Origin of the sequence: Burkholderia territorii, from assembly GCF_001718335.1 — a bacterium.
In the GTDB taxonomy this organism is placed as follows: Bacteria; Pseudomonadota; Gammaproteobacteria; order Burkholderiales; family Burkholderiaceae; genus Burkholderia; species Burkholderia territorii.
The window spans coordinates 169,042-1,091,787 of the sequence record NZ_CP013365.1 but is presented as its reverse complement, the minus strand read 5'-3'; the positions used below and the strand labels follow the sequence as shown (position 1 = coordinate 1,091,787).

At 67.0% G+C, this 922,746-nt stretch carries 813 protein-coding genes, 2 tRNA genes, 13 pseudogenes and 2 riboswitches (1 of these 830 only partly in view); of the genes and pseudogenes, 364 read left to right on the top strand and 464 right to left on the bottom strand.

Translation table 11 applies throughout. The features are described from left to right. Nucleotides 1–236, bottom strand: the start of a protein-coding gene (locus WS51_RS04885) for a CoA-acylating methylmalonate-semialdehyde dehydrogenase (protein WP_059507369.1). It extends 1,282 nt beyond the left edge of the window; the window shows 236 of its 1,518 coding nt (coding positions 1–236); it begins with the start codon at nt 234–236; its stop codon lies beyond the left edge, outside the window. A gap of 49 nt (nt 237–285) precedes the next feature. Next, nucleotides 286–1,644, bottom strand: coding sequence for an omega-aminotransferase AptA (gene aptA / locus WS51_RS04880; RefSeq protein ID WP_059507368.1), 1,359 nt, complete (start codon nt 1,642–1,644; stop codon nt 286–288). A gap of 105 nt (nt 1,645–1,749) precedes the next feature. On the opposite strand from aptA, the gene WS51_RS04875 reads away from it, so the two are divergent. Then, nucleotides 1,750–2,724, top strand: coding sequence for a LysR family transcriptional regulator (locus WS51_RS04875; RefSeq protein ID WP_060272197.1), 975 nt, complete (start codon nt 1,750–1,752; stop codon nt 2,722–2,724). A 100-nt stretch (nt 2,725–2,824) separates the two neighbouring features. Further along, on the top strand, nt 2,825–3,316 hold the full coding sequence (locus tag WS51_RS04870; protein WP_059450233.1) for a 2,4'-dihydroxyacetophenone dioxygenase family protein: 492 nt from the start codon (nt 2,825–2,827) through the stop codon (nt 3,314–3,316). A gap of 122 nt (nt 3,317–3,438) precedes the next feature. On the opposite strand, the gene WS51_RS04865 is transcribed toward WS51_RS04870, so the two are convergent. Both WS51_RS04865 and WS51_RS04860 read right to left on the bottom strand, forming a co-directional pair. Next, nucleotides 3,439–4,584, bottom strand: coding sequence for an epoxide hydrolase family protein (locus WS51_RS04865; protein WP_069228689.1), 1,146 nt, complete (start codon nt 4,582–4,584; stop codon nt 3,439–3,441). A 76-nt stretch (nt 4,585–4,660) separates the two neighbouring features. Continuing rightward, on the bottom strand, nt 4,661–5,632 hold the full coding sequence (locus tag WS51_RS04860) for a GlxA family transcriptional regulator (protein WP_069229126.1): 972 nt from the start codon (nt 5,630–5,632) through the stop codon (nt 4,661–4,663). Between the two features lie 140 nt (nt 5,633–5,772). Here WS51_RS04860 and WS51_RS04855 point away from each other — a divergent pair, with 140 nt between their 5' ends. Next, nucleotides 5,773–6,573, top strand: coding sequence for an SDR family NAD(P)-dependent oxidoreductase (locus WS51_RS04855; protein ID WP_059450231.1), 801 nt, complete (start codon nt 5,773–5,775; stop codon nt 6,571–6,573). Nucleotides 6,574–6,795: 222 nt separating this feature from the next. Here WS51_RS04855 and WS51_RS04850 read toward each other — a convergent pair whose 3' ends face one another. Together WS51_RS04850 and WS51_RS04845 are read right to left on the bottom strand one after the other, a co-directional pair. After that, nucleotides 6,796–8,175, bottom strand: a complete 1,380-nt coding sequence (locus tag WS51_RS04850) for an MFS transporter (RefSeq protein ID WP_069228688.1) — start codon at nt 8,173–8,175, stop codon at nt 6,796–6,798. 182 nt (nt 8,176–8,357) lie between these two features. After that, complete coding sequence (locus WS51_RS04845) at nt 8,358–9,317, bottom strand: MBL fold metallo-hydrolase (protein ID WP_059450229.1); 960 nt, start codon at nt 9,315–9,317, stop codon at nt 8,358–8,360. Between the two features lie 177 nt (nt 9,318–9,494). Between WS51_RS04845 and WS51_RS04840 the strand changes: the two genes are divergently transcribed. After that, a complete protein-coding gene (locus WS51_RS04840; RefSeq protein ID WP_069228687.1) occupies nt 9,495–11,147 on the top strand; it encodes an IclR family transcriptional regulator in 1,653 nt (550 codons plus the stop codon). 245 nt (nt 11,148–11,392) lie between these two features. After that, on the top strand, nt 11,393–11,536 hold the full coding sequence (locus tag WS51_RS30580; protein WP_230940481.1) for a hypothetical protein: 144 nt from the start codon (nt 11,393–11,395) through the stop codon (nt 11,534–11,536). A gap of 270 nt (nt 11,537–11,806) precedes the next feature. On the opposite strand, the gene WS51_RS04835 is transcribed toward WS51_RS30580, so the two are convergent. Beyond that, a complete protein-coding gene (locus WS51_RS04835) occupies nt 11,807–12,289 on the bottom strand; it encodes an Lrp/AsnC family transcriptional regulator (protein ID WP_006755380.1) in 483 nt (160 codons plus the stop codon). A 283-nt stretch (nt 12,290–12,572) separates the two neighbouring features. Between WS51_RS04835 and WS51_RS04830 the strand changes: the two genes are divergently transcribed. The 4 genes from WS51_RS04830 to WS51_RS04815 all read left to right on the top strand — a co-directional run bounded on the left by WS51_RS04830 (nt 12,573) and on the right by WS51_RS04815 (nt 17,100). Continuing rightward, entirely contained in the window at nt 12,573–13,220 is a 648-nt protein-coding gene (locus WS51_RS04830; protein WP_069228686.1) for a LysE family translocator, read from the top strand. A gap of 122 nt (nt 13,221–13,342) precedes the next feature. Beyond that, nucleotides 13,343–14,518: a voltage-gated potassium channel protein gene (gene kch / locus WS51_RS04825; RefSeq protein WP_069228685.1), complete on the top strand. Its 1,176-nt coding sequence runs from the start codon at nt 13,343–13,345 to the stop codon at nt 14,516–14,518. 37 nt (nt 14,519–14,555) lie between these two features. Then, nucleotides 14,556–14,987: a YqaA family protein gene (locus WS51_RS04820; protein WP_059507359.1), complete on the top strand. Its 432-nt coding sequence runs from the start codon at nt 14,556–14,558 to the stop codon at nt 14,985–14,987. A gap of 130 nt (nt 14,988–15,117) precedes the next feature. Continuing rightward, nucleotides 15,118–17,100 (top strand): methyl-accepting chemotaxis protein, encoded by a 1,983-nt coding sequence (locus WS51_RS04815; RefSeq protein WP_060346497.1) that lies wholly within the window; start codon nt 15,118–15,120, stop codon nt 17,098–17,100. Nucleotides 17,101–17,146: 46 nt separating this feature from the next. Here the strand turns inward: WS51_RS04815 and WS51_RS04810 are convergent, their stop codons facing one another. Further along, nucleotides 17,147–18,799, bottom strand: a complete 1,653-nt coding sequence (locus tag WS51_RS04810; protein WP_059507357.1) for an acyl-CoA synthetase — start codon at nt 18,797–18,799, stop codon at nt 17,147–17,149. A 196-nt stretch (nt 18,800–18,995) separates the two neighbouring features. On the opposite strand from WS51_RS04810, the gene WS51_RS04805 reads away from it, so the two are divergent. From WS51_RS04805 to WS51_RS04775, 7 genes are all read left to right on the top strand, one after another. Next, nucleotides 18,996–19,763 carry a Crp/Fnr family transcriptional regulator gene (locus tag WS51_RS04805; protein WP_059507356.1) on the top strand — a complete coding sequence of 256 codons (768 nt, stop codon included), beginning with the start codon at nt 18,996–18,998 and terminating at the stop codon, nt 19,761–19,763. A gap of 228 nt (nt 19,764–19,991) precedes the next feature. Continuing rightward, entirely contained in the window at nt 19,992–23,159 is a 3,168-nt protein-coding gene (locus WS51_RS04800; protein WP_069228684.1) for an efflux RND transporter permease subunit, read from the top strand. A gap of 21 nt (nt 23,160–23,180) precedes the next feature. Further along, the gene (locus WS51_RS04795) at nt 23,181–24,413 is read left to right on the top strand and encodes an efflux RND transporter periplasmic adaptor subunit (RefSeq protein WP_069228683.1); all 1,233 of its coding nucleotides are present in this window, start codon (nt 23,181–23,183) and stop codon (nt 24,411–24,413) included. Nucleotides 24,414–24,418: 5 nt separating this feature from the next. Beyond that, nucleotides 24,419–25,933: an efflux transporter outer membrane subunit gene (locus WS51_RS04790; protein WP_069229125.1), complete on the top strand. Its 1,515-nt coding sequence runs from the start codon at nt 24,419–24,421 to the stop codon at nt 25,931–25,933. Nucleotides 25,934–25,953: 20 nt separating this feature from the next. Then, nucleotides 25,954–26,649 carry a heavy metal response regulator transcription factor gene (locus WS51_RS04785; RefSeq protein WP_059450219.1) on the top strand — a complete coding sequence of 232 codons (696 nt, stop codon included), beginning with the start codon at nt 25,954–25,956 and terminating at the stop codon, nt 26,647–26,649. Continuing rightward, nucleotides 26,646–28,097, top strand: a complete 1,452-nt coding sequence (locus tag WS51_RS04780; protein WP_059507353.1) for a heavy metal sensor histidine kinase — start codon at nt 26,646–26,648, stop codon at nt 28,095–28,097. The genes WS51_RS04785 and WS51_RS04780 overlap by 4 nt, the downstream gene beginning before the upstream one ends. Before the next feature lie 94 nt (nt 28,098–28,191). Continuing rightward, complete coding sequence (locus WS51_RS04775; RefSeq protein ID WP_069229124.1) at nt 28,192–28,788, top strand: LysE family translocator; 597 nt, start codon at nt 28,192–28,194, stop codon at nt 28,786–28,788. 113 nt (nt 28,789–28,901) lie between these two features. Here WS51_RS04775 and WS51_RS04770 read toward each other — a convergent pair whose 3' ends face one another. Then, on the bottom strand, nt 28,902–29,750 hold the full coding sequence (locus tag WS51_RS04770; RefSeq protein WP_069228682.1) for an AraC family transcriptional regulator: 849 nt from the start codon (nt 29,748–29,750) through the stop codon (nt 28,902–28,904). A gap of 160 nt (nt 29,751–29,910) precedes the next feature. Between WS51_RS04770 and WS51_RS04765 the strand changes: the two genes are divergently transcribed. Next, complete coding sequence (locus WS51_RS04765) at nt 29,911–30,705, top strand: SDR family NAD(P)-dependent oxidoreductase (protein WP_069228681.1); 795 nt, start codon at nt 29,911–29,913, stop codon at nt 30,703–30,705. A gap of 39 nt (nt 30,706–30,744) precedes the next feature. On the opposite strand, the gene WS51_RS04760 is transcribed toward WS51_RS04765, so the two are convergent. From WS51_RS04760 to WS51_RS04740, 5 genes are all read right to left on the bottom strand, one after another. Next, complete coding sequence (locus WS51_RS04760; protein ID WP_059507722.1) at nt 30,745–31,119, bottom strand: hypothetical protein; 375 nt, start codon at nt 31,117–31,119, stop codon at nt 30,745–30,747. Between the two features lie 223 nt (nt 31,120–31,342). Next, nucleotides 31,343–32,413: an AI-2E family transporter gene (locus WS51_RS04755; protein ID WP_059450211.1), complete on the bottom strand. Its 1,071-nt coding sequence runs from the start codon at nt 32,411–32,413 to the stop codon at nt 31,343–31,345. A 158-nt stretch (nt 32,414–32,571) separates the two neighbouring features. Next, nucleotides 32,572–33,681 (bottom strand): NADH:flavin oxidoreductase/NADH oxidase, encoded by a 1,110-nt coding sequence (locus WS51_RS04750; protein WP_069228680.1) that lies wholly within the window; start codon nt 33,679–33,681, stop codon nt 32,572–32,574. A gap of 144 nt (nt 33,682–33,825) precedes the next feature. Then, entirely contained in the window at nt 33,826–34,512 is a 687-nt protein-coding gene (locus WS51_RS04745) for a type 1 glutamine amidotransferase domain-containing protein (protein ID WP_060329437.1), read from the bottom strand. A 410-nt stretch (nt 34,513–34,922) separates the two neighbouring features. Next, entirely contained in the window at nt 34,923–35,957 is a 1,035-nt protein-coding gene (locus WS51_RS04740; RefSeq protein WP_081053278.1) for a substrate-binding domain-containing protein, read from the bottom strand. A gap of 168 nt (nt 35,958–36,125) precedes the next feature. On the opposite strand from WS51_RS04740, the gene WS51_RS04735 reads away from it, so the two are divergent. Next, complete coding sequence (locus WS51_RS04735) at nt 36,126–37,712, top strand: glycoside hydrolase family 68 protein (protein ID WP_069229123.1); 1,587 nt, start codon at nt 36,126–36,128, stop codon at nt 37,710–37,712. 166 nt (nt 37,713–37,878) lie between these two features. Continuing rightward, the gene (locus tag WS51_RS04730; RefSeq protein ID WP_069229122.1) at nt 37,879–39,534 is read left to right on the top strand and encodes a glycoside hydrolase family 32 protein; all 1,656 of its coding nucleotides are present in this window, start codon (nt 37,879–37,881) and stop codon (nt 39,532–39,534) included. Nucleotides 39,535–39,605: 71 nt separating this feature from the next. Here WS51_RS04730 and WS51_RS04725 read toward each other — a convergent pair whose 3' ends face one another. Beyond that, nucleotides 39,606–40,355, bottom strand: a complete 750-nt coding sequence (locus WS51_RS04725) for an SDR family oxidoreductase (protein WP_059450205.1) — start codon at nt 40,353–40,355, stop codon at nt 39,606–39,608. Nucleotides 40,356–40,500: 145 nt separating this feature from the next. After that, nucleotides 40,501–41,418 carry a LysR family transcriptional regulator gene (locus WS51_RS04720; RefSeq protein ID WP_059450204.1) on the bottom strand — a complete coding sequence of 306 codons (918 nt, stop codon included), beginning with the start codon at nt 41,416–41,418 and terminating at the stop codon, nt 40,501–40,503. A gap of 159 nt (nt 41,419–41,577) precedes the next feature. On the opposite strand from WS51_RS04720, the gene pdxR (WS51_RS04715) reads away from it, so the two are divergent. From pdxR (WS51_RS04715) to WS51_RS04680, 8 genes are all read left to right on the top strand, one after another. Then, the gene (gene pdxR, locus WS51_RS04715) at nt 41,578–43,059 is read left to right on the top strand and encodes a MocR-like pyridoxine biosynthesis transcription factor PdxR (protein WP_069228679.1); all 1,482 of its coding nucleotides are present in this window, start codon (nt 41,578–41,580) and stop codon (nt 43,057–43,059) included. 95 nt (nt 43,060–43,154) lie between these two features. Next, nucleotides 43,155–43,592 carry a carboxymuconolactone decarboxylase family protein gene (locus WS51_RS04710; protein WP_059507346.1) on the top strand — a complete coding sequence of 146 codons (438 nt, stop codon included), beginning with the start codon at nt 43,155–43,157 and terminating at the stop codon, nt 43,590–43,592. Nucleotides 43,593–43,605: 13 nt separating this feature from the next. Then, the gene (locus WS51_RS04705; protein ID WP_155629253.1) at nt 43,606–44,028 is read left to right on the top strand and encodes a cupin domain-containing protein; all 423 of its coding nucleotides are present in this window, start codon (nt 43,606–43,608) and stop codon (nt 44,026–44,028) included. Between the two features lie 288 nt (nt 44,029–44,316). Beyond that, a complete protein-coding gene (locus WS51_RS04700) occupies nt 44,317–45,015 on the top strand; it encodes a TetR/AcrR family transcriptional regulator (RefSeq protein ID WP_059944316.1) in 699 nt (232 codons plus the stop codon). Continuing rightward, the gene (locus WS51_RS04695) at nt 45,012–45,977 is read left to right on the top strand and encodes an HlyD family secretion protein (protein ID WP_069228678.1); all 966 of its coding nucleotides are present in this window, start codon (nt 45,012–45,014) and stop codon (nt 45,975–45,977) included. The genes WS51_RS04700 and WS51_RS04695 overlap by 4 nt, the downstream gene beginning before the upstream one ends. After that, nucleotides 45,974–46,945, top strand: coding sequence for an ABC transporter ATP-binding protein (locus WS51_RS04690; protein ID WP_059793619.1), 972 nt, complete (start codon nt 45,974–45,976; stop codon nt 46,943–46,945). The genes WS51_RS04695 and WS51_RS04690 overlap by 4 nt, the downstream gene beginning before the upstream one ends. Further along, on the top strand, nt 46,942–48,096 hold the full coding sequence (locus WS51_RS04685; protein ID WP_059541069.1) for an ABC transporter permease: 1,155 nt from the start codon (nt 46,942–46,944) through the stop codon (nt 48,094–48,096). The genes WS51_RS04690 and WS51_RS04685 overlap by 4 nt, the downstream gene beginning before the upstream one ends. 10 nt (nt 48,097–48,106) lie before the next feature. Further along, nucleotides 48,107–49,597 carry an efflux transporter outer membrane subunit gene (locus WS51_RS04680; RefSeq protein WP_069228677.1) on the top strand — a complete coding sequence of 497 codons (1,491 nt, stop codon included), beginning with the start codon at nt 48,107–48,109 and terminating at the stop codon, nt 49,595–49,597. A gap of 164 nt (nt 49,598–49,761) precedes the next feature. On the opposite strand, the gene WS51_RS04675 is transcribed toward WS51_RS04680, so the two are convergent. Next, nucleotides 49,762–50,982 (bottom strand): porin, encoded by a 1,221-nt coding sequence (locus WS51_RS04675; protein WP_059793625.1) that lies wholly within the window; start codon nt 50,980–50,982, stop codon nt 49,762–49,764. Nucleotides 50,983–51,479: 497 nt separating this feature from the next. After that, nucleotides 51,480–52,547 (bottom strand): phytoene/squalene synthase family protein, encoded by a 1,068-nt coding sequence (locus WS51_RS04670; protein ID WP_069228676.1) that lies wholly within the window; start codon nt 52,545–52,547, stop codon nt 51,480–51,482. 371 nt (nt 52,548–52,918) lie between these two features. On the opposite strand from WS51_RS04670, the gene WS51_RS04665 reads away from it, so the two are divergent. After that, nucleotides 52,919–54,064: a glycerophosphodiester phosphodiesterase gene (locus WS51_RS04665; RefSeq protein WP_059507338.1), complete on the top strand. Its 1,146-nt coding sequence runs from the start codon at nt 52,919–52,921 to the stop codon at nt 54,062–54,064. 92 nt (nt 54,065–54,156) lie between these two features. Here WS51_RS04665 and WS51_RS04660 read toward each other — a convergent pair whose 3' ends face one another. Both WS51_RS04660 and WS51_RS04655 read right to left on the bottom strand, forming a co-directional pair. Continuing rightward, nucleotides 54,157–55,782, bottom strand: coding sequence for a rhodanese-related sulfurtransferase (locus WS51_RS04660; protein ID WP_059773557.1), 1,626 nt, complete (start codon nt 55,780–55,782; stop codon nt 54,157–54,159). A 109-nt stretch (nt 55,783–55,891) separates the two neighbouring features. Further along, on the bottom strand, nt 55,892–56,458 hold the full coding sequence (locus tag WS51_RS04655) for a cysteine dioxygenase family protein (RefSeq protein WP_069228675.1): 567 nt from the start codon (nt 56,456–56,458) through the stop codon (nt 55,892–55,894). A 74-nt stretch (nt 56,459–56,532) separates the two neighbouring features. Between WS51_RS04655 and WS51_RS04650 the strand changes: the two genes are divergently transcribed. After that, entirely contained in the window at nt 56,533–57,456 is a 924-nt protein-coding gene (locus WS51_RS04650) for a LysR family transcriptional regulator (RefSeq protein ID WP_059541058.1), read from the top strand. Nucleotides 57,457–57,520: 64 nt separating this feature from the next. On the opposite strand, the gene WS51_RS04645 is transcribed toward WS51_RS04650, so the two are convergent. Next, nucleotides 57,521–58,849: an acyl-CoA dehydrogenase family protein gene (locus WS51_RS04645; protein WP_069228674.1), complete on the bottom strand. Its 1,329-nt coding sequence runs from the start codon at nt 58,847–58,849 to the stop codon at nt 57,521–57,523. Between the two features lie 414 nt (nt 58,850–59,263). Between WS51_RS04645 and WS51_RS04640 the strand changes: the two genes are divergently transcribed. From WS51_RS04640 to WS51_RS04605, 8 genes are all read left to right on the top strand, one after another. Beyond that, nucleotides 59,264–60,349: an LLM class flavin-dependent oxidoreductase gene (locus WS51_RS04640; protein ID WP_059450189.1), complete on the top strand. Its 1,086-nt coding sequence runs from the start codon at nt 59,264–59,266 to the stop codon at nt 60,347–60,349. A 20-nt stretch (nt 60,350–60,369) separates the two neighbouring features. Beyond that, nucleotides 60,370–61,215: a class II aldolase/adducin family protein gene (locus WS51_RS04635; protein WP_069228673.1), complete on the top strand. Its 846-nt coding sequence runs from the start codon at nt 60,370–60,372 to the stop codon at nt 61,213–61,215. A gap of 35 nt (nt 61,216–61,250) precedes the next feature. Then, nucleotides 61,251–62,285 (top strand): ABC transporter substrate-binding protein, encoded by a 1,035-nt coding sequence (locus tag WS51_RS04630; RefSeq protein ID WP_060024578.1) that lies wholly within the window; start codon nt 61,251–61,253, stop codon nt 62,283–62,285. A gap of 4 nt (nt 62,286–62,289) precedes the next feature. Beyond that, nucleotides 62,290–63,396 carry an ABC transporter permease gene (locus WS51_RS04625; protein ID WP_069229121.1) on the top strand — a complete coding sequence of 369 codons (1,107 nt, stop codon included), beginning with the start codon at nt 62,290–62,292 and terminating at the stop codon, nt 63,394–63,396. Beyond that, complete coding sequence (locus tag WS51_RS04620; protein WP_059773546.1) at nt 63,390–64,214, top strand: ABC transporter ATP-binding protein; 825 nt, start codon at nt 63,390–63,392, stop codon at nt 64,212–64,214. Before WS51_RS04625 ends, WS51_RS04620 begins: the two co-directional genes overlap by 7 nt. 50 nt (nt 64,215–64,264) lie before the next feature. Beyond that, a complete protein-coding gene (locus WS51_RS04615) occupies nt 64,265–65,446 on the top strand; it encodes a c-type cytochrome (RefSeq protein ID WP_069228672.1) in 1,182 nt (393 codons plus the stop codon). Between the two features lie 38 nt (nt 65,447–65,484). Beyond that, a complete protein-coding gene (locus WS51_RS04610; RefSeq protein WP_059541046.1) occupies nt 65,485–66,441 on the top strand; it encodes an ABC transporter substrate-binding protein in 957 nt (318 codons plus the stop codon). 105 nt (nt 66,442–66,546) lie between these two features. Continuing rightward, a complete protein-coding gene (locus tag WS51_RS04605) occupies nt 66,547–67,413 on the top strand; it encodes an MOSC domain-containing protein (RefSeq protein WP_059773539.1) in 867 nt (288 codons plus the stop codon). Between the two features lie 90 nt (nt 67,414–67,503). Here the strand turns inward: WS51_RS04605 and WS51_RS04600 are convergent, their stop codons facing one another. After that, nucleotides 67,504–68,898 carry a sensor histidine kinase gene (locus WS51_RS04600; protein WP_069229120.1) on the bottom strand — a complete coding sequence of 465 codons (1,395 nt, stop codon included), beginning with the start codon at nt 68,896–68,898 and terminating at the stop codon, nt 67,504–67,506. A 130-nt stretch (nt 68,899–69,028) separates the two neighbouring features. Further along, on the bottom strand, nt 69,029–69,703 hold the full coding sequence (locus WS51_RS04595) for a response regulator (protein WP_059450182.1): 675 nt from the start codon (nt 69,701–69,703) through the stop codon (nt 69,029–69,031). Between the two features lie 125 nt (nt 69,704–69,828). Between WS51_RS04595 and WS51_RS04590 the strand changes: the two genes are divergently transcribed. The 4 genes from WS51_RS04590 to WS51_RS04575 all read left to right on the top strand — a co-directional run bounded on the left by WS51_RS04590 (nt 69,829) and on the right by WS51_RS04575 (nt 75,082). After that, a complete protein-coding gene (locus WS51_RS04590) occupies nt 69,829–70,929 on the top strand; it encodes an ABC transporter substrate-binding protein (protein WP_069228671.1) in 1,101 nt (366 codons plus the stop codon). Nucleotides 70,930–71,036: 107 nt separating this feature from the next. Further along, entirely contained in the window at nt 71,037–72,809 is a 1,773-nt protein-coding gene (locus WS51_RS04585) for an ABC transporter permease (protein WP_069228670.1), read from the top strand. Further along, complete coding sequence (locus WS51_RS04580; RefSeq protein ID WP_059450179.1) at nt 72,802–73,869, top strand: ABC transporter ATP-binding protein; 1,068 nt, start codon at nt 72,802–72,804, stop codon at nt 73,867–73,869. Before WS51_RS04585 ends, WS51_RS04580 begins: the two co-directional genes overlap by 8 nt. A gap of 139 nt (nt 73,870–74,008) precedes the next feature. Then, a complete protein-coding gene (locus tag WS51_RS04575) occupies nt 74,009–75,082 on the top strand; it encodes a porin (RefSeq protein ID WP_069228669.1) in 1,074 nt (357 codons plus the stop codon). A 130-nt stretch (nt 75,083–75,212) separates the two neighbouring features. On the opposite strand, the gene WS51_RS04570 is transcribed toward WS51_RS04575, so the two are convergent. After that, a complete protein-coding gene (locus WS51_RS04570; RefSeq protein ID WP_059950817.1) occupies nt 75,213–76,175 on the bottom strand; it encodes a quinone oxidoreductase family protein in 963 nt (320 codons plus the stop codon). Continuing rightward, nucleotides 76,172–76,459: a hypothetical protein gene (locus WS51_RS04565; RefSeq protein WP_060024596.1), complete on the bottom strand. Its 288-nt coding sequence runs from the start codon at nt 76,457–76,459 to the stop codon at nt 76,172–76,174. Before WS51_RS04565 ends, WS51_RS04570 begins: the two co-directional genes overlap by 4 nt. Before the next feature lie 95 nt (nt 76,460–76,554). Here WS51_RS04565 and WS51_RS04560 point away from each other — a divergent pair, with 95 nt between their 5' ends. Beyond that, nucleotides 76,555–77,346: an AraC family transcriptional regulator gene (locus tag WS51_RS04560; protein ID WP_059980579.1), complete on the top strand. Its 792-nt coding sequence runs from the start codon at nt 76,555–76,557 to the stop codon at nt 77,344–77,346. An 83-nt stretch (nt 77,347–77,429) separates the two neighbouring features. Here the strand turns inward: WS51_RS04560 and hpaI are convergent, their stop codons facing one another. From hpaI to WS51_RS04525, 7 genes are all read right to left on the bottom strand, one after another. After that, nucleotides 77,430–78,233 (bottom strand): 4-hydroxy-2-oxoheptanedioate aldolase, encoded by an 804-nt coding sequence (gene hpaI, locus WS51_RS04555; RefSeq protein WP_059847481.1) that lies wholly within the window; start codon nt 78,231–78,233, stop codon nt 77,430–77,432. Nucleotides 78,234–78,245: 12 nt separating this feature from the next. Further along, nucleotides 78,246–79,049, bottom strand: coding sequence for a 2-oxo-hept-4-ene-1,7-dioate hydratase (gene hpaH, locus WS51_RS04550; RefSeq protein WP_059793663.1), 804 nt, complete (start codon nt 79,047–79,049; stop codon nt 78,246–78,248). Between the two features lie 19 nt (nt 79,050–79,068). Next, nucleotides 79,069–79,461 (bottom strand): 5-carboxymethyl-2-hydroxymuconate Delta-isomerase, encoded by a 393-nt coding sequence (locus WS51_RS04545; protein WP_059507318.1) that lies wholly within the window; start codon nt 79,459–79,461, stop codon nt 79,069–79,071. Nucleotides 79,462–79,490: 29 nt separating this feature from the next. Continuing rightward, entirely contained in the window at nt 79,491–80,339 is an 849-nt protein-coding gene (hpaD, locus tag WS51_RS04540) for a 3,4-dihydroxyphenylacetate 2,3-dioxygenase (RefSeq protein ID WP_059507317.1), read from the bottom strand. 64 nt (nt 80,340–80,403) lie between these two features. After that, the gene (gene hpaE, locus WS51_RS04535; RefSeq protein ID WP_069228668.1) at nt 80,404–81,867 is read right to left on the bottom strand and encodes a 5-carboxymethyl-2-hydroxymuconate semialdehyde dehydrogenase; all 1,464 of its coding nucleotides are present in this window, start codon (nt 81,865–81,867) and stop codon (nt 80,404–80,406) included. Nucleotides 81,868–81,889: 22 nt separating this feature from the next. Continuing rightward, the gene (locus WS51_RS04530; RefSeq protein ID WP_069228667.1) at nt 81,890–82,654 is read right to left on the bottom strand and encodes a fumarylacetoacetate hydrolase family protein; all 765 of its coding nucleotides are present in this window, start codon (nt 82,652–82,654) and stop codon (nt 81,890–81,892) included. Next, nucleotides 82,651–83,340 carry a fumarylacetoacetate hydrolase family protein gene (locus WS51_RS04525; RefSeq protein WP_069228666.1) on the bottom strand — a complete coding sequence of 230 codons (690 nt, stop codon included), beginning with the start codon at nt 83,338–83,340 and terminating at the stop codon, nt 82,651–82,653. The genes WS51_RS04530 and WS51_RS04525 overlap by 4 nt, the downstream gene beginning before the upstream one ends. A 159-nt stretch (nt 83,341–83,499) precedes the next feature. Between WS51_RS04525 and hpaR the strand changes: the two genes are divergently transcribed. Further along, a complete protein-coding gene (hpaR, locus tag WS51_RS04520) occupies nt 83,500–83,940 on the top strand; it encodes a homoprotocatechuate degradation operon regulator HpaR (protein WP_059450170.1) in 441 nt (146 codons plus the stop codon). A gap of 78 nt (nt 83,941–84,018) precedes the next feature. Here the strand turns inward: hpaR and WS51_RS04515 are convergent, their stop codons facing one another. Beyond that, complete coding sequence (locus WS51_RS04515; protein WP_069229119.1) at nt 84,019–85,230, bottom strand: SDR family oxidoreductase; 1,212 nt, start codon at nt 85,228–85,230, stop codon at nt 84,019–84,021. Between the two features lie 647 nt (nt 85,231–85,877). Here WS51_RS04515 and WS51_RS04510 point away from each other — a divergent pair. Continuing rightward, the gene (locus tag WS51_RS04510; protein WP_059450168.1) at nt 85,878–86,225 is read left to right on the top strand and encodes a DUF3564 family protein; all 348 of its coding nucleotides are present in this window, start codon (nt 85,878–85,880) and stop codon (nt 86,223–86,225) included. Between the two features lie 372 nt (nt 86,226–86,597). Next, nucleotides 86,598–88,490, top strand: coding sequence for a peptidoglycan D,D-transpeptidase FtsI family protein (locus tag WS51_RS04505; RefSeq protein ID WP_059507313.1), 1,893 nt, complete (start codon nt 86,598–86,600; stop codon nt 88,488–88,490). Between the two features lie 132 nt (nt 88,491–88,622). On the opposite strand, the gene WS51_RS04500 is transcribed toward WS51_RS04505, so the two are convergent. The 5 genes from WS51_RS04500 to WS51_RS04480 form a co-directional block, all read right to left on the bottom strand. Continuing rightward, entirely contained in the window at nt 88,623–90,344 is a 1,722-nt protein-coding gene (locus tag WS51_RS04500) for a cation:proton antiporter domain-containing protein (RefSeq protein ID WP_059507312.1), read from the bottom strand. Between the two features lie 215 nt (nt 90,345–90,559). Beyond that, complete coding sequence (locus tag WS51_RS04495; RefSeq protein ID WP_069228665.1) at nt 90,560–91,981, bottom strand: c-type cytochrome; 1,422 nt, start codon at nt 91,979–91,981, stop codon at nt 90,560–90,562. Further along, entirely contained in the window at nt 91,978–93,756 is a 1,779-nt protein-coding gene (locus WS51_RS04490; protein ID WP_059507310.1) for a GMC family oxidoreductase, read from the bottom strand. Before WS51_RS04490 ends, WS51_RS04495 begins: the two co-directional genes overlap by 4 nt. Further along, nucleotides 93,756–94,493 carry a gluconate 2-dehydrogenase subunit 3 family protein gene (locus WS51_RS04485; RefSeq protein ID WP_069228664.1) on the bottom strand — a complete coding sequence of 246 codons (738 nt, stop codon included), beginning with the start codon at nt 94,491–94,493 and terminating at the stop codon, nt 93,756–93,758. The genes WS51_RS04490 and WS51_RS04485 overlap by 1 nt, the downstream gene beginning before the upstream one ends. 605 nt (nt 94,494–95,098) lie before the next feature. Then, entirely contained in the window at nt 95,099–95,515 is a 417-nt protein-coding gene (locus WS51_RS04480) for a DUF3995 domain-containing protein (RefSeq protein ID WP_059507308.1), read from the bottom strand. 304 nt (nt 95,516–95,819) lie between these two features. Here WS51_RS04480 and ald point away from each other — a divergent pair, with 304 nt between their 5' ends. Next, the gene (gene ald / locus WS51_RS04475) at nt 95,820–96,935 is read left to right on the top strand and encodes an alanine dehydrogenase (protein ID WP_069228663.1); all 1,116 of its coding nucleotides are present in this window, start codon (nt 95,820–95,822) and stop codon (nt 96,933–96,935) included. A gap of 375 nt (nt 96,936–97,310) precedes the next feature. On the opposite strand, the gene WS51_RS04470 is transcribed toward ald, so the two are convergent. After that, nucleotides 97,311–97,703, bottom strand: coding sequence for a TraR/DksA family transcriptional regulator (locus WS51_RS04470; RefSeq protein WP_059450508.1), 393 nt, complete (start codon nt 97,701–97,703; stop codon nt 97,311–97,313). A 338-nt stretch (nt 97,704–98,041) separates the two neighbouring features. Between WS51_RS04470 and WS51_RS32445 the strand changes: the two genes are divergently transcribed. Then, nucleotides 98,042–98,215 carry a hypothetical protein gene (locus tag WS51_RS32445; RefSeq protein WP_167357961.1) on the top strand — a complete coding sequence of 58 codons (174 nt, stop codon included), beginning with the start codon at nt 98,042–98,044 and terminating at the stop codon, nt 98,213–98,215. An 82-nt stretch (nt 98,216–98,297) separates the two neighbouring features. On the opposite strand, the gene WS51_RS04460 is transcribed toward WS51_RS32445, so the two are convergent. Together WS51_RS04460 and WS51_RS04455 are read right to left on the bottom strand one after the other, a co-directional pair. Beyond that, on the bottom strand, nt 98,298–99,710 hold the full coding sequence (locus tag WS51_RS04460; RefSeq protein WP_069229118.1) for an undecaprenyl-phosphate glucose phosphotransferase: 1,413 nt from the start codon (nt 99,708–99,710) through the stop codon (nt 98,298–98,300). 11 nt (nt 99,711–99,721) lie between these two features. Then, nucleotides 99,722–100,504, bottom strand: coding sequence for a Crp/Fnr family transcriptional regulator (locus tag WS51_RS04455; protein WP_059507305.1), 783 nt, complete (start codon nt 100,502–100,504; stop codon nt 99,722–99,724). Between the two features lie 917 nt (nt 100,505–101,421). Between WS51_RS04455 and WS51_RS04450 the strand changes: the two genes are divergently transcribed. From WS51_RS04450 to WS51_RS04425, 6 genes are all read left to right on the top strand, one after another. Further along, nucleotides 101,422–102,204 (top strand): Crp/Fnr family transcriptional regulator, encoded by a 783-nt coding sequence (locus WS51_RS04450; protein ID WP_174905404.1) that lies wholly within the window; start codon nt 101,422–101,424, stop codon nt 102,202–102,204. Between the two features lie 168 nt (nt 102,205–102,372). Beyond that, nucleotides 102,373–102,624 carry an acyl carrier protein gene (locus tag WS51_RS04445; RefSeq protein WP_047903457.1) on the top strand — a complete coding sequence of 84 codons (252 nt, stop codon included), beginning with the start codon at nt 102,373–102,375 and terminating at the stop codon, nt 102,622–102,624. Then, nucleotides 102,621–103,820, top strand: a complete 1,200-nt coding sequence (locus WS51_RS04440; protein ID WP_059507304.1) for an acyl-CoA dehydrogenase family protein — start codon at nt 102,621–102,623, stop codon at nt 103,818–103,820. The genes WS51_RS04445 and WS51_RS04440 overlap by 4 nt, the downstream gene beginning before the upstream one ends. Next, entirely contained in the window at nt 103,817–104,803 is a 987-nt protein-coding gene (locus tag WS51_RS04435) for an amino acid--[acyl-carrier-protein] ligase (RefSeq protein ID WP_069228661.1), read from the top strand. Before WS51_RS04440 ends, WS51_RS04435 begins: the two co-directional genes overlap by 4 nt. Next, nucleotides 104,800–105,855: a DUF1839 family protein gene (locus WS51_RS04430; RefSeq protein WP_059541413.1), complete on the top strand. Its 1,056-nt coding sequence runs from the start codon at nt 104,800–104,802 to the stop codon at nt 105,853–105,855. Before WS51_RS04435 ends, WS51_RS04430 begins: the two co-directional genes overlap by 4 nt. Nucleotides 105,856–105,884: 29 nt before the next feature. Next, nucleotides 105,885–108,326, top strand: a complete 2,442-nt coding sequence (locus WS51_RS04425) for a glycoside hydrolase family 2 protein (RefSeq protein ID WP_208606675.1) — start codon at nt 105,885–105,887, stop codon at nt 108,324–108,326. 48 nt (nt 108,327–108,374) lie between these two features. Here WS51_RS04425 and WS51_RS04420 read toward each other — a convergent pair whose 3' ends face one another. Next, complete coding sequence (locus WS51_RS04420; protein WP_059450514.1) at nt 108,375–109,766, bottom strand: sigma-54 dependent transcriptional regulator; 1,392 nt, start codon at nt 109,764–109,766, stop codon at nt 108,375–108,377. Between the two features lie 495 nt (nt 109,767–110,261). Then, nucleotides 110,262–110,744: a hypothetical protein gene (locus tag WS51_RS31925; RefSeq protein WP_155623603.1), complete on the bottom strand. Its 483-nt coding sequence runs from the start codon at nt 110,742–110,744 to the stop codon at nt 110,262–110,264. A gap of 343 nt (nt 110,745–111,087) precedes the next feature. Between WS51_RS31925 and WS51_RS04415 the strand changes: the two genes are divergently transcribed. After that, complete coding sequence (locus WS51_RS04415) at nt 111,088–111,672, top strand: GNAT family protein (protein WP_059541410.1); 585 nt, start codon at nt 111,088–111,090, stop codon at nt 111,670–111,672. Then, nucleotides 111,669–113,243, top strand: a complete 1,575-nt coding sequence (locus tag WS51_RS04410) for a mannose-1-phosphate guanylyltransferase/mannose-6-phosphate isomerase (RefSeq protein WP_059450515.1) — start codon at nt 111,669–111,671, stop codon at nt 113,241–113,243. Before WS51_RS04415 ends, WS51_RS04410 begins: the two co-directional genes overlap by 4 nt. Nucleotides 113,244–113,344: 101 nt before the next feature. Here WS51_RS04410 and WS51_RS04405 read toward each other — a convergent pair whose 3' ends face one another. Next, nucleotides 113,345–114,634 (bottom strand): right-handed parallel beta-helix repeat-containing protein, encoded by a 1,290-nt coding sequence (locus WS51_RS04405; protein WP_069228659.1) that lies wholly within the window; start codon nt 114,632–114,634, stop codon nt 113,345–113,347. Between the two features lie 433 nt (nt 114,635–115,067). Here WS51_RS04405 and WS51_RS04400 point away from each other — a divergent pair, with 433 nt between their 5' ends. Next, nucleotides 115,068–116,117 (top strand): glycosyltransferase family 2 protein, encoded by a 1,050-nt coding sequence (locus tag WS51_RS04400; RefSeq protein ID WP_069228658.1) that lies wholly within the window; start codon nt 115,068–115,070, stop codon nt 116,115–116,117. On the opposite strand, the gene WS51_RS04395 is transcribed toward WS51_RS04400, so the two are convergent. Beyond that, nucleotides 116,096–116,338, bottom strand: coding sequence for a hypothetical protein (locus WS51_RS04395; RefSeq protein ID WP_060257285.1), 243 nt, complete (start codon nt 116,336–116,338; stop codon nt 116,096–116,098). The genes WS51_RS04400 and WS51_RS04395 overlap by 22 nt on opposite strands. 235 nt (nt 116,339–116,573) lie before the next feature. On the opposite strand from WS51_RS04395, the gene WS51_RS04390 reads away from it, so the two are divergent. After that, nucleotides 116,574–117,722 carry a glycosyltransferase gene (locus tag WS51_RS04390; RefSeq protein ID WP_069228657.1) on the top strand — a complete coding sequence of 383 codons (1,149 nt, stop codon included), beginning with the start codon at nt 116,574–116,576 and terminating at the stop codon, nt 117,720–117,722. A 27-nt stretch (nt 117,723–117,749) separates the two neighbouring features. Further along, nucleotides 117,750–118,829: a glycosyltransferase family 4 protein gene (locus WS51_RS04385; RefSeq protein WP_060024637.1), complete on the top strand. Its 1,080-nt coding sequence runs from the start codon at nt 117,750–117,752 to the stop codon at nt 118,827–118,829. A gap of 119 nt (nt 118,830–118,948) precedes the next feature. Here WS51_RS04385 and WS51_RS04380 read toward each other — a convergent pair whose 3' ends face one another. The 4 genes from WS51_RS04380 to WS51_RS04365 all read right to left on the bottom strand — a co-directional run bounded on the left by WS51_RS04380 (nt 118,949) and on the right by WS51_RS04365 (nt 125,164). Beyond that, nucleotides 118,949–120,118, bottom strand: a complete 1,170-nt coding sequence (locus WS51_RS04380) for an acyltransferase family protein (RefSeq protein WP_059507298.1) — start codon at nt 120,116–120,118, stop codon at nt 118,949–118,951. A gap of 87 nt (nt 120,119–120,205) precedes the next feature. After that, nucleotides 120,206–121,609, bottom strand: a complete 1,404-nt coding sequence (locus WS51_RS04375; RefSeq protein WP_069228656.1) for an oligosaccharide repeat unit polymerase — start codon at nt 121,607–121,609, stop codon at nt 120,206–120,208. Further along, on the bottom strand, nt 121,606–123,879 hold the full coding sequence (locus tag WS51_RS04370) for a polysaccharide biosynthesis tyrosine autokinase (protein WP_069228655.1): 2,274 nt from the start codon (nt 123,877–123,879) through the stop codon (nt 121,606–121,608). Before WS51_RS04370 ends, WS51_RS04375 begins: the two co-directional genes overlap by 4 nt. Nucleotides 123,880–123,937: 58 nt before the next feature. Beyond that, a complete protein-coding gene (locus WS51_RS04365) occupies nt 123,938–125,164 on the bottom strand; it encodes a polysaccharide biosynthesis/export family protein (protein ID WP_059507295.1) in 1,227 nt (408 codons plus the stop codon). A gap of 127 nt (nt 125,165–125,291) precedes the next feature. Between WS51_RS04365 and WS51_RS04360 the strand changes: the two genes are divergently transcribed. Beyond that, on the top strand, nt 125,292–125,711 hold the full coding sequence (locus tag WS51_RS04360; RefSeq protein ID WP_069228654.1) for a hypothetical protein: 420 nt from the start codon (nt 125,292–125,294) through the stop codon (nt 125,709–125,711). A gap of 162 nt (nt 125,712–125,873) precedes the next feature. On the opposite strand, the gene WS51_RS04355 is transcribed toward WS51_RS04360, so the two are convergent. Further along, a complete protein-coding gene (locus WS51_RS04355; RefSeq protein ID WP_069229117.1) occupies nt 125,874–127,730 on the bottom strand; it encodes a serine aminopeptidase domain-containing protein in 1,857 nt (618 codons plus the stop codon). Between the two features lie 575 nt (nt 127,731–128,305). On the opposite strand from WS51_RS04355, the gene WS51_RS04350 reads away from it, so the two are divergent. Both WS51_RS04350 and WS51_RS04345 read left to right on the top strand, forming a co-directional pair. After that, complete coding sequence (locus WS51_RS04350) at nt 128,306–129,565, top strand: oligosaccharide flippase family protein (protein WP_059450524.1); 1,260 nt, start codon at nt 128,306–128,308, stop codon at nt 129,563–129,565. A gap of 499 nt (nt 129,566–130,064) precedes the next feature. Continuing rightward, nucleotides 130,065–132,266 carry a glycoside hydrolase family 3 C-terminal domain-containing protein gene (locus WS51_RS04345; RefSeq protein WP_059507711.1) on the top strand — a complete coding sequence of 734 codons (2,202 nt, stop codon included), beginning with the start codon at nt 130,065–130,067 and terminating at the stop codon, nt 132,264–132,266. 192 nt (nt 132,267–132,458) lie between these two features. Here the strand turns inward: WS51_RS04345 and WS51_RS04340 are convergent, their stop codons facing one another. Then, nucleotides 132,459–133,706, bottom strand: a complete 1,248-nt coding sequence (locus WS51_RS04340; RefSeq protein WP_059540980.1) for an NAD(P)/FAD-dependent oxidoreductase — start codon at nt 133,704–133,706, stop codon at nt 132,459–132,461. Between the two features lie 110 nt (nt 133,707–133,816). Between WS51_RS04340 and WS51_RS04335 the strand changes: the two genes are divergently transcribed. Continuing rightward, a complete protein-coding gene (locus WS51_RS04335; RefSeq protein ID WP_059773467.1) occupies nt 133,817–134,536 on the top strand; it encodes a class I SAM-dependent methyltransferase in 720 nt (239 codons plus the stop codon). Nucleotides 134,537–134,575: 39 nt separating this feature from the next. Here the strand turns inward: WS51_RS04335 and WS51_RS04330 are convergent, their stop codons facing one another. From WS51_RS04330 to WS51_RS04245, 18 genes are read right to left on the bottom strand one after another with little or no spacing between them, the layout of a single operon-like run. Further along, nucleotides 134,576–134,974 (bottom strand): hypothetical protein, encoded by a 399-nt coding sequence (locus WS51_RS04330; protein WP_059541405.1) that lies wholly within the window; start codon nt 134,972–134,974, stop codon nt 134,576–134,578. A gap of 47 nt (nt 134,975–135,021) precedes the next feature. Beyond that, nucleotides 135,022–135,447: a signal peptidase gene (locus WS51_RS04325; RefSeq protein ID WP_069228653.1), complete on the bottom strand. Its 426-nt coding sequence runs from the start codon at nt 135,445–135,447 to the stop codon at nt 135,022–135,024. A gap of 32 nt (nt 135,448–135,479) precedes the next feature. After that, entirely contained in the window at nt 135,480–136,700 is a 1,221-nt protein-coding gene (locus WS51_RS04320; RefSeq protein ID WP_069228652.1) for a beta-ketoacyl synthase N-terminal-like domain-containing protein, read from the bottom strand. Continuing rightward, on the bottom strand, nt 136,697–137,926 hold the full coding sequence (locus WS51_RS04315; protein ID WP_069228651.1) for a beta-ketoacyl-ACP synthase: 1,230 nt from the start codon (nt 137,924–137,926) through the stop codon (nt 136,697–136,699). The genes WS51_RS04320 and WS51_RS04315 overlap by 4 nt, the downstream gene beginning before the upstream one ends. Then, nucleotides 137,926–138,651, bottom strand: coding sequence for a 3-ketoacyl-ACP reductase FabG2 (locus WS51_RS04310; RefSeq protein ID WP_059507288.1), 726 nt, complete (start codon nt 138,649–138,651; stop codon nt 137,926–137,928). The genes WS51_RS04315 and WS51_RS04310 overlap by 1 nt, the downstream gene beginning before the upstream one ends. Further along, nucleotides 138,648–139,151, bottom strand: coding sequence for a hotdog family protein (locus WS51_RS04305; protein WP_059507287.1), 504 nt, complete (start codon nt 139,149–139,151; stop codon nt 138,648–138,650). The genes WS51_RS04310 and WS51_RS04305 overlap by 4 nt, the downstream gene beginning before the upstream one ends. Nucleotide 139,152: 1 nt before the next feature. Continuing rightward, nucleotides 139,153–140,340, bottom strand: a complete 1,188-nt coding sequence (locus WS51_RS04300) for a beta-ketoacyl-[acyl-carrier-protein] synthase family protein (RefSeq protein ID WP_069229115.1) — start codon at nt 140,338–140,340, stop codon at nt 139,153–139,155. Next, nucleotides 140,337–142,748, bottom strand: a complete 2,412-nt coding sequence (locus WS51_RS04295) for an MMPL family transporter (RefSeq protein ID WP_069228650.1) — start codon at nt 142,746–142,748, stop codon at nt 140,337–140,339. Before WS51_RS04295 ends, WS51_RS04300 begins: the two co-directional genes overlap by 4 nt. Further along, nucleotides 142,748–143,416: a LolA family protein gene (locus WS51_RS04290; protein ID WP_060024661.1), complete on the bottom strand. Its 669-nt coding sequence runs from the start codon at nt 143,414–143,416 to the stop codon at nt 142,748–142,750. Before WS51_RS04290 ends, WS51_RS04295 begins: the two co-directional genes overlap by 1 nt. Next, the gene (locus WS51_RS04285) at nt 143,407–143,835 is read right to left on the bottom strand and encodes an acyl-CoA thioesterase (protein WP_060346441.1); all 429 of its coding nucleotides are present in this window, start codon (nt 143,833–143,835) and stop codon (nt 143,407–143,409) included. Before WS51_RS04285 ends, WS51_RS04290 begins: the two co-directional genes overlap by 10 nt. Then, the gene (locus WS51_RS04280; protein WP_069229116.1) at nt 143,832–145,442 is read right to left on the bottom strand and encodes an HAL/PAL/TAL family ammonia-lyase; all 1,611 of its coding nucleotides are present in this window, start codon (nt 145,440–145,442) and stop codon (nt 143,832–143,834) included. Before WS51_RS04280 ends, WS51_RS04285 begins: the two co-directional genes overlap by 4 nt. Next, nucleotides 145,429–147,135, bottom strand: coding sequence for a glycosyltransferase family 2 protein (locus WS51_RS04275; RefSeq protein ID WP_069228649.1), 1,707 nt, complete (start codon nt 147,133–147,135; stop codon nt 145,429–145,431). Before WS51_RS04275 ends, WS51_RS04280 begins: the two co-directional genes overlap by 14 nt. Beyond that, a complete protein-coding gene (locus WS51_RS04270; RefSeq protein ID WP_069228648.1) occupies nt 147,132–148,823 on the bottom strand; it encodes an ApeI family dehydratase in 1,692 nt (563 codons plus the stop codon). The genes WS51_RS04275 and WS51_RS04270 overlap by 4 nt, the downstream gene beginning before the upstream one ends. Beyond that, nucleotides 148,820–149,455 carry a COG4648 family protein gene (locus WS51_RS04265; protein WP_059507281.1) on the bottom strand — a complete coding sequence of 212 codons (636 nt, stop codon included), beginning with the start codon at nt 149,453–149,455 and terminating at the stop codon, nt 148,820–148,822. The genes WS51_RS04270 and WS51_RS04265 overlap by 4 nt, the downstream gene beginning before the upstream one ends. Nucleotides 149,456–149,457: 2 nt before the next feature. Next, entirely contained in the window at nt 149,458–149,706 is a 249-nt protein-coding gene (locus tag WS51_RS04260; protein WP_059450540.1) for an acyl carrier protein, read from the bottom strand. Then, nucleotides 149,703–150,008, bottom strand: a complete 306-nt coding sequence (locus tag WS51_RS04255; RefSeq protein WP_059450541.1) for a phosphopantetheine-binding protein — start codon at nt 150,006–150,008, stop codon at nt 149,703–149,705. The genes WS51_RS04260 and WS51_RS04255 overlap by 4 nt, the downstream gene beginning before the upstream one ends. Further along, nucleotides 149,983–150,777: a lysophospholipid acyltransferase family protein gene (locus WS51_RS04250; protein WP_059540957.1), complete on the bottom strand. Its 795-nt coding sequence runs from the start codon at nt 150,775–150,777 to the stop codon at nt 149,983–149,985. The genes WS51_RS04255 and WS51_RS04250 overlap by 26 nt, the downstream gene beginning before the upstream one ends. Continuing rightward, entirely contained in the window at nt 150,761–151,447 is a 687-nt protein-coding gene (locus WS51_RS04245; RefSeq protein WP_059450543.1) for a beta-ketoacyl synthase chain length factor, read from the bottom strand. The genes WS51_RS04250 and WS51_RS04245 overlap by 17 nt, the downstream gene beginning before the upstream one ends. Before the next feature lie 438 nt (nt 151,448–151,885). Here WS51_RS04245 and WS51_RS04240 point away from each other — a divergent pair, with 438 nt between their 5' ends. Together WS51_RS04240 and WS51_RS04235 are read left to right on the top strand one after the other, a co-directional pair. Then, nucleotides 151,886–152,473 carry an IMPACT family protein gene (locus tag WS51_RS04240; protein ID WP_059450544.1) on the top strand — a complete coding sequence of 196 codons (588 nt, stop codon included), beginning with the start codon at nt 151,886–151,888 and terminating at the stop codon, nt 152,471–152,473. 207 nt (nt 152,474–152,680) lie between these two features. Next, nucleotides 152,681–152,968 (top strand): H-NS histone family protein, encoded by a 288-nt coding sequence (locus tag WS51_RS04235; RefSeq protein WP_059450545.1) that lies wholly within the window; start codon nt 152,681–152,683, stop codon nt 152,966–152,968. Between the two features lie 55 nt (nt 152,969–153,023). Here WS51_RS04235 and ppk2 read toward each other — a convergent pair whose 3' ends face one another. Next, a complete protein-coding gene (gene ppk2 / locus WS51_RS04230) occupies nt 153,024–153,974 on the bottom strand; it encodes a polyphosphate kinase 2 (protein WP_059450546.1) in 951 nt (316 codons plus the stop codon). Between the two features lie 233 nt (nt 153,975–154,207). After that, nucleotides 154,208–155,929 carry a gamma-glutamyltransferase gene (gene ggt, locus WS51_RS04225; protein ID WP_060272285.1) on the bottom strand — a complete coding sequence of 574 codons (1,722 nt, stop codon included), beginning with the start codon at nt 155,927–155,929 and terminating at the stop codon, nt 154,208–154,210. A 400-nt stretch (nt 155,930–156,329) separates the two neighbouring features. Here ggt and WS51_RS04220 point away from each other — a divergent pair, with 400 nt between their 5' ends. The 3 genes from WS51_RS04220 (at nt 156,330) to WS51_RS04210 (ending at nt 163,030) form a co-directional block, all read left to right on the top strand. Further along, nucleotides 156,330–156,854: a metal-dependent hydrolase gene (locus tag WS51_RS04220; RefSeq protein ID WP_059450548.1), complete on the top strand. Its 525-nt coding sequence runs from the start codon at nt 156,330–156,332 to the stop codon at nt 156,852–156,854. A 263-nt stretch (nt 156,855–157,117) separates the two neighbouring features. Continuing rightward, nucleotides 157,118–161,614 (top strand): Lhr family helicase, encoded by a 4,497-nt coding sequence (locus tag WS51_RS04215; RefSeq protein WP_069228647.1) that lies wholly within the window; start codon nt 157,118–157,120, stop codon nt 161,612–161,614. 141 nt (nt 161,615–161,755) lie between these two features. Further along, the gene (locus WS51_RS04210; protein WP_059450550.1) at nt 161,756–163,030 is read left to right on the top strand and encodes an APC family permease; all 1,275 of its coding nucleotides are present in this window, start codon (nt 161,756–161,758) and stop codon (nt 163,028–163,030) included. Nucleotides 163,031–163,114: 84 nt separating this feature from the next. Here WS51_RS04210 and WS51_RS04205 read toward each other — a convergent pair whose 3' ends face one another. The 3 genes from WS51_RS04205 to pcaQ form a co-directional block, all read right to left on the bottom strand. After that, nucleotides 163,115–163,411 carry an XRE family transcriptional regulator gene (locus tag WS51_RS04205; protein WP_059450551.1) on the bottom strand — a complete coding sequence of 99 codons (297 nt, stop codon included), beginning with the start codon at nt 163,409–163,411 and terminating at the stop codon, nt 163,115–163,117. Nucleotides 163,412–163,481: 70 nt separating this feature from the next. After that, nucleotides 163,482–163,841, bottom strand: a complete 360-nt coding sequence (locus tag WS51_RS04200; protein WP_069229114.1) for a type II toxin-antitoxin system RelE/ParE family toxin — start codon at nt 163,839–163,841, stop codon at nt 163,482–163,484. Nucleotides 163,842–163,977: 136 nt separating this feature from the next. After that, a complete protein-coding gene (gene pcaQ / locus WS51_RS04195) occupies nt 163,978–164,964 on the bottom strand; it encodes a pca operon transcription factor PcaQ (RefSeq protein WP_059507276.1) in 987 nt (328 codons plus the stop codon). A 341-nt stretch (nt 164,965–165,305) separates the two neighbouring features. On the opposite strand from pcaQ, the gene pcaH reads away from it, so the two are divergent. After that, nucleotides 165,306–166,013, top strand: a complete 708-nt coding sequence (gene pcaH / locus WS51_RS04190; protein WP_059450554.1) for a protocatechuate 3,4-dioxygenase subunit beta — start codon at nt 165,306–165,308, stop codon at nt 166,011–166,013. Between the two features lie 3 nt (nt 166,014–166,016). Continuing rightward, nucleotides 166,017–166,610, top strand: coding sequence for a protocatechuate 3,4-dioxygenase subunit alpha (pcaG, locus tag WS51_RS04185; RefSeq protein WP_059450555.1), 594 nt, complete (start codon nt 166,017–166,019; stop codon nt 166,608–166,610). A 461-nt stretch (nt 166,611–167,071) separates the two neighbouring features. Here the strand turns inward: pcaG and WS51_RS04180 are convergent, their stop codons facing one another. The 9 genes from WS51_RS04180 to WS51_RS04140 form a co-directional block, all read right to left on the bottom strand. Further along, complete coding sequence (locus WS51_RS04180) at nt 167,072–167,851, bottom strand: AraC family transcriptional regulator (RefSeq protein ID WP_069228646.1); 780 nt, start codon at nt 167,849–167,851, stop codon at nt 167,072–167,074. Between the two features lie 235 nt (nt 167,852–168,086). Beyond that, entirely contained in the window at nt 168,087–168,914 is an 828-nt protein-coding gene (locus tag WS51_RS04175; protein WP_069228645.1) for a M55 family metallopeptidase, read from the bottom strand. Then, complete coding sequence (locus WS51_RS04170; RefSeq protein ID WP_069228644.1) at nt 168,911–169,990, bottom strand: DmpA family aminopeptidase; 1,080 nt, start codon at nt 169,988–169,990, stop codon at nt 168,911–168,913. Before WS51_RS04170 ends, WS51_RS04175 begins: the two co-directional genes overlap by 4 nt. Beyond that, on the bottom strand, nt 169,990–170,883 hold the full coding sequence (gene gsiD / locus WS51_RS04165) for a glutathione ABC transporter permease GsiD (RefSeq protein ID WP_059450559.1): 894 nt from the start codon (nt 170,881–170,883) through the stop codon (nt 169,990–169,992). Before gsiD ends, WS51_RS04170 begins: the two co-directional genes overlap by 1 nt. Nucleotides 170,884–170,896: 13 nt before the next feature. Then, complete coding sequence (gene gsiC, locus WS51_RS04160) at nt 170,897–171,817, bottom strand: glutathione ABC transporter permease GsiC (protein WP_059450560.1); 921 nt, start codon at nt 171,815–171,817, stop codon at nt 170,897–170,899. 67 nt (nt 171,818–171,884) lie between these two features. Beyond that, entirely contained in the window at nt 171,885–173,447 is a 1,563-nt protein-coding gene (gsiB, locus tag WS51_RS04155; RefSeq protein ID WP_059450561.1) for a glutathione ABC transporter substrate-binding protein GsiB, read from the bottom strand. A 128-nt stretch (nt 173,448–173,575) separates the two neighbouring features. Further along, nucleotides 173,576–175,498 carry a dipeptide ABC transporter ATP-binding protein gene (locus WS51_RS04150; RefSeq protein WP_069228643.1) on the bottom strand — a complete coding sequence of 641 codons (1,923 nt, stop codon included), beginning with the start codon at nt 175,496–175,498 and terminating at the stop codon, nt 173,576–173,578. 27 nt (nt 175,499–175,525) lie between these two features. Beyond that, entirely contained in the window at nt 175,526–176,512 is a 987-nt protein-coding gene (locus tag WS51_RS04145; RefSeq protein WP_069228642.1) for an isoaspartyl peptidase/L-asparaginase family protein, read from the bottom strand. Further along, complete coding sequence (locus tag WS51_RS04140) at nt 176,509–177,465, bottom strand: MurR/RpiR family transcriptional regulator (RefSeq protein WP_059540931.1); 957 nt, start codon at nt 177,463–177,465, stop codon at nt 176,509–176,511. Before WS51_RS04140 ends, WS51_RS04145 begins: the two co-directional genes overlap by 4 nt. A gap of 392 nt (nt 177,466–177,857) precedes the next feature. Between WS51_RS04140 and WS51_RS04135 the strand changes: the two genes are divergently transcribed. The 5 genes from WS51_RS04135 to WS51_RS04115 all read left to right on the top strand — a co-directional run bounded on the left by WS51_RS04135 (nt 177,858) and on the right by WS51_RS04115 (nt 185,560). Then, nucleotides 177,858–179,129: an MFS transporter gene (locus WS51_RS04135; RefSeq protein WP_059450565.1), complete on the top strand. Its 1,272-nt coding sequence runs from the start codon at nt 177,858–177,860 to the stop codon at nt 179,127–179,129. Nucleotides 179,130–179,157: 28 nt separating this feature from the next. Continuing rightward, the gene (locus WS51_RS04130; RefSeq protein ID WP_069228641.1) at nt 179,158–181,578 is read left to right on the top strand and encodes a glycoside hydrolase family 31 protein; all 2,421 of its coding nucleotides are present in this window, start codon (nt 179,158–179,160) and stop codon (nt 181,576–181,578) included. A gap of 120 nt (nt 181,579–181,698) precedes the next feature. Further along, nucleotides 181,699–182,886: a porin gene (locus WS51_RS04125; RefSeq protein ID WP_060298449.1), complete on the top strand. Its 1,188-nt coding sequence runs from the start codon at nt 181,699–181,701 to the stop codon at nt 182,884–182,886. A 282-nt stretch (nt 182,887–183,168) separates the two neighbouring features. Continuing rightward, a complete protein-coding gene (locus WS51_RS04120; protein WP_069228640.1) occupies nt 183,169–185,190 on the top strand; it encodes a BCCT family transporter in 2,022 nt (673 codons plus the stop codon). A gap of 58 nt (nt 185,191–185,248) precedes the next feature. Next, nucleotides 185,249–185,560, top strand: a complete 312-nt coding sequence (locus WS51_RS04115) for a hypothetical protein (protein WP_059450569.1) — start codon at nt 185,249–185,251, stop codon at nt 185,558–185,560. Nucleotides 185,561–185,652: 92 nt separating this feature from the next. Here the strand turns inward: WS51_RS04115 and WS51_RS04110 are convergent, their stop codons facing one another. Then, nucleotides 185,653–186,501 carry a class I SAM-dependent methyltransferase gene (locus WS51_RS04110; protein ID WP_069228639.1) on the bottom strand — a complete coding sequence of 283 codons (849 nt, stop codon included), beginning with the start codon at nt 186,499–186,501 and terminating at the stop codon, nt 185,653–185,655. A gap of 181 nt (nt 186,502–186,682) precedes the next feature. On the opposite strand from WS51_RS04110, the gene WS51_RS04105 reads away from it, so the two are divergent. The 3 genes from WS51_RS04105 to WS51_RS04095 all read left to right on the top strand — a co-directional run bounded on the left by WS51_RS04105 (nt 186,683) and on the right by WS51_RS04095 (nt 190,067). Beyond that, a complete protein-coding gene (locus WS51_RS04105; protein WP_069229113.1) occupies nt 186,683–188,146 on the top strand; it encodes a metallophosphoesterase family protein in 1,464 nt (487 codons plus the stop codon). 218 nt (nt 188,147–188,364) lie between these two features. Then, nucleotides 188,365–189,693: a cytochrome-c peroxidase gene (locus WS51_RS04100; RefSeq protein ID WP_155773585.1), complete on the top strand. Its 1,329-nt coding sequence runs from the start codon at nt 188,365–188,367 to the stop codon at nt 189,691–189,693. A gap of 98 nt (nt 189,694–189,791) precedes the next feature. Beyond that, nucleotides 189,792–190,067 (top strand): CppA family protein, encoded by a 276-nt coding sequence (locus tag WS51_RS04095; RefSeq protein ID WP_059540917.1) that lies wholly within the window; start codon nt 189,792–189,794, stop codon nt 190,065–190,067. Nucleotides 190,068–190,196: 129 nt separating this feature from the next. Here WS51_RS04095 and WS51_RS04090 read toward each other — a convergent pair whose 3' ends face one another. After that, nucleotides 190,197–191,696 (bottom strand): aminotransferase-like domain-containing protein, encoded by a 1,500-nt coding sequence (locus tag WS51_RS04090; protein ID WP_059799101.1) that lies wholly within the window; start codon nt 191,694–191,696, stop codon nt 190,197–190,199. 194 nt (nt 191,697–191,890) lie between these two features. Here WS51_RS04090 and WS51_RS04085 point away from each other — a divergent pair, with 194 nt between their 5' ends. Continuing rightward, nucleotides 191,891–192,241 (top strand): hypothetical protein, encoded by a 351-nt coding sequence (locus tag WS51_RS04085; RefSeq protein ID WP_059507266.1) that lies wholly within the window; start codon nt 191,891–191,893, stop codon nt 192,239–192,241. 125 nt (nt 192,242–192,366) lie between these two features. Here WS51_RS04085 and WS51_RS04080 read toward each other — a convergent pair whose 3' ends face one another. From WS51_RS04080 to gtdA, 8 genes are all read right to left on the bottom strand, one after another. Further along, complete coding sequence (locus WS51_RS04080; RefSeq protein ID WP_069228638.1) at nt 192,367–192,789, bottom strand: DUF6691 family protein; 423 nt, start codon at nt 192,787–192,789, stop codon at nt 192,367–192,369. A gap of 1 nt (nt 192,790) precedes the next feature. Beyond that, entirely contained in the window at nt 192,791–193,225 is a 435-nt protein-coding gene (locus tag WS51_RS04075) for a YeeE/YedE family protein (RefSeq protein ID WP_059798990.1), read from the bottom strand. Beyond that, entirely contained in the window at nt 193,215–193,565 is a 351-nt protein-coding gene (locus WS51_RS04070; protein ID WP_059507264.1) for an ArsR/SmtB family transcription factor, read from the bottom strand. Before WS51_RS04070 ends, WS51_RS04075 begins: the two co-directional genes overlap by 11 nt. A 125-nt stretch (nt 193,566–193,690) precedes the next feature. Continuing rightward, nucleotides 193,691–195,052, bottom strand: a complete 1,362-nt coding sequence (locus tag WS51_RS04065) for an MFS transporter (protein WP_069228637.1) — start codon at nt 195,050–195,052, stop codon at nt 193,691–193,693. Nucleotides 195,053–195,128: 76 nt separating this feature from the next. Continuing rightward, on the bottom strand, nt 195,129–196,337 hold the full coding sequence (locus WS51_RS04060; RefSeq protein ID WP_059540906.1) for a 3-hydroxybenzoate 6-monooxygenase: 1,209 nt from the start codon (nt 196,335–196,337) through the stop codon (nt 195,129–195,131). 19 nt (nt 196,338–196,356) lie between these two features. After that, entirely contained in the window at nt 196,357–196,998 is a 642-nt protein-coding gene (gene maiA, locus WS51_RS04055; RefSeq protein WP_069228636.1) for a maleylacetoacetate isomerase, read from the bottom strand. Between the two features lie 34 nt (nt 196,999–197,032). Continuing rightward, complete coding sequence (locus tag WS51_RS04050) at nt 197,033–197,731, bottom strand: fumarylacetoacetate hydrolase family protein (RefSeq protein ID WP_069228635.1); 699 nt, start codon at nt 197,729–197,731, stop codon at nt 197,033–197,035. 98 nt (nt 197,732–197,829) lie between these two features. Then, on the bottom strand, nt 197,830–198,876 hold the full coding sequence (gtdA, locus tag WS51_RS04045) for a gentisate 1,2-dioxygenase (protein ID WP_069228634.1): 1,047 nt from the start codon (nt 198,874–198,876) through the stop codon (nt 197,830–197,832). A gap of 164 nt (nt 198,877–199,040) precedes the next feature. Here gtdA and WS51_RS04040 point away from each other — a divergent pair, with 164 nt between their 5' ends. Beyond that, on the top strand, nt 199,041–199,985 hold the full coding sequence (locus WS51_RS04040) for a LysR substrate-binding domain-containing protein (protein WP_059808073.1): 945 nt from the start codon (nt 199,041–199,043) through the stop codon (nt 199,983–199,985). Between the two features lie 41 nt (nt 199,986–200,026). Here the strand turns inward: WS51_RS04040 and WS51_RS04035 are convergent, their stop codons facing one another. The 4 genes from WS51_RS04035 to WS51_RS04020 are packed head-to-tail and all read right to left on the bottom strand — an operon-like array spanning nt 200,027 to nt 203,581. Then, the gene (locus WS51_RS04035; protein ID WP_069228633.1) at nt 200,027–201,295 is read right to left on the bottom strand and encodes an NAD(P)/FAD-dependent oxidoreductase; all 1,269 of its coding nucleotides are present in this window, start codon (nt 201,293–201,295) and stop codon (nt 200,027–200,029) included. Continuing rightward, nucleotides 201,292–201,525, bottom strand: a complete 234-nt coding sequence (locus WS51_RS04030; protein ID WP_059450582.1) for a 2Fe-2S iron-sulfur cluster-binding protein — start codon at nt 201,523–201,525, stop codon at nt 201,292–201,294. The genes WS51_RS04035 and WS51_RS04030 overlap by 4 nt, the downstream gene beginning before the upstream one ends. Next, on the bottom strand, nt 201,522–202,652 hold the full coding sequence (locus WS51_RS04025; RefSeq protein WP_059540892.1) for an NAD(P)/FAD-dependent oxidoreductase: 1,131 nt from the start codon (nt 202,650–202,652) through the stop codon (nt 201,522–201,524). The genes WS51_RS04030 and WS51_RS04025 overlap by 4 nt, the downstream gene beginning before the upstream one ends. After that, the gene (locus WS51_RS04020; RefSeq protein ID WP_059539512.1) at nt 202,649–203,581 is read right to left on the bottom strand and encodes a 4-hydroxyproline epimerase; all 933 of its coding nucleotides are present in this window, start codon (nt 203,579–203,581) and stop codon (nt 202,649–202,651) included. The genes WS51_RS04025 and WS51_RS04020 overlap by 4 nt, the downstream gene beginning before the upstream one ends. 248 nt (nt 203,582–203,829) lie before the next feature. Here WS51_RS04020 and WS51_RS33030 point away from each other — a divergent pair, with 248 nt between their 5' ends. From WS51_RS33030 to ilvD, 5 genes are all read left to right on the top strand, one after another. After that, a complete protein-coding gene (locus tag WS51_RS33030; RefSeq protein ID WP_257785632.1) occupies nt 203,830–203,952 on the top strand; it encodes a hypothetical protein in 123 nt (40 codons plus the stop codon). Between the two features lie 235 nt (nt 203,953–204,187). Continuing rightward, on the top strand, nt 204,188–205,813 hold the full coding sequence (locus WS51_RS04005) for an APC family permease (protein WP_059507254.1): 1,626 nt from the start codon (nt 204,188–204,190) through the stop codon (nt 205,811–205,813). Nucleotides 205,814–205,884: 71 nt separating this feature from the next. Next, a complete protein-coding gene (locus WS51_RS04000) occupies nt 205,885–207,477 on the top strand; it encodes an aldehyde dehydrogenase (NADP(+)) (protein WP_069228632.1) in 1,593 nt (530 codons plus the stop codon). Then, nucleotides 207,470–208,492 carry an Ldh family oxidoreductase gene (locus WS51_RS03995; RefSeq protein ID WP_069228631.1) on the top strand — a complete coding sequence of 341 codons (1,023 nt, stop codon included), beginning with the start codon at nt 207,470–207,472 and terminating at the stop codon, nt 208,490–208,492. The genes WS51_RS04000 and WS51_RS03995 overlap by 8 nt, the downstream gene beginning before the upstream one ends. 259 nt (nt 208,493–208,751) lie before the next feature. Further along, entirely contained in the window at nt 208,752–210,611 is a 1,860-nt protein-coding gene (gene ilvD / locus WS51_RS03990; protein ID WP_059450588.1) for a dihydroxy-acid dehydratase, read from the top strand. Nucleotides 210,612–210,728: 117 nt separating this feature from the next. Here ilvD and WS51_RS03985 read toward each other — a convergent pair whose 3' ends face one another. Beyond that, nucleotides 210,729–211,520, bottom strand: a complete 792-nt coding sequence (locus WS51_RS03985) for an SH3 domain-containing protein (RefSeq protein ID WP_069228630.1) — start codon at nt 211,518–211,520, stop codon at nt 210,729–210,731. Between the two features lie 33 nt (nt 211,521–211,553). After that, nucleotides 211,554–211,979 carry a hypothetical protein gene (locus tag WS51_RS03980; RefSeq protein ID WP_060272317.1) on the bottom strand — a complete coding sequence of 142 codons (426 nt, stop codon included), beginning with the start codon at nt 211,977–211,979 and terminating at the stop codon, nt 211,554–211,556. A gap of 310 nt (nt 211,980–212,289) precedes the next feature. Here WS51_RS03980 and WS51_RS03975 point away from each other — a divergent pair, with 310 nt between their 5' ends. After that, nucleotides 212,290–213,852, top strand: a complete 1,563-nt coding sequence (locus WS51_RS03975) for a sigma-70 family RNA polymerase sigma factor (protein WP_059847390.1) — start codon at nt 212,290–212,292, stop codon at nt 213,850–213,852. Nucleotides 213,853–214,045: 193 nt separating this feature from the next. Next, the gene (locus WS51_RS03970) at nt 214,046–214,924 is read left to right on the top strand and encodes a helix-hairpin-helix domain-containing protein (protein ID WP_059798980.1); all 879 of its coding nucleotides are present in this window, start codon (nt 214,046–214,048) and stop codon (nt 214,922–214,924) included. An 85-nt stretch (nt 214,925–215,009) separates the two neighbouring features. Here the strand turns inward: WS51_RS03970 and WS51_RS03965 are convergent, their stop codons facing one another. Then, nucleotides 215,010–215,435: a helix-turn-helix domain-containing protein gene (locus tag WS51_RS03965; protein WP_059798979.1), complete on the bottom strand. Its 426-nt coding sequence runs from the start codon at nt 215,433–215,435 to the stop codon at nt 215,010–215,012. A gap of 274 nt (nt 215,436–215,709) precedes the next feature. Next, a complete protein-coding gene (locus WS51_RS03960; RefSeq protein WP_059540879.1) occupies nt 215,710–216,150 on the bottom strand; it encodes a MarR family winged helix-turn-helix transcriptional regulator in 441 nt (146 codons plus the stop codon). A gap of 132 nt (nt 216,151–216,282) precedes the next feature. On the opposite strand from WS51_RS03960, the gene WS51_RS03955 reads away from it, so the two are divergent. Further along, on the top strand, nt 216,283–217,815 hold the full coding sequence (locus tag WS51_RS03955; RefSeq protein WP_069228629.1) for a DHA2 family efflux MFS transporter permease subunit: 1,533 nt from the start codon (nt 216,283–216,285) through the stop codon (nt 217,813–217,815). 37 nt (nt 217,816–217,852) lie between these two features. Here WS51_RS03955 and WS51_RS03950 read toward each other — a convergent pair whose 3' ends face one another. Then, nucleotides 217,853–219,367: an acetyl-CoA hydrolase/transferase family protein gene (locus tag WS51_RS03950; RefSeq protein ID WP_059450595.1), complete on the bottom strand. Its 1,515-nt coding sequence runs from the start codon at nt 219,365–219,367 to the stop codon at nt 217,853–217,855. Nucleotides 219,368–220,010: 643 nt separating this feature from the next. On the opposite strand from WS51_RS03950, the gene WS51_RS03945 reads away from it, so the two are divergent. Genes WS51_RS03945 through WS51_RS03915 form a run of 7 tightly spaced genes read left to right on the top strand, consistent with a single transcriptional unit; the run spans nt 220,011 to nt 227,307 of the window. Beyond that, nucleotides 220,011–220,769 (top strand): CDP-alcohol phosphatidyltransferase family protein, encoded by a 759-nt coding sequence (locus WS51_RS03945; protein WP_059450596.1) that lies wholly within the window; start codon nt 220,011–220,013, stop codon nt 220,767–220,769. Beyond that, nucleotides 220,766–221,575, top strand: coding sequence for a HalD/BesD family halogenase (locus WS51_RS03940; protein WP_059950698.1), 810 nt, complete (start codon nt 220,766–220,768; stop codon nt 221,573–221,575). Before WS51_RS03945 ends, WS51_RS03940 begins: the two co-directional genes overlap by 4 nt. Further along, nucleotides 221,572–222,573: an HpnL family protein gene (locus WS51_RS03935; protein ID WP_059507241.1), complete on the top strand. Its 1,002-nt coding sequence runs from the start codon at nt 221,572–221,574 to the stop codon at nt 222,571–222,573. Before WS51_RS03940 ends, WS51_RS03935 begins: the two co-directional genes overlap by 4 nt. Before the next feature lie 36 nt (nt 222,574–222,609). After that, nucleotides 222,610–223,377, top strand: a complete 768-nt coding sequence (locus WS51_RS03930) for a phosphocholine cytidylyltransferase family protein (protein ID WP_059450599.1) — start codon at nt 222,610–222,612, stop codon at nt 223,375–223,377. After that, nucleotides 223,374–225,059 (top strand): phosphoenolpyruvate mutase, encoded by a 1,686-nt coding sequence (gene aepX, locus WS51_RS03925; RefSeq protein WP_059507240.1) that lies wholly within the window; start codon nt 223,374–223,376, stop codon nt 225,057–225,059. The genes WS51_RS03930 and aepX overlap by 4 nt, the downstream gene beginning before the upstream one ends. Then, nucleotides 225,056–226,243, top strand: a complete 1,188-nt coding sequence (gene aepY, locus WS51_RS03920) for a phosphonopyruvate decarboxylase (protein ID WP_069228628.1) — start codon at nt 225,056–225,058, stop codon at nt 226,241–226,243. Before aepX ends, aepY begins: the two co-directional genes overlap by 4 nt. Continuing rightward, entirely contained in the window at nt 226,243–227,307 is a 1,065-nt protein-coding gene (locus WS51_RS03915) for a 2-aminoethylphosphonate aminotransferase (RefSeq protein WP_059450602.1), read from the top strand. The genes aepY and WS51_RS03915 overlap by 1 nt, the downstream gene beginning before the upstream one ends. 88 nt (nt 227,308–227,395) lie before the next feature. Here WS51_RS03915 and WS51_RS03910 read toward each other — a convergent pair whose 3' ends face one another. Beyond that, complete coding sequence (locus WS51_RS03910; protein ID WP_069228627.1) at nt 227,396–228,547, bottom strand: acyltransferase family protein; 1,152 nt, start codon at nt 228,545–228,547, stop codon at nt 227,396–227,398. 352 nt (nt 228,548–228,899) lie between these two features. Here WS51_RS03910 and pip point away from each other — a divergent pair, with 352 nt between their 5' ends. Continuing rightward, nucleotides 228,900–229,832: a prolyl aminopeptidase gene (pip, locus tag WS51_RS03905; protein ID WP_059507237.1), complete on the top strand. Its 933-nt coding sequence runs from the start codon at nt 228,900–228,902 to the stop codon at nt 229,830–229,832. Nucleotides 229,833–229,890: 58 nt separating this feature from the next. On the opposite strand, the gene WS51_RS03900 is transcribed toward pip, so the two are convergent. The 7 genes from WS51_RS03900 to WS51_RS03870 all read right to left on the bottom strand — a co-directional run bounded on the left by WS51_RS03900 (nt 229,891) and on the right by WS51_RS03870 (nt 241,202). Further along, the gene (locus WS51_RS03900; protein WP_059450605.1) at nt 229,891–230,163 is read right to left on the bottom strand and encodes a hypothetical protein; all 273 of its coding nucleotides are present in this window, start codon (nt 230,161–230,163) and stop codon (nt 229,891–229,893) included. A gap of 199 nt (nt 230,164–230,362) precedes the next feature. Then, the gene (locus WS51_RS03895) at nt 230,363–231,412 is read right to left on the bottom strand and encodes a transglutaminase family protein (RefSeq protein ID WP_059540866.1); all 1,050 of its coding nucleotides are present in this window, start codon (nt 231,410–231,412) and stop codon (nt 230,363–230,365) included. Then, nucleotides 231,406–234,012, bottom strand: a complete 2,607-nt coding sequence (locus tag WS51_RS03890) for a circularly permuted type 2 ATP-grasp protein (protein ID WP_059507704.1) — start codon at nt 234,010–234,012, stop codon at nt 231,406–231,408. The genes WS51_RS03895 and WS51_RS03890 overlap by 7 nt, the downstream gene beginning before the upstream one ends. A 227-nt stretch (nt 234,013–234,239) precedes the next feature. Further along, entirely contained in the window at nt 234,240–237,704 is a 3,465-nt protein-coding gene (locus WS51_RS03885; RefSeq protein ID WP_069228626.1) for a transglutaminase family protein, read from the bottom strand. A gap of 93 nt (nt 237,705–237,797) precedes the next feature. Continuing rightward, complete coding sequence (locus tag WS51_RS03880) at nt 237,798–238,772, bottom strand: transglutaminase family protein (protein ID WP_059450608.1); 975 nt, start codon at nt 238,770–238,772, stop codon at nt 237,798–237,800. Between the two features lie 8 nt (nt 238,773–238,780). Next, on the bottom strand, nt 238,781–239,722 hold the full coding sequence (locus WS51_RS03875) for an alpha-E domain-containing protein (RefSeq protein WP_059450609.1): 942 nt from the start codon (nt 239,720–239,722) through the stop codon (nt 238,781–238,783). Nucleotides 239,723–239,786: 64 nt separating this feature from the next. Continuing rightward, nucleotides 239,787–241,202, bottom strand: coding sequence for a circularly permuted type 2 ATP-grasp protein (locus tag WS51_RS03870; RefSeq protein WP_059450610.1), 1,416 nt, complete (start codon nt 241,200–241,202; stop codon nt 239,787–239,789). A gap of 701 nt (nt 241,203–241,903) precedes the next feature. On the opposite strand from WS51_RS03870, the gene WS51_RS03865 reads away from it, so the two are divergent. The 9 genes from WS51_RS03865 to WS51_RS03825 all read left to right on the top strand — a co-directional run bounded on the left by WS51_RS03865 (nt 241,904) and on the right by WS51_RS03825 (nt 254,786). Next, entirely contained in the window at nt 241,904–242,899 is a 996-nt protein-coding gene (locus WS51_RS03865; RefSeq protein WP_059540852.1) for a LysR substrate-binding domain-containing protein, read from the top strand. 647 nt (nt 242,900–243,546) lie between these two features. Then, nucleotides 243,547–243,972 carry a hypothetical protein gene (locus tag WS51_RS03860; protein WP_059869482.1) on the top strand — a complete coding sequence of 142 codons (426 nt, stop codon included), beginning with the start codon at nt 243,547–243,549 and terminating at the stop codon, nt 243,970–243,972. A 74-nt stretch (nt 243,973–244,046) separates the two neighbouring features. Then, a complete protein-coding gene (locus WS51_RS03855) occupies nt 244,047–244,805 on the top strand; it encodes a hypothetical protein (RefSeq protein WP_069228625.1) in 759 nt (252 codons plus the stop codon). A 104-nt stretch (nt 244,806–244,909) separates the two neighbouring features. Continuing rightward, nucleotides 244,910–247,702 (top strand): poly-beta-1,6 N-acetyl-D-glucosamine export porin PgaA, encoded by a 2,793-nt coding sequence (pgaA, locus tag WS51_RS03850; RefSeq protein ID WP_069228624.1) that lies wholly within the window; start codon nt 244,910–244,912, stop codon nt 247,700–247,702. Between the two features lie 15 nt (nt 247,703–247,717). Further along, a complete protein-coding gene (pgaB, locus tag WS51_RS03845; protein ID WP_059507230.1) occupies nt 247,718–249,811 on the top strand; it encodes a poly-beta-1,6-N-acetyl-D-glucosamine N-deacetylase PgaB in 2,094 nt (697 codons plus the stop codon). Next, nucleotides 249,808–251,079: a poly-beta-1,6-N-acetyl-D-glucosamine synthase gene (gene pgaC / locus WS51_RS03840; RefSeq protein WP_059450616.1), complete on the top strand. Its 1,272-nt coding sequence runs from the start codon at nt 249,808–249,810 to the stop codon at nt 251,077–251,079. Before pgaB ends, pgaC begins: the two co-directional genes overlap by 4 nt. Further along, a complete protein-coding gene (locus tag WS51_RS03835) occupies nt 251,057–251,545 on the top strand; it encodes a hypothetical protein (protein ID WP_059450617.1) in 489 nt (162 codons plus the stop codon). Before pgaC ends, WS51_RS03835 begins: the two co-directional genes overlap by 23 nt. 119 nt (nt 251,546–251,664) lie before the next feature. Next, the gene (gene glmS, locus WS51_RS03830; RefSeq protein WP_059540843.1) at nt 251,665–253,488 is read left to right on the top strand and encodes a glutamine--fructose-6-phosphate transaminase (isomerizing); all 1,824 of its coding nucleotides are present in this window, start codon (nt 251,665–251,667) and stop codon (nt 253,486–253,488) included. After that, nucleotides 253,488–254,786, top strand: coding sequence for a hypothetical protein (locus WS51_RS03825; RefSeq protein ID WP_069229111.1), 1,299 nt, complete (start codon nt 253,488–253,490; stop codon nt 254,784–254,786). The genes glmS (WS51_RS03830) and WS51_RS03825 overlap by 1 nt, the downstream gene beginning before the upstream one ends. 45 nt (nt 254,787–254,831) lie before the next feature. Here the strand turns inward: WS51_RS03825 and WS51_RS03820 are convergent, their stop codons facing one another. Next, complete coding sequence (locus WS51_RS03820) at nt 254,832–255,863, bottom strand: DUF3626 domain-containing protein (RefSeq protein WP_236872365.1); 1,032 nt, start codon at nt 255,861–255,863, stop codon at nt 254,832–254,834. Between the two features lie 51 nt (nt 255,864–255,914). On the opposite strand from WS51_RS03820, the gene WS51_RS03815 reads away from it, so the two are divergent. After that, nucleotides 255,915–256,751: a c-type cytochrome gene (locus WS51_RS03815; RefSeq protein WP_059507227.1), complete on the top strand. Its 837-nt coding sequence runs from the start codon at nt 255,915–255,917 to the stop codon at nt 256,749–256,751. Between the two features lie 21 nt (nt 256,752–256,772). Here the strand turns inward: WS51_RS03815 and WS51_RS03810 are convergent, their stop codons facing one another. From WS51_RS03810 to WS51_RS03800, 3 genes are read right to left on the bottom strand one after another with little or no spacing between them, the layout of a single operon-like run. Beyond that, nucleotides 256,773–258,029, bottom strand: a complete 1,257-nt coding sequence (locus WS51_RS03810; RefSeq protein WP_060329655.1) for a Zn-dependent hydrolase — start codon at nt 258,027–258,029, stop codon at nt 256,773–256,775. Continuing rightward, nucleotides 258,022–258,561, bottom strand: coding sequence for an L-2-amino-thiazoline-4-carboxylic acid hydrolase (locus WS51_RS03805; protein ID WP_059450673.1), 540 nt, complete (start codon nt 258,559–258,561; stop codon nt 258,022–258,024). The genes WS51_RS03810 and WS51_RS03805 overlap by 8 nt, the downstream gene beginning before the upstream one ends. Before the next feature lie 17 nt (nt 258,562–258,578). Further along, nucleotides 258,579–259,745: a branched-chain amino acid ABC transporter substrate-binding protein gene (locus tag WS51_RS03800; RefSeq protein ID WP_059869474.1), complete on the bottom strand. Its 1,167-nt coding sequence runs from the start codon at nt 259,743–259,745 to the stop codon at nt 258,579–258,581. A gap of 175 nt (nt 259,746–259,920) precedes the next feature. On the opposite strand from WS51_RS03800, the gene WS51_RS03795 reads away from it, so the two are divergent. The 4 genes from WS51_RS03795 (at nt 259,921) to WS51_RS03785 (ending at nt 261,644) form a co-directional block, all read left to right on the top strand. Beyond that, nucleotides 259,921–260,814, top strand: coding sequence for a LysR substrate-binding domain-containing protein (locus tag WS51_RS03795; RefSeq protein WP_069228623.1), 894 nt, complete (start codon nt 259,921–259,923; stop codon nt 260,812–260,814). Nucleotides 260,815–260,896: 82 nt separating this feature from the next. Continuing rightward, a complete protein-coding gene (locus WS51_RS03790) occupies nt 260,897–261,115 on the top strand; it encodes a ribbon-helix-helix protein, CopG family (protein WP_059450622.1) in 219 nt (72 codons plus the stop codon). Then, nucleotides 261,109–261,285, top strand: a complete 177-nt coding sequence (locus tag WS51_RS32440) for a hypothetical protein (RefSeq protein WP_167357960.1) — start codon at nt 261,109–261,111, stop codon at nt 261,283–261,285. Before WS51_RS03790 ends, WS51_RS32440 begins: the two co-directional genes overlap by 7 nt. Then, entirely contained in the window at nt 261,279–261,644 is a 366-nt protein-coding gene (locus WS51_RS03785; RefSeq protein WP_059507224.1) for a type II toxin-antitoxin system VapC family toxin, read from the top strand. The genes WS51_RS32440 and WS51_RS03785 overlap by 7 nt, the downstream gene beginning before the upstream one ends. Before the next feature lie 49 nt (nt 261,645–261,693). Here WS51_RS03785 and cuyB read toward each other — a convergent pair whose 3' ends face one another. From cuyB to WS51_RS03770, 3 genes are read right to left on the bottom strand one after another with little or no spacing between them, the layout of a single operon-like run. Then, nucleotides 261,694–262,395 carry a cysteate racemase gene (gene cuyB, locus WS51_RS03780; protein ID WP_069228622.1) on the bottom strand — a complete coding sequence of 234 codons (702 nt, stop codon included), beginning with the start codon at nt 262,393–262,395 and terminating at the stop codon, nt 261,694–261,696. Between the two features lie 10 nt (nt 262,396–262,405). After that, a complete protein-coding gene (locus tag WS51_RS03775) occupies nt 262,406–263,710 on the bottom strand; it encodes a dicarboxylate/amino acid:cation symporter (RefSeq protein ID WP_069229110.1) in 1,305 nt (434 codons plus the stop codon). A gap of 7 nt (nt 263,711–263,717) precedes the next feature. Further along, nucleotides 263,718–264,665 carry an ABC transporter substrate-binding protein gene (locus WS51_RS03770; RefSeq protein WP_069228621.1) on the bottom strand — a complete coding sequence of 316 codons (948 nt, stop codon included), beginning with the start codon at nt 264,663–264,665 and terminating at the stop codon, nt 263,718–263,720. A gap of 309 nt (nt 264,666–264,974) precedes the next feature. On the opposite strand from WS51_RS03770, the gene ahpC reads away from it, so the two are divergent. Next, nucleotides 264,975–265,538, top strand: coding sequence for an alkyl hydroperoxide reductase subunit C (gene ahpC / locus WS51_RS03765; RefSeq protein WP_006750178.1), 564 nt, complete (start codon nt 264,975–264,977; stop codon nt 265,536–265,538). A gap of 125 nt (nt 265,539–265,663) precedes the next feature. Then, a complete protein-coding gene (ahpF, locus tag WS51_RS03760; protein WP_069228620.1) occupies nt 265,664–267,262 on the top strand; it encodes an alkyl hydroperoxide reductase subunit F in 1,599 nt (532 codons plus the stop codon). Between the two features lie 114 nt (nt 267,263–267,376). Here the strand turns inward: ahpF and WS51_RS03755 are convergent, their stop codons facing one another. The 9 genes from WS51_RS03755 to WS51_RS03710 all read right to left on the bottom strand — a co-directional run bounded on the left by WS51_RS03755 (nt 267,377) and on the right by WS51_RS03710 (nt 278,731). Continuing rightward, a complete protein-coding gene (locus WS51_RS03755; protein WP_069228619.1) occupies nt 267,377–268,180 on the bottom strand; it encodes an extensin in 804 nt (267 codons plus the stop codon). Between the two features lie 168 nt (nt 268,181–268,348). Further along, nucleotides 268,349–269,248 carry a lipid A hydroxylase LpxO gene (lpxO, locus tag WS51_RS03750; protein WP_069228618.1) on the bottom strand — a complete coding sequence of 300 codons (900 nt, stop codon included), beginning with the start codon at nt 269,246–269,248 and terminating at the stop codon, nt 268,349–268,351. A gap of 209 nt (nt 269,249–269,457) precedes the next feature. Beyond that, a complete protein-coding gene (locus WS51_RS03745; RefSeq protein ID WP_059450676.1) occupies nt 269,458–270,012 on the bottom strand; it encodes a carboxymuconolactone decarboxylase family protein in 555 nt (184 codons plus the stop codon). A gap of 31 nt (nt 270,013–270,043) precedes the next feature. Continuing rightward, a complete protein-coding gene (locus WS51_RS03740) occupies nt 270,044–271,378 on the bottom strand; it encodes an aspartate aminotransferase family protein (RefSeq protein WP_059540827.1) in 1,335 nt (444 codons plus the stop codon). Nucleotides 271,379–271,393: 15 nt separating this feature from the next. Further along, a complete protein-coding gene (locus WS51_RS03735; RefSeq protein WP_060298314.1) occupies nt 271,394–272,437 on the bottom strand; it encodes a C45 family autoproteolytic acyltransferase/hydolase in 1,044 nt (347 codons plus the stop codon). 20 nt (nt 272,438–272,457) lie between these two features. Further along, on the bottom strand, nt 272,458–273,186 hold the full coding sequence (glnQ, locus tag WS51_RS03730; protein WP_059869457.1) for a glutamine ABC transporter ATP-binding protein GlnQ: 729 nt from the start codon (nt 273,184–273,186) through the stop codon (nt 272,458–272,460). Continuing rightward, nucleotides 273,183–273,890 carry a glutamine ABC transporter permease GlnP gene (gene glnP / locus WS51_RS03725; protein WP_208606673.1) on the bottom strand — a complete coding sequence of 236 codons (708 nt, stop codon included), beginning with the start codon at nt 273,888–273,890 and terminating at the stop codon, nt 273,183–273,185. Before glnP ends, glnQ begins: the two co-directional genes overlap by 4 nt. A 15-nt stretch (nt 273,891–273,905) precedes the next feature. Then, complete coding sequence (gene glnH, locus WS51_RS03720) at nt 273,906–274,658, bottom strand: glutamine ABC transporter substrate-binding protein GlnH (RefSeq protein ID WP_069228616.1); 753 nt, start codon at nt 274,656–274,658, stop codon at nt 273,906–273,908. Nucleotides 274,659–275,188: 530 nt separating this feature from the next. Next, nucleotides 275,189–278,731: an ABC transporter ATP-binding protein/permease gene (locus WS51_RS03710; protein WP_069228614.1), complete on the bottom strand. Its 3,543-nt coding sequence runs from the start codon at nt 278,729–278,731 to the stop codon at nt 275,189–275,191. A gap of 119 nt (nt 278,732–278,850) precedes the next feature. On the opposite strand from WS51_RS03710, the gene WS51_RS03705 reads away from it, so the two are divergent. Next, nucleotides 278,851–279,804 (top strand): LysR family transcriptional regulator, encoded by a 954-nt coding sequence (locus WS51_RS03705; protein ID WP_069228613.1) that lies wholly within the window; start codon nt 278,851–278,853, stop codon nt 279,802–279,804. Between the two features lie 48 nt (nt 279,805–279,852). On the opposite strand, the gene WS51_RS03700 is transcribed toward WS51_RS03705, so the two are convergent. Then, complete coding sequence (locus WS51_RS03700) at nt 279,853–280,224, bottom strand: MAPEG family protein (RefSeq protein WP_059450637.1); 372 nt, start codon at nt 280,222–280,224, stop codon at nt 279,853–279,855. Nucleotides 280,225–280,527: 303 nt separating this feature from the next. Between WS51_RS03700 and alr the strand changes: the two genes are divergently transcribed. Continuing rightward, nucleotides 280,528–281,649, top strand: coding sequence for an alanine racemase (gene alr, locus WS51_RS03695; protein WP_059869453.1), 1,122 nt, complete (start codon nt 280,528–280,530; stop codon nt 281,647–281,649). Between the two features lie 160 nt (nt 281,650–281,809). On the opposite strand, the gene WS51_RS03690 is transcribed toward alr, so the two are convergent. From WS51_RS03690 to WS51_RS03665, 6 genes are all read right to left on the bottom strand, one after another. Continuing rightward, nucleotides 281,810–282,604 carry an enoyl-CoA hydratase gene (locus WS51_RS03690; RefSeq protein WP_069228612.1) on the bottom strand — a complete coding sequence of 265 codons (795 nt, stop codon included), beginning with the start codon at nt 282,602–282,604 and terminating at the stop codon, nt 281,810–281,812. Nucleotides 282,605–282,827: 223 nt separating this feature from the next. Beyond that, the gene (locus WS51_RS03685; RefSeq protein ID WP_006765703.1) at nt 282,828–283,193 is read right to left on the bottom strand and encodes a response regulator; all 366 of its coding nucleotides are present in this window, start codon (nt 283,191–283,193) and stop codon (nt 282,828–282,830) included. 36 nt (nt 283,194–283,229) lie between these two features. Next, nucleotides 283,230–284,198 carry a chemotaxis protein CheX gene (locus WS51_RS03680; RefSeq protein ID WP_059773321.1) on the bottom strand — a complete coding sequence of 323 codons (969 nt, stop codon included), beginning with the start codon at nt 284,196–284,198 and terminating at the stop codon, nt 283,230–283,232. A gap of 22 nt (nt 284,199–284,220) precedes the next feature. Beyond that, nucleotides 284,221–284,805 carry a hypothetical protein gene (locus tag WS51_RS03675; protein WP_069228611.1) on the bottom strand — a complete coding sequence of 195 codons (585 nt, stop codon included), beginning with the start codon at nt 284,803–284,805 and terminating at the stop codon, nt 284,221–284,223. Then, on the bottom strand, nt 284,802–285,548 hold the full coding sequence (locus tag WS51_RS03670) for a methyl-accepting chemotaxis protein (protein ID WP_059773316.1): 747 nt from the start codon (nt 285,546–285,548) through the stop codon (nt 284,802–284,804). The genes WS51_RS03675 and WS51_RS03670 overlap by 4 nt, the downstream gene beginning before the upstream one ends. Continuing rightward, the gene (locus tag WS51_RS03665; protein WP_059540810.1) at nt 285,545–287,935 is read right to left on the bottom strand and encodes an ATP-binding protein; all 2,391 of its coding nucleotides are present in this window, start codon (nt 287,933–287,935) and stop codon (nt 285,545–285,547) included. The genes WS51_RS03670 and WS51_RS03665 overlap by 4 nt, the downstream gene beginning before the upstream one ends. Before the next feature lie 488 nt (nt 287,936–288,423). Between WS51_RS03665 and WS51_RS03660 the strand changes: the two genes are divergently transcribed. Next, nucleotides 288,424–289,113 (top strand): alpha/beta hydrolase, encoded by a 690-nt coding sequence (locus WS51_RS03660; RefSeq protein ID WP_069228610.1) that lies wholly within the window; start codon nt 288,424–288,426, stop codon nt 289,111–289,113. A gap of 33 nt (nt 289,114–289,146) precedes the next feature. Here WS51_RS03660 and WS51_RS03655 read toward each other — a convergent pair whose 3' ends face one another. Together WS51_RS03655 and aspA are read right to left on the bottom strand one after the other, a co-directional pair. After that, complete coding sequence (locus tag WS51_RS03655; RefSeq protein WP_069228609.1) at nt 289,147–290,643, bottom strand: amino acid permease; 1,497 nt, start codon at nt 290,641–290,643, stop codon at nt 289,147–289,149. A gap of 103 nt (nt 290,644–290,746) precedes the next feature. Next, nucleotides 290,747–292,153, bottom strand: coding sequence for an aspartate ammonia-lyase (gene aspA, locus WS51_RS03650; RefSeq protein ID WP_069228608.1), 1,407 nt, complete (start codon nt 292,151–292,153; stop codon nt 290,747–290,749). 154 nt (nt 292,154–292,307) lie between these two features. Here aspA and WS51_RS03645 point away from each other — a divergent pair, with 154 nt between their 5' ends. Beyond that, nucleotides 292,308–293,282, top strand: coding sequence for a LysR family transcriptional regulator (locus WS51_RS03645; RefSeq protein WP_059540802.1), 975 nt, complete (start codon nt 292,308–292,310; stop codon nt 293,280–293,282). A gap of 81 nt (nt 293,283–293,363) precedes the next feature. On the opposite strand, the gene WS51_RS03640 is transcribed toward WS51_RS03645, so the two are convergent. From WS51_RS03640 to WS51_RS03625, 4 genes are all read right to left on the bottom strand, one after another. After that, a complete protein-coding gene (locus WS51_RS03640; protein WP_069228607.1) occupies nt 293,364–294,428 on the bottom strand; it encodes an asparaginase in 1,065 nt (354 codons plus the stop codon). Between the two features lie 210 nt (nt 294,429–294,638). Then, the gene (locus WS51_RS03635) at nt 294,639–295,661 is read right to left on the bottom strand and encodes a DUF2891 domain-containing protein (RefSeq protein ID WP_059798956.1); all 1,023 of its coding nucleotides are present in this window, start codon (nt 295,659–295,661) and stop codon (nt 294,639–294,641) included. 10 nt (nt 295,662–295,671) lie between these two features. Further along, nucleotides 295,672–296,622, bottom strand: a complete 951-nt coding sequence (locus WS51_RS03630; protein WP_059450650.1) for a DUF979 domain-containing protein — start codon at nt 296,620–296,622, stop codon at nt 295,672–295,674. Next, entirely contained in the window at nt 296,619–297,308 is a 690-nt protein-coding gene (locus tag WS51_RS03625) for a DUF969 domain-containing protein (protein WP_059540793.1), read from the bottom strand. Before WS51_RS03625 ends, WS51_RS03630 begins: the two co-directional genes overlap by 4 nt. Before the next feature lie 335 nt (nt 297,309–297,643). Between WS51_RS03625 and WS51_RS03620 the strand changes: the two genes are divergently transcribed. From WS51_RS03620 to WS51_RS03610, 3 genes are all read left to right on the top strand, one after another. After that, on the top strand, nt 297,644–297,868 hold the full coding sequence (locus WS51_RS03620; protein ID WP_047901264.1) for a hypothetical protein: 225 nt from the start codon (nt 297,644–297,646) through the stop codon (nt 297,866–297,868). Nucleotides 297,869–298,264: 396 nt separating this feature from the next. Next, a complete protein-coding gene (gene cheB / locus WS51_RS03615; RefSeq protein WP_069228606.1) occupies nt 298,265–299,269 on the top strand; it encodes a chemotaxis response regulator protein-glutamate methylesterase in 1,005 nt (334 codons plus the stop codon). A 55-nt stretch (nt 299,270–299,324) separates the two neighbouring features. Continuing rightward, entirely contained in the window at nt 299,325–300,425 is a 1,101-nt protein-coding gene (locus WS51_RS03610; RefSeq protein WP_059450653.1) for a diguanylate cyclase domain-containing protein, read from the top strand. A 1-nt stretch (nt 300,426) separates the two neighbouring features. Here the strand turns inward: WS51_RS03610 and WS51_RS03605 are convergent, their stop codons facing one another. Next, nucleotides 300,427–302,676: a putative bifunctional diguanylate cyclase/phosphodiesterase gene (locus WS51_RS03605; RefSeq protein WP_069228605.1), complete on the bottom strand. Its 2,250-nt coding sequence runs from the start codon at nt 302,674–302,676 to the stop codon at nt 300,427–300,429. A 287-nt stretch (nt 302,677–302,963) separates the two neighbouring features. Further along, nucleotides 302,964–303,917, bottom strand: a complete 954-nt coding sequence (locus tag WS51_RS03600; protein WP_059869438.1) for a LysR family transcriptional regulator — start codon at nt 303,915–303,917, stop codon at nt 302,964–302,966. A gap of 157 nt (nt 303,918–304,074) precedes the next feature. Here WS51_RS03600 and WS51_RS03595 point away from each other — a divergent pair, with 157 nt between their 5' ends. The 3 genes from WS51_RS03595 (at nt 304,075) to mmsB (ending at nt 308,345) form a co-directional block, all read left to right on the top strand. Further along, nucleotides 304,075–305,394, top strand: a complete 1,320-nt coding sequence (locus tag WS51_RS03595; protein WP_059540785.1) for an MFS transporter — start codon at nt 304,075–304,077, stop codon at nt 305,392–305,394. Between the two features lie 125 nt (nt 305,395–305,519). Further along, the gene (locus WS51_RS03590; RefSeq protein WP_059808191.1) at nt 305,520–307,046 is read left to right on the top strand and encodes a CoA-acylating methylmalonate-semialdehyde dehydrogenase; all 1,527 of its coding nucleotides are present in this window, start codon (nt 305,520–305,522) and stop codon (nt 307,044–307,046) included. A 408-nt stretch (nt 307,047–307,454) separates the two neighbouring features. Further along, on the top strand, nt 307,455–308,345 hold the full coding sequence (gene mmsB / locus WS51_RS03585; RefSeq protein ID WP_059799175.1) for a 3-hydroxyisobutyrate dehydrogenase: 891 nt from the start codon (nt 307,455–307,457) through the stop codon (nt 308,343–308,345). Nucleotides 308,346–308,441: 96 nt separating this feature from the next. On the opposite strand, the gene WS51_RS03580 is transcribed toward mmsB, so the two are convergent. Beyond that, on the bottom strand, nt 308,442–308,774 hold the full coding sequence (locus tag WS51_RS03580; RefSeq protein WP_059450859.1) for a hypothetical protein: 333 nt from the start codon (nt 308,772–308,774) through the stop codon (nt 308,442–308,444). 157 nt (nt 308,775–308,931) lie between these two features. Here WS51_RS03580 and WS51_RS03575 point away from each other — a divergent pair, with 157 nt between their 5' ends. Both WS51_RS03575 and WS51_RS03570 read left to right on the top strand, forming a co-directional pair. Further along, the gene (locus WS51_RS03575) at nt 308,932–309,204 is read left to right on the top strand and encodes a hypothetical protein (protein ID WP_155773563.1); all 273 of its coding nucleotides are present in this window, start codon (nt 308,932–308,934) and stop codon (nt 309,202–309,204) included. Nucleotides 309,205–309,642: 438 nt separating this feature from the next. Beyond that, the gene (locus tag WS51_RS03570) at nt 309,643–310,407 is read left to right on the top strand and encodes a DUF4397 domain-containing protein (RefSeq protein ID WP_059450857.1); all 765 of its coding nucleotides are present in this window, start codon (nt 309,643–309,645) and stop codon (nt 310,405–310,407) included. A gap of 51 nt (nt 310,408–310,458) precedes the next feature. On the opposite strand, the gene WS51_RS03565 is transcribed toward WS51_RS03570, so the two are convergent. Continuing rightward, nucleotides 310,459–311,016 carry a DUF3005 domain-containing protein gene (locus WS51_RS03565; protein ID WP_059450856.1) on the bottom strand — a complete coding sequence of 186 codons (558 nt, stop codon included), beginning with the start codon at nt 311,014–311,016 and terminating at the stop codon, nt 310,459–310,461. Nucleotides 311,017–311,164: 148 nt separating this feature from the next. Between WS51_RS03565 and WS51_RS32785 the strand changes: the two genes are divergently transcribed. From WS51_RS32785 to WS51_RS03550, 4 genes are all read left to right on the top strand, one after another. Further along, nucleotides 311,165–311,377, top strand: a complete 213-nt coding sequence (locus WS51_RS32785) for a hypothetical protein (protein ID WP_155647468.1) — start codon at nt 311,165–311,167, stop codon at nt 311,375–311,377. A 298-nt stretch (nt 311,378–311,675) separates the two neighbouring features. Then, nucleotides 311,676–311,822 carry a hypothetical protein gene (locus WS51_RS31915; protein WP_155628196.1) on the top strand — a complete coding sequence of 49 codons (147 nt, stop codon included), beginning with the start codon at nt 311,676–311,678 and terminating at the stop codon, nt 311,820–311,822. Between the two features lie 168 nt (nt 311,823–311,990). Then, nucleotides 311,991–313,163, top strand: coding sequence for a LysR family transcriptional regulator (locus WS51_RS03555; protein WP_069228603.1), 1,173 nt, complete (start codon nt 311,991–311,993; stop codon nt 313,161–313,163). A gap of 251 nt (nt 313,164–313,414) precedes the next feature. After that, the gene (locus WS51_RS03550; protein WP_059944058.1) at nt 313,415–314,413 is read left to right on the top strand and encodes an ABC transporter substrate-binding protein; all 999 of its coding nucleotides are present in this window, start codon (nt 313,415–313,417) and stop codon (nt 314,411–314,413) included. Nucleotides 314,414–314,485: 72 nt separating this feature from the next. Here WS51_RS03550 and WS51_RS03545 read toward each other — a convergent pair whose 3' ends face one another. Further along, entirely contained in the window at nt 314,486–314,878 is a 393-nt protein-coding gene (locus WS51_RS03545; protein WP_059774269.1) for a phage protein NinX family protein, read from the bottom strand. A 201-nt stretch (nt 314,879–315,079) separates the two neighbouring features. Here WS51_RS03545 and WS51_RS03540 point away from each other — a divergent pair, with 201 nt between their 5' ends. From WS51_RS03540 to WS51_RS03515, 6 genes are all read left to right on the top strand, one after another. Next, complete coding sequence (locus tag WS51_RS03540) at nt 315,080–316,147, top strand: ABC transporter substrate-binding protein (RefSeq protein WP_059507188.1); 1,068 nt, start codon at nt 315,080–315,082, stop codon at nt 316,145–316,147. A gap of 14 nt (nt 316,148–316,161) precedes the next feature. Beyond that, a complete protein-coding gene (locus WS51_RS03535) occupies nt 316,162–317,004 on the top strand; it encodes an ABC transporter permease (protein WP_069228602.1) in 843 nt (280 codons plus the stop codon). Nucleotides 317,005–317,037: 33 nt separating this feature from the next. Next, nucleotides 317,038–317,862 (top strand): ABC transporter permease, encoded by an 825-nt coding sequence (locus WS51_RS03530; protein WP_059773280.1) that lies wholly within the window; start codon nt 317,038–317,040, stop codon nt 317,860–317,862. 39 nt (nt 317,863–317,901) lie between these two features. Next, nucleotides 317,902–318,744: an ABC transporter ATP-binding protein gene (locus tag WS51_RS03525; RefSeq protein WP_059773277.1), complete on the top strand. Its 843-nt coding sequence runs from the start codon at nt 317,902–317,904 to the stop codon at nt 318,742–318,744. A 148-nt stretch (nt 318,745–318,892) separates the two neighbouring features. Then, nucleotides 318,893–319,837 carry a TauD/TfdA dioxygenase family protein gene (locus WS51_RS03520; protein ID WP_059507184.1) on the top strand — a complete coding sequence of 315 codons (945 nt, stop codon included), beginning with the start codon at nt 318,893–318,895 and terminating at the stop codon, nt 319,835–319,837. Nucleotides 319,838–319,999: 162 nt separating this feature from the next. Beyond that, the gene (locus WS51_RS03515) at nt 320,000–320,947 is read left to right on the top strand and encodes a TauD/TfdA dioxygenase family protein (RefSeq protein ID WP_059507183.1); all 948 of its coding nucleotides are present in this window, start codon (nt 320,000–320,002) and stop codon (nt 320,945–320,947) included. Between the two features lie 72 nt (nt 320,948–321,019). On the opposite strand, the gene WS51_RS03510 is transcribed toward WS51_RS03515, so the two are convergent. After that, nucleotides 321,020–322,606, bottom strand: coding sequence for an ABC transporter substrate-binding protein (locus tag WS51_RS03510; RefSeq protein ID WP_418219690.1), 1,587 nt, complete (start codon nt 322,604–322,606; stop codon nt 321,020–321,022). A 411-nt stretch (nt 322,607–323,017) separates the two neighbouring features. On the opposite strand from WS51_RS03510, the gene WS51_RS03505 reads away from it, so the two are divergent. Both WS51_RS03505 and WS51_RS03500 read left to right on the top strand, forming a co-directional pair. After that, the gene (locus WS51_RS03505; protein ID WP_059808217.1) at nt 323,018–323,425 is read left to right on the top strand and encodes a DUF427 domain-containing protein; all 408 of its coding nucleotides are present in this window, start codon (nt 323,018–323,020) and stop codon (nt 323,423–323,425) included. Nucleotides 323,426–323,633: 208 nt separating this feature from the next. Continuing rightward, nucleotides 323,634–324,626, top strand: coding sequence for a sulfonate ABC transporter substrate-binding protein (locus WS51_RS03500; RefSeq protein WP_069228600.1), 993 nt, complete (start codon nt 323,634–323,636; stop codon nt 324,624–324,626). Between the two features lie 20 nt (nt 324,627–324,646). Here the strand turns inward: WS51_RS03500 and WS51_RS03495 are convergent, their stop codons facing one another. From WS51_RS03495 to WS51_RS03480, 4 genes are all read right to left on the bottom strand, one after another. Beyond that, on the bottom strand, nt 324,647–325,231 hold the full coding sequence (locus tag WS51_RS03495) for a putative glycolipid-binding domain-containing protein (protein WP_069229109.1): 585 nt from the start codon (nt 325,229–325,231) through the stop codon (nt 324,647–324,649). A gap of 169 nt (nt 325,232–325,400) precedes the next feature. Continuing rightward, nucleotides 325,401–326,558: an iron-containing alcohol dehydrogenase gene (locus tag WS51_RS03490; protein ID WP_069228599.1), complete on the bottom strand. Its 1,158-nt coding sequence runs from the start codon at nt 326,556–326,558 to the stop codon at nt 325,401–325,403. Then, nucleotides 326,555–326,890, bottom strand: coding sequence for a putative quinol monooxygenase (locus tag WS51_RS03485; RefSeq protein WP_059507178.1), 336 nt, complete (start codon nt 326,888–326,890; stop codon nt 326,555–326,557). Before WS51_RS03485 ends, WS51_RS03490 begins: the two co-directional genes overlap by 4 nt. 266 nt (nt 326,891–327,156) lie before the next feature. After that, complete coding sequence (locus WS51_RS03480; protein WP_059507177.1) at nt 327,157–327,873, bottom strand: SDR family oxidoreductase; 717 nt, start codon at nt 327,871–327,873, stop codon at nt 327,157–327,159. 134 nt (nt 327,874–328,007) lie between these two features. Between WS51_RS03480 and WS51_RS03475 the strand changes: the two genes are divergently transcribed. The 4 genes and pseudogenes from WS51_RS03475 (at nt 328,008) to WS51_RS03460 (ending at nt 331,524) form a co-directional block, all read left to right on the top strand. Further along, entirely contained in the window at nt 328,008–329,021 is a 1,014-nt protein-coding gene (locus WS51_RS03475) for a LysR family transcriptional regulator (RefSeq protein ID WP_069229108.1), read from the top strand. A gap of 206 nt (nt 329,022–329,227) precedes the next feature. Then, a complete protein-coding gene (locus WS51_RS03470; RefSeq protein WP_069228598.1) occupies nt 329,228–330,616 on the top strand; it encodes a nucleobase:cation symporter-2 family protein in 1,389 nt (462 codons plus the stop codon). A gap of 97 nt (nt 330,617–330,713) precedes the next feature. Further along, nucleotides 330,714–331,135 (top strand): annotated as a pseudogene (locus tag WS51_RS03465) (NUDIX hydrolase). Nucleotides 331,136–331,221: 86 nt separating this feature from the next. Continuing rightward, nucleotides 331,222–331,524 carry a hydrogenase maturation factor gene (locus WS51_RS03460; RefSeq protein WP_069228597.1) on the top strand — a complete coding sequence of 101 codons (303 nt, stop codon included), beginning with the start codon at nt 331,222–331,224 and terminating at the stop codon, nt 331,522–331,524. Nucleotides 331,525–331,574: 50 nt separating this feature from the next. On the opposite strand, the gene WS51_RS03455 is transcribed toward WS51_RS03460, so the two are convergent. Then, nucleotides 331,575–331,787, bottom strand: coding sequence for a hypothetical protein (locus WS51_RS03455; RefSeq protein WP_059507174.1), 213 nt, complete (start codon nt 331,785–331,787; stop codon nt 331,575–331,577). Between the two features lie 361 nt (nt 331,788–332,148). Between WS51_RS03455 and WS51_RS03450 the strand changes: the two genes are divergently transcribed. Then, entirely contained in the window at nt 332,149–333,309 is a 1,161-nt protein-coding gene (locus WS51_RS03450; protein WP_069228596.1) for a DUF4382 domain-containing protein, read from the top strand. A 1,191-nt stretch (nt 333,310–334,500) separates the two neighbouring features. After that, a complete protein-coding gene (gene gspD / locus WS51_RS03445; RefSeq protein WP_418219689.1) occupies nt 334,501–336,720 on the top strand; it encodes a type II secretion system secretin GspD in 2,220 nt (739 codons plus the stop codon). Nucleotides 336,721–336,851: 131 nt separating this feature from the next. On the opposite strand, the gene WS51_RS03440 is transcribed toward gspD, so the two are convergent. Both WS51_RS03440 and WS51_RS03435 read right to left on the bottom strand, forming a co-directional pair. Beyond that, on the bottom strand, nt 336,852–337,469 hold the full coding sequence (locus WS51_RS03440; RefSeq protein WP_155773562.1) for a hypothetical protein: 618 nt from the start codon (nt 337,467–337,469) through the stop codon (nt 336,852–336,854). 219 nt (nt 337,470–337,688) lie between these two features. After that, nucleotides 337,689–338,591 (bottom strand): hypothetical protein, encoded by a 903-nt coding sequence (locus tag WS51_RS03435; protein ID WP_155773561.1) that lies wholly within the window; start codon nt 338,589–338,591, stop codon nt 337,689–337,691. Between the two features lie 740 nt (nt 338,592–339,331). Here WS51_RS03435 and WS51_RS31905 point away from each other — a divergent pair. The 5 genes and pseudogenes from WS51_RS31905 to WS51_RS33135 all read left to right on the top strand — a co-directional run. Continuing rightward, nucleotides 339,332–339,577 carry a hypothetical protein gene (locus tag WS51_RS31905; protein WP_155627632.1) on the top strand — a complete coding sequence of 82 codons (246 nt, stop codon included), beginning with the start codon at nt 339,332–339,334 and terminating at the stop codon, nt 339,575–339,577. Between the two features lie 689 nt (nt 339,578–340,266). Further along, nucleotides 340,267–340,701 (top strand): hypothetical protein, encoded by a 435-nt coding sequence (locus WS51_RS03430; RefSeq protein WP_059506410.1) that lies wholly within the window; start codon nt 340,267–340,269, stop codon nt 340,699–340,701. A 364-nt stretch (nt 340,702–341,065) separates the two neighbouring features. After that, nucleotides 341,066–341,344: a hypothetical protein gene (locus tag WS51_RS31900; RefSeq protein WP_155773560.1), complete on the top strand. Its 279-nt coding sequence runs from the start codon at nt 341,066–341,068 to the stop codon at nt 341,342–341,344. Nucleotides 341,345–341,937: 593 nt separating this feature from the next. After that, nucleotides 341,938–342,054, top strand: a pseudogene (locus tag WS51_RS33140) (ESPR domain-containing protein); the annotation flags it as partial. Between the two features lie 177 nt (nt 342,055–342,231). Then, nucleotides 342,232–347,301, top strand: a pseudogene (locus WS51_RS33135) (YadA-like family protein); the annotation flags it as partial. Between the two features lie 172 nt (nt 347,302–347,473). Here the strand turns inward: WS51_RS33135 and WS51_RS03415 are convergent. After that, nucleotides 347,474–347,977: a hypothetical protein gene (locus WS51_RS03415; protein ID WP_069228593.1), complete on the bottom strand. Its 504-nt coding sequence runs from the start codon at nt 347,975–347,977 to the stop codon at nt 347,474–347,476. Between the two features lie 110 nt (nt 347,978–348,087). Between WS51_RS03415 and WS51_RS32775 the strand changes: the two are divergent. After that, a pseudogene (locus WS51_RS32775) lies at nt 348,088–348,298 on the top strand (IS5/IS1182 family transposase); the annotation flags it as partial. A 76-nt stretch (nt 348,299–348,374) separates the two neighbouring features. Here WS51_RS32775 and WS51_RS03410 read toward each other — a convergent pair. Both WS51_RS03410 and WS51_RS31890 read right to left on the bottom strand, forming a co-directional pair. Continuing rightward, on the bottom strand, nt 348,375–350,072 hold the full coding sequence (locus WS51_RS03410; protein ID WP_167357959.1) for a YadA family autotransporter adhesin: 1,698 nt from the start codon (nt 350,070–350,072) through the stop codon (nt 348,375–348,377). Nucleotides 350,073–350,425: 353 nt separating this feature from the next. Beyond that, nucleotides 350,426–350,574, bottom strand: a pseudogene (locus WS51_RS31890) (integrase core domain-containing protein); the annotation flags it as partial. Nucleotides 350,575–350,956: 382 nt separating this feature from the next. On the opposite strand from WS51_RS31890, the pseudogene WS51_RS03405 reads away from it, so the two are divergent. Continuing rightward, a pseudogene (locus WS51_RS03405) lies at nt 350,957–351,770 on the top strand (IS5 family transposase). A gap of 323 nt (nt 351,771–352,093) precedes the next feature. Here WS51_RS03405 and WS51_RS30540 read toward each other — a convergent pair. After that, on the bottom strand, nt 352,094–352,396 hold the full coding sequence (locus tag WS51_RS30540) for an H-NS histone family protein (RefSeq protein ID WP_060347985.1): 303 nt from the start codon (nt 352,394–352,396) through the stop codon (nt 352,094–352,096). A 486-nt stretch (nt 352,397–352,882) separates the two neighbouring features. Between WS51_RS30540 and WS51_RS03400 the strand changes: the two are divergent. Beyond that, a pseudogene (locus WS51_RS03400) lies at nt 352,883–353,363 on the top strand (transposase); the annotation flags it as partial. Between the two features lie 1,433 nt (nt 353,364–354,796). Here the strand turns inward: WS51_RS03400 and WS51_RS32770 are convergent. Next, a pseudogene (locus WS51_RS32770) lies at nt 354,797–355,829 on the bottom strand (S10 family serine carboxypeptidase-like protein); the annotation flags it as partial. A gap of 232 nt (nt 355,830–356,061) precedes the next feature. Then, complete coding sequence (locus WS51_RS31885) at nt 356,062–356,232, bottom strand: hypothetical protein (protein WP_155634100.1); 171 nt, start codon at nt 356,230–356,232, stop codon at nt 356,062–356,064. 291 nt (nt 356,233–356,523) lie between these two features. On the opposite strand from WS51_RS31885, the gene WS51_RS30530 reads away from it, so the two are divergent. Together WS51_RS30530 and WS51_RS03390 are read left to right on the top strand one after the other, a co-directional pair. Continuing rightward, the gene (locus tag WS51_RS30530) at nt 356,524–358,359 is read left to right on the top strand and encodes a S10 family serine carboxypeptidase-like protein (protein WP_081333518.1); all 1,836 of its coding nucleotides are present in this window, start codon (nt 356,524–356,526) and stop codon (nt 358,357–358,359) included. Next, a complete protein-coding gene (locus WS51_RS03390; protein WP_155773559.1) occupies nt 358,356–358,781 on the top strand; it encodes a hypothetical protein in 426 nt (141 codons plus the stop codon). The genes WS51_RS30530 and WS51_RS03390 overlap by 4 nt, the downstream gene beginning before the upstream one ends. A 577-nt stretch (nt 358,782–359,358) precedes the next feature. On the opposite strand, the gene WS51_RS03385 is transcribed toward WS51_RS03390, so the two are convergent. From WS51_RS03385 to fdnG, 7 genes are all read right to left on the bottom strand, one after another. Further along, nucleotides 359,359–359,454 (bottom strand) — tRNA-Sec (locus tag WS51_RS03385). A gap of 30 nt (nt 359,455–359,484) precedes the next feature. Further along, entirely contained in the window at nt 359,485–361,410 is a 1,926-nt protein-coding gene (gene selB, locus WS51_RS03380; RefSeq protein WP_069228590.1) for a selenocysteine-specific translation elongation factor, read from the bottom strand. Next, nucleotides 361,407–362,846, bottom strand: coding sequence for an L-seryl-tRNA(Sec) selenium transferase (gene selA / locus WS51_RS03375; protein WP_069228589.1), 1,440 nt, complete (start codon nt 362,844–362,846; stop codon nt 361,407–361,409). The genes selB and selA overlap by 4 nt, the downstream gene beginning before the upstream one ends. A gap of 76 nt (nt 362,847–362,922) precedes the next feature. Continuing rightward, on the bottom strand, nt 362,923–363,858 hold the full coding sequence (gene fdhE / locus WS51_RS03370) for a formate dehydrogenase accessory protein FdhE (RefSeq protein WP_174905768.1): 936 nt from the start codon (nt 363,856–363,858) through the stop codon (nt 362,923–362,925). A gap of 108 nt (nt 363,859–363,966) precedes the next feature. Next, the gene (locus WS51_RS03365) at nt 363,967–364,593 is read right to left on the bottom strand and encodes a formate dehydrogenase subunit gamma (RefSeq protein ID WP_059450831.1); all 627 of its coding nucleotides are present in this window, start codon (nt 364,591–364,593) and stop codon (nt 363,967–363,969) included. Then, a complete protein-coding gene (fdxH, locus tag WS51_RS03360; protein ID WP_059450830.1) occupies nt 364,590–365,504 on the bottom strand; it encodes a formate dehydrogenase subunit beta in 915 nt (304 codons plus the stop codon). Before fdxH ends, WS51_RS03365 begins: the two co-directional genes overlap by 4 nt. Before the next feature lie 10 nt (nt 365,505–365,514). Beyond that, nucleotides 365,515–368,586: a formate dehydrogenase-N subunit alpha gene (fdnG, locus tag WS51_RS03355; protein ID WP_155773558.1), complete on the bottom strand. Its 3,072-nt coding sequence runs from the start codon at nt 368,584–368,586 to the stop codon at nt 365,515–365,517. A gap of 140 nt (nt 368,587–368,726) precedes the next feature. On the opposite strand from fdnG, the gene WS51_RS03345 reads away from it, so the two are divergent. From WS51_RS03345 to WS51_RS03330, 3 genes are all read left to right on the top strand, one after another. After that, nucleotides 368,727–369,647, top strand: a complete 921-nt coding sequence (locus tag WS51_RS03345; RefSeq protein ID WP_069228587.1) for a YihY/virulence factor BrkB family protein — start codon at nt 368,727–368,729, stop codon at nt 369,645–369,647. 428 nt (nt 369,648–370,075) lie between these two features. Beyond that, nucleotides 370,076–371,239 carry a porin gene (locus tag WS51_RS03340; RefSeq protein ID WP_069228586.1) on the top strand — a complete coding sequence of 388 codons (1,164 nt, stop codon included), beginning with the start codon at nt 370,076–370,078 and terminating at the stop codon, nt 371,237–371,239. Nucleotides 371,240–371,713: 474 nt separating this feature from the next. Then, complete coding sequence (locus WS51_RS03330) at nt 371,714–372,187, top strand: VOC family protein (protein ID WP_059450824.1); 474 nt, start codon at nt 371,714–371,716, stop codon at nt 372,185–372,187. Between the two features lie 138 nt (nt 372,188–372,325). Here the strand turns inward: WS51_RS03330 and WS51_RS03325 are convergent, their stop codons facing one another. Together WS51_RS03325 and WS51_RS03320 are read right to left on the bottom strand one after the other, a co-directional pair. Next, the gene (locus WS51_RS03325; RefSeq protein WP_069229107.1) at nt 372,326–373,126 is read right to left on the bottom strand and encodes an aminoglycoside adenylyltransferase family protein; all 801 of its coding nucleotides are present in this window, start codon (nt 373,124–373,126) and stop codon (nt 372,326–372,328) included. A 259-nt stretch (nt 373,127–373,385) separates the two neighbouring features. Beyond that, nucleotides 373,386–373,835 (bottom strand): HU family DNA-binding protein, encoded by a 450-nt coding sequence (locus WS51_RS03320; protein WP_069228585.1) that lies wholly within the window; start codon nt 373,833–373,835, stop codon nt 373,386–373,388. A gap of 268 nt (nt 373,836–374,103) precedes the next feature. Between WS51_RS03320 and WS51_RS03315 the strand changes: the two genes are divergently transcribed. After that, complete coding sequence (locus WS51_RS03315) at nt 374,104–375,222, top strand: acyltransferase family protein (RefSeq protein WP_059450823.1); 1,119 nt, start codon at nt 374,104–374,106, stop codon at nt 375,220–375,222. Nucleotides 375,223–375,558: 336 nt separating this feature from the next. Here the strand turns inward: WS51_RS03315 and galU are convergent, their stop codons facing one another. Both galU and WS51_RS32435 read right to left on the bottom strand, forming a co-directional pair. After that, nucleotides 375,559–376,446 carry a UTP--glucose-1-phosphate uridylyltransferase GalU gene (galU, locus tag WS51_RS03310; protein WP_059450871.1) on the bottom strand — a complete coding sequence of 296 codons (888 nt, stop codon included), beginning with the start codon at nt 376,444–376,446 and terminating at the stop codon, nt 375,559–375,561. A 228-nt stretch (nt 376,447–376,674) separates the two neighbouring features. Then, entirely contained in the window at nt 376,675–376,818 is a 144-nt protein-coding gene (locus WS51_RS32435) for a hypothetical protein (RefSeq protein WP_167347851.1), read from the bottom strand. Between the two features lie 213 nt (nt 376,819–377,031). Here WS51_RS32435 and WS51_RS03300 point away from each other — a divergent pair, with 213 nt between their 5' ends. Further along, nucleotides 377,032–378,207: an acyltransferase family protein gene (locus WS51_RS03300; protein ID WP_059506312.1), complete on the top strand. Its 1,176-nt coding sequence runs from the start codon at nt 377,032–377,034 to the stop codon at nt 378,205–378,207. Between the two features lie 425 nt (nt 378,208–378,632). On the opposite strand, the gene WS51_RS03295 is transcribed toward WS51_RS03300, so the two are convergent. The 4 genes from WS51_RS03295 to WS51_RS31880 all read right to left on the bottom strand — a co-directional run bounded on the left by WS51_RS03295 (nt 378,633) and on the right by WS51_RS31880 (nt 385,269). Beyond that, nucleotides 378,633–381,098: a glycosyltransferase family 4 protein gene (locus WS51_RS03295; RefSeq protein ID WP_059543117.1), complete on the bottom strand. Its 2,466-nt coding sequence runs from the start codon at nt 381,096–381,098 to the stop codon at nt 378,633–378,635. After that, the gene (locus WS51_RS03290) at nt 381,095–382,561 is read right to left on the bottom strand and encodes a flippase (RefSeq protein WP_059466702.1); all 1,467 of its coding nucleotides are present in this window, start codon (nt 382,559–382,561) and stop codon (nt 381,095–381,097) included. Before WS51_RS03290 ends, WS51_RS03295 begins: the two co-directional genes overlap by 4 nt. A gap of 207 nt (nt 382,562–382,768) precedes the next feature. Next, complete coding sequence (locus WS51_RS03285) at nt 382,769–384,961, bottom strand: NHL repeat-containing protein (RefSeq protein WP_069229106.1); 2,193 nt, start codon at nt 384,959–384,961, stop codon at nt 382,769–382,771. A gap of 104 nt (nt 384,962–385,065) precedes the next feature. Next, nucleotides 385,066–385,269, bottom strand: coding sequence for a hypothetical protein (locus tag WS51_RS31880; RefSeq protein ID WP_155627611.1), 204 nt, complete (start codon nt 385,267–385,269; stop codon nt 385,066–385,068). Nucleotides 385,270–385,454: 185 nt separating this feature from the next. On the opposite strand from WS51_RS31880, the gene WS51_RS03280 reads away from it, so the two are divergent. Genes WS51_RS03280 through WS51_RS03270 form a run of 3 tightly spaced genes read left to right on the top strand, consistent with a single transcriptional unit; the run spans nt 385,455 to nt 388,553 of the window. Further along, nucleotides 385,455–386,519 (top strand): acyltransferase family protein, encoded by a 1,065-nt coding sequence (locus WS51_RS03280; protein ID WP_069228583.1) that lies wholly within the window; start codon nt 385,455–385,457, stop codon nt 386,517–386,519. A gap of 35 nt (nt 386,520–386,554) precedes the next feature. After that, on the top strand, nt 386,555–387,601 hold the full coding sequence (gene gmd, locus WS51_RS03275) for a GDP-mannose 4,6-dehydratase (protein WP_059450817.1): 1,047 nt from the start codon (nt 386,555–386,557) through the stop codon (nt 387,599–387,601). After that, on the top strand, nt 387,588–388,553 hold the full coding sequence (locus WS51_RS03270; RefSeq protein ID WP_059798726.1) for an NAD-dependent epimerase/dehydratase family protein: 966 nt from the start codon (nt 387,588–387,590) through the stop codon (nt 388,551–388,553). Before gmd ends, WS51_RS03270 begins: the two co-directional genes overlap by 14 nt. 99 nt (nt 388,554–388,652) lie before the next feature. Here WS51_RS03270 and WS51_RS03265 read toward each other — a convergent pair whose 3' ends face one another. From WS51_RS03265 to leuC, 18 genes are all read right to left on the bottom strand, one after another. After that, nucleotides 388,653–389,843, bottom strand: coding sequence for an O-succinylhomoserine sulfhydrylase (locus WS51_RS03265; protein WP_059846644.1), 1,191 nt, complete (start codon nt 389,841–389,843; stop codon nt 388,653–388,655). A 257-nt stretch (nt 389,844–390,100) separates the two neighbouring features. Continuing rightward, nucleotides 390,101–391,633, bottom strand: a complete 1,533-nt coding sequence (gene purF / locus WS51_RS03260) for an amidophosphoribosyltransferase (RefSeq protein WP_059450814.1) — start codon at nt 391,631–391,633, stop codon at nt 390,101–390,103. A 52-nt stretch (nt 391,634–391,685) separates the two neighbouring features. Beyond that, nucleotides 391,686–392,180: a CvpA family protein gene (locus WS51_RS03255; protein ID WP_059450813.1), complete on the bottom strand. Its 495-nt coding sequence runs from the start codon at nt 392,178–392,180 to the stop codon at nt 391,686–391,688. Between the two features lie 6 nt (nt 392,181–392,186). Continuing rightward, nucleotides 392,187–393,032 carry an SPOR domain-containing protein gene (locus WS51_RS03250; RefSeq protein ID WP_059942267.1) on the bottom strand — a complete coding sequence of 282 codons (846 nt, stop codon included), beginning with the start codon at nt 393,030–393,032 and terminating at the stop codon, nt 392,187–392,189. Between the two features lie 29 nt (nt 393,033–393,061). Beyond that, on the bottom strand, nt 393,062–394,372 hold the full coding sequence (folC, locus tag WS51_RS03245; RefSeq protein WP_069228582.1) for a bifunctional tetrahydrofolate synthase/dihydrofolate synthase: 1,311 nt from the start codon (nt 394,370–394,372) through the stop codon (nt 393,062–393,064). Nucleotides 394,373–394,472: 100 nt separating this feature from the next. Then, complete coding sequence (gene accD / locus WS51_RS03240; protein ID WP_059450810.1) at nt 394,473–395,345, bottom strand: acetyl-CoA carboxylase, carboxyltransferase subunit beta; 873 nt, start codon at nt 395,343–395,345, stop codon at nt 394,473–394,475. A gap of 64 nt (nt 395,346–395,409) precedes the next feature. Continuing rightward, on the bottom strand, nt 395,410–396,228 hold the full coding sequence (trpA, locus tag WS51_RS03235; RefSeq protein ID WP_069228581.1) for a tryptophan synthase subunit alpha: 819 nt from the start codon (nt 396,226–396,228) through the stop codon (nt 395,410–395,412). Between the two features lie 41 nt (nt 396,229–396,269). After that, nucleotides 396,270–397,121 (bottom strand): DNA-methyltransferase, encoded by an 852-nt coding sequence (locus tag WS51_RS03230; RefSeq protein WP_059506327.1) that lies wholly within the window; start codon nt 397,119–397,121, stop codon nt 396,270–396,272. Nucleotides 397,122–397,130: 9 nt separating this feature from the next. Next, nucleotides 397,131–398,324 (bottom strand): tryptophan synthase subunit beta, encoded by a 1,194-nt coding sequence (gene trpB, locus WS51_RS03225; RefSeq protein WP_059450807.1) that lies wholly within the window; start codon nt 398,322–398,324, stop codon nt 397,131–397,133. Nucleotides 398,325–398,379: 55 nt separating this feature from the next. Beyond that, on the bottom strand, nt 398,380–399,081 hold the full coding sequence (locus WS51_RS03220) for a phosphoribosylanthranilate isomerase (RefSeq protein WP_069228580.1): 702 nt from the start codon (nt 399,079–399,081) through the stop codon (nt 398,380–398,382). Further along, nucleotides 399,078–399,890, bottom strand: coding sequence for a tRNA pseudouridine(38-40) synthase TruA (truA, locus tag WS51_RS03215; protein WP_059450805.1), 813 nt, complete (start codon nt 399,888–399,890; stop codon nt 399,078–399,080). The genes WS51_RS03220 and truA overlap by 4 nt, the downstream gene beginning before the upstream one ends. Continuing rightward, nucleotides 399,890–401,938, bottom strand: coding sequence for a FimV/HubP family polar landmark protein (locus WS51_RS03210; protein WP_069228579.1), 2,049 nt, complete (start codon nt 401,936–401,938; stop codon nt 399,890–399,892). Before WS51_RS03210 ends, truA begins: the two co-directional genes overlap by 1 nt. 510 nt (nt 401,939–402,448) lie before the next feature. Next, on the bottom strand, nt 402,449–403,570 hold the full coding sequence (gene asd, locus WS51_RS03205) for an aspartate-semialdehyde dehydrogenase (protein WP_059506333.1): 1,122 nt from the start codon (nt 403,568–403,570) through the stop codon (nt 402,449–402,451). Nucleotides 403,571–403,652: 82 nt separating this feature from the next. Continuing rightward, nucleotides 403,653–403,772 carry a hypothetical protein gene (locus WS51_RS32765; protein ID WP_006754086.1) on the bottom strand — a complete coding sequence of 40 codons (120 nt, stop codon included), beginning with the start codon at nt 403,770–403,772 and terminating at the stop codon, nt 403,653–403,655. A 119-nt stretch (nt 403,773–403,891) separates the two neighbouring features. Next, nucleotides 403,892–404,959, bottom strand: coding sequence for a 3-isopropylmalate dehydrogenase (gene leuB, locus WS51_RS03195; RefSeq protein WP_059942263.1), 1,068 nt, complete (start codon nt 404,957–404,959; stop codon nt 403,892–403,894). 75 nt (nt 404,960–405,034) lie between these two features. Beyond that, the gene (gene leuD, locus WS51_RS03190) at nt 405,035–405,685 is read right to left on the bottom strand and encodes a 3-isopropylmalate dehydratase small subunit (RefSeq protein ID WP_059506334.1); all 651 of its coding nucleotides are present in this window, start codon (nt 405,683–405,685) and stop codon (nt 405,035–405,037) included. A gap of 65 nt (nt 405,686–405,750) precedes the next feature. Next, entirely contained in the window at nt 405,751–405,897 is a 147-nt protein-coding gene (locus tag WS51_RS03185; protein ID WP_059450800.1) for an entericidin A/B family lipoprotein, read from the bottom strand. Between the two features lie 3 nt (nt 405,898–405,900). Continuing rightward, on the bottom strand, nt 405,901–407,310 hold the full coding sequence (leuC, locus tag WS51_RS03180) for a 3-isopropylmalate dehydratase large subunit (protein ID WP_059450799.1): 1,410 nt from the start codon (nt 407,308–407,310) through the stop codon (nt 405,901–405,903). A 274-nt stretch (nt 407,311–407,584) separates the two neighbouring features. Here leuC and WS51_RS03175 point away from each other — a divergent pair, with 274 nt between their 5' ends. Together WS51_RS03175 and WS51_RS03170 are read left to right on the top strand one after the other, a co-directional pair. Continuing rightward, nucleotides 407,585–407,917: a cupin domain-containing protein gene (locus tag WS51_RS03175; protein WP_059450798.1), complete on the top strand. Its 333-nt coding sequence runs from the start codon at nt 407,585–407,587 to the stop codon at nt 407,915–407,917. 127 nt (nt 407,918–408,044) lie between these two features. Beyond that, nucleotides 408,045–408,770 (top strand): glutathione S-transferase, encoded by a 726-nt coding sequence (locus WS51_RS03170; protein WP_059543143.1) that lies wholly within the window; start codon nt 408,045–408,047, stop codon nt 408,768–408,770. A 182-nt stretch (nt 408,771–408,952) separates the two neighbouring features. Here the strand turns inward: WS51_RS03170 and WS51_RS03165 are convergent, their stop codons facing one another. The 5 genes from WS51_RS03165 to WS51_RS03145 form a co-directional block, all read right to left on the bottom strand. Beyond that, nucleotides 408,953–410,470 (bottom strand): amino acid permease, encoded by a 1,518-nt coding sequence (locus WS51_RS03165; RefSeq protein WP_069228578.1) that lies wholly within the window; start codon nt 410,468–410,470, stop codon nt 408,953–408,955. Between the two features lie 138 nt (nt 410,471–410,608). After that, nucleotides 410,609–411,073 carry an Lrp/AsnC family transcriptional regulator gene (locus WS51_RS03160; protein ID WP_059506336.1) on the bottom strand — a complete coding sequence of 155 codons (465 nt, stop codon included), beginning with the start codon at nt 411,071–411,073 and terminating at the stop codon, nt 410,609–410,611. Between the two features lie 100 nt (nt 411,074–411,173). Next, nucleotides 411,174–411,932: a dimethylarginine dimethylaminohydrolase family protein gene (locus tag WS51_RS03155; protein ID WP_059792510.1), complete on the bottom strand. Its 759-nt coding sequence runs from the start codon at nt 411,930–411,932 to the stop codon at nt 411,174–411,176. 226 nt (nt 411,933–412,158) lie between these two features. After that, nucleotides 412,159–413,412 carry a DUF1479 domain-containing protein gene (locus WS51_RS03150; RefSeq protein ID WP_069228577.1) on the bottom strand — a complete coding sequence of 418 codons (1,254 nt, stop codon included), beginning with the start codon at nt 413,410–413,412 and terminating at the stop codon, nt 412,159–412,161. 112 nt (nt 413,413–413,524) lie between these two features. Further along, entirely contained in the window at nt 413,525–413,914 is a 390-nt protein-coding gene (locus WS51_RS03145) for a VOC family protein (RefSeq protein WP_060022797.1), read from the bottom strand. Between the two features lie 71 nt (nt 413,915–413,985). On the opposite strand from WS51_RS03145, the gene WS51_RS03140 reads away from it, so the two are divergent. Then, nucleotides 413,986–414,954, top strand: a complete 969-nt coding sequence (locus WS51_RS03140) for a helix-turn-helix domain-containing protein (protein ID WP_069229105.1) — start codon at nt 413,986–413,988, stop codon at nt 414,952–414,954. A 90-nt stretch (nt 414,955–415,044) separates the two neighbouring features. On the opposite strand, the gene gltA is transcribed toward WS51_RS03140, so the two are convergent. From gltA to WS51_RS03105, 7 genes are all read right to left on the bottom strand, one after another. Beyond that, nucleotides 415,045–416,346: a citrate synthase gene (gene gltA / locus WS51_RS03135; protein WP_059450791.1), complete on the bottom strand. Its 1,302-nt coding sequence runs from the start codon at nt 416,344–416,346 to the stop codon at nt 415,045–415,047. 66 nt (nt 416,347–416,412) lie between these two features. Next, nucleotides 416,413–416,685: an FAD assembly factor SdhE gene (locus WS51_RS03130; RefSeq protein WP_059450790.1), complete on the bottom strand. Its 273-nt coding sequence runs from the start codon at nt 416,683–416,685 to the stop codon at nt 416,413–416,415. Nucleotides 416,686–416,693: 8 nt separating this feature from the next. Continuing rightward, nucleotides 416,694–417,395, bottom strand: coding sequence for a succinate dehydrogenase iron-sulfur subunit (locus tag WS51_RS03125; protein ID WP_011658352.1), 702 nt, complete (start codon nt 417,393–417,395; stop codon nt 416,694–416,696). A gap of 21 nt (nt 417,396–417,416) precedes the next feature. Then, entirely contained in the window at nt 417,417–419,192 is a 1,776-nt protein-coding gene (gene sdhA, locus WS51_RS03120) for a succinate dehydrogenase flavoprotein subunit (RefSeq protein ID WP_059450789.1), read from the bottom strand. A 3-nt stretch (nt 419,193–419,195) separates the two neighbouring features. Further along, nucleotides 419,196–419,564, bottom strand: coding sequence for a succinate dehydrogenase, hydrophobic membrane anchor protein (gene sdhD / locus WS51_RS03115; RefSeq protein ID WP_006399546.1), 369 nt, complete (start codon nt 419,562–419,564; stop codon nt 419,196–419,198). A gap of 4 nt (nt 419,565–419,568) precedes the next feature. Next, nucleotides 419,569–419,985 (bottom strand): succinate dehydrogenase, cytochrome b556 subunit, encoded by a 417-nt coding sequence (gene sdhC / locus WS51_RS03110; protein WP_059450788.1) that lies wholly within the window; start codon nt 419,983–419,985, stop codon nt 419,569–419,571. Nucleotides 419,986–420,156: 171 nt separating this feature from the next. Continuing rightward, nucleotides 420,157–420,981 (bottom strand): GntR family transcriptional regulator, encoded by an 825-nt coding sequence (locus WS51_RS03105; RefSeq protein WP_059450787.1) that lies wholly within the window; start codon nt 420,979–420,981, stop codon nt 420,157–420,159. Between the two features lie 288 nt (nt 420,982–421,269). Between WS51_RS03105 and WS51_RS03100 the strand changes: the two genes are divergently transcribed. The 5 genes from WS51_RS03100 to acnA all read left to right on the top strand — a co-directional run bounded on the left by WS51_RS03100 (nt 421,270) and on the right by acnA (nt 428,423). Continuing rightward, nucleotides 421,270–422,256, top strand: coding sequence for a malate dehydrogenase (locus tag WS51_RS03100; protein WP_006487742.1), 987 nt, complete (start codon nt 421,270–421,272; stop codon nt 422,254–422,256). Nucleotides 422,257–422,440: 184 nt separating this feature from the next. Next, the gene (locus WS51_RS03095) at nt 422,441–423,445 is read left to right on the top strand and encodes an HpcH/HpaI aldolase/citrate lyase family protein (RefSeq protein ID WP_069228576.1); all 1,005 of its coding nucleotides are present in this window, start codon (nt 422,441–422,443) and stop codon (nt 423,443–423,445) included. A 223-nt stretch (nt 423,446–423,668) separates the two neighbouring features. Next, nucleotides 423,669–424,178: a hypothetical protein gene (locus WS51_RS03090; RefSeq protein WP_059506345.1), complete on the top strand. Its 510-nt coding sequence runs from the start codon at nt 423,669–423,671 to the stop codon at nt 424,176–424,178. A 28-nt stretch (nt 424,179–424,206) separates the two neighbouring features. Further along, nucleotides 424,207–425,658: a bifunctional 2-methylcitrate dehydratase/aconitate hydratase gene (locus WS51_RS03085; RefSeq protein ID WP_059543083.1), complete on the top strand. Its 1,452-nt coding sequence runs from the start codon at nt 424,207–424,209 to the stop codon at nt 425,656–425,658. Nucleotides 425,659–425,705: 47 nt separating this feature from the next. Continuing rightward, nucleotides 425,706–428,423: an aconitate hydratase AcnA gene (gene acnA, locus WS51_RS03080; protein WP_059543080.1), complete on the top strand. Its 2,718-nt coding sequence runs from the start codon at nt 425,706–425,708 to the stop codon at nt 428,421–428,423. Between the two features lie 123 nt (nt 428,424–428,546). On the opposite strand, the gene WS51_RS03075 is transcribed toward acnA, so the two are convergent. The 3 genes from WS51_RS03075 to WS51_RS03065 are packed head-to-tail and all read right to left on the bottom strand — an operon-like array spanning nt 428,547 to nt 429,729. Beyond that, nucleotides 428,547–428,981 (bottom strand): DUF1801 domain-containing protein, encoded by a 435-nt coding sequence (locus WS51_RS03075; RefSeq protein ID WP_069228575.1) that lies wholly within the window; start codon nt 428,979–428,981, stop codon nt 428,547–428,549. Further along, entirely contained in the window at nt 428,978–429,409 is a 432-nt protein-coding gene (locus WS51_RS03070) for an SRPBCC family protein (RefSeq protein WP_069228574.1), read from the bottom strand. The genes WS51_RS03075 and WS51_RS03070 overlap by 4 nt, the downstream gene beginning before the upstream one ends. Continuing rightward, nucleotides 429,406–429,729, bottom strand: coding sequence for an ArsR/SmtB family transcription factor (locus tag WS51_RS03065; protein WP_059543138.1), 324 nt, complete (start codon nt 429,727–429,729; stop codon nt 429,406–429,408). Before WS51_RS03065 ends, WS51_RS03070 begins: the two co-directional genes overlap by 4 nt. Nucleotides 429,730–430,429: 700 nt before the next feature. On the opposite strand from WS51_RS03065, the gene WS51_RS03060 reads away from it, so the two are divergent. After that, entirely contained in the window at nt 430,430–432,169 is a 1,740-nt protein-coding gene (locus WS51_RS03060) for a S53 family peptidase (RefSeq protein ID WP_059770711.1), read from the top strand. 81 nt (nt 432,170–432,250) lie between these two features. Here the strand turns inward: WS51_RS03060 and WS51_RS03055 are convergent, their stop codons facing one another. The 5 genes from WS51_RS03055 to WS51_RS03035 all read right to left on the bottom strand — a co-directional run bounded on the left by WS51_RS03055 (nt 432,251) and on the right by WS51_RS03035 (nt 438,369). Further along, nucleotides 432,251–433,678 (bottom strand): MFS transporter, encoded by a 1,428-nt coding sequence (locus WS51_RS03055; protein ID WP_196483966.1) that lies wholly within the window; start codon nt 433,676–433,678, stop codon nt 432,251–432,253. Nucleotides 433,679–433,919: 241 nt separating this feature from the next. Continuing rightward, nucleotides 433,920–434,756 (bottom strand): ABC transporter permease, encoded by an 837-nt coding sequence (locus WS51_RS03050; RefSeq protein WP_069228573.1) that lies wholly within the window; start codon nt 434,754–434,756, stop codon nt 433,920–433,922. Nucleotides 434,757–434,793: 37 nt separating this feature from the next. Then, entirely contained in the window at nt 434,794–436,050 is a 1,257-nt protein-coding gene (locus WS51_RS03045) for an ABC transporter permease (RefSeq protein WP_059450867.1), read from the bottom strand. A 102-nt stretch (nt 436,051–436,152) separates the two neighbouring features. Beyond that, on the bottom strand, nt 436,153–437,199 hold the full coding sequence (locus WS51_RS03040) for an ABC transporter substrate-binding protein (protein ID WP_069228572.1): 1,047 nt from the start codon (nt 437,197–437,199) through the stop codon (nt 436,153–436,155). 78 nt (nt 437,200–437,277) lie between these two features. Further along, the gene (locus WS51_RS03035; protein ID WP_059506357.1) at nt 437,278–438,369 is read right to left on the bottom strand and encodes an ABC transporter ATP-binding protein; all 1,092 of its coding nucleotides are present in this window, start codon (nt 438,367–438,369) and stop codon (nt 437,278–437,280) included. 107 nt (nt 438,370–438,476) lie between these two features. Between WS51_RS03035 and pdxR (WS51_RS03030) the strand changes: the two genes are divergently transcribed. Further along, nucleotides 438,477–440,000: a MocR-like pyridoxine biosynthesis transcription factor PdxR gene (pdxR, locus tag WS51_RS03030; protein WP_060022785.1), complete on the top strand. Its 1,524-nt coding sequence runs from the start codon at nt 438,477–438,479 to the stop codon at nt 439,998–440,000. 9 nt (nt 440,001–440,009) lie between these two features. On the opposite strand, the gene WS51_RS03025 is transcribed toward pdxR (WS51_RS03030), so the two are convergent. The 5 genes from WS51_RS03025 to WS51_RS03005 form a co-directional block, all read right to left on the bottom strand. After that, the gene (locus WS51_RS03025) at nt 440,010–441,044 is read right to left on the bottom strand and encodes a lipase secretion chaperone (protein WP_059977752.1); all 1,035 of its coding nucleotides are present in this window, start codon (nt 441,042–441,044) and stop codon (nt 440,010–440,012) included. A 3-nt stretch (nt 441,045–441,047) separates the two neighbouring features. Continuing rightward, a complete protein-coding gene (locus WS51_RS03020) occupies nt 441,048–442,142 on the bottom strand; it encodes a triacylglycerol lipase (protein WP_059506363.1) in 1,095 nt (364 codons plus the stop codon). A 229-nt stretch (nt 442,143–442,371) separates the two neighbouring features. Next, a complete protein-coding gene (locus tag WS51_RS03015; protein ID WP_060022783.1) occupies nt 442,372–444,504 on the bottom strand; it encodes a TonB-dependent copper receptor in 2,133 nt (710 codons plus the stop codon). Nucleotides 444,505–444,587: 83 nt separating this feature from the next. Further along, nucleotides 444,588–444,956, bottom strand: a complete 369-nt coding sequence (locus WS51_RS03010; RefSeq protein ID WP_059804029.1) for a DUF2946 domain-containing protein — start codon at nt 444,954–444,956, stop codon at nt 444,588–444,590. Between the two features lie 158 nt (nt 444,957–445,114). After that, a complete protein-coding gene (locus WS51_RS03005; protein ID WP_059450772.1) occupies nt 445,115–445,651 on the bottom strand; it encodes a cytochrome b in 537 nt (178 codons plus the stop codon). A 233-nt stretch (nt 445,652–445,884) separates the two neighbouring features. On the opposite strand from WS51_RS03005, the gene WS51_RS03000 reads away from it, so the two are divergent. Beyond that, complete coding sequence (locus tag WS51_RS03000) at nt 445,885–446,523, top strand: Pr6Pr family membrane protein (protein ID WP_059450771.1); 639 nt, start codon at nt 445,885–445,887, stop codon at nt 446,521–446,523. Between the two features lie 48 nt (nt 446,524–446,571). On the opposite strand, the gene WS51_RS02995 is transcribed toward WS51_RS03000, so the two are convergent. Further along, complete coding sequence (locus WS51_RS02995; protein ID WP_059543066.1) at nt 446,572–447,306, bottom strand: peptidoglycan DD-metalloendopeptidase family protein; 735 nt, start codon at nt 447,304–447,306, stop codon at nt 446,572–446,574. 369 nt (nt 447,307–447,675) lie between these two features. On the opposite strand from WS51_RS02995, the gene WS51_RS02990 reads away from it, so the two are divergent. Next, complete coding sequence (locus WS51_RS02990) at nt 447,676–447,996, top strand: hypothetical protein (RefSeq protein ID WP_059450769.1); 321 nt, start codon at nt 447,676–447,678, stop codon at nt 447,994–447,996. Between the two features lie 115 nt (nt 447,997–448,111). Here the strand turns inward: WS51_RS02990 and WS51_RS02985 are convergent, their stop codons facing one another. From WS51_RS02985 to WS51_RS02970, 4 genes are all read right to left on the bottom strand, one after another. Further along, the gene (locus WS51_RS02985; RefSeq protein WP_059466446.1) at nt 448,112–448,456 is read right to left on the bottom strand and encodes a DUF4148 domain-containing protein; all 345 of its coding nucleotides are present in this window, start codon (nt 448,454–448,456) and stop codon (nt 448,112–448,114) included. A 201-nt stretch (nt 448,457–448,657) separates the two neighbouring features. Beyond that, on the bottom strand, nt 448,658–450,070 hold the full coding sequence (gndA, locus tag WS51_RS02980; RefSeq protein WP_069228571.1) for an NADP-dependent phosphogluconate dehydrogenase: 1,413 nt from the start codon (nt 450,068–450,070) through the stop codon (nt 448,658–448,660). A gap of 97 nt (nt 450,071–450,167) precedes the next feature. Continuing rightward, nucleotides 450,168–450,809, bottom strand: coding sequence for a DUF938 domain-containing protein (locus WS51_RS02975; RefSeq protein ID WP_069228570.1), 642 nt, complete (start codon nt 450,807–450,809; stop codon nt 450,168–450,170). After that, on the bottom strand, nt 450,806–451,702 hold the full coding sequence (locus WS51_RS02970; RefSeq protein ID WP_059543062.1) for an NAD-dependent protein deacetylase: 897 nt from the start codon (nt 451,700–451,702) through the stop codon (nt 450,806–450,808). The genes WS51_RS02975 and WS51_RS02970 overlap by 4 nt, the downstream gene beginning before the upstream one ends. 1,177 nt (nt 451,703–452,879) lie before the next feature. Between WS51_RS02970 and WS51_RS02960 the strand changes: the two genes are divergently transcribed. Both WS51_RS02960 and WS51_RS02955 read left to right on the top strand, forming a co-directional pair. Next, on the top strand, nt 452,880–453,839 hold the full coding sequence (locus tag WS51_RS02960; RefSeq protein ID WP_059942235.1) for an LLM class oxidoreductase: 960 nt from the start codon (nt 452,880–452,882) through the stop codon (nt 453,837–453,839). Nucleotides 453,840–454,085: 246 nt separating this feature from the next. After that, nucleotides 454,086–456,512, top strand: a complete 2,427-nt coding sequence (locus WS51_RS02955; RefSeq protein ID WP_069228569.1) for a mechanosensitive ion channel family protein — start codon at nt 454,086–454,088, stop codon at nt 456,510–456,512. A gap of 457 nt (nt 456,513–456,969) precedes the next feature. On the opposite strand, the gene WS51_RS32430 is transcribed toward WS51_RS02955, so the two are convergent. Further along, nucleotides 456,970–457,575 (bottom strand): hypothetical protein, encoded by a 606-nt coding sequence (locus WS51_RS32430; protein WP_167357953.1) that lies wholly within the window; start codon nt 457,573–457,575, stop codon nt 456,970–456,972. On the opposite strand from WS51_RS32430, the gene WS51_RS02950 reads away from it, so the two are divergent. Next, nucleotides 457,477–459,312, top strand: coding sequence for a S53 family peptidase (locus WS51_RS02950; RefSeq protein WP_059543055.1), 1,836 nt, complete (start codon nt 457,477–457,479; stop codon nt 459,310–459,312). The two genes, WS51_RS32430 and WS51_RS02950, sit on opposite strands and share 99 nt — an antisense overlap. A gap of 142 nt (nt 459,313–459,454) precedes the next feature. On the opposite strand, the gene WS51_RS02945 is transcribed toward WS51_RS02950, so the two are convergent. The 7 genes from WS51_RS02945 to WS51_RS02910 all read right to left on the bottom strand — a co-directional run bounded on the left by WS51_RS02945 (nt 459,455) and on the right by WS51_RS02910 (nt 468,150). Continuing rightward, the gene (locus tag WS51_RS02945; RefSeq protein WP_059506381.1) at nt 459,455–461,005 is read right to left on the bottom strand and encodes a phospholipase D family protein; all 1,551 of its coding nucleotides are present in this window, start codon (nt 461,003–461,005) and stop codon (nt 459,455–459,457) included. Between the two features lie 311 nt (nt 461,006–461,316). Continuing rightward, nucleotides 461,317–461,395: transfer RNA gene (locus WS51_RS02940), tRNA-Ile, on the bottom strand. 138 nt (nt 461,396–461,533) lie between these two features. Further along, nucleotides 461,534–463,951 (bottom strand): RNA polymerase sigma factor RpoD, encoded by a 2,418-nt coding sequence (gene rpoD, locus WS51_RS02935; RefSeq protein WP_081051568.1) that lies wholly within the window; start codon nt 463,949–463,951, stop codon nt 461,534–461,536. 90 nt (nt 463,952–464,041) lie between these two features. Next, nucleotides 464,042–465,910 carry a DNA primase gene (gene dnaG, locus WS51_RS02925; RefSeq protein WP_069228568.1) on the bottom strand — a complete coding sequence of 623 codons (1,869 nt, stop codon included), beginning with the start codon at nt 465,908–465,910 and terminating at the stop codon, nt 464,042–464,044. A 69-nt stretch (nt 465,911–465,979) separates the two neighbouring features. Further along, nucleotides 465,980–466,426 carry a GatB/YqeY domain-containing protein gene (locus WS51_RS02920; protein WP_059450757.1) on the bottom strand — a complete coding sequence of 149 codons (447 nt, stop codon included), beginning with the start codon at nt 466,424–466,426 and terminating at the stop codon, nt 465,980–465,982. 184 nt (nt 466,427–466,610) lie between these two features. Next, on the bottom strand, nt 466,611–466,823 hold the full coding sequence (rpsU, locus tag WS51_RS02915) for a 30S ribosomal protein S21 (protein WP_006479415.1): 213 nt from the start codon (nt 466,821–466,823) through the stop codon (nt 466,611–466,613). 106 nt (nt 466,824–466,929) lie between these two features. Next, complete coding sequence (locus tag WS51_RS02910; RefSeq protein ID WP_059770679.1) at nt 466,930–468,150, bottom strand: BaiN/RdsA family NAD(P)/FAD-dependent oxidoreductase; 1,221 nt, start codon at nt 468,148–468,150, stop codon at nt 466,930–466,932. Nucleotides 468,151–468,243: 93 nt separating this feature from the next. On the opposite strand from WS51_RS02910, the gene WS51_RS31875 reads away from it, so the two are divergent. Beyond that, a complete protein-coding gene (locus tag WS51_RS31875; protein WP_155647443.1) occupies nt 468,244–468,507 on the top strand; it encodes a hypothetical protein in 264 nt (87 codons plus the stop codon). Nucleotides 468,508–468,785: 278 nt separating this feature from the next. Here WS51_RS31875 and WS51_RS02905 read toward each other — a convergent pair whose 3' ends face one another. Next, nucleotides 468,786–469,724: a LysR family transcriptional regulator gene (locus WS51_RS02905; RefSeq protein WP_059506406.1), complete on the bottom strand. Its 939-nt coding sequence runs from the start codon at nt 469,722–469,724 to the stop codon at nt 468,786–468,788. Between the two features lie 118 nt (nt 469,725–469,842). Between WS51_RS02905 and WS51_RS02900 the strand changes: the two genes are divergently transcribed. The 6 genes from WS51_RS02900 (at nt 469,843) to WS51_RS02875 (ending at nt 476,532) form a co-directional block, all read left to right on the top strand. Next, on the top strand, nt 469,843–471,174 hold the full coding sequence (locus WS51_RS02900) for an MFS transporter (protein ID WP_059506389.1): 1,332 nt from the start codon (nt 469,843–469,845) through the stop codon (nt 471,172–471,174). Beyond that, nucleotides 471,171–472,577 carry an FAD-binding oxidoreductase gene (locus WS51_RS02895; protein WP_069228567.1) on the top strand — a complete coding sequence of 469 codons (1,407 nt, stop codon included), beginning with the start codon at nt 471,171–471,173 and terminating at the stop codon, nt 472,575–472,577. Before WS51_RS02900 ends, WS51_RS02895 begins: the two co-directional genes overlap by 4 nt. Nucleotides 472,578–472,588: 11 nt before the next feature. Continuing rightward, nucleotides 472,589–473,338 carry an electron transfer flavoprotein subunit beta/FixA family protein gene (locus tag WS51_RS02890; protein ID WP_069228566.1) on the top strand — a complete coding sequence of 250 codons (750 nt, stop codon included), beginning with the start codon at nt 472,589–472,591 and terminating at the stop codon, nt 473,336–473,338. Nucleotides 473,339–473,353: 15 nt separating this feature from the next. Then, nucleotides 473,354–474,301 (top strand): electron transfer flavoprotein subunit alpha/FixB family protein, encoded by a 948-nt coding sequence (locus WS51_RS02885; RefSeq protein ID WP_069228565.1) that lies wholly within the window; start codon nt 473,354–473,356, stop codon nt 474,299–474,301. A 25-nt stretch (nt 474,302–474,326) separates the two neighbouring features. Continuing rightward, on the top strand, nt 474,327–475,406 hold the full coding sequence (gene hppD, locus WS51_RS02880; protein ID WP_069228564.1) for a 4-hydroxyphenylpyruvate dioxygenase: 1,080 nt from the start codon (nt 474,327–474,329) through the stop codon (nt 475,404–475,406). Between the two features lie 136 nt (nt 475,407–475,542). Next, nucleotides 475,543–476,532, top strand: a complete 990-nt coding sequence (locus tag WS51_RS02875; protein WP_069228563.1) for a dienelactone hydrolase family protein — start codon at nt 475,543–475,545, stop codon at nt 476,530–476,532. Nucleotides 476,533–476,715: 183 nt separating this feature from the next. Here WS51_RS02875 and WS51_RS02870 read toward each other — a convergent pair whose 3' ends face one another. Further along, nucleotides 476,716–477,609, bottom strand: a complete 894-nt coding sequence (locus tag WS51_RS02870; protein ID WP_069228562.1) for a LysR family transcriptional regulator — start codon at nt 477,607–477,609, stop codon at nt 476,716–476,718. 479 nt (nt 477,610–478,088) lie between these two features. Between WS51_RS02870 and WS51_RS02865 the strand changes: the two are divergent. Then, nucleotides 478,089–478,763: pseudogene (locus WS51_RS02865) on the top strand (MBL fold metallo-hydrolase); the annotation flags it as partial. 126 nt (nt 478,764–478,889) lie between these two features. Here WS51_RS02865 and WS51_RS02860 read toward each other — a convergent pair. Beyond that, nucleotides 478,890–479,936 (bottom strand): GlxA family transcriptional regulator, encoded by a 1,047-nt coding sequence (locus WS51_RS02860; RefSeq protein WP_059542693.1) that lies wholly within the window; start codon nt 479,934–479,936, stop codon nt 478,890–478,892. 122 nt (nt 479,937–480,058) lie between these two features. Here WS51_RS02860 and WS51_RS02855 point away from each other — a divergent pair, with 122 nt between their 5' ends. The 4 genes from WS51_RS02855 to tsaD all read left to right on the top strand — a co-directional run bounded on the left by WS51_RS02855 (nt 480,059) and on the right by tsaD (nt 483,227). Beyond that, nucleotides 480,059–480,889, top strand: coding sequence for an alpha/beta fold hydrolase (locus tag WS51_RS02855; protein WP_060329220.1), 831 nt, complete (start codon nt 480,059–480,061; stop codon nt 480,887–480,889). Between the two features lie 51 nt (nt 480,890–480,940). Beyond that, nucleotides 480,941–481,582, top strand: a complete 642-nt coding sequence (locus WS51_RS02850; protein WP_069228561.1) for an FMN-dependent NADH-azoreductase — start codon at nt 480,941–480,943, stop codon at nt 481,580–481,582. A 12-nt stretch (nt 481,583–481,594) separates the two neighbouring features. Further along, nucleotides 481,595–481,903 carry a YciI family protein gene (locus tag WS51_RS30495; RefSeq protein WP_059503572.1) on the top strand — a complete coding sequence of 103 codons (309 nt, stop codon included), beginning with the start codon at nt 481,595–481,597 and terminating at the stop codon, nt 481,901–481,903. A gap of 283 nt (nt 481,904–482,186) precedes the next feature. Continuing rightward, on the top strand, nt 482,187–483,227 hold the full coding sequence (gene tsaD / locus WS51_RS02845) for a tRNA (adenosine(37)-N6)-threonylcarbamoyltransferase complex transferase subunit TsaD (protein WP_059503574.1): 1,041 nt from the start codon (nt 482,187–482,189) through the stop codon (nt 483,225–483,227). 121 nt (nt 483,228–483,348) lie between these two features. Here tsaD and folE2 read toward each other — a convergent pair whose 3' ends face one another. The 4 genes from folE2 to WS51_RS02825 form a co-directional block, all read right to left on the bottom strand. Beyond that, nucleotides 483,349–484,158, bottom strand: a complete 810-nt coding sequence (gene folE2 / locus WS51_RS02840; RefSeq protein WP_059450754.1) for a GTP cyclohydrolase FolE2 — start codon at nt 484,156–484,158, stop codon at nt 483,349–483,351. A gap of 154 nt (nt 484,159–484,312) precedes the next feature. After that, nucleotides 484,313–486,217 carry a 1-deoxy-D-xylulose-5-phosphate synthase gene (gene dxs, locus WS51_RS02835; protein ID WP_059450753.1) on the bottom strand — a complete coding sequence of 635 codons (1,905 nt, stop codon included), beginning with the start codon at nt 486,215–486,217 and terminating at the stop codon, nt 484,313–484,315. 80 nt (nt 486,218–486,297) lie between these two features. Then, on the bottom strand, nt 486,298–487,182 hold the full coding sequence (locus WS51_RS02830; RefSeq protein WP_069228560.1) for a polyprenyl synthetase family protein: 885 nt from the start codon (nt 487,180–487,182) through the stop codon (nt 486,298–486,300). Then, nucleotides 487,179–487,472, bottom strand: coding sequence for an exodeoxyribonuclease VII small subunit (locus WS51_RS02825; RefSeq protein WP_059450751.1), 294 nt, complete (start codon nt 487,470–487,472; stop codon nt 487,179–487,181). The genes WS51_RS02830 and WS51_RS02825 overlap by 4 nt, the downstream gene beginning before the upstream one ends. A 271-nt stretch (nt 487,473–487,743) precedes the next feature. Here WS51_RS02825 and WS51_RS02820 point away from each other — a divergent pair, with 271 nt between their 5' ends. Together WS51_RS02820 and WS51_RS02815 are read left to right on the top strand one after the other, a co-directional pair. Beyond that, nucleotides 487,744–488,850: an aromatic ring-hydroxylating oxygenase subunit alpha gene (locus WS51_RS02820; RefSeq protein WP_059503576.1), complete on the top strand. Its 1,107-nt coding sequence runs from the start codon at nt 487,744–487,746 to the stop codon at nt 488,848–488,850. Between the two features lie 117 nt (nt 488,851–488,967). Continuing rightward, nucleotides 488,968–489,837: a sulfurtransferase gene (locus WS51_RS02815; RefSeq protein WP_059503578.1), complete on the top strand. Its 870-nt coding sequence runs from the start codon at nt 488,968–488,970 to the stop codon at nt 489,835–489,837. Between the two features lie 52 nt (nt 489,838–489,889). On the opposite strand, the gene WS51_RS02810 is transcribed toward WS51_RS02815, so the two are convergent. From WS51_RS02810 to polA, 3 genes are all read right to left on the bottom strand, one after another. Beyond that, entirely contained in the window at nt 489,890–490,765 is an 876-nt protein-coding gene (locus WS51_RS02810) for a dienelactone hydrolase family protein (protein ID WP_059798751.1), read from the bottom strand. A gap of 324 nt (nt 490,766–491,089) precedes the next feature. Then, the gene (locus WS51_RS02805; protein WP_069228559.1) at nt 491,090–492,424 is read right to left on the bottom strand and encodes an NAD(P)/FAD-dependent oxidoreductase; all 1,335 of its coding nucleotides are present in this window, start codon (nt 492,422–492,424) and stop codon (nt 491,090–491,092) included. A gap of 277 nt (nt 492,425–492,701) precedes the next feature. Continuing rightward, nucleotides 492,702–495,455 carry a DNA polymerase I gene (polA, locus tag WS51_RS02800; RefSeq protein WP_069228558.1) on the bottom strand — a complete coding sequence of 918 codons (2,754 nt, stop codon included), beginning with the start codon at nt 495,453–495,455 and terminating at the stop codon, nt 492,702–492,704. A gap of 1 nt (nt 495,456) precedes the next feature. Here polA and WS51_RS02795 point away from each other — a divergent pair, with 1 nt between their 5' ends. Then, nucleotides 495,457–496,215, top strand: a complete 759-nt coding sequence (locus WS51_RS02795; RefSeq protein ID WP_059503586.1) for an LOG family protein — start codon at nt 495,457–495,459, stop codon at nt 496,213–496,215. A 392-nt stretch (nt 496,216–496,607) separates the two neighbouring features. Continuing rightward, on the top strand, nt 496,608–496,898 hold the full coding sequence (locus tag WS51_RS02790) for a hypothetical protein (RefSeq protein ID WP_059450744.1): 291 nt from the start codon (nt 496,608–496,610) through the stop codon (nt 496,896–496,898). Nucleotides 496,899–497,018: 120 nt separating this feature from the next. Here WS51_RS02790 and WS51_RS02785 read toward each other — a convergent pair whose 3' ends face one another. Continuing rightward, the gene (locus tag WS51_RS02785; RefSeq protein ID WP_059504038.1) at nt 497,019–498,545 is read right to left on the bottom strand and encodes an AMP nucleosidase; all 1,527 of its coding nucleotides are present in this window, start codon (nt 498,543–498,545) and stop codon (nt 497,019–497,021) included. Nucleotides 498,546–498,685: 140 nt separating this feature from the next. On the opposite strand from WS51_RS02785, the gene WS51_RS02780 reads away from it, so the two are divergent. The 5 genes from WS51_RS02780 to WS51_RS02760 all read left to right on the top strand — a co-directional run bounded on the left by WS51_RS02780 (nt 498,686) and on the right by WS51_RS02760 (nt 502,192). After that, a complete protein-coding gene (locus WS51_RS02780) occupies nt 498,686–499,093 on the top strand; it encodes a hypothetical protein (RefSeq protein ID WP_059450743.1) in 408 nt (135 codons plus the stop codon). Between the two features lie 107 nt (nt 499,094–499,200). After that, complete coding sequence (locus WS51_RS02775; protein WP_059450742.1) at nt 499,201–500,199, top strand: homoserine kinase; 999 nt, start codon at nt 499,201–499,203, stop codon at nt 500,197–500,199. Beyond that, nucleotides 500,190–500,999, top strand: a complete 810-nt coding sequence (locus tag WS51_RS02770; protein ID WP_059847950.1) for a BPSS1780 family membrane protein — start codon at nt 500,190–500,192, stop codon at nt 500,997–500,999. The genes WS51_RS02775 and WS51_RS02770 overlap by 10 nt, the downstream gene beginning before the upstream one ends. Before the next feature lie 167 nt (nt 501,000–501,166). Then, the gene (locus tag WS51_RS02765; protein ID WP_059450740.1) at nt 501,167–501,619 is read left to right on the top strand and encodes a MarR family winged helix-turn-helix transcriptional regulator; all 453 of its coding nucleotides are present in this window, start codon (nt 501,167–501,169) and stop codon (nt 501,617–501,619) included. 153 nt (nt 501,620–501,772) lie between these two features. Then, nucleotides 501,773–502,192 (top strand): organic hydroperoxide resistance protein, encoded by a 420-nt coding sequence (locus WS51_RS02760; RefSeq protein ID WP_011658280.1) that lies wholly within the window; start codon nt 501,773–501,775, stop codon nt 502,190–502,192. 122 nt (nt 502,193–502,314) lie between these two features. Here WS51_RS02760 and WS51_RS02755 read toward each other — a convergent pair whose 3' ends face one another. Next, entirely contained in the window at nt 502,315–502,491 is a 177-nt protein-coding gene (locus WS51_RS02755; protein WP_069228557.1) for a DUF3563 family protein, read from the bottom strand. 81 nt (nt 502,492–502,572) lie between these two features. After that, nucleotides 502,573–503,682: an extracellular catalytic domain type 1 short-chain-length polyhydroxyalkanoate depolymerase gene (locus WS51_RS02750; protein ID WP_059503590.1), complete on the bottom strand. Its 1,110-nt coding sequence runs from the start codon at nt 503,680–503,682 to the stop codon at nt 502,573–502,575. 247 nt (nt 503,683–503,929) lie between these two features. On the opposite strand from WS51_RS02750, the gene WS51_RS02745 reads away from it, so the two are divergent. The 4 genes from WS51_RS02745 (at nt 503,930) to WS51_RS02730 (ending at nt 507,058) form a co-directional block, all read left to right on the top strand. Then, nucleotides 503,930–504,628, top strand: coding sequence for a phosphatase PAP2 family protein (locus WS51_RS02745; protein ID WP_059450738.1), 699 nt, complete (start codon nt 503,930–503,932; stop codon nt 504,626–504,628). A gap of 136 nt (nt 504,629–504,764) precedes the next feature. Then, nucleotides 504,765–505,562, top strand: coding sequence for a molybdate ABC transporter substrate-binding protein (gene modA / locus WS51_RS02740; RefSeq protein ID WP_059503592.1), 798 nt, complete (start codon nt 504,765–504,767; stop codon nt 505,560–505,562). Nucleotides 505,563–505,572: 10 nt separating this feature from the next. Next, on the top strand, nt 505,573–506,250 hold the full coding sequence (modB, locus tag WS51_RS02735) for a molybdate ABC transporter permease subunit (protein ID WP_059450865.1): 678 nt from the start codon (nt 505,573–505,575) through the stop codon (nt 506,248–506,250). Between the two features lie 106 nt (nt 506,251–506,356). After that, the gene (locus WS51_RS02730) at nt 506,357–507,058 is read left to right on the top strand and encodes a sulfate/molybdate ABC transporter ATP-binding protein (protein ID WP_059798755.1); all 702 of its coding nucleotides are present in this window, start codon (nt 506,357–506,359) and stop codon (nt 507,056–507,058) included. A 192-nt stretch (nt 507,059–507,250) separates the two neighbouring features. Here the strand turns inward: WS51_RS02730 and WS51_RS02725 are convergent, their stop codons facing one another. From WS51_RS02725 to WS51_RS02715, 3 genes are all read right to left on the bottom strand, one after another. Then, nucleotides 507,251–508,096: a TOBE domain-containing protein gene (locus WS51_RS02725; protein WP_060121220.1), complete on the bottom strand. Its 846-nt coding sequence runs from the start codon at nt 508,094–508,096 to the stop codon at nt 507,251–507,253. A 48-nt stretch (nt 508,097–508,144) separates the two neighbouring features. Then, nucleotides 508,145–509,779, bottom strand: coding sequence for a CHAD domain-containing protein (locus WS51_RS02720; protein WP_059847959.1), 1,635 nt, complete (start codon nt 509,777–509,779; stop codon nt 508,145–508,147). A 140-nt stretch (nt 509,780–509,919) separates the two neighbouring features. Continuing rightward, nucleotides 509,920–510,303 (bottom strand): tautomerase family protein, encoded by a 384-nt coding sequence (locus WS51_RS02715; RefSeq protein WP_069228556.1) that lies wholly within the window; start codon nt 510,301–510,303, stop codon nt 509,920–509,922. Between the two features lie 109 nt (nt 510,304–510,412). On the opposite strand from WS51_RS02715, the gene WS51_RS02710 reads away from it, so the two are divergent. From WS51_RS02710 to WS51_RS02690, 5 genes are all read left to right on the top strand, one after another. Beyond that, nucleotides 510,413–511,270: a LysR family transcriptional regulator gene (locus tag WS51_RS02710; RefSeq protein ID WP_060295230.1), complete on the top strand. Its 858-nt coding sequence runs from the start codon at nt 510,413–510,415 to the stop codon at nt 511,268–511,270. 41 nt (nt 511,271–511,311) lie between these two features. Beyond that, complete coding sequence (locus WS51_RS02705) at nt 511,312–512,235, top strand: DMT family transporter (RefSeq protein WP_069228555.1); 924 nt, start codon at nt 511,312–511,314, stop codon at nt 512,233–512,235. A gap of 67 nt (nt 512,236–512,302) precedes the next feature. Further along, complete coding sequence (locus WS51_RS02700) at nt 512,303–513,082, top strand: sensor histidine kinase (protein ID WP_069228554.1); 780 nt, start codon at nt 512,303–512,305, stop codon at nt 513,080–513,082. A 76-nt stretch (nt 513,083–513,158) separates the two neighbouring features. Beyond that, nucleotides 513,159–514,499, top strand: a complete 1,341-nt coding sequence (locus WS51_RS02695) for a hemolysin family protein (RefSeq protein WP_059770389.1) — start codon at nt 513,159–513,161, stop codon at nt 514,497–514,499. A gap of 22 nt (nt 514,500–514,521) precedes the next feature. Next, nucleotides 514,522–515,106 carry a thiamine phosphate synthase gene (locus WS51_RS02690; protein ID WP_059949597.1) on the top strand — a complete coding sequence of 195 codons (585 nt, stop codon included), beginning with the start codon at nt 514,522–514,524 and terminating at the stop codon, nt 515,104–515,106. A gap of 40 nt (nt 515,107–515,146) precedes the next feature. Here the strand turns inward: WS51_RS02690 and WS51_RS02685 are convergent, their stop codons facing one another. Continuing rightward, nucleotides 515,147–516,796, bottom strand: a complete 1,650-nt coding sequence (locus tag WS51_RS02685; protein WP_059543012.1) for a DUF3459 domain-containing protein — start codon at nt 516,794–516,796, stop codon at nt 515,147–515,149. A gap of 318 nt (nt 516,797–517,114) precedes the next feature. Here WS51_RS02685 and WS51_RS02680 point away from each other — a divergent pair, with 318 nt between their 5' ends. Continuing rightward, nucleotides 517,115–517,825: a class I SAM-dependent methyltransferase gene (locus WS51_RS02680; RefSeq protein WP_069228553.1), complete on the top strand. Its 711-nt coding sequence runs from the start codon at nt 517,115–517,117 to the stop codon at nt 517,823–517,825. A gap of 176 nt (nt 517,826–518,001) precedes the next feature. On the opposite strand, the gene WS51_RS02675 is transcribed toward WS51_RS02680, so the two are convergent. Continuing rightward, nucleotides 518,002–518,655: a DUF1345 domain-containing protein gene (locus tag WS51_RS02675; RefSeq protein WP_069228552.1), complete on the bottom strand. Its 654-nt coding sequence runs from the start codon at nt 518,653–518,655 to the stop codon at nt 518,002–518,004. Nucleotides 518,656–518,790: 135 nt separating this feature from the next. Between WS51_RS02675 and WS51_RS02670 the strand changes: the two genes are divergently transcribed. Then, on the top strand, nt 518,791–519,516 hold the full coding sequence (locus WS51_RS02670) for a metallophosphoesterase (RefSeq protein WP_060361612.1): 726 nt from the start codon (nt 518,791–518,793) through the stop codon (nt 519,514–519,516). A 96-nt stretch (nt 519,517–519,612) separates the two neighbouring features. On the opposite strand, the gene WS51_RS02665 is transcribed toward WS51_RS02670, so the two are convergent. Both WS51_RS02665 and WS51_RS02660 read right to left on the bottom strand, forming a co-directional pair. Continuing rightward, nucleotides 519,613–520,311, bottom strand: a complete 699-nt coding sequence (locus WS51_RS02665) for an RES family NAD+ phosphorylase (RefSeq protein WP_059503612.1) — start codon at nt 520,309–520,311, stop codon at nt 519,613–519,615. A 2-nt stretch (nt 520,312–520,313) separates the two neighbouring features. Then, nucleotides 520,314–520,733 (bottom strand): MbcA/ParS/Xre antitoxin family protein, encoded by a 420-nt coding sequence (locus WS51_RS02660; RefSeq protein WP_059450723.1) that lies wholly within the window; start codon nt 520,731–520,733, stop codon nt 520,314–520,316. Between the two features lie 231 nt (nt 520,734–520,964). Between WS51_RS02660 and WS51_RS02655 the strand changes: the two genes are divergently transcribed. Next, nucleotides 520,965–521,747, top strand: coding sequence for an ABC transporter substrate-binding protein (locus WS51_RS02655; protein ID WP_034194975.1), 783 nt, complete (start codon nt 520,965–520,967; stop codon nt 521,745–521,747). A gap of 977 nt (nt 521,748–522,724) precedes the next feature. On the opposite strand, the gene WS51_RS02650 is transcribed toward WS51_RS02655, so the two are convergent. Further along, nucleotides 522,725–524,197, bottom strand: a complete 1,473-nt coding sequence (locus WS51_RS02650; RefSeq protein ID WP_059770396.1) for a sigma-54 dependent transcriptional regulator — start codon at nt 524,195–524,197, stop codon at nt 522,725–522,727. Between the two features lie 438 nt (nt 524,198–524,635). Beyond that, on the bottom strand, nt 524,636–525,553 hold the full coding sequence (locus WS51_RS02645; RefSeq protein WP_059942205.1) for a metal-dependent hydrolase: 918 nt from the start codon (nt 525,551–525,553) through the stop codon (nt 524,636–524,638). A gap of 614 nt (nt 525,554–526,167) precedes the next feature. Here WS51_RS02645 and WS51_RS02640 point away from each other — a divergent pair. Continuing rightward, nucleotides 526,168–526,509: an FKBP-type peptidyl-prolyl cis-trans isomerase gene (locus tag WS51_RS02640; protein WP_059450863.1), complete on the top strand. Its 342-nt coding sequence runs from the start codon at nt 526,168–526,170 to the stop codon at nt 526,507–526,509. Nucleotides 526,510–526,535: 26 nt separating this feature from the next. Next, complete coding sequence (locus WS51_RS02635; RefSeq protein ID WP_060128444.1) at nt 526,536–527,303, top strand: AraC family transcriptional regulator; 768 nt, start codon at nt 526,536–526,538, stop codon at nt 527,301–527,303. A 70-nt stretch (nt 527,304–527,373) separates the two neighbouring features. Here the strand turns inward: WS51_RS02635 and WS51_RS02630 are convergent, their stop codons facing one another. Beyond that, entirely contained in the window at nt 527,374–527,847 is a 474-nt protein-coding gene (locus tag WS51_RS02630) for a winged helix-turn-helix transcriptional regulator (RefSeq protein ID WP_060128474.1), read from the bottom strand. A 154-nt stretch (nt 527,848–528,001) separates the two neighbouring features. On the opposite strand from WS51_RS02630, the gene WS51_RS02625 reads away from it, so the two are divergent. Beyond that, nucleotides 528,002–529,234, top strand: a complete 1,233-nt coding sequence (locus tag WS51_RS02625; protein WP_069228551.1) for an MFS transporter — start codon at nt 528,002–528,004, stop codon at nt 529,232–529,234. Nucleotides 529,235–529,391: 157 nt separating this feature from the next. Here WS51_RS02625 and WS51_RS02620 read toward each other — a convergent pair whose 3' ends face one another. The 10 genes from WS51_RS02620 to WS51_RS02575 all read right to left on the bottom strand — a co-directional run bounded on the left by WS51_RS02620 (nt 529,392) and on the right by WS51_RS02575 (nt 542,208). Further along, a complete protein-coding gene (locus tag WS51_RS02620; RefSeq protein ID WP_059450717.1) occupies nt 529,392–530,558 on the bottom strand; it encodes a glycosyltransferase family 4 protein in 1,167 nt (388 codons plus the stop codon). Next, a complete protein-coding gene (locus WS51_RS02615) occupies nt 530,558–531,742 on the bottom strand; it encodes a glycosyltransferase family 4 protein (RefSeq protein WP_059503623.1) in 1,185 nt (394 codons plus the stop codon). Before WS51_RS02615 ends, WS51_RS02620 begins: the two co-directional genes overlap by 1 nt. Further along, the gene (locus WS51_RS02610) at nt 531,739–533,205 is read right to left on the bottom strand and encodes a chorismate mutase family protein (protein ID WP_059503625.1); all 1,467 of its coding nucleotides are present in this window, start codon (nt 533,203–533,205) and stop codon (nt 531,739–531,741) included. The genes WS51_RS02615 and WS51_RS02610 overlap by 4 nt, the downstream gene beginning before the upstream one ends. A gap of 10 nt (nt 533,206–533,215) precedes the next feature. Continuing rightward, on the bottom strand, nt 533,216–534,352 hold the full coding sequence (locus WS51_RS02605) for a glycosyltransferase (protein WP_059503627.1): 1,137 nt from the start codon (nt 534,350–534,352) through the stop codon (nt 533,216–533,218). A 43-nt stretch (nt 534,353–534,395) separates the two neighbouring features. Next, entirely contained in the window at nt 534,396–535,355 is a 960-nt protein-coding gene (locus tag WS51_RS02600) for a glycosyltransferase family 2 protein (RefSeq protein WP_059503629.1), read from the bottom strand. Between the two features lie 62 nt (nt 535,356–535,417). Then, complete coding sequence (locus WS51_RS02595; RefSeq protein ID WP_059450712.1) at nt 535,418–537,643, bottom strand: polysaccharide biosynthesis tyrosine autokinase; 2,226 nt, start codon at nt 537,641–537,643, stop codon at nt 535,418–535,420. 50 nt (nt 537,644–537,693) lie between these two features. After that, on the bottom strand, nt 537,694–538,872 hold the full coding sequence (locus WS51_RS02590; protein WP_059450711.1) for a polysaccharide biosynthesis/export family protein: 1,179 nt from the start codon (nt 538,870–538,872) through the stop codon (nt 537,694–537,696). After that, nucleotides 538,866–539,309, bottom strand: a complete 444-nt coding sequence (locus tag WS51_RS02585) for a low molecular weight protein-tyrosine-phosphatase (RefSeq protein ID WP_059450710.1) — start codon at nt 539,307–539,309, stop codon at nt 538,866–538,868. The genes WS51_RS02590 and WS51_RS02585 overlap by 7 nt, the downstream gene beginning before the upstream one ends. Nucleotides 539,310–539,349: 40 nt before the next feature. Next, entirely contained in the window at nt 539,350–540,765 is a 1,416-nt protein-coding gene (locus WS51_RS02580; protein ID WP_059450709.1) for a UDP-glucose dehydrogenase family protein, read from the bottom strand. Between the two features lie 69 nt (nt 540,766–540,834). Next, nucleotides 540,835–542,208, bottom strand: a complete 1,374-nt coding sequence (locus tag WS51_RS02575) for an undecaprenyl-phosphate glucose phosphotransferase (protein WP_059450861.1) — start codon at nt 542,206–542,208, stop codon at nt 540,835–540,837. A gap of 425 nt (nt 542,209–542,633) precedes the next feature. Here WS51_RS02575 and WS51_RS02570 point away from each other — a divergent pair, with 425 nt between their 5' ends. Next, nucleotides 542,634–544,160 carry a mannose-1-phosphate guanylyltransferase/mannose-6-phosphate isomerase gene (locus WS51_RS02570; RefSeq protein WP_059793238.1) on the top strand — a complete coding sequence of 509 codons (1,527 nt, stop codon included), beginning with the start codon at nt 542,634–542,636 and terminating at the stop codon, nt 544,158–544,160. 121 nt (nt 544,161–544,281) lie between these two features. Here the strand turns inward: WS51_RS02570 and WS51_RS02565 are convergent, their stop codons facing one another. The 8 genes from WS51_RS02565 to WS51_RS02530 form a co-directional block, all read right to left on the bottom strand. Further along, entirely contained in the window at nt 544,282–545,223 is a 942-nt protein-coding gene (locus WS51_RS02565; RefSeq protein ID WP_059450707.1) for a transposase, read from the bottom strand. 733 nt (nt 545,224–545,956) lie between these two features. After that, complete coding sequence (locus WS51_RS02560) at nt 545,957–546,538, bottom strand: DUF3501 family protein (protein WP_069228550.1); 582 nt, start codon at nt 546,536–546,538, stop codon at nt 545,957–545,959. A gap of 44 nt (nt 546,539–546,582) precedes the next feature. After that, the gene (locus WS51_RS02555) at nt 546,583–547,920 is read right to left on the bottom strand and encodes a heterodisulfide reductase-related iron-sulfur binding cluster (protein WP_069229104.1); all 1,338 of its coding nucleotides are present in this window, start codon (nt 547,918–547,920) and stop codon (nt 546,583–546,585) included. Between the two features lie 123 nt (nt 547,921–548,043). Then, nucleotides 548,044–548,466 (bottom strand): rubrerythrin family protein, encoded by a 423-nt coding sequence (locus WS51_RS02550; protein WP_040140994.1) that lies wholly within the window; start codon nt 548,464–548,466, stop codon nt 548,044–548,046. Between the two features lie 325 nt (nt 548,467–548,791). After that, complete coding sequence (locus tag WS51_RS02545; RefSeq protein WP_069228549.1) at nt 548,792–550,060, bottom strand: RNA polymerase sigma factor; 1,269 nt, start codon at nt 550,058–550,060, stop codon at nt 548,792–548,794. Continuing rightward, nucleotides 550,057–550,473 carry a VOC family protein gene (locus WS51_RS02540; RefSeq protein WP_059448740.1) on the bottom strand — a complete coding sequence of 139 codons (417 nt, stop codon included), beginning with the start codon at nt 550,471–550,473 and terminating at the stop codon, nt 550,057–550,059. Before WS51_RS02540 ends, WS51_RS02545 begins: the two co-directional genes overlap by 4 nt. A gap of 35 nt (nt 550,474–550,508) precedes the next feature. Continuing rightward, nucleotides 550,509–550,928, bottom strand: a complete 420-nt coding sequence (locus WS51_RS02535; protein WP_059448741.1) for a YciI family protein — start codon at nt 550,926–550,928, stop codon at nt 550,509–550,511. Between the two features lie 125 nt (nt 550,929–551,053). Next, the gene (locus WS51_RS02530; RefSeq protein WP_059448742.1) at nt 551,054–551,407 is read right to left on the bottom strand and encodes a YciI family protein; all 354 of its coding nucleotides are present in this window, start codon (nt 551,405–551,407) and stop codon (nt 551,054–551,056) included. Nucleotides 551,408–551,954: 547 nt separating this feature from the next. Here WS51_RS02530 and WS51_RS02525 point away from each other — a divergent pair. The 3 genes from WS51_RS02525 to WS51_RS02515 all read left to right on the top strand — a co-directional run bounded on the left by WS51_RS02525 (nt 551,955) and on the right by WS51_RS02515 (nt 554,273). Continuing rightward, nucleotides 551,955–552,341 (top strand): ElaB/YgaM/YqjD family protein, encoded by a 387-nt coding sequence (locus WS51_RS02525; RefSeq protein ID WP_059448743.1) that lies wholly within the window; start codon nt 551,955–551,957, stop codon nt 552,339–552,341. A 64-nt stretch (nt 552,342–552,405) separates the two neighbouring features. Then, the gene (locus WS51_RS02520; protein ID WP_059448744.1) at nt 552,406–552,990 is read left to right on the top strand and encodes a BPSL1445 family SYLF domain-containing lipoprotein; all 585 of its coding nucleotides are present in this window, start codon (nt 552,406–552,408) and stop codon (nt 552,988–552,990) included. Between the two features lie 230 nt (nt 552,991–553,220). Next, nucleotides 553,221–554,273 (top strand): AI-2E family transporter, encoded by a 1,053-nt coding sequence (locus tag WS51_RS02515; protein WP_059448745.1) that lies wholly within the window; start codon nt 553,221–553,223, stop codon nt 554,271–554,273. A gap of 9 nt (nt 554,274–554,282) precedes the next feature. Here WS51_RS02515 and WS51_RS02510 read toward each other — a convergent pair whose 3' ends face one another. The 6 genes from WS51_RS02510 to WS51_RS02485 form a co-directional block, all read right to left on the bottom strand. After that, nucleotides 554,283–554,786 carry a thioesterase gene (locus WS51_RS02510; protein ID WP_155773556.1) on the bottom strand — a complete coding sequence of 168 codons (504 nt, stop codon included), beginning with the start codon at nt 554,784–554,786 and terminating at the stop codon, nt 554,283–554,285. Between the two features lie 166 nt (nt 554,787–554,952). Further along, nucleotides 554,953–555,969, bottom strand: a complete 1,017-nt coding sequence (locus WS51_RS02505; RefSeq protein WP_059770413.1) for an NADP-dependent oxidoreductase — start codon at nt 555,967–555,969, stop codon at nt 554,953–554,955. Between the two features lie 34 nt (nt 555,970–556,003). Then, nucleotides 556,004–556,792 (bottom strand): SDR family oxidoreductase, encoded by a 789-nt coding sequence (locus tag WS51_RS02500; RefSeq protein ID WP_069228548.1) that lies wholly within the window; start codon nt 556,790–556,792, stop codon nt 556,004–556,006. A gap of 368 nt (nt 556,793–557,160) precedes the next feature. Next, on the bottom strand, nt 557,161–557,748 hold the full coding sequence (locus tag WS51_RS02495; RefSeq protein WP_059804105.1) for a phosphatase PAP2 family protein: 588 nt from the start codon (nt 557,746–557,748) through the stop codon (nt 557,161–557,163). Between the two features lie 80 nt (nt 557,749–557,828). Continuing rightward, nucleotides 557,829–559,145, bottom strand: a complete 1,317-nt coding sequence (locus WS51_RS02490; protein WP_059448750.1) for an Nramp family divalent metal transporter — start codon at nt 559,143–559,145, stop codon at nt 557,829–557,831. Beyond that, nucleotides 559,094–560,155: a helix-turn-helix domain-containing protein gene (locus WS51_RS02485; RefSeq protein ID WP_069228547.1), complete on the bottom strand. Its 1,062-nt coding sequence runs from the start codon at nt 560,153–560,155 to the stop codon at nt 559,094–559,096. The genes WS51_RS02490 and WS51_RS02485 overlap by 52 nt, the downstream gene beginning before the upstream one ends. 468 nt (nt 560,156–560,623) lie before the next feature. On the opposite strand from WS51_RS02485, the gene WS51_RS02480 reads away from it, so the two are divergent. Then, a complete protein-coding gene (locus WS51_RS02480) occupies nt 560,624–561,544 on the top strand; it encodes a LysR family transcriptional regulator (RefSeq protein ID WP_059868478.1) in 921 nt (306 codons plus the stop codon). Nucleotides 561,545–561,662: 118 nt separating this feature from the next. Continuing rightward, on the top strand, nt 561,663–562,064 hold the full coding sequence (locus tag WS51_RS02475) for an OsmC family protein (RefSeq protein WP_059503650.1): 402 nt from the start codon (nt 561,663–561,665) through the stop codon (nt 562,062–562,064). Nucleotides 562,065–562,175: 111 nt separating this feature from the next. Here WS51_RS02475 and WS51_RS02470 read toward each other — a convergent pair whose 3' ends face one another. Beyond that, complete coding sequence (locus WS51_RS02470) at nt 562,176–563,057, bottom strand: Dyp-type peroxidase (protein ID WP_059804109.1); 882 nt, start codon at nt 563,055–563,057, stop codon at nt 562,176–562,178. 486 nt (nt 563,058–563,543) lie between these two features. Here WS51_RS02470 and WS51_RS02465 point away from each other — a divergent pair, with 486 nt between their 5' ends. Together WS51_RS02465 and WS51_RS02460 are read left to right on the top strand one after the other, a co-directional pair. Then, nucleotides 563,544–565,406 carry an ABC transporter ATP-binding protein gene (locus WS51_RS02465; RefSeq protein WP_059503653.1) on the top strand — a complete coding sequence of 621 codons (1,863 nt, stop codon included), beginning with the start codon at nt 563,544–563,546 and terminating at the stop codon, nt 565,404–565,406. A gap of 206 nt (nt 565,407–565,612) precedes the next feature. Next, the gene (locus WS51_RS02460; RefSeq protein WP_059770422.1) at nt 565,613–566,326 is read left to right on the top strand and encodes a riboflavin synthase; all 714 of its coding nucleotides are present in this window, start codon (nt 565,613–565,615) and stop codon (nt 566,324–566,326) included. Between the two features lie 75 nt (nt 566,327–566,401). On the opposite strand, the gene WS51_RS02455 is transcribed toward WS51_RS02460, so the two are convergent. From WS51_RS02455 to WS51_RS02405, 11 genes are all read right to left on the bottom strand, one after another. Then, complete coding sequence (locus WS51_RS02455; protein WP_059804116.1) at nt 566,402–567,649, bottom strand: voltage-gated chloride channel family protein; 1,248 nt, start codon at nt 567,647–567,649, stop codon at nt 566,402–566,404. 79 nt (nt 567,650–567,728) lie between these two features. Continuing rightward, a riboswitch (Fluoride riboswitch) is annotated at nt 567,729–567,831 on the bottom strand. Nucleotides 567,832–567,886: 55 nt separating this feature from the next. Beyond that, entirely contained in the window at nt 567,887–568,906 is a 1,020-nt protein-coding gene (gene cheB / locus WS51_RS02450; protein ID WP_059503658.1) for a chemotaxis response regulator protein-glutamate methylesterase, read from the bottom strand. Beyond that, nucleotides 568,903–571,221 carry a hybrid sensor histidine kinase/response regulator gene (locus WS51_RS02445; RefSeq protein WP_069228546.1) on the bottom strand — a complete coding sequence of 773 codons (2,319 nt, stop codon included), beginning with the start codon at nt 571,219–571,221 and terminating at the stop codon, nt 568,903–568,905. The genes cheB (WS51_RS02450) and WS51_RS02445 overlap by 4 nt, the downstream gene beginning before the upstream one ends. Continuing rightward, a complete protein-coding gene (locus WS51_RS02440; RefSeq protein ID WP_059542759.1) occupies nt 571,218–571,928 on the bottom strand; it encodes a chemotaxis protein CheW in 711 nt (236 codons plus the stop codon). The genes WS51_RS02445 and WS51_RS02440 overlap by 4 nt, the downstream gene beginning before the upstream one ends. 45 nt (nt 571,929–571,973) lie before the next feature. Then, nucleotides 571,974–573,392 (bottom strand): CheR family methyltransferase, encoded by a 1,419-nt coding sequence (locus WS51_RS02435; RefSeq protein ID WP_059977718.1) that lies wholly within the window; start codon nt 573,390–573,392, stop codon nt 571,974–571,976. Next, on the bottom strand, nt 573,389–573,901 hold the full coding sequence (locus WS51_RS02430) for a chemotaxis protein CheW (RefSeq protein WP_059503667.1): 513 nt from the start codon (nt 573,899–573,901) through the stop codon (nt 573,389–573,391). The genes WS51_RS02435 and WS51_RS02430 overlap by 4 nt, the downstream gene beginning before the upstream one ends. Continuing rightward, the gene (locus WS51_RS02425; RefSeq protein WP_059448764.1) at nt 573,898–575,574 is read right to left on the bottom strand and encodes a methyl-accepting chemotaxis protein; all 1,677 of its coding nucleotides are present in this window, start codon (nt 575,572–575,574) and stop codon (nt 573,898–573,900) included. Before WS51_RS02425 ends, WS51_RS02430 begins: the two co-directional genes overlap by 4 nt. 123 nt (nt 575,575–575,697) lie before the next feature. Then, nucleotides 575,698–576,831 (bottom strand): hybrid sensor histidine kinase/response regulator, encoded by a 1,134-nt coding sequence (locus WS51_RS02420; RefSeq protein ID WP_069228545.1) that lies wholly within the window; start codon nt 576,829–576,831, stop codon nt 575,698–575,700. 489 nt (nt 576,832–577,320) lie between these two features. Beyond that, nucleotides 577,321–578,904, bottom strand: coding sequence for a Na+/H+ antiporter (locus tag WS51_RS02415; RefSeq protein ID WP_059448766.1), 1,584 nt, complete (start codon nt 578,902–578,904; stop codon nt 577,321–577,323). Between the two features lie 243 nt (nt 578,905–579,147). Then, nucleotides 579,148–580,581, bottom strand: a complete 1,434-nt coding sequence (locus WS51_RS02410; protein ID WP_069228544.1) for an aldehyde dehydrogenase family protein — start codon at nt 580,579–580,581, stop codon at nt 579,148–579,150. A gap of 28 nt (nt 580,582–580,609) precedes the next feature. After that, nucleotides 580,610–582,250, bottom strand: coding sequence for an acetolactate synthase large subunit (locus WS51_RS02405; RefSeq protein WP_059503675.1), 1,641 nt, complete (start codon nt 582,248–582,250; stop codon nt 580,610–580,612). 385 nt (nt 582,251–582,635) lie between these two features. On the opposite strand from WS51_RS02405, the gene WS51_RS02400 reads away from it, so the two are divergent. Together WS51_RS02400 and WS51_RS02395 are read left to right on the top strand one after the other, a co-directional pair. Next, nucleotides 582,636–582,953, top strand: coding sequence for a type II toxin-antitoxin system RelE/ParE family toxin (locus WS51_RS02400; RefSeq protein ID WP_330733240.1), 318 nt, complete (start codon nt 582,636–582,638; stop codon nt 582,951–582,953). 2 nt (nt 582,954–582,955) lie between these two features. Continuing rightward, nucleotides 582,956–583,255, top strand: a complete 300-nt coding sequence (locus WS51_RS02395) for an addiction module antidote protein (RefSeq protein WP_006750245.1) — start codon at nt 582,956–582,958, stop codon at nt 583,253–583,255. 17 nt (nt 583,256–583,272) lie between these two features. Here WS51_RS02395 and aroE read toward each other — a convergent pair whose 3' ends face one another. From aroE to WS51_RS02370, 5 genes are read right to left on the bottom strand one after another with little or no spacing between them, the layout of a single operon-like run. Beyond that, entirely contained in the window at nt 583,273–584,106 is an 834-nt protein-coding gene (gene aroE / locus WS51_RS02390) for a shikimate dehydrogenase (RefSeq protein WP_059503677.1), read from the bottom strand. A 7-nt stretch (nt 584,107–584,113) separates the two neighbouring features. Next, nucleotides 584,114–585,325: a CaiB/BaiF CoA transferase family protein gene (locus tag WS51_RS02385; protein ID WP_060361628.1), complete on the bottom strand. Its 1,212-nt coding sequence runs from the start codon at nt 585,323–585,325 to the stop codon at nt 584,114–584,116. Further along, entirely contained in the window at nt 585,325–585,783 is a 459-nt protein-coding gene (locus tag WS51_RS02380; protein WP_059504048.1) for a MaoC family dehydratase, read from the bottom strand. Before WS51_RS02380 ends, WS51_RS02385 begins: the two co-directional genes overlap by 1 nt. Nucleotides 585,784–585,785: 2 nt before the next feature. Then, a complete protein-coding gene (locus tag WS51_RS02375; protein WP_059503681.1) occupies nt 585,786–586,178 on the bottom strand; it encodes a VOC family protein in 393 nt (130 codons plus the stop codon). Next, the gene (locus WS51_RS02370; RefSeq protein WP_069228543.1) at nt 586,175–587,125 is read right to left on the bottom strand and encodes a ketopantoate reductase family protein; all 951 of its coding nucleotides are present in this window, start codon (nt 587,123–587,125) and stop codon (nt 586,175–586,177) included. Before WS51_RS02370 ends, WS51_RS02375 begins: the two co-directional genes overlap by 4 nt. A 96-nt stretch (nt 587,126–587,221) precedes the next feature. On the opposite strand from WS51_RS02370, the gene WS51_RS02365 reads away from it, so the two are divergent. After that, nucleotides 587,222–588,127, top strand: coding sequence for a LysR family transcriptional regulator (locus WS51_RS02365; protein WP_059448774.1), 906 nt, complete (start codon nt 587,222–587,224; stop codon nt 588,125–588,127). A gap of 95 nt (nt 588,128–588,222) precedes the next feature. Here WS51_RS02365 and WS51_RS02360 read toward each other — a convergent pair whose 3' ends face one another. The 5 genes from WS51_RS02360 to andAc all read right to left on the bottom strand — a co-directional run bounded on the left by WS51_RS02360 (nt 588,223) and on the right by andAc (nt 593,001). Next, entirely contained in the window at nt 588,223–589,509 is a 1,287-nt protein-coding gene (locus WS51_RS02360) for a DUF445 domain-containing protein (protein ID WP_059448775.1), read from the bottom strand. Nucleotides 589,510–589,673: 164 nt separating this feature from the next. Next, nucleotides 589,674–590,894: an anthranilate 1,2-dioxygenase system ferredoxin--NAD(+) reductase gene (gene andAa / locus WS51_RS02355; RefSeq protein ID WP_069228542.1), complete on the bottom strand. Its 1,221-nt coding sequence runs from the start codon at nt 590,892–590,894 to the stop codon at nt 589,674–589,676. After that, a complete protein-coding gene (gene andAb / locus WS51_RS02350) occupies nt 590,884–591,210 on the bottom strand; it encodes an anthranilate 1,2-dioxygenase ferredoxin subunit AndAb (protein ID WP_039344765.1) in 327 nt (108 codons plus the stop codon). The genes andAa and andAb overlap by 11 nt, the downstream gene beginning before the upstream one ends. Nucleotides 591,211–591,226: 16 nt before the next feature. Further along, nucleotides 591,227–591,712 (bottom strand): anthranilate 1,2-dioxygenase small subunit AndAd, encoded by a 486-nt coding sequence (andAd, locus tag WS51_RS02345; protein WP_059466587.1) that lies wholly within the window; start codon nt 591,710–591,712, stop codon nt 591,227–591,229. Nucleotides 591,713–591,729: 17 nt separating this feature from the next. Beyond that, complete coding sequence (gene andAc, locus WS51_RS02340) at nt 591,730–593,001, bottom strand: anthranilate 1,2-dioxygenase large subunit AndAc (protein WP_059448779.1); 1,272 nt, start codon at nt 592,999–593,001, stop codon at nt 591,730–591,732. Nucleotides 593,002–593,213: 212 nt separating this feature from the next. Here andAc and andR point away from each other — a divergent pair, with 212 nt between their 5' ends. Further along, entirely contained in the window at nt 593,214–594,170 is a 957-nt protein-coding gene (gene andR, locus WS51_RS02335; protein WP_059448780.1) for an anthranilate 1,2-dioxygenase regulatory protein AndR, read from the top strand. 179 nt (nt 594,171–594,349) lie between these two features. On the opposite strand, the gene WS51_RS02330 is transcribed toward andR, so the two are convergent. Continuing rightward, nucleotides 594,350–595,240 (bottom strand): LysR family transcriptional regulator, encoded by an 891-nt coding sequence (locus tag WS51_RS02330; protein WP_059793282.1) that lies wholly within the window; start codon nt 595,238–595,240, stop codon nt 594,350–594,352. Nucleotides 595,241–595,331: 91 nt separating this feature from the next. Here WS51_RS02330 and WS51_RS02325 point away from each other — a divergent pair, with 91 nt between their 5' ends. From WS51_RS02325 to catC, 3 genes are read left to right on the top strand one after another with little or no spacing between them, the layout of a single operon-like run. Next, complete coding sequence (locus tag WS51_RS02325) at nt 595,332–596,465, top strand: muconate/chloromuconate family cycloisomerase (RefSeq protein WP_059798783.1); 1,134 nt, start codon at nt 595,332–595,334, stop codon at nt 596,463–596,465. Between the two features lie 36 nt (nt 596,466–596,501). Further along, nucleotides 596,502–597,404 carry a catechol 1,2-dioxygenase gene (gene catA / locus WS51_RS02320; protein WP_059448783.1) on the top strand — a complete coding sequence of 301 codons (903 nt, stop codon included), beginning with the start codon at nt 596,502–596,504 and terminating at the stop codon, nt 597,402–597,404. A 49-nt stretch (nt 597,405–597,453) separates the two neighbouring features. Next, nucleotides 597,454–597,744, top strand: a complete 291-nt coding sequence (gene catC, locus WS51_RS02315) for a muconolactone Delta-isomerase (RefSeq protein WP_059448784.1) — start codon at nt 597,454–597,456, stop codon at nt 597,742–597,744. Between the two features lie 138 nt (nt 597,745–597,882). Here the strand turns inward: catC and WS51_RS02310 are convergent, their stop codons facing one another. Then, nucleotides 597,883–598,668, bottom strand: a complete 786-nt coding sequence (locus WS51_RS02310; protein WP_059503701.1) for an NAD(P)H-dependent oxidoreductase — start codon at nt 598,666–598,668, stop codon at nt 597,883–597,885. Nucleotides 598,669–598,754: 86 nt separating this feature from the next. Between WS51_RS02310 and WS51_RS02305 the strand changes: the two genes are divergently transcribed. Next, on the top strand, nt 598,755–599,648 hold the full coding sequence (locus tag WS51_RS02305) for a LysR family transcriptional regulator (RefSeq protein ID WP_069228541.1): 894 nt from the start codon (nt 598,755–598,757) through the stop codon (nt 599,646–599,648). A gap of 154 nt (nt 599,649–599,802) precedes the next feature. Then, a complete protein-coding gene (locus WS51_RS02300) occupies nt 599,803–600,207 on the top strand; it encodes a DUF2471 family protein (protein ID WP_059448787.1) in 405 nt (134 codons plus the stop codon). A gap of 196 nt (nt 600,208–600,403) precedes the next feature. On the opposite strand, the gene WS51_RS02295 is transcribed toward WS51_RS02300, so the two are convergent. After that, on the bottom strand, nt 600,404–602,437 hold the full coding sequence (locus WS51_RS02295) for an NADPH-dependent 2,4-dienoyl-CoA reductase (RefSeq protein ID WP_069228540.1): 2,034 nt from the start codon (nt 602,435–602,437) through the stop codon (nt 600,404–600,406). A gap of 76 nt (nt 602,438–602,513) precedes the next feature. Between WS51_RS02295 and WS51_RS02290 the strand changes: the two genes are divergently transcribed. After that, a complete protein-coding gene (locus WS51_RS02290; RefSeq protein WP_069228539.1) occupies nt 602,514–603,599 on the top strand; it encodes an AraC family transcriptional regulator in 1,086 nt (361 codons plus the stop codon). 244 nt (nt 603,600–603,843) lie between these two features. On the opposite strand, the gene WS51_RS02285 is transcribed toward WS51_RS02290, so the two are convergent. From WS51_RS02285 to WS51_RS02275, 3 genes are all read right to left on the bottom strand, one after another. Then, the gene (locus WS51_RS02285) at nt 603,844–604,293 is read right to left on the bottom strand and encodes an aconitase X swivel domain-containing protein (RefSeq protein WP_060338324.1); all 450 of its coding nucleotides are present in this window, start codon (nt 604,291–604,293) and stop codon (nt 603,844–603,846) included. Further along, nucleotides 604,286–605,533, bottom strand: a complete 1,248-nt coding sequence (locus WS51_RS02280; protein WP_059503712.1) for an aconitase X — start codon at nt 605,531–605,533, stop codon at nt 604,286–604,288. Before WS51_RS02280 ends, WS51_RS02285 begins: the two co-directional genes overlap by 8 nt. A 67-nt stretch (nt 605,534–605,600) precedes the next feature. Further along, nucleotides 605,601–606,029, bottom strand: a complete 429-nt coding sequence (locus tag WS51_RS02275; protein WP_060021941.1) for a MarR family winged helix-turn-helix transcriptional regulator — start codon at nt 606,027–606,029, stop codon at nt 605,601–605,603. A 109-nt stretch (nt 606,030–606,138) separates the two neighbouring features. Here WS51_RS02275 and WS51_RS02270 point away from each other — a divergent pair, with 109 nt between their 5' ends. The 5 genes from WS51_RS02270 to WS51_RS02250 all read left to right on the top strand — a co-directional run bounded on the left by WS51_RS02270 (nt 606,139) and on the right by WS51_RS02250 (nt 611,841). Continuing rightward, nucleotides 606,139–607,059, top strand: coding sequence for a LysR family transcriptional regulator (locus tag WS51_RS02270; protein WP_059542794.1), 921 nt, complete (start codon nt 606,139–606,141; stop codon nt 607,057–607,059). A 107-nt stretch (nt 607,060–607,166) separates the two neighbouring features. Next, nucleotides 607,167–607,598, top strand: coding sequence for a MarR family winged helix-turn-helix transcriptional regulator (locus tag WS51_RS02265; protein WP_059503719.1), 432 nt, complete (start codon nt 607,167–607,169; stop codon nt 607,596–607,598). A 98-nt stretch (nt 607,599–607,696) separates the two neighbouring features. Continuing rightward, the gene (locus WS51_RS02260) at nt 607,697–608,788 is read left to right on the top strand and encodes an HlyD family secretion protein (protein ID WP_060348054.1); all 1,092 of its coding nucleotides are present in this window, start codon (nt 607,697–607,699) and stop codon (nt 608,786–608,788) included. Nucleotides 608,789–608,801: 13 nt separating this feature from the next. Further along, the gene (locus WS51_RS02255) at nt 608,802–610,376 is read left to right on the top strand and encodes a DHA2 family efflux MFS transporter permease subunit (protein WP_059448796.1); all 1,575 of its coding nucleotides are present in this window, start codon (nt 608,802–608,804) and stop codon (nt 610,374–610,376) included. Between the two features lie 16 nt (nt 610,377–610,392). Beyond that, the gene (locus WS51_RS02250) at nt 610,393–611,841 is read left to right on the top strand and encodes an efflux transporter outer membrane subunit (protein ID WP_069228538.1); all 1,449 of its coding nucleotides are present in this window, start codon (nt 610,393–610,395) and stop codon (nt 611,839–611,841) included. A 63-nt stretch (nt 611,842–611,904) separates the two neighbouring features. Here WS51_RS02250 and WS51_RS02245 read toward each other — a convergent pair whose 3' ends face one another. The 8 genes from WS51_RS02245 to WS51_RS02210 all read right to left on the bottom strand — a co-directional run bounded on the left by WS51_RS02245 (nt 611,905) and on the right by WS51_RS02210 (nt 622,333). Further along, complete coding sequence (locus WS51_RS02245) at nt 611,905–612,315, bottom strand: NlpC/P60 family protein (protein ID WP_059448824.1); 411 nt, start codon at nt 612,313–612,315, stop codon at nt 611,905–611,907. A 158-nt stretch (nt 612,316–612,473) separates the two neighbouring features. Beyond that, nucleotides 612,474–614,291, bottom strand: a complete 1,818-nt coding sequence (gene glmS / locus WS51_RS02240; RefSeq protein WP_069228537.1) for a glutamine--fructose-6-phosphate transaminase (isomerizing) — start codon at nt 614,289–614,291, stop codon at nt 612,474–612,476. A gap of 47 nt (nt 614,292–614,338) precedes the next feature. Continuing rightward, the gene (locus tag WS51_RS02235; RefSeq protein ID WP_069228536.1) at nt 614,339–615,427 is read right to left on the bottom strand and encodes a hypothetical protein; all 1,089 of its coding nucleotides are present in this window, start codon (nt 615,425–615,427) and stop codon (nt 614,339–614,341) included. Between the two features lie 92 nt (nt 615,428–615,519). After that, a complete protein-coding gene (locus WS51_RS02230; protein ID WP_069228535.1) occupies nt 615,520–617,688 on the bottom strand; it encodes a polysaccharide deacetylase family protein in 2,169 nt (722 codons plus the stop codon). Nucleotides 617,689–617,967: 279 nt separating this feature from the next. After that, entirely contained in the window at nt 617,968–618,756 is a 789-nt protein-coding gene (locus tag WS51_RS02225; protein WP_059542802.1) for a hypothetical protein, read from the bottom strand. Nucleotides 618,757–618,770: 14 nt separating this feature from the next. Then, a complete protein-coding gene (locus WS51_RS02220; protein ID WP_069228534.1) occupies nt 618,771–619,787 on the bottom strand; it encodes a YaiO family outer membrane beta-barrel protein in 1,017 nt (338 codons plus the stop codon). Nucleotides 619,788–619,798: 11 nt separating this feature from the next. Further along, a complete protein-coding gene (locus tag WS51_RS02215) occupies nt 619,799–620,794 on the bottom strand; it encodes a bactofilin family protein (protein WP_059868501.1) in 996 nt (331 codons plus the stop codon). A 3-nt stretch (nt 620,795–620,797) separates the two neighbouring features. Beyond that, a complete protein-coding gene (locus WS51_RS02210) occupies nt 620,798–622,333 on the bottom strand; it encodes a glycosyltransferase family 2 protein (RefSeq protein WP_069228533.1) in 1,536 nt (511 codons plus the stop codon). Between the two features lie 1,249 nt (nt 622,334–623,582). Between WS51_RS02210 and wecB the strand changes: the two genes are divergently transcribed. Beyond that, a complete protein-coding gene (gene wecB / locus WS51_RS02205) occupies nt 623,583–624,800 on the top strand; it encodes a non-hydrolyzing UDP-N-acetylglucosamine 2-epimerase (protein WP_059448805.1) in 1,218 nt (405 codons plus the stop codon). A gap of 170 nt (nt 624,801–624,970) precedes the next feature. Here the strand turns inward: wecB and WS51_RS02200 are convergent, their stop codons facing one another. The 5 genes from WS51_RS02200 to WS51_RS02180 form a co-directional block, all read right to left on the bottom strand. Further along, nucleotides 624,971–626,833 (bottom strand): methyl-accepting chemotaxis protein, encoded by a 1,863-nt coding sequence (locus WS51_RS02200; protein WP_059503735.1) that lies wholly within the window; start codon nt 626,831–626,833, stop codon nt 624,971–624,973. A gap of 149 nt (nt 626,834–626,982) precedes the next feature. Next, nucleotides 626,983–627,660, bottom strand: coding sequence for an OmpA/MotB family protein (locus WS51_RS02195; RefSeq protein WP_059448807.1), 678 nt, complete (start codon nt 627,658–627,660; stop codon nt 626,983–626,985). Nucleotides 627,661–627,678: 18 nt separating this feature from the next. Next, nucleotides 627,679–628,443, bottom strand: coding sequence for a flagellar motor protein (locus tag WS51_RS02190; RefSeq protein ID WP_059448808.1), 765 nt, complete (start codon nt 628,441–628,443; stop codon nt 627,679–627,681). A 24-nt stretch (nt 628,444–628,467) separates the two neighbouring features. Further along, nucleotides 628,468–629,718, bottom strand: a complete 1,251-nt coding sequence (locus tag WS51_RS02185; RefSeq protein ID WP_069228532.1) for a Crp/Fnr family transcriptional regulator — start codon at nt 629,716–629,718, stop codon at nt 628,468–628,470. A gap of 233 nt (nt 629,719–629,951) precedes the next feature. Beyond that, nucleotides 629,952–630,614 (bottom strand): glutathione S-transferase family protein, encoded by a 663-nt coding sequence (locus tag WS51_RS02180; protein ID WP_059504050.1) that lies wholly within the window; start codon nt 630,612–630,614, stop codon nt 629,952–629,954. A 302-nt stretch (nt 630,615–630,916) separates the two neighbouring features. Here WS51_RS02180 and WS51_RS02175 point away from each other — a divergent pair, with 302 nt between their 5' ends. Next, entirely contained in the window at nt 630,917–632,272 is a 1,356-nt protein-coding gene (locus WS51_RS02175) for a polyhydroxyalkanoate depolymerase (RefSeq protein WP_069228531.1), read from the top strand. A gap of 120 nt (nt 632,273–632,392) precedes the next feature. Here the strand turns inward: WS51_RS02175 and WS51_RS02170 are convergent, their stop codons facing one another. The 7 genes from WS51_RS02170 to WS51_RS02145 form a co-directional block, all read right to left on the bottom strand. Next, a complete protein-coding gene (locus WS51_RS02170; protein ID WP_059503738.1) occupies nt 632,393–632,860 on the bottom strand; it encodes a DUF3761 domain-containing protein in 468 nt (155 codons plus the stop codon). Nucleotides 632,861–632,927: 67 nt separating this feature from the next. After that, nucleotides 632,928–633,065 (bottom strand): HHHH-motif protein, encoded by a 138-nt coding sequence (locus tag WS51_RS32425; protein ID WP_167357958.1) that lies wholly within the window; start codon nt 633,063–633,065, stop codon nt 632,928–632,930. 308 nt (nt 633,066–633,373) lie between these two features. Then, entirely contained in the window at nt 633,374–633,808 is a 435-nt protein-coding gene (locus tag WS51_RS02165) for a cupin domain-containing protein (RefSeq protein WP_059503739.1), read from the bottom strand. A gap of 70 nt (nt 633,809–633,878) precedes the next feature. Next, nucleotides 633,879–634,646, bottom strand: coding sequence for an ABC transporter ATP-binding protein (locus tag WS51_RS02160; RefSeq protein ID WP_069228530.1), 768 nt, complete (start codon nt 634,644–634,646; stop codon nt 633,879–633,881). 33 nt (nt 634,647–634,679) lie between these two features. Next, the gene (locus WS51_RS02155; protein ID WP_060021968.1) at nt 634,680–635,393 is read right to left on the bottom strand and encodes an ABC transporter permease; all 714 of its coding nucleotides are present in this window, start codon (nt 635,391–635,393) and stop codon (nt 634,680–634,682) included. Then, nucleotides 635,390–636,079 (bottom strand): ABC transporter permease, encoded by a 690-nt coding sequence (locus tag WS51_RS02150; RefSeq protein ID WP_059448816.1) that lies wholly within the window; start codon nt 636,077–636,079, stop codon nt 635,390–635,392. Before WS51_RS02150 ends, WS51_RS02155 begins: the two co-directional genes overlap by 4 nt. A gap of 62 nt (nt 636,080–636,141) precedes the next feature. Continuing rightward, on the bottom strand, nt 636,142–636,915 hold the full coding sequence (locus tag WS51_RS02145) for an ABC transporter substrate-binding protein (RefSeq protein ID WP_060021969.1): 774 nt from the start codon (nt 636,913–636,915) through the stop codon (nt 636,142–636,144). Between the two features lie 492 nt (nt 636,916–637,407). Between WS51_RS02145 and hutC the strand changes: the two genes are divergently transcribed. Continuing rightward, the gene (gene hutC, locus WS51_RS02140; RefSeq protein ID WP_059448825.1) at nt 637,408–638,103 is read left to right on the top strand and encodes a histidine utilization repressor; all 696 of its coding nucleotides are present in this window, start codon (nt 637,408–637,410) and stop codon (nt 638,101–638,103) included. Nucleotides 638,104–638,119: 16 nt separating this feature from the next. On the opposite strand, the gene WS51_RS02135 is transcribed toward hutC, so the two are convergent. After that, the gene (locus tag WS51_RS02135) at nt 638,120–639,361 is read right to left on the bottom strand and encodes a glycosyltransferase (protein ID WP_069229102.1); all 1,242 of its coding nucleotides are present in this window, start codon (nt 639,359–639,361) and stop codon (nt 638,120–638,122) included. A 94-nt stretch (nt 639,362–639,455) separates the two neighbouring features. Between WS51_RS02135 and WS51_RS02130 the strand changes: the two genes are divergently transcribed. Next, entirely contained in the window at nt 639,456–640,070 is a 615-nt protein-coding gene (locus WS51_RS02130) for a TetR/AcrR family transcriptional regulator (protein ID WP_059798808.1), read from the top strand. A 491-nt stretch (nt 640,071–640,561) separates the two neighbouring features. Continuing rightward, a complete protein-coding gene (locus WS51_RS02125) occupies nt 640,562–640,915 on the top strand; it encodes a hypothetical protein (protein WP_059448820.1) in 354 nt (117 codons plus the stop codon). Nucleotides 640,916–640,967: 52 nt separating this feature from the next. Here WS51_RS02125 and WS51_RS02120 read toward each other — a convergent pair whose 3' ends face one another. The 4 genes from WS51_RS02120 to WS51_RS02105 form a co-directional block, all read right to left on the bottom strand. Then, on the bottom strand, nt 640,968–641,810 hold the full coding sequence (locus tag WS51_RS02120; RefSeq protein ID WP_069228529.1) for an alpha/beta fold hydrolase: 843 nt from the start codon (nt 641,808–641,810) through the stop codon (nt 640,968–640,970). A 110-nt stretch (nt 641,811–641,920) separates the two neighbouring features. Continuing rightward, nucleotides 641,921–642,838, bottom strand: coding sequence for a LysR family transcriptional regulator (locus WS51_RS02115; protein ID WP_069228528.1), 918 nt, complete (start codon nt 642,836–642,838; stop codon nt 641,921–641,923). Between the two features lie 238 nt (nt 642,839–643,076). Next, a complete protein-coding gene (locus WS51_RS02110) occupies nt 643,077–643,322 on the bottom strand; it encodes a DUF3717 domain-containing protein (protein WP_044848083.1) in 246 nt (81 codons plus the stop codon). Between the two features lie 273 nt (nt 643,323–643,595). After that, nucleotides 643,596–645,131 (bottom strand): amino acid permease, encoded by a 1,536-nt coding sequence (locus tag WS51_RS02105; protein ID WP_059503744.1) that lies wholly within the window; start codon nt 645,129–645,131, stop codon nt 643,596–643,598. A gap of 596 nt (nt 645,132–645,727) precedes the next feature. On the opposite strand from WS51_RS02105, the gene WS51_RS02100 reads away from it, so the two are divergent. From WS51_RS02100 to WS51_RS02070, 7 genes are all read left to right on the top strand, one after another. Beyond that, complete coding sequence (locus tag WS51_RS02100; RefSeq protein WP_059503745.1) at nt 645,728–647,260, top strand: GGDEF domain-containing protein; 1,533 nt, start codon at nt 645,728–645,730, stop codon at nt 647,258–647,260. Nucleotides 647,261–647,427: 167 nt separating this feature from the next. After that, nucleotides 647,428–648,498 carry an FUSC family protein gene (locus tag WS51_RS02095; protein ID WP_059450500.1) on the top strand — a complete coding sequence of 357 codons (1,071 nt, stop codon included), beginning with the start codon at nt 647,428–647,430 and terminating at the stop codon, nt 648,496–648,498. 327 nt (nt 648,499–648,825) lie between these two features. Continuing rightward, on the top strand, nt 648,826–650,163 hold the full coding sequence (gene argG / locus WS51_RS02090; protein ID WP_059503747.1) for an argininosuccinate synthase: 1,338 nt from the start codon (nt 648,826–648,828) through the stop codon (nt 650,161–650,163). Nucleotides 650,164–650,653: 490 nt separating this feature from the next. Next, on the top strand, nt 650,654–651,280 hold the full coding sequence (locus WS51_RS02085; protein WP_069228527.1) for a LysE family translocator: 627 nt from the start codon (nt 650,654–650,656) through the stop codon (nt 651,278–651,280). 14 nt (nt 651,281–651,294) lie between these two features. Then, a complete protein-coding gene (locus tag WS51_RS02080) occupies nt 651,295–652,056 on the top strand; it encodes a class I SAM-dependent methyltransferase (protein WP_069228526.1) in 762 nt (253 codons plus the stop codon). 183 nt (nt 652,057–652,239) lie between these two features. Further along, nucleotides 652,240–653,535 (top strand): O-acetylhomoserine aminocarboxypropyltransferase/cysteine synthase family protein, encoded by a 1,296-nt coding sequence (locus WS51_RS02075; protein WP_059450495.1) that lies wholly within the window; start codon nt 652,240–652,242, stop codon nt 653,533–653,535. Between the two features lie 152 nt (nt 653,536–653,687). Beyond that, nucleotides 653,688–654,413, top strand: a complete 726-nt coding sequence (locus WS51_RS02070; protein ID WP_059848040.1) for a ZIP family metal transporter — start codon at nt 653,688–653,690, stop codon at nt 654,411–654,413. A 10-nt stretch (nt 654,414–654,423) separates the two neighbouring features. Here the strand turns inward: WS51_RS02070 and WS51_RS02065 are convergent, their stop codons facing one another. Both WS51_RS02065 and WS51_RS02060 read right to left on the bottom strand, forming a co-directional pair. Then, on the bottom strand, nt 654,424–654,921 hold the full coding sequence (locus tag WS51_RS02065) for a hypothetical protein (protein ID WP_230938195.1): 498 nt from the start codon (nt 654,919–654,921) through the stop codon (nt 654,424–654,426). A 33-nt stretch (nt 654,922–654,954) separates the two neighbouring features. Beyond that, the gene (locus WS51_RS02060) at nt 654,955–655,230 is read right to left on the bottom strand and encodes a DUF4148 domain-containing protein (RefSeq protein ID WP_059793341.1); all 276 of its coding nucleotides are present in this window, start codon (nt 655,228–655,230) and stop codon (nt 654,955–654,957) included. Nucleotides 655,231–656,168: 938 nt separating this feature from the next. Between WS51_RS02060 and WS51_RS02055 the strand changes: the two genes are divergently transcribed. The 3 genes from WS51_RS02055 (at nt 656,169) to WS51_RS02045 (ending at nt 658,443) form a co-directional block, all read left to right on the top strand. Next, nucleotides 656,169–657,281, top strand: a complete 1,113-nt coding sequence (locus WS51_RS02055) for an aromatic ring-hydroxylating oxygenase subunit alpha (RefSeq protein WP_069228525.1) — start codon at nt 656,169–656,171, stop codon at nt 657,279–657,281. A 74-nt stretch (nt 657,282–657,355) separates the two neighbouring features. Further along, complete coding sequence (locus tag WS51_RS02050; protein WP_059770665.1) at nt 657,356–657,691, top strand: DMT family transporter; 336 nt, start codon at nt 657,356–657,358, stop codon at nt 657,689–657,691. 83 nt (nt 657,692–657,774) lie between these two features. Beyond that, entirely contained in the window at nt 657,775–658,443 is a 669-nt protein-coding gene (locus WS51_RS02045; RefSeq protein WP_059770496.1) for an NBR1-Ig-like domain-containing protein, read from the top strand. Between the two features lie 27 nt (nt 658,444–658,470). Here WS51_RS02045 and WS51_RS33130 read toward each other — a convergent pair whose 3' ends face one another. The 3 genes from WS51_RS33130 to WS51_RS31865 form a co-directional block, all read right to left on the bottom strand. Further along, nucleotides 658,471–658,695 (bottom strand): hypothetical protein, encoded by a 225-nt coding sequence (locus WS51_RS33130; protein WP_155773555.1) that lies wholly within the window; start codon nt 658,693–658,695, stop codon nt 658,471–658,473. Between the two features lie 474 nt (nt 658,696–659,169). After that, nucleotides 659,170–659,454: a hypothetical protein gene (locus WS51_RS02040; protein ID WP_069228524.1), complete on the bottom strand. Its 285-nt coding sequence runs from the start codon at nt 659,452–659,454 to the stop codon at nt 659,170–659,172. A gap of 283 nt (nt 659,455–659,737) precedes the next feature. After that, nucleotides 659,738–660,019, bottom strand: a complete 282-nt coding sequence (locus WS51_RS31865; RefSeq protein ID WP_059798373.1) for a hypothetical protein — start codon at nt 660,017–660,019, stop codon at nt 659,738–659,740. Between the two features lie 246 nt (nt 660,020–660,265). Between WS51_RS31865 and WS51_RS02030 the strand changes: the two genes are divergently transcribed. After that, nucleotides 660,266–660,556 (top strand): DUF4148 domain-containing protein, encoded by a 291-nt coding sequence (locus WS51_RS02030; protein WP_060271298.1) that lies wholly within the window; start codon nt 660,266–660,268, stop codon nt 660,554–660,556. Between the two features lie 94 nt (nt 660,557–660,650). Here WS51_RS02030 and WS51_RS02025 read toward each other — a convergent pair whose 3' ends face one another. The 11 genes from WS51_RS02025 to WS51_RS01975 all read right to left on the bottom strand — a co-directional run bounded on the left by WS51_RS02025 (nt 660,651) and on the right by WS51_RS01975 (nt 676,910). Then, nucleotides 660,651–662,078, bottom strand: a complete 1,428-nt coding sequence (locus tag WS51_RS02025) for a heavy metal sensor histidine kinase (RefSeq protein ID WP_069228523.1) — start codon at nt 662,076–662,078, stop codon at nt 660,651–660,653. Next, nucleotides 662,075–662,758 (bottom strand): heavy metal response regulator transcription factor IrlR, encoded by a 684-nt coding sequence (gene irlR, locus WS51_RS02020; protein ID WP_069228522.1) that lies wholly within the window; start codon nt 662,756–662,758, stop codon nt 662,075–662,077. The genes WS51_RS02025 and irlR overlap by 4 nt, the downstream gene beginning before the upstream one ends. After that, nucleotides 662,758–665,970: an efflux RND transporter permease subunit gene (locus WS51_RS02015; RefSeq protein ID WP_069228521.1), complete on the bottom strand. Its 3,213-nt coding sequence runs from the start codon at nt 665,968–665,970 to the stop codon at nt 662,758–662,760. Before WS51_RS02015 ends, irlR begins: the two co-directional genes overlap by 1 nt. Before the next feature lie 56 nt (nt 665,971–666,026). Next, entirely contained in the window at nt 666,027–667,472 is a 1,446-nt protein-coding gene (locus WS51_RS02010; protein WP_418219687.1) for an efflux RND transporter periplasmic adaptor subunit, read from the bottom strand. A 50-nt stretch (nt 667,473–667,522) separates the two neighbouring features. Next, complete coding sequence (locus tag WS51_RS02005; RefSeq protein WP_069228519.1) at nt 667,523–668,833, bottom strand: TolC family protein; 1,311 nt, start codon at nt 668,831–668,833, stop codon at nt 667,523–667,525. Nucleotides 668,834–669,070: 237 nt separating this feature from the next. After that, the gene (locus tag WS51_RS02000; RefSeq protein ID WP_069228518.1) at nt 669,071–670,279 is read right to left on the bottom strand and encodes a phosphotransferase enzyme family protein; all 1,209 of its coding nucleotides are present in this window, start codon (nt 670,277–670,279) and stop codon (nt 669,071–669,073) included. 36 nt (nt 670,280–670,315) lie between these two features. Next, nucleotides 670,316–670,927 (bottom strand): nicotinamide riboside transporter PnuC, encoded by a 612-nt coding sequence (gene pnuC / locus WS51_RS01995; RefSeq protein WP_059542836.1) that lies wholly within the window; start codon nt 670,925–670,927, stop codon nt 670,316–670,318. 59 nt (nt 670,928–670,986) lie between these two features. Then, a complete protein-coding gene (locus WS51_RS01990) occupies nt 670,987–673,215 on the bottom strand; it encodes a TonB-dependent siderophore receptor (RefSeq protein WP_069228517.1) in 2,229 nt (742 codons plus the stop codon). A 620-nt stretch (nt 673,216–673,835) separates the two neighbouring features. After that, a complete protein-coding gene (locus WS51_RS01985; RefSeq protein ID WP_021164122.1) occupies nt 673,836–674,039 on the bottom strand; it encodes a DUF2970 domain-containing protein in 204 nt (67 codons plus the stop codon). 125 nt (nt 674,040–674,164) lie between these two features. Continuing rightward, on the bottom strand, nt 674,165–676,234 hold the full coding sequence (locus WS51_RS01980; protein WP_069228516.1) for a pyridoxamine 5'-phosphate oxidase family protein: 2,070 nt from the start codon (nt 676,232–676,234) through the stop codon (nt 674,165–674,167). Nucleotides 676,235–676,265: 31 nt separating this feature from the next. Then, entirely contained in the window at nt 676,266–676,910 is a 645-nt protein-coding gene (locus WS51_RS01975) for a glutathione S-transferase family protein (RefSeq protein WP_069228515.1), read from the bottom strand. Between the two features lie 126 nt (nt 676,911–677,036). On the opposite strand from WS51_RS01975, the gene WS51_RS01970 reads away from it, so the two are divergent. Then, nucleotides 677,037–677,993 carry a LysR family transcriptional regulator gene (locus WS51_RS01970; protein WP_069228514.1) on the top strand — a complete coding sequence of 319 codons (957 nt, stop codon included), beginning with the start codon at nt 677,037–677,039 and terminating at the stop codon, nt 677,991–677,993. Nucleotides 677,994–678,044: 51 nt separating this feature from the next. Here the strand turns inward: WS51_RS01970 and WS51_RS01965 are convergent, their stop codons facing one another. Further along, the gene (locus tag WS51_RS01965) at nt 678,045–678,701 is read right to left on the bottom strand and encodes a TetR/AcrR family transcriptional regulator (RefSeq protein WP_069228513.1); all 657 of its coding nucleotides are present in this window, start codon (nt 678,699–678,701) and stop codon (nt 678,045–678,047) included. Between the two features lie 88 nt (nt 678,702–678,789). Here WS51_RS01965 and WS51_RS01960 point away from each other — a divergent pair, with 88 nt between their 5' ends. Genes WS51_RS01960 through WS51_RS01950 form a run of 3 tightly spaced genes read left to right on the top strand, consistent with a single transcriptional unit; the run spans nt 678,790 to nt 682,245 of the window. Further along, nucleotides 678,790–679,692 (top strand): SDR family NAD(P)-dependent oxidoreductase, encoded by a 903-nt coding sequence (locus tag WS51_RS01960; protein WP_069228512.1) that lies wholly within the window; start codon nt 678,790–678,792, stop codon nt 679,690–679,692. After that, nucleotides 679,689–681,251, top strand: a complete 1,563-nt coding sequence (locus WS51_RS01955; protein ID WP_069228511.1) for a flavin-containing monooxygenase — start codon at nt 679,689–679,691, stop codon at nt 681,249–681,251. The genes WS51_RS01960 and WS51_RS01955 overlap by 4 nt, the downstream gene beginning before the upstream one ends. A 7-nt stretch (nt 681,252–681,258) precedes the next feature. Beyond that, nucleotides 681,259–682,245 carry an alpha/beta fold hydrolase gene (locus tag WS51_RS01950; protein ID WP_069228510.1) on the top strand — a complete coding sequence of 329 codons (987 nt, stop codon included), beginning with the start codon at nt 681,259–681,261 and terminating at the stop codon, nt 682,243–682,245. Between the two features lie 40 nt (nt 682,246–682,285). On the opposite strand, the gene WS51_RS01945 is transcribed toward WS51_RS01950, so the two are convergent. Further along, nucleotides 682,286–682,684 (bottom strand): carboxymuconolactone decarboxylase family protein, encoded by a 399-nt coding sequence (locus WS51_RS01945; protein WP_059503788.1) that lies wholly within the window; start codon nt 682,682–682,684, stop codon nt 682,286–682,288. 369 nt (nt 682,685–683,053) lie between these two features. Between WS51_RS01945 and WS51_RS30465 the strand changes: the two genes are divergently transcribed. From WS51_RS30465 to WS51_RS01920, 5 genes are all read left to right on the top strand, one after another. After that, entirely contained in the window at nt 683,054–685,123 is a 2,070-nt protein-coding gene (locus WS51_RS30465) for a collagen-like triple helix repeat-containing protein (RefSeq protein WP_081333517.1), read from the top strand. Between the two features lie 120 nt (nt 685,124–685,243). Next, nucleotides 685,244–686,527, top strand: a complete 1,284-nt coding sequence (locus WS51_RS01930) for an isoprenylcysteine carboxylmethyltransferase family protein (RefSeq protein WP_059503793.1) — start codon at nt 685,244–685,246, stop codon at nt 686,525–686,527. A 190-nt stretch (nt 686,528–686,717) separates the two neighbouring features. Beyond that, the gene (locus WS51_RS31860) at nt 686,718–686,867 is read left to right on the top strand and encodes a hypothetical protein (protein ID WP_155623299.1); all 150 of its coding nucleotides are present in this window, start codon (nt 686,718–686,720) and stop codon (nt 686,865–686,867) included. 104 nt (nt 686,868–686,971) lie between these two features. After that, complete coding sequence (locus tag WS51_RS01925; RefSeq protein WP_081333516.1) at nt 686,972–687,649, top strand: histone acetyltransferase; 678 nt, start codon at nt 686,972–686,974, stop codon at nt 687,647–687,649. Between the two features lie 54 nt (nt 687,650–687,703). After that, nucleotides 687,704–688,276, top strand: a complete 573-nt coding sequence (locus tag WS51_RS01920; RefSeq protein ID WP_069228508.1) for an NADPH-dependent FMN reductase — start codon at nt 687,704–687,706, stop codon at nt 688,274–688,276. A 29-nt stretch (nt 688,277–688,305) separates the two neighbouring features. Here the strand turns inward: WS51_RS01920 and WS51_RS01915 are convergent, their stop codons facing one another. Genes WS51_RS01915 through WS51_RS01900 form a run of 4 tightly spaced genes read right to left on the bottom strand, consistent with a single transcriptional unit; the run spans nt 688,306 to nt 693,387 of the window. Then, nucleotides 688,306–688,935 carry a DUF2894 domain-containing protein gene (locus tag WS51_RS01915; protein WP_069228507.1) on the bottom strand — a complete coding sequence of 210 codons (630 nt, stop codon included), beginning with the start codon at nt 688,933–688,935 and terminating at the stop codon, nt 688,306–688,308. Then, a complete protein-coding gene (locus tag WS51_RS01910) occupies nt 688,932–689,576 on the bottom strand; it encodes an OmpA family protein (protein ID WP_059452119.1) in 645 nt (214 codons plus the stop codon). The genes WS51_RS01915 and WS51_RS01910 overlap by 4 nt, the downstream gene beginning before the upstream one ends. A gap of 3 nt (nt 689,577–689,579) precedes the next feature. Then, nucleotides 689,580–692,627 carry a DUF802 domain-containing protein gene (locus WS51_RS01905; RefSeq protein ID WP_069228506.1) on the bottom strand — a complete coding sequence of 1,016 codons (3,048 nt, stop codon included), beginning with the start codon at nt 692,625–692,627 and terminating at the stop codon, nt 689,580–689,582. Between the two features lie 10 nt (nt 692,628–692,637). Next, nucleotides 692,638–693,387: a DUF3348 domain-containing protein gene (locus WS51_RS01900; RefSeq protein ID WP_060023290.1), complete on the bottom strand. Its 750-nt coding sequence runs from the start codon at nt 693,385–693,387 to the stop codon at nt 692,638–692,640. A gap of 453 nt (nt 693,388–693,840) precedes the next feature. On the opposite strand from WS51_RS01900, the gene WS51_RS01895 reads away from it, so the two are divergent. Further along, nucleotides 693,841–695,052 (top strand): DUF1444 domain-containing protein, encoded by a 1,212-nt coding sequence (locus tag WS51_RS01895; protein WP_069228505.1) that lies wholly within the window; start codon nt 693,841–693,843, stop codon nt 695,050–695,052. Between the two features lie 153 nt (nt 695,053–695,205). On the opposite strand, the gene WS51_RS01890 is transcribed toward WS51_RS01895, so the two are convergent. Further along, complete coding sequence (locus tag WS51_RS01890; RefSeq protein WP_059452115.1) at nt 695,206–695,844, bottom strand: LysE family translocator; 639 nt, start codon at nt 695,842–695,844, stop codon at nt 695,206–695,208. Nucleotides 695,845–696,000: 156 nt separating this feature from the next. Here WS51_RS01890 and WS51_RS01885 point away from each other — a divergent pair, with 156 nt between their 5' ends. The 5 genes from WS51_RS01885 (at nt 696,001) to WS51_RS01865 (ending at nt 700,728) form a co-directional block, all read left to right on the top strand. Continuing rightward, nucleotides 696,001–696,465, top strand: a complete 465-nt coding sequence (locus WS51_RS01885) for a GNAT family N-acetyltransferase (RefSeq protein WP_059452114.1) — start codon at nt 696,001–696,003, stop codon at nt 696,463–696,465. Beyond that, nucleotides 696,465–697,040 carry a hypothetical protein gene (locus tag WS51_RS01880; RefSeq protein ID WP_069228504.1) on the top strand — a complete coding sequence of 192 codons (576 nt, stop codon included), beginning with the start codon at nt 696,465–696,467 and terminating at the stop codon, nt 697,038–697,040. Before WS51_RS01885 ends, WS51_RS01880 begins: the two co-directional genes overlap by 1 nt. A 162-nt stretch (nt 697,041–697,202) precedes the next feature. Further along, the gene (locus tag WS51_RS01875; protein WP_059770545.1) at nt 697,203–698,579 is read left to right on the top strand and encodes an FAD-containing oxidoreductase; all 1,377 of its coding nucleotides are present in this window, start codon (nt 697,203–697,205) and stop codon (nt 698,577–698,579) included. A gap of 115 nt (nt 698,580–698,694) precedes the next feature. After that, complete coding sequence (locus WS51_RS01870; protein ID WP_059542863.1) at nt 698,695–699,597, top strand: LysR family transcriptional regulator; 903 nt, start codon at nt 698,695–698,697, stop codon at nt 699,595–699,597. Nucleotides 699,598–699,738: 141 nt separating this feature from the next. After that, nucleotides 699,739–700,728, top strand: coding sequence for a zinc-dependent alcohol dehydrogenase family protein (locus WS51_RS01865; protein WP_069228503.1), 990 nt, complete (start codon nt 699,739–699,741; stop codon nt 700,726–700,728). Nucleotides 700,729–700,794: 66 nt separating this feature from the next. Here the strand turns inward: WS51_RS01865 and WS51_RS01860 are convergent, their stop codons facing one another. Then, nucleotides 700,795–701,688 (bottom strand): SDR family oxidoreductase, encoded by an 894-nt coding sequence (locus tag WS51_RS01860; protein WP_069228502.1) that lies wholly within the window; start codon nt 701,686–701,688, stop codon nt 700,795–700,797. 95 nt (nt 701,689–701,783) lie between these two features. On the opposite strand from WS51_RS01860, the gene WS51_RS01855 reads away from it, so the two are divergent. The 4 genes from WS51_RS01855 (at nt 701,784) to WS51_RS01835 (ending at nt 707,026) form a co-directional block, all read left to right on the top strand. Continuing rightward, nucleotides 701,784–702,653: a helix-turn-helix transcriptional regulator gene (locus WS51_RS01855; protein WP_059452108.1), complete on the top strand. Its 870-nt coding sequence runs from the start codon at nt 701,784–701,786 to the stop codon at nt 702,651–702,653. Nucleotides 702,654–703,156: 503 nt separating this feature from the next. Further along, nucleotides 703,157–704,641 carry an alkaline phosphatase family protein gene (locus WS51_RS01845; protein ID WP_069228500.1) on the top strand — a complete coding sequence of 495 codons (1,485 nt, stop codon included), beginning with the start codon at nt 703,157–703,159 and terminating at the stop codon, nt 704,639–704,641. 107 nt (nt 704,642–704,748) lie between these two features. Beyond that, nucleotides 704,749–705,159, top strand: coding sequence for a VOC family protein (locus WS51_RS01840; protein ID WP_059793396.1), 411 nt, complete (start codon nt 704,749–704,751; stop codon nt 705,157–705,159). A gap of 301 nt (nt 705,160–705,460) precedes the next feature. Next, nucleotides 705,461–707,026, top strand: coding sequence for a methyl-accepting chemotaxis protein (locus WS51_RS01835; protein WP_059770557.1), 1,566 nt, complete (start codon nt 705,461–705,463; stop codon nt 707,024–707,026). A 106-nt stretch (nt 707,027–707,132) separates the two neighbouring features. Here WS51_RS01835 and WS51_RS01830 read toward each other — a convergent pair whose 3' ends face one another. Both WS51_RS01830 and WS51_RS01825 read right to left on the bottom strand, forming a co-directional pair. Next, a complete protein-coding gene (locus WS51_RS01830) occupies nt 707,133–707,516 on the bottom strand; it encodes a hypothetical protein (protein ID WP_059503825.1) in 384 nt (127 codons plus the stop codon). A gap of 394 nt (nt 707,517–707,910) precedes the next feature. Continuing rightward, entirely contained in the window at nt 707,911–708,801 is an 891-nt protein-coding gene (locus WS51_RS01825) for an IclR family transcriptional regulator (RefSeq protein WP_059977669.1), read from the bottom strand. A gap of 293 nt (nt 708,802–709,094) precedes the next feature. Here WS51_RS01825 and WS51_RS01820 point away from each other — a divergent pair, with 293 nt between their 5' ends. The 8 genes from WS51_RS01820 to WS51_RS01785 all read left to right on the top strand — a co-directional run bounded on the left by WS51_RS01820 (nt 709,095) and on the right by WS51_RS01785 (nt 717,422). Next, complete coding sequence (locus WS51_RS01820; protein WP_059452102.1) at nt 709,095–710,177, top strand: ABC transporter ATP-binding protein; 1,083 nt, start codon at nt 709,095–709,097, stop codon at nt 710,175–710,177. Continuing rightward, nucleotides 710,178–711,140 carry an ABC transporter permease gene (locus WS51_RS01815; RefSeq protein ID WP_059977667.1) on the top strand — a complete coding sequence of 321 codons (963 nt, stop codon included), beginning with the start codon at nt 710,178–710,180 and terminating at the stop codon, nt 711,138–711,140. Next, entirely contained in the window at nt 711,137–711,931 is a 795-nt protein-coding gene (locus WS51_RS01810; RefSeq protein WP_059452100.1) for an ABC transporter permease, read from the top strand. The genes WS51_RS01815 and WS51_RS01810 overlap by 4 nt, the downstream gene beginning before the upstream one ends. Beyond that, on the top strand, nt 711,931–712,284 hold the full coding sequence (locus WS51_RS01805) for a (2Fe-2S)-binding protein (RefSeq protein ID WP_059542872.1): 354 nt from the start codon (nt 711,931–711,933) through the stop codon (nt 712,282–712,284). The genes WS51_RS01810 and WS51_RS01805 overlap by 1 nt, the downstream gene beginning before the upstream one ends. Continuing rightward, nucleotides 712,281–713,720, top strand: a complete 1,440-nt coding sequence (locus WS51_RS01800; protein ID WP_059804304.1) for an FAD/NAD(P)-dependent oxidoreductase — start codon at nt 712,281–712,283, stop codon at nt 713,718–713,720. Before WS51_RS01805 ends, WS51_RS01800 begins: the two co-directional genes overlap by 4 nt. Continuing rightward, nucleotides 713,713–714,864 (top strand): NAD(P)/FAD-dependent oxidoreductase, encoded by a 1,152-nt coding sequence (locus tag WS51_RS01795; protein WP_059452097.1) that lies wholly within the window; start codon nt 713,713–713,715, stop codon nt 714,862–714,864. The genes WS51_RS01800 and WS51_RS01795 overlap by 8 nt, the downstream gene beginning before the upstream one ends. Beyond that, nucleotides 714,861–715,907, top strand: coding sequence for an ABC transporter substrate-binding protein (locus WS51_RS01790; RefSeq protein ID WP_059452096.1), 1,047 nt, complete (start codon nt 714,861–714,863; stop codon nt 715,905–715,907). The genes WS51_RS01795 and WS51_RS01790 overlap by 4 nt, the downstream gene beginning before the upstream one ends. Nucleotides 715,908–716,084: 177 nt before the next feature. After that, nucleotides 716,085–717,422, top strand: coding sequence for an MFS transporter (locus WS51_RS01785; RefSeq protein ID WP_069228499.1), 1,338 nt, complete (start codon nt 716,085–716,087; stop codon nt 717,420–717,422). Nucleotides 717,423–717,463: 41 nt separating this feature from the next. On the opposite strand, the gene WS51_RS01780 is transcribed toward WS51_RS01785, so the two are convergent. Both WS51_RS01780 and WS51_RS01775 read right to left on the bottom strand, forming a co-directional pair. Beyond that, nucleotides 717,464–718,474, bottom strand: a complete 1,011-nt coding sequence (locus tag WS51_RS01780; RefSeq protein WP_069228498.1) for a 3-hydroxybutyryl-CoA dehydrogenase — start codon at nt 718,472–718,474, stop codon at nt 717,464–717,466. Continuing rightward, nucleotides 718,471–719,577, bottom strand: coding sequence for an NAD/NADP-dependent octopine/nopaline dehydrogenase family protein (locus WS51_RS01775; RefSeq protein WP_069228497.1), 1,107 nt, complete (start codon nt 719,575–719,577; stop codon nt 718,471–718,473). Before WS51_RS01775 ends, WS51_RS01780 begins: the two co-directional genes overlap by 4 nt. A 149-nt stretch (nt 719,578–719,726) precedes the next feature. Between WS51_RS01775 and WS51_RS01770 the strand changes: the two genes are divergently transcribed. Together WS51_RS01770 and WS51_RS01765 are read left to right on the top strand one after the other, a co-directional pair. Next, entirely contained in the window at nt 719,727–720,719 is a 993-nt protein-coding gene (locus WS51_RS01770; RefSeq protein ID WP_069228496.1) for an AraC family transcriptional regulator, read from the top strand. Then, nucleotides 720,716–721,747, top strand: coding sequence for a LysR family transcriptional regulator (locus WS51_RS01765; protein ID WP_069228495.1), 1,032 nt, complete (start codon nt 720,716–720,718; stop codon nt 721,745–721,747). The genes WS51_RS01770 and WS51_RS01765 overlap by 4 nt, the downstream gene beginning before the upstream one ends. A 44-nt stretch (nt 721,748–721,791) precedes the next feature. Here the strand turns inward: WS51_RS01765 and WS51_RS01760 are convergent, their stop codons facing one another. Continuing rightward, on the bottom strand, nt 721,792–722,922 hold the full coding sequence (locus WS51_RS01760; RefSeq protein ID WP_059452090.1) for a porin: 1,131 nt from the start codon (nt 722,920–722,922) through the stop codon (nt 721,792–721,794). 410 nt (nt 722,923–723,332) lie between these two features. Here WS51_RS01760 and WS51_RS01755 point away from each other — a divergent pair, with 410 nt between their 5' ends. Both WS51_RS01755 and WS51_RS01750 read left to right on the top strand, forming a co-directional pair. Next, nucleotides 723,333–724,730, top strand: coding sequence for a spinster family MFS transporter (locus tag WS51_RS01755; RefSeq protein ID WP_069228494.1), 1,398 nt, complete (start codon nt 723,333–723,335; stop codon nt 724,728–724,730). Between the two features lie 156 nt (nt 724,731–724,886). Further along, nucleotides 724,887–725,873: a PDR/VanB family oxidoreductase gene (locus WS51_RS01750; protein ID WP_069228493.1), complete on the top strand. Its 987-nt coding sequence runs from the start codon at nt 724,887–724,889 to the stop codon at nt 725,871–725,873. A gap of 115 nt (nt 725,874–725,988) precedes the next feature. On the opposite strand, the gene WS51_RS01745 is transcribed toward WS51_RS01750, so the two are convergent. The 6 genes from WS51_RS01745 to WS51_RS01720 all read right to left on the bottom strand — a co-directional run bounded on the left by WS51_RS01745 (nt 725,989) and on the right by WS51_RS01720 (nt 731,837). Further along, complete coding sequence (locus WS51_RS01745; protein ID WP_059503854.1) at nt 725,989–726,906, bottom strand: LysR family transcriptional regulator; 918 nt, start codon at nt 726,904–726,906, stop codon at nt 725,989–725,991. Nucleotides 726,907–726,992: 86 nt separating this feature from the next. Beyond that, the gene (locus WS51_RS01740; protein ID WP_059503857.1) at nt 726,993–727,913 is read right to left on the bottom strand and encodes a LysR family transcriptional regulator; all 921 of its coding nucleotides are present in this window, start codon (nt 727,911–727,913) and stop codon (nt 726,993–726,995) included. 66 nt (nt 727,914–727,979) lie between these two features. After that, the gene (locus WS51_RS01735; protein WP_069228492.1) at nt 727,980–728,687 is read right to left on the bottom strand and encodes an EthD family reductase; all 708 of its coding nucleotides are present in this window, start codon (nt 728,685–728,687) and stop codon (nt 727,980–727,982) included. A 3-nt stretch (nt 728,688–728,690) separates the two neighbouring features. After that, nucleotides 728,691–729,218 carry a flavin reductase gene (locus tag WS51_RS01730; protein ID WP_069228491.1) on the bottom strand — a complete coding sequence of 176 codons (528 nt, stop codon included), beginning with the start codon at nt 729,216–729,218 and terminating at the stop codon, nt 728,691–728,693. A 40-nt stretch (nt 729,219–729,258) separates the two neighbouring features. Beyond that, nucleotides 729,259–730,458, bottom strand: a complete 1,200-nt coding sequence (locus WS51_RS01725; RefSeq protein ID WP_081053929.1) for an acyl-CoA dehydrogenase family protein — start codon at nt 730,456–730,458, stop codon at nt 729,259–729,261. Between the two features lie 44 nt (nt 730,459–730,502). Beyond that, the gene (locus tag WS51_RS01720; RefSeq protein ID WP_059542891.1) at nt 730,503–731,837 is read right to left on the bottom strand and encodes an MFS transporter; all 1,335 of its coding nucleotides are present in this window, start codon (nt 731,835–731,837) and stop codon (nt 730,503–730,505) included. 323 nt (nt 731,838–732,160) lie between these two features. On the opposite strand from WS51_RS01720, the gene WS51_RS01715 reads away from it, so the two are divergent. The 3 genes from WS51_RS01715 to WS51_RS01705 all read left to right on the top strand — a co-directional run bounded on the left by WS51_RS01715 (nt 732,161) and on the right by WS51_RS01705 (nt 734,396). Then, entirely contained in the window at nt 732,161–733,444 is a 1,284-nt protein-coding gene (locus WS51_RS01715) for an aromatic ring-hydroxylating oxygenase subunit alpha (protein ID WP_069228490.1), read from the top strand. Continuing rightward, nucleotides 733,441–733,944 (top strand): aromatic-ring-hydroxylating dioxygenase subunit beta, encoded by a 504-nt coding sequence (locus WS51_RS01710; protein ID WP_069228489.1) that lies wholly within the window; start codon nt 733,441–733,443, stop codon nt 733,942–733,944. The genes WS51_RS01715 and WS51_RS01710 overlap by 4 nt, the downstream gene beginning before the upstream one ends. 65 nt (nt 733,945–734,009) lie before the next feature. Beyond that, entirely contained in the window at nt 734,010–734,396 is a 387-nt protein-coding gene (locus tag WS51_RS01705) for a 2-hydroxymuconate tautomerase family protein (RefSeq protein WP_059945268.1), read from the top strand. A gap of 44 nt (nt 734,397–734,440) precedes the next feature. Here WS51_RS01705 and WS51_RS01700 read toward each other — a convergent pair whose 3' ends face one another. Beyond that, entirely contained in the window at nt 734,441–735,994 is a 1,554-nt protein-coding gene (locus WS51_RS01700) for a PAS domain-containing sensor histidine kinase (protein ID WP_059542896.1), read from the bottom strand. 136 nt (nt 735,995–736,130) lie between these two features. On the opposite strand from WS51_RS01700, the gene WS51_RS01695 reads away from it, so the two are divergent. The 5 genes from WS51_RS01695 to WS51_RS01675 are packed head-to-tail and all read left to right on the top strand — an operon-like array spanning nt 736,131 to nt 740,245. After that, nucleotides 736,131–737,324 (top strand): acyl-CoA dehydrogenase family protein, encoded by a 1,194-nt coding sequence (locus WS51_RS01695; RefSeq protein ID WP_069228488.1) that lies wholly within the window; start codon nt 736,131–736,133, stop codon nt 737,322–737,324. 53 nt (nt 737,325–737,377) lie between these two features. After that, entirely contained in the window at nt 737,378–737,755 is a 378-nt protein-coding gene (locus WS51_RS01690; protein ID WP_059452081.1) for a hypothetical protein, read from the top strand. An 8-nt stretch (nt 737,756–737,763) separates the two neighbouring features. Then, the gene (locus WS51_RS01685) at nt 737,764–738,288 is read left to right on the top strand and encodes a nuclear transport factor 2 family protein (protein WP_069229101.1); all 525 of its coding nucleotides are present in this window, start codon (nt 737,764–737,766) and stop codon (nt 738,286–738,288) included. Between the two features lie 32 nt (nt 738,289–738,320). Further along, entirely contained in the window at nt 738,321–739,445 is a 1,125-nt protein-coding gene (locus tag WS51_RS01680; RefSeq protein ID WP_059804356.1) for an amidase, read from the top strand. A 56-nt stretch (nt 739,446–739,501) separates the two neighbouring features. Next, nucleotides 739,502–740,245, top strand: a complete 744-nt coding sequence (locus tag WS51_RS01675; protein ID WP_059452079.1) for an SDR family NAD(P)-dependent oxidoreductase — start codon at nt 739,502–739,504, stop codon at nt 740,243–740,245. A gap of 101 nt (nt 740,246–740,346) precedes the next feature. On the opposite strand, the gene WS51_RS01670 is transcribed toward WS51_RS01675, so the two are convergent. Then, nucleotides 740,347–740,979 (bottom strand): response regulator transcription factor, encoded by a 633-nt coding sequence (locus WS51_RS01670; protein WP_059452078.1) that lies wholly within the window; start codon nt 740,977–740,979, stop codon nt 740,347–740,349. 325 nt (nt 740,980–741,304) lie between these two features. Here WS51_RS01670 and hpaC point away from each other — a divergent pair, with 325 nt between their 5' ends. Continuing rightward, nucleotides 741,305–741,850 carry a 4-hydroxyphenylacetate 3-monooxygenase, reductase component gene (gene hpaC / locus WS51_RS01665; RefSeq protein ID WP_059503872.1) on the top strand — a complete coding sequence of 182 codons (546 nt, stop codon included), beginning with the start codon at nt 741,305–741,307 and terminating at the stop codon, nt 741,848–741,850. 53 nt (nt 741,851–741,903) lie between these two features. Here hpaC and WS51_RS01660 read toward each other — a convergent pair whose 3' ends face one another. Beyond that, nucleotides 741,904–743,154 carry a YbfB/YjiJ family MFS transporter gene (locus tag WS51_RS01660; RefSeq protein ID WP_069228487.1) on the bottom strand — a complete coding sequence of 417 codons (1,251 nt, stop codon included), beginning with the start codon at nt 743,152–743,154 and terminating at the stop codon, nt 741,904–741,906. Between WS51_RS01660 and WS51_RS32420 the strand changes: the two genes are divergently transcribed. The 3 genes from WS51_RS32420 to WS51_RS01655 all read left to right on the top strand — a co-directional run bounded on the left by WS51_RS32420 (nt 743,073) and on the right by WS51_RS01655 (nt 744,798). Then, a complete protein-coding gene (locus WS51_RS32420; RefSeq protein WP_167357952.1) occupies nt 743,073–743,558 on the top strand; it encodes a hypothetical protein in 486 nt (161 codons plus the stop codon). The two genes, WS51_RS01660 and WS51_RS32420, sit on opposite strands and share 82 nt — an antisense overlap. 105 nt (nt 743,559–743,663) lie before the next feature. Then, the gene (locus WS51_RS33025) at nt 743,664–743,786 is read left to right on the top strand and encodes a hypothetical protein (protein WP_059452075.1); all 123 of its coding nucleotides are present in this window, start codon (nt 743,664–743,666) and stop codon (nt 743,784–743,786) included. 58 nt (nt 743,787–743,844) lie between these two features. Further along, a complete protein-coding gene (locus WS51_RS01655) occupies nt 743,845–744,798 on the top strand; it encodes a CgnE/CgnB domain-containing protein (RefSeq protein WP_059799857.1) in 954 nt (317 codons plus the stop codon). 7 nt (nt 744,799–744,805) lie between these two features. On the opposite strand, the gene WS51_RS01650 is transcribed toward WS51_RS01655, so the two are convergent. Both WS51_RS01650 and WS51_RS31855 read right to left on the bottom strand, forming a co-directional pair. Continuing rightward, nucleotides 744,806–745,315: a GNAT family N-acetyltransferase gene (locus tag WS51_RS01650; RefSeq protein ID WP_069229100.1), complete on the bottom strand. Its 510-nt coding sequence runs from the start codon at nt 745,313–745,315 to the stop codon at nt 744,806–744,808. A gap of 251 nt (nt 745,316–745,566) precedes the next feature. After that, complete coding sequence (locus WS51_RS31855; RefSeq protein WP_155773554.1) at nt 745,567–745,713, bottom strand: hypothetical protein; 147 nt, start codon at nt 745,711–745,713, stop codon at nt 745,567–745,569. A 30-nt stretch (nt 745,714–745,743) separates the two neighbouring features. Between WS51_RS31855 and WS51_RS01645 the strand changes: the two genes are divergently transcribed. Next, nucleotides 745,744–746,076: a type II toxin-antitoxin system RelE/ParE family toxin gene (locus tag WS51_RS01645; protein ID WP_069228486.1), complete on the top strand. Its 333-nt coding sequence runs from the start codon at nt 745,744–745,746 to the stop codon at nt 746,074–746,076. Then, nucleotides 746,073–746,402 carry an addiction module antidote protein gene (locus tag WS51_RS01640; RefSeq protein WP_059452071.1) on the top strand — a complete coding sequence of 110 codons (330 nt, stop codon included), beginning with the start codon at nt 746,073–746,075 and terminating at the stop codon, nt 746,400–746,402. Before WS51_RS01645 ends, WS51_RS01640 begins: the two co-directional genes overlap by 4 nt. 15 nt (nt 746,403–746,417) lie before the next feature. Here WS51_RS01640 and WS51_RS01635 read toward each other — a convergent pair whose 3' ends face one another. Both WS51_RS01635 and WS51_RS01630 read right to left on the bottom strand, forming a co-directional pair. Then, nucleotides 746,418–748,436, bottom strand: a complete 2,019-nt coding sequence (locus tag WS51_RS01635) for a VTT domain-containing protein (protein WP_060128116.1) — start codon at nt 748,434–748,436, stop codon at nt 746,418–746,420. A 98-nt stretch (nt 748,437–748,534) separates the two neighbouring features. Beyond that, nucleotides 748,535–748,987 (bottom strand): hypothetical protein, encoded by a 453-nt coding sequence (locus tag WS51_RS01630; RefSeq protein WP_069228485.1) that lies wholly within the window; start codon nt 748,985–748,987, stop codon nt 748,535–748,537. Nucleotides 748,988–749,301: 314 nt separating this feature from the next. Between WS51_RS01630 and WS51_RS01625 the strand changes: the two genes are divergently transcribed. Further along, nucleotides 749,302–749,949 carry a response regulator gene (locus tag WS51_RS01625; RefSeq protein WP_059452068.1) on the top strand — a complete coding sequence of 216 codons (648 nt, stop codon included), beginning with the start codon at nt 749,302–749,304 and terminating at the stop codon, nt 749,947–749,949. Next, nucleotides 749,946–751,745 (top strand): sensor histidine kinase, encoded by a 1,800-nt coding sequence (locus tag WS51_RS01620; RefSeq protein WP_069228484.1) that lies wholly within the window; start codon nt 749,946–749,948, stop codon nt 751,743–751,745. The genes WS51_RS01625 and WS51_RS01620 overlap by 4 nt, the downstream gene beginning before the upstream one ends. A 31-nt stretch (nt 751,746–751,776) precedes the next feature. On the opposite strand, the pseudogene WS51_RS32755 reads toward WS51_RS01620, so the two are convergent. The 4 genes and pseudogenes from WS51_RS32755 to WS51_RS01600 all read right to left on the bottom strand — a co-directional run bounded on the left by WS51_RS32755 (nt 751,777) and on the right by WS51_RS01600 (nt 754,885). Then, a pseudogene (locus tag WS51_RS32755) lies at nt 751,777–752,076 on the bottom strand (type II toxin-antitoxin system RelE/ParE family toxin). Continuing rightward, nucleotides 752,073–752,348, bottom strand: coding sequence for a YlcI/YnfO family protein (locus WS51_RS01610; protein ID WP_060023301.1), 276 nt, complete (start codon nt 752,346–752,348; stop codon nt 752,073–752,075). Before WS51_RS01610 ends, WS51_RS32755 begins: the two are co-directional and overlap by 4 nt. A 98-nt stretch (nt 752,349–752,446) precedes the next feature. Beyond that, complete coding sequence (locus tag WS51_RS01605) at nt 752,447–753,757, bottom strand: MFS transporter (RefSeq protein WP_059452064.1); 1,311 nt, start codon at nt 753,755–753,757, stop codon at nt 752,447–752,449. 111 nt (nt 753,758–753,868) lie between these two features. Further along, nucleotides 753,869–754,885 carry an ABC transporter substrate-binding protein gene (locus tag WS51_RS01600; protein WP_069229099.1) on the bottom strand — a complete coding sequence of 339 codons (1,017 nt, stop codon included), beginning with the start codon at nt 754,883–754,885 and terminating at the stop codon, nt 753,869–753,871. Nucleotides 754,886–755,130: 245 nt separating this feature from the next. Between WS51_RS01600 and WS51_RS01595 the strand changes: the two genes are divergently transcribed. Then, the gene (locus tag WS51_RS01595) at nt 755,131–755,796 is read left to right on the top strand and encodes a response regulator transcription factor (RefSeq protein ID WP_059542907.1); all 666 of its coding nucleotides are present in this window, start codon (nt 755,131–755,133) and stop codon (nt 755,794–755,796) included. Continuing rightward, a complete protein-coding gene (locus WS51_RS01590; RefSeq protein ID WP_060273640.1) occupies nt 755,783–757,204 on the top strand; it encodes a sensor histidine kinase in 1,422 nt (473 codons plus the stop codon). Before WS51_RS01595 ends, WS51_RS01590 begins: the two co-directional genes overlap by 14 nt. A 232-nt stretch (nt 757,205–757,436) precedes the next feature. On the opposite strand, the gene WS51_RS01580 is transcribed toward WS51_RS01590, so the two are convergent. After that, on the bottom strand, nt 757,437–757,868 hold the full coding sequence (locus WS51_RS01580) for an Lrp/AsnC family transcriptional regulator (RefSeq protein WP_069228482.1): 432 nt from the start codon (nt 757,866–757,868) through the stop codon (nt 757,437–757,439). A gap of 295 nt (nt 757,869–758,163) precedes the next feature. Here WS51_RS01580 and WS51_RS01575 point away from each other — a divergent pair, with 295 nt between their 5' ends. Both WS51_RS01575 and ctlX read left to right on the top strand, forming a co-directional pair. Then, nucleotides 758,164–759,243 (top strand): ornithine cyclodeaminase, encoded by a 1,080-nt coding sequence (locus tag WS51_RS01575; RefSeq protein WP_059503894.1) that lies wholly within the window; start codon nt 758,164–758,166, stop codon nt 759,241–759,243. Nucleotides 759,244–759,301: 58 nt separating this feature from the next. Next, the gene (ctlX, locus tag WS51_RS01570) at nt 759,302–760,303 is read left to right on the top strand and encodes a citrulline utilization hydrolase CtlX (RefSeq protein WP_069228481.1); all 1,002 of its coding nucleotides are present in this window, start codon (nt 759,302–759,304) and stop codon (nt 760,301–760,303) included. A 139-nt stretch (nt 760,304–760,442) separates the two neighbouring features. Here ctlX and WS51_RS01565 read toward each other — a convergent pair whose 3' ends face one another. The 4 genes and pseudogenes from WS51_RS01565 to WS51_RS32750 form a co-directional block, all read right to left on the bottom strand. Beyond that, a complete protein-coding gene (locus tag WS51_RS01565) occupies nt 760,443–763,241 on the bottom strand; it encodes an Hsp70 family protein (protein WP_069228480.1) in 2,799 nt (932 codons plus the stop codon). A 5-nt stretch (nt 763,242–763,246) separates the two neighbouring features. Beyond that, complete coding sequence (locus WS51_RS01560) at nt 763,247–765,088, bottom strand: Hsp70 family protein (protein WP_059503900.1); 1,842 nt, start codon at nt 765,086–765,088, stop codon at nt 763,247–763,249. Continuing rightward, a complete protein-coding gene (locus WS51_RS01555; RefSeq protein WP_059945277.1) occupies nt 765,085–765,672 on the bottom strand; it encodes a DUF2760 domain-containing protein in 588 nt (195 codons plus the stop codon). The genes WS51_RS01560 and WS51_RS01555 overlap by 4 nt, the downstream gene beginning before the upstream one ends. A gap of 298 nt (nt 765,673–765,970) precedes the next feature. Beyond that, a pseudogene (locus WS51_RS32750) lies at nt 765,971–766,108 on the bottom strand (transcriptional regulator); the annotation flags it as partial. An 80-nt stretch (nt 766,109–766,188) separates the two neighbouring features. Between WS51_RS32750 and WS51_RS01550 the strand changes: the two are divergent. Next, complete coding sequence (locus WS51_RS01550; RefSeq protein WP_059503904.1) at nt 766,189–766,911, top strand: HAD family hydrolase; 723 nt, start codon at nt 766,189–766,191, stop codon at nt 766,909–766,911. 72 nt (nt 766,912–766,983) lie between these two features. Here WS51_RS01550 and WS51_RS01545 read toward each other — a convergent pair whose 3' ends face one another. Then, nucleotides 766,984–767,601, bottom strand: coding sequence for a glutathione S-transferase family protein (locus WS51_RS01545; RefSeq protein WP_059449159.1), 618 nt, complete (start codon nt 767,599–767,601; stop codon nt 766,984–766,986). Between the two features lie 94 nt (nt 767,602–767,695). Continuing rightward, complete coding sequence (locus WS51_RS01540; protein WP_059542923.1) at nt 767,696–768,064, bottom strand: YciI family protein; 369 nt, start codon at nt 768,062–768,064, stop codon at nt 767,696–767,698. Between the two features lie 82 nt (nt 768,065–768,146). Here WS51_RS01540 and WS51_RS01535 point away from each other — a divergent pair, with 82 nt between their 5' ends. After that, complete coding sequence (locus WS51_RS01535; protein WP_069228479.1) at nt 768,147–768,614, top strand: MarR family winged helix-turn-helix transcriptional regulator; 468 nt, start codon at nt 768,147–768,149, stop codon at nt 768,612–768,614. A gap of 18 nt (nt 768,615–768,632) precedes the next feature. On the opposite strand, the gene WS51_RS01530 is transcribed toward WS51_RS01535, so the two are convergent. Then, nucleotides 768,633–769,226, bottom strand: coding sequence for a TetR/AcrR family transcriptional regulator (locus WS51_RS01530; RefSeq protein ID WP_069228478.1), 594 nt, complete (start codon nt 769,224–769,226; stop codon nt 768,633–768,635). Between the two features lie 118 nt (nt 769,227–769,344). Between WS51_RS01530 and WS51_RS01525 the strand changes: the two genes are divergently transcribed. Together WS51_RS01525 and WS51_RS01520 are read left to right on the top strand one after the other, a co-directional pair. Further along, nucleotides 769,345–770,400: a saccharopine dehydrogenase family protein gene (locus WS51_RS01525; protein WP_059804384.1), complete on the top strand. Its 1,056-nt coding sequence runs from the start codon at nt 769,345–769,347 to the stop codon at nt 770,398–770,400. Continuing rightward, nucleotides 770,387–771,154 carry an isocitrate lyase/PEP mutase family protein gene (locus WS51_RS01520; protein WP_059542926.1) on the top strand — a complete coding sequence of 256 codons (768 nt, stop codon included), beginning with the start codon at nt 770,387–770,389 and terminating at the stop codon, nt 771,152–771,154. The genes WS51_RS01525 and WS51_RS01520 overlap by 14 nt, the downstream gene beginning before the upstream one ends. 152 nt (nt 771,155–771,306) lie before the next feature. On the opposite strand, the gene WS51_RS01515 is transcribed toward WS51_RS01520, so the two are convergent. Next, nucleotides 771,307–772,518 (bottom strand): MFS transporter, encoded by a 1,212-nt coding sequence (locus WS51_RS01515; RefSeq protein WP_059503918.1) that lies wholly within the window; start codon nt 772,516–772,518, stop codon nt 771,307–771,309. A 70-nt stretch (nt 772,519–772,588) separates the two neighbouring features. Between WS51_RS01515 and WS51_RS01510 the strand changes: the two genes are divergently transcribed. Then, nucleotides 772,589–773,623, top strand: coding sequence for an AraC family transcriptional regulator (locus WS51_RS01510; protein WP_059449166.1), 1,035 nt, complete (start codon nt 772,589–772,591; stop codon nt 773,621–773,623). A 107-nt stretch (nt 773,624–773,730) separates the two neighbouring features. On the opposite strand, the gene WS51_RS32410 is transcribed toward WS51_RS01510, so the two are convergent. From WS51_RS32410 to WS51_RS31850, 3 genes are all read right to left on the bottom strand, one after another. Then, nucleotides 773,731–773,898 (bottom strand): hypothetical protein, encoded by a 168-nt coding sequence (locus WS51_RS32410; protein WP_167357957.1) that lies wholly within the window; start codon nt 773,896–773,898, stop codon nt 773,731–773,733. Between the two features lie 59 nt (nt 773,899–773,957). After that, nucleotides 773,958–775,868, bottom strand: coding sequence for a DUF3857 domain-containing transglutaminase family protein (locus WS51_RS01500; RefSeq protein WP_069229098.1), 1,911 nt, complete (start codon nt 775,866–775,868; stop codon nt 773,958–773,960). A 282-nt stretch (nt 775,869–776,150) separates the two neighbouring features. Then, complete coding sequence (locus WS51_RS31850; RefSeq protein WP_155773553.1) at nt 776,151–776,309, bottom strand: hypothetical protein; 159 nt, start codon at nt 776,307–776,309, stop codon at nt 776,151–776,153. Nucleotides 776,310–776,443: 134 nt separating this feature from the next. On the opposite strand from WS51_RS31850, the gene WS51_RS01495 reads away from it, so the two are divergent. After that, nucleotides 776,444–777,307: a crotonase/enoyl-CoA hydratase family protein gene (locus WS51_RS01495; protein ID WP_059449169.1), complete on the top strand. Its 864-nt coding sequence runs from the start codon at nt 776,444–776,446 to the stop codon at nt 777,305–777,307. Between the two features lie 52 nt (nt 777,308–777,359). On the opposite strand, the gene pdeR is transcribed toward WS51_RS01495, so the two are convergent. After that, nucleotides 777,360–779,363, bottom strand: a complete 2,004-nt coding sequence (gene pdeR, locus WS51_RS01490) for a cyclic di-GMP phosphodiesterase (protein ID WP_059770591.1) — start codon at nt 779,361–779,363, stop codon at nt 777,360–777,362. Nucleotides 779,364–779,553: 190 nt separating this feature from the next. Between pdeR and WS51_RS31845 the strand changes: the two genes are divergently transcribed. Then, a complete protein-coding gene (locus WS51_RS31845) occupies nt 779,554–779,874 on the top strand; it encodes a hypothetical protein (RefSeq protein WP_155773552.1) in 321 nt (106 codons plus the stop codon). Nucleotides 779,875–780,050: 176 nt separating this feature from the next. On the opposite strand, the gene WS51_RS01485 is transcribed toward WS51_RS31845, so the two are convergent. From WS51_RS01485 to WS51_RS01475, 3 genes are all read right to left on the bottom strand, one after another. Then, nucleotides 780,051–783,689, bottom strand: a complete 3,639-nt coding sequence (locus WS51_RS01485; protein ID WP_069228477.1) for a hydantoinase B/oxoprolinase family protein — start codon at nt 783,687–783,689, stop codon at nt 780,051–780,053. A 121-nt stretch (nt 783,690–783,810) separates the two neighbouring features. Beyond that, nucleotides 783,811–785,109, bottom strand: coding sequence for an MFS transporter (locus WS51_RS01480; RefSeq protein ID WP_059542934.1), 1,299 nt, complete (start codon nt 785,107–785,109; stop codon nt 783,811–783,813). A 166-nt stretch (nt 785,110–785,275) separates the two neighbouring features. Continuing rightward, the gene (locus WS51_RS01475) at nt 785,276–786,049 is read right to left on the bottom strand and encodes a putative hydro-lyase (RefSeq protein ID WP_059503925.1); all 774 of its coding nucleotides are present in this window, start codon (nt 786,047–786,049) and stop codon (nt 785,276–785,278) included. 203 nt (nt 786,050–786,252) lie between these two features. Between WS51_RS01475 and WS51_RS01470 the strand changes: the two genes are divergently transcribed. Continuing rightward, nucleotides 786,253–787,185, top strand: a complete 933-nt coding sequence (locus tag WS51_RS01470; protein ID WP_059804395.1) for a LysR family transcriptional regulator — start codon at nt 786,253–786,255, stop codon at nt 787,183–787,185. A gap of 67 nt (nt 787,186–787,252) precedes the next feature. Here the strand turns inward: WS51_RS01470 and WS51_RS01465 are convergent, their stop codons facing one another. The 5 genes from WS51_RS01465 to WS51_RS01445 form a co-directional block, all read right to left on the bottom strand. Then, on the bottom strand, nt 787,253–787,576 hold the full coding sequence (locus WS51_RS01465; RefSeq protein ID WP_059503929.1) for an antibiotic biosynthesis monooxygenase family protein: 324 nt from the start codon (nt 787,574–787,576) through the stop codon (nt 787,253–787,255). A gap of 62 nt (nt 787,577–787,638) precedes the next feature. After that, the gene (locus WS51_RS01460) at nt 787,639–788,448 is read right to left on the bottom strand and encodes a MetQ/NlpA family lipoprotein (RefSeq protein WP_069228476.1); all 810 of its coding nucleotides are present in this window, start codon (nt 788,446–788,448) and stop codon (nt 787,639–787,641) included. Then, the gene (locus tag WS51_RS01455; protein ID WP_069228475.1) at nt 788,445–789,494 is read right to left on the bottom strand and encodes a formylglycine-generating enzyme family protein; all 1,050 of its coding nucleotides are present in this window, start codon (nt 789,492–789,494) and stop codon (nt 788,445–788,447) included. Before WS51_RS01455 ends, WS51_RS01460 begins: the two co-directional genes overlap by 4 nt. A 10-nt stretch (nt 789,495–789,504) precedes the next feature. Beyond that, on the bottom strand, nt 789,505–791,454 hold the full coding sequence (locus WS51_RS01450; protein WP_059503936.1) for an arylsulfatase: 1,950 nt from the start codon (nt 791,452–791,454) through the stop codon (nt 789,505–789,507). Nucleotides 791,455–791,653: 199 nt separating this feature from the next. Next, a complete protein-coding gene (locus tag WS51_RS01445) occupies nt 791,654–792,607 on the bottom strand; it encodes a LysR family transcriptional regulator (protein ID WP_069228474.1) in 954 nt (317 codons plus the stop codon). Between the two features lie 127 nt (nt 792,608–792,734). Here WS51_RS01445 and WS51_RS01440 point away from each other — a divergent pair, with 127 nt between their 5' ends. Beyond that, nucleotides 792,735–793,754 carry a zinc-dependent alcohol dehydrogenase family protein gene (locus tag WS51_RS01440; RefSeq protein ID WP_069228473.1) on the top strand — a complete coding sequence of 340 codons (1,020 nt, stop codon included), beginning with the start codon at nt 792,735–792,737 and terminating at the stop codon, nt 793,752–793,754. A 148-nt stretch (nt 793,755–793,902) separates the two neighbouring features. Here WS51_RS01440 and WS51_RS01435 read toward each other — a convergent pair whose 3' ends face one another. Beyond that, nucleotides 793,903–795,054, bottom strand: a complete 1,152-nt coding sequence (locus WS51_RS01435; RefSeq protein ID WP_069228472.1) for a porin — start codon at nt 795,052–795,054, stop codon at nt 793,903–793,905. Nucleotides 795,055–795,192: 138 nt separating this feature from the next. Further along, nucleotides 795,193–796,143: a LysR substrate-binding domain-containing protein gene (locus tag WS51_RS01430; protein ID WP_069228471.1), complete on the bottom strand. Its 951-nt coding sequence runs from the start codon at nt 796,141–796,143 to the stop codon at nt 795,193–795,195. A gap of 75 nt (nt 796,144–796,218) precedes the next feature. On the opposite strand from WS51_RS01430, the gene WS51_RS01425 reads away from it, so the two are divergent. From WS51_RS01425 to WS51_RS01400, 6 genes are all read left to right on the top strand, one after another. Further along, complete coding sequence (locus WS51_RS01425) at nt 796,219–797,118, top strand: HpcH/HpaI aldolase/citrate lyase family protein (RefSeq protein WP_069228470.1); 900 nt, start codon at nt 796,219–796,221, stop codon at nt 797,116–797,118. Continuing rightward, complete coding sequence (locus WS51_RS01420) at nt 797,115–798,347, top strand: CaiB/BaiF CoA transferase family protein (RefSeq protein WP_081333515.1); 1,233 nt, start codon at nt 797,115–797,117, stop codon at nt 798,345–798,347. Before WS51_RS01425 ends, WS51_RS01420 begins: the two co-directional genes overlap by 4 nt. Before the next feature lie 143 nt (nt 798,348–798,490). Next, on the top strand, nt 798,491–799,327 hold the full coding sequence (locus WS51_RS01415; RefSeq protein ID WP_069228469.1) for an amidohydrolase family protein: 837 nt from the start codon (nt 798,491–798,493) through the stop codon (nt 799,325–799,327). A 71-nt stretch (nt 799,328–799,398) separates the two neighbouring features. Next, nucleotides 799,399–800,778, top strand: a complete 1,380-nt coding sequence (locus WS51_RS01410; RefSeq protein WP_069228468.1) for a TIGR00366 family protein — start codon at nt 799,399–799,401, stop codon at nt 800,776–800,778. A gap of 16 nt (nt 800,779–800,794) precedes the next feature. After that, entirely contained in the window at nt 800,795–802,240 is a 1,446-nt protein-coding gene (locus tag WS51_RS01405; RefSeq protein ID WP_060339437.1) for an MmgE/PrpD family protein, read from the top strand. Between the two features lie 99 nt (nt 802,241–802,339). Then, a complete protein-coding gene (locus tag WS51_RS01400) occupies nt 802,340–802,954 on the top strand; it encodes a LysE family translocator (RefSeq protein WP_069228467.1) in 615 nt (204 codons plus the stop codon). 199 nt (nt 802,955–803,153) lie between these two features. Here WS51_RS01400 and WS51_RS01395 read toward each other — a convergent pair whose 3' ends face one another. From WS51_RS01395 to WS51_RS01345, 11 genes are all read right to left on the bottom strand, one after another. Beyond that, entirely contained in the window at nt 803,154–804,557 is a 1,404-nt protein-coding gene (locus WS51_RS01395; RefSeq protein WP_069228466.1) for an amidase family protein, read from the bottom strand. Nucleotides 804,558–804,629: 72 nt separating this feature from the next. Continuing rightward, nucleotides 804,630–805,421, bottom strand: a complete 792-nt coding sequence (locus WS51_RS01390; RefSeq protein WP_069229096.1) for an alpha/beta fold hydrolase — start codon at nt 805,419–805,421, stop codon at nt 804,630–804,632. A 79-nt stretch (nt 805,422–805,500) separates the two neighbouring features. After that, nucleotides 805,501–805,857, bottom strand: coding sequence for a DUF4148 domain-containing protein (locus WS51_RS01385; RefSeq protein ID WP_059449208.1), 357 nt, complete (start codon nt 805,855–805,857; stop codon nt 805,501–805,503). A 290-nt stretch (nt 805,858–806,147) separates the two neighbouring features. Then, the gene (locus tag WS51_RS01380; RefSeq protein WP_059542956.1) at nt 806,148–806,684 is read right to left on the bottom strand and encodes a cytochrome P460 family protein; all 537 of its coding nucleotides are present in this window, start codon (nt 806,682–806,684) and stop codon (nt 806,148–806,150) included. Continuing rightward, complete coding sequence (locus WS51_RS01375; protein ID WP_059449210.1) at nt 806,684–807,727, bottom strand: alpha/beta fold hydrolase; 1,044 nt, start codon at nt 807,725–807,727, stop codon at nt 806,684–806,686. The genes WS51_RS01380 and WS51_RS01375 overlap by 1 nt, the downstream gene beginning before the upstream one ends. A 610-nt stretch (nt 807,728–808,337) precedes the next feature. Next, nucleotides 808,338–808,934 (bottom strand): pyridoxamine 5'-phosphate oxidase family protein, encoded by a 597-nt coding sequence (locus WS51_RS01370; RefSeq protein ID WP_059542958.1) that lies wholly within the window; start codon nt 808,932–808,934, stop codon nt 808,338–808,340. A gap of 95 nt (nt 808,935–809,029) precedes the next feature. Next, nucleotides 809,030–809,212: a hypothetical protein gene (locus WS51_RS01365; protein ID WP_059542960.1), complete on the bottom strand. Its 183-nt coding sequence runs from the start codon at nt 809,210–809,212 to the stop codon at nt 809,030–809,032. A gap of 13 nt (nt 809,213–809,225) precedes the next feature. Then, nucleotides 809,226–810,425, bottom strand: coding sequence for an aminotransferase-like domain-containing protein (locus WS51_RS01360; protein WP_059503956.1), 1,200 nt, complete (start codon nt 810,423–810,425; stop codon nt 809,226–809,228). Between the two features lie 264 nt (nt 810,426–810,689). Continuing rightward, nucleotides 810,690–812,033, bottom strand: coding sequence for a type II toxin-antitoxin system HipA family toxin (locus tag WS51_RS01355; protein WP_069228465.1), 1,344 nt, complete (start codon nt 812,031–812,033; stop codon nt 810,690–810,692). A gap of 4 nt (nt 812,034–812,037) precedes the next feature. After that, nucleotides 812,038–812,298 (bottom strand): helix-turn-helix domain-containing protein, encoded by a 261-nt coding sequence (locus WS51_RS01350; RefSeq protein ID WP_059503960.1) that lies wholly within the window; start codon nt 812,296–812,298, stop codon nt 812,038–812,040. 422 nt (nt 812,299–812,720) lie between these two features. Then, nucleotides 812,721–812,909 (bottom strand): hypothetical protein, encoded by a 189-nt coding sequence (locus WS51_RS01345; protein WP_059503962.1) that lies wholly within the window; start codon nt 812,907–812,909, stop codon nt 812,721–812,723. Nucleotides 812,910–813,114: 205 nt separating this feature from the next. Between WS51_RS01345 and WS51_RS01340 the strand changes: the two genes are divergently transcribed. From WS51_RS01340 to WS51_RS01325, 4 genes and pseudogenes are all read left to right on the top strand, one after another. Continuing rightward, nucleotides 813,115–814,461, top strand: coding sequence for an MFS transporter (locus tag WS51_RS01340; protein ID WP_059449214.1), 1,347 nt, complete (start codon nt 813,115–813,117; stop codon nt 814,459–814,461). Nucleotides 814,462–814,506: 45 nt separating this feature from the next. Then, nucleotides 814,507–815,484 (top strand): annotated as a pseudogene (locus WS51_RS01335) (dipeptidase); the annotation flags it as partial. Between the two features lie 25 nt (nt 815,485–815,509). After that, complete coding sequence (locus WS51_RS01330; protein ID WP_060258913.1) at nt 815,510–816,082, top strand: DUF5943 domain-containing protein; 573 nt, start codon at nt 815,510–815,512, stop codon at nt 816,080–816,082. A gap of 33 nt (nt 816,083–816,115) precedes the next feature. Further along, on the top strand, nt 816,116–816,688 hold the full coding sequence (locus WS51_RS01325; protein WP_059542964.1) for a PAS and helix-turn-helix domain-containing protein: 573 nt from the start codon (nt 816,116–816,118) through the stop codon (nt 816,686–816,688). 129 nt (nt 816,689–816,817) lie between these two features. Here WS51_RS01325 and WS51_RS01320 read toward each other — a convergent pair whose 3' ends face one another. The 4 genes from WS51_RS01320 to WS51_RS01305 form a co-directional block, all read right to left on the bottom strand. Continuing rightward, nucleotides 816,818–817,990: an NAD(P)/FAD-dependent oxidoreductase gene (locus WS51_RS01320; protein WP_069228464.1), complete on the bottom strand. Its 1,173-nt coding sequence runs from the start codon at nt 817,988–817,990 to the stop codon at nt 816,818–816,820. Between the two features lie 193 nt (nt 817,991–818,183). After that, complete coding sequence (locus WS51_RS01315) at nt 818,184–819,335, bottom strand: branched-chain amino acid ABC transporter substrate-binding protein (RefSeq protein WP_059503969.1); 1,152 nt, start codon at nt 819,333–819,335, stop codon at nt 818,184–818,186. A gap of 431 nt (nt 819,336–819,766) precedes the next feature. Then, nucleotides 819,767–819,958, bottom strand: a complete 192-nt coding sequence (locus tag WS51_RS01310) for a CsbD family protein (protein WP_059452211.1) — start codon at nt 819,956–819,958, stop codon at nt 819,767–819,769. Nucleotides 819,959–820,111: 153 nt separating this feature from the next. Then, nucleotides 820,112–821,656: a helix-turn-helix transcriptional regulator gene (locus tag WS51_RS01305; RefSeq protein ID WP_059542966.1), complete on the bottom strand. Its 1,545-nt coding sequence runs from the start codon at nt 821,654–821,656 to the stop codon at nt 820,112–820,114. Nucleotides 821,657–822,050: 394 nt separating this feature from the next. Here WS51_RS01305 and WS51_RS32405 point away from each other — a divergent pair, with 394 nt between their 5' ends. The 3 genes from WS51_RS32405 to WS51_RS01290 all read left to right on the top strand — a co-directional run bounded on the left by WS51_RS32405 (nt 822,051) and on the right by WS51_RS01290 (nt 822,889). Beyond that, nucleotides 822,051–822,215, top strand: coding sequence for a hypothetical protein (locus WS51_RS32405; protein ID WP_167357956.1), 165 nt, complete (start codon nt 822,051–822,053; stop codon nt 822,213–822,215). Nucleotides 822,216–822,278: 63 nt separating this feature from the next. Next, the gene (locus WS51_RS01295) at nt 822,279–822,638 is read left to right on the top strand and encodes a BON domain-containing protein (RefSeq protein ID WP_059452210.1); all 360 of its coding nucleotides are present in this window, start codon (nt 822,279–822,281) and stop codon (nt 822,636–822,638) included. Nucleotides 822,639–822,691: 53 nt separating this feature from the next. Next, nucleotides 822,692–822,889, top strand: coding sequence for a CsbD family protein (locus tag WS51_RS01290; RefSeq protein ID WP_059452209.1), 198 nt, complete (start codon nt 822,692–822,694; stop codon nt 822,887–822,889). A 225-nt stretch (nt 822,890–823,114) separates the two neighbouring features. On the opposite strand, the gene WS51_RS01285 is transcribed toward WS51_RS01290, so the two are convergent. Next, nucleotides 823,115–824,143, bottom strand: coding sequence for a DUF1338 domain-containing protein (locus WS51_RS01285; RefSeq protein ID WP_059452218.1), 1,029 nt, complete (start codon nt 824,141–824,143; stop codon nt 823,115–823,117). Nucleotides 824,144–824,370: 227 nt separating this feature from the next. On the opposite strand from WS51_RS01285, the gene WS51_RS01280 reads away from it, so the two are divergent. Next, the gene (locus WS51_RS01280; RefSeq protein WP_059452208.1) at nt 824,371–825,318 is read left to right on the top strand and encodes a LysR family transcriptional regulator; all 948 of its coding nucleotides are present in this window, start codon (nt 824,371–824,373) and stop codon (nt 825,316–825,318) included. Nucleotides 825,319–825,370: 52 nt separating this feature from the next. Here the strand turns inward: WS51_RS01280 and WS51_RS01275 are convergent, their stop codons facing one another. Continuing rightward, nucleotides 825,371–827,500 carry a TonB-dependent receptor gene (locus WS51_RS01275; protein ID WP_059503975.1) on the bottom strand — a complete coding sequence of 710 codons (2,130 nt, stop codon included), beginning with the start codon at nt 827,498–827,500 and terminating at the stop codon, nt 825,371–825,373. 322 nt (nt 827,501–827,822) lie between these two features. On the opposite strand from WS51_RS01275, the gene WS51_RS31835 reads away from it, so the two are divergent. Together WS51_RS31835 and WS51_RS01270 are read left to right on the top strand one after the other, a co-directional pair. Then, nucleotides 827,823–828,251 (top strand): hypothetical protein, encoded by a 429-nt coding sequence (locus WS51_RS31835; RefSeq protein ID WP_155773550.1) that lies wholly within the window; start codon nt 827,823–827,825, stop codon nt 828,249–828,251. Between the two features lie 150 nt (nt 828,252–828,401). Continuing rightward, the gene (locus WS51_RS01270; protein WP_059503977.1) at nt 828,402–830,030 is read left to right on the top strand and encodes an NADP-dependent glyceraldehyde-3-phosphate dehydrogenase; all 1,629 of its coding nucleotides are present in this window, start codon (nt 828,402–828,404) and stop codon (nt 830,028–830,030) included. A 72-nt stretch (nt 830,031–830,102) separates the two neighbouring features. Here WS51_RS01270 and WS51_RS01265 read toward each other — a convergent pair whose 3' ends face one another. Next, a complete protein-coding gene (locus tag WS51_RS01265; RefSeq protein ID WP_059452216.1) occupies nt 830,103–830,735 on the bottom strand; it encodes a LysE family translocator in 633 nt (210 codons plus the stop codon). 621 nt (nt 830,736–831,356) lie between these two features. On the opposite strand from WS51_RS01265, the gene WS51_RS01260 reads away from it, so the two are divergent. Further along, entirely contained in the window at nt 831,357–831,680 is a 324-nt protein-coding gene (locus WS51_RS01260; RefSeq protein WP_059452215.1) for a hypothetical protein, read from the top strand. 36 nt (nt 831,681–831,716) lie between these two features. On the opposite strand, the gene WS51_RS01255 is transcribed toward WS51_RS01260, so the two are convergent. Beyond that, nucleotides 831,717–832,952 carry an NADH:flavin oxidoreductase/NADH oxidase family protein gene (locus tag WS51_RS01255; protein WP_059770624.1) on the bottom strand — a complete coding sequence of 412 codons (1,236 nt, stop codon included), beginning with the start codon at nt 832,950–832,952 and terminating at the stop codon, nt 831,717–831,719. Between the two features lie 78 nt (nt 832,953–833,030). On the opposite strand from WS51_RS01255, the gene WS51_RS01250 reads away from it, so the two are divergent. Together WS51_RS01250 and WS51_RS01245 are read left to right on the top strand one after the other, a co-directional pair. After that, nucleotides 833,031–833,498 carry a MerR family transcriptional regulator gene (locus WS51_RS01250; RefSeq protein ID WP_059503982.1) on the top strand — a complete coding sequence of 156 codons (468 nt, stop codon included), beginning with the start codon at nt 833,031–833,033 and terminating at the stop codon, nt 833,496–833,498. A 174-nt stretch (nt 833,499–833,672) separates the two neighbouring features. Then, the gene (locus WS51_RS01245; RefSeq protein WP_059799891.1) at nt 833,673–833,993 is read left to right on the top strand and encodes a DUF1330 domain-containing protein; all 321 of its coding nucleotides are present in this window, start codon (nt 833,673–833,675) and stop codon (nt 833,991–833,993) included. Nucleotides 833,994–834,018: 25 nt separating this feature from the next. Here the strand turns inward: WS51_RS01245 and WS51_RS01240 are convergent, their stop codons facing one another. After that, nucleotides 834,019–834,855 (bottom strand): NAD-dependent epimerase/dehydratase family protein, encoded by an 837-nt coding sequence (locus WS51_RS01240; protein ID WP_059503986.1) that lies wholly within the window; start codon nt 834,853–834,855, stop codon nt 834,019–834,021. Nucleotides 834,856–834,957: 102 nt separating this feature from the next. On the opposite strand from WS51_RS01240, the gene WS51_RS01235 reads away from it, so the two are divergent. Then, nucleotides 834,958–836,061 carry a LacI family DNA-binding transcriptional regulator gene (locus WS51_RS01235; protein ID WP_059452202.1) on the top strand — a complete coding sequence of 368 codons (1,104 nt, stop codon included), beginning with the start codon at nt 834,958–834,960 and terminating at the stop codon, nt 836,059–836,061. Nucleotides 836,062–836,172: 111 nt separating this feature from the next. Here WS51_RS01235 and WS51_RS01230 read toward each other — a convergent pair whose 3' ends face one another. After that, on the bottom strand, nt 836,173–837,465 hold the full coding sequence (locus tag WS51_RS01230) for an MFS transporter (protein WP_059452201.1): 1,293 nt from the start codon (nt 837,463–837,465) through the stop codon (nt 836,173–836,175). A 346-nt stretch (nt 837,466–837,811) separates the two neighbouring features. On the opposite strand from WS51_RS01230, the gene WS51_RS01225 reads away from it, so the two are divergent. Both WS51_RS01225 and WS51_RS01220 read left to right on the top strand, forming a co-directional pair. After that, the gene (locus WS51_RS01225) at nt 837,812–839,287 is read left to right on the top strand and encodes a DNA-3-methyladenine glycosylase 2 family protein (RefSeq protein WP_069228463.1); all 1,476 of its coding nucleotides are present in this window, start codon (nt 837,812–837,814) and stop codon (nt 839,285–839,287) included. Next, nucleotides 839,284–839,823: a methylated-DNA--[protein]-cysteine S-methyltransferase gene (locus tag WS51_RS01220; protein WP_060023241.1), complete on the top strand. Its 540-nt coding sequence runs from the start codon at nt 839,284–839,286 to the stop codon at nt 839,821–839,823. The genes WS51_RS01225 and WS51_RS01220 overlap by 4 nt, the downstream gene beginning before the upstream one ends. Nucleotides 839,824–839,858: 35 nt before the next feature. Here the strand turns inward: WS51_RS01220 and WS51_RS01215 are convergent, their stop codons facing one another. Then, nucleotides 839,859–840,356: an Lrp/AsnC family transcriptional regulator gene (locus WS51_RS01215; RefSeq protein ID WP_069228462.1), complete on the bottom strand. Its 498-nt coding sequence runs from the start codon at nt 840,354–840,356 to the stop codon at nt 839,859–839,861. A 156-nt stretch (nt 840,357–840,512) separates the two neighbouring features. Here WS51_RS01215 and glmS (WS51_RS01210) point away from each other — a divergent pair, with 156 nt between their 5' ends. Beyond that, nucleotides 840,513–842,342, top strand: a complete 1,830-nt coding sequence (glmS, locus tag WS51_RS01210; protein WP_069228461.1) for a glutamine--fructose-6-phosphate transaminase (isomerizing) — start codon at nt 840,513–840,515, stop codon at nt 842,340–842,342. A 147-nt stretch (nt 842,343–842,489) separates the two neighbouring features. Here glmS (WS51_RS01210) and WS51_RS01205 read toward each other — a convergent pair whose 3' ends face one another. The 6 genes from WS51_RS01205 to WS51_RS01185 form a co-directional block, all read right to left on the bottom strand. After that, the gene (locus WS51_RS01205; RefSeq protein ID WP_069228460.1) at nt 842,490–842,774 is read right to left on the bottom strand and encodes a PAAR domain-containing protein; all 285 of its coding nucleotides are present in this window, start codon (nt 842,772–842,774) and stop codon (nt 842,490–842,492) included. Beyond that, on the bottom strand, nt 842,771–843,739 hold the full coding sequence (locus tag WS51_RS01200) for a DUF6708 domain-containing protein (protein ID WP_060360483.1): 969 nt from the start codon (nt 843,737–843,739) through the stop codon (nt 842,771–842,773). Before WS51_RS01200 ends, WS51_RS01205 begins: the two co-directional genes overlap by 4 nt. Before the next feature lie 78 nt (nt 843,740–843,817). After that, nucleotides 843,818–844,006 (bottom strand): hypothetical protein, encoded by a 189-nt coding sequence (locus WS51_RS30445; RefSeq protein ID WP_230944311.1) that lies wholly within the window; start codon nt 844,004–844,006, stop codon nt 843,818–843,820. A 73-nt stretch (nt 844,007–844,079) separates the two neighbouring features. Next, complete coding sequence (locus WS51_RS01195; protein WP_069228459.1) at nt 844,080–844,382, bottom strand: H-NS histone family protein; 303 nt, start codon at nt 844,380–844,382, stop codon at nt 844,080–844,082. A 75-nt stretch (nt 844,383–844,457) separates the two neighbouring features. Next, nucleotides 844,458–845,303 (bottom strand): hypothetical protein, encoded by an 846-nt coding sequence (locus WS51_RS01190; protein ID WP_418219685.1) that lies wholly within the window; start codon nt 845,301–845,303, stop codon nt 844,458–844,460. A gap of 87 nt (nt 845,304–845,390) precedes the next feature. After that, complete coding sequence (locus WS51_RS01185; protein WP_069228458.1) at nt 845,391–846,206, bottom strand: helix-turn-helix domain-containing protein; 816 nt, start codon at nt 846,204–846,206, stop codon at nt 845,391–845,393. A gap of 120 nt (nt 846,207–846,326) precedes the next feature. On the opposite strand from WS51_RS01185, the gene WS51_RS01180 reads away from it, so the two are divergent. Beyond that, nucleotides 846,327–846,986 (top strand): glutathione S-transferase family protein, encoded by a 660-nt coding sequence (locus tag WS51_RS01180; RefSeq protein WP_060120356.1) that lies wholly within the window; start codon nt 846,327–846,329, stop codon nt 846,984–846,986. A gap of 45 nt (nt 846,987–847,031) precedes the next feature. Here the strand turns inward: WS51_RS01180 and WS51_RS01175 are convergent, their stop codons facing one another. From WS51_RS01175 to WS51_RS01130, 10 genes are all read right to left on the bottom strand, one after another. Then, nucleotides 847,032–848,120, bottom strand: a complete 1,089-nt coding sequence (locus WS51_RS01175; RefSeq protein WP_069228457.1) for a porin — start codon at nt 848,118–848,120, stop codon at nt 847,032–847,034. Nucleotides 848,121–848,346: 226 nt separating this feature from the next. Then, a complete protein-coding gene (locus WS51_RS01170; RefSeq protein WP_059448053.1) occupies nt 848,347–848,682 on the bottom strand; it encodes a Rieske (2Fe-2S) protein in 336 nt (111 codons plus the stop codon). 3 nt (nt 848,683–848,685) lie between these two features. Beyond that, nucleotides 848,686–848,997: a YciI family protein gene (locus tag WS51_RS01165; protein WP_060273664.1), complete on the bottom strand. Its 312-nt coding sequence runs from the start codon at nt 848,995–848,997 to the stop codon at nt 848,686–848,688. A gap of 5 nt (nt 848,998–849,002) precedes the next feature. Next, a complete protein-coding gene (locus WS51_RS01160) occupies nt 849,003–849,878 on the bottom strand; it encodes an intradiol ring-cleavage dioxygenase (RefSeq protein ID WP_059799901.1) in 876 nt (291 codons plus the stop codon). Between the two features lie 28 nt (nt 849,879–849,906). Further along, entirely contained in the window at nt 849,907–850,974 is a 1,068-nt protein-coding gene (locus WS51_RS01155; protein ID WP_069228456.1) for a maleylacetate reductase, read from the bottom strand. A 7-nt stretch (nt 850,975–850,981) separates the two neighbouring features. Next, nucleotides 850,982–852,448 (bottom strand): aldehyde dehydrogenase family protein, encoded by a 1,467-nt coding sequence (locus WS51_RS01150; RefSeq protein WP_060128168.1) that lies wholly within the window; start codon nt 852,446–852,448, stop codon nt 850,982–850,984. A 36-nt stretch (nt 852,449–852,484) separates the two neighbouring features. Beyond that, the gene (locus WS51_RS01145; protein ID WP_069228455.1) at nt 852,485–853,504 is read right to left on the bottom strand and encodes a hydroxyquinol 1,2-dioxygenase; all 1,020 of its coding nucleotides are present in this window, start codon (nt 853,502–853,504) and stop codon (nt 852,485–852,487) included. Nucleotides 853,505–853,545: 41 nt separating this feature from the next. Further along, the gene (locus tag WS51_RS01140) at nt 853,546–854,040 is read right to left on the bottom strand and encodes a cupin domain-containing protein (RefSeq protein ID WP_069228454.1); all 495 of its coding nucleotides are present in this window, start codon (nt 854,038–854,040) and stop codon (nt 853,546–853,548) included. Between the two features lie 114 nt (nt 854,041–854,154). Beyond that, nucleotides 854,155–855,084, bottom strand: coding sequence for a LysR family transcriptional regulator (locus tag WS51_RS01135; RefSeq protein ID WP_038740855.1), 930 nt, complete (start codon nt 855,082–855,084; stop codon nt 854,155–854,157). A gap of 137 nt (nt 855,085–855,221) precedes the next feature. After that, complete coding sequence (locus WS51_RS01130) at nt 855,222–856,472, bottom strand: MFS transporter (protein ID WP_059504078.1); 1,251 nt, start codon at nt 856,470–856,472, stop codon at nt 855,222–855,224. A gap of 502 nt (nt 856,473–856,974) precedes the next feature. Between WS51_RS01130 and WS51_RS01125 the strand changes: the two genes are divergently transcribed. Both WS51_RS01125 and WS51_RS01120 read left to right on the top strand, forming a co-directional pair. Then, on the top strand, nt 856,975–858,459 hold the full coding sequence (locus WS51_RS01125) for an aminotransferase class V-fold PLP-dependent enzyme (RefSeq protein ID WP_069228453.1): 1,485 nt from the start codon (nt 856,975–856,977) through the stop codon (nt 858,457–858,459). A gap of 504 nt (nt 858,460–858,963) precedes the next feature. After that, nucleotides 858,964–860,496, top strand: coding sequence for an amino acid permease (locus WS51_RS01120; RefSeq protein ID WP_059543038.1), 1,533 nt, complete (start codon nt 858,964–858,966; stop codon nt 860,494–860,496). Nucleotides 860,497–860,618: 122 nt separating this feature from the next. Here WS51_RS01120 and glyA read toward each other — a convergent pair whose 3' ends face one another. From glyA to WS51_RS01105, 3 genes are all read right to left on the bottom strand, one after another. Next, nucleotides 860,619–861,866, bottom strand: a complete 1,248-nt coding sequence (gene glyA / locus WS51_RS01115; protein WP_069228452.1) for a serine hydroxymethyltransferase — start codon at nt 861,864–861,866, stop codon at nt 860,619–860,621. Between the two features lie 322 nt (nt 861,867–862,188). Further along, nucleotides 862,189–862,968 carry an SDR family NAD(P)-dependent oxidoreductase gene (locus WS51_RS01110; protein WP_059447627.1) on the bottom strand — a complete coding sequence of 260 codons (780 nt, stop codon included), beginning with the start codon at nt 862,966–862,968 and terminating at the stop codon, nt 862,189–862,191. Nucleotides 862,969–863,001: 33 nt separating this feature from the next. Then, the gene (locus tag WS51_RS01105; RefSeq protein WP_059508131.1) at nt 863,002–864,249 is read right to left on the bottom strand and encodes a D-arabinono-1,4-lactone oxidase; all 1,248 of its coding nucleotides are present in this window, start codon (nt 864,247–864,249) and stop codon (nt 863,002–863,004) included. 292 nt (nt 864,250–864,541) lie between these two features. Between WS51_RS01105 and WS51_RS01100 the strand changes: the two genes are divergently transcribed. Next, nucleotides 864,542–865,510 (top strand): helix-turn-helix domain-containing protein, encoded by a 969-nt coding sequence (locus tag WS51_RS01100; protein ID WP_236872360.1) that lies wholly within the window; start codon nt 864,542–864,544, stop codon nt 865,508–865,510. Between the two features lie 146 nt (nt 865,511–865,656). Here the strand turns inward: WS51_RS01100 and WS51_RS01095 are convergent, their stop codons facing one another. From WS51_RS01095 to WS51_RS01050, 10 genes are all read right to left on the bottom strand, one after another. Further along, entirely contained in the window at nt 865,657–866,085 is a 429-nt protein-coding gene (locus WS51_RS01095; RefSeq protein ID WP_059447624.1) for a hypothetical protein, read from the bottom strand. A 42-nt stretch (nt 866,086–866,127) separates the two neighbouring features. Beyond that, the gene (locus tag WS51_RS01090; protein ID WP_059508129.1) at nt 866,128–867,978 is read right to left on the bottom strand and encodes a S10 family serine carboxypeptidase-like protein; all 1,851 of its coding nucleotides are present in this window, start codon (nt 867,976–867,978) and stop codon (nt 866,128–866,130) included. A gap of 810 nt (nt 867,979–868,788) precedes the next feature. Then, nucleotides 868,789–870,600 (bottom strand): ExeM/NucH family extracellular endonuclease, encoded by a 1,812-nt coding sequence (locus WS51_RS01085; RefSeq protein ID WP_069228450.1) that lies wholly within the window; start codon nt 870,598–870,600, stop codon nt 868,789–868,791. A gap of 205 nt (nt 870,601–870,805) precedes the next feature. Next, nucleotides 870,806–871,747, bottom strand: coding sequence for a copper resistance D family protein (locus tag WS51_RS01080; RefSeq protein WP_069228449.1), 942 nt, complete (start codon nt 871,745–871,747; stop codon nt 870,806–870,808). Continuing rightward, entirely contained in the window at nt 871,744–872,124 is a 381-nt protein-coding gene (locus WS51_RS01075; RefSeq protein ID WP_059546623.1) for a copper resistance CopC family protein, read from the bottom strand. The genes WS51_RS01080 and WS51_RS01075 overlap by 4 nt, the downstream gene beginning before the upstream one ends. Nucleotides 872,125–872,137: 13 nt before the next feature. Then, nucleotides 872,138–872,467 carry a copper-binding protein gene (locus tag WS51_RS01070; RefSeq protein ID WP_059770965.1) on the bottom strand — a complete coding sequence of 110 codons (330 nt, stop codon included), beginning with the start codon at nt 872,465–872,467 and terminating at the stop codon, nt 872,138–872,140. A 73-nt stretch (nt 872,468–872,540) separates the two neighbouring features. After that, nucleotides 872,541–873,836 carry a multicopper oxidase family protein gene (locus WS51_RS01065; protein WP_059770963.1) on the bottom strand — a complete coding sequence of 432 codons (1,296 nt, stop codon included), beginning with the start codon at nt 873,834–873,836 and terminating at the stop codon, nt 872,541–872,543. A gap of 1 nt (nt 873,837) precedes the next feature. Further along, on the bottom strand, nt 873,838–875,352 hold the full coding sequence (locus tag WS51_RS01060) for a TolC family protein (RefSeq protein ID WP_069228448.1): 1,515 nt from the start codon (nt 875,350–875,352) through the stop codon (nt 873,838–873,840). Next, nucleotides 875,349–875,642, bottom strand: coding sequence for a hypothetical protein (locus WS51_RS01055; protein WP_069228447.1), 294 nt, complete (start codon nt 875,640–875,642; stop codon nt 875,349–875,351). Before WS51_RS01055 ends, WS51_RS01060 begins: the two co-directional genes overlap by 4 nt. 88 nt (nt 875,643–875,730) lie before the next feature. Beyond that, on the bottom strand, nt 875,731–876,099 hold the full coding sequence (locus WS51_RS01050) for a hypothetical protein (protein ID WP_059945185.1): 369 nt from the start codon (nt 876,097–876,099) through the stop codon (nt 875,731–875,733). A gap of 267 nt (nt 876,100–876,366) precedes the next feature. Between WS51_RS01050 and WS51_RS01045 the strand changes: the two genes are divergently transcribed. The 6 genes and pseudogenes from WS51_RS01045 (at nt 876,367) to WS51_RS01025 (ending at nt 882,132) form a co-directional block, all read left to right on the top strand. Beyond that, nucleotides 876,367–877,038 (top strand): heavy metal response regulator transcription factor, encoded by a 672-nt coding sequence (locus WS51_RS01045; protein ID WP_059508121.1) that lies wholly within the window; start codon nt 876,367–876,369, stop codon nt 877,036–877,038. Further along, nucleotides 877,035–878,450 (top strand): heavy metal sensor histidine kinase, encoded by a 1,416-nt coding sequence (locus tag WS51_RS01040; RefSeq protein WP_069228446.1) that lies wholly within the window; start codon nt 877,035–877,037, stop codon nt 878,448–878,450. The genes WS51_RS01045 and WS51_RS01040 overlap by 4 nt, the downstream gene beginning before the upstream one ends. Nucleotides 878,451–878,590: 140 nt before the next feature. Further along, a riboswitch (yybP-ykoY riboswitch) is annotated at nt 878,591–878,773 on the top strand. An 84-nt stretch (nt 878,774–878,857) separates the two neighbouring features. After that, on the top strand, nt 878,858–879,868 hold the full coding sequence (locus tag WS51_RS01035; protein WP_059447620.1) for a sodium:calcium antiporter: 1,011 nt from the start codon (nt 878,858–878,860) through the stop codon (nt 879,866–879,868). 57 nt (nt 879,869–879,925) lie between these two features. Next, nucleotides 879,926–880,086 (top strand): annotated as a pseudogene (locus tag WS51_RS33020) (winged helix-turn-helix transcriptional regulator); the annotation flags it as partial. 69 nt (nt 880,087–880,155) lie between these two features. Beyond that, nucleotides 880,156–880,524 carry a hypothetical protein gene (locus WS51_RS01030; RefSeq protein WP_059791286.1) on the top strand — a complete coding sequence of 123 codons (369 nt, stop codon included), beginning with the start codon at nt 880,156–880,158 and terminating at the stop codon, nt 880,522–880,524. Between the two features lie 210 nt (nt 880,525–880,734). Then, a complete protein-coding gene (locus WS51_RS01025) occupies nt 880,735–882,132 on the top strand; it encodes an MFS transporter (RefSeq protein WP_059847100.1) in 1,398 nt (465 codons plus the stop codon). 12 nt (nt 882,133–882,144) lie between these two features. On the opposite strand, the gene WS51_RS01020 is transcribed toward WS51_RS01025, so the two are convergent. The 3 genes from WS51_RS01020 to WS51_RS01010 form a co-directional block, all read right to left on the bottom strand. Beyond that, a complete protein-coding gene (locus WS51_RS01020) occupies nt 882,145–883,065 on the bottom strand; it encodes a LysR family transcriptional regulator (protein WP_059447618.1) in 921 nt (306 codons plus the stop codon). Nucleotides 883,066–883,200: 135 nt separating this feature from the next. Beyond that, the gene (locus tag WS51_RS01015; RefSeq protein WP_059508116.1) at nt 883,201–884,661 is read right to left on the bottom strand and encodes an NAD(P)/FAD-dependent oxidoreductase; all 1,461 of its coding nucleotides are present in this window, start codon (nt 884,659–884,661) and stop codon (nt 883,201–883,203) included. 96 nt (nt 884,662–884,757) lie between these two features. Beyond that, a complete protein-coding gene (locus WS51_RS01010) occupies nt 884,758–885,102 on the bottom strand; it encodes a cupin domain-containing protein (RefSeq protein ID WP_060296650.1) in 345 nt (114 codons plus the stop codon). 196 nt (nt 885,103–885,298) lie between these two features. Between WS51_RS01010 and WS51_RS01005 the strand changes: the two genes are divergently transcribed. The 8 genes from WS51_RS01005 (at nt 885,299) to WS51_RS00960 (ending at nt 894,279) form a co-directional block, all read left to right on the top strand. Then, on the top strand, nt 885,299–886,189 hold the full coding sequence (locus tag WS51_RS01005; protein WP_069228445.1) for a helix-turn-helix transcriptional regulator: 891 nt from the start codon (nt 885,299–885,301) through the stop codon (nt 886,187–886,189). Between the two features lie 184 nt (nt 886,190–886,373). Beyond that, the gene (speB, locus tag WS51_RS01000) at nt 886,374–887,324 is read left to right on the top strand and encodes an agmatinase (protein WP_059508113.1); all 951 of its coding nucleotides are present in this window, start codon (nt 886,374–886,376) and stop codon (nt 887,322–887,324) included. A 22-nt stretch (nt 887,325–887,346) separates the two neighbouring features. Further along, complete coding sequence (locus WS51_RS00995; protein ID WP_069228444.1) at nt 887,347–888,828, top strand: aldehyde dehydrogenase family protein; 1,482 nt, start codon at nt 887,347–887,349, stop codon at nt 888,826–888,828. A gap of 512 nt (nt 888,829–889,340) precedes the next feature. Beyond that, on the top strand, nt 889,341–889,478 hold the full coding sequence (locus WS51_RS32740; protein WP_230938201.1) for a hypothetical protein: 138 nt from the start codon (nt 889,341–889,343) through the stop codon (nt 889,476–889,478). Nucleotides 889,479–889,581: 103 nt separating this feature from the next. Next, entirely contained in the window at nt 889,582–892,032 is a 2,451-nt protein-coding gene (locus WS51_RS00980; protein ID WP_069228441.1) for a phosphocholine-specific phospholipase C, read from the top strand. A gap of 369 nt (nt 892,033–892,401) precedes the next feature. After that, nucleotides 892,402–892,659 (top strand): type II toxin-antitoxin system RelE family toxin, encoded by a 258-nt coding sequence (locus WS51_RS00970; protein ID WP_059791276.1) that lies wholly within the window; start codon nt 892,402–892,404, stop codon nt 892,657–892,659. Further along, a complete protein-coding gene (locus tag WS51_RS30430) occupies nt 892,656–893,051 on the top strand; it encodes a helix-turn-helix domain-containing protein (RefSeq protein WP_081333513.1) in 396 nt (131 codons plus the stop codon). The genes WS51_RS00970 and WS51_RS30430 overlap by 4 nt, the downstream gene beginning before the upstream one ends. Nucleotides 893,052–893,688: 637 nt before the next feature. Then, nucleotides 893,689–894,279 (top strand): GNAT family N-acetyltransferase, encoded by a 591-nt coding sequence (locus WS51_RS00960; RefSeq protein WP_059508107.1) that lies wholly within the window; start codon nt 893,689–893,691, stop codon nt 894,277–894,279. A gap of 52 nt (nt 894,280–894,331) precedes the next feature. Here the strand turns inward: WS51_RS00960 and tam are convergent, their stop codons facing one another. Further along, entirely contained in the window at nt 894,332–895,117 is a 786-nt protein-coding gene (tam, locus tag WS51_RS00955) for a trans-aconitate 2-methyltransferase (protein ID WP_059447605.1), read from the bottom strand. 122 nt (nt 895,118–895,239) lie between these two features. On the opposite strand from tam, the gene WS51_RS00950 reads away from it, so the two are divergent. Beyond that, entirely contained in the window at nt 895,240–896,136 is an 897-nt protein-coding gene (locus tag WS51_RS00950) for a LysR family transcriptional regulator (protein ID WP_059447645.1), read from the top strand. Nucleotides 896,137–896,162: 26 nt separating this feature from the next. Here WS51_RS00950 and WS51_RS00945 read toward each other — a convergent pair whose 3' ends face one another. The 3 genes from WS51_RS00945 to WS51_RS00935 form a co-directional block, all read right to left on the bottom strand. Then, nucleotides 896,163–896,597, bottom strand: a complete 435-nt coding sequence (locus WS51_RS00945) for a GNAT family N-acetyltransferase (RefSeq protein WP_059546573.1) — start codon at nt 896,595–896,597, stop codon at nt 896,163–896,165. A 213-nt stretch (nt 896,598–896,810) separates the two neighbouring features. Continuing rightward, on the bottom strand, nt 896,811–897,011 hold the full coding sequence (locus WS51_RS00940) for a hypothetical protein (RefSeq protein ID WP_059508104.1): 201 nt from the start codon (nt 897,009–897,011) through the stop codon (nt 896,811–896,813). 30 nt (nt 897,012–897,041) lie between these two features. After that, nucleotides 897,042–898,361, bottom strand: a complete 1,320-nt coding sequence (locus WS51_RS00935) for a DUF3422 family protein (protein ID WP_059798927.1) — start codon at nt 898,359–898,361, stop codon at nt 897,042–897,044. A gap of 160 nt (nt 898,362–898,521) precedes the next feature. Between WS51_RS00935 and WS51_RS00930 the strand changes: the two genes are divergently transcribed. Continuing rightward, nucleotides 898,522–899,397 (top strand): LysR family transcriptional regulator, encoded by an 876-nt coding sequence (locus WS51_RS00930; protein WP_044848057.1) that lies wholly within the window; start codon nt 898,522–898,524, stop codon nt 899,395–899,397. Nucleotides 899,398–899,430: 33 nt separating this feature from the next. On the opposite strand, the gene WS51_RS00925 is transcribed toward WS51_RS00930, so the two are convergent. Both WS51_RS00925 and WS51_RS00920 read right to left on the bottom strand, forming a co-directional pair. After that, nucleotides 899,431–899,997, bottom strand: a complete 567-nt coding sequence (locus WS51_RS00925; RefSeq protein ID WP_059770934.1) for a hypothetical protein — start codon at nt 899,995–899,997, stop codon at nt 899,431–899,433. 396 nt (nt 899,998–900,393) lie between these two features. Further along, the gene (locus WS51_RS00920; protein WP_059870471.1) at nt 900,394–901,311 is read right to left on the bottom strand and encodes a LysR family transcriptional regulator; all 918 of its coding nucleotides are present in this window, start codon (nt 901,309–901,311) and stop codon (nt 900,394–900,396) included. A gap of 324 nt (nt 901,312–901,635) precedes the next feature. Between WS51_RS00920 and fae the strand changes: the two genes are divergently transcribed. From fae to WS51_RS00895, 5 genes are all read left to right on the top strand, one after another. Then, nucleotides 901,636–902,160, top strand: coding sequence for a formaldehyde-activating enzyme (gene fae, locus WS51_RS00915; RefSeq protein ID WP_069228439.1), 525 nt, complete (start codon nt 901,636–901,638; stop codon nt 902,158–902,160). A 40-nt stretch (nt 902,161–902,200) separates the two neighbouring features. Continuing rightward, nucleotides 902,201–903,223, top strand: a complete 1,023-nt coding sequence (locus WS51_RS00910; protein WP_059508100.1) for an aldo/keto reductase — start codon at nt 902,201–902,203, stop codon at nt 903,221–903,223. A gap of 14 nt (nt 903,224–903,237) precedes the next feature. Next, entirely contained in the window at nt 903,238–904,689 is a 1,452-nt protein-coding gene (locus tag WS51_RS00905) for an NAD-dependent succinate-semialdehyde dehydrogenase (RefSeq protein WP_059447597.1), read from the top strand. 323 nt (nt 904,690–905,012) lie between these two features. Continuing rightward, nucleotides 905,013–905,738, top strand: a complete 726-nt coding sequence (locus tag WS51_RS00900; RefSeq protein ID WP_059508099.1) for a hypothetical protein — start codon at nt 905,013–905,015, stop codon at nt 905,736–905,738. Then, nucleotides 905,735–906,088: a hypothetical protein gene (locus WS51_RS00895; RefSeq protein WP_059546585.1), complete on the top strand. Its 354-nt coding sequence runs from the start codon at nt 905,735–905,737 to the stop codon at nt 906,086–906,088. Before WS51_RS00900 ends, WS51_RS00895 begins: the two co-directional genes overlap by 4 nt. A gap of 24 nt (nt 906,089–906,112) precedes the next feature. Here WS51_RS00895 and WS51_RS00890 read toward each other — a convergent pair whose 3' ends face one another. Continuing rightward, the gene (locus tag WS51_RS00890) at nt 906,113–906,988 is read right to left on the bottom strand and encodes a LysR family transcriptional regulator (protein WP_069228438.1); all 876 of its coding nucleotides are present in this window, start codon (nt 906,986–906,988) and stop codon (nt 906,113–906,115) included. Between the two features lie 219 nt (nt 906,989–907,207). Between WS51_RS00890 and WS51_RS00885 the strand changes: the two genes are divergently transcribed. The 6 genes from WS51_RS00885 (at nt 907,208) to WS51_RS00860 (ending at nt 914,950) form a co-directional block, all read left to right on the top strand. After that, nucleotides 907,208–908,146, top strand: a complete 939-nt coding sequence (locus WS51_RS00885) for a LysR substrate-binding domain-containing protein (RefSeq protein ID WP_059447594.1) — start codon at nt 907,208–907,210, stop codon at nt 908,144–908,146. 325 nt (nt 908,147–908,471) lie between these two features. Then, complete coding sequence (gene aldA, locus WS51_RS00880; protein ID WP_069228437.1) at nt 908,472–909,896, top strand: aldehyde dehydrogenase; 1,425 nt, start codon at nt 908,472–908,474, stop codon at nt 909,894–909,896. Between the two features lie 127 nt (nt 909,897–910,023). Beyond that, nucleotides 910,024–911,352: an MFS transporter gene (locus tag WS51_RS00875; protein WP_059508152.1), complete on the top strand. Its 1,329-nt coding sequence runs from the start codon at nt 910,024–910,026 to the stop codon at nt 911,350–911,352. Continuing rightward, entirely contained in the window at nt 911,349–912,566 is a 1,218-nt protein-coding gene (locus WS51_RS00870; RefSeq protein ID WP_059770923.1) for a mandelate racemase/muconate lactonizing enzyme family protein, read from the top strand. The genes WS51_RS00875 and WS51_RS00870 overlap by 4 nt, the downstream gene beginning before the upstream one ends. 16 nt (nt 912,567–912,582) lie before the next feature. Continuing rightward, nucleotides 912,583–914,253, top strand: coding sequence for a GMC family oxidoreductase (locus tag WS51_RS00865; protein WP_069228436.1), 1,671 nt, complete (start codon nt 912,583–912,585; stop codon nt 914,251–914,253). 109 nt (nt 914,254–914,362) lie between these two features. Then, nucleotides 914,363–914,950, top strand: coding sequence for a class I SAM-dependent methyltransferase (locus WS51_RS00860; RefSeq protein ID WP_069228435.1), 588 nt, complete (start codon nt 914,363–914,365; stop codon nt 914,948–914,950). 84 nt (nt 914,951–915,034) lie between these two features. On the opposite strand, the gene WS51_RS00855 is transcribed toward WS51_RS00860, so the two are convergent. The 3 genes from WS51_RS00855 to WS51_RS00845 all read right to left on the bottom strand — a co-directional run bounded on the left by WS51_RS00855 (nt 915,035) and on the right by WS51_RS00845 (nt 917,944). Beyond that, nucleotides 915,035–915,856 carry a quaternary amine ABC transporter ATP-binding protein gene (locus WS51_RS00855; protein WP_059508092.1) on the bottom strand — a complete coding sequence of 274 codons (822 nt, stop codon included), beginning with the start codon at nt 915,854–915,856 and terminating at the stop codon, nt 915,035–915,037. A 14-nt stretch (nt 915,857–915,870) separates the two neighbouring features. Further along, entirely contained in the window at nt 915,871–916,836 is a 966-nt protein-coding gene (locus tag WS51_RS00850) for an ABC transporter permease (protein ID WP_059447587.1), read from the bottom strand. Nucleotides 916,837–916,906: 70 nt separating this feature from the next. Continuing rightward, entirely contained in the window at nt 916,907–917,944 is a 1,038-nt protein-coding gene (locus tag WS51_RS00845) for an ABC transporter substrate-binding protein (RefSeq protein ID WP_069228434.1), read from the bottom strand. Nucleotides 917,945–918,510: 566 nt separating this feature from the next. Here WS51_RS00845 and WS51_RS00840 point away from each other — a divergent pair. Further along, nucleotides 918,511–919,662, top strand: coding sequence for a porin (locus WS51_RS00840; protein ID WP_059770914.1), 1,152 nt, complete (start codon nt 918,511–918,513; stop codon nt 919,660–919,662). Between the two features lie 200 nt (nt 919,663–919,862). Here WS51_RS00840 and WS51_RS00835 read toward each other — a convergent pair whose 3' ends face one another. Both WS51_RS00835 and poxB read right to left on the bottom strand, forming a co-directional pair. Further along, the gene (locus tag WS51_RS00835) at nt 919,863–920,453 is read right to left on the bottom strand and encodes a class I SAM-dependent methyltransferase (protein ID WP_059508088.1); all 591 of its coding nucleotides are present in this window, start codon (nt 920,451–920,453) and stop codon (nt 919,863–919,865) included. Nucleotides 920,454–920,759: 306 nt separating this feature from the next. After that, nucleotides 920,760–922,481 (bottom strand): ubiquinone-dependent pyruvate dehydrogenase, encoded by a 1,722-nt coding sequence (poxB, locus tag WS51_RS00830; RefSeq protein ID WP_059546601.1) that lies wholly within the window; start codon nt 922,479–922,481, stop codon nt 920,760–920,762. Nucleotides 922,482–922,746 lie beyond the last annotated feature (265 nt).

The following is a 922,746-nucleotide window of genomic DNA, read 5'->3' as shown; positions in this document are numbered from 1 at the left end:
TTGAAGCGGCTCATCACGCGCGCGCGCTTCAGCGGCGGCGTATTGCGCCACGCGGGGAACGCGGCCTGCGCGGACGCGATCGCGGCTTCGACGGTCAGCTTGTCGGCGAGCGCGACGCTCTTGCGCGATTCGCCGGTGGCCGGGTCGAACACCGGCTGCACGCGGCTGCCGCCGTCGACGCGCTTGCCGTCGATCAGGTGGCCGACGGTGGAGGTCACATTGCTGTCGTGTTTCATGATTCTGGCTCGGTCGTGAATTCGGTTGTCGCAGGCAACGGGCCGCGGCTCAGTCGACTTCGTTCAGTGCGTCGGACAGCGCGTTCACGAGGTTGTCGATCTCGCGCTTTTCCGAAATGAACGGCGGCGCGAGCTGGATCGTGTCGCCGCCGTAGCGCACGTAAAAGCCCTTCGCCCAGCAGCGCATCGCGATCTCGTACGGCCGCCGTGCCGGCTCGCCCGGCAGCGCCGCGATCGTCAGGCCGGCGGCCAGCCCGTAGTTGCGGATGTCGGTGATATGGCGCTGCCCCTTCAGCCCGTGCACGGCCGCCTCGAAATGCGGTGCGAGTGCGCGCACGCGCGCCACCGCGTCTTCCTTCACCAGCAGGTCGAGCGCCGCGACGCCGGCCGCGCACGCGACCGGGTGCGCCGAGTACGTGTAGCCGTGCGGAAACTCGAGCATGTACTCGGGGCCGCCCGCGGCCATGAACGTGTCGTAGATTTCCTTCGTCGCGATCACGCCGCCGAGCGGCTGCACGCCGTTCGTCACCTGTTTCGCGAAGTTCATGATGTCCGGCACCACGCCGAACGCGTCGGCGCCCGTCATCGCGCCGGCACGGCCGAAGCCCGTGATGACTTCGTCGAAGATCAGCAGGATGTCGTGCGCGGTACAGATGTCGCGCAAGCGCTTCAGATAGCCCTTCGGCGGCACGACCACGCCCGCCGAACCGGAGAACGGCTCGACGATCACGGCCGCGATGTTCGATGCATCGTGCAGCGCGATCAGGTCGAGCAGGCGGTCGGCCAGATCGGCGCCGTGCTCCGGCATTCCGCGCGAGAAGCGGTTTTCGGCGAGTTGCGTGTGCGGCAGGAAGTCGGCGTCGATCCCCTGGCCGAACAGCTTGCGGTTCGGCCCGATCCCGCCGACCGAGATGCCGCCGAAGTTCACGCCGTGATAACCCTTCTCGCGGCCGATCAGGCGCGTCTTCGTGCCCTTGCCCTTGGCGCGCCAGTAAGCACGGGCCATCTTCAGCGACGTGTCGGCCGCTTCCGAACCCGAGCCCGTGAAGAATACGTAGTCGAGGCCGGCCGGCGTCAGCTCCTTGATCTTGTTCGCCAGCTCGAACGACCTCGGATGGCCGAACTGGAACGCCGGCGCGTAGTCGAGCTGCGCGACCTGGCGGCTCACCGCTTCCGTGATTTCCGCGCGGCCGTGACCGAGGCCCGTGCACCACAGGCCCGACAGGCCGTCGAAGATCTTGCGGCCTTCGGCATCCGTGAAATATGCGTCCTTGGCCGACACGATCATGCGCGGATCGGACTTGAACTGACGGTTCGCCGTAAACGGCATCCAGTGGGCGTCGAGCCACGCGGCGTCGGTGCGGGTGCCGGTTTCGTCGTGCTGGCTGGCGGTGATCGTGTCGGTCATGTCGGTCGGCGCGGCGCGCCCCTCCTTCTTGTGATGATGTTGCGCATTGTCGGGAGGCCAATTAGTCTCTTCAATATCGCAATATCAATGTTCACTTGCGCAACTATGCAAGCAAAGAAACCGAAGAGCCGCGCGCTGCTCGGGCAGCTCAGCGACATGGATCTGCGGCTGCTGCGGGTCTTCAAGGGCGTCGTGCAGTGCGGCGGGATGGCGGCGGCCGAACTCGAGCTGAACATCGGCATCTCGACGATCAGCCGGCACGTGAAGGACCTGGAAACGCGCCTGGGCCTCGTGCTGTGCCGGCGCGGCCGCGCCGGCTTCACGCTGACCGCCGAGGGGCAGACGGTGTACGAGGAGACGCTGCGACTGCTTGCATCGATGGAAGCGTTTCGCAGCAGAATCGACGGCATTCACGACAAGATGGGCGGAGAACTGCATGTCGCCGTATTCGACAAGACGGCGACCAATCCGAACGCGCGGCTCGGCGACGCGATCCGCCAGTTCGCCGACGAAGCGCCCGACGTCGCACTGAACCTGCATGTCGCGTCGATCAACGAGGTCGAGCGCGGGATCATCGACGGCAGCTATCAGGTCGGGATCATCCCGGCGCACCGCAGCTCGGGCAGCCTCGTGTATTCGGAACTGTTCGACGAGCGGATGCTGCTGTACTGCGGCCGCCAGCATCCGCTGTTCGATGCGCCGCACGGCAAGCTCACATGGACGACGATTCGCGACCACGCGTTCGCCGGGCTCGGCTTCCACTCGCCGAACATGGAATTGAGCCATCGCGCGAAGCTCACGCGCAGCGCGACGGCATCGGACCAGGAATCGATCGCGACGCTGATCCTGTCGGGCCGCTACCTCGGGTTTCTGCCCGACCATTACGCGGAAAGCTTCGAAAACAAGGCGCTGATGCAGCCGATCGCGCCGCATCGCTTCAACTACCGGTGCCGGTTCGTGAGCCTGCTGCGGCGCTCGCCGCGGCCGACGCGCGCGGCGCTGCTGTTCCAGTCGTGCCTCGAGGCAGCGCATGCGGTGGCGCGGGAAGGCGAAGATGAGGCAGATGGCAGCGACGCTTAGCGGGGCCCGGGCTTCGCTCGCGCCGCCGTCCGACGCGGCGCTGCGGCGCGAGCGCGCTCTGCGATAATGCGCACTTCCCGTTTTCCGCTCCCCGCCCGCCATGACGCAGCCGTCCGCTCCGCTCCCCACCGACCTGCCGCCGATCTCGTGCCTGCCCGGCGATGCGCTGCCGTGGCTGCCGATGAGCGCGGACCTGCCGGGGCTCGCGATCAAGTATCTGCACATCAACGCGGCCGAGGACACACTCACCGCGCTGCTGAAGATGCCGGCCGGCGGCACGCTGCCGCGCCATCGCCACGACGGCGAGGTGTTCGTGCATACGCTGCAGGGTGCGTGGCGCTACCGCGAGTACGAGTGGATTGCGCAGGCCGGCTCGACGGTGCTCGAACCGGCCGGGTCGGTGCATACGCCGGAAACGCTCGGCGCGCCCGGCGACGACGTGATCACCCTCAACGTGATGCGCGGCGATCTGGTGCTGCTCGACGACGATGGCCGCGAAACCGCGCGCGAGAATTGCCGCGTCGCGCTGCTGCGTCAGCGCAAGCACGCGCGCACCGCGCCGCACGATGCGGCGCCGTTCGTCACCCGATGATCACCCGGTAATCGCGCGGCAAGACAGGCGCGCTCGTCGCGTCGCGATCGGCACGGCGCCGGCGCTCGCCAACACGCGCATGTCGGCCCGCCCACGTCGCCCGCCACGCCGCCCAAAGTGCATCACCGGAAACGCCGGAAAAACCGGCGAATATCGTCGGCCAGCAGGTCCGGTTCTTCCATCGCGGCAAAATGGCCGCCGCTCGGCATGTCGGTCCACTGCGCGACGTCGAACACCCGTTCGAGCCAGCTGCGCGGCGGACGGCTGATTTCCTTCGGAAAGCGCGCGAACGCAAGCGGCACCGCCACGCGCTGCCCGGCCGCGAAGCGCATCGGCTGCAGCCGGTTTTCCCAATACATCTGCATTGAAGAACCGATGCAGCCGGTAAACCAGTAGAGCGAGATGCCCGTCAGCAGCGTGTCGTGCGAAAACCGCCGTGCGACGTCGCCATCGCAATCGCTCCACGCGCGAAACTTCTCGGCGATCCACGCGGCCAGCCCGGCCGGCGAATCGTTGAGCGCGACGGCCAGCGTCTGCGGCTTCGTCATGTGCACATGCGCGTATCCACCCTCCAGCGCAACCCACTCCGCGCGCTGCGTCGCGAAGGCCCGTTCGTCGTCGGTCAGCGGCGAAGCCGTGTCGGTCGGCGGCTCGTAGTTGCCCGGCAGGTAGTTCAGATGGATGCCGTCCACCACGTCGGCGTGCCGCGCGCCGAGCGCAATCGACACGCCTGCGCCGAGATCGCCACCTTGCGCGCCGACGCGGCGATATCCGAGGCCGGACATCAACGCCGCCCAGTCGGCGACCTGGAATGCCGACATGCCGGCTGCCGCGGGCGCGGGCGAGAACGCGAAGCCGGGCAGCGACGGCGCGACGACGTCGAACGCGTCGCGCGGATCGCCGCCGAACGCCGCCGGATCGCACAGGCGATCGATCAACGCATTGAATTCGAATACGGACCCCGGCCAGCCGTGCGTGATGACGAGCGGATACGGCGTCGGCCCAGCCCCGCGACGATGGATGAAATGCACGCGTTGCCCGCCCGCGTCCGCGACGAACTGCGGCTGCCGGTTCAGCGCACGCTCCGCCGCCCGCCAGTCGTAGCGCCCGGCCCAGTAGGCAACGAGTTCGCGCAGCCACGCGCCATCCACGCCCTGCTGCCACGGCGCGGCAGGCGTCAGCGCCGGCTCGCGCGTGTCGCGCAGGCGTCGCTGCAGGTCGTCCAGCGCATGATCGGGAATCGCAATGTTGAACGGGGCGGCGTGCATGGTGTCTCCTCGCGACGAATGCCGGAGATTCTGCGCGATTTTTCACGCCCGTGCTGGCGGCGCGCGGCCGCGAGCGTCAGCCCGTTTTGCGCTCGTCCGCGCGCTCGTCCGCCCGCGCGTCGCGCCGCACGGCCTGCGGCGGCACGCCGAAGCCGCGCACGAACGCGTCGCGCAGATGCCGCCGGTCGCGAAAGCCGTTCTCTCTCGCGATCACGTCGAGCGAATGCCGGCTCTGCTCGATCATCAGCCGCGCGGCCTCGAGCCGCAGCCGCTCGATCGCCTTCGCCGGCGACTGCCCGGTTTCGAGCGTAAACACCCGGCTGAACTGGCGCGGACTCAGATGGACGGCCTCGGCCAGCGCCTCGACGGTCAGCGCGCGGGAGAGATTTTGCCGCGCATAGTTCAGCGCGTTCTGAATCCGGTCCGATTTCGGCGCGAGGTCCAGCATTTCCGAATGCTGCGACTGCCCGCCCGAGCGGCGCTGGTGCATCACGAGCTTGTGCGCGACCGAACGCGCGATGTCCGCGCCGAGATCCTTCTCCACCATCGCAAGGGCGAGATCGAGGCCGGCCGTCATCCCGGCGGACGTCCAGATCGGACCATCGACGATGTAGATCCGGTCGTCCTCGACACGAATGTCCGGAAAGTGCTTCTGCATGTCGCGGCCGTACGCCCAGTGCGTCGTCGCGCGGCGCTGCGCGAGCAGGCCGGCCTCGGCGAGCACGAACGCGCCGGTGCAGATGCCGGCGATCCGCCGCGCGCGCGCATTGACGCGCCTGAGGAACGCGACGACGCCGGCCGGCGCCGGCGACGCGAGCGGATCGTTGACACCCGCGACGATCCACGTATCGACGTCGATCCGCCCACGCAGCGCGCGCGTCGCGACCGGCAACCCGAGCGACGAGCGCACATCGCCGCCGTCGACGGAGTAGTTGTCCATCGCGTAGACCGGCTCGCCCGCCGCCATGTTCGCGTACTCGAACACCGATTGCGCGGCCAGCGCCATGATCTGGAAGCCGTCGCTGATCAGAAAGCCGATTCGGTGCATGCGCATCTCCGGTGCCGGGGCATGATCGTCGCGACCCGCCCGATGTCCGAAATCATACCCATCTACGTCATTTGTGTCGCGGCGATTCGCGGCCAGAATGGCTTCACGCACTCACCTTTTCCTCGAACTGGAGCGACATCATGACTGAAGCACATCGCGGTACCGCCGTCATCACCGGCGCATCGTCCGGCATCGGCGCGATCTATGCGGACCGGCTCGCGCGCCGCGGCTACGACCTGATCCTCGTCGCACGCAACCGCGACCGGCTGGCCACGCTCGCCGAACGCATCACGAACGACACGCAGCGCAGCGTCGAGATCCTCGGCGCGGACCTCAACGACCGCGCGGCGCTCGCCGCCGTCGAGGCGAAGCTGAAGCAGGACGCCAGCATCACGCTGCTCGTCAACAACGCGGGCATCGGCACGCACGCGCCGCTGCTCGACAGCGACGTCGACGCGATGACGCGGATGATCGAGCTGAACGTGACCGCGCTCACGCGCCTGACCTATGCGGCCGTGCCCGGCTTCGTCGCGCGCGGGCGCGGCGCCGTGATCAACATTTCGTCGATCGTGGCGCTGTCGCCGGAAACGCTCAATGGTGTATATGGCGGCAGCAAGGCGTTCGTGCTCGCGTTCAGCCAGTCGCTGCACCACGAACTCGCGGAGCACGGCGTGCAGGTGCAGGCCGTGCTGCCCGGCGCGACGGCCACCGACTTCTGGCAGACCGGCGGCCTGCCGCTCGAGCACCTGCCGAAGGAGATCGTGATGTCGGCCACCGACCTGGTCGACGCGGCGCTGGTCGGCTTCGATCGCGGCGAACTCGTGACGATTCCGTCGCTGCATGCAGCCGAAGAATGGGAAGCGTACGACACCGCGCGCCGCACGATGGCGCCGCACCTGTCGACGGATTCGCCCGCGCCGCGCTACGCGGCCGCCCGCTGACGGGCGTCGGACCGGCGGCACATCCGGGATCGGCCGCGCGCCGGCGGATCGCACTGGACGCGCCGGATCGCCGGCTGATCAGCGCGACGCACACGCGCCCGGCTGCGCGGCGTCAGATTGAAGACGGGCTGGCATCGATCGTCTCCTCGATGGAGGCGAATACGGGCCGCCAGGACACGCAACGCCGGTCGCCGCTGCCCGCGCGCGGCGACCGGCCGGGGCTCAGGCCCGCCGAGCGGGCTCGTCCTTCACGCCGAGCATCAGCGCGGCGCCGCTCAACGCCAGCAGCGCGGCCAGCAGGTAGACGGCAAGATCCATGCTGCCGGTGCGCGTGCGGATCAGCCCGATCACCCACGGGCTGACAATGCCGCTCGTGATCCCGATGCTGCTGATCAGCGCGATTCCGGCCGCGGCCGCGTTGCCCGACAGATAGCGGGTCGGCACGGCCCAGAAGATCGGCAGCGCGGCGAAGATCAGCGTCGCCGCGATCGACAGGCACGCGAGCATCGCCGCGAAGCTGTGCAGGTGCAGCGTCAGCGCCGCAAGCGCCAGGCCGCCGCCGATCGTGCAGCACGCGAAGTGCCTGCGGCGCTCGCCGGTGCGGTCCGAGCGGCGCGCGATGAGGATCAGCCCGAGCGCGCCGACCGCGTTCGGCACCACCGTGTAGAGGCTCACGGCCACGACGTCGGTCACGCCGAAATCGCGGATCATCAGCGGCATCCAGAAATTGAGCGTCAGCGACGCGCAGGTCAGCGAGAAGTAGATGAACGCGAACAGGTAGACGCGCGGGTTCGCGAGCGCGACCGCGAGGCTGCGGGTATCGTGCGCGCCGTGCGCGGCGCCCTGCGCACGGCCGTCGCCGCACAGCGCGGCCACGCGCGCCTTTTCGTCGGACGTGAGCCACGTGGCGTCGTGCGGCCGGTCTACCAGATACGTGAACGCGAAGCACGCGAGCACGATCGCCGGCGCGCCTTCGATCGCGAACATCCATTGCCAGCCGTGCAGCCCGAGCACGCCGCTCATGTCGCGCATGATCCAGCCCGACATCAGCCCGCCGAGCACGCCGGCCACCGCGACACCCGCGAAGAACACCGAAATCGCCGCCGCGCGGCGGTTCGCGGGGAACCAGTAGGTCAGGTACAGCACGATGCCGGGAAAGAAGCCGGCCTCGAACACGCCGAGCAGAAAGCGCAGCACGTAGAAATGCGACGGCTGCGACACGAACATCATCGCGGTCGACGCGACGCCCCACAGCAGCATGATCCGCGTGAACGTGCGGCGCGCGCCGAAGCGCGCGAGCAGCATGTTGCTCGGCACCTCGCAGAATACGTAGCCCACGTAGAACACCGCGGCGCCGAGGCCGTACATCGCATCGCTGAAACCGAGGTCGTGCTTCATCTGCAACTGCGCGAAGCCGATGTTGATGCGGTCGAGAAACGACACGACGTAGCAGAGGAACAGAAACGGCACGATCCGCCAGGCAATCTTGCGGAACAGCACGGCGTCGCCGGCGTCCGACGCCGGCGTGGATGCATGGGCGGAAGCAGACGCCGCGACACTCGCGTGCGCGATCGTCGCTTCGGCGGGAAGCGATTGGGGCATGTCTCTCTCCAAACGGGCCGCGCGATTCGAGCGCGCAGCAGTCTCCGAGGGCGTACGTGCGCCCTGCTTTCTTGCAAGACCGGAAGGCGGCGTCCCGAACCGCGGCTCGATGCCGCCGTCGTTCAGACGCCGTCAGGAAAGCGGCGGAACGCGCGCGGGGACGCCGCGCCGCCGCGGGCCGCTCAATCCTGCAGCGCGGCCCACATTTCCTTGTCGCGCTGCGCGGTCCAGATGCGCGGATGCGTGATGCCGCTCGCTTCGTCGAACGCGCGCGACACGTCGAACGGCAAACAGTGCTCGTAGATGAACACGTGGCCGAACTTCGGATCCATCGCTTCGCGCGTGAGCGCCATCGCCGCCTTCAGGTCGAGCTTGCGCTCGACGGCCTTGCGGCCCTGCGCGAGCAGCGTCGTCACGAAATCCTTCGTGTAGTCGAGACCCTTGTCGACTTCGGCCGGATTCAGCAGCGCGGGGCCGCGGCCGGGCACGAGCTTCTCCGCGCCGAGCGCGCGCAGCGCCTCGAGCGTGGCCGGCCATTGTTCGAGCTGCGCGTCGCCGCAATAGCAGGCCGCGTCGTATTCGACCAGGTCGCCGGAGAACAGCACTTTCTGCGACGGCAGCCAGACGATCGTGTCGCCCTTCGTGTGGCCCGAGCCGACGTGCATGATCTTCACTTCGAGCTTGCCGAGGAACAGCGTGATCTCGCGCTCGAACACGAGCGTCGGCCAGGTCAGGCCCGGCACCGTCTCGACGCCCGCGAACAGGCGCGGAAAGCGCTCGATCTCCGACTTCATGTCGGCTTCGCCGCGCTCGACGATCATCTCGTACGTGCCGCGGCTCGCGATCACGTGCTGCGCGCCTTCGTCGAAATACGCGGATGCGCCGAGCACGCGCACCGCGTGGTAATGCGACAGCACGACGTGCTTGATCGGCTTGTCGGTCACGCTGCGGATCTTCGCGATCAGGTCCTGCGCCATCGCGGGCGTCGCGGTCGTGTCGACGATCAGCACGCTGTCGTCGCCGATGATCACGCCCGAGTTCGGGTCGCCTTCGGCGGTGTACGCGTACGCGTTCTCGGACAGCTGCGTCCAGGTGACTTTCTTTTCTTCCAGGTCGGCTTGGGAGGCGAATGCTTTGGCCATGTTGCGTTCCGTGGCTGCGAGCCATGTGTTGAGGGGAGTGAGCGGATCATCTGCCCGCGACGAATATTTGTCAATGACAAATCTGCTTGCTATTGTCTAATACGGGTAAACCTGCGGGCTGGCGCGTCAAATGGCGTCAGATACCATGCGGGGTTTCGTCAACGGAAGAATCATCGCGTGCAGAACCACGAAGTCAGCGCGGACGACGCACCGCCCAAGGCGCAGCGCGGGATCCAGAGCGTCGAGGTCGGCGGCCGGCTGCTCGACGCGCTCGCGCGCCGGCGCAAGCCGCTCGGGCTGTCGGAGCTGGCGGCCGCGGCCGATCTGTCGACCGCGCAGGCACACACCTATCTCGTCAGCCTGACGCGGCTCGCGCTCGTGAAGCGCGATGCGCTCACCGGCAACTACGAGCCGGGGCCGCTGTCGCTGCGGCTCGGGTTGATGTCGATCGAACGCCAGCCCGCCTATCGCGCGGCGCTGCCGCACGCGGCGCGCCTCGCGGAAGCGGTCGGCCTGAGCGTCGCGCTGTCGGTGCCGGGCGTGCTCGGGCCCACGATCGTGCGCATCGAGCACGGCGGCTATCCGCTGCACGTGAACCTGCACGTCGGATCGGTGATGTCGCTCGACACGACTGCGACCGGCCGCGTGTTCCGCGCGTTCGGCGACCCCGCGCAACTCGACGCGATGGCGGCCAGTCAGGCCGGCGCCGGCAACACGCTCGCCGGCGCGGAAGGCGACCAACCCACGTCCGACGCCGGCGCATGGCAGGCCGAACTCGACGCGATCCGCGCACGCGGGATCGAGCGCGGCGTGGATCGGCCGAGCCCCGGTGTGAGCGCGATGTGCGTGCCGGTGCTCGACGCCGACGGATGCCTGCAACTGGCGTTGACGGTGATCGGTTCGAGCGGATCGATCGATGTCGGCTGGGACGGCCCGATCGCGACGGCGCTGCGCGATGCGGCACGGCAAGCGACCGCATCGCTCGGCGCCGGACGCGATGCGCCGCCGGTCGCAGCTGGCACGCAGCCGGTCACGCAGCGCATGCCGCCCGCGCTCGCCGACGATACGAAAGCGCAACGCGGCATCAACGCGCTCGACAGCACGGGCGAGCTGCTGCTGGCACTTGTGTCGGCGGGCCGCGCGCTGCCGCTGCGCGACCTTGCGGCGGCGGCCGGCATGCCGCCCGCGAAGGCATTTCCGCATCTGGTGAGCCTGCAGAAGATCGGCCTGCTGAGCCGCGACGACGCCGGCTGCTTCGGCGGCGGGCCGCTCGCCCAGGCGCTCGGGCTGATCGCGATGCAGCGCGTGTCGCCGACGCGCGATGCCGAAGCGGAGATCGTCGCGCTGGCGGGCGCGACCGACATGAGCGTGGCTGCCGCGACGCTCGGCCCGCTCGGGCCGACCGTGATCCGCCTGGAGGAGTCCGCGCGGCCGCAGCACGTGAGCCTGCAGGTCGGCACGGTGATGTCGCTGGTGAATACCGCGATCGGGCGGATCTTCGCGGCCGGCATGTCCGACGACGTGCTGGCCGGCCTGCTCGCCGATGAGCCGGTGCGCCTCGCCGGCCGCGCGACCCAGGTCGACGACGCATTCCGCGCGCGGCTTGCGACGATCCGTGCGGACGGGCTCGATTTCGCGTTCGATGCGCCGGTGCCGGGCATCGGGACGATCGCCGCGCCGGTGTTCGATCACACCGGCAGCATCCGGCTCGTGATTGCGATCATCGGTTCGTCGCGCGGCTTCCCGCGCGGGCCGGACAGCGCGCTCGCACATGCGCTGCGCGCCGCGACGCGCCGCCTGTCGTGGCGCTTCGGATGGATCGACGGGTAATACCGCGCCGCGCGGCCGCGCCTGCTCTGCGCGTCCAACTTCCGCCTTCTGCCGTCAATGCGGGGCCGTGCTCGCCACGGCCTCGTCGCGCCTGTTCGGCGCACGCAGGGCGTCCCCGTTCATGTTGCGTAGCAGCAACAGAAATTGTCAGTAATTCTCATATAACGAAATCGCATTTCACAAGGCGGTGACGTTCCTCTATGATTAGGGTTATCCCTAACTCGCCACCTCCATGGGGCTTCGTCATGCAAACGTCTAATGTCTCCGATCGTTCCGCCCAATCCACCGGCTGGCTCGCACGCGTTGGCGAGCTGCTTGCGGAAGCATGGGCACTGCACCTCGAGAACTGCGAAATCATCGCTGAAGCGCACGCACGTCTGCCGCGCTGAGCGCAGCGTGAAGCCGCCGGCTGGCGGCACGCCCTTCATCCGCCCCCTGCCGGACGCGCGCCGCAAGGCCGCAGCGCCCGGCATCGGCGTGGCGGATGAACGTCGCAACACGCGACGGAAGATTCATCCGTTTTCCTGCGCCGCAGGCACTGCACGCCTGTCTCCCGCTCCGGGCCGCACCCACTGGCCGCGACAGCCCGATTACCGCCTTTCCGCGGTACGACCGCGAATCTCGTCGTCATGACGATCCGTGGCACGCGTCTTCCTTCTTCACACCTGAATCGACGGCACGTCTTTCATGCACCGCAGCGCGAACATCGAGCGGCTGTGGCGGATGCTCGAAATCCTGTACAGCTTCTCGCGCAGGAAGCGCTCGTAGCCGGCCGTGCCGTCCACCGCGACCTTGATCCAGTAGTCGTATTCGCCCGACACGAGGTAGGCCTCGAGCACTTCGGGCAGCGCCGCGAGCTCGGCGCCGAAACGCGCGAGCGCGTCGTCCTCGTGGCGATCGAGCGTGACTTCGAGGATCACGATGTCCGCGTAGCCGAGCATGCGCTGGTTGACCAGCGCGACGTAGCCGTCGATGTAGCCGTCGAGCTCGAGCTGTCGCGTGCGGTTCCAGCACGCAGTGGTCGACATGCCGATCTGTTCGGCGAGTTCGGCGTTCGACAGACGCGCATTTTTTTGCAGTGCACCGAGGATCTTGCGGTCCTGGTTGTCGAGGGTTTTCGGTGTGCGTTCGCGGGTGGCCATGGAGGAAGGAATCTTCTACTGAAAATCGGCATTCTATCTGAACGACATTCCGGTTTCTGGCGCGTTTTGCTGGAAAACAGGAAGCCTTTTAACCGGCGCGCTTGATACATTTTCTCCATGCCTGTCGTCCGGCACGCTCCCCGCGACAACCCTCTCGCAGCGGGACGCCCGGCCGCAATCACGAGTTGCGGCGCCGGACACGCAGGCATGCAATGTCCCGCCTCCCGCGCGCCTACCCGGCTGCACGGGCCGGCGCCTGTTCTCCGTTTCCGTACCTCCCGTCATGTCGTTCAGGCTTTATCTGTCGTTCCTCGCTGCGTCCGCCGTCCTCATCTACGCCCCCGGCCCCGTCAACCTCCTCACGATGAATCAGGCATTGCGCACCGGCTGGCGCCGCGCGCTGCCGTGCGTATGGGGCGGCACGCTCGCCGTGCTGCTGCAACTCGCGCTCACCGCGCTGTGCCTGAATTCGCTGGTCCATCTCGACGAGCATGCGCTGACCGTGCTGCGCTGGGCGGGTGCCGCCTATCTCGTGTGGCTCGGCTGCAAGCAATGGCTCGGCCGCGCGCCCGTTGCCGCGCCCGACGCTCCTGCTCTTCCCGGCAGCGCCGCACCCGACGACAGCGACAGCGGACGCGCGCTGTTCTGGCGCGGCGTGGCCACCTCCGGCCTGAATCCGAAGACGCTGCTGTTCTTTCCGTCGTTCTTTCCGCAGTTCATCGTTCCGAGCGCCGACTGGAGCCTGAACGCGCAATTCCTGCTGCTCGCGACGTCCTTCGCGCTGCTGTTCGCGGGCGGCGTCGCGTCGATGGCGCTCTTCTCGCACCGGCTGAGCCGTGCGCTGCAACGTCCGGCGCGAATGCGCGCGATGAACCGCGTCACGGGCGGCCTGCTGGTCGGGATGGGCGCGATCATGGTCGGGTGGAACTGAGCGCGAGCGGTCGCGCGCGGGTTTGCGGGCCGCCCGCGCCCCCTCGAAAAAGCAGCCGATCGCCGAATGCTTTAGGGTAGCGGCTGGTTCGTCGGACATGCCCGGCTCACCCGGGCAATTGCATGAAGCACGTCACTACCCGCCTGCGGCGCCTGTTCGCGCCGATCGGCCTGCACTGGTATCTCGCTCTCCTCCTCGCACTCGATGCATTGATGGTGCTGCGCCCCGTCGTCGCGCACGCGAAGCTCGGCATGCATCACGCGTGGCTCACCGATGCGCTGAACCTCGTCGATAAACACGGCCTCGTCGTGCTGCCGCAGGTGGTCGTCGCGACCGGCCTCGCGACGATGGCCATCGGCATCGTGCTGCGTGCCCGCGTCGCGTGGGTGCTGTCGATCCTGCTGCTGGTCGCCGCCGCCGCGATCAGCATCCTGGGCGGCTACCGCAGCAACGCCGTGTTCGTGTACACGGCCGTCCTCGCCGTCACGCTGATCTACTACTGGCGCCATTTCGACCGCGCGAGCGTTGCCGCGAGCAGCCTGTTCGCGCTGCTCAGCATCGTGTCGCTGCTGATCTACGCGACCTTCGGCGTGCTGTATCTCGGCGACGAATTCACACCGCCGGTCCACGACCTCGCCACGGCCGTCTACTTCTCGATCGTGTCGATGTCGACGGTCGGCTACGGCGACATCGTCCCGCACGCGCCCACCGCGCGCCTGTTCACCGCGTCGGTGATCGTGCTCGGCATCACGGTGTTCGCGACGTCGATCAGCGCGGTCGTCGGGCCCGTGATCGGCGGCAACCTGAAACGGATCGTCAAGGGAGGCATTTCGAACGTGATCCGCAAGCATCATTTCCTGATCGTCGGCGCGACGCCGGTCGCGCATGCCGTGCACGACGGGCTGCGCAAGCGCGGCTACGCCGTGACCGTGATCGTGCCGGCCGGCGTCGAGCACAACTATCCGGGCGCGACCGACCTGATCGTCGGCGACGCCACCGACCACGCGGTGCTGGAAAACGCCGGCGCGGCCACGGCCCGCGCGGTGCTCGCGCTGCGCTCCGACGATGCCGAGAATGCGTTCATCATCCTCGCGATCCGCGAGATCGCGTCGACGGTGCGAACCGTCGCGCTCGTGAATCAGCAACGCAACCTCGAGCGGCTGCGGTTGCTGAAGCCGGACATGGTGTTCTCGCCGCAGCAGCTCGCGGGCGAACTGCTCGCCAGCACGCTCAACGACGAGCCCGTCGACAAGTCGGTGATCTCGCATCTGCTGTTCGGCACCGACGCCCCCGCGTGATCCATGCCGGCCGGCGTGCGGCCGGTACAATCGCGCGATGTCCGAATTGCTCGCTTACGGCGGCCTGTTCGCCGTGTCGATGGTCGCCGCGACGCTGCTGCCGCTCCAGTCCGAAGCCGTGCTCGCCGGCCTGCTGCTCGCGGGACGCGAGCCCGCGTGGGCGCTGGTGCTGGTCGCGAGCGTCGGCAACGTGGCGGGCTCGATAATCAACTGGGCGCTCGGCCGCGGCATCGAGCACTTCCGCGAGCGCCGCTGGTTCCCCGTCAAGCCGGCCGCGCTCGCGCGCGCCGAACGCTGGTATGCACGCTACGGCCGCTGGTCGCTGCTGTTGAGCTGGGCACCGGTGATCGGCGATCCGCTGACGATGATCGCCGGCGTGCTGCGCGAGCCGCTGCCGACCTTCGTCGCGATCGTGACGATCGCGAAGGTCGGGCGGTATCTGGCCGTCGCGTGGCTCGTGTTGCACTGACACTGCCCCTGCGCGGGCAAAATTGCGCGCCGGGGCTTTTCCCCTAAAGAATTCGCCGAAGCTGCCGTATTCCTTACAGTATGCGGTGGCGCGTGCGTTCCGCCTCTCTCCCTCCCCACTCAGGATTGCCATGAGATTGACCCAATTGGGCCGGGCGAGCGTCGGCGCGCGCCTGGCCGCGCTGGCGTGTGTGCTGGTCGCGCTGCTGTTTACCGTCTTCGCGTGGGCGCTTGCCCATTTCGCCGGCCGACAACTCGCCGACGAAGCGCATGCGCGCATCGCCGACAAGGAACAGTCGATCCGCGCGATGGTCGAGATGTTCGACAAGGCGCTGTCCGCCGAAGCCACCCGCTCGATGGCGCTGTTCGCGAGTTTCCTGCCGGCCGATTTCGCGCTCGATCCTGCCCGCACCGTCGACATCGGCGGCGTCGCCGCGCCGACACTGTCGGCGGGCGGCCAGGCGCTCGACCTCGATTACGCGATTCCCGACCAGTTCCTGAAGAAAAGCGGCGCGATCGCAACGATCTTCGCGCGCGACGGCGACGATTTCGTGCGCATCACCACGTCGCTGAAGAAGCAGGACGGCACGCGCGCGGTCGGCACGCGCCTCGATCGTGCGGGGCCCGCCTATGCGCCGCTCGTGGCCGGACGCAGCTATACGGGCCTCGCGAAACTGTTCGGCCGGCCGTACATCACGCAGTACAAGCCGGTCACCGACGCGACGGGCCGCGTGATCGGCGCGCTGTTCGTCGGCCTGGACGTCGGAGCCGAGCTGCAAGTCGTGCAGGACGGCATCCGCGCGCTGAAGATCGGCGAAAACGGCTATTACTTCGTGCTCGATGCGTCGTCGGGCACATCGCGCGGCACCTTCGTCGTCCATCCCGACGCGTCGGGCCAGCGCGCGGACGACGCGCGCGCGCCGTACACGCAGATGCTCGCCGCCGGCGAGGGCAGGCTCGCGTACACGTCGGCCGATCCGGCCGCGCACGACACCGGGCCGACCGCGAAGTTCGTATCGTTCACGACGATTCCGCAATGGCAGTGGCTGGTCGGCGGCATCGCGCTCGACGACGAACTGCTCGCGGGCATGCGTACCGTCCGCAACCGTTTCCTGATGATCGCGGCCGCGCTCGTCGCGGCGTTCGCGGCGTTGTTCATCGTCGTCGTGCGACGCGTGGTGAGCCGACCGCTCGATGCGGCGGCGCGTGCATCGGAACGCTTCGCGGCCGGCGATCTCAGCGTGCGCATCCGCGACGGCGCCGCCGCGCGCGACGCGACGGGCAACGATGAAATCGGCCGGCTCGTGCAGGCGGTCGACGGAATCGGCGACGGCCTCGCGCGGATCGTCGCGCAAGTGCGCAGCAGCGCGTCCGACATCGCGCGCGGCACGGTCGGCATCGCGGCCGGCAGCGGCGACATCGCCGCGCGGATCGCGACGCAGGCGAGCAGCGTCGAACAGACGGCAGCGAGCATGGAGCAGATCACGGCCGCCGTGCAGCAGAACGCCGAACACGCGGCGCAGGCCAACGCGCTGGTCGCCGACGCGTCGGCCGCCGCGACCGACGGCGACACGGCCGTGCAACGCGTGGTCGCGACGATGGACGACATCGGCCGCGCGACGCGCCGGATCGCCGAAATTACCGGCACGATCGAAGGCATCGCGTTCCAGACCAATATCCTGGCGCTGAACGCGGCCGTCGAGGCCGCGCGCGCGGGCGAGCACGGCAAGGGCTTCGCGGTGGTCGCGGCCGAAGTGCGCGCGCTCGCGCAACGCAGCGCGGCGGCGGTCAAGGAAATCGACGCACTGAGCGCCGAATCGTCGACGACCGTCGAACAGGGCTACCGGATCGCGGATGCCGCGCGCGGCACGATGCGCGACATCGTCCAGCGCGTCGACCAGGTCAGCACGCTGATCGGCGAGATCAGCGCCGCGTCGCGCGAGCAGTCGACCGGCATCGAACAGGTGAACCAGGCCATCACGCAGATCGGCGAGGCGACGCAGCAGAACGCGACGCTGATCTCGGATGCGGAACGCGCGGCCGTCGCGTTGCGCGACCAGGCCGCGCAATTGTCGGAAGCGGTCAGCGTGTTCCGGCTGGCTCGCGACGCGTGACGCATGACGCCTGACGAACGACCGGGCAACCGCCCGGTCGCGTCGGTTACTTCTTGTCTCCCGCCAGGTCGATCGCCTTGTCCGAGCCGACCGCATTGCGCAGCTGGAATTTCTGGATCTTGCCGGTCGACGTCTTCGGCAGCTCACCGAAGCGCACGACCTTCGGCACCTTGAAACCCGCGAGCAACTGCCGGCAGTGCGCGACGATCTCCTCCTCGGTCGCGCTCATTCCGTTACGCAGCTCGACGAATGCGCACGGCACCTCGCCCCATTTCGGGTCGGGCATCGCGACCACCGCGGCAACCTCGACGGCCGGATGCCGGTACAGCGCATCCTCGACCTCGATGCTCGAGATGTTCTCGCCGCCGGAAATGATGATGTCCTTGCGTCGATCCTTGATGCGGATATAGCCGTCCGGCGTCAGCACGCCGAGATCGCCCGTGTGGAACCAGCCGCCGTGGAATGCCTCGTCCGTCGCGTGCGGGTTCTTCAGGTAGCCCTTCATGCAGATGTTGCCGCGGAACATGATCTCGCCGAGCGTCTCGCCGTCGGCCGGCACCGGCGCCATCGTGTCCGGGTCGAGCACCGTCGCGCCCGCTTCCAGGTGATAGCGCACGCCCTGGCGCGCATTGAGCCGCGCGCGCTCGTCGTCGGGCAGCGCGTCCCAGTGCGCCTGCTTCGCGCAGACGGTCGCCGGGCCGTAGACCTCGGTCAATCCATACACGTGCAGCAGGTCGAAGCCGATCTCCTTCATCTTCGCGATCACGGCCGGCGCGGGCGCGGCACCGGCAACCATCGCGTGCACCGTGTGATCGATGCCCGCGCGGAGCTCGGCCGGCGCATTCGCGATCGCGCTCTGCACGATCGGCGCGCCGCAGTAATGGGTGACGCGTTCGCGGCGGATCAGGTCGAACACCGTCTTCGCGTCGAACTTGCGCAGGCACACGTTCACGCCCGCGCGCGCCGCGACGGCCCACGGAAAGCACCAGCCGTTGCAGTGGAACATCGGCAGCGTCCACAGATACACCGCATGCTTCGGCATGTCCCATTCGAGGATGTTGCTGATCGCCGCGAGATACGCGCCGCGATGGTGATAAACGACGCCCTTCGGGTCGCCGGTCGTGCCGGACGTGTAGTTCAGCGCGATCGCCTCCCACTCGTCGGCAGGCAGCGTCCATGCGTAGTCCGGGTCGCCGCCCGCGACGAACGCCTCGTAGTCGATCGCGCCGGCAAAGCGCGCGGGGTCGGCCGGCATCGCGTCGGCGACGCTGACGATCTTCAGGCCCGGCACTTCGAGCGCCGCGCGATGCGCGAGCTCCGCGTATTCGGTATCGACGATCAGCACCTTCGCTTCGCCGTGACGCAGCATGAACAGCACCGACGCAATGTCGAGCCGCGTGTTGATCGTGTTGAGCACGGCGCCGGCCATCGGCACGCCGAAGTGCGCCTCGACCATGGCCGGGATGTTCGGCAGCAGCGCCGCGACCGTCTCGCCGCGGCCGACGCCGGCTCGCGCGAGCGCGCTGGCGAGCTGCTTCGCGCGCGTGTAGGTCTCGCCCCACGTGCGCCGCACGTCGCCGTGCACGATCGCGAGACGCGCGCCGTAGACTTCGGCCGCGCGGACCAGAAAGTCGATCGGCGTGAGCGGCACGTAGTTGGCGTCGCGGCGGCCGAGTCCGGCCTCGAACATCTGCGTCATGATCCTGTCTCCCGTTTTCTGTCGACCGGCGCGCGCGTCGGTCTCGTATCCGGCCGGCGTGCATGCACCTCGACCGGTCTTGATGTGGTTCAATTGCCGATAGCCTAACGGGCGCTATTGTGAGCCGTCTGTCATCGAAACGACAGAGTGCCCGATGAACGCTGCGCGTTATCCCTATCCTCGCAAACCCGCATCCATGCACGACCACTCCGTTGCGCCGCCCGACGCGGCCGCCATGCCGGACCACACGCCGCCCGCCCCGCCGCTCGAGCCGGGCCCGTTGCCCGCGTTGTCCGTGCTGTTCGGCCAGTGCGCGTGGTTCCGCGCGCTGGCGCCGGAACACCAGGCGCTCGTGCTCGCGCAGTCCCGCGCCGAAACGCACGAAGCCGGCGACGTGATCGCCCGGCGGCTCGCGCCGTCCGAATACTGGATCGGCGTGCATCGCGGCTTGCTGAAGCTGGCGATCTTCAACGCGTCGGGGCGCGGCTGCACGTTTTCCGGCGTGCCGTCGGGCGGCTGGTTCGGCGAAGGCAGCGTGATCAAGCGCGAGCTGCGCAAGTACGAGGTCGTCGCCGTCCAGCGCTCGATCGTGCTGTTCGTCCCGGTCGACACGTTCCATGCGCTGCTCGACACGAGCCTGCCGTTCACGCGCTTCGTGATCCATCAATTGAACAACCGGATGGGCGAGTTCATCGCGTCGATCCAGAACAGCCGGCTGCTGGATGTCGACGCGCGCGTCGCGCAGGCGCTCGCGCAGTTGTTCAACCCGGCGCTGTACCCGGACACCGGCCCGTCGCTCGCGATTTCGCAGGAGGAACTGGGGATGCTCGTCGGCGTGTCGCGGCAGCGGATCAACCAGGCGTTGCAGCAGCTCGAGAAGCTCGGCGTGCTGCGGCTCGCGTACAACCAGATCGAGGTCGTCGATCTCGCGGCGCTCGCGCGGGTCGGGATCGAGCAGATCTGAACGGCGTACGATGAGCGGAACCCGTCGCCGATACGGCATGCGCCGCGCGGTGCTTCGACGGTTTCCGGGTGCCAGCGCCTGCGCCTTTCATCCGACGAAACGCCCTTTCGCTGCCGCACCCCAAACTGACAATTCCGCCAGTTTCGCGTCAGTGACCCGTTCCGCCGCGACGCCTATTATTCGGGTTCCCTTCACCGCCGCCTGAGCACCGCCCGTCCCGCTGCCTCCATGTGGATCGTCAATCTCGCGCTCAGGCGCCCCTACACGTTCATCGTGATGGCCATCATGATCGTGCTGGCCACCCCGCTTGCGCTGATGCGCACGCCAGTCGACGTCCTGCCGGCGGTCAACATTCCCGTCATCAGCGTGATCTGGAATTACACCGGCTTCTCCGCGAAGGAGATGACCAACCGGATCACGGCCGTCCATGAGCGGATCCTGACCACGACCGTCAACAACATCCAGCACATCGAGTCGACGTCGCTGCCCGGCATCGCGGTCGTGAAGGTATTCCTGCAACCCGGCGCGAACGTGCAGACCGCGATCGCGCAGACGGTGTCGTCCGCGCAGGCGATCGTGCGGCAGATGCCGCAGGGCGCGACGCCGCCGCTCGTGATCACCTATTCCGCGTCGAGCATCCCGGTGATCCAGCTCGGGCTGTCCAGCAAGACGCTCAGCGAACAGTCGCTCGCCGACATCGCGCTGAACTTCCTGCGTCCGCAACTGATCACGATCCCGGGCGCGCAGATCCCGTTCCCGTATGGCGGCCGCACGCGCGTGGTCGCGATCGACCTCGATCCGCAGGCGCTGCTCGCGAAAGGCCTCACGCCCGCCGACATCGTGAACGCGGTCAACGCGCAGAATCTCGTGCTTCCGACCGGCACCGCGAAGATGGGCCAGACCGAATACCGGATCGACACGAACGCGTCGGCCGACACGGTCGCCGACATCAGCGGGCTGCCGGTCCAGACGGTCAATGGCGCGACGACCTACCTGCGCGAAGTCGCGTCGGTGCGCGACGGCTTCGCGCCGCAGACCAACGTGGTGCGCCAGAACGGCCAGCGCGGCGTGCTGATGTCGATCCTGAAGACCGGCGACGCGTCGACGCTGAAGGTCGTGTCCGACCTGAAAGCGCTGCTGCCGAAGGTGATCCCGACGCTGCCCGAAGGCCTCACGATCACGCCGCTGTTCGACCAGTCGGTGTTCGTCAACGCCGCCGTGCAGGGCGTGATCGACGAGGCGCTGATCGCGGCCGTGCTGACGGCGATGATGATCCTGCTGTTCCTCGGCAACTGGCGCAGCACGCTGATCATCGCGATCTCGATTCCGTTGTCGATCTTCACGTCGCTGATCGCGCTCGCCGCGCTCGGCGAGACCATCAACATCATGACGCTCGGCGGCCTCGCGCTCGCGGTGGGGATCCTGGTCGACGACGCGACCGTCACGATCGAGAACATCGAGCGGCACCTGCATCTCGGTACCAATCTGCACGATGCGATTCTCGAAGGCGCGGGCGAGATCGCGGTGCCCGCGTTCGTGTCGACGCTGTGCATCTGCATCGTGTTCGTGCCGATGTTCTTCCTGACGGGCGTCGCGCGGTTCCTGTTCGTGCCGCTCGCCGAAGCCGTCGTGTTCGCGATGCTCGCGTCCTACGTGCTGTCGCGCACGCTGGTGCCGACGCTCGCGATGCTGCTGTTCCGCCCGCAGCAAGCGAGCACCGGCCCCAACCCGTCGACGTCGCGTTTCGCGCGCCTGCATCACGCGTTCAACGCCGCATTCGAGCGGCTGCGCGCGTGGTACATCGTGCTGCTCAGCATCCTGCTGGTGCGCCGCCGCTTCTACGCGACGTGCTTCCTCGGCTTCTGCGTGCTGTCGACCGGCCTCGTGTTCGTGCTCGGCCGCGACTTCTTCCCGAATGCCGACTCCGGCAACATCCGGCTGCACATGCGCGCGCCGACCGGCTACCGGATCGAGGAGACTGCCCGCCTCGCCGACCAGGTCGAGCGCGTGATCCGCGAAGCCGTTCCGCCCGACGAGCTCGGCGCGATCGTCGACAACCTCGGGCTGCCGGTGAGCGGCATCAACCTGTCGTACAGCAACAGCGGCACGATCGGCACGCTCGACGGCGAACTGATGATCGCGCTGAAGCCGGGCCACCGCTCGACCCAGCACTACGTGCAGACGCTGCGCACGCTGCTGCCGCAGCGCTTCCCCGGCGTCGAGTTCTTCTTCCAGCCGTCGGACATCATCACGCAGATCCTCAACTTCGGACAGCCCGCCGCGATCGACGTGCAAGTGCTCGGCAACGATCTCGCGAGTAACATGGCTATCGCGAGCAGCCTGATGAAGAAGATCAGGCAAATCCCCGGCACCGTCGACGTGCACGTACTGCAGCGCAACGACGAACCGACCCTGGTGGCCGACATGGACCGTACGCGCATGCAGCAGCTCAGCCTTTCCGCGCAGAACGTCGCGCAGAACATGCTTATCTCGCTGTCCGGCAGCTCCCAGACGACCCCGTCGTTCTGGATCAATCCGCGCACCGGTGTCCAGTACCCGCTGCAGATCCAGACCCCGCAATACAACATCGCGTCGATCGACGACCTGCTCGGCACGCCGATTTCCGCGAGCGGGCGCACGGGGATGCCGCTGCAGCTGCTCGGCAACCTCGTGCGGATCCGTCCGGTCTCGAACCCGGCCGTGATCACGCATTACAACATCCGCCCGGCGATCGACCTGTACGTGAGCGTCGAGGGCCGCGACCTCGGCTCGGTCGCGGGCGCGATCGACCGGGTCGTGTCCGACGCGCGCGCGACGCTGCCGCGCGGCACCGACCTCACGGTGCGCGGCCAGGTCGAGACGATGCGCACGTCGTACATCGGTCTCGGCGCGGGCGTCGCGATGGCGATCGTGCTCGTCTACCTGCTGATCGTCGTGAACTTCCAGTCGTGGCTCGATCCGCTGATCATCATCAGCGCGATGCCGGCCGCGCTCGCCGGCATCGCGTGGATGCTGTTCATCACCGGCACGCACCTGAGCGTGCCCGCGCTGACGGGCGCGATCATGACGGTCGGCGTCGCGACCGCGAACAGCATCCTGGTCGTCTCGTTCGCGCGCCAACGCCTCGCCGCCGGTGCGCCGCCGCTCACCGCCGCGCTGGAGGCCGGCGCGACGCGCATCCGCCCGGTGCTGATGACGGCGCTCGCGATGATCATCGGGATGGTACCGATGGCGCTCGGTCTCGGCGAAGGCGCCGAGCAGAACGCGCCGCTCGGCCGCGCGGTGATCGGCGGCCTGCTGTTCGCCACCGTTTCGACGCTGCTGTTCGTGCCGCTGGTATTCGGCGGCGTGCATTCGCGGCTGGCCCGCCGGCGCGCGCGCCAGGCCGGACACTGACTTTCGCCCCCAGGTCAATTCATGGAAGAGAAACATCACAGCGCCGTCGGCATCCAGGTGGACGAACACGGCATGCACCTGCCGACGCGCACGTCGGTGTCGCGGCGCGGGCGGCTCGTGCTGATCGTGATCGGCGTGCTGCTGGCCGCGGGCGCCGCGCGCACGATCGTCGTCGACGTGCTGAACCACCAGCGCCTCGATGCGGTCGCCGAGCAGAACACGCGCCAGTACGTGAATGTCGTGCATCCGGTCGATGCGGCCACCGGCGGCAAGCTGACGCTGCCCGGCACGCTGCGCGGCTTCGTCGAGGCGCCGATCTATGCGCGCGCAAGCGGCTACGTGCTGCGCTGGCAGGCCGACATCGGCGCGCGCGTGAAGCAGGGGCAACTGCTCGCCGAGCTCGACACGCCCGAGCTGAACCAGGAGCTCGCGCAGGCCACCGCGCAGCGCCAGCAGGCGCAGGCGGCGCTCGCGCTCGCGAAGACGTCGTTCGACCGCGCGCAGCAACTGCGCCAGCGCGATGCGGTATCGCAGCAGGAACTCGACGACCGGCAAGGTGCGTTCAACCAGGGCAGCGCGAATCTCGCGGCGGCCGATGCGAACATGCGCCGGCTTACCGAACTGAAGGGCTTCCAGCGGATCGTCGCGCCGATCGACGGGATCGTCACGCAGCGCAACGTCGACGTCGGCGACCTCGTCAGCTCCGGCAACGCGGGCCGCGCGCTGTTCACGGTCGTGCAGGCCGACCGGCTGCGGCTATACGTGCAGGTGCCGCAAGCGTACGCGCAGCAGGTGAAAGTCGGCCAGCACGTGAGCGTGGCACAGGCCGAACTGCCCGGCCAGACCTTCGACGGCACGATCACGCGCACGTCGCAGGCGATCGACGTCGCGACGCGCTCGCTGCAGATCGAGATCACGCTGCCGAACCCGGACGGACGACTGCTGCCCGGCGCGTACGTGCAGGCGACGCTGCCGATGACGCCGGTCGGGCGCTTGCAGATTCCGGCCAATACGCTGTTGTTCCGCGCCGAAGGGCCGACCGTCGCGGCGGTCGATGCGAACGGCCACGTGCATCTGAAGGCCGTGACGATCGCGCGCACGATCGGACAAACGCTCGAGGTCGACGGCCCGCTCACGCCGAACGACCGCCTCGTCGCGAACCCGAGCGACGCGCTCGCGAACGGCGACACGGTCATCGTGCAGGCGGCGCCCGTCGCGAAGCCCGCGTCCTCCGCCAACGGAGCGAAGTCGTGAGCGCGCTGCGCGCCCGCCTGCGCCCTTCCGCAGTCCCTGCGGTGCTGGCCGTCGTCGCGGTCGCGGCCCTTGCCGGCTGCACGGTCGGCCCCGACTACCGGCGCCCCGCCGTCGACACGCCGGCCGCGTGGCGGCTCGACCCGGCCGACGCATACTGGCACCCGGCCGCGCCCGCCCGCGCGCCGCTCGATCCGGCCTGGTGGACTGCCTTCGGCGACGCGCAGCTCGACGCGCTCGAAGCCGACGCCTTGCGCAACAACCAGAACCTGAAGGCCGTCGCCGCGCGCTACGACCAGGCAAAGGCGACGCTCGCATCGGTCTCGTCCGCGCAGTATCCGGCCGTCGGCCTGAACGTGAGCGGCCAGCGCTTCAAGATCTCCGGAGAGCGGCCGCAGACCAACTATGCGACGCGAAGCATGTCGACCGTGCAGAACGAAATCCAGGTCGGCGCAAGCGTCAGCTACGAGCTCGACCTGTTCGGCCGCGTGCGGCGCAACGTCGAATCCGCGCAGGCGAGCTCCGAACAGGCGCGCGACGATTTCGCGAACGCACGCCTCGTGCTGAGCGCCGATCTCGCGTCGAGCTACTTCGCGCTGCGCGAGCTCGACAGCGAGATCGACGTCGTCAAGCGTTCGATCGATCTGCAGCAGAAAGCGCTCGATTACGTGAGCGCGCGCCACGATCTCGGCGCGGTGTCCGGCCTCGACCTGCTGCAGCAACGCGCGCAGCTCGACGCGACGCGCACGCAGGCACAATTGCTGATCCAGCAGCGCGCGCAGGTCGAAACCGCGATCGCGACGCTGGTCGGCACGCCGGCTCCCGAATTCACGCTGCCGCCGCGCGTGGTGCCGATCACCGCGCCCGCGTTGCCGACCGGCATGCCGAGCGACCTGCTGCAGCGCCGGCCCGACGTCGCGTCGGCCGAGCGCGCGATGGCCGCCGCGAATGCGCAGATCGGCGTCGCGCGTGCCGCGTATTTCCCGCGCATCGCGCTGTCGCCCGACATCGGCTGGGACGCGACGCGCTTCTCCGGGCTCTTTACCGTGCCGGCGCTGCTGTGGTCGGTCGGCGCGTCCGTCAGCCAGCCGCTGTTCGAAGGCGGCAAGCTGAAGGCCGGCGTCGATTTCGCGCAGGCCGGCTACGTCGCCGCGCAGGCCAGTTACCGGCAGACCGTGCTCACCGCGTTCCAGGAGGTGCAGAATGCGGTGACGGGCCTGGCGGTGCTGGCCGAAGCCGCGCAGCAGGCAGCGGCGGCCGTCGACGACGCGCGCAAGCTCGTGTCGCTCGCGCAGGACCGCTACGCGGGCGGCCTCACGCCGTTCATCGACGTGCTCACCGCGCAGCAGCAGTTGCTGACGAGCGAACGCCAGGCCGTGCAGATCCAGGGCCAGCGCGCGGCGCTCGTCGTGTATCTCGCGAAGGCGCTCGGCGGCGGCTGGGACGACGGTGCGACGAGCGGCGCCGCGCCAACCGACGTCGCCACGGCAAACCTCGGGCCCGCCGCGAGCGTCGGCCCCTAACCGGTTACAAGGACACACCCATGAAAGTCCTGATCGTCGAAGACGAACCGAAAGTCGTCGAATACCTGAAGAGCGGCCTGACCGAGGAAGGCTGGGTCGTCGATACCGCGCTGGACGGCGAGGACGGCGCGTGGAAGGCCGTCGAATTCGAATACGACGTGGTCGTGCTCGACGTGATGCTGCCGAAACTCGACGGCTTCGGCGTGCTGCGCGCATTGCGCGCGCAGAAGCAGACGCCCGTGATCATGCTGACCGCGCGCGATCGCGTCGACGACCGCGTGCGCGGGCTGCGCGGCGGCGCCGACGATTACCTGACCAAGCCGTTCTCGTTCCTCGAATTGATCGAGCGGCTGCGCGCGCTCACTCGCCGTGCGCGCGTGCAGGAATCGACGCTGATTTCGATCGGCGACCTGCGCGTCGACCTGATCGGCCGGCGCGCGTCCCGCGACGGCACGCGGCTCGACCTGACTGCGCAGGAATTCCAGCTGCTCGGCGTGCTCGCGCGACGCAGCGGCGAGGTGCTGTCGAAGACGACGATCGCCGAACTCGTATGGGACGTGAACTTCGACAGCAACGCGAACGTCGTCGAGACGGCGATCAAGCGCCTGCGCGCGAAGCTCGACGGTCCGTTCGCGGAGAAGCTGCTGCACACGATCCGCGGCATGGGCTACGTACTCGAGGCGCGCGAGGACGCCGACAGCGAGAGGCACGCATGAAACGCTCGATCACCCTGCGTCTGTCGGCGATGTTCGGCATCGTGTCGCTGCTCGTGTTCACGCTGGTCGGCTGCGGGCTGTTCGTGATGATGGAGCGCCAGCTGTTCGCCGAGCTGCGCGCGACCATCGACACGCGCGCGAAGGTCGCGCAGATGATCGTGTCGCACGCGACCACGGCCGCGCGCGGCCGCGTGATGCAGGAAAAGCTCGCCGACCTCGAACCGCCCGACGGGTCGACGCGTTACCAGGTCGACAGTCCCGACGCCGACTTCCGCTTCGGCCATCCCGTCGACGGCGTGCCCGTCGGCAAACCGTTCGGTGCATTCCAGCAATACGCGCTCAATCACAGCAGCTACGACGTGATGACGAAGACCGTCCCGATCGCGGGCAGCGGCGAGCGCCCCGACGTGAAGCTGATCGTCGCGTCGTCGTGCGAACGCACGCAGCGGATGTTGCGCCGGTTCGTGTGGACGCTCGCCGCGCTGATCGCGATCGCCACCGTCGTCACGCTGCTGCTGAGCCGGGCGGTCGCGCGCTTCGGGCTCGCGCCGCTCGAACGGTTGTCGCAGGACGCGGCGGCGATCAACGCCACCAACCGCCGTCAGCGGCTGCACACCGACGCGCTGCCGACCGAGCTGCGCGATCTCGCCGCGTCGTTCAACGGCGCGCTCGAACGCATCCAGCAAACCTACGCGCGGCTCGAGGCGTTCAACGCGGACGTCGCACACGAGTTGCGCACGCCGATCAGCATTCTGATCGGCCAGACCCAGGTCGCGCTGACGAGCCGCGACCGTTCGGTCGACCGGATGCGCCAGACCTTGCAGTCGAACCTCGAGGAATTCGAGCGGCTGCGCGTGATCATCAACGACATGCTGTTCCTGTCGCGCAGCGATCGCGGCGAGCGCGCGACCGACCTGAAGCACGTGTCGCTCGCGGACGAGGTGCGGCGCATGCTCGACTTCCTCGAGATTCCGCTCGACGAAGCGCAGTTGCGCGCCGAATTGCACGGCGATGCGCGCGCGGCCGTCGATCCTTCCCTGTTCCGCCGCGCGATGACCAACCTGCTGATCAACGCGATCCAGCATTCGGCGCCGGGCGCGACGCTGAACGTGACGATCACGCCGCGCGACACGCTCGTCGACGTGTCGGTCGCCAATCCCGGCGAGCCGATCGACCCCGTGCAGCGCTCGCACGTGTTCGAGCGCTTCTACCGGCTCGAGGAAGCGCGCGCGAACAGCAAGGAGAACCACGGGCTCGGGCTGTCGATCGTCAAGGCTGTCGCGGAGATGCACGGCGGCAGCGTGTTCGTCGCTTGCTCGGGCGGTGTCAATACGTTCGGCTTCTCGGTGTCGACGCAGCCGTGCAGCAGCGTCGGCCCGCTGCGCCCGACCGAGGCGGGCGGCCCGCACGCGCTGCGCACGACGCATGCATCGCGCGCGATGCACTGACGACATCGCGCCGCCGAGGGCAGTTTTCTTCAATACGGACACGCGCGGCTTCCTTAGTCTCGATGCGACTTTCACCTTCGCATGGAGACACATGATGAGCATGCTGGTTTCAATGGCCGCGTTCGCGCTGGCGTCGTCGATCACGCCCGGTCCCGTCAACATCGTCGCGCTCGGCGCGGGCGCGCGCCACGGCCTCGGCGCGAGCCTGCGCTATGCGGCCGGCGCGACGCTCGGCTTCGTCGCGCTGTTCCTGCTGATCGGCCTCGGGCTGCACGCGGCGCTCGCGCGCTGGCCGATGCTGACCGCGGCCACTCGATGGTCGGGGATCGCGTTCCTGCTTTATCTCGCGCTGCGGCTGGCGCTCGATGACGGGCGGCTGTCGGACGATCCGGACGCGTCGAACCTCGCAGGCCCGTCGGCGGCTGCGGGCGCGGCGATGCAATGGCTGAATCCGAAGGCATGGCTCGCATGCGTGGCCGCGATGGGTGCGTTTGCGGCCGATGGCGGTCGCGCGCAGGTGTGGCAATTCGCGGCGCTGTATCTGGTGATCTGCTTCGCGTCGATCTCGTGCTGGGGGTATGCGGGTGCGTCGCTGCGGCACTGGCTTGCGAATGCGCGGCGGATGCGGCTGTTCAACCGCGCGATGGCGGTGTTGCTCGCGGGCAGCGCGCTTTATCTGCTCGATCTCTAGCGGTGCCGCTTCGAACGGTGTTTTTGCGGTGGGTGGCGGGTAGCGACAGCGCCGGCAGTCGTGGGCAGTCGTCGGCCGCTGCGGCACCGCCACGGCGCCGGCCGGTCCCCCGCTCAGCTCGCGGCGCTTCGATATTGGCCCGGCGTGGCGGCCGCGATGCGCCGGAACGCGCGCTGGAAATGCGCCTGGTCCGCAAAACCCGCGTCGAGCGCGACCTCGGCAATCGGCCGGCCGCGGCGCAATTCCGCGCGGCCGTACTGCACGCGACGGTCGATCAGGAACGCATGCGGTGTCATCCCGTAGCGGGCGTTGAACGCGCGGATCAGGTAGGACGGCGACAGGTCGGCGGCCGCGCAGATCGCATCGAGCGTGACGGCCTGACGGCAATGCGCGGCGATGTAGTCTGCCGCGCGCGCGAGCTTCGTGTTGTCGGCCCCGCGCCGCGCGTGGTCGGGCGACACGCGATCGAGCGCGCCGTGCAGCCGCGTGAAGAATTCGACCGCCGCGCTTTCCTTGCCGAGCGGATCGACGCCGGGTGCCACGAGCGTGCGGTAAAAGCCGCCGAATTGCGCGAACAGGTCACGCCGATCCGTCAACTTCTGCGAAAAGCCGCGAAAATCGGTGTTCGGATCGCGCCCGAGCGCATGCTGCAACCGTGCGAGCCACGGCACGTCGACATAGACCATCCGGTACGCCCACGCGGCGGGGCCATACGGATTGCATGCATGCACCTGCTCCGGATCGATGATCACGAGCACGCCGCGCCCGACGTGCTCCTTCGTCGCGCCGTTCTGGTACGTGCTCGTGCCGCCGACGATCGCGCCGACCGAAAACGTGTCGTGCGTGTGCTTCGCGTAGCAGATCCTCCGACCGTCGTCGACAGTGCGCGCCTCGATGAACGGCAGCGCGGTATCGCGCCAGAACGGCGACGGCACGGCGAGGGAATTGGCGGAACGGCTCACGCGACAGGCTCCCGGAACGGATGGCGAACGCACACCGTACAAGACTGCGCGGCGCGATGCAACCGCGACCCGACGCTTCGCGCCCGGATCGCCTAAGCTTTTAGTTCGGCCGCCGCGGTAGACGCGGCGGGTTCCGTTCCCTCTTTCAACCGGTACATTCATGCACATCGATCTGACAGGCAAGACCGCGGTCGTGACCGCTTCCACCGCCGGCATCGGGCTGGCGATTGCCGAAGGGCTCGCGCAGGCCGGCGCACGCGTCGTCGTCAACGGCCGCAGCGACGAGTCGGTGGATGCCGCGCTCGCGCTGCTGCGCAGCGCGGTGCCCGGCGCGGATATCGACGGCATCGCCGCCGACCTCTCCGACGCCGCGGGCGCCGCGCGCATCACGCAGCACACGCCGGACGCCGACATCCTCGTGAACAACGCGGGCATCTACGGGTTGAAGGCGTTCTTCGACATCGACGACGACGAATGGGCGCATTACTTCCAGATGAACGTGATGTCCGGCGTGCGTCTCGCGCGGCACTACCTGAAGGGAATGCTCGCGCGCAACACGGGCCGCATCGTGTTCATTTCATCGGAATCGGGCTTGAACATCCCGGTCGACATGATTCACTACGGGTTCACGAAGACCGCGCAGCTCGCGATCGCGCGCGGCCTGGCGAAACTCGCGGCTGGCACCAACGTGACCGTCAATTCGGTGCTGCCGGGGCCAACGATGTCGGAAGGCGTGCGCGCGCTGCTGAAGGAGACGGCCGACGCCACGGGCCGCAGCATCGACGACGTCGCGGTGGACTTCGTGCGCAGCCAGCGTGCGAGCTCGATCATCCAGCGGCCGGCAACGACGGAGGAAGTTGCGAATCTGGTGGTGTATGTATGTTCGCCGCAGGCCTCGGCGACGACGGGTGCGGCGTTGCGCGTCGACGGCGGTGTGGTCGACACGATCGCGTGACGACTGCGTGACACGCTCGCGCGGCGCGTGGCGGCGGCGCTATCGCGAAGCCGCCTTGTCCGACTGCAGCGCACCCTTGCGATCCGCATCCATGCAGGTATCGAAGCCATGTTGCGTGACAACACCTGCCTTGTCGAACACGACGAAGTACGCCCGGTGATCGTTGCCGTGCTCGATGAAGTAGTTGTAGCAGACGCCGCTGCCGTTACGGACCATCCACACGCTGCGCGGGTTGCCGGCCGCACGAACGACATCGGCGCGCGTCGCGCCATGCCGCGACGCTGCCCGCGCCAGCGGGGTGCGCGAATACGAGAACGGCAACCACGAGTCGAACCACGCGCAGCCGTGCAGCATCAGGCACGTGGCGGCTACGGAAAGCGTCTTTGCCGGACGGGACATCGGAATCAATCGCATGCTTGGGAAAATCTGCTGCGCCATGCCGGCGTGATCGAAAGCCCCATGCTACTAGACCTTTGGGTCCGGATCGAAAAGAAATGTAGAGACTTGTGTCCGAAGCTGCATTCGACGCGCCCCGGCACACGCCCGATCGGCGCGAACCATGAACGCCTCGCGCGGGCGCGCACACGCGTCCGTACCGTCGCGCCGATGGCCCGGAGCGGCGCAACGAACGTCGTCTTCAAGCGACCCATTCGGCCCACAGCATCGTCAGCACCGTCATCAGCGCCGGGCCGACGAACAGCCCGATCAGCCCGAACGTCTCGGCACCGCCGAGGATGCCGAACAGCACGAGCAGGAACGGCAGGCGGGTCGAGTTGCCGATCAGCACCGGCCGCACGAAATGCTCGGCGACGAACACGACCACGAAGCCGAGCACCAGCACCACGACGGCCCACACGGTCGCACCCTGCACGAACAGCCAGAGCGCCGCGCCGCAGAACACGATCGGCGCGCAGAACGGCAACATCGCCGCGACGGCCGTGACGAGGCCGAGCAGCGCCGCATGCGGAACACCCGCGAGTGCATACGCGACGCCGAGTATGGCACCCTCGCCCAGCCCGACGACGACCAGTCCCGTCACCGTACCGTACACGGCTGCCACCATCCGTTCGATCAGGGCCGCGCCGCCGCGGCCGAACGCACGCTCCGCGCCCTGCAGCAACGCGCCCGACAACTTGTGGCCGGCCCTCATGATCACGAACAGCGTGACGAGCATGAAGCCGAACTCGAACAGCGCATGCGCGAGCTTCGTGCCGAACTGCCGCCCGAACGCGATGAATTTCTCGCCGCTCGCGCCATGCATCGCGGTGGCCGCGTGCAGCGGATGGCCGAGATTGGCCTGCCACCACTCGGTGATCTGGGCGGCGCCGTACGGCAGCCGGCCGACGACGTCCGGCAGCGGAATGCCGTTGTCCTGGATCGAGTGCAGCCAGACGCGCAGGTCATGCGCCTGCGAGATCGCCTGGCCCAGTGCGATGACGACCGGCAGCACGACCAGCAGCGATACGCCCGCGGTGATCGCGGTCGCGATCAGCGTCGGCCGATCGCGAAACCAGCGGTCCGATTCGAAGCGTTTCAGCAACGGCCACAACGCGATCGCGATCACGCAGGCCCACGCGATGGCGGGAAGGAAATCGCGGATCACCCACAGCGCAAGCGCGAGCAGCGCCGCATACAGCACGGCGCGGGCGACCTGCTGCGCACGCGGCCGCGCGGCGGAATCCTGGGAAGGCGAGACATGTGCGCGCATGGCACCTCTGTCGAAATGAAAAATGGCGGTTCGCGCCGGCCGAAGGCCGGTGCGAACCGCCATTCTATCCATCGATACAGCTGCGGCATGCGGACGCGATGCCAAGCATTGTCAAATGCGCGCCGCACGTCGCGCGCGCGGCACGGTGCGTCGTGCGCTCAGGCCACCTTGTCCGCGACGCGATAGCGTTCGAGCCAGTGTGCGTACGGCGCAGGCAGTGTCCACGACGGACGCTCGACGCCGAGCTGCCTGGCTGCGTAGTACGGCCAGTGCGGATCGGCCAGATGCGCGCGGCCGACCATCACGAGGTCGAGCTGCCGTTCGGCAACGACACGCTCGGCCAGTTGGGGCGTGTCGATGCCCCACGCGGACGACACCGGCAGGCCGGCCTCGCGGCGCACGCGCTCCGCGATCGGCGCGAGGAATGCAGGCCCCCACGGAATGCGCGCGTCGGGCGTCGAGAAGCCGACCGACACGCTCAGCATGTCGAGCCCTTCGTGCTTCATCCGCTGCGTGAGCGCGATCGATTCGGCGAGCGTCTCTTCGTCGCGGCCGTCGTATTCGATCACGCCGAGACGCGCGGTCAGCGGCAGGTGCTCCGGCCAGACCTGGCGGACGGCCTTCAGCGTGTCGACGAGGAAACGGCTGCGGTTTTCGGCCGAGCCGCCGTACTCGTCGTCGCGCCGGTTCGAATGCACGGAGAAGAAGCTCTGGCCGAGATAGCCGTGCGCGAAGTGCAGCTCGAGCCATTCGAACCCGAGGTCGCGGGCGCGCTTCGCCGATGCGACGAAGTCGGCCTGCACGCGTGCGATGTCGTCGTGCGTCATCGCGCGCGGCGTCTTCGGCAAATGCGCGCCGAACGGCACGGCCGACGGTGCGATGGTCTGCCAGCCGCGCGGATCGCCGTCGGCGATGTGGTCGTCGCCTTCCCACGGACGGTTCGCGCTCGCCTTGCGGCCCGCATGCGCGATCTGGATGCCCGGCACCGCGCCGGCCGCCTTGATCGCCGCGACCGACGGCGCGAACGCCTCGGCCTGCGCATCGGTCCACAAACCGGCGCAGCCCGGCGTGATGCGGCCTTCCGGCGACACGGCGGTCGCCTCCGCGATCACGAGGCCCGCGCCGCCGCGCGCGATGCCGGCCAGATGCACGTGATGCCAGTCGTTGACGACGCCGTCTTCGGCGACGTACTGGCACATCGGCGGCACCGCGATACGGTTGCGCAGCGTGACATCCTTGAGTTTGAACGGTTCGAACAGGGCAGACATCCACCACTCCTTTGCTTGGTTCTACGAAACGACTGGATGAGCCGTCGTGCGGTGCGCACGGCGGAACGAGTCAGGCCGCCGCCGGGCCGGTCGCGCCGGACGACGGAAACGGCGCGGTGCCGGTCGCGCCGGCACCGCGCCGGCTTACTGGCGGCCGAGCTTCGCGAGCAGCGCCTCGGCAGCGGGCTCCGACGACGCGGGGTTCTGCCCGGTGATCAGCAGCCCGTCGGTGACGACATGCGGCGCCCAGTCGGCGCTGCGCTCGAACTGCGCACCGTTGGTCTTCAGCATGTCCTCGACGAGGAACGGCACCACTTCCGTCAGCTCGACGGCCGCTTCCTCGCTGTTGGTGAAACCCGTCGCACGTTTGCCGCGCACGACCGATTCGCCGGTCTTCGGATCCTTCACGTGGCGCAGCACGCCCGGCGCGTGGCACACGGCGGCAACCGGCTTGCCCGCCGCCAGCGTGCGCTCGATGAGGCCGATCGAGTGCAGGTCTTCGGCAAGGTCCCACAACGGGCCGTGCCCGCCCGGATAGAACAGTGCGTCGTAATCGTCGGCCGACACGTCGGCCAGCTTGTGCGTGGCCGCGAGCACGGCCTTCGCGGCCGGATCGGCATCGAAGCGGCGCGTCGCGTCGGTCTGTGCCGACGGATCGCTGCTCTTCGGGTCGAGCGGCGGCTGGCCGCCCTTCGGCGATGCGAGCGTCAGCTCGACGCCCGCATCCTTGAACGCGTAATACGGCGCGGCCAGTTCCTCGAGCCAGAAGCCGGTCTTCTTGCCGGTGTCGCCGAGCGTATCGTGCGAGGTCAGGACAACCAGAATCTTCATGATCGGACACTCCTTCGAAATGGGGGAACGGGGCCGCGTCGCGACGGCAGCCAACGCGACGCACGCCGCGTGCCGGGACGCCGACGGCGCGCCTGCCGGTTAGGCCGCTGGCGCGCGTCAACGTGCCGGCTCCGTACCGAAAAAATCTTGCGCGAGCCTATTAGACCAGTCGTCTAGAGCAAGCGCGAAAAAAACGACGGCATCTCCTGCACCAGCATCGCAGCGCGATATGGCATTTTCGCGTCCGCTGGCAGGAGCGACGTCGCATTCATGAGGCCGCATGATAGCGCCGGATTAGACCGGTCGTCTAGAACACATGCATTCAGCCCTGTCACCGTCATGGCTTTTGCGCTGTAGCGCGTCCCGCGACGCTCATCGCCGATCGCGCTCCATGCGTGCCGCCGCAGCGGTTAGCCGTTCAACGGCCCGTCGGTGTCGCCTGCATCGATCGTCGGCATCTCGAGCCGATGCCCGCGAACGCCGTCGGCAAGCAGGCCCAGCATCAGGTCCGCCAGCGCACGCCCGGTCGCATGTCCGGTCGGCTGCACCACCGCCGTGACCCGATGCGGATGCGCGATATCCGGCGGCACGCCGTCATAGACGATCAGCGACATGTCGCGGCCCAGCCGCAAGCCGCTGTCGGCCAGCGCGCGGAACGCCCCGCCACCCGCGATATTGTTGTCCACGAGCAGCGCCGTCGGCCGTTCGGCCAGCGCAAGCAGGGTCTGCGCGGCCTCGTGCCCGCCGTCTCGCGTAAAAGCACACTCGACGAGCAATGCCGGATCGGCGTCGATGCCGGCCTCGCGCAGCGCCGCGAGATAGCCGGCGCGACGCTGCATCGCGAAATTCAGCGACAGCGGTGCACTGATCATCGCGATCCGTCGATGACCGAAGCCAATCAGGCGGCGCACCGCATCGCGCGCGCCCGCTTCGTTGTCGAAATCGAACCATGCGTAAGGGTCGGCAGCTTGCGTTCGACCGTACGCGACGTACGGAAACGCATTCGAGCGCAGGTACGCGATGCGCGGATCGTCGACCAGCGTGCGCGCGACGATCAGCCCGTCGACGAGCCTGCCGTCGACCAGCCGGCGATACGTGTCGAGCTCCGCATTCGGCCGCGCGGCCGCGATGATGAAGTCGAGATTGCGCTCGCCGAGCCGCTCGGTAATGCCCGCAACGACTTCGCCGAAGCGCGGATCGCCAAGATCGCCGGCGCCGAACGGATACACGATGCCGATCGCATCCGCGCGCCCCGTCGCCAGCCGCCGCGCGGTCGGATCCGCGACATAGCCGAGTTCGCGCGCCGCCTTCATCACGCGCTCGCGGGTCGCCTCGCTCACGTCGTCGTAGCCGTTCAGCGCCCGACTGACCGTCGTGCGCGACAGCCCGAGCGCATCCGACAGCGCCTTCAGATTCACCTTCACGTCGCTCCTCGCGTTGTGCATGCCATTCATCTATCCCGTCTCGGCCGGCAATTATTTCCGAATGGCAGTTATTACCGTCAAATATTTATCTTTTGACGTCCAAACCGGTTTGAAATAGCATCCAAACCGGTTTGGATTCGAATGCCATCTCAGCAGTTCCCTTTCACCGTCAACGGAAACAACGCCGACATGACTTACTTTCCTTTTTGCCGCGCGACCGCGGCCAAACGTTTGCTCTTCGCTGGCGCGGCACTGGCCGCCTTCGCGTGCGCGTCATCCGTCGCGCATGCGCAAAGCACCGGCGCGCCCGCGCCCACGCCGCATACGCAGCAGGCCTACGATCCCGAAGGCAATTTCACGATGCGCTGGACCCGCGCGGACATCCGCCAGATCGTCGCGCAGTCGCACACGGCCGGCGCCGACAGGAACTCGCTGCCGCAGTCGCTGACGATGCCGGACATCCCGCAGGCTTTCCCGCTGATCAACTCGAACGTATGGGTCTGGGATACCTGGCCGCTGGCCGACCTGCGCGCGAACCAGCTCAGCTACAAGGGCTGGGAAGTGATCTTCTCGCTCACGGCCGATCCGCACGCCGGCTACACGTTCGACGATCGTCACGTCCATGCGCGCATCGGCTTCTTCTATCGCCGTGCCGGCATCCCCGCGTCGCAGCGTCCCGCGAACGGCGGCTGGACCTGGGGCGGCCACCTGTTCCCGGACGGCGCGAGCGTCAAGGTGTTCGGCACGTCGCCGATGACCAACAACGCCGAATGGTCGGGCTCGGCGCGGCTCACGCACGGCGACAACGTCAGCCTCTACTACACCGCGACCTCGTTCAACCGCTCGGCGCCCGGCGGCGCCGACATCACGCCGCCGCAGGCGATCATCACGCGCGCCGACGGCCACATCCATGCCGACGACAAGCACGTGTGGTTCAGCGGCTTCGACGATCACAAGGCGCTGCTGCAACCGGACGGCAACTACTACCAGACCGGCCAGCAAAACACCTACTTCTCGTTCCGCGATCCGTTCGTGTTCACCGACCCTGCGCATCCGGGCAAGACCTACATGGTGTTCGAAGGCAACACCGGCGGCCCGCGCGGCGCCCGCACCTGCACCGAGGCCGACCTCGGCTACGCGCCGAACGATCCGCACCGGGAAGACCTCAACGCCGTGATGAACTCGGGCGCAGTGTATCAAAAGGCCAACGTCGGTCTCGCTGTCGCGACGAACCCGCAGCTGACCGAATGGAAGTTCCTGCCGCCGATCCTGTCGGCGAACTGCGTCGACGACCAGACCGAGCGCCCGCAGATCTATCTGAAGGACGGCAAGTACTACCTGTTTACGATCAGCCACCGCACGACGATGGCCGCGGGCGTCGACGGGCCGGACGGTGTCTACGGCTTCGTCGGCAACGGCATCCGGAGCGACTTCCTGCCGCTGAACGGCGGCAGCGGCCTCGTGCTCGGCAACCCGACCGACTTCTCCGCGCCGGCCGGCGCGCCGTATTCGCAGGACCCGAACCAGAACCCGCGCGAGTTCCAGTCGTATTCGCACTACGTGATGCCGGGCGGCCTCGTCGAGTCGTTCATCGATGCGATCGGCCCGCGTCGCGGCGGCACGCTTGCGCCGACCGTGAAGGTCAACATCAGCGGCGCGTCGACGGCGGTCGACCGTGCATACGGACGCGGCGGCCTAGGCGGTTACGGCGACATCCCGGCGAATCTGCCGGCGACCGGCGCCGACCACAACGGCGGCCCCGGCACCCGTCCGTAACGGGCCCGTACGAACGCTGCGGGCACCGCCCGCCAGCGTCGAGGCGGCGCATGTCGCGCGTGTCGCGTGTGCACCGCCTCCCTCCTTCGCAGAATCGCGCATGCCGCCGCTGCAAGCGGCATGCGCGCTCCTTTCCCGCTTCGCGCGCCGAAGCACGGAACCCCGCATGAGATCGACGTTTTTTCGCTTTTACTTCCGGATGACCGGGCTGCTGCTCGCGTGTGCGGCAAGCGCGACCTGCTCGCACACCGCTGCCGCGCGCTGCGGCATACCGGCCGCCGACGGCACGCCGCAATGGCGACCGGCCGTGCATTACACGCCGCAACGCAACTGGATGAACGATCCGAACGGGCTCGTCTACGAGAACGGCCGCTATCACCTGTTCTACCAGTACAACCCACTCGGCCATGACTGGGGCAACATGTCGTGGGGCCATGCGACCAGCACCGACCTCGTCCACTGGCGCGAGCAGCCGGTCGCGATGCGCGCGAACGCAACGGAGGAAATCTTCTCCGGCTCGATCGTCGCCGACACGCGCAACACGTCCGGCCTCGGCGCGCCGGGCGAGACGCCGCTGGTGGCGCTTTACACGAGCGTCTACAAGGACGGCTCGGGTCACGCGCCCGGCACGCAGGCGCAGTCGCTCGCTTACAGCGTCGACCACGGCGCGACGTGGCGGCCCTACGCGCACAACCCCGTGCTCACGCTCGATCCCGAGTCGAAGCAGTTCCGCGATCCGAAGGTGTCGTGGTACGCGCCGGGACGCTATTGGCTGATGACGACCGTGGTCGCGGACGCGCAGGTCGTGAAGCTCTATCGATCCGATGACCTGATTCACTGGTCGTTCCTGAGCGACTTCACGCTGCCGGACGTGCCGCATGCGGGCGCGCTGTGGGAAATGCCCGACCTCGTGCCGCTGCCCGTCGACGACGATCCGCGGCACATCAAGTGGGTGATGATCGTCAACGTCAACCCGTGGTCGATCGCCGGCGGCTCCGGCGCGATGTATTTCGTCGGCGACTTCGACGGTCGCACGTTTACGCCTGACCGCGTCGCGCCGGCCGGTTCCGATCCCGCGCGATTCCGCTGGGTCGATCACGGCGCCGATTTCTACGCCGCCGGCACGTTCTCCGGCGCGCCGGGCGCACGGCCCGTCGCGATCGCATGGATGAGCAACTGGGATTACGCGGCCAAAGTGCCGACGGCGCCGTGGCGCGGCGCGGCGACGTTGCCGCGCGAGTTCGCGCTGAAGACGATCGGCGGCGAACCGACGCTCGTCGTGACACCGGCCGCCGCGTTCGATGCGTGGGCCGACGGGCGGCCCGCCGTGCATGAAGGCGACCTGAACGTCGAGTCCGCCACGCGCGCGCTGTCGGACGCCACGCGCGGCGTCGCCCAGCGCATCACGGTGACGATCGCGCCGCGGCACGCGGCCCGCGCGGGCCTGATCGTTCGACGATCGGCGGATGGGTCGATCGGTACCCGGATCGTGTACGACACGGCGAAGCGCACGCTGACGCTCGACCGCTCGCGCGCCGGCGCAACGGCTTTCGCCGGCACGTTCAGCCGCGAGCACATCGTCGATCTGCCACTCGAGCATGGGCAGCTGCGACTCGAAATCGTCGTCGATCGCGGGTCGGTCGAGGTGTTCGCGAACGGCGGCCGCGTCGTGCTGACGGACCTGATCTTTCCGCCGCTCGATGCGGACCGCGTCGCCGTGTTCGCCGAACACGGCAGCGCGACGTTCTCGGGGCTGACGGTGACGCAGCTTCACGGCCCCGATCGCGGCGACGAGGTTCATGACGTCTGTGCATCGCGCTAGCGACGCGATCGCACGGCAGGGCTCGGCGGCCCGACATCGCGTCGGGCCATGCAGCCGCGCCGGTCATGCGCTCAGAGCAGACCCATCCCGCCCGACGCGATGATTTCCGCGCCGACGATGAACGCGGACTCCGGCGCGCTCAGGTGCAGCACGGTCGACGCGATTTCGTCCGGCGTGCCGAACCGGCCGATCGGGACGAGGCCTTTGATCTTGTCCGCCGTCTCGTCGAGCGTCGCCGCGTCGAGCCCGAGCTTGCCGTACAGCGGCGTCTGGACCGGGCCGGGGCTGACCACGTTCACCCGCACGCCGTGCGGCAGCAGCTCCGTCGACAACGTCTTCGCGAACGAATTCACCGCCGCCTTGCTCGCCGCATACACCGACGAACCCGGCATCCCGATATGCGCGTTGATCGAGCCGTTGATCACGATCGACGCACCGCGGTTCAGCAGCGGCACGAGCGCCTGGATCTGGAAATAGGCGCCCTTCACGTTCGTGTCGAACACGAGGTCCCACAACGCCTCGTCGATATCCGCGAACGGCGCGAGCTTCGCGACGCCCGCGTTGATGAACACGGCGTCGAGCCGCGCGCCGGAGGCCGCGATCGCGTCGGCCAGCGCCCGCGCCGACGCGACGCTGCCGGCCTCGTTGCGGATCGCGAGCGCGCCGTCGCCGAGCGACTCGCGTGCGGCGGCGAGCGTCTGCTCGTCGCGACCGGTGATGATGACCCGCGCGCCTTCGGCCGCGAATGCGCGTGCGGCCGCCAGGCCGATGCCGCTGTTGCCGCCCGTGACGAGGACCGTTTTTCCTTCGAAGCGTTGCATGATGTTCTCCTGTGAACCGGTGAGTTGACCGTGAACACAGGATGCGCGCGGCGCGCGGCCTTGCCGTACGAGCACCGCGGCGGACATGTTCGAAATCTTCGAACGTGTTTGCGGCGCCGGTCCGTCGGCTGCGCAGCCGACGCACTCAGCCCGACACGTCGATCCCGTCGAGCAGGCGCTGCGCGAGCCGAGGTTCGCGCAGTTGCTCCAGCCACCATTGCAGCGCGCGACCGTCGCGCTCGCCGCGCCACGCGACGTACAGCACGTTCGGCTCGCGCGGATCGGCGGTTTCCTTCTCGACGAGCTCGCCGCGCGCAAGCAGCGACGCCACGCGCCGGCGCGGCACCCAGCCGACGCCCAGCCCGTCGCGCTGCGCAAGGATCTTCGCGCGCATCGACGGCACCGCGAGCACCGCCTGCCCGCCGAGCAGCCCGTATGCGCGGCCGACGGCCCGCCGCGACGAATCGGCGACGACGACCGCGCGATGCGCGCAAATCGCGTCGCGGGTCAACCGCTCGCTCGACGACGCCAATGGATGGCGCGGCGATACGGCGAACACCCATTCCATCGCGCCGAGTTCGAACCATTTGAAACCGGGAATCGCCGGCGGCTCGTTCGTCGCGCCGACGACCAGATCCGCGCGGCCGTCGCGCAGCGCTTCCCAGGTGCCGCCGAGCACTTCGTGCGTGAAGCGCAGCGACACGCCCGAATCGAGCGCATCGAACGCGCGCACGACCGGCAGCAGCGTGTCGAACTCCAGCACCTCGTCGCTGACGATCCACAGCCGGTCCTCCCAGCCGCTCGCGACCTGCCGCACGCGCTGCGTGAGCCGCGCGACGTCCAGCGCGAGGCGCGACGCCTCGTCGGTCAGCAACTGGCCGGCCGGCGTGAGCTGCAGCCGGTAGCCGCGCCGGTCGAACAGCAGCGCGTCGAAACGCGTTTCGAGCTGCCGTGCGGCGTGCGATACGGTCGACGGCGCCTTGCCGAGCCGCGCGGCCGCCCGCGACAGGCTGCCGGTGGCGCGGATCGCATCGAGCAGCGCGAGTTCGTCTTCGGACAGCATGGGTCACTCCGGTCGGGGATTGGGATGGATCGTAAGGCACCGGCGGGCGGCGGTCCAATCGAATGGCATCGTGCCGCGTGCTCGGCGGATGCCGCGCCGGCCACGCACTTCCGGTATGCTCATCGGCATCAATTCGCCACATTCGAGGTAACCACTGCGATGGACATCGCGATCCGCATCGAAGGCCGCCACGATCTGACCGGGCAAATCTTCCGGCAGCTGCGCTCCGCGATCGTCGACGGGCGGCTCGAAGGCGGCGCCCGGCTGCCGTCGACGCGCGATCTCGCGAAGCAGCTCGGCGTGTCGCGCAAGACGACGCTCGACGCGTTCGAGCGTCTCGTCGCCGAGGGCTTCCTGAATACACGCGCGGGCGACGGCACGTTCGTCGCCGACGGTCTCGCGCGGGTTCCGCATGCGGCGGCATCGGCGCCGTCGCTCGTCGAGGACACGCCGCCCGTCCACGCCGTCGACGTGCGCGCACCGTGGGACGACGTGCCCGACACCCTTGCGATGCCCGCGCCGCAGCCCACGCCCGCGTTCGACTTCCGCGGCGGCGTGACCGACAAGACGCTGTTCCCGTTCGACGCGTGGCGCCGCTGCCTGCATCACGCGCTGCGCCAGCAGGCGCGCGGGCCCGGCCAGTACCACGATCCGGCCGGCGATCCGCAGTTGCGCGGCGCGATCGCGCGCTACGTCGCGTTCAGCCGCGCGGTCGCGTGCGGCTGGGACGATGTGCTCGTCACGCAAGGCGCGCAACAGGCGCTCGATCTGATCGCGCGCGTGGTCGTGCGGCCGGGCGACGTCGTCGCAGTCGAGAATCCCGGCTATCCGCCCGCGCGCGCGGCGTTCGCGTCGCTCGGCGCGACGGTGATCGGCGTGCCGGTCGATGCGCACGGCCTCGTCGTCGAGCGGCTGCCCGACGACGCACGCCTCGTCTACGTGACACCGTCGCACCAGTTCCCGCTCGGGATGCCGATGACGCTGGACCGGCGCGTCGCGCTGCTCGAATGGGCGCAGCGTCGCCGCGCGGTGATCATCGAGGACGACTACGACGGCGAATTCCGCTTCGAGGGCCGGCCGGTGGAATCGCTGAAGAGCCTTGATCGAACGGGCCTCGTCGCGTACGTCGGCACGTTCTCGAAGACGATCTTTCCCGAACTGCGGATCGGCTACGCGATTCCGCCGCGCGCGCTGCGCGGCGCGCTCGCCAAGGCGAAGCAGATCGTCGACTGGCATACCTGCACGCTCACGCAGGCGGCGCTCGCGCGCTTCATGCACGAAGGCGACTTCGCGCGGCACCTGCGGCGCGTGCAGAAGCACTACGACGCGCGCCGCAAGATGCTGCTCGCGCATTTGCGCGGCAGCCTCGCGCGCTGGTTCGACCCGATCGTGCCGACCGCCGGCATCCATCTCGCCGCGCATCTGAAACCGGGGCTCGATGAAGCGGCGCTGATCCGAGCCGCCCGCAAGCACGACATCGGCCTGTACGGAATCTCCGCGTTCCACGTCGGCTCGGCGGCGCGCGCGGGGCTGCTGTTCGGCTATGGCGGAATCGACGCACTGCGCATCGACGCGGCGCTCGCGAAACTGGCCGCGCTGCTCGATTCGGCAAGTGCGGACGGTACGGTACTGGTTACCTGATTTTTCCTGAAATTGGCCATTCAAGCAGGCCAGTCCCGCGCTTAAAGTGGGTCCTGTCGCGCCACCGTGCGCATTCAACCGAAGAGGGATCCGCCATGCAACCGCGCCTGAACTTCTATGCCGCCAGCCCGAACGCCATCAAGGTGATGCGCAATGCCGAGGAATTCATCGCGAAAAGCTCGATCGAGAAGCCGCTCGCCGAACTCGTCCGATTGCGCGCATCGCAGATCAACGGCTGTGCGTTCTGCGTCGACATGCACACCACCGATGCGCGCAAAGGCGGCGAGACCGACCGCCGCCTGGCCACGGTCGTCGCCTGGCGCGAAACGCCGTTCTTCACCGAGCGCGAACGCGCAGCGCTGGAGTGGACGGAAGCACTGACGCTGATCGCCGACAACCACGTGCCGGATGCCGTGTGGGAAGCTGTGAAGCCGCATTTCAGCGATACGGAGCTGTTCGAGCTGTCGATCCTGATCGGGACGATCAACACGTGGAACCGCCTCGCGATCGCGTTCCGCAAGATGCCCGAGTAAGGAGGCGACGATCATGCGCTCCCGCCTCATGCTCCGCCGCGCGATGCGCTCCATGTCGCTCGCGCTCGTCGTCGCGCTGCCGGCCGCGGCCGGCGCGCACGATGCCGGCGACAATGTGCATGCGATCATGCGACAGCCCGTGCCCGAGGCGCCCGGCAAGCTCGCCGTCGTCGCGACCGTCGACTACGCGCCGGGTCAGGCATCCGAAGCACACCGGCACCTCGGCTCGGTGTTCGCCGTCGTAGCCAAGGGCGAGGTGCTGTCGCAGGTAAACGACGGCCCGGTGCGCCGCTATCGCGCCGGCGAAGGCTGGTACGAGCCGCCCGGTTCGCGCCACCAGGTGTCGCGCAACGCGAGCGCGACCGAGCCCGCGCAACTCGTCGTGTTCGGCTTGACGGGCGAGCGCCAGCCGTTGAAGTCGCCGATCGATCAGTAACGACGTTTCCGGCGAGCGTGCCGTACCGGCACGCTCCCGTGTCGCGCGCGCCAGCCTGTGACGCACGGCTTCCTCGCCATCCTCGCGCGCCGCCGCTCCACCGTGCGTGCGCCGTTCCCCGCCGTTTCCCCATTAACTGCTTCCTACACTCCAACGCCGGCACACACCCCTTGCGCCGCGCCGCCGCCCCGCTCGCCCGCACCGCCGTTCGACACACGGCTGATCTCGATCAACGCGGGCGAAAACACTTTCTTGAAATTAACTAACGCGTCAATTAACGTCGTCTGCATGAACGCGAAATCCACCGTCGCCAAACCGCGCGGGCGCCGCCCGTCGGTGGACGACTTCGATTTGCGCGACCACATGCTGGATGTCGCGATGCAGCTGTTCGCCGAGCGCGGCATCGCGGCGACGACCGTCGCGCAGATTGCCGAAGCCGCCGGCGTCACGTCGGCGATGGTGCATTACCACTTCACGAATCGCGAGCAGTTGCTCGATGCGATCGTCGAGGAGCGGCTCGCGCAGGTCATCGCGTTTGTGTGGCGGCCGACTGCCCCGCAGATCGAAAACGATCCGTTCGCGCTCGTCACCGAACTCGTCGACCGCTTCTTCGACGTCACGCATCGCATGCCGTGGCTGCCGTCGATCTGGCTGCGCGAGATCATCCATGAAGGCGGCCTGCTGCGCGAGCGGATGATCCGCCGCATTCCGCTCGAGCACGTCGGGCGCTTTGCCGAGCGCATCCGCGCCGCACAGCAGGCCGGCACGCTGAACCCCGCGCTCGAGCCCGCATTCCTCTTCCATTCGATCATCGCGCTCGTGATGCTGCCGCTCGCCACCGCGAAGCTGTGGCAGAGCGCGCGCGGCCTGCCGCCGATCGATCGCGACGTGCTGCATCGCCATGTGCGCGCGCTGCTCGGCTCCGGCCTGCAGCCGCCCGCCGCCACGCCCGATGGCGATGCACATTCGCGCCGGAGGCCGTCGTGAACGTGCGCCGCGCGCTGCTCTTCGCCCTCGCCGCCGCCGTCGCGCTGCTCGCCGGTTGCGGAAAGCCGGCGAACGACGTCGAAACCTACCAGGGCTATGTCGAAGGCGAATTCGTGTACCTGTCGTCGTCGCAAGCGGGCACGCTGACGCAGTTGTCGGTCGAACGCGGCCAGACCGTCGCGGCCGGCATGCCGGTGTTCTCGCTCGAAGCCGTCAACGAAACCGCTGCATTGCGGCAGGCCGAGCATCAGCTCGCGGCCGCACGCGCACAACTTGCCGACCTGCAGACCGGCAAGCGTCCGCCGGAAGTCGCGGTCACGCGCGCGCAGCTCGCGCAGGCCACCGCCCAGGCCGCACGGGCCGCCGCGCAACGCGCGCGCGACGAACGCCAGTACGCGGCAGGCGGCCTGTCGAAGCAGCAGCTCGACGATTCGCGCACGGCCGCGCAGACCACCGCCGCGCAGGTGCGCGAGTTGCAGAACCAGGTCGACGTCGCGCGCCTGCCCGGACGCACGCAGCAGGTAGCCGCGCAGGCCGCGCAAGTCGATGCTGCGCAGGCGGCCGTCGCCGAAGCGCAATGGAAGCTCGACCAGAAGCGGGTTGCCGCACCCGCCGCCGGGCGCGCGTACGACACGCTGTACCGCGTCGGCGAATGGGTGCAGGCCGGCAATCCGGTCGTGCAGATGCTGCCGCCGCAGAACCTGAAGGTGCGGTTCTTCGTGCCGGAGTCCGACGTTGCCTCGATCGCCACGGGACACACCGTCGCGATCCGCTGCGACGGCTGCCCGGCCGACGTGCCCGCGCGCGTCACCTACGTTTCGCGCGAGGCCGAATACACGCCGCCCGTGATCTACAGCAACGAGAGCCGCACCAAGCTCGTGTTCATGGTCGAAGCGCGCCCCGCCGTCGCCGACGCGCCGAAGCTGCACCCGGGCCAGCCGGTCGCCGTGAGGATGCGATGAACGCGCCACCCGCTCCTTATGCGATCGACGTCGACCGCCTGAACAAGCGCTTCGGCGACAAGCACGTCGTGAAGGACGTATCGCTGCGCGTCGCGCGCGGCGAGATCTTCGGTTTCCTCGGGCCGAACGGCAGCGGCAAGACGACGTCGATCCGCATGATGTGCGGGCTGCTGACGCCCGATTCGGGCAGCGGCACCTGCCTCGGCTACGACATCGTGCGCGACAGCGCGCAGATCAAGCGGCGGGTTGGCTACATGACGCAGCGTTTCTCGTACTGGGAAGACCTGTCGATCCGCGAGAACCTCGATTTCGTCGCGCGCGTGTACGGGATGCCCGACCGCCGGGCGGCCGTGTCGCGCGCGCTCGACGGGCTCGGCCTCGCGAGCCGCGCGGACCAGCTCACGGGCGCGCTGTCCGGCGGCTGGAAGCAGCGTCTCGCACTCGCCGCGTGCATGCTGCACGAGCCGGACCTGCTGCTGCTCGACGAACCGACCGCCGGCGTCGATCCGGCTGCGCGCCGCGATTTCTGGGAAGAACTGCACCGGCTGGCCGCGCAAGGCATCTCGGTACTCGTCAGCACGCACTACATGGACGAAGCCGAACGCTGCCACAAGCTCGCGTACATCGCGTCCGGCGAGTTGCTCGCGCAGGGCACGTCCGGTGAAATCGTCGCGTCGCAGCAGTTGTCGACGCGCTCGGTCACCGGCGGGCACCTGGCCGAATTGTCCGCGCGGCTGCGCACGATGCCGGGCGTCGACCAGACGGTCGTGTTCGGTTCGACGCTGCACGTGAGCGGCCGCGATCGCGCGCTGCTCGATGCGACGCTCGCGCAGGTCGCGTCGGAGGCGAACGCGCAGGCAAACGGCCACGCACCGCTGCAGGTCGCGCCGATCGACACCGGGCTCGAGGACGTGTTCATCTACATGATGGGCCGCGCGTCCGCGCCGCCCGGCGGAGCGGCGACATGAATGCGTGGGCGCGCCTGCGCGAATCGTTCTCGGTCGCGCGCTGGTGGAGCATCGTGCTGAAGGAGTTCCTGCAACTGCGCCGCGACCGCGTGACGTTCGCAATGATCGTCGGCGTGCCGATCATCCAGCTCGCGCTGTTCGGCTTCGCGATCAACACCGACCCGAAGCATCTGCCGACCGCCGTGATCGTCGCCGACTCGAGCCCGTTCGCGCGCAGCTTCGTCGCCGCGATGCGCAATTCCGCGTACTTCGACATCGTCGCGACGCTGCCCGACGAAACGGCCGGACGGCACGCGCTCGCGCGGGGCGACGTGCAGTTCGTGCTGAGCGTGCCGGCCGATTTCTCGAAGCGGCTGCTGCGCGGCGAGCGCCCGTCGCTGCTGGTCGAGGCGGATGCGACCGATCCGGTCGCGACCGCGTCGGCGATCGGCGCGCTGCCCGGGCTCGTGCAACCCGTCGCCGACAAGGACCTGACCGGACCGCTCGCGCACCTGAACGGCCGCCCGGCCGCGTTCGACGTCGTGCTGCACCGCCTGTACAACCCCGAAGGCATCACGCAGTACAACGTCGTGCCGGGCCTGATGGGCGTGATCCTGACGATGACGATGGTGATGATGACGGGCCTCGCAATCACGCGCGAACGCGAGCGCGGCACGATGGAGAACCTGCTGGCGACGCCCGTGCGGCCGCTGGAGGTGATGACCGGCAAGATCGTCCCGTACGTGTTCATCGGGCTGATCCAGGTGTCGATCATCCTCGCCGCCGCGCGTTACGTGTTCGACGTGCCGTTCGTCGGCGGCGTGTTCGCGATCTATCTGTCGGCGCTGTTGTTCATCGCCGCGAACCTCACGGTCGGCATCACGCTGTCGTCGCTCGCGCAGAACCAGTTGCAGGCGATGCAGCTCGCGGTGTTCTACTTCCTGCCGAACATCCTGCTGTCGGGCTTCATGTTCCCGTTCGCCGGGATGCCGAAGTGGGCGCAGTTCGTCGGCAACCTGCTGCCGCTCACCTACTTCAACCGACTCGTGCGCGGCATCCTGCTCAAAGGCAACGACTGGGCCGACCTGTGGCCGTCCGTGTGGCCGGTCGCGGTCTTCACGCTCGTCGTGATGGGCATCGCACTGCGCTTCTACCGGCGCACGCTGGATTAGGGGCCGCGCGATGAAACCGGCTTCGCGTCGAGTCTTCCGCACCGTGCGCCGCAGCGCATTGGCAGGCGTTGCGCTGCTCGTCGCCGGATGCGCGGCCGGGCCGGATTTCCGCACGCCCGACGCGCCGTCGACGCAGCGTTACACCCGCGACGAAGCGCCATTGGCGACGGCCGCGGCCGACGGCCCGGCCCGCAACGCGCAGACGTTTACCCCGGCCGCGCACACGCTGCAACGCTGGTGGACCCGCTTCGATTCGGCGCCGCTGAACCGGCTCGTCGATACCGCGTGGCAAAACAGCCCGACGCTCGCCGAGGCCCGCGCACGGCTCGACGAAGCGCGGCAGAACCATGCGGCGCAAGCCGGTGCGACGATGCTGCCGCGTGTCGACGCGAACCTGTCCGCCACGCGCGAGAAAGTCGACATCGCCGCGTTCGGGCTGCCCGCCAACGTGCCGAATCCGGGGCCGTTCACGCTGTACGACGCGTCGGTGAGCGTGTCGTACGTGCTCGACGTGTTCGGCGGCAACCGGCGCGCGCTGGAAGCGCTGCGCGCCCAGGTCGACTATCAGGCGTACACGCTCGACGCCGCCCGCCTGACGCTTGCGGGCAACGTCGTCGCGACCGCGATCCTGCGCGCGTCACTCGCGCAGCAGATTGCGCTCACGCGTCAGCTCGTCGACGCGCAGGCGCAGCAGTTGCACATCGTCGAAGCGCGTTTCGCGGCCGGCGGCGTATCGCAGGCCGACGTGCATGCGCAGCGCACGCTGCTCGCGCAGACGCAGGCGTCGCTGCCGCCGCTTGCCACTCGCCATGCGCAGGCCGGCCACCAGCTCGCGATCCTGCTGGGCGCGCCGCCTTCCGACGCCGCGCTGCCCGATCTCGCGCTCGATTCTCTCGCGCTGCCGCACACGCTGCCGGTCGCGCTGCCGTCCACGCTCGCGCGCGAACGGCCCGACATCCGCGCGGCGGAGGCCGTGCTGCACCAGGCGAGCGCGAACGTCGGCGTGGCGAGCGCGAACCTGTATCCGCGTTTTTCGATTTCAGCGGGGATCGGTTCGGAACGCACGCGCATCGCGGATATCGTGCGCGGGCTCAATGTCTGGAATATCGGTCTCGGCCTGACGCAGCCGATCTTTCACGGCGGCGAACTGCGCGCGAAGAAGCGCGCGGCCGAAGCCGCATACGACGCAGCGTTCGCAAGTTATCGGGAAACCGTGCTGCTGGCGCTCCAGCAGGTCGCCGATGCGATGCGCGCGGTCGAACACGACGCGGCGGAACTGGACGCACGAGACACGGCCGCGCGGGAAGCCGCGGCAGAAAACGCGATTGCCGGCGAACGTTACGCGGCAGGCGGGATCAGCACGTTCGCGCTGCTCGACGCGCAACGGCAGGCACTGCAGGCCGCGCTCGATCGCACGCGCGCGCAGGCCGACCGCCTTGCCGATACGGCAGCGCTTTTTCAGTCGCTGGCGGGGAACTGGTCGAATGATTCGGCCCGGTGACGGCCGGGGCTGCCGGCGCTGCCGGGGCATACATCGTCGAACGCTGCTCGGCCGACGACGGCGCGCGTGCCATGTGCGCGGCGCGCATCCACGAAAAAAAACCGGCCCGAAGGCCGGTTTTTTCATACCGCATGCCGTGAGCGGCGCTCGCGCGCCGCGCGACATCAGAAGCGGTGGATCAGGCCGACGCCTGCGGCGATCTGGTTCTGCTTCGAACCTGCGCCCACGCCGTCGCCGATCGACGTCGTTGCATTCACGATGCCGCCGGTCAGGCCGCTGATCGTGTTGCCGGTGGCGTGCTGGTACGCTTCAACCGCGTACAGGCCCGTGCGCTTCGACAGGCTGTAGTACTGCGACAGCGTGACCTGATGGTACTTGGCCGAGCTCGAGATGCCGTTCGATTCGGTCGCACGCGTGTACGAGTAGCCTGCGGCGAAGTCCCACTGCGGCGCTGCCTTCCAGTGCAGCACGGCGCCCGCCGTGTTGAAGATTGCCGTATTGTGGAATGCCGACAGCGTGCCCGGGATGTACTGGACATTCGAGTACGACACCGAGATGTCCCACGCCGGCGTGAACTGGTAACCGGCCGTCACGGCGACGCGTTGCTGCGACTGTGCCGTCTTGTAGCCGCCGTTGATCGACGACACGGCCTGCTCCGCACCGTTGCCGTTCGAATCCAGACCGTTTTGCGCGGTCGAGTTCGCGCCCCACACGCCGCCGCCAAGCGTCGCGTTGTTGATGCGCTGATAGCCGACCGCGATACCTGCCGGGCCGTTCAGGTACTGGATCGCCGCGCTCCACGTCGAGCCGCGGTTGAAGCTGCCTGCGACGCCGCCGAGCGAGTACGAACCGCCGACCGTGAAGCCGTAGAACTTCGGCGACATGTAGACGAGCGAATTGTTCGCGCGGTAGCTGGTGTCGAGCGAATCGATATCACCCGGGTGCGCGCCGTAGTAACCGGTCAGCCAGGTCGTCGGGCTGTACGGCGACAGCAGCGTGTAGTACGCAGTGTACTGGCGGCCTGCCGTCAGCGTACCGTACGTCGAGTTGGTCAGACCGACCCACGCCTGACGCGTAAAGATGCCGTTCGCCCATTGCGACGAGCCGTTGTTCGCGTTGAAGCCGGCTTCCAACTGGAAAATCGCCTTCGTGCCGCCGCCGAGGTCTTCGCTGCCCTTCAGGCCGAAGCGGCTGCCTGCCCAGATGCCGGTGGCCATCTGCACCTTCGAGTGACCGCCCGAGGTCGCGCCGGTTGCCGACGAGTTGTTCTGCCAGGCGATAGCGTTATCGACGATCCCGTACAGGGTTACGCTGCTCTGGGCGTGGGCGGCGGTAGCGGCTGCGAGACCCGCTGCCGTCATGGCGAAAGCGACGCGCTTTTTCATTGATTCTCCGTCCTCAAAGAATGATTTCTTTTCTGGTGTGGTTTTATGACTGACACATGTGCGAGTACATGCCGGAGCGATTCTGACGGATTACCAATCGTTTCCCAACATGTGCAGTCGGTCATCGTATGATCGACGCAACGCGGGGGTTCACCAAACGGTTACATAACACCTGAAAACGCTTGCACGGCGGGCCTCTCCGGCATTTCCCGGTGAAAACCCTAGCTTTACATTTTTACTGGTGCATCGCGACCGTTCAATGTCGTCAGACGCCTTCGGCGACAACCTTCTTACAAATACGCGAGCGCGACACGTACCGCGCTTCACGTCGCCGCGCAGGATCGCTGACGTTCATGACACCCACGTTTCGGGAAACGAAATCATGAAAACGTTTCAGTGCGTGTGGCGAGAATCAGACGGGAAGACGGGAGCGGCCCGGCGAACGCGGGCCGACGAGCGATGCCCGCGCATGGCGCGCCGGCATCGTTCAGCGCGATTCAGCGCGCGGACGGCTGCGGCTCGATCCGCGCGTTCACCGCGTCGACGAGCGCGTTCATGCGCGCACGAATCGCCGCGTTCGAGCCGACGAGCGCGAGCGACGACGCGATGATCCGATAGATCCGCTTGCGCGGCACCTTCGCCGGCCTCGCCGGATCGAGCCACGCATCATGGCCGGCCAGCAGTTCGAGCGTTTCGAGGCCGATCATGATCGGCCACAGGCACGCCAACCGCAGGCGCACGAAGCGGCGCGGAATCGCCAGCGTGTACCGGCATGCGTCGCGATACTGATCGAGCGTCACGCGCAGCAGGTCGACCAGCACGCCGCGCGCACGCATCGATGCGTCGGGCGACATCAGATCGGCAACGCCCACGCCGTGTGCGGCCAGCACGTCGTCGGGCAGGTAGCAGCGGCCGATCCGCAAGTCCTTCGCGCAGTCGCGCAGGATGTTGGTCATCTGCAGCGCCTTGCCGAAACGAATGCCCTTCTCGCGCATGTCGGCCAGGTCCCAGCCGCGCGCGGCGCGCGTGTGCGCGCCGGTCATGTCGGTCCAGAATTCGCCGACGCAGCCGGCGACCAGATACGTGTAGCGATCGAGCACGTCGCGGGCCGGCAGCGATGCGACCTCGCCCGACTGCTCGTCGGGGAACGTGCGCAGATCGAATTCCATCCCCGACGTCAGCGTCGCGACGACCTTGCGGATCGACGCGCGATCGGCCTCCGGCTGCGTGCGCAGCAGCGCGAGCATCGGCTGCATCGAGCCGAGCAGCACGTGCTCGTGCGAATCCGTCTGCATCCGCGTCACATCCTCCAGCGCACGCGACAGGGCCGCGCCGTCGCCGAGCCGCTCGACGTCGTCGCGCAGGTCGGTCAGCAGCGCCGCGCGGCGATCGGGCGCGACGAGCGCCGTATCGGCGATCGTGTCGGCCGCGCGCGCGAGCAGATAGGCCAGGCCGACCGGCGCGCGCATGCCGTCGGGCAGCACGCGCAACGTCAGGTAGAAGGAGCGGGAAACGTTCTTCAGCAAGTCGCCGAGCAGGTAGGCGGGATCGGTATGAGTCGTCATGGGTCGGTAAAAATCGGCCGGCGCGGGGCCCGGACGCACACGGGCGCCGGGCGCCCGCGCCGGCCCGCGAGTCGCCGCATCGTCGCGCGCGGACGGGCGGCGGCCCGACGCGGCGATGCAAAAGTCCCGCAAGTTTAGTGCATCCGGCGCGCCGGCTCCCGGCGACGGCCGGATCGCGCCCCGCACACGTTCTCGCTTTCCGGCCGTCCCGTGCGCCTTGCGCGGCAACAAAAAAGAAAGGCGAGAGTAATACATATGTAATTATCCGATGCGACGATCGCGTCCCGTTCGATTCCGCGCGGCTCGCCGACGCAGGCCGCATCGCCGGAACGACCGCCCTTTCACCGACTTCCGTTTCGAAGGTTTCCGACATGCTCTTCACGCGCCCGACCGCCCTGCGCTGCATCCCGTTCGCCTGTGCCGCCGCCCTCCTGCTCGCCGCCTGTGGCGGCGACGACGTGTCGGCATCCGATCCGACGCAGCCGATTTCCGCGAAGGTCCAGGTGGTCGGCCATCGCGGCGCGAGCGCGCTGCGCCCCGAGCACACGCTCGCGTCGTACCGCAAGGCGATCGAGGACGGCGCGGACGTGATCGAGCCCGACCTCGTCTCGACCCGCGACGGCGTGCTCGTCGCGCGCCACGAGAATGAAATCTCCGGCACGACGAACGTGTCGACGCTGCCGCAATTCGCGAGCCGCAAGGCGACCAAGACGATCGACGGCGCGCAGCTGACCGGCTGGTTCACCGAGGACTTCACGCTCGCCGAGTTGAAAACGCTGCGTGCGCGCGAGCGCATTCCGCAAGTGCGCCCGGCGAACACCGCATACGACGATCAGTTCGAGATCCCGACCTTCGACGAGATCGTCGCGCTCGCGAAACAGATGTCCGCGCAGACCGGCCGCACGATCCACCTGTATCCGGAAACGAAGCACCCGACCTACTTCCAGTCGATCGGCCTGCCGCTCGAGGACCGGCTCGTCGATGCTCTGCTGAAGGATCCGTACACGGCGCGCACGGCGACCGTCTACATCCAGTCGTTCGAGGTCGCGAACCTGAAGGCGATCCGCAACCGGATCAAGTCGAGCCAGCCGAACTGGAAGCTCGTGCAGTTGATGGACGAAGCCGGCCAGCGCCCGTACGACTTCGTGAAGGCGAACGACAAGCGCACCTACGGCGACCTGTCGACGCGCGACGGAATGCGCGAGATCGCGACCTATGCGAACGGTGTCGGCCCGTACAAGACGTCGATCATCGCCGTGGCGGCGGACGGCACGCTGCAGCAGCCGACGCCGTACGTGCGCTACGCGCACGAGGCCGGCCTCGTCGTGCATCCGTACACGTTCCGTCCGGAGAACAACTTCCTGCCCGCATCGCTGAAGGACGGCGGCACGCCGGCCACGCGCAACACCGCGGGCTCGGTGCGCGAGATCCACGCATACCTGCGCGCGGGCATCGACGGCTTCTTCACCGACGATCCGGCCGTCGGCCGCGCAGCCGTCGATACGTTCAAGCGCTGAGCGGGCCGGGCGCGATGCGTGCGATGCGCCGCTGAACGCGCGGCAACCGGGCGCGATGCATGTCGTGCCGCACACCGGTTGCCGCGTCGCGGTCAGATCACGCGGAAGTGGTGCGTGCCGTCGCGCTTCAACTGGTCGACCAATCCGTATTCCCAATCGAGATACGCCTGCATCGCAGCGGCCGCGTTGTCGGTGCCTTCATACGGGCGCCGGTAGCGGTCGATGCGCGGCGACGCCAGATGCGTGTCGCCGTGCTCGAGCGGCAGCCCCGCGTCGATCCACGCGGCCGTGCCGCCGGTCAGCACCGAGATCGCCGCGCCGGCCGGCAGCAGCGCGCGCGCGTCATCCGCCGCGAAGCGCGCGAGCAGGCTCGATCCGCACGTGAACACATAGCGCGTCGCGGGCGCGATCGCGGCGAGCGCGTCGCGCAACTGCGCGCGCACGACGAACCAGGCGCCGGGAATATGCCGCTTCACGTAGTTCGCGCTGGTCGTCACGTCGACGATCGCGATCTCGCCCTCGGCCGCCTCCTTCAGCCAGCCCGCGAGCGTCGCGGGCGACACCTCGTCCACCTGCGGCGGCGCCGGCACGTCGCGGGGCGGTTGACCGCGCTCGGTGAAGGCCGCCGTGCCGGCCGGCTCGATCACGCGCACGTCCCAGCCCATCTGCGCGAGCCACGACGCGGTCATGTCCGCGCGCACGCCGTCGTCGTCGGCGAGCACGATGCGCGCGCCGCGCACGGGCGCGTGATGGTCGGTCTCCTGCACGAGCTGGCCACCGGGCGTGCCCAGGAAGCCCGGCAGATGGCCGGCCTCGTATTCTTCCGGCGTGCGCACGTCGAAGCGGTACAGCGTGCGGCCCGGCTCGTCGAGCGCCGCGACGTCCGCGAGCGCGATGCGCGGCACACCGGCGCGCTCGGCCACCGCGCGCGCGGCGCGGCGGGCTTCCTCGCGCTGCGCGGGTTCGATGTCGTCCGGGAAGCGTCGCGCGGCGCCGTGTTCGAGCGCCTGGCCGGCGAGCGTCCAGCCGATCGTGCCGTTGCGCAGGGCCGCGACCGGGTTCGGCAGCCCCGCATTCACGAGCGACTGCGTGCCGATGATGCTGCGCGTGCGGCCCGCGCAGTTCACGACGACCCGGGTTGCCGGGTTCGGTGCGAGCGCGCGCACGCGCAGCACGAGTTCCGCGCCCGGCACGCTGGTCGACGTCGGTATGTTCATGGTCTGGTACTCGTCGAAGCGGCGCGCGTCGACGATCACGACGTCGGCCTTCTCGTCGATCAGCGCCTGCACTTCCTGCGCGGACAGCGACGGCGTATGACGCTCGGCCTCGACCCATTCGCCGAACGACTTGCTCGGCACGTTCACGTCGATGAACAGCTCGCCGCCCGCGGCGAGCCAGCCCGCGAGACCGCCGTCGAGCAGCCGCACGTCGGTGTAGCCGAGCTGCGCGAATTTCGCGGCCGCGCGCGGCGCGAGATCCTCGCCGCCCGCTTCGCCGTACACGACGATCGGCGTGTCGCGGCGCGGAATGCGCGTCCACGCGTCGAGTTCGAGCTTCGACAACGGGAAATTGGCGGCCCATAGCGGATGGCCCTGCGCGTAGGGATCTTCCTCGCGCACGTCGATCAGCGCGAGCTCGTCGCGGGCCAGCAGGCGTGCGCGTACGTCCTGATACGACGCGACGGGGAAACGGGAAGTGGAATCAACGGATTGCGTCACGATGTCGGTAGTGGATTCTGTTGCAGTCGGTGAAGAAAACGAACGAAAAACGGATGAATCTCGCGCCTGCGGGCGCACGCCCGGAACGGGCCGCCCGCGACTTGCAGCGTCACGCGTTCGAATAGCCGGACACGAACGGCTTCACGGTGCCGTCGTCGAGGAACACCGCTCGCTCGACCGTGCCGATGTTCGCGCCGTACACATGGATGCTGATCGATACCCGATCGGCGAACGCGTTGGTCACGCGATGGACGTCGCCGATGCGCGGCGACACGGCCTCGACGTCACCCGGCTGAAGCCGCACCGCATCGCCCGACGGCACCGGCCGGCCCGCCGCGTCGAACCGGTACGGCTGCGAGAACTCGCCGCCGCGCAGCATCCCGATCAGCCCCCACACCGTGTGGTTGTGGATCGGCGTCGTCTGGCCGGGCCCCCACACGAAGCTGACGACGGAGAACCGCTCGTCGGGATCGAGATACAGCAGGTACTGGCGGTAGCGCGCCGGATCGGGCTGCGCGAACGCGTCGGGCAGCCAGTCGTCGTGCGCGACCAGCTCGGCCAGCAGCGCGCCGCCCTCGTCCAGGATGCGCGCCTCGTCCGCGCCGGATGCGAGCAGCGCGCCCAGCCTGTCGACGAACGGACGCAGCGGTGTCTGATGCAACGAAAGCGTACTCACCGGCTGTCTCCTCGAATATGATGCCGAATATGATGAATCGTCATGATGCACCCGAAATACCATGCAGAACAAACATGAAAATTAGCGATATCGACGCTTTTGCGGCGGTCGTCCGCTGCCAGACGCTGAGCCAGGCCGCGGCCGAGCTCGGGATGACGCAGCCGGCGATCACGCGGCGCGTGCAGAATCTCGAGGAAGCGCTCGGCGTGACGCTGCTCGACCGCAACACGAAGCCGCCGCGGCCGACCGACATCGGCCTGCGGGTGTTCGAGCAATGCCGCGCGATCCTGCGCGAGGTCGACGTGCTGCGCGAACTCACGGCCGGCCAGCGGCCGCCCGCGGGCGAATTCCGCGTCGGCCTCACGCAAGGGCTCGGCGAACTGATGCTTCCCGGGCTGATCGCGCGGATCGGTGCGCAATGGCCGGCGCTCGCCACGCAGGTCACGACGGCCTGGGGCGGCATGCTCGTCGAGCGCATCGCGCGCCGCGAACTCGACGCGGCGCTGGTGTTTCTGGCGAGCGAGATGCGCTTGCCGCCGCAGGTCGACGGCGAGCGGCTGCTGGCCACGCGGCTCGTCGCGGTCGGCCGCAAGGGCGACTGGCCGCGCCGCAGCTACCGGCTCGCCGACTGTCACGCGCGCGGCTGGGTGCTCAATCCCGACGGCTGCGGCTTTCGCGCGGGCCTGCGCCGCGCGCTCGACGCGCAACGGCTGCCGATGCCGGTCGCGCTCGATACCTATGGCCGCGACCTGCAATTGCAGAGCGTCGCGAACGGGTTCGGCATCGGGCTGATGCCGCTGCCGCTCGTCGAAGGCAGCCCGCTGCGCGACGCGGTGGACATCGTGCCGCTCGCCGATTTCAAGCCTCGGATCGATCTGTGGCTGCTGCGCCGGCAGGACGCCGCGCGCTTCGCGGCGCCGCTCGCCGCCGTGGCCGCGCATGCGCGCGCGGCGTTCTCGCTGCCCGACGATGCGACGGAACACGACGAAGCCGCTTGACCGCGCGCGGCGACGACGCCCGCACGGCGTCGTCCCGCTTGCATCGACTGCCACACGGCCGCGCTCACGCATCGTCTTCGTTTCGGCCGGATGCCGGTGAGTTGCGGGAGATTCCATCGCCCTGCGCATTGGTCGTCGCGCTGCGTGCCGCCGCGTCGAGCGCCGCACGCCCGGCGGCAACCGCGATCGCGTCGTCCTGCGGCGTATGTACGCGACTGCACAGCACGTCGCGATAGTGACGTTCGAGCGGGTTGTGGCGGCTCAGCCCGTGATTGCCCGACAGCTTCAATGCGTGTTCGACCGTGCGGATCGCCTGTTCCGTCACGGTCCGCTTGACGAGGCCGCTCGTCGTCACCGTCGGCGCGTGACCCGCATCGGTGCGCGCGATGTGCTCGTCGAGCAGCACTCGATTCGTATGCAACCACCCTTCGATCTCGCCGACGGCCTCCTGGATGCGCGGCAGCGTCGCGAGCGATGCACCGAGCCCGCTCGGCACGCGCGTCGTCGCGAACTCGAGCAGCCAGTCGCGCGACGCGCGCGCCACCGCATCGTAGAGACTGCCGAGCAACGCGACCATCCACGCCTGCTGGTCGGCTTGCGCGTCGACATCCGCATGGCTCGCGGCCGATACGGCCCACGCATCCGGGGCGCGCACGTCTACCGCATGATCGGCGGGCAGCCGCACGTCGTCGAACACGACCTCGTGGCTGCCCGATGCGCGCAGGCCCAGGTGATTCCAGCTTTCGATCACGCGGATGCCCGCGTCGTCATCCGCACCGCGCTCGCGCGGCACGAGGAATACACCGACACGCGGTTCGGGTTCGTCGGTGCGCGCCCACACGGCGAGCCAGCGCAGCGCCGGAATGCCGGTGCTGTACAGCTTGTGGCCGGACAGCCGCCAGCCGTCGCCGTCGCGACGCGCGATCGTTTCGGGCAGACCGCCGCGCGACGGCGAGCCGAGCGCCGGTTCGACGCGCAACGCATTGATCAGCGCGCCCTCGGCGACCGCACTGTCGAACACCGCACGCCGCACGCGCGCGGGCCAGCGGTTGTCCGCGCGGCCGAGCGCGCGATGCTGCAGATACGTCATCGTCAGCACCAGCGCGGTCGCGGGATCGGCGCGCGCAACGGCGGCGACGATCCGGCTCGCCTGGGCGAGCGTCGCGCCCGCGCCGCCGTGCTCGCGCGGTACGACCTGCGCGATCAGCCCCGCGCGATGCAGCCGCGCGAAGTTCTCGTGCGGAAAGCGGCCGTCGACATCGTTGCGGGCGGCGTCGGCCGCGAGCTCGGGCGCGAGACGCTCGAGCAGCGCGGCGACGCGCGCATCGTCGGCAGGCAGGTGGCGCAGCGACTGCGGCGGTCGCGGCGAGGAAGCGGCAAGGCTGGCGGACATCGGTACGGGTTCCCTCGGTGACTGGGTAGCTGGGTAACGTAACCGCGGTAATAGCGGAGATCGATTGGCGAATGGCGCGGCAGCGCATGAAGCCGACGGCGATCGGTTGCGCGCTCGCGTGCGAGTGCGCGGCCGTTTGCACGCGACCCCGTGCGCCTCCATCGGCGTTCGACGCAAGCCGATCGGGCAGGTGCCGCGCGCGCAAGCGCCGCCCGACACCTGCCCGACGCCCCTTCCATTCCATCGCGAGCCCATAGCGTATGCGCAACGCCCGCCCGCCCAAACCATGCAAATCTGATATTCAATTCGGGATTGATTATTTCCATTCCGCATGATCCTGGCGGTAATCTGCGCTCCATTCCTGCCCCTGGCCATTGCTGGCCGTGCGGGGCCGTCCTTGCATCGGAGACCCAGATGAGCGTCGAATTCATCGGCATGATCCAGAGCCAGAAGCAGTCGGAAATCCATCCGCCCACCGGCCCCGTCGTCGATCCGGACTACGTGCGTGACTTCGCCCGCGCACATGAAACGGCCGGCTTCGACCGGATCCTCGTGCCGCACCATTCGACCGGCCCGTCCGCGACGCTGACGATCGCGTTCGCCGCCGCCGCGACCGAGCGCATCCACTTCATGCTCGCGCATCGGCCGGGCTTCACCGCGCCGACGCTCGCCGCACGGCAGATCGCGACGCTCGACCAGTTCAGCCGCGGCCGGCTCGCCGTGCACTTCATCTCGGGCGGCTCGGACAGCGAGCAGCAGCGCGACGGCGACTTCCTCGACCACGATGCACGCTACGCGCGCACCGACGAATATCTCGGCATCCTGCGCCGCATCTGGACCGAAACGCAGCCGTTCGATCACGACGGCGCGCACTACCGCTTCACGCAGGGCTTTTCCGAAGTGAAGCCGCTCCAGCAGCCGCACGTGCCGATCTACTTCGGCGGCGCGTCGGAAGCGGCGCTGCAAGTCGCCGGCAAGCACGCGGACGTCTACGCGCTGTGGGGCGAATCGCTCGACCAGGTGCGCGACCTGACGACCCGCGTGCGCGCCGAAGCCGCGAAGCACGGCCGGCAGGTGCGCTTCTCCGTGTCGTTCCGGCCGATCCTCGCGGCGACCGAGGACGAAGCATGGGCGCGCGCGCACCGCATCCTCGACGAAACCCGCCGGCTGCGCGAAGCGGCCGGCCTCGGCACCGGCGGCCCGCAGCAGAGTGAAGGCGCGCGGCGCCTGCTCGCCGCGGCCGAACGCGGCTCGCGCGTCGACAAGCGGCTGTGGACCGAGATCGCGAAGCTCACCGGCGCGCGCTCGAATTCGACCGCGCTGGTCGGCACGCCCGAACAGGTCGCCGACGCGCTGCTCGATTACTACGACCTCGGCGTGACGACCTTCCTGATTCGCGGCTTCGATCCGCTCGAAGACGCGATCGACTACGGACGCGAACTGATCCCGCGCGTGCGCAGCGCCGTCGCGGCACGCGACGCCGCGCGCCGCGCGGCCTGACGCAAAGGGAGACGCCGACCATGTCCGCTGTCCTGTCTTCGTCGTCGCCCGCGCGCACCGCGTCGGGCCTCGTCCTCGCCGACACGCCGCGCCAGCACTTCTGGTTCGATCCGCCCGCGCCGCGCGTCGACGTCGCCGCCGAGCGCCGCCACCGGCAGGAGCGGCTCGCGGCCGCGTTCCGCCTGTTCGCCCGCTTCGGCTTCGCGTCGGGTCTGGCCGGCCACATCACCGCGCGCGACCCGGAACTGCCGGACCACTTCTGGGTGAATCCGCTCGGCGTGCATTTCTCGCGGATCAGGGTGTCGGACCTGCTGCTCGTCAACGCGCGCGGCGAAACCGCGATCGGCAACCGGCCGCTGAACAAGGCCGCGTTCGCGATCCACGCAGCGATTCACGACGCGCATACGCACATCGTCGCGGCCGCGCATACGCATTCGACCTACGGCAAGGCGTGGTCGACGCTCGGCCGCCCGCTCGACCCGCTGACGCAGGACGCGTGCGTGTTCTACGAGGATCACGCGCTGTTCGACGACTTCACCGGCATGGTCGTCGACACGAGCGAAGGCGCGCGGATCGCGGGCGCGCTCGCGAAACCCGACGGCACCACGCACAAGGGCGTGATCCTGAAGAACCACGGCATCCTGACGGCCGGCCCGACGGTCGAAGCCGCCGCGTGGTGGTACATCGCGCTCGACAACGCTGCGCACACGCAGTTGCTGGCCGAAGCGGCCGGTACGCCGCAACCGATCGATCACGCGACCGCCCGACACACGCACGGCCAGATCGGCGGCCCGGACGGTGCGTTGCACGCATTCGACAGCCTGTTCGCCAGCGTCGTCGCCGACGAGCCCGACCTGCTCGACTGAACGCCCGCCACACGACCGGAACCGGAGACCACACGATGACCGACACCACCGCATCCGCGCCGACCGGCGCCCCTGACGACAAGCGCCGCCGGCTGCTGCGCGCGGCCGGCGCCGCCGCGCTGACCGCGCCGGCGATCACGCTCGGCCGCAAAGCGTGGTCCGCGCCGCCGCTGAAGAAGCTCACGTTCGCGTGGAACCAGAATGCGTTCTGCCTGACGCCGATCGTCGTCGCGCAGGAGAACGGCTTCTTCGAGAAGAACGGGCTGAAGGTCGAGCTGATCAACTACAGCGGCTCGACCGACCAGTTGCTCGAATCGATCGCGACCGGCAAGGCCGATGCGGCGGTCGGGATGATCCACCGCTGGCTGAAGCCGCTCGAGGCCGGCTTCGACGTGAAGATCATCGGCAGCTCGCATGGCGGCTGCGTGCGGCTGCTCGGCGCGAAGTCGGCCGGCGTGACGACGTTGCAGGCGCTCAAGGGCAAGACGGTCGGCGTCAGCGATCTCGCGGCACCGGGCAAGCACTTCTTCTCGATCCTGCTCGCGAAGAACGGCATCGATCCCGAACGCGACATCACCTGGCGGCAGTATCCGGCCGACCTGCTCGGCGTCGCGGTCGACAAGGGCGAGATCCAGGCGATCGCCGACGGCGACCCGAACCTCTATCTGCTCGAGAAGCGCAGCAACGGCGCGTATACGGAACTCGCGACGAACCTGTCCGGCGAATACGCGCGCAAGGTGTGCTGCGTGATCGGCGCGCGCGGCGACCTCGTGCGCAACGACCGGCCGGCGGCAGCCGCACTCGCGCGCTCGATCGTGCAGGCCACCGAGTTCACGCACGACAATCCGAACGAAGCCGCGAAGGCGTTCGCGAAGTATTCGCCGAAGATCAATCCTGACGACCTGCGCAAGCTCTACGCGACGCTGACCTATACGCACCACCCGACCAACGTCGACCTGCAGCAGGAAATCGCGTTCTACGCGGACGATTTCCGCCGGATCAGCGTGCTGAAGAAGAGCACCGACCCGCAGCGCTTCGCGCAGCAGGTCTATGCGAACGTGCTGGGGTGACGCGATGTCGACGATCGAGCACGCACGCGCTTCGCACCCCGCACCGGCACGGACCGAATCCGCCGCCGCGACTTCCGCCGTCGCCGCCGCTCCCCGTCCCGCATGCGCGGGGTGCGACGCAACCGCAGCAGCCGAAGCACGCCGCGCCCGTACCTGGCCGACCGGCATCGTCGCGGCGCTCGCGTGGGCCGCGCTCGGCGCGGTGACTCGCGTGTGGCCGAACCGCGTCGTCGGTTTCACCGACTGGGCGTACACCGACACGTTCGGCATCGCCGCGTGGGCGATCGCCGTGCTGCTGCTGGCCGCCGCGACGCTCGGCCACCGCGTGCCGGCCTCGCGCGTGCGGCTGGCCCGCGTGCGCCCGGCCGGCCCGTGGCTCGTCGCACTGCCGCTCGTGCTTGCCGCATGGGAAATCGTCACGGCGAAAACCGGCTGGCTGCCGACGCCGTTCTTCGCGCCGCCGCAGGCATTGATCGAGGTGTACGTCGACGACTGGCCGCGCCTCGCCGGCAGCGCCGGCAATACGCTGAAGCTGCTTTCGCTCGGGTTCGCGTGCGGCGTCGCGGCCGGGTTCGCGGTGGGCGTATCGATCGGCTGGTCGCGCCGCATCGGCTACTGGGTGCATCCGGTGCTGCGCGTGCTCGGCCCGGTGCCGGCCACCGCGCTGCTGCCGCTCACGTTCTACTTCTTCCCGACGAGCTATTCGGCCGCCGCGTTCCTGATCGCGCTGTCGACCGGCTTTCCGGTCGCGGTGCTGACGTGGTCGGGCGTCGCGAGCGTGAACCGGCAGTACTACGACGTCGCGCGCACGCTCGGCGCGAACGCGCGCTTCCTGGTGTTGCGCGTCGCGATTCCGGCCGCGCTGCCGCACGTGTTCGTCGGCATCTTCATGGGATTGAGCGCGTCGTTCACGGTGCTGGTCGTCGCCGAGATGATGGGTGTCAAGTCGGGGCTCGGCTGGTACCTGAGCTGGGCGCAGGGGTGGGCATCGTACGTGAACATGTATGCGGCGCTGATCGTGATGGCGCTGCTGTTTTCCGGGCTGATCGCGCTGCTGTTCGCGGTGCGCGACCGTGCGCTCGCTTGGCAGAAAGGAACCGTCAAATGGTAAGCGCCGCCGTTGTCGAATCGCCCGTCTCCGCGGCACCCGCCATACCCGATCTCGCGAAGGCGCGCGGCGCGCGCATCGACATTCGTCGCGTGAGCCATGCGTTCGACGGCCCTGGCGGCCCGCTGCCGGTGCTCGACGACGTCACGCTGTCGGTCGCGGCCGGCGAATTCGTCGCGCTGCTCGGCCCGAGCGGCTGCGGGAAATCAACACTGCTGCGGCTCGTCGCGGGCCTCGACGCCGCGCGACAAGGCGCGATCGCGCAGGATGGCGTGCCGATCGAACGGCCCGACCCGTCGCGCATCGTCGTGTTCCAGGATCCGACGCTCTACCCGTGGCGCCGCGTGCGCGCGAACGTCGCGCTCGGTCTCGAGGCGCGCGGCGTGGCGCGCACCGCGCAGCATCGCGTCGACGATGCGCTCGCGCGCGTCGGCTTGCAGGAATTCGCGAACGTGTTTCCGCATCAGCTGTCGGGCGGGATGGCGCAGCGCGTCGCGCTCGCCCGCGCGCTCGTCAACGATCCGCGCCTGCTGATTCTCGACGAGCCGCTCGGCAAGCTCGATTCGCTCACGCGCTTGACGATGCAGGCCGAGTTGACCGCGCTGTGGCAACGCGACGGATTCTCCGCGCTGCTCGTCACGCACGACGTCGAGGAAGCGCTGTTTCTCGCGCAGCGCGTGATCGTGTTCGGGCCGCGGCCCGCACGGATCGTCGCGGAATTGCATGTCGACCTGCCGTATCCGCGCCATCGCGGCGATCCGCGTCTCGCCGAGCTGCGTCACGAAGCGCTGCGGCATCTTGGACTCGACGCGAGCTGGTAAATGCCGAGTGCTGCCCGCACCACGGCCCGCGCACGGCGAAGGCCGCGCCGATGAATGCACCGCCGTTCGCCGACTGGGCACTCCTGTTCCTGCAACTGCTGTATCGCGCGCAGATCGCGCTCGCCAGGGCGCTGCATGCGGCCGGGCTGACCGGCGATGCCGACGGACAACCCGCGTGGCCCTGGCCGCACCGGATCGCGCTCGAAACGCTGCGCATCGATGCGGCGCTCACGCGACAGCTTGCGTTCGCGTGCGCGGCGAGCGCGCTGGCCGTGGCGCTCGGCTCCGTCGCGCTCGTGTCGCGCAGGTGGCGGGCCGCATCGGCGATCGCCGCGCTGGCCGTCGCGTGGTTCGCACCGTGGCCACCGGCGTCGTTGTGGCTCGCACCGGCTGTGCCCACCAGCTTCCAGCGCGATCCCGCGCCGCTTTCCGTCGCGAACGTCATGCACGGCGCGCACCTGTATGCGCGGCATTGCGCGGCATGTCACGGCGCGGACGGGCGTGGCGAAGGGCCGCTCGCCGCGACCCTCGCGCATTGGCCGCCGACCTTCGCGGGCACGCTGCTCGCCCGCCGGCTCGACGGCGAACTGTACTGGCGTGTGCGTCACGGCACCCGCGACGCGCGCGGCGCATCGTCGATGCCGGGCTTCGGCGCGACGCTCGGCCCCGCCGACACGTGGGCGGTGCTCGCTTACCTGAAGGCGCTGTCGGCCGGCAGCGGGGCGCAAGCGCAAGGTGCGTGGCCCGTGCCCGTTCCGCTGCCGGCACTCGACGTGCGTTGCGGCAGCGCCGCGCCGCAGCCGCTCGAGCGCTGGCGCGAAGGCCAGCGCGTGCGCATCGTCGCGCTCGCACCGGGCAGCGCGCCACCGATCGAGGATCCGCGCTGGCAGACGCTGCTGGTCACCGCCGACGATACGCACGCACCCCTGGCATCCGGCGCGCGCGCGAATTGCATCGCGTCGACGCCTGGTGCATGGCAAGCGTTCGCGACCATCGCCGGCGTGGCGCCCGAGACGTTCGGCGGCACGCAGCTGCTTGCCGACCGGCGCGGCTGGCTGCGGGCGCGCGCGTTGCCGGGCAGCGCGGGCTGGTCGGCCGACGATCTGTTGTGCCGCTCGGATGCGACCACGCCGCGATCCGCCACGCCCGCGAGCGTCGATCCGCTGACCGCGCTGCTGCTGCGCGTGGACGCCGAACCCGTGCGCGACGTACAGGCCGGCCTCCCGCATTGAATCCCTGAACCGTTTTCCCCGATCGACCGAACTTCACGATGAATCCGACCCGACGCCACTTCCTCGCGCAAGCGAGCACCCTCGCCACCACCCTCGCCGTCGCGCCGATCGCCTTGCACGCGCAATCGGCTGCGCGCCCGCTGCTGCGTGCCGGCGACCAGAAAGGCGGGCTGCGTGCGCTGCTCGAAGCGGCCGGCGAACTGAACGGTCTCGCGTACGACATCACGTGGACCGAATTCCCGGCCGCCGCGCCGCTGGCCGAAGCACTGAACGCGGCGGCCGTCGACTGCGGCCCGATCGGCGACGCGCCGGTGATCTTCGCGCTCGCATCGGGCGCGCGCATCAAGGTGATCGGCGCGAACCGGTCCGACCCGTACGGCACCGCCGTGCTCGTGCGGCCCGACGCGACGCTGAAGGATGCGGCCGACCTGAAAGGCAAGCGCATCGGCACCACGCGCGGCTCGATCGGTCATTTCGTCACGCTGAAGGCGCTCGACGCCGCGGGCCTGCCGCCCGACGCCGTATCGTTCCGCTTCCTGCCGCCGGCCGACACGATGCTTGCGCTCGCAACCGGTTCGATCGATGCATGGGCGACCTGGGAACCCTATACCGCGCTCGCCGAAACGAGCGGCCGCGCACGCGTGCTCGTCAACGGCCGCGGCCTGTGGTCGGGCCTCAGCTACGTCGCGGCAACCGACGCGGCGATCGCATCGAAGCGGGACGTGCTGCGCGATTTCCTGCAACGCGTCGTGCGCGCGCAGGCCTGGTCGTACCGCCACGTCGACGCATATTCCGCGGCGCTCGCGCGCATCATCGGCATCCCGCCGGCGGCCGCCAGGCTGCAATTCGAGCGCCGCAACACGCGCTGGCAGCCGATCGACGCGACGGTGATCGCCGCGCAACAACGCACGGCCGACTTCTACCTGAAGGCCGGGTTGCTGCGCCAGCCGCTCGACGTGCGCACGACCTTCGACCTCGGCTTCCCGCTGGCGTGACCGGCCGCACGGCGCGGTGCGGCGCGATGGCTTGCAACCGTCCAAACGGCTGGCGCACGATCTGGCACAATCGCGGTTCGACCATCCCGCCTATCAGCCAGCGTCATGCCAGCCATCTCCGAACTCTTCGTCTATCCGATCAAATCCTGTGCCGGCATCGCGCTGTCGCGCGCGCAACTGCTCGAAACGGGCCTCGCATACGACCGCCACTGGCTGATCACCACCCCGGACGGGATGATGATCACGCAGCGCACGCACCCGCGCCTCGCGCTGATCCGCACGGCGCTCGAGCACGATGCGCTCGTGCTGAACGCGCCGGGCATGCGCGAGATCCGCACGCCGCTCGACGGCGATGCGACAGCGGCCACGCCGAAGATGGCCGCCACCGTCTGGCGCGACACCGTCGAGGCGATCGACACGGGCGCCGAGACGGCCGCATGGCTGACCGAGTTCCTCGGCACGCCGTTGAAGCTCGCGCGCTTCGGCGCCGAGTCGCGTCGCGGCTGCAACCGCAAATGGACCGGCGACATCGACACGCACACGCAGTTCGCGGACGGCTATCCGCTGCTCGTGATCGGCCAGTCGTCGCTCGACGACCTGAATGCGAAGCTCGTTGCGAAAGGCGCGCCGGCGATTTCGATGAACCGCTTCCGCCCGAACATCGTCGTGTCGGATCTCGGTGCATACGAAGAGGATTTCGTCGAGCATCTCGACGTTGAAGGCGATACGCCCGTGCGGTTGCGCCTCGTGAAGCTGTGCACGCGCTGCCCGATGCCGACCATCGACCAGGTCACCGGCGCGCCGAACCCCGAATGGCCGCACGAGCCGACCGACACGATGCAGACCTATCGCGCACATCCGAACTACGACGGCGCGCTGACGTTCGGCATCAACGCGATCGTCGTCGAAGGCGCGGGCGCGTGGCTCGAGGTCGGGCAAGCGCTCGAAGCGGAGATCGGCTTCGGCGACTGAGCGGATGGGCGGGCGCGACGCAACGCGTATCGTTTCCGTCGCCGCCCTCCGCCGCCGTTCACTTCAATCGCATCGATCGCCGCGCCGCTGCTATCGGGCCGACCGAACCGCCGGCAGCATGACCGTCACGACCAGCCCGCCGCCCGCCGCATCGGCCAGCGTCACGCTGCCGTGGTGCACGCGCGCGATCTCCCGCACGATCGACAGCCCGAGCCCCGTGCCTTCGACCGTCTGCGTCTTGCTGCCGCGATGGAAGCGCTCGAACACCGCATCGCGCTCGGTTTCCGGGATGCCGGGGCCGTTGTCGATCACGTCGAGCCGCGCATGCTCGCCGTCGCGCGACACGCGCACCGTGATCACCGCACGGTCGCCCGAGTAACGGATCGCGTTGTCGATCAGGTTGCCGATCATCTCGCCGAGCAGGTCCGGCTGACCGAGTACGTCGACGTCGGCCTCGTGCTCGAAGCCGAGATCGATGTCGCGCGCCCGCGCCACCGGCGACCAGTCGAGCGTCACGCTGCGCGCCAACCGATGCAACGCGGCCGTCTGGTGCGCGACCGCATGGCCGCTGTCCGAATCGAGCCGCGACAGCGACAACAGCTGCTGGACGATCTTCGCGGCCTGCCGCACCGCGCCGTTCACGCGCCGCAGATGCACGTTCACGCGCGGCTGCTCGTCCGGCCGCAACGCCAGTTCGACGCCGGCCTGCACGGCCGCGAGCGGTGTCTTCAACTGATGGGCCGCGTCCGCGAAGAAGCGCCGGCGCGCGAGCTGCATCTGCTGCGTGCGGCCGATGTACTGGTTGATCGACTCGACGAGCGGCGCAAGCTCGCTCGGCATGCCGCCGGTGTCGAGCGGCGTCGGATCGGCTTCGGTGCGCGCGGCGACCTTCGCGGACAGCCGGTTCAACGGCCGCAGCCCGCGCCCGACGCCGAGCCACACGATCCCGAGCGCGAGCACGACGAGCAGGCCTTCCTGCAACAGCGAGCCCACCAGGATTTCGCGCGCGAGCGCCTGGCGCCCCTCGATCGTCTCGCCGACCATCACCCATACGATGCGCGTCTGCGCGGACGGCACGTCGTGCACCGGCACGCGTAACGCGGCCATGCGCAACTGCTCGCCGCGATAGACGACGTTGTAGTAGCGCGTGACGAACAGCGCGCCGTCGCCCGGCGGCAGCGGCAGGTCCGGATAGCCGGTGATCGTGCGGCCGTTGTCCTCGCGGATCAGGTAGTAGATCTTGCCGCCGTCGCCCGATTCGAACATCTCGAGCGCGAGATACGGCAGGTCGACCTCGATTTCACCGTCGTTGAGCCGCACGCCTTCGCGGATCGACTTCAGCGACGACGAAAGCGTGCGGTCGAACGCGACGTGCGCGGCGCTCATCGCGCGCTGGTACGTGAGCCACGAGTCGAGCGCGAGCAGGCCGAGCAGCGGCAGCAGAAGCCACAATGCAACCTGCGTGCGCAGGTTCGGACGGCGAATCATCGTGCGCCCCGCCGCGTCGCCGCACGCGCGGCACGCGCGCCCTCGGCGGGCACCGGGCATGCCGGTCCGGAATGGCGCTTTGGCGAATGCTCCGGCCTCGTGCGGGGACAGTGAGCGCGAGGCCGGTTCATCCGGCCGCCTTCGCTTCGAGCAGATAGCCGAGCCCGCGCAGCGTGACGATCGCGACGCCGGTGTTCTCCAGTTTCTTGCGCAGCCGGTACACGTAGATCTCGATCGCGTCCGCGTTGACCGACTCGTCGAGCCCGAAGATCTTCTCCGACAGCGTCTCCTTGTTGATCGCGCGGCCGTTGCGCAGGATCAGCACCTCCAGCACCGAGCGCTCGCGCGGCGTGAGCGGCAGCGCTTCGCCGGCGAGGTGGAAGCTGCGGTCGATACTGTCATACGAAAGCGGCCCGCATTCGACCCGCGAATGCTCGTGGCCGAGGCTGCGCCGGATCAGCGCGCGGGCGCGCGCCTCCAGCTCGGTCAGCTCGAACGGCTTCGCGAGATAGTCGTCGGCGCCGAGATCGAGGCCTTTCACGCGGTCCTCGACCGACCCGTGCGCGGTGAGGATCAGCACCGGCACCGGATTGCGCCGCGCGCGCAACCGGCGCAGCACCTCGAGCCCGTCGAGCTTCGGCAGCCCGAGATCGAGGATCACCAGCGCGTAGTCCTGCGTGCGCAGCACGTGATCCGCCGCCTCCCCGTCCGCCATGTGATCGACCGCGAAACGCGCGGCGCTCAGCGCGTCGTTCAGCGACTGCGCCAGGTTCGGGTTGTCTTCGACGAGCAGCACACGCATGGGGACCTCGGGAAATCCATGACACAAAGGACGCTATTGTGAACCGAAATGAAAGCAGGCTGAAAGTGCCCCGCAATTAACATCCGCGTCACTCGAACAACACACACGCATCACTGGAGGAAGACATGCCGTTTGCACCGAAGCAGCTCGCCGCCGCGCTGGCGATCGTCCTGGGCACCGCCGCCGGCGGCGCCGTCGCGCAGGTTCCGGCCGGATATCCGGGTAACTACCAAGGTGTCGTCGACGCCGCGAAGAAGGAAGGCAAGCTGATCGTCTACTCGACGACCGACACGGGCCTCGTGCGCCCGCTGATCAAGGACTTCGAAAGCCTGTACGGCGTGAAGGTCGAGTACAACGACATGAACAGCACCGAGCTGTACAACCGCTACATCAGCGAGAACGCGGCGAGCAGCACGAGTGCCGACGTGCTGTGGAGCTCGGCGATGGACCTGCAGGTCAAGCTCGTCAACGACGGCGTGATGGCATCGTACGATTCGCCCGAAAGCGCGCACGTGCCGCAGTGGGCGCAATACCAGAAGCAGGCATACGGCACGACGTTCGAGCCGCTCGCGATCGTCTACAACAAGCGCCTGATTCCCGAGAACGAGGTGCCGAAGACGCGCGCCGACCTGATCAAGCTGCTCACCACGCAAGCCGACAAGTTCAGGGGCAAGGTCACGACCTACGACATCGAGAAGTCGGGCGTCGGCTTCAACTACCTGACGCAGGACGCGCACGTGAACGAGAAGGTCACGTGGGAGCTGGTGAAGGCGATCGGCGCGACCGGTCCGAAGCTGCAGTCGAGCACCGGCGCGATGATGGAGCGCATTTCGTCCGGCGAGAACCTGATCGGCTACAACATCATCGGCTCGTATGCGTACGCGAAGGCGAAGAAGGACAAGTCGATCGGCTACGTGTTTCCGAAGGACTACACACAAGTCGTGAGCCGCCTGGCCACGATCTCGAAGAAGGCGAAGAATCCGAACGCCGCGAAGCTTTGGGTCGACTACCTGCTGTCGCAGCGCGGCCAGACGCTGATCGCGAACCAGGCGAACCTGTACGCAATTCGCGCGGACGTGACCGGCGAAACGTCGGCCGCGAGCCTCTCGAAGGAGCTCGGCGATTCGCTGAAGCCGATCCAGATCGGCACCGGGCTGCTCGTCTACCTCGACCAGTCGAAGCGGCTTGCGTTCCTGAAGCAGTGGCAGCAGGCGATCAAGCGCTGATCCGCTGAGCCGCTGACCACGGGCCGCCCGCCGCGCATCGCACGGGCGGCCCTTCCCCTTACCGACTTCCTAGAGGCGGCCATCCGGATGGCCGCAGGGGTGAACTCATGCTTTCAACCAGCACACGCGGAACGGCGCCGCCCGTTCCGCCCACCACCGGCCCGGGTGGCGCGATTCCCGCGCTGCCGGCCAACGGCCTGCAGCCGCTCGCCGGCATGCTGCGCTGGATCGTCGTCGCGGTGCTCACCGTCGCGGTCGCGCTGCCGCTCGGCTTCATCCTGTTCCAGAGCCTGCTGTCCGCGCCGTTCTTCGACGCGAACAAGACGCTCGGCATCGAAGGCTTCCGCTTCATCTTCACCGACCCGGACTTCTGGTCGGCCGTGAAGAACTCGTTCATCATCGCCGGCGGGATGCTGTTCATCTCGATCCCGCTCGGCGGCATTCTCGCGTTCCTGATGGTCCGCACCGACCTGCCCGGCCGCCGCTGGCTCGAACCGTTGCTGCTCACGCCCGTGTTCGTGTCGCCGATGGTGCTTGCATTCGGCTACGTGGTCGCGGCCGGCCCGGTCGGCTTCTACTCCGTGTGGTTCAAGGAACTGTTCGGGGTGCAGAACGTGCCCTGGAACGTGTATTCGATCTTCGCGATCACGGTGATCGTCGGCCTCACGCACGTGCCGCACGTGTACTTGTACTCGTCGGCCGCGCTGCGCAACCTCGGCTCGGACGTCGAGGAAGCCGCGCGCGTGACCGGCGCCCGCCCGTTCCGCGTCGCGCTCGACGTGAGCCTGCCGATGACCATGCCCGCGCTGCTGTTCGCCGGCGTGCTCGTGTTCTTCCTCGGGTTCGAGGTGTTCGGGCTGCCGCTCGTGCTCGGCGATCCGGAAGGCCATCTCGTGCTCGCCACCTACCTGTACAAGCTGACCAACAAGCTCGGCGTGCCGTCGTATCACCTGATGGCCGCGGTTGCGGTGTGCATCGTCGCGATCACCTTCCCGCTCGTGCTGCTGCAGCGCCGCCTGCTGAAGACCGCGAACCGTTTCGTCACGGTGAAGGGCAAGGCCGGCCGCGCGACGGTGCTGCCGCTCGGCGCCTGGCGCTGGGTCGCGCTCGCGATCGTCGCGCTGTGGCTGACGCTGACGGTGATCGTGCCGATTTCCGGCATCGTGCTGCGCGCATTCGTGACGAACTGGGGCGAAGGTGTCGCGCTCGCCGAAGTGCTGACGCTGTCGAACTTCATCGAGCTGTTCGAGCAGGACAACCTCGTGCGCGCGATCGTCAACACGCTCGGCATCGGCGTGATCGGCGGCGCGCTCGCGATCGGCTTCTACTCGCTCGTCGCATTCGCCGGCCACCGCCGCCACGACTGGGCGACGAAACTGCTCGACTACCTCGTGCTGCTGCCGCGCGCGGTGCCCGGCCTGCTCGCCGGTCTCGCCTTCCTGTGGATCTTCCTGTTCGTCCCCGGCCTGCGCGAGCTGAAGAACTCGATGTGGAGCATCTGGATCGCGTACACGGTCGTGTGGCTCGCATACGGGATGCGGCTCATTCAGAGCGCACTGCTGCAGGTCGGCCCCGAACTCGAGGAAGCCGGCCGCAGCGTCGGCGCGACGCGCAGCCGCGTGTCGCTCGACGTGACGCTGCCGCTCGTGCGCTTCGGCCTGCTTGCCGCGTGGCTGCTGATCTTCATGATCTTCGAGCGCGAATACTCGACCGCCGTCTACCTGCTGTCGCCCGGCACCGAAGTGATCGGCGCGCTGCTCGTGTCGCTGTGGGCGACTGGCGCCGTCGACCAGGTGGCCGCGCTCTCTGTCATCAACATCGCGATGGTCGGCGCCGGTCTCGGCGTGGCCCTGCGCTTCGGAGTGAAACTTCATGGATAAGCTCATCGTCGACGACCTGCATCTCAGCTACGGCGCGAACCCGATCCTCAAGGGCGTGTCGTTCGAACTGAAGGCCGGCGAAGTCGTGTGCCTGCTCGGCGCATCGGGCAGCGGCAAGACCACGCTGCTGCGCGCGGTGGCCGGCCTCGAACAGCCGTCCGACGGGCGCATCCAGCTCGACGACCGCGTGTTCTTCGACGGCGCCCGGCACGTCGACCTGCCGGTCGAACAGCGTTCGCTCGGCCTCGTGTTCCAGTCTTACGCGCTGTGGCCGCACCGCACCGTCGCGGACAACGTCGGCTACGGCCTGAAGCTGCGCCGCGTCGCGCCTGCCGAGCAGAAACGCCGCGTGCAGACCGCGCTCGACCAGCTCGGCCTCGGCCATCTCGCCGAACGCTTTCCGCATCAGTTGTCGGGTGGCCAGCAGCAGCGCGTCGCGATCGCGCGCGCGCTCGTCTACAACCCGCCGGTGATCCTGCTCGACGAGCCGCTGTCGAACCTCGACGCGAAGCTGCGCGAGGAAGCGCGTGCGTGGCTGCGCGAGCTGATCGTGTCGCTCGGGCTGTCGGCGCTGTGCGTGACGCACGACCAGACCGAAGCGATGGCGATGTCCGACCGCATCCTGCTGCTGCGCAACGGCCGCATCGAGCAGGAAGGCACGCCCGCCGAGCTGTATGGCGCGCCGCGCTCGCTGTACACGGCCGAATTCATGGGCAGCAACAACCGGATCGATGCGCGCGTCGCGGCCGTCGACGGCGAACGCGTGACGCTCGCCGGCGACGGCTGGGAGCTGCAGGCGCTGGCGCGCGACACGTTCGCGCCGGGCCAGGACGCGCAGGCCGTGATCCGTCTTGAACGCGTGCAGGTCGCCGACGGCCCGGGCGCGAACCGGCTGCAGGCCGATCTCGTCACGTCGATGTATCTCGGCGATCGCTGGGAATACCTGTTCCATTGCGGCGAGATGCGCCTGCGCGCGTTCGGCCACGTGCCGCGCGCGGCCGGCAAGCACTGGATCGAATTCCCGACCAACGACTGCTGGGCGTTCGCGAAGGCGGGCTGACCCCGGCGCGGCGTGCTCCGTGCGCCGCGCCCGGCTGGCAACGCAATGACACGCGGGTCCAGCGCACGCTTTCCGGCGCTGCCTGCGATCACATCAAAACCGTTTCACCCAACTCACAATAAATCAGGAGACACCGTCAATGAAATTTCGCGCAGCAGTCCTCACCAGCTCGGCCGCCGCGGCCTGCATCGCGGCCCCCGCCGTGCACGCGCAGTCGTCGGTCACGATGTACGGGATCATGGATGCCGGCATCGAATACACGAACCATGCGGCACCGGAGGGCGGCAGCTCCGTCAAGCTGAAGTCGGGCAACAAGAACACGTCGCGCTGGGGCCTGCGTGGCGTCGAGGATCTCGGCGGCGGGCTGAAGGCCGTGTTCCGCCTCGAAAGCGGCATCGATCTCGCGAACGGTGGGTTCGACGACGGCCCCGACTCGATCTTCGCGCGCCGCGCGACGGTCGGCCTGAAGGGCAAATGGGGCGAGCTGACGCTCGGCCGCAACTACACCGTCACGTACGACTACATGCTGCCGTTCGATCCGATGGGCTATGCGCAGAACTACTCGTGGGCGACGTCGTCGATGGCGACGGGTGGACGCAAGGACGGCATGTTTACGCGCTCGTCGAACACGGTGCGCTACGACGGGGAATTCAGCGGCGTGAAGTTCGGTGCGATGTACGGCTTCGGCAACGTGCCGGGCAGCGTGAAGACCAGCTCGAAATACGACTTCGCGCTCGGTTACGAGACGGGGCCGTTCGCGGCGGTGCTCACGTTCGACCGGCAGAACGGCGCGGCCGACAGCGTCACGCCGGCCGATACCGTCAACTATATCCAGGGCATCCACGCGGGCTTGAGCTACGACTTCGGCAACCTGAAGACGATGGCCGGCTATCGCAACTACAAGCGCACGTTTCGCACCACGGCGGCGAACCAGTTGAGCGACACGTACTGGGTCGGCGGATCGTACCAGTTCACGCCGGCGTTCTCGCTGATCGCCGCTGTCTATCACCAGAACGTCAAGGGCGGCAGCGATGCGGATCCGACGCTGGTGTCGATGCGCGCGAACTACGCGCTGTCGAAGCGCACGGTGCTCTACGCGGCCGGCGCGTTCGCGATCGCGAAGCATGACCAGAAGGTCGGCGTGTCGCGCGATTTCGCCGGGTACGGCACCACGCAGGTCGGCGTGACGGCGGGGATCCAGCAGCGGTTCTGATCCGGTGCCCGGGCAGGCGGGCGGCGGTCGGCCGCCCACCTGCCGCGCAATGCCATGAGCAATGACCACGGGCAGCCGGCCGTTGCCGCGGGTGGCCCCGCGCCGTTCCAGGCATCGAGCCGATCGCCGCTCAGTCGCTGCGCATCGTGAACACCGGCCGCACCGAGCTGTCCGCATCGCCCCAGTGTTCGGCGACCGCCGAAAGCGGCACGATACGCGTCTCGATCGCGAGACCCGCCGCTCGCGTCGCGCCGAACACGCCGCGCACCGACGCCAGCAAACGCGGCAGCGACACGCTGCCGAGCCCGCTACCCATCAGTTCGATCGCGGTGGCGCGCAGTACGGCACCGGGCAACGCCACGTTCGCGCCGCCGATCGAGCCGATCTGCACGAAGCGCAGCCGGCGGCCGTCGGGCGTCGCCTTCGCGGCGGCAATCAGCAGCGCCTGCGCACTGGTGCCCCACAGATAATCGAGGACGACGTCCACGCCCGCGCGGAAATGCGCTTCGAGCGTCCGCGCCAGATGCGCATCGTCCTGCTGCAGCGACACGACGGCGTCCGCGCCGGCATTCAGCAACGCGTCCAGCGCGACCGCGTTGCGGCCCGTAGCGATCACCTTCGCCGCACCGAGATGCTTCGCAATCCGTACGGCCAGCCGCCCGGACGTGCCCGTCGCGCCGTTGACGAGCACCGTCTCGCCCGCCACGAGCCGCGCGCGTTCGGTCAGCGCCGCCCACGAGGACATGCCCGGAATCGCGATCGCCGCGGCCGTGACGTCGTCGAGGTCGTCCGGCAATGGCACGCACAGCGCGTCGGGCACGATCGTGCACTCCGCCATTGCACCGAACGGCGCCGGCGCGCCGAAGAAGTACACACGCTGACCGTCATCGCCGTACCCGACACCATCCACGCCGGCGACGAACGGATAGCCCGTGCCGGCCGAATAATGCGTGCCCGCCGCGCGTCCCTGAGCGAGTCGGCTCAGCGCGGATGCGCTCACCCGGATCAGCCGATGGCCGGCCATTGCTCGCGGCGCGTCGAACGTCATGTAAGCGGGACGCTCGCCGACGCCCGTCACGACTGCGGCCTTCATGTCGATTTCCTCGCATGGGCGGCTGCCGTTGCAGGCCGTGCGTCGATCCATGCGCGCAGCGCCGGGTCGCGCACCTCGAGCAGGTCGAACAAACCGATCGCGCGTAACGCGGGCAACGCGTCGACGAGATCGGCTTCGGCCGTTGCGCGCTCGGCGGGCGATGCGCCCGGGTCGGTCAGCACGCGCACATTGACGAGGAACGCGCCCACGGTGCCCTTGCGGATCGTCGTTGCGCCGGCCTTGATCCGGTCGGCGTGGTCGGGAAGAATCTGTTCGGCTCGCATGGCCTCTCACTCCGGTTGACGTCGATGCACGCAGTGTAGGCGTGCGATTTCGGCCAATCTCCGGTATAACGGCCAATCGATACCGATATCCGGCCATGTCCGATCCGCTCCTGCCCGCCCGATTCGTCACGTCCGACGACGGCCCGTTCATCGTCGCCGCCGTCCTGTCCCAACGCGATCCACGCGTGACGCCATCGCACGCGCATGCGCGCGGCCAGCTCGTGGGCGCGTCGAGCGGCTTGGTGACGATCGGCCTCGACGACCAGGACTGGGTCGTGCCGGCGATCCATGCGATCTGGATTCCGCCGCATTACCGGCATTCGCTGCGCTCGTTCGGGCCGATTTCCGGCTGGTCGGCGTTCGTCGCCGAAGCGCGCTGCGCGGCGCTGCCGCCGACGCCCCGCGCGATTCGCGCATCGCCGCTGCTGCGCGAAGCCGTGCTACGCGCGGCAAGCTGGGGCGATACCGCGTTGACGGCCGCGCAAACGCGAATCGCCGACGTGATTCTCGATGAAATCGCGGCATCGGAAGCCGAAGCGCTAGGGCTGGTGCGGCCGCGGGATCCGCGGCTCGTGAAGATCACGGATGCGCTCGCCGCGGATCTGGCGGACAACCGGCGGCTGGAGGAATGGGCCGAATGGGCCGGTATCGGCGCACGAACGATGAGCCGCCGCTTCGTTGCGGAAACCGGGCTGACGTTCGCGCAGTGGCGTCAGCAGGCCCGGCTGCTGCGGGCGCTCGAGAAAATCGCCGACGGCGTGCCGGTGACGACGATCGCGCTCGATCTCGGATACGACAACGTCAGCGCGTTCATCGACATGTTCCGGCGTGCGCTGGGGACGACGCCGGGAAGATACATGCAGGCGGGACCGCTCGCGGCGGAATAGACGCGGCCATCCTCGCGCACGGCCGCGCATGACGGCAAGCGAGCGCTCGCCGGGCCGACGTCCGCTGCGCGCCGCCGCCTGGCTCAATACGTCCCTGCGCCCTCTTGCGCCGCGTCGTTCTTCCCGTTGAACCGCGCCGCCAGCCGCTCCGCACTTCTCGCCAGCAGCGTCGTATCGACGCCCACCGCGACAAACAGCGCACCGGCTTCGAGATACCGCCGCGCCGCGGCCTCGTCCGCGCTGAGAATGCCCGGTGCCTTCCCGGCCGCCTTGATCGCCCGGATCGCGCCGTCGATCGCCGCCTGCACGTCCGGATGCGCGGGATTGCCGAGATGTCCGAGGTCGGCCGCGAGATCGGCCGGCCCGATGAATACGCCGTCGACGCCGTCGATTCGCGCAATCGCGTCGATCGCATCGAGCCCGGCGCGCGTCTCGACCTGCACGAGCACCGCCATCTCGTCGTTCGCGCGATGCAGGTAGTCGCCAACCCGGTTCCACCGCGACGCACGCGCCAATGCACTGCCGACCCCGCGAATGCCGTGCGGCGGATAACGCGTCGCGGCCACCGCCGCGCGCGCCTCGTCGGCGCTCTGCACCATCGGCACGAGCAGGGTCTGCGCGCCAAGATCGAGCACCTGCTTGATGATCACGGGATCGTTCCACGGCACGCGCACGACCGGATGCGACGGATACGGCGCGATCGCCTGCAACTGCGCGAGTATGGTCGGCACCGTGTTCGGCGCATGTTCGCCGTCGATCAGCAGCCAGTCGAAACCGGCGCCCGCGACCACTTCGGCGCTGTACGGACTCGCCAGGCCGAGCCACAGCCCGACCTGCGCGTCGCCGCGCGCGAGCGCGGCCTTGAAGACATTCGACGGAATCCGCATCGTTCGCTCACCTCATTCGAAATGACACTGGATCGTGCCGAGCGGGCCGTAGTCGACGCTGAACGTGTCGCCCGGACGCGCCGCGCACGGCCGCGTAAACGATCCGCCGAGCACGATCTGCCCCGGTTCCAGCGCGACGTCGAAGCGCGACAGCCGATTGGCGAGCCATGCGACGCCATTGGCCGGATGGTTCAGCACACCCGCCGCGACACCCGTTTCCTCGACCACGCCGTTGCGCGACATGATCGCCGCGACCCAGCGCAGGTCGACGTCCCGCGGCCGCACCGGCCGGCCGCCAATCACGACGCCGGCGTTCGCCGCGTTGTCGGCGATCGTGTCGAACACCTTGCGCGGCCGCTTCGTATCGGGATCGATCGACTGGCTGCGCGCGTCGATGATCTCGAGCGCGGGCACAACGTAATCCACGGCGTCGTACACGTCGAAGATCGTGCAATCCGGGCCCGTGAGCCGCTTGCCGAGCACGAACGCGAGTTCGACTTCCACGCGCGGCACGATGAAGCGCGCGGTCGGAATCGTGCCGCCGTCGTCGAAGAACATGTCGTCGAGCAGCGCGCCGTAATCGGGCTCGTCGATCTGCGACGTGTTCTGCATCGCCTTCGACGTGAGGCCGATCTTGTGCCCCTTGAGCGTGCGGCCTTCCGCGAGCTTGAGGGTCACCCACGCGCGCTGGATGGCGTACGCGTCGTCGATCGTGATGTCGGGATGGTCGAGCGAGATCTGGCGGATCTGCTTGCGTTCGCGCTCCGCGTCGTGCAGACGCCGCGCGAGCTGGTCGATGATGGCAGGTTCGAGCATGATCGGAGAGGAATGAGGTTCAGCCGGCCCGCTTGTAGCGGGCGTGAATGTTGTTGTGCTTGTACGAGCCGCTTTCACTGAACTCGGTCAGCTCCATCGACAACGCAAGGTAACGCTTCGCATACAGCTCCGCGAAATGCGTCTTGATCGCGTCGAACAGCGCGTCGCACGCGGCCTTCTTCGTCTCGTCGCTGCGGCCCGCGCCGATCTTCAGCGTCACGTGGACGAACGCGTCGTCTTCGCTGCCGTCGGCGACGCAGTAATCCTGCAGCTCGATCGCGCGCGAGCGGATGCCGCCCGTCGGAAACACGCCGCCCTGCGCGATGAGCGTCGCGTTGATCGTGTGCAGCAGCGCGGGGATGCGCGCGTCGTCGCGGATATTCGCGGTGTACTCGACGACGATGTGTGGCATGGCAATACTCCGGACAGGTGATGCGGCGCTCAGGCGAGCGGGAAGATCGCGTTGATCTGCCCGGTGCCCGAGCTCGCGAAATAGTCGGTGACGATCTCGACGGGTTTGTCGTATCGATCCCAGCCGAGCAGGCCGAGCAGCATCGCGGTGTCGTGCATGCCGCCTTCGCCGTGGCAATGCGTGTTGTACTCGGGCAGCATCGCGCAGAAGGTCCTGAAATCGCCCTGCTTCCACAGCTCGACTACACGCAGGTCGACCTGGCGAAAGAATTCGCGGCTGATCTCGTGGATCGACTCCTCAGGGCTGCCGTTGTCGTTGAAGCGGTGCGACAGCGAACCGCTCGCGAGGAACGCGACGTTCGAGTCGCTCTTGCCGATCGCCTCGAGCAGCGCCTCGCCGAAGCGCCTGCTTTCGTCGAGCGTGTGCCACATGCACCAGCCCGCGATCGACACGACCTTGAAGTGCTGGTCGCCGTTCATGTAGCGCATCGGCACGAGCGTGCCGTATTCGAGTTCGAGGCTGTCGATTTCGTGCGCGCGCGTCGCGATACCGCGCGCGCTGGCCGTCTCGGCAATCAGGCGCCCGAGCGCCGGGTTGCCCGGATACGCGTACTGCATGTCGCGGATGAAATGCGGCAGCTCGTTGCTGGTGTACGTGCCCGCGAACCGCGCGTTGCAGTTCACGTGATAGCCGGCGTTCACGAGCCAGTGCACGTCCGACACGACGATCGTGTCGACGCCGAGCGCGCGGCAGCGCTCGCCGATCAACCGATGGCCGCGGATCGCCGCTTCGCGGCAGCCATGATGCCGGCCGGGCAACTCCGACAGGTACATCGACGGCACGTGCGTGATCTTCGCGGCGAGGGACAGTTTGCCCATCGTTAAGTCTCCGTATCGTTCTGGCGTTCCGGCCGCGTTCCCGCGGCGCAACGACCCGCGCCCGTTACACGCCCCAGCGGGGAATATGATGCGAACCCATCAAGATGCACACGTTCTTGATTTCCGCGAACACCTCGAAGCTGTACTCGCCGCCCTCGCGCCCGGTGCCCGATTCCTTCACACCGCCGAACGGCTGGCGCAGGTCGCGCACGTTCTGGCTGTTGACGAACACCATCCCGGCCTCGATGCCGCGCGCGAGGCGATGCACCTTGCCGACGTCCTGCGTCCAGATGTACGACGCGAGCCCGTACGACGTGTCGTTCGCAAGCCGCAGCCCTTCTTCCTCGTTCTCGAACGGAATCAGGCACGCGACCGGCCCGAAGATTTCCTCTTGCGCGATGCGCATCCGGTTGTCGACGTCCGCGAACACGGTCGGGCGCACGAAGTTGCCGTTGCGCAGATGATCGGCGAGACCGGCCGGCTTGTCCGCGCCGCCTGCCACCACATGCGCGCCTTCCTGCTCGCCGATCCGGATATAGCCGGTCACCTTCTCCCAGTGCTGGCGCGTGATCATCGCGCCGAGCTGCGTCGCCGGATCGGACGGGTCGCCGACCACCAGGTTGTTCGCGCGGCGCGCGAATTCCTGCACGAAGCGATCGTAGATCGTGCGCTGCACGAAGATCCGCGAGCCCGCCGTGCACCGCTCGCCGTTGATCGAGAAGATCGTGAACAGCGACGCGTCGAGCGCGCGGTCGAAATCCGCATCGTCGAAAACCAGCACCGGCGACTTGCCGCCAAGCTCCATCGAATATTTCTTCAGGCCGGCGCGCTCCATGATGCGCTTGCCCGTGACCGTGCCGCCCGTAAACGACACCGCGCGCACGTCCGGATGGCGCACCAGCGCGTCGCCGGCGGTCGCGCCGTAGCCTTGCACGACGTTCAGCACGCCCGGCGGAATGCCGGCCTCGAGCGCGAGCCGGCCGAGCTGGTCGGCCGTCAGCGGCGACAGCTCCGACATCTTCAGCACGGCCGTGTTGCCGAGCGCGAGGCACGGTGCCGTCTTCCACGTCGCGGTCATGAACGGCACGTTCCACGGCGACACCAGCGCGCACACGCCCACCGGCTGGTACAGCGTGTAGTTCAGCATCTGGTCGTCGACCGGATACGTGCGGCCGTTCATCTGCACGCACACTTCCGCGAAGAAGTTGAAGTTCTCGGACGCGCGCGGAATCAGCTGCTTGCTCGTCTGCGCGATCGGCAGGCCTGTGTCCTGCGTCTCGAGCGCGGCGAGCATCGGCACGTTCTTCTCGATCAGCTCGCCGAGCTTGCGCATCAGCTTCGCGCGCTCCCTGGCGGGCGTGTTCGCCCATTTCGGGAACGCTTCCTTCGCCGCGCGCACGGCCGCGTCGACCTCGGCCTCGCCACCCGACGCGACGTCGGTGATCACGTCGCCCGTCGCGGGATTCAGTGTCGTGAAGGTCTCGCGGCTTGCCACTTCGCGGCCGTCGATCCAGTGCTTGATGGTCATGTGCTCTCCTTGGGCGACGGGCTCAGCCGGCGCGATAGTAGTCTGCTTCGCCGACGATGGTGTTCACGAGCCGGCCGATCCCTTCGATCTCGGTCACGACCTCGTCGCCCGGCTTCGTGTCGGCCAGCCCTTCCGGCGTGCCGGTCAGGATCACGTCGCCGGGCGAGAGGGTCATGAAACCGCTGATGTGCTCGATCAGCGCGGGGACGTCGAAGATCATGTCGCGCGTGCTGCCGCGCTGCGTCTCGCGGCCGTTCACCGTCGTGCGCAGCGTGAGGTCGCCGGCATCGTCGACCTCGTCCCGGCTGACGAACCACGGGCCGAGCGGCGTGCAGGTGTCGCGGTTCTTCACGCGCAGGTTCGGCCGGTAGTAGTTTTCGAGGTAATCGCGGATCGCGTAGTCGTTCGCGACCGTGTAGCCGGCGACGTAGTCGATTGCCTGCGCGCGGCTCACGTTGCGCGCCGGGCTGCCGATCACGACGGCCAGCTCGCACTCGTAATGCATGTGTGTCGCGTCCGCCGGGCGCACGGTGCGCGACCGATGGCCGATGAACGTATTCGGTCCCTTCAGGAAGATCAGCGGCTCGCTCGGCGCGTTGAACGCGAGTTCCTTCGCGTGGTCCGCGTAATTGAGGCCGAGCGCGAACGTGGTGCGCGGCGCGACGGGCGGCAGCCACGTCACCGCCTCCTCGGCAAGCATGCGCCCCGTGTCGAGGCGGATCGCACCGTCGCCGGCCGGTTCGGCCGCATGCAGTGCGCCGTTGTAGATCACGCGCGCCGTCTTCATCGTGCGTCCTCCGCGATCAGCGTATGCCGCAACGTGCCGATGCCGGCAGCGGTAATCTCGACCCTGCTTCCCGCGCGGGCGCGCGGGGCGCCACCGGCGACGCCGAGCAGCAGCACGTCGCCCGCGTCGAACGACATGAACGCCGTCACGTCGGCGATCAACTCGCGCACCGGGCGGATCAGCGTGGCGGTCGATGCGGACACCGCGGTGCTGCCGTCGATCCACACCGTCAGGGCGATCGCGTCGATGTCGCCGAGCGCGGCGGCCGGCACGATTGTCGGGCCCAGCGGGCAGAAACCGTCGCGACATTTGAAGCGCACGGCCGGACGGTAGTAATCGGGATGCGGGACCGATACGTCGCTTGCGAGCGTGAAGCCGTGCACGTAGTCGAGCGCATGCGCGGCTGGCACGCGCGTCGCGCGCCGCGAGAACACGACGGCCACCGATGCGCCGATCTCCAGCGCGTCAACGCCCGCCGGCACCACGACGGCCGCGCCGTCGGCCGCGTGCGTGTTGGCCGGTTTGATGTAAAGGATCGGGGCCTGCGGCGGACGGCCGTAAGGCGGCGCGTGCACAGCGTCGCCGAGCGCGGCAAGTGCAGCGCGCTCGTTGAGCAGCGCACCGTAGACGGTACCGATCGCGACCGGCAGCGGCGGCGCCGCGGCGGTCCTGCAAGACAGCTCCATGCGTCATTCCCCTGCCGCGCGTCGCGGCGCATCATCGATACTTAACATCTTAAGTAAACAATCGAATGCCCGCAACCTCGATTACCCTGATACGCGAAATTCATCACCGTCGGCTGTTAAGATTGATGCGTCCCCGTCCTTTGCACCGCTACCACCCCGATGAACCGTACGCTCGACCATCGCAACCTGGCCATGCTGCTGCTCGAGGCCCGCGAAACGCTGATGGGCCTGTTCCGCCCCATTCTCAAGGAATTCGCGCTGACCGAACAGCAATGGCGGATCATCCGCGTGCTCGACGGCGAGCCGACGTATGCGCTCGAGGCGGGACAGATCGCACGCCGCTGCTGCATCCTGAGCCCGAGCCTCACGGGCGTGCTGGAGCGGATGGAACGCGACGGGCTGATCACGCGCACGCGCGCGCAGGAAGATCAGCGCCGGCTGCTGGTAAGCCTGACGCCGCAAAGCAGGAAGCTGGTGACCGAAATCGGCCCGCGTATCGACGAGCAGTATCGTCAGCTCGAAGCACGTTTCGGCCCGGACGGCCTGGACGACATCTACCGGGCGCTCGACCGGCTGATCGAACTCGGCAGCACATCGTAGGGTCTGCCGTCCCCGAACCGCCGCGCGCAGCGGCGAACCGCGCGCCGGGCGCCGGCAGGCCCCGAATCGCGCGGGCCGTCAGTGCAGCGCGCCACGCATCAGTTCCGTCACCGCGACACCGCGCGACGTGCGCATGCATTCCTCGACGTAATCGATGAACGGCAGCGGCTCGAAATCGATTTCGTCGCGCACGCGGCGATTGTCGAACACGCGATCGACCATCGCGAACTCCGCGCAACGCTGCAACGCCCGGCCGATCACGCGTTCGAGCGCCGGATCCGAGCGCCCGAGCACGTCGCGCACCACGAGCGGCAGGTCGGCCGGCGCGCAGGCCGCGTAGCGCGGCGCACCCGTCATGCCGGCCGCCTCGTCCATCGCGCGCACGATCTGCGCGACCTGCGGCGCGTCCTCGCCGGCCGACACGTGGTACACGTCGTGCATCAGCGTCGGCTTCACGGCGAGCAGCATCGTCGCGCGCGCGACGTCGTCGACCGACACGATGTCGATGCGCGTCATCGGCCGCGCGGTGAAGCGCCGCGCGGCATGGGCGACGCGGAACGTCCAGAACGAATTCGGTGCGGGCCGCGTGCCGAGCACCGTGTGACCGACGACATGCGACGGACGCACGACGACGAGCGGCAGCCCGAGCGCGCGCAGACGCTGCTCCGTTTCCGCCTTCGCCTGCAGGTAGCCCGCCGCGAGCACCGCGCCGTGCAACCCGCCATTGCCCTGCGCCGCATCGCTCCCCGACGCGCCCGCCGTCTCCTCGTACACGACCCCGCCGCGCCCCGCATGCGCGTAGGCGGTGCCGACGTACACGAAACGCTGCAGCTGCGGCGCGTGCGCGAACCGCTTGGCAAAGCGCAGCGAATCGGCGATGTCGGCCTGCAGATGCGCGCCGTCGGCCGGCGACGCATGGCCCGCGCAATGGATCACGTGCGTCGCCCCGGCGAGACGCGACGCATCGGTGCGTTGCCACACGTCGCCGAGCGCGCCGACGGCGACGTTCGCGTCGCCGAGACGCGATGCCCAATACGGCGTGAGCCCGGCCCGTAGTGCCGCTTCACGCAATCGCGCGACCGCGTGGCCGCGATTCTCCGCACGCACGACGCACACGATGCGCTCGAGCAGCCCTGCGTTGACGAGCGCCGTCAGTACGGTGCTGCCGATGAAGCCGGTGGCGCCGGTGAGCACCAGCCGTCCGACGTTGGCCGCCGCGACCGGTGCGCTGGCGGGCGACACGAGGCTCGTGCGCCAGTTGAGCGACAACGCGGTTTTCCAGATCAGCACGATAGTCTCCTTCGAAGAATCGGCCGGACGGCGCGGCCGCCCCGGATCGCGGGGCGGCGCGCGGCTGTCGGCCGAACCGGGGCCGACGCGCGCCCCGGCAATCCCGATCGGGCCGCGGCCCGCGATCGCGTCGATCGCATCTCTGGCACGAGAGGGCGGCGGCCTGCCACGGACGGGCGTCCACGGCGCAGGATCGGGAAAATCCAAGTGTGGGGCCCGATCGCGCACAAGTCTGTCCTGAAAGTTTCGTGAAAGTGTGACGATTTGTACGCGAATGTCGGAGTGTGTCGCGGCGACCAGGCGGTCAGATCGTTGAAACGGCGGATCCGCAGCATCGGAGGCTTCCATTGCAGGACGGCCGGTGCGCGCCGAGCCTTCGCTTCGGCGCGACACTTCGACGCGGGCCTCTCGGGGTCATCTCATGTCCGGAACACGCCGGAGTCTCGTCGCGGCGCGCGGCTCATGCTGCGCGGGGGCTTGCGCGATACGTCACGATCGCGGCGGATCGTCAGACGTCGTTTCATCGGGAAACGCCTATAGGCGCAATTCAGATTTATTGCGGATTATCACTTGCGTTTCACCGCAGTCTATCTAGACTGGTCAAACCAAAACGGTCGAACGTGTGATTTTCTTCAGGAGACGATCCAATGCGCCTCACTATTCGGATTAACGGCAGCGAGTCCACAACCCGTCACTCCTTCGCGGTGCTATGGGTCGACACCGACGAGGGGCTGTGGTCGCGCGAGGCACACCAGGGGATCGATCTTCCGAGCTGGGGCAAGGTGCGCGACGTGGAAGGCGCGATGGCCCTCTGCGCGGCCGACAGCGGGAATGCCGTGTGCCAGTTGAAGGGCCTGTCGTTCAGTGCGACGCAGCGCGAACAAGGCCCGGCGGTCTTGGCCGGCGAGCACCCGGACGGCGCGTGGCGCCTGCAGGCAATCGATCGCTCCACCGTCGAACCGGAATATCATGAATTTATTTCCGTCGCACGATAACGGCAGGTATTTTTGACGGGCAATCATCTGCAGTTTCCGGATTAATTCCTGTTTCCGCGATATTCATTTCGATATTCATCAATAAGGGCGCCTCTCGTCGAGGCGCTTTTTATTTTCTTGTCGCGGGATTAATCGGGGACGGGTTAATCGACGCGCGGCAGCAGGTAACGGCGCGCTTACTCCTCTCGCCCCGGTCTTCGGCAGCACCGAAGGACCCACCGTCATTTCGCCGCGCCCTCGCCTTTACCCCTGCGACATACGAAACTTTTACGGGGCCGAAACACACTTTCCCCACATGATGTTTACTCATTTATTACAATTGCATTATTCAGACTGACTCGCCGCCGCCCGGCGGCCCGACCCGGCCCTTGCATGAGCGTGAAAAAGAAGACCCACCCCGCCGATCCGTACGCCGCCGCGACCAAGCATCCGATGCTCGCGTCGCGCCTGCCGATGTGGCGTTCGAAGCTGGTCGTGATCATGGTGTCCCTCGGATTCGCCGCGCTGATCGGACGCGCGTTCTGGGTGCAGGTCGCGAACCAGGATTTCTATGTCGGGCAAGGCCAGAAGCGCTATCAGCGCACGATCGAGCTCGACGCGATGCGCGGGCGTATCGTCGACCGCAACGGCGCGATCCTCGCGGTCAGCCTGTCGACCTATGAAATCTGGGCGAACCCGAAACAGGTCGCCGAAGTCGACTATCCGCAGATCGCGAAGCTGCTCGACATGCCGCTCGCGGAAGTGAAGCGCCGCCTGCGCAACGATCGGACGTTCGTGCTGCTCAAGCGCCAGATCGACGCCGACACCGCGAGCCGGCTCGACAAGCTCGATATCGACGGCATCACGCAGATCGCCGACTCGAAACGCTTCTACCCGGAGGGCGAATCGGCCGCGCACGTGGTCGGCTTCACCAACGTCGAGGACAAGGGCCAGGAAGGTGTCGAGCTCGCGGCGAACGGGCGGCTCTCGGGCACCTCCGGGCAGCGCGAGGTCATCCGCGACCGACTGGGCCGCATCGTGTCCGACACGCGTCCGCTCGTGCCCGCGCAGCACGGCGCGACGATCGAACTGACGATCGACCGGCGGATCCAGCAACTCGCATTCAGCCAGCTCAAGGCTGCGGTGCTCGAGAACAACGCGGTGGCCGGCAGCGTGGTCGTGCTCGACGCGCAAAACGGCGAAATCCTCGCGCTCGCGAACTACCCGACCTTCGATCCGAACGATCGCGCGCGGCTGACGGGCCAGCAGTTGCGCAACCGCGCGGTGGTCGACACGTTCGAACCGGGTTCGACCATCAAGCCGCTCGTGGTCGCGCTGTCGATCGACGAACGCAAGGTCACGCCGAACACGATCATCAACACGTCTCCCGGCACCTACAAGATCGGCCCGGCCGTGATCCACGACACATCGAACCACGGATCGCTGACCGTCTCCCAGGCGCTGCAGAAGTCGAGCAACGTCGCGCTCGCGAAACTCGCGCTGAACCTGCCCGCCGAAACGATCTGGAACAAGTATCAGGAATACGGGATCGGCCGCGCGCCGGAGCTGACGTTCCCGGGCGTCGCGTCGGGCCGCCTGCGCGGCTACAAGCGCTGGCGGCCGATCGAGCAGGCGACGATGGCGTACGGCTACGGGCTGTCGATGTCGCTGCTGCAGATCGCGCAGACCTACACCGCGTATGCCGGCGACGGCACGCTGCACCCGGTGTCGCTGCTGAAAAATGGCTCCGATCCGCAAACGATCGACGCCCATCGCGGCCATCGCGTGACCTCGCCGCAAACGGCCGCCGCGATCCGCGCGATGCTCGAGTCGGCCGTGGGCGAAGGCGGCACGGGGCGCCGCGCGCGCGTCGACGGTTACCGGATCGGCGGCAAGACGGGCACGGCGCGCAAGCAGGTCGGCGCGACCTATGCGAAGGGCAAGTACCGCGCGCTGTTCGCGGGGATGGCGCCGATGAGCAACCCGCGCCTGATCGTCGCGGTGATGATCGACGAGCCGCGCGGCAAGGGTTATTACGGCGGCACGGTGGCCGGCCCGGTATTCTCGTCGGTCACGAGCGGCTCGCTGCAGTTGCTCGGCGTGCCGCCCGACGCACCGGTCGAGGCGACGCCGAATGCGCCGGTGAAAGCGGCGCCGCAGAAGACGGTGGCGACGCCGCCAGCCGCGGCGCAACCGAAGACGGCGGCCGCGCAAAAGACATCGCCCCCCGTAAAAACGGCCGCGCAACCCGGCGCGGCCGTACCGGCGAAGGCGGCGGCAGGCTGAAGCCTGCCCGCGTGCACTCGACGCCTCGCGCGGCGAACGAGTCGCTCGTTCGCCGCGTCGAATTCCCCCAGGCCCGTTTCCCGCCGCCGTCGCAATCCCGGTTGTCCGCGCGAACGCGGCCGCGCGACCGTGTCAGTGCGCGTGCGCGGCCGCGACCGGCTTCACCATCCTGCCGAGCACGTGCTCGGTCATCCCGCGCGCGAGTTCGCTCTCGCCCATGAACACGGTGCCGACGCCCTCGCTCGACAGCAATGCGGCCTCGTCGCTGCTGTTCGTGCACAGCACGACCTCGAGCATCGGGTTCAGCGTGCGCGAGATCTCGACGATCTGCCGCACATCGAATACGTCCGGCAGCGTGACGACCAGCATGCCGGCGCGCGCGATATGCGCCTGCACGAGCACGATCGGCTCGATCGCGTCGCCCGACACGGCGGCGATGCCGTCCGCGCGCAGCTTCTCGACGAGTTCGCGGTTCTGTTCGACGACGACATACGCGATCCCGCGCTCGTCCAGCGCATGCGCGATCCGCGTGCCGACCTTGCCGTAGCCGACGATCACGACCTGCCCGGTCAGGTGCGTCTGCGGCGTCGACATCGGCAGGGCGGCGAGCGGATCGTCGCGTGCCTCGAGCTTGCGCGCGAACGCCGAATGCTTGCGAATCCATGCGAGCGCCGGATCGATCATCGCGAACAGCAGCGTGTTCATCGCGATCGAGATCAGCGCGACCGCGAGAATCAGGCTCTGCCCTTCGGCCGACAGCAACCCGAGCGCACGGCCGAGCCCCGCGAGAATGAACGAGAACTCGCCGATCTGCGCGAGGCCCGCGCCGACCGTCAGCGCGGTGTTCAGCGGATAGCGGAACGCGATCACGAGCGCGACCGCCGCGAGGGTCTTGCCGATCAGCACGATCGCCGCGACTTCGATCACGTGCAGCGGCTCGGCGAGCAGCACTTTCGGGTCGAACAGCATCCCGACCGAAATGAAGAAGAGCACCGAGAACGCGTCGCGCAGCGGCAGCGTCTCGTCGGCCGCGCGCCGGCTGAACTCCGACTCGCGCATCATCATCCCGGCGAAGAACGCGCCGAGCGCGAACGACACGTCGAACAGCTTCGCCGCGCCGAACGCGATGCCGACCGCCGCGGCGATCATGCACAACGTGAACAACTCGCGCGAGCCGGTGCGCGCGACGAGCCACAGGATGCGCGGGAACACGCGCTTGCCGACCACGAGCATCAGCGCGATGAACGCGGCGACCTTCAGCATCGTGACGCCGAGCGTGCCCCACACGCTGCCGCCTGCCGCATGCGCATCGCCGGGAGGCGTGCCGCCGAGCAGCCCCGCGACGGGCGGCAGCAGCACGAGCACGAGCACCATCACGAGATCCTCGACGACGAGCCAGCCGACCGCGATGCGCCCGTTCACCGTCTCGACGAGACCGCGCCCCTCGAGCGCCCGCAACAGCACGACCGTGCTCGCGACCGACAGCGCGAGGCCGAACACGAGCGCCGCGCCGAGACTCCAGCCCCAGGTGAGCGCAAGCCCGCCGCCGAGCAGCGTCGCGACGGTAATCTGGACGATGGCGCCCGGCAGCGCGATCTTGCGCACCGCGAGCAGATCGCCGAGCGAGAAATGCAGGCCGACGCCGAACATCAGCAGCATCACGCCGACTTCGGCGAGCTGCTGCGCGAGCGACAGGTCGCCGACGAAACCGGGCGTACCAGGGCCGATCACGATCCCGGCGAGCAGATAGCCGACGAGCGGCGGCATTTTCAGCAGCGACGCGAGGTAACCGAAAATCATCGCGAGACCGAAACCGGCCGCGAGCAACGCAATCAGGCTGACGTCATGAGGCATCCTCCCTCCCGAGTTCTTGTAACTATTTAGTAAGGTTCAAGAATGAAAGGATAAGGGATGAGATGGAAAAATGGCGGGCCACCGCGAAAAATTCACGCGGTGGCCCGCCATCGCGGGGTAGTACCCCGGCGCAGTGGGAGCGCGCCCCGGAAGCCGGGCGACGGCGCGACGCAGGCCGATCGAACGGCTCCGCGCTCCGTCGCGGGTCGCGTGCGTCAGCGGGATGCCTGCGGGAACCGCGCGCCGGGCGGCGGTTCCGGCCGCGTCGACGGCGTGCTCTTGCGCACCTTCGCGACCTGCGCGGCCGTGATCGCCGCGCCCGTATTGCCCCAGCTCGTGCGCACGAAATTCGACACGTCCGCGACTTCCTGGTCCGACAGGCGCCAGCCGAACGGCGGCATCGTGAAGGTCGACGGCGCGGTGTGCGTGCCCTGCAGTGCGCTGCCTTCCAGCACGACGTGGATCAGCGACGTCGGATCCTCTCCCTGCACGACCGGGTTGCCGGCGAGCGCCGGGAACACACGCGTGTAACCATGGCCGTCGCTGCGATGGCACGCCATGCAGTTGTCACGATAGACGGCGGCGCCCGGCTTGCTCGCATCGCCCGCCTGCAGCGCCTTCGCCGCGGCCGCATCGTACACGTGCGGCTGCTCGCCCTGCACGCGCGGCGGCAGCGTCTTCAGGTAGCGTGCGATCGCGCTCAGGTCGTCGTCGGTCATGTGCTGCATGCTGTGGCCGACCACGTCCGTCATCCCGCCGAACGCGGCCGTGCGCAGCGTGCGGCCGGTCTTCAGGAACTGCACGATCTCGGATTCGCTCCACGTGCCGAGCCCGGTGCGCGGCTCGCCGCGCAGGCTCGTCGGCACCCAGCCGTCGATCGCCGCGCCGCCGGCCAGGAAATCGAGCCCGCCCGCATCGGTCAGCGCACGCTCCTGCATCGTCGCCGCGCGCGGCGTGTGGCACGCGCCGCAATGGCCGAGACCCTGCACGAGATACGCGCCGCGTGCGACCACCGGATCGGTGTACGACGCCGCGTCGAACGGCTTCGGCGCCGGCGCGAACATCTTGCGCCAGAACGTCAGCGGCCAGCGCATCGACAGCGGCCACACGATGTCGACGTTGCGGTTCTCGCGTTCGACCGGCGCGACACCGTGCATGAAGTACGCGTACAGCGCCTTCACGTCGTCGTCGCTCAGGCGCGCGTACGACGGGTACGGCATTGCCGGATACATCGTGTCGCCGTTCTTGCGGACACCCTCGCGCACCGCGCGGGTGAAGTCGTCGAGCGTCCAGCCGCCGAGGCCCGTCTTCGCGTCCGGCGTGATGTTGGTCGAATAGATCGCGCCGATCGGCGTGTCGAACTTCAGCCCGCCCGCGAACGGCTTGCCGCCGCTCGCGGTGTGGCACGCGATGCAGTCGCCTGCGCGGGCAAGATATTCGCCGCGCTTCACGAGATTGGCGTCGGCCGGTGCGGCCGGTGCCGCCGTCGTGCCCGAAGCCGCGGCAGGCGCCGCCGGCTGCGCGAAGGCCGCGCCGCCCGCGAGACCGAACGTCGCCCATGCCGCGCCGGTCGCCAGTGCGCGCCGCAGCGGGGAAATTCGGCGCGCGGCGTGGTGGTGGTTCACTGTCCTCATCATGCGGTCACCAGGGGAGCGGGGTTTTTCAGGTATTGCTCGCGGATCGCACGCGCGGACCAGTAGGCCAGCGCCGCGACGATCCCGGTCGGGTTGTAGCCGATGCCCTGCGGCAGCGCCGACGCGCCCATCACGAACACGTTGTGCACGTCCCAGCATTGCAGGTAGCGATTGAGCACGCTCGTCTTCGGATCGGTGCCCATGATCGCGCCGCCGACCAGGTGCGTCGTCTGGTACGCGCGCGAATCGAAGTGCTTGCCGAACTCGCGCGTCGACACGCCGATCGCCTTCGGGCCCATCGCCTCCGCGATCTTCTTCATCTGGCCGGTCACGTACTGCGCCATCCTGATGTCGTTGTCCTTCCAGTCGAAGGTCATGCGCAACAGCGGCTGGCCGTACGAATCGCGATAGGTCGGATCGAGGTCGAGGTAGACATCGCGGTACGACATGTTCGTGCCGTGCGCGTCCATCGAGATCGTATGCGCGTAGTTGTCCTTCACGGCCTTCTTCCACGCCGATCCCCACTGCGGCGTGCCCGGCGGCGTCGCGATGCCGCTGATCGGCTTCACGCCGGCCTGGTTCACCCACAGCGGCGAACCGCCGACGAAGCCGAGCGGGCCATGGTCGAAGTTGTCCGCGTTGAAGTCGTCCACCGCGACGCCGTTGCCGCCCGCGCCGATGAACGGGTTCGTGAAGGTGTCCTTGTCGAAGAACGCCTTGATCGTCGACAGGTTCTGGTATGCGAAATTGCGGCCCACGACACCTTCGCCGGAGATCGGGTCGTACGGCTTGCCGATGCCCGAGAGCAGCAGCAGGTGCACGTTGTGATACTGGAACGCCGCGACGATCACGAGATCGGCCGGCTGGTGCACTTCGCGGCCGGCCGGGTCGACGTAGGTGACGCCCGTCGCGCGCTTCTTCGTGTCGTCGAGGTCCACGCGCAGCACGTGGCACTTCGAGCGCAACTCGAAGTTCGGCACCTGCTTGAGCGCGGGCAGGATGTTCAGGTTCGGCGACGCCTTCGAGTACATGTAGCACGCGTAGCCGCTGCAGTAGCCGCAGAAGTTGCACGGCCCCATCTGCACGCCGTACGGGTTGGTGTAAGGCCCCGACGTGTTCGCCGACGGCAGCCGGTACGGATGCAGCCCGAGCGACTTTGCCGCATCGAAGAAGCGTTGCGCCGAATACGTGTTGAGCTGCGCGGGCAACGGGAAGTTGTCGCTGCGATTCGCCTCGAACACGTTGCCGTCGCCGACCACCTTGCCGCCGACCTTGTATGCCTGCCCCGACGTGCCGAACACCTTCTCGGCGAAGTCGAAATACGGCTCGAGTTCGTCGTATGTGACGCCCGTATCCTGGATCGTCATCCCTTCGGGGATGAACTTCTTGCCGTAGCGCTCTTCATAGTGGCTGCGCAGGCGCAGCTCTTCCGGCGTGATCCGGAAATGCACGCCCGACCAGTGCAGCCCCGCGCCACCGACGCCCTCGCCCGGCAGGAACGCCGCGAGCTGCCGGTACGGCAGCGCGGTGTCCTGCACGCCGTGACGGATCGACACGGTCGTCTTCGACAGGTCGAGGAACAGCTTCTTGCGCACGTTGTAGGTCAGCTCGTCGATCGTGTTCGGATACGCGCCGTCCGGGTACGTGTCGCGATACTCGCCGCGCTCCAGCGCGACGACGTTCAGGCCCGCTTCGGTGAGTTCCTTCGCGAGAATCGCGCCGGTCCAGCCGAAACCGACGATCACCGCATCGACGTGCGGCTTCTTTTCCGCTGCCATCAGCTGCGCTCCCCGTTGATCGAGACCGGGCCGTACGGATACGGCTTGCCGTTCTGGTTGACGAAATCCATGAAGTCCGCGCGCGCGCCCGGAAAGCCGATCATCTTCCACGCGGCCATGTCGCGATTGCCGCCATGCACCGGATCGCAGAAGTAGCCTTCGCGCGTGTTCTGCAGCAACTGCCCGAAGAACACGGCGGACGGCACGTCGTCGATCTGCGCACCGCCTTTTTCCAGCGCGCCGAGCACAGTGTCGCGAGTGGGCGCGTCGAGATCGGCGAACGCCTTGCCGTGCGCCTTTTCGCAATAGCGGTTGACCGCCGCGATGCCGAGCCGGTAGATGTCGCGCGGCACGAGCTTGAGCTGGTAGCCGAGCTCGGGCACGCCCTGCTGGAACGGCCCCTGCATGTACCACGTCGCGCCGTGTGCGTACGGCGTTTCCATCTGGCGGTCGATGAATTCGGGCACGCCGGATTCGAGCGCGCCCGGGCCTTCGGCGTCGGCCGGGATCAGCCGGTCGACGGCGGCCTGGATGAACGCCCACTCCTTCGAGTCGAAGAAGGTCGGCTTGTACGGCGCACGTTCGGCGCCGGCTGACGCGGTGGAAGCATTGCCGGCCGTGGTCGAGGACGACGACGGGCGCAGGTCGCAACCGGCGACCGACGCGATCGGCACGAGCGCGACCGACGTGCGCAGGAAGCGGCGACGCGAATTGGGTTTGTCGGGTGGCGTGGACATGGTCGGATGGTGATCGTTGGGGAGCGTGGTCCGGGGACGCGCATGGCGCATGCGACATGCCCGGCCCGGCAGCCATGCCGCGTGCGGCTGGCCGTCCTGTTCTTGCGGTGTTGCGCACAACTCGATGCGGGCGCGCACCGCGCATTGCGTGGCGGCACCGTCATGCAGCCGCGCGGCGCGCCCGTTCCGGCGCGCCGCGGGTCGACCTCTTCACGGGTCTGTCATCGGACTAATACCGGCTTGTCGCCCGCATGTGTCCCTGTCGCCATGGCCCTATTCAACTTAGACGCCGCGCTGGCCAACAGCAAGCGCATCGTGCACGACCCTCATTCCGGCCTTGGCGACAAACGCCGCGAATTATAAATGGAACCGGTTCCATTTCCAAAGGCTTCAATGCAATTCATTACATCGAAAATCGCAATAATAGGGAAACCGTTTTCCGGAATACGCAAGAGCCGGGGCGCGATCTTCACCGCTCGCCACGGTGGTGGGACATGGATACGGGCGTGGCACGATCCGCGCCGGTCGGCGCACTCCATCGCGACACCGCGATGTATGTCAGCGCCGCGCTCGCCGCACACTCGCCGCGGCGCCAGACGCGACGCTCACCGCGACCACAGCATCGACGCGATCGACAGCGAGAGCGCCACGCACAGCGGCGAGTAACACAGGCTGTCCATCCGCGCGAAACGCGACCCGCGAACGCGCTTGAAGAAGCCGACGTAGCGAAAATCGCCCACTGCCCGCACGGCGAAGATCAATGCGAGCGCAACGATCGCGAACGCGATCGCGCCGGGATACAGGTTCGGCCACAGCCAACCGGCGCGCGACGCCACCACGCATGCGCCGGCCAGCAACGCCATCGCGACGGCGAGCGTACCCGGCATGGTCGGCTTCAGCAGCGGCACCCCATCGTGTTCCGGAATGGCCGCGCGCTTGCCGAGGCGCCCACCGAACGCCCAGTACACGTGAACGATTGCGATCGCACAAAGCGTCGGTACGCTGAAATACGCGCCGGTCATCTCGGTAAGGTTCCTTGTCTCATCGTGTCGGCGTATCGTGATCCAGCCGGAAGCGTTCCGGCACGCGGTGCCGTTGCGCGCAACACGAGACGATACCCAAACCGCGTGCCGCATGCAGTGCGACGTCCGGTCGCAATAAGCCATGCGCCGTGTTGCGGCGCAGTGCGCGCGGCCGCCCTCAACGGCCGCCGCTTGACTTCCCTCCGGGCACCACTACCCTTTTATTCCAATACGGCACGCATTGCGCGGCGGTCGCGATGCGCGCGGGCACGACGACAATGACGAATACACATGGAGGTGACTCATGCTGATCGGTGTGCCGAAGGAGATCAAGAACCACGAATACCGCGTCGGCCTCACGCCAGCCGGCGCACGCGAACTCACGCGACATGGCCACGGCGTGCTCGTGCAGCGCGGCGCGGGCACCGCGATCGGCCTGCTCGACGACGACTACACGGCCGCCGGCGCCGCGCTGTGCGATGACGCGCGCGACATCTTCGCGCGCGCCGACATGATCATCAAGGTCAAGGAGCCGCAGCCGGCAGAGTGCGCAATGCTGCGGCGCGGCCAGATTCTTTATACGTATCTGCATCTCGCGCCCGATCCCGAGCAGGCGGCCGCGCTCGTGAAGTCCGGCGCGGTCTGCATCGCATACGAGACCGTGACGGGCCCGGGCGGCGGGCTGCCGCTGCTCGCGCCGATGAGCGAGGTCGCGGGACGCATGTCGATCCAGGTCGCGGCGACACACCTCGAAAGCCCGCGCGGCGGCCGCGGCGTGCTGATGGCAGGCGTGCCCGGCGTGCCGGCCGCGCACGTCGTCGTGCTCGGTGCGGGCGTGGTGGGCACCGGTGCGCTGCAAATGGCCGTCGGCCTCGGCGCACGCGTTACCGTGCTCGACACGAACGTCAGCCGGCTGCGCCAGCTCGACCTGATCTTCGCGAACCGGATCGCGACCGTCTGCTCGAACGCGCACACGATCGATGAAGCCGTGCGCGACGCCGATGTCGTGATCGGTGCGGTGCTCGTGCCGGGCGCGTCCGCGCCGCGCCTCGTCACGAGCGACATGATCGCGACGATGCGCAAGGGTGCCGTCGTCGTCGACGTCGCGATCGATCAGGGCGGCTGCTTCGAGACGTCGCATGCAACGACGCATGCGCAGCCGACCTTCGTCGTCGACGGCGTCGTGCACTACTGCGTCGCGAACATGCCGGGCGCGGTCGCGCGCACGTCGACGTTCGCGTTGAACAACGCGACGCTCGGCCATGCGCTCGCGCTCGCCGACAAGGGCTGGAAACGCGCGATGACCGATGACCCTCATCTGCGCGCGGGCCTCAACGTGTGCGACGGCCGCATCACGTACGAGGCCGTCGCGCAGTCGCTCGGCCTGCCGTACGTCCCGGCGGAAGACGTGCTGGTCTGACGTCGGCGTGCGCCGTCACGCGCCCTTCGGGCGGGCGCGCGTCGACGCGCGGCGCACGCCCGTCGTCGGAATGTCGCGTCCGTGTCCGGCAATCGTGCGCGCCGCGCTGCGAGAGGCGCGCACCCTGAACGGGTGGCGCGCTGGATCTCCGGCACGTCGGCAATGTCGGCGAAGACGGCCGCACACTCGGCATTGTGGATCGCCATGGCCGGCGTGGCACCCTTCCACGTGGATGGTGCCGTGCGCTGACGCGACGGCGTCAGCTCGTCCGGCGGCGCATATCGACGACGGCGGGCGCCCGTTGGTCGTCCTGCACCGGTTGCCCGTGTCATGCCGCGCGGGGCGCCCAGCCTGCGCGATTCCTGCACCGGTACGTCAGAGCGATGCGCGCGGTGTCGTCGCGTAGCGACGCTCGTACACCGACTGGCAATGCGTGCAACGCTCGGCCGTCGGGCGCGCGAGCAGACGCTGGTAGCCGACCGGCGCATCGCAATCGATGCATTCGCCGTAGCTGCCGTCGCGCATGCGCTGCTGCGCGCGCGCGACAGCACGCAACTCGGCCAGCTTCATGCCGATCAGCGCGTGATCCATGTCGACGAACAGATCGGCGTTCGCCTCGTCGCCCTCGTCCGGCGCCGCGCCGGCGAGCTCTGCATAGGACTCCGATGCGCGCTGGTCCTCGCTCGTCCGGATATCCGCGCGCAACGCCTGCTCGCTCTCGGTCAGCCGCCGCTGCAGCGTCCGCCGTTGTTCTTGATCGAGCGCCATCGCCGTCTCTCCTTTTCGGGGTTCCGCGCGAACAGCATGCGGCGCGCGGTTGTCGCGCCGGTGCGCGCCACGCCGGCAAACCCGGCCTGCCGTGCCCGGATACGCGCCCGGCCGCACGAAGCGCAGGACGCATTCGACGCAGCATAAACCCAATGCTCACGCATGTGTTGATCGGGGTCAGCACCGCACCGCACGCGAAAAGCGGGGACGGACGCGATAACCCCGCCCGGCCGTTTCGTCTGACGCAGGTGCCGTTGAGGTCGATCAATCCCCTGAAAAAAGTTGCGACGTAGATTGAAAGCATGCGCGGCGAATCCGCTGCTTTCACGGAGAAGGTCATGTTGTTCGGCGTCGTCATCTGGGTGGCCCTTGCGGCCCTGTTCCCGACAATGGTCGTGCCGACGATCCAGCACGCCATTCAGCCGTCGAGCACGCAAGCCGCGCCCGACACCAGCCCCGCCGCCACGCCCGCTGCGCTCCCGGCGGCCGCTCAGCCGCCGACGGACAGTTGACGCGAGTTTCTCACGTGCGTCATTGCGGGGCGCATCGCATCAATGACGACGACGCCACGACGACACTTCGCAATCCTCTTCATCAGAACGCGTTTCGCCCGACGAAGCCCCGCACGATCGTCATCAGGATGATCTTCATGTCGAACCAGAAACTCCAGTTCTGCATGTAGAACAGATCGAACTTCACACGCGCGGCCATCGCCTCGACCTTGCGGGTCTCGCCGCGATAGCCGTTCACTTGCGCCCATCCCGTGATCCCCGGCCGTACGCGATAGCGATACATGTAGCAGTCGACCAGTTGCCGATAGAAGTCGTCGTGCTCGATTGCATGCGGACGCGGGCCGACCACCGACATCTGGCCGAACAACACGTTGAAGAACTGCGGCAGCTCGTCGAGCGACGTGCGCCGCAGGAATGCGCCGACCGGCGTGACGCGGGCATCGTTGCGCGAGGCCTGCCGCACGACACCGGGCTGTGCGCGATGCACGCGCATCGTCCTGAACTTGAGGATATGAAACTCGCGACCGTCGACACCCTTGCGGCGCTGCCTGAACAAGACGGGCCCCGGCGACGACAGCTTCACCGCGATCGCCAGCACCGCAAGCAGCGGCAGCAGCGGGATCAGCACGGCGACCGCGAACAGCCGGTCGAACGCAAACTTCGCCCATAGCTCGGGTGCGGAACGCGGCGTGGTCGCCAGGTTGATCGCCGGCATGCCGAGCACGTCGGTCGCGGATCGCTCGACGACCGCCATCTGCCGCACGTCCGGCAACAGTCGCAATTCGACGAACTCGTCGCGCAATTCGCGCACGATGCGCTGAATGCGCGACTCGTGCGACATCGGCAACGTGAGCCACACTTCGTCGATCTCGCCGCCGCGGATCATGCGCCGCAGCGCGACCCAGTCGTCGATCACCGGCACGCCGCCGATCGCGTCGGCGGCTGCCGCGGCCGACGCCTCGTCGTCGAACACGCAGGCCGCCGCGAACGGGCCGGCCGGCTCGAGCTGCATGCGCTGGATCGCCACCCGTCCGTAAGCGGTCGCACCGACGATCGCGACTCGCCGCTGCCGCGCGCGCGCGTCGCCGCGCTTCATCGCGAGCACGCACAGTGCCAGCCTGCCGAGCAGCAGTGCCGCATCTCCGGACAGCACCGTCCGCGCGATCCAGCGCGTCGTGACGGTGCCGCCGCGATTCATGATCCACATCGTGCCGCCCACCGTCAGCGTGGCCGCGCACACGACGGCGACCACCGTGCGCGTCAACACGGTTCCGCTGTCATGCGACCACGACGCACCGCGCGACGCGCGCATGCCGTGCGGCAAGAGCGCGACCGTCAGTGCGCACAGCAATGCGATCGCGCCGCGCTGCGCGTCGGACAGATCGCGCCATGCGAGCCCCATCGCAGCCTGCGCGGCGAGCGCGCCCGCCAGCACGAGCGCGGCATCGGCCGCGGCGATCGCGACACGCCACGCCGTATTCGTTCCACCCGCCATCGGATGCATCGTCACGCACCGTGTGCGGGGAATCCGCCGTGCACGTCGTGCATGCGCGGTCGCACCGGCATCGATCGCGTGCCTGCGCGCGTACCGAGCAGCCGGCGATAGTCCGCACGAATCAACTCGTAGCACTCGCACGCCTGGTGCTCGAGGCCGTCGCGATCGAGCACGATGATGCGGCCGCGACGCTGGCGGATCAGCCCGGCTGCCTGCAGGTTGCCGGCGGCTTCCGTCACGCCTTCGCGACGCACACCGAGCATGTTCGCGATCGTCTGCTGCGTGACGGCCAGCTCGTCGCCGTCGATCCGGTCATGCGCGAGCAACAGCCAGCGGCTCAATTGCTCACTGACCGAGTGATGCCGGTTGCACAACGCGCTGCGCGAGATCTGCGCCATCGTCGCCTGGCAGTAGTTCAGCAGCAGCCGATACGTCGCCGGCGAACGTTCGAATTCCGAGCGCATCACGCAGGTCGGCACGCGGTACGCCATCCCGCCGATACGGACTTCGACGCGGCTCGATACCGCGGTGCCGCCGACGAGCGTCGCCAGGCCCACCACACCTTCGCGGCCGACCACGGCCACCTCGACCATCGCGCCGTCCTCCATCAGGTGCTGCACCGACATCATGGCGGTCGTCGGGAAATGCAGGTGGCGCATCGGTTCCCCGACACGGTCCAGCATCCCGGCCTTGACCCTGACCAGTTCGAGGTGTGGTGCGATGGCACGGATGCTGTCCTCCGGCAGGGCGTCGAGGATGGCGTTCGCCGAGTAGCTCGAGTGAAGATGAAGCATGTCTGTATCCCATTTTGTCGTCCGCGCCGCATGCTGCCGCGTGAGCGGAACTCGTTATCGCGAGGCGCGTGCTGACCGCGACGCGGGTTGCGGCCCACAACCCTCCACCCAATCGACCTTCGGCTGCTCGCCGCAGGATCGAATCGGCAGTCCCGTTCAGATGCGCCTCTCGCAATAAGCGATTTACGTGCCAATCCCCGCTACATCCTTAATATATAAATGACTCGCGATTTAGAACCGCCGAATAGCCCGCCGAAAACCGCAAAAAGCGTCTCATTTTCGGACACCCTGCGGCGCACTGGACACAGCCGCCGATTCGACTGATCAATGAGCTGGACGCGCGTGACGGCGCCAGCAGCGGCGCCCGGACCTTATCGTTCAACTACTTACGACCTGTTTTCAATTGTTTCCGTGATGTCTCGCGCGACACCCGGGCGGCGCACGGCACCTCGAATGACCGTTTGAAACTGTCTCAAATATGAATCGGCGCATTAATTCGAGCCTCTGTAATCGAACGCACACAACGCAATCAAGCACTTGATTTTATTGATCAATTTGTAACGCCTATCTCAATTGTCAAAGAATGTTCAATGCATTCTTAATGCTTTACCTGTACGATACAAATCGCTTTCCGATTGATTCCGAATCGACACCGAATTCTCGACTTCACCCCTCGATCCATATCAGTGCAATTAACCCATGAAGACACGATGTTTAAATGCGCATGACGTTTTCATTTACCCGAAATCGTCAAACTTTGTGAAATGACGTAATGCGAAATTTATCGAATCCAACTGCGTGCTAGCCTTTTTCAGTCCACCGGCATTCGAATTTCGATCTTCTCAAATCCGCACGCGCGTGCTAAATCCGCTGGATGACGCCCCGCGACGTGCGATCGCCCCTAACGAGGATGCGCCGTGCCCCATCAGGCCAATGACACCGTCGCCCATGCGAGCGGCATGATCGAGCTCTCCCACAGCTTCGACGCCAACCGGTTCCTCGCGGCCCTCGACCGTGATGAACGCGCCACGCTGATTGCCAACCTTCAGCTCGTTCACCTGAAATCGGGTCAGGTGCTGTGCGAACCCGGCGAAATGCTCACCGCCGTCTACCTGCCCGTGACGACGGCGATTTCTCTGCAATACGTCTCGTCCGGCGGCATGACGCTGGAAGTCGCAGAGATCGGCAGCGAGAGCGTCGTATGCGACGACGTGATCGGCGGCAGCGGCCGGATGCCGTGCCGCGCCGTCGCGTGTCGCGACGGCTTCGTCTACCGGCTGGACCGGCGTGTCTTCGCTGCCGCGTTCGATGCATCGCCGGTGATTCGCCATCTGGTGTTCGTCTGCGTGCGTCTTTTGATGGCGCAGGTGTCGCAGATCACGTTTTGCAGCCGCCACCACGTCCTCAAACATCAGTTATGCAGATGGTTCCTGCTTGCGTATGACCGGTCGCGCAGCATCGAGATCCAGGTCACCCACAGCATGCTCGCGCAGATGCTCGGCGTACGGCGCGAGACGGTTACGGATGCAGCCGGCGAGATTCAGAAACTGGGCCTGATCCGCCAGTACCGGAGCTCCATCGAGCTTGCCGACCTCGCGGGCCTCGAGAAAATGTCGTGTAGCTGCCGCGCGATCGTGCGCGACGAGATGAAGCGCATCCTGTCGGCCGATTCCAGCGTGAGCACCGCGGCGCGCGCGTGATGCACGCGGCGTTTCGGCGCACGCGCACGATTCGAGTCAGTCGATTGTAGGGTGGCGAACAGAACGCCGTGCTTGCGAATGGTCTACTGATGCCGGACTGCCGGGGGGATGTCAGCGCGCTGCGCGCGTCCGCCCATGCGGACGACACCACACACGCCGGAGCAGCACGTGAAAAACGAAATCAGAACCATCCTCAAGCACGTCGCCCATCTCGAAGCCGCGATCGATTCGATCGGTGACGGGGACGACCTCTACGAAGCGGGCCTCTCCTCGCTCGACACGATCCAGCTGATGCTCGCGATCGAGAAGCAGTTCAACATCGAAATTCCCGACGAGATGCTGAACCGCAATCTGTTCCGAAGCATCGACGCACTCGCGGACACGATCGCGACCCTGCAACGCTCCGAGCATTCCGCATGAGCGCGCTGCTTCCCGAACTCGCGGCCGACGCGGAAGTACGTCGGCTCGACGAGGCCGCGCACGCCGTCGCGCAAATCGCTGCCCAGCATGCGGATGCAGTCGATCGCGACGCGCGCTGCCCCGTCGAAGCGATCGAGGCGATGCGCGCGCGCCGCCTGCTGAGCGCAATGGTTCCGGCCCAGCTCGGCGGTCTCGGCGCGTCGTTGGCCGACGTCGCATCGGCATGTTCGATCCTCGGCCAGGCCTGCGCATCGTCGGCGATGGTGTTCGCGATGCACCAGATCCAGGTCGCCTGCATCGTCAATCACGCGGCCGACCAGGGCTGGCACAAGCTGTTCCTGCAGCAGCTCGTGCGCCACCAGTGGCTGCTCGCGTCGGCGACGTCGGAAGACGGCGTCGGCGGCAACCTGCGCGCGAGCCAGTGCGCGCTCGAGACCAACGGCGGCGGCGAATTTCGGTTGAACAAATCCGCGCCGACGATCTCGTACGGCGACTATGCAGACGGCATTCTCGCGACCGCGCGGCGCGACGCCGACGCGCCGGCATCCGAGCAAGTGCTCGTCACGCTGCTGCGCGACGGCTATACGCTCACGCGCCGCGGCGAATGGGACACCCTCGGCATGCGCGGGACGTGCAGCAACGGCTTCGTGCTCGACGCACAAGGGACGACCGAGCAATGCCTGCCCGTGCCGTTCGCGCAGATCGCCGAACAGACGATGGTGCCGGTGTCGCACATCCTGTGGGCGGCGGTGTGGATCGGCGTGGCCGGCGATGCGTTCCATCGCGCACATCAGTTCTTTCGTGCGCAGGCACGGCAGACCGACGGCGCGCCGTCGCCCGCGTCGCGGCGCATCGCCGAATCGCTTGCGCTGATGCAGGCGATGCAGGCCCGCGTCGACAACGTGCTGCGCCTGTATGCCGGCGCGTCGCCGCGCTCCTGGTCGGCCGGCATGGCGTGGGCCGCCGAGATCAACACTTTGAAGACCTATGTGTCGTCCACCGCGCTCGAAGTCGCACAGCAGGCGATGATGATCTGCGGGATGGCCGGCTACAAGCACGGCACACCGTTCAGCATCGGCCGCCACCTGCGCGACCTGCACGCGGCGCCGCTGATGATCAGCAACGACCGCATTGCCGCCAATACCTCGAGCCTGCTGCTCGCATTGCGTCCCGCGACGCTGGAGAAACATTCGTGAACGACCGCCTGTCCGTGCCTTCCTCCGCCACCGCCGCCACCGCCGCCCCGTCCGACGCGCCGCTCGACCGCGCGGGCGTCAATCCGCTGCGCGACGAGCTGATCGATGCTGGACTGCTCGTGTCGACCGGCATCCAGGGCCTGTTCGGCCGCAGCGAACCGTTCGAGCGCGTCGTCGAAGCGCTCGATGCGTTCGTCACGCGCCTCGGTGCCGATCAGCATGCGGAAGTGTTGCGCTTCCCGCCGGCGATGAGCCGCACCGAGTTCGAGCGCAGCGAATACATGAAGAGCTTCCCGCAACTCGCGGGCAGTGTGCACGCGTTTTGCGGCGACGAACAGCGTCACCAGCGCGTGCTGCAGTGCCTCGACCGCGGCGAGGACTGGACCGAAAGCCAGAAGCCGACTTACGTCGTGATGACGCCGGCCGCCTGCTACCCGGTCTATCCGGTCGTCGCCCGCGCGGGAGCGCTGCCCGAAGACGGCCGCATCGTCGACGTGTTCTCGTATTGCTTCCGCCACGAGCCGTCGCTCGACCCGACCCGCATGCAGCTGTTCCGGATGCGCGAATACGTGCGGATCGGCACGCCCGAGCAGATCGTTGCGTTCCGCGCGACGTGGATGGAGCGCGGCACGCGGATGATCGAGGCGCTGCGCCTGCCGAACGCGATCGATCTCGCGAACGACCCCTTCTTCGGCCGCGGCGGCAAGATCGTCGCGAACAGCCAGCGCGAGCAGAACCTGAAGTTCGAGCTGCTGATCCCGATCGAGCACGACGGCCGCCAGACCGCGTGCCTGAGCTTCAACTACCACATGGATCACTTCGGATTGCTGTGGGACATCCGCACCGCGACGGGCGACGTCGCGCACACGGGATGCGTCGGCTTTGGTCTCGAGCGGCTGACGCTCGCGATGTTCCGTCATCACGGTTTCGACATCGACGCATGGCCGGCCGACGTTCGCGACGTGCTGTGGGGCACGCGATGAAATTCGTGTCCCGCGACGGCGAGGATGCGTCGTTCGAGGACGTGCGCCACCGCGCGCGCCACTACCGGCCGCACCCGCTGCATAGTCAGGAGATGGTCTGGAAGCAGACCAACTGCTACGTCGACATGTGGCTCGAGGTGCTCCGGTGGTGGGGCCTCAATCCGTACGCGGCGCTGCCGTTTACGATCGCGCTCGATTTCGAAGGCGACCAGTTCACGTTCTTCAAGTTTCCGCACGACGAACTGGAGCGGCTCTATGGAATCGTCGTGCAGGAACACTCGATCTACGAACCGCTCGATCAACACATCGAGACGCAGGTCGCGCGCGGTCACCTGATGATCGTCGAGGTCGACGCGTGGTTCCTGCCCGACACACGCGGCAGCAGCTACCGCACGCAGCACACGAAGACGACGATCGGCATCGACTCGATCGATCGCGCGCACCGCCAGATCGGCTACTTCCACAACAGCGGCTATTACGTGGCCGAGGATTTCGACTACAACGGCCTCGTTGGCGGCTGCTCGCCGATGCCGCTGCCGCCGTACGTCGAGTGCGCGAAGCGGCGCTTCGCGCCGCTCGACGAGCGCGCACTGTGCGAAACGTCGCTCGCGTTGCTGCAGCGCCATCTGCGCCGCCTGCCGGTCGTCAATCCGGTCGCCGCGTTCCGGCGCCAGTTGCAGATCGATGCGAGATCGCTCGCCGACTCGCCGCTCGAACGCTTTCATGCGTACTCGTTCAATTCGGTGCGGCAACTCGGCGCGAACTTCGAACTGTTCGGCCACTACGCGCGCTGGCTGCAGGCGAGCGGCTGCGTCGGGCCGTTCGTCGAGATTCGGGCCGCCTGCGACCGCATCGCGTCCGAGGCGATGGTGCTCGAATTCCGGCTGGCGCGGGCCTGTGCGCGCGGCAAGGAAGAGCGCGGCGACGCGACGCTCGAAGCGATCGAAGCGGCTTACGCCGACCTGATCGAGTGCGCGCGTCAGATCACCGCGCCGCTTCAGCACGCGGTGCCCGTCCGCATCGACGCGGCCCCCGTGCCGTCGATGCGGTGAGACGCGCGCCCGCCGCGCTCGCGTGGTCGATGCTCGCCACGGCCGCGGGCGCCGCGCGCGAGCCGTTCGATCTTCCCGCCGACGGCTGGATCGCCGCCCCCGTGCCCGGCACAGTCGCGCAAGCGCTCGCGCTGGCCGGGCGGCCCGACGATACGGCGTCGCTCGACGAGCGCGACCACTGGTATCGCGTCGAACTGCGTGGGCACGGGCCACGCGTCCTGCGCTTTCACGGCCTCGCGACACTCGCCGAGGCATGGCTCGACGAGACGCCGATCCTGCGCTCCGGCAGCATGTTCGTCGCGCACGACGTGCCCGTGTCGCTCGACGGCACGCACCGGCTGACGGTCTGCTTCCGCGCGCTCGCGCCGCACCTGCGCGATGTGCGCGCACCGCGCCGTGCACGCTGGCGCACGCGACTGGCCGAACCGGCAACGCTGCGCACCGTTCGCACGTCGCTGCTCGGGCACATGCCCGGCTGGTTTCCGCGCTGCGTGCCGACCGGACCGTGGCGGCCCGTCGACGTGCTCGATCCGGCCAACGACCCCGTTCTCGTTCATTGCGACCTGCATGCGCGTATCGACGGCGACACCGGCTGGCTCGACGCGGAACTCGCATTCGCCGGCGCGCTGCCCGATGCGTTCGCGGCCCGGCTGTCGTGCGGCGAGCACCACGCGACGCTCGAGCGCAGCGGCCCCGACCGGCTGCATGCGACGGTCGCGGTACCGAACGTGCGCCGCTGGTGGCCGCACACGCACGGCGAACCGGTGCTGTATGACGTCGCACTGCACATCGGCGCCGAGCGCCGGCCGCTCGCCGCAACGGGCTTTCGCACGATCGAGCTGGACGCGGGCGACGACGGAAAGGGCTTCGGGATACGCGTGAACGGCGTGCGCGTATTCGCGCGCGGCGCTTGCTGGAGCAGCGCCGCACCGCTCGCGCTGCACGCGGACGACGCAACCTATGGCCGGCTGCTCGGACTCGCGCGCGACGCCGGGTTCAACATGATTCGCGTCGGCGGCACGATGGCGTACGAGGCCGACGCATTCCACGCATGGTGCGACCGGCTCGGACTGCTGGTCTGGCAGGACTTCATGTTCGCGAACTTCGACTACGCGCTAGACGACCACGCGTTCGCGGACGCCGTCGATCTCGAAGTCGAACAATTCCTCACGCGCCACCGCGCATCGCCATCGCTCGCGGTGCTGTGCGGCGGCAGCGAGATCGCGCAGCAGGCCGCGATGTCGGGGCTCGGGCCGAAACAGCGTTTTCTCGAACTGACCGCCGAACGCCTCGCCGGCCATGCAGCGGCGCGACGGCCCGACACGCTTTACGTCCCCGACTCGCCCGATGGCGGCGTGCTGCCGTTCACGCCGCGCGAACGCGTGTCGCACTACTACGGCGTCGGCGCATACCTTCGCCCGCTCGACGACGCGCGACGCGCCGACGTGCGCTTCGCGAGCGAATGCCTCGCGTTCGCGAACGTGCCGTGCGATGCGATGCTCGCGAGCCTCGGCTGGCCGGGCGTTCACGAGCCGCGCTGGAAAGCGGCCGTGCCGCGCGATCCCGGCACGTCGTGGGATTTCGACGATATTCGCGACCACTATCTGCAGACGTTGTACGACGTGGCACCCGATCGCCTGCGGCGCGAGGATCCGTCGCGTTACTTCGAACTGTCGCGTGCGGTGATCGCCGACCTGATGCGCGACACGTTCTCCGAATGGCGCCGCACCGGCTCGCGCTGCGCAGGCGCACTCGTCTGGCAGTTCCAGGACGTGATGGCGGGCGCCGGATGGGGCGTGCTCGATGCGACGCATCGGCCCAAATCGGCGTGGTATGCGCTGCGCCAGGTACTTCAACCGGTGCAGATTCTGCTCGTCGACGAAGGGTTGAACGGGCTCGACGTGCACGTGATCAACGAGCGACCGGCGCCGCTGTCGGCAGCCGTCGAGCTGGTCGCGCTGCGCGACGGCCGCACGCCGGTCGCGCGGGCCGGCGGGCCGGTCCGGATCGCCGCGTACGACGCGGTGCGGCTCGACTCGGCCGAGTTGCTCGGCCGCTTCTTCGACTGGACCTACGCGTACCGTTTCGGCCCGTGCGAGCACGATACGGTCGTGGCGACGCTGCGCGCCGACGACGGTACGCTGTTGTCGCAGGCGTTCTACTTCCCGTCCCGCACGCACCCGGCCGTGTTCGCTCGCCGGGAACCCGGCATCGAGGCATGCGTGTCGCGCACCGGCGACACGTGGCATGTCGACATCGATACGCGCCACGTCGCACGTCACGTGCAGATCGACGCACCGGGCTTCATGCCACGCGACGACTGGTTCGATCTCGCGCCCGGCACGCCCGCGCGCGTCGCGCTCGTGCCGCTGGATAACGCCGGCGATCGTCCGGCCGCCGGCACGCCGCCGACCGTCGAGATCCGCGCGGTCAACGCGGCACGAACCGTGCGCGCCGCGCTGGCCGGCTGACGCGGCCGGGACCGCGCACATGGTCGCACGGCCGCGCCGCACACGCCGTCAGTCCGACGATCCCGTGCCGCGCGGCCGCTCGATTCCGTATGCTTCCATCCAGCGGTAAAGCGTTGCGCGCGACACCCCAAGCTCGCGCGCGGAAGCGGCGACACGTCCGCGCGTGCGCAGCAGCGCGGTTTCGATCGCTTCACGTTCGATCGACTTGCGGATATCGGCAACCGACGGCGACGCAGCGTCGAGGCAATATTCGAGCTCGAGATCCTGCGCGGTGATCAGGCGCCCCTCCGTCATCACGACCGCGCGGCGCACGCGGTTGATCAGTTCACGGACATTGCCCGGCCAGTCATGCTTGTAGAGCGCCGTGATCGCGTCCGTCGAGAAGCCGCGCACGCGATGGCGCGCGTCGCCGCGAAAACGTTCCAGCATGTGATGGGCGAGCAGCTCGATGTCCTTGCCGCGCGCGCGCAGCGGCGGCTGATCGATACGCATCACGCAAAGACGGTGAAACAGGTCCGCGCGGAAGCGCCCTTCTTCCATCGCTTCGCGCAGGTCGACGTGCGTCGCCGAGACGATCCGCACGTCGACCGGCACCGGATCGCTGCCGCCGAGGCGATGGATCGCGCGCTCCTGCAGGAAGCGCAGCAGGCTCGCCTGGCTCTCGTGCGGCAGGTCGCCGATTTCGTCAAGCAGCAGCGTGCCGCCGTTCGCGGCCTCGACATAGCCGATCTTGCGTGCGTTCGCGCCGGTAAACGCGCCGCGCTCGTAGCCGAACAGTTCCGATTGCAGCAGGTGGGGCGGGATCGCACCGCAGTTGACCGCGACGAACGGGCCGTTGCGCCGTTCCGAGTGACGATGGATCGCGACGGCCGTCAGCTCCTTGCCCGTTCCCGTTTCGCCGAACACGAACACGGGCGCATCGGTGCGCGCGAAGCGCCGCACCGTATCGAACAGCCTCAGCATCGCGCTGCAGGTGCCGACGATGCCGTGCTCCCGCGATTCGAGGGCTTCGCGATCGCGCGCGAACAGGCATTCCATTCCGTACGCGTGGCCGACCGTATCGGCAATTCGCTGGTGCGACGCGGGCAACGTGATGTAGTCGAAGCAATAGTCGCGCAACAGCGCGCGCACGTTCGGCGACGCCGTCTGACCGCTTTCGACGAGCGCGACCCATACGACATCGCGCATCGACGCGCAGGTCGACGCGATGCTGCCGATCGCGTCGGCGTGGCCGCCGCTCAGGTCGAGAATGCCGCAGGTTATTTCACCGGAGGTGTCGCGCAATTCGCTTGCATGCGCCACGACCGTCACTTTCCAGTCGCGCCGTGCAAGCTCCTTGCGCAGCATGACGGACGGTGACTGGGTCCAGTAAATCAGTGGACGCTGCCCGGTAGTCCTTCCCCCGCCGGCGCTCTTATCGCGCGTTATTGGCATATTCATAACGAACCGTCACTTTCTCCACTCCGCGAACCGTTCGCGTGCGCTGCGGGCGGCGGCGCATGGCCGCCTGTCCGCGCTGCGTTTCCGCAGCTTTTGCGAAGATCGAAACTGCACACGGCGAGAGCCCCCGGAGGTCGAGCCGGATGTCATCCGGCCTCGTTGTCATCGAACTCGAAGGGAACGCGCGGCCGCGGGAGCCACGGCGTTCCGGCTTTCATGCGACGCGCCGTCAGGCGAAGCACGTCGGCAAACGGGAATTCCGTCCGCATTTGCGTCGCGTCGTACACGACAGTCGCGCCCGATGCTGAACCGGATGGCCGCCAACCCGCTTTCGGAATGGTGACCTCATTTCATCCGCTCCTGAATGTACACCCCGTATCGAGATGGCCTTGTTACCAAACGATAAACATCGATTCAGTCGATTACGCTGCCGCTCCGCCTGCGCGGCGCGCGTTTAGCGAATCGGATTTGATTATCTACGACCATTCGCTTCTATCAGTGGCAAATCCCACTTTTCTGCAAGATCGGCGCCTCCCATTGCCCGCAATTCTCGTCGGAATCGCACAAAAAGTCCGGATAACATGTTTTCCACGTCTGTAATCGCGCGTGCCGAGCGCCATCGGCATCGCACATGCACGCGGGTAAAACCGGCGCGTTCGTTACAACATCGTTACGAAGCAGCCAGCCGGATCGGCCATCCGATGCCGCGATGCAACATGCCGCCCATGTCCGCTGCGTCGCTCCCGGCGTGCCGGCGCCGCCGGCACCGTGCTGGTGCAGGCTCGCATGCAGCTCGAAAAAGCCCGGGCAGCATGTAATGGCAAGTATGCGCGTGTTGGCCGGCGCGGCGAAGGGATGATCTCGGCTGGCGGAAGGAGGCACACGCGGCGCCGCAATCGGCGATGCGGTGCGATGGCGTGCAAGCGACCATCGATCGCGATGCGCGACGTGCCCTTCGTAACCGTTCGGAATCTTCAAGCTCGGCTCCGGTACTTCAATCGCGTTCAATGCGGAATGCCTCGCTGCACGTTTCGCCTCGGGCCGTCGTGATGAATCCACCGTCGCGACGAATCCATTATCGAAAGGCCGCCATACGGCCACAGTGTGCTACCGCACATTGCCCCGTTCGCCGGCACGCGGCCCGTTTCGTGCAGCCGGCATCGGTCGCGAGAAACGGCCGAAACGGGCGTAACGGGACCGTGAGTATGCTTTCGAACAGACCGCCGCGCGCCGCATCCGCATCATGGGCATCGTCGGGCTACATGGCACGAACGCGTTCGTGAGACCCGGCGTGCTGAAGGCTTCACTCGAGGACCGCATCATGGAATGGCATTGTTGTGAATTCGAACATCTGAGCGCGATCGATCTCTATGCAATCCTGCGCGCACGAAACGCGGTGCTGGTGGTCGAGGACGCGCACACGCATCTCGACATCGACGGCAAGGATGCGCACGCATTGCACGTGTACGCATGCATGCACCGGGGCGACACGTCGGAAGTCGTCGCCTACGCGCGCGTGCTCCCCGGCGACGACGCCGATCCGGACGTCGTGATCGACAAGGTACTGACGAGCGAGGCGTGTCGCGACGACCGCACCCTCGAGCAACTGATGCAGCGTGCGCTGACGGCCGCGCAAGCTGCATGGCCCGACGTGGCGGTACGCACGCACGTGCCCGCCCCGCGCCAGGACTTCTACAAGCGTTTCGGATTCCGCAAGGCTTATGGCCCGTATCTCGAACAGGGCGCGCCGTTCGTGGGTCTCGTCCGGCCGGCGGACCGCGCGGCCGGTGCGCTGCGTCAGCTCCTGTCCCGGACCATTTCCGCGCCGCGTTCGCGAAACGAGGACGCGCGCGTCGACGGCCGCGCACGCAACCTGCTGTCCGCCGATACCGGAGTCAATCGATGAGCGCCACCCTTCGCCCGGTTCCCGAACCGGAGTTGCCGTGCATCCTGCCCGTGATTCTCGCCGGCGGTTCGGGCACGCGCCTCTGGCCATTGTCGCGAGAGCAGTATCCGAAGCAGCTGATCGAGCTGACCTCGAACGAATCACCGCTGTCGTCGACCGCGCGCCGCCTGAACGGCATCGCGAACGCGGTACTGGGCGACACCCTGCTGCTGGTATGCGGTGAACAGCATCGCATCATGAGCGCCGCGCAGGTGCTCGGGCGCGCGGCGCCGCCCCGGATCTTGCTCGAACCGTCCGCGCGCAACACGGCACCTGCGCTGACGCTCGCGGCGCTCGACGCCAGTGCGCTCGCGGACGATCCCATCCTCGTGGTCATGCCGGCCGACCACGTGATCGGCGACGTTGCCGCATTCCAGGAAGCGATCGGGCGCGCGGCGCGCTACGCGCAGGAAGGCGCGATCGTCACGCTGGGCGTGCTGCCGCGCCGCGCGGAAACCGGCTACGGGTACATCCAGGTCGGCGAACCGCGTGCCGGTCGCCTCGGCGGACAAGGCGGCTATGCAATCGGGCGGTTCGTCGAGAAACCGAACGCCGCACTCGCGGAACGCTATCTGCATTCGGGCGACTATTGGTGGAACAGCGGGATTTTCATCACGCGCGCATCGATCTGGCTGAAGGCGATCGGCGCACTCGCGCCCGAGATCCATGCAGCCTGCGACGCGGCATGGCGCGCCGGAACCGCCGAGCATCCGTTCTTCCGCGTCGACGCGGCGGCCTTCGACACCTGTCCGTCCGACTCGATCGACTACGCGGTCATGGAGCGCCTCGCCGATAGCCCCGAGCTCGGCATCGAAGGTATCGTGGTGCCGCTTTCAGCGGGCTGGTCGGACGTCGGCACCTGGGACGCGATCTGGGAAATCATGCCGAAGGACGATCAGGGCAACGTTGCGCGCGGCCCGATCGTGTTCGAGGATACGCAGGATAGTCTCGTACGCTCGGAAGGCCGGCTGATCGCGTGCGTCGGGATGAAGGACGTGGTCGTGATCGAGACGCCCGATGCGGTGCTGGTCGCGAACAAGCACGACGTGCAGCGCGTGAAGGACATCGTCGCGCGCCTGAAGACCGAGCGGCGCCCGCAGGCAAGCGAACACCGCAAGGTGCAGCGGCCGTGGGGACACTACGATTCGATCGATCTCGGCGAGCGGTTCCAGGTGAAGCGGATCGTCGTCGAACCCGGCAAGCGGCTGTCGCTGCAGATGCACTATCACCGTGCCGAGCACTGGATCGTCGTGCGCGGCACCGCGAAGGTCACGCGCGGCGACGAAACCTTTCTGCTCAGCGAGAACGAATCGACCTACATCGCCGTCGGCGAGGTTCATCGTCTCGAGAATCCCGGCCGGATTCCGCTCGAGATCATCGAGGTGCAGTCGGGCGATTATCTTGGCGAAGACGATATCGTGCGGTTCGATGATCAGTATGGAAGGCCGGTCGTCGAGACCGCGCTGCGGCGACCGCCGCTCGCTTCGCGCGAACCGGCCGAGGAAGCCGCGGAACGCGACGCCATCCGATAGGCGCGAACGACGATGATGGGCGCCGCTGCGCGAACACGGGGCGGCGGTCCGTTCACCTTCGCCGCATGTCGCCGCGAACCGGCGGCGCACGCGACGCACGATCAGTCGATCCCGCCTTGCGACCAGCGCGCCCGTCTCACGGACTCGCGCACGCGCGGCAATAGCAACGGATCCGCGCCCACCGCATCACTCGCCGCGGACAACGACTGACCCGCGGCCGCACACGGCGCGGCCTTCGCCCGCGTGCTCGATGCCGTCGCCGGACGGCCGGTCGCGCAATCGTGCGCAACGTCGGTCCGCACCGGCATTCCACCGATCTCCGATAGTTGGTTGTCAGCAAGACGCACGCCCGACACGTTTCCTGCCAGACGTATCCCGTCGAATCGCGCGTGCGATACGCGGTTGCCGATCACGCTCACGCGCGACACGGAACCCGACCACGTGCTGATCTCGATTGCGGCCTGCCGGGTGATCGGACGAAGATCGGACCGTGCGGTCGCGGTCTGAATATCGGCGATCGAGTTGCCCTCGATGCGGATGTCGGACGAACCGGCGGTGCGGTTGCTGTCTTCCTGCGCGACGAGAATGCCCGAGCTCACCTGTACATTGCGCACGATGTTGTTCGAGATCGTCACGTTCGCACCGCCGACCACCGTGATGCCCCTGCCCCACGGATTGCCCTCCAGCGAATTGCCGGTAACCAGCACGTTGCGCGTCAGCACGCCTTCTGCCTGATAACTCACCACGGCGATCATGTCGTCGCCGGTGCCGCGCACGACGTTGCCCTGTACGAGCACGTTGTGCGAGCCGTGCGTCATGTGAATGCCGTCCGCCAGCGTCGACAGCACCTCGTTTCCCACGATCGCGACGTCCGCGCCGCCGAACACGAAGATGCCTGCGCCGGCGCCGCCGTCGATCACGTTGTCGAGCACCTGCACGCCGCGCCCCGTTACCTCCACCTTGGTCGACTCGGGCGTCGTGAGCCGCGTGGTGCCGGTTCCCGCGAGCCGGAAGCCGACCAACGTCGTATCGTCGCCGCGCAGCTCGATCGTCTGATCATCGGGGGTCGTTGCGATCAGCGTCGCGCCGTAGCCGGACAGCACCACATTCGGCTTGCGCACGACCAGCGAACGGCTGACCACATACCGCCCCGGCGCGAACATCAATCGCTGACCCGGCTGCAACGCATCCAGCGCACGTTGCAGCGTGTCGGCCTGATCCGCCGCGTCGGCGGCCGGACGAACGTACGCATCCGGTACGTTCGCGTGAAGCGCACCAGGTGCGGGCGTATCGGATGCCGCCACGGCATTGCCCGGCCACGACAGCCCGCCTGCCATGCACACGCCGGCAATTGCCGCGCATGCAAGGAACGGGCCTTGTGATTTGCGCATATCGAATGGACTCCCTCGAATGATTTCATGCGCGCCGCCTGCCTGGCGCACCGAAACACGGCATGCCGGCCGGGCTGCCCGCCCGTAATGCCAGCGAAGCGCGCGACGCGATACGTTCGATTAGATCATTCGAACCGGCCGGCTTTCGGTGCGTCAACAGACCAATGCATCCAGCCTGCGCGGCGCAATTTCACTTGCCGTCGATCGTTCATTGCGCTCTGCACGATGCAAATCGTCGAACGGTAGGCTCGCGAACCGAGTACCGACGGGCGACGCGTATCATGGCCATCATGCGATTCGACCGTGCTCGGGCATCGCCCAAAGGCGTCGGCGCGCCCGAGCCGGCATCGTGGTCCCGACCTCCAGTGCGCCGGACCGGGCGCCACGCGTGCGCACCCGGATCGTCCGCTCTTCGCTCGTCCAGAATCCGTTCATGACCGACCTGACCATCGCAATCTGCAACTACAACCACGGCGCGTACCTGCGCGGCGCGATCGATTCGGCGCTCGCACAAACCGGGGACCGCGTGCGCGTGCTGGTCGTAGACGACGGTTCCACCGACGATTCACGCGACATCATTCGCTCGTACGGCGAGCGCGTGACGGCGGTGTTTCAGGAAAATCGCGGTCAGGTCGCGGCATACAACCGCGCGCTCGAACACGTCACGACGCGCTACGTCATCCTGCTCGACGCGGACGACCTGCTCTATCCAGACGCCGCGACCCGCGTACTGGCCGCGTTCGCGTCCGGCGATTTCGTGAAGGTGCATTTCCGGCTCGACGTGATCGCGCGGGACGGTGCGAGGACCGGGGCAAGCGTGCCGCAATCGGCCGTCGACACCGATTGCGGCCGCCTGTTGCGCGCCGGTTGGCTATACCCGTCGCCGCCGGCATCGGGCAACGCGTATCGCGTCGATGCGCTCAAACGCATCTTTCCGGTACCCGTCACCCCGGACAACCTGCATGGCGCCGATTTCTATGCGATCTATGGAATCGCGTTGCTCGGCGCCGTGCACATGATCGACGCCGCGCTTGGCGGCTATCGCGTCCACCAGCAGTCGGATGCGCGCGCCGCCGACGACACGCCGGCCCTCGCCATCACCAATTCGGAAGACGCCGCAACGGGCGCGCTGAAGGCCGAACGCCGGTGGTCGACCCTGCGCATGATCGCAGGCACGCGGCTGCACGAAGCATTGCCGATCGCGCCGCTCGACTTCGCGATCGAAAAGGCCCGCTTCGCAAGCACGCTGTATCACGCGCCGCTCATGCGGCGCTGGCGCTGGTTCGTGTGCGAATCCGGGCGCTACTGGCACACCGTGCTGCGCAACCCGTTCTGGGGGCCGGCCAAGAAGATGGCCGTCGCCGGGCTGTCACTCGCATGCCTGCTGCCGTCAGCAACGCTCAGCAACCGCGCGATTCGCTACATCTCCAATCCTCTCGCACGCGTGCGCAAACCGTCCGGTCATCGCGCCGACGCCCGATAGCGGCGTCGGCGCCGCGCTTGCAGCGCCGAATCGCTCCTTCGGTAAGCCATCGCACCCAGCGCGCCGCGCATGCGCTGCACAATGATCCGGACCAGTGGATTCACGCGCACTGACCGGATTTCGCCGCGCTTTCGCCTCCGGTTTTCGTAGTCGAAGCCGGCATCCGATGTTCTGACGAAACGTGCCGACACACGAAGCGGCATGAATTCTTCATGTTGCATCGTGTGCGGCGCGCTCCGGAAATGCCTGTCCGATATCGCATCGGCTCGCGTTATCCGGCCGCCTCGCAAGCATCACACGTGCGACCACAACCGCAGGATCCAATGGCCGAGACCGATCTGCATTCATCAATCAGGAATGCATAGTTTAACGAACCCGACACCGAGATCGCACGATTTTCAGGGTGCTCATCGTCACGATGGGCAATGAATGTGCGATCGGATCGCTCGACCCAAGATGACCAAAGAAAAGATCGTTCATATTGCCGAGGCGTTTGGCGGCGGCGTGCTTTCGATGCTGACCCATCTCGCGAACCATGCCGCGGCAAACGGTGTCGACGTGACGGTGCTGCATTCGATCCGAGCGGAAACCCCGACCGATTATTCAACGCTGTTCCTGCCAGAGGTGAAGCTTGCATACGTCGACATGGCACGCGAGGTGAGCGTCAAACAGGATCTGCGGAGCTTGCGTGCGCTGGTCCGGCACCTGCGCGAATGCAAGCCCACCGTGATTCATCTGCACTCGTCGAAGGCCGGCGTGCTTGGGCGAATCGCCGCGCGAATCGCCGCTCCGGATGCGAGGGTCCTCTACTCGCCGCACGGACTCTCGTTCCTGCGCCGCGACGTATCGCGCATGAAGCAGTACGCCTATCTGAGCTTCGAACGCATCGCGGCGCATATCGGCGGCACCATCGTCGCGTGCTCCGGCAGCGAACTCGCCGAAATCAAGGGAAGGGTCCGGGCGAAGTCGGCGGTGCTGGTGGAAAACGGCGTGAATGCGGCGGAGATTCCGCCGCGTCGACCGCGCGACGATCGCAAGGTCGTCATCGGGATGAGCGGCCGTGCGTCGTTCCAAAAGAATCACGAAGCATTCGTGCACCTCGCCGACGCGCTGCGCGGCGCTGACGTCGAATTTCTCTGGATCGGCGGCGACGCCGCCGAGATTCCGGACCCCGGCCAGCGCCGCGCCGTCGTCTGCAGCGGCTGGGTCACACGCGCTCGCGCGCTCGCGCTGACGTCGGAGCTGGACATCTACGTTCAGACTTCCCGCTGGGAAGGCATGCCGGTCGCGTTGATCGAAGCGCAGGTCGCCGGCATACCGGCCGTGGTGACCGACGTCGTGGGCAATCGCGACGTGGTGATCCACGGGGTGACCGGCTACGTCGCGTCGAACGCCGACGAGATGGCCGCCTATCTGAGGCTGCTCCGCGACGATCGGCAGCTTCGCGAGGAAATGGGTGCGGCGGCCCGACAACGGGCAATTCAGCGATTCTCGATGAACGCGATCTTTCGTCAGTGGCACGCCCTTTACGGGCTCGACACCGACGCGCCGCGAACCGATGCGCGCGACTTCAAGCCAGTGGTTCCGGATCACGTCAAGGCCTGATTCCGATTTCGACCTCCCCTTATCGACATGATCGCTTTCAACAAATCGAAGCAACTCGTATACAACGGCCGGTTCACCACGCAGAAGACAACCGGCGTGCAACGCGTCGCGCGCGAACTGATCGCCGCGCTGATCAAGTTCCAGCCACATGATCCGGTGACCGTGCTGGTGCCCCCCCAGCCCGGCGTCGAGGTAAGCGGCGCGAAGACGGTCAAGGTGGGCTTTTACAAAGGCGTGATCTGGGAACAGCTGATTCTCCCGTTATTCGCGCGCGGTGGCCGCATCGTCAATCTCAGCAACTCGGCATCCATTTTCGTCGGCAACCAGATCATCTACATGCACGACGCGGCTGTATTCGACACGCCCGCGCATTTCTCCCGGGCGTTTCGCGTGTGGTACCGGGTCATGTTCTGGATTCTCGCGCGAACCTCCGTTTGCGTGCTGACCAACTCCCGTTTCTCGCGGGATCGCCTCGCGCATCACTGCGGCGTCTCCGCGGAAAAGATCAGCGTCGTGCCGCTCGGTGCGGATCATCTCGATGCGCTGGAACCCGACACGAGCGTGCTCGACAAGCATGCGCTGACACCGGAGCGGTTCGTGCTCGCGGTCAGCAGCATGAATCCCACCAAGAACTTCGGGCGGCTGATCGCGGCGTTCCGGCAGATCAACGATCCGTCGGTCGATCTCGTCATCGTCGGCATGCGCAATGCCACCGTGTTCGGCAAGCAGGACGATCTCTCCGCAGCCGAACCGAACATCAAGTACGTGGGCTACATCAGCGACGAGCAACTAAAGGCGCTGTACCAGAACGCGGCGTGCTTCCTCTACCCGTCGATTTACGAAGGCTTCGGCATACCGCCGCTAGAGGCAATGCGCTACGGCTGCCCGGCGGTTGTCGGCAAATCGGCTGCGCTGCCGGAAGTCTGCGCCGATGCGGCGCTGTACTGCGATCCGTATTCGCAGGACGACATCGCGGAGAAGTTGCGCAGCCTGCTCGATTCTGCCGAGCTAAGGGCCGAGCTCAAGCGCAAGGGAAGCGTGCATGCGGAGAAATATCGGTGGAGCCGAAGCGCCGAGATGATGAAGGAGATCTTCGAGTCGCTGTAGGTCGACCGGCGCGTAACGTCATCGGGGAACGAGCGGAGCGACACGCCCTGCCGCCTCATGCGCTGCCGGACGTCGCAGTCGCGCCAGCGGCGGTCGCCATGCTCGGCAACTCGGCGCGGTTACGCGACGTTGACCGTGCTGCCGGCCGCAGCCCGTCGATTGCCGAACAGGCGCTTGCCGAGATACGACCTGACCGGCTCCTCGACGAACTTCGCGAGAGCGGCAGCGGAGACGATCGAAATACACGCAGCCAGCATCGCCGTTCTGACGACGTGGGTGTCGCCATGCGGTGCATACGCGAACACCAGCCTTCCGATCGGGTAATGCACGCAATAGAGCGGGTAAGAGATCCAGCCGAGGAATGTACTGATTCGTGCGATGACCTTGCCGCTCGGCGCCAGCATGGCGCCCCGGCAAACGAGCGCCGGCGCGACGAACAACAGCACGGCAAGTGCGTACATTCCCTTGATCGACGTTGGGAAAACGACGACCAGCAGGAACGCGACGAACAGCAAGTAGTCGCTCTTGATGAACCCGGCGACGAACCAGCGCGGCCTGGCCGTGAAACCGCCGTCGTGCATCTTTCCGATCGCAACGCCGAGCAGGAAACCGTAGCCGACCCTGAAGAATCCGCCGATGAAGTTGTCTGCCGACCAACCCTGATTCAGGATGACGGTCAGCTTGTCGTTGTCGAGACCCACGAGCCATCCATACACGACGAAAGCCCCGAGGCACGCATACGCCAGTCGCAGCAGATTCTGCGCACTCATCCTGATTGCCGCGATCAGCACGACACTCGCGAACAGCTCGAAGAACAGCGACCATGCGGGCGGATTCAACGGAAACACCCCTGGGTCATCCACCGCCGGCAAGCCGTGACTCGCCGCGCCGACGAATCCCGACACCGAGAAACGGCCGAGATACGGAACGAGAAAATAGTTCTGGCCGGTGGCTGCCGCCAGCTTGCCCAGCGAAAATGCGGCCGACGAGTGGATACGCATGACGACGAGGCTCACGAAACCGATCGTGAGCCCGATGCATATCATCGGGTACAGACGTATCACGCGTCGCTTCAAATACTCGCCCCACCACGACTCCTGACGCAATCTTTCTCCGTAAGATTGCGTGAGGATGAACCCGCTCAGCATGAAAAAAACGTCCACCGAAAGATACGCGCTCTGCAGTATCGGAATCGGCAGATCCTGCAAGAAGTGCATCAACATCACGCTGATTGCCGCAATGCCGCGCAATCCGTCCAGAATCTCAAACTTCTGCTTGTGAATAGCCATGAAAAGTAGTGGCTCCGGGAAATATTGGTTTTGGGACCCGGCAATCTACAAAGTGGTCGAATGCCCCGTATCGCTCGACCTTTGCTGTTATCGCGAGAGCACTGAATCGACGTCCGCGGTGCGATTCCCGTGCACCGTTGCGCGCTGTCTTGCATTCCCGTCCGATCGAGATCCATGAGCCTCCGGCGCAGCGCGCGCCGGCACCTTGGCGAACCAGTGGAATACGGCGATCAGCAGTACGACCGGCACGAAATTCCGTCCGCTGAACAGGTTCGGGGTCCGCATGATTTCCATGACCGACACGAACAGCACCGCGTGTACGCAGCACCAGAACCCGTTCCCGCTCCGCCAGCCCGCGTAACTGCGACCGACGGCCCAACCGAGCACGAGCGCATCGAACAAGCCGAACCAGCCCCACTCGTAGAAGTGGACGAAGATCCCGGACGGATTATTGAATTCCGGATCCGCGTAGCCGTTCAGGAACAGGTTGATGCTGTCTCCCGAGTCGAGCCACGGCTGCAACGTCGCGCCGATGATCGGAAAGCGCAGCAGCCAGTCGAACGTGAACATCGGGTGGCCCTGGTCCCAGCCCAGCACGCTCAATATTCCCGCGCCGTTGTTCAACGACGTCGAGTAGTACAGGCCGAGGCGTTCGAGCGCGAAATCGAACAGGTTGTCGTAGATGTTGACGTAATAGGCTTCCCACGACCGGTTGTATTCGTTCGCGATGAACAGCCCGAACAGCAGCGGGATCGCCGCATACGGGCCGAACGTCAATAATCGCGAATACCTGCCGCCAAGCCGGAATCGCACGGCCATGAGCGCTAGCGGCATCACCATTTCGATCAGCGCGAGCCGCTCGGCGAAGATGAAGCTGCGCACCAGTGTCAGCACCGCGAGCACGGCAAGGTAGACCTTGTAGCGATTCAGTCCCTTGACCGGGGTTCTGAACACATAGAAATACAGTACGACGTACGGTGCGGTCGCCTGCGTGAAGGTGCTCAGGCCCGTGATGCGCCCTTTCAGATCGAGCATGTCGTATGCGTTCGCCTCGCCTCGGACGAACGCGACCAGCAGTGCAGGATGCGTGGCGATGCCGCTCAGCAGCAACGCGTAGCCGAACAGCGCAAGCGCGAACACGAAATCGAGCACGCGAGGCGACAGTTCGATCGCGGCCGGCGGCGGACCTCTTCGCGTCCTCACTTCGGTCGTCGCGAGCCATGACGCGGCCATCACCACCATCAGGAACAGTGCACCGACGAACGCGTAGTAGCCGTCGAAGTAGATCCGCGCGATCGACTTCTGGTCGCCCAGCAGGCTGAGCGACAGCAATCCGTACAACGGGAGGATGAACATCAGCACGATGCGCGCCGGATCTTCCCACCAATAGCCGGTATAACCGCCCGCGGCATCGCGCAGCCGCGCCATCCGGCGCATCGTCGCGGGGCGCTGTCGCGGCCCGCCTCGCATGCCGCCCGCTCGCCGGTTCATGACGCCCGTTCCACCCGTTGCCGCGGCGCGATCACCCCGGCATATCCGGACGCAGCCTGATGGGTGTTGGTATCCGTATAACCGTAGTCGTACCGTCCCGGCGCTCCCTTGTAATCGTTCAGGACCACACCGCGCACGTCGATATGCGCGTGCTCCAGTCGTCGCGCACCTTCTTCGAGTTCGGCGAGCGTCGTCACGCCGCTGCGCGCAACGAGGAACACGGTTCCCGCCAAGCGTCCGAGCACCAGTGCATCGGCCACCGGCAGCAACGGCGGACCGTCGATCACGACCATGTCGTAGCGCGAGGCGACCTGCCCGATCAGTTCGGCGAGCGCGGGCTGCAGCAGCAGTTCGCCCGGATCGGGCACGACGCTGCCCATCGCGATGAAATCGAGACCCGGCACGACGCCACGCTTGATCGCCTCGTCGAGCTTATGGGTGCCTGCCACCACGTCGGACAGGCCCGGTGCACGGCTGTAGCGGAACCGCTCGTGCAGCGAGCCCTTGCGCAGGTCGGCATCGATCAGCAGCACGCGTCGCTTCGCCGCGCCGACGAGCGACGCGATATTCGCGGCGACGAACGACTTGCCGACACCCGTGGTGGGCCCGGAAATCAGGACTACGGGATTCGATGCGTCCGGCATCGACAGCTGCAGCGCCGCGCGAAAATTGCGCAGGCTCTCGAGCGCCGCGTCCTGGACGGCGACCGGCGAAACCGGTGCGCGCACGTCGCGCCGTCCGCCCTTCGGGCGCAACTCCGCTTGCGCCGCGACCGGGCTGTGCGGCACGGTTGCGAACACGGGCAGCCCCGTCGTCCATTCGATTTCCTCGGCATCACCGATCGTGCCGACGACGCGCTGCCGCACGATCACGATCGCCGCACCGGCCAGCAGGCCCAACATCAGCATCGCGATGACGGCGACCCCGCGATGCGGGCCGATCGGCTGCTCCGCCACCTTCGCCGTATCGACGATCCGCACGGTGCCCGTCTTGCTGGCCCGCGCGAGGATCATCTGCTGGCGCGTATTGAGCAGGTTCGTGTACAGCGCGGTATCGACTGCCACATCGCGCTGCAGTTGCAGCACGCCCTGTTCGACGGCAGGCAGTTGCTGGATCTGCTTGCGGGTCGTGTCGAGCGAACGCTGCGCGTCGGAGAGCTGGGCATCGACGGCCACTACGGCCGGATGCTTCGGCATGAAGCGCGTGAGCAATTCCTCGCGCCGCTGCTGCAACGTCTGCACGCGCGTCTCGATGTCGACCGACTGCTGGCGCAATGCCAGCGCCTCGTCGCTCGTATTGACCGTCCCGTGCGAGGCCCGGAACGCGTTGAACCGGCCCTCGGCTTTTTCCAGCTGCGCCTTGAGCTGCGGAAGCTGCGCATCCATGAAGCGGATCAGCTTGTCGGCCGCCTCGGACTTGCGCTGCGTGTTCTGCGCGAGGTACGCGTCGCCGATCGCATTCAGCACACGGCTGTCGTGCACGGGATCGGTGCCGTCGAGCGTCACGCCGATCATGTTCGACTGCTTGCCGCGCTCCGAGATCAGCGCGTTCTTCTGCAGCCAGGCCGTCGCCTCCTCGTCGCTGTAGCGTGTCAGGTCGAAGCGTGCGCCGGGCTTGCCGGCCACGCCGCGCACGAAGATGTCGAGCGGCCCCTGCGGCGTCTCGACATGCAGCGGCTGGCCGATGCGCCCCTGCCATGCCGGGCCGGTTCGGCCGAACCAGCCGATACGTTGCAGCGTGTACGCACCGTCGTCGCCGATGGTCAGCGCGAAGCGCTTGCCGAGCAGGCGCTTGGGCACGTCGAAGGTCGGCACGTCGATACGCTCGGTGCCGTATACGTAGCCGCCCGGCAACGGCGACGACACCCCGTCGGCTGCATTGACGAGCCGCCAGCCGATCAGCGGCAGGTAGTGCGGCCGCGCGTCGACGGCCAGATTGGTGCTGTCGATCGCGCGATCGAGCACCGCACGGGATTTCAGCACTTCGATCTCGGTCGATGCGTCCGTCTTCAGGTCGAACACCGACGACGGATCGCCCGTGGGCGACGTCGATTTCGAGTCGGTCGGGCTTTGCTCGACCTGGAACAGGATGTCGGTCCGGTAGACGGGCGCCGCACACAGCGCATACACCGCGCCGATGAGCGCGCCCGCGAGCGCCGTGCAAAGGATCAGGCGCCGGCCGCCGTACAGCATGCCCCAGTAGCGGCGCACCGGATAGGACGAACGAAGTGCGGGCCCGCCGTGCGGGTCGTGCATGGTCGAAGAAGTCATACGGCATCAGTCCCGTAGGCGCGACGCGCGGTCGCGATGACGAAATGGGTCACGAAGGTCACGGCGAAATCGCCTTGGCCGTCAGCGCTCCCTGCGCGGACGACGGAATCAGCAGGTTCACGACGCGGCTCCAGCGCACCAGCGACGACGCATCGACGAACACGACGTCGCGACGCTCGAGCGGAAACTGGTCGGCCAGCGCGAACGACGCGGGCGAACTGCCGTCGAGGTGGTACACCCGCGGGCGGTTGTCCGCGCCGCGACGCACGACGAACACCTGGCGTGCATCCGACGTGTACTGGCTCGCGCCGCCCGTGTCGCCGAGCGCTTCGCCGAGGCTCATCCGGCCGTCGGTCAGCGTCAGCGTCGCGGGGCGCGACACCTCGCCGAGCACGAACACCTTCGCGTCGCTCGCCGCGCGCACGCGCACCAGGTCGCCGTCGCGCAGCAGGATGTTCGACGGATTGACGCCCGCGGCGATCAATGCGGGCAGGCTCACGTTCACCGTCTTGTCGCCGCGCGTGACCGACACCTGCGAACGATCGGCCGTCGCGGTAAAGCCGCCCGCCCGGTCGATCGCCTCGGGCAGCGTCATCGGCATGTCGTTGACGATCTGCAGACCGGGCGTGCGCACTTCGCCATCGAGATAGACACGCTTGCTGCGATAGGTCTGCACGCGCAGTGCGATCTGCGGCTTGCGCACGTATTCGCCGAGCCGCTTGGTGAGCAGCGCGCGCGCCTGCGCCTCGGTCAACCCCGCCACGTGCACGAGGCCCGCGTACGCGAACTGCACGTTGCCGTTGGCGTCGACCGTGTAGCCGGTCGAAACCGAACTGGCGCCGACGCCGTCGCCGCTGCCCATCGTCTGCGTGGTCGGCAGGTTCAACTCGGGGTGGTCCCACACGACGATGCCGAGCACGTCGCCGGGCCCGATCGTGTATGGCTTCGGCTTGCCGAACAGCTGACGGATTTCCGCGTCGACATTGGCGGGCTGCCCCGCACGCTGCTGCGCGACGAACGCCGGCGTGATTTCGATCAGCTCCTCGCGCGACACGTTCTGCACGCCGTCGAGGCCGCCCGCGCCCGATGCATCGGCACTCACGCGCGCATTCGCGTCACGGTCGGCAGGTGCCCGGTACGTCATGCCGGGCGACAGCGCACATGCACTCAGCGCACACGCGGCCGCCACGATCGCCATGCGCGACAGCCACGGTGCGCGACGGATGCCGGCCATGCGTGGCCGAGGCGACCCGAGCGTCGATTCTGGTTGCGTGGTCATTGACATCGTGCCCTTCCAAAACTGTGTGGTAACCCGCCGAACGCGGCGAATTCCGGCATTACGCTTGCCGGCGCGGCTCGCATCGCGCTGCCGCGCCTCCCTCTACACCGCACGTCATTCCGTACGATTCGTCATGAACTGCTCTTCGTCGCTTTCGTCATTCGTCTGCATCGTCCTGGCCGGCATTGCCTGCGCGGTCAATGCGCAGACGTTACCCGCCGTCCCGGTCGACGCGCCGGCGTTTGCATCGTCGGCGGCGCTTCCGCCGGCACCGCTGCAACGTTCCGCGCAAGCCGCGCCGGCGGTCGACGCTGCCGATCCCGCTGCAGCCGCGTCCGCGGTCGCGATGCCCGCTCTCGCGCATCCGGCTGCCGGCACCGCCGGCGAACCCGACACGCGCGCCCGTCGCACGCTGCGCCGGCCGCTCGTACCGGGGCGGCCGCATCGCCCGCAACCGGCCAGTGCGCCCGCCGACGACACATGGCGCAGCGACACGTTGTACGCGTCGCCCTACGCGAAGTCGCCGTACGAGCACCCGGAAGATCCGGACTGACGCGTGCCGTCCGGCCATGCGGGAACGTGACCGGCGATGCGTCGATACGGGATTGGACACCACGACGAACGGTGCGTCTGTGAGCGACCCCACCCAACGCCGATCTTCATATGTAACGGGGATCGCACCCCGAAGTGCCAAGGCCGTGCGACGCACCGCGCATCACGGCTGGCCGACCGACACGCTCGCATACGATCCGGCCGCCGCTTCGGGTACGGCGGGATCGGCGACGCGCGCGACCGGCCGCGTCGAGTCGCGGCCCAGCGCCTGCATGCACCGGTCGATCACGATGTCGGTGCCCACCGCGCCGTACACCGCGTGGTCGACCTCCGGCTCGAGGTGCAGACGCACGTGACGCGAGCGCCGGAACGCGCGCTCGACTGCGCCGAAGTGACGCCGGACATCGTCGATACCCGGATCGAGCGCGCCGTACACCAGCGTCGTCCATACGTCGCGCTGCGCGAGCGCGTGCATCACGCCGCGTGGCGTGCCGAGGCCCGGCTTCCAGCCGACGCGCGCCGCGAGTGCCTTCGCCGGCACGCTGACCCGCGCGATCGCATTCGCGGCCACTGCGCGCACGATCGGCCGCAGATCGCGCCGTTCCCGCACGAGACGCTTCCACTTCTGCCAGTCGCGCACCGACAGCCAGTAGCCGCGCACCGAGTTGTTCCGCTGCTTCTGCACCGCCTCGAGCGAGAGCCCGGCCGGCCACACGAAGCGGGCCAGGTTGATCGCGATCACGCCGCCGAGCGACGGGGTCTTCACTGCCGCGTGCAACGCCGCATACGCGCCGGAACAAATGCCGGCAGCGGCGACCTCGGGGTGCCCGAGCGCGCGCAGCCAGTCGGCAGCAGCAGCCACGTCGTCGCTCGACTGCGCCGAATACACGACGCCCGACTGATCGTCCAGCGCAGCGGGCCCGCTATCGCCGACGCCATGCACGTCGATTCGCAGCGTCGTCACGCCGGCGCGTGCCAGCGTGCGCGCGAGGCGCACGCTGAAGCGTCCTTCGCCGCTGCGCGGATTGGTCGACGTGTTCGCGATCACGACCGCCGGTCCTGCCGGATTCGCCGGCCGCGTGTCGGCGGGACGGCACAGCACGCCGACCAGCCGGTGCGGACCGACCGCGACGACCTGCTCGGTCATGTCGTGCAAGTCGAGCGCGACAGCCGACTCGCCATTCCACGTCGGATCTGCTCGCGACGAGGTCTCGACGCTCGTCGGCATACCCGGCGCGCGTTCGACGATCCAGTCCGAGAGCGTGTCGATTGCCGCGAGCGGCAAGCGCGAGCGCGTACCGTCCAGCATCGTCGTCGGCCATTCGCGAAACGGATCGCTCGCCACGTCGACGCCGCGCTCGAGCAGCGCCTCGCGCAATGCCGGCCCGTCGCCTTGATCGGGCTGGATCAGCAGCATCGCGCCGGGCAACGTCGGCGCATCGCGCACGACGTCGCACAGATCGACCGCCTTCAGCGCTTCGACGAAATCGGCGGGGAAGCGGTGGCCGAGCACGTTCATGCACGGTTCATCGCGATGCGCGGCGCGGATTGCGGGCGACGTGGTATCGAGCCACTGCCGATGCACGAACGACAGCTCACGCAGGTAAGCGCGGCCGCGCACGACCGGTGCCAGCGCCACCAATGCGTCCACGCGCGGCGCCGGGCGCGGGCCGATACCCGCCGCGGCCAGCATCGCGAACATCGCGCCCGCGCGGATCCCGACGAGCGTCACCGCGGTCACGCCAACCTGATCGCGCAACAGGTCGATCGCATCGTGAATGCTGGCGATGCTCGCGGCATGCCGACCGGCGTCGCGGTCGTCGCCCGCCGAGTCGCCGGTGCACGGATAGCTGAATCGCAATACCGTGACGCCCTCGCGGGCCAGCCGCTCCGCGATCGCCCGCATGAGCTTGTACGTCCACGAAGCCTCGTGACCCAGCGATTCGCACAGGATCACGCCTTGTGTCGTCTGTCCTTCGTGCAGCCACCCCACGCAGCTGCCGAACGTTATCGGCTTCAATCGGTACTCCTCGGATTGGTATTTGTTATCGGATGCGGACATGCGCTCCGGCGGCTCCACCGGATTCGGCCATTCCACGATCATGTGACTGCGCTACGGCGCACGACCCTCGGACAACGGACATCCGCCGCGCCCCTGCGCGACGCGTCCGGCCTGCGACACGCGTCGTCCTGGCCCGCTGCCGAGAACGGCCCGTTCGCGGTCCGAGTCGTCATCAGGCCTTTTCGCCGCGAACCAAAACAGTCGTTCGATTAAAGCACTCGGTCCGAGCGTTCTTCGGTGCGCCAGCTTACAAATGCATTCATCACTACCGCGATACAACGAGGCACCTGCTGTCCCGATTCGAGCCGCGGCTGTGTACCGAATCCGCGAAAGGTAGGCTCGCGAACACTGTCCCCCTGCCCGGCCCGTATCATGACCGCCATACGATGTGGCCGTGTCCGGCTCCGCCGGGCGAGACCGGTGCCTGCCGGAACGGGCCGCGAAGCCATGCAGCCGGGTCAGCGCCGACCGGCTGCGCAAGCGCACCGCGGCCCGCACGCCGCCCAGCGACACCCACGGCGCCGACCAAGCGAATGTCAAACCTCAAGAAGAATTTCCTGCTGCTGCTGACGCTGCAGATTTCGATGTATGCGGTACCGCTGCTGATCGCACCGCTGCTCACGCATGCGCTGGGCCCGGAGGGCTACGGGCAGCTCGCGTTCTCGCTTGCGGTCATCGCGTACCTCACCAACTGCACGAGCTACAGCTTCGACCTCACCGCCACGCCACGCATCGCGCTCGCCCGCGACGATCGCGCCGAACGCTCCCGCATCTTCTGGGCGACGCTGTATGCGCAGATCGGCATCGCGGTGATCTGCTTCATCGTGCTGGTCGGACTGATCGTGCTGGTCGGCCGCTTCGGCGAGGATCGCGACCTGCTGCTGATCGGCTTCGGGATGGTGGCCGGCGTGGCGTTCACGCCGGGCTGGTATTTCCAGGGCATGGAGAAGCTGCGCGCGCTGAGCGTGATCCTGTTCGTCGGCCGCATCCTGAGCCTGCCGGCGATGTTCGCTCTCGTGCACAGTCCGGCCGATATCGACCGTGCGATGATCGTCAACGCCGCCGTCCCGACGCTGTCCGCACTCGTGCTCGGCGTCTATCTGTATGCGCAGCGCGAAATCGACTTCGTTCGCGTCGGTTTCGCCGACATCGCCGAATCGCTGAAAGGCGGCTGGCAGGTGTTCCTCGCGTCGACGTCGATTGCGTTCTATGCGTCGACCAACACCGTGCTGCTCGGCTTCGTGTCGGGCAACGTCGCGGCCGGCTATTTCGCCGCCGGCGACAAGCTGATCCGCGCGGCGCTCAGCATGCTCCAGCCGCTGAAGGCCGCCACCTATCCACGCATCAGCTACCTGATGCGGCATGCGCGAAACGACGCATTCTCGTTCCTGCGCAAGCTGTTCGTCGTGCAGGTCGCGATGGTGCTCGGCATCTCGCTCGCGATCTTCTTCGGCGCGCCGCTCGCCGTGCGCATCCTGTACGGCCCTTCATACGAACCGACGGTCCAGGTGTTGCGCTGGATGGCGTTCATTCCATTCATGGCCGGGATGACCGATCTATTCGGTGTGCAGACGATGCTTCCGCTCGGGATGAAATCGGAATTCACGCGGGTGCTCATGTCATCGGGCATTCTGAACATCGTGCTCGTGCCCGTGCTCGCGAAGTACTTCGCCGAACTGGGCGCCGCAGCCGCCGTGCTCACGGCCGAGGCTGCTGTCGCAGCGGCGCTTGCGACCGTCGTCTATCGTGCCGGGATTCCGCTTCCCGGCAGTCCCGTCGCTCGGCGCGGCTAGGCCCGTTCACGCCCCTCCGGTTTCCCCGGAGGCAGCCGGAATCCGACGGCATCGCGTTCGATGCGCGCGCAACGAGCCGCATTGCGCGAGCACGCACGTCTGCGCCTCCCTCCCCTCCGAGCGCTCGCGCGCAGGTACTTCTTACCCTGCTGCACACGCACAATCAGAACCGCTTACCGTCTTTTTCCCGCGCGACGCAATCGCATCGAAAAAAGATCGTACGTATCGGTAGAAACACCGATGCTGTAGTCAAACTACATTCGTACGATTGGCCACTGCAGAGAATCGCTACATCCGATTCGGCAGTGTCGGGCGGTCCGCGTCGCCGTCCGCGTTGTTCGATCGGGCCCAACCGGCCGTAACGATTCCCCGCCTGGTCTGGCATGCCGACGCGCAATCACCCTGCATCGCCAGCCGAATGCGTCCGGTGCGAATCCACCGGCCGTGCGCAGCTCCAGACATCATTCGAACAACCGGCAATACGATCATGGAGAGCAACATGCGGGACACACTCTGGCCGGCCGCCGTGCTGGCAGCGGCCCTCTGCACCACCGCCTATGCAGGCAACGCCGACTTCAATTCGCAGGGCGACGCCACCGACACGTTCGCATCGTCGGCCGCGCAACGGCGCGCCGATCTCCTCGTGCGCAAGATGACGCTCGACGAGAAATTGCAGTTCATTCATTCGCAATACGAAATGTCAAAAGTGCCGGGCGGCGGTGCCGGCTACATCCAGGGCGTGCCGCGGCTCGGCATTCCCGATCTCAACATGGTCGACTCCGCGACCGGCTCCGGCAGCACGTCGCAGGCGAGCACGACCTTCCCCGCGACGATTGCCGTTGCCGCGAGCTGGGATCGCCGCCTGTCGTACGACTATGGGAAGCAGGTCGCGATCCAGTTGCGCGCGCAAGGATTCGGCATGGGTCTCGGCGGCGGGACCAACCTCGCGCGCGAGCCGCGCGGCGGCCGGCTGTTCGAGTATCTCGGCGAGGATCCGCTGCTGGCCGGCGACCTGCTCGCGGAGCGCACGCTCGCCACGCAGCGGCAGAAGGTCATCGCGACCATCAAGCACTATGCCGGCAACGAGCAGGAACATGGCCGGATGGGCGGCAACACGCAGATCGACGAGCGCACGTTGCGCGAGCTCTACCTGCTGCCGTTCGAGATCGCCGCGAAACGCGGGCAGCCCGGCAGCGTGATGTGCAGCTACAACCGGCTGAACGGCACGTATGCATGCGAGAACAATCATCTGCTGAACGACGTGCTGAAGAATGAATGGGGCTTCCAGGGCCAGGTGCAATCCGACTGGGGCGCGGCGCACAGCACCGCTGCGGCGATCAACGCCGGGCTCGACGAGGAAGAGGACGTCGGGCCGACCGTGTACCTCACGCCAGCCGCCGTCAAGCAGGCAATCGCGAACGGCTCGGTGTCGACCGCGCGCCTCGACGACATGGTGCGCCGCAAGCTGGCCGTGATGATTCGCGTCGGCGTGATGGACGATCCGGCCAAGGGTGGCGGCTCGATCGATTTCGCGGCGGCGAACCGGTTCGCACAGGGCGTCGCGGAGCAGTCGATCGTTCTGCTGAAGAACGACGGCAACCAGTTGCCGCTGGCGGCAGCGGCGTTGTCGCGCATCGCCGTGATCGGCGGCCACGCCGATGCGGCCGTCCTGTCCGGCGGCGGCTCGGGCAACACGCGCGATCCCGTCACCGGTTCGTTCGCAGGCTGCGGCGGGCTGACCTTCGGGTCGTCTACGGGTTGCAGCTGGTGGCGCAATCCGTGGCTCAAGGTCGACGTGCCGATCGTCGCGGCGATCCGCGCGCTCGCGCCGGCAGCGCAGGTCACGTTCGCCGGCAACAGCGACCAGCAGTCGCCGTTCCGCGCGTACACGCAGCAGGAAATCGACCAGGCCGCCGCGCTCGCGGGCCGCTCGGACGTCGCGATCGTCGTGGTCGCGCAGCCGGCCGGCGAGGATTTCGGTGATCTGCAAAGCCTGAGCCTCGCGAATCCGTCGAACCAGGACGCGCTCGTCGAAGCGGTCGCGCGTGCGAATCCGCACACGATCGTCGTCGTCCAGAGCGGCAATCCGGTGCTGATGCCGTGGAAGGACAACGTGTCGGCGATCGTCGAGGCCTGGTATCCGGGCGAGGCCGGCGGCAAGGCCATCGCGAACGTGCTGTTCGGCGCGGTCAATCCGTCCGGCAAACTGCCCGTCACGTTCCCGGCGCGCGACCAGGATTCGCCGGCGTGGGGGCAGAACGGTACGTTCGAGAACGATCCGGTCTACGCGGAGAAGCTGAACATGGGCTATCGCTGGTACGACGCGCGCAACATCAAGCCGATGTTCGAATTCGGCTACGGGCTGTCGTACACGCACTTCGCGTATTCGGGCCTGTCGGTGTCGCGGCAACGGGACGGCTCGCTGAGCGTCGCATTTACCGTGCGCAATGATGGGCGCGTCGCCGGCGCGGAAACGCCGCAGGTTTATCTCGGCGTGCCGTACAAGGACGAACCGCCGAAGCGGCTGGTCGGCTGGGAAAAAATCCGGCTGAATCCCGGCGAGGCCCGGCATGTGCGCGTGACCGTGTCGCCGCGGATGCAGAGCGTGTGGGACACCTCGCGCAATGGCTGGAAGTTCGTGCCGGGCGGGACGGTGTATGTGGGTGCATCGTCGCGCGATATCCGGCTGCAGGGTAGCTGAGCGGACAGCCCGGCGAAGCCGGGCGTCGGACGGCGCATTCCTCGGCGCTTGGCTCGCGCGGCTACGGTTGCCGCGACGAACGATGCAGCGGGTGGTCGGCCGTGGCCGCATGGTCCCGTGACGGATGAAACGGGAACCCGGACGTCTCCCGACGTCCGGGCCTGCCCGCACCGCCCATGCACCTGACGCGAATCAACGGAGGCCGCCGGAACGGCAGAACTCGGCGAGCACGTCGAGGCCGCGCGCCGGTTCCCGCACGAACGGATTCGACTCGTCCCACGCGTAGCCGGCGAGGATCGAGCAGACCATCCGCTTCACGTCGGATGCCTTGTCTTCATGAAACACGATGTCCTGCAGCGATCCTGAATACCAGCGCTCGACGAATGCGCGGAACGTGTCGATGCCCTTGCGCAACGCGACGTCGTAATCGGTCGCCCAATCGACGGCCTCGCCGCGCAACTGCCGTTCGAGCACGGCAACCGCCAGATGGGCCGACCGCAGCGCGATCGTCACGCCCGACGAGAAGATCGGATCGAGGAATTCGCCCGCGTTACCGAGCAGCGCATAGCCGCGGCCGTGCAGGGACGCGACATTCGACGCATAGCCCGAGATGCGACGCACCGGCATCACGAACGGCTTGCTGCCGACAAGCCGCGACAGTGTCGGCTCACTCTGCAGCAATTCGCGCAACCGCGATTCCTGCTGCGCTTCCGGCACGTCCAGGAATGCGGCATCGGCCACGCATCCGACCGACGAACGCCCGTTCGTCAGCGGAATCATCCAGAACCACACATCGCGTCGCTCCGGATGAACGGCGATGCAGATCTTGTCGCGATCGGTCGAGCCGGCCGGCAGGTTATCTTCGACGTGCGAAAAGATCGCCGCGCGCGTCGGCAGGCCGGTCGGCGCCTCGAGTCCCAGCAGGCGCGGCAACACGCGGCCGAACCCGCTCGCATCGAGTACGAACGACGCTTGAACGGAATATTCGTGACCGGCTTCGTCGACGACATCGAGCCGCGGCGTATCGCCAGGCTCGAAAGCACGCACGGTATGACCGAATCGAACGTCCGCGCCCTGTTCGGCTGCGCAGCGGATCAGCAGATCGTCGAACGCAGCGCGTTCGACCTGATAGGCCGTTCCCCAGCCCTCGGAAAATTTTTCGCGGAAATCGAACGACGACATCCTGTCGCGATAGACGAAATACGCGCCGTTCTTGAACTGGAAGCCGGCCTCGACGACCGCCTGCAACATGCCCGCTTCTTCGAGATACCGCATGCTCTGGGGCAACAGGCTTTCTCCGATCGAGAAGCGCGGAAAATGCTGGCGTTCGAGCACCAGCACCGAGCGCCCGGCCTTGCGCAGCAGCGCGGCCGCGACGGCACCGGACGGCCCTGCGCCGATGATCGCGACGTCGATCGAATTCGATTTCATTTCACTCATGCTTGCCAATTCACTTCGATTGATTGGATATCTTACGTTTCTCACACCACGATTTGACGTTGCAAACTACAATAGGCGCTCAACAAATCCAAGATTCCGCCGAGAGACCCATGACGTCCTACCGCACGCACGCTCCCGCCTATGTTCCCGAAACCCGATTCGGCATCTGGTTTCTTCGCACGCATACCTGGGAACATCACGTGCTCAGGGTGGCCATCGACGATCTGAAGCGGCTTGTCGCGGCGCCGCTGCCGACGGCGCCCGTCATCCTCGATGCAGGCTGCGGCCAGGGCAAGTCGTTCCGCCTGCTGAGCGAAGCGTTCTCGCCCGGCAAGATCATCGGTATCGATTGCCACGACGACTCGCTCGAGCATGCGTCGGAAGAGGCGCGTCGCTGCGCAACGCCCGTCGAACTCCATCACGCCGACTGCACGCAGATTCCGCTCCCCGATGCGAGCGTCGACATCGTGTTCTGCCATCAGACCTTCCACCACCTCGTCGACCAGGAGCATGCGCTGGCCGATTTTCGCCGCGTGCTGAAACCCGGCGGGTTGCTGCTGTTCGCCGAATCGACCGATGCCTACATCAAGTCCTGGGTGATCCGGCTGCTGTTCCGTCACCCGATGGAAGTTCAGAAAAGCGCAGACGGCTACCTTGCAATGCTCCGCCACGCCGGATTTGCATTCGAAGCCCGCAACGTGTCGTTTCCCTACCTGTGGTGGAGCCGTGCGAAAGACTTCGGCCTGCTCGAGCGCATCGGCCTGTATGCGCCGAAGCCCGGCCGGCGCCGCGAGACGCTCGTCAACGTCGCCGCGCGCAAACCTGCGTGAGCGAACAAGGCCGCCGTCCGGCGGCCTCTTCCAGCCCGGTTACTGCTTCAACGTCACCACTTCGCCGGTCAGTGCTGCCCCTGCCATGACCGCCCCGGCACCGCACGTGAACTCGGTCGCGCTGGATCGCAACACGTTGCGGTAATTGCTCTTGATGCCGATGACGGCATTGCCGCCTTCCTTTCGCGCGCGTGCCTGAAGCTCGATCACGGCCGACAGGAATACGTGCTGGCACGCTGCCTCGTCGCTCTTGCCGAACGAATTGGTCTTCTTGTTGGTTGCAAACGAGCCGTACGACTTGATGACGCGCGGATGCGCCTGATCGCCGAAATAGAGCGCGACGCCATCATCGAGCTTGCCCGGCTCACTCTTCAATGCGCTCTCGATCGGATAATCGTTGATCGTGTCCCGTGCGTGTGCAGCCGAAGCCGCGAACATCACGCCAAACAGCGCCACTGCAATGCGATATTTCACGTGGACTCCCGTTATTGCGCGTTCAGCTGCACGACGTCACCCGAGACGGCGATCGCACCGGCACTGCCGCTCACGCCGCACGTATATTCGCTCGTCGAATTCGAGCGCTTCTCGTGAAAACGCGTCGTCACGTTGATGACCGCATTCCCGCCATGATTCTTCGCGTAGACGCGAAGGCGGTTCAGCGCTTCTGCCAACGCCTGATCGCACGTTTGCTGCTCGGCTTGAGTCCCGCGCTGGACACGCACCGATTCCGAACGCGGACCAATGGTGGTCTTGATATCCGGATGCGGCTGCGCACCGAAATAGACCGCGACGCCGCTCGTATCCGATGCCGTTACCGCTGCGGGCAGAGGCAGCGAACGGACCACGGTGCCGCACCCCGTCAGCAATGATGCCGCGACCAACATGCCGGCCAGATGTCCTTTGTGCTTCATTGTTATCGTCCTCTCAGCTCAGTAGGTTCACATCAATCGCCCTTCCAGGCGTCCAACAACAGACTTGCACAGCTGCCGCCGAATCCGAACGAAATCGACAGCGCGCGCTCGATTGCCCCTTCACGCGCGTCGCGCACGAGCGGCATGCCGGCGATGGCAGGATCGGCCTCGTTGCCGACTGCCGTGCCCGCGACGAATCCGTCGCGCATCATCAGGATCGTATAAATCGCTTCGTGCGCCCCGCTTGCGCCGAGCGGATGCCCCGTCATGCCTTTCGTCGACGAAAACGCCGGCACATCGCCGCGGAATACGTCGACGAGCGCCTTCAGCTCCTCGATGTCGCCAAGCGGTGTCGACGGCGCGTGCGTATTGACGTAGTCCGGGCGTCGTCCGCCGCCGTCCAGCGCGCCACGCATTGCCCGCGCGATCCCGTGCGCGTGAGGCGTCGCCATGCCGGCGCTGTCCGTGCATTGACCGAACCCGGCGACTTCCGCGTAAACGCGCGCGCCACGCGCACGCGCGTGCTCGAGCGATTCGAGCACGAGAATGCCTGCGCCGGATGCGATCACGAAGCCGTCGCGGCCAAGCGCATACGGGCGCGACGCGCTGTCCGGCGTATCGTTGAAACTGCTGGACAACGCGCCCATCGCGTCGAACATCAACGTCATGTTGTCGTGCAGTGCCTCGCTTCCGCCCGCCAGCACGATGTCCTGGCAGCCGGACCGGATCAATTGCGTCGCCTGGCCTATCGCGAGCGCCGAGCTCGTGCATGCGGACGATGGCGAGTACGACACACCCTCGATGCCGAACAACTGCGCAACGCACGCCGACGCCGTGCTGCTCATCGCCTTCGGGACGACATAGGGTGGTGTCTTGTCGATGCCGCGATGTTGCGCAATCGCCATCGCATCGTCGTAATCGGCCATCGAACCGATTCCCGACCCGACGATCGCGCCCGCGCGCGGCGAACGAAGTACCGCGGCATCGAGGCCCGCGTCGTCGAGCGCCGAGGCGGCGGCATGCGCGGCAAAGCGCGCCGTGTCGCCCATGAATCGTTCGTGCTTGCGCGAGAACCGCGCAGCCGAGGCGACCGATGCCACCCCTGCGACCTGGCTGCGAAAACCGCGCTCGCGCCAAGCGTTCACGCGGCTCACACCCGAGCGACCGGCGCGCAGCGCCGCCGATACTTCGTTCAGCGAATTACCGAGACACGACACGATACCGAGTCCCGTGACGACGACGCGCGCCGTCACGGGGCAGCTCGCCGGAAGATCAACGACGTGTTGATCCCGCCGAATGCGAAGTTGTTGCTCATCACGAACTCCGCATCGATCCGGCGCGCGTCGCCGATGATGTAGTCGAGCGATGCACAAGCCGGATCGACCGTGTCGAGATTGAGCGTCGGCGCATACCAGTTGCGTTTCATCATCTCGATCGTCCACCACGCCTCGAGCGCGCCGCATGCGCCGAGCGTGTGGCCCACATAGCTCTTCAGCGAACTGATCGGCATACGCTCGCCGAACACGGACGCCGTCGCATGACTTTCCGCCACATCGCCTCGATCGGTCGAAGTGCCGTGCGCGTTGACGTAGCCGATTGCACCGGCATCGAGCCCCGCATCGTCCAGCGCCAGACGCATGGCGACCGCCATCGTCTCGGCCGTCGGTTGCGTGATGTGCGCGCCGTCGGAATTGCTGCCGAAACCGACGATCTCCGCGTGGATCGTCGCGCCGCGTGCGATCGCGTGCTCGTATTCCTCGAGCACGAGCGTCGCCGCGCCTTCGCCGACCACCAGGCCGTCACGATCGACATCGAACGGGCGCGGCGTGAGGTTCGCGTCGTCGTTGCGCGTGCTGGTCGCGTACAACGTGTCGAACACCGCCACCGCCGGGCCCGACAATTCTTCCGCACCGCCGGCCAGCATCAGCGTCTGCTTGCCCGTCGCGATCGCCTCGTACGCATAGCCGATCGCCTGGCTGCCGGACGCGCAGGCCGACGACGTCGGCACGATCCGTCCTTTCAGATCCCAGAACAGGCTGACGTTGACCGCCGTCGTGTGCGGCATCATCTGCACGTAACTGTTCGATGTGACGTCCCGCATCGAACCCGTCTCGATCATCGTGCCGAATGCGCGGATCGGGTCGACCGATCCCGACGACGATCCGTACGCAACGCCCATCCGGCCGTCCCGGATCGACGGATCGTCGGTCAGCCGCGCATCCGCGAGCGCGAGCTCGCTCGCGCGCACCGCGTACATCGAAACCGGCCCCATCGAGCGCGTCTTCTTGCGCGGATACGTGCCCGGCACCTCGAAGCCCGGCAACGGGCACGCAAGCCGCGTATGCAGCGCTTCGTAGCAGTCCCATTCCGGTATGCGCCGTACCGCATTGCGCCCGTCGCGCAAGTGCGCCTCGATTTCCGGCCAGCTTTGACCGAAGGCGGTCACCCCGCCCATCCCCGTCACGACCACTCGCTTCATCACACCATCCCGCCATTGACGCCGATGACTTGCCGGGTGACGTAGGTCGCCGCATCCGACATCAGGAAGCCGACGACCGCCGCGACTTCGTCCGGTTGGCCAACGCGGCCCATCGGCACCGCTTTCAACGCGTGCTCCAGCGGCACGTCGTCGAGCATGCCGGTGTCGACCAGCCCGGGAGCAACGCAATTGACCGTGATCTTTCGCGATGCCAGTTCGACCGCCAGCGCCTTGGTCGCGCCGATCAGGCCGGCCTTCGCGGCGCTGTAGTTCACCTGACCGCGATTGCCCGTCACGCCCGACACGGATGCGATCGTCACGATGCGGCCGCCACTGCGCAGCCGCACCATCGGCATCGTCAGCGGATGAACGATGTTGTAGAACCCGTCCAGCCCGGTTTCGATCACGACGTCCCAGTCCTCTTCCGACAACGCCGGGAATGCACCATCCCGCGTCACGCCTGCATTGCAGACGATCCCGTAGTACGCGCCGTTCGCCTCGACGTCGGCCTCCAGCTCGCGCCGGCACGCCGCGCGGTCGCGCACGTCGAACTGCAGCACGCTGGCCGTGCCGCCCTGCGCGCGAATCGTCGCGGCGACCGCCTCCGCAGCCTCGCGTCCGGTGCGGCAATGAACCGTTACGGCGAAGCCGTCGGACGCCACGCGCAGTGCCACGGCGCGGCCGATGCCGCGGCTCGCTCCTGTCACGAGAACTCGCCGAGTCATGAGTTGAAGCTCCCTTCGATAAAAGATTGGAAATCGTTCGGTTGGTACACCTTGACGACGGCTTCCGCGCAACAATGGCCTTCGGCATGAATCGCGCATTCGTATGCGCCGTGCCCTTCGTCGCCACGCAACAGTTCCCGCGCGACGATGCGCAGAACCGTGTCGGCGCCGAACGTCGCGCGATGCGCGACATAACGGTTGGCGCCGAGCAGCACGCCCGGCTTCGCGCGGCCGCCCGCATGCGCGGCAAGCAGGCCGACGTGCGCGGCGATCGCCTGCGCCATCAGCTCGATGCCGATCCACGCCGGCATCGCCCCGCTGCCGTCGGCATACCACGCATCGGGGCGCACGGTCGCACGCACCTCGATGCCGGTTTCCGAGCAGCGCTCAATCGCATCGAGCAGCAGCATCGTGCCGCGATGCGGCAATACGTCCGGCACATTTCCGACCGGAATGTCCGCGCCGCCGTGCAGCGCGTCGATCAATGGTCCGGCATGCATGTCAGGCTCCCAGAATCAGGCTGGCATTGCTGCCGCCGAAGGCGAACGAATTGCTCATTACATAGCGTCCTGACGCATCGCCCGCTAGCCGGCGCTCGCCCTGGACGAGATCGAGCCGCGGCAACGCCGGATCGTGCTCGCCGTCCCACACGTGCGTCGGCAGCGGGATCCCGCGGGCCAGCGTCAGCCAGCCGAATCCGAGCTCGGTCGCGCCCGCCGCGCCAAGCATGTGCCCCGTCAGGGGCTTGGTCCCGCTCGCCGGAACCCCGTGCGGAAACACCCTCGCCGTCACCTTCGCTTCCATTTCGTCGTTCAGGCGGGTCGCCGTCGCGTGCAGGTTCACATAGCCGATCGCGGACGAATCCACACCGGCGTCCGCGAGCGCGCCGCGCAGCGCGTCCTCCGCGCCGTATCCCGCCGGGTCCGGTGCCGAGATGTGATGCGCGTCGCTCGACTCGCCGACGCCGGCCAGCCTGACCGCGGCTTCATCGCGGCACATCACGAACAGCGCCGCGCCTTCGCCGATATTGATGCCGCTCCGGTTCCGGCTCATCGGATTGGTCCGCGCCGGGCTGACCGATTCGAGCGACGCGAAGCCTTGCAAGGTGAGCTCGCACAGCGAATCCGCTCCGCCGACAACGACTGCGTCGCACAGCCTCAACTGCAACAGACGACGCGCGGCTGCAAATGCCTTCGCGCTCGACGTGCATGCCGTCGACAACGTGTACGCCGGGCCGCCCACACCCAGCACCGCGCGCACGAACGGCGCCGCCGTGCCGATTTCCATCTGCCTGTAGTCGAAGGCGGCGGGCATCGCGCCCGTTGCGGCGCGCTGTGCGAACGCCTGCTCTGCCGCCTGGATTCCTGACGTACTCGTGCCGATCACCACGCCGACCCGACGCGGGCCGTAACACGCGATCGCCGCGTCGACGAACGATCCAATCTGCGCCAGCGCCGCAAGCAGCAGGCGATTGTTCCTGCAATCGAAATGCGCAAGGGATTCGGGCGGCGCAACGTCGAGTGTCGCTCGCACGCGCCCGACCCAGCCGCCGGCCGGAACATCGGTGCGCGGCTGCATGCCAGGCGAGATGCCGGCGCGCAATGCGTCGACGATCTCGTCGGTGGTCGCGCCAAGCGCGTTGATCATTCCCGGTGCCGACAGATAAACCGGCGCCAATTGCGACTTCATGCGCGACACTCCTTCGTGGACGGCGTCGCAAGCGGCGCGAACAGCACGGAAAACACGATGCCCATCGCGAGCGTCGTACCAAAGCTGCGGAGCGCGGGCATCGCGCTGGCACCGAGCATCCCGAACGACAGCAACGTCGTGGCCGCCGACAGCAGCACGCCGGTCCACACGGCGCCGAGGCCGGATCTGTCCCGGATGCAGCCCTCGCGGAGGAACACCGCGTAATTGGCACCCACGCCGAGTACCAGCATCAGCGCGAGCCAGTTGAACAGCGTAAGCGGCACCCGTGCGTAGCCGAACGCCGCAAGCGTCAACGCGATGGCGAACACGACGGGCAACGTCGTCGCGATGCCGCCGCGCACACCGTAGCGCCACATCAGCAATGCGGCGACCACGACGAGCGCGCCAGCCAGCCACAGGCCGCTGTCGATCCGATAGGCGCCGAACAGGCGCGACACACTCGATGCCTTGTCGACCCACGATACGCCCGGCAGCGTGCGCGCGAGGGCCGCGAAAGTGCCGGCGTTCGTCGCGTCGACCCGCTCGGGAATCGCGAGCGCCACAGCGACGGGACCGGCGCCGCCATCGATTCGACCGAGCCACAGATGCCGGAACGGCGCCGACCAGTGTGCGGCCAGCCACGTGTCGACGGACAACGTCGCCGAGGCGTTGCGGGAATACGCGTCGATCCACGCGTCGACAACCTCGTCGCGGAAGCCCGCGCGCGTCAGCGTGCCGCGCAGTGCGGCGGCGTCGCCAAACACGTGCGCGCCCAGCACGGCACGGTTGTGCGCCTGCTGCTTCGCCGAAGGCACGAACGTCGCGATCGACTGAACACGACCGACCCGCTGCTGATCGAGCGCCCCGATCAGCGCCTCCGAACGCTCGAGCACCTCTTCAGGCGTCGCGCCCTGAACGACGAAGAACTGTGCCGTGTTCGCCAGCCCGACCGCCGCGCGGATATTGCTTTCCTGTCGCGCGAGGTCCGCATCGCGCTGGATCAGCAGATGAATGTCGTCGTCGCTCTTCAACACAGCCCACCCCGGGATCGCGACCAGCGCAACCAGCATGGCAGCGAACAGCCCGCGCCGGCCGGCCAGCAGCGATTGCCATCCGCTCAGCAAGCGGGCAGCACACGAGAAAACGCCGGACGGCACGCGCCGTGGCGCCTGCGTCAGCATGAGCGGCAAAAAGCCGGTGACGGCCGCGAATGCACTGAGGATCCCGACGATCGCAAAGCACGCGATCTGCTTGAGCGCGGGGAACGGCACCCACATCAGGATCGCGTAGCCGAGCAGACTGGTCGCCAGTGCCACCACGAGTGCGGGCCTGACCGCCGCCGCACCGCGACGCGCGTCCCATTGCCGCCCCGCGGACAGGTACACGACGAAATACTGGATCGAATAATCGACGGCTTCGCCGATCAGGCTCACACCGAACACCAGCGTCAGCAGGTGCAGCTTGCCGAATACGAGCAACGTTGCCGCCAGCGCGCATACGATGCCGAATGCAGTCGACGCGAACGCGAGCACGAGCAGGCGCGGCGAGCGAAATACGCTCATGAGCAGTAGCGCGATGCCGGCCAGCGATACCGCGCCGATCACGTGTACGTCCCGCTCGGCGCTGGCACGCGCGGCTTCCGCATGAAATACCGCGCCAGCGCGGTCGACGCGAACGCCGCGGAAGTCGGTCGCGAGCGCATGTTCCGCATCGACCGTCGCGACACGCACGGCGTGCTGGATCTTCGACTCGTAGGCCGAGCCCGGCAACGACGTCATCACGAGCACGCCTGTTGCACCATCGCGATGCGACACCAGCATGCCGTCCTCGAGTGACAGACCGGACGCCGCGAGCGGCAGCTCGCCGAGCCAGTGCTGCAACCAGCCGAACGGGTCGTCGGCCACGGCGGTCTGCAAGCCGTCGACGGGCGGTGCATAGAGACGCCTGATCAATCGTTCGTCGAGTGTGGCACCGCCTTGCTCGAGCGACCTGCGATCCGCGTCGGTCAGCAGACCGAAGCGGGCCGGCATGTACGTGGCCGAGATATCCGAGAGATCGAATGGCGGCACCTCGACGGTCACCGAACGAAATGCGCCGCTGGCGTCGAGCCGCACGGCAAACTCTTTCGCGGCGGCCTTGGCACGGGCGGCGTCCGGATCGGTCACCAGGTAGACGGTGCGGTTGCCGAGTGCATCACCGAGCATGTCGACCGCTCGCTCGGCAACCGGGTTTGCCTCGGTAGCCGGCAGCAACGCGAGCAGGTTCGTCTGCAACGGCGCGGCCCCGCTCGAGAAGCGCCACACGATGTATGCGGCCGCCACGAGCGCAACGAGCAACCATGCACCACACAGCACGCGCCGCCGCGCGCGCACGCCCGATGTGTCGACGACATCACGCGCCGCATCCATCACCGCGCCTCCAGCCACGCGCGCTCGACCGGCGCAGGCCCCTCGACCGGTGTCGGCCGGGCAAACTCCAGCGCGGTCACATTGCCGTTGGCGAAAGTCAACTCGAGCCGGCCGAGATAGGTGCCTCCGCTCATTTCGAGCACGCGGACCGCCTGGGCGAGCTGCGGCTGATTCGGCCGCAACACCATCCTCCACCGTTCCGGCGTTCCGCTCGCATCGACGTCGAATTGCGCGTACAGCGCCGACAGGTCGCCCCCGAGCATGTCGCGCATCATGCGCGACACTTGCGCGACCCCGCGACCGCCACCGCCGGGCGCAACGAGGTGCCCATCCGCGCCGACCTCGCGCACGCCGTTATCGGTGATCACGTAAGCGGCCTTGTAAGGCGTCTCGACTCGCCAGACGACGCCCGACCTGCGATCGAACAACATCGATCCAGTGCTGACGAGCGGCTGCTTCATCGCCGCCAGCGTCTGAGTCTGCCGAAAGTCCGCGCGAATCGCGCCGACCCGCGCGAGCCGCGCCGCAACCTCGGAAACGAGCGCGGCATTCGCCGGCCGAGACGCCGCAACCGGCGCCGGGGCGGCCAGCGCCGCGCAGCCGGAGAGCGCGATGCCTGCGGCCAGCGTCACCGCCGCAAACCGTTGGTAGTGCGAATTCAGACCCATCGTGCGTGCACCTTTTCGATCAGGGCCGGCGGCGACACGAACTGTAGTTCGCGCGTCGTCGCATCGACCGCCAGTTGCACCGTATATCCCTTCGTCAAGCGCTCGCCGGACACCGCGTCGACGATTTCGTATCCGATCTTCAGCCGGTTCTCGAATTCGAGCAGCGTCGCGCGTACGTCGAGCTGCTGACTGTAATGGGCCGGGCGAACGTACTTCAGATGCGCCTCCACCACCGGCCACATGTAGCCCGACGCCAGCATCGCCGGATAGTCGTAGTCGATCATGCGCAGCAACGCGGCACGACTGCTTTCGAAGTACTTCAAGTAATGGCCGTGCCAGCAGACGTTCATGGCATCGACATCGTGAAACAGGACCTCGACACGGGCTGTCGCGGTCAGCGGCGAACGAGATGCGCTCATGCCACCTCCCCGTGCCCGATTCCGCCGTACGAGCCGCCGATCGGCTCGCATGCGGCCAGGCGCGCGGTCAACGCGCGCAACTCCGCTTCGAGCGGCCGGTCCTCGACCACCAGCGGCGATTGACGATCCACGTCATCGACAAACGCACGAAGCGCGGGCGAAAGCTGCGTGCGCGGATCATCGCGAAGTCGCAGCCGGGTAGCCTGCACGGTCGCGAGCACATGCGCGGCGGCAACCTGCTCGGTCAAGGTCAGAACACGCAGGCAATCGCGCGCGGCAATCGTTCCCATGCTGACCTTGTCCTGATTGTGCGACTCCGTCGAGCGGGAGAACACGCTCGCCGGCATCGTCAGCTTCAGCGCCTCCGCCGTCCACGCGGAAGACGAGATCTGCACGGCCTTGAACCCATGGTTGATCGCGGCGCGCTCCGGGCCGGCGCCCGTCAGGTTGCGCGGCAGTCCGTTGCTGAACTTGTCGTCGACCAGCAGCGCGAGCTGGCGATCCATCAGGTCCGCGAGGTTGGCCACCGCGGTCTTGAGCGCGTCCATCGCGAACGCGATATGACCGCCGTAGAAATTGCCGCCGTGCAGTACGCACCCTTCGTCCGGGTCGATCAGCGGGTTGTCGTTCGCACTATTCAGCTCGTTCTCGATATCGCGGCGCATCCACGACAACGCGTCGCGCGCCACGCCGATTACGTGCGGTGCGCAGCGCACCGAATAGCGGTCCTGCAACCGGCGTGCGGGCAATTCGTCGCGCCCGGCCAGGTCGGCACGTATCCACGCCGCCGCCTCTGCTTGTCCCGCGTGCGGTTTCGCGTCGAACAGCCGCGCATCGAAGTGCCCGGCCCGGCCGTCGAGCGCAACGGTGGTCAATGCGGTCAGGCGGGCCGCCACCCGAGTCAGGTGGTCGGCGCGCGCAAACGCGAGACAGGCCAGCCCCGTCATGACCGCCGTGCCGTTCATCAACGCGAGCCCTTCCTTCGGCGCGAGCGTCAGCGGCGTGCGGTCGATCGCATGCCATGCCTCGCGCGCGTCCCGCTCGCTGCCGTCGAACACGACGGTGCGCTCGCCGACCAGCGCGGCGGCGACGTAGGACAGTGGTGTCAGGTCGCCGCTCGCGCCGACCGAGCCTTCCGACGGAATGCGAGGCAGGATGCGGTGATTCACCATGTCGGCCAGCCGTTCCAGCAACGTGAACCGCACGCCCGAGTAGCCGAAGGCGAGCGAGTTGAGCCGTGCGACGATGATGGACAACGTTTGCGTCGCATCGAACCAGTCACCCATGCCGCACCCGTGATAGCGGGTCAGCTGCAGCGGCAGCGCTTCGACGAGCGACGGCGGTACCTCCACCACGCAGGCGTCGCCATATCCGGTGGTGACGCCATACAGCGTGCCGCCATTCGCGAGATAGTCGCGCAGCCAGGTTGCGCCGCGCTCGATCCGCGCGCGCCATTCGGGTCCTGCGTTCAGTGCGACGGGCGCACCGTCGCGGGCGATCGCCACGACGTCCTCGATCGTCAGATGCCGGCCTCCGACCACGACGGCCGGCCGGCTCGGATTCGCGGCGATGCATGCCGCGACGTCGTTCATGTCATGCTCGGCCACGCGGACCTCCATCGGGCCGCGCCCAGAAATCGAAGAAGTTGAACCATTGGTAGGGAGCCATGCGGCAATAGTGTTCGAGCCGCGCGGCATAGCGCTGCGCCCACGTCGCGACGTGTTCGGCGCGCTCGCGACGCGGCAGCTCGATCCGGTCGGCGAACGGCTCGAAATAGAGGCGGTAGCCGCGCGCCTCCTTCAGGCAGAAGAACAGGTAGACCGGGCACCCGAGCGCGTGGGCGAGGATATACGGGCCCTGCGCGAACGGCGCTGTTGCATCGAGAAAGCGGGCGTCGACCGTTTTACCGGCATCATGCGGCGGCACGCGGTCGCCGACGATCACGAGCAACTCTCCCGCGTCGATGCGCGACTGCATCATCATCGCCGTATCCGGTCCGAAGTCCGATACCTCGACGAGCTGCTTGCCGAATTCCGGATTCGCGCCGGCAAGCACGCCGGTAAAGCGCTTCGCATGCTCGGTGTAGACGATCGCCGTCACCTTCGTGTGCGCATCGCGCAGCGCCAGTGCCCGCGTCATCTCCAGATTGCCCAGATGCGCGCCGATCACGAGCGCGCCGCGCCCGCTCGCCGCGAGCGCATCGAACGCGGACGAGTCGTCGAAACGCACGTCGAGCTCGTCGAGACGGCCGGACCACGCGACGAACTTGTCGAATCCTGCCTGTGCAAAGGCAAGCATGTGCCGGTAAGCACTGCGCCATCCCGGCTTCGGCACGGCCGCCGCTCGCGCATCGCGCAGGCGCGCGATATACGCATGCGACGCGGTGCGCGCCGTGCGATTCGTCAGCACGAAATATCCGACGACGGGATGCAGCCAGAACGACGTGAAGCCCTTGCCGAACAAACGGCAGCTGAGCGCGAGCAATGCCATGCCGATCCGGCTGCCGCGCTCCGGCATGCGCCACCACGCACGCGTGCGGCCGGTGGGCGACGCGCCGCGCCGCCCGACCAGACGGCGTGCGAGCAGCATCGGCGCGCGCACAAGCATCCCGGCGACGAGCCACGTGTGGCTCAGGCTGATGCGCGCGTTGTCGCGCCAGACATCGAAATGGGACACGCCGTCGGCGGGGTAGATCACACGCGTCGGAATCGTCCTGAACGCCAGGCCGCGCCAGTGAAGACGGACCAGGATTTCGCTGTCGAACGCCATCCGCGTCGGCATCGATACCGCGTCGATCAGCTCGCAGACGATGTCGACCGGATAAAGACGAAACCCGCACATCGCATCGGGAATGTCCAGCGACAGCGTTTCGATCCATACCCATGCGTGCGTGAGGTAACGGCCGTACAGGCGTGCCTTCGGCACGCTATCGTCGAAACGCGGCCGGCCGAGGATCACGGCGTCGGGCTCGGCCTGCGCGGCGGCCACGAACTTCGGCACATCGGCCGCGTCGTGCTGACCATCGGCATCGATCTGGATCGCGTGCCGATAGCCCCGCGCACGCGCAGCGCGCAAACCTTCCATGACCGCCGCGCCCTTTCCGCCGTTGACGGGCAATCGCAGCAGCGTCACGACGCCCGCGTAGCGCGCCGCCAGCGTGGCCAGCACATGTTGCGTCGGCGCGTCGCTGCCGTCGTCAATCACCAGGATCGGCAGGCCGTGCACGGCAAGGCGTGCCAGCGTGCCGCCGATTGCGTCGCGATGGTTGTAGATCGGAATGACGATGCAGGTATCGCTCATCTGGCCGCCATGCCATGGACCAGAACACCCGACGTGCATTCCCGCTCGCCGCAGCGGAACGCGAAGCGCGTGCGTCCGCGTACGGGGTCATGCGCGATACGCAGCGAGAGCACCGCGCCCGGCGGCACCGGTGCCTTGAACTTCAGGTGTTCGACGCAACGGATGTCGCGCACGGTCGGCAGCTCGCGGCCGGCCAGGCGCGCGGCCCAGTCGATTTGCACGACGCCCGGCAGGATCGGCAGCCCCGGAAAATGTCCGTCGAAATGCGCAAGCGTGGGCGGCACGCGCAATTCGTAATGCAACGCGTCGTCGCTACGCCACGAAGCGAGCAGTTCGAAGCCCTCCGGCGTGGCGGTGAAGGCGGCCGCCAGCGCGGCGGCGGGCAACTTGCCGCGCGCATCGAACGGCATCGCATGCAGGAACCGCCAGTAACGCGGTAATGCAGCCGCGTCGAAGTATTCACCGAGCGCGTGCCGCAACGTCGTGGCAACGGCAACCCGGCCATCCGCCGCCAGCGCATCACGTCCCGCGGCGGTCAATACCGCCACGACGCCGACGTGCGCACGCGTCGTGCCGTCGACCACCACGGCCGCCGCCTGCTCGACGTATGCGTGCGCGAGTATCCGCGCCTCGAGTTCCGGCAGCGACACGCGCTTGCCGTCCAGCTTGACGACGCGATCGCGTCGGCCGGCGAGTGCGAAGCGACCGTGTGCGTCGAATCGTGCGGTGTCGTCGGTGCGGTGCCATCGATCATGGCCGAGATGGGTCGAGCGAACGCACAGCACGCCATCGTCGTCGCAGCGCACATCGACGCCGGTCAGCGGCTGCCACGCGTGCGCGATGTCCTGGCGGCGCCACGCTATGCCGCCTGTTTCCGTACTGCCGAATATCTCGATTGGCGCGGCACCGAACGCGTCCGAATAGGCCATGGCCGCATCGGCCGGCAACGGGCCGCCCGACGAGAAGAACGCGCATGGCATGGGCGCCCGCATGGGAAAACCTGGCAACGCCGGCCAGCGCATCAGTTGCGACGGCGTGGAGACCACGACACCGCCACCGTATTCGGCCAGACGCTGCTGCAGCTGCAGCGGTTCAAGCACCGGTGACCGGTCAAACGCACGGCCCGCCGCCAGCGGCCAAAGGATTCTGAAAAGGAGTCCGTAGATGTGATGGTGCGGTACGCTCGACAGCGTCACTGCCGCGCCGGTGCGGTCGCCCCATTCGCGCTGCAACGTGCTCACTTCGGCATCGAGCTGCGCAAGCGACTTTCGCACCGGCTTCGCGGCGCCGCTGCTGCCCGACGTGTAGAGCGTCACCGCTGCGGCAGCGTCGATCGGGCAGTTGGAGATTGCAGTTCCGACGTCGGAGTCGTGCCCGCACGCGGCCAATGCCGGCGCATCCAGCACAAGGTCGTATGCATGCGCCAGCTCAGCGAGATAGCCGGGCGCGCTGCTGGCGGGAATCACGACTTCGCCGTGCGCCGCCGCGACCGCGAACAATGCACACGCGAATTCATACGGATCGTCCGTGCAAATCGCGACCCGTCGCGCGCCGCTCGCCTTCACCACGCGCGCAATCGCGCCGGCACGCGCGCGCAGATCGCCCAGCGTCAGCACGTCGGCGCCGTCGCGACAGACCGCCACGCCACTATCCGCTTCGGCACACAGCATCTCGTGCAGCGCGATCATGCGACACCCGTCCGTTCATGCGCGGCGGCAATGAAGAACCGGCGCCACAGCCACTCGCCGGCAACCAACGCACCGATCAGCACATACGCGATCAACCCGTTGTAAAGCGCCCATCCCGCAGGGCTCCAGTACAGCGCCGTATAGACCGAGAAGCCGCCGTTTGCAATGAAGAATGCGCACCACACCTGTGTGACGCGCCGCGTGTACCGGATGATTTCCGGACTCGGTTCGGGATAGGTCAGTCGTGCGAATTTTTCGATCATGGTCGGACCGTGCCGCAGCGTCGCGCCGAACGCGACCAACAAGCCGACACTCACGCATGCCGGGTAGAGGTGAAGAAGGCGTTCGCTATTGGTCACGGCAATCGCGGCCGACAACACGGTCAACGCGCCCGCCACGGCCCAGTCGAGCGTCGTGAGCCGTCTGAGCGCCTTCGCCAGCGTACCCTTGCCGACCGTGCGCTTCAGCCAGAGCAACGCAACCAGCAGGCAGCCGACGTAACGCGGCGACATGCTCTGCCACGCGAACAGGATGACGAGCGGATAGGCCAGGGTCAGCGTCGCCCTCGCCGCGACGCTTGCCCAGCGCGGCAGGACCGTGCCGGTAGTAGCCCGCATGCCCGTCAACGCCATCGTCAAGCGCGCGCGAGCAACACGTGAACGGCGGCGATAACGTCACCGACGGTCCGCACGGACTTGAACTCTTCGGGCTTGATGCGCTTGCCTGTCATTTCCTGAAGCTTGATTGCCAGGTCGACTGCGTCGATGCTGTCCAGATCGAGCTCTTCGAACAGGTGCGTATCGGGCGTCACCCGCTCCGGCTCGATCGCGAAATTCTCATGAAAGATGGCGCGGATGCGCTCCAGGATTTCTGCGTCGGTCACGAGTGACTCCCTTTTTCCAGCACGGCTTCTTGTGGTGCCTGATGAGACTGCTGGTCGGCAATGAATGCCGCCAGCGTGTTGATCGAACGGAAATGCGCTTTCGTGCGTTCGTCGTTTGCGGCGATCGTCAGTTGAAACTTCTTGCGCAGCATGATGCCGACTTCGAGCGCATCGACTGAATCGAGTCCGATTCCGTCGGTCGAGAACAGTGGCGCATCGTCATCGATATCGTCGACCGTCATGTCGCTGAGGTCTAGCATCTCGATCAGAAGCTGCTTAATTTGCAGTTTTAAAGTATCCATGCTGAAACAGGCTTTGAGTAATGTGCACTTCCACTTCGCGGGCGATGCTGCGAGCGGCAATCGACGGAGACGCCACGTTCGACGCCAGCCGGTTCAGGTCCATCGGCTCCAGGACGTCGATGCGCATGCGAAATGCTCGAGCCGGCACGTGATACCAGCGCAGCGTCTTGGTAAATACCGGCGGGTCGCAATCGATCAGCACCGGCTGGATCCGGCTGCCGGATTGCAGCGCCATGTGCGCGAAACCGCGCGAGAACGCGTGCAGGCGATTGCGGCCCGGGCTGCGCGTGCCCTCCGGAAAGATGATCATCGTGTAACCCGCCGCCAGTTGCCGCGCGCCGGCCTCGACGAGATCGACCGCATCGGCATTGCTGACGTACTCGGCCGCCCGGACGATACCCCAGAAACACGGGTTGCCCCAATGGCCGCGCTTGACGACGCAGCATGCCTTCGGTGTCAGCGACAGCAGCACCATGACGTCGAGCCAGGTCGGGTGGTTCGCGACGACGATGGCGGGGTCGCCCTTGGCAAGGCGCTCCGTGCCGCTCAGTTCGAGCTTCATCACGCCGACGTGCTGCAGCATCGCGACCAGCGCGCGGAAGAAGTAATGGATGACAAGCGTTACGCCACGCTGGCGCGAGCGCCGATGCGGCCATAATCCGCCGACGACGATCGCCAGCAACGAGAACGCCGATCCGCACAGCGCGAAAAAGGCGAGGCTCGCGCCGGTCGCGAACAGACGCCAGCCGTAGTCAAGCCGCGCGATCATGCCAGCTCCATCGCCACGATGCGTGTTGACAGCGCCACGACGCCGTGGTGCGTGCGGACAGGCAACGCAGCACGGCCTCGCTTTGCGTACCGGCTGCATCGCCGGCATCGCACGCGCCGTCCGCTGTCATCTCACAGGTCAGGTAGTCGGCCGATTCATCGGCGCCGATCAGAATGGCCAGCCCGACACTCTCGGGATCGTCATCGACGTCGCCATAGACGGGATCGGCTGGCTCGTGCGCATAGACAAGCAACACCGGCGAGCTCGGCGAGCTCGCGTATTGGGAAAAGGCTTCGAGTAGCGCGTAGCCCAGGGTTTCATGCCCGGCCGAGATCGCCGTGGCGGCAGTTCGGTCGCGACGGGCGATTCCAAAAACGCCCGTAACGGCATTGAGAACGGAGAGACTGAAGGCAGTCGGCGAGACGGGTTCCGACGCGCCGATGTCGGCAAGAATGCCGGTGGTTCGCACCAGTTCGCCGTGACGCGATGCGAACACCATGCGCAACGGATGTTCCGCTCCGGCACAATCGTAGGCCGCCTGAAGCGCGAGACGCGACAGCCGGCTCAAGCGGCGTCGCACCATCGGATCGAGGGCTTCGACGCCCGGTACCCCCGCGGTCGAAATCGACGTCCATCTGGCGATTGGCATGGTCCAATGCAAATCGGCCATTGTTGTTCTCGTTGGGATTGCTTCTCGTGGGGTGTTCTTATAATCGCGCCACCCGTATCGGGCGGCTGCGCTCCGCTTTCCATGAGATGCGCCCATCGCGCGCATTGACCACCGGACTCGCGCCGCCGATTCTCCCCTTCCGGCATTACCTGGAAAGTATCGAAAATCGTCATGTCCGCAAGGCCGGCACCCGGATTATCAATCGCTGCGATTGAGTAGGCGGCATCTCGATGCGGCGGAACTGTAACAGGGCTGTTACAAAAGATCAACGCTACTGCGCGGGCGTCTTCCAGATTTAACCATTTATCAACTTCCCCAAAAATTCATGCATCGTCGGTTATCAAGACGCCCCGTGCTCCGCGCCGCTTGCGTCGATCCGGCAGCGGGATGGCTCATAATGCGCTCGATGCCGCCCCCACACGACCTGTTTTCCGTTCAATGAGTTATTCACTCGCTACTGCTTACACCCGCGAACTCGAAATCCGCAAAAGCCGCTTCATCGCGTTCGCGATCCCCGTCGAGGACCGCGACGCCGCAATGCAGGCGTTGCAGCGCCTGCGTGACGAGCATCCTGCGGCCACCCACGTGTGCTGGGCGCTGCTTGCCGGCGGCCAGTCCGGAATGTCCGACGACGGCGAGCCGTCGGGCACCGCCGGCCGGCCGATCCTCGAAGTGTTGCGTCATCACGATCTCGACGGCGTGCTCGGTGCGGTGGTCCGCTACTACGGCGGCGTGAAGCTCGGCGCGGGCGGCCTGGTGCGCGCGTATACGGATGCGATCGCGTCGGCGCTGCTCGATGCCGAGCGCGTCGAACGCATTCGCCACACGCGGTTCGCGATCGAAATCGGCTACCCGGACGAGGCACGCGTGCGCCGATGGATCGAGCAGGCGGGTTACGAGCTGGTGGACAGTGCGTACGGAATGACCGTGAGGCTCGTGATCAAGCTGCCGGAAATGGCCGAGGCGGCGGCGAAATCCGAACTGTTCGACCTGACGCAGGGCCGCTCGGGCTTCCCTGACCTGTGAAGCGGCCAGCCGGCCCGGCCTTGCAGCGCGGTTTCATACACTTCCCCGCGAAAATTCAGATGCGTCCGATGGAAAACCTGCGCGCCTGAACTTAATCTCCCCTGTGTTCCTCGCGACGCGTTCTGCATACGTCTGGCCGGGCGTGCAGACACACGGCACATCGCGCGTCGCCCACAATCAAAATTCAGCTACGGGGATATCGGACGCATGCAACTGCAGAAACTGCAAGCCCAGCTCGCGCAACTCGATCGACGCATCCAGGCGGCGCGCCGCAACGAACGTCAGGCGGCACTGGTGCAGGTACGCCAGCTCGTGACGAGCTATGCGCTGACAGCGCGGGAAGTCTTCGGCCAGGGTTACAGCGATCGCGCGAAGCTGTTCACCGTCGGCGCGAAATATCGCGATCCGGCAACGGGCGCCACCTGGAGCGGGCGCGGGCGTGAGCCGGTCTGGATCGCCGGACGCGACCGCGCGGCGTTCCTGATCCGGGAATGACGCGCGCCGCGTTGCACGGCGCGCCTGCGTCATCCGTCGAGCCGCGCCGAACCGCTCAATAGATTTCAGGAACGATCATGCTGTCCGGCGTCGGGCGGCGAATGTAGTCCTCGTGATGCTCGCGCTGCGGCAGGTCGACGGTAGGCCGCGGCACCTCGTGATACGGCACCTGGGTCAGCAGGTGGTGGATGCAGTTCAGGCGCGCGCGCTTCTTGTCGACCGCCTGCACGACCCACCACGGCGCCTCGGGAATATGCGTGCGCTGCATCATTTCCTCCTTCGCGACCGTATACGCTTCCCAGCGGCGGCGGCTCTCGAGGTCCATCGGGCTCAGCTTCCACTGCTTCAGCGGATCCTCGATCCGGCTCTGGAAACGCAGCTCCTGCTCGTGGTCGGTGATCGAGAACCAGTACTTGACGATCTGGATCCCGCTTCGCACGAGCATTTTCTCGAACTCGGGCACCGAACGGAAAAATTCCTCATATTCGTCGTCGGTGCAGAAGTTCATCACGCGCTCGACACCCGCGCGGTTGTACCAGCTGCGATCGAACAGCACGATTTCGCCGCCGGCCGGCAGATGCGCGACATAGCGCTGGAAATACCATTGCGTGCGTTCACGGTTGCTCGGTGCCGGCAGCGCGGCCACGCGGCACACGCGCGGGTTCAGCCGCTGCGTGATGCGCTTGATCGCGCCGCCCTTGCCTGCCGCGTCGCGCCCCTCGAAGATCACGACCAGCCGGTGCCCCGTGCTCACGACCCAGTCCTGCAGCTTCACGAGCTCGCCCTGCAACCTGAACAGCTCGCGGAAATACTGCTTGCGCGCTTCGCGGCGCTCCGGCGAGAACAGCAGATCGTCGGCGTTGTCGAAGCGGCGGTCGTCGAGCTCCATTTCGAGCTCTTCGTCGTACGCGTCGACGAGGTCTTCCTCGAAACGGCGCTGGCGCGACTCGAGCGATGCCGTATCGGTGACGTTGCCGGTCTCGGTGCGGGAATCGTTATCGCCCATGGGGGCCTCCTTCCTTCAATTGACGCAACCAAACTCCGCCATTATCCCAGCGTCTCGCGTCAAATTGATGAAAAAGGGGCCGATCCGCGCGTCGGAAGCGGGAATCCGGGCACGGCGAACCGTCGTCGACCGCCTGGCCCCCTCGGAAGCAACGCGGCGAACGACCGACGCCGGGCGTCGGGCGGCACGCAACGGCGCGAGCGCGTCGGCGGTCGCGCAGCCGGCACTCCCCGTCACGGAATGATCCGCGTGACGCCGCGTCCGCGCGGATCGGCCACCGCCTCCGGCGTCGTGCCGTCGATCTTGATCACCTGGATGTCGCCGCTGAAGTCCTGCCCCTTCAGCGTATAGCCGCGCGCCTCGATCTGCTTCGCAAGCTCGCCTTCGATCGGGTGGTAAGGCTCCCAGAAGATCGTGTTCGGCGGCAGCAGCTGATGGTGAAAGCGCATCGCACCGACGGCCTCCTTCAGCGGCATCCCGAAGTCGTAGATGTTGTTGATCACCTGGAAGATCGACGTGAAGATCCGCGAGCCGCCCGGCGTGCCGATCACGAGCGACACCTTGCCGTCCTTCGTCATGATCGTCGGCGACATCGACGACAGCGGACGCTTCTTCGGCTCGATTGCATTCGCATCGCTGCCGACCACGCCGAACATGTTCGCGACGCCCGGCTTAGCGGAGAAGTCGTCCATCTCGTCGTTCAGCACGATGCCGGTGCCGTCGGCGATCACGCCGGAACCGAAATAGCCGTTGATCGTGTAAGTGTTCGACACCGCGTTGCCCCATTTGTCGACCACCGAAAAGTGCGTCGTCTCCGCCTTCTCCGGCATCGACGTGCCGAGGCCCGGCTGCACGCTCTTCGTATCCGAAGGCTCCTTCGCGTTGACCTCGGCCGCGCGCCGCGCAATGTACGCATCGTCGGTCAGCTGCGCGACCGGCACCTTGTAGAAGTCCGGGTCGCCGAGATACTGCGCGCGATCGGCGAACACGCGCTTCTCGATCTCCGCGACCAGATGGATGTACTGCGGCGAGTTGAGCTGCACGCCGTCGAAGTCCTGCTTGCGGTCCGCCTTCATCTTCAGCAACTGCACGAGGCCGATGCCGCCCGAGCTCGGCGGCGGCGCGGTGATCACGTCATAGCCGTTCCACTTCGCCTGCACCGGCTGGCGCCACACCGCACGGTATTGCGCGAGATCCTCGGTCGTGATCAGCCCGTTGCCGTCGCCGGTCTTCATCGATGCGGCGATCAACCGGGCCGTCCTGCCCTTGTAGAAGCCGTTCGCGCCTTCGTTCGCGATCCGCGCGAGCACGTCGGCGAGATCGGGCTGCTTGAAGTTCGTGCCGGCCTTCATCGTGGAAAAGTACTTGTCGAAGTTGGTCTTGCCGCCGAACTCCTTCGACGCATCAACGCCGCGCTGCGCGAGCTGTTCGTCGACGACGAAGCCGTCGCGCGCATAGTGGATCGCCGGGGCGAGCACCTGCTTCCACTTCAGCTTGCCGAAGCGCCTCTGCGCTTCCCACATGCCCGACACCGTGCCCGGCACGCCGGCCGCGCGCGGCCCGTACAGGCTCATGTCCTTGACGACATTGCCGTCCTTGTCGAGATACATGTCCTTCGTCGCGGCAAGCGGCGCGCGCTCGCGGTAGTCGAGGAAGTACGGCTTGCCGTCCTTGTAGATCGTCATGAAGCCGCCGCCGCCGATGTTGCCGGCCTCCGGATACGTGACGGCGAGCGTGAACGCGATCGCGACGGCCGCGTCGATCGCATTGCCGCCTTCCTTGAAGATCCGTTCCGCGGCATCCGCGCTGTACTTGTCGGCCACGGCGACCGCCGCACTCGTCAGGACTGCCGGCTGCGGCCCCTTCGCGTGGGCCGGCGCACTCGGCAGGAAGCCGATGCCGGCCAGCGTCGCGAGCACGGCAGCGGATGATTTGAAACGATTCAGCACAGTCATTGCATGTCTCCCCATTGATTTCCTGCGGGCCGGAATGAGGCCCTGATCCGCTTATAGCTGCTGCGGGGCGGGCGGCCATATGTCGCTTTCGTAGTGAGCAACGACGCGTGGGCAAAAAACCGGCGGCGCGCTACGACCCACTGCGAATCGTGTGCGGTCGGCCACACGGCGGAGCAAAAAGCGAGCCGAGGTATCGGTCGAAATTGCGCGCGACGGACTCGGCATGCATCGCGCAATCGGAAAATCACGACACGCGCCGGCACGCCGCTCCCGCACATGCAAAAAATCCGCGATCGAACCGCCCGCTGCGCGGCCCGATCTGAGAAGATAGCGCCCCGCTTGCGCGCCCGATCGTTCGCGCTCGTCCGCGGCCGCTTCACGCTTTTTGTTCTCGTTTCCTATGGCATCACACAATGCGCATCATGCGTCCGGCTTCGCGGCCGGCGTCGCCGCCGCCGTCCTCGTCGCGCAAACCGGCGCAACCGGCCCCTGGCACGCGGGCCTGCTCGCCGCGTTCGCGGCCGGTGTCGCGGGCGGCACCGCGCCCGACTGGCTCGAAGTCGCGTGGTGGACCCGCAAGCGCCGCTTGTGGATCACGCACCGCACCGTCACGCACTGGGGCATCGGCTGGATCGCGCTGCTCGCGCTCGGATGGCACGGGCTCACGCATCATCCGCATCCGCTGTGGGCCGCGCCGCTGTTCGGCTTCGCGTGCGGCGGCGTCATGCACCTGCTCGCCGACTGGCCGAATCCGCTCGGCGTGCCGTGGATCTGGCGGCGCCATTCACTGAACCTGTGGAACAGCGGACATTGCGACCTGATCATCGTGGCCGCCGCATGGGGCGGCACGCTGTGGCTCGCGCAGTCGCTGTGGGCCCGCGCCCCGTTCATCGAACACTGGCTCGGCTGGCTCCATCGCGTGTAGCCGCATGCAGTTGCGTCGGCGGAATCGAACCATGCGGCCACGCGGCCTGCTTCGAACGCGACGTCCTCCTCTCGCCGATCCGGCGCTCGCGACCGAACAGGTGCCGTTGCGCGCACCTGCCCGTTGAAATGCCGGCAGCGCGCCTCATCTGAATCCCGGACCCGCACGCTGCGCGCGCGGTGTCCGGCACGCACACGCGACGTCTGGCACACTGACGATTCGCGCACGCCGCCCTCGCGCTCGCACCCCAATTCAACGCTCCGATGGACGTCACAGTCACCCGCCCCGCCAACGCGCTCGACGTGTTCCACCCGGCCGTCGCCGCGTGGTTCCGCCGCTCGTTCGCCGCGCCGACCGGCGCGCAGGCGCTCGCATGGCCGCACATCAAGGCCGGGCGGTCGACGCTCGTCGCCGCGCCGACCGGCTCGGGCAAGACGCTCACCGGGTTTCTGTGTGCGCTCGACGATCTCGTGCGCGATGCGCTCGCGCACGGCGGCGCGCTGCCCGACGCGACGCTCGTCGTCTATGTGTCGCCGCTGAAGGCGCTGTCGAACGACATCCATGTGAACCTCGACGCGCCGCTTGCCGGCATCGCCGAGTCGCTCGCGCAGCTCGGCCTGCCGGTGCCGGCGATCCGCACCGCCGTGCGCACCGGCGACACGACGCAGGCCGAGCGCGCGGCGCTGCGCAAGCGCGCGCCGCACATCCTCGTGACGACGCCCGAGTCGCTGTACGTGCTGCTGTCTTCCATGTCGGGGCGGCAGATGCTGTCGAACGTGCGCTCGGTGATCGTCGACGAGATTCACGCGCTTGCGTCGTCCAAGCGCGGCAGCCACCTCGCGCTGTCGCTGGAACGCCTCGACGCGTTGACGGGTCGCGCACTGCCGCGCATCGGGTTGTCGGCCACGCAGAAACCGATCGACGCGGTCGCGCGCTTCCTGGTCGGCGGGCCGGCCGATGCGCCGCGCGACTGCACGATCGTCGACACCGGCCACACGCGCGAACGCGACCTCGCGCTCGAACTGCCGAACGTGCCGCTCGAGCCGGTGATGGCGACCGACGTATGGGAACAGGTGTACGACCGGATCGCCGCGCTCGCCGCCGCGCATCGCACGACGCTGGTGTTCGTGAACACGCGGCGCACCGCCGAACGCATGGCGCGCCATCTCGCCGACCGTCTCGGCAAGGACGCGATCGCCGCGCACCACGGCAGTCTCGCGAAGGAGCATCGCTTCGAGGCCGAACAGCGGCTCAAGCGCGGCGATCTGAAGTTGCTGGTCGCGACCGCGTCGCTCGAACTCGGCATCGATATCGGCGACGTCGATCTCGTATGCCAGGTCGGCTCGCCGCGCGGCATCGCGCCGTTCCTGCAGCGCGTCGGCCGCTCGGGGCACCATGTGGGCGGCGTGCCGAAGGGCCGCCTGTTCCCGCTGTCGCGCGACGAGCTGGTCGAATGCGCCGCGCTGCTCGATTGCGTGCAACGCGGCGAACTCGACGCATTGCGAATTCCCGAAGCGCCGCTCGACGTGCTCGCGCAGCAGATCGTCGCCGAAGTCGCGTGCGCGCAATGGCACGAGGACGCGCTGTACGCGAGCTTCACGCGCGCGGCGCCGTACGCGAGGCTGTCGCGCGAACGCTTCGACGACGTGATGAAAATGCTCGCCGAAGGCTTCACGAGCCGTCGCGGCGTGCGTGGCGCGTATCTGCATCGCGACGTGGTCGGCGGCACGGTGCGCGGGCGCCGCAATGCGATGATGACCGCGACGACGTCCGGCGGCACGATTCCCGACATGGCCGACTACGCGGTGTTGCTCGAACCGCAGGGCATCCAGGTCGGCACCGTCAACGAGGATTTCGCGATCGAGAGCCTCGCGGGCGACGTGTTCCAGCTCGGCAACCAGTCGTACCGGATCATTCGCGTGGAAACGGGCCGCGTGCGTGTCGAGGACGCGCAAGGCCAGTCGCCGAGCATTCCGTTCTGGCTCGGCGAGGCGCCCGGGCGCAGCGACGAATTGTCGGCGGCGGTCGGCCGGCTGCGCGCGCGGCTCGACGCGCTGCTCGCCGAAGGCGATCGGCACGCGCAAGCCGCTGGGCGCATGCATGCGAGCGGCGACGCGGCCGGCAACACAGGCACGCGCGGCAACGCCAGGCAAACGGCGCAAGCTCGCGCCGCCACCGATTCGCGCAACGATGCCGTCGGCACCGCGCTCGGCCCGGCGGAAAGCCGCCTCGCGCCGGCGCTGCGCTGGCTCGTCGACGATCTCCATCTGTCGCCCGATGCGGCCCGCCAGATCGCCGAATACCTCGCGCGCACGCGCGCGGCGCTCGGCGCGCTGCCGACGCAGGACACGCTCGTGATGGAGCGCTTCTTCGACGAATCGGGCGGCACGCAGCTGGTGATCCATTCGCCGTTCGGCAGCCGCATCAACCGCGCGTGGGGGCTCGCGTTGCGCAAGCGCTTCTGCCGCAGTTTCAACTTCGAGCTGCAGGCCGCGGCGACCGACGACTCGATCGTTCTGTCGCTGTCGCTCGCGCACAGCTTCGCACTCGACGAAGTGTGGCGCTACCTGCGCTCGGCCAGCGCCGAGCATGTGCTGATCCAGGCACTGCTCGACGCGCCGATGTTCGGCGTGCGCTGGCGCTGGAACGCGACGACCGCGCTCGCGCTGCCGCGCTTCACCGGCGGCCGGCGCACCGCGCCGCAACTGCAGCGGATGAAGAGCGAGGATCTGCTCGCGACCGTGTTCCCGGATCAGGTCGCGTGCCTCGAGAACGTCGTCGGCGAACGCGAGATCCCGCATCATCCGCTCGTCGACCAGACGCTCGACGATTGCCTGCACGATGCGATGGATACCGAAGGCTGGCTTGCGCTGCTGCGCCGGATCGAAAGCGGCGCGATCGAGCTGATCGCGCGCGACCTGCCCGCGCCGTCGCCGCTTGCGGCCGAGATACTGAACGCGAAACCTTATGCATTCCTCGACGATGCGCCGCTCGAGGAGCGCCGCACGCAGGCCGTGCAGTCGCGCCGCTGGAGCGATCCCGAATCGGCCGACGATCTCGGTGCACTCGACGCCGACGCGATCGACGCGGTGCGCGACGAAGCGTGGCCGCTCGTGCGCGATGCCGACGAAATGCACGATGCACTGCTCACGCTCGCCTGCGTCGCCGACAGCGAAGCACATACGCACGAAGGCTGGCCCGAGCGGCTCGCGGAACTGGCCGAACGCCGCCGCGCGACGAAACTCGTCACGCCGGGCGGCGCCGCGCTGTGGGTGCCGGTCGAACGGCTGGTGTGCATGCGGGCACTGCACCCCGATGCACGGGTCGCACCCGCGCTGAAAGTGCCCGCCGCCTGCGCGCAGCCATGGGAAGCGGACGCCGCGCTCGTCGACGTGATCCGCGCGCGGCTTACCGGCTTCGGTCCGTTGACGCTCGACGCGATCGCGAAGCCGCTCGGCCTGCCGGCCGCGACGATCTCGACCGCGCTCGCGGCACTGGAACGCGAGGGCTACGTGATGCGCGGCCGCTTCACACCGGGCGCGACGGCGGACGAATGGTGCGAACGCCATCTGCTCGCGCGCATTCATCGCTACACGGTCAAGCGGCTGCGGCGCGAGATCGAACCGGTCGAGCGCGCCGATTTCATGCGCTTCCTGTTCCACTGGCAGCACCTGACACCCGACACGCGCGGCACGGGCCGCGACGCGCTTGCCGCCGTCGTCGAGCAGCTCGAAGGCTACGAAGCCGCGGCGAGCGCATGGGAGGACGCGCTGCTGCCCGCGCGCCTGACCGACTACACGGCGGGCGGCCTCGACGAGCTGTGCCGCTCGGGCAAGCTCGTTTGGACCCGCATCGGCGCCCCGGCCCGCGCGGCCGGCACGCCGGTGAAAACGACGCCGGTCGTGCTGCTGCCGCGCCGCCACCTCGGTGCATGGCAGGCGCTGCGCGACCCGGACGCACAACCGGCGCTGTCCGCGCGCGCAACGCAGGTGCGTGACGCGCTCGCCGCGCATGGTGCGATGTTCTTCGACGCACTGCTCGACGAGTTGCACATGCTGCCCGTCGAGCTCGAACAGGCGCTCGGTGAACTCGTGTCGGCCGGCCTCGTGAACGCGGACAGCTTCGCCGGGCTGCGCGCACTGTTGAAGCCCGCGGTCAAGCGCAGCGCGACGTATGCGCCGCGCACGCGGCGCGGCGGCGCGCTGATCGGCGGGATGGACGACGCCGGCCGTTGGGCGCTCGTGCAACGCGCGTCGGTGGCGGACGCGGCATCCGTGCCGAAGCGCGGCTTCGCCGCGACCGATCCCGACGCACTCGAACATATCGCCTGGACGCTGCTGCGCCGCTATGGCGTGGTGTTCTGGCGGCTGCTCGAACGCGAGGCCGACTGGCTGCCCAGCTGGCGCGAACTCGTGCGCGTGCTGCAACGTCTCGAAGCGCGCGGCGAGATCCGCGGTGGGCGCTTCGTCGCGGGGCTCGCGGGCGAGCAATTCGCGCTGCCGGAAGCGATCCCGATCCTGCGCGAACTGCGTCGCCAACCTGCCGACGGCCAGTACGTGTGCGTGACGGGCGCCGATCCGCTGAACCTCGCCGGCACGTTGTTGCCCGGCGACAAGGTGCCCGCGCTGGCCGGCAATCGCGTGCTGTTCCGCGACGGCGTGCCGGTCGCGTCGCTCGTATCGGGCACGTTCCACTACGTGCCCGACTTGTCGCCCGCCGCACGCGAAGACGCGCGGCTGCGCCTCGCACGCCGCTACTGACATCGGCTGACACACGGCGCGGCGCGGACTACTGAACGCCGCGTCGCATCGCCCCGCCCGTTCGGGTAGCATCGAGCGATTTACCGCTCGGCCCGGCGCGGCCGAGCGCGCCCAGAACAAGCCTTCCGGAGACTGCCCGTCATGTCCTCGCATGCCGATTCGCCCGCCGCTCATCACGGCGGCTCGCTGACGATTTTCCAGGGTGCCGCGTTGTATATCGGCGCGGTGCTCGGCACCGGCGTCATTGCGTTGCCGGCGCTCGCCGCAGAGGTCGCCGGGCCTGCGTCGCTGCTTGCATGGGCCGCGCTCGTCGTGCTGTCGGGGCCGCTCGCGGCCACCTTCGCCGCGCTCGGCGCGCGCTATCCCGATGCGGGCGGCGTATCGACCTATGCGCGACGCGCATTCGGACCGAAGGCCGCGGCGATCGTCGGCTGGTGTTTCTATTTCGCCGTGCCGGCCGGCGCGCCGGCCGCCGCGATGTTCGGCGGCGCGTACGTGGCGGCCGTCACGGGCGGCGGGCACACGACGGTCATCGTCACGGCTGCCGCGCTGATCGCGACTGTATCGGCCGCGAATGCGTTCGGCGTCACGGTGTCGGGCCGCATGCAGCTCGTGCTGTCGGCGTTGCTCGTCGCGCTGTTGCTGGCCGCCGTGCTCGCGTCCGCGCCACATGCGCGCACGACGAACCTGCATCCGTTCGCGCCACACGGGTGGCTCGCGGTCGGCCAGGCTGCCGCACTGCTCGTGTGGAGTTTCGCGGGCTGGGAAGCGATCACGCATCTCGCGGCGGAATTCCGCCGGCCCGCGCACGACATGCCGCGCTCGGCCGGCATCGCCGTCGTGGTCGTCGGCTTCCTGTATCTGTCGGTCGCGGCCGCGAGCGTGATGGTGCTCGGGCCATCGGCCGGCGCGTCCGGCGCGCCGCTGGCGGAACTGATCGCGGGCGGCATCGGCGGTCATGCGCAGGTCCTGGCGGCCGCAGCGGCATTGCTGCTCACGCTCGGCACGATGAATGCGTATTTCGCGGGCGCGGCCAAGCTCGGCGCGGCACTCGGCCGCGACGGCGCACTGCCGGCATGGCTTGCGCAAGGTAGTCAGGTAGGCGGGGTGCCCCGCCGCAGTCTCGGCGTGATCGCGATGCTGGCGGCCGTCGCGCTGGCCGCGACGACGCTCTCGGACGTCGGGCCGAAGCCGCTCGTGCTCGTCACGTCTGGATGCTTCGTGATGGTGTACGGGCTCGGCGCGGCGGCCGCGCTGAAACTGCTGCCGCGTGGCGGCATCGCGTATCGCTGCGCGTGGATTTCGCTGGTCGCCGTCGCCGGCCTGTTCCTGACGACCGGATGGTATTTCCTGTGCCCGCTGCTGCTCGCGGGCGGCGCACTGCTGTATTTGCGGATGACCGGGCAGCGCACATGATCGCGCGCCGGCACCCGTGTGCGGACGCGCGTGCGCCGTTCGCCGCGATGCGCGGGCCCGCCGCGCACCGTTTCGCCGCGCACGTCAGGCCGGCACGAGCTCGAAGCTGAGCCGCTTGCCGAGCGCGGTGGCGGCGCTCGCGAGCGTCGCGAGCGTGAGGCTCGTATCGGTTTCGTCGAGCAGCCGGTTGAGCGCGGCGCGGCTCGTCTTCATCCGCGCGGCCATCGCGGTTTTCGTGATGTGCTGCGCTTTCATTTCCTGCCCGATCTGCCACGCGATCACGCGCTTGATCGCGGTGGCGGTGGCCGCTTCGAGGTGCCCTTCCTCGTCGAGGAAAGTGTCGAAGTCGCTGCCGATATGCGGGTTGTTCGTGGTCGTCATGGGTACTCCAGTGCATCGCGTTGCCGGCCGGCACCTCGCCGATCGCATGTGACGGCGCAGCCGGGGGAATTCAGATGGCGCGCTTCAGCGCTTTCAACCGCGCGACGCTCACGTCGAGATCGTCGGACGGCGTGGCCTGCGACTGCTTGAAGAACGCATGCAGCAGCACCATCGTGTCGCCGACGATCGTGAACAGCACGCGCGCGCTCCGCCGCGGCATCATCACGCGGATTTCCCAAAGATCCGCCGACATCTTCCGGACCAGCGGCATGCCGAGCGGCCAGCCGAGTTGAACGGTCTTGATCTCCTCGCCGATCAACCTGCGCTCGATCTGCCCGAGCGCGTTGAGCCATTCGCGCACCGGCTCGTTACCACGCGCGGTGCGGAAAAACCGTACACCGAGCGTGATCTGAATCTGCTGTCTCGCCATCGTCGTGTCATCGAGCGTACCAAAAACGATACGATATGCCAAGCATGACGAGACCCGCTACTGACCGAACGGCCAACGAATGGCGGTGAAGGAACGGCGGGCCAGGGCGCCTCCCGCCCATGTTCTACGCGACGTGTCAGCGCGCGCGGCCCGGCGGCTTGCGCGCACCGCGCGGGGCGCGACGGTCGTGCGCATCGCCGAACCGCGCCTGCGCGATGTCGCGCACGGCGTCGATCAGCGTCCGCGCGACCGGTGACGGTTGCGCATCGGTGCGCAGCACGAGGCCGACCGGCTCGTCGGTGCCCGCGGACGGCAGCGGCAGCCGCGCGAGCGCGCCGGCAGACAGGTCGTATTCGGCCGCATAGAGCGGCACGAACCATACGGCGTCGTTCTCGAGCGCAAGCGCGCGCGCGACCGACACCGACAGCACCTCGATGAACGAATCCAGCGGCGGCGCGCCGCACGCGCCAAGCAGTTGCTCGGCCGACTGGCGGATCAGCGTGCCGAACGGCGGCAGCACGACCGGGTAGCGCGCGAGTTCGGCAGCGGGCGCGGCGCTCGTCAGCAGCGGATGGCCGGCCCGCACGACCGCGACGAGCGGTTCGTTGTACAACTGCTCGAATGCGAGCCCGATCATCCGCTCCGGCTCCGACAGGCGACCGATCGCGCACTCGATCGCTCCGGCCTTCAGGCGCTCCAGCAGCTCGGCATTCGCGGCCGTCGCGATCCGCACGACGATGCGCGGCCAGCGCGCGGTCAGCGCCTTCATCAACGCAGGAGCGAGCGATGCCGCAACGGTCGGCAGCATGCCGATTTCGAGCGTCGCCGCGGCCGCGCCGCCCTCGCGCGCAAGCAGGCCGACGCCCTGCCGCAATGCCAGCACGCACGCGTTCGCATGCGGGATGAACAGTTGCGCTTCGCGGGTTGGCTGCGCGCCATGCCGTCCCCGCTCGAACAACTTCACGCCGAGGATCGACTCCAGTTCGGCGATCGTCTTCGACACGGCCGGCTGCGTGATCGACAGGCTTTCGGCCGCCTTCTGCACACCGCCCAGTTGCGCGACCGCGAGAAAACACTGGAGGTGCCGGAATTTGACGCGGCCGTCGGCGATACGGTTATTCATGACGAGCGGTTATGCGAGAGGCAATGAAATGCCATTTTGCATAACTTTTCGGAAAGTCCCAAGCGTCGCTGCGGGCTTACGCACGACGTCGCAGCGCGCCGAAGTCAGTCGGCTGCCGGATTCGTTTCGCGACCGGCAAAGCCGTGGACGAAGCCGCCAGCGACGACGCAAAGCCCGATCGCTTCTCCGCCGGACGGGCGCGCCGGTCCGGTAGCTGTTCATCGGCACCTCAACATAACGAACAGTTATGCAATTCGCGAAAAAAGGTCATTTTTCATAACTTTCCGGCTTGGTTAAAGTCTCGTCATCCACTTCGCGAAATACCTATCAGGAGACGCCCGATGGATTCCCCCACGATCCTCACGCCGCGCGACTGGCCGTCGCATCCCGCGTATGTCCACCCCGAGTACCGTTCGTCGGTGAAGCGCGGCCCGACGCGCCCGATGATCCCGTTGAAGGAAAAGCTGCGCGACCAGTTCGCACCCGTCTACGGCACCGAGGATCTCGGCGCGCTCGACCACGACCTGACGAAGAACGCCGTGAAGAACGGCGAGCCGCTCGGCGAGCGCATCGTCGTCACCGGCCGCGTGCTCGACGAAGGCGGCAAGCCCGTGCGCAACACGCTCGTCGAGGTTTGGCAGGCGAATGCGGCCGGCCGCTACGTGCACAAGGTCGACCAGCACGACGCGCCGCTCGACCCGAACTTCCTCGGCGCGGGCCGCTGCCTGACCGACGCCGAAGGCCGCTACCGCTTCCTGACGATCAAGCCCGGCGCCTATCCGTGGGGCAACCATCCGAACGCGTGGCGCCCGAACCATATCCACTTCTCGCTGTTCGGCGACTACTTCGGCTCACGCCTCGTCACGCAGATGTACTTCCCCGGCGACCCGCTGCTCGCGTACGACCCGATCTTCCAGGGCACGCCGGAAGCGGCGCGCGATCGCCTGATCTCGCGCTTCTCGATGGACATCACCGAAGAAGGCTATGCGCTCGGCTACGAATTCGACATCGTGCTGCGCGGCCGCGACGCTACCCCGATGGAGCGCTGAACCATGACGACGCTGAAGCAAACCCCTTCGCAAACGGTCGGCCCGTACTTCGCTTACGGCCTGTGCCCGCAGCAATACGACTACGATCTGAAGAGCCTGTTCACGCCGACGATCGCCACGCCGGAGGCCGAAGGCGAGCACGTGCTGCTGGTCGGGCAGGTGTTCGACGGCGATGGCAACGTCGTCAGCGACGCGGTGCTCGAATTCACGCAGGTGGACGCGGCGGGCCGCTTTCCCGCCTCGCGTGACGACATCGCGAAATCCGGCTTCACGGGCTTTGCGCGCGTCGGCACGGGCACCGATGCACAGCACCGCTTCGTCGTACCGACGGTGAAGCCGGGCCGCATCGCCGCCGACGAAGCGCCGCACATCAACGTGACCGTGATGATGCGCGGGATCCTGACCCACGCGTTCACGCGCGTGTATTTCGACGACGAAGCGGCCGCGAATGCAGCCGACCCGGTGCTGAACCTGGTGCCGGCCGAACGCCGCGCGACGCTCGTCGCGAAACGCGACGCCCAACCGGGCCGGCCCGTCGTGTACCGCTTCGACATCCGCATGCAGGGGCCGGACGAGACCGTGTTCTTCGACGTGTGACGCGCGGGCCGGCGCCGGCCGGCTGCTCGCACCGAACCGCCGCGTGGCGCGATACCGACAGGCATCGCGTCGCGCGGCGGTTTTCGTTTTCGCGTGCCAACATTCGATGCCGTACCGCAACACGTCCGTTCCGAATCGCCGACGCCCGTCGCTGGCTGCTTCGGACCCCGAAATCGAACCTGCGATTGAAACGCATGCTGCGCGTGCACATGAATGGTCGGGGCGGCGTGATATCGTTCGCGCGTTATGCGGCGTATGCTTTGCTATCCTCACCCAACCGACGATATTGAATCGGAACAAGCAACAATTCCACGACTCGATGCGCAGACACTGCCCCGCTGGCTGTCGCGCATTTTTTCTGACCGAGTGCCTTTAAGCGCGTCTGACCGAAATCTGGCAGGCGCGTTTTTTTCGTCCGCGATCGGCACATCGCACCGCGTCCGCCGCCATGTCGGTTCCGACTAGCGGCGCGCTTCCAGGTACCGGCTCGGCGTTTCCCCGAGAATGCGGCGAAACGCCGACGTGAATGCGCTCGCGCTCGCATATCCGAGATCGAGCGCGACACGCGTCACCGGCTGACCGTCGCTCAGCCGTGCAATCGCCGCCAGCATGCAGACCCGCTGACGCCACGCGGCGAAACTCACGCCGGTCTGCGCACGGAACAGCCGCGTAAACGTGCGGCGGCTCACGCCCGCATCGGTCGCCACCCGGTCGAGATCGGCCGCGATCGACGGCGACGCGAACAGATGCCGGCAGATCTTCGCGAGGCGCGCATCGGTGGGCAGCGGCGCGTGCAGCGACAGCCTCGGCATCGTCGCGATTTCCGCGATCAGCAGCGCCATCAGCTTGCCTGCCCGGCCGTCGACGTCGTACATCGCCGGCAGGTCGATCGCCTCGTCGATCAGTTGTCGCAAAAGCGGCGATACGCCGTATACGCCGCACTGGTCCGGCAGTCCGGCGGCCCGCGCCGTGTCTTCGGACACGAATGCGTTGAGCATCGTGACTGGCCCGGTCGTCGTCATTTCGTGCAGCACGCCGGCCGGCACCCAGCACGCGCGCTGCGGCGGCACCAGCCAGCGGCCGTGCGGCGTCGACACGCTGATCGTGCCGCGCGACGCGATCGCGAACTGCCCGCGCCCGTGCGCATGCGCGGGAACCGTCGTGCCCGCCGCATAGTCGGTGGCCATCGCCACGACGCTCCGCGGAATATGTTCGTAGGGATCCAGCAGCGTATTTCTCAAGGCCCGAATTCCATCATGAATGCACGATATCGAAGGCGGGTCATCTTCGATCGCTCCACGACCCGCTCCATGCTGCGCGACCGGACGGCCGCACGACCCGACGGCCGAATCTGCCGAATCGGCCGGATAGCGACTTCATCGAAGCGGAAATCTCCAATACGTTTCATCTCGCGAAGCGCATATCGACACGGATTTCAACGGCGACATCGCGGGCCGCGATCCGGGTCGGCACGCATCACCGCAGCATGAACGACATGGCCGACAGGCTGTTCAGCGTGCGCACCACATACTCCACCGACGGTCCGTCGAAGCGCAGCGTCACCGCATCGACCCGCTCCAGCGACGGCAGCACGCAGAACAGATCGGCGAGCGCGGCCGTCTGCACGCGCAGCGTGCAAGTGGCCGGCGCGGGCCGATGCGCACCGGCGCGCCAGCCGGCCGACAGCGCGTGCGCGACCGTTTCGCGTGCGGCGGTCGCGATGCGCGCGCAGGAGGCTGCCGGCGTGAGCGTGTCGCCGCTCGATGCGCCGCCGGCCGTCTTGACCGTCTCGAAACGCGCGTCCGGAAACAGCGGCCGGGTTTCCTCGGCGAACACGTCGTCGCCCGACGCCAGCGCGACGTGCGCGCCGTATTCGCGCGCCAGCGCGCCGTACAGCCCGGCTTCGCCGAGCTCGACGCCGTTCAGCCACACCTGCGTGAACGCGAAGTTGTTGATGGTGTGCGCAAGCACGCCGCGGGTCTGCGATTTCGCGTGAAAGCCGATCATGAACACGAGGTCGGGCTGCTGTTCGAGGCCCGCCATCATCCCCAGCGTGCGCGGCTTGCCGAGCACGACGCGCGCACGCGCATCGAGCCCGTCGGGCAGCAGATTGCGGAAGCCGCCATGTGAATCGTTGACCCAGACGGCCTGCGCGCCGCCGGCGAATGCGCCTTCGATCGCCGCGTTCGCCTCGGCGGTCATCCAGCGGCGCGCGCGTTCGTATTCCGGGTTACCGGCACGCGTCTGCTCGACGGCGAACACACCGGCGACACCCTCGATATCGGTGGAGATCAGGATCTTCATGAATGGATCGGATGTCCTGCGTTGTCTTCGTTGAATAACCGATCGAAATCGGGCACCGCGTCGCGCAGCGATTGCCGTACGTGGCCGTCGCGCCCGGTCACGGTCACGGCCTGCAGTAGCGCGTCGGCGATCGCGTGCTCGACGCTTTCGGCCGCGGCCATGAACAACGGATCGAGCGCCGCATCGGCCACGAGCGCCGGCAGCGCGACGGTCGATGCGTCGTGCGCGATCGTGTACGCGGTGGAAAACGCGAGTGCGATGTCGCCGCTGCCGTGCCCGTAGACCGAACCGGTGCGGGCGAGCCCCGCGCCCGCGCGGCGCGCGAGCCGCGACAATTGCCGCGCGTCGAGCGGCGCATCGGTCGCCAGCAGCAGGATGATCGAGCCCTGCTCGGGCATCGCCTGCGCGTGCGCGTCGGCACGCCGCTGCGTGACGATGCGCCCGAGCGGCACGCCGCCGAGCGTCAGCATCGGCAGTCGGCCGAAGTTCGCGAGCACCAGCGCGCCGACCGTGTACGGCCTGCCGGCCGCGACGGCCACGCGCGAGGCCGAGCCGATCCCGCCTTTCAGGTCGAAACACGACATCCCGCGCCCGGCACCCACCGCGCCGCGTGCGAAGTCTCGCGCCGCGGTATTGCAGGCTTCGTCGTAATGCGCTGCCGTCACCGCGAACGCCTGGATATCGTTCAGATAGCCGTCGTTGCATTCGAACACGAGCGGGTTGACGGTCGGCCAGTCGCGGCCCACCTGCGGATTGGTCGCGATCGCCGCGCGGATCTGCGCGTGCGCAACCGCGCCGACGCCGAACGTGTTGGTCAGCGCGATCGGCGTGTCGAGCATGCCGAGCTCGTCGACCTGCACGAGTCCGACGCTCTTGCCGAAGCCGTTGATGATGGCCGCGCCGGCCGGCACCTTGCTGCGGTAAAGGTCGCCCGGATGCGGCTTGACGACGGTGACGCCCGTCTGCACGTCGCCGGCATCGAGCGTCGCATGGCCGACGCTCACGCCCGGCACGTCGGCGATCGTGCCGCGCGGGCCGGCCGGCAGCGTCGTGCCCCACATCGGAACCGCGCGCATCAGCGCCGCTCCAGCTTCGGGTCGAGCGCGTCGCGCAGCCCGTCGCCGAGCAGGTTGAACGCGAGCACCGTCAGGAAGATCGCGAGGCTCGGGAAGATCGCGACGTGCGGCGCGGTCACCATGTCCGCGCGCGCCTCGTTGAGCATCGCGCCCCACTCCGGGGTCGGCGGCTGCGCGCCGAGCCCGAGGAACGACAGGCTCGCGGCCGTGATGATCGACGTGCCGATCCGCATCGTGAAGTAGACGACGACCGACGACACGGTGCCGGGCAGGATGTGCCGCATGATGATCGTCCAGTCCGACGCGCCGATGCTGCGCGCGGCTTCCACGTAGGTCATGTGCTTGAGCATCAGCGTGTTGCCGCGCACGAGCCGCGCGAACGCCGGAATGCTGAAGATCGCGACCGCGCAGATCACGTTGACCATCCCGTTGCCGAGGATCGCGACCACGCCGATCGCGAGCAGGATCCCCGGGAATGCGAACAGCACGTCGGCCACGCGCATCGTGATGCGGTCCCACCAGCCCTCGTAGTAGCCGGCAAGCAGTCCGAAGAATGTGCCGACGAGCGCGCCGAGCGCGACGGAGAAGAAACCGGCGGCGAGCGAGATGCGCGTGCCGGTGACGATCCGGCTGAAGATGTCGCGGCCGAGCGAGTCGACGCCGAACCAGTGCACGGCCGACGGCCCCGCGTTCAGCGCGTCGTAGTCGAAATAGTTCTCCGGATCGAACGGCACGATGTGCGGGCCGACGAATGCGAGCACGACGAGCGCCAGCACGAAACCGCCCGCGACCAGCGCGACGGTTTGCTTGCGGAACTTGCGCCAGAATTCGCGCCACGGCGTGCGGATCGCGCTCGATGCGGCCGACGCCGCGGGCTGGACAGTCGCGTTCATGCTCGCCTCACTCTCACTTGAACCGGATGGTCGGGTTGATGACCGCGTACAGCACGTCGACGGTCAGGTTGATCAGGATGAATTCGAGCGAGAACAGCAGCACGATCGCCTGGATCACCGGGTAGTCGCGCATCGTCACCGCGTCGACCAGCAAGCGTCCGAGCCCCGGCCAGTTGAACACGGCCTCGACGACGATCGAGCCGCCGAGCAGGAAACCGAACTGCAGGCCCATCATCGTGACGACCGGGATCATCGCGTTGCGCAGGCAATGCTTGAGCACGACCATCGGCTCGTGCACGCCCTTCGCGCGCGCGGTGCGCACGTAGTCCTCGTTGAGCACCTCGACGAACGACGCGCGCGTGAAGCGCGCCATCACGGCCGCGACCGCCGCACCGAGCGTCAGCGACGGCAGCACGTAGCTCTTCCACGTGCCGTCGGGCACGACGGGCAGCCAGCCGAGCTTCACCGAGAAGATCTCCATCAGCAGCATGCCGAGCGCGAACGCGGGAAACGAAATGCCCGACACCGCGATCGTCATCCCGACGCGATCGGGCCAGCGGTTGCGCCATACGGCCGACGCGATGCCGATCGCCATCCCGAACAGCGTTGCCCAGACCATGCTGACGAGCGTCAGCAGCAGCGTCGGCATGAAGCGCTCGCCGATCTCGGTCGACACCGGCCGCTTGCTGCGCGTCGACGTGCCGAAATCGCCGTGCGCGATCTTCACGAAGAAGTTCGCGAACTGCGCCGGCAACGGCCGGTCGAGGCCAAGATCGGCGCGCACGAGCGCGACCGTCGCGTCGTCGGCTTCGGGCCCGGCCGCGAGCCGCGCGGGGTCTCCCGGCAGCAGGTGCACGAACAAAAATACCAGCACCGCGACGATCGCGAGCGTGGGCAGCAGCCCGAACAGGCGCTTGACGAGAAAATTCAGCATGGGGCACCGATCGAATCAGCGCGCCGGCAGCTTGCGCCGCCGGCGCCGCACAGCGGGCGAATCGCCGTCATTTCACCGAGATTTCGTCGAAGTTGAACGAACCGTCCGGCATCACGTACATGCCGTGCAGGCGCTTGCTGCGCGCATAGACGATCTTCTCCTGCACCAGGAAGATCCACGGCGCGTCGGCCCACACCTGCTTCTGCGCATCGGCATACAAGGCGGCCTTCTTCGCCTGGTCGGTCGTCTCGAGCGCCTTCGCGAGATCGTCGTCGACGGCACCGTTCTTGTAGTACGCGGTGTTGTAGAGCTTCGGCGGCGCCGACGTCGACGCGAGCAGCGGCGACAGCGCCCAGTTCGCCTCGCCCGTCGAGGCCGACCAGCCGCTGTAGTACATCCGCACCGGTGCCGTCGCCGGATCCTGCGCGCTCTCGACCTTCGCGACCCGCTCGCCGGCCTCGAGTGCCTGCACCTGCACCTTCACGCCGACCTGCGCGAGCTGCTGCTGGACGAACTGGATCAGCTTCTGCGCCGTCGAATGGTTGTACGCGGACCAGAGCGTCGACTCGAACCCGTTCGGATAACCGGCCTCCTTCAGCAGCGCGCGCGCCTTCGCCGGATCGTACGGCCAGGGCCCGAGCTTGGTCGCGTATTCGACGCCCACCGGCGCGACACCGGTTTGCGGCGTTGCGTAGCCGGCGAACACGACCTTCGCGAGCGCTTCCTTGTTGACCGCGTAATTCAGCGCTTCACGCACCTTCGGGTTGTCGAACGGCTTCTTCTGCGTGTTCAGCGAGATGTAGCGCTGGATGATCGACGGGCGCTCGATCAGCTCGACCTTCGGGTTGCTCTTCAGGTCGGCTGCCTGCTCGAACGGGATCGTGAACGCGAAATCGGCCTCGCCCGTCTTGAGCAGCGCGGCGCGCGTGTTGTTGTCGACCACCGGCTTCCAGTCGATCGAATCGACCTTCGGGTAGCCCTTCTTCCAGTAGCCGGCGAACTTCTTCACCTTCATGTCGTCGGTCTGCTTCCATTCGACGAACTCGAACGGGCCCGTGCCGACCGGATGCAGCGACACGTCGCGCCCCCACTTCTTCAGCGCGGCCGGCGAGATCATCACCGCCGACGGGTGCGCAAGCGTGTTGATGAACGCGGAGAACGGCTCGCGCAACGTGAAGCGCACCGTCATCGGATCGACCACCTCGGTTTTCTCGATCACGCGAAACAGCCCGTAACGCTTCAGCTTGTTCGCCGGATCGGTCACGCGGTCGAAGTTCGCCTTCACCGCGTCGGCGTTGAAGTCGGTGCCGTCGTGGAACTTCACGCCCGGGCGCAGCTTGACCGTGTAGACCTTCGCATCGGGCGACGCCTGGTAGCTCGTCGCGAGCACGTTGACGAGCTTCATGTCCTTGTCGAAACCGAACAGCCCTTCGTAGAACGACTTGACGACGGCTTGCGACACAGTGTCGTTCGCGTCGTACGGGTCCATCGTCGTGAACGTCGAGTACACGGCGACCACGACGTTCTGTTGCGCGAACGCGGGCACGGCGACCGTCAGCGCGAGCGCGCCTGCCCCCGCGGCGAACAACGCGCGCGGACGGAACATCGGGAACGAATGCGGCTTGTTCATGTTGTCTGGCTCCTGTGGATGATTCGGTAACGCGTGGTGGAAATCGCGGCGTGACTGCATCCGCTCGGGAAAATGACGCCGTTGCCTGGCACGTGCGCAGCTTCGGTCCATGTGCGCCTCGCCGTGCATCAATACGCGCCGCCGACGCGATGCGTCGCGACGTAATGATCGGGGCCGACCGCGACGAGCGGCGCGACGAGCGGCTCGTCGCCGACCGCGCGTATCGGGCTCGGAATCTCGTCCGCCGCGAGCTGGCGCGGCGCATGCCGGCGCGCGGGGTCGGCCACCGGCACCGCGCTCATCAGCTTCTTCGTGTACGGATGCCGCGGTGCCTCGAACACCGCGCGGCGCGGGCCGATCTCGACGATCTGCCCCAGATACATCACCGCGACCCGATGGCTGATGCGCTCGACGACGGCCATGTCGTGCGAGATGAACAGATACGCGACGCCCAGCTCGCGCTGCAGGTCGAGCATCAGGTTCACGATCTGCGCCTGCACGGATACGTCGAGCGCGGACACCGACTCGTCGGCGATCACGACCTTCGGATTCAGCGCGAGCGCGCGTGCGATGGCGATGCGCTGACGCTGGCCGCCCGAGAATTCGTGCGGGTAGCGGCGCGCGGCCTCCGGCGGCAGGCCGACCTTGTCGAGCAGCCAGTCGACGCGCGCCTGGGCTTCGCGGCCGCTCGCGACGCCATGCACGAGCAACGGCTCCATGATCGAGAAACCGACCGTGAGGCGCGGGTTCAGCGACGCGAACGGATCCTGGAAGATGAACTGGATGTTGCGGCGCAGTGCCTGCAGGTCATGGCCCTTCATCGCGCTGATGTCGCGGCCGTCGAATTCGATCGAACCGCTCTGCGATTCGACGAGGCGCAGCAGCGAGCGGCCGGTGGTCGACTTGCCGCAGCCGGATTCGCCGACGAGCGCGAGCGTCTCGCCCGCGCGCAGCTCGAAGCTCACGCGCTCGACCGCGTGCACGTATTGCGACACGCGGCCGAACATGCCGCTCTTCACCGGAAACCGCGTGACGAGATCCCGCACGCGCAGGATCGGCGGCGCGGCCGGATCGACGTGCGGCTGCCCGGCGGCGGGCGCCGCGGCCGCGTTGCCCGCATCGCTCGCCGCGGGCGCCGGTGCGGCCGCGCTTGCGCCGTCCACCTTCAGCAGCGGAAATTTTTCGGGATGATCGGTGCCCTGCATCGAGCCGAGGCGCGGCACGGCCGCGAGCAGCGCACGCGTGTAGCGATGCGCGGGCGTCGCGAAAATGCGCTCGGATGCGCCCTCCTCGACCTTCTCGCCGCGATACATTACGAGCACGCGATCGGCCACTTCGGCGACCACGCCCATGTCGTGCGTGATGAAGATCACGCCCATGTTCATTTCGTCCTGCAGCCCGCGGATCAGTTGCAGGATCTGCGCCTGGATCGTCACGTCGAGCGCGGTCGTCGGTTCGTCGGCGATCAGGAGCGCGGGCCGGCACGACAGCGCCATCGCGATCATCACGCGCTGCCGCATCCCGCCGGACAACTGGTGCGGATACCGCGCGAACACGCGGCGCGCCTCGGGAATGCGAACGAGATCGAGCAGCCGCAACGCTTCCGCGCGCGCGTCGGCCGTGCTTTTCGACTGGTGCAGCGCGATCGCCTCGCTGATCTGGTCGCCGACCGTAAACACCGGGTTCAGCGACGTCATCGGCTCCTGGAAGATCATCGCGATGTCCGCGCCGCGAATCCCGCGCATCGTCGCCGCGCTCGCCTGCGCGAGATCGACGAGCGCGCCGCCGCGACGCCGCAACGCGATCCGGCCGCTCGTGATCTCGCCGCCGCCATGCTCGACGAGCCGCATCAGCGCGAGCGACGTGACCGACTTGCCGGACCCCGACTCGCCGACGATCGCGAGGGTCTCGCCGCGATCGACGTGAAACGACACGTTGCGCACCGCCTCGAACGTCGCGTTTTCGCGGCGAAACATGACCGACAGGTCGTCGACGGCGACGACGCGCTGCTCCGGCAGCACCAGCGCGGACGGGGTTCGGTTCGAAGTCATGCGAAGGTCTCCTCGTACGATCCGGAATCAGGCGGCATCGTCGCGATAGATGCCGACCACGGGCGTCTCGCCCACGCGTGCGTAACCGCGATACATCCCTTCCGTGTTGAACGGCATCGCGACGTTGCCGTGCGCGTCGACCGCGACGATCCCGCCGCGCCCGGCCAGGCGCGACAGCTTGTTCATCACCGCGTCGTGCGCGGCATCGGCGAGCGACGCGCCGCGGTAGGCCATCTGCGCGGCCACGTCATGCGCGGTCGCGAGCCGGATGAACATCTCGCCGGTGCCCGTCGCCGATACCGCGCAGGTCGCGTCGTCCGCGTAGCAGCCGGCACCGATGATCGGCGAATCGCCGACGCGGCCGGGCTGCTTGTTCGTGATGCCGCCGGTCGAGGTCGCCGCCGCGATATGGCCGTGCACGTCGCACGCGACCGCGCCGACCGTGCCGTGCTTGCGGTCGGGATCGAGCGGCTCGGCCGGCTGCCCGGCGCCGAACGCGAAGCTCGCGGCATCGTGATCGAGCATCGTCCCGGCCGCCGCGCGCGCCTTCAACCACTGCGCATGACGCGCTTCGGTGTCGAAGTAGCCGGGCTCGGCGAGTTCGAGGCCCTGGGCGGCCGCGAACGCGTCGGCACCCGCGCCCGCCAGCAGCACGTGCTCGCTCGCTTCCATCACGCGCCGCGCGGCGAGCACCGGATTGCGCACGCGGGTCGCGCAGCAGATCGCGCCGGCCGCGAGCGTCGTGCCGTCCATCACCGCCGCGTCGAGTTCGTGCTTGCCTTCGGCCGTGTAGACGGCGCCGCGCCCGGCGTTGAACAGCGGACAGTCCTCGAGCAGCCGCACCGCGACGGTAACGGCGTCGAGTGCGCTGCCGCCATCGGCAAGCACCTGTTGCGCGGCCTGCAGGATCGCGGTGAGTTCGGCGCGGTACTGGCGTTCGGTGTCGGTGTCCATCGCATCGCGCAGGATCGTGCCTGCACCGCCATGAATCGCGACGATCGCGGTTGAGGTCATGATTTTTTCGAACCGGTGGGAGAAGGGTTGGCGGCGGGCACCGCCGCTTGCGGGTGGACCAGCCACGGCAACAGGAATTCGGTCATTTCGGCGGCGGACTTCGCGGAGCGATGCGTGCGCAGCGCGACCGCGTCGATCAGCGCCTCGATCATCGTCAGCACGGCCGCCTCCGACGTGGCCGCGAAACGCCGTTCCGCCTTGACGTACAGATTCAGCGACGCGATCGGTGCAAGCGGCGAACCGGGCCCGTCGGAGATGCCGAGCACGCGCGCACCGCGCGCGGCCGCGCGGCGGGCCAGTTCGATCGTGTCCTTGACGTAGCGCGGAAACGCGAGCGCGATCACGAGATCGCGCGAGTCGGCCGTGTACAGGCGCCGCGCCGCATGCGACGGGCCGCCGAGCAGCGCGAGCGACTGTACGTTGTCGTGACACACCGACAGTCCGTGTTCCATCAGCCCGGTCAGAAACGCGCTCGAACCGGCGCCGAGGATCAGCACGCGCCGCGCGCCGACGATCGCCTCGACGGCCGCCTCGACATCGGCCGCATCCAGCTGTGCACGCGTGTTCTCGATGTTCGCGACGGCCTGGTCGAACACGGCGTCGATCCATGCGGCGCCGCGCACGCCCTGCTCGTGCTCCTGTTCCTGCTCCTGCGCGGAACGCAGCCGCTCGACCGGCCCGAGCGTCGCCTCGAAGCCGCGCACGAGCGCCGCGCGCATCGCCGGATAGCCGTCGAAGCCGAGCGCCTTCGCGAAGCGGTTCGCGGTCGCGATCGACGCATTCACGGCCTGCGCGAGCTCGTCGATCCGCATCGTCGCCGCGCGGAACGGATTCGCGAGCACGAATTCGCCCATCCGGCGATGGATCGGCGTCATCCGCGGCATGGCCGCGGCGATGCGCTCCGCAATCGCGGATTCGTCGTGACTGGCTTCGTGCGGCAGGAGAGGCGTCATGCGAAAGGTTTTGCAAGGTGGATGAAAATCAATTTACACAATCTGCCGGAAGGAAAAAAATAAATTTTCATCAGGGTTGTCACGCCCTCCACCGGCCCGCCTGATGCAGTCGATCGCGTCGGGGACCCAATCCACAGACTTATCGGGAATACCCCAAGGATGTTCATTCGAATGCAGATTGGCGTTGACCGGATTCGAATTCGAACATACGATGCTCGAAAATGATCAGTCGTCAGATAACATTGAGTTTCAATGGCAGCTGAATGTTCGACCGAAAGCCGTCATTCCGGTAAGAATCACGCGAATCGACCGCCCTTTAAGATCGGACATCGTACAAACGTGACCGCATAAGCCGACCCAGCCGGGCGGCTTGCATGGCTCAGGAGACAGCAGTGAAAACAGTCAAGGCTTTGCGCTGGTGGATCATCGTGCTGGTTTGTCTCGGCACGATCCTCAACTACCTCGCGCGAAATTCCCTCGCGGTGCTCGCACCGGAACTGAAGCACGTGTTCACGATCTCGACGCAGCAGTACTCGTATATCGTCGGGGCGTTCCAGATCGGCTATACGATCATGCAGCCGGTCTGCGGATTCATTGTCGACCTGATCGGCCTGCGGCTCGGGTTCGCGCTGTTCGCGATGCTGTGGTCGGTGGTCGGCGTCGCGCACGGCTTCGCGTCGGGCTGGCTGTCGCTCGGCATCCTGCGCGGCCTGCTCGGCCTGTTCGAGGCCGCCGCGATTCCGTCGGGGATGAAGGCCGTCGCCGAATGGTTTCCCGATCGGGAGAAATCCGTCGCGGTCGGCTACTTCAACGCGGGCACGTCGCTCGGCGCCGCGATCGCGCCGCCGCTCGTCGTGTTCCTGTCGATGCGGTTCGGCTGGCAATCCGCATTCATGGTCACCGGCGCGCTCGGCTTCGCGTGGGCCGCGCTGTGGTACACGCTGTACCGGTCGCCGGCCGATCATCCGCGCATCACGTCGCGGGAGCGCACATTGATCCGCGACGGCCAGGCGACCATGCCGGCCGTGTCGAAGCGCCGGATTCGCGACGTCATCACCGCGCGCCGCTTCTGGGCGATCGCGCTGCCGCGCTTCTTCGCGGAACCCGCGTGGCAGACCTTCAGTTTCTGGATCCCGCTGTACCTCGCGACCGAACGCCACATGCCGCTCACGCAGATCGCGATCTTCGCGTGGATGCCGTTTCTCGCGGCCGACGCCGGCGGCATCGCGGGAGGCTACCTGTCGCCGTATCTCGCCAACCGGTTCAAACTGCCGCTCGTGTGGTCGCGTGTCGCCGGCGTCGCGCTCGGCGCGGTGCTGATGCTGGGGCCGGCGATGATCGGGCTCGTGTCGTCGCCTTACACGGCCATCGGCCTGTTCTGCGTCGGCGGCTTCGCGCACCAGATGATCTCCGCGCTCGTCAACACGCTGTCGGCCGATGTGTTCGATCCCGAGGAAGTCGGCACCGCCAGCGGCTTCGCCGGCATGGCCGCGTGGATCGGCGGGCTCGGCTTCTCGCTGCTGGTCGGCGCGCTCGCCGACAAGATCGGCTACGCACCGCTGTTCGCGTGCCTCGGCCTGTTCGACATCATCGGCGTCACGCTGCTCGCGGTGCTGATCCGCGGGCAGTCGAAGCAGGAACGCCTGCTCGCGCAGCACGCCTGACCTCCGTCTTCACCAGGGAATCGCCTTCATGACCTCGCTTCTTCATCCGCCCGTGTTCCGCGTCGCCGACCGGCGGGCGAACCGTGTGCTGCTCGCATCCGACGCGGGCGCGACCCTCGAGATCTTCGTGCTCGAGGACGACATCGTGCGCGTGCGCGTGCTCCCGGACGCGACGCCGCGCACCCCGCGCACGTGGACGATCGCACCGGGCCTCGACGACGTACCGCTCGACGGACGCGACCGCCTCGACCTGAGCGGCTTCGCGCTGCCGGCCTACGACTTCGCCGAAGACGACGGCGGCGTGCGCATCGAAACCGCGCAGGTTCGCCTCGCGGTAAGCCGGCAAGGCGGCCATTGCACGTGGTCGATGCGCGGCGCCGACGACACATGGCGCGTCGTGCTCGCCGACCGCGCGACGCAGGCGTACAACTTCGGCTGGTGGGACGATCGCGCGTATCACTACGTCGCGCGCGAGCGCGGCGACAAGGTGTTCGGGCTCGGCGAACGCGCGGGCGAGCTCGACCGCACCGGCGCGCGCTTCGAGATGCGCAACATCGACGCGATGGGGTACAGCGCGAAGCACACGGACCCGCTCTACAAGCACATTCCGTTCTACGTCACGTGGTCGCCGGACACATGCCGGGGCTTCGGGTTGTTCTATGACACGCTGTCGGATTGCGCGTTCGACATGGGCCGCGAACTCGACAACTACCACGGGCTGTACCGCTATTTCGTCGCCGAGCACGGCGATCTCGACTACTACTTCATCGCGTCGCCCGACACGCCGCTCACGGCCGCGCGGCGCTTCACGTGGCTCACCGGGCGCCCGGCGCGCACGCCGAAATGGGGGCTCGGCTATTCGGGCTCGACGATGAGCTACACCGACGCGCCGGACGCGCAGCGGCAGATGAACCAGTTCGTCGAACAGTGCGACGCGCACGACATCCTGTGCGATTCGTTCCACCTGTCGTCGGGCTATACGTCGATCGGCGCGAAGCGCTACGTGTTCAACTGGAACCGCGACAAGTTTCCCGACGCGAAAGGATTCGTGAAGCACTACCGCGACCACGGCATCCGCCTCTGCGCGAACATCAAGCCGTGCCTGCTGCGCGACCACCCGGCGTTCGACGACGCGGCGCGGTGCGGGCTGCTGATCCGCTCGGCATCGGGCGAGCCGGCATGGGTGCAGTTCTGGGACGAGGTCGGCGCGTATCTCGACTTCACGCAACCGGATGCGTATCGCTGGTGGCAAGAGCAGGTCACCTCGGCGCTGCTCGATTATGGAATCGCGTCGACGTGGAACGACAACAACGAATACGAGATCTGGTCGCCCGATGCGATCGCGCACGGCTTCGGCCAGCCGTTTCCCGCACGCGAGGCGAAGGTGCTGCAGACGATGCTGATGATGCGCGCGTCGCGCGACGCACAGCGCGCGCATGCACCTGCGCAGCGGCCGTTCCTCGTGTCGCGCTCGGGCGGCGCCGGCATGCAGCGTTACGTGCAGACCTGGTCCGGCGACAACTACACGTCGTGGGAAACGCTGCGCTACAACCTCAGGATGGGCCTGGGGCTCGCGTTGTCGGGCGTGTCGAACATCGGTCACGACATCGGCGGCTTCTCCGGCCCCGCACCGTCGCCCGAGCTGCTGCTGCGCTGGGTGCAGTTCGGCATCTTCATGCCGCGCTTCAGCATTCATTCGTGGAATGACGACGGCACCGTCAACGAACCGTGGATGTATCCGGAGATCACCGCGCAGATTGCATCGCTGATCAAGCAGCGCTACCGGCTGCTGCCTTACCTCTATCACCTGCTGTGGCTGTCGACCACGCGCTACGAGCCCGTGCTGCGGCCGACCTTCGGCGACTTCCCCGGCGACCCGCGCTGCTACGACGAATGCGACGACATGATGCTCGGCGACGCGCTGCTGGTCGCGCCGGTCGTCGAGGCGGGTCGCACGGAGCGCACGGTGTATCTGCCGCGCGGTGCACGCTGGATGTGCTGCACGAGCGCGCAGTCGTTCGACGGCGGCGCCAGCGTAACGCTGCCCGCGCCGCTCGACACGCCGGTGATGCTGTTGCGCGAAGGTCGCGTGCTGCCGCTTAACGTCGCCGAGCAACGGTTCGGCGCACGCGCGGACGCGCGCGGCTTCCTCGTCGCGCCGCGCATCGAGGACGGCGTGGCGTACGGCGAGTGCGTCGAGGACGACGGCGAAACGGAAGCGTGGCGCGACGGCGAATACGGACTGTGGCGCATCGAGACCGGGCGCGCGGCGTCGGGCGAACTCGGTGTATCGGTCCGCTGGGACGGCCGCATGAACCGCCCTGCCGAACGGATCGAGATCCTGCTGCCGGCGTCGCTGCAAGGCACTGTTGCCGTGCGCGGTGCGCGCGTCGAAAACGATGTGCGCGACGGTGCGTGGCGCCGCATCGTCGTGGCATTCGACGACTGACCGCGCAAGCGCGCGAAAACGCCGAACCCTCGGATCGGGCGGGCCGCGCACACGGCCCGCTCTGCCCCAAAGAGGAGGCCGATCAGCCTCCCGCCCCTTGAAGAGACCTGGAGATCGTCAATGAAGGCATCGCATCACTACTCTGCAATCCTGATTTTATCGGCCGCGTCGTTCGGCGCTTCCACCGCCCATGCGCAAAGCAGCGTGACGCTGTACGGCGTGGTCGACGATTCGATCGCGTACGTCAACAACCAGCAAGGTCACTCGAACGTGTACATGCGCGACGGCAACCTGTATGCGTCGAAGTTCGGGCTGCGCGGCGACGAGGATCTCGGCGGCGGCACGCACGCGATCTTCGACCTGCAATCCGGCTTCAACCTGAACACCGGCGCGCAAGCCGCCGCCGGCACGATCTTCAACCGCCAGGCGTTCGTCGGGCTGCGCAACGATCATTACGGCACGGTGACGGCCGGCCGCCAGTACACGCCGTATTTCCTGCTGGTCGGCCCATACGCATCGAGCAGTTGGCTGACCGGCGCGACAGGCGCGCATCCGGGCGACATCGACGGGCTCGACACGACGATCCGCGTCAACAATTCGGTTACCTATACGTCGCCGACGTTCTCCGGGCTGACCGCGAGTGCGATGTACGCATTCGGCGGCATCGCGGGCGCGACCGGCAAGGGCAACACGTTCAGCGCCGCACTGCGCTATGCGAACGGGCCGGTCGGCATCGCGGCCGGCTACCTGCGCATCAACAGCTCGGGCTCGTCGGCAGGCTTCCTGAATCCGGCGACCGCGGCGTCGGGCAGCTTCGCGGTGTCCGTGCTGAACCAGGGATACCTGACCGCAAAGGCCGTTGAGCAGATCGCGGCCGCCGGCAACTACACGCTCGGCAACCTGACGATGGGTCTGAACTACTCGAACGTGAAATATCTGCCCGGCAACGGCTCGGCGTTCACGGACACGGCCGTGTTCAACACCTACGGCGCGCTCGCCGCGTACCGCTTCACGCCGACCTTCTCGGTGGCCGGCGCGTTCGCGTACACGCTCGCGTCGAAGGCAAACGGCGTATCGGACGCAGCGCGCTATCAGCAGTATTCGCTGAAGGAGTCGTACAGCCTGTCGAAGCGCACGACGCTCTATGCATTGCAGGCGTACACGCATTCGAGTGGACGGACACTCGGCGCGCTGGGTGCCGGCCATATCGTCGACGCGGCGCCGATCGTCGGCGATTCGCAACAGCTCACGCCGTCGACGACGCACGGCCAGTTCGTCGGCATGGCCGGCATCGCCGTGACGTTCTGAATCCGCACGGCTGCGCATCGCCCGCCTGAGCCCCGGACGATCGGGCATCGTCCGGGGCCGGTTTGCGTTCGACGTGCCCCTCCTCCCGCATGCCGCACGCAGCGTGCGGGTTTTCGCGATCGCCGCAATACCTTACAATTCGTCAGGTTTATCCCTGCTGCATATCCCTTCTTGCAGTCCTGACACCGCGGTACACTCGACGCACGCCGTATCAGGGTCCGACGCGCGACACGCGCGCCGGGCGGCGTCGCGCCTCGTTGCGCCCACAACTGGATGCCAGCCATGCCAGATTCCCGTTCCTCGCCTCGCACGACATTCAAGCCGCAAGTCGTGTTGCCCGCGCTTGCGGTCATCGGTGCACTGCTCGTCGTGTGCGCGCTGCGCCCGAACGAAGCCGGCGCGCTCTTCTCCTCCGGCCAGCAATGGGTCGTCGCGCGCTTCGACTGGTTCTACGTGCTCGCCGTCACCACGTTCCTCGTGTTTCTCGTGCTGATCGCCGCGAGCGACTTCGGCAACATCCGGCTCGGCCCCGACGACGCCGAGCCCGAGTTCAGCTTCCTGTCGTGGACGGCCATGCTGTTCGCGGCAGGCATGGGCATCGGTCTCATGTACTTCGGCGTCGGCGAGCCGATGCAGCACTTCCTGAAGCCGCCGACCGTCGACCCCGGCACGCCTGCCGCCGCACGCGAGGCGATGCTGATGACCTTCTTCCACTGGGGCTTTCATGCGTGGGCGATCTACGGGCTGATGGGTCTCGTGCTCGCATACTTCGGATTCCGCTACAACCTGCCGCTGACGCTGCGCTCCGGCCTGTATCCGGTGCTGCGCGAGCGCGTGAACGGCTGGATCGGCCACGCGGTCGACGCGTTCGCGCTGGTCGGCACGGTCGCGGGCATCGCGACGACGCTCGGCTACGGCGTGATGCAGTTGAGCGCCGGCCTGCATACGGTCGCCGGCTGGGATACGAGCGGCAACGCATTCCGCATCGGGCTCGTCGTGATCGTCGTGATCCTGGCCGGCGCATCGGCCGCGAGCGGTCTCGACAAGGGCGTGCGGCGGCTGTCCGAACTGAACCTGCTGCTGGCGTTCCTGTTGCTCGCGTTCGTGGTCGTCGCGGGCCCGACGTCGTTCCTGCTGCGCGCGCTCGGCGACAACATCGGCCAGTACCTGTCGAATCTCGTCGACCTGTCGTTCCGCACTTACGCGTATGCGCCGCCGCGCGAGGAAGGCTGGTTCGGCGGGTGGACGATCCTCTACTGGGCATGGTGGGTATCGTGGTCGCCGTTCGTCGGCATGTTCATCGCGCGCATCTCGCGCGGCCGCACGATCCGCCAGTTCGTGATCGGCGTGTTGCTCGTGCCGACCGCATTCAATCTCGTGTGGATGACCGTGTTCGGCAACAGCGCGATCTGGCTCGACGCCCACGGCGCGGCCGGCGCGCTCGCGCAAACGGCCGGCAGTGTCGATGCGTTGCTGTTCCGTTTCTTCGATTTCCTGCCGCTGTCCCAGTTGCTGTCGATCGTCGCGATCGTGCTGATCGCGGTGTTCTTCGTCACGTCCGCCGATTCCGGCGCATTCGTGATCGATCAGATCGCGACGCGCGGCAGCGCGCATTCGCCGGTCTGGCAGCGGCTGTTCTGGGCCGCGCTGCTGGGCGTGACGGCGGCCGTGCTGCTGGTCGCGGGTGGGCTCGGCGCGCTGCAGGCGATGACCTTGATCGCAGCATTGCCCGTCGCGTTGATCATGCTCGCGCTCTGCTACGGGCTGTGGCGCGGGCTCGCGGCCGATCGCGCGCACTATTCGCAGGACGTCGCGCCCGCGACGAGCTTCTGGACCGGTCAGCACTGGCGCCATCGCCTGACCCACATCCTGCGGCAGACGACCGAGGCCGACGCTCGCCAGTTCGTCGCGGAAACCGTCGAGCCGGCACTGCGCAAAGTCGCAGACGAGCTGCGCGCGGGCGGTGTCGACGCACACGTGCAACGCGACAGCGACGATGCGGTACGCCTGACCGTGCCGACCGCGGAACACCGCGATTTCGTCTACGGCGCGCGCGTGACGGCGAAATCCGCGGCTGCGTTCCTCGTGCGCGAAGCGGCCGAGCCGGAGTCCGGGCGGCCGCACGTGTACGGCATCGTCACGTTCTTCGAGGATGGGCGACTCGGCTACGACATCGAATACCTGCGCGGCGACGAACTGATCGCCGATGTATTGCGTCAATACGAACGCTACGTGTCGCTCGCGGCCGACCAGCGTACGCATCTGCTGAGCCGAGCGCCCGGGCACGCCACGGAGGGCGAATGAGCCGGACTGCGGCGTTCGTCGTGTCGGGACGGCGCATGGCACCCGACGGAGCCGTGCGATGAGCGGCCTCTTGAGCGATCGCACCGGCGACTTCATCGCGCTCGCAACGCTCGCGATGCTTTACCTCGGCGGCGTCGGCCTCGCGCTGTGGCGGATCCGCACCGCCGCTCCGCGCGGCAAGCTCTACTGGATCGTATGCATCGCGCTGCTGGCCGGCGGCGCGATCGCGATCGCCGCCAACCTGTCGCCGATGCCGAACAGCGGCGAGATGCCGCCCGGTTTCGCCCTCGGCGTCGAGGCGGTGCTGCTCGGGCTCGCGCTCGTGGCGGCCGGCTGTGCGTGGCTGATGTTGCGAGCGAGGCGCGACTGACACGTTGCCCTTTTGCGCGGCATCGCAGCGTTGTCATGCATGAACGGCAACGCCCATGCGCGACGACGCGCTGCGGCCATTTTCCCAATGGATCATGCAGACGGCGCCCGCGCGGTGACGAGCCAGCACGCCGCATCGAAGCGCAGGTTCGCGCCTTGCACGTAGCGCTCGAACGCAGCGCGAGCCGTTTCGATCACCCGCCGGCGCGTCGCGTCGTCCACTTGACGAAGCGCGAGCCCGACCGGGCCCAGTCGCGCGATGTAGTCGTCCAGTGCGGGCACCGGCAATGCGCATGCGACATCGATCGGCTCGATCGCAATGTCGGCCCAGCCGCTGTCCGACAACACCGACGCGATCCGTTGCCGGTCGCCGAACGCGAATTGTCCGGGCGCGCCCGGTTGCCGCGCCGGCATCGCCGGGAGCAACGGCGCCGCGGCACGCTCGGCAGTCGTCATGAACGGATTGTCGGCGGCGCCGCGCCATGCGACGAATCGCAGTTGCGCGTTCCGGCGCGCCGCGTGCCGCAGGTTCGCGAAGGCCTGCACCGGATCGTCGAAGAACATCACGCCGAAGCGCGACACGATCAGGTCGAACCAGTCCGGCGCGAACGCATGCGTCTGCGCATCGGCATGCACGAAGGCGGCATCGACGCCCTCGCGTTGCGCGCGCGCCCGTGCCGCTGCAACCATCTGCGCCGAAATATCCAGGCCCGTACAGCGGGCATGCGCGCCGAGCCGCCGCGCAATCGCGAGCGTCACCGCGCCGGTGCCGCAGCCGACATCGAGCACGCTGCTCGCGGATGCCGCCACCGCCGCATCCGCGAGCAATGCCTCGAACGGCTCGAACATCCGGTCGAGCACGCGCTGCGTGTCGACCCATGCCTGCCCCGACGGGCCGTTCCATAGCGCAGACTGCACTTCGTTTGTCCGGCTTCCTTCCATCGTCGCCCTCCTTTCGTCCGTGTCGTTGACCGTGATCCGGACTATGCTGCTTCAAGCCGGCTTGAGGTCAAGGCCGCGAATGCGGCACGATCCGCGCGTCGTGTCGGCCGTCGCCGCACTGTCCTTCACATTTCTTACATTCACGTTCCGTATCGTTGACGGCTTTCCTACGGTGCCTCCCATGCGACGACTCCTCTCCCGCGCGCTGTTCGTGCGCTGCGCTGCGCTTGTTGCTCTCGCGGCGTTGTCCGCGTGTTCGAATCACATCGATACGCCCGCCGATCCGGCCAGCGCCGCGATCAACGTACAGGCCGCATGGGTCGAAATCGGCGATGCGAACCAGGCGATCGCGCGCGTGGTCACCAACTACAGCGCTGCGTCCGCGAGCGATCCGCTGTGTCCGCTACTGTCCGTCGACGGCAAGCAGTCGCGCATGACGCTGCGCGCCGGCGCCGCGACCGTCGCGCAACGGCCGACGGCGAGCGCCCCGGCCGACTCGAAACCGTCGAGCTTCCCGGTGTCGGTCTGCGAAGCGACGCTGCCGGGCGATGCCCGGACGGCGAGCGTCGCGGGCCGCGCGCTACCGCTGCCGAAAGCGCAGCCGCAGCGCATCGCGATCATCGCCGACACCGGTTGCCGGATGAAGAAGGCCGACAACGCATGGCAGGCATGCAACGACGCGACGGTCTGGCCGTTCGACACGATCGCGGCGAGCGTCGCGAAGCTGTCGCCGGACCTCGTGCTGCACGTCGGCGACTATCACTACCGCGAAAACGCGTGCCCGCCGGACATCGCCGGCTGCAAGGACAGCCCGTGGGGCTACGGCTGGGATACGTGGCAGGCCGACCTGTTCCGGCCGGCCGCGCCGCTGTTCGCGAAGGCGCCGTGGGTCGTCGTGCGCGGCAACCACGAGGAATGCGCGCGGGCCGGCCAGGGCTGGTACCGCTTCCTCGATCCGCGCCCGTATTCGGCGGCTCGATCGTGCGACGATCCGGCCAACGACGACGACGCGAACTATTCGGAGCCCTATGCGGTGTCGCTCGGCGGCGGCACGCAGGTGATCGTGTTCGACACCGCGAAGGTCGGACGCAATCCGCTGAAGACGACCGACGCGCAGTTCCGCATCTATCAGAAGCAGTTCCAGACGGTCGCGACGCTCGCGTCGAAAGCGGGCATCTCGACGACGATCTTCACGAACCATCACCCGATTCTCGCGTTCGCGCCGATTGCCGGCAGCACGCCGGCGCCGGGCAACCTGGCGCTGCAGTCGGTGATGGCGAGCCTGAACGCGCAGGCGTACTACCCGCCCGGTGTCAACGTCGCGCTGCACGGGCACGTGCACGACTTCCAGGCGATCAATTTCTCGTCCGGCCATCCGGCGACGATCGTGTCCGGCAACGGTGGCGACAACCTCGACGTCGCACTGCCCGATCCGTTTCCCGCGGGCCTGACACCTGCGCCGGGGGCCGTGATCGAACGGCTGTCGCACAACAACAGCTTCGGTTTCCTGATCATGGAACGACGCGCGGCGCCCGCGACGGGCTGGGTATTCCATGCGTATTCGGCGGCCGGCAAGCTGCTCGCGTCGTGCGACCAGTCGGGCAACACGCTCGCATGCGACAAGACGGGGTTCATCGCGCCGTGACCGACGAAGTTCGAGTGCATGACGATATGGCGGATTCGACCAGACGCCAGCGACGGACGGCGGGATCGCGGAGGCGGACGGTTTTGTCGGCCACCGCTGCCGGGCCGCTGACTTACCCTTCGGTTGTGGTCGGTGTCGTTGGCGGTGGCGGTGGCGGTGGCGGTGGCGGTGGCGCTGGCGGCATCGGCGGCCGGGCGGTACGCGTACTTGCCGCCGCCCTGCTCGGCGGCGCGGCGCTCGCGGGCCATGCCGCGCCGTCGGAGACGATCCTGCTTCCCGGTGCGCCGCCGTCGCGCGTCGTCGGCACGATCGGCAACGGGACGCCGCAGGTGACCGGCAAGGTCGACGCGGCGGCCGCACGTTTCGCGCCCGACCCGAGCCTCGTCGCGCTGGGCCGCCGAATCTTCTTCGATCCGCGGCTGTCCGAGCCGCACGGCATGTCGTGCGCGGGCTGCCACGATCCGGCGCGCGCGTTCGCGCCGACATTGTCGGCCGCTTCGCTCGCAGGGCCGGGCGTGCCGGAAGGTAGCCGCCACGGACGCTTCAGCCAGCGCAACGCGCCGTCGCTGCTATACGTGCGCTACGTGCCGCGCCGCCACTTCTACCAGGACGACGACGCTCCCGCGCCGTCGCCGTTCGGCGGCCTCTTCAGCGACGGTCGCGCGGACACGCTCGCCGAACAGATCCGCGGGCCGTTGTTCGATCCGAACGAGATGAACAACCGCACGCCGGCCGCGCTGCTGCGCAAGGTCAACGGCACCGAACTGTCGGACACCCTCGCCGCGCGCTTCGGCGCATCGGTGCGGCGCGACCCCGAGCAACTCGTGCGCGCGCTGGGCTCGGCCGTCGAGGCCTATCTGCAGAGCGACGACATGGCGCCGTTCACGTCGCGCTTCGACGCGTACCTGCGCACGCGCAAGCCGCTCGCGCCGGCCGAGATGCGCGGCCTGGCGCTGTTCCGCAATCCCGACAAGGGCAACTGCATGAGTTGCCATACGCTGTCGGAGACGTCGAGCCGGCCGGAGCGCTCGCTCTTCACCGATTTCGGCTACGACGCGATCGGCGTGCCGCGCAACCACGCGCTGCCCGCGAACCGCGATCCGCGCCATTTCGACAACGGTCTGTGCGAGACGGCCGCGCGGCTGCAATGGCCCGCGCCGACGCAATGGTGCGGCTACCTGCGCACGCCGGGGCTGCGCAACGTCGCGGTCAAGCAGACGTTCATGCACAACGGCGTGTTCACGACGCTGCGCGACGCGGTCGCGTTCTACAACACACGCTCGACCGACCCGGGTTTTTGGTATCACGGCGCCAGGACGTTCGACGACGTGCCGGCCGCGTATCGCGGCAACATCAACGTCAATTCGACGCCGATGAACCGCCGGCCGGGCACGCCACCCGCACTGACCGACGCGGAAATCGACGACATCGTCGCGTTCCTCGGCACGCTGACCGACGCGCGCTACGCGAATCTGGTCCCGCCTGCCCCGCCTGCTGCCCGGATTGCCGGGGCGCCGGCTGCCCGCACACCTGCGCCGGTGCGCTAAACCCTGGCCGAATGGCCAGGCGCATGCGCGCCCGCTTGCGGTCGCCTCACATACTGGTTATATTTACAGTACTGTATTTATGAACAGTGAGGTGCGCGATGGAACATCTGGTCCGTATCGTCAACGACACCGATCGCCAAGTGCTGGCATGGCTGCGCGCGCAGGTCGGCGACGCCCGCGTTGAGCGCGCGGCGCGCCAACTCGGGCATACGCGCAAGCCCTTCCCGTCGGCGGTATGCCGATACCTCGGCATGAGCGCGCCGGCCACGCTGCGCCAGGCAGAGCGGCCGCGCGCGGCGCGCGACTTCTCGGTCGGTGATCGCTATCTGTCGCTGATCCGTCAGCACCTCGCCGCGCATGCGGTCAACCGATGAAATCGCCGAAATCGTATCGTCGGCGCGTCGCCGCGCGGCGGCCGTCGGCGGTGAATGCGGCGTGCCGGGTCGGCCGGCCCGTGCCCCCGTCACGGCCACCGAGCCCGGTAGCCAACGTGCGTGCACGGTTCACACCTGCGCAGCGGCAGCCGCGTCGCGTATCAATTGCCCGAGCATTTCGATCGCTGCTTCATGTGCCGTGTCGAACACCCGCGTGCAGGCCAGCCGGATATACGCGTCAAAGCGGTCGGAGTTCGAAAAGATCGCGCCTGGCGCAATCCTTACCCCGCGAGCCAGCGCGGCATCGAACAATGCTTCGGAACGCACGCCGTCCGGCAACGCGATCCAAAGCAGCATGCCGCCGGGCGGCCGGTTCATCCGCGTGCCGGCCGGAAAATGGCGTGCGATCGCATCGATCGTCACATCGCGCTGCACGCGCAACTGCTCGCGAAACCGGTGCAGGTGGCGATCGAACGCTCCCGAGCCGACGAATTCGGCCGCGACGGCCTGGAGCAACGCAGCGTTGTGCCGGCTGTGCGCGAACTTGAGCATCTTCACGCGCGCGTGCCAGCGGCCCGCGCTCATCCAGCCGAGCCGCATCCCGGGTGCCAGCACCTTGTTGAACGACGGGCAATAAATCACCGTGCCGTCACGATCCCATGCCTTTACGGGCTTCACCACGTGTGGCGCTTCCACGAGCTCGCGATACGGTTCGTCCTCGATCACGGCCACGCCGTGGCGCGAGCAAAGCGCGACCAGCGCGGCCTTGCGCTCGTCGGGCATCACGCTGCCGAGCGGGTTCTGCAGATTCGGCACGACGACCACGGCCCGAATGTCCGGGTACGCGGTCAGCGCGACTTCGAGCGCTTCGATCGACAGCCCGGTCGTCGGGCTAGCCGGAATTTCGAGCGCACGCAGGCCGAGGCTTTCGAGCAGCTGGATCAAGCCGAAAAAGGCCGGCGATTCGATCGCGACCGTATCGCCCGGGCGTGCCACGGCGCGAAGCGCGAGATTCACGGCATCGACGCCGCCGCTCGTCGACATCACGTCGTCCGGCGATACGGTCACGCCGTACGACAGCGCGCGCTTTGCCATCGTCTGCCGGAATTCGGGCGACCCGCCAACGGGCCCCGCGTCGGTCAGCAGCGTCGGCTTGCGCCGCAGCAGCCGGATCGCCAGCGTCTGCAGGCGCTCGGACGGATACAGCGTCGCGAGCGCGGATGCGCCGCCGAGATTCAGCGCATCGGGCTTCGCGTTCGCGCGATCGATCACGCGCGATACGCGTTCATGCAGTCCCGCGAACGGCGGCTCGACGCTCAGCGGCGGCCCATCGCTTTCGGGCAGCGTATCGAGCGCGGCGGCCGCGCGCCGCCTGACGAAATAGCCGGAACGCGGCCTGGCTTCGCACCAGCCCGTATCCTCGAGCCGCCGAAATGCCTGGATCGCGGTCGACAAGCTCACGCCGTGTTGCGCCATGAAGGCACGTACGGACGGCATCCGGTCGCCGGGCGACAGCGTACCCGCCGCGATGATGCGGCGATAGTGCTCGGCGAGTCGTTCGTACAGCGGCTCGCCGGCCATCGGCAAAGGTGTTCGGAACGAGTCCGTGATGAGCGTCATGCGGGTCATCGTGCCCGCGCGCGCCGGCACACGCCAGATACAGATTCTCGGGAAACCCACCGATACAGACGATCAAAATCGTCGACTGCACCGTAACAGATTCCCGTCCCCTGAATCTGTCCTGCCCGCGCGCATTTCCCTAACCTGCTTGCACGCTGTTGCCCGGCCATCGCCGGGCCGCGCAACCGGAAAAAGGACTCGCCATGCGGACGCAAGACATCCGGCTCGATGCCGGGCAAAGCCACTTTGCGTGGTTCGACAAGGGCAGCCAGGTCGTCGTGCTCGACGGCGCGCTGGCGGTCACGTTGCGTCATGGCGGGATAGACTGGCTGCCCGATACGCCGCATTACGTTCGCCGCGTGCTCGACGAAGGCGAGTGCCTGACGATCGAGACGGCCGGTCACATGACATTGTCCGCGGGCGGTGCCGGGCCGGTCGCCGCGCTCATCGCGGCGCCCGGAGCCCGGTCCGGCGTGTTCGCGATGTGGCGCACATGGCTGCACCGGGTAATCACGCCGCTACTCGGCGAGCGCCAGGTCCGCGAGCAGCCCTGACACGGCAGCCCGCGCCGTCGCCGCTGTCGTCACGTAATCGGCGTGTAATGCACGCGGGCAACGAGCACGGTTTTGTCTCGGCGCGGGGGCGCGCCGACAATTTCAGCCGCAAGAACCACACGCAGCTACCGCCCCTGCCGCGCGCGCTCGATCCACTCGAACAACGCCATCCCGATCAGCATCGCTGCGACGAAAGCGATGCCCTTGATCGACGCGAACCCGATCGACACGATCGCCGGCCCCGGGCAAAACCCGGCAAGCCCCCACCCGATGCCGAACACGGCGCTGCCAGCGACGAGGCGCACCGTAATCGTCCGCGCGGCCGGCCACTGGATCGGCAAGCCGAGCAGCGACCGCGTCCGACGCTTCGCCCACGCAAACGCGAACACGGCAACGCCGATCGCGCCGGCCATCACGAACGCGAGTGACGGATCCCAGCGGCCTGCCAGGTCGAGAAAGCCGATCACCTTCTGCGGATTGGCCATCCCCGACACGATGAGGCCGGCGCCGAACAGCAGCCCCGCCAGAAACGCGAATCCTGCCTGCATGTCAGCCTCCGATCATGTGCCGTCGCACGAATACGGTCGCAAAACCCGCGACCATGAATACCGCCGTCGCGACGATCGATCTCGCCGCACCGCGCGACAACCCGCAGACGCCGTGACCGCTCGTGCATCCGCCCGCATAGCGCGTGCCGATCCCGACCAGCAGGCCGGCCGCCAGCAGCTCGCCCCAGCCCGCATCGACCTGCGGCGTCATGACGGCGCCGACGATACGCATCATCAGCGGCGCGGCAATCATCCCGCCGACGAATGCGGCACGCCAGCCGCGCTCGGCTGCGCCGGCCGTGAACAAGCCGCCGACGATGCCGCTGATCCCGGCGATCCGTCCGTTGAACGCCACGAGCCACGCGGCAGCGAGCCCGATCAGCACACCGCCTGCAAGCGACAGCCACGGTGTGAAATGAAGCACATCAACGCGCATGGCGGGCCTCCTTCGCGGGCGCGCCGCAGAACTGTTCGTACAGCACGCCCATCACCGCGATCACGGCCGGGCTGTCGAGCGAATAGTGGATGTTCTTGCCTTCACGGCGCGTGCGGACCAATGCGTTGTCCCGCAACACGCCGAGCTGCTGCGACAGCGTCGGCTGGCGGATATCCAGCCGCGTCTCGAGGTCGCTTACGCAGCGTTCGCCCTGCGACAGCTCGCACAGCAGCAGCAACCGGTCAGGATTGGACAGCACCTTGAGCAGCGCGCATGCCGATTCGGCGGCAGCGCGCATCTGGTCGGGCTCGGGCAGCCCGGTAGAGGGGGCGGTGTTCATGAGGGTGACGGCAAACGATTAACGAAACGATATTATATATATTTATATAACGTAGAGTCGTACTTTCGTTCGATGCCGTCAGATGATGGCGCCATCGACAATGGCCGCACCCTGCCCCTTGCTCACTACGCCTGCTCACCGGCAATTGTCTCGGCTGCCGCCGTGCGCTTCGCGCCCGCCCGCACCGCGCCGAGCACGAGCACCGCGATGCCGGCGATCACGCAAGGCACCGCGACGAACGCGAACGCGGTCGACAACGGCAGCCCCGTCGCGAGCATCGCACCGCCCGCCATCGAGCCGACGACGGACCCGCCGCGGCCGATCCCGTTCGCCCAGCTCACGCCCGTGGTCCGGCATTCGGTCGGATAGAACGCCGCCGACAGCGCATTCACGCCGACCTGCGAACCCGATACGCAGAAGCCGGCCGCGAACACGGCCAGTGCCGCGCCCATCGGCGATGCGGCCAGCACCCCGATGGCCGCGACGAACACACCCGCCGCCGAATAGCTGCATGCAAGTACGCGCTGCGGATCGAAGCGGTCCATCAGCCAGCCGAGCACGATCGCGCCGAGCGTGCCGCCGACCTGGAACATCGCGGTCACGCGCGCGGCCGTCTGCAGCGTCGCGCCGGTCGTGCGCAACAACGTCGGCAGCCAGCTCGACAGCAGGTAGATGACGAGCAGGCTCATGAAGAAGGTCAGCCACAGCAACAGCGTGCCGCGCAGCAGGTCGGCAGCGAACAGCCGCCCGAGCGGCGACCCGGCCGGCTTGCCGCGCGGCGCGACGAACGACGCGTGCGCAAGCTGCGGATCCGGTGCGATGCGCGCGAGCATCGCCGCGATCCGCTCGCGCGGCGCGCCGGTATTGACGAGGTAGCGCACCGACTCAGGCAGTCGCCACGCGAGCATCGGCAGGAGCAGCAGCGGCGCGGCACCGCCGACGACGAGCACCGCGCGCCAGCCGTCGCGTTCGATCAGCGACGCGGCCGCGAGCCCGCCGAGGGCCGAGCCGATCGTGAAACCGCAAAACATCGTCGTCACGAGCAACGAGCGCCGCCGCGCGGGGCAATACTCGGACGTCAGCGTGATCGCATTCGGCATCGCGCCGCCGAGCCCGAGGCCCGTCACGAAGCGCCATGCGATCAGTTCGGTCAAGCCGCCCGCACTCGCCGACGCCGCACTCGCGATACCGAAGCACACGACACAGGCGAGCAGCAGGCGCTTGCGGCCGAACCGGTCGCCGAACGGGCCGAACGCGAGCGCGCCGGCCATCAGTCCGGCGAGTCCGGCGCCGAATACCGGCGCGAGTTGCGCGGGCGACAGCCCCCATTCCGCGCGAATGACGGGGGCGATGAAGCCGATCGATGCCGTGTCGAAACCGTCGATCGCGACGATCAGGAAGCACAGCACGACGATCGCGACCTGAAACGGCGCGACGCGATGCCGGTCGATCCATTCGCTGACGTCGATGGACAGCGTATTGGCCATGATGATGTCTCCTCCATGAAGGCGGTCGCGCGCGATGTCATTGGAATGCGCGCCGCCGGATTCGGGCTGAAGCGCGTCAGGCGACGGTCTTCAGGCAATCCTCCGCGCGCCAGCCGTGCAGCCAGTCCAGCGCGTCGTAGAACTGCGCCTGCGTGCGACCGATCCACAGCCCATTGCGCACCTGCCGCTCGACGCCCTTCGCGTGATAGATCCGTCCCATCTCGCGCGCCGAATACAGCACGCGTGCGGTGCGCGGAATCCGCGCGCGTTCGTACAGCGCAAACGCAGCCTCGAAGTCGCCGTCGCGCTGCGCGACGGCCGCGCCGAGCGTCACCGCATCCTCGAGCGCCTGGCACGCGCCCTGCGCGATGTATTGCGTCATCGGATGAGCGGCGTCGCCGAGCACCGTCGCGCGGCCCGCGCTCCAGCGCTCGACCGGGTCGCGATCGGCGGTCGCCCAGCGCTTCCACGATGTCGGCCGATCGAGCATCTGCTTCGGCAGCGGGTGGATGCCGTCGAAGTACGACAGCACTTCCTCCTTGCTGCCGTCGCGCACGCCCCAGGTTTCCTGCTCGCGGCTGTGGAAGGTGACGACCAGGTTGTATTGCCGTCCGCCGCGCAGCGGGTAGTGAACGAGATGGCAATGCGGGCCGGCCCACACGACCGGCGCATTGATCTGCAGATCCTTCGGCATGTTGTCGACGTCGACGACCGCGCGGTAAACGACGTGCCCCGTCACGCGATGCGCATCGCCGATCAGCGCCTGCCGGATCGCGGACTTCACGCCGTCGCAGCCGATCACCGCGTCGGCACGATAACGCTCGCCGTGCTGATCGATCACGGTCACGCCGTTGCCGTCCTGCTCGAACCCGCACACCTGCGTGCTGGTCCGGAATTCGATCAGCGGATGATCCTTCACGGCCTCGTAGATCGACAGGTGGATGTCCGCGCGATGGATCACCGCATACGGGTTGCCGAAGCGTTCGCGATACGCGGCGCCCGTATCGATGCACGCGACTTCCCGCGCATCGAGCGCATCCATCAGTTGCAGCCGGTCGGTGAACACCGCGCGAGCACGTGCCGCCTCCCCGACGCCCAGCGCGTCGAGCGCATTGAACGCATTCGCGGCGAGCTGGATGCCCGCGCCGATCTCGCCGATTTGCGCGGCTTGTTCGAGCAGCTTCACGCGAATGCCCTGGCGCGCGAGCGCCAGCGCCGTCGCGAGCCCGCCGATGCCGCCGCCGATCACGAGTACGCGTCGGCCAGTATTTTGTGTCTCGCCCATGTCTGTCTCCTGCTTCGTGTTACGCGACGTAGTCGGGTTGCCGCATCGGCTGCGCCGCGTCGAACGCCGGCTCGCGCCGCGCGTGTTCATGAACCGCGAGGCTGCGCGGATAGGCGCTCAGGTCGCAATCCATCCGCAGCGCGTTCGCGACCTGCGGCACGAGGCAGACGTCCGCGAGCGTCGGCGCATCGCCGAAACACCACGGGCCCGTGTCCGCGCGCGCGAGCAGGCGTTCGACGCCGGCCATGCCTTCCGCGATCCAGTGCCGGTACCAGGCCGTCTTCTGCTGCGGTGTGACCTGCAGTTCGCTGTCGAGATAGCGCAGCACGCGCAAGTTGTTGACCGGATGGATGTCGCACGTGATCAGCGTCGCGAGTTCCAGCACGCGTGCGCGCTGCTGCGGCTCCAGCGGAATCAGCCGCGGTACCGGATGAATCTGGTCGAGGTAGTCGATGATCGCCAGCGACTGCCCGAGACGGAAATCGCCGTCGACCAGCGCCGGCACCGACGCCGACGGGTTCACCCGCGCGACGTAGTCGGCCTCGCGGTGCTCGCCCGTGCGAATGTTTACGGGCAGCGTGTCGTACGACAGTCCTTTCAGCGCGAGCGCGATGCGCACCCGATAGGAGGTCGAACTGTTGAAGAAGCTATGCAGTTGCACGATGTGGCCTTTCGATGAAATCGGGGAACGTGCGTCAGACCACGCGCACGGTGAGTTCGCCGAGACGCTCGACGCCGACCTTCATCACGTCGCCCTTGACCACCGCGCCGACGCCTTCCGGCGTGCCGGTAAAGATCACGTCGCCCGGTTCGAGGCGGAAGAACTTCGACAGGTCGGCCACGGTTTCGGCGACCGACCAGATCAGGTGCGACACGTCGCTCTTCTGCTTCGTCGTGCCGTTGACCGTCAGCCACAGGCCGGCGTGCTCGAAGTGACCGACTTCGCTCGCGGGATGCACGGGGCCGATCGGCGCGGAACGATCGAACGCCTTGCCGATTTCCCACGGCCGGCCCATCTCGCGCATCTTCATCTGCAGGTCGCGGCGCGTCATGTCGAGTCCGACCGCGTACCCCCACACGTGCTCGAGCGCGCTTTCGAGCGGAATGTCCGAACCGCCCTTGCCGATCACCGCGACCAGTTCGGCTTCGTAGTGGCAGTTCTGCGTCTGTGACGGATACGCGAGATCGAGCGTTTCGCCGTAGGCGACCGGCACGATCGAGTCGGCGGGCTTGCAGAAGAAGAACGGCGGTTCGCGATCGGGATCGAAGCCCATTTCGCGCGCATGGGCCGCGTAGTTGCGGCCGACGCAGTACACGCGGCGGACCGCGAAACGGGCGTTGCTGCCGGCGACGGGAAGCGCCACCGGCGCTTCGGGCGGGAAAACGTAAGTCATGAACGGCTCCAGCGTAGACATGAAGGAAGGAACGCGCGCCGCCTCGGCGGCGCATCGGACGAATCCGGGATATCGAAAAATCGCGCCGACCGGCGGCGTCACTCGCGCACTTCGCGCAACAGGTTCAGCGCGGACAACACAGGCCGGTCGGAATAGCTGAACAACACGGAGTCGGACGAGGCCGCCAGCCGCACCGGCGCCCACGACGGCGCTACGAAGATGTCGTGCGGCTCGAATGCGAACGCATCGCCGCCGATGCGCGCGGTGCCGCTGCCTTCGACGACGCAGTAGATCGTCGCGTCGGTGCTGCGATACGTGCGGCCGTCGAAGCCGGCCGGCAGGAACTGCATGAAGGTCGCGATCGTCGGCATCGGCCAGCCGCCCGTCGCGGGATTCACGTAGCGCAGTTTCACGCCGTCCCACGCGTCGAGCTCGCCGTTGCGGTACAGCGCGTCGAGGGCCTCGCGGGTGCGTGCGTACGGATAGCTGAACACCGGCGACGTCGGGTCGCTCACGCGATGGCGCACCGGCACCATGTTGTGGCCGAAGCGCGCGAAGCTGTCGCCTTCCGCGCGGCTGACGGGCTGCTCGGCCTCCGGGTAATTCTCCGCGAAGCCCGCATCGAGGCTCCCGACGAGCGGAATGTCGAGCCCGTCGAGCCACACGACGGGCTCGCCGCCATCTTCCACCGACGGGTTGCCGTGGTCGTGCCACGCCCACGACGGCGTGATGATGAAGTCGCCTGGATGCATCGTCGTGCGCTCGCCGTTCACGGCCGTCCACGCGCCCTTGCCCTCGACGATGAAGCGCAACGCCGACTGCGTATGCCGATGGCTCGGCGCGATCTCGCCCGGCAGGATCAATTGCAAGCCGGCATACAGGCTCGGTGTCATGCTCGACTTGCCGGGCAGCCCCGGGTTCTCCAGCACCAGCACGCGGCGCACGGCCTCCTCCGCGCTGATCACGCCGCCGGCCTGCATCACGAGGTCGCGCACCTGCGCGTACTTCCAGATCGCGGCTTGCGCGGCCGGCTGCGGCGTCTTCGGCACGAGGTTGTGCAGCGACTCCCACAATGGCGCAAGGCGCTGTTCGGCGATCCGTGCGTAATAGTCGGCGCGGGACGTATCCGGGTGTCGGCTGGTCATGATGTCTCCTTGGGGCGGCCGATCGCGTTCGGCGCTGTGTCGGGTCGAGGACCGCGTGCTTCAGTCCGTTGGCCCATTTATATTCGACGCAGACATACCCGGTAAAATGGCGAAATCATCTAATCCATATTATTTTGGATATATCTCCTGACACGGAGCACACGATGGACTGGACCTACCGGCTGCGATTACGGCACCTCCAGGTGCTGCTGAGCCTCGCCAGCACCGGCAACCTGAGCCAGTCGGCGGCAGCGCTCGCGACGACCCAGCCCGCGCTGTCGAAATGGCTGAAGGAGCTGGAAGAGGATGTCGGGCTGCCGCTGTTCGAGCGGCACGCGCGCGGCCTGCGGCCGACGGCCTACGGCGATGCGCTGATCGAGCACGCGCGCCGCGTCGAGGCGCAGCTCGACGTCGCGCGCGACGACATGGCGGCGCTGCGCGAAGGCGGCAGCGGCCTGGTCACGATCGGCACGTCGGGCGTCGCGGCCGCCGATACGGTGCCGCTCGCGGTGTCGCAGTTGCTCAAGCGGATGCCGCGCGCGCAAGTGCGTCTCGCCGAAAGCACGATGAACCAGCTGATGCCGCAACTCGCGCGCGGCGAACTGGACATCGTCGTCGGCCGCTCGGGCTCCGCGTCCGTCGATCCGCACCTGCACGCCGAAGCGCTGTACGTCGATCCGGTGGTGTTCGTCGCGCGGCCGGATCATCCGCTCGTCGGCGCGGCCTGTGTCGGCTGGGACGAGGTGCTGGCCTACTCATGGATCGTCTGGCCGTCGGGCACCCCCGTGCACAACGCGCTGCAAGTCGCGCTGACGGCCGCGGGCCGCGTGCAGCCTCCGCACTGTGTCGAATCGAATTCGTCGATCCTGAACCTCACGTTGCTGAACAACACCGACCTGCTGGGCGTCGCGTCGCATCGCGCCGCGCGGCGCTTCGAGCAGTTGAACGCGATCCGCATCCTGCCGATGCGGCTCGAGGGCCAGGGCGCGGTGTCGATGTACTGGCATCCCGACAGCGCGAATCGCGCGGCCGTCGCTGCCGCGATCGAGTGCCTGCGTGCCTGTGCGGCACCGCAGGTCGGCGGATGGGAGAAAGTGAAGGAGGAGTGAATGGCGAGGCGGCCGGAACCGGACCGCCTCGCGCTGGCGCGTCAGGCGCCGTCGCAGGACGCCGTGTCGTCCAGCATCAGCGTGCCGACGCGCGCGGGCACGAGCGGCGTGCGCGGCACCGGCGGCGTCCAGCCGAACAATGCCTGCGCGGCTGCGCCGCATACACGGCCCTGGCATGCGCCCATTCCGCAGCGCGTCAGCAGCTTCGCGGCCGTCCAGCCCGACGCCGGCGCGATCGCGTCGAAGCGCACGTCCTCGCAACGGCACAGTAGCGTATCGGGCCGCGCGAGCCGGCGAATCGGCTCGCGGATCGCGAAGCGTTCGCGCACCGAATCCGCGAACGCCTGCCAGCGCGCGCGCTGGGCAATCAGCCCGTCCAGCGGCGCCTTCTGCCCGGTGGCCGCACAGCCTGCAATCTCGCCTTCGACCATCGCCAGTTCGCTGCCGCCGACACCCGTGCACTCGCCCGCCGCGAAACAGCCTTCGCGGCTCGTGCGCTGGTGCGCATCGACCGCGACCGCGCCGTTCTCGATCCGGCAGCCGAGATGGCTCGGCAGCACGGTGTTCGGCACGAGGCCGAAGCCGCATGCGAGCCGGTCGCAATCGACCTCGAACTCGCGCTCGCCCTGCCGGATCCGCACGCGTTCGAGCCGCTGGTCGCCGAACGCCTCGACGACGTGTGCGCCGGGCCGGTAGGTGGCCGTGACGAGCTTCGCGGCCTGCGCGAGTTTCGACGGCCAGCGCCACAACCCCGCGCCGAAGCCGGCAACATCGCTCCACGCGGCCTGTTCGAGCACGTGCGACACCTGCGCGCCGGCCTGACGTGCGGTCGCCGCGCTCGCGAGCAGCAGCGGGCCGCTGCCGGCGATGACGATGCGCTGCCCGCGCACGTCGAGGCCGTACTTGATCAGCGCCTGCAGGCCACCCGCGCCGGTGACGCCCGGCACCGTCCAGCCGGGAAACGGCAGCAACAGCTCGCGCGCGCCACAGCACACGATCAGCGTGCGGAATTCGAGGAGAAACCCGCGTTCGTCGTCCTCCAGCAGCAGCGTGCCCGGCTGCGTTTCCGCGACGATGCGCGTGGCCGCCAGGTGCGTGACGTTCGGCCGACGCAGCACGGCAAGGCGTTCCGCCGCGGCCGGCAACGGTGTCGCGGCCACCGCCTGACGCCAGATCTGCCCGCCCGCGCGCGGGTTGTCGTCGACGATCGCGACCGTCGCGCCGCTTCGTGCGGCGGCCCGCGCGGCCGACAATCCGGCCGGGCCCGCGCCGACGACGGCAACGTCGACGCTCAGTCGTTCCTGTTTCATCGCGTGCGCTCCACCCGCATCCCGTCGCGGCACAGCGTCTGGCAAGCCAGACGGCGACGGCCGTCGATCGTCATCCTGCACTCCTGGCAGATGCCCATACCGCAAAACGGCGCGCGCGCCGCACCCGTGCACGACACACGCGTCGTGTCGTCGCCGCTCGCCGCGACGGCGGCCGCGACGGTCACGCCGTCGGCCACCGTCAGCGCACGGCCGTCCAGATGAATGATCATGAAGAAAGCGCTCCGGCTACGTGGGACGCGGTCAGGAAACGTCCCGGCAAATACGGTTCGATGTCGATGGGCGGGCGTTCGCCGGTCATCAGCGCGGCAACGAGCCGCGCACTGCCCGGCGCGGTCGTCACGCCGAGCCCTTCGTGCCCGACCGCAAGCCACACGCCCGGCCGCGCCGGATGCTCGCCGAGCAGCGGCAGGCCGTCGGGGCTCGCGGAGCGAAAGCCCGTCCATGCGCGAATGCCGTTCAGATCGGCCAGATCAGGCAGGTAGCCGGCCGCACGGCGCAGCATGCGCGCGAGGACCGGCGGCTCGACGCGTGCGTCTTCGGTGTCGAACTGGCGCGAAGAGCCGATCAGGAGCTGGCCGGTGGGCCGCGGCTGCACGTTGAACGCGACCGACGTGCCATCGCTCGCATGCGCGCTCGCCGCATAGCCGAGCTCGACGAGCTGGTGCGACACCTGGCCCGGGTAGCGATCGGTGATCAGCAAATGCCCCTTCTTCGGGCGCAGCGGCAATTCGGGTAACAGCGTGCGCGCGGCGACGCCGTTCGCGACGACGACACGTTCCGCACGCAGCGTGTCGCCGCTCGCGAGCGTCACGCTCGGGCCGTCGACCGCCACCGCGCGATCGCGCCGCGACGTGATGCCCGGCGCGCGTTGCAACAGCCAGCTCGCGGCGACGGGCGCATAGAGAATCGCGTCACCGGGAATTTTCAGCGCGCCGCCGAGGCCCGCACGCAGCATCGGCTCCAGCCGCGCGAGCGTCGCCGCGTCGATCAGCTCGCCCGCCACGCCGTGCGCGGCGAGCGTCGCCTGCTTGGCACGCGCGAGGTCCATTTCATGCGCATCGGCAGCGAGCCACAGCGTGCCGCAGTTGCGGTACGCGCAGCCTTCCGGCATCTCGCCGGCGAGCGCGCGCCACAATTCGATCGAGTAATGGCTCAGCGCGAGCTCCGCCGCGTTGTCGTCCATCGCGACGAGGTGGCCCATGCCGGCGCCGGTCGCGCCGCCGCTCGCGTCGTCGACGACGAGCACGCGCAGCCCGCGCTGCGCGAGTTCATGCGCACACGCCGCGCCGACGATGCCGGCGCCGATCACGACGACGTCGGTCCGGGTCTCGCTCACGACACGATGCCCCAGCCGAACGGATCGTCCTCCTCGATCAGCAGCGTCGCTTCCGCGCTCAGGTGCGCGCTGCCGCGAATCGTCGGCACGATGCCGCCGTCGGCCTGCGCATAGCTCGCATGGAACACGCTGCCGATCACGCTCGCCTGCCGCCACACGACGCCCGGTTCGAGCTTGCCGTCGGCCGCGAGGCAAGCAAGCTTCGCGCTCGTGCCGGTGCCGCACGGCGAACGGTCGTACGCATGGCCCGGGCACAGCACGAAGCTGCGGCTGTCGTGCTCGGGATCGTCCGCGAACAGTTCGATATGGTCGATCTCGCCGCCGTTCGCGCCGGTGATGCCCGCGCGCTCGAGCCCCGCGCGCACCGCGGACGCATACGCGGTCAGCGCCGCCACGTTGTCGCCGGCCACGCGCTGGCCGTGATCGCTGATCAGGAAGAACCAGTTGCCGCCCCACGCGATGTCGCCCTTCACGGGACCGTAACCCGGCACGTCGACGTCGACGGCCTTCGCGTGGCGGTACGCGAGCACGTTGCGCACGCTGACCGACAGGTCATCGTGCAGCGTGGCCTCGACGGTGCCGACCGGCGTTTCGATCCGGTGCACGCCCGGCTCGATGCGGCCCATGTGGTGCAGCGTGCGCACGACACCGATCGTGCCGTGCCCGCACATCCCGAGATAACCGCTGTTGTTGAAGAAGATCACGCCGGCCGCCGCCTCCGGCGACACGGGTTCGCACAGCAGCGCGCCGACCAGCACATCGCTGCCGCGCGGCTCGAGAATGCACGCGGTGCGATAGCGATCGTGCTCGCGCGCGAGCACGTCGCGGCGCTCGGCCATCGTGCCGTTGCCGAGCGAGGGAAAACCGGACACGACGAGCCGCGTGGGTTCGCCGCCCGTGTGCGAATCGATGATCTGGATGCGCTTCATCATGAGCCGTCCGAAGTGGGGAAAGGAGCATAGCTTCCTCCGTCGCGCGTCCGTCCGCTTGTGGCTTTTCGATGAGGACGACGACGAAATCGGCACAGTGAGGAACGCGTTTCGCTGCCCTTCCGGCCACTGTGCCGATTTCGTCATTTTGCTCCGCGATACGGCTCAAGCGTGATGGGCGTTTGCACGGCGATACTGGTTGCACGTCGACGCGCCCGTCGTCGACCGATACGAAGCAGGAGATTGCAGTGAGCCGAAACGCCATCCAGCGGGCCGACGTTGTGCCAGCCCTCAGCAACCGGTTCGTACCGGGCGCTTCCATCGCGTTCGACGCCGCGCATCGCGCCGAGCGCAGCCGCGCGAACCGCTGACCGATTTCCCCCCGGCGGTGCAACGGCCTCCCCCCGTTGCATCGCCACTTCCGTGTCCGGCATGCCCGGCACGGGCCCGTTCGCCGTGGCGCCTGCCCGCGCCGCGCCTGAACGGGCCCCGGCCCGCCCCGGTCGTTCGAACCGGTCGCACGCCGGCCGGCAGGTGTTGCGCCGCTGCTCCGTCGGAGCGCGGCGCAAGCCGCACCTGCCCCGATATTTCCCAGGAGACAAACCCATGCCAGGTCAAGGCAACACCCACCCGTCCGTCCCGCTTTCCCGTTCCGTGCCCGCCGACGGTGGGCACGGCAAGTTCAAGAAGCAGCTGTCGCTGACCGACCTCACGTTCATCGGCCTCGGTGCGATCTTCGGTTCGGGCTGGCTGTTCGCCGCGAGTCACGTGTCGACGATCGCCGGCCCGGCCGGCATCTTCTCGTGGCTGCTCGGCGGCTTCGCGGTGCTGCTGCTCGGCATCGTCTACTGCGAACTCGGCGCCGCACTGCCGCGCGCGGGCGGCGTGGTCCGCTACCCGGTGTTCTCGCACGGCCCGCTGCTCGGCTACCTGATGGGCTTCATCACGCTGATCGCATTCTCGAGCCTGATCGCGATCGAAGTGGTCGCGGCGCGCCAGTATGCGGCCGCGTGGTTCCCCGGCCTCACGAAGGCCGGATCGAGCGACCCGACGACGATCGGCTGGCTCGTGCAGGCCGCGCTGCTCTGCTTCTTCTTTTACCTGAACTATTCGAGCGTGAAGACGTTCGCGAAGGCGAACAACATCATCAGCATCTTCAAGTTCATCGTGCCGCTGTCGGTGATCGCGGTGCTCTTCACGTTCTTCAAGCCCGCCAACCTGACCGTGCACGGTTTCGCGCCGTTCGGCATGCCGGGCATCGAGATGGCCGTGTCGGCCGGCGGCATCATCTTCGCGTATCTCGGCCTCACGCCGATCGTGTCGGTCGCGAGCGAAGTACGCAATCCGCAGCGCACGATCCCGATCGCGCTGATCCTGTCGATCCTGCTGTCCACGCTGATCTACGTGCTGCTGCAGCTCGCGTTCATCGGCAGCATCCCGACCGACATGCTGGCCGCCGGCTGGCATGACGTGAGCAAGGCCTTCTCGCTGCCGTACCGCGACATCGCGCTGGCGCTCGGCGTGGGCTGGCTCGCGGTGATGGTGGTCGCCGACGCGATGATCTCGCCGAGCGGCTGCGGCAACATCTACATGAACGCGACGCCGCGCGTCGTCTACGGCTGGGCAAAGACGGGCACGTTCTTCAAGGTGTTCACGCGTGTCGACGAGGCATCGGGCATCCCGCGCGCGGGCCTGTGGCTCACGTTCGGCCTCGCGATCTTCTGGACCATGCCGTTCCCGTCGTGGGAAGCGCTGATCAACATCGTGTCGGCCGCGCTGGTGCTGAGCTATGCGGTCGCGCCCGTGTCGGTCGCCGCGCTGCGCCGCACCGCGCCCGGCCTGCCGCGGCCGTTCCGCGCGGTGGCGTTCGGCATCACCGGCCCCGCGTCGTTCGTGATCGCCGCGCTGATCGTCTACTGGTCGGGCTGGGACACGGTGTCCTGGCTGCTCGGCCTGCAGATCGTGATGTTCGTGATCTACCTCGCATGTCGCCGCTGGGTGCCGACCGCGCACCTGAGCCTCGCCGAGCAGGTGCGCTCGTCGGCATGGCTGATCGCGTTCTATGCGGCCATGATCGTGCTGTCGTACTTCGGCGGCTTCGGCGGCACCGGCCAGCTCGCCCATCCGTACGACACGGTCGTCGTCGCGGCCGTCGCGCTCGTCATCTACTACTGGGGCGCCCACACCGGCATCCGCTCCGACAAGCTGCAGCTCGAGGACGACGAAGGCTGACGCGCCCGCTTTCCCCTTTCCACCCCGGCCGGGCGCACCACGCCCGGCCCCGCATTTTCCGAGGAAGAAACATGCAACTCACAGGTCAGCTCCTGATCGGCCAGTCGGCCGTTGCCGGACAGAACGGCACCCTTCACGCGATCGCCGCCGAGACCGGCGAACCGCTCGAGCCCGCGTTCGGCGGCGCGAGCCTGCACGACCTGGAGACGGCCTGCGCGCTCGCCGACGAAGCCTTCGACACATATCGCGAAACGCGCCCCGAGCAACGCGCCGCGTTTCTCGACGCGATCGGCCGCAACATCATGGCGCTGGGCGACGAGCTGATCGAGCGCTGCGTCATCGAAACGGGCCTGCCGCGCGCGCGCATCGAGGGCGAACGCGGCCGCACGGTCGGCCAGCTCGCGCTGTTCGCGTCGCTCGTGCGCGACGGCGCTTACGTCGATGCGCGCATCGATCCGGCCCGCCCGGACCGCAAGCCGCTGCCGCGCGTCGATCTGCGCCTGCGCAACGTCGCGATCGGGCCGGTCGCCGTGTTCGGCGCGTCGAACTTCCCGCTCGCGTTCTCGGTCGCGGGCGGCGATACGGCGTCGGCCCTCGCCGCCGGCTGCCCGGTGATCGTCAAGGCGCACTCCGCGCATCCGGGCACGTCCGAGCTCGTCGGCCGCGCGATCCAGCAGGCCGTGCGCGAATGCGGGCTGCCGGCCGGCGTGTTCTCGCTGCTGTTCGACGCGTCGCGCGAAATCGGCCAAGCGCTCGTCGCCGATCCGCGCATCAAGGCCGTCGGCTTCACCGGCTCGCGCCGCGGCGGTGTCGCGCTGATGAACATCGCGGCCGCGCGCCACGAGCCGATTCCCGTCTATGCGGAAATGAGCTCGATCAACCCGGTGCTGCTGTTCCCGGCCGCGCTCGACGCGCGCCACGACGCGATCGCGCCGCAATTCGTCGCATCGCTCGCGTTGGGCGCCGGCCAGTTCTGCACCAACCCGGGCCTCGTGCTCGCCGTCGACGGCCCCGCGCTGCGCGCGTTCGAAGCCGCGGCGGCCACCGCCGTGCAGGCGGTCTCCGCGCAGACGATGCTGACGCCGCACATCCACGCGAGCTACGCACAAGGCGTGGCCGCCCTGCGCGCGCACGGCGCCGTCGAGCTGCTGGCGCAAGGCGTGGAAGGCGGCCGCTACCAGGCGCGCGCTGCGCTGTTCGCGACGTCGGCGGACGCGTTCATCGCCCACCCGGAACTGCGTGACGAAGTGTTCGGCCCCGCGTCGCTCATCGTGCGTTGCCCGGATGCCGATACGCTGCACCGCGTGCTGAAGTCGCTCGAAGGCCAGTTGACGATCGCCGCGCACCTCGCCGCCGACGATGCCGCGCTGTTCGCCGCGCTGCGCCCGACGCTGGAGCGCAAGGCCGGCCGCATTCTCGTCAACGGCTTCGGCACGGGCGTCGAGGTCGGTCATGCGATGGTGCACGGCGGCCCGTTCCCGGCCACGTCCGACACGCGCACGACGTCGGTCGGCGCACGCGCGATCGAGCGTTTCCTGCGCCCCGTGTCGTATCAGGACGTGCCGGACGCGCTGCTGCCCGACGCGATCCGCAACGGCAATCCGCTGAACGTGCCGCAGCGCATCGACGGCGTGCTGGCGCCGCGGGAGGCACACGATGTCTGAGCCGCTTGCCGAAGTCGTCCTGTCGCTCGATGACGTGCATGCACTCGCGTTGCGGGTGCTGACGCACCACGGGATGTCCGATGCGCACGCGCAGGCGATCGCCCGCGTGATCACGCAGGGCCAGCGCGACGAGTGCCACTCGCACGGCGTGTACCGGCTGCTCGTGTGCGTGCGCTCGCTGAAGAAGGGCAAGGTCGACCCGAAGGCCGTGCCGACGCTGCGCCGGTTGTCGTCGTCGATCGTCGCGGTCGATGCTCATCGCGGCTTCTCGCTGCTGAGCTTCGAAACCGGCCTGCCGGTGCTCGTCGAGATGGCGAAGCAGCACGGGATCGCCGCGATGGCGATCAACCATTGCTACCACTTCTCGGCGCTGTGGCCGGAGGTCGAGGCGATCGCCGCAGAAGGGCTGGTCGGCATCGCGATGAACCCGAGCCATAGCTGGGTCGCGCCGGAAGGCGGCCGCGAGCCGGTGTTCGGCACGAACCCGATCGCGTTCGCGTGGCCGCGCCCGGTTGGCGTGCCCTTCGTATTCGATTTCGCGACGAGTGCGATCGCACGCGGCGACATCGAGCTGCACGCGAAACAGGGCAAGGCGATCCCGCCGCACTGGGCCATCGACGCCGACGGGCAGCCGACCACCGATCCGAAGGCCGCGCTGCAAGGCGCGATGCGCACGTTCGGCGGCCACAAGGGCTCCGCGCTCGCGGCGATGGTCGAGCTGCTCGGCGGCGCGCTGATCGGCGACATGACGAGCCAGGAGTCGATGGACTTCGACGAAGGCGTCGGCGCGACGCCATGCCATGGCGAACTCGTGATCGCGTTCGACCCGAAGGTGTTTCTCGGCGACGATCTCGACGCGGGCCTCGCGCGCGGCGAGCGGATGTTCGCGTCGATCACCGGGCAAGGCGCGCGGCTGCCGTCGCAACGGCGCTTCGACGCCCGAGCGCGCAGCATCACGCACGGCGTGCGGATTCCGAAGGCACTGTACGACGAAATCCTGACGCTGCTCGACTGACGCGCGATCGCGGCGCGCGGCTTCATCGCCGGCAGGACGGGCGATGAAGCCGCCGCCCGGTTCGACTGGCGTGTTCCGCGCCCGCGTCCACGCGCACCACCGGCACCGCCCGCTCCCGCGGCGGCCGCATGCCCTGCGGCTGTGGGATAATCGACGAGTTTGCCCAGGGCGCAGCTCAAGAGGTTGTTCGCACGGGCGCGCGAGAGGCCTCCATTCCCGTGCCTCCACCCATTTCCGCGATATTTCTTCAGCCATCACCATGCCCACATACCGTTCCAAAACTTCCACCGCCGGTCGCAACATGGCAGGTGCGCGCTCGCTGTGGCGCGCCACCGGCATGAAAGACGACGATTTCTCGAAACCGATCATCGCGGTCGTCAACTCGTTCACGCAGTTCGTGCCCGGGCACGTGCACCTGAAGGATCTCGGCCAGCTCGTCGCGCGCGAGATCGAAGCCGCCGGCGGCGTCGCGAAGGAATTCAACACGATCGCCGTCGACGACGGCATCGCGATGGGTCATGACGGCATGCTCTATTCGCTGCCGAGCCGCGACATCATCGCCGACTCGGTCGAGTACATGGTGAACGCGCACTGCGCGGACGCGATGGTGTGCATCTCGAACTGCGACAAGATCACGCCGGGGATGCTGATGGCCGCGATGCGCCTCAACATTCCGGTGATCTTCGTGTCGGGCGGCCCGATGGAAGCCGGCAAGACGCGCCTCGCGAACCCGGTCACCAAGGCCATCGAGCTGAAGAAGCTCGACCTCGTCGACGCGATGGTGATCGCGGCCGACCAGTCGTATTCGGATGCCGACGTCGCCGAGGTCGAACGCTCGGCCTGCCCGACCTGCGGTTCGTGCTCGGGCATGTTCACCGCGAACTCGATGAACTGCCTGACCGAGGCCCTCGGCCTGTCGCTGCCGGGCAACGGCACGGTCGTCGCGACGCACGCCGATCGCGAGCAGTTGTTCAAGCGCGCCGGCCGCCGCATCGTCGAGCTGACCCGCCAGCACTACGAGCAGGACGACATGCGCGTGCTGCCGCGCTCGGTCGGCTTCAAGGCGTTCGAGAACGCGATGACGCTCGACATCGCGATGGGCGGTTCGACCAACACGATCCTGCACCTGCTCGCGATCGCGCAGGAAGCTGGCATCGACTTCACGATGAAGGACATCGATCGCCTGTCGCGCGTCGTGCCGCAGCTGTGCAAGGTCGCGCCCAACACGAACAAGTATCACATCGAGGACGTGCACCGCGCGGGCGGCATCATGGCGATCCTCGGCGAGCTGGACCGCGCCGGCAAGCTGCACACCGACGTGCCGACCGTGCACGCGCCGACGCTGAAGGATGCGCTCGACCAGTGGGACATCGTTCGTACGGAAGACGAAGCGGTCCGCACGTTCTATCTGGCCGGCCCGGCCGGGATCCCGACGCAGGTCGCGTTCAGCCAGAACACGCGCTGGCCGAGCCTCGACCTCGACCGTGCCGAAGGCTGCATCCGCTCGTACGAGCATGCGTTCTCGAAGGAAGGCGGCCTCGCCGTGCTGACCGGCAACATCGCGCTCGACGGCTGCGTGGTGAAGACGGCCGGTGTCGACGAAAGCATCCTCGTGTTCGAGGGCTCCGCCCACGTGACGGAGTCGCAGGACGAAGCGGTCGAGAACATCCTGAACGACAAGGTCAAGGCCGGCGACGTGGTGATCGTGCGCTACGAAGGCCCGAAGGGCGGCCCCGGCATGCAGGAAATGCTGTACCCGACCAGCTACATCAAGTCGAAGGGCCTCGGCAAGGCATGTGCGCTGCTGACGGACGGCCGCTTCTCGGGCGGCACGTCGGGCCTGTCGATCGGTCACTGCTCGCCGGAAGCCGCTGCGGGCGGCGCGATCGGCCTCGTGCGCGACGGCGACCGGATCCGCATCGACATCCCGAACCGCACGATCAACGTGCTCGTTTCGGACGAGGAACTCGCACGTCGCCGCGAAGAGCAGAACGCGAAGGGCTGGAAGCCGGCGCAACCGCGCCCGCGCAAGGTGTCCGCTGCGCTGAAGGCCTATGCGAAGCTGGTGATGTCGGCCGACAAGGGCGCCGTGCGCGACCTGTCGCTGCTCGACGACTAATGCGGTGCGTCGGGCCGCGCTAACGGCCCGCCCGCATGATACGGAAGCCGCTCTTCGGAGCGGTTTTTTTTCGTCCGGCGCCAGCCGGAAGCCCCCACACCGGGCGCCGTCAATCGATCAATGACGGAACTCGTCGGTGCCGCCCCATCCGCCACCACCGCCGCCGCCGTGGTTTCCGCCACCTTGCGCCCGCGCGCCGCCGCCGCCCTGATACGTCGGCGGCGCCATCATGCGCGCCGCGCCACCGCTGGGTGCCGGCGCCTGCGGCGGTGCCGGCTGATGCACGGCGCCACCGCCGGGCCTCGGCGCGGGCGCAGGCGCGGGCGCAGGCGCTGCCTGTGGCGCCGGCGCACGGTTCGGGCCGCTCCAGCCACCGCGCGTGGCCGATGGCCGTGCATCGTGCCGCTCCGCTGGCTCACCGCCCGGCGCGCGCTGAATCGGCCCGCCCGGCTGCGGATGCCCGTAGCCGGGCTGCGTCCCGCCGGGGCCGATGCGCGGCTCGGCGCGATGCTCCCAGCGGTCGCGATCGTGAAACCACGGCCGATGGCGGTAATAGCGGTCCCAGTACGCGCCGATCGCGAAGCCGGTCACCGGCACACCGATGATCGCGCCGTACTCGAGCAACGGCACGTAATTGCCCTGGTACGGATAATCGAGCTGCTCCGCGTCGATCCAGCCGCGCACACCCGGCAGCGCGACGTCGCACCACGAGTAGTCGCTCAGGCAGCCGAACACGTCCAGCGCGGTGCCCGGTGGAATCTGCGCAACGACCGGATAATCGGGTGCCGGCCCCGCAAAGATCTCGGCCGCCGAGTTCGTGTAGGCGCTGCTTTGCGCGTCGGCGATGCCAGGCGCCGCCACGATGCCGAACAGGACGGCGCACAGACTTCGGATGATCGTGTTGCTCATGGTGCTCTCCCGCGCGGGGTCGCCGCGCGTCGGTCAGTGTCGGTGGCCCCCGCCCCAATGCCCGCCTCCCCAGTGGCCGCCGCCCCACGGACGGTGCCAGTATCCGCCGCGGTAGCCGCCGCCCCAATGCCCCCAGAAACCGAGGCCGATCGCGACGGGCGGCCCGTACCAGCCCGGGTAGTACGCGGGATAGTAGGCCGGGTAAGGCACGTACGCCGGCGCGACATATACCGGAGCCGGTACGTAAGCGTAATCGTCTGCCGGTGGCGGCACCGTGGACGTCGACGGCGCGCTCGATCCGGCGGATGCCGGCGCGACCGGAAGCTCGCGCTGCGACACCGTCGCGGGCACGGGTGCGTAATACGGCGCATAGCCGTACGGGCCGGTGTAATAACAGCCGCTCAGCATGAGCATGGTCAGCGCCATGACGACGGGCCGCGCGGCGGGAATCTGGTTCATTCGAGGCTCCGCGGTAAATCGGCGCGTCGCCGCGTGGCGCGCGCCTGACTCTAGCTTACGTCCGCCGCATATTTCTGCGGGTTTGATCGGTTACTTTTTGTTTCGCCACACCAAAAGACGGGGCGCGATCATGCGGGCATGCCGCGTGCTCGCGCGTCAGCCGCGCCGACGTTGAAGTTGGCGCAAATGCCCTCAAGTTGACTATCGAGTCAGGCTGACCGGCGCGGACGGGTGTCCGCGGCCCCCGGCGGCCTGCAATCCGCGGACTTCGGCCCGCACAGACAGGAACGCGGCTCGCGCCGCCATCGACATGACTACGCCACGCCCCACGCTTCGGGCGGACACGCCCCTCGATCCGATCATCCAGCTGCTGGCGCTTGCCGGCGAACAGGGTTATCTGACGCACGCCGACCTCGTCGACGCGCTGCCGCCGGAAAGCGACAGCCCCGACGCGCTGGACGTCGTGCGCGCAGCGCTCGCGGACATCGGCATCGCCGTGCTCGACGAGCCCGCCGCGCCGGCGCCGTTCGCGGGCGCCGCACCGGTCGACGTCGATCGCGACGCGCTCGACGAAGGCCGCGCGCTGCTCGGCGATCTTGCCCGTGGCGCCAGTGCATCGACCGATCCGCTCGCGCTGTACATGCGGCGCATCCACGCGGTGCCGCTGCTCAAGCGCGAGGACGAAATCGTCCTTGCTCGCGAGATCGAAACGGGCCGCCATCAGGTCCTTCACGCGCTCGCCGGCTGGCCGGCAGCGGTCGAGACGCTGCTCGCGCACCATGCCGCAACGCGCGCAAGCGGTGCGACCGCCAACGAAGGCGACGACATCGACGATGGCGGAGCCGATGCGCCCGCACCTGCGCGCTACGACGTGCTGCAGGACGCGGTGGCGGCGGTGCGCGACGCATTGCACATGCAAGGTTGCCGCTCGGCCGAGTACCGCGATGCGCGTAATCGTCTGACCGCGCTGCTCGGCACGCTCGCGTGGGTAGCGCCTGCCGTCGACGAAGCGAGCCGCGTCCTGCGCGCGCTCGCCGCCGCTCCGGCGGAAGGCGGGACGAACGCCGCCGCCGGCACCGACGCCGCGTGCTTCGACGCCGTCGCGCGGCGCGCGCTCGGCGCCGCGCTGAGCGACGGCCAGCAAAAGGTGCGTGACGGCACGCGGGCGATGCTCGAGGCAAACCTGCGCCTCGTGCTGTCGATCGCGCGCAAGTACATGAACCGCGGCGTCGACCTGCCCGATCTGGTGCAGGACGGCTGCCTCGGGCTGATGCGTGCGATCGAGAAGTTCGAATACCGGCGCGGTTTCAAGTTCTCGACCTACGCGACCTGGTGGATCCGGCAGGCGGTCGCGCGCGCGGTGGCCGACCGCTCGCGCACGATCCGCGTGCCCGTGCACGTCGGCGACCAGTACCAGCGCGTGCAGCGCCATGCGCTGCGCTTTCGCCAGCGCACGGGCCGCCGCGCGACGCCGGCCGAACTCGCGGCCGAAACCGGACTCGCCGAGGACAAGCTGCGCGCGGTGCTCGCGCTGCCTGCCGAGCCGCTGTCGCTCGACACGCCGCTGCCCGACGCGGATACCGGTCTCGTCGACCTGCTCGAGGACCAGGCTTCGGCAAGCCCGTTCGAGCGGCTGGCGGACACGCGCATGCGCGAATGCGTGACGTCGCTGTTGCGCTCGGTCACGCCGACCGAGGCCGACGTGCTGCGCCGGCGGTTCGGTCTTGGCGGCGCCGAGCCCGACACCTACGACGCGATCGCGCAGGACGCGGGGATGTCGCGCGAACGCGTGCGGCAGATCGAGAAGCGCGCGCTCGCCACGCTGCGCATGGCCGCGGAGGCAGAGGGCGCACACTCGTTCCTGGACGCCTAACGCGTCACGTCGCGCGTGCGTGCGTGCCGCAGCAGAGGCACGCACGCGCGGCCCCGGTGCGGCACGTGCAACGTTTGCCATTGACGCACATCAAGTTTTCCTCGTCGCTCGTCATGACAATGTGCTGAAATAACAAGTGGACCGGCGCGCTGCGCGCGGTGTCCATCCGTTTGCACATCACCGGGCGCCCCACATGCAAACGACCATCAGCCAAACACACGAGGAAAACCGGCAGATCGCGGCCTGCCTGCGCGAGGCCGCGCAGTTGCTTGCCGATCAGGGCGCGAATCCTTATCGGGTTGCCGCCTACCGCGCATCGGCCGATACGATCGAATCACTCGCGGACGGTATTCGCACGCGCTTCGATGCGGGCGGTGTCGATGCGCTCGGCGCACTGCCGGAGGTCGGCACGGGCGTCGCGCAGGCGATCGCCGAACTGCTGGTGACCGGACGCTGGCGCCTGCTCGACCGGCTGCGCGGCGACGCGGAGCGCGTGTCGGCATTCGAAGCCGTGCCGGGCATCGGCCACGCGCTTGCCCTGCGAATTCACGACCAGTTGCACATCGATACGCTCGAGGATCTCGAACGCGCGGCCCGCAGCGGCCAGCTCGAAGCGATCCCCGGCGTCGGCCCGCGGCGCGCGGCCGGCATCCGCGCGGCGCTCGACGACGTGCTGAGCCGGCGCCGACGCTGGCAAGGCCACGCGCGCGACGCCGGCCTCGGCACCGAGCCGCCGGTCGAACTGCTGCTCTACATCGATCGCCTGTACCGCAACAAGGCCGCCGCCGGGATCCTGCCCACGCTCGTGTCACGTCGGCTGAACGCGGACGTGAGCATTCAGCCGCCGGTGATGCACATGACGAAAGGCGGCTGGCATTTCACCGCGCTGTGCCCGTATCCGGCACGCCCGCAGGAGTCCGGTCGCACCGCGGACTGGGTCGCGCTCTACTTCTACGATGCGTTGCAATGCGAGTATCAGCGGACCGTCGTCACCGAAACGCTCGGCGCGCTCGTCGGCAAGCGCATCGTGCGGGGACGCGAGATGGAATGCCGCGTGTATTACGCGGGATGACACGTGCGGACGCCGCCGCCATTGCACGGCCGCCGCGCGGCGCGCCCAAGCGGCCGTGCTTCGACAAACCGCGCGACCCGACCCTTTACGCGCCTTCCGTCTTCATGCGACGCGCCGGATGGCGATGCGCCGCGATGCGCAGCAGCTTGCGGAACGACGGACACTCGAGATGGTTCGGCGCCGGGCAAACGGCCGTATGCCGCAACGCGTCGCGCACCGCGCCGAGACGGCGGATCGTTCGGTCGAGCTCGTCGGCCTTGTCGTCCAGCTTCGCGCGATCGATCGCGGGCCGGCCGTCCGCGTCGATCATCGCGAGGATGTCGTCCAGCGAAAAACCGGCCTCGCGGCCGAGCGCGATCAGCGCAAGGCGCTCCAGCACCGACTCGTCGTACTGGCGCCGCAGCCCGTGACGGCCGTTCGGCACGATCAATCCCTTTTCCTCGTAGTAGCGCAGCGTCGACGCGGGCAATCCCGAGCGGCGCGCGACTTCGGCGATATCCAGACGGCTCATGCTCGATCTCAAGTGAACTTGAAGTTGCAAGATAGTCGCTCGACTCCTTCGACACAAGCCTGGGCCGCCATGAATGACCGAAGGCGATTCGCGGCCCGGCAGGCCGTGTCGCCGCGACCGCGCCGACCTCATCCGATTTCGCGCCGCGCATTCTGCTGACCACCGCGGGAACGACACGGCACGGCAACGTCAGGAATCGGGTATTCGGAGCGAGACTTCATCCGGCGGCGTTCCGGCTTGCCGGGCCGCATCGTCGATGCATCGCCCGCCGCGTTCATTCGCCGCCGCTGTCGATCAGGTTGCGGCGCACGCGGCCGAGCAGGCGCACGAGCGTGTCGCGCTCGTCGCGCGTGAAGCCGCGCAGCCCGTCGTCGGTGACGGTGTCACCCACCTCCAGCATCTGCGGAAAGATGTCGCGCGACTTGTCGGTCAGCCGGATCACGAACGCACGGCGGTCGTCGTCGTTCGCGCTGCGTTCGATCCACCCGCAGGCTTCCATCCGGTCGAGCAGCCGCGTCAGCGAGATCGGCGTGATCTCGAGCCATTGCGCGAGCCGCGCCTGGTTCATCTCGCCCTTCCACGTCAGGTACGCGAGCACGCGGCTTTGCGCGCGCGTCAATCCGATGCGCTTCGCGCGCCGGTCGAACAGGCGTCCTTGCAGGCGGGCCACGTCGGAAATCAGGTAGCCGATCCGGTTCTCGTAAGTCTCGTCCATGCGGCGATTATAGGGGCAGGCCGCGAATCACCCTCGCCATCCGCCAGGCGATGAGCACGAATATAATAAGCGTGCTTATAATTCGAGCCATACCGGATCGCCGCCCACGGCGGCCGCCCCACGGAGACACGCTTGAACCCCGCCGCCGATGCCCCCGCCTCGCCGCTCGCCCTCAACCGGCCGATGCTGACCTTGTCGATCATGCTCGCGACGCTGATCCAGACCCTCGACAGCACGATCGCAAACGTCGCGCTGCCGCACATGCAGGGCACGCTGTCCGCGTCGCAGGACGAAATTACCTGGGTGCTCACCTCCTACATCGTCGCCGCCGCGATCGCGACGCCGCTGACCGGCTGGCTCTCCGACCGCCTCAGCATGAAGCGGCTGCTGACCCTCTCGATCGCGGGCTTCACGATCGCGTCCGCGCTGTGCGGGCTGTCCGAGTCGCTCGTGCAGATCGTCGGCGCGCGCTTGCTGCAAGGCGTGTTCGGCGCCGCGCTGGTGCCGCTGTCGCAGTCGATCCTGCTCGACATCAATCCGCGCGAGAAACAGGGCCAGGCGATGGCGATCTGGGGGATGGGCGTGATGGTCGGGCCGATCCTCGGCCCGACGCTCGGCGGCTGGCTGACCGACAGCTACAACTGGCGCTGGGTGTTCTTCATCAACGTGCCGATCGGCGCGTTCGCGCTGGCCGGCGTGCTGACCTTCCTGCCCGCCCGCGCGCCACGCCCGCACGTGAAATTCGACGCGTTCGGCTTCGCGACGCTCGCGCTCGCGATCGGCGCATTCCAGGCGATGCTCGATCGCGGCGAACAGCTCGACTGGTTCGGCTCGTACGAAATCCGCATCGAGGCGCTCGTCGCCGCACTGAGCTTCGCATTCTTCCTCGTGCACACCGCGACGGTCGGCAAGGCGTCGTTCTTCAAGTCGGAACTGCTGCGCGACCCCAACTTCGCGACCGGCACGCTGTTCATCTTCGTCGTCGGCGCGGTGTTGTACGCGACGCGCGCGCTGTTGCCGCCGATGTTGCAGAACCTGATGGGCTATCCGGTCGCGACGACGGGCCTCGTCACAGCGCCAAGTGGCGCCGGGACCATGATCGCGATGCTGTTCGTCGGGCGCTTGTTGAAATACGTGGATGCGCGGGCTTTGCTGTTCGCCGGACTGGCGATTTCCGCGCTCGCGCTGTGGCAGATGATGCAGTACACGATCGTGCTGTCCGAGGCGGACATCGTGTGGCCCGGCGTGATCCAGGGCTTCGGGCTGGGGCTCGTGTTCGTGCCGCTGAGCGCGCTGTCGTTCTCGACGCTGCAGCCCGAGCTGCGCGCGGACGGCACGGCCACCTACAGCCTGATGCGCAACATCGGCAGCAGTATCGGCATCTCGATCGTGCAGACGCTGATGACGCGCAACACGCAAGTCGCGCATGCGGACCTCGCGACCCACATCACGCCATTCAACCCGGCCGTGCAGGCGATGGCCGGCAGTCACGTCGACATCGCGCTGCTCGACCGCACGATCAACCAGCAGGCCGCGATGATCGCCTACCTGAACGACTTCAAGCTGATGTTCGTCGCGACGCTGCTGATGATCCCGCTGTTGCTGCTGATCCGCCCGCCGCGGAAAACGGCGAGCGTGGACGTCGCGCATGCGGCGATGGATTGACGATGCGACGGGCACGGGCCCGCCGCGGGCCGCAACGTCAGGCCTTCATCGTCCCGGTGCGCACGTAGCGTTCGTGCCACGACAGCGCTTCGGCGAGCAGGTGCGGCGTGTGCTTGCCGAAGCTCTCGCGCGACGCGCGCTCGAAGTAGTCCTCGAGCATCGGCCGGTAGTCGGGATGCGCGCAGGTCGCGATGATCTTGCGCGCACGCTGCTTCGGCGACAGGCCGCGCAGGTCGGCGAGCCCCTGCTCGGTGACGACCACCGCGACGTCGTGCTCGGTATGGTCGACGTGGCTCGCCATCGGCACGATCCGCGAGATCGCCCCGCCCTTCGCGGTGCTGGCCGACATGAAGCACGACAGGTAGCCGTTGCGCGCGAAGTCGCCCGAGCCGCCGATCCCGTTCTGGATCTTCGTGCCCATCACGTGCGTCGAATTCACGTTGCCGTAGATGTCGGCTTCGATCATCCCGTTCATCGCGATGCAGCCGAGGCGGCGCACGAGTTCCGGATGGTTGCTGATCTCCTGCGGACGCAGCAGGATCTTTTCGCGGAACGTCGCGATCTCGTCGGCGAAGCGCTGCACGGCGGCCGGGCTCAGCGACAGCGCGGTGGCCGACGCGAAGCTCAGCGTGCCGTCGTCGAGCAGGTCGAGCATGCCGTCCTGGATCACTTCGGTGTACGCGGTCAGGTTCGAGAAGCCGGCCGAGCTCAGCTCCGCGAGTACCGCGTTCGTGATGTTGCCGACGCCCGACTGCAGCGGCAGCAGGTTCTCCGGCAGGCGGCCGCGCTTCACTTCGTGGCGCAGGAAGTCGATCAGTTGCAGCGCGATCTGCTTCGACGTGGCGTCCGGCGCGGAGAACGCGTTGCTGCGGTCCGGCGCGTCGGTCTCGACGATCGCGACGATCTTCTCCGCCGGGCAGCGCAGGTACGGTTCGCCGATGCGGTCGTCGCTTTTCGTCAGCGGAATCGGCTTGCGGTGCGGCGGCAGCGCGGTGCCGTAATAGACGTCGTGCATCCCGTCGAGACCGAGCGGCTGGCGCGCATTGACTTCCAGGATCACGTGCTTCGCCTGCTCGAGCCACGTCTTGTTGTTGCCGATCGACGCGGACGGAATCAGCCGCCCGTCCTCGCGGATGCCCGCGACTTCGACGATCGCGACGTCGAGGTCGCCGTACAGCCCGAACCATGCGTATTGCGCGACGTGGCTCAGGTGGACGTCCTGGTAGTCGACTTCACCGGCGTTGATCTTGTCGCGCAGCGTCGGGTCGGACTGGTACGGCAGGCGCATCGAGATGCCGTCGGTGCGGGCGAGCGCGCCGTCGAGTTCCGGCGCCGTCGATGCGCCCGTCAGCACGTTGATCCGGAAATCCTCGCCGCGCGCGTGGGCCGCTTCGATATGGGCGGCGAGCGCGGCGGGCACGGCCTTCGGGTAGCCCGAGCCGGTGAAGCCGCTCATGGCGACGGTCATGCCGGGACGAATCAGCGCGGCGGCTTCGTCGGCGGTGCGGACGAGCGATCGCAGGGCGGGAGCGAGGATGCGTGAAGAAGACATGGCTGTATATCTGACGCTTGTGGTCTGTCGTTGACGTCGCGGGGGGTGTCTCCTGAGCGACGCGAAGCCCTTGGGGCCGCGAGGGGCGGCCCGGCACCACGGGCACGGTCGGAGTATCGCAGAGGCCATCGCCGCGAAATGTCCGCTGGATGCAAAAGATACTTGCTGAATGCGCCGGGTATCGAACGACCGTTCTGTGACAGCCATGGCAGCTGCACGTACATGCATCCGAAAGGTACGGGAAAGCCGGCTGCCAGTTTTCCTCGCGAAAATTACAAACGACGGAACGTGAATAGGCCGACACCGCCCCGGATTCACCGCATGAACGCGAAGAATCCGCATTCGATGGCCGCTCGGCGATCAGCGCGGCCGATTGTCGCCCGACGCGGCATTTGCGAGCCTGATGCACGTCAACGCATCGACACGCGCGCATCGCCGCGAGGCCCGTGTACAGGGCCCGTCCACCCTTGACAGCCGCGCGATGCGAACCACACTGGAACAGGTAAGGTCTGCCTGCGCGAACGCCGTTTCGTGCCCCCGGTTCGCAACGGGCCGATGCCCGGAATGCGCGGTAACACTCCCGCATGTCAGGACATTGGTCGAAGAAAAAGCAACAAATTACAATTCCGTATATATTTCGCCGATGGACCAAAGAAAAACCGCCACACATTCCGAACCTCCGCTGCCACGCACCTGGGATGCGCGGCTCGCGCGCTCGCTCGTCCGGCCGCTGATCGACACGCCGGTCACCCCGAATCACCTCACCACCCTTCGTCTGCTGATCGGCGTCGCCGGCGCCTGGTGCCTTGCGCAAGGCGGCTTCGGCTGGAGCAACGCGGGCGCGTTCCTGATCGTGCTGTCGAATTTCGTCGACCACACCGACGGCGAACTCGCGCGCATCAGCGGCAAATCCAGCAAGATCGGTCACTTTTACGACCTCGCGGCCGACGCGCTCGTCACGGTCGCGCTGTTCGTCAGCATGGGCGTCGGCATCGTCGCCCAGGGCGGCCAGATGGCCGCGTCGCCGGTGCTGCTCGGTGCGGTGGCCGGCGCGGCCGTCGCGCTGATCTTCTTCCTGCGCATGCGAATCGAATCGATCGCCGGCAAGGCTGGCACCAAACAGGCGTTCGCCGGCGGCTTCGAGACGGAAGACGTCCTCTACCTGCTGCCGATCGTCACGCTCGTCGACGGCGTCCAGCCGTTCCTGCTCGCGGCATCGATCGGCGCCCCGCTGTTCGCCGCGTGGGTCGTGATCGACTGGTGGCGTATCGTGCGCCGCAGCGGCGTTCCGCACGAAAATGCCGCGCAGCCCCAGGTTTTCGCGTCCTCCTCGGGCGGCCTGGCGCGCAGCGACAGGTCCGGCGGCGCTCAAAGTTCAACCGAAATCCAGGCTTCCAAATGACTCCTAGCACGCGCGACGACTCCGTGCTGAGCCCGGCACGTCCCGCGCCTGCGCGCGCGGCAGCGGCCGATCCCGATCGCACCGTGGCCGACTGCGTCGGCCGTCTCGATCTCGACCGCCTGCGCGGCGACTACACGCGCCAGGGGTCGTTCCTGTACCTCGACACCTTCCTGCCGGCCGACGCGCACGCGAAGCTCGCGGCCGCCGCCCGCGCGATGCAGGCCGGCCTGAACCGCAATTACCTGCCCGGCCACAAGCAGGGCGGCAGCGTGAGCCGGCACACGATCGACGAACAGGCGCCGTACATTGCCGAGCTGTACCGGTCGAAGGCGCTGATCGCCTTCCTCGAGAAGATCACCGGCGACAAGCTGATGCTGTCGCCGGACGACGATCCGCATGCGTACGCGCTGTACTACTACACGAAGCCGGGCGACCACATCGGCTGGCACTACGACACGTCGTACTACGACGGCCGCCGCTACACGCTGCTGATCGGCGTGATCGACGAGTCGTCGTGCCGGCTCGACTACGAGCTGCATACGCGCAATCCGGACGTGCCCGACGAACCGGGCTCCGTGCAGATCGCCGACGGCGGCATCGTGCTGTTCGACGGCGACAAGCTGCGCCATCGCGTCACGCCGCTCGGCCAGAACGAGACGCGCGTATCGCTCACCTTCGAATACGTGACCAACCCCGGCATGCGGCCGTGGAAGCGCTTCATCTCGAACATGAAGGACGCGATCGCGTATTTCGGTTTCCGCCAGGTGTTCAAGCAGCTGGCCGCGCGACGGTCGACCGGGTCATGACACGCGCCGGCCTGATCCTGCTGTCCCTCGGAACGGCACTGTTCGTCGCCCTGCTCGCATGGCAGGGCGTCGGCGCGGTCGCGTCGACGTTTCTCGCGGCCGGCTGGGGCCTCGCGCTGGTCGCGGCCTTCCACGTCGTACCGCTCGTGATCGACGCGCTCGCGATCTCGGTGATGTTCCGCCGCGGCCAGGCGGGCGCGGAGCTCGGCGACGCGCTGCGTGCGCGCTGGGTCGGCGAATCGGTGAACAGCCTGCTGCCCGCCGGCCAGATCGGCGGCCCGGTGCTGATGGTGCGCCACCTCGCGCAGCGCGGCACGCGGATGGCCGATGCGGCCGCCGCGGTCACCGTCAGCACGACGATGCAGGCGCTCGCCCAGATGGCCTTCGCGCTGATCGGCATCGCCACGTTCAGCCTGTATGCGACGCACGAATCGGTCGCTCACCTGCGCACGCCGGCGCTGATCGCCACCGGCGTGCTGGGCGCGCTCGCCGTCGCGTTCTACGCGGCGCAGCGGCGCGGGCTGTTCGGCCGCGGGCTGCGTCTCGCGTCGAAGTTGCTCGGCCCGCGCGACTGGTCGTCGCTCGCGACCCGCGCGGACGCGATCGACGACGCCGTCGGCGCGCTTTACCGCGATCGCGCGAAGGTCGCGAAGACCTTCGCGTTGAGCCTCGTCGGCTGGATCGTCGGCACCGCCGAAGTGTGGCTCGCGCTGCACTTCCTCGGGCACCCGGTCAGCTGGCTCGACGCGCTGCTGCTCGAAAGCGTCGGCCAGGCGATTCGCGGCGCGGCATTCGCGATTCCCGGCTCGCTCGGCGCACAGGAAGGCGGCTACCTGCTGCTCGCCCCGCTGGTCGGCCTGCCGCCCGAGGCGGCGCTCGCGCTGTCGCTCGCGAAGCGCGCGCGCGAACTCGCGCTCGGCCTGCCCGGCCTGCTCTATCTGCATTTCAGTGAAAGAAACTGGCAGCGGCGCCGCGCGCCGCAGCCCATCGCCGACTGATCGTTCAGATCCGCCGGCTTTTTGGTTGGAGAACCCATGCGAGCCATCATTCTTGCGGCAGGCCTCGGCTTGCGCCTGCAACAACCGCCCGAGGCGCAATTCCCGAAGTGCCTGCTGCGCTTCGACGACGTGTCGCTGCTCGAGCGCCATCTGCGCGTGCTCGACGCCGCGGGCGTCGATGAAATCGTGCTCGGGCTCGGCTTCCAGCACGAGAAGGTCGAGCAGGAGCTCAAGCGCCTCGGCCGCAGCGCCGAGATCGTGATCAACGAGCGCTACGACCTCGGCAGCGTACTGACCGTGCACACCGTCGCCGATGCGATGACGCGCGGCGGCGACGTGCTGCTGATGGACGCGGACGTGCTGTACGACGAGAACATCCTGCACGCGCTGGTGGCCGATTCCGACAAGGCGGTCGACCGCCTGCTGATCGATCGCGACTTCGAGGCCGGCGACGAGCCCGTCAAGCTGTGCCTGAAGAACGGCGTGCCGGTCGAGCTGCGCAAGCAGCTCGCGGTCGACCTCGAGTACGACACGATCGGCGAGTCGGTCGGCTTCTTCCGCTTCACCGAAGGTACCGCGCGCCGCCTCGCGACGATCGTCGCGGGCTACGTCGACAGCGGCCGCGCGAACATGCCGCACGAGGAAGCCGTGCGCGACCTGCTGCTCGAAGGCGGCCATTCGTTCGACGTGGCCGACGTCACGGGCTCGCCGTGGATCGAGATCGACTTCCCGAACGACGTCGCACGCGCCACGCAAGACATTCTCCCCCTGATTCAACGCACGACCGCAGGAGCCGCACGATGAACGCACGCGAACCCAACTTCTCCGAATCGCGCAGCGCACGCCTGCGCCGCATGCTCGTCAGCAGCGACCTCGAATTCCTGATGGAAGCGCACAACGGCCTGTCGGCACGGATCGTCCGCGAAGCGGGCTTCAAGGGGATCTGGGCATCGGGCCTCGCGATCTCCGCGCAGTTCGGCGTGCGCGACAACAACGAAGCGAGCTGGACGCAGGTCGTCGACGTGCTCGAGTTCATGGCCGACGCGAGCGACCTGCCGATCCTGCTCGACGGCGACACCGGCTACGGCAACTTCAACAACGTGCGCCGCCTCGTGAAGAAGCTCGAGCAGCGCGGCATCGCCGGCGTGTGCATCGAGGACAAGCAGTTCCCGAAGACGAACAGCTTCATCGACGGCGAGCGCCAGCCGCTCGCCGAGATCGACGAGTTCTGCGGCAAGATCAAGGCCGGCAAGGATTCGCAGAGTGACCCCGACTTCTCGATCGTCGCGCGCGTCGAGGCGCTGATCGCCGGTTGGGGAATGGACGAGGCGCTGCGCCGCGCGAACGCATACGCGGAAGCCGGCGCGGACGCGATCCTGATCCACAGCAAGCTGTCGCGCCCGGACGAGATCCTGCAGTTCGCACGCGAATGGAGCGGCCGCGCGCCGCTCGTGATCGTGCCGACCAAGTACTACAGCACGCCGACCGACGTGTTCCGCCAGGCCGGCATCAGCACCGTGATCTGGGCGAACCACCTGATCCGCGCGTCGGCATCGGCGATGCAGTCCGTCGCGCGCGAAATCCACGAAAACGAGACGCTGATCAACGTCGAGGATCGCGTCGCGTCGGTCAACGAGATCTTCCGCCTGCAGGACGCCGACGAATACTCGGCCGCCGAGCGCATCTACCTGTCGTCGTCGTCGCGCGCGTCGAACGCCGCGATCGTGCTCGCCGCGAGCCGCGGCAAGGGCCTGGAAGCCGTCACCGAGGACAAGCCCAAGGTCATGCTGCCGGTCGCCGGCAAGCCGCTGCTGCGCTGGCTCGTCGACGGCTTCAAGAAGCATGGCGTGAACGACATCACCGTGGTCGGCGGCTATCGCGCCGATGCGATCGACACGTCGGGCATCAAGCTCGTCGTCAACGAGCGCCATGCGCAAACGGGCGAACTCGCGTCGCTCGCATGCGCGGCCGAACGCCTGACCGGCGACACCGTGATCTCGTACGGCGACCTGCTGTTCCGCAGCTACATCCTGCGCGACCTCGCGGAGAGCGAGGCCGAGTTCAGCGTCGTCGTCGATTCGTCGCTCACCGAGACCAACCAGAGCGTGCGCGACTTCGCGCTGTGCTCGGCCGCCGACGACCGCGGCCTGTTCGGTCAGAAGACGTATCTGCAACGTGTATCGAGCGACGTCGCCGCCGGCACGCCGCACGGCCGCTGGATCGGCCTGCTGAACGTACGCGGCGCGGGCGTCGAGCGCCTGAAGGCAATGCTCGCGACGCTGCAGGCGCGACCCGATTTCGACACGCTCGACATCCCGTCGCTGCTCAACGAACTGATCGCCGCCGGCGAGAAGATCGAGGTGCAGTACGTGCACGGCCACTGGCGCGGCGTCAACGATCTGGAAGACTTCCGCCGGGCGGGCGACTTCGCACACGGCCAGACGCCGCTGTCCGAGCCGGGCGCCGGCAACGGGGGCGCGCAATGATCGAAGCGGCCCAGTTCGTCGAGGCCGCGCGCGAACGCGGCTTCGACTGGTACGCGGGCGTACCGTGTTCGTACCTGACGCCGTTCATCAACTACGTGCTGCAGGATCCGACGCTGCATTACCTGTCGGCCGCGAACGAAGGCGACGCGGTCGCGCTGATCGCCGGCGCCACGCTCGGCGGCAAGCGCGGGATCGCGATGATGCAGAACTCGGGGCTCGGCAACGCCGTGAGCCCGCTCACGTCGCTCACGTGGACGTTCCGGCTGCCGCAGTTGCTGATCGTCACGTGGCGCGGGCAGCCGGGCGTGGCCGACGAGCCGCAGCACGCGCTGATGGGTCCGATCACGCCGGCGATGCTAGACACGATGGAGATTCCGTGGGAGACGTTCCCGACCGACGCCGAACAGGTCGGCCCGGCGCTCGACCGCGCGATCGCGCACATGGACACGACGGGCCGCCCGTACGCACTCGTGATGCAGAAAGGCAGCGTCGCGCCATATGAGCTGAAGGCGAACCCGGCGGCCGCGCCGCGCGCGCACGTCGCCGCGCAGTCGGCGGCACGCGCCGATGCGCCGGCCGCGTGGCCGACCCGCCACGACGCACTGCAGCGCGTGATCGCGCACACGCCGGTCGATTCGACCGTCGTGCTCGCGTCGACCGGCTTCTGCGGCCGCGAGCTCTATGCGATCGACGACCGCCCGAACCAGTTGTACATGGTCGGCTCGATGGGCTGCGTGACGCCGCTCGCGCTCGGTCTCGCGCTCGCGCGCCCCGACCTGCGCGTGGTGGCGGTCGACGGCGACGGCGCCGCGCTGATGCGCATGGGCGTGTTCGCGACGCTCGGCACCTACGGTCCGTCCAACCTCGTGCACGTGCTGCTCGACAACGGCGCACACGAATCGACCGGCGGTCAGGCAACCGTGTCGCGGCATGTGTCGTTCGCGGGCGTCGCGGCCGCGTGCGGGTATGCGTCGGCGGTCGAAGGCGACACGCTCGACGTACTCGATGCGGCACTCGACGCGGCGCACCCGGCGGACGGCACGCGCTTCGTGCGGCTTGCGATCCGCACGGGCGTACCCGACGGCCTGCCCCGCCCGACCGTCACACCGGTCGACGTGAAGAACCGCCTGATGCGGCATATCGGCGCCGCACGGGTCGAAGCCCATGCTGAAGGAGCCCATTGATGCTGCTGCTGAATCCCGGCCCGGTCACGCTCACCGAACGCGTGCGCCGCAGCCTGCTGCAACCCGACCTGTGCCATCGCGAAAGCGAATTCTTCGATCTGCAGGATGAAGCGCGTGCGCGCCTCGTTGCCGCCTACGCGCTCGATCCGGCCGAATGGGCCGCCGTGCTGATGACGGGCTCGGGCACCGCCGCCGTCGAAAGCATGATCGCGGCGCTCGTGCCGCAGGACGGCAAGCTGCTCGTGATCGAGAACGGCGTGTACGGCGAGCGCATCACGCAGATCGCGACGCAATACGGAATCGCGCACGACGTGCTGAAGCACGAATGGATGCAGGCGCCCGATCTCGCGCAGATCGCCGCGCGTCTCGACGCGGGCGGTTATTCGCACGTCGCGGTGATTCATCACGAAACGACGACCGGCCGGCTGAACGACCTCGGCGCGATCGCGGACGTATGCCGTGCGCGCGGCGTCAAAATGCTCGTCGACGGCGTCAGCAGCTTCGGCGCCGAAGCGATCGACTTCGCCGGCGGCGTGATCGACGCGGTTGCCGCGACCGCGAACAAGTGCCTGCACGGCGTGCCCGGCGCCGCGTTCGTGATCGTGCGCCGCGCCGCGCTCGCGAAGGCCGCGAGCCGCACCTACTACCTCGACCTCGGGCGTCTCGCAAAGCTGCAGGACCAGCGCAATACGCCGTTCACGCCGTCCGTGCATGCGTATTACGCGCTCGTCGAAGCACTGCGCGAGTTCGACGAAGCCGGTGGCTGGCGTGCGCGCCATGCGCATTACAAGGCACTCGCCGATCAGGCACAGGCCGGACTCGCGGCGCGCGGGATGCCGCTCGTGCTGCCCGAAGGCGCATCGTCGGTCGTGCTGCGCGCGTACCGGCTGCCGCAGGGCGTCACGTACGAGACGCTGCACGACGGCCTGAAGGCGCGCGGCTTCGTGATCTACGCGGGGCAAGGCGGATTGTCGAAGGAACTGTTCCGCATTTCGACGATGGGCGCGATTGGTGCGGCCGACGTCGATCGACTGCTCGACGGTTTTACGGCACTGACGCGGTAAATAGCCGCTTCCGGTCGACGAAAGGCCCGCAAGGGCCTTTTTCGTTTGCGCCGATTTTTCGGCGAGTCGGCACGCAAACCGCACTCGCCTACTTCACCACCTTCGGCCCGATCGCATCCGTCTGCACCGCACCGAGCAGGGCATCATCCCGCGCACGTCGCGCCTCGCGTGCCGTAAAACGATCCTTCAACCGCAGGAACGGTTTCTCGACGAAGAAGTAACTGGCCGTCGCGGCCAGCAGCGCCCACACGATACCGAGCGGGAACGCATGCGGAACCGCGAGTTCAGGATTCGCGAACGGCTGCTGCCACAGATACAGGCTGAACGAGATCGTGCCGACGAACACGACCGGCGCAGCCCGCAGCCATCGCGCGCACCAGAAGTCGCTACGAAAATTCAGCGCGACGATCACGATCGCGATCAGCGCGGCCTCGAGCGTCACGCCGTACGTTGCATTCCAGAATCCGCCGAGCCGATGTTCGGCAACGGGCATCGCGAACAGCACGATCAAGACGAGCGCCGTCACGATGCGCGACTCGCCGCGCCATGAGCGAATCCATGCTTCGAGCCGTTCGCGGTTGAGCGCCGCGTAGCAGCCGATCAGGATCGGATCGACACCCGTATGCAGCATCATCCCGAGCTGGCCGCGCAGCGCCGGCGCAATGCAGTAGGTAAGCGCGCGCACCAGCGGCACGACCAGGATCAGCGCGGCCAGCCAGCGCGTGCCGCCACGGCGGGCGCCATACACGAACAGCAGCGGCCAGAACCAGTAAAACTGCTCCTCGAGCGCGAGCGACCAGAAATGCCCGAGATTCCACGCGCCGGCCGGATGCAGCGTGTTGTCGCCGGTCAGCCCGAACCACGCCGAGTAGTTCCACAGATGCAGCGCCGCATACAGCCACTGGCGGCGATCGACGTCGAGCCAGCCGGCAAAGGCAAGCACGCCGACGGTCGCGAGATACACGTAGCAGGCCGGCCAGATTCGCAGCGCACGGCGCACATAGAACGACGTCAGTGCAATCCCGCCGGTGCGCGCGAACTCCGCACGCAACACGTTGGTGATCAGGAAACCGCTGAGCACGAAGAAGATCAGCACGCCGAGCCGGCCGTCTGCGATCAGCCGCAACGGCGCGAACCAGCCGGTGTAGCCGCCCGGCAGCACGTGCTCCGCATGGCCGACGACGACCATCGTGACCGCGACGGCGCGCAACCCGGTCAGCTGCTTGACGCGATGGTTCATCGGCTCGTTTCCCGTTGGCACGGTGGAGGAACGGAATGAAGGCCGGCGCCCGCAACCGGCTCGCCGATGTGTCGCCGGGATTTTGTCTGAAAAATATCGGAACGAAATTGCTTCAAAAATTTCGGTGCGCATGGCGGCCCGCATGCCGCATCGCATGCGCAGTGCCGGCCGGCACACGGCGGCCGAAATGAATGGGCATAATGACAAGCCTTGTCCGGCGATGGCCGGTCCGATGCCGACACAACGAATTTTGCGGCGCCGCAATATCCGCGATACCGGCGCTGCGGTATTCCGGTCGCACACGGCCCGTGCCTCGTCCGTTCTCCTGCCGACCCTCACCCGGAGCCTGCCTGTGTATCCACCGATCGAACCTTACGCCCACGGCCACCTCGACACCGGCGACGGCCACCGGATCTACTGGGAGCGCTGCGGCAACCCGTCCGGCAAGCCCGCGGTGTTCCTGCACGGCGGCCCGGGCGCAGGCTGCAGCCCAGACCATCGTCGCCTGTTCGATCCCGAGCGCTACGACGTGCTGCTGTTCGACCAGCGCGGCTGCGGGCGTTCGACGCCGCATGCGAGCCTCGACAACAACACGACCTGGGACCTCGTGGCCGACATCGAGCGGCTGCGCGAGATGGTGGGCGCGCAACAGTGGCTCGTGTTCGGTGGCTCGTGGGGCAGCGCGCTCGCCCTCGCCTATGCGCAGACGCACCCGCAGCGCGTGAGCGCGCTCGTCGTGCGCGGCATCTTCACGATGCGCCGCGCGGAACTGCTGTGGTACTACCAGGAAGGCGCGTCGTGGTTGTTCCCGGACCTGTGGGAGGAATTCCTCGCGCCGATCCCGGAGGCCGAGCGCGGCGACCTGATGGCCGCCTATCATCGCCGGCTCACGGGCGACGACGAAGCCGCGAAGCTCGAAGCCGCGCGCGCATGGAGCATCTGGGAAGGCCGCACGATCACGCTGCTGCCCGATCCGGCATTGGCCGCCCATTTCGCGGACGGCCACTACGCGCTCGCGTTCGCGCGAATCGAGAATCACTACTTCGTGAATCGCGGTTTCGTCGACGAAGGCCAGTTGCTGCGCGACGCGCATCGCCTCGCCGGCATTCCGGGCGTGATCGTGCAGGGCCGCTACGACATCGCGACACCCGCGCGCACCGCGTGGGAACTCGCGAAGGCATGGCCAGACGCGTCGTTCGAGATCGTGCCGGATGCCGGGCACGCGTACAACGAGCCGGGCATCCTGAAGGCGCTGCTCGCCGCGACCGACCGGTTCGCCGCGTAAGCTGCAACGCCTGGCGGCGCGTTGCGGCCGGCTATGCGGGCCTGCGCGCGCCGCCCGCTCAAAGCGCGGCTTCGACGATCGTCCGGCCGCTGATCGCCCGCTCGACGAGCTGTTCGTCGCCGACCTTGCGAATCGCATCGTCGAGCAAGCCTTCCGGCTCTTCGGTCGCCACCTTCAGCAGGCCCGACAGCCCGCGCGCGTCGAGCACCACGAGCGTCTCCATCGAATCCGCGCGGCTCACGAGCACGCGGCGGAAAGCGGGACCCGCGCCGAAGCTGGCGCACAGCGCGATCGTCTCGTTGCCGAGCGTGTAGTCGAAGTTCTTGATCATGTCTGCCGCCGTTGCAAGGAAATGGCCACGCGCGACGGCGCGGCGCCGTGACGTCGACGCACCCGTGCGTGCCGCCGGCGTCGAACCAGGGGCTGGTGCGCTCGCCGGCATCACCATGCTAGGCGCGCAGTATTAACGAAGACTTAAACGGCCGGCGAGCGCGGCACGGCGCCGCGCCGCGCCGATCTTGCCGCATGGCCTACGGCGTATCGAGCGGCTCGACCGTCACGCCGACCTTCAGCTCCTGGTCCGCGCCGCCGCCGCGGATCACGCCGCGCAGCGGTGTCACGTCCGCGTAGTCGCGGCCGATCGACAGCATCACGTAATCGTCGCCGGGTGCGCGGTCGTTGGTCGGATCGAGCTGCAGCCAGCCGCCATCTTCAGGCCACGCCGGATCGTAGACGTCGACCCATGCATGCGATGCATCCGCGCCGATCAGCCGCGGCTGCCCGGGCGGCGGCTGCGTGAGCAGATAACCGCTCACGTAGCGCGCGGCGAGCCCGAGCGAGCGCAGCGCGCCGATCATCACGTGCGCGAAATCCTGACAGACGCCCTTGCGCAACCGTAACGCATCGAGCGCCGTCGTCGTGATGTCCGTGCTGTTCGGCGTATACGCGAAGTCGGCGTGAATCCGCCGCATCAGGTCCCACGCGGCCTGCACGAGCGGCCGCCCCGGCGTGAAGCTGGCGGCCGCATACGCGGCCAGCTCGGGATCGCATGCGACGTGCGGCGACGCGAACACGAACTCGCTCGCCGCGTCGTACGGCTGTCCGGCACGAAACCGCAAGCGGTCGCGTACGGCTTCCCATGCCGTTGCATGTTCGGCGTCGGGATGCGCGATCGCGGGCGGCGGCGCACCGCGTGCGCCCTGCGACCAGACCGGCGCGCGCACGCGCACCGTGCTGCGGCTGCGCACGAGCAGCGCATCGTGAGGCTGGTTCAGCGCGAACGACGCGCGCGCGTTGCCGAACGCGTCGATCTCGGTGCCGAGCGCTTCCGGCGCGGGCTCGATGTCGAGCGCGAACGACAGCACCTGCTGGCGCGGCGTCGCGAGCGGCTGGAGCCGCGCCTGGTGCTGGGCGGATTCGACGCGGGCGGCGTAGCGGTATTCGGTGTCGTGCGTGACGCGCAGCACGCGGCCGGCCGCGACGGCAGCCGGCGTTGCGGATGTGGCTTGCGCTGCCGCCTGTTTCGCACGGCCGGCGTCGGCCGCGGGCGGCGTCTTCGCTGCGTGTTTCGGCGTCACCATAGCGTCCTGCCCGCCTCGCGCACGTGGCTGAAATAGCGCTCGCCGATCCGGTTCGACAGCTCCCACACGGCCTTCGCGGTCGTGTCGAGCGCGTCGAGCAGCTTGTCGTGCCGGCCGTCGTCGCCGGTTTCGCACAGTTCGTGCAGCGACCAGGCGGGCACGTCCGGAATCGTCTCGGCCAGTTCGGACAGCGCATAGCCCTCGCTGCGCTCGACTTTCGTCAGCCGGCCGCGCAGCGCCTGCACGACCCAGCCGAGCGAACGCGGGTTGTCGGTGTCGAGCACCACGAGCGACAACAGCGGCGCGACGTCGAAACCGCGCTGGAAGCGCGAGCGGAACGTGATCGTGCTGTCGAACAGCTCCAGCACGAGCTCGAAACCGTCCTGCCGGTGCACGGCGCCCTCGTCGAACGCGAACTTCAGCACGCTGCACAGGAAATCCAGCCGGTCGATCTGCCGGCCGATCGACAGCAGCCGCCAGCCGTCGTCGCGCGTCATGTTGTCGGTCTGCGCGCCGGTGATCGCGCCGAGCAGCAGCCCCAGCCGCTCCAGCAGCTGCAGCGCCTCGTTGCCGATTTGCTCCTCGGCTTCCGGATGATCGGCGCTGTCGGCGAACAGTTGCGTCGCATCGTCGATCAGCCGCCATTGATCGCTCGACAGCCGCTCGCGGATCGCGGCGGCGGCGGCACGCATCCCGAACAGGCACGATGCGATGCCCGACGTGCGGTCCGCGCCGCGCGTCAACGAGGTTGCCAGCGCATGCTGGAACGCGCGCGGCGCATCGACGGCGTTCGGCGCGTCGGCGGCGATCAGCCCCGTGTCGCGACACAGCGTGTCGAGCAACTCGAGATGCGCGGGACTGTCGACGTCGTCCTCGCCGCGCAGCCGTTCGAGCGCGGCGCGCGCCAGACGCATCAGGTTGGTCGCACGCTCCGTGTAGCGGCCCAGCCAGAACAGGTTCTCGGCCGCGCGGCTTGCGATCGCGCGCGGGCGCTCGACGAGGTCGTCGGGGCCGAGGCGGGTTTGCAGCAGCGTCGTCGAATCGACGATGCCCTCGGTCATCACCCACGTATCGACGGTGCTGCCGCCGCGCGGCATCGGCGCGTTGAACAGCGTATCGCGCGTGCCGACCCGCGACAGCCCGCCCGGCAGGAGTCGCCAGCGTTGCGCGCCATCGGCAAGCGCGAACACGCGCAGCAGCAGCGGCTTCGGTACGATGCGCGCGCCGCCGGCGCCGTCGGACGCGCCGGGGCCCGGCCAGGTGGGCGCCTGCGACAGCGGCAAGTCGGCCTGCACCGTGTAATGCTCGGGCCGAGCCAGGATTCGCGCCCGCCATTCGGCCAGTTGCGCCGCCGTGAGCCGCGCGCCGATCACCGGATCGAACGCGCCGCCGGCCTGCACGTCGGCCGGATACGACGGCTTCACGATGCAGCGCGCAAGCTGCGGCAGCGCGTCGTCGCACGCCGCCGCCTCGCCGCACCACCACGAATGCACGGCGGGCAGCGTCAGCGTTTCGCCCAGCAGCGCTTCCGCGAGGCGAGGCATGAAGCCGAGCACGCCCGGCGATTCGAGGAAGCCCGAGCCCGGCGCATTCGCGAGCAGCACGTTGCCCGCGCGCACGGCCTGCAGCAGCCCCGGCACGCCGAGCAGCGAATCGGGCCGCAGTTCGAGCGGATCGAGCCATGCATCGTCGACGCGCCGCAGGATGCCGTGCACGGGTTCGAGCCCCCGCAGCGTCTTCAGGAATACACGGTTGTCGCGGGCGGTCAGGTCGCCGCCCTCGACGAGCGTGAGGCCGAGGTAGCGCGCGAGATACGCATGTTCGAAGTAGGTCGCGCTGTGCGGCCCCGGCGTCAGCAGCACGATCCGCGAATTCCTGGCCGCGGGGCTGAGCGCCTGCATGCTCTGCAACAGCGACCGGTATGCGGACGCGAGCCGCTGCACGCGCAGCCCGCGGAAGCCGCGCGGAAACAGCCGCGACACGATCAGCCGGTTCTCGAGCAGATAGCCGAGGCCGGCGGCGCCCTGCGTGTGCTGCGCGACCATCCGCCATTGCCCGTCGGGGCCGCGCGCGAGGTCGAACGCGACGACGTGCAGCCACGTGTCGCCCGGCACGCGTGCGCCGCGCATCGCGCGCAGGTAGCCCGGATGCCCGGTCACGAGCGCGGGCGGCAGCAGGCCGCGCTGCAGGATCGTCTGCGGCCCGTACAGGTCGGTCATCGTCGCGTTCAGCAGCCGCACGCGCTGCAGCACGCCGCGCTCGATCGCCACCCAGTCCTCGGGCGTGACGATCAGCGGCAGCAGGTCGAGCGACCACGGGCCGGCCGCGCCGTCGCCCGCGCGTTGTTCGTGGAGCTGGTAGAACAGGCCGTTCTCGCGCATTCGGCGCTGCAGCGCGTCGGCGCGGCGGTCGAGGTCGGCCACGCCGTCGCTGCCGATCGACGTGAAGAAGCTGCGCCATGCGGGTGCGAGCAGCGGCGCGGCGAGGCCGGCGGCGCTGCCGCGCAGTTCGTCGTAGCGGCCGGCCGCGGCCGGCGCCGCGAGCGCGGCGGCCAGTTCCGCGGCATCCGGCTGCGCGCCGGTATCGAAAAGCGTGGGCATCGCGTCGGCGTCGGCGAGATCGTCGGGGTGAATGGGCGGCACGGTCGGTATCGTTCCGTCGTCAGGAAGCGGACGCGCCCGCGCGCCGCCGCACCGGCGGCCCGGCACGGCGGACGCGACGGGCGGCCGCGTTCTGTCCGCATCCTAGCACTGCGGCGTCGCCGCCATCGGCCGGCGGGCCGGGAGGTCGCGAACCGCGCATCGTCGTCCGTCCTTTCATCGGGGAATCACGGCCGTCGCAGGTCGAGCGTGAACGGGAATTCGCGGCTCGGCGCGGCAGCCGCGACGTCCATCCGACCCGGCGTGTGCCCCATCGCGACGAAGCGCGCGAGCCGGCGGCTCTCGGCCTCGTATGCGTTGATCGGGAACGTCGCGTAGTTGCGCCCGCCCGGATGCGCGACGTGATACCGACAGCCGCCGAGCGAGCGTTGCAGCCACGTATCGACGATGTCGAACGTGAGCGGCGCATGCACGCCGATGGTCGGGTGCAGCGCCGACGGCGGCGCCCATGCCTTGTAGCGCACGCCGGCGACGTATTCGCCGACGGTGCCGGTCGGCTGCAGCGGCAGCGCGCGGCCGTTGACGGTCACCACGTGCCGGTTGTCGTTCAGGCCGGTCACGCGCACTTCGAGCCGCTCGACCGACGAATCGACGTAGCGCACCGTGCCGCCGATCGCGCCCTCCTCACCCATCACGTGCCACGGCTCCAGCGCGCCGCGCAGCGACAGTTGCATCCCGTTCACCGCGATCTGGCCGAACAGCGGGAAGCGGAATTCGAAATGCGGCGCGAACCAGGCCGCATCGAACGCGAACCCGGCGTCGCGCAGCTCGGCCAGCACGTCGTCGAAATCCATCTTCAGGAACGCGGGCAGCATGAAGCGATCGTGCAGCGCGGTGCCCCAGCGCGTGAGCGGCGTCGTGTACGGCGCGGCCCAGAAGCGCGCGACCAGCGCGCGCAGCAACAGTTGCTGCACGATGCTCATCCGCGCATGCGGCGGCATCTCGAACGCGCGCAGCTCGAGCAGGCCGAGCCTTCCGGTCGGGGAATCGGGCGAGTACAGCTTGTCGATGCAGAACTCGCTGCGGTGCGTGTTGCCGGTCACGTCGATCAGCAGGTTGCGCAGCACGCGGTCGACGAGCCACGGCGGCATGTCCTGCCCGTACAGCAGCTTGTTGCGCTGGATTTCCGCGAATGCGATGTCGAGCTCGTAGACCTGGTCGTTGCGTGCCTCGTCGACGCGCGGCGCCTGACTCGTCGGACCGATGAACAATCCCGAGAACAGGTAGGACAGCGACGGATGGTTGTGCCAGTAAGCGATCAGGCTCGCGAGCAGGTCCGGTCGGCGCAGGAACGGGCTGTCGGCCGGCGTCGCGCCGCCGAGCACGAAGTGGTTGCCGCCGCCCGTGCCGACGTGCCGGCCGTCGACCATGAACTTCTCGCTGGACAGGCGCGTCTGCCACGCGGCGTCGTACAGGAATTCGGTCTGGCCGACGAGTTCGTCGAAGCTGCGCGCCGGATGGATGTTGACCTCGATCACGCCGGGATCGGGCGTGACTTGCAACACCTTGAGCCGTGCATCGCGCGGCGGCGGATAGCCTTCGAGCACGAGTTTCACGCCGAGCGCGTGCGCGGTCAGCTCGATCGCGGCGAGCAGGTCGAGATAGTCCTCGAGCGCGGCCAGCGGCGGCATGAACAGGTACAGGATGCCGTTGCGCACTTCGGCGCACAGCGCGGTACGCGTGATCCATGCGGCCGATTCGAAGCGCTCGGGGCGGCGCTGCGCGTCCGGCGTGCCGTGCGCGTGCCGTCCGCCGGCGGCCGTGCCGTCGCTGCGCCACTGCATGACCGTTTGCACGGGGGCTTCGCGATGCGCGCCGGCCAGGTAGCGCGGCGCGTCGGCAGTGCCCGCATGACGCGCGCGGAACGCGGCCGCGTCCGGCAGCGCGTCGCGCGGCGCGAACGGGTCGCGTTCGATCAGGTACGGATAGTCGGCACCGGCGACCCACGGCAGCGAATCGAGCGGCAGCCGATAGCCCATCGGCGAATCGCCGGGCACGAGGTACATCCGCTCGTCGCGGAAGAACCACGGGCCCGTCTGCCAGCGCGGGCCGTCGAGGCCCGACCGATCGCGGCCCGACCGATCGCGGCCCGACCGATCGCGGCCCGACACGTCGTCCGCGCGCTTGATCGGCAGCACGTAGCCGACCACGCTGTCGAGCTGCTGGTCGAACACCTTGCGCAGCCGCGCGCGTTCGAGTTCGTCGTCGAGCCGCGAATCGAACGGATCGACGTTGACGGGCAGCCGGCGCTCGCGCCACAGGTAGTACCAGACATCCTCGTAGCCGGGCCGCACGAATTCGTCGGTCAGTCCGAGCCGCGCGGCCAGCGCGTCGATGAAACGCTTCGCGTCGTCGGTCGTGTATGCGGACGGCTCGCGCTCGTCGGCGAACAGCGACGGATCGTGCCATACGGGCTGGCCGTCGGCGCGCCAGAAGATCGACAGCGCCCAGCGCGGCAACTGCTCGCCGGGGTACCACTTGCCCTGCCCGAAATGCAGGAAGCCGCCTTCGCCGTATTCGGCGCGCAGCCGCTGCACGAGCTCGGTCGCGTAACCGCGCTTGGTCGGGCCGAGCGCATCCGTGTTCCATTCGGCGCCGTCGCGATCGTCGATCGACACGAAGGTCGGCTCGCCGCCTTGCGTCAGCCGCACATCGCCGGCATTCAGCGCGCCGTCGACGCGTGCGCCGAGCGCCAGCACGCCCTCCCATTGCTGTTCCGTATAAGGCTTCGTCACGCGCGGCGATTCGTACACGCGCGTCACCGTCATCTCGTGCTCGAACGCGACTTCGCATTCGTCGATCAGCCCTTCGACCGGCGCCGCGCTCGTCGGCTGCGGCGTGCACGCGAGCGGGATGTGCCCTTCGCCGGCGAGCAGGCCCGAGGTCGGATCGAAGCCGATCCAGCCGGCGCCCGGCAGATAGACTTCGCACCATGCATGCAGGTCGGTGAAGTCGACGGACGTGCCGCTCGGGCCGTCGAGCGCCTTCACGTCGGGCGTGAGCTGGATCAGGTAGCCGGACACGAAACGCGCTGCGATGCCGAGATGCCGGCACAGCTGCACGAGCAGCCATGCGCTGTCGCGGCACGATCCGGACGCGAGCTCGAGCGTCTGCTCGGGCGTCTGCACGCCCGGCTCCATCCGCACCAGATAGCCGATGTCGTGCTGCAACTGCTGGTTCAGCGCGACGAGGAAGTTCACGGTGCCGGCCGGCGTGCGGTCGACGCCGTCGAGGTACGCGCGGAACAGCGGCGCGGCGCTCGTCTGCGGATCGCATGCGAGGTACGGCGCGAGTTCGGTCTTCAGCGCATCGTCATAGTCGAACGGATATTGCTCGGCGCTCGCTTCCAGAAAGAAGTCGAACGGGTTGTACACCGACATCTCGGCAACGAGGTCGATCGTGATCTCGAAGTGTTCGGTGCGTTCCGGAAATACGAGCCGCGCGAGATAGTTCGAGAACGGATCCTGCTGCCAGTTGATGAAGTGCTGCGCGGGCTCGACCGTCATCGAATACGCGACGATCGGCGTCCGGCAGTGCGGCGCGGGCCGCAGCCGCACGATCTGCGGACCGAGGTTGACGGGCCGGTCGTAGCGGTAGCGGGTGGTGTGATGCAGCGCGACGTGGATGGGCATGGGAGAGCCGCTCGGTTCGGGTTGGGCCGGCCGCGCGCGCCGCGTCGCCGTCGCTGCGGCGGCACGGCACGGCGGATTCGGCGAAGGAGTGCGTCAGACGAGTTCCGGCGACTGCACGACACTGATCTCGACGCCGACGGTGCTCGCGCCGAGTCCCGTCACCGGTTGCGCGTCGCGAGCGTCGAGGCCGACCGCGATACGCACGTAGCGCTCGTCCGGGCAGCGGTTCATGAACGGATCGAAGCCGACCCAGCCGAGCCCTTCGACGTAGGCCTCCGCCCACGCATGACCGGCAGGCTGCTGCATCAGCGCGGCCGCCTGCGGTTGCCCGCCGAGCGCCGCCTGCGGCAATCCCTGCGACTGCGCGGCGTGCGATGCGCCGAGCATCTGCTGCATGCCGTCGCCCGTCTGCAGCGCGAGCGCCTCCTCTTCCTCGTCGCCGGCGGCGCTCTGTTTCGCGTCGGCGATGCGTTGCATCGCGCTGTCGGCAAGAACGTAGCCGGAGATGTAGCGCGCGGGCACCTTCAGCGCGCGCGCGGCCGCGATGAACGCATGCGCGTGATCGCGGCTGGTGCCCTCGCCGCTTTGCAGCGCGGTTTCGGCATCGACCGGCGCATCGGCCAAGTTCGGCGCGTATGCGATGCGGCCGTGCACTTCCGTCATCAGCCAGTGCAGCGCGTCGAGGCTGCGCGGCTCGATCGGCAGTGCCTGCGTGAGCGCGCGCACGGTGTCGCCGGCCTTCGTGAATGCGGTCTCGCGCTCGAAGATCCACGGCGGCGCATAACCCTCGGGATTGCCGAGAATGCCGGCGCGGTCCTGCGTCTCGACGACGCCGGCCGCGATCACGACGATCTCGTTCTTCGCGCCGCGGTCGTGCCGCACGAGGTCGATGCGGTTGCCGAGCCCGTCCGTGTAGGACAGCGCCGGCTCGACGCCGTCGATCGTGACCTGCCACGCGCGCACCGTCTGCCCCGGCCCCGATTGCGGGCGCAGCCGCAGCCGTTGCAGCGCATGGGTCGCTTGATCGTCGAACTGATAACGCGAGATGTGTCGGATGGCGAGTCGCATGGCAAGCCTCAATCGAAGTTGTACGCCTGGGCGATGTCGATCCCGAGGCTGTTGTTGCGGCCGATGAAGTCGGTCAGGAACTCGTGCAGGCCGCTCTTGAAGATCCGCTCGACCGATGTGTCGGACAACATCTGCAGAATCTTCGTGGCCGTGTCGTGACACGGGTGTGTCACGCCGTAATCCTTCGCGAGCAGATTCAGGCTCGACACGACGCGCCCATAGCAATAGCGCAGCGAACGCGGCATGCGGCCGTTCAGGATCAGGTAGTCGGCGATGTTCATCGGCTTGTACTGCACGTCGTACACCCAGCGATACGAACGGTGCGCGGCCACGCAGCGCAGGATCGTCTCCCACTGGTAGTTGTCGAGGATCGTGCCGACGTGCGACACCGACGGCAGCAGCAGGTGGTATTTCACGTCGAGGATCCGCGCGGTGTTGTCGGCCCGCTCGACGAACGCGCCGATCTGCGCGAAATCGAAGATCTCGTTGCGCAGCATCGTGCTGTAGAAGCTGCCGAGAATGAGCGCGGTTTCGCGCTTCACGCCGTCGAGCACTGCCGGCAGCCCGCTCTCCGGCACCGGCTGCGCGAGCGCCTGGCGCAGCGCGAGCCACGCGCCGTTCACGCTCTCCCACGCCTCGCGGGTGAGCGCCGTGCGCACCATCCGCGCGTTCGAACGCGCAGCCTCGATGCACGACAGCACGCTCGACGGGTTGTCGCGGTCGCGCAGCAGGTAATCGGTCACGGTATCGGCGGCATATGCATCGTATTTCTGACGATAGCCGTCGTCCGCGCCCGAACTGACCAGCACCGACGACCATTCGGCCGGCGCGTCGGACGTGCGCGTGAGCGCCATCCGCAGCCCGGCATCGACGATGCGCGCGATGTTCTCCGCGCGCTCGATATAGCGGTACATCCAGTAGAGACCGCTCGCAGTTCGTCCCAGAAGCATCTCGTGTCCACTCCGTCTTCATTCGGTTCGCGCGCCGGCTGCGGCGCGCGCGGTCGTGCCCGGCTCAGTCGGCCAGCACCCAGGTGTCCTTGGTGCCGCCGCCCTGGCTCGAGTTGACGACGAGCGATCCCTCCTGCAGCGCGACGCGCGTGAGCCCGCCCGGCGTGATGCGGATCCGGTCCGACACCAGCACGAACGGCCGCAGGTCGACGTGGCGCGGCGCGAGGCCGGCTTCGGTCAGGATCGGCGTCGTGGACAACGCCAGCGTGGGTTGCGCGATGTAGTTGGCAGGCCGCGCGCGCAGCTTCGCGGCGAACGCCTCGAGTTCGGCCTTCGATGCGCACGGGCCGACCAGCATCCCGTAGCCGCCCGAGCCGTGCACTTCCTTCACGACCAGTTCGTCGAGATGGTCGAGCACGTACTTCAGGCTGTCGGCCTCGCCGCAGCGCCAGGTCGGCACGTTCTCCAGCAGCGCCTTGCGGCCCGTGTAGAACTCGACGATCTCCGGCATGTACGAGTAGATCGCCTTGTCGTCGGCGATGCCGGTGCCGGGCGCGTTCGCGATCGTGATGTTGCCGGCGCGGTAGACGTCCATGATCCCGGCGACGCCGAGCACCGAATCGGGGCGGAACGTGAGCGGATCGAGGAACGCGTCGTCGACGCGGCGGTACAGCACGTCGATCGGCCGGAAGCCTTCGGTGGTGCGCATCGCGACGCGGCCGTCGACCACCTGCAGGTCGCTGCCCTCCACGAGATGCACGCCCATCTGGTCGGCAAGGAACGAATGTTCGTAGTACGCCGAATTGTGGATGCCGGGCGTAAGCACGGCGATGGTCGGGTTGTCGGCGTTGCCGCCCGGCGGGCACACGGCCGCGAGCGACTGCCGCAGCATCTGCGGATAGGTCTCGACCGGGCGCACCTTGACCTGCTGGAACAGCTCGGGGAAGAGCTGCATCATCGTCTCGCGGTTTTCCAGCATGTACGACACGCCCGACGGCGTGCGCGCGTTGTCCTCCAGCACGTAGAACTCGTTCTCGCCGGTGCGCACGATGTCGACGCCGATGATGTGCGTGTAAACGTTCCCGGGCGGGCGGAAATCGATCATCTCCGGGATGAACGCCTCGTTGTGCGCGATCAGGTGCTTCGGCACGATGCCGGCCCGCACGATCTCCTGGCGGTGATAGATGTCGTCGAGGAACGCGTTGAGCGCCATCACGCGCTGCTCGATGCCGAGCGACAGCCGGCTCCATTCCGCACCCGAGATGATCCTCGGCACGATGTCGAACGGAATCAGCCGCTCGGCGGCCTGCGCGTCGCCGTACACGGCGAACGTGATGCCCGTCCTGCGGAACACGCCTTCCGCATCGTGGGCCTTCTGGGCGAGGCTCGCAGGGTTCTGCGTGTCGAGCCATTGCTTGAGGCGCGCGTAAGGCGCCCTCACCATGTCGCCGGATTGCAGCATTTCATCGAATGGCTTCATCGATCTCTTCTCCGTCGATCGTTTTCCCCGGCATTGCGCATGCCGGACCGGCGTATTCGCTATCTTGCAAGGAACGTGCCTTGCGATATCCCCTCAGGTCCTCCCTTGTGTCGCGCGCGCCCCGCACACCGCTGCGGCACGCCGCACCACCATGGTGCAGCGCGCGACGCAGCACGCGCCAGACGCGTGCGATGACGCTCCCGCCGCTCCTGCGGCACCGTGCCTGCCAGCATGGTTCCCCTGCGTGTCACGATTGTGCAATCTGCACTGCACCAATCCTTTCCCTGACGGCGCGCTTGCCCATGCTCGCGTTGCCGCATCGCAGCGAACCGGCGACACGGCATCGGCGACCCGTCGCGACAGCCCCGCCTGCACCGCGGCGGGGAGTGCGCCACATCCTTCGGTTGCCTGTGCGGAACAGCGGAAAGGCGGGCCGGCGCACGCGGTGCGCGGCCGGCCCTTGGGGGAAGTACCGTCTGCGGCAGGTCGGGCAATTCGACGCGGTGAACCAACCGGTTAGCCGGGTCCGGCACCTCAAACGTATGCAGCCGTAATGCCGCCGACAACGCCCATGCATATTTCGACTGACACCGATCGAAAAAAAACATCGGCCCGCATGCGCAAGGCGCGGTACGCTACAAAACCGGTTCAGTGAAACGGCGCCGCCCTTCCGGCGCCGACTATAAAAAGCGAAGATCGAAATGGAAGCAAAGTGGCTGGAAGATTTCCTGAGCCTTGCGGATACCAAGAGCTTTTCCCGCGCCGCACGTCATCGGCACCTCACGCAGTCGGCATTCAGCAGACGAATCGCCTCACTCGAAACATGGATGGACGCGAAGCTGGTCGATCGCAGCATCAACCCGATCGCGCTGACGCCGGCCGGGCAGATGTTCCGCGGGCTGGCCGCCGACATCCTGCGAAGCATGTATGCGGCGCGCAACCTCGTGAACGGATACGACCAGTTCGCGGCAAGCGACCAGGTCGTGCGCTTCGCCGTCGCGCATACGCTCGTGTTCACGCTGTTTCCCGAATGGCTCAAGCAGTTGAACGGCGAAGTCGGCCACGTGACCGCGCGCGTCAATGCGGTGAACGTGCCCGAAGGCGTGCAGCAGCTCGTCGAAGGTGAATGCGACCTGTTGCTCGGCTATCACCATCCGCAACTGCCGATCGTGCTGGACCCGAACCATTTCCCGTTCATCACGCTCGGCGTCGAGCGGATCCTGCCGGTGTCGACGCCGGATGCGCGCGGCAAGCCGGTGTTCGAACTGCCCGGCACGCCGGACGCACCGCTGCCGCTCCTCGCGTATTCGTCGGGCGCGTTCCTCGGGAACGTCGTCGAGATGCTGCTGCTCAACGCGTCCGAATCGTATGCGCTGCACCGCTGCTTCGAGACGCACATGTCCGAGGCACTGAAGGGAATGGTCGTGGCCGGGCACGGGATCGGCTGGCTGCCCGAAAGCTGCGTGGCGAAGGAACTCGCGGACGGTTCGCTCGTTCGCGCGGGCTCGGCGGACTGGATCACCGAGCTCGAGATTCGCCTGTACCGGTCCGCGCGCAAACGCGGGCTGGCAGCCGAACAGTTGTGGACCTACATCATGAATCGGCCGCGCGTCGCGGCCGACGCCGCCCGCACGACCGGGCAGTCGACCGAGCCTGTCGTGCGCGTCGCGCGCCGCAGCGTCGGCGGCAGCCGGTAACGCTTCTCACCGTCCGTCATCGCCCGACTCGACTGAACGCCGCGCGGATTGCATTTCGCGCGGCGTTCGGTTATTACGCCCGCCGTCGCGAAGCATTTTCCGATCCTGCTTCCACTTCAATATACGTTCCGCACACCCGATCAATTCCATAAATCGCCAAACGTTTGCGAATCCGGGCAAATCGCCGATTCAGATGACGGAAATAACCTGTTACACAACACATCAAAAGTTTCGATTTTCATGTAACGACATTCTCGCCGAAAAAGGTCATGTCGGCGTCATGGACTTATCTCATCTGTGCTCCAGGATTCATCAAGACGTCTCGATGACAGAGGCAACTCTTCCTTTTATCAGTCGTTATTTTTCGGCACAAACTTCGGTACCACTTATGTCCGAAATTTGCGAACTGGTCATCGCTACCGGTGAGCAAATTTCATGTTCGGCAATATCGACTTTGTTCAGTGTTGAGCCATTTCGTCGAATTAGTCCCAATCCTATTTAAATAAGACATTTAAAACGTGTTCCGTTCGGGCCACACGCGATTGTTTGTTCAAAACCCATCGTGTATCAATAGCATGTCTTGAAAAGAACGCCGTAATTTCAGATCGGAATAAATGTGCTGCCAGCGATTTCGGATGGAGGTTGGAATGTCTTCGTCGTTCGAACAGCATGCTCGCCCGCTCCTCGGCATCGTCGTATCCATGCTCTGCATCCATGCCGTGGCCCAGACCCAGGTCCCGACACCGCCCTCGTCCGACGCCGATGCCGGCCGATACGTGATTTCGTATATCTGCGGCGACGCGCGAATCGACGGCACGGCACCGCTTCCGCCGGATGGCCGTCCGTACAACCTCGGCGTGTCGTTCGTATCGGGCTCGAACGGGCAGCCGCTGTCGAACGTGCAGGTGCGGCTGCGGCGGCACGGCCGCGTGCTCGTCGAATTCAAGGCGACGGGGTCGCGCTGTCTGTTCAGCGTGCCCGATGCAAGTTACCGGGTCGAGGGAACCTATCAGGGCTCCACCCAGTTCGCGGTCGTCGAAACAGGTGCGCTCACGACGCAGTTGCGCTGGTGAACGCGGCCCGATCCGCGTGGCGATGGCACGCACTCGCGGCGTGCACACGCAACCCATCGATCGAGGAGGATTGAATGACTCGTGCAGAACGACCGGACGGCTCGCCCGTCCGTCAGCCGAAGCCCGCGTGGGGCCCCGGAAAGAATGCGGCACTCAGCATCATTGCGTTTGCCGCGATCTTCGGCGGCTTCGCCTACGTCGAGCGGGACGCGAGAGTCGGTCATGCAACCGTGACGCACGATATCGCCGACATGATCGGCACAGCCGTCGGCAAGTATCGCAACGCCATCACGGCCGCGACGGCCGACACCTCCGGCGCGGCATCCAGCGTCGCCCCGGCCGAACCGGTGACGCCTTCCGTGGTGGGCGCTCCGCCTGCGTCGGCAACGCCTGCGATGTCGGCCGCGGCAGAACCGAATGCGCCGCCCCGGACGACCGCCCGCCCCGCCACGCAACATCCGCGCCGTGCGCATGCGCCGTCCACGGCGCTCGCGGCCAATGCGCAGGCCGCATCGACGAGCAGCCGCGCCGCGCGCCCAGGCGACACGCACCGGACGTCCCGTTCGCAGACGCTGGCCCGCATGAAAAAACACACCGACCCCGCGCCGCGACGAGAACCGCAATCGTATATCGCCGACTCGGCGCACATGGAGGCCACCAGCGTCACGCGCGACGAACTGGAGGGCGCGCGCGCACTGGCGAAGGCGCGCTGGTGCGCACGGATCGACGAATGGAACTGCGTGGAGCAGAACGCGAGCCGCGCGCTCGCCATCGACCCGACGAACAGCGAATCGCGCGCGCTGCTTGGACAAGCGATCCGCAACCGCCTGTGAACCGGCCGGATGCCGTCGGGCCTCGCTGCACGGCGGCCCGACGACCGGCGACACGCATCGTCGGGCGTGCAACCGATGTGACCGTTTCAGAGTGAGGAGACATCGTGGCTAACAATCGTAGACAACAATGCACCACCGCCGCTCCGTCCAACCGACGGATCCTCCTGCATGCGCCATTGCTGTTGCTGCTCGTCGCGTCCGGCTCCTGTCTTGCCGCCGAAGGCGACGCGGACCCGCGCGGCGCAAGCGAAATTGCCGGGACGCGCGGCGCAGCGGACGCACCGCCGCCCGACATGCAGCCGACGGCGGCGTCACTCGATATTGCGCAGGACCGCAACGCGCTGCCCCCGCAAGCGCCGACGCCGATCGCGCAGGCGTCGGATGCGTCGATGCAGCTCGCGCAGCTGTCCGACCCGCAACCGCAGACGATGCCGACCACGGTCGTGGTGGATCCGAACGCCGCGCAACCGGCCGAACCGGCGCCGGACGCACAGGCGTCGAGCACGCCGCTCCGGATCGCCCAGGCGACCGATACCCCGCCGACGCCGAATGCCCCGGTGCAGCTTGCCGAGCCGCCCGACTCTGCGCCGACGAACACGCCGGCCCCGAGCGCGCAGCCGTCGGACGTACCGATCGGTATCGCGCAGGCCGCGAATCCGCAGCCACCCGACACACCGGCGCAAGCCGCCGCGGCAACGTCCGGCACACCGGCGACCGCTTCCGCAGCCGGCCCCGCGCATGCATCGGAGCCGCAGCGGCAACCAGCGCAACTCGCACAGGCCGCGCCCACCGCACCGCCGAACGCGCCGACGCAAACCGCGCAGGCATCCGGCACGCCGATGCCGGGCTCGCCCGCGCCCGTCACCCCGACCCAGAGCTCGCCACCCGCGCCGTCCGCGACGCCGAATTCGCAGACGCCCGGCGCGCAGCTACCGGGCGAGCCGACGCAACGATCGCAAGGCCCCGACGTCGAAGCGCCGAATGCCCAGGCGCCGAATCTGCGTACCGCCGACGTGCCGACCGTTCGCAACGACGTGTTCGGCCTCGCGGCGAGCGGCGGCGCGATCAAGGCGCTCGAAGAAGCGAAGGCACGGCCCGATGCGTTCTCCGCCGTCGACGTCGCGCAACTGGAAGAACTGTCGATCCGCCAGCAGGTGCGCGGCGGACGCGACAAGTCCCGCTCGATGACGAGTGCCGATCGCTTCGACGGCATCGATAGCGCACTGCGCGCAGCGGACGACCTCGACAAGCGGATGCCCGCGACGCCGGAATATTCGCCGGTCAGGACGGCGCTCGCGGGCGACCGCACGGTCGCGTATGCGGCGCGCGGCGACATGACGAAGGCCGTCACCACGTTCGAGACGATTCCGCCCGACGCGGAGATTTCGATCGACGCGCTGGCCGCCGTCGGGGACGCCTATCTGTACCTGAGCGAACCGGCGAAGGCGAACGTCGTATACCAGCGCGCGCTGAAGCAGGCGACCGCGGCGCCGACCGACCGCGCGACCCGCGGCTTCCAGTACGGCGCGCGCACGCGTGCGATCGAGCTGCGCGAAGGGCTGTTCTGGTCATACGTCGACCAGGGGCGCGCGGCGGAGGCGAAACAGGTGCTCGACGACATCGAGAAGTCGCTGCCGCCGGCCAAGGAGGTGCGCAACTACGGTCCGGAAGAAAGCGACTTTCTGCGCTACTACCGGCTGCGCGCGCAGTACCTGATCTACACGGGCCACGTCGACGAAGGGATCGCCGCGCTCGAGCAGCTCGAGCAACAGGTACCGTTCAACGCGGAGGTCCGTGCCGCGCACGCGGATGCGGTGTCGGGTCAGTCGCATCCGCGCCAGGCGATCGCGATGTATCGCGCGTCGCTGACCGACCACCCGGACAGCGTCGAAATGCTCGCCGGCCTCGGCCGCGCGGCGCTCGTGGCGGACGACTACGCGACCGCGAAGTACGTCGACCAGACCGTCGACAACGTATTCCCCGACAGCGGTGCCGTGCGCGGGTTCAAGCGCGACTACAAGGCATACCGCAGCCCGGTGTTCACGACCGACCTGAGTTACGAGCACGGCAACAGCGCGCTGGCCGACAACAGCTTCACGTCCGACAGCTATGTGTACTCGCAACCGTTCGGCGACAACTGGCGCGTCTTCTCGCACACGTTCTTCGGCTATGCGCAGACCGACTCCGGCAACATCAAGCGCACGCGCACGGGCGTCGGCGGCGACTACCGGCACGGGCCGCTCACCGTGCAGGCCGAGGTCACGCGCTCGTTCGGCTCCGACGGCCGCACCGGCGGGCGCGGGTCGATCGCGTATGCGCTGAACGACTACTGGACGGTCAGCGCCGGGCTCGACACCAACGACAACTCGCTGCCGTGGAAGGCGTATGCCGCGCACATCTGGGGACGCTCGGCGAACGTCTCGGTCGTGTATCGCCAGAACGACCGTCGCGAGGTCAAGCTGAGCTACGGCGTGAGCCGGTACAGCGACTCGAACCTGCATCAGGAAATCACGGCAACCGCCACGCAGCGCGTGTACACGTCCGCCAACCAGCTCGTCAACGTATCGCTGGATCTCGGCACCGACAGCAACACGCGTAACGACGCGCCCTACTTCAGCCCGGGCCGCGACTACGCGGCCGCGGCGACCGTCATGCACCAGCTGACGCTGTGGAAGAAGGGTGACATGTCGCTCCAGCAGCGCCTGTCGGCGTCGGGCGGCGTGTACAACGAGCGCGGCTTCGGCAGCAGCCCACTGTGGAGCGCGCGTCTCGAGCACGCATGGACGTTCAAGCACGACATCACGCTGAGCTATGGCATCGAAGTCAGCAGCCACGCGTATGACGGCCAGCGCGAGCGCTCGGAAACCGGCTTCCTGTCAGTCAATCTGCCGTTCTAGCAAGGAGTTCGCGTAATGCAATCCAGACGGACCTTCATGTGCGGATGTCTCGGCACGTTCGCCGCCTGTTCGCTGTTCCCGGGCGTGTCGAACGCCCGAATGATCGACCTGCTGCCGCCGTCCGATCCGGCCGACGGCAAGACGTTCCGCGTGATCTGCATGCACGACGTGCGCGACAACCTGATGGCGTCGTTTTCGTCGCCGACGGCGCTGGTCGATCCGTTCGCGGTCGATACCGGCACGCTGACCGCGATCTTCTCGTGGCTGCAGACCAACAACTACCACACCATCACGGTCAAGCAGATCGAGGAATCGCGGCACGGCGGCAGGCCATTGCCGCCGCGCGCGGTGCTGCTCACGTTCGACGACGGCTTTCGCAGCCACTACACGAAGGTGCTGCCGCTGCTCGAACGCTTCAAGTATCCGGCCGTCATGGGCATCGTCACCGCGTGGATCGACACACCGGCGGATACGCCGATCCGCATCAGCGACAAGGTCCAGGTGCCGCGCGACTACTTCCTGTCGTGGGACGAAGTGAAGAAACTCGGCCAGTCGGAATTCGTCGAGCTCGGCTGCCACACTCACAACCTCCATCATGGCGCGATCGCGAATCCGCAAGGCAACGAGTTGCCGGCGACGACGTCGCATCTGTACCTGCAAGATCAGAAACGCTATGAAACGGACGCGGAATTCCACGCCCGCGTGCATGACGACCTGCAGACCTGCGTGCGTCAGATTCGCGAGCACACCGGCCTCGTCGCACGCTCGATGGTGTGGCCGTACGGCGCGGAAAACCAGCCCGTGCGCCAGATCTCGACGTCGCTCGGCATGGATATCCAGTTCAGCCTCGATGCCGGCCCGAATACGCCGGACGTGCCGCTGGACCGGCTCAGGCGCATCCTGATGATGTACGACGTCGACATCGGCGGGTTCGAGCGCTCGATGCGCGAGCCGGCGTCCAACCGCGGCGACGTCGACGTGCCCGAGCGCATCGTGCAGGTCGATCTCGACCAGGTCTACGACCCGGATCCCGCGCGGCAGGAGGCGAATCTCGGCAAGCTGATCGAGCGCATCTACCGGATGCAGCCGAAATCGGTGTACCTGCAGGCGTATGCGGACCCGAAGGGCACGGGCGTGGCCGAGGCGGTGTATTTCCCGAACCGGCACCTGCCGATGCGCTCGGACCTGTTCTCGCGTGCCGCGTGGCAACTCAACACGCGCTCCAACGTGCAGGTGTACGCATGGATGCCGGTGCTCGCGTTCCGGCCCCCGGCCGACAAGCAGCGCGGGCTCGAAGCCGTCAGCGCATACGGCGGCGCGCCGCCCCGCGAGAACGGTTCGCGCGTGTTCCGGCTGAGCCCGTTCGATCCGGAAGCGCGGCTGATGATCCAGCAGATCTACGAGGATCTCAGCAAGCACGCGTCGTTCAGCGGCATCCTGTTCAGCGACGACGCCGTGCTCGACGACTACGAGGATGCGGGCCGGCATGCGCTGCGAACCTATTCCCAGTGGGGGCTGCCGGCCGATGTCGGCAAGATTCGCGAGAACCCCGACCTGATGAAGCGCTGGACGCGCCAGAAGTCGCGCTACCTGATCGACATGACGCGGCAGCTCGCGCAGATCGTGCTGGCCCACCAGAACATCGGCGACGTGCTGACCGCACGCAACATCTTCGCGATGCCGGTGCTCAAGCCCGAGTCGGAAGCGTGGTATGCGCAGAACTACGACGATTTCCTTGCCGCCTACGACTACGTCGCGCTGATGGCGATGCCGTACATGGAGCAGGCGAAAGACCCCGAAGGCTGGCTGGACCAGCTCGTGAAGGCGGTGCGCGCGAAACAGCGCGGGCTGCAGCGCACCGTGTTCGAACTGCAATCGTACGACTGGCACGCGCACAAGGACGTGCCGGCCCGCACGCTGCTCGCGCAGATGCGGCGGTTGCGCAGCGAGGGCGCGGTGAATTTCGGCTACTACCCGGACAACTTCCTGAACGGCCAGCCGGAGCTCGACGCGATGCGCGACGTGATGTCGCTGAAGTCGCGCCTCGATCCGACCTCGATCAACGCGCTGATGCAGATGCAGCATGCGCAGGGGACCAAGACGCCATGACCAGCCACAGCATCATCCAGCGCCTGCAGGATTTCGTCTTCTACTATCCGTTCTTCATGTCGTATCTGTGGATGATCGGCGGCGTCGTTCATTACTTCCTGCTGGAGGAAGGCCGCCGGCTGTCGACGCGCACGATCGCCGCGAGCGGAATCCCGAAGATCTCGATCGTCGTGCCGTGCTTCAACGAGGCGGCGAACGCGCGCAGCGTGATCCGCCACCTGGACGCGATGGACTACCCGAATTACGACATCATCGCGGTCAACGACGGCAGCAAGGACAACACTGGCGACATCCTCAACGAGCTGGCCGTCGAGATCCCGCGGCTGCTGGTGATCCATCACGCGCGCAACGAAGGCAAGGCGGTCGGGCTCACCACCGCGGCGGCCGTGTCGAACGCGGAGTACCTGCTCTGCATCGACGGCGACGCGCTGCTCGCGCACGACGCGATCGGCTGGATGCTCGAGCACTTCCTGACCGATCCGGGCGTCGGCGCGGTCACCGGCAACCCGCGCATCCGCACGCGCACGTCGTTGCTCGGGCGCATGCAGGTCGGCGAATTCTCGTCGATCGTCGGGCTCATCAAGCGCACGCAGCAGGTGTACGGCCGCATCTTCACGGTGTCGGGCGTGATCACGATGTTCCGCAAGACCGCGCTCGCCGATGTCGGCTACTGGAGCTCGGACATGCTGACCGAGGACATCGACATCAGCTGGAAGCTGCAGTGCCGCGACTGGCGCGTCGTGTACGAGCCGCACGCGCTCAGCTGGATCCTGATGCCCGAGACGCTGAAAGGGCTCTACCGGCAGCGGCTGCGTTGGGCGAAGGGCGGCATCCAGGTGCTGCTCAAGTACGCGGGCACGCTCGCGCGGCCGACGCAGATGATGATGTGGCCGCTGTTCGTCGAGTACCTGATCGGCATCGCATGGGCCTATTCGATGTCGTTCATCCTGCTGCTCGCGGTAATCGACGTCGTCTACCCGCTTCCGCCGAACTGGCATGTGTCCGTGGTGCCGCACTGGCACGGGATGCTGCTGGTCGCGACCTGCATCCTGCAGCTGATCATCGGCAGCATGATCGATCGTCGTTACGACGAAAAACTCCTGATGTACTTCCTTGACACCGTCTGGTACCCCGTCGCGTTCTGGTTGATCAGCATGATCACCACCGTCGTCGCCCTGCCCGCCGTCGTATTGCGGGGCCGCGGCAAGCGCGCCGTTTGGGTCAGTCCCGACCGAGGCATTCAACATGAAGAACGCGCCGATTATTGACCTCTCCCTGCGCGCTCCGCGCGAAATGATCGCGGAACGCGGCGGCATCGTCGGCCCCGTGCTGGTCGCGTGGTTCCGCCTCGTGCGGCCCGCGCTGGTCGGGGGCGTGTGGGCATCGATCTGCATCTACACGTACCGCTACCTGCTGCCATTCAACGAGGCCGAGATGCCGATCGAGCAGATCGTGTTCTACGTGACGAGCATCGCGCTGATCGCCGGCACGATCGTCACGTGGCTGATCGCGGGACGCGTCGTGCATCCGCTCGCGTACCGGTTGCGCGTGTCCAAGATGCTGCGGCGCTCGGCCAGCGTGAAGATGCGCTCGGTGCCGCCGAGCGCGCTCGCGGGCGCTCGCCGGCGCGGCGCGCGGCGCACGTCGCGCATTCTCGTCGCGTCGCACGACGCGAACGGCTCGATCTCGGGCATCGAGTGGATCGCGCATGCGGGACCGCAACCCCGCGAATAAGACTCCGGAGACGTGCCGCGCCGGGCGCGACGCATGCCGCGCGGCGCGACACCGCTCTCGAATTCGCGCCGCCGCGCGTCGTGCGCCGGCCGGCAATTTCCTGTAGACGAGGTGAAATCATGTGCGGAATCGTCGGAGCAAGCGGCCTGAGGAATCAGGTGCCACAACTGGTCAATGCACTGAGCCGGCTCGAGTATCGCGGCTACGACTCGTGCGGCATCGCCGTGCTGCGTGACGGCCACCTGCGCAGCGAACGCACGCTGCGGCGCGTGGCGGACCTGCAGGACCGCGTGCTGACACTCGGCCTCGAGGGGCAGACATGCATCGCGCACACGCGCTGGGCCACGCACGGCGCGCCGTCGGAAATGAACGCGCACCCCATCGTGTCGGGCGACACGATCGCGGTCGTGCACAACGGGATCATCGAAAACCACGATACGTTGCGTGCCGAGTTGCGCGAGCGCGGCTACACGTTCCGCGGCGAGACCGACACCGAGGTGATCGCGCACCTGATCCACAGCATGTATCGCGACGACCTGTTCGATGCCGTCACCCGCGCGGTCAAGCGGCTGCACGGCGCCTACGCGATCGCCGTGCTGAGCGCGCGCGAACCTCAGCGGCTCGTCGCCGCGCGCGCCGGCTCGCCGCTCGTGATCGGCATCGGCGCGGACCAGAACTACCTCGCGTCCGACTGCGCGGCGCTCGGCGACCTGACCGACCGCTTCGTCTACCTGGAAGACGGCGACGTCGCGCTGATCACGCCGGAACGGATCGACGTGGTCGATGCGATCGGCAGCGACGCGCAGCGTCCGCTGTGCCTGGTGAAGGCGCGCGACGACGACGCCGCACTCGGCCCGTATCAGCATTTCATGCAGAAGGAAATCTTCGAACAGCCGAAGGCGATCGCCGCCACGATCGACGGCATCGACGCGATCTCGCCCGCGCTGTTCGGCGGCACCGACACCGCGCGCGCGCTGCTGTCGAAGACCCGGAGCGTGCTGCTGCTGGGCTGCGGCACCAGCTACTACGCGGGCCTGACGGCGAAATACTGGCTCGAGGGCATCGCGGGCATTCCGGCGCAAGTCGAGATCGCGAGCGAATACCGCTACCGCGACACCGTGCCCGATCCCCGCACGCTGGTGGTCGGTATTTCGCAGTCCGGCGAAACCGCCGACACGATCGGCGCGATCGAGCGTGCGCGCGCGATGGGTCAGGACATGTCGATGGCAATCTGCAACGTGGCGACCAGCTCGATCGCGCGCAGCGCGCCGCTCAGCTTCCTGACACGTGCCGGCATCGAGCTCGGCGTCGCGTCGACCAAGGCGTTCACGACGCAGCTCGTCGCGCTGTTCGTGCTGACGTTGACGCTCGCGCAGCAACGCGGCCGGCTCGATGCGGCGCATGTCGCGATGCACCTGAAGAAATTGCACGAACTGCCGGAGCGCATCGGTCACGCACTTGCGCTCGAAACGCAGATCATGGGCTGGGCCGCGAAGTTCGCGCGCACCGAGAACGCGCTGTTCCTCGGCCGCGGCATTCATTACCCGATCGCGCTGGAAGGCGCGCTGAAGCTCAAGGAGGTCTCGTACATCCATGCGGAAGGCTACCCGGCCGGCGAACTGAAGCATGGCCCGCTCGCCCTCGTCACGAGCGCGATGCCTGTCGTCACGATCGCGCCGGACGATCGCCTGTTCCAGAAGCTGAAGTCCAACATGGCCGAGGTGCGCGCACGCGGCGGACGGCTGTACGTGCTCGCGGGCCATCATCTCGAGATCGACGCCGACCGCGACACGCACCTGATCCGCGTGCGCGAATCGGGGGACGCGCTGTCGCCGATCGTCAACGTGATTCCGTTGCAGCTGCTCGCGTATCACGTCGGCTGCGCGCGCGGCGCCGACGTCGACAAGCCGCGCAACCTCGCGAAATCGGTCACCGTCGAATGATGCATTGGCCGGTCGCGACGCGGACCGCCACGGTGCGCCCGCATGCGGGCGCACGCGCCGCCGCGTGGCGCGTCGCGGCGGTGCTCTGCGGCGCGTGCTGCGCGCTCGCCGCACCGCCGCGCGCGCGCGCCGGCACGCCGGTCGTGCACACCGTCACGGTGCAGGCGCCCGCCTCGCCGCAGGACAGCGGCGACCCGCGGCGCTTCATGCACGGAATCGGCGTGGCGGACGCCGGCGACGGCCGGCGCTGGGTGTTCTTCAGCAGTTCCGGCATCGTGCCGCGCGGCGCGCTGCGCAACGGCAACTGGCCGCACGACGTGTACGTCGGCGAATGGCAGCCGGGCAAGCCGCGCCTGCAGCACGTCCGGATGTTCATCGGCCGCCCGGAAGCGCAGGAGCCCGTATCGATCGCACAGAACCCGCACGGCGACATCTTCGTCACGTTCGAGGACGGCTGGGACACGCCGAACGTCGTCAGCCAGCGATACGGCCTCTATCGGCGCGACCTGAAGCCGATCAAACCCTACCCCAACGACGTGGAATCCGGCGGCCATTCCGGGCACGTCGCCGCGGTGGGCGAACGCTTCGTCGTGTTCTATTCCACCGACTGGATCGACGGCGGCGGCGTCGACAACCTCGGCACCGGCAACGGCGTCTACGTGAAGACGTACGACGCCGAAGGACACGTGCTCAATCACGTGCCGGTCGCGCCGCACCGCCGCGAATGGTGGCCCATGGTCGCCGGCTCGCCGCACCGCGCGCTGCTGGTCTGGCAGAAATACATCGAACACAGCACCGACGCGACGCTCGAATACGCAATGTTCGATCCGGTCACGGCGAAGCTCGACAAGCTCGGGCCGCTGAGCGACGCAATCCAGTACTACGTGTATTCGACCGCCTATGTACCGGCGGTCGACCGCTTCGTCGTCGTCACGACGACGTCGGACAATCGCGGCGTCGCGATGCTGATCGCCCCGGACGGCCGCCGTCTCGCGACGCTCGATTGCCTGCCGGCGTCGGTGCGGGAGTCCGGGATCGGGGTCGACGGCGCGCATGCGTACGTGCCGACGCGCGACGGGCGGCTTCTCACCTTGGCGCTGACGCCGACGGGCATGTCCGTGAGCGGCGTGCAGCGCTCGCCGATTCCGTGGGGATCGACCGGCATCGCCGCGTTCGCGGCACACGCCGGGACGATGCATTTCGTGTCGCTGACGCCGTCAGGCGCGCGCGAAGCCGATTTCGACACGGCAAGGGAATCGCCGTTATCGAAGGCGGACGCGCAGTGTTCCGGGCATTGACGGCACGGTGCGTGACGTAACCCAATACGCGGCGGGCGAGCGCACTCAGCCCGCCGCCCCGCTCGTCTGCCCGAACCGCGCCACGCAATGCCACACCCATTTGGCCGTCTGATAGTCGAGCAGGCCGTCACGCGCATGGCCGATCACCGCCGGCGTCACGATGCCGTCGACGGCGATGCGCGCGATCGCGTCGGCCGCCGGCGGCCCACGAAATCGCTCGCACTCGGCCAGCCGATCCAGCGACAACCTGAACCCGCCATGCCACTCGACCCGGCAACCCGAGCGCACGGCAGCGGTCTCGACGGGCGTATGGCGATAGCTGGGATCGAGTACGATCGCGTCGACATCGTGATCGATGCTCACCACGCCGTGAACGTGCGCCTCGATGTAGTTGTCGAGCAGCGGATCGAGGCCGTCGCGGTTTTCGGTCGCGAGCGCGATCAGCGCCGCACAGTCGCCGATCGCGAAATCCGAAGGCCGGTAATGACTGTCCGGATAGCAGAAGGTCGTTCGCCGATGCACATCGCTTCGAAGCCGCAAATGACATGATCCGAAGCGGCACGACCCGCCGACGGGGTCGAGGCGATGGTTCAGCGCGCCGTACTTCGGCCGCAACGCGGGATCGGCGTCATCGTATGCGCCGCCGAACATCCGGCTTTCCCAATGCCAGCGATCGCCGCCGGGATACGCGGTCAGGCCGCCGTTGCTCGTCGCCGTCTCGAACTGCGATCGATAGACACGGTCGCGGACGATCCGTTCGAGCGTGCCGACGCCGTCGACGAGCGTGTCGGGATGGAAATTGAGCGTGACGGGAAACGCGGGGCCTTGCTGCCCCGACGGCCAGGATCGTCGGATATGGGCAAGCGCCCGCTCTGCGGAGGAGTCCATGCGTATCGTCCGGTCGCGTCGAGCGTCGTCGACGGCATCGTGGTGTTCGCGGTGCGGCATTGAATGCCGGGGCCACACCGGGCATGTGTCTGAGGTCGATACTATAGCGCGCGTGCGTGCGGCGCTTCTGCCGCGCCGAAGTCGCCAGCGACGCCCGTAGCGGCTAGACTGTCGCCCGATTGCATCCATCGGCCGCGCGCTCGCCTCCCTGCCGCCGCCGAAACGCCCCACGGAGAACGTATGCTGAAGCGCAGGTGGTTTTCGTTGTTGCTGGTGACGCTGTGTCTGATCGCGACGCACGCGTATGCGCAGGGCTCGCTCGAACTCGATACCGACGGCACGCCTCGCGTGCTGACGCGCCAGGCGCTGCTCGCGCGCGCCGACGCGACCGACATCCACGTGCCGCACGACATCGCGTACGGCCGGCCGATGACGTTCCGCGCGGTGCCGTTCGCCGCCCTGCTCGGCGATACGCCGCTGCCGGCGGACGGCGTGCTCGAAACGCGCGCGGCCGACGGCTTTGCCGCGCAACTGCCGCTGGATCTCGCGCTGCGCCGGGCGCCGGCCGGCGCCGTCGCGTGGCTCGCGATCGAGGATCCCGCGCACCCTTGGCCGAAGCTGCCGGGCAAGCAGGTCGGCGCCGGGCCGTTCTATCTCGTGTGGCTCGGGCCCGACGCATCGTCGGTGCGTGGCGAGCAGTGGCCGTATCAGATCGTCCGCGTCGCGATCGAATCGTCGCCGCTCGCGCGCTGGCCGTCGCTCGCCGTCGATCCGGCGCTGCCGGCGAACGATCCGGCCCGCGCCGGCCAGCGCCTGTTCGTCACGCAATGCCTCGCGTGCCATCGCCTCGACGGTGCGGGCAGCAGCCATGCGGGCCCCGACCTGAATGCGCCGATGAACCCGGTCGACTACTTCCAGCCCGCTGCGCTGCGCCGCTATATCCGCAACCCGGCATCGGTGCGCGACTGGCCGGGCCGCGTGATGCCGGCGTTCCCGCCCGATCAGCTGAGCGACCGGGAACTCGACCAGATCGTCGCGTACCTCGCGTTCATGGCGCGGCGCAAGGCGGGCAAGTAAGCCGCGCGTGTCGCGTGCTCGTCACGCGCCCGGCTCCTGCGCGCTTTGCAGTACCGCGCGCAGCAGCACGTCGGCGCCCGCCGTCGACCATTCCTGCGTGATCGCCTCGGCCTCGTTGTGGCTCAGGCCGTCGACGCACGGCACGAAGATCATGCCCGTCGGCGCGACGCGCGCGATGTAGCACGCGTCGTGACCCGCGCCGGACACAATGTCCATGTGCGACAGCCCGAGCGCCTGCGCCGCATCGCGCACCGCGTCGATGCAGCGCGGCGCGAACGGCACCGGCGGATACGTGAAGATCTGCTCGATCCGTGCGCCGAGGCCGGCCTCGGCCGCGACGCGCGCCAGTTCCTCACGCAGCGCCGCATCGAGCTCGTCGAGCACCGCATCGTCGGGATGACGAAACTCGACCGTGAAGAAGCAGCTACCCGGCACCGTGTTGCGCGAATTCGGCCGCGCCTCGATCATCCCGACGGTCGCGCGCGCGTGCGGCGCATGGCGACGGCCCAGCGCATCGACGAATTCGATCATCCGCGCGGCGCCCACCAGCGTGTCGCGCCGGAACGCCATCGGCGTCGTGCCGGCGTGCGCATCGACGCCCGTCAGCGTCACCTCGTACCAGCGCTGCCCCTGGCCCGCCGTCACGACGCCGATCGTCCTGCCCGCGCGTTCGAGAATCGCGCCTTGTTCGATATGCAGCTCGTAGGCCGCATGCACCGGATATCCGCCGACGGGCTCGGTGCCCGCGTAGCCGATCCGCGCGAGTTCCTCGCCGATCGTCCTGCCCGCGCCATCCGTTCGCGACAGCCCGAATTCGAGCGAATAGACGCCTGCGAACACGCCCGCGGAAATCATCGCCGGCGCAAAGCGCGACCCTTCCTCGTTGGTCCAGATCACGACGTCGATCGGACGCTCGGTCTCGATGCCCGCATCGTTCAGCGCGCGCACGACCTCGAGGCCGCCGAGCACGCCGTAGATGCCGTCGTAGCGGCCGCCCGTCGGCTGCGAATCGGCGTGCGAGCCCGTCATCACCGGCGCGGCATCGGGATTGCGGCCCGCGCGGCGCGCGAACACGTTGCCCATGCGGTCCACCCGCACCGTGCAGCCGGCATCGCGCGCCCATTGCACGAACAGGTCGCGCGACTCGCGGTCGAGGTCGGTCAGCGCGAGACGGCAGACGCCGCCCTTCGGCGTCGCGCCGATCTGCGCCATCCGTTCGAGCGACGCCCACAGCCGCGCGCCGTCGACGCGCGGCGCGCCCGCGAGATCGTCACGCATTGCCGGCCTCCGCGGCGCCATCGCGCGGCGCCGTGCGCAGCGCGTAGCGGAAATCGCAGCGCTTGCCGCCCTGCATGATCGTGCTGGTGCGCGTGAGCGCGATGCGCGGGTCGTAACCGTCGATGAAGTAGCTGTCGCGTGCGCAGCTCAACAGATGGCCGATCTCGCCGAGGCCCATCGCGTGATACATCTCCGCATAGCTGCAGCGATGCACGTCGTAGTCGTAGTGCGCGTCGTCCGCGCGATGCACCTCGACATCGAGCGCATCGTCCTTCTCCCACAGCACCTGCAGCGCGATGAACGACTGCACGCTCGTGCCGTCGGGCTCTTGCGCGGCGAACGCGCGGCCCGCGTCGACGGCCGCGCCGCGCACGGCTTCCGCGATCACCGCCTGCGCGCGCTCGGTGCCGAATTCGCGCTTCATGATCTCGTAGATCGGCTTGATGATCTCCGCTTCGATGCGGCGCCGCGCGAGGATGCCGAGGCGCGTGTCCTCGGGTGCCGCCGTGGATGCATGGGTCGTGTCGGTCATGGGTTTCGTCTCCGTCGTCATTTCGTTGCGGGTTTCGCGCCGCCGAGCACGTCGACGACGGTCCACTTGCCGCCGCGTACCTGGTAGATCGTGAATGCCGGGTCCTTCAGGTTGCCTTCGGCATCGAACGCGATGCGCCCCGTCACGCCGGGCCGGTCGATCGCGTGCACGGCCGCGACCAGCTTCGCCGGCTGCGTCGTGCCGGCCTTCTGCGCGGCCGCGATCAGCGTGGCGGCCGCATCGTATGCGAACGGCGCGTGCAGCTCGATCGGCGCGTGATAGCGTGCGCGGTACTGCGCGTCGAACGCCTTGCCGCCCGGCATCCGGTCGAGCGGCAGGCCCGGTTCGAGCGCCGTCACGCCGTCGCCGTCCTTGCCCGCGAGCGACAGGAAGGTCTGGCTCACGAAGCCGCCGGCGCCGAGCAGCGGCGCGTTCACGCCGAGCTGGCGCATCCGGCGCGCGATCGGCGCGGCCTGCGCGTCGAGCCCGCCGAAGAACACGAGATCCGCGCGCTTGCCCTTGATCGCGGTCAGCACGCCGCTGAAGTCGGTCGTCTTGTCGTTCACGTACTGGCGATCGACGATCGTGCCGCCGTTCGCCTCCACACCCTTGATGAACTGGTCGGCAAGCCCCGCGCCGAACGACGTGCGATCGTCGATCACCGCGATGCGCTTGGCCTTCAGGGTCTTCACCGCATAGGCGCCGGTGAAGCTGCCGCCCGCATCGTCGTGACCCATGATGCGCAACGCCGTCGCATAGCCTTGCTGCGTGTACGCGTGGCCGGTGGACGCCGGCGCGATCTGCGGAATGCCCGCATCGCGATAGATGCGCGACGCCGGCACACTGCAGCCCGTGTTCCAGTGACCGACGACGCCGATCACATGCTGATCGACGAGTTGCTGCGCGACCGCGACGGCCGTGCGCGGGTCGGATTGATCGTCGGCCGCGACGAGCTTGTAGACGACCGGCTTGCCGCCGATGCTCGGATGCTTCGCGTTCGCGTCGTCGATCGCGAGCTGCGCGCCGTTCTGCAAGTCCTTGCCGATTCGGGCGGACGGGCCGGTGAGCGGCGCGGCGAGACCGATCAGGATCGTCTGCGGCGCGGACTGCGCGAAGGCGGGAACGGCAGCGATCAGCGTGGCTGCGGAGAACACGACGCTGGCGGGAAGAAATGCGATTTTCATGTGTGGGGCGATGGCTCGAATCAAAACATGAAAAATATTAAATATTCAGCACGAGCGCCTCAAATACTCAATTGTTGGATGCTTATGCCATTCGCCGCACAATAGCGCAATCAGCTGTAATCAAAGGATATTTTTACGCTGTCGCTTACCCTGATTTTTCGATAAAATTCGATACATGAAAAATATCGAACAATTGCCGCATGATCCGCCGCTGCGCGCCGTCCGCGCGTTTGAGGCATTCGCGCGTCTCGGCTCGGTCACCGCGGCCGCGCGCGAGCTCGACATCACGCCGTCCGCGGTCAGCCACCAGCTGCAGCTGCTCGAGGCATTCATCCAGACGCCGCTGACCGTGCGCGAGGGCCGACTGCTCGCGCTCACCGACGAAGGGCGCGACTACTACCGCTCGATCAGCGCCGCGTTCTCGGTGCTGCGCAGCGCGACACGCTTCGTGCGCGACCGGTCGTCGCTGCGGCAGATCACGATCAGCCTGATTCCGCTGCTGGGCATCGGCTGGTTCATCCCGCGGCTGCATGCGTTCCTCGCCGAGAACACCGATGTCGACGTGACGGTGCTGTATGCCCATCACCGCAACTATCGAAGCGACGCGTCCGACCTGTCGATCCGCTTCGGCACCGGCGACTGGCCCGGCTACCGCTGCGAGCGGCTGCTGCCGGGCGCGATGGTGCCCATGTGCAGCCCGTCGTTCCTGAAGCGCCATGGGCCATTCCGCACGCCGGCCGATCTCGCGCGGGCGCCGCTCGTGCACGACGAGGATCGCAGTACCTGGGTCAACTGGCTGCAGGGCGCCGGCGTGCGGCACGTGTCGCATGCGGTAGGGCCGATGTTCGAGGACGGGCAACTGACGTTGAGCGCGGCCCGCGCGGATCTCGGCGCGGCGCTGCTGCGTGCGCCGCTCGTCGAGCGCGAACTGGCGAGCGGCGAACTCGTGAAGCTGTTCGACCACGAACTCGACGACGGGCGCGACTACTACCTGTGCACACGCGAGGATGCGGACATGCCGGACGGCGCGAGACGCCTCGCGCAATGGCTGAGGAAAATCGCCGCGTGAGCGCCCGGTTCGCCACCCGCCGGCGACTTGCGGACGATCATACGCGTATATATGATATGCATATCATATATCGGAGATTGCAATGAGCCGTATCCTGATCGATCTGTCGAACGGCCAGCTCGACGAACTGGCCGCCATCGTCGAGACTGAGCAACGCCCTCGCGCCGCGATCATTCGCGATGCGATCGACGCGTATATCGCGCAACACAAACGCGCGCATGCCGATCACGTATTCGGCCTGTGGAAGGATCGCGCGGTCGAGGGGCTCACTTATCAGGAGGCACTGCGCTCAGAATGGTAAACACCCGCATCGACACTCGAAGCGCGGCCGGGTATTCGGGCCGCGCGCTTCCGGCCGGCACGTGCTTCGCACCGCAACGGCCACCTCATCCCGACACCGTGTTCGGTCTCTGGAAAGCGCGTGCGCTCGACGGGCTCGCCTGGCAGGAGGCACTGCGCGCGCAATGGTAAAGGCACTCTTCGACACCAACATCCTGATCGACTATCTCGGCGGCCTCGACTCCGCGCGCGCGGAGCTGGCCCGCTACGACTACCGTGCAATCAGCATCGTGACCTGGATGGAAGTCATGGTCGGCGCGACGGCGGGCGAAGATGCGGCGCTACGCGCGTGGCTTTCGTCGTTCGACATCATCCCGCTCGACAGCACGGTGGCGAACCGCGCCGTAACGATTCGCAAGGAACGTCGCATTCGTCTGCCCGATGCGATCGTCTGGGCATCGGCACAAGTGAACGGCCTGCTGCTCGTATCGCGCAACACGAAGGATTTTCCCGCTACCGAACCGGGCGTCCGGGCGCCTTATCAGGCCTAGCGCGTCCGTCATGCGTGACGGCATCCGCGCATGCCGCCGTCGTCACGCGTCACACCGCCCGCACCCATCCGCGCTCGACCGCATGGGCGAGCGTCGCGCGCGCCAGCTCCTGCGTGCTGTCGACCAACGCGAACGGTGCATCGCGCAACGCGCGCGCCGCGATCGGAATTTCCGTGCAGCCCATCACCGCCACGCCCACGTCCCGCCGCGCCAGTGTCGCGAGCGCGCGCGTCAGGCAGCGCGCCGAGACATCGATCGTCCCCGCCTTGACCGCCGCGATGCACGCGGCGATTTCGCGCTGCGCGGCCACGCCCGGTATCACCGGCTCGAAGCCGCGTGCACGCAGCGCCGTCTGGTAGAAGCCCGATACCAGCGTGCCGCCCGTGGCGAGCACCGCGACGCGCCGCACACCAGCCGGCAACGCGGCCACCGATGCATCGGCGATATGCAGGATCGGCGCCGCGCTGCCTTCGCGCAGCCGCGCATACCAGTGATGCGCCGAATTGCACGGCATCGCGATCACATCCGCGCCGCAGCGGTTGAGCAGCGCGATGCCGTCGAGCAGCGCCGGTAGCGGATCGGCCCCGCCGTCGATGATCGCGCGCGAGCGATCGGGCGTTCGCGTGAGGTTCGCGACGATCATCGGCAGGTGCTCCTGATCGCAGCGCGCACGTGTCAGGCGAATCACGCGATGCATGAAATCGACAGTGGCCAATGGCCCCATTCCGCCAAGTACGCCGACGAGTGCCATGACACCTCCTTCACGTACGCGGCGGCCGCGCGCAGATCGCCGATACGACGGCCGAGTTGCCGATCACCAGCAACAGCGTCCGCAATATTTCGCAAAACGGATCGATTGCCGCGAACAGCACGAACGCGGCCTCGAACGGCAGGTGCAGCGCCGCGCACACCATGCCGGCGAGCGACACCGTCACGACGCCCGAGGTCCCCGTCGACGCGAAACCGGCGAGTACCGACGCGACCAGCACGACGCAAAGCTCGCCGGGGCCGAGCGACCGCTCGTAGAGTTGCGCGACGAACAGCGTCGCGCTTGCGTAGTACACCATCGGCCCGACGCGCAGCAGCGACACGGCAAGCGGAACGACCAGCTCGACGCGTGCGCGCGCGAAACCGAAGCCGTCCGCCAGGCACTCGATCATGCTCGGCATGCACGCCACGCTGCTGCGCGTGGCGAGCGCCATCGCGAACGGCGTGCGCAACCCGGCGAGCGTCCCGGCCAGCGTCGCGCCCGAGCGCTTCCAGATCACGACGATCGCGGCCGCGAGCAGCACCAGCGCGACGACGGCGAACGCGGCGACGAAGCGGACCATCGCCTCGAGCGGACCGAACCCCGACGTGCCGATCTGCGCGGCGCCGCCGCAGAACAGCACGATCGGCGTCGGATACGCGAGCCAGTGCATGATCCGCTGGCAGGTGAAATAGACCGTCTCCAGCGTCTGGCTCAGCGCCGCCGAGATGCTGGCCGGCACGCGTCCCGACGCGAAGCCGAAGAACAGCGAGAACACCAGCGCCTTCAGCGTGTCCCCGCTCGCGAGCGCCGCGAAGAAGTTGCCCGGCACCAGCGCGATGAGCATGTCGGCGAGGCCCGACGACTTCTCCGCGGGATCGGTACCGTACAGCGTCATCACGGTATCGCTTGCCGCGCCGTCGGTGCCGACCAGCGCGCCGAACGCCTTCAGCGTCGCGGTCGACAGATGCTCGCCCGGCCGCATCGCGACCAGCACGACCGCGCCGACCACCACGACGAACACCGACGCGCAGCCGAAGATCGCAATCACGCGCATCACGAGATCCGATGCGCTGCCGTCGCGCAACAGCCGCTGCAGGCTGAAGATCACGGCGGCCGTCATGAACGGCAGCGCCGTCATCTTCAACAGGCCGACATACACCTCGCCCACGTAGTCGAATTTCGGCGCGGCGTCCGGCCACAGCACGCCCGCCACGATCCCGAGCGCGAGGCTGCCGAACACCGTCAACGGGTGGATCGCGAGTGCATGCAGCCGCTCGATCGGGGGCATGATCCTGCCGTTCTCGTTCTTGTGCATGTTCATGTCAGCGACCCATCGCATCGAGCAGGGATTTCACGTCGAGCCGCTTGTTGCGCTCGGCCAGGAACTGGTTGACGAACGCGAGCAGCGTCGGCATGGACACCGGCACGCCGACGGCCAGCGCGTCGGTGAGATCGTCGAAGGTCGCGACGCGCAAGCGGATCGGCGCGGTCGGGTCGTCCTGCATCACGACCTTGACCGCAAGCTCGTCGCGATACACCGCCGTGACCGCCCCTGCGTTGAGCGCATCGAGCGTCGCCGGCCAGCTCGGGTAGGCGCGCACCCGCGCGGCGGGAAAGTCGTTGCGCACGTATTCCGCGTAGGCCGACCCCGCGACGACGCCGATCGTGCCGCGGTAATCGCGCACGACTTCCGGCAGCGGGCGCCCTTTCGCGAGTTCCGCGAAGCTGACGCGGTTGATCAGCAGCGCACGCCTCAGGCTGATGTACGGCGTGCTGAAGCGGACCACCTGTGCACGCGGCAACGTGCGCGACAGCTTGCTGATCGCGACGTCGGCCCGCCCGGTCGCGAGCAGATGAACGACCTCGTCGAAAGTGCGTGCATCGCGGTCGAACTGCACGGACACGCCGAGCTTTTTCGCGAGTTCGTCCGCGAGATCGATGTCGACGCCCGCCAGTGCGCCGTTGCGCGACATGAAGAACGGCGGCTGATCGACGCCGAGCACCGCGACGACGAGCGTGCCGCGCGAGACGATGCGGGCGAACTCGGGCGCGAGCAGCCGGCCATCGGGCATCTGCACGAGCCCGGTCGATGTGGTGGCGGGCACGGCCGGCGCGCAGTCATCGACGGCGAGCGCCGGCGCGGCACAGGAAACGGTCACGACGACGCAGGCCGCAGCGCGCAACAGCCCATGCAGGCATCGCCGCTTGCGGTCGATCTCGCGAAACCACGCAAGCAGCGCGCGGATCGCGCGTCCGGAAAAGAAGTTCATGGCGGCAATGGAACGGAGAGTGTCCGACGACCGCGCAGCCGTTCGTGCCAGAACGGTTGCCGGGCCCTTGCGCGGAGCGCGTCGCCGCGTCCATCCGCACGCTCAATGTGTCAGAAGCGCCGGCTGGCCGGAATCCGCCGGAAGGCCTGGCCCGGATGGCACGGGTCGGCCGTACGCCCCGCCGCGACGGGGGCCGGAAGCAGATAGGAATTCCCGATGCCGCGGATTGAAACAAGCAATTTCACAAGCCGAGGGTGAACCCGGATACTGGCAACACTTCATCAACACCCAAGCAAAGGAACTCGCAAGATGCCGATCATCAACACCCAAATCAAACCGTTCAAGGCAACCGCATACCACAACGGCGATTTCGTGCCCGTGACCGAAGAGAACTTCAAGGGCAAGTGGTCCGTCGTCGTGTTCTACCCGGCCGACTTCACGTTCGTCTGCCCGACCGAGCTCGGCGACCTCGCCGATCGCTATGCGGAATTCCAGAAGCTGGGTGTCGAAATCTACGGCGTGTCGACCGACACGCACTTCACGCACAAGGCATGGCACGACACGTCGGACACGATCGGCAAGATCAAGTACCCGATGATCGGCGACCCGACGCTCACGCTGTCGCGCAACTTCGACGTGCTGATCGAGGAAGAAGGGATGGCACTGCGCGGCACGTTCGTGATCAACCCGGAAGGCGAGATCAAGCTGTGCGAAATCCATGACAACGGCATCGGCCGCGACGCAGGCGAACTGCTGCGCAAGGTGCAGGCTGCGCAATACATCGCGGCGCACCCGGGTGAAGTGTGCCCGGCCAAGTGGACGCCGGGTGCGGAAACGCTGACCCCGTCGCTCGACCTGATCGGCAAGATCTGACCATCGCGCCGTGCGCCTCGCACGAGGCGCGCGCGTCACGCGAATGCGGGCCGCCTCGTGCGGCCCGCGCCCTTCTCCGGCACGACGTGCCCGACCAGCATCATCAATACGGAATCCGAAACGCCATGCTCGACGCCAATCTCAAGAACCAACTGAAAGCGTACCTCGAAAAGATCACGCGCCCGGTCGAACTCGTCGCGTCGCTCGACGACAGCGCGAAATCGCAGGAACTGCTTGCGCTGCTCAACGAGATTGCGTCGCTGACGTCGCACGTGACCGTGATCGAGCGCCGCGACGACGCCGAGCGCAAGCCGTCGTTCTCGATCGGCGAACCCGGCAAGCCGGCCGGCATCCGCTTCGCCGGCATTCCGATGGGCCATGAACTCACGTCGCTCGTGCTCGCGCTGTTGCAGACCGGCGGCCACCCGCTCAAGCTCGACGACGACGTGATCGAACAGATTCGCGCGCTCGACGGCGACTACGCGTTCGAGACGTACTTCTCTCTGTCGTGCCAGAACTGCCCGGAAGTCGTGCAGGCGCTGAACGTGATGTCGCTGGTCAACCCGCGCATCCGCCACGTCGCGATCGACGGCGCATTGTTTCAGAACGAAGTCGACGCACGCCAGATCATGGCCGTGCCGACGATGTTCCTCAACGGCGAATCGTTCGGCCAGGGCCGCAGCAGCGTGAAGGAAATCCTCGCGAAGCTCGACACGGGCGCCAGCGCCCGTGCCGCGAAGTCGCTCGAGAACAAGCCGGTATTCGACACGCTGATCGTCGGCGGCGGCCCGGCGGGTGCGGCCGCCGCGATCTATTCGGCGCGCAAGGGCATCGCGACGGGCGTCGTCGCCGAGCGTTTCGGCGGCCAGGTGCTCGACACGATGGCGATCGAGAACTTCGTGTCGGTGCAGGAAACCGAGGGGCCGAAGTTCGCCACCGCGCTCGAACAGCACGTGAAGCAGTACGACGTCGACATCATGGACGTGCAGCGAGCCGACGCGCTGATTCCCGGCGACGTGCACCAGATCCGCCTCGCGAACGGCGCGGTGCTGAAGGCGAAGACGATCATTCTCGCGACCGGCGCGCGCTGGCGCGAAATCAACGTGCCGGGCGAGCGCGAATACCGCAACCGCGGTGTCGCATACTGCCCGCACTGCGACGGCCCGTTGTTCAAGGGCAAGCGCGTCGCGGTGGTCGGCGGCGGCAACTCGGGCGTCGAGGCCGCGATCGACCTGGCCGGCATCGTGAAGGAAGTCACGCTGCTCGAATACGGCGCGCAACTGCGCGCGGACGAAGTGCTGCAGCGCAAGCTGCGCAGCCTGCCGAACGTGACGATCGTCACGCAGGCGCAGACGACCGAGCTGACCGGCGACGGCAGCAAGCTGAACGGGCTCGTCTACAAGGATCTGCGCTCGGGTGAAACGAAGCGCGTCGATCTCGAAGGCGTGTTCGTGCAGATCGGCCTCGTGCCGAACACCGAATGGCTGAAGGGCACGATCGAACTGTCGAAGCACGGCGAGATCGTCGTCGATGCGCGCGGTGCGACATCGGTTCCGGGCGTGTTCGCGGCCGGCGACGTGACGACGGTGCCGTTCAAGCAGATCGTGATCGCCGTGGGCGAAGGTGCGAAGGCGTCGCTCGGCGCATTCGATCACCTGATCCGGCAAGACGCAACGCCGGCTACCGCCGACGCGCCGCAGGCCGAAGAAGCGATCGCCGCGTAACGCGCGACGCACCGCACCGGTTCGTCTCTCTTGGCCCTGCATGCCCTGGTCGGCGTGCGGGGCCCTTTTTCATCCAGCGTCGCGCGGCGCAGCGTGCGGCCGGCCGCGCCGTCCTCACTGCGCCGCGCCGGACTCGGCGTTCGCCGGTGTGGCTGCCTTGAAGCTGCTCGACTGCCTGACCAGCTGATCGGTCATCGCTGCGGCGACCGGATTCGCGCCCGTCGACGTGCGCGGCCGATCGGCGCCCGGCGTCGCCATCTGCGTGGGCACGTAGCGAGGCGGCGGCAATGACGGGTCGAGCTTTGCCGATTCGCGCACGAGCGCCGCGGTTTCCGGTGTTTCGGCTTTCATCGCGGGTGCCGCGGCCGCATGCCGCTCGAGGCCGTCGCGCTTGCGCGCCGCGCGCCTCGTCGGCTGCTCCGCGAGCGGACTCGGCCCGGTTGCCTGCGCCGCCTGGACCGGCGGTGCCGTCTGCACGGATTGCGCCGCTTGTGCTGGTGCCTTTACCGGCTGGGCGGGCCGGGCCTGCTTCGGGGTCGCATCCTCCGGCTCCACCGTGACGACATGCACGGTCGGCAGCGGCGCACTCGGCTTCGCCGGCGGCGCCTGCGCGGCGATCACCGGCGCGACGGCAGCGGAGGCCGGCGCCCCGCTCGTGCGTGCCGGAGCCGCTTGTTGCGGCACGGCTCTGTCAACATGCGTGGACGGCACGGCGACCGCCGCAGGCGGCGCGATCGTGCCTTGCGCGGTGTGGCCGTCGTTCGCCGCCGTCACGGCGGCGGCAGGTGCCGCGGCGTCGCCGATGCCGGCCTCCGCGATCGCGCGGTGGTCCGCCCGCAGGAGCATCACGTAGCCGGTGCCAGCCGCGGCAACCAGCAGGCCGCCTGCGATCATCAATGTTTTACGGGTACTCGTCATGCTTGCTCACCGATCTTATCGACGTGAACAAGCCATCATACGCGCGCGATCGCGGCTGATCCCGCACGAATACAATTCGTTTCATTGACGTCGACCCCGAGCGCGGAGCGCTTCCGACACCGCGCCGCCGTATCGTCAGACGATTCGGCGCCGCCTGACGCCGATCCGTCAGATACAGAAGATCGCCACCGCGATTGCACCGAACAGCGCCCACTTGACGACGTAATACACCGTGCGGTTCCACGCCTTCAGCCGCTTGCCGGCGCGGCGAATCGCATACAGGTACTTGAACGCGCGATTGAGCCCGCCCGTGCGGTCGCCCGTCTCGTTCGGCGACGCGGCCGCGCGCATCAACAGGTGCCCGAACGCGTCGTTGAGGCATTGCGCCCACCGATATTTCATCGGCCGGTCGATGTCGCAGAACAGGATCACGCGATCGTGCTCCGTACGATTCTCCGCCCAGTGCAGGTAGGTCTCGTCGAACATCACGGCCTCGCCGTCGCGCCATGCATACGACTCGCCGTCGACGACGATCCGGCACGCATCGTCGTTCGGCGTATCGAGCCCGAGGTGATAGCGCAACGAGCCCGCATACGGATCGCGATGCAGCCCGAGCTTGCCGCCCGGCGGCAGCTGCGCGAACATCGCGGCCTTGATCGACGGAATCCGCGACAGGATCTCGACCGTGCGCGGACACAACGCCTTTGCCGACGGATGCGGCGCGTCGTACCACTTCAGATAGAAGCGCTTCCAGCCGTTGCGAAAGAACGAATTGAAGCCGATGTCGTTGTATTCGCCGGACGCCTTGATGCGGCTCGCATCGCGCAACGCGAGCGCTTCCTCGCGAAAGGTTCGCCATTCGCGCTGCAGCACCGCAAGCTCGGGAAAGTGCCGCGTGTCGAGAAACGGCGTGGTCGGCACCGCCGAGAACGCGTAGGAAAAGCAGTTCAGCGGCGCGGTGAAGGTCGAGTGGTCCGATAGTTGCCTGAACAACCTGTGCCGAATCTTGCCGCGCCGGTGCGTATGAACGACACACGCAATGAACACGAACAACAGGACCCAGCGCATCGATATTTCCCCCGTAAGTTGTTTTACGGAATTCTAGGTACGGGGAAAAATTCTTGCGCTGAAGGGCAAGCGGCGCGATGCGCGTGCGCAAGTCGGCCAACACATCGCGCTCAACCTGTGTCGAAACGCCGAAAAGCCCTTGCACGCGGGCTTTTCAGCGCAATCGGGCCGCGCGCGCGGCAAGCGTTCGACGCACGCGCAAGCGGCGATTATTCCGGAAACGGCAAATCAGTTTGTCCGTCCGCGCGCATACCGAACGTGTTGAGCGTCATCGCCACGAGCGCGTAGTAGCCGAGCAGCGCGACGAGGTTCACGACGGTTTCGTGGCCGAAACGCGCCCGCGCACGCGCGAACGTCGCATCGCTCACGCGCCGCGTGTCGTACAGCTCCGTCGCGAACGCATGGATCAGCGCATCGTCGTCCGATTCGAACGCCGGCACGACGCCACGACGGATCGCGTCGGCCGTCGCGGCCGGCACACCGGCATCGAGCGCGATCGGATGATGGATGTGCCACTCGGCCTGCGAGCGCCAGCGCGCGGCCGTCACGAGAATCGCGAGCTCCGACAGGCGCAGCGGCAAACCCGTGCGGTAGCGGCAGAACGCGCCGAGCCGCTGGGCGTGCTGCGCGAGCTCGGGACTCGCGATCCAGCCGAGGAACGGCCCGTTCAGGTTGCCGCGCGGGCCGCTGAGAATGTCGGCGAGCACGGCCTTCTGCTCGTCGGTGGCCGATGCGGGATCGAAGGGAGGCAGTCTGTCGGTCATGGTCAGGATGTGATGAGGTTACGGGCTGCGGTCATGCGCCGGCCGATGCCAGCGCCGCATCGATCGCACCAGACAGCCGTTCGACGATCGTGTCGATCTGCTGCGCGGTGCAGACGAACGGCGGTGCGACCAGGATGTGATCGCCATGCACGCCGTCGATCGTGCCGCCCATCGGATAAACCATCAGGCCGCGCTGCATCGCTTCGCGCTTGACCGCCGCATGCAGCTTCAGCGCGGGGTCGAACGTCGCCTTGCTGTCGCGATCGCGCACGAGTTCGACGCCGACGAACAACCCGCGGCCGCGTACGTCGCCGACATGCGGGTGCGCGCCGTAACGATCGCGCAGCGTCGCACGCAGTTGCTCGCCGCGCGCCTTCACGTTGTCGAGCAGCTTCTCTTCGGCGATCACGCGTTGCACTTCGAGCGCGGCCGCGCAGGCCGTCGCATGACCGAGATACGTGTGGCCGTGCTGGAAGAAGCCCGAGCCGTCGACGATCGTCCGGTAGATCCGGTCGCTCACCAGCGTCGCGCCGATCGGCTGGTACCCGGCGCCGAGCCCTTTCGCGATCGTCAGCAAATCGGGCGCGACGCCGTCTTCGTCGCACGCGAACAGATAACCGGTGCGGCCCATCCCCGACATGATTTCGTCGAGGATCAGCAGCACGCCGTACTTGTCGCACACCGCGCGAATCTTCTTCAGGTAGGTGCGCACCGGCGGCACCGCGCCGGCCGTCGCGCCGACCACCGTTTCCGCGACGAATGCCGCGACGTTCTCCGCGCCGAGTTCGACGATCTTGCGTTCCAGCTCGTCGGCGAGGCGCTGCGCATAGGCTTCGTCGGTCTCGCCCGCCTGCTGGTCGCGATACGCATAGCACGGGCTCACATGGTGCGCTTCGATCAGCAGCGGCAGGAACGGCTCGCGCCGCCATGCGTTGCCGCCGATCGCGAGCGCGCCGAGCGTGTTGCCGTGATAGCTCTGGCGACGTGCGATGAAATGGCGGCGCTGCGGCTCGCCCTTCTCGACGAAATACTGGCGCGCGAGCTTCAACGCGGCTTCGATCGCCTCGGATCCGCCCGATACGAAATACACGTGTTCGAGACCGGCCGGCGCGGCCTCCACGAGCCGGTCGGCCAGTTCCTCGGCCACGTCCGTCGTGAAGAACGACGTATGCGCGTACGGCAGTTGCTGTGCCTGTCGCTTGATCGCATCGATCACGCGCTGGTTGCTGTGGCCGAGGCACGACACGGCCGCGCCGCCGCACGCGTCGATATAGCGTTTTCCGGTCGAATCGATGATCTCGATGCCGTCGCCTGCGACGGCGACGGGCAAGGTGACGCGCGGAGCGCGATGAAAAACGGTCGTCATGCGTTGCCTCATGAATCAGAACGCGCCGGGCGCGGACGGCACGACGCGCGTCGCGAAGCACTGCGTGCCGTGCTGGTGAATGGTGAAGTCGATCGCGGTGTCGCGAATCGCGAATATGGCGGTCGCCAGCGTGTTTTCGTCGTCGGGGTCGGCCGGATCGTCGCGATGGATCGGCAGCCCTTCGGGTGCTCGGTCGCCGAGCACGCGCAGCAGCGCGGCCTCGTCGATCGCATCGATGCCCGGCGTCAGCGCATCGACGCGCCGCTGGCGGTCGGCGGACGATTGCGTGACGATCTGCGCTTCCGGCTCGCACCCCGGATGCACGAGATGATTCGCATGACCGGCAAGACGCGCAACGTCGACGATCGAGCAGCGCGCGACGCTCGCCTCGATGCTCAGGAGCCGCGTATCGCCGGTCGCGCCGAGCGTGTGGTGGAAGCCGCTCGCGCGTGCATGCGTGCGCAGCACGTCGGCGGCCGCATCGAGCGACGTCGCGTCGAGCACGGCGCGCGCGAGGATCATCCGCGGCACGCCGGCCGCCGGCGTGCGGATGCGCAGGTTGTTGATCGCCTGCGCGATGCCCGCGCGGTTCGCGGCGAACGTATGCCCGGGCAGCGATCCCGGGTAATAGAAGCTGATGAAGCCCGGCTTGCCGTGCGGCTGCACGTCGACCAGCAGGCAGCGCTCGCGCAGGTACGGATCGCCGTCCTCGTTGTGCGCAATCCAGCGCGTGCCATGCGCGTCGCGCCCGGCGAGCGTCGTGCAGCCGTCCGGCGCGTGATGGATCAGTTCGCCACGGCAGTTCCACAGGAAAATGTCGTCGGCCGGCCAGCCGATGCCCGCCGCGATCCCGTCGAGTTCCGCGACGAGCTCGGGATACGCAGCCAGCGCGGCCTGCCGCAGCGCGGCGACGAACGGATGGCCGCGCCAGCGGCGCACGGCGTGCCATGCGCGGCTCTGCTGCATGTATGCGTCGAACACGGGGCGGGCAAGCTCGCCGAGGCGCACGCCGATGTCGAACGGCGTGCCGGCGATGACGGGAGAAAGGGAAAGCGGCATGTCGGATGATTCGGTTTCGTTCAGGACACGTGTTTCAGGAATTCCTTCAGGCGCGGTGTCGGCGGCCGGTCGATCAGGTCGACCGGATGGCCGTCCTCGGCGATGCCGCCCTGATCCATGAACAGCAATCGCGTGCCGACCCGCTTCGCGAAGCCGATCTCGTGCGTGACGACGATCATCGTCATCCCTTCGGTCGCGAGATCCTGCATCACTTTCAGCACTTCGTGGCGCAATTCCGGATCGAGCGCCGACGTCGGTTCGTCGAACAGCATCAGCCGCGGCCGGATCGCGAGCGCGCGCGCGATCGCGACGCGCTGCTGCTGGCCGCCCGACAGTTCCGACGGGTAATGATTCGCGCGCGATTCGAGGCCGACCTTGTCGAGCAGTGCCATCGCCTGGTCGCGCGCGTCGGCACGCGATGCGCCGCGTACCTGGATCGGCCCGAACATCACGTTCTCGAGCGCGGTCATTTGCGGAAACAGGTTGAACTGCTGGAACACCATGCCGGCTTCGAGCCGGATGTTGCGGATCGTCGATGCGTTGCCGCGCACGCTCTGGCCGTCGACCAGCAACTCGCCGCTCGTGATTTTCTCCAGTGCGTTGATACAGCGCAACATCGTCGACTTGCCGGAGCCCGACGGACCGATCACGACGACCACTTCGCCCGCATCGATCTTCAGGTCGATATGCTTCAGCACCGGCACATGGCCGAAGTTCTTCGACACGTTCTGGAATTCGATCATGCTCATAAGATCCGCATCCTCTTTTCGACGAGCCGAAGCGTCAGCGTCATCGCGCCGGTCAGCATCAGGTAAATGACCGCCACCGCGGTCCAGATTTCCACCGCCTGGAAATTGCCGGCAATGATTTCCTGCCCCTTGCGCGTCAGTTCGCCGACACCGATCACGATGAACAGCGACGTGTCCTTGAGGCTCACGATGCACTGGTTGCCGAGCGGCGGAATCAGGCGCCGGAACGCGAGCGGCCCGACCACCTTCAGCAGCACGCGCGGCATCGACAGGCCCATCGCGAGCCCCGCTTCCGTCAGTCCCTTAGGAATCGACAACAACGCGCCGCGCACCACTTCCGCGAGATACGCGCCCGAATTCACCGTGATCGCGATGATCGCGGCCGTCAGGCCGTCGATCCGGATATGCGCGAGCAGCGGCAACGCGAAGTACAGGAACATCACCTGCACGACGATCGGCGTGCCGCGAATCAATTCAATATAAACCTGTGCGAGCACATTCATTGCCTTCGGTCCGTATGCGCGGAACATGCCCGCGATCATCCCGACGACGAATCCGCCCGCCAGCCCGAAAAATGCGATGAACACCGTCAACCGGACCCCGCCCATCAGGTCCGGCAGCGCCGCCCAGATCGCCGACCAATCGAAATTCACGTATCGCTCCCCGTCCGATTCAAGACCGGCGCGGCCGCGCGGCCGCGCCATGTTGCGCCGTCACGCTCACATCTTCGGCGGCTCGGCGCCGAACCACTTCTTGTAGATCTGCGCGTAGCGGCCGTCAGCCCGGATCTTCACGAGCGACGCGTTGACCTTCGGCACGAGCGCGCTGCCCTTCGGAAAGCCGATCCCGTACCTGTCGCCGCTGACCGGCTGGCCCGCGACCTTCACCTTGCCCTTGCCCTCGTTGTTCACGAAGAACAGCACGTTTGGCGTGTCGTGCATCGCCGCGTCGACGCGGCCGGCCTCGAGCGCGAGATAGGCCTGGTCGATGTTCGGGAACTGGCGGATCTCCTTGGGCTTCAGGTGCGCCTTGATCCAGTCGATCGTCGCGGTGCCCGTCTTCGCGGCGATGACCTTGCCGTTCAGGTCGTCGATCGATTTGATTGTCGTGTTGTCCGTCTGCACCATCGCCGCGAGGCCGCTGTCGTAGTACGGCGCGGAGAAGTCGATCGCCTTCTTCCGCTCCTCCTTGATGGTCATCCCCGACAGCGCGACGTCGATGTTCTGCGTCTGCAGCGCCGGGATCAGGCCCGCGAAGTCCATCGGCTGAATCGTGTACTTCCAGCCCTGGTCCTTTGCGATCTCCGCCCACAGATCGAGATCGAAGCCGACGTACTTGTCGCCCTGCTTGAACTCGAACGGCATGAAGGAGGTATCGGTGCCGACGACGAGCGTCTTGGTATCCGCGTGCGCGATGCTGGCGCCGAGCGCGGCGACCACCGCGACGGCTTTCAGGAAGGAACGGCGACTCATGACTTTTCTCCGCATGGTTGAGCGATGTAACCGGCCGGCTGGCCGGGGAACGACGACATCAAGCCGCACCGCAACATGCGATGTTGAATTAAACCGTAGTGCAACAAGTGTTGTCAACACGGATACTACGACAACAAAAAAATGCTCAACAGGAAAATGCATCGAGACAAACCCGGGCCGCACGGGCGGGATTGATCGGAGGAAAGTCGTGCGCGAACGGCCGTGCGACAGGCGCTGCGGGCATGTCCGGGCGGGATTGCGTCGCGCGAACGCGCACTGGCGCGGAGGCGGGGAATGCGCGCCGCCGCGGCGGGCGGACGTGTCGCCAGGCCGGCCGTGCCACGACGACGATGGTGCGCGCGGCTGCGTGAACGGACGGGCGCGCACGCGCAGCAATTCGGCGCGAACACAAGACCTCATGCGCGCCGACGCTGCGACGATCGTGATGCCGGCCGTCGCCGGCGCGGCTCAATGAACGGCGTGTACGGCGCGCGACACCGTCGCTCGGCACGGCGTCGAAGCAGCGTCGCTCACGCAGCCACCCCGCTCGCCTGATGCGAGACCAGCCGCGCGTATGCACCCTGCCGCGCGATCAGCGCCGCATGCGTGCCCGCCTCGATGATCCTGCCGTGCTCGATCACGAGGATCGTGTCGGCGTTGCGGATGGTCGACAGCCGGTGCGCGATGATGATCGACGTGCGCTGCGCCATCAGGTCGTCCAGTGCCGCGCGGATCTGCTGCTCGCTGATCGTGTCGAGATGAGACGTCGCTTCGTCCAGGATCAGCACCGGCGCATCCTTCAGGAATGCGCGCGCGATCGCGACGCGCTGGCGCTGCCCGCCGGACAGCTGAACGCCACGCTCGCCGACGCGCGTCGCGAGCCCGTCCGGCAGACGCGCGACGAATTCGCCGAGCGCCGCCTGGTCGATCGCGCGTTGCACGTCCTCGTCCGACGCATCGCTCGCGGCAAGCCGGATGTTCGCTTCGAGCGTGTCGTTGAACAGGTAGGTGTCCTGCGCGACGAGCGCGATGTGCGTGCGCAGCGCGTCGAGCCGCAGGTCGCGCAGGTCGGTGCCGCCGAGCGTCACGCGCCCGTGCTGCGGATCCCAGAAGCGCAGCAGCAGGCTCGCGACGGTCGACTTGCCGGCGCCCGATGGCCCCACCAGCGCGACCGTGCTGCCGGGCGGCACCTCGAAACTCACGCCGTCGAGCGCCGGCACGCTGCGCCCCGGGTACGTGAAACCCGCTTCCTCGAACCGCACGGTCGCATCGCCGGACAGCGCGCGCGTACCGTCGACGACCGTCACCGGCTCCTTCTCGAGCACGCGCAGCCGCCGCGTCGACGCGATCGTGTCGGCCAGTTGCCGGGCGACCTGGCCGATCTCGGCCACCGGCATGAACGCGGCCACCGCGACCAGCACCAGCAGCGGCAGCGATTCGTGCGCGAACCAGCCGCGCGCGCACAGCAGCGCGCCGAGCGCCGCGACGGCCAGCCCGCCGAGCCCGCTCGCGACTTCGAGCGCGGCGCTCTGCGACGACAGGTCGTCGAGCAGCTTCGCGCGCTGCTGCCGGTATGCGTCGGCTTCGGCGACGAATGCGGCACGCCGCCGCGCGAGCGCCTGGAACGCGGTCAGTTCCGCGAGCCCCTGGATCGTTTCGGTCAGGTGCGCGCCGAGCTGGCCGAGCGCCTCGCGCGCGCCGGTGCCGAGCCGGTCGACGTCGCGCCGCGCCAGCACGGGCGCGAGCCCGGCCCACAGCAGGAACGGCAGCAGCACCAGCGCGAGCGGCCACGCGACCGACGCGAGCAGCACCAGCACGCCGGCCGGCACCAGCACCGCGACGAACGCCGGCGCGACCGTATGTGCGTAGAAGTACTCGACGGTCTCGACGTCCTGCGTCGCGAGCGCGACCAGATCGCCCGAACGGCGACGCAGCAGCCCGGCCGGCGCGAGCCGTTCGAGCGTCGCGAACAGCGCAATGCGCATTTCGGCGAGCAGCCTGTAGGCCATGTCGTGCGCAAGCCACGATTCGAGCCAGTGCAGCACGGCCGCGACCGGCGCGACGACGAGCAGCGCCGCGACGAGCGTGCCGCTCGCGTGTCCGGCCGACACGCCGCCGACCACCAGCGCGCCGATTACGCCGACGCCGATGAACGCGAGCACGCGGCCGATGCCGAACAGCACGGTCAGCACGACCTTGCCCTTCCACGGACTGACGAAGCGCAGCAGCGTTCGCAACGTTTCGGGCCAGCCGATCGTCGCCGCGTCGTCGTTCAGCGGCCTGACCTGCGGGCCCGACGCGGCACGTGCGCCCGCGCCGCCGGCGGTCGCTGTCATGCCGACGGCTTCGGCGGCAGCCTCCAGCTGCGGCCCCATCAGGTCCCGATACGGGCCGTCGCGCGCGATCAGTTCGGCATGCGTGCCCTCGTCGACCACCCGCCCATGGTCGAGCACGAGGATGCGGTCGGCGCCGATCACGCTGGATAGCCGGTGCGCGAGCACGAGCGTCGTACGCCCGCGCGTGAGCCGGTCGAGCGCCTGCTGGATCAGCGCCTCGTTCTCCGCATCCACGGACGACAGCGCTTCGTCGAGCACCAGGATCGGCGCGTCGCGCAACAGCGCACGGGCGATCGCGATCCGCTGGCGCTGACCGCCCGACAGCATCAGACCGCGTTCGCCGATGCGCGTCGCATAGCCGTCGGGCAGCGCCGAGATGAAATCGTGCGCGTTGGCGGCACGCGCGGCCGCGATCATGTCGGCGTCGCTCGCATCGGGACGACCAAGCCGCAAGTTGTCGGCGACGCTGCCGTCGAACAGCGTCGCGTCCTGCGCGACCACCGCGATCATCTCGCGCACCTGGCCGGCATCGAGCGTGCGCACGTCGTGGCCGCCGATCCGGATCGCACCGCCCTGCGCATCGTGCTGGCGCAGCAGCAGGCGCACGATGGTCGACTTGCCCGCGCCGCTCGGGCCGACGATCGCGACCGTCTCGCCTTCGCGCACCGCGAAGTGCAGCGCCGCATGCGCGTGCGCGCGACGCCCCGGATAGGCGAAGCTCACGCCGTCGAACACGATCTCCGGCCGCACGTCCGGCACACGCGGCGCGGCTGCGGCCGGCGCGTCGTCGCCCGCGTCGAGCAGCGCATGAATCGCGTGCGCCGCCGACTGGCCGGTCATCCCTTGGTGCAGCACGCCGCGCAGGTCGCGCAACGGCCGGAAGATTTCGCTGCCGGCCATCAGCACGATCAGCAGCGCCTCGAGACTCATGTCGCCGTGGCGCACGCGCCATGCGCCGACCGCGATCGCCGCCGCCGCGCCGAGGCCGGTGCCGAGATCGGTGAAGAGCCGCGTCAGCAGCCCGAGCGCGAGCACCCAGAACGTGCTGTCCGACAGCGCGCGCGCCTTTGCTGCCAGCTTCGCGCCGAACGCACCGCTCTGCCCGAATGCCTTCAGCGTCGGCAGGCCCTGCACCGCGTCGAGAAACTCCTCGCCGAATGCCTTGAACGCGGCCGAGCGTGCCAGTGCCGCGCGCCGGTCGGCGCGATGCACGAGTTGCGGCAGCGCGAGCGTGACGAGCGCCGCGACCAGCAGGATCGCGGCCGTCGGCACGTCCCACCATGCGAGTACCGCGAAGATCATGACCGGCGCGCACGCGGCGATCACGAGCTGCGGCAGATAGACGCCGAAGAAGGTCTGCAGCTGCTCGACGCCGTCGACGACGGCCAGCATCACGCCGCCCGTGCGCTCGCCGCTGAACCATGCGGGACCGAGCGTGGCGATCCGGTCGAACAGCCGCGCGCGCAGCACGGCCTGCATGCGCCCGGCCGTGTGTTGCGCGAGCACCGTGCGGCGATGGTCGAGCCATGCGCGCAGCAGCACGCAGGCCGCCGTTGCAGCGACCGCACCGGCAATATCGCGCGCCGACGCACCGGCAAAGACGAGCGCCAGCACGCGGCCGAGAAACACGAAACGCAGGATGCCGACACACATCGCGAGCAGCCCGAGCGCGACCGCGACGCCAACCCGCCAGCGCAGTCCGGCCATCATCGCCCATAGTCGTCGGTCGAAATACATGAAGCCTCCGGTCGGTTTTTTCGTGACGGTTCGATTGACCGGACCAAGGCTACCCGCGCCCCCGGCGCGCGGCAAAAGATGATTTTTCAACGGGTGTTGAGTCAACTACAATACCCCGCATGTCGCACCTTCCTCCCCTCAGCGCGCTGCGTGCTTTCGAGGCGGCCGTCCGCCTCGGCGGGTTCGCGCGCGCGGCGTCCGAGCTGAACGTGTCGACGAGCGCCATCAGTCACCAGATCCGCGCGCTCGAGGAATCGCTGGGTGCCCGCCTGCTCGAACGCAGCGCCGGCCTCGGCGGCATCGGCCTCACGCAAGCCGGCGCCCGCCTGCTGCCCGCCGTCAGCGATGCGCTGTCGAAGCTGACCGACGCGTGCGACAAGATTCGCGGCACCACCGCGCAACGGCTGACGGTGTCCGCGAACGCGCCGTTTTCGTCGATGTGGCTCGCGCGCCGCCTCGCGGAATTTTCGTCGCTGCATCCCGAAACGCCGCTGCATGCTGTCGTAGTCGACGACGAACCGGATTTCGCGCGCAGCGGCGTCGATCTCGCGATCGTGCACGTACCCGCGCACCGGCTGCGCGACGACGACGACGTGTTGATGCGCGAAACCGTCTTTCCCGTCTGCAGTCCCGAACTGTATCCGCACGCATCGGGGTACGTATGCCGCTCGCGGCTGCTGCAGGAGATGCACGACGACTGCCCCGAAATCGACTGGCGCAACTGGGCCGTGCACTTCGGGCTGCCGGACGACTTCGAAACGAAGATCGTCCGCTACAGCAGTTTCAGTCAGGTGATCGGCGCGGCGGTGGGCGGCGCGGGCATCGCGCTCGGACGCGTGCCGCTGATCGAGCCCGAACTGCGCAGCGGCCGCCTCGTGCCGCTGGTGCCGGGCCTCATGCGCGAGGCGTCCTGGCGGCTGGTGCTGCGCCGCAATCCGTCGGCGCGACACCGGCTGCTCGATCCATTGATCGCGTTCCTGCGCCGCGAGGCCGATGCACCGCCGCTCCAGCTCGCGAAGATCGTTGCGCCCGCATCCAACGACAGCCACGCGCGCGGCGCGGGCGGTGCGTAGCGAAGCCGCGCCCGAAGGCCGCGCGGGCGCTCTCCGTTCATCCTCCCGTCACGGCGCGGCGAAGAACAACGCGACGACACACGCCATCCCCGCGAACCACACGAGCGAGCGCAGCGCCGCCCAGTTCAGCACGTACATCAGCGCATAGACGACGCGAATCGCGACGAAAGCCATCGCAAGCTGATCGACGTGGTGTGCATTCGCGCCGTTGTGCCATGCGACGATCAACGCGGCCGTAAACAGCGCCAGCGCTTCCCACGCATTCTGGTGCGCGGCCTGCGCCCGCGCGCGCCAGCCTTCGAGCCGCGCCAGATACTCGCGCGGCGCGTGGTTGTCGTAGCCCTTGCGAGCCTTGGCCAGGAACGTCATCGGGAACGGCAACAGCGCCACGATGAACAGGCACATCTGGGACGTCGTCATCAAAGTCTCCTCCTTTATGATTACATCGATCAATGACATGGTCGCGCAGAGCTTAGCATCGCGCCGTGCTGATCGCGTACCGGTTTTCTAGACGGGAGACTCGGCCGGACACCCTGCCGGACGCCGTGACGGCATGCCGGCGGCACAAAAATTTCCACCAAATCGCCGACAAATACGTTAATTAAAACTGGTCGAACACCAATAAGATAGCGCTCAACACTGGCTCGGCGTGTTGCCGCGCCAGCCTGCTTATCCGCGCCGCGCCACTGCGCGCACCGAACGACTTTCGACACGAGCCCGCTCATGCCCCGTCCCATCGTCGCCCATATCCGTCCCGACGCCGTCCGCCACAACCTCGATTTCATCCGCCGCACTGCCGCGCGATCTCGCGTGTGGGCCGTGGTCAAGGCCGACGCGTACGGTCACGGGATCGAGCGGATCTATCCGGGCCTCGCAGCCGCCGACGGCATCGCGCTGCTCGATCTCGACGAAGCCGTGCGCGTGCGCGAGCTCGGCTGGGACAAGCCGGTGCTGCTGCTCGAAGGGATCTTCGAGCCGGCCGACGTCGACCTGGCCGATCGCCATCGGCTGACGGTCACCGTGCATTGCGACGAGCAACTCGACCTGCTGATCGCCGCGAAGCCGCGCCAGCCGATCGACATCCAGCTGAAGATGAACTCCGGGATGAACCGGCTCGGCTACCGGCCCGACGCATTCCGCGCCGCGTGGGAGCGCGCGGCGGCCGCGCCGTCGATCGGCAAGATCACGCTGATGATGCATTTCGCGAATGCCGACGAAGGCGAAGCCGACTGGCAGCTCGAGCAGTTCGACGCGGCCACGGCCGGGATTCCGGGCGAACGTTCGGTATCGAATTCCGCGGCCGTGCTGTGGCATCCGCACGCGCATCGCGACTGGGTGCGGCCCGGCACGATCCTGTATGGCGCGTCGCCGACCGGCGCGTCGCGGCACATCGCCGACACGCCGCTGATCGCCGCGATGACGCTGACGAGCAAGATCATCGGCGTGCAGACGCTCGCGCCGGGGGAAACGGTCGGTTACGGCCGCCGCTTCACCGCCGACCAGCCGATGCGCATCGGCGTCGTCGCGTGCGGCTACGCGGACGGTTATCCGCGCCACGCGCCGACCGGCACGCCGATCGCGGTGGACGGCGTGATGACGCGCGTCGTCGGCCGCGTGTCGATGGACATGCTGACCGTCGATCTCACGCCGTGCCCGAACGCGGGCATCGGCGCGAGCGTCGAGCTGTGGGGCGATCAGGTGAAGGTCGACGACGTCGCGCAAGCCAGCGGCACGATCGGCTACGAGCTGATGTGCGCGCTCGCGCGCCGCGTACCGGTCGTGATCGCGCCGCCCGGCGCGTCGACGGTGCAGCCGGCGCCGCGCACGGGCAGCTACGGGCGTTGATGCGCGGCGCGGGCGCGGGCGCGGGCGCCGTGCGTCCCCTGCATTCGCCATTCGGATTCAGCTTGCGAACTGCTTCACAGGCAGAGCGCCCGCCTTGGCAACGTGCGAAGGACGCTCGCGCGGGCAATGCGCACGGGCGGTCACCCCACCCGCCGCCGTGCTACGAGCGCCACACCGGCGCGCGCTTTTCCAGGAACGCGTCGATTCCCTCGCCGGCGTCCTCTTCCATCATGTTGCGCGCCATCACGTCGCCCGCGAACGCGTACGCGTCGTCGAGCGGCAGTTCGCGCTGCCGATAGAACATCTGCTTGCCGTAGCGCACGGCTGCCGGGCTTTTCGCGACGATCTCCGCAACCTTGCGCGCGACGGCCGCGTCGAGCGCATCCTCGGGCACGGCCTCGTTGACGAGCCCCCAGGCGGCAGCCGTCGCCGCATCGACGAAGCGCCCGGTGACGAGCATGTCGAACGCGCGCTTCGCCGACAGGTTGCGGCTCAATGCGACGGCAGGCGTCGAACAAAACAGCCCGACGTTGATTCCGGATACCGCGAAGCGCGCGGTATCGGCTGCGACGGCGAGATCGCACGCGGCGACGAGCTGGCAGCCGGCCGCCGTCGCGATGCCGTGCACGCGTGCGATCACCGGCACCGGCAATGCGCGCATCGCGAGCATCACGCGGCTGCATTGCGCGAACAGCGCGCGGTAGTAATCGAGTTCGGGCCTGGCGCGCATCTGGCGCAGGTCGTGACCCGCGCAGAACGCCTTGCCCTCGGCCGCCAGCACGACGCAGCGCACGTGCGGATCGGCGGCGAGTGAATCGAACGCGTCCTGCAGGCTCGACAGCATCGCCTCCGACAACGCGTTGAACTGTTGCGGCCGGTTCAGCCGCAGCGTGACGACGCCGTCGCGCACGTCGCGCAACAGGATCGGCTCGGGTGTCTCGTGACGGGATTCCATGATGCTCCGCTCGACGGGGTTCGATCGGTCGTGAACCGGCAGCCGGGCGGCACGCACCCGCGTTCGCGATCGACATGATCACGAATCGTCCTCCACATTGCGCGCGGCGTCCAGCATGGCCGGTGCGCCGGCCCGCGAAGCCGGTTCGCACGCCGCCACGCGAAGGCCACACCGACTGCCCGTCGATCGCCGCCCGACGGCGACGCATCGTCTGCGTGCCCCGTCAGCCCGCCAGCTTCTTCAGCGCGTCGAGCACCGCGTCGCCCTTGAACGGTTTCACGATCCAGCCCTTCACGCCGGCAGCCTTGCCGCGCTCCTTCATCGCCGGGCTGCTTTCGGTCGTCAGCATCACGACGTTGACCGACGTATTCGCCAGCTCGCCGCGAATCTTCTCGACCATCGTCAGGCCGTCCATGTTCGGCATGTTCACGTCGCTGATCACGAGCCGCACGCCGGGCGTCGCCTTGAGCTTCGCGAGCCCGTCCTTGCCGTCCACCGCCGTCGCGACGTCGAGCCCGTGATTGCGCAGGAAACCCGCGACTTCATCACGCACCGTGCCCGAATCGTCGACCACCAGAATCTTTGCCATGCCGTCTTCCCCTTTCCTTGTTGCTCACTTCAACATTCAAAACAGTTCCAGCTCGCCCGACTCGACCATCGGCCCGACGTCCTGCACGGATTCGCGGAAATCCTCCGGCGACCAGCTCAGGCTGAACACGAAACGCTGGTCGAGCCGCACCGAGCGCCCCGACACGGGGTCGGTCATCCGGTACTTGAAACAGAGCTGCGGACAGTCGCCGCCGAACGAGATGAACTTCTGCTTGTGATTGACGACGAGCGGCACCTGCACCGGATGGCGCGCGAGTGCCTCGGCGTCGCCGAGATAACGGTTCTTGAACGCGCCCCACACGAGGTTGGTCAGCTCGCCGAGTACGCTGTTCACGTCGCGGAAATCGGGTGCGCGGCCTTCGCCGCGCGTGCCGCCGATCATGTCGAGCAGCGGTTGCTCGCTCGTTTGCAGCAGCATGTAGCCGCGGCACCATGCGCTTTCCAGCGCGATCAGGCTGAACACCTCGCCGAAGATGATCTGGTCGCGCACGATGCACGGCGTGTCGCGCTCGATCGCAAGGCCCGGAAACAGGCTGTCGAGCCGCGCCTCGGTGATCTCCGCGATGCCGCGCACGAGCGCATTCGGGTAATCGCGGCCGAACAGGTATTCGTCGATCGCACGCTTGAGCGGCGCCAGGTCGTCGGCAGCGTAGGCCGCGCACGCGACGCGCGCGAGCGCATCGGGCAGCCCGTCGCGCGATGCGCCGCCGGCATTCGACACGCGGCGCAGGATGATCGGCAACTCGGGCCGCAGCGCATCGATCTGCGTCGCGATGATCGCGCTTTCCTCCGGCGAGCCGCCGTAGTCCTCGGCGAGCAGGATGGCGCCAAGATCGATGTTCGAGCGCAGCACCTTCAGCAGCCGGTTGCGCCGCACGGTCAGGCCGACCAGGTTGTGCTCGTCGCAGAAGCGCTTGATCGTCGCCGCATGCGCGCGGCTGTCGTCGAGCACGAGCACCTTGCTGACGGGTTGGTCTACGGTCATCTCGCTGAGTCCTCGCAATCGGTCAAAACAGTTCGAGCTCGCCGCCCGTGTCCACGCTCGCCGCTTCCGGCACGTGGAAATCGACCGGCGCGTTCGCGCACACGCACAGCGTCGCGCCGATCCGCACGTCGCCGTCGAGCGTCACGTCGTAGGCGGCCGCGTGATCGGGGTTCAACGCATGCAGGTAGTCGACGCTCGCGCCGCTCAACAGGTACGGCGTCGACATCCCCAGATCGGGGAACGGCGCGGTCAGCGCCTGGTTGATCGCGCCGCAGCACAGGTTCGCGACTTCCATGAATGCCTCGGGCAGCGGCCGCTGCGCGCTCGCTCCGGACGCTGCCGCTGCAAAATGACGGCGCGTCGGTTCGTCGTCGCGAAAGCGCAGCGCGAGCAGCAACCGGAAATGCAGTGCCGAAATCGTCAGCACCGCGACATGTTCGGGCACCTTCGGTGTCGCGCGCGGATTCGTGCGTGACGGATCGTGCGACGCGTCGTGCGCGTCGACGGCGACCGGCCGGATTTCGCACGCGCCACCGGACGCGAGCCGCGTGCGCGCCGCATCGAAGAAGATTCGCTCGAAACCGGCCCGGGCCTGCGCACTGATCACGCCGCCGCTCCCTCGAGTCGCGCATGCAGCTGCCCGGCAAGCGTCTCGACCGTCGCGAGCGCGGCGGTGATCATCTTGCCGCCCGCCTGGATGTCCTGGAACGTCGCGGCCGTCACGAGGTCGTTGCGATTGAGGCTGTCCCGATAGCTGTTCGACAGTTGCTGCGAGCGCGCGGCAAGCCCGCGCACTTCGCTCGCGACGATCGAGAAGCCGCGTCCGGCCGTGCCCGCGCGCGCGGCCTCGATCGATGCGTTCAGCGACACGATCGACACGTGCGCGACGATCGCCGACAACTCCTGGTTCTTCGTGCGCATGTCCTGGTTCTGCGTGGTCAGCGAGATCATCTGCTCGTGCCAGCGCTCGAACGTGCCGGCCAGCCCGCGCAGCCGCGCGGCTTCGCCGGCGAGCTTCGTCGCATGCTGAGACAGTGCGGCGCGCTCGGCCGCGAGTGCCTGCAGCGCGTCGCGCTGCTCGCCGGTGCCGGCCGCCTCGCGCGCCAGCGCGTCCTCGAGTTCCGCTTCGCGACGTGCCCACGCCTGCGCCGCGTCGGCATGGGCGGCAACGGCCTCATCGGCCCGCGCATCGGCCGCGCCGAGCGCGGCGCGCAACGCGTCGGCTTCGCGCGTCAGCGCGGTAACCAGCCGTGCCCGCGCGATGCGATACACGATCGCGGCAACCGCCGCAGCCACCACGCCGCCCGCCAGCGCGGCGCCCACCGGGATCATCCATGCGTGCACGATCATTGCGCCACGTCGACGTTCGCGACGCCCGCGCCTGCCGGCTGGCCGGCGTCGCGGGCGGCACCGTCCGCCGCGAATCGCGCCGGCAGCGACACGATCGTCTCGAACGTGCGATACGACGCGCCGACGCGATCGTCCGTGAAGCGCAGCGCGATGTCGCCGCCGTCGCGCTTCAGGAAGTTGCGCACCGCGTCCATCCCGACACCGCGCCCGGACACTTCGGTCACCGCGCGGGCGGTCGAGAAGCCCGGGCGAAAGATCAGTTCGGCCACCGCTTCGTCGGTCAGCGCGGCCTCGTTGCCGGCATCGATCCAGCCACGCTCGCGCGCGACGCCGCGAATCCGGTCGAGCGCGAGGCCGCGGCCGTCGTCGCCGAGCACGAAGCGCAGCGCATCGTCCTCGACGTCGACCGCGATGTCGATCTTGCCCGCCGGCGCCTTGCCCGCCGCGCGACGCTCTTCCGACGTTTCGATCCCGTGGTCGATCGCGTTGCGCAGCAGGTGCATGAACACGTTCTTCAGCGTCGCGCCGATTTCGCTGCGCACGCGATGGCCGTTGCTGTCGATATGCACGACGGGCGCCGGCTTGCCGAGTTCGGCCGCGAGCGACGGCAGCGATTCGATCACGCCGCCCAACGCCTCGCCGATGCTTTGCGTGCCGAACTGGCTCAGCAGTCGACGCACGGAATCGCGCGCCGCGTGCCAGTCGCTCGCGTTCGCCGGATCGGCGCCGTCCAGCATGCGCAGGCTCTCGCTGATATGCGCGCGCTCGACCATCAGGTAGTCGGTGCCGCCGTGCGGCGCCGCCTGGCCATGCCGCCCGAGCGTGACCGCATTGATCGTCGCGTAGTGGTCGACCGCCTCGCGCACGCGGGCCAGGTCGTCCATCAGCGCGTCACGGTTCCACTCGGGGCCGCTGTCCGCGCGCCGCAGCGATTCGTACGCCTGCTCCGCCTCGTGCACGATGTTGGTCAGGTGCTGCAGGCTGTACGTGCGCGCGTTGCCCTTGATCGTGTGCATGTTGCGGAACAGCGCCGCGACGATCGAATGATCGGCGCGTTCGTGCTGGCGGATCATCCGCTCGTTCTCGCTGAGGAAACCCTTCGCGCTGTGCACGAAGTCGTGGAACTTGTCCTGGCTGATCGACAGGATTTCGCCGATCATCTCAAGGCGGCGCTGCTGCTCGCCGGCCTGCGCGGTCAGCTCGCGAATCTCGGTCACGTCGCGCACGCACAGCATCAGCCGCACGACCGTGTCGGTCTCGTCGGTGATCGCCGACCAGCTCAGGTCGAGCCATTTCTCGCGGCCGTCCGGCATCCGCTTCGCGACTTCGTTGACGAGCAGATGCTCGTTGAACGCGAAGTTCATGCTGTCCTCGCCGAGGCACGCATGCACCGCCGCTTCGACCTGCGAGCGCGCGTCGGAGCCGATGCTCGAATCGTCGAACACGAGCGCCATCAGGTCGCGCCCGGCGATGTCGCCGGTCTCGAAGATGGTCTCGAGGTAAGCCGAATACTCCGCATGCACGACGCCGCCTTCGACGACCGTCAGGATCCCTTGCTGCATGTTCTGCAGCATCGCCTGGATGTCGGCGGTCTTCTGCTTCAGTTGCGCGGCATTCTCCTGGATCTTCTCGATCATCCCGTTGAACGCGACGATCGAGTGACCGATCTCGTCCATGCGGCCCACCGGCACGCGGCGCGTGAAATCCTGGCTCGTCGCGATCTCGCTCATCGCCGTCTGCATCCCGATCAGCGGACGCGTGATCTGGCGATACAGCACGAAGCCGAGCGCGGTCAGCAGCACGACGACCGTGCCCGCCACGCCCGCGATCGCGGTGGCCGTCGTCGCGAGCATGCCGTTCAGCGCGCGGATCGCGTCGTCCTTCTGACGGTTCTTCTCGATGCGCAGCGTGTCGACGATGCCCTCGAGTTCGTCGCGATACTGCGCGACGTTCGCGAACAGGAACGCCTGCGCCATCTCGGGCTTGCCGTCAGTCTTCATCTTCACGGTGTCGTCGATCGCCGCGAAGTAGTTGGCGGCGCTGTCCTTCGCCTGCGCGACGAGGCCTTCCTGCGCACGGCCGACCGCCGATTTCGCCTGGGCGTCGAGCGCCGCGCGCAGCGCACCCTGCTTCGCCTTCAACTCGTCGCGCGCCTGTGCGGCGGTGTTCGCGTCGGGCGCGTACACCAGCGTCATGGTCGCGATCTGGATGTTCTTCACGTCGGCGACGAGATCGGCGGACGCGAGCGCGCTCGGCACGATTCCCTGGGTCACCTGACGCACCTCGGACGCGCTCTTGCGCGTCTGGTACACGGCGTATGCGCCGATCGCGGAAAGCGCGAAAAACGTCAGGACGACTAGCAGCGTAATGCGATGACGGATGGTCATGAGTACAGCTCCCCGCAGCGATCCGGCTTCGATCGCCCTTTTGTCTATTGAAAGAATGTGAGCGCCGAATTATCGGGGATGGTGTATGACCGTCCGATGACTGAAAATCAATCGATCGTTGAGAAAATCGCAATGGTCAATTGCGGCGAGAAAATACTAAAGTTTTTCTCGAATCGGCCGTTAACCCTTGGCCTCAAAGGCTCGACGGGCTAGCTGTCGGCCTCGAAAAATCCAGCCCGGATATTCATATTTTTATTTTCTATCCGGTAATTCAATTTGGCCGAATGCCGGTAAAACGTTTGCGCATTATCTGCGAATCGAATCGGTCATGCACCTTGTGCCGCACGGCCGGATTCGCCGCGTGGGCCGATATGGGTGACTGACCGTCGATTCATTCCTGCGGGGAAACAATCAATCGCCGTCCGGCGATTCACGTTCCGCGCCGCGCGTTCTAGACTGTCGGATCACTTCCCCACCGGACCCTTGCAATGACCGACGTGCTGCCGCTGACCACCGACTCCGAATCCGGTCTTCACTACCGGCTGCGCCCCGCCGCCGGCTTGCCCGCGGGCCGCGTGTTGCTGCTGCACGGCGTCGGCGGCAACGAAACCAATCTGCTGAATCTGGCCGGCACGATCGACCCGCGCATCGAAATCGTGTTCGTGCGCGGCCCGCTGACGTTCGGCCCCGGCCAGTACGCGTGGTTTCCGGTGCGCTTCGGCGCGAGCGGCCCGGAGATCGACGCGGCCCGCGCCGATGCGAGCCGCGTGCAGCTGATCGCGCTGCTGCGCGCGTTGCGCGCCCGGCCGGCCGACCACGGACACGCCGCACTGCCCACCGTGATCACCGGTTTCAGCCAGGGCGGCATCATGAGCGCGAGCGTCGCGCTCACGTCGCCGGCCGATGTCACCGCGTTCGCGGTGCTGTGCGGGCGCATCCTGCCCGAGATCGATCCGCTGATCGCGCCGCGCGACGCATTGACCGCGCTGCATGCGCTGGTAATGCATGGCCGCTTCGACGACAAGCTGCCTGTGGCCTGGGCCGAAACCGCCGACGCGAAGCTGACGGCGCTCGGCGTCGCGCACGACACGCGGCTGTACGATGCCGGTCACGAGCTGACCGCGGAAATGGCCGGCGACTTCACCCGCTGGGTCGGTGCGCGCACCGGATTGAACTGAACGCACGGGCGGTCTCCCCGCCCGTGCGTATCGTCAGACGTTGCTCGCCGGATCGGCGCCGATCGGCGCGGCGGCTGCAGCAGCTTCCCGCGCGGCACCGCGCTTCGCGAGCTTCCAGCCAACCACGAGCGCGAGCACGACGACCGGGATCATCGCGACGGTCCACGTGCCGCCCGGATAATCGAACGCCATCATCACCAGCACGCTGACGAGAAACGCAAGCGTCAGCCATGACGTGAACGGCGCACCAGGCATCCGGAACGACACCGGGCTCAGCTCGCCGCGATTGACCGCGCGGCGGAACAGGATCTGGCACATCACGATGAAGCCCCAGGTCGTGATGATCCCGAGCGACGCCATGTTCAGCACGATCTCGAACGCCTGCGCCGGAACGATGTAGTTCAGCGGCACGCCGATCGCATTGACCGCGACCGTGACGAGAATCCCGCCGTACGGCACGCCGCGCGCGTTCATCCGCGACACGAAGCGCGGCGCCGAGCCACCCATCGCCAGCGAACGCAGCACGCGCCCGGTCGAATAGAGGCCGGAGTTCAGGCTCGACAGCGCGGCGGTCAGCACCACGACGTTCATCACCGTGCCGACGTACGGCACGCCGAGCTTGCCGAAGAACGTGACGAACGGGCTTTCGTGCGCGCTGTACGCGGTCCACGGCAGCAGCATCGTCAACAGCACGACCGAGCCGACGTAGAACAGCGCGATGCGCCACATCACGCTGTTGATCGCCTTCGGCAGCACCTTGCGTGCATCGGCGGTCTCGCCCGCCGCGACGCCGACGAGCTCGATGCTCGCATACGCGAACACGACGCCCTGCACGATCAGCACGGCCGGCAGGATTCCGTGCGGAAAGATCCCGCCGTGATCCGCGATCAGGTGCAGCCCCGGCATCTGCCCGGCGACGGGATGGCCGCTCGCGAGAAACACGGCGCCGACCGCGAGGAACAACGCGAGCGTGCCCACCTTGACGATCGAGAACCAGAACTCCATCTCGCCGAACACCTTGACGCCGATCATGTTCATCACCGACACGATCCCCAGCGCGCCGAGCGCGAACACCCACTGCGGCACGTCCGTGAACACGGCCCAGTACTTCATGTAGATCGCCACCGCGGTGATGTCGACGATGCCGGTGGTCGCCCAGTTCAGGTAGTACATCCAGCCGGCGACGAACGACGCGCGCTCGCCCATGAACTCGCGTGCATACGACACGAACGAGCCGCTGGTCGGCCGATGCATCACGAGCTCGCCGAGCGCGCGCATGATCAGGAATGCGAATGCGCCGCACACGAGATACACGACCGCGAGCGCCGGCCCCGCGCTCTGCAGGCGGCCGCCCGCGCCGAGAAAGAGGCCGGTGCCGATCGCCCCGCCCATCGCGATCATCTGCACGTGCCGCGGCTTCAACTGTTTCTCGTAGCCGGTTTCGTGCGACGCGAACATCGCGTCCCGGTCGGCGTGACGGGGGTCCGCGCCGCCGACCGTGTCGGCCGCGCGCTCGCTGGCGTGCTTCATGGTGTGTCTCCGTTTCTTGATGTGTGGCGCCCGTCGACAGGGCGCTGCGGGAACGGCCGCGCACGGGCCGCCGGCGGCATGCGCCGGCGTCGCGCGGCCGGAATCAGTACGCGCGCGGGCGGATCAGCGCTTCGGGCTGCAGCGCTTCGTCCAGTTGCGCGGCGGTCATCAGCTGGCGGTCGAGCACGATTTCGCGGATCGACTTGCCGCTCGCATGCGCCTCGGCGGCCACGGCGGTCGCGCGCTTGTAGCCGATGTACGGGTTCAGCGCGGTCGCGAGCGCGACCGAGCGCTCCATCGTTTCGCGCAACCGCTCGGGGTTCGCGGTGATGCCGCTCACGCAGCGGTCCGCGAGCGTCGTGCAGGCGGTGGTCAGATGGCCGAAGCTGCGGAACAGCGCGCTCGCGATCACCGGCTCGAACGCGTTGAGCTGAAGCTGGCCGGCCTCGGCGGCGAACGTCACCGTGAGGTCGTTGCCGAATACTTCGAAGGCGACCTGGTTCACGACTTCCGGGATCACCGGGTTGACCTTGCCCGGCATGATCGACGAGCCGGCCTGCACGGGCGGCAGGTTGATCTCGCCGAAGCCGGCGCGCGGGCCGCTCGACAGCAGCCGCAGGTCGTTGCAGATCTTCGACAGCTTGACCGCGATCCGCTTCAGCACGCCGGACACCTGCACGAACGCGCCGCAGTCCTGCGTCGCCTCGATCAGGTTCGGCGCGGTGCTCAGGTCCAGGCCGGTGATGCGGCGCAGCGCGGCCAGCGCCTTCTGCGCGTATTGCGGATGCGCGGTGATGCCGGTGCCGATCGCGGTCGCGCCGAGGTTGATCTCGCGCATCAGCAAGCCCGCTTCCTGCAGGCGCGCGATGTCTTCCGTCACCATCACCGCGTAGGTCGAGAATTCCTGGCCGAGCGTCATCGGGACCGCGTCCTGCAACTGCGTGCGGCCGAGCTTCAACAGATCGGCGAACGCGTCGGCCCGCTCCGCGAATGCATCGCGCAGGCGCGCCATCGCGTCGAGCAGATGCTCGACGGCGAAGCAGGTCGCGATCCGGATCGCGGTCGGATAGACGTCGTTCGTGCTCTGCGCGAGATTGACGTGCTCGTTCGGATGCAGGTATTCGTACTGCCCGCGGGCGTGCCCGAGGATTTCGAGCGCGCGATTGCAGATCACCTCGTTGGCGTTCATGTTGGTCGACGTGCCGGCTCCGCCCTGGATGATGTCGACGACGAACTGGTCGTGCAGCCGGCCTTCGCGGATCTCGACGCAGGCGGCGGCGATCGCGTCGCGATACGCGCGCGGCAGCAGCCCGAGCTCGCAGTTCGCATCGGCAGCGGCTTCCTTCACCGCCGCGAGCGCCATGACGAGGTACGGCAGCGACGCGATCGTGCGCCCCGAAATGTCGAAGTTCTCCTTCGCGCGCAGCGTATGGACGCCGTAGTACGCGGAGGCCGGAATGCTTCGTTTCCCTAAAAGATCCGCCTCGACGCGGAAGCCGTTCTCGGTCATGGTGCCCCTCCTGGATTGTCTCTGCCGGCGCGGGGAACCGGCTGCGTTCACAGCTTCCCCGTACGACGGGATCGCATTCTATGCCTTTGCATAAAGAAGCTCGCTTCTGTATTATCGAAAGCGGTTTTGCGTGTGACGCAACAGCGAGAGACGAATGAAAACAACGGCGAGAGACACCGGCATCGATCACCTCGGCGCGATGCGCGCGTTCGTGCGGGTCGTCGAAATGGGGAGCTTTTCCGCGGTCGCGAAGGAGATGCACGTGTCGACGTCGACCGTCGCGCGCAAGATCACGGCCATCGAGGACGCCCTCGGCGTCGCGCTGTTGCATCGCTCGACGCACAGCGTGACGCTGACCGAAGCCGGCCACATCTACCTGGAGCGCGCGGTCACGTTGATCGCCGATCTCGACGACACGCTGCGCGTCGTCGCCGAGCTCAACTCGCAGCCGAGCGGCCCGTTGAAGCTCACCGCGCCGGTCGCGTTCGGCCGCCGTCACCTCGCGCCGCTGATCGCGCCGTTTCTCGCGCGCTACCCGGAGATCCAGCTCGACGTGCGGCTCACCGACAATCACAACGATCTCGTCGCCGGCGGCTTCGACCTCGACATTCACGAAGGCGAGAACTACCTGGACAACCTCGTCGTGCACCGGCTGTCGCGTAACGACAGCATCCTGTGCGCGACGCCCGGCTATCTGGACCGCTGCGGGCGCCCCGCGACGCCCGACGACCTGCGGCATCACAACTGCCTGCGCTACGTGCACCCCGAGGGCGATCCGCGCTGGGAACTCGTGCGCGGTGACGCGCGGCACAGCGTGCTGCCGGCCGGCAACCTTGTCACCGATCATTCGGAACTGCTGCTGGACGCGACCTGCGCGGGGCTCGGCATCGCCGAATTCGAGATCTGGCTGGTGCGCGACCTGCTCGCGAGCGGCCGGCTCGAAGCCGTGCTGCCGCGCTACCGGCTGCAGAACAAGCTCACCGGCGACTACATCTACATCGCGTATCTGGCGAACCGGCGCAGCTCGGCGAAGCTGCGCGTGCTGAAGGACTTCCTCGCGGAGCATCTCGCTCACATCGGCGAGCTGTCGGCAGTCGAGCTGGCGAAGATTCGCGACGCAACCGCGTAGCGGCTGCCGTCGCGCGGGCCGGCAAGCCGGCGCCGATGCCGCGCGCACCTTCGGCACGCGACACCGGGACAACGGCCCCGGTCAGGCCGGCTGCAATTCGAACGGAAAGGTCGCGTGCCCGACCTCGACGCCCTGCGTGTTCAGCATCCGCGGCCGGTGGAACGCGGCGAGGCGCGCGCGCTGCGCGTCGGTGCCGATCCGCAGCCGCTCGAGCAGTTCGCTGACCATCATGTACAGCACGTCGATGTTGCCATCCTCGATCTTCACCGAGATGCCGAGCGCGCCGTCGGCGCCGAGTTCCCGCGTGCGCGCCGATGCGCGTACGCCGATCCCGTAGCACGCATCCGCGCCTAGCTTGCCGACGACCTGCCCCTCGAACGCGTCCATCAGCACCGTGCAGTAGCGCCCTTCCCCGGCGACCAGCTCCGGATGGCCCGTCATCGCATGATGGATGCGCGCCAGCGCGCGCACGCGATCGGTCGTCGCGGTGCCGCCGGCTTCCACGCGATCCGCGCCGTCGGCGAGCGATGCATAAAGACGCGCGAGGCGGTCGAGCGGGAATGCCGGCGTCGGCAGATTGCAGCCGTCGATCGCCCAGTCGACTTCGTCGTCGGGCAGGCCGCACGCATCGGCGACCACCTGCTTCACTCGCACCTGCATCGGATGCGCCGGCAGATGGTAGTCGGCGATCGCCGCGCCGATCGCCCGCGCGCCGGCGAGCATCCCGACGTGCTTGCCCGAGCAGTTGCTGCACACGCCGGTCGGCGTGTAGTCGCGCTTGATCCACGACCGGTACACCGCGTCCGACAACGGCGCATGGCCGCCGCAGCGCAAATCCGACTCCTGTGCGTCGACCTTCGCCAGCATCGCCCGCGTGCGTGCGATGTGCCGCTCCTCGCTGCTGTGCGACGCGCACATCAGCGCGATGTCCGCATCGTCGAAGCCGAAACGCTCGGGCGCACCCGTCTCGATCACGGACAACGCCTGGGCCGGCTTCGCCGCCGAGCGCGCGAGCGTCATCCGGAACGGATCGCCGAGCCGGAACAGCAGCCTGCCGCCGGCATCCACCACCGCCACATCGGCGACGTGCGTGTTCTCGATCGCATTGCCGCGGTACGTCACGACCGCTGCGCGTTGGGTGTCCATCTGTGCTGTCTCCTTCTTCGGGCCGGATTGCCGGGGCCCGTGCTACCGGTACTGCAGTGTATCGGCTCTGCCGCCGGGTCGAGCCGCCCGGTCCGTGGAAAGCGGTATTGCGCCCGATGCAAAGCCGCTCGGGGCACCTCGCGCGCGGCACGTCGCGCGACGCGCGCCCGGCCGTCTCGCCCGGCAAACGCTGCTCTTCAGCACGCGCGACTACGCGTCCAGCGCCAGCAGCGCGAACGTCGCGAGCCAGTGCTCGCCCATGTAATCGCCGGCCACGTGCGCGAGCGCGCTCGCGAGATGCCGGTCGGCCGCCTCGAGCAGCTTCGCGCGCCGCGCATCGCCTTCCGGCAGCGCGCCGGCGAGCGAGCGCTGACACCATGCGCGGCTCAGATTCAACCCGTCGAGATGCGCGATCTTGCCGTCGCTGCGGTCGCTGACGGTCGCCGGCTCGAACAGCGTCGCCGGCTCGCCGCGCGCGAGATCGGGCAGGAAACGCGCGAACCACCCGTCGAATTCGGCGGCCGGCAGCACGCGCCGCATCAGCTCCGCTTCCATCAACGCGGGCGACAGGAATTCGTCGCCCGACGGCTCCCACGCCTGGCACCCGGCATCGTTCAGATGCCAGCGTTTCGCCGTATCGACGATCAGCGCCGCGAGCCCGTCGCGCTGCGTCGCGCGCGCGAAGTCGAGCGCGAGCGCGAGCGCAAACGCGGTGTTGAAGTGCGTGCCGACCCGCAGCGGGTAGGTGGCCTTCGGCAGGAAGGTCTCGAAGCGCGCGACGAACAGTTCGGCGAGCGGCGCGATCGTCTTCGCCCAGCGGGCGGCCTGCGGCACCACGCCCTTCAGCGCGAGCCGCTCCAGTTGCGCGGACAGCGCGAGCAGCCACGCCCAGCCGTAAGGCCGTTCGAAACCGGCGTTGTGCGGCAGCGCGAGATAGGCGCGTTCGCCGGCGACGTTCGCGTCGGTGAAATGCGCGTCGACGACGGCGATGATCCGCTCGGCCTCCGGCAGCGCCGGATAGCGTTCGAGCACGCTCAGCACGAGCCAGTAGCCGTGCACGCACGAATGCCAGTCGTAGCTGCCGTAGAAGATCGGGTGCAGTGCGCGTGGCCCTTGTACGTCGTGCGGGCCTTCGAGCGAGTGCGTGAGCTTGTTCGGATATTCGCGGGTCAGGTGCGCGAGCGCGAGCGACGCGAATTTCGATGCGAGTTCGGGAGTCAGTCGGTCGGTCATGGGCGTCTCGTCAGAAGCGGAATACGAATGCGTACATCAGCAGCGTGTTCACGGCCAGCAGCAGCACGGCGGTCGGCCACTGCGCCTTGATCACGCCGTTCTTGTCCTTCAGTTCGAGCAACGCGGCCGGCACGATGTTGAAGTTCGCGGCCATCGGCGTCATCAGCGTACCGCAGAAGCCGCTCAACATCCCGATCGCGCCCATGATCGCCGGGTTGCCGTGAAACTGGTGGACGATCAACGGCAGGCCGATGCCGGCCGTCATCACCGGGAACGCGGCGAACCCGTTGCCCATGATCATCGTGAACAGCGCCATGCCGACCGTGTAGGCGGCGACGACCGCGAACGGCGAATCGATCGGCACCCATTCCCTCACGAGCCCCGACACCACGCCGCCGACGCCCGCGACCGCGAACAGCGCGCCGAGCGCCGCGAGCATCTGCGGCAGGATCGCGGCCCAGCCGACCGCGTCCATCGTGTGACGCGCTTCCTTCAGCGCATGCACCGGCGAATCGCGCAGCATCGCGAGCGCGACGGCGAACGCGACGAGCGTGCCGAGCACGAGCGAGATCAGCGTCACGCTCTTCGGATCGACGAACGGCACCAGCTTCAGCGCGAACGTGCCGATCAGCGTGACGAGCGGAATCAGCAGCGCCGGAAGGAACAGCCGGTTGCCGAAGCGCAGCGCTTTCGCGTCGCGTCGCGCGGCCGCCGCATCGCCGGCTTCGTCCGACTTGCCGCGCCCGAGCTTGCCGGAGCCCGCGATCAATGCGAGTGCGATCGCGAGACAGCCCGTCACGAAGTGCGGCAGCAGCGCGCCGAACAGGAACGTGAGCGCGTAGATCGCCCAGAACGCGAAATTGACGACACGGCGCGGGTTCGTGCGGTCCGTCAGGTTGAAGCACGCGAACGCGGCGAACATCAGGCCGGCGAGCGTGTACAGCGGTTCGAGGCCGATCATCGCGCGCCCTCCCGCCCGAATGCGCCGAAGCCGCGCGAGAGCCGGTGATCGAGCAGTGCGAGCCGCGTGCAGTGGATCAGCAGCGCCGCGATCGCCGTCGGAATCGCCCAGACCGACAGGTGCAGCGGCTCGATCGCGATTCCGTTCTGTTCGAGAAAGCCCTTGATCAGCAGGATCGACTGGATCGCGATGAAGATGTCCTCGCCGAAGAACACGGCGACGTTGTCGGCGGCCGATGCGTGCGCGCGGATCTGCTGGCGCACAGATTCAGGCAGGTCGCCGAGCCGGCTGACGGCCGCGGCTTCCGCCATGGGCGCGATCAGCGGGCGCACCATCTGCGCGTGGCCGCCGAGCGACGTGAGGCCGAGCGCGGCCGTCACCTGACGCAGCACGAAGTACAGCATCAGCACGCGCCCGGTGGTCGCCGCGTGCACGCGCGAGATCATCCGCTTCGCCTGCTCCTTGAGCCCGTTGCGCTCGAGCAACGCGATCACCGGCAGCGTCAGCCAGATCAGACCCATGTAGCGGTTGTCGGTGAACGCCTTGCCGAACGCGCTGACGATATCGACGACATTCATGCCGCCCGCCAGCCCCGTCGCGAGGCCCGCGATCGTCACCACCAGCAGCGCGTTAAAGCGCAGCGCGAAACCGATCACGACGATCGGCACCCCAATCAGCACCAGCATTGCCCCTCCTTGTGATGGATGCGCGGTGCCGTGAAGGCCCGCCGCCCTGCCCGGTTTCGACCGGTTCAGGCGGCAAAATCTAACACGAGACTTTATCGATAAAAAGTCGACAATTTGAAGTTTCGGGTAAACGTTGAAATCGCCGCGACGTTGCGTCGGCCAAGTGTTCGCGCCCTTTCGGCCAACCATTCGCGACGGGCGGCCACAACGCCCCGGCTCGCACGTCGCGGCCGGCGTGCCGGCGGCGGCCCGCGCCCGGCGCGCCCGCCGCGCATGGCGGAGCGCCGGTGCGCCGACTACACTGGAAGGCATCCGCAACGTTCGGGAGAGCCGCCATGATTGACGTATTCCAGACCATCGGCAGCCGCGCGTTCTCCGCTCATCTGGCGAAGGACGGGATGGTGACGCTGATGGAGCAACGCCACGAGGTCGATCGCGTGACGCTCGCGACCGCCTATGCCGCGCTCGTCGAGGAAGCGGAGCAGGAAGCCGACCTGCTCGACGCAACGGTCGAAGGAATGATGCGCGCGCTGATCCAGGGATACGCGCGCAGCCATTGAACGGCTGAACGCGCACCGGGCGCGGTATGCCGGCCCGCGCGGCCGGCTTGCCGGCGCCGGTGCCAGCGCGTGCGCCCGTGCCGCGCGCGCCTCCTTCCCGGCGAAAACGACCGCACGGCGGCGGATCGCCGCGCCGCCACATCGTCCCGCCCACGGCTGTCCGGCCGCCCGCCGGCGGCAAAATCCCGCCCGACCATAGAAGAAAGGGTCGGAAACGATGCAATGCGCAATTTTTTCGATTGCCGCCGCTCGCGCCGCATGACAGCATTCGGGCGTCGCCAATCGAAAAGAATTCCGTGCCGCCCGCTCGTCGATGCCGTTCCGCGGCGCCGAGGCACCGCCTTTCATGAACCCGGCCCATTTCCAACACTACGAACCGACCGGAGTATCCCGCTTGTGAACATCGGCATCGTCAACGACCTCCCGCTTGCCGTCGAGGCGATGCGCCGTGCGCTCGCGCACCGGCCCGAGCATCGCGTGCTGTGGGTCGCGACCGACGGCGCGCAGGCCGTCGAACTGTGCGCCGCGCAACCGCCCGACGTCGTGTTGATGGACTTGATCATGCCGAAGTTCGACGGCATCGAGGCGACGCGGCGGATCATGCGTTCCGGCCGCCCGTGCGCGATCCTGATCGTGACGAGTTGCATCGGCGCGAACGCGTGGCGCGTGTTCGAGGCGATGGGCGCCGGCGCGCTCGACGCGGTCGACACGCCGCGCCTCGGCGAAGGCGCGGGCGGCGACACCGCGCGGTTGCTGCTCGCGAAGATCGACCAGATCGGCCGCCTGCTCGATGCGCCCGGCTCAGTCCATGCGGCCGGCCCGGCCTCGCGCATGCGCGGCGGCCCGCTGATCGCGATCGGCGCATCCGCCGGCGGACCCGGCGCGCTCGCCTCGATCCTCGGCAGCCTGCCGGCCGATTTCAACGCACCGATCGTGATCGTCCAGCACGTCGATCGCGCGTTCGCCGAAGGGATGGCGCATTGGCTCGACGGCCAGACGCCGCTGGCGGTGCGCGTCGCGCACGAAGGCGACCGCCCTCAGCCGGGCGTCGCGCTGCTCGCGGCAACCGACGATCATCTGCGCATCACGCGCACCGGCACGCTCGAATACACGCGCGAACCGGCCGCCACACCGTACCGGCCGTCGGTCGACGTGTTCTTCAACAGCGTGACCGAGCACTGGCCGGGCCGCGCGATCGGCGTGCTGCTGACCGGCATGGGACGCGACGGCGCGATCGGCCTGAAGGCACTGCGGATGAAGGGCTGCCACACGATCGCGCAGGACGAGGCGACGAGCGCCGTCTACGGCATGCCGAAGGCGGCGGCGACGCTCGGTGCCGCGCGCGCGATCCTGCCGCTCGAGCGCATCGCGGGCGAACTGATCGCACTCGCACGGATCTGAGCCCGATGAAACCCTGTCACACCCGTCGCTGCCATGGCGCGACCCGGCATCAATCATGACTAGCGACTTCACCCGCCCGCCCGGCGGCCTGCATGCGGCGTTCGACGCCGCGCACACAGCACCCGCGCCACACGCCGACGCCCCCGCGATGGTCCTGCTGGTCGACGACCAGACGATCGTCGCGGAAGCCATCCGGCGCGCGCTCATCGACGAAGACGGCATCGACTTCCACTACTGCCCGCGCTCGGACGACGCACTGGCGAGCGCGATCGAGACGCGGCCGACCGTGATCCTGCAGGATCTCGTGATGCCCGGCACCGACGGGCTGAGCCTCGTGAAGGCGTACCGCGCGAATCCGGCGACGCGCGACGTGCCCATCATCGTGCTGTCGACGCAGGAGGAGCCGGTGATCAAGAGCGCCGCGTTCGCGGCCGGCGCGAACGACTACCTCGTGAAACTGCCCGATCGCATCGAGCTGATCGCGCGAATCCGCTATCACTCGCGCTCGTACATGAACCTGCTGCAGCGCGACGAGGCGTATCGCGCGTTGCGGCAATCGCAGCAGCAACTGCTCGAGGCCAATCTCGAACTGCGGCGCCTCACGCATTCGGATGGGCTGACCGGGCTGTCGAACCGCCGCTATCTCGACGAATACCTGGCCGCCGAATGGCGGCGCGGCACGCGCGAGCGCAGCGAGCTGTCGCTGCTGATGATCGACGTCGACAACTTCAAGCTGTACAACGACACGTACGGCCACGTGTCGGGCGACAGCGTGCTCAAGCAGGTCGCGGCCACCATCGAACGCTGTCTCGGGCAGGCCGGCGATCTCGCCGCGCGTTTCGGCGGCGAGGAGTTCGCGGTCGTGATGCCGGCCACGTCGCCGGGCGCCGCGCGGCTGCTCGGCGAGAAAATCCGCCTCGCGGTCGAGTCGCTGCGGCTCGAGCATGCGCACTCGTCGACGGGCCGCTACGTGACGATCAGCATCGGCGGCGCGAGCATCGTGCCGGCCGCGGGCCTGCCGACGACGTCGCTGATCGAGGCGGCCGACCGCGCGCTCTACCGCGCGAAGCACGACGGCAAGAATCGCGTGGAGATCGATGCGCCGCCCGCAGCGCCGGCGCCCACTTCCCCGCCGGCAGGCGGCGGTTTCGCGTGACCTAGACGGCGACGAGCCGGCGCGCGTAGTCGACGGGATCGAGCGGCCGGCCGAACAGGTAGCCCTGCTGCATGTCGCAGCCGATCTGCTGCAGGAACCACGACTGCGCCTGGGTTTCGACACCTTCCGCGGTGACTTTCATCCCGAGCGAATGCGCCATCGCGACGACGGCCTGCGTGATCGCGACCGAGTCGCGATGATCGGGCACGCCCGACACGAACGAACGGTCGACCTTCAGGTTGTGCAGCGGAAAACGCTTCAGGTATGCGAGCGACGAATAACCGGTGCCGAAGTCGTCGACCGAGATCCGCACGTTCATGTCCGTGAGCGCCTCGAGCATCGGCAGCACGGTGTCCGTATCGTTCATCAGCAGTCCTTCGGTAATCTCCAGCTCGAGTGCTCCGGGATCGAGCCGCGTCTGCTCGAGGCAGCGGTCGACCGACTCGACGAGCCCTTCGTGGAACTGCCGCGGCGACAGGTTGACCGCCACCATCAGGTCGGGGGCGATCGTGCGGCGCCATTCGGCGGCCTGCCGGCAGGCCGTCTCGAGCACCCACTGGCCGATCGCGACGATGAGCCCGGTATCTTCGGCGACCGGGATGAATTCCGCCGGCGACATCGGCCCGAGCTCGGGGCTCGTCCAGCGCAGCAGCGCTTCCGCGCCGACCGTGCGGCCGCTGCGCGCGTCGACCACCGGCTGGTAGGCGAGCCGCAGCGCATCCGACGCGATCGCGCGCCGCAGCGACTGCTCGATCGCGAAGCGGCGCTGCAGGCGCAGGCTCAACTGCGCGGTGAAGAACGTGAAGTGGTTGCGGCCGCGCTGCTTCGCGTCGTACATCGCGGAATCGGCGTTGCGCATCAGCGTGGTCGCATCGTCGCCGTCGCGCGGTGCGACGCTGATCCCGATCGACACGCCGAGCCAGTACTCGTTGTTCGCGATCGCGAACGGCTTCGCGATCGTATCGATCACCTCGCGTGCGAGCACGGCGAGTTCGTCGGGGGCGTCGCAGTCGTCGACGAGGATCACGAACTCGTCGCCGCCGACACGCGTGAGCGCGTGGCGCCCGCCCGCGCACGCCGCGAGGCGCGCCGCGACGCTGCGCAGCAGCGCGTCGCCGGCGTCATGGCCGGCCGTGTCGTTGACCTTCTTGAAGCCGACGAGATCGATGAACAGGATCGCGACACGCGCAGGCCCCGCCGCCGCATCGCGCGCGCCGAACAGCTCGCGCATCCGGTCGGCGAGCCAGCGCCGGTTGTACAGGCCCGTGAGCGCGTCGCGTGTCGCCAGATAGCGCAGCTGTTGCTGCGCTTCGCGCACGGGGCCGATGTCGTGAAACGACATGAGTACCGATTCAGGCCGCGTTTCGCCCGGCTTCACGATCGGCACCGCGTTGCCGCGAACCCAGATGACGTCACCGTCGGCGAGCCCGAAGCCGACCGAGTAGTCAAGCTGCGGCATCGCCATCGTGAGCGCACGCCGGCTCGGCCATTCGTCGGGCGCGATCGGCGTGCCGTCCTCGTACAGCTTGTACAGGATCACGGTCGACAGCCGGCGGCCGACGAGGTCGCCCTTCACGCGCATCATCCGGTTCGCGCTCGGATTGCTCGCAACCACCACGCCATCGGGCGACACGACGACAATCCCTTCGTTCAGGCTGTTGACGACCAGGCGGTGATGTTCCTCGCTGCGCGCGAGCTGTCGCGCGATCGAGTCCTGATGCACCGCGAGGCCGACGCTGTTGCCGATATCGCGCAGCAGGTCGGTTTCCGCGTCCGTGGGGCGCCGCGGCGCGCGATGATAGACGGCGAACGCGCCGAGCACGGTGCCCGTGTCGTCCATGAACGGCACCGACCAGCACGCGCGCAGGCCGAACGGCAACGCGAACGATCGGAACTCGGCCCACAGCGGATCGGTTTCGATGTCCTCGACGGCGATCATCCGCCGCTCGTACATCGCCGTGCCGCACGAGCCCGCGGCAGGCCCGATCGATGCGCCGTCGATCGCCGCGCTGTACTGCGCGGGAAGCGACGGCGCGGCGCCGACGTGTACGTGCACGCCATCCGCATCGAGCAGCAGGATCGTGCACGACGCGCCGTCGCCGAGCAGCGCCTCGGCGCGCCGGCATACCTCGACGAGCAGTTCCGGCAAAGGTGTGTTGCGCGTGATCAGCCTCAGCACGCTCTGCTCGGACGCGAGCACTTCCGCCGCGAGGCCGAGGCTGTAGCGAGAACTTTGCGGTTCAGTATTCAAGACGAATCCTGCCGTCAGTTCGACCGGGTCTGATGCGCCCGATTCGTTGGTGATGCTTCGTGCCGTTTCCGCAGCCGGTCGGCGTGCGCCGGTGCGTCCCCATTCGGGCGCGCCCCTGACGCGCACCACAATACATTTAATACCAATCCGTGCCGGGCTGCGCGTCCGCGCGCATCAGGGCTTACGCGCGGTCGCGGCGGCCCGCCGCCGTGACCGATTCATCCGATGATTGCGGCGCACGGCCGCGCGTCCTCCTCTGACGGCTCGCCCGCGACGCCCCGCCGCGCTCACTCCCCGACGAATCGCAATTGCTCCGACTCCCCCATCAGCAATGCACGATTCGCGTCCGCCGCCGCGCGCAGGTAATCCCACAGCGCCGTCACGCGGCGCAGCTTGCGCAGATCCTCGCGACAAGTCAGCCAGAAGCAGCGCGTGACCACCACGTCGTCCGCCAGCACCGGCACCAGCGCCGGCTGCGTGGCGGCCATGAAGCACGGCAGGATCGCGAGCGCGCCGCCCTGCAGCGCGGCGAACACCTGCGCGATCACGCTCGTCGTGCGCAAGCCGGCGGCCGCGCCCGGCACCGCGCGCTCGAGGTACAGCAGCTCGCTGCTGAACGCGAGGTCGTCGACGTAGCTGATGAACGCATGCCGCGCGAGATCGTCCGTGCAGGTGATCGGCGCGTGGTTCGCCATATAGTCGCGCGTCGCATAGAGCCGCAACTGGTAGTCGCACAGCTTCGTGGCCACGTAAGGCCCGCGTTCGGGCCGCTCGAGCGTGATCGCCAGATCGGCCTCGCGCTTCGGCAGGTTGACGAAATGCGGGACCGGCAGCAGATCGACCGTCACGTGCGGATGCGCGACGCGAAACCGCGCAAGCTGCGGCGCAAGGAAAAAGCAGCCGAACCCTTCCGTCGACCCGATCCGCACGTGGCCCGACAGCGCCTCGCCGGTATTCGCGACCTGGTCGCACGCGGACTGCACGGTCGTCTCCATCGCGTCCGCATACGCGACGAGCCGCTGCCCCTCGGCCGTCAGCGTGAAACCGCCGGAGCGCGACTTGTCGAACAGCAGCGTGCCCATCGCGGTCTCCAGCGCGCGAATGCGCCGCGCGACGGTCGTGTAGTCGACCCCCAGGCGCTTCGCCGCCCCGCTCGCGCGCTGCGTGCGGGCGACTTCGAGAAAGAAGCGCAGGTCGTCCCAGTTCAGGTTGCCGGAAACCGGCTCGGTGGCGTGTCGCATCGACGGGAAAAAGGGGCAGGAGTCTCCGGGCCGGCCGTCGATATGCATAAATGCACATCCAACCGGTTTTCTTGTCGGTACATCGTGGATCCGCGCATAACTATACTCGACCGTGACCTGCGGACCATGAGCCGCGGGCAACAAATATGGAGACACCATGCAGACGCGATCCACCCTCGATGAGCATGCAGCCATCGCGACGCCGGCGCCCGCCCGCACCGCGAGGCACTACCTGCTGGCCGGCTGGGCCAGCATGGCCGGCACCACGATCGAGTGGTACGACTTCTTCCTCTACGGCACCGCCGCCGCGCTCGTGTTCAACCGCATCTTCTTTCCGTCGCTCGACCCCGTCGTCGGCACGCTCGCCGCGTTCGGCACGTTCGCGGTCGGCTTCATCGGGCGGCCGATGGGCGGCATCGTGTTCGGCCATTTCGGCGACCGCATCGGCCGCAAGTCGATGCTGATGATCACGCTGCTGCTGATGGGCGTGCCGAGCATGATCATCGGGTTGATCCCGTCGTACGAGCGCATCGGCTACTGGGCCGCCGCGCTGTTGATCGCGATGCGCTTCCTGCAGGGGATGGCGGTCGGCGGCGAATGGGGCGGCGCGGTGCTGATGGCGGTCGAACACGCGCCGAAGGGCCGCAAGGGGCTGTTCGGCAGCCTGCCGCAGACGGGTGTCGGGCTCGGGCTGATCCTGTCGTCGGTCGCGATGGCGGCGGTGGCCGCGCTGCCGGAAGCCGACATGCTGTCCTGGGCCTGGCGCGTGCCGTTCCTCGCGAGCATCGCGCTCGTCGGCCTCGGCTGGTTCATTCGCGCGAAGGTGCCGGAATCGCCGGACTTCGAGAAGGTGCAGCGCCTGGGCAAGGCCGAGAAGTCGCCGGTGACGGCCGCGCTGCGCCGCCATCCGCGCGAGGTGCTGACGATCGTCGGCGCACGCGCCGCGGAGAACACATGGTTCTACATGGTCGTCACGTTCGCGCTTGCGTATGCGACGCAGCAGCTGCACTTGCCGAAGGCCGAGATGCTGCACGCGATCACGGCCGGCGCGGCGCTGTCGCTGGTCACGATGCCGCTGTGCGGGCATCTCAGTGACCGCATCGGCCAGCGCCGGATGTTCGCGATCGGCCTCGTGCTGATGTGCGCGTTCGCGGCGCCGTTCTTCATGATGCTCGGCACGCAGCAGACGTCTTACGCATGGTGGGCGATCGTGCTCGGCCTCGGCGTCGTGTTCCCGATTCTCTATGCGCCCGAGTCGCTGCTGTTCGCGCAGCAGTTCCCGGCGGAAATCCGCTACAGCGGCATCTCGCTGTCGGTGCAGCTCGCCGGCGTGATCGGCGGCGGCTTCGCGCCGATGATCGCGACGTCGCTGCTCAAGGCCGGCGGCGGCCAGCCGCACTACGTGGTCGCGTATCTCGTCGGCTTCGGCGTGTTCGCGCTCGTGTGCACCGCGCTGATGCGTCCGGCACGGACCTGAGCGCATCGGCCGCACGCCGGCCCGCCTTTACCCGTTTTCCATTCGACCTGCCGTCCGCCGTCGCCCGACGCGCGACGGACGCAGGCCACCCTTTTTCCTCGCATCACCGTTTCCCGGAGATTTCCATGAACGCCGCAGTTCCCCAGACCACCCTCGCCCTGCCCACCGCCAAGCTGCTGATCGACGGCGCGTTCGTCGAGTCGCAAAGCACCGAATGGGGCGACATCGTCAACCCCGCGACGCAGGAAGTGATCGGCCGCGTGCCGTACGCGACACTCGACGAGGTCGATGCCGCGATCGCGTCCGCGCAGCGCGCGTTCCAGACCTGGAAGACGACGCCGATCGGCACGCGGCTGCGCATCATGCTGAAGTTCCAGGATCTGGTGCGCCGCAATCTCGAACGGATCGCACACACGCTGACGGCCGAGCAGGGCAAGACGCTGCCCGATGCGCAAGGCGACATCTTCCGCGGCCTCGAAGTGGTCGAGCACGCGTGCTCGATCGGCACGCTGCAGCAAGGCGAGTTCGCGGAGAACGTCGCGGGCGGCGTCGACACGTACACGCTGCGCCAGCCGATCGGTGTGTGCGCGGGCATCACGCCGTTCAACTTCCCCGGCATGATCCCGCTGTGGATGTTCCCGATGGCGATCGTGTGCGGCAACACGTTCGTGCTGAAGCCGTCCGAACAGGATCCGCTGTCGACGATGCAGCTCGTCGAGCTCGCGATCGAAGCCGGCGTGCCGCAAGGCGTGCTGAACGTCGTGCACGGCGGCAAGACCGTGGTCGACCGCCTCTGCACGCATCCGGACATCAAGGCGATCTCGTTCGTCGGCTCGACGCGCGTCGGCACGCACGTGTACAACCTCGGCAGCCAGCACGGCAAGCGCGTGCAGTCGATGATGGGCGCGAAGAACCACGCGGTCGTGCTGCCCGATGCGCATCGCGAGCAGTCGATCAACGCGCTGGTCGGCGCGGGCTTCGGCGCGGCCGGCCAGCGCTGCATGGCGACGTCGGTCGTCGTGCTGGTCGGCAACGCGCGCGACTGGCTGCCCGATCTGGTCGAGAAGGCGAAGGCGCTGAAGGTCAACGCCGGCGCCGAAGCCGGCACGGACGTCGGCCCGGTCGTGTCGAAGGCGGCGAAGGCGCGCATCCTGTCGCTGATCGACGCGGGCGTGAAGGAAGGCGCGACGCTGCTGCTCGACGGCCGCGACGTGAAGGTGCCCGGCTACGAGCACGGCAACTTCGTCGGCCCGACGATCTTCTCCGGGGTGACGACGGACATGTCGATCTACACGGAAGAAATCTTCGGGCCGGTGGTGGTCGTGATGGAAGTCGATACGCTCGACGAAGCGATCGCACTCGTGAATCGCAACCCGATGGGCAATGGCGTGGGCCTCTTCACGCAGAGCGGCGCGGCCGCGCGCAAGTTCCAGAGCGAGATCGACGTCGGCCAGGTCGGCATCAACATCCCGATTCCGGTGCCGGTGCCCTACTTCAGCTTCACCGGCTCGCGCGGCTCCAAGCTCGGCGATCTCGGCCCGTACGGCAAGCAGGTCGTGCAGTTCTACACGCAGACGAAGACGGTCACCGCGCGCTGGTTCGACGACGACGCGACGGCCGGCGGCGTGAATACGACGATCGCGCTGCGCTGAGTGCGACGGATGGCGCCGGGCCGAGTGTTGGAGGGCTGGGGGCCGGGCGACTGCGAAGCATGGGATCGGGCAAAGTGCTGAAGCACCGGGGCCGGGAGATCGCGAAGCATGGGACCGGACCAAGTGCTGAAGCGCCAAGTCCGGTCGACCGCGAAGCATGGAGCCGGACCAAGCGCTGAAGCGCCAAGTCCGGTCGACCGCGAAGCATGGGACCGGACCAAGTGCTGAAGCGCCAAGTCCGGTCGACCGCGAAGCATGGGACCGGACTAAGCGCTAAAGCGCCAAGTCCAGTCGACCGCGAAGCATGGAACCGGACCAAGCGCTGAAGCGCCAAGTCCGGTCGACCGCGAAGCATGGGACCGGACTAAGCGCTAAAGCGCCAAGTCCGGTCGACAAAGGAACCTGTACATGGAAATTGCATTCATCGGACTCGGCAACATGGGCGGCCCCATGGCCGCCAACCTGCTCAAGGCCGGCCACGCATTGACGGTGTTCGACCTCGACAAGAACGCAGTCGACACCGCCGTGCACGCCGGCGCGACGGCCGCTGCATCGCCGCGCAACGCGGCTGCTCGCGCATCGCTGGTGATCACGATGCTGCCGGCCGCGCAGCACGTGCGCGAGGTTTATCTCGGCGACGACGGCGTACTGGCCGGCGCGCGCGCCGGCGCGACGTTCGTCGACTGCAGCACGATCGACCCGGGCACCGCCCGCGCGGTCGCCGACGCCGCCGCGCAGCGCGACTTCCCGCTCGCCGATGCGCCGGTGTCCGGCGGCACCGGCGGCGCGCAGGCCGGCACGCTGACCTTCATGGTCGGCGCGGAACGCGCGCTGTTCGAGCGCATCCGCCCGGTATTGCTCGACATGGGCAAGAACGTCGTGCACTGCGGCGGCACGGGCACCGGGCAAATCGCGAAGATCTGCAACAACCTGCTGCTCGGGATCTCGATGATGGGCGTATCCGAAGCAATGGCGCTCGGCGCCGCGCTCGGCATCGATCCGGCCGTGCTGGCCGGCATCATCAACACGTCGACCGGCCGCTGCTGGAGCTCGGACACGTATAACCCGTACCCGGGCGTGAATGACGCGGCGCCCGCCGCGCGCGGCTATTCAGGCGGCTTCGCGGCGAACCTGATGCTGAAGGATCTCGGGCTCGCGACCGAAGCCGCGCGTGGCGCACGGCAGCCGGTGTGGATGGGCGCGCTCGCGCAGCAGCTTTATCAGTCGATGAGTCAGCAGGGGCTCGGGACGCTCGACTTCTCCGCGTGCGTGAAGCTGTACGAAGCGCAGCCCGCGTAACGCGGCCCACGGACGTGCGCCGACCCGCGATGCCCGTCAACGGCATCGCGGGTCGATTCACTTCCGTAACAGCGCGGGGAGCTGGCGGCGCGGCGCTTATCCGCGCGGGTTCGACGCCGTCTCGAAGGTCGGATGGCACTCGAACGCGAGTTCCGAGCGCGCGTCGACGCGGCTGCCGCCGGTCACCGACTCCTGCTTCAGGCTCGCGCGCATGCCGCGCTGCGTGCAGTAGTTGGTCGCTTCGTTGACCGCTTTTTCATGGGCGTCGGCCCATGTCGTCGACACGCCGAGCGTGCGTGTCGTCACGGTGAAGACGTTCGGGTTCGACGTCGCGGTCACGTCGGAAGCGGTCGAACACGCGGCGAGCAAGCATGCAGCGGCCGCGATGGTCAACCCTCGCAGGGATCGAAAAGGTACAGGGATGGACATGGGGGCAAGCGCGCGTCGATTCGACGGCATTGAGCAACATAGGCGACAGTATGCCTGCTGAATCGCCGGAGATCATGCCCTTTTCGCTGAACACATTGTTTCGAATGGTTAAACGATCGCTGCATCGGGGCAAGATGTGCGGCCCGAAAACGCGACCATGCGCCCGTTCTCATCGGTCAATACGGGCGCACGGCCGCAGCGATGCCAGTCGACTCGCGGGTTGGCGCCGACGTTCCTGACGGGCTCGACCGCAGCCGGCGGAATCGCGTTCGCATGCGCGATCGGTGACGTCGGCGGCTTTAACTGCGCTTGCTTCATCGGCTGGCTGCGCGACACGCTCGATGCGATATGCGCGGGCCCGCATGGCTTCGTCGCGTGCATGCCGATCCCTCGTGCGCTCGCGTATCTGGCGAAACTGCTGAACCGCTGATTCACACCACGCACCGTGCGTTGTACCGCGATGCACGCCGCGCGCGATTGAACGGCCACCTTCATATCGATGCGCACGCAACGATATGCGCGCAGAACGTCTGCCCCGTCCTCGCGAATCGGGAGCAACGCACAACGCACCGCGTTTGAAACGGTTTGCTGCGCGTGTCGCTCTCTTCATCGCTGCGCCGCCTTTTTTACAAGCGCGCCGTCTCGACGCACACGATCGGACGCCGCACGCAACTGCGGCGCCTGTTCACACCTCCGCCATACGGACGCCCGCGCCGAATTCGCCATGCGGGCACGTCGCTTGCGTCATCCATGCGCCCGCCGCCCCGGCGGACGGCAATTTCTTCCTTCAATCCGGCGCTGCGTACCGTGCGATCCGTCGCGCGGCGACACCGCATCGCAATCAGGTTCCCTGAACGAGAGGACGACAATGAAATCCATTCGAACGATAGCGGCCCTGTGCTCGGTCATTTCCGTGCTCGCGGCCTGCGGCGGAGACGGCAACGACGTCGGCACCGAACTCGGCATCTCGAAACCGCAGGCGCGCTTCATCAACGCGGTGCCGGCCGGCCCGAATCTCGACTACTACCTGAATGCGAAGGTCGATGCGTCGGGTGTCGCGTACAAGGGCGTGACCCGCTATCACGACATCGATTCCGGCACGCAGACGGCGAGCTACGACGTCTCCGGCACGACCGCGACGGTCGCGTCGCAATCCTTCGGCGCGGCGAACGGCCATCACTACACCACGATCGCGTTGCCGAGCACGTCGTCGGCGATCTCGGTGATCGACGATCCGTTCGACAAGAAACTCCTGTCCGACAAGGCGCGCGTGCGCAGCTTCAACGCATCGCCGAATGCGCAGAACCTCGACGTGTACGTCGTGCCTCCCGGCACCGACATCAACTCGCAAAGCCCGACGCTGGCGGGCGCCGCGTACCAGAACGCCGTGCCCGCATCCGGACAGGACTCGGTCTACCTGAACGGCGGCAATTACCAGGTGATTGTCACAACGGCCGGCAGCAAGACGCCGATCTTGACGACGGCGCCGGTCAACATCGGTAACAATGCCGACTGGCTGCTGGTGACGATCCCGTCGGGCGGTATCGGTGACGTGACGCCGAACGACGTGCACGTACTCGTCGCGCAAGGCAACGATGCGGACACCTCCGCGCAGGAACTCGGCCCGCAATAACCGCCAGCCCCGGGCCGCCGCCCGGCGGTCCGCGCGGCGGCCCTCGACACGTCAGTCGATCCGCTCGAAGCGGATCACGTGCTCGGCACGCGTGCCGTCGCCGTGCTCGACATCGACGTCGCCCACATGCCGGACGCGCCAGCCCGGCCGCGTCGCGATCTGCGGCATGTTGCCGCCCGGCCGGCTTTCGATGCCACCGAGGCCTTCGTCCGGCGTGTCGACCGCGTCGTCGAGCGACGCGTTCGAATAGATCACGTTGTCGTGCCACTCGGTCGCGCCGGTGCGCGCCTCCATGCCCTTGCCGTCGACGTCGACCGTGTTGTCCGTCATCGCCATGTTGGCGTTGTCCAGCGTGACGATCCGGCCGGCCGCACGACGCACCGGGTCGCCGCTGTCGACCGCATGCGCGTCGACGTCGATCGGCGGCAGGCCGGTCGGCGTTTTCCCAGCAACCGCCTCAGGCGTCAGCGGCCGCTTCGCGGCCTCGGCGGTCTCTGTAGCCTGGGTCGCCGCGTCCGGCATGTCGCCGGCCGCCGGCGTCTTCACCGGGCTCTTCTCGATCTGTTTGCGCTGCTGTTCCGGGGTTGGATTCGATTCCGCGTTCTGCATCGCACCTCCTGTTCCCCACCGCGTGCGCCGGCATGATGCGGCCGGCGCCGCTCCGGGAATCGCTACAAACGTCCTTGCAAATCTTTCACGCGCAGCGCGCCGGCCCGCGCGTCCGCAGACGCACGTACCGGAACGCCGTCACGGCGGCATGCGGGCGAACTGCCCGCGCACGCCGCCCGCCGTGGTCAATCAGCCGCCGCTTGCGCCGGTCGGCCCGGATGCCGCGCCCGGCATGCTCGCCGCACTGCCGGCCGCGCCGCTGCCCGGCATGCCCGATGGCGCAGTCGACGGCGCCGGCGCCATGCCGCCGGTGGCGCTCGTGTCCGAGCTCGCGCCGGTGCCGGTGTCGCTCTTTTTCTGACAACCCGCCCCCGCCGCCAGACCGGCGATCAGGATGCCGGCGAAGACGGCCCGCGATACGTGACGAATGGAATATCGCTGCATGACACCTCCGCTGATGTCGATGTGGATGGAGCCCTTCAATACGCAATTCGCATGCCGCGCGGCGAATCCTTCCCCATTCATTTTTCAAATGACGTTCAGCCGAATATTTAATTTCCCATCGCTGCGGCGGCCGCCCATACTCGCGAACATATCCGCGACATAACGCCTGCGGCCGCGCCGCCGGTTCGCGCCGCGTAAATGGAAGGAGACGACGCGTGCCGCCATTCAGCGCGAAGACGCCGTTCCGCCGGCTTCTCGACGCGGCCAGCGCGGGCAACGTGTACCGGCTGACTGCCGATCGCAAACGGCAATACGACGCGTGCCGGGACGATCACATCGGCGTCGCCTGCGCTCGACACTGAACGCCGCATTTGGGGTGCGCTCGATGAGAATCCTGGCAATCAACGCCAACACGACCGGGTCGATCACCGACGCGATCACCACGCGGGCGCGCGCCGCCGCGTCCGAAGCGGATCGTCGGCCGGCCGGTCGCCTTCGCCGAACGACGGCCCGCGCAAACGCGTAGCGACATGCGGGACGCACCGGAGCCGAACGGTCCTCCCCTCGACGCGCGCGACGCCCCAGGCGCGCTCGACGTGCTGGACGCGCGGCTGATGCGCATCCTGCTCGTGCTGCTCACCGAGCGCACCGTGTCGCGCGCGGCCGTGCGTCTGAACATGTCTCAGCCGGCGACGAGTGCCGCGCTCAAGCGCCTGCGCACGCTGCTCGGCGATCCACTGCTGGTGCGCAGCCGCTACGGGATGGTTCCGACCGAGTTCGGCGCGCGGCTGATCGAGCCGCTGCGCAACGCGCTGCGTGTGATCGACTTCATCCGCAACCAGCAGCCGACCTTCGATGCGCGCACGTCGGTGCGCACCTACCGGATCGGCTGCCCCGACTACCTGAACGTGCTGTTCGTGCCGAAGCTCGTCGCGCTGTTCCGCGAGCGCGCACCGAACGCGCAGCTCGTGTTCCATCCGCTCGGCGACGGTTTCGACGACGAGCGTGCGCTCGCCGACGGCGAACTCGACGTCGTAATAGACAACCGCCCGGCCCGCTCGTCGCGGTTCCGGCAGGACGACCTGTTCGACGATCGCGTCGTATGCCTGATGCGCGCGACCCATCCACTGGCGCGACGCGCCGCGATGACGCCCGCCGAATTCGCGCAGGCGCCGCAGCTGTGCCCGACGCCGTCGTGGCTCGAAGCATCCGGCGCGATCGACCGGCAGCTCGAACGCGTCGGACTGCAGCGGCGGATCGTCGTCACGCTGCCGCACTTCGAACTCGCCGCGCATGCGCTGGTGCGCTCCGATCTGATCCTGACCACCACGTACCGGCTCGCGCGGCACTACGCGAAGCTGCTGCCGCTCGGCGCGGTTGGGCTGCCGATCGAGCCGCCCGACATCGTGTACCGGATGACGTGGAACGAAGCGGGATCTTGCGTGGAGGGCGTGCGCTGGCTGCGCGCACTGATCGCCGAAGCGACGCGCGGCTGGCTCGAAGCGGAAGCCGCACGACCGGCCGTCGCGGCGGTCGCCGCGAACGCGGATGCGCTCGCACGAACGAATGCGCCGCTCGCCGATGCCCCGGCCGAACCGACTCGGCGCGCGCGCCGCCGGCAAGTGACGCATTGCGGCGCATCGCGGCGACCGCACGTCGCGCGTGCGGCACGCATCCATCGCGTCGCAACGAAGTCGCGCTGAAATCACGGCTTGCGTCACGCATCGGTTGCGCAAGCAACGTGTATGCAACAACGGCGGCAGCGTGCGCGTGCGCGAGCGCGCCACTCATCGTCAGCGCGGCAGCGAATCCTGCCGCGAAAGCCGCGGGGGCCGCACTTGCGCGAACGAGCGAATAAGCATTTCGCGATTCGATGTTTGCCGGCGCGAAACCGATTCCGTAATCTGCCGGCAACCGCGCGGCCTGCGCGCGGCTCACCGAGGACCCACCGCCGATGACTTCTCCCGCCGCCCCGGCTCGCCGCCGCGCCCTGCTTCGCGTGGCCGCGCTGGCCGCCGCACCGCTGGCCGGCACCGCCGCACTGCCCGTGCGCGCGGCCGGCCCCGACCTGTCGAACGTCACGCTGGTGCTCGGCGACCAGGCCGGCGGCCTGCGCGCGCTGGCCGAAGCCGCGCGCGTACTCGACGGCGTACCGTACCGGTTTCGCTGGGCGAATTTCCAGGGCGCGGCGCCGCTGTTCGAAGCGCAGCGCGCAGGCGCGATCGATCTCGCGCCGGCCGGCGACCTGCCCGTGTTGACGGCCGCGCTCGGCGATCCGGCGCTGCGGATCGTCGCGACGCGTGTCGGCTCGCCGACGTCGCTCGGCATCGTCGTGCAGCCCGATTCGCCGGTGCGTACCGTCGCCGATCTGAAGGGGCGCACCGTCGTCGTGTCGTCGGCGCGAGGCAGCATCTCCCAATACCAGCTGTACGGCGCGCTGCGCGAACACGGTCTCGCACCGGGCGACGTCGACGTGCGCTTCGTGTTGCCCGTCGATGCGTTCGCCGCATTCGAGGCCAGGCAGATCGGCATCTGGGCGACCTTCGATCCGTACTACGGGCATGTGGTGCGACGCGGTGCGCGCGTGGTGCGCGACGGCAGCGGCATCAACTCGGGACTCGCGTTTCTCACGTCGCCGGTCGATACGCTGAACGATCGCGCGAAACGCGCTGCGCTCGCCGACGTGCTCGCGCGGCTCACGCGCGCCGGCCAATGGGCACTGGCGCACCCCGTCGATTACGCAGCCGTCTATGCATCGCTCACGCGCCTGCCGAGCGATGCGGCCGCCGACATCGTCCGCCGCGCGCCGCTCGCGCAGCGCGGCGTCACCGGCGCGGACATCGACGTGCTGCAGCGCGTCGCCGACCGCGCGGCGGCGGATGCGATCCTGCCTAAACGGGTCGACGTCGCATCGATCGCGATCCGGAATCTGGCTGCGCCTGAGGCGGGCTAGGACGGCAAGCGGACGCTTCGGGCTCGCGCGATTGCAACCATGGCGCCAATGACGGATGTCATGCCGAGCTCGTCATGCCGGAGGCGCCGCGCCGCGCGGCCGCGTCATGTCCAGATCCGGCACGTCGTCGCCGAACGTCGAGGCGACCAGCGTGCGCATCGCGGCGATCAGCAGCGTCGGCCCCGACTGGTTGAACGTGCAGCGCTCGCCCGCGGCCGGCACCGCGCGATGCAGCACGGCGCGCCACGGACCGCGCGCACCGTCGCGCTCGAACGCGGCGAATGGCAGCCGCTCGACGATCGGGCCGCCGTCGACCCACGACAACGACGGCGCAAACGGCACCGGCGCGCCGCCCGGCTCGCGAACCACCGTGCAACCCGACGCGTCGACGCGCGGGCCATCGCAATCCTCGGCCATCGCCACCCAGTAATCCAGCGCCGCGCCTGTCAGGTCTTCGACTTGCATGACCGCCTCCGCTTCATATTGGGCCGCGACATCGCAACCGCCGCGCGCGTCGCGTTTCCTCGCCACCGTCTTTGATCCGCCGCGTCAACGCGATAAGCATAGTTCAAATCGTTGCTTGTCCGCGCCGGGAGCGTCCTCGAGAATGACTGAACGGGCTCGCGCCCGGTTTCGTTTTCCTAACGTTTCCACTCCGATCGATCCATGCTTCCACTGCGTCTGCTGCGATCGCTGCTGATCGCCTCCGTCTTCACGCTGCCGGCCGCCGCCGCGCACGCGGACAAACCCGCCCTCATCCGCATCGGCGTCGCTCAGCAAGGTGCCGGCGATCCGCCGACCTTCGGCGGCTCGTCCGCCGCGACCGTGCAATTGCAGCAACTCGTCGAAAAGGAATTCGCGGCCGACGGCATCAAGGTGCAGTGGCTGTTCTTCAAGGGCGCCGGCCCGGCCGTCAACGAAGCGATCGCCAACAAGGCACTCGACTTCGCGTACCAGGGCGACCTGCCCGCCGTGCTCGCGCGCGCCAACGGGCTCAAGACGCATCTGCTGCTCGCCACGAGCGTCCGCTCGGGCGTCAAGATCGCGGTGCCGCCCGATTCCGACATCAAGTCGATCAAGGACCTGAAGGGCCGTCGCGTATCGATCTTCCGGGGTACGAACCTGCAGCTCGTCGCCGACAACGCGCTCGCGAAGAACGGGCTCGACGAACGCGACCTGCGCGTGACCAACCTCGACACCGCGAGTGCGCTGGCCGCCCTGGCGTCGAAGGGCATCGACGCGTCGGTGAACGACTATCAGCTGTACAAGCTGCGCGACGCGGGCCTCGCGAAAATCATCTACGAATCGCAGAACGACGGCCCGCAGTTCACGCGCCAGACACACCTGCTGGTGCTCGACGACTTCGAACGCGCGCATCCGGACATCGTGCAGCGCGTGGTCGACGCGGTCGTGAAAGGCGCGCACTGGTCGTCCGACGAAGCCAACCGCGATGCGCTGTTCAGGCTGTGGGCGAAGAGCGGCGTGCCGGTGTCGTCGTGGCAGGCCGACTATGCGAACCAGCGCCTGAAGGATCGCCTGTCGCCGCTGATCGACCCGTTCCTGGTCGCGCGCTACAAGGCTGTCGCACAGGATGCGTTGCGACTGAAGCTGATCCGCCAGCCCGTCGACGTCGACGGCTGGTTCGAGCCGAAGTATCTCGACAACGCGCTGCGTGCGCAGAAGCTCGAACAGTACTGGCCGCGCTACGACGCGTCCGGCAAGCCGCTGTCCTGAACCGGAATCAGCCGATGAGCGACACCGCGATCCCGATCCCGTCGTCCGACCCGCATGCGCTCGGCGCGTCGTCGCGCCGTCGCGCGGCCGTGAAGCGGCTGGCGTGGCTGCTCGCGCCGTGGGCGCTGCCGGCGCTGCTGTTCACGCTATGGAGCGTCGGCAGCGCGCGCGGCTGGATCGCGCCGCAGATCCTGCCGCCGCCCGATCAGGTCTTTCAGGCACTCGCCGAACTCGCGGCGAGCGGTGATCTCCTGCGCCATACGCTGATCAGCCTGCAGCGCGTGCTGGTCGGTTTCGCGGCCGGCACGCTGCTCGGTTTCGCGATCGGCGCGGCGCTCGGCCTGTCGCGCACGTTCGAAGCATACGTGCTGCCGAGCTTCAATGCGCTGGTGCAGATTCCGGTGCTCGGCTGGCTGCCGTTCCTGCTGCTGCTCGTCGGCGTCGGCGAGCCGCTCAAGTACCTGCTGATCGCGCATGCGGCACTGGTGCCGGTCACGCTGAGCACGTTGCAAGGTTTTCGTCAGGTGCCTGCCGCGCTCGACGAGGTCGCGCGCGGATTCGGCTACACGCGCCGCCAGCGCATCGCCCACGTCGTGCTGCCGGCCGCCGTGCCGACGCTCGCGACCGGCGTGCGGCTCGCGTTCACGAAATCGTGGCTCGCGCTCGTCGTCGTCGAGCTCGTCGCGTCGTCGGAAGGACTCGGCTACCTGATCGTGTACGGCAGGCAACTGTTCCAACTCGATCTCGTGATGGCCGCCGTCGTCGTGGTCGGCGCGGTGGGCCTGCTGATCAACCGGCTGCTCGACGCGCTCGAAGCACGCCTGCGTCGCGGCGTGCCGTCCGCGTTTCGCGGCTGACGCTGCACGTCCCGCTTCCCGAGGAGTCCTGTCATGCCGCATTCTGCTACGCCGATACCGCACGAAGCGCAGCGCGCCAACGTCGAGACACGACGCCGCCACGCGCCTGACTGGCGCGGCCTCGTGCTGCCGCTGGCCGCCGTCGCGATCTGGTGGGCGATCGCGTCCGCGCATCTCATCAACAGCGGACTGCTCGTCAGCCCCGCCGACGTGCTGCGCACCGCATGGACGCAGGTCGCGAGCGGCGCGCTGGTCCGCGCATTGTCGGCGTCGCTTGCGCGCGAAGCATGCGGTTTCGCGATCGGCGCGACGGGCGGGCTGCTGCTCGGTGCCGCGCTGGGGCTGTCGCGTATCGCAACGCGCATCGTCGGCCCGAGCTTCGACACCTTCAAGCAGATCTCGCTGTTCGCGTGGATCCCGCTGATCTCCGTCTGGTTCGGCCTCGGCGACATCGCGAAGGTCGTGTTCCTGTCGCTCGCGGCGCTGCTGCCGGTCGCCGCGCATACCTGCGACGGCATTCACGCGGTGCCGCGCGCGTATGTCGACGTCGCCCGCGCGCTGCGCTATTCGCGGCTCCAGCTCGTGCGCCACGTGATCCTGCCCGCCGCGCTGCCGTCGATCTTCACCGGGCTCTACCTCGGCCTGATCTATTCGTGGCTCGCGACGCTCGGCGCCGAATATCTTCTCGTTGCGGGCAGCGGTATCGGCAACACGCTGATCGACGGCAGCGAGCAATTCCGCATGGATCTCGTGCTGTTCGGGATCGTCGTCGTCGGCGCGACCGGGTGGGTGCTGAACGCGCTCGCCCGCGCGATCGAGCGCAAGGTGCTCGCGCAGCGCGGCGACCTGAGCGCCTGATCGTCCTTTTTTCCCGTGACTTCCTACGCCTGCTCCGCCATGACGACCCTTGCCTCCGATTCGCTCGACATCCTTCACGTGAGCAAACGCTATGCGCAGCGCGGCGCGGCGCTCGCCGTCCTCGACGACGTCTCGCTGCACGTGCGCGCCGGCGAGTTCGTCACGATCGTCGGCGCGAGCGGTTGCGGCAAGTCGACGCTGCTGCGGCTGATCGCCGGGCTCGACACCGACTACGCGGGCGAGATCCGCGCGGGCGACGAGGTCGTGCGCGACACGTCGCTGCAGCGCGGCATCGTGTTCCAGGACCATCGGCTGTTCCCATGGCTGACCGTCGCGCAGAACATCGAGGCCGCGTTGCGCAACGCACCGCTGGATGCGCGGCGGAAACGCCGCGCGGTTGCCGATCACATCGCGCTGGTCGGGCTGGATGGCTTCGAGCACGCGTATCCGAACCAGTTGTCAGGCGGCATGGCGCAACGTGTCGCGATTGCGCGCGGCCTCGTGAACCGTCCCCGCGTGCTGCTGCTCGACGAGCCGTTCGGCGCGCTCGACGCTCAGACGCGCGCGCGCATGCAGAACGAACTGCTGCGCATCTGGGAACAGGAGCGCATCACGATGATCCTCGTCACGCATGATGTCGACGAGGCTGTCTATCTCGGCGATCGCGTTGTCACGATGGCGCCGCGCCCCGGCCGCATCGAGCGCATCGTCGAGGTCGCGCTGCCGCGCCCTCGCCGCCGCGATTCGCCGGAATTCGCGCGGCTGCGCGCCACGGTGCTCGCCGATTTCGACGACGGCGACGACGATCGGCCGGGCGGCCCGCCCGCGTGGGCCGATACGCCGCATGCGCACCGGATCGGCGCATGGCGGCTCGCATGGTAGGCACACGCGCACGCGTCGTTGCATCGCACTTCCGCGCATATCGATCGATCGGTCACGCACGCTAAGGTTGTGACGATTGATCGGTTCCGGTTCCGCGCGGTCCCTGCTTGAATGGAAGCCCGAACGCCCTCACCTCAGGAGACTCCCGATGTCCGAAGTCCAGCACGCCGCTCACCCGTCATCGCACGCCGCGCCGCGCACGGCCGTCGCCCCGCTTCAGCTTCGCCAGGTCGCCGGCCGGATCGGCGCCGAAATTTCCGGCGTGCGGCTGTCGGCCACGCTCGACGATGCGACGTTCGACGCGATCCACGCCGCGCTGCTGCGCCACAAGGTGCTGTTCTTCCGCGGCCAGCGCCATCTCGACGACGCCGCGCAGGAAGCGTTCGCGCGCCGTTTCGGCGACACGGTCGCGCATCCGACCGTGCCGTCCGTCGACGGCAGCGCGCATCTGCTCGAACTCGATTCCGCGCACGGCGCGCGCGCCAACTCGTGGCACACCGACGTGACCTTCGTCGACGCTTATCCGAAGATCTCGATCCTGCGCGGCGTCGTGATTCCGCCGGTCGGTGGCGACACGGTATGGGCCAACACGGCCGCCGCGTATGCGCATCTGCCCGACACGCTGCGTACGCTCGCCGATACGCTGTGGGCCGTCCATACCAACGCGTACGACTACGCGTCGACGCACGTGCATGCCGATGAAACGCAACTGAAGCGCTACCGCGAAGTCTTTACGTCGACCGTCTACGAGACCGAGCACCCGGTCGTGCGCGTGCATCCTGAAACGGGTGAACGCACGCTCGTGCTCGGCCACTTCGTGCAGCGGATCAAGGGCCTGTCGACGCAGGATTCCGCACATCTGCTGCAGGTCTTCCACGAGCACGTGACGCGCCTCGAGAACACCGTGCGCTGGAGCTGGCAGGAGGGCGACGTCGCGATCTGGGACAACCGCGCGACGCAGCATTACGCGATCAACGACTACGGCGATGCGCGCCGCGTCGTGCGCCGCGCGACCGTTCATGGCGACGTGCCGGTCGGCATCGACGGCCGGCAAAGCGTCGTGCTGAAAGGGCCCGGTGCCACGCTGCAGTAATGCATGTCGGGCACGAACGGCAACGCGTCGCCGTACGTGCCCGAGCGGCGGCCCACGCCACGTTACCGGAAACCAGACCACGCATCCTCGCCCGCCGAACCGGCTCGCCAGCCTGTCGCGATGTCGGCCGTTCGTTCCGTCCACTTCCGCCAGGAGCGTCGCATGAGCGCCCTACTCGAACCCGCCGGCCAGCCGGTCGACGTGATTCCGCTGTCCGCCCACATCGGCGCGGAGATTCGCGGCGTCGACCTGACCCAGCCGCTGACCACCCCGCAAATCGCCGCGATCCGCCACGCACTGCTGAAATGGCGCGTGGTTTTCTTCCGCGAACAATTCCTCACGCACGAGCAGCACGTCGCGTTTTCCGCGCAGTTCGGCGAGCCGACCGTCGGCCACCCGGTGTTCGGGCATGTCGAGGGATACCCCGCCGTCTATTCGATCGGGAAGCACCGCAAGGCGACGCGCTTCGAAGGCGAGCCGGTGCGGCGGCCGTGGACCGGCTGGCATACCGACGTCACCGCGGCCGTGAATCCGCCGTGGGCGTCGATCCTGCGCGGCGTGACGATCCCGCCGTACGGCGGTGACACGCAGTGGACCAATCTCGTGCGCGCGTACGAGACGCTGTCCGCGCCGCTGCGAGGCTTCGTCGACGGGCTGCGCGGCATTCACCGCTTCACGCCGCCGGCCGGCGCACGCGCGACGGGCGCCTTCGACGAAGCCGTTGAGCGCCGCCCGCTCGTGACCGAGCACCCGCTCGTGCGCGTCCATCCGGAGACCGGTGAGCGTGCGCTGTACGTGAGCCCGAGTTTCCTGAAATCGATCGTCGGGCTGACGCCGCGCGAAAGCCAGGCGCTCCTCGAACTGCTGTGGGAACACGTGACGCGGCCCGAATTCACGATCCGCTTCAAGTGGGAAGCGCGCAGCATCGCGTTCTGGGACAACCGCGCAACCGCGCATCTCGCGCCCGTCGACATCTTCGATCTCGACTTCGATCGCCAGCTTTACCGCACCACACTCATCGGCGACGTGCCGGTCGGCCCGGACGGACGGCCATCGGTCGCGCTCGAAGGCTCGCCGGTGGAAACCGCGGCGGCGGTCGCGCTCAACTGACGCGCGACGCACACACGGACCGGCGCGCCGGTCCGTTATCGCGAGCACATCGATACATCGACCCGCCGCGCCTCACTCCAGCCACACACCATCGAACCGATGCCCGCCGAGCGGCGAGAACGTCACGCCGTGCACGCGTTTCGAGATCGGCAGCGATACGATGGACGTCGCGATCGGCGTGAACGGCACCTGATCCTTGAACACGACCTGAGCCTGCTCGTAGAGCGCCGTGCGCTTCGCGACGTCCGCGTTCGAGCGCGCCGCGTCGACGAGCCGCTCGAAATCCGCGTTGCACCACTTCGCGAGGTTACTGCCGTGCACCGCATCGCAGCCGAGCAACGTGCCTAGCCAGTTGTCGGGGTCGCCGTTGTCGCCCGACCAGCCGTACAGGATCGCGTCGTGCTGCCCGTCGTGCTTCGCGCGGCGGTTGTACTCGCCCCATTCGTAGCTGACGATCTTCGCGCGCACGCCGATCCTCGCCCAGTCCTGCTGGATCAGTTGCGCCATCAGCTGCGCGTTCGGGTTGTACGGGCGCTGCACCGGCATCGCCCACAATGTCAGGTCGAAACCGTTCGGGAATCCTGCATGAGCGAGCAGCGCCTTCGCGGCGGCGAGGTCGCGCGGCGCGTCCTTCAGACGCGGGTTGTACGACCATTGCGCCGGTGGCATCGGGTTCGTCGCGATCGTCGCGTCGCCGTTGAACACGGTCTTGATGATGGCCGCCTTGTCGATCGCGATGTCGAGCGCGCGCCGCACGTCGACGCGATCGAGCGGCGGATGCTGCGTGTTGTACGCGACGAAGCCGACGTTGAAGCCCGTCCCGGAAAACAACGTGAGCGTCGGGTCGCGCCGCACCGTCTCGAGATCGGCTGGCCGCGGGAACACCGACACCTGACACTCGCCGGCCGTGAGCTTCTGCAGGCGCACGGCGGGATCGGGAGTGATCGCGAACACGAGATGCGCGAGCTTCACGTCGTCCGGCTTCCAGTAGTCGGGGTTCGCGTCGTAACGGATCGTCGCGTCCTTCTGGTACGCGCGCAACTGGAACGGCCCGGTGCCGACCGGAAACTGGTTGATGTCGGCTTCGCGATGGCGCGCCGCCAACCGGGACGCATATTCGGCCGACAGGATCGACGCGAATGCCATCGCCAGATTGCGCACGAACACGACGTCCGGCGACTTCAGCACGAAGCGCACCGTATCGTCGTCGACTTTCTCGATGCGCTCGATGTTGCGGTCGAATCCGAGATCGCTGAAGTACGGGAAACTGACCGGATAGGCCTTGCGGAACGGGTCGTCGGGGTCGAGCATCCGGCGAAACGTGAACACGACGTCGTCCGCCTGGAACGGCCGCGTCGGCTTGAACCATGCGGTCGTCTGGAACTTCACGCCGCGGCGCAGGTGGAACGTGTAGACGCGCTGGTCGGGCGACGCGTCCCAGCTCGTCGCGAGCGACGGTTCCAGATCGAGCGTGCCGCGCTTGAACTGCACGAGCCCGTTGTAGATCGTGTACGTGCTCGCGTCGAAATCGGTGCTGGTCGTGTGCTGGCCGGGATCGAATCCGGCCGGACTGCCTTCGCTGCAATACACGAGCGTCTTGCCGGCCGGCGCCGCGAAAGCGTGCGTGTGCGCGCCGGCGAGCAGCAGCACCGCGGCCATGGCAATGGATGCGCGCCGCGCACGATGCGCGGCGAACGGGATAAATGGACTGTTCATGATGGCGGTCGAGAAAGACTGTCATGCGAATGACGACCGCCGATCTTCGCGCGCCATCCGCCAATCGCTTACCAATTAATTGCGCGTTGCTTATCGCGGTGGATGCATCCCGCTGCCGCTGCATGGAAATATCCACGCGAGCGCCGGGGACATGCGGGCGACGCCGGCTGCCGCGCGCCGCTGCGGGCCGCGCGGCGACGCCACTCGCGGCACCGCCTTCCGGCCCTCTGCAGGTTCTCCGGAATTGGCGCATCGTATCGGCTTGGTCAACGCCGCAATGCGCACCAGCAACCCGCGCGCACGTTGCGACGCGGCGTGCCTGTCGGCGCGCTGCACCTTCCTGGAGGATCCACGATGTCGATCAACCCCGATACGCCCTCTCGTCCCGTGAAGTCGCCGGGCCCCGATCATCCGATCACGATCGAACCGCACCCGTTGCGCGTCGTGGTCAAGGTGGCCGGCAAGGTCGTCGCCGATACGCGCCGTGCGCTGGCGCTTCGCGAGGCCACCTATCCCGCCGTGCTGTACGTTCCGCGCGAGGACGCCGACATGGCGCTGCTGCAACGCACCGACCATGCGACGTACTGCCCGTACAAGGGCGATTGCGCGTATTACTCGATTCCCGCCGGCGGCGAACGCGCGACCAACGCAGTGTGGACGTACGAGCATCCGAACCCGGCCGTCGAACCGATTCGCGCGCATCTCGCGTTTTACCCGGATCGCGTCGACTCGATCGAGGAGACCCCGCTCGGCGCCGATTGAGCGCGGCGGCGCGCTCGCGGCCCGTCGTTCAGGTATCGTCCCGCCGCTGATTTGCATATGCGGATTCGTTGGTTGGCCGCCGATTCGCGCGGCCTTATCGTCGTGCATCCGGCGCGGGCCACCGGATGCGTGCATGCCTGCATCCGGCCTCGCCCGTGCCGGGCGCGCCGCAAGCGCAGCCCCGTGAACCCGCCAGCAGGACGCCTCGATGAACGACACACAGCACGCAGATCTTGAAACGCCCCCGGCAAATCCGCGCCGCCGCCAGTGGTTGCACGGCGCGGCCGCCGGACTGGCCGGGCTCGCGCTCGGCCCGCTCGCGGGCATGCCCGCACTGGCCCAGGGCAACGACAAGCGGCTGCGCATCGGTTTCCAGAAATACGGCAACTTCGTCGTCCTCAAGGCACGCGGCACGCTCGAGAAGCGACTCGCGAGCCAGGGCGTGACCGTCCAGTGGCTCGAGTTCCCGGCCGGGCCGCAATTGCTCGAAGGGCTGAACGCGGGCGCGATCGACGTCGGCACGGTCGGCGAGACGCCGCCGATCTTCGCGCAGGCCGCGGGCGTCGATTTCGTCTATCTCGGCAACGAGCCGCCGGCGCCTCACGGCGAGGCGATCGTCGTGCTGCCCGACTCACCGATCCGCACCGTCGCGCAATTGCGCGGCAAGAAGGTCGCGTTCAACAAGGGTTCGAACGTCCACTATCTGCTCGTGAAGGCGCTCGAGCATGCCGGCCTCACATATGCCGACATCCAGCCGATCTACCTGACGCCCGCCGACGCGCGCGCCGCGTTCGTGCAGCGCAGCGTCGACGCGTGGGTGATCTGGGATCCGTACCTGGCGGCCGCCGAACGGCAGCTCGGCGCACGCGTGATCGCGAACGGTGACGGCCTCGTGCGCAACACGCAGTACTACCTCGCCGCGCGCAAGTATGCCGCCGCGCAGCCGCAGGTGCTGCGCACGCTGCTCGACGAAGTCGACGCGCTGGATCGGTGGGCACGCGACCATGTCCCGGAAGTCGCCGCGCAACTGTCGCCGCTCGTCGGCCTCGACGCGCCGACGCTCGAAGTTGCGCTCAAGCGTACCGGCTACGGCGTGCAGCCCGTCACCGATGCGACGCTCGCGTATCAGCAGAACATCGCCGACGCGTTCAGCGCATTGAAGCTGATTCCGGGCAAGGTGACGGTCGCCAACGCACGCTGACGCGCCGCCGCGGCGCCGCGTTACGGTACATGCGCCGCGCCGATGCGCCGCCACTCGTCGTAATCGGTGACGAGGCCCGCGTCGTCCACCGCGATATCGGCCGCGTACGTGCCGCTCTCGTAGCGGTACACGCGCTCCGCCGTGCGCGCATAGCGTTGCTCGCCGCGCACGATCTCGAACGCCGGAAATCGCAGCCACGCCGTTTGGATGACGGCCGACGCACCGACCGCCAACCGAAGACGCCGGATCGGCAGCGTATTGGTCGACGGACTGAAGCCGAGATCGATGTCGGTCGCGCCCGCGAGGGTCGGCGCGTCGACGCCGTCGATCGTCCAGCGGCCCGCGTTGCATTCGATCGAGAGTCGCCGGGGCGCCGCCGCGCCGAGCCAGTACGCGACGTGCACCGATCGCGTCAGCCAATCGGCGCCGCATGCGATCGCATAGTCGACGCGAAACGGCGTGCCGTCGATCGCGCCGGCGACCGCGCCCGACAGGTCGATGCCCGTGCGCGTCTCGACGAGCCGGCACCATTCGGCCGCGTGCCAGGCCTGCGTGATCTGCCATGCGACGCATCGCGTGCGCGCTGCTTCTTCCCGTTGCGTCATGTCGTCTCTCGTCGGTTTCATCGGTCGTTGGTGCGCGCTTCCGGATCGATGTCGCGTGTCGGATCGTTGCGCACCTTCGGTATCACTGCCGCCGCCTCGGCTCCCACCAACGATCGGCATCACGGGCGAGATTTCAACGAGCGCCCGCCGCGCAGTCGCGCGCGGCGCGTCACCACGCCTGCCGATAGATCGCCAACGCGTCGGCTTCCGTGACTTCGCGCGGATTGTTCACGAGCAGGCGCGTCTGCAGCATCGCGTCCGACGCCATCCTCGGCAAATCGCCCTCGCCGATGCCGACCTCGCGCAGCGTGCGCGGAATGCCCGTCGCGACGATCAGTCGGTCGATCTCGCCGATCAGCGCCTGCGTCCTCGCTTCGTCGCTGCCCGTCGCGGATGGCGCGACGATGGCCGCGAGCTCGGCATACAGCGGCGCGGCAGCCGGCGCGTTAAAGCGCAGCACGTGCGGCAGCACGAGCGCATTCGACAGCCCGTGCGGCACATGGAAAATACCGCCGACCGGGTACGCCAGCGCATGCACGGCCGCGACCGGCGCGTTCGCGAATGCCTGGCCGGCGAACATCGCGCCGACCAGCATCGCCTCGCGCGCGTGGCGATCGCCGCCGTCGTCGCAGGCCTTCAGCAGATTGCGCGACAGCAGCGTCAATGCCTGCACGGCGAGCATGTCGGACACCGGATTCTTGAGCCGCGACGACGTATAGGCTTCGATCGCATGCACCATCGCGTCGATGCCCGTCGCGGCCGTTGCCGCGCGCGGCAGCCCGAGCGTGAGCGCGGCGTCCAGGATCGCGACGTCCGCGAACAGATGCGGCGACACGACGCCCATCTTGCGCGCCTCGCCGACCGTGACGATCGACACGGCCGTCACTTCGGAGCCGGTGCCGGCCGTCGTCGGCATCTGCACGAGCGGCAGCCGCGACGTTGCAACCTTGTCGACGCCGTACATGTCGGCCAGTGCCTGCCCGCCCGGCGCGAGCACCGCGATCAGCTTCGCGACGTCCATCGACGAACCGCCGCCGAGGCCGAGCACGATTTCCGCATCGACCGCCACAGCGCGCGCGGTCGCCTCGAGCACGACGTGCTCGGGCGGATCGGCGATCACGTCGTCGATCACGGTCACCTGCCAGCCGTGCGCGGCGAGGCTCTCCAGCGCGGGCGCGAGCACGCCGCTGCGATGCAGGAACGCGTCGGTGACGACGCACAGCCGCACGAGCGCCGGAAAGCGTTCGCGCAACAGCGCGCCGAGCCGGCTCGCGGCGCCGAATTCGACGATCTGCGTCGGAACGGTGCGGAATTGAAACGGGTTCATCGGGCGTCTCCGGGTGGTGTCGCCGTGCCGGTGTCCGGTTGCACCATGTAGGACGTCACGTCGCGACGATCGAGCAACGGAATGATCGCGCCGAAGCCGATGCGCTGGAAATGCGGCGTTTCCCGATGCACGTCGAGGCCGTCGGCATCGCGGTAGCGCTCGAGGATCACGATATGGTCGGGATCGACCGGCGACCGGAAGTACGCGTAGTCGATGTTCTTCGGCTCGGTACGCGTAGCTGGCGCGAGTTCGGCCAGCAGTTCGATCACGCGGTCGCCGTTGCCGGGTTTCGCGAAGAAATGCGCGATGACCTGCAGGTAAGGTTCGTTCATGCTGCGCTCCGTATTCGCCAGCGGCCCGTCATGACGGGCCGTCAATCACAATGCACGGGTTGCTCGTCGAAGATCGCGGTCGGTCGCCCGACACGGTAGCGATACCCCGACGTCGCATTGTATTGATTCGGCGCCGCGCGCGCAGCGCGTCGTCACGCACGCGGCGGCAACGCTCCGCGAACGGCACGCGTCAGCCCCGCCGAATGCCGGCGCGGCGCCCTGACCGGCCGGCTTTCCTCACGTCGCGGGCCCCGCTGCGCAGGCCGCTACCACGGCACGGTGCGCCCCAGGTAATCGAGGTATTCGAGCCCCGCACGCCGTTGCTTGCCGATCAACACGTTCACGAGGCTCGGCACGCTTTCGTCGATCGTCAGCCGCGCATCCGGGCCGCCGAGTTCCGTGCGCACCCAGCCCGGCGCCATCAGGACCATCGCGCGCGGTGTGCCGGCCTGGCGCGCCGCGAAACTGCGCATGAACTGATTCAACGCGGCCTTGCTGCCGCGGTAGACCTCGCGCATTCCGGTCACGTTGTTCGCGACGCTCCCTTGCCCCGACGACATCGCGCCGATGAGGCCGTCCGCCGTCACGAGATCCTGCAGCGCCTCGATCACGCGCATCGGCGCCAGCGCATTCGTGATCATCACGCGCACGAATTCGTCGACCGCGACTTCGCCGATCGTTTCGTTCGGATCGTTCGTCGTGCCGGCGTTCACGAACAGCATGTCGAAGCGCCTGCCCGACAGGCGCGCGCGCAGCGCGGCCAGTTGTTCCGGCTCGCAGATGTCGAGCGTCTCAATCTCGAGCCGTCCGTCGAAGCGTTCGGCGAGCGCGTGCAATTGCGTACGCCCCGATGCCGCGCGCACGGTGCCGGTCACGTGCCAGCCCTTGTTCAGGAATTGCTCCGCCATCGCGAGCCCGAGGCCGCGCGAGGCGGCAACGAGCAGGATCGATGGTGTATTCGGATTCGATATGGTCGCTTGCATTGGACTTCACCTTTGCCGGAGTTCGTCATCCGGCGACTATAGGCGCGCATCATCACATGCACCAGACGCATCAAATGCAATCGATAGTTGCACCAAACGCCCTGTCATGTCGCGCGATGTCGTATGCTGTCCGGATGGAAGACATCGACCTGAACCTCGTCACCGCGCTCGACGTGCTGCTGACCGAAGGGAGCGTGACCGGCGCCGGGCGCCGGCTCGGGCTGAGCACCTCCGCGATGAGCCGCACGCTCACGCGGCTGCGTGCCGCCACGGGCGATCCACTGCTCGTGCGCGCCGGACGCCGGCTCGTGCCGACACCGCACGCATCGGCGTTGCGCGATCGCGTGCATGCGATCGCGAGCGATGCGCGTGCCGTGCTTCGTCCGGCTGCGGCCGACATCGACATGGCCACGCTGTCGTCCACGTTCACCATCCGTGCGGCCGCGTCGTTCATGGACATGCTCGCCGGCCCGGTGGTGGCCGCGATCGGCGACATCGCACCCGGCGTGCGCGTGCGTTTCGTCGCGAGGCTCGACCGCGATCCGGGGCCGCTGCGCGACGGCACGGTCGATCTGGAAATCGGCAAGCGCGGCGACGACGCGCCCGAGCTGCACACGCGCGAGCTCTTTCACGACGAACACGTCGCGGTGGCGCGCGCCGGGCATCCGCTGTTCGCGGCGGCCAGGATCACGCCCGCCCGCTACGCGGCCTGCCGTCACGTCATTGCATCGCAGCTCGGCGATTTCAGCGGGCCGGCGAACGATCCGGCACACACGCCTACGGCCGCCCATATCGTGCAGGTCGTGGTGCCCGGCTATCCCGATGCGATGCGCGTCGCGGCCGGCACCGACCTGATTGCGCTCGTCCCGCGCTCGAGCCTCGGCAATGCATTCACGCCGGGGCTCGCGGACGCGCTGGGACTGCGCAGCTTCGCGATACCGGTCCGCATGCCCGAGATCCTGATCTCCGCGCTCTGGCATCCGCGGATGCAGCACGACCCCGCGCATCGCCGTCTGCGCGACGTCGTCATCGACGTGTGCAAGCGCGCGTATCCAGCGGCCCGCGCACCGCGCGCACCGGCCGGCGGCACCAAAACGCACGCGGCAGGCAACACCCGGGGCGCCCATCAGCCGGCCCGGCGTTCATGATGGAGCGGATTCCCGCATTGCCCGGGCTGCGGACGGCCTGGCACGCGCCACGCCGCATGCGCTGACGAACCGGGCGCCGCCGCGTATTCGACGACACGGCTTCCGCACGGCATTCCCCAATCCGGCCATTGCGTCGCGCCGGGGGGCGTCGGCGAGCCCCCTTCGGCTAAAATGCCGCACTTTCCATCCTGTCCGGCCCGCTCGCCATGCAACCCGCCTCCCCCGCCCGATCCGCCTCCCACGGCGCCGACGACGCAGAGTCGTCGCGCGACCTCGTCTATGGCCCCAATGACCGGCCTGCGCCGATGGTCGCCTTCGTCGCCGCGCTCCAGCACTTGTTGGCGATCATCGTGCCGATCGTCACGCCCGGCCTGCTGATCTGCCAGGCGCTCGGCGTATCGAGCCGCGATACGACCCTTATCGTGTCGATGTCGCTGGTGATTTCCGGTATCGCGACCCTCGTGCAGTGCAAGCGCTTCGGCCCGCTCGGCGCCGGCCTGCTGATCGTGCAGGGCACCAGTTTCAACTTCGTCGGCCCGCTGATCGCCGGCGGCAGCGTGATGGTCAAGCAGGGCACGCCGGTCGAGACCGTGATGGCCGCGATCTTCGGCGTCGTGATCGCCGGTTCGTTCGTCGAGATGGGCGTGTCGCGCATCCTGCCGTTCGTGAAGCGCCTGATCACGCCGCTCGTCACCGGCATCGTCGTGTTGCTGATCGGCCTTACGCTGATCAAGGTCGGGCTCATCAGCATGGGCGGCGGCTACGGCGCGATGGCCAACGGCACGTTCGCGAGCGCCCAGAACCTGACGCTGTCGTGCCTCGTGCTCGGCACGATCATCCTGCTGAACCGCGTGCCCATCGTGTGGGTGCGCAGCACCGCGCTCGTGATCGCGCTCGTGATCGGCTATGCCGCGGCCGCGCTGCTCGGCCGCCTCGACTTCACGGGCGTACGTCAAGCCGCGCTGTTCCAGGTCCCGACGCCGCTGCACTTCGGCATCGGTTTCTCGTGGTCGCTGTTCGTACCGATGCTGATCATCTACCTCGTCACGTCGCTCGAGGCGATCGGCGACGTCACGGCCACCAGCAAGATCTCGAAGGAGCCGGTCGAGGGGCCGGTGTGGATGCGGCGGATCAAGGGCGGTGTGCTCGTCAACGGCGCGAACTCGCTGCTGGCCGGCGTGTTCAACACGTTCCCGAGCTCGGTGTTCGCGCAGAACAACGGCGTGATCCAGATCACCGGCGTCGCGAGCCGCCACGTCGGCATCTGGATCGCGGGCATGCTCGTGGTGCTCGGGCTGTTCCCGGTCGTCGCGGGCGCGCTGCAGGCCGTGCCGGAGCCCGTGCTCGGCGGTGCGGCGATGGTGATGTTCGGCGCGGTGGCCGCGTCCGGGATCAACATCCTGTCGGGCATCCACCTCGATCGCCGGGCGCTGCTGATCATCGCGGTGTCGCTCGCGCTCGGCCTCGGCGTGTCGCAAGTGCCGGACATCCTGAACAGCCTGCCGCACGCGCTGAAGAACGTGCTGGAATCGGGCGTCGCGACGGGCGGCATCTGCGCGCTCGTGATGAACTGGTTCCTGCCGGAACGGAAGTAACGCTTCGGTCTCCATGACGACGCGGCCCGATGGCGGGCTGCGTCGCACTCCACGGCCGCAGGTTGGCCGGGCGCCCGACTCTCGCTAGAATCGGGTCATGCCTCAAGCCCCCGTCTCCACGAATACGTCGGAAGCCAACGCGGTCCCCTTCAAGGAACGCGCGACCATCGTCTGCTACCGCGAAGAACAGGTCTTGCTCGTTGCGCGCGTATCGTCGCGCTGGGCGTTGCCCGGCGGCACGATCAAGCGCAGCGAAACGCCGCTCGAAGCTGCCCATCGGGAATTGCTGGAGGAAACCGGCATCGTCGGCCAGAACCTCGTCTATTCGATGCAGTTCACCGGGCTCGCGAAGGTGCACCACGTGTTCTTCGCCGAGGTCGGCGCGGAGCAGACGCCCAGGCGAGCAACGAGATCGAAAGGTGCAAGTGGTTTCGGATCGACAACATCGATGCGCTGCGGGCGAGCATCCCGACGAAGCGCATCGTCGAACTCGTCTATCGGCACGAAATCCTCAAGTAGGTAGACACCCCACCCCCAACCGCTCGCGCGAGCCGATATGATGCGCGCACGGTCCGTCGTCGCGTTCCCTTTCGAGCGAGCTGCAGATGAACAGTGCGTACACCTACCGGGGATACACGATCGATGTCCGCTGTGAATTCCAGCTGGACCCGCCGCGCGAGCACGCGCCGCCGCCCGGCGCGCTGCGGTTCGGGTTCGTCGCGATCGTGCAGGTTCGCGCGGCCGGCGTCGCGCCGCGCCTGCTGGCGCCGGTACGGCTGGGCGACGATGGCGGCCGCCTGTTCGACGACACACGCGACGCGTTGCGCGCGGGTCGCGCGGCCGGCGAAATCATCGTCGACGACCTGTTGATCGATTCCGGCTCGGTCGACGGGCGGGCGCACTCCTGAACCGGCGTATGGTCTGTGACGTTCTGCGCGGATCGACGGTGCGACGATGCTCAGTTCAGGCGCTTTCGGCGTAGTTCGTGCGTGGAATAGACGACGAGGAAGATCCCCAGCATCGCGACGCCGGATGCGAGAAAGTCGTTTGCGGTGCCCGCGCTGTTCAGCGATTTCGGGAAAATACCGAGACTCAGTCCCGCGGCAGCCAGGAGCACGCCCGCCGCCACACCCCACACCGGTCCGGTGGTCTTGTCGATTGTGTTTTTCATACAGCATCCGTCTACAGTGGTTGCCTGAACGGCGGCGGCGCATCGCGCACGCGGCTATCGCTCTTGCTTCGACTATAGCCGCGAAATAATCGGGGCGGATTCAGTGCTTTCACCGATCAAGTTTTTGCCGATCGCGAAACGGGCTGGTCCAGCGACACGCTCCCTGCTTGGCTGATCCGGAAACCGATTCGTTCGCCGTGCGCCGCAATCCGTGCCGCCGGATCGCGAATACCGGCCGAGAGGCGCCACCTCTTACGCTCCGACGCAAAATTTACGGTTCGTTTCAAAACTGTCCATATTGTGGACGTTCCCCGAGGCTATGCTTCGTGCACCGACAATAAGTTCAGAGGGGGACACAACAATGAACAATACATACTGGAAGGCCGCCCTATGTGCCGCAGCGGTGCCGTTCGCGCTTGCAGGGTGCGGCGGCGGCGACGACGGCAGCAGCCCGCAAACCGGCACGCTGCATGTCGCGATGACCGATGCGCCTTCATGCGGCTTCGATCACGTCTACATCACCGTATCGCAGGTTCGCGTCAATGCGAACGGGAATGCTTCCGACAACGATGCCGGCTGGTCGACGATCACATTGGCGACCCCGCAAAAGATCGACCTGCTCTCGCTGACCAACGGCGTACTCGCCGATCTGGGCCAGACCGCGCTGCCGGCGGGCCAGTATCAACAGGTCCGCCTGGTTCTCGCGCAGAACCAGGGCAATACCCTCGCGAACTCGGTCGTCCCGACGGGCGGCACGGAACAGGCGCTTGCATCGCCGAGCGCGACGCAAAGCGGCTACAAGATCATCCAGCCTTTCACGGTTCAACCGAACACGCTCGTCGACCTCGTACTCGACTTCAACGCGTGCAAATCGATCGTCCAGCGCGGCAACGGCACGTACGCACTGAAGCCGGTCGTCACCGCGATACCGACCGTCGTGAGCGGCGCGATCTCCGGTTACGTCGCATCGGCCGAAGCCGGCGCGACCGTGTATGCGGAACAGGGCGGCAAGGTGGTCCGCGGCACGGTGGCCGACGGTACCGGGAAGTTCGTGCTGTCGCCGCTGATCCAGAGCTCGACGCAAGGCAACTACGACGTCGTGATCGTGCAGAACAACTTCGCGTCGGGTATCGTGCGCTCGGTTCCGGTCGTCGTGAACACGACCACGGCGGTGTCCGCATCGAACGCGCCGATCACGCTGCCGGCGTCGACGATGAGCACGGTCAGCGGCACGGTGACGGCAAGCGCCGATGCATTCGTCCGTGCATTGCAGAGCGTCGATGCAAACGCGTACGAGATCACGTCGATCAACGCGAACATGGATACCGGCGCCTACGCGCTCAACGTACCGACGGCCGCGCCGATCGTCGGCACTTATTCGGGCTCGCTGCCCGTCATGCTGGCTGCTTCGCCGGGCGCCGCCGCACAATATACGATCGAGGCGGATGCAGCGTCCGGCGCGACCCAGTCGACGAACGTCAACGCAACGACCAGCCAGTCGAACGTCAATTTCAGTTTCTGACGAACGGGCGGCATCATCGAAAGGGCCGCACGGCCCTTTCCTCAATAAACGGGAGAACGAAGTGAAGAAAGGGGTTATCGCATTGCTCGCAGCAGCGAGCGTGGTCGGCGCGCTCAGCGGATGCGTCGCATACGTTCCGGGCCCGCCGGTCGTCGTCGCACCGCAAGGTGGGCCGGGGAACGGGTTCTGCCCGCCCGGACAGGCAAAGAAAGGCAATTGCTGATTGCATGAGGCCCGCGTAAGCGGGCCTTCCATTTTCGACGGCTCGGCAACGGGTACGAGGCGAGTCCGATCAACGCCGCGCGAGCCACGATCGCCGGTTCGGGGCAACGGATATGCGGGCTCGGAGCACGTCCGGTTCGGTTCAACGCGCGCTACCCTTTGCGTCGGGCCTCAACGGCGAACGGAACGTGCTCGAAATGCTTCCTGCAATGTTGCTGCCTACGAAGCGTAGCGCCCGTAATCGAGACTGCAACGATGACTTGTTCTGCAGGGGCTGATTGCCATCGCGCACGCGGTGGCCAGATCGCAGAAAACCCATGTGGCGGAAGGCAGCCAGACCGCAAATTTGGAAAAATCAACTCCGCGACGTGCTCCCCATCAATAGCTCCCAGCTTAACGGCAAAACAAACCTCACCTCAATTTGACATCTTATATCCCGAATAACATATAACATGGGATTAAAATACCGGAATAGCACACCTCCGAACAAGTGTTCGCACGTCAATTTTCCGATAGCTTGTCATAGCTCCACAAGATAATTAGCAATCCTTCGATCATATTTGTTACCGATCTCAGGATACCATCTTCGCCTTCTTTATACGACCACCGGTGAGGGCAGATCCGTTCAAATCGATGAAACCCGCAGGCTGTCCGTGCAAGCGAACGCTTCAACAACAAGAGCCTCGACGCCTTGACCTGCATCCAAAGAACGTTCTCACGCACACCATTTGCGGATGAGTCGAATCCATCATCATGCGGACGGAAGTCATCCTGCCCCACGTCGCGATTTTTAAATATATTAAATCTGATTTAATTTTTTCCCATCATCTCCCGTTAGGGCATCAATTATATCTTTCCCAAAGTAGAGTTATGCTAAGCTCTGTCGCGTCTCGTGATTAGCCCAATACTCTCCTTTTGTTTTGATAACGCAAGGCAAGGCAACATCCAATGACAACCAAACGTCGCCCTTTGCGCCGTATCGCAAGGATACTTTCGTCTGTTTATGTAATCGCGATATCTCTTAACCCGCTCCCAAGTAATGCCCAGGTCACGCTCAATTTCGTGAATGCGGATATCGGTCAAGTCGCGAAGGCGATCGGCGCGACGACCGGCAAGACCATCATCGTCGACCCCCGCGTGAAGGGGCAGCTCAATCTTGTGGCCGAACGGCCGGTGCCGGAAGACCAGGCGCTGAAGACGCTGCAGTCGGCGCTGCGCATGCAGGGCTTCGCGCTCGTGCAGGATCACGGCGTGCTGAAGGTCGTGCCGGAAGCCGACGCGAAGCTGCAGGGCGTGCCGACCTATGTCGGCAATGCGCCGCAGGCGCGCGGCGACCAGGTCATCACGCAGGTGTTCGAGCTGCACAACGAATCGGCGAACAACCTGCTGCCGGTGCTGCGGCCGCTGATCTCGCCGAACAACACGGTCACCGCCTACCCGGCGAACAACACGATCGTCGTCACCGACTACGCCGACAACGTGCGCCGCATCGCGCAGATCATCTCGGGGGTCGACAGCGCCGCGGGCGCGCAGGTGCAGGTCGTGCCGCTGCGCAACGCGAATGCGATCGACCTTGCCGCGCAGTTGCAGAAGATGCTCGACCCCGGCGCGATCGGCAACAGCGACGCGACGCTGAAGGTGTCGGTCACGGCCGATCCGCGCACCAATTCGCTGCTGCTGCGCGCATCGAGCGCGTCGCGCCTCGCCGCGGCGAAGCGTCTCGTGCAGCAGCTCGACGCGCCAAGCGCGGTGCCGGGCAACATGCACGTCGTGCCGCTGCGCAATGCCGACGCGGTGAAGCTCGCGAAGACACTGCGCGGGATGCTCGGCAAGAGCAGCAACGACAGCGGTTCGTCGGCGTCGTCCAACGATGCGAACAGCTTCAACCAGAACGGCGGCTCGTCGTCGAGCGGCAATTTCTCGACCGGCACGTCGGGCACCCCGCCGCTGCCGTCGGGCGGCCTCGGCGGTTCGTCGTCATCGTCCTACGGCAGCGGCGCGTCGGGCAGCGGCGGCATCGGCAGCGGCGGCCTGCTCGGCGGCGACAAGGACAAGGGCGACGACAACCAGCCGGGCGGGATGATCCAGGCCGACGCGGCCACCAACTCGCTGATCATTACCGCGTCCGACCCGGTCTACCGGAACCTGCGCTCGGTGATCGACCAGCTCGACGCGCGGCGTGCGCAGGTCTATATCGAAGCACTGATCGTCGAGCTGAACTCGACGACGCAGGGGCAACTCGGCATCCAGTGGCAGGTCGCGAGCGGCCAGTTCCTCGGCGGCACGAACCTGACGGCCAAGACAGGTGACGTCGCGAACAACAGCATCATCAGCCTCACGGGGGCGGGCAACGCCAATCCCGGTCTGAAAGCCAATTTGTCGGCGCTGGCGCCGGGCCTCAACATCGGCTGGCTGCACAACATGTTAGGTGTGCAGGGGCTCGGCGCGCTGCTGCAGTATTTCTCGGGCGTGAGCGACGCGAACGTGCTGTCGACGCCGAACCTGATCACGCTCGACAACGAGGAAGCGCAGATCGTCGTCGCCGACAACGTGCCGATCCCGACCGGTTCGTATTCGAACCTGACGAGCGGCACGACGAGCAATGCGTTCAACACGTACGACCGTCGCGACGTCGGCCTGACGTTGCACGTAAAGCCGCAGATCACCGATGGCGGGATTCTGAAGCTGCAGTTGTATACCGAGGATTCCGCGGTCGACACCGCGACGTCGAATTCGCAGACGGGCCCGTCGTTCACGAAGCGCTCGATTCAGTCGACGATCCTGGCCGACAATGGCGAAGTCATCGTGCTCGGCGGCCTGATGCAGGATGCGTACAACGTGTCCAACAGCAAGGTGCCGCTGCTCGGCGACATTCCGTGGATCGGCCAGCTGTTCCGTTCCGAAAGCAAGCAGCGCAAGAAGACCAACCTGATGGTGTTCCTGCGCCCGGTGATCATCTCCGATCGCAGCACCGCGCAGGAAGTCACGGCAAACCGCTACGACTACATCCAGGGCGTGACGGGCGCGTACAAGTCGGACAACAACGTGATCCGCGACAAGGACGATCCGGTCGTCCCGCCGATGCCGCTCGGTCCGAGCCAAGGCGGCACGCCGGCCGGCAATCTGTTCGATCTCGACAAGATACGCCGTCAGCAACTGCAGCGCGAGGTAGCACCGGTCCCCGAGTGAGGCTGGCCCCCGAAATTGCCTTGATCAACATGTCGGGTACCAGCTGCGATGCGCCAGCCATGCCGCGAGCCTCGTCTAAAAAGCGTCAACGATTGACGATTCCCTTTCCACCGGCATGTTGGATGATTTCCCTACGAGCGTCCCCGACCGGCCTTGCTCAACTCGCGCAGCGACTGGAGAGAATATGCGTGGTCCGGCACGTATACAGGTCGATCAGCAAGCGGTTGGACCACTGCGGAGCGGGACGACACCGCAGCCTTCGTGCCCGGCTCGGTTCCCGCTACGTAGTACACGTGGCTGTTCCGCTTCACGCTACCGGCCGCCAGCTTGACCACCCTCGCGTCCTGAACGAGTGTTGACAGCAGCAATCTCGTCTGATGGATCGTGATCGAATGATGTGCGGAGATCTCGCGCTCGCGATAACCTACACCCGGCTTCATCGCGTTCACCACGTCGCCTGCATGTACCTCGACCACGCGCTGTGCTGCGTCGTGGCGCGACAGCGGCACTCCCTCGTCAATCCGATAAACCCGGGACCGATATCCACCATAGTCATTACGAAACATGGCGCACTCGACCTTGCCGGCCTGTTCCAGTTGCTTAAGCTGTACGCGGACGATGGCAGTTGGCATTCCAAGGTTATCGGCCAGTCTGGCCGGCTCGTACGTCCGTCCGGACTGCATCGCCGCAAGAATATGCAGGGCATCCGGTGCAATTAGTGCAGGCATGTTCTTGGTTGCTCTCTTCATGTCACTTTGTGGCGCTTGACATTGTTTTGTTCGCCACCGATTTTGATCCCTGGTGACGTCTCGCAATCAACGCGACGGGACCGATCGGCGCGTTTGACCTGATCCTCGTGCCGAGCACATTGAAGGCAATGGGTGCCATCTCGAAGTGGTTGAGCCAACCCAAACCGGCGTCGTGCCTGCGGGTGGCCACTTTGCGGAGCCAATGTAACCGTGCATCTCTCATTTCAATGTCGGCGTCGTTCCGACCGCTTCGATCAGTGATGGTCGGGTCGCTTCGGCGATCACCCACAGTGATCGCAGTGAACGACCGTATTCGGTGTCGAACGTGGGACGATTCGACCAGAGCGACGGCACGGTCGTCGTCCGATGTACATCGGCACCCGGCGCTGAACCGGCAACGTAAAAAAGAGGATGCGGCACACGATCGGTCGACATCGTTCGCACCACACGCGCATCGCGCAACAGCACGGCGAGCAGTTCGGTCGTGCGCCGTGCCGACAGCCCGAGCGAGGTGCCGAGCGTGGTCGCGCGATACGCGACGCCAGGCGTCATTGCCTCCAATACGTGGTGTGCCATCGCCTGCGGTATGTCATCGGCGGGATTCGGCGTGGTTCTGTCTGGCGCTTCGCTCAGTGCTGTCTTCGCCAGCCGATATCTCGCGCGAATGCGATTTCCTTCCGCCTTATTGACCACCACCAAATGGCCGGACTCGACAAGCGCGGTCACACGCGACCGGATCTCGGATGTGCCGACACTCGCCAGACGTGCCAACTGATACATTTGATAGAGCTTGTTCGCCGCCAGCGCAGCAAGCAGTGACGCATCAGCGCCGGTGATCGCCCGCTGCATGACCGGCGCATCCACGCGCGCGTAAAACCACCTCGATGCACCGCCAGGAATCATTACGCGCACGCGCTCGAATTTTCCGGTATCGACGAGCACGGTCACGCATGACCGAGTCACGTGCGCCTGCAAACCAACGCGTTTCGCGATGAGGTGAATTGGGAGGCGTTCACCGGGAGACACCGCATCGAGAATCTGACGGAGGCAGTCTGCCGACGCGCTCTCTGTCGCCCTGGCGCTGGTTTTTCGGGATCGTGCGGGACGGGAAGTCGTGTTCATGGCCTTATTGTGTAGGGGCTTGTACGACAGCATCAATAAAGTGCATAGGACTTCGATGTTTTCTCTGAAAAATGGCCACACATCAAATCAGCCGTAGGTTGCCACGCCTACCGAATCGACATTGGCATCCGACTGCGACATGATCTTGGCCTGCCATACGAGCACCCATCACATTCGAGAAGCGAAGTTGGAGCTCCGCGAACGTTATCTCGTCCCCATCGAGATGCTGCCTAATCTTGGTAAGCGGTACACATAGGTCGACGGTTCTCGGCCTGTCGCTGAACGAACCGGCATATGACGCGATCTCGTGCAGCGGCCGATCGATCGGCTGTCTGGCCATGACATTTACCCGCCCGGATTCATCGTGTAGATCGATCGATTCCCCGATCGCCACCGCTTGGGTTGCCAAGGCCACATCGGCCTCGGCAGCCGCCGGGACACCAAAACCAGGGCGCGGCGGTTCGGGCCTCACAATCACCGAAACGTTAAGATGTGTACTCGCCGGTATGCTTGAATGACCATGAAAGGCCAACCAAAATACAATGTCAACGCAATGTGACGAAATCTGACAATCCAAACAGTTATATATATTGAAAATTATTTAATTTGGATTTTAATAATCAACTTTATTAGCTTGCAAGTGCGAATGGCGAACCGAAAGAAGAATTTATCCGTCAGAATTTAGATTGCGCGTATCATGTTCCAAGTTGAACGGTACGCTCCACCCGGATACCAAGACGATGGCAGCCAATTTCGGCGTACAAAAGCGTTATTTCCCGCACAAGCAGGATCGGTTCAAAGAGCTTGTCTCCTCGGACATCCTTAGCCATGCGAAAACGTTTGTCGCGACGTCTCGCAAATGTCGAGACGTGCGAAGGCAACTGGACAAGGTGGTTGGGGGAATCGTGTTTATCGGGAAGAAACACTGCAAAGCAAGCACGTCGGACATTTCGCTTGCCGCGGTCAAAAACGCCATCGGTCCTTAGAACGTCGCAGCGTCACGGTCGGGGAAAAAGCGGTCGGACCAGGCGAGGCTGATCTACTCGAAACCAACCCATGCAGCCCGTATCCGGACCGCCCTACCGCCCATGGGCATTGACTGCATTGAGCGTCGCTCGACACGCTACCGATCACCGGAGCAGCGCGTCCAGCAAAGTATCGCCATCGCGCGTCATCGGCGCACGGCGAGGATGTCGCGACTGCGACCGGGAGCGTGAGTCGCACGTCGGGCTGTCTTACCGCAAACCCGACGTGATGCTGTCGCGGGTTGATGGAGCTGAACGCCTACGGCGAATCGGACTTGCGAGGAGCGAGATGGCGGGTACTTGGCACCTTGCCGTCACGCATGTGGCCGGTCGTGCGTTAGCACCATGCACCCATACTCGATGTGTTGGCGCAGTTCGGTTTCATCGTCCGGGCGCGCCTGTCATTGCGTTCGTCGCAGGGGTCCACGTGCGCCTGACATCTATCGTATTCCGCGCCGATGAAATTGTGGCCGGCATGTCGATCAGCCTGCATCGCGCGCGCCGGCTTCGAGGCATTCCCCCCCTCCCGGTGGACGACGTTGCGACATGAACCGTTTCGGCGCAGGCCCAATGCAGGTAGGCGCGCACCGGCAGCTGATCGCCCCGTTGCCGCACATTGTGCGTGCGGCAACGTTTCACAGGAGCATGTGATGCAATTGCATGAAATCGAGACGCGGGACATGAACGGTGCCCTCGATGTGGCCTACATCAACCCGGACCACGTGTTGTGGATGTCGCAAGCACCCATTGCCGTGCAGCGCACGCAAAGCACGGCCGTGCGTGTGGACGACCGAACCCGCGGCGGCAGCCTGATCATTGTCGATCAACCGCCGATCGCGCAACTGCTGCGCGCCCTCGGCCCGTTCGTGACCGCCATGCTGGCCAACCCGTCGTCGGACTATCCGTCCGGCCTGGTCAACTTTCGCGTCGACGCGATCGTCAAGATCACAACGGAGGGCGAGGGCCTTCCACTCGCGCAGCGCGCCCTCGGTTGCATTCACGTCAAGGATGGCAGTACCTTCAAGGTGCAACACTATCGCGATGTCGCTGCGCAGCTTCGGGCTGCGGGTACGCCACGATTCTGACGAACATGAACATTCCCTCTCGGCCCAATTCCCTGCCGACAAAGTTTTTCTGCCTACGCGTTTTCAAAACGAAATGGACCATGGTTGTGCTCGTATTGTCGCTTGGCGGCTGCGTCAGCTTGGCCGATGTCGTGAGCTGTGCCTCGTCCCAATCGAATTACCCGGACTATCACTGCTACTGAAGCCCGCGTCGCCTCTTTGTGCAGCCGTCTGTGCACATTCCGTTCTCCAAATAGAAAAAGTTATCGAACGTCTTTGTATGTGGAATCAACGCAGGAGCACGACGAGTTCGACGTTCCGCGCGGCAGGTAGCTCGCGAACCATTGGTTGAAACCCACCACATCAACGGATGGAGCCACGCGAGATGGTGGCTACGACTCGAACGAGTGGCGTCGATCATGGCGGCGACATCGATGTGCGCGACGCGGTTGCATTCGATCAGGTCCATGGCTCGGTCGAATCCGGTGTCATCGATCTGTCGGCAGACATGGTGGCGCCCGTGCCGGCCGGACGCCGCTTACGCGGCTTCTCCGCTCTCCGCTGCCGCATGCAACGCGCGTGGCTTGCTGCCGCGTATGGCGACGTATCGTCATCGCCTTTGGCCGGCCACAAATACGTTTTTTCTGACTGTCTCGCTCCTTAACCACTCGCTTGAGCTTGGCCTTCAACCGCCGGACATCGATATTCGAATCCAGCTCCGTCTGCCACGCGACGACAGATAAGTCCAACTCAAATCAGATAGTTATTATATTTAATACATTTTATTAAATTGCGGCAATGTCAAGAATTGAAAAATACTGAAAATATCACCTCCATTCCCATTGAGTCGACTCGCATTGCCGCGCAATACTACATATTAGGATCTGAAAAACAAGCTCTGCCAAGCGTCGCAATTGACAGCCGGGAAGCCCTACGATGCGTAAGCTGCCATAAACTGCTCGCTCGCTATGGTGTCGGCTCGAAGCGACGCTGGCGCCACCGCTCGAGTATCGCAGTCGTATCGGCGTTATCGCGACAATGAAAGTTTGTTCCGCGTGATGACAAAAGCTGTGGGCGCGTATGTGAGCACATGAAACCGATTGCGGTTGCCCATCCGACGAATGGTCAGTGCTGCACCCGCATATCGGTCTCTGCAGCCTTTTTCTCAGATTGGTGTCGCCCAGGAAAACTGACGTTAACGAATCGGATAGATTGCGGCGCGCTTGAAATCCGGTTATTTTTCTCAAAGGTGCCGTCGTGAATCGCATTTATCGGAGCATATGGAATGAAGTGCGCGGCACATGGATTGCGGTTTCCGAATCCATCATGGCACGAGGAAAAAAATCGCGCAATGGTGCTTCGTGCCCAAGCCAAAGCGTTGGCAAGACTGGTAAAGAGATAAAGCTAAGTCTACGGGAACTAGTTGGCTTATCAATCGCCTTTGGTTCGTGCTTTTGCACCCCTGCTTATGCTCAATTTTTTGTAAATGACAACGGCGATCAGGGGTGTTACCAAATAATTGACGGTGGCACTGTTGGACAACGTTTTCTCACTTCCGCGTGCAACAACGCTAGCACAACGACAGTCATGACGAATAGTGGCAGTCTGATCGTCGGCGGCACGAATGGCACAGGTGTAATTGGTGGATTGCCAACATCGACGGGGGGCACAACGACTGCCGGCGGATCAACGGCAAACGTCTATGGATTTTACGTGCTCTCGAACGGCGCCTACATTGACGGAAGCGTCAATGGCACCAATATTCTCGGAATTGTCAATATTTCCGGGTTAACGTCATTAAATGGCGGAGCGTCTCTAAATAACAAGAAGATCACCAATTTGGCAAATGGAAGCGTATCGATAACCAGCACCGATGCAGTTAATGGTAGTCAACTTGCATCACTGTCGACTTCAGCTTCAACCAGTCTATCGTCCGCCACCAGTTCGGTTGTTTCGCTCTCCACGAGCCTCGGCTCCGTCAACAGCACCGTCAATTCCCTGTCGACTTCCACATTGGCTGGCCTGTCGTCTGCAAATAGCTCGATTACATCGCTGTCGACTTCAACGTCGACTGCTATCGTGGCTGCGACGACACACTATTACAGCGTCAACGACAACGGGACGCAGCAAGCCAACTACAAGAACGATGGCGCGGTTGGCGTCAATGCGATTGCAGCGGGACCGAACGCCGCAGCAAATGGCGCGGCGAGCATCGCGGTGGGCAACGGCGCGGTTGCGGGTATCACGGGGAACGCTTCGATAACGAATGACATTGCAGTTGGAGCCGCAGCGTCTGCAACGGGCGGCAATTCGATTGCACTGGGTGGGGGAGCCAAGGCATCCGGAATCGACAGCACGGCAGTCGGCTTCAACGCAAGCGCCACAGGCGGCACCAGTTACGCGACCGGTTTTGGTGCGGTTGCGTCGAATACGGATGCAACGGCTATCGGCAATCAGGCCACTGCAAGTGGCTCACAGGACACCGCCATCGGTGTGACGGCCGTTGCGTCGGGGGGCAACGGGGTCGCGCTCGGCAACAGGGCGGCCGCAATGGCCGGCAATGCAGTTGCCGTTGGTCCGTCGGCTACCGCGTCGGCCGGGCAAGCATCGGCATTGGGCCTCGGTGCCAATGCAGGCGGAATGAACGCAACGGCGCTGGGTATCGGAACTGTCGCGTCTAATTTCGCTACGCTGGCGGCCGGCAATCAGTCCACCGCCACGGGTACCGCCGCTGTGGCACTGGGAAGTACCTCAACCGCGGGGGGAAATTCGTCGGTTGCGATCGGCGATACCGCCGTCGCCAGTGTGACGAATGCACTGGCATTCGGGGCCGGGGCCAATGCGAACGTGACCGGCTCCGTAGCGCTCGGATCGGGGGCAACCACGACCGGTACCGCGAATACGGCAACGGGCGGCACCGGCGCCATCAGCAGCACGACGATCGGCAGTCAGACATTCGGGACGTACGCCGGCACGAATTCGGCTGCGGGCGTTGTGAGTGTGGGTGCCGGTGGTTCCGAGCGCCGCATTCAGAACGTGGCGGCCGGCTTGATCAGTGCAAGCAGCACGGACGCGATCAACGGTAGCCAGCTTTACGCGGTGGCCAGCACGACGACGTCGAACATCGCCAGCTTGTCGACATCCACGTCGGCGAGCCTGTCGTCGACCAATAGCTCTATCAGTTCGCTGTCCACCGGTCTGAGCTCAACCGACAGCACCGTGGCTTCGCTGTCGACTTCGACGTCGACGGGACTGTCGAGCGCTACCAGCTCGATCGGCTCGTTGTCGACGTCGACTTCGACGGGCATCAACTCGCTGTCCACGGGCCTCAGCTCGACCGATAGCACCGTGGCTTCGCTGTCGACTTCGACGTCGACCGGCCTGTCGACCGCGATTAGCTCGATCAGCTCGCTGTCCACTTCGACTTCGACGGGCATCAACTCGTTGTCGACGGGTCTCAGCTCGACCGACAGCACCGTGGCTTCGCTGTCGACTTCGACGTCGACCGGCCTGTCGTCGGCTACCAGCTCGATCAGCTCGCTGTCCACGTCGACTTCGACCGGTATCAATTCGTTGTCGACCGGCCTGAGCTCGACCGATAGCTCGGTCGCTTCGCTGTCGACCTCCACGTCGACTGGACTCTCGTCGGCGAACAGCTCGATCTCGTCGCTGTCCACATCGACCTCGACGGGCCTGAGTTCGACCAACAGTTCGATCGCTTCGCTGTCGACCTCGACGTCGACGGGCCTCTCGTCGGCTAATAGCTCGATCTCGTCGCTGTCCACATCGACCTCGACGGGCCTGAGTTCGACCAATAGTTCGGTGGCCTCGCTGTCGACTTCGACGTCGACGGGCCTCGCGTCGGTTAATAGCTCGATCTCGTCGCTGTCCACCTCGACCTCGACGGGCCTGAGTTCGACCAATAGTTCGATCGCTTCGCTGTCGACTTCCACGTCGACTGGTCTCTCGTCGGCTAACAGCTCGATCTCGTCGCTGTCCACATCGACCTCGACCGGCCTCAGCTCGACCAATAGTTCGGTCGCTTCGCTGTCGACCTCGACGTCGACTGGCCTCTCGTCGGCTAACAGCTCGATTAGCTCGTTGTCCACGTCGACTTCGACCGGTATCAATTCGCTGTCGACGGGTCTGAGCTCGACCGATAGCACCGTCGCTTCACTGTCGACTTCGACGTCAACGGGCCTCTCGTCCGCTACCAGCTCGATCAGCTCGCTGTCCACCTCGACCTCGACCGGCATCAACTCGTTGTCGACCGGCCTGTCGTCGGCTACCAGCTCGATTTCGTCGCTGTCGACTTCGACATCAACCGGTCTCTCGTCGGCAACGAGCTCGATCAGCTCGCTGTCCACCTCGACTTCGACCGGTATCAACTCGTTGTCGACGGGTCTCAGCTCGACCGATAGCACCGTCGCTTCGCTGTCGACCTCCACGTCGACCGGCCTGTCGTCGGCTACCAGCTCGATTTCGTCGCTGTCGACTTCGACGTCAACCGGCCTCTCGTCGGCAACGAGCTCGATCAGCTCGCTCTCGACGTCGACCTCGACCGGCCTGTCGACCGCCACCAGCTCGATCGGCTCACTGTCCACCGGCCTGAGCTCGACCAACAGCTCGCTCACGTCGCTGTCCACGTCGACCGCAAGCAGCGTCACGTCGTTGTCCACGGGTCTGAGCTCGACGAACAGCTCGGTGGCGTCGCTGTCCACCTCGACGTCAACGGGTCTCTCGTCGGCAACGAGTTCGATCAGCTCGCTGTCCACGTCGACGTCGACGACCATCAATTCGCTGTCCACGGGCCTCAGCTCGACCGACAGCACGGTGGCATCGCTGTCGACTTCCACGTCGACCGGTCTGTCGACGACCACCAGCACGATCCTGTCGCTGTCCACGTCGACCTCGACCGGCCTGTCGTCGGCTACCAGCTCGATCACGTCGCTGTCCACCTCGACGTCGACCGCGATCGAAGCCGCCAAGACGCATTACTACAGCGTCAACGACAACGGCACGCAGCAAGGCAACTACGCCAACAAAGGCGCCACCGGCGTCAACTCGCTCGCAGCCGGCGTGAACGCCAGCGCGGCAGGCGCCAGCAGCGTGGCAGTCGGCGACGGCTCGAACGCGCAGTCGAGCGGCGCGGTCGCCATCGGCCAGAACGCATCGGCCACCGGCGGCAAGGCGGTGTCGATCGGCTCCGGCAACACCGCGAGCGGCGACGGCGCGGTCGCGATCGGCGACCCGAGCGTCGCCACAGGCACCGGCGCAGTGGCGCTGGGCGCCAACGACACGGCCACCGGCACCGGCGCAGTCGCGCTCGGCAACGCGAACACGGCCACCGGCAACAGCGCACTCACCCTCGGCAGCGCGAGCCAGGCCACCGCGGACAACACGATCGCGCTGGGCAACAAGGCAGTCGCGAGCGCGACCGGCGCCCAGGCCTACGGCTCGGGTGCGTCGGCCACCGCCGCGGATGCGCTCGCCTTCGGCACGAACGCGCAGGCGAATGTCGCCAACTCGATCGCGATGGGCGCGAACTCGACCACGGCCAACGCTGTCGGCGTGTCGAGCGTCACGGTCGGCGGCGTCACGTACCCGGTCTACGGCACCTCGCCGGTGGGCGTCTTCAGCGTCGGCGCACCCGGCGCGGAACGCCAGATCACGAACGTCGCGGCGGGCCAGGTCTCGGCCACCAGCACGGACGCGATCAACGGCAGCCAACTGAACGCGACCAACCAGGCGGTCAACAGCCTGTCTACGTCGACCGCGTCGAACATCTCGTCGCTGTCGACCGGCATCGGTTCGCTGTCCACCGGCCTGAGCTCGACCAACAGCTCGCTGACGTCGCTGTCCACGTCGACCTCGACGGCGATCAACTCGCTGTCGACGGGCCTCAGCTCGACCAACAGCAACCTCACGTCGCTGTCCACGTCGACGTCGACCGGCATCGGCTCGCTGTCGACCGGCCTGAGCTCGACGAACAGCACGGTGGCATCACTGTCGACCGGCGTGACGAACATCAACAACTCGCTGAATTCGCTGTCAACGACGATCAACAACAACCAGATCCATTCCGCCAATACCAACGGTATTGCCGCCGACATGAATGGCACCGGCAGCGATGCGCCGAAGGTCACCGCCGGATCGAACTCGGTGGCCATCGGCGCGAATTCAACGGACGGCGGACGCTCGAATGTCGTGAGCGTCGGCTCGCCCGGGGCTGAGCGCCAGATCACGAACGTTGCACCAGGAACGCAACCGACGGATGCCGTCAACCTTCAGCAGTTGAACTCCGGAATGAACAACACGCTGAATCAGGCAAACAACTATACAAACAGCCAGGTCCAAAGCCTTCAAAATAGTATCGATTCGGTGCGAAAGGATGCCGATGGTGGAGCAGCGGCCGCAATGGCGGTCGCGGGCCTACCTCAACCGACGCACCCGGGGATGAATATGGTGGCGCTGGCAGGGAGCGTCTATCGCGGTCAATCTGGCCAAGCACTGGGGCTTTCCCGGCTCTCGGAGGATGGTCACTGGGTATACAAGGGCGCAGTTACAACGAACACACGGGGCTCATACGGTGTCGTGGTAGGAGGGGGATATCAATGGTAGAAGACGCAAAGCATGGAAACTCTGCAACGACCACTTTCGTCGGATCGCCCCATTCCGATTTGAGCCTGCATCTCTGCCTCACGACATGGTGGTGGCGTTAAGTGCAATGCGTCCAGCTTGATCTTGTCCTTCGGGCCTGCCGGCAGATTTGCCGGCGCGCGCGCCGATGTCTTCAACGTCGCTTGATGCACTGCGGCGAGCGCGACGATTTTGTGCTCGATGTCGCGCAGCAGTCGGCCGAGAATCGTGCGGGGCGCTTGAGCGCTGGGCCCAACCGCTTGTACTGCTTGGCGTGCGCGTAGCCTCCAGCGTGGCGGCGCAGTCGTTTGCCCCCGCGCTCGTACGTCTGCTTGAGCACAATTCCCGCGCGCTGGACAAGTACCACGAGCTTCGCTCGCACCACCTCCAGCAACCGGCTGTCGGAGGGGAACGCTACCGCCTTTTCTTGTACCGTCGTGTCGACAATGATTCGCTTGAACTCGTCGGGCGCGACCGCATTCATATTCGCGGCCACCGCGATCGTCGCCGTCAGCAGTTCCTCAACCCCGGCTTCGCCAATCGCCAAACAAAATCGGCACGGGTTCGTCGGATCGCACGGTAGCCGCGGCTGAAAGTACTCCTCGCCGCAGGGGTACTGCCAGCAGTTGTTCTCGGCCCAGTGCTCGCACACGCCCATTTATGATCGAGCAAATGCTCGCCCCACGTGCGCTGAACTCGGGGCGCTTCACCGCCAATCGCACTGTCGAGCTGACCGAACTGGTTGTACGTCGTGGCCACCCTCGGGGTGGCCACCCACTGCATAGACGACGCTTGTTCTATGCCAATCGCGGCTACGCTTCCGAGTGGCATCGACATGCTTTGCGCAATCGCGATAGCGCGGTGGCGATTGCCAAGCGCCGTGCAAAGCACGGCAGCGGCCTTGGCAAATACCGCTGGTTCGTCACTGCATGACTTCAGTCGTTTCCGGATTCGTTTCGAGCGCCGGGCTGAGAATCATTGAGTGCTCCTCAAACTCGGCTGGCTGCTGGTGCAGAAACACCTTGCAAACTCAGCAGTCTCTATGAAGCCGTCACCTAGAAGCCGTAGGTAGCACCGACCGACGCACCAAGACGTCCGCCCGATCCGGTAGAGTGAGCCATGTGCGCATTGATCAGCAGACGATCCGACAGCCACGCATTCGCACCGACGGCGAGTGCCGTCGCGCCGCCATACGTACCGGCAGCCACGGCCAATTGAATGTTGCCATTCGCGCGGGCATTGGGAATCAGCGACGACGCCGCCATCGCTTCGGCGCCGACCGCATCCAGACGTCGACTCAGACCGGAAACCTGCTGGTTCGTATAGGCATTGGCCTGATTGACCGCGCTCGACGAACCTTGCTGGATCGCCTCATTCATCTGGCCGACATTCACTGCATCGTTGGCGGCGACACCGGACGCCAGGCCGGAGATCCGCCGATCGCCTTCGGTACCCGTCACGTTAATTTGCGTGCCGCCCGTTTGTGCCCCGACAGTAATCGGCGCGCTCGTACCGCCGCCCTGTTGGACGATGCCGATCGTACCATTGGTGATCTGATTCGTCAGATTCGTCACGCTGCCCTGCACGCTCGCGATGTTCTGATTCGTCGCATAAAGCTGGCTGCCATTGATCGCGTCATTGCTCATCGGACCCACTGCGCCAGGAGCGAGGTTGCGAACCCCGGCCGACGCGCCGCCGGGATTAAGCGTGACGCTGGTACTGCCGCCACCGTTCGTGCCACCACTACCCGATCCGTCCTGCGACGGATCATATTGCACGCTATTTTGCGCAATCGACAGGGCCTTGCTCGCCGTGCTTCGTACCGATGTCAACACAGCATCAAGACCGTTCAACGCCGCACCGACGTTGGTGTACGTGGCGCCCTGCACAACGTACGAGGGCATCGTGAAAGCCCCGCTGGTCGGGTTGAACGCAGCACCGCCACCGAGCGCGGCGGCGGTATTGGCGAACGCGCCATTGATGCCCCGAATCGTCAAATACAGTTGGCTACCGTTGATCGCATCCGTGGAGGTTGCGCTAATGCCCCCCGGCGCGACGTTCTGAATCTGGCGCTCGTTGCCGGCCGTGCCCACCGACAGAACCGACGTCGCGTTACCTGCCGCATTACCTCCGTAAGGGCCGACGGCGCCGGCGTGCGCCGTATCCGTGCTCGAACCCGCGCCGAGGGCGATATCGCCTGCGTTGTTGGCCGCAGCACCCGCTCCGATTGCCGTCGCGCCCGCAGCGACTGCCTGCGCATGCGCGCCAATCGCGGCTCCGTTGGTGCCCGAAGCCGTGGCGAAACCACCCAAGGCCGTGCTGCTGTCAGCACCTGCGGCGCTATACGAGCCGACCGCGGTTGCGGCGGTTTGCTTCGTGCCGGAATTCAGCGCCGAAGCCTGATGCCCAATCGCGATCGAACTAGCGCCGGTGGCCGTCGCACCGGACTCGATCGCCAGCGTATCGTCACCGTTTGCCACGGCAGGATTGACTGTATTGTCCCCGATCGCAATCGCGCCGCCGACCGGATTCGATGCGCTTGCCCCCGCGCAGTTCTGTGCGACAGACGCATTCGTGCCCGATTGCACGCTACCACACGTGCCAATCGCAATGGCAGCGAAGCCCGATTGCGAACACGCGATGCCCACAGCCAGTGCAAGGCTATTGAGCGCCAGCAGTTGAGCTCTCTTGGGCGCGACTGTGCTATTCCGAATGACAGCACCGGGGGAGGAGGAGGAGAGATATTTTTTCATGCCAATATATCCAATCCATCGGATAATCATCCAAATCAAAAAATATTAAATTATCCAAAATGTTCTAGACGAAGAGCAAGGCTCGGGAAGTCAATTCATCCCGATGATCAGACTTTACAACAATCATCTATCGATTTTGACAACCAAACATTAAATGACAATTACCAACAAATCAGAAAATCATTCCGAGACAGTTTCACAAAACTGATCGGCTTGCCGACCGATATCCCAGCCTGCCGAGGCGTAGCCGAATTCGGCGAACGCATCGCGAATGCCGACACGGCGCTATAAACGAATACGAATTCACCGAAAGTGATGCAGCACCTGAGGCTGGCCCAATTTCCGTCCCGGGCTTAGCTGGAAAATTCCGGCTCTTCCGGGCGAGCCGGATCGGCCCGATCGGTGCACTGGCGGGCAGATTCCGCCGGCGTCGTCCACTGCAGCACAGAGTGAGGACGCGCCTCGTTTAGCACACGCGCCAGACTTCGATTTTGCGCCTGGCGCAGGATGTATCGACGCCCACTCGATGTGTATCCAAGATGAGGCATTCTCCTCGGTCTAGGAAACGCATTTTCCGCTGCCTCGATTTGGCCATTTCGTGTTTGGAGTAGCCTCATCAATAAGCGGTGGCGACACGAACTGACGATTTGGCAATGTTTCATCCGTATGAAACGCGTTCGGAAATTCCACACGCAAGTCCCTGATCACGGAATCTAGCAAGCGAATGTCATTCCTAACAACCTCTTCCAATCGTTTGCGAGCAGACACCGGCAGATAAATTTGAACATAAATATTATTCGTCACCATATATTTAATCCATTATTTAATCGGCAAAAGAATGACTGCATTTTCTACGAGATCGGAACGATCGAGGCCGAGGAGATATGGGCAAGCCGATCATCGACGACGAATTGTGTACATTGATCGAGCCGTTACTGCCGCCACTCAAGCCGCGGTGCAAGAAGAACCCCGGCCGCTTGCCTGTTTCGAATCTCGCCGCGCTAACCGGCATCCTGCTCGTTCTCAAGACGACACTGCGCTGACGCGACCTGCCCGCCGAAATCGGCCGCGGTTCGGGTGTGCCCCTTTGACGACGGCTCCGAGATTGGCCGGCTGCAGGCGTACGGGATCGCATGCACGAGTTGCTGCTCGCGAAGCTGCGAGCAGCAGACTCGATCGATTTCTCGCGCGCCTCGGTCGACTCATCGGCGATTCGCGCAGTTGGCGCGGACCAAAAAAACTGAGCCATACCCTACAGATCGAGAGCGACCCGGTACCAACCAGCACATCATGACCGACGCCAACGGCAAGCCGCTGCCAAGCCTGGCTGGCGCGAGTGCTTCCGACGTCACGCAATTGCTGCCTCCGATCGACGTGATTCCACCGATCCACGGATTACGCGTCATCGCAGCGACCACGCATCGTCTACGCCGAGACTCCGAGCGACATCGACGAGCGTTGCGCGATCGCGCCGGTGATCGACTAGCGCAGTACCGAACAGGCAGTGGCCTTGGCAAATATCGCTGGGGCCTCGAACGCACGCGTGGCTGGCTGCATCACTTCCGTCGACTCCGCATTCGTTTCTAGCACCGTGCCGACATTCATGAAGCGTTCCTCGAACTCGACTGCTTATTGATCTGCTGGAATACCCTTCGGCGGGCCAACCAGTCTTTTTTGCACTCGTCTCTTAGTCATTGAACACGGATGATGGAATTTTTCTGGTTCTCCTCCCATCCTTAAAATTCTTCTGCCCGCGACATCGTTGCTCTAACCATGTCCCTTTTTCCGATTCAGTTTTGCGACTTTGCTCAGTCATCACCTACGCCTACAGCGCATTTCTCGAGCCCATTACCAACCACCTCACTACAAACTCTTCGGCAGCACAAATCAAACTACGCAAAAACAATCTAAAAATCCAGCCCTCGAAATCCCATCAAATTCCAAAAATACCATCACCCATTCAAGGCTGATCACACCCACAAAAATTAGACGGATTTACAATAACCCACAATATCGGAGGCTTATTTTTCACCCAGATCAACCTTCGAACCATCCGTCAGCTCAAATTGCCGCCGATCTTTACCGCGAATCCAATGAGGCTCACGGCCGCGACCACTCCATATTGCACCACTCACAGGATCAAAATATCGCGGCATGGCTTTCCGCTTCGTCCTGAACCGGAATAATTCTTCCATCGAAAACTCGAACTCTTGAATTGCCAGTACAACCTCCGCCAGCACTCTACCCCTTGAGCTTAACCTGTCCTCTGCAATTTTGGCTTCGAGCGACGCCTTTCTCTCGAGATACTCTGACAAATCATTCATAACGATTTATTAAAACTCTCGACTTCATTTAAAGTTTGACCGGGCATCAATAATTTCATCTCGCCATGCAATTAGAAATTAAATCGCAACAAAACAATTAAAACGGAGCCAGAGACAAATAACCAAAACCCCTAAAGGACATCCAGTCACTCTACCGACGAATAGGCAGCATACATCTGCAAATGGTTCGCAAGATCATTCGCCTAACATTCGTTAACAATAAAATCGCAAATTATTCGATTAAATATTGTATGAGAATCGCCCTAATCCCATAGGTGAAAATGAATTCAGCCAGTCCAGCGCAAACGGTTTCCCTGGCAGGCTGGTGGACTACAACTCGCCGGTGCGTGGTAGGTCTTTCCAAAAAGTTGCCACGTCGCCTTGGTCCGTGTCGACTTGATGCCGAACGTATTTGATGCAGGTGAAGCCAATGTCGTCTTCTCGCCGCTTTGGCCACGAGCGTACACATGCGCCTGATGTTGTCGGGGGGGCTGGCCAAAAACTGGGCCACACCTTTCCGATCGAGCGCGACCCGGTACCAAAGCACCACATCATGCCCGACACCAACGGCAAGCCGCTCGCCGAGATCCTGAGCGGCGCGAATGCTTCCGACGTCATGCAATTGCTGCCTCTGCTCGACGCGATTCCGCCAATTCGCGGCTTGCGCGGCCATCCGCTGCAGCGGCCTCGCATCGTTTGCGCCGATCGCGGATACGACTCCACGCGACGTCCAAGATCATTGCTTGATCGCGATATCGAGCCGCTGATCGTCACGCGCCGTGCCGGCCGTGGCAGCGACTTTGGCAAATACCGTTGCGTCGTCGAGCGCGCGAATGCCTGGCTGGATCACGTGCGTCGCCTCCGCATTCGTTTCGCGCACCGTGCCGCCATTCACGGCGCGTTCGTCAAACTCGGCAGCCGCTTGATCTGCTGGAATACGCTGCGGCGCACCAACGAGTGTCTTTGAAACCGTCTCTAGCAAGAGATTCAGAACAGGCTGGATCATTCGCCCACAAGGCGGCCGGACGGCCTGTGACGCGGCAATCATGATGGTTTGCACACCGCGGGCCTCCCCTAAATGAAGCCAACTTGTCGGCGGAGAGGTATAGGGGAGTGGCGTGAAATCGACATCGCTCGGTCGCCGCCCTGTTCGCTGCGGCCGACGCCAGCCCGAGCGCGCGTCGGCAATGGCGCTTCCGGCTCTGTATGCTCGACATCGCAGAATTGCGGTTCAAGCACGTTGTCGTGACGAATATGAAACGGGCTTCGATCGTCCCATCAAGGCTGTCCAGCGCCATCAACGAATCAGGCACCTTGACGAGCACTGCGTCGAACTCGAGATCGTGCAGTAGAAGCGGCAGGCAAGCCCACCGCCGCTCGCTTCCTTCGACGGGTGCTACGCGCTTGCCGCCCGGCGAGGCCCGAACCGGTCGTCGGTTCGAGTGGGCGGAGCCGGTCAAACTCCGCCCGATTCATACGCGCATCAGGACGCGCGACTCGGCTTCTGCAACCGCAGGATCCGCTGCATGGCCGCCCGATCCGAGCCGACCATCTGGAAGAAGTTCAGCAGATCATTGCGCAGCGCGGTGCGCGAATCCGGGTCGAGATAGATCATGTGCCCGGACGGATATTCGTTGATCTGCAGATTCTGGCGCAGCGCGGGGTCGATCTGCATGTTCTGCAGGTCGAGTCGCGTCTGGTACCACGGCGTCACGTTGTCGTAATAACCGCTTGCCTGGAACACTTTCAGATCCGGGTTGATACCCATGATCGCGGCCAGATCGGTGACCGTGTTCAGATTGCCGCGGCCCTGCGACGTATTGCCGGTCGGATCCTGGTGCGTCCAGTCCCACGCCCTCGATACGTCGGTGATGCCGGTAAAGGCGGAATTCGACGTGTACTTTAGTTCCTGATTCAGATAGATGTTCCAGGCGGCGATGTACACGCCGTTCGTCGCACGATCGAACGCATCGTTGTTGACCAGACTGATGCCGGCCGCGACGCCCAGGTCCGTCGTCGTCACACGACCGTCGTACGCGCCAATGCTTCGCCCCGGCACGAGGTTACGCTGAAAAGTGTCGGTGTCGACGAGCAGCTTCGCGTTTTGCACTAGTGTCTTGTCGATACCGATGTACTGCGCGACACGCTGCGCTGCGGCATCGCTTGGAGCCGGGAGTTGGGAAACTGCGTCAGCTGCTTGGAAAAATGCCGCAGCCTTCGCCAGCAGTTCGTCCGCGTTCGGTTGCGTCTCGAAGTACGCGACGACGTCCGCCCACGTCATCGTCGACGGATTGCTCGCGGCCGCGATGGCCGCGTCGACGGCCGCGGAAAACACCGGATCGTTGCGTGCCGCCGTCGCTGCCGCATTAGAGGCGATCGCGTCCTTCGCCAGTGCCGCGAAATCGCCAGACGCGAACTGCGCGGCTTCCGACATCACGCCCGCAAGCGTCGTCGACTGCGTCGGTGCGGTGAATTTCTTGTGATACCACGCATCGGCAACATAGGTCGGCAGCAATCCGATCGGATTATCGATCTGCCGGAAATCGAGAATCGACGATTGCAGCACGATCCCGTTCAGGTCGACGCCGTCTTTGTGCAGCGCATTCGCGAGCACGGCGGTACGCGGTGTGCCGTACGACTCGCCATAGAGAAACTTCGGCGAATTCCAGCGCTGGTTTGCGGTCAAGTAGCGCTTGATGAACTGCTTCAGCGACGACGCGTCTTTGTCGACACCCCAGAAGTCCTTGTTCTTCGCAGGCGCGATCGCCGTCGAATAACCGGTGCCCACCGGATTGATGAACACGAGATCGGTCTTGTCGAGCAGGCTGTCCGGGTTCGTCTCGATCGTATAGGGTGCCGGCGGCGTGAAGTCGGGCATCGACGTCTTGATCCGCTTGGGTGCATATGAACCAAGTAGCAACCAGATCGCGGCCGATCCCGGGCCGCCGTTGTAGAAGAACGTGACCGGACGCGTGCTTGCGTCCTTGCCGTCCGCCGTGTACGCGACGTAGAAGATCTTCGCGTTCGGCTGCGAGCTGCTGGGATCGGTCGTCACGAGATGGCCGGCCGTTGCGGTGTACTGAATCGATTTCCCGTTGATGGTCACGACGTGATGCGTGATCGCGCCGTCCTCGTTGGTATCCGTGATCGAGTCGTCGGCCCGGTTACCGTAGGCGACGGGATCGAAATACGGTTTGTCCGCCGCGAGGGCGGGCTGGGGCGCTTCGGCAGACGGACCGTCGTCGCCGCCGCCGCATGCGCTCAACAGCACGATGCTCAACCCGAGCACAACGGGCAAACGCCAGAGATGGCGGCCCGAGAGGAAAGACCCCGACTGCGCTTTATTTTCCGTGAATGCTTTCATAGTCATCCTGATTTTTTTGTTTACCGAAAAAAATAAACATGCAGCGTAACCCCAGTGAGTCAATGTCACACCATATCGGAATGAACTCTAGAGAAGCGAGCCCCGATTTCTCACAACGAATTGCGTAGGTTTTTGGCGTGAATTCGTAGCCAGAGGTCAGATGTTTCTGTTCCGCATTTGTGTAATCCCCGCTCTCTTGCCACGTGCATAGCGTGTTACAGAAACAAAACAATTGCAACAGAAAGTTTGCCGCGCATCCATTTTATATATTTAATTATAATTAAATCGCGTTTATCGAAGATTAACTTAACCTGGATTGCGTGGCGACAATTAACAAAATGGCGCTGAGTAGCGACGGACGACGCTCCAAAACGATGGAATCGCGCAGGAAAAATATTTTTATCTGCCAGCGATTATGACAGTGCCGGCGCATGAGCGAGCGCATCGAACCGAACGGCAGGCGGGAATCCATCTCGGGTGCTCACCGGCAATTTTCGGCGTGGCCAAATGTGACGTCGGACGGAATTCGTGGAGGCCGCCTCTTGAAACTCGTGGCTAGATCGCAAAGACGTGCCTAAGTAAGCGGCTCGCCACATGTCCGCCGAATTGTTCGAGAACGCATGTCAATCAGAGACGCATAAACCGTTTGCGCCATTCATTCGTCAGGAATGTCTTTTGATGCTCTATACTCGCCTCCGGACAAGAAAACCCAAGTCCGCCCCGCATCAATTCTCGATACAACACGCAGTTAATTGGAGGATTTATGTATCACATAAAAAATACATTAACTATATTATTGATTAATGCGACAAGCCAATGGCGGTTGATCTTGAGCGGTCTGTGTGTGAGCGTTGCACTCGCCGCGTGTGGGGGAGACGATTCCACGTCTACGGTTGCGAAAGACGATACTCATCCGACACCATTCCAGTGGCCCGCTGATCATGCAGTGGTCGATCCCAATCAGTACGCGGCTTGGCAGGATCCTGATGCGATGAAAAGCGCCGCCTACCGAAATGGACCGAACGGCGGCCCGGGTACCGTCAATCGCGATGATATCGCCAACGCCGGTCTCGATTTGAAGGCGATCGACGAGACACCGGCCGTCAAGCATCACAGCATGATCGGTGCTGACGGGCAGGCGATCGAATACTCGGCCACAGCCGGTCACCTTATCGCCTGGACGCCGAAGAGCGAAAGCAAGACGGGCAGCCCGGACGCTCAGGCGTCGATTTTTTACATGGCCTATACCCGCGACGATGTACCGCACAACCAGCGCCCGGTGCTGTTTATCTTCAACGGCGGCCCGGGTGAGCCGTCAATTTGGCTGCATTTAGGCTCATGGGCCCCGCATCGTCTGCTGGTCAACGCCCCCAATCTACCAGCCGGAACGGAAATGCCCGACCCGGATCGATTCCCCTTGATCGACAACCCGCAGACGCTCCTCGATCAGACTGATCTCGTCTTTATCGATCTGCCTGGCTCGGGGTATTCGGAGGCAATCGCGCCACATAAAAATAGCGATTTCTGGAATACCGATGCCGACGCCAAAGTGTTCCGGGATTTCATCACCGCGTATATCAATCGAAATAACCGACAGAGTTCCCCAAAATATTTGATGGGCGAATCATATAGCGGCATTCGCACCCCGATCGTGGCCGATTTGCTGGTGCAGGCCGGAACCAGCAACTATCTGCCGGACCCATCGAAGGCAACGCCACAGGTTCTGGCCGGCCTTATCCTGCAATCACCGATTATGGATTACGGGTATCGATCGACGTCGTCAGACACAGCGGAAGGCTTTCTTCCAACACTCGGCATGGTTGCAGATTATTATGGGAAGGCAACAGCACGAAACGGGCAGTCGAAGGCTGATTACGCAGCCTATCTGCGAAATTTCGCTTCTGGCGATTACGCTCAAGGACTTCAGCAGAAGACATTTTCCACAAATGTGACGACAACACTCAGTGGCATTACCGGCCTGCCTGAAAATTCAATCAATCCCGGCCAGACGATTGCAGATTTTTCATCGATTGGTGAGGTTATATATCCAAATAACGGACAGAATGCCAGCTTCAATGACTACGATGGCCGCATCAGCACGATCGAACCTATTAATTACGATGTTAGCTTTTACGAAGATGCTGGATTTTATGGAAACATCAAACAGCTACTCCTGAGCGAATTCGGTTATCAAAACAAAGACCCCAAGCAGGTTTATGGTAGCGATATAGCGGCAGATTATTGGTGGAAAGATTCCCCCATTCAACATCGAGGCTCGCCTTATCCTACCAGCGTGCCGGATTTGGTCGAGGCATTGACGTTGCAACCTACCCTAAAAGCACTCGTCTTCCACGGCTATCATGACGGCGTCACGCCATTCTTTCAAACCGAATTAGACCTCGGGGCCGTGGGACTCTGGACGCCAACCTCGCCCGTCCCGCGAGTGACAGTCAAAGAGTACGATGGTGGACATATGGCATATCTGACGGAAGCATCGCGCAGCGGCATGCGATCGGATCTCAAATCGTTTTTGACGGCGAGTACCACATCGTCGTCAACGACTGCGACGAGCATCACTTCGCAAGGAGTAGCACGATGAAACCTCTTTTTGCTTGTCTGCTTGTAACAACGAGCGTACTGGCGTCGGTTGGCACGCAATCCAGCTTGGCGAACGATCGGCTTGTGATCGAGAATCCGGTCACCGTGTCAGGACACGCTCAGGGCTTCATTCGCGTCGGAGCGAAATTCAGCCGGCCACCTGTCGCGCCCGATAGCGCACCGCCGGCGACAACGAAGAGCAACGTGGCCGACGCCATTACCACCGATCTCAAAGCGAAGTTCAAGGCTGCGGCTGATCCCACCACTCACTTGCTCACCAAGGAGGGGGCGAACAAGACCGGATGGGGGTGGGCCGTGGATCATTTCGACGAGATCGACACGGAAAGGAAAGGGGCGGTTCGCTATGAAGACGTGATCCGCTATCTGAATCGACGCCCTGTCGTCCCGCTATCGACGTCGTAAAACGCGCAAGCCGTATCGGGCGCTGATGAAGAAGATGCCCCATTCGTTACCGACAAGCGGGACGGTGGGGCAAATAGCGAAGTGCATCCAAACTCGTCTACATGTTCAATGTGCAGCTTCACAACGTTGCGTTGGCTTCCATTTTCTTCGGCCCGCCTTAGACAAGACAAAGACCAAACACCGCGACATTTCAATTTCGCGGGAAACCCGACAATTGAACTTGGCTGGAACACACTGCCGTGCACTCCGCCTTGCCTGTCACCCCATCGTCGCGACTATTCAAGGCACGTTCACCGTATCTTTGAACGCTTTGCCGGCACTGAACCTCACTGTCTTCGCTGCTGCGGTCGCAATCTCTGCTAAGGCCGGTATCGGCTGCTACAGCGTCAACGAGTGCTGCCTGTTCATGAGTCGACTTCGTTCGGAAGATCGGACGTCCACCCTACCCATACTTCGGAAGGAAATTGTGCGAAACGTCAACGGTAGCCGCCAGCACGTCGTTACCCATAAATCGCTATGGAATCATCGGCCCAGTAGACGTTTACGGAAGAGTTCGGAATAGCCGGGAAGGCCAATGTGGCGGAAGGCAGCAGGAGTCGAACCTACCCAGGAGCGTCTGACGCCCCTAACCGAGTTTGAAGCCCGGCCGTACCACCGGATACGAATGCCTTCCGTGGGAAAAAACCAAAAGAACAACGAGCGCCTACGCCTGTACACCCACCCAACCGCTGTCAGGCCGCAGGAAGTGAAGATCGCGGTGGAAGCGAGTATACCCAACCCGATCGAAGAATTCGAGAATCTGGATCGCCCGCTTGCGGCCAAGCCCGGTTGCGTCCCGGAACGTCGCCGCATCGAGCCCGCCGCCGCGCGTCGGCGCCAGACGCGCGACCAGCCCGGCCAGCTCGCCAATGACATCCGCGTGATAGAACAGGTCGCGCACGACCTGATGCACGTCGCCGCATCGCGCGAGCTTGCGCAGCAGCGTGCGCACGACATCCTCCGCCGCGCCCGTGTCGCGCGCCAGATCGCGGACCCACGGCGGATCGAAGCGCCCCGCGTGAATCAACGGCAGCAGTTGCTGCGCCAGCGCTTCCTCGCGCGCATCGAAACTCACCGCATGCGACGGCAGATGCAGCCACGGCCCGCTTCGTGCAACGTCCCCGCCATCCACCAGCGCATCGACCAACGCGCGCCACAGCGCATCGCCGACGAGCGGCGCCGCCATGCGTCGCAGGCGTGCCGCATCGAGCCCCTGCTCGTCCGGCATGCGCTCGTGATACGCGCGCAGCGTATCGATCCCCCGCGCCTGCAGCGCATGCCAGTGCGCTCGCGCGATCACCGTGCCGTCGTTCGATGCACGCTCGCGCTGGCCGATCGCCAGCGCGTCGTTCGGCAACGCGAGCGCGTCGGGCGCGAAACCCGTCAGGTGCGTGAGCATCGTGCGGGCGATACCGAGCGGTGCCTGCGCGAGCAGCGCATCGAGCCGCCCTTCGTCGAGCCACGCTGCCAATGCGTCGAGCCATGCTCGGCGCGCGGGCGTGCGGCGCTTGCGCGCGGGACCGAACGGATCGAGTACGCGCCCGCCGCCGACGGTACGTGTCGCCTGCGGATTGCGGACGATGAAGCGGTCGCCCGGCAGCGCGAACACGGGTTCGTCGAATACCAGTTGTACGCGCATCTTCTGGCCGGCCGCCAGCGTATCGCCGTCGAGCAGCGCGACGTGCGCGACGCGATGCAGCGTGCCGAGATGCACGTGCAGCGGTGCCCAGTGCGTCAGCGTGAGCCCCGCATCGGCCAGCAGCGTCAAATCGACGTCGAGACGCGGCGATGTCGCGACCAGCCGCGCATCCGCGACGGTATCGCCGCGCTCGATGTCCGCCTTGTCGACACCGGCCAGGTTCAGCGCGCAGCGCTCGCCCGCGCGGCCCGCGCCGACCGGCCGGTTCTGCGCATGGATGCCGCGCACGCGCGCGGCGGCGCCCGTGCGCACGACCGCGAGCGTATCGCCGGTCGCCACGCGGCCCGCGAACGCAGTACCGGTCACGACGGTGCCCTGCCCGGCGAGCGTGAACACGCGATCGACCGCCAGCCGGAACAGCCCGTCGTCTCGGCGCGTACGCCACGCGAGCGCCGCATCGGCGAGATGACGCTTCAATGCGGCGACACCCGGATCGTCATCGCGCGTCGCGCAGGTTTCGAAGATCGGCGCGCCGTCGAGCGTCGTGCCGTGCAGCCACGTGGCGATTTCGTCGCGCACGGCCGACAGGCGTGCGGTGTCGACGCGATCGCACTTCGTCAGCGCGACCGCGCCATGCGTGACGCCAAGCAGTTGCAGGATCGCGAGATGTTCGCGCGTCTGCGGCATCACGCCGTCATCGGCGGCGATCACGAGCAGCGCGAAGTCGATGCCGCACGCGCCGGCCGCCATCGTGTGAATCAGCTTCTCGTGGCCCGGCACGTCGATCAGGCCAAGCACGTCGCCGTTCTCGAGCGGCGTATACGCATAGCCGAGCTCGATCGAGATGCCGCGCGCCTTCTCTTCCTTCAACCGGTCGGTGTCGACGCCCGTGAGCGCCCGCACGAGCGTCGTCTTGCCGTGATCGATGTGCCCCGCGGTACCGACGATCATGCAGCGGGCCCCGCGATCTGCACGCACTGTGCGACGAATGCCGCTTCATCCGCCGCTTCCAGGCAGCGCAGGTCGAGCCGAAGCGCATTGTCGGCGATGCGGCCGATCACCGGACGCGGCCATTCGCGCAGCTTCTTCTCGAGTTGCGTGAGCGCGCGCCCGCCGCGCTTGCCGTCCGGCGTGCGCACGACGAGCCCGGCGCTCGGCAATTGATCGACCGGCAGCGCGCCGCTGCCGATCTGGCTGAACATCGGCTCGACCTGCACGTCGAAACCGCCGCCGAGCGCGGCCTGCAACGCCGGACGCACACGCTCGGCCGCGTCGGCGATGTCGCGCTGGGGCCGCGTGAGCAGCCGCAACGTGGTGAGCCGCTCACGCAGGAATTCCGGCGCCCGATAGAGCCCCAGCACGGGTTCGAGCGCGGCGAGCGTCAGCTTGCCGACGCGCAGCGCGCGCTTGAGCGGGTGCTTCTTGATCTTCGCGACGAGCGCGCGATCGCCGACGATCAGGCCGGCCTGCGGGCCGCCGAGCAGCTTGTCGCCGCTGAACGTGACGAGGTTCGCACCGGCCGCGACGGTTTCCTGCACGGTCGTCTCGTGCGGCAGGCCCCATTGCGACAGGTCGGCAAGCGTGCCGCTGCCGAGGTCGGCCACGACCGGTAGCCCATGCTCGCGCGCGAGCGGCGCGAGTTCGACCAGCGTCACTTCCTTCGTGAAGCCGCTGATCGCGTAATTGCTGCAATGGACCTTCATCAGAATCGCGGTGCGCGGGCCGATCGCCTCCGCGTAATCGCGCAGATGGGTGCGGTTGGTCGTGCCGACCTCGCGCAGCTTCGCGCCTGCACGACTCATGATGTCGGGAATGCGAAATGCCCCGCCGATCTCGACCAGCTCGCCGCGCGACACGATCACTTCGCGTTTCGGCGCGAGCGCGGACAACGTCAGCAACACGGCCGCCGCGTTGTTGTTGACGACGGTCGCGGCTTCCGCGCCGGTCAGTTCGCACAACAGATCGTCGATCAGGTCGTCGCGATCGCCGCGGCGGCCGGTGGCGAGATCGAATTCGAGGTTGACGGGCCGGGTGAGCGCGTCGACCACCGCGCTCACCGCGTCGTCGGGCAACAACGCGCGCCCGAGATTGGTGTGCAGCACGGTGCCCGTCAGGTTGAACACCGCGCGTACGGTGCCCGCGTTCTGGGCCGCCAGTGTGCGGGCAACCGCGGCAGCGATGCGCGGCTCGTCGAGCGGCTCGGCCGCCTGCGGATCCTGCTGGGCGGCGGTGCGCCAGCGTTCGAGTTCGGCACGCACCGCGTTCAGCACGCGGGTGCGGCCATAGTCGGCGAGCAGCGGCTGCAGCGGCGCCGACGTGAGCACGCGCTCCACCGACGGCACGCGCGCGAGGACGGCATTCAGTTCATTCAAACCCGGGTCGGTCACGTAATGGTGGCTCCATTTCCTTGCGTGGCAGCGTAACCGGCACCGGCGCTCGCGCGCCCGCCCCGGTTGCCCGCCGTCATTCCGCTTCGCGCGACATGTCGGGCCACAGCAGCGGGTTCGGCGAACTGCGCTGGTAGCCGGCTTCGTTCATCAGCAGGTCGAGCGTGAGGCTCGCGAGATCGTCCGCCAGCGGCTCGAACTCGTAGTCCTTCTCCTGGTAGCCGATCTTGCGATAGGTCTTGCATTCGTCGCACGACTCGGCCTTGACGGCTTCGCTGCCGCCCTCGATCCCGTGGTAGGCAATGCCCTTGGTCGAGTCGCAGTGCGAACATTTCGTGCGCACCATGTGCCACTCGGTCGTGCACAGCCCGCACTGCAGGAAACGGTAGCCCTGGTACTGCCCGCCGACACGCACGACGCTCGCGACCGGATGCGTGCCGCACACGGGGCACAGCCCCGGCTGGTCGAGATACGGGACGTCGGACGGTGTGACGCGGCTCGCGAGATCGGTCCAGGCGACCTGCAGCGCTGCCATCAGGAACGGCGCGGTGGCCGGATCGACTTCGGCGAAGCGCAGCGCGAGGATCGCGTCGGCCTGCGCGTCGAGTTCGGCAGGTGCCATCAGGCGCAGCCGGTCGAGCAGCTTCGCGAGCGACGGATTGACGAGCCCGGCGCTTTCGACGCGGTCGAGCAGTTCATAGAGCACGGCGCGCCACTGCGGGTTGCGCTCGCCGTCGAGCGCCGGCACGAGCGGCATCGAATGCTGCTGCGCACGCGCGATCGCTTCGGGCGACGGCATCGGCAGGTTCAGCGCCTGCAGCGTCGCGTGCTGCGCATCGGCGACGGTAGCCATCAGCCGCAGATAGCCGCTGATCGGGTTCAGATCGGCGAGCTTGCGCAACCGTGCGGCACGCGCGGCAAACACGGTGCCGCGCTCCGGCAGGCGAAAGCGCGGAATGGCCGAATGATCGAGCGTCGAGATCTCGGTCGGTTCGAGAATGCGTTGTGTCACGAAAATATCATCCAAAAAAACAAGCGCCGACGGATCGGCGCTTTCCAGGCGATTCCGGCGGTGGCGCGACGGTACGCGGCAATCTGCGTACCGCCACGCTCCAGTGCGTTACTTCACGCTTTCACGGAACCACTTCGGGTGATGCTTGCGGGCCCAGCCCAGCGTGACGGTGCCGCGCACCATCGCCCCGATCGAGCCTTTCACCCACAACGCCGCGTAAATGTGCACGATGATGCTCGCGATCAGCACGAAGGCCGCCACGGCATGCACGACAGCGGCCGCGCGAATCGCCCCGATCGGGAAGTAGAACGAGAAATAGCGTCGCCAGATCACGATCCCCGACAGCAGGAGCAACACCAGGCACGCCACCAACGTGAAGAATAGCAGCTTCTGTCCGGCGTTATAGCGACCGACAGGCGGCAGCTTGTCTTCCCGGTTGGCCAGCACGTCGTCGATCTGCTTAAGCCATTGCCGATCGTCCGCGTCGAGCGCGTTGTGGTGCCAGAAGCGCACCACGAGAATCGCGAACGACACGAACATCACGAGACCGACGAACGGATGCAGGATCCGCGTCCACTGGCCGCCGCCGAACAGCGCGGTGAGCCAGAACATCGACGGATGGAACAGCGCGAGCCCGGACAGCGCGAGCAACACGAACGTAATCGCCGTGATCCAGTGGTTCGTGCGCTCGTTCGGCGTGTAGCGGACGATCAGGTTGGGGTCGTCGTGCTTCATTTTGCGTCCTCCTTGATGCGTCGCGCCTCGTCGCGGGCGGCGGCTTCCTCGTCCTCGCTGACCTCGTTCGGACCGACCCGCGTGTAGTGGAAGAATCCGGCCAGCGCGGTCAGCGCGAGGCCGGCCACCGCGAGCGGTTTCGCGATGCCCTTCCACAGCTTCACCATCGGGCTGATCGACGGATTGTCGGGCAGCCCGTGGTACAGCGACGGTTTGTCCGCGTGGTGCAGCACGTACATCACGTGCGTGCCGCCGACGCCCTGCGGGTCGTACAGCCCCGCATGCTCGAAGCCGCGCTCCTTCAGGTCCTCGATCCGCTCGGCCGCGTGCTGCTTCATGTCCTCCTTGGTGCCGAACACGATCGCGCCCGTCGGGCAGGTCTTCACGCAGGCCGGTTCCTGGCCGACCGCGACGCGGTCGGAACAGAGCGTGCACTTGTACGCGCGATGATCCTTCTTCGAGATCCGCGGAACGTTGAACGGGCAGCCGGTCACGCAATAGCCGCAACCGATGCAGTTCTCCTCGTGGAAGTCGACGATCCCGTTGTTGTACTGCACGATCGCGCCCGGCGACGGACACGCCTTCAGGCAGCCCGGATCCTCGCAGTGCATGCAGCCGTCCTTGCGGATCAGCCACTCGAGGTCGCCCGCCGGGTTCTCGTATTCGGAGAACCGCATGACCGTCCACGAGTGCTCGGTGAGGTCGGCCGGGTTGTCGTACACGCCGACGTTGGTGCCGACTTCGTCGCGCAGGTCGTTCCACTCCATGCATGCCGTCTGGCAAGCCTTGCAGCCGATGCACTTCGATACGTCGATCAGCTTCGCGACGCTTCCGGTCACCGGTTCGCGCACCGTGGGCGGTGGCGTCGTGGTGGCCGAGACGCGCTTGATATCCAGCGATTGCAATGCCATCTCTTCCCCCTTACGCCTTTTCGACCTTCACCAGGAACGACTTGAATTCCGGTGTGTACGAGTTGCCGTCGCCTACGGACGGAGTCAGGGTATTGGCGAGATAGCCGGGCTTCGTCAGACCCTTGAAGCCCCAGTGCAACGGGACGCCGACCGTCTGGACCTTCTTGCCCTCGATCGTCAGCGGCTTGATCCGCTTCGTGACGAGCGCGACCGCGACGATGTAGCCGCGCTTGGACGACACCTTCACGCGATCGCCGTGCGCGACGCCGACTTCCTTCGCGAGATCTTCGCCGATCTCGACGAATTGCTCGGGCTGGATGATCGAATTCAGCCGCGCATGCTTGGTCCAGTAGTGGAAATGCTCGGTCAGCCGGTACGTCGTCGCGACGTGCGGGAACTCCGACACCTTGCCGAACGACGCCCGGTCGTCCGGGAACACGCGGGCGGCCGGGTTGTTCAGTGCCTGCGGGTTGTCCGGATGCAGCGGGTTCGCCGCAAGCGGCGTCTCGAACGGCTCGTAGTGCTCGGGGAACGGACCTTCGTTCATTCCCGCACGCGCGAAGAAGCGCGCGACGCCTTCCGGGTTCATGATGAACGGCCCCATCCCGTTTTCGGGCGGCTCGTCAGCCTTGAAGTCGGGCACGTCGGCGCCCTTCCACGCGCTGCCGTTCCAGCCGATCAGCTTGCGGGTCGGGTCGAACGGCTTGCCGCTCACGTCGCACGATGCGCGGTTGTACAGGATCCGCCGGTTGGCCGGCCACGCCCACGCCCAGTTCAGCGTCTGGCCGATGCCGGTCGGGTCCGAGTTGTCGCGCCGGCCCATCTGGTTGCCGGCCTGCGTCCATGCGCCGCAGAAGATCCAGCAGCCGCTCGCGGTCGTGCCGTCGTCCTTCAGTTGCGCGAACGCGGCGAGCTGCTCGCCCTTCTTCACGAGCACCTTGGTCGGATCCTTCGGGTCGGGCAGATCGGCAAGCGCACGGCCGTTGAACTCCATCGCGAGCTCTTCGGGCGTCGGGCTTTCCGGGTTCGCGTACGGCCACGTGAGGTTCACGATCGGATCCGGATACTTGCCGCCGTCCTTCTGATACATCTCGCGCATGCGCAGGAACAGCCCCGACATGATCTCGAGGTCGCTCCTGGCCTCGCCCGGCGGCTCCGCGCCCTTCCAGTGCCATTGCAGCACGCGGCTCGAACTGACGAGCGAACCGTTTTCTTCCGCGAAGCACGTGGTCGGCAGACGGAACACCTCGGTCTGGATCTTCGACGCATCGACGTCGTTGTAGTCGCCGTGATGCTTCCAGAACTCGGACGTCTCGGTGGCGAGCGGATCCATGATCACGAGCCATTTCAGCTTCGCGAGGCCCGCCGCCGTCTTCACCTTCGACGGCGCCGCCGCGAGCGGATTGAAGCCCTGGCAGATGTAGCCGTTCATCTTGCCGGCATTCATCAGCTCGATCGCCTGCAGCAGGTCGTACTGCTTGTCGAGCTTCGGCAGGTAGTCGTAGGCCCAGTTGTTCTCGGCGGTCGCCGCATCGCCCCACCACGCCTTCATGAAGCTGACGTGGAACGCCTTGTAGTTCTTCCAGTAGCTCAGCTGGTTCGGCCGCAGCGGTTGCTGCGCGCGCTTCTTGATGTAGCCGTCGAAATCCTGCTCGGCCTGCATCGGCAGCGTCATGTAGCCCGGCAGCAGGTTCGACATCAGCCCCAGATCGGTCAGGCCCTGGATGTTCGAGTGGCCGCGCAGCGCGTTCATCCCGCCGCCCGCGATGCCGATGTTGCCGAGCAGCAGCTGCACCATCGCGCCGGTGCGGATGATCTGCGCGCCGATCGAGTGGTGGGTCCAGCCGAGCGCGTACAGCACCGTGCCGGCGCGGCCGGGAACGGCCGTCGTCGCGAGCATTTCGCACACCTTCAGGAATTTCTCCTTCGGCGTGCCGCACGTTTGCTGGACCATGTCCGGCGTATAGCGTGCGTAGTGCTGCTTCAGCAGGTTGTACACGCAGCGCGGATGCTGCAGCGTCGGGTCGACCTTCACGAAGCCGTCGTCGCCGCGTTCGTAGTCCCAGCTCGATTTGTCCGGGTACGCGTGCTTCTCCGCGTCGTAGCCGGAATAGATGCCGTCGTTGAACGCGAAATCCTCACGCACGATGAAAGTGAAGTCCGTGTAGTTCTTCACGTACTCATGCTGGATCTTGTCGTTCGTCAGCAGATAGTTGATCACACCGCCCAGGAAGACGATGTCGGTGCCGGTGCGGATCGGCGCGTAGTAGTCGGCCACAGAGGCCGTACGCGTGAAGCGCGGGTCGACGACGATCAGCCGCGCCTTGCGGTGCGCCTTCGCCTCCGTTACCCACTTGAAACCGCACGGATGGGCTTCGGCTGCATTGCCGCCCATCACGAGAATCACGTCCGCGTTCTTGATGTCGACCCAATGGTTCGTCATCGCTCCACGGCCAAACGTCGGGGCAAGACCTGCCACCGTCGGGCCATGTCAGACACGCGCCTGATTGTCGAATGCGAGCATCCCCAGACTGCGGATGGTCTTGTGGGTCAGGTAGCCGACCTCGTTGCTGCCCGCCGACGCGGCCAGCATGCCGGTGGTCAGCCACCGATTGACCTTCGCGCCGTCTTCGGCCGTCTCGACGAAGTTCGCGTCGCGATCGGCCTTCATCAGCTTCGCGATCCGGTCGAGCGCGTCGTTCCACGAGATCGGTTCCCACTTGTCCGAGCCGGGCGCCCGGTATTCGGGACGCGTCAGGCGGTTCGGGCTGTGGATGAAGTCGATCAGGCTCGCGCCCTTCGGGCACAGCGTGCCGCGATTGACGGGATGGTCTGGATCGCCTTCGATATGGATGATGCTCGACTGCGCGTTCTTCGCGCCATCCCCGAGGCTATACATGAGGATGCCGCAACCCACCGAGCAATAGGGGCAGGTGTTGCGCGTTTCGACTGTGCGCGCCAGCTTGTACTGTCGGACCTCGGCGAGCGCTTCCGTCGGAGAAAAGCCCATCAGGGCAAGACTCGATCCGGCAAGCGACGTGGCCGTCACCTTCAGGAACTGGCGCCGGGACATTTGTAGCATGATGGTCTCGGCGTTTTTGTGGGGTGAGGTGAAACTGAAAGGATTATAGACAGTTCACGCAACTATGATCGAATCCTCGGATCAATACTGATTTGTCTGATCCTCCGATGTCAGTGCGTTCAACGCCCAACCGAACCGTCATGAAACGACAGATCACCTCCGAAGCCACTCGTCTCGCGCAACAGCAGGCCAACTGGGCACTCACTGCATTCAAGCGCTTCTCGTCCGACCGCTGCTCGGCGATGGCCGCGAGCATCGCGTTCTTCTCCGCGTTCTCGCTCGCGCCGACGCTCGTGATGGTGATCGCCGTGGCCGGCTGGTTCTACGGCGACGACGCCGCACGCGGCCAGGTGTTCGAGCAGGCGCATCAGTTGATCGGCGACGACGCGGCCGCCAGCATCCAGACGATCGTGCAGAACGCGCACCGCGCGGGCGAGCGCGGCGGAATCGCGACGCTGATCTCGTTCGCCGCGCTCGCGCTGGGCGCGTCGGCGACGTTCGCGTCGCTGAACACGGCGCTGAGCGTGATCTGGCCGAGCACGGAAAGCCGCTGGTCGAGCATGCTCGGGCTCGTGCGCGTGCGGCTGATTTCGTTCGGGCTCGTGCTCGGCGTCGCATTCCTGTTGATCGTGTCGCTCGTGCTCGATACCGCGATCACGTTCATCGGCACCTGGCTGCTCGGCGATTCGCCGTACGTCGCGATCACCAACGTGCTGCAGTTCTTCGTCGGCATCGCGGTGCTCGCCGGCGCGTTCGCCGCGCTGATGAAGTTCCTGCCCGATGCGCGCGTCGCGTGGCGCGATGCGTTGATCGGCGGGATTGTCTCCGCGATCCTGTTCTCGGGCGGCAAGAAGCTGTTCGCGCTGTATCTTGCCCGCGCGGGCACGGCCAGCGCATTCGGCGCGGCCGGATCGTTCGCGGTCCTGCTGATGTGGCTGTACTTCTCGGCGGCCGTGCTGCTGCTCGGTGCGGAATTCGCGGCCGCGCGCGGCGATGCGCATCGGCGCACCGGCAATGCCGTGGCCGCGGCCGCGCCGCCCGATCGCGCAAGCAGCGACTGACTGCCGACGCACGCCCTGCGCCGCCGACGCGCCACGCGCGAGGCGGCGCTAACTACGCGACCGCCTGCGTTTTCGCAACCGTCCTGCCCGCGAGGCATTCCCGATCGTTGATGCGTTCTTTGCACCGGCACGCGATGCGCGCTGCAACGGCAAACGTTTGCCTGCCTCGATTTCCGCGCACGAACCCGCGAAACACCCGCTTCCTCTGCCGGATGCACCGGTTGCTGCAACAATCGCAGCGCAGCAATTGTCAACTATTTCAAAAAGAGGAACAGTTCTTGATGTCCTTGATATATATGGACTTTTTCCTGACGTTACCTTTTCGCGACACTTTATTTTTTAAGCTTTCTTGCATGTATGGCACTGAGCTATTCTCCAATCCGCAACAAATAACGAATGACGATTCACTTGCGTGGAGATACTCAACGATGAAGAAACTCGCACTCTCGACCCTCTCGCTCGCGCTGCTGGGCGCCGCTGGCGCTGCTCACGCTCAGTCGAGCGTCACGCTGTACGGCGTGATCGATACGTCGATCACCTATGTCCACGGTAACGCTGGTCAAGGCAACAATTCGTGGTCGATGGGCAGTGGCAACCTGCAAGGCAGCCGTTTCGGCCTGAAGGGTACCGAGGACCTCGGTGGCGGCCTGAAGGCGATCTTCCAGTTGGAAAACGGCTTCAACTCGGCATCGGGCGCACTGGGCCAAGGTAACCGCATGTTCGGTCGTCAGGCATTCGTCGGCCTGCAAAGCGATCAACTCGGTACGCTGACCCTGGGCCGCCAGTACGACCCGCTCGTCGACCTCGTTCAAGCGGTGACTGCAGACAACTACTTCGGCAGCGTGTTTGCTACGCCGGGCGATGTCGACAACAATGACAACAGCCTGCGCGTCAGCAACGCGATCAAGTACACCTCGCCGGTCTGGGGTGGTCTGCAGTTCGAAGGCATGTACGCACTTGGCGGCGTCGCAGGTGCGACGGGCAAGGGTCAGACGTGGGCAGCAGCGGCAGCTTACAACAATGGCCCGCTCGGCCTGGCTGCTGGCTACTTCCACGCGAACAACGCGTCTGCGCTGAATGCCGCAGGCACGCGCTCCGGCTGGACGGGCACGTCGGACGCGATCTTCGACGGCGATTCGGGCACGACGTTCATCAATAACGCGTTCACGTCTTCGACGTCGATTGGCATCGCTCAAGTTGCCGGCCAGTACGCCTTCGGTCCGGTGACGTTTGGCCTCGGCTACAGCAACGCACAGTACAAGGCGGATGCGAACTCGGCTTTCGGTACGAACCAGAAGTACAACACCGGCCGGGCATTCGTCACGTACCAAGCATCGGCCCCCCTGCTGCTCGGCCTCGGCTACATCTACACGAAGGGCAGCGGCGACAACAACGCGAAATACCACCAGGTTTCGCTCGGCGCCGACTACTCGCTGTCGAAGCGCACGGACGTCTACTTGGTCGGCGCATACCAGCACGCAAGCGGCAAGAACGCGGACGGTACCGATGCGCAAGCATCGATTGGTTCGTACGGCATCGCAGGCAAGAGCTCGCAAGAAATCGTCGCGCTCGGCCTGCGCCACAAGTTCTAAGAAGTACGTTTCCGGCATGCATGGCGTCTCCGACGCCATGTCGCCGAACTGCAAAACCAGTCACCGGTTTCGGCCGTGGCTGGTTTTTTTTCGTCCGCTGCCGGCAGCGGCCGGGCGAACGGCAATCGCGTCGAGGGCCTGCGGTAAGGCAACGGGCCGGGAGCGGCTCCAGGACCGCCTGTCGTGCGCCGGATGCCCGTCCAGAGGCATCGAGACACCCCTCGCTGTCCGACGGCTACATACGGCACGATCCCGTTCACGCCGTGCCGCGAACCGCTCACTCCATGTCAGCCTGACGCGCGACAACGGGATCCCTCATCGCAATGGACGCCTGACCGTCCACATCGCCGATTTCGATACCGCGACACGAAGCACTATGCTTCGACGTGTCGATTTCGACGTCCTTCGTCCGTCGTATCGATGGCGGCACGCAGATTGCCGCGCCCCTCACCGACATCCGACAGGAGACACTCCATGACGATTCAGAAGATCACGCCGTTCCTCTGGTACGCGACCGAAGCCGAAGAAGCCGCAGCCTTCTATGCGGGCATTTTCCCGAACTCGCGCGTCGTGCGCGTCACGGCGATCGCCGGCACGGACGGCACCCGCATGGTCGAATTCGAGCTGTTCGGGCAGCCGTTCATCGCGATGAGCCACCCGCGCACCGAAACCTTCAACCACGCGATCTCGCTGATGATCAGCTGCGCCGACCAGGCGGAACTCGACCGCTACTGGAGCGCGCTGCTCGACAACGGCGGCACGGCCGACGGCTGCGGCTGGCTGCGTGACCGCTTCGGTGTCTCGTGGCAGATCGTGCCCGACGCGCTGATCCCGATGATGGCCGATCGCGACGAGGTGAAGGCCGCGCGCGTGGCCGCGGCCATGATGCAGATGACGAAGTTCGACGTCGCCGCGCTGGAGGCCGCCTACGCGGGCACGGCGGGCTGACGAGGCGCGGGCGTGGCGGCTGCCTTCGGCCGGCATCGGCACGCTCGTGGAGGGCGCAAGAGACGCGCATGACGGCGACCGTCGACGGGATTGCATCACGCCGCGACGCAATCGCGCGCGGCGGCCGGTCTCTCGCAGCTATGCCGGCAACATGGCTTCGACGATCGGTCGCACGTCACGCACGAATGCGGCAACCGGCCGGCCCGACAACAGCGTGCCGGCCCCGTCACCGTCGCCGCGCAGATACACCGCACGCGCAGCCGACAAGACGGGCCGGTACGTGTCGGGCAGGCGCTCCAGCGCCCATGCCGCGGCGACATCCTTCGGCGCGATCCTGCCGGTTGCGGCGCTGTACCAGACGCGTGCGAGCGCGAGCACGACGTTGCATTCGTCGCCGCGCCAGTCCGGCTCCGCATCCCACTGCGCAACCGTCGCGCGGAGCGCGGCGATGAAATCGCGTGCGGGCACCGCGTCGAACCATGCGGCCGCGCGCGGCCCGCGCAGCGCAACGTCGTGCTGTCGAACCTTCGTCAACAGAATCGCGAGATCGTGATCGACGCACGCCGGTTCGACGATACCCGCGCACAGATCGCGGCGCAGCCATTCGCCGAATTGCAGTTCGCGCCGGGCCGGATGACGCCACGGCACCACGTCGTCGCGCACAAGCACGGTGACTTCCAGCGCGCGCATGCGTGCATCGCACTGCGGCGGCGCGGACACGTCGAGCAAATCGAGCATCAGCGCACGCCGCACCGCGTCGCCCGGCGAGGCGGCCACCGTCACCAGCAGGTCGATGTCGCTGCGCGGCTTCAGCCCGCCGTCGAGCGCCGAGCCGAACAGATGCACCGCCTGAAGCGCCGCGCCGAGATGCCGGTCGAGCAAGGCGCAAGCGGCTGTCACCTGGTCGCCGATCCCGGCGGGAACGCTCGTCGCGTTCATGATTCGAGCTCCGCGCGACCTGCGCGCCGCATGCGGCGATGGCCAGCCGCGCGCCGGCACGAACACGCCGATTCGGTCATCGGCGCAAGCGGCCCGCAGTACCCGATACGCGTCACGTCGTGCCGTATTCGCGCCGCACGATACCGGCGCGTACGCGCGATTTGCGCGGCGCAATAAAAATCCCCGCACGCTTTCGCGTACGGGGATCGTCGGACATCGCAACGGCCGCCGACATGCATTCGGCGACCGTCACGCTGCATTACGCAGCCGCGTCCTTCAGCTTCTTCAGCGCACGTGCCTTCACGCGCACGCTGGCCGGCTTCGCCGGGAACCAGCGCTCTTCGCCCGTGAACGGATCCTTGCCGAAGCGCTTCTTCTTCGCCGGCACGACTTGTGCCGTGATCTTCAGCAGACCCGGCAGCGTGAATTCGCCTGCGCCCTTCTTGTGAACCGAGCCCAGCACGACGTTCTCGAGTGCGGCGAGGACCGCCTTGACCGCCTTCACTTCGACAGCTGCGCGCTCAGCGATGTGCGTTGCGAGCGATGCCTTCGTGAACTTGTCCTTCAGCGGCGTCGGAGCAGCCGGTGCTGCCTTCGCGACAGCATTCTTGGCCACTACTTTCTTCGCGGGCGCAGCCTTTTTGGCAGCCACTTTCTTGGTCGCCGGTGCGGCAGCCTTCTTGGCCACCTTTTTTGCGGAAGTCGCCATGTTTCTCCTACCAGGTGTGGTCGTTGGATACACGAAGCGTGCAACGCGCGCGCTTCAACGCCGGATTCTACAAGCGCCTCGACGCTTCGTGCAGTACTTTTATGCGTTTTCGCGGGGTTTCCCGCAGGTTTTGTTGCGCGCGACCGACTTCGACGGCGCGCCGGCATCGAAAAACGCCTTCACGTATACGTCCAAACGCACCGGATCGCGAATTACGTTCGATATTTGCGCACCTATACTGACCTCGCTCAGTGCCCCGGATGCCTTCATGCGCGAAGTCAGATACGTCAAAGGACTCGACGGCCTGCGAGCCATCGCCGTCATCCTCGTTTTCCTGTCCCACAAAGGCCACGTCCTCGCTGTCGACGTCGGCAAGCTCGGTGTGTGGACGTTCTTCTTCATCAGCGGATTCCTGATCGTCGGCGAACTGCATCGCAACCGTCAGGCGATCGAATGCGGTACGATGACGCGCCGCCATGCGCTGGCGCTGTTCCTCGCGAAGCGCGCGCTGCGGATTTTTCCCGTCTATTACCTGCTGCTCGCCGCGCTCGCGATCGCGCACGCGCTGTTCTACCAGCGCGGCGTCAATCTCGGGCTCGCGTGGCACGCGACGTTCCTGTCGAATTACTGGATCGGCGTCGTGAAGGACGGCTGGCCGGGCTCCACGTCGCACTTCTGGAGCCTCGCGGTTGAACAGCAGTTCTATCTGATTGCGCCGCTCACGCTGCTCGCGGTGCCGGCCGCGCGTCACGTCGCGCTCGGCGTCGCGGCCGTCGTGCTGTGCGCGTTCGCGCATCTCGCGCTCTACGCGCTCGATGCATCGCCGGTGCTGATCTACGCGTTTTCCCCGTGGAATTTCGCGCTGATCGCGCTGGGCGGCGTCGGTGCGATGGCGCTCGCCGATCGCGGCCAGAGCGTCGTCCGCCGCATTCCGCCCGGCTGGCTCGGCGCCGCCGGCGTCGTGTTCTTCCTCGCGCTGCCCGCGTTCACGATGCTGCCGGACATCGTGACGGGGCTCGTGGATCTTGGCCTGTCCGCGTCGCTCGGCGCGCTGATGCTGTGGATCGTCACCGAGCCCGACCATCCGGCCGTGGCACTGCTCGACTGGGCGCCGCTCGTCTATCTCGGCACGATCAGCTACGGCTTCTACCTGTTCCACAACCTGATTCCGGCACGTTTCGGCGAGATGCCCGCGCTGTTCGCGCACGTGCCGATGCCCGGAATCGTCCGGGAAGTGCTGCCCGAAGTGCTGCAGTTCGCGCTCGCCGTGCTGCTCGCGCACCTGTCGTGGCGCTATCTGGAAAGGCGCCTGCTCGATCTCAAGAAGCCGATCGCCGCGATGCTCGCCCGGTACTTCGTCACGCGGCCGAGCACGTCGCCGCGCTGAGCGCGATACCGGCGCGAACGCGACGCAGCCAGGCGGCAGCCGCGCTCATCGGCACGTACACGACCGGCGCGCCGGCAATGGTTTCATCGCCGCGACGTCAGGTGTCCGGCATCCGGCGCACCGCTCAACGCACGACGCGCCAGAACCGGCATCGCCGTCCGGCGGCATACCGGAATCTTCGCGCAATCACCCGCACGAATCCGCCCGCAACCGGCACCGCCGCTCACCCGCCGCCGCCCGCCCGCGCTTCGTCCACACGCAAAAAAGCCCCGACGCACGAGGCAGCCGGGGCCAACGGAACAACCACCACCTGAAACAATGGAGCAGCGCGGCTGCTTACGCGACGGCAGCCAGCGCGGGCAGGCAGGTACGCAGGTACGCCTCGAATTCGCGGCTCACTTCCGGATGCTGGAGTGCGAGCTCGACGGTCGCCTTGAGGTAGCCGATCTTGCTGCCGCAATCGAAACGCGTGCCGTAGTAGCGATACGCGAGCACCTGTTCGTTCGCGAGCAGCGTCTGGATCGCGTCGGTGAGCTGCAGCTCGCCGCCGGCGCCCGGCTTGAGCTTGCGCAGGTGATCGAAGATCGTCGGCATGAACACGTAGCGGCCCACCACGCCGAGGTTCGACGGCGCGTCTTCCGGCGCCGGCTTCTCGATGATGCCCGACAGCTTGATGATGTCCTCTTCCCACTCGCGGCCTTCGACGACGCCGTACGAGCGGCTGTCCTCGCGCGGAATCGTCTCGACCCCGATCACCGAGCTGTGATAGTGGTCGAACACGTCGACGAGCTGCTTGAGCACCGGCTGCTCGCCGTGCAGCAGGTCGTCTGCGAGAATCACCGCGAACGGCTCGCCGTGCACGAGCTTTTCCGCGCACAGCACCGCGTGGCCGAGGCCGAGCGCCTCCGGCTGGCGCACGTAGAAGCAGTTCACGTGGCTCGGCTTGATGCCGCGCACGAGCTCGAGCAGCTTTTCCTTGCCGCGCGCCTCGAGCTCGGCCTCGATCTCGTAGGACTTGTCGAAGTGATCCTCGATCGCACGCTTGCTACGCCCCGTCACGAAGATCATCTCGGTGATACCGGCGTTGATCGCTTCCTCGACCGCGTACTGGATCAGCGGCTTGTCGACGACGGGCAGCATTTCCTTCGGGCTCGCCTTCGTTGCCGGGAGGAACCGCGTGCCGAGACCGGCAACGGGGAACACGGCCTTGGTGACTTTCAACATGTTCGCATCCTGATTGCGTTGACTGCGCCGCATCGCTGCGCGACCCGGCGCGATTGTTTTTCGAACGGCATATCGAGAACCGGCGGCACGGCCAATTCCACTCCGCTCATTTTCGATATGGACCTATTGCCCATGTTTCCAGAAAACGGATAATCCGTGAATCCGGTCGATATTGCCGAACCCGGCACCCGGACATAAACAAATTACCGATTTCCCGGATACAAATTCTTACGAATCGAATTCCTCGATATACGGGACGCCGCCCCGCTCGAGCCCCGGGCGAATCGGCTCGTTCTTCAGCGCCTCGCGGTATGCCGACAGCACGGCCATGACCAGCAGTACTGCCGCGCTCGCGATCCAATGCATGTCCATCTTGCCGCTCCTTGCATCAATCAACTGGAGCTTCAAACTATCAGAAAAAAATCGGCAAATAATTGTGGCGGCGACGAAACCGCTTTCAGACCTGAATAACACCACCATCTGAAACGACATCATTTACGGGCGGGATTTTTTTATTCATTCGATCGAATTCTTGCGCATTACGATTGGACCATCCCCTTCATCCGTCGCAAGGAATCGAATCGCATGCAAGCTTTCAGCGGATCGTCTTTGGCCGCGCCGCCCGTCGCCGACCACAAGGAACACGTGATCGACGCGATGCGCGGCTTCGCGGCGCTGCTCGTCGCCTATTTCCACTGCCGTCAGGTCGTCTGGGTCGGCATGCAGAGCTTCCATCATGCTTACGGTCATGCACTCAGCCCGAGCGTGATCGCCGGCTACCTGACTTTCCCGTTCGCCTGGGGCTCCGCCGGCGTGCCGATCTTCTTCGTGATCAGCGGTTACTGCATTCACCGCAACGCGGCGCTCAAGCTTGCGGCCAACCCCGCATATCGGCTCGATGCGCCCAACTTCTGGGCGCGCCGCTTCGCCCGCATCTATCCGGTGCTGCTCGCCGCGCTGCTGTTCACGCTTGCGATGGACGCGGTGAGCCTGCAGATCGCGCCGGTCAGCCACAAGATCCGCGATGTCGGCATCACCGCGTTCCTCGTGAACCTGTTCTCGCTGCAGGGCGTCGCCGGCTATACGTACGGATCGAACGGCGCGCTGTGGACACTGTCGCTCGAAGTGCAGTTCTATGCGATCTACCCGCTGCTGTTCGCGCTGCGCCGGCGCATCGGCATGCCGGCCATCGTGGCGGCCGTCGCGCTCGTCAACGTCGCGTCGGCGTGGCTGCTCGAACGGCACGACCTGCAGTTCTTCACGTCGTACTGGCTGTCCTGGACGGTCGGCGCATGGATCGCCGACGTGCGCGCGCAGCCGGCGCGCGGCACCGCCGCCGTGCCGTCGCGCGCGTGGTACCTCGCGGCCGCCGCGCTGCTCGCCGCGGGCTGCGGCGCGTTCCATTTCGGCCAGTACGGCGCGTTCCAGCTGTGGGCGGCCGGCTTCGCGTGCTTCCTGTACCGCGCGCTCGCCTGCCCGCCGCGCCCGACGCCGCTCCTGCGCGTGCTCGGGTGGTTCGGCGACTTCAGCTACTCGCTGTATCTGATCCACCTGCCGCTGTTCGTCTGCCTCGGCTCGGTGCTGTTCCACTCCGAACTGCAACTGTCGATCTGGCCGTCGGTTGCATTCATGGCCGCCGCGATTCCGGTCGCTTACCTGTTCTACCGGCTGTTCGAACGCCCGGCGATGATGTGGTCGGCCAGCCTGAAGCCGACGCGCGCGCCCCGCGTCGTCGCACCGGCCCCGGAACAGGCTGCCTGAACGCGCCGTTACGGCACGCCCGGCCCCCGCGCGAGCTCAAGTCGTGCGGGGGCATTTTCATGGGCGCCATGCGTGTGCGGGATGCGTTTGCGCGTCGGGAAGGCGGGTTTGGCGAATCGCAGTTCGCACGCCGTCCGGGCGGCTGCCCGATCGTCGAATCGCCCCGCCGCCTGCCGGCTGCACGGTACGACCTCACGGCGCCGCTCAGGGGATTCCGTGAAGTGTTTCCGGGCCAAATGGCAAGGCTGCCCGGCAGGCCCATGCGCCAATGCATCGGCAGCAGCTCACCTCCGCCGCTCCGCGCCTGACGGCCGCCACGCTCCCGCCCGCCCAAACGCAAAACCCTCATGCAGCACGTCGCCGCATGAGGGTTCGCTTCCCGGCGCATGGCGTCGCAACGCGCCCACGCACCGCATCTGCCGCCTCTACCGCTTCTTCGCCTTCGCGGCCTTCGCCGTATCCGCGAGGATTTTCTCGACCCGCTCCACATAAGTCTCGGTGCCGAACCGGCGCACCGCGGTCGCCCGCCCGCTCGCGACGAGCCGTTCGCGCAGCGCGGCGTCGCGCTGCAGCGTGGCCAGTGCGTCGGCCAGCGCGGCTGCGTTGCCCGGCTCGCACAGCAGCCCGTTTTCGCCGTCCTCGATGATCTCGACGACCCCGCCCGCACGGGCCGCGACCACCGGCCGCCGCGCAAGCATGCCTTCGACGATCACGCGCCCGAACGGCTCCGGCGTGATCGACGTGTGCGCAACCACGTCGACCGCCTTCATGCACGCGGCCACGTCGCGCTGGAATCCCAGAAAGTGCACGCGGTCGTCCATTCCATGACGCGCGACGATCTCGTGCAGCTGCGCCGCGTATTCGTCCTCGCCGAACAGCGGCGCGCCCACCAGCACGACGTGCATGTCGGGATGGCGAGCCGCGGCCTCCAGCAGCAGATGCTGCCCCTTCCAGTGCGCGAGGCGACTGAACGAGCCGACGAGCCACGCGTGCTCGGGTAACCCGAAGCGCGCGCGCAGCGCGGGCTGGCTGGCCGTGTCCAGCGCATCGAACGGTTCGGCCGAAATGCCGTTGAACACGACGTCGACGTGCTGCGGCGTGAAGCCCGTCAACGCACGGAATGCCTGCGCGGACGCGTCGGAGTTTGCGATCACGCGCGTGACGCCGAACCGTGCGCAGTACTTGATCGCCATCAGCTGCTTGCTGCCGAAATGGTCGCCGCTGACGATGTCGCGCAGGTGCCAGACCACCGGCTTGCGCGCGAGCCGCCCGGCCAGCGCCGCGACGACCATCGCGCGCTGCGTGTTCGCGTAGATCACCTCGGCGCGGCGTGCGCGCCGTGCAACGTCGCGCACGAGCGAGAACAGCTGCTTCAACGCACCGGCCGACACGCCGCCCTGCTTGCGTACGCCGGCGAGCGCGCCCTGGTCGAGCACGTCGACGCGCGCGCCGATCTCATCGAGCGCCGCGCGGAAGGGCCCGTCGTCGAACAGCACCACGTCGGCGTTCGCGCGCATGTGCTTCATGATTTCCAGCAACGACAGCTCCGCGCCGCCGAGCACGCCGCTCTGGTCGAGCACGAGCGTCGCCGGGCCGCGCGCGGGCGGCATCGGTGCGACGGCCGTGCCGCGCTGCGCGGTCGCGCCGGGCAGCGCGGCCTCCACGTAGTCGAGAAAGCGCCGCCGGAACGTTTCTGCGGAAAAGCGCTCCGCGTTCGCGCGGCACGCCTGCGGCGTGAAGCGCTGCGGCGCGCGTTCGAAATCGTCGACCGCCGCGACGATCGCGTGCGGCGTCTGTTCGTCGAAGAACAGCCCGGTCGGATTCGCGTGTGCGCGCGGTTCGAGCACCGTCTCGAGCGCACCGCCCTTGCCGTATGCGATCACGGGCGTGCCGCATGCCTGCGCCTCGACCACCGAGATGCCGAAATCCTCCTCGGCCGCGAACACGAACGCCTTCGCACGCCGCATCCGGTCGTGCAGCACCGCGAACGGCTGATAGCCCATGATCTCGACGTTCGGGCCGGCCTTCGCGCGGATCTTCTGCATCTCCGGGCCGTCGCCGATCACGACGAGCTTGCGCTCCGGCGTGCGCGAGAACGCTTCGACGATCAGGTCGATCTTCTTGTACGGCACCATCCGCGACGCGGTCAGGTAGAAATCGTCCTTCGCTTCGTTCAGCGAGAAGCCGTCGACGTCGACTGGCGGGAAAATCACCGCCGCGTCGCGGTGATACACCTTGCGGATGCGTCGCGCGATGAACGCCGAATTCGCGACGAAGCCGTCCACCGCATTCGCGGTGCGCGTGTCCCAGTTGCGGATGTAATGCAGGATCATCCGCGCGAGCAGCGACTTCGGCCCGTGCGTGAGGTTCGACTGTTCCAGATACTGATGCTGGAGGTCCCACGCGTAGCGGATCGGCGAATGCACGTAGCTGATGTGCATCTGGTCCGGCCCGGTCAGCACGCCCTTCGCGACCGCGTGGCTGCTGGAGATCACGAGATCGTAGTCGGACACGTCGAGCTGCTCGATCGCGAGCGGCATCAACGGCAGGTAGCTGCGGTACTTGGTGCGCGCAAACGGCAGCTTCTGGATGAACGAGGTCGTCACCGGCTTGCCGCGCACGAACGTGCGATCGTCGAGGAAATCGACGAGGCTGAACAGGTCCGCATCGGGAAAGCACGCGACGATCTGTTCGAGCACGCGCTCGGCGCCGGCGTACGTGACGAGCCAGTCGTGGACGATCGCCACGCGCAGCGGACGCGATGCATCGCGTGCGCCCGCGTGCGCGCGCGGTTCGGTCCGGCGCAGCGCGGCGGTGTCGCCGGCTTCGGCCGCGGCGGCATCCGCCGTGGCGAGATTCAGGATGGCGTGTTCCGCCAGATCGCGATTCATACGGTTTTCCTCGCATTGAGACGGACGAACAGGTCGCGCGCGAGTGCGCGCAGGGCCGGCGTCATCGTGAGCGACCACGCAAGATTCAGCACCAGCACGACCGCGCAGAGGCCGATCGACTCGCCGAGCCCCGGCCACGCTTGCGCGAGAAACAGGCTCGCGAGCAGGAAGGCGAGATGCGCGAGCATGTCGAGCACGATCGCGCGCATCCGGATCGCCGACAGGTAAAGCAGCACGCCGTAATCGACCAGCGCGCGGGCCGCGACGACCACCGCCGCGCCGATCAGCCCGAAGTGATGGATGCCGAGCCACAGGCCGCCGACGAAGAACGGCATCTCGACGAGCCCGGCGAACGCCGCCCGGGCCGGATTGACCTGCGACTGGATCAGGATCCGTGTGACGCTCGCCTGCCCGACGAGCCATACGCTGATCACCAGCACGCGCCCGACCGGCGCCGAATGCGCGGCGAGATCGGCGCCGACCCACAGCGTGAGGAACGGCGCGAGCGCGAAGATCGCGACGATGCCGACCGGCGTGAACACGCCGTTCAGGAATTCGAGCGACTGGCGCGCGAGCGTATCGGCATGCTCGCGGCCAACCGCCGACAGCCGCGGAAACAGCGTGCGCACCAGCGCGTTCGGCAGCATGTTCAGCCGCGTGACGAGGTTCTGCGGAACCGTGTAATAGGTGACGAACTTCGCGCCCATGCCCGCGCCGAGCATCACGCGATCGAGCGTGTCGGCGATCATGCTGGTCGTGCTCGCGATCAGCATCCAGCCGCCGAAATTGAACAGCCCTTTCGCGGTGCCCCACTGCGGCGGATCGATGCGCCGGATGGCGAGCACCTTGATGCTCGCGTGACCGAGCATCACCGCCGCGATCAGCCGCGCGACGACCGCCGCGGCCAGCACCGTCTGCAGGTTCGGCGCGATCCACCATGCGGCGCCGAGCGGCAGCAACTGGAACAGGAACGTGCCGATCGTCTGGTTCGTGTTGAACACGCCGAACCGTTCGGCGCCGTTGATCGCGCCGGCGAACACCCACGACACGTTCGCGAGCGGAATCGCGAGCGCGAGCCACGGCAATGCGAGATACACCTCGTGCTGCATCGCCGCCGACACCTTCGTGAAATACGCGGTGTAGACGAACGCACCGAAATAGATCAGCAGCCCGCCAACGATGCCGGTGCCGAGGTTCAGCCAGAACGCGCTCCAGAAGACGCGCGCGCTTTCGTCCGCGTTGCCGCTCGCGAGCGCCTTCGAGATGTGGTTCTGCGCGGCCATGCTCATCCCGAGATCCAGGATTCCGAAATAGCCGATCAGCGTCCATACGAGGCTGACGACGCCGTAGCGTTCGACGCCCAGCGCGTGAATGTACGCGGGCACCGTCACCAGCGACACGAAGGTCGGCAGGATCAGGCCGATGAAGTTGATCGAAACGTTCTTGAGTATGCCTTTGTCCATGCTTGTGCCCATGGGCCTGTTCCCGCCGATGACGGGCTTGCGAACGTGCATTGCCGGTCGTGATGCCGCGCCGGGGAAGCGACGACCGATGCCGCAATACGGCGGGCAACGCACGTTCCCTTGATTAAAAAACGTTCGCCGGGCTGGCCTCCGGAACGGCACGTCCCTGGCTGAAACGGGCCTGCGGCGCCGGCAACGTGCCGCCCGTCACGGTTTCCAGCGATACATCAGCACCTTGCCGCGTGCGTCTTCCTCGACGAACACCAGGTATTCGCCGTTCTCGCGCCGGAACGCGCTGATGCCGAACGGCACGTCGACCCAGCCCGACGCCTTGCCGACCTCCGCGCCCGGGCTCATCACGCCGACTTCCTTGCCGGTTTCCTTGTCGTACACGTGGATCTTGCCGACCGGCTCCACCGTGAAGATGTAGCGGCCCTCGACCGTGATGCCGATCAGGTCGAGGATCGGCTTCGCGTCGAGCTGCCAGGGCAACGCGACCGTGTAGCGCACCACCGGCGAGCCGGTCGACCATTTGTCGAAGCGCACCAGCACGCGGCCGACTTCCTTGTTGATGCCCGGCTGCGGCGGCGCGTCGGCCGTGTAGCCCGTCACGTAAAGCGTGTCCGTCTGCGGCTCGTAGATCGCGCGGCGCAGCTGCGTGAACGGCTGCGGCATCGGATAGGTCGTGACCTTGTCGTACGAGTAGATCGGGTTGCCGGCCTTGTCGATGCCGCCGTAAGCGAAGCGGTGAATGCCGCGCACGTCGCTCGTGCGCCAGATGTCGCCCTTCGTGTCGACCCACCAGCCCCAGCCGCCCGCCTTCGCCTTGCTCGTCGTGTTGGTCGTGAATTCGTCCTCGTCGAGCCGGCCGTTGCCGTTGGTGTCGCGCCAGATCCAGTCGCCGCCGGGCGGCTTGTTCGGCACCTTGTCGACCGGCCGCGCGCGGCCCGCGATCAGGCCCGACGGAATCGCGACCTCGCCGTCGCGCTTCGCGTCGAAGCGATAGATCTTCAAGTGGTCGGCGTACATGTCGGTCAGGTACAGGAACGTGCGGCCGTCGATGCGCCGCGCGAACGGCATGCCGGGATACTGGTCCGTGTGGAACACGGGATCGTCCGGATACTTGAAGCGGTTCGACAGGAAGCCGACATATTTCCAGTCCTGGCCGGGCGGTTTCGACAGATCGAGCTCGAAGCGCTTGTTGCCCGTGTACACGCTGTTCGGCCGCGCCGGATCGAGCCACGCGCCGTCGACGAACAGCAGCCCCTGCACCTGCCAGCGCAGCTTGCCGTCCGGCGCATAGCTCTCGAGCACCGCGCCGAGCCCCGCGCCGATCGTGTCGTGACGCGGCCCGATGCCGTTCATCGACACATAGACGTTGCCCGCCCGATCGACGCCCACGCCGGTCAGCCCGTTGAAGCGCTGCGGCCCCGGGCGGCCCGGCACCGGGCCAGCGAAGATGCCGCCGCGCTCGCCGAGCGTGCCCGACGGCGCATAGCCCTTGCCGCCTTTCGAGACGATCAGCACCTGTTGCCGAGGCCCGTTGTCCGCCACCAGCACGCGCCCTTTCGCGTCGACCGCCACATCCACCGCATCGGTGCCGTCGGGCAGCGCGGGCGCGTCGTCGAGCTTGCGGCCGTCTGGGCGCACGTGCACGAGATGCGCGGGCCCGCCGATCGTATCGGTGAGCAGCCACAGCGTGCCGTCGCCGGCCAGCGCGATGCGGCCGGGCTCGTGCGCGCTCCACGTGGCCTTCTTCTGCATCGTCTCGGCGTCATAGACGTCCACCGCGTCATGCGACGGATTCGTCGCGAACAACGTCTTGTCGTCGGCCGCGAGGCCGCCGACTTCCGCTTTCGCGTCGCCCACTTCCGAGCGGGCCGGAGCCGGCACCTCGTTGACCATCATGAAGCTGGCCGCCATTCGCGCGCGGCCGGCATCGGCGCGCCCGCCGGGCGCGACCTGCGGCGCCGCGCGGAACGGCGCCGGCTGCTTCATGTCGCCGATCGTGCGGCGCGAAATGCCGAACCACTGCTTGCCCTTGTCCGGCCAGATGCCCGGCGACTGCAGATGGCCGCGCTCGTTGCCGACGCCGATCGCGACGTACACATATTTGCTGTTCACCGCCACGGCGTTGCCGCCGAGGTTGCCCCAGCCGTGCGTGCCGCCCGCGAAGCCGAGCATCTTTCCGTCCTGGTAGACGCTCGCCTCGGCGCCGCTCTCGTCCCACGGCGCATTCGTATACACCTTGCCGTCGGACGTCACCGCGATCGCGCGAATATCGATCTGCGTCCAGCTGCCGTCGCCATAGCCGAACGTGTTGCCGATCCACGACGTGGTCGCGGGCAATACGGTTTCAGCCGGGGCGGCGCTCGCGGACAGCACCGCGCATACCGTCATGCCAACCAGAATCAGACGTCGCAATGCGCTCTCCAGACTCGATGCGAAAGCGACCGGCGCCGCGGGCATGCGGCCTGCGCTGATGACCTGTCGCTAAATGGGTTTCAAACGTCGCGATGCAGGTTACAAGCAAAAATAATCACAAGAAATTTGGAAATATTTGGGGATGTTTCCGCGAGAAATATTGAACCGGAACAGCCGAAATTTGACGCGTGGAAGCGGCAATATCGACCGCCTTTCATCCGGCGCCCCGTAGAAAATGCCGCCTCGGCCCGCCCGCCGGCGCGCATGGCCTGCAAACCTTTCATGTCGTGATTGAAACGGCCGGCATTCGAATGCTTTCAGCCGAATAAATGACATGCGTTTTTTTGCCGATTTCTTTTCCCTAGAATCGATTTCGATTCAATATTTCATTTAAACGCATGCATTACGTTCACGCATCGGATGCGCGGCGCAGCACGGCATCGGCCGCGCGTCGCGAAGGAGCGGCGCGATGACGGGCATCTCGCGCCCCGCCGACCTCGCCCCGCCGCAACACGGCCGCATCGTGCAGCTCGACGGACTGCGCGCGATCGCGGTCGGCGCCGTGTTCCTGCAACACGCGCTGAAGGCGCCGCTATGGATGGGCGTCGATCTGTTCTTCGTGCTGAGCGGCCTGCTGATCACCGGCATCCTGCTCGATCGCAAGGCGCGCGGACAGTCGTACTTCAGTCACTTCTACGCACGCCGCGTGCGCCGCATCCTGCCGCCGTACGTGCTGCTGCTGATCGTGTCGACGCTGCTGTTCGGCGCGAGCTGGCTGCCGCACTGGCCGTGGTTCGCGTTCTTCTCGACCAACATCGGGCTGTCGCTCGGCAGCATCGGTCACGACAGCCTGAACGTGCTGTGGTCGCTCGCCGTCGAGGAGCAGTTCTACATCTTCTGGCCGTTCGTCGTGCTCTGGTGTTCCGAGCGCGCGCTGCTGTGGATCGCCGCCGCGCTGATCGTCGCGGCGCCCGTGCTGCGCGCGATCGCGACGCCGTGGTTCGATTCGTTCTGGCCGATCTACTACCTGACGCCGTTCCGGATGGACCTGCTCGCCGCGGGCGCATTGCTCGCGATCGTGCTGCGCCGCGACCGCCGCGCGCTGGAGCCGTTCTATCCGCTCGCGATCGCCGGCGCGCTCGTGTCGCTCGCGATCCTCGGCTGGCTGCACCTGTCGTTCCCGCGTTTCCGCGCGGCGAACACGCCGCTGTCGAACGCCGCGCTCTACAGCATCTCGCTGCTGCTTTGCACGTCGATCGTCGTGATCGCGCTGCGCGGACGCGGCCTCGTGCAGCGCGTGCTGACGAACCCGCTGCTCGTGTACGTCGGCACCGTCAGCTACACCGTCTACCTGATTCACCTGAGCGTGCTGTACGCGCTGTGGCCGCTGCACCTGAACCGCTTCGTCACGGCCGCGCTCGCCCTCGCCATCACGCTCGCGTACGCCACCGTGAGCTGGTACGGCTTCGAGCGGCGCCTGACGCGCGGGCCCGCACGCGCGACGGTGCCCGCCGCCGCGCGCACGACCGCCTGATTTTCTCAATCCATCGATTCGACCAGGACATTGCCATGAGCCAAAACCGCAAGAAGGCCATCATCACGGGGATCACCGGGCAGGACGGCGCCTACCTGACCAAGCTGCTGCTCGACAAGGGCTACGAAGTCACGGGCACCTACCGCCGCACCAGCTCGGTGAACTTCTGGCGTATCGCCGAGCTCGGCGTCGACACGCACCCGAACCTGTCGCTCGTCGAGCACGACCTGACGGATGCCGGCTCCAGCCTGCGGCTGCTCGAGCGCACGCAGCCCGACGAGCTGTACAACCTGGCCGCGCAGAGCTTCGTCGGCGTGTCGTTCGACCAGCCGGCGACGACCGCCGAAGTCACGGGCATCGGCCCGCTGAACCTGCTCGAGGCGATCCGCGTGGTGAGCCCGAAGACGCGTTTCTACCAGGCATCGACATCCGAGATGTTCGGCAAGGTGCAGGCGATTCCGCAAACGGAAACGACCGCGTTCTACCCGCGCAGCCCGTACGGCGTCGCGAAGCTGTACGCGCACTGGATGACCGTGAACTACCGCGAGTCATACGGCCTGTTCGGCTGCAGCGGCATTCTGTTCAACCATGAATCGCCGCTGCGCGGCCGCGAGTTCGTCACGCGCAAGATCACCGACACCGTCGCGAAGATCAAGCTGGGCAAGGCGGGCAAGCTCGAGCTCGGCAACCTCGACGCCAAGCGCGACTGGGGCTTCGCGCTCGAATACGTCGAAGGGATGTGGGGGATGCTGCAGGTCGACGAGCCCGACACCTACGTGCTCGCGACCAACCGCACCGAGACCGTGCGCGACTTCGTGCAGATGGCGTTCGCGGCCGCCGGCTATCAGATCGAATGGACCGGCAAGGGCGAACAGGAGCGCGGCCTCGATGCGTCGAACGGCAACGTGCTCGTCGAAGTCAACCCGAAGTTCTACCGCCCTGCCGAAGTCGACCTGCTGATCGGCTGCGCGGACAAGGCAAAATCCAAGCTCGGCTGGGCGCCGAAAACGACGCTCGAGCAGCTTTGCCAGATGATGGTGGAAGCGGACCTGACGCGGAACAGCCACCATGACACGTACTGATGCCGGGCGCTCGTCGCGTCGCGCATTCGTCACGGGCTTGACGGGCTTCACCGGCCGCTACATGGCGCAACGCCTCGAGGCGGCCGGCTACGACGTGTGGGGCACCGTGGCGCCCGGCGCGGCGCGGCCGGACGATCCGGCACTCGCGAACTGCACGCTGGTGCCGGTCGACCTGCTCGACGCGCAGGCGATGCGCGCGGCGGCCGCCGACGCGCGGCCCGACGCGGTCGTGCATCTGGCCGCGCGTGCGCACGTCGCGCAAGACGAGCCGTCGCAGACTTACGCGGTCAACATCGTCGGCACGCGCAACCTGCTGGCCGCGCTCGCGGGCCTCGAGCGCCGCCCGTCGGCCGTGCTGCTCGCCAGCAGCGCGAACATCTACGGCAATTCGACGGCCGGCGTGCTCGACGAGACCGTCGCTCCCGCTCCCGCGAACGACTATGCGGTCAGCAAGCTGGCGATGGAATACGCGGCGAAGCTATGGGCCGACCGGTTGCCGATCGTGATCGCGCGGCCGTTCAACTACACCGGCGTCGGCCAGGACGATGCGTATCTGCTGCCGAAGCTCGTGTCGCACTATGCGCGCAATGCGCCGCGCATCTCGCTCGGCAATCTCGACGTGAGCCGCGATTTCTCCGACGTGCGCGACGTGACGGCCGCCTATCTGAAACTGCTCGAAGCCGCGCCGGCCGGCGAGACGTTCAACGTCTGCTCGGAACGCGCGTATTCGCTGAAGGAAGTGCTGGCGATGTTGTCGCGGATCGCCGGCTACGTGATCGACGTGACGATCGATCCGCGTTTCGTGCGGCACAACGAGGTGAAAAGCCTGAGCGGGTCGCGCGACAAGCTGCGGCGCGCGGTGGGCGAACTGCCCGTGACGCCGCTCGACGACACGCTGCGCTGGATGATGGAAGCGATGCGCGACGCGCAGCCGCCCGCGCAGGCGAGCTGATTCCGTCGACGCGCACGGCGCCGGCCAAATGAAAACGGGCCGCTCAATCGGATCGAGCGGCCCGTCGTCATGTCGGCCGTGCAATCGATGCCGCCGTGCTCAGCCCTCGAGGCCGCGCGCGAGATCGTTGCGCAGGTCGCCGGCGTTTTCCAGGCCGACCGCGAGGCGGATCAGCCCTTCGGTGATCCCCGCTGCCGCACGCGCTTCCGGCGTGATGCGGGCATGCGTCGTCGTCGCCGGATGCGTGATCGTCGTGCGCGTGTCGCCGAGGTTGCCGGTGATCGAGATCAGCTTCGTGCCGTCGATCACGCGCCACGCATTCGCGCGCTGCTGCTCCGGCGTGTCGCCCTTCAGTTCGAACGATACGATCGCACCGCCCGCCTTCTGCTGGCGCTTCGCGAGTTCGTGCTGCGGATGCGATTCGAGGCCCGGATAGTACACGCGCGCGACGGCCGGATGCGAATCGAGCCAGCGCGCGATTTCCAGCGCATTCGCCGACTGCTTCTCCACGCGCAGCGACAGCGTCTCCATTCCCTTCAACAGCACCCACGCGTTGAATGCCGACAGCGTCGGGCCCGCGCTGCGCACGAACGGGAACACCTTGCCCATGATGAATTCCTTCGAGCCGACCAGCGCGCCGCCGAGCACGCGGCCCTGCCCGTCGAGGAACTTCGTCGCCGAATGCATCACGACGTCGGCGCCGAGCTTCAGCGGCTGCTGCAGTACCGGGCTACAGAAACAGTTGTCGACGACGAACAGTGCGTTCGCGGCCTTCGCGATCTTGCCGATCGCCTCGATGTCGGCGAGTTCGGTCAGCGGGTTCGACGGCGTTTCGAGGAAGAACATCTTCGTTTCGGGCCGCACCGCTTCCTGCCATGCGTTCAGGTCGGTCGGATCGACGAAGGTCGTCGTGATGCCGAACTTGCTGAAGATCTGCGAGAACATCCCGAGCGTCGAGCCGAACAGGCTGCGCGAGCTGACGAGGTGATCGCCCGCCTGCAGCGCGGCCATCACGACCGACATGATCGCCGCCATGCCCGACGCCGTCGCGATGCAGGCCTCGCCGCCTTCGAGCGCGGCGAGACGATCCTGGAACATGGTGACGGTCGGGTTCGTGAAGCGCGAATAAGTGAAATAGTCTTCCGAATTCGCGAAGCGCTCGGCAGCCTCGGCCGCGCTCGTGAAGCAGAAGCTCGACGTGAGGAACAGCGCTTCCGAATGCTCGTTGAAGTTGCTGCGCTGCGTGCCCGCGCGCACGGCGAGCGTGTCGAAGTTGAGGGAGTCGTCCATGTTCCGTTTTCCGTATTCGAGGGTCGCGCCGCGGGTCATGCATCGGGCGCGAACCCAGCCACAAATCAGGCCAAAACAAAAAGCCCGCTATGCGTCGGCATCAGCGGGCTTCGGTGCGGTACGACAGCGATCGACTCGGGCCGGCTGCCGCCGGCCTTCGCTTTAGCTGTTTTGGGAAGTCGCCCCGCGTCCGCAAGCTGAATCAAATCGACGCAAGGCCACATCCTATCACGCTTCATCCGAAGCGTGCGCCGGTGTCACTCGACCGACAGCTGCAGGTTCATCTGCGAACGGGCGGCATCGCCAGCCGTGTCGCGATCGGCCTGCGACGCCGGTGCGAGACGCGCGCGCTCGATCGCATCGAGGTACTCGGGCGTCACGGCACCGGTGATGTAGTTGCCGTCGAAGCAGGACGCCTCGAAGCGCTCGAGCTTCGGGTTGATGTCGCGCACCGCGCGGCGCAGGTCGTCGACGTCCTGATAGATCAGGTAGTCGGCGCCGATGATCTTCGCGACTTCTTCGTCGCTGCGGCCATGCGCAACCAGCTCGCCGCGCGTCGGCATGTCGATGCCGTACACGTTCGGGAACTTCACGGGCGGCGCCGCCGACGCGAAGATCACCGACTTCGCGCCCGCATCGCGCGCCATCTGCACGATCTCGTGCGAGGTCGTGCCGCGCACGATCGAGTCGTCGACGATCAGCACGTGCTTGTCCTTGAACTCGATGCTCATCGCATTGAGTTTCTGGCGCACCGACTTCTTGCGCACGGCCTGGCCCGGCATGATGAAGGTGCGGCCGACGTAGCGGTTCTTGAAGAAGCCTTCGCGATACTCGACGCCGAGCTTCGCGGCGACCTGCATCGCGGCCGGACGCGACGAATCGGGAATCGGCATCACGACGTCGATCGGCACGTTCGGCAGCTCGCGCTTGATCTTCTCGGCGAGGTAGTCGCCCATGCGCAGGCGCACGTTGTAGACGGGCACGCCGTCGAGGCACGAATCCGGACGCGCGAGATACACGTACTCGAACATGCACGGATTCAGCGTCGGGTGCTCGGCGCACTGCTGGCTATGGAAGTTGCCGGCCTTGTCGATGAAGATCGCTTCGCCCGGCTGCACGTCGCGCACGAATTCGAAGCCGATGCCTTCGACCGCCACCGATTCCGACGCGACCATCCATTCGGTGCCGTTTTCGGTCTCGAGCTTGCCGATGCAGAGCGGGCGGATGCCGAACGGATCGCGGAACGCGAGCAGGCCGTAGCCGGCGATCAGCGACACGATCGCGTACGAGCCCTGCAGGCGCCGATGCACGCCCGCGACCGCCTTGAACACCGCGGCCGGATCGAGTTCGAGGCCCGTCGTCGACAGTTGCAGCTCGTGCGCGAACACGTTGAGCAGCACTTCGCTGTCGGAATTGGTGTTGATGTGCCGGCGATCGATCCGGAACATCTCGTCCTTCAGCTGTTCCCAGTTCGTCAGGTTGCCGTTGTGCGCGAGGATGATCCCGAACGGCGCGTTCACGTAGAACGGCTGCGCCTCGGCCTCGCTCGACGCCGAGCCGGCCGTCGGATAACGGACCTGGCCGATGCCGAAGGTGCCGGGCAGGCTGCGCATGTTGCGCGTGCGGAACACGTCGCGCACCATGCCGTTCGCCTTGTACATGTGGAAATTGCTGCCGTCCGCCGTCGCGATGCCCGCTGCGTCCTGACCGCGATGCTGCAGCAGCAGCAGGCTGTCATAGATCAGCTGATTGACCGGGGATTGGGAGATAACGCCTACGATGCCGCACATGGCATGTCCTTCAAGATGACAAAATCGGTTCCGTCCTGCCCGGTGCGCGCCGTCACACGCGCACGTACTGGGCCATGCCGTCGGGCAGGAGCTGCTTCAGCTCGTGCACGCCCTGCTCGGCGAAGGGACGCAATAGCGCATTGCGCCAGAAATCCTGTTTGGGCAATTCGGTCAGCCCGGCCGCCGCGACCAGCAGCACCACCAGCACGCAGCCGCGCACGAGCCCGAACATCATGCCCAGCGAGCGATCGACCCCGCCGAGGCCCGTCGCCTGCGCGATCCGCGACAACAGCGCATTCGCGACTCCGGCGACGAACACGACGCCGATCACGATCAGCGCGAACGCGAGCACCCACTGTGTCAGCGCGCCGCCCGGCCAGTTAGCCGGGATATACGGCACGACCAGTCCGACATAGCGGGCCGCGATCACGATCGCCGCGATCCAGCCGATCAGCCCGAAAATCTCCGAGACGAAACCGCGCCATGCGCCACGCAGCGCAGACAACGCGATTACCGCCAATACAGCGTAGTCGAAAGCCGTCAGCATCGCACGTTACTGCGTGAGTCCGGCTTCGCGCACCTTCGCGATCGCGGCGGACGCCGCCGCGCGATCCGCGAACGGGCCGGCACGCAGCAGTGTAGCCGTGCTGCCGTCAGCCTGCTTGCGATGCTCGACATATGCGGGCACCCCCGCCGATTTCAACTTGGTGGCCCATTGACGGGCCGTCGCGTCGTCCTTGAACGAACCGAGCTGCACCGCGAAGCGCGCACCGGCCGACGACGGCGTCGACGATGCGTCGCCGCTGTCGGCGGCGTCGGCGTTCGCGACCGCCGCGGGTGCCGGCTTCGGCGCAGCGGGCTTCGGCGCCGGTGCGGCCGTGGCCGGCTTCGCCGCGGGCTTCGGCGGCGCCACGCTCGCCGTGGTCGTCGAGGTCGAAGTCGTGGAATCGGGCTTCGCGGCCGGCTTGGCCGCATCCTTGGCGGCGGGCACGGCCGCCACGGCGACATCGGATGCCGGCGGCTCGTCGTGCGCGACGCCCGCCTGCACGTCGGACGCGTCGTCGTCGCGCGGCGCGACCGCCTGATGCGCGGGCCGGTTCGGGATGTCGATCGCGATGTCGTCCGTCACGGGCTTCGGATGCGAATCGAGCACCATCGGCAGCACGATCACCGCCGCGACGACGAGCGCGATCGCACCGACGAGACGCCGGCGGGCGCGTTGCTTTTCTGGAAGGGTCGGATCGAGGAGCAGTGCGTCCGATTCCGGACGCTCGGTGCGGCGCGTGCGCCGCTCGACGCGTTCAGTGCGCTCCGTGCGCACGTTCCGGGAGGTCCCGGTACGACCGCCGCGCCGCGGGGGCGCGTCGTCGTCTTTCTTGCCGAACGAGAAAATTCCCATGAATGGCTGAGTCCGAAACTGCCCGTCAGTCAGTGTTGCTGCGATTTCCGGTAGGCCATCACACCTGCCACCGTATGGAAACTGCCGAAAACCACGATTCTATCATTCTCGGATGCTCTTTTTAGTGCATCGCGAAACGCTTCGGCGGGCGATGCGAACCGCGTCACGCTCGAATCGGCCGAGTCTTCAACGCCGGCCTTGCGCAGCGCGGCTTCGAGCTGCTCGGCGCTCGCCGCGCGCGGCAGCGGCAGGTCCGTCACGCACCAGTGATCGATCTCGCCCTTCAGATGCCGCAACACGCCGTCGATGTCCTTGTCGTGCATCGCGCCGAACACCGCGTACGTGTACGGGAAGAAGCCCATGTTGCCGAGGTTCTGCTCGAGCACGGCCGCCGCATGCGGGTTGTGCGCGACGTCCAGCACGATCGCCGGCTTGCCGGGCAGCACCTGGAAGCGGCCCGGCAGCTCGACGTTGGCGAGCCCGAGCCGGATGTCCTGCGCGGACACCGGCAGCACCGGGCGCAGCGCCTCGAGCGCGGCGAGCGCGGCCGACGCATTGATCAGCTGATTCGCGCCGCGCAACGCCGGGTACGCGAGCGCCGGATAGCGCTTCTCGCGGCCGAGATAGCTCCATTGCTGGCGCTCCGCGCCCGGCTGCGCTTCGTAGCGGAAATCGCGCCCGACCAGCCACAGGTCGGCGCCGATCGCTTCCGCATGCTCGACCAGCGTGTTCGGCACCGCGGGGTCGCCGCAGATCGCCGGCTTGCCCGCGCGGAAGATCCCGGCCTTCTCGAACGCGATCTTCTCGCGCGTGTCGCCGAGGTATTCGGTGTGGTCGATGTCGATGCTGGTGACGATCGCGCAATCGGCATCGATGACGTTGACCGCATCGAGCCGGCCGCCGAGGCCGACTTCGAGGATCACCGCGTCGAGCCCGCGCGACGCGAACAGGTGCAGGATCGCGAGCGTCGTGAATTCGAAGTACGTGAGCGACACCGGCTCGGGCAGCGACATGCGCGCTGCCTCGACGGCTTCGAAGTGCGGCAGCAGCTCGGCGTCGCTCACCTGCTGGCCGTTCACGCGCGCACGCTCGCTGAATTCGAGCAGGTGCGGCGACGTGTGGCACCCGACCTTGTAGCCCGCGTGCACGAGGATCGCCTCGAGGAACGCGCAGGTCGAACCCTTGCCGTTCGTGCCGCCGACCGTGATCACCGGGCACTCGAATTCGAGTTGCAACGCCGCCTTGACCTGCCCGATGCGGGCAAGGCCCATGTCGATGCCGACCGGGTGCGCGCGTTCGAGATGCGAAAGCCACGCGTCGAGAGTAGGAAAAGTGCTCATCGGATCAAATCTGAATCGGTACCGCCACTACGCCAAAAAACGAAACGCGCCGCCCGGCGGTTGAGCCGGGCGACGCGCGCAGTTCACAACGCCGCGCCAATCAGGCCAGCGCGTCGGCCGGCTGTCGCTGCAGCAGCGCGAGCAGTTGCGCGATCTCGTCGCGCATCTTGCGACGATCGACGATCATGTCGATCGCGCCCGTCTTCAGCAGGAATTCCGCGCGCTGGAAGCCTTCCGGCAGCTTCTCGCGAACCGTCTGCTCGATCACGCGCGGGCCGGCAAAGCCGATCAGCGCCTTCGGCTCGGCGATCACGACGTCGCCGAGGAACGCGAAGCTCGCCGACACGCCGCCCATCGTCGGGTCGGTCAACACCGAGATGAACGGCAGCTTGGCCTCGGCCAGCTTGGTCAGCATCGCGGTGGTCTTGGCCATCTGCATCAGCGACAGCAGGCTTTCCTGCATCCGCGCGCCGCCCGACGCCGTGAAGCAGATGAACGGCACCTGCTGCTCCAGCGCGTTCTGCGCGCCGCGCACGAAGCGCTCGCCGACGACCGAGCCCATCGAGCCGCCCATGAACGAGAACTCGAAGCAGGCCGCGACGACAGGCAGAGTGTGGATCGCGCCGCCCATCACGACCATCGCGTCGGTCTCGCCCGTTTCGTCCATCGCTTCCTTCAGACGATCGGGGTACTTGCGGCTATCCTTGAACTTCAGCGAATCGACCGGCACGATTTCCTGGCCGATCTCGTAGCGGCCTTCCGGATCGAGCAACCCGTCGAGGCGCTCGCGCGCACCGATGCGCATGTGGTGGTCGCACTTCGGGCACACATGGAGGTTCGCGTCCACGTCGTTGCGGTACAGCACGGCCTCGCAGGACGGGCACTTGACCCACAGGCCCTCCGGAATGCCCTTGCGGCTTTTCGGGTCGGTCTGCTTGATCTTCGGCGGCAACAGTTTGTCGAGCCAGCTCATCGTATGGTTTCCTGTTCCGTGGCGGGGCGGGCCGACCGGCCCGTTCCCGCTTCCTGTGTTGTGTTTATCGCGCCGTCTGGCCGGCGCCGTCCAGGGCGGCGCGCAGCTCGGCGATGAAAGTCTTCAGCGCGGCGGCCGCACCGTCCGGCGCGGCGCTCTCGAGCAGCTGCACCAGGCGGCTGCCGATCACGACGGCGTCCGACACTTCGGCCACGGCGCGCGCCGTTTCGGCGTCGCGGATGCCGAAGCCGACGCCCACCGGAACCGGCACGCGCGACTTGATGGCCGGGATTTTACCCGCAATGCTCGAAACATCCAGATTTCCCGCACCGGTCACGCCCTTGAGCGACACGTAGTACACGTAGCCGCTCGCGATCTTGCCCACGTCGGCAATGCGTTCGTCGGTCGACGTCGGCGCGAGCAGGAAGATCGGATCGATCTGCGCGGCACGCATTTTCTCGGCGAACACACCGGCTTCCTCCGGCGGATAGTCGACGACGAGCACGCCGTCGACCCCGGCCGCCTGCGCTTCGGTCGCGAACGTGTCGACGCCCATCCGTTCGATCGGGTTCGCATAACCCATCAGCACGACGGGGGTTTTCTGGTCGGTCTCGCGAAAGCACTTCACGTCGGCGAGCACGCTCTTGAGCGTGACGCCGCGCGCGAGCGCGCGCTCCGACGAGCGCTGGATCACCGGGCCGTCGGCCATCGGGTCCGAGAACGGCACGCCGAGCTCGATGACGTCGGCGCCGCCTTCGGCGAGCGCGTGCATGAATTCGACGGTCTTCGCGGGGTCGGGGTCGCCGGCCGTGATGAACGGGATCAGGCCCTTGCGGCCTTGTTCGGCGAGTGCGGCGAAGGTCTGCTGAATACGGGAAGACATGGCAATTTTCCTGGATGCATTCGGCGATGCGGCGGCGCGATTCACGCGCACGCCGGCGCCGCGAGCGCGCTCACGCGCTCGTGCGCGATCGCACAATAGCTTTCGTTGATCTCGTAGCCGACGAAGTCGCGCCCCTGCCGTGCGCAGGCCACCGCGGTCGTGCCGCTGCCCATGAACGGATCGAGCACGCGGCCGCCCGGCGGGCAGCTTGCGAGCACCATCCGCTCGATGATTTCCAGCGGCTTCTGGGTCGGATGATCGACGCGCTCCGCGTGCTGCCGATGCAGGCGCGAGACCGACCAGACGTCCTTCGGGTTGTAGCCCATCTCCAGCCACTTGCTGCCTTCGAACAGCTTGCGCGAGCGGGCCTTCTTCGTGTCGGCGTCGTAGGGGATGCGGACCGGATCGAGATCGAAGTAATACGCCTTGGAAACCGCGAAAAAGCCGATGTTGTCGTGCACCGACGTGAAACGGCGCGTCGTGCCGCCCATGCTCGGCACGCGCCGGTCCCAGATGATCTCGTTGACCATCGTGAGCTTCGTCTTCAGGAAGCTGAAGATTTCCGGCGCGTACTGCCACGTGCAGAAGATGTACATCGACCCGCTCGGCTTGAGCTTCGGAATCGCGAGTTCGAGCCACTCGCGCGTCCACGCGAGAAAGTCGTCGCCCGAGCGTTTGTCCGAGTCGTTGCCGTAGTCCTTGCCGAGCCCGTACGGCGGATCGGCGACGATCAGGTCGATCGACGCATCCGGCAGGCGCGCGGCTTCGGACATGAAATCGCGGTTGTGCAGTTCGATCCCGGACGGCAGCGCGCACGGCACGGCGACGGCAGGCTGCACCGCCTCCGCTTCGCTCGCGGCGCCGCCGCCCGGTTGTTCGATCAGGTCACGCATCGGTCGGGGTCAGAGCGCGATGCCCGATCGCTCGGCGACCGTGTGCATGTCCTTGTCGCCGCGGCCCGACAGGTTGACGAGCAGGATCTTGTCCTTCGGCAACGTCGGCGCGAGCTTCACGCCATACGCGATCGCGTGGCTCGACTCGAGCGCCGGGATGATCCCCTCGATCCGGCAGCAGTCGTGGAACGCCTTCAGCGCCTCTTCGTCGGTGATCGGCACGTACTGCGCGCGGCCGCTGTCCTTCAGCCACGCGTGCTCGGGGCCGACGCCCGGATAGTCGAGGCCGGCCGACACCGAATGCGTCTCGATGATCTGGCCGTTTTCGTCCTGCAGCAGGTACGTGCGATTGCCGTGCAGCACGCCGGGGCTGCCGGCGATCAGCGACGCCGCGTGATGGCCGGTGTCGAGGCCGTCGCCGGCCGCTTCGACGCCGATCAGCTGCACCGAGGTGTCGTCGATGTACGGATAGAAGATGCCCATCGCGTTCGAGCCGCCGCCGACACACGCGATCACCGCGTCCGGCTGCCGGCCGGCGAGTTCCGGCATCTGCACCTTGCACTCGTCGCCGATCACGCGCTGGAAGTCGCGCACCATCGCCGGATACGGGTGCGGGCCCGCGACCGTGCCGATGATGTAGAACGTGCTTTCGATGTTCGTGACCCAGTCGCGCATCGCTTCGTTCAGCGCGTCCTTCAGCGTGCGCGAACCCGATTCGACCGGCACGACCGTCGCACCGAGCAACTTCATCCGGTAGACGTTCGCGGCCTGGCGGCGCACGTCCTCGGCGCCCATGTAGACGATGCACTCCATCCCGAAGCGCGCGCAGATCGTCGCCGTCGCGACGCCGTGCTGGCCGGCGCCCGTCTCGGCGATCACGCGCTTCTTGCCCATCCGCTTCGCGAGCAGCGCCTGGCCGATCACGTTGTTGATCTTGTGCGCGCCGGTATGGTTCAGGTCTTCGCGCTTCAGGTAGATCTGCGCGCCGCCGAGCATCTCGCTCCAGCGCTGCGCGTGATAGATCGGCGACGGACGGCCGACGAAATACTTCAGTTCGCGCTCGTATTCGGCGACGAAATCGGGGTCATTGCGGAATTTTTCATACGCCGCGCGCAGTTCGTCCAGCGCGTGAATCAGCGTTTCGGCGACGAACACGCCGCCATACGGGCCGAAGTGGCCGCGATCATCAGGAAGGTTGTACATGGTGTCACTCTCGATCGGTCGGCGCGCTCCGTTATCGGGGCCGCACCGGCTTGCATCACCCGGCGTCCGCTTCGCGCACCGCGCGTACGAACGCCGCCATCCGGGCGTGATCCTTCACGCCCTTCGCGCCCTCCACTTCGATGCCGCTCGAGACATCGACAGCAAACGGGCGCAACTGGCGGATCGCATCACCGACGTTTTGCGCGTTCAAGCCACCACTCAAAACGGCCCGATGCGCGAGCTCTGCGGGAATAAGTGACCAATCGAAGACCTTGCCGCTACCACCGTAGTCCGGCACCAGGGTGTCGAACAGGAGGCCGCGCGCTTTCGAATAATGAAGAGCCGATTCTACCAAATCGGCCGGCTGCGTCGAGGGGCCGACACGCACCGCGCGCAACCACGGCAGGCGTGCCGCGCGGCCGAGCGCATCGCACTGCTCGGGCGTCTCGTCGCCGTGGAACTGCAGCACGGTGAGCGGCACGTCGCGCACGACCGCGTCGATCTCGGCGTCGGTCGCGTTCACGAACAGCCCGACCACCGACATGAACGGCGGCGCGAGGCGCGCAAGCTCGGCCGCCTGCGCGATCGACACCGCGCGCGGGCTCTTCGGATAGAACACGAGGCCGATCGCGTCGGCGCCGAGCGCGGCGGCGTGCTGCACGTCCTCGGGGCGCGACAGGCCGCACAGCTTGATGCGCGTGCGCGGCGCGAGGCCGGCCGCGGCGGGAGTCGAAGAAGACACGGCGTGATCCGTCATGGTTGTGGGTCCAGGTCGGCCCAGACGCTGCTCCACGGCACACTGCCGAGCTGCGCGGGCGGGACGGCGAATTCCGCCGGGTAGCCGACATGGGCAAGGTACAGCCCGTCGGCCATGAACGTCGGCGCGGCGAGATTGCGGTCGCGCCCGGCCAGCACGTCGGCCAGCCAGTCCGCCGGATAGCGGCCGCGCCCGACCGCGACGAGGCAGCCCATCAGGTTGCGCACCATGTGGTGCAGGAACGCATTCGCGCGGAAGCGGAAATGAATGAAGTGCCCTGCACGCCGCACGTCGATCTGGTACAGGTGTTTGACCGGCGTCTTCGACTGGCATTCCGACGACCGGAACGACGAGAAATCGTGCTCGCCGATCAGGTGCGCGGCGGCGGCGCGCATCGCATCGTCGTCGAGCGGCGTGTGGATCCAGCCGGCACGGCCGGCCAGCATCGGCGAGCGCACGGGATGCACGTACAGCGCGTAGTAGTAGGTGCGTTCGAACGCAGAGAAACGCGCGTGGAACGTGTCCGGCATCGGCTTCGCCCACTGTACCGAGACGGTCGGCGGCAGGAATGCGTTGGTGCCGCGCACCCACGAGAAATCGGCGCGGTCGAGCTCCGTGTCGAAGTGAACGACCTGCCCGAGCCCGTGCACGCCCGTATCGGTGCGCCCCGCGACCGTCGTATGCAGCGGCACGCACGCGAATTCGCCAAGCGCGCGCTCGAGCGCGTCCTGCACGGTCTTCCCGTGCGGCTGCGCCTGCCAGCCGCAGAATGCGGCGCCGTCGTACTGAATCCCCAGCGCGATCCGCATCACGCCTCTTCCGCCAGTTTCGCAAGCAGCGCGCGCGCATCGTCGCGCGTCGCGGCGTCGTTTGCATCGACGACTTCCTGCAGTAGCGTGCGCGCGCCGGACAGGTCGCCCAGCTCGACATACTCCGATGCGAGGTCCAGCTTGTTGCGGGCGATGCGGGCCAGCTCTTCCGGCGTCAGCGCGGGCAGCTCGGCGCCCGGCGCGGACGGCAGGTCGAGATCGAAATCCAGCTTCAACGCGCCGAACTGCGCGCCGCCGAGCGGCGGCAGCGGCGACGGCGCGGACGTGCTGCCCGCGTGTGACGCCGGCATTGCCGCATCCGGATCCCAGCCGAACTCGTCTTCCTGGTCGGCCGAATGGCCGGGAGCCGAATCGCTCGCACCAACGGGCGGGGGCGATGTGGCTTGACCGTTAGTTGCGATTTGCTCGCTTTCGGCATGCGCGTCCCGAGCGGCCGGCTCTTCCGCCGTACGCGGCGGCAGCGGCATGTCGAGGCTGTTCAGCGCGCTGATCGCGTTCTGCATCAGCGCCGCGTGCTGGGCATCGTTCGCCGCCGGCGCGGCGGGTGCCTCGATCGGCTCACCGGGGGGCGTCTCGCCGACCGGCTTCGCGTCGTGCGGGGCCGACTCCGCGACGAGCGGCACTGCGGGCGCAGCCGGCGCTTCCTTGTAATCGTCCTGCGTCGTTGCCGCTTCCGGCGACGAAGGCACGTCGACATCGCGCGTCTCAGCCACCTCTGCGGCTACCGCGGCGGCCGAAACAAGCGTCACGTCGGCGGCCGCGTCGCGGGCGAGCGGCGTCTCGGGAAGAACGGGCGGCACAGGTTCGACGGGCGTCGACGATGAGCCGGCGTCACCGCTTGCCGCCCCGCCGGGTTGCGCGGCGGCCGTCTCGGCAGCGCGCGGTTTGCGGCGCTTGCGCCACGCGAATCCGGCCGCGAGAACGACCACGGCCGCGCCGGCCGCTGCGACCGGGCGCCAGTCGATTTGTTCGGAACCACGCGTGGGCGGCGCCGCCGTCACCGGCACGGCCGGCTGCGCGGGCGCCGATGCCGGTTGCACCGCACTGGCGGCCGCACTGGCCGCCGCGTCGCTCGCGACAGGCGACGATGCGGCAGCAGACGCGTTTTCGTTCGCGGCCGCGCGCGGGGCAGCCGGCGCAGGTGCGACGTTGCTCGTCGCGGCCGGCTTGCCGATTCCGTGTTTCTGCAGCTCCATCAGCACGCGGTTCTTCAGCGCGAGCAGTTGCTGCAGACTCGACGGCCGCGGCTGCGATGCGACCGCGACGGGTGCCGCCGCGGACGGTTCGTGCATGCCTTCGCCCTGACTACCCTGCGCGGGCGGGACGGCGGCTTCGCTCGCGGACGACGGTGTCGCCGGCTGAATCGCGCCGCTCCATACGTGTGGGCCGCTTGCACCGGCCGCAGGCGCGGGCGGCTGAGCCGGTTCCACCGTCGACGCGCCATGCGCGGCGGACGCACTGGTCGAAGCCGACGCGCCTGCCGCGACTGCCGCCGCGACGCTCGCGCCGCTGACCGGCGCGGTATGTGCTGCCGGTGCGGCCGGCGCCGTTTGCACGGCCGACACCGGATGCGGCGCGGACGCGCCATGCTGCGCAGTCGCGACCGTACCCGACGCGGCGGCCACCGCGGACGTTGCCGACGCACCTGATGCGCCTGATGCACCGGCCGCCGACAGCGCGGCGCCCGTCGCGTCGAGCGCGGGCACCGTCAGCGTCGCGCCGACTTTCAGGCGGCTCGGGTCGCGTTTCATGAACGCCTGCGGGTTGGCGTCGAACAGCGCGCGTCCGGCGCGCGCGAGCACGGCCGGATCGTGCGACTGCGTAGCCGCCTTCGCGAGATCGTTCAGCGACTGGCCCGGCTGGACCGTCACCGTGAGCGGCGCGGGGCCGCCTGCTGCGGAAGCCGGCAGTTCGACGGCGCCGGCCGCCCAGGCCGACGCGGCCGCGCCGAGTGCCAGGATCGCCAGCGCGCCACGCACGGCGCGCGACAGACGGGACTGACGCGGAAACAAGGAAATTCGGGACATCGTAGGCTCTATCGCCGCGCGCGGGCGCGGCTCGGATTCGCGTAGGGAAGCGTCAATAAAGTCGCCGCAGAAATGCAAAAGCGTCGCGCAGAACGCGACGCTTTCAGCGACTCTGCGCGTCGTAGCCTCGTAGTTTACTTCACGCGATCGGGTTCCGGCCGAATTCGTCGCCGGTGGATGTGGCGGTCCATGCCCGGGCATCGGCGCGATCGCTACTGGCCCCAACCACCGGCGCACCGATTGCACGCCGCCGCGCCGATCCTCACCATCAATCACCCACGGCCGCTGTATCAAAACGGAATCATCAAACGATGATGATTGTGGCGACCGCATCTCGTTCCGAACGAATGCATCTCCGTACAGCTCGCGTCGCACCTCCGTGGGGAGCGGTTCGGCGTTCTGCCCGCATGCCGCTGCGCCAACCCACGTAAAAACGCCTGCCGCCCCGCGAAGGGCTGGCAGGCGTTTCGCATCGCGCGCCGGCGACGCACGCGCGGCGCAATCCGATCCTTACTTGTCGAGCAGGATGCGCAGCATGCGGCGCAGCGGCTCGGCCGCGCCCCACAGCAGCTGGTCGCCGACCGTGAACGCCGACAGGTATTCGCCGCCCATCGCGAGCTTGCGCAGGCGACCGACCGGCACCGTCAGCGTGCCGGTGATCTTCGCCGGCGACAGGTCGCGCATCGACGCTTCGCGCTCGTTCGGCACGACCTTCACCCAGTCGTTGGCCGACGCGAGGATGCCGTTGATTTCGTCGAGCGGGACGTCCTTCTTCAGCTTGATCGTCAGCGCCTGCGAGTGGCAGCGCATCGCGCCGATCCGCACGCACAGCCCGTCGACCGGGATCGAACCCGGCTGGCCCATGGCCGGCTTGCCGAGGATCTTGTTGGTTTCCGCGCCGCCCTTCCATTCTTCCTTCGACATCCCGTTGCCGAGATCCTTGTCGATCCACGGAATCAGCGAGCCCGCGAGCGGCACGCCGAACTGGCTCGTCGGCATTGCATCGCTGTTCATCGTCGCGAGCACGCGGCGATCGATGTCGAGAATCGCGGATGCCGGATCGGCGAGCTGCTCCTGCACCGAGCCGTGCAGCGCGCCCATCTGCGACAGCAGCTCACGCATGTTCTGCGCGCCAGCGCCCGATGCGGCCTGATAGGTCATCGCCGTCATCCAGTCGACGAGGTTCTCGCGGAACAGGCCGCCGAGCGCCATCAGCATCAGGCTGACCGTGCAGTTGCCGCCGACGAAGTTCTTCGTGCCCTTGACGAGCGCGTCCTTGATCACGTCGAGGTTGACCGGATCGAGGATGATGACCGCATCGTCCTGCATCCGCAGCGACGAAGCCGCGTCGATCCAGTAGCCGTTCCAGCCGGCCGCGCGCAGCTTCGGGAACACGTCGTTCGTGTAATCGCCGCCCTGGCACGTGATGATCACGTCGCACTTCTTGAGCTCGTCGACGTTGGTCGCGTCCTTGAGCGTAGTCTCGTTTTTCGCGAACGACGGTGCTTTCCCGCCCGTATTGCTGGTGCTGAAAAACACCGGTTCGATCAGGTCGAAATCGCCTTCTTCCTGCATGCGCTGCATCAGCACGCTGCCGACCATGCCGCGCCAACCTACGAGACCTACGTTCATGACTAACCCTTTGAATGGAGCTTCCCCGCCATTTCCGCCCCCGGCGTGACCGCGCGGGGAAACAGGCGGGCACGACGGACGATCAGCGTTTAATGATCGTTTTCGTGGTAATGGTTTTCGTGATGACGATGGCGCGCGTACCCGCACGGGCAATGTTGCCGTGGAGTTTCAGGACCGGGGAGATCAGGGAAATCAGCGCCATCGTTCGAGTCTACACAAAGCCGGTGGGCCGCACAACGGCCAACCACGCGCGAACCGGCCGATTTCGCGGCCCGTTCGCGCCCTTTCTACAATTCACCGCATGATTGCTTGCCGCGCGCGTTACAGCGCGGCGACCACCGCGTCGCCCATCGCCGCCGTGCCGACCTGCGTGCAACCCGGCGTCGCGATGTCGCCCGTGCGATAGCCTTGTTCGAGCACCGTTTTCACCGCACGCTCGATGCGATCGGCCTGCTCCGCACGATTCAGCGAGTAGCGCAGCAGCATCGCGGCCGACAGGATCGTCGCCAGCGGGTTCGCGATGCCCTTGCCCGCGATGTCCGGGGCCGAACCGTGCGACGGCTCGTACAGACCCTTGTTGTTCTTGTCGAGCGACGCCGACGGCAACATGCCGATCGAGCCCGTCAGCATCGATGCTTCATCCGACAGGATGTCGCCGAACATGTTGCCGGTCACGATCACATCGAACTGCTTCGGCGCCTTCGCGAGCTGCATCGCCGCGTTGTCGACGTACATGTGCGACAGTTCGACATCCGCGTATTCCTTCGACACGTCGATCATGATGTCGCGCCAGAATTGCGACGTTTCGAGCACGTTCGACTTGTCGACCGACAGCAGCTTCTTCGCGCGCTTTCGCGCGGCCTGGAACGCGACGTGCGCGATGCGGCGCACTTCCGGCTCCGAATAGCGCATCGTGTCGAATCCCTCGCGCTCGCCGGCGAACGGGCCGTCGGGCGCCGCGCGCACGCCGCGCGGCTGGCCGAAGTAGATGTCGCCGTTCAGTTCGCGCACGATCAGGATGTCGAGGCCCGCGACGAGCTCCGGCTTCAGCGGCGATGCGTCGACGAGTTGCGGATAGCAGATCGCCGGGCGGAAGTTCGCGAACAGCTCGAGATGCTTGCGCAGCCCGAGGATCGCCTGCTCGGGGCGCAGCGCGCGCTCGAGCGAGTCGTACTTCCAGTCGCCGACCGAGCCGAACAGGATCGCGTCGGCTTGCTTCGCGAGCTTCAGCGTCGCGTCCGGCAGCGGATGACCGCTCGCCTCGTAGCCCGCGCCGCCGACCGGCGCCTGTTCGAGTTCGAACTTCTCGTCGAGGGCGTTCAGCACCTTGACCGCTTCGTTGACGATTTCCGGACCGATGCCGTCGCCGGGCAGCACTGCAATCTTCATGCGTTGTTCCTGACTGGATGAGTGTAGGTGGCAGGCCGGCGGGCGCACGTCATGCGCGCCCGCCCCGAGGCAATCTCAGCCGACCAGCTTGTTGTTGAGCCACGGCTGCTTCGCGAGCCGCTCGGCTTCGAACTGGCGGATCTTGTCCGCGTGGCGCAGCGTGAGGCCGATGTCGTCGAAACCGTTCAGCAGGCAGTACTTGCGGAACGCCGTGATGTCGAACGCATACTCGCGGCCGTCGGGCGTACGCACGACCTGCGCGTCGAGATCGATCGTCAGCTGATAGCCGTTGAACGCATACGTGTCGTTGAACAGGTGATCGACCTGCTGCTCGGTCAGCACGATCGGCAGCAGCCCGTTCTTGTAGCAGTTGTTGAAGAAGATGTCGGCGAAGCTCGGCGCGATGATCGCGCGGAAGCCGTACTGCTGCAGCGCCCACGGCGCGTGCTCGCGCGAGCTGCCGCAGCCGAAGTTCTTGCGTGCGAGCAGCACCGATGCGCCCTGGTAGCGCGGCTGGTTCAGCACGAAATCCGGGTTCAGCGGGCGCTTCGAGTTGTCCTGGCCCGGCTCGCCGTGGTCGAGGTAACGCCATTCGTCGAACGCGTTCGGGCCGAAGCCCGTGCGCTTGATCGACTTCAGGAACTGCTTCGGGATGATCGCGTCGGTGTCGACGTTCTCGCGATCGAGCGGCGCCACGACGCCGGTATGCACATTGAATTTTTCCATGATCCGTCTATCCGGTTGAAGGGCCGGCATTCAGCCGGCGCACATCGACAAATTCTCGGCGGATGTCACTCCGCGGCGCGCTGCAGCGCGTTGCCGGCGGCATTGACGTCCTGGCCGAAGCCTCGGACGGTATTGCAGCCCGCGAGGCCGAAGCCCAGCCCCGCGAGCGCCAGCGCGGCAACCAGCCGCGCGATGAGCTTCGATGCCGTCACGCGTTACCCCAGCTTGCGAATGTCGACGAAATGGCCTTCGATCGCCGCCGCCGCCGCCATCGCGGGGCTCACCAGGTGCGTGCGGCCGCCCGCGCCCTGCCGGCCTTCGAAGTTGCGGTTCGACGTCGACGCGCAGCGCTCGCCCGGCTCGAGCCGGTCGGCGTTCATCGCGAGGCACATCGAGCAGCCCGGCTCGCGCCATTCGAAGCCTGCATCGGTGAACACCTTGTCGAGGCCTTCGCGCTCGGCCTGCGCCTTCACGAGGCCCGAACCCGGCACGACCATCGCGAGACGCACGTTCGCCGCGATGCGGCGATTCAGCTTCTTCACGACATACGCGGCCGCGCGGATGTCCTCGATGCGCGCGTTCGTGCACGAGCCGATGAAGATCTTGTCGACCTTGATCGACTCGATCGGCGTGTTCGGCTCGAGCGCCATGTACGCCAGCGCGCGCTCCATCGCGTCGCGCTTGACCGGATCCTTCTCGCGCTCGGGATCGGGCACGCGGCCGTCGATCGACGTGACCATTTCCGGCGACGTGCCCCACGTGACCTGCGGGACGATCTCGGCCGCGTTCAGCTCGACGACGCGGTCGAACTGCGCGCCTTCGTCGGACTTGAATTCGCGCCAGTACTCGACGGCCTGATCCCATTCCGCGCCGGTCGGCACGAACGGACGGCCCTTCAGGTAATCGATCGTCGTGTCGTCGACGGCGACCATGCCCGCGCGCGCACCGGCTTCGATCGCCATGTTGCAGACGGTCATCCGGCCTTCCATCGTCAGCGCACGAATCGTCGAGCCGCCGAATTCGATCGCGTAGCCCGTGCCGCCGGCCGTGCCGATCTTGCCGATGATCGCGAGCACGATGTCCTTCGCAGTGCAGCCGCGCGGCAGCGCACCCTCGACCTTCACGAGCATGTTCTTGCTCTTTTTCTGCAGCAAGGTTTGCGTCGCGAGCACGTGCTCGACTTCCGACGTGCCGATGCCGTGCGCGAGCGCGCCGAACGCGCCGTGCGTCGACGTGTGCGAATCGCCGCAGACGATCGTCATGCCCGGCAGCGTCGCGCCCTGCTCCGGCCCGATGATGTGCACGATGCCCTGGCGCACGTCGTTCATCTTGAACTGCGTGATGCCGAACGCGTCGCAGTTCGCGTCGAGCGTGTCGACCTGCAGCTTCGAGACCGGATCGGCGATGCCGTGGCTGCGATCGGTGGTCGGGACGTTGTGGTCCGACACGGCCAGGTTCGCGCTGATGCGCCACACCGGGCGGTGCGCGACGTTCAGCCCTTCGAACGCCTGCGGGCTCGTGACTTCGTGCAGCAGCTGACGGTCGATATAGAGCAATGCCGTGCCGTCGTCCTCGGTGTGGACGACGTGGGTATTCCACAGTTTGTCGTAGAGAGTCTGTGCCATGGGTATGCGGGGTCGTTGTGACTACAAGCCTTGCGGATGCGGTCGATTATGCCACGCGGAACGCGCCACGGCGCAGGCCCGAAGCGAAAAAAACCCATTAAAAACAGTGGTTTGGCTGGTAGTGCCAATACCTGTATCGGCATTACCAGCCAAACGGCTGCATCGGCCATCTCGATGCCCGTCGCTCGCGGTGTTCGCGTCGACGCGCATTCCGGCATACGATGAAACGGCGCACGTCCGCACGCCCCCACGGTCCGCCCCGGAGCCCACGACGATGAAACTCGGCATCAACGAATCGCTCGCCCGCCTCGACGATGAAGGCACGCTGTTCACGACGCTGTTTCGCCACGGCACGCTCGACGTCGAACTGTACCGGCCGCGCGGCGAGGACCTGCAGACGCCGCATACGCGCGACGAGGTCTACGTGATCGCCGCCGGCACGTCCCGCTTCGTCGTCGACGGGCGCGAATGCAGCGTCGCGGCGGGCGACGTGGCGTTCGTTCCTGCCTTCGCGTCGCACCGCTTCGTCGGCTTTTCCGACGACTTTTCAACCTGGGTGTTCTTCTACGGCCCCGAAGGCGGCGAACGCGACGCGCGCGACGCATGACATGCGGCAAGCACCGCGCTTGCCGCGCGATCTCCTAGACTGTCTATTCGCAACGGGCGGCGCGGCCGCCCTTCCCGCCATCACGATGCGCGCATGGCCCGGCGCATCGACCGGACAGGAGCACCGCATGCGATACGAACTCTATTACTGGCCCGAGATTCAGGGCCGCGGCGAATATGTGCGACTCGCGCTCGAGGCGGCAGAGGCCGACTATGTCGACGTCGCGCGCGAATCGGGGCGCGGCATGGGCGTGTCGGCAATGATGCGGCTGATGGACAGCAAGAAAGCCGAATGCGTGCCGTTCGCGCCGCCGTTCCTGAAGGCCGGCGACGTGCTCGTCGGACAGACCGCGAACATCCTGCTGTTTCTCGGCGCGCGCCTCGGGCTCGCGCCCGACGACGAAGCCGGGCGGCTGTGGGTTCATCAGCTTCAGTTGACCGTCGCCGATTTCGTCACCGAGATCCACGACACGCATCACCCGATCGGCAGCGGCCTGTACTACGAGGATCAGAAAGCCGAAGCGGCCGAGCGCTCGGCCGATTTCCTCGCGCACCGCCTGCCGAAGTTCCTCGGCTACTTCGATCGCGTGCTCGAGCAGAATCCGCACAAGGGCGGCTACATCGCCGGCGGCGCGCTCAGTTATGCGGACCTGTCGATATTTCAGCTGATCGAAGGGTTGCGCTATGCGTTCCCGAAGGCGATGAAGCGCGCGGAGCGCAAGGTCGCGGGACTCGTCGGCCTGCACGACCGCGTTGCCCGGCATCCGCCCGTCGCGCGCTATCTGGAGTCGGCGCGCCGCATCCCGTTCAACGACATGGGAATCTTCCGGCACTACCCGGAACTGGACAAGTAGCGCAGGCCGCCGCGTCAATCGCCGTAGCGGTAGCGGCTGCGCAACCGCGCGCAGTTCGATGTTGTGTGCCGGACCCGGAATCGATCGGGAAGCGCGCGGCGCGCCGGGGGCCCTGCCCGTCACGCTACGCGAACGCGACGGTATCCCGGCCCGAGGCCGCACGCACGCCGTGCGCCGCCCGGCTACCGCTCGCGCGCGTGCCCCGTTTCGTCGGCCGGGTGCATCAGCCACGGCCCGATCTCCATCTCCTCGTATCGCACGAGCCGGCTCTTGCGCACGCGGCGATACCCCCACCAGATCGCGACGAACAGCGGGATCCAGACATAGATCGACAGCACTTCCATCCAGTCGATGCGCGCGGCGAAGAACGCCTGGTAATCCTGCCCGAGCGAGATCACGATGCAGATCGCGATCGCGAACAGCGGCCCGAACGGAAACCACTTCGCGCGATACGGCAATTGGTCGAGCCGGTAGCCCTGCTTCAGAAAGCCCTTGCGGAACCGGTAGTGGCAGACCGCGATGCCGAGCCACGCGATGAAGCCGGTGATGCCGACCGTATTGAGCAGCCACAGATAGACGCTCTGGTTGTTCGTCAGCGACGTGAGGAAGCACAACCCGCCGACCGCCATCGTCGCGTAAAGTGCGTTGCGCGGCACGCCGCTCGGCGAAAGCGTCGCGAACATCGCGGGCGCACGGCCTTCCGCCGCGAGGTTGTACAGCATCCGCGTGGCTGCATACGTGCCGGAGTTGCCGGCCGACAGCACGGCCGTCAGGATCACGAGGTTCATCGCGCCCGCGGCGAGCGGAAAGCCCGCATGGCTGAACACGAGCGTAAACGGGCTCACGCCGATGTCGGTCACGTCGCTCTTCAGCAGGTTCGGATCGGTGTACGGGACCAGCAGGCCGATCACGAAGATCGCGAGCACGTAGAACAGCATGATCCGCCAGAAGATCTGCTTCACCGCGCGCGGGATCGTCTTGCGCGGGTTTTCCGATTCGCCGGCCGTGATCCCGACCAGCTCGGTGCCGAGAAACGAGAAACCCGCGATCAGCGCGACGCTCATCATCGCGTGCACGCCGCCGACGAACGGCGCATCGCCGGTCCTGAAGTTGCGCAAGCCAACCGGATGCCCGTTGCCGAGCAGGCCGGCCGCGATCAGCAACCCCGCCGCGATGAACGCGATCACGGTGACGACCTTGATCAGCGAGAACCAGTATTCGGATTCGCCGAAGCCGCGCACCGAGAGCGTGTTCAGCAGGAAGATCAGCACCAGGAACCCCGCACCCCACCACACGCCCGGCACGGCCGGAAACCAATAGCGCATCACGATCTGCCCGGCGACGAGCTCGATCGCGATCGTCACCGCCCAGCTGTACCAGTAGGTCCAGCCGAGCGCGACGCCGAAGCCTTCGTCGACGTACTTCTCGCCGTAGATCGCGAACGAGCCCGACACCGGCATCAGCGCGGCCATCTCGCCGAGCCCCGTGACGACGAAGTAGACCATCAGGCCGATCGCGATATACGCGGCGATCGCGCCGCCCGGCCCCGCCTGCGCGACCGACGCACCCGACGCGACGAACAACCCCGTGCCGATCGAGCCGCCGATCGCGATCATCGCGATGTGGCGGCTCTGCAGCCGGCGTTTCAGCGCCGTCCCGGACGGCGCGGCCGTCTCCACTGCCGTTTGCAAAGCATCCATAGTGTTCACCCTGACTGGATTCGGGCCGCGTCGATTGATTCGGAATACCAATCGATTGACCCGGTTATTCGCGTCGAAACCGGTCCTGCCCGCCGGGCCGCGCATCCGATGCCGGCGGCCCGGACGCGCACGGCCGCGTCAGACGACGCTGCGCTTGATCGCCTGCAGCTCGGCCGTCGTCACGATCTTCTCGATGCGGAAGCGCGGGCTTTCCAGCCACACGTTCGCGATCCGCCGGTATTCGTCGAGGTCCTCGCACGCGAGCCGCACGAGAAAATCGAACGTGCCGCTGACGAGCCAGCAGTCGAGCACCGCCGGATTGTTCCGCATCTCGTCCTCGAACGGCGCCTGCGAACGCCCATGGTCGGCCAGCACGATCTGCGCAATCACGACGATCGGCTTGGTCGCGCGCGGCGCGTTGATCACCGCCCGATAGCCCGCGATCACGCCGAGGGCCTCGAGCCGCTCCACGCGCGCCTGACACGGACGCGGCGTGAGGTTCACGAGCTCCGACAGCTTCCGGTACGAAATGCGTCCGTCGGTGCGCAGGATGTCGAGAATCCGGAGGTCGATCTTGTCGAGCTGCATTTTCTTGTCGGTCATCCGCGTTCGCTCCGGTCGGGTCGTGGCTGGTGCGCGGAGCATCTCCCCCAGTTCCGCGCGGGGCCACATTATCCGGCCGAAGCGGCCGCGCGCCAATCGGCTAGAAGCGCAGCGACAGGCAGGTCAGGCCGCCGTCCATCTTGCGGAACTCGCTCGTGTCGATCACGTGAAGCGGCAGCCCGAGCGACTGAATCGCGTCGTGCACCCGCGGATAGCCGGCCGGCGTGATCAGCGTGCCGTTCACGCGCAGCGTGTTGCCCGCGTATTCGTCGTCAGCCGAGATGGCGATCCGGCGATACTCGGCGAATGCCGGATGCGCGGCCAGCGCCTCGGTCACGAGCAGCGTGTCGTCGCCGAGCGCATTGACGACCGACTTCAGGTGCAGGCCCGCGCCGACCGGCACCGCGACGACCGAATAGCCGAAGCGCGACACCAGCGACTCGAACTCGGCAATGCCCTCGGCATCGGTGCGGCTCGTCAGGCCGATGTAGAAGCGCTTGCCGACCAGCATCACGTCGCCGCCGTCGAGACGGCCGGTTTGCATCGGCAGCAGGTCGCGATGCGCGCCGAGCGCCGCTTCGATGTGCGCCGTCTCGCCGCGCCGTGCAGGCGCGCCCGGGCGCGTGATCACCGCGAATTCGGGCGTGACGACGGCGACGTCCTCGACGAAGTGCGAATCGGGGAACGCGTCCAGCGGCGGCAGTTCGGTCAGCTCGACACCGAGGCCGCGCAGCGCATCGCAGTACGCGTGGAACTGCGTGAGCGTCTTGTCGTAATCGGGCGCGCCGAGCGCGGCGGTGGTGAGACCCGCGCCGCAGGACGGCGCAGGACGGCGAACGATCGCTTGCGTGAATTGCATCGACTCCTCCATGGTCACGCTGCCCCGTGCGTCACACGGGGGAGCTGCGTTGTGTCCGGACCATTATCGGAAGCCAAATTGCGCAATTTGCGTCGAATTCTGGCGTTCCCGCAGCCGATCGCGTCGAATTGCAGGCGGGACGCAGCGGATTCGGCAGAAGGCCGGCATGCGCGACGCAAATGCGCGGTACACAGATGCCGGACCGGCCAAGCCGCCGCTGCGACGGTCAGGCAGCCACGGGCAAGAATCCCATTTGCGCGCGCCCCAGCGCCGTGAGATCGCTTTCGCCCCCTCGTCCGTCGAAATCGACCTCGAAATGGTCGGCCGGAAAATCGGGCGGGCTGTCGCCACCCAGGAACGCGGGCCGCTGGCGCTGCAGGTACGCATCGTTCTTCGCGCAACCGGGCGCGGCCGCGATGTACATCACGTTGCTGTCGCCGGTGCCGCGATGCGCATCCTCGACCGCGTGCACGACGTCGCCATGCCAGAACACCGCATCGCCCGGCTCCATGTGCGGAATCGGCACCAGCGCGTCGAGCAGCAACGCATGCCATTCGGGCAGGATCGACAACGCGCGACCCGGGCGCGCGCCGCACAGGTCCTCGTCGGCGACGTCGTCCTGCAGCGCGCGCAGCACGACGTACGCCATCGCATTGGCGATCGGGATCAGCTGCAGCGTGCCGTCGCCTGGCCCTTGCGGCGTCAGCGCGGTCCAGCCCTGAAACGTGCGGAACATCGAGCACACGGCCGGCGACGGAATTTCCTCGACGTCGGGGCGGAACGCGGCGTCGAATGGATCGTAATCGCGCCAGCGGCCGGCGAGCACGTGGCGATACACCTGCCGGAAATTCGCGCCGAGCCAGCGTTCGACCGAGCCGCCGTCGACGTGCGGCGACAGCCCGAGCGATGTCGATCCCGGCGGCCGGCGGCGGATCCGGTCCGCGTACACGGGCACCTGATCGGGATCGAAATGCGTGCGCGTGCCGTCCGCATGACGCCACAGGCGATTCAGGAACACGCGTGCCTGCGTGAGGGCCGGCGACTGGCGCGCGGCCACCTGCGGCTTCGACCAGTAGACGCCGTAGATCTGCGGCTTGCCCGACGCGAGGTTGCCGAAGTAGCGGTCCTCGGCACGTGCATGCAGCCGCTCGGCGAAGCGGTTCGCGTCCAGATAGGCGCCGATTTCGTCGTTCCAGTCGCGCGCCTGCTGCGCGTCGAACACGCCGCGAATCACCGCCGCGCCGTGCGCGCGAATCGCGGCGACCGCCTGCGGATCGACGCTGCCATTCGCGATATCCGCGAAGCGCAGCACCGGAATCACGTCGCGGCCATGCGCGTGCGCGCCGCAGATCGCGTCGACCTGCCGCGCGATGTCTCCCTCCAGCTCGCGGAAGGTGGCCGCATAACCGGGCAGGTCGGCGCGCAGCGCGCTTTTCGCCGTGCGGATGGCGGCCGGCAGATCGTCAATCGTCAGGTGCATCGTCGTCTCCTCGCTGAATCGTGTGTCATGGTGAGCATTCAGCGTACGGCCGCCGCGTCGCCGTCATTGACACTATCCAGTCAACTATCGATACAATCCTGACAACCGCTCGCTACTCGCGACGATGGCAGACCACGCACAGCTTGTTGCCGTCCGGATCGCGGAAATACGCGCCGTAGTAGTCGGGGTGATAGTGCGGCCGCAGGCCCGGCGGCCCGTCGCAGGTGGCGCCGTGCTGCAGCGCGAGTGCATGGCAGCGGTCGACCTGCGCGCGCGTGTGCGCGTCGAACGCGAGCGTGTGGCCGTTACCCGGTTCGGGCGCGCGGCCGTCGAAGGGCCTGCCGAAGAAGAACAACGGCCGGTCGGCATCGGCCGGCATCCAGCCCGACCAGCCATCCGGCTCGCTGAACTTCAGACGCAGCCCGAGTTCCGCGAGCAGCGGCGCGTAGAAGTCGTACGCGCGCGCGGTGTCGCTGACGCCTACGCAAACATGTGAAAACATGGCATCGCTCCGTCGTGACGATCGACCACGATCATGCCACGGCGCGTTGCCCCGCTCGCCCGGAGGTCGCGATGAAACCGCAGTACGAGCATGTGACGTTCGCCCCCGGCTGTTCGATTCGCGTGTACCACCGTCAGCTCGCGCACATTCCGTTCGAATGGCATCGACATCCCGAGTACGAACTGACGCTGACGCTGAACAGCCGGGGCCGGCGCTTCGTCGGCGATCATGTCGCCCACTACGCGGACGACGACCTGGTGCTCGTCCCGCCCAACCTGCCGCACACGTGGTCGTCGAATGCGCGCATCGATCGCGATGCGCCGGAAGTCGCGCTCGTCGTCTGGTTCGACGGCGACTGGGCCCGGCGCATTGCCGACTGCTGTCCCGAGTACGCGCCGCTGCGCTCGCTGCTGCGTCGCGCGGCGCCCGGCCTCGCGTTCGATGCCGAGACGGCCCGCGCGATGCGCGCACGCTTGCCGCAATTGCTCGACTCATCGCCGCGCGTTCGTCTCGCGGCCGCACTCGACACGCTCGCCGATCTCGCCGAAGCCGGCGGCGAACCGCTCGCCACCGCGCAGGCCTATGGCCGGCCCGACGCAGCGGCAACATCGCCTGCGTCGGCGGCGCCCGAAGCCGAGCGCCTCGACCGCGTGCTCGACGCGATCGACCGGCACTTCCACGAGCCGCTGCGCATCGACGCGCTCGCCGCCGTCGCGCACATGTCCGAACGCACGCTGCAGCGGCTGTTCGTGCGGCACCTCGGCGAAAGCGTCGGCCGCTACGTACAGCGGCTGCGGCTTGCGCATGCGTGCCGCCATCTGGTCGGCACCGACTGGCCGATCGCGACGGTCGCCGCGCGCTGCGGCATTCCGAACGCCGCGAACCTCAACCGCCAGTTCCTTGCCGCGCGCGGGATGACGCCCGGCGCATACCGGCAGTTCTTCGCGCGGCACGGTCACGCTCCCGACGCCGGCACGCCGCCACCGCTCGACACGCGGCCGCCATCGCTGGAACGCCGTGCCGTTCGGCCGCGCAAATGAAAACACCCCGGCGGGATGACCCACCGGGGTGTCGAGGCGTTGCGATTACCGGACGCGAGCGGCCTTGCGGCCGTTCGCGCCACGCGCGACTCAACGTTCGTTGAGCGGCTTCGCTTCGCGCGGCGTGTCGCCGATGAACAGCTGACGCGGACGGCCGATCTTCTGTTCCGGATCCGCGATCATTTCGTTCCACTGTGCGATCCAGCCGACCGTACGTGCCATCGCGAAGATACACGTGAACATCGACGTCGGGATGCCCAGCGCGCGCTGGACGATACCCGAGTAGAAGTCGACGTTCGGGTACAGCTTGCGCGATACGAAGTATTCGTCTTCCAGCGCGATCTTCTCGAGCTGCATCGCGAGCTTGAACAGCGGGTCGTCGTGCAGGCCGAGTTCGTTCAGCACTTCGTAGCACGTCTCGCGCATCAGCTTCGCACGCGGGTCGTAGTTCTTGTACACGCGGTGACCGAAGCCCATCAGCTTCACGCCCGAATTCTTGTCCTTCACCTGCTTGATGAATTCGGGGATGTTGTCCGGCGAACCGATCTGCTCGAGCATGTTCAGCGCGGCTTCGTTCGCACCGCCGTGCGCCGGGCCCCACAGACATGCGATACCGGCTGCGATACATGCGAACGGGTTCGCGCCCGACGAGCCGGCCAGGCGGACCGTCGACGTCGATGCGTTCTGCTCGTGGTCGGCGTGCAGGATCAGGATACGGTCGAGTGCGCGGACGAGCACGTCGTTGACCTTGTACTCTTCGCACGGGTTCGAGAACATCATGTGCATGAAGTTCGCGCTGTACGACAGCGAGTTCTTCGGATACACGAACGGCTGGCCGATGCTGTACTTGTATGCCATCGCGACGAGCGTCGGCAGCTTCGCGATCATGCGGATCGCCGACACTTCGCGGTGACGCGGATCGTTGATGTCGAGCGAGTCGTGGTAGAACGCGGACAGCGCGCCGACCGCGGCGACCAGGATCGCCATCGGGTGCGCGTCGCGGCGGAAGCCACGGAAGAAGAAGTGCATCTGCTCGTGCACCATCGTGTGCTTCGTGACCGTGTCGACGAATTCCTTCTTCTGCGCCGCGTTGGGCAGCTCGCCCTTCAGCAGCAGGTAGCAGGACTCGAGGAAGTCGGCATTCTGCGCGAGGTTGTCGATCGGGTAACCGCGGTACAGGAGTTCGCCCTTGTCGCCGTCGATGTACGTGATCGCCGAATTACACGAAGCCGTCGACATGAAGCCCGGGTCGTAAGTGAACTTGCCGGTCTGGCCGTACAGCTTGCGGATGTCGATCACGTCCGGGCCCATCGTGCCCTTGTAGATCGGCATTTCGACGCTCGGCGAGTTGTCGCTGAACGATAGCGTGGCTTTAACATCAGACGGAGTCATGGCACATCCTCAATCGAAATAAAGAAACGGGATTCGATAACGGGCGCAGCGCGTTACACCTTGGCGTTACACGTTGCGCAGCATCTCCAACAGCCGGTGAACGTCCGGGCTGTCTAGGTCGCCCTCTGGTTCCTTGCGCGCGAGGAGCAAGTCCATCAGGTCGTTGTCGCTCAGATCGAGCAGGCGCGACAACGCGCCTACGTCTGCATCGGTGAGGTCATGCTCGTATCTGCTGAAGAAACGCTCGAATACGATGTCGTTCTCCAGCAGACCCCGCCGCGCGCGCCAGCGAAGGCGCGCGCGACGGTGCGGGTCGGATTGATGCGAATCGTCGCTCATCACGAACTTTAAACCGCGCGACGGACCATCAGTTCCTTGATCTTGCCGATCGCCTTCGTCGGGTTCAGGCCCTTCGGGCAAACGTCGACGCAGTTCATGATCGTGTGGCAACGGAACAGACGGTACGGGTCTTCCAGGTTGTCGAGACGCTCGCCGGTGGCGGTGTCGCGGCTATCCGCGATGAAGCGGTAAGCCTGCAGCAGGCCGGCCGGGCCGACGAACTTGTCCGGGTTCCACCAGAAGCTCGGGCACGACGTCGAGCAGCTCGCGCACAGAATGCACTCGTACACGCCGTCGAGCTCGTCGCGCTCTTCCGGCGACTGGAGACGTTCCTTCTCCGGCGGCGGCGCGTCGTTGATCAGGTACGGCTTGATCGAGTGATACTGGTTGAAGAAGTGCGTCATGTCGACGATCAGGTCGCGCACGACGGGCAGGCCCGGCAGCGGACGCAGCACGATCTTCTGCGGCAGGTCGTTCAGGTTCGTCAGGCACGCGAGACCGTTCTTGCCGTTGATGTTCATCGCGTCGGAACCGCACACGCCTTCACGGCACGAGCGGCGGAACGACAGCGTCTCGTCCACGGCCTTCAGCTTGACCAGTGCGTCGAGCAGCATGCGCTCATGCTGGATCTCGAGCTCGTACGTCTGCATGCGCGGCGCCGCGTCCTTGTCCGGATCGTAGCGGTAGACTTCAAAAATGCGTTTTGCCATTTCGGATTCCTTTGACTCGGCTTAGAACGTGCGCGGCTTCGGCGGCACGGAGTCGACCGTCAGCGGCTTCATTTGAACCGGCTTGTAGTCGAGGCGATCGCCTTCGCTGTACCACAGCGTGTGGCGCAGCCAGTTGTCGTCGTCGCGGTGTTCGTAATCGCTGTGCGCGTGCGCGCCGCGGCTTTCCTTGCGCGCTTCCGCCGACACCATCGTCGCGCGGGCGACTTCGATCAGGTTCTCCAGCTCGAGCGCTTCGACGCGCGCGGTGTTGAACACCTTCGACTTGTCCTTCAGGTGGATGTTTTCCACGCGCGCCTTCAGGCCGGCCATCTGGTCGACGCCTTCCTTCAGCAGCGCCGACGTGCGGAACACGCCTGCATGCTTCTGCATCGTCGCGCGGATGTCGTTCGCGACGTCCTGCGTGTACTCGCCCGACGTCGACTTGTCGAGCTTGTTCAGGCGCGCCAGCGAGAACTCGCCCGCATCGGCCGGCAGCGGCTTGTGTTCCTTCTGGTTCTTCACGTGCTCGACGATGTGGTTGCCGGCCGCACGGCCGAACACCACGAGGTCCAGCAGCGAGTTCGTGCCGAGGCGGTTCGCGCCGTGCACGGACACGCACGAGCACTCGCCCACTGCGTAGAAGCCGTTGACTGGTTCCTTGTGGTCGCGCGACGTGCCGACGACCTGACCGTGGATGTTGGTCGGGATGCCGCCCATCTGGTAGTGGATCGTCGGGACGACCGGGATCGGCTCCTTGATGCAGTCGACGTTCGCGAACTTCAGCGCGATTTCGCGGATCGACGGCAGACGCTTCATGATCGTCTCGGCGCCGATGTGCGACAGGTCGAGCAGCACGTGATCCTTGTTCGGACCGACGCCGCGGCCTTCCTTGATTTCCTGGTCCATCGAACGCGACACGAAGTCACGCGGCGCCAGGTCCTTCAGCGTCGGTGCATAGCGCTCCATGAAGCGCTCGCCGTTCGAGTTGCGCAGGATGCCGCCTTCGCCACGCACGCCTTCGGTGATCAGCACGCCCGCGCCGGCCACGCCGGTCGGGTGGAACTGCCAGAACTCCATGTCCTGCAGCGCGATGCCCGAGCGCGCGGCCATGCCGAGGCCGTCGCCGGTGTTGATGAACGCGTTGGTCGATGCCGCGAAGATCCGGCCGGCACCGCCCGTCGCGAACAGCGTCGTCTTGCCTTCCATGATGTAGACGTCGCCCGTCTCCATCTCGAGGGCCGTCACGCCGAGCACGTCGCCGTCCGCGTCGCGGATCAGGTCGAGCGCCATCCATTCGACGAAGAACTGCGTCTTCGCTTCGACGTTCTGCTGGTACAGCGTGTGCAGCAGCGCGTGACCGGTACGGTCGGCGGCCGCGCAAGCGCGCTGGACGGGCTTCTCGCCGTAGTTCGCGGTGTGGCCGCCGAACGGACGCTGGTAGATCGTGCCGTCCGCGTTACGGTCGAACGGCATGCCGAAGTGTTCCAGTTCGTACACGACGTTCGGTGCTTCGCGGCACATGAACTCGATCGCGTCCTGGTCGCCGAGCCAGTCGGAACCCTTGATCGTGTCGTAGAAGTGGAAGTGCCAGTTGTCTTCGCTCATGTTGCCGAGCGACGCGCCGATGCCGCCTTGTGCGGCCACCGTGTGCGAACGGGTCGGGAACACCTTCGACAGCACGCCGACCGACAGGCCCGCGCGCGACAGTTGCAGCGCTGCGCGCAAGCCCGAGCCGCCCGCGCCGACGATCACCACGTCGAACTTGCGGCGCGGCAGGGAAGTTTTGATTGCAGCCATTCTTTACACTCTCCAGAGAATCTGCGCGGCGTAGCCCGCACATGCGAGCAGCCAGACGATGGTCAGCGATTGCAGCAGCAGGCGCACACCGACGGGCTTCACGTAGTCCATCCAGATGTCTCGCACGCCGACCCATGCGTGGTAGAAGAGGGAGAGCAGCGTCACGAAGGTCGCGAGCTTCATCCATTGCGCGGAGAAGATCGATGCCCAGCCTTCGTACGAGAAGTCATGCGCGCCGAAGAACAGCACGAGCAGAATGACCGTGTAGACCGCCATGATCGTGGCGGTGACGCGCTGCGCGAGCCAGTCGCGCAGGCCGTAGTGAGCGCCGACGACGAGGCGCTTCGAGCCGATTCGGTTGTTGGCTGCCATTTTCTTAGAATGCTCCGAACAGTTTGAGTGCCATGGCGATCGTCAGCGCGATCGAGACGACGAAGACGACGACGGCCGTCCGCTTGCCGCCTTCCTTCGAGACGGCGTCGTGGTTGACGTCCATCAGCAGGTGGCGAATGCCGGCGCAGAAATGGTGGAGGAACGCCCAGGACAACGCGAGGACGATCAGCTTGACGACGATGTTGGAGAGGAAAGCCTTGAAGACTTCGAAGCTGAGCTCGGAGGTGAGGCTCTGATCGAAGAGGAACAGCAGGAACGGCAGGAACAGGAACAGCAGCGCGCCGCTGATACGATGGAGAATCGACAATATCGCCGCCAGGGGCATGCGATATTTCAACGTGATGTCGCCGATTCCGATGTTCCGGTATTCCGGCCTCGGCTTTCTTACTGCGTCAGTCATGCTAGACCCCTACTATGTTGTCACACTAATCCGCGATTTTAGCGCCTTTTTATATCGCGCTGCAGCGAAAGTCTGCTCTGGATCATTACGCGAACGGGAATAAAGGCGGCCCGAAACGTGCTACGCGAGCGTGGGAAACGCGCATGCACGCATGCCTGTGCCGATACGTCGTCAGCTCAGGTCATTGTGATAGTAATACCCGGTCGTGACATACCATCCGCGCCGCACTTCCACCGGCCGGTCTCCGTATGTATAGGACACGCGCTCGACCGACAGCAAAGGGAAACCCGCCGGCACGTGCAGCAGGTCGGCCACCGCCGGCTCCGCCGCCACCGCGCGGATCTTCTCCGTCGCGCGGATCATCCGCGTGCCGAACTCCGTCTCGAACATCGCGTAGAGCGGGCCCTTGTACTCGCTCAGCCGCTCGAACGTGAGCCCGCGGAACATCGCGCCCGGCAGCCAGATCTCGTCGAGCACCGTCGCTTCGTTCTCGAACTCCAGCAGCCGGCGCACTTGCACGACCGGGTCGGCCGGCTTCAGGTCGAGCTGCCGCGCGATCTCGGCCGGCGCACGCAGGCGCCGGCATTCGAGCAGGCGGCTCACGTGCGGGTGCTCGGCACCGTCGTCGGCAAGCAGCCGCAAAAAGCGGAACTGCGCGCGATCTTCGTTGTGCGTTGCAACAAAAGTGCCCTTGCCCTGGCGCCGGACCACGAGGTTTTCGGCGGCCAGTTCGTCGATCGCCTTGCGAACGGTGCCCTGGCTGACCTTGTAACGGGCCGCGAGCTCCACTTCGCTCGGAATGATCTCGCCCGGCTTCCACTCGCCGGATTCCAGGCTTTGCGTGATCAATGACTTGATCTGCTGGTATAACGGACTGAAGGTGGGCGACGGCGACGCGGCAGGCGCCGGCACGGAATCGGCCGCGCCCGGCTGGCCTGGGCCGCCTGCGCCGGTCGGATTCGCGTTGTTCGCCTGGTTCGATGTCATGGCGCGCATTTCATCACAAACCGCGCTTTTCCGTCCACTCAAATTCCGCAAAACATCTGTCTTATATAAGACATATGATACCGTTTGACTTTGGGCCCGCCGGCTCCTACACTCCGGGGCGAGCAAGGGTTCGCGGGTGCAAAACGCGTCCCCGGCTACGTGCCACGGCCGTCTCCAGGTTCACCGCGTCTGCCTTTCGCGAGTCCTCCGCCCTGCTTCAATGCAACGCTTCGCGTAACGCGCATAGAATGGCGTTTTGCCTAGCGTCCACCGCTTCACCCGTCCTGGAGATTTTCAATGGCTAAGCCCGCAAAGCGCGTTGCCGTCACCGGCGCCGCAGGTCAAATCGCTTACTCCCTGCTGTTCCGCATCGCGAACGGCGACTTGCTCGGCAAGGACCAGCCGGTCATCCTGCAACTGCTCGACCTCCCGCAAGCCCAAGCCGCCGTCAAAGGCGTCGTGATGGAACTCGACGATTGCGCGTTCCCGCTGCTCGCGGGCGTCGTGATCACCGACGATCCGAAGGTTGCATTCAAGGATGCAGACGTCGCGCTGCTGGTCGGTGCACGTCCGCGCTCGAAGGGCATGGAGCGCAAGGACCTGCTGTCGGCGAACGCCGAGATCTTCACGGTCCAGGGCGCCGCGCTGAACGAAGTCGCGAGCCGCGACGTGAAGGTGCTGGTCGTCGGCAACCCGGCGAACACCAACGCGTACATCGCGATGAAGTCGGCACCGGATCTGCCGAAGAAGAACTTCACGGCGATGCTGCGCCTCGACCACAACCGCGCGCTGTCGCAGCTCGCGGCGAAGTCGGGCAAGCCGGTTGCATCGATCGAGAAGCTCGCCGTGTGGGGCAACCACTCGCCGACGATGTACCCCGACTTCCGCTTCGCGACCGCCGAAGGCGAGTCGCTGCTGAAGCTGATCAACGACGACGTGTGGAACCGCGACACGTTCATCCCGACCGTCGGCAAGCGCGGCGCGGCGATCATCGAAGCGCGCGGCCTGTCGTCGGCAGCGTCGGCAGCGAACGCGGCGATCGACCACGTGCGTGACTGGGTGCTCGGCACGAACGGCAAGTGGGTCACGATGGGCATCCCGTCGGACGGCTCGTACGGCATCCCCGAAGACATCATCTACGGCGTGCCCGTCACGTGCGAAAACGGCGAGTACAAGCGCGTCGAAGGCCTCGAGATCGACGCATTCTCGCGCGAGAAGATGGACGGCACGCTGGCCGAACTGCTCGAAGAGCGCGACGGCGTCGCTCACCTGCTGAAGAACTAAGCAGGCTGCATGGCCAGGCCGCCTCCGGGCGGTCCGGTCACGGCATGGGCGGCGGGCCTGCAGCCGGCCCCGCCGCCCGATCCGATCCGGGCACGTTTTGCCGCTCGACGCGCCGCGCGCGCCGGCCCAGAATGCGCCCGAATCCGATTTTCTCCACGTTGCCCGCTTCCTTGACGTAGAAGAGATGTCCGCGCTCACTCCTGCACAAGTGCTGTACGACGGGGCGTCCCCGCCCGCGATCCTGCCATGCTGCGATCACTACGCGGGCAGCGAGAAGCTGATGCGCAAGTCGCTCGCGCTCCAGGCCGAACTCGGCCCCGTGTTCGACATCACGCTCGACTGCGAGGACGGCGCGGCCGTCGGCCAGGAAGCCGCGCACGCGCAGCTCGTCGCCGACATCCTCGGCAGCGCCGAAAACCGCTTCGGGCGGGTCGGCGTCCGCATCCACGACTTTTCCCATCCCCACTGGCGCGACGACGTGCGCATCGTGCTGCGCGCCGCGCGCGCACCGGCCTACGTCACGCTCCCGAAAATCGCCAACGCCGCCGACGCGGCCGAAATGATCGCGTTCATCGAAGGCACGCGCCGCGAGCTCCGCCTCGCGCAGCCGATCCCGGTCGACGTGCTGGTCGAGACGCACGGCGCGCTCGCGCAGGCGGCAGCGCTCGCCGCGCTGCCGCTGGTCGGCACGCTCAGCTTCGGGCTGATGGACTTCGTGTCCGCGCATCACGGCGCGATTCCCGATGCGGCGATGCGCTCGCCCGGCCAGTTCGACCACCCGCTCGTGCGCCGCGCGAAGCTGGAAATCGCGGCGGCCTGCCACGCGCACGGCAAGACGCCGTCGCACAACGTGACGACGGAAGTGCGCGACATGGCCGTCGTCGCCGGCGACGCACGCCGCGCGCGCGACGAGTTCGCGTTCACGCGGATGTGGAGCATTCATCCCGCGCAGATTCGCCCGATCGTCGACGCATTCGCGCCGCGCACCGACGAAGTCGCGCTCGCCGCCGAGATCCTGCTGGCCGCGCAGGCCGCCGACTGGGGCCCGACGCGCCACGGCGATACACTGCACGACCGCGCGAGCTACCGCTATTACTGGTCGGTGCTGCGTCGTGCACGGGCGACCGGCCAGCCGGTGCCGGCCGAGGCCGCGCCGCTGTTCGGCCCGGCCGCCGGAGACGCGCGGTGAGCGCGCGCCGACACACGCATTTCATCGAATCACCGGAGCGTGAACCCGAGACAGGTTTGCGAAACGACAAAAAACGTAACGGAGCCCGAAAACCTGAAATATGCGCGGCCAAATAGGTGAAAATAGCGGCCGCTGCGCGCTTCCGGGGCGCGTGCAGTTTCAAACCGGCCGACGGTGTTTGCCGCCGGCCCTTGTCAACTGATTATCGAAAGGTTCTGACTCCATGAAGAAACTCCTGATCGCTACCGCCATCGGCGCGTTGTCCGCCACGATGCTGGTGTCGGCTCCGAGCGCGTTCGCCCAGGGTACGGCAACGACCGCGAAGAAGGCGGCCAAGCGCCCGGCGCCGGCCAAGCGCATCATCCCGCGCAGCAAGAAGGCGCAGGCGCGCGCAGCGGCCAAGGTCGATCCGGTGCCGGACGGCGCGGTCAAGTGGTCGTGCAAGGACGGCCTGTCGTTCGACCTGGCCGGCGACATGAAGCGTGACCAGGTCGTCACGGTTCACTGGGCGAAGAAGAACTACAAGCTGCCGCGTCAGGCCACGACGACGGGCGCCGACACGTTCTACGATCCGGCCGCTGGCTTCAAGCTGGTCGTGATCCCGAGCAAGGCGATGCTGTTCAGCGACGCCAACGGCGGCGAGCGTCTCGCCGACGAATGCGTGACGCCGGAAATGGCGCAAGGCACGCCGGCTCCGACGCAATCGAACGAGCTGAAGCCGGCAACGAACTAAGCGCGTCTTCACGCTCCCAGGGCCCTCGATGTCCGCCTCGGTCTCCAACGTCCGCCCCGCTCCGGATACGGTACTCGTCGATATCGTCGACTACGTGCTGAACACCGGAATCGACAGCGCGCTCGCGCTGGAGACGGCGCGTCATTGCCTGATCGACACGCTCGGATGCGGACTCGAGGCGCTGTCCTACCCTGCCTGCACCAAGCTGCTCGGCCCGGTCGTGCCCGGCACGATCGTGCCGAACGGCGCGAAGGTGCCCGGCACGTCCTTCCAGCTCGATCCGGTCAAGGCCGCTTTCGACATCGGCGCGACGATCCGCTGGCTGGACTTCAACGATACCTGGCTCGCCGCCGAATGGGGCCATCCGTCCGACAACCTCGGCGGCATCCTGGCGACGGCCGACTGGCTGTCCCGCACGGCCGTCGCGGCCGGCAGACGGCCGCTTGCCATGCGCGACGTGCTCGTCGCGATGATCCAGGCGCACGAGATCCAGGGCTGCCTCGCGCTCGAGAATTCGTTCAACGCGGTCGGCCTCGACCACGTGCTGCTCGTCAAGGTCGCGTCGACGGCCGTCGTCGGCCGCCTGCTCGGCCTCACGCGCGACGAGCTGATCAACGCGGTATCCAACGCATTCGTCGACGGCCACGCGCTGCGCACGTACCGCCACGCGCCGAACACCGGCTCGCGCAAGTCGTGGGCGGCCGGCGACGCGACCTCCCGCGCGGTGCGCCTCGCGCTGATCGCGAAAACGGGTGAAATGGGCTACCCGTCGGCGCTCACCGCGAAAACCTGGGGCTTCTACGATGTGCTGTTCGACGGCCAGCCGTTCCGCTTCCAGCGCCCGTACGGCACGTACGTGATGGAGAACGTGCTGTTCAAGATCGCGTTCCCCGCGGAATTTCACGCGCAGACGGCCGCCGAAGCCGCGCTGCAGCTGCACGCGCAACTGGCCGCGGCGGGCCGCACGACCGACGAGATCAGCCGGATCACGATTCGCACGCACGCGGCCGCGATCCGCATCATCGACAAGCAGGGGCCGCTCGCCAATCCGGCCGACCGCGACCACTGCATCCAGTACATGGTGGCCGTGCCGCTGCTGTTCGGCCGGCTGAGCGCGGCCGATTACGAAGACGCGGTCGCCGCCGATCCGCGCATCGACGCACTGCGCGCGAAGACCGTGTGCGTCGAGGATCCGCAGTTCACGAAGGATTACCATGACCCGGCCAGACGATCGATCGCGAACGCGCTGACGATCGAATTCGCGGACGGGTCGAAACTCGCCGAAGTGGCGGTCGAATACCCGATCGGCCATCGGCGTCGCCGTGCGGAGGGCATCCCGCTGCTGGTCGAGAAGTTCAGGACCAACCTCGCCCGCCGCTTCCCGGCAAAGCAGCAACAAGCGATTCTCGACGTGTCGCTGGACCAGGCAAAGCTCGAAGCGATGCCGGTCGATGAGTACGTCGACTTGTATGTGATATAGCCGTACAGCACTGTTTGTTTCCTAGCCTTAAACCCAGGAAAATCACCATGGCCCACAATCTCCACAAGACCCTCAAGGAATTCGACAGCGGTTCCGGCAAAGGCAAGTTCTACTCGCTGCCGCAGCTCGGCAAGGAACTGAAGACGAAGATCGAACGCCTTCCGGTGTCGATCCGTATCGTGCTCGAGTCCGTGCTGCGCAACTACGACGGCAAGAAGATCACCGAGGAACACATCGAGCAGCTCGCGAACTGGAAGCCGACCGCGAAGCGTGTCGACGAGATTCCGTTCGTGGTGTCGCGCGTCGTGCTGCAGGACTTCACGGGCGTGCCGCTGCTCGCCGACATCGCGGCCATGCGTGGTGTCGCGGAGCGCTCGGGCAAGAACCCGAAGAAGATCGAGCCGCTGGTGCCGGTGGATCTCGTCGTCGACCACTCGGTCCAGATCGACTACTTCCGCCAGAAGGACGCGCTCGACCTGAACATGAAGCTGGAATTCCAGCGCAACAACGAGCGCTATCAGTTCATGAAGTGGGGCATGCAGGCGTTCGACACGTTCAAGGTCGTGCCGCCGGGCGTCGGCATTGTCCACCAGGTGAACCTCGAGTATCTCGCGCGCGGCGTCCACAAGAAGGCGGATGGCGACGACACCGTGTACTACCCGGACACGCTCGTCGGCACGGACAGCCACACGACGATGATCAACGGCATCGGCGTGGTCGGCTGGGGCGTGGGCGGCATCGAGGCGGAAGCCGGCATGCTCGGCCAGCCGGTGTACTTCCTGACGCCGGACGTCGTCGGCGTCGAGCTGAAGGGCAAGCTGCGCGAAGGCGTGACGGCCACCGACCTGGTGCTCACGATCACCGAAATGCTGCGCAAGGAGAAGGTCGTCGGCAAGTTCGTCGAGTTCTTCGGCGAAGGCACGAAGTCGCTGTCGCTGCCGGATCGCGCAACGATCGGCAACATGGCGCCGGAATACGGCGCGACGATGGGCTTCTTCCCGGTCGACGAAAAGACCATCGAATACTTCGAAGGCACGGGCCGCACGAAGGCGGAAATCGCCGCGTTCGAGAACTACTTCAAGGCACAGAATCTGTTCGGCATTCCGAAGGCCGGCGACATCGACTACACGAAGACGGTGACGCTCGATCTCGCAACGGTCGCGCCGTCGCTGGCCGGCCCGAAGCGCCCGCAGGATCGCATCGAGATCGGCAACGTGAAGTCGACGTTCACCGAGCTGTTCTCGAAGCCGGTCGCGGAAAACGGCTTCGCGAAGAAGGCGGAAGACCTGAACGCGCAGTACACGACGAGCAATGGCGTCGACGTGAAGAACGGCGACGTGCTGATCGCCGCGATCACGTCGTGCACGAACACGTCGAACCCGAGCGTGCTGCTGGCCGCCGGCCTGCTCGCGAAGAAGGCCGTCGAAGCCGGCCTGACCGTCGCGCCGCACATCAAGACGTCGCTCGCGCCGGGATCGCGCATCGTCACCGAATACCTGACGAAGACGGGCCTGCTGCCCTACCTCGCAAAACTCGGTTTCGAAGTGGCCGCCTACGGCTGCACGACCTGTATCGGCAACGCGGGCGACCTGACGCCGGAGCTGAACGAAGCGATCACGAAGAACGACATCGTCGCGGCCGCGGTGCTGTCGGGCAACCGCAACTTCGAAGCGCGCATTCACCCGAACATCCGCGCGAACTTCCTCGCCTCGCCGCCGCTGGTCGTCGCCTACGCGATCGCCGGCAACATCACGCGCGACCTGATGACCGAGCCGGTCGGCAAGGGCAAGGACGGCTACGACATCTACCTCGGCGACATCTGGCCGACCAGCGAGGAAATCCACGCGCTGCTCAAGTTCGCGCTCGATCCGAAGAAGTTCGAGGACAACTACTCGAAGCTGACCAAGAAGGGCGACCTCTGGAGCAAGATCGAGGGCGAAACGGGCCAGGTCTACGACTGGCCGAAGTCGACCTACATCGCCGAGCCGCCGTTCTTCGGCAACGACTTCTCGATGGAGCCGGCCGCTTCGATCCCGACGGTCAAGGGCGCGCGCGCACTGGGCATCTTCGGTGACTCGGTCACGACCGACCACATCAGCCCGGCAGGCTCGATCAAGGAAGACTCGCCGGCAGGCAAGTGGCTGAAAGAAAACGGCGTGCAGAAGGCCGACTTCAACAGCTACGGCTCGCGCCGCGGCAACCACGACGTGATGATGCGAGGCACGTTCGCGAACGTGCGGATCAAGAACCTGATGATCCCGGCGAAGGCAGACGGCACGCGTGTCGAAGGCGGCCTGACGATTCATCAGCCGAGCGGCGAACAGCTGTCGATCTACGATGCGGCGATGAAGTATGTCGACGCCGGCACGCCGACCGTCGTGTTCGCGGGCGAAGAGTACGGCACGGGCTCGTCGCGCGACTGGGCCGCGAAGGGCACGCAACTGCTCGGCGTGAAGGCCGTGATCGCGCGCAGCTTCGAGCGGATCCACCGCTCGAACCTGGTCGGCATGGGCGTGCTGCCGCTGCAATTCAAGGGCGCGGACAGCGTCCAGTCGCTCGGCATCACCGGCGAGGAGACCTACGACATCGAAGGCCTCGGCGACGACTTCAAGCCGCAGCAGGACGTCACGCTGGTGATCCACCGCAAGAACGGCGAAACGACCCGCGTGCCGGTGCTGCTGCGCATCGATACGCCGATCGAAGTCGACTACTACAAGCACGGCGGGATCCTGCCGTTCGTGCTGCGCTCGCTGCTCGCAGCGTAAGCGCCCTGCTTTTGCAGGTGCCGCAGCCGCCTCGCGGGCGGTTGCGGCCGATTTGGAAGCCCGGCCTCGTGTCGGGCTTTTTTTATGCGCGCGCGGCGGCGCAAGCGCGATGCCGCCGGTCCGTCATGCGGCCTTGTCGCCGCTTGCCTTGGCCCCCGCGCGCGTGCGCACGTTCTTCTTCAGGTGCGCACGGTTGTAGTCGATCGCCGCGCGAACGAGACGCTTCAGCGCTCGCTTGTCGAGCGTGTCGCCTTCGAGGAAATCGATCGCGCGGCGCGCATTGCCGTCGAGGCCTGCGTTGAACAGCCCGTCAGGATCGGGCAGGTGCGCACCGTGCATGAACGTGAGCTTCACCTTGCCCTTGTGTGCGTTCGCGACGGCGATCATCCCGTCGCACGACCACACCGGGCTGCCCATCCATTTCCATTCCTCGACGATGCCGTCTTCGGCGGCGAGGATCGTCTCGCGCAGCGCAGCGAACGTCTTGCCGCGCCAGTCGGCGATGCCCGCGATCAGCGCGTCGATGCGGGCCGACGGTGCGAGGTCAGATGCGCTCATGCCCCGGCCTCCGATTCTTCATCGGGACGCGCCAGCACCTGTTCGAGCGACTCGAAGAACCGCACCCACCCGTGCTGAGCCCCGCGATATGCCTGTTCCTGATCCGCGCGGAAACCGGCCTGCTCCATGCGCAGCAGCGTGCCGCGCGGCGTCGGCGTGAGCGTCCAAGTGACGACGCTTTCGAGATCGTACGCAGCCCATGTATAGGAAAGCACGCGCTGCGGCTCGATCGTCAGCACTTTGCAGTCGACCGAACCCCAGTCCGCGCGGAAGCTGAACGCGCGCCCCGCGACGGGCTCGAAGTCGCTCTGCATCAGCCACGCCTCGATCAGGTGCGGTTGCGTGAGCGCACGCCAGATCTTCTCCGGCGGATGCGACAGTTCGCGTTCGACGACGACGGTACGCGTTTCGGCATTGGACTGGTTCATTGATCCATCCTTTTGAGCAGATCTTCGAGAGCGTCGAACCGGTTCTGCCAGAAGCCGGCCATCTGGCTGGTCCAGTCGATCAACGGAGTCAGCGCCTGCGGCTGTGCGCTGTAGTGCGTCTGCCGGCCTTCATGACGGTCGGTCACCAGCCCGGCCTGCTTCAGGACACCGAGATGCTTCGAGACGGCCGGCTGCGAGACGCCCGCGCGGGCCGTCAGCGCGGCGACCGTCAGCTCGCCGTCCGCACACAGGCGTTCGAAGAGCGCGCGGCGCGTGGGATCGGCAAGCGTCCTGAAAAGCATGTCGTGTGCGGTCTGCATGTCCAAATTCATAACTCATCGGTTATGAATCGAAGGATAGCAGTCGATCGGTCCGCGTCAAGGCGAAATTTCGCGGGCGGCGTCTTTCGCTCCCGCCGCGCGCTCGTTCGGCGGCGCGCGTCGAACGACAACGCAGCACTCGGCGGTGGACCTCGGACGCATCACGTCGGCACACCGTCGTCGGCATTCGAGTGTTTCCTCTAATCCGCCCGGCGCATCGGCTAACCGAAAGCACGCTGCAAGACTCGGCAATGCGCTGTTCCACAGTTCGGGAAACGCTCGTGATCGACCGGCCCCGTTTTCGTGCATCCGCGCGTTGCGGCGGCGTCGCGTGGGCGCCGCGGCCGCGCTTGACCACATAGTGCGACGCGCGACGCGCCGAGGTCCGATCGCACGCGATGCGCGTTCGCGGCGATTCGCTCCGCGATCACGCGCATTCCGATCCCGCAACGAACGAGTCGTGCGTGCAAGCGTCGTTGACCGCAGCGCGATCGCGTCGCGAACCGGTTCCGTTTGCCGACACCCACGGCGCATGCGCGCACGACGCCGCGCATGCGCGCGAACGCGCCGATGTCAGAACTGACAGCTATGGAAACTGGCAGCTACCTGAACGGCACCGACGCCCTACGCTCGTCACCGCTCGCGGCCTCACAAGGGCCGGGGGCTCCAGCAACGTCGTCTCTCCTAAAAAGGACTCCCGATGAAAAGAAACGCCTGGCTTGCCCTCCCCCTTCCGTCGCCCCGCCGCCTCGCATGCGCGTGGCCGCTCGTGTTCGCCGCCGGCGCGGCACATGCGACGACGGACTGGGTCGACACCCACACGAAGGCCTTTCTCACCGGCCCGCAATTGATGGCGCGCAGCGCGGCGCCATCGCTCGAACTCGCGGCCGGCGAGACGACCGACATCGTCGTCAGCCTGAAGCTGCGCAATGCCGCGCAACTCAAGCAACTGGCGCACGACGTGAACCGGCCCGGCAATGCGCATTACCGCCAGTACCTGACACACGAGCAGTTTCTCGCCAACTACGCACCGACCGATGCCCAGGTGAAATCCGTCGTCGACTATCTGCGCAAGAGCGGCTTCGTGAACATCGAAGTGGCGCCGAACCGGCTGCTGGTGTCCGCGCGCGGCACGGCCGGCACGGTGAAGACCGCGTTCAACACGTCGCTCGTGCACTTCCAGTACGCAGGCCGCTCGGGCTTCGCGAACGCGTCGACCGCGCAGGTGCCGCGCGCGCTCGGCGACGTCGTCGGCTCGGTGCTCGGGCTGCAGAACGTCGCGCGCGCACGGCCGATGCTGCGCATCGGCAACGTCGCGAAGCCGCAGGCACTCGCGGCCGGCACGGCCACCGGCCACTATCCGAAGGAATTCCCGGGCCTCTACAACGCGACCGGCGTGCCGACCGCGGCCGGCGTGACCGTCGGCATCATCACGATCGGCGGCGTGTCGCAAACGCTTCAGGACCTGAAGCAGTTCACGTCGAGCAACGGTTACGGCACGGTCACGACCCAGACCGTGAAGACCAACGGCACCGGCACGAGCGGCAGCTACAGCGACGACCAGGACGGCCAAGGCGAATGGGATCTCGACAGCCAGTCGATCGTCGGCTCGGCCGGCGGTCAGGTCGGCAAGCTGGTGTTCTACATGGCGGACCTGAACGCGGCGGGCAACACGGGGCTCACGCAGGCATTCAACCGCGCGGTATCGGACAACACCGCGAAGGTGATCAACGTGTCGCTCGGCTGGTGCGAGACCGACGCGAACGCGGACGGCACGCTCGACGCCGAGGAACAGATCTTCACGACAGCCGCAGCGCAAGGCCAGACGTTCTCGGTATCGTCGGGCGACGAAGGCGTGTACGAATGCAACAACCGCGGCTATCCGGACGGCGCGAACTACACGGTATCGTGGCCGGCCGCGTCGCCGCACGTGCTCGCGATCGGCGGCACGACCCTGTATACCACGTCGGCGGGCGCATTCTCGAACGAAACGGTGTGGAACGAAGGTCTCGACGGGAACGGCAAGCTGTGGGCGACGGGCGGCGGCGTCAGCACGATCCTGCCGGCACCGGCATGGCAATCGGGCAGCAATCGCCAGTTGCCCGACGTGTCGTTCGACGCCGCGCAAAGCACGGGCGCATACATCTACAACTACGGCCAGTTGCAGCAGATCGGCGGCACGAGCCTCGCCGCGCCGATCTTCACCGGCTTCTGGGCGCGTCTGCTCGCGGCGAACGGCACGGGTCTCGGTTTCCCGGCCGGCAAGTTCTATGCGGACATTCCGTCGAACCCGTCGCTCGTGCGCTATGACGTCGTGTCGGGGAACAACGGCTATCAGGGGTATGGCTACAAGGCAGGCACCGGCTGGGATCTGACGACCGGCTTCGGCAGCCTGAATATCGCGAACCTCAACAAGCTGATCCAGACGGGCGGCTTCTGAGCGTGATGCGAACGCCGGCGCGCGGCGCTCGTTCGCTGCGTGCCGGCGGGGAAATTCGCGGGCAGCGGGCGCCGCGCAACGCTATTGCGTCGCCTGCTCCTTCGTCGGCGCAGCGGCTGCCGACGCGACCGGCACGCCGGCCCGATGCGACGGCGCGAAGAGCCGCAGCCCGCTCGCGACGCTCGCGGCGCCCGCAAAGCCCGCGCCGAGCATTAGCGCGAGCGTCGGCCCGTGACGTCCGGCGATCCCGAACGACAGCGCGACGAGCGCCGCGCCGGTCGCCTGCCCGATCAACCGCGCGGTCGCGATGATGCCGCTCGCGCCGCCGCTACGCTCGGGCGGCGCGCTCGACATCAACGCCTTCAGGTTAGGCGACTGGAAGAAGCCGAAGCCCGCGCCGCACAGCATCATCCGCCAGCCGATGTCGATGACGTTCGGCGCGGCCGGCAACGCGGCGAGCGACACCATCCCCGCACTCAGCAGTGCGAGCCCGATCGCACCGAGCAATCCCGGAGGATAACGATCGGACAGCCGGCCCGCGATCGGCGCGGCAAGCGCGACGATCGCCGACCACGGCGTCATCAGGAAGCCGGTCTCCACCGCGTCGCGATGCAGCACGGTTTCGAAATAGAACGGCAGCGATACGAACGCGAGCCCCTGCGCGGCAAACGCGCACACGGCGGTCAGTGCGGACAGCGTAAACACGGGGCGGCGGAACAGATCGACCGGCAGCATCGGCGCCGGGTGCCCGGCCTGGCGACGGATCAGCAGCGCCCCGAACGCGAAGGCGACGGCGGCAGCCGTGAACACGATGGACAGCGGCCCGCGCTGCGCGAATTCGCCGAGCGCGAAGATCAGCGACGCGAAGGTGATCACGTTGAACAGCGCGGCGAGCGGATCGAACGCATGCTTGCCGCGCGCCGTCTGCGGCAGCGACGGAATCGCGACGGCAAGCGCGAGCATGCCGAGCGGCACGTTCACCGCGAACAGCCACGGCCACGCGGCCACCGACAGGATCAGCGACGCGATCGTCGGCCCGACCGCAAACGACACGCCGACGACGAGCGCGTTGAAGCCGACGCCGCGCCCGAGCCGGTGCGCGGGAAACAGGTTGCGGATGAGCGCGATGTTCACGCTCATGATCGCGCTCGCGCCGAAGCCCTGCACGATCCGCGCCGCCGTCAGCTGCGGCAGCGTCGCCGCGAGCGCGCAGCCGAGCGACGCGAGCGTGAATACCGCGAGGCCGGCGACATACACGCGCTTGTGCCCGACGATGTCGCCGAGCGACGCGAACGGCAGCAGCGTCGCGACCATCGCGAGCTGGTAGGCATTGATGATCCACACCGACGCGGCCGGCGACGCGTGCAGGTCGGTGGCGATCGCGGGCAGCGCGGTGTTCGCGATTGCCGTATCGAGCGTCGCGAGCGCGACGGCGAGCAGCACGGCGGACATCGCGCGCCAGTTGACGACCGGCTCGCGGGTGCCGGCGGGAGATGCGAATTCTGACAAGATGAGGTTCGGCTGACGAGCGACGCACGGCGTCGCGGATTGAGCGGCGCGGCACCGGGCGCCCATCCTGCAGGAACGGAACGCGCGTCGCCGCGAGCCGTATTGTTGCAGAGCCTCATCGAGCGTGCAGGCAGCCGCTTCGTTCGTCAGCGAAACGAAAGCTTTGGTGTGCTGCGCCCGGTGCGCGCCATCGTTGAGATCGCAACGATCGAGCGCATGCCGGGCGCCGCGATGGCGGCCGTCACGACACCGCGCGTCGCGCGTTGCGTCCGCGCAGCCATTCGAGCGCGAGCAGCAGGCTCGTCGAGAAGATGATCAGGATCGTCGCGAGCGCGGCGATCGTCGGGCTGATGTTCTCGCGAATGCCCGTAAACATCTGGCGCGGCAGCGTCGTCTGGTCCGCGCCCGCGAGGAACAGCGTGACGACCACTTCGTCGAACGACGTCGCGAACGCGAACAGCGCGCCGGACATCACGCCCGGCGCAATCACCGGCAGCGTCACGCGGAAGAACGTCGTGACGGGATTCGCGCCCAGCGACAGGCTCGCGCGCACCAGGTTCTGGTTGAAGCCCTGCAACGTCGCTGCGACCGTCGTCACGACGAACGGCACGCCGAGCGCCGCGTGCGCGGCAATCAGCCCGGTGTAGGTATTCGCGAGCCCGAGCGGTGCGAAGAACAGGTACATGCCGACGCCGACCACGACGACGGGCACGATCATCGGCGACAGCAGCACGGCCATCAGGAGGCCCTTGCCGCGGAAATTAGCCTTCGTGAGGCCGATCGCGGCGAGCGTGCCGAGCACGGTCGCGACGACGGTCGCCGACGGCGCGACGATGAAGCTGTTCTTCGCGGCCATCCGCCACTCGTCCGATGCGATCAGGTTCTCGTACCAGCGCGTCGAGAAGCCCGGGATCGGATAGACGAGGAACGTGCTCGACGAAAACGACAGCGGCACGATCGCAAGCACCGGCAGGATCAGATACAGCAGCGTCAGCACGACGAGCACGCGCAGCGCGACGTACCACGCGCGCTCGACGAACGACATGTGCGGCGCGAACAGCGGCCTGGCGAGTTTCATGGTGGGCATCCCCTTCCCGTTTCGTTGTGCGCGGCGCTCAGCCGAGGCTCACGTTGGTGCGCGTGAAGCGCCCGTACACCGCATAGAGCACCAGCGTCGCCGCGAGCAGCAACCCGCCGAGCGCGCACGCCATGCCCCAGTTGATCGTCACGTTCGTGAAGTACGCGACGTAGTAGCTGACCATCTGGTCGTTCGGCCCGCCGAGCAGCGCGGGCGTGATGTAGTAGCCGATCGCGAGGATGAACACGAGCAGCGCGCCGGCGCCGACGCCCGGATAGGTCTGCGGCACGTACACGCGCCAGAACGCGGCGAACGGGTGGCTGCCGAGCGACACGGCCGCGCGCTGGTACGTCGGCGGGATCGACTTCATCACGCTGTAGAGCGGCAGGATCATGAACGGCAGCAGGATGTGCGTCATCGAGATGTACACGCCGACGCGGTTGAACAGCAGCGTCAGCGGATGCGAGATCAGCCCGCTGCCGATCAGCGCCTTGTTCACGAGCCCTTCGCTCTGCAGCAGCACGATCCACGCGGCGACACGCACCAGCACCGAGGTCCAGAACGGAATCAGCACGAGGATCATCACGAGGTTCGCGCGGCGCTCCGACAGCGTCGAGATCCAGTAAGCGAGCGGATAGCCGAGCAGCAGCGCGAACAGCGTGACCGCGACGCCGATCACGAACGTGCGGCCGAAGATCGCGAGATAGATCGATTGATCGGGATCGGCCTGCACGATCCGGCCGAAGCCATCCTGCTTGTGGTCGAGCGCGGCGAGCAGGTAGAACGGCGACACCTGGCTGCCGTTCTTCGCGATCGACTGCCAGTACGCAACGTCGCCCCAGCGCGAGTCGAGGTCGATCAGTTTCGCGCGCGTTTGCGCGGGCGTGAGCGCGGCGTCGTTGTCGCCTTTCAGCGGCATCGCGCGCGCCGTCTTCGCGACGAGCGAGCGATAGCCGGGAATCTCGGTGTTCAGGCGCCGCGCGAGCGCGCCCATCGCCTCGCTGTCGGCCACCTTCGTCATGTCCGCCGCGAGCGCGACGTACGCGGCATCGGCCGGCGGCGCCTTGCGGTCCCAGCCCGACAGCGCGGCGACCGTGTTCGGCAGCGCCGTTGCGATCTCGGGGTTCTGCACCGCGCGCGTGAGCAGCGTGCCGATCGGCACGACGAAGATGAGCAGCAGGAAGATCGCGAGCGGCGCGATCAGCAGCAACGCCATCGTGCGCTTGCGGGCCTCGGCGGCCTTCAGCTCGCGCTTGAGCGCGGCTGTCGACGGCGAGGAAGGAGCGATCGTCATCGTGTTCAACGGTTCTCTCCGGCCGGGCTCGATCCGGCGGAATGCCGCGCGACGCAGTCGATGCGCCGCGCGGCAGGTTGCATCAGGACACCTGAGTAGCGTTTACTTCGTCGCCCATGCGGCGAAGCGCTGCTCGAGCTCGTCGCTGTGGTCGGTCCAGAAGCCGATGTCCTCCAGCACCGCGTTCTTGCCGTTGGCCGGCGAGTTCGGCAGGTTCGCGAGCGTCTTCGCGTCGAGCGACTTGATCGCCGCGATGTTCGTCGGGCCATACGCGATGTGCTGCGCATATCCTTGCTGCGGCTTCGGCGTCAGCGTGTACGCGATGTATTGCTCGGCCAGCGCCTTGTTCGGCGAGCCCTTCGGAATCGCCCAGTAGTCGAGGTCGTAGATGCTGCCGTTCCACACGACCTTCAGGTTCTTGCCTTCCTTCTGCGCGGCGTCGATACGGCCGTTGTACGCGGTCGACATCACGACGTCGCCGGCCACGAGGAACTGCGGCGGCTGCGCGCCCGCTTCCCACCACTGGATGTACGGCTTGAGCTCGTCGAGCTTCTTGAACGCGCGATCCTGGCCGGCCTTCGTGCCGAGCACCTTGTAGACGTCCTTCGGCGCGACGCCGTCGGCCATCAGCGCGAACTCGAGGTTGTAGCGCGCGCCCTTGCGCATGCCGCGCTTGCCGGGGAATTTCTTCACGTTCCAGAAGTCGGCCCAGCCGGTCGGCGCGGTCTTCAGCTTGTCCGCGTTGTACGACAGCGCGGTCGACCACACGAAGAAGCCGACGCCGCACACCTGCGGCGCTTCCGGAATCAGGTCGGACCTCTTCGCGATCTTCGACCAGTCGAGCTTCTCGTACAGCCCTTCGTCGCAGCCGCGGTTCAGGTCGCCCGATTCGACTTCGACCACGTCCCAGTTGACGTGCCTCGCCTCGACCATCGCCTTCACCTTCGCCTGCTCGCCGTTGTATTCGACGGCCGTGACCTTGTTGCCGGTGGTCTTTTCGAACGGCTGGTTGAATGCGGCCTTCTGCGCGTCGCCGTTCGCGCCGCCGAAGTTGACGACCGTGAGTTCGGCCGCCGTGGCCGATGCGCCGACGACGGCGAGCGCGAGTGCGAGCGCGGTGCGACGCGCGGTAGTGCTTGCTCCGTTCATGGTGGTTCCTCTCCTCTCGTGGTGGAAGTGGGCAGTTGTTGTTGACGACGTGCTGCGATAAAACGGGAAAAACCTGCGTCAGGCGAATACGCGCAAATGCTCGGGCGCGAATGCGAGCGATACCGGCGCGCCGGGCGAGAACGCGTCGAGCGCGCCCGTGCCGAGCGGCACCTTCACGAAGCATTCGTCCTGGCCCGGCAGCGCGCAGCGCATGCGCACGTGATCGCCGAAATAGATGAGACTGCGCGCCTCGCCGGTCACGCGGTTGGCCGTGCCGTTCGCGTGCCCGTTCGCGAGGCTCATGCGTTCGGGCCGGATACACGCGACGGCCGGCGCGCCCTCGGCCGCGTCGCCGATACGGCGACCGACGAGCTGCGTGCCGTCGTCGAGCCGGAATTCGCAGAATTCGCCGTCGATGCGCGCGATGGTGCCGCGCAGCCGGTTGCTGTCGCCGATGAAGTTCGCGACGAATTCGTTGCACGGCGATTCGTACAGGCGGTCGACGGTGTCGAGCTGCTGCACGATGCCCTTGTCGAACACGGCAACGCGATCGGACATCGTGAGCGCCTCGCCCTGGTCGTGGGTCACGTAGACAAAGGTCACGCCGAGCTTCTCGTGCAGCGCCTTCAGTTCGTACTGCATGTGTTCGCGCAACTGCTTGTCGAGCGCGCCGAGCGGCTCGTCCATCAGCACGAGCTTCGGCTCGAACACGAGCGCCCGCGCGAGCGCGATGCGCTGCTGCTGGCCGCCCGACAACTGCGCCGGATAGCGTTTTGCGAAACGCTCCATCTGCACCATCTTCAACGCATGCGCGACGCGCTCCGCACGTTCCGCCGCCGGCAGCTTGCGCACCGACAGCGGATACGCGACGTTCTGCTCGACCGTCAGGTGCGGAAACAGCGCGTAGTTCTGGAACACCATGCCGATGTTGCGCTTGTGCGGCGGCACGGTATTCAGCAGTTCGCCGTCGAGGCGGATCTCGCCGCCCGTCGGGAACTCGAAGCCCGCCAGCATCATCAGGCAGGTGGTCTTGCCCGAGCCGGACGGCCCGAGCAGCGTCAGGAATTCCCCTCGGTGGATGTCGAGGTCAAGCGATTTGACGACCAGCGTCTCGCCGTCGTAGGTCTTCCGCACGCCGCGAAAGCTGACGATCACATCATCGGACTTCATCGTGGCTGTCCCCTTGCTGCGCGACAAATGTTTTTGAGATGGACCCACTATACGGCGGGCACGGTTCTACAATAGGGAACCATTTCAATATTCCAAGTAGGACCACTTTGGATACCGTGATCCTGGCCGACTGGCTCTCCGCCCGGCTCGACCGCAGCTCGTCCGAGCCGATGTACCGGCAGCTGCTGCAACTGATGCAGCAGGCGATTCTCACCGGGGAATTAGGGCCAGGGACGAAGCTGCCGAGTTCGCGCACGCTCGCGGCAGACCTGTCGATCGCACGCAATACCGTGCTGCACGTGTACGACCAGCTGACGGCGGAAGGCTACGTGCTGACAACGACCGGCAGCGGCACCTACGTGGCCGACACGCGCCCGGACGCGGCCGCGATCCGCGTTCCGGCCGCTGCGCCGCCGCCGTCCGACAGCGATGCGGCGGCGCAGCAGGATGCACAAGGCGGCCTGTCGATGCGCGGCCGGCAGCTGATCGAACATGCGGGCGTATCGCGGCGTCAGTGGGGCGCGTTCATGCCGGGCGTGCCGGACGTGTCGGAATTCCCGAGCCGCACGTGGAGCCGCCTGCAGGCGCGCCTGTGGAAGGAAGCGAATCCCGAATTGCTGACCTATGCGCCGGGCGGCGGCTACCGGCCGCTGCGCCGCGCGCTCGCCGACTACCTGCGCGTCGCGCGCTCGGTCAAATGCTCGCCGGACCAGGTGATCATCACGACCGGCATCCACCAGTCGATCGACCTCGCCGTGCGGCTGCTGTCCGACATCGGCGATCGTGCGTGGGTCGAGGAACCGTGCTACTGGGGCGTGCGCAGCGTGCTGCAGGCGACCGGCCTCGCGCTCACGCCGGTGCCGGTCGACCAGGAAGGCATCGATCCGAGCGCGTCCGACATGCAGCATCCGCCGCGGCTCGTGCTCGTCACGCCGTCGCACCAGTATCCGCTCGGGATGGTGATGAGCCTTGCGCGGCGCCGGATGCTGCTCGAGTATGCGCGCCAGCACCGCTGCTGGATCATCGAGGACGACTACGACAGCGAATTCCGCTACGGCAGCCGCCCGCTTGCATCGCTGCAGGGCCTCGACGACGGCGGCCGCGTGATCTACGTCGGCAGCCTCGGCAAGATGCTGTTCCCGGGCCTGCGAATGGGTTACATGGTCGTCCCCGAGCATCTGGTCGACACGTTCCGCACGGGGTTGTCGGAGCTGTATCGCGAGGGCCAGCTGATGCAACAGGCCGTGCTCGCGGAATTCATCATGGACGGGCACCTGACTTCGCACGTCAGACGGATGCGCACGCTGTACGGCGAGCGCCGGCAGTTGCTGATCGATGCGATCCATGCGCGCTTCGGCGACGCGCTGCCCGTGATGGGCGACGAGGCCGGCCTGCACCTGGTGCTCGGCCTGCCGGATACGTGCGACGACCGCGCGGTCACGCAAAGTGCGTTCGACGCGGGTGTGATCGTGCGTCCGCTGACCAGCTACTACAGCAGCCAGGACACCGCGCGGCGCGGGCTGTTGCTTGGCTATGCATGCGTCGCGCACGAAAGCATCGGCCCCGCGTTCGACACGCTCGCGGCCACCATCGAACAGCATCTGCCGCGGCACTTCACGCGCGCGGCGTGAGCGCGCGCGTTACTGCGCGGCAGCCGCGCCGCGGTCGAGCGACGCCGCGCGCATCGCTTCGCCGGGCTTCGTGAACATGCGCTGCCGTAGCGCCGCGATCTGCGCGTCGCGCTCCTGCGGCGACAATCCGGCCGCGCCGATCTGCGCACGCTGCGCCGCATAGTCCGCGTAACGGCTCTGCCACGATGCGTCGTCCTGCTGCATCTGCGCGACGCGCGCGGCCGCTTCGGGGCCGAGTGTCTGCGCGAGTTGCGCGCGCATCGTCTCGGGCGTCGCCCCACTCTTCTGCAACTGCGCAATCTGGTCGATCGCAGCCTGCTGCCGGTCCGCCTTCTGCCGTGCCTCACGTTCGTCAGCGGGCATCTGCTGTGCGAGCGCCGCGAGCCGCTCCGCCTTCTGCGCATCCGTCAACGTGCGGTCCTGCACGATCTTCAGCCGCGCGAGATCGTAGCGCTGCCGCCACTGCTCCGCGCCGAAGAACGGCTGGCTCCACTCGCCGAGCGCGCGCGACGCGATCGACGCGCGCTGATCGAGCGCGAGCTGCAGCGCACCGAGATCGGACTTGTCGACCGCGCCCGCCTGCGGCAACTTCGCCAGCGTGTCGAGATACGCGCGATATCGATGCCATACATCGAGCGCCTCGGGTTGCGCGACCGTGCCGTCGAGCTGTGCGGCGATCTCGCGCACGACGAGCGCATCGAGCTCGGCCGCGCTCAGGTCGCTCCGCGCGGTCAGGCAGTAGTCGAAGAAATCGCGCACCGCACGCGACTTCGCAAGATGGCCGCCGGCATCGAGCGGCAGCCTCGGTGCACTGGAACCGGCGAGCGGCGACGGCAGGCCCGCGCTCGCGGGCAATGCGGCCTGGGGCGGCGCGGCATTCGCGCCGCCGGGCACTGCCGTGTCGGCCGACGCATGCGTCGCGTCGGCACCGCGATGCGATACCGTGCTGCTCCAGATCGCAACGCCGGCGATCGCCGCCAGCCCCGCCGCGCCGTAGATTGCAACGCGCCGCGCGAGCGGCGCGCGTCCTTCACGTGCCGTCATCGATTACACGCCCGCGAGCTTCAGCCGGTTCGCATGCGTGCGGATCACCGCGACCGGATCTTCCGCATTCGCGCCGCGCACACCGAGCAACTGGTTGATCTCGTCGAGATGGTTCCACTTGTAGCTCGTGCTCAGCACCTTCCCGTACAGCGCGCTGCACTTCGATACGAGCCCGTCGTTCTGGCCGGAGGCCCGATTGATCATCACCGTGCCCGTGCCGAACAACGCAAGCGTCGACAGGTCCAGCGCGTTCGCCGGATCGATCAGCGGAATCGTGCTGGTATCCGTCGCGCCCGTCACGCCGAACGCGGAGACGGTCGGCTGGATCGCCGTGCCGGCCCATGAATACAGCAGATGCGTATTGCCGCCGACGGTTTCCGTCGGCGCACCCGTCTGGCAACTGCCCGGCGCGCCGAGACCCGCGCTCGGGTAATTCTGGTTGTACGTGGCGGCCTGGGAAGTCGTCAGCGTCTTCAGCGCGGCGAGCGCGTCCTGGTTGGTGTTGTTGCTGCTGCTCGTCAGGATACCGAACACATTGACGAATGCCGCGATCACCGACGACGACAATCCGGTCGGATCGTACGCGAGCACGCCCTGCACGAAGTCGGCGAACTCGGAGCCGCGATGCGGCGTGCCGATCGTCGTCACCGACGCGACGAGATCGGGCGCGACGGCCGCGACATAGCGCGACGTGAGCCCGCCCTGGCTGTGACCGACCAGATTCACCTTGGTCGCACCGGTGGCGGCGAGCACCGTCTTGACGTAAGCGAGCAGTTGTTCGCCGCGACCGTTCGGCCCGTCATCGCTCTGGAATCCCGACAGGTTCGCGACGTAGACGGTCGCGCCGTGCTGCTGCAGGTCCTCCTGGATGCCGTACCAGTACTCGAGCACGCCCGCGTACTTGTCGGTGCCGGTGAGCCCGTGCACGAGGATGATCGGATAACGCGTCGCCGCGTAGTTGTCCGCCGCTGCGGTTGCCGCGATTGCCGCGTGCGTCGTTGCGAGCGTCATCAGCGCGGTCGTCCCCGCGAACGGCGCGACGCTCATCGCGCAAGCCACTGCCCCTGCCACCACCCTGGAACGCATCGATCTGGCCATGGATGTTCTCCTGATTATTGTGCTGCCGGTGCGAATGAGATCGGATCGACGCGCACGGCAAGTCGCGAACGGTCGCTGGCACCGTATGCGTCGAATGCCGGAGTGAATCACGAGTCGCGAACGTTTGCGCCCTGACTAGATACGGTTCTCTAATCGGTTGACGCGCCCCGCCCGTTCGGGCGGGGCTGCGTTCATGCGTGCGCATGCTGCATCGCACACGCGCCGCACGTTACAGCTTCGCGCTCACGCGCAACCATGCGGTGCGGCCCGGTTCCATCACCGGCGCGTTTGCCGGATAGCCGAAGCCCGCATTGCCGGCGAGGTTCAGGTGCTCGGTGTAGGCCTTGTCCAGCACGTTGTCGATACCGACCGAGATCTGCACCTTCTTGCTGACGTTGTACTGTGCGTGCAGCGACAGCACGCCGAAGCCGGCGCTCGGACCGAAGTCCTTGCCGACCACGTTGCCCTCGTTCAGCGCGTAACGATGCTGCGGCGCAACGACGCGCCACAGACCGCCTGCCGACCATGCACCGTGCGTGTACTCGAGCCCGAAGCGCGCCTCGAGCGGCGGCATCTGCGGCAGCGGATCGCCACTCGTCGCGTTGCGCCCCCACGCATACGCGAGCGACGTCTCGACGCGCAGCGGTGCGAGCGGCCGCCACGACACGCCGGCTTCGCCGCCCATGATCTGCGCGTTGACGTTGGTCGCCTGGGTGGTCGGGCCCATCATCCCGGCCGCGTAGTTGAACAGGATGTAATCCTGCACATAGCCGGCATAGGCCGACACCCACGCATCGAGCCGCTCGCTCTTGAACTGCGCGCCGACGTCGAGCTGCGTCGTTTTCTCCGGCTGCACCGCCGAGAATGCATTGACCGAACCGGCCGGGCCGCGCTTCGCGGAGAACAGTTCCCAATAGTCCGGGTAGCGTTCCGCGTGACCGATTCCCGCGTACCACGTGACCGGCAGCGCCGCGAGATCGCGCTCGTATCGCACGAAGCCGCTCGGCAGCACGCGCGCGCGATCGTCGTCGAAGGTCGGGTTCGGCTTGCTGCCCATCATCCCGCGCGTCGTCGCACGCTTGTCGCGCGCGCTCGCGTAGTCGACGCGCGCGCCGCCGATCACGCGCGACGCATCGCTCGCATACCACGTCAGCTCGCCGAACGCGCCGGCGTTCCACATCGTCGCCTGTGCATCCCACGGCTGGTCGCCGTAGTTCTGTCGCCCCATCGCCGAGCGGGCATCCAGCCGGTTCGATTGCGCATCGACGCCGGTCACGAGCTTGAAGTCGTCGCCGAAACGGAACGTCGCGGCCGCCCGCGCACCGAGCGTGCGGCGCCGCACCTCGGATGCCATTCTCATCGGCATGCTGCTGGTCGGGTCGGGCTGCCGCAACGTGTAGTTGTCCATCACGTGATCGGCTTCGTTGTAGAACACACGCGCTTCGATCCGGTCGAGCACGTCGCCAAGATGCCGCTTGTCGAACGACAGGCCGAACGTCTCGCGGCGGAAATGAGCGCCGTCCATCCCGCGCCCCGCGTAGCGCGCATAACCGTCACCGGTGCCCGCCGTCAGTTCGACGCGCGTGTGATCGTCCGGTGTCCAGCCCAGCGCCGCGTCGGCGTTCCACTTGTCCCATTGCGACGGCACGGTGTTGCCGTTGCCGTCCTCGTAATCCTGCGCGTGCGCGTGATTCGCGGTCACGCGGCCGTAGACGTCCGGCGTGCCGGCCGTCACGTCGACGTTCTGATCGTTGCGGCCGAACGATCCGCCGACCACGCTGCCGTCGAAGCGCATGCCCGGGCGTTCGAAACGCGGCGTCACGCGTTCGAACAGCACCGTGCCGGCCGATGCGCCGGGACCGTACAGCACCGTCTGCGGGCCCTTCACGACGGTGACCTTGTCATAGCTTTCCGGCGCGATATACGAGGTCGGCGCATCCATCCGGTTCGGGCACGCGCCGAGCGTCGGCATTCCGTTCGCGAGGATGTTCAGCCTCGACCCGAACATCCCGCGCAGCACCGGGTCGCCGTTCGTCCCGCCGCTGCGGATCGACGTGAAGCCGGGGATCGTCTTCAGGTAGTCCGCGCCATCGCTCGCCGGCAGCGGCTGACGCGGCGTCTTCGGATCCGTGACGACGACCAGCGGCGTCGACAGCGGAGACGCGACGACTTCGACGGCCGGCAGCAGCGCGGCCGCGTCGTCCGTCGGCGCACCGGCCGCCTGCGCGGATTCGGTCGCGGCAGCCGCCGCGGTCATCGCGCCGACGGCCAATGCGGGAACGGTAAGTTTCAGCATGCGCGGCACGGGCCGCGTACGGGAATGGCGCGCCGCCCTCGGCGCGCGCAAGGAAAGAAGGATCATGATCGAAAGCCCGAGTGACGCCCTCCACACGGCCTCGACGGACCGCACGGATATCGGCGATGAATGGAACGGAAGACAGCGCGTCAGGCGCGCTCGGGCGGTGCGCGCGGGTACGCGCGCGGATAGCGGTCGGCGCGCGCCGCGACGGCATGCGGCGCGGCGGCGGATACGGCATGAGCGGGAACGAAAGCGAACGATACGGCGGCCGTACCGCCGATTGCGGGACTGTGTGCGAAGAAGCCGCAATAACCGCACGCATCGAGATGCAATGCGTGATCGTGCGCGGGGCCCGCATCGGGCGCGCGGTGCGCACCATGCTCTGCACTACAGACGATCGCGTCGGGGGTCGCCGCCTGCGCGATCCGCCACTGCGACACCAGCGGCGCCGCGATCGCGAGCCAGATCGCGAACACGCCGAGCCAGGCGGTCAGGTGACGATGTCGATGCAACATGCGCGGCGATGCGTAAGCGGAATGTAAAAGCAGCCGAGATGTTACAGAATGTTCGCGGCAATGACCAGCCGCGCATCGTGCCAAACGGATCGGGGGCGCATGGTTGTGTCGACAACCATGCGCCCCCGGGGCTGCCGTGCGGCTTCAGCGTGCGGTAATCACGGTGCCATGCGTCGCAGCACGTCGTCGCGCCGGATGAAGTGATGGTAGAGCGCGGCCAGTGCATGCAGGCCGATCACGAAGTAGAACGCGTTGCCGATCAGTTCGTGCGCTTCCTTGATCGTCGGCCGCAGCGCCTTGTCGGGGCCGAACAGCGTGAACGACACGCCGATCCAGTCGAGCGACACGGGCTTGCCGCCCATGTTGATCATCATGATGCCGAGCAACGGCTGCGCGATGATGAACACGTACAGCGCGAAATGCGCGAGCTTCGACAGCCACTTCAGCAGCGCCGCCTGCGCAATGGCCTCCGGCACGCGACTGATCATGCGCCAGAGCACGCGCAGCACCGACAGCACGAGCACGCAGGTACCCGCCAGCAGGTGCACGTTCATCCAGAACGCGCGGCTGTCGCTGCCTTTCGGTCCGCGAATTTCGATGGCCAGATAGGCCAGCGCCACCAGCAGGAAGATGGCCCAGTGGAAGAAGATCGCGGGTGAGCTGTAGCGCGTCTGTTTCGCGAGGATGTTTTTCATGCTGTGTCTCGTGATTTTTCGTGGGGTATGCATGGGCACGCACATGCCGCTGCGGCCGGCGCCCCGGCGGTTGCCCCGATTGTAGCCTCACGCGCGAGCGCCGTTGTACGACCGGATCAAATATCCGACGAATCCGCGCGGCCCGCCCGCCGGCCCGCCATAAGGAAAGTCCGAATCGCGCGCGTCCACGGCTGTGGCAGGATGAAGCTTTGGTGCGACGTTGCGCGGGCATCATGAGCAAAGCGTTCTTCGTTGCGGCCTACCGGCTGATCGCCGCGTTGCTCGCGGTATCGACCACGCTGCACAGCGTAGCCGGCTACTGGGGCATGCCGACTTTCCATCTCGGCAACTACCTCAGCTATTTCACGCAATTGAGCAGCCTCTACGCCGCCGCGATGCTGATCGTGGGGCTGTCTCGCATCACGCGCCCCGGTTCGGCGCGCTACGAATCGATGCGTGGCGCCGCCGTGCTCTACGTGCTGATCACCGCGATCGTCTACGAACTGCTGCTCGCCCGGCTCGATGCGTTGCGGCACGTCACGCCGGCCCTCAACAACTGGGTCCTGCACCGGATCGTGCCGCTCGTGGTGCTGTGCGACTGGCTGTACGTCGAGCCGCGCTCGCCGATTGCGTGGCGCAGCGCGTTCGCGTGGCTCGGCTTTCCGGTCGTCTATCTCGGCTATACGCTCGTTCGCGGTGCGCTGGAGAACTGGTATCCGTACCCGTTCGTCGATCCGCGGCCGCACGGATACCTGCCGGTCGCGATTCAGTGTTCGCTGATCGCGCTCGGCGCGGCGGGACTTGCGCTGGGCATTCGCTGGCTCGGCAACCACGCGAGGCAGCCCGGCACCGCGGAACTCAAGGAAGGATGAAGACGGGAACGTGTGCGCCGCGCGGCGCACACGTCGTGACGCGACGCGTCAGCCGCCGTTGCGCGGCAGGAAGTTCATCGGATCGACGACCTTGCCGTTCTGCCGGACTTCGAAGTCGAACGTCGCGCGACCGCTCGCGTCGGTGCCCATCTCGGCGACCGGCTGGCCCGCACGCACCGCGTCGCCTTCGTTGACGAGCAGCTTGCCGTTGTGCCCGTAGGCCGTGATGAGGCCGTTGTCGTGCTTCAGGATCACGAGCGGGCCGTATGCCTTGACGCCGGATCCGGCATAGACCACCCGCCCGTTTGCCGCGGCACGCACCGAATGGTCGGGCCCGGTCGCGGCGATCACGATGCCGCGCGTCTTGCCGGGGACGAACGGCGTCGCGACCATGCCCGTGGCCGGCCAGGCCAGCGAGCCCGGTTGCGCGGCCGCGGCGGGCGGCTGTCCGAGCGAGGTCGCGGCCGGCGGTGGTGCGACGCGCAGCACCTGGCCGGGCGACACGGCGTCGTTGGGCGACATGTGGTTCCAGCTGGCCACGTCCTGCACGCGCTGCCCGTAGGCGGCGGCAACGCCGGCGAGCGTGTCGCCCGGATTCACGCGGTAATAGCCGGCGATCACGCCCGGCGTGGCGACCGACGCCGGCGTCGACGGCCGTGCCGGCTGCCAGTTGTCGGTCCACGGCGTCATCGTACAGCCCGTCAGCGCGGCAGCCGCGGCGACAAGTGCCGCCTGCGGCAACCAGCGCGCCAGTGCATCGTGGATCGGAATCGTTTTTCTCAAGGGTCCTCCGGATTTGCGTCGTTGCGCCGCCCGCCGCCCTCCGGCGCGCGACGCACGATGTCCGGCCAGACGGCCGGACTACCAGTATCCGACCGCTGTCGCGGCCTTCGGTTTCCACAGCGGGACGTCGGCACGAACGGGCTCATCGGCCCCTTTTTCGCGCCATTTTCGGGTCGTCCCGGCCGTCAAAGATACCATCTGTCGTAGTCGGGGCCGCGACAGGTGCCCGATCCGGCAACAATCTTGCGGTATCGCACGCGCATGCCGGCGGGCCGCCAGCCGTGCCGCACGGATGATCGCCACCCTGCCGCGGGCCGCCCCCTATACTCGAAGGTGCACCGCGCGACCAGCGATAACGAGGAGAAGACCATGAACAACGCGACGTTTCTGTCCGTGCAGCTCAACGCCGAGGATTTCGCCGGTTCCAGCGGCCTCGTCGAATTGCTCAACCGGCACCTGTTGTTCGCGACGGACGTCGCCGAAGCAGCGGACGCCCTCGTCCAGCTGGCGAGCGTCGCGCACCTGAGCGGCGCCACGCGCCACAGCGTCGAGCTGCCGATCCTCGCGATCGAGCGGCTACGCGACGCACTCGACACGCTGAGCGGCTACGACGAGGCCTGGCTGCAGGCGCTGGAGCCGGCCGACGCGCTGTTCCGGGACATCGGCCGCGGCCCACGGCCGCTGCATTGACGCGGCGCGGGACACCAATGAAAACAGCCCGTCGTTCCGGGCGGCGGAACGACGGGCTGCGAGTACTGCATGGGGTCACATCAGGCCGCACATGCGGCCGGGCGACCGATGGCGATTAACGACCCTTGTAGACCGGTGCGCCATCCGACACGCGCTTCACCTGCCAGCCGGTCTTGGCGGCAGCCGGAGCGCCCGATTCCTGCTGGGCGGCCGGTTGCGCACCGTAGCCGCTCGTATCGGCGGCGGCCACGTTCTGTTGCGGGTTCACGCGGGCTTCAGCCGCCTGGATGCCTGCCGGGTAGTCGGTACGATCGCTGCCCAGCTTGTAGCCGGCCTGTTGCAGTTGAACCAGTTCGGCCTTCACCTGCGCACGGGTGACGGGCGCGTTCTGTTGGGCGAACGAGACGGCAGGAACGGCGAGGACAGCAGCAGCAGCGAACGTTGCGATCAGCGATTTCATGATTAACCTCCGGGATTTTTTTGCTCCGCCGCACACACCATGTCTGCAGCGATTGAACAAAGTTTAGTCCCGAGATCACCTAGGGAAAACCATGAAAGAACGAAAACACTGTTTCCTCGGAGCCAACAATTCCGGGATCCGGGAACGAAAAACCCTACTCAAAGAATAGAATTTCGCAACAATGACGTCCTCGCCTGCCGGTTACGACCAGTTCGCGTGGAAGCTGCCCGGCTTGTCGGTACGCTCGAACGTGTGGGCGCCGAAGAAGTCGCGCTGCGCCTGCACAAGGTTCGCCGGCAGCCGCTCGGAACGGTAGCTGTCGAAGTACGCAACCGCCGACGCGAACGCCGGCACCGGCACGCCTGCCTTCACCGCGGCCACGACGACGTCGCGCAGCGACGCCTGGTAGTTCGCGGCGATGTCCTTGAAATACGGGTCGAGCAGCAGGTTCGCGAGTGCCGGATCCTTCGCGTACGCGTCCGTGATCTTCTGCAGGAAGCGCGCGCGGATGATGCAGCCCGCACGGAAGATCTTCGCGATCGTCCCGAGATCGAGGTTCCAGCCATACTCTTCGGACGCCGTGCGCAGTTGCGCGAAGCCCTGCGCGTACGAGATCACCTTGCTCAGGTACAGCGCGCGGCGCACCGCTTCGACGAACGCGGCGCGATCGCCGTCGAACGACGCGGCGGCCGGGCCCGACAGGATCTTGCTCGCCGCGACGCGCTCGGTCTTCAGCGACGACAGCACGCGCGCGAACACCGACTCGGTGATCAGCGGCAGCGGCACGCCCAGATCCAGCGCGTTCTGGCTCGTCCACTTGCCGGTGCCCTTCTGCGCGGCGCGATCGAGAATCACGTCGACGAGGTGCTTGCCGGTTTCTTCGTCCTTCTTGCCGAAGATCTTCGACGTGATCTCGATCAGGTAGCTGTCGAGCTCGCCCTGGTTCCATTCGGTGTACACCGCGCCGAGTTCGTCGTTGGTCAGGCCGGCGACATCCTTCAGCACGGCATAGCTTTCGGCGATCAGCTGCATGTCGCCGTATTCGATGCCGTTGTGGACCATCTTCACGTAGTGGCCCGCACCGTCCGGGCCCATGTACGCGACGCACGGCTCGCCGTCGGACGGCGCCTTCGCGGCGATCTGCTTGAGGATCGGCTCGACCAGATCGTACGCGTCGCGCTGGCCGCCGGGCATGATCGACGGGCCGCGCAGCGCGCCCTCTTCGCCGCCCGACACGCCGGTGCCGATGAAATGCAGGCCCGATTGCGCGAGCTCCTGGTTGCGGCGGATCGTGTCCGTGAAGTGCGTATTCCCGCCGTCGATCAGCACGTCGCCTTTCTCGAGCAGCGGCTTGAGCGATGCGATCGTCGCATCGGTCGCTTCGCCGGCCTTCACCATCATCAGGATCCGGCGCGGGGTCTCGAGCGACGCGACGAATTCTTCGAGCGTATAGGTCGGTACCAGATTGCGGCCGGGGAATTCGGCGACCAGTTCGTCGGTTTTCTCGCGGCTGCGGTTGTACACCGACACCGCGTAACCGCGGCTCTCGATATTGAGTGCGAGATTGCGGCCCATCACCGCGAGCCCGATCACACCGATTGCTTGTTTGCCCATTAGTCAATTCTCCGGAAAAAACGGGGCGCGACCCGAACCGGGCCGCGCGCACAGGCGAAAGGATAGTGGAAACCCGGCTGCGATGCGCGCTTGCGTGTCATTGTTCCGCGTGCGGCAGGCGCCTGAACACGACGCTCAGGTTGTTCGCCGGCATCTCGACGACCTCGATGCAGTCGAGCCCACGATCGAGACCCAGCGCGACGACCGCCTCGAGATCGCGCACGCCCCACGACGGGTCGCGGCTGCGCAACTGCTGGTCGAACGCTTCGTTGGACGGCGCCGTGTGCCGCCCGTCGCGGCGATATGGGCCGTACAGGAACAGCACGCCGCCCGGGCGCAGCACGCGCGATGCGCCGGCGAACAGTGCTTCGGTGCACGCCCACGGCGAGATGTGGATCATGTTGATGCAGACGATCGCGTCGAACGCCGCGGCCGGCCACGGCGCGTCGCGCACGTCGAACGCCAGCGGCTCGGCCAGGTTCGCGAGGCCCGCATGCGCGACCCACGCGGCGATCGAGCGGCGCGCGTGCGCGTCGGGATCGCTCGGCTGCCAGCGCAGCACCGGCAACGCCTGCGCGAAATGGACCGCATGCTGCCCGGTGCCGCTCGCGATCTCCAGCACGTCGCCGCTGGCGGGCAGCACGCGACGCAGCACGTCGAGGATCGGCCCGCGATTGCGTTCGGCCGCCGGCGCCGACAGCCGTGCGGACGGATCGGGCGAGGACGTCGGCCCGGTCACGATGCGTGCTCCGGCGCACCGCTACCGACACCCAGCCGCGCGTTCAGCGCGTCGAGCGCGGGCGCGCAACGCGCCTCGACCTTCAGCGTCAACATCGGATCGGCACGCGTATGGCCGAGGTTCAGCGCGGCGACGGGCTTGTTCCGGGCCTGGGCCCACACGCAGAACCGGTAGCCGGAATACACCATCAGCGACGAGCCGACGACGAGCAGCGCGTCGGCCGCATCGAGCGCCTGCGACGCCAACGCGACGCGTTCGCGCGGCACGTTCTCGCCGAAGAACACCACCGCCGGCTTCAGCAGCCCGCCGCAGGCCGGGCAGGACGGAATGCGGAACGTGTCGAGGGCCGCCCATTCGAGGTGCGCGTCGCCGTCGGCGGCCGGTTCCGCATGCGCGCCCCGCAGTTCGGGGTTGTCCGTTTCCAGCAAGGTCTGGATCGTCGCGCGCGCATGATGCGCACCGCAATCGAGGCACGTGACGGCGTTGATGCCGCCATGCAGCTCGATCACGTCGCCGCTGCCGGCACGCTGATGCAGCCCGTCGACGTTCTGCGTGACGAGCCGCTCGATCCGGCCGGTGCTGCCGAGCCGCGCGAGCGCGACGTGCGAGCGGTTCGGTTGCGCGCGGCCCACCACGGGCCAGCCGATCATGCTGCGCGCCCAGTACCGGCGGCGTGCGACTTCGGAACCGAGGAATTCGTGAAGCTGGATCGGCGGCGAGCGCATCCACTGACCGTTGCGGTCGCGATAGCCGGGAATGCCGGAATCGGTGCTGATGCCGGCACCGGTCAGCACGAGCAGCCGCGGATGGCGCTCGACGAACGCGTGCAGCGCGTCGAGCGCGGCCGGATCGATGCTGGCGGATGAGGGGTCGGGCAAGGCGATGTCGTTCATGTTGGCGGCGCGTGATCGGCGCGGTGGCGAGGCACACGGCCAGCGCGCCAGCACATGATACAGAACGCCGCGCGATCGGGCTGGCGGTCCGCGCGACACCGGCGCAGCAAAAAAAGACGCCCATCGACCAGATGGCGATGGGCGCTCCAACAATTGATCCATCGGGGTAGTGGATCAACTGACAGCACAATGACGTCGAATCCGCCGCGGCGCGGCCGGCGGACCTTCCCCGTTGACTACACCTTCTGTTTCCTGATGGTTGGCAGGTCGCCACGGTGCGCCGCGTGCGGCACGCGCACGTACGCGCGCCGGACGCGACGCGTGCGTCTCGCGCGCCGGCATGACGATCCGGAACTCATGATTGCCCATCTGCGTGCACGGGCGGTTCACCCCGACGGCCGACCGGCACCGGTCGACCTCGTGCGTCACGCATGCACGTCATCGTTTGGAACGAACCCGAATTGTTCGGATGGAACGAAAAGCCGCGCGCTCATGTCACCGCAATCAACGGCGAGGCGAATTCACGGGCAGGTCGGCGATTCATGTTTGCAACACGATGCGTTGCGATTCGGTCTGTTCTCATTGTCTTGTCCCCGTCTTCGATGCGTCCGACCCACTGAAGCGATGGCCGGGCCACTACTGCGCCGGCAATCGCGCTCACGGCGCATACAGATATGCAAGGAGCGCACCATGCTTCGCGGTACAAGGCCGCGCGGCCGGTGAAGTGACCCCGATGCAAATCGGGCCGCGGCGGAAATGCGCGAACGTTTCGAAAGTGAAACGACCGGACACGGTCCGCGCGAGCGGCGCATAGGCGCGCCGACGGCGTTGCGGGAACGTGACATGTGCGCCGGCGAGACGGTTGCCACTGCGCGACGCCGACGATCTGCTTACGATCGCCGACCCTTCGCGCATAGGCGCGATCGAGCGCGCACGTCGAACGTGAGCGCCCTCCGGCTGTCGGCCACGCGCGCCCAACGCGCTCGATGACAGGCGTCGAACATCTTCACGCGTGTTCATGCCGGTCGATTGCGCGGTGACCGAATGCGCCGATCGCGCAGGAACCGCCGATGCCGTCGCGTATCGCTCGCCGCGAACCACAAGCGTCGCGCAAACGCGTTAGCATGCGAACACCGCACGGAGCGCGCCCGCTTCGCCCCGCAATCAAGGAGTGAACATGCCCCTGCCCGCGTCCGGCCGCGCCGACGTCGCGCAACGCGTCTTCTCGGCCGAGCGGCTGTCGATCGGCCTGACGCTGCCGCTGCTGCGCAGCGGCCGGACCGTCGCCGACTTCAACGAGCAGCTCGAACTCGCGGCACTGGCCGATTCGCTCGGCTTTCGCGCACTGTGGATTCGCGACGTGCCGCTGAACAGCGCCGACTATCCCGACCCGGTCGGACACCTCGATCCGTGGGTGCTGCTCGGCGCGCTCGCGTCATGCACGCGCCGAATCGTGCTCGCCAGCGGCGCGATCGTGCTGCCGCTGCGTCATCCGCTGCATATCGCGAAAGGCGCGCTGTCGGTCGCGACGCTGTCCGGCGGACGCTTCATCCTCGGCCTCGGCTCCGGCGACCGGCCGCCCGAATATGCAGCGTTCGGCGTCGACGCGCAAACGCGGCGCGACCGGTATCGGCGCCACTGGGAAGTCGTCGCGGCCGCGCTCGGCGCGCCGCCCCGCGTGCTGCCCGACGAAACGCCGCCCGATGCGCCCGACTTCACGCTGCTGCCGCGCGGCGATGCCGCGGTGCCGATGCTCGCGGTCGGATCCGGCGGACAGAGCGTCGACTGGATCGCTCGGAACGCGATCGGCTGGATGACGTACCACCGCGATCCGGATACGCAGCGTTCCCGTTATTCGATGTGGCGCGCGGCCGTCGACCGGCTCGCGCCCCCGGGCTTTCGCGCGTTCGGCGTATCGATGCGGCTCGATCTCGATGCAAATCGCGACGCACCTGCCCGCGCGCTGCCGCTCGGCTACGCGACCGGCCGCAATGCGTTGGTCGGCATCCTGCGGGCCATGCGCGCTGCCGGCACGCACCACGTCACGCTGAATCCCGGCTCGGACCGGCCCGTGCGCGAGATCATCGAGGAAATCGCGGAGCACGTGCTGCCGGTCTTTCACGACGAGCAGGGCTGATTCATCAGGAATCCATATTTCATTGCAGGTAGCGGCGGCGGTGGTTGGCACTGAATCGATGTGCCGCAGAGCAGGGATCGTTCCTGACTTGACCGTCGTCGCCGGGCCAAACGAAACAGACCGCCCCCCATGTGCGACATGAATATTTGTCCACGGAACTATTCGGGTCCGTTCGCGATCATGTTAACTTCCGTCCATCGTCCAGACCGGCGGGCCACATATCGATGCGCGCCCGCATGCCCATCCATGCGACATTTCCTGCTCGGCTGGCTGCTCGCCGCCGTCGTATCGATCGCCCACGCGGCTTCTTCTGCACCGGCCGCCGCATCGGCTGCCTCCGGCGCCGCGCCGGCACTGACGCCGCAACAGGCGCAGCAGGCCCTCTCCGTCCTGCAAAATCCGCGCGAGCGCGAACAGGTCGAAACGACGCTGCGGGCGATCGCGGCCGTCGGCGTGCTCACCACGCCCGCACTTCCGGCGAGCGCCGCGGCACCGGCCAGCGCGGCATCGGCCTCCGCCGCCACCGCCACGCTCACGACGAACGGGCTCGCATCGATGCTCGTCCGGCAGGGAGCACGTTGGGCCGGCGAAATCGGCGGCGCGCTGAACGAATCGCTGCGCTCGTTGCTCGATGTCGGCTCGGTCGGCGTGTGGTGGCACGAGCGGCTGGTACGCGCAGACGAACGCGCGGATCTCATGCGTTCGCTCTTCGTCATCCTTGCCGTGCTCGTGCCCGCGATCGTCGTCGAGTGGTTCGCGAAGCGGCTGCTGCGGCGCGCGCTGGTCGCCCTGGGAACGCGTCGTGCGGAATCATCGCGGCGCGCCGAGCACGAGCCGGCTACACCGGCAGACTCCGCGGCAGCAGCGCCGGGCACCGCGAGCGCGGACGGCACCGCCACGCCCGATACGTCGTCGCAAGGCCGCGGCCATGCGCGGCGCCACACCACGCTGCTGCGCCGCATGCCGCGCGCGCTGGTCAGCCTCGCGCTGCGCGTGGTGCCGCTGCTGGTGTTCGTCGGTGTCGCGAGCCTGGCGATGTCGGTGCTCGACGGCGCCGGCACGCCGACCGATACCGCACTCGAATCGCTGATCGACATCTACGTGATCTGCCGCCTCGTGACAATCGTCAGCCGGCTGTTCTTCCAGCCCGATGCGCGGCAGTTGCGGCTTCTGCACGTCAGCGACGCATGGGCCGCGATCGCGCAGCGCTCGATCACGCGGATCGTGATCGTCGTCGGCGTCTGCACCGCCGCGGTCGAGATCGCCGCGACGTTCGGCCTCAGCGATGCCGGTCACGTCGCACTGCTGAAGGCCGTCGCGCTCGTCGGCCACTTGATGGTCTCCGCGCTGATTCTCCGGTGCCGCCAGCCGGTCGCTGCCCGCATCCGCGCGGCCGGCGATGAACGACCGGCCTTTGCGATGGTCGGCAACGCGCTCGCCGATGCTTGGGCGCCCGTGTCGGTGTTCGTCGTGATGGCGCTGTGGTTCGTGTGGGCGCTCGACGTGCATAACGGCTACCGCGTGCTGATCACGCTCGGCGGCCGCTCGATCGCCGTGATGATCGGCATGCGAATCGTGTCGATCGTCGTGTTCGGCGCGCTCGCACGGCTGTTCCAGCGCCGCGACGACGATCGCACGCTGGTCCACCTGCACGCGTACCGCTACTACCCGCTGATGCGCCAGATCGTGTCGGCGGTGATCGCGGTCGTGACCATCGTGCTGCTGCTGCAGATCTGGGGCGTGCCGATCTTCCATGCGTTTCAAGCCGGTACGATCGGCCATCGGCTCGCGTCGGCGCTGATCACGATCGCGATCGCGGCCGTCGTCGCGCTGATCGTCTGGGAAGCCGCGAACATCGCGATCGAACGCCGCCTTCAGCAGTGGACGCGCGAAGGCAACCTCGTGCGCGCGGCGCGGCTGCGCACGCTGCTGCCGATGCTGCGTTCGCTGCTGTTCATCATGATCGCGCTCGTCGTCGTACTGACGGGCCTCAGCGAGATCGGCGTGAACATCGGCCCGCTGCTCGCGGGCGCCAGCATCTTCGGCGTCGCGCTCGGCTTCGGCTCGCAGAAGCTCGTGCAGGATTTCATCACCGGGATTTTCCTGCTGATGGAGAACGCGATGCAGGTGGGCGACTGGGTCACGCTCGCCGGCGTGTCCGGCACCGTGGAATACCTGTCGATTCGCACCGTGCGGCTTCGCGCGGGCGACGGGTCGCTGTACACGATCCCGTTCAGCTCGGTGACGACCGTCAACAACACGAATCGCGGGCTCGGCAACGCGGCCGTCAAGGTCAGCATCGCATACGGCCAGGACATCGATCGTGCGATCGCGACGCTGAAGGAAATCGGCGCCGCGTTGCGCGACGATCCGAACTACAAGGACGGCATCCTGTCGGATTTCAGCTACTGGGGCATCGACCAGGTCGACGGCGCGACGATCGCGCTGGCCGGACAGATCCAGTGCAAGGACTCGGCACGCTGGGGCGTGCAGCGCGAATTCAACCGGCGTATCGCGGTGCTGTTCGGCGAGCGCGGAATTCGAATCGCGAATCCGCAGCGCAGCCTCGTGGCGTATGAAGACGGTTCGCGGCCGGTGGCGCCCGCGAACGACGAGGACGGCGACCATACCGTCGGCACGCCGCCCGCCGAAGCGGACCGCAAGCCGGACTGATCTGATCGTGCGCATGCCGTCGGCCCGGCCACCGCGCGTCGCACCGTGCCGCCGGCATCGAACGACAGATAGCCGCGCTCGACGCGCGGCGATTTTCTTCATGCGCTGAACGCGCTTTGCCGCGTCGCCGGCCCGCCCGGCCTCACGTATCGTCGACCCGTTGTGTCATCCGGTCGCGTCGCCGCGCGGTGCGATCCATCACGATGCGGTGCCCATTCTCGCGAGGCTGTCGCCGGCCGGACCGCTCGCGTCGAGCCGCCGATCTGATCGGGTCACCCGATGCGCTCCCCGGCAGAAGACGGGTGCCGGTGATTCGAGTGACCTCTCGAATATGGTTCGCTCATTACGAATCCAATCGCGAATTATTCGACCGACGTGACCGCGATTGCATCCGTTTTCTGAGTTGAAAATTACAAAACACCTCAAGACTTTTCAAAAACATTTCACCTTATTCAATCTAACTTTGTTTCATATAATCAGAAAAAGTTTGACATCGAACTTTCGTTCTTGATACCGTCCGATGCAAGCAATCCGACGAATTGCCAACACGCAATCGTTCCTGCTCGACGCATCTCGTTTCCGCCGCACCGAAGTTCTCGCCGCCGATCGTCGTCTCACGTGTCGGCGCATGCAACATCCCGATGCATTCATTTGGGCAGCTGCCATCCGGCAGCAAGCCGAAGGACCGAATCAGATGAGCAGGACTCCAAAACTGTTGCTCTAGCCATCCCGCCTGCATCAGGCCTGCGGGCGCGGCCGATTCGCATCGCGGCGCAGCGCCTCCTTCACCGAGCATTCCAGCATTTCGCCCCCGGTGGATCACCACCCGCCGGGTCGGGCGAAAGGCCCCGTCGCGTCCGCGCCATCCGCGTGAGCGCGACGGATATCGGCGGCGCACGATCCGCACCGCCGTCGACCGTTGTTGTTCGTGCAGTTCGATGTTCAACCGGAGGGGTAATTCAAAATGAATCAGGTTGCAGACAAGAAACAAAAACACATCCGCATCGCCAGGCTCGCCTTCGCCGCGGCAGCGGCCGCGTCGTTCGGCATGACGGCCGTCCATGCCGCACCGGCCGCCGGCTGGACGGAAACGCGCACCAAGGGATTCCTGCCGCTCGTCCAGCAGGGAGAAAGCAGCAGTACCGCCGGCGCGCCGGCGGCCAGCACCGCCGCCGCGGCCTCCGCTGCCACCGAGATGGCGCCCGGCGAATCGGTCGACATCGTGCTCGGGTTGAACCTGCGCAACGAAGCGCAACTCGACCAGTACCTGCATGACCTGCATACGCCCGGCTCGCCCCACTACAGGCAGTTCCTCACGTCGGCCCAGTTCGCCGCGCAATACGCGCCGACCGACCAGCAGGTCGCCGCCGTCGTCGCGCACCTGCGCCAGGCTGGCTTCGTCAACATCGTGGTCGCGCCGAACCGCCTGCTCGTGTCCGCGTCGGGCACCGCGGCAACGGTCAAATCGGCGTTCCGCACGACGCTCAAGCGCTTCACGCGCAACGGCCGCAGCGTCTATGCCAACACCGATGCCGCGCAGGTGCCGAATTCGATCGGCGGCATCGTCGGCGCCGTGCTGGGCCTGCAGAACGTCGAGCTCATGCACACCGGCGCGGGCAGCAAGCCGCAAGGCAACACCAGCAACCTGACGATTCCGGCAGGCGCATCCGCGGTGCCGCACTATCCGACGGAATTCTCGTCGCTCTACGGCGGCGACGGCACGCCGACAGCCTCGCAGACCACCGTCGGCATCATCTCCGAAGGCGACCTGTCGCAAACGGTCAGCGACCTCAACACGTTCGCCGCGAACAACGGCCTCGGCACGATCAGCAGCAGCGTCGTGCAGACCGGTCCGTCAGGTAGTTCGTACACCGATACGTCCGGCACCGTCGAATGGAACCTCGACAGCCAGTCGATCGTCGGCGCCGCCGGCGGCAGCGTGAAGCAGGTCGTGTTCTACGTCGCACCGTCGATGACGCTCACGGCAATCACCGCCGCATACAACAAGGCAGTGAGCGACAACGTCGCGAAGGTCATCAACGTGTCGCTCGGCGTGTGCGAATCGTCCGCGTACAGCACCGGCTCGCAGGCGACCGACGACACCATCTTCAAGCAGGCCGTTGCACAAGGACAGACGTTCTCCGTGTCGGCCGGCGACCACGGCGCGTACGAATGCGCGAGCGGCACGCCGTCGCGCTCGACCTACACGGTGAGCGAGCCCGCGACGTCGCCGTACGTGATCGCGGTGGGCGGCACGACGTTGTTCACCAACACGTCGACGAACACGTACAACAGCGAAATCGTGTGGAACGATCCGAGCTGGCAGCCGGGCACCGTGTGGTCGACGGGCGGCGGCTACAGCAAGTACGAAGCCGCGCCGTCGTGGCAATCGTCGAGCCTCACCGGGTCGACCAAGCGCGCACTGCCGGACGTCGGCTTCGACGCCGACCTCCGCACCGGCGCGATCCTCGTGGTGAACGGCCAGACGTCTGACACGCTGTGGGGTTCGGGTTACCTCAACAACGAAGGCGGCACGAGCCTCGCCGCGCCGATCTTCACCGGCATCTGGGCGCGGCTGCAATCGGCCAACAACAACGCGCTCGGCTTCCCGGCGTCGAGCATCTACAAGTACTTCCCGAGCAATGCGGCGCTGGTGCACGACGTGACGTCCGGCAACAACGGCAGCGGCACGTACGGCTACAAGGCGAAGGCCGGCTGGGACGCGACGACGGGCTTCGGCAGCGTCAACATCTCGAAGCTGAACGCGTTCATCCAGAGCACGTCCGATTTCGCGCGGTAATCGGGCAATGAGCGATGCGGCTCCGGGTGCGGATCGTTTGTGCACCCGGGGCCGTGTCGGCGCAACGGCGCACCGCGCCGGATCGACGCGGTGCGGCGGCGCGCGCTGCCTGCGCCAGCCGCGGGCACGCGCGCACGCGGGATCACAGCTGCGATTCGATCGGAAACAAGCCGAGAAACCACACTTCCATGCGCCGCGCGGCCGAAACTTCCGGTTCGTGATCGAGCTCGGTCACTTTCCCGTCCGCGTCAGTCTGAATCCACTTCAGCCGCCCCTTCCCGGCCGGGTCGGTCCTCGATTCGACTCGCCACGCGATGCGGTCGAGCCGCGGCTCCAGATCCGTCGCGACCTCCGACGCAATCGCCGGGCTCTCGCAGTAAACACCGATCTCGGTATTGAGATTCAACGAACGCGGATCGAGATTCATCGAACCGATGAAGATGCTCTTGCGATCGAACACGTAGGTCTTCGCATGGAGCGAAGCACGCGACGAGCCGATGATGACCTGCTTCGAGATGCTCTTGTCGCCGGACGGACGCCGTTCGTAAAGTCTTACGCCGGCTTCCAGCAGCGCACTTCGATAGCGCCGGTAGCCGGCGTGCACGGCCGCGACGTCGGTCGATGCGAGCGAGTTGGTCAGGATCGTCACGCGCACGCCGCGTGCCGTGAGCGCGTGCAGCCGTTCGACCATGTCCTTGCCCGGCACGAAGTATGGCGACACGATCAGCAGTTCCTGCTCGGGCCGCAACGCGAGCGCGCGCAGTTGCGGCATCAGGTGCCCGTCGCTGTCCTTCGGCGAGCGTGCGATCTTCGCCGGATCGTCGTACAGGACGGTCGCCCGCCCCCAGGAAAGCTCGGTGCCCTGGCCGTGCACGATCTGGTCGAGCCTCTGTCGCGCCTCGAGCACGTACGGATTGTCCTCCATCGCGCGCAGGTAATCGCGCAGCCGTTCGCGCTCGCGGTCCAGTCCGTCCGGGGCCGCGTCGTGCCCGACCAGCGCATCGATCGGATACGCGTACGGCGAATTCCAGAACGTATCGAATTCGGTCGAGATGTCGCGCACGACGGGGCCGTGCACGACCACATCGAGATCGCCGAACTCCAGCATCGACGACGCACCGAAATACTCGTCGCCGATATTGCGGCCGCCGACGATCGCCGCCTGGTTGTCCGCGATCATCGCCTTGTTGTGCATGCGCCGGTTCACGCGCGAGAATTCGAGCACCGTGCCGATCTTCTTGAAGTGGCGTGTGGCGACCGGGTTGAAGAGCCGGATCTCGATGTTCGGATGCGAGCTGATCTCGAGTAGCTTGCGGTCGTCCGCGTTCGTCCCGAGATCGTCGAGCAACGCACGTACGCGAACCCCGCGATCGGCGGCGCGGATGATCGCGTCGGCGAGCTCGTGTCCGGTCAGGTCGTCGTGCCAGATGTAGTACTGAAGGTCCAGCGAGCGGTCGGCCCGATCGGCGAGCAGCACGCGCGCGTCCAGCGCATCGACGGGATCGCGCAGCAGATGAAACGCGTCCTGCCCCGGATGGGCAGCGGCCTGCTGGCGGAACGCGAGGGCGAGGCGCGTGGTTTCCGTATCGGTGAATGCGTGCGTTGGCGCGCGCCCGGCCTGCGGCGGCAGGCTCGCGCATGCGGCAAGCATCAGCAATGACAGAATCGCACTCCACGAACGCAACATGATCATGATAGCCGCCCCACTGTCAGGCGAAGTCTGCTTTTGTTTGTTCTGGCTGCCGGACGGAACGCGGCGCTGGCGTCGGTTCGCGCGCTCGCCGATGCTCGATCGTGCGCGCCGACCGGGCTACAGCATACTTCGATTGATGGCGAGACGGCACGCTGCGCGCGCTTCCCCGGTGGCGGCGATGCGACACGCGACGCCGGCGTGAGCGCATTCAACACGCGCGACACATTCGGGCAGCGTGCAAAAGAAAAACCCGCGAGGCTTTGCGGCGTCGCGGGTTTCGAGACTTCCCCGGATAACCGTGGAAGCGAATCTGGTGGGCCCCCCGGGAGTCGAACCCGGCACCAACGAATTATGAGTTCGCTGCTCTAACCAAGCATGAGCTAGGGGCCCAGACGGGAAGCAACGTGTGCTACACGCCACCCCGGCAACGAAGCCGGGCCGGCATTGTAACAACAAAGACGCCCAAGAGGACAAACGCCACCGGCATCACGCGGATACCGGCGGCGTTCGCAGTCAAGACGCTGGAAATCAGTTCCCTTCGAGGAACGACTTCAGCTTGTCGGAACGGCTCGGGTGACGCAGCTTGCGCAGCGCCTTGGCCTCGATCTGACGGATCCGCTCGCGGGTGACGTCGAACTGCTTGCCGACTTCCTCGAGCGTGTGATCGGTGCTCATCTCGATACCGAAACGCATCCGCAACACCTTCGCCTCGCGCGGCGTCAGCGAATCGAGCACATCCTTCACGACGTCGCGCATGCTTGCATGCAGCGCGGCATCCGCCGGCGCGACCGTGTTGTTGTCCTCGATGAAGTCGCCGAGATGGGAATCGTCGTCGTCGCCGATCGGCGTTTCCATCGAGATCGGCTCCTTCGCGATCTTCATGATCTTGCGGATCTTGTCTTCCGGCATCTCCATCTTCTCGGCAAGCGTTGCCGGATCCGGCTCGAGACCGGTTTCCTGCAGGATCTGCCGCGAGATGCGGTTCATCTTGTTGATCGTTTCGATCATGTGAACCGGAATACGGATCGTGCGCGCCTGATCCGCGATCGAGCGCGTGATGGCCTGGCGGATCCACCACGTCGCATAGGTCGAGAACTTGTAGCCGCGACGGTATTCGAACTTGTCCACCGCCTTCATCAGGCCGATGTTGCCTTCCTGGATCAGATCGAGGAACTGCAGGCCGCGGTTCGTGTACTTCTTCGCGATCGAGATCACGAGACGCAGGTTCGCCTCGGTCATTTCACGCTTCGCCTGACGTGCCTTCAGTTCGCCGGCCGCCATCTGGCGGTTGGTTTCCTTCAGGTCCTTCAGCGGCAGCACGACGCGCGCCTGCAGGTCGAGCAGACGCTGCTGCTGTTCGCGGATCGCCGGGATGTTGCGCGACAGGACCGCGCTGTACGAATGACCTTCGGCCGCGATCTTCTCGGCCCAGTCGAGATCCGTCTCGCTGCCCGGGAAGCGCGCGATGAATTCCGAACGCGGCATGCCGCACTTGTCGACGACGATGTGCAGGATCTGACGCTCGACCTGGCGAACTTCGTCCACTTGCGCACGCAGCGTGTCGCACAGACGCTCGACGGTACGCGCGGTGAAGCGGATCGTCATCAGTTCGCTCTGGATCGTTTCCTGCGCCTTCAGGTAGGACTTCGACTTGTAGCCTTCCTTCTCGAACGCGCGGCGCATCTTGTCGAACCACTCGCTGATCTGCGAGAACTTCTCGAGCGACGCGCGCTTGAGGGCTTCGAGCTGGGCGGCGTTGGCGGTTGCCTGGGCGGCACCGTCATCGTCCTCCTCTTCCTCTTCTTCCTCTTCCTCTTCGGCTTCCTCGTCCTCGTTCTCGATCGCTTCGGCTTCCTTCGCCGAGAAACCGTCCGTATCGGCGGAGTCCGAAGCATTCGGATCGAGCAGGCCGTCGACGAGCTCGTCGACGCGGATCTCTTCGTTCGCGACGCGCTCGGCCATCGCGAGGATGTCGGCGATCGTCGTCGGGCACGCGGAGATTGCCATCACCATGTGGCGCAGGCCGTCCTCGATCCGCTTCGCGATCTCGATTTCGCCTTCGCGCGTGAGCAGCTCGACCGTGCCCATCTCGCGCATGTACATCCGGACCGGATCGGTCGTGCGGCCGAATTCCGAATCGACGGTCGACAGCGCGACTTCCGCCTCTTCCTCGACTTCATCGTCCGACGACGCGGCCGGCGCGTTGTCGTTCAGGAGCAGCGTTTCCGCGTCCGGCGCCTGCTCGTAAACCGCCACGCCCATGTCGTTGAACGTGCCGATGATGCCTTCGAGGGCTTCGGTCTCGGTGAAGTTGTCCGGCAGGTGGTCGTTGATTTCGGCATACGTGAGGAAGCCGCGCTCCTTGCCGAGCTTGATCAGCGCGCGCAGCTTCACGCGGCGCTCTTCGAGCTCCTCGGCCGTGCCGGGCGTGCTCGTCGCGAACGCTTCCTTCAGCAGCGCCTTTTCCTTGGCGCGACGATCGCGCACCTTGGATTTGCCCGGGGCAGCCGCGGCTGCGGGCTGCTCGTCGCTCTGATTTGCGTCGTCATCGACGGATACTTCGTTCAGCTTTTTGGTCATGGAGTTCGCCGTACCGGCTATATCGACTCGCGGCTGCTGGACGACAGCCGGTTGAACCGTGGGTGCATGAGTAGTACGTACTGCCGTTTCGTCCGCGGCGGCAGTCGTGTCCCTTGCGCTTTTCGCACTTGCCCGCTTCGCCGCCGGCTTGGCCGGCCCGGAGTCGGGTCTGGCGGCAGCCCGTGTTCTGGCTGCCGGCGCCGGCGCAGCCTGAGCAGTGCCGGCCGCGGTTTTCTTTCCTGCAGGGGCTGACGTGGCTGAAGACGTTGTCCTGGTGGAAGAAGCAGACTTGGCCGCTGTGACCTTCGTGGTCGGCTCCGTCGAGCCCTTGCCCGTTGCTTTCTTTCCGCCTGTCGTCTTTGCCATCGCGAATCTCGCCTCTGCTTAGAAAAAACAAACCGCTGGAAACCTTATATTATAGCACGCTGGGGCGTCCTCTCCCGACGCCCCGGCCGCCTACAGCCCGAGCCGACGCTTCATGTCGGTTCGCTGCTGGTTCAATTCCGTCAATTCAGCCAGTTCCTCGGGTGTGAAATTGGACTGCCGCGCAAGCCGATCGAGCCTGTCGCAGCAGGCGTCATAGCGCATCTTCAGCACTGCGGCCTGCAACTCCTCGCCCGCGATCCGTTCCTGCTCACGCTGCCGCTCGGGCACCGTCTCGTCTTCCGGATTCTGTAACAGCAAATCGCGGACGTTTTCATCATAGTCTAGAATTTCGCGGAAGATTTCCTCGTAAGTCGCCGCGTTCGAGGACGTCCGCAGGACATCCGACAGCAGCCGGAACTCCGCGCCGTCGCCCAGCGCGCGCGCATGCTCGACGACTTCGGCGAACAGCTCGCCGATCCGCGGCAGCGCACACAGGGTCGCAAGCTGTTCGTCGTCGAGCTGCGATGCGATCCGCGGATGCATGACGAGCGTGCGCAACGCGCGCTTTTCGCTGTCCGTCACGCGCCGCCGCTCGCTGCGCGCGGGCGCCTGGCGCGCCGGCGCCGCGATGCGCGCATCGACCTCCGACAGGGCCGCGACTTCCTCGAACGGGATATCGAGCCGGTCGGCGAACATGTGCATGATCTGCGCGCGCAACGCATTCGCCGGCAGCGCCTGCAGCAACGGCTTCGCGTCGAACAACGCCTTCGCGCGCCCTTCCGGCTGGTCGAGCGCCTTGCCGGCAATTGCTTCGTTCAACAGAAATTGTGACAGCGGCATCGCGCGCTCGACCTGCTCGGAAAACGCGTCCGCGCCGAATTCGCGCACGTAGCTGTCCGGATCGTGCTCGGGCGGCAGGAAAAGGAATCGGATCGTCCGGTTGTCCGCCGCATGCGGCAGGCACGCCTCCAGCGCGCGGCGCGCCGCACGCCGGCCGGCCGAGTCGCCGTCGAAGCTGAAAATCACCGTATCGGTCTGGCGCAGCAATTTCTGCACGTGGATCGGCGTGCATGCCGTGCCGAGCGTCGCGACCGCGTTCGGGAAGCCGAGCTGCGCGAGCGCGACGACGTCCATGTAGCCTTCGACGACCAGCACGTACTTGCGCTCGCGGATCGCGAGGCGCGCCTCGAACAGCCCGTACAGTTCACTGCCCTTGTTGAACAGCGGCGTTTCGGGCGAATTCAGGTACTTCGGCTCGCCGCTGCCGAGCACGCGGCCGCCGAACCCGATCACCTGCCCCTTCACGTTGCGGATCGGGAACATGATCCGCTCGCGGAACCGGTCGTAGCGTCGCGCGACGCCCTGCGCATCGGTTTTCTCGCTGACGATCACGAGCCCCGATTCGACGAGCGAGTCGTCGCGGTAGTCCGGGAACGCGGCTTCGAGGTTCTGCCAGCCGTCCGGCGCATAGCCGAGCCCGAAGCGCGCGGCGATCTCGCCGGTCAGGCCCCGGTTCTTCAGATACTGGATCGCGACCGTCGCGCCGCGCAATTGCTTGCGGTAGTAGTCGCACGCGGCGGACATCACGTCGGACAGCGCGGTCGCGACCGATTTCGACACGGGCGCCGGATAGTCGCCGCCGCCCGCAGCGCCTCCGCGCATCGACGGCTCGTGCGGCACGGTCAGCCCGACCGATTGCGCGAGCTCCTGCACGGCTTCCGGAAACGTGAGCCCCGCGTGTTCCATCAGGAAACCGATCGCCGTGCCGTGCGCGCCGCAGCCGAAGCAGTGATAGAACTGCTTGGTCGGGCTGACGGTAAACGACGGGCTCTTCTCGTTGTGGAACGGGCACAACCCCATGAAGTTCGCGCCGCCCTTCTTGAGCTGCACGTACCGGCCCACCACGTCGACGATATCGACGCGGTTCAGCAAATCCTGCAGGAACGAATGCGGAATCACCGTGGGATCGAGCGAAAAAAGACAATACGACGCCCCGGCGCACGCGCATGCGGCGCCGGAAAGCGGGTTTTACTTCGACAGCGCGGCCTTGACCTGCGCGGAAACGGCCGTCATGTCGGCCCGGCCCGCGAGCTTGCCCTTCAGCACACCCATCACCTTGCCCATGTCCTGCGGGCCGGCTGCCCCGGTTGCAGCGACCGCGGCCTGGACTTCGGCGGCTACTTCCGCGTCCGACAACTGCGCCGGCATGTAGGCGGCCAGCACCGTCAGTTCCGCCTGCTCCTTCTCGACGAGATCGTCGCGGCCGGCAGCCTGGAACTGGCTGATCGAGTCCTTGCGCTGCTTGATCATCTTGTCGATCACGGCGGTAATGCCCGCGTCGTCGAGGGTCACCCGATCATCGACTTCGCGCTGCTTGATCGCGGCCAGCAGCAGGCGAATCGTCGCCAGACGCTCGCTTTCCTTTGCGCGCATCGCGGCCTTCATGTCTTCGCTGATCTGCTCTTTCAAACTCATCTTGCACCCGGGATGAAAACGTGACTTCGACGCCCGCAAACGGGCGTCAACACAAAAACCCGCTTGGGACTAAGTCTCAAGCGGGTTGCTCGAATCCGGCATCGGCGACTCGCGGCCCCGAATCGAGCCGATCGTGCGGAGCTCGCCGGTGCGCCGCTCAGCGAACCGCGCGGCGCTCAATCTTTCAGTACAGCTTCTTCGGCAGCGTCTGGCTGCGGATCCGCTTGTAATGACGCTTCACCGCGGCAGCCTTCTTGCGCTTGCGCTCGGCGGTCGGCTTCTCGTAAAACTCCCGCGCACGAAGCTCGGTCAGCAGACCGTTCTTCTCGATCGTGCGCTTGAAGCGGCGCATGGCGACTTCGAACGGCTCGTTTTCTTTAACGCGAATGATCGTCATGATCCGACACGAATAAAGGTTTGCAGGGAAGACTCATGAGTATAGCAGAGCGCCGCGCAAAGACATAAGGGCCGGGTTCCGTCAACGGCGGGCCGGCGCCGCCGTGTCAGGCGCTCCGCGCAAACTCCGCCGCCGCCTGCCCGGCCGCCGTGCCGGACGCCCACGCCCACTGGAAGTTGTAGCCGCCGAGCCAGCCCGTCACGTCCACGGCCTCGCCGATGAAGAACAGTCCCGGCACCCGCGCGCTCATCATCGTCGCCGACGACAGTTCGCGCGTATCGACGCCGCCCTTCGTCACCTCGGCCTTCTTGTAGCCTTCGGTGCCGTTCGGCGTCAGCGTCCAGCCGGACAGCGCGTCGCCGATCTGGCGCAGCGTCTTGTCGGGCAGATCCGCGAGCCGTGCATCGGCCGCGACGCGGTGCGTGTCGAGCCAGACGTGAGCGAGGCGCGACGGCACCCAGTCCGCGAGCAGCGAGCCGATCTGGCGCTTCGACGTGCGCTTCGCGTCGAGCAGGTCGGCCACCGCGTCGCGTTGCGGCAACAGGTCGATGCGGATCGGGTCGCCCGGCTGCCAGTAGCTCGAAATCTGCAGGATGCCGGGGCCCGACAGTCCGCGATGGGTCAGCAGCAGATCCTCGACGAATTCGCCGCCGCGCTTCTTGTCGCCGGTCGACACGCGCACTTCGAGCGACACGCCGGACAGCGCCGCGAACGGCTCCCAGTCCTGCTGCGCGAAGGTGAGCGGCACGAGCGCGGGCCGCGTATCGACGAGCTTGTGGCCGAACTGCTTTGCGAGCCGGTAGCCGAAGTCGGTCGCGCCGATCTTCGGGATCGACAGGCCGCCCGTGGCGACGATCAGCGCGCGTGCGCGAATCGGCCCTGCCTGCTGCGTGTCGAGCGTGAAGCCGTCGGCGGGCGCGTGGCGCACCGCGTCGACGACCACCGGCCGGCGCCACGCAATGCCGCCCGCGTCGCATTCGTGCTTCAGCACGTCGATGATCGCGTCGCTGCCGTGATCGCAAAAGAGCTGCCCCTTGTGCTTTTCGTGCCAGGTGACGTGATGGCGCTTGAGCAGGCCGAGGAAGTCGCGCGGCGTATAGCGCGCAAGCGCGGAACGTGCGAAATGCGGATTCGACGACAGGTAGTTGTCGGGGCCCGCGTAGAGATTCGTGAAGTTGCAGCGGCCGCCGCCCGAGATGCGGATTTTCTCGGCGAGCCGCGTCGCGTGATCGATCAGCACCACGCGGCGGCCGAGTTGCCCGGCGACCGCGGCGCTCATCATCCCGGCGGCGCCCGCGCCGATCACGGCGATATCGTAAGTTTCCATGGCGCGGATTGTTCAGGAACTTTGCAGGAAAATTATGCTGATTTATCAGTCACTTAGCGGTAGGCGACTGATTACTATCTTGAGGAAGGGCGAATGATACATGCGACGACGGAAAACGCAACGCTTGGATGGTGGCGCAGCCTCGATGCTTATGTCGAGCCGCCCGCATCCGCAAAAAAGTCATGGATCAACACCGCACGCGCGCTCTACGACTATTTCAATTTTCTCCAAGCTCATGATCTCCGCTGGGACGATGTCAGTCGTGGAGGGCAAAAAACACTTGTTGCTGCATATCGTGACTATTGCCTCGAGGAGTACGACCCAGCTCCCACGACAGTGCGCGATCGTCTGGTCTAGAATCCGGAGGTTCTACGCGTTATGAGGCGCTAGCGATCTCCGTAAATTGGTCAGAGCGATGCCTCGTAAGGCACACGCGACCAAGAGAACAAGAGAACAAGAGAACAAGAGAACAAGAGAACAAGAGAACAAGAATCAGAGCGAAATCGTTTCGACGGTTCACGTTTCTCACTACCCGCCTGTCAAGTCCGAGAGGAGCTATTGAGCGCGAGCGTGCTTCTGTGTCGCGAAAACCTCTACGGGCTCGGCCGACTCCAGTACCCATGCGGCAGCCCGGATCAACCTTTGGCGCGTCGCCGAGTCACTCCAAGCGACTCCATACCACTCAACGAGTCTACAAGGTGTTGACGAAAACCCTCAGCGGCTGGTGAAACTGCGCGGCTTGCGGAATGGTAAAGGCATACTTGGCGCATCACCTCCGGCTCGACGATCCGGCGCATAGCCAGACCAAGCGGCCGCGCCAGCAGGCCAACATATGCCGGCGCCAGCGTCAACGCAAGTCCAGCGGCCGCCATCCCGAGAGCGGTACTGATGTTGTCGACGACGTCCATTGGGGCGATACGCTCATCGTCTGCGACGCCCGCGCGCATGAGTGAAACGTTACGTTCGTAGTCTCGTCCCGCCGCGACAACCGGCTGCTTTCGCAAGTCGGTCCACTTAATTCGTCCACGTTTTGAGAGGGGATTGTCCGGCGCACACCAAAGCACCCAAGGGCTTTTGAACAGTTCGATACGCGCCACGTCATCACCAACAGCTTGGTCGGGGCCGACTGCGAGGTCAACATCTCCGGTGGCAACCATATCCACGAGGTTATCGACTGCCGCATCCCGAATCCGTATCACCACCTTGGGATGAGTTAGCCCGTACCGCTTGATCGCAGCGGGAATCATCGTCGTCGCGATTACCAGCGGCGCTGCAATCCGAACGATCCCTGCGGCGCGGTTCCGGATATCGTCTGCCGCGGCCTGAGCCAGTTCGATATTCCTCATCACGCTCTTCGCGTGAACGACAAACTCCCGTCCGGCCGGCGACAGTGCAACGCTACGCGTGGTACGGTCGAACAGGCGAAAGCCCACACCGCTTTCGAGCTCCGCAATCAGCAGACTTACGGCGGACGGCGACAAGTTCAGCCGCTCGCCGGCCCGCGCAAAGCTGCGGACGTCCGCCACAGTGAGGAAAGCAGCAAGCTGCCTTGGCGTGAATCGCGCCCCGGACATGACCCCTTCCATTGACAAGTTTTTCTCAATAATAGGCCAGAAATCATCGTTTGTCTTATTGAATCGACCGACGCAGACTCTCGCCATAAGAACCGAATTCCAACTCAGGAGACACATCGTGGCGCACCCATTTGCCGCGCGGCTCGAACAGGATGAACAGCTCGAAGAACGCGCTTACTCGATCGTTACGTGGCGGCTGGTGCCGTTCCTCTGTCTGTGTTTCGTCATCGCGTTCCTCGACCGGGTGAACATTGCCTTCGCAAAGCTACAGATGGTGTCAGAGCTTGGGTGGAGCGAACAGGTTTACGGCTTCGGCGCGGGTATATTCTTTCTCGCGTATTTCGTGTGCGAGGTGCCGAGCAATCTGATCATGCATCGGGTCGGCGCACGCCGCTGGATTGCCCGAATCATGATTTCGTGGGCTGTACTGACGGGCCTCATGGCATTCGTGCATACGACGACGGCCTTCTATGTGGTCCGCTTCCTGATCGGCGCCGCCGAAGCAGGCTTCTTCCCAGGGATCATCCTCTACCTGACATATTGGTATCCGGCGAAGCGCCGAAGCCGCGTGATCGCAACGTTCATGACCGCCATCCCGATCGCCGGCGTCTGCGGGGGCATTCTCTCAGGATGGATTCTGTCGACGTTTCACGGCGCGGCTGGTCTATCCGGGTGGCAATGGCTGTTTGTGCTGGAGAGCGTACCGTCGCTGATTGTCGGCGTCGCTGCATTGTTCTATCTCGACGACAGTATCCGCAACGCGAAGTGGCTGGACGACGACGCGCGCGACCGGCTGATGGCAAACATCGAAGCAGAGTCGAAGAACAAACAAACGGTATCGCTTTCCGAAGCGTTGCGTCGGCCCGCAGTATGGCTGCTGGCGTTCGCGTACTTCGGAGCCGCGATGGGTCAGTATGGTTTCGGTTTCTGGCTTCCGTCGATTATCAAACACACAGGCGTCGCTTCTGCGCTGAACGTGGGCCTGCTGTCGGCAGTTCCATACGCGTTCGGCATCGGCGCGATGCTGGTGGTCGGGCGCAGCGCAGATCGAAGAGGTGAACACCGCTGGCACTACCTCATACCGTGCACTGCCGCGGCTCTCGGGCTCGTCGCAAGTGCGCTGTACAGCGGCCAGCAGGTGGTATCGCTCGCTGCGTTGACGGTTGCCTGCATGGGATTGCAGTGTCTTGCGCCTGTGTTCTGGCGCATTCCAACTTCGCTGTTGGGTGGGGTGGCTGCGGCCGCTGGCATCGCACTTGTCAATTCGATCGGCAACCTTGCCGGGTTTGTCAGCCCTTACATGATCGGCTGGATCGTGAACCGAACAGGCAGCGCGAGCGTCGCTCTGTATGTCACCGCAGCGTTTCTACTGCTGTCGGCCGGCATCGTCGCTGCGATGCCGCGCAATGCCGGGCGGGATCGGCAACTCAACGTCGGACATACGCAATGACTCCGTTCATCAAACAGCCTGTCGACCTATTCGTCGCAACGCTCGAAAGCACGCTCGGTGACACATCGCTAGTGCTCGACACGTCTGTCACGTCGGCCCATGCCGGCGACTGGAGCGAAGCACCACATTGCACGCCAGGCATCGTCGTGTTCCCGCGGACGCCGCAACAGGTGGCGGCGACACTTGAGATCTGTAGCCGCTTTAGTCGCCGAGCCGTCGTTCAAGGTGGCTTGACGGGGCTCGCCGGTGGCGCGACGCCCCGCGAGGGGGAAATCGCGCTTTCGTTATCGAAGCTCGATGCAATCGAGGAAATCGACACCGTAGGTGGCACCGCTACCGTGCAGGCTGGCGTCGTTCTCGAAGAGCTGCAGCGACGCGTCGAAGAACAAGGTTGGTACTTTCCGCTTGATCTCGGCGCTCGCGGTTCATGTCAGATCGGTGGCAACGCCGCTGTCAATGCTGGTGGCAACCGTGTGATCCGGTTCGGCACAATGCGCGATATGGTGCTGGGCCTCGAAGTCGCGTTGCCCAACGGGCGACTGCTCAGCATGCTCAATCGCGTCACGAAAAACACCACCGGCTTAGATCTGAAACACCTGTTCATTGGCAGCGAAGGTACTTTGGGCGTGATTACCAGACTCGTGCTCAAGCTTTCTCCCCTGCCTACGAGCTCATGCACCGCGCTCTGCGCGCTTCCGTCGTTCGGCGCTGCAACGCAGCTCATACGTGACGCACGCACCACACTGCCGGGCCTCTCCGCGTTCGAGGTCATGTGGGACGACTTCATGGTCGCCGCTTGCGAGGTCCACAAGTTGCGGCCAGCCTTCGCTGCCCCCGCCCCTGTGTACGCATTGCTGGAGACGCTCGGTACCGACGATGCAGACGAGCGGCGACAACTCGAGGAGTGTCTGGCCGATGCGTTCGACCGCGGTCTCGTGACCGATGCCGTCGTGGCTCAATCGATCGACGACGTGCAGCGGCTTTGGACCTATCGCGAAGCCATCGGCGAACTGCTGGCGCACCTCAAACCGCATGCTGCTTTCGATGTTGGCATTCCGATGGCAGCAATGGAGCGGTTCGTCGATGCGACGCGCAAAGCGCTTACGCAGCAGTTTTCACGCCAACGTCACTTGTTCTTTGGCCATATTGGCGACGGAAACCTTCACGTGCTTTCGGGTCCCCACGACAGCCCTGACGACCTACATCGCGTTGAAGATCTCGTCTATCGGGCAGTCGCCGACGTGGGCGGCTCGATCTCTGCCGAGCACGGCATTGGAGTCGTGAAGCGAGACTTTCTGCACCATAGCCGCTCTGCTGACGAGATTGAGTTGATGCAGGCGATCAAGGACCTGCTGGACCCGGCAGGCGTCCTCAATGCTGATCGGATTCTACGAAAAGACTAAGCGGAAGATACATGAAGACAATCGTCGCAGTGAAAAGAGTGGTCGATTACAACGTGAAGGTCCGCGTGAAGTCGGACAACACGGGCGTCGACATCGCGAACGTGAAGATGTCGATGAACCCGTTCGACGAAATCGCCGTTGAAGAAGCCGTGCGCCTGAAGGAAGCCGGTGTGGCGACTGAAGTGATCGCCGTGTCGGTCGGTGTCGCGCAAGCGCAGGAAACGCTGCGCACGGCGCTGGCGATCGGCGCGGATCGCGCGATCCTCGTCGAGTCGAACGACGGCGTCGAGCCGCTGGCTGTGGCGAAGATCCTCAAGGCGCTGGTCGACAAGGAACAGCCGCAACTCGTGATCCTCGGCAAGCAAGCGATCGACGACGATTCGAACCAGACGGGCCAGATGCTGGCTGCGCTGGCTGGCCTGCCGCAAGCGACGTTCGCGTCGAAGGTGACGATCGCCGACGGCAAGGCAACGGTTGCACGCGAAGTCGACGGTGGCGCGGAAACGCTGTCGCTGTCGCTGCCCGCGGTCGTGACGACCGACCTGCGCCTGAACGAGCCGCGCTACGTGACGCTGCCGAACATCATGAAGGCGAAGAAGAAGCCGCTGGAAACGGTGAAACCCGAAGACCTGGGCGTGGACGTTACGCCGCGTCTGAAGACGCTGAAGGTGGCCGAGCCGCCGAAGCGCGCGGCCGGCGTGAAGGTGCCGGACGTGAAGACGCTGGTCGAGAAGCTGAAGACCGAAGCCAAGGTGCTGTAAAGGGAGCGGAAAGAAATGACGATTCTGGTGATTGCAGAACATGACAACGCGTCGATCAAGGCCGCGACGCTGAACACGGTGGCGGCTGCTGCGAAGATCGGCGGTGACATCCACGTGCTGGTCGCGGGGCACAACGCGCAGGGCGCGGCCGATGCGGCAGCAAAGATCGCGGGTGTGTCGAAGGTGCTGCTGGCCGACGCGCCGCAGCTGGCCGAAGGCCTGGCGGAAAACGTCGAGGCGACCGCGCTGAACATCGCGAAGGACTACTCGCACATCCTCGCGCCGGCAACGGCCTACGGCAAGAACATCGCACCGCGCATCGCCGCGAAGCTGGACGTCGCGCAGATTTCGGACATCACGGCGGTCGATTCGGCCGACACGTTCGAGCGCCCGATCTACGCGGGCAACGCGATCGCGACGGTGCAGTCGAGCGACCCGATCAAGGTCATCACGGTGCGCGCGACCGGTTTCGATCCGGTGGCAGCGGAAGGCGGCAGCGCAGCGGTCGAGAAGATCGAAGCAGCGGCCGATGCAGGCAAGTCGCAGTTCGTCAGCCGTGAAGTGACGAAGCTGGACCGTCCGGAGCTGACCAGCGCGAGCATCATCGTGTCGGGCGGCCGCGGTCTGGGTAGCGGCGAGAACTACACGAAGGTGCTGGAGCCGCTGGCCGACAAGCTGTCGGCGGCGCTCGGCGCATCGCGCGCGGCAGTCGACGCCGGCTACGTGCCGAACGACTACCAGGTCGGCCAGACCGGCAAGATCGTCGCACCGCAGCTGTACATCGCGGTCGGCATCTCGGGTGCGATCCAGCACCTGGCCGGCATGAAGGATTCGAAGGTGATCGTCGCGATCAACAAGGATCCGGAAGCGCCGATCTTCAGCGTGGCCGACTACGGCCTCGTCGGCGATCTGTTCGCGCTCGTGCCGGAGCTCGTCGGCGAACTCGGCAGTAATGCGGCTTGACCCTGTGCATTCCGTGGAGAATCAAATGACTGACCTGTTTGAGAACCCAATGGAACTGATGGGATTCGAGTTTGTCGAATTCGCGTCCCCTCTTCCTGGCACCCTCGAACCCGTTTTCGAGAAACTCGGTTTCACGCTGGTTGCGCACCATCGTTCGAAAGACGTCTTGCTGTATCGACAAGGCGATATCAATTTCATCGTCAACCGACAGCCACAAAGCCAGGCCGCGTACTTCGCTGCTGAGCACGGTCCGAGCGCCTGCGGGATGGCGTTCCGCGTCCGCGATGCACACCGTGCCTACGATCGCGCCCTTGCAATGGGCGCCCAGCCCGTCGACATTCCGACTGGGCCGATGGAACTGCGGCTCCCCGCGATCCGCGGCATCGGCGGCGCACCGATCTACCTGATCGACCGGTTCAAAGATGGCCAGTCCATCTACGACATTGACTTTTCGTTCATCGAAGGCGTTGACCGACACCCGGTCGGGCACGGTTTGACGCGCATCGATCATTTGACGCACAACGTCTACCGCGGCCGAATGGCGCACTGGGCCGGATTCTACGAGAAGCTCTTCAACTTCCGCGAGATTCGCTACTTCGATATACAGGGCGAATACACGGGCCTCGCTTCGCGGGCGATGACAGCGCCTGACGGCAAAATTCGCATCCCGCTCAACGAGGAGTCGTCGCGCGGCAGCGGACAGATCGAGGAATTCCTGATGCAGTTCAACGGCGAAGGAATACAGCACATCGCCCTCTCCACGGATAACCTTGTGGACACGATCGACCGGTTGCAGTTCGCCGGTGTGCCGTTGATGACCGCGCCCAACGATTTCTACTATGACGCGCTGGAAGCACGATTGCCAGCGCATGGCCAGCCGGTCGATCAGTTGAAGACGCGCGGCATCCTGCTGGACGGCAGCACGACAGATGAAAAGCCACGCCTGTTGCTGCAGATCTTTTCTCAAACGCTGCTGGGTCCCGTATTTTTCGAGTTCATTCAGCGACAAGGCGACGACGGTTTCGGTGAAGGCAACTTCAAGGCATTGTTCCAGTCACTCGAACGCGACCAAATCGCGCGGGGCACACTGCAAACTGGACATTGACGGCGTGGAGCACGGGCGGCGCAGAGCGTCTGTGTCGGGCTGCCTGACCGGCGATACGCGACCGCCACGGAGTGATCAAAAGAACCGGGCGTTTCAGGCAGCGCAGCCGTTAGCCCGTCATCCTGGAGACGCATCAATGAAGCTGATCAAAGTGCTGCTCGTCGCCGCGCTATGGATTGCCGCGCCGTTTGCACCCGCGCGAAGCAGTTTTGACATGGCCGCCCACGTCGAGGTCCACCAAATTTCCTCACTCACCCTCACCGATAGTCAGATGCTGACCGGCAATAAGGATGGAAAGGCGGTGACGGTAGCCGGCATCCTGCGCCTCGCGAAGCACACGGGAAGACAGCCGGTAGTAGTGCTGATTCATGGTTCGAGCGGAATGGGCGCGAACATCGAAATGTGGGAGCGCACGTTCAACGAGAACGGTATCGGGACGTTCGCCATCGATGGATTCACCGGCCGCGGGATCAGGTCCACCAGCCGGGATCAGTCGCAGCTTGGTCGGCTGAACCTCGTTCTCGATGCATATCGGGCGCTGGACCTGCTCTCGCATGATTCCCGCGTCGATCCGGACAAGATCATGCTGATGGGCTTTTCGAGAGGTGGACAGGCAACGCTCTACGCCGCCATGACGCGACTCAATCGCCTGTGGAATACGTCCGGTGTTCGCTTTCGCGCCTATATGCCTTTCTATCCCGACTGCATGACCCGTTATCGCGACGACACCGATGTCAACGGGCCAATCCGCGAATTCCATGGGGCAGACGACGATTACGATCCTGCGCCGGCCTGTGCCGCATACTTCGAGCGGCTGCAACGGGCGGGCAAAGACGCCACCATGACGGTTTTTCCGCACGCATCGCATGCGTTCGACATGCCGTACGCGATGCCCATTGTCGTCGTAAAGGGCGCGCAAACGGTACGGGCGTGCCGTATCGTCGAAAACGAAAGCGGCGAATTGATGAACGAGGCCACCGGTGCACCCTTTTCCTTTCACGACGATTGCGTTCAGACCGACCCTCACGTTGGAGGCAATGCGCAGGCGCGCGACGCGGCAATCGTCGACGTGATGGAGTATCTCAAGACAGTGCTGGGTAGCGGGGGCGACGCGCCGGACAACTAGCCCGTCGTTGCGGCAATCGAGCTAGCCGCGGTGTCAATCGCGGCCACCCCACATGCATGCGGGGTTTGTCAGGGGCTCCTTAAGTTCTGCCAGTTTGACAACGGTCTGTCGGGCAAACGAATTTGGCATGCTGGCAAGCACAGAATTTGCAGCACGCGGAAGACCGCCGGTCACTGAAGAATGTCAGGACTGAACGCGCAGTCGGTCAACCAGCAAGCGGAACGCTGCAGAATTGTTCTTTCTGGTTGGGTAATAGAGATGGTAGCCGGAAAAGGGTGAACACCAATCCTCCAGAAGACGAACGAAACGACCATCGCGAATCATCGGGGCAGCATGGTCTTCGACGAGGCAGGCAATACCCTGCCCGTCCATCGCAGCCGCCAGGATCATGTCCGGGTCATCGAAAGTCAATGGTCCTTCAACGCGCACTTTCATTTCCTGCCGGCCTTTTTTGAACTGCCAGGCATAGAGCGCCCCTGAGCCGGGCAGGCGAAAATTGATGCAGGCGTGCTGGGCTAATTGATGGGGATGGGTAGGTCTGCCGCGTTGGGCAAGGTAGCCGGGCGTGGCCACGATCGCCAGACGGAGCTCGGGTCCGATTTTTACGGCAACCATGTTTGGCGCCACCAGTTCTCCCAGTCTGATACCGGCATCGAATCGATCGTCCGCGAGGTCGCGGAAAGCTGCGTCAATGTTCACCTCGACTTGTATGTCCGGGTAGTCTCTGACGAACTCCTGCAGCACAGGCCATAACACGCTAACCGCGGCATGCCGCGGAGTCGTGATGCGGAGCGTGCCGCGGGGGCTCTCACGTAGAGAGCCGACAGCACCAAGTGTCAGGTCAATGGCTTCGAAAGCCGGCTTCAGTCCCTGCAAGAAAGTCTCGCCTGCCGGAGTCAACGCGACGCTTCGTGTGGTGCGCGTCAGAAGACGAACACCGAGCCGCGTTTCAAGCCGGCGCAAAGTGTGGCTTAGAGCGGACTGCGACGTCAGCAGGCGAGCTGCGGCGCGCGTGAAACTCCTTTCCTCTGCAACAGCAACGAAGGCATTTAAGTCGATTAGGTCATCTCGGTTCATGCGTTTCCCGCCCCGGTTTCATGATTTACCAATATAACTGTTTTACTTATCTATATCTGTAATTCAATGATGTAAACCCGCAAAATGATGGTGTTCAAGACGTACCAGATGACGAGCGATATTCCCCGCACATCTTCTGGTCTCCAACCACCACGGACGTAACAGCCATGACAAATCATTCGCGTCGAACTTTCCTCGCAGGAACCGCAGCAGCCGCAGTCGCGACGCTGGCGCCGGGGAAATACGCAACGGCTCGCGAGGCTTCATCGCCGGCCATGGCCCCCCCCCCATACCCGGCGTATTCCAGCGGACTGTCGGGAAGATCGAGATGCTCTCCGTCTCTGATGGCGCCAACAGCTTTCCGCGTCGAGAAAACTTCGTCTCGAATGTTCCGCCAGCGGACGTCGTCCGTGCACTGGAGGCGGCTCGTTTGCCGACAGACACCATTACGCTAACGTTCACCCCCTGTCGTCCTCAAAACTGACGGGCGCGTGGTCGTAATTGATACCGGACTCGGGGAAGCGGCCTTCAGACAGAGCAACGGCGTCGGCGGACAATTCCATACCAACCTTGAAGCGGCCGGCTACGATGCGGCCGCCGTCGACCGGGTATTGATCTCGCATTTCCATGCCGATCACATTGGTGGGCTGGTGACAGCAGATGGCCGCGCAGCATTTCCGAATTCCGAAATTTGGGTACCGGCAGCCGAATACGCGTTTTGGCTGAACGACGCAAACATGGCGCGAGCGGAATCGGAAGCCACAATGGCGAATTTCCAGCGCGCACGCCGCATTTTCGCGATTCTCGGCGATTCCGTCAGAACATTCGAGCCGGACACAGAGGTTGCACCGGGCGTCACGTCCATGGCCACACACGGTCACACGCCGGGACATACGTCGTTCGTCGTCGAGTCTGGCGCCGATAAGGTGGTCATTCAAGGCGACGTGACCACACATCCAGCGCTATTCATCCGCCATCCGGACTGGCACGGAGCCACGGACATGGATCTTGAGATGGCACAGCAAGCACGAATCAAACTGTATGACCGGGCCGTAGCGGACGGGATGCTCATTCAAGGATTCCACTTTCCATTTCCGGCTTTGGGCCACTTGGCGCGAGAACAGGACGGCTATCGATTGATTCCTCTTGGCTAAGGTGCGCGCACGCGCGCGACGCAGCGGTCGCCAACGTGATGGCTTACTTGAGGACGGTGATGCGCAACGTCAGCGAGGTTCCAGTCGAATAGCGCCGCCATCGTTGCAGACACGACAGCCGCGGCGTCAATCGCCGCTGGCCTCGAGCGCGTGGGGACTGGGTAGACGCCCGACGTTCCGCCCATCTGACCAGCGCCTGTAGTCGGCCGGCGTCATGCCGGTGAGTTGGCTGAAGGCACGCCGAAACGACGTTTCCTCACTGTAGCCGCATTGCAGTGCTACCTGCTTAATGCTTGCTCCAGGCCGCTCGAGCAACACGCAAGCCATTTCGATCCGCACGCGGGTAATGAACCCTTTGGGTGACTCGTCGGTCAAGCGCTTCAGCCGCCGATGCAGTGTCCGTTCACTGAGACTCAGCGCGCTCGCCAGCGCTTCAGCGGTCAATCCAGGGCTGGCATGGCGAACGATCTGCTCTGCTTGCAGAAGCAGCGGGTCGGTGGCGTTGACGAACCCGCGGGGCGCATAAACCAGTTGCGGCAGCGGCAAGCTGTCGGCCACGGAAATATCTGCGGCGAGACGAGCCACATCGGACCCTGCCTCGCGCCTGATCACGTGCAAGGCCAGATCCACCCAGGACAGCGGACCGCCTGTCGTCACAATCCGATCCTGCTCTTCCACTGCTGTGCCCCACACCGCGCGAGCCTTGGGAAACCGCTGCCTGAACGCATGGTGGAGCCACCACGTGGTCGTACAGCGCCTGCCGTTCAGCAAGCCGGCCTCTCCGAGCACGAAGGTACCTGCACACGCAGCGCCCACGAGCGCACCGGCCTGATGACGCTCTTGCAGCCACGTTGCCGCGTGGCCGATCGATGCGGATACAGGCGGTAGCCGATCCGGCCCCAGCGCCATGCCTGTGACAAGCGCCACGTCGCATTGCGTTAATTCCCGAAACGAGGCGTCGACCGGAATCAGCCGGCCCTGCGGATCGCGCAGGCCTTTCCCATCCGCGCTTGCGATGATGGTCTCGAAGGTCGGGAGGGAGCGGCCAGGCAGGTCATATGACCCGTCGGCAGGCGGTGCGCGTAAGGCTTGCTCCGTCATCCAGAACATGTCGGCTAGGCCGCTAATGGCGGAGAGCAGGCTGCCTTCGACTGCAACGATTCCGATGCGCACGGCGCGCTCCGTATTTCAGGGAGGATTGGCGAATTTTGCATGAACGTTGGCGAGTTTGCCACCTGCAACGGTTCTCTGAAGCGAGATAAATTTGGAACGTCCCCTCAACGATTCGCTTTCACATGAAACTCCCATTGCTTCACGACTGTCCGGTCTCGCTCCTTCAGAAAAGGGCGCGCCGTAGGTCTGCATGGTTCAGCCGACTGGTTGCCGCCGTAGCCTTCACGGCGACACTGACGACGGCTCATGCGGCAGCGACTGCAGCGCCGGCTGTGCGCAACATCGTCCTCGTGCATGGCGCCTTTGCGGACGGATCAAGTTGGAGCCCCGTGATCGTCAGGCTACAGCGCATGGGTTACCACGTCACTGCTGTACAAAACCCCCTCACTTCGCTCGCAGACGACGTTGCCGCCACTGAAAGCGTCCTGCATCGGCAAACCGGCAACGTACTGCTGGTGGGCCATTCCTGGGCCGGCGCGGTCGTCACGCAGGCAGGCAACGCTGCAAATGTGAAAGGCCTTGTCTATCTGTCCGCGCTAGTACCGGACGAAGGTGAGTCCGTCGCCGACCTGCTGCAACGCCTCCACGCGCCGATGACCGGCCTCGCACCGGACCCGCAGGGGCTGATCTGGCTCGACGATGCGCGAGCGTTTCAGCACGTCATGGCGGCAGACATTCCGCTTGTGCGTGCTCGCGTCCTGGCATCGGTTCAACAGCCTGTCGCGGCGGCCTGCTTCACCGAGAAGATCCAGCGCGCGGCCTGGCACGACAAGCCAGTCTGGTATCTGCGAACCACCGACGACAATGCGCTGAAGCCCGCCGTGCAGCAAGCCATTGCGCAACACATCGGGGCAACGATCACGTCGATTCGCTCCAGCCACATGTCGATGCTATCTCATCCGGACGAAGTCGCGAGGCTGATCGATCTAGCCGCCCGGAAAGCATCGCAATGAATTCCAGCGCGTTTCGACGCGCTTCACTCCTTTCCTGACAGCGAGGCTTCAATGAATATCCTTCATCTCGATGCGAGCATACTCGGCAATAGTTCCATCACGCGAGAGCTGTCCGCGGCCGTGGTAACTGGTCTCCGGGCGCAGCATCCATCGGCGCATGTGACACACCGTGATCTCGTCCACGACGAAATCCGGCATCTCACCGGCCCAATCGCAGCCGGATTTCGCCAGATCGACGCCGGTACTTTCGACGATGCCACCACGCACGAACATGAGCTATCCGAAGCGCTCGTCACGGAGTTTCTAGCCAGCGACGTCATTGTCATCGGTGCGCCGATGTACAACTTCTCGGTACCGAGTCAGTTGAAAGCATGGCTCGATCGTGTGGCCCAGGCCGGGCGCACTTTCCGGTATTCCGAAAACGGCCCAGTCGGCCTGGCAGGCGGCAAGCAGGTGATCGTAGCCTCTGCGCGCGGCGGGTTTTACGCGCAAGCACCACTCGCCCACATGGACTTTCAGGAAAGCTACCTGAAGTCGTTCTTCGGTTTCCTGGGCATCACCGACGTCCGGTTCGTACGCGCGGAGGGAGCGTCGAAGGGTCAAACGGTCCGGGACGACGGCATCGCACTCGCGAGGGCGTCCCTTACCGAGATCGTCAACCTGCGCACGTCCGGTGCGCAAACTATCCAGTAACAGGGGTCGCTTATGCTGTTCTCCATCAAGCTCGGCTACGTCCGTCCCATTGAAGAAATCCAAGCGCATCTCGATGCTCACAAGGCATGGCTCGTCAGATACGTGAAGACGGGAAATATCCTTGCCGCGGGCCCGCTGCATGAACAGAATGGCGGATTCGTGCTCGCGTATGCGGACCAACCACGGGATATCGAGAAAATGATTGCCGAAGATCCATTCCATATTCACGGGCTGGCCACGTTCGACGCTCAGTGCTGCGAACCTGCCATATGTGCGGCAGGTTTTCCGGCACACTGGGCAGCAGGTGCCAGATCGATATGATCGGCTTCGTTGTCGGCGCGTGCTCACACAGCATCGAGATCAGCGGCCCAGGATCATCCCGACGCTAAGCAGCTCATCTGTACATGGAGGATATTTGCCATGAGTTCGGCTTCGAGAAGCTCGATCACTCTACCTAACGAGTTAGGAAGGTTCCGGAACTGTTATACCTGCCCGGTCGCGCGGGCGGGCCGCCGGAGGCGGCAGCGGGCCATCGCCTGCTATAATTTGCGGTTACGTTGATCTTCCCGCGGCGCGCTCGGTGCAGTGCGCCCCACTCTTGCCCATGCTCGTTCTCGGCATCGAAAGCTCCTGCGACGAAACCGGTCTCGCGCTGTACGACACGCAGCGCGGCCTGCTCGCGCACGCGCTTCATTCGCAGATCGCGATGCACCGCGAATACGGCGGCGTCGTGCCCGAGCTCGCATCGCGCGACCACATCCGACGCGCGCTGCCGTTGCTCGAGGAAGTCATGGCGCAAAGCGGCACGCGCCGCGAGGACATCGACGCGATCGCATTCACCCAAGGCCCCGGCCTCGCCGGCGCGCTGCTGGTCGGCGCGAGCATCGCGAATGCGCTCGCGCTGGCATGGAACAAGCCGACCGTCGGCATCCATCACCTCGAAGGCCACCTGCTGTCCCCGCTGCTCGTCGACGAGCCGCCGCCGTTCCCGTTCATCGCGCTGCTGGTGTCGGGCGGCCACACGCAATTGATGCGCGTGACCGACGTCGGCGTGTACGAAACGCTCGGCGAGACGCTCGACGACGCGGCCGGCGAAGCATTCGACAAGACGGCAAAGCTGATCGGCCTCGGCTATCCGGGCGGCCCGGAAGTATCGAAGCTTGCGGAAACGGGCACGCCGGGCGCCGTCGTGCTGCCGCGCCCGATGCTCCATTCGGGCGATCTCGATTTCAGCTTCAGCGGCCTGAAGACGGCCGTGCTCACGCAGATGAAGAAGTTCGAGGCGGCAAAACTCGAAGGCGAAGCGCTCGAACGCGCGAAAGCCGATCTCGCGCGCGGCTTCGTCGACGCGGCCGTCGACGTGCTCGTCGCGAAGTCGCTCGCCGCACTCAAGAAGACGAAGCTCAAGCGCCTCGTGGTCGCGGGCGGCGTCGGCGCGAACCGCCAGTTGCGTGCCGCGCTGTCGGCTGCCGCGGCCAAGCGAGGCTTCGACGTGCACTATCCGGATCTCGCGCTCTGCACCGACAACGGCGCGATGATCGCGCTGGCCGGCGCGTTGCGGCTCGGCCGCTGGCCCGAGCAGGCGAACGCCGATTACGCGTTCACGGTGAAGCCGCGCTGGGATCTGGCGTCGCTCGCACGCTGATTCGCACGACGCACCGGCACGCACCGGCACGCATCGAGATTCACCCGCCAAAAACACAAAGGCCGCTCGTTCTCGAGCGGCCTTTTTCGTTGCAGCGGCAAAACGCCGCAGCGACATGACGTTACGCAGCGTGCCGCTTGTCGCGCTCGATCAGCGCATACGCGCTGTGATTGTGGATCGACTCGAAATTCTCGGCCTCGAGCACGTAGGCGATCACGCGCTCGTCCGCATCGAGACGCTGAGCGACGTCGCGCACCAGATCCTCGACGAACTTCGGGTTTTCGTACGCACGCTCCGTGACGAACTTCTCGTCCGGACGCTTCAGCAGGCCCCACAGCTCGCACGACGCCTCTTCCTCCGCGATGCGGATCAGCGCCTCGACCGGCAGGTCGGCGGCGAGCTCGGCGTCGATCGTCACGTGCGAGCGCTGGTTGTGCGCGCCGTACTGCGAGATCTTCTTCGAGCACGGGCACAGGCTCGTCACCGGCACGAGCACCTTGAGGAACACGCGTGCTTCGCCGTCGCGGCTTTCGCCGGCGAGCGTCACTTCATAGTCGAGCAGGCTCTGCACGCCCGACACCGGTGCCGTCTTGTTCACGAAGTACGGGAACGTGACTTCGATGCGGCCAGCCTCGGCTTCCAGCTTCTCGAGCATCGACGCGAGCATCGCACGGAAGCGCTCGACCGTCAGCGGCGCGCGATTCTCCTCGAGCAACGCGACGAAGCGCGACATGTGCGTGCCCTTCTGATCGGCAGGCAGGCGCACGTCGAGATTCCAGACGCCGACGGTCGGCTGCACGTCGCCGCTCTCGGTGCGTACCGTCAACGGATGCCGGACCGCCTTCACGCCCACGCGCTGAATCGGAATCTGGCGGGTATCCACCGTGCTCTGCACGTCGGGCATCACGAAGGCGGGATTCATCTGGTTCATCTTGTTCAATCCTTGTAAGCCGCGCGTCCGACGACGCGCACGCCGCGCCATGCGGCAGCCGGAAAAGCAACATGGGCCCGCAGGCCCATGTTTTCCGCATCAATGGTGACCGGTTGCGCCAGTCGCACCGACGCCGCCCGCAGGCGGCGCCAGCTTATGCGACCCGCTTCGCCTGACCGGCGACATCGGCCGCCGGGCTCAGGAAGCGTTCGCGAATCGATTTCGCAATGCCCGCGCCGTCGAGGCCGCATTGCGACAGCAGCTTCGCGGGATCGCCGTGATCGATGAACTGGTCAGGGAGGCCCAATTGTATTACGGGTCGGATAACCCCACTCTCCATCAGGGCTTCGACGCAGGCCGAACCCGCACCGCCCATCACGCAGCCTTCCTCGACCGTGACGAGATAATCGTGCGTCTCGGCGAGCTCGCGCACGAGCGCCGCATCGAGCGGCTTCACGAAGCGCATGTTCGCGACCGTTGCATCGAGCTCCTCGGCTGCCACGAGCGACGGCGCAACCATCGTGCCGAACGCGAGGATCGCGACGCGCTTGCCTTCCGGCTGCGACGTGCGGCGGCGCACCTCACCCTTGCCGAGCGGGATTTCGGTGAATTCCTTCACCGTCGCCACGCCCGTGCCGGCGCCGCGCGGATAACGCACCGCGGTCGGGTTCGGCTGCTGAAGCGCCGTGTGCAGCATCTGACGACACTCGTTTTCGTCGGACGCGGCCATGATCGTCATGTTCGGGATGCAGCGCATGAACGCGAGATCGTACGCACCCGCGTGCGTCGCGCCGTCGGCGCCGACGAGGCCCGCGCGGTCGATCGCGAACACGACCGGCAGGTTCTGCAGCGCGACGTCGTGGATCAGCTGGTCGTATGCACGCTGCAGGAACGTCGAGTAGATCGCGACGACGGGCTTCAGCCCTTCGGTCGCGAGGCCGCCCGCGAACGTCACCGCGTGCTGCTCGGCGATGCCGACGTCGTAATAGCGATCCTTGAAGCGCTTCTCGAACTCGACCATGCCCGAGCCTTCGCGCATCGCGGGCGTAATGCCGACGACGCGCGAATCGCGCTCGGCTTCATCGCACAGCCATTCGCCGAACACCTGCGTGTACGTCTTTTTCGCGGGCGTGGCCGACGGCTTGATGCCTTCTGCCGGGTTGAACTTGCCGGGGCCGTGATAGAGCACGGGATCGGCTTCGGCGAGCTTGTAGCCCTGGCCTTTCTTCGTGACCACGTGCAGGAACTGCGGGCCGCGCAGCTCGCGGATGTTCTGCAGCGTCGGGATCAGCGAATCGAGATCGTGACCGTCGATCGGGCCGATGTAGTTGAAGCCGAACTCTTCGAACAGCGTGGCCGGCACGACCATGCCCTTCGCGTGCTCCTCGAGCTTGCGCGCGAGTTCGAGCACCGGCGGCGCCACGCTCAGCACGCGCTCGACGCCCGCACGCGCGGCCGCATAGAAGCGGCCGGACATCAGGCGGGCGAGATGGCGGTTCAGCGCGCCGACCGGCGGCGAAATCGACATGTCGTTGTCGTTGAGGATCACGAGCAGCTTCGCATCCTCCGACACACCTGCGTTGTTCATCGCCTCGAACGCCATGCCGGCCGTCATCGCGCCGTCGCCGATCACCGCGATCGAGAAGCGGTCGTCGCCGTTCAACTGGCTGCCGATCGCCATCCCGAGCGCCGCCGAGATCGACGTGCTCGAGTGCGCGGTGCCGAACGTGTCGTATTCGGACTCGCTGCGGCGCGGGAAACCCGAGATGCCGTCGTACTGGCGCAGCGAATGCATCTGGTCGCGGCGGCCCGTCAGGATCTTGTGCGGGTAGGTCTGATGACCCACGTCCCAGACGATCCGGTCGTTCGGCGTGTTGAACACGTAGTGCAACGCGATCGTCAGCTCGACCGTCCCGAGGTTGGACGACAGATGGCCGCCCGTCTTCGACACGCTGTCGAGCACGAACGCGCGCAGTTCATCCGCGAGCGGTTGGAGTTGGCGACGATCGAGGCGGCGCAGATCCGCCGGGTCGTCGATGGTTTTCAGCAAGTCGTACATCGTCGTTCCATTGTAGGAAATCAAACGCGCCCGCATTCTATTGCACGCACCGTAGCGTGTGCGCAGCGGCGGGCTTCGCGTCAGCTGCCCCGGTTCACCACCAGGTCGGCAAGTTCGGCGAGACGCTGTGCACGTGCGCCGAACGGTTTCAGCGCATCGTGCGCTTCGGCACGCAGCTGGGCCGCGAGCTCACGCGACGCGTCCAGGCCGAGGATCGATACGTAGGTCGGCTTGTCGTTCGCCGCATCCTTGCCAGCCGTCTTGCCGAGCGTCGCCGAATCGGTCGTGACATCGAGAATATCGTCGACGACCTGGAACGCCAGACCCACGGCACCCGCGTACACGTCGAGCGCGGCCATCGCTTCCGCCGACGGCGTGTCGCCTGCCAGCGCGCCCATCCGCACGGCGGCACGCAGCAGCGCGCCCGTCTTCATCCGGTGCATCGTCTCGAGCTGTTCGCGCGTCAGCTTGAGGCCGACGCTCGCCAGGTCGATCGCTTGGCCGCCGGCCATGCCGATCGAGCCGCTCGCCAGCGCCAGCTCGCGCACAAGCGCGGCCTGCTGCACCGGCGACAGCGCCGCGGCGTCGGTCAGCGCGACGAATGCCTGCGACTGCAGCGCATCGCCGACCAGCAGCGCAGTCGGCTCGTCGTACTGCACGTGCACGGTCGGCTTGCCGCGTCGCAGCGCGTCGTCGTCCATGCACGGCATGTCGTCGTGCACGAGCGAGTACACGTGGATCATCTCCAGCGCCGCCGCCGCTGCGTTGCGCGCCGCTTCGGTCGCGCCGGTCAGTTCGCCTGCTGCATGGCACAGCAGCGGGCGAACGCGTTTGCCGCCGCCAAGGACCGCGTAGCGCATCGCTTCGTGAAGTTGCGTGGGCACCACATTATCAGCCGGCAAATATTGGCCGAGTGCGTCCTCGACACGGTCGAGCACGGACCGCATCCATTGTTCGAATGTCATAGATCGTCGTCTTCGCCGTCCGTGGCGGCCGTTCCGGACGAAAGCGGCTTCAGCGTCGCGCCGTCGAGCACGCGAACCTGCTGCTCCACTTTCTCGAGCTGCTGTTGGCAAAACGCAACGAGGGTCGCACCGCGGCGATACGCCGCCAGCGAATCCTCGAGGCTCAACGCGCCGCCTTCCATCCGGGCAACCAGCGTCTCGAGTTCCGCGAGCGCCATCTCATAATTGTCCGGCAACGGTTCGGCGCCATTGCCGGGCGGCGTGGCGCCTGGGGATGCGGTTTTCGCCATGGACGAGGGTGTCAAATTTCAAAACAAGTCGGACATTCTACGGCAAAAGAGAATTCTCCGATCTGCCGACGTGGGCAGTCGCGCACATCTTCCGGCCCCATCTTCGACACGCGAGGTGCGCACCCCGATTGCCTCCGGACAAAAAATTGACACAAATCAGGCACTTAATCCTAGCCTTGCGGGGCGAACCGGGTATAATTCCACGTTTCCCTAAATCGATTTTTCGATGGTTGGGTTGTTCACTGCTTTCACGCTAACACCGGGAGTGGGAATGTCCAATCTGAGCGATGCGCTTCAGTTGAAGTCGGCTCACAGCCAGCTTCCAGTCACTGCCTATTTCGATGAGTCGCTCCTTGAGCGCGAGATCGAAACCCTCTTCAAGAAAGGACCTCGTTACGTCGGGCACGAATTGATGGTGCCCGAGGCGGGGGATTATTTTGCGCTGCCTTCCGAGAACGAAGGCCGCGTGCTGGTCCGCAACCAGGCGAACCAGATCGAACTGCTGTCGAACGTGTGCCGTCACCGCCAGGCGATCATGCTGAACGGGCGCGGCCATGCGCAGAACATCGTGTGTCCGCTGCACCGCTGGACGTACGATCTGGAAGGCCAGTTGCTCGGCGCGCCGCACTTCCCCGACAAGCCCTGCCTGAATCTCGGCAAGAGCCCGCTGCAGAACTGGCAGGGGCTGCTGTTCGAGGCCGAGGGCCGCAACGTCGCGCGCGATCTCGCGAATCTCGGCACGAAGCATCACTTCGACTTCTCCGAGTATCAGTTCGATCACGTCGAAGTGCACGAGTGCGACTACAACTGGAAGACGTTCATCGAGGTCTACCTCGAGGATTATCACGTCGTCCCGTTCCACCCGGGCCTCGGCAGCTTCGTGTCGTGCGACGATCTCAAATGGGAGTTCGGCGACTGGTACAGCGTGCAGACGGTCGGCGTGCACAACGCGCTCGCGAAACCGGGCAGCACGACCTACCAGAAGTGGCACGAGCAGGTGCTCAAGTTCCGCAACGGCGTGCCGCCGGAATTCGGCGCGATCTGGATGGTCTACTACCCGGGCCTGATGATCGAGTGGTATCCGCACGTGCTCGTCGTGTCGTGGCTGATTCCGCGCGGCCCGCAGAAGACGACCAACATCGTCGAATTCTATTACCCCGAGGAAATCGCGCTGTTCGAGCGCGAGTTCGTCGAGGCCGAGCGCGCCGCCTATATGGAGACGGCCGTCGAGGACGACGAAATCGCGATGCGCATGGACGCAGGCCGCCGCGCACTGATGGCGCGCGGTGAATCGCAGGTCGGCCCGTACCAGAGCCCGATGGAAGACGGCATGCAGCACTTCCACGAGTTCCTGCGCCGCCATCTCGGCGACCTCTGATCGTCCGCGCGGCGCGCGAGCGCCGCATCGCATGCGGCATATGAAAAGACGGGTTTCGGCCCGTCTTTTTTTGTTTAGACTTGGAGTATCGGGCCGTTTGCACTCCAGGGAGCCGTCATGCCACATACCCACTACACCACGCTCATCTCCGCCGCCAATCTCGCCGAGCGTCTGGCCGCGGCGCCGGGCAGCGTCGCCGTGTTCGACTGCCGCTTCGACCTCGTCGATCCGGCCGCAGGCGAAGCGGCCTACGCGGCCGGCCACATCCCCGGTGCGCAGTATCTGCATCTCGACCGCGACCTGTCCGGCCGCAAGACCGGCACCAACGGCCGCCATCCGCTGCCGACCCGCGACGCATTCGCGACGCTGATGGCGACCCGCGGCGTCAGGCAGGGCCAGCAGGTCGTCGCCTACGACGCACAAGGCGGCGCCTATGCGGCGCGGCTATGGTGGCTGCTGCGCTGGCTCGGACACGATTCCGTCGCGGTGCTCGACGGCGGCCTGCAGGCATGGGAAGCGGCCGGCCAGCCGCTGACCACCGATGTGCCGCATCCGGCCGCAGGCGATTTCCGCGCGACGACTCCGCTCGAATCGACGGTCGACGCGGCAGCCGTGCTCGCGAACGTGACGTCGGGCAAGCGCGTCGTGATCGATGCCCGCGCACCGGATCGCTATCGCGGCGAAAACGAAACGATCGATCGTGTCGGCGGCCACATTCCCGGCGCACGTAACCGGTTCTTCAAGGACAACCTGACCGCCGACGGCCGCTTCAAGACCGGCCATGAACTGCGCGAGACCTTCACCACGCTGCTGGCCGGCACCGAACCGAACAGTGTGATCCTGCAATGCGGATCTGGCGTGACCGCATGCCACAATGCGCTCGCACTCGAAATCGCGGGGCTGCATGGCGCGTCGCTGTATCCGGGCTCGTGGAGCGAGTGGAGCGCCGATCCGTCGCGGCCGATCGCGACCGGCCCGAACCCGTAAACACCTGCGCGGCGTGACGGCAAAGCGGCGGCATCTGCCGCCGCTTCGTCGTTTACATCACGCCGTACTTGTGGAACCACTCGATCGCGCGCTTCCAGCCGTCCTCCGCATCGCCCTTCACGTAACTCGGCCGATAGTCTGCGAAGAACGCGTGACCGGCATCCGGATACACGACGATCTCCGATTCGCGCGCGAGCTTCGAATCGCTCGCCTGGATCGCCTTGCGCATGTCCGCGAGCGACGCCTGCGTGATGTTCGCGTCCTTCTCGCCGTACAGCCCGAGCACCGGCACCTTCAGCAACGACGCATGATCGACCGGATTGAACGGCGTCATCTCGTCGGTCTTGCCCTCGACGAAGCCGTACCACGCGACGGCCGCGCGCACGTGCGGATTGTGCTCCGCATACAGCCATGCCTGGCGGCCGCCCCAGCAGAAACCCGTCACGCCGAGACGCGACAGGTCGCCGCCGTTCTTGCCGGCCCACGCGACGGTCGCATCGAGATCCTCGGTGACCTGCCGGTCGGGCACCTTGCTGATGATGTTGTCGTACAGCTCCTTCATCGTCGGATACTTCGACGCATTGCCCTGCCGCGCGAACAGGTCGGGCGCGATCGCCAGATAGCCGAGCTTCGCAAAGCGACGGCAGACGTCGGCGATATGCGCATGCACGCCGAAGATCTCGTGGATCACGATGACGACCGGCAGGTTCGTCTTGTCGACCGGTTGCGCGCGATACGCGGGGATGCTGGCGTCGCCCGAGCGAATCTGGATGGTGTCGACGTCCAGGCCGGTGCTGTCGGTCGTGATCGTCTGCGCCGACACGGGCAGCACAGCCGCCGCGAAGGTACCGCCCAGCGCGGCCTGCATGAACTTGCGGCGCGAGAACGGAACGTGGGGAACCAGGCTGTCGACTTCGGGTTTCAACATGAATGCACTCCTCGATTGAGCGCTGCCGCCACGGCCGGGGCTCGGCCCGGCTTCACGCCGGCGGACAGCGCGGATGTCGCGGCGGTTGGCACCCCGCCGCAAGCGGAAACCCGGACAAGATGCCCAATAATCCGTTGTCGCGTCAACTGTCAGATGTGTAAGACTCGATTACGACGGTGTAATGCAGCGGCATCCGACGGTATCGACCACTGCGATGCAACCGGCCCGGTGCGCAAGCTCGCGATCGCCCGCATTTGAAACGACAACGGGCAGGAAACGCGCGATGCGTGTTCCCTGCCCGTCCGAAGTACACGTAAGTGCGCGTCAGTGCAGCTTGACGCGCGGCAGCGTCGTGCGGCGCAACCAGTGCGCGACCGTATCGAGCATCATGCGCGGATAGCCGTGCAGCGCCGCGATGTGCAGCCGGTACAGCGACATGTACATGAAGCGCGCGAACAGCCCTTCGATCAGCATGTTGCCGCCGATCAGCCCGCCCATCAGGTTGCCGACCGCGCTGAAGTGACCCAGCGACACGAGCGAACCGAAATCGCGATAGGTGAACTCGGGCAGCTGACGTCCGTCGAGCCGGCAGCCGATCGCCTTCAGCAGGAAACTCGCCTGCTGGTGCGCGGCCTGCGCGCGCGGCGGCACGTTGCGCTCGTTGCCGGGCCATACGCATGCCGCGCAATCGCCGAGTGCGAAGACGTTGTCGTCGGTGAAGGTTTGCAGCGTGCGGCGCACGTCGAGCTGGCCGAGCTTGTTGACCTGCAGGCCATCGAGATTCGACAGCACGGACGGCGCCTTGATGCCGGCCGCCCAGACGGTAAGATCCGCGCGCACCGTCTTGCCGCTCGCGGTATGCACGAAACCGGGCGCAACCTCGGTCACGCGCTCGGCGAGCATCAATCGCACGCCGAGTTTTTCGAGCAGCTCGGCCGTTGCGGTCGACACCCGCTCCTGCAGCGCGGGCAGAATTCGCGGCCCCGATTCGATCAGCACGATGCCGACGTCGTGTTGCGGATCGAGCTTGTGCAGCCCGTAGACGGACAGCACCTGCGCGGTGTTGCGCAGTTCCGCGGACAGCTCGACGCCCGTCGCACCGCCGCCGACGATCACCACCTGGATGCGCGGCTCGTCCGCCGCTCCCGGCGCGGGCTGCGCCGGCGCCTGGTGCTCGGCGCGCATGCATGCTGCGATCAGGCGCTTGCGGAAGCGCTCGGCCTCGCCGACCGTATCGAGCGCGATCGCGTTTTCGGCCGCGCCCTGCACGCCGAAGAAATGCGTCGTGCTGCCGATCGCGATCACGAGCGTGTCGTATTCCAGGTCGCGCGCCGGCAGCAATTCCGCGCCGTCGCTGTCGTTGACCGGCGACAACGTGATGCGCCTCGCCGCGCGATCGAGCGATGTCAGTTCGCCCTGCTGAAACTCGAAGCCATGCCAGCGCGCCTGCGCCGCGTATTCGAGTTCCTGCGTGAACGGGTCCATGCTGCCGGCCGCGACCTCGTGCAGCAATGGCTTCCAGATGTGGGTCGGATTGCGGTCGACGAGCGTAACGAGCGCACGCGCGGGACGATTGCCACGCGCGCCGTAACGGTCGCCGAGCCGCGTCGCCAGTTCCAGGCCGCCCGCGCCTCCCCCTACGATGATGATCCGATGCATCCGATTCCCCCTTTGCGATTCGAAACTGCTGCCGCCGGACGATGCAGACGCGATGCGTACGCGCCGCCCGTTGGATTAACCGGTTCGGACATCATCGATGTGCAGTTCGAAACACTTCGATGCGCCGATCCCGGAACGCGGGGCGCGCTGCCCCCGCGACAATGACTGACTGACATGCATTGTCCGGGAGCTTGCGCGTTGACCACAAGCAAACCATCTCGATATTCGGCATCCCTGCAACAATATGCCGCGGGAAGCGGGAATCACGCGGGGTGCGTCAGTGTGCCTCTTCCCAGTTCGCGCCGGCACCGACTTCAGCGACGAGCGGCACCTTCAGCTTCGCCACGCCGCACATCATTTCCGGCAGTTTCTCGCGCACGAGCGACAGTTCGTCGTCGGGCACCTCGAGCACCAGTTCGTCGTGTACCTGCATGATCATCCGCGACGCGAGCCGGTCGCGCGTGAGCCAGTCGTCCACCGCGATCATCGACAGCTTGATCAGGTCGGCCGCCGTGCCCTGCATCGGTGCATTGATGGCCGCACGTTCGGCTGCCTGACGGCGCGGGCCGTTGCCGCCGTTGATCTCCGGCAGCCACAGGCGGCGGCCGAAAACGGTTTCGACGTAGCCCTTTTCCTTCGCCGCCGCGCGCGTGTCCTCCATGTACTGCGCGACGCCCGGGTAGCGCGCGAAATAGCGGTCGATGTACAGCTTCGCCGCATCGCGCGTGATGCCGAGGTTCGACGCGAGGCCGAACGCGCTCATCCCGTAGATCAGCCCGAAGTTGATCACCTTCGCAATGCGGCGCTGATCGGAATTGACCTCCAGCGGCGTCACGCCGAACACTTCGGCGGCAGTTGCGCGGTGGATGTCCTCGCCCTGCGAGAACGCGCGCAGCAGCGACGCGTCGCCGGAAATGTGCGCCATGATCCGCAGTTCGATCTGCGAATAGTCGGCCGACACGATGCGGTGGCCCGGCGACGCGATGAACGCCTCGCGGATCCGCCGGCCCTCGGCCGTGCGCACCGGAATGTTCTGAAGATTGGGATCGTTCGACGCAAGGCGGCCCGTGACCGCGACCGCTTGCGCGTAGTTCGTATGCACGCGGCCCGTGACGGGATTCACCATGCGCGGCAGCTTGTCGGTGTAGGTCGACTTCAGCTTCGACAACCCGCGATGCTCGAGCAGCAGCTTCGGCAGCGGGTAATCCTCGGCCAGCTTCTGCAGCACTTCCTCGTCGGTCGACGGCGCGCCGCTCGGCGTCTTCTTCACGACCGGCAACTGCAGCTTCTCGAAGAAGATCTGCCCGATCTGCTTCGGCGAGCCGAGATTGAATTCGCCGCCGGCCAGTTCGTACGCCTGTCCTTCGAGCTCGATGAGACGCGTCGCGATCTCGCTGCTCTGCGCCTGCAGAAGTGCGTCGTCGATCAGCACGCCGGTGCGCTCCATCTTGCGGAGCACGAGCGACACCGGCATCTCGATCTCGCGATACACGCGCTCGAGGCCCGGTTCGCGCGCGACCTGCGGATACAGCGCATGATGAAGCTGCAGCGTGATGTCCGCATCTTCGGCCGCGTAGGCGGCGGCCTGGTCGAGCGCCACCTCGTCGAAGCCGATCTGCTTCGCGCCCTTGCCGGCCACGTCTTCGTACTTGATCGTCTTGACGCCCAGATGACGCAGCGCGAGGCTGTCCATGTCGTGCGTGCGATGCGATTCGAGCACGTACGATTCGAGCAGCGTGTCGTGCTCGATGCCGTTCAGCGCGATGTCGTAGTTCGCGAGCACCTGCGCGTCGTACTTCAGGTGCTGGCCCACTTTCTTGCGGTCGGCCGATTCGAGCCACGGCTTCAGGCGCGCGAGCACGTCGTCGATCGGCAACTGCTCGGGCAGATCGGGGCCGCGGTGCGCGACCGGAAGATACGCGGCCTTGCCGGGCTCGATCGAGAACGACAGGCCGACGAGCCGCGCGGTCATCGGATCGAGCGACGTGGTCTCGGTATCGAACGCGGTCAGTGCGGCCGCATCGATCTTCGCGAACCATGCATCGAACTGTTCCCAGGTCTGGATCGTGTCGTATTCGCGGACGATGTCCGCGGCCACCATCGGCGCCGGATCGCCTTCCGGCGCATCGGCGCCGCCGCCTTCCGCGGGCGCGCTGTCGACTTCGCGCAGCCACGTCTTGAAGCCGTAGCGCGCGAAGATGTCGCGCAACAGGTCGCGCGCTTCGCCATCGCTCTTGAGCGACGCTTCGATCGATTCGAGATGCGGTGCGAGATCGCAGGCCGTGTCGACCGTCACGAGCTTGCGGCCGAGCGGCAGGAAATCGAGCGCGCGGCGCAGGTTGTCACCAACCACGCCCTTGATCTCGCCCGCGTGTTCGATCACGCCGTCGAGACTGTCGTATTGCGACAGCCACTTCACGGCCGTCTTGGGCCCGCACTTCTCGACGCCGGGCACGTTGTCGACGGTGTCGCCGATCAGTGCGAGGTAGTCGATGATCCGCTCGGGCGGCACGCCGAACTTCTCGATCACGCCGGCGCGATCGAGCGTCTCGTTGGTCATCGTGTTGACGAGCGTGACGCGATCGGTGACGAGCTGCGCGAGGTCCTTGTCGCCGGTCGACACGATCACGTTCATCCCGTGCCGCTCGGCTTCGCGCGCGAGCGTGCCGATCACGTCGTCGGCCTCGACGCCCTCGACCATCAGCAGCGGCCAGCCGAGCGCGCGCACCGCGCCGTGAATCGGCTCGACCTGCAGCGCAAGATCGGGCGGCATCGACGGACGGTTTGCCTTATAGTCGGCATAAAGGTCGTCGCGGAACGTCTTGCCCTTTGCATCGAACACGCAAGCGCTATACTCTGCACTGACTTCCTTGCGCATACGGCGCAGCATGTTGATGATTCCGTAGAGCGCTCCGGTCGGCTCCCCGCCAGGGCCACGCAAATCAGGCATCGCATGGTAAGCCCGATACAGATAGCTCGAACCGTCAACCAATAGCAGGGTCTTACCTTCCAGATTTCGTTCTTCAGGCATTATGAACAAGAGAAAAGTGATTCCGAGTCTGCGTTCGCTCGCAGATCAAGAACGCGCGACGGCCAAGAAGGCGCGCGCATCGTGGCAGATGTTCACGATTATGGCAGAGTTTATCGAGGCGACCGAGTACCTGTCGGAGATCCGCCCGGCCGTCAGCATCTACGGTTCTGCCCGTCTCAAGCCCGACACGCCGCACTACAAGCTGGCCGTGCAGATCGCGCGCAAGCTGTCGGACGCCGGCTTCGCGGTGATCTCCGGCGGCGGCCCCGGCATCATGGAAGCCGCGAACAAGGGCGCGCACGCCGGCAAGGCGCCGTCGGTCGGCCTGAACATCGAGTTGCCGCACGAGCAGGCGGGCAACCACTATCAGGACATCTCGCTGCGCTTCCGTCACTTCTTCACGCGCAAGGTCACGTTCGTGAAGAACTCCGACGCGGTGATCGTGATGCCGGGCGGCTTCGGCACGCTCGACGAACTCTCCGAGGTGCTCACGCTGATCCAGACGAAGAAGTCGCGCCTCGTGCCGATCATTCTCGTCGGCAGCGAATTCTGGCAGGGGCTGTTGCAATGGTTCCGCGATCAGCTGATTCCGAACGGCCTCATCAATCCGGAAGACATGAACCTGATGCAGGTGATCGACGATCCTGACCAGGTGCTCGACGCCGTGCTCGCGTTCTACGAGGACAGCGGCGAGGAAGAAGGCGCGGACGGCGAAGATCATCCGCCGCGGCCCGAAGAAGACCGCATGTTCTATCTGTAACTCGATCGGCGCGATGGCCGGCCTCACGGCCGGTTATCCCCTCTCCCGCGCGGCAGGCACGGCAATTCCGCCACCTGCCGCGCGTCATTTTGTAACGCCGTATTAATTCCGCCGCCAGCCGCGCGCCGCACGAATGTCAAATCCGGGCAGCCTGCATCGCGCGATGCGATCGATGCTCCGGATGCTCGGCCCGGCATTGTCAAATCACGCGACGTGTCGTCGATCCCGGCCGGCGTGCAAGACGTCAATCCTCCGTAACAAACCCGTATCGCATTTTCCGCGCCGCGCCTGCACACTGCATGTCGTCGGCGTGGCGTCCCCCCGGTGGAACGATCCCCCTCGCGTCCATCGCGTCGCGCCGGCCTTTTGACAACGACATCACGGAAAACAACATGAAACGCTCGCTGATCGCCCTCGCCTTCGCCGGCCTCGGCCTTTCGCTGTCCGGCCTCGCCCACGCTGTCAACGTCGACGTCAACATCGGCACGCCCGCACCGGTCGTGGTCGCACCCGCGCCTGTCGTGGTCGCACCGGCGCCTGCGGTCGTGGTCGGCTGGCACGGCGACCGTTACTGGGACGGCCGCCGTTACTGGGAGCGTCGCGAGTGGGAAGATCATGAGCGCCATCGCGGGCACGGCGGCTACCATTGCCCGCCGGGACACGCGAAGAAGGGCGAGTGCTGAGCATCCGGGTGCGCGGTCTGTCTAGGCCGCGCATCGCAGGACAATGAACAAGGCCGCACGTGAACGAACGTTCGCGTGCGGCCTTTGTCGTTACGCCGCGCGGCTTGCGCGGCGTTTGCATCACTGAAACGCCACTTCGGCGAAGCTGCGCAATTTCCGACTGTGCAGCTTGTCGAGCCCGTTCGTGCGCAGAATCTCCATCGCCTTCACGCCGATCTGCAGATGCTGGTCGACCTGCCCGCGATAGAACGTGTCGGCCATGCCCGGCAGCTTCAGCTCGCCGTGCAGCGGCTTGTCCGATACGCACAGCAGCGTGCCGTACGGCACGCGGAAACGGAAACCGTTCGCGGCGATCGTCGCACTTTCCATGTCGAGCGCGATTGCGCGGCTCTGCGACAGCCGCTGCACCGGCTCGCGGTGATCGCGCAGTTCCCAGTTGCGGTTGTCGACGCTCGCGACCGTGCCCGTGCGCATCACGCGCTTCAGTTCGGCGCCGTCGAGCTGCGTCACGTCGGCCACGGCGCGCTCGAGCGCGAGCTGCACTTCGGCGAGCGCCGGGATCGGCACCCACAGAGGCAGGTCCGCATCCAGCACGTGATCCTCGCGCACGTAACCGTGCGCGAGCACGTAGTCGCCGAGGCGCTGCGTGTTGCGCAGGCCCGCGCAGTGACCGAGCATCACCCATGCGTGCGGACGCAGCACCGCGATGTGATCGGTGATCGTCTTCGCATTCGACGGACCGACGCCGATGTTGACCATCGTGATCCCGCTTCCGTCCGCGCGCTTCAGGTGATAAGCGGGCATCTGCGGCAGCCGCGGCGGCGCGGCGCCCTCGGCCGGCTCGCTGCCGAGGTTCGCGTTGTACGTGATGACGTCGCCCGGCTCGACGAACGAACTGTACTGGCTACGATACGCGCGCACGTCCGGATCGTCGCTTTCCGTCATCAGCGTGCGGCCGAGCTTCACGAATTCGTCGATATAGAACTGGTAGTTCGTGTAGAGCACGTAATTCTGGAAATGCGTGGGCGACGTCGCCGTGTAATGACGCAGCCGGTGCAGCGAGAAGTCGACGCGCGCGGCCGTGAACAGCGCGAGCGGATGCGGCTCGCCCGGCGCCGGTTCGAAGGTGCCGTTGACGATGCGGTCGTCGAGGTACGACAGATCGGGGGTGTCGAAGATGTCGCGCATCGCGAGCAGGCGGTCGCGGTCGAGTTCGCCTTCGAGATGGATGCCTTCGGGGAACGCGAAGTGAACCGGAATCGGCTGCGACGACACGCCGATCTCGATCTTCACATGATGGTTCTTCGACAGCAGGCGCAGTTGCTCGCGATAGTAGTTCGCGAACAGGTCGGGACGCGTGACGGTCGTCTCGAACACGCCAGGGCCCGCGACGAAGCCGTAAGAACGGCGCGAATCGACGTGCGTGTTGACGTCGGTGCGGATCCGCACGAACGGATAGCACGCGCGCACGTGCTCGGTGATCGGCTCATGGCGGCGGTATCGCGCGAAGGCGTCGCGCAGGAAGCCCGTATTGGTATCGTAGATGGCCGACAGCCGCGCGACGGCGGCAACGGAATCGTCGAATGCTTCGACGGGCGGGCTCTCGGGCGTCAGCACCCGATGCCGGCGGCTCAAATCGTTCTTCATTTTCATCACCTCGTCTGATCGAACGACATTACCACGGAACCCGGTCACGCTCATGGCCGCCCGCTTGCACGGCGCGTGCACGCGAGGGCCGGGCCGCGCGCAGTATTTGCTAAAATCGGAAGGTTCACTGGAGACTCATCATGAAGCCGCTCATTCTCGTCGCCGCTGCCGCCATGCTTGCCGGCACGTTTGCCGCTGCCGGCGCCGCCTACGCCGCCGGCGGCACGCCCGACGCCGACGCGCAGGCCCGGGCCGAGGCCAACGAAGCCGCCGGCCTGCCCGATCTCCGCAAGATCAATCGCCCGGCCGCCGAAGTCACGTCGAAAGTCGACTTCGCCGACATCCGCCGCACGCCGAGCTTCCACGAAAAGAGCAAGAACGGCACCGAGGTCACCGAGTATCGCGATCGCGGCAAGCCGGTCGAGATCGACGTGAAGTCGAACTTCGGCACCCGCTACCAGATGAGCTCCACGCTCGACACGTCGCCGAAGCCGCACGACGCGGGGGTTCCGATCACGCGCCTGCCGTCGGTGAATCTGCGCTACTGATTTCCTGCCGCGCCGCGTCGATCCCGACGCGGCGCGCCGGCTTTCCCTTCATCTCCTGTCGCGCCGCACGCCGCGCGCGTGCCGACAACTGACCAGACGCATCTCGCATGGCCGTTTTCACCGCTGTTTCCGACTCCGATCTCGCGCAATGGATGCGCCACTACGAACTGGGCGACGTGCTGGCGTTCCGCGGCATCCCGTCCGGCATCGAAAACAGCAACTTCTTCCTGACGACGACGCGCGGCGAATACGTCCTCACGATCTTCGAAAAGCTGACGGCGGAGCAGCTGCCGTTCTACCTGGATCTGATGCGCCATCTGGCAAGCCACGGCGTGCCGGTACCGGACCCGGTGCCGCGCGACGACGGCGCGCTGTTCGGCGAACTGCACGGCAAGCCGGCGGCGATCGTCACGAAGCTCGACGGTGCCGCCGAACTCGCGCCGGGGGTCGAACACTGCATCGAGGTCGGGCAGATGCTCGCGCGCCTGCACCTCGCGGGGCGCGACTATGCGCGCTACCAGCCGAACCTGCGCAGCCTGCCGTGGTGGCAGGAAAACGTGCCGGCGATCGTTCCGTTCATTTCCGACGCGCAGCGCACGCTGCTCGAGAGCGAGCTCGCGCATCAGGCCGCGTTCTTCTCGTCGGACGACTACGCGGCGCTGCCGAGCGGCCCGTGTCACTGCGACCTGTTCCGCGACAACGTGTTGTTCGCACACGCGGCGCCCGGCACCGGTCATGAAGTCCGCCTCGGCGGCTTCTTCGATTTCTATTTCGCGGGCTGCGACAAATGGCTGTTCGACGTCGCGGTGACCGTCAACGACTGGTGCGTCGACCTCGCGACGGGCGTGCTCGACGTCGCACGCGCGGACGCACTGCTGCGCGCGTATCAGACGGTCCGGCCGTTCACCGCCGAGGAGCGCCGCCACTGGAGCGACATGCTGCGCGCGGGCGCGTACCGGTTCTGGGTGTCGCGCCTGTACGACTTCTACCTGCCGCGCGCGGCGGAAATGCTCAAACCGCACGATCCCGGTCATTTCGAACGCATCCTGCGTGAGCGTATCGCCCACACGCCCGCGCTTCCCGAGACCCATACCGCATGCAACTGATCGAAGTACCCGCGAAAGCGGGCTATGTCTGGTTCCGACAGGGCATCTGGCTGTTCCGCCGGAACCCGCTCGCGTTCATCACGCTGTTTTTCACGTACCTGCTGGCGATCACGCTGGTGTCGATGGTGCCGGTGATCGGTGCGGCACTGCCGCTGCTGTTCATCCCCGGCATCGCCGTCGGCTTCATGGCCGCGTGCCGCGACACGGTGGCCGGCAAGCCGGTGATGCCCACGATCCTCATCGACGGCTTCCGTTCGTACGGCTCCGTGACGACGCAGCGGCTACTCGTGCTCGGCGTGGTGTACGTCGCGCTGATGGTGCTGGTGTTCGCCGCGTCGTCCATCGTGGACGGCGGCGGGCTGCTCACGATGATGCTGGGCGCGACGAACGAAACGACTCCGACGCCGGAAGCGCTTGCCGCGCAAGGCACGCTCGGCGCGCTGCTGCTGGCGACGCTGCTTTACGCGCCGGTCGCGATGTTGTTCTGGTTCGCGCCGGTGCTCACCGCATGGCACGACGTCCCGCCCGCCAAGGCGCTGTTCTTCAGCATCGTCAGCTGCTGGCGCAATCGCGGCGCATTCGTCGTGTACGGCCTGCTGTGGTTCGGCGTTGCGCTCGGCACGTCGTTCGGCCTGTCGCTGCTGCTGCAGGCGCTCGGCGCCGGCGCCTACGTGCTGACCATCATGATGCCGGTGACGATCATCATCGTCACGATGATGTACTGCTCGTTCTACGCGACCTATCGCGGCTGCTTCGGCGTGCAGGAACCCGGGGCCGCGACACCCGCGTCGGGCCGCTGACTCGGGCCATTGACGCAGCTCGGCCGGCGCACGCCGCCGGCCGGCCCATCCCGCCTCCCTGCCAGCCCGGCGGGCAGATCTTCGTAGCGCCCCCTGTTCAATCGAATCCATTGCGCGCAAAATAATTTGCATGCAAATCGTTAGCGCGTGCGCCGCGCACTCGAATCATGGACCGCCTTCCCCCGCTGCCCCAAACGCTCGACGAGCAACTCTGCTTCGCGCTCTATTCGACTTCGCACGCGATGACGAAGACGTACAAGCCGCTGCTCGACAAGCTGTCGCTGACCTATCCCCAATATCTGGCGATGCTCGTGCTGTGGGAGCGTGACGACATCGCGGTGAAGGACATCGCCGCCCGTCTCGATCTCGACCCGGCCACCGTCACGCCGCTGCTTAAACGGCTCGAGGCGCTCGGCTACGTCGAGCGCGTGCGCAGCGCGACCGACGAACGCGTCGTGAACGTGCGCGTGACGGCGGAAGGCCGTGCGTTGCGGCTCAAGGCACGCTCGGTGCCCGCCGATCTCTTTTGCGCGATGCAGCAAACGCCCGAATTCCTGGTCAGGCTGCGCGCGGATCTCCAGCAATTGCGCAACGCGTTGACGGCCGCCAACGAAGGCTGAATCGCGTCGATCGCGAATGAGCCCGGCAGTGCCGGGCTTTTTCTTCAAAATTTCATTTGCACACAAATCATTTGTGCTCTATATTTCGTTCGTGGCCGGCGACAACCGTCCGTCCGGGCCGCTTCCTACCACTCTTCCGACAGGAGCTGCACCATGAACATTCTGTACAAGACCAGCGCCACGAGCACGGGCGGCCGCGACGGCCGTGCGGTATCCGCAGACAACAAGCTGGAAGTGAAGCTGGCCGCGCCGCGCGAGCTCGGCGGCACGGGCGCGGAAGGCACGAACCCGGAGCAGTTGTTTGCCGCAGGTTACTCGGCCTGTTTCCTGAGCGCGATGAAGTTCGTCGCCGGCCAGAACAAGCAGACGCTGCCGGCCGACACGCAAGTCACCGCCGAAGTGGGCATCGGCCCGAACGACGCGGGCGGCTTCGGGCTCGACATCGAGCTGCGCGTATCGCTGCCGGGCCTCGACAAGGCCGACGCACAGGCGCTGGTCGACAAGGCACACCACGTATGCCCGTACTCGAACGCGACCCGCAACAACGTGCCGGTGCGCCTGACGGTCGTCTGACGCGGCGCTCGGCGCGCGACGCGCGACGCCGAATGCAAAAAGGGCGTGTGCGGCTGCTTGCCGCACACGCCCTTTTGCGTGATTCGCCGGACCGGCCGGTGAGCCGGCCCGCGCTGCGCTGCTTAACGCGAGCCGAACGAGAACGGACGGTTCATCGCTGCTTCGCGATCGATCTTGCGCATGCGGAATTCGAGATCGTAGATGTCGGTTGCTTCGGCCAGGTAAGCGTCGGCGCGCTCTTTCGCGGCCTTTTCAGCGTTCTTGGTCAGCATCAGGAAGAGGTGGCTCAGCAGGTACATGTTCGATCTCGCAATCCAAAGGTTCTTTGACTAGGGTTTTCCCGAATTATAGGGAAAACCCTAGTCTTTGGCCAGCGTCGATCAAACAGTGCGTCGTTCGGTCGCCACAGTGCGCCGATTCTGTTCGAAAAAGGACCAGATCATCGCGCTCGCATCGGGGCCGATCGCCGCATGAAACGGCACGGCTTCGTCGCCGCCCGCCCATGCGTGATCGAGCCCTTTTACATGACAGAGGCGCACGATCGACTCGCCGTCGCGTCGCACATCGGTGATGTGGGCGCCCGCCACGCGCGTTTCCACACGCTCGCCGCCGCGCAGTGCGCCACGGCTGTCCGCGAGCCCGTTCACGCGCATGAACTGCACCGTCAGCTGATCCGCATTCTTCGGCGCGACGACATGGTCGCGGTCGCCCTGTACGATCAGCACGGGCATGCCCGGATACGCGGCCGCATCGACCAGCGTGTCGACCACCGCGGCCGGGTTCTCCCGCAGGCCTCGCCGCATCACGTCCATCGCGCTGATGCCTGAATTCGCCTCGCCGAGCGCCGGGCCCGAGTGCAGGGCCGCCGCCGCGAAGCGCTCCGGGTGATGCAGCGCGACGAGCGCCGCGAGGCCTGCGCCGGCAGACAACCCGGCGACGTAGACGCGCGATGCGTCGAAGCCGTGCTCGTCGACGAGCGCGTCGACGAGCGACGCGACGGCATCCGCCTCGCCACGGCCCGCGCGATCGGTATCTTCGTACCAGTGCCAGCAGCCGTGGGCATGCGCGCGTAGCGACTGTTCGGGATACAGCACCGCGAAGCCGTGCTTGTCGGCTAGCAGGTTCATCCGGGTGCCCTGAGCGAACTCGTCGGCCGATTGCTGGCAGCCGTGCAGCATCACGACGAGCGGTAGCGCCCCGCGCCGCCGGCCAGGCGGAACGTAGAGCCCGTAAGCGAGCTGCTGGACCAGGCGGCCGATCGCGGGCGCCATCGGATGTTCGCCGCGCGTCCACTCGCCGGCCGCCCATGCAGCCGCGCGCGGCCGCACGCGCGATTCACGCGGCGGGGAAAGATCGGTAGCGCCGGGCGACGCCGCGGCCTCGAGCGTCTCGCGCGCGATACGCTGCGCGTCGCGCGCCGCACGCTTGGCTGCCGGCGACAGCATGCGTTTCATGCCGCCCAGCCATACCTTCGTCAGACTTTTGGTCATCGATCGGGCTCGCAGTCAGGAAAAAAAGGGATACAGCAATCGGTGCATCATTCGACTTTGTGCAATGCACCATAACATTGTTTCTGGGATTTTTCCTGCACGCGGAGAGTTCCCCACGGCGCAAAAAAGGGCCTCGAGCACACGCGGCGCTATACTGGGGCCTGGCCGCTTGTATCCGTTGTAGTCGTTCTTGCCGGTTCGCGCGTTGATTTAAGCATTCGTCCCGCCTCTGTTCGCTCCCCTTCCGATGTTCGACCTGCCCTCTCACCTGTGGATCACGATCACCGCGTTCGGTGGCGCCGGCCTGACCTTGCCGCTCGCGATCACGATCGCCGTGTGGCTCGCGCTCGGCTATTCATGGCAGCGCGCGGCCGCGTGGCTCGGCGTGCTCGCCGCCGCGATCGGCGTCGTCGCGCTCACGAAGATCGCATTCCTCGGCTGGGGCGTGGGCATCCGCGCATGGGACTTCACGGGATTCAGCGGCCACGCGATGCTGTCGACATCGGTCTATCCCGTCGCGATCTTCCTCGCGCTGATCCGCACGCGCACGCCGGTGCGGATCGCCGGCATCGCGCTCGGGCTCGCGGCCGGCGTCGCGGTCGGCGTGTCGCGCGTCGCGCTCGACGCGCATTCGCCGTCTGAGTCGATCACCGGCTGCATCGTCGGCGCGATCGCCGCGCTGGCATTCATTGCGGGCTCCTGGCACGCGGTGCCGCACCGCTGGTCGGTGCCGGCGGTCGTCGCGAGCCTCGCGCTCGTCACGGTCGCGCTGCACGGCATCACGGTGCCGTCGCACCGCTGGGTCACGCGGGTCGCGCTGGAACTGTCCGGGCATGAACGGCCGTTCGTCCGCGCCCGCTGGAAAGCCAATCCGAATTACCGGCCGGCATCGCAGCCGTCGTCGCTGCACCGCACCGGATCGTCGCAGCCGTTGCTGCACGCGTGACGGGCCGCGCCCACTTCATTCCCGTCGTCTTTCAGGTCTGAAGATCTTCATGCACGCCGTCGCATGAACGGTATGTCGAGCGTTATAACCCGCCCTATATTACGATTACGGTTTCAACCATTCGAACGACCACACCATGCGCTCGACCGTCCGCCCGCTTCGCCGCACCCTGCTCCGACTGCTGCCGCTCACCGCGCTTGCCGCCGGCATCGCGTTCAGCGCGCCGGCATCCGCTGCCGACGAGCTCGTGGTGTCGGCGGCCGCAAGCCTGACGAATGCGTTCAAGGCGGTCGGCGATGCCTACCAGAAGCAGCATCCGGACACCAAGGTGCTGTTCAACTTCGGCGCGTCGGACGTGCTGATGCAGCAGATCGCCAAGGGCGCGCCGGCCGACGTGTTCGCATCGGCCGACCAGAAGGCGATGGATCGTGCGATCGGCGAAAAGGTCATCGTGCCGGGCACGCGCCGCGATTTCGCGGCGAACTCGCTCGTGCTGATCGTGCCGGCCGACAGCCACGCGCCCGCGCCGACGTCGCTGAACGACCTGACAGCACCCGGCGTGAAGCGGATCGCGTACGGCGACCCGGCGTCGGTGCCGGTCGGCCGCTACACGGAAGGCGCGCTGCGCGCGGCAGGCGTGTGGGACGCCGTCAGTGCAAAGGGCGTGCTGGCCGCCAACGTGCGCCAGAGCCTCGATTACGTCGCGCGGGGCGAAGTCGACGCGGGCTTCGTGTTCGGCACCGACGCGGCGATCATGCCGGGCCGCGTGAAGGTGGCCCTGACCGTGCCGACGCAAACGGCCATCACCTACCCGATCGCGGTGGTCAAGGACAGCCGCCATGCCGCACAGGCGCAATCGTTCATCGATTTCGTCACGTCGCCGCAGGGCCAGGCCGTGCTGGCGACGTTCGGCTTCAAGCCCGCGGGCAAGTGAGCACGGCATGATGCAGGACGCCTGGGTACCGCTGCTGTTGTCGCTGAAGGTCGCCGGCTGGGCGACCGCGCTCGACATCGTGCTCGGCGTCGCCGCCGCGTTCATGCTCGCGCGCTGGCGCTCGCCGCTGCGCGACGTGGTCGATTCGCTGCTGACGCTGCCGCTCGTGCTGCCGCCGACGGTGCTCGGCTATTACCTGCTCGTGCTGCTCGGCCGACGCGGCGTGTTCGGCGCATGGCTCGACACGCTCGGCATCCAGCTCGTCTTCACGTGGCAGGGCGCGGTGATCGCATCGATGGTCGTCGCGTTTCCGCTGATTCTGAAATCGGCGCGCACGGCGTTCGAAAGCGTCGATCCGCACCTCGAGCGCGCGGCCCGCACGCTCGGGCTCGGCGAAGCCGCAGTGTTCTTCCGCGTGACGCTGCCGCTCGCCGCGCGCGGCATCCTGGCCGGCGCGCTGCTCGCCTTCGCGCGCGCGCTCGGCGAATTCGGCGCGACGCTGATGATCGCCGGCAACCTGCCCGGCCGCACGCAGACGCTGTCGGTCGCGATCTATGCGGCGGTGCAGGCCGGCGACGACAACACGGCCAACTTCCTCGTGCTGGTGACGTCGATCACCTGCGTGCTCGTGCTGCTCGCGACCGGCTGGCTCGTGCCGTCGCGCGCCGGGCGGAGCCAGTTGACATGACGCGCCCGCCGCATCCGTACCGCTGCACGTCGCGGGTCGACGCTAAGCGCCTTCCGGTCGCACGAGCGGCGTCCCGCACGCGCGGCACGGCACGACGGAGGCCCGCATGAGCATCGCCGTCGACATCCGCAAGACTTACGCGAATGCGGAGCGCCGCTTCACGCTCGACGTGTCGTTTACGGCCAATACGCAGCGCGTCGTGCTGTTCGGGCCGTCCGGCGCGGGCAAGAGCATGACGCTGCAGGCAATCGCCGGGCTGCTTGCGCCCGACGAAGGCACGATCGCGCTGAACGGCGAACCGCTGTTCGATTCCGCGCGCGGCATCGACGTGCCGGCCCGTGCGCGCCGCGTCGCGTACCTGTTCCAGGACTATGCGCTGTTTCCACACCTGAACGTGCGCCAGAACATCGCATTCGGGCTCACGTCCGGCCTGCGCAATCCGCGTGCGAAAGCCGTGCCGCCCGAAGTCGCGTACTGGCTGCAGGCGTTCGAACTCGACACGCTCGCCGGGCAATTCCCGTCGCAGTTGTCGGGTGGGCAGAAGCAGCGCGTCGCGCTGGCCCGCGCGCTGGTCGCGCAGCCGCGCATCCTGCTGCTCGACGAGCCGTTCGCGGCGCTCGACGGTGCGATGCGCCAGCGCATGCGCCACGAGCTGGCCGAACTGCAGGCGCGGCTCGATATCCCGATGGTGCTCATCACGCACGACCCCGACGACGTCGCCGCGTTCGGCGACCAGGTCGTGCAATTGAGCGAAGGACGCGTGCAGGCCGCCACGCCGCACGCCGAGTGGCCGACGCGCGTCACCTGATCGCGCAGACGCAGTGGCCAGAGCAGCCACGTTCGAACCTGAGAGAAGCCGCACTGGCGGCACAAGCGGAAAGCGGGATCGAAGCCGGCGCCTCGCGCATCGTGGGCGGCGCCGGTTTCGCCTCGTGTGCCCACGATCGTCGCGGAGCGCGCCGCGCGCCGCGCCGCAGGGCCACCACACCGCCTCGCGCGATCAGCCCGTCACCGCGAGAATCACGCTCGATGCCTTGAACAGCGCGATCGCACGCCGGCCGGCGTCGAGTTGCAACGCGCCGACGCTATCGTTCGTCACGACGGCCGTGAGCGTGCCACCGCCGTCGAGCGCCAGCGTCACCTCGCTGTTCACCGCGCCCGCCGCGACGGTTTCGACCGTCCCGCGCAACTGGTTGCGTGCGGAAATCTTCAGAGATGCTTCGGCGCCACCTTCATCGTCGACGGCCAGCACGACCCACGACGCCTTGACGAGCGCGCACGCATCCGCGCCCGGTTGCAGGCCGAGCGCCTCGGCGCTTTCGTGCGTCAGCACCGCGACGATCAGCTGCCCGCCGGGCAGCACGAGCGTGACCTCGTCGTTCACCGTGCCGCGCACGATCGACTCGACCTTGCCGAACAACTGGTTGCGCGCGCTCGTCTTCATCCCGATCCGGCCGATCAGGGCCCAGTCGACGTCGAAACCGGACACCGCCGCGCTCGCGGCGTCGATGAAGCGGCGATGCTCGCGCTCGATCGTGCGGAACGCGGCGATCAGCGACGTCGCGCGCGGCGTCAGCGTCGTGCCGCCGCCGCCCTTGCCGCCGGTCGAACGCGTGACGAGCGGCTCGCCGGCCAGGTTGTTCATCGTATCGATCGCGTCCCACGCGGCCTTGTAGCTGAGGCCGACGGCTTTCGCCGCGCGCGTGATCGACCCGGTGTCGCCGATCGCCGCGAGCAGCGCGATGCGCGTGGCGCCGCCGAGCGTCTGCTCGCCCGCGCGCAGCCACAGTTCGCCGCCCAGTTCGAGCGGTCCGGCGGAAGAGGAAGGAGGCGACGCGTCGCTCATCGGTCTGTCTGAAGAAAACGGGTGGCCATTATAGTGAGCGTGCGCCGCTCAACGCGGCGGCTTGCCGTCCAGCTTCGGCGGGCGCAGGCTCGCGAGCAGCGTCTCGGCGTCCCGCGCCGCGCGTTGCTCGAGCGCGGCACCGTAGCCGCGCACGAAACCGATCTGATAAGCGGGCGCCGCCAGTTGCTCGAGATGATGCAGCGCGACGATCGAGTCGTTCGCCTCGCCGAGCACGCTCTGCACGCGCGCGAGCGTCTTGACCGTTTCGTTGCGCGTGCGGCGCGAGGCCAGCGACGCGAAGAATTCGAGCGCGTAGCGCAGCCGCTTCGCGTCGATCCGCACCTGGTGCCGCGCAGCCGTGTCGAGCGACGTGAGCGACGGCGATGCATACAGGTGGCCGAACAGCCGCCGCACGCGCTTGGTTGCGTGACGTCGCAGCGGCGGTGCGTCGTCGTCGGCATCGGCCGGCGGCAGCGCGAGCGCGCTCAGCCACTCGAGCCAGCCGAGCGTCAGTCGCGCATAGCGCGCCGAATGCAGCGCCTGGCGCAGGTCGACGCGCGCGGCCGCCGCCTGTACGCGCGCGGCGTCGAGCGTGCCGTCCCAGTCTGCGCTGCCGCCGTCGGCCGCGATCAGCGCGGGCAGGCTCTCGGTCGAGAACACGTCCCAGTCGCGCACCGTGCCGAGCAGGGCTGCCAGCCAGCGCAAGTCGACACCGAACGTGTCCTGCCATCGATCGTCCGCGAAACGCGGGAAAAAGCGCATCAGCGTACGCAGCCGCCGCAGCGCGACGCGCATCTGGTGCACGAATTCGGGATCGTCGCGCTCGAGCACGCCGGCCTCGTTACCGAGCCATTGCGCGGCGATGTCGCCCGACAGCGCGAACAGTGCGGCCCGCTGCGTGCGGATGCCGGTCAGGTCGACGGGTTGCGCCTTGATCGGCCCGGCAACGGCTGGCTCGCCCGCGCACGCGCGATCGATCACGCTGGCCAGCTGCACGAACGCGGGCCATGCGCCGCTCAGCTCGCGTGCGGCGGCGAACAGCGCGCGCAACGCGGCCGTGCGCGCGGCGACGGTTTCCCAGTCGGGCGCCGCGAGCCGCAGCTCGACATGGCGGCGCGGCGGCTCGGTGCCGCCATGCAGCGTGACGTCGTCGAGCGTCATCTCGACCACCACGCCGCTGTCGTCCGCCCAGCGCCCGCGCCGCCGCTCGCTGACGAGCCGCAACGGCGCCGGCGCGGACGTTGCGGCGAGCACCGCCTCATCGACGGCACCGGCCGTCACGCGATCGCCATCGCCCGTGGCCTGCGACGATTCCGCATCGGCGGCCTGCACAGGCGCGGGCGTGGCCACCGCAATGTCCGCATGCTCTGCATCGAACAGTTCGCGCTCCACGACGCCGGGCGCAAATGCCTTCGTGCGCGACGCGACGACCCGGCGCCCCTGCGCGGTCGTTTCGATCCACGTCCACCAGCACTCGCCGGGATTCGGCTCGGCTTCCTCGACCTGGCACGGCTCGATCGTCACGCGCTCGTGGCCGCGCCGCATCCGCACCTGCGGGCAAATCCGCCACGCGCGAACGAGTTCGGCGCCGAAGTCGCGCTGCTCGCCGCGGGCCCGGCTTCCCGCCTTGACCGGCCAACCTTCCAGCGACAGGCACAACACGATTTCCAGCACACGCGACATGGAGGCTCCCGCACATGAAGAATCGCCGGCGCATGATCCACGCCGGCGTCGCCAATGAAGCAGCTTCCATAGTACACGCCCCAAAAACGCGCAGGAAACGATCTGGCCCTGTCGCGCCTGTCGCGCATCAAAGCGACGTATCAGACGGCGTATTGCGCGATGCCGTTGCCGAACGACCAGTCCTCCTTCAGCACTTCGACGAGACTGATGAATACGTCCTGCGGCCGCACGCCGGGCTCGCGTACGAGGTTCTCGACGATGGTCCGATACAGCGCCTGCTTCTGCTCGAGCGTGCGTGTGTTGTTCGCCGTGATCTGGATCATCACGAGATCGTCGCTGCGTTCGATGTCGAGGTAGTGGCGGCCGAACACGAAGTTCTCGGCCGAATGCTCGGTCACGACCATGAAGATGTCGTCCTCGGGCACGTTGAACGTGTGCATCAGCGCGCGATGCACGCCGTCGACGAGCGCCGCACGGTAGGCGGCCGGTTTGCCTTCGCGCACTGCGATACGGGTGAACGGCATGGTCTGCTCCTTTCGGTGACATGGAAAAAATGGAAACGCCACGTCAGGTTAGGCGCGCAGAACTATAATGAACAGTCATTGTTCAATATTTCATTCATTTACATTTGAAATGAAAGTCCTCGACCTCGATGCGGTGCGGGCGTTCGTGCTGGTCGCCGATCTCGCGAGCTTCACGCGCGCCGCCGACGCGCTCGGCATCACGCAATCGGCCGTCAGCCTGAAGCTGAAGCGGCTCGAAGCGCACCTGGGCAAGCCGCTGCTCGCGCGCACGCCGCGCGTCGTCAAGCTGGCCGCCGACGGCGAGAACTTCCTGCCGGCCGCCCGCGCGCTGCTCGACGCGCACGATCACGCGCTCGGCGCGATTTCGGCCGGCACGCACCGTCTGTCGCTCGGTGTCAGCGAGCACGTCGCCGTGCCCGACCTGCCGGCCGTGCTGACGAGCCTGCACCGGCAGGATCCCGGGCTGTCGCTGGAAATGCATCTGGGGACGTCGACGAATCTGCTCACGCAATACGATGAACGGCGCCTCGACGCAGCGATCGTGCGACACGAACCGGGCGAGGACCCGCCGCGCGACGACGGCACGCTGCTGTTCACCGAACCGCTCGCGTGGCTCGCCGCGCCCGACTGGACGCCCCGCGCCGGCGAGCCGCTGCCGCTCGCGGTGCTCGCCGGGCCGTGCGGCGTGCGGGCCGCCGCGCTGCGCGCGCTCGAGCATGCCGGGCGGCCGTGGCGCGAGCGATTCACCGGCGGCGGTGTCGCAGCGGTCACGGCGGCCGCCGCGGCCGGGCTCGCGGTCTGTCCGCTGGCCCGGCGCGTCGCGCCGCGCACGCTGGTCGACGTCGGCGCGAAATTCGGCTTGCCGCCGCTGCCGCACTCGCAGGTCGTGCTGTATTCGCGCGTGCGCGACGCCCGCGCGGCGGCCGCGCTGCGAAGGTTTTCCGACAGCCTTGCAATCTCGGCGTAAACTGACCGGTTTCGCCGTTCGCAATCTTCCGAAGAATTCCGATGAAGCCCGAAGCCCGCAAGCACCTCCGTGCCAACCTGCTGATGCTCGCCGCCGCCGCAATCTGGGGCTCGGCGTTCGTCGCGCAACGACTGAGCCTCGACGTGATCGGGCCGTTCCTGTTTACGGGGCTGCGCTTCCTGCTCGGTGCACTCGTGCTGATTCCGCTGCTGGCGTTCAACGCGGGCCCGCGCGCGCAACTCGCGGCGATTCGGCGCGAGCCGGCGCTGCTCGCGCCCGGCCTCGCGCTCGGCGGGTTGCTCGCCGTGTCGATCTCGCTGCAGCAGTTCGGCCTTCAGTACACGCGGGTCGCGAACGCCGGCTTCATCAGCTCGCTGTATGTCGTGATCGTGCCGCTGATGGGTGTGTTCGTCCGCCACCGGATCGGCGCCGGCACGTGGTTCGGCGCGCTGCTCGCGGCGATCGGGCTGTACTTCCTGAGCATCGACGAGCATTTCTCGGTGCTCTACGGCGACTGGTTCCAGCTCGTGGGCGCCGTGATCATCGCGGCGCACGTGATGGCCGTCGGACATTTCGCGAAACGTCACGATCCGCTCGTGCTCGCGTTCCTGCAGTTCGTCGCGTGCGGCGCGCTCTGCCTCGCGGTGGGCCTCGCGATCGAGCCGGTCAGCGTCGCGATGCTGGGCAGCGCGCTGCCGACACTGCTGTACGGCGGGCTGCTGTCGGTCGGCGTCGGCTATACGCTGCAGGTCGTCGCGCAACGCGATGCGGCGCCCGCGCATGCGGCCGTGATCTTCAGCATGGAAGGCGTGTTCGCGGCCATCGCGGGCTGGGCCGCGCTCGGCGAGACGCTGACGCTGCGTGCGCTGCTCGGCTGCACGCTGATGCTGGCCGGCCTGCTCGCGTGCCAGTTGCTGCCGAACGGCGACGCGCGGAAAAAGGACGAGGACGCGCTGCCGGCGTGACGCGCGCGATCCCTATAATGGCGGTTCGCGTGTCTTTCATGCCAACCGCTTCCGACAGGCCAGCTCCGTGACGCCCCATCCCGTCGATCCCGCCGCCGACCTCCTGCGCGAACGCGCAGCGCACTATGCCGCCGAAGCCGCGCTGTTCCTGCGCGACCAGGCGTTGTCCACCGCATCGCACGACCTGCGCAGCCCGCTGAACGCGATGCACAGCTGGGCGTACGTGCTCGAGCGCCAGCTCGCCAATGCCGACCCGAACCTGCAGCGCGCGCTCGCCGGCATCCGCGCGGGCATCGACCAGCAGGTCGCGCTGATCGACGACGTGCTCGACGCGCCGCGCGCGGCAACGCGCACGCTCGCGATCGCCGCGCAGCCGTTCGCGCTGCGCCCGCTGCTCGACGACACGCTCGCGCTGGTGCGCTTCGCGCTCGCCGACGCTCGGCAGGTGGCCGTCGACGCGACGCTGCCCGACGGCGAGCCGTCGCTGAGCGCCGATCGCGAACGCATCGCGCAAGCGCTCTGGACGATGCTGACGACCGCCGTGGAAACCAGCGCCGCCGGCAGCCGCGTGACCTTCACGTGCACGCGCGACGGCGCGCTGTGCGTCGCGCGCGTTTCCTGCGACGTGAACGCCGGCGCCCTGGCCGATCCGACGCTGCCGCACGTATTCGAGCCATTCGCCCGCCGCGAGATGCTGCGCGCACGTGACGCGAAGCGCGTCGCGTGGACGCTCGCGCTCTGCCAGCGTGTCGCGCTCGCGCACGGCGGCTCCTTCACGCACACGCCGTTCGCCGACGGCTCCGCCGTCACCCTCTCCCTCTCCGTCCCCTGTGAGGCGCCGGTGTAAGCGATCGGCCGCCCGAATCATTACATTTCCCTTTCCGGCCCTATACTGATGGGCCTGTCATGACTGGAGCGATTCTTTGTTACAGATCTTCGCGCTCATCGGCGCGTTGTTCCTGGTGGCCCTCAACGGGTTTTTCGTCGCCGCCGAATTCGGCCTCGTCAAACTGCGCGCGACGCGCGTCAAGACACTCGCCCGCAAGCACGGGCTGCGCGGGCGCATCCTCGCGGTCGTGCACGGCCGGCTCGACGCGTATCTGTCCGCCTGCCAGCTCGGCATCACGCTCGCATCGCTCGGCCTGGGCTGGGTCGGCGAGCCGGCGTTCGCGGAACTGATCGGCCCGCTGCTCGACCTGATCGGCGTGCAGTCCGAACGCATCGTGCACCTGATCTCGCTCGTGTTCGCGTTCTCGCTGATCTCGTTCCTGCACATCGTGGTCGGCGAGCTCGCACCGAAATCGATGGCGATCCGTCAGTCGGAAAAGGTCGGCCTGTGGGTCGCGCTGCCGCTCTACGCGTTCTACTGGGCGATGTATCCGGCGATCTGGGTGCTCAACACCAGCGCGAACGCGGTGCTGCGGCTCGCGGGGCTGTCGGCCGACCATGGCGGCGATGCGCACTATTCGACCGACGAACTCAAGCTGATCCTGCGCAGCCGCCGCAGCGCGGGCAACACGGCTCAACCGGCGCGCGGCACGTACTCCAACGACGAGTGGAACACGCTCGCGCACTCGCTCGATTTTTCGTCGATGACGGTGTCGGACCTGATGCGGCCGGCGCACGAAATGATCGGCCTGCGCCGCGACCTGCCGCTGCCCGACAACATGGAGATCGTCGCGCGGCATCGCTTCAGCCGCTATCCGCTGTTCGAGGACGCGTCGCGCGAACAGGTCAGCGGACTGATCCACCTGAAGGACCTGCTGCTCGCGCGTCATGCCGGTGCGGCGCTCGAGGACCTGTCCGACTACGTGCGCCCGGTGCAGTACGTGAAGCCCGACACGCCCGCGCTGGAGCTGTTCCGCCGGTTCCGCAAGGGCGCACCGCACTTCGCGCTGGTCGGCAACAAGGGCCAGAAGCCGATCGGCTTCCTGACGCTCGACAACCTGCTCGGCGCGCTGGTCGGCCAGATTCACGACGAATTCCGCCAGGGCGATGCGGACTGGAGCCGTCTCGACGACGGCACGCTGATGGGCAAGGGAAGCCTGCCCGTCGTGTCGCTCGAGCAGGCGCTCGGCATCGACATCGACGAAGGACGCGCGGAATCGGTCGGCGGCCTCGTGATCCAGGCGCTCAGCGATTTGCCGACCGAAGGGCAGCGCGTGTCGTTCGACCGCTTCGACGTCGTCGTGAAGAAGATGAACGGCCCGCGCATCGTCCTCGTGCGCGTCTATCCGAAGATCGCGAAGGAGGCCGACGAGTGACGGCCCCCGCCCGCCGCGTGCGATGACGCCGACGCTGCCGCGCTGCTACGTGATCACGCCGGAGCCGACGTCCGCGTCGGCCGCGGATTGCCATGCATTCCTCGACAGGCTGTCGGCCGTGCTCGCGCGCGGCGAGACGCTCGTGCAGTTGCGCGTGAAGTCGCTCGATGCCGACGCGTTCGCGCGGCTGGCCGCCGATGCGCTCGCGCGCTGCAACGCGGCCGGCGCGCAACTGATGCTCAACGGACCGATCGACGCGGCGGGCGTGATGCAGCTCGACGGCGCGGGCTGGCACCTCGACGGCGCCGCGCTGCGCGCCGTCGCGCAACGGCCGCTGCCGGCCGCGCGCCGCATGTCGGCCGCATGTCACGCGGCCGACGATCTTGCGCTGGCCGCACGCGCGGGCGTGGATTTCGTCACGCTGTCGCCGGTGTTGCCGACACTCAGCCATCCCGGCGCGCCGACGCTCGGCTGGACGCGTTTCGCCACGTTGGCCGCACAGGCCACGATGCCGGTCTATGCGCTCGGCGGCATGACGCGCGCGCATCTCGACGACGCGCGCCGCCACGGCGCGTACGGCGTCGCGGGCATTCGCAGCTTCTGGTGAGTGTGCAGCGGGGCACGCCGGCCCCGCCAGTCCGCAGGCATCATGCGCGCGGAACGGGACGCATCGCACGCCATGCGTTGTCGCGAATCAGGCGCACGTCGTGCGTCAGCGCGTATTGGTTGACGTCACCCGTCAGCCACGCGACGAGCGAATACGGCGGCAGCTCTCCTTCATCGATCCGGTCGCGTGCGCGTGCCGGCGTCTCGAACACGACCTGCCCGCTCGGCGCATCGAACGGCACCGCGTCGGGCGACAGGTTCAATGCGATGGTCAGCGTCTCGTCATCGGCGAGCCGCCATGACGCGAGCAGCGCATCGGCGTCGCCGTCACCGCTCGCCTTCAGCGCATGCGCGTCCTGCGGCCGGCAATCGGACAGGCGCGGCGCAATCAGCTTCGCGCGCACCGCGAGCGCCGACTGCACGAAATGCGCACGATCGGCATCGCGGGCGGTTTCATCGTAGACCAGCGGAATCTGCGGCGTGAGCAGCGAAAGTGCAAGCGCCGCGAGGCCGGGAGTCTGCTCGCGATCGCGATGCTCGCTCTCGCGCCATGCGCCATCGGACAACACCAGCGACGTGAGCGACAACCCTTCGGCATGCGAACCGTCGCCCGCCGTGGCCGGCTGGAATGCCGCGCCTGCCGCGGTCAGCGCACGCGCGAGCGTGTGGATCGACTGGTGCGGCGAAATCCCTTCGTGCGCGGCCGCGTCGCGCCCCGTCAGCCGGTGCAGCGCGCGTTCTCCGCAACCGTTCCACTGCGCATCGAAATGCGTATCGGCCAGATGCACCGGATGACGCTCGCTGCCGAGCACGAGGTGGATCATCCGGTCGGCCGGCACGGCCGCACGCACGCGATCGGCGATCTCGCGCAGCCACGACGTGCCGATCCGGTCGGCCTCGCGCAGCCGCAAGCCGTCGCAACGATATTCGTCGATCCAGTACAGCGCGTTGTCGCAGAAGAAGTCGCAAACCTCCGGATGGTCGAGGGCGAGCGGCGGCGCCTGCAGTGGATCGTCGCGCGTATGGAAGAACGGCGCCGCGTAATGGCGCAGCGCGTCGGTGCCGCTGCCGAAGCGCGCGTAGTCGAGCTCCAGCAGGACCGCGAGGCCGTAGCCGTGCGCATCGTCGATCAGCGCCTTCAGCGCGTCGGGGCCACCCTCCGCCGCGAGCGGCGCGAACGGCAGGCTGTCGTGCGGCGACGCGAGCAATTCCAGCGCGGTCACGCCGAGACGCGCAAGCCGGGGCAACCGCCGGCGCACGCCGTCGAAGCCGCCCACCGCATGCGGGCGAATCGCGTACAACGCGATGTCTTCCCACGGACGTCCGCGCCAGAACGTGTTGCGCCATGTGAACCCGCGCGGATCGACGACCTCGCTCGGCCCGTTGAGCCCGTCCGGTTGCGAACGCGATGCGGGATCGGGAATCGACGTGACGTCGTCCAGCCGGTAACGATAACGTGTGCCCGCGCCGCATTCGACGAACGCTTCGAACCAGTGCGGACCGGCCGCCGCCATCGGGACGAGCGCGGGGCCCATGCCCGTATCGAATTCGAGTTGAACGTGCGTACTGCCGGGCGCCCACACGCGGAAATGCGTGCGCGGCGACGTGCCGAGCGCGCCGCAGGGCTGCGCGCCGAACGGCAGGCAGTGAATGTAGTGCTGCGCATACGGATCGTGCGGACAATCTGACATCATGCGCTCCTCGTGCGTGCCGAGCGGCATGGCCGCGCGCCGGCGCGGCACATCGGACCCGGCATGCGACGGCCAGGCAGGGGGGAAGAAAAGTATGCGCCGGTTTCGCGGGCGCGACGCACGGAATCTTCACATTTTTAAATGCGAATCGACCCCGGCGGCGTTTGCGCGCAACGCACGCCGAGTCGGGTAGTTCGCATACCGGAATGTCTGCTCGCCTTGTTGCGCGGCCGGCCCGCGCTTACGCTCGGGGCGAAGCGCGTGGACGCCCCGTCCGCGCCCGCACCCGCACCCGCACCCGCACCGAGGAAATCCGTCATGTCGCTCCCCGCCAGCGCCGCGAAGTTCGATCCGGCACGCGCGCACGAATACGCCGAACAATCCCGCATCGCGCTCGCCGGCTACGACGCGTGCCACGAACTTGCCGCGTGCATGCTTGCTTCGGCGATCGCAGTTCCCGACGCGCGGCTCCTCGTCGTCGGTGCAGGCGGCACCGGACAGGAAATCTGCGTGCCCGCCGCGCTGGAACCCGGCTGGCAGTTCACGGCCGTCGATCCATCCGCACCGATGCTCGCGCTCGCGCGTGCCAACGTCGAAGCGGCGGGTTTCGCCGTACGCACGCAATTCGTCGAGGCCGGCGTCGACGCGCTGCCCGATGAGCCTGCGTTCGACGGCGCGACGCTGATCGGCGTGCTCCATCACGTCCCCGGCGACGCGGCGAAAGCCGCGCTGCTGGATGCGATCGCGCGACGCGTAAAGCCCGGCGCGCCGCTCGTGATCGCGGGCAACCATCGCCGCTACGCGGAGCACCCTCGCCTGCTCGACGCATGGCAGCAGCGCTGGCGGATGAAGGGCGCGACGCCCGACGCCGTGCGCGCGCAGCTTGCGAAAATCCTGCAGGGCGCCGATCCGCCGGCTGACGAGGAAGCCATATTCGCGTTGCTGCGCGATGCGGGTTTCGATGCACCGTTGCGCTTTTTCTCGAGCCTGTTCTGGGGCGCGTGGATCGCGGTGCGGCGCGGTACGTGACGATGCGAAACGGCGCGACGCGGCAGCTTCGGCGCGGCCGACATCCGGATCTGCTTCCCGCGCGAAGCCACGATGGCGCGCGGCGACGGCGGCACGCGCCAGGCGATCGCGCGCGTTCTTCGGTGATCCACGCGCGGCCCGGCCGGCCGCCGCATGCGCGGCTCAATTCATCCGCTTCAGCTCAACAACCCTGCCGCGACGTTGATCGACAGCCCGAGCACGGCCATGTTGAAGTAGAACGACAGGATCGACTGCGCGAGCACCGCGCGCCGGGCGGAACGGTTCGCGAGCGACACGTCGGCCGTCTGCGACGCGACCGCGAGCGTAAACGCGAAATACAGGAAATCCCAGTAATCGGGCTCGGGATTGCGATCGGGGAACCGCAATGCGCGATCGCCGCTCGGCGAGCCGTAATAAAGCCGCGCATAGTGCAGCGTGAAGATCGTCGGAATCAGGAACCATGCGCCGAACAGCGTCGCGCCCGTGATCGCGTAATGGCCGAGCCCGGCGCGAAAGCCGACGTTCTTCGCGGTGGCGAGCTCGATCGCGATCGCGGCAACGCTCGCGACCGTCGCGATGCAGATGACCGTCAGCACCGTCGTCGCATTCTCGTCCTCGCGGATCGCGATCTCGCGCACCTGGTGATGATGCGCGCTGACCATGCGCGCCCACATCAGCACGAGATACAGCCAGATCGTGCAATCCCAGCCGATCAGCGCACGCGCGGTCGGCCTCAACTGCAACGGCAGCAGCACCGCGCACAGCACGCCCACGGCCAGGGCGGCGACCATGCGCGGCCGGTTGCGTAATACCTGCGGATAAAGCGTCATCGTACGATTCCGAAAGCGGATGGAAAGGATTCGCCGGCGTGCGAACGGCCCGTTGCACGGCGCCGTGCGGTACCGCCCCGATTATCGCCATTCCTGCGTGACGTTGCGATGGGCGCGAGCGCCTAAGATATCGGGATGACTCCCGTCCTCTGCCACCACCCCGCGAACACGGCCGGCCGCGACTTCGTCGTCGGCGATCTGCACGGTTGCGTGGATGTGCTGCGCGCGCTGCTGCACGACATCGGCTTCGACGCGGCTCGCGACCGGCTCTTCTCGGTCGGCGATCTCGTCGATCGCGGCCCCGCGTCCGAAACCGCGCTCGAGCTGCTGGACCGCCCGTGGTGCCACGTGGTGCGCGGCAATCATGAAGAAGTACTGAGCCTCGTGTCGCGCGGCAAGCTGTCGCCCGACGCGTGGCGCGGAATCGGCGGCGACTGGGGCGCCGATCTCCCGCCGGAACGGCTCCACGCGCATGCGGCGCGCGTCGACGCGCTGCCGCTCGTGCGCGTGATCGGCGACGGCCCCGCGCGCTTCAACGTGCTGCATGCGGAATTCTTCGGCACGGACGCCGAACTGGACACGGGCAGCTATTCGCCCGAGGTGCGCGAGCGACTGATCTGGGGGCGCGACCTGGTGCAGGGCCTCGCCGACCCGGCCCGGCAAGCCGGCCTGTCGCTCACCTGCACCGGCCACACGCCGGTGCGCGCGCCGCAGCATATCGGCGCGCAATGGTTCATCGACACCGGCGCGTTCGCGCCGTCCGGACGCCTGACGATCGTCGAGCCGCGCACGGGCGAGACGTGGTCGCTCACCCAGGCCGATGCGCGCGCGCGTCACGCGGGCGACCTGCCGCTGCCTTGATGCCTGTCGCCCGTAACGGGCCTCGAACCGGCAGCGCGCCGGGCGGGCGCGACACGCGCGCGTGCGCGCGGGCGGTGGACCCGGCGCGCACGCTGGCTAGCCGACCTGATTCAGCTCGAACACCGCATCGATCGCGAAACCGTTCCAGTTGTATTCGAGATATGCCGCGTGATGACAATCGCGCAGCAACGTCGTGCGAAACGCCGCGAGACATTCGCCGCGCGGGTCGCGCACCGACGGATAGACGATCCCCGCGCCGCCCGCATTGCGCACCGCGCGGCCGAGCGCCTGCCCGGCGCTGTAGTCGAGCGGATCGAGCAGCCCCGGGCTGCGCTGCGGCCACGCGCGCACGTCGGCGACTTCGCCCTGCGCGTACACCGTGTACAGCCGCATTTGCTGGCGCATCGGCGCTTCCTTCGTCGCGGCCAGGAACAGGCCGCTGTGATAGCGCGTCTCGGCGATCGCCGTATCGCGCGAGCGCGCGCAGTAGAACACGCCATAGTTGCCGTCGGAAAAGCGGCTGCCTTGCGGATTGAGGTGCGTGAACGCGGCCATGATCGGCCCCCAGCCGGGGCCGTAGCGACGTTCTGCCGGCGGCACGAGTTCGAGCGTGCCGACTTCGTTGCGGATGCGGTCGTTGGTCAGCGATTCGAGCGCATAAAGCGCGTCGAAATCCTCGGCGGCCGCGACGCGGTCGAACAGGTTGATGGCCGGAAAACGGGTGGGAATGACGCGATAGGCAGGCGCCCAGTCGACGACGGTCGTCGGCCAGGGGCGTATTTCTTCGATCGGCATCGTCACGCCCAGCCACCCCGCATCGCATCGAGATATTGACGGACGGCAACCAGGTCGCCGACGTTGCCCGCGAGCATGCGGTCGAGCGCGCGCTTGCCGCCGAACGGCGCGGCATCGTTGGGCCGCTTGACCCAGGTGTCGGCCGCCGCAGGCTGCGGCAGCAGGATCTGCAGCGCCTTGTAGATACCGAGCAGCAGCGATAGCCGCTCGAGCGTATCGCGCGGCAGGCGCGCCGATTCCGGCGCGGCCTTCCACTTGAAGAACGTCGAGCGGCCGGGCGATCCGAGCAGCACGATCTGTTCGTCGATCGTCAGCTCCCAGTCGCGCGCGATATTGAAGAACGCGCGCAGGCCGGCCGCCGACATCTGCGCGACCGACGCCTGCCGCGGGGCGGAATGCGGATTGAAGGCGGGCTGTGACATGATCGTTAGTCTCGAAACGAATTTACTAACAAGATTAGTCCATTTCCGTATTTTTGCAAGGGTCGCCCCCCGTGGCGTCGATCTTCCTCCGAAGAATCGATATTTTTTGTCCATTCTGGACTGCAATTTTATTTTCTGCGTTAATGACCGTGCGGACAGCGCGGCGGGACGCGATGCGTGCCCGCAGCGACTGTATCGCCGGAACCGGATAGACCACGCCAAGGAACCACCATGAAGAGACTGATTGCCGCCGTTTCGATCGCCCTGCTCGCGGTATCGGCAGGCCCCGCCGTCGCGAAGGACTGGACCACGCTGCGCTTCGGCACCGACGCCAGCTACGCGCCGTTCGAATCGAAGGCGCCCGACGGCAAGCTCGTCGGCTTCGACATCGACCTCGGCAACGAGATCTGCGCGCGGCTGAAGGCGAAGTGCGTGTGGCTCGAGAACGATTTCGACGGCATGATCCCGGCGCTGAAGGCGAAGAAATTCGACGCGGTGCTGTCGTCGATGTCGATCACGCCGCAGCGCGCCGAACAGATCGGCTTCACGACGAAGATCTACAACCAGCCGACGCGCCTCGTCGTGAAGAAGGGCTCGCCGCTGCTGCCGACGGCGGAATCGCTGAAGGGCAAGTCGATCGGAGTCGAACAGGGCACGACGCAGGAAGCGTATGCGAAGGCGTACTGGGCGAAGCAAGGGGCGAACGTCGTGTCGTACCAGAACCAGGACGGCGTGTATGCAGACCTGACGGCGGGCCGCCTCGACGCCGCGCTGCAGGACGAGGTGCAGGCCGCGATCGGCTTCCTGAAGTCGCCGCGAGGCGCGGGCTACCAGTTCGTCGGGCCCGAACTCGTCGACGAGAAGGTGCTCGGCATCGGCGCGGGCATCGGGCTGCGCAAGGAAGACACCGACCTGAAGGCGAAGATCGATCGCGCAATCCTCGACATGGTCAAGGACGGCACGTACAAGCGGCTCGCGTCGAAGTATTTCGACTTCGACATCTACGGCGGCTGAAGCGGCGCCGCGCGCGCACGGGTGCGATAACCGTCGCGCGCGGACCGACCGCCCCTCCCCCTGCCCGCCGGACGACGACGCCTCCCTGACGTTCGCCGCCGCGCCGGTTCATCGTCCGACTCGCGCATCGGACGTCGCACATCATTCGCATTGCAGACGGATCGCCTGCGCTGGCGACCGCAGGCGCTCGACGTCGTCAATAAGCGAAGATCGGGCGCCGGGGGACCGGTGCCCGCGTGCACATCCCCATGCGGATCGGGTTGGCGAGCAGGAAAGTGCCGGCCCGGCGCGGATGACCGGGTATCAGCCGGATCCGCCTCGCACCGGGCGCGGAGAGATGGCCTGTCGACGCATGCCGGCCGGCGGAAAGTTGCGCGGTCGACCGGCGATGGGCCGAATCACTGCGATCGCGGCCTGCGGGCCGCGGCGTGTGGCGATCGTTCGTCATTTTTCTACCCCGTGTTCTCCGTAGCTTGTACCGGCGACCGGACACAGCCGGCGCCCCGACGATCCGTCGATGACGGTCCATGCCGTGGCGAACGGGCCGTGCTGCCCGTGCGCGCGGTCATCCCCGTGGACTGCGTCCTTGCCGGTTCTTGCAGGGTTCGTTGCCGAACCGGCCGGACGCCACGTCGTCGACTTTCGCCACTCGAACTGCGCAAGGAGCGGGCCAGCTTCGCTACGGGTCGGCCGCACAAGGCTTTCGTCGGACAAGCCCGTGGCCGGAACGGGCGCAACGGGCGGGACGTTGCGAAACTGAAACATGCCGCGCGCAGGCGGGCACGTTCGTGAGGCGGCAACGCCTTGCGGGACAAGGCGCGCGGACGATGAGGAAAATTTTCCCGGCACGGGCGGCATGCCGCCACGCGGGTTTCACGGGTCGATTCGGGCGGCCGCCGGCGCGAAACGTTTCACGCGCTTTACATGGTGCCGGACACGCCCGTCAGCAGCGCGCGCGAGCGCCTCCGTGCCGCCGTTCAGCCGACTCGCTGATGGTCGGCGTCGTCGGGCGGCGCGCCGTCCTTTCCGCCGTTGTCGCCATTGCCGTCGTGATCGTTGAGCCCGTGCTCGATCATCATCCGGTAAAGCGTGACGCGCGAGATGCCGAGCTCGGCGGCGGCCTTGTTGATCCGGTGATCGTTGCGCAGCAGCGCGTTTTCGATCGCGGTGCGCTCGGCGAGCGAACGCGCCTGTTCGAGCGTCACGGGCTCCGTTTCGCCCGGGATCTCGAGCCCTAGATCGTGCGGCGTCAGCAGCCGGCTCTCGGCCATCACGATCGCGCGGCGCACCCGGTTGATCAGCTCGCGCACGTTGCCGGGCCACTCGTAGCGGCGCATGGCGTCGAGCGCGGCCGACGTGAAGCCGCTGATCTTGCGGCCGCTGTCGGCCTTGTATTTCTGCAGCACGTAATGCGCGAGGATGTCGATGTCCTTGCCGCGCGCGCGCAGCGGCGGCTCGTGAATGCGCAGCACGCAGAGCCGGTGGTACAGATCCGCGCGGAAGCGTCCGGCCTCGACGGCGCCGTCGAGATCCACGTGCGTCGCCGAGATGATCCGCACGTCGACCGGAATCGACTCCTGGCCGCCGAGCCGTTCGATCTTCCCTTCCTGCAGGAAGCGCAACAGGCTCGCCTGGCTTTCGACCGGCATGTCGCCGATTTCATCGAGAAACAGCGTGCCGCCGTTCGCGGATTCGATCCGGCCCGCGCGACGCTGGTTCGCGCCGGTGAATGCGCCGCGCTCGTAGCCGAACAGTTCCGACTGCAGCAGGTGATGCGGAATCGCGCCGCAGTTGATCGCGACGAACGGCCCCTTGCCGCGCACCGAGCGCTGGTGGATCGCGAGCGCCGTCAGCTCCTTGCCGGTGCCCGACTCGCCGGAGATGAACACGCTCGCATCGGTTTTCGCGACCTTGCGGATCGTGCTGAACAGTTGCTGCATCGCTTCGCAGTTACCGATCATCCCGTGCTCGCCGATCGACGCCGCGTACGCCGCGCCGTCGACGCGATCGAGCGCGGCCATCCCGCGCGCATGGCCGAGCACGTGCGAAATCCATTCGTACGGCAACGGCAGCGTCACGTAATCGAAACAGTAGCTGCGAATCAGTTCGCGCACGGCAGCGGTGATCGTGATGCCTGCCTGCGCAACGGAGATCCAGCCGATCGCCGGCTGGCTCAGGCACGCCTTCAGCGCGGGATAGTCGCGCGACGTGAAGCCCGCGAAATCGATGAGCCCGGCCGCGACGTTCACGCCGGACGTCATGTTCTGCGCGGCGCCGGCCGTCTTCGCGACGGAGATGTCCCAGCCGAGGCCGCGCAGTTGCGCCAGCAACGGCTCGTCCGGTGAACGCATGATCACGAACAGCTTGCGTCCGGCCTCGGGGGCGGTAACGGACACGAGCGGCGTCTCGGACGCCGCCGTCCCGCTTGCGTCGGGTGACCTTGCAACCATCGTTGTTCCCCGCTTGGCGTTGGTATCGTGCGCCGGCTCGCCGCCGCATCCGAAGGACCTCGATCGAACCGACATATTGGCCGCATTTCCGTCCGAATAAAATCCCCCCGGGCAATAATCGCGCGCCGGGCGGATCCTTTCATGAACGGTATATCGGTGCCGCCGATGCGCGGCTAGATGGGTGATATCCCGGTGGCGAAAACCGTGCGAAAACGCGGTCGTACGCGTATTGGGCGCGCGAAGCCGCGCCGGTGCGGGCGCGCCGGTGCGACATGCGACACATGGAAGGTGGAATCGAACCGGCGGCGGGCACCGGCGCGGCACGGGCGGCCGCACCGGCACGCGCTCGCGCAATCGTTTCCCGCTTGACGCCTGTCAATCGTCGGAAGAAGCCGGGTTGATGCACGAACGCAACACGTGCCGCGCGGCGCGGCGGCGTCAGCGCCCCGACGCGAGCGGCGCGAGTGCGTTGGCGCGACCGCGGCCAGCCGACGCGCCGTCGTGTTCGCCGTAGGCGGCGACGAGCGCGTCGACGCGCGCGAGGTGGTGGCGGTTGTCGTGGTCCCACGGATGGAAATCCGGCCGGAAAAAGCTCAGCCACTCACGCGCGATGCGCGGGAACAGCCCGCGGCGCGGCCCGTACAGGAATGCAATCATGCGCAGCATGCCGCGCACGCGATGCCTGATGTCGCGATCGCGCGACAGCAGCGTCACATGGATCAGGAACACGGTCGGCCAGAAGGTCAGCGTCGTCAGCAGATACACGCCGATGCGGATCAGGTAGCGGCGCGGGCCCGGCTTCATCACGGCGTTCCATACGTCGTAGGACACGGCCTTGTGCTCGGTTTCCTCGAGCGCATGCCACAGCCACATCTGCCGGTAGCCTTCCACCGAGCCGTCCAGGCGCGTCGGGTCGCGCAGCAGCCAGTCCGCGAGCATCGCCGTGTAATGTTCGGCGGCGACCGTGTGCGCGAGCTGCACCGAATGAGGCAGCGTGCGCTTCGCGAAGCCGAGCACCGTCCATACGCGCTTGTCGAGCTTGCGCGCGGGCAGGCGGTTGGCCTGCATCAGCTCGTTGTATTCGACGTGCTCGCGCGTATGCATCGCTTCCTGGCCGATGAAGCCGAGCACCTGGCGCTTGAGCACCGGATCGTCGATCCGGTCGCGATAATTGCGCACCGAATCCATGAAAAAGCGTTCGCCGGCCGGAAACAGCAGCGACAGCGCATTGAAGAAGTGGGTCACGTGCGGGCCGAGCCCGTTCCAGTCCTTCGCGCGTTCGACCGGCAGGTCGAAGCGCAGGTCGCGGCGCACCGGCATCACCTCGGCCGCGGTGGCGGAAGCGGCTGACTTCATGTTCGTCGTTCTCCTGGTTTTCGGCGGCCCCGGCAGCCTTCGCGGCCTGGTCGGCGCGGCCCGGGCAGCGCATCGCGCAACGCCGAAATCTTGACATCGATAACTGTAAAGATAGGCGCGGGCCGCCGCCGCGCGCAAGTCGCGCGGTAGATGCGCACTTCCAAACGGGGCACGGTCCGGGCCGCGAAAAAAGCGCCGCCGAAACGGCATGCGGGCGCGTCGCGGTTCGAACGCGAACGCCGTCGCGCGGCTGGCACACGTGGGTCATGCGCCGTGGTCGAAACCGGCGCGAAAGCACCGTGCGACGGGCATCGCGCGCATTCGCGGGGCGGCGTTCGGCGCGATGCCGAGCGGCCGGGCCGCACCGATTCATACGCATGCGGCATTCGCTCCGCGCGCCCGCGTCGAACCGGTTCGCGAGAAAATTCAAACGCGCGTTCCATTCGCGTTCGGGGCGCGATGCCCGAACGTCGCGCCGATCGACGTCCGATCGACATCCGATCGACGTCCGATCGATGGAAGAGCGGGATGCCGCCGCGCCCGAGGCGCGCGCGGCGGCACCGTGCGCGCTCGCCTACAATAGCGGCTTTATCGAACTCTTTTCAGGAGAAGTCATGACTGTCACCACGACCGCATCGGGCCTCAAGATCGAGGATCTGACCGAAGGCACCGGCGCGGAAGCGCAAGCCGGCAAGACCGTCAGCGTCCACTACACGGGCTGGCTGACCGACGGTCAGAAATTCGACTCGAGCAAGGACCGCAACGACCCGTTCGCGTTCGTGCTCGGCGGCGGCATGGTCATCAAGGGCTGGGACGAAGGCGTGCAGGGCATGAAGGTCGGCGGCGTGCGTCGCCTCACGATCCCGCCGCAACTCGGTTACGGCCCGCGCGGCGCAGGCGGCGTGATTCCGCCGAACGCGACGCTCGTGTTCGAAGTCGAACTGCTCGACGTCTGACGACGCCGCCGGCCGACGTCCTCCCGATGGAACGCATCCCGTCCCCCGCCGTCTCGCTGCGCCGTTACGACACGTGCGAAGCGTCCGACGTGCACGACTTTCACCAGATCGTGATCGGCGTCGACGGTGCGATGGTGATGGCGGTGGACGGCGTCGGCCAGCGCATCGACCGGCACGCGGCGTGGCTGATTCCTGCCGGCGCGCGCCATGACTACGCGGGCCTGGGCGACAATCGCCAGCTCGTGCTCGATTTGCCCGCCGCGTCGCTCGCAATGCCGCAGCGGCTGTTCGACAGCGCGCGTGCCGTGTCGATCGACCCGGCGATGACGTCGCTCGTCGCGCAGGTCGCGGCGGCGGCCACGCAACTCGACGGCCCGGGCAGCGACATGCGTCGCGCCCATCGTTTCCAGTGGCAGGCCGCCGTGCGTCTGTGCGAGGCGCTGCTCGGCGACTTCGGCGTCGCCGCGCCCGCGGCGGGCCTGGACTTCGCGCGCATCGACCGCTGGCTGCGCGCGCGGCTCGCGGAGCCGTTGCGCATCGCCGATCTCGCCGCGCACTGCGGCTACGGGATGCGCCGGTTTCATCAACTGTTCGTCGACGCATTCGGCGAAACGCCGCATCGCTACCTGCAGCGGCTGCGGCTCGACGCCGCCGTCGTGCTGCTCGCGGACGGCCGCCATCCGCTCGTCGACATCGCCGGCATGGTCGGCTTCGCCGACCAGAGCGCGTTCACGCACGCCTTCACGAAGCGCTTCGGCGTCGCGCCGGGGCGCTGGCGCGGCGAGCGGCACTAGCGCATTCGCGCGCACCGCTTCAGGCTGCCGGAAAGCCGCGTCACGGCTCACGGAGCCTCACGGCCGCGGTTTATCCGGTAACGCCTCCGCCCCCGTTGTCGCCCACCTTCCGCACGACCGTCTCTGACGCCTTCAGCGGCCGGCCGTCGTCGTGCCGAAGCGCGAGCTTGCGGATCGCGCGGCCCGTCTTGCGCTCGACCAGCACCGAATGCGGCTCGCCGCGCTCGAACAGGTTCGCCTCGCCCCACTGCCGCAACATCACGATCACCGGAAACAGCCCCTCGCCCTTCTTCGTCAACGCATATTCCTGATATGCGCTGCCGTCCGACGCGGGCACGACTTCGAATACACCCGCGTCCACCAGCATCCTGAGCCGGTCCGACAGGATGTTGCTCGCAACGCCCAGGCTCGCCCGAAAATCGCCGAACCGGCGCACGCCGTCGAACGCGTCGCGCACGATCAGCAACGCCCAGCGATCGCCGACGATATCGGTCGCCCGTGCCACCGGGCACGGCGAATCCGCGAGACTTCTCTGCCTGGCCATATTGATCTCCGCTGTCGCGCCGGTGCCTTCGCAGGCCGCCGGCCGTCTGTGCGCGAGCCCGTTGCCCGCCGCCACACAGGTTGCATTTTAAAACTACTTTTCCTACACTCCGACTAGTTTCAAATTGCAACTACTTCAATGAGTGTGAGGCTCCATGGAATCGTCCTGCTCGGGATCGGCCGCGTCGAACGCGACATCGCGCACCGCGCGTCCGGCCGACATCGCGCGCGTGTCGACGGCGCTCGTCGTGCTGCTGGCTGTCTGCTGCGCGGCGAGCGTCGCGAACGTGTACTACGCGCAGCCGCTGCTCGACTCGATCGCACATGACTTCGGCGTATCGCAGGCGGCGGTCGGTGGCGTCATTACCGCGACGCAGCTCGGCTGCGCGCTCGCGCTGCTGTTCGTCGTGCCGCTCGGCGATCTGCTGAACCGCAAGCGCCTGCTCACCGTTCAGCTTCTGCTGCTGACCGCGGCATGCATCTGCGTGGCCGCCTCGTCGACGCGCAGCGCATTGCTGGCGGGCATGGTCGCCGTCGGGCTGCTCGGCACCGCGATGACGCAAGGGCTGATCGCCTGCTCGGCCGCGCTTGCCGGGGCCGGCGAGCGCGGCCGCGTGGTCGGCGCGGCACAAGGCGGTGTCGTGATCGGCCTGCTCGCCGCGCGCTCGCTCGCGGGTGTCGTGACGGATCTCGCCGGTTGGCGGGCGGTTTATCTGGTGTCGGGTGCGCTCGCGGTCGCGATGCTGGCCGCGCTGGCCCGCCTGTTGCCCGATGCGGACGCGCCGCGCGAGCGCATCGGCTACGCGGCGCTGCTCGGTTCGATGGTCGCGTTGCTGCGCAACGAGCGCGTGCTGCGGGTGCGCGGCGCGATCGCACTGCTGCTGTTCGCGGCGTTCAGCATCTTCTGGAGCGCGCTGGTGTTGCCGCTGAGCGCGCCGCCGCATGCGATGTCGCATACGCAGATCGGCGCATTCGGCCTGGTCGGCGCGCTGGGCGCGGCAGCCGCCGCGCGCGCGGGGCGGCTCGCGGATCGCGGCCTCGGCGAAGCCACCACCGGCACCGCGCTCGCACTGCTCGCGCTCTCGTGGCTGCCGCTGGCGTTCGCCGGTACGTCGATCGCGTTGCTGGTCGTCGGCATCGTGCTGCTCGACATCGGCGGGCAGGCCGTCCACGTCGTCAACCAGAGCATGATCCTCGGCGCGCGGCCCGATGCGCATGCGCGCCTCGTCGGCTGCTACATGCTGTTCTATTCGGTCGGCAGCGGGCTCGGCGCGATTGCGTCGACGATGACGTATGCGCACGCCGGATGGATCGGCGTCTGCGCGCTCGGCGCGGCGGTCAGCGTGGTCGCATTCGCCGTATGGGCCGTGACGCTCCGGCGTGCGTGACGCGTGTCGAAACGTCGAACACGAAGCGCGCAGCGCGAATCGCGACGTACCGGCGCGGAACGAAAAAGCCGGCACGTCCCGATCGGGCGGCCGGCATGCAGAGCCCCACGTATGTCCATGCGCGGGCTCGACCGTCGCGGCGGCGTGCCGCGTTCGCTCACCCCGCCGCCTGGATCGCCTCTTCGTACACGCCGGCGACGCGTCGCGCGATCACCGCGTTGTCGAAATGTTCGCGCGCATAGCGCTTGCACGCGGCTTCGTCCGGCAGCGCGATCGCGCCCGAGAGTGCGCCGCCGAGCCCGTCCGCGATCGCCTGCGCCCCCGTCGACGGCAGCACGAGATCGTTGGACAACCCGGCCACCGCTTCCGGCAGCCCGCCGACCGGCGTCACCAGCACCGGCGTGCCGGACGCCAGCGATTCGACCGTGATCAGCCCGAAGCCTTCGAGCGCGACCGTCGGCACGACGCTGACCGTCGCCGCGCGGTACAGCGCCGCCAGATGATTGTCGGGCACGAATCCGAGCAGCTTCACGTTGTCCTGCAGCCCCGCGTCGTCGATGCGCTGCTGCAGTTCCTCGCCGATCTTGCCCTTGCCGGCGATCAGCAGCAGCACGTCCGGATGACGGTGCTTGACGAGGCCGATCGCATCGATCAGGTCTTCCAGACCCATGCGCCGCACGAGCCGGCGCACCGCCAGCACGATCGGCCGGTCCTGCGGCAGCTGCAGCTTGTGCCGCGCCTCGGCCGGCGTGAGCGGCGTGTCGAACTGCGCGGTATCGACGCAGCCGGGAATCACGCGCACGCGCGACGGATCGATGCCGTAGCGGTTCGTCAGGATCTGGCCGAACGCCTGCGACAGCACGATCAGGCGCGACGAGCGCGTATAGACGGCCTGTTCGAGATAGCGCTTCGCGCGCTGCCCGAGCGACGCGGCGCCCTCGACCTGGCTCTCGTCGGCCCACGGGCCCTGGAAATGCGACACCTGCGGAATCCCGCGCGTCACGTCGAGGCCCGGGAACGTGTACAGCGCGAAGTGCGACGAAATCACGTCGGGCCGCTCGCTGCGGATCTGGTCGCGCAACGCGCGGCGCGCGGCGAGCATGCGGCGCGCGAGCGGCTGCGACGCGGGTCCGAAGCCCTGGATCGCGCCGCCCGTGTCGTCGGCGACCTTCGGCGAGCCGGCGACGAGCCCGCGCACCTCGACGCCCGCCCCGGGCAGCGCGCCGACGAGCGAGTAGTACATCCGGTCGAGGCCGCCCGCGCGTTCGGGGAACCAATGCATGCCGATCTGCAACGATTTGATCGGCCGGGAAGATTGGGACATTACGACTGCTCCTGCGTAACCGCATGCTCGACCCGCTCGAACGCGGACGGCTGCGAGGGTTGGCCGATGCGCCGGTAGAGCGCGACATACTGGGCGCCCATGTGGGCCCAGCCGAAACGGGTCATCAGTTCACGGGCCGCGTCGCCCATCGCGCGGCAGGTGTCGCGCGACGCCGCGAGCGCGCCGATCGCCTGTGCGAGCGCGGCCGGGTCGTCCGGGTCCTCCAACACGATCCCGCAGTCTCGCGTGATGATTTCCGCGCCGCCGGCGGTGCGTGCGGTGACGACCGGCAGCCCGGCGGCCATCGCTTCGAGCAACGACAGGCTCATCGCTTCGTAGCGCGACGGAAACACGTATGCGTCGACCGAACGCATCAGCGTCGGCATGTTCTTCACGAGACCGAGGAAGTGCACGCGCGAATCGACGCCGAGCGCGCGCGCCTCGTCCGGATACGGGCTGCCGGGCAGATAGCCGGCCACCGCGAGATGGACGTTCGCCGGCAGCTTCGTCAGCGCCTTCAGCACGGTGCCGAGGTTCTTGCGCGGCGTGCGCAAGTCGCCGACGAACAGCAGCAGGAACGCATCGTCCGGCAGCTTGAACGCCGCGCGATCGGCCTGCGCACCCGCGAACGCGCTGCCGTCGACGCCGTTGTAGATCACGCTGATCTTGCGGCTGTCGATGCCGAGCCCGGCGATCTCGTCGGCCACCTTCTGCGATACGGCCGTGATCGCGCGCGAGCGCCGGTACGCCCAGCGCTCGAGTGCCGTATTCACGCGCGTGTAGACGTACTGGTAGGCCGACCACAGCCCCTTCGTCAGCCCGAACGGGTAATACGGGCTCTTGAACCAGCCGCCGTGCACGAAGTGCGCGGTGTTCACGTCGGCCTTGATCCACGAAATGAAGCCGTTCACGTGCAGCACGTCGTACTCGCCGCGATGCGCGCGCAGCCACCATGCGCTCTTGAGCGCGAACACCTGTTGCTTGACGAGATTCGACGGCCAGAAGCCGCCGACCTTCACCGGCACCCAGCGCACGCGCGGGTCGGCCAGCAGCTCGGGCGCGACATGCGACGCGACCAGCGTGACCTCGTAGTTTTCGGCCAGCGCCGCGCGCGCGATTTCGTAATTGACGCGGCCCTGCCCGTCGTTATGTCGCACGACGTGCGTGACGATCGCGATTCTCAATGGTCGCCTCCCCGTGAACGCGCGGCGGCCGGCAGGCGTTGCGCCTTCTGCCAGTGCGCCGCGGAAAGTATCGAAAAAATGGCCGTGAACAGCAGCAGGCCGCCCGTGCCGATCAGCGAGTTGGTGAACACGAGCATCGCGAACACCGACAGGCACAGGCTCAGGCATGCGCCGACGAACTTGTCCTTGCGCAGCTTGAACGCCGCGCGCAGCGTGCGGGCGAGCAGCATCACGACGCCCGACAGGTACAGCAGCGTGCCGGGCCAGCCGAGCACGAACGGCACGTTCATCACGCCGCTGTCGAAGCTGCCGTACTTGCCGAGCTCGCCGCTGTCGCTCGACAGCTTGGTGGACGCGCCCGTCGCGCCCATCCCCTCGCCGGCGACGTCGGTGAACGCCGTTTGCGCGAAGGTCGCGTAGAACTTGTTGCGGTCGTCGTAGCTGCGGTCGTCCTTCAGGTTCGCGATCGATTGCAGGCGCGCGCCGAGCCGATCGGCCACCGGCCCGACGGTCAGCAGCGGCACGCACAGCCCGACGAGCACGACGCCGCTGATCAGGATGCGCATCCGCACGCGGTTGCTCGACTGCACGAGCTGGATCGCGAGCGCGATCACCCAGCCGCCCCAGGTCGAGCGCACGAGACACAGCGCGAACGACACGAAGCCGGCGGCGCCCGCGAACCAGCGGACCTTCTGCGGCGCGGCGAACACGAACACCAGCGCGCCCATGATCGCGAACGCGAACGGCCCCGACGAGTTCATCGTGCTGAAGACGCGGACACCGTACGGCACCGGCTCGCCCTGCGAGCCCATGTCCGAGCCGATCATCCACAGCACGTCCCACTGCGGCATCACGAAGTACTGCACGACGCCGTACACACCCATCACGAGCATGCCCCACATGAAGGTGGACAACAGCACGTCGCGGTACTCGGGATAGTCGCGCGAGTTGACCATGATGTGAAAGCCGATCAGCACCGGATACACCCAGTTCGCGAGGTCGTAGGTCGCGGCCATCACGCCGCTCGACACGATCCCGACCAGATACGCATACGTCAGCCCGAACAGCATCAGCAGCACGGGAATCCCGCGCCGCTGCGCGAGCACGCGGTAATGCCTGAGCAGCCCGAATCCGGCGATCATCGTCACCGCGAGCGGCGCGACCTGGATCAGGCTCGTCGGCGTGAACGCGCCCTTCGACCAGTCGGCGAGACGCCGCACCTCGGGGCTCAGGAACCACACCCACCACATGAAGCCGACGTAGCGCGCCGGGCTCTTGAAATACAGCCAGATGCCGACCGCGATGGCCAGCACCGGAAACGCGAGCGTCAGCACCTTGCCCTGGTGAATGGCGATCAGCGCGGCGGTAAACGTCCACAGCCCGGCCTGCCCGACCCAGTGCTTGCGCTCGGGTAACCGGCTGCGGCTGCGCGACGGTGCGCGTTCGGCGGCAATCGTGCTCATCGACCGGCTCTCACTGCGACGACGCGCGCGAATCCGCCAGCGGCATCGCCAGACCGGTCGCCGCCGGCGTGCGGCGCCGGCGCAGCATGTCGCGCGTGATCCGCACGTGCTGTTCCGCGAACGCCTGCGTGGTCAGGTCGCGCTCGCGCAGGCACGCGGCCGCGGCACGCGCGCATGCGAGCGCGGCGGCCGGATCGGCGACGAAGCGATCGGCGGCCTCGCGCATCGCCGCCGTGTCGAACGCCGGCACGTAGGCGGCCGTGTCGTGCGGGAAGTAGTCGCTGAGCCCGCCGACGTCGGACACGATCATCGGCTTGCCGACCGCCGCCGCCTCGAGCATCACCGTGATGCCCGACGCGTGGAAGTTCGGCCGCAGCGGCACGACGATGACGTCGGCCCACGCATACAGCTCGTGCTGCTTCGCGAGACCCGAGGCCGAACCGATCTTCACGTTCGGCGCATGCCACTCTCGCGGCACGCGGCGCCGCGTCGCGAGCCGCACGTCGTAGCGCTCGTCGCCGCCGAACGCGGCGAGGAACGTGCGCCAGTCGCGGTCGCGGTCGTTGCCGATCGCGGCGATCCGCAGCGGCCGGTTCGGCTGCCACTGGCGCGGCTCCGTCGGCGGGAAGTCCTGCGTGTTCAGCCCGTAGTAGACGAACTCGGCTTCGCGCCCGAGAAAGCGGCGGCACAGCTCGGCGTTGTCGCGCGCGAGCGTCGTCAGCGCATCGGCGCGCGCGAGCAGCTTGCGGTACAGCCAGCGGCGTGGCGCGCCGAACGTGTTCCACTTGTCGAACAGCCACACGCTCTGCGCGAGCAGCAGCGGGTGCTTGCCGCGTGCGCCGGCGAGCTTCAGGATCAGCGCGGCGGCGAGATGCTCCTGCTCGGTGTGCGTCCAGATCACGTCGGTGCCCAACAGCGCCGCGCGATTGCGCCACGCGTGGACGACGTCGAAGCCGAGCGCCGCCTTCAGCGCACGGCGCGCAAGACTCGCGACGCGCCCTTCGCGGCCGTCCTGCGAATAAGTCAGCCGGAATTCGTCGGATTCCGCGTGGTGATAGCCGTACAGGCAGCCGATGTTCTCGCCTTTCCGATAAGTACGCGGATCGGCGCCGTAGAACAGGTGGACGTGAACCTTCGTGGAATTCATGCAAGCCCTCCGGGGATGGCGGCGCGCGCTGCGCGCAGCCCGTTCAAGACGTCACCGGCGGCATCGCCGCACGATGGGGGGCAAGGTCGGCGCGACGCGCATCGCGTGCGCCGCGGCGCACCGCGCGCCAGTGCTCGCGCACGCGCTCGCGCCGCGCGGTATGCAGCGACAGCAGCAGGTGCGCGAGGCCGGGGTAGACGCGCGTGCCGATCAGCGTCCACCACCACCACGCGATCTCGCGCCGCAGCGGCGGCAGATGCTCGCGCAGGATCAGGTGCAGGTTGTACGCGCCATTGCTGATCGCATTCAGCGACGCGGCATCGCGCCGGTCGTCATCGAAGCGCTCGGCCGGAAAATGATCGACCGCGATCGCCGGGTCGTAGACGAGCTTCCAGCCTTCGCGCTGCACCTGCATGCTGAAACCCATGTCGTTGTGCACCTGCGCACCGGCGCCGCGCAACCGCGTGTCGAAGCGCAGACGTTCGATCGCGGCGCGGCGATAGCTCATGTTCGCGCCCTTGAGCATGTCGACTTCGCGCGCGCCGCCCACGCCCAGATGATGGTTGCCGATGATCTTGCCGGACAGCGTGAGCTGGCCGACGCGCTCGCGCGACTCGTCGAGCACGCGGCCCTTCTCGTGCACCCAGTCGCGGCCGCCCACCGCACCGACGCGCGGATCGGCGAGGAACACGGCTTCGACGCGCGCGAGCCAGTCGGCGCGCGGTGCCGCGTCGTCGTCGGTGATCGCGACGATGTCGCCGTTCGCCGAGTCGAGGCCCTTGTTCAACGCAGCCACCTGCCCCGGCACGTCGACCGGCACGATTCGCAGCGGCAGCGTGCCGCCGACCGACGGATCGGCGAGGCGCTCGTGCGTGGCATCGTCCTCCGGGCGCGCGACGACGATCACCTCGTCGGGCAGCCGCTGCTGACGCTGCAGCGCCAGCAGGCAGCGCGCGAGGTCGGCGGGACGCCGAAAGGTCGGAACGAGCACGGAAATTTTCATCGAGGGTTCTCCAGTCGGCCGGGCCGGCGCTGCGCACGCCGGCCCGGTTTCGTGCAATGCCGTCAGGCGCTCAGGTATTCGTGGACGGCCGCATAGCCGCGGCCGTAGCCGCGCGCCTTCGGCGGCACGCCGTTGAAGATCCCGCCTTCCAGATCGACGCCCGCGGTACGCAGGCGCTTGATCGCGTCGGCGATCTCGCCTTCGGTATGCATGCCCGAGCGCAGCACCAGGAAGGTCGCGCCGGCCATGCGGCCGATGATGGTCGCGTCGGTCACCGCCAGCACCGGCGGCGAGTCGATCAGCACGACGTCGTAGCGCTTGCCGAGCCCTTCGAGGTATTGCGGCAGGCGCGTCGACATCAGCAGCTCCGACGGGTTCGGCGGGCGCGTGCCGGCCGAGATGAACGACAGGCCCTGTACCGGCGTCTCGCGGATCGCTTCCTCGAGCGGCGACTGGTCGCTCAGCAGTTCGGACAGGCCCGGCTGCACGGTGAGGCCGAAGTAGCGGTCGAGCATCCCGCGGCGCATGTCGGCGTCGATCAGCAGCACGCGCTTGCCCGAATGCGCGAGCAGCACCGCGAGGTTGACCGTCAGGAAGCTCTTGCCGATACCCGGCGTCGGGCCGGTCAGCACGATCACGCGATTCTTCGCGTCCATCATCGCGAACTGCATCGCGGTGCGCAGGCTGCGCATGCTTTCGACGCTGAGGTCCTTCGGGCGCAGGCTCGCGAGGATCGGCCGCGCGCGGCCGCCGCCCTTCTCGGCCATGGCGTCGAGCTTCACCTGCTCGGCGCTTTGCGGCACCAGCCCGTACAGCGGCAGGTTGAAGGTGCGCTCCACGCGATCCGGATCCTCGATGCCCTGGAACAGGTTGCGGCGCAGGAACACGATGCCGGTACCGAGGATCAGCCCGAGGAACACCGCGGCCGACAGGATCAGCACCTTCTTCGGCTTGACCGGATCGCCCGGGCGCAACGCCGAATCGACGAGGTGGATGTTGCCGCCCGTGCCGGCCTTCTGCACCGACAGCTCCTGCACGCGGTTCAGCAGCAGCACGTAGATGTCCTCGGCGACCTTCGCGTCGCGCTGGAGCTGGACGGCCTTCACTTCGGTCGCCGGCAGGCTGCGGAAGCGGTTGCTGAACTTTTCCTTCTCGCCCTGCAGCTCCGCGAGCTGCTGCTTCGCGGCGATCACCATCGGATGCGAATCGGTGAAGCGCTGCGCGAGCGACGCGAGCTGCAGGCGCTGGGCCGCGATCTGCTGTTCGTACTGCACGCTGCCTTCGAGGTAGACCTTCGCCTCGTCGCTCGCGTTGATCGAGCCGGACGTGCGCTGATACTGCGTCAACGCGGCTTCCGCGCGCTCGAGATCGGCCTTCAGGCGCGGCTCCTCGCCCTTCAGGAATTCGAGCATCTTGGTCGCTTCGGCCTGCTTCGCGATCACGTGCTGGTTCAGGTACGACTGCGCGAGCGCGTTCGCGATCGCGGCGGTCTGGCTCGGGTCCTTGCCCTCGAGCGAAATCTGCACGACGCCCGTCTGCTTGCCCTGCTCGGACACCTGGATGCCCGACTGGAAGCCGGTGATCGCGTCGAGGTCGTTGTAGCGCACGACCGTGAACTGCGTGCCCGGACGCGCGACCAGTTTCTGCACGAGCAGCGTGACGCCGCCGCCCTGCTCCGATTCGCCGACGCGGCCCGACAGCAGCCGGTTGCCGCTCGGGTCGACCAGCGTGTAGGTGCCGTTCGGGCCGGCCGTCAGCGTCAGCTTCTTGCCTTCGAGCGCGGGCACGACGTTGATCGCGTCGATGTCGGCAACTTCGCCGCCCCACGCGTACGACCGCAGGCCGAACCACGCGCGCGACGGCTCGCCCGGCGTCGCGACGCGCGCCGCGAGGCTGCCGATCAGCGGAATCGTCTTCGGCACGACCGAGAAGTTCAGCTTGAACTGCTCGACGACCGGCGCGACGACGCCGCGGCTCTTGATGATCTCGATTTCCGCGTCGGTCTGCGCCTGTTGCGGACCGCTGTTGATCGTCGCACCCGTTTGCGTCTGCGTGAGCGCCTGCGACGTGTTGTCGTTGCTCTCGACCCGCACGTGCACGTCGGCCTGGTACACCGGTTTCGCGACGTAGCAGTAGAGGCCGGCGAGCGCGATGACGGTCGCCGCGATGCCGAGCAGCAGCCAGATGTCGTCCATCAGCACCTGGAGCAACTGGCCGAGGACGACGTCCTCTTCCTCGGTTTTCGCGGCCAGATCCGCGTAGGCGTGTTTTGCTTGCGTGTTCACCATTCGTTCCCGCTTGAGTGGTGCCGGGGCGGAGGCGCCGCCCCGGCGGGCTATCAGCGCGTGATTTGCCGCATGTAGAAGATCGTCTGGATCGTCGGCAGCACCTGCTGCAGCACACGGTTGAACTGCACCGAGCTGGCCGTGCTGACGTAGACGACGTCGAGCGGCTGGAGCGGGAAGCGGCTCGACAGCATCAGCGCATCGGGCTGCGTCATGTCGAGACGGAACACTTCCGGCTTCGTCGGGTTGTCACGCATTCCGCGCATCACGTAGATCTTGCGCGGGTTCGCATCGGTGTCGAGGATGCCGCCGCCCGCCGTCAGCGCGTCGGCGATGGTCAGCCTGCCCTTGAGCATCGGCACCGTGACCGGCGTCTTGACCTCGCCCATGATGAACACGCGGCTGTCGCTGCGGTCCGGCACGTTGATGATGTCGCCCTGCTGCAGCATCACGTTCTGCTTCACCTCGCCGCGGTCGAGCACGCCGTTCGCGTCGAGCGTGTAGAGCTTGCCGTCACGCGTGAGGCGCACGCGCTGCAGGTCGGCCTCGGCGGTCGAGCCGCCGGAGCGCGAGATCGCGTCGACGAGCGTCAGCGGCACGTCGCTCATCGCGAGCGGGCCGGGTGTCTTCACCTCGCCCGTCACCTGCACCTTCTGGCTGCGGAACGACAGCACGCGCACGTCGAGCTGCGGATTCTTCACGTAGCGCGCAAGGCGCGTGGCCAGCTCGTCGCGCGTCTGCGCGATCGTCTTGCCCGCCACGTGGATGCGGCCGACGAACGGGAAGAAGATCGTGCCGTCGGCGGCCACGGTCTGGCCGTACGGATCGGCCTGGCCCGGCAGCGACGACGAATACGGCTGCTGCAGCGCGCCCGCGATGGTCTGCGTCGTGTTGCCGCCGCTCGAGAACGACTGGCCCTGCGGCGTCGTCAGTTCCGGGTGGTCCCACACGGTGACGCCGAGGATGTCCTGCGGGCCGATGTGGTAGACGTACTGCGACGGATCGCTGTAACGGCCCGGCGGCAGCGGGTGTTCGACCTGCTGCTTCTGCAGCTGATCCATCACCAGCTTCGCGTCGATGTAATGAACCGGGTAGGTTTCGGCCTGGCCCTGGCGGCCGTCGTCCTTCAGGTTCGACGAGTCGAGATAGTTGCCGGGCGCGCTCGCGCAGGCCGACAGGAAAGTCGTCATCGCGACGGCGAGCGCCAACGGGCGCATGGGACGTTTCAGCATAGTTTTTGCAGCCATCCTTGAACCAGACGTTCGATCAATGAGTAGCTCTCGCGATAGTCGGCCTCGGGGCCGCCATGCGGATCCGCGATCTCGGCGTCCTCCCACTTGCCGAGCAGGTGGACCTTGCCGCGCGCGAACGGATCGACCGATTCGACGGCCTTGATCTGCTCGCGCTCGCTGACGAGAATCAGGTCGGCGTCGCGCACGATCCGGCGCGACAGCCGCCGCGACCGGTGCTTCGTCGCATCGACGCCGCGCTCGGCGAGCAGTTGCCGCATCACCGGATCGATGCCGTCGCCGTCGTTCGCGCGCACGCCTGCGGAGTGAAACGTCACGCGCGGGCCGCCACGCGACGCCGCGTGCGACTTGAACAGCAGTTCCGCCGCCGGGCTGCGGCAGACGTTCGCATGACAGACGATCAGGATGTTCCGGAACATGGCGTCTCGAGTCGGGTTACGGGTCACGACGGCGCGCGCGTTACGCGTTCGCGCGCGCGGCGCCCGGCATGCGGGCGGCGACGGCCTGGCGCGAGCCGGGGCGGCCGATCGGGTGGTATTCGATGCCCAGCTCGCTCATCGTCTCCGGCTCGTACAGGTTGCGGCCGTCGAAGATCACGGGCGACTTCCATTGACGTCCGAGCGCGACGAAATCCGGGCTCTTGAACGCCTTCCACTCGGTGACGATCACCAGCGCGTCGGCATCGCGCGCGGCCTGTGCCTCGTCGTCGACGAAGGTGAGGCGCTCGAGCCAGCTCGGGTGATCCGCGAGATCGAGCGCGAGCACGCGGCGCGCTTCCTGCTGCGCGACCGGGTCGTACGCCGCGATGCGCGCGCCGCGCGACAGCAGCTCGGCGATCAGCTCGCGGCTCGGTGCTTCGCGCATGTCGTCGGTGTTCGGCTTGAACGCGAGCCCCCAGATTGCGAACGTGCGGCCCGTCAGGTCCTCGCCGAAGCGCGCGACGATCTTGTCGGCGAGCACGCGCTTTTGCGTCGCGTTGACCGACGACACGGCCTTCAGGATCTGCAACGACTGGCCATGCTCGTCGGCGGTGCGGATCAGCGCCTCGACGTCCTTCGGGAAGCACGAGCCGCCGTAGCCGCAGCCCGCATACAGGAAGTGATAGCCGATGCGCGGATCGGAGCCGATCCCGCGACGCACGGCCTCGATGTCCGCGCCAAAGCGGTCGGCCAGGTTCGCGAGCTCGTTCATGAACGAGATGCGCGTCGCGAGCATCGCGTTCGCCGCGTATTTCGTGAATTCGGCCGATCGCACGTCCATGTACAGCGTGCGTTCGTGATTGCGGTTGAACGGCGCATAGAGCTTCTTCATCAGCTCGCGCGCGCGCTCGCCCGGTACGTCGTCGTCGCAGCCGATCACGATGCGGTCCGGCCGCGTGAAATCGTCGACCGCCGCGCCTTCCTTCAGGAATTCCGGATTCGACACGACGGAGAACATCGGCACGTCGCCGCCGCGTTTCGCGAGTTCCTCGGCCACCGCCGCGCGCACGCGCTCGGCCGTGCCGACCGGCACCGTCGACTTGTCGACGATCACCTTGAAGCCCTTCATGTAGCGGCCGATGTTGCGCGCCGCCGCCAGCACGTACTGCAGGTCGGCCGAGCCGTCCTCGTCGGGCGGCGTGCCGACCGCGATGAACTGCACGTCGCCGTGCGCGACCGCTGCCTCGATGTCGGTCGAGAAGCGCAGGCGGCCGGCCGCGCGGTTGCGCGCGATGACTTCCTTCAGGCCCGGCTCGTGGATCGGCACGCCACCGTTGTTCAGGATGTCGATCTTTGCCTGATCGACATCGAGACAGAACACGTCGTGCCCGATGTCGGCGAGACAGGCGCCGGTGACAAGACCTACATAACCGCTGCCGATGATAGTCAGATTCATGATGTGTCGGACCTCGTGACCAATGATTCGAAATTCGTGAAACCGGGGTGTCTGCGCAATGGCACCGCGTCAGTAAGCGTTGCTGCCGGTGAAGCCTTTCCAGAGCGTCAGCACGACGATCTTGATGTCGAGCCAGAACGACCAGTTCTGCATGTAGTACAGATCGAGCTTCACGCGTCCCATCATCTTCTCGATCTGGTCGGTCTCGCCGCGAAAGCCGTTGATCTGCGCCCAGCCGGTGATGCCCGGCTTGATCCGGTAGCGGAACATGTAGCCCTTCACCAGATCCTTGTAGATGTCGTCGTGCGCGAGCGCGTGAGGCCGCGGGCCGACGACCGACATCTCGCCCTTCAGCACGTTGATGAACTGCGGCAGTTCATCGAGGCTCGTGCGGCGCAGGAAGCGCCCGATCGGCGTCACGCGCGTGTCGTTCCTGGTTGCCTGCGTGACCTGTCCCGCGACCTCCTGATGCACCTTCATCGAGCGGAACTTGTAGATCTCGAACTCGTGCCCGTCGATGCCCTTGCGCTTCTGGCGAAAGAACACCGGGCCGGGCGACGTGAGCTTGATCAGGCACGCGATCACCAGCATCGCGGGCGCGAGCGCCGTGAGTGCCGCCAGCGCGAACAGCCGGTCGAACACGAACTTCGGCAGGATCCGCACGTCGGTGATCGGCGACGCCGCGAGGTTGATCGCCGGCACGCCGAGCACCTCGACCACTTCCTGGTTGAAGAACGACAGCGTGCGCACGTCCGGAATGAAGCGGATGTTCACGAAGTCGTGGCGGAACACCGTCACGATCTGGTGAATCCGGCGTTCCTCCGTGATCGGCAGCGTGAGCCACAGCTCGCTGATCGCGCGGCTGCGCACCAGCCACACCAGCGATTCGAACTGCCGCTCGATACGCACGTCGTCGAGCGCGACTTCGCCCGGCGCCTCGCTTTCGTCGTACACGCACACCGGGTTGAAGCCCGCTTCCGGACGCGCCCGCATCTGTGCGATCAGCCGTCGCGCCGCCGGCGTGCCGCCGACGATCGCCACCGCCTTCAGGTTGTAGCCGCCGCGCCGCAGTTGTCGCAGCACGACGTGCACGCATGCCTTCGAGCCGGCAAGCAGCGCCATCGTCACGAGCGCCCAGTAACCGAGCCACAGTCGCGACAGGTCGCCCGACTGGTGAAAGCTGAAGCTCATCAGGATGCCCGCGAGCTCGACCACCAGCCACGCGAACGCGACACGCCCCACCAGCCCGACGAGACGCTTGCCGCGCCACGACTGGTAGATGCCCATGGCCGGAAAGAACACGACGACCAGCAGGCAGTCGAACAGCACCATCGTGCGCTGCAGGTCGTTGAGCCAGATGCTGCCGCCGTGCAGCGCGGCGGCGATCAACGCCCCCAACACGACCATCGCGATATCGATGACTCTCGCCAGCACGCTCAACATGTCCGCTTCCTCTTTGAACAGGCGTTTGCCGAACAGCTCCTCGTGCAGCCCGTGCCGCACCTTCGATTCAAACGTTGCATGACGCTATTGAAGCGACAAGAAAATCGCCCCTCAAGCGCACAAGTATTTCGAAAAATAATCGGAAATTCTTGCCGCGACATTCTTGAATTAAATCGGCAGGTTTTCCCGAATCGATCGCAAATCGGGATTTTTCGGCAACTTTACGGTTCCCGCCAACCCTTTGCGGGACGGCGATCCAGCCGGATTTGCCGAATTATTTTTTATTTTTTTATTTGCATCGCATGCTATCGAGGAAAAATTTCCCTGACACGTGCGCGACGAGTATCGTGCAAATCGCCCGGTTTTATTGTCGATTTACTTCATGCTACAAACAGGCACTGACTTCAATCGAGGAGAGTGTCATCATGAATGCTCCGGCCGTGGCAGCCGATACGCGCCCTTCTTCTTCCGCCGCAACCGACGCCGCAACGCGTGTCGCGGTGCAGCCGGTGATTCTCGCCGGCGGTTCGGGCACGCGTCTGTGGCCGATGTCGCGCGAACACTATCCGAAGCAGTTGATCGGCCTGCTCGGCGATCATTCGCTGCTGCAATCCACCGCGCTGAGACTCGACGGCCTTGTGACCGGTCATCCGCTGAACGACGACGTGCTGATCGTATGCGGCGAGGACCATCGCTTCACGACTGCCGAGCAACTGCGCCTGACCGGCAAGCGCGCATCGATCATGCTCGAGCCGCTCGGCCGCGACACCGCGCCCGCGCTGACGCTCGCCGCGCTGCGAATCGTCGCCGGCGGCGGCGACGCCGTGATGACGGTGATGCCGGCCGACCATGCGGTCGCCGACCAGGCGCGCTTTCATGCGGCCGTCGCGGCGGGCGTGCACTGCGCGGCGCAGGGCAAGATCGCGACGATGGGCATCGTGCCGGGCCGCGCCGAAACCGGCTACGGCTACATCCGCGTCGGCGCGCCGCTTGGCGACGCCGCCACCGGCAACCTCGACGTGCGCCGCCTCGACCGCTTCGTCGAAAAGCCGCACCTCGAACTCGCGCAGCAGTACGTCGCATCCGGCGAATACTGGTGGAACAGCGGGATCTTCATCGTGCGCGCGTCGGTGTGGCTGAATGCGATCCGCGAGCTCGAGCCCGAGATCCTCGCGGCCTGCGAGCAGGCCGTCGCGCGCGGCCGGGACGACGGCGACTTCTTCCGCGTCGATCGCGACGCGTTCGCCGCGTCGCCGTCGAACTCGATCGACTACGCGGTGATGGAGCGCCTCGTGAGCCTGCCGCAGCTGTGCGAAAGCGTCGTCGTGCCGCTCGACGCCGGGTGGTCGGACGTCGGTTCGTGGGACGCGATCTGGCAGATCCTGCCGAAGGACGAAGCCGAGAACGTCGGCCGCGGCCGCGTGCTGTTCGAAAACGCCGAATCGACCTTCGCGCATGCGGAAAGCCGGCTTGTCGCGTGCGTCGGCACGCAGAACCTCGTGGTCGTCGAAACGCCCGATGCCGTGCTCGTCGCCGACAAATCCCGCGTGCAGGACGTGAAGAAGATCGTCGGGCGCATCAAGGCCGAACGCGGCGCCGAAGCGACCGATCACCGCAAGGTCCATCGCCCTTGGGGGCATTACGACTCGGTCGACATGGGCGAACGCTTCCAGGTGAAGCGCATCGTCGTGAAGCCGGGCGCGCGATTGTCGCTGCAGATGCATCACCATCGCGCCGAACACTGGATCGTCGTGCGCGGCACCGCGCGCATCACGCGCGGCGACGAAACCTTCCTGCTGTCCGAAAACGAATCGACGTACATCCCGCTCGGCGTGTCGCACCGCCTGGAGAATCCGGGCAAGATGCCGCTCGAGCTGATCGAAGTGCAGTCGGGCGCCTATCTCGGTGAAGACGACATCGTCCGCTTCGACGATACCTACGGACGCCAGTGACGCAATGCATGCCGGGCGCGCCGTCTCTGCGGTGCGCCCGGCATCGACTGCATGGCGAGGACAAAAAAAAGCGCGGGCGCCGTAACGGACGGCGACCCGCGCGTTTTCGTTCGGACGACGATCAACCTACGCGATACGCGTACTCGCGGCGATCCGACTGCACCGGGTCGTTGCGGCTCTCCGCCAGCGCGCCCGCGCGGCGCTCGGCGATGAAGCGCTTGATGTCCGACTCGGCACGCGCCAGCGCGGACAGGCCGGCCAGCACCTCGCTTTGCGGCGTACGCACGGGTTCGTCGCTGGCGCCATGGCGATCGATCCACTGACGCGCCCAGTCGAGCGCGTACTGCTCCGCTTCCTCCGCATCGGTGAAGCGCGGGCCGATCAGGCCCGAGCGCTCGACGCGCCGGTCGTCCTGCATGATCTCGGCCCATGCGCGATACATCAGGTTCTGCACCGGCTGCGCGCTGCCGTAGATCGTGTAGCCGCGGTATTCGTCGACTTGCGGCTCGGCCGCGGCGAAGCTCGCGGCGGACGGACGCCCGTGACGCAACCCCGCTGGCTGCGCGCCCGGCACCGCGAACGATGCACCGGGCGACGCGACGGTGGCGGCGTTCGGCATCGCGGTCAACGTCGCGCCTTCGCCATCCCAAACGTTTGCCCGAGCGACCGGCAGTTGCCACGACTCGGGGTTCTGCCAGAACACGCCGCGCAGACGATCGTTGTCGGGCACGGGCTCCGCGCGGCATGCCGGTGCGGCCGGCGCCGGCGGCGGCGGCACGTACGCGAACGTGCGCCCGCTGAACTGGGTCAGCACGTCGATCATCTGCAGCAGCGTGCCGTTCGCGAGCCACTCCTCGTAGCGACGGCGGCACGTCGGCCCGGACGGATAGCGGCCGGGCAGCTTGGACCACGCTTCACCGGTCGTGAGGATCCACAGAACCGCGTTGGCGACGACGCGCGGTTCGGCTCGCGGGCGGCCTCGACGGTTCAGCCGAATGGGTTCATCGGCGATCAGCGGTGAAAGTCGAAACCACTCTTCATCGGTAAGCTCATCGAAGAACATAGTTGATTTCTCCACGCAGCCAGGCCGGGGCTGCGATTGTCGGCGCCGTCGTCACGCATCGCGTCACGCGGCGGCCCGGTTGCACATTATGGTTATCCGAATGTTGTGCATGCCGGTGCGACACCGCACTTTCACGGTGCCGCCATTCACGGCAATGGCGCACAAATCACGGTCTCACTCCAATGTGGGAATTTTTGTGCACGAAGCATACCATCCTCAGGGTTTATCTCAATATGACAATGACTTAATGTTACTCACTGAAACAACCTCCCAAGGATGCGCAATCCATTTATGCTTGAATTTTTTTACGCGATCGTTATGCCGGAGGCTGGGAAGCCCCGTCTGGCGGGGCACTGCGGGGTGCCGAAGCGACGCGCCAGGCGGGCGTCCGCGTTGGTCCGACCCTCATCGGCGACATTGCCGGGAATTGCCGCCGCAAATCGGTAAATCAGGGAAAATTTCGTAACAAGATATTCACGAATCGGTAAATCGTTCAAACTCCATTGGAGTCGATTTTCCTGATGCACAATCTCTTTATTGTTTCTCTGCAAGTAATGAAAGCGGTCGCGGTGCGATGCACATTGTTTCCTGGCGTGCAAGCGTCGACGGGTTTGTTACATGTTGCAGTAGCAAACTGCCGACAGCGGCCGGCGCGACAGGCGCGGCGTCTCGTTTCGGGTCGGAATGACAGGGAGTCCGCGCGATACGGGAAGCGGCACCCTGTCGCTTGCAATCAACGCAGATCGCCCGCCAGCGACGCGGCGACGTCCGCGTCCACGCGTTGCGCCGGCACCGTATAGGCCGGGTGATCGCAGCCGATCGACAGCGCCGCGCCACCCTTGAGCGCCACGCGCGTCGGCCCGTCCAGTTCGAAACGCACGAAATGCACGGCCGAGGTCTTCTCCGCGTTGTCGCGGTCGAGATCCTCGTCGGCGATCGCGTAGACGTCAGGGTGCCCGTCGACCCGCAGGTACACGCGATCCTCGACGCCGATCAGCCGCGCGAGCGCCGCCCGCCGTTCGGCCTCGTGCTCGTATTCGATCTGCAGCGTCGCCTTCAGGTTGGTGCCGTCGGGCACGAGCGGCAGATAGGCTTCCAGCTCGCCTTCGATGCCGGCCTCGTCGAAGATCTTCTCGATGTGCAGCATTTCCTGGATCTGATAGCGAATCGTGGTCTCGTCCTCGAACAGGAAGCGCAGATGGTTGCCGAGCGCCACCGCGCGGCGGCGCTTGTACGCGACGAGCCGCGCGTGTTCGGCCTTGCGGATCTTCGCGTACGCTTCGAGCGTCAGCAGCGAGTCGCGGGTCAGCGTCATGGGATGTCCTCGGATAGCGTCGATGTCTTCGTGCAGCGGCGGCCTCAGATGCCGTAGGCGCGGCGCAGCAGCGTCAGCGGATGCGCGAGCGGCGCCGCGGGCAACCCTTTCTCGTCGATGCCCTGCGCGATGTGATGGCCGGCGAGCGCGCAGTCCGACGACACGACATCCGGCTTCGGCTCGGCCATCGCCTTGAACACCGGCGCGCCGATTCGCATCGCGTCCGCGTGGAACGCCTTCTTCACGCCGAACGTGCCTGCGTGCCCCGAGCAGCGCTCGACCACGTTCACGCGCGTATCGGGCACGAGCGACAGCGTGTCGGCCGTCTTGCGGCCGATGTTCTGCACGCGCGCATGGCAGGGCACGTGGTACGACACGGTGCCGAGGCCCTGCTTGAAGTCGGTCTTCAGCAAACCGTCGCGATGCCGCGCGATCACGTATTCGAACGGATCCCAGAATGCGTCGGCCACCGCGCGCACGGCTTCGTCGCCGGGGAACATCAGCGGCAGTTCGCTCTTGTACATCAGCACGCAGCTCGGGATTGCGCCGATCAGCGCATAGCCTTCGCGCGCATAGCGCTCCAGCACCGGAACGTTCACGGCCTTCTTCGCGGCGACGCCCTCGAGGTTGCCCTGCTCGAGGAGCGGCATCCCGCAGCACGCTTCGCGCGTGACGAGCTCGTACGGAATCTCGTTGTGCGCGAGGATCGCGAGCAGGTCGTGGCCGATGCCCGGCTCGTTGAAGTTCACGTAGCACGTCGCGTAGATCGCGACCTTGCCGGGCGTGCGTTCGCCGTCACGTACCGGCAGGCTGTCCGAGCGCTTCGCGGCACGCCGAAACTTGCGCGGCGCGAACTCCGGCAGCCACGCGTTGCGATCGACGCCGAGCGCCGCTTCGAGCGCGTGGCGCGCGGGCGGCATGCGATTCACCGCGTTCACCGCCTGCGTGACGATCGGAATGCCCGCGAAATGGCCGAGCGCGTCGGTGTTCGACAGCACCTTGTCGCGCAGCGGTGCCTCGCCGCGCTTGTAGCGCGCCGCCTTGCCGCGCAGCATCAGGTGCGGGAAGTCGACGTTCCATGCGTGCGGCGGCACGTACGGGCATTTCGTCATATAGCAGAGGTCGCACAGGTAGCACTGGTCGACGACCTTGCCGAACGCGTCCTTCGGCACTTCCTCGATGTCGCCCATCGGCGTGTCGTCGACGAGGTCGAACAGCGCGGGAAATGCGCCGCACAACGACACGCAGCGCCGGCACCCGGCGCAGATGTCGAACACGCGCGTCATTTCCGCATCGATCGCGGCCTGATCGTAGAACGCTTCGGACTGCCAGTCGAGCGGATGCCGCGTCGGGGCTTCGAGACTGCCTTCCTTGTGTGGCATGGGGCGCTCCAGCTTGGCGCGCATGCGCGCGCACGCACCGCCCGCGCGACGCGGGCAGCGATCAACGCACGGCCGACCGCGCCATGTCGGGCCTGGCCGTGCCGCGTTGCTGCCGGACGCGTGTCAGTCGACGAGTGCGTCGAGCGCCTTCGTGTAGCGGTTCGCGTGGCTGCGCTCGGCTTTCGCAAGCGTCTCGAACCAGTTCGCGATTTCGTCGAAGCCTTCCTCGCGCGCCGTCTTCGCCATGCCCGGATACATGTCGGTGTATTCGTGCGTCTCGCCGGCGATCGCCGATTCGAGATTCAGCCGCGACGAGCCGAACGGCAGCCCCGTCGCCGGATCGCCGACGGCTTCGAGATATTCGAGGTGGCCGTGCGCATGGCCCGTTTCGCCTTCGGCAGTGGAGCGGAACAGCGCGGCGACATCGTTCTGGCCTTCGACGTCGGCCTTCGAAGCGAAATACAGATAGCGCCGGTTCGCTTGCGATTCGCCCGCGAATGCGGCCTTCAGATTCTCTTCGGTCTTGCTGCCCTTGAGTTGAGCCATTTGCGCCTCCGTTCGAGTCGGCGCGGCCGCGTGCGAAGCCGGGCCGATCGTTCATGTATGTGGGGAACGAAGCGCATGCCGGACGCGCACGCTTCGTGCCTTTTAATCTAGGCGCTGGCGTTCGCATCCCCCAATAGGCTTTTTCAATCCGGGCGATAGCGGACGGCGGGAATGAGGGACAGTTGAGGGAATGGAGCGGCGGGTCGTGTCGCCGGGTGGGGTGGCGTTTCGCTGGCTTGCGGCTTGCGGGCTGCGGGCGGCGGCTACGGGTTCGATCTTCCCGCGCGACGACCGCTGCATTCGCACCGGCGTCGCTCGTGATGTGTCACGCATCCGTCGCACGCTTCAGCAGCAATTCCCTTTCGCGTTCGTTGCGGGTCAATTCCGCCGCTCGACGGAACTCGACCTTCGCTTCATCGGCGCGGCCGAGCTTCGCGAGCAGGTCGCCGCGCACGCTCGGCAACCAGTGATAGCGGGCGAGCGCCGGATCGTCACGCAGCACGTCGACGATTTCCAGTGCCGCGGCAGGCCCGAACGCCATCCCCACCGCCACCGCGCGGTTCAGCTCGACGACCGGCGACGGCGCGACTTCGGCGAGCGCGTCGTACAGCGCGACGATCTGCGCCCAGTCGGTTTCCGACGCGTGCCGCGCGCGGGCATGGCACGCCGCCAGCGCGGCCTGCAGCGCGTACGGGCCGCGCACGCCGCCGAGCTTCGTCGCGCGCTCGAGCGCCGCGAGCCCGCGCCGGATCAGCAGCGGATCCCAGCGGGAGCGGTCCTGGTCGAGCAGCAGCACGGGCCGCCCCTGCGCATCGGTCCTTGCGTGCATGCGCGACGCCTGCAGCTCCATCAGCGCGACGAGCCCGAGCACCTCGCTTTCGTCCGGCATGAGGCCGGCCAGCACGCGGCCGAGACGCAGCGCCTCGTCGCACAGCGCCGGGCGGGTCCAGTCGTCGCCCGCGGTCGCCGCATGGCCTTCGTTGAACACCAGGTAGATCACTTCGAGCACCGACGCGAGCCGCGCGGGCCGCGCATCGGCCGCCGGCACCTCGAACGGCACGCGCGCCGCCGCGAGCGTGCGCTTCGCGCGCACGATGCGCTGCGCGATCGTCGGCTCGGGCGACAGGAACGCACGCGCGATTTCGCTCGTGGTCAATCCGCCGAGCAGCCGCAACGTCAGCGCGACGCGCGCATCGGTCGACAACACCGGATGGCACGACGTGAAGATCAGCCGCAGCAGGTCGTCGCCGATATCGTCGTCGCGCGCATCGGCGAGCGCATCCGCGATGTCCGGGACGACGTGCGCGTCCAGGGCATCCATTTCACGCCCGAGCAGATCGCGCTTCGTCGCATGCAGCGATTCTTGCCGGACCCGATCGAGCGCGCGCCGCTTCACGGCCGTCATCAGCCATGCGGCCGGGTTGTCGGGCACGCCGTCGACGGGCCAGTGCTCGAGCGCCGCGACGAGCGTGTCCTGCGCGAGTTCCTCGGCCACGCCGACGTCGCGCACCACCCGCGCGGCGCGCGCAATGATCTTCGGCGCCTCGATCCGCCAGACCGCTTCGATCGCACGGTGAGTCGCCTCACGCGTCACGACGCCTGCCCCTCGGCGGACGCATCCAGCGGCATGGCCATCAGCTCCCATGCGTGACCGTCCGGATCGTCGAATCCGTGGCCGTACATGTTCGGATACTCACGCGGCGCTTGCGGGGCCGACCCGCCGGCCGCGAGCGCCTTCGCGACGATCGCGTCGACCTCGGCGCGGCTGTCGCACGACAGGCACGACAATGCCTGCACCTGCGTCGCCGGATCGACGATCGTCTTGCCGGTGAAGGTCTGGAAAAACGGCCGCACGAGCAGCATCGCGAAAATCGTGTCGCTGATCTTGATGCAGGCGGCCTGATCGTTGGTATAAGCCGGTACGACCTCGAAGCCGAGTGCCTGGTAGAACGTCTTCGAGCGCGGCAGGTCGGCCACGGGCAGATTGATGAAGACCATCTTGTGCATGACGGATGCTCCGGTGAGATTGGATTCGAACGGTTTCAGGCGTGGGTGCGGCCGACGTTGAGATCGCGAAACCGCTCGACCGCGTCGCTCGGTGTGAGGTCGTCGAGCTCGAACAGCGGCCGCACCTCGATCTCGCAATCCATTTCGGCACCGAACGGTGCGGGAAACCGGCGCGTCCATTCGAGCGCCTCGTCACGCGAGCGCACCTGAATCAGCGTGTAGCCGGCAATCAGCTCCTTCGTCTCCGCGAACGGGCCGTCCACCACCGTGCCCTTGCCGCCGGTGTACCGCACGCGCCAGCCGTGCGCGCTCGGCCGCAGGCCGTTCGCGTCGAGCAGCACGCCGGCCTTGGCGAGTTCCTCGTGGTAGACCGTCATCGCCTCGACCAGCCGATCGTCCGGCAATGCGTCGGATTCGCTGACGGCGTTCGCCCGGATCATGATCATGAATCGCATCGTTCACTCCTTGTCATCGGTGAAAAGGGGCATCCGCTCATCGGCGCCTTATCCGGACGACGGGCGGCCGACCGTCGAATCGACGTGCCGCGCGACGAATCAGGGTAAATACCGAGATGCACCCGTCACAGGAAGCACGGGCCGACCGCGCGCACTTCGACCGTGCACCATTGCGCGGCCGGGCACTGGCGCGCGATCTCGATCGCTTCGTCGCGCGTGTCGACGTCGACGATGAAGAAGCCGCCGACCATTTCCTTCGCTTCGGCAAACGGCCCGTCGACGAGGCGCGTCTCGCCTTCGCGCACCTGCACGCGGGTCGCGCGCTCGGAGCGCTCGAGCGACTCGACGCCGCGCAGCACGCCGCGCGCCTTCAGCGTCTGCGCGAAATCGACCATCCGCGCGTAAAGCGCCTGCCCGTCTTCGAGCGTGCGTTCGGCGCGTTGGCCGGTCGGTTCGACAATCAACAGCATGTAGGACATGGAAATCTCCGGTGGGGGCTTTCCGCGGAAGCACTCGGATCGCGGGCGAACGATACGTCAGATGCGAAGCGTAGCAGCACCGGCCGGCCCTGCGCGCATCGTTGGCCATTCGGCACTGGCCGGATGGCCAATTGGATCGCGACACGCGATTTTGCTGTCAGGATGACGACCTGGCACCGGGCAACGATGCTGCGCGAATCGGCTCGGGCACAAACCCTGCTCCACCAGGAAATGGACGGTTAGTGCAATTGCATCGGCAATGCAGGTGCAATGGCACTATTTACCTGACACATCGGACGACGCCATATTTACCGGACTTTCACGTCGCCCGACGGCTCGCTACGTCGTTTCGACGGAAGTGCGAAATTTTTTCAACCGTCGCCGCGCCCCGTCGCGCGGGGCTTTCCGGGAAACTTGCCGACGAATTGAAAATTTGTCTCGAAACTCAATTGGCTGATGTGAATCACATTGGTTGCTGGGATACGTCTTATCTTCAAATTGGCCTGCAAATCCGGGCTGCAAACCAAATCCAAGGAGGATAAACATCATGGCGCTCACCGACTCGATCGAACACAAGCTGGACCGTGGCCTCTCCGATATCCGCCGTACCGGCCGGCGCGTCGGACGCACGACGCGCTCGGCTGCCCGTGACCTGCATGCGGACGTGTCCGACGATCTGCGCGGGCTGGTCGATGAACTGGAAGACCTGCTGAAGAACGACGGCGACGGCGACATCGCCGCGCTGCGCAAGCGCGTGCAGTCGCGGCTCGACGAAGCGCGCAGCACGCTCGACTACGCGTCGGGGACCGCCGCCGCGCGGCTGCGCGATTCGGCTGAACGCGTCGCACAAGCCGTGCACGACAACCCATGGCAGACCGCAGGCGTCGTCGCCGGTCTCGCGTTCGTCGCGGGCTTGCTGCTTGCCCGCCGTTGAACGGGGCTGCCCGCACCGCCGCCCGCCCCATCCGTCCTCAACCCGACAACGAAGGAGAAACGCCATGCAGAAGTCCCTCGCCCTGAAGGCCGCCGCCGCCGTCATGCTCGGCAGTCTCGCACTTGCCGGCTGCACCACCACGCATGACAGGCCCGACAACGCATCGACCAGCGCGTCCAAACGCGAGTCGATCGACGCGAGCGTGAACGCGACGCTGTCGCGCCTCTATTCGACGGTGCCGGGCTCGCGTGAACTCGTCGCGAAATCGCGCGGCGTGCTCGTGTTCCCGAACGTGCTGCAGGCCGGCTTCATCGTCGGCGGCCAGTCCGGCAACGGCGCATTGCGTGTCGGCGGCAGCACCGTGGGCTACTACAACACGTCGTCGCTGTCGGTGGGTCTGCAGGCCGGCGCGCAATCGAAGGCGATCGTGTTCCTGTTCATGACGCAGGACGCGCTCGACTCGTTCCGCAAGTCCGAAGGCTGGTCGGCCGGCGCCGACGCTTCCGTCGCGGTCGTGAAGATGGGCGCGAACGGCGCGGTCGACTCCAACACGGCCACCGCACCGGTCGAGGTGCTGGTCCTGACCAACGCGGGCCTGATGGGCGACCTGTCGGTCAACGGCACCAAGATCACCCGGCTCCACATCTGACGAGGCGGCACGGCCCCCGGGCCGATTTGCTTGCCGGCAACGCCGCGACTCCGGTCGCGGCGTTTTCGTGTGCGCCGCGCACAGCGGCTATGATGGCGGCACCTTTGCGGGCATACTGCCGATCGGGCCACCCTGCGCGCGCTGCGCCGCGAGCCGTGACGTTCGCGAGCCGATCGCGCCCGAGGCAACGAGATTCAATCAAACCAGGCATCAATCTGCGCGAATCATCCATGGATAGCGGACACGATCACCAAAAATTCTTCTACTTCCTGCTGTTCGCGGTCACCGTCGGACTCTGCTGGATTCTCGCGCCGTTTTCCGGCGCCGTCTTCTGGGGCACCATTCTCGCGATCCTGTTCCAGCCGGTGCAGCGCTGGCTCGCCGCGCGCTTCGGCAAGCGGCGCAACCTGGCCGCGCTCGTGACGTTGTCGCTGATCATCTTGATCGTGATCCTGCCGCTCGTGTTCGTCATGGCGACGCTCGTGCAGGAAATCGCGTACGTGTACCAGGAACTGAAGAACGCGCAGCCGAATTATTCGCAGTACTTCCATGACATCATTCACGCACTGCCGACGTCGATCCAGAATCTGCTGCAGAAGTACGGGCTGACCAACATCCCCGGCATCCAGAAGAAGCTGACCGACGGCGCCGCGCAGATCAGCCAGTTCGCGGCAACGCAGGCGCTCAGCATCGGCCAGAACACGTTCCAGTTCGTCGTCAGCTTTGGCGTGATGTTGTACATGGTGTTCTTCCTGCTGCGCGACGGCGGCGAGATCGGCCGCCGCGTGCGCCGCGCGATGCCGCTCGACGAAGAACACAAGAACCTGCTGCTCGCGAAGTTCACGACGGTGGTGCGCGCAACCGTGAAGGGCAACATCGCGGTTGCGCTCGTGCAGGGCGCGCTGGGCGGCCTGATCTTCTGGATCCTCGGGATCGAAGGTGTCGTGCTGTGGGGCGCGCTGATGGCGTTCCTGTCGCTGCTTCCCGCGATCGGCGCGAGCCTCGTGTGGGTGCCCGCGGCGCTCTACTTCCTCGCGACCGGCGCGATCTGGAAATGCGTGATCCTCGTCGCGTTCTGCGTCGGCGTGATCGGCCTCGTCGACAACCTGCTGCGCCCGATCCTCGTCGGCAAGGACACGAAGATGCCCGACTGGGTCGTGCTGATCTCGACGCTCGGCGGGATGGCGCTGTTCGGCATCAACGGCTTCGTGATCGGGCCGCTCGTCGCCGCGCTGTTCATGGCGAGTTGGGACATCTACGCGCGCGCCGAGCAAGGCGAATGACGCAACGCGTCACGGATGTCGAATCCTGATCACGACGGGCGCCACGGCGCCCGTTTCCATGTCGGGCCCCGCGACCGTCAGCACGCCGCCATACGGGCCGACACGATGTGTACCGGCAGCTTCCAGCGGCACGATCCGATCGTCGCGCGCATCGCGCCATGTCGCGCGAACCTCCGCGCCCGGGGCGCGCGAAAGCGGCCGGCCGTCCAGTTCCACGAGCGCCACATGCGCGCCGGGCAGGCGGCGGCCATGTGCATCGAACCGGAGCATCGCGGCGGTCGCGCCGCTCGATGCGTCGACCGACGGCGCGTCGAATGTCACGTCGTACAGATCGACGAGCGTGCCGGCGAAGCGCACGATGCCGTCCGCATGCACCTGCTCGGCCGCACCGGCGCCCGACATCGCGAACGCGATGCCGAACCCGGTCGCGACGATCCGCAGCCTGGCGCCGATGCGCCGCTTCGTTCGATCGTGCAGCGCCGCCCGTGCGGTTTGTCCCGTCTTCGTTTGCATGTTTCGCCTCCCTTTTCGCCGCGCAAATGAAAAACGGCGGCGTGACGCGCATGTCACGCCGCCGCTTGCTGGCAATTACTTTAAGGAGAGCAGCCGGAACAATATATGGGACAAATCCTAAATTGATGTCGAACTATTCAGACTCGACGCGCGCGAGCGCCGCGGTTCAGGCGTCCGGATCGACGCGCAGCACGAGTTTGCCGCGATGGTCGCCGTCGAACAGGCGATTCAGCACGTCGGGCGCGTTCTCGAGCCCGTCGGCCACGGTTTCCTCGGCTTTGAGCCGGCCGTCGCGCAGCCAGCCGGCGAGCGTCTGCACCGCTTCGCGGCTCTTGCGGTAATCGAGAATCAGGAAGCCGCGCATCGTGATCCGCTTCGAGATCAGCACGCCGACGTCGTCCGCCGCGCGGCCGCTGTTGTAGTTCGAGATCACGCCGCACAGCGCGACGCGCCCGCCGATCACCATCCGCGACAGCACCGCGCGCATCACCTCGCCGCCGACGTTCTCGAAGTTGACGTGCACGCCGTCGGGCGTCGCGGCCTTCAGCTGCTCACGAAAATCGTCGGCCTTGTAGTCGACGGCCGCGTCGAAGCCGAGCGTCTCGGTCAGATAGCGGCACTTGTCCGCGCCGCCCGCGATCCCGACCACGCGTGCGCCGTGGATCTTGCCGATCTGGCCGGCAATCGAGCCGACCGATCCGGCGGCCGCCGACACGACGAGCGTCTCGCCGGGCTGCACCGGCGCGATGTCGGTCAGTCCGTAATATGCGGTCAGGCCGCTCATTCCGCACGCGCCGAGCAGCGTCGGCAGCGGCAGGCCCGACTGCGCGGGCAGTTTCACGAGCTGCGCGGCCTGGTCGGCCGGCACGACCGCATAGTCCTGCCAGCCGACCAGCCCCTGCACCAGATCGCCTTGCGCGAAACCCGCATGGCGCGACGCGACCACGCGCCCGATGCCGAGCGCGCGCATCACTTCGCCGATCGCGACGGGCGGCAGGTATTGCGGCACGTCGCTCATCCACACGCGGTTGGTCGGATCCATCGACAGATACAGCACGCGCACGAGCACTTCGCCGTCGGCGAGCGCCGGCACCGGCGTCTCGACGAGCGAGAAATGTTCGCGGCCGACGCGCCCTTCCGGGCGCGTCTTCAGCAGCAGCTGGCGGTTCACGGGTGTCGACACGATGTTCTCCTCCGGTTGTTGTGGTCGATGCGCGTCAGACCGCGCACATGCCGCCGTCGATCACGAGTTCGGCGGCCGTCACGAAGCGGCTTTCGTCGGATGCCAGATAGACGGCCGCATGCGCGACGTCGTCCGGATCGCCGAGCCGGCGCAGCGGAATGCCGCGTGCGAGCTTGCGCGTCGCATCGCGTTCGCCGAGCGACTGGAACAGCGGCTCGACGATGCCCGTGCGAATGAACGCCGGGTGAATCGAGTTGCAACGCACATCGAGCTCGCGGCGCGCGCAATCGATCGCGACCGACTTCGTCAGCGACGCGACCGCCGCCTTCGACGCGTTGTACGCGGTGAAATCCGGCTCGACCTTGAACGCGGCCACCGACGAGATGTTGATGATCGACGCCGGGCGGCTTGCGCCCAGGTACGGCAGCGCATGCTTGCAGCCGAGCAGGATGCTCTCGACGTTGATCGCCATCACGCGCCGCCATTCGTCCAGCTCGATCTGCGCGGGCGCGCCCATCGACCCGACACCAGCGTTGTTGACGAGCACCGACAAGCCGCCCATCGCTTCGTTCGCCTGCGCAAGCAACGCCTGCCAGCGCGCGTCGTCGCGCACGTCCTGCGTGGCCGCGAATGCGACGGGCGCCGCGCGCCCCGCGTTGAGTTCGTGTGCGAATGCGTCGAGCACCGCCGCATCGGCGATGTCGGTCAGGAACACGCGCGCGCCCTGCTCGACCATCCGGCGCGCGATCGCGCGGCCGAGGCCGCCGGCGGCGCCCGTGATGTACGCGCACTTGCCTGCGAGGCGCGGTGAAACGACTGTCATGGGACCTGCTCCTGTCGTGAATCGTCGTGGCGGACCGGCGCCGCGACGGCGGTTGCCGTGCGCTGGTCGACGGCCGCGCGCTTTGCGCGAGTATAGCGAGCCGGCCGCCTCGCGCCGGACGCATCAAGGCCGCCGCCGCTGGCCGTGAACGAACGAACGCCAGCGTACGCGATTGCCGCCGATCGATGAAATGAATATTCGTAATGCCCGGTCATAGATCCGATTCATGACCGTCGTATCCCCGCATGCGCCGCCCAGCGCGCCGGATCGTCAGGAATATCGGTTCAATGGCGGAAAGAATGAGTTGCGACTCGGAGGGCCGCCACGGCGCAGACGTCGAGGCACCGACGCCCCGGAACGAACGGCCGTCAGAACCCGTTGCCCGACGTGCGCATGAATGCGCAGAACTGCGGCGAATGCGTATCGATCATCTGCTGGAACGGTGCGCGATTCCCGTACGCGATGCCGGACACGAGAAGCAGGCAGACGGCCGCGATGCGCGGCGAGAACGAGCGCGTGTGCGCGCGGTCGTAGGCACGCAGGAAGGCCAGCGCGACAAGCGCGCCGAGCAGCCAGCCGACGACGACTTCGGGAATCGTGTGCGAATGGTCGAACACGCGCGCGACGGCCGTCACCGCGCCGACGGCGAGACCGGCCACCACACCCGGCGCCTTGCCCGCACGGAACGCCTGCCACAGCATCGACAGCGCGACGGTCCATACGGACGTCGACAGCATCGTATGGCCGCTGATCACGCGGAAGTCGAACTGCGGAATCTCGACACCGCAGCCCGCGTAGAGGATCTTGGTCGCCCCGACCAGGCTCATGCCGGCCGCGAGCAGCGCGACCCAGCGCACCGCGAGCCGCCAGTCGGACAGCGCGAGCCAGATCGCGCACGTCAGCGCGACCGGCAGGGTCAACGCGGCGTCGCCGATGTTGCTGATTTCACTCCACATAACGCACGTCGAACAGCTGACAAAACGCGCAGTTTAACGCAGCCGCGCCGCTCGCCTGTTTCAGCCTGTGACAGGCTGTATCAGCCCGCGACACCCGTAATCAGCAGCAGGTTCGTGCCGGTAATGACGACAAACAGCGCCCACGCGGCGACCTGCATTCCGCGGCCGATCGCATGTTCGCCCATGGTGTCGCGATCGCTTACCGACCGGATCAGCGGCCACATCGCGAACGGCAACTGCAGGCTCAACAGCACCTGGCTCCAGACCAGCAGCCGCCCGACCGAGTTCTCGCCGAGCCACAGCACGCCGATCAGCGCCGGCATCAGCGCGAGCCCGCGCGTGATCAGCCGGCGCTGATAGCACGGGATTTTCGTGTGCAGGAAGCCGTCCATGATCACCTGGCCGGCGATCGTGCCGGTCAGCGTCGAGCTTTGCCCCGACGCGAGCAGCGCGATGCCGAACAGCAGCGCGGCCGCGCCGCCCGCGATCGGCGTGATCAGCCGGTACGCCTGTTCGATGTCGGTCACGTCGTGCTGGCCGGTCGCATGAAACGCCGCGCCCGCGACGATCAGGATCGCCGCATTGACCAGCATCGCGACGAACAGCGACACGCAGGTGTCGATTCGCACCAGCGCGAGCGTGTCGCGGATCAGGCCGCGCGCGCCGCCGACGACGTGGCGCGTCTGCACCACCGACGAATGCAGATACAGGTTGTGCGGCATGATCGTCGCGCCGACGATGCCGAGCGCGAGCACGATCGCGTCCTTGCGGTCGTGGCCCGGATTGCCCGGCACGAGCCCCGCCGCGACCGCATGCCAGTCCGGCGGCGTGATCGCGACCTGCGCGACGAAGCAGAACGCCATCGTCGCGATCAGGCCGAGCACGATCGCCTCGATCTGCCGGACGCCCTTGCCCTGCAGCCCGAGCACGATCACCGTGTCGAGCGCGGTCAGCACGATCCCCCATGCGAGCGGCACGCCGAGCAGCAGCTTGAACGCAAGCGCGCAGCCGAGCACTTCGGCGATGTCGCACGCGATGATCGACACTTCGGCGGTGACCCACTGCACGAGGCGTCCGAAGCGGCCATAGCGGTCGTAGCTCGCCTGCGCGAGATCCTTGCCCGCGACGAGTCCGAGCCGCGCGGCGAGCATCTGCAGGAAGATCGCGGCGAGGCTCGAGAACGCGACGACCCACAGCAGCGAATAGCCGAATTGCGAGCCGGCCTGGATGTCGGTGGCCCAGTTGCCGGGATCCATGTAGCCGATCGCGACCAGCAGGCCCGGGCCGAAGAAGCGCTTGAGCTTCATCCAGCGCGACGCGCCGGCGTCGATCGTGATGCTGCCCTTTACTTCCGACGGGCAGAAGGGCGCGGTGGCGGTAGTGGGGAGCAGGGGCATGGAAACCGGGGATCGTGATCGCGACACGGTGATTTTACGGTTATCCGTCCCGTTTTCTCGCGCACATCGGCGAGCGTGCCCCGGCTCGCCCGCTCGCCAGCCGATTTCGCGGGCAGCGGCTCGAGTTGCGGATCGGCCGCGCCGGCACCGCTCGTCAGGATCCGCTCGCGCTCGGTGACGCGAAATTCCGTCGGCGACATCAGCAGGCGCTGGCGAAACAGCTTCGCCAGACGCTCGCCGCTTCCGAAGCCCGTTCGCCGCGCGACCTTGTCGGCCGGCAGCGTCGTGTGAATCAACATGTGGCATGCACGCTCGAGCCGCACGTGCTGCACGAACTCGGTCGGCGTCACGCCGATTTCCTTCTTGAAGCGCCGCAGGAAATTGCGCTCGCTCATCGCGGCCGTCCGCGCGACTTCCGCGATCGAAATGCGGTTCGCGCTCTGCGCGCGCAGCCGTTGCGCCGACATCCTGATCGACGGGCTCGCGCTCAGCTCGCGAAACGCCCACATCGACTGCGCGTAGCGCTGCTCGACCGGCCGCATGAGGTTGCTGGCGATTTCCTGCGCGGCGCTGTCGCCGAGATCGGTGCGGAACATGTCGAGCACGGTCGCGAACACGTCGGCCTCCCCGGCCTGCGGTTCGATCGCGGGCGGCGCACGGCGCGCGGGATCGGCTCGCGCGTGACCGGCATCCGTCTGCCGTTGCGACGCCGCCAGCGTCGACAGGTCCATCGCATCGACGATCCATCGCGCATGCCGGCGGATGTTCGCCAGGCGGCGGCGCAATGCATCGTTCCAGTTGACCGACGCGCGGTCGCCATGAAGATGAAAGAACGCGAGTGCGCGGTGGCCGTGCTCGTCGCCGAGCGGATCGGCAGCGATCTGCACGCCCGACGACGACTGCAACAATCCTCCGCTTTCCGATACGTACTTCAGCTGGTAATCCGCACTGAACGCGTGCAGGCGATTCGCCAGATTGAAGGCCTCGCCAAGGCGCGCGGCCTGTGCCAAGGAAAAACCTTTACTCAAATAGATGACGACCCATCTTTGATCTGCTGCTTCCACTGCCAAGCCCCCGGACTGTTTCGACTTCTTCTAATACCGTCGAACTGTCAGGCTTATATTTGGTTTGAACTCGTGCGACAGGGACGGCTATCTCGAAATATGAAGCGACGGCATCTTAGCCGAAGGGGTCGTGTCTTTGGCGCGAATTGGCCGACCGGGACAGTATGATGGCGGATTTCTACAGGCTGTCGCCGCACGCTGGTGCGGCCGCGCGGAAATGCGCCTGCCGACGGGCAGCTCGCATCGTGTGCATCATTCGAATCGCGCCGCGGATGCGCGCACCGTCGCGTCGCGCATCGATCGTCATCGGCTTGCATCGAACGGCATCGATCGGCCCTCTGCCGCACGCAGCCGCGTTCGGTTGTTCGCGCATCCATTAGAATCGCTCCACCGCCCACCACGCCGACTTCGTCCGTGCCCGCCGACCATCGTCTCGACCTGAACCTGTTCCGCGTGCTCGATGCTGTCTACGTATACGGCGGCATCGGCGCGGCCGCCCGCGCGCTGCACCTCACGCAGCCGGCGGTCACGCATGCGCTCAACCGGCTGCGCGCGCATTTCGACGACCCGCTGTTCGTCCGCCAGGGCAACCGTGTCGTGCCGACCGAGCGCACGCGCACGATCATCGCGGACGTGCAGCTTCACCTCGCCGGCCTGCAACGCGCCGCGCGCGACCCGTCGGCATTCGACCCGGCGACGCTCGACCTGAGCATCGCGGTCGGCATTCGCGACGTGCTCGAATCGATCGCGCTGCCGCGCATCGTCGCCGCGTTCGCCGACGAGGCGCCGGGCCTGCGATTCGTGAGCCGCCGCATCGCGGTGCACGACATCGAACGCGAACTCGCATCGGGCAATCTCGATCTGGCCATCGATCGACGCGTGCAGACCGGTCCGCGCATCGTGACCGAACACCTGCTCGACGATTCGCTCGTCGTCGCGATGCGGCACGATCATCCGTTGACGCGCGCTCCGCTGCGGCGCGGCGACTATTTCGCCGCGCGACACGTCGCGGTGTCGTCGCTCGGCGAACCGCAATCGCTCGACGTGTTGCTCGGTAACGACGGACGCTTCCGCCATATCCAGCTCGTTTGCCAGCATTACTTCGCCGCGTGCCAGATCGCCGCGACGGGCGACCTGCTGCTGACGCTGCCGCGCACGTATGCGCTGCGCATGGCGGCGCTGCTGCCGATCGCCGTGCAGCCGCTGCCGCTGCGGCTCAAGCCGTTTCCGCTGCTCGCGTACTGGCACGAGTCGCGCGAGACGGACCGCGCGCATCAGTGGGTGCGCGAACGCGTTGCCGCGCTCGTGCGCGTGAGTGCCGGCGTCGCCGGCTGATCGCGGCGTGCCCGGCGATGCACGCAGCGCCCGCGATTTTTCCCGAGACGGTATGCTGACGGCTCGCACGCCGCGCATCGTCGCGGCCGCCTTTTTCCCCGCTTATCGGAGACTTGCCATGCCGCTCATCCATGCTGCCGCCACCCTCGCCGCCGACGCGCCCGACTACGTCGTCCAGCTGCAGGCCGGCACGCACGCGCTGACCGGCGACGAGGCGCCGCGCGAAGGCGGACAGGGCCTCGGGCCCGCACCATTCGAGTTCGTCCTGGCCGGCCTCGCGCAGTGCACGGCCGCGACGCTGCGCATGTACATGCAGCGCAAGACGTGGCCGGCCGCGCGCATCGACGTGCGCACCGAGCTACACGCCGATCGCGAAGGACAGCAATACGTGCGCCGCGTCGTGACGCTCGACGGCGCGCTCGACGATGCGCAGCGCCAGCGGCTCGCGGAAATCTGCGAGAAGACGCCGGTGACGCTGTTCATCAAACGCGGCACGCGCATCGAAACGACGCTGAACTGACGCAGCGATGTGCCACGCCGCGCGATCGTCACACGATCGATACGCGGCAAACAAAAACGGGCGGGCCGCGCGCGATGCGCGGCCCGCCCGTTTGCGGATATCGTCCGGCGCTTACAGTCCGAGCGCGGACAGGTCCAGCTTGCCGTCCTTCATCGGCGGACACCAGAAATACGCGCCCGTCAGCGGCCGCGTGAAGCGGAACAGGCCGTCGACGATGCCGTCGTCCGCGCCGCTCATCCGGCGCATCTGCACGTCGAACGCGCGGAACGAACAGCCGAACGCGACGAAGTAGAGCCCGGCACGGCGCGCGTCCGACCACGGCGACGAACGGCGCAGCATGAACGCCTCCGGCTCGAAGCTCTCCTGCGCGGTGCGCTTCACGTGCGAGAACTCGGGCGCGTCGTCGAGTTCCTCGTTGTCCGAGCGGCGGCGCCCGATGATGTGATCCATGTCGCCGGAGGCGATGCGCTCCATCCGGTCGAAGTCGTGCAGCCATTGCTGAACCGCGACGAAGCTCGAACCGTCGAGACCCGCGCCCTGCCCCGTGACGATCGCCGCGGCCAGCGCGTCGTCGCCGGTCGGGTTCTCGGTGCCGTCCTCGTAACCCGACAGGTCGCGGTCGTTCGAGTAGCGGAACCCGTCGACCACGTCCTGCAGCGCGAACGCCGGCGCCAGCGCCTGCTCGATCGCCCGCGCGCGCAGCACGAGCTCGCCGCGGTCGTCGCCGCGCAGCCAGACCCAGACGTCTGCCGGCGTGATCGGCAGCGTGCGGTCGTTCACCGCGAACGCCGGGTATTCGGTAAGGCCCGGGACCGGGCGCCCGAGGTGTGCGGCCAGCGCGTGCCCGAAGCCCGCGACCGTGCCGCGACCGTCGACGAGCTCGCGTAATGCCGTCAGCGCCGCTGCCACGTTGCCGTTGTTCGAAATCGTGAAAGTGAGGTATCGGGCCGCCGTGTCGATCGGAGCCAGGATGCCTTGCTGAACGTCGCTCATCGTTTCCTCAGGAATGTATCGGGGGTGAAGCCGCGCGGCCTTGGCGGCCGGCGCGCAACCGCAAAGTGTAATCGATGCGGTCCGCCGGCCTGTGCGGCACCGCACCGCGGAGCCGGTGCGAAAAAGGGCCGAAACGCTGAATACTAACCGTATCGACGCCGCAACGCCGCATTCGTCAGACGTTGCGGCGGCTCGCGCTCTGCTGATAAAATCCCTTCACGTCTTTTCGGCGTCCTTTCAACCGTTCACTTCAGGGAGGTGCAGATGTTCCGAATGCCAGCAGCCTTCCCGAACGTGGTCTCACGGCGCGGCTGATCCAGCCCGTGGTCCGCGCAGGCTCCCGAGCGCTCCGCTAACTCGCCAGCCCGCGCATTTTTTCCGACAGTCCGCTACGTTTCGCCCGCGCCGTCCGCGCGGCCGGCTGTCGCGTTTTCGACGTTCTCCGAACCGGAAAGTCCCGTCGCGCGATGCGCCGGGCAACGATACATGACCAGAAAAACCACCCTTCTGGGCGGCCAGACATTCCAGGCCGTCTTCGGCTTCACATTCCGCTATTGGCGCAAGCAGCCGGTGCGCATCGCGGCGATCACGACCCTCGCGCTGCTCGGCGCGCTTGCCGACGTGCTCACGCCGCTGTTCGCCGGGCGCCTCGTCGATGCGCTGTCGACCGGCCTGACCGACCGCGCGGCCGCGTGGCATTCGGCCGTCGTCGCGTTCGGCACGCTGGCTGCGCTCGGCATCGGCGCGACGCTGCTGCGGCAGGGCGTCTACCTGAACATCATCACGCTCACGCTGAAGATGATGAGCGAGATCGCCGCCGCGTCGTTCCATCGCGTGCAGCGTTTCTCGACCGACTGGCACGCGAACAGCTTCGCGGGCTCGACCGTGCGCAAGATCACGCGCGGAATCTGGGCGCTCGACCTGCTCAACGACACCGTGCTGATCGCACTGCTGCCGTCGGTCATGATGCTCGTCGGGGCGACCGTGCTGCTCGGCACGCACTGGCCGGTGATGGGCGTCGTCGTCGGCGCGGGTTCGCTGCTGTACATCTCGGTGACGGTCGCCGTGTCGCTCGGCATCGTCGCGCCGGCCGCACGGCTCGGCAACCTGTGGGACACGCGCATGGGCGGCGCACTCGCGGATGCGGTGAGCTGCAACGCGGTCGTCAAGGCGTTCGGCGCGGAAACGCGCGAGGAAGCGCGGCTCGCGCGCGTGATCGGCAAGTGGCGGCAGCGCACGCGCCGCACGTGGGTGCGCGGCACGCTCAACGGCGGGCTGCAGGGCGCGATGCTCGTCGCGATGCAGGCGGCGATGATCGGCGTCGCGCTGCGCCTGTGGGCGAACGACGAAGCAAGCGTCGGCGACATCGCGTTCTCGCTGACGATGTTCTTCATGCTGCAGGGCTACCTGCGCGACGTCGGCATGCACATCCGCAACCTGCAGCGCTCGGTCAACGACATGGAAGAACTCGTCGCGCTCGAGCGCCAGCCGCTCGGCATCGACGATCGTCCCGGCGCGCCGGCGATCCGGATCGGCGAAGGCGAAATCCGCTTCGAGCACGTGACGTTCCGTTACGGCAACCATCCGGTGCCGCTGTACGACGACTTCTCGATGCGCATCGCGCCCGGCGAGCGCGTCGGCCTCGTCGGTCATTCCGGGTCGGGCAAGACGACGTTCATCAAGCTGATCCAGCGTCTGTACGACGTGTCGGGCGGGCGCATCACGATCGACGGCCAGGACATCGCGCAAGTGCGGCAGGATTCGCTGCGCAGCCAGATCGCGATCGTCCAGCAGGAGCCGGTGCTGTTCCACCGCACGCTGGCCGAGAACATCGCGTATGCGCGCCCCGATGCGAGCCGTGCGGAGATCGAGCGCGCCGCGCGTCTCGCCAGCGCGCACGACTTCATCGCCGCGCTGCCGGACGGCTATGACACGCTCGTCGGCGAGCGCGGCATCAAGCTGTCGGGCGGCGAACGCCAGCGCGTCGCGATCGCGCGTGCGTTCCTCGCGGACGCGCCGATCCTGATCCTCGACGAAGCGACGTCGAGCCTCGACAGCGAAAGCGAGGTGCTGATCCAGCAGGCGATGGAGCGGCTGATGGTCGGCCGCACGACGCTCGTCGTCGCGCACCGGCTGTCGACGGTGCGCTCGCTCGACCGCCTGCTCGTGCTCGATCGCGGCAGGGTGGTCGAGGAAGGCAGCCACGACGCGCTGATCCGCATCGACGGCGGCATTTATCGCCGGTTGTTCGAGCGGCAGGCGCTCGAGCTGGCGAAGGGCCTGATCGATTCGCCGCGGCACACGGCGGACGACGCCACCGGGCCGCTGGGAGAGCCGACCGAGGTGTAACGCAAGCGTGTCGCGATGCGGCCCGGCGATGGGATCGCCGCCTGGCCGCATCGCCCCGACCGGAGCCGGAGCGGGGCCGTGCCACGTGCACGGCCCTTTTTTCGTCTGCGGATATCGGCGGCCGCCCCTGAACCGCGCGCCGCCGCGTCGCCTTTTCCGGGATCACTTATCATGTCGGCCAGGAAATTTGCGACGAAAGGCGGATCATGTTTACAGGCATTGTTCAGGGTGTTGGCGTCATCAAGGCCATCAAGGATCACGGCGAACTGAGGACGTTCACCATCGAGTTCCCGGAGCGGTTCACCACCGACATCGAGATCGGCGCGAGCGTTTCGGTCGACGGCGTCTGCCTGACGGTGACGACGATCCACTCGCCGCTGCTGATCGACTTCGACGTGATGTTGCCGAGCCTGAGAATCACGACGCTGGCCGCCCTGGCGGCCGGCGCCCGCGTCAACGTGGAACGGGCCGCGAAGGACGGCGCGGAAATCGGCGGGCATCCGCTGTCCGGCCACGTCGACTTCATGGGGACCATCCTGCAGATCGCGTCGTCCGAACACAACCGGATGATCCGCATCGGCGTGCCGGCCGATTTCAAGCGCTATGTGTTCGCGAAGGGCTATATCGCGATCAACGGCTGCAGCCTCACCGTGTCGGACGTCAATCGCGACGAAGGCTGGTTCGACGTCTGGCTGATTCCCGAAACGCGACGCGCGACCACCTTCGACGCCAAGGGCGTCGACGACAAGGTCAATATCGAGATCGAACGCAGCACCCAGGTCGTCGTGGATACGATCCGCGAGTCGGTCAAGGAAACGCTCGGGGAATTGACCGGCGTCGTGACGGCCTTGCTCGCGGAGAAAGGCATCGACATCGAGGAACTGCTCGCGCGGAACGTCGCGAAACTGCCGAAGGCGTGACGCACGCGCCCCGCACCCGGTGATCGGCGCGATCATCGGGTGCCGGTTTGCGTCGACACGCGGCGCCCGCCGCCGTCAGTCCGCCTCCGCCTCCACCCGCGCCCCCTTCCCCACCGCGACCCGCTGCGAACGGTAAATCCCGGCGTGTCCGGAAAACAGATACGCGACCACGCAAGCGACGATCGCGTACACGCCCACATCCGCGCCGAACAGTTCGATCGCCATGATCGTCGACGCAATCGGCGTGTTGGCCGCGCCCGCGAACACCGCGACGAAGCCGAGCCCCGCGAGCACCGGCACCGGCAGCGCGAGCACCTGGCCGAGCGCGTTGCCGAGCGTCGCGCCGATATAGAACAGCGGCGTCACCTCGCCACCCTTGAATCCCGACGCGAGCGTGACGACGGTAAACGCGAACTTGCCCGCGAAATCGTAAGCCGGCAGCGGCCCGTGAAACGCGGCCTCGATCGTCGGAATCCCGAGCCCGAGATACTGCGGCACGTTCAGCACGGTGGCGGCCACGGCCACCAGCGCGCCGCCGAGCACCGGCTGCAGCGGCGCATGGCGCACGGCACGGCGGAACCATGCGGTCAGCGCATGCGTCGCGAACGCGAACAGCCGGCCGACGACGCCGAACGCGACACCGGCGACGACCGTCGCGGCCAACCGCGTCGCCGACACGGCCGGCACGAACGGAATCGCATAGACGGTGTGATGCACGCCCCACGCGCGGCACACGACGTCCGCGACGATCGCCGACGCGACGCAGGTCAGCAGCGCGTCGTACCGCACGCGGCCGATCGCGAGCACCTCGAGCCCGAACACGGCGCCCGCCAGCGGCGTACCGAACACCGACGAGAAGCCGGCCGCGATCCCGCCCATCAGCAGCACGCGCCGATGCTCGCGATCGAGCCGGAACAGGTGCGTGATGCGATCGGCGAGCGCGCCGCCCATCTGCACCGCCGTGCCCTCGCGGCCGGCCGACCCGCCAAATAGATGCGTGACGACGGTCGCGACGAGCACGAGCGGCGCCATCCGCTTCGGCACGAGCGCCTTCGGGTCGTGAATTTCGTCGATCAGCAGGTTGTTGCCGCGCGCGACCGACTGGCCGAACCGGTGGTAGACCCAGCCGGTCGCGAAGCCCGCGGCCGGCAGCCCCCACAACAGCCACGGATGCGCGATGCGCGTGCCGGTCGCCCAGTCGAGCGCGATCAGGAACAGCGCGGAAGCGGTGCCGGCCAGCGCGCCAAGCAGCGCGGAGAGCGCGAGCCAACGGCACACGTAGCGCGCGGTCGCGAAAAAATCGGCAGAAGTCGAGAAAAGCATGATTTCCAGATTCGACGGAACATCAAAACCTGGGCGGCAGAATACCGCATGGACGGCCTGCGACCTCCTGACGACCCAGGAACACGCAGGCATCATCAGCCGGGCAACCGGCGGTTGAGGGCCGAACCGCGCACGACGCGCCGGAATCGACCGCAGGGAGGCATGCCATCTCCGCAGGCGGCAATTGTACGCGGCACCGCGCGGCGCGCGCAAGGCGCCGCCAGGGTTGGCGCGCCGTCAGTCGAGCGGCATGCGCGTCACGCGCGAGATCAGTTGCGGCGCGATGCGCTCGAGCGGCAGGATCGCCGATGCGGCGCCGATCGCCGCGGCTGCCTTCGGCATCCCGTAGACGGCGCTCGTCGCCTCGTCCTGCGCGATGGTGTAGCAGCCCTTCGCGCGCATCGCTTTCAGCCCCAGCGCGCCGTCGCGGCCCATTCCGGTCAGCAGCACGCCGAGCGCGTCGCCCTGCCAGCCGTCGGCGACGCTGTTGAAGAACACGTCGATCGACGGCCGGTACGGTGTCTCGGCCGGATGCCGCGTATAGCCGAGCACGCCGCGCGGCGACATGTACAGGTGATCGTTGGTCGCCGCGAGCAGCACCTCGCCCGCCCGCGGCACGCTGCCCTCCCGCGCGACACGCACGGGCAGCCGCGTATAGCCGTCGAGCCACTCCGCCATGCCGAACGCGAACGCCTGGTCGACGTGCTGGACGATCACGAGTGCGGCCGGAAAATCGGCCGGCAGCGCGCGCAGCAGCGCGGTGAGCGCAGTCGGCCCGCCGGCCGACGCGCCAATCGCGATCAGCGTCGGCAGGCCGCGAGCGGGAGCCGGCCCGGGCGGCACGAGCGTCACGCTCCGGCTTTCGAGCAGCCGGCCGATCTGGTCGATCTTCGCGAGCAGCGGCTGCGGCCCCGCATCCGACGGCAGGCCGAGCGCAAGGGTCGGCGTGTCGACCGCGTCGAGTGCGCCGGCGCCCATCGCCTCGTAGACCGACGACGTGTTCGCGCTGACGCTCGCGGTCACGACGAGGATCGCGCACGGCGCGCGCGCCATGATCTGCCGTGTCGCGGCCACGCCGTCGAGCTTCGGCATCACGAGATCCATCAACACGAGGTCGGGCGGGTGCGCGACGCAAAAATCCACCGCCTCGTCGCCGTCCGTCGCGACCCACAGCACGCGATGATCGGTGCGCAGCGCGATCACGCGGCGCAGTGCCTCGACGGCAAGCGGCAGATCGTTGACGATCCCGATGTTCATCCGCGTGCGTCTCCGATCAGGTCGTGCACCGCATCGAGCAGCGCCTCGTCGTGGAAACTGCTCTTCGCGAGGTAGTAGTCGGCGCCCGCATCGAGCCCGCGCCGGCGGTCCTCGTCGCGATCCTTGTACGACACGATCATCACCGGCACGCGCTTGAGCATCGGGTCGCCCTTGATCAAGGTGACGAGTTCGATCCCGTCCATGCGCGGCATGTCGACGTCGGTGACGACCAGGTCGAACGCGTCGCTGCGCACCGCGTTCCAGCCGTCCATTCCGTCGACCGCGACCGTCACGTCGTAACCGCGCTTCTCCAGCAGCTTGCGTTCGAGCTCGCGCACCGTCAGCGAATCGTCGACGACGAGCACGCGGCGGCGCCGGTCGGCGAGCGCGAGCTGCGGATCGCGCGTGAGCTTCGCGAGCTGTCCGCCGCGCACGAGCTTGTCGACGGAGCGGATCAGGTCCTCGACGTCGACGATCAGCACCGGGTCGCCGTTCTCGAGCAACGCGCCGGCCGCGATGTTCTGAATCTTGTGCAGGCGGCTGTCCAGCGGCTGCACGACGAGCATCCGTTCGCCGAGGAAGCGGTCGACGGCGACACCGTAGAGTTCGGGCTCGCCGCCGACGACCACCACCGCCGTGCTCGCGCGCGCGACGTCGGGTTCGCCGGCATCGAGCAACTGGTGCGCGGCGACGAGGCCCGCGCGCCGGCCGTCGAACGGAAAATGCGGCTGACCTTCGAGCACGTCGATGTCGTCGTGCGACAGCTCGAGCGTGCGGCGCACGTGCGCGAGCGGGAACGCGTAGGGTTCGCCGCCGACCTCGACCAGCAGGCTGCCGATCACCGACAGCGTGAGCGGCAACTGCAGCACGAAGCGCATGCCCGCGCCCGGCTCGTTGAAGATGCGCACCGCGCCGCGCACGCCGCGCACCATTTCCTGCACCGCGTCGAGGCCGACGCCGCGCCCCGACACGTCGGTCACCGCATCGCGCATCGAGAAGCCCGGCAACAGCAGGAATTCGAGCAGCTCGGGATCGGACAGCCGCGCGGCCGTCTCGTCGTCGGTCAGGCGCTGGCGCACGACCGCCGCGCGCAATGCGTCCATGTCCACGCCCGGCCCGTCGTCGATCACGCTCACGAGCAGCGAACCGGCGCTGTGGCGCGCCTCCAGCGTGACGCTCGCCTCGGCCGCCTTGCCGCGCGCGCGACGCACGTCGGGCGCCTCGACGCCGTGATCGATCGCGTTGCGCAGCAGGTGGCCGAGCGGCGCGTCGAGCAGATCGAGGATGTCGCGGTCGACCTGCGTGCCTTCGCCGACGATCGAGAAGCGCACCTGCTTGCCGAGCGAGCGCGCGAGATCGCGAACGATGCGCGGATACGCGCGCGTCGCGTCGCCGAACGGCCGCATCCGGCACTGCAGCGCCTCGTCGTACAGCTGCTCGGCGATGTGCGTGCTGCGCCGCTCGAAGCGGTCGAATTCATCCATGCGCTCGGCGAGCGAACGCTGCAGGTCGTTGAGCATGTGCCGCACTTCGTTCACCGACGCGAGCACGCCCGCGTCGAGATCGTCGGCAAATTGTTCGTACAACAGATCGAGCGAACGGGCCGCGTCGCGCTGCGCGCGCTTCACGCGCAGCATCGACTCCGCGAACGGCTTGAGCCAGCGCGATTCCACGAGCGACTCGCCGGACAGGCTCAGCAGCCGGTTCAGCGTGTCGGCACGCACGCGGCGCATCGCGCCCGCGCCGGCCGCGCGGCCGGCCTGGACGGGATCGGGCACGGCCGCCGACACGGCCAGCGGCGGCACCGCCGCACCCGCCCCGACGGATTCGTTCGCGGCGCCGTCGTGCTCGCGAAGCGGCACGACGGACGGCGGCGCCGACGGGGGCGGCGAGAAAGTCGGCGCAGAGGCAGGCATCGCGTGCACGCCGTCGGCACTCGTCAGCGCCAGCGCGAACGCCTCGATCTCGGCCGGCGACACGGGCTGCGCCTGCGGATCGGCGACGCGCACCAGCAAGTCGACGCCGGCGAGCAGCACGTCGACGTGTGTGGCCGTCAGCGCGATCGTGCCGGCCTGCGCGGCGACGAAGCATTCTTCCATCCGCCCCGCGATGTCGACGCCGAGCGGCACGCCCACGATACGCGCGGCGCCCTTCAGCGAATGCGCGGCACGCATGCATGCCTCGAGTGCGACGGAATCGGGTTCGCCCGATTCGAGCGCGAGCAGGCGTTCGGACAGCGCCTGGGTCTGCGTGCGCGTCTCCTCGCGATACAGCTCGAGCAGCGACAGGTGGCTCAGATCGTCATCGCCGCTCATCGCATGCTCCGTGTCACGGCGTCGAACAACCGATCGTCGTCGAGCAGGCCGACCGACTTGCCCCGCCACGACAGCACGCCGCGCGACAGGCCGGCGCTCGCGCGCCCGACCGTCGCGGGCACCGGCACCCATTCGGATGCGCCGAAGTGCAGCACGCCCTCGACTTCATCGACCGGAAACACGACCGGCTCGCCCTGGTGCGCGGCGACCAGCAGCCGCGTGAAACGGCCGTCCGCGCCACCGTTGCCGCCCTTGCCGCCCTTGCCAGCATCGAGGCCGAGCAGCGCGCCGATCGAGATCGCGATGCGCAACGTGCCGCGAATGTTGACCACGCCGCGCACCGCCGAATGGCGCCGGTACGGCAGCGAATGGATCGGGCGCGTGCCGGCGATCTCGCGCAGCACGCCGATCGGCAGCGCGAGCCACTCGTCGGCGACGCGAAACGCGAGTGCGGCCTGGCGCGTATCGTCGTCGCCGTGTGCGGTCGCATCGAGCGCGCCGATCCGCTGCGTGGCGTCGGCCATCTCGGCGACGCCGAGCGGACGTTCGAGCAGCTTCGCCGCGTGATACGCGTAGACCGGACAGTTCAGGCAGCGCAGGCAGTCGGCCAGCCGCTCGCACGAGCGGTCGCCGCGCGTGCCGATCCGGTTCCAGCAATCGTCGACGCCGATCGTCGTGTCGTCAGTGGCAACGATGTCGCGATTCATTCTTTCCTCGGTCATCCCGATGTCGGCTCCCAACCCGTATTCTCGTTATCCGGCCGAGCGCCGCGCACGCTCGAGCAACCATCGCGCGCCGGCGCCATCGCCGCCGACGTCGAGCAAGGTCGCGAGATGCGTCAGCGCTTCATGGTGTGTCGGCCGCAGATACAGCGCCTTCCGGTAGAAATCGCCCGCTTCCGCGACGCGCCCGCGCGCATCGGCGATCAGCCCGTTCAGGTAGAACGCGTCCGCGTGCGGCCCGGCGTGCGCGGAGAACTGCGCGAGCACGCGCTCTGCCTCGTCGAATGCGCCCGCATTGGCCAGCGCCTGCGCTTCCTCGAGCGTCGGTGCGGCGCTGTCGGCGACCGGCGCGGCCTGCACGGGCATCTCGGCCAGGTTGGCCGCATGGGCCGGCGAGTCGCCACGCGAATCGGCCTGCGACTTGCGCGCCGTCGTGCGCTCGATCGCCGCCGTGAACGCGGCGCCCGACGGCGCGGCGTCGCTCCACGTCGGCGGTACGACGGCCAGCAGCGGGCGCGCCGCGGCCGGCGGTGCGACAGCAAAGCGCCCGGCGCGCCGGTACGGCGTGGTCGCGGGCATCGGTGCCGCATGACCGTCCGCCGCGGCGCCACCGCGCGCGGGATGAAACGCGAACGCCAGCGGCACGCGCGCCGAACGCATCCCGTGCCGCATCGCGACGCCCGTTTCGGCGGGGCCGACGAACAGCATCCCGTCATCGGCGAGCGAGCTTTCGAGCCATTCGACCACGCGGTCCTGCGCGTCGCGGTCGAAATAGATCAGCACGTTGCGGCAGAACACGAAATCGTAGCGAATGCCCGTGTCGGTGCCCGGTTCGACCAGGTTCGCCTGGCGAAACTGCACGCAGGCGCGCACGCGCTCGTCGAGCAGCCAGCCGTCGGCGACCGGCGTGAAGTAGCGGCCGCGGAACTCGGTCGCCGTACCGCGAAACGCATTGCGCCCATAGCAGCCGACCCGCGCCTGTTCGATCGCGCGCGCACTCAGGTCGATCGCGTCGATCGTGAAGCTGGCCGGATCGAGCCCGGCGTCGAGGAGCGCCATCGCCGCCGAATACGGCTCCTCGCCGGTCGAACACGGCGCGCTCAGCACGCGGATCACGCGCCCGGGCATCGCGGCGAGCCGCTCGGCCGCGAGCCGGGCGAGCGTCGCGAATGCCTCGCGATCGCGGAAGAACCACGTCTCGGGCACGACGAACAGTTCGATCAGCGCGCGCCGTTCGTCGGCCGATGCGTTGAGCTGCTGCCAGTAAGCATCGAGCGCTTCCGGCGTGACGGGCGGCCGCGCCGCCGACGGCAGCCGCTCGCCGTCGCCCTGCAGCGCGTGCACGCGCTCCGTCAGCGCGCGGCTCAGGAAATCGTTGCCGAGCGAATCGGGGTCGATGCCGGTCTCGCGCAGCAGCCACGCGCGAAATCGCGAATCGGACTCTTTCATGCGGACTCCCCTCCGTGGCCCGGCAGGCCGTCGAACAGATACTGGCGTGCAACGTCGTCGATCAGGTCGGCCACCGAGACTTGCTGCACGATCCCGTCGGACGTGTTGGCGACGCGCCCGAGCCAGCGCGTGCGCGCGGTCGATACGCCGCTCGCGCGGAACGCGGCGCGGTCGATCCGCAGCGTCTGCGTCGCGCGCTCGACGATCAGGCCGATCACGCGATCGCGCTCGAGCTGCCCGACGCGACAGCGAGCCATCACCAGCCGCGTCGAGCGCAGCGCATGCGCGCGCCGCCCGAGCGCCAGCATCGACACGTCGATCACCGGCACGGGCTGACCGCCGCGCATCAGCAGCCCGGCGATCCATTCGGGCGCACCGGGCACGACCTTGGTGGTGGCGAGCGGCAACACCTCGTCGATGTCGGCGGCGTCGAGCGCATAGCGCTCGCCGTCGAGCTCGAACATCAGGAACAGCGCGTGCGCGCCGCCGTTCGGTTCGGCGCGCGTCACGCGTCGACCTTGAAACGCGACACGCTGGTGCGCAGCTGGTTCGCGACGAGCGTCAGGTCGTCGATCGCCTGCGACGACTGGCGCAGCGATTCGGCCGTCTGCTGCGCGGCCTCGGACAGCTGCGAAAGCGCCTGGGTGATCTGCTCGGCGCCGTTCGCCTGGGTCTGCATCCCTTCGTTGACCATCTGGAAGCGCGGCGCAAGCGTCTGCACCTCGGCGATGATCTGCGACAGCTGCCCGCCGACCTGCTGCACGTCGAGCATCCCGCGGCGCACTTCCTCGGAGAACTTGTCCATTCCCATCACGCCCGCCGACACCGCCGACTGGATCTCCTTCACCGTCTGCTCGATGTCGTACGTCGCCACCGCCGTCTGGTCGGCCAGGCGCCGGATCTCGGTCGCGACGACCGCGAAGCCGCGGCCGTACTCGCCGGCCTTCTCGGCCTCGATCGCCGCGTTCAGCGACAGCAGGTTGGTCTGATCGGCCACCTTGGTGATCGTCGCGACGACCTGGTTGATGTTCAGCGCCTTCTCGTTGAGGATCGCGAGCTTCGCGTTCACCGAACCGGCCGCGTCCATCACGCTGCGCATCGTCTCGCCCATCCGCGTGAGGCCGCTCTGGCTCACGCCCGCGAGCGTCGCCGACTGCTCGGCCACGCCGGCCACCTCGTTCATCGTGCGCAGCAGGTCGCGCGAGGTCGCGAAGATCTCGCGCGAGGTCGCGCCGATTTCGGTCGTCGTCGCCGCGGTTTCGTTGGCGGTCGCCTGCTGCTCGCGCGAGGTCGCCGCGATTTCGGCGACCGACGTCGTCACCTGCAGCGACGACTGCTGCGCACGCGCGACCAGCTCGGTCAGCTCGTCGGCCATCCGGTTGAAGCCCGTCTCGAGCGTGCCGAACTCGTCGCGGCGACGCAGGTCGAGGCGGCGCGTCAGGTTGCCGGTGCGCATCACGTCGTGCACCTCGACGAGCCGCGCCATCGGCACGGTGACCGCGCGGAACAGCCCGTAGCCGAGCGCGAGCGCGGAGAACAGGACGATGCCCAGCGCGGCGGCGAGCACGATCTCGGTATCCTGCACGGACTCGCGGATCAGCTTCGCGGACTGGTCGGCGAACTTGCGGTTCTCCTGCACCAGCGTGTTCGCGCCGCGCACGACCTCGGCCCACGCCGGCTGCACCTTCGCGTAGGCGGCGACGGCCTCTTCACGCGACACGCGATGCCTTTGCACGGCATCGTTCAACAGCGGCAGGTAGCGATCGAACGACGCGCGAAAGGCGGCAAAGCGCTGACGGTCGTCGTCCCGGAACGTCGTGTTCTGATAGTCGATCGACAGCGACTCGACGTCCTTCACGGCATCGCCGATCTTCGCGAGATCGCGCTGTACGGCCTCCGGGTCGGCATCGACGAAGGTCGCCTGCTGCAGCATCGTGAACGATTCGTTGACCGCCCCGCGCAGCGACGCCGCGAGATAAACGCCCGGCAGCGAATCGCGTTCGATGCTGACGGCTTCGGTGTTGATCGCGCGCAGGCGCTCGTAGGACACGCCGGCCATCACCAGCATCAGCACGAACAGCACGCCGAAGCTGAACAGGATACGGTTGCCGAGCGTCAGCCGGGCGGTGCCGATCGTCGGGTGCAGGCTTTCATTGGTCGCGCGGGGCGTCACGGTGGCCATGTTCGTTGTGGGCTTTCTAAAATCAGCGTTGAAAAAAACCGCGCCCGCTCGCGCGCCGAACGGCGCGCCACGAGCGCATCGGGGTCTGCGGGCAGCGCGGCGCCGGCCGGCCGCGCCGCGAAATCATCGCTCCGCTTGCGCCGGCAGCCGAAGCGCGACCATGAAGCCGCGCGCCGTATTGCGCATCAGGATCTGGCCGCGATGCCGCGCGGCCGTCGCGCGGACGAACGCAAGACCGAGGCCGAAGCCGCCGCGCGCCGCGCCATGCGCGGATTCGAGCCGCACGAACGACTCGGTCGCGGCCGTGCGCTGCTCGGGCGCGATGCCGGGGCCCGCGTCCTCGACGCCGATCAGCCACGCGTCGTCGTCCTCGCTCAGCGTGCAGTGCACGTCCGTGCCGGCCGGGCCGTACTTCAGCGCGTTGTCGATCAAATTCGCGACCGCGCGCGTGAGCATCATGCGGTCGCCCATCGTCACGCACTCGGCATCGGGCACGTGGGCAACGACCCGGCTGCCGAATCCGGCCGCCTTCTCCCACAGCTGGTCGACGGCGTCGAGCACGATTTCGTTGAGACTCAGGACCTCGTGCGCGCGGCGTTCCGACTGCGCGCGGGTCAGGTGGATGAAGCCGTCGGCGAGCGCGAGCGCGCGCCGTGCGTGGCCGGCAATGCGCTCCATGATCGGCGGCATGTCGCCGTGCTCGCTGCGGTAGACCTCGAGCAGCGCGAGGATCGACGTCTGCGGCGAACGCATGTCGTGCGACAGGAAATCCAGCGCTTCGTCGCGCTGGCGCGACATCAGGTACGAATTCGAGTGATAGCGGATGCGCGCGGTCAGCTCCATCGCGTCCGGGAGCTTCACGAGGTAGTCGTTCGCGCCGGCGATGAACGCCTCGCGCTTGACGATCGGCTCTTCCTTCGCCGACAGCACGATGATCGGCACGCGTGCGGTGTCGGTGTCCGCGCGCCACGCGCGAACGAGATCGAGGCCGTCGATTTCAGGCATCACGAGATCCTGCAGGATGACCGTCGGCTTCACGTCGCGCGCGACCGCCATCGCCCGATGCGCGTCGGTGCACACATGCAGGTCGATATCGTGCTCGCTGCGCAGCGCACGGCGGATCACCTCGCCGACGAACGGCTGATCGTCGACGAGCAGAACCGATAGCCCCGATTCGAGACAATCCGGCGCATTATCACCGCTGGATTCTTTCATAAATACCGTTTCAAACGCCAAATCTCCAATTGATTCTTTCATAGGAGTTGTTTATCCGACTTGGACGCCATCTTAAATCCGGCGGGAGAGAAATCCGCCTATGGTTGCCGATCTGGCCTGTCGGCATTGCCTCGCGGGGATCCGAACGCCGATTTCACCCCGACGACGGTCGTATTACCTCCGCGCGCTTTCTCTCAATAAAGATAACCGGCTGATTCTAAATGAAATTAGAACACAGCATCTATCTCCTTCCGGTTTAGTTTTGCCAAATATGGTGAAAGAGCGGGATTCAGATAAATCAGATCATTTCCGGACGCGAAAGACGATAACGTTTGCGCGGCCGGCACCGCGAGGTTTGCATGCGCTGCAAGGCCGTCGTCTCGAACGTATTGGGGCCGGATTCCAATGCGAGGGAATCGGGAGATCGGAGGGAGGAAAATCGCGCGTCGCGACCGGATCGGCGCGACGCGCGAGCGCATGGCACCGCGCGATTGGCGCGACCGCGCTTTCGCGGCGCGCCCGCGCGGGCGCTTACCCGCGTGCGTGCTGCGCGGACACTTCCTGCAGATCGAGATCGCGCTCGAGCATGTGCAGCATCTCGTCGTGGATGCGGCCAGAACGATGCAGGCGCAACAATTCCGCACGCCCGGCCTTGATCGCGGCCAGCACGACGTCGTAGTGCGCGGTGCGCACCTCCGCCGGATAGGCCGGCTCGTTCTTCGTGCGCTCGGTCAGTTCCGCGCGATACGTGTATTGCTCAAGCAGGCGCGGATGAATCACCTTGCCGCTGTCGTCGCGCACCAGCGGCTGGATCGCCGCGAGTTGCGCAGCCTCGATATGCGCCCACGCCTGCGGCTCGGTCAGATGATGCGCGGCGCGCTCCTCGCGCTGGGGCAGGCGCAGCAGCCGGATCAGCGGCCCGATGGTCGTGCCCTGCATGAGCACGGTGACGAGGATCACCGCGAACGACGCCACCAGGATCACGTCGCGGCCCGGCATCGCCTCCGGCAACGACAGCGCGATCGCCAGCGTCACGACGCCGCGCATCCCGGCCCAGCTCATGATCGTCGCGGCTTTCCAGTCCGGGGCGGCACCCCGCCGGATGATCCCGCGCACGGGCACCTTCAGCGCCTCGACCGCATAGATCCAGACGAAGCGCGACACGACCACCGCCACCAGCACCGCGAGCACCGGCGGGACCATCGTCGCGAGCACCTGCTCGAAACCGCCGAGCCGGTGGATCGCGCCGCGCAGCGACAGCCCGATCAGCACGAACACCAGCGCTTCGAGCAGGAACACGATGACCTGCCAGAACGCGGTGCCGCGCGTGCGCACGGCGGCCGAGAACACCTCGTGCTGATGCCAGCCGACGATCATGCCCGCCGTGACCGTCGCGATCACGCCCGACACCTCGACCATCTCGCCCGCGATGTATGCGATCCAGCCGGCGATCACCGCGACGGTGATCGTCAGATAGTCGTCATCGAGCAGCTTCAGGAACCACACGACGAGCTTTCCGACCACGAAGCCGACCACGACACCGCCGAGCCCGAGTTCGGCAAAGCGCACGACCGCGTGCTCGAGACTGAACGCACCCGTCAGCGCGGCGGCGACCGCGAAGCGGAACAGCACCAGGCCGGCCGCGTCGTTCAACAGGCTTTCCCCTTCGAGCAGCACCATCAGCCGGCGCGGCAGCGCGACGCGTTCGAGCACCGCTTTCGCGGCCACCGCGTCGGGCGGCGACACGATCGCGCCGAGCGCGAAGCACGCGGCCCACGGCAGCGACGGCACGACCCAGTGCACGGCGAAACCGACCGCGAACGTCGTAAACACCACTGCGCCGATCGCGAGCATCAGGATGCCGCCGACGTTGTGCTTGAACTCCTCCCATACCGAGAAATACGCGCCGTCCATCAGCAACGGCGGCAGGAACACGAGCAGCACGAGTTCCGGATCGAGATTGATCGGCGGCAGGCCGGGAATGAACGCGATGCCGATGCCGCCGATCAGCAGCGCGGCCGCGGGCGGCAATCGCAACCGCTTGGCGATGCATTCGAGCGCGACGATCGCGAGGAATGACAACAGAACCAGCTTGAATGCCGAGACGGGGGACATGAATCGACCTCGTGAAGAATGAATGCGCACGCCAGCCGGTGTCGTACCCCGGTTGGCCGATTCGCGCGATTACATCACGATGCGATGCGTGCAGTCGAGTGCGTTCGGAAAGCGCGGCACGCGATGCCGCCACGATGGCGCACCGCGCGGCCAGCGCCGCGCCCACCGGCGTGCGCCGAAACGAAAACGGCACGCGGGCCGGCGTGCTCGCCAACCCGCGTGCCGTGTGCCGCGCCCTTCGCGCTAGCGGCGCCGCACGACCATCAGGCGCGGCTCGGTCATGTCCTCGATCGCGTAACGGATCCCTTCGCGGCCGAGCCCCGAATCCTTCACGCCGCCATACGGCATGTTGTCGACGCGAAACGACGGCACGTCGTTGATCACGACGCCGCCCACCTCCAGTTCGTCCCACGCGCGCTGCGCATGCGCGAGCGAATCGGTGAACACGCCGGCCTGCAGCCCGAAGTCGCTGTCGTTGACGCGCGCGAGCGCATCGTCGAAACGCTCGAACTTCTCGAGGATCGCGACCGGACCGAATGCCTCCTTGCGGTACAGGTCCTGGTCGCGACCGACATTTTCCAGCAGCGTCGCCTCGAACATCGCGCCGCCGACCTTGCCGCCCGCGACGATCTTCGCCCCCGCCGCAACGGCCGCGTCCATCCAGCCCGCCAGCCGACGCGATTCGGATTCGGAGATCATCGGGCCGACGAACGTCGACGGATCCTTCGGATCGCCCATCTTCAGCGAACGCGTCTTCGCGATCAGCTTGTCGCGCAGCGCGTCGTACAGGTCCGCATGCACGAGGATCCGCTGCACGCCGATACAGCTCTGGCCCGACTGGTAATACGCGCCGAACGCGAGACGTTCGACCACGTAGTCGAGCTGCTCGCGCTGGTCCGCATCGACGATCGCCGCCGCGTTGCCGCCGAGCTCCAGCACGACCTTCTTCTTGCCCGCCTTCTCCTTCAGCGCCCAGCCCACGGCCGGCGAGCCCGTGAACGACAGCAGCTTGAAGCGCTCGTCGGTCGTGAACAGGTCCGCGCCGTCGCGATGCGCGGGCAGCACCGAGAACGCGCCCTTGGGGAGGTCCGTTTCGGCGAGCACCTCGCCGATGATCAGCGCGCCGATCGGCGTGCGGCTCGCGGGTTTCAGCACGAACGGGCAGCCTGCGGCCAGCGCGGGCGCGACCTTGTGCGCGGCCAGGTTCAGCGGGAAATTGAATGGCGAGATGAACGAGCACGGGCCGATCGGCACGCGCCGCGTATAGCCGGTGTAGCCTTGCGCGCGTGCCGAGATCTCGAGGTTGATTACCTCGCCGTCGATGCGCACCGACTCCTCGGAAGCGACGCGAAACGTATCGATCAGCCGCGTCACTTCGCCCTTCGAATCGTTGATCGGCTTGCCCGCCTCGATGCAGAGCGCCTCGGCCAGCTCGTCGAAACGCTCGCGAAAGCGCGCGACACAGTGGTCGAGCACCGCCTGACGCTTGTAGGCCGGCAACTCGCGCATCGGCTTCGCGGCGCCGACCGCCGCGCCGATGGCCGCATCGATCGCCTTCGCGTCGGCCAGCGCGACGCGCGTGGCGACCTTGCCGCTGAACTTGTCGGTCACTTCGAGGTCGGTGTTCGCGTAGACAGCCTCGTTGGCCAGATAGTACGGATAGGTATCCTTCAACATGGAATGCTCCTTCCGGTGAACTGCGGATTCAGAGTTGCGCCGACAGGCGCTTGATTTCGCGGTTGAGCACGCGCTCGTTGTCCGAATAGTCGATCGGCACGTCGATCACGTGCACGCCGGGCGTCGCGAAGCAGTCGCGCAGCAGCGGTTCGAGAGCATCGGCCGCCTCGACGCGATGCCCGTGCGCACCGTAGCTCTGCGCATATGACACGAAATCGGGATTCTTCAGCGTCATCGCGAAATCGGGGAAGTTCATGTTCTCCTGCTTCCAGCGGATCATCCCGAACGCGTCGTCGCGCAGGATCATCACGACGATGTCGAGCTTGAGCCGCACGGCGGTTTCGAGTTCTTGCGAATTCATCATGAAGCCGCCGTCGCCGCATACGGCGATCACCTTGCGCTGCGGATGCACGATCTTCGTCGCGATCGCGGACGGCAAGCCCGCGCCCATCGACGCGAGCGCGTTGTCCAGCAGCAGCGAATTCGGCTCGTGCGCGCGCCAGTAGCGCGCGAACCAGATCTTGTACATCCCGTTGTCGAGGCAGACGATCCCGTCGGTCGGCAGCGCGTTGTACAGATCGTTCACAATCCGCACCGGGTACATCGGGAAGCGCGGGTCGTGCTGCCCTTTCTGCAGGTGCGCGTCGAAATGCTCCTTGATCATCGCGAAGCGCGCGAAATCCCAGTGCGGCTGCGGCGCGATCGCCTCCTTCATCTGCCACACCGCGTTCGCGATGTCGCCGACCACCTCGATCTGCGGAAAGTAGACGGGATCGACCTGCGCGCCGAGGAAGTTCACGTGGATCACGGTCTTGTCGTCCGTGCGCATGAAGAACGGCGGCTTCTCGATCACGTCGTGGCCGACGTTGATGATGCAGTCCGCATGCTCGATCGCGCGGTGCACGAAGTCGCCGTCGGACAGCGTCGCGTTGCCGAGCCACAGCGGATGCGTTTCGTCGATCACGCCCTTGCCCATCTGCGTCGTGAAGAACGGGATGCCCGTCTTGTCGACGAATTCGAGCAGCATCTTGCAGGTCGTCTTGCGATTGCCGCCCGCGCCGATCATCAGCAACGGGTGGCGCGCGGCCTGGATCGCGTCGACCGCGTGCGCGACGGCCTTCTCCTCGGCCACCGGCCGCCGGCTGTAGCTGCGCGGAATCGGCTTGCCGTCGCCCTCCTCGTGCGCGATGTCCTCCGGGAGCTCGAGATGCGCGGCGCCCGGGCGCTCCTCCTCCGCGCGACGAAACGCCTCGCGCACCGCCGACGGAATGTTGCCGATCGACACGATCTGCCGCGTGAACTTCGTGAGCGGCTGCATCATGCCGACGACGTCGACGATCTGGAAGTGGCCCTGCTTGCTGGATTTGATCGGCTTCTGCCCGGTGATCATCAGCATCGGCATGCCGCCGAGCTGCGCATACGCGGCAGCCGTCACGAAGTTGGTCGCGCCCGGCCCGAGCGTCGCGAGACACACGCCGGTGCGGCCCGTCAGGCGGCCGTAGGTGGCGGCCATGAACCCGGCCGCCTGCTCGTGCCGGGTCAGCACGAGCTTGATCCTGGATCGCCGCAGCGATTCGAGCAGATCGAGGTTTTCCTCGCCGGGAATGCCGAACACGTACTCGACGCCCTCGGCTTCCAGCGCCTTCACGAACAGATCCGATGCTTTCATGGGGGACTCTCGGTTGATGCCGCCTGCCCGGCTTACGGACGCGCGGCGTTCAGAACGCGCGCCGGCCTACGGCACGCGGACGCTTTACCTACTGGACACTGACCACGGCACTGCCCGCCGCGCAACGCGCGGCGGCGCCTCCCTGTGCAGGAGGGCGAACGGATCCGCCCGCGCGCGGCAAGCACGCACGGGCGGCAAGGACGTTTTTGATTGTAGACGGATTCGCGGAAATCCGACTTCGGCCGAATGGCCGGGTGCGGCCGCGCGAAAGCATCGGCCTGACGGCCAATTCGACGTCAAACGGCGCGCGCGGCCCTATCGTTGGGGGCAACCAGATTCCATTCACCCAATCCATCTGTGAACCATGGTTGACACATTGCCATTCATGCCCTACAGTGCGCCTACATTCAGTATCCGGACCACCGACGTCTTCGATGCATGGTTTGCCGGCCTGCAGGATCGCGTCGCGCGGCGGCGCATCCAGGCACGCATCGATCGTCTGTCGATGGGCAACCCGGGCGACTGGAAATCCGCCGGCTCGCCCGTCGTCGAAATGCGTGTCGACCACGGCCCCGGCTATCGCGTCTATTACGTCAGACGCGGAACGATTTGGGTGATCCTGCTCTGCGGCGGCGACAAGTCGACGCAACAGGCGGACATCCGCGCCGCGCACGCGATGCTCGAGCGGCTCGACCTGGAGTGATCATGGACAAGATCAAGACCCGGCCGTGGGATTCGGCCGAACACCTGAAGACCGACGACGACATGGCCGACTACTTCGAGGCCTGTCTGCAGGAAGCCGGCGACGATCCGGCCTTCATCGCGCATGCGCTCGGCGTGATCGCCCGTGCGCGCGGCATGTCGCAGGTCGCGCGCGACGCGGGCCTGTCGCGCGAAGGGCTGTACAAGGCGCTGTCGCACGACGGCAATCCGAGTTTCGGCACGATCCTGAAGGTGATCAAGGCACTCGGCCTCCAACTGCACGGCGCGAAGGCGCATGCGTGATTCAGCGGCGCACGCGTTCAGTCGAGAGGAACGGTAAGCTGATCGATCACGGCGCTGGTCGGCGGACGCACGCCGCGCCACCACGCGAACGCTTCGGCTGCCTGCTCGACCAGCATGCCCACGCCGTCCGCCACGCCGAGTACGCCCGCATTGCTCGCCAGCCGCAGGAACGGCGTCAGTCGCTTGCCGTACGCGAGCTCGTAGGCCGTGCCCTTCGGGCTGAAGACGCCGGGCGGCACGGGCGGCAGATCGCCCGTCAGGCTCGCCGACGTGGCATTGACCACCAGATCGAAACGTCCCATGCGCTCGAGATCGGCGTAGCCGCAGGCGACGAGTGCACCGCGCCCGGCGACCTGGGCCGCCAGCGCCCGTCCTTTGGCGACGTCGCGGTTCGCGATGACCATTTCAGCCGGTCCCGCCTCGAGGAACGGCAGCAATGCGCCGCGCGCCGCGCCGCCGGCACCGAGCATCAGCACGCGCTTGCCGGCCAGCGACAGGCGAAGATTGACCTCGATGTCGCGAACGAGCCCGATGCCGTCGAAATTGTCGGCCAGAATGCGCCCGTCCTCGAATTTCAGTGCATTGGCGGCGCCGGCGAGCGTTGCGCGCTCGCTGCATTCGTCGGCCATCGCAAAAGCCTTGAGCTTGAACGGTGCGGTCACGTTCATGCCCTTGCCGCCCGCGGCGGCGAACGCCCGCACCACGTCGGCAAAGGCCTCCTGCGGCTCGACCGGCCCCTCGATTGCCGTATAGCGCAAGTCCTGCCGCGTCTCTTCGGCAAAGAGGCCGTGGATCAGCGGGGATTTCGTGTGTCCGATCGGGTTGCCGATCACCGCGTAATGGTCAGTCATCGTGGGCTCACCTGGAAAAAAGAACGCCATCGGTCTGCATCGCGTCGATCTCGGCCGGGTCGTAGCCCAGCGAGCGCGCCACCTCGGCGTTGTGCTGCCCGAGGTCGGGCGCGACGTCGCGAATCGTCGTGTCGCAATCGGAGAAACGGAACGGCAGGTTGGGCAGGCGCAGCGTGCCGTAGCGCGGGTGCTGCTGCTCGACCACCATGCCGCGTGCGTGAATCTGCGGGTCGGCCAGCACCTCGTCGATGCGTTGCACCTTGGCGCACGGGACGTCGATGTCGTCCAGCAATGCCAGGATCGACGCGACGGAGCGCGCGGCCACCCAAGGCTCGACGATCGACAGGATCTCCGTGCGATGCGCGTTGCGGCCGACGCTGTCGTGGAATCGCGCGTCGGCGCCGAAACCCGCCGGGCCGCCATGCGCTTCGATCAGGTTTGCGAAGCGTTTCCACGCATCGTCGACTTGTGCCGCGATCACGAGATCGCCGTCCGCGGCGCGGAACACGCCATACAGCGTCGAAGTCGGCATGTCGTGGCCCGTCTGCTCGGGCAGCGCACCTTGCAGTGTGTAGCACTGCACCGCGTACTCGTGCATCGACACCAGCGTGTCGTACAGCGCCATGTCGATGTGCTGACCGCGTCCGCTCTTCACACGTCCGAGCAACGCGGCGTTGATCGCGGCTACCGCGTGAATGCCGGTGTACATGTCGCCCAGCGAAATGCGCAGCAACGGCGGGCGCTCGCCGGGCGTGCCGACCATCTGCATGATCCCGCTTTTGGCTTCGGCAATCAGTCCGAAGCCGGCACGGTGCGCGTCCGGCCCCGTATGGCCATAGGCCGAAATCGAGCAATATACGAGGCCCGGATTGCGTGCCGACAACGCTGCGTAGCCGAGCCCCAGCTTGTCCAGCGCGCCGGGCCGGTAGTTCTCGACGAATACGTCCGCCGAGTCGCACAGGCGCTGCATGAATGCCTTGCCGCGCGGGTCCTTCATGTTGACGCTCACGCCGCGCTTGCCCATGTTGAGCTGCAGGAAATAGCCGCTTTGCTGGTCGTCGAGCACGGTGGCGTGCTGGCGCCCGGCGTCGCCGCTGCCCGGGCGCTCGACCTTGATGACTTCGGCGCCGAGCGCCGCCAGGCATCGCCCCACGTACGGACCGGCGAGGAAATGGCTGTAGTCGACGACGCGAATACCTTCGAGAGGACGGGCCTGCATCAGAACGCTCCCGGCCGGCGCGGCACCATCAGGCGATGCTCGCCGCGTTGGACCACCTGGCCATCCTGATTGATCAGCTCGGACGGCAGCACGACGATGCCCCAGCCCGGGCGACTCTTGCTGGTTCGCATGGAGCCGACGCGAAACTTCACGTGCAGCACGTCGTCGACCTTGATCGGCAGCAGGAAATCCCAGCTCCAGCCCAGCGACATGCCGGGCAGGAAGCGGTAGTCGCTCTGCGTCTTGAGGCCGTCCGCGATCGACAGCCCGAACAGGCCGTGCGCTACGATGCAGCCGAAGTGGCTCGCGTTTGCGTAGTCCTCGTCAACATGCACGGGCGTATGGTCGCCGGTGAGGTCGGCGTACGCGAGGATGCGCGCCTTGGTCACTTTGTATTGCGGGCTGACGCACTCGTCGCCTTCGCGCGCATCGTCCCAGTATTTTTCGATGATCGTCATCTTCATGCCTCCGCGCGTGGGTCGATCGCCAGCGCCTGCGCGACGCAGGAGGCCGGCCTCGCCTGGATGAATTCGACGGCAAGGCCGTCCGGCAGGCGCAGCCAGTTGCGCCCCTGCGGCATTTCGGTCACGCCGAAGCGCCGTGCCGAGGCCAGTGCAGCCTCCATGTCTTCGCACATCACGCCAAGGTGGGCGAGCCGGCCTTCGGGTCCGTCATGGTCCGGGGCGTGGATGAACTGCAGGCCGCCGAGCGTCCAGTACTGCCGCGGCGCGTCGAGCTCGCCGTCCACTTCACGCATGGTCATGCCGAACACGTCTTCGAAAAAACGGATGTGCCACCGGATGTCCTTCACCCAGATCGCGACATGCTCCAGATAGGCTTTCGGCGCGTTCATCGGGCTGCCTCGCCGTGCTTGCGGTCGGCCATCGCGCGTTCGATTCCCTTGATACAGGCGACGAGCGTCGCGTTCACCGGCGTCGGCACGCCGTACCGCTGGCCCCAGCGCACGACCGAACCGTTGATGTAGTCGATCTCGGTGATCGAGCCCTTCTCCAGACTTTGCAGCATCGACGTCTTGAACGCCGCGGGCAGCCCCTCGGCGGCGAGCGTCCACGCCTGCTCGGGGTCCGTCATCGACAGCCTGACGCCGGCCGCCTGCGCGGCCGCGATCGCCTCGGCCACGGCCGCAAGCGATGTGGCCTTCAGCACGGGCTCGTCGTAAAGCTGTCCGTAGGTCAGCCCGGTGACGCCGGTGAGTGCGCCCGTCGCGACATTGACCAGCAGCTTGTCCCACATCGTGCCGATGATGTTGTCGCTGACGGTCGTGCCGAGGCCGGCCGTGTTGAATGCGTCCGCGATCGCCTGCACGCGCTGCGTGATGCGTCCGTCGAGTTCGCCGATATAGGTCAGCTTGCCGCGCACGCCGGACTCGATGTGCCCTGCGCCGCGAAGCACGCCGCCGACGTAGGTCTTGCCCGCGAGCACGCGTTCGCGGCCGACCACGTCGGCAAGGATGTCCTCGTGGCCCAGGCCGTTTTGTAGCGACAGCACCAGCGTATCGGGGCCGACCAGTTCCGGCGCACCGCGCATCGCCGCTTCGGTGTGGAACGATTTCACCAGCACGATCACCAGATCGGCGGCGCCGACTTCGGCGGCTTGCGTCGTCGCATGGACGCGGACATGCCGCGAGCCGTCAGCATCGTCGACCCGAAGGCCATCGCGGCGCATCGCATCGACATGTGCCGCAGAGCGGTCGATCAACCAGGTCTCGTGGCCGCCTTCGGTGAGCGTGGCGCCAATCGCGCAGCCCAGCGCGCCGGCACCCAGAATCGCAATCTTCACTGGCTTCTCCTTGATGTATGGCTGCACGATAGGAGTTGCCGCTCATACTGGCAATTCAATGAGTACAATGGCGTCATTGCCCCAGACAATAACCCGATGACGCCGCCCGACCTGCCCGATTTGAAGCTGCTTCAGCTCTTCGATCTGCTGTACGAGATCCGCAGCGTGACGCGCGTGGCCGAACAGCTCGGGCAAAGCCAGCCGACGGTCAGCATCTGGCTCGGTCATTTGCGGGAATACCTGCACGATCCGTTGTTCGTTCGAACGCCCGGCGGCATGGCGCCGACGCCGCAGGCCGATGCGCTGATCGGGCCGTGCCGGGAAATCCTCGAATCGCTGCGGCGCTTCACCGCCTGGGAGATCGCGTTCGATCCGGCCACGGCCCAGCGGCGGTTTCGCATCTGCATGACCGACGCGAGCCACATCACGCTGCTTCCACGGCTACTCGCCCATGTCCGCGCGCAGGCGCCCGGCGTAAGGCTGGAAGCCGCACGGATCGACGGCAACACCGAGCGCGCGCTCGAATCGGGCGAGGCCGATCTCGCCATCGGCTATGTACCGTGGCTCGGCGGCGGCATTTATCAGCAGAAGCTGTACGACCAGGACTGGGTATGCCTGGCCAACCGGCATCATCCGCGGATCCGCGGTCGTCTTGGGGGAAAGCAGTATCGTTCGGAGGGCCATGTCGCCATCACGGCGGGAACGGGCGCCCAGCTGCTCGAGCAGGCGCTGCGGCAGGCGCGCATCGAGCGTGACGTGGTGCTGGAGTTGCCGGGCTTTCTCGGTTTGGGTGCGATCATCCAGAGCACCGACCTGATCACGACGCTGCCGCGTCATATCGGCGAGACGCTGGCTCACGCCAGTGACCTCGCGGTACATGCATGTCCGATCCCGGTCGAAGGATTTGCCGTACGGCAGCATTGGCATGCGCGATATCACCACGAGGCGGGCAATCGCTGGCTGCGCGGCCTCGTGATTCAGTTGTTCGGGGCTTCGCGCTGACGGGCGACCGCTGGCGCCCGGACCGAACCGAGCGCGACGGGCTCACGTCGAAAGACCGGCTTCTCTTGAAGATCGGGCGACCGATCGAAGCTTCATCAATGCAACCACCCCGCCGCCCAGCGCGGCGCCAGCGACACCAGATACAGCCCGAGCCCGATCAGCCCGCCGACCAGCGTGCCGTTGATGCGGATGTATTGCAGGTCCTTCCCGATGTTCAACTCGATCTGCCGCGACATCTCGCGCGCATCCCAGTTGCGCACCGTATCGCGGATATGACGCATCAGGAAGTCCGCGAAATCCGGTGCCATTTCGTGCACGGCCTTCTCGATGTGCTCGTTCAGCGACGCGCGCAACGCCGGGCTCTGCGCGAGCCGCGCGCCGAGCCAGCCGCCGAGCGTCGCGGCCTGCCGGTGCAGCGTCGAATCGGAACGCGCGAGATCGGCCTTCAGCCATGCGCGCAACTGGCCCCACAGATCGCGCACGTAGTCGTTGAACGCGTCGCCGTCGCGGATGTAGCGCTTGATCTCGTCGCCCTTCGCGATGAACGCGGGGTCATGCTTCAGCCGCTCGGTGAGCCGCACGACCGTGCGGTCGAAGCGTTGCCGCAACTCGTGCTCCGGATCGGCCGCCACGCCTTCGAGCACGCGGCTCACCGCGTTCGCCAGCATGCGCGCGCCGTTCTCGCCGAACCACTGCGTCGGCATGATCTTCTCGACCTTCGGGTATTGCGTCTTCAGCCATTCGACGATGAAGCCCGCGATCACCTCGCGGTTCTCTTCCTTGTCGAGCACGTCGACCACCTGCTCGATCGCGTCGTCGAGCAACGCCTGATGGCGACCGTCCTTCGTCAGCGTGTCGAGGATCGCGCCCATCGATTGCGACAGGTCGACCCGGTCGATCACCGCACGGAACGCGTCGTGGACGAACGACTGGATCCGCGCGTCGTCGGTCATGTCGAGCGCGAAGCTCATCAGCTTCGTCACATAGCCGCCGAGCGCGTCGGTATTCGCCGGCTCGCCCAGCCATCCGCCGAGTTTGCGCGCGGGATCGTGCTGGCGAATCTGCGCGACGAGTGCGTCGGGCCCGAGAAATTTCTCGCGCACGAACACCGCGAGGTTGTCGGCGATCTTGTCCTTGTTCTTCGGGATGATTTCAGTGTGGCGCGACACGAACGGGATCGGCACGCGGCGGAACAGCGCGACGACCGCGAACCAGTCGGCGAGCGCGCCGACCATCGCGGCTTCGGCGACCGCCTTGAAACCATCGACCCACGGGCCGCGCGGCAGCAGGATCGTCGTGACGAATACCGCGACCGCGGCCAACAGCAGCCATAGCGCGCGGCGCTTGCTGCGTTTCAGTTCGAGGGCTTTGTCTGGCGTCATGGGCGACCGGTGAAACGGCAATGCCGTTAATATGCACCGATCGTCGGCCCGCGACAAACCCATACGCGTCGCGCGAGCCGGAGAGGCCGTGCGGAACAGGGTTCATTCCGCGTTTCCGCTACCCGACGCGAACACGGCCGCGCCGGCCGCGTTCGCGCACTGCATCAGAGAAACGTCTTCAGGTTCACCGCCGGATCGGCGAGCTTCGCCGGATCGGGCACGGCGCCTGCCGCGATCAAGCGCCGCGATGCACCGATGTCGCGGCCAAGATTCGCCGCGGCCACCGCCGCGATCTTCCCGTCGTCGTCGAGCCCGAACACCGTGAACGGCCCGCTCGCGGGATCGCCACGGACGACGATCGTGCGCTCGCCGCCGAACAGCCCGAGCATCTGCAGGTTGCAGTCGTACTGATCGGACCACAGCCACGGCAGCTCGGCATAGGTTTCGTCCGCACCCAGCAGGTTCGCCGCCGCGACCGCCGGCTGATTCTCCGCGACCTGCCACGACTCGATCCGCACGTGGCGCCCGAGCAGCGGATTGAAGTGCATCGTCACCTCGCCCGCCGCGAAGATCGCGCGATCGTCCGTCCGGCATCCGGCGTCGACACGGATGCCGTTGTCGACCTCCAGGCCGGCTGCCTGCGCGAGTTCGACATTGGGCACGACACCGATGCCGACCACGACGACATCGGCCGGCACGTCGCCGCGATCGGTCTCGACGATCGCGCCGCCGCCCGGCGCGCGGCGAATCGCGCGCGGCAGTGTCGCCATCCGGAAGATCACGCCGCGCCCATCGTGCAGTTGCCGCGCATACGCGCCGACGACTTCCGGCAATGCACGCTGCAGCAAGCGCGCAGCCGGGTCGATCACCGTCACGTCGCAACCGAGCTGGCGTGCCGCGGCCGCCACTTCGAGGCCGATGAAGCCGCCGCCGAGCACCGCCACGCGACGCCCGGGCGCGAGCTGCGCGCGCAACGCGCGCGCGTCGGCAACGGTGCGCACGTAATGCGGGACGACGCCTTCGTCGACCGGCCCGCCGAACGTTCGCACACGCGAACCCGTCGCGAGCACGAGCCCGGCGTACGGCAACGTCGCGCCGTCGTCGAGCCGAACGCGCTGCGCGTCGCGCTCGATCGCATCGACGCGCGTGCCGAGCCGCAGCTCGATGCGCTGCGCGTCGTACCAGGCCGCGTCGCGAATGAACGCACGCTGCTCGCCGCCGTCGCCCAGCAGCGCGTCCTTCGACAGCGCGGGCCGGTCGTACGGCAGCTCGCGTTCGGCGCCGATCATCACGATGCGTGCATCGGCGTCGAGCGCGCGCAGCGCCTCGGCCGTGCGCCGCGCCGCATGGCCGGCGCCGACGATCACGAACGGGTCAGCCGACATTGACTTCCACCTGCCCGTCGACGATCCGGATCGGATAAGTCCGTACCGGCTCGGTGATCGGCGCGCATTTCGGCGCCCCGGTGCGAATGTCGATCAGCCCCTGGTGAAGCGGGCATTCGACGCAGCCGTCTTCCACATAGCCTTCGGACAGCCGCGCGTGACCATGCGAACAGAGGTCGTGCATCGCGAACAGTTCGTCGCCGATCCGGAACACCGCGATCGGCTTCTGGCCGGCGACGCGCGCCGCCGGTTCGTCTTCGGAGAATTCGTCGAATGCGCCCAGCGGATGCCATTCGGCGAGCGTTGCTTCGGTCATGTCGTTTCCTCGGCTGTCAGATCGGGGTGGCGAGCAGCGTCTGCACGCGCGACGTGTCGTAGATCACGCGCTTGGTCTTGTAGCGCAGCCCGTCGGGCGTGCGCACGACCGTGTCGTAGTACTTGCCGGCCTGATACACGTTCGATTCGCCGTTGCTGCGCGTCTGTACGACCACGTAGTTGCTCTCGGTGTCGATCTCGCCGTCGCGCTCCGCGACGATCGTGAGGCCCGACGTCATGTGCCGGTACGTGTGCTCTTCATAGATGTTCGCGTGCCGCAGCGACACCACGCGGTCGCGCAGCATGCGCTGGTTCGTACAGTGGACGATCCCGACCGGCAGCCCGAGATCGGCGTTCTCCTTCGGCACGATCTCGTACGTGCAGTCCTCGGTGAACATTTCCGGCCAGTGTTCGAGCCGGTCGTTGTCGAGATGGCCGATGTAGCGGTTCTGGAGCATGTAAATCTCGAACCACGTCTTCATGTCTTCCGTCAGGTTTTCCATCGTTCCGCGCTCCCGCTTCAATAGCCCATCAGCTTCTGGTACCCGACCCAGAACTTGCGGATCAGGCTTTCGGTGATCACCGTGTCCTGCTGGTCCGGGTTGCCGCGCGACATCTCGATCACCGACGTCGCGTCGGCGTCGCGCACCGTGCCGCGTTGCACCAGTTCGGTCGCCTCGGTGTCTTCCATCGAGATGTAGCCGGCCGGCCCGACCAGGTTCGCCTGCTTGATGCGCAGCGCGCGCAGCTCGGGCGTGTCGTCCGCGTAACCGAAGAAGTGGAAGATCAGCTCGAAGTTGTCCGGACCTTTCGGCAGGATCTGGCGCGCGACCAGCGTGTTGTGGATCTGCTGGATCACGAGCTGCGGGAAGATCGGCTGGATATGGTTCGTGCAATCCTCGTCGTATTCCGACACGAGATCGAGGATCGATTCGTCTTCCAGATGAAAGCCCTCGTCGAACGAGCGGATGTTCTGCTGCTTGTACGCGGCCGACGTGTCGTCGCCCGTCTTCGTCACCGTGATGATGCTGTGCAGCCCGTGGTTCGCATCCGGAATCGACCGCGCCTTCATTCCGACGCGGAAGATGTTGAAGGTCGTATGGAACAGGTGCAGCATGCTCGCGTGATACGGATCCTTCACGTTCTCCATGTACAGCTTCCAGTTCGACTTCGAATACTGGCGCGTGCAGCCGAGATACTCGATCGGCTTGTGGAAGATCCGGTCGATCCACGGACGCATCTGCTCGCCGAGATAGTCGGGCAGCGGTGCCACGTCATCGCTGAAGGTCGCGAACACGAGCCCGCGATAGCTGTCGACGCGCAGCTTGCGCAGCCCGTGCTGCTTCGGGTCGAAGTCGGCGGGCATCCCCGTCATGCCCTTCTGGCCGCGCCGGAACGGCACGCCGAGCAAGTTGCCCTGGTTGTCGAAGCTCCACTGGTGGTAGACGCACGTGTGCGAGCTCGCGTTGCCGCGCGACTTGCGGCACACCTGCGCGCCGCGGTGCGCGCAGCGGTTCACCCATGCGGACAGCGTGCCGTCCTCGGTGCGCGTGACGACGACCGGCGTGTCGCCGACGAACGTGCTCTTGAAGTCGCCCGCGTTCGGGATTTCCGCTTCCAGCGCGACGAAGTTCCACGTCGGCCCGCGGAAGATGCGTTCCTGCTCGCGATCGTAGACGGCGCGCGAGCTGAACACCTTGTACGGCACGCGCGAGCCGTCGTCGTGCGGAAAGCGCACATCGGACGCGTCGTCGCGCGCGGCGAATACGACGGGCGATTCTGTCTGCTCCATGTCGGACTCCTTCTGGTTCCGTTTCGTTGATTGCATGGAGCCGATTTTTGAAAAGCTAATATTCGGCGTCTATCCGGAAAGTGCGATTGCGGCGGTGCAATATCCACTTTCGGCGGATTTCTGCGCTAGCATGGCGACACACGCGACCCGCGCACGATCGCGACCCAATCGTCGGATCGAAGCGCCCGTTGTTCATACCAAGGCCGATGCCCATGTCCCCAACGTCGTTCGAGCCGCTCGCGCTGCGTGCGCACAGGCTGTTCGAATCCCGCGATCTCGACGAGACGCGCGAGCGGATCTCGCGCGTGATGCAGCCGCACGCGCTGCTGCCGAGCGGCCGCGTGCGGGGCGCGTCGCATATGGATTTCGTGCGGCTCGGCGGGCTCGGCATCGGCACCATCGCGTTCGGCGACGCGATGCGCGTGCAGGTCGATGCCGTCGACGGTTATTACCTGCTGATGTTCTGCCTGTCCGGGCAGGCGGAAGTGCACGCGATGGGGCGCCGGCTCGGCGTCGACGGGCAGACCGGCGTGCTGTGCGCGCCCGGCGAGCGCTTCGACGCGGTGCTGTCCGCCGATTGCGAGCAGTTCGTGCTGCGCATCGATGCCGCGACCGTCGGTTCGCTGACCGGCGACCCGCGCGCGATGCTCGATCCCGTGCTGCACATCAGCGATGCCGCGCTGGCCGCGTGGCGCCAGCAGCTGATGCTCGTCGCCCGCTCGCCGGAACTGCTCGAACGGGCGAACGCGAACCCGCGCGTTGCATCGCAGCTCGAGCATCTGTTGATCGATTTGCTGATCGAAGGCCACCCGCCATCGGTGCCGAGCGCGCGGCAAGATCCCGTGCCGGGCTTCGTGCGGCGCGCGCAGGAGTTCGTGAACGCGCACTACGCGCAACCGCTGCAACTCGCCGATATCGTCCAGGCTGCCAACGTGCCGGAGCGGACGCTGCGCGATGCCTTTCTGCAGTTTCGCGGGATGAGTCCGATGCAATACCTGCGCGCGACGCGGCTCGAGCATGCACGGGAGTTGCTGCGCGCGTCGGTGTCCGAACGACGGATCGCCGATATCGCGCTCGATTGCGGATTCACGCACCTCGGGCGGTTCGCGATCGCGTATCGGGAGAAGTTCGGCGAATCGCCATCGGAGACGCTCGACGGGAAGCGGTAGGCGGTACGCCGGTGCTGGCTTGCCGCGTGGCGGATTACCGGCCGGTTCGGCTTTCCTTTCTTGCCCCTCCTCTGTCCGCACCAGCGACGGATGACATCTGCATCGCGACACCCGTTTCGCATTCGATCGGGCACGCCGGACGCGACCGTTAGTTGCAATCGATACGAAAACGACCGTCCCTAGGCCGCCGGCACGATCATCTCGCGCGCGATCGCGCAGAACGCGGTCGTCGCGGCGCTTTCGCCGTGCCGCCGGCGGCTCATGATGATCGGCGACGTCGCCGTGGGCTCCGGCAGCCGCCGATAGACCACGCCCTTCACGCGCACGGCTTCCACGCTTTCCGGCACCAGCGACACGCCCACCTGCGCGGCGACGAGCCCGAGCGCCGTCTGCAGTTCGCGCACCTCGTGCACGGCGGCCGGCACCAGCGCGCCGTCGCGCAACGCGGACAGTTGCTGGTCCGCGAAGCTCGGCCGCGGCGTGCTCGGATAGACGATCAACGTCTCGTTCGCGATGTCCGCGAGCGTCAGCGGCCGCTCCGGATCGGCGAGCGGATGCCCGAGCGGCAGCGCCGCGATCAGCTTTTCCTCGATCAGCGCCTCGCGCACGAGCTGGTCGTCGTCGAAGCGCAGGCGGCCGAATCCGACGTCGATCCGCCCGCCCTTCAGTGCGCCCAGCTGCTCGAGCGTAAACATTTCGATCAGCGACAGCTCGACGCCCGGATGCGCGTCGCGAAACGCGCGGATCACGTCCGGCAGCGCGCCGTAGAGCGTCGACGGCACGAAGCCGATCACGATCCGCTCCGACAACTGCGCGAGCCGGCGCGTCAGCGGCCCGAGCTCGTCGGCCTGCTCGACCACGCGCTTCGCCTGCGCATAGAACACGCGGCCCGCATCGGTCAGTTTCAGCGGGCGCGCACCACGCTCGAACAGCGGCAACCCGACCTCCTCCTCGATTGCCTGGAGCTGGCGGCTCAGCGGCGGCTGCGTCATGTGCAGCCGCTCGGCCGCCCGCGTGATGTTCATTTCCTCGGCGACGGCCATGAAGTACCTGAGCTGGCGCAATTCCATTTCATGCCTCGAAGGTATGGAAGTAGTCGGAAAGAGTGTTGGACGACGCCGGGCGGAAATTCCTACCATGTGCACCAACAGGAGGAATCGCATGATAGCAACTGCCGCCACCATCGAACGCATCGACACGCTGCTCGTCGACGTGCCGACGATCAGGCCCCACAAACTGTCGGTCGCCACGATGAATTGCCAGACCCTCGTGCTGGTCCGCGTTCGATGCACGGACGGTATCGAAGGCGTCGGCGAGGCGACCACGATCGGCGGCCTCGCGTATGGCGAGGAAAGCCCCGAGAGCATCAAGGTCAACATCGACACCTACTTCGCGCCGCTGCTGCAGGGCATGGACGCGACGCGCCCGGGCGCCGCGATGGCGCGGGCGCGCAAGCTGTTCCAGGGCAACCGGTTCGCCAAGTGCGCGATCGAGACCGCGCTGTTCGACGCGCAGGCGCGCCGCCTCGGCGTGCCGCTGTCCGAGCTGTTCGGCGGCCGCACCGTCGATGCGGTCGATGTCGCGTGGACGCTCGCGAGCGGCGACACGCAGCGCGATATCGCGGAAGCCGAGGCGATGCTCGATGCGCGCCGCCATCGCGCATTCAAGCTGAAGATCGGTTCGAACGCGGTCGACGACGACGTCGCGCATGTCATCGCGATCAAGCGCGCGCTCGGCGAGCGCGGCGACGTGCGCGTCGACGTGAACCAGGCGTGGACCGAAACCGACGCGATCCGTGCCGGCGCTCGGCTCGCGGAGGCCGGCGTGAGCCTCGTCGAACAGCCGATTGCCGCGACCAACCGCGCAGGCTTGAAGCGGCTCACGCAGCTCGCGCACATTCCGATCATGGCCGACGAAGCGCTGCACGGCCCTGTCGATGCATTCGCGCTCGCGCAGGACCGCGCGGCCGACGTGTTCGCCGTGAAGATCGCGCAATCGGGCGGCCTGCTCGGTGCGGCGAGCGTCGCATCGATCGCGTCGGCCGCCGGCATCGACCTGTACGGCGGCACGATGCTCGAAGGCGCGGCCGGCACGATGGCGTCCGCGCAACTGTTCAGCACGTTCGGTTCGCTGAAATGGGGCACCGAGCTGTTCGGCCCGCTGCTGCTCACCGAGGAAATCCTCGTCGAGCCGCTGCGTTACCAGGATTTCAAGCTGCACCTGCCGGCGACGCCCGGCCTCGGCATCACCTTCGACTGGGCGCGCATCGAACGGATGCGACGCAACGCCCGCTGATCCCGCATGACACGACAACCGAAACCGGAGACACAGATGAACAAGCAAGCCATCGACGCCCTGCTGAAAACCTTCGACGATGCCGCGGAAAAGCCCGGCAACCCGCGCGTGCGCGCGATCGTCAACCGGATCGTGAGGGACATCTGCTACACGATCGAGGACTTCGACGTGCAGCCGAGCGAATTCTGGACCGCGCTCAACTACCTGAACGAAGCCGGCCGTGAATTCGGGCTGATCGCCGCGGGCCTGGGCCTCGAGCGCTTCCTCGACGTGCGGATGGACGAGGCCGAGGAAAAGGCCGGCTTCCACGGCGGCACGCCGCGCACGATCGAGGGGCCGCTGTATGTCGCGGGCGCGCCGGAATCGGTCGGCCATGCGCGCCTCGACGACGGCACCGATCCGGGCCAGACGCTGGTCATGCGCGGCCGCGTGCTCGGTCCGGACGGCACGCCGATCGCGAATGCGCTCGTCGAGGTATGGCACGCCAATCATCTGGGCAACTATTCGTACTTCGATCAATCGCAGCCGGCGTTCAACCTGCGCCGCTCGATCCGCACCGATGCCGAGGGCCGCTACAGTTTCCGCAGCGTGCTGCCGGTCGGCTACAGCGTGCCGCCGGGCAGCAAGACCGAGCAACTGCTCGACCAGCTTGGCCGCCACGGCCATCGCCCGGCGCACATCCACTTCTTCGTTTCGGCGGACGGATATCGTAAGCTGACGACGCAGATCAACATCGAAGGCGATCCGCACATCTGGGACGACTTCGCATTCGCGACCCGCGAAGGGCTGATCCCGAAGATCAAGCAGGCCGAGGGCGCGGAAGGCAAGCCGTATGGCGTCGACGGGCAGTTCGCGCTGATCGACTTCGATTTCTCGCTGCTCAAGGACAAGCAGGACGTGCCGGCGAGCGAAGTCCAGCGGGCGCGTGCACAGGCCTGAGCGGCCGTCCCCGTCCCGTTCGACGAATCGACAACGCAAGGAGTGCAGGATGCTGTTTCATGTGGAAATGACCGTCCGCCTGCCGGCGGACATGGATCCGGTCAAGGCGGCCACGCTGAAGGCCGAAGAGAAGGCGATGTGCCAGCGGCTGATGAACGAAGGAGTCTGGCGGCATCTGTGGCGGATCGCGGGTCAGTATGCGAACGTCAGTATTTTCGACGTGGAAAGCGTGCAGCAACTGCATGATGTGTTGAGTCAGTTGCCGCTGTTTCCGTATATGGAGATGGAGGTGCGGGCGCTGTGCCGGCATCCGTCTTCGGTGCGGGAGGATGATCGGTAAGTGAACGCGAAGCGCGGCATTGTCTGACGGCCGCGAAGAGCACGACGCGGGCGGCCGGCGATGTTCTCGCCGATCGCCCGTATCGTTTTGCAGCGGTCGATCCTGGTATCGCCCCGCATTACGACGACGCAGCGGCAATCACCGCTCGTGCGCGAGATGCGCCGCGAACCCCGCCGTCCCCGGCGCGATATCCGCCTTCAGCGTCAGCGCCGGAATGTCGTAATCGCCCGCGTTCTGCCGGCGGAACGGAATCGGCTTCGTGGTCCACAGTTCGTCGAGACGCTTGCCGAGCGCCGCACACGTTGCCTCGAAGCGCGCGTCGTCCATCCGGTGCGTCCGGTAGATCACGAACGGCGGCAGCACGTCGAATCCCGGGTAATAGAGGATCCCGTGCTGAATCGGAAACAGCACGTCGTCGATCGGCCCGTTGATGCCGCGTGCGCTGTAATGCGATTCCCAGCCGCCCGCCGTGACGACGATCATCGCGCGCTTGCCCGCCAGCGAACCTTCGCCGTAACGGTCGCCCCAGTGCAGATCGGAATGTTCGCCGACGCCGTATGCAAAACCATACGCATACACGCGCTCGACCCACCCTTTCATGATCGCCGGCATCGAAAACCACCACAACGGAAACTGCAGGATCACCGCGTCGGCCCACTTCAGTTTCTCCTGCTCGCGCGCGATGTCTTCGCTTTGCGTGCCCGTCTCGAACGCGTGCTTCGAATCGAGCGATGGATCGAAACGCGCGCCCGGCATGTGATCGGTCACGTCGTTCGCATCGAACGCGGCCTTCCAGTTCATCGCGTACAAATCCGTCACCTGCACGCGGTGCCCCGCCGCTTCGAGATGCTCGACGGCAAAGTCGCGCAGCGCGCCGTTCAGCGAACGCGGTTCCGGATGGGCATAGACGATCAACACATTCATGTTCGGCACTCCGTCGATTGAATGACTGCAGGATGCCGTCGCCGACGGTATATTGGAAATGAATTTCCAATATTTCAGGTATAGCCGTGAATAATCTCAGACGACTGGATCTGAACCTGCTGGTCACGCTCGACGTGCTGCTCGCCGAGCACAACGTCACGCGGGCAGCCGAAAAACTCAACATGTCGCAGCCGTCGGTCAGCGTGCAGTTGCAGAAACTGCGCGATCTGTTCGGCGATCCGCTGTTGCTGCCGGGGCCGCGCGGCATGCGGCCGACCGCGCGCGCGGAAACGCTGCGCGAGCCGCTGCGGGACGCACTCGACGTTCTCGAACGCGCGGTGCTGACAGCCACGCCGTTCGATCCGGCAACCGCGACGAATACATGGCGCGTGGCCGCGACCGACTATGGCGAATCGACGATCGTGATGCCCGCGTTGAACACGCTGCGCGCGGCCGCCCCGGCGACGCGCCTTGCCGTGGTCGAGCTCGTGCCGCCGCGCATCGAACACGATGCGGAGCGCAACGGTATCGACCTGGCCTTCCACACGACGGAAGGTTCGCCGGAAGGGATGCGGCGCCTGCCGCTGTTCGTCGAGCGCTACGTGCTCGTCGGCCGCGCCGGTCATCCGAAGCTCAAGCGGCGCCCCACGCTCGCACAGTTCGGCGCGCTGGAACACGTGATCGTGTCGCCCGACGGCGGCGGCTTCGTCGGCGTAACGGACGAGGCACTCGCGAAAGCAGGCGCCGTACGACGCGTCGTGCTGTCGGTTCCGCATTTCCTGTTCGTAAGGTCGGCCGTCGCCAGCACGGATCTCGTCGCGATGTTGCCCGAGCGCCTCGTGCGCGGTTCGCCCGCGTTGCGCGTGGTGGAAGCGCCCGTCCATGTGCCCGGCTATGAAATGTCGATGCTGTGGCACGAGCGCGTGCACCGCGATCCGGCGCATCGGTGGCTACGGGAGACGATCGCGGCGTCGGTGTAAGCCGTTCGCGAATGCCGTGCGGGACGCGGTGCCGCCGGGCACACATGCATTCAGGACTTGAAACCGCCTCGGACACTGTATATATTTACAGTGCTTTTGCACCATTTGACCCGAATTCCGTCATCCACGACGGACGGACTTTTGTGAGGCGACCATGTTCCAGTCATCCGCATTCGATCCCGAGCAACCCGGCTTCAACCCCGTCCACTTCGAGCGTGCCGCGCAGCGGGCGGTCATCGATCTGCAGCGTGTCGTCGGCGGCCCCGCCCAACGCGCGCTCGGCCTGCGCCGCCGCACCCATCCGGCCGCCGCCCGCACGATGTCCTGGCAGGCATTGCTGAACGTCGAGGAACTCGCGTTCTCCAATGCCGGCTTCCTGAGCCGGAACGATCCGAGGGTCGTCGACGCGTTCATCCGCCTGCGTGACAGCCGGCTCGTCGCGGCGGATGTCGAAGAGCCGGTCGACTGGCGTCGCGACGACGACGACCTGCCGGCCGTCTACCTGATCGTCAAGGCGATGCTGGAAGCGGAAGAGGAAGAACGGGCCGAGGCGGCCTGACGTACGCCGCCGGTGGCGCATGGCGTCCTGCCGGTATCGCGTCGCCATGTTGCATGGCGACGCGCCGCATTCCTTCACGGTCGCCCGCATGCGCCGGCATGTCGCGCGAATCATCAGGCGGGAAGTCGCGAGCCGTCGCGCGGGCAGACCACCGCCGCGCGATGCACGCCGCCTTCGCCACCCGGAACGACGCTCGTTACAGCCGCGCCGCGAGCCGCGAGCCCTGATCGATCGCACGCTTCGCATCGAGCTCGGCCGCCAGTTCCGCGCCGCCGATCAGATGCACCGAGCGGCCGGCTGCCTGCAACGGTTCCAGCAGCGCGCGCTGCGGCTCCTGCCCGGTGCACAGCACGATCGTGTCGACTTCGATCAACTCATGATCGGTGCGCTGCTCGCCGTACGACACGTGCAGCCCGCGCGCATCGATCTGTTCGTAATTCACGCCGCCGATCATCTTCACCTGCTTCATCTTCAGCGTCGCGCGGTGAATCCAGCCAGTCGTCTTGCCGAGCCCCTTGCCGAGCGGCGCGGCCTTGCGCTGCAGCAGCGTCACTTCGCGGGCGGGCGCGGCGACCTGCGCGCGCGTCACGCCGCCGCGCGTCGCGGCCGGATCGGTCACGCCCCACTCGGCTTTCCACTCCTCCAGATCGAGCGTGGGCGACTCGCCGCCCTGCACCAGATATTCGGCGACGTCGAAGCCGATGCCACCTGCGCCGACCACCGCGACACGCCGTCCAACCGGCTGCCCGCCGGCCAGCACGTCGATGTAGCTGAGCACGTTCGGCCCGTCCTGGCCGGGAATCTTCGGGTCGCGCGGCGCCACGCCGGTCGCCAGCACGATCTCGTCGTAGCCGCCCGCGATCAGCTCGCTCGCATCGACGCGGCGGTTCAGGTGCAGGTTCACGCCGGTCAACTCGACCTGCCGGCCGAAATAACGCAGCGCTTCGTGGAACTCCTCCTTGCCCGGAATCCGCTTCGCCATGTTGAACTGGCCGCCGATCTCCGCCGCGGCGTCGAACAAGTCGACGTGGTGGCCGCGCTGCGCGAGCACCGTCGAGCACGCGAGCCCGGCCGGCCCCGCGCCGACCACCGCGATGCGCTTCGGCTGCTGCACGCGCACATAGGTCAGCTCGGTCTCGTGGCACGCGCGCGGGTTCAGCAGGCATGACGCGATCTTGTTCTTGAACGCGTGGTCGAGACACGCCTGATTGCAGCCGATGCAGGTGTTGATCTCGTCTGCCCGGCCCTGCGCGGCCTTGACGACGAACTCGGCATCCGCAAGCAGCGGGCGCGCCATCGACACCATGTCCGCACAGCCGTCCGCGAGAATCTGCTCGGCCACCTCGGGCCGGTTGATCCGGTTGGTCGTCACGAGCGGGATGCCGACCTCGCCCTTCATCTTCTTCGTCACCCACGCGAACGCGCCGCGCGGCACCGACGTCGCAATCGTCGGCACGCGCGCCTCGTGCCAGCCGATCCCGGTATTGATGATGGTCGCGCCCGCGCGTTCGACGGCCTTCGCGAGCTGCACGGTCTCGCTCCAGTCGCTGCCGTCGGGAATCAGGTCGAGCATCGACAGCCGGTAGATCAGGATGAAGTCGCGCCCGACCGCCTCGCGCGTGCGTTCGACGATCTCGATCGGCAGGCGGATCCGGTTTTCGTACGAACCGCCCCACTGGTCGTCGCGCTTGTTCGTATGCATCGAGATGAACTGGTTGATGAGGTAGCCCTCGGAGCCCATGATCTCGACGCCGTCGTAGCCGGCCTCGCGCGCGAGTTGCGCGCAGCGGACGAATGCGCGGATCTGCCGCTCGACGCCGCGCGCGCTGAGTTCGTGCGGCGCGAACGGCGAGATCGGCGACTTGATCTTCGACGGCGCAACCGCGAACGGGTGGTAGCCGTAACGGCCGGTATGCAGGATCTGCAGCGCGATCTTGCCGTCGTCGGCATGCACGGCGTCGGTAATCACGCGATGGCGCCGAGCGCCGGCCGACGTCATCAGCGTGCCGCCGAACGGCTTGGTCCAGCCGGCCACGTTCGGCGCGAAGCCGCCGGTCACGATCAGGCCGACGCCGCCGCGCGCGCGTTCGGCGAAATACTCGGCGAGCCGCGGCAGCGTCTTGCGGCTGTCCTCGAGGCCCGTGTGCATCGAGCCCATCAGCACCCGATTCTTCAGCGTGGTGAAGCCGAGATCGAGCGGCGCGAGCAGGTGGGGAAAGGAGATCGTCATGATGATTCTGCCGGTTAGCGATGAGCGTCATCGTAGGCCGCGCGCCACCTTGAACGTGAGGGGGCAAACAGCCATAATGCTTGTCATTTCCGGCCAAATCGACATGACTTCCCCGTCACGCAAGGACCACCTCGGGCTACGCCGGCCGACGATTCCGGTCGCCTATACGCGCCTGCTGCTGCAGGCGCTGGCCGCACGCGGCATCGATCCGGCCGCCGTGCGCGCGGGCACCGGGCTGCGCGATGCCGTGTTGGCCGAGCCGGACGCGCGTGTCGCGCCGTCGCAATGGGGGCGGCTCGTGCTCAATGCGATCGAGATCGGCGGCGATCCGGGCATCGGGCTCGCGTTCGGGCTGCTGCTGAAGCCGACCGTGCACGGCTTCCTCGGTTATGCGACGCTGACCGCGCGGGACATCCGCGAAGCACTGGTCGTCACGCAGCGCTACTTCCGGATGCGCAACCGCCAGTATCGACTGACCTACGCGGAGGACGAACGCGGCGCGACGCTCGAACTGCACGGCGTGCAGGCGAGCCCGGTGCTGCAGCATCACGTGATGTTCGAGTTCGTGCTGACGGGGCTTGCGCAGAACATCTCGCAGTGGTCCGGGCGCGCGTCGCCGCCAATCGCGCTGCGCTTCGCGTGGCAGGAGCCGGATTACTTCGCGCGTTATCGCGATCAGTTGCCGCCGGTGGAATTCGGCTGCGCGGCGAATGCGCTGTGGATTGCGCACGACGTGCTGGACTGGCCGCTGCCGCTCGCCGACGAAGTCGCGCACCGGCAAGCGCTCGTGCAGGTCGAGCGCGAGTATGCGCAGGTGCGTCAGGATGAAGGCGATCTCGTCGAGCGCGTGCGCGCGGAACTGGCGCGAACGGCCGGCAACTATTCCAGTCCGGAGGCACTCGCCGACGCGCTGCTCGTGTCGACGCGCACGTTGCGGCGCCGGCTCGAGGAAGCCGGGTCGAGCTACCGGCAACTGCTCGACGAAGCGCGGTTTCGCGATGCGAAGCAGTTGTTGTCGGCATCGGACCTCGACCTGAAGACGATCGCCGAGCGGCTGCAGTTCACCGACCCGGCCAATTTCACGCGCGCGTTCCGGCGCTGGGCCGGGCAGACGCCGAGCGCTTATCGGGAAGCGTCAGGCGGTGATACGACGCACGAATGACCGGAAAAGGCGGACGACACGACGCGCCCGGTTGGTGTTTCATCATTCGACGGAACCACGATCGGCCGCTTCGTACCGGGCAAGATCCGGCCTTCGGCATTCAGTCAGATTCCGTGGCCCGAAATCCGGCGGCCCGGATAATCCGGCGGCAAGCGCGACATGCATGTCGCCGGAGCGCGCTGTCGCTCGCGAACGAAGACGTACCGCACCTTCGCTTCGTCAAACGCGGCGAGCACACGACACGTCAGCCGCCGACATCGATCCACGCGCCGCCGTCGCCCGCGCCAGCGTCGATCCGCACGTCGCCCGTCGCGGCGATGATCGCGTCGTACACCTGATCAGTCACACACACCACCGGCACCGCGATCGCATACAGCTCGGCCGCGACGATCGCGCCGATCGAGATGATCAGGTCGCGCTCCTTCAGTACGATCCCGACCGGCCCCGTGCCGTTGCGCACGGCTTCCGCGAGCACGCTGCTGCTCGAGCTCGAGCCCTTCGCATGCGGCATCACCATGATCCGGCCGGCCAGGCTCGCGCCCGCCTGCGGATGCCCGCGATCGACGATCCGCCCCGCGCCCGAATCGTAGCCGCCCCAGAAGCTGAGCGGCTTGTCGAGCACGATCGTCTGCGCACATGCGCTGCCCGGCACGAGCGTGTCGCCCGTCAGCTTTCTCGCCATTGCTTCAGTCATCGAATCGCACCTTTCCTTCGAATGCGGAACGCACGCACTCGCGCATGCTGCCGTACGCCACGGTGACGCCTATATTCGCGGGCGCATACGATGCCCACTTCCCCGAGTTCGTCATCACCAGGCCCGACAGCTGTTTCATCACCGGCGTGATGTACGTGCACGTGTCGACGACGATCTGGATGCCGCGCGCATCGAACTTGCTGGCAAGCCCGAGCTCGCCCAGCTCCCACAGGATGAAGCGGCTCGTGTTCACGTAGAAATCGCACTTCGGCTTGCCGTCGAACTGGTCGAGCAGCGCGTCGAGCGTGCGGAATTCGGCCAGCGAGAAATGCGGCGTGCCGAGCGCGACCGCGACGAGCGCATCGCCGGCCGCGCCGTGGTTCAACGTGCGGCGGATCTCGTCGAGATCCGCCATCGAGACGTCGACGGTGCGCTGCGCCGCCTGCCCGTGCAACGCGGCGTCGAGCGTCGGCGCCTCGGGCGTCACGCCGACCGCATGGAACAGCGCGACGGCCCCGCTCGAGGCGGCGGCTGCGCCGAGCGCCTTGAGCTCGTCCTCGGTGGTGTCCGCCGGCAATCCGACGATTGCCGGCACGGTCGCGCCCGCGATCCGGCCGATCAGCAACCCGAGCGCCGCGAAATAGATGTCGCGCGACGGCCGGCCGCCGAAGTCCGGCGCGTTGAACACGATCCGCGCCGCACGATTCGATTCGACGTGCAGCCCCGCGTACGGCGCGCGTCCGGTGATCGCGGCGGCCAGGTCGAGAAAGTCGCCGTAGCGGCTCGTGCGCGCGCCGAGCACCGAATTGGCGAACACGATCGCATTGGATTCGGCCCACGCGATCTGCTCGCCCACGCGCGGACGATTCTTCAGCTGATACGGCGCGCATGTGAAGCTCGACTCGCAGCCGAGCTGCAGGTGCGCATCCATCAGACGTTGCGCGTCGCGCTGGATCGTGCGGTCGCCGTGATACAGCTCGGGATGGATCAGGTCGAGCGACCCGACGTTCAGCGTGGTCGGCACGGCGACCCGCGCGCCGGTGTCGACGAAATATTCGACGAAGTCGAGGCTGGTTCGGCCGTGGTAAAGACAGCCGTCGATATGCGCGGACGTGATGTCGATCAGATGCGGCGCCGACATGACGTCGGCCGTGCGCGCGACGATTCGCATCGCGCGCGCGACGCCATCGCCGAATGCGCCGCGCAACATCGCGTCGTCGCGCTCGCTCAACTGCAGCATGGAGGGTGCTCCTCGTGTCTCGTCCGGTGGATCCGGATCGCTTTTGTCATACTACCGCGCGTCGCGCCTAGCGCTGCGCCGTGACGCTGAACAGCTCGTCGCGCAGCGCCTTCGCGCGGTCGCGGCCGAACTGCGTCTCGAACTCGTCCTGCGCGGCCTGCCACGCGACTTTCGCCTGCGCGTAGGTGCGCTCGCCGAGCTTCGTCAAGCTAAGCGCATGGGCGCGCGCGTCATGCTCCGACGCGGTCGCGGCAACGAACCCGTCGCGCTGCAGCGGCTTCAGCGCGCGCAACAGCGTCGTGCGATCCATCACCAGCGTGTCGGCGAGCTCGCTCATCAACAGGCCCGGCCGACGCGACAGGTTCGCCATGATCGAGAACTGCGCGGGCGTGACGCCCGCCGGGGCCAGATGCCGCTCGTAAAGTTGCGTGACGAAACGCGCTGCCTGGCGCAGCGCGAGGCAATTGCAGGCCTGGGAGATCTGGATATCGTTCATGAACGGCAATTTATATGTGCATATGCATAAAGTCAATGTACACTCCGCCGTAACATGGCCGGGTCGGCCGCGTGCATCAGCGCCCCGCCATCGCCTCGAGGAGACGGACATGGACTACATCGACAAGCTGCGGATCTTCCGGTCGGTGGTGGAAATGCGCAGCTTCACGCGCGCCGCCGACATGCACGGCCTCGCGCGGCCGGTCGTGTCGCGGGCGGTCGCGGATCTGGAGGCGCGCTTCGGCAGTCGCCTGCTGCACCGGACCACACGCCAGGTCTCGCTGACCGAAACCGCCGAGCGCATCTACGAGCGTTGCGCGGCGGTGCTCGACGAACTCGACTCGCTGGAGGCGCAGGCGCAGTCGCACACGCGCGAGCCCGAGGGGCTGCTGCGCCTCGTCGCGCACACGACGGCCGCGCTGAACCGGCTGGTGCCGCTGATCGCCGGATTCAAGGCCGCGTATCCGAAGGTGCGCCTCGACGTCACGCTGACCGAGCGCCCGGTCGACCTCGTCGGCGAAGGCTACGACATCGGCATCATCGTGCCGTACATGCTGACGAACGAGACGACCGTCGTGCGCCTGATCGAGCGCATTCCGGTGGTGATCGTCGCGACGCCCGCGTATTTGCGCGCGCATCCGCGGCCCGACACGCCGGCCGACCTCGCCGGTCATGCGTTCGTGCCGATGTCGCCGTCGCTGCGCCGGCCCGCGCTGTCGTTCCGCGTCGACGGCGACATACTGACCGTGCCGTTGACCTTCGACATCTCGTCGAACAGCCCCGTCTTCAACCGCGAAATGGTGATGCACGACTTCGGCATCGGTGTCGTACCGAGAACGCTCGTCGAAGCCGAGCTCGCGTCGGGCGCGCTCGTGCAGTTGCTCGACGGCGCCGACCTCGTCGACGCGTTCGTGGAGATCAAGCTCGCTTACGCGAACCGCGCGCTGATGCCGGCGAAGGTCAAGGCGTTCATCGACTACACGGCCGCATACGCCGACCGCGAAGGCGGGATTGTTCCGGCCGCTGCGTGATCCAGCGCGAAAGCGCGCCGTTCCATCGTCGATTGGTACAGCCACGGCACCAATCTGATCCCGTCCTGCCCCTCGCTTCGGGCCGCTCCGCCGCCTAACATGTGCACATGCACAAGACGACGCTTACCGATGACGATTGCTTCGCGGTCCGGCAAGCCGCCCGGCGAATCTCGCAGTTCTACGAGCGCTACCTGTCGCGGGCGGGCGTCACCCCGTCGCAGTACAGCATTCTCGCGCTGCTGCGGGAGCGCCCGGGCCAGACGATGGCGACGCTGTCGGCGATGCTGGTGATCGAGCGCACCGCGTTGTTGCGCGCGCTCAAGCCGCTGGTCGGCGCGGCGCTGGTCGCGGGCCGGATCGAGCCGCGTTGCCGCCGCCAGACGTTCGCGCTGACCGCGCTCGGCGAGACGAAGATCGCCGACGCGCAAGTGCACTGGCTCGCCGCGCAGGAAGCGTTCGAGCAGCGGTTCGGGTCGGCGCAGGCCGCCCGCCTCAGAGACGAATTGTTCCGGATTACCCACAACCTTCCGGAACGCTAGGCGCCCTTCCCGTCGACAACGGGTTCGCAAACGTGCCTTTCCCCGATCGGCGACGCGTCGTCGGTCGTTTCAATAAGTGCATATACATAGGTGATTCGATGGAAACGACCCAAACCGCTGCCTCGCGTGAGGCAGCCACGACAGACCGGCCAGCGGCGCAGCGACGCCGCGTGCCGTGGATGCGGATCGCGGTGGGCGCCGTCGTCGTCGTGGTCGCGGCCGCGGCGCTCGACTGGCTGTTCGTGCTGCGCTTCCAGGAAAGCACCGACGATGCGTACGTCGGCGGTGACGTCACGGTGCTCGCGCCGAAGGTGAGCGGCTTCGTCGACAGGATTCTCGTGACCGACAACCAGCGCGTGAAGGCCGGCGACGTGCTCGTGCGGCTCGATGCGCGCGACTACGATGCGAAGCTCGCGCAGGCGAGCGCCGAAGTCGACAGCGCGCGCGCCGCGGTGCTCGAACTCGAAGCGAAGCAGCAACTTCAATACGCGGTGATCGGCCAGCATGCCGCGGACAGGAACGCGTCGTCGGCGGAGCTCACGCGTGCGTCGTCCGACCGCGTGCGCTACCGCGAGCTCGTGAAATCCGATGCGGTGTCGAATCAGATCGTCGAACGCGCGGACGCCGATTATTCGAAGGCCGATGCGGCCGTCGCACGCAGCGACGCCGCGCTGCTCGCATCGAAGCGGCAGCTCGACGTGCTCGGCGCACAGCTCGCGGATGCACGGGCCCGCGTGAACACGGCGCTCGCCGCGCAACGCGTCGCGGCGCTCAACGTCGAGTACACGACGATTCGCTCGCCGGTCGACGGTTATGTCGGCAACCGCACGGGCCGCGTCGGGATGCTCGCGAACGTGGGCGTGCCGCTGCTGACGGTCGTGCCGGTGTCCGGGCTGTGGATCGACGCGAACTTCAAGGAAGACCAGCTGCGCAAGATGCGCGCGGGCGATCGCGTCGACGTCGCGCTCGACGCGTCGAACGTGCGCCTGCACGGCCGCGTCGACAGCCTGGCGCCCGCGACCGGTGCGACCTTCAGCGTGCTGCCGCCCGAGAACGCGACCGGCAACTTCACGAAGATCGTCCAGCGCGTGCCGGTGCGCGTGCATCTCGATCCGCAGCCGGGCATCGAGCAGGTGCTGCGTCCGGGTCTGTCCGCGGTCGTGACCGTGCACACCGACCACGCGAACTGAACGGGAGCCTGCGATGACCACCGCGTTTTCCGGCGACCCCGCGTCGCAACCGACAAAGCAGCGCGTCTTCGCGTTCGCGCTGATGTGCGTCGGCTTCTTCATGGCGACGCTCGACATCCAGATCGTCGCGTCGTCGCTGCGCGACATCGGCGGCGGCCTGTCCGCGAGCCAGGACGAGCTGTCGTGGGTGCAGACGGCCTACCTGATCGCCGAGATCATCGTGATCCCGATGTCGGGCTGGTTGTCGAAGGTGATGTCGACGCGCTGGCTGTTCGTCGCGTCGGCCGTCGGCTTCACGATCACCAGCATGCTGTGCGGGCTCGCGTGGGACATCAATTCGATGATCCTGTTCCGCGGCCTGCAGGGCGCGCTCGGCGCCGCGATGATCCCGACCGTGTTCACGACCGCATTCGTGCTGTTTCCGGGCAAGCAGCGGCTGATTGCGTCGACGACGATCGGCGCGCTCGCGTCGCTCGCGCCGGCGATCGGGCCGGTGATCGGCGGCTGGATCACCGATCAATGGTCGTGGCACTGGTTGTTCTACCTGAACCTCGTGCCGGGCATCGTGGTAGCCGCGCTGGTGCCGCGCTACGTGCACATCGACGAACCGGACCTGAGCCTCGTCAAACGCGGCGACTATCTCGGCATCGCGCTGATGTCGGGCTTCCTCGGCTGCCTCGAATACGTGCTGGAGGAAGGCCCGCGCAAGAACTGGTTCAGCGACGATGCGATCGTCATCTGCGCATGGATCTCCGGCATCTGCGGCTTCCTGTTCATCGTGCATGCGCTGACCGCGAAGGACCCGATCGTCGACCTGCGCGCGCTCGCCGTGCGCAACTTCGGGATCGGCAGCCTGCTGTCGTTCGTGACGGGCATCGGGATCTTCGTGACGGTGTTCCTGACACCGCTGTTCCTCGCGCAGGTGCGTGCGTTCAGCTCGCTGCAGATCGGCATCGCGCTGCTGTCGGTCGGCGCGTTCCAGCTGCTCGCGCTCTGCGCGTATGCGTTCGCCGCGCGCTACGTCAGCATGCGCGCGTTGCTCGTGTTCGGGCTCGTCTGCTTCGGCCTCGGCTGCTACCTGTACACGCCGATCACGCACGACTGGGGCTGGCGCGAACTGCTGCTGCCGCAGGCGCTGCGCGGCATCGGCCAGCAGTTCAGCGTGCCGCCGATCGTCACGATGGCACTGGGCTCGCTGCCGCAGTCGCGGCTGAAATCGGCGAGCGGCCTGTTCAACCTGATGCGCAACCTCGGCGGCGCGATCGGCATCGCGGTGAGCGCGACGATGCTCAACGACCGGCTGAACTTCCACTACCTGCGTCTGAACGAGCACGTGAGCGCCGGCGAACCGCAGGTCGCGTCGCTGCTCGACCGGCAGGCCGCGTACTGGAGCGCGGTAGCCGGCAACACGCTGGATACCGCGCAGGCCGGCCTCGCGAACCTGCACCGCCTGATCTATCGCGAAGCGCTGACGCTTACCTACGCGGATGCGTACTACGCGCTGTCGCTGTGCTTCGTGGTCGCGCTGGTCGCCGTCGCGTTTTCCCGTCCCATCACCCTGAACGCGCCGCCGCCGGACGCGCACTGACGCCAAGGTCATCATCATGAAAAAGCTACTCGTCGCGCTGGCCGTCAGCGCATTCGCCGCCGGCTGCGCGGTACAGCCCGCGCAGCATCCCGCGCTCCAGGATTCAGTTCGATCGCTCGCGCCAGCCGCATGGGACTCCGACGTGCCGCATGCGGACATCGACGCCGCCGCGTGGTGGGCGCAGTTCAACGATCCCGTGCTCGACCGCTTGATCGCGACCGTGCTCGACGGCAACCTCGATCTGCAAGCCGCTGCCGAGCGCGTGAAGCAGGCGCAGGCGCTGACCGTGCAGAAGCGCGCGGTGTTGCTGCCGGAACTCGACGCGACCGCCCGTGCGTCCGACGCGCGCCAGAACACGCCGCCGCCGCTCGGCTATGTGCGGCAGGCGGGCGCCGGACTCGCGCTGAGCTGGTCGCCCGACGTATTCGGCGGCGAACGGCTCGACCTGCTGGCCGCGCAGGCCGAACTGGTCGGGCAACAGCACGCGGAAGACGCGATGCGGCTCGCGCTCGCGGCCGATGCGGCGTCGGCCTATGTCGATCTGCGCTGGGCGCAGCAGGAACTGACGATCCTGCAGGACAACGCGGCGATCCGCCGGCATGCGCTCGAACTTACGCGCAAGCGGGAGGCGTTCGGGCTGTCGACGGAACTCGACGTCACGCGCGCGCAAAACCAGCTCGATGCGCTCGAAGCGCGGATTCCGCCGACGCGCGCGCAGATCGCGCATCAGCTCAACCTGATCGCCGTGTATTCGGGCCGCACGCCGGAGTCGATCGACCGGCTCCTGCTTGCGCAGGCCGGCGCGATTCCGGCGCCGCCTGCCGGGTCGCCCGCCACGTTGCCGTCGCAGGCGCTGCTGCGCCGGCCGGATGTGCTCGCCGCTTATGCACAGGTCGAGCGGCGCGCGGCGCAGGTCGGCGTCGCGAAGGCGGAGCGGTATCCGAAGTTCTCGCTGAACCTGACGGACGGGATTCTGGCCGCATCGTATCTCGGGTTGCCGACGCTGACCGACAATCTGTTCAGCGCGGCGCTGAGTGCGACGAGCCCGATTTTCAATGCCGGACGAATCACCGCCGACATCACGCAAAGCGAAAGCCGGATGCGCGAATCCGAGCTCGGGTTGCGGCAGACGATGCTGCAGGCGCTGCGGGAAGTCGAGGACGCGCGTGCGAACCTCGTCAGCAGCGATGAAGCGACGCGCCGGCTCGACAGCGCGCTTGCCGCGTCGGACAAGGCGCTCGGACTCGCGAACCAGCTCTACAAGGGCGGCGCGACGGATTTTCTGGACGTGCTGTCGGCGCAGGAAGTGTATTTGCGGGATTCGGACGCGCTCAATCAGGTCAGGCGCGAGCATGCGCTGGCGGCAGTCGCGTTGTATCGGTCGCTCGGCGGCGGGTGGAGCAGGAACGATGCGGCAGGTGAAGCGCAGGCGGTGGCCGTCGCGGCCCCCGCCGCGCGGGATTGACCGCGGTCGCCCCTGGACGGCGGCGCCGTCGTCCCCGCACCGGATGCCGCGCGTGCGCCGCGATCAGCCCGCGTCCGGCCACCGGTATCCGATCACCTCGCTTGCCGGATACGCAAGTTCGCGCACCTCTTCGAGTTGATTGCCGCCGAACAGGTACACATGCTCGTCGTCGTGACGCAGATAGAACCCGACATGCCCCTTCCAGCTCGCGGGGTCGTCGCGCGTCAGGATCGCGATGCAGCCGTACACCGGACGCTCCAGCGGCCGCCCCCAGTCGAGCCACGAACGCGCGAGCGCCGACCCGGTGCCACGAATGCCGGCATGCGTCATGCACCAGTTGACGAACGACGAGCACCAGGAAATCTTGTCGTCGTAGCCGACGAGATTCGTGTGGTTGTTGTATTCGACGATGCGCGGATTGATGCTGCCGGGCGGGAAGCGGCGAATGCCCAGCTCGGCGAGTGCGATGGCCATCCACGGCGGATGGCCGGCTTGCGGGTTGCTCGCGGGGTTCGATCGGGTCACGACGGTCTCGGGTGCGGTGGTCGGAACGGGTCGTCAATCTTCGCACGAATGCGGAAGATTTTTTCGACTTCGTTCGGGCCTGCCGTTCCGAAACCGCCCCTTTCCCGTCACTCCACAGTCACCGATTTCGCGAGATTCCTCGGCTTGTCGATATCCGCGCCGCGCAGGCAGGCCGCGTGATACGCAAGCAGTTGCAACGGCACGACATGCAGTATCGGCGACAGCAGCCCGTAGTAATCCGGCATTCGCAACACCGACACGCCTTCACCGTTGTCGATCCGCGTATCGGCATCCGCGAATACGTACAGCTGCCCGCCGCGCGCGCGTACTTCCTGCATGTTCGACTTGAGCTTCTCGAGCAGCGCGTCGTTCGGCGCGATCGTCGCGACCGGCATCGCGTGCGTCACGAGCGCGAGCGGCCCGTGCTTCAGCTCGCCGGCCGGATACGCTTCCGCGTGGATATACGAAATCTCCTTCAGCTTCAGCGCGCCTTCGAGCGCGATCGGGTAATGCAGCCCGCGCCCGAGGAACAGCGCGTTTTCGTGCCGCGAGAATTCCGCGGCCCAGCGCTCGATCTGCGGTTCGAGCGCGAGCACGTCCTCGAGCGCGCCGGGCAGCCGCCGCAACTGCGTCGTATAGCGCGCGAGCTGCGCATCGTCGACGTAGCCGCGCAGCCGGCCGAGCGTCACGGCCAAGATGAACAGCGCGACGAGCTGCGTCGTGAACGCCTTGGTCGACGCGACGCCGATTTCCGGGCCGGCGCGCGTCAGGAACCGCAGGCTCGTCTGCCGCATCATCGCGCTGGTCGGCACGTTGCAGATCGCCAGCGTATCGATGTGGCCGAGCGCCTGTGCATACTTGAGCGCGGCGAGCGTGTCGGCGGTCTCGCCGGATTGCGACACGCTGACCACGAGCGTGTTCGGCAGCGCAAGCGCGTCGCTGTAACGGTATTCGCTCGCGATCTCGACCTGCGCGGGCAGGCGCGCGATCGTCTCGAGCCAGCGGCGCGCGGTCAGGCCGGAATAGTGACTCGTGCCGCACGCGAGAATCAGCACATTGTCGATCTGTTCGAACGCGCGCGCGGCGTCCGGGCCGAATATCGCCGGGTCGAACAAGCCCGCATCCGGAATCGTCGCGGCCACGGCCCGCGGCTGCTCGAAAATTTCCTTCTGCATGAAATGCCGGTAAGGCCCGAGCTCGACCACGGCCTGCGCCGACGACACGGTCTGGACCGGGCGCTCGACCGGCGTGCCGCCGCGTTCGAGGATGCGCACGCCGCCCGGCGTCAATTCGACGATATCGCCTTCCTCGAGAAAGATGAAGCGATCGGTGATGCCGGCGAGCGCGAGTGCGTCGGATGCGAGAAAACATTCGTCATCCTTCAGGCCGACGACGAGCGGCGAGCCGACCCGCGCGCCGATCAGACGCTGCGGCTCATGCTTGCTGAACACCGCGATCGCGTATGCGCCGTGCAGCTGCGACGTCGCATCGCGCACGGCGGCGAGCAAGTCGCCGCGATACTTGCTGTGAATCAGATGGGCGACGACCTCGGTGTCGGTCTGTCCGTCGAACTGGTAATGCTCGTCGGCAAGTTGCCTGCGCAACGTTTCGTGATTCTCGATGATGCCGTTGTGCACGAGCGCGATTTCGTCGCGCGAGAAGATCGGATGCGCATTGCAGGTCGCGGGCGCGCCGTGCGTGGCCCATCGGGTGTGCGCGATGCCGGTGCTGCCGGACAGCCCGGCGCTGCGCACGTGCGCGTCGAGATCTGCAACGCGCGACACGCTGCGCTCGCGGCGCGCCTGGCCGTCGACGACGGTCGCCACGCCGCATGAATCGTAGCCGCGATATTCGAGGCGGCGCAAACCTTCAATCAGAACCGGAACGATGTTCCGTTGCGCGACCGCGCCGACGATGCCACACATGACACGTCTCCTTCCCTGTTTCCGTTCCTCGACCAGGCGCCGTCGTGTCAGCGCGACCCGCTCACCGTTACCTCCGCCGTCGTGAACCCGCATGTGGCGGGCGCAAGCGGGTCGGCCATCCGGCTTTCGAATGCCAGGTACAACGCCTCCTCCAGTACGTTCCAGTGCGCGCCATGACGGTACGGGCCCGAGCGCGCATACCAGCAGGCGACGGTGCCCCAGTCGTTCATCTTGAATGCGACCAGCGCGATCAGCCCCCACGGAAAATCGGAGCCGGCCAGTTGCATCCACGTCCTGCCGTACTTCTGCATCCACTGCGCATAAATCGTCTCGTTCGACTGATCGGGCACCTGGATGCCGGACAGGATCGGGAAGATCTGCGCGACTTTCGCCGGATAGAAGCTCGTGTCACTGATCTTCTGCGTGCTTGCGCGAAAGCCGGATTGCGTGCCGCGCCAGAACACCTTGACGATCGCGGACGACAGCCGGTCGGCGCGCTGGCTCCACGGCCCCGCACGCGCGTAATCGCCGCGTCGCACGTAATACGCGGCGAGCGCCTGGAACGCGCTGTGCACCTCGACGTTGTCCATCAGCAGCGCGACATGCAGCGTCGACGAGATCTGATAGACGCCGCTCGCCTTGTCGAGCAACGTGTCCAGGTGCGCGCCCGCGCGGTTAAGGCTCAGTTCCCAGGAAGTCGGCATCCCGTCGGGAGGCGCAAAACGCGCGAGCAGCTCGATCCAGGTCGCCATCATCGCGTCGTCCGCATCGGCTTCCGCGCACGATGCAGCCACCCCTGCCTTCACGCAGTAACGGTCGAAGCCGCCGTCGAGACGCTGGCGCGGCAACACCCATGCGATCCACGCAAGCGCGGCCTGGCGGGCGTCCATCCGGGTGTCGGCGGCGGCAAGCAGCGCCTTCGCCGCGAAATATGGATCGATGCCGGCGCCGTTCAGGCGTACGGTAATCGCGCCGTCCGGGCGTTGATACAGCCCGTTCAGCTGAAGTTCCGCGGCGCCCGCGTGCGTCATGGCGCAGCACGCGGCGACGCAGCAGGCAACGCGCCATGCATGGCACAACCTGACAAGGGCCGCCACGCACGCGCGTGCGGCCGGGAAAAGCGCGGGCCGGTTCATGATCGGGGGCTCCTGCGCGGTAGTCCTGCGCAATTCCCGCCGGGCGCGGCGTTGGCCGCGTCGCGCGCCGGCGAGTGGTTCGACGTTGCGGGTCAGTGCACCTTGGCGCTGGTGAACTTCAGGCTGGTGCCGCTGTTCGCGGTCACGAGCCAGTACGTCGAGTCGGTGATACTCACGCTGCCACTGCCTTGCGTGATGATCGGCAACCCATACGCTGCCTTCGGCAGCAGCCACGTCATGTTCGTCAGGCTCGTCGGGTGGCTGGCGGAGAATGCCCAGCCGCTACCCGTGTCGGTGGCCGACCACGTGACGTTCAGGCGCGCCCGGTCGAAGGTCGTTATATCGGTCATCGTGTACCAGCGGAACTGCCCGGTCAGCTTCAGCGTATTGGCTTGCGAGAAGATCGCGGACAGCGTCGACGTATAGGACGACGCGCCGAGCGGGTGCGCGTAGATCAGGCGGCTCGTGCGGTTCGCGACGACGAAGTTCATCAGCGCGGCGTACCAGTTGTTCACGTCGGTCGTCGGCACCGCGTATTGCTGGAACTCCTCGAACGTCGCGTACTTGCCGAACGGCATCACGGGGTAAGCCCACAGGCCCGGGTTCAGCATCGCGCCGTTGCGGTATGCGCGGGTCGGTGCCGAGCCGGTATGACCGGTGAAGTAGTACCCGTTGAAGCCATTGCTTTCGAGCCAGTTCACCGACCAGGTCGGCGTGTTGCCTTCCGGTGCCGCGTACTCGACATCCGGCAGGCCGGTCGCGGCCTGGACCGCCTGATGGTTCATCACGAGGTACTGCGTGAACGTGCTCGCGTTGGTTTCACTCGCATTCGCGCCCCAGTAGTCGTGGATCCAGCCGCCGTGACTGCCGACGTGCTGGCCCTTGCTCACGAAATACTTCACGAGATTCTGCGCGGTCGGGTTGTTCGCGAGATTGATGCCGTTGCCGTCGCCGAACGTCGCTTCGTCGGGGCCGGCGGTAATCACGAGCGAGAACGGTCCGTTGTTCCACACGCCGAGGCTCTTCAGGTAGAGCGCCGGCTGGATCTGGTCGCCCGCGCAGAAGTGCCAGTTGAACACGAGGCCGGCCTGCGCCTTCGGCAGCGGCGACAGCGACGGCAGGTTCAGCATCTGCGTGCCGAAATAATGCAGGTAGCCGTGGATCAGCATGCCGTCGGTCTGGCCGTCGAGGTAGGCGAGCGGCAAGTTGACGAACAGCACGCCGCCGTTGCCGTACGGGTTGTAGCCCGACACCAGCCCGAACGTCGGCGACGTCAGGATCGTCGTGCCGGAATACGTGCCCTGCGTGACGAAGCTCGGGTAGGTCAGGAAGCCGTACACGTAGCCGGAGATGCCTTCGAGCGTGTCGGTCGTGGTCGCCAGCGTGGACGCAAGCGTGTTGGCCGTCTTGCCGGTCGCGGTGCTCAGCAGCGAGCCGGCGCTATACGTGGTCGTCTTCTTCAGTTTGCCGGTGACGGTGCCGGTCAGCTTCGGGAGTGTCTGGCTCAGCACGCCGCTGCCCGTGGGAGGCGTCGTGTACTGGAACCACGCATTGTGGTTGTAATTCGCGAGGCCGCCCGGGTTCGACGGGCTGGCGGCCAGGAACAGCGCGCTGCCCGACGTCGCTGTCGATGTCGATGTCGACGCCGACGTCGTCGACGAGCCGGAGCTGCTCGTCGACGCAAGCGAGGTCGTAGGGCTGGCGGCCGTGGTCGCCGAAGTCGTCGTCCATGCCATCGACTTGCCGGGGGGCACCTGCAGCGTGCGCAGCCAGCTGCTCATGCCCGTCACGTTGCCAAGGCCGATCATGTTGCCGCCGTATTGGTCGTACAACACGTAATCGACACCGACCATGTTGCTGAAACGAGACTTCGGGCTCACATAGAAGCCGGCGGAATTCAGTACGCCGAAATCGTAGACAAGCATCACCTTGCCGCCGTTCAGCGCGTAGTTCTGGATCGCCGTCACGAGCGCGTCGGCGGCCGTCGTATGAACCTGATCCGGCAGGATCAGGCCCGGATACTGCGACAGCGAAGCGCCGGCGGCCATGAACTGGCTGTCGGTCATGACCGTGATCTGCAACCCCTCTTCCTGTGCCGTATCGAGCCACGCGGACACGCGGGAATCAGGCAGCGTCAGCGTGTCGGGCACCAACAGCAGAAGCTGGTTGGTGGCTGCTTGAACGCCGCCCGGACTGAATGCGAACGCCAGCGCGAATAGCGCTAACAGGATCCGCAAGAACTTGCCTGACTTTGCCAACATGGTGTGCTCCTCGCTTAAGGAATGGGTGGCGCCACAGCAGCGATGAGCGCGCCGCCAGCTCGGCCCACCTTGCCCGGTAGATGTGTGCGGCTGCCCAGTTCGTCGAGCATCGAACGACGCGGGCCAGCGGCGGCCGGGCCGTTTTCTTCGTCGAAAAGGAATCGATGCGACACGGACGGAGAAGCGAACAACGTGCCATTGGCTCCGGAAGCCCTGTCGTGCTCGCTCCGTGCGTCGCGTGCCGTGCGGTGCGGCGAAAAACGCGGCCGAATCGTTTCATCACTGATACGGCGGCGTTTCGCGCGAATCGTCGGACGGATTCGTCAGCGAACCGGGCCAGCTCGCGCAGTAGGTGTAGAGCGTGACGAGCAGGCCGATCAGCAGCGGGCCGCCGAGCAGGAAATAGCAGAACGGCAGGAACAGCAACGAACCATGATGGATGACGGCCGCATGCAGCAGCATCACGAACGGCAGTGCGAACACGAAGTAGCCAAGCACGAGGAGCGAAGCGCCGAGCTTTTGCAGCGGCGTGAAATCGAGCGGATAGTAAAGCGCCGCCATCACCAGCGGAATCAGCGTAATGGCCGCGCCGTGCAGCACGAACATGTCGCGCAGATGCAGCATCGGCACGTACGGGAATGCACCCGGCGCGAGCCAGAAATACGCGCAGATCAGCAGCTGCGTGAAGCTCGCGATACGTAACAGATATGCAACGGGCAACCAGTTCGCACGCCGGAAGAACGACGCGGCGAAGCCGGCCGCGCACAGCGCGGCGGTCACGGCCAGCTGCGTCCCGCTCGGCATCCGGGCGGCGAGGTCGATCGACAGCAGCGGGACGCGCGGCGCATCGGGCGGGTAGCCGATCACGATTACGTGCAGTGCCGGATCGATCTCGTGCGCGCCCCACGCCATGACCGCACGCCAGTAGCGCCACGCGAGCGGCAGACCGAGCCACAGCGACGCATAGAGCATCGGCGTGAGCAAGACGATCGACATCAGCCAGCGCTGCGGATGCGGGTGGGTCCGCAGAGAACGGTCGACGGCTGGACGGACGGGATGCGTCTGCATGGCGCCCGTTCCCGTTACCAGCGATAGAACACGCTCAGCTCGCCGCCGACCCGTGAATAGTAGGGGTTATGGTAATAGTCGAACTCGACCTGCGTGCCCCACTTGCGCGTGAACCAGTAGCGCCATTTCGCGATCACCTCGTGACTGCGGAAATCGGCGATCTGAGCACCGGATCCGGTGACCTGGTACGCCTCGCGGCCGAACCCGCCACGCAGCACGATCACGCTCTTCCCGACCTCGCCGTAGGTGACGGCGCCGTAGTATTGCGGCGCCTTCACCGAGCCCGGCGAATCGACCGTATAGTTCGTCCCCGCCTCGAAGATCCACTTCGGCAGCGCATACCAGATCAAGCCGGCGTGATACAGCTGATCCCGGTGGCCGCTGCGGTTCCATGCATAGCCAGCGCCCAGCGACACGATCAGCGACCGGTTGGACAGCAGCTTGCGATTGATCGAGAGATCGACGCGCGCGCTCGGCAGGATCGTCCCTGACGTGGTGCCGGAAAAACCGATGCCGCCGAACCAGTCCGGTCCGACGTCCTGCACATACGTCAGTGCGCCGAGCTGCGTGTTTTCGCCGAAGCGATGCAGTTGCGCCAGCTCGCCGAGTAGCGTGCGGCCGCCGTCCTGATAGACGCCGCGCACGTGCACGCCGTACCAGTCGCCATACCCGTGCGTCAGGTGCGCGCTGGACACGCCGAGCGACATCTCCGCATGCGGTTCGCTCGGCGCCTGCACGTGCGCGATCACGGCATCGGGCAACGGCGGCCGGTTCGTATCGTCAGGCGAGAATTCGGCGAGCTGCGTGCCGTCCGGCAAACCGTCGGCGGACACGCGCACGAACGCGGGCGCGTCGAGGGTGCGCGGCACGATGACGGGCGCGGCGGCGTCGGGGGACGGAGCGGGCGCCGGCACGCCGGCATCATCCGGCTGCGCCGCGCGCACCGGCAGCGGGCCGACGGCAACGCCGCACAGCACCGCCAGTGCGGCGACCTGTGCGCGCGAGCCGCGCCGGCGGGAACGATCGGACATGGAGGCGCTCCTTAACGGGATGCGTGGAACCAGCCGCTGCGGCATGCGACGAGATCGCCGTGCACGCACGCGTGGCCGACGACCGAGACATCGCGCGCGCACGCGCTGACAGGATGGCCGGCTGCGCCGATGCGCGCGCCGGTCAGGCGCAGCAGGCCCCCGGCCGACACGACGCCGTCGATGCAGCTGCCGCTGGCAAGCAGCACGTCGTCCCGCGCGAACACCGAACCGTGCAGCAATGCGTGGCGCTCGAGCTCGACGCGATGCGCCTTGACGCTGCCGCGCAACACGCAGCCGTCGCCGAGCACCAGGGTGCCGTCCACGACGAGGTTGCCCTGCACGACCGTATGTGCGGGCAGACGCACGTCGCAGGGCAGCAGATAGCGCCCGTGCACGTAGCGATGCGGCATTCTGGAAAAGTGGCGCGTCAGCGAGATCGCGCGGCGCGGTGCGACCGCCGCATCGTCTGCCGGCGGCACCGGCGCGTTGCCGAAAACGATCGGCTCGCCGTACAGGCACGCGAAGCCGCCGGCGCCGTGCAGGTGCACCATCCCGCCCACCACCACGCCACGCAGCACCGCGCTGTCGACGTCGATATGCGGCGCGTGCGCGAGCATGCCGATCGTCGCGCCGGCATGAACGTCGATGCGCTGCTCGGCGAACGCATACGTCGCCCGCGCGCCGCGATCGAGCGCGATCGTGCGATCCGCATACAGCACGTCGTCGCAATGCGCGTCGCGCACGATGCGGATCTCGTCGTCATGCCGCACCACGAGCCCGAGCGCGTGCCACGGCGGCTGCGCGGACGAATCGGCCGGCCGCGCTGCGCCCGCGTGCACGCGCAGCGCATCGCGCCAGCGCGCGGCGAGCAGCGCCTGGTCGACGAACGGCCCGTCGCCGATCGGCAGCGCCGCCACGTCGCTGCGCCGGATCAACTCGTGCAGCAGCGGCAGGAACGGCAGGCTCAGCACGCCAGCCACCGGCACCATCACATTGAAGGTCGTCATCGTTCACCGTCCCGGTTTCAGTTGCCGGCGAAAACGCTCGGTCTTGTCCCATTTCAGTTCGCGGCGCAACGCGGCGTCGAGCACGAGCCCCCAAAGCGCAGAGACCACGGCCGCGATCGTCACGCAAAAGCCGACCACGTTGACCGGCACCAGCCGCAGGCGCGTCGCGCGACCGTCGAGCCGCGCGGCGACGACGATTTCGAAGAACACGCCGAAGTTGCCGAAAGTGCTGAACGCGAACAGTGCGAACAGCGAAACGATCAGACCGAGCGTCGTCGAGTTGACGCCGTTGAGCAGATAGAGCGTGATCGCGGTGCCCCACGCGATCGAGAGCAGCGCGGGCATCAGGAACACGCCGAGCAGCAGTGCGCCGTCCAGCCGGCAGCGCCGCGAGATCAGCGGATTGCGCAATACCGGGCCGAGATAGCGCAGCAGCGTCTGGTTGTGCCCCTTCGCCCAGCGCGTCAGTTGCCGCGCGCGCACCGCCCAGCGCTCGGGCACTTCCTCATAGCATTCCGCGTGGTTCAGATACACCGTGCGCCAGTCGCTCAACAGCAGCCGATAGGTCATGTCGGTATCCTCGGCGAGCATGTCGTCGCACCAGCCGCCGACCGCATCGAGCGCGCTCTTGCGGATGCCGCCGACCGTGCCGCCGTACTGCGGCACGAGGTTCAGGTTGTTGCGCGCCTGCTGGTTGACCTGATAGCCACCCGCGCGCTCGAGATCGAGCAACCGCGCGAGCAGGTTGCTGTCGGCGTTCTGCGGCACGACGCGGCCCATCACCGCGCCGACTTCGGGATCGAAGAACGGCGCGACGAGTTCCTTCAACAATCCGGGACGCGGCAGGTAATCGGCATCGAACACCACCATGATGTCGCCGCGGATGAAGCGCAACGCGTCCTTCAGCGCGGCCGCCTTGCCGGGCTTGCCGCTCTCGCGGTGAAACGGCTTGATGAGCTCGGGGGCGAGCGCCCGCACTTCGTCGATCAGTGCGCGCGTGTTGTCGGTCGAGCGGTCGTTGACCGGAATGATCGTCAGCCGGTCGCGCGGATAGGTCGTCGCGAGCAGGGCCATCAGGCAATCGACGACGACCGCTTCTTCGTTGTGCGCGGCGACGAATACAGTGAGCCGCGGCCAATCGCCGTGGGTAACCGCCCGATAAGGCGCGCGCTGCGGCTTGAACAGACGGTCGAGACTGAACACGTAATGCCGCGCCGCATAGACGCAAGTCAGGAGCGTGAACAGCCACAGGTACGCGACACAGGGGACGAGCAGCACATCGGGATCGAACGCCACCGGTGCGGTATCGGCCGGCGCCGTTTCGAGCAGCGCGTCCGCTTCGGTCGGCGCGCGCACCGCGCGCGGCGCGGCCCCGGCATAGGCGGCGCTACGTTCGGCCGCGCCGGCAGCGGGCACGCCGATGCGCACCGCCTCGGCGAACGGGCGCGATGCGGTGTCGTGCACGACCTGCGAGCAGGCCAGCACGATCAACAGCAGGATGCCTTCGACGCAGAGCGACACCGTCCGACGGTTCTTCATGTCCTGGCCCCCGAGCCGGCGACGACGGCGGCCGTGCGTTCGTGCCCGGGCCGTGAATCGCGCCGATGTGAATGGGAAGCGGCCGCACGTTCGTCGTGCAAGTGCGAACGTTTTCCTCGCCGGACGAAAGTGCGGTGCCGCTTCCCGGATTCGTTGCTTTGGCGTCCCGGTTCGCAGGCTGTCGTTGGAACATGTCGGAACGCACGTGTCCGCCGAGAACAAGCAAGCGGCGAGCCATCGGCCGCCGTGCCCCGTGCGGCAAGGGCTCGCGTTCAGGCAGCGGGCACGGCCGGAGCGGCGGCCGGGCGTTTTTGATTCACCGGCGAATCAGCTTTTGGCACTGCATGGGCCATCGGCATCGCGATCCGTTCGCGTTGCGCGGCGAATCGTCTGTTCATCGCACGAGTGCTGCGTCGCGCGATGCGGCTTCGAGACGCGGTCAGTCGCGAATCGCCATCGCGCTGACCACGGCCGGGCAAGGTGCACGCCATCGCTGCGGTGCGCGCCGGAAGGCCATCGTGCGGGCCCGCCCGCCGCATTCGGGCCGCGCGTTACAGATACGCAACATTTCCGGCCTGTCGGCTCGGGCAGCGCTGACGATACGGTGCGACGGACGAATCATTCGTCCGTGATCCGATGCGGACCATTGGCGACACACCTTTCATTGCCCAGACGAAATTCGCATAGCGAAGCGATTCAAAGCGCTTCGAAAGATGGACGCCGTTCGAGGGGCAGTCGACGCTCGAGCCGCACCGCGATTCTTCGAATGACGCAGTCAGACCGCCCCGCGCGAATGGTCGCCCGTTTATCTGTATCGCGCCGCTTCACCAATGCGGCGTCCGTAGCAGTTGTGAAACGTTCCGCAACGAACCGCGCGTGCCGCGCGAATCGGAGCCGGACGCACGGGCCGCTGGTTTGAATATTGCTGTATCGAAAGCGGGATCACCTTCCCGGTGCGACGGCGTGCGGCAACGCGAATCGTGTGACGCAAGGACGTGGCGATCGACACAGTGAGGAACGCTCATGACGTGACGCGATGGAACAGATGCAAGGGGACGACCGTAGTCCGACGATTGCGCGGCGGAGACCGCGCGGACAAGAACGGTGCGCTCGCCCGCCCCTGCGCTGAATGTCGCGCGGCCGACGCCGGCCGGCGCGGCCGCATGAGAGGACGGGACGAGTCGCCTGCAACCAGGCTTGACGCCGGGTGCCGGGCCTTCCGGCGCGAAGATGCTCAACGAGGATAACGATGAAGAAGATCTTGCTTGTATTCGGGACTCGGCCGGAAGCCATCAAGATGGCGCCGCTCGTCCGCGCGCTGAAGTCGCGCAAGGATGTCGACGCCCGCGTTTGCGTTACCGCCCAGCATCGGGAAATGCTGGATCAGGTCCTCACGTTGTTCGCCATCCAGCCCGACTACGATCTCAACCTGATGCGCCAGGGCCAGACGCTGACCGACGTGACGACCGGCATTCTCCAGGCGATCGGGATCGTCTTCGACGACTTCGGCCCCGACGTCGTCCTTGTGCACGGCGACACGACGACGACGCTGGCGGTCAGCCTCGCGGCGTTCTACCGCTATTTGCCCGTCGGGCACGTGGAAGCGGGCCTGCGCAGCGGCGACATCTGGTCGCCGTGGCCCGAGGAATTGAATCGTCGCGTGACCGATGCCGTATCGTCGTGGCATTTCGCGCCGACCGGCCAGGCGCGCGACAACCTGTTCAGCGAAGGCGTGCCGGTTGGCGCGGTCGTGATGACGGGCAACACCGTGATCGATGCGCTGCACGACGTCAAACGCATGCTCGACCGCGACACCGCGCTCAACCACAAGATCGCCGCGCGCTTTCCCTTTCTCGATCCGTCCCGCCGCGTCGTGCTGATCACCGGCCATCGTCGCGAGAGCTTCGGCGAGCCGTTTCGGCATTTCTGCGAGGCGCTCTGCGCGCTCGCGAACCGCTATCGCGATGCACAGTTCGTCTATCCGCTGCACCTGAATCCGAACGTGCGCGAGCCGGCGCGCGCGCTGCTCGGCAGCGTGCCGAACATCTACCTGATCGAACCGCAGGAATATCTTTCATTCGTATTCCTGATGTCGCGCGCGCATTTCATCATCACGGATTCGGGCGGCATCCAGGAGGAAGGGCCCGCGCTCGGCAAGCCGGTGCTCGTCACGCGCGAGACGACCGAGCGGCCCGAAGCGATCCAGGCCGGCACCGCGCGGCTCGTCGGCACGGACCAGGAGCGAATCGTCTGGGAAGCGTCGCGGCTGTTCGACAGCGAGAGCGCTTACGAGGAAATGGCACGCGCGAGCAATCCGTATGGCGACGGGCATGCGAGCGAGCGGATCGTTCACGCGCTGATGCATTCGCCCGGGGCGACCGCGAACGCGACGAGCTTTTCGCTGGGGGCCGCGGAGATGCCGTTCAACGCGCTCACGCTCGGGTTGCAGGCGTTGCGGTCGCCTTGAAACGGATCGGCTGGCGAGATGCGGACGGGCGCGACGGGCAGTGATGCGCGATGTCGCCGCTCGTCGTTCGTCGCATCGCGCCGTGCGATCGCCGCGCCGACAGCGAGGACGTCCGCCAGATCCCGCGGCCGACGCCTTCAGAAGCGCATCATTCTAACGTCGCACGCGCTTCACTCATCCACCTTGAATGCCGATACGAGTCGCGTCAGTTCCGCCGCCTGCTGCCGCAGGCTTTCGGCTGCCGCCGCGCTTTCCTCCACCAGCGCCGCATTCTGCTGTGTCATCTGATCGAGCGACTGCACCGCGTCGCCGATCTGGTCGATGCCGGCGCTCTGTTCGAGGCTCGCCTCGGCGATCTCGCTCATCATCGCGCTGACGCCCTGCACCTGCGATACGACGTCGCGCATCACCGCCCCGGCCTCGCCGACGAGCCGCGTCCCGGCGCTCACCGTCCCCGCGCTGTGCTCGATCAACGCCTTGATCTCCTTCGCCGCCTGCGCGCTGCGCTGCGCGAGGTTGCGCACTTCCGACGCAACGACCGCGAACCCGCGTCCCTGCTCGCCGGCTCGCGCGGCCTCGACCGCCGCATTCAACGCGAGGATGTTCGTCTGGAACGAGATGCTGTCGATCATCACGATGATCTCGGAGATGCGCTGCGATGCGTCGCTGATCTGCTCCATCGTCGTCACGACTTCGCCCACGACGTGCCCGCCGCGCATCGCCGTATCGGATGCGCCGGTGATCAGCTTCGCGGCCGTCGTCGCGGTCTCGGTGTTGTTGCGCACGACCGCCGTGATTTCCTCCATCGACGAAGCCGTTCGCTCGAGGTTGCTCGACTGCCCTTCGGTCCGCTCGCTGAGATCCGCATTGCCCGACGCGATCTGCGCGGACCCGGTCGCGATCGACGCGGACGCCGCGCGAATCCGGTGAACCAGCGTCGACAACGACGACACGAAGCGGTTGAACGCGTCCGACAGCTGGCCGATCTCGTCCTCGCTCTCGACCGTCATCCGGCGCGTCAGGTCGCCCTGCCCGCTCGCGATCTCCGACAGCAGCGTCGCCGCGCGGCGAATCGGCGCGGCGATCGCGCGCCCGACCAGCCAGATCACGACCAGCGCGACGCCGAGGCCCGCGATCGCGGCGACCAGCGCCGCGCTGCGAATCGCACGCGTCACGGGGCCGAGCAGTTCGGCTTGCGGCACCTCCACGACCACGTATGCATTCAGCTCCGGAATGAACGACGTCGCGATGAAGCGCGCACCGCCGTCGCCGTCATAGCCCAGGAATGCATACGGCTTGCCGGCCAGCAGCGTCGACGATGCATCGCCGGGCAGCCCCGGTTCGTCCTTCAGGAAGTGCTTGCCGTCGATCAGCGACGTATCGCGATGCATCATGATCGCGCCGTCGGGCCGCACGAGATACGCGAACCCGGTATCGCCGATCCGGTACGCGGCGATCCCCTTCGCGAGCGCATCGACGGACAGGCTCATGCCGGTCGCGCCGACCGGCGTGCCGTCGAGTTCCACGCGGCTGTTGATGAACATCATGTAGCCGCCGGCCGTGACCTCGCGATCCATGTTCACGTCGTAAGTCTTGCCCGATGCGAGGAAGTCGGTCAGCCACCGATCCTTGTCGCTGACCTTGCGCTGCAGGCCGGCCTCGTTGTAGTAGTTGCCGCTCTTCACCGACACCCATTGCACGGACGCCGCCTTCTGCTCGCCTTTCACGTTCGTCGCCAGCTGGATCCAGTTGCGCGTGCCGGCGTCGGGTTCGCCGTCGGCTTCCCATTGCAGCAGGAACGCATCGCGTGCGAGAACGCGCGACGCGGCGATCGGCCCGGCCATTTGCCGCTGCACGTCGGCGCGAATGCCGCTCACGGCCGTCGGCAACTCCTCGCGAACGATGCGATCGCGCACGGCGTTGCCGATCAGACGAACGCTCAACCCGCTCGAGATCGCGACGAACACGAGCAGGCAACTCGTCATGCTGAGAATCAGCTTGCTCTGAATGGACAGCTTGCGCCAGAAATGCATGGGGTACCCTCGATAACCGCTCGGTCTGAGCCAGCTTGGGTTATCGGCAGGCACGCGCGGAATCGCATCGCGCGATTCACATGTTCGTCATGCGGGATCGGATATGTCGGCGACGGCCGTCCGTCGCACGGTGGCCGAGGATCACGCGCTCAATAGGCGACGAAGATCGTCACGCGCCGGTTGCGCGCCCGCGCGGACGCGTCGTCGCCCGCCACGAGCGGCTGCGTATCAGCCCGCCCGATCGCAGCGAGCCGGTGCGGCGCGACGCCGCGATCGGCCAGATAGCGCACGACGCTGCCGGCCCGGGCGGACGACAACTCCCAGTTCGATTCGTATTTCGCATTCGCGATCGGCACGTTGTCGGTGTGCCCTTCGACGAGAATGTCGCCGGTCGCATGCTCGCTCAGCGCCTGCGCGATCTGGCTCAGCACCGGCGTCGCATCGGGCAGCAAACGCGCATCGCCGACGTTGAACAGAACCTTCGCGTCGATGCCGATCTCGATCGCGTGCGGCGCGCGCACGAGCGAGATGCGCCCGTTCGATTTCAGCGCGTCGAGCGAGGCCAGCCATGCGGGCGCACGCGCGGGCACCGCTGCATCGGACGCGCTTGCGGTCACGCTGTCGTGCCGCGCGAGCGTCCGATAGCGCGCATCGAGCGCGTTGTATTTGGCGAGCTGCAGCACGTACAACGCGAGAAACAGCACCATCAGCGTCGTGACGAGATCCGCATAGGAAATTAGCCAGCGTCCGGACTGCGTGCCTTCCGTTTCATCGTCACGATCGGCGGCGGCCGGCGCCGCCCGTGCACCGTCAGTTCGAGCGGTCATGTCGAAGCTCCCGGTGCGTCATGCGAGCGACTCCGCCGCGCGGCCGCGCACGTCGCCGGTCAGCCGCGTCTCGATCGTATGCGGCGACTCCTTGCGCGAGATCGCGAGCAGGCCGTCGAGATACAGCTTGCGGAACCGCAGCTCGCTGTCGATCTGCGCGCGCAGTTTGCCGTACAGCGGTAGAAACACGAGGTTCGCGAATGCGAGGCCGTAGAGCGTCGCGATGAACGCGACCGCGATGCCCGGCCCGAGCTGTGCCGGTTCGAGAATGTGACTCGTCACCTGGACCAGCCCGAGCACCGAGCCGAGAATGCCGAACGTCGGCGCATAGCCGCCGGCCTGCTGCCACACGCGCGCGGCCGCGAGCCGGCTGCGCTCGTATGCGTCGAGCTCGCGGTGCAGTGCGTCTTCGAGCACGGCGGTCGACACACCGTTGGCGAGCAGCTCGAGCCCGCGCCGCGCGAACGGATGGATGCCGCTCACGTCCATCGATTCGAAGGCGAGCAGCCCGTCGAGCTTCGCGCGATCACCCCACTCCAGCAGGTCGGTCAGATGTTTGCGGTCGACTTCCTGCGCCCGCACGAACGCGAGCCGCAACTGCTTCACCGCATCGAAGAACCGCGCCCACGTGTTCTGGATCATCACCGCGCCGAGCGTACCGCCGAGCACGATCACGAGCGCCTCGAACTGGAACAGCATCGAAAAATGTCCGCCTTCCAGTGCGAAGCCGAACACGATAGCCGCGCCGCCGAGCAGCACGCCGGCCAGGGTCAACAGGTCCATAGGTGTCTCCGGTCGGGCCGCGCGTTACGCGTCGGATGAAGCCAGCGGCATGGGCGCCGCGCCCGCCGCCGGTGCCTTGGCCGCGCGCACCGCATCGAGCACGCGCCGTTCGATTTCCTCGATCTCGATCGGGTCGAGCTTCAGCTCGCGGCGCATCACCCACGACACCTCGTTGCGCCGCGCTTCCGTCATCACGGAGAACAACTTGTCCGCCACCGCGCGATCGTCGAGGCTCGCGATCAGCTTCGCGAGATCGTACGTATCGAATGCGCTGATCACGTCGAACAGCGTGCGCTGGTCGACCCACACGATATCCTCGAGCGCGCGCACGTCGCCGCCGGCGCGCGGGCTGCGACGCGAGAAATACGCGACACCCTTCTGCTCGACGTAACCGAGCACCTTCGACTTGCGGAACGCGAACACTTCATCGGCGATCTCGCCGTGCGACAGCTTGTTGAGCAGCAGCTTCCGGTCGACACCGATCAGCGCTTCGAGATCGGCCAGCTCGATCAGTTCGAGCTCGCTGTTGATCGACAGGTCGAGATCGTGATCGGCAACCTGCTGCGCGCGATCGATCACGCGCGCGGCATCGAACGTGACGACCTGGCGCGCATCCGACGACGCCGCCGGGTAATCGGCCGCGCCGCCGGCATGGTCGGCCTGCGCGGCTTCGATCGTGACGAGATTGAGCTTCTCCATGCGGCGCAGCATCGCCAGCACGTGCGGGCGCGAATGGCCGGCGATCGCGCGACAGCGGCGAATCACGTCCGCGAGCGGCACCGACGCCTCGGCCGCCTGCGCCTGCATCGGCCGGCGTGACCACGCGTCGTCCGAGCCGCGCGTGTCGGCACCCGCCATCAGCGACAGCACATGCGCATACGACAGCACGCCCGGCATGAAATCCGCGTGCGTATAAGTCGCAAGCTGGTCGTCCTTGCGCTTCACGCGCCGGATCATCGTGCGCACGACATGACGGAGCAGCGCGGACACGTGCTCGATTTCCTCGTCGAGCAACGCGGCCGGCACGACCGTGAGCTGGCAGAACGACAGCGCCTTCGCCGTATGCGCGCGCGGCTCGGATGCAAGCAGCGCGGATTCGCCGAAGAATTCGCCGCGTCCGAGCGTCGCGACGACGACGCGCTTGTCTTCGCAGCGCGTCGACAGCTCGACCTTGCCGTCGGCGATCAGAAAGATGACGGGCTCGCCGGCGAAGCCCTCCGAGTAGATGATCTCGCCGGGCGCGGCCGTGCGCGTCCACGATTGCTGACGGTTCAAGTTGGTTCCCCTGCTGCGCTGTATTTTCGGACTGCGCGTCGCATGTCGGATGCATGCGATCGACAGTCGTCCCCGTGCCCGATTAACGTCATCGGCCCAGCATCCTTTAGGGAATTCGTTCTCGTTTCCGGCGAAAATCAACGTAAAACGTTTGCGAGTTGCGCGGCCGCACCGGCGATTCGTTTCGAACGACGTGCGTGCGTCCGATTCAATGCACGCAGATGCGACGCGCGTCAGAACTCCATATCCAGTTCGTCGATGTCTTCATGCTCCGCTTTCGCGGCATCGATCCACTCCGCGACGAACGGATGCGCGAGGACGCGCATGCAGTACTCGGCGATTTCGGGTTCGAGTTTCACGTCGTAGGTCAGGAAGCGCGTGACGACCGGCGCGTACATCGCATCGGCGACACCGATCTGCTCGCCAAACAACCAGGGGCCGCCATACGCGGCCAGACACTCTCGCCAGATCGTTACGATGCGCTCGATGTCGTGCTGCGCACGCGACCAGATCCGGAAACCGGGAAAATGCGCGCGCAGGTTCATCGGCAGCGCGGAGCGCAGCGCGCTGAAACCGGAATGCATCTCGCCGCAGATCGACCGGCAATGCGCGCGTGCATGCCGGTCGTCGGGCAGCAGCCGCGCTTGCGGCCGGATCTCGTTCAGGTACTCGGCGATCGCGAGCGTGTCCCACACCGTGCTGCCGTCGTGCGTCAGGCACGGCACGAGGATCGAAGGCGACAGCAGCAGCAACTCCGCGCGCGATGCCGCGTCGATCGGCACGCTGACGGTCTCGAAGACGAGCCCGCTCAGCCTCGCGAGCAGCCAGCCGCGCATCGACCACGACGAGTAGTTTCGGCTGCTGATGGTCAACGTCGTCTGTCCGGTAGAGTCCATGTCGCTCTCCTGCTGATTGCCGTTCGTGCCCCTGCACCGAAAGCGCACGCCGCGCCACGTCGAGCGCACCACGCCGGTGCCGCGCGTTCGCCGAAGTGGCGCATCGCCGCACGACGTGGCCCCACGGCCGTGACCCCGAACCGCTGCAGCAGCGTGTGACGTTCGGCCGTCCGGCTGCACGGGGGCCCGTGCGTCACCGCGTGCGATGCCGCATGCGCGAACCGCGTGCAACGCGCGTGCCAGCCGCACGCTGGCACACGGCTTGCCTCGGTCAATGCAACGTGACGCGACGAGCGACGGACATGAACCTGCTTGCCTATCCGCTCTACCAATGGTCTGCGGAATGCCTGCGCCCGGCGCGCGCATGGGCGGTCGCCACGCGCGCGACGATGTCGCTGTGGCCGGCCGCCACGGCCACGCCGACGGGCCGCATGGTAGACGCACTGTGCGAACTGCTCGAATGCTGCGCGTTTTCGCACCGGCGCCCGCCGTTCGGCATTGCGTCGGTCGTCGTCGACGGCGAATCGGTGCCGATCACCGAGGAAGCCGCGGCGGCCACTCCATTCGGCACGCTGCTGCATTTCCGCAAGACGCGGCCGGTTCCGCGCCAGCCGCGCGTGCTGATCGTCGCGCCGATGTCCGGACATTTCGCGACGCTGCTGCGTGGCACGGTCGCCACGATGCTGGCCGATCACGACGTGTACATCACCGACTGGCATAACCCGCGCGACATCCCGCTTTCGGCCGGGCGTTTCGGCTTCGACGAATACGTCGGTCACGTGATCGATTTCATTCACCAGATCGGCCCGGACGCACACGTGCTCGCGATCTGCCAGCCGACCGTCGCCGCGCTGTCCGCGGTCGCGCTGATGGCGGCCGCCGGCGATCCGACCCAGCCCGCGAGCCTGACACTGATGGCGGGGCCAATCGACTGCCGCGTGAATCCGACGAAGGTCAATGCGCTCGCCACGAGCCGGCCGATCGAATGGTTCGCGCGCAACCTGATCAGTGTCGTGCCGGCCGGCTTCGTCGGCGCGCAGCGGTGCGTGTATCCGGGCTTCGTGCAGGTCGGCGCGTTCATGTCGATGAATCCCGACCGCCACGCCGCGTCGTTCGCGGACCTCTACTACGAGCGCGCGAAAGGCGACCCGGCGAAAGCCGACACGCTTCGCCACTTCTACGACGAATACTTCGCGACGGCCGATCTCACCGCGGAGTTCTATCTGGAAACGGTCGAAAAGGTGTTCCAGCAATACGCGCTCGCGCGCGGCGAGCTGGTGGTCGGCGGCCGGCTGGTGGAACCGGCCGCGATTCACCGCACCGCGCTGCTGACGATCGAGGGCGAGAAGGACGATATCTGCGCCGTGGGCCAGACAGTGGCCGCGCAGGAGCTGTGCTCGGGATTGCCGCCGTACCTGAAGACGCACCACGTGCAGACGGGCGTGGGCCACTACGGCGTGTTCAACGGCAGCCGTTGGGAGACGCAGATCTATCCGATCGTGCGTGCGACGATCCACGACAACGAACCGTACGATCGCACCGCCGACACGGACGGCAGCGCGAGCAGCGCGCGCTACGTGACGCTGCGGTCGTTGCTCGACGCGCGCGCTGCCACGCACGATGCGGCGACCGCGACGCAATCCGATCGCGTGCACTGAACCCGCGCGGCATGGCGGCATTCGGCGTGGCACGTCGGCGGTGCAAATGAATCGCCCCGCACGGGTGGCGGGGCGCGATACCGGGCAGGGCGCGAGCGCGAAGACTCGCGCGACCTCTCGTTACGAACAGGCCTTGCCGTGCGATGCGTGATAGCCCTTCGCCTTCGCATCGGCTTCCGACATGTAGCTGCCGTGCTTCGTCTTGCCGTAGTACTTGTCGGTCGAGCAGTGGTAGACCTTCGTGCTGTCGTTGGCCCACACCTTGCCCGCGCCGCCGCCGGGCGCCGCTGCCGCGGTCGTCGCGGGCGCGCTCTTCGCCGGGGCCGCGCCCGATGCGGCGGAAGCGGAAGCCGCGGTCGCGGGGGCCGCGGCCGGTGCGCTGGCCGCGGCTGCCGACGATGCGCCGTACCACGTCTTCACGCCCTTGTGGCCGGCACATGCACCCTTCTTCGACGCGCCCGAGTAGAACGAGCCGTCCTTGCACAGCCCGGTCGTGCCGGCCGGCGCGCTGGCCGGAACCTGTGCGAACGCACCGATCGACATGCCCATGCCCGCGACGAGCGCGGCGATCAACATCGTCTTTTTCATATTCCTCTCCTGATTTGCCTGAATGGGAAAACGTCCCGGCACGATGCCGGGCATACCGCGCCTCGGGTCAATGGACCCAGCGGCACACGCGGTGGTGGTGATGATCGAAATGGCACACGCGGTGCGAATGCGCTTCCGCCAGTGCCGGCACGAGCATGGCGCAGGCGACGGCCGTTACGGTCAGGATCTTCGCGATGCGGGTCATGACATTCTCCTGGGTAGGGCAGCCGGTGGTCCGGCTGTCCCCTCCTTAACGCGGGGTGCCGACACGCCGTGCACCGCACCTGTCGCGAATTGACCATCTTTGACAGCGTGTAACGAAACGTCACGCGCGGCTGACGAATCGCCGTCTATTTTTTCGATTTCCTTACGCGGCGAACGCTTGGGATACCGAATGACCGAAGCAGGACGACGCGCCTGAACGCGGCCGATAAAAAAACCGCCGGAAGGCGGTCTTTGGCAGGCACGCGGGGATGCCCGCGTGCGGAGCAACGGAGGAACGGAGTAACGGGGCTACGCGCCCGCGTCGCCCCACGGCGTCGGCGCGGGCACTTCGCAGGGCCCTTCGACGTCGATCGACTTGAAATCGGCCGGCCCGACGATCTCCAGATACTCCATGTCGGGCGAGTAGTCGAACAGATAGTGCACGATTCCCGGCGCCTGGTGCACGCAGTCGCCGGCGCTCACCAGCGTCTCGCGGTCGCCGTACATGAAGCGCGCCCAGCCCTTCAGCATGATCACGATGTGGAACTCGGCCTCGTGACGGTGCCAGCCGGTGCCCGCCGCCGGTGCATGATTCGCCCTGACGAGCTGCGCGATGACCTTGCCGTTCGTCGCGGCCGCGATGCCGAGATCGCGATACAGGAAGAAGTCGCGCAGGCCTTCGCCTTGATACGCGGTGTCTTGCGGCTTCACGTGGGAAAACGCGGTAGGGGTCGGCGTGCTCATCGCGGCGCTCCTCGGTCGACAGAGTCATCCGGGACAAGCATTTAGCGTTCCAGGCTGCGGCAGCGCCCGCTTATTTGAGCCGTCCCGACAAAAACTGCCCGAGCCGCTCGCTTTTCGGACTGACGAGAATCTCCCGCGGATCGCCCTCCTCCTCGATCTTCCCCTGGTGCAGGAAGATCACATGGTTCGACACGTTGCGCGCGAAGCCCATCTCGTGGGTGACGACGACCATCGTGCGGCCTTCCTCGGCGAGCTTCTGCATCACCTTCAGCACTTCGCCGACGAGTTCCGGGTCGAGCGCCGACGTCGGTTCGTCGAACAGCATCACCTCCGGCTCCATCGCGAGCGCACGCGCGATCGCGACGCGCTGCTGCTGGCCGCCCGACAGGTGAGACGGATACATGCCTTCGACGCGCGGCGCGAGGCCGACCTTCTCCAGATACTTGCGTGCGCGCGCGACGGCCTCTTCCTTGCCGATCCCGAGCACGGCCATCGGCGCCTCGATCACGTTCTCGAGCACCGTCATGTGCGCCCACAGGTTGAAGTGCTGGAACACCATCGACAGCTTCGTGCGCATGCGCTGCAGTTGCTTCTGGTCGGCCACGCGCAGCGCGCCGTTGCGGTCGCGCGTGGTCTCGATCGGCTCGTTGCCGATCGTGATCTGCCCCGAGCACGGCTGCTCGAGGAAGTTGATGCAGCGCAGGAACGTGCTCTTGCCGGAGCCGCTCGAGCCGATGATGCTGATCACATCGCCGGCCTTCGCCTTCATCGACACGCCCTTCAACACCTCGTTGTCGCCGAATTTCTTGTGCAGGTTGTCAACGGTGAGCTTGTACATGCTTGGTCCTTCCTTGCGAATCTTGCGAATGCGTTAATGGCCGCGCGGCGACAGGTACGCGAGCCAGCGCGCCTCGAGCTTGCGGAACGCCCAGATGAGCGCGAATACGACGATGGCGTACAGCACGGCTGCAATGCCGTAGGCCTGGAACGACATGTACGTGGCGGAATTGACGTCGCGCGTGACCTTCAGGATGTCGGGCACGGTCGCGGTGAACGCGAGCGTCGTCGCGTGCAGCATCAGGATCACCTCGTTGCTGTAGCTCGGCAGCGAGCGGCGCAGCGCGGACGGCAGGATGATGCGCGTATAGAGCTTGAAGCGCGACATCCCGTAGGCCATCCCGGCCTCGATCTCGCCGGCCGACGTCGCCTTGATCGCGCCCGCGAAGATCTCGGTCGCGTACGCGCATTCGTTCAGCACGAACGCGAGCAGCGTGCAGTTCATCGCGTTGCGGAAGAACGTGTCGAGCAGCACGTGGTTGTGCACGACCTGCAGGCTGTAGATCCCGGTGTAGCACATCAGCAGCTGCACGTAGAGCGGCGTGCCGCGGAACACGTACGTATAGAGCCACACCGGGCCGGATATCCAGCGGTTCGACGATGCACGCGCGATCGCGAGCGGCACGGCCAGCGCGAAACCGAGCGCGATCGACACGACCAGCAGCCACAGCGTGATCGCGAGGCCGCTGAAGCGGTAGCCGTCGGTATAAAGATAGCTTTGCCAGTACTGGCTGACGAGTTCGATCACAGTGCAAGCCTCCGGACGCCGGCGGAATAACGCTTCTCGAGGTGGTGCAGCACGACGTTCGACACCGTCGTGATCGCGAGGTAGATCGCACCGGCCGCGAGCGTGAAGAAGAAGAAATCGAGCGTGCTCTTGCCGGCGTCCTGCGACGCCTTCACGACATCGGCCAAGCCGATGATCGACACGAGCGCGGTGGCCTTCACGAGCACCTGCCAGTTGTTGCCGATGCCCGGCAGCGCGAAGCGCATCATCTGCGGGAACAGGATCCGGTGGAACACGCGCCAGCCGCTCATCCCGTATGCGAAGCCCGCTTCGAGCTGGCCGCGCGGCACCGCGAGGAACGCGCCGCGGAACGTTTCGGTGAAGTACGCGCCGTAGATGAAGCCGAGCGTCACGACGCCGGCCACGAACGGGTCGATGTCGATCTGATCCCAGCCGAGCAGGTCGGTCGCATTGTTCAGCAGGATCTGGATCCCGTAGAACAGCAACAGCATCAGCACGAGATCGGGCACCGCGCGGATCAGCGTCGTGTAGAACGTGCCGACCGACTTGAGCACGCGGTTCGCCGACAGTTTCGCGCCCGCGCCCGCGAGGCCCAGTATCAGCGACGCGGCGAGCGACAGCACCGCGAGCTTCACGGTCTCGACCGTGCCGGCCCACAACAGCGGGCCAAATCCTTGGAAGATCATGTGAGCGTGTCCAGAAAGACGGGCGGCGCAGCGCGGTGCGAGCCGCGTGCGCCGCGAAGGCGTCAGCCGCCGTAGACGTCGAATGCGAAGTACTTCTTCTCGAGCTTCTTGTACGTGCCGTCCTTGATCATGTCGGCGATCGCGTGGTCGATTTTTGCCTTCAGGTCGGCATCGTCCTTGCGCAGGCCGATACCGGCGCCGTTGCCGAGCGTCTTCGGATCGTCGATGTCCTTGCCGGCGAACTCGAAGTTCGCGCCGCGCGGCGTCTTCAGGAAGCCGATTTCAGCCTGCACCGCGTCCTGCAGCGCGGCGTCGAGGCGGCCGGACATCAGGTCCTGGTACACGCCGTCCTGGTTCTGGTAAGGCACGACCTGCACGCCCTTCGGCGCCCAGTACGTCTTCGCGTAGGTTTCCTGGATCGTGCCCTGCTCGACGCCGACCGACTTGCCCTTCAGCGATTCGGCCGTCGGCTGCAGGTTCGCGCCTTTCTTCGCGACCAGGCGCGTCGGCGTGTTGAACAGCTTGTCGGAGAACGCGATCTGCTCGGCGCGCGCCGGCGTCATCGACATCGACGACAGCACGCCGTCGAACTTCTTCGCCTTCAGCGCGGGGATCATCCCGTCGAAGTCGTTCTCGATCCACACGCATTTGGCCTTCAGCCGTGCGCAGATCTCGTTGCCGAGATCGACGTCGAAGCCGACGACCTTGCCGCTTGCATCCTTCGATTCGAACGGCGGATAGCTGGCGTCGACGCCGAACCGGATCGTCGACCAATCCTTGGCGTGGGCGCCGACCGCGAGGCAGGCAAGGGCAATACTGAGCGCGAGTTTCTTCATGGCGTTCCTGTCGTGGGCGAACTGGGCACGGGCCGTCGACGTCGCCGCCGCGAACCCTTGCAACCCGGGCGTCGCCCGTCCGGCGACCTCCGAAGTTGTACATACAACTTTGCCTTTTTCAGGTCGCCACCAGCAATCCGTGTTTATCTCTAATTGTCTGCGGATTATTTTGATGAGCGAATTTTCCTTATATTTCAATTCACTACAGATTACATGCAGATAAAATCCAGCTTTCTGTGCGGATTCGGCGCGTCGTCGTCCTGCGTGCATTTGTCTATACTTCCCGGGCCGTCGCGCTCGACGGCGAGACGGCCGCAGCCCGTATGCGCTCTGCCGGCTGCCGATCGGCGGGCCGGACACGGGCCGGAATAACCCGAATCCCGGGCCCGCAGTCGGGCCCGCACCGCGTCGAACCCGGTACACTCCGCCCGGACACCGCACGAAGGCCGGCCCGCGACGGCACGCGGCCGCCGTCTCTTGAACAGCAATGCAATGACCACACCGATCTATCAGGAAATCAAGGATTTCATCCTCGCGCGCATTCATGCGGGCGAGTGGGCGGAAGGCGACCAGGTGCCGTCGGAGAACGAGCTCGCGCGCGAATTCAACGTCGCGCGGATGACGGTCAACCGCGCGCTGCGCGAGCTGACGGCCGAACAGGTGCTCACGCGCACGCGCGGCTCGGGCACGTATGTCGCGTCGCCGAAATACGAATCGACGCTGGTCGCGATCCGCAGCATCTCGGATGAAGTCGCCGCGCGCGGCCATGCATATCGCGCGCAGGTGCTGGAGGTCGGCGCGGCCGTCGCCGATGCGAAGCTCGCCGACGAGCTGCAGCTCGACACCGGCAGCCCGATCTTCCATTCACGCGTGCTGCATTTCGAGAACGACACGCCCGTGCAGCTCGAGGAGCGCTGGGTCAACCCGGCCTGCGCGCCCGAATATGCGTTGCAGGACTTCACGACGACGACGCCGAACCAGTACCTGACGCGCGTCGCGCCGCTGCAGCGGGTCGAGTACCGGATCGAGGCCGCGATGCCCGATGCGGCGACGCGCCGCCATCTGACGATGGACGAACGCGAGCCGTGCCTGCTGCTGCATCGGCGCACGTGGTCGCAAGGGATGGTCGCGTCGGTGGCCAATCTGTGGCATCCGGGCAGCCGCTACCGGTTCACCGGGCACTTCTGACGCGGGACGGGCGCATTCACCGCACGCCGTTGCGCCCCCAGCGCTCGATCGCGCCGACCGCCAGCCGCACGCCATCCTCCCGCGCGAGCCGCGCACCGAGCTCGGCGGCACGCGCTTGCGTGTCGGCGCGTGCCGCGAACGCGATCGCGCGTGCGAGCGCCGCGGCGTCCACACGTCGCCCCGCCACCGGCGCGTCGGCCACGCCGAGACGTTGCAGCCGGCTCGCCCAGAAAAACTGATCTCCGGCGAACGGCACGACGACCGACGGAATGCCCGCCCGCGCGGCCGAATGGGTGGTCCCCGATCCGCCGTGGTGGACGGCCATCGAAACATGCGGGAACAGCCGGTCGTGCGGCGTCTCGCCGATCACGCACACGTGCGCCGGCAGCATCGACGCATCGATGCCGCTCCACCCCGGATGAAACAGCGCGCGCCGGCCGTCGAGCGCGTGCACCAGCGCGGCGACCATCGCGGCCCGGTCGAACCCCGCCATGCTGCCGAAGCCGATATACACGGGCGGATCGCCCGCGTCGAGAATACGCGACAGCGCGAGCGGCGGCGTCCACGCCGGCGCGTCGACGCGCCACTGGCCGCATGCCATCACATGCGGCGGCCAGTCGGCCGGGTCGGCCAGCAGCGCGGGCGACACGCCGTACAGCATCGGATGATCGGTCCATACGCGCCGGCGCGGCGGCAGTCCGCACACGCTGGCGCGCGCGGCATTGGTCGCCCTTTTGAACGCATGCCACAGCAGCGCGTTCACGAGCCGGTGGCTCGCGCGATTCAGCCAGCGCGGCACGTTGCCGGGCGGCAGAAACGGCGACGCGAACGCTGCGGTCGGCGTGATCGGGATCATTCCCGTGCCGATCGCCGGCACGCCGCGATACTCGGCGATCGACAGCCCGACGAACGACGCCAGCCCCGACACCAGGATCGCATCGCAACCGGCCGATGCGTCCGCGACTTCGCGCATCCATGCCGCCGTGTTCGCATTCGCGATCGCCGCGAGCGCCTTCGACGTGTCGTTGAAACCGCCTCGCCCGCGCACCGCGTCGGACAACGCGCCCTGCGGCGCGATCGCCGCGCGGATGTCGCCGGACAGCGGTGCGCTGGGCACGCCAAGCGCGACAGCCGAACCGAGCGTCGCGGGGTCGGCCAGCAACGTGACCTCATGACCGGCATCCAGCAGCGCGCGGCCGAGCGCCGCGAGCGGGCGCGTGTCGCCTTCGGTTCCGTAGGTGGCGATAACGAGCTTCATGCGTGGCTCCTTGTACACGATGCAGGCGAGTGGATTCATAAAAATGCACGTCGTATACTAATGCAATTCGTGCACTTTCAGCAGATACCGAACCATGCCGACGACGAACGACGATCCGGGCCGCCGCGCACGCAAGCGCATCCAGATGCTCGCGCATCTCGCCGACACCGGCGCACGGCTGTTCGATGCGCACGGCTACGATGCCGTGACGATGGAACAGATCGCCGCGCAGGCCGATGTCGCGAAACGCACGCTGTACAACCACTTTCCGACGAAGGAGGCCGTGCTCGCGCACTGGCTCGAACGCGAACTCGCGCGCGATCTCGCGCACCTGCAACGCGACATCGCGCGACGGAAGACCTTCGCGTCGCGGATCGCCTGCGTGCTCGACGCGTCGGCCGCGTGGTGCGAACAACATCCGGCGTACCTGCTCGCCTACCTGCGGCATCGTTTCCTGAGTATCGGCGTGGCGCAAGCGGAAACCGGCAACGGCGGCGACATCGCGCCCGTTTGGCAGCAACTGATCGCGGCCGGGCAGCAGGCAGGCGAACTGAACCCGGCGCTGGCGGCCGACCAGCTCGCCACATGGTTCCATCATCTGTATCTCGCGGCCATGCTGCGCTGGCTGACCGTGCCTGGGTTGTCGCTGAAACGGGAATTCCGGTCGGTCGCGACGCTGTTCGTCGAAGGTGCGCGCGCGAAAGCGTGAGCGGCCGTCGCGGCCATTCCGTGCCTGGCGCCGCCAATGGCCGCCGATCCGATCGCCTCGTGGATCGTCGCGTCGGCGCGGACAGCGTCGGCTGCTGCACTTCGCCCGGGTCGCGCGCCGCCGCGCAGTCGCGCTTGAATCGTTCGTAGTAGTCCTGCCGATGTGACATCGGCGCTTTCGCCACATCGCCTTTCGCGCGGCGCTGCTGCATCAACGCATCGTTGTCGATGCCGCTTTCGCGCGAAATCGCGTTGAACGTGATGCTTGGGCAGCCTGTCGCACTGGAGAATCGCGGGCGACGACCGTTGAAGGTATCGCGACGCGACGAGGAGGGATTTTTACAACGATTGCACGGACGGGATGCCAAATTCCCCGCGCAGCAGTATGCTGGTGCCGTACGACCGCGCACGATGCCTCGGGCAATCCCTTAGTCCGCACGTCGTCGCGCCGCCGTCGCGACCGCAATCATGCGTTGCAAGGAGGGCTTCTTGATGGCTACCACGCATCAGCACTTCCACCTCGAACTACGGCACGCCACCGCGCCGACGTATTTCATCAGCTACCTGTTTCCCGCCTTGCTGTTCGTCTACGAACTGCTGCGCGTCGGCCAATGGATCCGCGATCACGGGATGCAATTCGGCGCGTTCAAGCAGATGGGCTACGAGTATCTGCTGATGCTGCTGTTCGTCGGCCTGCAGATCGTCGTCGAGGCGATCTTCCTGCTCGGTGCCGCGATGCGTCGCGACAATCGCGACTTCGAACACCGGCTGCCGAACGTGGTGCTCGGCATCGGCTGCTCGATCGCGATTCTCGCGATCGACCTCGCAATCCAGCTGTCGTTCTGAGCGCCGGCGGGTTCGGCCCGCCGGTCGCATCGCACGCAGGCGCCCTTCGCGTTCAGGCGGGCGCGTCGCGCAGGAACGTCGTCACGGCCGCGAGTACGTCGTCGGTCCGCTCGCGATGCGGCATGTGTCCGCATCCAGCGAGCAGCAGGAACGACGACGGCCCCGCGACGCGCGCTGCGATCCGTTTCGGATGCACGTCCGATCCGTATTCGTCCTGCTCGCCGTGAATCGCGAGCGTCGCGCAATGCACGCGCGGCAGCTCGTCGTCGAGGCTCCAGTCGCGAAACGCCGGCGACAGCCAGGTGTCGACCCACGCGCGCAGCACCCATTCGGCCTTGTCGCCGTGATAGCGCGCGAGCCGCTCGAGCTGGCCGGGCGCGGCGAACTGCTGCGCTGCGTTGCGAATGCCGTCGCGTGTGCGATCCTCGACGAACGCCTGCGCGGAGACCGTCACCAGTGCGCGGCAACGTGCCGGATACGCGGCCGCGCATCCGGCCGCCATGCCGCCGCCGACGCTGTGCCCGAACGCCACGAACGCGTCGATGCCGAATCGCTCGAGCAGCGCACGGAACCCGTGATCGGCCTCGTCGCGCACGAACGTCGTCGCGAGTTGCCCAGGATGACGATCGGACCGACCGAAGCCCAGCCGGTCGTAGGCGATCACGTCGCGCCGGGTGGCACGCGCGAGTTGTGCCGGGAAGTCGCGCCATAGTTCGACGCAGCCGAGCGAATCGTGCAGCAGCACGATTGGCGCGGCCGGCATAGGTGCGGCCGGCATAGGCACGGCCGGCTCTGCCGCCGCCGATGCCTGCCGCGGCACGCCGTGCCAGCGCTTCGCGAAAAGACGCCCTTGCGGCGTCTCCACCCAGGTCTCCTCGGTCACGATGTCAGTCATGTGTGTGTCGTCTGCATGAGGGCGGCCGCGCGCGGGCAAGCCGCATCGAATGCCGACGATGGTGACCCGGCGACGCGTGCCGCGTCAAGCAAGCCCTGCCGTGCGCACGCTCATTCCGGCTGCGGCGGCAGATATTCCATCTGCGACTCGTCGTACAGCCGGTAGATCAACGCCTGCATCGCGCGGATGTCCCCCGACTCGTCGAGCATCCGCATGCTCATGATGATCGGCGACACGAGGTTCGGATCGTCGAGCGGCTTGTAGCTGATGTCGTCGCGCTTCAGGCCGTAGACGCTGTGCGGCACGACCGACACGCCCTCGCCCATCGCGACGAGCCCGAGCGCGATCTGCAGTTCGCGCGTCTCGTAGATCTTGCGCGGCTGCAACGCGCGATCGTGAAAGGCGGCGAGCACCTGGTCCGCATAGCTCGGCCGCGGTGCCTTCGGAAAGATGATCAGCGTGTCGTTCACGAGATCGTGCAGCGACAGCACGGGCTTCGCGCCGTCGAGCACGTGACCGACCGGCAGCGCGACGATCATCCGTTCCTCGCGCAGCACGACACGCCGCACGCTCGGATCCTCGTGACGGATGCGCCCGAACCCGACGTCGATGCGCCCTTCCTTCAGCGCCTTGATCTGGTCCATCGTCGACATCTCGTGCAGGCTCAATTCGACGGCCGGATACTCGCTGCGAAAGCGCCGGATGATCTTCGGCAGCATCCCGTAAAGCGTCGAACCGACGAATCCCACCGACATGCTGCGCTCGATCTTGCCGACCCGCTTCGTCATCGATTCGAGTTCGGTGGTCTGCGCGAGCAGCTGCACCGCGTGCGAATAGAAGAACCGCCCCGCGTCGGTGAGCTTCAGCGGCCGCGCGTTGCGCTCGAACAGCGGCACGCCGAGCGCCTCCTCGAGCTGCTGGATCTGCCGGCTGAGCGGCGGCTGCGCGATGTGCAGGCGCTCGGCCGCACGCGTGAAATTCCGCTCCTCGGCAACCGCGACGAAGTAGCGGAGGTGTCTCAACTCCATGTTCGAACCCTCCCGGACCGGCAACGGACGTTCATTCACCCCGCACGGACGCGTGCCGCGCCTGACGTCCGGTCATCACCCGATCCCGATGCCATGACGATACCTCAGCCCGCGCCGGTACCGGCACGAGCCGCGCGGTGCCGCTGTGGCGCCCGGCACCGCGCCAGGCAAAACGGGAAGCCGCAGGGCCTCCCGTTTCGTCATCGACGCCGTGCCGTGGCAGCGTCCCGGCCGTGCATCACGCCTCGGTTGCGTACAGCGCGTCGCGCTGCGCGTCGCTCAGCGAGTCGAGCGGCACGTCCGGCAGCCGATAGCAGATCATCGTGCCATACAGCTCGGCCAGGCAGTTGCTGCCGGCGTCGAGCGCGTAGCCGTCCTCGCCGTCCGGTGCCGGCGGATACACTTCGCGCCACGCGTTGATCGCGGCTTCGATTCGCACGATGGAAACGGGTCCGGCTTTCCGCTCGGCGGGTGATGCACTCATGGATTCCTGGATTCCTCTAAGGTTGCGCGCTCCGCGGGCCGTGCCGGCCGCGGCGGAACGATGGAAACGCCGGGCGCCGCCGGCCGTCGCGAGACGCGCGCGCCGGATGCCCGATCCGCGTCGCGCGCGTCGCGCCGGCCGGGCGTTGGCCCGGCAGGGTCGGGCAATATAACCGGCTTTGACCCCGTACAGGCGAAAGCGGACAAAAAAAACGGGAAGCGCGCGGCTTCCCGTTTCGTTGCGCCATCGTGCGGCCGCGTGCCGCGCGGGCAATCAGCCCGCGGTTTCGCGGTTCTCCACGCGTTGCATCTGCGCGCCGCGGTTCGCGGCGACCCACGGCGCGATCTCCATGTCCTCGTAGCGCACGAAGCGGCTCTTGTTCAGGAGCCGGTAGCCGAGCCATACGACGAGGAACAGCGGAATGCCGACGTAGGTCGCGGCCACGCCCGCCCAGTCGATCCGGTTCGCGAGGAACGCCTGATAGTCCTGGCCCAGCGCGATCACGAGACACAGGACGAACGCGAACAGCGGGCCGAACGGAAACCACTTCGACTGGTACGGCAGCTGGTCGAGCGCGTAGCCCTGCTTCACGTAGCCCTTGCGGAACCGGTAGTGGCTGATCGCGATGCCGAGCCACGCGATGAAACCCGTCATCCCCGACGTGTTCAGCAGCCACAGGTACACCGTCTTGTCACCGTAAAGCGACGTGAAGAAGCACAGCGCGCCGACCGCCGTCGTCGCGTACAGCGCGTTGCGCGGCACGCCGCCCGGCGACAGCTTCGCGAACAGCTTCGGCGCACGGCCTTCCGTCGCGAGGTTGTAGAGCATCCGCGTCGACGCGTACATGCCCGAGTTGCCGGCCGACAGCACGGCCGTCAGGATCACCGCGTTCATCACGCCGGCCGCGAACGCGAGGCCCGCGTGGCGGAACACGAGCGTAAACGGGCTCACGCCGATGTCGGTCACGTCGCTCTTCAGCAGGTTCGGATCGGTATAGGGAATCAGCACGCCGATCACGAAGATCGCCAGCACGTAGAACAGCAGGATGCGCCAGAACACCTGACGCACCGCGCGCGGGATCGTCGTGCGCGGATTCTCCGACTCGCCGGCCGCGACGCCGATCAGCTCGGTGCCCTGGAACGAAAAGCCCGCGATCATCGCGACGCCCATCAACGCGGGCAGCCCCCCCGCGAACGGCGCGTCGCCGATCGTCAGGTTGCCCCAGCCGTTGGCCGGCGCCCCTTTCAGAATGCCGAAGATCATCAGCAGGCCGACGCCGATGAACGCGAGCACGGTAACGACCTTGATCAGCGCGAACCAGTATTCGGCTTCCCCGAAGCCGCGCACGGTCAGCGCATTGAGCAGGAACATCACGCCGAGGAACGCGGCGCTCCACCAGACGCCCGGCACGTCCGGGAACCAGTAGTGCATCACGAGCTGCGCGGCGACCAACTCGACCGCGATCGTCACGGCCCAGTTGTACCAGTAGTTCCAGCCGAGCGCGAAGCCGAAGCCTTCGTCGACGTATTTCGCGCCGTAGGTCGCGAACGAGCCCGAGACCGGCATGAACGCGGCCATTTCGCCGAGGCTCGTCATCAGGAAGTAGACCATCAGGCCGATCAGCATGTAAGCGACCATCGCGCCGCCGGGGCCGGCTTGCGAGATCGACGCGCCGGACGCGACGAACAGGCCCGTGCCGATCGAGCCGCCGATGGCGATCATCGTCAGATGGCGCGCCTTCAGCGCGCGATGAAGCTTGGGTGGGTTCGCGGACGAACCGGGTTGGTCGGAATTCGGAGTTGCGGACATAAACGAGACGAACGTTGAGCGGGCCGGCATCCGGAGCCGGCGCATGCGGGATCGGGGCGCGGCGCGCCGCCTGTTGCGATGCATTCGATGCGGCCCCGATATGCGTCGTGCGCCGGGCGCCTGCGGCGAAGCGCGGATTCTACCTGATTCGCCGAGGCGACAGCTGAGCGCCGAACGCCCCCGGCGCTGCATGCAGGCGCAGCAGAATCAACGGGTTGGAGGCGGCCGGGCGGAGAAACGGCAGCACGGTTGGCGGGCGCGTAACACAGGTCATGTCACTCATGCGGCCATCCACGATGCGAACCGTGTGGTCGGTAATCGCGCCGGCGCAATCGTCCGATCCTGTATTAAAACGACAAATCGATCGGCATGCGCGTCAATAATCAGACGAAATACCGGCCGCCCGCAATTGATTTAAATCAAATTGAACCCCGACTCACGGTAACCGTATGTAATCGTTCCGAATCACGCTCGGGACATGCATGTTTTGCATCGCGCGGCGAAAGCAGGGAATTCGCGAGATAATGCCGAATAATGCGAATTAATCAGTGCGCGGAATCGTCTGCGACGCAAATATCCGCCGCCCGTCCCCGAGAATGAAGCCACCCACGCCGCTCGCCGCGCTGCGCGGTCATACCGCGTCGGCCGTGGCACGCATTCTGTCGCCCCGCGGCGTGCTCGTCGCGGGCGTCGTGCTGTTGCTGTTCAGCTGGGGGCTCTCGGCATCGCTGTTAATCGAGGCACGCCGCGACGCGTACGACCATGCGGTCGAAAATGCGCGCAACCTGATGCTGCTGATCGAGCGCGATATTTCCCGCAATATCGAACTGTACGATCTGTCGCTGCAAAACGTCGTCGACGGTCTCGCCGATCCGGAGTTGATGACACTGCCGCCGCGTCAGCGTCATCGACTGCTGTTCGATCGCGCGGCGACCGGTGCGTATCTCGGCGCCATTTTCGTGATGGATGCGCAGGGCAATATCGTGATCGATTCCGCCGAATCGTCGCCGCGACAAGGTAATTTCGCCGACCGCGATTATTTCGCGGTGCATCGCGACCGGCTCGCCCAGGGTCTGTACATCAGCCGGCCCTATGCATCCCGGTTGCGCGGCGGCGCGTTGACGATCGCGCTCAGCCGGCGGATCACGCTGGCCGACGGCCGCTTCGGCGGGATCGTCGTCGGCACGCTCAGCATCGACTACTTCCGCGCACTGCTCGACGGTCTCGCGGTCGGCAAGCACGGCAGCGCGGCGATCGTCGAGGACAACGGCACGCTCGTGTCGCGCCTGCCGTACGATGCGCGCGTGGTCGGCCTCGACCTTCACGACGCCCCGCTCTTCATCGAGGCGCAGCGCCGCAGCGAAGGCGCGCTCACCGGCGTCGGCGCGATCGACGGCGTGCGTCGCATCTATGTTTACAAGCATCTCGCGAACCTGCCGCTCGTCGTCGACGTCGCGCCCGCCGAAATCGACGTCTATGCATCGTGGCGCCATCGCACGATCTGGGCTGCCGTGCTGATGTGCCTGTTTACGGCATTCATCGGCTGGGGCGCGCTCGCGCTGTCGCGCGAACTCAAGCGCCGGCAGATCGCCGAATCGAAGCTGTACCGGCTCGCGCACACCGATTCGCTGACCGGCCTCGACAACCGCGGCACGTTCGACACGGTGCTCGCGAAGGAAGCGCAGCGCGCGTCGCGCAGCGGCCGCCCGCTGTCGGTGCTGTTCGTCGACGTCGATCATTTCAAGGCGTTCAACGACTACTACGGCCACCTCGCCGGCGACGACGTACTGCGCCGCGTCGCGCAATCCGCGTCGGGCTGCCTGCGCCGCGACAGCGATCACGTCGCCCGCTACGGCGGCGAGGAATTCGTCGTCACGCTGCCCGACACCGATGCGCGGGGAGCGGCGATCGTCGCCGAAGGCATCCGCCGTGCGATTGCCGAGCTCGACATCGCGCACGGGCGCAGCCCGTACGGGCACGTGACGGCGAGCATCGGCGCCGCGACTGCCGCCGGCGGGCGCGTCAACGCCGCGACGCTGCTGCGGCAGGCGGACGAGGCGCTGTACCGCGCGAAGTCCGGCGGACGCAATCGCGTGTCGAACGCCGAGGCCAACACGGCCGACGCATGACACGGCGGCCGGTGCGGCGGCACGCGCGCCGCGCGGCCGTGGACAGCCCGCGCGTGTTCGGCTAGCGTTACGTCAGCCGCGCGTGCGGCGCGGCGCCGGCCCGCGCGGGCCGCCCGCGCGTATCCTGGCCATCCCGCCGGCCATTGCGCCGGCCACCCCGCTCCGTCATGAACGCCCAGCTTCCTGCCCGACTGCCGCCGCTCCTGCGCCACGCGCTGCGCCCCCTGCTCGACCCTTACCGCCGCTACCAGCATGCGAAGCTGATCCATGCGGCGCGCGTCGCGCTCGCGATCCTCGTGTCGATCGCGTTGTCCACCGGGCTGCGCGTGCCGCACGGCGAATGGTCGACGATCACCGTGCTGATCGTCGTCGGCGGGCTGCAGCATCACGGCAATATCCGCAAGAAGGCGGCCGAGCGCGCGCTCGGCACGTCGATCGGCGCACTCGCGGGGCTCGGGCTGATCCTGCTCTACTCCGTCCTGCACGCACCGCTCGCGATCTACCTGCTGATGGCGATCGCGTGCGGGGTCTGCGCGTATCACGCGATCGGCAAGGCCGGCTACATCGCGCTGCTGTCGGCGATCACGATGGTGATCGTGGCCGGGCATGGCGACAATGAGATCGTCGACGGCCTGTGGCGCGCGGTGAACGTGCTGACCGGCATCGCGATCGCGCTGGCGTTCTCGTTCGCGCTGCCGCTCTACGCGACCTACTCGTGGCGCTACAAGCTCGCCGACGCGCTGCGCGCGTGCGCGGCCGTGCATGCGCGGCTCGCGGGCGACCGACAGGTGAGCGACGACGCGCACCTGAAGGAGATGGCCGCGCTGAGCGCGCTGCTGGTGCAACTGCGTTCGCTGATGCCGTCGGTGTCGAAGGAGTGCGACATCTCGATCACGCACCTCGAGGCGATCCAGCGCAGCCTGCGCCTGTGCATCGGCTACCTGGAGATCCTGTCGAGCGCGGTGCCGGCCCGCGACGACCTGGCTGCCCGCGAATACATGCGCGACGAAATGAAGCCCATGAACCGGCGCATCCGCGACACGCTCGTCGGCGCGAGCCGCGCGCTGAAGTTCGGCACGCCGAGCCGGCTCGCGGCCCGCCGCCGTTTGGCCGAACCGCCGCACGACATGCCGCCGCCGCAGTTGTCGGGCTACGTATCGATCACGGCCAAGCTGGCCGGCGAAGTGGACCAGTTGCGCGAGAAACTGCTCGATACCGCGCAGGCATGGAATATCTGAAGGGTGCGCGGATGCCGGCAGGCGTCGGCAAACCTTTCAAACTCCCTTCATCGAGGCAGGCGGGTACCTGACGAAGGCCACGTGCCGGCCGGCCGATCCGGCCCCGGAAACCAGGCCCGCGCGGCGGCGCAATTCCGCCGGTTTCAACAGCCGCCCGGGTCGGCTCCCGGTGGATTCTCCGGCCCGTTAATCGCCCGCCAGGCCCGCCGCGACGGGCGCGGCGACGTATTGGCGCGAAAATCAGGTCTTGCCCCAACTTCCCGGACAGCCGATACTCGCATATTCCGCGAAATACGATCCCACCGGCTTCAATCCACGGTAATTCCTATGAGCACGATTCTCGAAAGCCTCCCGACCGGCCAGAAGGTCGGTATCGCCTTCTCCGGCGGCCTGGACACCAGCGCCGCGCTGCACTGGATGAAACTGAAGGGCGCCGTCCCGTACGCATATACGGCGAACCTCGGCCAGCCCGACGAAGACGATTACGACGCGATCCCGAAACGCGCGATCGAATACGGCGCAGCCGGCGCCCGCCTGATCGACTGCCGTGCGCAGCTCGTCGCCGAAGGCATCGCCGCGCTGCAAAGCGGCGCGTTCCACATCACGACGGCCGGCGTCACGTACTTCAACACGACGCCGATCGGCCGCGCCGTGACCGGCACGATGCTCGTCGCCGCGATGAAGGAAGACGGCGTCAACATCTGGGGCGACGGCAGCACGTACAAGGGCAACGACATCGAGCGCTTCTACCGCTACGGCCTGCTCGTGAACCCGGATCTGAAGATCTACAAGCCGTGGCTCGACCAGACGTTCATCGACGAACTCGGCGGCCGCGCCGAAATGTCCGAATTCATGAACCAGGCCGGCTTCGCGTACAAGATGTCGGCCGAGAAGGCGTATTCGACCGATTCGAACCTGCTCGGCGCGACGCACGAGGCGAAGGATCTCGAAAGCCTCGAAAGCGGCATCAAGATCGTGAACCCGATCATGGGCGTCGCGTTCTGGCGCGACGACGTGAAGATCGCCGCGGAAGAAGTCACGGTGCGCTTCGAAGCGGGCCAGCCGGTCGCGCTGAACGGCGTCGAGTTCAAGGACCAGGTCGAGCTGCTGCTCGAGGCGAACCGCATCGGCGGCCGCCACGGTCTCGGCATGAGCGACCAGATCGAGAACCGCATCATCGAGGCGAAGAGCCGCGGCATCTATGAAGCCCCGGGCCTCGCACTGCTGTACATCGCGTACGAGCGCCTCGTCACCGGCATCCACAACGAAGACACGATCGAGCAGTACCGCGAGAACGGCCGCCGTCTGGGCCGCCTGCTGTACCAGGGCCGCTGGTTCGACCCGCAGGCGATCATGCTGCGCGAAACGGCGCAACGCTGGGTCGCGCGCGCGATCACCGGCGAAGTGAAGATCGAACTGCGCCGCGGCAACGATTACTCGATCCTGAGCACGAAGTCGCCGAACCTCACGTATCAGCCGGAACGTCTGTCGATGGAGAAGGTGGCGTCGACGTTCTCGCCGCGCGACCGGATCGGCCAGCTGACGATGCGCAACCTCGACATCACCGATACGCGCGACAAGCTGCGCGTGTACACGCAAGTCGGCCTGCTGACGCCGGGTGAATCGTCGGCGCTGCCGCAGATCAAGGGCGACGGCGAGCAATAAGCTGCGTCGTTCGACGCCGGGCGCGCAGCCGATACGCGCTCCGGCCGGGCAAGCCGCGCAGGCGTCTTTGCATGCGCGGCTTGCCGTTTCCCCTCCGCTTCCCCCCTTCCTGCATTTCCCGCCATCGCATCACGCCCGCGTCGCCGGCGAACGGCGCTGCATAAGCTGCTGCGTTCATGGCAAGCTGCCAGTCGTTCGAATTCCGGCGCGGCTCATGCCCCCTCACCGTCATTCGCGTGAACGGCCCGCCGCCCCCGCCAAGGTTGCCGATCGATCTTGATCATCGCGATCCCGGCGGCCACGCCGGCGCCCGATACGGGCGTTCGTGAATTTTCCGATCGGGAATCGGGCGGATGACAGGCGGCAGGCGGAGCGGCCATCGGTGGCCGAAACGCTGATATTCTGTCTGGCGAATCGACCTCTGGATGATCGGAATATCCGCGCTGCCGCATCATCCCCCCGCCGCTGCGCCAACCTTGCCGGAGCCGCCATGTTCGACCTGACCACGCTGACCACCTTCACCGCCGTCGTACTCGGTCTGTTCCTGATTCCCGGCCCCGCCGTGCTGCTGGTGCTGAGCCGCACCGTGCAGGGCGGCCGCAAGACCGGCATCCTGACCGGCCTCGGCGTCGCGAGCGGCGACTTTGTGCATACGCTGTTCGCGGCGGTCGGGCTGTCCGCGCTGCTGATGACGTCGGCGCTCGCGTTCAACATCGTGAAACTGGCCGGCGCCGCGTACCTGATCTACCTCGGCGTGCGCGCGCTGCTCGACCGGCCGTCCGATCCGTCGCTGCCGAAGGTGGCGCCCGTCACGCCGCTGAAGGCGTACTTCCAGGCGATTCCCGCCGAAGTGCTGAACCCGAAGACGGCGCTGTTCTTCCTCGCGTTCATGCCGCAGTTCGTGCATCCCGAACGCGGCTCGATGTTCGTGCAGTTCGCGGTGCTCGGACTGATCTTCGTCGTGCTCAGCTCGCTGTACACGACGCTGATCGCGTGCTCGATCCGCCCACTCGGCCGCCTCGTGAAGCGGCTCGCGTGGCTCACGCGCTGGCAGGGCAAGATCATCGGCTCGATCTTCATCGCACTCGGGCTGCGCGTCGCGGTGCAGCAGCGCTGACGCGCGCGATTCGCATGACGTCCGACGCCGCAACCACCGGCGAAATCCTCTACACCGACCCGCGCCTCGTCGCGGTCTACGACCGGTTCAACGCGGGCGATCACGACTTCGCGTTCTACGCATCGCGCATCGGCGCCACGCGGCAACGGATTCTCGATCTCGGCTGCGGCACCGGCACGTTCGCGCGCCGGCTCGCGGCGGCCGGGCACGACGTCGTCGCGATCGATCCTGCGCCCGCGATGATCGACCATGCGCGACGCCAGCCGGGTGCCGCCGCGGTCGGCTGGTTCGCGTGCGATCTCGGCGGCCTGCCGCGCGGCGCACCGTTCGACATCGTCGTGATGACGGGGCACGCGTTCCAGTGCCTGCTGACCGACGCGGACATCGACGCGACGCTGCGCGGCGTGCGCCGCGTGCTGGCCGACGGCGGCCGCTTCCTGTTCGACACCCGCAACCCGCGACTCGCGCCGTGGCGCGGCTGGACACCGCAGGCATCCACGGCCCGCATCGAATCGCCGGATTTCGGCATCGTGGAGCTGCACCATGCGGTCACGGCGATCGACGGCGCGATCGTGTCGTTCGACACGATCTACCACTTTCATCGCGACGATACGCGGGTGAAGAACACGAGCCGGCTGCGCTTCGTCGCGCAGCCGGAACTGCAGACGCGCGTGGCGGCTGCCGGCTTCTCGTCGGCGCAATGGTGCGGCGACTGGCAAGGTGCGGCGTTCGATGAATCGGCCAGCGCGGAGATCATCGCGATCTGCCACGCTTGAATGGTCGATCGGCGCGCGCCTGACGACGTCGCGCGCAGCGTTTCCCGCACGCTGTCCCAATCGAGCCCGGACCGCGCCAGGTGCTTGCGCAACCGCCCCATAAGCAACCAACCATTCGTTCTAAAGGCGGCAGCACACCGCTCCTATAATCGCTCGACCACGACAACAACGAACGGAGCACCCATGACCGATCAGGCCTCTTCGAATTGGCGCCTCGAAACCATCGCCGTGCACGGCGGCTATCGCCCCGACCCGACCACGCGCGCGGTTGCGGTGCCGATCTACCAGACCGTTGCGTACGCATTCGACGACACGCAGCACGGCGCCGACCTGTTCGACCTGAAGGTCCAGGGCAACATCTACACGCGGATCATGAACCCGACGACCGACGTGCTCGAGCAGCGCATCGCCGCGCTCGAGGGCGGCATCGGCGCGCTCGCGCTGGCGTCGGGCCAGGCGGCGGTCACCTACGCGATCCAGACCATCGCCGAAGCCGGCGACAACATCGTGTCCGCCAGTTCGCTGTATGGCGGCACCTACAACCTGTTCGCGCATACGCTGCCGCAATACGGCATCACGACGCGCTTCGCCGATCCGCGCGACCCGGCATCGTTCGAACCCCTGATCGATGCGCGCACCAAGGCGATCTTCGCGGAATCGGTCGGCAACCCGCTCGGCAACGTGACCGATATCGCCGCGCTCGCGGAAGTCGCGCATCGCCACGGGATCCCGCTGATCGTCGACAACACGGTGCCGTCGCCGTATCTGCTGCGCCCGTTCGAACATGGCGCGGACATCGTCGTGCACTCGCTGACGAAGTATCTCGGCGGGCACGGCACAAGCCTCGGCGGCGCGATCGTCGATTCGGGAAAGTTCCCGTGGGCGCAGCACGCGGATCGCTTCAAGCGGCTCAACGAACCCGACGTCAGCTATCACGGCGTCGTCTACACCGAAGCGTTCGGGCCCGCTGCCTATATCGGCCGCGCGCGGGTCGTGCCGCTGCGCAACATGGGCGCGGCGATCTCGCCGTTCAACGCGTTCCAGATCCTGCAGGGCATCGAGACGCTCGCGCTGCGCGTCGAGCGCATCAGCGACAACGCGCTCAAGATCGCGCAGCATCTCGCGCGCCATGAACACGTCGAATGGGTGAACTACGCGGGGCTGCCCGATCACCCGGATCACCCGCTCGTCGCGCGCTACCTGTCGGGCCGCGCGCCCGGCATCCTGACGTTCGGCGTGAAGGGCGGCCGCGACGGCGGCGCAAAGTTCCAGGACGCGCTGAAACTCTTCACGCGGCTCGTCAACATCGGCGACACGAAATCGCTCGCGACGCATCCGGCGTCGACGACTCACCGTCAACTGTCGCCGGCCGAACTCGCGAAGGCCGGCGTGAAGGAGGAGACGGTGCGGCTGTCGATCGGCATCGAGCACATCGACGACCTGCTCGCCGATCTCGATCAGGCGCTCGCGCAGCTGTGACCCGACGCGGGCGCCAACGCGCCCGCATCAAATGTCTTGACCTTGAAGCGGCTTCAAGGTGTTCAATCCCCGGTTGATGCCGGGGCGATGCCCGGCGCAAAACCGTCGCGCGCCGCGGTACCCTCGGCGGCGTGCTCCACCGCCGAGGCCACATGACACCGACCGAAAAGCTTGCACTCCTTACGTTACCGCCGCTGCTGGCGGCCTGCTTCGGCGCCCTCGCCGCCGCATGGCGCGCGCCGGGCCCGAAGACGTCGAGCGTCATCCAGCATTTCACCGGCGGCATCGTGTTCGCGGCGGCGGCGCTCGAGTTGCTGCCGCAGGATCGTGCGCACGCGCTGTTTCCGGTCGTCGTCGGCTTCGTGCTCGGTCTCGCGCTGATGCTCGCAATCCGCGCGCTGTCCGGCGCGGTCGAAACGCGCTTCGAGGACGCGCGGCTGCCGGTCAGCCTGATCATCGTCACCGCGATCGATCTCGTCGTCGACGGCCTCGTGCTCGGCATCGCGTTCTCGGCGAGCGACGAAAGCGGCATCATCCTGACCGTCGCGCTGACGCTCGAAGTGCTGTTCCTCGCGCTGTCGGTCAGTGCGGCGCTGGCTTCGGCAGGCGTCGGCCGCTTGCTCGCGATCGTCGTGCCCGTTGCGCTGGCCGCGTTGCTGAGCCTCGCGGCCGTCGTCGGCAATGCGGTGTTCGCGGGGCTGCCCGCGAATCTGTACGCGGCACTGCTCGGGCTCGGCACGGTCGCGCTGCTCTACCTCGTCACCGAGGAACTGCTCGTCGAAGCGCACGAAGTGCCGGAGACGCCGTTTGCAACCGCCGCATTCTTCATCGGCTTCATCGCGTTCTTCCTGATCGAAGGTTCGGTAAAGGCCGGCTGATAAGCGAGCTTCACCACGTCGTCGCGGCCGTCGGATACGCGTCGACGATGCGCGTGCCGTTGGCGGGCGTCACGCCCTCGTTGCGCAACGCGGTCCACAAGTCGATTGCATGTTCGCGCGACTTGCGGCTGCCGTCGTCGGTCAGCACGTTCAGCGCGATCACTTCGTCGCGCGTGGTCAGTTGCAATTGCTCCTTCAGTTTGCGCGATTGATGCGAGGCCGTGCGGACTTCCCGGAGCACGATTCGCTGCTCGGCGAGCGGCGCGGGCACGCCGCCCGCATCGACGGGCACGAACGTCAGCAGTCCGTTGCCGACTTCGCATTGCCCGCGCGCAAACGTCGCGCTCCACTCGCCCGCCGGCACGATTGTGAACTCGCATCGCATCCGTTCGCTCGCGCGGCGGCCGACATCATGCTCCGATGCATGCGACAACGCACGCTCCGGCCAGCCGGCTGCCATCACGGTCGACGCCGTCAGGCATGCGGCCAGTACGATTGCTTTCATCATGTTGCGCATCGTTCGCTTCTCCCCGCAAACATGTCAACGCAGCGCGAAGCTGCTGTCGTGCGCATCGACGACCGGCGCCGATTCGCCGCGATGGACCGTCGCGCGATGAATGTCCTGATTGCGGGCGATGGTGGCCGGGCTCGGCGGGTAGTCGTGCTTCGGACTCGGAATCACACCATCGTGGCGGGCGCGCAGCAGTTCCTGGCGCACTTCCTGTCGGGTCCTGGACTGTGCGGCGGCAGACTGCGAGAAAGCGGTGATCGCCAGCGCGGCAACGGCGATAGAAATCACGGGGCGTCGAATGTTCATGGGCTTCAATCCTTGTCCGGAATGGATAACGGGTGTTCAAAGATTGATCTGCCGGCGGTGCGCGATCGTGAACACGGGATGACGATTTCGTCATCGCTCGCGCTTCGTCGACTATCAGGCAACGGCGAGCAGCGCACGGCGCGCGGCGGTGCGCAAACGACATAGGCGTCGATCGGCTCCTGCAGTTGGGGCAGCACGCGCACACGATGCACGTCAATCTCCGGCGACGCCATCACTTCCGATCAAGGCAACGGCAACGCCCGGGCACGGGCATGACGAAAATTTCATCTCCGGGTCAGGCTCCCGATGAATCGTGCCGCTACCATCGAATGCGTGACGGGGATGCCCCGTTGCAATCCACGCAAGCGTATCGTCGTCGCACGGCGCGATCACGCGTTGGGCCCGGACACTGTGAGTGCCGGGCTTTTTTTTCGTTCTTTGCGGGATTGTGTGGGGTGGCTGCGGTTGCCGAGCCGGAGCGTTCGGTAGGAACTCGCAGAAAAGCGGACGTTCGTCCCTCGGGCACGTCGCCGAACACGAACTGAGCGATGCAGCACTGAGTGGCTGCTCAAATGAAATGACGGGCTTGCAACGCGTTCATCGCGGCGACTCCAAGTCGAACTGGCTCAATCTGTTCGGGCAAGCCAAGAGACGTTGCGATTCTGGCAAAAAGCATCGCGCTCCGCTTTCGATGCGAATGCAAGAGCGGAGGCAATGTTCTCAAGTGCATTCACGTCGCCGTCCCCCGTGTGCAAGCTGCTCCGCCGATCGATGGTTTCGATTGCGCTCCAACGGCTCTCATTCAGTGTCTGCTCTAGAAGACACATGTTCAATGAATGTACTAATAGCCGTCATATGCTGAGAATCTACTGGCTAACGAGGGTCCACAAGTGTCGAAAATCGATTTCAACGCCGTTCAAAGCGGAACGCAGGAAGCCATGCACCCCCAGCTTCCTCCACGAGCCTATTTCAGCGAAGCGCTTCTGAATTTCGAGATGGACAGGATATTCGCGTCTCGACCGCAATATGCAGGGCACGAATTACTGGTGCCGAATCTCTATGATTACTGTAGCCTGCCGCATCACAATCATGGACTAATGATGGTGAGAAACGAATCTGGCGTTGCCGTCCTCTCGAACGTATGTCGACACCGCCAGGCAACAATCATGAAGGGGCGCGGCAACGCGCGGCGATTATCTTGCCCCATGCATCGTTGGACATACGATACCAATGGAGGTTTATCTCATGCGCCGAATTTTTCAGCGGATCAGTGCGCACATATAAAACTGCAGAGATTCCAAACGGAATCATGGAATGGTTTACGATTTATCGGACATCCTGAAAAGTTAAGCGAGCTAAAAGAAATCCCTCAGGAAATCCAGGGGCTAGTTAATTTTGATGATTATTACTTCGGACACGTGGAAGAACATGACTGCGCCTACAATTGGAAGACGTTTGTCGAGTTCTATCTTGAGGATTACCATGTCGCCCCATTTCATCCCGGATTGGGACGCTTTGTTTCATGCAACGATCTAAAGTGGCATTTTGGCAAGAATTGGAGTGCTCAGACGGTAGGATTCCACCGGAACTTGCAAAATCCTGGCGAGAGCGAGGTATACCGCGCCTGGCATGATGCCGTCCTGAACTTCTATGCGGGCTCGCTCCCGTCGGTGGCTGCGATATGGCTAATGATCTATCCGAATGTAATGATAGAGTGGTATCCGATGGTATTGGTGATATCGACGATCTATCCCAGCGGCGCAGATTCCTCGAAGAATATCGTCGAGTATTATCATCCCAAGGTCCTTCTTGAACGCGCCAACGGTCAAGCAATGGCCGAACTCGCCGCCCAAGCGTACCTCGAAACCGCTTTGGAAGATAATGAGATCGGTGTGCGGATGCAAGAAGGACGATATGCGTTATTCAAGCGTGGCGCGACTGAAACAGGCCCGTATCAGTTGCCATTGGAATCCGGCATGGAACATTTTCACAGATACCTCCGCCATGAGCTCGGGTTTGCAGCATTGCTTAACTCCATCGAATCGGTATAATTGTGGCCGTCCGGGGTACCGCTCCCGAAAATCTGCAGCGCTCGGTACAAGCGCGCAATCTGGAGCGGCATTCCATGGACGCCACATCTCCCCTCCTTAGCTGGTTGTTTGTTGCCGCCAGCGTCGTCGCCGAAGTCGCCGGCACTGTTGGCCTTCGATATGCCGACGGATTCACTCGACCGCTTCCCTCAATGAGCGTTGTCGTGCTCTACGGCCTGGCAATATGGCTAATGTCCTTGGCAATAAGGCGGCTCGAAGTCAGTCTCACTTACGCGCTATGGGCCGGGTGCGGTACGGCACTTACCGCGCTGGTCGGTATCCTGTTTTTCAATGAATCGGCCAATACGCTACGGTTGCTAGGATTTGCGTTCATCGTAGTAGGCGTGGCTACATTGAACCTCGGTTCTTGATCATGACGGCGTTATCAAAGCCCGGCGAATCGGTTCCGGTCTCACGCGGAAGAAATGAGCGAACGATCTCGCGAGTCGGGCAAATGGATGCTCTGCTGTCTCGCCGTGCCCGTGAACTTGGCAAAACCGTCAAGGAATTGGCTACCGATGCCGGCTTGACGCGCACATATCTCTACAAGCTCGCTTCAGGCGACACTCGAGATCCCTCGATCAGAACCCTGATCCGGTTGGCCGTTGCGCTCAAGATATCGCCGATACAACTGTTCCGATACTTCGGCTTGGGCGAGGATTCCGATCGTCACGATGCCGGGTTATCGCGGGAGTTGGTTCGCGCCGACGGTATCCATAATGCGGATGACTCGATCGAATTCACTTCGGACGTCACCGTGCCCGACCATTCGATAGTGCATGCAGGCGAGTCGTTTCGAAAAATCTGGAAGGTGCAGAACACCGGTCGAGTTCCGTGGCGGAAGCGTCGGCTGGTCAGAGTTGATGAGCAATACGTGATTGCGCGCCGCGGCGAGGATGGCTCGTTGCTGCCTATCGTGCCGAACTACCTGACGTCCTTGACAAATTCGGTTCCGATTCCCGAGACGTTACCGGGCGGAATCACCGAAATCATGGTGGACCTTGTGGCCCCTCCAGAGCGATGCTCGGTGGCCTCCATTTGGCGAATGGAATTTGACTCCGGGACGGCGTGTTTCCCTTCGTCATTCTTTCTTCAGGTGGTAGTGACCGTCATATCAAGCTGACGCGAGATCAATGATGCGAGACTGGTCTTATTGCTTGCGCTTTGTCGTGAACTTTCCGGCCTGGCAAAATTTGCGAAACACTAACTCGCGTGCGTCGTCGCGGTCAGCGTATGCATACCCGGTGGCCGATGCGAGCATCACCGCGCGCGGCTGCAACGTGTTGCCGTTCGTCGCGTCGATTCGACTGCTCTTCCTCGGTTTCTCGGGTCTCACGATCAGCCCGTGGCCGCACGCAGCGCCGCCGTTGGTCATTCGGCGTTCGGCGCATCCGCACGGTTACTCCTGGTAATCGTTACCGCGTTCATATTGCCGGTGCTACTTGATCCACCCACAGACGCGCAATGCATTGTCCCGGCTCGCGAATCGTTGCCTGTTTTGAAGACTCCTATGTTCCGTGCTTTCCGATACAGCAGCACCAGCACGTCATCAGACTATTCGAGACGCACCAAGCTTCCCGGCAGCCTATGCACGCGCTTGAACGGACGGGAAGTTACCTATTCGTTGCGGCCGGTCAGCCAGGGTCGTGCTCAGCGGCACCTTCAAACGTGTAGCGGCCGTCCGACTGCCTTAGCGACGCAACGGACGAATGACGCTTCGTGGTGGAACCCGACGCATCGCCGGTTACGTCGCACGCTTCGAGCGCGTATTCTGCGAAACGTGTCAACTGACTGCCGAGTCGAGAGGACGACTGCTGCAAAGTCGTCCGACATCTCGCCTGACGCGTATTCAACGCCGCTGCGTAATCGGACCCTCGGCGCCAACTGTCCCGACGGTGCCGACGTCGCCACCGACGGTGATCGGCCCGCGGGCGGAGATATTGCCGGCCACCGTCAGCGAACCGTCGACAGTCACCGGCCCGAGAACGACGAGCGATCCGTCGACGCTGAGCGGCCCCGTGACGATCGGCTCGGCGTGTCCTGACGTGAAAAAGACAGAAGACGCCAGCAGAAGCGAGCCCGCCATGGCCCTCGCTGCCATGCTCGTTCCTCGCTCCAGCTCGAAGCGTTTCATATGCGTTCCTGATCGATGCAACCTGCGCGAACATCAGCGGCCTGCCGAAGCTGGACCGAGCGATATTCTCCAGTCTAGTCATGGAGCTGACGAACACAAGCGGCATCGATCGATGGCGCGACGGGCACGATTCGTGACTGAACGTCTACTGTGTAATGAGAAGCGACCGTCAAGCGTCTGCGCGCGCATGTCGGTGAATGACGGGTACCGGACGAGCAACGGCGTTCTTTCCCACATTCCTCGGAAATCCGCAACGCATCCCGTTTCGCGTATGTACGACCAATCACCGTCTCGGAAACAGGCACGGATGCGTCTTCACATAGAAATTCGGATTGCCGCAGCGATGCCCCGCATAGTCGATCTGCCCCTCGGATATCGAACCGGCGGACTCCACATCGCGCTTCGCTTTCGGCACCGCCGACCCAACCATTTCGGTTTCCCTATGAACTGAAGCACACGCGGCGAGCAACGGGGCGAACAACAAAGCAAGCAACGACAAGCGAATGGCGGAACGATCCACGATTTGGTCCGGAGCAAAAATCCAAACAAGGCCGTCCGCTTCCATACGAGCTCAGTGGACGGTGCGCATGCCGGCGACACGATCTGTCGCCGGCATGCGTCATGCTCCGCCTCCCGCTCATCGCACACATGACCCGAACATGACGATTGCGTCATGCGGCCGGCCCCGCACGTTGCACACACCGCCGCGCAATCTGACGCACTTTTCATTTCCCGATCACGGCCACGCTCGGCTGCGTTCGCATACTGGTTCCATGGATCGCCACCCGGCGGCCTCATCAAGGAGAGCTCCATGAAAACGGTAAAACTCGCTGCGCTGTTCGTCACCGCGACGCTGTCGATCGGCATCGCGACACAATCCGCATTCGCGCAAACGCAGACACAGACGCAGGGCAAGACCCGCGCGGATGTCGTCAACGAACTGAAGCAGGCGCAGCACGATGGCACGGTGCCGACGAGCAAGACGCAATACCCGCCGACCAGCGAGATCGTCGCGCGCAACAAGGAGCTTCACGGGATTTCGGTGCATGCCGGCGAGAAGGCGCCGCAGGCCGACAATCACGACAACCTCGCGACCCGCTGATGCCGGTCACGCGCGGGCGCTGCCGCACCATCGCGTGCAGCGTGCCGCGCGCCGCCGCATCGCGGCGAACGCGCGGCCGTACCGGCGTGCGATCTCAAGCACGGGCTGCCGGCACCGCGTTCGAAGCAACCGCCGGACGCTGCGGAAAGCGCAGCCAGAATGTCGTGCGCCGGCCGGGATCGCTGTCGACACCGCATTCGCCGCCATGGTTGTCCATGATCGACCGGACGATGGCGAGGCCAAGGCCCGTCCCGGATGCCGAATTGTGTCGCGACGGATCGACACGATAGAAGCGCTCGAAAATCCGTGCGACATGCTGCGCATCGATCCCCGGGCCCGTATCCGATACGGCGATCGTCGTCGCCCCGGCCTGTTCCGAACAATCGATCGTCACGACGCTGCCGCGCGGCGCATACGCAAGCGCATTCGACAGCAGATTGCTCAGCGCGCGCTGGTACAACGTGAGATCCGCATCGACCCATGCGTAGCCGTCCACCTTCACCGTCACACCCGCATCATCCGCAAGCGACTCGTAGTAGCCGGCGACACGCGACGCTTCCTCGGCCGCATCGAGCCGGCGCACGTCGATCGACGTGCCGGCCTGCTCCGAGCGCGCGAGGAACAGCATGTCCTCGATCATCCTCGACAGCCGCTGATACTCGTCGATGCTCGACTCGATCACGCTCCGGTATTCGTCAGCGCTGCGCGGCTGCGACAGCACGACCTGCGCGGCCGCCTGCAGGTTCGTGAGCGGCGTGCGCATGTCGTGCGCGAGGTTCGACGAGAACTGGCTCAGGCGGGTGAACGATTCGTTCAGACGTGCAAGCATGCCGTTGAACGCATGCTCCAGCTCCTTCAGTTCGCCTGACGTATCGAGTTCCGGCAGCGGATGGGCCAGCCGGCTCGTCGACATCTGCTCGGCCCGCGCCGCGAAGCGCCGCAGCGGGCCGAGCCCGAGCGCGGCGATGCCGTATGCGATCGCGGCCGCCAGCACGACGCCGAACACCTCGATCACGACGATCGTATAAGCATGCGTGCGCAGCAGCAGCACGTCGGCGCTGCGGTCGTACTGCACCGCGACGCGCACGACGGGCGCGCCCGCGCCGGCGAGCGGCACGGTCGTCACCAGATACTGGTGCAGCATGCCGGGCGGCGCGACGAATACCGGCATACGACCCGCATCCGTCGACAGCAGCGGCGCGTAGGTCCGGAACCCCGGTGTGCCGACGATGCGCGTGCCGGCCGCATCGTAGATCGCCAGATCCATGTTCGGATGCCCGTGCAACTGGTCGAGCCAGATATCGGCGTTGCGTGCGACCTCGGCCGTCGAATGCGCTTCCGCCAGATGCGTACCCAGCGCCGCGGAAATACCGGCCATCTGCTCGGCGGCCGTCGTCTCGATGCGATTGCTCAACGCTTCGTACAGCGCAACCCCGCTCGATGCGAGGATCACCGACGTCGACAGAATGATCAGCGCGGTCAGGCGTCCGCGCAGCGTGCGCGGCAGCAGGCGCGCGATCATGTCGCCGCGCCGTCGCGCACTTCGAGCACGTAGCCCATGCCGCGCACGGTGTGGATCAGCTTCGGCTCGTATGCGTCGTCGATCTTCGAGCGCAGCCGCCGGATCGCGGAATCGACGACGTTCGTATCGCTGTTGAAGTTCATGTCCCATACCTGTGACGCGATCGTCGCGCGCGGCAGGATCTCGCCTTCGCGACGCATCAGCAGCCACAGCAACGCGAATTCCTTCGCGGTCAGCAGGATCGTGTCGCGCTGCCGCGTCGCCTTGCGGCGCGTCAGGTCGAGCTCGAGATCGGCCACGCGCAGCGTGTTCGAATCGCGCGGCTGGCCGCGCCGCAGGATCGACTTGATGCGCGCGGTGAGCTCGACGAAGTCGAACGGCTTGGCCAGGTAATCGTCGGCGCCGAGTTCGAGGCCTTTCACGCGATCGCCAACGTCGTCGCGCGCGGTGAGGAACAGCACGGGCGTCGACTTGCTGCGGCGCAGGTTCTGCAACAGCGCCCAGCCGTCCTGCCCCGGCAGCATCACGTCGAGCACGAGCAGGTCGTACTCCTCGGTCTCGGCCTGGTGCTGGCCCGTGATGCCGTCCTCCACCCAGTCGACGACATAGCCGGCTTCAGTCAGGCCCTTGCGCAGATAGGCGCCGGTTTTCGGTTCATCCTCGACAATCAGAATTCGCATCACGTATTACCCTTGAAGAAACCCAGCCGGCGCAGCACGCCCGCGCCGAAGCCGCCGCGCAATACCGCACGCCACGACACCGCATGGCTCATGCGGTACAGCACCGGCAGCACCAGCAGCGTCAGCGCCGTGGACGACAGGATACCGCCGATCACGACGGTCGCAAGTGGACGCTGCACCTCGGCGCCGGTGCCGGTCGCGAACGCCATCGGCAGAAAGCCCAGCGATGCGACGAGCGCGGTCATCAGCACGGGGCGCAACCGCGTGAGCGCGCCTTCGCGCACGGCCGCGTCGAGCGGCATCCCCTCGTCACGCAGGTTGCGGATGAACGAGATCATCACGAGACCGTTGAGCACCGCGACGCCGGACAGCGCGATGAAGCCGACCGCCGCGGTGATCGACAGCGGAATCCCGCGCAGCCACAGCGACACCACGCCACCGCTCAGCGCGAACGGAATGCCGGTGAACACCAGCAGCCCGTCCTTCACGTTGTTGAACATCACGAACAGCAACACGAACACCATGAACAGCGCGAGCGGCACCACCAGCTTCAGCCGCTCGCTTGCACTCTGCAACTGCTCGAACTGGCCGCCCCACGACACCCAGTAGCCGGCCGGCACGCGCACATCCTGCTGCAACTGCTCGCGCGCGTCGGCGACGAACGAGCCGACGTCGCGGCCGCGCACGTTCGCACTGACGACGACGCGCCGCTTGCCGTCCTCGCGGCTGATCTGGTTCGGGCCCGGCGCGACGTCGATCGTCGCGAGTTCCGCGAGCGGCACGTACGGCGCCTGCGCGAGCGGCGCGCTGGCGCCGGCGGCCGGCGCGGGCAGCGCGATCGGCAGCCGCTTGATCGCCTCGATGTCGGAGCGCAGCTCGTCGGGCAGCCGCACGACGATGTCGAAGCGGCGATCGCCCTGGAACAATGTCCCCGCCTTCTGCCCGCCCACGGCCGCGGCCACCGTATCCTGCAGGTCGGCGACCGTCACGCCGTAGCGGGCGAGCTTGTCGCGGTCGAGGTTGACGGTCAGCACGGGCAGCCCGGTGGTCTGCTCGACCTTCACTTCGGATGCACCCGGCACCTTCTGCAGCGCGGCGGCGATCTGCTCGCCGGTCTGGTTCAGCACGGCCATGTCGTCGCCGAAGATCTTCACCGCGACGTCGCTGCGCACGCCCGAGATCAGCTCGTTGAAGCGCAGCTGGATCGGCTGCGAGAACTCGTACGCGTTGCCGGGCAGCTCCGCGAGCGACGCCTCGATCTCGCGCACGAGCTGGTCGCGCGGTTTGCTCGGGTCGGGCCACTGGTCGGTCGGCTTGAGCATGATGTAGCCGTCCGACAGGTTCGGCGGCATCGGGTCGGCCGCGATCTCGGCCGTGCCGGTGCGCGCGAACACGCGCTCGATTTCCGGGAAGCGCGCCTTCAGCGTCTTTTCGATGGACTTCTGCATCTCGACGGACTGCGACAAACTCGTGCCGGGAATCCGCAGCGCGGCGACCGCGAGATCGCCCTCGTTCAGGCTCGGGATGAATTCGCTGCCGAGCCGCGTCGCGAGCCCGAGCGTGACCAGCACGATCGCGCCCGCGCCGAGCATCACGCGCGCGGGGCGCGTCATGAACGCGGCGAGCACCGGTTCGTACGCGCGCCGCGCCCAGCCCATCAGCCGGTTTTCCTTTTCCTCGACGCGCGCGCCGATGAACAATGCGACCGCTGCCGGGATGAACGTGACAGTCAGCACCATCGCGGCCGCGAGCGCCATCACCACGGTCACGGCCATCGGATGGAACATCTTCCCTTCCACGCCGGTGAGCGCGAAGATCGGCAGGTACACGACCATGATGATCAGTTGCCCGAAGATCAGCGCGCGGCGTGCCTCCTGCGATGCGCCGAATACTTCCGCGAAGCGTTCGTCGCGCGTCAGCGGCCGGCCGGCGGCGGCCTGCGCATGCGCGAGCCGCCGCACGCAGTTCTCGACGATCACGACGGCACCGTCGACGATGATCCCGAAGTCGAGCGCGCCGAGGCTCATCAGGTTCGCGCTGACTTTCGCATTGACCATCCCCGTGAAGGTCATCAGCATCGACAGCGGGATCACGAGCGCGGTGATCAGCGCCGCGCGGATGTTGCCGAGGAACAGGAACAGCACGGCGATCACGAGGATCGCGCCCTCCAGCAGGTTCTTCTTCACCGTCGCGACGGCCTTCTCGACGAGCACGGTGCGGTCGTAGACGGGAATCGCCTTCACGCCGGCCGGCAGCGTGCGGTTCACGTCCGCCATCTTCGCGGCGACGGCCTTCGCGACCGAGCGGCTGTTCTCGCCCATCAGCATGAATACCGTGCCGAGCACGACCTCCTCGCCGTTCGAGGTCGCCGCGCCGGTGCGCAGCTCGCGGCCGATGTCGACCTGGCCCACCTCCTTCATCCGCACCGGCACGCCGCCGACGTTGGTCAGCACGATGTTCGCGATGTCGTCGACGGTGCGCGCCTGGCCCGGCACGCGCACCAGGTACTGCTCGCCGCGCTTCTCGATGTAGCCGGCGCCGACGTTGTCGTTGTTGCGTTCGAGCGCGCGCACGACGTCGGCGAGCGTCAGCCCGTACGACATCAGCTTCGCCGGGTTCGGCGCGACGCGGTATTCCTTCACATAGCCGCCGATCGAGTTCACCTCGGTCACGCCGCGCACGTTCCTCAGTTGCGGCCGGACGACCCAGTCCTGCAGCTCGCGCAGGTCGGCCGCCGTGTAGCGCGTGCCGTCGGGCTTGCGTGCGGCCGCCTCGGCCTCGACGGTCCACAGGTAGATCTCGCCCAGGCCGGTCGACGTTGGCCCCATCGCGGGCGCAATGCCGACCGGCAGCTTGTCCTTCGCTTCCTGGATGCGCTCGTTGACGAGCTGGCGGGCAAAGTAGATGTCCGTGCCGTCCTTGAAGATCACGGTGACCTGCGACAGACCGTAGCGCGATATCGAACGCGTCTGCTCGAGGCCCGGCAGGCCGGCCATCGCGGTCTCGACGGGATACGTGATGCGCTGCTCGGCCTCCAGCGGCGAGTAGCCGGGCGCGGCCGTATTGATCTGCACCTGCACGTTGGTGATGTCGGGCACCGCGTCGATCGGCAGCTTCTGGTAGCTGAACACGCCCAGCGCGGCCACGGCGGCGATCGCCAGCATCACGAGCCAGCGGTGCGCGATCGCAAAGCGGATCAGGCGCTCAAACATGGCGGAATTCCTCGAAGCTCGGAACGGCTACCGCATTGGCCTTCGATACGTGACGTTCATTCATGTTCCGCGCTCCCCTTGCCGAGCTCGGCCTTCAGCACGAAGCTGTTCGAGGCCACATATTCCTGGCCCGGCCTGAGCCCCTTCAGCACTTCCGTCGCGCGTTCGTCGCGCCGCCCCGTCTCGACGGCCTGGGCGACGAAGCCCTTCGGCGAGCGCACGAACACCGACGGAGCACCGTCGACGTCCTGCAGCGCGTCGCTTGCGACCGCGAGCGGCACGGCCTGCTTGCCCGCGTCGACCGACACGTTCACGAACATCCCCGGCCGCCACACGCCGTCCGGATTCGGCAATACGACACGCGCGGGTGCGGTGCGCGTCTGTTCGCCGAGCAACGCGCCCACGTACGCGATCGGGCCGCTCGAGCGCGACTCGAACGCGGTCGCGCTGACGGTCGCGTCGCGGCCCACACGCACGTCGTTCAGCCGCTGCGCGGGCACCGCCATCTCGGCCCACACCGTCGACAGGTCGGAGATCACGAACATGCTCGCATCGGCTGCGATCGCTTCGCCAGGCGTTGCATGTTTTTCGACGATCGTGCCCGCGAACGGCGCGCGCAGCTCGTAGCGGTTCAGCGCGCCCGAGCCGGCCGGCGCGTTCAGCGCGGCCAGTTTCTGCCGCGCGTTCTGCACGGCGATCTCGGCCTCGCGCAGTTGCACCTGCGCCTGCTGGTAGTCCTGCTCCGCCGAGATGCGCTCCTGCCACAGCGTGCGTTCGCGTTCATAGGTCGCGCGCGCACCGGCCAACCGGCGCTCGGCGGTCAGCAGTTCGCTGCGACGGTCCGCGAGATCGGTGCTCGCGATCACGGCCAGCACCTGCCCCTTCGCGACGTTCTGCCCAAGCGACACCGACACCTGTTCGACGATGCCGGCCACGCGCGGCACGACGTGCGCGGTGCGATCCTCGTTGAACTTGATCTCGCCCGGCAGTTGGAACGGCGTGGCGATCTGCGCGGGGCCGGCCTTCGCGAGCGCGATCCTCGACGTCTGGAGCTGCGCGTCGGTCAGCGCGATCGCGCCGTCCGCGCGGGCGAACGGGAATGACGCGGCCGCATTGCCCGCCTTGACGTCGATCGTCGCGTCGAACACGTGCGGCTTCGCGATCGGCTGCACCGACACGAACTTCCGGCCGTCCGCGTCGAAACGCATTGGTTCGTGCGAGCGGTCGTACCGCACCAGCGTGCCCGACACGGCAACGCCCTTGTCGAGCGGCTTGCCGTCGACGAACGGATAGACGACGAGCCGCGCGTCGCCGGGCTTTTCCGTCATCACGATCTCGACGGACAGTCTGCCGCGCGTGAGCACGACGCCGCCGTGCGAGCCGGTGCCCGCGCCGTCGGCCGCTTGCGCGGCGTCGGTGCCCGAGGGTTCGGATGCACCGCCGCGTGTGACGGCGAGCGCGCCGAGCACGAGCCCGACGCCGCCGAGCACGGCCGCCGCCATGATGAAGATTCTGCTGCGTGACATGATGATCCTTCTGGTGAAAGGCGCGGCTATTGCGCGGCGGCAGTCAGCGGCGCGCCGACGAGCCGGCCGATGTCGGCGCGCGCCGCGTGCGCGTCGGCAAGCGCGCGCACGTATTGCGATTGCCCCTGGAACAGCGTGCGCTGCGCGTCGAGCACGTCGAGGAAGCTGAACTTGCCGAGCTCGTAGCCGCGCGACATCGCATCGAGCGCGAGCCGTGCGCCGGGCAGGATGTCGGTCTTCAACCGCCGCGCTTCCTGCGCGGCCGCATCGAAGTTCGCATACGCCTGCGCCAGTTCGAGCCGCAGCCGCATGCGCGCGCGGTCGAGATCGGCGCTCGCACGCTCGGCCTTGTGCGTCGCTTCGAGCAACGCGCCGCGGTTCGTGTCGAACAGCGGAATCGGAATGGATACGCCGACCACGGCCTGGTTGTCGGGCACGCCGCCGGTCGTCACCCGCTTCACGCCCGCGCTTACCGTCACGTCCGGAATGCGCCGCGCACGTTCGAGCGACACCGACGCATTCGCGCGCAGCATCTCCGCTCGCGCGACGCGGGCGAGCGGCGCATCGTCGAGCCGCGCGGTGAGCGCGGACAACGGTTCGACCGCCGGCACCGTTTCCAGATCGCCGAGGGCGACGCACCGGTCGCCGCGCGCCTCGCCCATCACCGCATTCAGCTTCTCGCGCGCGACGTCGACCCGGCCACGCGCGGTCGTCACCTCGATCCGCACGCCTGCCGCCGCGACCTGCGCCTTGGTCGCCTCGACCGGCGACACCTTGCCGGCCTGTGCGCGGCGGCCCGCGAGTTCGGCCGAGCGCGCCGCGATGGCGGCCGATTCTTCGGTAACCTGAAGTTGGCGCTGCGCGGCGAGCAATCCGTAGAAAGCCGCGATCACATCGGCGCGCACGGCGGCACCCTGCTCGTCGAGCGACGCATTCGCGGCCTCGCGGCCGTACGACGCGACGTCGACCCGTGCACGGCGCTTGCCGCCGAGTTCGATGGTCTGGTTGATCAGTGCGGTCGACGTGCGCTCCGCGCGGCTGAAGCCTTCCTGCAGCAACGACACTTCCGGATTGGGCCGCACGCCAGCCTGCATCAGCGCGCCGGCCGACGCATCGACGTCCGCGCGCGCACCGCGCAACGCCGGGTTGTTTCGGGCCGCGGCCGCGAGCGCATCGGACAGCGTCAGCGATGAGAAAGAAGGCGCGTCGTAAGGCAGCGCGGCGCCGGCGGCCGTCGGCGGCGAGGCCGGCGCCGGCGCCGCAACCTCCGGCGGCTGCGCATGGACCGCCGCGGCCGTCGCAAAGACAACGGCCGCGGCCAGTGTGAGTTTGAGCATGTTCGGTTCTGCGATAACGGTTCGCACCGATGCTACGGAGCGGGCGCAGTGCGAACATGAGCCGAAAATGACAATTCCGTCATGTTGGACGTGACGCAGTGCGGACGTGCGTCGTCCTGCGGGAGCTGCGTCCCGCGTCGAAGATCACGCAGTTCGGATGAACGTGCGGCGCGATCGCCGCACCGAGGCAATGGAGGAAAAGGAAGCCCTGGCCGCCGACACGGCCGGCACGCGGCTTTACACGCTGCCCCGCTTCGCGCGCCGGCGTTGCACCAGCCAGTCGAGCAGTTGTCGTCCGTCGCGCTCGCCGAACCAGCGCGCGTGCCCGAGCAGGTAGCCGTCGTACGCGATGTCGACGATCGCCGGGGCGTCGATGACGCACCCGAAATACGCGACCTCCGACAACGCGAACTCCGTATGCGCGATCGGCAGCATCGCGACCAGCGCCGCATACGCATCGTCGCTCAACGGCTCCAGCGATTCGTAGCCGTCGAGCAGCGCATCGATGTGCGCATACTCGATGCGGCGCGCATTGGCGGGCGCCATCCAGTCGATCGTATTGCGCTCGATCGCGAGCGCGACGTCCATCACCGCGCACGTGCGATCAGACAAGCCGAAATCGAGCACGGTGCGCACCTCTGCGCCGGGGCCGGCATCGGTCCACAGCAGGTTCGACGCGTGCCAGTCGCCGTGCGTCCACAAAGGCGGCAGCGCGGGCAACAGCGGCACGAGGCGTGCGTGATACGGGCCGATCGCAGCCGCGACGTCGCCACGCCAGTCGCGCGTACCCAGCGCGCGCGTGAGCAGCGGCTGCGCGTCGACCCACCGTTCGAGCGCACCGGCGAGATCGGTGGACGACAGCACACGGAAACTCGACAACAGCGTGCGCACGGGCCGCGCCGGCGCATCGTAGCCGGCCGACGCGCGATGCAGTTCGGCCAGCGCGCGGCCTGCCGCATACGCGTGCGAAGGATGCTTGAACGGCTGCCACGACATCACGCCGCGATACGCGTCGACGCCGGGCGCGACCACGTGCACTTCGTAAGTCCAGTCGCCGGATGCGAACGCAGTCGCACCGTCGCGACCGGCGAGCACGTCGGCGACCGCAACACCGCGCTCGCGCAGATGCGCGATGAAGCGATGCTCTTCCTCGAGTCCGGCGACATCGCGCAAGCTCACGTGATGTCGCTTGACGAACAGTGCGCGCTCGTCCGTCGTGCGCACCAGCACGGCCGCCGAGAACGGCCGCGGGCTGTGCCACGTGAGCCGCGCCGGCGCGCCGACGCCATCGATCCGCGCGAGCACGCCCGCCACTTCGGCGTGCGTCATCAGCGGCCAGTCGCGCTCGGCCTGCTCGCCGTCGACGCCGAACTGCGGCGGTGCGACGTCTTGCGCGTCGGCGGCGTCACGCGATGCAGGCGCGTTCGGCTCGAGAGGAAATGTCATGAACGACGCAGCTCCGTGGTTGAATCGGCCCGTGAATCAGTTCGCCGGGCTCGCCGTCGCGCGCAGCGCGTCGGCCGTCCGGCTCCAGTCGCGCCAGCCGACGACGGCGAGTGCGATGAACAGCGCATAGAGGCCGGCCGTCAGATACAGCGCCTTGAACACGAACATCCCGACGTATACGACATTCACGACGATCCACAATCCCCACGACGCGATGTAGCGCCGCGCGGTCCAGTATTGCGCGACAAGGCTGAACGCCGTCAGCGACGCATCGACGAACGGCAGCGCCGCATCGGTCCAGCGCGCCATCATCCCGCCGAGCAGCGCGCTGCCGACGACGGCCGCGATCAGGTCGGGCAGCATCTGCCGCGGCCGCACGCCGGTAACGGGCGCGACGTCGCCTGCCGGCGCCGCGCCGCCGCTCGCTTCCAGCGTGCGCTGCGCGATCCAGCGGCGCCAGCCGTACACCTGCAGCACCGCGAACGCGCCCTGCAGCAGCATGTCGGAATACAGCTTCGCGTCGAAGAAGATCCAGCCGTACAGCGCGACCGACGCGAGCCCGACCGGCCAGCACAGCATGCGCCGCTTCGCGGTCAGCCAGATCGCGAGTGCGCTGACGATCACGCCGGCGATTTCGAGTGGGGACATCGTCTGTGCTCTCCTGGTGGGCTGTCGGGGCCGCGCATCACGCGGCCAAATGCGGACGATCAGAAATCATAGGTCAACGATACGCGCGCCGTGCGCGGCGCGCCCGGGAACAGATAGGCATCGCCCTGCTGCTCGCCTGCGTCGCGCCAGTAGAACTTGTTGAACAGGTTGTCCACCGACACGCGCAACACCGTGCGATGGCCGCCGATCTTCGTCGTGTAGCGCGCGCCGAGATTGAACACGAACCACGACGGCACGCGCGCGGTGCCTTCCTCGTTCGCGTTGCGCGCGGCGCTGTACTCGACGCCGCCGAGCACGTTCAGGCCGGCGACGCCCGGCACCGCGTAGTCCGCATACAACGACGCGCGCAGCGCCGGCACGTTGATGATCTGGTGCCCTTCGTACGCGGGCGAACCCGAATCGTACGCGCGCGCGCGGATCGCCGCGACGCTGGCCGTCAGCCCGAGCCGCTCGGTCACGCGCCCGGCCGCACCGAGCTCGATCCCCTGGTGACGCTGCGTGCCGCGCTGCACGAACGTGTAGCTCGTGCCCGACGCATCGGGATCGGCAAACTGGAACGGCTTGCTGATCGAGAACACGGCGGCCGTGAGGCTCAACCGGTCGAGCCAGTCGTATTTCGCGCCGAGCTCGAACTGGTGCGATTCGACCGGCGGCAGGAACGCATACGCGTTGGTCGCGCGCACCGGCGCCTGGTCGCCGAGCGACAGCGCCTTGCTGTACGACGCATACAGCGACAGCACGTTCACCGGCTTGTAGACGAGCGCGACCTGCGGCAGGAACACCGAGCGGTCGGTGTGCGTCGCGTCGCCGTCGACGCTGGTCCAGCTGCGCTGGCGCAGCAGCACTTCCTTGCCGCCCGCGAGCACCTGCCAGTGCTCGCCGATGCTGATGCGGTCGAGCCCGAACACGCCGTACTGCCACGAATCGAGCTGTGGATACGACGGCCCGGCGGTGTTCGGCGACGGCGCGAATGCGACGTCCGGTCCGTAGATGTTCTCGCTGCCCACGTAGTCGTACACGGCGTTCGCCATGTGCACGACGCGGCGCTGCACATTCACGCCGAGTGTCAGCTCATGGCGCAGCGGGCCGGTCGTGAACTTGCCCGTCGTCACCGCGCGCAGGTCGTCGTTGCGGCGATATTCGCCGGGGCTGCGGAAGTCGTACACGTCGTAGTCGCCGTTCGCGCCGAAGAAGAACGGCGACGTCGTGCCGGCCGCGCAGCTCGCCGCGTAATAGCAGCCATACGCGAACGCGCTGTTGTCGTCGATCATCGTGCGGCTGCGGCCCGCGGCGATGTAAGCCTTCCAGTCGTCGTTGAACTGGTAGTCGAAGCGTGCGTTCAGGTTCAGCGCGTCGGTCGTCACCGGCTTCGCCCACGGCTGCGTGCCGAGCGCCTTCGACGTCGTGTTGACGGACGGCACGACGGTGCCGCCGAGCAGTTGATAGCCGGGCGCGGAACGCTGGATCCACTGCTGGAATTCCGCGTTGAACTGCAGGCTCGCGCGCGGGCTGATGTCCCAGTCGGCGGCGATCGAGCCGAACGTGCGTCGCCCGTTGGTGCCGTCGATGTACGAGTGCATGTTCTCCTTCGCGGCATTGATCCGGAAGCCGAACTGATTGTCGGGACCGAAGCGGCGACCCAGATCGACGGCCGCCGACGTCGACCCGCGGCTGTCGACGCCGGTCGTCACGCTCGCGACGTTCGCCGAGCGCTTCGTCACGAAGTTGATCACGCCGCCCGGCGCGACCACGCCGCTGTCGATGCCGGCCAGGCCCTTCAGGATCTCGACGCGCTCCTTGTTCTCGAGCGGCACGTTCTGCTCGCCGGACACCGTCAGCCCGTCGATCCGGATCGCGCTCGCGAGATCGACCGGAAAGCCGCGAATCGCGAAGCCTTCGAAATAGCCGACCGGCGCATAGTCGTTGACGACCGACGCATCGTTGCGCACCACGTCGCTCAAGCGTTTGGCCTGCTGGTCGTCGATCTGCTCGCGCGTGACGACGTTGACGGAAGCCGGCGTGTCGCGCAGCGGCGCATCGTCGAGCCCTGCGACCGACGCCTCCCGCACCCGAAACGTGCTGCCGCGCCCGGCGCTGACCGTGATCGCCGGCAGTATGGCAGCGCCGGCCGCATCGGCGTCGGATGCCGGCGTATCGCCCGGTGCCGCCGCGGCCTGCGCCGCGAAAAGCGTGATGCCGACACCGACGCCAAGCCCGACCTTCGCGCGCCGCCGTGCGCGCGCCGCTGTTGTTTTGTTCACCGTCATTGTTCTGGATGAAAACTCGCCACTCGACCCTGTCGAGACACTCGAAACTCGTTATGCAGCCGCGATGCGCGACCCGGCGCAAGAACCCGCGACCATTCCTGCGGCAGCGGCGCGCAACCGTCGACACGATATTCATCAGACGAATCGGGCGATCAGGCCGCATGCGGGCCGATCGATCGGGAAAGCGCAGGATGGGACATCGGATGACGGTGGCGCGCCCGGCACCGGCGCCGCCATCGATCCGTGGATCGCGAGCGTGTCGGGCGGCCGGCGCCTTGCGTGTTCTGGTCATGCGCGGGCGCTTCATGCGCCCCGGTGCGGGCGCCGGGCATCCGCGTGCGCCATTCGTCGGAACGGCGGCGTGCCCGTCGCGCACGACATCGCGGCGCGGCGCGCATTTTACCCCGGGCGGGACCGACCGCCGCGGAATCGGGCAAGTCGGGGATGTGGAGTGGAAGGCGGGATTGGAAACCGCGTGATTCACGCGGCATGGCGACGGTGCCGATGTGCGCGAGGCGGGCATCGTGCGCGGCCACCTCGGCGGCCGGCACGGTCACGTGCGGCTCACGTGGCCGAAAGCCGCAGCGGGAACGTTCACCCGCTCGCGATTCTGCAGTCGATCAAAACCCCTGCATCGTCGCGGTCGGATCGACGACCAGATGCACGACGCCGTAGATGACCGCGCCGACGAGCAGCGCGAGCACGATCGCCACGAACGGCAGCAACGTGTAATTGACGTTCGCGAGATCGGCGGCGTGTGCCTTGCTGTTGCGTACGCCGAAGAAACTCCACAGGACCAGCTTGATCATGCCGAGCAGTTTCATGGTTGCGCTCCTTTCATCGAATCGGTTGACGCTATCGTCGATCCGACCGGCATCCGAAAGAAGTAGCAGTTGCATGCGCTTTTCGCGTAGCAGGCCGTCTGCGGCGGCATGTCGCATGGTGGCGTTCAACAATCGAGCACGAGCGGCACCGCGGCCCCTTCGGCAGGCCGCGCGACGCACAGCAGCGCACAACCGGGTTCGACCGGCGCATCGGGCGCCTGCACGTACTCGACCGCACCGGACAACACGCGCGTCGCGCACGTGCCGCACGACCCCGCCCGGCACTCGGACGGCACCGCCACGCGCTGACCTTCGGCGAATTCGAGCAACGTGCCGTCGGCGGGCGTCCATTCGGTGTCGCGCGCCGAGCGGCGGAACACGACGGGGATGCTTGCCGCCGGTGCGCGCGCCGCGCGGCTCGCGTGGCGCGCGATGCTCGACGGCCCGAACGCCTCGAAGCGGATGCGCTCGTCCGGTACGTTCAGCGCACGCAATCCGTCGTACAAGTCGCGCATGAACGCGGACGGCCCGCACAGGTAGAAATCGTAGTCGTCGAACGGGAGGATGCGCTTCAGTTCCGCGATGTCGATGCGCCCCGGCCGCGCCGCGCCATCGCGCTGCGGCCGGCTGTCGAACCAGTGCAGCGACACGCGCGCGTCGGCATCGGCGATGCGCGTCAGTTCCGCGGCAAACGGCCGGTCGGCCGCGTCGCGCGCGCCGTGCACGAACACGATGCGACGCGTTGCGTCGCCGTCCGCGAGCGCACGGCGCAGCATCGCGATCATCGGCGTGATGCCGATACCGGCCGACACCAGCACGGCCGGTCGCGGGCTCGCGACGTCGAACGTGAAGCGGCCGCGCGGCATCTGCGCGTCGAGCATCGTGCCGACGCGCGCATGATCGTGCAGCCACGCCGACATGCGTCCCTCGCGCTTCACGGTGATCCGGTAACGCGGTGCGCCAGGTGCATCGGACAGCGTGTAGCTGCGGATCGTCGGCGCCTGTTCGCCCGGCAGCGCGACGCGCAGCGTCAGGTGCTGCCCGGCTTCGTACGCCGGCAACGCGTCGCCATCCACCGGTTCGAAATGAAACGAGCGGACCGCGCGCGCTTCGTCGACGATCTGCGCGATGCGAAGCGGGCGCCAGCCCGAGCGCGAGGAGGAAGCGGACGTGGATGCAGGCGCAGGTGCGGATGTGGGCGCCGATGCGGCCCGCACACCCGCTCCCGCCATCGCCGCGAATTGCGGTGCCCGCTCGACCGCCGACCACCTGAACGGCAGCACGCCGCGCATGCGCCGCACTTCGCGCACATGAAACCGCACGACTCGCTGTGCGCCGTCGAACGACGCGACGAGCGGCCCGTCCCACACGATCTCCGCGCGCGCGGCGACATACAACAGATCGCCGCTGTCGAAATCGACGAACAGCAGCCCCGCGCGCGGATCGTGCTGCAGATTGCCGAGCGTATTGAAGAAGCGATTGCCGCTGAAATCCGGCGTCGTCAGCGTGTGCGCATCGTCGACGCGCACGAAGCCCGGCATGCCGCCGCGATGCGACACGTCCGCGCCGCGCGCGGCGCCCGCGTCGGCCGACGTGTTCGCACTCGCGACGAAGAACGTATCGGCCTGCTCGAGCAACGCGACATCCTCATCGCTCAGCCGGTCCGACACGTCGGGTGCACCGGACGCCCCGGCTTCACGCGCGACGAACACGGGTTTGCGGCCCTGGATGTACTTCGCACAATTGCCGAAGCTCTGCTCGACCGCGATCGTCAGCCCGCCGTCGTCGGCCGCGCGCACGACGCCGTTCACGCGATTGCGCCGGCGCGTATCGAATTCGATCCCGAGCCCGCCGAGCGGCGCGCCCGGCTGCCACGCGCCGGCCAGCGGATCGCCGGGCAACGCTTCGCCGTCGATGCGCAGCGTGCGCGCGTCCGGCGTCGTCACGAAACCGGGCGTGCCGACCCGCAGCGTCGCCCATGGCTGGCCGTGCGCGTCCACGCCGCCGAGCACGAAAAACGGCAACTGCGCGAAGAATGCGCGATGCTGATCCGGCATGAAGCGGCGAATCCCGCGCCGGCCGGCGGCGCCCGCGGCCTCCGTCACGCCCGCGCGCTGTTGCACGGCGAGCTCGCCCGCATGAAACGGCGCAACGTCGAGTTCCCAGCCCGGTACGACGGCGGTGGGCGCGGTCATCGCATTCTCCCGGTAAAGGCGTGGCGTCGCGTCAGGCGGCAAGCAGGCCCGCGCGCGTCGGCGGCATCGCGATGAAGCCCGGCAGCGCCTCGACGCGCGCGAGCCACGCGCGCACGTGCGGATACGGTTCCAGCGACACGCCGCCTTCCGGCGCGTGAGCGATGTACGTATAGGCGGCGACGTCGGCGATCGTCGGTTGCTCTCCTGCGGCGAACGCCTTGCCGGTGAGTTCCTGGTCGATCGCGGCCAGAATCTTCGCGGCCGTGCGCTTGGCGGCGTCGTGATCGAGCGGTGCGCTGAACACGGTGACGAGCCGCGCGGCCGCCGGCCCCGATGCGATCGGCCCGGCCGCATACGACAGCCAGCGCTGCACGGTTGCCGCGCCGACGGCATCGTCGGGCAGCCAGTACGCGTCGCCGTAGCGCTTCGCGAGATAAACGAGGATCGCGTTCGAATCGGCGAGCACGGTGCCGTCGTCGTCGATCACCGGCACCTGCCCGAGCGGATTGAGCGCGAGAAACGCGGGTTCACGCTGCGCGCCGCCTGCGAGATCGACATCGACCGTGTCGAACGGCAGCCCCAGCAGCGACAGGAACAGCCGAACACGATGCGCATGCCCGGACAGCGGGAATGAATAGACGCGAACCGGACGGGCGGGCTTGCTGGCGACGGACATGGAAACGCTCCTGGATCTCGCGCCGCCGGGAATCGGCGACGAACGGCTCCAGCGTAGCGCTCGCCGTCGGCGCCCAGAAGATGGATAATCGCTAAAACATTATCCGCTTCCATAGGACAATCTCCGATGGCCGATCTTCGCGACGTGAACCTGAACCGGCTGGCGATCTTCGTCGCGGTGGTCGATGCCGGCTCGCTGACGGCCGCGGCCGAGCGGCTCGGCCTCGCGAAGACGGTCGTCAGCACGCACATGCAGCGGCTCGAATCCGAGGTCGGCGCGAACCTGCTGGTCCGCACCACGCGGCGATTGAGCGTCACCGATGCGGGACGCGCGTTCTACGATGCGTGCCGCGACATCGTGCGGGCGACCGAACGCGCGCTCGACGCGGTGTCCTCCGACGCGGGACCGCTGCGTGGCACGCTGCACGTGAGCGTGCCGATCGACTACGGCGCGCTCGTCGTCGCACCGGCCGTCGTCGCGCTGCGCGACGCACACCCCGGGCTCGACGTCGAACTCATCGCGAACGATCGCGTCGTCGATCTCGTCGCGGACAATCTCGACGTCGCGATCCGAATCGGCCGCCTCGCGGATTCGAACTATCGCGCGGTACAGCTCGGCGAGTACGAGAAATGGCTGGTCGCGAGCCCGGCATTCGTCGCGCGGTACGGGCTGCCGCGTGCCCCGGACGCGCTCGCCGCGCTGCCGTTCGTGATGCTGTCGACGCTGTCGCGCCCGCACACGCTCGAACTTCACGACACGCGCGGCGGCCACGCGTCGGTGCGCTGCGTCGCGCCGGTCGTGTCGAACACAGCGACGGCGTGCCGGGCGATCGTGCTGGCCGGCGGCGCATTCGGACTGCTGACGGATTTCTCGATCGCGGACGACATCGCGGCCGGGCGACTCGTGCGGCTGCTGCCCGCGTGGCGCTCGGCGCCGGCCGGGATCCATGCGGTGTATCCGTCGACACGGCTGCCGTCGCCGAAGGTGCGGGCGTTCATCGATGCGATGAAGGTGACGCTTGGACAAACGCGGCCCGCGATGCCGGCACGTTCGAAACGCTCGAGGGGCCAAAACGCCGGATGACGCTGCGACGCAACCGGATCCGGATCGCGCGAGTCCGTTCGTCGCCGCTCCTCACCCGGCTTCCCGCAACGTCCCCAGCAACACCTTCCTGCAACTCGCGACCATCTGCGCCTCCGGGTCGCGATACCCGGTGAGCAGCCACGCCGCGCCGACGTTCGTCATCGCGCCGACCAGCGCGAGCCCGACGAGCCGCTGCTCGGTGCGCTCGGCGGGCGTCACCGCCTCGCGCGTGGAGCCGATCGCCATGATCAGCTTGCCGAAGTCGATCAGCATCCGCTGATACGTCATGTCGGTATCCGCGCTGACGCCCATCACCTCGAGCAGCAGCACGCGCGCCGCGCACGGATCGCGCAGGAATCCGAAGAATGCGGCGAGCCCCGCGTCGACGCGCGCGCTCAATTCGCCGCCGCGCTCGGCCACGGCCTGCGCGACCGCGTCGTGCAACTGCTGCGCATGATGCAGGTAGGTGCAGCGCAGCAGATCCTCGGTGCTGTCGAACGCCGCATAGAAATAGCGATCGTTGAGCTTCGCTTCCTGGCAGATCGACCGCACGGTCGCCTTCCGGAACCCGACCGTGCCGAACACGCGCGTCGCCGCGCGGATCAGCGCATCGCGCCGCTCGGCGGCCCGCACCTCGGGCGCCACGCCGCCGTACGCGCGGCCCCGTTTTTCCGTTTCGAGTGCTTTCTCCATTTCGCTATTTGACATCAGGACACCCGAAAACTAAAGTGGTGACGAACAACACCACAATATGCGCGCCGCCGACGCAGCGCAAGCGGAACGGGAGGAACGACGAATGAAGGGTTTTTCCGGCAAGGTCGCCGCGATCACGGGCGCCGGTTCGGGCATGGGCCGCAGCCTTGCGCTCGAGCTTGCGCGGCGCGGCTGCGAGGTTGCGCTCGCCGACGTCAACGATGTCGGGCTCGCCGGCACGGCGGCCGCGTGCGCGAAGCACGGCGTGCGCACGAGCACGCGGCGGCTCGACGTCGCCGACCGCGATGCGGTGTTCGCGTGGGCCGATTTCGTGCGTGCCGAACACGGCAAGGTCAATCTGATCTTCAATAACGCCGGCGTGTCGCTGGCGGCGAGCGCCGAGACCGCGCGCATCGCCGATCTCGAATGGATCGTCGGCATCGACTTCTGGGGCGTCGTGCACGGCACGCAAGCGTTCCTGCCGCATCTGCGCGCGTCGGGCGACGGGCATGTGATCAACACGTCGAGCCTGTTCGGGCTCGTCGCGATGCCGACGCAAAGCGCGTACAACGCGACGAAGTTCGCGGTGCGCGGTTTCACCGAGGCGCTGCGGATGGAGCTCGAACTCGACGGCGCGCCCGTGAGCGCGACCTGCGTGCATCCGGGCGGCGTCGCGACCGGCATCGTCGACGCGAGCCGCGTCGACACCAGCATCCGCGCACTCACGGGTCAGGACGAAGCGACCCATCGCCGCCAGGCGAACCGCCTGATCAACGCGACGACGGCCGACGACGCCGCGCGGCAGATCCTCGCCGGCGTCGAGCGCAACGCGCGCCGCGTGCTGGTGGGCGCCGATGCCCGCCGCCTCGACAAGCTCGCGCGCCTGCTCGGCGCCGGCTACCAGCGGCTGGTGCTGCGCCACGTGCGGCGCGCCCGCGCACGCAATCTCGAGCGCGCACATGCACCGGCCGCGCTCCCGACCACACCGACCAAGGATCACGCATGAGCTCGACGACGACCGACCGGCGCGACGCGCCGACCGCCTGCGGCGACGGCCGCGACCTCGACGTGCTGATCGTCGGCGCCGGCCTGTCCGGCATCGGCGCCGCCTATCACCTGAAAAAGCGCTGCCCGTATGCGAGCGTCGCGATCGTCGAGGCACGCGACGCGATCGGCGGCACGTGGGACCTGTTCCGCTATCCGGGTGTCCGTTCGGATTCCGACATGTTCACGCTCGGCTACAGCTTCCGCCCGTGGCACAGCGACAAGGCGATCTCGGACGGCCAGACGATCCTCGACTACATCCGCGATACCGCGCGCGTGTACGGCATCGACAAGACGATCCGCTACGGCCAGAAGGTGGTCGCGGCCGACTGGGATTCGAACCGTGCGCGCTGGACGGTGCGCATCGAGCGCACGCGGGACGGCGCGGTCGACACGCTGGTCTACACGTGCCGCTTCCTGTACATGTGCAGCGGCTATTACGACTACGACGGCGGCTACCTGCCCGACTGGGCCGGCATGGAATCGTTCGAAGGCCGAATCGTCCATCCTCAGCAATGGCCGAAAGACCTGTCGTACGCGAACCGGCGCGTCGTCGTGATCGGCAGCGGCGCGACGGCCGTCACGCTGGTGCCGTCGATGGCGGCCGATGCGAAACACGTGACGATGCTGCAGCGCTCGCCCACCTACATCGTGTCGCTGCCCGCGCGTGACAAGATCGCGAACGCGTTGCGCCGCGTGCTGCCGTCTCGCGTTGCGCACCGGCTCGTGCGCATGAAGAACGTCCTGCTGACGATGTACCTGTACAACGTGTCGCGCCGCAAGCCCGAGCGGACGAAACGGTTCATCATCCGCGCGGCCGCCAGGCAGCTCGGCCCGGGCTTCGACGTCGCGAAGCATCTGACGCCGCGCTACATGCCGTGGGACCAGCGCGTGTGCCTCGTGCCGAACGGCGACCTGTTCAAGTCGATCCGTGCGGGCCGCGCATCGATTGTCACCGACGAGATCGAGCGCTTCACGCCGACCGGCCTGAAGCTGAAGAGCGGCCAGCAACTCGACGCGGACGTGATCGTCACCGCGACCGGGCTGAAGGTGAAGATGCTCGGCGGCGCGCGCGTCACGGTCGACGGCCGCGCGGTCGATCTGCCGAAGACCGTGTCCTACAAGGGAATGATGTACAGCGACGTGCCGAATCTCGCGTCGTCGTTCGGTTACACGAACGCATCGTGGACGCTGAAGGCCGAGCTGATCGCGCGCTACGTGTGCCGGCTGCTCAACCACATGCGCGCGAACGGCTACGACACCTGCGTGCCGCGGCTCGGTGCCGGCGATCTCGGCGACGTGCCCGCGGTGAACCTGAGCTCGGGCTACATCCAGCGCGCGGCCGGCATCCTGCCGAAGCAGGGGCATCGCAAGCCGTGGAAATTCCACCAGAACTACGTGCTCGATCTCGCGTCGCTGAAGTTCAGCGGGCTCGCCGATTCCGCGATGCAGTTCGAACGCCGCGCGAAAGCCGGCCCGGCCGCCGCGCCGGTTGCCGAACCCGTACTCGAAACCCGTTGAGGCCGACATGAGCCATACGCTCCATCTGATCCAGAACGTGCTGCTCGGCGTCGTCGCGGTGCTCGCCGCGCTCGCGCTGTTTTCCGGCTACGTCGCGCGCCGCGTGACGCGCGCGTTTCCGCCCGAAGGCCGCTTCGTCGACATCGGCGGCGACCACATTCATTACGTCGAATACGGCAGCGGCCCGCCGCTCGTGTTCGTGCACGGGCTGGCCGGGCAGTGGCGCAACTTCGCGTACCTGCCGCTCACGCGGCTCGCGCAGCATCATCGCGTGATCTTCGTCGACCGGCCCGGCGCGGGCCGCTCGCTGCGCGGCGCCAGCTCGCAGGCGAACGTGTTCGCGCAGGCCCGCACGATCGCCGCGTTCATCGATGCGCTGAAGCTCGATCGCCCCGTGCTCGTCGGCCATTCGCTCGGCGGCGCGATCGCGCTCGCGGTCGGACTCAACCATCCGGAGCGCGTGAGCCGGCTCGCGCTGATCGCGCCGCTGTCGCACGAGCAGACCGAACCGCCGGCGCCGTTCAAGCCGCTGATGCTGCCGTCGCCGCTGGTGCGCCGCTTCGTGTCGTGGACCTTCGCGATCCCGCTGACGATCCTGACCGGCCGCAAGGCCGTGAACCAGGTGTTCGCGCCGGAAGCCGTGCCGCGCGACTTCCCTGTGAAGGGCGGCGGCCTGCTCGGGCTGCGGCCGCACGTGTTCTACGCAACGGCGACGGACCTGCTGTCGGCCCCAATCGACCTCCCCGCGATGGAGCGCCGCTACGCGGACCTGTCGCTGCCGGTCGACGTGCTGTACGGGCGCGCCGATCCGATCCTGAACTGGCGTACGCACGGCGAGGGGCTCGCGCAGAAATCGGCGCGCGTGCGGCTGAAAGTCGTCGAAGGCGGGCACATGCTGCCGGTCACGATTCCGGATGCGACGGCGGACTGGCTGCTCGAAGTCGCCGCCGCGCCGGTCGACGCGCCGGCGCAGGGCGCGCACGTCGCGCATTGATCGTCGGCGAGCCTGCCGGCCACGATGCGCGGCGGGCCGGTCAGGCTTCGTCGTCGGGCAGCGACAGCCCGAGCTCCGCAATGACCTCGCGCGCGCTGCGAAACGCCTCCACCGCCGCCGGCGCACCCGCGTACAGCGCGCTGTGCAGCAGCACCTCGCGGATCTCGACGAGGCTCGCGCCGTTGTTGATGGCGCCACGCACGTGGCCCTTCAGTTCCGTGCCGCGGCCCAGCGCGGCCAGCATCGCGCAGGTGCAGAGGCTGCGTGTCTTCAGGTCGATTCCGCCGCGCTGCCACGTGCTGCCCCACGCGTGCTCGTTCAGCCAGTCCTGCAGCGGACGCGAAAAGCCGTCGAGGTCACGCATCGCGCGCTCGACGAATGCCTCGCCCATCACCTCGGTGCGGCGTGCCTTGCCCTGCTCCCTGTCCTGTTCGCTCATGTCGTGTCCTGTCTGAAGTCGTGGCCGCTTCGGCGCCGCCTGCGGCCCGGGGGATTTGCTTCATGTTCGCGGCGCGCGGACGTTTCGTCAAAGACAGCCCCCTCGGATCGCGACCGGCCACGTCATACGCGCCGCGCCGGGTCGAACGCTACGTAACATCCGGCCCGGCGTTACGGTTCCTTACGGGAACATCACGGCATGCCCATCCGCGCAGCGGGTGCGCCCATCTCGCGAAACCACCATTCCTCCGTTTAAATCGCGCCGATATTCCCGATTCCCGCAACAAAGCGCGGGTGTATTGCGCGGAAGGTGTCATGGCGCGGAATTTGCAGTAATCGGCCCGACACAACTTCCAATGTCGAGGCCACCATGCACCATTACTTGAAGAAGACGGCGGTATCGCTGGCCGTCCTTTCGCTGCTCACACTGTACGGCTGCGGCTCCGTCGACGGGCCCGTCACGCCGACGATCAAGCCGAGCACGTCGGGCGGCGGCGGTAGTTCGGGGACTTCGGGGACTTCGGGGACTTCGGGGACTTCGGGTACCTCCGGCACGTCGGGTACCTCCGGCACCTCGGGTACTTCGGGTACTTCCGGCACCTCGGGAACCTCGGGTACTTCGGGTACCTCCGGCACGTCGGGTACTTCCGGCACCTCGGGTACTTCGGGCACTTCCGGCACCTCGGGTACTTCGGGTACTTCGGGTACTTCGGGTACTTCGGGTACTTCGGGTACTTCGGGTACTTCGGGCACTTCCGGCACTTCGGGCACTTCCGGCACTTCCGGCACTTCGGGCACTTCGGGCACTTCGGGCACTTCGGGCACTTCGGGCACTTCGGGCACTTCGGGCACTTCGGGCACTTCGGGCACTTCGGGCACTTCGGGCACTTCGGGCACTTCGGGCACTTCGGGCACTTCGGGCACTTCGGGCACCTCGGGCACGTCCGGTACCTCGGGCACGTCGGGCACGTCGGGTACGTCGGGTACGTCGGGTACGTCGGGTACGTCGGGCACGTCGGGCACCTCGGGCACCTCGGGCACCTCGGGCACGTCGGGCACCTCGGGCACTTCCGGCACCTCGGGCACCTCGGGCACCGGCGTCACCCCGCTCGGCAATGTCCTTCAGCAGACCGGCACGCTCGTCACGGCACTCGGCACGACGGTCGCGAACGGCGGTGCGCAGATCGGCGGCGTGCAAGTCCCGGGCACGAACCCGACGACGGCCAGCAGCATCGGCAACGCGGTCACCAGCCTCGGCAACGGCGTGCAGTCGCTCGGCAACGGCGTCGCGGCCGGACTCGGCTCGATCGGCGTGTCGCCGAATCCGCTCGGCCCGACGCTCACGTCGGCCACCGGCCTGGTAACCGGCATCGGCGGCGCGGTCAACAATCTCGGCAACGCGGTGACGAGCCTCGGCACGGGCCCGCTGTCGCCGCTTGCGCCGGCGACGACCCTCGTGGGCAGTCTGGTCAACACGGTCGGCACCGCGGTGAACTCGACCGCATCGGCGCTGAACACCGCGCTGAACAGCGCGCCCGTCCAGCAACTCGAGACGCAACTCGGCAGCGTGATCAACCCGATCACGAACACGCTGACCGGCGGCGTCACGACGCCCGGCGCCACGCAGACGCTCGGCGGCGTGACCATGCTCGGTGCCCCGCTCAACAGCCTGCTGAGCACGCTCGGCAGCGGCCTCGGGCTCGCCGGTTCGCAAATCGGCAGCGCGACCGGCAACCCGGTCGGCACGAGCGCCGGCAACAGCGTGTCCCAGCTCGGCAACACGGTGGCATCGGCCGGCGGCCTGCTGTCCAGCGGCAGCGGCAGCTCCAGCAGCGGCACCAACCCGCTCGCGCCGATTACCGGCCTGCTCGGTACGCTGACGGGCGGGCTCGGCGGCGGCAGCAGTTCGAGCGGCTCCGGCGGCACCAGCGGCACGAGCGGCACCAGCGGCGGCCCCCTCGCGCCGATCACGGGCCTCCTCGGCACGGTGACGGGTGCGCTCGGCGGCCTCGGTTCGAGCGGCACGGGCGGCACCAGCGGGACGAGTGGCACCAGCGGTACCAGCGGCTCGGGTATCGGCGGCCTGCTTGCACCGGTCACCGGCCTCGTCAACGCGCTGACGCCGCTTGGCGCGAGCCTTACCGGCACGGTCACGACGCCGGGCGGCAGCCTGACCGGCAACCTCGGCGGTGCGCTGACGAGCGGCCCGGTCGGCACGCTGACGGGCTCGCTGACGTCGCCGGCCGGCGCGCTCGGCGCAGTCGGCACGGCCAGCCCGGGCGGCGCGGCCGGCACGGTGACGACGCCGTCCGGCAGCGGCAGCGTCACGGCCGGCCTCACGGGCAGCTCGAACGGCGGCAGCACGGCAGGCGCGACCAACCTGCTGTCACCCGTGACGAACCTGCTCGGCGGCCTGCTCGGCGCCACGCCGAAGAAGTAACGCTTCACGTATCAGAACTACAGGCCAATGGCCGGGCACATACCAATCCAAAGCCCGGTCGACGGCCGGCGCCACCCGCCAAGCGGGGGCGCCGGCCCTCATCCCGACGAGGATCCGATCATGAATTCCACGCTCGACGGCATCGCCGCGGTCCAGGACCGCCCGCCCCGTTCCGCCACGCCATTCCGCGCCGGCCTGCTCGGCATCGCGGCCGGTCTCTTCGCGCTGTGGATCACGCGCGACCAGCCGAACCTCGACGCGGCCGCGCGCGCGGTCATCGCAAGCCTCGCGATCATCGGCACGATCGCGCTGCACGAAATCTTCATCTCCCGCGTGTACCTGCGCCCGAGCGCGGGCCTGTCGCGACAGGCCGTACGCCCGCTCGGGCTCGCGCGCGTCGCGACGCGGCTCGGCGCGCTGACGTCGATCTACGCCGGCATCGGCATGATCTACTGGCTGCTGCCCGAATATCACGGCGCGTTCTACCTGCCCTTCTGGTCGCTGCTGCGCTCGCTCGCGCCGTACGTGATCGTCGCCGCGCCGTTCTACTTTGCGTGGATGGATCGCCACCAGCGCGAGACCGACGATGCATACCTCCTGTGGGGCCGCTACCTGTTTCGCCGCGAGAAGCCCGCGAGCTGGCAACCCGTGCGCGAGATGCTCGCCGGCTGGGGGGTGAAGGCATTCTTCCTGCCGCTGATGACCGTCTACCTGTCGAAGGACGCCGATCACCTGAGCGCGTCGCTCGCGAACGCGCTGCACGCGCCGATGACGCTCGCGACCTTCGTGTTCCTGTACGACCTGTCGTTCACGATGGACCTGATGTTCGGCACCGTCGGCTATCTGTGCACGTTCCGCATCCTCGACAGCCACGTGCGCACCGTCGAGCCGACCACGCTCGGCTGGGTCGCCGCGCTGATGTGCTACCAGCCGTTCTGGTCGCTGATCTCGAACAACTACATTCGCTACGAAGGCTCGCTGTTCTGGGACAACTGGCTGCTGTCCGCGCCGACGCTGCGCGTGATCTGGGGCGCGGCGATCATCCTGCTGCTGATGACCTATGCGCTGTCGACGATATCGTTCGGACTGCGTTTCTCGAACCTCACGAACCGCGGCATCATCACGTCCGGTCCGTATCGCTTCACGAAGCATCCGGCGTACATCACGAAGAACCTGTCGTACTGGATGGTCTCGGTGCCGTTCGTCGAGCCGCTCGGCTGGCAGGTCGGGCTGATGCACTGCGCGGGGCTCGTCGCGGTCAACCTGATCTACTACACGCGAGCGAAGACCGAGGAGCGGCACCTGATGCGCGATCCCGACTATCGCGCGTATGCCGAATGGATCGCGCAGCATGGGCTGTTCGCGCGGATCAGGCACGCGTTCGGGGGGCGGCAGGCGGTGTAAGACGGCGAGCGACTTCGACGAACCCGCCCCTTGCGACCAATTGTCGCGAAACACCGCGATTCTCCGCGTTTCGTCGCTTTTCTCCGTCAGTCCGATTGCCCGCCGCGTGCCCGTCGCGTATGGTGCTGACCGTCCGCGCGCCCGTCGCCCGGACCTCCGACCGTCGTCCCGCACGACGGCCGCGCGGGCCGTGCCCGCCATCACCGTCTCCGCGGCACAGCGTTCGGCGCCGCGCATTCATGAGGAGAGAGGCGTGATCCACAAAGTCCTGATCCTGTTCGCACTCTGCATCGCGGGCCTCGCCGCGATCGCCGCCGGTTTCCAGCACATCCCCAGCTGATTCGCGGCCCCGGCTCGCTCGCCGAGCCCGGGGGCCGCTGCCATTTTCCTTCCCGTTTGCGATGAAATCCTTTCTCGATGCGCCCGGGACGGGCGCCTTTTGCCATGCGTATCGACGTACAGCATTCCCAGCACGACATCGACGATGAACTCGACACGCTCTACGCGCGTCTGCACCAGCCGGGCCATCGCCTGCACGGGCTGCCGGCCGTCGGGCTCGGCGATTCGGGCCTGATCGTGCGCCACCGCGAGGCCGACGGCGAATACTTCCTTTACGTCGAGGATCCGTCGACCCGGCAGCTCGCCGGCTACACGATCTTCAACCGCCTGCCCGAACTGCCGCGCCGCGCGGACCGCTACCTGCGCGCGCCGCACACGCGGCTGCGCGGCTCCGCCCAACGCAAGGGACTCGCGACGACGCTGTATCGATGGGGGCTCGACGCGGGCCTTTGCCTGATCAGCGGCGCACGTCAGTCGGTCGGCGCGGCGCAGCTGTGGAACGCGCTCGCGCACGACTACCGGCACGGCTTCGTCGACGTCGAAGGCCGCGCGCTGCGCTATCTCGGCGAAGCCGTCGCGGACGACGTCTACGGTGCACTGCATACGCGCCGGCTGTTGCTCGGCAACGGATGGACACTCGGCGACCTGGCACGCGCAACCGGAATGATCGACACGCTGGCGGCCGCGCGCCAGGACGCGAGATTTCCACGGGAAGGAAACGAATGGCGCCACCTGCGCCGTGTCGCGAACGCGCGCGCCGGCGCTCACGCACCGATGCGATAATCCGTCGGATCCGCGCGGCGTCGCCGCGCGTGCCACCTTCCCCTACGCTCGTCGATGGCTACCGAACCCCGAACCGATTCCGAGCGCCGCATCGAGATCGTCGCGCTGTGCGGCAGCCTTCGCGCGCAGTCGTACAACGCGGCGCTGCTGGACGCAGCCGCACGCATCGCGCCGCGCGGAATGCGCATCACGCGCTTCGATCGTCTCGGCGAATTTCCGCTGTTCAATCCCGATGCCGAATATCCGTCGCCAGCCGCGGTGCGCGACCTGATCGAGCGGCTGAACGCCGCGGACGGCATGCTGATCGCGAGCCCGGAATACGCGCACGGCGTGACGGGCGTAATGAAGAACGCGCTGGACTGGGTCGTGGGATGCGAAGCCGTGGTGTACAAGCCGGTCGCGGTATTGAACGCGTCGCCGCGTGCGACGCATGCGGACGCGGCGCTGAGGGAAACACTGTCGGTGATGTCGGCGCATATCGTCGAGCGCGCATCGATCACGCTGCCGATCCTCGGCAGCCAGCTCGATGCGGCGGGCATCGCCGCGCATCCGCCGTTCGCGTCGGCGCTGACCGACGCGTTGCACGCACTGCGCGCGGCAATCGACGCGCAGGCGCCGCAGCGCTAGACGGCGAGCGGCGTGGCTGAGAGCGTGTGCTATCGCGCCTTGGCGCGCGTGGTCTTCTTCGCGGGTTTTGCCGGCTTCGCGGCCTTCGCGCGCGGCGCTTCCTTCTCGGGCTGACCACCGCCGCCGGCGAGATCCTCGAGCCACGCCAGCGCATCGACGTACGACAGGAATTGCTGCAGGTATTCCGGCGACAGCTCGCGCATCGTCGCGAGCGACCGATGCACGAGGCTATTCGAATTGAGCGGCCCCGCGTTGCGCGGCACCTGGTCGAGCGACTGGCGATACTGCTGTTCGGTGCGCACCTTCGACCACGTCGTGCGGAAATAGTCGATCAGTTCGGGATCGATCCCGCGCCGATCGGCCTGCGCATCGCGCGCGAGCTGCTCGACGAGGCCGCCGAGCAAGCTGCGCGCAGGCGCGTTCGCTTGCACCGTCTCGCTCACGACTGCCGTTTCACCGGCTCGCGAGACGATCTGCGCAAACCCTTCCAGCAGCGTCTCGAGCCGCGCGTCGAGCAACGCGCGCGCGTCGCCGTCGAGCGCGGCCGCGCGCTTCTCGAGCGCGTCGGCCCGATGGAAGCGCACCGGATCGAGCCGGTCGGCGCCCTGCTCGCGCCATGCGTCGAGCGTTGCGCGCACGCGGGTCGCGTCGCCCGTCACTTCGCCTTCCCTCCGTTCGATGCGCTCTTGCGCGGCACCGGCGCGATTTCCACGCGGCGGTTCTTCGCGCGGCCTTCATCGTCCGCATTCGAGCTGACCGGCTGCTCGGAGCCGAACGCGGCCGCGAATACCGACGGCGCCGGCACCCCGGCGTCGATCAACGCACGCGTGACCGTCAGCGCGCGCTTGGCCGACAGTTCCCAGTTGTCCGCGAACTGGCGGTTGCCGGCGCGCACCTGCTGGTCGTCGGCGAAGCCGCTGACCATCAGGATCTCGTCGCGCGTCTTCAGGTACGCGGCCAGCGGCGCGGCGAGCGTCTTCAGCAGATCGCGCCCCTCGGGCTGAAGCTGGTCGGAGTTCAGCGCGAACAGCACATTGCCGCTGATGCCGATGCGGCCGTTCACGAACGTCACGCGGCCGGCCGCAAGCGGCCCGGCGAGCGCCTCTTCGAGCGACTTGCGCTGCTGCGCCTCCTGCTGGCGCGCGCGCACGGCCTCCTCGAGCTTCGACGTGAGCTGCAGCTGCATGCCGATCACGCCGACGAGGATCAGCACGAATGCGCCGAGCAGCACCGACATCAGGTCGGCAAACGCGGGCCACACCGGCGCGGAAGGCGCGCCGTCGTCGATTTCGTCGTGCATGCGTTACGCTCCGACCGATGCCCGCCGACCGGCGATCTGCTGCAGGTCTTCGACAATCTGCTTCTGCGACATCATGCTCAGGTCGATCACCTCGCGCGCCTGCGCGACGTAGTACTCGAGTTGCTCGTCGCTGCGCGCGAGCGATTTCTCGAGCGCGGCCTCGATGCGCTGCAGATGGTTCAGCAGCTTGTCGTTCGATTCGCCGAACACCTGCACGGCCGCGCCGAACGCATCGCCGAGGCTGGCGACCTCGACCGCCCCCGCCGTGACCTGCGCGGCCACCGAATCGAGCTTGCGCGTTTCGGCATCGACGGCGTCATTGAAGCGCGCGCCGACGCGCTCGAGCAGGTCTGCCGACGTGCTGACGAGCGCGTCGATCGCAGCGCGCTGGTCGGTCGATGCGTGGTTGACCGCGCCGAGCAGCGTCTCGAGCGTCGCGAGCAGGCGGCTGCGCTCCTCGAGCATCGCGGTGTCGCGCACCATGCTGTCGGACAAGCGCTGGCGCAGTTCGGCGACGACGTCGGCCGCGGCCTTCGGCGCTTCGGATGCGGCTTGCACGAGGCGCGAGATTTCGTTGATCGTGTCGCTCGCGTGCACCTGCGCCTGGGCGGTGATGTCGTTCGCGGTGCGGGTCAGCGCGTCGCAGATGTCCTGCTGGCGCGTCGCGGCCTGTGCGCTCGTCCGCGCCCATTCGTCACGCAGCGCGGCGGCCATCGCGGCCAGCGAGTCGTTCCATGCTGACAGGCGTTCTTCGTCGCGTGCGGCCAATTGCGTTTGCAGGCCCGTGTGCGATTCGCGAATCGTTGCGAGCAGATCGTTCGAGCGTTGTTCGAACGTGGACGCTTGTGTCGCGAGATCGCGCGTGGTTTGTGCGAGCGCATCGCAGATTTCCTGCTGACGGCCCGCGCTGTGCACGCCCGCGCGCTGCCATTGTTCGCCGAGCTTCGCGGCCATCGCGGTCAGCGATTGGTTCCACGTCGCCAGACGTTCTTCGTCGCGTGCCGCCAGTTGCGTTTGCAGGCCCGTATGCGAATCGCGAATCGTTGCGAGCAGATCGTTCGAACGTTGCTCGAACGTGGATGCTTGTGCCGCGAGCTCGCGCGTCGTTTGTGCGAGCGCGTCGCAGATTTCCTGCTGACGGCCCGCGCTGTGCACGCCCGCGCGTTGCCATTCTTCGCCGAGCTTCGCGGCCATCGCCGCCAGCGATTCGTTCCATGCCGCCAGACGTTCTTCGTCGCGTGCGGCCAGTTGCGTTTGCAGGCCCGTATGCGAATCGCGAATCGTTGCGAGCAGATCGTTCGAGCGTTGCTCGAACGTCGACGCTTGTGCCGTAAGCTCGCGCGTCGTTTGTGCGAGCGCGTCGCAGATTTCCTGCTGACGTCCCGCGCTGTGCACGCCCGCGCGCTGCCATTCTTCGCCGAGCTTCGCGGCCATCGCGGTCAGCGATTGGTACCACGTCGCCAGACGTTCTTCGTCGCGTGCCGCCAGTTGCGTTTGCAGGCCCGTGTGCGAATCGCGAATCGTTGTGAGCAGATCGTTCGAACGTTGCTCGAACGTGGATGCTTGTGCCGTGAGCTCGCGCGTCGTTTGTGCGAGCGCGTCGCAGATTTCCTGCTGACGGCCCGCGCTGTGCACGCCCGCGCGCTGCCATTCGTCGCCGAGCTTCGCGGCCATCGCGGCCAGCGATTCGTTCCATGCCGCCAGACGTTCCTCGTCGCGCGCAGCCAGTTGCGTTTGCAGCCCCTCATGCGACTCGCGCATCGCGGCGAGCGCCGCGCTCGAATGCCGCTCGAACGTCGCGGCGGCGTCGCCGAGCGCCTTCGCATGCTGGCCGGCCAGCGTCTCGCCAACCTGCTCCTGACGCGCGAGCGCATCGCGCCACGCGTCGGACAACCGGCTTTCCGTCGATTCGAGGCGCGTCGCAACACCGTCGAGCAGCTGCGTCGAGCGCTGCGCGAACGTATCGGTGAACTGGCCGAGCGTCGTCTGCAGCTGCTGCGCGACGGCATCGCCCGCGCGACGCTGGTCGTCGAGTGCGCGGCTCCAGACGGCCGTCACGTTCGCGGTGGTCTTCTCGAAACCGTCGCTCAGCCCGTCGAGCTGACGCTGCACGGCGCCCGTCACGGTATCGCGCAGCGCGGCCATTTCCTGCGCGAGCCCCGCCATCGTCGCCGCGACGACCGGTTGCAGCGCGGCGCCCGCCACGCGCGCGCTCTCGGCGGCGCTTTCCTTCAGCGCATCGCCGACGTTCGAGGCCAGGCCCGCGTACGCACGCTCGGTTCGATCGAAGAACGCCTGCTGACTTTCGATCTGGCGGTCGTGCAGCGCGACGCTGCGCGCCTCGAGCGTCGTCATCATCGTCTGCAGCCGGTCGACCAGCGCCGGCATCACGTCGGCCTGGCGCTGCAGCAGCCGGAACGATTCGTCGCGCTGGTGCGCGGACGAATGCACGCGCAGCGTCGTCGCGATCTTCGCGTCGAGCTGCTGGCCCGCGTCGAGCCGTTCGCGGCGCACCAGCGCGGACAGCAGCCCGAGCATCGCGGACGTGGCGACACCCGCGATCGACGTGCCGAATGCGAAGCCGAGACCCTTGACCGGCGCGATCAGCGACGCGCGGATCGCGTCGAGGTCGGTCGCGCTTTCGAGCGCGGCGCCCGTGCCCTTCAGCGTCACGACCATCCCGAGCAGCGTGCCGAGCATGCCGAGCAGCACGAGCAGGCCGACCAGATACGGCGTGAGCGACGGGCCCGGCAGCGCGACGCGCGCGCCTTCGACACGCGCGCGCACGGCGCCGCGCAGGCCCGGCGGCAGCGTATCGAGCCATGTCTCGAGCTTCGCCGGCGGTTCCGTCAGGCCCGCCACCGCGCGCGACAGCGCGGCGGTGGCCTGCCGGTAGCGCTGCAGCTCCCAGGCACCGGCGACGTAGCACGCGCCGATCAGCAGCGTGACGGCCGTCGCGAGCGGGTTCGACGCGACATAGCCGGCGCCGATCCAGCACACTGCGAGCAGGCCGGCGATGAAGACAACGAGATCAAGACGAATTCTGGACATAGCGTAGGAATTAGCAGGTACGAAGGGCCGCGAGCAGCCCGTCTACCGTTTGAAACCGGACTTCGAGTTCGGCGAGCAGGATGCTTTGCATCTCGTCGCGGAACGTGTCGAGCCACGTGCCGGGCACGATCGCCGGGGCCGACGGCGCGTCGCCCCCGGCAGCGGCGTCGGCCGCCGCTTGCGCGTCGGCCAGCGCCTGCCGTTCCGCGTCGCGCAGCCGCTCGAAGCGCGTGCCGAGCAGCGCGGGCACGGCGGACAGCAGGCTGCGCTCGCGCGCGCCGAGCACGCGCTCCATGATCGCGTCGAGCGTCGCGAGCCGCGCCATCCCGGGCGAGCGCGCGGCGATCGCGACCCGCAAGCGGCCACGCAACTGGCCGATCGCGGTCTCCATTTCCTGCTGGAGCGTCAGACAGCTCTGGCGAAAATCCGCGAAGTCGGCCGTGTCGGCGGGCGGCGGCGGCAGCTCGCCGGGACGCCGCCGCGTGCGCGGGCGGTGGGCAGCCGTGATCGCCTGCGCGAGATCGTGGCGCACGCGCGCGCAGTCACGCTCGGCGTCGTAACCGCGCACGCCGGCCGCGACGCCGGGCGGGCTCGCATTCAGCGCGGAAGACAGCGTGATCGCGTCGGTCCAGCCGAGCCACTGGCTCAGGCGGTCCGACAGCGTCTGCCGGGATTCCGCGACGTCGGCATCGGTCAGGCGCGCGAGCAGCCGGACGAGCGTCGGGCCGCTCAGTGCCGGGCGCGGAGATGCTTGCACCATGCTGCAAACCGTCAAAAAAGGCAGCAGTTTACACGTCGTCGCGAGGTCGGCCGCCAGAATCGGGGAAGCGGCCCGGCACCGCACGCCGCGCAACCGGCCCGAACGCCCGCAGCACAAGGCTCACCGGCCGATCGCACGGATTTCCCGGTGCGCCGGCCCGCGCCGGCCGCGCGTGCGGACGCCTTCGGAACGCGCCCCGGCGGGCGCGGGTTCACGCCGGATCATCATGTTCGCCGACGTACGTTTTCGTCGCGGACGTGCGGTACCATCGCGACACCCGCCACGCGATTCGCGACCGATGCGCGCCCGCGCCGCCCGGCTACCGGCGCGCGGGCCGCCGGATGCAGCATGGATATCCGGCCGATATCCGCGGGCCGCAGGCGGCGCCCCGGCGACGGGTGCCGCCGCCCATGACAACGACCGATAACAGACGGGCCTGCCCGACCGCTCACGATGCTTTCCGACTTCGTCGCGCGCCTGCGCGAGCGCTTCAGCAAGCCGCCTACGCGGCAGGACTTCGCCAACCGCCTGATCGCCGCGCTGCGCGCGACCGGCGACACGCGCGAGTGGCTTCACGAGGACGACAAGGGCCGTCTCGTGCAAGCGGATGTCCCGTCGAACATCATCAACCTGCACAACCTGTTCCGCGACTACGCAAACGCGAAGCCGGCCGAGCGCGAGGCGACGTTGCAGCGCCAGGCGAGCGCGATGATGCAACACGAGATTCCGGCGAACTTCGCGGATGTCCGCGCGCGGCTGCGCCCCGTGATCCGCAGCGCGACCGAGCGCGGCACGGTCGCGCTGCAGCTGGCCGGACAGCCCGCCGCGTCGGAAGTCGCGTTCCGGCCGCTGTGCGAAAACCTCGAGATCGGCATCGCGTACGACGGCGAATTCAGCGTCGCGCGGCTGACGAGCGCGCGGCTCGCCGAATGGGGCGTCAGTTTCAACGACGCATGCGACATCGCGATCGACAACCTGCGCGGTGTGTCGTCGGCGCCGTGGGCCGCGTTGCGCGACGGCGTGTTCCTGTCGCAGTTCGGCGACTACTACGACGCCGCGCGGCTGCTGCTGACCGACCTGCTGCACCGCCAGCCGATCTCCGGCGCGCCGGTGGTGATGGCGCCGAACCGGGCCGTGCTGCTGCTCACCGGCGACCGTAATGCGGCCGGGCTCGCGACGATGGTCGAACTCGCGGAACAGGCGCGCGCGCAGCCGCGTCCGCTGCCGCCGCTGATGCTGCGCTGGGACGGCGCCGCGTGGCGGAGTTTCGTCCCGGCAGGGCTGGAAGCGAAGCTGCACGCGTTGCGCGTGGACGAGCTCGCGGGCGACTACCAGGATCAGCGCACGCTGCTGGACGATCTGCACAAGCGGGAGGGCATCGACGTCTTCGTGGCGTCGTACACCGTGTACCGGCGGCACAACGGCGAGCTGTTCAGCGTCGGCGTGTGGAGCGACGGCGTGCCGACGCTGCTGCCCGACACGGATATCGTCGTGCTCTATCGGGAAGCGACGCGGCAGTCGGCCCACGTGCCGATGGCCGCGCTGCGCGACGCATGCGGCGACCTGATGACGGCCACCGCGCACCAGCCGGTGCGGTATGAAGTGACGGCGTTTCCGGATGACGCGCGCTTCGCGGCGCTGCTCGAGCGATTTCCGGCGGTGTGACGCGCGCTCGCGCGGCGACGGGCGACCATTCGGAGTCGGGGCACGCCACGCCGCGACGCCGCCTCGCCGCCTCGCCGCTATGCGCAATGAGCGGCCGTGGCCGCCTGCCTTCCGGGCAGGCAATGGCGGCGCGCCGCGGCGCACCGCCTGCCGTCAGATCCCCGCCTTCGGCGCGTTCAGGATCAGCCGCAGGCCGAGCAGCGTGATCGCGCCGGCCGCGACGCGATCGACCCACTTCTTCGCGCGCAGGTAGAGCTCGCGCGGCCGGCGCGTCGAGAAACACAGCGCGACGATCGTGTACCAGCCGAATTCGACGCCGAACACGAGCGGCGGCAGCGCCAGGTAGCACCAGAGCGGCGGATGCTGCGGCAACAGCGCCGCGAAGATGCTGCCGTACCAGATTGCCGTCTTCGGGTTGCTCAGCTGGGTCGTGAGGCCGGTCCAGAACGACTTGCGCGCGCTGCCGGCCGCGACGGCGTGCGAATCGTCCATCGCGATCGGCCGGTCGGCGCCGCGCCAGATCTTCGACGCCATGTAGATCAGGTACGCGCCGCCCGCGAGCTTCAGGCCGACGTACAGCCATTCGACCGCCTGCAGCAGCGTGTACAGGCCGGCCAGCGCGACGCCGCCGAACGCGATCCCGCCGACGCCCATGCCGAGTGCGGTCGCCAGCCCGTCGCGGCGCGACAGCCCGATCGAGTTGCGGGCGACCAGCACGAAACTCGGGCCCGGAATCATCGCGCCCAGCCACAGCGCGGCCAGAATGGCGAGTACGGCAGCCGATGCAGTCATCGAAGTCTCCTTGATCAGCGACGGCGAAGCGCCGGCGGCACCTGCGCGCCGATTCCCGACGTTGAAGCGGATGATTCTGGCACGCTTCGCCGCCCGCCGAAAGCACCCTTGCGCTGCTATGCTGGGTGCCGTTCCCGCCATCGCGCCACGCTTCCCATGATCGAGATCCGCGCCGCCCGCTATCCCGACGATGCCGCCGTCGTCGAAGCGATTTTCCGCGAATACATCGCAAGCCCCACGGTCAGCCTCGCGTTCCAGGATTACGAGCCCGAACTCGCCGCGTTGCCGGGCAAATATGCGGCGCCGCGCGGTCAATTGCTGCTCGCATGGCGCGGCGAGCGCGCGGTCGGCTGCGCGGCGTTTCGCGAAATCGACGCGACGACATGCGAGATGAAGCGCGTGTACGTGCGTCCCGAAGCGCGCGGGCTGAACGTCGGCCGCCAGCTCGTCGAACGGCTGTTGCGCGACGCGAAGTCGGCCGGTTATGCGCGGATGTGTCTCGACGTGCTGCCCGAATTCGTCGCCGCAAGGCAACTGTATGGTTCGCTCGGCTTCACGCCGGCGCCGCCCGTTGCGTTCAATCCGGTGCCCGGCACCGAGTTCCTCGGCCGGGATCTGTGATGGGCACCACCGCGCGCGGTGCGCTCCTCGCGCTGCTCGCCGTGCTGGCGTGCGGCGCACGGGCCGACGGGCTGCCGCCGTCCATCGCGACGCAGTTGCCGGCCGGCTACCGGCCCATGGTCGCGCGGGAAGGGCCGGACCTCGGCGACGGGCGGCGCAGCTTTCTCGTCGTCGTGCATCGCGCGGTCGATACGCGCACGGAGCCGTCGCCCCGCCCGCTGCTGATTTTCGAGGAGCAGCCCGGCCACGCGTATCGTCTCGCCGCGCGCAACGACCACGTGGTCCTGCGCGCGAACGAAGGCGGCCAGTGCGATCCGTTCGATCCCGAAGGCGCCGCCGACAGCGGCCTGGCGGTGAAAGGCCGCTATTTCACCGTGCAGAATTTCGTCGCGTGCGGCCAGCACTGGAGCGACTACGTGACGTTCCGCCACGACCCGCGCACGCACGGCTGGCTGTTCTCCAGCGAGATCTACACCGAATCGTTCCCGCTCGATGACAAGCCCGACGAAGTCACCGTCACGCGCGCCGATGCGCACCGCCCGGTGACGTTCGGCCAATGGCAACGCAAGGACTGAAAAGCCGTCGGCAAAGCGCGCTCGGCCGCTTGCATCGACGCGACTCGCGTCGCCCCGCCAACCGGTCTACCATGGGCGCTCGTCGCCGTTCGGGCGCGCGCCGGCGCGGCATGCGGCTTGCGCGTGCCCGTTTCCCACGTTGAACCAGCGCAGGAGAACGTCATGACGCAACACTTCGACGCGATCGTCATCGGTACGGGCCAGGCCGGTCCGCCGCTCGCCGCGCGGCTCGCGGGCGCCGGCATGAAAGTGGCGGTGGTCGAGCGCGGCCGCTTCGGCGGCACCTGCGTGAACACCGGCTGCATTCCGACCAAAACCCTGATCGCGAGCGCGTACGCCGCGCAGCTTGCGCGCCGTGCGGCCGAATATGGCGTGTCGGTCGGCCCGGTGAGCGTCGACATGAAGGCCGTGAAGGCGCGCAAGGATCGCATCTCCGGCCGCTCGAACCACGGCGTCGAGCAATGGGTGCGCGGCCTCGACCACACGACCGTGTTTCAGGGTCACGCCCGATTCGAGCGGGCCAACGCGGTACGCGTCGGCGACGACCTGCTCGAAGCCGACCGCATCTTCATCAACGTCGGCGGGCGCGCGCAAATTCCGCCGATGCCTGGGCTCGACACGGTGCCGTACCTGACCAACTCGACGATGATGGATGTCGACTTCCTGCCCGAGCATCTCGTGATCGTCGGCGGCAGCTACGTCGGGCTCGAATTCGGTCAGATGTACCGCCGCTTCGGGTCGCGGGTCACGATCGTCGAGAAAGGGTCGCGCCTGATCCGTCGCGAGGACGAGGACGTGTCGCAGGCCGTGCACGAGATTCTCGCGAACGAAGGCATCGACGTGCAGCTCGATGCGAACTGCCTGAGCGCACGGCGCGACGGCGACGGCGTCGTGGTTGGCCTCGACTGCACCGGCGGCCGCCGCGAGGTCGCCGGCTCGCACCTGCTGCTCGCGGTCGGTCGCGTGCCGAACACCGACGATCTCGGCCTCGAACAGGCCGGCGTCGCGGTCGACGCGCGCGGCTACATCACGGTCGACGACCAGTTGCGCACCAACGTGCCCGGCATCTGGGCGCTCGGCGATTGCAACGGGCGCGGCGCATTCACGCACACCGCGTACAACGACTACGAGATCGTCGCGGCCAATCTGCTCGACGACGATCCGCGCAAGGTGTCCGACCGCATCACCGCGTATGCGATGTACATCGATCCGCCGCTCGGCCGTGTCGGCATGACGCTCGCGGAAGCGCGGCAGACCGGCCGCCGGCTGCTGGTCGGCACGCGGCCGATGACGCGGGTCGGCCGCGCGGTCGAAAAAGGCGAGAGCCTGGGCTTCATGAAGGTGATCGTCGACGCCGACACCCATGCAATCCTCGGCGCGTCGATCCTCGGCGTGACGGGCGACGAGGTCGTGCACGGCTTGCTCGACGTGATGGCCGCCGGCGCGCCGTACACGACGATCAGCCGCGCGATGCACATCCACCCGACCGTGTCGGAGCTGCTGCCGACGCTGCTGCAGGATCTGCATCCGGTCGACTGAAACGCGGCGGGCGCGCGAGCGCCATGCGCGCCGGGTTCGCGCGTGCGTTGCGTGCCGCGCCCCGGCGCCGAACCGTGTGCGAAGATGGCCGTTCGCCACGACACCCGGAAGCGCCATGGACCGTCTGCAAACGATGCAGATCTACGTACAGATCGTCGAACGCGGCAACTTCACGCAGGCCGCCGACGCGTTGCAGCTGCATCGGCCGGCCGTCACCAAGGCCGTGCAGCAGCTCGAACAGGAACTCGGCATTCGGCTGCTGAACCGCAGCACGCGCCGCGTCAGCGTAACGGCCGAGGGCGAGGCGTTCTATGCGCGCTGCGTGCAGTTGCTCGGCAGCATCGACGACGCATTCGCCTCGTTCCCGAAGCAGCGAACGGTGCCGAAGGGCAGGCTGCGGCTCGATATCGCCGTCGCGCTCGCGAAGACGGTCATCATCCCCGCCCTGCCCGACTTCCAGCAGCGCTACCCGCAGATCGAGCTCGTGCTCGGCGCCAGCGACCAGCCGGCCGACCTCATCGGCGAAGGCATCGACTGCGTCGTGCGGGTCGGCACGCTGAAGGATTCGAGCATGGTCGCGCGCACGGTCGGCGCGGTGCCGATGGTCACATGCGCATCGCCGGGATATATCGTCCGCCACGGGCTGCCGCGCACGCTGGACGATCTGCGCAAGCACCGCGCGGTCAACTTCTTCACGGGCAGCAATCGCAAGATACTCGAATGGACGTTTCGCCAGAACGGCGAACGCGTCGACGTGAAGGTGCCGAGCAGCCTGCTCACGAACAACTCGGAGGCGCTGCTGTCGTGCGGGCTCGCCGGCCTCGGCATCGTGTACGCATTGCGGCCCGCGCTGCAGCCGAGCATCGATGCCGGCCACCTGATCGAACTGTTGCCCGGCATTCCGGCCGAGCCGAAGCCCGTGTCGGTGATGTACCCGAACCGCGCACACTTGCCCGACAAGGTGCGCGTGTTCATCGACTGGATCACGGAATTGTTCGCACGTCGTTATCCGGCCTGATGCGCCCAGTCGCGCGCACGCGTTCGAGCGGCGATTGTTATTCGTCGAATAACAATCAGTAATCGCGTCGCGCGTTTATCCGGCACGGGCCGCCGCCTACAGTGCTCCTTCATCGACACCCGTTCATCGAAGGAGTCCTCCATGTCCCGTATCGTTCGTTTCCATCGTACCGGCGGCCCCGACGTGCTGCAGATCGACACCGTCGACGTCCCCGCGCCGGGCCCCGGCGAAGTGCAGCTGCACGTCAAGGCAATCGGCATCAACCGTGCGGAAGTCATGTACCGCAGCGGCGAATACACGTTCCCGCCGCGCTTTCCCGCAGCGCTCGGCTACGAAGCATCGGGCATCGTCGCATCGGTCGGGCCGGACGTCACGTCGTTCTCCGCCGGCGATGCGGTGAGCGTCGTGCCGTCGTTCTCGTTCGCCGACTACGGGATGTACGGCGAGGTGGTCAACGTGCCCGCGCATGCGCTCGTCCGGCATCCGGAGAACCTGTCATTCGAGGAAGCCGCCGCGACATGGATGATGTTCGTCACGGCCTGGGGCGCGCTGATCGAACTCGGCGGGCTCGAGCAGGGCGACGCGGTGCTGATCGGCGCCGCGTCGAGCAGTGTCGGGCTCGCGGCGATCCAGGTCGCGAACCGGGTCGGCGCGATGCCGATCGCGCTTTCGCGCACTGAAGCGAAGCGCCAGGCGCTGCTCGACGCGGGCGCCGCGCACGTGATCGTCGGCAACCCGGCGGACCTGCCTCGGCAAGTCGCGGAACTGACGGGCGGCCTCGGCGCGCGCATCGCGTTCGATCCGGTCGGCGGCCCCGGCGCGGCGAATCTGCTGCGCGCGCTGCGCAACAATGGCACGTTCTTCCAGTACGGCGCGCTCGACACGCGCGACATCGCGGTGCCGGTGATGGACCTGCTCGCACGCCACTTGACGTTGCGCGGCTACGAGCTGTTCGAGATCACCGGCAACGCGCAACGGCTCGAACGCGCGAAGCGCTTCATCGTCGACGGGCTCGCGGCCGGCGCGCTGAAGCCGTCGATCGACCGCACGTTCGCGTTCGACGACATCGCGCAAGCGCATCGATACATGGAAGCCGGCGCGCAAGTCGGCAAGATCGTCGTGATCGTCTGAAGGTCGCGACAGCAGGCGTGCCGACCGGAAACGGCGGCACGCGTCGCGCATTCGCTCATTCGCGCATCAGGTCTCGAAGTACCGCGGCCGGTCGATATCGGCCAGCAATCCCGGCTGCACCGGCGTCCAGTCGAGCCATGCCCGCGTGCGCTCGCTCGTTGCGGGCGCATCCATTCCCGCGAACATCGCGAACCACCCGAAATGCTCGGCGGCCTGCTCGGCCGATTTCGACACGACCGGCACGTTCAGCCGGCGGCCGATCACTTCCGCGATCTCGCGGAACGGCACGCCCGTGTCGGCGACCGCGTGATAGCGCGCGTCGGGCACGCCGCGTTCGACCGCAAGCCGGTACACGCGCGCCGCATCGAGCCGGTGCACGGCCGGCCAGCGGTTGCCGCCATCGCCCACATAGGCCGACGCGCCCTTCTCCCGCGCGAACGCGATCAGGCGCGGCACGAACGCGTGATCGCCGTCGCCGTGCACGGACGGCGGCAGGCGCACGACCGACGCGCACACGCCTTGCGCGTGCAGCGCGGTCGCCGTCGCTTCCGACGCACGCGGATAGGCGGCCGACACCGGCACGTGCGGATCCTCCTCCGTCGCCGCCCGGCCGGGCGCGACGAGTGCAAGGCCGGACGTGACGACCAGCGGCCGCGCCGACCCCGCGAGCACCGCACCGAGCGCCTCGATCGCGCGGCGATCGAGCTCGCAGTTTTCCGCGAAGCGCGAGAAATCGTGATTGAATCCCGTGTGGATCACGGCGTCGGCGGCCTCGGCACCGCGCTTCAGGCTGTCGAGATCCTCCAGCGATCCGCGATGGACGTCGGAGCCCGCGGCCGCGACCGCCGCGGCGGCTGCGTCGGAACGCGCGAGACCGAGCACCGCATGCCCGGCGGCCACGAGCTCCGCAACGACCGCGGAACCGACGAAACCCGACGCACCCGTAACAAAGACACGCATGTTCGACCCCTCAGAATGAATGTGAGGCTTACTATCTGTCCACCGTCGCGCACGGTGAAGACGTGACGGTTTACCGGTAAACGAACTAACAGGCTATGGCTGACGCATCCGACAACCTGCTCGGCGCGTACCTTCGGGACCGCCGCGAGAAACTCGACCCGGCCGCGCTCGGGCTGCCCGTCGCGCGGCGCCGCACGCCGGGCCTGCGGCGCGAGGAAGTCGCGCAGCGCGCGCACGTGAGCGCCGCCTGGTACACGTGGCTCGAACAGGGACGCGGCGGCGCGCCGTCGGCCGACGTGCTCGACCGGCTCGCCCGCGCGCTGCTGCTCAACGATGCCGAGCGCGAACATCTGTTCCTGATCGGCCTCGGCCATCCGCCCGAGGTGCGCTATCACGCGAGCCGTGACGTCACGCCGCGCCTGCAGCACGTGCTCGATTCGCTCGAAGCCAGCCCCGCGATCGTGCGCACGGCGACGTGGGACGTCGTCGCGTGGAACGACGCGGCCGCCGCGACGCTGACCGACTATGCGACGCTGCCGCCACCCGCGCGCAACATCCTGCGGCTGATCTTCGTCGATGCCCGCGTGCGCGACGCACAGCAGAACTGGGAACGCGTCGCGCGGTTCGCGGTGGGCGCGTTTCGCGCGGACATCGCACGCGGCGGAGCGACGCAGGCCGTGCAGACGTTCATCGACGAGATGCGCGCGACGAGCGCGGAGTTCGACGCGATGTGGCGCGATCACGACATTCATTCGCATGACGAAGGAACGAAGGAGATTCGTCATCCGACGGCCGGGCGGATCGCGCTCGAGTACTCGGCATTCTCGGTGACGGGCCGCCCCGATCTGAGTCTGGTCATCTTCACGCCGGCGACGCCGGCCGATCGCGCGCGCATCCGGGCACTCGTCGCCGCGCGCGACAAGGCTCGCGAACGGGCCGACCAATCGCACGCGCCGGCCGCGTAGCGCGTCGATTCACGTACGACGCCGCTGCCGCAATCGCACGCGGTACCGCGCCCGAAATGGACGCACCGCGCGCGCGGCCGGTGCCGCGCCGCCCGCCGCACCGGCATCGGCGCCTGCCGGTGAGAACGCGCGTCTCGCGCGTGCGCTGTCCCTTTTCCTGCTTCAGCTTCCGTTTCGCCGCGTTCCTTTTGACCAGCGGCCAGTGAAAAATGCGCAGCTCATTCGTCTGACGACAGCCACCGGATCGACATGCGCGAAACGCTGCGCCGCGATGCACGCATCGGACGACGGCGAACGCGCGGCAGCATGCGCGGCGCGCGCCGCGCGTGTGCGCATGCAACGATCGAACTCGGCGGCCTGCACGATGCGGCGCCTTGCGCAACGGGCATGAAGCTTGCGCCTTCCACGCGCTCGCGATCTCCAGCTGCGAGTGCGCGTCGATTCGCGGCGGCGATGCGTGACCGGACGGTCAGCCGCGTCCCATAACGAAGGAGAACGTTGTCATGGACGAGACGAATGCATATCGCCGCTACAATCGCCGACGCTTTCTCGCGGGCGTTGCAGCGATGGCCGGCAGCGTTGCGCTGCCCGGCTGCGGCGGAGACGGCGATGGGCCGGGCGCGGACGGCAACGCGCCCGCACCGTCGATCGGCGACACGCCGTCACCGAACGGCCGCGATCGCTACAACCTGCCACGGCCCGCGTTGCCCGACCCCGCGAGTTCCGGCATCGATCACATCGTGCTGGTCACGATGGAAAATCGTTCGTTCGACCACTACCTCAGCTGGGTGCCCGGTGCCGAAGGCATGCCCGCCAATCAGCAATTCAAGGACGCGTTCGGCGGGACCAATGCACCGTTCCAGCTGTCGGCCAATCCCGCTTACGGCTACCAGGCTTGCGCGTACCACGACCCGAACCACAGCTACGAGGGCGCGCGCACGCAACTGGCGTCGGGGGCGATGAACGGCTGGCTCCTGACACCCGGAACGAGCCTGACGCGCGGCGACCTGCTGCCCATCGGCTTCTACACATCGGCCGACCTGCCGTTCTTCAGCGCGGTGGCGAGCAGCTACACGATCGGCGATTTCTACTTCAGCGGCGTGCTGGCCAACACGTTTCCGAATCGCCTCTACCTGCACAGCGGCGCCACCGACCGCCTCACGGACACCGCCGACAACTCGTCGCTGCGCACGATCTGGGACAACCTGAGCGATGCCAACGTCGGTTGCAGCTACTACTACCACGACGTGCCGTTCACCGCGCTGTACGGCACGCGCTATCTCGGCATCTCGCACATGTTTGCGGATTTCCTGTCGAACGCGGCGGCGGGAACGTTGCCGCCGTTCTGCATGGTCGACCCGGCTTTCACGGGCGAGCAGCAAGGGGTTTCGGCGGACGATCATCCGCATGCGGACATTCGCGACGGGCAGGCGTTTCTCAACCAGGTTTACGACGCGTTGCGCACGAGCCCTGCGTGGAGTCGCACGCTGATGATCGTGGTGTACGACGAATGGGGCGGCTTTCTCGAGCACGTGGTGCCGCCGATCCGGCCGGTCAGCAACAGCGAGCACGCGCTCGGCAACGACGGCAAGCTCGGTTTTCGCGTGCCGCTGGCGCTGCTCGGCCCGCGCGTTCGCGCCGGCACGGTGACGCGCTATCCGTTCGACCCGAGCTCGATTCATGCGCTGCTGCAATGGCGTTTCGGATTGAAGCCGCTCGGTGTACGCGGCAGCGACCCGGCGACGTTCAACCTCGCTTACGCGCTCGATTTCGCCGACCCGCCGCGTACGGACGCGCCGGCGTTCACGGTCGCGCAAGGGCCGTTCGGCGGAACGTGCGCCGGCGCAACGGCGCCTTCGCCGTCCAGCTCGGTCTCCGGCATCGATCCGTCGCAAATGGCGGCCGGCGCGTCATCCGGTCAGACAGCCGATCGTTTCGCCGAATTGCGTGCGAAGGCAGCCGCGCTCGGGTTCGGCACAGGTGCCTGACGACGGCGCGCGCGCGGCTGCGCCGATCGAAATCGATGCAGCCGCCCCTTTGCGCGCACACGGCGCCGGAGGACAATACGCCGTGATTCCCTTCGAGGTCGCTCGACATGGCCCGATTCCAGCCCGACGGGTGGCATACCGTCACCCCCCGCATCGTCGTTCCCGATCCCGAGCACCTGATCGCGTTCATCAAGGCGGTCTTCCACGCGCACGGCGAATTCCGTTCAGGACTGCCAGCCGAAATCAGGATCGGCGATTCCGTCGTGATGGTGAGCGGCGGGGACGGGCTGCGCGATCCGATGCCGGCGTTTCTCTACGTCTATGTCGAGAACACCGACTCGACCTACCGCCGCGCGATCGCCGCAAATGCGACTTCGCTCGAAGCGCCGGCCGACATGCCGTACGGCGACCGGCGCGCGATGGTCCGGGATCCGTGGGGCAACACGTGGCAGATCGCCACGCATCGACACGATCTGTCGATTGACGAGATCCGGTCCCGGCTGGCCGGCGACGAGTAAGCGACAGCGCGGACGCCCGGCACACATCCGCACTTCGCGCGCATCGCAACCCGTGCATGCGATGCGGGCGCCGGCCGTCGGCACGCCATTCACCAGGACGGCGCATCCGTCTTCCATCGCCGTGCCTGTCGCATTCGTTCAGATTCGCGTCGCGTGCGGATAAAACCTGCGCGCCGCGCCTGCCGTTAATCCGTTCGCAACCCCGGCGCCCCGCATTCCGACGCGGCGCCCCGTCGTCGTTCGTGATCCGGAATCCATATCCGCCGTCGGCCGCCCGTCGGGCCGCCGGCAAGGGAACGTCATGCGAAAACTCACTATCCGCGGCGGACTCGTCGCGACCATCGCCGGCTATACGGCGCTGCTCGTGCTCGTCGTCGGCGCTTGCATCGCCGCCCTCTATGCGGGCAACGGCTCGCTCGAAGCGATGTACCGCGACGACACCGCGTCGCTGCTGCACCTGAAAACCAGCTCCGAACGGATGCTGGTGCTGCGCGAACGCGTGAGCGACGTCGCGCAGATCATCAGCGCCGGCCAGCCCGCGAAGGCGGAAATCGCGCAACTCCACACGCTCCTGAAGCAAAGCGACGACGAACTGGACGCGTACACGCGCCTGCACACGCGCGACGCCGACGAGCAAGCGCTGTTCGACACGCTGCGCAATCGCCGCCGCACACTGCTCGACCAGGTGTTCCTGAAGGCGATGTCGCAACTCGATCACGACAACGCATTCGACTTCCTCGACACGCACCGCACCGCGCCGCCGGCACTCTTCACTGCCTACCAGGAAGCGATCGACGCGCTCGAATCGTTCCAGGTCGCACGCCAGAAGGCGCGTTACGATGCGGCCGGCGAGCGCTTCCACCGCATCGTGTGGGCCATGGCGGCCGTCGCGCTGTTCGCGCTCGTCGTCGGCTTCGTCGCGCAGCGCGTGCTTGCGAAGGCGATCATCGCGCCGATCCATCTCGCGGTCGCGCATTTCGACAGGATTTCGAAAGGCGACCTGACCGGCACGGTCGTCATTCCGGGCGAAAACGAAATGGCGTATCTGCTGAACGCATTGAAGCGGATGCAGGATGGCCTCGTCGAAACCGTGAACCAGGTGCGCTCGAGCACGGAAACGATCGTCGGCGACGCCCGCACGATCGCGAGCGGCAACGTCGACCTGTCGGCGCGCACGGAGCAGCAGGCCGTGTCGCTGCAGCAGGCGGCGGCGAGCGTGGAGCAACTGACCGCAACCGTGCGGCAGAACGCGGACAACGCGCGCGATGCGCGCACCTACGCGCAAGGCGCGGCCGGCATTGCGTCGAAAGGCGGGGACGCGATGCAGCGCGTCGTCGAAACGATGTCGGCGATCTCGCACAGCTCGACGCGGATCTCGGGCATCGTCGGCGTGATCGAAAGCATCGCATTCCAGACCAACATTCTTGCGCTCAATGCCGCCGTCGAAGCGGCGCGTGCGGGCGAACAGGGGCGTGGCTTCGCCGTGGTGGCAACCGAGGTGCGCGGGCTCGCGCAGCGCTGCGCGTCGGCGGCAAAGGAGATTCGCGAACTCATCGGCCACTCGGCGCAGCGCGTCGAAGACGGCAGCAGCCTCGTCGCGCTTGCGGGCTCGGCGATGAACGAACTCGTCGCCGCGGTCGAGCGCGTGAACGCGATCATGGGCGAAACGAGCATCGCGTTCGACGAGCAGACCGCCGGCATCGAGCAGGTGAACGCCGCCGTCATCCAGATGGAGCAGACGATGCAGCGCAATGCCGCGCTGGTGGAAGAAGCGGCCGCCGCCGCACTGTCGCTCGAAGACCAGAGCACGCGGCTGAGCGATGCCGTCGCGCAATTCCGTCTGCGAGAGACAGCGGCGGCGATGTGATGCGACCGGCCGGGCCCGGTGCCAGGCGTGCCGGCACGGTACGACACCCGAGCCGCGGCCGGTGCCGTTGCCGGCAGATGTGGATCGTCCGGTGTGCCGTTCGCGCCTAGGCCGCCCGTGCCAGCAGGTCCATCGCGAAGGACTTCGCGTGCGCGACAGCCTCCTGCGCGTCGGGGAATACGCCGAGCTGCTCCCAGCGCTCTTCGGCCGCGTAGGTTCCCCTCACGGCGAGCGCCCGCTGCACGCGCAACTGCGCCGCGAATCCGCCGTCCTCCAGCGGGCGCGCCGTCGCGACGACCTTGTGCGGAGGACTGGCTCGCTCCGGCTGATGCAACTCGACAGGACCGCCCGGCACGCCGATGCTCGTCAACTCGTTCCTCGCCTTGCAGTCGGGGCAGTAGAAACACCAGCCTGCTTCTTCATGACTGGCCTTGACCTGACCACGAGCCAGCACGGCACGGCATTCAACGTTTTCGCAGATGAACGGCATGGCAGTCTCCGGAGTTGTTTGTCGGAAATCCTAGCATGTCCGTCGGTGGCGAAACCAGGAAAAAACCCGCGCCGGATCGGTGCGGCGGCCCGGTCATCGCACCGTGCAAACCGTGGCCGCCGCGGCGTCTTCGGTTCGTCGACCCGGTGCAGCAATCCGCTGCGCGCGATCATCGTCTGCGCAGCCGTCGTCCCGGGCTCGAGAATCTCGTTCCCGTCGACCGACAACACGCGGCGATCCTCCATCGGCACGCGGCCGCCCACCATCGTCATGCACACGTCCGCCGCGTTCGCGGAACACGTCGCGCAATACACGGGCAGGTGCATCGGCATCATGCGCGGGCGGAAGAGGTCCACGAGCAAGCAAGCCGACGAAACGGCCACGCTCGATGCGGCTATGCGGTTTTCCCGGACAGCCCGTGCATCGGCCGCCGCAATGCGGCGTCGAACGGGTTGGTGCGCGGACCGATCGCGTCGGCCTGGCGCCTGAGCAGTTCGACGACCATCGGCATCCGGTCGTCGCCGAGGCGCGACGCGAGCGTGCCGACGCTCAACGCGCCGACCGGATACCCGGTGCGGTCGAGGATCGGCACCGCGACGCCGGCCATCCCGTCGAGCACGCCGCTGTTGCGGCCCGCATAGCCGAGCTGGCGCACGCGCTCGATCTCGGTGCGCAGGTACACCTCGTCGAGCACGCCGTAGCCGCGAATACGCGGCACGTTGAAGCGGATCACCTCCTCGCGCTCGGCTTCCGGCAGGAACGCGAGGATCGCGAGACTGCCCTGTCCGACGCCGAGCGCGACGCGCCCGCCGATGTCGCCGGTGAACGAGCGGATCGGAAACGGCCCTTCGCACAGATCGAGGCATACCGCGTCGAAGCCGCTCTTCACGAGCAGGAAGATCGTCTCGCCGAGACTGGCGCACAGTCGCAGCAGCGCGGGCCTGCACAGCGTGCGCATGCTGCTCGGGTTGCCGGCCAGCGCGGCGAGCGCGAAGAAGTCGACGCTCAGCCGATACAGCTTCGATTGCTCGTCCTGCTCGACCATCCCTTCGGCGATCAGCGATTGCAGGATCCGGTGCGCGGTGCCCTGCGTGAGCCCGACGGCCTTCGCGAGATGCGTGACGCGCACGCCGTCCTGCTGCATGCCGGCCAGCGCGCGAAGGATCGCGAACGCGCGCTGCAGCATGCCGGTGCCGGGCGCGCCGGCGGCATCGGCGGCGGGGTCCTCTTCCGGCGCCGGCATGCGCGCGGCACGCGACGTTCCGCGCGAATGAGGTTCCTGCATGCGAATTCTCCTCGGGGATTTCAGTGAACGGAATACGCCAGCCGCCATTGTCGCGCGGCCGAAATCCGCCAGGCATCCGGGTGTACACGGGATTGACGCGCGCCGTTCACGACCCGGCCGCTCCTCATTGAACGGAACGATCCTCCGGCAATGCTCGAAATCATTCCGTTCAATGGAATTTTTTCAAAATTCCTCCCGTTGAGCAGAATTCCAAATTGACGGTCCCAAATATGGCTGGCTAGAGTCCGCGTCAATGACGCACCGGCCGCCCGGTGTGCGAACCCGGAGCTCCCATGTCGTTTCTCACGCTTACGGATCTGACGAAATCGTTCGGCGAACTCACCGCCGTCGCCGACGTGAACCTGTCGGTCGAACGAGGCGAATTCGTGTCGCTGCTCGGGCCGTCGGGCTGCGGCAAGACCACGACGCTGCAGATGATCGCCGGCTTCGTCGACGTCACGCGCGGCCGCATCGCGCTCGACGGCCAGGACATCACCCACATGAAGCCGAACCGCCGCGGGCTCGGCATCGTGTTCCAGAGCTATGCGCTGTTTCCGCACATGAGCGTCGCGGAGAACGTCGGCTTCGGCCTCGACATGCGCGGCGTCGACAAGGCGGAGCGCGCCGAACGCATCCGCGCGGCGCTCTCGCTCGTGCGTCTCGATGCGCTCGCGCACCGCTTTCCGCGCGAGCTGTCCGGCGGCCAGCGGCAGCGCGTCGCGATCGCACGTGCGGTCGTGATCGAACCGCCGGTGCTGCTGCTCGACGAGCCGATGTCGAACCTCGATGCGAAACTGCGCGAGGAAATGCAGTTCGAACTGCGCGCGATCCAGCGCAAGATCGGCACGACGACGATCATGGTCACGCACGATCAATCGGAAGCGCTGTCGATCAGCGATCGCGTGGTCGTGATGGAAGCCGGCCGCATCACGCAGACCGATACGCCGTATCGTGCATACGAGCGCCCGGAGAACCACTTCGTGTCGCAGTTCATCGGCAAGGCGAACCTGCTGCCCGGCACGATCGTCGCGCACGACGGCGACGCGATCCGCATCGACCTCGGCCACGATCTCGCGGAGACGGGCCGCACCGCGCACCTGCCGGCGCGCGAGCGCGACGTGCGCATCGGCGACGCCGTGTCGGTGTGTATCCGCCCGGAAAAACTGCGCCTGTGCGCGCCGGGCGCGGGCCGCTTCGCGGCGACCGTCACGAGCCGCTTCTTCCTCGGCAGCCAGTGGCTGTACCGTGTCGACAGCGCGCTCGGCGAAGTGCTCGTCTGCTGCCAGAACGAAGGGGCGGAGCCGCTCGCCGAAGGTGCGCCGGTCGGCGTCGACTGGCACAGCGACGCGGTGCGCGTGATGCGGCGGGAGGCCTGAATGGGACAGCCTGCCCGACCGCTGCCGACCGACGGCACGCCGGCCGCGCTCGCGCAAGCGACCGTGCCGGCCTCGGCCGGCGGCCGCACGTTGCGTGCGTCATGGCGTGCTCATGCGCCGTTGTGGCTGATGTGCGCGCCCGCGTTCCTGCTCTTCGCCGCGCTCGTGCTCGTGCCGCTCGCGATGACGTTCGCGCTCACGTTCTACCGTTACGACCCGGCCACGGGCCCGATCGCCGCGTTCCAGCTCGGCAACTACGCGGAGGTGCTGGGCGCGTCGTACTTCCACGCGATCTTCGCGCGCACGTTCGGCATCGCCGCGCTGACCACCGCGATCTGCGTCGCGATCGGCACGCCGGAGGCGTATGTGCTGTCGAAAATGCGCGACCCGTGGCGCTCGCTGTTCCTGCTCGTCATCCTTGCCCCGCTGCTCGTGTCGGTCGTCGTGCGTGCGTTCGGCTGGAGCATGCTGCTCAACACGAACGGGCTCGTGAACCAGGCGCTCGGGCTCGTCGGCCTCGGGCCGTACAAGCTCGAATACACGACGTTCGCGATCGTGATCGCGCTGGTGCACGTGATGCTGCCGTTCATGGTGATTCCCGTGTGGACCGCGCTGCAGCGGCTCGATCCGCAGACCGAGCACGCGGCGTTGTCGCTCGGCGCGTCGCCGTTCACGACGCTGCGCAGGATCGTGGTGCCGCAACTGATGCCGGGCGTGCTGTCCGGCAGCCTGATGGTGTTCGGGCTGTCGGCGAGCGCGTTCGCGATTCCGGGCCTGCTCGGCGGACGCCGGTTGAAGGTCGCGGCGACCGCCGTCTACGACGAGTTCCTCGGCTCGCTGAACTGGCCGCTCGGCGCGACGATCGCGGTGCTGCTGCTGGCCGCGAACCTGGTCGTGATGCTCACCTACTACCGCGTGCTCGAACGCCGTTATGCGCGCAGCCTCGGAGGCGCTTCCCGATGAGAAAGAACGGTCCCTTCGCGCTGGCGTTCCACACGCTCGTGATCCTGTTCGTGCTCGCGCCGCTCGTGATCGTCGTGCTCGTCGCATTCACGCCCGACGAAACGCTGACGCTGCCGACGCATGGCCTGTCGCTGCGCTGGTTCCGCGCGATCCTCGACTATCCCGACTTCGTCACCGCATTCGCCAACAGCGTGAAGCTCGCGTTCGCGTCGGCGACCCTGTCGCTCGCGATCGCGTTGCCCGCCGGGCTCGCGATCGGGCGCGCGGCGTTTCCCGGCCGCGCGTTCCTGAACGGGCTGCTGCTGTCGCCGCTCGTGATTCCCGGCCTCGTGCTCGGCATCGCGCTGCTGCGATTCTTCGCGCTGATCGGCGCGACCGGCTCGTTCGCGTGGCTGGTGGTCGCGCACATGGTCGTCATCACGCCGTTCGTGATGCGGCTCGTGCTCGCCTCCGTCGCGGGTCTCGATCGCAGCGTCGAACAGGCCGCGTGCTCGCTGGGCGCCGATCCATGGACGACGTTCCGCCGCATCACGCTGCCGATGATCGTGCCCGGCATCACCGGCGGCTGGCTGCTCGCGTTCATCAACAGCTTCGACGAACTGACGATGTCGATCTTCGTCACGTCGCCGCAGACGGTCACGCTGCCGGTGCGCATGTACATGTACGCGACAGAATCGATCGATCCGATGATGGCCTCGGTATCGACGCTCGTCATCTTCATCACCGCCGGCGCGATGCTGCTGCTCGATCGCGTGTACGGCCTGAACCGCATCCTGATCGGCCAACACTGATGACGACTCCCGTTTCCCGATCCACCGCCGGCGCCGACGACAGCACAGGCGCGCAGTTCGTGCGCATCGCCGAACGCGAACGCGCCGCCGTCGCGTTCATGCTCGATGGTCGCCCCGCGCAGGCGCTCGCCGGCGACACGGTGCTCACCGCGATCCTCGTCGCGCAGCGCCGCGTGCGTGTGAGCGAATTCAGCGGCAAGCCGCGCGCGGGCTTCTGCCTGATCGGCGCGTGCCAGGACTGCTGGGTGAGCACCGAAGCCGGCGCGCGCGTGCGCGCATGCTCGACGCCGATCGTCGACGGCATGCGGATTCTTACCGGTGCGCAGCCCGCCGCGGCAGGAGACGCGTCATGAGCGACGCATTGCGACCGGTGATCGTCGGCGCCGGGCCGGCCGGCGTACGCGCGGCCGAAGCGCTGGTCGACGCGGGGCTGCGCCCCGTCGTGATCGACGAGAACGCGCGCTGGGGCGGACAGATCTACCGTCAACCGCCTGCCGATGGTGCATTCGCGCGCGGCAAGCGCGTGCTGTACGGCTTCGAGGCCGCGAAGGCCGATGCCGTGCACCGGACCATGGCCGCGCTGCTGCCGCACGTCGACTATCGGCCGAACACGCTCGCATGGGCGTGCGGCGCCGGCCGCGTCGACACGCTGCAGGACGGCCGCGAGACGACCGTGCCGTTCTCGCACCTGATCGTCGCGAGCGGCGCGACCGATCGCATGCTGCCGGTGCCGGGCTGGACGCTCGCCGGCGTCTACACGCTCGGCGGCGCACAGGTCGCGCTGAAGGCGCAGGGCTGCGCGATCGGCAGCCGCATCGTGTTCGCCGGCACGGGACCATTGCTGTATCTGGTCGCCTATCAATACGCGAAGGCCGGCGCGCAGGTCGCGGCGGTGCTCGATACGAGCCCGCTGCGCCAGCAGGCAGCCGCGACACCCGCGCTGCTGCGCATGCCGTCCACATTCGCGAAGGGGCTGTACTACATCGGCTGGCTGCGCGCGCATGGCGTCGCGATCGAAACGGGTGTCGCCCTTGAGCGCGTGCTCGGCGAGCGGCACGTGACGGGGCTCGCATGGCGTGCGGCCGGCGGCGACGCACCGCCGCGGATGCTCGACTGCGATGCGCTCGGCCTCGGCTTCGGGCTTCGATCGGAAACCCAGCTTGCGGATCTCGCGGGCTGCCGGTTCCGTTTCGATCCGCTCAACCGCGCATGGCTGCCCGAACGCGACGCGGCCGGCCGCACGTCGGTGCGCGGCATCTATGTCGCGGGCGACGGTGCCGGCATCGCAGGCGCCGACGCGGCCGAGGCATCCGGGCGACGCGCCGCGCTGGCGCTGCTCGACGATGCGGGCATCGAGACGTCGTTGCCCGCGCGCGCCGGTAAGCCCGACGCGGCGATGCTGGAGCGCAGGCTGGCCCGGATCGGCGCATTCCGCGCGGGCCTCGAAGCTGCGTTCGCGCCACCCGCCGCGCTCGCCGCGCGCTGCCCCGACGACACGATCGTGTGCCGCTGCGAGGAAATCGACGCGGGAACGCTGCGACGCTGTATTCGCGCGGGCGAAGCGACCGAGCTGAATCGGCTGAAGGCGCTGACACGCGCGGGGATGGGCCGTTGCCAGGGCCGCATGTGCGGGGATGCGGCCGCACTCGTGCTCGCCGCGGAAACCGGCCGCTCGCTCGCGGACGTCGGCCGGTTGCGCGCGCAACCGCCGGTAAAGCCATTCCCGATTTCAGCCGCGCTTGCGGGCGACGAGGTCGCGGCGATCCCCGACGAGGCGCGCGATGAGTGAGCATCGTCACTACGACGTCGCGATCGTCGGCGGCGGGCTCGTCGGTGCATCGGCCGCGCTGGCGCTCACGCGCCGCGGCGTGCGCGTCGCGCTGTTCGAGCGCCGCGACTGCGGCGCACAGGCGAGCGGCGTGAACTACGGCGGCGTGCGCTGCCAGGGCCGCCCGGCCGAACAGCTGCCGCTCGCGCTGCGCGCGCGGCGCATCTGGGATCGCCTGCCCGAGCTGATCGGCATCGACGGCGAATTCGTCGTGTCGGGCCATCTGCGGCTCGCGCGCAGCGACGCCGATCTCGATGCACTCGATGCCTATGCGGCGCTCGCCGCCGAGCACGGCCTGTCGCTGCAAGTGATGCGCGGCGACGCGTTCCGCCGCCGCTATCCGTGGCTCGGCCGCGCGGCGGTGGGCGGCTCGCTGTGCGCGACCGACGGACACGCGAACCCGCGCGTCGTGTCGCCCGCGTTCGCGCGCGCAGCCCGGGCGGCGGGCGCCGACGTATTCGAGCACACGCCGGTCGACGAGGTCCGGCACGACGGCGCGCGTTTTCACGTGCATGCCGGCGACCGCGCATGCACCGCGACGTGGCTGATCAACTCGGCCGGCGCGTGGGCGAACACGATCGCCGCACGCTTCGGCGAAGCCGTGCCGATGGAACCGATCTATCCGAACATGTGGGTAACCGAGCCGCTGCCGCCGCTCATCACGCACAACCTCGGCGTGTACGGCGGCGGCGTGTACGCGCGCCAGGTCGCGCGCGGCAACTGCGTGATCGGCGGCGGGCGCGGCCGCGGCGACGGCGAATTCGGCCAGCCGTCGGTCGATACGACACGCGCGGTGATGCGCGATGCGTGCGCGCTGCTGCCCGCACTGCGCGACGCGCTGCTGATCCGCACGTGGAGCGGCGTCGAAGGCTGCACGCCGGACCACAACCCGATCATCGGCGCGAGCCGCACCACGCCGAACCTGCTGCATGCGTTCGGCTTTTCCGGCGGCGGTTTCCTGCTCGCGCCGGGTGTCGGCGAGGTGCTCGCCGATCTCGTCGCGACCGGCGAAACCGCCACGCCGCTCGAAGCATTCTCGATCGGCCGCTTTCCCCGCCAGGCCGCGCCGACCGCCCCTTTCCGTCAAGAGGAGACCCAACGATGAAACTGCTCGGAACGATCGCGGCGGCAGCCGCCCTCTGCATCGCAGGCGCCGGCGCGCCGGCGTTCGCGCAAACGAAGACGATCTACGTCGGCATGAACGGCGGCCCGATGGAAAAGGCCTATACGAGCCAGGTGCTGCCCGACTTCGAGAAAGCGAACAACGTGAAGGTCGTCGTCGTGCCCGGCACGTCGTCGGACGTGCTCGCGAAGCTGCTCGCGAACCGCAACAAGCCGCAGATCCACGTCGCGTTCCTCGACGACGGCGTGATGGCGCGCGCGGTCAGCCTCGGCGTATGCCAGAAGCTGGACGATTCGCCGGTGCTGAAGGAGCTGTATCCGTTCGCGCGGATGAAGGACGACGTCGGCGCGGGCGTGCAGCTCGGGATGACCGGCATCGCGTACAACAAGAAACTGTTCGCCGAGAAAGGCTGGGCGCCGCCGACGTCGTGGATGGATTTCGCCGATCCGAAATACAAGGGCAAGGTCGTGTTCCAGTCCGCATCGAGCAGCACGTTCGGGCTGCACGGATTTCTGGCGATCAACCGGCTGCTCGGCGGCAGCGAACAGAACGTCGAGCCCGGCTTCAGCAAGTGGGCGAGCACGGTCGGGCCGAACGTCGTCGAGTACATCCCGAACTCGGCGAAGATCTCCGAGATGGTGCAGACCGGCGAGGCCGGCCTGTTCCCGCTGACGCCGACCGGTGTCGGCGATCTGCAGGACAAGGGCATTCCGGTCGCGTATGCGAACCCGAAGGAAGGCCCGGTGCTGCTGCTCGTCGACCTGTGCGTGGTCGCGAACAATCCGGATCCGCAACTGGCGCAGAAGCTCGCGCAGTTCCTGCTGTCCGCGCCCGCGCAGACGAAGGCAGCCGAGGCCGGCAAGCAGATCCCGACCAATCGCCTCGCGAAGATGCCTGCCGCGATGCAGCAAAGCCTCGGCAACGTCGACGATCTGGTGCGCAAGGTGACGGTGGTCGACTGGACGGCGATCAACGCGCGCCGCGCGCAATGGGACACGCGCTGGAACCGCCAGATCGAGCGCTAACGGGTTACCGGCGCGCGGGCATGGCCGCGCGCCGCGTCCATCCGACCATCATTTGCGGGAGTGATGACACTCCCCTTTTTCTGCGGATTTGACCGGGGCGGCGGTGCCGACAACACTAGCCCGCAGTGCCGCATGCATCGCAAAGACGGCACGCGCCCGCCCCCTTCAGAGTCCGCCATGTATCCAACCGACACCGTGCAGTCCCCGAGCGCCGCCCGGCCGCTCGCCGACCGGCAGCTTCGCCGCATCGTCATCGCGTCCGTCGCCGGCAACGCGATGGAATGGTATGACTTCTTCGTCTACGGCACGGCCGCCGCGCTCGTGTTCGGCCACGTGTTTTTTCCGCCCGGCGCGTCGCCGCTCGCGGGCAGCCTCGCGGCATTCGCCGCGTTCGCGCTCGGCTTCATCGCGCGGCCGCTCGGTGGAATCGTATTCGGCCACGTAGGCGACCGCTACGGGCGCAAGGCGTCGCTCGTCTGGACGCTGCTGATCATGGGCGCGTCGACGTTCGCCATCGGCCTGCTGCCGACTTACGCCCAGATCGGGCTGTGGGCGCCGGCCGCGCTCGTCGTGCTGCGGCTGCTGCAGGGCATCGCGTCCGGCGGCGAGTGGGGCGGCGGCGTGCTGATGATCAGCGAGAACGCACCGCCCGAGCAGCGCGGTTACTACGCGGCCTGGAGCCAGCTCGGTGTGGGCGGCGGCTTCGTGCTGTCGTCGGCCGCGTTTCTCGCCGTGCAGGCGCTGCCGGACGACGCTTTCCGCACCTGGGGCTGGCGGCTGCCGTTCCTCGCCAGCGTCGTGATCTTCGCGATCGGCATCTATATCCGCCGTCACCTGCCCGAAAGCCGCGACTACGAGCAGGCCGCCAAGCGCGGCGCGCATACGCATCTGCCGATCGTCGAATGCATCCGCCGCCATCCGAAGGAAATCCTGCTCGCGATGGGCCTGCGCGTCGCCGAAAACGGCGGCGCATACATCTTCCTCGCGTTCTCGCTCGTCTACGGAAAATACGTCGGAATTCCCAACGGCGTGATGCTGACCGGCGTGATGATCGCGATGGTCGTCGAAATGGCGGCAATGCTCGCGTGGGGCCGGCTGTCCGACCGGATCGGCCGCAAACCCGTGTACCTGATCGGCGCGCTGAGCCTCGTCGCATGTGCGTTCCCGTTCTTCTGGCTGCTCGACACGCGCGTGACGCCGCTCGTCTGGCTTGCGCTGACGGTCGGCACGGCGGTGAGCCACGGCGCGATGATCGGCACGCTGCCCGCGCTCGTCGGCGAGCTGTTCAGCACCGAGGTGCGCTATTCGGGTGTCGCGCTCGGTCACGAAGTCGCGTCGATCTTCGCGGGCGGGATGTCGCCGTTGATCGCGACCGCGTTGCTCGCGCGCTATCAAGCGTCGTGGCCGGTGTCGCTCTTGCTCATCGCGCTCGGCCTCGTCACGGTCGCGACGCTGTGCGTGATGCGCGAGACGCGCACCGCGTCCGTCTCCGGCACGCGCGGCGACGCGGCATGAGTGCGAGCACCGCGCGGCCGCCGCGCGCCGGGTGGTGCCGCTCACGCAGCGGGATCGCGTGTCGCCGCGTCGAATACGGGCGCGAGCCCGAGGTGGTCCAGCAGCCGCGCGAACTCGCCGAGCCGATGCCGCATGTATGCCGGCACGTCGACCCGCGCATAGTCGTGGAACCCGGTACCGGTGCGCACGCCGTCACGGCCCGCCTCCATGTTGCGGACGACGCTGTCCGCCGGCGCGAAACGCGGCCCGATCACGCCGGCCAGATACGTCGATGCGTAGTACAGGATGTCGCATCCGCCCCAGTCGATGAACTCGAGCAGCCCGAGCACCGCGAAACGCGGGCCGAAGCCCGTGCGGATCGCGGTGTCGATGTCCGCCGCGCTCGCGACGCCCTCCTCGACCATCCGGGCGGCCTCGTTCATCGCGAGCGCCTGGATGCGCGGCACGATGTAGCCGGGGGCCGGCCCGCAGATCACCGGCCGCTTGCCGACGCGCTCGAGCACGGCGGCCAGCGCGTCGACGACACGCTGGTCGGTCGCATCGCTGCGGCTGATCTCGACGAGCGGCATCAGCAGCGCGGGGTTCAGCCAATGCGCGTTCAGCATGCGCTCGGGATGCAGGACATGGCGTTGCAACTCGGTGACGACGAACGTCGACGTCGTCGACGCAATCGTTGCGTGCGCATCGACATGCGCGGAAAGCCAGCGCAATGCTTCGGCCTTCGCGTCGAGCACTTCCGGCAGTGCTTCGAACACGATGCCGGCGTCGCGTACCGCATCCGCGGCACCGTCGCGCGCGACCAGCTCGATCCGGCCGATGACGGCGTCCGCCTGTGCCGCATCGATGCGGCCGAGCTCGACCTGTGCATGCAGCGGCCGCACGATCTCGCCGCGTGTGCGCGCTTCAAACGCGCGCCATCCGTGCGCGTCGCGCGGCTTGAAGTCGATCAGCGTCACGCGCAGGCCGGCGAATGCGAATACGAGCGCGATTCCCTGCCCCATGCGTCCCGCACCGAGCACGTGCACGCGTGTCACATCGGAGGCGGCCGTCATGCTGCGTACCCCGCATCGAGCAGCGCGCGCATCGCGTCGCGCGACAGCGCGGCGAGGCCGAGCCCGTCGAGCGTTCGCCCTTCCGCGTACAGGTCGCGCGCGGTCACCGCCGACGCAATGTTCAGCAGCCCCTGCGCGACAGGTGTCGGCACGCTCGCCCAACGCCCGCACGACACGATGAACGACAGCCCGAGCCGGGTGTCCTCGAGCATGTAGCGATGCGTGCGCAAATCGATCTTCTCGCGCCAGTCGCCGCTGTCGGTCAGCTTGCCATGCGCACCGCGCCCGTACATCCATTCGTCGCCGTCGCTCGCATAGTGGTCCGCGAGCGGGAAATGCGGCGCGCGGTACCCGAGCGCTTCGCGTATCGCGATGCGCTCGGCGTCGAGCGCGTTCGTCACGCGACGGATCGATGGTTGCGTACCTTCGTTGTGGATGTCCCACGCGTCGAAGTGTTCGAGCGGCCCGGCGTTCATCAGGATCAACGGCGGATGGATCACCGGGCCCGCATTCATCAGCGCGCCGGACAGCGCATCCTCGACCGGCTCGACCGACGGATAACCGGCACGCAGCACGTCGAATGCCCACCCTGCCGCGTTGGCCGGAAACACGCCGGTCGGCAGGCGCGTCGCATACGCGCTGATCACGACGTCGTCGATGCCGTGCTTGCGCACCAGGTACGGCAGCGTGCCCGTCTCCGCGTACGCGACGCGCGCGCGATTGCCGGCCTCGGCCGCCGCGCGCGCGAACACGAAGCTGCCGAACGTGCCGGGAGGCAGGAACACGACCTGGCCGTCGGCAAGCAGCGGCGCGACCTGCGCGGCGAGTGTGTCGTGCGACACGGCCGGCAGCGGCACCACGACGAGCCGCGCGCCGCGCAGCGCGGCCGCGAGATCATCGGTCAGGCGGATTGCGCCGGGTGCATCGCCGAGCGGCACGGTTCGCTTGCCCCGGTAGTCGGTCACCTGCAACGCGCCGAGCTCGCGCAAGCGCGCATGCGGTTCGCGGTCGCGCCGCCACCACGTCACGTCGTGGCCCTTTTCGAACAGATCGATCGCCGCCGCATGGCAGCCGTGACCGCCACCCAGTACACATACCTTCATCGTTGTCTCCCGGTGAGTGAATGGCTTCGAGCGTACGCGGCAGCCGGCACCGCGTCGCTTCAAAACGCGCAACGGCACGACGGTTTGCGCAACGCAATCGCGGCAACACGCAGCGAGCCGCGCCAACGCACCCGACACGAGGCTCCCATATGGATATCGCCCTCTCACGACATGCGCCGAACCGGCTCGACACGCTGCATGCGCCTGACGAAGTCGAACGCGCGGTCGCGCATCGGCTCGGGGCGCACCGGATGGCCGCGCACGGCCGCGCTCCGTTTCATGCGGAGCTGTACGAGGTGCCGCTGCACCATGGCACGCTGCTCGAGCTCTGTTACGGCCGCGAAACGCGCATCGACTTCGGCGACGACACCGATCACTTCCTGTTCCGGCTGACGCTGGCCGGTGCGTGCGAGTTGCAGTCAGGGCGGACGGTGGCGCGCGCCGCGCCGGGCGAGCTCACGGTATCGTCGCCTGCGCTCGCGAGCCGCCTGATCACGAGCCCCGATTGCCGCAACCTGGTGCTGCGACTCGAACGCGGCGCGCTCGAACGCAAGCTGCAGGACATGTTGCAGATGACGCTGACGCGACCGCTGCAATTCGATCTCGCGGCCGGTGGAAAGGGCAACGGCAAAAGCAATGGCGTCGGCGCGGCGGCCGTGCTGCCGACTTTCGAATACCTGTGCCGCATCGGCCCGCAGCCGGGTATCGGCACGGCGGCCACGACGTTCGTCGCCGATCTCACCGCCGCGCTGATGTCGCTGCTGCTCGCACACCTGCCGCATTCGTACAGCGACGCGCTCGCGCGCGGCACGCCGCCGCTGCCCGCGCACGTGCGTCGCGCGTGCGAACACGTCGATGCGCATCTGGGCGAGCCGCTCCCGCTCACGACGCTGGCGGCCGTCGCGGGCGTCGCGCCGCGCACGCTGCAGCATGCGTTCCGCGCATTCCTCGATACCACGCCGGCCGCCCACGTGCGCGATCGCCGGCTGGCCGCCGTGCATGCGGCGCTGCAACGCGGCGACGCGTGCAGCGTGACCGACGTGCTGATCGCGCATGGCGTCCACGGCTTCGGCCATTTCGCGAAGGCATATGCGCGACGTTACGGCCACGCACCTTCCGTCACCGCGAGGCAAACACGATGATGCACTCCGCCCGCAGCCGGCAGCCGGCCCGCTCCGAACCCGCATCGCACGACACGGATACGCAAGACGGCCTGCGCGTGCAGGACCTCGACCTGAACCTGTTGAAGACGTTTCGCGCCGTCTACGAAGAACGGCACGTCGGCCGCGCGGCGTTGCGGCTCGGCGTCACGCAGCCGTCGGTGAGCTATGCGCTCGGCCGGCTGCGGCTGATGTTTCGCGACGCGCTGTTCGTGCGCACCGGCAGCGGCGTCGAACCGACGCCGCGTGCGCAGCGGCTCGCGATATCGGTCGACAAGGCGCTCGCGATCCTGCAGCACGTGCTCGACGAAGGCTCGCGCTTCGCGCCGGACAGCACGCAGCGTGTGTTCCGGCTGCACATGAGCGACTTCGCCGCGAGCGCATTCCTTCCGACGCTGCTCGCGGCATTCGACCGCCGCGCGCCGGGCGCGGTGATCGAGACGTTGCACGTCGACGAATGCCAGTTGAACGTCGCGCTCGAATCGGGGCGCATCGACTTCGCGCTCGGGCATTGCGCGGACGCATCCAGCCACTTCCAGCGCACCGCGCTGCTGCACGAACGCTGCGTACTCCTGATGCCGCGCCGCACCGCGCAGCGCCTCGCGCTCGCCGACGCTTTCGTGCTCGACGGCGACGCGCCCGACGCACTGCGCTTCGTTGCCGTGACGTCGCATCCGCAATCGATGCAACTGCTCGAGCGACACGGGCTGATGCTGCGCGTGCGTGCGGCGCTGCCCGACTTCATGGTCGTGCCCGCGCTGCTCGAGCACGGCGATTACGCGCTGATCCTGCCGGAGACGATCGCGATCACGTTTTCCGCACGGCAGCCGTGCGTGCTCTATGAGATTGCCGGAGCCGGCGAATGGGCCGTCAATGCGTACTGGCACCGGCGCTTCGATGCGGACCCCGGCCATCGCTGGCTGCGTGCGCTGCTGCTCGAATTGTTCGATATCGGCCGGCAGGCGCCGTTCGACGCATGGCTCGCACCGCAGCCGCCTGCTTGCGCGTAGCGGCGCAGGCAGGATCGCGCACCGGTGCAGGTCGCACGCAACGGTCAAAACGACGTGAGGATCCCGGCGACGATCGAGCTGGCGGTCGCGCCCGGCTTCGCGACCGCGACGCCGCCGCCCGCCGCGCCGTTCACGACGAAGCGCGCGTGCGCGCCGTTGCGCACCATCGCGGCCCCCGTATACAGCACGGTGCGCTTCGACAGCGGATAGTCGAACCGGATGCCGTACGAATTCGCATTGCCGTCGCTGTCGGCAACTTTCCGGTAATGACCGACGCTCAGCAGCAGCGACGCGCGTCCGATCGGCACCGTCGCACTGAGTTCCATCGTGTCGCTGTGCGGATACGCGCTCTGGCTGTCGATCGCGGCCGCGACGTCGGGGCCGCCACGATGCCGCAGGTACAGCGCGGCGATCTTCACGACGTTGAAGTCGTACGAGATCGCACCCAGCGTGTAGTTGCCGTTCGCGGCTGTGCTGGCGGGGCCGAGCGTCGGCGCGGCTGCCGGGCTGAACTTCTGCTGCATGTAATCGGCGTCGACCGACAACCCGCCGCGCACGTAGTTGACGCCCACGCCATACGTATCGCCGAGCGTCGCCGGCTGGCCGGCCGCACCGTTGGTGCCGCGCGCGGCCATCGCGCGCAGCATGAAGCCCGCGTAACGTGGCGACGTGTAGCGCATCGAGTTGCGCACGCGCAGGAATGCGGGGCCGACGAAGTTGTTCGTCGCGTTGCCCCATGCAAGACCTGCGCCGAGGCCCGGCAGGCTGTATGTGACGAGCGTCGTGTGCAGGATCGTGTAGAGCTCGCCGAACTGCACGCCGCCGAAGGGACCGGTGATGCCGACCCAGGCCTCGCGGCCGAACAGTGCGCTGCTGTTCGACAGCGCGCCGCTCGCCGCGTTGAAACCGTCCTCGAGCTTGAAGATCGTCGCGTAGCCGCCGCCGAGGTCCTCGACGCCTTTCAGCCCCCATTGCGATGCCCACAGGTTGCCGCTGCCCATGCGCGTCACATGGTTCGGCCCGGCGTTCGCGTATTCGATGGCGGTATCGACGCGGCCGTAGAGCGTCACGTTCGATTGCGCGGCCGCCGGCAACGTTGCACACGCCAGAAGCGCGGCAACCAGCCGCGCAAGCGGCACGGCAAGCCGGTCGGCCGGCCCGTTCGGATGGTTCATCTTGGTCGTCCCGTAGAAATTGCGGCGCCCGTCGGCATCGCGCCGCTCGTTGTGAAGCGCATTCGCGTTTCGGCGCGAACACTGCCGATCAAAACCGGGCCGAGTCTAGGAACGACAATTTCGGACGTCGACGCAATCCGCTCTATAACGCTTATAGACGTGCCACATGATGCGCGCGCGCCGCGCCGCACGTGCGCCGCGCGGCGGCCGGCGTGCGCGGCCTCGGTGTTTTCTTTATCCGGGTCGGTAAATGTCCGTGTGGCGCCGCTGTCACTCCGGCTATGGCGGTCGAATTTGGCCGACTACGCTGCGTCTCCGATCGTGTCATCCGCACGCATTCGCGCCGCGACGGCGCCCGGCCTGCCACGCCGGCACCGCGCTTTCCCACCGCCCGCTCCAGGAGAATCCGCATGTCCGCACCCACGGCCCCCGCTGCCGACGGCAAGCGCTATACGTACGAATGGTATGTCGTCGTCATCTGCATGCTCGCGTATGTGTTTTCGTTCGTCGATCGCCAGGTGCTCGTCCTGATGATCGAACCGATCAAGCGCGACCTGCACCTGACCGACACGCAGTTCAGCCTGCTCAACGGCTTCGCGTTTTCGCTCTTCTACGCCGTGATGGGGCTGCCCGTCGCGTATCTCGCCGACCGCTACGCGCGCCCGCGCATCATCTCGCTCGGCATCGCGCTGTGGAGCGTCGCGACCGCCGCGTGCGGGCTCAGCCAGCAGTTCGTGCAGATGTTCATCGCGCGCATGGGCGTCGGCGTCGGTGAAGCTGCGCTGTCGCCCGGTGCGTATTCGATGCTCGCCGACTACTTTCCGAAGGAAAAGCTCGGCCGCGCGATCGCCGTGTATTCGCTCGGCTCGTTCATCGGCGGCGGCGTCGCGTTCCTGATCGGCGGTTACGTGATCGCGCTGCTCAAGCATGCGAGCGCGTTCACGCTGCCGGTCGTCGGCCAGGTGCACGCGTGGCAGGTCACGTTCCTGATCGTCGGGCTGCCGGGGATTCTCGTCGCGCTGCTGTTCGCCGCGACCGTGCGCGATCCGCAGCGCAAGGGCCTCGCGCAGGATCGCTCGGGCGCCGTGCGGCGCGTGTCGATGCGCGATTCGCTGCGCTTCGTCGGCACGCATCGCGCAACCTTCGCGTGCCACTACCTGGGCTTCTCGTTCTACGCGATGTCGCTGTACTGCCTGTTGAGCTGGACGCCCGCGTTCTATATCCGTCGATTCGGGATGACGGCCGTCGAGGCCGGCTACACGCTCGGCATCGTGCTGCTCGTCGCGAATACGGCCGGCGTGTTCTGCGGCGGCTGGCTCAACGACTGGCTGCTGCGCCGCGGCCGCAGCGACGCGCCGATGCGCGCCGGCGCGATCGGCGCCGCATGCATGGTGATTCCCGCGACACTGTTCACGCAGCTGGACAGCCTGCCCGCGTCGCTTTCGATGCTGGTCGTCGCAATGTTCTTCGCGTCGTTCCCGATGCCGACGTCGACGGCCGCGATGCAGACGCTCGCGCCGAACCAGATGCGCGCGCAGATCTCCGCGCTGTTCCTGCTCGTGTCGAATCTGATCGCGCTCGGGATCGGCACGACGGTTGTCGCGCTGTTCACGGATCGCGTGTTCGGCTCGCCGGCGGCGGTCGGTCATTCGATGTCGATCGTCAACGTGGCGGCGGCCACGCTGGCCGCGTTGTTGCTGGCTGCCGGTTGCCGCCACTATCGCCGCAGCCTCGATCGCGAGCGTGGCCACATGCCGGCTGCGGCGCCGCACGCGGCCACGGCGGCCGATGCAATCGCCGCGCGCTGAGCACCGGACACAATCAGGCGCACACCTTCATACATGCCATTGATGCAATCGTCGATTTTTAATCGATTTGATTTATGCGATGCACGTCCCTATTCTCGGTTGCATGACGGCGCGGCAATCGCCGCGCCGGTTTCCTCCTACCCCACGGAACATTCCATGCAAGCGAACCGCCATCAGGTCCGGGTCGACGCGCTGATCGATGCGGCGCAGGACATCCGCTGTTTCCGGGTCTCGCGCGTCGACGGCCAGCCGTTCGACGCGTACGAGCCGGGCGCCCATATCGACGTGACCGCGCCGTCCGGCGTCACGCGGCAATACTCGCTGTGCGGGCGCCCCGACGAGCGCGGCAGCTATCTGTTCGCGGTGAAGAAGGAAGCGCGCTCGCGCGGCGGTTCGCGATCGCTGCACGACGACGTGCGCGTCGGCGCCGAGTTGTCGATCGGCGCGCCGCGCAACCTGTTTCGTCTGACGGATAACGCGAGCGAGCACGTTCTGATTGCGGCCGGAATCGGCATCACGCCGCTGCTGTCGATGGCCTACGCGCTCGCGCAGCGCGGTGCGCGTTACCGGTTGCACTACTTCGCGCGCAGTCGCGAGCATGCCGCATTCGTCGACGAACTGTCGGCCGACCCGTTCGCGTCGCACGTAAGGTTCCATTACGGGATCGAGCCCGTCGCGCTGGCGGCCGAACTCGCACGTTGCGTCGAATCGATCGACTCGAACGCGCATGTCTATACATGCGGCCCCGGGCCGTTCATGGATGCAGTGGTCAAAGCCGCGGCCACGCGAATTCCGGAAGACGCGATTCATCTCGAACGCTTCGCGGCGGAACCTGCAGCGGCCGATACCGCCGCGGACGTCGCGACGGCTCCGACCGACGGCTTCGAAGTGCGGCTGCAACGCAGCGGCCGATCGGTGCGCATCGCGCCCGATACGTCGATCGTCGACGCACTCGCGGCGATCGGTATCGATGTCGATACGTCGTGCGGCGAAGGCGTATGCGGCACCTGCATGGTGCCCGTGCTCGACGGCGAACCCGATCATCGCGATCACTGCCTCAGCAAGGCCGAGCGCGCGAGCAACACGGTGATCTGCTGCTGCGTGTCGCGTGCGCGCTCGGCGGTGCTCGTGCTCGATCTCTGATGCGCCGCGCGCGCCGACGTGCCGCCGCATCGATCCATTGATTGAGCGAGATGACGGTGCGCCGGCGGCAGACACCCGGTCGTGCCGATGGCGTCACGCACGCGACGCCCGATCGTCAGGCGTCGAAATGCTCGACGATCTCCGCGAGCAACGCGCGCATCCACGCGATCCCCTCGTCCTCGTGGAAATGCTCGTGCCAGTGCATCGTGACCGGCGCGGGCGGCAGCGTCACCGGCAGTTCGTACAACCGGAACGCATTGTCGCGGTTCAGGATCCGCGCGAGCCGCTTTGGCAGCGTCGCGTACAGATCGGTAACGGAAAGTACGCTCGGCAACGCGACGAAATGCGGCACTTCGAGTGCAATGTTGCGGCCGACGCCCTGCGCCCGCAGCGCATCGTCGAGCGCGTGGTGGCTGTGTTCGACCGACTTCACGTTGACATGCGCGGCACGCACGAACTGCTCGAGGCCCAGCGCCGCGCCGGCCGGCAGCCCGCGCCGGCGGCCCGTCATGCACACGTAGGTTTCCTCGAACAGAAGCTGATGCCGTGTACGCGGCATCAGTTCGGGGAGGTTGCCGATTGCGAAGTCGAGCCGGCTTGCGCGCAGCGCCTCCTCGATCTCCTCCACCGGCAGCGGCTGCACGCTGAGCGTCACGCGCGGCGCGCGCTCGCGCAGCGCCTGGCAGATCGCGGGCAGGTACGCCATCTCGCCCGCATCCGACAGCGACAGCCGGAACGTGCGTGTGCTCGTCGCAGGGTCGAAGCGCTCGGCGTAGCGCAGCGCGACGCGCACCATGTCGAGCGCCTTGCCGACGATCCCCGCGAGTTCGAGCGCGACCGGCGTCGGCTGCATCCCCGAACGCGTACGCACGAACAGCGGATCGTCGAACAACGTGCGCAGCCGGCCTAGCGAATAGCTGACGGCCGGCTGCGACAGCGCAAGCCGTTCGCCGGCCTTGGTCAGGCTGCGCTCTTCGACGATCGCCTGAAACACCCGCAGCAGGTTCAGATCGAGATGATCGACCGATGTCATGTACGCCTCCACTATTCGTCGAATTGATGCGTGGACGCATTTTAAATCAGTGCAGTGGATTTTTACGCGGACTGATGAAACCGTCGTCAGCGCTGCGGACGATAGAACATGTCGTGAATGAGGTCGCGCAACCACGCGATGCCGGGATCGGCCGAGAACTGCACGTGGGTATGCATCTGGATCTCGATCGGCGGCAACACGAACGGCAGCGGAAAGATCCGGAACACGCGGCCGCGGTTGAAACGCTCGGCGACGCTGCGCGGGAAGATGATCGCCAGGTCCGTGTGCTGCACGATTTCCGGCGCGACGATGAAGTGCGGCAGGCGCAGCACGACGGTGCGCTCGACGTGCAGTTCGTCAAGCCACTTCTCGACCATCCGGTGACCGGTGGCATTGCTGCTCGCGTAGACGTAGCGCAGCGCGGCGAGGTCCTCCCGCGTCGGCGCGCGCTTGCGAAGCGGATGGCCGGCCCGGACCATGCACACATGCTCGTCGGAGAACAGCGTCTCGCTCACGCAGCCGGGCCCCGGTTCGGGCACGTAGCCAAGCGCGAGATCGATCTCGCCGCCGCGCATCGCGGCGCCGACGACATCGACCGCCGCACTGGCGATGTCGACGCGAATACCTGGTGCGATTTCCGCGAGCCTGGCCAGCAGAGGCGGCAGGAAATAGAACTCCGACATGTCGGACATCGAAATGCGGAAGGTCCGGCACGCGGTCGCCGGATCGAAATGCGCGACCTGCTGCACCGCGAGGTCGATGATCGCGAATGCGCGCGTCAACGGGCCGTGCAGTTGGCGCGCCGTATCGGTCGGCGCCATGCCGGACGGCGTGCGCACGAACAAAGGATCGTCGAAAAGCGTGCGCAGGCGCCGCAACGCATGACTGACGGCCGGCTGCGTGAGCCCGAGCCGTTCGCCGGCTGCGGTCAGGCTGCGCAGCTCCGAGATCGCGAGGAACACGCGCAGCAGATTGAGGTCGGTGACGACCGGATGGGATTGGGTCATGGCGCTCGGGAGGCCGCAGCGGGGCACGTCTCACGCCCGGCGAGCGGTCGCACGACGCGGCGCAGACTACTTCGACGATGTTATCTCAAAACTTTCGCTGGCCATCGGGAAATGCGGCGTGGCGCCGGCAAACGGCGGCAGCGCGTCGAAGTCTTCGCGCATCGCCATGCGCACGGGGGACGCCAATGCGTGCTCCAGGGCACCGGCATCGTCGAACACGACCTTGTTACGCTGCATCGCGTATGCGCGGGGCACCGGCAGCGCGCTCCGATAGTCGACCCGCGTGTAGATTTCGACCGCGCGAATGCCGGGCAATTGCGCCATCAACGGCGGGTGATGATCGAGGTAGTGCGACAGCCACGCGTTCGGGTCCTCGGCCTCGCCCTCGTAGCCAACGAGGTAGGTGCAACCGCGCGGTGCCGCGCCGGGACCCGGCACCGCGATGGGCCGCACGGCCATCGCTTGCTGCACGACGCGCGTGCCGGCGGCGAGCCAGTGCTTCGTCCACTCGTGCGCGGCGCCCATCGGCCCGAGCACCGCTTCGAGCGCGGCGAGCTCGGCGAAATAGCATTGCAGCACGCACGCCGGCGACGGCGGACGCGCGGCGGGGTCGGCGCGATCGGCGGCCATCGCGACCGGCCGATGTACGACGAGCCGCGTGAGCCCAGCCGCCGCGCACATGGCCGCCAGTGCGTCGTCGGCCGCCGGCAGCAGCGGCACGCCGGCGGCCGCGCCGTCGGTGGCCTCGGCGATCAGGAACAGGCAGAGCTCCATCCGTCACCCCGCTTGCGCGGCCAGCGGATGCGCGAGCCGGTGAAACGTGCGTCCGAAATAGATCAACCCGTCGGCCGCCGCAAGCAGAGCGATGTGGTCGATCTCGACAAACAGCACCGAGTGCGACCCGACCGGCTTACTGTCGATGATGCGCCCTTCAAGACTGACGTTGGCGTCGGCCAGCACCGGCACGCCGGTCATCCCGTCGTGCCACCGTGCGTCGTCGAAGCGCGTATCGCCCGACGTCGACGTCATGCCGGCAAAGGCGGCCGCGACCTGCTGGCACGTGGACGGCAACAGATTGATCGCCACGCGGCCGTTGCCGCACATGATGTCGTGTGCGCGGCTGCCGCGGTTGATGCACACCAGCATCGTCGGCGGCGTGTCGGTCACCGAACAGACCGCGCTCGCCGTGATGCCCCAGCGGCCCTGCACGCCGTCGGTGGTAATGACGTTGACGCCGGCCGGAAGGCGCGACATCGCCTCGCGAAAGTCCCGGCGGACATCGTCGTGGATCGTTGTATCGTTCATCGAAGACTCCTGCTGCGAAAAAGAGCGGCACCCGTTCCGGTCACGGATACGGCGTGACAGGCGTGATGCCCGCAAACATGGCACCGGACCCGTCGTACGTCGCGTCGCCGAGAAACGCATGCTGCGTGACCACCATCGAGTCGCGCGCCAGCTGCTGCAGACGATTGTCCCGATAGATCGCGGCCGTGCCCGCCAGTTGGTACGCGCGCATCACGACGTTCGCGCACACCTGGGCGGCATGCGTCGCACTCAAGCGCAGCAGGTTCGCCTGCTGCGGCGACACCGGCCGGCCGGCGCTCAGCGACGCCCATGCCGCTTCCGCCGTCTCGTAGAAGAATGCCCGCGCACTGCGCCATTCGGCTTCGGCCTTCGCGAGCCCCTCGCGGTAGTACGGACGATCGGCGAGACGCGGCGCACCCGTCGTGGTTCTGGTCGCGCCCGACATCGCGGTAAGCAGGTCGAGCGCCGCACGCGCGAGGCCGACGTTGACGGCCGCATGAACCTGCGCCTGGTACGCCACGGCCGGATAGCGATACAGCGGCTCGTCGACGGTCGGCTCGCCGCCGCGCACGAACGTCCATGCATCGGCAACGAAACGGTCGTTCAGCGCAAGATCGTGACTGCCCGTGCCCTGCATGCCGACCACGCACCAGTTATCGACAATCTCGACCTGATTGGCGGGGAACACCGCCGTGAACGGCTTGCCCGGCGTACCGCCGTCAGCCGGCGCACCGCCGATGCCGACGCCGATCCAGTCGGCACCCTTGCAGCCGCTCGCGAAGCGCCAGCGTCCCGTCACGCGATAGCCGCCGGGCACGCGTGTGGCGGGCTGCAGCGGATACAGCCCGCCTGCGAACACCTGGTCCGGTCCGTCCGCATAGATCGTGCGCTGCGTGTCGAGCGGCAACGCGGCGAGGTACGTATTGGCCGAGCCGAATGCGGCGACCCATGCGGCCGAGCCGTCCGCGATCGCGATCTTTTCGAGCATCGCGAGGAAGGCGTGCGGCGGCAGCGCGTCACCGCCGAAACGTGCCGGCGTACCGGCGCGGAAGATACCCGCGCGCTTCATCAGCGCGATCACGTCGCGCGGTACGTGCGACAACCGATCGAATTCGTCGCGCCTGCGTTCGATCTCCTGGATCACCGTCTCGAGCGCCAGTGGTGAAAGGTCCTCGGATTCCTGGCGGGCGTCGGCGTATGTGCCGGCCACGACGGCGCGAATGGCGGAATTGGCTTGCATGGTGGAGTCCTGTGTCTGGATTGGAACGGGAATGGCCGGTGCGATTAGCGCGATCGCACCGCGTCGCGTACGGCCTTCGGATGCGTTTCGGGTGCGATCCACGTCGCGACGATCGTCAACGCGCCAAGAATCACGAGATAGATGACGATCGGCGTCGCGCTGCGGTAGTGCGCGAGCAGCGCGGTCGCGATCATCGGCGACAGCCCGCCACCGAGCACCGACGCGATCTCGCGGCCGATGCCGAGCCCCGAGAAGCGCAGATGGACGGGCAGCAGTTCGCTGATGAACGCGGGCTGCGCACCCTCGAGGATGCCGATGGCAATGCTGTTCGCGAGAATCAGCGCGACGATGACATGCCAGAACCGGCCGGATTCCAGCAGCATGAAATAGGGATACGCAATCAGCACGACGACGACTGCGCCGAGCAGGTAGACGGGCCTGCGGCCGACGCGGTCGGTCAGGCGGCCTGCGAACAGCGTCACCGGAATCATCAGCAGCATCGAAATCACGAGCCCGCTCAGCAGCCACGATGCGTTCAGGCCGATGAACTTGCCGTATGCAAGCGAGAACGCAAAAAACAGGTACGACACCGCACCTTCGCCAAAACGCAGACCGAACACGGTCAATACCTGCCGCGGGCATTCGCGCAACACGTCGACGAGCGGGGTCGAGCTGGCCTTGCGCGCCGAGCTGGCCGTGGCGAATTCCGCGCTTTCGCCGATCGAGCGGCGCATCCACAGGCCGAACGCAACCAGTACGATGCTGGCAAGGAACGGGATGCGCCAGCCCCAGCGCTCGATATCGGCCGCGGGCAGTTGCTGCACGAGCAGGAAGGCCGCAGTCGACAGCACGAAGCCGAACGCCGCGCCGCACGGACTCCACGCGGCCAGCGCGCCGCGCTTGTCGGCCGGCGCATTCTCGTGAATCAGCAGGATGCTGCCGCTCCATTCGCCGCCGGCCGCCAGCCCTTGCAGCACGCGCAACAGCACTAGCACAATTGGCGCCGCGACCCCAATCTCGCGATAGGTCGGCAGCAGCCCCATCCCGACCGTTGCCGCCCCCATCGTCAACATCGTCAGCGTCATCACCGTCTTGCGGCCGTAGCGATCGCCGATGTGCCCGCACAGCAGACCGCCGATCGGCCGGGCGACGAAGCCGACCGTGAAGCCACCGAACGCCGCGATCGTGCCGGTCAGCGGATCGCTGCCCACGGGAAAGAACAGCTTGCCGAACAGCAATGCGGCGGCCGTACCATACAGAAAGAAGTCATACCATTCGAGTGCCTGGCCAAGTACGGCGGTCGTGACCGCGCGCCGGACCGAATTCGTGCCGCGGGAAACCGGCAACGCGCCCGCCGACAGGGGTGCTGGTGTATTCATGGGAAGCCGCAAGTAAGTTCAGTTGTCCTGCCTGTCGTACATCGGGCGACAGGTCCTCGATCGAATCCGTGTGCTGCGTCGAACCCACGATAAGAGCGGCGCCGGTCGCGGTCAAATTCCCGCCAAAAATGCCCCCCATGAATCGCATTCATGGTCGCGTCGCCGCGTGAAGCTGCCGACAAATTATCGATGCAACTTATCTTGCATGCCGTTTTAGATCAATTTGACCGATTTGGACGCGACGACGAAACTGGCCGTGTCATCCGCACGTGGTCCGCCTCAAAGCGGCCCCGGCCTTTCCTCGCGACTCTTTCCCCACGACGATGAACGACATTTCCTGCCAGACGATTGACACAAGCGCGTTGCACGGTCTCGCGCAGCCCGATCGCATTGCACCCGCGATGTATCACGACCCCGCACTGTTCGAGGCCGAGCTCGATCGCATCTTCTACCGCACCTGGATCTGGGTCGCGCACGAAAGCGAACTGCCGAACCCGGGCGACTTCATCACGACGACGATCGGCCGCCAGCCGGTGATCGTCGTGCGCGACAAGACCGGCGACATCAACGTGCTGCAGAACCGCTGCCGCCACCGCGGGGCGACCGTGTGCGAATCGCACAAGGGCAACGCGAAAGGCTTCACGTGCCCGTATCACAGCTGGTCGTACGCGCTCGACGGCACGCTGCGCGCGCTGCCGTACGGCGACGGCTACGAAGGCGTATGCGAGAAAGGCGACCTGCCGCTCGTGAAACTGCTCGTCGGCGTGTACCAAGGGCTGATCTTCGCGAGCTTCAACGACGACATCGAATCGCTCGAGGATTTCCTCGGCGGCGCGAAGCCCTGGATCGACCTGTTCATGAAGCAGGGCGCCGGCTACCCGATCAAGGCGAACGGCGAGCACAAGTTCAGGTTCAAGGGCAACTGGAAGATTCAGCTCGAAAACACGACGGACCTCTATCACTTCCCGGTCGTGCACAAGTCGTGGATGAAGTCGATCGACGACGAGACGGCCGCTGCGATCACGAGCTTCATGACGAGCGAGGACGCGTTCTGCCGTGCGCTCGGCAACGGCCACAGCCTCGCGGTGCTGATGCCGGAGCTGATCGATCTCGACGACGACGACGGCGCGCCGCTGCCCGAACGCTTCGCGCCGCTCGCCGCGAAACTCGCCGAGCGCCACGCGCCCGAAGAAGTGCGCCGCATCGTGCGCTCGCTGATGGGCGTCGGCTTCAACCTGAACCTGTTCCCGAACCTCGCGCTGTCGATGGCGTTCTTCCGCGTGCTGCGGCCGATCTCCGCGACCGAGACGGAGATCCGCCACGTTGCGCTCGCGATGGACGGCGGCCCGGAAGAAGCGAACCGCGAGCGGCTGCGCATTCACGAGCACTTCCAGGGCCCGTTCGGCTTCGGCAGCCCCGACGATGCGGAAGCGTGGGAGCGTGTGCAGCGCGGCGCGTACGCCGGGCCCGACGTGCCGATCCTCGTGAACCGAGGGCTGAACCGCGAGACGATCGCCGCGAACGGCGAAAAAACCGCGCATGCGACCGACGAGACCGGGATGCGCGAGGCCTATCGCCAATGGCGCAACATGATGGAGCAACAGTGATGGACGACCGCAATGCCCTCCTTTCCGAGCAGACCTTCGCCCGCGCGGTCGAATTCGTGTGGCGCGAAGCCGAGATGCTCGACCGCCGAAACTATCGCGCATGGCTCGATCTGTGGGATCCGGCCGGTCATTACGTAGTGCCGATCGATCCCGACACGACCGACTTCGCGGCGACGCTCAACTACGTATTCGACGACCACGACATGCGCGAAAAGCGCGTGCAGCGAATGGTGTCCGGTTACTCCGCGTCGGCGACGGATGCCGCGCGCACGGTGCGCACCGTGTCGCGCTTCACGCTGGAAAGCGGCAGTGCCGGCACCGTCGAGCTGAAATCGGCGCAGGTCGTCGTCGCGTACAAGCGCGGCACCGTGACGCTGTTCGCGGCCGACGTCACGCACAAGCTGCACGTCGATGCGGACGGGGAAATGCGGATCGCGGAGAAGGTCGTGCGGCTGATCGACTCGACCGAAGCGCTCAGCGCGATCGGCTTCCTGCTGTAAGCGGCAACCGGCTCGCCGTCGCGAACGCAACGGTGAGCCGGTGACCTTCACCTTTCCCGACGACCATGCCCACACTCGAAGTTTTCTTGCCGGCCGGCCATGACGACGCACGCAAGGCCGACCTGATCACCCGGCTCAGCACTGCGACCGTCGACGCGATTGGCGCACCGCTCGAATCGGTGCGCGTGCTGCTTACCGAATTGCCCGCGACGCATATCGGCCTCGGCGGCCGCACCGCAGCCGATGGCGCGCCGCCGTCGCTGCCGGTGATCGTCGCGATCCTGATCGCCGGCCGCACCGACGAGCAAAAACGCGCGCTGATCGCGGCGCTGTCCGACGCCGCCGCGAACGTGCTCGATGCGCCGTTGCAAGCGACACGCGTGATCGTCAAGGACATCCCGAACACCGACTTCGGAATCGGCGGCCGCACCGCCCGGGCGTTGGGACGCTGATCATGCGCCGCGCGCCGCTGCCATGCCGTGACGCACCGCAGCCGCTACGCCGGCACGTCGGCAAGCGGCAGCGTCACGCGGCAGTCGAGCCCGCCGCCTTCGGCCGGGCTCGCCACGATCCTGCCGCCGTGGCGCGTGACGATGCTCTTGCACAGCGACAGGCCGATCCCGTTGCCGCCTGCCTTCGACGACGAGAAGCCGTCGAACAGCCGATCGTGCGCGCCTTCGGCGATCCCGGGCCCGTTGTCGATCGCACGCAACTCGGCGTGGCCGTCAACCTTCGCGGTGCCGAGCACGAGCGTGCGCGGCGTGCGCGTGCAGCCGGCAAACGCCTCGATCGCGTTGAACGCGAGATTCAGGATCACCTGCCCGATCAGCACGCGCTCGCACCGGATCGGCAGCGGCGCGTCGGCCTGCACGATCGCGACCGCCACGTCCGCTTCCTTCGCCCGCAGCTCGATGAAGTACGCGACGTCCGCGAGGATCTCGCGCAGGTCGGCAGACGCGACGACAGGCTCGCGCTTCACGATGAATTCGCGCACGCTCTTGATGATCAGCGCCGCATGCTCGGCCTGGCGATCGGCGCTGCGCAGGCCCCAGATCGCGTCGTCGACGGCACCGCGCGCGTTCAGGCGCTGCACCGCGCCCTCGATGAAGTTGCGCACGGCCGCGAGCGGCTGGCTCAGTTCGTGCGCGATCACGGTCGCCATCTCGCCCATCGCGTTGTAGCGGCCCGCGTATTCGAGCATGCGCGCCTCCGCACGCCGCGCGTCCTCGATCGCGACTTCGTCGCTCACGTCGCGAAACTGCACCAGCATTCCGTCGAGATCGCCTTCGATCTCGACCTGCCGGCACAGGATCCGCAGCCAGCATGGCGAGCCGTCGCGTCGCACGATGCGGTAGCGCTGCGGCGCGCTCGGGCATGCCGACGGCGCATCGCGCAGTTGCGCGACGAGCCGGTCGCGATCTGCATCGGCGAAGTAGCCGAGCACGTCGCCGAGCGGTTCGCCGGGCGCGAGCCCGAGCACGCGCCGGCCCGACTCGCTGATGAACTGTACGCCGCCATCGCGTGTCACCACCGCGATGCCTTCGTCGAGGTCCTGCATGAACTCGCGCAGCCGCGCCTCGTAGCGGCGCAGTTGCCGGCGAACCGCCTCTTCCGCGCTGATGTCGCGGAACTGCACCATCACGACGTCGCGTCCGCGCAGCGGCACGTACGTCGCGGTCGCCTCGGACAGCATGTCGACGCCAGTGCGCGACCGATAGCACCATTCGTACACCTGCGGGCCGTCGACCAACGCGCGATCCCATGCGCTCACCGCGATCTCGCGCCGGTATTTCGGCTCGGGACGCGTCATGTCCGGCGCCTTCAGCGGCAGCAATTCCTCGACGGAAAAGCCGAGCGCGATGCACGCGGCACGATTCGCCCACACGATCGCGCGGGTCTGCGCGTCGTGGAGCAGCACGCAGGTCGTCAGCGCGTCGAGCAGCCGGTGGAAGTCATCTTCGTCGGGGAAACTCATGATCGGATTCGTATGAAGGCGCACGGCGTCGCGCAGCCGGACGACCAACATAGCACCGCGATGCGCGGCCCGCATCTGAAGATTTCTTTAGGCCTGCACGGAGCGACACCAGTCGCGCGGCCCTACGCCCCAATTGCTGCGTGTTTTCGGCGTTTCTAGACTCGTTGCATCCAGTTGCCCGCGCAATCGAACCCTACCCCAGGAGACCGCCATGCCCCACGCCGCCCTCGCCCTCGACGCCGCGTCCACTTCGCCGAATGCGCTCCGCGAAGCGGCCGCGCGCGTGTCGCCGCTCGACGTGGTGATCGAGACCGTCGTCGCGCGCCGCGACGAGTTCGACCGACTGTCGCACGTACCGCGCGACGTGATCGCGCTGTTCAAGGCGGCCGGCATCTATCGCGCGGGCACGCCGCGCCGCTTCGGCGGAGACGCGCTCGCGCCGACCGCTTTCCTCGACATGATCGAGCGGATCGCGACCGCCGACGGGTCGGCCGCGTGGGTCGCGAGCTTCGGCTCGGCAAACGTCTACCTGGCCGCGCTGCCGCTCGACACGCAGGCCGAGCTGTACGCGAGCGGCCCCGACCAGGTATTCGCCGGCGGCCTGTTCCCGGTGCAGCCGGCGCAGGCGGCGCCGGGCGGCTGGCGCGTGAACGGCACATGGAAATTCGCGAGCGGCTGCAAGGGCGCCGACTGGCTCGGTGTCGGCATCGCGCCCCCCGGCGTGCAGGGCGCCGCGCCGAACAAGCCGCGCACGGCCGTGTTCCGCGCCGCCGATGTCGAGATCGTCGAGAACTGGAGCGTGGTCGGGATGCAGGGCACCGGCAGCCACGACCTGCGCGTGAACGACCGCATCGTGCCCGAGGCGTGGACCTTCGTGCGTGGCGGCGAGGCGACCGTCGACGAGCCCCTGTACCGCTATCCGACCGTCGCGTATGCGGCGCAGGTGCTGGCCGTGGTCAACCTCGGGCTGGCGCGCGCGGCGCTCGACGTCGTGAACCGGATGTCGGGCGGACGCCAGACGACCACCGGCGCGCCGCGTCTCGCCGATCGTGCGTATTTCCGCATCGAACTCGCAAAAGCCGAGGCGCAGCTGCGCTCGGCGCGCGCGTTCTTCTACGACGCCACCGACGCCGTCTGGCAATCGATCCTCGCCGGGAACCCGGTAACGGCCGAACAGGTCAGCCTGCTCCGGCTCGCCGCGACGCACATCGCCCGCGAAGGTGCGAGCGTCGTCGAGCGCGCGTACCGGCTCGGCGGCACGGCCGCGATCTATCGTACGCATCCGCTGCAGCGTCTGCTGCGCGACGCGATGGTCGTCACGCAGCACGCGTTTCTCGGCGAAGGCAACTTCGACGGCGCGGGCGCGGTGTTCACCGGCGTCACGCCGTTCCCCGGTTATCTGTGATCCGCGTCGACCCGCTTCGATCCCGCTCAACGCATTCTTCAGGAGAACCTCCGATGTCCGAAACCAATCCGTTGCCGCTGCGCGTGCTGTTCTGCTGCGGCGTGTCGCAGAACTTCTTCGACCTGCCACGCGAGAAGATCGGCGAAGTGTGGCAAGCGTACGGCGCGATGCTCGCCGCGATCGAAGCCATGCCCGGCGTACGCGTGCTCGGCGTGATGGATGACGACCGCCTCGTCGTCGGCCAGGCCGACGGCGCGCCGTGGACGTTCTACATCATGGCCGACGTCGCCGACTTCGACACGACGGTCGCCGTGTGCAACCTGTATCGCACGACGCCCGTCGGCGAATACAACCTGTGGCGCTACGGCAAGATCGAGGCGCGCGTCGGCCGTGCGCTGACCGTGCCCCCGGCCGCGAAGCCCGCAGCGTGACGCAGATCATGACCGGCCCCGATTCGACACGCACGATCGAAGCGCTCGCGCAGCGCGTCGCGACGCTCGACGCCGAACGCGCGGTGCGCGCGACGATCACGCGCTACATGGCGCTGTGCGACGTGCCCGAGGACGCGGGCGACGGCCCGGCGCTCGCCGCGCTGTTCACGGGCGACGCGGTATGGGAAGGCATCGGCCCGCAATACGCGCGCAAGTTCGGCCGACTCGAAGGCACCGACGCGATCGTCGCGATGCTGCGCCGCTATCTGCCGCCCGAGCCGCATTTCGCGGCGAACCTGCATTTCCTGACGTCGGAGTCGATCGATGTCGACGTCGGCCACGCAACCGCGCGCGGCCGCTGGATCATGCTGCAGGCGTCGCGCTATGCGGACGGCACGGCCGAGCTGATCGCCGCGCGACTGACGATCGACTTCACGCGTGCCGACGACGGCTCGACGTGGCTGATCCGCCATTTCCGCACCGAACGCGTGCTCGACGGCCCATGGCCGCTCGCTGCCGCGCCACGGCTCTGAACCCTATCACGCGCTCGTACGCCATCGCATCCATGACAGGCTTCATCGATACCTTCACGCTGGGCGGGCCCGGTCCGACGATCGCAATCAAGGACACGATCGACATCGCCGGCCATCCGACCCGTGCGGCGAGCCGCGCGCTCGCCGATACGCCGCCCGCCGAGCAGCACGCGGACGTCGTCCGTCTGCTGCTCGACGCCGGCTGGCAGATCGCCGGCAAGGCGAACATGCACGAGCTCGCGTTCGGCATGACCGGCATCAACGACTACACGGGCACGCCGGTCAACCCGCAGGATCCGACACGCATTCCGGGCGGCTCGTCGAGCGGCTCCGCATCGCTCGTCGGGCTCGGCGCGGTCGACGCCGCGCTCGGCACCGATACCGGCGGCTCGATTCGCGGGCCCGCCGCATGCTGCGGCGTGATCGGCATGAAGCCGACGTTCGGTCGCGTATCGCGGCGCGGTGTCGCGCCGGCCGTGACGACGCTCGACTGCGTCGGGCCGTTCGCGCGCGACGTGCGCACGCTCGCGGCCGTGATGGCCGCGATCGCGCCCGGTTTCGAACGCACCGGCGCCGCCGCGTCCGCGTCCGGCTGTACGATCGCGCGCGTGATCGTCGACGCCGATCCGGCGATCGTCGCCGCGCTCGACGCCGCGATCGGCGCATCGGGCCTGCGCGCACACGACGTCGTGCTCGATGAAATGTCCGACGCGTTCACCGCGGGGCTCGCGGTCATCAACGCGGAAACGTTCCGCGCGTTCGGCCATCTCGTCGAAACCGGGAAGCTCGGCGCGGATCTCGATGCGCGGCTGCGCATGGCAGCGACGACGACGCCGGCCGCGCTCGCGCAAGCCGAAGCGGTGCGTAGTCGCTTCACCGCGCAGGTCGACGCCGCGCTCGAACGCGCGGACGTGCTGGTGCTGCCGACGCTGCCCGCGCTGCCGATCACGCTCGCGCAGGCGCGCGACGGCGTATCGGTCATCGCGATGTCGTCGCTGATCCGCCCGTTCAACCTGAGCGGCCATCCGGCGCTCAGCCTGCCGCTGCCGCTCGCGGGTACGCCGCTGAAGGCCGCGCTGCAGATCGTCGGGCGCAACGGCGCGGACGAACAGGTGTGCGCGGTCGCCGCGCACTTCGAGGCGGCACTCGCCGCATGAACCACGATGCGCGCGCCGCTTCGGCAGCGCATCCGCGAACCAGGGAATCACGCACCATGTCAGACCGAGTCGTCCTCGTCACCGGCGCCGCGCGCGGGCTCGGCGCCGTCATTGCCGAACGCTTTCATGCGGCCGGCTATCGCGTCGCACTGGCCGACATCGCCGTCGATGCCATTCATGCACATGCGCGCGATCTCGATCCGGGCGGCGAACGCGCGATCGCGCTGCCGCTGGACGTCACGTCGAAGCGCGATTTCGAGGCCGCGCGCGATGCGCTCGTCGCACGCTGGGGCGCAATCGACGTGCTCGTGAACAACGCCGGTGCGTCGAAAGTCGTGCCCGCGATGGAGATCACGGCCGAGCAGTTCGACCACGTGATCGACGTGAACCTGCGCAGCGTGCTGTTCGGCTGCCAGGTGTTCGGCCAGTACTTCGCGACGCGCGGCGCGGGCCGCATCGTCAACATCGCATCGCTCGCCGGGCAGAACGGTGGCTCGGCGACGGGTGCGCACTATGCGGCCGCGAAAGGCGGCACGCTGACGCTGACCAAGGTGTTCGCGCGCGATCTCGCCGCGCAGGGCGTGACCGTCAACGCGATCTCGCCGGGACCGCTCGATTTGCCGATCGTCCATGAAAGCGTCGCGCCGGAGAAGCTGCGGCAAGTGCTCGCGAGCCTTCCCGGGGGCAAGCTCGGCTCCGCGAGCTTCGTCGCCGATGCGGCGGTGCTGCTCGCATCGGGCGACGCATATTTCGCGAACGGAGCGTGCTGGGACATCAACGGCGGGCTGTACATGCGTTGAATGGCGGCAGGCAACGACCACGCGCGCGCCGCCGGCGCCGCGCTGCGTGCCGGTGCGCGATGTGCGATGTGGCTCACATCCTTCGCCAGTCGCTCGCGCCACTAACGCAGCGGTTCGTCGCCGTCGCCCCACACGACCATCACGTCGCGCACGAGCGCCGCGATCGAGGTCGCGCCGAGTTTCTCCTTGATGCTCGCGCGATGCACGTCGACGGTCTTCACGCTGATCGACAGGTCCGACGCGATCTGTTTGCTGCCCTTTCCGTCGACGACGCCGCGCAGCACTTCCTTCTCGCGCGCGGTCAGCGCATCGAGCCTGTGGCGCAGCTCGCGGTGACGCTGGTCGACCGCGTGCCGCTGCTGCGCGAGCCGCAGCGCGCGTTGCACGCGCTCGAGCATCTGCTGCGAGTTGTACGGCTTCTCGACGAAATCGATCGCGCCATTCTGCAGCGCGCGCACCGACATCGGAATGTCGCCGTGTCCGCTGACGAAGATCACCGGCAACGTCGCGCCGCGCGCATTCAGTTCCGCCTGCACATCGAACCCGCTCTTCTCCGGCATCCGCACGTCGAGCACGAGGCACGCCGGCAGGTTCACGTCGAAGCGCCCGAGAAAATCGGCGGCATTCGCGAACCCTTCGGACGCGATGCCGACCGATTCGAGCAACCATGCGAGCGACGTGCGCATGCCGCTGTCATCGTCGACGATGTATACGATCGGATTGGGTGACGTCATCGGGGTGTCTCGCAAGATATCGGTATCGCACGCGCGGCATCCGGGGCCGGCGTCGTTTGTCGGGGATGTGCGGCACATCATAACGAGCCGAAAATGCGCTGAATACCCTTTTGAGTCCCGGACGAGCACGGCAATCGCATTTTTTCGCGCGCCGTGCCGCGCATCTAGGTAGAACCTTTAGACGCGTTGGCGGGAACGCCAGCCGCGCCATCAATCGTGCGAATGGTCGTCGGCTTTTTCGCGACGTACGCTGGGGTCACCGTCGACGTTTCCGTGCGCATCGACCGCGCGTACGGTCGTCGCCTTCATCCATCCAGGAACGCCCATGTCCGCAACGATCGATAACCCGCAACCGGCGCGCGGAGCACCCGCCGACGCGCAAAAGGCCTTCCGCCAGGCAATGGCCCACCTCGGCGCGGCTGTCAACGTGATTACCACCGCAGGGCCGCACGGCCGCTGCGGGATCACCGCGAGCGCTGTCTGTTCCGTCACCGACACGCCGCCGACACTGCTCGTTTGCCTGAACCGGTCCAGCGCGATGCACGCGATCTTCGAGCGCAACCGGCACGTGTGCATCAACGTGCTGCCGGCCGAGCACGAACTGCTCGCGCGTCATTTCGCGGGAATGACGGAACTGCCGATGGAGCGCCGCTTCGAGCTGCCGGTATGGGATCGCGGTGAACGGGACGTGCCCGTGCTGCGCGATGCGCTCGCGAGCCTGCAGGGAACGATCGCCGAGATGAAGGAAGTCGGCTCGCATTCGGTGATGTTCATCGAGGCGACGTCGATCCGTGTGCGAGACGACGGCGACAGCCTCATCTACTTCAGCCGTGCGTTCCATCGCGTATCGCGCACGGCCTGCGTGCGATAACCGTCACGGTGCGTTGCCGCGCGCGGCTCGCGCGAGCGCACGCCCGCGCAGTGCTACGCGGGCGTCCGCAACGCACGCTGTCCCGCCGCGAGCGCCGCGCCGGCGAACAGCGTCAGCGCCGAATAGACGAGCCCGCGCGCGAGCCCCGCGCTGTCGGACACCCAGCCGATCGCGACAGGCCCGGCGATCTGCCCGAACGCGAAGATCGTCGTGAACGCGCTGATGCCCTTCGCCCAGCCTTCCGGCGGCAGGTTGTGACGCACGAACGCGGTCGTCGACGCGACCGCCGACAGGAACGTCGCGCCGAACAGCACGCCCGATGCGAACGCGGCCGCCGGATGCACGAACAGCGCGGGCATCAGCGTCGCCACGCCGAGCAACGCATTGAGCATGGCGAGCGCCTGGCCGCCGCGCATCCGGTCGAGCAGCGCCGACCACAGCCGCGCCGACACGACGGTCGCGACACCGAGCATCACATAGAACGCGGACACGACCGCGCCGCTCATCCCCGCGCCCCGCAGCAGCGCGACGATGAACGTCATGTAGCCGATATAGCCGACGCCGAACAGCCCGTAGCCCGCGAGCGCGAGTGCGAAGCGCGCGGGGCTCGTGCTCGCCACAGGCGCCGCACCGTCGCGCCGCACGGCCGCTGCCGCGTGCGCATGCTCGATGCGACGTGCCGCCGCCACCGCGATCGCCGAGAACAGCACGCACGCGAATGCGAGCGCGAACCATGCCGGTTGCCAGCCGTGCGCCCGGTGCACGAGCGTCGCGGGCACGAGCAGCGACGACGCGACGATGCCCCATCCCGTGCCGCCGTAATAAAGCCCGAGCAGCAGCCCCGCATCGCGCGGCGACGCGGACGCGAGCCGCGCGGCCAGCACGCCGCCGCTGATGAAGATCAGTGCACTGCCGATGCCGGTCGCGAGCCGCTCGACGAGCAGCACGTTCATGCCGGACGTGAGCCCGCATGCGGCCATCAACATCGCGGTCAGCGCGCAGCCGGCGGCGAGCAGCGAGCCGCTGCGCCAGCGGCGCGACAGGAACGGGAAAACGAGTGCGCCGATCAGGTAGCCGGCCGCGTTGGCCGTGTTCAACGCGCCGGCCTGCGCGAAGGTCCAGCCGAGATCGGCCTTCATCGGCGGCAGTAGCAATGCATACGAGAAGCGCGCGAGGCCGAGCGCGATCGCGCTGCCGAGCGACAGGCCGATCGCGAGCCGCCATGCGGCCATCCGGTCGGGTTCGGTGGCGCGTGCATCCGGCCGTGCTCGGCCGGCGTGCTCCGGTTGCGGCGCTGCGCGCATCGCGTGTCTCCATCGTGGTTCGAATCGTGCCGCCGGGACGGCGGTGCGCGCACGGCTGCGGCCCGCACGCGAAGTCGTCAGATGGTGCCAGAAAATCGTCGCCGCCGCCGAAGCCGGCCCGTCGACGGCTGGCCGACCGTCCGCATGGACGCTGGCCGCTCGCCGCGCGCTGCGCAACGTTCGTGAATAGTGAAAATCGAAATGATCGACGCGATTGCACGCGCAATTCAAATAAATCACCGAATCAATTCATCATTAATGGCCTCGATATTCAAAAAATAACCGATGCTCTTCTCGCCCCGATTTATTCGCCTTCATTGCGCGATCCGCGGCGAACCCGCTTGTTTAGCACACCGCAGCTAAAAACGAATCAACGCATTGCATTCGCGAAATCGTCAGACTAATATCGACGCCACTCGTCCGGCATTCACGAAATTCCTGACGAGTGGCGGTCATTCCTTTACCGCGCTTCATGTTGAATCGCTCATGTTCACCACAGGAGAATTGACATGCAGGAAACCACGCAGATCGAATTGCTTGACTGGATGCAGGAAGACACGCACCCCGAGGCCGTCGACATGATGGTCGAGGACGCCGTGGTGCCGTTCGGCACCGCGCTCTGGCCGGTCTGAGCGGCCAGCCCGTTCCCGCGGAGGGGCTACGGCCCCTCCGCCGCTTCCGGAGACACGCATGCTGAACCTGCACCGCGCGCTCGGCCATCACCCGGCGCTGCGCGACAAGCTCGCTCGCGGCGAAACGGGCAAACTGCTGGTCGGCTACGACACCCGCAATCGCGACGTCGCGTTGCGCGCGTTTTCCGCCTTGCCCGACTCGTTCGACGCGACGACCCTCTGCCTCGAAACCACCCCGCCCGACGACATCGCCGCCGCCCTTGCGCGCGCGGATCTGTTCGTACTGCTGTACGACTCGTCGTGCCTGCCGACACCGTCGCCGAGCGGCCCGCCGTTCCTGGCCGCGATCCGCCCCGCGATCGTCGAGCACTGGAGCAAGTCGGTGCTGTTCAAGGATTACGGCCCGCATCTCGACGAAGCGTTCGCCGAATCGCTCGACGACATCGCCGCGCGCAACGGCCGGCTGATCGAAGCGGCCGCGCGCGCATCGCGGATCCACTTCATCGACGAAGCCGGCAACACGCTCACCGGCTCGCTTTCACCGGACCAGAAATGGACAAGCGTGGACGGGATGGGCAATCTCGACGTGGTGCCAGGCGAGATCGCGACGCACGTCACCGACCTGCGCGGCTCGATCGTGTTCAGCGGCACGTTCCTCGGCACCGTGCCGTTCGCGATCAAGTACCGCGTGACGGAGCGGCTCGCGACGCTGCACGTCGAAGACAGCCAGATCGTCGATTTCGACAGCGACGACGCGGGCTTCCGGCGCGACTTCGCGTCGTACCTCGACCGGCATGACAATCACCGGCGCATCGAGGAGTTCGGCATCGGCACCAACCTTGGCATCCGCGCGCTGTACGGCCGCAACGCCGGGTTCGAGGAGCGCCATCCGGGCCTGCATCTCGGCCTCGGCGGCGGCGCGAACGGCAGCCACCACCTCGACCTGATCTTCGCGCGCGGCACGCTCGCGTTCGACGAGCGGATCGTGTTCGACGGCGCGTTCGCCGTCTGACTTTCGATCAGCCCTCGGCGGCCGCGGTGTCGCCGAGCCACTTGTACATCACGAAGCAGTCGACGAAGCCGAGCCGCGCGTGGCGATACGCGCGCGGCAAGCGGCCGACGATCTCGAAGCCGAGCTTCTGCCACAGCGCGACGGCCACCTCGTTCGTCGCGACCACCGAATTGAACTGCATCGCGAGAAAACCGCGTTCGCGCGCGACCTGCTGCGAGTGCTCGCACATCATTCGCGCGACGCCCTTGCCGCGCGCAGCCTCGCCGACCATATACCCGCAGTTGCAGACGTGATTGCCGGGCCCGGCCGCGTTGGCCTTCAGATAGTACGAGCCGAGCAGCACGCCATCCTCCTCGGCGACCCACGTGCAGAGCGGCGCGTCGAGCCACAGCGCGCGAGCGGCCTCCTGCGTCGCCGCCGGATCGAATGCGTAGGTTTCCCGCGCGGTGACGATCGCGTGGTACGTGGGCCAGAAGCGGGGGAAGTCGTCTTCGGTCATCGGGCGAAGCGTGATCATGCAGGTCCTTTCGAGTCGAGGGATCGAAGCGGCATCGCGACGGTAGCGCAGCGAGCCGTGCGTATCGCGCGATGGTGCCAGAAACGCGCGGACCATGTCGCTCCATTCAAGGGCTGCCGACAAGATTGCCGCGCTCGCCCGGGCATGCGCGGGCGGCGATCACGCGCTGCACGCCAGCGAGATCGGCCGTTCGGTCGAATCGCCATCGCTCGTGCCGAATGAAAGAATGATCTTCGTTCGGAAAGCCGGCCTCAATGCCCGATATACCGCGCCTCACAGGCACCGGACACATTCTCGTGCCGCGCCTTCACGTCGCGCTTCGGCTCGATCCGGTAGTCGGCCAGCGAACGTCTCGCTTCATCAACCGCACCCGGCAGATCAGCCAACCACGTCGACATCTCTATCCACCATGTAACTTATAAGCTACAATGCTCTCCAGGTTCGAACTCCTTCGCTATCAGCGCGACGACGGTCGCGAGCCTTTCACCGAATGGCTGAACGCCGTGCGCGACAAGGTCGTCCAGGCGCGGATACGCGAGCGCCTGCGTCGCGTACAGACCGGAAATTTCGGCGATTGCGAGCCCGTCGGCGAAGGTGTGATGGAACTGCGCATCCATGTCGGTGCCGGCCATTGCGTGTACTTCGGCCGGTACGGTAACGCGATCGTGCTGCTGTTGTCCGGTGGCGACAAGCACGGCCAACCCGATGACATCAGGAATGCGAAGGAATACTGGTCGACCTGGAAACGGAGGCAAGCATGAACAAGGTCAAAGGCGCGGTATCGCACCACGACGCGGAAGTCGCCGAACTCGGCGCCGACCGCGAGCTCGCGGTGGCCTATCTGCGCGTCGCGATGGAATCGCTCGACGATCCCGACAACCGCGCGGCCGCGCTGCTCGCGTTGCGCACCGTCGCGGAAGCCTACGGCGGGCTCGGCGCGGTCGCGGCCGAAGCCGGCATCAGCCGCGAATCGCTGTATCGCACGCTATCGCCCAACGGCAACCCGACACTGAAAACCCTGCTCGCAGTACTCAAGACGGTCGGGCTGCGCCTGTCAGTCGTCCCCGCGCAAGCGGCGCACGCCTGACACGCTACACACGCTTCAAGGCTGCACCATCCACACGAGGAGCACCGCGGCCGGTGCCGCGCGCATCCCCGCCGGCGGCCGCGCGACCGTCGGCTCGACCCGTAGCGCCTGCGCAATCGTCGCCGCATCGTCGACGGTCGTCGTGCGCACGATCGTCATCAGCCGCGCGGGCCGATGCAGCGTCTCGCGATACAGCGCGCCGTACCACAGCGGCCGCATGCCGAGCGCATCCTGCAGCACGTACGGATAACGCCACAGCCGCAGTACGAGGCGGCTGTCCGGATGGGCCGGATCGACACGCACGAATACCCGGCGCGGACTCTCGCCCTGCGTGTAGCGCGGCAGCACCGGCAGCGCATCGGCCGGCGCCTGCGGCAGCAACCAGCGCAGTGCCGTGGCGGGCGACCACGGCGTCGCGCGCTGCCAGCCGGCCAGCGCAAGATGGCGATCGAGCGTGTCCGACGTCGCGCACCATTGCAGCGGCAGATATTCCTCGCGATCGCCACCGATCTCGGTGCGCCGCGTCGGCACGCGCTGCCACCCGCCACGCATCCACTGATCGACGGACATCGCGACGACGTCGCCCACGTGCGGACGCGCCGCGCGATCGAGCTGCCATTGCGCGGGCACGGTCCAGACGCCGGCCGTCGCGAGCACGACGAGCACCGCGACCAGCGCGCCGCGCGGCTGCACATGCTCGCGCACGCGCCAGTACGAATAGGTCCCCGCCAGCATCGCGAACCACGCAAGCCCGAGGCTCCAGCCGCCGAGCAGGCCCGACAACCACGTTTCGCCGACATACAGCCGCGCGAAACCGCCGAGCACGATCCACAGCACGACCGCCGTCACGACCGGGATGCGCCAGAGCGCGGGCCGGTCGCGCGTCAGCACCCAGCCGATGCCGCTGCTTGCGAGCATCGCGAACGCCGCATCGGCGTCGGGCAGCGGCACGTGCAGCGCGCCGGGCGGCAGGCTCGCAGGCATCGTGCCGGGCGGGCCGGCGCCGAACACCGGCACGAGCACGACCGCGATGCCGACCGTCGCCAGCCACCATGCGGACGTCAGCCAGCAGCGATGGATCATCAGCCAGACGAGAAACGCAGCCGCGACGATCAGCCCGGTATCGTGCCCGTGCAGCACCGCGAGCGCGCGCATCGCGGCATCCACCGGCGGCGTGTGCAGGCGCTGCAGGACCGCGTACAGCGCAACGTCGGCATGCATCAGCGGATCGTTGGCGACGACGTCCTGCACGATGCCGGCAAACAGCCACACGCAACCGACGAACAGCAGCGCGAACACGGGCACCGCGCCCGGCAGGCGGCGCACACGCACGAGCGTGTCGTGCAGCCGCGCGCCGAGTCGCGGCCAGCGGCGCAAGCACGCGTACATGGCCGCGACGAGCACGCGGCGCAGCAGCGGCCAGCCGCGCCGCAACGCGACGCGCACGCCGATCCACACGAGCGCGACCAGCGCCGCGACAACCAGCAGGATCGCGGCGACCCGCACGCTGATCGCGGCAGCCAGCGCCGCCGACGCGCCAAACAGGATGCCCGGCGCGACGTGCACCGGCGCCCAGACCAGCGCCGACACGATATTGACGGGGTAGAACGATCGGCGCGGCAGCGTCGCGCACCCGACCACCACCGGCACGACCGCGCGCACCGGCGCCAGGAAGCGCGCGAGCACGATGCTCTTGATGCCGTGGCGCAGCACGAACTGCTCGCCGCGCGCATAGGCATCCGCATAGCCCAGCCGAACCCAGCCGTTTCGGATCGCGCCACGGTAGCGGCGTCCGAGCTCGTAGCTGATTCCGTCGCCGACGACCGCGCCGGCGGCCGCGACGCCGATCGCCGTCCAGGCGTCGAGCGCGCCTGCGCCGATCAGCGTGCCGGCCGCGAACATCACGGCACCGGCCGGTACGACCGTGCCGATCAGCGCGATCGCCTCCGCGCAGGCGGTGGCGAACACGATCGCCAGCACCAGCGCCGGGTGCGCGCCGATCGCGCCGAGCCATGCGTGGATCGTGTCGCTCATTGCGGGCCGCGCGGCGTGGCGGCGCGACCGGTCTGCACCGGGCCGGCGATGGCGTGGGGAAGGTTCATCGGAATGCGTGCTCGCGTCGGCCGGTGGCGTCAGTCGAACTCGTGCTGTCGCGCGTCGGCCTCGAGCGGCGCGTCGTGGTAGCCGACGGTCGCGATCTCGTGCAGATAGCGCGCGAGAAACGCGCCGATCGACCCGGCCTCCTCGTACTGATGCACATGGCGGAATTCATGCGTGAGCAGGCGGCGCGTATCGTGGCCGCGCAGCACGAACACCGCATGGCCCAGCGTGAGGCCGATGGTCCCCGGCGACAGCAGCCCGGTGTCCCGCGCGATCGCGCCCAGCGCCGGCGTGTCGGGGAACGGCAGCCGGTCGTCGACCACGACGCGGATCCGCTCCGGTTGCGCGACGCCGACGACACGTGCGTCGTCCGCCTGCGCGGGTGTCAGCGGCGCGCCCGTGGCGAGCCCGTAGGCCGCCTGCGCGTCGGCCCATGCGACGGCGTCGGGCAACGCGGACGACAGGATGCGGGCAAGATCGATCATCGTGGCGGCTCCTCGGGTCTCGACGGGGCAATCGGGCACCAGTTACCAGTTTATCCCTGAATCACGAAGGTCCGCGACGCACTCCGTCCGCCCGACCGTGACGATTCCTCGGGAATACCCTCCCCGTCCGCCTCTACCGCCCGTGCCATTTCGCGACGATTATTTCGCTTCAGCACACATTCGACACCCGGATGTCTCAAAAATGTCCTTGAGGCGCACCATTTCCCGTTGTGGCGGCATATATTGATCAGAAGAACCGCCGCGGCGACAACCGGCAGAGCGGCCCGCGGCGTCATCCCGAAGAGGACCGCTAGATGATCAGGGTAATTCTGGCTGACGATCACGCAGTCATGCGAGACGGACTGCGCTACATCCTGGAAACGGCCGGCGGTTTCGAAATCGTCGGCGAGGCGAGCGACGGCGCGACCACGCTCGCGCTGGCCGAGCAGCGTGCGGCCGACGTGTTGCTGCTCGACCTGTCGATGCCCGCGCCGACCGGTATCGAATTGATCCGGCTGGTCAGGACGCGGGCACCATCCCTGCGCATGCTGGTGCTGACGATGCATGCGGAAACGCAATACGCGGCGCGCACGTTCAAGGCCGGCGCGACCGGCTACCTGACCAAGGACAGCGCGACCGCCGAACTCGTCGAGGCGGTCACCAAGGTGGCGGCCGGGGGCGTGTACGTGAGCGCGTCGGCGGCCGAAAGCCTCGCGCGCACGATGCGCGCGCCGTCGGAAATGCTGCCGCACGAGCGGTTGTCCGAGCGCGAGCTCGACGTGATGCGCCGCATCGTCGCGGGCCAGACGGTCACGCGGATCGCGGCCGACCTCACGCTGAGCGCGAAGACGGTCAGCACCTACAAGACGCGCATCCTCGAGAAGATGGAGCTGCCGCACGAAGCCGCGCTGGTGCGCTACGCGATGCGCCACGACCTCGACTTCGGCGTCGACGACGCATGATGCCCGCGTTCCGCTTCCGCGCGGCCACGGCCGATCACGACGACGACGTGTCGGATCCGTCGCGCCTGTTCATGTCGTCGCTGCCGCCCGAGCGGCGCGAGCGGCGGCTCGCGATCGCGACGGTCGTCGTGTCGGCCGTGATCTTCATCGCCCTCGCGCCGTTCGCGGGCATGCCGCTTGCCCGCGTGTGGGGCTTCATTCCCGTGTACCAGTCGGCGATCGTCGTCAACGACATGGTCACGGCCGGCCTCCTGCTCGGCCAGTACGCGATCCTGCGCGAGAAATCGCTGCTCGCGCTCGCCAGCGGCTACCTGTTCACGGGCTTCATGGCCGGCACGCACATGCTGACCTTTCCCGGGCTGTTCACGCCGACGGGCCTGCTCGGCGCGGGCGAACAGACGACCGCGTGGCTCTATCTGTTCTGGCACGGCGGCTTTCCGCTGGCGGTCGCCGCATACGCGCTGTTGCGCGCGGCGCCGCGCGCGCAACAGCCGTCGCTCGAGCAGCGCCGTGCCGCGATTCCGCTGCTGCTCTGCATCGTCCTGACGGCCGGCGCCACCGTCGCGCTCGCGGTGCTCGCGACCGTCGGCCACGACCTGCTGCCGCGCATCATGCAGGGCAACCGGATGGCCTCGGCGATGACGAATGCGATCGCGGTCGTCTGGGCGCTCAACCTTGCCGCGCTCGTGCTGATGTGGCGGCAGCGGCGCCGCCATTCCGTGCTGGACCTGTGGGTGATGATCGTGCTCGTCGCGTGGCTGTTCGACATCGCGCTGTCGTCGATGCTCAACCATGGACGCTTCGACCTGGGCTTCTACGCGGGTCGGACCTACGGCCTCGTCGCGTCGGCCGTCGTGCTGTTCGCGCTGCTGTTCGAAAACGGCCGACTGCATGCGCAGACGGTGCGCGCGCTGGCCGGCGCGCGCTATCAGCACCTGCTCGTCGTGCAAAAGAGCGCGCAGCTCAACGAGGCGAACGAGCGGCTCGAGCAGCGCGTCGCGGCCCGTACCGCGCAGTTGAGCGCGTCGAACCGCGACCTGCGGCGCGAGGTCGAGGAGCGCGTGCGCGCAGAGCGGGCGCTGCAGGCGTCGCGCGAGGAACTGCGCGAGATCGCGGCGATCAGCGCGAGCGCACGCGAGGCGGAACAGCGCCGCATCGCGCGCGAACTGCACGACGAACTCGCGCAAACGCTCGCGACGCTGAAGAACGATCTCGAATGGCTGCTCGACCGCGTGCCGCAGGACGATGCGCCGCTGGCGCGCAAGATCGCGGCGATGCATGGGCTTGCGCGCGGCGCGGTCACGGCCACACGACGCATCGCGTCGGACCTGCGACCGCTGATGCTCGACGATCTCGGTTTCGCGGCGGCGATGCAATGGCTCGTGGAGGATTTCCGGCACCGTCACGGCATGGCGTGCACGCTGCATGTCGAGCCGGGCGAATTGCAGCTCGACGAACCTTATGCGACGGCCGTGTTCCGCATTGCGCAGGAGGCGCTCGCGAACGTCGCGCGGCACGCGGCCGCGTCGAGCGCGACGGTGGCGCTCGTTTATCGTGACGAGACGATCGCGCTGACGATTCGAGACAACGGCGCGGGATTCGATCCCGGCGCACCGCGCAAGTCGGGATCGTTCGGGCTGGTCGGTTTGCGTGAGCGTGCGTATCTCGTCGGCGGCACGTTGCGGATCGATACGACGCTCGGCGAAGGGACGACGGTGGAGGTCGATATTCCGGTGGCGGCTGCGCATGTGGCGATTGCGCATGACACACGAGGAGTGTCGCGGACCCAGGGGTGAGGGCGCAGCGTCGGGAACCGGCTGAGCGGGATCAGTGGTAGTCCTCTTCTCGCTGATGCCGAACGGTTAGGGTTGTGACTTGATCTACGCTTTCGATCTCGAACAACAACACATAGCCTGACGCGCCGAACGAGACGATCAGTTCGCGCAAAAACGGATTGTTCTCATCGATCTTGCGGCACGAAAACGAAAACAATCACAGCATGGCGACGCCTCGTCCGATCGCTTCCGGCGCTCTCGCTGCCGCTTCCACGTCACGTTCGAACAAGTATCGATACAAGCGCATCAAGTCTTCACGCGCCGCGCGCGTATATCTGACCTGATAGCTCAATCGGCCGCCTTCTTCGAACGAGCCGCTTCCAGCATGCTTTCCAGTTCACGCTGAACATCCGCGGCATCGACGTATTCGCCCGTGCGGCTCGCCTCGTCGCGCGACGCCAAACCTCGTGCGACAAATTCGCGCTGCAAGCGTCGCCGTACTATGCCATCGCGCAGCGCTGATTCCATGAACGCTGACAGCGTCTCGTTTTCCGCCAGTACCGATTCTGCGTCTTCCCGTAACTGCGGATCAACTCGCAGCGCAGGCATCGTGGCCGTTTTCATCGCATTCTCCATGCATTACATATGCAATGCATACTCGCACATCCCTCCGATCAACGACAGTTGCCCATTCGGGCTGGCCACGGCCGTAGCGCCATCGCTCACGCCTGCGCGGCCACCATCCCCCGCTCCGAGCGCGTCCACGCAACCAGCGCGCCGATCCCGAGCAGCGCGAGGCACACGATCGGCACGATCATCGGCCCGAACGCAGTGCCCGTCACCTTGCCCGCGAACGGCATCAGGTTCTGGCTGAAGAAGCCGCCGAGGTTGCCGATCGAATTGATCGCCGCAACGCTCGCCGCCGCACGCGCGCCGGTGAAGTAGCGCGGCGGCATCGACCAGAAGCACGGATACAGCAGCGGAATGCACGCGCCGCCGAGCACGAGCGCGATGAAGCGCAGCGGCGTCGACGGCAGCACGAGGCTCAGCAGGAAGCCGAGCGCGCCGAGAGCGGCGACGATCGCGATCGTGCGCAGGATGCTCTTCGCGCGACGCAATTTCGACGGCAGCCACAGCAGCAGCAGCACCGCGAGCGCCCACGGCAGCATGCTCAGCAGGCCGTTCGTGCTGCTCGACACGCCGAACGATTTGACGAGCGTCGGCAGCCAGTACGTGACGCCGTACAACGACGTCGACATCAGCATGTAGGTTGCAGCGAACAGCATCACGCGCGGATCGAGCAGCGCCTTCCACGGCTGCGCATGTTCGGCCTGCGCCGGCTTCTCGCGCTCGAGCGCGGCCGCGACGATCTGCTTCTCGCGTTCGTCGAGGAACGGCGCGTCGCGGAACGACGCCGGCAGCACGCGGAACACGACGATCGCGACGACCACGGCCGGGATGCCCGTCGCCACGAACACCCACTGCCAACCCGCGAGCCCCCACACGCCGTTCAGGCTCAGCAGCACGCCGCCGACCAGCGAGCCGAGCATGTTCGCGAGCGCGCTGCCGAGCGTGAAGATGCCGAGCACCTTCGCGCGGTAGCTCTGCGGAAACCACAGCGTCAGGTAATAGATCACGCCCGGATAGAAGCCGGCCTCCGCGATCCCGAGCAGGAAGCGCAGCGAACAGAATGCGGGCATCGATGTCGTGAAGCCCATCAGCACGGTGATGAGGCCCCACGTCAGCATGATCCGCGCGAGCCATACACGTGCGCCGTAGCGATGCAGCGCGAGCGTGCTCGGCACCTCGAACAGCAGGTAGCCGATGAAGAACAACGACGACGCGAGACCGAACGCGGCCTCGGTCATGCCGAGGCTGTGCACCATCTGCAGTTTCGCGAAGCCGACGTTCTGCCGGTCGATGAACGCGATCAGGAACATCACGACGAGAATGGGCAGCAGGCGCCGCGCCATTTTCGACATGATGCGCCGCTCTTCGGCGGACGCGGGGTCCAGGGTTTCGGTGGTGTTCACTGCGGGCTCCTCCGTGAATCGGTTGCTTGTCGGTTGAATCGGCGCCGCGCGATGCACGCGCGGGCGCGGGGTTGTTCGATGAAATCGCGGTCCGGCAACGGACGGCGGCACTCAGCCGGTTCGGTAATCGTCGAGCATCGGCGCGAACATCTCGTGCCACGCGCGCGGCTTCGCCTTGATCGTGCCGGCGAGATACAGGAATTCGACGTAGTCCATCAGCTGGTTCGGCCGCACCGAAAAACGCGTGTCCGGCGCGGCGAGCATCCGCATCACGTCGTCGTGCGACACGCCGACACCCGACGAGGCCGCATACAGCGCGGCCGCCGCGCGCGGATCCTGCGCGATCAGACGATTCGCTTCGTCGAGTGCGCCGAGAAACGCCGCGGCCAGCGCGGGCTCCGTATCGACGAGCCGCTTCGGCGCGAACACGACATCGAGCGTCAGCGGGCCGAGCACGTCGACCGAATTCACGACGCGATGAATGCCCGGCTGGCGCAACTCGAGCGTCGAGAACGGCGGTGACGTGAAGTGCGCGGTGACGCCGTTCTCGCGGCGAATCAGCGCCTGCATCGCCTGCGGATGCGGCAGGTTCACGGTGATCGAATCGAGCTGCGCGAAGTGCGTCGCGCCGAGTTGCCGGCTCGCGACCATCTGCAGCACGACCGCCGACAGCGACGTGCGGATGCCCGGCACGGCGATCCGGTCGGCCGGCGTGAAGTCGCGCAGCGACGCGAGGCCAGGCCGATTCGCATTGAGCGACAGCGACGTCGTGGACAATCCGCTGATGCCGATCACCTCGACGTTCGGGATCCCGCGCGCCCGCGCCCACAGCTCGATGAAGCCCGGCGCGCCGGCGCCCGCGAAATCGAGCGTGCCGGCCATCATCGCGTCGTTGACGGAATTGCCGCCGTCGAGCAGCACCCAGTCGACCGCGACCTCGCGCAGGCCATGCCGCACCGCGTGCCGCTCGAACAGCCGCTGTTTCTCCATCACGAGCAGCGGCAGGTACAACACGCCATAGCCTTTCGAGATCCGCACCGTGCGCGGCTTCGCGCGCACCAGCGTCGGTGCGGCGAGCATGCCGAGGCCGGCTGCAAGCAACGCGCGGCGACGCGGCGACGCGATCATGCGCATGCCCGCGTGCCGGGCGCGGCGAGCACCGCGAACGAGAAGGCGGCCGCCCGCGTCAGGCTTCGCCGTGGAATCGGCCGCGCCTTCGTCGTGCCCGTGACATGCTGCATGTTGCCGTCTCCTCTGGTATTAATGCCGTCATCGCTCGTTCCGGCTGAACACAGGTTATCGAGCGAGTCTGAGAAAATGCTGACATCCCGCCCCCGGGGAAACCCCTAACTCATCTACCTGCAAACGGCACCATGCGCATTCTCGTCGTGGAGGACGATGCCGAAATCGGCGCGGCGATCCACAGCCGCCTCGCGCGGCTCGGCCATGCCGTCGATCTCGAAACCGACGGCTCGATCGCGAACGGCTTGCTGCGCGTCGAGCGCTTCGACCTCGTCGTGCTCGATGCGAACCTGCCCGGCCTCGACGGCTTCTCCGTGCTGCGCAACCTGCGCGCATCGGGCAGCACGACGCCGGTGCTGCTCGTGACCGCGCGCTCCGCGATCGACGACCGCGTGAGCGGCCTCGGCCTCGGCGCCGACGACTATCTCGTGAAGCCGTTCGACTACCGCGAACTCGATGCGCGCGTGCAGGCGCTGCTGCGCCGCAACAGCGGCCACGCGAACGACGTGCTGACGCTCGGCGGCCTCGTGATCGACCGCAGCAGCCGTCTCGCCGAACTCGACGGCCAACCGCTGTCGCTGTCGCGGCAGGAGTTCGCACTGCTCGAGATTCTCGCGAGCCGCCCACAGCGGATCTTCTCCAAGGACGAACTGCTGAACCAGCTGTTCAGCTTCGGCAACGAGCCGACCGCGAACGCGGTCGAGCAATACGTGACGCGCGTGCGCAAGAAACTGCATGGCAGCACGGTCGAGATTCGCACCGCGCGCGGGATGGGGTATCAGATTGCCGCGCATTGACTGGTTCCCGAAGACGCTGTTCGGGCGCACGCTGCTTTTCATCGCGCTCGTCGTCGCGACCGGCGCGCTCGCGCTTGCCGCGATCGCGCGCTACTACGCGGGGGTCGCGGCCGAGCGCGCGTACGACCAGTTGCTCGCCGGCGCATCGATCCAGGTCGCGGAAAACCTGTACGTGCAGGGCGGCGTGCTGGCGCTGAACCCGCCCGTCGCCGCGCTGTCGACGCTGTCGCGCTACGACCTCGTCTACTACAAGGTCGTCGATTCGCGCGGTGTCGTCGTGGCCGGCTACAACGATCTCGCGAGCCCCGCGACGCTCGCCGCCGCGAAACAAGGGCCGGCGTTCGCGAACGCCGTCTACCAGGGTCACCGGATCCGCACCGCCACCATCGCGCGCTACATGCCCGAGGAGAGCACGCCGGGGTGGGCGCTCGTCACCGTTGCGCAGACAACCAATGCGCGGCAGCAGCTGACGAACGACATGAGCATCAAGGTGTGGACGCTGATCCTGCTGATGAGCGTGCTCGCGATCGGGGCGAGCGGCCTGGCGATCCGGCGCGGGCTGCGCCCGCTCGCGCAGATCGGCACGATCATCGCCGCGCGCGATCCGGCCGATCTGCGGCCGGTGGCCGTCGACACGCCAAGCGAGATCGACGCGATCATCGGATCGATCAACGGACTGATGCGCCGCCTCGCCGAGCGGATCAACGCGATGCAGCGCTTCATCGCCGACGCCGCGCACCAGATGCGCACGCCGCTCGCGCGCCTCGACGCGCAGATCGAATTGCTCGACGGTGAAGCCGATCCCGCGCGTCATGCGGCGCGGCTCGACGCGCTGCGCGCGACCTGCTCGGACGTCGGCCGCCTCACCGGGCAGTTGCTCAATCATGCGATGGTGATTCATCGCACCGAGGTCGTGCCGCTGCAACCCGTCGACCTCGTCGCACTCGCGAAGGACGTGCTCGGCCGCTCGATTCCGCTCGCAGGCGCGCGCGACGTGGCCGTCGCGTTCGCGAGCGACGCGCCGCATGCGTGGATCGACGGCGATGCGATCAGTCTGCAGGAGGCGTTGTCGAACGTGCTGCACAACGCGTTGCTGCATGGGCATGCGGACGACATCGTCGTGTCGGTCGCCAGCGCGGGCAACGTGGATCGTGCGGTGACGCTGACCGTCACCGACAACGGGCAGGGAATTCCACGCGAGCATTGGGACGCCGCGCTGCAGCCGTTCGTGCGGATTGCGCCGGACGGCAGCGAGCGCCGCACGGGATCGGGGCTCGGGCTCGCGATCGTGCAGGAAGTGATGAAGGCGCACGGCGGACGCGTCGGGTTCGCGTTTCCCGATGCGGGCGGGTTCGCGGTGGTGCTGACGTTCCCGCAGGCGGCGACGAGGCGCGCGGGCGAAGCTTAGGCAGCCGTACGATCTTATGCACGCGCCATCGAGCGCCGCATGACGACAGACGCGCGGCCGTCGCTGTCGCTGTCGCCGTCGTCATCGGCAATGCGCTGCGCGCGTCGCCGCAGCAACCGCTCCGGCTCGTCAAACCGGCAGTCGCGCAACGGCCGCCACAACGCGCCGACGCCGGCGCGTTTCCCGACATCCACGGCATCGCTCCTTCGGCAAAACCGATGCAACGAAATGGCTAGGTCTTGTGCGTCGACAACAGGATGCTCGTTTCCGTATTCGCGATCCCGTCGATCAGGCGGATCGCGCCGAGCACGCGATCGAAATGCTCGAGCGAATCGGCATGCAGCTCGGCGACCAGGTCCCAGCGCCCGTTGGTGCTGTGGATCGACGCGACGTTCGGATGCCCGCGCAGCACCTTCACCACTTCCGCGCCGCGATTGCCCTGCACGGCGATCGACATCAGCGCGCGGATCCGGTGTCGTTCGGCCGCCGGCTTGAGCCGCACCGTGTAGCCGACGATCACGCCGTTCTTCTCCAGCCGCGTCAGCCGGTTCTGCACGGTCGCGCGCGCGACGCGCAATTCCTTCGCGAGGGTGACGACGGGCATCCGCGCGTTGTCGCGCAGCAGCGCGATGAGCTGCCGGTCGACGTCGTCGAGCGTAATCATGAACGGACCTTCCTGTTGAGCGTGAGACGACCGACAGCGTGTCGGACCGCGCGCATTTCGACCAGCGCGGTTTGTACAAACTGCCGGATACGACCAGCAATTTGCCAAGTCTATCGATAAATCTGCCACTTTTGCCGTCTTTTTGTTGGCTCGACTCACCGAAATAATGACTCCATCGACCGGCCGCACACGCCGCGCCGCCGCTTTGGATGGAGCCGGGGCCCGGGCCGTCGCGCCCGCCCCGGTCGACCAGCATGCCTGGACACCCGTACCGGCACAAATTGGAGACTGACCGATGACCCGCTTCCTCGACGTTCCCGCGACCGCCCGACTGATCGCCAGCACTGGCGTCACGCCGTTCCTGCGTGAGCTCGTCGACACGCTGCGCGCCGACTACCTGCGCTGGGCCGATTTCGACAAATCGCCGCGCGTCGCCTGCCACTCGCGCGACGGCGTGATCGAGCTGATGCCCGTGGCGAACGCATCGTTGTTCGCGTTCAAGTACGTGAACGGCCATCCCGTCAACGCCGCGCGCGGCATGCACACGGTGATGGCGTTCGGCGCGCTTGCCGAAGTCGACACCGGGTACCCGCTGCTGCTCGCCGAACTCACGCTGACCACCGCGCTGCGCACGGCCGCGACGTCGGTGCTCGCCGCGCAGGCGCTCGCCCGCCGCGACTCGCGCACGATGGCGCTGATCGGCAACGGCGCGCAGAGCGAATTCCAGGCCATCGCGTTCCACACGCTGCTCGGCATCGACGAAATCCGCGTGTTCGACGTCGACCGCCACGCGACCGACAAGCTCGTGAAGAACCTCGCCGCGTACCCGGAATTGCGCGTCGTGCGCGCCGCGTCGACGGCCGACGCCGTGCGCGGCGCCGACATCGTGACGACCGTCACCGCCGACAAGGCATACGCGACGATCGTCACGGCCGACATGATCGAGCCCGGCATGCACCTGAACGCGGTCGGCGGCGATTGCCCGGGGAAGACCGAGCTCGAAGCGGGCGTGCTGACCGCAGGCCGCGTGTTCGTCGAATTCGAGCCGCAGTCGCGTATCGAGGGCGAAATCCAGCAGATGCCGGCCGACTTCCCCGTGACCGAATTGTGGCGCGTGCTGCAAGGCGAGACGACCGGCCGCGAACGCGCGGACGAAGTCACCGTGTTCGACTCGGTCGGCTTCGCACTCGAGGACTACTCGGCGCTGCGCTACCTGTATGCGCTCGCGCAGCAACACAACGCGGGCGTCGAGATCGCACTGATTCCGCCGGCCGTCGATCCGAAGAACCTGTTCGCGCTGATCGACGATCCGGCCGCGGTCGCGCAAGGGCACGCAGCCTTCGTGACCGAAGCCGTCGCCGCGTTCGCGCGCTGATTGTCATCCCGGGCGGCGTGCACGCCGCCGTGCTCCCCGCCTCTCGCCGTTACCGCTCATGAATCTCGTATCGATCCAGGCGCCGGCCGCCGTCGTGATGATCCGGCCGCACCGCTTCCTGCCGAATCCGCAGACCGCCGCCGACAACGCGTTCCAGCGCACGGCCGCCGCCGGGGCAAACGACACCGCGTCGGTGTCGGCCGCCGCGCGCGACGAAGTCACGGCCGCGGCGCACACGCTCACGGACGCAGGCGTGCGCGTACATGTGTTCGACGACCACGGCGAGCGCGACACGCCCGACTCCGTGTTCCCGAACAACTGGTTCTCGACGCATGCAGGCGGGCACATCGCACTGTTTCCGATGTATAGCCCGAACCGCCGCCGCGAGCGGCGCGCGGACATCGTCGAGATGCTGAAAGCGGAATACCGCGTACAGGACGTGATCGACTACTCGGGGCTCGAATACGACGACGTGTTCCTGGAAGGCACCGGCGCGATGGTGCTCGACCACGTCGCGCGGATCGCATACACCGCGCGTTCGCGCCGCGCCGATCCGGTCGCGCTCGAGCGTTTCTGCACGAACTTCAACTTCGAGCCGATCTGCTTCGACACGGCCGACGCGAACGGCAAGCCGATCTATCACACGAACGTGATGATGAGCGTCGCAACCGACTTCGCGATGGTGGGCGTCGACCTGATCGCCGATCGGCGGCGCCGTGACGAAATCGTCCAACGACTGACCGAAACGGGCCGCGCGGTGATCGCGCTCGATCACGCGCAGATCGCGAATTTCGCGGGCAATACGCTGGAACTGTCGGGCACGAACGGCCGCGTGCTCGCGCTGTCGCGGCGCGCGTTCGACTCTCTCACCGGCGACCAGCGCGCGACGATCGAACGCAGCGCGCGGCTGCTGCCGCTCGACGTGCCGACGATCGAACTGGCCGGCGGCTCGGTACGCTGCATGCTCGCGGGAATTCATCTCGCGCGGCGGACGACCAAGCGGGATGCGCCCGCCGTGGAACCGTCCGCGTTGTCGCGCGAGACGTCGCCGCAAATCTGACCACCCGGCTTACAAAGCACAGAGCGGTTGCCGATGCGATGCAACGACAACCGTTCCTTATTTGAAGGCGATTGAACCGGCGAGCGTCCGCGAGCATCGGCAATGCCGCAGAATGCTCCGGGATCCGAACGATACCGGATCACCCCGCCAGCAGCTTCAACCCGGCCGGCAGCGCTTCGCCGAACACGCGCGCGGTGTCGGCCTCGTCGAACGCGATCGCCTCGCGAACCATGTCGATCCACGCGGCCGACACATTCGCGGAAGACAGGCGCTTGATCACCGCCTCGCGCGTTTCATCCGGCAAATCGCGTTCGCGGTCGCCCGTCATCCGCGCGATTTGCGCGACCGCGAATGCCGCGGGTTCGACCTGCTTCCAGTCGAGCGCGAATAGCGCATCGAGCCAGCGCGTCGCGACGTCGGCCGGCACGACACTGTGCGCGCTGCCGTAGAACGGCCGCCGCGCGCCGATCCGTCCGAGCGCCCACGCGCACAGCGTGCGTTCGGACGGCTTCTGCAATTGCACGATCAAACGCTCGGCCAGCTCCACCTTGCGCTCGACCGGCAATCGCTCGAGCGACGCGGACAAGCGCGTCATGTCGGCCGGGCCGACCTTGGCCGGATCGAACGGCAGCTTGCGGCGCTTGTCGTCGGACGGTTCGAGAAACGCGATCGCATCGCGCACCTGCGTCTGCGCGTCGTCGTCGAGGCCGCCTGCCACGCGCCGCCACAGCGTCCACCACTCGGACCACACCTGCGCGTCGTTCACGTACTGAATCCCGTCGTCGAACAGCGGCCACAGCTGCTCGATGCGCCACGCATCAAGCGGATGGCCGAAGCCCGGACGCAGGCAATAACCGGCAAGGTTCAGCCATGCCCGCTCGTGATCGGCCGAACGCCGGCGACGGCGCGCGCGTGCGAGCAGTGCGTCGAACAGTTCGCGCGCGAGCGCGACGTCCCACTCGTCGCGCGGGCCGAGCACCTGTTCAAGTTGCGCACGCAACCGTCGCGTGTCCTTCGGCGTGACGTTCGCGGCCTTGCTGCCGAACGAACGGTCGATCAGCTCGATCGCTTGATCGAGACGCGGATGGCGCGCAAGCGCGGTGTCGTCGCCCTGCGCGGGCGCATCGCCGCGCAACTGGAATTCGAGCCGCCAGCGCCGCGTCGCATCGTCAGTCGCGATGCAGTGCATTTCGAGCGTGCCGACTTCGGTCAGCGACGCGGTGAGTTTCACCGGCGTTTCGCGCGCATCGCCGCCGGCTTGCCGGTCGACGACCGTCGCGATCGGCGGCAACCGCACGAAATCGCCGCCGTCCAGTTCGACGAGATCGCCGGGCCGGTATGCCGTGTCGGCTACCGTCGATACGAGGTGGAAACGCACGGGCTGCCCGAGCTGCAGCGCAAACGTGCGCTGCTCGAGCCGGATCTCGCGGCCCTCTTCCGAACCGCGCGGCAACAGGCAGACACCGCGCGGGGCCGCGTCGGCGTCGCCATCGTCGAGCACGAGGAAATAACTGCGCGCGGAGCCGCCGCCGATGCGCAGTGCATGCCCGGCCCGCGCCAGCCCGTAGGCCACCGCGCCGCGCGCGACCGCCACGTCCGGATGCGCGTTGTGCAGCACGTCGAGCGGTGCGCCGCGCCACGCGCCGAGCGTCTGCGCGAGACGGCCGGCGAGCGCGCCGGCGCGAAATACGCCGCCATTGAGCAGCAGCGTGTCGGGCAGCGGGCCTTCCGCATGGCGATTCAGGAACGCGGCGACGTGGCGCGTGACGGCCGGGTCGCTCGCATACGGCAAGCCGAATTCGACGATCGCGGCCCGCGCGCGGCGCGGCAGCTCGCCGGCCTCGACCTGCGGAAAGAAACCGTCGACGACGATCTGCTCGACCTCCTGCCGCGTCAGCTCGGCCGAGCGCGCGCCGCCGACGAGCTTGCTGCCCGCGCCGAGCAGCGTCACGGTGACGGACGCCGGCGCGTCGTCGCCGAGCAGCCGCTCCTTCGCCGCGCGGCAGCGTTCGACGAGCTGCGACAGGCTCGCGGCCGACAACCGCGTGCCGGGCTCGGTCAACCTCGGCTCGATCAGGCGCGCGAGCGCGAGGTCCATGTTGTCGCCGCCGAGCATCAGGTGATTGCCGACCCCGACGCGCGTGAAGGCCGGTTCGCCGTCGTCGCCCGGCGCGACGTCGACGAGCGTCAGATCGGTCGTGCCGCCGCCGACGTCGCAGATCAGCACGCGGCGCGCGGCGGCAAACGTGTCGCGCAACGTCGCGCGCTGGCCGTACAACCAGTCGTAGAACGCGGCCTGCGGCTCTTCCAGCAGCCGCAACGCCGGCAGCTTCGCGCGTCTGGCGGCCTCGACCGTCAACGCGCGCGCGCCGTCGTCGAACGACGCCGGCACCGTCAGAATGACGTCCTGCTTCGCGAGCGGCGCATCGGGAAAGCGTGCGTCCCACGCGGCACGCACGTGCGCGAGATAACTCGCACTCGCATCGACCGGCGACACCTTGTCGACGCCCTCGGCCGCGCCCCACGGCAGGATCGCCGCGAGCCGGTCGACCGATGCGTGCGACAGCCAGCTCTTCGCGCTGGTGACGAGCCGGCCCGGCACCTGCGCGCCGAGCGTGCGCGCATAACGCCCGATCACGGGCGGCGGCGCATCGTCGGCGGCGCCGTCGCGACCGGCCGACCCGCCCTCACGGCCGCCGGAACGGGCGGCCGTGTCGCGCGCGCCGGCCGCCTGCCACGGCAACCTCAACGCGTCCGCCGCGAGTTCGCCCGCCGCCGGGTGATAGCGCACCGACGGCAGCAGCGGTTGCGCGGCCACCGCGCCGGGGCCGACCAGCTGCTCGACGTCGAACACGCGGATCGCGTCGGAGCCGGCCTCGACGTATGCGACGACCGTGTTGCTCGTGCCGAGGTCGATGCCGACCGTATAGCGCTTCATCGCGCTCAGGCGGCGCCGCGCACGTCGAACTCGACCTTCCAGCGCTCGTTCGTGCCGCTCGGGATCGCCTCGAGCTCGAGCGTGCCGGCTTCGGTCACGCGCGCATGCAACTTCACCGGCACGACCTCGCCGACCGTGCGCCCTTCGGCGGGCAGCGTCGCCTGGATTTCCTCGAGCTCCTGCAGCTCCTCGGGCGACCAGTAGTCGAGCAGCGTGCCGACCTGGTCCTGGCGGCGCACCGACGACCCGAAGAAGCGGAACTGCACCGGCTCGCCGACGACGAGGCCGAACTCCTGCGGCGGCAGCGCCGCATCCGTGCCTTCCTCCATCCCGAACGGCGCGACGCAGAGCGCCTGCACCGGCGGCTCCAGCCCCGGCACGGCGGGCATCGCCGATTCGATCGCGACGTAGTACGCGCGCGCCGTGCCGCCGCGAATGCGCACGCCGCGGCCGCGCTTCACGTAACCGTAATAAGCCGCGCCGCGCGCGACCGCCAGATCGAGATCCGCGCCTTCGAGCAGGCGCGCGGGCGCTGCGCCTTCGGCGGCCAGCCAGCCGTTGAGCGTGTCGAGCACGCGCTGCGTGAGCAACGTCGACTTGAACACGCCGCCGTTGAACAGAACCGCCGTCGGATGGAGGAACGTCGCGCCTTGCGGCAGCGTGCGCTGCACGCCGTCGAGCGTATCGAGCGCCGCGACCTGGCGGCCGAGGAACGCCGCGAGATGGCGCGTGATGCCCGCGTCCTGCGCATACGGCAGGCCGAGCTGCGTCAGGCCGACGCGTGCACGGCTCACCGGACGCGCCGCCGCGTCGACTTGCGGGAAGAAGCCTTCGAGGATCGTCTGCGTGAGTTCAGCGCGCGTCAGCTCCGTGCGGATCGAGCCGCCGATCAGCTTCGAGCCGCGGCTCGGCACGACGAGCGGCACCGCATCGGTCGTCGGGTCGGACAGCAGCGTTTCCTTCGCCGCGCGGCACGCGTAGGTCAGCGCGCGCAGTTGCCACGGATCGGCCTGCGTGCCCTGCTGCGCGAGCTTGCGCGCGACCACGTGCGCGAGCGCGAGATCCATGTTGTCGCCGCCGAGCAGGATGTGCTCGCCGACCGCCACGCGATGCAGTTCGAGATTGCCGTCGCGCTCGACCACCGCGATCAGCGACAGGTCGGTCGTGCCGCCGCCGACGTCCACGCACAGGATCAGGTCGCCGACCTGCACCTGCTTGCGCCAGCCGCCTTCGCTCTTCTGGATCCAGCTGTACAGCGCGGCCTGCGGCTCCTCGAGCAGCGTCATCCGCGAATAGCCGGCGGCACGCGCGGCTTCGGCCGTCAGTTCGCGCGCGGCCGGATCGAACGACGCGGGGATCGTGACCGTCACGTCCTGGTCGGCGAACGGCGCGTCCGGATGCGCGTGGTCCCACGCTTCGCGCAGGTGCGTCAGGTAGCGGATCGAGCTTTCCAGCGGCGACACGCGCGACACTTCCGGCGGCGCATCGCTCGGCAGGATCGCCGCGCGGCGGTCGACGCCCGGATGGCACAGCCAGCTCTTCGCGCTCGACACGAGGCGGATCGGCGTGCCCGCGCCGCGCGTGCGCGCCATTTCGCCGACGGCGAAGGTGCGCGTGGCCGTCCACGGCAGCGTCAGGTCGCCCTGTGTCAGCTCGCTTTCATGCGGAAGATAGAGGAACGACGGCAGCAGGTCGCGCGACTCCAGCGCACCGGGCGCGGTCAGCTGCGCGATCGGCAGCACCTGCTGCGTGATCTTCTCGCCGTCGCTGGCGGCGCTGTCGACGTACGACAGCGCGCAATGGGTCGTACCGAGGTCGATACCGATCGAATAGCGCGGATCGCTCACAGTTCCACCTCCGCCGGTGCGATCACCGATGCGTCGTGGCTGCCCGTCAGCTTCGGCAGGCGCACGTCGGCCACGCGCCAGCCGCGATGGCTGACCGTGCCCGTGAACGGCGCGGCGCCGACCACGTTGCCCGTCACGCGCACGGCCGTCGCGTCGAACCCGGCCGGCAGCGTCACGCGGCTGCCTTCGGCTTCATCGCGCACCGGCACGATCGTGAAATGCTCGCGCAGCGCGGCACGGCAGCCGTCGTGCACGAGGCGTGCGGCCGCGCCGATGTCGGCGTCCGTATAGCCGGCGATGTCTTCCTCGACGAAGTCGATGAAGCGCGCATCGCGCTGCAGCAGGCCCAACAGTTGCAGCGCGGCTTGCGGGCTCGCTTCGCGCAACTCGGGGGCCGGTGCCTTCACGGGTGCGGGTGCGGGTGCGGGCGCCGGGGCTGCGGCGGGTGCCGGCGCAACCGGGGCCGGGGCGCCATCGCGCACGCGCAGCACGTCGGCCGCGAACTCGCGGTTGCCGATCACGGAGAAGAACGTGCCGACGGCCAGCGACAGCCGGCCGAAAAAGGACAGGTTGGATTCGGGCATGGGGTCTGGACTCCTGTGGGCTCGCGACACGGCGAGCGTCTTGCCTGGGCGCCGGGCGGCGGCGTGCGATGGCGCACTGCCGCCGCCCCGGCGCGTGATTCGGGCGCGCCCTCTCGGGTGCGGAAAACCCGTATTTTGCCCTGTGGCGGGCAAACCGGGCAGAAGTTGGGGGACAGAACACGTTGGCGCGCGGGTTTCGCGGCGCGCCGGATTGCGTCGGACTGCCGTCTATCGGGTGACGGTCGTGCGGCGGCCGCGATGTTGCGGCGCGTCAGCGCGGCTTGCGGCGGCGCGCCGCCTACGCCTCGAAATCGCGTGACGGCGTGCCGAGCGTGACCTTCCCGAAGTGCGCAAGCAGCACCGCCCCGGCCTCCTTCAGCGTGACCGACAGATGCGCGTTGACCGCCTGTTCGACCAGGCATTCGGGTGCATCCTCGGCGCCGACGGGCAGGTCGTGCGGATCGATGCGCTGTTCATCGGCGCGCGCACGGAGGCGGCGTGATATCTTCCATCGCCATGCATCTGTCCAACGTTTCCGCCATCTCGTTCGATCTGGACGACACGCTGTGGCCGTTCGGCCCGTCCGTCGAACGGGCCGAGGCGTCGCTGCATGCGTGGCTGATCGCGCATGCGCCCAACACCGCGAGCGTGCTGCCCACGTCGCAGGCACTGAGCCGGCTGCGCGACGAATACGAGCGCTTGCGGCCGGACCTCGCCGGAGACTACCGTGCGTTGCGCATCGGCTCGATCCGGCTTGCGCTCGAACGCGCGAGCGAAGACGTCACACTGACCGAGCGCGCCTACGACGTGTTCTATTCCGCGCGAAACGAAGTCGAGTTCTTCGACGATGCATTGCCGGCGCTCGCATGGCTGAGCGCGCGATTTCCGCTGATCGCGGTGACGAACGGCAATGCGGACCTTCGGCTGACCGGCGGCGGCGAATTCTTCCGCGAAACGCTCAGCGCACGCGCGTTCGGGTTCGCGAAACCGCAGCCTGAAATCTTCCATGCGGCCGCCGCGACGCTCGGCGTGCCGGCTGCGGAACTGCTCCATGTCGGCGACGACTTTCACCTCGATATCGTCGGCGCGTTGAATGCGGGGCTGCAGGCGGCGTGGGTCGTGCGCGACCAGGAGGCGGAAGCGGAGCACACCGCGCAGCGTACGCCATCCCCGCATCTGACCGTTCGCGACTTGTCGATGCTGTGTCGCGCGCTCGGCGGCCCCGCCGACACGCGATAACCGCACGCTCGCCAGGCCGAAAGATCGCGCGTTCAAAGTCGATCGCGCCGATCGGCACGACCGACCACCGGTTCATGCCGCCTTGCGCGCGTCCGCGATCCGCTGCGGCGCCTTCGGTCGCGCATAAAGCCGCTCGAGATACGCGCGCAATTGCGGGAACGGTTCGATCAGATGGCATTCGCTTGCCCAGTCGATCAGGTACACCGTCACGCAATCGGCCACCGTCAACGAATCGCCGACGATGAATTCGCGTCCTTCGAGATGCTTGTCGAGGATCGCCGCCATCGTCGCGAAATCCTCGCGGGCCAGCTCGATATCGGCCGGCGAGCGCTTTTCCGGCGGATAGATGAACGAATGGCGCGTAATCCGCCACAGCGGCTGCTCGAGCTCCGTCACCGCGAACATCACCCACCGATAGGCCTGCGCGCGCAGCGCCGGATCGGCGGGCAGCAGCGCCTTCTCAGGGTACTTGTCCGCGAGATACAGCACGATCGCGGCCGACTCGGGAATCACGAGGTCGCCGTCCACGAGCACGGGCACCTTGCCGGCCGGATTGAGGCGCAGGAATTCCGGCCGCTTGTGCTCGCCCTCGAGCAGGTTGACCGACACGAACTCGAAATCCGCGTCCAGTTCCTTGAGCCCCCAGAGCGCGCGTTGCGAGCGCGTGCCGGCGAATCCGTAAAGCTTCATCGCAATGTCTCCATCGATCATGTCGGGAAAAATCGCCGCGCACGGGCGACGGGCCAGCGGCCGCGACGACCGCGCACGCAGCGCCAGTCGCCGCTCACATGCCCGGCACCGCCAGCACCGGCATCACGTCGATCGCGTCGCCCGGGAACAGCGTGAAATGCGGATGGCCTTCGAACAGCGCGGCGGCCGCATCGTGCGAAGCGGCACGCACGACGGTGAAGCCGCTCATCGCATTGGCGGTGTCCGTCACGCCGCCCTTGTCGATCCTCTTGGTCTTGCCGAGCGGCCCGCCGAGCTCGACGACCGCATCGCGATGCCGCTCCACCCACGCGTGCCACGCGGCGATCCCGTCGCGCTCGCGCGCACGCCGCTCGTCCTCCGGGAGCGCCATCCATGCCTTCATGCTCGGGCTGTCCTTGCTGCCGAGGAATACCGCGAGATACAACTGCTGTTGCGCACTCATGCTTCCTCCGTCCGATGGCGGGAACGGCGGGCTGCCGCTCCTCGCCCTTGACACAATAGGTTGATATCAACACAATTGCAACATGGCACGCAAAGAAACGCTCCCTTTCGAAACGACGCTGATGGTGCGCGATTGCTGCCTGTGCCTGCACATGCAGCGCGCGGCGCGCAATCTCGCGCGTATCTTCGACGATGTGCTGCGTCCGCTCGATCTCACCAACGGCCAGTTCTCGCTGTTGATGTCGCTGAACCGGCCGCAGCCGGCCCCGATGAAATCGGTCGCGTCGTTGCTCGCGATGGACCGCACCACGCTCACCGCCGCGCTCAAGCCGCTCGAGCGGCGCGGGCTGCTCACGATCACGCAGGATCCGGCCGACAAGCGCAGCCGCCTGCTCGAACTCACGCCGGCCGGCCATCGGTTGCTCGCCGAAGCGTTCCCGCTGTGGCAGCAGACGCATGCGGAGATCGAACGGCCGTTCGCGGCCGGCGAAATCGATGTGCTGCGCGGGCAGTTGCGCGCGCTGTCGGAGGATCCGGCTACGCGCGGCTGACGCGGCGCGCCGTGCGTTTCACTTGCGCGCTTTCCTCGACATCAGCAGTTGCGCGAACTCCTGCAGAAAGCGCGCGGGCCCGTGCGCGTGCAGCGCCTGGCCGCTGCTGAGCGCGCCGTCGATGACGGTCGCAAGCCGCAGCGCGTAGGTTTCCGGTTCGTCGATCCGCATCGCGGTGGCCAGCTCCGTGAGCCGGCGCCGCAATTCCTGCTTGTGCGCGACCGCGACCTTGCGGGCCGGATGATTGGCGTCCGGGTACTCGGCGGCGATGTTGATCTGCGGACAGCCGCGATAACCGGGGCGCTCGATGCGCTCGCCGATCCATTGCAGTTGCGCATCCAGTTCCTCGCGCGGCGCGCGCCGGTACCGCGCGGCCACCGCGTCCCAGTGCGCCCAGAAGTCCGCATCCTCGCGCAGCAGGAATGCTTCGATCAGGTCGTCCTTCGTCGCGAAGTGTCGATAAAGGCTGGTCTTCGCGACGCCCGCCTGCGCGACGATCAGGTCCACGCCGACCGCCCGCGTCCCTTCCTGGTAGAACAACGCGCTCGCCGTTTGCAGAATGCGTTCGCGCGTATCGAGTGCGCGCCCGTTCGTATCCGTTCCCTGTTTCATTCAAGCCCGGCCGCCATGGCCGCCTGTCCCGCGAAAGTGCGTTCGATGATAGCACCCGGAAGTTGACGACGCTACAGGTCTGTACTATAAAACAGACCGATCTGTATCGGAGTTGACCATGGACGATCGAATGACGGTTGCTGTGTATGGCGCGACCGGCCACACGGCGCGGTTCGTCGTGGCCGAGCTGGAACGGCGCGGCGTCGGCGCGATCCGCATCGGGCGCGACGCCGCCCGGCTCGCGCAAGGCGGCCACGACGCGGCGCCGTGGCGCGTCGCGTCGGTCGACGATCCGGCCGCGCTCGACGCCGCATTGCGCGGCGCGCATGCGGTGATCAACTGCGCCGGCCCGTATCTCGATACCGCGCTGCCGCTCGCCGATGCGGCGTTGCGGGCCCGCATCCCGTATCTCGACCTGACGGCCGAGCAGCCGTCGGTCCAGGCGCTGACCGACCAGCGCGACACCCGGGCCCGCGCCGCCGGCGTGACGCTCGTGCCGGCCGCCGCGTTCTACGGCGGCCTCGCCGACCTGCTCGTCACCGCGGTCGTCGACCCACGCGAGCCGATCGAGCGCGTCGATGTCGCGACCGGCCTCGACAGTTGGCATCCGACGCGCGGCACGCGCGTGACCGGCGCGCGCAACCATGCGATCCGGCTGATCCGGAAGGACGGCAAGCCGACCGAGGTGCCGTCGACGCCGCGCGAACGCAGGTGGTCGTTCCCGGCGCCGCTCGGCGATATCGACGTGACGCTGCTGCCGTTTTCGGAAGTGATGACACTCGCGCGTCATCTGCGCATCGATACGATCGAGTCCTGGCTCGCGACGCGTGCGCTGCGCGACGTGCGCGATGCCGGCACGCCGCCGCCGCAACCTGTCGACGCGCTCGGCCGCTCGGCGCAGCAATTCGTGATGGACGTGGTCGTCGTGCAGAACGGCACCACGCATCGCGCGAGCGCGTCGGGGCGCGACATCTATGCGGTCAGCGCACCGCTCGTCGTCGAGGCGACGTGCCGCCTGCTGCGCGGCGCAACGCCGACGTCGGGCGGCGTACGCAGCCTGGGCGAACTGTTCGACGCACGCGATTTCCTCGCGGCGCTCGACACCGTCACCGTATCGTTCGACACGATCACCGATCGAAATTTCAACCGGAGGAACGAGCATGAGCCGCAATAACGACGAGAAAGCCGCGTATTTCCGTTCGCTTCACCGCGCGGGCCAGCCGCTCGCGCTGTTCAACGTGTGGGACGCCGGCAGTGCGCGCACGGTGGCCGACGCGGGGGGCGTCGCGCTGGCGACCGGCAGCTGGTCGGTCGCGGTCGCCAACGGCTTCGTCGACGGCGAGCAGATTCCGAAAGCGCTCGTGATGGAAGTGCTCGCGCGCATCGCGCACGCGACCGACCTGCCCGTCACCGTCGATCTCGAAAGCGGCTATGGCGAGCGGCTGGAGGATGTCGCCGACACGATCGCGCGCAGCATCGAGGCCGGCGCGATCGGCTGCAACCTCGAAGACAGTTTTCCGGCGACGGGCGAACTGCGCGCGGTCGACGCCGCGGCAGCGCGGCTGGCGGCGGCGCGGCAGGCGGCCGACCGCGCCCTGACCGGCTACTTCATCAACGCGCGCACCGACGTGTTCTTCAACGCCGCGGCCGACACGCACGACGAACGTTTGCTCGACGACGTGCTGACGCGCGCCCGTGCGTATGCGCAAGCCGGCGCCGACGGGCTCTTCGTGCCGGGGCTGCAGTCGCCGTCGCTGATTCGCGCGCTGACGGCGGCGTCGCCGCTGCCGGTGAACATCATGCGCGTGGCGGAAACACCGACGCTGGCCGAACTCGCGTCATACGGCGTCGCACGCATCAGCCACGGCCCGTACCCTTATCTGCAGGCGATGAAGGCACTTGCGGCGCTGGTCAGGCAGGGAGGCTGATCGGCCGATGAGCTTCACATGAAACAAGCAGCGGGCGCGCTGCAACGCGCAGCGTGCCCGCGCCGGTCACTTCATCCGGATACACCGGCTGCCCGACCGACGGGCCGCACCGGCGCGCGCTCACCGCGCACGTCGAGCGGCCCGCGTGCGTGTCACTCGGCGAGCGCCGGCGCCACGCCCACCCGCTTCGGCACGCCGGTCACGATCGTCGCGACCGCCACAGCCAGCACCGCGGCCGCGCCCAGGAACACGCCGCCCGCGCCGTTCGCGTCGAACACGACGCCGCCCGCCGCCGCGCCCGTCGCGATCGCAAGCTGGATCGCCGCGACGATCAGCCCGCCCGCGCTCTCGGCTTCATCGGGCACGGTGCGCGTGACCCACGTCGACCATGCGACCGGCACGCCGCCGAACGCCATTCCCCACAACGCGACGAGCACCGCGTCGATCATCGGTGCGCGGCCGAGGGCGACGAGCGCGACGCCGAGCACGACCATCAGTGCCGGCATCCCGATCAGCATCGGCCGCAGCCGGCGCTCGAGCACGCGGCCCGCGAGCGACGTGCCGACGAAGTTCGCGATCCCGTAGCCGAGCAGAATCGCCGACAGCCCGTTCACGCCGACACCGGCAACCTGTTCGAGAAAAGGCCGCAGATACGTGAAGAACGCGAAATGCCCGGTAAATACGAGGATCGTCGCGAACATGCCGAGGCCGACGGTCGGCCGGCGCAGCACGTCGACGAGCGTGCGCAGCCGCGTCGTGCCGCTCGGCGGCATCGACGGCAGCGTCAACACCTGCGACACGAATGCGAGACCGCCGAGCCCGGCCGCGATCAGGAACACGTTGCGCCAGCCGATCAGGTGCCCGAAATAACTGCCCATCGGCGCGGACGCGATCGTCGCGACCGCCACGCCGCTGAAGATGATCGACAGTGCGCGCGGCACCATCGCGGTCGGCACGAGCCGCATCGCGGTGGCGGTCGCCATCGTCCAGAAGCCGCCGAGTGCGACGCCGAGCACGACGCGGCCGATCAGCAACGTCGTCAGGTTGGGCGCGAACGCGACCGCGAGATTGGAGGCGACCAGCAGCACGGAGAACGCCAGCAGCACGCGCCGGCGGTCGATCGTGCGCGTCAGCGCCGAGATCAGCAGGCTCGTGACCAGCGCGACCGTCGCCGTGGCCGTGACGGCCTGGCCGGCCACGCCTTCGGTCACGCCGAGGCTGTCGGCCATCGGCGTGAGCAGGCTCGCGGGCAGGAATTCGGCGGTGACGAGACCGAACACGCCGAGCGTCATCGCGAAAACGGCGCCCCAGGCCGGCTCGCGGGGGGCCGCCGGGGTGGCGGCAGAGGAGATTCCGGGATTCATGCGTCGTTCCGAGTCGTATAGGGAAAATACTGATGAGGGCGTATCGTAAGGAACCGCAGCAGGACGGTCTATGACATACAATCCGTTCTTGTTGATCGATCGTCCGAATCTTGCGATGTCCGAACCTCTCCTTCCTCCCGTCCCCGACGTGCACGACCTCGTCAGCGAGCTGCTGCTGGGGATGCGCCTGAGCGGCGTGCAGTACCGCCGCATCCAGGTGCCGCGGCCGTTCGGGCTGAGTTTCGGCCATGCGCCGGGCCGCGCGCAGTTCCATTTCGTCGGGCGCGGGCCCGTGCTGCTGCGCGATGCCGACGGCACGACGATGCGGCTCGAGGCCGGCGACGCGATCCTGCTGCCGCACGGCCGCACGCACGCGCTGGTGTCCGACCCGGATGCGCCGTGCCGCGAAATTGCCGGGTTCGAGGCCGCGAAGATCTGCGACACGGTCGCGGCGGTGGGCGCGACGTCGTGCGCCGCGACGGAGCCGGCCGCCGGCGATGCGCTGATCTTCAGCGCGTGCATGGAGCTCGATCTCGGCGGCATGCAGCCGCTCGTCGGGACGATGCCGGAATTCATGCACGTCGGCACGCTGCTCGCGCGCTACCCGGAGATTCGACCGATGCTCGACGCAATGGAGCGCGAGTCGTGCTCCGAGCGCGCGGGCTTCGCGGGCATCCTCGCGCGGCTCGCGGACGTGGTCGCCGCGTTCATCGTGCGCGGCTGGGTCGAATGCGGGTGCGGCGACGCGACGGGCTGGGTTCAGGCGCTGCGCGAGCCGAAGCTCGGCCGCGCGATCGTCGCGCTGCATCGCGATCCGGGGCGCAACTGGAGCGTCGCGGATCTCGCCGCCGAAGCAGGCGTGTCGCGCTCGGTGTTCGCGGAGCGCTTTCTCGCGGCCACCGGGATGACGCCGGTGCGTTACCTGACCGAACTGCGAATGCGGCTCGCCGCGCAGTGGATATCACGCGAAGGCGAGACGATCGAAGCCGTCGCGTACCGGCTCGGCTACGGGTCGCTCGCGGCGTTCAGCCGCGCGTTCAAGCGCGTGGTCGGCAGGCCGCCGGGGGCCGTGCGTGCCGAAAGCGACACGCACGCCGACGCGTGACGTGTAGCGCTCGCGCGCGGCGCGCGGCGCGCGGCGCGCGGCCATGCGAATGCCTGCCGAATCGCACCGGCATCGATCGACGCGCCGCCGCCCGTAATGAATTGCGGTCAGCCGCCGCGCGCGTCGAGCTTGTCGACCAGCGCCGTCGCGCACTGCACGGCCAGCGCCGCGCACCGCTCTGCGTCCACGGGCGCACCGTTTGCGACGGTGCCCTGCACGATCCGGCCCAGCAAATCTTTCGAGAGTTCGGCGATCTCGTTGTCTCGTTCCGTCATGATGTCCGTCCTTGCGCGTCGGCCGATGGCCGGCGACGCGCTCACTTTCCCCTGCCCGTTCATCGCCCTTTCGCCCGCACGACGATCTGCGCCTGCGTGTCGCGTTCGATGCGTTCGAGCGACGCACGCAGCGCCGCGAACGCGTCGGGCGTGCAGACCTGACGGCCGAATTCGGCGTTCATCCGCCGTGTGACCTGCACGACCCGCGTGGCCGCATCGAATACGTAATGCGACGTGAAGTCGACGAAGCGGTCGTGCACGGCCGCGTCGGCCGGCAGGTCCGTCACCGCTGCGTCGGCCGGCAGCGCGATCTGTCCGGTCTCCTCGAACGTACCGCCGATGCACGTCCACGGCTGCGTGCGCACGGGTTCGGCCAGCCAGCCCTCGACCTGCGTCGCGATGCCGCCCGTGAGGCTCGACAGCATGGGCACGGCGGTCGTGCCGTCCGGCCATACGAAGTGATCGAGCGTGCCGTCATACGTCACGTCGAACGGGCCGGCCGTTGCACGTCGATCGCTCGTCGCGATCCGTGCGCGACCGCGCAGCCCGCTTTGCCGCAGGCGTTCGTTCGCGAGCTGCCGGATGCGCTCGGGTGTCGCACGGCGAAACAGCGTGCGTTCGAGCTCGGCGGTCCAGCCGTCGTCCTCGACGAGCGCGTGAAGCTGCGCGGCGCCCGGTTGCGCGGCGTCGATCGCCACGCGCGCGGTGCGATGCTTCGGCTGCGTGGCGGGCGTGCGCGACAGCACGCCGGTGTCGACGAGCAGCGCCGGCCGATCCATCACGATCGGCGGCAGGTAGCCGAACGCGATGCCGGCCGTCGTGGTGTCGGCGTACAGGCCAAGATCGGGCAGCCACGTGATCGCGTGATTGATCGCGCCGCCGCCGTAACCGGGCACCGACGGCAGCGTGTACACCGAGCCGAGATTGATCAGCACCGGTTCGCTGCGGATGCCGACCGCCGCGAGCAACGCGCCGAACAATGCGACGTGATCCTTGCAGTCGCCGTAGCGGTTGCGCAGGATGTCGGTCACGCGATGCGGCGCGGCGGCCGTCTCGCCGAGAAAGAGCGCGACATAGCGCACGTTCGCCTGCACCCAGTCGTACAGGATGCGCGCCTTGTCGCGCGGATCGGCGGCACCGGCAGTGAGCGCGCGCGCGAGCTGCACGACGGCCGGATCGTTCGCGCCCGGGTCGACGGCCGCGTCGCGGTAGCGCGCGGCGAACGCCGCATAGTCGGGCAGCGTGGATACCACGAGCCGGTCGCCGTACGTCGGATAGCCGACCGCGCCGCTCTCGATGCGCTCGTACGGGCCGTGCCGGTAGTCGAATTCGTAGCGCGTGCGGCCGTTCGCGGTCACCGGCGGCAGTGCGACGTAGCCGCGTGCGTCCGCGTGCAGCGTCATGTCGGCCGGCACGTCGAAGATCAGCCGCTGATTCTCCACCGGCTCGCGCGACGGCTCGACGTAGTAGCCGAAATATCCGGCGTTGACGGGCCGCGTGCGCGACTTGCGGAATGCAACACGCGTGCTCGAGCCGGCCTCCACGCCCGGAAACACGACGGTGCGCAGCAACCCGTCCTGGAACGTCGGCGCGCCGGCCGAGCGCGGCTCCTGGACGTCGCGGATACCGTCGGGGCCGACCGGATGCGCGACGCCGTCGCGATCGATCGTCTCCGCCGCGAGCAGGTCGACCTTTTCCAGGTTCTTGTCGAACCACACGTAGCGCTGCGCGACCGCGTCGATGCCGTTCGCGTTGTTCGCTCGCAGTGTCGAATCGTCGTGCTCGTCGAGCGAACCGTCGTGCTGGATCACGAATACGTGGACATCGCTGACGAGCGTGACGGGCGCTTCGTCGCCCGCGTCCGCGAACACGGGACGCGCGAACGACAGCGCGGCCGCGACGGCGGCAATCGCCGGCACGGCGGCGCAGCCCGGCAGCCTGCGCATCGATCGGAACGGAAGACGCACCACGTCGAAGCTCTCCGCGCGTTCGTGTTCATGTCGGGACACAACGGACACGCATTCGCGCACGCCGCGCCCCATCGTTCAAATCCAGTGTGGGTGACGTGCGCGCGAGCGTCAAGGCGCGGTGCGGCCGCCGCACCGGTCCGCACATTCCATCAGACGCGACCGACGGCGCGACGCCGCTTTCGACACGCAAACGATTGGCAAGTCGCGCCTTAGCCGCATGCCCGTAGCGGCCCGCGGGCCGCACGCACGCACGAACGAACGAACGAACGAACGAACGAACCATCACCGCATCGTCACACCGACCTCGCCGCCCGCGCGCGCCGGCCGGTGCTCGTCGTCGCCATCCTCGCGCCACGCGATCACATCGACCGCTTCGCCCGCTTTATTCGCAAGGCTCGCACCGCCCGTGCCGAACGCGCTGCCCACTCGTGTCCCGTTCATGCGTTGTTCCGCGCATTTCGGCTGATATGCGCGGGCAACAATGGCGATGCCTCGCGGCCGGCGCCGTCCGGGGGAAGGTTTCCACGACGCCGGCCGCGGCGGTTCTTGAAAACCACATCTCACGAGGACATACCATGCAACTCCAATCCCATCCGGCGTGCCGTCCGTTTTACGAAGCAGGCGAGCTCACGCAACTGACCGCGTTCTACGAAGAAGGCCGCAACGTCATGTGGATGATGCTGCGATCGGAACCGCGACCATGCTTCAATCAGCAACTCGTCACCGACATCATCCATCTCGCGCGCGTCGCACGCGACTCGGGCCTGCCGTTCGACTTCTGGGTGACGGGCTCGCTCGTCCCCGAGCTGTTCAACGTCGGCGGCGACCTGAGCTTCTTCGTCGACGCGATCCGCAGCGGCCGCCGCGACCAGCTGATGGCCTACGCGCGCTCGTGCATCGATGGCGTGTACGAGATCTACACGGGCTTCGGCACCGGCGCGATCTCGATCGCGATGGTCGAAGGCAGCGCGCTGGGCGGCGGCTTCGAGGCCGCCCTCGCGCACCACTACATGCTCGCGCAGAAGGGCGTGAAGCTCGGCTTTCCCGAGATCGCGTTCAACCTGTTTCCGGGTATGGGCGGCTATTCGCTGGTCGCGCGCAAGGCGGACCGGGGGCTCGCCGAATCGCTGATCTCGTCCGGCGAGGCGCATGCGGCCGAGTGGTACGAGGATCGCGGGTTGGTCGACCAGACGTTCGACGCGGGCGACGCCTATCTCGCGACGCGCACCTTCATCGACGTGATGAAGCCGAAGCTGAACGGCATCCGCGCGATGCTGCGCGCACGCGAGCGCGTGTTCAATCTCACGCGTTCCGAACTGATGGATATCACCGAGCAGTGGGTGCATGCGGCGTTCACGATCGAGCCGAAGGATCTCGCGTACATGGAACGCCTCGTGATGCTGCAGAACCGGCGCGTGTCGAAGCTGCGCACGGTGTGACGTGAGCGGGGCGCCGCCGCGAAACCGGCGGCGCCCCGTCATGCGGCCGGACTCAGGCGATCAGCCTGAGCTTTCTCGTTTCCGCGAGCCAGGCCTCGAACGCCTGGGCCGGCATCGGCCGCGCAAAGTAGAAACCCTGTGCGTGATCGACGTTGATCTGCTTCAGGAATTCCGCTTCCGCGTGCGTCTCGACACCTTCGGCGACCACCGAGAAATTCAGCGCCTTCGCGAGCGACACGACCGAGCGCACCAGCGCCTGCGAGCGCGGGTTGCGGTCGATGCCCGTGATGAAGGTGCGGTCGAGCTTGATCGAATCGAGCGGCAGCCGCGACAGTTGCGACAGCGACGAATAGCCGGTGCCGAAATCGTCGAGGTGAACCTCGGCGCCGAGCTGGCGGAATCGCTTCATCAGCTCGTGCGCCGCTTCCTCGTCCTCGATGAAGCTGCTTTCGGTAAGCTCGATGTCGACGAGGCTCGGCTTCAGCCCCGCGCCGTCGAGGATCGCCGCGAACTGGTCGACGATGTTCATGTCCTGCAACTGCCGCGCCGACACGTTCACCGCGATCCGCACGCCGAGCCCCTTCGCCTTCCATGCGGCGGCCTGCGCGGCGGCGGTACGCATCACCCAGCGGCCGAGCGGCGCGATCAAGCCCGACTCCTCCGCGAAACGAATGAACTCGATCGGCGCGACGATCCCGCGATCCGGCGACTGCCAGCGGATCAGCGCCTCGACGCCATGCACGTCGCCGGTCGCGATATCGACCACCGGCTGATAGTGCAGCACGAACTGCTCTTCCTCGAGCGCCTTGCGCAGGTTCGTGTCGAGCCACATGTACTTCGCGACCTTCTGGTTCATCTCCAGCGAGAACACGCGGTACGTGTGCTTGCCCTCTTCCTTCGCGACGTACATCGCGGTGTCGGCGCTGCGGATCAGCGTTTCGAGCGAGTCGCCATGTTGCGGATACATCGCGATGCCGATCGAGCAGCTCGTGTAGACCTCCACCAGCCCGAGGTGGATCGGCGTGCGCAGCCGCTCGAGGATGATCTGCGCGGTCGCCTCGAGCAGCGGCCGCGTGCCGTGCTCGAACAGCACCAGGAATTCGTCGCCGCCGAGCCGCGCGAGCGTCGCGCCGGACGGCAGGCAGCCGCCGATGACCGCGGACACGTCCTGCAGCAGGCGGTCGCCGGTGATGTGCCCGTAGTGGTCGTTGACGCGCTTGAAGTTGTCGAGATCGAGGAACAGGATGCCGACCTGGCCGCGCGCGTCGGTGCGGTCCGCCGCCAGCGCGATACGGATGCGCTCGCTGATGGCGTGACGGTTCGGCAGGCCGGTCAACACGTCGGTGTTCGCGAGCTCGGTGAGCCGCTGCTGCGCGTTGCGCTCCTCGGTGACGTCGATGCCCGAGCAGATCAGGAACTGCTCGTCGACGCCGCTGCCGCTCTGCACGAACTTGTTGCGGAACTGGAACAGGCGCGGGCCGTTGACCGTGTTGATGTAGCGCTCGACCGCGAACGAGCGGTTGTTCTGGAAAAAGCCGGTGATGTTGCTGCGCGACTGCGCGCCCTGCTCGGGGCTCATGAACAGCTCGAACGCGCTGCGGCCGATCACGTCGACCTCGCGCTTGCCCGTCACTTCCTCGCACAGACGGTTGAAGCGCTGCACCATGCCGTTGCGGTCGAGGATCACGACGAGCGAATTCACTTCGGACACGACCTGCTCGGCGAACGCGAGCCCGTGCGCGAGGTCGCTCGCGACGGATGCGGTATCGGAATAGGCGGAGGCCGTGCCGGCCCAATTGGCGGTATCGACCTTCCGGCCGACCAGATGGAGGCTCACGGAATCGCCGAACAGCGCGAGGTCGAGCACGAGGTGCGACGTGACGCCAGTGAGTGCGCGGATGCGCGCGGCCTGCTCGCCGGTCAGTGCCACCGCGACATTGGTCAGGCCGCGAACGGCGGCCAGTTCGAGTGCATTGCTGTCGCTGCCGAGACGCCAGCATGGGCTACGCGTACCGAGGTGCGCTTCGAGCACGGCGCTATCGTTTTCGTCATCCATGGACACGCCCCGATCCAAAAAAAACGCACAGTGTAGACGGAGGCGAGCCGGCCGCCACCGATGCCCGGACGCGCTGTGCGCGTACCCGGCGGGGCGGACGCGATGACCCTGCCAACGGCCCTCGTTCCGTACTTGTTTCCAACCAATGCGAACCGGCGTTCGCGCATGTCGCGCGCAGGTTTCCAAGCGAATGATGCAAGCCATCTTATCAAATGACGAAGAAGATTGGCACTCACATTTTGAACGGGGTGTCAAGGAATCGGCGTTCGATTGGCACGGCGGATTTTTCGTGATCGGCAGTCCGCGCGCGGGCGCGCGCGGCCACCCGCAACCGGATCGGCGAAATTGCCGCTGTGCATTGCCAGGCGGGCGTTTCGCGGGATTGCAATCGCATCGCGACAATGCGCCCGCGCCGGTTCATTGGAGGGTCGGATCGTATTCGGCGGCACGTGAAATGGAGAATTTCCATTTCCGTTCATGCGGGAATATTCGTCTTTATTCCCATATCTAGTGGAATGCCGGCCCGCTCAGCACAAGCGAATATATCGCCGCGCCGCGCGGGCTGGCGGCGGCACGTGATGGAACCGGTGCAATTGTCCCGCCGCACCCGCCGCAACGCGCGAAAAACGTCCGGCGCACCCGCCGCCGCATCGGTTCCGCGCGTTGCATCGCGTGGCGTCGTGCGGCTCAGCTCGCCGCGCCGTAACCGCCGCCGCCCGGCGTTTCGACGACGAACACGTCGCCCGGCGCCATCTGCGCGCGGCCGACGTGCCCGAGCGTCTCGACCGTGCCGTCCGCCCGCTCGATCGTGTTGCGGCCGAGCGCGCCGGCCTCGCCGCCCGCCGCGCCGAACGGCGCATGGATCCGGTTGTTCGACAGGATCGACGCGGTCATCGGCTCGAGGAAGCGGATCCGCCGCACCGCGCCGTCGCCGCCGCGCCAGCGTCCGCCGCCGCCGGAGCCCGCGCGCAGCCGATGCGAGTCGAGCCGCACCGGATAGCGCCATTCGAGCACTTCCGGGTCGGTCAGCCGCGAGTTCGTCATGTGCGTCTGCACCGCGCCGACGCCGGCGAAGCCGTCGCCCGCGCCGCTGCCGCCCGCGATGGTCTCGTAGTACTGGTAGCGATCGTTGCCGAACGTGAAGTTATTCATCGTTCCCTGGCTCGATGCCACACAGCCCAGCGCGCCGTACAGCGCGTTGGTGATCGCCGACGACGTCTCGACGTTGCCCGATACGACCGCCGCCGGATACTCGGGGTTCAGCATCGAACGCGCGGGCACGATCACCGTCAGCGGCTTCAGGCAGCCGGCGTTCAGCGGGATGTCGTCGCCGACCAGCGTACGGAACACATACAACACGGCGGCCATGCAGACGGCCTTCGGCGCGTTGAAGTTGTTGTCGAGCTGCGCGGACGTGCCGGTGAAGTCGATCTCCGCACGGCGCGCCGCGCGGTCGACGCGAATCGCGACGTGAATCTGCGCGCCGTTGTCGAGCGGATAGCGGTATGCACCGTCCTGCAGCGCGCCGATCACGCGCCGCACCGCCTCTTCCGCGTTGTCCTGCACGTGTTGCATGAACGCGAGCACGACGTCGCGGCCGAACTGCCCGACCATCCGCCGAAGCTCGTCGACGCCCTTCTGGTTCGCCGCGATCTGCGCACGCAGATCGGCCATGTTCTGCTCGACGTTGCGCGCCGGATAGCGGCCCGATGCGAGCAGCGCGCGCGTGTCGGCATCGCGCAGCACGCCCGCCGACACCAGCTGCCAGTTGTCGATCAACACGCCCTCCTCGTCGATGTGCGTCGAATCGGGCGGCATCGAGCCCGGTGTCGTGCCGCCGATGTCCGCGTGGTGGCCGCGCGAGCCGACGTAGAACAGCGGGGTGTCCGAACCGTCCGCGAACACCGGCGTGATGACGGTCACGTCCGGCAGGTGCGTGCCGCCGTGATACGGGTCGTTCAGCATGAACACGTCGCCGTCGCGCATGCGGCCGCGGTTGCGCTCGATCACCGTGCGGATGCTCTCGCCCATCGAGCCGAGGTGCACGGGCATGTGCGGCGCGTTCGCGATCAGGTTGCCGTCGCCGTCGAAGATCGCGCACGAGAAGTCGAGCCGCTCCTTGATGTTCACCGAATACGCGGTGTTCTGCAGCCGCAGCCCCATCTGCTCGGCGATGGACATGAACAGGTTGTTGAAGATCTCGAGCCGCACCGGGTCGGCGTCGGTGCCGAGCGAGCGGCGTGTCGGCAGCGGCGTCGTGCGCGTCAGCACGAGGTTGCCCTGTGCGGTCATCCGCGCGCGCCAGCCGGGCTCGACAACGGTCGTGCCGTTCTTCTCCGCGACGATCGCGGGGCCGTCGATCGCGTCGCCGGCGAGCAGCGTGTCGCGCACGTACAGCGCCGCGTCATGCCATTGGCCGCCGGAATAGAAGCGCACGGCGCTGTGCGCACGCGGTGCGGCGCCCGCGTCGCGCGGCGCGAGCGGCGCGATCTCGACCGGCGCATCGGAGCGGCCGATTGCCTCGACCGATGCCAGTTCGACGACAAGCGGCGTGCCGGGCATCAGGAATGCGTAACGCTGCCGGTATGCGGCTTCGAACGCGTGCTGCATCGCGGCGACGCTGCCGGCCGGCACGTCGAGCGCGGAATCGGTGCCCTGGTAGCGCAGGTGCACGCGCCGCTCGGTTGCGATGCGTTCCGGCGGCACGCCCTGTTCGAGCAGCGCGCCGACCGCGTCGTCGGCCAACCGGTCGAGCGCGGCATTCAGCGCCGGCAACGATTCATCGGACAGCACGGCCTCGATCGCGCGCTCGCGCATCGCGGTCTGGTCGGCAAGACCCATCCCGTACGCGGACAGCACGCCGGCGAGCGGATGCGCGAACACCTGCGTCATCCCCAGCGCGTCGGCCACGCCGCATGCGTGCTGGCCGCCCGCGCCGCCGAACGTCGTCAGCACGTAGCGCGACACGTCGTGGCCGCGCTGCACCGAAATCTTCTTGATCGCGTTCGCCATGCTGCCGATCGCGATTTCCAGGAAGCCTTCGGCCAGCGCCTCCGGCGTGTCGCGCCGCCCGGTTGCCGCGTGGATTTCGTCGGCGAGCGCGGCGAACTTCGCGGCCACGCCGTCGCGGTCGAGCGGTTCGTCCGCGCGCGGGCCGAACACGCGCGGGAAATGATCGGGCTGGATCTTGCCGAGCATCACGTTGCAATCGGTCACCGTCAGCGGGCCGCCGCGCCGATAGGCGGCCGGCCCCGGATTCGCGCCGGCCGATTCGGGCCCGACGCGCAGCCGCGCGCCGTCGAAACCGAGCACCGAGCCGCCGCCGGCCGCCACCGTGTGAATGCTCATCATCGGCGCGCGCATCCGCACGCCGGCCACCTGCGTCTCGAACACGCGCTCGAATTCGCCGTTGTAGTGCGACACGTCGGTGGACGTGCCGCCCATGTCGAAACCGATCACGCGGTCGAAGCCGGCCGCGCGCGCGGCGCGCACCATGCCGACGATGCCGCCGGCCGGCCCGGACAGGATCGCGTCCTTGCCCTGGAATGCATCGGCGCGCGTCAGGCCGCCGCTGCTCTGCATGAACTGCAGGTTCACGCCGGGCATGTCGTGCGCGACCTGCTCGACGTAGCGGCGCAGGATCGGTGAAAGATACGCGTCCACCACGGTCGTATCGCCGCGCGACACCATCTTCATTAGCGGCGACACCTCGTGCGACACCGACACCTGCGTGAAGCCGATTCGGCGCGCGAGGTCCGCCAGCGCGCGTTCGTGCGCCGTGTAGCGATAGCCGTGGATCAGCACGATGGCCAGCGCCCGCACGCCCGAGTCGAACACGCGGCGCAACGCTGCCTGCGCACCTTGCAGGTCGAGCGGCACGACGACGTCGCCGTGCGCGCCGATCCGCTCGTCGATTTCGACGACCGTCTCGTACAGCGCATCGGGCAGCACGATGTCGAGATCGAACAGGCGCGGGCGGTTCTGGTACGCGATGCGCAGCACGTCGCGAAAGCCGCGTGTCGTCGCGAGCGCGGTGCGTTCGCCCTTGCGTTCGAGCAGCGCGTTGGTCGCGACCGTCGTGCCCATCTTCACCATGTCGACGCGCTCGGGCGTGATCGGCTCGCCGTCGGCGAGACCGAGCAAGTGGCGGATGCCGGCCACGGCCGCATCGCGATACTGCTCGGGATTCTCCGACAGCAGCTTGTGCGTGACGAGCGAGCCGTCGGGCCGGCGCGCGACGATGTCGGTGAAGGTGCCGCCGCGGTCGATCCAGAATTGCCAGCGCGCGGTGTCGGAGGAAACGGGGAAAGTGTGTCGGTCAGTCATGGCGATGAACTCGATGCGTCGTTGAAGCGAGGGACGAGCGCCGCCGCACGGCGCGCGTCGCGCGCCGCGTGAGGGCTTCGATGAAACGGGAGTGGTGAAAGGGCGGCGGGCGCGAGCCCGCTCAGGCGGCGTCGAGTTCGCGGCCGCGCGTTTCGGGCAGCGTCAGCGCGGCGACGATCACCACGCCGTACGCGGCGACCGCGAAGATGCCGATGCTCATGCCGAGCCCGTACTGCTTCGACAGCGCGCCGATCAGGAACGGAAACAGCGCACCGATCGCGCGGCCGACGTTGTAGCAGAAGCCTTGCCCGGAGCCGCGCACGCGGGTCGGGAACAGTTCGGTGAGGAACGCGCCCATTCCGGAGAAGATGCCCGACGCGAAGAAGCCGAGCGGGAAGCCGAGCCACAGCATCGACGCATTGGTGAGGTTCAGCGACGTGTACGAGAACGCGATCACCATCGAGCCGAGCGCGAACAGGATGAAGTTCGGCTTGCGGCCGAGGCGATCGGTCAGGTATGCGCTCGTCAGGTAGCCGACCCACGAGCCGAAGATGATCATCGCGAGATAGCCGCCGGTGCCCATCACGGTCAGGTGCCGCTCGGTCTTCAGGAACGTCGGCAGCCATGTCGTGATCGCGTAGTAGCCGCCCTGCGCGCCGGTCGTCAGCAGTGCCGCGCGCAGCGTCGTCGACAGCAGCTTCGGCGCGAAGATCTCGGTGAGGCGCGGCGCGTCCGCGACCTTCGCCTGCGTGGCCTTCTCCTTCTCGTAGACGTCGGGTTCCTTCACGTAGCGGCGGATCGCGACCACCAGCAGCGCGGGCGCGAGACCGACGAGGAACAGCGCGCGCCAGGCCTGCTCGGCCGGCAGCACCGAGAACAGCAGCGCATACAGCAACGCCGACAGCCCCCAGCCGATCGCCCAGCCCGACTGCACGAGGCCGACCGCCTTGCCGCGATCGCGCGCGCGGATCACCTCGCCGATCAGCACCGCGCCTGCCGTCCATTCGCCGCCGAAGCCGAAGCCCATCAGCGCGCGCGCCGCGAGCAGCTGATGGTAGTTCTGCGCGAGCCCGCACAGCGCGGTGAATACCGCGAACCAGAGCACCGTCAGCTGCAGCGTGCGCACGCGGCCGATCCGGTCGGACAGGATCCCGGCGATCCAGCCGCCGAGCGCCGACGCGAGCAGCGTCATCGTGCCGATGAAACCGGCGTCCGCGAGCGAGATGCCCCAGGTCGCGACGAGCGTCGGGATCACGAACGACAGCATCTGCGTGTCCATTCCGTCGAGCATGTAGCCGACCTTGCAGCTCCAGAACGCGCGGCGTTCGCGAGTCTGCGCGTGCGCATACCATCCGAACAGGCCGTTGCGCGCGGGGCCCGAAGGGTCGGCGACGGGCGCCGCGAGGGTCTTGCTTTCCATGGTGAAGCTCCTGTCGAAGTGTGCGGTCGGAAACCGTGCGTGTCGTGCGTGTCGTGGTCGCCCGGCTGCGGATGCGCGCCGCCCTCCGGTCGGGCGGATCGTCCGCGGCGGTGCGCCGCCGTGTCGTGGTCGCACCGGCGATCGTGCGGGCCGGTGCCGGCCGGGATCAGAACACGGCCAGCGATGCGTTCGTGATATCGGTCATCAGCATGTAGCCGGGCGTATGCGCGATCGCGAGCGGCAGCTTCGCTTCCATCAGCGCGGTTTGCGGCGTCACGCCGCACGCCCAGAACACCGGCAGTTCGTCGTCGCGCACGGTCACTGCGTCGCCGAAATCGGGCGCGGCGAGATCGGCGATGCCGAGCGCGCGCGGATGGCCGATATGGATCGGCGCGCCGTGCACCCCCGGGAACCGGCTCGTGATCTGCACCGCGCGAATCGCGTCGGCACCGCGCAGCGGCCGCATCGACACGACGAGCTGGCCGCCGAAGATCCCCGCGCGGCGGTTCGCAATCGTCGTGCGGTACATCGGCACGTTGCGTCCTTCCTCGATGTGGCGCAGCCCGATGCCTTCGCGCGCCAGCATGTCCTCGAACGAGAACGAGCAGCCGATCGCGAACACGACGAAATCGTCGCGCCACAGCGCCTCGAGCGATTCGACCCGCTCCGTCAGGCGGCCGTCGCGATACACGTTGTAGCTCGGCACGTCGGTGCGGATGTCGAGATCGTCGCCGAGCACGTCGAGCCGGAACGCACCGGGTTCGCCGACGCCCAGCAGCGGACACGCTTTCGGATTCGCCTGGCAGAAGCGCAGGAAATCGTGCGCATACGCGTTCGGCAGGATCGCGAGATTCGCTTGCGCGAACGGGCCGCACTGGCCGGCGGTCGGGCTGCGGAACGCGCCGCTGCGGACGGACTGGCGGAATTCGGAAGGCGTCATGATGGTCGTTGGCGGATCGGTATGTCGTCGGGATGACGGTTGCGTCAGCGGATACGGCGAAGAATAGAAAAGAAAAAATTTTGTCGCCAACGAGTTTTTCTGCGTCGCGTGTATAGAATTCCTTAACGGATCTCGGGGTTTCCCCCGATCCCGTTCACTTTTCTTCACCGGCAAGCTGCGCGTCCCTCGTCCGTCAGACCGCCATGAACACGCGTTTCCTGGAAACCTTCGTCACGCTCGCGAAACTGCGCAACTTCCGCACGACGGCCGCCGCGCTGCACGCGACGCCGGCCGCGATCTCGCAGCGCCTGAAGGCGCTCGAGGACGAATTGCAGACCGTGCTCGTCGATCGCGACAGCCGCGAGTTCCGGCTCACGCCAAACGGCGAATACCTGCTCGGCTATGCGAAGGCCGTCGTCGAGGCCACCCACGAGCTGCAGGCCGCCGCTGCCGGCGAAAGCGCGCTGCGCGGCAAGCTGCGGCTCGGCGTGATCGAAACGGTCGTGCACAGCTGGTTGCCGAATTACCTGCGCCGCCTCGCCGCCGACTATCCGCAGCTGGAGATCGACCTGACCGTCGACGTGAGCGTCGTGCTGCAGCGCCGGCTGATGGCCGGCGAGCTCGACCTGATCATTCGCGTGGAAGGCAGCGACGAGCCGTCGGTCGTCTGCGACGCGCTCGCGAACTATCCGGTGCGCTGGATCGCGCGTGCGGGACTGTTGCCGACCGCGCGCACGGGCCTCGCGCGGCACGTGCTGCGCCAGCCGATCCTGACCTACGGGCGCGGCACCGCGCCGCACCGGGCGCTCGAGGACATCGTGCGCACGCTGGCGCACGCGCATGGCGTGCCGCTGTCCGAGACGCGCATCACCGGCTCGCCGTCGATCTCGGTGATCGTGCAGCTCGTGCGAGACGGGTTCGGTGTCGCCGCGATTCCGGTGCTGTTCGTCGATGCGCTGATCGAGAGCGGCGAGGTCGTCGAGTTGCCGCTGCAGCCGTCGCCGCCGTCGATCGTCGTGTCGATGTCGCGGCGGGCGGACGCGCCGAAGTTCGTGCATGGCGCTTCGATCGCGGCGCGCACCGCTTGTCACGAGTATTGCGAGAAGAGCAATCGGCTGCTGGTGGAAGCGCTTTGATACGGTGCGACATCAGCGCACGATTCGCCGCCGATCGCGATCGGCGACGCGAACCGGGCACGCCGCATCACGCGTGTCCCGTATGCGGCTGCGCGAGCTTGCCGTCGCCGTACTCACGCAGCACCTGCGAGATCACCACGCGATAGCCGTCCAGCCAGCGCGCCTGCTTCGCCTTCGCTTCCAGATGCGCGGGATGCCGCATCAACTGCTGCAGCGCCGCCTCCGATTCCCAGTAGTAGACGTTCTGGATCAGCCCGGCCTCGGCGTTCTCCCACGTCTCCTCGCCGAGGTAGCCGGGCGTCGCGCGCGCCATCTCGGCGATCCGGCTGTCGAGCCGGTGAAACTCGTCGTCGTATTGCCCTGCGCGGAAAATGAAGGTCGACGCGTACATGCGCACTCCATCGGAGACGGTTGAAAGAGCGGCAAGTGTAAGGCACGCGCGGCGCCGACCATCTACCAGGGCCGGCGCACGGAGTCCTGATAGCGCGTCAGAATGAAATGCGCGACGTCGTCCGAGTGATATGCGGCGACGAGTTGCGCGACCCACGGCTTCGTGCGGTCGGCGTCGCGCACGGTCAGCACGTTTGCGTACGGCGAGCGTGCATCCTCGAGATTGATGCTGTCGCGCGCCGGCTGCAATCCCGAGCGCGCGGCGTCCTCGCTGTCGATCGCGACGAACGCTGCCGAATCGAGCGCCTCGTACAACCGCTCGCGGCGCACTGCGACGATCTTCAGCGCGAGCCGGTTGCCCGTCACGTCGCGCAGCGTCGCATGCAGGCCGGCCTTGTCCCGCAGCGTCACCAGTGTGTCGTTCTGCAGCAGCACGAGCGCACGTGCCAGCCCGCGCGGATCGGCCGGGATCGCGACCGTGGCGCCGGGCTGCAAATCGTTCAGACTCCTCAGCTTGCGCGAGTAAAGCGCCATCGGCAGCGTGACGGTCGGCGCGACCGCCGTCAGTGCATAACCTTTAACCTTGCGCGTCGCGGCAAGGGACTGCGCGTCCTCGAAACTCGCGACATCGATCCTGCCTTCTGCGAGCGCGGTATCGATGCGCGACGCATCGTCGAATTCGACGACGTCGACGCCCAGCCCGCGCCTGGCCGCAACGCGCTTCACCTCGTCGAGGATCTCCGCATGCACGCCGCGCGTCACGCCAACGCGTACCGCCGACGCGGCCGATTCGGCGGCAGCGGCGACGACCGGCTGGGCGAGGCCGCAAGCGACGGTCAGCCATGCGGCAACCAAACGCAGCTTCTGGTTCATGACGCATCCCGCAGGATCGTGCGAAACCCGATATGCGATGCGCCCAGATCGGCTTCCTGCTGTTCGCGCGACGATGCGCGGTAGCGCACGCAGTAATCGCGCGAGCACAGGAACGAGCCGCCCTTGATCACCATCGGCGTGTCGTGCCGGCGCGTCGGCGGCGCGACGGCCGCCGTGTCGCCGTTCGTGTGCGACTGATGCGGGCCCGTGTATGCGTCCTTCGTCCATTCCCATGCGTTGCCGATCATGTCGTACAGGCGGAAGCCGTTCGCCGCGTAGCAGCCGACGGGCGCCAGCCCCGCATGACCGTCCTCCGCCGCGTCGAGCACCGGAAACACGCCCTGCCAGTAGTTGGCTGCCGGCTTGCCCTGCGCATCACGCGGCGCCGCGTCGAGCGACGCATCGTCGCGACCGGCCTTGCCCGCGTATTCCCATTCCGCTTCGGTCGGCAGGTCGCGCCCGAGCCAGCGCGCATACGCAAGCGCATCGCGCTGCGTGACGAGCGTGACGGGCAGGTTGCCGAGCCCGTCGACGCTGCTGCCCGGCCCGCGCGGCTGCCGCCACGACGCGCCCTTCACCCATGTCCACCACGCGAGGTCACGCGCATTCAACTCCTCGCGCGTCGGCACATGAAACACCGCCGCGCCGCCCTGCCGTTCGGCCTCGGTCACGTAGCCGGTCGCCTGCACGAACGCGGCGAACTGCGCGATCGTCACGTCGGTCTGGTCGATCCAGAAACCGCCGACACGCGTCTTCCCGTCGCCGGCCGGACGCTCGTCCTCATAGCCGCGCGTGCTGCCGAACACGAACGCGCCGCCGCTCAGGTGCACCATCCCGGCCTTCGGGTCGTCGCGCCACTTCGCCGGCAGCCCCGAGTAGCGTGCGCACTGCCGCTCCGAGCCGAGCGGCGCGAGCGTGCGGCCGCGATTCGCATCGTCGAAGGCGCTGCCGGGCGACGCCGGCGGGCTCGCATAGCCGGCGGCGAACGCGGCGACGAACAGCGTGCCCGCGAGCGCCGCGCCGAGCGTCCAGAAGCGCAACCGCATCGTGTCGTCCTCAGTAGTAGCCGCGCGGACGCAGCGGCTCCACGCCGCCGACGTTGCTCATGTAGGTCTTCCACTGGTCGACCAGCGTGCCGATCACCGACGGGTTCTGCGCGGATACGTCGGTCGTCTCGCCGCGGTCCGCCGCGAGGTCGTACAGTTGCCAGTGGCCATCGAGCGGGCCGAGCGGCGGCTCGGTCCACAACGCCTTCCAGCGGCCGTCGGCGCTGCGCAGGTACGCGCGGCCATACGCTTCGTCGCCGAACGGCGTCGTATGCACTTCGCCCGTCGCCGCCCCGGTGAGCACCGGCAGCAGCGACTGGCCCGTCACCGGATACACGTAGCGGTTGTTGTAGACGACCTTGCCCTTGTTCTGGTCGACGCCCGTCAACGTGTTCACGAGCGGCGGCGCCGGCTGCGACGGCGGTGTGACGCCCGCGACCGCGAGGAAGGTCGCCGTGTTGTCGGTCACGTGCGTGAACGCACGCAGCGTCGGCAACTGCCGCGTCTGCCCCGGCAGGCGCACGATCGTCGGTGTCGACACGCCGCCTTCGGCCGAATAGCCTTTGGTGAGCCGGAACGGCGTCGCGCTCACTTCTGCCCAACGCAGCCCGTATTGCAGCCGTTGCGCGTTCTGCTTGCCGTTGTCGGTGCCGAGCGTCGAATAGATCGGCTCCTGCCCGTTCGCGGTGTCGGTCGCCGTCGGGTCCGCGCCGGAGTCGATCGGCCAGCCTTCGGCGCCGTTGTCCGACTGGAACATGATGAACGTGTTGTCGTATTCGCCGATGTCCTTCAGGTGCTGGATCAGGAGGCCGATGTTGTAGTCGAGGTTCTCGACCATCCCCGCATAGATCTCCATGTAGCGCGCCTGCGCGCGGCGCTCGGCCGCGCTCAGGCTCGCCCACGACTTGTCGACCTTGCCGGCGCCGTAGTCGCTGTAGCCGTCGGCGGCCGAGTGCACGGCGCTGATGTACTTCGCGTTCGCGGTGCCGTTGTTCGCGGTGGCCGGCGATGCCGACGTCGTTTCCGGCAAGCCGTCGAACGGCTTGAAGTCGGCGGGGATCAGGCCGAGCGCCTTCTGTCGCGCGATCCGCGCGTTGCGGATCGCGTCGTAGCCGGCGTCGTACACGCCCGCATATTTGTGCAGCCACGGGTCCGGCACCTGCAGCGGCCAGTGCGGCGACGTATACGCCGCATACGCGAAGAACGGCTTGCCGTCCTGCTTGTTCGAATCGATATACGAAATCAGCTTCTGTGTATAGAAGTCGGTCGAATAGAACACGGCCGGACTGCCGCCCGCGCCGCCCGGCTGCCCCGGCTGGCCAGGCTGCACGTAGCGGCCGTCTTCCGTGTAGTTCGACGAGCCGGCCGGCTCATGCGCAAAATGGTTCGTCGCCGCGCCGGCGAGCAGCACGTAGCTGCGCTCGAAGCCCCACTGGTCCGGCGTCTGGCCGCTGCCCGTCGCACTGCCGACGATCCCCGAGCCGATATGCCACTTGCCCGCGATGTAAGTGTGATAGCCGGCGTCCTTCAACAGTTGTGCGAACGAAAGCGCGCGATCGTTCAGGTAGCCTTCGTAACCGGGCAGCCCGCGCCGTTCGTCGGTCGGCACGCCCATCGTGCCTTCGCCGACGAGGTGATGATCGGTGCCGGAAATCAGCATCGCGCGCGTAATCGCGCATACGGTGCCCGTGTGGTGATTCGACAGAATGCGGCCCGATGCGACGAGCGCGTCGAGGTTCGGCGTGTTGATCTCGCCGCCGAATGCATGGATGTCGGAATAGCCGAGATCGTCGGCCATGATGTACAGGATGTTCGGGCGCTTGGCCGCGGGCGTCGCATTGGCCTGCGGCGGCGGATCGCCGTCGATGCCGCCGCACGATGCGAGCGACAGCGCGCCGGCAGCCGCGGCGCAGACGACACGGAAACGGAAAGCATGCAACGGCGACGCGGAGTTTTTCATTTTGTCGAACGCTCGATCTACGGATCGGCGATCTTAGCGTCGCGCGCGCGGCGCCCAAAGTCGGATTCGTCACATGCTAACGGGAACGGGGAATATGCACGCCGGCGCCCGTTTCACGACGCGCGCGACGATGCGTGCGCTGCACGAGAACCCGCCTGGTCGCCTCCGTTCGCGTCGACCGATCCGATCGTGCGCGCGGCTACGAAGCCCGGGCGGTGCGTCGCGGCGCGCGCTCGCCGCCCGCATCGTCCGACGCCAGCATGCGCGGAATCTCGTCAATGAGCGCATCGATGACGACGCGCACCTTCATCGGCACATTGCGCGACGCCGGCCGCACTACGAATACTTCGGCACCCGAAACGCTGTCGCTGTCCATCACGAGCGCGAGGCGGCCGTCGCGCACGTATGGCGCCATCAGCCAGCACGGCAGCCACGCAAGCCCCGCGCCGGCTGCCGCCGCATCGGCGATCGCCTGCAGGTCGTCGAATCGCAGGCGGCCCGCCGGGCGATGGTCGTGCACGGCGCCGTCCGCGCCGATGATTCGCCACGGCGTCGGCTGCCCGCCGCGCGAATAAGCGATGCCGTCGTGCGACGCGAGTTCGTCCGGCCCGGACGGCCGGCCGTGGCGGGCGAGATAGGCGGGCGATGCGCAGATGCCCATGCGCTGCACGCCGAGCTTGCGGCCGACCAGCGCATTCGTGTCGGCAAGCGGGCCGATACGCACCGCGATGTCGAAACCGTCGTTGACGAGATCGGCGACGCGATCGCTGAACGACACGTCGATTTCGAGCCGCGGATGACGCTCGACGAGGCGCCGCACCACGGGCGCCACGCATTGGCGGCCGAACAGCACGGGCACGCTGACCCGCACGCGCCCGGACGGCTCGCGTCGGTTCGCGTCGAGCGCGGCTTCCGTCTCGCCCAGTTCGGCCAGCAAGCGCCGACACTGCTCGTAATAGACGAGCCCTTCGTCGGTCAAGCCGAGCTGGCGCGTCGTGCGCCGCAACAGCCGCGCGCCGAGGCGCTGTTCGAGCCGCGCGACGATCTTTGCAACCGCCGAGCGCGTCATGCCGAGCCGCAGCGCGGCCGCCGCGAAGCTGCCCGCCTCCACGACGTCGACAAATTCGGCGATGCCTCTGAGCCGCTCGTCCATGCAATTGCGCTCCCGTGGGATGACTGATTTGTGTCCGCTCCGGCGACAATCGTTGGCCGAATTCTCGCCAATGCGTCCCGTTGCGCGACACTATGATAGTCCCGTCTATCTCGAAAAAGGAGCCGCCATGCACGCATGGCAAATCAAACCCGGGGACGGTATTGCCGGGCTCCGGCGCATCGACGCGACCCCGCGCGCGGTCGGGCCGACCGACGTCGTCGTGAAGATCCACTCGGCCGCACTGAACTATCGCGACCTGATGTTCGCGCGCGGCGACTATCTCGGCATCGGCACCGACGCACTGATACCCGTCGCCGACGGTGCGGGCGAAGTCGTCGAAACCGGCCGCGACGTCACGCAGTTCAAGCCGGGCGATCGCGTGATCAACACGTATTTCCCGCACTGGATCGACGGGCCGCCCACGCCGTGGAAAGTGTCGGCGTCGCCCGGCTCGCATTTCGACGGCGTGCTCGCGGAACGCTTCGTATCCGACGAAACCGCACTGGTCGCGATTCCCGCGCATCTCGACTACGACGAAGCCGCAACGCTGTCGTGCGCGGGCATCACCGCGTGGAATGCGCTGTTCGTCGACGGCGGGCTCGGGCCGGGCGCGACCGTCGTGCTGCTGGGCACGGGCGGCGTATCGATCATCGCGCTGCAGCTCGCTCATGCGGCCGGACTGCGCACGATCGTGACCTCGTCGAGCGATACGAAGCTCGAACGCGCTCGCGCACTCGGTGCGGACGCAACGATCAACTACCGCACGACACCCGAATGGCAACATGAAGTGCTGCGGCTCACCGGCGGTGCGGGCGCGGATCTCGTCGTCGAAGTCGGCGGACGCGATACGCTCGCGCGCTCGGTCGCCGCGACGAAACTGGGCGGCATCGTCTCGGTCATCGGCGGCCTCAGCAGCTTCGGCGGCCCGGAACTCGGGCTGCTGTCGCTGATCGGCGGCATCCGGCGACTGCACGGCTTGATGGTCGGCAGCCGTGCGATGCTCGACGACGTCGTGCGGCTCGTCGACGCGAAGCGGATCAAGCCGGTGGTCGATCGCGTGTTCGACTTCGACGAAGCGCCGCAGGCCTACGCGCACCTGCAGTCGGGACAGCATTTCGGCAAGGTCGTGATTCGCGTCGCGTCGTGACGGATGAAGGCCGCGCGCGCCGCCTTCTCCGCGCCGCGCACCGATCGCCGAGCCGCTGCCGGCCACCGCTGCGACCGTGTTCGGAGCGTCGAAGATGCTGCGCCGGCCGCCACGCGGCTTTCGTATGCGAGCGGTGCGCGCGGCGGCGTCAGAACATCTGGCGCAGACCGATCGCCGCCCCAACGTTGTTGGTCCTGCCGATCTGGTCGACCTTGCCGGTGAGCCGGTTGGTGGCTCCCGGATAGTCGGCCGCGAACGCGCCGTTGCCGCGTGCGAAATCGACCGTGCCGTACACCTCGGTATGCTTCGACAGCGCATATTCGGCCAGCACGGTCGCCGAGTAGTTGATCCCGGAGCCGAGCGTGCCGTCGAGCCGCTCCGCATTGCGCGCGTGGCCGTAATAGCCGGCCACCGTGATCAGCAGCGGCGCGGTGGCCTGCCAGTTCGCGCCGACGTAGAGCGTATCGTCGATGCGATTCGGGCTGCCGCCGCCCAGCGACGGCGCGCCGGCCTGCTGCATGTTGAAGTCCGTCGTGCCCGTCTTGTCCTGACCGTGCAGCCAGCCGGCCAGCAGGCGCACCGACGGCGTGACCTGGTACGCGCCGCTCACGTGCAGGAAGTTCACCTTCGCGCCGTTGACCGCGCTGCCGTTCACGGACGACACCGAGGTTTGCTGGAAGCCGGCGTTGATCGATGCGGGCCCTTGCGCATAGGTCAGTTCGACACCGTACGTGCTGTCGAGGCCCGTCGCGCCCGCATGGTTGCCGAACCCGTAGATCGCATCGACGCTGAAGCCGTTGTACGAGAACTTGTACTTCACGGCGTTCGGCACGGTCAGGTAATTGCCGATGCCGTTGTACGCCCAGCTGTCCTGCCAGTAGTCGCCGACGGTCATCGGGTCGAACACGTCGCCCATCGTGTCGTACAGCGGGGCGTACTGGTTGCCGAAGGTCAGCGAACCGTACCGGTCGCTCGACAGGCCGACGTATGCCTGCCGGCTGAACAGCGTGTTCGCGACGTGCAGCTTGCCGTCGCCGAGCTCGAAGCCGTTTTCCAGACGAAAGATTGCCGACAGGCCGCCGCCGAGATCCTCGCTGCCGCGCAAGCCCCAGCGGCTGTGCGTTTCAGGGCCGACCGTCATGCCGATCAGGTCGCGGCCGCCGGGGCCGGCGTTCGTCTGATAACGGATCGCCGTGTCGACGAGGCCATACAACGTGACGGAACTTTGCGCAAATGCGGACGACGCCGCTGTCAAGACGATTACTGCGCCGACACCACCGGATACGACGATGCGTTTCATGAAAGGCCTCCCTGAGCGATTGATTTTGTAAGCAGTCCGACAGCATTCGCGTCTGACCGCCGGTATAGCGCTCGGGAGAATAATCGGTCACATTCGCGGCACCTATTGCCGCTTCTGGATTGGACCTTTCCAGTACCGTCAACAATGACGGCAGCGCGCCGAGGCAATCGTCGGCTCGTGCCGCAACGACCGCCTCGCACCGTCGGCGGTTCCGCGAAGCTGCACCATCCGGCGGCTGATCGCGAGCCACTCGCGAATCGCGCTCTCGCGCGCCGAGCCCCGGCGCCAGAGTATGCCGAAGCGCCGCGGCTCGGTCGGCTTGGGCAGCGCCAGCCGGACGATCCGCAGCCGCTCCGCGAGCGGCGACGCGATGTCCGGGACCAGCGATACGCCCAGCCCGCGCTCGACCATCATCGCGATCGCCAGCAGCGAATTGATCTCGAAGCGCTCGTGCGGATCGATCCCGTGATCGCGCAGATAGCGGTCCGCCTGCTTGCCGCCGCCGAGACTTCGGTCGTAGCGGATCAGCGGCTCGTGGCGCAGCAGGTCGTGCGCGTCGCGTGCGGCGAGATCTTGCGGTGCCAGCACGACGAGCGGCTCGATGCGCAGCAGTTCCCACACCATGCTTTTCGGCAGCGCAAAACTCGGATGCAGGCAGACGGCCGCATCGTGATCGCCTCGCCGCACGGACTCGTAAAGCTCCGCCGACGTACCGGACTGGATCAGCACCTTCAACCGCGGATGCCGGGTTGCGAACTCGGCAAGCACGTCCGGCAGGATGCTGTGCAATGCGGTGTTGATCGCGCCGAGGCGCAATTCCCCGGACAGCTGCGCATCGTCGGCCGCGACCGATCTCAGGTCGTCGAACTCGCGGATAAGCCCGCGCGCACGCTCGAGCACGCGATAGCCGGCCTGGGTGGGGCGCACTGCGCGGCCCGCGCGTGCGAGCAGCGCCACGCCCAGCTCCCGCTCCAGCACCCGCATCTGCAACGCAACCGCGGCGGGCGTGAGATCGAGCCGGCGAGCGGCCTGCGCCATCGAGCCCGTGTCCGCGACGAGCACGAAGCTCTTGAGGAACACGATATCCATAAAGATAGTTTTTCTATCGTTTGAATGAATCAAACCTGTATTCATCCAGTGTAGCGGGATTTCTATACTGGCCACATGAAAAGCAAACTGTTCGTTCCGGGCTCCCGTCCCGACCTTTTCGACAAGGCGTTGAATGGTCCCGCCGATGCCGTGTCGTTCGATCTCGAGGACGCGGTCGCCGAAGACCGCAAGGATGCCGCGCGCGCTGCGCTGCGTGCGCGGCTCGACCAGCCGCTGCCACCGACGAAAACGATCGTGGTGCGCGTGAATGCGCTCGGCACGCGTGGCTTCGACGCCGATCTCGACGCCGTCGCCCGTCCCGGCGTCGCGATCGTCAACCTGCCGAAGCCTCGCGACCCGGACGATGTGCGCGCGGCCGCGGCCGCGCTTGAACGGGCCGAGCGCCGCAACGGCGTCGCGACGCCGATCAGGCTGCTCGTCAACATCGAAACGCCGCGCGCGCTGCGGCTCGCATCCGAACTCGCGGCGGCCGATCCACGCGTGATCGGCTTGCAGCTCGGCCTCGGCGATCTGTTCGAACCGCTCGGCATCGATCGCCGCGAAACTGCAGCGCTCGTGCCCGTGATGCTCGCCGTGCGCATCGCCGCGGGCGAGGCCGGCATCGCAGCCTACGATGCCGCGTTCACCGACATCGGCGACGCCGACGGCTTCCGCAGCGAGGCCTCGCTCGCACGGCGGCTCGGCTTCGCCGGCAAGAGTTGCATCCATCCAACGCAGGTCGACATCGCGAACGACGTGTTCCGACCGACGCTCGACGAAATCCGCGCTGCGTTGCGCGTGCTCGACGCGGAGCGGCGGGCCGTTGCCGACGGCCGCGGCGCGTACGTGGTGGACGGCCGGATGATCGACGCACCGTTCGTCGCCCGCGCCCGCACGATCGTCTCCGAGGCGATCGCATTCGGCCTGATCCCGCCAGAGGGCATCGCCCAGCCACCCGCATGCCTCGCACCATGACCCGATCTTCCATCGACGTTCCCGCCACACCGCACGCGGCCGGTCGCGGCCACTCCGGCGCAGGCCCGCTCGCCGGCATCCGCGTGCTCGACCTGAGCGCCTATATCGCCGGCCCGTACGGGTGCACGTTGCTGGCCGACCAGGGCGCCGACGTGATCAAGATCGAGCCGCCCGCCGGCGACAACCTGCGCAACTATCCGTCGACGCTGGACGCGCAAAGCCGCGCGTTCCTCGGTGTCAATCGCGGCAAGCGCGGGATCGTGCTCGATCTCAAGCAGCCGGCCGGGCGCGAGGTGCTGCTCGAACTCGTGCGCGGCGCAGACGTGCTGGTCCACAATTTCCGGCCGTCGGTCCCGGCACGGCTCGGCATCGATTACGCACGGCTTCGCGAACAGAACCCGCGCCTCGTTTATTGCGCTGTCACCGGCTACGGCGACTCTGGCCCGCTGAAGGACAAGGCCGGCTACGACCAGGTGCTGCAGGCGATGACCGGCATGTGCGCGCTGCAAGGCGAACCCGGCGCGCCGCCGTCGATCGTGTACGGTTCGGTCGTCGACTACTACGCGGCTTCCCTCGTCGCCGCCGGCGTCGCGTCAGCGCTGTACGAGCGGACCCGCAGTGGGATCGGGCAATACGTGGGCATCTCGCTGCTGCGCGCTGCGCTCGCGATGCAGTCGGCGCGACTCGTGTGGGCCGAAGGCGAGGCACGCGAGGTCGGACGCGACATGCGATCGGGTGGCGTCACGGGCCTGCATCCGACCCGCGACGGCTATCTTTACCTGTCCGCGAACACGCCGCATTTCTGGCGCGCGTTGTGCGTGAAGGTCGGGTTGCCCGCGCTCGCCGACGATCCGCGCTACGACACGGTGAGCAAGCGTGCGCGCGCACACGACGAACTCGTCCCGCTGCTGCGCGCCGCACTGTTGGCCCGCTCCGCGCGCGACTGGGAAGCCATGTTCGGCGACGAGGTGCCCTGCGCCGCATTGCGCGAAATCGAGGACATGTTCGACGATCCACAAGTCGCCGCAGAGCAGCTCATTGCCGATTTCGACCATCCGTCGACCGGCCGCTATCGCGGCTTCTGCCGCCCGATCGCGTTCGAGCGCACACCGCCTCCGGATCCAGTCGGCGCGCCGGCGCTAGGCGAGCATTCGGACAACGTGCTCGCCGAGCACGGCTACGATGACGAACGGCGCGCCGAGTTGCGGCGTCGCGGCGCCATTCGCTGAAACTGCAAACCGCCGGCATCGCGCCGTCCGAACGACAAGATTGGCCCGGAGACATCATGAGAAGACGTCCGTTCCTCGCCTCGCTCGCCGCCGCGAGCGCATCACGCGCGCATGCATTCGGCCCTGCGGCGGCCAAAGCGACGATGCAATCGGCGCACACCGCGCCCTTGCACGCATGCGACGCGCACCTTCACGTCTTCGATGCCCGCTTCCGGTCCGAGCCTGGCGCGCAGATCTTCGCGCACGCGACGGCGGACGACTACCGCCGCGCGATTCAGGCCCGGCTCGGCACGACACGCGCCGTCGTCGTCACGCCGCGCGCGTATGCGACCGACAATAGCGTGACGCTCGATGCGATCCGACGGCTAGGCGCCGACCGCACGCGCGGTGTCGGCGTCGTGCGCACAGATGTGTCGGACACCGAATTGCACGCGCTGCACGCCGGGGGCATTCGCGGCATCCGGTTCACACTGTATCGCCCCGAGCATGCCCCCACGCGCTTCGACATGGTCGAGGCACTGTCCGCGCGCGTGCATGCGCTCGGCTGGCACGTGCAGCTTCACTGGACCGCCGACCAGATCGTCGCACACGAGGCACTGCTCACGCGCCTGCCGTCGACCATCGTGTTCGACCACATGGCACGCCTGCCACAACCGGCGGGCACGTCGCATCCCGCATACGCGATCGTGCGCCGTCTCGTCGATCAGGGCAAGACGTGGATCAAGCTGTCAGGGCCGTACCTCGATTCGCGCGTCGGCGTGACCGGTCGGTTCGCCGACGTCGACACGGTCGCCCGTGCATGGGCCGTCGCGGCACCCGAGCGCCTCGTATGGGGCAGCGACTGGCCGCATGCAACGGAGTCCGCCGCGCCCGACGACGCGCGGCTGTTCGATCAACTCGCGGACTGGGTGCCCGACGAACGTCTGCGCGAGCGGATTCTCGTCGACAATCCAGACCGGCTGTACGACTTCCACGACTGACCGCCGCCCCGACGCGGCGGCGCACCGTCGACACGTATTGCCGACGCGACAAACACCAACAGGAGACATGCATGCGCCTCGCCGATTCCCCACCTCGTGCGGCTCGCATCCGCCTGACGGACGCGACGATTCGCGTGTTCGAGCGAACGATTCCCGATCCGTTCGTCCTTGCGCTGCTGATCACCGCGTTCGTCGCCGCACTGGCCGTCGCGATCGCACCGCGCACGACGCCGGCCGCGATGATCGGCGGATGGACCAAGGGATTCTTCGATATCCTCACGTTCACGGCGCAAATGGCGCTCGTGTTCGCGACCGGGCACGCGCTGGCCCATGCGCCGCTCGTGCAGCGAGCATTCCGCGCGATCGTATCGTTCGCGCGCACGCCGACACAGGCGGCGACGCTGGTCTTCCTGTCGGTGGCCGTCACGTCGTTCGTCAACTGGGCGTTTGGCCTCGTGATCAGTGCACTGCTGGCGCGCGAAGTCGCTAAACGCCTGCGCGTCGATTTCGCGTGGATCGTGGCGGTCGGCTTCTCGGGGTGGGTCGTGTGGGCGAGTGGAATGTCCAGTTCGATCGCGCTCGCGCAATCGACGCCAGGCAGCGCGATGAACGTCGTCGAGAAGCTGACCGGCCACGTGCTGCCGTTCAGCGAAACCGTGCTGACCCGCTTCAACCTGGTTCCGACGCTCGCGATGCTCGTGCTGACGCCGGCGCTGCTCGTCTGGTTCATGCCCGATCCTGCTCGCGCCGAAGCGCTGCCGCCCGACACACAGCCGGCCTCGCAGGCCGTATCCGCTTCGACCGCGCCCGGCGCCGCCGGACACCGCTCGCCGGCGCAGTGGCTCGAGCGCTCGTGCGTGCTCAGCGTTCTGGCCGGACTGTTCGGCCTGTCTGTACTCGGGCTGGCATACGGAGGCCACATTCCGCTGGCGGGCGTGAATGTCGTGATCCTCGCAATGCTCACGGCGGGCGTGCTGCTTCATGGACATCCGCTCGCCTACGCGCGCGCGATCAAGCAGGCGACCGCGCAGACGGGTTCGCTACTGATTCAATATCCGCTGTACGGTGGCATCATGGGCCTGATGGATGCGACCGGCTTGCCCGGCGTCATATCGCACGGCTTCATCGCGATCGCGACGGCCGACACGCTACCGTTCTGGAGCTACGTCTGCTCGCTGGCGATCACGTTCCTGATCCCGAGCGGTGGCGGCCACTGGGCCGTGCAGGGCCCCTTCGTGATACCGGCCGCCGTCGCGTTGCACGCATCGCTGCCCGCGACGACCATGGCCGTCGCGATGGGCGAACAGGTGTCGAACATGATGCAGCCGTTCTGGGTGGCACCGGTGGTCGCAATGGCCGGCATTGGCGTGCAGCGTGTGCTCGGCTACACCGCGCTGACGTTCGTGCTCGGCGCGATCGTCTACGGCTGCGCGCTGTTGTGGCTCGTCTGACGCGCACGGAGGCACGATGAAGCGTAGAACGTTTCTCGCCGCGCTCGGCACGGCCGCCGCCTGCCCCGCCGTCGCGCAAGTCGCGCGCGCCACGCCCACTCTCGCGCGCCAGCTGGCCGACTATGCCGTCGCGCTGAGCTGGGATGCACTCGCGGCAACGACGATCGAAACGGCGAAGGCACACCTCATCGACGCACTCGGATGCGCACTCGTCGCCCATGATGCACCGCCCGTCGCGATGTGCCGGCGCATCGCGACGACGGTCTCTGGGCCCGCGACGCTCATCGGCACGCTACACCGCTCGACGCCGGAACTCGCTGCCTTCGCCAATGGCGCGGCCATCCGCTACGAAGATCTCAACGATCTGTACGTGGGCGCCGAGCCCGGCCATCCAAGCGACAACATCGCGCCATGCCTGGCCGTCGCCGAAGCTGCGCGCGCAAGCGGGCGCGACCTGCTGCTCGCGATCGTGCTCGCCTACGAGATCGACTGCCGGCTCCTGGACGCCGCGAACATCACGAGCCGTGGCTGGGACCATCCGGTCTACAGCCTGCCTGCCGTCGCGCTGGCGGCCGGCAAGCTGATGCGGCTCGATCGCGACCGGATGGAGCAGGCGGTCAATCTATCGCTCAGCGGTCATCTTGCGATGAACCAGACACGCGTGCAGCAACTGTCCGACTGGAAAGGTCTCGCGGATGCGTCGGCATCGCGCGACGGCGTGTTCGCCGCACAATTGGCTCGCGAAGGCGTCACCGGGCCGGCGCCGATCTTCGAGGGACGTGCCGGGCTGTTTCAGCAAATATCCGGCCCGTTCGCGCTCGACGTCGAATCGTTCGGCGGCCCGGAACGCGCGTTCCGGATCGACGCATGCGCCATCAAACCGTATCCGGCCCAGGGATACACGCTGACGGCGATCCCGGCCGCGATCGACCTCGCGACGCGGATTGGCGATCTCGCGCGCATTCGTGCGATCCATATCGACACGACGCACATGGGCTACGTGACGGCCGGCCGCGATCCGGAGAAATGGCGGCCCGAAACGCGCGAGACGGCCGATCACAGCCTGCCATACATTGTCGCGCGAGCGATGATCGAACGCGACGTCACGCGCGACAGCTACGGGCCGGCCGCGCTGCGCGACGCGGCCACGCGCGCGCTGATGGCCGTCACGACGGTCGCGGAAGACGCGCGCCTCACCGCAATGCAGCCGCACGCGATTCCGAATCGGCTGACGGTGACGCTCGACGACGGCCGCAAGCTCGAACGGCAGGTCGACACTTTGCCCGGCTTTCCCGGACAGCCGACATCGCGCCCCGACACCGAGCGCAAGTTCCAGCACAACGCCGCGTCGCGTCTTTCGGAGACGCGCGCGCGACACGCACTTGACGCATTGTGGGCACTCGATGCTCGCACCGATCTGAACGGACTGCTCGCACTGCTCGCCGTCGAATCCCGGCCGTGAACGGCGCACGCACGTCGCGAAACGTCGCACTCGGGACAGGCGGCACGCGGCACGCCAAGGTAAGATGAACACCCCTTCCATCGCGTCACGACCCAAGCCATGTCGACCGCCATCGCCACCCTGCTGCCGCTCGCTGGCGTCCTGCTGCTCAGCGTAGCCAGCCCGGGCCCGAACTTCGTGATCGTCACGTCGACCGCGGTCGCGCAACGCCGCGCCGGCGTGATGACCGCGCTCGGCCTTGCGGCCGCATCGGGCACCTGGGCCGCGATCGCGATTGCCGGCCTCAGCCTGCTCGTGACCCACGTCGCCTGGGTGCACACCGCGCTGCGCCTGGGCGGCGCCAGCTTCCTGATCTGGCTCGGACTGAAGATGGTCCTGACCGCGCGCAAGCCGGTCGCCGTTTCCGCGCCGCGCGCGTCCTCCGGCTGGCATGCCGCACGGAAGGGCTACGTGGTCAGCATGACGAATCCGAAAGCCGTCGCGTTCTACGGCAGTATCTTCGCGTTGATGGTGCCGGCCCATGCGCCGGCGTGGCTCGATCTGGCCGTCGTCGCACTGTCGATCGGAATCTCGGGCGTGTGGTACTGCACGATGGCGCTGCTCGCGTCGCACCCGTCGGTGCGCCGGCTGCTGATCCGGCGCAAGGCGGTGCTCGACACGACGGCCGGGCTGCTGCTGATGGGAGTTGGCGGGCGGATGCTGGCAGGGCGCTGAGCGCCGTCACATGCCCGGATCGGCACGGGAAAGGACCGCTTGCGACACGCTTCACGCGACGTGCGTGCGCCGCGTTGCAACGGAATCCGAAACGAAATCGCACGCCGGGCAGAACGGCGCGCGTCGATGAAACGATGATTCGACGAACGACGGCCGACGGGCATCGCGCATCGTCGATGCGGCCCAGCCCGTCACCGCATCAACGTGCCGGATCGATGGCCACGATCGGCACGCCGCGCGCCTCGATGTCGCGCCCCGCGAGCAGGCACAGATCCTCGCGATGATGCGCGGCAACCACTTGCACGCCCACCGGCACGTCGTTCACGATCGCGGTGGTCACCGCGAGCCCCGGTAGCCCCATCGCCGGCAGCGCCCGCAGCGTGAGCTGCGCTTCCCATACGCGCTCGAACCCTTCCGGCCCTTGTCGATCGAGATCGTCGGGAAACGGAAGCTCGGACGACACCGGCAACAACAACACCGGATAGTCGTTGAGAAAGAGGCGCCATTGCCGCGTGAGCGTCGTCCGTCGCACGAGCGCGCGGCTGATCACGTCGGCCGGCAGATCGCGCACCTTGCCGCGCACGGCGGCGATCACCGCGGCCGCCCCTGGATCGCCGTCGCTCTCGACGGCGTTCGCCAGCGCGTCGAATCCATCGCCGAGCCAGAGCTGCTCCTGCAGCAGCGCGGCCTCGCGCATCGGCGGCGTATCGTCGATTTCGTCGACGCTCCAGCCCGCGTCGACGAGCCGTCGCGCGGCATCGCGCAACGCGGCCTCGACCTCGGGAACGACCTCCAGGCCGCGCGGGCGCACGCACAGCGCCGCGCGCTTCGGCACCGCGGGGCCGTCGATCGGCACCGGCACGTACCACGGGTCGCGCAGGTCCGGCGCGGCCAACGCACGCAGCGCCAGCGCGAGATCGTCGATCGTGCGCGCGATCGGCCCGGTCGTCGACATCAGTTGCGCGCCGATCGCACGCTCCGGCGACGACGCGTTGAATGCCGGCACGCGCCCGAGCGACGGGCGGATGCCGTGCACGCCGCACGCATAGGCCGGATAACGCACCGAGCCGCCGATGTCGGTGCCGAGCGCGATCGCGCCGATCCCGGCAGCCACGGCAGCCGCCGCGCCGCCGCTCGAACCGCCGGGCGTCAGCGAACGGTTGCGTGGATTGTATGTATGGCCGTGCACGAGGTTCGACGTGAACCAGCGCAGCGCGAACGTCGGCGAATTGGTGCGGCCGAGCAGCACGGCGCCCGCCTTTCTGAGGTTCGACACCGACGGGCTGTCGGCGCTCGCGATCAGGTTTTCCTGCAACCGCGTGCCGTTGGTCGTCGCGAATGCCGCGACGTCGACGTTGATCTTGACCGTCACGGGCACGCCGGCGAGCGGGCCCGGGTCGTCGCCGCGGGCGATCGCGCGATCGACGTCGTCGGCCTGCCGCCGCACGTCGTCGGGGCGATGCTCGACCACCGCGTTGATCGCCGGATTCACCGCTTCGAGGCGGGCCAGCGCGGCATCCGCCACTTCCCGCGCCGACACTTCACGCTGCCGCACGCGTGTTGCAATTTCAGTTGCCGACAGTTGCCAGAGTTGCTGCGTCATGACTTCTCCTCGTGAAAGGACATCACAATCACCGGCGGCGCCGCATCGTCCGCAATGCGGCACCGCACTCACTCACTGCGCATTCTGCTTCACACGCTGCGCGGCCGCGATGATCGCGTCGGCCACGGCCTTCGGCTGGCTCAGCATCGCTACGTGACTGCCGTTCACGCGCGTGACCGTCGCGCCGATCCGCTTCGCCATCGCCTCCTGCAGTTCCGGATCGATCATCCGGTCCTGCGTCGCGATGACGAACGACGACGGCTTCGCATGCCAGGCCGCCTGCGCGACCTTCTCCGAAATGCAGCCACCGTACCACGGTCCTTGCGTCGCCGCGACGACGCGCTGCTGCACGGGCGGCAGGTCCGGCGCGAAATCCTGCGCGATCGCCTTGTCCGACAGCGTCGCGAAACCGCCGCTGTCCTTGCGCAACTCGCCGGCCCACGACGGTGCCGGCAACCCCTGCGTGACGTCGGCGATCGACTGGCCGTTGTCCGGCGCGAATGCGGCGACGTAGACGAGCGACTTCACCTTGTCGTCGTTGCCGGCGTCGCTGATCACGACACCGGCCCACGAATGGCCGACCAGCACGACCGGGCCCTTCTGCTCGTCGATCGCGCGCTTCGTCGCGGCCGCGTCGTCGGCAAGCGAGCTCAGCGGGTTCTGCACCGACACGACGTGCAGGCCGCGCGCTTCGAGCAGCGGAATCACGCGGTTCCAGCTCGACCCGTCGGCGAATGCGCCGTGCACCAGCACGACGTTCGTGCCTTTCAGGTCGTCCTTCGGCGCGGCCTGCGCCGAGACCGCACCGAACAGTCCGCCGAGTACCGCCGCGGACACCAGAACCCGTTTCGTGAAACCGATCATCGTCATGCTCCTTTTGTCGTCTCGTTCATCCGAAGTGTTTTCGATTCGGCCGCGCGCGTGCGGCAGGCGCGGCACTGCATCACGAATGGGCGTACAGGTCGTCAGCATCCGTACGCGCGTTCCGTGCGGCGCGCTGGTCAACGGCGGCGTAGCGCGCGGCAGGCGCCGATGCGGCCGCCACGTTGTCGCCCTGCGACTTCGACGGCCCGTTCTGGTCGGAGCGCGCGACCTGCTGCGCGGCGGCGACGGCGTTCTGTGCGGCGGCGATGTCGTCCGGATAACGCGCGTCGCTGCCGGCCGGGTTGTAGCCGGCCTTCTCGAGCCGGACAAGATCGGCGCGCACGTCGGCGCGCGTGAGGCCGTGGCCGGTATCGGCGAACGACAACGCGGGGATCGAAGCGAGCACGGCAACTGCGAGGATTCGAGCGGCTTTCATGAGGTTTCTCCTTGGCGGAAGTTGGGGTATCGATCAGTCGGCATGCGGTGCGAACGTGTCGCACCGAACGTTTGCTGCATGTCGACAGTAGAACCCGCTCACGTATCCGGCATGTTTCCGAAACGGGCCGGTTGTGCAATCCGATGTTTCCGCAACGGTTGCCGATACAGTGCGATACAAAGCCGGCAACCGTTACGCGGCATGCTCGTTCCGCCACAATGAAAAAAAGGCGTGCCGCGAGAGGCACGCCTTTGCATCGAACCGTTCCGCCCGGGTCACACCCGGCCACTTCAGGGCGCGAGCCGCGTGAACACGAAATCGTGATTCTTCACGCGCGCCTGATGGCACGCGAAGCAGGTCTGATGCTGGCCGATATCGGCCGGCACGCCGTTGATGAAGCGCCCGAAGCCCCAGCCGCCCGTCGATGCATAGCGGCGCGAATCCTTCACCATCACCTGCACGGTCGTGGCCTGCCCGGGCACCGTCGCCGGCGCGAACTCGTCCGATTGCTTGCGCTTGTACGCGAGCTTCACGAGGATCGTGCCGTCGGGAAACGGCAGCGTCGACTGCTCGAGCGCGCGAATCGCGACGGGATTGCCGAGGACCACGCGCAGTTCGTCGAGCGGTGCCGCTTCCTCCGCTGGCGCGACCATTTCCCACTTGCGGTAGCCGGGCGGGATCGTCACGCCGTAGATCGGCGATGCGGCCGGCGTCGGCTGCTCCGCCAGCGCGGCCGGTCCGCCGGCCGCCAACGCACCGGCCAGCAGCACGCCGGCGACCGATGCGCGCCGCGCGCCGCGACGCATCGTGCGAAAGGCGGCCCGCATCACAGGTGCTCCACTTGCAGGATCGCGTCGGCGAATGCCTGCGGCGCTTCCTGCGGCAGGTTGTGACCGATGCCGCCGGTAATCGTGCGGTGCTGGTACTTGCCCGTGAACTTCTTCGCATACGCGGCCGGCTGCGGATGCGGCGCGCCGTTCGCGTCGCCTTCCATCGTGATCGTCGGCACGCCGATCGTCGGGCCGGCCGCGAGACGTCGCTCGATGTCGTCGTATTGCGCCTCGCCCTTCGCGAGCCCGAGGCGCCAGCGGTAGTTGTGGATCACGACGGCCACGTGGTCGGGATTCTGGAACGATGCGGCGCTGCGCGCGTAGGTCTCGTCGGAGAACTGCCACTTCGGCGACGCGAGTTGCCAGATCAGCTTGTTGAACGCATCGCGGTTCGCCGCGTAGCCCAGCGCGCCGCGCTCGGTCGCGAAGTAGAACTGATACCACCACTGGAGTTCCGCCTGCGGCGGCAGCGGCTTTCGGTTCGCCTCCTGACTGCCGATCAGGTAACCGCTCACCGACACCAGCGCCTTCACGCGTTGCGGCCACAATGCCGCGATGACGTCGGCCGTGCGCGCGCCCCAGTCGTAACCGCCGAATACCGCGCGATCGATCTTCAGCGCGTCCATCAGCGCGACGATGTCGACGGCCGTCACCGCCTGCTGGCCATTGCGCACGGTGTCGGCGGAGCGGAACGTCGTCGATCCGTAACCGCGCAGATACGGCACGATCACGCGATAGCCGGCCGCCGTCAGCAACGGCGCGACTTCCGCGTAGCTGTAGATGTCGTACGGCCAGCCGTGCAGCAGGAACACGACGGGGCCGTCCTGCGGCCCGAGATCCGCATACCCGACGTTCAGCACGCCCGCGTCGATCTGGTGGATCTTGCCGAGCGAGGCCGCACCGGCCGCGCGCTTCGGCGTCTGCGCATCAGGGGCCGACTGCGCGTGCGCGAGCGAGCCGAACCCGAGGTCGGCAAGGCTCAGGCCGGCGAGCGTCGTGCCCAGGATCAGGCGGCGGCGGGTGTTCACGGTATCAGGCATGACTCGTTCTCCATTGTCGAATCGCTAAGAAAGGACGCCTGCTGCACGCGCGGGCGCTCCGGTATCGCCGTTCGCGCCGCCGGTGCATGGCACCGCGCCACCGACGCGAATCGCTTCACCGCTTTTATATCCGAACGATCCGGACGCTTTGTATCGCAACGTATCTGCGTTTCGGTGTGACACATGACGATTCAAAATCGCGTGGGAAACGGGCAGCTGCGGGCCGGCTGACGCCCGGCGCGGGCCGCGGCGGCGCCGCCTGCGGGCCCGCAACGCCGTCGCTGGCCCGATCGAATTGCTTGCGCGTGACGCAACGGCCGGAACCTCGCGCGCGGCTGGCGGGCGGATATGCACGGTGGGTAGCAGCGCGGATACGCGGGCGACCACGGAGGTGGCAAGCAAGCGGCGACGCAGCGGGGAAAACGGTGTCGAACACAACGTTCGGCATTTCCTTTCGTGAAGTGGAAAGTGAACATGCCGCGCTGCGGAGGGTGCCTGCGCGATCGTTCGGGCGTGCGTCGGCCGTACGACGTTGCCCATTCGAGCGGCCTGACGTATTCCGGAGATGCGCGGTTTGCACGCGCTCGTGGCAAAGACGCGATCGGCGCCGTCAGGGCGCGATCCAGCGGCCCTCGAAGCCGTCGTCGCTCACGTCGAATACCGCGCGGCGATGGCCGTTGCGCGCGAGTTCGAGCCAGTCGATGCGCGTGACCGTGACGTGGAGCAGGCAGAAGTTCTGATAACCGTCGTCGACAGGCGTCGTGCCCGGGCTTGCGGGCACATGCGCCTCTTCCGGCGACTCGATCGGCGTGCCCGGGCGCAGCGGCACGCGATACAGCAGCAGCGTGTGCGGACGGTTCGATCGCCAGACCGCGCGACGTTGCGCTTCGTCGTCGCATATCGTCGCAACGCCTTCCGCGCGAATCTGTACGAGTGACTCGAGATCGCTCGCGACGATCGCGATGCGTGGGTCGCGGCGCAGCTCCGCGACCTTCTCCGAGCGCGCATCGGTGTGGAACGACAAACGACGATCGGCGCGGCTCACTTCCCGCAACACGACCGTGCGCACCTTCGGCGCGCCGTCGAGGCCGAGCGTCGCGGCCTGCAGCATGGTGAACGGCGAGCGCTGCGCGCCCACGCCGGACGCGAGGCACGACCAGACGCGGTCGTACGTTTGCGTGAGCGATTCGATGCGGATGTCGGACATGATGAGCCGGCGCGCGTGCGTGGTGCGATCGCGCCAGCTTAACCGTTTCGGCGGCGGCACGCGCGGCCGTCGGTGCGCGTCCGCCGCCGCGTGGGTCAGTTGTAGCCGAGGACGACCGCCGCGGCGTCGCGCGTGTCGGTCGAATCGGCGCCGAAACGGCCGAGCACGTCGGCGACGTATTGCGGCCCCGCGCTGATCTGCGACGACCTGTGTTCGACGGGGCCGATAGCGGCGATGCCCGGCGCTTCGTTGATCCAGGCGGTGTCATTGATGTTCATATCTCTCTCCTCCTCACGCGGCCAGTGCCGCGCCATACGCGCGCACGAGGCGCGCCACGCCTTCCCGGATCGCGTCGACGTCGGGCGCCGCGAATGACAGCCGCAGCGAAGCGGCATCGACGTTGTCCGCGAAGAATGCCTTGCCCGGCACGAAGACGACCTTGTTCGCGATTGCCTGTTGCAGCAGCACGTCGGACGACACCGCGCCGATCCGCGCCCACACGAACATCCCGCCTTCGGGACGGTGGAATGCGATCGCATCGCCGAAGCCGTCGCGCAGCGCGTCGCACATCGCATCGCACTTGCGCTTGTACGCCGCCGTGATGCGCGGCAGATGACGTTCGAGCGCGCCATCGGCGAGATACTCGGCGGCGGTGGCCTGCGTCCACGGCGTGCTGCACAGGTCGACGGTCTGCTTCGCGATCACGCAGCGGCGCGCGATTTCGGCCGGTGCGATCGTCCAGCCCACGCGCAGCCCCGGCGCGACGATTTTCGACAGGCTCGCGAAGTGCACGATCCAGTCGCGCGCGCCTTCGACTTCGTTCGACAGCGCGAGCATCGACGGCACGGGTTCGCCCGCGAAACGCAGGTCGCCGTACGGATCGTCCTCGACGATCAGGAAACGGTATTGCACCGCGAGACGCAGCAGCTTCAGCCGGCGTTCGCGCGCGAGCGTCGCGCCGGTCGGATTCGCGAAGGTCGGCACCGTATAGAGCAGCTTCGGCTGCACGATCGCGCCGGATGCGAGTTGCGATGCGAGGCGATCGACGTCGAGGCCATCGCCGTCGACGGGGATCGTCACGATGCGCGCCTGCTGCAGACGCATCGCCGACAGCGTGGCCGGATACGCCGGTTGCTCGGTCAGCACGACGTCGCCCGGCGCGACCATCACGCGCAACAGCAGATCGAGGCCCTGTTGCGAGCCGGTCGTGACGAGCAGTTCGGCCGGCGTGCACGTCACGTTGCGGCGCGCCATCAGTGCGATCAGTTGCTGCTTCAATTCGGCGAGACCGTCGGTCGGGCCGTATTGCAGGCAGCGGACCGGCTGCGCGTACGCGCGTTCGGCGGCTGTGTTCAAGCCGTCGATGTCGAACAGGTCGCTGGCCGGGTAGCCGCCCGCGAACGAAATCATCCCCGGTTCGGAGAGATACTTGAAGAGCTCGCGGATCGGCGAACCGGCGGGATTCTGGAATGAGGGCGTGAACGCGTACATGTAATCGTGAGCTGGATGGCGGCGACGGCCGGGATAGCCGACAGGTGCCGCCCGCCAAGGCGCTTCAGGCGCAATGGCGGGAATTCGAGCCACGATTGTCGATAGTCATTAACGCTGCGGCAAACGATATCTATGCACTAGGTCTTGCGGTTTGGTCATCAAATGGGTACCTGGATAAGCACCGCTGCCAACCATCATTGACAAGGAACAGATCTGTAGGGAAATTGATCCAATCCGGGATCACGGCGAAGACCTGTCCAAGCGTCACCCCCTTTTCCCGCGCTCTCCAAGCAATTCCGAGCGCCCGATCACTTCTCTTCCATTGTCGGCCTTGTCCGCATCCGAGAAACCGGCGCCATCAATCACCGGTGTGAGAGCCCTCAGTGCCGCCTGCGGTTTGGCACTCCGTAGCGACGCCATCCCTTCGTTCCACGCATGCAGCATCTGTCTTGCCACCCAGTGCCACCGCGTGTCGTTTTTTGCCGCTTCGGCGACTGCCTTCCCGGTGGACACGGCCGAATCGCACAGCGCCTCGACCATCTCGCGATATTGCTTCGGCGGGATGCCGAGCCGGGTGTTGAAGAAACGCTCCAGCGTCTTTCCCGGTGCCCATGTCTTGCGACCGTCGATGCTCAGCGCGGGCGGATTGTTCGCAAAGCGCGGGTAAGCCTCCGTGGTGACGATGTCATAGGCGGGGGTGTAGAGAACATCATCGATGCCCGAGTACAGGAGAGCAATGTTCTTGGCATGGCAGTCCGCGTTACGCACCACATGGTTGGTGATGATCAGCCAGCCTAGCTGTTCGGCCTGCCGCCTCCAATTTGCAGCGTGGACGTATGGTTTCGTTGCGTTGACAACCTGTTCCATTGACGGACGGTACTTCTCGTGCGGAGGCAGGCCAAGCAGGCTGCACGCGTCTTCCACGCCATACGCCGGTTTGCCTTGCTCGTCCACGTCGAAACGATCGACGACGAGCACGCGACCATCGTCCGACATCGTGGTATTCGCGACGCGGGCGACGCCCAGCCTGGCCAGCACCTGCATCGAGTAATGTTCGTTGAAGCCCAGATACGGCGTTTGCTCATCGGAGCCTTTGATGATGTGCCTGCTCGTGCGCAGTGTCTGCTTGCCAACAGGCGTCTGGAACGATGAGGATTCAGGCGCGAGGAACTTGGGCACGGCTCCGGAAATCGCCGCGCGAGCGTAGTACCGCACCAGTTCTGCGAAGTGATCGGTCGTCATGTCCTCGTGCAGCAGGCGCTTGAGATCGATCGGTTCGAGCTCGCCACCCGGTACGCCTCCTTCGGGTGAGACGGTCACGCGGCCAATGCCCGAGCTTCCGATAACAGCCAATAGCGAAAGGTCCGTTCCGTCCAGATAAGGACCGAACTGCTCACGAATCACCTGAAGGAGAAAACCTTCCGGCAAGTTCTGGCGAAAGAAGGGATGCAAGTCTCGAGGCCACACCCATGCATTTTCGCGAACGGGCATCGTCAAGCCGACAAAGTTGTCGGCGGTCGCATCGTCGGTGTAGCGCAACGCATAATCGTCCGCCTGACGATTGAGATGAGCGACAAGCTTGCCCTTGACATGGACGTTAAGGCGCATCTCGTCAGTCCTCGGTCTTGCGCTGTTCGGCCAGAACATCGTCCAGCGTGCGCTGATGTCCGCGCCGCACCATGCGCAGATCGTAGCCGGCTGCCTCAAGCAGGCGCACCAGCGCGGATACGCTCATGTCGCCTCGTGCAAGCGTCTCCATACGGGCAAGCGTCGTACGCGCGATGCCGGCGCGCTCCGCGAGTTCTCTCTGGGAAAGCCCCACCGCGCTGCGCGCCTCTTTCAGCATCTCTCCGACATCGGCCAATGTGGTCATTTGTAGCCCCGGGGCATCTAAAATAAGTGGACCAAGCTATATTGTAGCCCCAGAGACACAAGTTGCCATCTGGTATTTTGTATCCTCTGGGATACAAAAATTGATGAAGCGGGCGTCGATGTAGCCCAAGGGCCACATGATTGGCTAAACGCGCTCGATATCGACAAACAATATCGCGTGCGGCTCGATCATCGAATGACGGACGTTATGCGGCCGTGCCGCGCGTGGGAGAGTTTTCGACAGGTCCGTGTTGGCGCTTCACGGTGGTTCGCGGTCGTGGCAGTTGTCATGGGTGACTACACGTGTGTCGCCGCATCCATGCATGCGTTGATGGCCGCCCGGAAGCGACGCCGCACCTGGTCCAGGATGCATGCGCGCCCGAGGCATCTTCCGTCATCGAGCCCTCGCCACGAAACGCCCCATCAGCGGCAAACGATATCGACCACCAGAATCTCGTACCCCGGATCGGCATTCTCGCTTGCTACCTTTTGCGCTTCGTCGTACGACAGAAAGGACATGGCTTCCTCGATTGCCGGGGCCATGCCGATGTCGCCGTCCTCGCCGGTGCAGAGATACTGCAGGCCGGTCTTCACGACGTAGATCGTGGTCATGTCTCGCTCCATGGGTTGCATGGGGAACTTCCAGTCTAGCCTCCGCGCTCCCTTATGCAACTCCGGGCGGGGGCGAATCCAGATCGGCCGCGCCGCCCGTTCGGCCCGATTACCTAGGTAATTGACACGTATGGACCTAGGTAATTGGCATCCCTACCATGGTTTTCGACGCGAATCCAAGCGCCCACACGAAGAGGACACGACCATGACCACCCAGGACGTCGATACCGGCACGCTGCGACGCGTGATCGCCGCAGCATCGATCGGCAATTTCGTCGAATGGTTCGATTTCGCCGCATACGGCTTTCTCGCCACCATCCTGACGCGCGAATTCTTCCCCAGCGGCGACCCGACGATCGGGCTCCTGAAGACATTCGCCGTCTTCGCGGTCGCCTTCGCATTCCGCCCGCTCGGCGGCCTCGTCTTCGGCGTGATCGGCGACCGGATCGGACGCAAGCGCACCCTGGCGCTGACGATCCTGATGATGGCCGGCTCGACGACGTTGATCGGTCTGCTGCCGACCTACGCGAGCATCGGCTACTGGGCACCGTTGCTGCTCACGATCATTCGCTGCGTGCAGGGATTCTCGGCCGGCGGCGAATACGCCGGCGCGTGCGCGTACGTGATGGAACACGCGCCGCGCCGCCGCCGCGCGTTCTTCGGCAGCTTCGTGCCGGTATCGACGTTCTCGTCGTTCGCGTGCGCGGCGGTCGTTGCCTACCTGCTCGAATCGTCGCTGTCGTCGCAGGCAATGGTCGACTGGGGCTGGCGCGTGCCGTTCCTGATCGCCGCACCGGTCGGCCTCATCGGCGTCTACCTGCGTGTCAACCTGAACGAAACGCCCGCGTTCCAGGCGCTCGAAGGCAAGCACGACATCGCGCATGCGCCGCTGATGGAAACGCTGCATTCGCAGTCGTGGAACATCCTGAAGCTCGGCGCGTTCGTGTCCGTGACGGCGCTGTCGTTCTACACGTTCACGACGTATTTCGCGACCTATCTTCAAGTGGCCGGTCACCTGTCGCGCGGCACGTCGCTTCTCGTGACGGTGCTCGCACTCTTCTTCGCCGCGGCGCTGTGCCCGGTCGCCGGCTTCTTCTCCGACCTCGTCGGCCGGCGCGCGACAATCGCCACCACCGGCATCTTCATCATCGTGTCGGTCTATCCGGCGTTCTCGCTCGGCGGCTCGGGCGTGCTGTCGCAATCGCTGATCGGCGTCGCGCTGCTGGCGATCGGCGCGGTGTTCTCGGGCGTGGTGACGGCACCGCTGATGTCGGAAGTCTTCGCGACGAAGACGCGCTACACGGCATCGGCGATCACGTACAACCTCGCGTACACGATCTTCGGCGGTACCGCGCCGCTCGTCGCCACGTGGCTGATCGCCGCGACCGGCACCAACCTGTCGCCGGCGTACTACCTGATCGCCGTGTCGATCTTCGCGATGATCGGCGGCCTGGCCCTGCCGGAAACGTCGAAGACGGCACTCGAGGAAGCCGGCCCGGCGACCGCGAGTGCCGCTCGCGCCGCCAAGCGCGGCGTCGAACGCGCCGTTTGAGCGCGCGCGGCCGCTCCCCGTCCGCAAGCGCTCGACGCACAGGCAAACACCATGACCCGCCTTCACGACTCCAGCATCATCATCGATGGCCTGAACATTTCCCGGTTCGAGCGTTCGGTGTTCGAAGACATGCGCAAGGGCGGCGTCACGGCCGTCAACTGCACGGTCTCCGTGTGGGAAGACTTCCAGAAGACGATCGACAACATCGTGGAGATGAAGCAGCAGATCCGCGAGCACGGCGAAATCCTCATGCTCGTGCGCACGACGGACGACATCCTGCGCGCGAAGCGGGAGAACAAGACGGGCATCATTCTCGGCTTCCAGAACGCGCATGCGTTCGAGGACAATCTCGGCTACATCGAGGTGTTCAAGGAACTCGGCGTGAACGTGGTCCAGCTCTGCTACAACACGCAGAACCTCGTCGGCACGGGCTCCTACGAACCGGATGGCGGGCTGTCCGGATACGGCCGCGAAGTGATCCAGGAGATGAACCGGGTCGGCATCATGGTGGATCTCTCGCACGTGGGCGCGAAGACGTCGTCCGACGCGATCGCCTGTTCGAAGCGGCCGGTCACCTACTCGCACTGCTGCCCGGCCGCGTTGAAAGCGCATCCGCGCAACAAGACGGACGATCAACTGCGCGAGATCGCGGAAGCGAACGGCTTCGTGGGCGTCACGATGTTCATGCCGTTCCTGCGACGCGGTGCCGATGCAACCATCGACGATTATCTGGAAGCGATCGAATACGTGATCGACGTGATCGGCGAAGACAAGGTCGGGATCGGCACGGACTTCACCCAGGGCTACAGCACCGAGTTCTTCGACTGGATCACGCACGACAAGGGCCGCTATCGTCGCCTGACGGACTTCGGCAAGGTCGTCAATCCGGAAGGAATCCGTACGATCGGCGAATTTCCTAACCTGACGGCCGCGATGCAACGCGCCGGCTGGAGCGAATCGCGCATCCGGAAAGTAATGGGCGAGAACTGGCTGCGCGTGTTCGGCGAAGTCTGGAATGCTTGAATCGCACGACGCGTACGCATCCGCCATGCAACCTCAATTGCCCATCGACGTCGATCCGGACACCGGCGTCTGGACCACCGACGCGCTGCCGATGCTGTACGTGCCGCGCCACTTCTTCACGAACAATCACGTCGCCGTCGAGGAAGCACTGGGCGTCGAGGCATACGCCGAGATCCTCTACAAGGCCGGCTACAAGTCCGCTTACCACTGGTGCGACAAGGAAGCGAAGCTGCACGGCATCGAAGGCATGGCCGTGTTCGAGCATTATCTGAAGCGGCTGTCGCAGCGCGGCTGGGGCATGTTCAGCATCGCCGAAGCCGATCCGGCGACGGCGCACGCGTGCATCCATCTGCACCATTCGTCGTTCGTGCTGGCGCAGCCCGGCAAGCACGGCAAGCTCTGCTACATGTTCGCGGGCTGGTTCGCCGGCGCGATGGACTGGGTCAACGACACCGCCGCCGACACTGCGATCAAGGGCCCGCGCGCGCATTCCGCGGAAGTCCGGTGCGCGGGTGAAGGGCACGACTGCTGTGTCTTTCATGTCGGGCCTCGGCCCGCGCAAGCGCTACAATCCGACGGGAGCGAACCCGCACGATAGCCTTGTCCGAACACGGTTCGGACCGTCGACAAGATGCCGACCATGACCGACACGACGCCGCGCCTCGACTACGAAGATCTCTTCAGGCACCTGCCCGTCGCGGCCATCGTCGCGCGAGAACGCATCATGGTCGACTGCAACGAGAAGGCGCTGCAACTGTTCCGGGCAACCCGCGACGACATCATCGACCAGTCGTTCGCGAAGCTGTATCCGCAGCAGAAGGACTTCGCGACGACCGGCCGCCGCCTCGCGCCGCTGCTCGCGAAACATGCGGGCTTCAGCGACGACCGCATCATGCGTCGCGTCGACGGCAGCCATTTCTGGGTCACCGTGTGCGGCTTCGGCTACAACCCGAAGCGGCCGTTCGAGCTGGCCATCTGGACCTTCACCGACATGTCGGAGAACGCAAAGCATCCCGACGTCACCAGCACCCTGACCGATCGCGAACGCGACGTCGCGGCATTCCTGGTCCACGGGCTCACCAGCAAGGAAATCGGCAAGGAACTGAGCATCAGCCCGCGCACGGTCGATATTCATCGCGCGAGCCTGTTGAGGAAATACGAGGTACGCACGACCCACGAGCTGATCGCGTGCCTGCTGGCGTGAGCGGCGCGCGCGAGAATGGCGTATCCCGCATCGCCTCCGCGTTCCGAAAAAAAGCCCGGCAAAGCCGGGCCAATCAGATTGAGACACAAGGAGAATCCCGCCCATCGCACACCGGGCGGTCACGCCGCGCTACACGACGTTCTTTTCGACGATCGGCCGGTTTTCGAGCACACGCTCCCAGCCGAGCGACGACAGGTCGAGCGATTCATATCGCCCGCCCAGGATCAGTTCACTGACGCCACGCCCCGTCGCGGGCCCCTGCTGCAGCCCGTGCCCGCTGTACCCGTTCGCGAACACGACGTTGTCGAGCTCGGGGTGATACCCGATGATCGCGTTGTGATCGAACACGTTGTACTCGTAGTACCCCGACCAGCAGTTCTCCACACGCAGCGCTTCGAACGCCGGCACGCGATTCGCGAGCGTCGGCCAGATCACCTCGTCGAACAGCTCGTGATCGACTTCGTCGAGCGGCAGGTCGTCGGGGTCGCGATCCGGGCTCGGCGACGTCCCGCAGATGTACGTGCGCCCTTCCGGCCGGAAATACACGCCCGTCGGATCGATCAGCAGCGGGCAATCGGTGAGCTTGGCCGGCGACGACACGTTGAAGATGCTGCGACGCCGCGCATACACCGGAATGTCGATGCCCATCATCGACGACAGCGTGCGCGTCCATGCACCGGCCGCGTTGACGAGCGTGTCGCATGCGTAGCGCTCGCCATCGTGGGTCACCACGTGCGTGACCTTGCGGCCGTCGCGAACGACGCCGGTCACATCGGCCGGCACATACCGGGCGCCCAGCGCCTGCGCCTTCTTGCGCAGTGCCTGCACGAGCCCGTATCCGTCGAACCAGCCTTCGCCGCTCACGCCGTAGGCGCCCGACACGAGATCGTCGACGTTCAGCCACGGAAACTTCGCGCGCAGCGCGTCGCGGTCCATCAGCCGGATATCGGCGCCGAGCTTCGTCTGCAACGCATGGTTCTCGCGCAGCGTCGCATCGCCCGCCGGCGTCGCGAGAAACAGGTAACCGCCTTCATGCAGATCGATCGACGGCCGCGTGCCGTCGACCTCGAGCCGCTCGCCGAGCGTGCGCAGGAAATCGATCCCGAACAGCGACATCTCGATCGACAGCGGCGTCGAGAACTGCTGACGAATCGACGCGGCCGACAGCGCCGACGACGATTTCGCATAGGTGGGATCGCGTTCGATGACGGTCACGGACACCGTCGGATCGGTAGCACGCAGGAAATAGGCGATCGAGCTGCCGATCACACCACCGCCGACGATGACGACTTGAGAACTCACGACTGACTCCAGTTGCACGTGAAAGGCGCGACCGGCCGGCCGCGCCCGAAGGTTGTTCGTGCCGCGTCGCGCGCGGCGCCGTGCGTGCGAACCATCCGGCGAAGCGCCCGACGTGCGCCGCGACCGCATCGGGTCGCTTCGGCTATTTCAGCACGTGCTGCATCGCCGCGAAAGTCCGCGCGCGTTCGGTTATTCAGTCCGCCGTTTGCGTGGTGACGGGCTGCCACGCGGCGTTCTTCACTTCATACAGCGTCGAGCTCGGGTTCTTCAGGTCGCCCGTGTTCGTGAACGCGATCGTGCCGGTGATGCCGTCGTAGCGCGTGCCCTTCAGCGCGCCGTTGAAATCGGCCGGCTTGGTCGAGTTCGCCTTCTGCATCGCGTTGATCGCGATCCACGTCGCGTCGTACGCAAACGGCGCATACGCGAGCATGTCGACGCCGTATTTCTGCCTGAATTTCGTTTCGAACTGCTTGCCCTTCGCAAGACGCGCGAGCGGCTGCCCGTATTCCCACACGGCCGCGCCTTCGGCCGCGTTGCCGGCGAGCTTGATGAAGTTCGCGTTCATCACGCCGCCGCCGGCCAGGAACTGCGCACGAATGCCGAGCTGGCGCATGCGCTTGACCAGCATCGCCGACTGCGCGTCGAGGCCGCCGAAGAACACGAGGTCGGCATTCGTGCTCTTGATCTTGGTGAGCTGCGCGCTGAAGTCGACGGCCTTGTCGTTCGTGAATTCGCGCGCGACGATCGTGCCGCCGTTCGCCTTCGCGGCTTTCTCGAATTCGTCGGCTTCGCCCTGGCCGAACGCGGTGCGGTCGTCGATGATCGCGATGCGCTTCGCCTTGGTCACGCTCGCCGCATACGCACCGGCATTGCCGGCGTTTTGCGCGTCGGTCGCGATCACGCGATACACGGTGCCGAGGCCGGCGCGCGTGATGTCGGGATTGGTCGCCGACGGCGTGATCATCGGAATGCCGGCCTTCGCGTAGATCTTCGATGCGGGCAACGTCGTGCCGGAATTGAAGTGGCCGATCACGACGGCCACCTGCGCGTCGGTCAGCTGCTGCGCAGCCTGCACGCCGATGCGCGGATCGCTCTGGTCGTCCTGCGACGCGACGACGAACTTCACCGGCTTGCCGCCGATCGTCGTGTGAGCCGCGTTCGCCTCGTCGACGGCCATGCGCACGCCGTTCTCGATGTCCTTGCCGTATGCGGCGCCGCCGCCGGTCAGCGGCACGGCCACGCCAACCTTGACGACCGTTTCCTGCGCGTGGGCCGCGCCCGTCTGGAACGCGAGGATCGCGGCGGTCAGTGCAATGCCGGAAAGCGAACGAATGCGGAACATCATCGGCCAATCCTTCTTCTATGGGTCGGGATGCGGCACGCGACCATCGCGCGCCGGCGACCTCCTGCGTGCCGGTGATGTTTTCTGTCGACGGGGGCATTGCCGAACGCACATCGCTCGCCCGTCGATCACCGCGGTTCCGTCTCCGGGGAACCTGTCAGCGCGAAAGAGGTGAACCGATTGTGGGTAGCCAATACGCGTGCAGCAAACGAAATATCGGAACTATGTTGTGAGGAATTGTCATCAAGTGCCGGCGCTGGGGCCGGCACGCGGCCCACGCGATGGCGGGCCGGGAAGAGGAAACACCGGCGGGACGCACGCCTCGCGCGTGGGCCGCGGTCGCGCCGGTCATGCCGATGGAGAATCATCGCCATATCGGGCAGCGGCAACGCCCGGCATATCGCGCGCTCAGGTCGGTCGCGCCGGGGCGCGGGTCAATGCCGGTCGGTGCCGGTGTGCTCGCGCACCGCGTCGGCCGCCTCGCCGGCCTTCTCCTGGACCTTGCCGGCCTGTTGTTCCGCCACGCCTTCCGCTTCCGTCTCGCGATCGCCCGTCACCTTGCCGAGCGCTTCCTTGACCGAACCTCTCACTTGTTTGAGCTTGCCTTCGATGCGATTCCTGTCCATGGTCGTCTCCTGCGATGAGTTGGGGAGAGCCGGCGGCGCGGCGGCCCGCGCCGCACCGCCGAGTGGACAGGATCGCAGCCGCGCGGCGCACGCGGCAGATGCGGATGCACCAGCCCGCATGGTGCATTCGCACCGATGGCCGGATGCCGGGCGTCAGTCCGTGCCGTTGGCGCCGCCTTTATCGGCACCTTTATCGCCGCGCGCACCGTTCGCATCGGGCGCGCCGACGATCCCGCGTTCGCGCGCCCATACGATCGCCTCGCCGCGACTATGCACGTCGAGCTTCGCGTAGATCGTCGCGACGTGATTGCGCACCGTGTTCGGCGCGAGCCCGAGGCGAGCGGCGATCTCCTTGTCGGCGAGGCCGTGACACAGCAGGTCGAACACGTCGCGCTCGCGCGCGGTGAGATCCGACAGCTGCGCGCCCGCGTCCGGCGCATTCGCGCGCCGCACGTTCGCCAGTTTCTCGATCAGCGTGCGGCTGAACCACGACGCGTCCTGCATCGCCGTCTCGATCGCATAGACGAGTTCCATCTCGGTGCGCTTGCGATCGCTGATGTCGAGCAGCGCGATCAGCAGGCAATCCTGGCCGTGAATCGCGACCGGTTCGGCCGACATCACGCAATCGCGTACGTCGCCGTCGCGCGTGCGGATCTGCACGTCCGCGTTGCGCACGTTGCCGTCGCGCGCGAGTTCGCTGTCGATGTGCTGCCGGGCGCCGCGTTCGGCCCATAGCCCGATCTCGTCCGCGGACCTGCCGAGCAGATCGTCGCGCGCATGGCCGGCCATCGCGACGAACGCATCGTTCACGTCGAGCAGCTCGAAGCGATCGACCGTGACGATCGCGGTCGCGACCGGCGTCATCCGGAACGCCTTCGCGAAACGCTCCTCGCTCTGCCGCAGCGCGAGTTCGGCCTGCTTGCGCGGCTCGAGATCCATGAACGTGAACAGCATGCACGCCTCGCCGTTCATGTCGATCGGCTGCCCGGCGACCACCACCGCCTTCGTGCCACCGTCCGCGCGCTTGAGCACGGCCTCCATCTGCGGGATCGTCGCGCCCTCGGCCAGCCGTTCGATCGCAAGCTCGCGCCGCTCGGCCTGTTCGAGCACGTCGACTTCGTACACGGAGCGGCCGAGCACGTCGTCGCGCGCATGGCCCGTCATCTCGAGGAAGCCTTGATTGACCTTCACGTAGCGCAGGTCGTCGAGCCGGCAGATCACGGCCGGCGCCGGGTTCGCATTGAACGTGCGCTCGAAGCGGTCCTCCGCGCTCGCCCATTCGGTCGCATCGTGCAGCACGAGCGCGAGGCAGTCGGGCTCGCCGGCCGCGTTCGTCAGCACGAGGCTGCGGATCCGGTGAACCCAGCTCACGTTCTCGTCGGCGGCCGATTCGACTTCGACCGTCACGTCGCTGAACTCCTCGCCGGCAATCACGCGATCCATCGGATAGTGGCCGTCGCGCACCGGGTGGTTGTTCCGGTAGCGCAGCCTGAAACGCTCGCGATACTCGGTGACGTCCGCGCCGAGTTCGGCAAGCTCGGTGACGCCGTGCATCGCAAGGGCGGCTTCGTTCGCCCACACGATGCGCTGGTCGGGTTCGATGAGGATCACGCCCTCGGTGAGCCCCGCGATGATCTGGTGCAGCTGGCGCCGGTCGGTATGCGACTTGAGCGCCTGTTCGTTGACTCGTTCGTCCATTGATCGGTGGTCCACTTGGTCGACATCGTTGTCCGGCCGGCCGCCTCCGCGCCGATACGCGTCGACCTGCGCCGGCTGGCGCATGCACGCGATGATCGCGTGCGGCCGATGCAATCGACAGGCGCGGATGCACCATGCGCAATAGTACATTCGCACGCCGCCCTTCTGCGTGCGTCATCCCGCCGACGCGCGCGCGCCGCGCCCCGCGTGCCGGCCGCGCCGCATCGCGCGCATCACCGCGCATTTTCCGTTCCCGCCCGCGCTTGCGTTCCCGTGCAAACGCACTAGCCGATCCAGTGAATTTGCGCGATGTCCGCGTGCATTCGCGCCGGTACGCTGGTACTGCATCGGCGCTCGCGCGCCGCCTTTTCATACCGCAGAGGAGGATCACCTGATGAAACTGCATCAGACACCCGATCCGACGCGACCGGAGCCGGCCCCGGACAATCCGCCCGAACCGTCGCCAGGCACCGATCCGCCGGTACCGCTGCCGCCCGACGTGCCGCGCCCCGACATGCCGCCGCGCGAGCCGGGCTACGACACGCCGATCGCGCGGTAGCGCGCGACGCGCTCCGCATCCGTCGATTCATCCATCCACCACGCCAATCGAAGGAGAACATCAATGAACAAGACCTCGCACCTTTCGACGCTACTCGCCGCGAGCGCGGCCTTCCTGCTCGCCGCCGCACCGCTCACGAACGCACAGGCGCAGACCCAGGCATCGTCGTCCACCGACACCACGATGACGTCGAATTCCGACCAGCCGGTGACCGACACGTGGATCACGACCAAGGTGAAGACCGAACTCGCGACCACCAAGGGTGTGAAGAGCACCGACATCAGCGTGAAGACGGTGGACGGCGCCGTCACGCTGACGGGCGTGCTGCCGTCGAAGACCGCCGTGAAGAAGGCCGTCGCCGTGACGCGCTCCGTGAAGGGCGTGAAGCACGTCGACGCATCCGGGCTGAAGCCGAAGGCCTGAGATATCCCGCGGCCGAGCGCCGCCCTTTTTTCCCCTTACTCCAGGAGCACACCATGAACGAAGACAAGATCAAGGGTCAATGGAAGCAACTGACCGGCAAGCTGAAGGCCAAGTGGGGCAAGCTGACCGACGACGATCTGACCGTCGCGGAAGGCAATCGCGACTATCTGGTCGGCCGGATCCAGGAGCGTTACGGCATCGCGCGTGACGAGGCCGAGAAGCAGTTGAGGGAATTCGATCGCGAGCTTTGACGCGCCGGTCGTCTCACCCCGCCGCGATGCGTCCCGCATCGCGGCCACGTGGAGGAACACGACATGGGCAAGTATCTGATCGCATGGCTGCTGGGCGTCCCGCTCGGCGTGCTGGTGCTGTTCTATCTGGTCACGCACCTGTTCTGACGAGCGCGGCGCCCATCCAGCGCAAACGGGCCGGCGGCTGTCATCAGCCGCCGGCCCGTTTGTCTGCCTGCATCGCGCTTACTTCGCCGCGTTCGCCGTCATCTTGAAGATGCCCTGCGCGTTGCCCGCGTCGAAACGCAGGTCCGTCACCCAGCGGCGCGTCGCCTGGTCGAACGTGCGACGGCGCGTGATGAATTCGTAGAACGAGCCCGGCACGTTGCGTTTCACGATGCCGCCATCGCGCGTGCGGAATTCGCGTTCGACGATATCCGCGCGATAGGCGGTCTGGAACACGCGGCCCGAACGCGAGCGTTCGACCTCCGGCTTCATCGGCCGGCCCTTCGCCTTCTCGTCGTCGGACAGCTTGAACACGTCGGCCACGCGGTCGGTCGCATGATTGAACGCGTTGCCTTCGGTCGCGATCCACGCCATTTCGGCCGATTCGAGCAGCAGCGTCTCGTAATCGAGTTCGTTCGGCACGTCGTGCTGACGCGCGAATGCACCGACGATCTCCGGCAACAGCGCATGCGCGGCCTCGAGCGGCAGCCAGCCTTCGCGCTCGATCTCCCACAGAAGCGCGACGGCCGCCGGCGACAGCGGATCGCGCGACGAGCTCACGACGTTCGTCACCGCCTGCTGGAATTCCTTCGAGAAACGCTCCGGGTGCAGTTCGCTGACGAAGAACTGCGCGATCTCGTCCGGCGCGTCTTCATGCGCATACGCGCGGCCGGTCATGCCCAGCTTGTCGAGCGGATAGCGGCCGTTCAGGCGAAAGCCGAGCGGACGCAGGATGCGCGTGAACGCGGCTTCGCCCGGCGGCAGCGCGCCCGTGTGCGGCCAGCGCACCGTGCGCAGCGCGCCGTGGTCGAAGTAGACCGAGCCGCCGTTTTCGATCGCGTCGGCGGTGTACGCGCGGCCGTTCGCCGAACGCTCGAGCAACCCTTCGAACAGCGCCATGTTCATCGCCTGCGCGATTTCCGCGCGCGTGACGACGTCGGGTTCCCATTCGTCGAGAATGGCCGGCATGTTCAGGGTCGCGAACAGGGCGTCGGTCTTCGCCTGTCCCAGCAGCTTCGTCAGCAGGCTCTCGATATTCGGATTGCGCATCAGGATTCTCGTGTTCAGGGGACCGCCGGCAAGCGTGCCGGCCATTCGCATTGCCGGCCGCCCAGCGGGCGCCCGGCCTTGCGTGGGAAGCATTATTCAAAGGGTTGCAGCGGCGCGTAAAGCGAGATTAAATTGAGATGTAATGAGTTTTTGGAATCATCGGCCATCTCCGCACCCGTCCGCCGGTCCGCCGCGGGCGGGTCCGTTCGTCAGACGAAACGAGCATCATGCGCAAATTCAAGATCCCCAACATGGGTGCGCTCGTGGCTTTCGAAGCCGCGGCGCGCCACGAGAGCTTCACGCACGCGGCCAAGGAGCTGTTCCTGACCGAAAGCGCGGTATCGCGGCAGATCGCGACGCTGGAGGCGAGCCTCGGCGTGCGGCTGTTCGCGCGCGTGAAGCAGCGCGTCGTGCTGACGCGCGCCGGCAAGCTGTACGGCACGCAGGTGCGGCGCGCGCTGGAGGCGCTCGATCGCGACACGCTGTCGATCATCGCGCACGGCAGCGGCGGCGGCTATCTGGAGCTCGCGGTGCTGCCGACCTTCGCGTCGCACTGGCTGATCCCGCGCATCAAGAGCTTCTATGACCGCACGCCGGACGTGCGCGTGAACATGGGCAGCCGCACCGACCTGTTCTCGTTCGAGGACACGCACTTCGAGGCCGCGATCCATTACGGCAAGCCGACCTGGCCGGGCACGTCGTCCGATTACCTGTTCGGCGAGGAAGTCGTGCCGATCTGCTCGCCCGCGCTGCTCGACGGGCCGGTCGAACGCGTGGAGGATCTGCTCGCGTATCCGCTGCTGCACTCGACCACGCGTCCCGGCGCGTGGGCGCAATGGTTCGAGACGCACGGCGTCGAGGACATCCGCACGATGCAGGGTGTGCGCTACGAACTGCACACGATGCTGATCAGCGCGGCCGCGGCCGGGCTCGGCATCGCGCTGGTGCCGAAGTTCTTCGTCGAGGAGCAACTGCAGCAGCTCGGCCTCGTCGTGCCGTGCGACGCGGCAACGGTCGGCGATTCCGCGTACTACCTCGTGTATCCGACGGAGTTGAGCCACAGCAAGCCGCTGGAGCTGTTTCGCGGCTGGCTGCTCGAGCAGGCGAGCGCGTATGCGGCGCCGGCTCCCGATGCGCACGGCGACGACCTGGACGACGACGAGGACGTCGAGTGACCGCGCGGCCGCGCGATCGCGGCGGCCGACGCGGGCGACGCGGGCGACGGGCTTACATGTGCCATTTCACCGTGGCGGTCAGCGTGCGCGGGTCGCCGGGCATGTTGTACAGATCGGCATTGCCGTGCGCGGCAATGAAGTACCGGCGATTGAACAGGTTGTCGAGCGTGAGCGTCACGTCGACCTTCTTGCTGCGATAACCGGCGCCGAGATTGAACACCGTGAACGACGGCAGCGTGACCAGATCGCTGGCCGACGTGTAGCGGGCCGACTGGAACTGCATCCCGGCTGCCGCATAGAAACCGTACGGCAGCTCGCGCTTGAGCCACAGGCTGGCACTGTGCCGCGGCATCAGCCCGGGCGTATTGCTCGACAGCGTGAGGCCGGCCGCCGTCGATTGCGGCGAGCCGTCGACCGTGCCGTTCAGGTACGCGTAGCCCGCATACACCGACCATTTCGGCGCGATCTGGCCGGTGAAGCCGAGTTCCGCGCCGCGCACGTGCTGCGTGCCGATCGGCAACGCATAGCCGGGATTCGCGGGGTCGCCGATCTGCTGGTTCGTCTGCCGCATGTCGAACAACGCGACGCTGGCCGTCGCCTTGCCGCCGATGTCGAAGCGCGAGCCGATTTCATATGCGGTCGTCTTCTGCGGCGCGAGCGCGCCGCCGTTCGAGAACGCGCCGGAACTGATCAGCGTGTCGGCCAGCGGCGAGAACGACTGGCTGAACGAACCGTACAGCGTCAGCCAGTCGAGCGGTTCGTAGATCAGGCCGACGCGCGGGCTCCACGCATGATCGGTGCGGTCGAGATTGACGTTCGACGACGTGTAGTCGTGACGGATCTGGTTCAGGTAGTCGAAGCGCAGGCCCGCGAGCACTTTCCAGTGTTCGGTGAGCGAGATGAGGTCCTGCGCATACACGCCCGCGAGCCCGACGACGGTGGACGCGTTCGTCTTCGCGCGCGCGCCGATCGGCACGCCGGGCAGCACGACCGGCTGCGGGTTGAAGAGATCGTAGGTCGCGACCTTCGACACGCTGTAGACCGTATCGAATTTCTGCTGCTGCGACAGCTCGAGCCCGTACAGCAGCTCGTGCCGCATGCCGAACAGCGACGTCTTCTGCGTGAGTTCGAACAGCCCGTCGATGCCGTGATCGGTGCGCTGGCGTGTCGACTGGTCGAGCGTGACGACCGGGTGCGCGGCGGTCTTGATCGGCTCGTAGGTCACGTAGTTCTTCCGCTCGAGCGAGAAGTCGTACGCGCGAATCGCGCCATGAAACGACAGCGAATCGTTGAAGCGGTGATCGAGCGACACCGTCGCGCTTTTCGCCGAAACGTCGTTGTACGAACTGTTCACGCCGTCGGCCGAACCGTAATACGTATTGATCGGCACATCGACCGGCCGGCCGAGGTAAGCGGGCAGGCCCTGGTCCGACGTGCGGCGATCGTGCAGGTAGTCGAATTCGACGTTCAGCACCGTGTCGCGGTCGAGCTTGAATTGCGCCGACGGCGCGATCGCCTGCCGGTTGAGCTGAAACTGGTCGCGGAAGCTGTTCGAGTTCTCGGCCGCGCCGGTGACGCGAAAGCGTGCGGCGTCGTTCGCGTTCCAGCCCAGATCGAATTCGCCGCGCCGCTCGCCGCGCGTGCCGAGCGTCACGCCCACGTCGTTCACCGGGTTCGCCTGCGGCCGCTTCAGCACGCGATTCACGATGCCGCCCGCCGAACCGCGCCCGTACAGCACGGCGGCCGGCCCCTTCAGTACCTCCACGCGATCGACGTTCGACAGGTCGCGATAGTAAAGCGCATCGTCGCGAATGCCGTCGACGTACTGGTCCGTGATGCTGTTGAAGCCGCGGATCGTGATCTGGTCGCGCTGGCCGTCGCCGACCGAGAAGCCGACGCCCGGCACGTTGCGCAGCGCATCCTGCAGCGACGTCGCGTTCTGATCCTCGATCACCGCGTGCGGCACGACGTTCACGGTCTGCGGCACGTCCATCAACGACATGTCGGTCTTGGTCGCCGCGCGCGAATGACCGCCGTCGTACGACGCGTGCTCGGCGGACGCGTTGACGGAAATCGCGGGCAGGGTCGCCGCGGTGTCGCTTGCCTGCGCGCAGGCGGCACGTGTACCGGCCAGCGTCGAGGCGATCAGAAGTGCGTGGCACGCGCTCTTGTTGAGTTTCATCGTGGAAGTGAAGGCAGAAGGAAAAACGGTGAGCGCAAACGCGCCGGCCGCCGCGCGAACCGGCGATTCGACGTGCGGACACCATTGCGCGCACAACGGACGGCACAAGGGAAATCGCTCCGTCGCGCGGGCAGGCAGGCCCGTCAGGAAAACGCCGTTACGACGCGTCACGGCTCGTAACGGAGCGAAATATTAAACGCGAATGATTCGCGTTATTAGTTAATTTTTGACATGTCGCCTTCGTGCAACGTACATCCGGCTGACACTGGGGATTCCTGACAAATTGCCTTCGGTTTATCGCGCGAATGCGCCGATGGCGTAATTGAAACGAAAGGATAGAGGCGAGCGCGGCGCGAAATGGCCGCGTGGATCGAAGGCCTGCTACGGGGATACGTCGGAAAGACGACAGAGGATCGCGAACTACGCGATGGCGGAAACGGGAATCGCTGCTCGCGGAAGGTCCGGTGCGCGCCGGGCCGGGCAACCCCGACCCGGCGCTCCGGGCAGCCGACCTCGCATCGGCAGCGCGGCGGACCTTCTCTCTTTCTTCACTGCGTGTGATCTCTCAGGTTCCGGGGCATTTTTCTACTTCACCGCGCTCGGCCATTATCCGCGCAATCCGGCCAAAGTGAAACGTTTGCGCATGCAGCAAACCGCTTATATCCAGGATTCCGACAAAGTCATACAAAAACCTTACGCAACGCGCGGCAGCATTCGGCAAATCTTGCATTCGGTTCGGCGTTCCTTTTAAATGGAACTGGTTCCATTCCGCGTTTCGGCCATGCCGTCGCGTGACGCCGCGTCGTGCGCGCGTCATCATGCCGATTCAGGATCGAGGATCGTTCAGCTCAGGATTCCGCATCGCCCGTCCTTCCCGGACACCCCGTCAAACGAGACCGTCATGCCCGATTCCGCCTCCCTGCAGCAGCTGTTTCCCGCCTATCAAGACATTCCCGCCGAATTCCGGCTCGCCGCGCCGATCCACCAGCGCGTGTCGCTGGTCGACGGCGAGTTGCGCCCGTGGGACGGCGCGACCAAGACCGTGCTGTCACCCGTGTGCGTGCGCCAGCCGGACGGCAGCGTCGCGCAGATGGAGATCGGCAGCTATCCGGTGATGGGCGAGACGGAAAGCGATGCGGCGCTCGACGCCGCGGTGCGCGCGTACGATTCCGGCCGCGGCGAATGGCCGACGATGAAGGTCGAGCAGCGCATCGCATGCATGCAGGACTTCATCAAGCGGATGGTCGCGCAGCGCGAGCTCGTCGTGAACCTGATCATGTGGGAGATCGGCAAGAGCCTCGCCGATTCGCAGAAGGAGTTCGACCGCACCGTCACGTACATGACGCAGACCATCGACGCGCTGAAGGAGCTCGACAACGCGAACTCGCGCTTCGTGATCGCGGAAGGCACGATCGGCCAGATCCGCCGCACGCCGCTCGGCGTCGTGCTGTGCATGGGCCCGTACAACTATCCGTTGAACGAAACGTTCGCGACGCTGATTCCCGCGCTGCTGATGGGCAACACCGTGGTGTTCAAGCCGCCGCAGTACGGCACGCTGCTGTTCGAGCCGCTGCTCGACGCGTTCCGTGATGCGTTCCCGAAAGGCGTGATCAACACGATCTATGCGCCGGGCGCGGTGGTCGTGCCGCACATGCTCGCGTCGGGCAAGATCAACGTGCTCGCGCTGATCGGCTCGAGCAAGGTCGCCGATCATCTGAAGAAGCAGCATCCGAAGTCGCACCGGCTGCGCGCGATTCTCGGCCTCGATGCGAAGAACGCGGCGATCGTGCTGCCCGATGCCGATCTCGACCTGACCGTGAAGGAGTGCCTGCTCGGCGCGCTGTCGTTCAATGGCCAGCGCTGCACCGCGCTGAAGATGCTGCTCGTGCACCGCTCGATCGTCGACGAATTCCTGAAGCGCTTCACCGCCGCGCTCGAACAGCTGAAGATCGGCATGCCGTGGGAGAAAGGCGTCAGCATCACGCCGCTGCCGGGCATGCACCGCACCGCGTACATGACCGACGCGATCGACGACGCGAAGGCCAGGGGCGCGCAGGTCGTCAACCATTCGGGCGGCGAATTCAGCAAGACGCTGTTCTACCCGGCGGTCGTGTATCCGGTCACCGAGGGGATGAAGCTGTATCGCGAGGAACAGTTCGGGCCGATCATCCCGGTCGCGCCGTTCGACGACGTGGAAACCGCGCTCGACTACGTGACGACGTCGGAGCACGGCCAGCAGGTCAGCATCTTCGGTTCCGATCCGGCGCAGATCGGCGCGCTCGTCGATCCGCTCGTGAACCAGGTGTGCCGCGTGAACATCAACTGCCAGTGCCAGCGCGGGCCGGACGTGTTCCCGTTCGCGGGGCGCAAGGATTCGGCCGAGGGCACGCTGTCGGTGACCGACGCGCTGCGCGCGTTCTCGATCCGCTCGATGGTCGCGGCGAAGCAGACCGACGGCAGCAAGCAGTTGCTCGATTCGATCGTGTCGGATCACTACTCGAAGTTCATCAACACGGGCTTCATTTTCTGAAGCGCGGAAGCGGTCCGCCGCGTGGTCGCGCGGCGGACCGTTCGTCCCACTGCACGCGGGCGCGTTGCCCGTTCACGTGTTCGACGTCAGCAACCGGATCCCCGCCACACCGAACACCACCGCGAGGCATGCTTCCATCGCGCGGCGGCCGCGCACGTACAGCCGGCGGGCGCCGTCCGTCGAGAACACCAGCGCATAGCCGCCGAACACCAGGCATCCGATCGCGATGCAACCCGGCACCACCGCGCCATGCGACGCGCCCGCGCCGTTCGACGACAGCGCGACGATCGACACCCACACCAGGATGGCTTTCGGATTCGTCAGATGCAGCATCGCGCCGCGCGCATAGAAGCGCGACAGCTTCCGATCGGCGGTCGCGTTCGGCGTGGCGGCCGCCTTGGCCGACCACGCGGTGCGGCCCGACTTGAACGCGAGCCACAGCAGGTACACGCCGCCGAACAGCTTGATCGCGACCAGCAGCTTCGACCACGCGAGCAGCGCGGCCGACACGCCCAGCGCGGCCACCGTCGCCCAGAACAGCGAGCCCGAGATGACGCCGAGCGCGAATACGAGCGCCGCCTTGCGGCCGTGGTTCGCCGCGACCGACATGATCGCGAGATTGCTCGGGCCGGGACTGGCCGTCCCGACGAAATAGGCCGTGTAGGCCAGCAGCAGATTGGCCGAGAAGAAGGCGTGGACGCTCATGTCGAACCTCGCGGAGATGATGTGGTGATTGTTCGCAAACACCGCGCGGCTGCCCATGGACAGTTCTCCGGTTATTCGCTGGGCCAGTTGGGCGGCGGGCGTTACACAGGTTGCGTACGCATCCGGTGTGCCGTGCACGAGACGTCTCGGATATGAAACATCCGGCGCATGCGTGGTAAGCGTTCATCGCGACGCGGATGAGGCCGCGGCTCGCCGCGCGAGACCGCCCCGACTTGGGCGACGCGCCGTGAGCGGCACCGGCACACACGGGCCCGGCATTGCGCCGACGCGTTGGCCGAAACACGCGGCCGGTTTCAGCCCGGCGTTACGTTACATCGCTGAAGCATTTCATTCGCCCGGCCCCGGTCGCGCTGCCGCACGCGGTCGCACCCGGCGAATCGACACCCTTCTCGATTTTCCGTGCAAGCCAGTATCGGCGGGGCGCAATGGCCGCTGCCGCACGCCGCGTCAACATTGCTCAACACTCGGATCGCCGGGCTGGTACGGAATCTGCATTCCCGTCGGATGACAATCGCGCCGACGCTTGGCGCGGACATGAACCCGGATCGCGGCCCGGCACCGGACACGGCCGAACGATCCACGCAAAGTATGAGGCTCTTCATGGATGCGCTGCCCAACTCATCCGATACGTCGTTCCAGATCTTTCTCGCGAAACTGCTCGAACAGCCGCAGCCCGAATGGACGGAAAAACAGCAGATGGAACTCGAGATGGCACGCACGCTCTCGACCCAGATGGTCAACTACGCGGAAAGCATGCGCGGCGGCAACGCGGATCTCGCGCGCTGCCTCGTGCTGCTGCGTTACGCGAAGGTCCTCGACTTCATGCTGACGTCGCTCGCCGCGCGTCGGGACATTCATCCGCAGACGCTGCGCACGCTGTTCCGGCTCGCGAACCTGAAGGTAGACGACGCGTATCCGGTGTGAGCGCGCATCGGGCAGCCCGACGCCGCGCGTGCGCGGCTAGCGCGCTACCCGCCCCGCCATCCACTTGCGGTAACGCCGCGTCTGGCATTGCGCGGCGAGTTGCTGCGACACCAGCGCGCGCAGCGGCGACACGCGCGGATGCGTGCGCCGCCCGACGCTCAACCGCGCAAGCTGGAACTTCACGACGGCCATGTTCGCCAGCGCACCCAGCGCCTTGCTCTTCCACCGGATCGGCTGCAGCGCCGGCGCGCTGTCCTTGCCGGCTTGCCAGTCGCGCGGCAGGTTCGGCTCGATCGACAGCGCGGTCGCGATGCCGACCATCGCCACGCCGCTGGCCACCACCCGTTCGGCGACCGCGCGGCGCCGGATCCCGCCCGTGACCATCAGCGGCATGGCCGCGACGGCCATGATGTCGCGCGCGAATTCGAGGAAATACGCTTCGCGGGCCAGCGTGCGCCCGTCGCGCGCCTCGCCCTGCATCGCCGGCACTTCGTAGCTGCCGCCCGACAGCTCGACGAGGTCGACGCCGAGCGGATTCAGCAGTTCGACGACACGCTTCGCATCGTCCGCGCTGAAGCCGCCGCGCTGGAAGTCCGCCGAATTCAGCTTCACCGACACGACGAATGCCGGCGACACCGTCGCGCGCACCGCGCGCACGATCTCCAGCAGCAGCCGCGCGCGGTGCTCGATGCTGCCGCCCCATGCATCCTGCCGGCGGTTCGTCAGCGGCGACAGGAACTGGCTCAGCAGATAACCGTGCGCCGCATGGATCTGCACGCCGGTGAAGCCGCTTTGCTCGGCAAGCTGCGCGGCGCGCACGAAGCGCTGCCGCACGTCGGCGATGTCGGCTTCCGTCATCTCCTTCGGTACCGGGAACTGCTTCGACAGCGCGCCGAGCGCGAGCGGCACGGCCGACGGCGCGAGCGTCGTCTGGCCGAGCGCCGCCTGCATCTGCCGGCCCGGATGGTTGATCTGCATCCACACGTGCGCGCCGCCGGAACGCGCGACCTGCGCCCACCGCCGGAAGCGGTCGAGATGCGCGTCGCTGTCGAGCACGACGCCGTTCGGGCCCGTCATCGCGCGGCCGTCCACCATCACGTTGCCCGTGAGGATCAGGCCCGCTCCGCCGTCGGCCCACGCCTGGTACAGGCGCAGCAACGCGTCGGATGGCGCGTGGTCCGCATCGGCCATGTTCTCTTCCATCGCGGCCTTGGCGAGCCGGTTCGGGATCACCGCGCCGTTGGGCAGGGTGAGAGGCGCAAACAGGTTCATGGTGGACTTCCTCGATTGACGATGCCCAACCATAACTTTAAAGTCAGCTTCAAGGTCAAGCCCCTCTGGAGCATGAGGATGAAGATTGGAGAGCTCGCTCGAACCAGTGGCATCGCGGCATCGCGCATCCGCTTCTACGAAGCGAGCGGCCTGCTCGAACCGGCGCGCCGGCAGGCGAACGGTTATCGGGAATACGGGCCGGAAGCGCTGACGCGGCTCGCGATCATCGACCGCGCGCAGCGCGCGGGCTTCACGCTCGATGAGATCCGCGCGGTGCTGCCGCCCGATCTCGGCGCGTGGCCGCGCGACGAACTGCTGCAGACATTGCGGCACAAGGTCGACGAAATCGCGCTGCTCGAACAGCGGCTCGCGCAGAACCGGCGCAACCTGCAGGCGCTGATCGACGAAATCGCGAACAAACCCGCCGGCGAGGATTGCGCGGGCGCCGCGCAGCGCATGCTCGACAAGCTGTGCAAGGAAACGGCCGGGTCGGAGCCGGAGCCGGCACCTGTGCCGCGCGCGCGGCCGATGCGCAAGCGCGCGTAAACGCATAAGCGCATAAGCGCGTGGCGACGTCGATATCCGTGACGTGCGGCATGCGGCCGGCTTCGCGCACGTCGACGCGGATTTGCTTACGTCGGAGGTAATCGACGCGCGCCGCCCTGGCGCCGATCATGGCTTCATCGATCGACCCATCGCGTCGACGCCAAGGAGCCTGCCATGACCGCCTACGCCATCGCCCACCTGCACGACGTCGACATGTGCGACGACATCGTCGAATATCTCGAACGCATCGACGGCACGCTTGCGCCGTTCGGCGGTCATTTCGTGATTCACGGCGCACGGCCCGACGTGCGCGAAGGCGTGTGGCGCGGCGACCTGATCGCGATCGCGTTTCCCGATCTCGCTACGGCGCGCGCGTGGTACGAATCGGATGCGTACCAGCAAATCCAGCCGCTGCGCGCACGGCACGCGAGCGGCCCGCTGATCCTGATCGACGGCGTGGACGAGCGGCACAAGGCCACGGACATCCTGCGCTGATCCGCGACGCCGCCGCCTGCGCGGCTTACTTCGCGTTGCGCTCCATCGGCTCGCCGACGACGAACCCGCCGCCCTGGTAGCGCTGCGCGGGATCGTCGTAGTCGGCAGTCGGCGCCGTCACCGGGAACAGGCCGGCGAACTGCTCGGAGCTGTCTTGCGGCCGGTAGCCGAGGAAGCCCGCCTTCGTGTTGTCCCACCATTTCACCGGGTTGTCCGACACGCCGTAGACGATCACGTGTCCGACGCGGTTCGTCAGCAGCGAGCAGCGCACGAGCTCGATGAGGTCGCGATAGCTGAGGAACGTCACCATCATGCGCGGATTCTTCGGCGCCTCGAACGACGAGCCGATCCGCAGGCACACCGTCTCGATCCCGAAGCGGTCGAAGTAATAGCGCGACAGCGACTCGCCGAAGCACTTCGTCACGCCGTACAGGCTGTCCGGACGCTGCGGCGAATCGGCATCGAGCACTTCCGTGACCGGATGGAAACCGATCGCATGGTTCGAGCTCGCGAACACGACGCGCTTCACGCCGTGCTTGCGCGCGGCTTCGTACAGGTTGTACGTGCCGGTGATGTTCGCATCGACGAGATCGTCGAACGGCGCGTCGACCGAAATGCCGCCGAGGTGGACGATCGCGTCGACGCCGTCGACGAGCGCCATCACCGCCGGCCGGTCCGCCAGATCGACGACCCGGATTTCTTCGTGAGGCGCCGCGTCGTCCAGCGCGGCGATGTCGCTCACGCGCACGACGTCGGCCCAGTTCGCCAGCGCGCCGCGCACCTGACGGCCGAGGTTGCCGGCCGCGCCGGTCAGCAGCAGGCGCCCGAACGGCTTGCGTGCGCCGGTGGATGTGGCGTTCATCGAATCTCCTTGAATCTGTTCTGTTGTGTGCTGGACGTCGCCCGAATCCAACCGAATCGGAAAACGTTTTCCAACTATACGCGGGACAAAAGCCGAACGTCAATGGCCGGAGCCGTCCGGAATCATCCGCATTTTCCCGATATCGGCCGGTGGCCGGATGCCGGCTTTTTCTGCCACAATCCGGTGCAATCGAACGAAAACGTTACCCTTCCGATGAAAAAAGTTTCCCCGACGATCCGCGACGTGGCGGCGGAAGCCGGTGTGTCGGTCGCGACGGTGTCCAAGTACGTGAACGGCACGCAGCGCTTTTCGCCGACCGTCGAAGCGCGGCTCAAGGAAGCGATCGAGCGGCTCGGCTACCGTTCGAACCCGCTCGCGCGCTCGATGATCACCGGGCGCACGCGCACCATCGGTCTCGTGATCCTCGACATCAGCAACCCGCACTTCACGAACGTCGTCAAGGGCGCGAACCGCGTCGCGCTCCAGCACGACTACACGCTGCTGCTCGTCGATACCGAAGAGAACCAGGCGCGCGAACGCTCGCTGATCGAGGCGCTCGCGCAGCGCGTCGACGGGCTGATCGTCAGCACGCGGATGCCCGACGACCAGGCCGGCTGGATGCTCGACCTGCACAAGCCGCTCGTGCTGCTGCGCCGCAGCCCCGGCCTGCCGATTCCGAGCGTCGGCATCGACAACCGGCTCGCCACGTACATGCTCGCGCGCCATCTGCTCAATCTCGGGCATACGCGCATCGCGTACCTCGGTTTCGGCCCGGCGCGCGTGAACGACGAGCGGATCCAGGGCGCGCGCGACTGTCTCGCCGAAGCGGGGCTCACGCTCGACGTGCACGACGCGCATGCGCCGACCGCCGATGCCGGCGAGCGCGCCTGCTCGCGCGTGATGCTCGGGCCGCACCGTCCGCAGGCCGTGATCTGCTACAACGACCTGATCGCGCTCGGGTTCATGAAGGAAGCCGCGTCGCTCGGGTTCCGGTTGCCGCAGGACGTGTCGGTCGCCGGCGTCGACAACGTGCCGTACGGCGAATATGCGGCACCCGCGCTCACCACCATCGACATCCAGAGCGAGAACATGGGCGAGCTCGCGATGCAGAAGCTGATCGACGCGCTCGCCGGCCGCACCGACGCGAGCTACTCGACGTTCGAGCCGCGGCTGATCATGCGTGCGTCGACGGCCGCGGCCGGTTGAAGCGCGGCGGCGCGTTCGCCGTCTGCCGCATCTTCGTCATCGCATCGCCTTCACGCATTGCAAATAAAAACGCGCCGCCTCCGGGCGGCGCGTTCGTTTGCCGGCACGCGATCAGGCGTCGAGCTTCGCGGGCTTCATCTTCGGCGTGAGCATGTGCATGACCGCCAGCGCGAGCAGGTAGGCCAGCGCGCCGATCGCGAACAGCACCCAGTAGTGGCCCGTGCGCTGGAGCACCTGGCCGATCACTTCCGAGAACAGCACGCCGCCGATCGAACCGGCCATCCCGCCGATGCCGACCACCGACGCGACCGCGCGGCGCGGGAACAGATCGGACGCCGTCGTGAACAGGTTCGCCGACCAGCCCTGATGCGCGGCGGCCGCGAGCCCGACGATCAGCACCGCGATCCACAGGCTCTGCACCTGCGACACGAACGCGATCGGCAGCACGCAGCACGCGCAGATCAGCATCGCCGTCTTGCGCGCGCGGTTCACGCTCCAGCCCGCGCGCAGCAGCATCGACGACAGCCAGCCGCCGCCGATGCTGCCGACCGTCGTCAGCGCATAGATGCACACGAGCGGCAGGCCGATATGCTGCATGTCCATCCCGCGCGACTCGTTGAGCCACTTCGGCAGCCAGAACAGGTAGAACCACCACACCGGGTCGGTCAGGAACTTGCCGATCAGGAACGCCCACGTCTCGCGCTTGCGGATCAGCTCGCTCCAGCGCGGCGCGCCTGCATCCGCATTCGCGGCGTCGAGCGCTTCGGCTTCGTCGCGCGGCTCGTCGTATTCCGCGGCGAGCGCGCGCGTGTCGGCCGTGCGATACATCAGCAGCCAGACCGCGAGCCACACGATGCCGATCGCGCCGATGATCACGAACGCCGCGCGCCATCCGTAGGCCACCGCGATCGCCGGAATGATCGCAGGCGCGAACACCGCGCCGATGTTGGCGCCCGAGTTGAAGATGCCGGTGGCAAGTGCGCGCTCGCGACGCGGAAACCACTCCGCCGTCGTCTTGATTGCCGCCGGGAAGTTGCCGCCCTCGCCGATCCCGAGCAACGCGCGCACGGCCGCGAAGCCCGTCACCGAGCCGACCGCCGCGTGCAGCATCGCCGCGATGCTCCACACCAGCATCGCGACCGCATACGAGATGCGCGTGCCGAGCCAGTCGACGATGCGTCCGAAGCCGAGCAGGCCGATCGCGTAGAACGCGGAAAACGCCATCACGATGCGGCCGTACTGCACCTGGCTCCAGCCGATGTCGTGCTGGAGCATCGGCGCGAGCAGGCCGAGGATCTGTCGATCCATGTAGTTGATGACGGTCGCGAAGAACAGCAGCGCACAGACGGTCCAGCGATAGCGGCTGGCGGCCGCGCGGACCGCGCCGACGACGGCAGATTGCATGAGTGTCTCCGATGCGCGGCCGCGCCCGCCCCGCCGCTGGATGTTGTCTGTCCGGGACCGGCGACGGGCGCCGGGGCGGGCGGCGGTTGTCGCCGCTTGCGTGGCGCGGCCGCTCGTCCGTCGAAATCTGGAAAACGTTTTTCAAAGAATAGGATGCCGGCCCGTGCGTTGTCAGTCCGGGATTTCGATGAGTCATCTCAAAATGAGGCGCGCAAAAAGAGACGACTGTTTCGCAGAGTGGCATTAACCGTTTTTTCGGGATTTTCCCGCGGAGGGAAAACGGGGCCATGACGCTCGCCGGTGTGTCGATACACATGTCCGATTCCAGCCAGAATCGGCAGCGAGGATGGGTTACAGTCGCCTCATGCAACTCGATCCGGACACCTGCTACGACGCGCTGCTTTCGCGGAACCGCCGCTTCGACGGCTGGTTCTTCGTCGGCGTGTCGACCACGGGCGTGTATTGCCGCCCCGTTTGTCCGGTGAAGCCGCCGAAGGCGCGCAACTGCAGTTATTACCCGACCGCCGCGGCCGCGGAGAAAGCCGGCTTTCGGCCCTGCATGCGGTGCCGCCCCGAACTCGCACCCGGCCACGGCCTGCTCGACCTGTCCGGCAATCTCGCCGCCGCGAGCGCGTCGCTGATCGAGAACGGCTTCCTGAACGAGCATTCCGTCGATGCGCTCGCGCAGCGGGTCGGCGTGACCGAGCGCCATCTGCGCCGAATCTTCGCCGCTCAGTTCGGCGTGTCGCCCGTCGAATTCGCGCAGACGCACCGGCTGCTGACGGCCAAGCGTCTGCTGACCGATACCGCGCTGCCCGTGGCCGTGGTCGCGTCGACCGCCGGGTTCGGCAGCGTGCGACGCTTCAACGATTTGTTCCGCCAACGCTACGGCCTCAATCCGCGGCGCTTGCGCAAGGGCGCCGGCGCATCCGCCAGCGGCGACATGACCTTCCCGCTGCCGTACCGGCCGCCGTTCGCGTGGCACGAGTTGATGCGCTTTCTCGCGCCGCGCCAGATCGACGGCGTCGAGCGGATCGATGCGCACGGTTATGCGCGCGCCGTCGCGCTGTCTGACGGGCACGGTAACGCGCCGGTGACGGGATGGCTGTCGGTCACGCATATGCCGCAACGGTTCGCGCTCGCGGTGACCGTGTCGCCCGCGCTCACGCCCGTCGTGCCTGCCGTGCTCGCGCGCGTGCGGCGGCTGTTCGATCTCGACAGCCGCCCCGACGTGATCGACGCGCATCTTGGAGAACTCGCGGACGGCTCACCCGGCCTGCGCGTGCCCGGCGCGTTCGACGGGCTCGAGATCGCGATTCGTGCGATTGCGGGCGAACGATTGGCGGCGACGCAAGCAGGCGCGATGCTCGCGCGCATGGCCGAACGTTTCGGCACGCCAATCGACCACGCACCGCCGGCGCTTGCGCGTGCGTTGCCTTCTGCCGCGACGCTGGCGAGCGTGCCGCCGGCAGCGCTCGAAGCAATCGGCGTGACGCGCGATGCGGCACGGGCAATCGTGTCACTGGCACGTGCAGTCGCCGACGGCACGCTCGCGCTCGAGCCGATGGCACCGCTCGATGCGACGCTCGATGCGTTGCGCGCACTGCCCGGCTTCGACGAACGCGCGGTGCAATATGTCGCGATGCGTGCGATGGCCTGGCCGAACGCGTTCCCCGCGGACGATGCATGGTCCGCCCCGCTTGGCTGCGCCACCGAGCGTGCGCGCACCGCATCGTCGGCGCCGCCTGCGGCGCGCTGGGCGCCATGGCGCGCGTATGCCGCACTGCATGTGTGGCGCCTTCATGGAGAAGCTTCGCGATGACTCCCGCCTTTTTGACGCCGAGCCCGCTGGGCGACATCGCCATCCGTATCGAAGACGATGCGTTGACGGGCCTCTTCTTCGTCGGCCAGAAATACTATCCGTCCCTCGCGATCGCGCCGGATGCGACCGGCGGCGCACGCAACGCGTCGCCGCTCGCGCGCAAGGTCGCCGAAGAAATCGCCGAATACTTCACCGGCGTGCGCGAGACCTTCTCCGTGCCGATTCACCTGCGCGGCACCGCGTTTCAGCGCAGCGTGTGGAAGGAACTGCTCGCGATTCCGTTCGGCGAACTCGTGTCGTACGGCGACATCACCGAACGTATCGGACTACCGATGAGTGCCGCGCGCGCCGTCGGCGGCGCGGTGGGCCGCAATCCCGTGTCGATCATGGTGCCGTGCCATCGCGTGATCGGTGCGTCGGGCAGCCTGACCGGTTATGCGGGCGGCATCGAGCGCAAGCGTGCATTGCTGTCGCTCGAAGGCGCCGGGTTCGCGCGCGGGGAACGCCATCCGACTCAGCAGGCGTTCGCTTTCTGACGTCGCGCGTGTAGCTGTCGCGCGCGTCGTGTGGCCTAGTCGTTGCCGCGCTTGCGCATCGCGTGCGTGACCCGCGCGTTCGCCTCGAACTTCGAGCGATGCGTCGAGAAGAACGTCCGCACGTTGCGGACGTTCGATGCGCCGGTGAACAGCCGCCGCGCGAACGCGTCGTATTCGGCGACGTCGGCCAGATCGGCCACCACCACGAAATCCGGCCCCGGCGACACGCGGTAGCACTGCGTGACCGCCGGCTCCGCGCATACGTAGGCCTCGAACGCGTCGTAGTCTTCCGCCGTCTGCCGGTCGAGGCTGATTTCGATCAAGGCCGTGACGGTCGTGCCGATCGCGACCGGATCGAGCACCGCGACCTGCCGGCGGATCACGCCCGCTTCCGTCAGCCGCCGCACGCGGCGCATGCAGGTCGGCGGCGACGACAGCGCGCGCTCGGCGAGTTGCAGGTTCGACACCGATGCGTCGTCCTGCAGGATCGCGAGAATGCGCAGGTCGAGATCGTCGAGCGTGATGCCGGCCATCGGCAACTCCTTTCGGTCATGACGTGAAATTTAATTTCAACATGATACACGGCATGCCGTTGTTTTCATTTCTGCACATATTTTGAAATTTAATTCCAATCGACCGCCCCTACCATCGCTGTCACGGATCCAGACAGGACATTTACGGAGCGCGATATGTGTGGAATTGTCGGGGCGGTTGCCCAGCGGGACATCCTGCCGAACCTCGTCGAGGGCCTGAAGCGGCTCGAATACCGCGGCTACGACTCGTGCGGCGTCGTGGTCTATCGCGACCGTGCGCTGGCACGCGCGCGCAGCGTCGAGCGCGTCGCCAACCTGCAGCGTGAGATCGCCGCGCACGCGCTGTCCGGCTACACCGGCATCGCCCATACGCGCTGGGCAACGCACGGCGCGCCCGTCACGCTCAACGCGCACCCGCACTTCTCGCCGAGCGACGACAACGCGCGCATCGCGCTGTCGCACAACGGGATCATCGAGAACTGCGATCAACTGCGCGCGGAATTGCAGGCGCACGGCTATGTATTCGCGAGCCAGACCGACAGCGAAGCGATCGCGCATCTGATCGATCATCTGTACGACGGCGACCTGTTCGACGCGGTGCGCCGCGCGGTCGCGCGACTGCGCGGCAGCTATGCGATCGCGGTGATGTGCCGCGACGAGCCGCACCGGATCGTCGGTGCGCGCGACGGGATGCCGCTCGTCGTCGGTGTCGGCGATGGCGAGAATTTCCTGGCATCGGATGCGATCGCGTTGTCGGGCGTCACCGATCGCATCGCCTATCTGGAGAACGGCGACGTTGCCGATATCCAGCTGCATCGCTACTGGATCGTCGATGCGGCCGGCCAGCGCGTGGAGCGCGTGGTGCAACGGGTCGCCGCGCACAGCGGCGCGGCCGAGCTCGGCTCGTATCGCTATTACATGCAGAAGGAAATCTTCGAGCAGCCGCAGGCAGTGGCCGATACGCTGCTCGACGTCGCGTCGATCATGCCCGAGCTGTTCGGCGATGGCGCATGGCGCGTGTTCAACGACGTCGATTCGGTATTGCTGCTCGCGTGCGGCGGCAGTTATCACGCGGCGCTGACCGCGAAGTACTGGATCGAGAGCATCGCGAAGCTGCCGGCGAGCGTCGAGATCGCGAGCGAGTTTCGCTATCGCGACAGCGTGCCGAATCCGCGCACGCTGGTCGTCGCGGTGTCGCAGAGCGGCGAGACGGCCGACGTGCTCGGCGCCGTGCATGTCGCGAAGCAGCGCGGGATGATGCATACGCTCGCGATCTGCAACGTCGCGACAAGCGCGCTGATGCGCGAATGCGCGCTGCAGTTCGTCACGCGTGCGGGAATCGAGATCGGGGTCGCTTCGACGAAGGCCTTTACCACGCAACTCGTTGCGTTGTTCTTGCTGACGCTGTCACTGGCGCAGGTGCGCGGGCGACTGAGCGATGACGAGGAGAAGAAGCACTTGCGCGCGCTGCGGCATCTGCCCGATGCGATATCGAAGGTGCTCGCGCTGGAGCCGCAGATCATGGGCTGGTCGGAGTTGCTCGCGCGACGCGACAACATGCTGTTTCTCGGGCGCGGGATGCATTATCCGATCGCGCTCGAAGGCGCGCTGAAGATGAAGGAGATTTCGTACATCCATGCGGAGGCTTATCCCGCCGGGGAGTTGAAGCACGGGCCGCTGGCGCTGGTCAGTCATGAAATGCCGGTGATTGCGGTGGCGCCGAATGACGTGCTGCTGGAAAAGCTCCGGTCGAACATGCACGAGGTCAGTGCGCGGAACGGCAGGCTTTTCGTGTTCGCGGATGTGGACTGCGGGCTCGTGCCGAGTGACGGGATCGAGGTGATTCGGCTGAATGAATACTACGGGCCGCTTTCGCCGATTCTGCATACGGTGCCGATGCAGTTGCTGGCTTATCACGCGGCGTTGGCGAGGGGCACGGATATCGATAAGCCGAGGAATCTGGCGAAGTCGGTGACGGTGGAGTGAGGGTAACACTCCACGAAATCCGATTTTGTCGAGACGCCGTCAGGGGACAGTCTGAGTAGTTTGGCCTTAAGCAAAACGATTAGAGCAGTGGTGCCTCATAACATCGGCGAAGCGCAGCGTCAGCCTTCGCCCATCCACCGCGAGCCGTCATGTCTTTATCGAGCCCAAAGTCTGCGATGCAATCAACTTCGGCAACGGCTCACACTTGCACTGGCACAAGTCGTTCTCCAATGCGACCTGCTTACCCATCATCGTCATCTCACGTGGGGAGCCGTCGCTTATGATGATGCCTGTCGTGCCACAGGTGGGGCACTGAACCGGGGCGCCTAGATAAGCGAAAGGTTGGCCTTGCAATGAGGTCCCAGCGATACCGTCAACCACAACACCGTTGCGGTCGGTCTTATCGCCCTCACGAATGAATCGTCGGCTCATACAGGAAGCCCCTTGGACGGAGCCTCGGCATTGCATGCCCGTTCGATATTTTCGGGCCACACAGGTTCGCGGCAAGTCAGTTGGGCGAACCACTGCATCAGGGAGAAAATGAATGCTGGAAGTGCGCCAATCCCCATTACTAGCCATACCATCGGATTGCGCGAGTTAGTAAGAGCAGACCAGCCTACAAAATTCAACCTAAGCGAATTGCGCAGGGAAGCCCCCCTCGGCAGAAACTCTGTCACGGGCGGCACGGAAGCGGGACCTTCCTCCATAAAGCGTCGGTAGAACTCGAAGTCCTGGTAAAGGATTTTCATGACCTCCTGGCCTCCCACACTGCTCTCATCGAATGCCAAGACGACTCGTGTTCCTACCGAAAACGTGTCCTTAACCAGTCCCTTGTCGTCAAGAACAAGGCAGCGAACCATACGCGGCGTGGTGCGCGCGAGGCCCTTTCTGGGTTTGCGTTCAACGTACAGGAAGGCACTATCCCAGGGTACTGATACAACCCCGCCGGGGCCATTGTGCTTGAATGCATGAATCATCCGGTTACGCCGGTCAAAGCGGACGGGTTTGCTGGTGTAGTTGAAACAGTCGCGCGTCAATGCCCAAATCCCAAGCCCCGAGAAGCAAAGCCCGACAAACAGGAAAAAGCCGAACCCACCATAGACAAGCCCAAGCTGCCCTCGCTGCTCGTAGATTGGAGGTACATGAGTCAGCATCCAGAGTAGGGCCGCCGTGAATGCCAACGAGCCGAGCCCTGGCAGCATAAAGGCAAAAACCCCCCAGCCCTTCTCCGAGTAGGTTCCATTGCGAACCTCAAGACAAGTATCGCTCATCGAGAATACGGAACGGTCATCCTTGGGCGTGTCAGACGCAGGCTGTCCGATTGCGAGGCGAGCAGCCTGTTCTTCCTCGCTGACCGGCCGATTCAGGCGGTACCACGAGAGTCCATCAAATGCCATCTCTTTTCCCCATCATGCAAGCATCGCATAAATGCCTTTGGCCCTCAGCCCACGTCGGGAAGCGGTCCTCGGCCTCCTTCAGCCCAAAGAGCATCGCTCCAGCCACTCGTCCACTTCCTTTCCTTTGAAGCAGTTGACGAGCACAATAAGCGCAGCGATGAGTGGAAGTGGCAAGGGAACGGCGGCGGCAACGGATGCAGAAAGGAAAACGACTGAGTAAGCAAGAGCAAGACCAACAGCAACTGATGCGACATCCAGAAGAAACATCTTCCGGGTTGCTCGATGAAAGCTTGTTAGCCCGCGGCATCAAAGGGGCGCGACGAGCGCCCTGCCAGCCGCCTTACTTCGCAATAAGAAAGCGGTCGCGGTTCTTCGCGTCGCGAATCCACAGCGGGGCGCGACCGCGGCCCGACCACGTCTCGCCGGTCTTCGGGTTTTGATATTTCGGCTCGGCCGTTCCTGCCGGTTTCGCGGCCGTCTTCGCGCGCTTACGACCAAAAATCTGTTCTTCAGTGATGCCGTACTCGTCAACGAGCTCGCGAATCTGCGCAATCACGGCTTCGAGCTCCGCGATGCGAGCGGCTTCGGTGCGCTTCTGGAGCGCGTCAAGTTGTGCCTTCAGCTTCTTGTAGGTTTCAGCCATTCGTTAATTCTCCTGTATTTCGATAACAATACGTAAATCCTGATAATTCATCAACCGTTCGGTCGCACGCAATCACTACTTCGACAAACTCAGCTTCTTCGACAGCACGACCCCGCTCGACGGACTCACCAGCCGGATCGATTGGAGATCCATGTGCAACCTCGAGATCCGGGTCGTGATATCCGTCGGCTCGTCGATGCTCGGATCCGCATGCTCGGTTTGTTCGCTCAGATAAGGTCGAACCAGCCGCCCGGAAAACACGAGCGCGAAGTCGCCGTGCGCCTGGGCGTACACGGCGGGCGAAAGCCGCATGCGAGTGCGAATCGAAGTCTTTTTCCCTTGGCCGGCATCCAGCTCGATAATGTCGACCTGCTGGACGTACCCTTTCGCCTTCGCTTCGGGTGCAATCACGAGCCCTCGTCCTCGCGGCCCCGTCGTGACCTTTCTGAGCAGGATGCTCGTGCGGTCGTCGCGCTCCGCATCGAACAGGTCGACGTCCAGCGTCAACAGGTGTCGCGGTGATCGGTACCTCAGCCCGTACCGTACGGGCACGACGAACGTCACGTCGCGATCGAGGCCGACTGCCGCCAGGTCGGGATTCGGGGCATGCCGATCGGTGGCGCTGGAGACGAGGCCGCGAACGCGTGTACTCAAAGAAGGTGCGGCAGCGCTGAAGTGCTGCTTCTTCAGCGCATCCCGGATTGCAACCGGATCGTCTCCGACGATCGGTCGTCCGGAGGAGGTGTCGTGATCGACAGCGGACGCGACACCCGCCGTGCCGTCGATAGCCTGCGTGTCTGCGTATGCCGCCACTGGCGTCAGCATCGTCGCCAGGGCGACGCCCCACGCGATGCTCGAACGACGCAACTTGGATTTCCTGTGAAGCACGACGAACTCCTGATTCTCTTTCGGATCGGTCAACGACGAGCACTATAGGGCGGAATCACGCGCGACGCACCCAGTTTGCAACGACTCATGACGCGCTCGCCGATCAGGAAATCGGCATGCTCATTGCTGCCCATCCTCCCGCCGATACTCCGCCGGCGCCTTCCCCACCAGCTTCCGAAAATCGCGCGTGAAATGCGCCTGGTCGAAATAGCCCAACGACTGAGCCAGTTCCGCGAGATCGACCGGCTCGCCGCCGGCGAGCTTGTCCGCAGCCTCGTGCAGGCGATAACGACAGATCACCCACTTCGGCGTCACACCCACGTAATTGGAAAAGAGCTGTTGCAGCGTGCGCTCGCTCATGCCAGCGCGCTCGGCCAGGTCGCGCACCTGCGTGAGCCCGAGGTCCTGCTGCAGCATCTGCAAGATCGCATGAATGCGCTCGACCTGCGGATCGGGCGGCGGCAGCACCCGCAACAACAACGCCTCGGCGGCGGCCACCATCCCGGCATCGTCCTCGGCTCCGAGCACGGCGTCTTCGGCTTGCGCATCGTCACAATCGAGCAGCGTCGACACCGGGAGAATCTTGTCGGTCGCCAAATGCACCGGCTTGCCGAAGAACGCCCGGAATGCCCCCGGCCGAAACCGCAAGCCGATCACCGTCCCGGCCCCGGCCAGCGTCGTCTCGAACGCGCCCGACACGACCCCGAAGATGCCCGTCCGCCGCCGGTCGAACACCAGATTCACGCACGGATACGGCAGCGTGCGCTGCACATACGGCGGCTGGTCGCGCAGATCCCATTCGACGATCCAGTGGTGATCCAGCACCCGGGCCAGTTCGGCACACGGGTAATAGCGATTCAGGCGGAAGCGCTGATTGAAGGCTTTCGGGCCAACGACGCCCTTGGGCGTCTCGGTCACGTTACGCAAGTCGGCCATGGTGACGAGCCATCGGGATGATTGCGTGATGATGCACCGCCACAGCGGATTTTTCCAAGACGAAGCCGCGCGGCCGTCCTACATTGGAACACTCGTCCCGAACGCACAACGGAGCCCGCGATGCCGCAAGACCGTCACCTGACCCTGTACCACTCCCCGCGCAGCCGATCGGCCGGCGCGCGGATGCTGCTCGAGGAACTGAGCGCCGACTACGAACTGCACGCGTTCGACCTCTCCGCCGGCAAGCATCACGACGCCGAATACCTCGGCATCAATCCGATGGGCAAGGTGCCGGCGCTGCGTCACGGCGAGGTGATCGTGACCGAGCAGGCCGCCGTCTACATGTACGCGGCGGAACTGTATTCGGAAGCCGGCCTGTCGCCGGCGCCCGGCGATTTACTGCGCGGCCCGTATCTGCGCTGGATGACGTTCTACGGCTCGTGCCTCGAACCGGCCGTCGTCGACCGCTCGATGAATCGTCCGCCCGCGGCGTACTCGACGTCGCCCTACGGCGACTTCGACGCCGTCATCAACGCGATCGATGCACAGCTGGCAAAGGGGCCGTGGCTGCTGGGCGAGCGCTTCACGGCCGCCGACGTGCTGTGGGGCTCCGCGCTGCACTGGACCACGATGTTCAAGCTGGTGCCCGAGACGCCGAACATTCGCGCCTATGTCGATCGCGTTCTTGCCCGCCCGGCCATCCAGCGCGCGCAGGCGGCAGACGCTGCACTCGCGGCCGAGCAGGACAAGGCCAAAGCGGCAGCGTCCGCTGCAAGGTAGCCAAGTGCCGGGCGGACCTTGACGCACGGCCCGCCCGGCACGCCGTCAAAACATCGTATGCAGGCCGACGCGCGCCACGGCCTGAGTCGCCGAACTCGATGCCCCGTTCGGATCGAGCACGCCGTTGATCTGCGCGTTGGCACCGCTGTTCGCGCGCTGATAATCCGCCGACACGTAAACCATCGTCCGCTTCGACAACAAGTACTGAAGCGCGACGCTGACCTGATGCGCATGGTTGTCGTTCACGGCTTCGTTGCCCTTCATGTACATGTATTTCGCGCCGAGAAAGAAGTCCGGCCTGACGCGCCATACGCCACCGGCTTCGGCCATCCACACGCCCGCGTCGTTGAACGAATTGTGCACGGTGGTCAGCAACGCCTTCGCGGTCACCGCGCCGAAGTCGTAGTGCATTCCAATGCCCCAGTTGCGCACACTGGTCGATGGCGTGCCGGGCGCCGGACCATACTTCTCGTTCGTATAGGCCGCGCCGATACCCAGCGCCCCGACTTCGTAGTTCAGCCCGGCGCTCACGGTATTGTCGGCACCGACGGAACCCGCCACGCCGCCGAACGCATACATCACGCCCCCGGAAAACCCGGCAATCGTCGGCGAACTGTATTTGACGGAATTCGCAACCGGTTTGCTGCCTGCGGTGCGGTCCCAGTCGAATGCGCCGGTCGGATTGCCCGGCAGCGCGAGACGCTGGAACGGGCCGTTCCTGAACCCGTACAGCCCCGTCAGATCCATCGAGATCGCGTTGCCCCTCGCAAACAGGGAATCGACCATGAAGTCGTATTGGTTCCCCAGCCTGACGCTGCCGAACCGGTCGCTCTCGATGCCCACGTATGCGTTGCGCCCGAAGATGCCGGTGCCGACGATGCTGCCGTTCGCCATCGAGAACTGGTTCACGAGCGCGAACGTCGCGTGATATCCACCGCCGAGATCTTCCGTGCCGCGCAAGCCGAACAGGTTCGGCGTGAAGATGCCGTCGTCGAACTTGGCGTTCTTTCCACCGCCCTCGTTGCTGACATACGAAATGCCGCTGTCGATCAAGCCGAACATGGTCACGCTGCTCTGCGCGTGCGCAACCGGCGCGATGGCAAGCATCGCGATTACTCCAAACCTGAGTTTCATTGTGTCTCCGTCTTTTTTGTCGATGGGAATCGGGCACTCGCCCGATTCTTCGTGAAACAACGACTTCCCCGGCCCGGATTCGAATTCCTCCGGGTCGTGAAAATGGTTACTTGATTAGCTTTACTGATTGAATGGAGCGGATGAAATCCAGCTTATTGCCGATTTCATCCCGCGTGATTCGATTACAGCGTGGCCCGATTCCAGTCGCGCAATCCCGCCTTCAGAATCAAGCGCTGCGACAAATCACCCACGCCGCCGAATCCACCTCGACGGCCACGGCTTCCAGCCCGGCACCCGAACACGGCCCGTCGATGCATACGCCATCGTCGAACCGGAACAACGCGCTGTGATGCGCGCACATCAGCACCTGGGACCGATAGCAGGAAACGTTGCCCGGCACGAAATCGAGCGGAACCGAGAAATGCGGGCATCGATTCACGTAAGCCCACACCTGCTCCCCGCGCCGCACGACGACGACAGGGCGCCCGATGCGCGCTTCGTCGACGACGTGTGCCCCGCCGTCCGGCACGTCGGAGAAGCGGCAGAGTCGAGCGGCACCCATGATTCACGCTCTCCGTTCGGGATTGCCGAGGCTCCAGTCCCACGGTCGTACCTCCACGCGCGAGAACAACCCCTCCTTCACGTACGGATCGTTGCCGACGAACTGCATCACCGCATCGATGTCGTCGGCTTCGACGACGAGCAACGTGCCGTTCATCGCATCGCCCTGCGGATTGAGCGTCGGGCCGCCGAGCCGCACATAGACGCCGTGCTGCGCGGCGGCGCGCAGGTAGGTCCGATGCGTGGACCGCACGCGGTCGCGCACTTCGCGCATGCCGGGCTGGTCGGTCGCAAACACTGCAAAGAATCGCGCCATGTCGGTCAGCTCCGGTCGAGCACGAAGTCGTACGTCGCTTCGCGGTACGCACCGCTCAACCCGAACCGACGCGCGAGTTCATCGTCCGCCGCGCGCGGACGATAGGCCACCATCAGCGACGGCTTCACGCCGAAGACGGCATCCGACTTCAGATACACGTCCTCCTCGTCGAACAGGTGCGTGACGAGCTTGCGGTAGCCCGGCGCGTCGATCATGAAGTGCAGATGCGCGGGCCGCCACGGATGACGGCCGGTGGCATCGAGCATCTTCCCGACCGGGCCGTCGGTCGGAATCGGGTAGCTGACCGGCAAAATGGTCGTGATCGCATAACGGCCTTCGGCGTCGGTGCGATAGCGGCCGCGCAGGTTGCCGTGAGGCTGCGCGGTGTCCTGCCCGGAATACATGCCGTTTTCCGCCGTCTGCCACACGTCGAGCACGGCATCGCGCACCGGCGCGCCGCCGGTGTCGAGCACGCGGCCATGCACGACGACGGGTGTGCCGGGCGTCAACGCCATGTTCTCGCCATACGCGCGCTCGGGCATGCCTTCGATGTAGAACGGGCCGAATACGGTCGTTTCCGTCGCGCCGGTGGCGAAGCGATGGTTGATCGCATCGACCAGCATCGACACGCCCAGCGTGTCGGACAGCAGGATGAATTCCTGGCGCACGACGTCGTCGCACATCTGCCCGGTTTCGGTCAGGAAGCGAATCGCGGCCATCCATTCGGCCTCGGTCAACTCCGTCTCGCGAACGAACGCATGCAGATGCCGCACGAGGCTCTGCATCAGCGCGCGCAGGCGCGGGTTCGGCGTACCGTCGAAGCTGGCGACGACCTGCTCGGTCAGCCGCGTATCGCCGTCGTCATGAAGCTCATTCGTCACGTTCGTCTCCTGTCATGCAGCCGGCCGCTCAATGCGGCTCGCGCCCTTCCCACGCATGCTGAAGCAATTCGCGAATCGGCGCGCGTTCGATCGGCCGCGGATTCGCATAGGGATTGCGGCAAGCGAGGTCGGCGGCTTCGTCGAGGCCCGCTTCCGGCATCCCGACGTCGGCAAGCGCCGGCGACAGGCCCAGTTGCCGGTTCAAGCGAAACAACAGCGGGCCGGCGTCGGCCGCGTCGGTGCCGCCCAGCGCCCGCGCGACACGGCGCAGCGCGTCGGGCGCCGCGGCATGGTTGTAGTGCGCGGTATGCGGCAACATCGCAGCGTGCGTCTGTGCATGCGGCAGGTTGAAGGTGCCGCCGAGCGTATGACACAGCTTGTGATGCAACGCCATGCCGACCGAGCCGAGACACGTGCCGGCGAGCCATGCGCCATACAACGCGCGGCTACGCATCTCACCATCGTCCGGATCACGAACGATCGCGGGCAGCGCCTCGCCGAGCGCACGGATCGATTCCTCCGCCATCAGGCTGATCACCGGGTTCGCATCTTCCGCGTAGAGCGCCTCGACCGCGTGCGCCATCGCATTGACGCCCGACGCCGCAGAAATCCCCGGCGGCAGCGAGAGCGTCAGCGACGGATCGTAGAGCACCGTGCGCGGCAGCACGCGCGCATCGCGCCCGGTGCGCTTGAGGCGGCCTTCCGTGAGCCCGAAGATCGGCGTCATCTCCGAGCCCGCGTAAGTGGTCGGCACGGCGAGGATCGGCAGCGACGACTCAAGCGCGATCGCCTTGCCGAGCCCGATCGTCGAGCCGCCGCCGATCGCGACGCAACAATCCGCGCCCAGTTCGACGGCCATCTCGCGCGCGGCCCTCGCGACCTCGACCGGCACGTGCATCACGGCTTGCGCGCATACGCCGGCCGCGCGCTCGCCGAGCACGCTCCTGACCCGTTCGGCGAGCGGCTGCTGTTCCGGCGTCGACAAAATCAGCGCCCGCTGCGCGCCAAGCGCGGACAACTCGTCCGGCAGCCGTTCGAGCGCGCCCCACTCGAACACGACGCGCGACGGCGTTCCCTGATAGACGAAGCGCTCCATCGCGACCTCAACGCTTGAAGTGCGGCGGCACGTTGCCGTCGACGTTGACCCACACCGAGCGCGCTTCCGTGTAGTCGTGCATCGCCTCGAAGCCCATCTCGCGGCCGTAGCCCGACTTGCCGATGCCGCCGAACGGGCTGCCCGGATTGACGCGCTTGTAGCAGTTGATCCAGCACATGCCCGCATCGATTCGCGCCGCCATCTTGTGGGCGCGGGAAAGATCGTTGGTCCACAGGCCGCTGCCGAGCCCGTATTCGGTCGCGTTGGCAATCGACAGCGCTTCCTCGTCGCTGCCGAAGCGCAGCACGGTCACGAACGGACCGAACACTTCCTCCTGCGCGATGCGATCGGCGGCGCTCTTCGCTTCGATGACCGTCGGGCGCACGTAGTAGCCGTTGGCGAGCGCGGCATCCTGCGGCGCACTGCCGCCCGCGAGCACGCGGCCGCCCTGCTCGCGCGCGACGTCGACGAACGACAGCACGCGGTCGAGATGCTGCTTCGACGTCAGCGGACCCATTTCGGTGTCCGGATCAAGCGGGTTGCCGACGCGGATCGACGACGCTAGCGACACGAAGCGCTCGAGAAATGCGTCGGCGATACGTTCGTGCAACACCAGCCGCGAGCCCGCGATGCAAGCCTGCCCCTGGTTGTGGAAGATCGCCCACGCGGCGCCATTGATGGCGGCGTCGAGGTTTGCATCGTCGAACACGATGTTCGCGCCCTTGCCGCCCAGTTCGAGCTGCACGCGCTTCAGGTTGCCCTGCGATGCGTCCACGATCCGGCGGCCGGTCGCCGTCGAACCCGTGAACGCGATCTTCCCAATACCGGGGTGTTCGGCAAGACGCTGGCCGGCCGTATGACCGTAGCCGGGGACGATATTGACGACGCCCGCCGGAAAGCCGACCTCGGCCATCAGCTCGACGATGCGCAGCGTCGACAACGGCGTGATCTCCGACGGCTTGAGCACGACCGTGTTGCCGGCCGCCAGCGCCGGACCCATCTTCCAGCTCGTGAACATCAGCGGAAAATTCCACGGCACGATCTGGCCGACGACGCCGATCGGCGCGCGCTGCACATAATTCAGAAAGCCGGTTTCGACCGGAATCACCGAGCCCTGCAGCTTGTCGGCCATGCCGCCGAAGTAGCGGAAGCATGCGGCCGTGCGCGGCACGTCGAGCGCGCGCGAATCGCGGATCGGGTGGCCGGTGTCCAGCGATTCGAGCTGCGCGAGTTCCTCGGCGTTGGCTTCGATCGCGTCGGCGAGGCGCAACAGCAGCCGGCCGCGTTCGGCCGCCGGCATCGCCGACCACTGCGGGAACGCGCGGGTCGCGGCTTCGACCGCCAGATCCACGTCGGCCGCGGTGGCGGCCGCGATCTTCGCGATCAGCGAGCCGTCGTGCGGATTCAGCACGTCGATCGTGCCGCCGTCGACGGCGTCGACGAAGCGCCCGTCGATGAAAAGTTGGGTTTGCATGAATCGTCCTCGATGTATTGCTGAAGTGCGTGCTGCTCAGAACTCGATCGGATACGGCGCCAGCTCACCGCTCTCGTATCGCTGCGGCAGGTCCGGCGTCGCGTTTTCCCAGACGAGCAGCATCGAGCGCTTCGTCGAATAGCCCTGGTGCCGGATGTCGGCGGGCATCGCGCAGATGTCGCCGGCCCGCATCGTGATGCGCGCGCGCGGCGCGCCGGTATTCTTGTCGCCGATGTCCCACACGATTTCGTCGGACAGCTGCAGGAACCATTCGACGCGGTCGTTGCCGTGGAACACCGGCAGGATGAATTCCTCGGTGGTCGGACAGAACAGGCTGCGCCCGCACACGGACGTGACCGACGGATTCCACGTCACGTCCGAACGCGACAGGTACTTGAAGAGGTTGAACGCGTGCAGTTCACCTTCGAAACCGGGCTTCACGTGCACTTCCGGCTCGTCCTGCGCGACGTCGAGGAACGCGCGATTGACGGGCAGCGCGTCGCGCAGCGGCGAGTCGCCGTCGAGGCCCGGCATGCGGCGAGTGGCAATCCGCGTGCGTTCGATCGCCGCGCCGTTCTCGCCGTGCTTGCGCCCGAATGCCGTGCCGGTTTCCTCGGGTGCCGCGAACGGATCGAAACCTTCGTTGGTCCAGTCGTGCAGCATCGCCTTGAAGGTCGCCATGATCGTCGGCGTTTCGAACGTCTCGGTGTAGTCGACGCCCGCTTCCTTCAGGATGCCGTTGAACGTGCCCGCGTAGACGTCGACCTTGCCGTAGTGATTGCGCGTGCCGAACACATGATCGAAATTCACCCAGCCGTAGAAGAAGCCCCACGCGACGTCGCGCATCATCGCGCGCAGGAATGCGTCCGCGGGCATCGCGTGCGTGCGGGTCTGGCCTTTCGCCGGCCAGCTGATCTTCACGAAGTATTCGTCGCGCTGGAACGCGAACTCGCCAAGCCGGAAGCGGCGGTAACCGGTGACGGCATCGGCTTGCGTCGCCTGCACCAGATCGGCGGCAAAGCCCGCGGAAGGCTCGAGGGTCTCGAGGGTGGCCATAACGTGTCTCCTGGAATCGTTGAACGGGGCGCTCGGATGGATCAGTGCAGGCAGATGTCGGCCCACTTCTCGACGGACAGCTCGCCGAGCACGGTCTGCACGAGCGCGACGCCCGGCTTGCCGGCGGCGAAGCGATACGCGCAGCCGGCCGGCAGCAATGCCTGATGCCCTTTGCGCAAGACGACGTAGCCCATCTCGCGGCCCGCCGGCTGCGAGCCGGCGCTGACGGTGCCGCGGCCGGTGGTCGGCGGTTTGTCGAGCTTGATGAAATCGATGCGAACTTCGCCGTCCATCTGGATCACGAATTCGTCGTGCGCGCAGGCGAACCACGGCGACTGGCCATCCGTGCGCAGCACTTCGATCACGTATTCGAGGTTCTTGCCGGCGACGACCTTTTCGTAGGGAGCCGACTTCGATGCGATCTCGAAGACGTTCGAGAACGCGTAATGTTTTGCGCTGCCGCTGGTGATTTCGATCTCGCCCCTCGCATGGTTGTCGAGCGAGCCAAAGACGGTGTGGAACGCCGTGTCGGTCATTGCTGTCTCCTGAGTTGAACTGCTTGTTGGATTCAACTCTAGGGGCAAGGGCGCCCGTCAACAAGGCAACGGACCGCGACTACGGCATTTGCGATTCGCGAATAATCGCTTCGTTCAGCGAACCCAGCCGCGCTCGAGCAGTGGGCGGTCCCACGGTGATTCGTCGCCGATGTATTCCGCGAGGAATTCGACCAGCGCCTTCACCTTCAGCGCCTGTCGCTGCGTTGCGGGATAGACGGCGGCGAAGCTCAACGGCGCGATCTGGTAATCGGTGAGAATCGGCACCAGCCGGCCCGCGACGAGCGCGTCGCTCGCGACCAGCGTGGGCAGGCACACGACCCCGCCGCCCGTCAGCGCGTACTCGCGCAGCAGGTGCACGGAGTTCGAGCGGATCATGCCGGGCAATTCCATTTCGACGACCTCGTCGCCGCGTGTCAGGGTCCAGCGGTTGCGCGACGGATAGCCGGAATACAGTGCCGTGGTGTGCTGCAGCAATTCGCGCGGATGTTGTGGCGCACCATGTGCTTCGAGGTAGGCCGGCGACGCGCAGAACAGGCGTCGCACCACGAACAGGCGCCGCTCGATCAGCGATTCGGAGATCGGCGGAAAGATCTGGAACGCGATGTCGAACCCTTCTTCGACCGGGTCCACGACGCGGTCGTTGACGATGATGTCGAGCTGAATGCCCGGATAGCGGCGATTGAATTCGGCGAGCGGCACGCCGAAGTGATCGAGCGCGAAACCGGGCAGCATCTGGATACGCAGCCGCCCGGTGGGCGTCGCGCGCAGTTCGCGCATCTGGTCGGTCAGCTCGTTGACGCGCCCGACGACCTCGGCACATTCGCGGTAGAAGGTCTCGCCCACTTCGGACAGGCGCACGTGGCGCGTGCTGCGATGGAACAGCGGCGCGTTGACGAACTTCTCCAGTTGCTGGATGCGGTTCGTCACGACCGAGCTGGTGACGCCAAGCTGCCGCGCCGCTTCCGCGAAACTGCTCGCCTCCGCGACCCTGACGAATGCCTCGATGCTCAGAAACCGGTCCATGCCGCACCCTTCCCGAAACCCAAATCGGCAGTCTAACCGCACCTGCCTGCCGGTTGGGTCACGCCGAACGCGTCACACTGTCACCCGACGGGTGTCAATCCCGCCGGGCGTCCGTGCGAGCGTGACCTCGCGAGACGTTACGGCTGCTTGCCTGCCGACAGCTCGGGCTGCAGGCTCATCCGACGCTGCAGCACGGCCGGCGCGGTTTCCCGCAGCAGCAAGCTGACCACGATGCCGAGCAGCACCGCGCCCATCGGCAACCACAGAATGTTCTGGATCCCGAAGTGTGCGGCAACGTAGCCGCCCATCGCCGGCGCGATGCCGCCGCCGAAGATCTCGCCACAACCGACCACCACGCCGATCGACGTCGACACGAGGCCGACGGGCGCCGCTTCGGTCGCCACCGGGCCCGACAGCAGCGACACCAGCCCGAGCGTGAAGAACGACGCGACGAACAGCACCGCGAACAGAGCGAGCGGCTGCGGCCCCAGGCCTCGGAAAACGTACAGCATCACCGCCGTGCCGGCAAAGCCGACGATGCTCGCGAGGCGGCGGCCCACCAGGTCGGACAGGCCCGGCAGCCCGAACTGCCCGAGAAAGCCGCCGAAGCCGATCGCCGACACCACCAGGCCCATCTTCTGCGTGCCGAGCGCGAGGTAATCCGTCAGGTACAGCGGCAGCAGCGCGCCCAGCACGAACACGCCGGTCATCGCGCAGCACAGCGCGGCCATCGCGACGAGGATGTTGCGGCTCTTCAGCACATGGCCGAGCGACGCCGGTGCATGTTCCGACACGACCTCCTTCGCGCGCTTCGGTTCGCGGATCACGAAGAACATGATCGCGCCGAGGATCAGCCCGGGAATCGCGACGAGCGCGAACACCCAGCGCCACGACACGACGCTGAGCAGTTGCGTCGCGATGATCGGCGACAGCGCGAGCCCGAACAGCGCGAAGCCGCTTTGCTGCAGCCCGAGGTTCAGGCCGCGCCGCCGCGGATGCGACGCGTCGGCGGTGGCCGCGAAGCTGGTCGGGCAGAACGAGCCTTCGGCGACGCCCATCAGCCCGCGAATCGCGATCAGGCCGAGCAGCCCGCCCGCGAGCCCCGAGAAGCCCGACAGCAGCGAGAACGCGATGATCGCCGGGATCAGGACCTTGCGGCGCCCGACCTTGTCGGAAATGCCGCCCATCAGCGCCGCGAAGATGCCCCACGACAGGCCGAGCACGCCGATGCAGTTGCCGACATCCTGCGCGCTCAGGTGCAGGTCCTTCATGATCGAAGGGAACAGCGGCGCGATGAGCCAGCGGTCGAGGCCGACCAGCCCGAAACCGAGCGCTAGCAGCGTCACCGCCTTCCACTCATAGGAGGTATCCCACTCGTTTGCTTTCATGTCCGTCTCCGTGGACCGGTCCGCCTGCACGCGCCGCAGGCGTTCGTGCATGAGTCGGTCCGTTGTCTTGTATGTGCGATGCGACGTGTGTCGCGAGGAAGTGGCGGCCGCCTTTGCCGTTGCAGGCGTCGAATTCAATCAGCCGACGCCCGAACGATAGGCGCGCGCACGCGGATCGGGTATGGAACAACCGGCGAACGCGCCATTCGCGAAACGCAAATAATCGGCCGATCGGTGCGGGAAGCGTCAGCGGGCAGCGCGCAACGCGCGGCGCCACGCGCCGAATGGCGCGCATGCGCGCATCACCGGGGGGAATCCCTCATGGACATCGGCGGAGCGTTGCCGGGCGGCACGCACGATCTCAGGATTCGATTCTCTTCAAATCGCCTTCCGTGGAATGTTTTTCCACATATCTTCTAATAGCCGACTCATTTTGGATCCTTTTTCCCCGCTCCTCCTCGTATCATTTCTCCCTCACGAAAAGAAAGAGCCAGAGAAGGACATGAGCGATACCACTGCGCTGCACTACCTCGACTATGCGGCCACCACCCCCGCGGATCCCCGCGTGATCGAAGCGATGACGGCCTGCCTCGGTGCCGACGGCATCTTCGGCAATCCCGCGTCGAGCTCGCACGCCGCCGGCCGGCTGGCCAGGGAAAAAGTGGAGCATGCGCGCGCGCAGGTCGCCGCGCTGATCGGCGCGGATGCGGACGAGATCGTCTGGACCTCGGGCGCCACCGAATCGAACAACCTCGCGCTCAAAGGCTATGCGGAGACCGCGACCGACAGGCGCCACCTGATCACGAGCCGCCTCGAGCACAAGGCCATCCTCGACACGATGGCCAACCTGTCGAAGCGCGGCATGACCGCGACCTACCTGTCGCCCACGGCCGACGGCGAAATCACCGTCGATGCCGTGGCCGCCGCGATCGGCCCCGACACGGGCCTCGTGTCGCTGATGCTCGTGAACAACGAGCTCGGCACGCTGACCGACATTGGCGCGATCTCGCGCGTCGTGCACGCGGCCGGCGCGCTGCTGCACGTCGACGCGGCGCAAGCACTCGGCAAGACGCCGATCGACGTGCGCGCGCTCGGCATCGACCTGCTGTCGATGTCCGCGCACAAGGTGTATGGCCCGAAGGGCATCGGCGCGCTGTTCGTGCGCCGCGACATCGCCGAGCGCATCGCGCCGCAGATTCACGGCGGCGGCCACGAGCGCGGCCTGCGCTCGGGCACGCTGGCGACGCACCAGATCGTCGGAATGGGCACCGCGTGCGCGCTGGCCGCCGAAAAGCTCGAGCGCGAATCCGCGCGAATCGCGGCGCTCAGCGCACGCCTGAAGGACGCGCTGCTCGCGCTCGGCGACATCACGCACAATGCGGCGGCGGCACGCCGCATTCCGCACACGCTGAGCCTCACGGTCAACGCACCCGGCTTCTTCCCGTTCATGCTCGGCGACGCGCTCGCCGTGTCGTCGACCTCCGCGTGCAACTCGACGAGCGGCGCACCGTCGCACGTGCTGACCGCGCTCGGCCTCGATGCGCAGGCCGCGGGCCGCACGGTGCGCATCAGCTTCGGCCGTTTCACGACCGAGCAGGACGTCGACTTCGCGATCGCGTGTTTCGCGCGCGCGCTCGAACAATGCCGGGCCGCGGCCGCGACCGGGTTCACCGCATCGCGACAAATCGCGCCGGCGGACCTGAAGGCAATTCGTAACGCAGGCTTTCGCGCGGTGATCTGCAACCGGCCGGACGGCGAAAGCGCCGATCAGCCGGCCTTCGACGAAATCGCCGCCGCCGCGCGCGAACTCGGCCTCGACGCGCGCTATCTGCCGGTCGAACCCGGCCGGATCGGCGACGCGGAAGTCGACGCATTCGGTGCGCTGGTCGATGCGCTGCCGAAGCCGGTGCTCGCGTATTGCCGCAGCGGAAGCCGCGCCGGCATGCTGTGGCAACAGCTGACCGCGCGACGCACGGCAACGGTCTGAACGCAGCCTGCATGTAACGAAGCCCCCCGCGTTTGCGCACGAAGCCTGCCGTACGGTGGGCGACCGCGCGGGGCGACCCGCTCCGTCAGGTGACCGGAATGAATGCGATACCGCATCGTTCCCGGTCCATCTCTCCGTCTCCTGAAGTCGCCCGTTGCGTCAGCCCGCTTCGCCACGCGGGTTGATGCCACTCCGGGCGGCACCTTTCCCCTGTATCGATGTTCGACAAGGACGGATCGGCTGCAATCCGTACGGATTTCTTACAAAATTTCGACCTCCTTTCGATGCCCCTGAACGGTGCATGCATCGTGAGTTTCGCCGCATTGCCGAAATCCGATATCGCCGCGAGATTTGGCTTCATACCGTTGCCGTATCGGCTCGGCATGCGACCGCCATCGACGCATCGCGTCGCGTGCCGCCGACGAATTCCAGGAGCGGGCCGCCGTGCCGGGCCCGGGCAGCGATGACGGTCCTGCATCGCAGGACATTCGTGACGGAGCGAACATGGACGCGAAAATCCAGCCTGATACAGGCACCGACAGTGACGTAAGCCTTCTCCACAAGATGGGATACGCGCAGGAGCTGTCGAGACGCATGAACGGCTTCTCGAACTTCGCCGTGTCGTTTTCGGTGATCTGCATCCTGTCGGGCGGCATCACCGCGTTTCAGATGGCGTTTTCCGCCGCCGGCGGCGCATCGATCGGCCTGGGCTGGCCGCTCGGCTCGCTGTTCGCGCTGATCGTCGCGGTGTCGATGTCGCAGATCGCGTCCGCGTTTCCCACCGCCGGCGGCCTCTATCACTGGGGCGCGATCCTCGGCGGGAAGAAATGGGGATGGCTGACCGCTTGGCTCAACCTGATCGGCCTGGTCTTCGTGATCGCGGCGATCAACTTCGGCACCTACGATCCGTTCTTCAAGACGCTGATCGCACCGATGTTCGGCGTCAGTCCGGACAGCCTGACCTGGTGGCACCAGACCGCGTTCATCGCGATCATCACCCTTTCGCAGGCAATCCTGAACGCACGCGGCATCAGGATCGCGAGCAAGATCACCGACCTGTCCGGCTATCTGATCTTCGTCGTGACGATCGCGCTGGTCGTGTCGCTGCTGGTCTACTCGCCGGTCGCGTTCGACCTGCATCGGCTCGTCACCTTCACCAATTACACGGGCGTCGACGGCGGCGCATGGCCAAAGCAGACCACGCCGCTCGCGTTCCTGTCCGGCCTGCTGCTGGTGACCTATACGATCACGGGCTTCGACGCATCCGCGCACACGTCTGAAGAAACGCACGACGCGGCGAAGAACGTGCCGCGCGGCATCATCGGCTCGGTGTTCTGGTCCGCGGCGTTCGGCTACGTGATGGTGTGCGCGTTCGTGCTGGTCATGCCGGACATGACCGCCGCGATGAAACAGGGCACCGGCTTCTTCGAGGCCATCCTCGCGCCGATCCCGAAGACGTTGCGCGTGTGCCTCGAGCTCGCGATGTTCTTCATCAACTACGTGTGCGGTCTCGCCGCGATCATGTCGACCTCGCGCATGATGTACGCGTTCGCGCGCGACGGCGGGCTGCCGGCATCGAAGCTGCTGCGCAGCGTGAATCACAACCATCGGACGCCCGGGCCCGCGATCTGGACGTGCGCGGTGCTCGCGATCGTCGTCACGCTGTATGGCGACGCGTTCTCGGTGTTGAGCGCGGGCAGCGCCGTGTTCCTGTTCATCTCGTATGCGATGCCGATCGGCTCGGGGATGCTCGCCGAAGGGCGAACCTGGACCGAAAAGGGCCCGTTCCAGCTGGGCATCTGGTCGAAGCCGTGCGCGCTCCTCGCGCTGGTGGGCGCCTGCGTGCTCGCCTATGTCGGCATCCAGCCGCCGAACGAGAAGGTGCTCTACGTGCTCGTCGCGTTCGTGGCGGTACTGATGGTGATCTGGTACGGCTTCGGTGTGCGAAAGACCTTCGCCGGGCCGCCGATGCTCAAGGACGCGCGCAATGACGAGCGCATTCGCGAGCTCGAGGCGAACGTCGATCCGACCGTGTGACGCGGCATCGATTCGCACACAGCGCAAAAAACCGGCTCGCGGTTGCGCGAGCCGGTTTTTTTACGTCGCTTCGGAACCGACGAGGTTCAACCTCGTTGGCGGTCGAACCCGGCTGCCGCGTGTCAGCCGTAGACCGGGAAACGCTTGGTCAGCTCCGCGACCCGACCACGCACGCGCTCGATCGTCGCCGCATCTTCCGGCGCTTCCAGCACGTCGGCGATCAGGTTGCCGACCGTCTCCGCTTCCGCCGGGCCGAAGCCGCGCGTCGTCATCGCCGGCGAGCCCAGGCGGATCCCGCTCGTCACGAACGGCTTTTCCGGATCGTTCGGGATCGCGTTCTTGTTCACCGTGATGTGTGCCGCGCCCAGCGCCGCTTCCGCTGCCTTGCCCGTGATGTGCTTCGCGCGCAGGTCCACCAGCATCACGTGGCTTTCCGTACGCCCCGACACGATCCGCAGCCCGCGCTTGACCAGCGTCTCGGCCAGCACCCGCGCGTTCTCGACCACCTTTGCCTGGTAAGCCTTGAATTCCGGCGACAGCGCTTCCTTGAACGCCACCGCCTTCGCCGCGATCACGTGCATCAGCGGCCCGCCCTGGATGCCCGGGAAGATCGCCGAGTTGATCTGCTTCTCGTACTCCGCCTTCATCAGGATCACGCCGCCGCGCGGCCCGCGCAGGCTCTTGTGCGTCGTCGTCGTCACGAAGTCCGCGTGCGGCACCGGGTTCGGATACACACCCGCCGCGATCAGGCCCGCGTAGTGCGCCATGTCGACCATCAGGTACGCACCGACCGACTTCGCGATCTTCGCCAGACGCTCGAAGTCGATCTTCAGCGCGAATGCCGACGCGCCCGCCACGATCAGCTTCGGCTTGTGTTCGTTCGCCAGTTTCTCGGCCGCGTCGTAGTCGATGTCTTCGTTTTCGTTCAGGCCGTAGCTCACGACGTTGAACCACTTGCCCGACATGTTCACCGGCGAGCCGTGCGTCAGGTGCCCGCCGTGCGCGAGGCTCATGCCCATGATCGTGTCGCCCGGCTTGAGCATCGCGAAGAACACGCCCTGGTTCGCCTGCGAACCCGAGTTCGGCTGCACGTTCGCGGCTTCCGCGCCGAACAGCTGCTTCACGCGGTCGATCGCCAGTTGCTCCACCACGTCGACGTACTCGCAGCCGCCGTAGTAACGCTTGCCCGGATACCCTTCCGCGTACTTGTTCGTGAGCTGCGAGCCCTGTGCGGCCATCACGGCCGGGCTCGTGTAGTTTTCCGACGCGATCAGCTCGATGTGCTCTTCCTGGCGGCGGTTCTCGTCCTGAATGGCGCTCCAGAGTTCCGGATCGACGTTGGCGACGGTGCTGGTAGTGCGATTGAACATGATGATTGATCGAAAGAAAGTGATGGATTGACCGCGGTATGCCGGACTTGCACGGCCGTGCGACAGTCGAGCGCCGGACCGGCGCGCGATGACGTCATCGACCCTGCCGCCCCGCGATGCCGGCTGAACGGTGATTCGACATTGCCATTCCAGCAGACGCAAATTCGTTCAGATAGAAGGATTCCGACAATCCGCTAGGACGCATCGCGCGTCGCACCGGCAAAAAAAAAATCGAAGGCCCGCATCGCTGCGGGACCTTCGACCGAACCTGCCGTTCCTGGAGGAATCGCGCCTGCCCGTTGGCTTCCTCGAATAACCGGGCCTAGACCGCGGAGAAACAGTTGTCGACGAACAGATGCGTGCCGTTGACGAAGCTCGATTCGTCGGACGCAAGGAACAGCGCGGCCGCGGCCACCTCCGCCGGCTCGCACAGTCGCCCCTGCTGCACCGCGATGGCCGCCTCGGTCGCGTCGACGCCCATCGCCTGCAGATCCTTCAGCTCGCGCATCCCGTGCGGCGTGCGGATGAACCCGGGCGCCAGCGCGTTGCAGCGGATGCCCCGATCGCGGTATTCGACGGCGATCGCCCGCGCGAACATGTGGCACGCGCCCTTGGTCGCGTCGTACAGCACCTCGCCGGGCGTCGCGCAGACGGCGGAGATCGACGACGTGCAGACGATGCTGCCGCGCCCCTTTTCCAGCATCTGCGGCAAAACCGCCTTCGTCATCAGGAACATGCTCTTCACGTTCACGCCCATCAGCCAGTCCCATTCCGACTCGTCGATGTCGAGAAACGGTTTGACGATCAGCGTGCCCGCATGATTGAACAGGATGTCCGCATTGCCGAACTGCTCGCGGGCGGCATCGACCGCGCTCCGCACGTCCGACTGCTTCGACACGTCCGCGCCGAGGCCGATCGCCTGCAAGCCGGCATCGCGCAGGCGCGATGCGAGCGTTTCGGCGGCGTCGCCGTCGCGGTCGATGATCGCCACTTTCGCGCCCTGCGCGGCGAACAGTTCGGACGCGGCGCCGCCGCATCCGCCCGCGCCGCCGCTCACGATGGCGACCTTGCCGGCCAGGCGTCCGTCAATCTTCGCATTCATGCGTCGTTCTCCAGTCTGGTTGGTTCCGGCCGCTCAGCTGAACAGCGTCCGAAGATGATCGTTGAGGAAACGGCCTTCGGGGTCGACGCTGCGGCGCAGTTCGCGGAACGCTTCGGCCTTCGGGAACCAGCGATCGACGTCGTCGCGGTTCGTGAAATGCAGCTTGCCCCAGTGAGGACGCGACCCGTAATCGCGCAGGATGTCGTCGACGTCCTTCAGGAACGGCCAGTAGTCGACGCCGTTCGGACCGCCCGAGCACGAAATCGTCACGCTGTCCTGATTGTTGAACGGGCTGATCCACGCCGGATCGCCCTTCGTGAAGCGGTATTCGACCGGAAAAATGCAGTCCCGATGCTTCGTGAGGATCAGGTCGCGCACACGGCGCAGCGCTTCCTTGCCGTGTTCGGCGGGCACTGCGTATTCGAGTTCGTGGAAGTTCGCGACGTAGTGGATCGCATAGACCTCGGCGCTGTACGCGATCTTCTCGTGCTCGCCTTCGAAGAACGTGCGTTCGTCGGTGACGTCCATCACCTTGATTTCGCATACGTCGTAATCCTTCCTCGAGTTCGACACCTTCGCGGTGTCGGGCAGGCAGTACAGGTGACGGCTCTCCGACGTCGGGCACCAGAAGAAGCCGAAATGCCGGTGCGTGGCCGCGAGGTCGTCGTACTTTTCCATCAACGCGTCGAAGTCCTCCCGCCACACGCGGTCGTGCAGCCAGAACGCATCGGTCACCTGAAGCGTCAGCTCCGACACCACGCCGAACAGGCCGAGGTTCACCTGCGTCGCATGCAGCAGGTCGAGGTCCTGCCTGTCGCTGACTTCCATGATCGAGCCGTCGGGGCGAACGATCCGCATCCCGACCACCTGCGACGACAGATTGCTCAGCGTCGTCCCCGTGCCGTGCGTGCCGGTTGCGAGCGCGCCGGCAATGGCCTGCGAATCGATGTCGCCCTGGTTGACGAGCGAGAAGCCGATCTCCTTCAGATGACGCGTCACCGCGTTGATCCGCGTGCCGGCCTTCACCGTGACGCGCTTGCGCTGCGCGTCGACCGCGACGATGCCCTGGTAGTCCTTCAGCGACAGCAGCAGGCCGCTCGTCGCGACGATCGGCGTAAACGAATGCCCCGACCCCGAGCACCGGACGTTCTTGCCCTGGCTCGTCGCGGCATGCACCAGCTCGGCGATCTCGGCCTCGCTGGTCGGCGACGCCATGTGAGCGGCGACGCACGATTGATTGCCTACCCAGTTCCGCCAGAACCCGCCACGAGGAAGCTCCATCGACGTCTCTCCAGAAGTGTGCCGCCGGCGTTGCCGGCAGTCGTTCGGTTCGTCGGGCAACGCAGCGCGATGCGATGCGTCGTGTCCGTTCGTGCCAAAGGTATTGCGTCAGCCGGCTTTTCACTATCGGATTTCGGCAAGCGAGGGTTTGCTCGGAGAATCGGGCCGCCAGGGTTTTTGACCGCCTCTTGCAGCGGCTACAATGCATCGATCCGGCCCGCCCTTACCGACTCCGATGACACCGTCCGCCGCTCCGAGCGATTTATCCGGTGCCCCGCCGTTTGCGCGAACGGTGGCGTTCTGCGCGTTCACCGACGTGGAGGAACAGGCACGGATCTTCGACGGTTGGGAGCTCAACTACACGCAGATCTCGGGTGGCCGCTTTCATGGCTCGTCGTCCATCGTGTCGCTCGGCGGCATCCGGCTGCTGGTCGAGGATCTCGACAAGGTGATCCTGCAGCAGGGCGCGGTGCCGCCGGACCGCATCGCGGTGGCCGTGCCGCTCGAGCTCGAAGGCCATGCGCGCATGTGCGGCGAGAAGAGCGGGCGCGACAGCCTGCACGTGTTCTCGAGCCAGCCCGTGTTCGAGTTCTATTCGCCCGACCGGCACGTGCTGGTGAACGTCGAGATAGAGCCCGACAAGCTGTCCACGACAGCCATGCGCGCACTTGCCGCGTCGCTGCGTGCGCGCACCTTCGCGCCGCTGATTCCGATGACGCCCGAGGTCGCGGACCGCTTGCGCGACCTGCTGCGCCATACGATGGCGGCGGCCGCGAAAACGACGCCGATCGACGACGTGACGACGCAGCAGCGGATCGAACTGCTCGAGCGAACCGTGCTGTATGCGATTTCCGAGGCGATGACGGTGCCCGCGCCGGACGCGGACAGCGCCCCGGCGCGACCGACGAAGTACTGGTCGCTCGTGAACGCGGTGCAGGCGCGGCTGCAGGATGCGTCGACGTGTCCGCTGTCGATCGCCGAACTGTGCGTGCAGCTCGGCATCAGCCGACGTACCGCGCAATACGCGTTCAACGACACGCTCAACCTGAATCCGATCGCGTACCTGCGCGCCGTCCGGCTGAATCACGTTCGTCGCGAGCTGCGGCTCGGTGCATCCGTGACGTCGGCCGCGACGAAGTGGGGCTTCTGGCACCTGAGCAGCTTCGCGCAGGACTACCGCGCGATGTTCGGCGAGTTGCCGTCGGCGACGGCGCGGCGTTACGCGCACCGGGAAGCCGAATCTCGATCACGCGATGCGTGACGCGCGCGTCGCGTTGCCGGCGCAATAATCGGGCCTCGATGAAGAAAGCCGCGGCCGAACGTGCACCGCGGCGTGTTGATAGCAGACGCCGGCGCAAGGAGACGGCCGGCATCGGCCATCACCCTGCGCGCGACCTCGCTACACCGTCACTCCTGCTGTTCCTGCTCCGCCTGCACCTGCCGCTGCTGGATGAACTGCCGCACATCGCTCATCGTCACGCGACCGGTGTGTTTCGCATCGATCTCGTCGAAGTGCTTCGCGACGAACCCGAGCCCGCTGCTCTGCGCCTGCGCCTTCGTCACCGCCGCGCCGTTGCTCAGCACCGTGTTGCCGCCGAGCCGGGCATCGACGCGGGTCTGCGCCTGCTGCTGAAGCGTGGCGCCGGTCGACGGCAGCACCGGCGCCGCGCGGGTCGAAGGAAAGAACGGACCGTCGACGCCGTGCCCGCCGCGCGGCAGCTTCACCGGTGCCACCGCCTGCGGCGGCAGTGCATGGGCGCTGCTCATCACGGCACCGAGGACGATCAACGGAGACATACGCCGCATCAAATTGATTAGGGACATGATCACTCGCATTCAATGGATGAATAGAGGGTTCCTTAGCAAGGAGTCCGTCGCTTATGGCGCCGCCGCCAGCGTCGTCGCGGCCGTCGCGCCCGGCACGCTGCCGGTGGGCGTGCCGGCCGGGTTCTCGTCCGGCCACGGCGGCGGCAGCGTGCGCAGCGTCAGCGCGGTCGGAATCCGCCTGCCCTGATAGAAGAGCTTCAGATCGCGCTTCATCTGCGGACGTGCGACGTCGTCCAGATACGTCATATGCCCGCCCTGGAAGAAGTTCACCTGCAGCTTCGGATTCAGGCCCTTCACCGTCTGGAGTCGCGCGAGTTGCTTCTCGGTGTTGAAGAACGGCGTCGCCAGATCGTGAAGGCCGTTCTCCGCGAGCACCTGGAGCTTCGGATTGAGCTGCAGCGCGCCGAGCAGATCGGGGATCGTGTCGGGCATCGGCTGGCCGGCATGCGAGAAGTCCCACACCTGGATGATGTTGTCGTTCAACGGCAGATAGGTCGCGTTCGGCGCGGTGTAGCCGAGGTAATCGGGCATCTGCGTCGCGAGCGCGTTCGTGAACGGCTGCGAGATCAGGATGTCCGACGGATCGCCGTCCGTTTGCAGCCGCGGATCCGAGTTCGGCAGCGATACGCGCCCGTCATAGCGGCCGATCGTCGTGCCCGGCAGCAGGCTCGTGCCGAACGGATTCGCGTTGAAGTAGCCGCGCAGCGCCTGCTGCGTGAGGCTCGACGGCAGCGACCACAGCTTCAGCGTCGCGTCGCTCGGGAACACCGGCGTGCCGAGCGCATCCGGAATGCCGAGCTGGCTCAGCACCCACGATTGCGAGTACTGCTGCAGCTGGTTGTAGATCAGCGTCGTGAACAATTCCGTCTGCAGTGCATACAGATACGGATTGACCGGCGCCGGCGACACCTGGTTGAAGTACGCCGCGACCGCCGCATAGCCGGGCAGGTAGCCGGCCACGGTATCGGTGTCGAGCAGCAGCCCTTCGGTCGACTGCGTGATCGCCACTGCCTCCATCGCATCGGCGAAGTAGTTCAGGATCGCCGACTGCAGCACGATCCCGGTCAAATGCACGCCGGCCGATTCGAGCGCCAGCGCGAGCATGTCGGTACGCGGCGTGCCGTACGATTCGCCGTACAGATAGATCGGCGACGTGCCGCGGCCGTTGACGTTCAGGTAGCGCTGGATGAAGTCGCGCATGATGTTGACGTCCGCGTCCGAGCCCCAGTACTTCTGGTTGGTGTTCGGCAACACGGCTTCCGACAGCCCGGTTCCGGGCGGGTCGATGAACACGAGATCGGTCGTGTCGATCAGGCTTTCCGCGTTGTCGACGAGCGGATAGTTCGGCCAGTTGTTGCCGAACAGCGGATCGGGCGTGGCGACGCGCGTCGGTGCGAACGAGCCGAGGCGCAGCCAGATCGACGACGAGCCTGGGCCACCGTTGTACACGAACGTGACGGGGCGCGGCTTGCCGTTCGTGCTCGGTGCCGTGTACGCGACGTACGACATCGATGCTTCCGCATTGCCGCTCGCGTCCTGCGCGGTCAGGTGGCCGGTGGTCGTCGTGTAGTTGACCGTCGTGCCGCCGGATTTCCACTGGTAATGCATCACTGCCGCCTTCTCCGAGACCTGGCCGGGCGCGAGGCCGTCGGTCGCGTTCATCGAATAGGCGACCGGGTCGACGTAAGGCTGATTCGCCGTCGGCGACTGGTTGCCGGCCGCCGCTTGCGCGCTGGCCTGCTGGCTCGCGGTTGCCTGCGCGAGGCTCGACGCGCCCACCGACGACGAATCGTCGCCGCCGCAGCCCGCGAGCACGAGCGTCACGGCCGTCACTGCGCCTAGCCCGGCCAGCCGGACGCGACGTTCGCGCCTGCTGCCGGTACTGCTTCTGTCTGGTTTCATCTCGGTCCTTGTGTTGGGTCGGATTTCGCTTCACACAGGCCGCCATCGCCGGCGAAAAACGCGCAGGCGTACCCGCCACTCGCGTTGCACGGTCGGCAGACGGCGGTTGGGGATTGGACTTCTTCGAGACACTGAACTTGATACAGACACAGCAAACTGCTGGCGGAGAATGATGCGGGAACGCCGCCCCCTTGCAGTTTCTACGACTTATCGTATTACCAAAATTTACGACATCACAAAAATAGGCGGTGCTGCGCCGCGTTGTCAAAGATCATTCGGATATTAAAAAATCTCTTATGATGCGAACGGCGATCAGTGTCTGGGATTTGAAAGAAAAACGAATGTTCGAATCGGGCAGGTAGCGGGGGATCAATATTCTTGAACTGCGGCCGGTTTTGCGTATTTCCCGCAGCGGGCGGCGGGTATTTGAATCGCGCGCGAAAACCCTTCAAATCGACAGGAGTTTTCTTTCATTTTAATTATCTCTTGTCGATTAGCGCGATTCATTGAATAAAGACGAGCGTCATCCACAAAATACCGATTTCGATTATTCAAGGGACACGTGACGGAATTATTTACTCGATGCCAGAATGAAACCGCAAGTGCGCGGAACGGCATTGATGCGTAATACGCGGGTATTCGCACTGGAGACGCGCTTATTCGCGCCGCGCTTTCCGGATCGGATTGCAGCGATCACGAAGCGGGCACGTCATGTCCGACGCAGAGAGATCGCGCGAGCAGCGCTGCCGCCGCCCGCGCGACGACGCGCGGTCACGCCGCACGCCGTCATGCAGATACCCGATTCAGCGATCAGCGCCCGCCGCCCGGCAGCGCGATATCGATCAGCACCGGATCGTGATCCGACGAACGATACGCATCCGGCGCATAGAACGTCTTCTGCTGTTCGGCCGACTTGTACGCGAGCGTGTACTGCAGCGCGAGCGGCTCGTCCGCGTTGATGTGCCATTCGTGCACGGCCTTCACGTGCGACGCGAGCGGCAGCGATGCGAGCGCGTGATCGAGGTAGCCGGCTTCGCCGTTGTACACGTAGCTGTACGCGTTGGCACCGATCCAGCGCGACACGAGGTTGCGGTAGCCGCGCGATTCGAGCAGGCGGATCGGGTCTTCATACGTGTAGCTGTTGAAGTCGCCGATCAACAGCGTGCCCTGCCCCGCGACGCCCGTCGGCGTGCCGGCAAGCCAGTCGGCCAGCTTTGCGGCCGCGCGCGTGCGCGTCGGGTTCCAGCAGCCCTGGCCGTCGCCCTGGTCGAGGTCGTCGTTCGCCGCGTCGGGGCAGTTCTTCGACTTCAGGTGGTTGACCGCGATCGTCAGTGCCTGCTTGCCGCCGATCCGGCGGAACGACTGCGCGAGCGGCTGGCGGTTCTTGTCGTCGATCGCGAGCGTCGCCGCGCGACCGACGGGTTCGACCGCGCGGCTGTCGTAGATCATCGCGACGGCGATCGCGTCGCCGCCGAGGCGCGACGTGCCCGGATCGACGACGCGCCAGTTGCTGCCGAGCTTCGCGGCGAGCTGGCGCACCGCGCTCAATTCGCCATAGCCGTTGTTCTGGATTTCCATCAGGCCGATCACGTCGGCGTCGAGCGCCTTCAGCGCGCTGACGATCTTCGCTTCCTGGCGCTGGAATTCCTGATAGGTCTTCGCGCCACGGTTGTTCGGATCGTCGAAGCCGCCGCCGAGACCGTTACCGTTGAAATAGTTGAGGACGTTGAACGATGCGACGCGCAGGTTCGATTTCGGATCGCGTGCCGGGGCGTTGGTACGCGGATTCGAACGCGTGTCGAACGTCGGCGCGGCCGCGCCGGGCAGCGGCTGCACGCGCCATGCACCGTAGCGCACCTCGAGCACGCCTTCGACGTCGCGCACGGTGTAGCCCGAGCGCAGCGTGTTCGCGGCCGACAGTTCCGGCGCCGGATACGGCACGGTCGCCGGGTTCTGCTTGTTCGAGCCGTCGTCGAGGATCAGCCGGTTGCGTGCGTTCGCATCGATCTGCGTCTGCGCCTGCGACGGCGGCACCACGCTGGTCGGCGTGCGCAGGCGGCCGTTGCTCAACATCACGCTGCCGTAGCGGCCCAGCTCGTAGTTTTCGGTGACGGTGAGCGTTTGCGGCAGGCGCACGCGCATCCCTTCATACGCGGCGAACGTGCTCGGGCTGTCGACCGGCAGCGTGAGCGTCGCGGGCGTGACCGTCTGGCCGTTCGCGCACACCGCGATCGCGCCCGACAGCGTGAGCTGCGTCTGCCCGTATTTTTCCTCGACCTTGCCCGTCACGTGCACGAGATCGCCGGCCTTCGCGCGCACTTTCGGCGCATAGACGAACAGGCCTTCGGACACGCCCGGCTGGTTGCGACGCTGCGCGTCGGCCTGCTGGACGAAGAAGCCGCCGAAGCCGTCCGCGCCGCCGAAATCGGCGGTGACGACCGCTTCGATCGACACGTTCTGGCCCGTGAGCGGCGACGGCGCGCCGGGCCCCTGGATGTCGGCGATCGGCGTCGTGCTGCCGCCGCAGTTCGGACTGACGGGCGCGGCGGTGGCGGCGAAGACGGGAGCGGCAAGCGTGGGCAGCAGCAATAGCGGGGCAAACAGGCGGATTGTCGAGCGCATGACGGGGAATCCCGGTTGTGAGGGTGGCGAAAGCTTAGCGGCGCTCGGTGACAGTTTTTAGTAACCAAAAGACAGATGGTTGTAATTTCCGCATCGCGCTACGATGGCGATCGGCCTTGCGCTCACGAGGCGAAAGCGGAAATCGTCTGATCAAAACCGCCCTTTCTCCGACGATTTCCCGACGCCTCGCTCGCCGACCGTGCCGCTAGACCGTCCCCGGCAACGCGCTCGACACCAGCACGGCGGCCACCATCAGCACGCCGGCCAGCACGGCCGCCTCGATCCGCAATACCGCGCCGAAGCGGCGCAACGGGCCGGCCGGCGTCGCGGCGTCCGGGTCCTTCAGCGCGGCCAGCAGCTTCGGCATCTCGAAGAACCGGTTGTGCCCGCCGAGCGCCGCCGCGATCAGCACGAGCGCAAGCTTGAACAGCAGGATCTGCCCGTATGTCGACGCAAGCAGGTTCACCGGCGTATCGACACCGCGCCAGCCGTTGTAAGCACCGGTCGCGAACAGCACGATCAACGCATACGTCGACGCATCGGACAACGACTGGACGAATGATGCGCCGGTCGTGCGTTCGCGCGCGGGCATGCCGGCAAGACGCGGCATCACGCCGAACGCCGTCACGAACACGAGCCCGACCCACGCGCTGATCGCCAGCAGATGCAGCCAGTCGACCCATACCGGCACGCTGAACCACCCCGCATCGACCGGATGCCCGCCGTTGCTGCGCGCGAGTGCGACGCCCGCGAGCGCCGCCCACATCGCGAACGGAAAGCGCGTATCGTTCGCATCCCGGATCAACGACAGCAACACGACGACGGACGCGAACACCGCGCCGGCCAGCCACGCGTGGCCGAAGCCGGTGCCGGCGAGCATCGAGCACACGGCCGGCCCGGCGTGCAGCATCGACACGTCGCTCATCAACGCGCAGTGCGCCCAGAATGCGACGATGCTCGCGAGCAGCGACACGACGGACGCGATGCGCAGCGTCGCAACGAGACGCCGCGCGATGCCGTGCTGCCACGCCGACTCGCCGCGCGCGAGCCAGTGGCTGCCCAGCAGCGCGCCGACGACCACCGCGAACCCGGTGTTCTGGATCGCCACCGCCACGAGCCTCAGGAGGCCGACGAAACCCTCGTTCATCCCTTCACCCTGAACGAATAGGTTCCCTTGGTGCGATGCGCGTCGGCCGTCATCGCCACCCACTGCACCGTGTATGCCCCGGGCACGAGCTTCGGCATCGCGACGGTCATCACGCGCGGGTTCGACGCATCGACTTTCGCCTTCTCGTGCGCGACGGGATTGCCGCTCCCGTCCGACACCTTCACCGAGCTGAATGCCGCTTCGAGGTCTTCGTTGAACGTCAGCCGCAACGTGTCGGGTGCGGTGTCGAGCGCGCTGCCCGTCGCCGGTACGGCGCTTTCCAGCTTGCCGTGCGCGAATGCCGCGGCCGGCACGGCGGCGGCGATCGCGCCGGCCGCGGCAAGGGCGGCCAGCCGCCCGAAAGTGGTCGTTTTCATGGTCATGCCCGCGTCACGGCTTCTTCAACTCGACGACGGTCAACGTGCCGTTTACGTCCTCGGCGACGAAGTCGATCTTGTCGCCCACCTTCACCTGCGACAGCATCGCCGGGTCCTTCACCTTGAACGCCATCGTCATCGCGTCCATCCCGAGGTTGTCCAGCGGGCCGTGCTTGATCGTCAGCTTGCCCGTGCCCGTATCGATCTTGCGGATCTCGCCGTGCGACATCTCGTGCATCGCGCCGCCGCTCATGTCCATGCCGGCCATGTCGCCGGCCGCGTACGACGCGACGGAAAATGCCAGCATGCAACCCGTTGCAATGGAAACCAGTGTCTTCTTCATCGTATGTGCTCCTGAGTGAATGAAACGAAAACCGGCGGCCGGATCGTCGCGGCCGCCACCTGCTGCCCGCGGCTCAACCGTCCGGCAATTCGCCGGTGTACTCGTACGCGACGGTGCCCCTCGGATGCCGGAACCAGCCCGGGTCGCGATAGTCGTCCCGGCCGAGCCCCTGCCGAACCTTCAGCACCGTGAACATGCCGCCCATCTCCAGCGGCCCGAACGGTCCCGTGCCCGTCATCATCGGCAGCGTGTTGTCGGGCAGCGGCATGTCCATGCCGCCCATCGCGCCGCCCGTGCTGCCCATCGCCATGTAGTCCGGCACGAGCTTGCCGATCTTCTTCGCGAGATCCTTCTGCGGCACGCCGATCAGGTTCGGCACCTGATGCCCCATCGCATTCATCGTGTGATGCGACTTGTGGCAATGAAACGCCCAGTCGCCCGGGCGATCGGCGGTGAACTCGATCGCGCGCATCTGGCCGACCGCGACGTCGGCCGTCACCTCCGGCCAGCGCGCCGCCGGCGGAATCCAGCCACCGTCGGTGCCGGCCACCTCGAAGCTGTAGCCGTGCAGGTGGATCGGATGGTTCGTCATCGTCAGGTTTCCGAAGCGAATCCGCACGCGGTCGCCCGCGCGCACCGGCAGCGGGTCGATGCCCGGAAACACGCGCGAGTTGAACGTCCACATGTTGAAGTCCGTCATCTCGTTCACGCGCGGCGTGTAGCTGCCCGGATCGATGTCGTACGCGGCGAGCAGGAAGACGAAGTCGCGATCGACGGGCATTGTCGCGCGATCCTTCGGGTGCACGATGAACATGCCCATCATGCCCATCGCCATCTGCACCATCTCGTCGGCGTGCGGGTGATACATGAACGTGCCGTGCGCCTGCAGCTGGAACTCGTAGACGAAGGTCTTGCCCGGCGGAATGTGTGGCTGCGTGAGGCCGCCGACACCGTCCATCCCGTTCGGCAACCGCAGCCCGTGCCAGTGGATCGTCGTGTGCTCGGGCAGCCGGTTCGTCACGAAGATCCGGACCTTGTCGCCTTCGACGGCCTCGATCGTCGGGCCCGGCGACTGGCCGTTATAGCCCCACAGGTTCGCGTTCATCCCGGGCGCCATCTCGCGCACCACGGGCTCGGCCGTCAGGTGGAACTCCTTCCAGCCGTTCTTCATGCGCCACGGCAGCGTCCAGCCGTTCAGCGTCGCGACGGGCGTGTACGGGCGGCCGTTGGGCGGCACGAGCGGCGGCTGCGTGCCGGCCTTCGCCATCGTGGGCGCTTCGGGCAGCGATGCGGCGCCGGCCTTGCTGACCATCGCCGCACCGAGCAGCGCGGCGCCCGAGCCGCTGAGAAATTGTCGACGGGACACCATGTCAATGACCTTCCGGATGCGTTGCGGGCGCCGGTTGCGCCACGGGTGAAGAAGCCGGCTGCGGCGCAGCGTCGGCCGGGGGTGCGGCGGGCGCGGGCGCGGGTTTTGCCGGCTGCGTCGGCTGCGTCGGCTGAGTCGGCTGAGTCGCCTCCGCGGTCGGCAGCCGGCCGCCGACGGCCGCCTGCAGATCCGTTTCGGCGAGCCAGTAATCTTTCAACGCATCGATGTAGCCGTTGACCGCGCCGACCTGCTCCCGCGCATCGGCCAGCAGCTCGAACACGCTCGCGAGCATCCCGTTGTAGCGCAGCAGCAGCTCGTCCGAGATCGTCTTGCGCAGCGGCACGACTTCGTCGCGATAGTGCTTCGCGACGTCGTAGCTCGTCGTATATGCCGCGTACGATTCGCGCACGTCCGAGCGCGCGTCGATCGCCGTCTGCGCGAGCCGGTTCGCCGACTGCATGTAGACGGCCTCGGCCCGCGCAACCTTCGCGCTGCCCCAGTCGAACAGCGGAATCTCGACGCTGATCTCGTAGCCGTGCTCGTGCCCCTTGCCGGTCTCGTAGTTGTTCACGTAGCCGAGATCGACCGCGTTGACGAAGCGCGTCGCCTTGCTGAGCCCGAGCGACGACGCGACGCCCTGCGTCTGCAGCTTCGCGGCCTGGATGTCGAGGCGGTTGCGCATCGCATAGCGTTCGAGATCGGGCAGATCGGGGCGGGCGTTCGGCAGGTCGGGCAAGCGCTCGGGCAGCGCGTACCGCGTGTGCTCGCCCCACAGGCCCATCGCGCGCGTAAGCTTCTCGCGCGCGGCCACGGCCTGCTGCTGCGCCTTCGCCTGCTGCGCGACCGCGTCCGCATGGAACGCCTGTTCGCGCGCGTAGTCGAGCCGGCTGAAGTTGCCGGCCCGACGCATGCGCAGCGCGAGTTCGGCGCCGGCACTCGCGGCGTCGCGGACCTGTCGCGCATAGTTCGCGGCCTGCTCGGCGGCGACCGCTTCGACATACGCGCGGCGTGCGTCGGCCGCGACCTTCAGCATCGCGTCGGCCGTTTCGAGCCGCGTTTGTTCGAAACGGCGGCGCTCGATGTTCGTCGCGAGCGGCAACGTCAGCAGCGCGAACACGTTGGCCGAGAACGTACGGCCGAGGCTCAGTTCGCCGTCGCCGGCCCGCGTGCGGCTGAACGAGAAGCGCGGGTTCGGCAGCCGGCCGGCCTGCACCAGATCGGCCTCCGACAGCCCGAGCTCCGCGTACGACGCCTGCAGCCCACGGTTGTTCAGCAGCGCGAGCTGCACCGCGTCGTCCATCGACAGCGGCGTCGCAAGCAACGCCTTCGTCCGCTGGTCGACGGCGGCGCGGTCGGCGTCGGTCCTGACGATCACGGCGTCCTTCCCGATGCGCTCCGATGCAACGGACGACACGGTGTCGAAGCCGCCATCCTTCGAGAACGTCGTACAGCCGGCGAGCAATGCCAGCACGAGCGCCACGGCGCCGATTCGCGGTGAAATCGCCAGTCTCGTCATCGCGCGGCCTCTCCGTGCATCGAATGGGCCGTGCCGCCTGCCGCATTTCCGGGTTTCGCGTGTCCGGTGACGTTGCCCTTCGCGGGCCGCGCCATCACGTCCCGGTTCAGTTGCTTCCAGCCCGGGCCCGCATCGTCCCGATATGGCGTGTAGCCGTCGAACGCGGACGTCACCGTGACGTCCGGCACCGATGCGGCCGCGTCGGCCGGATCGAGAAAATTGGTTTGCGCGGGCGCGAGCGACGGCACGAGGGCCGCCGCGCCAAGCAGCGCCGCAATAATCGATCGCATGGATGTATCTCGTCGTGAATCGTGCGGCCGGCGTCGAGCATTCGCCGGCACGGTTTGCGGATCGCGGCCGGTCGGCCACGGACACGGACTAGACGGGATTCCGGCGCGGCGGCCGGTCGATGCCGCCGGTCAGGAACGACACGGCGACCACCGACGGCACGGAGGAAACGATCGCGCGGCCGCCGTCCGACGTCACGGGCACGGCAGGCACCTGCGCGATACCCGAGCCGAAACAGCAAGATCCGCAAGCGGAACAACGCGTAGCATCGCGTGCGTGTTCGCCGTGCCGATGCCGTTCGCCGTGCACGCTCGGCATCGCCTGCGATGCAGCCGATGCATCGGCCCCCGCATGCGGCACGGCCGCGCCCGCGCATTGCGTCGACACGGCCGCGAACGACTGGATCGGCACGCACAGCGCCAGCAACACGACGAGGATGAATTTGCGCCAGTACGACATGGATGCGGAATCAGGCAAACGATGACCGAATGAACGGGAGCGGCGCCGCGACGACGCGCTCCGGATATGAGACGGCCGCAGCTTATCGCCACCGCCGTGACGACGACATGGTCGAAAGATGACCGGATTTTCATGAAGCGCGATCGCCGCATCGCTCGCGCGCTTCATGAAAATTCCGTCATCCGGCCGTCATCTTTCGGGCACGCGCCGTGCCGTAAACTCACGCATTACACTCACCGGCTGGAATCACGAACGGCCTGCTTCACCATGCGGATACTGATAGTCGAAGACGAACCGAAGATGGCGTCGTACCTCCGCAAGGGGCTGACGGAGGCGAGCTACACGGTCGACGTGGCCGAAAACGGCCAGGACGGGCTGTTCCTCGCGCTGCACGAGGATTTCGATCTCGTCGTGCTCGACGTGATGCTGCCGGAACTCGACGGCTTCGAGGTGCTCCGGCGGCTGCGCGCGCAGAAGCAGACGCCGGTGCTGCTGCTCACGGCCCGGGAAGCGACCGAGGACAAGGTCACCGGCCTCGAACTGGGTGCCGACGACTACCTGCTCAAGCCGTTCGCATACGCGGAATTCCTCGCCCGCATCCGCTCGCTGCTGCGGCGCGTGCCGCGCAATGCCCGCGACATCCTGCACATCGCCGATCTCGAAGTCGACCTGATCAAGCGCCGCGTGCGGCGCGCCGACGCCCGCATCGACCTGACCGCGCAGGAGTTCGCGCTGCTGCAGCTGCTTGCGGAACGCGAGGGCGAGGTGCTGACGCGCACCTTCATCACGTCGCAGATCTGGGACATGAATTTCGACAGCGACACAAACGTCGTCGATGCGGCGATCAAGCGCCTGCGCGCGAAAATCGACAACGCTTACGAGAAGAAGCTGATCCACACGATCCGCGGAATGGGCTACGTGTTCGAGGATCGCGCGTGAGCAGCGGCGCCGCGCCCTATTCGCTGCTCCGGCGCCTCACGCTCGCGTTCGCGGTCGTGGCCGCACTCGTGTTCGCGCTGACCGGCGCGTACCTGTACCGCTCGCTGTCCGCCGAGTTGACGCGGCGCGACGACATCGAGATCACCGGCAAGCTCAAGCAGTTCCTGCAGCTTGCGCGGGCGAGCGGTTCGACGGCCGCGCTGCGTGCCGATCCGGCTGTCTTTCACGAGGTGCTGCTGTCGCATCCGGGCGTCTATCTCGGCATCTACGACGATGCGAACCGTCCGCTCGTCGAACACGCCGACGAAGCCGGCCATACGCTCGCGTCGGTGATCGCGCGGCCGCAGCCGGCCGGCGCGGCGAGCGAGACCGCCAGCCCGTTCACGTGCTCGCCGCCCGGCATCGGCACGTCGCGCTGCGTCCGTGCGCGCGCGACACTGCCGTCGGGCGAAGCCATTCAGGTCGCGCTGGCGCGCACGGCGACCGATCGCCAGTCGCTGCTCGAAAGCTATCGCGTCGACATCTGGCTCGCGGCCGCGATCGGCGCGCTGCTGGTCGGCGCGCTCGGCCACGCGGTCGCGTCGCGCGGCCTGCGCCCGGTCGAGAGCCTCGGCCGGCAAACGTCGCGTATCGAGGCGCACAACCTGGCCGCGCGCCTCGATGCGCGCGCCGGCCCGATCGAGCTGCGCGAGCTCGCCACGTCGGTCAACCGGATGCTCGACCGGCTCGAGCGCGCGTTCGTGCGGCTGTCGCAGTTTTCGTCCGACCTCGCGCACGACATGCGCACGCCGCTCGCGAACGTGATCAGCTCGTCGCAGGTCACGCTGTCGCGTGCGCGCACCGCCGACGAATACGAAGCGTTGATCGATTCGAACATCGAGGAATGCGAACGGTTGCAGCGGATGATCGAGAACATGCTGTTTCTCGCGCGCACGGACAACGCGCAACAACACCTGAAGACGGTCGAACTCGACGCGGGCCACGAACTGCGCCGCCTTGCGTCGTATTTCCAGTCGCTGGCCGACGAGACCGGCGTGCGCCTCGACGTGCACGGCGCGGCGCCCGTCGTCGCGGACGCGACGCTGTTCCGCCGCGCCGTCAGCAATATCGTCTCGAACGCGCTCGAACACGCGGAAGCCGGATCGACGATCGAGCTGACCGTATCGAGCCGGCCCGATTACGCGGTCGTCGAGGTCACGAACCGCGGCGCCGCGATTCCGCCCGAGCAGATCGAGCGGATCTTCGAGCGCTTCTACCGAATCGATTCGTCGCGGCACGGCGCTGCGCGCAACGCCGGGCTCGGGCTGGCGATCGTGAAGTCGATCGTCGAGCTGCATCGCGGCAAGGTCGAGGTCGTGAGCCGCGACGGACGGACGACCTTCGCGCTTCACTTCCCGGCCCGCGTTTCGTGACGCGCGGACGATGCCACCCACGCGCGCACGCCGCGTGCTTCCCGATACCGCATGGACATCCGTCACGCGGCGGCTCGACCACACGCGCCAACGGATATGGCCGTACGCGCTTGCCGAAAGCGGCCGGCTCGGCTAGACTGCCCTTCGTCTTTGGGGAGTAGCCTGCTTTCCTTCCCCGGAAAGCGAACGCGTCAACACACTCGGCCGGCGGCCGTGGCGCGTTCGGCCGCATTGGTCTGGCGAGACCATCGACGCATCGCGTCGTTCCTGGTCGGACGTCGGCAGATGCGTCATGGTTCGTCCACGTCCGACCACGGAGCCCCCATGTTCCTTTCAGCCTTCCCCCTGCATTTCGTTCGCGGCGTCCGATTCGCCACTGCCTGCGTGCCTGCCTGCGGAGGTGCCGCATGACGTTGATGCTCGTCGAACTGGCGTTCATGCTGATCGTCATCCTGGTCGCCGCCGAACTCTTCACGAACGCACTCGAACATCTCGGCGAGCGCCTGAAGATTTCGGAAGGCGTAACGGGGTCGCTGTTCGCTGCCGTCGGCACCGCGCTGCCCGAAACGATGGTGCCGCTGCTCGCGCTCGCCGGCGGCACGTCGAACGCGGCGGTCAACGAGGAGATCGGCGTCGGCGCGATTCTCGGCGCGCCGCTGATGCTCGCAACGCTGACGACTTTCCTGATGGCGCTCGCCGTGATCCGCTCGCGCGGACTGACGGGAACGATCGCCCCCGAGCGCAGCGGCTTCGTGCGCGACCTGAACTACTTCATCGCCGCGTTCACGCTCGCCACCGTTGCGATGTTCGTTCCGCATCACGTGTGGGCGGTGCGCGCGCTCCTCGCGGCGATGCTGGTCGGCGTCTATGCGATGTATGTCGTGATGACGTTCCGCGCGTCGACGCAGCTCGTCGATGCCGGCCACGGCACCGAAGCGCCGCACGCGATGTTCCTGTCGCGTGCCGGGCTGCCGACCAACCTCGCGACCATCGCACTGCAACTCGCGCTCGGCGTCGCGCTGCTCGTCGGCGGGGCGAAGGGCTTCATTCATGGCGTCGAGGGCGTGTCGCACCTGCTCGGCATCTCGCCGCTGCTGCTGTCGCTGATCATCGTGCCGATCGCGACCGAATTGCCGGAAAAGGTCAACAGCGTGCTGTGGATCCGTCGCAAGAAGGACACGCTCGCGTTCGGCAACATCACCGGCGCGATGGTGTTCCAGGGCACGCTGCTGCCGGCGATCGGCATCATGCTGACGCCGTGGGAGCCGCGCCCCGAAGTGCTGACCGGCGTGGTCATCACGCTCGCGGCGGCGGTCTGGCTGCGCGTCAATGCGCGTGCGCGCGGGCTCGCAATCTGGGCGTTGCTGGCGAACGGCGCCGGATACGCCGGCTATCTGTTCGTGACGCTGACGCGCTGAAAATGCGGTGCGTTTCGAGCACGACGTGTTGAGCCGCGCGTCGACCCGCTGCGTAATTCGCAGCGAATGCCGACGCTCGATCCGCGCGCGCTCGAGGACGCCGGTTTCGTGCGGCGCACCGTGCACCCGGAAGTGCCGGTGCGCATCGAGTACGATCTGACCGCCCAGGACAACCGACTGCGGCCCGCATCGAAGTCATGCGCGAGTTCGGGCCGTGAGGCGTGCGATACGCGCGACGAGGTCGAAGCCGACGCCGCCCCGATAACCCATTCATCGAGAGAAACAACATGGAACTGCATGCCACCGTCGGCGCGGCTACGTCCGACGTCGACGACGACGAAAGCTTCGCGAACATCTATTGCCACGATGCGGAGCGCAACTATTGCTTCTCGCTGCTGCGCTTTCCGGAAGCAACGTCGATCGAGGTGATGGTGCACGACCAGCTCACCGCGAACGTGAACGATCTGAAGGTTCGGCTCACGGGCAACACGATCGAAGTCGAACTCGACGAGCGCACCGCCGCGCGCCTCGACGGCAACACGCACTACGTGATTCATCTCGCGCCCGGCGAGCACGATCCGGTCGTGCTGCGTGCCGCGCTCGAGGAAATCTTCGACGGCAAGAGCGGATATCGCGACGACAGCGCAAGCACGTAAGCGCGCCGGCGCGGCACTCGATCCCGTCCCGCGCGTTCGCGCTGCGCGCCTCACATGCCCACATATCGAGCGCACAACGTCCCATTAATGGGGATGCCTGCCCAAATGTTGACGCGCACTGCGCCACGGCCCTAACGTTCGCCCAATGCCATTGGATACGGCCGCCCCCGCCACGCGGGCGACGGCCGACACAGAACTCAGGAGACGACCGTGGCCCATTCCGCGTCGCGCACGCATGCCAACCCGTCGGCACAATCGCCCGCGCATGCCGACACCGCACCCGATTCCACCTGCCGCATGTCGGCGTCCGCGGCTGCCGCCGTCGCCGCGCCGCCGAGCCGCAAGCGCCTGATCATCCTCGCGCTGCTGTTCGTCACGGTCGTGATCAACTATCTCGACCGCAGCAACCTGTCGATCGCCGCGCCCGCGCTGTTCAAGGAACTGAACATCGATCCCGTCCGCGCGGGCCTCGTCTTCTCGGCATTCGGCTGGACCTATGCGCTGATGCAGATCCCCGGCGGCTGGCTCGTCGACAAGGTGTCGCCGCGCGTGCTGTATGCGGGTGCGCTCGCGCTGTGGTCGGCCGCGACGGTGCTGCTCGGCTTCGCCGGGTCGTTCGTCGGGTTGATCGTGCTGCGCCTCGCGGTGGGCGCGCTCGAAGCGCCCGCCTATCCGATCAACAATCGCGTGGTCACGACGTGGTTCCCGACTCGCGAGCGCGCCAGCGCAATCGGCGGCTACACGTCGGGCCAGTTCGTCGGCCTCGCGTTCCTCACGCCCGTGCTCGCATGGCTGCAGGTGCATCTCGGCTGGCACATGGTATTCGTCGCGACCGGCGTCGCGGGCATCGCGTGGGCCGCGGTCTGGTATGCGGTGTATCGCGAGCCGCGCGCGTTTCGCGGCATCAATGCGGCCGAGATCGCGTCGATCCGCGACGGCGGTGGCCTCGTCGACCTCGAGGACCGCGTCGCCGCGCGCAGCGCGCGCACGCCGTCGACGTGGCGCGACCTCGGCGTCGTGCTCGGCCGACGCAAGCTGTGGGGCATCTATCTCGGGCAGTTCGCGCTGAACTCGACGCTGTGGTTCTTCCTTACGTGGTTCCCGACCTATCTCGTCAAGTATCGCGGGATGGATTTCATCAAGTCGGGCTTTCTCGCGTCGCTGCCGTTTCTCGCCGCGTTCGTCGGCGTGCTGTGCTCCGGCCTGCTGTCGGACTGGCTGATGCGGCGCGGCGCGTCGCAGGGCTTCGCGCGCAAGCTGCCGATCATCTCGGGGCTGCTGATCTCGACTTCGATCATCGGCGCGAACTACGTGACGTCGACGGGCTGGGTGATCGCGTTCATGACGATCGCCTTCTTCGGCAACGGCTTCGCCTCGATCACATGGTCGCTGGTGTCGGGCCTCGCGCCCGCGCGGCTGCTTGGCCTCACGGGCGGCGTGTTCAACCTCGTCGGCAACCTCGCGGCGATCGCGACGCCGATCGTGATCGGGCTGCTCGTCGACGGTGCGGACTTCTCGCGCGCGATCACCTATATCGCGGCGATGGCGCTCGCGGGCAGCCTGTCGTACGGGCTGCTGGTCGGCAAGGTCGAGCGCATCGACGCCTGAACAGGCACCGCGCTACGCGGCCAGCGCGATCGCCTTGATGTTGAACGCGCGCAGCAGATCCTCGCAGAACGCGTCGACGATCGGCTTGCCGTTCGCGCTACGCTTCATCGCGAGATGCAGCGGCACGTCGAAGCTGAACGTCGTGCGGCCGATGGCCTTCACGAGCCCGCGCTGCTCGAACGGCTCCGCGTAATGAGCGGGCAGATAGCCGAGATGGCCGCCCGACAGGATCAGGATCGTCGCGGCCTCGATGCTGTCCGCGCTCGCGGTCACGCGCCGCTCCGGCAGCGGATACTGCTCCTCGGGCACCGGATAGGTGCGCCATACCCAGTCGTGCGCCTGCAGGTCGTCGGCCGACACGGGCCGCGACGCATGGAACAGCGGATGCCCGCGCCCGCAGTAGATCACCTGTTCCTCGGTAAACAACGGCGTGTAGTCGAGCCCCGGCACGCGATGCCAGAAATACCCGATCGCGAGATCGAGCTGGTTGTTGACGAGGCTTTCCTCGAGTTCCTGCGGCGACGCGACCTTCATCGAGAACGTGACGGCCTGGTCGCGCTTGCGGAACGCGCCGATCGCCTCGGCCAGGCGCGCGTTCTCGACGAGCGGCGCCTGCCCGATCAGGCCGATCGACAGCGTGCCGACCAGCTTGCGGTCGATGTCGCGCACCCGCGCGACGAACTCGGACGTCGCGGCGACGAGCGTGCGCGCCGTGGCCGCGAAGCGTTCGCCCTTCGACGTCAGCCGAAAGCCGCCGCGGCCACGATCGCACAGCTTGAAACCGACGCGCGCTTCGAGCGCGGACAACTGCGTGCTGATCGTCGACTGGCGCACGCCGAGCGAGGCCTCGGCGGCCGTGATGCCGCGTGCGTCGACGACGGCGAGAAAGACCCGGATGAGCCGGAGATCGAGATCGGTGGTATTCGAAAACATGCTTCGAGCCGCTGCGCGTGAGCGCGTTGTCGGGCCGGCGCGACACCGGCCGTCGTCGCCGATGAACCTTGCCGGACGCGCGTCGCCATCGGCAACGGCGCGCGCCATACTGGTCGCGCGGACATCGCGCACCGTTCACATGGGAAAGCCCATCGCCTTGATCCCGTTGATCCACGCACGCTTCCAGCCGCCTTCGGCGTCCGCGCCGTCGAACGCATGGAACGTGATCTTCGCGGCGACCCAGCGCACCGGCTCGGGCGGGATGTAGCTCGGGCTCTGGTTCGCGATGTCGAGCTTGCGCTCCGGGCTGTCGCGATCGAACAGGATGTTCAGACCCATGAACGCGCCGAACCGGCTCGCCGCGACGCCGAAGCCCGTGTAGCCGGCGACGAACACGGCCTTGCCGCCAAGATATCGCTTCGCGAACACCGAGCCGCGCGAGCAGTAGTCGATCGGGCCGCCCCACGCGTGCGAGAAGCGCACGTCGGCGAGCTGCGGGAACGTGCGGTGGAACGCCTCCGCGAGCCGGTAGTAGGTTTCGCGCTCGCCGTCCTGGTGCGGCTCGGGATCGCCGTCGAAGTGATAGCTGACCAGCCCGCCGAAGATGATGTTGTTGTCCTTCGTCAGCCGGAAATAGTTGAGCTGCGTGCGCGTGTCGTACACGCCCTGGCGATTCTTCCAGCCGATCCGCGCGAGCTGCGCGTCGGTCAGCGGCTCGGTCGCGAGCACGTGGTCGCGCACCTGCATCACGCGGCGGTTGATGTCGGGAATGCCGACCTTCGCCGTGCCGCTGCCGAACACGACGCGCGGCGCGCGCACGCCGCCCTTCGGCGTCTTCACGTACACCGTGGCGCCTTCGTCGGTCACCGTGACGAGCGGCGTATGTTCGTACAGCTTCACGCCGAGCGACAGCGCCGCACGCTTGAGCCCCCACGCGAGCTTCGCCGGATGCACGATGCCGCTGCGATTGCGCGACCAGAGCGCGCCCGCGAACAGCGGCGAATTCAGTTGCTCGAGCGTTTCGTCGCGATCGAGCAGCACGACGTCGTGTCCGTATTGGCGGTGCAGGTCGTAGTCGCCCTTCAGGTGCGCGAGGTGCGCCGGGTCGACCGCCACCGTCATCTCGCCGTTCCATTCGATGTCGGCGTCGATGTCGTAGCGTTTCAGCGTTTCCTCGAAGCCGTCGAGGTTGCGATGGCCGAAAGCCTCGAGCTGCGCGATGTCGTTCGGAAATACGCGCACCGCGTTCGGCAGCCCGTGCATCACCGACGTCGAGATGATTCCGCCCGCGCGGCCCGATGCGCCGTGCGCGACCTTGCCCGCCTCGATCAGCACGACGTTCAGGTGCGGCATCTGTTCCTTCGCCTGCACGGCCGCCCACAGCCCGGTGAAGCCGCCGCCGACGATCAGCAGGTCGGCCGTCGCGTCGCCGACGAGTTCCGGCTCGGCGGCCGGCGCGGCCGGGTTGTCGAGCCAGTACGGGAACAGCTTCGTGTTCGCGAGCGCCTCGGCGGCGCTCAGTGCGACCGGCGCGCGACGCGCGTCATGCGCGTGTGCCGGCGCGGCCAGCGTTGTTTCGTTGACTTCCATTTCCATGATCCCAGCCATCCCGCGTGATCGCGGCCGATCGAACATGCAACCGCCGCCGGGCCCGCGTCGATCCGACGACGGCACCACGGCGGCGGCCGCGCATCACGACTTCTCGAGCAGCACGTAGAACTTCTTCGCGTCCTCGATCGTCTCCCAGCGGCCCGCGAAACCGGCCGGCAGCAAATAGCCCTGGCCCGGCGTGAATTCCTTGCGATTGCCTTCCACGTCGGTCAGCGCGATCCGGCCCTCGACGAGCCACACCGCCTCGTCCGCCGCCGTTTCCGGAAACTCCACCGAGCCGACCTTGCCTTCCCACCAGCCGATGAGGTAGCTGCCGCTCCTGCCTTCGGCCGCGCGCCAGTCGCTTTCGTCCATCCCGAAGTCGAGCTTCGTGAATTCGCCAATGCCTGCGCCGAGCGGCAGGATGTCCTTGATCAGTTTGGTCATCTGAATCTTTCGTCTCTCGATTGAAAAAAGCAGAGACAAAGTTACTCATTTACACTGCCCCGGTATGCCCCCCTTCGGGGGGGACAAGCCGCGTTTTCCGGCGCGCGACGTCGCAGGACTCCGTACCGTATTTCCCCCTAATGACGCGTTCGGCTTGCGACGCTAAAATCGCCGCCGCTTTTCACCGGGGAACCGCATGCTGCTCAACGTGAACCCCTTCCACCGCGACACCGACCGCTTCGACGTGTCGTTCAAGGCGCTGGGCGAGCTGATCGAGACGGTCGGCACGCCGCACTTCGTGCCGCGCCTCACGCAATTGCTGAACGACGTGGTGCCGCTCGACGTCGCGCATGTCGAACGGTCGCGCGTCGACGGCACGATGCCCACCGGCTACCGCTGCGAATGGATCGGCAGCAGCGGCATCGGCACCGCGACCGCCGGGATCTCCGACGTGATGACGCTCTACTACGAGCGCTTCCTCGACAGCGACCCGCTGTTCGCGGGGCTGCGCGGCAAGACGGGCACGATGCTGGTCGTGCGCGATATCGCGGCGATTCCGCCCGGCGAATTCCGCCAACGGTTGTTCGACGACGTGCATATCGGCCACGAATGCGTGCTCGCACGCGGCACCCGCTACGCACAGCATTCGATCGCGCTCGAACGCGGCCGCGACCGACCGCCGTTCACGCTCGCCGAGATGAACCGCTTTCGCAGCATCAGCGACGTGCTGTTCCCGCTGCTCGAACTGCACGCGTCGACCACCGCGGCGCGGCGCGTCGCGCATCCGACGCCCGAAGTGCATCCGCTCGCGCTGTTCGACGCACGGATCGCGGCCGACGGCGTGAAGCTGTCGAAGCGCGAATACGAGACGTGCAAGCATCTGATCTCCGGCAAGACCGTGCCGGAAACCGCCGACATCCTCGGCGTGCGGGTCGCGTCGGCCGAGTCGTACGTGAAGCGCGCGTTCGCGAAGCTCGGCGTGCGCACGAAGCGCGAGCTTGCGGCATGGGGATCGGCCGCGCCGGCGTTTCGTGCTGCTGCGGCGCACGACGGCGACGACACGTCCCCGCCCGCGATCGCGCGCTGATCCGCTCCGACGCCGACGCCCGCCGACCGGCCGCCGATCGCCCGCCGAGTCATGCCGCGTCGATGCGGCGGCGCCACTCGCATCGAATCGCGTCGATGTAAACGTCGCGACTTCAGGATCTTCGCGTCCGCGTTCTCCTCTACCATCGGCCGATCGCTTTTCATCAGAAAGAGGAGACGGCTTCATGCACCGCGAACTGAACCAGCCGATGGGCGGCAACGAGATGCCGCGCTTTGGCGGCATCGCCACGATGATGCGCCTGCCGCAGGCCGCCACGACCGACGGCCTCGACGCATGCTTCGTCGGCGTGCCGCTCGATCTCGGCACGTCGAACCGCTCGGGTTCGCGCTTCGGCCCGCGTCAGATCCGCACCGAATCCGTGCTGCTGCGCCCGTACAACATGGCCACGCGCGCGGCGCCGTTCGATTCGCTGCAGGTCGCCGACATCGGCGACGTCGCGACCAACCCTTACGACCTGAAGGATTCGGTGCGTCGCATCGAGCACGCGTATGACGAGATCGTCGCGAACGGCTGCCGGCCGATCACGCTCGGCGGCGACCATACGATCGCATGGCCGATCCTGCGCGCGCTGCATAAAAAGTACGGCAAGCTCGCCGTGGTGCACGTCGACGCGCACGCGGACGTGAACGACACGATGTTCGGCGAGAAGATCGCGCACGGCACGCCGTTCCGCCGCGCGGTGGAGGATGGCCTGCTGCAATGCGACAAGGTCACGCAGATCGGCCTGCGCGGCACCGGCTACGCCGCCGAGGATTTCGACTGGTGCCGCCAGCAGGGCTTCACCGTCGTGCAGGCGGAGGAGTGCTGGAACAAGTCGCTCGCGCCGCTGATGGCGCAAGTGCGCGAACGCATCGGCGACACGCCGGTCTACCTCAGCTTCGACATCGACGGTCTCGACCCGTCGTTCGCACCCGGCACCGGCACGCCGGAAATCGGCGGGCTGTCGGTGCAGCAGGGTCTCGAGATCATTCGCGGAATGAAAGGACTGAACCTCGTCGGCGCGGATCTCGTCGAAGTGTCGCCGCCGTACGATCCGAACGGCACCACCGCGCTCGTCGGCGCGAACCTCGCGTTCGAGATGCTCTGCGTGATGCCGGGCGTCGCGTGCCGCTAACCCGATCGACAGGAAAACGTTCATGACCACCGCTGATCTTTCCTCTTCCACCTCGCCCGTCGTGCTGCCTGCCGCACGCATCGCCGGCCATCCCGTGCGCACGCACTCCGATGAAGCCGGGGCGTCGATCTTCAATGCGTCGACCGGCGAGACGATCGGCTGGCAGGAATTCGCGACGGCCGCGCACGTCGATGCCGCGGTCCGCGCCGCGCGCGACGCGTTCGCAGGCTGGCGCGACACGCCGCCCGCCGAGCGCGGCCGCTTGCTCGCGGCGATTGCCGAACGCGTGGAAGCCAATCGCGAACGCCTGGCGGCGCTCCAGATGCAGGTGAGCGGCAAGCCGCCGTTCGAGGCCGACGCCGACGTCGGCGACGTTGCCGCGACGTTCGCGTACTACGCGCAACTGTGCGAGAACCCGGCGCTGTTCGCGGCCGAGCCGGTCGCGCTGCCGAGCGACGCCGTCGCGGCCGAGCGCTTTCACGACGCGGTCGGCGTGGCCGCGCTGATCATGCCGTGGAACTTCCCGATGGTCACGACCGCGTGGAAGCTCGCGCCCGCGCTGGCGGCCGGCTGCACGGTCGTGATGAAGCCGTCGGAACTGACGTCGCCGGCGGAGCACGCACTGCTCGACCTGATCGCCGAAGCCGGCGTGCCGGACGGTGTCGTCAACGTCGTGAACGGCGGCGCGGAAGTCGGCGCGGCGCTGACCGCGCATCCGCTGATCGACAAGATCTCGTTTACCGGCAGCACGGCCGCCGGTCGCAAGGTCATGCAGGCCGCGGCGGAAGACATGAAGCGCGTGACGCTCGAACTCGGCGGCAAGTCGTCGCTGATCGTGCGCGACGACGCCGATCTCGACATGGCGGTGTCGCTGGCAGTGGCCGGCGCGTTCACGAACGCGGGCCAGATGTGCTCGGCCACCGCGCGCATCCTGGTGCACGACAGCCTGTACCGCAGCTTCATGGCCGCGTTCGAAACGGCCGTGCGCGCGCTGATCGTCGCGCCGCCTTCCGTCGAACACGTCGCGATGGGGCCGCTGATCTCCGCCGCGCAGCGCACGCGCGTCGAGGCGCTGCTCGAGCAAGGCATCGCGGCCGGTGCGCGCGTCGCGTTCAGCGGCCGCGTCGCCGAGAGCGGCGGCAACGGCTTCTTCATGGCGCCGGTCGTGGTCGCCGAGCCGGCCGCCGACAACCTGCTGTGGACCGACGAAGTGTTCGGCCCGGTCGCGTGCGTGAAGTCGTTCCGCACCGACGACGAGGCGATCGCGCTCGCGAACGACACGCGCTACGGGCTCGTCGCGACGGTCGTGACGCGCGACGCCGACATCGCGAAGCAGTTTCAGAAACGCGTGCGCGCCGGCCTCGTGTGGATCAATGCACCGCAGCTCATCTACCCGCACGTGTGCTGGGGCGGTTTCGGGCTCAGCGGGATCGGCCGCGAACTCGGCGTGACGGGCCTGCGCAGCTACCAGGAACTGCGTCACGCGATGCGCGCGATCGGGTGATCGACGCCAACGCGTTCGTCACGGAGCCGATCGCTGCCCGGTATGGAATCGAGCATCTACTCGGCGTCGCGCTCGATACCGAAGGCGGCGCGTCAGGCGGATGATTCCCCGGACGCGGCACCGGCGTGCTGGCGTTGTCGTGAAGAAGGGCGCACGCGCACGAACACGCGACGCGTGTCGCCCGGCCATATGCCGTCGGAAGTCGAACGAACCCGCTTCCACGGCGATTCGATCGACGGCGTGCCGTTGTCGTAGTACGTCGCGCAACCGGGCGCGACCCATCATGAAGCAAGGCTGCCGCACGTCGCCGGCACGCGCGTCCGGCCTGTCATGAAGTTGTTCCGGTTCGGACGATATTCTCCGCTGTTCATTTCATTTCTGGAGGGGCAATGAAAGCAGGAACAGGAACGACGCACATCCATCACTCAGGAATCCGACTCGAATCGAGTCGCGACAACGCCGCTCCACGCGCCACCAACGAAAGTCATGTTCCGCAATGGCGTGGCGCGCTCATGATCGCGCTTCTCTGCGCACTCGCCGGTTGCGGCGATGGCGATTCCGGCGCGGCCGGCAACCTCGCCGCGAACCGCGCATCGGTGTCGAGCACGGCCGCCGCGCCGGTGCTGCACTGCGCCACGGCTTGCCACTGACGGGCACGTGCCCTTGCCCGGCGCGACTGCCGTTGCAACGCGCGGCGCGTGAAGCGCGGCTGCGTCCGGCTGTCCGTCCGGCGACTCATGACAGAGAGCGAACATGCAAAACAAATCCACGACACGACGTCAGTTCCTGGCCGATGCGCTGAAGCTCGCGGGCGCCACGGCCGTCACCGGCATGCTGCCCGAAAGTATCCTGCGCGCGCAGTCGATTCCGGCGGCGACCGTCACCGGCACGATCCAGGACGTCAAGCACGTCGTGATCCTGATGCAGGAAAACCGGTCGTTCGACCATTACCTCGGCACGCTGCGCGGCGCGCGAGGCTTCGGCGATCCGCGCCCGGTCGTGATCTCGAGCGGGTATCCGGTCTGGCGCCAGCCATGGCTGCTGTCGTACGTCTTCCCGTTCAACCCGTCTCCGCCGGCCGGCAGCGCGAACGGCGACACCTATTACGGCGACCTCGACCATAGCTGGAGCGGCACGCACAGCGCGTGGAACAACGGCCGTTACGACAACTGGGCCGGCGCGAAGACCAGCGGCACGATGTACTACTTCACGCAGAACGACATCCCGTTCTATTACGCGCTGGCGAGCGCCTTCACCGTGTGCGACAGCTACCACTGCTCGATGCTCGGGCCGACCGACCCGAACCGCCTGTATCTGTGGACGGGTTGCTGCGGCAACGTGCCTGGCTATACGCCGTATACGACCAACACGATGACCGGCACCGGCTGGACCACGATGCCGGAGCGGCTGAACGCGGCCGGCGTCACGTGGAAGTTCTACCAGGACAAGGGCAACGGGCTCGACGCCGCCCACGGCCACGGCGAATACAACGGCTCGGGCAAGGATCTCTGGTGGAACGGCAACTACGGCGACAACGTCATCCTCAACTTCAAGCAGTATCAGAATCTCGGCCCGAACGATCCGCTCGCGCCGGCGCTCAACGGCACGCAAATCGATCCGACGGGCGGCGGCACCGAGTACGACACGCGCCTGTTCAGCCAGTTGCAGGCCGACGTCGCGAACGACACGCTGCCGCAGGTATCGTGGATTGCCGCGCCCTACGCGTACTGCGAACATCCGTCGTGGGCCGCGAGCGGCGGTGAATGGTATGTGAGCAACGTCCTCAACGTGCTGACGTCGAATCCGAAGGTCTGGGCCAGCACGGTGCTGCTCGTGATGTACGACGAGAACGACGGCCTGTTCGATCATGTGCCGCCGGCCGTGCCCGCCAGCGCATACACCGGCACCGGAAAGTCGACGGTCTCGACCGCGGCCGAATTCGTCGGCGGCAGTGGCGCGGCGTCCGACGGTTCGGCAAGCGGCGACGTGCCGATCGGCCTCGGCCCGCGTGTGCCGATGTTCGTGATCTCGCCGTGGTCGAAAGGCGGCAAGGTCAACTCGCAGGTGTTCGACCACACGTCGGTGATCCGCTTTCTGGAAACGCGCTTCGGGCTCCAGGAAACGAACATCACGCCGTGGCGGCGCACCGTGTGCGGCGATCTCACGTCGGCGTTCGACTTCACCAATGCCGACCAGACGGTGCCCGCGATCCCGAGCCCGGCCAGCAACATGGATCCGAACGGCTGGACGGTCATCATCCCGCCGGCGACCACCACCGCCGTGCCGGCACAAACGGCCGGCCGCAATGCCGCATGCCGGCTGCCGTACGAGTTCTTCGTGCAGGGCAAGGTGAACCGGTCCGGCAAGGCGCTTGCGCTGACGATGACCAATACCGGCGCGGCGGGCGTGCATCTGCAGGTGTGGGTCGACGGCACCAGCACGATCCCGAGGCAATACACGATCGGCGCGGGCGCGAGCGCGTGCACGACGCTGTCCGATTCGCTCGCGCTGAATTCGGCCGGCGGCTACGACTATTCCGTCTACGGGCCGAACGGATTCGTGCAGACGTTCCGCGGCAACGTCGGCGCGTCGGGAAATGCCGGTTCGTCGGCCGAGGTGAGCCTCTGTTATGACGTGCAGAACGGCAACGTGCAGATCACGCTCGACAACACTGCCGGAGCGAGCGCGACGACGTTCCAGCTCGTCGACAACGCGTACGGGATGAACACGCCGCAGTCGGTCAGCGTGCCGGCCGGCGCGACGCAGGCCGTCACGTGGTATGGCGACGCCGGCTGGTACGACGCGAGCATCCGCGACGCGAACGATCCGAACTTCCTGCGCCGCGTGGCCGGCTGCGTGCAGGCTCAAGCGGGCGCGCTGCTGACCGATTCGGCGATCGGCAATACCAACGGGAAGTTCGTGCCCGCGCTGTCGTCGCAGGGAGCGTCGTACGGCACGCTGCGGTTCGATTACGTCGTGCCGCCGTGGCGCCACAGCCCGAAGAACTGGGTCGGCATCTACCCGCGCGGCGCGCAACCGACCAAGGGCGGCTACAAGTCGTGGGCATATCTGCCGAAGAGCACCGGGTCGCTGCTGTTCTCGACGACGGCGAACAGCGCGCTGCCGTCGGGCCAGTACGATGCGTGGTTCCTCTTCGACGACGGCTACACGCCGCTGGCCGGCCCGGTCGCGATCAGCATCTGACGAGCGGCAGGCGACGCGCGTTCGCGGCGCGCGTCGCCGCTGATTCGTACAGGGCGATGCCCGCGCATCCGGTGGTGCGCCGGTGCGGCACGACCGGCCGTGAATGACGCGTGGCGCGTGCGGGCGCACGTGCATGCGTGCATGTCCGGATGGTCGCCGTGAACGAAGGTCGCGCCAGCGCCGCCTTCGTGCTCGGCTCGGACGACGCCGAGCTTGGTTCCGATGGTCCCGGGCATTTCTCATGTAACCGCCTTCGCGACGACGAACACCCTCCACAGTGCCTGCGGGCTTTATCGGTTGTCGCGCCACGCGCCAAACCTCAGCTAACTTTGTTTGCATTATTGTTAGCAATTTGCTAACATTCGGGCTATGTACTCGATCGAATTCACCAAACAAGCCGCCCAAGCCCTCAAGGCGATGCCGCGCAATATTTCGGTGACGATTCGGGCAAAGATCGACGTACTGGCGGCCGATCCCTACGCACCGAATCCGAACGCGAAGAAGCTGGCGGGCCAGCCCGGCTACCGGCTCCGAGTGGGAGATTGGCGCGTGTTGTATGAAATCGAAGATGGCCGCGTTGTAATCATTGTGCTGGCCGTCAAACCCCGTGGAGGTGCCTACAAATGACCGAAGTTCAATTTATCGAGCAGGACGGCCACCGAGCCTTTGCGGTGGTTCCGATCGAACTGTGGGACCGCGTGAAGGGCCTGCTGGAAGAACTCGAAGATGAAGCGCTGTTCGCGCACGCCAAGGCAAGCGACGACGGCCACCGCATCCCGGCCGCCGTACTCGATGCCGAACTGGCAGGCGATCATCCCGTTCGCGCGTGGCGCAATCATCGCCGCATGACCCAAGACGTGCTTGCAGCACGAGCGGGGATCAGCAAGCCCTATCTCAGCCAGTTGGAAACCCGTCAGCGTGTTGGCACTACTGACGCGATGTCGAAGCTGGCCAGCGCACTTGATGTTCCTGTCGATGACCTGATCGAACTGCCATCGAGCCAGTCTGGAAAGCCATGATGCGATGTCGCGAGTCGCGCCGGTCTTCGCGATGCAACCGCATGAGTGCGCCACCCGTGCGCACTCATGCGGAGAACGAACGAACACCAAGACTGGCATATCGACTCCACACGGCATCTGTTTCGCCGACTGCTTGACTCCAGACGGCTTCATCGGCCGCCACGCGCCAACACGGCGGAGCCCGATCCTCATTCAGCCAGCCGTGATACCGCGTCGCGTGCTCGCAAAATCCGGGGGAGTTCGTGTATCAATGTGCCTCGACTCCGCGCCCGTACCTGCCCAGCGAACCACTCGGCCTCGCGTCTCCCCTCTCTTCGGGTTGCTCCCACCACATCGAATTCAACTCGATGCTCCCGTGCTGCTGAATCCGGAGCGTCCAGTCCCTCGTCGTTTCGATATGCAGCGCTGAATATATCGCGGGCGGTGCCGATGCATCGCGACGTTGCATGCGCGTTCCAGGTGCGGCGCCCGCGCCGATATCCCGCATAATCGGGCGTTGAATCGCGCCGCGGGGGGAAGCATTGTGCGAGCGCAGCAATTCGACACTGGAACGGGCGCGATCCAACCCGCCGCGACGCGACGGCGCTCGCCCCGGAAAGAACACCCGGCAATCCCGCTGAAGACAGGACACCGACACATGCACCGAGCCGAGCACATCAGCATCGAACAGGCGGTCGATCTGCCCGCCGACGAACTGAACGGATGCGACTTTTCGTTCGAGATCGCGTGGGAGCTGAATGCGCCGTACCAGGATCTGCTCGACTTGCGCGCGCTGCCCGTGCGGCGCAAGGACTACGGCTTCGATCCGGCCGGCTGGGCGCGCGAGGCGTCCGGCGGCACCGCGCTGTTCCGCGCGAGCGCGGGCGGGCGCCTCGCGGGATTCATCGCAATCACCGAAAGCTGGAACGGGATGGCCGAGATCGCGGAACTCGCGGTCGACCGCGATTGCCGGCGCCAAGGGATCGGCCAGTTCCTGCTGGCGGCCGCGGAAGCGTGGGCGCGCAACCGCGGCTTCGGCTTCATGCGGCTGGAAACGCAGGCGAACAACGTCGCGGCCTGCTGCACGTACGCGCGCGCCGGCTTCGTCATCGGCGGACACGACCGCTTCCTGTACGCCGACGGCGCGAACGACGGGGAAGTCGCCCTCTTCTGGTACAAGGATCTGCGGGACGGGCAGTCCGCGAAGAGCCGGACGGTCGATCCGGAATCGATGCGGCAGCCGTCCTGACCTGAGCACAAGCCGCAGTCCCGCACCGGTCCCGCTTTCGCGTTCTTTCGCGTTACTTCCGTGTCGCGACGATGAACAGGCGCGGAAACGGCAGCAGCACGCTGCCGTCGTCGAGCAGCGGATAGCCGCGCGGCCCGGCAAGCGCATCGCGATAGCGCGCGACGAACGCATCGCGTTCGCTTTCGTCCAGCGCCGCGAGAAACGGCCGCAACGCGCTGCCCTTGAACCATTCGACGACCGCATCGAGCCCGCCGCGCAACGGATGGTAGTAAGTCGTGCGCCAGACATCCACGCGCGAGCACGACGGCGACAGCAGCGCGTAGTAATACCGCGCGTCGAACCGCTCGGTGCGCGCCGCACCCTCGAGCTTGTGCGCCCATGGCCCGGCCGCGGCGACCTCGCGCATCAGCCGGTGCGCGGGTTCGTCGAGGTTGTCGGGCATCTGCACCGCGAGATGGCCGCCCGGCGCGAGCCGGTCGACGAGCGCGGGAAACAGCGTGTCGTGCGCGGGCACCCACTGCAGCACCGCGTTCGACAGAATCAGGTCGTAGCGGCCCGGATCGTCCCAGGTGGAAACGTCCGCCAGATCGAAACGCAGCGCGGGCAGGCGCTTGCGCGCGGCCGCGATCATGTCCGGCGACGCATCGATCCCGCGAACCGTCGCGTCGGGCGCGCGCGCGATCAGCGCTTCGGTCGAATTGCCGGGCCCGCAGCCGATGTCGATGGCGGTATGGATCCGCGTATCCGGCACGGCGGCCAGCAGGTCGCGCACGGGCCGCGTGCGTTCGTCTTCGAACCGCACGTACTGGTTCGCGTATTGATCGAGTGGGGTCGTCACGGCATGCCTCCTGGTCGGTGTGGACGGCGTCGGGATACCGACAGCCATCGATGCAGCGCATTCTGCGATCTCGCCGTTCTTCAGTAAAATGAATTTAATATCGTTATTGATTCATGTTTCTGATGAAAATCGATACGCTCGGCGTCCAGGCTTTCGTCGCGATCGCCGACGGCGGCAGCTTCAGACAAGCGGCCGACACGCTGCACGTCACGCAAACGGCGATCACGCAGCGGCTGCGCAAGCTCGAGTCCTTTCTCGGCGTCGCGCTGATCGAGCGCACGACGCGCCGCACTACGCTCACCGAAATCGGCCGGCGTTTCCTGCCCCAGGCGCGCCGGCTGCTGAACGAGCTGTCGGACGCGCTGACCGAAATCCGCGAAACGGGCCTGAGCCAGCGCGGCGACGTGACGATCGCATGCGTGCCGACGGTCGGCGTTCAGTATCTCCCGCGCATTCTGCGTGCGTTCTCCGGGCATCGGCCGCATGATCGCGTGAAGATCCTCGATCATGCGTCGGCGTCGGTTCTGCAGGCGGTGCTGCGTCGCGAAGCGGAATTCGGGATCAGCATCGCGGGCGACCAGCACCCCGAACTCGTCAGCGTGCCGCTCACGCACGATCCATACGTGCTCGTCTGCCGCGACGATCATCCGCTCGCAAAGCGTCGGCGGATCCGCTGGGCAGCGCTGCAGCCGCATCCGCTGATCTTCGCGGGCGAGGTGAGCGGCAATCGCGGGCTGCTCGAAGGCGCGCTGAAGACGAGCGGCGTGACGCTGCATTCGTTCTATGAAGTGCAGCGCAGTTCGACCGCGCTCGGCCTCGTCGCCGAAGGTCTCGGCGCGGCCGTCGTGCCGAAACTCGCGATCCAGAAGAACGCGTATCCGATGGTCCGCACGATCGAGCTCGTCGAGCCGTCGGTGTCCCGCACCCTCGTGCTGGTCAAGCGCCGGGCCGCGCAATTGTCGCCCGCGGCGCAGGCGCTGTACGACATGATCGTCGAGCGCGCGACGCCGGGGCGGTGACGTCAGGTGACGTCAGGCGACGTCGCTCACAGCGTCTTGACCATGAACACGCGCGCCGCCCCTTCCGGCTCGCACGGCACTTCGCCGAACGCTTCGTATCCGTGCTTTCGGTAAAAATCCGGCGCCTGGAACGAAATCGTGTAAAGCACCGCGCGCGCGCATCCGCGCCGCTTCGCCTCCGCTTCGGCCTCGCGCAGCAGCCTGCTGCCGAAGCCGCCGCCGCGCAGCGATTCCGGCAGGTAAAAGAGGTCGATGAAGAAGAGACCGAGCGACGTTCGGCCAGTGAGGCCGCCCAGAATCTCCCCGGTCGCGGGATCGGTCACGTAGACATCGAGCGCCGCCGTATCGCTGCGGCCCGTCATCGCGTGGTTGAATTCGCCGAGCTTGCGGCTGATGAAATCGCGGGCAGCCGGTTGTTCGGTGTCGGTGAGCTGAAGGGAAACGGCGGGATGCGCGGTCATGGAATGAAGGCGTACGTGAATGAACCGCCGAACGCGCGGTGCTCGCGCGGGCGTCGCACGACTATAGCGCGTTCGGCAATCACGCGACGCTGCGACGCTGCGCCGATCGTGAAGAATATACGAATGACGGGCACATCCCGTGCCCGCCGTTTCGTCGCGCCGGCGCCCGCCCGGGCCGCCGCGAAGCTTGAATCGACGCGCTGCGAACGCGCGTCAGTTGTACCCGAGAATCGCCACCGCAGCGACATCCGGCCGGTCGCCCGTATTCCCGACGAGCGACGTCATCGGCTCCTGCAACACGGCCTGATACGACGTCACGTGTGCGCCCTCCGGCGCGCCGGCTTCGTCCCATACCGGTTCGTCGAATGCGTCGACGTCACTGAAAAAGCCGGGTTGCGTTTGCGTAAAAGTCATCTCCACTCCTTTTGATATGTCGTCGATGTTCTAATTTGCCTGTTTCAACACCGCTGCCGGCACGGGCGCGCCATCGTGCGCGCCCTCCGACCGCGCGAGCTGCGCGCGCGTGCGCCGCGTAACGTGAATCACCGCGAACACGACCGGCGCGATCAACAGCCCTTCGGCCAGCTCCGGATCGACCGGCAGGTTCATCACGTGCAGCGCCTTGAACGCCGCCGTCGCGAGCGACAGCACGTAGTACGAAATGGCGGCCACCGACAGCCCTTCGACCGCATGCTGCAGATGAAGCTGATTGCGTGCGGTGCGCTCCATGCCGGCCAGCAGGCGCGTCACGTCCTTTTCCTGCGCGAGATTCACGCGCGTGCGCAACAGGTCGACCGCCCGCGCGATCCGCGCGGCGATCTGCTCGTGACGCGCCCACACGCTGCGGCAGGTTTCCATCGCCGGCGCGAAGCGCCGCTCCATGAATTCGGCGATCGTCGGCATTCCTTCGATACGCTCCTCGCGCAATTCGTGGATGCGCGCGAGCACGAGTTTTTCGTACGCACGCGACGCGCTGAAGCGGCCGCCGGAACCCGACAGCGCCTCGACGCGCACCGCGAGATGCGTGAGCTTAACGAGCAACGCCGCGTCGTCGCTGTCGGCACCGCTCGCGTCCATCTGCTGCATCAGCGCATGCAGCGCCGCGTGGATCTCGTCGAGCTCGCGGCTCATCCGGCGCGCGACCGGCAACGCGAGCAGCGCCATCATCCGGTACGTCTCGATTTCATAGAGACGCTGCAGCAGCCGGCCGCCCTGCTCCTCGCGAAAATCCTCGTCGACGACAAGAAAGCGCATGAAGCCGTCGTCACGCACATGCCAGTCGCAAAACACCTTGCCGCCGCCCAGCACGCTGCTGCCGACGAGCGCGGGCCCGTCGATCCAGCGGCGCAGGTCGCCGCATGCGAGCCGCGCGGCATCGCCCGACAGCAACTCCATGCGCACCGCGACGAAGCGGATGCCCGCGAGCCGCGCGAACCACGCGGCCGGAATCCCTTCGATCGCGAGATCGTCGAAATAGCCGGTGTCGCGGCGCGGCGCGACGAACGTGAACGTCGAAAACTCGGTGTGGCGCTCCCACTTCAGATGCCAGCCGCACGGCGACTGCACTGCAAGGTGAGTCGCACCGTCCTGCGGCACGGCAATGCCGGTGTCGCGGCACAGCGCGTGCAGCAGCGCTTCGTGGATGTCGGGCTGGCCGTCCGCGTAGATCGCGTAGTGCGTGAGCGACACGGCTTCGGCGAGCCGCAGGAACGGCCGGGCATGCAATTCCGCGGCCAGTGCGGCGCGCAACGGATGATCCATCATCGGTACACCACTCTTCCTGTTCGACGCTGCGTGCCGGACATGCCGGCGTAATCGCCGCACCGCATCGAACGATACGGCAGGCTCGATGCCACTATGGCAGACAAACAGCGACAATAAAAACGCATAATGCTGATCGTTACATTCAGTTTTCCTGATACCGATGAAGATGCTCGATCACGACGTGCTGGCCACTGTCGTCGCCGTCGCGGAAACCGGCAACATGACCCGTGCCGCCGAAGCGGTGAACCGCTCGCAGTCCGCCGTGAGCATGCAGATCAAGAGCCTCGAGGATGCGATCGGCCGGCCGCTGTTCGTGCGCAAGCCGCGCAGCATCGTGCTGACGCGCGAAGGCGAGGTGCTTCTGGGATTCGCCAGACGAATGCTGGCGCTGCGCGACGAGGCGTGGGCGGCGGTGGTGCGGCCGGAAGTGACCGGCAAGGTCGTAATCGGCGTGCCGGACGACTATGCATCGTCGCTGCTGCCGTCGGTGCTGAAGAAGTTCTCGGCGACTTATCCGAAGGTCGAGATCCAGGTGATCGGGCTGCCGAGCAGCGCGCTCGCGCCGCTCCTGAAGGACGGCACCGTCGATCTCGTGTGCGGCACGCGTATCAAGGGGCTGTCGGGCGACTTCATCCGCCACGAGCCGATGGCGTGGGCCGCGATGACGAACGGGCCGCGCGTGTGGGAAGAACGGCCGCTGCCGATCGCGGTGTTCATGCCGGGCAGCGTCGCGCGCGAGAATGCGATCCGCAGCCTCGAACGCGCGAAGCTGCCGTTTCGCACGTCCTACGAAAGCCCGAGCCTGCTCGGGCTGCTCAGCATGGTCGAGGCCGGGCTCGCGGTCGCGCCGCTCGCGCGCTGCGCGATTCCCGCGCAACTGTCGATGCTCGGCCGCTCGCACGGGCTGCCCGATCTGCCGCCGCTCGAGTTGATCCTCGCGCGCAGCACGAAATCGAAGCGCCCGCCATGCGACTTTCTCGCGGAACAACTGATGGAAGACCTGCAGCGGCAAACCGGCCAGACCGGCGACGCCTGAACCGCCGCCGGGCGCCCGCCCCCGCCCGTGCCGTCACGAACCGCCGGCCCGTGAATGGCCGGCCGTCAGCAACGCCGCGTTGACGATGCCCGCGACCCTGTCGACGAGCGCTTCCAGCGTGTCGCCATGCACGTACCGCCCGGCAGGCGGAATGCATTCGATTCGCCGGCCGCCCCACTGCGACCCGGCCGTCACCGACAGCGTCGCGCCGAACCGGTTGCCGTGCCGCCGGCCGAAGACGCCGACGCGCTGCTCGCGCAGATACGCCTGTTCCGGAAGAAACAGCCGAATCTCCACGGCAACCTGGTCGGGATCGCTGGCGCGCGCGTTCGCATCGACCGACGGCGCGAACGTCTTCGCGATGCGCAGCGTCACATGCGAATCCCACGCGGCGAGCGGGCCGCCGGCTGCGTCGACACGCTCGAGGTCGACCGACCAATGATGGCGATCCGGCAGCCGGATCGCCTGGCGCAGCAACACGTCCGCCGCGCGCACCGTCACGCGCAACTGCAGCGCGAGCTGCGTGCCGGACGGCAACGTCGCCACGCGTACGCGGCCGCTTGCCGCTCGCGTGGCCTGCACTTCTTCCATGAGGTGCATGGATTCCTCCCTCTCAACGGCCTGCGCCGCTTACGATGCGGCGCACAAACCTTAGCCGCGCCCGGCCCGCGGACAGCACGGTAGCCGGCGAATTGGCGGCAAACCATACCGAAGGAGCAATCCGCGTTCCCTGCAGAACGATCCTGCGTCGCCATGCGCAAACGGCGCGCAACGGGACCGGGCGCGGCAACCATCTGGCGCGCGATCGGCCCGTGCCGCGCGAAGTCGAGCCTCCGGGGCGATGCCGAATCCGGGTATCGGAATGGACGAGGGTCATGGCCCGGACGGACGGCGTCCCGGATACTGGACACATCCCGAGCTTAGGAGGCACTGCATCAATACCGTGCAAAAAAACGGGTTTGCAGTGAAAAAATGGCATGCGTGCCGGCGGTGCCGCTACGCGAACGCCTCCAGCGACGCCCGCCGCCGCTCGTCGACCATGGCCTCGATCAGCGAGACCAGATCGTCGGTCAGCGGATCGCAGATCCCCGGCGAGCGATGCAGTTCGAGGTCGGCGGGCGGCAGCGGCGGCAAGCCGTCCGCTTCGTCGAGCACGCGCCAGTTCCCGGGCAGCGTGCAGCGGTCGATCATCGTCACGGCCGCGCCGTGATTCACCGCGATCTTGATGCCGGTCGGGCTCTGGCTCGTATAGACGACGTGATACGGCCGTTCTGCGGTCGCGAGCGCCTGCAGCCCGCGCTGCCGATAGCAGCACGTTTCGGGAAACAGCGCGAGCGGTAGCGATGCGCGCGGGTCGAGCGCGAAGTCGCGATGCGCGGCCCACACCACGTCGTGACGGCCCAGCAGCCGCCCGGCCGCATTCGGCCCGTGCCGCACGACGAGCGCGACGTCCAGCTCGCCGGCCTGCAGCCGCTCGACCAGCTCCAGCGACATCCGGCAATGCACGTGCAGGCGCGCGCCCGGCCGCAGCGCGTAGAACGATTTCAGCAGGTCGGGCAGCCACAGCTCCGCGTAATCCTCGGGCAGCCCGAACCGCACGACGCCGCGGTCGGTGCTCGTCTGCTTCAACGCGATGATCGCGTCGTTCTGCACCTGGATGATCCGCCGCGCGTGGATCAGGAAGTTCTCGCCATCGCGCGACAGCTCGAGCCGCCGGCTGTTGCGCATGAACAGGTGCGTGTCGAGCCGCTCCTCGAGCGTGCGGATCCGCAGGCTGATGGTCGACTGCGTGCGATGCAGCTGCCGGGCCGCCGCGGTGAAGCCGCCGCTCTCGACGACGGCGACGAATGCGCGGATCAGCTCCGGGTCGAGAGAGCTGAGTTTCGACCAATCGGGTCTCTGAATGGCTGCCATCGGAATTACTCGCTTTCGAAAAAGGACGGGGCGTCGAAAGATAAGGCCCGGGGTACGCCGATTGTTGTCCGGACGCGCGCGGCGCTCCAACCCCCGCCCGGGTATGACAAACCCGGAGCCGGCATGCCGCCGTCCACCCGCACCGCCCGTCGCGCGACATCGTCCGGCGGCGCAGGCGGCCCGGCCGGCGGGCGTTCGCGCGCGGCGATCAGGGCTTTTCCGGAGACGACGAAAACGCATACCTCGATCAGGAAACATCGATTCACCGGCCGCATCGCGGCCCCGGACAATCGCCTCACACAACCTCATCGACGAGACAACGCAATGACCGCACCGCAACCCAGACAGCTTTTCATCGGCGAAGGCTTCGAAGGCCCCGGCGTCAACCTCGCGCACATCAACGTGCTGATCGGCCCGCGCAACGGCCCTGCCGGGCAGGCGTTCGCGACCGCGCTCGCGACGCCGTCGGCCGGCCACGCGCCGTTCGTCGTGATCGCGCAACCCGGCATCCCGACCAAGCCGCTCACGCTTTACGTGAACAAGGCGCAGATCGACGGCGACTTCCACGGCAACGCGACCTGGGGCGCCTCGCAGGCCGGCATCGCGAAGGCCGTCGCCGAAGCGCTCGAGAACGGCACGCTGCCGCCCGAAGCGGAAAACGACTGGGTCGTCGTGTCGGCGAACTGGGTCAACCCGAAAACCGACGATCTCGACGCCGTGTTCGAGAACAACTACCGCGCATGCCGCAACGCGATCGTCGCCGCGATGGAAGGGCTGCCGCATCGCGATGCCGTGTTCGCCGCCGCGCGCGACGTCTCGAACCCGTTCTACACGTCCGCGAAGAACTGACCGACAACGAGCGGCCGGCAAGGCCGTATCAGGAGGAAGCATGGAATACGTCCGCCTCGGCCAGTCCGGCCTGAAGGTGTCCCGCCTGTGTCTCGGCACGATGAACATGGGCACGCCCGAATGGAAGCCGTGGATCTTCGACGAAGCGCAGAGCGAGCCGATCGTGCGCCGCGCGCTCGATGCCGGCGTCAACTTCATCGATCTCGCGGATTTCTATTCGACGGGGGTCGGCGAGGAAGTGGTCGGCCGCATCCTGAAGCGCAACGCGCGCCGCGAGGAGCTGGTCGTCACGACGAAGGTCGGCTACGACATGGGCAGCTATCCGAACGCCGGCGGCCATTCGCGCAAGCACGTGCTGGACGGCATCGACGGGTCGCTGAAGCGTCTCGGCATGGATTACGTCGACATCTTCATGCTGCACTTCTTCGACGTGAACACGCCCGTCGAGGAAACGATGAGCGCGATGCACGACATCGTGCGGGCGGGCAAGGCGCGCTATATCGGCGTGTCGACGATGTACACGTGGCAATTCGCGAAGATCATGCAGGCGTGCGAGCGCAACGGCTGGGACAAGCCGATCAACATGCAGCTGCAGCTGAACCTCGCGTATCGCGAGGAAGAGCGCGAGATGGTGCCTTACTGCATCGACCAGGGCGTCGGCGTGTCGGTGTTCAGTCCGCTCGCGCGCGGCCTGCTGACCTGCGAGCCGCAGTCGACGCGCAACCAGACCGACTTCTTCACCGCGCAGATGTACGGCGACGCGTCGTCGCTCGCGATCGCCGAATCGGTCGCGAAGGTCGCGAAGCGGCGCGGCGTGCCGCCCGCGCAGATCGCGCAGGCCTGGGTGCTGAGCCGCCCGGGGATTGCCAGCATGCTCGTCGGCGCCGATTCCGTCGCGCAGTTCGACAGCGCGCTCGGCGCGCTCGAGACGCAGCTCGGCGAAGACGAACTGTACGAGCTCGAGCGCAACTACACGCCGTGCGACCTGATCAACGACTACACCGCCGGCAAGCGCATCGCACGCGAGCCGCGCCCGGCGCAGGGCAGCTTCGCGGCGGACTGAAGGAACGACACGCAATGAGCGAATTTCTGAGAACGGGCCATTACATCGGCGGTGAATGGCACGAGCCGCATCGCGCGAGCGATGCAACCTATCCGGTGCTGAATCCCGCCACGGGCGAGACGATCGCGAAAGTCGCGAAAGGCGATGCCGACGACGCGCAGCGCGCGATCGACGCCGCCGCGCACGCGTTGCCCGCGTGGCGCGCGCTGACGGCGAAGGAGCGCGGCGCGCGCGTCAAGCGCTGGGGCGAACTGATGCTCGAACATCGCGACGCGCTCGCCGAGCTGCTCACGCGCGAGCAGGGCAAGCCGCTCGCGGAGGCGCGTGGCGAAGTCGCGTACGCCGCCAGCTTTCTCGAATGGTTCGCGGAAGAAGCGAAGCGCATGTACGGCGACGTGATCCCGAGCCCGAAGCCCGATGCGCAGATCGTCGTCACGCGCGAACCGGTCGGCGTGGTCGCGGCGATCACGCCGTGGAACTTCCCGCTCGCGATGATCACGCGCAAGGCCGGCCCCGCGCTCGCGGCCGGCTGCACGATGGTGCTCAAGCCGTCCGAGGAAACGCCGCTGTCGGCGTTCGCGCTCGCGGTGCTCGCCGAACGGGCGGGCGTGCCGGCCGGCGTGTTCAACGTCGTATCGGGCGACGCGATCGCGATCGGCGAGGCGCTCACGCATTCACCGGTCGTGCGCAAGCTGTCGTTCACGGGCTCGACCCGCGTCGGCAAGCTGCTCGCCAGGCAATCGGCCGATACGCTGAAGAAGCTGTCGCTCGAACTCGGCGGCAACGCGCCGTTCATCGTGTTCGACGACGCCGATCTCGACGCGGCCGTGCAGGGTGCGATCGCATCGAAGTTCCGCAACACGGGCCAGACCTGCGTATGCGTGAATCGCTTTCTCGTGCAGGACGGCGTATACGACGCCTTCACGCGCAAGCTCGCCGACGCGGTACGCGCGTTGCGTGTCGGCAACGCGCTCGCGGGCGACGTCGATCAGGGGCCGCTCATCAACGAAGCGGCGCTCGACAAGGTCGAGCGGCACGTGGCCGATGCAACGTCGAAGGGCGCTCGCGTGGTCACCGGCGGCAAGCGCCACGCGCTCGGCGGCACGTTCTACGAACCGACCGTGCTGACCGGCATGACGCCCGACATGCTGATCGCCGAAGAGGAAACCTTCGGCCCGGTCGCCGGCTGCTTCCGCTTCACGACCGAAGAGGAAGCGATCGCCGCGGCGAACGACACGCCGTTCGGGTTGTCCGCGTACTTCTACACGCGCGACCTCGGCCGCGCGTGGCGTGTGTCGGGCGCGCTGGAAAGCGGGATGGTCGGCGTCAACGACGGGATCATTTCGACCGAAGTCGCGCCGTTCGGCGGCGTCAAGCAGTCGGGGCTCGGCCGCGAAGGCTCGAAGTACGGCCTCGACGAGTACGTGGAGCTCAAGTACACGCTGATGGCAGGGCTCGGCCGCTGATCGCACCGGGGGCGGTGCGGGCCGCGCGACGATGCTTGCGCTGGCCGGCGTGCTGCGGGTCGGGGAGATCGTGTCGATCGCGTGGGGGCCGACGATGAAGCAGTTGGTGCGGGAGGAGGCGGTCGGGTGTCGAGGTGCTGATGGTGTGATGCGCGTCGTACCCGCCGGTAGACACGAAGCGACGCGACGCACGCCGGGATGAGCCGGGCCGGGACCTGGACGAGGCGGCCAAAAGCGGCGCGTTCGACCTGGCCGTTCGGCAGACTCGGCAAGCTGGAATCACGCCGGTAAGCTGGGCACTTTCAGTTCAGCGCCCTGCAGCCATGTCCGCCCAGCGTATCGATCTCAGTCATGTTCTGCCCTATGAGACGACATACTTCGACGATCAGCTCACGGTCGATCGAAACCATCTGGATATCTCTGCGTTACTGGGCGTGAACGGCGACATCCCCGATGCATTGCTGGTTTCGTTGTGCGGCGCGCCTGCGGGTTCGGACATTCAAGCCTATCTCGACAGTGCGGACAGACTGACGTTCGCCGTCACGCACCCAACACTGATCCGATCGGTGAATCGCGTATCCGTGCTTCAAACACCGGACATGTCCGCACTCGAACTTCGGACCATCGATCTCGTCGATGACGCCGTTGATGGACTCGGCGCGGCCATGCTGTGGCGCATCGTCAGGGCGTGTGATAGGTTGGAGATCGGCTGGGTCAGCACATTCGCGATAGGCGGCCGCAAGGCGCCACCGGAACCGGGCGGTCCCCGCCTGTGCGGGTATTACGCATGGCCGCGGTTCGGCTTCGACGCGGCCATCCCCGATCCGCACGGTGACGAGGCCGCACTGTTCCAGTATTTCCAGGGCTATCCGGTCGGGCTGGCGGACGGGTCGCTTCGGTCGCTACGCGCGCTCTACGCGACGCGGTCAGGTCGCGACTTCTGGCGGGCTGCCGGATCTCATCGTGCGATGACGTTCAACGTCGCACCGCATGGCGAGTCAGTACTGGCGCTGCAACAATACTTGATCGAAAAGGGAATATACGGATGACCGAAAAGCACCGTGCAATCACCGGGTTCCGAATCGCGAAGCCTGTCGCCCGGCGCAATCGCACATTGAATGACAACACGCCCATTCGCGTTTGGCAATTGAGGCAGCTCATCGACACTCTCACCGCGCGCGAACGCCATCACAGTCGAGCGCGTGCCCAAAGCACATTGGCTGTCGCGCATGGCGCCCGCGCGGTCGGCGCTCAGGCGGAGCCACCGCAAAGGAAAGTCTTCGACGTCGGCCCTATCGATCGCTCGAAGAGCACGCTGCGCGTGATCTCGATGGCCGATGCCCAGGCGCGCTGTCGCCGGGAAACCCTTTTGCATTTCGGGCTCGATCCCGATCTGTAATGCACTACGGTCACGGGAGGCCGACTACCCCTTCCTCACCACTTGCGCCCGCAGCCACGCGGCGAATGCGCCCACGTGCTCGACCATCGCGTTTTCCGGCGCGATGTCGAGCCAATAGCCGAACGGACCGATCGGCTGTACCGGCGACAACCGCACGAGGCTGCCCTCGCCGATCTCCTCCTCGATCATCGTGAGGTCGACCACGGCAAGCCCCGCGCCCTTGCGGGCCGCGCGAATCGCCTGTTCGAGCGTCGAGAACTCGATGCCGTCGCCGATCCGCTCGACTGCGATGCCAGCCTGCTCGCACCAGTCGGCCCACAGCGTCAAGCGCTTGCCCTCGTGCAGCACATGCAGCGACGGCAACCTGCGAAACAACGCATCGAGCGTATCGCCGCGATAACGCGGCGCACCGACGAGCGCGTGCCGCTCCATCATCAGCAGTTCCGACTGCATGCCGGGCCGCGCCGCGCGCCCGAAACGAATATGGCAATGACAATCGTCGGTCGGTTCGGTGCGGATCGACAGCTCGACGTCGGGCAGTGCCTCCGCGAGCGTGCCGAGCCGTGGCGAAAACCACTGCGTGGCGAACGTCGGCGGCAGCGATACCGCGAGACGCCGTTTCGCGTCCGGCCGCGCGACGGCAATCCCGCCGATGCCGCGCTCGATCGTATCGAACGCCTGGCCGACGAACGGCAGCAGCCGCTCACCGGCCTCCGTCAGCCGCACGCCCTTGTGATCGCGCTCGAACAGCCGCACGCCAAGCGCGTCCTCGAGCAACCGGATCTGCCGGCTCACCGCGCCTTGAGTCACGCATAGCGAAACCGCCGCGCGATTGAAACTCAGGTGACGCGCGGTCTCCTCGAAAAATCGCAACGCGATCAACGATGGCAGGCGTCGCATGATAGATGTGTCCCTCTCCGTCTTCCGTCTGGCTGGCAAGCCGGCGTGCCGGCAATGTCGAGCGCAGCTTTATCGCAGAAAAGCGCGCGCCCCGGCAGGCCGTGAAAACCCCGATATCCGGTGCGCGCACGGCCGCTGCATTCGGCGTTCCCGTCTCGCCGTCTCCCCGCCTACAATGAGCATCCCGCACCACAACGACACCGCCCCGTGAGACGCAAGATGCCGGCGCTGAATGCGCTGAAAGCCTTCGAGATGGCCGGCCGCACCGGCAGCTTCACGCGCGCGGCCGAACTGCTCAACGTGACGCAGAGCGCGGTAAGCCGCCAGGTGCGCCAGCTCGAAAGCCAGCTCGGCGAAACGTTGCTCGAGCGCCGCCATCACCAGCTCGAACTCACGGCGGCCGGGCGTGTGCTGCTGCGCGCGCTGCAGCAATCGTTCGACAAGATCGAGCTGACCGTGCGCAGCCTGCAGGAGAAAACCCATCTGAACCGCCTGCGCGCGAACGTCCCGCCGACCTTCGCCGCGCGCTGGCTGATGCCGCGCCTCGGCCGGCTGCGCGACGCGCATCCCGAATTCGAGCTCAGCCTGACGACGCGCATCCACGACAGCCTCGGCGAATCGCGCGTGCTCGACTGCGCGATCCGCTTCGGCGACGGCGAATGGGATGGCTTCGACAACGCACTGCTGATGCAGGAGCAGCATATCGCCGTCTGCGCACCCGCGCTCTATGCGCGGCTGAGGCAGGACGGCGCGCCGATCGACCTGAACCGCTTCACGCTGCTGCACGTGCTCGCCACCGACGACCAGCGCTACCTGACCTGGCAGCACTGGCTGAAGGCCGCCGGCATCGCCGACGTCGACACGCGCGGCGGCTACGAGTTCGACCTGCTCGATCACGCGATCCGCGCGGCGATCGACGGCCTCGGGATCACGATCGCCGACCGCCACATGGTCGCGCGCGAGCTTGCGACCGGGCAGTTGATGCAGGTGCTCAACGTGCACGTCGACGGCCACCAGTCTTACTGGTTCGTCACGCGGCCCGAACAGACGAACCTGCCGCATATCGTGCAGTTCCGCGACTGGCTCCAGCAGGAAGTGTGGCTCGCGAAGCGCCATCTCGAGCCGTCGTCGCCGCTGCCGCAGGTGCCGCTGGCCTGACGGGCGATCCGCCCCCGCCTGGCGCCGCCCGGTCGAGCGTTGGCCACAGGCGCGGGCAACGCCCAAGCGGCTTCCACGCACGTGTGCAGTCAGCGTCGGCTGCGTTGGCGGCCCGATCGCCGTCCGCCGCCCCGCCACCCGCCTCGCCGGTCTTGCCGGACGGGCGATTCCGGCCGATTGACTGAGTAACGTGCGTTTTTCTCATGCTCGACGCGAAAATAAGTCGTTTGTCGTGCAATAAACGCATGAGCAGAATGGCTTCCGTCCCGTGCCGCGCGTTTCGCCGCCAGAAGCGATCCGCCGCACCCATCGGAGGAGCCACTTCATGCGTACCGAACGCAACTATGTGAACGGCCGTTTCGTCGTCCCGGAAAGCGACGCGACGATCGTCGTCCACGATCCCGCCACCGAAGCACCGTTCGCGCGCGTGCCGGCCGCGACGCCGGCCGACGCGCTCGCCGCCGCAGCCGCCGCAGCCGCCGCGCAGAAAACGTGGCGCAAGCTGCCGAGCACCGAACGCGCGACCTTTCTGCACAAGCTTGCCGACGCGCTGAGCGCACGCGCGCCCGACATCGGCGCGGCGCTCGCGCGGGAATCCGGCAAGAGCATCGAGGACGCATCGAACGAAGCCGTCTACGCGGGCCAGATCACGCGCTACCACGCCGAGTGGGCGCGCCGGATCGAGGGCGAAATCATCCCGAGCGATACGCCCGACGAGAATCTCTTCCTGCAGCGCGAGCCGATCGGCGTCGTCGCGTGCCTGATCCCGTTCAACTTCCCCGTCTATACGCTGCTGCGCAAGATCGCGCCCGCGCTGATCGCCGGCAATACCGTGGTCGTGCGGCCGAGCAACCATACGCCGGTGTCGGCGTTCGAGGTCGCGAAGGCCGTCGACGAAGCCGGCTTCCCGCCGGGTGTCGTCAACATCCTGACGATGGATCACGCAACGGCCGAAGCGCTGTGCACGCATCCGTCGATCGGGATGATCACGTTGACGGGCAGCGTGAACGCCGGTCGCAAGGTGCTCGACTACTGCAAGGCGAACATCGCGAAGCCGTCGCTCGAACTCGGCGGCAAGACGCCCGCGATCATCGAGCCGGACGCCGACCTCGAACGCGCGGCCGCCGCGCTCGTCGCATCGAAAACCACGCACTGCGGCCAGCTCTGCACGGCGATCGAGCGCGTGTACGTGCACGACAGCGTGCACGATCGTTTCGTCGCGCTGCTGAAGGAGAAGATGGCGGCCGTGCGCATCGGCGACCGCGCACAAGACGCCTCGCGGATGGGCCCGCTCGTGAGCGCATCGGCGCGCGCCCACATTCACGGCATGGTCGAACGCGCGATCGCGGCCGGCGCGACGCTCGAAACCGGCGGCGCGATCCCCGACGGCCCCGGCTTCTTCTACCCGGCCACGCTGCTCACCGGCGTGACGCAGGACATGGAAATCGTGCAGGAGGAAACCTTCGGCCCGATCATGCCGGTGCTGCGCTACGCGACGATCGACGAGGCCATCGCGTTTGCGAACGATCACCAGTTCGGGCTGTCGTCGGTGCTCTACACCGAGAACTACCGCACCGCGATGAAGGTGGCGAACGCGATCGAAGCCGGCGAACTGTACGTGAACCGCACGCCGGCCGACCCGTACCAGGGCTTCCATGCCGGCTGGAAACGTTCCGGCCTCGGCGGCGACGACGGCAAGCACGGGATGCTCGAATTCACGCAGACGCGCCTCGTCGTCATGAAGTACTGACGCGCGCCCCGGCGCCATTTCCGTCGCGCGCGGCCACGGCACCACGCCGCGCGCCACCCAAAGATCGAACCACACATAACAAATCTGCAGGCGTGCGCATCCGGCACGCCTGATGGAGGAAGACATCATGACGACCCAACCGTCGACGCCCGTCGCGTCGCTCGCGTCGCCCGGCGCGGCGCACGAGTCGCGCGCGCAACGCTATCTGCAACTGCTGCTGCTCGTGATTGCCGCCGGCGCGATCTATCCGATGCTGTACCTGCGGCAGGTGTACCAGCCGACGATGCTGCAGTTCTTCCGTATCGACGACGTGCAGCTCGGCTATCTGTACTCGTCGCTCGGCACGATCTTCCTCGTGAGCTACCTGCCGAGCGGCTGGCTCGCGGACCGCCTGTCGCCGCGCTGGCTGATCTGCTTTTCGCTGCTTGCGACCGGCGCGCTCGGCCTGGTCTACGCGACCGGGCCGTCGTTCAACGCGCTCGTGCTGATCTTCGGCGGCTGGGGGCTGACGACCGGTCTCACGTTCTGGGCGGCCGTGATCAAGCGCGTGAACATGATCGCCGGCCCCGACGAACAGGGCCGCTTCTTCGGACTGCTCGACGGCGGGCGCGGGCTCGTCGAGGCGCTGCTCGCAACCGTCGCGATCACGCTCTTCGCGTACGTGACGCAGGCACGCGGCGGCACCGATGCGGCCGGCTTCACGCTCGTCGTGCATCTGTACGCATTCTTCTGCATCGCGCTGGGCGTGCTGCTCGCGCTGGTGAAGGATCCCGCGCATGCGGACGACGGCCGCACGGCAGCGCAACGCCGTCGCGACGGCGGCCGCCGAGGCAACGTGTTGACCGACCTCAAGACGCTGGCGGCGATCCCCGAGCTGTGGCTCGTCGCCGCCATCGTGTTCTGCGGCTACCAGGTGTTCTGGGCAACCTACAGCTTCTCGGCCTATCTGCACGAAGGCAATTTCGGGTTGAGTGCGACGGCGGCCGGCTTCATCACGACGCTCAAGCTGTGGATGCGCCCCGTCGGCGGCATCGGCGGCGGGTTTCTCGGCGACCGCGTATCGAAAGTGTCCGTGCTGTTCTGGGCGCTGCTGCTCGCGGCGCTGTCGCTCGTCGGGCTGATCGCCGCGCCGCCGCATAGCCCGCAAGCGATGCTCGTCGTGCTCGTGCTGTTCATCGGCATCCTCACCTATGCGATCCGCGGCCTCTACTGGTCGCTGCTCGACGACTGCCGCGTGCCCACGCGCTGCGCCGGTCTCGCGATCGGCCTGATCTCGGTGCTCGGCTATTCGCCCGACGTGTTCGTGCCGCTGATCAACGGCTACGTGACGCAGACGTGGCCCGGCGCGCACGGCTACCAGCTCTATTTCGGCTATATCGCGGCCATCGCGCTGTGCGGCGCCGGCGCCGCCGCGTTCCTCAAACATCGCCTCGACCGCATCAAGGAGTCCACATGAAGATCGTTTCGCTCGACACGCATATCGTCGCCGTACCGCCGCCGCACGTTGGCGGGATGTACTGGATCTTCGTCACGCTGAAGACCGACTGCGGAATCGAAGGCGTCGGCGAGATCTATTCGGCGACGTTTCATCCGAAGGCGATGGGCCCGATCATCGACGACGTGTTCGACCGCTACCTGCTGAACCACGATCCGCACCACGTCGAGCGGCTGTTCCGCCAGGCCTATTCGAGCGGCTTCACGCAGCGACCGGACCTGACGATGATGGGTGTCGTCAGCGGGCTCGAGATGGCGTGCTGGGACATTATCGGCAAGGCCGCCGGCAAGCCGGTGTACGAACTGCTCGGCGGCCGGATCCACGAACGGCTGCGCTCGTACACGTACCTGTATCCGAAGAATGCGAACGGCGAATACGACTACGACGATCCCGATCTCGCCGCCGAGTGCGCGGCCGACAACGTGAAGCTCGGCTTCACGGCGGTCAAGTTCGATCCGGCCGGCCCGTACACGGCCTATTCGGGCCACCAGCTGTCGCTCGAAGTGCTCGATCGCTGCGAGCTGTTCTGCCGCCGCGTGCGCGAAGCGGTCGGCAGCAAGGCCGACCTGCTGTTCGGCACGCACGGGCAGATGGTGCCGTCGTCGGCGATCCGGCTCGCGAAGCGGCTCGAGAAGTACGACCCGCTGTGGTTCGAGGAGCCCGTGCCGCCGGGACAGGAAGAAGCGATCGCGTCGGTCGCGAAGCACACGTCGATTCCGATCGCGACCGGCGAGCGCCTGACGACCAAGTACGAATTCCACAAGCTGCTGCAGGCGGGCGGCGCATCGATCCTGCAGCTGAACGTGGCGCGCGTGGGCGGCCTGCTCGAAGCGAAGAAGATCGCGACGCTCGGCGAAGTGCACTACGCGCAGATCGCGCCGCACCTGTACAACGGGCCGGTGGGTGCCGCCGCGAGCATTCAGCTCGCGACCTGCACGCCGAACTTCCTGATCCAGGAAAGCATCATGACCTGGGGCGGTTTCCATGCGGAGGTCGTGAAAACGCCGATCCGCTGGGAGGACGGCTACATCATCCCGTCGAACGAACCGGGCCTCGGCATCGAGCTCGACATGGACGTCGTGCGGCGCCACAGCCCCTACACCGGCGAACGGCTTCACCTGCAGATGGGCGAACACCCCGTCGACGTGAAGGATCTCGCGCCCGCGAAGGGCTGACCGCGAAGGACGAAGCATGATCTACGACTACATCATCGTCGGCGCGGGTTCGGCCGGCTGCATTCTCGCGAACCGCCTGAGCGAATCGGGCCGCTACTCGGTGCTGCTGCTCGAAGCGGGCGAACGCGACGCGTCGTTCTGGTTCAAGGTGCCGGTCGGCTTCACGAAGACGTACTACAGCCGCCGCTACAACTGGATGTACTACAGCGAGCCCGAGGCGCAGCTCGCCGGTCGCAAGCTGTACTGCCCGCGCGGCAAGGTCGTCGGCGGGTCGGGTTCGATCAACGCGATGGTCTACGTGCGCGGCCAGCGCAGCGACTACGACGACTGGGCGAACGCCGGCAATCCCGGCTGGGCGTACGACGACGTGCTGCCGTATTTCCGCAAGCTCGAGACGCACGCGGCCGGCGCGACCGATCCGCAGCATCACGGCTCGACCGGGCCGATCCACGTCACGTCGATGAAGGCCGACGTGCATCCGATCGTCCACGAGTTCCTGAAGGGCTGCGCGCAGCTTAACCTGCCGCGCACCGACGACTTCAACGGCGCGCAGTTCGAGGGCGCGGGCATCTACGACCTGAACACGAAGAACGGCGAACGCTGCTCCAGCAGCTTCGCATACCTGCGTCCCGCGCTGAGCCGCTCGAACCTCACGCTGCGCTCGGGCGTGCTCGTGCGGCGCGTGACGTTCGACGGCACACGCGCGACGGGCGTCGTCGTTGCGGGCGAACACGGCGACGAAACGCTCGCCGCCACGCGCGAGGTGATCCTTGCCGCCGGCGCGGTCGATACGCCGAAGCTGCTGCAACTGTCGGGCGTCGGCGATCCGGCACTGCTCGCGCGCCAGCGCGTGCCGCTCGTGCATGCGCTGCCGGCCGTCGGCCGCAACCTGCAGGATCACCTGTGCGTGAGCTTCTACTTCAAGGCGAACCGGCCGACGCTGAACGACGAGATGGGCACGCTCATCGGCAAGATGAACATCGGCTTGCGCTACCTGCTGGCCAGGCGCGGCCCGCTCGCGATGAGCGTCAATCAGGCGGGTGGCTTCTTCCGCGGCGCGGCCGATGCGCGGGAGCCGAACATCCAGCTGTATTTCAACCCGTTGTCGTACCGGATCCCGAAGAGCGATCGCGCAAGTATCAAGCCGGAGCCTTATTCCGGATTCCTGATCGCGTTCAATCCGTGCCGGCCGACGAGCCGTGGCACGATCGAGATCGCGTCGAATCGCGCGGAAGATGCCGCGAAGATCCACATCAACGCGCTCACCACGCAGAAGGATCTCGACGAAGCCGTTCAGGGCAGCAAGGTGATCCGGGCGTTGATGCGCGCACCGGCGCTGAGGTCGATGACCGTCGAGGAAATCTCGCCGGGGCCGCAGGTCGATTCGGACGAGGCGATGCTCCAGTATTTTCGAGAACAGTCGGGCTCGATCTATCACCTGTGCGGCTCATGCGCGATGGGCCCGGACGCGGCGACGTCGGTGGTCGATGCAGCGCTGCGCGTGCACGGGCTGCAGGCGCTGCGGATCGTCGATGCGTCGGTGTTCCCGAACATCACGTCGGGCAACATCAACGCGCCGACGATGATGGTCGCGGAGAAAGGCTCGGATCTGATTCTGACGGATGCGGCGTTGCACGGCGAAGCGGCCGACGCGCGGATGCACGAAAGGGAAGCGATCGCGCCCTGACGCAACGGTCACGCTGCGTGGCCACGCGGCCAGCAGCCTTGCACGTGTTGCCCGAACGTCCCGGCGGCGGCACGCCGCTTGCTCGCCGACGAACCGGAGGGCAAACACCATGACGACTCATCTCGGGCAAGCCGGCTTGCCACGCGGCGTGATCGGCCGGATCGTCGGCCGCATCATGCGCCGGCACAATCGGTCGGACAACACGTGGACGCTGTCGCTGCTGGCCATCGACGACGGCGACCATGCACTCGAAGTCGGGTTCGGCCCCGGCGACGCGATCCGGCTCGCCGTGGGCGCAACAACGTCGGCGAGCCTCGCCGGCGTCGATCACTCTCTGACGATGCTCGCCGCCGCGAAACACCTGAACCGCGCGGCCATCGAACAGGGCCGCGTGCGGCTGGCGCTCGGTTCCGTCGATGCGCTCCCGTTCGACGACGAAGCGTTCGACAAGGCGTTCTCGATCAACTGCATCTACTTCTGGCCCGCGCCAACGCGCGGCCTGCGCGAATTGCACCGCGTCGTCAGACGCGGCGGGATCGTTGCGATCACCGTTCGCGACCTCGAACGGGCGCCCTACGACGCATTCCGGCCCGAGAAGCTGGCGCGTCTGATGACCGATGCCGGTTTCGGCTCGGTCGCCGTGCATCGCAACGGCGTGCCGTCGCATCCGCTCGCTTGCGTGCTCGGCACGAAGTAGGCATCGCGCCGGCACGGGATCCCAACAAAAAACGGCGCACCGCTCGTCGCGATACGCCGTTCTGCATGCACGTTCGACTCCGGCTCAGCTCACACTCGTGCGCTTCTCGACGAACCGCCGCACATAATCGTCCGCCGGCCGCGACAGGATGTCGTCGGGTGTACCGACCTGCACGAGCGTGCCGTCGCGCAGGATCGCGATCCGGTCGCCGATGCGTAATGCCTCGTCGAGATCGTGCGTGATGAAGACGATCGTCTTCGACAGCGTCGCCTGCAGCTCGAGCAGTTGATCCTGCATCTCGGTGCGGATCAGCGGATCGAGCGCGGAAAATGCCTCGTCCATCAGCAGCACGTCGGTATCGGCCGCCAGCGCGCGCGCGAGGCCGACCCGCTGCCGCATCCCGCCCGACAGCTCATCCGGGTAATGCTCGGCGTATCCGTCGAGCCCGACCTTCGCGAGCCAGTTGCGCGCGGCTTGCGCCGCGTCGTGCCGGCTCTCGCCGCGCGTGCGCAGCGCATACGCGGCATTGTCTAGCACGGTCTGGTGCGGCAGCAGTCCGAAGTTCTGGAACACCATGCTGACCTTGTAGCGGCGCAGCTCGCGCAGCCCGTGCGGATCGAGCTTGATCACGTCGTTGCCGTCGATCACGATCTCGCCGGCCGTCGGCTCGATCAGCCGGTTGAAATGCCGCACGAGCGTCGATTTCCCCGAGCCCGACAGCCCCATGATCACGAAGATCTCGCCCGATGCGATGTCGAGGCTCACGTCGTTGAGTCCGACGTTGCAGCCCGTTTCCGACAGCACGTCGGCCTTGCGCCGGCCCGCGCGCAACAGGTCGAGCACGCGCGGATGCGCCGCCTCCGGCCCGAACAGTTTGTACACGTGTTTGACTTCGATGGTCGCCATGTGTGCCTCCGTGGCTATGCGCGCGACGATTGCGCCGGCTGGTTCGAATCGGCGGCCGACGGTGCCGCCTTGCGCGGCAGCCGGTAAGGCACGCGCGACGCGCCTTTCTGGCGACGCTGCTGCGCAAGCCGCCGGCGCGCGCGCCGTTCCTGGCCGAAGCCCTGGCTGATGCGGTCGATCACGATCGCGAGGATCACGATCGCGATGCCGGCCTGCGTGCCCTTGCCGACGTCGAGCGTCTGGATGCCCGCGAGTACGTCCTCGCCGAGGCCGCGCGAGCCGATCATCGATGCGATCACGACCATCGACAGCGCCATCATCGTGGTCTGGTTGATGCCGGCCATGATGCTCGGCCGCGCAAGCGGCAACTGCACGTTCACGAGCAGCTGCCAGCGTGTCGTGCCGAACGCGCGCGCGGCCTCGGTCACGTCCGGGTCAACCTGGCGGATGCCGAGATCGGTGAGCCGGATCAGCGGCGGCAATGCATAGATGATCGTCGCCAGGATGGCCGGCACCTTGCCGAGCCCGAACAGCATGAGCACCGGAATCAGGTAAACGAAGCTCGGAAGTGTCTGCATCACGTCGAGCACGGGCAGCAGCAGCCGGCGCAGCCACGGGCTGCGCGACGCGAGAATGCCGATCGGCACGCCGATCGCAACCGACAGCACCGTCGCGACGAGCATCAGCGCGAGCGTCTGCATCAGCTTGTCCCACAGGCCGAAGCAGCCGATCGCGTAGAGCAGCAGCATGAAGAGCGCGCCGAGGCCGATGCGGCGCGTCGCGTTCCACGCGATCGCGCCGACCACGAGCAGCACGAGCCACGGCGGTGCCACGCGCAGCGCGCCTTCGAGCGGCACGAGCAGGTAGCGCAGCAGCAGCGCGCTGAAGTGATGGAAGCTGTCGCCGTATTGCGCGACGAACGTCTCGAGCGCGCCGTTGACCCAGTCGGCGATCGACAGGTGCAGGAAGAAGCCGTTCATGATGATTCTCCGTCGCGCCGCGAAGGCGCGTGACGGCGCCGGCGGGCGCGGACCCGCCGACGCGCGCTGGTTACGCGCCCTTCAGGCTGCCGGCGATCTTCTGCGCGACGTCGGCCGGCACCCACTGCTTCCACATGTCCGGGCGCGCCTTCAGGAACTGCGTGGCCATCGCCGCGCCGTCGATCTTCTTCGTGGTCATCTCGAGGATCGTCTGGTTCAGGAAATCCATCGGGAAGCGCACCTTGCCGAACACGCCGACGAGATCGGGATTCGCGTCGGCGAACGGCTTCGACACGCCGACGGTCAGCCGCGACACCATGTACGACGACGCGCACTGGTGCGTGCTGCTCTCGTCGCGCAGCGTCTTCCAGCATGCTTCGTTATAGGCCGGCATCTTCAGCGCCGCGAACTTGTATTTCGCCATCAGCGCGGCGGGGCCCCAGTAATAGAACACGATCGGCGCACCGCGCTGGTATGCGGACGCAATCGCCGCGTCGAGCGCCGCGCCCGTGCCCGGATGGAAATTCGTGTACGACTGGTCAAGCTTCAGCACCTTCAGCAGACGCGTGTTCACGCGCTCGCAATCCCAACCCGTCGGGCAGTTCAGGAAGCGGCCCTTGTCCGGCTCCTCCTCGTCGGCAAACATCTGCTTGAACTTCGGCAGATCGTCGACCGACGCGAGCCCGGGCGCGACCGGCTTGATGTTGCGCGCCGGGTCGCCCTTCACCACATACTCGGGCACGAACCAGCCTTCCGTCGTGCCGCCCGGCAGCGTGTCGCCGATCAGCTTCACGGCGCCCGATGCGACGGCCTTCGCGGTGATCTCGCTGCGGCCCGTCCACTGCTCGGCCCAGATCTGCAGATCGTTGCGCGCGAGCGCCGTTTCCGTCGCGGCCGTGCTGCCCGGCACGACGTCGGTCTTGCAGCCGTAGCCCTTCTCCATGATCTGCCGCAGCACCTCGGTCGCGAACGATCCGCTTTCCCACGTGATGCCCGCGAAATGGACCGTCTTGCCGTCGGCGCACGCGCCGCCGGCCGCGTGGGCCGCGGGCGCGGACAGGATCGTCGCGGCGGCAAGCAGCGCCGTGCTCAGTCGTCGAATCTGCATGGTGGGTCGTCTCCAAATCGAATCTGTTGTTTGTGCGTCGCGGCATGCGCGGCGACCGGCGAATCGCGTATCCGTCCACGTCCGGTCAGCCTGCATGGTCGAGCCGCCGATATGTTTAGGGAAACGAGTAATTCCGATCATTGCAATCGGCCGCGCCAATCGATCGCCGGCTGCCGCGTCAGGGCCGCCGGACGGGCCTCCCGGCCGGTTCTCCGAGGCCGCTGCCCCGCCCGCCCGGACACCTCGCGCCTGCCGCGCCCGGCCGTTGCCCGACCGGCGTCGGCGCGCGGCGGCAACGCCTCGTTCCGGCAAGACGAAGCCGGTCGTCGCCCCATCGGCGAACCCGATTCCATCCATCGAAATTACTCGCTTCCGGTTCCGTTTCGGCTTCGGAACAATGCGCGGAGTCATCGGAGGAGACCGGACCGGACGCCGCCCGCCTGCACGCCGCCGCGCTCGCGCGGACCGCCGTCGCGCGCGCCGCGCCGCTTCGCCCAGGATGACGGGACGCGCCTCACCGGACGCGCTCACGACAACCGATACAAGCTGGATACCCGGAGATCTCAATGAACAGGAAACTGACCGCGCTCGCCGTCACCGCAGCCTTCGCGTCGCCCGCCTTCGCGCAAAGCAGCGTCACGCTCTACGGCGTGATCGACGAAGGCCTCAACTACACGAACAACGTCGGCACCGGCCACGTCTACGAGATGGCAAGCGGCTATGCGCAAGGCAGCCGCTGGGGCCTGAAGGGCAACGAGGATCTCGGCGGCGGCCTGAAGGCGATCTTCCAGCTCGAGAACGGCTTCGACGTCAACAGCGGCCGGCTCAACCAGGGCGGCCGCATGTTCGGCCGCCAGGCGTATGTCGGCCTGAGCCAGGCGCAGTACGGCACGCTGACCTTCGGTCGCCAGTACGACTCCGTCGTCGACTATCTCGCGCCGACCACCGCCAACGGCAACTGGGGCGGCTATCTGCTCGCGCACCCGTTCGACAACGACAACACCGACAACTCGTTCCGCCTCGACAACACGGTGAAGTACGCGAGCCCGAACTTCGGCGGCTTCCAGTTCGGCGGCGCATACAGCTTCAGCAACAGCACGGGCTTCTCGGACAATCGCGCATACAGCTTCGGCGCGCAATACCAGAACAACGGGCTGCTGATCGGCGCCGCGTATCTGCAGGCGAACCACCCCGGCGACGGCTCGGCCGGTGCGATCACCGCGAACGACGCCAGCTACATCGCCGAGCGCATGCGCGTGTTCGGCGCGGGTATCAACTACACGTTCGGGCCGGCGACGGTCGGCTTCGCGTACACGAACTCGAACTACAAGAACCCGACCGGCAACGGCTACCTCGGCACGCCGGGGGCGATCATCGCGCCGGGTGCGACGGTCAGCGCGATCAAGTACCAGAATTTCGAAGTGAACGGCGCGTACCAGATCACGCCGGCGTTCATGGTCGGTGCGCAGTACGTGCTGTCGCTCGAGAAATACGATGCGTCGACCGGCGACGCGAAGCCGAAGATTCACTCGGTCGGGCTGATGGCCGATTACAACCTGTCGAAGCGGACCGACGTGTACGTGCAGGCCGCGTACCAGCACATCGCCGGCGACAAGACCGGATCGATTCTCGACCAGGCGTTCATCCCCGGCACCGACGCGCCGTCCTCCACGTCGAACCAGGTGGCCGTGCGGCTCGCGCTGCGCCACAAGTTCTGACGCGGTTCCGCCGTCTTCACGCGACACCCGCGCGGATCTGCCGTGGTGTCTTTGCCCGCCCGCAGGCTCGAGCCTGCCGGCGGGTTTTTTGTTTCGCGCCGCGACGATGCGGCGCAACATGATTCATCGCCGGTCGTGCGCGTGTAGCGACCATCCGCATCCGCAGGGCCGATGAAAGAAAGCGCGGCACGATGCGGGCATCACGCCACCTGTCCGATGGCGGCCCGGCGCATCGTGACGATGCGTGCAGGCGGAATATTTGCCCACACGATCCGGCTGGCATCGGCAACAAATGCCGGATCGCGCAACGGGTGACGCGCGGGCGCTCGCAAATCGTAGGTGAACTGGATCATCACGCCGTCGACCGACAGCACGCGCTCGCACTGCCCGACGATCGCCGTCACGTCCTCGCGCGGCAGCGTGCGCAGCGGCAGGCAGGACACGATCGCATCGATCGCCGCGTCGGGCGGCAGCAGCCGTTCGAGCTGTCGCGCGTCGCCCGACACGATCGCGATACCGGGAAAGCGGCGCCGCAGGTGCTGCACGAACGCCGGCGACCGCTCGACCACGACGAGGCGCCCGGGCGCCACGCCGCGTTCGAGCAACGCGGCGGTGATCGCGCCGGTGCCGCCGCCGAGTTCGACGACGAGCCCGTCGCCGTCCGGCACCGCGCCGGCCATCTCGCGCGCCAGATGCCGCGAACTCGGGCACAACGCGCCCACGGCGGCCGGGCGGCCGACCCACTCGCGCACGAACAGTGCCGAGACACGCAATGCATTCGGCCAGGTCATCGGCCCACCTTGCGCGGTTGCACCTTCAACTTCGGCCTGCCAATGATCGCCTGTAACAGGGCTACGACGACACGAGACTCTTTCACGTGCATCCTCCTGAACAATCGGTCGGCCGCGCTCGCGCGGCGGTCAATCGATTCTAGGAAATGCAAACTTAAGGCGACGTGAAGATTGTCCCTGATTGCGCGGCCGATCCGGACCGTGCATCCGCCCGCCGCACCGCGGCTGTTCGTCGAAGCCGCGCGCGAACGGACGGCTGCCCGGGCGATGCGCGGGACCACTGACGGTTCGCGCGGCCCGGACGCGTCACCGCAGGTTGGTACGCGCCAGCTCGACGATCTCGTCGCCGCGCCCGCTCAGGATCGCGCGCAGCATGAACAGGCTGAAGCCCTTCGCATGCGCGATCTCGATCTTCGGCGGCATCGCCAGCTCGTACTTCGACGTGACGACGTCGACGAGCGCCGGTCCGTCGTGCGCGAACGCAGTGCGCAGCGCGTGCTCGACATTCTCCGAATGCTCGACGCGCACGCTGAAGATCCCCGCGCCCTTCGCGATCGCCGCGAAGTCGGTCGGGCTCAGATCGACGTTCGTGTCGAGGTAGCCGGCCGCCTTCAGTTCCATCGACACGAAGCCGAGCAGGCTGTTGTTGTAGACGACGATCTTGATCGGCAGGTTGAGCTGGCGCGCGCTCAGCAGATCGCCGAGCAGCATCGACAGCCCGCCGTCGCCCGACAGTGACACGACCTGCCGCCCCGGATGCGCACCCTGCGCGCCGAGCGCCTGCGGCATCGCATTCGCCATCGACCCGTGGTTGAACGAGCCGTGCAGCTGGCGCTTGCCGTTCATCGTCAGGTAGCGCGCGGCCCACAGCGTCGGCGTGCCGACATCGGCCGTGAAGATCGCATCGTCGGCCGCGACTTCGTCGACGATCTTCGTCAGATATTGCGGATGAATCGCACGCCCCGGCGGCTCGGCCACCGCGAGATCGTCGAGACCCTTGCGCGCGGCCGCATAGTGCTTCAGCGCGTTCTCGAGGAAGCGCCGCTGGGTCTTGCGCGTAAGGCGCGGCAACAGCGCCGCGATCGTCTCCTTCACGGTGCCGACGAGCCCGAGCGCGAGCGGCGCGCGATGGCCGAGCTGCGAGCCCTTCCAGTCGATCTGCACGATCTTCGCATGCGCCGGATAGAACGGCCGGTACGGGAAGTCCGTGCCAAGCATCAGCAGCGTGTCGCACGATTCCATCGCGTGATAGCCCGAACTGAAGCCGATCAAACCCGTCATCCCGACGTCGAACGGGTTGTCCCATTCGACGAACTGCTTGCCGCGTAGCGCATGCACGACCGGCGCACCGAGCGTGTCGGCCAGCGCGACCACCTCGTCGTGCGCGCCCTGCGTGCCGCTGCCGCACAGCAGCGTGACCGCGTCGGAGCCGTTGAGCAGCGCCGCGAGCCGGTCGAGATCGGCGTCGGCCGGCAGGATCGACGGCGGCGCCGATTCGCTCCACGCGGGTGCTTCCTCCGGGCCGTCGCCGAGCGCGATGTCGCCCGGCAGCACGATCACCGCGACGCCGCGTTCCTCGATCGCGGTGCGCATCGCGCGCGCAAGCACGCGCGGAAACTGCGATGCGTTCGTCACGAGTTCCGCGAAGTGACTGCACTCGCGAAACAGTTCCTGCGGGTGGGTTTCCTGGAAGTAGCCGAGGCCGATCTCGGTCGATGGAATGTGCGCGGCGATCGCGAGCACCGGCTGGTGATTGCGGTGACAGTCGTAAAGGCCGTTGATCAGGTGCAGGTTGCCGGGGCCGCAGCTGCCCGCGCAGACCGCGAGCCGCCCGGTCGATGCGGCATCCGCGCCGGCGGCGAACGCCGCGCTCTCCTCGTGCCGCGTATGCATCCAGCGGATCGAGCCGATCTGGCTCAGGCTGAACGACAGCCCGTTCAGGCTGTCGCCCGTCACGCCCCAGATGCGCTCGATCCCCGCTGCCGCCAGCGTCTTCGCCAGGTATTCCGCCATCGTCTGTCTAGCCATCATGCCCTCGCTCGTTGATCGGTCGTCACACGATTGATCCGGCCACGGCAGCCGCCGTTGCCGCTGACGGAACGAGCATACGCGATCCCGCCGCGCCGCGTCGTGACGACGCAAGCGTCACGCGCAGCGACGCGGCGGCGGCGGACGGGCGCGGCACCGTGGCTGCGCCCGGCACGGCATTCGATCGCTCTCTTCACGACGCGCGGCCATGCGGAGTGGCGCGCGCTACTTCAGTCGCCCCGCACGCCGTCAACGCAGCCGGCTC

Bases quoted from the DNA above. Each gene is read 5' to 3' on its own strand.
- WS51_RS04705 (WP_155629253.1), top strand. From the start codon at position 43,606: ATGCGCTCCCGCCTCATGCTCCGCCGCGCGATGCGCTCCATGTCGCTC.
- WS51_RS01125 (WP_069228453.1), top strand. From the start codon at position 856,975: ATGAGCGATACCACTGCGCTGCACTACCTCGACTATGCGGCCACCACC.
- WS51_RS01750 (WP_069228493.1), top strand. From the start codon at position 724,887: ATGCAAGCGAACCGCCATCAGGTCCGGGTCGACGCGCTGATCGATGCG.
- WS51_RS01810 (WP_059452100.1), top strand. From the start codon at position 711,137: ATGAGAAAGAACGGTCCCTTCGCGCTGGCGTTCCACACGCTCGTGATC.
- WS51_RS02375 (WP_059503681.1), bottom strand. From the start codon at position 586,178: ATGAACGCGCCGAAAGCCTATCTGGAGCATGTCGCGATCTGGGTGAAG.
- WS51_RS30495 (WP_059503572.1), top strand. From the start codon at position 481,595: ATGCTGTTCTCCATCAAGCTCGGCTACGTCCGTCCCATTGAAGAAATC.
- WS51_RS01555 (WP_059945277.1), bottom strand. From the start codon at position 765,672: ATGCCCGAATCCAACCTGTCCTTTTTCGGCCGGCTGTCGCTGGCCGTC.
- WS51_RS04585 (WP_069228670.1), top strand. From the start codon at position 71,037: ATGCTTTCAACCAGCACACGCGGAACGGCGCCGCCCGTTCCGCCCACC.
- WS51_RS01855 (WP_059452108.1), top strand. From the start codon at position 701,784: ATGGCTGACGCATCCGACAACCTGCTCGGCGCGTACCTTCGGGACCGC.
- WS51_RS02330 (WP_059793282.1), bottom strand. From the start codon at position 595,240: ATGGAATTGCGCCAGCTCAGGTACTTCATGGCCGTCGCCGAGGAAATG.
- WS51_RS03410 (WP_167357959.1), bottom strand. From the start codon at position 350,072: ATGAAAAAATATCTCTCCTCCTCCTCCCCCGGTGCTGTCATTCGGAAT.
- WS51_RS03950 (WP_059450595.1), bottom strand. From the start codon at position 219,367: ATGTCTTCTTCACGCATCCTCGCTCCCGCCCTGCGATCGCTCGTCCGC.
- WS51_RS04855 (WP_059450231.1), top strand. From the start codon at position 5,773: ATGACTGAAGCACATCGCGGTACCGCCGTCATCACCGGCGCATCGTCC.
- WS51_RS01530 (WP_069228478.1), bottom strand. From the start codon at position 769,226: ATGAAACAGGGAACGGATACGAACGGGCGCGCACTCGATACGCGCGAA.
- WS51_RS03790 (WP_059450622.1), top strand. From the start codon at position 260,897: ATGAGCCGTATCCTGATCGATCTGTCGAACGGCCAGCTCGACGAACTG.
- gsiB (WP_059450561.1), bottom strand. From the start codon at position 173,447: ATGAACAAGCCGCATTCGTTCCCGATGTTCCGTCCGCGCGCGTTGTTC.
- WS51_RS03635 (WP_059798956.1), bottom strand. From the start codon at position 295,661: ATGACCGACCGACTGACTCCCGAACTCGCATCGAAATTCGCGTCGCTC.
- WS51_RS03290 (WP_059466702.1), bottom strand. From the start codon at position 382,561: ATGGACAAAGGCATACTCAAGAACGTTTCGATCAACTTCATCGGCCTG.
- WS51_RS04210 (WP_059450550.1), top strand. From the start codon at position 161,756: ATGTCCTCGCATGCCGATTCGCCCGCCGCTCATCACGGCGGCTCGCTG.
- WS51_RS02285 (WP_060338324.1), bottom strand. From the start codon at position 604,293: ATGACTGAAGCAATGGCGAGAAAGCTGACGGGCGACACGCTCGTGCCG.
- WS51_RS01375 (WP_059449210.1), bottom strand. From the start codon at position 807,727: ATGCCTGATACCGTGAACACCCGCCGCCGCCTGATCCTGGGCACGACG.
- WS51_RS02945 (WP_059506381.1), bottom strand. From the start codon at position 461,005: ATGATCATGTTGCGTTCGTGGAGTGCGATTCTGTCATTGCTGATGCTT.
- WS51_RS03810 (WP_060329655.1), bottom strand. From the start codon at position 258,029: ATGCGTGACGATCTCGCGGGCGCGCCGCGCGTCGACGGCGCGCGGCTG.
- WS51_RS04425 (WP_208606675.1), top strand. From the start codon at position 105,885: ATGCTCGCCACGGCCGCGGGCGCCGCGCGCGAGCCGTTCGATCTTCCC.
- WS51_RS00940 (WP_059508104.1), bottom strand. From the start codon at position 897,011: ATGACTTTTACGCAAACGCAACCCGGCTTTTTCAGTGACGTCGACGCA.
- WS51_RS02325 (WP_059798783.1), top strand. From the start codon at position 595,332: ATGATAGCAACTGCCGCCACCATCGAACGCATCGACACGCTGCTCGTC.
- WS51_RS04005 (WP_059507254.1), top strand. From the start codon at position 204,188: ATGCCAGGTCAAGGCAACACCCACCCGTCCGTCCCGCTTTCCCGTTCC.
- WS51_RS04115 (WP_059450569.1), top strand. From the start codon at position 185,249: ATGAGCGGCCTCTTGAGCGATCGCACCGGCGACTTCATCGCGCTCGCA.
- WS51_RS01805 (WP_059542872.1), top strand. From the start codon at position 711,931: ATGACGACTCCCGTTTCCCGATCCACCGCCGGCGCCGACGACAGCACA.
- WS51_RS04495 (WP_069228665.1), bottom strand. From the start codon at position 91,981: ATGATGAGGACAGTGAACCACCACCACGCCGCGCGCCGAATTTCCCCG.
- WS51_RS04830 (WP_069228686.1), top strand. From the start codon at position 12,573: ATGTCGTTCAGGCTTTATCTGTCGTTCCTCGCTGCGTCCGCCGTCCTC.
- WS51_RS02920 (WP_059450757.1), bottom strand. From the start codon at position 466,426: ATGAGTTTGAAAGAGCAGATCAGCGAAGACATGAAGGCCGCGATGCGC.
- WS51_RS01900 (WP_060023290.1), bottom strand. From the start codon at position 693,387: ATGGTGCAAGCATCTCCGCGCCCGGCACTGAGCGGCCCGACGCTCGTC.
- WS51_RS02560 (WP_069228550.1), bottom strand. From the start codon at position 546,538: ATGACGCTGACCCGCGACTCGCTGCTGACGCTCGAAGCGTACGCGAAG.
- WS51_RS02675 (WP_069228552.1), bottom strand. From the start codon at position 518,655: ATGACGCTTTATCCGCAGGTATTACGCAACCGGCCGCGCATGGTCGCC.
- WS51_RS04805 (WP_059507356.1), top strand. From the start codon at position 18,996: ATGCACGACCACTCCGTTGCGCCGCCCGACGCGGCCGCCATGCCGGAC.
- ctlX (WP_069228481.1), top strand. From the start codon at position 759,302: ATGAATCTCGTATCGATCCAGGCGCCGGCCGCCGTCGTGATGATCCGG.
- WS51_RS04560 (WP_059980579.1), top strand. From the start codon at position 76,555: ATGTCCGATCCGCTCCTGCCCGCCCGATTCGTCACGTCCGACGACGGC.
- WS51_RS01960 (WP_069228512.1), top strand. From the start codon at position 678,790: ATGAAGGGTTTTTCCGGCAAGGTCGCCGCGATCACGGGCGCCGGTTCG.
- WS51_RS02025 (WP_069228523.1), bottom strand. From the start codon at position 662,078: ATGATCGCGCGCCTGCTGCCGCGCACGCTGCGCGGACGCCTGACCGCG.
- WS51_RS01480 (WP_059542934.1), bottom strand. From the start codon at position 785,109: ATGGAAAGCAAGACCCTCGCGGCGCCCGTCGCCGACCCTTCGGGCCCC.
- WS51_RS31865 (WP_059798373.1), bottom strand. From the start codon at position 660,019: ATGGAAGCGGACGGCCTTGTTTGGATTTTTGCTCCGGACCAAATCGTG.
- WS51_RS04360 (WP_069228654.1), top strand. From the start codon at position 125,292: ATGAACTGCTCTTCGTCGCTTTCGTCATTCGTCTGCATCGTCCTGGCC.
- WS51_RS03935 (WP_059507241.1), top strand. From the start codon at position 221,572: ATGACACGCGCCGGCCTGATCCTGCTGTCCCTCGGAACGGCACTGTTC.
- WS51_RS04395 (WP_060257285.1), bottom strand. From the start codon at position 116,338: ATGCAACATGAAGAATTCATGCCGCTTCGTGTGTCGGCACGTTTCGTC.
- fdxH (WP_059450830.1), bottom strand. From the start codon at position 365,504: ATGGCATTGCAATCGCTGGATATCAAGCGCGTCTCGGCCACCACGACG.
- WS51_RS03040 (WP_069228572.1), bottom strand. From the start codon at position 437,199: ATGAACGGAGCAAGCACTACCGCGCGTCGCACCGCGCTCGCACTCGCG.
- WS51_RS02595 (WP_059450712.1), bottom strand. From the start codon at position 537,643: ATGGTGAACACGCAAGCAAAACACGCCTACGCGGATCTGGCCGCGAAA.
- WS51_RS03805 (WP_059450673.1), bottom strand. From the start codon at position 258,561: ATGACCGACACGACCCATGCATCCACGGCGGCACCCGAGGACACGCGC.
- WS51_RS03480 (WP_059507177.1), bottom strand. From the start codon at position 327,873: ATGCAAGCGACCATATCGAATCCGAATACACCATCGATCCTGCTCGTT.
- WS51_RS04760 (WP_059507722.1), bottom strand. From the start codon at position 31,119: ATGCGATTGATTCCGATGTCCCGTCCGGCAAAGACGCTTTCCGTAGCC.
- WS51_RS04120 (WP_069228640.1), top strand. From the start codon at position 183,169: ATGCCAGATTCCCGTTCCTCGCCTCGCACGACATTCAAGCCGCAAGTC.
- WS51_RS03745 (WP_059450676.1), bottom strand. From the start codon at position 270,012: ATGACCGACAGACTGCCTCCCTTCGATCCCGCATCGGCCACCGACGAG.
- WS51_RS03590 (WP_059808191.1), top strand. From the start codon at position 305,520: ATGAACGCCGCAGTTCCCCAGACCACCCTCGCCCTGCCCACCGCCAAG.
- WS51_RS02235 (WP_069228536.1), bottom strand. From the start codon at position 615,427: ATGAACCGGCCCGCGCTTTTCCCGGCCGCACGCGCGTGCGTGGCGGCC.
- WS51_RS02265 (WP_059503719.1), top strand. From the start codon at position 607,167: ATGCACAAGACGACGCTTACCGATGACGATTGCTTCGCGGTCCGGCAA.
- WS51_RS02535 (WP_059448741.1), bottom strand. From the start codon at position 550,928: ATGCGATTCATGATCATGATCCGGGCGAACGCCGTCAGCGAATCCGAC.
- WS51_RS02060 (WP_059793341.1), bottom strand. From the start codon at position 655,230: ATGAACATTCGACGCCCCGTGATTTCTATCGCCGTTGCCGCGCTGGCG.
- WS51_RS02855 (WP_060329220.1), top strand. From the start codon at position 480,059: ATGAAACTCCCATTGCTTCACGACTGTCCGGTCTCGCTCCTTCAGAAA.
- WS51_RS04795 (WP_069228683.1), top strand. From the start codon at position 23,181: ATGGAAGAGAAACATCACAGCGCCGTCGGCATCCAGGTGGACGAACAC.
- WS51_RS03740 (WP_059540827.1), bottom strand. From the start codon at position 271,378: ATGACGACCGTTTTTCATCGCGCTCCGCGCGTCACCTTGCCCGTCGCC.
- WS51_RS00865 (WP_069228436.1), top strand. From the start codon at position 912,583: ATGATCTACGACTACATCATCGTCGGCGCGGGTTCGGCCGGCTGCATT.
- WS51_RS01145 (WP_069228455.1), bottom strand. From the start codon at position 853,504: ATGGCCACCCTCGAGACCCTCGAGCCTTCCGCGGGCTTTGCCGCCGAT.
- WS51_RS02870 (WP_069228562.1), bottom strand. From the start codon at position 477,609: ATGAACCGAGATGACCTAATCGACTTAAATGCCTTCGTTGCTGTTGCA.
- WS51_RS04685 (WP_059541069.1), top strand. From the start codon at position 46,942: ATGAATGCGTGGGCGCGCCTGCGCGAATCGTTCTCGGTCGCGCGCTGG.
- WS51_RS04820 (WP_059507359.1), top strand. From the start codon at position 14,556: ATGTCCGAATTGCTCGCTTACGGCGGCCTGTTCGCCGTGTCGATGGTC.
- WS51_RS32435 (WP_167347851.1), bottom strand. From the start codon at position 376,818: ATGGACATGCATTGGATCGCGAGCGCGGCAGTACTGCTGGTCATGGCC.
- WS51_RS01080 (WP_069228449.1), bottom strand. From the start codon at position 871,747: ATGAACGAGGGTTTCGTCGGCCTCCTGAGGCTCGTGGCGGTGGCGATC.
- WS51_RS04330 (WP_059541405.1), bottom strand. From the start codon at position 134,974: ATGTTCGCGGCTTCGGCTGCACACGCACGGGACACGATCAACGATTAT.
- WS51_RS01315 (WP_059503969.1), bottom strand. From the start codon at position 819,335: ATGATGTTCCGCATTCGTTCGCTTTCCGGCATTGCACTGACCGCCGCG.
- WS51_RS02300 (WP_059448787.1), top strand. From the start codon at position 599,803: ATGTTCCAGTCATCCGCATTCGATCCCGAGCAACCCGGCTTCAACCCC.
- WS51_RS02520 (WP_059448744.1), top strand. From the start codon at position 552,406: ATGCAGAAGTCCCTCGCCCTGAAGGCCGCCGCCGCCGTCATGCTCGGC.
- leuB (WP_059942263.1), bottom strand. From the start codon at position 404,959: ATGAAGATTGCAGTGCTGCCCGGCGACGGCATCGGTCCGGAAATCGTC.
- WS51_RS03655 (WP_069228609.1), bottom strand. From the start codon at position 290,643: ATGAAGCACGCCAGCGAGCGCGCGGCCGACACGGTCGGCGGCGCGGAC.
- aptA (WP_059507368.1), bottom strand. From the start codon at position 1,644: ATGACCGACACGATCACCGCCAGCCAGCACGACGAAACCGGCACCCGC.
- WS51_RS01430 (WP_069228471.1), bottom strand. From the start codon at position 796,143: ATGGATATCGTGTTCCTCAAGAGCTTCGTGCTCGTCGCGGACACGGGC.
- WS51_RS03515 (WP_059507183.1), top strand. From the start codon at position 320,000: ATGAGCGCCCTACTCGAACCCGCCGGCCAGCCGGTCGACGTGATTCCG.
- WS51_RS01255 (WP_059770624.1), bottom strand. From the start codon at position 832,952: ATGAACCTGTTTGCGCCTCTCACCCTGCCCAACGGCGCGGTGATCCCG.
- WS51_RS03520 (WP_059507184.1), top strand. From the start codon at position 318,893: ATGTCCGAAGTCCAGCACGCCGCTCACCCGTCATCGCACGCCGCGCCG.
- WS51_RS01330 (WP_060258913.1), top strand. From the start codon at position 815,510: ATGCAACCTCAATTGCCCATCGACGTCGATCCGGACACCGGCGTCTGG.
- WS51_RS03285 (WP_069229106.1), bottom strand. From the start codon at position 384,961: ATGACGGTATGCGCGGTGCTGTCCGCGAGCGCCGCCCCGGCTGAAACC.
- WS51_RS01775 (WP_069228497.1), bottom strand. From the start codon at position 719,577: ATGAAGGTATGTGTACTGGGTGGCGGTCACGGCTGCCATGCGGCGGCG.
- WS51_RS01760 (WP_059452090.1), bottom strand. From the start codon at position 722,922: ATGAACCATCCGAACGGGCCGGCCGACCGGCTTGCCGTGCCGCTTGCG.
- WS51_RS03890 (WP_059507704.1), bottom strand. From the start codon at position 234,012: ATGCCCACGCTTTTCGATACCGGCGCGCAGCCGGATGCCGCGGAACTG.
- WS51_RS02790 (WP_059450744.1), top strand. From the start codon at position 496,608: ATGAAACGCTCGCTGATCGCCCTCGCCTTCGCCGGCCTCGGCCTTTCG.
- WS51_RS03430 (WP_059506410.1), top strand. From the start codon at position 340,267: ATGCAATTGCATGAAATCGAGACGCGGGACATGAACGGTGCCCTCGAT.
- WS51_RS01815 (WP_059977667.1), top strand. From the start codon at position 710,178: ATGGGACAGCCTGCCCGACCGCTGCCGACCGACGGCACGCCGGCCGCG.
- WS51_RS04245 (WP_059450543.1), bottom strand. From the start codon at position 151,447: ATGGCCGATTTGCATTGGACCATGCCAATCGCCAGATGGACGTCGATT.
- WS51_RS00980 (WP_069228441.1), top strand. From the start codon at position 889,582: ATGCAAAACAAATCCACGACACGACGTCAGTTCCTGGCCGATGCGCTG.
- WS51_RS03075 (WP_069228575.1), bottom strand. From the start codon at position 428,981: ATGAGCGCATCTGACCTCGCACCGTCGGCCCGCATCGACGCGCTGATC.
- WS51_RS02650 (WP_059770396.1), bottom strand. From the start codon at position 524,197: ATGGTTGCAAGGTCACCCGACGCAAGCGGGACGGCGGCGTCCGAGACG.
- WS51_RS04500 (WP_059507312.1), bottom strand. From the start codon at position 90,344: ATGCCTCATGACGTCAGCCTGATTGCGTTGCTCGCGGCCGGTTTCGGT.
- ilvD (WP_059450588.1), top strand. From the start codon at position 208,752: ATGCCCACATACCGTTCCAAAACTTCCACCGCCGGTCGCAACATGGCA.
- WS51_RS03815 (WP_059507227.1), top strand. From the start codon at position 255,915: ATGCTGAAGCGCAGGTGGTTTTCGTTGTTGCTGGTGACGCTGTGTCTG.
- WS51_RS03870 (WP_059450610.1), bottom strand. From the start codon at position 241,202: ATGAAGCCATTCGATGAAATGCTGCAATCCGGCGACATGGTGAGGGCG.
- WS51_RS01655 (WP_059799857.1), top strand. From the start codon at position 743,845: ATGCTGAACCTGCACCGCGCGCTCGGCCATCACCCGGCGCTGCGCGAC.
- WS51_RS04380 (WP_059507298.1), bottom strand. From the start codon at position 120,118: ATGGCTATTCACAAGCAGAAGTTTGAGATTCTGGACGGATTGCGCGGC.
- glmS (WP_059540843.1), top strand. From the start codon at position 251,665: ATGTGCGGAATCGTCGGAGCAAGCGGCCTGAGGAATCAGGTGCCACAA.
- WS51_RS02710 (WP_060295230.1), top strand. From the start codon at position 510,413: ATGAAAGTCCTCGACCTCGATGCGGTGCGGGCGTTCGTGCTGGTCGCC.
- WS51_RS01660 (WP_069228487.1), bottom strand. From the start codon at position 743,154: ATGCGCGCAGCGCCGCAACCGGAGCACGCCGGCCGAGCACGGCCGGAT.
- WS51_RS04415 (WP_059541410.1), top strand. From the start codon at position 111,088: ATGGAATGGCATTGTTGTGAATTCGAACATCTGAGCGCGATCGATCTC.
- WS51_RS03315 (WP_059450823.1), top strand. From the start codon at position 374,104: ATGCGCGAAGTCAGATACGTCAAAGGACTCGACGGCCTGCGAGCCATC.
- WS51_RS01930 (WP_059503793.1), top strand. From the start codon at position 685,244: ATGAATTCCACGCTCGACGGCATCGCCGCGGTCCAGGACCGCCCGCCC.
- irlR (WP_069228522.1), bottom strand. From the start codon at position 662,758: ATGCGAATTCTGATTGTCGAGGATGAACCGAAAACCGGCGCCTATCTG.
- WS51_RS01635 (WP_060128116.1), bottom strand. From the start codon at position 748,436: ATGAGCGACACGATCCACGCATGGCTCGGCGCGATCGGCGCGCACCCG.
- WS51_RS03570 (WP_059450857.1), top strand. From the start codon at position 309,643: ATGAAATCCATTCGAACGATAGCGGCCCTGTGCTCGGTCATTTCCGTG.
- WS51_RS04420 (WP_059450514.1), bottom strand. From the start codon at position 109,766: ATGAATATGCCAATAACGCGCGATAAGAGCGCCGGCGGGGGAAGGACT.
- WS51_RS03535 (WP_069228602.1), top strand. From the start codon at position 316,162: ATGAGCGACACCGCGATCCCGATCCCGTCGTCCGACCCGCATGCGCTC.
- WS51_RS03775 (WP_069229110.1), bottom strand. From the start codon at position 263,710: ATGCACAAGAACGAGAACGGCAGGATCATGCCCCCGATCGAGCGGCTG.
- WS51_RS04865 (WP_069228689.1), bottom strand. From the start codon at position 4,584: ATGCACGCCGCCCCGTTCAACATTGCGATTCCCGATCATGCGCTGGAC.
- WS51_RS01510 (WP_059449166.1), top strand. From the start codon at position 772,589: ATGACATACAATCCGTTCTTGTTGATCGATCGTCCGAATCTTGCGATG.
- WS51_RS01225 (WP_069228463.1), top strand. From the start codon at position 837,812: ATGGGTTACAGTCGCCTCATGCAACTCGATCCGGACACCTGCTACGAC.
- WS51_RS01230 (WP_059452201.1), bottom strand. From the start codon at position 837,465: ATGCAATCTGCCGTCGTCGGCGCGGTCCGCGCGGCCGCCAGCCGCTAT.
- WS51_RS02785 (WP_059504038.1), bottom strand. From the start codon at position 498,545: ATGAAGAACGATTTGAGCCGCCGGCATCGGGTGCTGACGCCCGAGAGC.
- WS51_RS01200 (WP_060360483.1), bottom strand. From the start codon at position 843,739: ATGGCATTTGATGGACTCTCGTGGTACCGCCTGAATCGGCCGGTCAGC.
- WS51_RS04765 (WP_069228681.1), top strand. From the start codon at position 29,911: ATGCACATCGATCTGACAGGCAAGACCGCGGTCGTGACCGCTTCCACC.
- WS51_RS01270 (WP_059503977.1), top strand. From the start codon at position 828,402: ATGCCCGATTCCGCCTCCCTGCAGCAGCTGTTTCCCGCCTATCAAGAC.
- WS51_RS03265 (WP_059846644.1), bottom strand. From the start codon at position 389,843: ATGGACGACTCCCTCAACTTCGACACGCTCGCCGTGCGCGCGGGCACG.
- purF (WP_059450814.1), bottom strand. From the start codon at position 391,633: ATGTGCGGCATCGTAGGCGTTATCTCCCAATCCCCGGTCAATCAGCTG.
- modA (WP_059503592.1), top strand. From the start codon at position 504,765: ATGCGCTCGACCGTCCGCCCGCTTCGCCGCACCCTGCTCCGACTGCTG.
- WS51_RS01440 (WP_069228473.1), top strand. From the start codon at position 792,735: ATGCACGCATGGCAAATCAAACCCGGGGACGGTATTGCCGGGCTCCGG.
- ggt (WP_060272285.1), bottom strand. From the start codon at position 155,929: ATGACTGTGCTGAATCGTTTCAAATCATCCGCTGCCGTGCTCGCGACG.
- WS51_RS01535 (WP_069228479.1), top strand. From the start codon at position 768,147: ATGGCACGCAAAGAAACGCTCCCTTTCGAAACGACGCTGATGGTGCGC.
- WS51_RS00945 (WP_059546573.1), bottom strand. From the start codon at position 896,597: ATGACCGCGCATCCCGCCGTTTCCCTTCAGCTCACCGACACCGAACAA.
- WS51_RS03875 (WP_059450609.1), bottom strand. From the start codon at position 239,722: ATGCTTCTGGGACGAACTGCGAGCGGTCTCTACTGGATGTACCGCTAT.
- WS51_RS01880 (WP_069228504.1), top strand. From the start codon at position 696,465: ATGGGCACCACCGCGCGCGGTGCGCTCCTCGCGCTGCTCGCCGTGCTG.
- WS51_RS02445 (WP_069228546.1), bottom strand. From the start codon at position 571,221: ATGAGCGGCGATGACGATCTGAGCCACCTGTCGCTGCTCGAGCTGTAT.
- WS51_RS02875 (WP_069228563.1), top strand. From the start codon at position 475,543: ATGAAGCTGATCAAAGTGCTGCTCGTCGCCGCGCTATGGATTGCCGCG.
- WS51_RS01310 (WP_059452211.1), bottom strand. From the start codon at position 819,958: ATGGACAGGAATCGCATCGAAGGCAAGCTCAAACAAGTGAGAGGTTCG.
- WS51_RS01690 (WP_059452081.1), top strand. From the start codon at position 737,378: ATGTCCGAAACCAATCCGTTGCCGCTGCGCGTGCTGTTCTGCTGCGGC.
- WS51_RS03735 (WP_060298314.1), bottom strand. From the start codon at position 272,437: ATGCCGCTTTCCCTTTCTCCCGTCATCGCCGGCACGCCGTTCGACATC.
- WS51_RS33025 (WP_059452075.1), top strand. From the start codon at position 743,664: ATGCAGGAAACCACGCAGATCGAATTGCTTGACTGGATGCAGGAAGAC.
- WS51_RS02775 (WP_059450742.1), top strand. From the start codon at position 499,201: ATGGCCGTTTTCACCGCTGTTTCCGACTCCGATCTCGCGCAATGGATG.
- WS51_RS00890 (WP_069228438.1), bottom strand. From the start codon at position 906,988: ATGCGACGCCTGCCATCGTTGATCGCGTTGCGATTTTTCGAGGAGACC.
- pcaH (WP_059450554.1), top strand. From the start codon at position 165,306: ATGGATTCCCCCACGATCCTCACGCCGCGCGACTGGCCGTCGCATCCC.
- WS51_RS01020 (WP_059447618.1), bottom strand. From the start codon at position 883,065: ATGTTTTCGAATACCACCGATCTCGATCTCCGGCTCATCCGGGTCTTT.
- aspA (WP_069228608.1), bottom strand. From the start codon at position 292,153: ATGACCGAGAACGGCTTCCGCGTCGAGGCGGATCTTTTAGGGAAACGA.
- WS51_RS03600 (WP_059869438.1), bottom strand. From the start codon at position 303,917: ATGCGACACGCCACCGAGCCGGTTTCCGGCAACCTGAACTGGGACGAC.
- WS51_RS04690 (WP_059793619.1), top strand. From the start codon at position 45,974: ATGAACGCGCCACCCGCTCCTTATGCGATCGACGTCGACCGCCTGAAC.
- WS51_RS03145 (WP_060022797.1), bottom strand. From the start codon at position 413,914: ATGTTTTCACATGTTTGCGTAGGCGTCAGCGACACCGCGCGCGCGTAC.
- WS51_RS02605 (WP_059503627.1), bottom strand. From the start codon at position 534,352: ATGAATTCCACGAAGGTTCACGTCCACCTGTTCTACGGCGCCGATCCG.
- WS51_RS30430 (WP_081333513.1), top strand. From the start codon at position 892,656: ATGACCGAAGTTCAATTTATCGAGCAGGACGGCCACCGAGCCTTTGCG.
- WS51_RS03220 (WP_069228580.1), bottom strand. From the start codon at position 399,081: ATGACGGATCACGCCGTGTCTTCTTCGACTCCCGCCGCGGCCGGCCTC.
- WS51_RS02905 (WP_059506406.1), bottom strand. From the start codon at position 469,724: ATGTCCGGGGCGCGATTCACGCCAAGGCAGCTTGCTGCTTTCCTCACT.
- WS51_RS32425 (WP_167357958.1), bottom strand. From the start codon at position 633,065: ATGACCCGCATCGCGAAGATCCTGACCGTAACGGCCGTCGCCTGCGCC.
- WS51_RS02510 (WP_155773556.1), bottom strand. From the start codon at position 554,786: ATGCAAACGAAGACGGGACAAACCGCACGGGCGGCGCTGCACGATCGA.
- dxs (WP_059450753.1), bottom strand. From the start codon at position 486,217: ATGTACGACTTGCTGAAAACCATCGACGACCCGGCGGATCTGCGCCGC.
- WS51_RS01305 (WP_059542966.1), bottom strand. From the start codon at position 821,656: ATGGACGAACGAGTCAACGAACAGGCGCTCAAGTCGCATACCGACCGG.
- WS51_RS00845 (WP_069228434.1), bottom strand. From the start codon at position 917,944: ATGCAGATTCGACGACTGAGCACGGCGCTGCTTGCCGCCGCGACGATC.
- WS51_RS03770 (WP_069228621.1), bottom strand. From the start codon at position 264,665: ATGAACTTCTTTTCCGGACGCGCGATCCGCGCGCTGCTTGCGTGGTTT.
- WS51_RS02655 (WP_034194975.1), top strand. From the start codon at position 520,965: ATGAAGAGACTGATTGCCGCCGTTTCGATCGCCCTGCTCGCGGTATCG.
- gmd (WP_059450817.1), top strand. From the start codon at position 386,555: ATGAGCCAAAACCGCAAGAAGGCCATCATCACGGGGATCACCGGGCAG.
- WS51_RS01715 (WP_069228490.1), top strand. From the start codon at position 732,161: ATGAACGACATTTCCTGCCAGACGATTGACACAAGCGCGTTGCACGGT.
- WS51_RS01445 (WP_069228474.1), bottom strand. From the start codon at position 792,607: ATGGACGAGCGGCTCAGAGGCATCGCCGAATTTGTCGACGTCGTGGAG.
- WS51_RS03095 (WP_069228576.1), top strand. From the start codon at position 422,441: ATGTCCGCGCTCACTCCTGCACAAGTGCTGTACGACGGGGCGTCCCCG.
- WS51_RS02640 (WP_059450863.1), top strand. From the start codon at position 526,168: ATGACTGTCACCACGACCGCATCGGGCCTCAAGATCGAGGATCTGACC.
- hutC (WP_059448825.1), top strand. From the start codon at position 637,408: ATGACCACACCGATCTATCAGGAAATCAAGGATTTCATCCTCGCGCGC.
- ahpC (WP_006750178.1), top strand. From the start codon at position 264,975: ATGCCGATCATCAACACCCAAATCAAACCGTTCAAGGCAACCGCATAC.
- WS51_RS02125 (WP_059448820.1), top strand. From the start codon at position 640,562: ATGGCTACCACGCATCAGCACTTCCACCTCGAACTACGGCACGCCACC.
- WS51_RS03885 (WP_069228626.1), bottom strand. From the start codon at position 237,704: ATGCCCATCCACGTCGCGCTGCATCACACCACCCGCTACCGCTACGAC.
- WS51_RS01065 (WP_059770963.1), bottom strand. From the start codon at position 873,836: ATGGTGTCCCGTCGACAATTTCTCAGCGGCTCGGGCGCCGCGCTGCTC.
- glmS (WP_069228461.1), top strand. From the start codon at position 840,513: ATGTGTGGAATTGTCGGGGCGGTTGCCCAGCGGGACATCCTGCCGAAC.
- WS51_RS31885 (WP_155634100.1), bottom strand. From the start codon at position 356,232: ATGGATTCCCGCCTGCCGTTCGGTTCGATGCGCTCGCTCATGCGCCGG.
- WS51_RS02805 (WP_069228559.1), bottom strand. From the start codon at position 492,424: ATGCATCGGATCATCATCGTAGGGGGAGGCGCGGGCGGCCTGGAACTG.
- WS51_RS01085 (WP_069228450.1), bottom strand. From the start codon at position 870,600: ATGCGCTCGACAATCCGCCTGTTTGCCCCGCTATTGCTGCTGCCCACG.
- WS51_RS03705 (WP_069228613.1), top strand. From the start codon at position 278,851: ATGTCGCACCTTCCTCCCCTCAGCGCGCTGCGTGCTTTCGAGGCGGCC.
- WS51_RS03915 (WP_059450602.1), top strand. From the start codon at position 226,243: ATGCTGCTGCTGAATCCCGGCCCGGTCACGCTCACCGAACGCGTGCGC.
- WS51_RS03975 (WP_059847390.1), top strand. From the start codon at position 212,290: ATGACTACGCCACGCCCCACGCTTCGGGCGGACACGCCCCTCGATCCG.
- WS51_RS01240 (WP_059503986.1), bottom strand. From the start codon at position 834,855: ATGAACGCCACATCCACCGGCGCACGCAAGCCGTTCGGGCGCCTGCTG.
- WS51_RS04250 (WP_059540957.1), bottom strand. From the start codon at position 150,777: ATGATCGCGCGGCTTGACTACGGCTGGCGTCTGTTCGCGACCGGCGCG.
- WS51_RS02620 (WP_059450717.1), bottom strand. From the start codon at position 530,558: ATGTCCCAATCTTCCCGGCCGATCAAATCGTTGCAGATCGGCATGCAT.
- WS51_RS03495 (WP_069229109.1), bottom strand. From the start codon at position 325,231: ATGACGCAACGGGAAGAAGCAGCGCGCACGCGATGCGTCGCATGGCAG.
- WS51_RS01515 (WP_059503918.1), bottom strand. From the start codon at position 772,518: ATGAATCCCGGAATCTCCTCTGCCGCCACCCCGGCGGCCCCCCGCGAG.
- WS51_RS02570 (WP_059793238.1), top strand. From the start codon at position 542,634: ATGAATGCTCCGGCCGTGGCAGCCGATACGCGCCCTTCTTCTTCCGCC.
- WS51_RS01985 (WP_021164122.1), bottom strand. From the start codon at position 674,039: ATGAAACTGCTCGGCATGATCAAGCTGGTCCTGTGGAGTTTCTTCGGC.
- WS51_RS02380 (WP_059504048.1), bottom strand. From the start codon at position 585,783: ATGACGATCATCGAAAAATACTGGGACGATGCGCGCGAAGGCGACGAG.
- WS51_RS00850 (WP_059447587.1), bottom strand. From the start codon at position 916,836: ATGAACGGCTTCTTCCTGCACCTGTCGATCGCCGACTGGGTCAACGGC.
- WS51_RS01385 (WP_059449208.1), bottom strand. From the start codon at position 805,857: ATGAAAGCCGCTCGAATCCTCGCAGTTGCCGTGCTCGCTTCGATCCCC.
- WS51_RS02075 (WP_059450495.1), top strand. From the start codon at position 652,240: ATGACCGATCAGGCCTCTTCGAATTGGCGCCTCGAAACCATCGCCGTG.
- WS51_RS01470 (WP_059804395.1), top strand. From the start codon at position 786,253: ATGAACACGCGTTTCCTGGAAACCTTCGTCACGCTCGCGAAACTGCGC.
- WS51_RS04400 (WP_069228658.1), top strand. From the start codon at position 115,068: ATGACCGACCTGACCATCGCAATCTGCAACTACAACCACGGCGCGTAC.
- WS51_RS02365 (WP_059448774.1), top strand. From the start codon at position 587,222: ATGACGCCGCCCGACCTGCCCGATTTGAAGCTGCTTCAGCTCTTCGAT.
- WS51_RS30540 (WP_060347985.1), bottom strand. From the start codon at position 352,396: ATGAATGATTTGTCAGAGTATCTCGAGAGAAAGGCGTCGCTCGAAGCC.
- WS51_RS04335 (WP_059773467.1), top strand. From the start codon at position 133,817: ATGACGTCCTACCGCACGCACGCTCCCGCCTATGTTCCCGAAACCCGA.
- WS51_RS30530 (WP_081333518.1), top strand. From the start codon at position 356,524: ATGTATCACATAAAAAATACATTAACTATATTATTGATTAATGCGACA.
- WS51_RS03595 (WP_059540785.1), top strand. From the start codon at position 304,075: ATGCAGACGCGATCCACCCTCGATGAGCATGCAGCCATCGCGACGCCG.
- WS51_RS01395 (WP_069228466.1), bottom strand. From the start codon at position 804,557: ATGACGCAGCAACTCTGGCAACTGTCGGCAACTGAAATTGCAACACGC.
- WS51_RS03700 (WP_059450637.1), bottom strand. From the start codon at position 280,224: ATGACGACGTCCCAGATGTGCCTGTTCATCGTGGCGCTGTTGCCGTTC.
- WS51_RS01475 (WP_059503925.1), bottom strand. From the start codon at position 786,049: ATGACGCCTTCCGAATTCCGCCAGTCCGTCCGCAGCGGCGCGTTCCGC.
- WS51_RS03130 (WP_059450790.1), bottom strand. From the start codon at position 416,685: ATGAGCGACGATTCGCATCAATCCGACCCGCACCGTCGCGCGCGCCTT.
- WS51_RS03710 (WP_069228614.1), bottom strand. From the start codon at position 278,731: ATGTATTTCGACCGACGACTATGGGCGATGATGGCCGGACTGCGCTGG.
- WS51_RS02815 (WP_059503578.1), top strand. From the start codon at position 488,968: ATGCCACATACCCACTACACCACGCTCATCTCCGCCGCCAATCTCGCC.
- WS51_RS03005 (WP_059450772.1), bottom strand. From the start codon at position 445,651: ATGAAAAACATCCTCGCGAAACAGACGCGCTACAGCTCACCCGCGATC.
- WS51_RS30580 (WP_230940481.1), top strand. From the start codon at position 11,393: ATGCAAACGTCTAATGTCTCCGATCGTTCCGCCCAATCCACCGGCTGG.
- WS51_RS32430 (WP_167357953.1), bottom strand. From the start codon at position 457,575: ATGGACGGCCGTCATGCCGAACGACGCGGCCGCTGCCGCGGCGAAGGC.
- WS51_RS04065 (WP_069228637.1), bottom strand. From the start codon at position 195,052: ATGGCCAATACGCTGTCCATCGACGTCAGCGAATGGATCGACCGGCAT.
- WS51_RS00835 (WP_059508088.1), bottom strand. From the start codon at position 920,453: ATGACCTGGCCGAATGCATTGCGTGTCTCGGCACTGTTCGTGCGCGAG.
- WS51_RS03230 (WP_059506327.1), bottom strand. From the start codon at position 397,121: ATGCGTGACCTGATCGAACAACCGGGCGGCGGCGCCGCGAGCGAAGCG.
- WS51_RS02055 (WP_069228525.1), top strand. From the start codon at position 656,169: ATGCACCCCCAGCTTCCTCCACGAGCCTATTTCAGCGAAGCGCTTCTG.
- WS51_RS01110 (WP_059447627.1), bottom strand. From the start codon at position 862,968: ATGAATGCGAAGATTGACGGACGCCTGGCCGGCAAGGTCGCCATCGTG.
- WS51_RS32420 (WP_167357952.1), top strand. From the start codon at position 743,073: ATGCGGCCATCCGGTCGGGTTCGGTGGCGCGTGCATCCGGCCGTGCTC.
- WS51_RS04350 (WP_059450524.1), top strand. From the start codon at position 128,306: ATGTCAAACCTCAAGAAGAATTTCCTGCTGCTGCTGACGCTGCAGATT.
- WS51_RS01820 (WP_059452102.1), top strand. From the start codon at position 709,095: ATGTCGTTTCTCACGCTTACGGATCTGACGAAATCGTTCGGCGAACTC.
- WS51_RS04270 (WP_069228648.1), bottom strand. From the start codon at position 148,823: ATGATCGCGCTGCACGAGATGCTGTGTGCCGAAGCGGATAGTGGCGTG.
- glnH (WP_069228616.1), bottom strand. From the start codon at position 274,658: ATGAGTCGCCGTTCCTTCCTGAAAGCCGTCGCGGTGGTCGCCGCGCTC.
- WS51_RS04285 (WP_060346441.1), bottom strand. From the start codon at position 143,835: ATGAGCGCATCTCGTTCGCCGCTGACCGCGACAGCCCGTGTCGAGGTC.
- pdxR (WP_069228679.1), top strand. From the start codon at position 41,578: ATGGACATCGCGATCCGCATCGAAGGCCGCCACGATCTGACCGGGCAA.
- WS51_RS01620 (WP_069228484.1), top strand. From the start codon at position 749,946: ATGATGCCCGCGTTCCGCTTCCGCGCGGCCACGGCCGATCACGACGAC.
- WS51_RS04870 (WP_059450233.1), top strand. From the start codon at position 2,825: ATGACGCAGCCGTCCGCTCCGCTCCCCACCGACCTGCCGCCGATCTCG.
- WS51_RS04020 (WP_059539512.1), bottom strand. From the start codon at position 203,581: ATGAAGCGCATCCAGATCATCGATTCGCACACGGGCGGCGAACCCACG.
- WS51_RS02765 (WP_059450740.1), top strand. From the start codon at position 501,167: ATGGACCGCCTTCCCCCGCTGCCCCAAACGCTCGACGAGCAACTCTGC.
- WS51_RS04525 (WP_069228666.1), bottom strand. From the start codon at position 83,340: ATGGAGCTGTCTTGCAGGACCGCCGCGGCGCCGCCGCTGCCGGTCGCG.
- WS51_RS01580 (WP_069228482.1), bottom strand. From the start codon at position 757,868: ATGATTACGCTCGACGACGTCGACCGGCAGCTCATCGCGCTGCTGCGC.
- WS51_RS04440 (WP_059507304.1), top strand. From the start codon at position 102,621: ATGAGCGCGCTGCTTCCCGAACTCGCGGCCGACGCGGAAGTACGTCGG.
- WS51_RS03390 (WP_155773559.1), top strand. From the start codon at position 358,356: ATGAAACCTCTTTTTGCTTGTCTGCTTGTAACAACGAGCGTACTGGCG.
- WS51_RS04455 (WP_059507305.1), bottom strand. From the start codon at position 100,504: ATGCTTCATCTTCACTCGAGCTACTCGGCGAACGCCATCCTCGACGCC.
- WS51_RS02120 (WP_069228529.1), bottom strand. From the start codon at position 641,810: ATGACTGACATCGTGACCGAGGAGACCTGGGTGGAGACGCCGCAAGGG.
- WS51_RS04595 (WP_059450182.1), bottom strand. From the start codon at position 69,703: ATGCGTGTGCTGCTCGTCGAAGACAACCCGAACCTGGCGCAGTCGCTG.
- WS51_RS04620 (WP_059773546.1), top strand. From the start codon at position 63,390: ATGGTAAGCGCCGCCGTTGTCGAATCGCCCGTCTCCGCGGCACCCGCC.
- WS51_RS01155 (WP_069228456.1), bottom strand. From the start codon at position 850,974: ATGGAGCGCTTCGTCTATCAGGGAACGCCGTCGCGCGTCGTGTTCGAG.
- WS51_RS03280 (WP_069228583.1), top strand. From the start codon at position 385,455: ATGACGGGCATCTCGCGCCCCGCCGACCTCGCCCCGCCGCAACACGGC.
- WS51_RS04000 (WP_069228632.1), top strand. From the start codon at position 205,885: ATGCAACTCACAGGTCAGCTCCTGATCGGCCAGTCGGCCGTTGCCGGA.
- WS51_RS02150 (WP_059448816.1), bottom strand. From the start codon at position 636,079: ATGATCTTCCAAGGATTTGGCCCGCTGTTGTGGGCCGGCACGGTCGAG.
- WS51_RS01610 (WP_060023301.1), bottom strand. From the start codon at position 752,348: ATGAAAACGGCCACGATGCCTGCGCTGCGAGTTGATCCGCAGTTACGG.
- WS51_RS01435 (WP_069228472.1), bottom strand. From the start codon at position 795,054: ATGAAACGCATCGTCGTATCCGGTGGTGTCGGCGCAGTAATCGTCTTG.
- WS51_RS02460 (WP_059770422.1), top strand. From the start codon at position 565,613: ATGTTTACAGGCATTGTTCAGGGTGTTGGCGTCATCAAGGCCATCAAG.
- WS51_RS01980 (WP_069228516.1), bottom strand. From the start codon at position 676,234: ATGACCGCGCCCACCGCCGTCGTACCGGGCTGGGAACTCGACGTTGCG.
- WS51_RS01725 (WP_081053929.1), bottom strand. From the start codon at position 730,458: ATGCAAGCCAATTCCGCCATTCGCGCCGTCGTGGCCGGCACATACGCC.
- WS51_RS04730 (WP_069229122.1), top strand. From the start codon at position 37,879: ATGAGATCGACGTTTTTTCGCTTTTACTTCCGGATGACCGGGCTGCTG.
- glmS (WP_069228537.1), bottom strand. From the start codon at position 614,291: ATGTGTGGCATCGTCGGCGCGGTCGCGCAACGGAACATCGTTCCGGTT.
- WS51_RS00855 (WP_059508092.1), bottom strand. From the start codon at position 915,856: ATGGCGACCATCGAAGTCAAACACGTGTACAAACTGTTCGGGCCGGAG.
- WS51_RS02475 (WP_059503650.1), top strand. From the start codon at position 561,663: ATGCCGCTCATCCATGCTGCCGCCACCCTCGCCGCCGACGCGCCCGAC.
- WS51_RS02515 (WP_059448745.1), top strand. From the start codon at position 553,221: ATGGATAGCGGACACGATCACCAAAAATTCTTCTACTTCCTGCTGTTC.
- WS51_RS01790 (WP_059452096.1), top strand. From the start codon at position 714,861: ATGAAACTGCTCGGAACGATCGCGGCGGCAGCCGCCCTCTGCATCGCA.
- WS51_RS04580 (WP_059450179.1), top strand. From the start codon at position 72,802: ATGGATAAGCTCATCGTCGACGACCTGCATCTCAGCTACGGCGCGAAC.
- WS51_RS03270 (WP_059798726.1), top strand. From the start codon at position 387,588: ATGACACGTACTGATGCCGGGCGCTCGTCGCGTCGCGCATTCGTCACG.
- glnQ (WP_059869457.1), bottom strand. From the start codon at position 273,186: ATGAGCATGATCGAATTCCAGAACGTGTCGAAGAACTTCGGCCATGTG.
- WS51_RS03490 (WP_069228599.1), bottom strand. From the start codon at position 326,558: ATGAACCCGTTTCAATTCCGCACCGTTCCGACGCAGATCGTCGAATTC.
- pcaQ (WP_059507276.1), bottom strand. From the start codon at position 164,964: ATGAATAACCGTATCGCCGACGGCCGCGTCAAATTCCGGCACCTCCAG.
- WS51_RS03555 (WP_069228603.1), top strand. From the start codon at position 311,991: ATGCGGGACGCACCGGAGCCGAACGGTCCTCCCCTCGACGCGCGCGAC.
- WS51_RS00930 (WP_044848057.1), top strand. From the start codon at position 898,522: ATGAAGATGCTCGATCACGACGTGCTGGCCACTGTCGTCGCCGTCGCG.
- lpxO (WP_069228618.1), bottom strand. From the start codon at position 269,248: ATGCGCTGGGTCCTGTTGTTCGTGTTCATTGCGTGTGTCGTTCATACG.
- WS51_RS03940 (WP_059950698.1), top strand. From the start codon at position 220,766: ATGACTCCTAGCACGCGCGACGACTCCGTGCTGAGCCCGGCACGTCCC.
- WS51_RS02170 (WP_059503738.1), bottom strand. From the start codon at position 632,860: ATGAAAAAGACGATGTTGATCGCCGCGCTCGTCGCGGGCATGGGCATG.
- WS51_RS01235 (WP_059452202.1), top strand. From the start codon at position 834,958: ATGGCCGGAGCCGTCCGGAATCATCCGCATTTTCCCGATATCGGCCGG.
- WS51_RS02525 (WP_059448743.1), top strand. From the start codon at position 551,955: ATGGCGCTCACCGACTCGATCGAACACAAGCTGGACCGTGGCCTCTCC.
- WS51_RS01640 (WP_059452071.1), top strand. From the start codon at position 746,073: ATGAACAAGGTCAAAGGCGCGGTATCGCACCACGACGCGGAAGTCGCC.
- WS51_RS04700 (WP_059944316.1), top strand. From the start codon at position 44,317: ATGAACGCGAAATCCACCGTCGCCAAACCGCGCGGGCGCCGCCCGTCG.
- WS51_RS02490 (WP_059448750.1), bottom strand. From the start codon at position 559,145: ATGCCCCTGCTCCCCACTACCGCCACCGCGCCCTTCTGCCCGTCGGAA.
- WS51_RS04310 (WP_059507288.1), bottom strand. From the start codon at position 138,651: ATGACTCGGCGAGTTCTCGTGACAGGAGCGAGCCGCGGCATCGGCCGC.
- WS51_RS01890 (WP_059452115.1), bottom strand. From the start codon at position 695,844: ATGACTGCATCGGCTGCCGTACTCGCCATTCTGGCCGCGCTGTGGCTG.
- WS51_RS04735 (WP_069229123.1), top strand. From the start codon at position 36,126: ATGACTTACTTTCCTTTTTGCCGCGCGACCGCGGCCAAACGTTTGCTC.
- WS51_RS04035 (WP_069228633.1), bottom strand. From the start codon at position 201,295: ATGAAACAGGAACGACTGAGCGTCGACGTTGCCGTCGTCGGCGCGGGC.
- WS51_RS02630 (WP_060128474.1), bottom strand. From the start codon at position 527,847: ATGGCCAGGCAGAGAAGTCTCGCGGATTCGCCGTGCCCGGTGGCACGG.
- WS51_RS02890 (WP_069228566.1), top strand. From the start codon at position 472,589: ATGAAGACAATCGTCGCAGTGAAAAGAGTGGTCGATTACAACGTGAAG.
- WS51_RS00875 (WP_059508152.1), top strand. From the start codon at position 910,024: ATGACGACCCAACCGTCGACGCCCGTCGCGTCGCTCGCGTCGCCCGGC.
- WS51_RS03525 (WP_059773277.1), top strand. From the start codon at position 317,902: ATGACGACCCTTGCCTCCGATTCGCTCGACATCCTTCACGTGAGCAAA.
- WS51_RS04145 (WP_069228642.1), bottom strand. From the start codon at position 176,512: ATGACCTCAACCGCGATCGTCGCGATTCATGGCGGTGCAGGCACGATC.
- WS51_RS02000 (WP_069228518.1), bottom strand. From the start codon at position 670,279: ATGACATTTCCTCTCGAGCCGAACGCGCCTGCATCGCGTGACGCCGCC.
- WS51_RS02960 (WP_059942235.1), top strand. From the start codon at position 452,880: ATGCCCCTGCCCGCGTCCGGCCGCGCCGACGTCGCGCAACGCGTCTTC.
- hpaR (WP_059450170.1), top strand. From the start codon at position 83,500: ATGAACCGTACGCTCGACCATCGCAACCTGGCCATGCTGCTGCTCGAG.
- WS51_RS04040 (WP_059808073.1), top strand. From the start codon at position 199,041: ATGGACTGGACCTACCGGCTGCGATTACGGCACCTCCAGGTGCTGCTG.
- WS51_RS04850 (WP_069228688.1), bottom strand. From the start codon at position 8,175: ATGCCCCAATCGCTTCCCGCCGAAGCGACGATCGCGCACGCGAGTGTC.
- WS51_RS00995 (WP_069228444.1), top strand. From the start codon at position 887,347: ATGACCACCGCTGATCTTTCCTCTTCCACCTCGCCCGTCGTGCTGCCT.
- WS51_RS03800 (WP_059869474.1), bottom strand. From the start codon at position 259,745: ATGAAAATCGCATTTCTTCCCGCCAGCGTCGTGTTCTCCGCAGCCACG.
- WS51_RS04110 (WP_069228639.1), bottom strand. From the start codon at position 186,501: ATGGAAGGAAGCCGGACAAACGAAGTGCAGTCTGCGCTATGGAACGGC.
- WS51_RS04645 (WP_069228674.1), bottom strand. From the start codon at position 58,849: ATGTCCGCCAGCCTTGCCGCTTCCTCGCCGCGACCGCCGCAGTCGCTG.
- WS51_RS01405 (WP_060339437.1), top strand. From the start codon at position 800,795: ATGAAGCGTAGAACGTTTCTCGCCGCGCTCGGCACGGCCGCCGCCTGC.
- ahpF (WP_069228620.1), top strand. From the start codon at position 265,664: ATGCTCGACGCCAATCTCAAGAACCAACTGAAAGCGTACCTCGAAAAG.
- WS51_RS32445 (WP_167357961.1), top strand. From the start codon at position 98,042: ATGTTGTTCGGCGTCGTCATCTGGGTGGCCCTTGCGGCCCTGTTCCCG.
- WS51_RS01680 (WP_059804356.1), top strand. From the start codon at position 738,321: ATGACAGGCTTCATCGATACCTTCACGCTGGGCGGGCCCGGTCCGACG.
- WS51_RS01540 (WP_059542923.1), bottom strand. From the start codon at position 768,064: ATGAGTGCGCAACAGCAGTTGTATCTCGCGGTATTCCTCGGCAGCAAG.
- WS51_RS02395 (WP_006750245.1), top strand. From the start codon at position 582,956: ATGGACAAGATCAAGACCCGGCCGTGGGATTCGGCCGAACACCTGAAG.
- WS51_RS01325 (WP_059542964.1), top strand. From the start codon at position 816,116: ATGCCGACCATGACCGACACGACGCCGCGCCTCGACTACGAAGATCTC.
- WS51_RS02580 (WP_059450709.1), bottom strand. From the start codon at position 540,765: ATGAATCTGACTATCATCGGCAGCGGTTATGTAGGTCTTGTCACCGGC.
- WS51_RS31845 (WP_155773552.1), top strand. From the start codon at position 779,554: ATGATGCAAGCCATCTTATCAAATGACGAAGAAGATTGGCACTCACAT.
- WS51_RS00970 (WP_059791276.1), top strand. From the start codon at position 892,402: ATGTACTCGATCGAATTCACCAAACAAGCCGCCCAAGCCCTCAAGGCG.
- WS51_RS04590 (WP_069228671.1), top strand. From the start codon at position 69,829: ATGCCGTTTGCACCGAAGCAGCTCGCCGCCGCGCTGGCGATCGTCCTG.
- WS51_RS04200 (WP_069229114.1), bottom strand. From the start codon at position 163,841: ATGGCGAGACAGCAGATTCAGATCACGCTCGGTGTACGGTTTTTCCGC.
- WS51_RS02635 (WP_060128444.1), top strand. From the start codon at position 526,536: ATGGAACGCATCCCGTCCCCCGCCGTCTCGCTGCGCCGTTACGACACG.
- WS51_RS02215 (WP_059868501.1), bottom strand. From the start codon at position 620,794: ATGACGACCTTCAATGTGATGGTGCCGGTGGCTGGCGTGCTGAGCCTG.
- WS51_RS01630 (WP_069228485.1), bottom strand. From the start codon at position 748,987: ATGATCGATCTTGCCCGCATCCTGTCGTCCGCGTTGCCCGACGCCGTC.
- WS51_RS04835 (WP_006755380.1), bottom strand. From the start codon at position 12,289: ATGGCCACCCGCGAACGCACACCGAAAACCCTCGACAACCAGGACCGC.
- andAa (WP_069228542.1), bottom strand. From the start codon at position 590,894: ATGTCGGCTGACCCGTTCGTGATCGTCGGCGCCGGCCATGCGGCGCGG.
- WS51_RS01840 (WP_059793396.1), top strand. From the start codon at position 704,749: ATGGCCCGATTCCAGCCCGACGGGTGGCATACCGTCACCCCCCGCATC.
- WS51_RS01730 (WP_069228491.1), bottom strand. From the start codon at position 729,218: ATGAACGATACAACGATCCACGACGATGTCCGCCGGGACTTTCGCGAG.
- WS51_RS03435 (WP_155773561.1), bottom strand. From the start codon at position 338,591: ATGAACACGACTTCCCGTCCCGCACGATCCCGAAAAACCAGCGCCAGG.
- hppD (WP_069228564.1), top strand. From the start codon at position 474,327: ATGACTGACCTGTTTGAGAACCCAATGGAACTGATGGGATTCGAGTTT.
- WS51_RS04530 (WP_069228667.1), bottom strand. From the start codon at position 82,654: ATGAAGACGGCGCGCGTGATCTACAACGGCGCACTGCATGCGGCCGAA.
- WS51_RS02435 (WP_059977718.1), bottom strand. From the start codon at position 573,392: ATGAAAGAGTCCGATTCGCGATTTCGCGCGTGGCTGCTGCGCGAGACC.
- gltA (WP_059450791.1), bottom strand. From the start codon at position 416,346: ATGACTCCGTCTGATGTTAAAGCCACGCTATCGTTCAGCGACAACTCG.
- WS51_RS01705 (WP_059945268.1), top strand. From the start codon at position 734,010: ATGCCCACACTCGAAGTTTTCTTGCCGGCCGGCCATGACGACGCACGC.
- WS51_RS03365 (WP_059450831.1), bottom strand. From the start codon at position 364,593: ATGAAGCACGACGACCCCAACCTGATCGTCCGCTACACGCCGAACGAG.
- modB (WP_059450865.1), top strand. From the start codon at position 505,573: ATGCAGGACGCCTGGGTACCGCTGCTGTTGTCGCTGAAGGTCGCCGGC.
- WS51_RS01955 (WP_069228511.1), top strand. From the start codon at position 679,689: ATGAGCTCGACGACGACCGACCGGCGCGACGCGCCGACCGCCTGCGGC.
- WS51_RS02220 (WP_069228534.1), bottom strand. From the start codon at position 619,787: ATGTCCGATCGTTCCCGCCGGCGCGGCTCGCGCGCACAGGTCGCCGCA.
- WS51_RS02070 (WP_059848040.1), top strand. From the start codon at position 653,688: ATGACACCGACCGAAAAGCTTGCACTCCTTACGTTACCGCCGCTGCTG.
- WS51_RS04510 (WP_059450168.1), top strand. From the start codon at position 85,878: ATGCGCCTCACTATTCGGATTAACGGCAGCGAGTCCACAACCCGTCAC.
- WS51_RS03050 (WP_069228573.1), bottom strand. From the start codon at position 434,756: ATGAAACTCGCCAGGCCGCTGTTCGCGCCGCACATGTCGTTCGTCGAG.
- WS51_RS02895 (WP_069228567.1), top strand. From the start codon at position 471,171: ATGACTCCGTTCATCAAACAGCCTGTCGACCTATTCGTCGCAACGCTC.
- WS51_RS02210 (WP_069228533.1), bottom strand. From the start codon at position 622,333: ATGAAGAACCGTCGGACGGTGTCGCTCTGCGTCGAAGGCATCCTGCTG.
- pgaB (WP_059507230.1), top strand. From the start codon at position 247,718: ATGCAATCCAGACGGACCTTCATGTGCGGATGTCTCGGCACGTTCGCC.
- WS51_RS02005 (WP_069228519.1), bottom strand. From the start codon at position 668,833: ATGCTCAAACTCACACTGGCCGCGGCCGTTGTCTTTGCGACGGCCGCG.
- WS51_RS03510 (WP_418219690.1), bottom strand. From the start codon at position 322,606: ATGGCCGCGGTGCTGCTGCTCGCCGGCGCGCACACGCACGCTTTCGCG.
- WS51_RS03320 (WP_069228585.1), bottom strand. From the start codon at position 373,835: ATGGCGACTTCCGCAAAAAAGGTGGCCAAGAAGGCTGCCGCACCGGCG.
- WS51_RS01785 (WP_069228499.1), top strand. From the start codon at position 716,085: ATGTATCCAACCGACACCGTGCAGTCCCCGAGCGCCGCCCGGCCGCTC.
- WS51_RS00870 (WP_059770923.1), top strand. From the start codon at position 911,349: ATGAAGATCGTTTCGCTCGACACGCATATCGTCGCCGTACCGCCGCCG.
- WS51_RS03785 (WP_059507224.1), top strand. From the start codon at position 261,279: ATGGTAAAGGCACTCTTCGACACCAACATCCTGATCGACTATCTCGGC.
- WS51_RS01910 (WP_059452119.1), bottom strand. From the start codon at position 689,576: ATGCACGACGAAATCGACGACGGCGCGCCTTCCGCGCCGGTGTGGCCC.
- WS51_RS03175 (WP_059450798.1), top strand. From the start codon at position 407,585: ATGAAACTCGGCATCAACGAATCGCTCGCCCGCCTCGACGATGAAGGC.
- WS51_RS02755 (WP_069228557.1), bottom strand. From the start codon at position 502,491: ATGTACCTGCTGAGCCACCTCTTCCTGATGCTGACCAAGAACGCTGAA.
- WS51_RS03345 (WP_069228587.1), top strand. From the start codon at position 368,727: ATGAAACGACAGATCACCTCCGAAGCCACTCGTCTCGCGCAACAGCAG.
- andAd (WP_059466587.1), bottom strand. From the start codon at position 591,712: ATGGAAAACCTGACGGAAGACATGAAGACGTGGTTCGAGATTTACATG.
- WS51_RS03645 (WP_059540802.1), top strand. From the start codon at position 292,308: ATGAAAACAACGGCGAGAGACACCGGCATCGATCACCTCGGCGCGATG.
- WS51_RS01685 (WP_069229101.1), top strand. From the start codon at position 737,764: ATGACCGGCCCCGATTCGACACGCACGATCGAAGCGCTCGCGCAGCGC.
- WS51_RS02530 (WP_059448742.1), bottom strand. From the start codon at position 551,407: ATGTCCTACATGCTGTTGATTGTCGAACCGACCGGCCAACGCGCCGAA.
- WS51_RS01010 (WP_060296650.1), bottom strand. From the start codon at position 885,102: ATGACCAAACTGATCAAGGACATCCTGCCGCTCGGCGCAGGCATTGGC.
- WS51_RS03865 (WP_059540852.1), top strand. From the start codon at position 241,904: ATGGAAGCAAAGTGGCTGGAAGATTTCCTGAGCCTTGCGGATACCAAG.
- hpaE (WP_069228668.1), bottom strand. From the start codon at position 81,867: ATGACCATCAAGCACTGGATCGACGGCCGCGAAGTGGCAAGCCGCGAG.
- WS51_RS04325 (WP_069228653.1), bottom strand. From the start codon at position 135,447: ATGAAGCACAAAGGACATCTGGCCGGCATGTTGGTCGCGGCATCATTG.
- WS51_RS04235 (WP_059450545.1), top strand. From the start codon at position 152,681: ATGCAACTGCAGAAACTGCAAGCCCAGCTCGCGCAACTCGATCGACGC.
- WS51_RS01360 (WP_059503956.1), bottom strand. From the start codon at position 810,425: ATGTACGCGTTCACGCCCTCATTCCAGAATCCCGCCGGTTCGCCGATC.
- WS51_RS32740 (WP_230938201.1), top strand. From the start codon at position 889,341: ATGATCGCGCTTCTCTGCGCACTCGCCGGTTGCGGCGATGGCGATTCC.
- WS51_RS04275 (WP_069228649.1), bottom strand. From the start codon at position 147,135: ATGAGCGATACCTGCATCGTCATTCCGATCTACAACCATCGCGACGCA.
- WS51_RS02685 (WP_059543012.1), bottom strand. From the start codon at position 516,796: ATGTCAGATTGTCCGCACGATCCGTATGCGCAGCACTACATTCACTGC.
- WS51_RS00920 (WP_059870471.1), bottom strand. From the start codon at position 901,311: ATGGCAGCCATTCAGAGACCCGATTGGTCGAAACTCAGCTCTCTCGAC.
- WS51_RS01455 (WP_069228475.1), bottom strand. From the start codon at position 789,494: ATGCGGTTGCGCTTCTGGACGCTCGGCGCGGCGCTCGCGGGCACGCTG.
- WS51_RS01795 (WP_059452097.1), top strand. From the start codon at position 713,713: ATGAGTGAGCATCGTCACTACGACGTCGCGATCGTCGGCGGCGGGCTC.
- WS51_RS01370 (WP_059542958.1), bottom strand. From the start codon at position 808,934: ATGTCCGACATCCGCATCGAATCGCTCACGCAAACGTACGACCGCGTC.
- WS51_RS01060 (WP_069228448.1), bottom strand. From the start codon at position 875,352: ATGACGAGACTGGCGATTTCACCGCGAATCGGCGCCGTGGCGCTCGTG.
- WS51_RS02830 (WP_069228560.1), bottom strand. From the start codon at position 487,182: ATGACATTCGAACAATGGATGCGGTCCGTGCTCGACCGTGTCGAGGAC.
- WS51_RS01825 (WP_059977669.1), bottom strand. From the start codon at position 708,801: ATGCAGGAACCTCATTCGCGCGGAACGTCGCGTGCCGCGCGCATGCCG.
- WS51_RS01920 (WP_069228508.1), top strand. From the start codon at position 687,704: ATGGCTACCGAACCCCGAACCGATTCCGAGCGCCGCATCGAGATCGTC.
- WS51_RS31855 (WP_155773554.1), bottom strand. From the start codon at position 745,713: ATGTCGACGTGGTTGGCTGATCTGCCGGGTGCGGTTGATGAAGCGAGA.
- WS51_RS02115 (WP_069228528.1), bottom strand. From the start codon at position 642,838: ATGGAGTTGAGACACCTCCGCTACTTCGTCGCGGTTGCCGAGGAGCGG.
- WS51_RS03340 (WP_069228586.1), top strand. From the start codon at position 370,076: ATGAAGAAACTCGCACTCTCGACCCTCTCGCTCGCGCTGCTGGGCGCC.
- WS51_RS02110 (WP_044848083.1), bottom strand. From the start codon at position 643,322: ATGAGTGCATCACCCGCCGAGCGGAAAGCCGGACCCGTTTCCATCGTG.
- WS51_RS02770 (WP_059847950.1), top strand. From the start codon at position 500,190: ATGCAACTGATCGAAGTACCCGCGAAAGCGGGCTATGTCTGGTTCCGA.
- WS51_RS01830 (WP_059503825.1), bottom strand. From the start codon at position 707,516: ATGCCGTTCATCTGCGAAAACGTTGAATGCCGTGCCGTGCTGGCTCGT.
- WS51_RS01970 (WP_069228514.1), top strand. From the start codon at position 677,037: ATGGCCGATCTTCGCGACGTGAACCTGAACCGGCTGGCGATCTTCGTC.
- WS51_RS03085 (WP_059543083.1), top strand. From the start codon at position 424,207: ATGTCCGCCTCGGTCTCCAACGTCCGCCCCGCTCCGGATACGGTACTC.
- WS51_RS01675 (WP_059452079.1), top strand. From the start codon at position 739,502: ATGTCAGACCGAGTCGTCCTCGTCACCGGCGCCGCGCGCGGGCTCGGC.
- WS51_RS01350 (WP_059503960.1), bottom strand. From the start codon at position 812,298: ATGACCACATTGGCCGATGTCGGAGAGATGCTGAAAGAGGCGCGCAGC.
- WS51_RS02885 (WP_069228565.1), top strand. From the start codon at position 473,354: ATGACGATTCTGGTGATTGCAGAACATGACAACGCGTCGATCAAGGCC.
- WS51_RS04725 (WP_059450205.1), bottom strand. From the start codon at position 40,355: ATGCAACGCTTCGAAGGAAAAACGGTCCTCGTCACGGGCGGCAACAGC.
- WS51_RS01015 (WP_059508116.1), bottom strand. From the start codon at position 884,661: ATGGAAATGGAAGTCAACGAAACAACGCTGGCCGCGCCGGCACACGCG.
- mmsB (WP_059799175.1), top strand. From the start codon at position 307,455: ATGGAAATTGCATTCATCGGACTCGGCAACATGGGCGGCCCCATGGCC.
- WS51_RS01175 (WP_069228457.1), bottom strand. From the start codon at position 848,120: ATGAAACTCAGGTTTGGAGTAATCGCGATGCTTGCCATCGCGCCGGTT.
- WS51_RS04570 (WP_059950817.1), bottom strand. From the start codon at position 76,175: ATGAAGGCCGCAGTCGTGACGGGCGTCGGCGAGCGTCCCGCTTACATG.
- WS51_RS02165 (WP_059503739.1), bottom strand. From the start codon at position 633,808: ATGAGCACGCCGACCCCTACCGCGTTTTCCCACGTGAAGCCGCAAGAC.
- WS51_RS01780 (WP_069228498.1), bottom strand. From the start codon at position 718,474: ATGACGGCCGCCTCCGATGTGACACGCGTGCACGTGCTCGGTGCGGGA.
- WS51_RS00885 (WP_059447594.1), top strand. From the start codon at position 907,208: ATGCCGGCGCTGAATGCGCTGAAAGCCTTCGAGATGGCCGGCCGCACC.
- WS51_RS03660 (WP_069228610.1), top strand. From the start codon at position 288,424: ATGACCGACGTGCTGCCGCTGACCACCGACTCCGAATCCGGTCTTCAC.
- WS51_RS03415 (WP_069228593.1), bottom strand. From the start codon at position 347,977: ATGGGCGTGTGCGAGCACTGGGCCGAGAACAACTGCTGGCAGTACCCC.
- WS51_RS01130 (WP_059504078.1), bottom strand. From the start codon at position 856,472: ATGAAAGCAAACGAGTGGGATACCTCCTATGAGTGGAAGGCGGTGACG.
- WS51_RS03860 (WP_059869482.1), top strand. From the start codon at position 243,547: ATGTCTTCGTCGTTCGAACAGCATGCTCGCCCGCTCCTCGGCATCGTC.
- WS51_RS04150 (WP_069228643.1), bottom strand. From the start codon at position 175,498: ATGACTTCGAACCGAACCCCGTCCGCGCTGGTGCTGCCGGAGCAGCGC.
- WS51_RS03580 (WP_059450859.1), bottom strand. From the start codon at position 308,774: ATGTCCATCCCTGTACCTTTTCGATCCCTGCGAGGGTTGACCATCGCG.
- WS51_RS04030 (WP_059450582.1), bottom strand. From the start codon at position 201,525: ATGATCATTCATCTGGACGGCCGTGCGCTGACGGTGGCCGACGGCGTG.
- WS51_RS04810 (WP_059507357.1), bottom strand. From the start codon at position 18,799: ATGACGCAGATGTTCGAGGCCGGACTCGGCCGCCGCGACGCCAACTAC.
- WS51_RS04215 (WP_069228647.1), top strand. From the start codon at position 157,118: ATGGACGTCACAGTCACCCGCCCCGCCAACGCGCTCGACGTGTTCCAC.
- catA (WP_059448783.1), top strand. From the start codon at position 596,502: ATGAACAAGCAAGCCATCGACGCCCTGCTGAAAACCTTCGACGATGCC.
- WS51_RS02195 (WP_059448807.1), bottom strand. From the start codon at position 627,660: ATGACCGCTCGAACTGACGGTGCACGGGCGGCGCCGGCCGCCGCCGAT.
- WS51_RS01875 (WP_059770545.1), top strand. From the start codon at position 697,203: ATGACGCAACACTTCGACGCGATCGTCATCGGTACGGGCCAGGCCGGT.
- WS51_RS01120 (WP_059543038.1), top strand. From the start codon at position 858,964: ATGGACGCGAAAATCCAGCCTGATACAGGCACCGACAGTGACGTAAGC.
- WS51_RS01700 (WP_059542896.1), bottom strand. From the start codon at position 735,994: ATGCGGGCCGCGCATCGCGGTGCTATGTTGGTCGTCCGGCTGCGCGAC.
- WS51_RS02750 (WP_059503590.1), bottom strand. From the start codon at position 503,682: ATGACCAAAAGTCTGACGAAGGTATGGCTGGGCGGCATGAAACGCATG.
- WS51_RS01975 (WP_069228515.1), bottom strand. From the start codon at position 676,910: ATGTCCGTCGCCAGCAAGCCCGCCCGTCCGGTTCGCGTCTATTCATTC.
- glyA (WP_069228452.1), bottom strand. From the start codon at position 861,866: ATGTTCAATCGCACTACCAGCACCGTCGCCAACGTCGATCCGGAACTC.
- andAc (WP_059448779.1), bottom strand. From the start codon at position 593,001: ATGGAGCAGACAGAATCGCCCGTCGTATTCGCCGCGCGCGACGACGCG.
- WS51_RS04710 (WP_059507346.1), top strand. From the start codon at position 43,155: ATGCAACCGCGCCTGAACTTCTATGCCGCCAGCCCGAACGCCATCAAG.
- WS51_RS02065 (WP_230938195.1), bottom strand. From the start codon at position 654,921: ATGATGAAAGCAATCGTACTGGCCGCATGCCTGACGGCGTCGACCGTG.
- WS51_RS04305 (WP_059507287.1), bottom strand. From the start codon at position 139,151: ATGCATGCCGGACCATTGATCGACGCGCTGCACGGCGGCGCGGACATT.
- WS51_RS02135 (WP_069229102.1), bottom strand. From the start codon at position 639,361: ATGAAGCTCGTTATCGCCACCTACGGAACCGAAGGCGACACGCGCCCG.
- WS51_RS04405 (WP_069228659.1), bottom strand. From the start codon at position 114,634: ATGCGCAAATCACAAGGCCCGTTCCTTGCATGCGCGGCAATTGCCGGC.
- WS51_RS02030 (WP_060271298.1), top strand. From the start codon at position 660,266: ATGAAAACGGTAAAACTCGCTGCGCTGTTCGTCACCGCGACGCTGTCG.
- WS51_RS03665 (WP_059540810.1), bottom strand. From the start codon at position 287,935: ATGACCATCCGTCATCGCATTACGCTGCTAGTCGTCCTGACGTTTTTC.
- leuD (WP_059506334.1), bottom strand. From the start codon at position 405,685: ATGGAAAAATTCAATGTGCATACCGGCGTCGTGGCGCCGCTCGATCGC.
- WS51_RS03855 (WP_069228625.1), top strand. From the start codon at position 244,047: ATGACTCGTGCAGAACGACCGGACGGCTCGCCCGTCCGTCAGCCGAAG.
- WS51_RS01220 (WP_060023241.1), top strand. From the start codon at position 839,284: ATGACTCCCGCCTTTTTGACGCCGAGCCCGCTGGGCGACATCGCCATC.
- WS51_RS02100 (WP_059503745.1), top strand. From the start codon at position 645,728: ATGAAGCCACCCACGCCGCTCGCCGCGCTGCGCGGTCATACCGCGTCG.
- WS51_RS02585 (WP_059450710.1), bottom strand. From the start codon at position 539,309: ATGTTCCGGAACATCCTGATCGTCTGTCATGCGAACGTCTGCCGCAGC.
- WS51_RS02810 (WP_059798751.1), bottom strand. From the start codon at position 490,765: ATGTTGAAACCCGAAGTCGACAGCCTGGTTCCCCACGTTCCGTTCTCG.
- WS51_RS04565 (WP_060024596.1), bottom strand. From the start codon at position 76,459: ATGCGAGCCGAACAGATTCTTCCCGACCACGCCGACCGGATCAAGGCC.
- WS51_RS01265 (WP_059452216.1), bottom strand. From the start codon at position 830,735: ATGAGCGTCCACGCCTTCTTCTCGGCCAATCTGCTGCTGGCCTACACG.
- WS51_RS02990 (WP_059450769.1), top strand. From the start codon at position 447,676: ATGAACAACGCGACGTTTCTGTCCGTGCAGCTCAACGCCGAGGATTTC.
- WS51_RS01030 (WP_059791286.1), top strand. From the start codon at position 880,156: ATGGAACTGCATGCCACCGTCGGCGCGGCTACGTCCGACGTCGACGAC.
- WS51_RS04675 (WP_059793625.1), bottom strand. From the start codon at position 50,982: ATGAAAAAGCGCGTCGCTTTCGCCATGACGGCAGCGGGTCTCGCAGCC.
- WS51_RS04505 (WP_059507313.1), top strand. From the start codon at position 86,598: ATGAGCGTGAAAAAGAAGACCCACCCCGCCGATCCGTACGCCGCCGCG.
- WS51_RS01625 (WP_059452068.1), top strand. From the start codon at position 749,302: ATGATCAGGGTAATTCTGGCTGACGATCACGCAGTCATGCGAGACGGA.
- WS51_RS02470 (WP_059804109.1), bottom strand. From the start codon at position 563,057: ATGAGCGACGTTCAGCAAGGCATCCTGGCTCCGATCGACACGGCGGCC.
- WS51_RS01800 (WP_059804304.1), top strand. From the start codon at position 712,281: ATGAGCGACGCATTGCGACCGGTGATCGTCGGCGCCGGGCCGGCCGGC.
- gsiD (WP_059450559.1), bottom strand. From the start codon at position 170,883: ATGAACGCGACTGTCCAGCCCGCGGCGTCGGCCGCATCGAGCGCGATC.
- WS51_RS04220 (WP_059450548.1), top strand. From the start codon at position 156,330: ATGGCATCACACAATGCGCATCATGCGTCCGGCTTCGCGGCCGGCGTC.
- WS51_RS00905 (WP_059447597.1), top strand. From the start codon at position 903,238: ATGAGCGAATTTCTGAGAACGGGCCATTACATCGGCGGTGAATGGCAC.
- WS51_RS02015 (WP_069228521.1), bottom strand. From the start codon at position 665,970: ATGTTTGAGCGCCTGATCCGCTTTGCGATCGCGCACCGCTGGCTCGTG.
- WS51_RS32410 (WP_167357957.1), bottom strand. From the start codon at position 773,898: ATGACGGAACGAGACAACGAGATCGCCGAACTCTCGAAAGATTTGCTG.
- WS51_RS00935 (WP_059798927.1), bottom strand. From the start codon at position 898,361: ATGATGGATCATCCGTTGCGCGCCGCACTGGCCGCGGAATTGCATGCC.
- WS51_RS04625 (WP_069229121.1), top strand. From the start codon at position 62,290: ATGTCGACGATCGAGCACGCACGCGCTTCGCACCCCGCACCGGCACGG.
- WS51_RS00960 (WP_059508107.1), top strand. From the start codon at position 893,689: ATGCACCGAGCCGAGCACATCAGCATCGAACAGGCGGTCGATCTGCCC.
- aroE (WP_059503677.1), bottom strand. From the start codon at position 584,106: ATGACTGACCATTACGCGGTGATCGGCAACCCGATCGGACACACGAAA.
- WS51_RS03025 (WP_059977752.1), bottom strand. From the start codon at position 441,044: ATGACGGCACGTGAAGGACGCGCGCCGCTCGCGCGGCGCGTTGCAATC.
- acnA (WP_059543080.1), top strand. From the start codon at position 425,706: ATGGCCCACAATCTCCACAAGACCCTCAAGGAATTCGACAGCGGTTCC.
- WS51_RS03795 (WP_069228623.1), top strand. From the start codon at position 259,921: ATGAAAAATATCGAACAATTGCCGCATGATCCGCCGCTGCGCGCCGTC.
- WS51_RS03970 (WP_059798980.1), top strand. From the start codon at position 214,046: ATGCAAACGACCATCAGCCAAACACACGAGGAAAACCGGCAGATCGCG.
- WS51_RS01150 (WP_060128168.1), bottom strand. From the start codon at position 852,448: ATGCAAACCCAACTTTTCATCGACGGGCGCTTCGTCGACGCCGTCGAC.
- catC (WP_059448784.1), top strand. From the start codon at position 597,454: ATGCTGTTTCATGTGGAAATGACCGTCCGCCTGCCGGCGGACATGGAT.
- WS51_RS03825 (WP_069229111.1), top strand. From the start codon at position 253,488: ATGCATTGGCCGGTCGCGACGCGGACCGCCACGGTGCGCCCGCATGCG.
- pdeR (WP_059770591.1), bottom strand. From the start codon at position 779,363: ATGGATGACGAAAACGATAGCGCCGTGCTCGAAGCGCACCTCGGTACG.
- WS51_RS01180 (WP_060120356.1), top strand. From the start codon at position 846,327: ATGCCGCAAGACCGTCACCTGACCCTGTACCACTCCCCGCGCAGCCGA.
- WS51_RS03995 (WP_069228631.1), top strand. From the start codon at position 207,470: ATGTCTGAGCCGCTTGCCGAAGTCGTCCTGTCGCTCGATGACGTGCAT.
- WS51_RS01845 (WP_069228500.1), top strand. From the start codon at position 703,157: ATGGACGAGACGAATGCATATCGCCGCTACAATCGCCGACGCTTTCTC.
- WS51_RS31905 (WP_155627632.1), top strand. From the start codon at position 339,332: ATGGCAGCCAATTTCGGCGTACAAAAGCGTTATTTCCCGCACAAGCAG.
- WS51_RS01400 (WP_069228467.1), top strand. From the start codon at position 802,340: ATGTCGACCGCCATCGCCACCCTGCTGCCGCTCGCTGGCGTCCTGCTG.
- WS51_RS01055 (WP_069228447.1), bottom strand. From the start codon at position 875,642: ATGCGATCGATTATTGCGGCGCTGCTTGGCGCGGCGGCCCTCGTGCCG.
- WS51_RS03015 (WP_060022783.1), bottom strand. From the start codon at position 444,504: ATGATCCTTCTTTCCTTGCGCGCGCCGAGGGCGGCGCGCCATTCCCGT.
- WS51_RS04345 (WP_059507711.1), top strand. From the start codon at position 130,065: ATGCGGGACACACTCTGGCCGGCCGCCGTGCTGGCAGCGGCCCTCTGC.
- WS51_RS04390 (WP_069228657.1), top strand. From the start codon at position 116,574: ATGACCAAAGAAAAGATCGTTCATATTGCCGAGGCGTTTGGCGGCGGC.
- WS51_RS01645 (WP_069228486.1), top strand. From the start codon at position 745,744: ATGCTCTCCAGGTTCGAACTCCTTCGCTATCAGCGCGACGACGGTCGC.
- WS51_RS04460 (WP_069229118.1), bottom strand. From the start codon at position 99,710: ATGGCGGGTGGAACGAATACGGCGTGGCGTGTCGCGATCGCCGCGGCC.
- WS51_RS01295 (WP_059452210.1), top strand. From the start codon at position 822,279: ATGAACAAGACCTCGCACCTTTCGACGCTACTCGCCGCGAGCGCGGCC.
- WS51_RS02045 (WP_059770496.1), top strand. From the start codon at position 657,775: ATGGATGCTCTGCTGTCTCGCCGTGCCCGTGAACTTGGCAAAACCGTC.
- rpoD (WP_081051568.1), bottom strand. From the start codon at position 463,951: ATGGCAAAGACGACAGGCGGAAAGAAAGCAACGGGCAAGGGCTCGACG.
- WS51_RS02575 (WP_059450861.1), bottom strand. From the start codon at position 542,208: ATGTTGAGCGTGCTGGCGAGAGTCATCGATATCGCGATGGTCGTGTTG.
- gsiC (WP_059450560.1), bottom strand. From the start codon at position 171,817: ATGCTGAATTTTCTCGTCAAGCGCCTGTTCGGGCTGCTGCCCACGCTC.
- aepX (WP_059507240.1), top strand. From the start codon at position 223,374: ATGAACGCACGCGAACCCAACTTCTCCGAATCGCGCAGCGCACGCCTG.
- WS51_RS04680 (WP_069228677.1), top strand. From the start codon at position 48,107: ATGAAACCGGCTTCGCGTCGAGTCTTCCGCACCGTGCGCCGCAGCGCA.
- WS51_RS04785 (WP_059450219.1), top strand. From the start codon at position 25,954: ATGAAAGTCCTGATCGTCGAAGACGAACCGAAAGTCGTCGAATACCTG.
- accD (WP_059450810.1), bottom strand. From the start codon at position 395,345: ATGAGCTGGCTCGACAAACTGTTGCCGCCGAAGATCAAGCAGACCGAC.
- WS51_RS02550 (WP_040140994.1), bottom strand. From the start codon at position 548,466: ATGGCTCAACTCAAGGGCAGCAAGACCGAAGAGAATCTGAAGGCCGCA.
- WS51_RS33130 (WP_155773555.1), bottom strand. From the start codon at position 658,695: ATGACCAACGGCGGCGCTGCGTGCGGCCACGGGCTGATCGTGAGACCC.
- glnP (WP_208606673.1), bottom strand. From the start codon at position 273,890: ATGGCGCGGCCGCGCGGCCGCGCCGGTCTTGAATCGGACGGGGAGCGA.
- WS51_RS31900 (WP_155773560.1), top strand. From the start codon at position 341,066: ATGGTGGCTACGACTCGAACGAGTGGCGTCGATCATGGCGGCGACATC.
- WS51_RS04605 (WP_059773539.1), top strand. From the start codon at position 66,547: ATGCCAGCCATCTCCGAACTCTTCGTCTATCCGATCAAATCCTGTGCC.
- WS51_RS03500 (WP_069228600.1), top strand. From the start codon at position 323,634: ATGAACGACACACAGCACGCAGATCTTGAAACGCCCCCGGCAAATCCG.
- WS51_RS01950 (WP_069228510.1), top strand. From the start codon at position 681,259: ATGAGCCATACGCTCCATCTGATCCAGAACGTGCTGCTCGGCGTCGTC.
- WS51_RS02405 (WP_059503675.1), bottom strand. From the start codon at position 582,250: ATGAAAGCATCGGATCTGTTCGTGAAGGCGCTGGAAGCCGAGGGCGTC.
- WS51_RS01195 (WP_069228459.1), bottom strand. From the start codon at position 844,382: ATGGCTGAAACCTACAAGAAGCTGAAGGCACAACTTGACGCGCTCCAG.
- WS51_RS03295 (WP_059543117.1), bottom strand. From the start codon at position 381,098: ATGAATCGCGATCTGGCGGAACACGCCATCCTGAATCTCGCCACGGCG.
- WS51_RS03060 (WP_059770711.1), top strand. From the start codon at position 430,430: ATGAAAAGAAACGCCTGGCTTGCCCTCCCCCTTCCGTCGCCCCGCCGC.
- WS51_RS04480 (WP_059507308.1), bottom strand. From the start codon at position 95,515: ATGACCGGCGCGTATTTCAGCGTACCGACGCTTTGTGCGATCGCAATC.
- WS51_RS02745 (WP_059450738.1), top strand. From the start codon at position 503,930: ATGTTCGACCTGCCCTCTCACCTGTGGATCACGATCACCGCGTTCGGT.
- WS51_RS02680 (WP_069228553.1), top strand. From the start codon at position 517,115: ATGTCGCTCCCCGCCAGCGCCGCGAAGTTCGATCCGGCACGCGCGCAC.
- aepY (WP_069228628.1), top strand. From the start codon at position 225,056: ATGATCGAAGCGGCCCAGTTCGTCGAGGCCGCGCGCGAACGCGGCTTC.
- wecB (WP_059448805.1), top strand. From the start codon at position 623,583: ATGAAGAAGATCTTGCTTGTATTCGGGACTCGGCCGGAAGCCATCAAG.
- WS51_RS03835 (WP_059450617.1), top strand. From the start codon at position 251,057: ATGAAGAACGCGCCGATTATTGACCTCTCCCTGCGCGCTCCGCGCGAA.
- WS51_RS04290 (WP_060024661.1), bottom strand. From the start codon at position 143,416: ATGGGTCTGAATTCGCACTACCAACGGTTTGCGGCGGTGACGCTGGCC.
- WS51_RS01740 (WP_059503857.1), bottom strand. From the start codon at position 727,913: ATGACCCAATCCCATCCGGTCGTCACCGACCTCAATCTGCTGCGCGTG.
- WS51_RS04635 (WP_069228673.1), top strand. From the start codon at position 60,370: ATGTCCGCTGTCCTGTCTTCGTCGTCGCCCGCGCGCACCGCGTCGGGC.
- WS51_RS04070 (WP_059507264.1), bottom strand. From the start codon at position 193,565: ATGAACACCGCCCCCTCTACCGGGCTGCCCGAGCCCGACCAGATGCGC.
- galU (WP_059450871.1), bottom strand. From the start codon at position 376,446: ATGTTGAAAGTCACCAAGGCCGTGTTCCCCGTTGCCGGTCTCGGCACG.
- WS51_RS03325 (WP_069229107.1), bottom strand. From the start codon at position 373,126: ATGAACGCGACGAGCGTTCCCGCCGGGATCGGCGACCAGGTGACAGCC.
- trpB (WP_059450807.1), bottom strand. From the start codon at position 398,324: ATGTACAACCTTCCTGATGATCGCGGCCACTTCGGCCCGTATGGCGGC.
- WS51_RS01105 (WP_059508131.1), bottom strand. From the start codon at position 864,249: ATGGAGCTTCCTCGTGGCGGGTTCTGGCGGAACTGGGTAGGCAATCAA.
- tsaD (WP_059503574.1), top strand. From the start codon at position 482,187: ATGCTCGTTCTCGGCATCGAAAGCTCCTGCGACGAAACCGGTCTCGCG.
- polA (WP_069228558.1), bottom strand. From the start codon at position 495,455: ATGCCTGAAGAACGAAATCTGGAAGGTAAGACCCTGCTATTGGTTGAC.
- WS51_RS02160 (WP_069228530.1), bottom strand. From the start codon at position 634,646: ATGTACAAGCTCACCGTTGACAACCTGCACAAGAAATTCGGCGACAAC.
- WS51_RS04130 (WP_069228641.1), top strand. From the start codon at position 179,158: ATGACCTCGCTTCTTCATCCGCCCGTGTTCCGCGTCGCCGACCGGCGG.
- WS51_RS02690 (WP_059949597.1), top strand. From the start codon at position 514,522: ATGACGCCGACGCTGCCGCGCTGCTACGTGATCACGCCGGAGCCGACG.
- WS51_RS04370 (WP_069228655.1), bottom strand. From the start codon at position 123,879: ATGACTTCTTCGACCATGCACGACCCGCACGGCGGGCCCGCACTTCGT.
- WS51_RS02190 (WP_059448808.1), bottom strand. From the start codon at position 628,443: ATGGACCTGTTGACCCTGGCCGGCGTGCTGCTCGGCGGCGCGGCTATC.
- WS51_RS01070 (WP_059770965.1), bottom strand. From the start codon at position 872,467: ATGAAGAAGACACTGGTTTCCATTGCAACGGGTTGCATGCTGGCATTT.
- WS51_RS01565 (WP_069228480.1), bottom strand. From the start codon at position 763,241: ATGAAGCGCTATACGGTCGGCATCGACCTCGGCACGAGCAACACGGTC.
- WS51_RS01945 (WP_059503788.1), bottom strand. From the start codon at position 682,684: ATGAGCGAACAGGACAGGGAGCAGGGCAAGGCACGCCGCACCGAGGTG.
- WS51_RS02400 (WP_330733240.1), top strand. From the start codon at position 582,636: ATGCCCTACAGTGCGCCTACATTCAGTATCCGGACCACCGACGTCTTC.
- WS51_RS01390 (WP_069229096.1), bottom strand. From the start codon at position 805,421: ATGATCGGTTTCACGAAACGGGTTCTGGTGTCCGCGGCGGTACTCGGC.
- WS51_RS03880 (WP_059450608.1), bottom strand. From the start codon at position 238,772: ATGCGACTCGCCATCCGACACATCTCGCGTTATCAGTTCGACGATCAA.
- WS51_RS01075 (WP_059546623.1), bottom strand. From the start codon at position 872,124: ATGAAAACGACCACTTTCGGGCGGCTGGCCGCCCTTGCCGCGGCCGGC.
- WS51_RS01185 (WP_069228458.1), bottom strand. From the start codon at position 846,206: ATGGCCGACTTGCGTAACGTGACCGAGACGCCCAAGGGCGTCGTTGGC.
- WS51_RS01755 (WP_069228494.1), top strand. From the start codon at position 723,333: ATGTCCGCACCCACGGCCCCCGCTGCCGACGGCAAGCGCTATACGTAC.
- WS51_RS01925 (WP_081333516.1), top strand. From the start codon at position 686,972: ATGCGTATCGACGTACAGCATTCCCAGCACGACATCGACGATGAACTC.
- WS51_RS03910 (WP_069228627.1), bottom strand. From the start codon at position 228,547: ATGAACCATCGCGTCAAGCAGCTGACCGGGTTGCGCGCCGTCGCGGTC.
- WS51_RS04670 (WP_069228676.1), bottom strand. From the start codon at position 52,547: ATGACGACTCATACCGATCCCGCCTACCTGCTCGGCGACTTGCTGAAG.
- WS51_RS04750 (WP_069228680.1), bottom strand. From the start codon at position 33,681: ATGTCTGCCCTGTTCGAACCGTTCAAACTCAAGGATGTCACGCTGCGC.
- WS51_RS30465 (WP_081333517.1), top strand. From the start codon at position 683,054: ATGCACCATTACTTGAAGAAGACGGCGGTATCGCTGGCCGTCCTTTCG.
- cheB (WP_059503658.1), bottom strand. From the start codon at position 568,906: ATGAACATCGGGATCGTCAACGATCTGCCGCTTGCCGTCGAGGCACTG.
- WS51_RS02540 (WP_059448740.1), bottom strand. From the start codon at position 550,473: ATGCACAAGATGGTCTTCATCAATCTGCCCGTGGCCGACCTGCCGCGC.
- hpaI (WP_059847481.1), bottom strand. From the start codon at position 78,233: ATGCGGATTCCGTCGAATGTCTTCAAGGCCGCGCTCGCGCGCGGCGAC.
- WS51_RS03550 (WP_059944058.1), top strand. From the start codon at position 313,415: ATGACTTCTCCCGCCGCCCCGGCTCGCCGCCGCGCCCTGCTTCGCGTG.
- WS51_RS03125 (WP_011658352.1), bottom strand. From the start codon at position 417,395: ATGGCAAAACGCATTTTTGAAGTCTACCGCTACGATCCGGACAAGGAC.
- WS51_RS04875 (WP_060272197.1), top strand. From the start codon at position 1,750: ATGCAAGCAAAGAAACCGAAGAGCCGCGCGCTGCTCGGGCAGCTCAGC.
- ppk2 (WP_059450546.1), bottom strand. From the start codon at position 153,974: ATGGGCGATAACGATTCCCGCACCGAGACCGGCAACGTCACCGATACG.
- WS51_RS02105 (WP_059503744.1), bottom strand. From the start codon at position 645,131: ATGTCCGCAACTCCGAATTCCGACCAACCCGGTTCGTCCGCGAACCCA.
- folC (WP_069228582.1), bottom strand. From the start codon at position 394,372: ATGAGCACTTTTCCTACTCTCGACGCGTGGCTTTCGCATCTCGAACGC.
- WS51_RS01290 (WP_059452209.1), top strand. From the start codon at position 822,692: ATGAACGAAGACAAGATCAAGGGTCAATGGAAGCAACTGACCGGCAAG.
- WS51_RS02080 (WP_069228526.1), top strand. From the start codon at position 651,295: ATGACGTCCGACGCCGCAACCACCGGCGAAATCCTCTACACCGACCCG.
- poxB (WP_059546601.1), bottom strand. From the start codon at position 922,481: ATGGCTAGACAGACGATGGCGGAATACCTGGCGAAGACGCTGGCGGCA.
- WS51_RS03610 (WP_059450653.1), top strand. From the start codon at position 299,325: ATGACTAGCGACTTCACCCGCCCGCCCGGCGGCCTGCATGCGGCGTTC.
- WS51_RS01895 (WP_069228505.1), top strand. From the start codon at position 693,841: ATGCTTTCCGACTTCGTCGCGCGCCTGCGCGAGCGCTTCAGCAAGCCG.
- WS51_RS03960 (WP_059540879.1), bottom strand. From the start codon at position 216,150: ATGGACGAGACTTACGAGAACCGGATCGGCTACCTGATTTCCGACGTG.
- WS51_RS04430 (WP_059541413.1), top strand. From the start codon at position 104,800: ATGAAATTCGTGTCCCGCGACGGCGAGGATGCGTCGTTCGAGGACGTG.
- WS51_RS04075 (WP_059798990.1), bottom strand. From the start codon at position 193,225: ATGCGCGTTGATGTGCTTCATTTCACACCGTGGCTGTCGCTTGCAGGC.
- WS51_RS01285 (WP_059452218.1), bottom strand. From the start codon at position 824,143: ATGCGCAATCCGAATATCGAGAGCCTGCTGACGAAGCTGCTGGGACAG.
- WS51_RS04175 (WP_069228645.1), bottom strand. From the start codon at position 168,914: ATGAAGATCCTGATCTCCACCGATATCGAGGGTGTCGCCGGTGTGTTC.
- WS51_RS04665 (WP_059507338.1), top strand. From the start codon at position 52,919: ATGCTCTTCACGCGCCCGACCGCCCTGCGCTGCATCCCGTTCGCCTGT.
- WS51_RS02820 (WP_059503576.1), top strand. From the start codon at position 487,744: ATGTCCAATCTGAGCGATGCGCTTCAGTTGAAGTCGGCTCACAGCCAG.
- WS51_RS04815 (WP_060346497.1), top strand. From the start codon at position 15,118: ATGAGATTGACCCAATTGGGCCGGGCGAGCGTCGGCGCGCGCCTGGCC.
- WS51_RS02720 (WP_059847959.1), bottom strand. From the start codon at position 509,779: ATGTCGCGTGTGCTGGAAATCGTGTTGTGCCTGTCGCTGGAAGGTTGG.
- WS51_RS01770 (WP_069228496.1), top strand. From the start codon at position 719,727: ATGGATATCGCCCTCTCACGACATGCGCCGAACCGGCTCGACACGCTG.
- WS51_RS04640 (WP_059450189.1), top strand. From the start codon at position 59,264: ATGAGCGTCGAATTCATCGGCATGATCCAGAGCCAGAAGCAGTCGGAA.
- WS51_RS03965 (WP_059798979.1), bottom strand. From the start codon at position 215,435: ATGAGCCGTCTGGATATCGCCGAAGTCGCGCGCCGCTCGGGATTGCCC.
- WS51_RS02175 (WP_069228531.1), top strand. From the start codon at position 630,917: ATGAACCTGCTTGCCTATCCGCTCTACCAATGGTCTGCGGAATGCCTG.
- WS51_RS03170 (WP_059543143.1), top strand. From the start codon at position 408,045: ATGCGATACGAACTCTATTACTGGCCCGAGATTCAGGGCCGCGGCGAA.
- WS51_RS01545 (WP_059449159.1), bottom strand. From the start codon at position 767,601: ATGAAGCTTTACGGATTCGCCGGCACGCGCTCGCAACGCGCGCTCTGG.
- WS51_RS01250 (WP_059503982.1), top strand. From the start codon at position 833,031: ATGAAGATTGGAGAGCTCGCTCGAACCAGTGGCATCGCGGCATCGCGC.
- WS51_RS02050 (WP_059770665.1), top strand. From the start codon at position 657,356: ATGGACGCCACATCTCCCCTCCTTAGCTGGTTGTTTGTTGCCGCCAGC.
- WS51_RS01745 (WP_059503854.1), bottom strand. From the start codon at position 726,906: ATGACATCGGTCGATCATCTCGATCTGAACCTGCTGCGGGTGTTTCAG.
- WS51_RS00895 (WP_059546585.1), top strand. From the start codon at position 905,735: ATGACCGAAAAGCACCGTGCAATCACCGGGTTCCGAATCGCGAAGCCT.
- WS51_RS31850 (WP_155773553.1), bottom strand. From the start codon at position 776,309: ATGAACGGGACACGAGTGGGCAGCGCGTTCGGCACGGGCGGTGCGAGC.
- WS51_RS04845 (WP_059450229.1), bottom strand. From the start codon at position 9,317: ATGGCCAAAGCATTCGCCTCCCAAGCCGACCTGGAAGAAAAGAAAGTC.
- WS51_RS01860 (WP_069228502.1), bottom strand. From the start codon at position 701,688: ATGCGTGTCTTTGTTACGGGTGCGTCGGGTTTCGTCGGTTCCGCGGTC.
- WS51_RS03540 (WP_059507188.1), top strand. From the start codon at position 315,080: ATGCTTCCACTGCGTCTGCTGCGATCGCTGCTGATCGCCTCCGTCTTC.
- WS51_RS02725 (WP_060121220.1), bottom strand. From the start codon at position 508,096: ATGAGCGACGCGTCGCCTCCTTCCTCTTCCGCCGGACCGCTCGAACTG.
- WS51_RS04490 (WP_059507310.1), bottom strand. From the start codon at position 93,756: ATGGCAGCGGAAAAGAAGCCGCACGTCGATGCGGTGATCGTCGGTTTC.
- hpaC (WP_059503872.1), top strand. From the start codon at position 741,305: ATGTCCGCAACGATCGATAACCCGCAACCGGCGCGCGGAGCACCCGCC.
- WS51_RS02715 (WP_069228556.1), bottom strand. From the start codon at position 510,303: ATGCCGTTCACCCGTATCGCAGTGCGCGAAGGCAAACCGGCCGCCTAC.
- WS51_RS01245 (WP_059799891.1), top strand. From the start codon at position 833,673: ATGACCGCCTACGCCATCGCCCACCTGCACGACGTCGACATGTGCGAC.
- WS51_RS02610 (WP_059503625.1), bottom strand. From the start codon at position 533,205: ATGAGCACGATTGCCGCCGAACGCGCACCGTCGCGCAGCCGCAGCCGG.
- WS51_RS01670 (WP_059452078.1), bottom strand. From the start codon at position 740,979: ATGACGTCACCCAATCCGATCGTATACATCGTCGACGATGACAGCGGC.
- WS51_RS04170 (WP_069228644.1), bottom strand. From the start codon at position 169,990: ATGCGCGCGGTTCCGATGTGGGGCACGACGCTGCCGGCCGGCCCGCGC.
- WS51_RS02260 (WP_060348054.1), top strand. From the start codon at position 607,697: ATGGAAACGACCCAAACCGCTGCCTCGCGTGAGGCAGCCACGACAGAC.
- WS51_RS01205 (WP_069228460.1), bottom strand. From the start codon at position 842,774: ATGAGCCGACGATTCATTCGTGAGGGCGATAAGACCGACCGCAACGGT.
- WS51_RS03670 (WP_059773316.1), bottom strand. From the start codon at position 285,548: ATGATCGTGCACGCATGGATGATCCCGGTGGGCGCCGCGCTGGCGGGC.
- WS51_RS01035 (WP_059447620.1), top strand. From the start codon at position 878,858: ATGACGTTGATGCTCGTCGAACTGGCGTTCATGCTGATCGTCATCCTG.
- WS51_RS02795 (WP_059503586.1), top strand. From the start codon at position 495,457: ATGAACAAGAGAAAAGTGATTCCGAGTCTGCGTTCGCTCGCAGATCAA.
- WS51_RS32440 (WP_167357960.1), top strand. From the start codon at position 261,109: ATGGTAAACACCCGCATCGACACTCGAAGCGCGGCCGGGTATTCGGGC.
- WS51_RS04365 (WP_059507295.1), bottom strand. From the start codon at position 125,164: ATGTCAATGACCACGCAACCAGAATCGACGCTCGGGTCGCCTCGGCCA.
- speB (WP_059508113.1), top strand. From the start codon at position 886,374: ATGCACCGCGAACTGAACCAGCCGATGGGCGGCAACGAGATGCCGCGC.
- WS51_RS02760 (WP_011658280.1), top strand. From the start codon at position 501,773: ATGAACATTCTGTACAAGACCAGCGCCACGAGCACGGGCGGCCGCGAC.
- WS51_RS03690 (WP_069228612.1), bottom strand. From the start codon at position 282,604: ATGGAATCCCGTCACGAGACACCCGAGCCGATCCTGTTGCGCGACGTG.
- WS51_RS04315 (WP_069228651.1), bottom strand. From the start codon at position 137,926: ATGAAGCGAGTGGTCGTGACGGGGATGGGCGGGGTGACCGCCTTCGGT.
- WS51_RS01345 (WP_059503962.1), bottom strand. From the start codon at position 812,909: ATGACCACGATCTACGTCGTGAAGACCGGCCTGCAGTATCTCTGCACC.
- WS51_RS02705 (WP_069228555.1), top strand. From the start codon at position 511,312: ATGAAGCCCGAAGCCCGCAAGCACCTCCGTGCCAACCTGCTGATGCTC.
- WS51_RS01380 (WP_059542956.1), bottom strand. From the start codon at position 806,684: ATGCGGGCCGCCTTTCGCACGATGCGTCGCGGCGCGCGGCGCGCATCG.
- WS51_RS01465 (WP_059503929.1), bottom strand. From the start codon at position 787,576: ATGTACGCGTCGACCTTCATTTTCCGCGCAGGGCAATACGACGACGAG.
- WS51_RS00860 (WP_069228435.1), top strand. From the start codon at position 914,363: ATGACGACTCATCTCGGGCAAGCCGGCTTGCCACGCGGCGTGATCGGC.
- WS51_RS02495 (WP_059804105.1), bottom strand. From the start codon at position 557,748: ATGTGGAGTGAAATCAGCAACATCGGCGACGCCGCGTTGACCCTGCCG.
- WS51_RS03140 (WP_069229105.1), top strand. From the start codon at position 413,986: ATGAAACCGCAGTACGAGCATGTGACGTTCGCCCCCGGCTGTTCGATT.
- selB (WP_069228590.1), bottom strand. From the start codon at position 361,410: ATGATCGTCGGTACCGCGGGGCACATCGATCACGGCAAGACGACGCTC.
- WS51_RS04775 (WP_069229124.1), top strand. From the start codon at position 28,192: ATGAGCATGCTGGTTTCAATGGCCGCGTTCGCGCTGGCGTCGTCGATC.
- WS51_RS03070 (WP_069228574.1), bottom strand. From the start codon at position 429,409: ATGAACCAGTCCAATGCCGAAACGCGTACCGTCGTCGTCGAACGCGAA.
- WS51_RS02415 (WP_059448766.1), bottom strand. From the start codon at position 578,904: ATGTCCCCCGTCTCGGCATTCAAGCTGGTTCTGTTGTCATTCCTCGCG.
- WS51_RS02130 (WP_059798808.1), top strand. From the start codon at position 639,456: ATGCCGACGACGAACGACGATCCGGGCCGCCGCGCACGCAAGCGCATC.
- WS51_RS01885 (WP_059452114.1), top strand. From the start codon at position 696,001: ATGATCGAGATCCGCGCCGCCCGCTATCCCGACGATGCCGCCGTCGTC.
- WS51_RS01460 (WP_069228476.1), bottom strand. From the start codon at position 788,448: ATGAACCAGAAGCTGCGTTTGGTTGCCGCATGGCTGACCGTCGCTTGC.
- WS51_RS04295 (WP_069228650.1), bottom strand. From the start codon at position 142,748: ATGGATGCGGCGCGTGATGTCGTCGACACATCGGGCGTGCGCGCGCGG.
- truA (WP_059450805.1), bottom strand. From the start codon at position 399,890: ATGCGGATCGCGCTGGGGATTCAGTACGACGGCGCCGCATTCTGCGGC.
- WS51_RS03045 (WP_059450867.1), bottom strand. From the start codon at position 436,050: ATGACGATCGCTCCTTCCTCGCCGTCGACAGCCGCGCTCAAGCGCGAG.
- WS51_RS04545 (WP_059507318.1), bottom strand. From the start codon at position 79,461: ATGCCACACATCGTCGTCGAGTACACCGCGAATATCCGCGACGACGCG.
- WS51_RS04240 (WP_059450544.1), top strand. From the start codon at position 151,886: ATGAGTTATTCACTCGCTACTGCTTACACCCGCGAACTCGAAATCCGC.
- WS51_RS02555 (WP_069229104.1), bottom strand. From the start codon at position 547,920: ATGCCACACAAGGAAGGCAGTCTCGAAGCCCCGACGCGGCATCCGCTC.
- WS51_RS02010 (WP_418219687.1), bottom strand. From the start codon at position 667,472: ATGGCGGCGGCCGTGCTCGGCGGCGTCGGGCTCGTGCTCGGCGCGCTC.
- WS51_RS04470 (WP_059450508.1), bottom strand. From the start codon at position 97,703: ATGGCGCTCGATCAAGAACAACGGCGGACGCTGCAGCGGCGGCTGACC.
- WS51_RS03000 (WP_059450771.1), top strand. From the start codon at position 445,885: ATGAGCAAAGCGTTCTTCGTTGCGGCCTACCGGCTGATCGCCGCGTTG.
- WS51_RS04740 (WP_081053278.1), bottom strand. From the start codon at position 35,957: ATGCACAACGCGAGGAGCGACGTGAAGGTGAATCTGAAGGCGCTGTCG.
- alr (WP_059869453.1), top strand. From the start codon at position 280,528: ATGCCCCGTCCCATCGTCGCCCATATCCGTCCCGACGCCGTCCGCCAC.
- WS51_RS03150 (WP_069228577.1), bottom strand. From the start codon at position 413,412: ATGCACCTGACGATTGACGATCTGCCGGCCGCCATCCGCACGGCGAAA.
- WS51_RS03100 (WP_006487742.1), top strand. From the start codon at position 421,270: ATGGCTAAGCCCGCAAAGCGCGTTGCCGTCACCGGCGCCGCAGGTCAA.
- WS51_RS03065 (WP_059543138.1), bottom strand. From the start codon at position 429,729: ATGCAGACCGCACACGACATGCTTTTCAGGACGCTTGCCGATCCCACG.
- WS51_RS01005 (WP_069228445.1), top strand. From the start codon at position 885,299: ATGCTGCTCAACGTGAACCCCTTCCACCGCGACACCGACCGCTTCGAC.
- WS51_RS00925 (WP_059770934.1), bottom strand. From the start codon at position 899,997: ATGCACCTCATGGAAGAAGTGCAGGCCACGCGAGCGGCAAGCGGCCGC.
- WS51_RS01520 (WP_059542926.1), top strand. From the start codon at position 770,387: ATGAGCCGCAATAACGACGAGAAAGCCGCGTATTTCCGTTCGCTTCAC.
- WS51_RS32405 (WP_167357956.1), top strand. From the start codon at position 822,051: ATGAAACTGCATCAGACACCCGATCCGACGCGACCGGAGCCGGCCCCG.
- WS51_RS03565 (WP_059450856.1), bottom strand. From the start codon at position 311,016: ATGCAGAACGCGGAATCGAATCCAACCCCGGAACAGCAGCGCAAACAG.
- WS51_RS01170 (WP_059448053.1), bottom strand. From the start codon at position 848,682: ATGGGTGCCGCTCGACTCTGCCGCTTCTCCGACGTGCCGGACGGCGGG.
- WS51_RS03105 (WP_059450787.1), bottom strand. From the start codon at position 420,981: ATGCGCGCCATGACATCGAACCAGGCGAACAACGCGAATCCGACCGGC.
- WS51_RS01835 (WP_059770557.1), top strand. From the start codon at position 705,461: ATGCGAAAACTCACTATCCGCGGCGGACTCGTCGCGACCATCGCCGGC.
- andR (WP_059448780.1), top strand. From the start codon at position 593,214: ATGTCCCCAACGTCGTTCGAGCCGCTCGCGCTGCGTGCGCACAGGCTG.
- WS51_RS01865 (WP_069228503.1), top strand. From the start codon at position 699,739: ATGTCCCGTATCGTTCGTTTCCATCGTACCGGCGGCCCCGACGTGCTG.
- WS51_RS01045 (WP_059508121.1), top strand. From the start codon at position 876,367: ATGCGGATACTGATAGTCGAAGACGAACCGAAGATGGCGTCGTACCTC.
- WS51_RS04205 (WP_059450551.1), bottom strand. From the start codon at position 163,411: ATGACGACCACGAACAACCCGCATATCGGCAGCGACTTCGACACTTTC.
- WS51_RS02780 (WP_059450743.1), top strand. From the start codon at position 498,686: ATGAAGCCGCTCATTCTCGTCGCCGCTGCCGCCATGCTTGCCGGCACG.
- WS51_RS30445 (WP_230944311.1), bottom strand. From the start codon at position 844,006: ATGTTTCTTCTGGATGTCGCATCAGTTGCTGTTGGTCTTGCTCTTGCT.
- WS51_RS02910 (WP_059770679.1), bottom strand. From the start codon at position 468,150: ATGGAAACTTACGATATCGCCGTGATCGGCGCGGGCGCCGCCGGGATG.
- WS51_RS02275 (WP_060021941.1), bottom strand. From the start codon at position 606,029: ATGAACGATATCCAGATCTCCCAGGCCTGCAATTGCCTCGCGCTGCGC.
- WS51_RS04410 (WP_059450515.1), top strand. From the start codon at position 111,669: ATGAGCGCCACCCTTCGCCCGGTTCCCGAACCGGAGTTGCCGTGCATC.
- pcaG (WP_059450555.1), top strand. From the start codon at position 166,017: ATGACGACGCTGAAGCAAACCCCTTCGCAAACGGTCGGCCCGTACTTC.
- WS51_RS02095 (WP_059450500.1), top strand. From the start codon at position 647,428: ATGAACGCCCAGCTTCCTGCCCGACTGCCGCCGCTCCTGCGCCACGCG.
- WS51_RS03545 (WP_059774269.1), bottom strand. From the start codon at position 314,878: ATGCAAGTCGAAGACCTGACAGGCGCGGCGCTGGATTACTGGGTGGCG.
- WS51_RS04090 (WP_059799101.1), bottom strand. From the start codon at position 191,696: ATGACCCGCATGACGCTCATCACGGACTCGTTCCGAACACCTTTGCCG.
- WS51_RS02310 (WP_059503701.1), bottom strand. From the start codon at position 598,668: ATGAATGTGTTGATCGTCTATGCCCATCCGGAACCGCGTTCGCTGAAC.
- WS51_RS01600 (WP_069229099.1), bottom strand. From the start codon at position 754,885: ATGATCGCGTCGCCGCGTCGCCGCGCGTTGCTTGCAGCCGGCCTCGGC.
- WS51_RS04630 (WP_060024578.1), top strand. From the start codon at position 61,251: ATGACCGACACCACCGCATCCGCGCCGACCGGCGCCCCTGACGACAAG.
- WS51_RS01340 (WP_059449214.1), top strand. From the start codon at position 813,115: ATGACCACCCAGGACGTCGATACCGGCACGCTGCGACGCGTGATCGCC.
- WS51_RS01355 (WP_069228465.1), bottom strand. From the start codon at position 812,033: ATGCGCCTTAACGTCCATGTCAAGGGCAAGCTTGTCGCTCATCTCAAT.
- WS51_RS02280 (WP_059503712.1), bottom strand. From the start codon at position 605,533: ATGCTGCAGTTGAGCGAGCGCGACGACGCGATGTTGCGCGGCGCATTC.
- WS51_RS02600 (WP_059503629.1), bottom strand. From the start codon at position 535,355: ATGAAAATTTCCGTGCTCGTTCCGACCTTTCGGCGTCCCGCCGACCTC.
- WS51_RS03035 (WP_059506357.1), bottom strand. From the start codon at position 438,369: ATGAAGTCCGATGATGTGATCGTCAGCTTTCGCGGCGTGCGGAAGACC.
- aldA (WP_069228437.1), top strand. From the start codon at position 908,472: ATGCGTACCGAACGCAACTATGTGAACGGCCGTTTCGTCGTCCCGGAA.
- kch (WP_069228685.1), top strand. From the start codon at position 13,343: ATGAAGCACGTCACTACCCGCCTGCGGCGCCTGTTCGCGCCGATCGGC.
- WS51_RS01415 (WP_069228469.1), top strand. From the start codon at position 798,491: ATGCAATCGGCGCACACCGCGCCCTTGCACGCATGCGACGCGCACCTT.
- asd (WP_059506333.1), bottom strand. From the start codon at position 403,570: ATGAACGTAGGTCTCGTAGGTTGGCGCGGCATGGTCGGCAGCGTGCTG.
- WS51_RS04575 (WP_069228669.1), top strand. From the start codon at position 74,009: ATGAAATTTCGCGCAGCAGTCCTCACCAGCTCGGCCGCCGCGGCCTGC.
- sdhD (WP_006399546.1), bottom strand. From the start codon at position 419,564: ATGGCAGCCAACAACCGAATCGGCTCGAAGCGCCTCGTCGTCGGCGCT.
- WS51_RS03530 (WP_059773280.1), top strand. From the start codon at position 317,038: ATGCCGCATTCTGCTACGCCGATACCGCACGAAGCGCAGCGCGCCAAC.
- WS51_RS01695 (WP_069228488.1), top strand. From the start codon at position 736,131: ATGCCCCACGCCGCCCTCGCCCTCGACGCCGCGTCCACTTCGCCGAAT.
- WS51_RS02385 (WP_060361628.1), bottom strand. From the start codon at position 585,325: ATGCAGGCCCGTCCTCTCGAAGGTATTCGCGTCGTCGACTACAGCCAT.
- WS51_RS02255 (WP_059448796.1), top strand. From the start codon at position 608,802: ATGACCACCGCGTTTTCCGGCGACCCCGCGTCGCAACCGACAAAGCAG.
- WS51_RS02225 (WP_059542802.1), bottom strand. From the start codon at position 618,756: ATGCAGACGCATCCCGTCCGTCCAGCCGTCGACCGTTCTCTGCGGACC.
- WS51_RS32765 (WP_006754086.1), bottom strand. From the start codon at position 403,772: ATGGCGCTGATTTCCCTGATCTCCCCGGTCCTGAAACTCCACGGCAAC.
- WS51_RS01735 (WP_069228492.1), bottom strand. From the start codon at position 728,687: ATGGAGCTCTGCCTGTTCCTGATCGCCGAGGCCACCGACGGCGCGGCC.
- WS51_RS04125 (WP_060298449.1), top strand. From the start codon at position 181,699: ATGAAGGCATCGCATCACTACTCTGCAATCCTGATTTTATCGGCCGCG.
- WS51_RS02955 (WP_069228569.1), top strand. From the start codon at position 454,086: ATGCGACATTTCCTGCTCGGCTGGCTGCTCGCCGCCGTCGTATCGATC.
- sdhC (WP_059450788.1), bottom strand. From the start codon at position 419,985: ATGACTGACGCAGTAAGAAAGCCGAGGCCGGAATACCGGAACATCGGA.
- WS51_RS04105 (WP_069229113.1), top strand. From the start codon at position 186,683: ATGCGACGACTCCTCTCCCGCGCGCTGTTCGTGCGCTGCGCTGCGCTT.
- WS51_RS03330 (WP_059450824.1), top strand. From the start codon at position 371,714: ATGACGATTCAGAAGATCACGCCGTTCCTCTGGTACGCGACCGAAGCC.
- WS51_RS02440 (WP_059542759.1), bottom strand. From the start codon at position 571,928: ATGAATCGCGACATCGTTGCCACTGACGACACGACGATCGGCGTCGAC.
- WS51_RS01485 (WP_069228477.1), bottom strand. From the start codon at position 783,689: ATGACTGACCGACACACTTTCCCCGTTTCCTCCGACACCGCGCGCTGG.
- rpsU (WP_006479415.1), bottom strand. From the start codon at position 466,823: ATGACGATCATTCGCGTTAAAGAAAACGAGCCGTTCGAAGTCGCCATG.
- WS51_RS03475 (WP_069229108.1), top strand. From the start codon at position 328,008: ATGGAAGACATCGACCTGAACCTCGTCACCGCGCTCGACGTGCTGCTG.
- WS51_RS03300 (WP_059506312.1), top strand. From the start codon at position 377,032: ATGCAAGCTTTCAGCGGATCGTCTTTGGCCGCGCCGCCCGTCGCCGAC.
- WS51_RS03210 (WP_069228579.1), bottom strand. From the start codon at position 401,938: ATGTCCCGAATTTCCTTGTTTCCGCGTCAGTCCCGTCTGTCGCGCGCC.
- WS51_RS01870 (WP_059542863.1), top strand. From the start codon at position 698,695: ATGGACCGTCTGCAAACGATGCAGATCTACGTACAGATCGTCGAACGC.
- WS51_RS02145 (WP_060021969.1), bottom strand. From the start codon at position 636,915: ATGAAGAAACTCGCGCTCAGTATTGCCCTTGCCTGCCTCGCGGTCGGC.
- WS51_RS04060 (WP_059540906.1), bottom strand. From the start codon at position 196,337: ATGGGCGAGACACAAAATACTGGCCGACGCGTACTCGTGATCGGCGGC.
- WS51_RS02970 (WP_059543062.1), bottom strand. From the start codon at position 451,702: ATGAACGACATCGCCTTGCCCGACCCCTCATCCGCCAGCATCGATCCG.
- WS51_RS03625 (WP_059540793.1), bottom strand. From the start codon at position 297,308: ATGCTGGTGCTGATTGGGGTGCCGATCGTCGTGATCGGTTTCGCGCTG.
- WS51_RS04650 (WP_059541058.1), top strand. From the start codon at position 56,533: ATGAAAATTAGCGATATCGACGCTTTTGCGGCGGTCGTCCGCTGCCAG.
- WS51_RS02180 (WP_059504050.1), bottom strand. From the start codon at position 630,614: ATGGACTCTACCGGACAGACGACGTTGACCATCAGCAGCCGAAACTAC.
- WS51_RS04375 (WP_069228656.1), bottom strand. From the start codon at position 121,609: ATGAACCGGCGAGCGGGCGGCATGCGAGGCGGGCCGCGACAGCGCCCC.
- WS51_RS03470 (WP_069228598.1), top strand. From the start codon at position 329,228: ATGCAACCCGCCTCCCCCGCCCGATCCGCCTCCCACGGCGCCGACGAC.
- hpaD (WP_059507317.1), bottom strand. From the start codon at position 80,339: ATGGGCAAACTGTCCCTCGCCGCGAAGATCACGCACGTGCCGTCGATG.
- WS51_RS01495 (WP_059449169.1), top strand. From the start codon at position 776,444: ATGCAACTCCAATCCCATCCGGCGTGCCGTCCGTTTTACGAAGCAGGC.
- WS51_RS00900 (WP_059508099.1), top strand. From the start codon at position 905,013: ATGTCCGCCCAGCGTATCGATCTCAGTCATGTTCTGCCCTATGAGACG.
- WS51_RS02590 (WP_059450711.1), bottom strand. From the start codon at position 538,872: ATGCTGAAACGTCCCATGCGCCCGTTGGCGCTCGCCGTCGCGATGACG.
- WS51_RS00950 (WP_059447645.1), top strand. From the start codon at position 895,240: ATGAAAATCGATACGCTCGGCGTCCAGGCTTTCGTCGCGATCGCCGAC.
- WS51_RS02730 (WP_059798755.1), top strand. From the start codon at position 506,357: ATGAGCATCGCCGTCGACATCCGCAAGACTTACGCGAATGCGGAGCGC.
- WS51_RS02290 (WP_069228539.1), top strand. From the start codon at position 602,514: ATGCTTGTCATTTCCGGCCAAATCGACATGACTTCCCCGTCACGCAAG.
- WS51_RS04265 (WP_059507281.1), bottom strand. From the start codon at position 149,455: ATGGCGTTGACGGGCATGCGGGCTACTACCGGCACGGTCCTGCCGCGC.
- WS51_RS03685 (WP_006765703.1), bottom strand. From the start codon at position 283,193: ATGGCAAAGATTCTGGTGGTCGACGATTCGGGCACGGTGCGTGATGAA.
- WS51_RS03575 (WP_155773563.1), top strand. From the start codon at position 308,932: ATGCGCCCGTTCTCATCGGTCAATACGGGCGCACGGCCGCAGCGATGC.
- fae (WP_069228439.1), top strand. From the start codon at position 901,636: ATGACCGCACCGCAACCCAGACAGCTTTTCATCGGCGAAGGCTTCGAA.
- sdhA (WP_059450789.1), bottom strand. From the start codon at position 419,192: ATGGCTGCAATCAAAACTTCCCTGCCGCGCCGCAAGTTCGACGTGGTG.
- WS51_RS01525 (WP_059804384.1), top strand. From the start codon at position 769,345: ATGGACGATCGAATGACGGTTGCTGTGTATGGCGCGACCGGCCACACG.
- WS51_RS02230 (WP_069228535.1), bottom strand. From the start codon at position 617,688: ATGTTGGCAAAGTCAGGCAAGTTCTTGCGGATCCTGTTAGCGCTATTC.
- WS51_RS04095 (WP_059540917.1), top strand. From the start codon at position 189,792: ATGGAACATCTGGTCCGTATCGTCAACGACACCGATCGCCAAGTGCTG.
- WS51_RS01260 (WP_059452215.1), top strand. From the start codon at position 831,357: ATGGATGCGCTGCCCAACTCATCCGATACGTCGTTCCAGATCTTTCTC.
- WS51_RS03485 (WP_059507178.1), bottom strand. From the start codon at position 326,890: ATGAACGAACCTTACCTGCAGGTCATCGCGCATTTCTTCGCGAAACCC.
- WS51_RS01420 (WP_081333515.1), top strand. From the start codon at position 797,115: ATGACCCGATCTTCCATCGACGTTCCCGCCACACCGCACGCGGCCGGT.
- WS51_RS01450 (WP_059503936.1), bottom strand. From the start codon at position 791,454: ATGAAAAACTCCGCGTCGCCGTTGCATGCTTTCCGTTTCCGTGTCGTC.
- WS51_RS02670 (WP_060361612.1), top strand. From the start codon at position 518,791: ATGACTCCCGTCCTCTGCCACCACCCCGCGAACACGGCCGGCCGCGAC.
- WS51_RS01165 (WP_060273664.1), bottom strand. From the start codon at position 848,997: ATGGCGCGATTCTTTGCAGTGTTTGCGACCGACCAGCCCGGCATGCGC.
- WS51_RS02660 (WP_059450723.1), bottom strand. From the start codon at position 520,733: ATGTCACAGCCCGCCTTCAATCCGCATTCCGCCCCGCGGCAGGCGTCG.
- WS51_RS03820 (WP_236872365.1), bottom strand. From the start codon at position 255,863: ATGGATGCAATCGGGCGACAGTCTAGCCGCTACGGGCGTCGCTGGCGA.
- gndA (WP_069228571.1), bottom strand. From the start codon at position 450,070: ATGGGCAAACAAGCAATCGGTGTGATCGGGCTCGCGGTGATGGGCCGC.
- WS51_RS04860 (WP_069229126.1), bottom strand. From the start codon at position 5,632: ATGCACCGAATCGGCTTTCTGATCAGCGACGGCTTCCAGATCATGGCG.
- WS51_RS03455 (WP_059507174.1), bottom strand. From the start codon at position 331,787: ATGAAAAACACAATCGACAAGACCACCGGACCGGTGTGGGGTGTGGCG.
- gtdA (WP_069228634.1), bottom strand. From the start codon at position 198,876: ATGACCAGCCGACACCCGGATACGTCCCGCGCCGACTATTACGCACGG.
- leuC (WP_059450799.1), bottom strand. From the start codon at position 407,310: ATGGCACAGACTCTCTACGACAAACTGTGGAATACCCACGTCGTCCAC.
- WS51_RS03620 (WP_047901264.1), top strand. From the start codon at position 297,644: ATGATTGACGTATTCCAGACCATCGGCAGCCGCGCGTTCTCCGCTCAT.
- WS51_RS01090 (WP_059508129.1), bottom strand. From the start codon at position 867,978: ATGAAACCAGACAGAAGCAGTACCGGCAGCAGGCGCGAACGTCGCGTC.
- WS51_RS01550 (WP_059503904.1), top strand. From the start codon at position 766,189: ATGCATCTGTCCAACGTTTCCGCCATCTCGTTCGATCTGGACGACACG.
- WS51_RS03505 (WP_059808217.1), top strand. From the start codon at position 323,018: ATGTCGATCAACCCCGATACGCCCTCTCGTCCCGTGAAGTCGCCGGGC.
- WS51_RS02565 (WP_059450707.1), bottom strand. From the start codon at position 545,223: ATGTTCTTCGATGAGCTTACCGATGAAGAGTGGTTTCGACTTTCACCG.
- WS51_RS04050 (WP_069228635.1), bottom strand. From the start codon at position 197,731: ATGACTTACGTTTTCCCGCCCGAAGCGCCGGTGGCGCTTCCCGTCGCC.
- WS51_RS02040 (WP_069228524.1), bottom strand. From the start codon at position 659,454: ATGAAACGCTTCGAGCTGGAGCGAGGAACGAGCATGGCAGCGAGGGCC.
- WS51_RS31880 (WP_155627611.1), bottom strand. From the start codon at position 385,269: ATGAAAGGTTTGCAGGCCATGCGCGCCGGCGGGCGGGCCGAGGCGGCA.
- WS51_RS04080 (WP_069228638.1), bottom strand. From the start codon at position 192,789: ATGCAGGCAGGATTCGCGTTTCTGGCGGGGCTGCTGTTCGGCGCCGGC.
- WS51_RS01215 (WP_069228462.1), bottom strand. From the start codon at position 840,356: ATGGCCGGCATCACGCTCGACGATCTCGACCTGCGCATTCTCGCGATC.
- WS51_RS03020 (WP_059506363.1), bottom strand. From the start codon at position 442,142: ATGGCCAGATCGATGCGTTCCAGGGTGGTGGCAGGGGCAGTGGCTTGC.
- WS51_RS03755 (WP_069228619.1), bottom strand. From the start codon at position 268,180: ATGACGAGTACCCGTAAAACATTGATGATCGCAGGCGGCCTGCTGGTT.
- WS51_RS02500 (WP_069228548.1), bottom strand. From the start codon at position 556,792: ATGACAGTCGTTTCACCGCGCCTCGCAGGCAAGTGCGCGTACATCACG.
- WS51_RS03155 (WP_059792510.1), bottom strand. From the start codon at position 411,932: ATGCAATTCACGCAAGCGATCGTTCGCCGTCCTGCGCCGTCCTGCGGC.
- WS51_RS01905 (WP_069228506.1), bottom strand. From the start codon at position 692,627: ATGTCCAGAATTCGTCTTGATCTCGTTGTCTTCATCGCCGGCCTGCTC.
- WS51_RS03160 (WP_059506336.1), bottom strand. From the start codon at position 411,073: ATGACCGACAAGAAAATGCAGCTCGACAAGATCGACCTCCGGATTCTC.
- WS51_RS01365 (WP_059542960.1), bottom strand. From the start codon at position 809,212: ATGAACATCAATGACACCGCCTGGATCAACGAAGCGCCGGGCATCGCC.
- WS51_RS01410 (WP_069228468.1), top strand. From the start codon at position 799,399: ATGCGCCTCGCCGATTCCCCACCTCGTGCGGCTCGCATCCGCCTGACG.
- WS51_RS01765 (WP_069228495.1), top strand. From the start codon at position 720,716: ATGATGCACTCCGCCCGCAGCCGGCAGCCGGCCCGCTCCGAACCCGCA.
- WS51_RS04615 (WP_069228672.1), top strand. From the start codon at position 64,265: ATGAATGCACCGCCGTTCGCCGACTGGGCACTCCTGTTCCTGCAACTG.
- WS51_RS03985 (WP_069228630.1), bottom strand. From the start codon at position 211,520: ATGAGCAACACGATCATCCGAAGTCTGTGCGCCGTCCTGTTCGGCATC.
- WS51_RS01135 (WP_038740855.1), bottom strand. From the start codon at position 855,084: ATGGACCGGTTTCTGAGCATCGAGGCATTCGTCAGGGTCGCGGAGGCG.
- cuyB (WP_069228622.1), bottom strand. From the start codon at position 262,395: ATGGCACTCGTCGGCGTACTTGGCGGAATGGGGCCATTGGCCACTGTC.
- WS51_RS03900 (WP_059450605.1), bottom strand. From the start codon at position 230,163: ATGATCAAGAACTTCGACTACACGCTCGGCAACGAGACGATCGCGCTG.
- WS51_RS04780 (WP_059507353.1), top strand. From the start codon at position 26,646: ATGAAACGCTCGATCACCCTGCGTCTGTCGGCGATGTTCGGCATCGTG.
- WS51_RS03680 (WP_059773321.1), bottom strand. From the start codon at position 284,198: ATGACCGTAGACCAACCCGTCAGCAAGGTGCTCGTGCTCGACGACAGC.
- WS51_RS02465 (WP_059503653.1), top strand. From the start codon at position 563,544: ATGACCAGAAAAACCACCCTTCTGGGCGGCCAGACATTCCAGGCCGTC.
- WS51_RS02245 (WP_059448824.1), bottom strand. From the start codon at position 612,315: ATGGCCATCGCACTCGCCGAGCTGGGCATTCGCCGCTTCCCGCCCGGC.
- WS51_RS04720 (WP_059450204.1), bottom strand. From the start codon at position 41,418: ATGCTGTCCGAAGACGAACTCGCGCTGCTCGATGCGATCCGCGCCACC.
- WS51_RS04340 (WP_059540980.1), bottom strand. From the start codon at position 133,706: ATGAGTGAAATGAAATCGAATTCGATCGACGTCGCGATCATCGGCGCA.
- WS51_RS01595 (WP_059542907.1), top strand. From the start codon at position 755,131: ATGCGCATTCTCGTCGTGGAGGACGATGCCGAAATCGGCGCGGCGATC.
- WS51_RS01275 (WP_059503975.1), bottom strand. From the start codon at position 827,500: ATGAAACTCAACAAGAGCGCGTGCCACGCACTTCTGATCGCCTCGACG.
- WS51_RS02665 (WP_059503612.1), bottom strand. From the start codon at position 520,311: ATGCCGATCGAAGAAATACGCCCCTGGCCGACGACCGTCGTCGACTGG.
- WS51_RS32785 (WP_155647468.1), top strand. From the start codon at position 311,165: ATGCGGGCGAACTGCCCGCGCACGCCGCCCGCCGTGGTCAATCAGCCG.
- WS51_RS03980 (WP_060272317.1), bottom strand. From the start codon at position 211,979: ATGAACCAGATTCCCGCCGCGCGGCCCGTCGTCATGGCGCTGACCATG.
- WS51_RS01425 (WP_069228470.1), top strand. From the start codon at position 796,219: ATGAAAAGCAAACTGTTCGTTCCGGGCTCCCGTCCCGACCTTTTCGAC.
- WS51_RS03250 (WP_059942267.1), bottom strand. From the start codon at position 393,032: ATGGGAATTTTCTCGTTCGGCAAGAAAGACGACGACGCGCCCCCGCGG.
- WS51_RS02085 (WP_069228527.1), top strand. From the start codon at position 650,654: ATGTTCGACCTGACCACGCTGACCACCTTCACCGCCGTCGTACTCGGT.
- pnuC (WP_059542836.1), bottom strand. From the start codon at position 670,927: ATGTCCCCACTCGAAATCGCCGGCGTGATCGTCAGCGCACTCGCGATC.
- argG (WP_059503747.1), top strand. From the start codon at position 648,826: ATGAGCACGATTCTCGAAAGCCTCCCGACCGGCCAGAAGGTCGGTATC.
- pgaC (WP_059450616.1), top strand. From the start codon at position 249,808: ATGACCAGCCACAGCATCATCCAGCGCCTGCAGGATTTCGTCTTCTAC.
- hpaH (WP_059793663.1), bottom strand. From the start codon at position 79,049: ATGCTCGAACCTGCCATCATCGACCAGCTCGCGCGGCGTCTGCACGAC.
- WS51_RS01650 (WP_069229100.1), bottom strand. From the start codon at position 745,315: ATGATCACGCTTCGCCCGATGACCGAAGACGACTTCCCCCGCTTCTGG.
- WS51_RS03010 (WP_059804029.1), bottom strand. From the start codon at position 444,956: ATGTTGCATCGACATCGTCACCTGACCGCCTGGCTCGGCGTGTTCGCG.
- WS51_RS04485 (WP_069228664.1), bottom strand. From the start codon at position 94,493: ATGTCCACGCCACCCGACAAACCCAATTCGCGTCGCCGCTTCCTGCGC.
- WS51_RS01990 (WP_069228517.1), bottom strand. From the start codon at position 673,215: ATGACGGTGAACAAAACAACAGCGGCGCGCGCACGGCGGCGCGCGAAG.
- WS51_RS04300 (WP_069229115.1), bottom strand. From the start codon at position 140,340: ATGAAGTCGCAATTGGCGCCGGTTTATCTGTCGGCACCGGGAATGATC.
- WS51_RS02250 (WP_069228538.1), top strand. From the start codon at position 610,393: ATGAAAAAGCTACTCGTCGCGCTGGCCGTCAGCGCATTCGCCGCCGGC.
- WS51_RS03255 (WP_059450813.1), bottom strand. From the start codon at position 392,180: ATGCTGACGGCTTTCGACTACGCTGTATTGGCGGTAATCGCGTTGTCT.
- WS51_RS03440 (WP_155773562.1), bottom strand. From the start codon at position 337,469: ATGAAGAGAGCAACCAAGAACATGCCTGCACTAATTGCACCGGATGCC.
- WS51_RS00910 (WP_059508100.1), top strand. From the start codon at position 902,201: ATGGAATACGTCCGCCTCGGCCAGTCCGGCCTGAAGGTGTCCCGCCTG.
- WS51_RS01965 (WP_069228513.1), bottom strand. From the start codon at position 678,701: ATGTCAAATAGCGAAATGGAGAAAGCACTCGAAACGGAAAAACGGGGC.
- WS51_RS04800 (WP_069228684.1), top strand. From the start codon at position 19,992: ATGTGGATCGTCAATCTCGCGCTCAGGCGCCCCTACACGTTCATCGTG.
- WS51_RS03460 (WP_069228597.1), top strand. From the start codon at position 331,222: ATGAACAGTGCGTACACCTACCGGGGATACACGATCGATGTCCGCTGT.
- WS51_RS03165 (WP_069228578.1), bottom strand. From the start codon at position 410,470: ATGGATGCTTTGCAAACGGCAGTGGAGACGGCCGCGCCGTCCGGGACG.
- WS51_RS02985 (WP_059466446.1), bottom strand. From the start codon at position 448,456: ATGAAATCGCTGATCGCAACGTTCGCTGCTGCTGCTGTCCTCGCCGTT.
- WS51_RS04255 (WP_059450541.1), bottom strand. From the start codon at position 150,008: ATGGATACTTTAAAACTGCAAATTAAGCAGCTTCTGATCGAGATGCTA.
- WS51_RS04610 (WP_059541046.1), top strand. From the start codon at position 65,485: ATGAATCCGACCCGACGCCACTTCCTCGCGCAAGCGAGCACCCTCGCC.
- WS51_RS02270 (WP_059542794.1), top strand. From the start codon at position 606,139: ATGGACTACATCGACAAGCTGCGGATCTTCCGGTCGGTGGTGGAAATG.
- WS51_RS00840 (WP_059770914.1), top strand. From the start codon at position 918,511: ATGAACAGGAAACTGACCGCGCTCGCCGTCACCGCAGCCTTCGCGTCG.
- WS51_RS02425 (WP_059448764.1), bottom strand. From the start codon at position 575,574: ATGGCCACCGTGACGCCCCGCGCGACCAATGAAAGCCTGCACCCGACG.
- WS51_RS03895 (WP_059540866.1), bottom strand. From the start codon at position 231,412: ATGGTGACGCCGAAACACGCAGCGAAGACGCCGCCCGCGGCCGACGCC.
- WS51_RS04085 (WP_059507266.1), top strand. From the start codon at position 191,891: ATGCGGACGCAAGACATCCGGCTCGATGCCGGGCAAAGCCACTTTGCG.
- WS51_RS04745 (WP_060329437.1), bottom strand. From the start codon at position 34,512: ATGAAGATTCTGGTTGTCCTGACCTCGCACGATACGCTCGGCGACACC.
- WS51_RS01050 (WP_059945185.1), bottom strand. From the start codon at position 876,099: ATGTCGTACTGGCGCAAATTCATCCTCGTCGTGTTGCTGGCGCTGTGC.
- WS51_RS02295 (WP_069228540.1), bottom strand. From the start codon at position 602,437: ATGACGATCTCCTTTCCCCACCTGCTCGCGCCGCTCGATCTCGGCTTC.
- WS51_RS04140 (WP_059540931.1), bottom strand. From the start codon at position 177,465: ATGACGCCTCTCCTGCCGCACGAAGCCAGTCACGACGAATCCGCGATT.
- WS51_RS01720 (WP_059542891.1), bottom strand. From the start codon at position 731,837: ATGAATACACCAGCACCCCTGTCGGCGGGCGCGTTGCCGGTTTCCCGC.
- WS51_RS03930 (WP_059450599.1), top strand. From the start codon at position 222,610: ATGCGAGCCATCATTCTTGCGGCAGGCCTCGGCTTGCGCCTGCAACAA.
- WS51_RS31875 (WP_155647443.1), top strand. From the start codon at position 468,244: ATGATACATGCGACGACGGAAAACGCAACGCTTGGATGGTGGCGCAGC.
- ald (WP_069228663.1), top strand. From the start codon at position 95,820: ATGCTGATCGGTGTGCCGAAGGAGATCAAGAACCACGAATACCGCGTC.
- WS51_RS02625 (WP_069228551.1), top strand. From the start codon at position 528,002: ATGGAATCGTCCTGCTCGGGATCGGCCGCGTCGAACGCGACATCGCGC.
- WS51_RS02360 (WP_059448775.1), bottom strand. From the start codon at position 589,509: ATGACGCCAGACAAAGCCCTCGAACTGAAACGCAGCAAGCGCCGCGCG.
- WS51_RS03090 (WP_059506345.1), top strand. From the start codon at position 423,669: ATGAAGAAACTCCTGATCGCTACCGCCATCGGCGCGTTGTCCGCCACG.
- WS51_RS01095 (WP_059447624.1), bottom strand. From the start codon at position 866,085: ATGCGAGTGATCATGTCCCTAATCAATTTGATGCGGCGTATGTCTCCG.
- WS51_RS03450 (WP_069228596.1), top strand. From the start codon at position 332,149: ATGAACAATACATACTGGAAGGCCGCCCTATGTGCCGCAGCGGTGCCG.
- WS51_RS03640 (WP_069228607.1), bottom strand. From the start codon at position 294,428: ATGGACACCCAACGCGCAGCGGTCGTGACGTACCGCGGCAATGCGATC.
- WS51_RS03945 (WP_059450596.1), top strand. From the start codon at position 220,011: ATGGACCAAAGAAAAACCGCCACACATTCCGAACCTCCGCTGCCACGC.
- WS51_RS02410 (WP_069228544.1), bottom strand. From the start codon at position 580,581: ATGTTGAAGGATACCTATCCGTACTATCTGGCCAACGAGGCTGTCTAC.
- WS51_RS02950 (WP_059543055.1), top strand. From the start codon at position 457,477: ATGAATCAGGTTGCAGACAAGAAACAAAAACACATCCGCATCGCCAGG.
- WS51_RS01140 (WP_069228454.1), bottom strand. From the start codon at position 854,040: ATGACCGACACGGCGTTCCACACCGTCTTTGGCTCGCTCGACAACCAT.
- andAb (WP_039344765.1), bottom strand. From the start codon at position 591,210: ATGACCGAAGCAACGCTCGCCGAATGGCATCCGCTGGGCGCATTCGAC.
- WS51_RS02455 (WP_059804116.1), bottom strand. From the start codon at position 567,649: ATGCTTTTCTCGACTTCTGCCGATTTTTTCGCGACCGCGCGCTACGTG.
- WS51_RS03630 (WP_059450650.1), bottom strand. From the start codon at position 296,622: ATGATCGGCCTCGAACCGCTGTACACGCTCGCCGGCCTGATGTTCGCC.
- WS51_RS01280 (WP_059452208.1), top strand. From the start codon at position 824,371: ATGCGCAAATTCAAGATCCCCAACATGGGTGCGCTCGTGGCTTTCGAA.
- folE2 (WP_059450754.1), bottom strand. From the start codon at position 484,158: ATGAACCAGATGAATCCCGCCTTCGTGATGCCCGACGTGCAGAGCACG.
- trpA (WP_069228581.1), bottom strand. From the start codon at position 396,228: ATGTCTTCCCGTATTCAGCAGACCTTCGCCGCACTCGCCGAACAAGGC.
- WS51_RS02200 (WP_059503735.1), bottom strand. From the start codon at position 626,833: ATGCATTTCTGGCGCAAGCTGTCCATTCAGAGCAAGCTGATTCTCAGC.
- WS51_RS02420 (WP_069228545.1), bottom strand. From the start codon at position 576,831: ATGAAAGAATCAATTGGAGATTTGGCGTTTGAAACGGTATTTATGAAA.
- WS51_RS02850 (WP_069228561.1), top strand. From the start codon at position 480,941: ATGAATATCCTTCATCTCGATGCGAGCATACTCGGCAATAGTTCCATC.
- WS51_RS02825 (WP_059450751.1), bottom strand. From the start codon at position 487,472: ATGGCGAAAACCGCATCCCCAGGCGCCACGCCGCCCGGCAATGGCGCC.
- WS51_RS04755 (WP_059450211.1), bottom strand. From the start codon at position 32,413: ATGCGCGCACATGTCTCGCCTTCCCAGGATTCCGCCGCGCGGCCGCGT.
- WS51_RS02645 (WP_059942205.1), bottom strand. From the start codon at position 525,553: ATGAAGTCAGCCGCTTCCGCCACCGCGGCCGAGGTGATGCCGGTGCGC.
- WS51_RS01575 (WP_059503894.1), top strand. From the start codon at position 758,164: ATGACCCGCTTCCTCGACGTTCCCGCGACCGCCCGACTGATCGCCAGC.
- WS51_RS04385 (WP_060024637.1), top strand. From the start codon at position 117,750: ATGATCGCTTTCAACAAATCGAAGCAACTCGTATACAACGGCCGGTTC.